Annotated in this window: 830 protein-coding genes, 20 tRNA genes, 3 rRNA genes, 1 other RNA gene and 3 pseudogenes (2 of these 857 cut by a window edge); 356 read left to right on the top strand and 501 right to left on the bottom strand. The window is 36.5% G+C overall.

Translation table 11 applies throughout. The features are described from left to right. The 6 genes from EIB73_RS13895 to EIB73_RS13870 form a co-directional block, all read right to left on the bottom strand. A protein-coding gene (locus EIB73_RS13895) for a diphosphomevalonate/mevalonate 3,5-bisphosphate decarboxylase family protein (RefSeq protein ID WP_125025837.1) crosses the window boundary here: on the bottom strand, window positions 1–554 show its 5' portion. 499 nt of this gene lie to the left of the window's left edge; only the first 554 of its 1,053 coding nucleotides appear in the window; it begins with the start codon at window positions 552–554; its stop codon lies beyond the left edge, outside the window. Between the two features lie 43 nt (window positions 555–597). After that, entirely contained in the window at window positions 598–2,361 is a 1,764-nt protein-coding gene (locus EIB73_RS13890) for an AMP-dependent synthetase/ligase (RefSeq protein WP_125025836.1), read from the bottom strand. Continuing rightward, window positions 2,358–3,368 carry an NAD-dependent epimerase/dehydratase family protein gene (locus EIB73_RS13885; protein WP_125025835.1) on the bottom strand — a complete coding sequence of 337 codons (1,011 nt, stop codon included), beginning with the start codon at window positions 3,366–3,368 and terminating at the stop codon, window positions 2,358–2,360. The genes EIB73_RS13890 and EIB73_RS13885 overlap by 4 nt, the downstream gene beginning before the upstream one ends. A 32-nt stretch (window positions 3,369–3,400) precedes the next feature. Then, a complete protein-coding gene (locus tag EIB73_RS13880; RefSeq protein WP_125025834.1) occupies window positions 3,401–4,189 on the bottom strand; it encodes an alpha/beta fold hydrolase in 789 nt (262 codons plus the stop codon). A gap of 80 nt (window positions 4,190–4,269) precedes the next feature. Then, window positions 4,270–4,989: a pyridoxine 5'-phosphate synthase gene (locus EIB73_RS13875; protein ID WP_125025833.1), complete on the bottom strand. Its 720-nt coding sequence runs from the start codon at window positions 4,987–4,989 to the stop codon at window positions 4,270–4,272. Window positions 4,990–4,992: 3 nt separating this feature from the next. Further along, window positions 4,993–6,252, bottom strand: a complete 1,260-nt coding sequence (locus EIB73_RS13870) for a mechanosensitive ion channel family protein (RefSeq protein WP_125025832.1) — start codon at window positions 6,250–6,252, stop codon at window positions 4,993–4,995. 69 nt (window positions 6,253–6,321) lie between these two features. Between EIB73_RS13870 and EIB73_RS13865 the strand changes: the two genes are divergently transcribed. Then, the gene (locus tag EIB73_RS13865; RefSeq protein ID WP_125025831.1) at window positions 6,322–6,813 is read left to right on the top strand and encodes a DUF456 domain-containing protein; all 492 of its coding nucleotides are present in this window, start codon (window positions 6,322–6,324) and stop codon (window positions 6,811–6,813) included. 4 nt (window positions 6,814–6,817) lie between these two features. After that, window positions 6,818–7,450: a hypothetical protein gene (locus EIB73_RS13860; protein ID WP_125025830.1), complete on the top strand. Its 633-nt coding sequence runs from the start codon at window positions 6,818–6,820 to the stop codon at window positions 7,448–7,450. Here the strand turns inward: EIB73_RS13860 and EIB73_RS13855 are convergent. Further along, window positions 7,437–8,078 carry a uracil-DNA glycosylase gene (locus EIB73_RS13855; RefSeq protein WP_125025829.1) on the bottom strand — a complete coding sequence of 214 codons (642 nt, stop codon included), beginning with the start codon at window positions 8,076–8,078 and terminating at the stop codon, window positions 7,437–7,439. The genes EIB73_RS13860 and EIB73_RS13855 overlap by 14 nt on opposite strands. A gap of 32 nt (window positions 8,079–8,110) precedes the next feature. Then, complete coding sequence (locus EIB73_RS13850) at window positions 8,111–8,617, bottom strand: GNAT family N-acetyltransferase (protein WP_125025828.1); 507 nt, start codon at window positions 8,615–8,617, stop codon at window positions 8,111–8,113. A gap of 84 nt (window positions 8,618–8,701) precedes the next feature. On the opposite strand from EIB73_RS13850, the gene EIB73_RS13845 reads away from it, so the two are divergent. Continuing rightward, window positions 8,702–10,852: an endonuclease MutS2 gene (locus EIB73_RS13845; protein ID WP_125025827.1), complete on the top strand. Its 2,151-nt coding sequence runs from the start codon at window positions 8,702–8,704 to the stop codon at window positions 10,850–10,852. A 100-nt stretch (window positions 10,853–10,952) separates the two neighbouring features. On the opposite strand, the gene EIB73_RS13840 is transcribed toward EIB73_RS13845, so the two are convergent. The 7 genes from EIB73_RS13840 to EIB73_RS13810 all read right to left on the bottom strand — a co-directional run bounded on the left by EIB73_RS13840 (window position 10,953) and on the right by EIB73_RS13810 (window position 17,718). Then, a complete protein-coding gene (locus EIB73_RS13840; protein WP_125025826.1) occupies window positions 10,953–11,543 on the bottom strand; it encodes an HD domain-containing protein in 591 nt (196 codons plus the stop codon). A 102-nt stretch (window positions 11,544–11,645) separates the two neighbouring features. Continuing rightward, the gene (locus EIB73_RS13835) at window positions 11,646–12,644 is read right to left on the bottom strand and encodes an MlaD family protein (RefSeq protein WP_125025825.1); all 999 of its coding nucleotides are present in this window, start codon (window positions 12,642–12,644) and stop codon (window positions 11,646–11,648) included. A 3-nt stretch (window positions 12,645–12,647) separates the two neighbouring features. Continuing rightward, on the bottom strand, window positions 12,648–13,400 hold the full coding sequence (locus EIB73_RS13830; RefSeq protein ID WP_125025824.1) for an ABC transporter ATP-binding protein: 753 nt from the start codon (window positions 13,398–13,400) through the stop codon (window positions 12,648–12,650). 3 nt (window positions 13,401–13,403) lie between these two features. Beyond that, window positions 13,404–14,186 (bottom strand): MlaE family ABC transporter permease, encoded by a 783-nt coding sequence (locus tag EIB73_RS13825; RefSeq protein WP_125025823.1) that lies wholly within the window; start codon window positions 14,184–14,186, stop codon window positions 13,404–13,406. A gap of 289 nt (window positions 14,187–14,475) precedes the next feature. After that, a tRNA-Phe gene (locus EIB73_RS13820) sits at window positions 14,476–14,548 on the bottom strand. Window positions 14,549–14,634: 86 nt separating this feature from the next. Beyond that, on the bottom strand, window positions 14,635–16,473 hold the full coding sequence (locus EIB73_RS13815; RefSeq protein WP_125025822.1) for a lysophospholipid acyltransferase family protein: 1,839 nt from the start codon (window positions 16,471–16,473) through the stop codon (window positions 14,635–14,637). A gap of 6 nt (window positions 16,474–16,479) precedes the next feature. Continuing rightward, a complete protein-coding gene (locus tag EIB73_RS13810; protein WP_125025821.1) occupies window positions 16,480–17,718 on the bottom strand; it encodes an aspartate kinase in 1,239 nt (412 codons plus the stop codon). 265 nt (window positions 17,719–17,983) lie between these two features. Between EIB73_RS13810 and fbp the strand changes: the two genes are divergently transcribed. The 3 genes from fbp to EIB73_RS13795 all read left to right on the top strand — a co-directional run bounded on the left by fbp (window position 17,984) and on the right by EIB73_RS13795 (window position 20,661). Continuing rightward, window positions 17,984–19,000: a class 1 fructose-bisphosphatase gene (gene fbp, locus EIB73_RS13805; RefSeq protein WP_125025820.1), complete on the top strand. Its 1,017-nt coding sequence runs from the start codon at window positions 17,984–17,986 to the stop codon at window positions 18,998–19,000. A gap of 156 nt (window positions 19,001–19,156) precedes the next feature. Continuing rightward, a complete protein-coding gene (locus EIB73_RS13800) occupies window positions 19,157–19,618 on the top strand; it encodes a GNAT family N-acetyltransferase (RefSeq protein WP_164467902.1) in 462 nt (153 codons plus the stop codon). A gap of 38 nt (window positions 19,619–19,656) precedes the next feature. Further along, a complete protein-coding gene (locus EIB73_RS13795) occupies window positions 19,657–20,661 on the top strand; it encodes an o-succinylbenzoate synthase (protein ID WP_125025818.1) in 1,005 nt (334 codons plus the stop codon). On the opposite strand, the gene EIB73_RS13790 is transcribed toward EIB73_RS13795, so the two are convergent. The 5 genes from EIB73_RS13790 to EIB73_RS13770 all read right to left on the bottom strand — a co-directional run bounded on the left by EIB73_RS13790 (window position 20,658) and on the right by EIB73_RS13770 (window position 25,401). Then, entirely contained in the window at window positions 20,658–21,641 is a 984-nt protein-coding gene (locus EIB73_RS13790; RefSeq protein WP_125025817.1) for a YpdA family putative bacillithiol disulfide reductase, read from the bottom strand. The genes EIB73_RS13795 and EIB73_RS13790 overlap by 4 nt on opposite strands. 61 nt (window positions 21,642–21,702) lie before the next feature. Beyond that, window positions 21,703–22,824 (bottom strand): alpha/beta hydrolase, encoded by a 1,122-nt coding sequence (locus EIB73_RS13785; RefSeq protein ID WP_125025816.1) that lies wholly within the window; start codon window positions 22,822–22,824, stop codon window positions 21,703–21,705. Window positions 22,825–23,085: 261 nt separating this feature from the next. Further along, the gene (locus EIB73_RS13780; RefSeq protein WP_125025815.1) at window positions 23,086–23,634 is read right to left on the bottom strand and encodes a hypothetical protein; all 549 of its coding nucleotides are present in this window, start codon (window positions 23,632–23,634) and stop codon (window positions 23,086–23,088) included. Window positions 23,635–23,691: 57 nt separating this feature from the next. Then, entirely contained in the window at window positions 23,692–24,666 is a 975-nt protein-coding gene (locus EIB73_RS13775) for a hypothetical protein (RefSeq protein WP_125025814.1), read from the bottom strand. 78 nt (window positions 24,667–24,744) lie between these two features. Then, on the bottom strand, window positions 24,745–25,401 hold the full coding sequence (locus EIB73_RS13770) for a hypothetical protein (protein WP_125025813.1): 657 nt from the start codon (window positions 25,399–25,401) through the stop codon (window positions 24,745–24,747). A 293-nt stretch (window positions 25,402–25,694) separates the two neighbouring features. On the opposite strand from EIB73_RS13770, the gene EIB73_RS13765 reads away from it, so the two are divergent. From EIB73_RS13765 to EIB73_RS13735, 7 genes are all read left to right on the top strand, one after another. Then, a complete protein-coding gene (locus EIB73_RS13765) occupies window positions 25,695–27,368 on the top strand; it encodes a glutamine--tRNA ligase/YqeY domain fusion protein (RefSeq protein ID WP_125026132.1) in 1,674 nt (557 codons plus the stop codon). 164 nt (window positions 27,369–27,532) lie between these two features. Next, window positions 27,533–28,705, top strand: coding sequence for a thioredoxin fold domain-containing protein (locus tag EIB73_RS13760; RefSeq protein WP_125025812.1), 1,173 nt, complete (start codon window positions 27,533–27,535; stop codon window positions 28,703–28,705). A gap of 10 nt (window positions 28,706–28,715) precedes the next feature. Next, on the top strand, window positions 28,716–29,339 hold the full coding sequence (locus tag EIB73_RS13755; protein ID WP_125025811.1) for a DUF3575 domain-containing protein: 624 nt from the start codon (window positions 28,716–28,718) through the stop codon (window positions 29,337–29,339). 2 nt (window positions 29,340–29,341) lie between these two features. Next, window positions 29,342–29,545, top strand: a complete 204-nt coding sequence (locus tag EIB73_RS13750; RefSeq protein ID WP_125025810.1) for a hypothetical protein — start codon at window positions 29,342–29,344, stop codon at window positions 29,543–29,545. 96 nt (window positions 29,546–29,641) lie between these two features. Then, on the top strand, window positions 29,642–30,637 hold the full coding sequence (gene dusB / locus EIB73_RS13745; RefSeq protein WP_125025809.1) for a tRNA dihydrouridine synthase DusB: 996 nt from the start codon (window positions 29,642–29,644) through the stop codon (window positions 30,635–30,637). A 321-nt stretch (window positions 30,638–30,958) separates the two neighbouring features. Further along, a complete protein-coding gene (locus tag EIB73_RS13740) occupies window positions 30,959–31,894 on the top strand; it encodes an ABC transporter ATP-binding protein (RefSeq protein ID WP_125025808.1) in 936 nt (311 codons plus the stop codon). Window positions 31,895–31,925: 31 nt separating this feature from the next. Beyond that, window positions 31,926–33,242 carry an ABC transporter permease gene (locus EIB73_RS13735; RefSeq protein ID WP_125025807.1) on the top strand — a complete coding sequence of 439 codons (1,317 nt, stop codon included), beginning with the start codon at window positions 31,926–31,928 and terminating at the stop codon, window positions 33,240–33,242. Window positions 33,243–33,418: 176 nt separating this feature from the next. On the opposite strand, the gene EIB73_RS13730 is transcribed toward EIB73_RS13735, so the two are convergent. The 8 genes from EIB73_RS13730 to EIB73_RS13695 form a co-directional block, all read right to left on the bottom strand. Continuing rightward, entirely contained in the window at window positions 33,419–34,093 is a 675-nt protein-coding gene (locus EIB73_RS13730; protein ID WP_125025806.1) for a porin family protein, read from the bottom strand. Between the two features lie 21 nt (window positions 34,094–34,114). Continuing rightward, the gene (sucD, locus tag EIB73_RS13725) at window positions 34,115–34,987 is read right to left on the bottom strand and encodes a succinate--CoA ligase subunit alpha (RefSeq protein ID WP_125025805.1); all 873 of its coding nucleotides are present in this window, start codon (window positions 34,985–34,987) and stop codon (window positions 34,115–34,117) included. A 192-nt stretch (window positions 34,988–35,179) separates the two neighbouring features. Then, window positions 35,180–36,079 carry a UDP-3-O-(3-hydroxymyristoyl)glucosamine N-acyltransferase gene (locus tag EIB73_RS13720; RefSeq protein WP_125025804.1) on the bottom strand — a complete coding sequence of 300 codons (900 nt, stop codon included), beginning with the start codon at window positions 36,077–36,079 and terminating at the stop codon, window positions 35,180–35,182. Between the two features lie 17 nt (window positions 36,080–36,096). Next, window positions 36,097–36,660, bottom strand: coding sequence for an elongation factor P (efp, locus tag EIB73_RS13715; protein ID WP_125025803.1), 564 nt, complete (start codon window positions 36,658–36,660; stop codon window positions 36,097–36,099). A 56-nt stretch (window positions 36,661–36,716) separates the two neighbouring features. Further along, a complete protein-coding gene (gene lpxA, locus EIB73_RS13710; protein ID WP_125025802.1) occupies window positions 36,717–37,505 on the bottom strand; it encodes an acyl-ACP--UDP-N-acetylglucosamine O-acyltransferase in 789 nt (262 codons plus the stop codon). Continuing rightward, window positions 37,506–38,903, bottom strand: coding sequence for a bifunctional UDP-3-O-[3-hydroxymyristoyl] N-acetylglucosamine deacetylase/3-hydroxyacyl-ACP dehydratase (locus tag EIB73_RS13705; protein ID WP_125025801.1), 1,398 nt, complete (start codon window positions 38,901–38,903; stop codon window positions 37,506–37,508). Beyond that, window positions 38,896–39,927, bottom strand: coding sequence for a UDP-3-O-(3-hydroxymyristoyl)glucosamine N-acyltransferase (gene lpxD, locus EIB73_RS13700; RefSeq protein WP_125025800.1), 1,032 nt, complete (start codon window positions 39,925–39,927; stop codon window positions 38,896–38,898). Before lpxD ends, EIB73_RS13705 begins: the two co-directional genes overlap by 8 nt. A 59-nt stretch (window positions 39,928–39,986) precedes the next feature. Then, window positions 39,987–41,198: an HD domain-containing protein gene (locus EIB73_RS13695; RefSeq protein ID WP_125025799.1), complete on the bottom strand. Its 1,212-nt coding sequence runs from the start codon at window positions 41,196–41,198 to the stop codon at window positions 39,987–39,989. 237 nt (window positions 41,199–41,435) lie between these two features. Here EIB73_RS13695 and porX point away from each other — a divergent pair, with 237 nt between their 5' ends. Continuing rightward, window positions 41,436–42,977 carry a T9SS response regulator signal transducer PorX gene (gene porX / locus EIB73_RS13690; RefSeq protein ID WP_125025798.1) on the top strand — a complete coding sequence of 514 codons (1,542 nt, stop codon included), beginning with the start codon at window positions 41,436–41,438 and terminating at the stop codon, window positions 42,975–42,977. Window positions 42,978–43,095: 118 nt separating this feature from the next. Here the strand turns inward: porX and EIB73_RS13685 are convergent, their stop codons facing one another. Then, entirely contained in the window at window positions 43,096–43,800 is a 705-nt protein-coding gene (locus EIB73_RS13685; RefSeq protein ID WP_125025797.1) for a hypothetical protein, read from the bottom strand. Window positions 43,801–44,094: 294 nt separating this feature from the next. On the opposite strand from EIB73_RS13685, the gene EIB73_RS13680 reads away from it, so the two are divergent. Together EIB73_RS13680 and EIB73_RS13675 are read left to right on the top strand one after the other, a co-directional pair. Continuing rightward, window positions 44,095–44,592, top strand: coding sequence for a hypothetical protein (locus EIB73_RS13680; RefSeq protein ID WP_125025796.1), 498 nt, complete (start codon window positions 44,095–44,097; stop codon window positions 44,590–44,592). A 4-nt stretch (window positions 44,593–44,596) separates the two neighbouring features. Then, complete coding sequence (locus EIB73_RS13675; protein WP_125025795.1) at window positions 44,597–45,358, top strand: exodeoxyribonuclease III; 762 nt, start codon at window positions 44,597–44,599, stop codon at window positions 45,356–45,358. A gap of 301 nt (window positions 45,359–45,659) precedes the next feature. Here EIB73_RS13675 and EIB73_RS13665 read toward each other — a convergent pair whose 3' ends face one another. From EIB73_RS13665 to EIB73_RS13530, 28 genes are all read right to left on the bottom strand, one after another. Beyond that, window positions 45,660–46,043 carry a septal ring lytic transglycosylase RlpA family protein gene (locus EIB73_RS13665; RefSeq protein WP_125025793.1) on the bottom strand — a complete coding sequence of 128 codons (384 nt, stop codon included), beginning with the start codon at window positions 46,041–46,043 and terminating at the stop codon, window positions 45,660–45,662. A 342-nt stretch (window positions 46,044–46,385) separates the two neighbouring features. Continuing rightward, on the bottom strand, window positions 46,386–47,687 hold the full coding sequence (gene rimO, locus EIB73_RS13660) for a 30S ribosomal protein S12 methylthiotransferase RimO (protein WP_125025792.1): 1,302 nt from the start codon (window positions 47,685–47,687) through the stop codon (window positions 46,386–46,388). A 45-nt stretch (window positions 47,688–47,732) separates the two neighbouring features. After that, window positions 47,733–48,950, bottom strand: a complete 1,218-nt coding sequence (locus tag EIB73_RS13655) for a cation:proton antiporter (RefSeq protein WP_125025791.1) — start codon at window positions 48,948–48,950, stop codon at window positions 47,733–47,735. 194 nt (window positions 48,951–49,144) lie between these two features. Then, complete coding sequence (gene rfbA, locus EIB73_RS13650; RefSeq protein ID WP_125025790.1) at window positions 49,145–50,002, bottom strand: glucose-1-phosphate thymidylyltransferase RfbA; 858 nt, start codon at window positions 50,000–50,002, stop codon at window positions 49,145–49,147. 48 nt (window positions 50,003–50,050) lie between these two features. Next, window positions 50,051–50,452, bottom strand: a complete 402-nt coding sequence (locus EIB73_RS13645) for a four helix bundle protein (RefSeq protein WP_125025789.1) — start codon at window positions 50,450–50,452, stop codon at window positions 50,051–50,053. A gap of 56 nt (window positions 50,453–50,508) precedes the next feature. Continuing rightward, window positions 50,509–51,588, bottom strand: a complete 1,080-nt coding sequence (rfbB, locus tag EIB73_RS13640) for a dTDP-glucose 4,6-dehydratase (protein WP_125025788.1) — start codon at window positions 51,586–51,588, stop codon at window positions 50,509–50,511. A gap of 8 nt (window positions 51,589–51,596) precedes the next feature. Beyond that, a complete protein-coding gene (gene rfbC / locus EIB73_RS13635) occupies window positions 51,597–52,142 on the bottom strand; it encodes a dTDP-4-dehydrorhamnose 3,5-epimerase (protein WP_125025787.1) in 546 nt (181 codons plus the stop codon). Window positions 52,143–52,154: 12 nt separating this feature from the next. Then, window positions 52,155–53,168 carry a Gfo/Idh/MocA family protein gene (locus EIB73_RS13630; RefSeq protein ID WP_125025786.1) on the bottom strand — a complete coding sequence of 338 codons (1,014 nt, stop codon included), beginning with the start codon at window positions 53,166–53,168 and terminating at the stop codon, window positions 52,155–52,157. A 132-nt stretch (window positions 53,169–53,300) separates the two neighbouring features. Continuing rightward, on the bottom strand, window positions 53,301–54,296 hold the full coding sequence (locus tag EIB73_RS13625) for an MraY family glycosyltransferase (RefSeq protein WP_125025785.1): 996 nt from the start codon (window positions 54,294–54,296) through the stop codon (window positions 53,301–53,303). 97 nt (window positions 54,297–54,393) lie between these two features. Further along, a complete protein-coding gene (locus tag EIB73_RS13620; protein ID WP_125025784.1) occupies window positions 54,394–55,293 on the bottom strand; it encodes an NAD-dependent epimerase/dehydratase family protein in 900 nt (299 codons plus the stop codon). A gap of 7 nt (window positions 55,294–55,300) precedes the next feature. Continuing rightward, complete coding sequence (locus tag EIB73_RS13615) at window positions 55,301–56,449, bottom strand: glycosyltransferase family 4 protein (protein WP_125025783.1); 1,149 nt, start codon at window positions 56,447–56,449, stop codon at window positions 55,301–55,303. A gap of 380 nt (window positions 56,450–56,829) precedes the next feature. Further along, window positions 56,830–57,912: a glycosyltransferase gene (locus EIB73_RS13610; RefSeq protein WP_125025782.1), complete on the bottom strand. Its 1,083-nt coding sequence runs from the start codon at window positions 57,910–57,912 to the stop codon at window positions 56,830–56,832. Beyond that, entirely contained in the window at window positions 57,913–59,163 is a 1,251-nt protein-coding gene (locus tag EIB73_RS13605; protein WP_125025781.1) for a right-handed parallel beta-helix repeat-containing protein, read from the bottom strand. Then, on the bottom strand, window positions 59,160–60,032 hold the full coding sequence (locus EIB73_RS13600) for a glycosyltransferase family 2 protein (protein WP_228411249.1): 873 nt from the start codon (window positions 60,030–60,032) through the stop codon (window positions 59,160–59,162). The genes EIB73_RS13605 and EIB73_RS13600 overlap by 4 nt, the downstream gene beginning before the upstream one ends. Window positions 60,033–60,034: 2 nt before the next feature. Beyond that, complete coding sequence (locus EIB73_RS13595; protein WP_125025779.1) at window positions 60,035–60,928, bottom strand: glycosyltransferase; 894 nt, start codon at window positions 60,926–60,928, stop codon at window positions 60,035–60,037. Window positions 60,929–60,935: 7 nt separating this feature from the next. Continuing rightward, window positions 60,936–61,997 (bottom strand): EpsG family protein, encoded by a 1,062-nt coding sequence (locus tag EIB73_RS13590; RefSeq protein WP_125025778.1) that lies wholly within the window; start codon window positions 61,995–61,997, stop codon window positions 60,936–60,938. Between the two features lie 6 nt (window positions 61,998–62,003). After that, window positions 62,004–63,071 (bottom strand): glycosyltransferase, encoded by a 1,068-nt coding sequence (locus EIB73_RS13585; protein ID WP_125025777.1) that lies wholly within the window; start codon window positions 63,069–63,071, stop codon window positions 62,004–62,006. A gap of 52 nt (window positions 63,072–63,123) precedes the next feature. Next, entirely contained in the window at window positions 63,124–64,608 is a 1,485-nt protein-coding gene (locus tag EIB73_RS13580) for an oligosaccharide flippase family protein (RefSeq protein ID WP_125025776.1), read from the bottom strand. A gap of 53 nt (window positions 64,609–64,661) precedes the next feature. Next, window positions 64,662–65,762, bottom strand: coding sequence for a DegT/DnrJ/EryC1/StrS family aminotransferase (locus tag EIB73_RS13575; protein WP_125025775.1), 1,101 nt, complete (start codon window positions 65,760–65,762; stop codon window positions 64,662–64,664). After that, window positions 65,755–66,534, bottom strand: a complete 780-nt coding sequence (locus EIB73_RS13570) for an acyltransferase (RefSeq protein WP_125025774.1) — start codon at window positions 66,532–66,534, stop codon at window positions 65,755–65,757. The genes EIB73_RS13575 and EIB73_RS13570 overlap by 8 nt, the downstream gene beginning before the upstream one ends. Continuing rightward, window positions 66,524–66,946, bottom strand: a complete 423-nt coding sequence (locus EIB73_RS13565) for a sugar 3,4-ketoisomerase (protein ID WP_125025773.1) — start codon at window positions 66,944–66,946, stop codon at window positions 66,524–66,526. The genes EIB73_RS13570 and EIB73_RS13565 overlap by 11 nt, the downstream gene beginning before the upstream one ends. After that, the gene (locus EIB73_RS13560) at window positions 66,936–67,337 is read right to left on the bottom strand and encodes a sugar 3,4-ketoisomerase (RefSeq protein WP_125025772.1); all 402 of its coding nucleotides are present in this window, start codon (window positions 67,335–67,337) and stop codon (window positions 66,936–66,938) included. Before EIB73_RS13560 ends, EIB73_RS13565 begins: the two co-directional genes overlap by 11 nt. Before the next feature lie 22 nt (window positions 67,338–67,359). Continuing rightward, window positions 67,360–69,732 carry a GumC family protein gene (locus tag EIB73_RS13555; RefSeq protein WP_125025771.1) on the bottom strand — a complete coding sequence of 791 codons (2,373 nt, stop codon included), beginning with the start codon at window positions 69,730–69,732 and terminating at the stop codon, window positions 67,360–67,362. Window positions 69,733–69,751: 19 nt separating this feature from the next. Next, a complete protein-coding gene (locus EIB73_RS13550; RefSeq protein WP_125025770.1) occupies window positions 69,752–70,558 on the bottom strand; it encodes a polysaccharide biosynthesis/export family protein in 807 nt (268 codons plus the stop codon). A 35-nt stretch (window positions 70,559–70,593) separates the two neighbouring features. Beyond that, the gene (locus EIB73_RS13545) at window positions 70,594–72,534 is read right to left on the bottom strand and encodes a polysaccharide biosynthesis protein (RefSeq protein WP_125025769.1); all 1,941 of its coding nucleotides are present in this window, start codon (window positions 72,532–72,534) and stop codon (window positions 70,594–70,596) included. 78 nt (window positions 72,535–72,612) lie between these two features. Beyond that, the gene (locus tag EIB73_RS13540; protein ID WP_125025768.1) at window positions 72,613–73,761 is read right to left on the bottom strand and encodes a DegT/DnrJ/EryC1/StrS family aminotransferase; all 1,149 of its coding nucleotides are present in this window, start codon (window positions 73,759–73,761) and stop codon (window positions 72,613–72,615) included. A 981-nt stretch (window positions 73,762–74,742) separates the two neighbouring features. After that, complete coding sequence (locus tag EIB73_RS13535; protein WP_125025767.1) at window positions 74,743–74,949, bottom strand: DDE-type integrase/transposase/recombinase; 207 nt, start codon at window positions 74,947–74,949, stop codon at window positions 74,743–74,745. A 97-nt stretch (window positions 74,950–75,046) separates the two neighbouring features. After that, window positions 75,047–75,442 (bottom strand): IS3 family transposase, encoded by a 396-nt coding sequence (locus EIB73_RS13530; protein ID WP_164467901.1) that lies wholly within the window; start codon window positions 75,440–75,442, stop codon window positions 75,047–75,049. Window positions 75,443–75,613: 171 nt separating this feature from the next. Between EIB73_RS13530 and EIB73_RS13525 the strand changes: the two genes are divergently transcribed. Both EIB73_RS13525 and EIB73_RS13520 read left to right on the top strand, forming a co-directional pair. Then, window positions 75,614–76,597, top strand: a complete 984-nt coding sequence (locus EIB73_RS13525) for a lipoate--protein ligase (protein ID WP_125025765.1) — start codon at window positions 75,614–75,616, stop codon at window positions 76,595–76,597. A gap of 1,057 nt (window positions 76,598–77,654) precedes the next feature. Then, the gene (locus EIB73_RS13520; RefSeq protein WP_125025764.1) at window positions 77,655–78,068 is read left to right on the top strand and encodes an endonuclease domain-containing protein; all 414 of its coding nucleotides are present in this window, start codon (window positions 77,655–77,657) and stop codon (window positions 78,066–78,068) included. A 326-nt stretch (window positions 78,069–78,394) separates the two neighbouring features. On the opposite strand, the gene EIB73_RS13515 is transcribed toward EIB73_RS13520, so the two are convergent. Both EIB73_RS13515 and EIB73_RS13510 read right to left on the bottom strand, forming a co-directional pair. Next, window positions 78,395–79,828 carry an OmpA family protein gene (locus EIB73_RS13515; RefSeq protein WP_125025763.1) on the bottom strand — a complete coding sequence of 478 codons (1,434 nt, stop codon included), beginning with the start codon at window positions 79,826–79,828 and terminating at the stop codon, window positions 78,395–78,397. A gap of 842 nt (window positions 79,829–80,670) precedes the next feature. After that, window positions 80,671–80,919, bottom strand: a complete 249-nt coding sequence (locus EIB73_RS13510) for a helix-turn-helix domain-containing protein (RefSeq protein ID WP_125025762.1) — start codon at window positions 80,917–80,919, stop codon at window positions 80,671–80,673. A gap of 1,313 nt (window positions 80,920–82,232) precedes the next feature. On the opposite strand from EIB73_RS13510, the gene EIB73_RS13505 reads away from it, so the two are divergent. Genes EIB73_RS13505 through EIB73_RS13495 form a run of 3 tightly spaced genes read left to right on the top strand, consistent with a single transcriptional unit; the run spans window position 82,233 to window position 88,140 of the window. Then, on the top strand, window positions 82,233–83,540 hold the full coding sequence (locus EIB73_RS13505) for a redoxin domain-containing protein (RefSeq protein ID WP_125025761.1): 1,308 nt from the start codon (window positions 82,233–82,235) through the stop codon (window positions 83,538–83,540). A 7-nt stretch (window positions 83,541–83,547) separates the two neighbouring features. Beyond that, window positions 83,548–86,751: a SusC/RagA family TonB-linked outer membrane protein gene (locus EIB73_RS13500; RefSeq protein WP_125025760.1), complete on the top strand. Its 3,204-nt coding sequence runs from the start codon at window positions 83,548–83,550 to the stop codon at window positions 86,749–86,751. Between the two features lie 27 nt (window positions 86,752–86,778). Next, the gene (locus EIB73_RS13495; RefSeq protein ID WP_125025759.1) at window positions 86,779–88,140 is read left to right on the top strand and encodes a RagB/SusD family nutrient uptake outer membrane protein; all 1,362 of its coding nucleotides are present in this window, start codon (window positions 86,779–86,781) and stop codon (window positions 88,138–88,140) included. A gap of 35 nt (window positions 88,141–88,175) precedes the next feature. Here the strand turns inward: EIB73_RS13495 and EIB73_RS13490 are convergent, their stop codons facing one another. Both EIB73_RS13490 and EIB73_RS15090 read right to left on the bottom strand, forming a co-directional pair. Next, complete coding sequence (locus EIB73_RS13490; RefSeq protein WP_125025758.1) at window positions 88,176–88,487, bottom strand: hypothetical protein; 312 nt, start codon at window positions 88,485–88,487, stop codon at window positions 88,176–88,178. Between the two features lie 656 nt (window positions 88,488–89,143). Beyond that, window positions 89,144–89,395 carry a hypothetical protein gene (locus EIB73_RS15090; protein ID WP_164467900.1) on the bottom strand — a complete coding sequence of 84 codons (252 nt, stop codon included), beginning with the start codon at window positions 89,393–89,395 and terminating at the stop codon, window positions 89,144–89,146. Window positions 89,396–89,664: 269 nt separating this feature from the next. On the opposite strand from EIB73_RS15090, the gene EIB73_RS13480 reads away from it, so the two are divergent. From EIB73_RS13480 to EIB73_RS13470, 3 genes are all read left to right on the top strand, one after another. Next, on the top strand, window positions 89,665–90,441 hold the full coding sequence (locus tag EIB73_RS13480; protein WP_125025756.1) for a helix-turn-helix domain-containing protein: 777 nt from the start codon (window positions 89,665–89,667) through the stop codon (window positions 90,439–90,441). 28 nt (window positions 90,442–90,469) lie between these two features. Beyond that, the gene (locus EIB73_RS13475; protein ID WP_125025755.1) at window positions 90,470–91,321 is read left to right on the top strand and encodes an RteC domain-containing protein; all 852 of its coding nucleotides are present in this window, start codon (window positions 90,470–90,472) and stop codon (window positions 91,319–91,321) included. A 280-nt stretch (window positions 91,322–91,601) separates the two neighbouring features. Then, the gene (locus tag EIB73_RS13470; RefSeq protein ID WP_125025754.1) at window positions 91,602–91,805 is read left to right on the top strand and encodes a hypothetical protein; all 204 of its coding nucleotides are present in this window, start codon (window positions 91,602–91,604) and stop codon (window positions 91,803–91,805) included. Window positions 91,806–92,250: 445 nt separating this feature from the next. On the opposite strand, the gene EIB73_RS13465 is transcribed toward EIB73_RS13470, so the two are convergent. Then, entirely contained in the window at window positions 92,251–92,562 is a 312-nt protein-coding gene (locus EIB73_RS13465) for a GIY-YIG nuclease family protein (protein WP_125025753.1), read from the bottom strand. A gap of 741 nt (window positions 92,563–93,303) precedes the next feature. On the opposite strand from EIB73_RS13465, the gene EIB73_RS13460 reads away from it, so the two are divergent. The 4 genes from EIB73_RS13460 to EIB73_RS13445 are packed head-to-tail and all read left to right on the top strand — an operon-like array spanning window position 93,304 to window position 94,869. After that, window positions 93,304–94,062, top strand: a complete 759-nt coding sequence (locus EIB73_RS13460) for a hypothetical protein (RefSeq protein WP_125025752.1) — start codon at window positions 93,304–93,306, stop codon at window positions 94,060–94,062. 2 nt (window positions 94,063–94,064) lie between these two features. Further along, complete coding sequence (locus EIB73_RS13455; protein ID WP_125025751.1) at window positions 94,065–94,469, top strand: DUF5675 family protein; 405 nt, start codon at window positions 94,065–94,067, stop codon at window positions 94,467–94,469. Then, the gene (locus tag EIB73_RS13450; protein ID WP_125025750.1) at window positions 94,466–94,684 is read left to right on the top strand and encodes a hypothetical protein; all 219 of its coding nucleotides are present in this window, start codon (window positions 94,466–94,468) and stop codon (window positions 94,682–94,684) included. The genes EIB73_RS13455 and EIB73_RS13450 overlap by 4 nt, the downstream gene beginning before the upstream one ends. After that, a complete protein-coding gene (locus tag EIB73_RS13445) occupies window positions 94,681–94,869 on the top strand; it encodes a hypothetical protein (RefSeq protein ID WP_125025749.1) in 189 nt (62 codons plus the stop codon). The genes EIB73_RS13450 and EIB73_RS13445 overlap by 4 nt, the downstream gene beginning before the upstream one ends. 299 nt (window positions 94,870–95,168) lie before the next feature. Here the strand turns inward: EIB73_RS13445 and EIB73_RS13440 are convergent, their stop codons facing one another. The 10 genes from EIB73_RS13440 to glyA all read right to left on the bottom strand — a co-directional run bounded on the left by EIB73_RS13440 (window position 95,169) and on the right by glyA (window position 105,307). Further along, a complete protein-coding gene (locus EIB73_RS13440) occupies window positions 95,169–95,480 on the bottom strand; it encodes a GIY-YIG nuclease family protein (RefSeq protein ID WP_125025748.1) in 312 nt (103 codons plus the stop codon). Window positions 95,481–97,049: 1,569 nt separating this feature from the next. Next, window positions 97,050–97,796, bottom strand: coding sequence for an oligosaccharide flippase family protein (locus EIB73_RS13435; RefSeq protein ID WP_125025747.1), 747 nt, complete (start codon window positions 97,794–97,796; stop codon window positions 97,050–97,052). A 114-nt stretch (window positions 97,797–97,910) separates the two neighbouring features. Next, window positions 97,911–98,057, bottom strand: a complete 147-nt coding sequence (locus tag EIB73_RS13430) for a hypothetical protein (RefSeq protein WP_228411248.1) — start codon at window positions 98,055–98,057, stop codon at window positions 97,911–97,913. Between the two features lie 5 nt (window positions 98,058–98,062). Further along, on the bottom strand, window positions 98,063–99,337 hold the full coding sequence (locus tag EIB73_RS13425; RefSeq protein ID WP_125025746.1) for a nucleotide sugar dehydrogenase: 1,275 nt from the start codon (window positions 99,335–99,337) through the stop codon (window positions 98,063–98,065). Between the two features lie 33 nt (window positions 99,338–99,370). After that, on the bottom strand, window positions 99,371–100,360 hold the full coding sequence (locus EIB73_RS13420; RefSeq protein WP_125026131.1) for an SDR family oxidoreductase: 990 nt from the start codon (window positions 100,358–100,360) through the stop codon (window positions 99,371–99,373). A 12-nt stretch (window positions 100,361–100,372) separates the two neighbouring features. Next, the gene (locus EIB73_RS13415; RefSeq protein WP_125025745.1) at window positions 100,373–101,713 is read right to left on the bottom strand and encodes a tyrosine-protein kinase family protein; all 1,341 of its coding nucleotides are present in this window, start codon (window positions 101,711–101,713) and stop codon (window positions 100,373–100,375) included. 32 nt (window positions 101,714–101,745) lie between these two features. Then, window positions 101,746–101,934 carry a hypothetical protein gene (locus EIB73_RS13410; RefSeq protein WP_125025744.1) on the bottom strand — a complete coding sequence of 63 codons (189 nt, stop codon included), beginning with the start codon at window positions 101,932–101,934 and terminating at the stop codon, window positions 101,746–101,748. Window positions 101,935–102,834: 900 nt separating this feature from the next. After that, window positions 102,835–103,275: a regulatory protein RecX gene (locus EIB73_RS13405; RefSeq protein ID WP_125026130.1), complete on the bottom strand. Its 441-nt coding sequence runs from the start codon at window positions 103,273–103,275 to the stop codon at window positions 102,835–102,837. 252 nt (window positions 103,276–103,527) lie between these two features. Continuing rightward, entirely contained in the window at window positions 103,528–103,887 is a 360-nt protein-coding gene (locus EIB73_RS13400; protein ID WP_125025743.1) for a four helix bundle protein, read from the bottom strand. A gap of 151 nt (window positions 103,888–104,038) precedes the next feature. After that, complete coding sequence (gene glyA, locus EIB73_RS13395; protein ID WP_317132717.1) at window positions 104,039–105,307, bottom strand: serine hydroxymethyltransferase; 1,269 nt, start codon at window positions 105,305–105,307, stop codon at window positions 104,039–104,041. 353 nt (window positions 105,308–105,660) lie between these two features. Between glyA and EIB73_RS13390 the strand changes: the two genes are divergently transcribed. Beyond that, window positions 105,661–106,155, top strand: coding sequence for a Smr/MutS family protein (locus tag EIB73_RS13390; RefSeq protein ID WP_125025741.1), 495 nt, complete (start codon window positions 105,661–105,663; stop codon window positions 106,153–106,155). 81 nt (window positions 106,156–106,236) lie between these two features. Here the strand turns inward: EIB73_RS13390 and EIB73_RS13385 are convergent, their stop codons facing one another. Further along, a complete protein-coding gene (locus EIB73_RS13385) occupies window positions 106,237–106,542 on the bottom strand; it encodes a DUF6370 family protein (RefSeq protein WP_228411247.1) in 306 nt (101 codons plus the stop codon). 157 nt (window positions 106,543–106,699) lie between these two features. On the opposite strand from EIB73_RS13385, the gene EIB73_RS13380 reads away from it, so the two are divergent. Together EIB73_RS13380 and rsmD are read left to right on the top strand one after the other, a co-directional pair. Further along, a complete protein-coding gene (locus tag EIB73_RS13380) occupies window positions 106,700–107,422 on the top strand; it encodes a DUF3822 family protein (protein ID WP_125025740.1) in 723 nt (240 codons plus the stop codon). Between the two features lie 316 nt (window positions 107,423–107,738). Beyond that, complete coding sequence (rsmD, locus tag EIB73_RS13375) at window positions 107,739–108,344, top strand: 16S rRNA (guanine(966)-N(2))-methyltransferase RsmD (RefSeq protein ID WP_125025739.1); 606 nt, start codon at window positions 107,739–107,741, stop codon at window positions 108,342–108,344. Between the two features lie 44 nt (window positions 108,345–108,388). On the opposite strand, the gene murI is transcribed toward rsmD, so the two are convergent. The 5 genes from murI to EIB73_RS13350 form a co-directional block, all read right to left on the bottom strand. Beyond that, window positions 108,389–109,219 carry a glutamate racemase gene (gene murI, locus EIB73_RS13370; protein ID WP_125025738.1) on the bottom strand — a complete coding sequence of 277 codons (831 nt, stop codon included), beginning with the start codon at window positions 109,217–109,219 and terminating at the stop codon, window positions 108,389–108,391. 167 nt (window positions 109,220–109,386) lie between these two features. Then, on the bottom strand, window positions 109,387–110,511 hold the full coding sequence (gene hemW / locus EIB73_RS13365) for a radical SAM family heme chaperone HemW (RefSeq protein WP_125025737.1): 1,125 nt from the start codon (window positions 110,509–110,511) through the stop codon (window positions 109,387–109,389). A gap of 93 nt (window positions 110,512–110,604) precedes the next feature. Continuing rightward, window positions 110,605–111,549, bottom strand: coding sequence for a PorP/SprF family type IX secretion system membrane protein (locus tag EIB73_RS13360; RefSeq protein WP_125025736.1), 945 nt, complete (start codon window positions 111,547–111,549; stop codon window positions 110,605–110,607). A gap of 47 nt (window positions 111,550–111,596) precedes the next feature. Then, window positions 111,597–112,646: an RluA family pseudouridine synthase gene (locus EIB73_RS13355; protein ID WP_125025735.1), complete on the bottom strand. Its 1,050-nt coding sequence runs from the start codon at window positions 112,644–112,646 to the stop codon at window positions 111,597–111,599. Between the two features lie 64 nt (window positions 112,647–112,710). Beyond that, window positions 112,711–113,793, bottom strand: coding sequence for a PASTA domain-containing protein (locus tag EIB73_RS13350; RefSeq protein WP_125025734.1), 1,083 nt, complete (start codon window positions 113,791–113,793; stop codon window positions 112,711–112,713). Window positions 113,794–113,919: 126 nt separating this feature from the next. Here EIB73_RS13350 and EIB73_RS13345 point away from each other — a divergent pair, with 126 nt between their 5' ends. The 6 genes from EIB73_RS13345 to lnt all read left to right on the top strand — a co-directional run bounded on the left by EIB73_RS13345 (window position 113,920) and on the right by lnt (window position 119,650). Next, window positions 113,920–114,777, top strand: coding sequence for a YicC/YloC family endoribonuclease (locus EIB73_RS13345; protein ID WP_125025733.1), 858 nt, complete (start codon window positions 113,920–113,922; stop codon window positions 114,775–114,777). A gap of 90 nt (window positions 114,778–114,867) precedes the next feature. Continuing rightward, entirely contained in the window at window positions 114,868–115,431 is a 564-nt protein-coding gene (gmk, locus tag EIB73_RS13340) for a guanylate kinase (RefSeq protein WP_125025732.1), read from the top strand. After that, the gene (locus EIB73_RS13335; RefSeq protein WP_125025731.1) at window positions 115,428–116,159 is read left to right on the top strand and encodes an NAD(P)-binding domain-containing protein; all 732 of its coding nucleotides are present in this window, start codon (window positions 115,428–115,430) and stop codon (window positions 116,157–116,159) included. Before gmk ends, EIB73_RS13335 begins: the two co-directional genes overlap by 4 nt. Window positions 116,160–116,163: 4 nt before the next feature. Then, window positions 116,164–117,183 (top strand): quinolinate synthase NadA, encoded by a 1,020-nt coding sequence (gene nadA, locus EIB73_RS13330; protein WP_125025730.1) that lies wholly within the window; start codon window positions 116,164–116,166, stop codon window positions 117,181–117,183. 317 nt (window positions 117,184–117,500) lie between these two features. After that, window positions 117,501–117,860: a dihydroneopterin aldolase gene (gene folB / locus EIB73_RS13325; protein ID WP_125025729.1), complete on the top strand. Its 360-nt coding sequence runs from the start codon at window positions 117,501–117,503 to the stop codon at window positions 117,858–117,860. 128 nt (window positions 117,861–117,988) lie between these two features. Beyond that, entirely contained in the window at window positions 117,989–119,650 is a 1,662-nt protein-coding gene (gene lnt / locus EIB73_RS13320; RefSeq protein WP_125025728.1) for an apolipoprotein N-acyltransferase, read from the top strand. A gap of 398 nt (window positions 119,651–120,048) precedes the next feature. Here the strand turns inward: lnt and EIB73_RS13315 are convergent, their stop codons facing one another. Continuing rightward, complete coding sequence (locus EIB73_RS13315) at window positions 120,049–122,169, bottom strand: helix-turn-helix domain-containing protein (RefSeq protein ID WP_125025727.1); 2,121 nt, start codon at window positions 122,167–122,169, stop codon at window positions 120,049–120,051. A gap of 91 nt (window positions 122,170–122,260) precedes the next feature. After that, entirely contained in the window at window positions 122,261–123,184 is a 924-nt protein-coding gene (locus EIB73_RS13310; RefSeq protein WP_125025726.1) for a LysR family transcriptional regulator, read from the bottom strand. A 133-nt stretch (window positions 123,185–123,317) separates the two neighbouring features. Between EIB73_RS13310 and EIB73_RS13305 the strand changes: the two genes are divergently transcribed. The 3 genes from EIB73_RS13305 (at window position 123,318) to EIB73_RS13295 (ending at window position 125,706) form a co-directional block, all read left to right on the top strand. Beyond that, a complete protein-coding gene (locus EIB73_RS13305) occupies window positions 123,318–124,706 on the top strand; it encodes an NADP-dependent isocitrate dehydrogenase (RefSeq protein ID WP_262706704.1) in 1,389 nt (462 codons plus the stop codon). A gap of 140 nt (window positions 124,707–124,846) precedes the next feature. Further along, window positions 124,847–125,134 (top strand): hypothetical protein, encoded by a 288-nt coding sequence (locus tag EIB73_RS13300; RefSeq protein ID WP_125025725.1) that lies wholly within the window; start codon window positions 124,847–124,849, stop codon window positions 125,132–125,134. 110 nt (window positions 125,135–125,244) lie between these two features. Next, the gene (locus EIB73_RS13295) at window positions 125,245–125,706 is read left to right on the top strand and encodes a hypothetical protein (protein WP_125025724.1); all 462 of its coding nucleotides are present in this window, start codon (window positions 125,245–125,247) and stop codon (window positions 125,704–125,706) included. Between the two features lie 29 nt (window positions 125,707–125,735). Here EIB73_RS13295 and EIB73_RS13290 read toward each other — a convergent pair whose 3' ends face one another. Further along, window positions 125,736–126,263 carry a gamma carbonic anhydrase family protein gene (locus EIB73_RS13290; RefSeq protein ID WP_125025723.1) on the bottom strand — a complete coding sequence of 176 codons (528 nt, stop codon included), beginning with the start codon at window positions 126,261–126,263 and terminating at the stop codon, window positions 125,736–125,738. A 193-nt stretch (window positions 126,264–126,456) separates the two neighbouring features. On the opposite strand from EIB73_RS13290, the gene EIB73_RS13285 reads away from it, so the two are divergent. The 4 genes from EIB73_RS13285 (at window position 126,457) to EIB73_RS13270 (ending at window position 129,127) form a co-directional block, all read left to right on the top strand. After that, window positions 126,457–127,335, top strand: coding sequence for a NifU family protein (locus EIB73_RS13285; protein ID WP_125025722.1), 879 nt, complete (start codon window positions 126,457–126,459; stop codon window positions 127,333–127,335). A 183-nt stretch (window positions 127,336–127,518) separates the two neighbouring features. Continuing rightward, window positions 127,519–128,547: a ferrochelatase gene (gene hemH / locus EIB73_RS13280; RefSeq protein WP_125025721.1), complete on the top strand. Its 1,029-nt coding sequence runs from the start codon at window positions 127,519–127,521 to the stop codon at window positions 128,545–128,547. A 68-nt stretch (window positions 128,548–128,615) separates the two neighbouring features. Continuing rightward, on the top strand, window positions 128,616–128,840 hold the full coding sequence (locus EIB73_RS13275) for a hypothetical protein (protein WP_125025720.1): 225 nt from the start codon (window positions 128,616–128,618) through the stop codon (window positions 128,838–128,840). Then, entirely contained in the window at window positions 128,840–129,127 is a 288-nt protein-coding gene (locus EIB73_RS13270; RefSeq protein ID WP_125025719.1) for a type II toxin-antitoxin system RelE/ParE family toxin, read from the top strand. The genes EIB73_RS13275 and EIB73_RS13270 overlap by 1 nt, the downstream gene beginning before the upstream one ends. A gap of 10 nt (window positions 129,128–129,137) precedes the next feature. Here EIB73_RS13270 and EIB73_RS13265 read toward each other — a convergent pair. Beyond that, a pseudogene (locus EIB73_RS13265) lies at window positions 129,138–130,348 on the bottom strand (type IX secretion system plug protein). Window positions 130,349–130,451: 103 nt separating this feature from the next. Between EIB73_RS13265 and EIB73_RS13260 the strand changes: the two are divergent. Beyond that, a complete protein-coding gene (locus EIB73_RS13260) occupies window positions 130,452–131,087 on the top strand; it encodes an MBL fold metallo-hydrolase (protein WP_125025718.1) in 636 nt (211 codons plus the stop codon). Window positions 131,088–131,164: 77 nt separating this feature from the next. Here the strand turns inward: EIB73_RS13260 and EIB73_RS13255 are convergent, their stop codons facing one another. The 9 genes from EIB73_RS13255 to EIB73_RS13215 all read right to left on the bottom strand — a co-directional run bounded on the left by EIB73_RS13255 (window position 131,165) and on the right by EIB73_RS13215 (window position 139,400). Beyond that, window positions 131,165–131,725, bottom strand: a complete 561-nt coding sequence (locus tag EIB73_RS13255; RefSeq protein ID WP_125025717.1) for a thioredoxin family protein — start codon at window positions 131,723–131,725, stop codon at window positions 131,165–131,167. 4 nt (window positions 131,726–131,729) lie between these two features. Then, window positions 131,730–132,686 carry a tRNA (adenosine(37)-N6)-dimethylallyltransferase MiaA gene (gene miaA / locus EIB73_RS13250; protein WP_185144619.1) on the bottom strand — a complete coding sequence of 319 codons (957 nt, stop codon included), beginning with the start codon at window positions 132,684–132,686 and terminating at the stop codon, window positions 131,730–131,732. Window positions 132,687–132,906: 220 nt separating this feature from the next. Continuing rightward, window positions 132,907–133,248: a YkvA family protein gene (locus EIB73_RS13245; RefSeq protein ID WP_125025716.1), complete on the bottom strand. Its 342-nt coding sequence runs from the start codon at window positions 133,246–133,248 to the stop codon at window positions 132,907–132,909. 72 nt (window positions 133,249–133,320) lie between these two features. Continuing rightward, window positions 133,321–133,872, bottom strand: coding sequence for a TlpA family protein disulfide reductase (locus EIB73_RS13240; RefSeq protein WP_125025715.1), 552 nt, complete (start codon window positions 133,870–133,872; stop codon window positions 133,321–133,323). A 16-nt stretch (window positions 133,873–133,888) separates the two neighbouring features. After that, window positions 133,889–134,452, bottom strand: a complete 564-nt coding sequence (locus EIB73_RS13235; RefSeq protein WP_125025714.1) for a thioredoxin family protein — start codon at window positions 134,450–134,452, stop codon at window positions 133,889–133,891. 55 nt (window positions 134,453–134,507) lie between these two features. After that, the gene (gene aroC / locus EIB73_RS13230) at window positions 134,508–135,575 is read right to left on the bottom strand and encodes a chorismate synthase (RefSeq protein WP_125025713.1); all 1,068 of its coding nucleotides are present in this window, start codon (window positions 135,573–135,575) and stop codon (window positions 134,508–134,510) included. A 52-nt stretch (window positions 135,576–135,627) separates the two neighbouring features. Beyond that, a complete protein-coding gene (locus EIB73_RS13225; RefSeq protein ID WP_125025712.1) occupies window positions 135,628–137,247 on the bottom strand; it encodes an LIC_10190 family membrane protein in 1,620 nt (539 codons plus the stop codon). A 49-nt stretch (window positions 137,248–137,296) separates the two neighbouring features. Then, window positions 137,297–137,884 (bottom strand): YMGG-like glycine zipper-containing protein, encoded by a 588-nt coding sequence (locus EIB73_RS13220; RefSeq protein ID WP_125025711.1) that lies wholly within the window; start codon window positions 137,882–137,884, stop codon window positions 137,297–137,299. A 223-nt stretch (window positions 137,885–138,107) separates the two neighbouring features. Then, entirely contained in the window at window positions 138,108–139,400 is a 1,293-nt protein-coding gene (locus EIB73_RS13215; protein WP_125025710.1) for a TIGR00341 family protein, read from the bottom strand. Between the two features lie 377 nt (window positions 139,401–139,777). On the opposite strand from EIB73_RS13215, the gene EIB73_RS13210 reads away from it, so the two are divergent. The 5 genes from EIB73_RS13210 (at window position 139,778) to EIB73_RS13190 (ending at window position 144,127) form a co-directional block, all read left to right on the top strand. Then, the gene (locus EIB73_RS13210) at window positions 139,778–141,082 is read left to right on the top strand and encodes a tyrosine-type recombinase/integrase (RefSeq protein WP_164467899.1); all 1,305 of its coding nucleotides are present in this window, start codon (window positions 139,778–139,780) and stop codon (window positions 141,080–141,082) included. Between the two features lie 58 nt (window positions 141,083–141,140). Beyond that, complete coding sequence (locus EIB73_RS13205; RefSeq protein ID WP_125025708.1) at window positions 141,141–141,851, top strand: hypothetical protein; 711 nt, start codon at window positions 141,141–141,143, stop codon at window positions 141,849–141,851. 128 nt (window positions 141,852–141,979) lie between these two features. After that, window positions 141,980–142,264, top strand: a complete 285-nt coding sequence (locus EIB73_RS13200) for a helix-turn-helix domain-containing protein (protein ID WP_125025707.1) — start codon at window positions 141,980–141,982, stop codon at window positions 142,262–142,264. Window positions 142,265–142,291: 27 nt separating this feature from the next. After that, window positions 142,292–142,717: a hypothetical protein gene (locus EIB73_RS13195; RefSeq protein ID WP_125025706.1), complete on the top strand. Its 426-nt coding sequence runs from the start codon at window positions 142,292–142,294 to the stop codon at window positions 142,715–142,717. A gap of 84 nt (window positions 142,718–142,801) precedes the next feature. Beyond that, window positions 142,802–144,127 (top strand): hypothetical protein, encoded by a 1,326-nt coding sequence (locus EIB73_RS13190; protein ID WP_125025705.1) that lies wholly within the window; start codon window positions 142,802–142,804, stop codon window positions 144,125–144,127. Between the two features lie 544 nt (window positions 144,128–144,671). Here EIB73_RS13190 and EIB73_RS13185 read toward each other — a convergent pair. The 3 genes from EIB73_RS13185 to EIB73_RS13175 all read right to left on the bottom strand — a co-directional run bounded on the left by EIB73_RS13185 (window position 144,672) and on the right by EIB73_RS13175 (window position 146,710). Next, window positions 144,672–144,742: transfer RNA gene (locus tag EIB73_RS13185), tRNA-Cys, on the bottom strand. Between the two features lie 48 nt (window positions 144,743–144,790). Beyond that, a complete protein-coding gene (locus EIB73_RS13180; protein ID WP_125025704.1) occupies window positions 144,791–145,300 on the bottom strand; it encodes an RDD family protein in 510 nt (169 codons plus the stop codon). 33 nt (window positions 145,301–145,333) lie between these two features. Continuing rightward, the gene (locus EIB73_RS13175; protein WP_125025703.1) at window positions 145,334–146,710 is read right to left on the bottom strand and encodes a DUF4403 family protein; all 1,377 of its coding nucleotides are present in this window, start codon (window positions 146,708–146,710) and stop codon (window positions 145,334–145,336) included. 156 nt (window positions 146,711–146,866) lie between these two features. Between EIB73_RS13175 and EIB73_RS13170 the strand changes: the two genes are divergently transcribed. Further along, a complete protein-coding gene (locus tag EIB73_RS13170) occupies window positions 146,867–147,874 on the top strand; it encodes an LLM class flavin-dependent oxidoreductase (protein WP_125025702.1) in 1,008 nt (335 codons plus the stop codon). A gap of 239 nt (window positions 147,875–148,113) precedes the next feature. Next, window positions 148,114–149,235: a 3,4-dihydroxy-2-butanone-4-phosphate synthase gene (gene ribB / locus EIB73_RS13165; RefSeq protein WP_125025701.1), complete on the top strand. Its 1,122-nt coding sequence runs from the start codon at window positions 148,114–148,116 to the stop codon at window positions 149,233–149,235. A gap of 89 nt (window positions 149,236–149,324) precedes the next feature. Here the strand turns inward: ribB and EIB73_RS13160 are convergent, their stop codons facing one another. The 5 genes from EIB73_RS13160 to rpoB form a co-directional block, all read right to left on the bottom strand. Further along, window positions 149,325–149,843, bottom strand: a complete 519-nt coding sequence (locus EIB73_RS13160) for a thermonuclease family protein (protein WP_228411246.1) — start codon at window positions 149,841–149,843, stop codon at window positions 149,325–149,327. A 146-nt stretch (window positions 149,844–149,989) separates the two neighbouring features. Then, on the bottom strand, window positions 149,990–150,271 hold the full coding sequence (locus EIB73_RS13155) for a DUF427 domain-containing protein (protein WP_125025700.1): 282 nt from the start codon (window positions 150,269–150,271) through the stop codon (window positions 149,990–149,992). A gap of 393 nt (window positions 150,272–150,664) precedes the next feature. Beyond that, entirely contained in the window at window positions 150,665–150,976 is a 312-nt protein-coding gene (locus EIB73_RS13150; protein WP_125025699.1) for a DUF3467 domain-containing protein, read from the bottom strand. Between the two features lie 96 nt (window positions 150,977–151,072). Next, complete coding sequence (gene rpoC, locus EIB73_RS13145) at window positions 151,073–155,338, bottom strand: DNA-directed RNA polymerase subunit beta' (RefSeq protein WP_125025698.1); 4,266 nt, start codon at window positions 155,336–155,338, stop codon at window positions 151,073–151,075. Between the two features lie 81 nt (window positions 155,339–155,419). Continuing rightward, window positions 155,420–159,247, bottom strand: a complete 3,828-nt coding sequence (gene rpoB, locus EIB73_RS13140; RefSeq protein WP_125025697.1) for a DNA-directed RNA polymerase subunit beta — start codon at window positions 159,245–159,247, stop codon at window positions 155,420–155,422. 600 nt (window positions 159,248–159,847) lie between these two features. Between rpoB and EIB73_RS13135 the strand changes: the two genes are divergently transcribed. Both EIB73_RS13135 and EIB73_RS13130 read left to right on the top strand, forming a co-directional pair. Beyond that, window positions 159,848–161,107: a putative DNA modification/repair radical SAM protein gene (locus EIB73_RS13135; RefSeq protein ID WP_125025696.1), complete on the top strand. Its 1,260-nt coding sequence runs from the start codon at window positions 159,848–159,850 to the stop codon at window positions 161,105–161,107. Next, on the top strand, window positions 161,107–161,871 hold the full coding sequence (locus tag EIB73_RS13130) for a TIGR03915 family putative DNA repair protein (RefSeq protein WP_125025695.1): 765 nt from the start codon (window positions 161,107–161,109) through the stop codon (window positions 161,869–161,871). The genes EIB73_RS13135 and EIB73_RS13130 overlap by 1 nt, the downstream gene beginning before the upstream one ends. Before the next feature lie 87 nt (window positions 161,872–161,958). Here EIB73_RS13130 and EIB73_RS13125 read toward each other — a convergent pair whose 3' ends face one another. From EIB73_RS13125 to tuf, 14 genes and pseudogenes are all read right to left on the bottom strand, one after another. Further along, window positions 161,959–162,513, bottom strand: coding sequence for a type 2 periplasmic-binding domain-containing protein (locus EIB73_RS13125; RefSeq protein WP_125025694.1), 555 nt, complete (start codon window positions 162,511–162,513; stop codon window positions 161,959–161,961). Between the two features lie 67 nt (window positions 162,514–162,580). Further along, window positions 162,581–165,265, bottom strand: coding sequence for a hypothetical protein (locus tag EIB73_RS13120; protein WP_125025693.1), 2,685 nt, complete (start codon window positions 165,263–165,265; stop codon window positions 162,581–162,583). Between the two features lie 67 nt (window positions 165,266–165,332). Next, window positions 165,333–165,884, bottom strand: coding sequence for a hypothetical protein (locus EIB73_RS13115; RefSeq protein WP_125025692.1), 552 nt, complete (start codon window positions 165,882–165,884; stop codon window positions 165,333–165,335). A 475-nt stretch (window positions 165,885–166,359) separates the two neighbouring features. Next, entirely contained in the window at window positions 166,360–166,968 is a 609-nt protein-coding gene (locus EIB73_RS13110) for a hypothetical protein (protein ID WP_125025691.1), read from the bottom strand. 430 nt (window positions 166,969–167,398) lie between these two features. Then, window positions 167,399–167,767: a 50S ribosomal protein L7/L12 gene (gene rplL, locus EIB73_RS13105; RefSeq protein WP_125025690.1), complete on the bottom strand. Its 369-nt coding sequence runs from the start codon at window positions 167,765–167,767 to the stop codon at window positions 167,399–167,401. Between the two features lie 53 nt (window positions 167,768–167,820). Beyond that, window positions 167,821–168,426 carry a 50S ribosomal protein L10 gene (gene rplJ, locus EIB73_RS13100; RefSeq protein WP_125025689.1) on the bottom strand — a complete coding sequence of 202 codons (606 nt, stop codon included), beginning with the start codon at window positions 168,424–168,426 and terminating at the stop codon, window positions 167,821–167,823. 13 nt (window positions 168,427–168,439) lie between these two features. Next, complete coding sequence (gene rplA / locus EIB73_RS13095; RefSeq protein ID WP_125025688.1) at window positions 168,440–169,132, bottom strand: 50S ribosomal protein L1; 693 nt, start codon at window positions 169,130–169,132, stop codon at window positions 168,440–168,442. 11 nt (window positions 169,133–169,143) lie between these two features. Beyond that, on the bottom strand, window positions 169,144–169,587 hold the full coding sequence (gene rplK, locus EIB73_RS13090; protein WP_125025687.1) for a 50S ribosomal protein L11: 444 nt from the start codon (window positions 169,585–169,587) through the stop codon (window positions 169,144–169,146). Window positions 169,588–169,983: 396 nt separating this feature from the next. After that, window positions 169,984–171,464 (bottom strand): annotated as a pseudogene (locus EIB73_RS13085) (prolyl oligopeptidase family serine peptidase). Next, window positions 171,461–172,066 (bottom strand): prolyl oligopeptidase family protein, encoded by a 606-nt coding sequence (locus EIB73_RS15305; protein WP_262706703.1) that lies wholly within the window; start codon window positions 172,064–172,066, stop codon window positions 171,461–171,463. Before EIB73_RS15305 ends, EIB73_RS13085 begins: the two are co-directional and overlap by 4 nt. Window positions 172,067–172,241: 175 nt before the next feature. Next, a complete protein-coding gene (gene nusG, locus EIB73_RS13080) occupies window positions 172,242–172,784 on the bottom strand; it encodes a transcription termination/antitermination protein NusG (RefSeq protein ID WP_125025686.1) in 543 nt (180 codons plus the stop codon). Window positions 172,785–172,798: 14 nt separating this feature from the next. Further along, window positions 172,799–173,002 (bottom strand): preprotein translocase subunit SecE, encoded by a 204-nt coding sequence (gene secE / locus EIB73_RS13075; RefSeq protein ID WP_125025685.1) that lies wholly within the window; start codon window positions 173,000–173,002, stop codon window positions 172,799–172,801. Window positions 173,003–173,015: 13 nt separating this feature from the next. Then, window positions 173,016–173,086 (bottom strand) — tRNA-Trp (locus EIB73_RS13070). A 53-nt stretch (window positions 173,087–173,139) separates the two neighbouring features. Beyond that, on the bottom strand, window positions 173,140–174,327 hold the full coding sequence (gene tuf / locus EIB73_RS13065) for an elongation factor Tu (protein WP_125025684.1): 1,188 nt from the start codon (window positions 174,325–174,327) through the stop codon (window positions 173,140–173,142). Between the two features lie 429 nt (window positions 174,328–174,756). On the opposite strand from tuf, the gene EIB73_RS13060 reads away from it, so the two are divergent. Continuing rightward, window positions 174,757–176,304 (top strand): IS1182 family transposase, encoded by a 1,548-nt coding sequence (locus EIB73_RS13060; protein WP_125026126.1) that lies wholly within the window; start codon window positions 174,757–174,759, stop codon window positions 176,302–176,304. Window positions 176,305–176,420: 116 nt separating this feature from the next. On the opposite strand, the gene EIB73_RS13055 is transcribed toward EIB73_RS13060, so the two are convergent. The 7 genes from EIB73_RS13055 to rpsU form a co-directional block, all read right to left on the bottom strand. Continuing rightward, window positions 176,421–176,492 (bottom strand) — tRNA-Thr (locus EIB73_RS13055). 51 nt (window positions 176,493–176,543) lie between these two features. Continuing rightward, window positions 176,544–176,616: transfer RNA gene (locus tag EIB73_RS13050), tRNA-Gly, on the bottom strand. A gap of 83 nt (window positions 176,617–176,699) precedes the next feature. Further along, window positions 176,700–176,780 (bottom strand) — tRNA-Tyr (locus EIB73_RS13045). Between the two features lie 21 nt (window positions 176,781–176,801). Continuing rightward, window positions 176,802–176,875 (bottom strand) — tRNA-Thr (locus tag EIB73_RS13040). A 100-nt stretch (window positions 176,876–176,975) separates the two neighbouring features. Beyond that, complete coding sequence (locus EIB73_RS13035) at window positions 176,976–177,266, bottom strand: HPF/RaiA family ribosome-associated protein (protein WP_125025683.1); 291 nt, start codon at window positions 177,264–177,266, stop codon at window positions 176,976–176,978. Between the two features lie 3 nt (window positions 177,267–177,269). Further along, window positions 177,270–178,151, bottom strand: a complete 882-nt coding sequence (locus EIB73_RS13030; RefSeq protein ID WP_125025682.1) for a tyrosine-type recombinase/integrase — start codon at window positions 178,149–178,151, stop codon at window positions 177,270–177,272. A gap of 83 nt (window positions 178,152–178,234) precedes the next feature. After that, complete coding sequence (rpsU, locus tag EIB73_RS13025) at window positions 178,235–178,432, bottom strand: 30S ribosomal protein S21 (RefSeq protein ID WP_125025681.1); 198 nt, start codon at window positions 178,430–178,432, stop codon at window positions 178,235–178,237. 90 nt (window positions 178,433–178,522) lie between these two features. Here rpsU and EIB73_RS13020 point away from each other — a divergent pair, with 90 nt between their 5' ends. Further along, window positions 178,523–181,678 (top strand): UvrD-helicase domain-containing protein, encoded by a 3,156-nt coding sequence (locus tag EIB73_RS13020; RefSeq protein WP_125025680.1) that lies wholly within the window; start codon window positions 178,523–178,525, stop codon window positions 181,676–181,678. Between the two features lie 52 nt (window positions 181,679–181,730). Here EIB73_RS13020 and EIB73_RS13015 read toward each other — a convergent pair whose 3' ends face one another. From EIB73_RS13015 to EIB73_RS12960, 12 genes are all read right to left on the bottom strand, one after another. After that, on the bottom strand, window positions 181,731–182,234 hold the full coding sequence (locus EIB73_RS13015; RefSeq protein WP_125025679.1) for a ferritin: 504 nt from the start codon (window positions 182,232–182,234) through the stop codon (window positions 181,731–181,733). A gap of 95 nt (window positions 182,235–182,329) precedes the next feature. Further along, the gene (locus EIB73_RS13010; protein WP_125025678.1) at window positions 182,330–182,743 is read right to left on the bottom strand and encodes a hypothetical protein; all 414 of its coding nucleotides are present in this window, start codon (window positions 182,741–182,743) and stop codon (window positions 182,330–182,332) included. A gap of 259 nt (window positions 182,744–183,002) precedes the next feature. Next, window positions 183,003–183,965, bottom strand: coding sequence for a hypothetical protein (locus EIB73_RS13005; protein WP_125025677.1), 963 nt, complete (start codon window positions 183,963–183,965; stop codon window positions 183,003–183,005). Window positions 183,966–184,198: 233 nt separating this feature from the next. Beyond that, window positions 184,199–186,856, bottom strand: a complete 2,658-nt coding sequence (locus tag EIB73_RS13000) for a 4-alpha-glucanotransferase (protein WP_125025676.1) — start codon at window positions 186,854–186,856, stop codon at window positions 184,199–184,201. 294 nt (window positions 186,857–187,150) lie between these two features. Further along, window positions 187,151–188,617 (bottom strand): cysteine--tRNA ligase, encoded by a 1,467-nt coding sequence (cysS, locus tag EIB73_RS12995; protein ID WP_125025675.1) that lies wholly within the window; start codon window positions 188,615–188,617, stop codon window positions 187,151–187,153. Window positions 188,618–188,722: 105 nt separating this feature from the next. Continuing rightward, window positions 188,723–189,388, bottom strand: a complete 666-nt coding sequence (gene folE, locus EIB73_RS12990; RefSeq protein ID WP_125025674.1) for a GTP cyclohydrolase I FolE — start codon at window positions 189,386–189,388, stop codon at window positions 188,723–188,725. A gap of 223 nt (window positions 189,389–189,611) precedes the next feature. Further along, the gene (sov, locus tag EIB73_RS12985; RefSeq protein WP_125025673.1) at window positions 189,612–196,688 is read right to left on the bottom strand and encodes a T9SS outer membrane translocon Sov/SprA; all 7,077 of its coding nucleotides are present in this window, start codon (window positions 196,686–196,688) and stop codon (window positions 189,612–189,614) included. Between the two features lie 3 nt (window positions 196,689–196,691). Beyond that, a complete protein-coding gene (gene ruvA / locus EIB73_RS12980; RefSeq protein WP_125025672.1) occupies window positions 196,692–197,276 on the bottom strand; it encodes a Holliday junction branch migration protein RuvA in 585 nt (194 codons plus the stop codon). A 39-nt stretch (window positions 197,277–197,315) separates the two neighbouring features. Further along, the gene (locus EIB73_RS12975; protein ID WP_125025671.1) at window positions 197,316–199,601 is read right to left on the bottom strand and encodes an NADP-dependent malic enzyme; all 2,286 of its coding nucleotides are present in this window, start codon (window positions 199,599–199,601) and stop codon (window positions 197,316–197,318) included. A gap of 77 nt (window positions 199,602–199,678) precedes the next feature. Beyond that, the gene (locus tag EIB73_RS12970; protein ID WP_125025670.1) at window positions 199,679–200,539 is read right to left on the bottom strand and encodes a BadF/BadG/BcrA/BcrD ATPase family protein; all 861 of its coding nucleotides are present in this window, start codon (window positions 200,537–200,539) and stop codon (window positions 199,679–199,681) included. 151 nt (window positions 200,540–200,690) lie between these two features. Then, on the bottom strand, window positions 200,691–200,939 hold the full coding sequence (locus EIB73_RS12965) for a NifU family protein (RefSeq protein ID WP_125026125.1): 249 nt from the start codon (window positions 200,937–200,939) through the stop codon (window positions 200,691–200,693). A 60-nt stretch (window positions 200,940–200,999) separates the two neighbouring features. Beyond that, window positions 201,000–202,103 carry an Mrp/NBP35 family ATP-binding protein gene (locus tag EIB73_RS12960; RefSeq protein WP_125025669.1) on the bottom strand — a complete coding sequence of 368 codons (1,104 nt, stop codon included), beginning with the start codon at window positions 202,101–202,103 and terminating at the stop codon, window positions 201,000–201,002. 132 nt (window positions 202,104–202,235) lie between these two features. Between EIB73_RS12960 and EIB73_RS12955 the strand changes: the two genes are divergently transcribed. Then, window positions 202,236–205,037, top strand: a complete 2,802-nt coding sequence (locus tag EIB73_RS12955) for a GH92 family glycosyl hydrolase (RefSeq protein WP_125025668.1) — start codon at window positions 202,236–202,238, stop codon at window positions 205,035–205,037. 234 nt (window positions 205,038–205,271) lie between these two features. Here EIB73_RS12955 and EIB73_RS12950 read toward each other — a convergent pair whose 3' ends face one another. From EIB73_RS12950 to EIB73_RS12930, 5 genes are all read right to left on the bottom strand, one after another. Continuing rightward, window positions 205,272–205,646: a DUF1304 domain-containing protein gene (locus EIB73_RS12950; protein ID WP_125025667.1), complete on the bottom strand. Its 375-nt coding sequence runs from the start codon at window positions 205,644–205,646 to the stop codon at window positions 205,272–205,274. A 68-nt stretch (window positions 205,647–205,714) separates the two neighbouring features. After that, on the bottom strand, window positions 205,715–206,965 hold the full coding sequence (locus EIB73_RS12945) for a dicarboxylate/amino acid:cation symporter (protein ID WP_125025666.1): 1,251 nt from the start codon (window positions 206,963–206,965) through the stop codon (window positions 205,715–205,717). A gap of 309 nt (window positions 206,966–207,274) precedes the next feature. Further along, on the bottom strand, window positions 207,275–207,694 hold the full coding sequence (locus tag EIB73_RS12940; RefSeq protein WP_125025665.1) for an SH3 domain-containing protein: 420 nt from the start codon (window positions 207,692–207,694) through the stop codon (window positions 207,275–207,277). Window positions 207,695–207,700: 6 nt separating this feature from the next. Beyond that, window positions 207,701–208,180 carry a BON domain-containing protein gene (locus EIB73_RS12935; RefSeq protein WP_125025664.1) on the bottom strand — a complete coding sequence of 160 codons (480 nt, stop codon included), beginning with the start codon at window positions 208,178–208,180 and terminating at the stop codon, window positions 207,701–207,703. Window positions 208,181–208,345: 165 nt separating this feature from the next. Next, window positions 208,346–208,963, bottom strand: coding sequence for an alpha-ketoglutarate-dependent dioxygenase AlkB family protein (locus EIB73_RS12930; RefSeq protein ID WP_125025663.1), 618 nt, complete (start codon window positions 208,961–208,963; stop codon window positions 208,346–208,348). Window positions 208,964–209,024: 61 nt separating this feature from the next. On the opposite strand from EIB73_RS12930, the gene EIB73_RS12925 reads away from it, so the two are divergent. Beyond that, window positions 209,025–210,881, top strand: coding sequence for a CocE/NonD family hydrolase (locus tag EIB73_RS12925; RefSeq protein WP_125025662.1), 1,857 nt, complete (start codon window positions 209,025–209,027; stop codon window positions 210,879–210,881). 320 nt (window positions 210,882–211,201) lie between these two features. Here EIB73_RS12925 and EIB73_RS12920 read toward each other — a convergent pair whose 3' ends face one another. From EIB73_RS12920 to smpB, 3 genes are all read right to left on the bottom strand, one after another. Next, window positions 211,202–211,942, bottom strand: coding sequence for a YebC/PmpR family DNA-binding transcriptional regulator (locus tag EIB73_RS12920; protein ID WP_125025661.1), 741 nt, complete (start codon window positions 211,940–211,942; stop codon window positions 211,202–211,204). A 95-nt stretch (window positions 211,943–212,037) separates the two neighbouring features. Then, the gene (locus EIB73_RS12915; RefSeq protein ID WP_125025660.1) at window positions 212,038–213,516 is read right to left on the bottom strand and encodes an OmpA family protein; all 1,479 of its coding nucleotides are present in this window, start codon (window positions 213,514–213,516) and stop codon (window positions 212,038–212,040) included. Window positions 213,517–213,593: 77 nt separating this feature from the next. Further along, entirely contained in the window at window positions 213,594–214,052 is a 459-nt protein-coding gene (gene smpB, locus EIB73_RS12910; RefSeq protein WP_125025659.1) for an SsrA-binding protein SmpB, read from the bottom strand. 180 nt (window positions 214,053–214,232) lie between these two features. Between smpB and EIB73_RS12905 the strand changes: the two genes are divergently transcribed. Then, on the top strand, window positions 214,233–215,855 hold the full coding sequence (locus EIB73_RS12905) for an ABC-F family ATP-binding cassette domain-containing protein (RefSeq protein ID WP_125025658.1): 1,623 nt from the start codon (window positions 214,233–214,235) through the stop codon (window positions 215,853–215,855). 135 nt (window positions 215,856–215,990) lie between these two features. Here the strand turns inward: EIB73_RS12905 and EIB73_RS12900 are convergent, their stop codons facing one another. Together EIB73_RS12900 and EIB73_RS12895 are read right to left on the bottom strand one after the other, a co-directional pair. After that, a complete protein-coding gene (locus EIB73_RS12900) occupies window positions 215,991–216,812 on the bottom strand; it encodes a ferritin-like domain-containing protein (protein ID WP_125025657.1) in 822 nt (273 codons plus the stop codon). A 40-nt stretch (window positions 216,813–216,852) separates the two neighbouring features. Then, window positions 216,853–217,560: a ferritin-like domain-containing protein gene (locus EIB73_RS12895; protein WP_125025656.1), complete on the bottom strand. Its 708-nt coding sequence runs from the start codon at window positions 217,558–217,560 to the stop codon at window positions 216,853–216,855. A 302-nt stretch (window positions 217,561–217,862) separates the two neighbouring features. Here EIB73_RS12895 and recJ point away from each other — a divergent pair, with 302 nt between their 5' ends. Further along, on the top strand, window positions 217,863–219,572 hold the full coding sequence (gene recJ / locus EIB73_RS12890; RefSeq protein ID WP_125025655.1) for a single-stranded-DNA-specific exonuclease RecJ: 1,710 nt from the start codon (window positions 217,863–217,865) through the stop codon (window positions 219,570–219,572). 4 nt (window positions 219,573–219,576) lie between these two features. Here the strand turns inward: recJ and EIB73_RS12885 are convergent, their stop codons facing one another. Further along, window positions 219,577–220,728 carry a hypothetical protein gene (locus EIB73_RS12885; RefSeq protein WP_125025654.1) on the bottom strand — a complete coding sequence of 384 codons (1,152 nt, stop codon included), beginning with the start codon at window positions 220,726–220,728 and terminating at the stop codon, window positions 219,577–219,579. 80 nt (window positions 220,729–220,808) lie between these two features. Between EIB73_RS12885 and EIB73_RS12880 the strand changes: the two genes are divergently transcribed. Then, entirely contained in the window at window positions 220,809–221,333 is a 525-nt protein-coding gene (locus tag EIB73_RS12880) for an NAD(P)H-dependent oxidoreductase (RefSeq protein WP_125025653.1), read from the top strand. After that, complete coding sequence (locus tag EIB73_RS12875; protein WP_125025652.1) at window positions 221,326–223,167, top strand: monovalent cation:proton antiporter-2 (CPA2) family protein; 1,842 nt, start codon at window positions 221,326–221,328, stop codon at window positions 223,165–223,167. Before EIB73_RS12880 ends, EIB73_RS12875 begins: the two co-directional genes overlap by 8 nt. 6 nt (window positions 223,168–223,173) lie before the next feature. Here the strand turns inward: EIB73_RS12875 and EIB73_RS15245 are convergent, their stop codons facing one another. The 3 genes from EIB73_RS15245 to EIB73_RS12865 are packed head-to-tail and all read right to left on the bottom strand — an operon-like array spanning window position 223,174 to window position 224,969. Next, window positions 223,174–223,860, bottom strand: coding sequence for an alpha-glucosidase C-terminal domain-containing protein (locus tag EIB73_RS15245; protein ID WP_228411245.1), 687 nt, complete (start codon window positions 223,858–223,860; stop codon window positions 223,174–223,176). Further along, window positions 223,835–224,551, bottom strand: a complete 717-nt coding sequence (locus EIB73_RS15240; RefSeq protein ID WP_228411244.1) for an alpha-amylase family glycosyl hydrolase — start codon at window positions 224,549–224,551, stop codon at window positions 223,835–223,837. Before EIB73_RS15240 ends, EIB73_RS15245 begins: the two co-directional genes overlap by 26 nt. Before the next feature lie 4 nt (window positions 224,552–224,555). After that, window positions 224,556–224,969, bottom strand: coding sequence for a type II 3-dehydroquinate dehydratase (locus EIB73_RS12865; RefSeq protein WP_125025651.1), 414 nt, complete (start codon window positions 224,967–224,969; stop codon window positions 224,556–224,558). 175 nt (window positions 224,970–225,144) lie between these two features. On the opposite strand from EIB73_RS12865, the gene EIB73_RS12860 reads away from it, so the two are divergent. The 9 genes from EIB73_RS12860 to EIB73_RS12820 all read left to right on the top strand — a co-directional run bounded on the left by EIB73_RS12860 (window position 225,145) and on the right by EIB73_RS12820 (window position 240,088). After that, the gene (locus EIB73_RS12860) at window positions 225,145–230,157 is read left to right on the top strand and encodes a translocation/assembly module TamB domain-containing protein (RefSeq protein WP_125025650.1); all 5,013 of its coding nucleotides are present in this window, start codon (window positions 225,145–225,147) and stop codon (window positions 230,155–230,157) included. Then, complete coding sequence (tamL, locus tag EIB73_RS12855; RefSeq protein WP_125025649.1) at window positions 230,157–232,502, top strand: translocation and assembly module lipoprotein TamL; 2,346 nt, start codon at window positions 230,157–230,159, stop codon at window positions 232,500–232,502. The genes EIB73_RS12860 and tamL overlap by 1 nt, the downstream gene beginning before the upstream one ends. Window positions 232,503–232,519: 17 nt before the next feature. Continuing rightward, window positions 232,520–233,458 (top strand): YihY/virulence factor BrkB family protein, encoded by a 939-nt coding sequence (locus tag EIB73_RS12850; protein ID WP_125025648.1) that lies wholly within the window; start codon window positions 232,520–232,522, stop codon window positions 233,456–233,458. A gap of 183 nt (window positions 233,459–233,641) precedes the next feature. Further along, window positions 233,642–234,385 carry a DUF4280 domain-containing protein gene (locus EIB73_RS12845; protein WP_125025647.1) on the top strand — a complete coding sequence of 248 codons (744 nt, stop codon included), beginning with the start codon at window positions 233,642–233,644 and terminating at the stop codon, window positions 234,383–234,385. A gap of 18 nt (window positions 234,386–234,403) precedes the next feature. Then, window positions 234,404–237,025 (top strand): N-acetylmuramoyl-L-alanine amidase family protein, encoded by a 2,622-nt coding sequence (locus tag EIB73_RS12840; protein ID WP_125025646.1) that lies wholly within the window; start codon window positions 234,404–234,406, stop codon window positions 237,023–237,025. Continuing rightward, the gene (locus EIB73_RS12835; protein ID WP_125025645.1) at window positions 237,015–238,010 is read left to right on the top strand and encodes a hypothetical protein; all 996 of its coding nucleotides are present in this window, start codon (window positions 237,015–237,017) and stop codon (window positions 238,008–238,010) included. Before EIB73_RS12840 ends, EIB73_RS12835 begins: the two co-directional genes overlap by 11 nt. 117 nt (window positions 238,011–238,127) lie before the next feature. Next, on the top strand, window positions 238,128–238,574 hold the full coding sequence (locus EIB73_RS12830; RefSeq protein WP_262706701.1) for a DUF4280 domain-containing protein: 447 nt from the start codon (window positions 238,128–238,130) through the stop codon (window positions 238,572–238,574). A gap of 15 nt (window positions 238,575–238,589) precedes the next feature. Then, a complete protein-coding gene (locus EIB73_RS12825) occupies window positions 238,590–238,868 on the top strand; it encodes a hypothetical protein (RefSeq protein WP_125025644.1) in 279 nt (92 codons plus the stop codon). A gap of 2 nt (window positions 238,869–238,870) precedes the next feature. Beyond that, window positions 238,871–240,088: a hypothetical protein gene (locus EIB73_RS12820; RefSeq protein WP_125025643.1), complete on the top strand. Its 1,218-nt coding sequence runs from the start codon at window positions 238,871–238,873 to the stop codon at window positions 240,086–240,088. 123 nt (window positions 240,089–240,211) lie between these two features. Here the strand turns inward: EIB73_RS12820 and EIB73_RS12815 are convergent. The 4 genes from EIB73_RS12815 to EIB73_RS12800 form a co-directional block, all read right to left on the bottom strand. Beyond that, window positions 240,212–240,283 (bottom strand) — tRNA-Glu (locus EIB73_RS12815). Window positions 240,284–240,307: 24 nt separating this feature from the next. After that, window positions 240,308–240,562, bottom strand: coding sequence for a 30S ribosomal protein S20 (rpsT, locus tag EIB73_RS12810; protein WP_125025642.1), 255 nt, complete (start codon window positions 240,560–240,562; stop codon window positions 240,308–240,310). 88 nt (window positions 240,563–240,650) lie between these two features. Next, window positions 240,651–240,722 (bottom strand) — tRNA-Glu (locus EIB73_RS12805). Between the two features lie 60 nt (window positions 240,723–240,782). Next, window positions 240,783–242,078 (bottom strand): N-acetylmuramoyl-L-alanine amidase family protein, encoded by a 1,296-nt coding sequence (locus tag EIB73_RS12800; protein WP_125025641.1) that lies wholly within the window; start codon window positions 242,076–242,078, stop codon window positions 240,783–240,785. Between the two features lie 52 nt (window positions 242,079–242,130). On the opposite strand from EIB73_RS12800, the gene EIB73_RS12795 reads away from it, so the two are divergent. The 5 genes from EIB73_RS12795 to EIB73_RS12780 all read left to right on the top strand — a co-directional run bounded on the left by EIB73_RS12795 (window position 242,131) and on the right by EIB73_RS12780 (window position 247,120). Then, entirely contained in the window at window positions 242,131–244,716 is a 2,586-nt protein-coding gene (locus EIB73_RS12795) for a putative LPS assembly protein LptD (protein ID WP_125025640.1), read from the top strand. 47 nt (window positions 244,717–244,763) lie between these two features. Continuing rightward, window positions 244,764–245,144 (top strand): RidA family protein, encoded by a 381-nt coding sequence (locus EIB73_RS12790; RefSeq protein WP_125025639.1) that lies wholly within the window; start codon window positions 244,764–244,766, stop codon window positions 245,142–245,144. Continuing rightward, complete coding sequence (locus EIB73_RS12785; RefSeq protein ID WP_125025638.1) at window positions 245,145–245,594, top strand: hypothetical protein; 450 nt, start codon at window positions 245,145–245,147, stop codon at window positions 245,592–245,594. It abuts the gene before it with no gap. A gap of 210 nt (window positions 245,595–245,804) precedes the next feature. After that, window positions 245,805–246,260: a serine hydrolase domain-containing protein gene (locus EIB73_RS15300; protein ID WP_262706700.1), complete on the top strand. Its 456-nt coding sequence runs from the start codon at window positions 245,805–245,807 to the stop codon at window positions 246,258–246,260. Further along, the gene (locus EIB73_RS12780; RefSeq protein ID WP_317132716.1) at window positions 246,224–247,120 is read left to right on the top strand and encodes a serine hydrolase domain-containing protein; all 897 of its coding nucleotides are present in this window, start codon (window positions 246,224–246,226) and stop codon (window positions 247,118–247,120) included. The genes EIB73_RS15300 and EIB73_RS12780 overlap by 37 nt, the downstream gene beginning before the upstream one ends. A 72-nt stretch (window positions 247,121–247,192) precedes the next feature. On the opposite strand, the gene EIB73_RS12775 is transcribed toward EIB73_RS12780, so the two are convergent. After that, window positions 247,193–248,704 (bottom strand): trypsin-like peptidase domain-containing protein, encoded by a 1,512-nt coding sequence (locus tag EIB73_RS12775; protein ID WP_125025637.1) that lies wholly within the window; start codon window positions 248,702–248,704, stop codon window positions 247,193–247,195. Window positions 248,705–249,001: 297 nt separating this feature from the next. On the opposite strand from EIB73_RS12775, the gene EIB73_RS12770 reads away from it, so the two are divergent. Next, window positions 249,002–249,916: a dimethylarginine dimethylaminohydrolase family protein gene (locus tag EIB73_RS12770; protein ID WP_125025636.1), complete on the top strand. Its 915-nt coding sequence runs from the start codon at window positions 249,002–249,004 to the stop codon at window positions 249,914–249,916. Window positions 249,917–250,219: 303 nt separating this feature from the next. Here the strand turns inward: EIB73_RS12770 and EIB73_RS12765 are convergent, their stop codons facing one another. Then, complete coding sequence (locus EIB73_RS12765; RefSeq protein WP_125025635.1) at window positions 250,220–250,882, bottom strand: copper homeostasis protein CutC; 663 nt, start codon at window positions 250,880–250,882, stop codon at window positions 250,220–250,222. A 73-nt stretch (window positions 250,883–250,955) separates the two neighbouring features. Between EIB73_RS12765 and ctlX the strand changes: the two genes are divergently transcribed. After that, the gene (gene ctlX, locus EIB73_RS12760; RefSeq protein WP_125025634.1) at window positions 250,956–251,879 is read left to right on the top strand and encodes a citrulline utilization hydrolase CtlX; all 924 of its coding nucleotides are present in this window, start codon (window positions 250,956–250,958) and stop codon (window positions 251,877–251,879) included. 103 nt (window positions 251,880–251,982) lie between these two features. Here ctlX and EIB73_RS12755 read toward each other — a convergent pair whose 3' ends face one another. The 3 genes from EIB73_RS12755 to nadD form a co-directional block, all read right to left on the bottom strand. Further along, entirely contained in the window at window positions 251,983–253,899 is a 1,917-nt protein-coding gene (locus EIB73_RS12755; RefSeq protein ID WP_380219184.1) for a TonB-dependent receptor domain-containing protein, read from the bottom strand. Window positions 253,900–254,534: 635 nt separating this feature from the next. Then, window positions 254,535–254,876, bottom strand: a complete 342-nt coding sequence (locus tag EIB73_RS12750; protein ID WP_125025632.1) for a DUF3817 domain-containing protein — start codon at window positions 254,874–254,876, stop codon at window positions 254,535–254,537. 76 nt (window positions 254,877–254,952) lie between these two features. Beyond that, window positions 254,953–255,537: a nicotinate (nicotinamide) nucleotide adenylyltransferase gene (gene nadD, locus EIB73_RS12745; RefSeq protein WP_125025631.1), complete on the bottom strand. Its 585-nt coding sequence runs from the start codon at window positions 255,535–255,537 to the stop codon at window positions 254,953–254,955. A gap of 129 nt (window positions 255,538–255,666) precedes the next feature. On the opposite strand from nadD, the gene EIB73_RS12740 reads away from it, so the two are divergent. From EIB73_RS12740 to EIB73_RS12730, 3 genes are all read left to right on the top strand, one after another. Next, window positions 255,667–257,271 (top strand): BamA/TamA family outer membrane protein, encoded by a 1,605-nt coding sequence (locus tag EIB73_RS12740; protein WP_125025630.1) that lies wholly within the window; start codon window positions 255,667–255,669, stop codon window positions 257,269–257,271. 73 nt (window positions 257,272–257,344) lie between these two features. Continuing rightward, on the top strand, window positions 257,345–259,780 hold the full coding sequence (locus tag EIB73_RS12735; RefSeq protein WP_125025629.1) for a PIG-L family deacetylase: 2,436 nt from the start codon (window positions 257,345–257,347) through the stop codon (window positions 259,778–259,780). Window positions 259,781–260,077: 297 nt separating this feature from the next. Next, window positions 260,078–261,742 carry a sodium:solute symporter gene (locus EIB73_RS12730; RefSeq protein ID WP_125025628.1) on the top strand — a complete coding sequence of 555 codons (1,665 nt, stop codon included), beginning with the start codon at window positions 260,078–260,080 and terminating at the stop codon, window positions 261,740–261,742. Between the two features lie 131 nt (window positions 261,743–261,873). Here EIB73_RS12730 and EIB73_RS12725 read toward each other — a convergent pair whose 3' ends face one another. From EIB73_RS12725 to EIB73_RS12640, 17 genes are all read right to left on the bottom strand, one after another. Next, the gene (locus EIB73_RS12725) at window positions 261,874–263,247 is read right to left on the bottom strand and encodes a 5-methylcytosine restriction system specificity protein McrC (protein ID WP_125025627.1); all 1,374 of its coding nucleotides are present in this window, start codon (window positions 263,245–263,247) and stop codon (window positions 261,874–261,876) included. Beyond that, complete coding sequence (locus EIB73_RS12720; protein WP_125025626.1) at window positions 263,244–264,632, bottom strand: McrB family protein; 1,389 nt, start codon at window positions 264,630–264,632, stop codon at window positions 263,244–263,246. The genes EIB73_RS12725 and EIB73_RS12720 overlap by 4 nt, the downstream gene beginning before the upstream one ends. A gap of 22 nt (window positions 264,633–264,654) precedes the next feature. Then, window positions 264,655–264,924 (bottom strand): helix-turn-helix domain-containing protein, encoded by a 270-nt coding sequence (locus EIB73_RS12715; protein WP_125025625.1) that lies wholly within the window; start codon window positions 264,922–264,924, stop codon window positions 264,655–264,657. Window positions 264,925–265,114: 190 nt separating this feature from the next. Continuing rightward, the gene (locus EIB73_RS12710; protein WP_125025624.1) at window positions 265,115–265,963 is read right to left on the bottom strand and encodes a DUF2911 domain-containing protein; all 849 of its coding nucleotides are present in this window, start codon (window positions 265,961–265,963) and stop codon (window positions 265,115–265,117) included. Between the two features lie 454 nt (window positions 265,964–266,417). Further along, window positions 266,418–266,525, bottom strand: a 5S ribosomal RNA gene (rrf, locus tag EIB73_RS12705). Between the two features lie 149 nt (window positions 266,526–266,674). Then, window positions 266,675–269,438, bottom strand: a 23S ribosomal RNA gene (locus EIB73_RS12700). A 372-nt stretch (window positions 269,439–269,810) separates the two neighbouring features. Next, window positions 269,811–269,884 (bottom strand) — tRNA-Ala (locus tag EIB73_RS12695). 93 nt (window positions 269,885–269,977) lie between these two features. Next, window positions 269,978–270,051, bottom strand: a tRNA-Ile gene (locus EIB73_RS12690). 196 nt (window positions 270,052–270,247) lie between these two features. Next, window positions 270,248–271,764 (bottom strand): 16S ribosomal RNA (locus EIB73_RS12685). The 16S, 23S and 5S rRNA genes sit together here with 2 tRNA genes alongside, the layout of an rRNA operon. Window positions 271,765–272,526: 762 nt before the next feature. Then, window positions 272,527–274,191, bottom strand: coding sequence for a tetratricopeptide repeat protein (locus tag EIB73_RS12680; protein ID WP_125025623.1), 1,665 nt, complete (start codon window positions 274,189–274,191; stop codon window positions 272,527–272,529). A 103-nt stretch (window positions 274,192–274,294) separates the two neighbouring features. Next, entirely contained in the window at window positions 274,295–275,167 is an 873-nt protein-coding gene (locus EIB73_RS12675) for a PstS family phosphate ABC transporter substrate-binding protein (protein ID WP_125025622.1), read from the bottom strand. Between the two features lie 261 nt (window positions 275,168–275,428). Then, a complete protein-coding gene (locus EIB73_RS12665; RefSeq protein ID WP_125025621.1) occupies window positions 275,429–276,268 on the bottom strand; it encodes an energy transducer TonB in 840 nt (279 codons plus the stop codon). A 32-nt stretch (window positions 276,269–276,300) separates the two neighbouring features. After that, entirely contained in the window at window positions 276,301–276,867 is a 567-nt protein-coding gene (locus EIB73_RS12660; protein ID WP_125025620.1) for an ExbD/TolR family protein, read from the bottom strand. Window positions 276,868–276,874: 7 nt separating this feature from the next. Next, a complete protein-coding gene (locus tag EIB73_RS12655; protein ID WP_125025619.1) occupies window positions 276,875–277,477 on the bottom strand; it encodes an ExbD/TolR family protein in 603 nt (200 codons plus the stop codon). A gap of 75 nt (window positions 277,478–277,552) precedes the next feature. After that, complete coding sequence (locus tag EIB73_RS12650; RefSeq protein WP_125025618.1) at window positions 277,553–278,422, bottom strand: MotA/TolQ/ExbB proton channel family protein; 870 nt, start codon at window positions 278,420–278,422, stop codon at window positions 277,553–277,555. 262 nt (window positions 278,423–278,684) lie between these two features. Beyond that, entirely contained in the window at window positions 278,685–281,498 is a 2,814-nt protein-coding gene (gene leuS / locus EIB73_RS12645; protein WP_125025617.1) for a leucine--tRNA ligase, read from the bottom strand. A gap of 117 nt (window positions 281,499–281,615) precedes the next feature. Further along, entirely contained in the window at window positions 281,616–282,134 is a 519-nt protein-coding gene (locus tag EIB73_RS12640; RefSeq protein ID WP_125025616.1) for a lipocalin-like domain-containing protein, read from the bottom strand. A 96-nt stretch (window positions 282,135–282,230) separates the two neighbouring features. On the opposite strand from EIB73_RS12640, the gene EIB73_RS12635 reads away from it, so the two are divergent. Continuing rightward, window positions 282,231–282,983: a glycosyltransferase family 2 protein gene (locus EIB73_RS12635; RefSeq protein WP_125025615.1), complete on the top strand. Its 753-nt coding sequence runs from the start codon at window positions 282,231–282,233 to the stop codon at window positions 282,981–282,983. Next, entirely contained in the window at window positions 282,983–283,594 is a 612-nt protein-coding gene (locus EIB73_RS12630) for a deoxyuridine 5'-triphosphate nucleotidohydrolase (RefSeq protein ID WP_125025614.1), read from the top strand. Before EIB73_RS12635 ends, EIB73_RS12630 begins: the two co-directional genes overlap by 1 nt. An 83-nt stretch (window positions 283,595–283,677) precedes the next feature. On the opposite strand, the gene EIB73_RS12625 is transcribed toward EIB73_RS12630, so the two are convergent. The 5 genes from EIB73_RS12625 to EIB73_RS12605 form a co-directional block, all read right to left on the bottom strand. Next, window positions 283,678–284,922: a 3-deoxy-D-manno-octulosonic acid transferase gene (locus EIB73_RS12625; protein WP_125025613.1), complete on the bottom strand. Its 1,245-nt coding sequence runs from the start codon at window positions 284,920–284,922 to the stop codon at window positions 283,678–283,680. Continuing rightward, entirely contained in the window at window positions 284,919–285,404 is a 486-nt protein-coding gene (locus EIB73_RS12620) for an SdpI family protein (RefSeq protein ID WP_125025612.1), read from the bottom strand. The genes EIB73_RS12625 and EIB73_RS12620 overlap by 4 nt, the downstream gene beginning before the upstream one ends. 48 nt (window positions 285,405–285,452) lie before the next feature. Next, window positions 285,453–286,166 (bottom strand): C40 family peptidase, encoded by a 714-nt coding sequence (locus tag EIB73_RS12615; RefSeq protein WP_125025611.1) that lies wholly within the window; start codon window positions 286,164–286,166, stop codon window positions 285,453–285,455. A 16-nt stretch (window positions 286,167–286,182) separates the two neighbouring features. Then, complete coding sequence (locus EIB73_RS12610) at window positions 286,183–286,830, bottom strand: O-methyltransferase (protein WP_125025610.1); 648 nt, start codon at window positions 286,828–286,830, stop codon at window positions 286,183–286,185. Between the two features lie 98 nt (window positions 286,831–286,928). Next, window positions 286,929–287,765: an OmpA/MotB family protein gene (locus tag EIB73_RS12605; protein ID WP_125025609.1), complete on the bottom strand. Its 837-nt coding sequence runs from the start codon at window positions 287,763–287,765 to the stop codon at window positions 286,929–286,931. Between the two features lie 90 nt (window positions 287,766–287,855). Here EIB73_RS12605 and tilS point away from each other — a divergent pair, with 90 nt between their 5' ends. Together tilS and EIB73_RS12595 are read left to right on the top strand one after the other, a co-directional pair. Then, window positions 287,856–289,157: a tRNA lysidine(34) synthetase TilS gene (gene tilS, locus EIB73_RS12600; protein ID WP_228411243.1), complete on the top strand. Its 1,302-nt coding sequence runs from the start codon at window positions 287,856–287,858 to the stop codon at window positions 289,155–289,157. Window positions 289,158–289,198: 41 nt separating this feature from the next. Next, window positions 289,199–291,271 carry a protein-disulfide reductase DsbD family protein gene (locus EIB73_RS12595; RefSeq protein WP_125025608.1) on the top strand — a complete coding sequence of 691 codons (2,073 nt, stop codon included), beginning with the start codon at window positions 289,199–289,201 and terminating at the stop codon, window positions 291,269–291,271. Window positions 291,272–291,486: 215 nt separating this feature from the next. On the opposite strand, the gene EIB73_RS12590 is transcribed toward EIB73_RS12595, so the two are convergent. Both EIB73_RS12590 and EIB73_RS12585 read right to left on the bottom strand, forming a co-directional pair. Next, window positions 291,487–291,993, bottom strand: a complete 507-nt coding sequence (locus EIB73_RS12590) for a hypothetical protein (protein ID WP_125025607.1) — start codon at window positions 291,991–291,993, stop codon at window positions 291,487–291,489. A gap of 226 nt (window positions 291,994–292,219) precedes the next feature. Continuing rightward, complete coding sequence (locus EIB73_RS12585) at window positions 292,220–292,750, bottom strand: hypothetical protein (protein WP_125025606.1); 531 nt, start codon at window positions 292,748–292,750, stop codon at window positions 292,220–292,222. A gap of 291 nt (window positions 292,751–293,041) precedes the next feature. Between EIB73_RS12585 and EIB73_RS15235 the strand changes: the two genes are divergently transcribed. Both EIB73_RS15235 and EIB73_RS12575 read left to right on the top strand, forming a co-directional pair. Beyond that, entirely contained in the window at window positions 293,042–293,263 is a 222-nt protein-coding gene (locus EIB73_RS15235; RefSeq protein WP_125025605.1) for a PspC family transcriptional regulator, read from the top strand. Continuing rightward, window positions 293,260–293,772 (top strand): GNAT family N-acetyltransferase, encoded by a 513-nt coding sequence (locus tag EIB73_RS12575; RefSeq protein WP_125025604.1) that lies wholly within the window; start codon window positions 293,260–293,262, stop codon window positions 293,770–293,772. The genes EIB73_RS15235 and EIB73_RS12575 overlap by 4 nt, the downstream gene beginning before the upstream one ends. Window positions 293,773–293,815: 43 nt before the next feature. Here EIB73_RS12575 and EIB73_RS12570 read toward each other — a convergent pair whose 3' ends face one another. From EIB73_RS12570 to EIB73_RS12545, 6 genes are all read right to left on the bottom strand, one after another. Beyond that, entirely contained in the window at window positions 293,816–294,631 is an 816-nt protein-coding gene (locus tag EIB73_RS12570; protein ID WP_125025603.1) for a hypothetical protein, read from the bottom strand. A 75-nt stretch (window positions 294,632–294,706) separates the two neighbouring features. Beyond that, window positions 294,707–295,048, bottom strand: coding sequence for a phosphoribosylpyrophosphate synthetase (locus EIB73_RS12565; protein WP_228411242.1), 342 nt, complete (start codon window positions 295,046–295,048; stop codon window positions 294,707–294,709). Window positions 295,049–295,138: 90 nt separating this feature from the next. Next, on the bottom strand, window positions 295,139–295,870 hold the full coding sequence (locus EIB73_RS12560; protein ID WP_125025602.1) for an SIMPL domain-containing protein: 732 nt from the start codon (window positions 295,868–295,870) through the stop codon (window positions 295,139–295,141). 122 nt (window positions 295,871–295,992) lie between these two features. Then, complete coding sequence (locus tag EIB73_RS12555; RefSeq protein ID WP_125025601.1) at window positions 295,993–296,766, bottom strand: carboxypeptidase-like regulatory domain-containing protein; 774 nt, start codon at window positions 296,764–296,766, stop codon at window positions 295,993–295,995. Beyond that, the gene (locus EIB73_RS12550) at window positions 296,763–297,539 is read right to left on the bottom strand and encodes a carboxypeptidase-like regulatory domain-containing protein (RefSeq protein ID WP_125025600.1); all 777 of its coding nucleotides are present in this window, start codon (window positions 297,537–297,539) and stop codon (window positions 296,763–296,765) included. The genes EIB73_RS12555 and EIB73_RS12550 overlap by 4 nt, the downstream gene beginning before the upstream one ends. Continuing rightward, entirely contained in the window at window positions 297,539–298,336 is a 798-nt protein-coding gene (locus EIB73_RS12545) for a peptidase associated/transthyretin-like domain-containing protein (RefSeq protein ID WP_125025599.1), read from the bottom strand. The genes EIB73_RS12550 and EIB73_RS12545 overlap by 1 nt, the downstream gene beginning before the upstream one ends. Window positions 298,337–298,823: 487 nt before the next feature. Between EIB73_RS12545 and ssrA the strand changes: the two genes are divergently transcribed. From ssrA to EIB73_RS12490, 11 genes are all read left to right on the top strand, one after another. After that, window positions 298,824–299,222: a transfer-messenger RNA gene (ssrA, locus tag EIB73_RS12540) on the top strand. A gap of 195 nt (window positions 299,223–299,417) precedes the next feature. Continuing rightward, complete coding sequence (locus tag EIB73_RS12535; RefSeq protein WP_125025598.1) at window positions 299,418–300,731, top strand: tyrosine-type recombinase/integrase; 1,314 nt, start codon at window positions 299,418–299,420, stop codon at window positions 300,729–300,731. 1 nt (window position 300,732) lies between these two features. After that, window positions 300,733–301,194 (top strand): hypothetical protein, encoded by a 462-nt coding sequence (locus EIB73_RS12530; RefSeq protein ID WP_125025597.1) that lies wholly within the window; start codon window positions 300,733–300,735, stop codon window positions 301,192–301,194. A gap of 221 nt (window positions 301,195–301,415) precedes the next feature. Next, the gene (locus EIB73_RS12525; protein WP_125025596.1) at window positions 301,416–301,607 is read left to right on the top strand and encodes a helix-turn-helix domain-containing protein; all 192 of its coding nucleotides are present in this window, start codon (window positions 301,416–301,418) and stop codon (window positions 301,605–301,607) included. A gap of 5 nt (window positions 301,608–301,612) precedes the next feature. Further along, complete coding sequence (locus EIB73_RS12520; RefSeq protein WP_228411241.1) at window positions 301,613–301,897, top strand: helix-turn-helix domain-containing protein; 285 nt, start codon at window positions 301,613–301,615, stop codon at window positions 301,895–301,897. Between the two features lie 57 nt (window positions 301,898–301,954). Beyond that, window positions 301,955–302,209: a hypothetical protein gene (locus EIB73_RS12515; protein ID WP_125025595.1), complete on the top strand. Its 255-nt coding sequence runs from the start codon at window positions 301,955–301,957 to the stop codon at window positions 302,207–302,209. A 172-nt stretch (window positions 302,210–302,381) separates the two neighbouring features. Beyond that, entirely contained in the window at window positions 302,382–302,840 is a 459-nt protein-coding gene (locus tag EIB73_RS12510) for a hypothetical protein (RefSeq protein ID WP_125025594.1), read from the top strand. 17 nt (window positions 302,841–302,857) lie between these two features. Then, the gene (locus tag EIB73_RS12505; RefSeq protein WP_125025593.1) at window positions 302,858–303,526 is read left to right on the top strand and encodes a hypothetical protein; all 669 of its coding nucleotides are present in this window, start codon (window positions 302,858–302,860) and stop codon (window positions 303,524–303,526) included. A 25-nt stretch (window positions 303,527–303,551) separates the two neighbouring features. Next, window positions 303,552–303,839 carry a hypothetical protein gene (locus EIB73_RS12500; RefSeq protein ID WP_125025592.1) on the top strand — a complete coding sequence of 96 codons (288 nt, stop codon included), beginning with the start codon at window positions 303,552–303,554 and terminating at the stop codon, window positions 303,837–303,839. A 4-nt stretch (window positions 303,840–303,843) separates the two neighbouring features. Next, a complete protein-coding gene (locus EIB73_RS12495; RefSeq protein WP_125025591.1) occupies window positions 303,844–304,440 on the top strand; it encodes a hypothetical protein in 597 nt (198 codons plus the stop codon). 132 nt (window positions 304,441–304,572) lie between these two features. Continuing rightward, window positions 304,573–304,821 (top strand): hypothetical protein, encoded by a 249-nt coding sequence (locus EIB73_RS12490; RefSeq protein ID WP_125025590.1) that lies wholly within the window; start codon window positions 304,573–304,575, stop codon window positions 304,819–304,821. Window positions 304,822–304,909: 88 nt separating this feature from the next. On the opposite strand, the gene EIB73_RS12485 is transcribed toward EIB73_RS12490, so the two are convergent. The 6 genes from EIB73_RS12485 to EIB73_RS12460 all read right to left on the bottom strand — a co-directional run bounded on the left by EIB73_RS12485 (window position 304,910) and on the right by EIB73_RS12460 (window position 316,032). Beyond that, window positions 304,910–305,566, bottom strand: coding sequence for a hypothetical protein (locus tag EIB73_RS12485; RefSeq protein WP_125025589.1), 657 nt, complete (start codon window positions 305,564–305,566; stop codon window positions 304,910–304,912). 367 nt (window positions 305,567–305,933) lie between these two features. Further along, a complete protein-coding gene (locus tag EIB73_RS12480; RefSeq protein ID WP_125025588.1) occupies window positions 305,934–309,095 on the bottom strand; it encodes a metallophosphoesterase in 3,162 nt (1,053 codons plus the stop codon). A 47-nt stretch (window positions 309,096–309,142) separates the two neighbouring features. Further along, entirely contained in the window at window positions 309,143–312,310 is a 3,168-nt protein-coding gene (locus EIB73_RS12475) for a type I restriction endonuclease subunit R (protein ID WP_125025587.1), read from the bottom strand. 3 nt (window positions 312,311–312,313) lie between these two features. Further along, complete coding sequence (locus EIB73_RS12470) at window positions 312,314–313,294, bottom strand: PDDEXK nuclease domain-containing protein (RefSeq protein ID WP_125025586.1); 981 nt, start codon at window positions 313,292–313,294, stop codon at window positions 312,314–312,316. A 12-nt stretch (window positions 313,295–313,306) separates the two neighbouring features. Continuing rightward, complete coding sequence (locus EIB73_RS12465; protein WP_125025585.1) at window positions 313,307–314,473, bottom strand: restriction endonuclease subunit S; 1,167 nt, start codon at window positions 314,471–314,473, stop codon at window positions 313,307–313,309. Next, complete coding sequence (locus tag EIB73_RS12460; RefSeq protein WP_125025584.1) at window positions 314,470–316,032, bottom strand: type I restriction-modification system subunit M; 1,563 nt, start codon at window positions 316,030–316,032, stop codon at window positions 314,470–314,472. Before EIB73_RS12460 ends, EIB73_RS12465 begins: the two co-directional genes overlap by 4 nt. A 390-nt stretch (window positions 316,033–316,422) precedes the next feature. Here EIB73_RS12460 and EIB73_RS12455 point away from each other — a divergent pair, with 390 nt between their 5' ends. Both EIB73_RS12455 and EIB73_RS12450 read left to right on the top strand, forming a co-directional pair. Continuing rightward, a complete protein-coding gene (locus EIB73_RS12455; RefSeq protein ID WP_125025583.1) occupies window positions 316,423–316,869 on the top strand; it encodes a PH domain-containing protein in 447 nt (148 codons plus the stop codon). 16 nt (window positions 316,870–316,885) lie between these two features. Then, window positions 316,886–317,104 carry a hypothetical protein gene (locus EIB73_RS12450; protein WP_125025582.1) on the top strand — a complete coding sequence of 73 codons (219 nt, stop codon included), beginning with the start codon at window positions 316,886–316,888 and terminating at the stop codon, window positions 317,102–317,104. Between the two features lie 54 nt (window positions 317,105–317,158). Here the strand turns inward: EIB73_RS12450 and EIB73_RS12445 are convergent, their stop codons facing one another. The 4 genes from EIB73_RS12445 to EIB73_RS12430 form a co-directional block, all read right to left on the bottom strand. Continuing rightward, window positions 317,159–317,662 (bottom strand): hypothetical protein, encoded by a 504-nt coding sequence (locus EIB73_RS12445; protein ID WP_125025581.1) that lies wholly within the window; start codon window positions 317,660–317,662, stop codon window positions 317,159–317,161. Next, the gene (locus EIB73_RS12440) at window positions 317,662–318,555 is read right to left on the bottom strand and encodes a relaxase/mobilization nuclease domain-containing protein (RefSeq protein ID WP_164467898.1); all 894 of its coding nucleotides are present in this window, start codon (window positions 318,553–318,555) and stop codon (window positions 317,662–317,664) included. The genes EIB73_RS12445 and EIB73_RS12440 overlap by 1 nt, the downstream gene beginning before the upstream one ends. A gap of 47 nt (window positions 318,556–318,602) precedes the next feature. Continuing rightward, the gene (locus tag EIB73_RS12435) at window positions 318,603–318,905 is read right to left on the bottom strand and encodes a plasmid mobilization protein (RefSeq protein ID WP_125025579.1); all 303 of its coding nucleotides are present in this window, start codon (window positions 318,903–318,905) and stop codon (window positions 318,603–318,605) included. A gap of 147 nt (window positions 318,906–319,052) precedes the next feature. Further along, window positions 319,053–319,967 carry a DUF6371 domain-containing protein gene (locus EIB73_RS12430; protein WP_164467897.1) on the bottom strand — a complete coding sequence of 305 codons (915 nt, stop codon included), beginning with the start codon at window positions 319,965–319,967 and terminating at the stop codon, window positions 319,053–319,055. Window positions 319,968–320,242: 275 nt separating this feature from the next. On the opposite strand from EIB73_RS12430, the gene EIB73_RS12425 reads away from it, so the two are divergent. Continuing rightward, complete coding sequence (locus EIB73_RS12425) at window positions 320,243–321,148, top strand: IS1595 family transposase (protein ID WP_125021496.1); 906 nt, start codon at window positions 320,243–320,245, stop codon at window positions 321,146–321,148. Between the two features lie 21 nt (window positions 321,149–321,169). On the opposite strand, the gene EIB73_RS12420 is transcribed toward EIB73_RS12425, so the two are convergent. The 5 genes from EIB73_RS12420 to EIB73_RS12400 all read right to left on the bottom strand — a co-directional run bounded on the left by EIB73_RS12420 (window position 321,170) and on the right by EIB73_RS12400 (window position 325,830). Further along, a complete protein-coding gene (locus EIB73_RS12420) occupies window positions 321,170–322,531 on the bottom strand; it encodes a DUF3987 domain-containing protein (protein WP_164467896.1) in 1,362 nt (453 codons plus the stop codon). A 96-nt stretch (window positions 322,532–322,627) separates the two neighbouring features. Continuing rightward, window positions 322,628–322,903: a helix-turn-helix domain-containing protein gene (locus EIB73_RS12415; RefSeq protein WP_125025576.1), complete on the bottom strand. Its 276-nt coding sequence runs from the start codon at window positions 322,901–322,903 to the stop codon at window positions 322,628–322,630. Window positions 322,904–322,995: 92 nt separating this feature from the next. Next, window positions 322,996–323,967: a hypothetical protein gene (locus tag EIB73_RS12410; protein WP_125025575.1), complete on the bottom strand. Its 972-nt coding sequence runs from the start codon at window positions 323,965–323,967 to the stop codon at window positions 322,996–322,998. Continuing rightward, complete coding sequence (locus EIB73_RS12405) at window positions 323,967–325,208, bottom strand: tyrosine-type recombinase/integrase (RefSeq protein WP_125025574.1); 1,242 nt, start codon at window positions 325,206–325,208, stop codon at window positions 323,967–323,969. The genes EIB73_RS12410 and EIB73_RS12405 overlap by 1 nt, the downstream gene beginning before the upstream one ends. A 373-nt stretch (window positions 325,209–325,581) precedes the next feature. Continuing rightward, window positions 325,582–325,830, bottom strand: a complete 249-nt coding sequence (locus EIB73_RS12400; protein WP_164467895.1) for a peroxiredoxin family protein — start codon at window positions 325,828–325,830, stop codon at window positions 325,582–325,584. Window positions 325,831–326,088: 258 nt separating this feature from the next. On the opposite strand from EIB73_RS12400, the gene EIB73_RS12395 reads away from it, so the two are divergent. Together EIB73_RS12395 and yidC are read left to right on the top strand one after the other, a co-directional pair. Beyond that, a complete protein-coding gene (locus tag EIB73_RS12395; protein ID WP_125025572.1) occupies window positions 326,089–327,696 on the top strand; it encodes a CTP synthase in 1,608 nt (535 codons plus the stop codon). Between the two features lie 165 nt (window positions 327,697–327,861). Further along, a complete protein-coding gene (gene yidC, locus EIB73_RS12390) occupies window positions 327,862–329,676 on the top strand; it encodes a membrane protein insertase YidC (protein WP_125025571.1) in 1,815 nt (604 codons plus the stop codon). 50 nt (window positions 329,677–329,726) lie between these two features. Here yidC and EIB73_RS12385 read toward each other — a convergent pair whose 3' ends face one another. Further along, complete coding sequence (locus EIB73_RS12385; protein ID WP_125025570.1) at window positions 329,727–330,362, bottom strand: ribonuclease HII; 636 nt, start codon at window positions 330,360–330,362, stop codon at window positions 329,727–329,729. Between the two features lie 134 nt (window positions 330,363–330,496). Between EIB73_RS12385 and EIB73_RS12380 the strand changes: the two genes are divergently transcribed. The 7 genes from EIB73_RS12380 to EIB73_RS12350 all read left to right on the top strand — a co-directional run bounded on the left by EIB73_RS12380 (window position 330,497) and on the right by EIB73_RS12350 (window position 341,054). Next, on the top strand, window positions 330,497–333,463 hold the full coding sequence (locus tag EIB73_RS12380; protein WP_125025569.1) for a SusC/RagA family TonB-linked outer membrane protein: 2,967 nt from the start codon (window positions 330,497–330,499) through the stop codon (window positions 333,461–333,463). A 12-nt stretch (window positions 333,464–333,475) separates the two neighbouring features. Further along, a complete protein-coding gene (locus tag EIB73_RS12375; RefSeq protein WP_125025568.1) occupies window positions 333,476–335,146 on the top strand; it encodes a SusD/RagB family nutrient-binding outer membrane lipoprotein in 1,671 nt (556 codons plus the stop codon). 276 nt (window positions 335,147–335,422) lie between these two features. Further along, window positions 335,423–337,183, top strand: coding sequence for an arginine--tRNA ligase (argS, locus tag EIB73_RS12370; protein WP_125025567.1), 1,761 nt, complete (start codon window positions 335,423–335,425; stop codon window positions 337,181–337,183). Between the two features lie 162 nt (window positions 337,184–337,345). Continuing rightward, entirely contained in the window at window positions 337,346–338,371 is a 1,026-nt protein-coding gene (locus EIB73_RS12365) for an AMP-binding protein (RefSeq protein ID WP_125025566.1), read from the top strand. A gap of 73 nt (window positions 338,372–338,444) precedes the next feature. Then, entirely contained in the window at window positions 338,445–338,840 is a 396-nt protein-coding gene (arfB, locus tag EIB73_RS12360; RefSeq protein ID WP_125025565.1) for an alternative ribosome rescue aminoacyl-tRNA hydrolase ArfB, read from the top strand. Between the two features lie 308 nt (window positions 338,841–339,148). After that, the gene (locus EIB73_RS12355; RefSeq protein WP_125025564.1) at window positions 339,149–340,123 is read left to right on the top strand and encodes a deoxyhypusine synthase family protein; all 975 of its coding nucleotides are present in this window, start codon (window positions 339,149–339,151) and stop codon (window positions 340,121–340,123) included. Between the two features lie 307 nt (window positions 340,124–340,430). Beyond that, on the top strand, window positions 340,431–341,054 hold the full coding sequence (locus EIB73_RS12350) for an autotransporter outer membrane beta-barrel domain-containing protein (RefSeq protein ID WP_164467894.1): 624 nt from the start codon (window positions 340,431–340,433) through the stop codon (window positions 341,052–341,054). Between the two features lie 236 nt (window positions 341,055–341,290). Here the strand turns inward: EIB73_RS12350 and EIB73_RS15085 are convergent, their stop codons facing one another. Next, window positions 341,291–341,437 carry a hypothetical protein gene (locus EIB73_RS15085; RefSeq protein WP_164467893.1) on the bottom strand — a complete coding sequence of 49 codons (147 nt, stop codon included), beginning with the start codon at window positions 341,435–341,437 and terminating at the stop codon, window positions 341,291–341,293. Window positions 341,438–341,528: 91 nt separating this feature from the next. On the opposite strand from EIB73_RS15085, the gene EIB73_RS12345 reads away from it, so the two are divergent. Then, the gene (locus EIB73_RS12345) at window positions 341,529–341,795 is read left to right on the top strand and encodes an MGMT family protein (RefSeq protein ID WP_262706747.1); all 267 of its coding nucleotides are present in this window, start codon (window positions 341,529–341,531) and stop codon (window positions 341,793–341,795) included. Between the two features lie 162 nt (window positions 341,796–341,957). Here EIB73_RS12345 and htpG read toward each other — a convergent pair whose 3' ends face one another. Next, on the bottom strand, window positions 341,958–343,850 hold the full coding sequence (gene htpG, locus EIB73_RS12340) for a molecular chaperone HtpG (RefSeq protein ID WP_125025561.1): 1,893 nt from the start codon (window positions 343,848–343,850) through the stop codon (window positions 341,958–341,960). A 332-nt stretch (window positions 343,851–344,182) separates the two neighbouring features. Then, window positions 344,183–345,190: a recombinase RecA gene (gene recA / locus EIB73_RS12335; RefSeq protein WP_125025560.1), complete on the bottom strand. Its 1,008-nt coding sequence runs from the start codon at window positions 345,188–345,190 to the stop codon at window positions 344,183–344,185. Window positions 345,191–345,336: 146 nt separating this feature from the next. Between recA and EIB73_RS12330 the strand changes: the two genes are divergently transcribed. Then, window positions 345,337–345,407: transfer RNA gene (locus tag EIB73_RS12330), tRNA-Gln, on the top strand. Between the two features lie 112 nt (window positions 345,408–345,519). Here EIB73_RS12330 and EIB73_RS12325 read toward each other — a convergent pair. From EIB73_RS12325 to EIB73_RS12210, 24 genes are all read right to left on the bottom strand, one after another. Then, a complete protein-coding gene (locus EIB73_RS12325) occupies window positions 345,520–351,150 on the bottom strand; it encodes an Eco57I restriction-modification methylase domain-containing protein (RefSeq protein ID WP_228411240.1) in 5,631 nt (1,876 codons plus the stop codon). Then, entirely contained in the window at window positions 351,150–351,863 is a 714-nt protein-coding gene (locus EIB73_RS12320) for a hypothetical protein (RefSeq protein WP_228411239.1), read from the bottom strand. The genes EIB73_RS12325 and EIB73_RS12320 overlap by 1 nt, the downstream gene beginning before the upstream one ends. 78 nt (window positions 351,864–351,941) lie before the next feature. Then, window positions 351,942–354,530, bottom strand: a complete 2,589-nt coding sequence (locus EIB73_RS12315) for a JAB domain-containing protein (protein WP_125025559.1) — start codon at window positions 354,528–354,530, stop codon at window positions 351,942–351,944. A gap of 10 nt (window positions 354,531–354,540) precedes the next feature. Continuing rightward, window positions 354,541–355,236: a hypothetical protein gene (locus EIB73_RS12310; protein ID WP_125025558.1), complete on the bottom strand. Its 696-nt coding sequence runs from the start codon at window positions 355,234–355,236 to the stop codon at window positions 354,541–354,543. Continuing rightward, the gene (locus EIB73_RS12305; RefSeq protein ID WP_228411238.1) at window positions 355,226–356,065 is read right to left on the bottom strand and encodes a M23 family metallopeptidase; all 840 of its coding nucleotides are present in this window, start codon (window positions 356,063–356,065) and stop codon (window positions 355,226–355,228) included. Before EIB73_RS12305 ends, EIB73_RS12310 begins: the two co-directional genes overlap by 11 nt. Window positions 356,066–356,075: 10 nt before the next feature. Continuing rightward, window positions 356,076–358,064, bottom strand: a complete 1,989-nt coding sequence (locus EIB73_RS12300; RefSeq protein WP_125025556.1) for a type IV secretion system DNA-binding domain-containing protein — start codon at window positions 358,062–358,064, stop codon at window positions 356,076–356,078. 4 nt (window positions 358,065–358,068) lie between these two features. Further along, window positions 358,069–358,497, bottom strand: coding sequence for a hypothetical protein (locus EIB73_RS12295; RefSeq protein ID WP_125025555.1), 429 nt, complete (start codon window positions 358,495–358,497; stop codon window positions 358,069–358,071). A 16-nt stretch (window positions 358,498–358,513) separates the two neighbouring features. Then, complete coding sequence (gene traN, locus EIB73_RS12290) at window positions 358,514–359,383, bottom strand: conjugative transposon protein TraN (RefSeq protein WP_125025554.1); 870 nt, start codon at window positions 359,381–359,383, stop codon at window positions 358,514–358,516. Further along, the gene (gene traM, locus EIB73_RS12285) at window positions 359,376–360,599 is read right to left on the bottom strand and encodes a conjugative transposon protein TraM (RefSeq protein WP_317132666.1); all 1,224 of its coding nucleotides are present in this window, start codon (window positions 360,597–360,599) and stop codon (window positions 359,376–359,378) included. Before traM ends, traN begins: the two co-directional genes overlap by 8 nt. After that, window positions 360,589–360,954 carry a hypothetical protein gene (locus tag EIB73_RS15080; RefSeq protein ID WP_164467892.1) on the bottom strand — a complete coding sequence of 122 codons (366 nt, stop codon included), beginning with the start codon at window positions 360,952–360,954 and terminating at the stop codon, window positions 360,589–360,591. Before EIB73_RS15080 ends, traM begins: the two co-directional genes overlap by 11 nt. After that, window positions 360,954–361,568 carry a conjugative transposon protein TraK gene (gene traK, locus EIB73_RS12275; RefSeq protein WP_125025552.1) on the bottom strand — a complete coding sequence of 205 codons (615 nt, stop codon included), beginning with the start codon at window positions 361,566–361,568 and terminating at the stop codon, window positions 360,954–360,956. The genes EIB73_RS15080 and traK overlap by 1 nt, the downstream gene beginning before the upstream one ends. 50 nt (window positions 361,569–361,618) lie before the next feature. Continuing rightward, complete coding sequence (locus EIB73_RS12270; protein ID WP_125025551.1) at window positions 361,619–362,842, bottom strand: hypothetical protein; 1,224 nt, start codon at window positions 362,840–362,842, stop codon at window positions 361,619–361,621. A gap of 3 nt (window positions 362,843–362,845) precedes the next feature. Beyond that, window positions 362,846–363,667, bottom strand: a complete 822-nt coding sequence (locus EIB73_RS12265; RefSeq protein WP_185144618.1) for a hypothetical protein — start codon at window positions 363,665–363,667, stop codon at window positions 362,846–362,848. Between the two features lie 7 nt (window positions 363,668–363,674). Further along, window positions 363,675–364,343: a hypothetical protein gene (locus EIB73_RS12260; RefSeq protein ID WP_125025550.1), complete on the bottom strand. Its 669-nt coding sequence runs from the start codon at window positions 364,341–364,343 to the stop codon at window positions 363,675–363,677. Window positions 364,344–364,352: 9 nt separating this feature from the next. Next, on the bottom strand, window positions 364,353–365,030 hold the full coding sequence (locus tag EIB73_RS12255; RefSeq protein WP_125025549.1) for a hypothetical protein: 678 nt from the start codon (window positions 365,028–365,030) through the stop codon (window positions 364,353–364,355). A 16-nt stretch (window positions 365,031–365,046) separates the two neighbouring features. After that, entirely contained in the window at window positions 365,047–365,703 is a 657-nt protein-coding gene (locus EIB73_RS12250; protein ID WP_125025548.1) for a hypothetical protein, read from the bottom strand. Then, window positions 365,690–368,755 (bottom strand): TraG family conjugative transposon ATPase, encoded by a 3,066-nt coding sequence (locus EIB73_RS12245; protein WP_125025547.1) that lies wholly within the window; start codon window positions 368,753–368,755, stop codon window positions 365,690–365,692. The genes EIB73_RS12250 and EIB73_RS12245 overlap by 14 nt, the downstream gene beginning before the upstream one ends. 3 nt (window positions 368,756–368,758) lie before the next feature. Continuing rightward, a complete protein-coding gene (locus EIB73_RS12240; RefSeq protein ID WP_125025546.1) occupies window positions 368,759–369,055 on the bottom strand; it encodes a DUF4133 domain-containing protein in 297 nt (98 codons plus the stop codon). Beyond that, window positions 369,055–369,348: a DUF4134 family protein gene (locus EIB73_RS12235; protein WP_317132665.1), complete on the bottom strand. Its 294-nt coding sequence runs from the start codon at window positions 369,346–369,348 to the stop codon at window positions 369,055–369,057. The genes EIB73_RS12240 and EIB73_RS12235 overlap by 1 nt, the downstream gene beginning before the upstream one ends. 58 nt (window positions 369,349–369,406) lie before the next feature. Next, on the bottom strand, window positions 369,407–369,991 hold the full coding sequence (locus EIB73_RS12230; protein WP_125025544.1) for a hypothetical protein: 585 nt from the start codon (window positions 369,989–369,991) through the stop codon (window positions 369,407–369,409). A 40-nt stretch (window positions 369,992–370,031) separates the two neighbouring features. Beyond that, window positions 370,032–370,682 (bottom strand): ParA family protein, encoded by a 651-nt coding sequence (locus EIB73_RS12225; protein ID WP_125025543.1) that lies wholly within the window; start codon window positions 370,680–370,682, stop codon window positions 370,032–370,034. Continuing rightward, window positions 370,683–372,143, bottom strand: coding sequence for a relaxase/mobilization nuclease domain-containing protein (locus EIB73_RS12220; RefSeq protein ID WP_125025542.1), 1,461 nt, complete (start codon window positions 372,141–372,143; stop codon window positions 370,683–370,685). Then, a complete protein-coding gene (locus tag EIB73_RS12215) occupies window positions 372,140–372,490 on the bottom strand; it encodes a hypothetical protein (RefSeq protein ID WP_125025541.1) in 351 nt (116 codons plus the stop codon). The genes EIB73_RS12220 and EIB73_RS12215 overlap by 4 nt, the downstream gene beginning before the upstream one ends. 55 nt (window positions 372,491–372,545) lie before the next feature. Continuing rightward, a complete protein-coding gene (locus EIB73_RS12210; protein WP_125025540.1) occupies window positions 372,546–373,340 on the bottom strand; it encodes a hypothetical protein in 795 nt (264 codons plus the stop codon). Window positions 373,341–373,771: 431 nt separating this feature from the next. On the opposite strand from EIB73_RS12210, the gene EIB73_RS15295 reads away from it, so the two are divergent. Then, complete coding sequence (locus EIB73_RS15295; protein WP_262706699.1) at window positions 373,772–373,894, top strand: hypothetical protein; 123 nt, start codon at window positions 373,772–373,774, stop codon at window positions 373,892–373,894. A 162-nt stretch (window positions 373,895–374,056) separates the two neighbouring features. On the opposite strand, the gene EIB73_RS12205 is transcribed toward EIB73_RS15295, so the two are convergent. From EIB73_RS12205 to EIB73_RS12095, 23 genes are all read right to left on the bottom strand, one after another. After that, complete coding sequence (locus EIB73_RS12205) at window positions 374,057–374,341, bottom strand: hypothetical protein (RefSeq protein WP_125025539.1); 285 nt, start codon at window positions 374,339–374,341, stop codon at window positions 374,057–374,059. Window positions 374,342–374,429: 88 nt separating this feature from the next. Beyond that, a complete protein-coding gene (locus tag EIB73_RS12200) occupies window positions 374,430–374,774 on the bottom strand; it encodes a hypothetical protein (RefSeq protein ID WP_125025538.1) in 345 nt (114 codons plus the stop codon). 9 nt (window positions 374,775–374,783) lie between these two features. Further along, complete coding sequence (locus tag EIB73_RS12195; RefSeq protein ID WP_125025537.1) at window positions 374,784–376,226, bottom strand: hypothetical protein; 1,443 nt, start codon at window positions 376,224–376,226, stop codon at window positions 374,784–374,786. Window positions 376,227–376,250: 24 nt separating this feature from the next. After that, the gene (locus EIB73_RS12190) at window positions 376,251–377,720 is read right to left on the bottom strand and encodes a toll/interleukin-1 receptor domain-containing protein (protein WP_125025536.1); all 1,470 of its coding nucleotides are present in this window, start codon (window positions 377,718–377,720) and stop codon (window positions 376,251–376,253) included. Between the two features lie 85 nt (window positions 377,721–377,805). After that, window positions 377,806–378,075: a hypothetical protein gene (locus EIB73_RS12185; RefSeq protein ID WP_125025535.1), complete on the bottom strand. Its 270-nt coding sequence runs from the start codon at window positions 378,073–378,075 to the stop codon at window positions 377,806–377,808. Between the two features lie 20 nt (window positions 378,076–378,095). Continuing rightward, window positions 378,096–378,395: a hypothetical protein gene (locus EIB73_RS12180; RefSeq protein WP_125025534.1), complete on the bottom strand. Its 300-nt coding sequence runs from the start codon at window positions 378,393–378,395 to the stop codon at window positions 378,096–378,098. Between the two features lie 8 nt (window positions 378,396–378,403). Continuing rightward, window positions 378,404–381,568, bottom strand: a complete 3,165-nt coding sequence (locus EIB73_RS12175) for a type I restriction endonuclease subunit R (RefSeq protein WP_125025533.1) — start codon at window positions 381,566–381,568, stop codon at window positions 378,404–378,406. A 5-nt stretch (window positions 381,569–381,573) separates the two neighbouring features. Next, entirely contained in the window at window positions 381,574–382,680 is a 1,107-nt protein-coding gene (locus EIB73_RS12170; RefSeq protein ID WP_125025532.1) for a helix-turn-helix domain-containing protein, read from the bottom strand. A gap of 11 nt (window positions 382,681–382,691) precedes the next feature. Continuing rightward, the gene (locus tag EIB73_RS12165) at window positions 382,692–383,021 is read right to left on the bottom strand and encodes a type II toxin-antitoxin system RelE/ParE family toxin (RefSeq protein ID WP_125025531.1); all 330 of its coding nucleotides are present in this window, start codon (window positions 383,019–383,021) and stop codon (window positions 382,692–382,694) included. 48 nt (window positions 383,022–383,069) lie between these two features. After that, window positions 383,070–384,278 carry a restriction endonuclease subunit S gene (locus EIB73_RS12160; RefSeq protein ID WP_125025530.1) on the bottom strand — a complete coding sequence of 403 codons (1,209 nt, stop codon included), beginning with the start codon at window positions 384,276–384,278 and terminating at the stop codon, window positions 383,070–383,072. A gap of 2 nt (window positions 384,279–384,280) precedes the next feature. Beyond that, on the bottom strand, window positions 384,281–385,417 hold the full coding sequence (locus EIB73_RS12155; RefSeq protein WP_125025529.1) for a Fic family protein: 1,137 nt from the start codon (window positions 385,415–385,417) through the stop codon (window positions 384,281–384,283). 92 nt (window positions 385,418–385,509) lie between these two features. Next, the gene (locus EIB73_RS12150; protein ID WP_125025528.1) at window positions 385,510–387,018 is read right to left on the bottom strand and encodes a class I SAM-dependent DNA methyltransferase; all 1,509 of its coding nucleotides are present in this window, start codon (window positions 387,016–387,018) and stop codon (window positions 385,510–385,512) included. Window positions 387,019–387,193: 175 nt separating this feature from the next. Beyond that, window positions 387,194–388,240, bottom strand: a complete 1,047-nt coding sequence (arsB, locus tag EIB73_RS12145) for an ACR3 family arsenite efflux transporter (protein WP_125025527.1) — start codon at window positions 388,238–388,240, stop codon at window positions 387,194–387,196. 3 nt (window positions 388,241–388,243) lie between these two features. Next, on the bottom strand, window positions 388,244–388,876 hold the full coding sequence (locus EIB73_RS12140) for a low molecular weight phosphatase family protein (RefSeq protein ID WP_125025526.1): 633 nt from the start codon (window positions 388,874–388,876) through the stop codon (window positions 388,244–388,246). A 12-nt stretch (window positions 388,877–388,888) separates the two neighbouring features. Next, a complete protein-coding gene (locus tag EIB73_RS12135; protein WP_125025525.1) occupies window positions 388,889–389,356 on the bottom strand; it encodes a DUF6428 family protein in 468 nt (155 codons plus the stop codon). A gap of 47 nt (window positions 389,357–389,403) precedes the next feature. Next, complete coding sequence (locus EIB73_RS12130) at window positions 389,404–389,712, bottom strand: ArsR/SmtB family transcription factor (RefSeq protein WP_125025524.1); 309 nt, start codon at window positions 389,710–389,712, stop codon at window positions 389,404–389,406. A gap of 90 nt (window positions 389,713–389,802) precedes the next feature. Continuing rightward, the gene (locus EIB73_RS12125) at window positions 389,803–390,648 is read right to left on the bottom strand and encodes a toprim domain-containing protein (protein WP_125025523.1); all 846 of its coding nucleotides are present in this window, start codon (window positions 390,646–390,648) and stop codon (window positions 389,803–389,805) included. A gap of 407 nt (window positions 390,649–391,055) precedes the next feature. After that, the gene (locus EIB73_RS12120) at window positions 391,056–392,153 is read right to left on the bottom strand and encodes a hypothetical protein (RefSeq protein ID WP_125025522.1); all 1,098 of its coding nucleotides are present in this window, start codon (window positions 392,151–392,153) and stop codon (window positions 391,056–391,058) included. Window positions 392,154–392,172: 19 nt separating this feature from the next. Next, window positions 392,173–392,391, bottom strand: a complete 219-nt coding sequence (locus tag EIB73_RS12115) for a hypothetical protein (protein ID WP_125025521.1) — start codon at window positions 392,389–392,391, stop codon at window positions 392,173–392,175. A gap of 35 nt (window positions 392,392–392,426) precedes the next feature. Next, a complete protein-coding gene (locus EIB73_RS12110; protein ID WP_125025520.1) occupies window positions 392,427–393,113 on the bottom strand; it encodes a hypothetical protein in 687 nt (228 codons plus the stop codon). Further along, on the bottom strand, window positions 393,100–393,360 hold the full coding sequence (locus EIB73_RS12105; protein WP_125025519.1) for a DUF3853 family protein: 261 nt from the start codon (window positions 393,358–393,360) through the stop codon (window positions 393,100–393,102). Before EIB73_RS12105 ends, EIB73_RS12110 begins: the two co-directional genes overlap by 14 nt. Then, the gene (locus EIB73_RS12100; protein WP_125025518.1) at window positions 393,357–393,644 is read right to left on the bottom strand and encodes a DUF3853 family protein; all 288 of its coding nucleotides are present in this window, start codon (window positions 393,642–393,644) and stop codon (window positions 393,357–393,359) included. Before EIB73_RS12100 ends, EIB73_RS12105 begins: the two co-directional genes overlap by 4 nt. A gap of 1 nt (window position 393,645) precedes the next feature. After that, on the bottom strand, window positions 393,646–393,864 hold the full coding sequence (locus EIB73_RS12095) for a hypothetical protein (protein ID WP_125025517.1): 219 nt from the start codon (window positions 393,862–393,864) through the stop codon (window positions 393,646–393,648). Between the two features lie 116 nt (window positions 393,865–393,980). Between EIB73_RS12095 and EIB73_RS12090 the strand changes: the two genes are divergently transcribed. From EIB73_RS12090 to EIB73_RS12080, 3 genes are read left to right on the top strand one after another with little or no spacing between them, the layout of a single operon-like run. Next, complete coding sequence (locus tag EIB73_RS12090) at window positions 393,981–394,415, top strand: hypothetical protein (protein ID WP_125025516.1); 435 nt, start codon at window positions 393,981–393,983, stop codon at window positions 394,413–394,415. A 2-nt stretch (window positions 394,416–394,417) separates the two neighbouring features. Next, window positions 394,418–395,062, top strand: a complete 645-nt coding sequence (locus tag EIB73_RS12085) for a hypothetical protein (RefSeq protein ID WP_125025515.1) — start codon at window positions 394,418–394,420, stop codon at window positions 395,060–395,062. Between the two features lie 2 nt (window positions 395,063–395,064). Then, window positions 395,065–396,333: a site-specific integrase gene (locus tag EIB73_RS12080; RefSeq protein WP_125025514.1), complete on the top strand. Its 1,269-nt coding sequence runs from the start codon at window positions 395,065–395,067 to the stop codon at window positions 396,331–396,333. 104 nt (window positions 396,334–396,437) lie between these two features. Here the strand turns inward: EIB73_RS12080 and EIB73_RS12075 are convergent, their stop codons facing one another. From EIB73_RS12075 to EIB73_RS12055, 5 genes are all read right to left on the bottom strand, one after another. Then, on the bottom strand, window positions 396,438–397,640 hold the full coding sequence (locus EIB73_RS12075; RefSeq protein ID WP_125021533.1) for an IS256 family transposase: 1,203 nt from the start codon (window positions 397,638–397,640) through the stop codon (window positions 396,438–396,440). A gap of 130 nt (window positions 397,641–397,770) precedes the next feature. Next, window positions 397,771–399,729, bottom strand: a complete 1,959-nt coding sequence (locus tag EIB73_RS12070) for a heavy metal translocating P-type ATPase (RefSeq protein ID WP_125025513.1) — start codon at window positions 399,727–399,729, stop codon at window positions 397,771–397,773. A 142-nt stretch (window positions 399,730–399,871) separates the two neighbouring features. Further along, window positions 399,872–400,594 (bottom strand): ZIP family metal transporter, encoded by a 723-nt coding sequence (locus EIB73_RS12065; protein WP_076387896.1) that lies wholly within the window; start codon window positions 400,592–400,594, stop codon window positions 399,872–399,874. A gap of 87 nt (window positions 400,595–400,681) precedes the next feature. Then, the gene (locus EIB73_RS12060) at window positions 400,682–401,878 is read right to left on the bottom strand and encodes an efflux RND transporter periplasmic adaptor subunit (RefSeq protein WP_125025512.1); all 1,197 of its coding nucleotides are present in this window, start codon (window positions 401,876–401,878) and stop codon (window positions 400,682–400,684) included. 23 nt (window positions 401,879–401,901) lie between these two features. Further along, on the bottom strand, window positions 401,902–406,299 hold the full coding sequence (locus EIB73_RS12055; protein WP_125025511.1) for a CusA/CzcA family heavy metal efflux RND transporter: 4,398 nt from the start codon (window positions 406,297–406,299) through the stop codon (window positions 401,902–401,904). A 715-nt stretch (window positions 406,300–407,014) separates the two neighbouring features. Here EIB73_RS12055 and EIB73_RS15230 point away from each other — a divergent pair. The 6 genes from EIB73_RS15230 to EIB73_RS12025 all read left to right on the top strand — a co-directional run bounded on the left by EIB73_RS15230 (window position 407,015) and on the right by EIB73_RS12025 (window position 415,846). Then, window positions 407,015–407,251 carry a hypothetical protein gene (locus tag EIB73_RS15230; RefSeq protein WP_228411237.1) on the top strand — a complete coding sequence of 79 codons (237 nt, stop codon included), beginning with the start codon at window positions 407,015–407,017 and terminating at the stop codon, window positions 407,249–407,251. Between the two features lie 111 nt (window positions 407,252–407,362). Beyond that, a complete protein-coding gene (locus EIB73_RS12045; protein WP_125025509.1) occupies window positions 407,363–411,706 on the top strand; it encodes a CusA/CzcA family heavy metal efflux RND transporter in 4,344 nt (1,447 codons plus the stop codon). A gap of 5 nt (window positions 411,707–411,711) precedes the next feature. Next, window positions 411,712–412,950, top strand: a complete 1,239-nt coding sequence (locus EIB73_RS12040; RefSeq protein ID WP_125025508.1) for an MFS transporter — start codon at window positions 411,712–411,714, stop codon at window positions 412,948–412,950. Between the two features lie 48 nt (window positions 412,951–412,998). Continuing rightward, entirely contained in the window at window positions 412,999–414,120 is a 1,122-nt protein-coding gene (locus EIB73_RS12035) for an efflux RND transporter periplasmic adaptor subunit (RefSeq protein ID WP_125025507.1), read from the top strand. Between the two features lie 90 nt (window positions 414,121–414,210). Continuing rightward, on the top strand, window positions 414,211–415,179 hold the full coding sequence (locus EIB73_RS12030; RefSeq protein ID WP_125025506.1) for a phosphatidylserine decarboxylase: 969 nt from the start codon (window positions 414,211–414,213) through the stop codon (window positions 415,177–415,179). Between the two features lie 217 nt (window positions 415,180–415,396). Then, the gene (locus EIB73_RS12025; RefSeq protein WP_125025505.1) at window positions 415,397–415,846 is read left to right on the top strand and encodes a PA2169 family four-helix-bundle protein; all 450 of its coding nucleotides are present in this window, start codon (window positions 415,397–415,399) and stop codon (window positions 415,844–415,846) included. Window positions 415,847–416,001: 155 nt separating this feature from the next. On the opposite strand, the gene EIB73_RS12020 is transcribed toward EIB73_RS12025, so the two are convergent. The 34 genes from EIB73_RS12020 to EIB73_RS11855 all read right to left on the bottom strand — a co-directional run bounded on the left by EIB73_RS12020 (window position 416,002) and on the right by EIB73_RS11855 (window position 455,879). Beyond that, a complete protein-coding gene (locus tag EIB73_RS12020; RefSeq protein WP_380219169.1) occupies window positions 416,002–418,365 on the bottom strand; it encodes a multicopper oxidase domain-containing protein in 2,364 nt (787 codons plus the stop codon). A 76-nt stretch (window positions 418,366–418,441) separates the two neighbouring features. Continuing rightward, entirely contained in the window at window positions 418,442–418,924 is a 483-nt protein-coding gene (locus EIB73_RS12015; protein WP_125025503.1) for a DUF305 domain-containing protein, read from the bottom strand. 10 nt (window positions 418,925–418,934) lie between these two features. Next, window positions 418,935–421,439 (bottom strand): heavy metal translocating P-type ATPase, encoded by a 2,505-nt coding sequence (locus tag EIB73_RS12010; RefSeq protein ID WP_125025502.1) that lies wholly within the window; start codon window positions 421,437–421,439, stop codon window positions 418,935–418,937. Window positions 421,440–421,498: 59 nt separating this feature from the next. Next, on the bottom strand, window positions 421,499–421,753 hold the full coding sequence (locus EIB73_RS12005) for a heavy-metal-associated domain-containing protein (RefSeq protein ID WP_125025501.1): 255 nt from the start codon (window positions 421,751–421,753) through the stop codon (window positions 421,499–421,501). 208 nt (window positions 421,754–421,961) lie between these two features. Continuing rightward, complete coding sequence (locus EIB73_RS15075; RefSeq protein WP_164467891.1) at window positions 421,962–422,099, bottom strand: hypothetical protein; 138 nt, start codon at window positions 422,097–422,099, stop codon at window positions 421,962–421,964. 150 nt (window positions 422,100–422,249) lie between these two features. Continuing rightward, entirely contained in the window at window positions 422,250–422,810 is a 561-nt protein-coding gene (locus EIB73_RS12000) for a DUF3347 domain-containing protein (protein WP_125025500.1), read from the bottom strand. An 18-nt stretch (window positions 422,811–422,828) separates the two neighbouring features. Further along, window positions 422,829–423,281, bottom strand: coding sequence for a heme-binding domain-containing protein (locus EIB73_RS11995; RefSeq protein WP_125025499.1), 453 nt, complete (start codon window positions 423,279–423,281; stop codon window positions 422,829–422,831). Window position 423,282: 1 nt separating this feature from the next. Continuing rightward, window positions 423,283–423,855 (bottom strand): DUF3347 domain-containing protein, encoded by a 573-nt coding sequence (locus EIB73_RS11990; RefSeq protein ID WP_125025498.1) that lies wholly within the window; start codon window positions 423,853–423,855, stop codon window positions 423,283–423,285. Window positions 423,856–424,154: 299 nt separating this feature from the next. Further along, the gene (locus tag EIB73_RS11985; RefSeq protein WP_125025497.1) at window positions 424,155–424,625 is read right to left on the bottom strand and encodes a DUF3347 domain-containing protein; all 471 of its coding nucleotides are present in this window, start codon (window positions 424,623–424,625) and stop codon (window positions 424,155–424,157) included. 93 nt (window positions 424,626–424,718) lie between these two features. Further along, window positions 424,719–425,096 (bottom strand): HYC_CC_PP family protein, encoded by a 378-nt coding sequence (locus EIB73_RS11980; RefSeq protein WP_125025496.1) that lies wholly within the window; start codon window positions 425,094–425,096, stop codon window positions 424,719–424,721. A 304-nt stretch (window positions 425,097–425,400) separates the two neighbouring features. Beyond that, on the bottom strand, window positions 425,401–427,482 hold the full coding sequence (locus EIB73_RS11975; RefSeq protein ID WP_125025495.1) for a copper-translocating P-type ATPase: 2,082 nt from the start codon (window positions 427,480–427,482) through the stop codon (window positions 425,401–425,403). Between the two features lie 18 nt (window positions 427,483–427,500). Continuing rightward, window positions 427,501–427,794, bottom strand: a complete 294-nt coding sequence (locus tag EIB73_RS11970; RefSeq protein WP_125025494.1) for a phosphoribosylpyrophosphate synthetase — start codon at window positions 427,792–427,794, stop codon at window positions 427,501–427,503. Window positions 427,795–427,998: 204 nt separating this feature from the next. After that, a complete protein-coding gene (locus EIB73_RS11965; protein ID WP_125025493.1) occupies window positions 427,999–429,060 on the bottom strand; it encodes a class I fructose-bisphosphate aldolase in 1,062 nt (353 codons plus the stop codon). 9 nt (window positions 429,061–429,069) lie between these two features. Beyond that, complete coding sequence (locus EIB73_RS11960; RefSeq protein ID WP_125025492.1) at window positions 429,070–430,083, bottom strand: type II glyceraldehyde-3-phosphate dehydrogenase; 1,014 nt, start codon at window positions 430,081–430,083, stop codon at window positions 429,070–429,072. A gap of 132 nt (window positions 430,084–430,215) precedes the next feature. Next, window positions 430,216–430,473, bottom strand: a complete 258-nt coding sequence (locus EIB73_RS11955; RefSeq protein ID WP_125025491.1) for a heavy-metal-associated domain-containing protein — start codon at window positions 430,471–430,473, stop codon at window positions 430,216–430,218. Window positions 430,474–431,014: 541 nt separating this feature from the next. After that, window positions 431,015–431,572, bottom strand: coding sequence for a helix-turn-helix domain-containing protein (locus EIB73_RS11950; RefSeq protein WP_125025490.1), 558 nt, complete (start codon window positions 431,570–431,572; stop codon window positions 431,015–431,017). An 85-nt stretch (window positions 431,573–431,657) separates the two neighbouring features. After that, the gene (locus EIB73_RS11945; RefSeq protein ID WP_125025489.1) at window positions 431,658–432,854 is read right to left on the bottom strand and encodes an efflux RND transporter periplasmic adaptor subunit; all 1,197 of its coding nucleotides are present in this window, start codon (window positions 432,852–432,854) and stop codon (window positions 431,658–431,660) included. A gap of 13 nt (window positions 432,855–432,867) precedes the next feature. After that, window positions 432,868–434,106 (bottom strand): efflux RND transporter periplasmic adaptor subunit, encoded by a 1,239-nt coding sequence (locus EIB73_RS11940; RefSeq protein WP_228411236.1) that lies wholly within the window; start codon window positions 434,104–434,106, stop codon window positions 432,868–432,870. After that, window positions 434,103–435,350 carry a TolC family protein gene (locus EIB73_RS11935; RefSeq protein ID WP_125025488.1) on the bottom strand — a complete coding sequence of 416 codons (1,248 nt, stop codon included), beginning with the start codon at window positions 435,348–435,350 and terminating at the stop codon, window positions 434,103–434,105. The genes EIB73_RS11940 and EIB73_RS11935 overlap by 4 nt, the downstream gene beginning before the upstream one ends. An 18-nt stretch (window positions 435,351–435,368) precedes the next feature. Next, the gene (locus tag EIB73_RS11930; protein WP_125025487.1) at window positions 435,369–437,327 is read right to left on the bottom strand and encodes an efflux RND transporter permease subunit; all 1,959 of its coding nucleotides are present in this window, start codon (window positions 437,325–437,327) and stop codon (window positions 435,369–435,371) included. A 2-nt stretch (window positions 437,328–437,329) separates the two neighbouring features. Then, on the bottom strand, window positions 437,330–438,613 hold the full coding sequence (locus EIB73_RS11925) for an efflux RND transporter permease subunit (protein WP_125025486.1): 1,284 nt from the start codon (window positions 438,611–438,613) through the stop codon (window positions 437,330–437,332). A 14-nt stretch (window positions 438,614–438,627) separates the two neighbouring features. Continuing rightward, complete coding sequence (locus EIB73_RS11920; protein ID WP_228411235.1) at window positions 438,628–439,245, bottom strand: DUF3347 domain-containing protein; 618 nt, start codon at window positions 439,243–439,245, stop codon at window positions 438,628–438,630. A 19-nt stretch (window positions 439,246–439,264) separates the two neighbouring features. Further along, window positions 439,265–439,666, bottom strand: coding sequence for a hypothetical protein (locus tag EIB73_RS11915; RefSeq protein ID WP_125025484.1), 402 nt, complete (start codon window positions 439,664–439,666; stop codon window positions 439,265–439,267). A gap of 201 nt (window positions 439,667–439,867) precedes the next feature. Beyond that, window positions 439,868–440,278 (bottom strand): hypothetical protein, encoded by a 411-nt coding sequence (locus tag EIB73_RS11910; RefSeq protein ID WP_125025483.1) that lies wholly within the window; start codon window positions 440,276–440,278, stop codon window positions 439,868–439,870. A gap of 918 nt (window positions 440,279–441,196) precedes the next feature. Then, window positions 441,197–442,906: an ATP-binding protein gene (locus EIB73_RS11905; RefSeq protein ID WP_125025482.1), complete on the bottom strand. Its 1,710-nt coding sequence runs from the start codon at window positions 442,904–442,906 to the stop codon at window positions 441,197–441,199. A 44-nt stretch (window positions 442,907–442,950) separates the two neighbouring features. Next, window positions 442,951–444,063: a sensor protein KdpD gene (locus EIB73_RS11900; protein WP_125025481.1), complete on the bottom strand. Its 1,113-nt coding sequence runs from the start codon at window positions 444,061–444,063 to the stop codon at window positions 442,951–442,953. Between the two features lie 34 nt (window positions 444,064–444,097). Continuing rightward, window positions 444,098–445,180, bottom strand: coding sequence for a porin (locus EIB73_RS11895; protein ID WP_125025480.1), 1,083 nt, complete (start codon window positions 445,178–445,180; stop codon window positions 444,098–444,100). A gap of 24 nt (window positions 445,181–445,204) precedes the next feature. After that, window positions 445,205–445,774: a potassium-transporting ATPase subunit KdpC gene (gene kdpC, locus EIB73_RS11890; RefSeq protein ID WP_125025479.1), complete on the bottom strand. Its 570-nt coding sequence runs from the start codon at window positions 445,772–445,774 to the stop codon at window positions 445,205–445,207. Window positions 445,775–445,793: 19 nt separating this feature from the next. Beyond that, window positions 445,794–447,836: a potassium-transporting ATPase subunit KdpB gene (kdpB, locus tag EIB73_RS11885; RefSeq protein WP_125025478.1), complete on the bottom strand. Its 2,043-nt coding sequence runs from the start codon at window positions 447,834–447,836 to the stop codon at window positions 445,794–445,796. A 16-nt stretch (window positions 447,837–447,852) separates the two neighbouring features. Next, window positions 447,853–449,547 carry a potassium-transporting ATPase subunit KdpA gene (kdpA, locus tag EIB73_RS11880; protein ID WP_125025477.1) on the bottom strand — a complete coding sequence of 565 codons (1,695 nt, stop codon included), beginning with the start codon at window positions 449,545–449,547 and terminating at the stop codon, window positions 447,853–447,855. Between the two features lie 343 nt (window positions 449,548–449,890). Next, window positions 449,891–451,204: a sigma-54-dependent transcriptional regulator gene (locus EIB73_RS11870; protein ID WP_125025476.1), complete on the bottom strand. Its 1,314-nt coding sequence runs from the start codon at window positions 451,202–451,204 to the stop codon at window positions 449,891–449,893. A gap of 390 nt (window positions 451,205–451,594) precedes the next feature. Then, a complete protein-coding gene (locus EIB73_RS11865; RefSeq protein WP_164467890.1) occupies window positions 451,595–453,817 on the bottom strand; it encodes a M1 family metallopeptidase in 2,223 nt (740 codons plus the stop codon). Between the two features lie 76 nt (window positions 453,818–453,893). After that, window positions 453,894–454,775 carry an SDR family oxidoreductase gene (locus EIB73_RS11860; RefSeq protein ID WP_125025475.1) on the bottom strand — a complete coding sequence of 294 codons (882 nt, stop codon included), beginning with the start codon at window positions 454,773–454,775 and terminating at the stop codon, window positions 453,894–453,896. 369 nt (window positions 454,776–455,144) lie between these two features. Then, window positions 455,145–455,879, bottom strand: a complete 735-nt coding sequence (locus tag EIB73_RS11855; RefSeq protein WP_125025474.1) for a DUF6261 family protein — start codon at window positions 455,877–455,879, stop codon at window positions 455,145–455,147. A gap of 7 nt (window positions 455,880–455,886) precedes the next feature. Between EIB73_RS11855 and EIB73_RS11850 the strand changes: the two genes are divergently transcribed. From EIB73_RS11850 to EIB73_RS11840, 3 genes are all read left to right on the top strand, one after another. Next, on the top strand, window positions 455,887–456,243 hold the full coding sequence (locus EIB73_RS11850) for a hypothetical protein (protein WP_125025473.1): 357 nt from the start codon (window positions 455,887–455,889) through the stop codon (window positions 456,241–456,243). 146 nt (window positions 456,244–456,389) lie between these two features. After that, window positions 456,390–457,595: a HEPN domain-containing protein gene (locus EIB73_RS11845; RefSeq protein ID WP_125025472.1), complete on the top strand. Its 1,206-nt coding sequence runs from the start codon at window positions 456,390–456,392 to the stop codon at window positions 457,593–457,595. Window positions 457,596–458,062: 467 nt separating this feature from the next. After that, on the top strand, window positions 458,063–458,875 hold the full coding sequence (locus tag EIB73_RS11840; protein WP_125025471.1) for a KilA-N domain-containing protein: 813 nt from the start codon (window positions 458,063–458,065) through the stop codon (window positions 458,873–458,875). A 113-nt stretch (window positions 458,876–458,988) separates the two neighbouring features. On the opposite strand, the gene EIB73_RS11835 is transcribed toward EIB73_RS11840, so the two are convergent. The 3 genes from EIB73_RS11835 to EIB73_RS11825 all read right to left on the bottom strand — a co-directional run bounded on the left by EIB73_RS11835 (window position 458,989) and on the right by EIB73_RS11825 (window position 463,941). Next, window positions 458,989–461,916, bottom strand: coding sequence for a M16 family metallopeptidase (locus EIB73_RS11835; RefSeq protein ID WP_125025470.1), 2,928 nt, complete (start codon window positions 461,914–461,916; stop codon window positions 458,989–458,991). A gap of 56 nt (window positions 461,917–461,972) precedes the next feature. Beyond that, complete coding sequence (locus tag EIB73_RS11830) at window positions 461,973–462,470, bottom strand: lysoplasmalogenase (RefSeq protein WP_262706746.1); 498 nt, start codon at window positions 462,468–462,470, stop codon at window positions 461,973–461,975. A gap of 133 nt (window positions 462,471–462,603) precedes the next feature. Beyond that, window positions 462,604–463,941, bottom strand: coding sequence for a dihydroorotase (locus EIB73_RS11825; protein ID WP_125025468.1), 1,338 nt, complete (start codon window positions 463,939–463,941; stop codon window positions 462,604–462,606). 284 nt (window positions 463,942–464,225) lie between these two features. Between EIB73_RS11825 and EIB73_RS11820 the strand changes: the two genes are divergently transcribed. From EIB73_RS11820 to ribA, 9 genes are all read left to right on the top strand, one after another. Next, window positions 464,226–465,677, top strand: a complete 1,452-nt coding sequence (locus EIB73_RS11820) for a lipopolysaccharide biosynthesis protein (RefSeq protein ID WP_125025467.1) — start codon at window positions 464,226–464,228, stop codon at window positions 465,675–465,677. 1 nt (window position 465,678) lies between these two features. Continuing rightward, window positions 465,679–466,110, top strand: coding sequence for a dUTP diphosphatase (gene dut / locus EIB73_RS11815; RefSeq protein ID WP_125025466.1), 432 nt, complete (start codon window positions 465,679–465,681; stop codon window positions 466,108–466,110). Between the two features lie 65 nt (window positions 466,111–466,175). Beyond that, window positions 466,176–467,204 (top strand): sugar phosphate nucleotidyltransferase, encoded by a 1,029-nt coding sequence (locus EIB73_RS11810; protein WP_125025465.1) that lies wholly within the window; start codon window positions 466,176–466,178, stop codon window positions 467,202–467,204. A gap of 82 nt (window positions 467,205–467,286) precedes the next feature. Beyond that, window positions 467,287–468,081, top strand: coding sequence for a DUF4292 domain-containing protein (locus tag EIB73_RS11805; protein ID WP_125025464.1), 795 nt, complete (start codon window positions 467,287–467,289; stop codon window positions 468,079–468,081). After that, a complete protein-coding gene (locus tag EIB73_RS11800) occupies window positions 468,078–469,661 on the top strand; it encodes a peptidoglycan DD-metalloendopeptidase family protein (RefSeq protein WP_125025463.1) in 1,584 nt (527 codons plus the stop codon). The genes EIB73_RS11805 and EIB73_RS11800 overlap by 4 nt, the downstream gene beginning before the upstream one ends. A 32-nt stretch (window positions 469,662–469,693) precedes the next feature. Then, a complete protein-coding gene (locus tag EIB73_RS11795; RefSeq protein WP_125025462.1) occupies window positions 469,694–469,897 on the top strand; it encodes a Sec-independent protein translocase subunit TatA/TatB in 204 nt (67 codons plus the stop codon). 13 nt (window positions 469,898–469,910) lie between these two features. Beyond that, on the top strand, window positions 469,911–470,525 hold the full coding sequence (locus EIB73_RS11790; RefSeq protein WP_125025461.1) for a DUF4254 domain-containing protein: 615 nt from the start codon (window positions 469,911–469,913) through the stop codon (window positions 470,523–470,525). Continuing rightward, window positions 470,518–470,988 carry a hypothetical protein gene (locus tag EIB73_RS11785; RefSeq protein WP_125025460.1) on the top strand — a complete coding sequence of 157 codons (471 nt, stop codon included), beginning with the start codon at window positions 470,518–470,520 and terminating at the stop codon, window positions 470,986–470,988. The genes EIB73_RS11790 and EIB73_RS11785 overlap by 8 nt, the downstream gene beginning before the upstream one ends. A 6-nt stretch (window positions 470,989–470,994) precedes the next feature. After that, complete coding sequence (gene ribA / locus EIB73_RS11780) at window positions 470,995–471,597, top strand: GTP cyclohydrolase II (protein WP_125025459.1); 603 nt, start codon at window positions 470,995–470,997, stop codon at window positions 471,595–471,597. 11 nt (window positions 471,598–471,608) lie between these two features. On the opposite strand, the gene deoD is transcribed toward ribA, so the two are convergent. Both deoD and EIB73_RS11770 read right to left on the bottom strand, forming a co-directional pair. Continuing rightward, a complete protein-coding gene (gene deoD, locus EIB73_RS11775; RefSeq protein ID WP_125025458.1) occupies window positions 471,609–472,316 on the bottom strand; it encodes a purine-nucleoside phosphorylase in 708 nt (235 codons plus the stop codon). Between the two features lie 134 nt (window positions 472,317–472,450). After that, a complete protein-coding gene (locus tag EIB73_RS11770; RefSeq protein WP_125025457.1) occupies window positions 472,451–472,981 on the bottom strand; it encodes a hypothetical protein in 531 nt (176 codons plus the stop codon). A 113-nt stretch (window positions 472,982–473,094) separates the two neighbouring features. Between EIB73_RS11770 and EIB73_RS11765 the strand changes: the two genes are divergently transcribed. The 3 genes from EIB73_RS11765 (at window position 473,095) to EIB73_RS11755 (ending at window position 477,383) form a co-directional block, all read left to right on the top strand. Next, complete coding sequence (locus EIB73_RS11765) at window positions 473,095–474,825, top strand: glycoside hydrolase family 3 protein (RefSeq protein WP_125025456.1); 1,731 nt, start codon at window positions 473,095–473,097, stop codon at window positions 474,823–474,825. A 98-nt stretch (window positions 474,826–474,923) separates the two neighbouring features. Next, window positions 474,924–476,057, top strand: coding sequence for an N-acetyl-alpha-D-glucosaminyl L-malate synthase BshA (gene bshA / locus EIB73_RS11760; RefSeq protein WP_125025455.1), 1,134 nt, complete (start codon window positions 474,924–474,926; stop codon window positions 476,055–476,057). A gap of 60 nt (window positions 476,058–476,117) precedes the next feature. Beyond that, window positions 476,118–477,383, top strand: a complete 1,266-nt coding sequence (locus EIB73_RS11755) for a DUF2851 family protein (RefSeq protein ID WP_125025454.1) — start codon at window positions 476,118–476,120, stop codon at window positions 477,381–477,383. A 46-nt stretch (window positions 477,384–477,429) separates the two neighbouring features. Here EIB73_RS11755 and yajC read toward each other — a convergent pair whose 3' ends face one another. The 3 genes from yajC to nusB are packed head-to-tail and all read right to left on the bottom strand — an operon-like array spanning window position 477,430 to window position 479,158. Then, on the bottom strand, window positions 477,430–477,756 hold the full coding sequence (gene yajC, locus EIB73_RS11750) for a preprotein translocase subunit YajC (protein ID WP_125025453.1): 327 nt from the start codon (window positions 477,754–477,756) through the stop codon (window positions 477,430–477,432). Window positions 477,757–477,765: 9 nt separating this feature from the next. Then, the gene (locus EIB73_RS11745) at window positions 477,766–478,251 is read right to left on the bottom strand and encodes a DUF1573 domain-containing protein (protein WP_125025452.1); all 486 of its coding nucleotides are present in this window, start codon (window positions 478,249–478,251) and stop codon (window positions 477,766–477,768) included. 1 nt (window position 478,252) lies between these two features. Then, window positions 478,253–479,158, bottom strand: coding sequence for a transcription antitermination factor NusB (nusB, locus tag EIB73_RS11740; protein WP_125025451.1), 906 nt, complete (start codon window positions 479,156–479,158; stop codon window positions 478,253–478,255). Window positions 479,159–479,361: 203 nt separating this feature from the next. Between nusB and EIB73_RS11735 the strand changes: the two genes are divergently transcribed. Beyond that, a complete protein-coding gene (locus tag EIB73_RS11735; protein ID WP_125026114.1) occupies window positions 479,362–481,023 on the top strand; it encodes an ABC transporter ATP-binding protein in 1,662 nt (553 codons plus the stop codon). A 113-nt stretch (window positions 481,024–481,136) separates the two neighbouring features. Then, window positions 481,137–481,472 (top strand): DUF3276 family protein, encoded by a 336-nt coding sequence (locus EIB73_RS11730; protein WP_125025450.1) that lies wholly within the window; start codon window positions 481,137–481,139, stop codon window positions 481,470–481,472. 127 nt (window positions 481,473–481,599) lie between these two features. Here the strand turns inward: EIB73_RS11730 and EIB73_RS11725 are convergent. The 11 genes from EIB73_RS11725 to EIB73_RS11675 form a co-directional block, all read right to left on the bottom strand. Next, window positions 481,600–481,675 (bottom strand) — tRNA-His (locus EIB73_RS11725). 34 nt (window positions 481,676–481,709) lie between these two features. Further along, window positions 481,710–482,429 (bottom strand): bacillithiol biosynthesis deacetylase BshB1, encoded by a 720-nt coding sequence (bshB1, locus tag EIB73_RS11720; RefSeq protein ID WP_125025449.1) that lies wholly within the window; start codon window positions 482,427–482,429, stop codon window positions 481,710–481,712. Between the two features lie 11 nt (window positions 482,430–482,440). Further along, window positions 482,441–483,118, bottom strand: a complete 678-nt coding sequence (locus tag EIB73_RS11715) for a hypothetical protein (protein ID WP_125025448.1) — start codon at window positions 483,116–483,118, stop codon at window positions 482,441–482,443. Then, window positions 483,118–483,984, bottom strand: a complete 867-nt coding sequence (gene rfbD / locus EIB73_RS11710) for a dTDP-4-dehydrorhamnose reductase (RefSeq protein ID WP_125025447.1) — start codon at window positions 483,982–483,984, stop codon at window positions 483,118–483,120. The genes EIB73_RS11715 and rfbD overlap by 1 nt, the downstream gene beginning before the upstream one ends. After that, complete coding sequence (locus tag EIB73_RS11705) at window positions 483,981–484,472, bottom strand: acyl-CoA thioesterase (RefSeq protein ID WP_125025446.1); 492 nt, start codon at window positions 484,470–484,472, stop codon at window positions 483,981–483,983. Before EIB73_RS11705 ends, rfbD begins: the two co-directional genes overlap by 4 nt. A gap of 61 nt (window positions 484,473–484,533) precedes the next feature. After that, window positions 484,534–485,028, bottom strand: a complete 495-nt coding sequence (locus EIB73_RS11700; protein WP_125025445.1) for an OmpH family outer membrane protein — start codon at window positions 485,026–485,028, stop codon at window positions 484,534–484,536. Between the two features lie 31 nt (window positions 485,029–485,059). After that, window positions 485,060–485,698 carry an OmpH family outer membrane protein gene (locus EIB73_RS11695; protein ID WP_125025444.1) on the bottom strand — a complete coding sequence of 213 codons (639 nt, stop codon included), beginning with the start codon at window positions 485,696–485,698 and terminating at the stop codon, window positions 485,060–485,062. Between the two features lie 11 nt (window positions 485,699–485,709). Further along, on the bottom strand, window positions 485,710–488,247 hold the full coding sequence (locus tag EIB73_RS11690) for a BamA/OMP85 family outer membrane protein (RefSeq protein ID WP_125025443.1): 2,538 nt from the start codon (window positions 488,245–488,247) through the stop codon (window positions 485,710–485,712). Window positions 488,248–488,275: 28 nt separating this feature from the next. Continuing rightward, window positions 488,276–489,028 carry a polyprenyl diphosphate synthase gene (gene uppS, locus EIB73_RS11685; RefSeq protein WP_125025442.1) on the bottom strand — a complete coding sequence of 251 codons (753 nt, stop codon included), beginning with the start codon at window positions 489,026–489,028 and terminating at the stop codon, window positions 488,276–488,278. A gap of 1 nt (window position 489,029) precedes the next feature. Next, the gene (porG, locus tag EIB73_RS11680) at window positions 489,030–489,953 is read right to left on the bottom strand and encodes a type IX secretion system protein PorG (RefSeq protein WP_228411234.1); all 924 of its coding nucleotides are present in this window, start codon (window positions 489,951–489,953) and stop codon (window positions 489,030–489,032) included. A 159-nt stretch (window positions 489,954–490,112) separates the two neighbouring features. Beyond that, window positions 490,113–492,431, bottom strand: coding sequence for an exopolysaccharide transport family protein (locus EIB73_RS11675; protein WP_228411233.1), 2,319 nt, complete (start codon window positions 492,429–492,431; stop codon window positions 490,113–490,115). 48 nt (window positions 492,432–492,479) lie between these two features. On the opposite strand from EIB73_RS11675, the gene EIB73_RS11670 reads away from it, so the two are divergent. Beyond that, window positions 492,480–493,358, top strand: a complete 879-nt coding sequence (locus tag EIB73_RS11670; RefSeq protein WP_125021619.1) for an IS982 family transposase — start codon at window positions 492,480–492,482, stop codon at window positions 493,356–493,358. Here EIB73_RS11670 and EIB73_RS11665 read toward each other — a convergent pair. The 9 genes from EIB73_RS11665 to topA form a co-directional block, all read right to left on the bottom strand. After that, window positions 493,355–493,582: a hypothetical protein gene (locus EIB73_RS11665; protein WP_125025441.1), complete on the bottom strand. Its 228-nt coding sequence runs from the start codon at window positions 493,580–493,582 to the stop codon at window positions 493,355–493,357. The genes EIB73_RS11670 and EIB73_RS11665 overlap by 4 nt on opposite strands. Further along, window positions 493,583–494,440: a polysaccharide biosynthesis/export family protein gene (locus tag EIB73_RS11660; protein ID WP_125025440.1), complete on the bottom strand. Its 858-nt coding sequence runs from the start codon at window positions 494,438–494,440 to the stop codon at window positions 493,583–493,585. A gap of 33 nt (window positions 494,441–494,473) precedes the next feature. Further along, window positions 494,474–495,595 carry a glycosyltransferase family 4 protein gene (locus EIB73_RS11655; RefSeq protein ID WP_125025439.1) on the bottom strand — a complete coding sequence of 374 codons (1,122 nt, stop codon included), beginning with the start codon at window positions 495,593–495,595 and terminating at the stop codon, window positions 494,474–494,476. 5 nt (window positions 495,596–495,600) lie between these two features. Next, window positions 495,601–496,731, bottom strand: a complete 1,131-nt coding sequence (locus tag EIB73_RS11650) for an EpsG family protein (RefSeq protein WP_125025438.1) — start codon at window positions 496,729–496,731, stop codon at window positions 495,601–495,603. Between the two features lie 19 nt (window positions 496,732–496,750). Continuing rightward, the gene (locus EIB73_RS11645) at window positions 496,751–497,740 is read right to left on the bottom strand and encodes a glycosyltransferase family 2 protein (RefSeq protein WP_125026112.1); all 990 of its coding nucleotides are present in this window, start codon (window positions 497,738–497,740) and stop codon (window positions 496,751–496,753) included. Between the two features lie 11 nt (window positions 497,741–497,751). Further along, window positions 497,752–499,287, bottom strand: coding sequence for a hypothetical protein (locus EIB73_RS11640; RefSeq protein WP_164467887.1), 1,536 nt, complete (start codon window positions 499,285–499,287; stop codon window positions 497,752–497,754). Between the two features lie 63 nt (window positions 499,288–499,350). After that, window positions 499,351–500,427: an arginase family protein gene (locus tag EIB73_RS11635; RefSeq protein ID WP_125025436.1), complete on the bottom strand. Its 1,077-nt coding sequence runs from the start codon at window positions 500,425–500,427 to the stop codon at window positions 499,351–499,353. An 85-nt stretch (window positions 500,428–500,512) separates the two neighbouring features. After that, window positions 500,513–503,650, bottom strand: coding sequence for a T9SS type A sorting domain-containing protein (locus EIB73_RS15070; RefSeq protein WP_164467886.1), 3,138 nt, complete (start codon window positions 503,648–503,650; stop codon window positions 500,513–500,515). Between the two features lie 450 nt (window positions 503,651–504,100). Then, window positions 504,101–506,662 (bottom strand): type I DNA topoisomerase, encoded by a 2,562-nt coding sequence (gene topA, locus EIB73_RS11625; protein WP_125025435.1) that lies wholly within the window; start codon window positions 506,660–506,662, stop codon window positions 504,101–504,103. Window positions 506,663–506,862: 200 nt separating this feature from the next. On the opposite strand from topA, the gene EIB73_RS11620 reads away from it, so the two are divergent. From EIB73_RS11620 to trpS, 9 genes are all read left to right on the top strand, one after another. Then, window positions 506,863–507,267 (top strand): DUF2062 domain-containing protein, encoded by a 405-nt coding sequence (locus EIB73_RS11620; protein WP_164467885.1) that lies wholly within the window; start codon window positions 506,863–506,865, stop codon window positions 507,265–507,267. An 84-nt stretch (window positions 507,268–507,351) separates the two neighbouring features. Continuing rightward, window positions 507,352–508,803, top strand: coding sequence for a sensor histidine kinase (locus EIB73_RS11615; protein WP_125025433.1), 1,452 nt, complete (start codon window positions 507,352–507,354; stop codon window positions 508,801–508,803). 92 nt (window positions 508,804–508,895) lie between these two features. Continuing rightward, entirely contained in the window at window positions 508,896–512,396 is a 3,501-nt protein-coding gene (gene ileS, locus EIB73_RS11610; RefSeq protein WP_125025432.1) for an isoleucine--tRNA ligase, read from the top strand. A gap of 49 nt (window positions 512,397–512,445) precedes the next feature. Beyond that, window positions 512,446–512,826: a TraR/DksA family transcriptional regulator gene (locus EIB73_RS11605; protein ID WP_125025431.1), complete on the top strand. Its 381-nt coding sequence runs from the start codon at window positions 512,446–512,448 to the stop codon at window positions 512,824–512,826. 81 nt (window positions 512,827–512,907) lie between these two features. Then, a complete protein-coding gene (locus EIB73_RS11600; protein ID WP_125025430.1) occupies window positions 512,908–513,156 on the top strand; it encodes a DUF6576 domain-containing protein in 249 nt (82 codons plus the stop codon). A gap of 3 nt (window positions 513,157–513,159) precedes the next feature. Then, a complete protein-coding gene (locus EIB73_RS11595) occupies window positions 513,160–513,360 on the top strand; it encodes a DUF2683 family protein (protein ID WP_125025429.1) in 201 nt (66 codons plus the stop codon). Then, window positions 513,360–513,998 carry a lipoprotein signal peptidase gene (locus tag EIB73_RS11590; RefSeq protein WP_125025428.1) on the top strand — a complete coding sequence of 213 codons (639 nt, stop codon included), beginning with the start codon at window positions 513,360–513,362 and terminating at the stop codon, window positions 513,996–513,998. Before EIB73_RS11595 ends, EIB73_RS11590 begins: the two co-directional genes overlap by 1 nt. A gap of 8 nt (window positions 513,999–514,006) precedes the next feature. Further along, window positions 514,007–514,648: a SanA/YdcF family protein gene (locus EIB73_RS11585; protein WP_125025427.1), complete on the top strand. Its 642-nt coding sequence runs from the start codon at window positions 514,007–514,009 to the stop codon at window positions 514,646–514,648. A gap of 372 nt (window positions 514,649–515,020) precedes the next feature. Beyond that, the gene (trpS, locus tag EIB73_RS11580) at window positions 515,021–515,989 is read left to right on the top strand and encodes a tryptophan--tRNA ligase (protein ID WP_125025426.1); all 969 of its coding nucleotides are present in this window, start codon (window positions 515,021–515,023) and stop codon (window positions 515,987–515,989) included. A 130-nt stretch (window positions 515,990–516,119) separates the two neighbouring features. On the opposite strand, the gene EIB73_RS11575 is transcribed toward trpS, so the two are convergent. The 6 genes from EIB73_RS11575 to EIB73_RS11550 all read right to left on the bottom strand — a co-directional run bounded on the left by EIB73_RS11575 (window position 516,120) and on the right by EIB73_RS11550 (window position 522,414). Continuing rightward, window positions 516,120–517,667: an IS1182 family transposase gene (locus EIB73_RS11575; RefSeq protein WP_125026051.1), complete on the bottom strand. Its 1,548-nt coding sequence runs from the start codon at window positions 517,665–517,667 to the stop codon at window positions 516,120–516,122. A gap of 91 nt (window positions 517,668–517,758) precedes the next feature. Beyond that, window positions 517,759–518,454, bottom strand: coding sequence for a YjjG family noncanonical pyrimidine nucleotidase (locus EIB73_RS11570; RefSeq protein WP_125025425.1), 696 nt, complete (start codon window positions 518,452–518,454; stop codon window positions 517,759–517,761). A gap of 202 nt (window positions 518,455–518,656) precedes the next feature. Then, window positions 518,657–519,247 carry an RNA polymerase sigma factor gene (locus EIB73_RS11565; RefSeq protein ID WP_125025424.1) on the bottom strand — a complete coding sequence of 197 codons (591 nt, stop codon included), beginning with the start codon at window positions 519,245–519,247 and terminating at the stop codon, window positions 518,657–518,659. Window positions 519,248–519,426: 179 nt separating this feature from the next. Beyond that, window positions 519,427–519,915, bottom strand: a complete 489-nt coding sequence (locus EIB73_RS11560) for a hypothetical protein (RefSeq protein WP_125025423.1) — start codon at window positions 519,913–519,915, stop codon at window positions 519,427–519,429. A 75-nt stretch (window positions 519,916–519,990) separates the two neighbouring features. Further along, window positions 519,991–521,271: a methionine adenosyltransferase gene (gene metK / locus EIB73_RS11555; RefSeq protein ID WP_125025422.1), complete on the bottom strand. Its 1,281-nt coding sequence runs from the start codon at window positions 521,269–521,271 to the stop codon at window positions 519,991–519,993. Window positions 521,272–521,460: 189 nt separating this feature from the next. Next, window positions 521,461–522,414 carry a hydrogen peroxide-inducible genes activator gene (locus EIB73_RS11550; protein ID WP_125025421.1) on the bottom strand — a complete coding sequence of 318 codons (954 nt, stop codon included), beginning with the start codon at window positions 522,412–522,414 and terminating at the stop codon, window positions 521,461–521,463. Between the two features lie 90 nt (window positions 522,415–522,504). Between EIB73_RS11550 and EIB73_RS11545 the strand changes: the two genes are divergently transcribed. The 7 genes from EIB73_RS11545 to EIB73_RS11515 all read left to right on the top strand — a co-directional run bounded on the left by EIB73_RS11545 (window position 522,505) and on the right by EIB73_RS11515 (window position 528,364). Continuing rightward, window positions 522,505–523,995: a catalase gene (locus tag EIB73_RS11545; protein ID WP_125025420.1), complete on the top strand. Its 1,491-nt coding sequence runs from the start codon at window positions 522,505–522,507 to the stop codon at window positions 523,993–523,995. Between the two features lie 113 nt (window positions 523,996–524,108). Continuing rightward, window positions 524,109–524,876 carry an enoyl-CoA hydratase-related protein gene (locus EIB73_RS11540; RefSeq protein ID WP_125025419.1) on the top strand — a complete coding sequence of 256 codons (768 nt, stop codon included), beginning with the start codon at window positions 524,109–524,111 and terminating at the stop codon, window positions 524,874–524,876. A 72-nt stretch (window positions 524,877–524,948) separates the two neighbouring features. Next, window positions 524,949–525,338 carry a deoxycytidylate deaminase gene (locus EIB73_RS11535; RefSeq protein WP_262706698.1) on the top strand — a complete coding sequence of 130 codons (390 nt, stop codon included), beginning with the start codon at window positions 524,949–524,951 and terminating at the stop codon, window positions 525,336–525,338. Between the two features lie 13 nt (window positions 525,339–525,351). After that, window positions 525,352–526,260 carry a site-specific tyrosine recombinase XerD gene (gene xerD, locus EIB73_RS11530; RefSeq protein WP_125026109.1) on the top strand — a complete coding sequence of 303 codons (909 nt, stop codon included), beginning with the start codon at window positions 525,352–525,354 and terminating at the stop codon, window positions 526,258–526,260. Then, complete coding sequence (locus EIB73_RS11525; protein WP_125025418.1) at window positions 526,257–526,769, top strand: NUDIX domain-containing protein; 513 nt, start codon at window positions 526,257–526,259, stop codon at window positions 526,767–526,769. The genes xerD and EIB73_RS11525 overlap by 4 nt, the downstream gene beginning before the upstream one ends. A 65-nt stretch (window positions 526,770–526,834) precedes the next feature. Then, on the top strand, window positions 526,835–527,512 hold the full coding sequence (locus EIB73_RS11520; RefSeq protein WP_125025417.1) for an RluA family pseudouridine synthase: 678 nt from the start codon (window positions 526,835–526,837) through the stop codon (window positions 527,510–527,512). A gap of 93 nt (window positions 527,513–527,605) precedes the next feature. After that, a complete protein-coding gene (locus EIB73_RS11515; protein WP_125025416.1) occupies window positions 527,606–528,364 on the top strand; it encodes a hypothetical protein in 759 nt (252 codons plus the stop codon). 71 nt (window positions 528,365–528,435) lie between these two features. On the opposite strand, the gene EIB73_RS11510 is transcribed toward EIB73_RS11515, so the two are convergent. Both EIB73_RS11510 and EIB73_RS11505 read right to left on the bottom strand, forming a co-directional pair. Beyond that, window positions 528,436–530,619, bottom strand: coding sequence for an outer membrane beta-barrel protein (locus EIB73_RS11510; protein WP_125025415.1), 2,184 nt, complete (start codon window positions 530,617–530,619; stop codon window positions 528,436–528,438). A 117-nt stretch (window positions 530,620–530,736) separates the two neighbouring features. Further along, window positions 530,737–533,013 (bottom strand): aconitate hydratase, encoded by a 2,277-nt coding sequence (locus EIB73_RS11505; protein ID WP_125025414.1) that lies wholly within the window; start codon window positions 533,011–533,013, stop codon window positions 530,737–530,739. Between the two features lie 185 nt (window positions 533,014–533,198). On the opposite strand from EIB73_RS11505, the gene EIB73_RS11500 reads away from it, so the two are divergent. From EIB73_RS11500 to EIB73_RS11455, 10 genes are all read left to right on the top strand, one after another. Beyond that, complete coding sequence (locus tag EIB73_RS11500) at window positions 533,199–533,573, top strand: DUF2752 domain-containing protein (protein ID WP_125025413.1); 375 nt, start codon at window positions 533,199–533,201, stop codon at window positions 533,571–533,573. A 38-nt stretch (window positions 533,574–533,611) separates the two neighbouring features. After that, the gene (locus EIB73_RS11495; protein WP_125025412.1) at window positions 533,612–534,352 is read left to right on the top strand and encodes a WG repeat-containing protein; all 741 of its coding nucleotides are present in this window, start codon (window positions 533,612–533,614) and stop codon (window positions 534,350–534,352) included. Window positions 534,353–534,531: 179 nt separating this feature from the next. Continuing rightward, window positions 534,532–536,664: a TonB-dependent receptor gene (locus tag EIB73_RS11490; RefSeq protein ID WP_125025411.1), complete on the top strand. Its 2,133-nt coding sequence runs from the start codon at window positions 534,532–534,534 to the stop codon at window positions 536,662–536,664. Window positions 536,665–536,848: 184 nt separating this feature from the next. Beyond that, window positions 536,849–537,616: a hypothetical protein gene (locus EIB73_RS11485; RefSeq protein WP_125025410.1), complete on the top strand. Its 768-nt coding sequence runs from the start codon at window positions 536,849–536,851 to the stop codon at window positions 537,614–537,616. Then, a complete protein-coding gene (locus EIB73_RS11480; RefSeq protein ID WP_125025409.1) occupies window positions 537,583–538,098 on the top strand; it encodes an acyl-CoA thioesterase in 516 nt (171 codons plus the stop codon). Before EIB73_RS11485 ends, EIB73_RS11480 begins: the two co-directional genes overlap by 34 nt. 143 nt (window positions 538,099–538,241) lie before the next feature. Next, window positions 538,242–538,634, top strand: coding sequence for a GxxExxY protein (locus EIB73_RS11475; RefSeq protein WP_380219178.1), 393 nt, complete (start codon window positions 538,242–538,244; stop codon window positions 538,632–538,634). Window positions 538,635–538,709: 75 nt separating this feature from the next. Then, window positions 538,710–539,645: a 2-hydroxyacid dehydrogenase gene (locus EIB73_RS11470; protein ID WP_125025408.1), complete on the top strand. Its 936-nt coding sequence runs from the start codon at window positions 538,710–538,712 to the stop codon at window positions 539,643–539,645. Between the two features lie 80 nt (window positions 539,646–539,725). Continuing rightward, window positions 539,726–540,985, top strand: a complete 1,260-nt coding sequence (locus EIB73_RS11465; RefSeq protein ID WP_125025407.1) for a serine hydrolase domain-containing protein — start codon at window positions 539,726–539,728, stop codon at window positions 540,983–540,985. A gap of 28 nt (window positions 540,986–541,013) precedes the next feature. Then, complete coding sequence (locus tag EIB73_RS11460; RefSeq protein ID WP_125025406.1) at window positions 541,014–542,708, top strand: Ig-like domain-containing protein; 1,695 nt, start codon at window positions 541,014–541,016, stop codon at window positions 542,706–542,708. After that, complete coding sequence (locus tag EIB73_RS11455) at window positions 542,705–543,163, top strand: heme-binding domain-containing protein (protein WP_125025405.1); 459 nt, start codon at window positions 542,705–542,707, stop codon at window positions 543,161–543,163. Before EIB73_RS11460 ends, EIB73_RS11455 begins: the two co-directional genes overlap by 4 nt. Window positions 543,164–543,223: 60 nt before the next feature. Here the strand turns inward: EIB73_RS11455 and EIB73_RS11450 are convergent, their stop codons facing one another. The 3 genes from EIB73_RS11450 to EIB73_RS11440 form a co-directional block, all read right to left on the bottom strand. After that, entirely contained in the window at window positions 543,224–543,556 is a 333-nt protein-coding gene (locus EIB73_RS11450) for a hypothetical protein (protein WP_125025404.1), read from the bottom strand. Continuing rightward, on the bottom strand, window positions 543,556–544,371 hold the full coding sequence (gene panB / locus EIB73_RS11445; RefSeq protein ID WP_125025403.1) for a 3-methyl-2-oxobutanoate hydroxymethyltransferase: 816 nt from the start codon (window positions 544,369–544,371) through the stop codon (window positions 543,556–543,558). Before panB ends, EIB73_RS11450 begins: the two co-directional genes overlap by 1 nt. A 64-nt stretch (window positions 544,372–544,435) precedes the next feature. Next, window positions 544,436–545,149: a Crp/Fnr family transcriptional regulator gene (locus EIB73_RS11440; protein ID WP_125025402.1), complete on the bottom strand. Its 714-nt coding sequence runs from the start codon at window positions 545,147–545,149 to the stop codon at window positions 544,436–544,438. Between the two features lie 91 nt (window positions 545,150–545,240). Between EIB73_RS11440 and EIB73_RS11435 the strand changes: the two genes are divergently transcribed. The 9 genes from EIB73_RS11435 (at window position 545,241) to EIB73_RS11395 (ending at window position 554,974) form a co-directional block, all read left to right on the top strand. Continuing rightward, window positions 545,241–547,631, top strand: a complete 2,391-nt coding sequence (locus tag EIB73_RS11435; RefSeq protein WP_125025401.1) for a heavy metal translocating P-type ATPase — start codon at window positions 545,241–545,243, stop codon at window positions 547,629–547,631. A 117-nt stretch (window positions 547,632–547,748) separates the two neighbouring features. After that, window positions 547,749–547,970, top strand: a complete 222-nt coding sequence (gene ccoS, locus EIB73_RS11430; protein WP_125025400.1) for a cbb3-type cytochrome oxidase assembly protein CcoS — start codon at window positions 547,749–547,751, stop codon at window positions 547,968–547,970. Between the two features lie 5 nt (window positions 547,971–547,975). Beyond that, window positions 547,976–550,255 carry a cytochrome-c oxidase, cbb3-type subunit I gene (gene ccoN / locus EIB73_RS11425; RefSeq protein WP_125025399.1) on the top strand — a complete coding sequence of 760 codons (2,280 nt, stop codon included), beginning with the start codon at window positions 547,976–547,978 and terminating at the stop codon, window positions 550,253–550,255. Window positions 550,256–550,278: 23 nt separating this feature from the next. Further along, the gene (locus tag EIB73_RS11420; protein WP_125025398.1) at window positions 550,279–550,470 is read left to right on the top strand and encodes a cbb3-type cytochrome oxidase subunit 3; all 192 of its coding nucleotides are present in this window, start codon (window positions 550,279–550,281) and stop codon (window positions 550,468–550,470) included. 21 nt (window positions 550,471–550,491) lie between these two features. Beyond that, window positions 550,492–551,370 (top strand): cbb3-type cytochrome c oxidase N-terminal domain-containing protein, encoded by an 879-nt coding sequence (locus tag EIB73_RS11415; protein ID WP_125025397.1) that lies wholly within the window; start codon window positions 550,492–550,494, stop codon window positions 551,368–551,370. A gap of 93 nt (window positions 551,371–551,463) precedes the next feature. Further along, entirely contained in the window at window positions 551,464–552,912 is a 1,449-nt protein-coding gene (gene ccoG, locus EIB73_RS11410) for a cytochrome c oxidase accessory protein CcoG (RefSeq protein ID WP_125025396.1), read from the top strand. A 6-nt stretch (window positions 552,913–552,918) separates the two neighbouring features. Further along, window positions 552,919–553,374 (top strand): FixH family protein, encoded by a 456-nt coding sequence (locus EIB73_RS11405; RefSeq protein WP_125025395.1) that lies wholly within the window; start codon window positions 552,919–552,921, stop codon window positions 553,372–553,374. Further along, a complete protein-coding gene (locus EIB73_RS11400; protein WP_125025394.1) occupies window positions 553,365–554,108 on the top strand; it encodes a sulfite exporter TauE/SafE family protein in 744 nt (247 codons plus the stop codon). Before EIB73_RS11405 ends, EIB73_RS11400 begins: the two co-directional genes overlap by 10 nt. 86 nt (window positions 554,109–554,194) lie before the next feature. Beyond that, window positions 554,195–554,974: a hypothetical protein gene (locus tag EIB73_RS11395; protein ID WP_164467884.1), complete on the top strand. Its 780-nt coding sequence runs from the start codon at window positions 554,195–554,197 to the stop codon at window positions 554,972–554,974. Between the two features lie 55 nt (window positions 554,975–555,029). Here EIB73_RS11395 and serS read toward each other — a convergent pair whose 3' ends face one another. The 9 genes from serS to EIB73_RS11350 form a co-directional block, all read right to left on the bottom strand. Next, on the bottom strand, window positions 555,030–556,298 hold the full coding sequence (gene serS, locus EIB73_RS11390) for a serine--tRNA ligase (protein WP_125025392.1): 1,269 nt from the start codon (window positions 556,296–556,298) through the stop codon (window positions 555,030–555,032). Window positions 556,299–556,364: 66 nt separating this feature from the next. Beyond that, window positions 556,365–556,862 carry a hypothetical protein gene (locus EIB73_RS11385; protein ID WP_125025391.1) on the bottom strand — a complete coding sequence of 166 codons (498 nt, stop codon included), beginning with the start codon at window positions 556,860–556,862 and terminating at the stop codon, window positions 556,365–556,367. A gap of 15 nt (window positions 556,863–556,877) precedes the next feature. Continuing rightward, entirely contained in the window at window positions 556,878–558,125 is a 1,248-nt protein-coding gene (locus EIB73_RS11380; protein WP_125025390.1) for an oligosaccharide flippase family protein, read from the bottom strand. Between the two features lie 154 nt (window positions 558,126–558,279). Next, the gene (locus EIB73_RS11375) at window positions 558,280–559,401 is read right to left on the bottom strand and encodes a glycosyltransferase family 4 protein (RefSeq protein ID WP_125025389.1); all 1,122 of its coding nucleotides are present in this window, start codon (window positions 559,399–559,401) and stop codon (window positions 558,280–558,282) included. Window positions 559,402–559,498: 97 nt separating this feature from the next. Beyond that, on the bottom strand, window positions 559,499–559,990 hold the full coding sequence (locus tag EIB73_RS11370) for a hypothetical protein (RefSeq protein ID WP_125025388.1): 492 nt from the start codon (window positions 559,988–559,990) through the stop codon (window positions 559,499–559,501). A 56-nt stretch (window positions 559,991–560,046) separates the two neighbouring features. Beyond that, complete coding sequence (locus EIB73_RS11365; protein WP_125025387.1) at window positions 560,047–560,829, bottom strand: (Fe-S)-binding protein; 783 nt, start codon at window positions 560,827–560,829, stop codon at window positions 560,047–560,049. A gap of 69 nt (window positions 560,830–560,898) precedes the next feature. Beyond that, window positions 560,899–562,230: a (Fe-S)-binding protein gene (locus EIB73_RS11360; protein WP_125025386.1), complete on the bottom strand. Its 1,332-nt coding sequence runs from the start codon at window positions 562,228–562,230 to the stop codon at window positions 560,899–560,901. Between the two features lie 11 nt (window positions 562,231–562,241). Continuing rightward, window positions 562,242–563,195 carry an MlaD family protein gene (locus EIB73_RS11355; RefSeq protein ID WP_125025385.1) on the bottom strand — a complete coding sequence of 318 codons (954 nt, stop codon included), beginning with the start codon at window positions 563,193–563,195 and terminating at the stop codon, window positions 562,242–562,244. Between the two features lie 124 nt (window positions 563,196–563,319). Next, window positions 563,320–565,467: a peptidylprolyl isomerase gene (locus EIB73_RS11350; RefSeq protein ID WP_125025384.1), complete on the bottom strand. Its 2,148-nt coding sequence runs from the start codon at window positions 565,465–565,467 to the stop codon at window positions 563,320–563,322. Between the two features lie 236 nt (window positions 565,468–565,703). On the opposite strand from EIB73_RS11350, the gene lon reads away from it, so the two are divergent. The 11 genes from lon (at window position 565,704) to EIB73_RS11295 (ending at window position 577,734) form a co-directional block, all read left to right on the top strand. Continuing rightward, entirely contained in the window at window positions 565,704–568,112 is a 2,409-nt protein-coding gene (gene lon / locus EIB73_RS11345; protein WP_125025383.1) for an endopeptidase La, read from the top strand. Between the two features lie 85 nt (window positions 568,113–568,197). Beyond that, window positions 568,198–569,292 carry an AI-2E family transporter gene (locus EIB73_RS11340; RefSeq protein WP_228411232.1) on the top strand — a complete coding sequence of 365 codons (1,095 nt, stop codon included), beginning with the start codon at window positions 568,198–568,200 and terminating at the stop codon, window positions 569,290–569,292. 131 nt (window positions 569,293–569,423) lie between these two features. Beyond that, a complete protein-coding gene (locus EIB73_RS11335; RefSeq protein ID WP_125025382.1) occupies window positions 569,424–570,323 on the top strand; it encodes a DUF4349 domain-containing protein in 900 nt (299 codons plus the stop codon). A gap of 39 nt (window positions 570,324–570,362) precedes the next feature. Beyond that, on the top strand, window positions 570,363–570,791 hold the full coding sequence (locus EIB73_RS11330; RefSeq protein WP_125025381.1) for a hypothetical protein: 429 nt from the start codon (window positions 570,363–570,365) through the stop codon (window positions 570,789–570,791). 124 nt (window positions 570,792–570,915) lie between these two features. Then, on the top strand, window positions 570,916–572,556 hold the full coding sequence (gene pgi, locus EIB73_RS11325) for a glucose-6-phosphate isomerase (RefSeq protein ID WP_125025380.1): 1,641 nt from the start codon (window positions 570,916–570,918) through the stop codon (window positions 572,554–572,556). A gap of 29 nt (window positions 572,557–572,585) precedes the next feature. Then, complete coding sequence (locus EIB73_RS11320) at window positions 572,586–573,470, top strand: bifunctional 5,10-methylenetetrahydrofolate dehydrogenase/5,10-methenyltetrahydrofolate cyclohydrolase (protein WP_125025379.1); 885 nt, start codon at window positions 572,586–572,588, stop codon at window positions 573,468–573,470. Continuing rightward, the gene (locus tag EIB73_RS11315; protein ID WP_125025378.1) at window positions 573,463–574,095 is read left to right on the top strand and encodes a 7-carboxy-7-deazaguanine synthase QueE; all 633 of its coding nucleotides are present in this window, start codon (window positions 573,463–573,465) and stop codon (window positions 574,093–574,095) included. Before EIB73_RS11320 ends, EIB73_RS11315 begins: the two co-directional genes overlap by 8 nt. 34 nt (window positions 574,096–574,129) lie before the next feature. Then, entirely contained in the window at window positions 574,130–575,503 is a 1,374-nt protein-coding gene (locus EIB73_RS11310; RefSeq protein WP_125025377.1) for an exopolysaccharide biosynthesis polyprenyl glycosylphosphotransferase, read from the top strand. Between the two features lie 38 nt (window positions 575,504–575,541). Next, window positions 575,542–576,297: an MlaE family ABC transporter permease gene (locus tag EIB73_RS11305; RefSeq protein ID WP_125025376.1), complete on the top strand. Its 756-nt coding sequence runs from the start codon at window positions 575,542–575,544 to the stop codon at window positions 576,295–576,297. Next, complete coding sequence (locus EIB73_RS11300; protein WP_125025375.1) at window positions 576,294–577,112, top strand: ABC transporter ATP-binding protein; 819 nt, start codon at window positions 576,294–576,296, stop codon at window positions 577,110–577,112. Before EIB73_RS11305 ends, EIB73_RS11300 begins: the two co-directional genes overlap by 4 nt. Further along, entirely contained in the window at window positions 577,096–577,734 is a 639-nt protein-coding gene (locus tag EIB73_RS11295) for an outer membrane beta-barrel protein (RefSeq protein WP_125025374.1), read from the top strand. The genes EIB73_RS11300 and EIB73_RS11295 overlap by 17 nt, the downstream gene beginning before the upstream one ends. Before the next feature lie 35 nt (window positions 577,735–577,769). Here EIB73_RS11295 and EIB73_RS11290 read toward each other — a convergent pair whose 3' ends face one another. Both EIB73_RS11290 and EIB73_RS11285 read right to left on the bottom strand, forming a co-directional pair. Beyond that, window positions 577,770–578,093, bottom strand: a complete 324-nt coding sequence (locus EIB73_RS11290; RefSeq protein ID WP_125025373.1) for a hypothetical protein — start codon at window positions 578,091–578,093, stop codon at window positions 577,770–577,772. Window positions 578,094–578,164: 71 nt separating this feature from the next. Further along, window positions 578,165–578,974: a M48 family metallopeptidase gene (locus tag EIB73_RS11285; RefSeq protein ID WP_125025372.1), complete on the bottom strand. Its 810-nt coding sequence runs from the start codon at window positions 578,972–578,974 to the stop codon at window positions 578,165–578,167. A 104-nt stretch (window positions 578,975–579,078) separates the two neighbouring features. Between EIB73_RS11285 and EIB73_RS11280 the strand changes: the two genes are divergently transcribed. Then, a complete protein-coding gene (locus tag EIB73_RS11280) occupies window positions 579,079–579,612 on the top strand; it encodes a DUF4251 domain-containing protein (RefSeq protein ID WP_125025371.1) in 534 nt (177 codons plus the stop codon). On the opposite strand, the gene meaB is transcribed toward EIB73_RS11280, so the two are convergent. Then, window positions 579,613–580,596, bottom strand: a complete 984-nt coding sequence (gene meaB / locus EIB73_RS11275) for a methylmalonyl Co-A mutase-associated GTPase MeaB (protein ID WP_125025370.1) — start codon at window positions 580,594–580,596, stop codon at window positions 579,613–579,615. 193 nt (window positions 580,597–580,789) lie between these two features. Here meaB and EIB73_RS11270 point away from each other — a divergent pair, with 193 nt between their 5' ends. Genes EIB73_RS11270 through EIB73_RS11255 form a run of 4 tightly spaced genes read left to right on the top strand, consistent with a single transcriptional unit; the run spans window position 580,790 to window position 582,552 of the window. Continuing rightward, window positions 580,790–581,119 carry a c-type cytochrome gene (locus EIB73_RS11270; protein WP_228411231.1) on the top strand — a complete coding sequence of 110 codons (330 nt, stop codon included), beginning with the start codon at window positions 580,790–580,792 and terminating at the stop codon, window positions 581,117–581,119. Between the two features lie 11 nt (window positions 581,120–581,130). After that, window positions 581,131–581,472, top strand: coding sequence for a tRNA-binding protein (locus EIB73_RS11265; RefSeq protein ID WP_125025369.1), 342 nt, complete (start codon window positions 581,131–581,133; stop codon window positions 581,470–581,472). Window positions 581,473–581,509: 37 nt separating this feature from the next. Next, entirely contained in the window at window positions 581,510–582,208 is a 699-nt protein-coding gene (locus EIB73_RS11260; protein ID WP_125025368.1) for a 3'-5' exonuclease, read from the top strand. 17 nt (window positions 582,209–582,225) lie between these two features. Then, the gene (locus tag EIB73_RS11255; protein ID WP_125025367.1) at window positions 582,226–582,552 is read left to right on the top strand and encodes an SUF system Fe-S cluster assembly protein; all 327 of its coding nucleotides are present in this window, start codon (window positions 582,226–582,228) and stop codon (window positions 582,550–582,552) included. 31 nt (window positions 582,553–582,583) lie between these two features. On the opposite strand, the gene EIB73_RS11250 is transcribed toward EIB73_RS11255, so the two are convergent. From EIB73_RS11250 to EIB73_RS11240, 3 genes are all read right to left on the bottom strand, one after another. Then, window positions 582,584–582,988 carry an OsmC family protein gene (locus tag EIB73_RS11250; protein WP_125025366.1) on the bottom strand — a complete coding sequence of 135 codons (405 nt, stop codon included), beginning with the start codon at window positions 582,986–582,988 and terminating at the stop codon, window positions 582,584–582,586. A gap of 144 nt (window positions 582,989–583,132) precedes the next feature. Beyond that, window positions 583,133–583,537, bottom strand: coding sequence for an OsmC family protein (locus EIB73_RS11245; RefSeq protein ID WP_125025365.1), 405 nt, complete (start codon window positions 583,535–583,537; stop codon window positions 583,133–583,135). A 14-nt stretch (window positions 583,538–583,551) separates the two neighbouring features. Beyond that, on the bottom strand, window positions 583,552–584,400 hold the full coding sequence (locus EIB73_RS11240; RefSeq protein WP_125025364.1) for a hydroxymethylglutaryl-CoA lyase: 849 nt from the start codon (window positions 584,398–584,400) through the stop codon (window positions 583,552–583,554). Between the two features lie 187 nt (window positions 584,401–584,587). Between EIB73_RS11240 and pepT the strand changes: the two genes are divergently transcribed. Continuing rightward, complete coding sequence (gene pepT, locus EIB73_RS11235) at window positions 584,588–585,847, top strand: peptidase T (protein ID WP_125025363.1); 1,260 nt, start codon at window positions 584,588–584,590, stop codon at window positions 585,845–585,847. Between the two features lie 301 nt (window positions 585,848–586,148). Here the strand turns inward: pepT and EIB73_RS11230 are convergent. The 3 genes from EIB73_RS11230 to EIB73_RS11220 all read right to left on the bottom strand — a co-directional run bounded on the left by EIB73_RS11230 (window position 586,149) and on the right by EIB73_RS11220 (window position 588,188). Beyond that, window positions 586,149–586,222: transfer RNA gene (locus EIB73_RS11230), tRNA-Asn, on the bottom strand. 74 nt (window positions 586,223–586,296) lie between these two features. Beyond that, complete coding sequence (rseP, locus tag EIB73_RS11225) at window positions 586,297–587,634, bottom strand: RIP metalloprotease RseP (RefSeq protein WP_125025362.1); 1,338 nt, start codon at window positions 587,632–587,634, stop codon at window positions 586,297–586,299. Window positions 587,635–587,744: 110 nt separating this feature from the next. Further along, the gene (locus EIB73_RS11220) at window positions 587,745–588,188 is read right to left on the bottom strand and encodes a DUF6646 family protein (RefSeq protein ID WP_125025361.1); all 444 of its coding nucleotides are present in this window, start codon (window positions 588,186–588,188) and stop codon (window positions 587,745–587,747) included. Between the two features lie 129 nt (window positions 588,189–588,317). Between EIB73_RS11220 and EIB73_RS11215 the strand changes: the two genes are divergently transcribed. Beyond that, the gene (locus EIB73_RS11215) at window positions 588,318–589,082 is read left to right on the top strand and encodes an amidohydrolase (RefSeq protein ID WP_125025360.1); all 765 of its coding nucleotides are present in this window, start codon (window positions 588,318–588,320) and stop codon (window positions 589,080–589,082) included. Here EIB73_RS11215 and EIB73_RS11210 read toward each other — a convergent pair. The 12 genes and pseudogenes from EIB73_RS11210 to EIB73_RS11155 all read right to left on the bottom strand — a co-directional run bounded on the left by EIB73_RS11210 (window position 589,079) and on the right by EIB73_RS11155 (window position 597,246). Beyond that, a complete protein-coding gene (locus tag EIB73_RS11210; protein WP_125025359.1) occupies window positions 589,079–589,378 on the bottom strand; it encodes a thioredoxin family protein in 300 nt (99 codons plus the stop codon). The genes EIB73_RS11215 and EIB73_RS11210 overlap by 4 nt on opposite strands. A gap of 37 nt (window positions 589,379–589,415) precedes the next feature. Then, on the bottom strand, window positions 589,416–589,622 hold the full coding sequence (locus EIB73_RS11205; protein ID WP_125025358.1) for a hypothetical protein: 207 nt from the start codon (window positions 589,620–589,622) through the stop codon (window positions 589,416–589,418). Beyond that, on the bottom strand, window positions 589,619–589,930 hold the full coding sequence (locus EIB73_RS11200; protein ID WP_125025357.1) for a rhodanese-like domain-containing protein: 312 nt from the start codon (window positions 589,928–589,930) through the stop codon (window positions 589,619–589,621). The genes EIB73_RS11205 and EIB73_RS11200 overlap by 4 nt, the downstream gene beginning before the upstream one ends. Continuing rightward, window positions 589,923–590,135: a DUF6132 family protein gene (locus tag EIB73_RS11195; RefSeq protein WP_125025356.1), complete on the bottom strand. Its 213-nt coding sequence runs from the start codon at window positions 590,133–590,135 to the stop codon at window positions 589,923–589,925. The genes EIB73_RS11200 and EIB73_RS11195 overlap by 8 nt, the downstream gene beginning before the upstream one ends. A 9-nt stretch (window positions 590,136–590,144) precedes the next feature. Beyond that, window positions 590,145–590,516 (bottom strand): rhodanese-like domain-containing protein, encoded by a 372-nt coding sequence (locus tag EIB73_RS11190; protein ID WP_125025355.1) that lies wholly within the window; start codon window positions 590,514–590,516, stop codon window positions 590,145–590,147. Between the two features lies 1 nt (window position 590,517). Beyond that, window positions 590,518–591,925 (bottom strand): annotated as a pseudogene (locus tag EIB73_RS11185) (MBL fold metallo-hydrolase). A 69-nt stretch (window positions 591,926–591,994) separates the two neighbouring features. Next, the gene (locus EIB73_RS11180) at window positions 591,995–592,372 is read right to left on the bottom strand and encodes a hypothetical protein (protein ID WP_125025354.1); all 378 of its coding nucleotides are present in this window, start codon (window positions 592,370–592,372) and stop codon (window positions 591,995–591,997) included. Further along, on the bottom strand, window positions 592,369–593,175 hold the full coding sequence (locus tag EIB73_RS11175) for a sulfite exporter TauE/SafE family protein (protein WP_125025353.1): 807 nt from the start codon (window positions 593,173–593,175) through the stop codon (window positions 592,369–592,371). The genes EIB73_RS11180 and EIB73_RS11175 overlap by 4 nt, the downstream gene beginning before the upstream one ends. 75 nt (window positions 593,176–593,250) lie before the next feature. Then, window positions 593,251–593,694: a hypothetical protein gene (locus EIB73_RS11170; RefSeq protein ID WP_125025352.1), complete on the bottom strand. Its 444-nt coding sequence runs from the start codon at window positions 593,692–593,694 to the stop codon at window positions 593,251–593,253. Window positions 593,695–593,785: 91 nt separating this feature from the next. Continuing rightward, window positions 593,786–595,777 (bottom strand): TonB-dependent receptor plug domain-containing protein, encoded by a 1,992-nt coding sequence (locus EIB73_RS11165; RefSeq protein ID WP_125025351.1) that lies wholly within the window; start codon window positions 595,775–595,777, stop codon window positions 593,786–593,788. Between the two features lie 134 nt (window positions 595,778–595,911). Beyond that, a complete protein-coding gene (locus EIB73_RS11160) occupies window positions 595,912–596,775 on the bottom strand; it encodes a hypothetical protein (protein WP_125025350.1) in 864 nt (287 codons plus the stop codon). A gap of 108 nt (window positions 596,776–596,883) precedes the next feature. Next, window positions 596,884–597,246: a hypothetical protein gene (locus tag EIB73_RS11155; RefSeq protein ID WP_125025349.1), complete on the bottom strand. Its 363-nt coding sequence runs from the start codon at window positions 597,244–597,246 to the stop codon at window positions 596,884–596,886. Between the two features lie 131 nt (window positions 597,247–597,377). Here EIB73_RS11155 and EIB73_RS11150 point away from each other — a divergent pair, with 131 nt between their 5' ends. From EIB73_RS11150 to EIB73_RS11135, 4 genes are all read left to right on the top strand, one after another. Then, window positions 597,378–598,898, top strand: coding sequence for a helicase HerA-like domain-containing protein (locus EIB73_RS11150; protein ID WP_125025348.1), 1,521 nt, complete (start codon window positions 597,378–597,380; stop codon window positions 598,896–598,898). A gap of 15 nt (window positions 598,899–598,913) precedes the next feature. Beyond that, entirely contained in the window at window positions 598,914–600,140 is a 1,227-nt protein-coding gene (locus EIB73_RS11145; protein WP_125025347.1) for a 3'-5' exonuclease, read from the top strand. A 209-nt stretch (window positions 600,141–600,349) separates the two neighbouring features. Further along, complete coding sequence (gene lysA / locus EIB73_RS11140) at window positions 600,350–601,549, top strand: diaminopimelate decarboxylase (protein ID WP_125025346.1); 1,200 nt, start codon at window positions 600,350–600,352, stop codon at window positions 601,547–601,549. Window positions 601,550–601,613: 64 nt separating this feature from the next. Then, window positions 601,614–602,105: a hypothetical protein gene (locus EIB73_RS11135; RefSeq protein WP_125025345.1), complete on the top strand. Its 492-nt coding sequence runs from the start codon at window positions 601,614–601,616 to the stop codon at window positions 602,103–602,105. Between the two features lie 106 nt (window positions 602,106–602,211). On the opposite strand, the gene EIB73_RS11130 is transcribed toward EIB73_RS11135, so the two are convergent. Further along, a complete protein-coding gene (locus EIB73_RS11130) occupies window positions 602,212–603,117 on the bottom strand; it encodes an IS1595 family transposase (RefSeq protein ID WP_125021496.1) in 906 nt (301 codons plus the stop codon). A gap of 319 nt (window positions 603,118–603,436) precedes the next feature. Between EIB73_RS11130 and EIB73_RS15065 the strand changes: the two genes are divergently transcribed. The 7 genes from EIB73_RS15065 to EIB73_RS11100 all read left to right on the top strand — a co-directional run bounded on the left by EIB73_RS15065 (window position 603,437) and on the right by EIB73_RS11100 (window position 610,765). Next, the gene (locus EIB73_RS15065) at window positions 603,437–603,574 is read left to right on the top strand and encodes a hypothetical protein (RefSeq protein ID WP_164467883.1); all 138 of its coding nucleotides are present in this window, start codon (window positions 603,437–603,439) and stop codon (window positions 603,572–603,574) included. Between the two features lie 291 nt (window positions 603,575–603,865). Further along, entirely contained in the window at window positions 603,866–605,302 is a 1,437-nt protein-coding gene (gene miaB, locus EIB73_RS11125; RefSeq protein ID WP_125025344.1) for a tRNA (N6-isopentenyl adenosine(37)-C2)-methylthiotransferase MiaB, read from the top strand. Between the two features lie 217 nt (window positions 605,303–605,519). Continuing rightward, window positions 605,520–606,029: a hypothetical protein gene (locus EIB73_RS11120; RefSeq protein WP_125025343.1), complete on the top strand. Its 510-nt coding sequence runs from the start codon at window positions 605,520–605,522 to the stop codon at window positions 606,027–606,029. Beyond that, window positions 606,001–606,798, top strand: coding sequence for a tetratricopeptide repeat protein (locus EIB73_RS11115; protein WP_125025342.1), 798 nt, complete (start codon window positions 606,001–606,003; stop codon window positions 606,796–606,798). Before EIB73_RS11120 ends, EIB73_RS11115 begins: the two co-directional genes overlap by 29 nt. Window positions 606,799–606,829: 31 nt before the next feature. After that, window positions 606,830–608,110 carry a sigma-54 interaction domain-containing protein gene (locus EIB73_RS11110; protein WP_125025341.1) on the top strand — a complete coding sequence of 427 codons (1,281 nt, stop codon included), beginning with the start codon at window positions 606,830–606,832 and terminating at the stop codon, window positions 608,108–608,110. Window positions 608,111–608,154: 44 nt separating this feature from the next. Then, the gene (locus tag EIB73_RS11105; RefSeq protein WP_125026105.1) at window positions 608,155–608,676 is read left to right on the top strand and encodes an LptE family protein; all 522 of its coding nucleotides are present in this window, start codon (window positions 608,155–608,157) and stop codon (window positions 608,674–608,676) included. A gap of 1 nt (window position 608,677) precedes the next feature. Then, window positions 608,678–610,765 (top strand): hypothetical protein, encoded by a 2,088-nt coding sequence (locus EIB73_RS11100; RefSeq protein ID WP_125025340.1) that lies wholly within the window; start codon window positions 608,678–608,680, stop codon window positions 610,763–610,765. A 31-nt stretch (window positions 610,766–610,796) separates the two neighbouring features. On the opposite strand, the gene EIB73_RS11095 is transcribed toward EIB73_RS11100, so the two are convergent. The 4 genes from EIB73_RS11095 to EIB73_RS11080 all read right to left on the bottom strand — a co-directional run bounded on the left by EIB73_RS11095 (window position 610,797) and on the right by EIB73_RS11080 (window position 613,242). Further along, window positions 610,797–611,444, bottom strand: coding sequence for a DUF4126 domain-containing protein (locus EIB73_RS11095; protein WP_125025339.1), 648 nt, complete (start codon window positions 611,442–611,444; stop codon window positions 610,797–610,799). A gap of 64 nt (window positions 611,445–611,508) precedes the next feature. Further along, a complete protein-coding gene (gene rnpA, locus EIB73_RS11090) occupies window positions 611,509–611,889 on the bottom strand; it encodes a ribonuclease P protein component (protein ID WP_125025338.1) in 381 nt (126 codons plus the stop codon). Continuing rightward, window positions 611,882–612,610 carry a tRNA threonylcarbamoyladenosine dehydratase gene (locus EIB73_RS11085; protein WP_125025337.1) on the bottom strand — a complete coding sequence of 243 codons (729 nt, stop codon included), beginning with the start codon at window positions 612,608–612,610 and terminating at the stop codon, window positions 611,882–611,884. The genes rnpA and EIB73_RS11085 overlap by 8 nt, the downstream gene beginning before the upstream one ends. Next, window positions 612,607–613,242 (bottom strand): TatD family hydrolase, encoded by a 636-nt coding sequence (locus EIB73_RS11080; RefSeq protein ID WP_125025336.1) that lies wholly within the window; start codon window positions 613,240–613,242, stop codon window positions 612,607–612,609. Before EIB73_RS11080 ends, EIB73_RS11085 begins: the two co-directional genes overlap by 4 nt. Window positions 613,243–613,336: 94 nt before the next feature. Between EIB73_RS11080 and EIB73_RS11075 the strand changes: the two genes are divergently transcribed. The 8 genes from EIB73_RS11075 to EIB73_RS11040 all read left to right on the top strand — a co-directional run bounded on the left by EIB73_RS11075 (window position 613,337) and on the right by EIB73_RS11040 (window position 621,807). Then, a complete protein-coding gene (locus EIB73_RS11075; RefSeq protein ID WP_125025335.1) occupies window positions 613,337–613,963 on the top strand; it encodes a TetR/AcrR family transcriptional regulator in 627 nt (208 codons plus the stop codon). A gap of 108 nt (window positions 613,964–614,071) precedes the next feature. After that, window positions 614,072–615,046, top strand: a complete 975-nt coding sequence (locus EIB73_RS11070; RefSeq protein ID WP_125025334.1) for an outer membrane protein assembly factor BamD — start codon at window positions 614,072–614,074, stop codon at window positions 615,044–615,046. A 41-nt stretch (window positions 615,047–615,087) separates the two neighbouring features. Further along, window positions 615,088–615,411, top strand: coding sequence for a DNA-directed RNA polymerase subunit omega (locus EIB73_RS11065; RefSeq protein ID WP_125025333.1), 324 nt, complete (start codon window positions 615,088–615,090; stop codon window positions 615,409–615,411). Between the two features lie 124 nt (window positions 615,412–615,535). Then, complete coding sequence (coaBC, locus tag EIB73_RS11060) at window positions 615,536–616,732, top strand: bifunctional phosphopantothenoylcysteine decarboxylase/phosphopantothenate--cysteine ligase CoaBC (protein WP_125025332.1); 1,197 nt, start codon at window positions 615,536–615,538, stop codon at window positions 616,730–616,732. Window positions 616,733–616,769: 37 nt separating this feature from the next. After that, window positions 616,770–617,675 carry a type IX secretion system protein PorD gene (porD, locus tag EIB73_RS11055; RefSeq protein WP_125025331.1) on the top strand — a complete coding sequence of 302 codons (906 nt, stop codon included), beginning with the start codon at window positions 616,770–616,772 and terminating at the stop codon, window positions 617,673–617,675. 175 nt (window positions 617,676–617,850) lie between these two features. Next, the gene (locus EIB73_RS11050; RefSeq protein ID WP_125025330.1) at window positions 617,851–619,500 is read left to right on the top strand and encodes a DNA repair protein RecN; all 1,650 of its coding nucleotides are present in this window, start codon (window positions 617,851–617,853) and stop codon (window positions 619,498–619,500) included. Between the two features lie 51 nt (window positions 619,501–619,551). Continuing rightward, complete coding sequence (locus tag EIB73_RS11045; protein WP_125025329.1) at window positions 619,552–621,018, top strand: DUF5687 family protein; 1,467 nt, start codon at window positions 619,552–619,554, stop codon at window positions 621,016–621,018. Window positions 621,019–621,087: 69 nt separating this feature from the next. Beyond that, a complete protein-coding gene (locus EIB73_RS11040; protein ID WP_125025328.1) occupies window positions 621,088–621,807 on the top strand; it encodes an ABC transporter ATP-binding protein in 720 nt (239 codons plus the stop codon). Between the two features lie 96 nt (window positions 621,808–621,903). Here EIB73_RS11040 and fumC read toward each other — a convergent pair whose 3' ends face one another. After that, window positions 621,904–623,286, bottom strand: a complete 1,383-nt coding sequence (fumC, locus tag EIB73_RS11035) for a class II fumarate hydratase (RefSeq protein WP_125025327.1) — start codon at window positions 623,284–623,286, stop codon at window positions 621,904–621,906. Between the two features lie 141 nt (window positions 623,287–623,427). Here fumC and EIB73_RS11030 point away from each other — a divergent pair, with 141 nt between their 5' ends. The 6 genes from EIB73_RS11030 to scpA all read left to right on the top strand — a co-directional run bounded on the left by EIB73_RS11030 (window position 623,428) and on the right by scpA (window position 630,714). Further along, a complete protein-coding gene (locus EIB73_RS11030; RefSeq protein ID WP_125025326.1) occupies window positions 623,428–624,048 on the top strand; it encodes a hypothetical protein in 621 nt (206 codons plus the stop codon). Beyond that, a complete protein-coding gene (locus EIB73_RS11025) occupies window positions 624,024–624,488 on the top strand; it encodes a WYL domain-containing protein (protein WP_262706697.1) in 465 nt (154 codons plus the stop codon). The genes EIB73_RS11030 and EIB73_RS11025 overlap by 25 nt, the downstream gene beginning before the upstream one ends. Window positions 624,489–624,690: 202 nt before the next feature. Continuing rightward, a complete protein-coding gene (locus EIB73_RS11020) occupies window positions 624,691–626,298 on the top strand; it encodes a fumarate hydratase (RefSeq protein WP_125025324.1) in 1,608 nt (535 codons plus the stop codon). A 92-nt stretch (window positions 626,299–626,390) separates the two neighbouring features. Next, window positions 626,391–626,669 (top strand): hypothetical protein, encoded by a 279-nt coding sequence (locus tag EIB73_RS11015; protein WP_125025323.1) that lies wholly within the window; start codon window positions 626,391–626,393, stop codon window positions 626,667–626,669. Between the two features lie 297 nt (window positions 626,670–626,966). Beyond that, window positions 626,967–628,055 carry a peptide chain release factor 1 gene (gene prfA, locus EIB73_RS11010; protein WP_125025322.1) on the top strand — a complete coding sequence of 363 codons (1,089 nt, stop codon included), beginning with the start codon at window positions 626,967–626,969 and terminating at the stop codon, window positions 628,053–628,055. A 541-nt stretch (window positions 628,056–628,596) separates the two neighbouring features. Next, window positions 628,597–630,714: a methylmalonyl-CoA mutase gene (gene scpA / locus EIB73_RS11005; protein WP_125025321.1), complete on the top strand. Its 2,118-nt coding sequence runs from the start codon at window positions 628,597–628,599 to the stop codon at window positions 630,712–630,714. Window positions 630,715–630,773: 59 nt separating this feature from the next. Here scpA and EIB73_RS11000 read toward each other — a convergent pair whose 3' ends face one another. The 5 genes from EIB73_RS11000 to EIB73_RS10980 all read right to left on the bottom strand — a co-directional run bounded on the left by EIB73_RS11000 (window position 630,774) and on the right by EIB73_RS10980 (window position 635,681). Then, a complete protein-coding gene (locus EIB73_RS11000) occupies window positions 630,774–631,280 on the bottom strand; it encodes a hypothetical protein (RefSeq protein ID WP_125025320.1) in 507 nt (168 codons plus the stop codon). A gap of 370 nt (window positions 631,281–631,650) precedes the next feature. Next, window positions 631,651–632,970, bottom strand: coding sequence for a Fe-S cluster assembly protein SufD (gene sufD, locus EIB73_RS10995; RefSeq protein WP_125025319.1), 1,320 nt, complete (start codon window positions 632,968–632,970; stop codon window positions 631,651–631,653). A gap of 57 nt (window positions 632,971–633,027) precedes the next feature. Then, complete coding sequence (gene sufC / locus EIB73_RS10990) at window positions 633,028–633,771, bottom strand: Fe-S cluster assembly ATPase SufC (RefSeq protein WP_125025318.1); 744 nt, start codon at window positions 633,769–633,771, stop codon at window positions 633,028–633,030. Between the two features lie 108 nt (window positions 633,772–633,879). Then, window positions 633,880–635,328, bottom strand: coding sequence for a Fe-S cluster assembly protein SufB (gene sufB / locus EIB73_RS10985; RefSeq protein WP_125025317.1), 1,449 nt, complete (start codon window positions 635,326–635,328; stop codon window positions 633,880–633,882). A 23-nt stretch (window positions 635,329–635,351) separates the two neighbouring features. Next, complete coding sequence (locus EIB73_RS10980; protein WP_125025316.1) at window positions 635,352–635,681, bottom strand: HesB/IscA family protein; 330 nt, start codon at window positions 635,679–635,681, stop codon at window positions 635,352–635,354. A gap of 147 nt (window positions 635,682–635,828) precedes the next feature. On the opposite strand from EIB73_RS10980, the gene EIB73_RS10975 reads away from it, so the two are divergent. Continuing rightward, entirely contained in the window at window positions 635,829–636,632 is an 804-nt protein-coding gene (locus EIB73_RS10975) for a GLPGLI family protein (protein ID WP_125025315.1), read from the top strand. Between the two features lie 64 nt (window positions 636,633–636,696). Here EIB73_RS10975 and EIB73_RS10970 read toward each other — a convergent pair whose 3' ends face one another. Next, complete coding sequence (locus EIB73_RS10970; RefSeq protein ID WP_125025314.1) at window positions 636,697–637,458, bottom strand: murein L,D-transpeptidase catalytic domain family protein; 762 nt, start codon at window positions 637,456–637,458, stop codon at window positions 636,697–636,699. 143 nt (window positions 637,459–637,601) lie between these two features. Between EIB73_RS10970 and EIB73_RS10965 the strand changes: the two genes are divergently transcribed. From EIB73_RS10965 to EIB73_RS10955, 3 genes are all read left to right on the top strand, one after another. Next, window positions 637,602–637,976: a hypothetical protein gene (locus EIB73_RS10965; protein ID WP_125025313.1), complete on the top strand. Its 375-nt coding sequence runs from the start codon at window positions 637,602–637,604 to the stop codon at window positions 637,974–637,976. Window positions 637,977–638,045: 69 nt separating this feature from the next. Continuing rightward, window positions 638,046–640,712 carry a TonB-dependent receptor domain-containing protein gene (locus tag EIB73_RS10960; protein ID WP_125025312.1) on the top strand — a complete coding sequence of 889 codons (2,667 nt, stop codon included), beginning with the start codon at window positions 638,046–638,048 and terminating at the stop codon, window positions 640,710–640,712. A gap of 32 nt (window positions 640,713–640,744) precedes the next feature. Continuing rightward, on the top strand, window positions 640,745–641,203 hold the full coding sequence (locus EIB73_RS10955; protein WP_125025311.1) for a hypothetical protein: 459 nt from the start codon (window positions 640,745–640,747) through the stop codon (window positions 641,201–641,203). Window positions 641,204–641,256: 53 nt separating this feature from the next. On the opposite strand, the gene msrB is transcribed toward EIB73_RS10955, so the two are convergent. Further along, on the bottom strand, window positions 641,257–641,775 hold the full coding sequence (gene msrB / locus EIB73_RS10950) for a peptide-methionine (R)-S-oxide reductase MsrB (RefSeq protein ID WP_228411323.1): 519 nt from the start codon (window positions 641,773–641,775) through the stop codon (window positions 641,257–641,259). A gap of 296 nt (window positions 641,776–642,071) precedes the next feature. Between msrB and EIB73_RS10945 the strand changes: the two genes are divergently transcribed. Together EIB73_RS10945 and EIB73_RS10940 are read left to right on the top strand one after the other, a co-directional pair. Beyond that, window positions 642,072–643,316 carry a DUF445 domain-containing protein gene (locus tag EIB73_RS10945; RefSeq protein ID WP_125025309.1) on the top strand — a complete coding sequence of 415 codons (1,245 nt, stop codon included), beginning with the start codon at window positions 642,072–642,074 and terminating at the stop codon, window positions 643,314–643,316. Window positions 643,317–643,343: 27 nt separating this feature from the next. Further along, a complete protein-coding gene (locus EIB73_RS10940) occupies window positions 643,344–643,847 on the top strand; it encodes a hypothetical protein (protein WP_125025308.1) in 504 nt (167 codons plus the stop codon). Here the strand turns inward: EIB73_RS10940 and EIB73_RS10935 are convergent. Beyond that, on the bottom strand, window positions 643,810–644,841 hold the full coding sequence (locus tag EIB73_RS10935) for a quinone-dependent dihydroorotate dehydrogenase (protein WP_125025307.1): 1,032 nt from the start codon (window positions 644,839–644,841) through the stop codon (window positions 643,810–643,812). The two genes, EIB73_RS10940 and EIB73_RS10935, sit on opposite strands and share 38 nt — an antisense overlap. Window positions 644,842–645,002: 161 nt before the next feature. Between EIB73_RS10935 and EIB73_RS10930 the strand changes: the two genes are divergently transcribed. The 6 genes from EIB73_RS10930 to EIB73_RS10905 all read left to right on the top strand — a co-directional run bounded on the left by EIB73_RS10930 (window position 645,003) and on the right by EIB73_RS10905 (window position 652,404). Further along, window positions 645,003–646,754, top strand: a complete 1,752-nt coding sequence (locus EIB73_RS10930; protein ID WP_125025306.1) for a TrkH family potassium uptake protein — start codon at window positions 645,003–645,005, stop codon at window positions 646,752–646,754. Between the two features lie 9 nt (window positions 646,755–646,763). Beyond that, a complete protein-coding gene (locus EIB73_RS10925; protein WP_125025305.1) occupies window positions 646,764–647,450 on the top strand; it encodes a potassium channel family protein in 687 nt (228 codons plus the stop codon). Window positions 647,451–647,486: 36 nt separating this feature from the next. Further along, entirely contained in the window at window positions 647,487–647,981 is a 495-nt protein-coding gene (locus EIB73_RS10920; protein WP_125025304.1) for a hypothetical protein, read from the top strand. 235 nt (window positions 647,982–648,216) lie between these two features. Next, complete coding sequence (locus EIB73_RS10915; RefSeq protein ID WP_125025303.1) at window positions 648,217–649,758, top strand: glycine--tRNA ligase; 1,542 nt, start codon at window positions 648,217–648,219, stop codon at window positions 649,756–649,758. Between the two features lie 104 nt (window positions 649,759–649,862). Beyond that, entirely contained in the window at window positions 649,863–651,002 is a 1,140-nt protein-coding gene (locus tag EIB73_RS10910; protein WP_125025302.1) for a serine hydrolase domain-containing protein, read from the top strand. A gap of 181 nt (window positions 651,003–651,183) precedes the next feature. Then, window positions 651,184–652,404: an aminotransferase class V-fold PLP-dependent enzyme gene (locus EIB73_RS10905; protein WP_125025301.1), complete on the top strand. Its 1,221-nt coding sequence runs from the start codon at window positions 651,184–651,186 to the stop codon at window positions 652,402–652,404. Window positions 652,405–652,614: 210 nt separating this feature from the next. Here EIB73_RS10905 and bcp read toward each other — a convergent pair whose 3' ends face one another. Then, entirely contained in the window at window positions 652,615–653,067 is a 453-nt protein-coding gene (gene bcp / locus EIB73_RS10900; protein WP_125025300.1) for a thioredoxin-dependent thiol peroxidase, read from the bottom strand. 32 nt (window positions 653,068–653,099) lie between these two features. Here bcp and nth point away from each other — a divergent pair, with 32 nt between their 5' ends. Then, window positions 653,100–653,720, top strand: coding sequence for an endonuclease III (gene nth, locus EIB73_RS10895; RefSeq protein WP_125025299.1), 621 nt, complete (start codon window positions 653,100–653,102; stop codon window positions 653,718–653,720). A gap of 156 nt (window positions 653,721–653,876) precedes the next feature. Here nth and EIB73_RS10890 read toward each other — a convergent pair whose 3' ends face one another. After that, entirely contained in the window at window positions 653,877–655,670 is a 1,794-nt protein-coding gene (locus EIB73_RS10890; RefSeq protein WP_125025298.1) for a DUF885 domain-containing protein, read from the bottom strand. A gap of 82 nt (window positions 655,671–655,752) precedes the next feature. Between EIB73_RS10890 and EIB73_RS10885 the strand changes: the two genes are divergently transcribed. The 11 genes from EIB73_RS10885 to EIB73_RS10835 all read left to right on the top strand — a co-directional run bounded on the left by EIB73_RS10885 (window position 655,753) and on the right by EIB73_RS10835 (window position 666,834). Beyond that, a complete protein-coding gene (locus EIB73_RS10885) occupies window positions 655,753–656,313 on the top strand; it encodes a hypothetical protein (protein ID WP_376782468.1) in 561 nt (186 codons plus the stop codon). A gap of 93 nt (window positions 656,314–656,406) precedes the next feature. After that, the gene (locus tag EIB73_RS10880) at window positions 656,407–657,087 is read left to right on the top strand and encodes a MotA/TolQ/ExbB proton channel family protein (protein ID WP_125025297.1); all 681 of its coding nucleotides are present in this window, start codon (window positions 656,407–656,409) and stop codon (window positions 657,085–657,087) included. Beyond that, window positions 657,087–657,485: an ExbD/TolR family protein gene (locus tag EIB73_RS10875; RefSeq protein ID WP_125025296.1), complete on the top strand. Its 399-nt coding sequence runs from the start codon at window positions 657,087–657,089 to the stop codon at window positions 657,483–657,485. The genes EIB73_RS10880 and EIB73_RS10875 overlap by 1 nt, the downstream gene beginning before the upstream one ends. Before the next feature lie 36 nt (window positions 657,486–657,521). Continuing rightward, window positions 657,522–658,361: an energy transducer TonB gene (locus tag EIB73_RS10870; protein ID WP_125025295.1), complete on the top strand. Its 840-nt coding sequence runs from the start codon at window positions 657,522–657,524 to the stop codon at window positions 658,359–658,361. A gap of 188 nt (window positions 658,362–658,549) precedes the next feature. Continuing rightward, window positions 658,550–659,788, top strand: a complete 1,239-nt coding sequence (locus EIB73_RS10865; RefSeq protein ID WP_125025294.1) for a bifunctional folylpolyglutamate synthase/dihydrofolate synthase — start codon at window positions 658,550–658,552, stop codon at window positions 659,786–659,788. 51 nt (window positions 659,789–659,839) lie between these two features. Then, window positions 659,840–659,914, top strand: a tRNA-Val gene (locus tag EIB73_RS10860). Window positions 659,915–659,956: 42 nt separating this feature from the next. Continuing rightward, window positions 659,957–660,034, top strand: a tRNA-Val gene (locus EIB73_RS10855). Between the two features lie 153 nt (window positions 660,035–660,187). Beyond that, the gene (locus tag EIB73_RS10850; protein WP_317132663.1) at window positions 660,188–661,381 is read left to right on the top strand and encodes a site-specific integrase; all 1,194 of its coding nucleotides are present in this window, start codon (window positions 660,188–660,190) and stop codon (window positions 661,379–661,381) included. A gap of 53 nt (window positions 661,382–661,434) precedes the next feature. Next, window positions 661,435–664,206 carry a DEAD/DEAH box helicase family protein gene (locus EIB73_RS10845; RefSeq protein ID WP_125025292.1) on the top strand — a complete coding sequence of 924 codons (2,772 nt, stop codon included), beginning with the start codon at window positions 661,435–661,437 and terminating at the stop codon, window positions 664,204–664,206. 458 nt (window positions 664,207–664,664) lie between these two features. After that, window positions 664,665–665,654, top strand: coding sequence for an AAA family ATPase (locus tag EIB73_RS10840; protein WP_125025291.1), 990 nt, complete (start codon window positions 664,665–664,667; stop codon window positions 665,652–665,654). Then, window positions 665,632–666,834, top strand: coding sequence for a DUF3871 family protein (locus EIB73_RS10835; RefSeq protein ID WP_125025290.1), 1,203 nt, complete (start codon window positions 665,632–665,634; stop codon window positions 666,832–666,834). Before EIB73_RS10840 ends, EIB73_RS10835 begins: the two co-directional genes overlap by 23 nt. 41 nt (window positions 666,835–666,875) lie before the next feature. Here EIB73_RS10835 and EIB73_RS10830 read toward each other — a convergent pair whose 3' ends face one another. The 5 genes from EIB73_RS10830 to EIB73_RS10810 all read right to left on the bottom strand — a co-directional run bounded on the left by EIB73_RS10830 (window position 666,876) and on the right by EIB73_RS10810 (window position 674,096). Then, the gene (locus EIB73_RS10830) at window positions 666,876–667,712 is read right to left on the bottom strand and encodes a hypothetical protein (RefSeq protein WP_125025289.1); all 837 of its coding nucleotides are present in this window, start codon (window positions 667,710–667,712) and stop codon (window positions 666,876–666,878) included. Next, window positions 667,713–668,597, bottom strand: a complete 885-nt coding sequence (locus tag EIB73_RS10825; protein WP_125025288.1) for a DUF488 domain-containing protein — start codon at window positions 668,595–668,597, stop codon at window positions 667,713–667,715. It abuts the gene before it with no gap. Window positions 668,598–668,639: 42 nt separating this feature from the next. Further along, on the bottom strand, window positions 668,640–671,306 hold the full coding sequence (locus EIB73_RS10820) for a DEAD/DEAH box helicase (RefSeq protein ID WP_125025287.1): 2,667 nt from the start codon (window positions 671,304–671,306) through the stop codon (window positions 668,640–668,642). Next, window positions 671,306–672,379 carry a Fic family protein gene (locus EIB73_RS10815; protein ID WP_125025286.1) on the bottom strand — a complete coding sequence of 358 codons (1,074 nt, stop codon included), beginning with the start codon at window positions 672,377–672,379 and terminating at the stop codon, window positions 671,306–671,308. Before EIB73_RS10815 ends, EIB73_RS10820 begins: the two co-directional genes overlap by 1 nt. A gap of 139 nt (window positions 672,380–672,518) precedes the next feature. Then, complete coding sequence (locus EIB73_RS10810; protein ID WP_125025285.1) at window positions 672,519–674,096, bottom strand: site-specific DNA-methyltransferase; 1,578 nt, start codon at window positions 674,094–674,096, stop codon at window positions 672,519–672,521. A 113-nt stretch (window positions 674,097–674,209) separates the two neighbouring features. Here EIB73_RS10810 and EIB73_RS10805 point away from each other — a divergent pair, with 113 nt between their 5' ends. Next, complete coding sequence (locus EIB73_RS10805) at window positions 674,210–674,566, top strand: hypothetical protein (RefSeq protein WP_125025284.1); 357 nt, start codon at window positions 674,210–674,212, stop codon at window positions 674,564–674,566. A 20-nt stretch (window positions 674,567–674,586) separates the two neighbouring features. After that, window positions 674,587–675,234 carry an SOS response-associated peptidase gene (locus EIB73_RS10800; RefSeq protein WP_125025283.1) on the top strand — a complete coding sequence of 216 codons (648 nt, stop codon included), beginning with the start codon at window positions 674,587–674,589 and terminating at the stop codon, window positions 675,232–675,234. A 42-nt stretch (window positions 675,235–675,276) separates the two neighbouring features. Here EIB73_RS10800 and EIB73_RS10795 read toward each other — a convergent pair whose 3' ends face one another. Then, window positions 675,277–675,558: a hypothetical protein gene (locus EIB73_RS10795; RefSeq protein WP_125025282.1), complete on the bottom strand. Its 282-nt coding sequence runs from the start codon at window positions 675,556–675,558 to the stop codon at window positions 675,277–675,279. A gap of 302 nt (window positions 675,559–675,860) precedes the next feature. On the opposite strand from EIB73_RS10795, the gene EIB73_RS10790 reads away from it, so the two are divergent. The 3 genes from EIB73_RS10790 (at window position 675,861) to EIB73_RS10780 (ending at window position 678,402) form a co-directional block, all read left to right on the top strand. Then, window positions 675,861–676,214, top strand: coding sequence for a hypothetical protein (locus EIB73_RS10790; RefSeq protein WP_125025281.1), 354 nt, complete (start codon window positions 675,861–675,863; stop codon window positions 676,212–676,214). Window positions 676,215–676,446: 232 nt separating this feature from the next. After that, window positions 676,447–676,893, top strand: coding sequence for a JAB domain-containing protein (locus EIB73_RS10785; RefSeq protein ID WP_125025280.1), 447 nt, complete (start codon window positions 676,447–676,449; stop codon window positions 676,891–676,893). A gap of 408 nt (window positions 676,894–677,301) precedes the next feature. Next, a complete protein-coding gene (locus EIB73_RS10780) occupies window positions 677,302–678,402 on the top strand; it encodes a hypothetical protein (RefSeq protein ID WP_125025279.1) in 1,101 nt (366 codons plus the stop codon). Between the two features lie 247 nt (window positions 678,403–678,649). Here EIB73_RS10780 and EIB73_RS10775 read toward each other — a convergent pair whose 3' ends face one another. After that, window positions 678,650–678,883 (bottom strand): helix-turn-helix domain-containing protein, encoded by a 234-nt coding sequence (locus tag EIB73_RS10775; RefSeq protein ID WP_125025278.1) that lies wholly within the window; start codon window positions 678,881–678,883, stop codon window positions 678,650–678,652. Between the two features lie 89 nt (window positions 678,884–678,972). Between EIB73_RS10775 and EIB73_RS10770 the strand changes: the two genes are divergently transcribed. The 6 genes from EIB73_RS10770 (at window position 678,973) to EIB73_RS10745 (ending at window position 683,494) form a co-directional block, all read left to right on the top strand. Next, window positions 678,973–679,344 carry a hypothetical protein gene (locus tag EIB73_RS10770; RefSeq protein ID WP_125025277.1) on the top strand — a complete coding sequence of 124 codons (372 nt, stop codon included), beginning with the start codon at window positions 678,973–678,975 and terminating at the stop codon, window positions 679,342–679,344. 2 nt (window positions 679,345–679,346) lie between these two features. After that, window positions 679,347–680,672 carry a tetratricopeptide repeat protein gene (locus EIB73_RS10765; protein WP_125025276.1) on the top strand — a complete coding sequence of 442 codons (1,326 nt, stop codon included), beginning with the start codon at window positions 679,347–679,349 and terminating at the stop codon, window positions 680,670–680,672. Between the two features lie 6 nt (window positions 680,673–680,678). Then, on the top strand, window positions 680,679–680,876 hold the full coding sequence (locus EIB73_RS10760; RefSeq protein ID WP_125025275.1) for a hypothetical protein: 198 nt from the start codon (window positions 680,679–680,681) through the stop codon (window positions 680,874–680,876). Between the two features lie 188 nt (window positions 680,877–681,064). After that, window positions 681,065–681,457, top strand: coding sequence for a hypothetical protein (locus EIB73_RS10755; RefSeq protein WP_125025274.1), 393 nt, complete (start codon window positions 681,065–681,067; stop codon window positions 681,455–681,457). A 293-nt stretch (window positions 681,458–681,750) separates the two neighbouring features. After that, window positions 681,751–681,825, top strand: a tRNA-Val gene (locus EIB73_RS10750). A gap of 133 nt (window positions 681,826–681,958) precedes the next feature. After that, the gene (locus tag EIB73_RS10745) at window positions 681,959–683,494 is read left to right on the top strand and encodes a YifB family Mg chelatase-like AAA ATPase (protein WP_125025273.1); all 1,536 of its coding nucleotides are present in this window, start codon (window positions 681,959–681,961) and stop codon (window positions 683,492–683,494) included. 16 nt (window positions 683,495–683,510) lie between these two features. Here EIB73_RS10745 and EIB73_RS10740 read toward each other — a convergent pair whose 3' ends face one another. Further along, the gene (locus EIB73_RS10740) at window positions 683,511–684,620 is read right to left on the bottom strand and encodes a DUF3078 domain-containing protein (protein WP_125025272.1); all 1,110 of its coding nucleotides are present in this window, start codon (window positions 684,618–684,620) and stop codon (window positions 683,511–683,513) included. A gap of 151 nt (window positions 684,621–684,771) precedes the next feature. Here EIB73_RS10740 and EIB73_RS10735 point away from each other — a divergent pair, with 151 nt between their 5' ends. From EIB73_RS10735 to gdhA, 3 genes are all read left to right on the top strand, one after another. Then, window positions 684,772–685,542, top strand: a complete 771-nt coding sequence (locus tag EIB73_RS10735) for a rhomboid family intramembrane serine protease (RefSeq protein ID WP_125025271.1) — start codon at window positions 684,772–684,774, stop codon at window positions 685,540–685,542. Between the two features lie 28 nt (window positions 685,543–685,570). Next, entirely contained in the window at window positions 685,571–686,680 is a 1,110-nt protein-coding gene (gene dprA / locus EIB73_RS10730; RefSeq protein WP_125025270.1) for a DNA-processing protein DprA, read from the top strand. 184 nt (window positions 686,681–686,864) lie between these two features. After that, window positions 686,865–688,223: an NADP-specific glutamate dehydrogenase gene (gdhA, locus tag EIB73_RS10725; protein WP_125025269.1), complete on the top strand. Its 1,359-nt coding sequence runs from the start codon at window positions 686,865–686,867 to the stop codon at window positions 688,221–688,223. Between the two features lie 194 nt (window positions 688,224–688,417). Here the strand turns inward: gdhA and EIB73_RS10720 are convergent, their stop codons facing one another. The 3 genes from EIB73_RS10720 to EIB73_RS10710 form a co-directional block, all read right to left on the bottom strand. Continuing rightward, a complete protein-coding gene (locus EIB73_RS10720; protein WP_125026051.1) occupies window positions 688,418–689,965 on the bottom strand; it encodes an IS1182 family transposase in 1,548 nt (515 codons plus the stop codon). A 104-nt stretch (window positions 689,966–690,069) separates the two neighbouring features. After that, window positions 690,070–690,360, bottom strand: a complete 291-nt coding sequence (locus tag EIB73_RS15060) for a hypothetical protein (protein WP_164467882.1) — start codon at window positions 690,358–690,360, stop codon at window positions 690,070–690,072. A gap of 104 nt (window positions 690,361–690,464) precedes the next feature. Continuing rightward, the gene (locus tag EIB73_RS10710; RefSeq protein WP_125025267.1) at window positions 690,465–690,956 is read right to left on the bottom strand and encodes a YkgJ family cysteine cluster protein; all 492 of its coding nucleotides are present in this window, start codon (window positions 690,954–690,956) and stop codon (window positions 690,465–690,467) included. A gap of 215 nt (window positions 690,957–691,171) precedes the next feature. Between EIB73_RS10710 and EIB73_RS10705 the strand changes: the two genes are divergently transcribed. Further along, window positions 691,172–691,555 carry a group III truncated hemoglobin gene (locus EIB73_RS10705; protein WP_125025266.1) on the top strand — a complete coding sequence of 128 codons (384 nt, stop codon included), beginning with the start codon at window positions 691,172–691,174 and terminating at the stop codon, window positions 691,553–691,555. A 49-nt stretch (window positions 691,556–691,604) separates the two neighbouring features. Here the strand turns inward: EIB73_RS10705 and EIB73_RS10700 are convergent, their stop codons facing one another. The 3 genes from EIB73_RS10700 to EIB73_RS10690 all read right to left on the bottom strand — a co-directional run bounded on the left by EIB73_RS10700 (window position 691,605) and on the right by EIB73_RS10690 (window position 694,367). Beyond that, window positions 691,605–692,525 carry a glutaminase gene (locus EIB73_RS10700; protein WP_125025264.1) on the bottom strand — a complete coding sequence of 307 codons (921 nt, stop codon included), beginning with the start codon at window positions 692,523–692,525 and terminating at the stop codon, window positions 691,605–691,607. Window positions 692,526–692,612: 87 nt separating this feature from the next. Next, on the bottom strand, window positions 692,613–693,833 hold the full coding sequence (hflX, locus tag EIB73_RS10695) for a GTPase HflX (protein WP_125025262.1): 1,221 nt from the start codon (window positions 693,831–693,833) through the stop codon (window positions 692,613–692,615). Window positions 693,834–693,932: 99 nt separating this feature from the next. After that, window positions 693,933–694,367 (bottom strand): META domain-containing protein, encoded by a 435-nt coding sequence (locus EIB73_RS10690; protein WP_164467881.1) that lies wholly within the window; start codon window positions 694,365–694,367, stop codon window positions 693,933–693,935. A gap of 224 nt (window positions 694,368–694,591) precedes the next feature. On the opposite strand from EIB73_RS10690, the gene EIB73_RS15355 reads away from it, so the two are divergent. Next, window positions 694,592–694,801, top strand: coding sequence for a GNAT family N-acetyltransferase (locus EIB73_RS15355; protein WP_125025259.1), 210 nt, complete (start codon window positions 694,592–694,594; stop codon window positions 694,799–694,801). A gap of 88 nt (window positions 694,802–694,889) precedes the next feature. Here the strand turns inward: EIB73_RS15355 and hemE are convergent, their stop codons facing one another. The 4 genes from hemE to hemA are packed head-to-tail and all read right to left on the bottom strand — an operon-like array spanning window position 694,890 to window position 698,853. Continuing rightward, window positions 694,890–695,918 (bottom strand): uroporphyrinogen decarboxylase, encoded by a 1,029-nt coding sequence (gene hemE, locus EIB73_RS10680; protein ID WP_125025257.1) that lies wholly within the window; start codon window positions 695,916–695,918, stop codon window positions 694,890–694,892. A 46-nt stretch (window positions 695,919–695,964) separates the two neighbouring features. Further along, window positions 695,965–696,639: a uroporphyrinogen-III synthase gene (locus tag EIB73_RS10675; RefSeq protein WP_125025255.1), complete on the bottom strand. Its 675-nt coding sequence runs from the start codon at window positions 696,637–696,639 to the stop codon at window positions 695,965–695,967. A gap of 38 nt (window positions 696,640–696,677) precedes the next feature. Beyond that, entirely contained in the window at window positions 696,678–697,601 is a 924-nt protein-coding gene (gene hemC / locus EIB73_RS10670; RefSeq protein WP_125025253.1) for a hydroxymethylbilane synthase, read from the bottom strand. After that, entirely contained in the window at window positions 697,579–698,853 is a 1,275-nt protein-coding gene (gene hemA / locus EIB73_RS10665; RefSeq protein WP_125025251.1) for a glutamyl-tRNA reductase, read from the bottom strand. Before hemA ends, hemC begins: the two co-directional genes overlap by 23 nt. Before the next feature lie 251 nt (window positions 698,854–699,104). Here hemA and EIB73_RS10660 point away from each other — a divergent pair, with 251 nt between their 5' ends. The 5 genes from EIB73_RS10660 to rodA are packed head-to-tail and all read left to right on the top strand — an operon-like array spanning window position 699,105 to window position 704,744. Further along, window positions 699,105–700,130, top strand: coding sequence for a rod shape-determining protein (locus EIB73_RS10660; RefSeq protein WP_125025249.1), 1,026 nt, complete (start codon window positions 699,105–699,107; stop codon window positions 700,128–700,130). A gap of 24 nt (window positions 700,131–700,154) precedes the next feature. Then, on the top strand, window positions 700,155–701,006 hold the full coding sequence (gene mreC / locus EIB73_RS10655) for a rod shape-determining protein MreC (protein ID WP_125025247.1): 852 nt from the start codon (window positions 700,155–700,157) through the stop codon (window positions 701,004–701,006). Then, on the top strand, window positions 701,003–701,509 hold the full coding sequence (locus tag EIB73_RS10650) for a rod shape-determining protein MreD (protein ID WP_125025245.1): 507 nt from the start codon (window positions 701,003–701,005) through the stop codon (window positions 701,507–701,509). Before mreC ends, EIB73_RS10650 begins: the two co-directional genes overlap by 4 nt. Beyond that, window positions 701,506–703,515 carry a penicillin-binding transpeptidase domain-containing protein gene (locus EIB73_RS10645; RefSeq protein ID WP_125025243.1) on the top strand — a complete coding sequence of 670 codons (2,010 nt, stop codon included), beginning with the start codon at window positions 701,506–701,508 and terminating at the stop codon, window positions 703,513–703,515. Before EIB73_RS10650 ends, EIB73_RS10645 begins: the two co-directional genes overlap by 4 nt. Beyond that, window positions 703,515–704,744, top strand: coding sequence for a rod shape-determining protein RodA (rodA, locus tag EIB73_RS10640; protein ID WP_125025241.1), 1,230 nt, complete (start codon window positions 703,515–703,517; stop codon window positions 704,742–704,744). Before EIB73_RS10645 ends, rodA begins: the two co-directional genes overlap by 1 nt. Window positions 704,745–704,936: 192 nt before the next feature. Here rodA and EIB73_RS10635 read toward each other — a convergent pair whose 3' ends face one another. From EIB73_RS10635 to EIB73_RS10625, 3 genes are all read right to left on the bottom strand, one after another. After that, on the bottom strand, window positions 704,937–705,155 hold the full coding sequence (locus tag EIB73_RS10635; protein ID WP_125025239.1) for a hypothetical protein: 219 nt from the start codon (window positions 705,153–705,155) through the stop codon (window positions 704,937–704,939). 67 nt (window positions 705,156–705,222) lie between these two features. Beyond that, window positions 705,223–705,909 (bottom strand): C40 family peptidase, encoded by a 687-nt coding sequence (locus EIB73_RS10630; protein WP_125025237.1) that lies wholly within the window; start codon window positions 705,907–705,909, stop codon window positions 705,223–705,225. A gap of 314 nt (window positions 705,910–706,223) precedes the next feature. Then, entirely contained in the window at window positions 706,224–708,422 is a 2,199-nt protein-coding gene (locus tag EIB73_RS10625; protein ID WP_125025235.1) for a glutamine synthetase III family protein, read from the bottom strand. Window positions 708,423–708,699: 277 nt separating this feature from the next. Here EIB73_RS10625 and EIB73_RS10620 point away from each other — a divergent pair, with 277 nt between their 5' ends. From EIB73_RS10620 to EIB73_RS10610, 3 genes are all read left to right on the top strand, one after another. Next, window positions 708,700–710,376 (top strand): DUF6909 family protein, encoded by a 1,677-nt coding sequence (locus tag EIB73_RS10620; protein ID WP_125026103.1) that lies wholly within the window; start codon window positions 708,700–708,702, stop codon window positions 710,374–710,376. 127 nt (window positions 710,377–710,503) lie between these two features. Beyond that, a complete protein-coding gene (locus tag EIB73_RS10615) occupies window positions 710,504–712,348 on the top strand; it encodes a M1 family metallopeptidase (RefSeq protein ID WP_125025233.1) in 1,845 nt (614 codons plus the stop codon). 70 nt (window positions 712,349–712,418) lie between these two features. Continuing rightward, window positions 712,419–713,180, top strand: coding sequence for a type III pantothenate kinase (locus tag EIB73_RS10610; RefSeq protein ID WP_125025231.1), 762 nt, complete (start codon window positions 712,419–712,421; stop codon window positions 713,178–713,180). Between the two features lie 108 nt (window positions 713,181–713,288). On the opposite strand, the gene EIB73_RS10605 is transcribed toward EIB73_RS10610, so the two are convergent. The 3 genes from EIB73_RS10605 to EIB73_RS10595 form a co-directional block, all read right to left on the bottom strand. Next, window positions 713,289–713,720 (bottom strand): nucleoside deaminase, encoded by a 432-nt coding sequence (locus EIB73_RS10605; RefSeq protein ID WP_125026102.1) that lies wholly within the window; start codon window positions 713,718–713,720, stop codon window positions 713,289–713,291. A 78-nt stretch (window positions 713,721–713,798) separates the two neighbouring features. Continuing rightward, entirely contained in the window at window positions 713,799–714,344 is a 546-nt protein-coding gene (locus EIB73_RS10600) for a DUF3575 domain-containing protein (protein ID WP_125025229.1), read from the bottom strand. A 64-nt stretch (window positions 714,345–714,408) separates the two neighbouring features. Beyond that, a complete protein-coding gene (locus tag EIB73_RS10595; RefSeq protein WP_125025227.1) occupies window positions 714,409–715,038 on the bottom strand; it encodes a hypothetical protein in 630 nt (209 codons plus the stop codon). Between the two features lie 181 nt (window positions 715,039–715,219). On the opposite strand from EIB73_RS10595, the gene EIB73_RS10590 reads away from it, so the two are divergent. Continuing rightward, window positions 715,220–716,767, top strand: coding sequence for an IS1182 family transposase (locus EIB73_RS10590; protein ID WP_125026064.1), 1,548 nt, complete (start codon window positions 715,220–715,222; stop codon window positions 716,765–716,767). Between the two features lie 126 nt (window positions 716,768–716,893). On the opposite strand, the gene EIB73_RS10585 is transcribed toward EIB73_RS10590, so the two are convergent. The 5 genes from EIB73_RS10585 to EIB73_RS10565 all read right to left on the bottom strand — a co-directional run bounded on the left by EIB73_RS10585 (window position 716,894) and on the right by EIB73_RS10565 (window position 722,802). Beyond that, on the bottom strand, window positions 716,894–718,096 hold the full coding sequence (locus tag EIB73_RS10585) for an IS256 family transposase (protein WP_125021533.1): 1,203 nt from the start codon (window positions 718,094–718,096) through the stop codon (window positions 716,894–716,896). A gap of 179 nt (window positions 718,097–718,275) precedes the next feature. Then, window positions 718,276–718,917 (bottom strand): 50S ribosomal protein L25/general stress protein Ctc, encoded by a 642-nt coding sequence (locus tag EIB73_RS10580; RefSeq protein ID WP_125025225.1) that lies wholly within the window; start codon window positions 718,915–718,917, stop codon window positions 718,276–718,278. A 48-nt stretch (window positions 718,918–718,965) separates the two neighbouring features. Further along, window positions 718,966–719,904 (bottom strand): ribose-phosphate pyrophosphokinase, encoded by a 939-nt coding sequence (locus EIB73_RS10575; RefSeq protein ID WP_125025223.1) that lies wholly within the window; start codon window positions 719,902–719,904, stop codon window positions 718,966–718,968. A 91-nt stretch (window positions 719,905–719,995) separates the two neighbouring features. Beyond that, window positions 719,996–721,549 carry an SGNH/GDSL hydrolase family protein gene (locus EIB73_RS10570; protein WP_125025221.1) on the bottom strand — a complete coding sequence of 518 codons (1,554 nt, stop codon included), beginning with the start codon at window positions 721,547–721,549 and terminating at the stop codon, window positions 719,996–719,998. Window positions 721,550–721,563: 14 nt separating this feature from the next. Continuing rightward, window positions 721,564–722,802: an OmpP1/FadL family transporter gene (locus EIB73_RS10565; protein WP_125025219.1), complete on the bottom strand. Its 1,239-nt coding sequence runs from the start codon at window positions 722,800–722,802 to the stop codon at window positions 721,564–721,566. A gap of 389 nt (window positions 722,803–723,191) precedes the next feature. Here EIB73_RS10565 and EIB73_RS10560 point away from each other — a divergent pair, with 389 nt between their 5' ends. From EIB73_RS10560 to EIB73_RS10540, 5 genes are all read left to right on the top strand, one after another. Further along, window positions 723,192–724,481 (top strand): PSP1 domain-containing protein, encoded by a 1,290-nt coding sequence (locus tag EIB73_RS10560; protein ID WP_125025217.1) that lies wholly within the window; start codon window positions 723,192–723,194, stop codon window positions 724,479–724,481. After that, window positions 724,468–724,938: a gliding motility lipoprotein GldH gene (locus EIB73_RS10555; protein WP_164467879.1), complete on the top strand. Its 471-nt coding sequence runs from the start codon at window positions 724,468–724,470 to the stop codon at window positions 724,936–724,938. Before EIB73_RS10560 ends, EIB73_RS10555 begins: the two co-directional genes overlap by 14 nt. Before the next feature lie 8 nt (window positions 724,939–724,946). After that, window positions 724,947–727,328 carry a transglycosylase domain-containing protein gene (locus EIB73_RS10550; RefSeq protein WP_125025213.1) on the top strand — a complete coding sequence of 794 codons (2,382 nt, stop codon included), beginning with the start codon at window positions 724,947–724,949 and terminating at the stop codon, window positions 727,326–727,328. Window positions 727,329–727,403: 75 nt separating this feature from the next. Beyond that, the gene (locus EIB73_RS10545; protein WP_125025211.1) at window positions 727,404–728,948 is read left to right on the top strand and encodes a protein adenylyltransferase SelO; all 1,545 of its coding nucleotides are present in this window, start codon (window positions 727,404–727,406) and stop codon (window positions 728,946–728,948) included. 30 nt (window positions 728,949–728,978) lie between these two features. Then, complete coding sequence (locus tag EIB73_RS10540; RefSeq protein WP_185144617.1) at window positions 728,979–730,253, top strand: DUF6080 domain-containing protein; 1,275 nt, start codon at window positions 728,979–728,981, stop codon at window positions 730,251–730,253. Between the two features lie 219 nt (window positions 730,254–730,472). Here EIB73_RS10540 and EIB73_RS10535 read toward each other — a convergent pair whose 3' ends face one another. From EIB73_RS10535 to EIB73_RS10505, 8 genes are all read right to left on the bottom strand, one after another. Next, window positions 730,473–731,843, bottom strand: a complete 1,371-nt coding sequence (locus EIB73_RS10535; protein ID WP_125025209.1) for a tetratricopeptide repeat protein — start codon at window positions 731,841–731,843, stop codon at window positions 730,473–730,475. A gap of 74 nt (window positions 731,844–731,917) precedes the next feature. Beyond that, window positions 731,918–732,175 carry a Txe/YoeB family addiction module toxin gene (locus EIB73_RS10530; protein ID WP_125025207.1) on the bottom strand — a complete coding sequence of 86 codons (258 nt, stop codon included), beginning with the start codon at window positions 732,173–732,175 and terminating at the stop codon, window positions 731,918–731,920. Further along, window positions 732,166–732,354: a DUF2683 family protein gene (locus EIB73_RS10525; RefSeq protein WP_125025205.1), complete on the bottom strand. Its 189-nt coding sequence runs from the start codon at window positions 732,352–732,354 to the stop codon at window positions 732,166–732,168. The genes EIB73_RS10530 and EIB73_RS10525 overlap by 10 nt, the downstream gene beginning before the upstream one ends. A 34-nt stretch (window positions 732,355–732,388) precedes the next feature. Beyond that, on the bottom strand, window positions 732,389–733,771 hold the full coding sequence (glmM, locus tag EIB73_RS10520; RefSeq protein ID WP_125025203.1) for a phosphoglucosamine mutase: 1,383 nt from the start codon (window positions 733,769–733,771) through the stop codon (window positions 732,389–732,391). A gap of 170 nt (window positions 733,772–733,941) precedes the next feature. After that, window positions 733,942–734,094, bottom strand: coding sequence for a hypothetical protein (locus EIB73_RS15055; RefSeq protein WP_164467878.1), 153 nt, complete (start codon window positions 734,092–734,094; stop codon window positions 733,942–733,944). Further along, window positions 734,094–736,127 carry a ferrous iron transport protein B gene (gene feoB / locus EIB73_RS10515; RefSeq protein WP_228411230.1) on the bottom strand — a complete coding sequence of 678 codons (2,034 nt, stop codon included), beginning with the start codon at window positions 736,125–736,127 and terminating at the stop codon, window positions 734,094–734,096. Before feoB ends, EIB73_RS15055 begins: the two co-directional genes overlap by 1 nt. A 43-nt stretch (window positions 736,128–736,170) precedes the next feature. Beyond that, window positions 736,171–736,425 (bottom strand): FeoA family protein, encoded by a 255-nt coding sequence (locus tag EIB73_RS10510; protein ID WP_125025199.1) that lies wholly within the window; start codon window positions 736,423–736,425, stop codon window positions 736,171–736,173. Window positions 736,426–736,567: 142 nt separating this feature from the next. Then, window positions 736,568–737,458, bottom strand: coding sequence for a GLPGLI family protein (locus EIB73_RS10505; RefSeq protein WP_125025197.1), 891 nt, complete (start codon window positions 737,456–737,458; stop codon window positions 736,568–736,570). 130 nt (window positions 737,459–737,588) lie between these two features. On the opposite strand from EIB73_RS10505, the gene EIB73_RS10500 reads away from it, so the two are divergent. Next, window positions 737,589–738,086, top strand: coding sequence for a DinB family protein (locus EIB73_RS10500; protein WP_125025195.1), 498 nt, complete (start codon window positions 737,589–737,591; stop codon window positions 738,084–738,086). Between the two features lie 71 nt (window positions 738,087–738,157). Here EIB73_RS10500 and EIB73_RS10495 read toward each other — a convergent pair whose 3' ends face one another. Next, window positions 738,158–740,866, bottom strand: a complete 2,709-nt coding sequence (locus EIB73_RS10495; protein WP_125025193.1) for a carboxypeptidase regulatory-like domain-containing protein — start codon at window positions 740,864–740,866, stop codon at window positions 738,158–738,160. A 167-nt stretch (window positions 740,867–741,033) separates the two neighbouring features. On the opposite strand from EIB73_RS10495, the gene EIB73_RS10490 reads away from it, so the two are divergent. Continuing rightward, window positions 741,034–741,915, top strand: a complete 882-nt coding sequence (locus EIB73_RS10490) for a cupin-like domain-containing protein (protein ID WP_125025191.1) — start codon at window positions 741,034–741,036, stop codon at window positions 741,913–741,915. A gap of 42 nt (window positions 741,916–741,957) precedes the next feature. Here the strand turns inward: EIB73_RS10490 and EIB73_RS10485 are convergent, their stop codons facing one another. From EIB73_RS10485 to EIB73_RS10460, 6 genes are all read right to left on the bottom strand, one after another. After that, window positions 741,958–742,311 carry a DoxX family protein gene (locus tag EIB73_RS10485; protein ID WP_228411229.1) on the bottom strand — a complete coding sequence of 118 codons (354 nt, stop codon included), beginning with the start codon at window positions 742,309–742,311 and terminating at the stop codon, window positions 741,958–741,960. Between the two features lie 89 nt (window positions 742,312–742,400). Next, window positions 742,401–744,098 (bottom strand): M14 family zinc carboxypeptidase, encoded by a 1,698-nt coding sequence (locus tag EIB73_RS10480; protein ID WP_125025189.1) that lies wholly within the window; start codon window positions 744,096–744,098, stop codon window positions 742,401–742,403. A gap of 201 nt (window positions 744,099–744,299) precedes the next feature. After that, window positions 744,300–746,096 (bottom strand): translation elongation factor 4, encoded by a 1,797-nt coding sequence (gene lepA, locus EIB73_RS10475; RefSeq protein WP_125025187.1) that lies wholly within the window; start codon window positions 746,094–746,096, stop codon window positions 744,300–744,302. 421 nt (window positions 746,097–746,517) lie between these two features. Next, window positions 746,518–747,030, bottom strand: a complete 513-nt coding sequence (locus EIB73_RS10470) for a hypothetical protein (protein ID WP_125025185.1) — start codon at window positions 747,028–747,030, stop codon at window positions 746,518–746,520. A gap of 10 nt (window positions 747,031–747,040) precedes the next feature. Next, window positions 747,041–747,586 carry a hypothetical protein gene (locus EIB73_RS10465; protein ID WP_125025183.1) on the bottom strand — a complete coding sequence of 182 codons (546 nt, stop codon included), beginning with the start codon at window positions 747,584–747,586 and terminating at the stop codon, window positions 747,041–747,043. A 14-nt stretch (window positions 747,587–747,600) separates the two neighbouring features. Next, window positions 747,601–748,152: an RNA polymerase sigma factor gene (locus tag EIB73_RS10460; RefSeq protein ID WP_125025182.1), complete on the bottom strand. Its 552-nt coding sequence runs from the start codon at window positions 748,150–748,152 to the stop codon at window positions 747,601–747,603. 103 nt (window positions 748,153–748,255) lie between these two features. Between EIB73_RS10460 and EIB73_RS10455 the strand changes: the two genes are divergently transcribed. The 4 genes from EIB73_RS10455 to porW all read left to right on the top strand — a co-directional run bounded on the left by EIB73_RS10455 (window position 748,256) and on the right by porW (window position 752,700). Then, complete coding sequence (locus EIB73_RS10455) at window positions 748,256–749,008, top strand: Rossmann-like and DUF2520 domain-containing protein (protein ID WP_125025180.1); 753 nt, start codon at window positions 748,256–748,258, stop codon at window positions 749,006–749,008. Further along, complete coding sequence (locus EIB73_RS10450) at window positions 748,998–749,516, top strand: KdsC family phosphatase (protein WP_125025178.1); 519 nt, start codon at window positions 748,998–749,000, stop codon at window positions 749,514–749,516. The genes EIB73_RS10455 and EIB73_RS10450 overlap by 11 nt, the downstream gene beginning before the upstream one ends. 23 nt (window positions 749,517–749,539) lie before the next feature. After that, a complete protein-coding gene (locus EIB73_RS10445) occupies window positions 749,540–750,109 on the top strand; it encodes a Maf family nucleotide pyrophosphatase (RefSeq protein WP_125025176.1) in 570 nt (189 codons plus the stop codon). A gap of 77 nt (window positions 750,110–750,186) precedes the next feature. Continuing rightward, window positions 750,187–752,700: a type IX secretion system periplasmic lipoprotein PorW/SprE gene (porW, locus tag EIB73_RS10440; protein WP_125025174.1), complete on the top strand. Its 2,514-nt coding sequence runs from the start codon at window positions 750,187–750,189 to the stop codon at window positions 752,698–752,700. A 12-nt stretch (window positions 752,701–752,712) separates the two neighbouring features. Here the strand turns inward: porW and tsaB are convergent, their stop codons facing one another. The 8 genes from tsaB to rpiB form a co-directional block, all read right to left on the bottom strand. After that, window positions 752,713–753,393, bottom strand: a complete 681-nt coding sequence (gene tsaB / locus EIB73_RS10435; RefSeq protein WP_125025172.1) for a tRNA (adenosine(37)-N6)-threonylcarbamoyltransferase complex dimerization subunit type 1 TsaB — start codon at window positions 753,391–753,393, stop codon at window positions 752,713–752,715. Window positions 753,394–753,460: 67 nt separating this feature from the next. Continuing rightward, window positions 753,461–754,210 carry an SDR family NAD(P)-dependent oxidoreductase gene (locus EIB73_RS10430; RefSeq protein ID WP_125025170.1) on the bottom strand — a complete coding sequence of 250 codons (750 nt, stop codon included), beginning with the start codon at window positions 754,208–754,210 and terminating at the stop codon, window positions 753,461–753,463. A 22-nt stretch (window positions 754,211–754,232) separates the two neighbouring features. After that, window positions 754,233–754,604, bottom strand: a complete 372-nt coding sequence (locus tag EIB73_RS10425) for a YraN family protein (RefSeq protein ID WP_125025168.1) — start codon at window positions 754,602–754,604, stop codon at window positions 754,233–754,235. Beyond that, window positions 754,604–754,963, bottom strand: a complete 360-nt coding sequence (locus tag EIB73_RS10420) for a DoxX family protein (RefSeq protein WP_125025166.1) — start codon at window positions 754,961–754,963, stop codon at window positions 754,604–754,606. Before EIB73_RS10420 ends, EIB73_RS10425 begins: the two co-directional genes overlap by 1 nt. Then, the gene (locus EIB73_RS10415) at window positions 754,963–755,892 is read right to left on the bottom strand and encodes a S66 peptidase family protein (RefSeq protein ID WP_125025164.1); all 930 of its coding nucleotides are present in this window, start codon (window positions 755,890–755,892) and stop codon (window positions 754,963–754,965) included. Before EIB73_RS10415 ends, EIB73_RS10420 begins: the two co-directional genes overlap by 1 nt. Continuing rightward, window positions 755,889–756,572: a LysE family translocator gene (locus EIB73_RS10410; protein WP_125025162.1), complete on the bottom strand. Its 684-nt coding sequence runs from the start codon at window positions 756,570–756,572 to the stop codon at window positions 755,889–755,891. The genes EIB73_RS10415 and EIB73_RS10410 overlap by 4 nt, the downstream gene beginning before the upstream one ends. 59 nt (window positions 756,573–756,631) lie before the next feature. Then, entirely contained in the window at window positions 756,632–758,788 is a 2,157-nt protein-coding gene (gene rnr, locus EIB73_RS10405; protein ID WP_125025160.1) for a ribonuclease R, read from the bottom strand. 30 nt (window positions 758,789–758,818) lie between these two features. Then, window positions 758,819–759,250 (bottom strand): ribose 5-phosphate isomerase B, encoded by a 432-nt coding sequence (gene rpiB, locus EIB73_RS10400; protein ID WP_125025158.1) that lies wholly within the window; start codon window positions 759,248–759,250, stop codon window positions 758,819–758,821. A 618-nt stretch (window positions 759,251–759,868) separates the two neighbouring features. Between rpiB and EIB73_RS10395 the strand changes: the two genes are divergently transcribed. Further along, complete coding sequence (locus EIB73_RS10395; protein WP_125025156.1) at window positions 759,869–761,059, top strand: phosphoglycerate kinase; 1,191 nt, start codon at window positions 759,869–759,871, stop codon at window positions 761,057–761,059. Between the two features lie 215 nt (window positions 761,060–761,274). Here the strand turns inward: EIB73_RS10395 and EIB73_RS10390 are convergent, their stop codons facing one another. From EIB73_RS10390 to EIB73_RS10365, 6 genes are all read right to left on the bottom strand, one after another. After that, complete coding sequence (locus tag EIB73_RS10390; RefSeq protein ID WP_125025154.1) at window positions 761,275–762,093, bottom strand: class I SAM-dependent methyltransferase; 819 nt, start codon at window positions 762,091–762,093, stop codon at window positions 761,275–761,277. Between the two features lie 39 nt (window positions 762,094–762,132). Next, window positions 762,133–763,992 (bottom strand): tRNA uridine-5-carboxymethylaminomethyl(34) synthesis enzyme MnmG, encoded by a 1,860-nt coding sequence (gene mnmG, locus EIB73_RS10385; RefSeq protein WP_125025152.1) that lies wholly within the window; start codon window positions 763,990–763,992, stop codon window positions 762,133–762,135. A 152-nt stretch (window positions 763,993–764,144) separates the two neighbouring features. After that, the gene (gene ybeY, locus EIB73_RS10380) at window positions 764,145–764,552 is read right to left on the bottom strand and encodes an rRNA maturation RNase YbeY (protein ID WP_125025150.1); all 408 of its coding nucleotides are present in this window, start codon (window positions 764,550–764,552) and stop codon (window positions 764,145–764,147) included. A 3-nt stretch (window positions 764,553–764,555) separates the two neighbouring features. After that, window positions 764,556–766,721: a patatin-like phospholipase family protein gene (locus EIB73_RS10375; RefSeq protein WP_125025148.1), complete on the bottom strand. Its 2,166-nt coding sequence runs from the start codon at window positions 766,719–766,721 to the stop codon at window positions 764,556–764,558. Beyond that, on the bottom strand, window positions 766,722–769,166 hold the full coding sequence (locus EIB73_RS10370) for a bifunctional UDP-N-acetylmuramoyl-tripeptide:D-alanyl-D-alanine ligase/alanine racemase (RefSeq protein ID WP_125025146.1): 2,445 nt from the start codon (window positions 769,164–769,166) through the stop codon (window positions 766,722–766,724). Next, window positions 769,163–769,753: a thymidine kinase gene (locus EIB73_RS10365; RefSeq protein WP_125025144.1), complete on the bottom strand. Its 591-nt coding sequence runs from the start codon at window positions 769,751–769,753 to the stop codon at window positions 769,163–769,165. Before EIB73_RS10365 ends, EIB73_RS10370 begins: the two co-directional genes overlap by 4 nt. Before the next feature lie 61 nt (window positions 769,754–769,814). On the opposite strand from EIB73_RS10365, the gene EIB73_RS10360 reads away from it, so the two are divergent. The 10 genes from EIB73_RS10360 (at window position 769,815) to EIB73_RS10315 (ending at window position 779,264) form a co-directional block, all read left to right on the top strand. Then, window positions 769,815–770,837, top strand: a complete 1,023-nt coding sequence (locus EIB73_RS10360; RefSeq protein WP_125025142.1) for a hypothetical protein — start codon at window positions 769,815–769,817, stop codon at window positions 770,835–770,837. 17 nt (window positions 770,838–770,854) lie between these two features. Beyond that, complete coding sequence (locus EIB73_RS10355) at window positions 770,855–772,231, top strand: UDP-N-acetylmuramate--L-alanine ligase (RefSeq protein ID WP_125025140.1); 1,377 nt, start codon at window positions 770,855–770,857, stop codon at window positions 772,229–772,231. Then, a complete protein-coding gene (rsmI, locus tag EIB73_RS10350) occupies window positions 772,232–772,966 on the top strand; it encodes a 16S rRNA (cytidine(1402)-2'-O)-methyltransferase (RefSeq protein WP_125025138.1) in 735 nt (244 codons plus the stop codon). An 11-nt stretch (window positions 772,967–772,977) separates the two neighbouring features. Further along, window positions 772,978–773,721, top strand: coding sequence for a 3-oxoacyl-[acyl-carrier-protein] reductase (fabG, locus tag EIB73_RS10345; RefSeq protein ID WP_125025136.1), 744 nt, complete (start codon window positions 772,978–772,980; stop codon window positions 773,719–773,721). 120 nt (window positions 773,722–773,841) lie between these two features. Continuing rightward, window positions 773,842–774,603, top strand: coding sequence for a prolipoprotein diacylglyceryl transferase (locus EIB73_RS10340; protein ID WP_125025134.1), 762 nt, complete (start codon window positions 773,842–773,844; stop codon window positions 774,601–774,603). After that, on the top strand, window positions 774,600–774,833 hold the full coding sequence (locus tag EIB73_RS10335) for a hypothetical protein (RefSeq protein WP_125025132.1): 234 nt from the start codon (window positions 774,600–774,602) through the stop codon (window positions 774,831–774,833). Before EIB73_RS10340 ends, EIB73_RS10335 begins: the two co-directional genes overlap by 4 nt. An 11-nt stretch (window positions 774,834–774,844) precedes the next feature. Continuing rightward, window positions 774,845–776,248 carry a radical SAM protein gene (locus EIB73_RS10330; RefSeq protein ID WP_125025130.1) on the top strand — a complete coding sequence of 468 codons (1,404 nt, stop codon included), beginning with the start codon at window positions 774,845–774,847 and terminating at the stop codon, window positions 776,246–776,248. Between the two features lie 252 nt (window positions 776,249–776,500). Beyond that, a complete protein-coding gene (gene egtB / locus EIB73_RS10325; RefSeq protein ID WP_125025129.1) occupies window positions 776,501–777,652 on the top strand; it encodes an ergothioneine biosynthesis protein EgtB in 1,152 nt (383 codons plus the stop codon). Further along, window positions 777,649–778,605, top strand: coding sequence for an L-histidine N(alpha)-methyltransferase (locus EIB73_RS10320; RefSeq protein ID WP_125025126.1), 957 nt, complete (start codon window positions 777,649–777,651; stop codon window positions 778,603–778,605). Before egtB ends, EIB73_RS10320 begins: the two co-directional genes overlap by 4 nt. Beyond that, window positions 778,602–779,264, top strand: coding sequence for an aspartate/glutamate racemase family protein (locus tag EIB73_RS10315; RefSeq protein ID WP_125025124.1), 663 nt, complete (start codon window positions 778,602–778,604; stop codon window positions 779,262–779,264). Before EIB73_RS10320 ends, EIB73_RS10315 begins: the two co-directional genes overlap by 4 nt. Here the strand turns inward: EIB73_RS10315 and EIB73_RS10310 are convergent, their stop codons facing one another. Next, window positions 779,265–780,302, bottom strand: coding sequence for a GMP reductase (locus EIB73_RS10310; RefSeq protein WP_125025122.1), 1,038 nt, complete (start codon window positions 780,300–780,302; stop codon window positions 779,265–779,267). Window positions 780,303–780,356: 54 nt separating this feature from the next. Further along, complete coding sequence (gene surE / locus EIB73_RS10305; RefSeq protein WP_125025120.1) at window positions 780,357–781,121, bottom strand: 5'/3'-nucleotidase SurE; 765 nt, start codon at window positions 781,119–781,121, stop codon at window positions 780,357–780,359. A 205-nt stretch (window positions 781,122–781,326) separates the two neighbouring features. Here surE and EIB73_RS10300 point away from each other — a divergent pair, with 205 nt between their 5' ends. The 8 genes from EIB73_RS10300 to cls all read left to right on the top strand — a co-directional run bounded on the left by EIB73_RS10300 (window position 781,327) and on the right by cls (window position 790,683). Continuing rightward, on the top strand, window positions 781,327–783,609 hold the full coding sequence (locus EIB73_RS10300; RefSeq protein WP_125025118.1) for a DUF5686 family protein: 2,283 nt from the start codon (window positions 781,327–781,329) through the stop codon (window positions 783,607–783,609). Between the two features lie 141 nt (window positions 783,610–783,750). After that, entirely contained in the window at window positions 783,751–785,871 is a 2,121-nt protein-coding gene (locus EIB73_RS10295; RefSeq protein ID WP_125025116.1) for a carboxy terminal-processing peptidase, read from the top strand. 142 nt (window positions 785,872–786,013) lie between these two features. Continuing rightward, a complete protein-coding gene (locus EIB73_RS10290; RefSeq protein ID WP_125025114.1) occupies window positions 786,014–787,333 on the top strand; it encodes a 2TM domain-containing protein in 1,320 nt (439 codons plus the stop codon). Between the two features lie 2 nt (window positions 787,334–787,335). Then, on the top strand, window positions 787,336–787,617 hold the full coding sequence (locus EIB73_RS10285) for a 2TM domain-containing protein (protein WP_125025112.1): 282 nt from the start codon (window positions 787,336–787,338) through the stop codon (window positions 787,615–787,617). 4 nt (window positions 787,618–787,621) lie between these two features. Then, window positions 787,622–787,912 (top strand): 2TM domain-containing protein, encoded by a 291-nt coding sequence (locus EIB73_RS10280; RefSeq protein ID WP_125025110.1) that lies wholly within the window; start codon window positions 787,622–787,624, stop codon window positions 787,910–787,912. Between the two features lies 1 nt (window position 787,913). Continuing rightward, window positions 787,914–788,474, top strand: coding sequence for a methyltransferase family protein (locus EIB73_RS10275; protein WP_228411228.1), 561 nt, complete (start codon window positions 787,914–787,916; stop codon window positions 788,472–788,474). Window positions 788,475–788,483: 9 nt separating this feature from the next. Continuing rightward, window positions 788,484–789,227, top strand: coding sequence for a LytR/AlgR family response regulator transcription factor (locus EIB73_RS10270; protein ID WP_125025108.1), 744 nt, complete (start codon window positions 788,484–788,486; stop codon window positions 789,225–789,227). A 10-nt stretch (window positions 789,228–789,237) separates the two neighbouring features. Then, complete coding sequence (cls, locus tag EIB73_RS10265; protein ID WP_125025106.1) at window positions 789,238–790,683, top strand: cardiolipin synthase; 1,446 nt, start codon at window positions 789,238–789,240, stop codon at window positions 790,681–790,683. 46 nt (window positions 790,684–790,729) lie between these two features. Here cls and EIB73_RS10260 read toward each other — a convergent pair whose 3' ends face one another. Next, window positions 790,730–791,290 carry a DUF4256 domain-containing protein gene (locus tag EIB73_RS10260; protein WP_125025104.1) on the bottom strand — a complete coding sequence of 187 codons (561 nt, stop codon included), beginning with the start codon at window positions 791,288–791,290 and terminating at the stop codon, window positions 790,730–790,732. Between the two features lie 368 nt (window positions 791,291–791,658). Here EIB73_RS10260 and EIB73_RS10255 point away from each other — a divergent pair, with 368 nt between their 5' ends. Continuing rightward, window positions 791,659–792,960 carry a tetratricopeptide repeat protein gene (locus EIB73_RS10255; protein WP_125025102.1) on the top strand — a complete coding sequence of 434 codons (1,302 nt, stop codon included), beginning with the start codon at window positions 791,659–791,661 and terminating at the stop codon, window positions 792,958–792,960. Between the two features lie 47 nt (window positions 792,961–793,007). Here the strand turns inward: EIB73_RS10255 and EIB73_RS10250 are convergent, their stop codons facing one another. From EIB73_RS10250 to mnmA, 4 genes are all read right to left on the bottom strand, one after another. Beyond that, the gene (locus tag EIB73_RS10250) at window positions 793,008–793,700 is read right to left on the bottom strand and encodes a Dph6-related ATP pyrophosphatase (RefSeq protein WP_125025100.1); all 693 of its coding nucleotides are present in this window, start codon (window positions 793,698–793,700) and stop codon (window positions 793,008–793,010) included. A gap of 37 nt (window positions 793,701–793,737) precedes the next feature. After that, window positions 793,738–794,457, bottom strand: coding sequence for a hypothetical protein (locus EIB73_RS10245; RefSeq protein WP_125025098.1), 720 nt, complete (start codon window positions 794,455–794,457; stop codon window positions 793,738–793,740). Window positions 794,458–794,824: 367 nt separating this feature from the next. Further along, entirely contained in the window at window positions 794,825–795,481 is a 657-nt protein-coding gene (locus EIB73_RS10240) for an SLATT domain-containing protein (RefSeq protein WP_125025096.1), read from the bottom strand. A gap of 154 nt (window positions 795,482–795,635) precedes the next feature. Beyond that, window positions 795,636–796,823, bottom strand: coding sequence for a tRNA 2-thiouridine(34) synthase MnmA (gene mnmA, locus EIB73_RS10235; protein ID WP_125025094.1), 1,188 nt, complete (start codon window positions 796,821–796,823; stop codon window positions 795,636–795,638). Window positions 796,824–797,355: 532 nt separating this feature from the next. Between mnmA and EIB73_RS10230 the strand changes: the two genes are divergently transcribed. Beyond that, window positions 797,356–797,895: a hypothetical protein gene (locus tag EIB73_RS10230; RefSeq protein ID WP_125025092.1), complete on the top strand. Its 540-nt coding sequence runs from the start codon at window positions 797,356–797,358 to the stop codon at window positions 797,893–797,895. Between the two features lie 178 nt (window positions 797,896–798,073). Here the strand turns inward: EIB73_RS10230 and EIB73_RS10225 are convergent, their stop codons facing one another. Next, on the bottom strand, window positions 798,074–798,715 hold the full coding sequence (locus EIB73_RS10225; RefSeq protein WP_125025090.1) for a hypothetical protein: 642 nt from the start codon (window positions 798,713–798,715) through the stop codon (window positions 798,074–798,076). 110 nt (window positions 798,716–798,825) lie between these two features. Further along, window positions 798,826–801,045: a TonB-dependent receptor gene (locus EIB73_RS10220; RefSeq protein WP_125025088.1), complete on the bottom strand. Its 2,220-nt coding sequence runs from the start codon at window positions 801,043–801,045 to the stop codon at window positions 798,826–798,828. A 152-nt stretch (window positions 801,046–801,197) separates the two neighbouring features. Here EIB73_RS10220 and EIB73_RS10215 point away from each other — a divergent pair, with 152 nt between their 5' ends. Beyond that, the gene (locus EIB73_RS10215; protein ID WP_125025086.1) at window positions 801,198–801,701 is read left to right on the top strand and encodes a superoxide dismutase family protein; all 504 of its coding nucleotides are present in this window, start codon (window positions 801,198–801,200) and stop codon (window positions 801,699–801,701) included. A 73-nt stretch (window positions 801,702–801,774) separates the two neighbouring features. Here the strand turns inward: EIB73_RS10215 and EIB73_RS10210 are convergent, their stop codons facing one another. Continuing rightward, window positions 801,775–804,294 (bottom strand): ATP-dependent Clp protease ATP-binding subunit, encoded by a 2,520-nt coding sequence (locus EIB73_RS10210; RefSeq protein ID WP_125025084.1) that lies wholly within the window; start codon window positions 804,292–804,294, stop codon window positions 801,775–801,777. A 383-nt stretch (window positions 804,295–804,677) separates the two neighbouring features. Between EIB73_RS10210 and EIB73_RS10200 the strand changes: the two genes are divergently transcribed. The 3 genes from EIB73_RS10200 to EIB73_RS10190 are packed head-to-tail and all read left to right on the top strand — an operon-like array spanning window position 804,678 to window position 807,192. Beyond that, window positions 804,678–805,775 carry a glycosyltransferase family 4 protein gene (locus tag EIB73_RS10200; RefSeq protein WP_125025080.1) on the top strand — a complete coding sequence of 366 codons (1,098 nt, stop codon included), beginning with the start codon at window positions 804,678–804,680 and terminating at the stop codon, window positions 805,773–805,775. 38 nt (window positions 805,776–805,813) lie between these two features. Further along, the gene (locus EIB73_RS10195; protein ID WP_125025078.1) at window positions 805,814–806,233 is read left to right on the top strand and encodes a SufE family protein; all 420 of its coding nucleotides are present in this window, start codon (window positions 805,814–805,816) and stop codon (window positions 806,231–806,233) included. Beyond that, window positions 806,230–807,192 (top strand): glycosyltransferase family 9 protein, encoded by a 963-nt coding sequence (locus EIB73_RS10190; RefSeq protein WP_317132662.1) that lies wholly within the window; start codon window positions 806,230–806,232, stop codon window positions 807,190–807,192. Before EIB73_RS10195 ends, EIB73_RS10190 begins: the two co-directional genes overlap by 4 nt. 47 nt (window positions 807,193–807,239) lie before the next feature. On the opposite strand, the gene EIB73_RS10185 is transcribed toward EIB73_RS10190, so the two are convergent. The 8 genes from EIB73_RS10185 to EIB73_RS10150 form a co-directional block, all read right to left on the bottom strand. After that, window positions 807,240–808,322, bottom strand: a complete 1,083-nt coding sequence (locus EIB73_RS10185; RefSeq protein ID WP_228411227.1) for a mannose-1-phosphate guanylyltransferase — start codon at window positions 808,320–808,322, stop codon at window positions 807,240–807,242. Window positions 808,323–808,324: 2 nt separating this feature from the next. Continuing rightward, window positions 808,325–808,915, bottom strand: a complete 591-nt coding sequence (locus EIB73_RS10180) for a SprT-like domain-containing protein (RefSeq protein WP_125025076.1) — start codon at window positions 808,913–808,915, stop codon at window positions 808,325–808,327. A 30-nt stretch (window positions 808,916–808,945) separates the two neighbouring features. After that, window positions 808,946–810,286 carry a TolC family protein gene (locus EIB73_RS10175; protein ID WP_125025074.1) on the bottom strand — a complete coding sequence of 447 codons (1,341 nt, stop codon included), beginning with the start codon at window positions 810,284–810,286 and terminating at the stop codon, window positions 808,946–808,948. Window positions 810,287–810,449: 163 nt separating this feature from the next. After that, the gene (locus EIB73_RS10170) at window positions 810,450–812,237 is read right to left on the bottom strand and encodes a MutS-related protein (RefSeq protein WP_125025072.1); all 1,788 of its coding nucleotides are present in this window, start codon (window positions 812,235–812,237) and stop codon (window positions 810,450–810,452) included. 6 nt (window positions 812,238–812,243) lie between these two features. Beyond that, a complete protein-coding gene (locus EIB73_RS10165) occupies window positions 812,244–812,633 on the bottom strand; it encodes a hypothetical protein (protein WP_125025070.1) in 390 nt (129 codons plus the stop codon). Window positions 812,634–812,796: 163 nt separating this feature from the next. Then, complete coding sequence (locus EIB73_RS10160; RefSeq protein ID WP_125025068.1) at window positions 812,797–814,200, bottom strand: nucleoside recognition domain-containing protein; 1,404 nt, start codon at window positions 814,198–814,200, stop codon at window positions 812,797–812,799. Between the two features lie 97 nt (window positions 814,201–814,297). Continuing rightward, window positions 814,298–815,341: a PA0069 family radical SAM protein gene (locus EIB73_RS10155; RefSeq protein ID WP_125025066.1), complete on the bottom strand. Its 1,044-nt coding sequence runs from the start codon at window positions 815,339–815,341 to the stop codon at window positions 814,298–814,300. 123 nt (window positions 815,342–815,464) lie between these two features. After that, window positions 815,465–815,656 (bottom strand): hypothetical protein, encoded by a 192-nt coding sequence (locus tag EIB73_RS10150; RefSeq protein WP_125025064.1) that lies wholly within the window; start codon window positions 815,654–815,656, stop codon window positions 815,465–815,467. 191 nt (window positions 815,657–815,847) lie between these two features. Here EIB73_RS10150 and EIB73_RS10145 point away from each other — a divergent pair, with 191 nt between their 5' ends. From EIB73_RS10145 to EIB73_RS10115, 7 genes are all read left to right on the top strand, one after another. Then, window positions 815,848–817,959: a prolyl oligopeptidase family serine peptidase gene (locus EIB73_RS10145; protein WP_125025062.1), complete on the top strand. Its 2,112-nt coding sequence runs from the start codon at window positions 815,848–815,850 to the stop codon at window positions 817,957–817,959. 233 nt (window positions 817,960–818,192) lie between these two features. After that, window positions 818,193–818,912 carry a class I SAM-dependent methyltransferase gene (locus tag EIB73_RS10140; protein WP_125025060.1) on the top strand — a complete coding sequence of 240 codons (720 nt, stop codon included), beginning with the start codon at window positions 818,193–818,195 and terminating at the stop codon, window positions 818,910–818,912. A 30-nt stretch (window positions 818,913–818,942) separates the two neighbouring features. Then, window positions 818,943–820,703, top strand: a complete 1,761-nt coding sequence (gene mutL / locus EIB73_RS10135; RefSeq protein WP_125025058.1) for a DNA mismatch repair endonuclease MutL — start codon at window positions 818,943–818,945, stop codon at window positions 820,701–820,703. A 7-nt stretch (window positions 820,704–820,710) separates the two neighbouring features. Then, window positions 820,711–821,442: a rhomboid family intramembrane serine protease gene (locus tag EIB73_RS10130; protein WP_125025057.1), complete on the top strand. Its 732-nt coding sequence runs from the start codon at window positions 820,711–820,713 to the stop codon at window positions 821,440–821,442. A 12-nt stretch (window positions 821,443–821,454) separates the two neighbouring features. After that, window positions 821,455–822,432, top strand: a complete 978-nt coding sequence (locus EIB73_RS10125; RefSeq protein WP_125025055.1) for an endonuclease/exonuclease/phosphatase family protein — start codon at window positions 821,455–821,457, stop codon at window positions 822,430–822,432. A 1-nt stretch (window position 822,433) separates the two neighbouring features. Continuing rightward, entirely contained in the window at window positions 822,434–822,808 is a 375-nt protein-coding gene (locus tag EIB73_RS10120) for a hypothetical protein (protein ID WP_125025053.1), read from the top strand. Between the two features lie 36 nt (window positions 822,809–822,844). Continuing rightward, the gene (locus tag EIB73_RS10115; RefSeq protein WP_125025052.1) at window positions 822,845–823,189 is read left to right on the top strand and encodes a hypothetical protein; all 345 of its coding nucleotides are present in this window, start codon (window positions 822,845–822,847) and stop codon (window positions 823,187–823,189) included. A gap of 10 nt (window positions 823,190–823,199) precedes the next feature. Here the strand turns inward: EIB73_RS10115 and EIB73_RS10110 are convergent, their stop codons facing one another. The 17 genes from EIB73_RS10110 to mraZ all read right to left on the bottom strand — a co-directional run bounded on the left by EIB73_RS10110 (window position 823,200) and on the right by mraZ (window position 843,352). Then, window positions 823,200–824,714 (bottom strand): GH3 auxin-responsive promoter family protein, encoded by a 1,515-nt coding sequence (locus EIB73_RS10110; RefSeq protein ID WP_125025050.1) that lies wholly within the window; start codon window positions 824,712–824,714, stop codon window positions 823,200–823,202. A gap of 106 nt (window positions 824,715–824,820) precedes the next feature. Next, window positions 824,821–825,231: a BrxA/BrxB family bacilliredoxin gene (locus EIB73_RS10105; RefSeq protein WP_125025048.1), complete on the bottom strand. Its 411-nt coding sequence runs from the start codon at window positions 825,229–825,231 to the stop codon at window positions 824,821–824,823. 98 nt (window positions 825,232–825,329) lie between these two features. After that, on the bottom strand, window positions 825,330–826,586 hold the full coding sequence (locus EIB73_RS10100; protein WP_125025046.1) for a cation:proton antiporter: 1,257 nt from the start codon (window positions 826,584–826,586) through the stop codon (window positions 825,330–825,332). Between the two features lie 159 nt (window positions 826,587–826,745). Continuing rightward, on the bottom strand, window positions 826,746–827,192 hold the full coding sequence (locus EIB73_RS10095; RefSeq protein WP_125025044.1) for a GatB/YqeY domain-containing protein: 447 nt from the start codon (window positions 827,190–827,192) through the stop codon (window positions 826,746–826,748). A 143-nt stretch (window positions 827,193–827,335) separates the two neighbouring features. Next, window positions 827,336–829,162 (bottom strand): cell division protein FtsZ, encoded by a 1,827-nt coding sequence (ftsZ, locus tag EIB73_RS10090; protein WP_125025041.1) that lies wholly within the window; start codon window positions 829,160–829,162, stop codon window positions 827,336–827,338. Window positions 829,163–829,178: 16 nt separating this feature from the next. Further along, window positions 829,179–830,549, bottom strand: a complete 1,371-nt coding sequence (ftsA, locus tag EIB73_RS10085) for a cell division protein FtsA (protein ID WP_125026097.1) — start codon at window positions 830,547–830,549, stop codon at window positions 829,179–829,181. Window positions 830,550–830,664: 115 nt separating this feature from the next. Continuing rightward, window positions 830,665–831,660: a cell division protein FtsQ/DivIB gene (locus EIB73_RS10080; RefSeq protein WP_125025039.1), complete on the bottom strand. Its 996-nt coding sequence runs from the start codon at window positions 831,658–831,660 to the stop codon at window positions 830,665–830,667. Then, window positions 831,657–833,018 (bottom strand): UDP-N-acetylmuramate--L-alanine ligase, encoded by a 1,362-nt coding sequence (gene murC / locus EIB73_RS10075; RefSeq protein WP_125025037.1) that lies wholly within the window; start codon window positions 833,016–833,018, stop codon window positions 831,657–831,659. The genes EIB73_RS10080 and murC overlap by 4 nt, the downstream gene beginning before the upstream one ends. A gap of 1 nt (window position 833,019) precedes the next feature. Beyond that, window positions 833,020–834,135 (bottom strand): undecaprenyldiphospho-muramoylpentapeptide beta-N-acetylglucosaminyltransferase, encoded by a 1,116-nt coding sequence (gene murG / locus EIB73_RS10070; RefSeq protein WP_125025035.1) that lies wholly within the window; start codon window positions 834,133–834,135, stop codon window positions 833,020–833,022. A 53-nt stretch (window positions 834,136–834,188) separates the two neighbouring features. After that, window positions 834,189–835,412: an FtsW/RodA/SpoVE family cell cycle protein gene (locus EIB73_RS10065; protein WP_125025033.1), complete on the bottom strand. Its 1,224-nt coding sequence runs from the start codon at window positions 835,410–835,412 to the stop codon at window positions 834,189–834,191. Between the two features lie 12 nt (window positions 835,413–835,424). Further along, window positions 835,425–836,762 (bottom strand): UDP-N-acetylmuramoyl-L-alanine--D-glutamate ligase, encoded by a 1,338-nt coding sequence (gene murD / locus EIB73_RS10060; protein ID WP_125025031.1) that lies wholly within the window; start codon window positions 836,760–836,762, stop codon window positions 835,425–835,427. A gap of 6 nt (window positions 836,763–836,768) precedes the next feature. Then, a complete protein-coding gene (gene mraY / locus EIB73_RS10055) occupies window positions 836,769–838,010 on the bottom strand; it encodes a phospho-N-acetylmuramoyl-pentapeptide-transferase (RefSeq protein ID WP_125025029.1) in 1,242 nt (413 codons plus the stop codon). 28 nt (window positions 838,011–838,038) lie between these two features. Beyond that, window positions 838,039–839,499, bottom strand: a complete 1,461-nt coding sequence (locus tag EIB73_RS10050; protein ID WP_125025027.1) for a UDP-N-acetylmuramoyl-L-alanyl-D-glutamate--2,6-diaminopimelate ligase — start codon at window positions 839,497–839,499, stop codon at window positions 838,039–838,041. 69 nt (window positions 839,500–839,568) lie between these two features. Next, window positions 839,569–841,560 (bottom strand): penicillin-binding transpeptidase domain-containing protein, encoded by a 1,992-nt coding sequence (locus EIB73_RS10045; RefSeq protein WP_125025025.1) that lies wholly within the window; start codon window positions 841,558–841,560, stop codon window positions 839,569–839,571. Continuing rightward, window positions 841,544–841,909: an FtsL-like putative cell division protein gene (locus tag EIB73_RS10040; RefSeq protein WP_125025023.1), complete on the bottom strand. Its 366-nt coding sequence runs from the start codon at window positions 841,907–841,909 to the stop codon at window positions 841,544–841,546. The genes EIB73_RS10045 and EIB73_RS10040 overlap by 17 nt, the downstream gene beginning before the upstream one ends. Window positions 841,910–841,941: 32 nt before the next feature. Next, window positions 841,942–842,835, bottom strand: a complete 894-nt coding sequence (gene rsmH / locus EIB73_RS10035) for a 16S rRNA (cytosine(1402)-N(4))-methyltransferase RsmH (RefSeq protein ID WP_125025021.1) — start codon at window positions 842,833–842,835, stop codon at window positions 841,942–841,944. 46 nt (window positions 842,836–842,881) lie between these two features. After that, entirely contained in the window at window positions 842,882–843,352 is a 471-nt protein-coding gene (gene mraZ / locus EIB73_RS10030; RefSeq protein ID WP_125025019.1) for a division/cell wall cluster transcriptional repressor MraZ, read from the bottom strand. Between the two features lie 247 nt (window positions 843,353–843,599). Between mraZ and EIB73_RS10025 the strand changes: the two genes are divergently transcribed. From EIB73_RS10025 to EIB73_RS10010, 4 genes are all read left to right on the top strand, one after another. Further along, window positions 843,600–844,370, top strand: a complete 771-nt coding sequence (locus tag EIB73_RS10025; protein WP_125025017.1) for an alpha/beta fold hydrolase — start codon at window positions 843,600–843,602, stop codon at window positions 844,368–844,370. Window positions 844,371–844,423: 53 nt separating this feature from the next. After that, window positions 844,424–845,041, top strand: coding sequence for a ribosome biogenesis GTP-binding protein YihA/YsxC (yihA, locus tag EIB73_RS10020; protein WP_125025015.1), 618 nt, complete (start codon window positions 844,424–844,426; stop codon window positions 845,039–845,041). Between the two features lie 15 nt (window positions 845,042–845,056). Further along, window positions 845,057–845,509 carry a GNAT family N-acetyltransferase gene (locus EIB73_RS10015; RefSeq protein ID WP_380219189.1) on the top strand — a complete coding sequence of 151 codons (453 nt, stop codon included), beginning with the start codon at window positions 845,057–845,059 and terminating at the stop codon, window positions 845,507–845,509. 158 nt (window positions 845,510–845,667) lie between these two features. Then, window positions 845,668–847,806, top strand: coding sequence for a S46 family peptidase (locus EIB73_RS10010; protein WP_125025013.1), 2,139 nt, complete (start codon window positions 845,668–845,670; stop codon window positions 847,804–847,806). Window positions 847,807–847,998: 192 nt separating this feature from the next. Here EIB73_RS10010 and msrA read toward each other — a convergent pair whose 3' ends face one another. Continuing rightward, window positions 847,999–848,553 carry a peptide-methionine (S)-S-oxide reductase MsrA gene (gene msrA, locus EIB73_RS10005; RefSeq protein ID WP_125025011.1) on the bottom strand — a complete coding sequence of 185 codons (555 nt, stop codon included), beginning with the start codon at window positions 848,551–848,553 and terminating at the stop codon, window positions 847,999–848,001. Window positions 848,554–848,685: 132 nt separating this feature from the next. Beyond that, window positions 848,686–849,654: an ROK family protein gene (locus tag EIB73_RS10000; protein WP_125025009.1), complete on the bottom strand. Its 969-nt coding sequence runs from the start codon at window positions 849,652–849,654 to the stop codon at window positions 848,686–848,688. 198 nt (window positions 849,655–849,852) lie between these two features. Between EIB73_RS10000 and EIB73_RS09995 the strand changes: the two genes are divergently transcribed. Next, window positions 849,853–850,710: an alpha/beta hydrolase gene (locus tag EIB73_RS09995; RefSeq protein WP_125025007.1), complete on the top strand. Its 858-nt coding sequence runs from the start codon at window positions 849,853–849,855 to the stop codon at window positions 850,708–850,710. Window positions 850,711–850,809: 99 nt separating this feature from the next. Here EIB73_RS09995 and secA read toward each other — a convergent pair whose 3' ends face one another. From secA to EIB73_RS09980, 3 genes are all read right to left on the bottom strand, one after another. After that, window positions 850,810–853,881, bottom strand: coding sequence for a preprotein translocase subunit SecA (secA, locus tag EIB73_RS09990; RefSeq protein ID WP_125025005.1), 3,072 nt, complete (start codon window positions 853,879–853,881; stop codon window positions 850,810–850,812). A gap of 116 nt (window positions 853,882–853,997) precedes the next feature. After that, window positions 853,998–854,219: a DUF2795 domain-containing protein gene (locus EIB73_RS09985; protein WP_015807225.1), complete on the bottom strand. Its 222-nt coding sequence runs from the start codon at window positions 854,217–854,219 to the stop codon at window positions 853,998–854,000. A gap of 96 nt (window positions 854,220–854,315) precedes the next feature. Beyond that, a complete protein-coding gene (locus EIB73_RS09980) occupies window positions 854,316–855,344 on the bottom strand; it encodes a GDP-mannose 4,6-dehydratase (RefSeq protein WP_125025003.1) in 1,029 nt (342 codons plus the stop codon). A gap of 65 nt (window positions 855,345–855,409) precedes the next feature. Between EIB73_RS09980 and EIB73_RS09975 the strand changes: the two genes are divergently transcribed. Together EIB73_RS09975 and EIB73_RS09970 are read left to right on the top strand one after the other, a co-directional pair. Continuing rightward, window positions 855,410–856,207, top strand: a complete 798-nt coding sequence (locus tag EIB73_RS09975) for a DUF2797 domain-containing protein (RefSeq protein ID WP_125025001.1) — start codon at window positions 855,410–855,412, stop codon at window positions 856,205–856,207. Between the two features lie 34 nt (window positions 856,208–856,241). Next, a complete protein-coding gene (locus EIB73_RS09970) occupies window positions 856,242–858,914 on the top strand; it encodes a hypothetical protein (protein ID WP_125024999.1) in 2,673 nt (890 codons plus the stop codon). A gap of 24 nt (window positions 858,915–858,938) precedes the next feature. Here the strand turns inward: EIB73_RS09970 and EIB73_RS09965 are convergent, their stop codons facing one another. Then, window positions 858,939–859,280, bottom strand: coding sequence for a hypothetical protein (locus EIB73_RS09965; protein ID WP_125024997.1), 342 nt, complete (start codon window positions 859,278–859,280; stop codon window positions 858,939–858,941). Window positions 859,281–859,750: 470 nt separating this feature from the next. Here EIB73_RS09965 and EIB73_RS09960 point away from each other — a divergent pair, with 470 nt between their 5' ends. From EIB73_RS09960 to ilvA, 13 genes are all read left to right on the top strand, one after another. Beyond that, window positions 859,751–860,980: a site-specific integrase gene (locus EIB73_RS09960; RefSeq protein ID WP_125024995.1), complete on the top strand. Its 1,230-nt coding sequence runs from the start codon at window positions 859,751–859,753 to the stop codon at window positions 860,978–860,980. Window positions 860,981–861,275: 295 nt separating this feature from the next. Beyond that, entirely contained in the window at window positions 861,276–861,554 is a 279-nt protein-coding gene (locus EIB73_RS09955; protein ID WP_125024994.1) for a helix-turn-helix domain-containing protein, read from the top strand. A 105-nt stretch (window positions 861,555–861,659) separates the two neighbouring features. Then, on the top strand, window positions 861,660–862,838 hold the full coding sequence (locus EIB73_RS09950; RefSeq protein WP_125024992.1) for a VapE domain-containing protein: 1,179 nt from the start codon (window positions 861,660–861,662) through the stop codon (window positions 862,836–862,838). Window positions 862,839–863,056: 218 nt separating this feature from the next. Further along, window positions 863,057–863,923 (top strand): toprim domain-containing protein, encoded by an 867-nt coding sequence (locus EIB73_RS09945; RefSeq protein ID WP_125024990.1) that lies wholly within the window; start codon window positions 863,057–863,059, stop codon window positions 863,921–863,923. Between the two features lie 247 nt (window positions 863,924–864,170). After that, complete coding sequence (locus EIB73_RS09940; RefSeq protein ID WP_125024988.1) at window positions 864,171–864,626, top strand: special sigma factor; 456 nt, start codon at window positions 864,171–864,173, stop codon at window positions 864,624–864,626. Further along, complete coding sequence (locus EIB73_RS09935) at window positions 864,623–865,318, top strand: relaxase/mobilization nuclease domain-containing protein (RefSeq protein ID WP_228411226.1); 696 nt, start codon at window positions 864,623–864,625, stop codon at window positions 865,316–865,318. Before EIB73_RS09940 ends, EIB73_RS09935 begins: the two co-directional genes overlap by 4 nt. Window positions 865,319–865,632: 314 nt before the next feature. Further along, on the top strand, window positions 865,633–867,234 hold the full coding sequence (locus EIB73_RS09930) for a T9SS-dependent choice-of-anchor J family protein (protein ID WP_125024986.1): 1,602 nt from the start codon (window positions 865,633–865,635) through the stop codon (window positions 867,232–867,234). A gap of 245 nt (window positions 867,235–867,479) precedes the next feature. After that, window positions 867,480–868,370, top strand: coding sequence for a branched-chain amino acid transaminase (locus tag EIB73_RS09925; protein ID WP_125024984.1), 891 nt, complete (start codon window positions 867,480–867,482; stop codon window positions 868,368–868,370). Then, complete coding sequence (ilvD, locus tag EIB73_RS09920; protein WP_125024982.1) at window positions 868,370–870,046, top strand: dihydroxy-acid dehydratase; 1,677 nt, start codon at window positions 868,370–868,372, stop codon at window positions 870,044–870,046. The genes EIB73_RS09925 and ilvD overlap by 1 nt, the downstream gene beginning before the upstream one ends. A gap of 19 nt (window positions 870,047–870,065) precedes the next feature. Next, on the top strand, window positions 870,066–871,760 hold the full coding sequence (ilvB, locus tag EIB73_RS09915) for a biosynthetic-type acetolactate synthase large subunit (protein WP_125024980.1): 1,695 nt from the start codon (window positions 870,066–870,068) through the stop codon (window positions 871,758–871,760). Window positions 871,761–871,765: 5 nt separating this feature from the next. Beyond that, window positions 871,766–872,284 carry an acetolactate synthase small subunit gene (gene ilvN, locus EIB73_RS09910; protein WP_125024978.1) on the top strand — a complete coding sequence of 173 codons (519 nt, stop codon included), beginning with the start codon at window positions 871,766–871,768 and terminating at the stop codon, window positions 872,282–872,284. 169 nt (window positions 872,285–872,453) lie between these two features. Further along, window positions 872,454–873,500: a ketol-acid reductoisomerase gene (ilvC, locus tag EIB73_RS09905; RefSeq protein WP_125024976.1), complete on the top strand. Its 1,047-nt coding sequence runs from the start codon at window positions 872,454–872,456 to the stop codon at window positions 873,498–873,500. Continuing rightward, window positions 873,497–874,741, top strand: coding sequence for a threonine ammonia-lyase IlvA (gene ilvA / locus EIB73_RS09900; protein WP_125024974.1), 1,245 nt, complete (start codon window positions 873,497–873,499; stop codon window positions 874,739–874,741). The genes ilvC and ilvA overlap by 4 nt, the downstream gene beginning before the upstream one ends. Window positions 874,742–874,827: 86 nt before the next feature. Here ilvA and EIB73_RS09895 read toward each other — a convergent pair whose 3' ends face one another. The 3 genes from EIB73_RS09895 to EIB73_RS09885 are packed head-to-tail and all read right to left on the bottom strand — an operon-like array spanning window position 874,828 to window position 880,284. After that, the gene (locus tag EIB73_RS09895; RefSeq protein ID WP_125024972.1) at window positions 874,828–877,359 is read right to left on the bottom strand and encodes a TonB-dependent receptor domain-containing protein; all 2,532 of its coding nucleotides are present in this window, start codon (window positions 877,357–877,359) and stop codon (window positions 874,828–874,830) included. A 41-nt stretch (window positions 877,360–877,400) separates the two neighbouring features. Continuing rightward, window positions 877,401–879,800 (bottom strand): TonB-dependent receptor, encoded by a 2,400-nt coding sequence (locus EIB73_RS09890; protein WP_125024970.1) that lies wholly within the window; start codon window positions 879,798–879,800, stop codon window positions 877,401–877,403. A 31-nt stretch (window positions 879,801–879,831) separates the two neighbouring features. After that, the gene (locus tag EIB73_RS09885) at window positions 879,832–880,284 is read right to left on the bottom strand and encodes a DUF420 domain-containing protein (RefSeq protein ID WP_125024968.1); all 453 of its coding nucleotides are present in this window, start codon (window positions 880,282–880,284) and stop codon (window positions 879,832–879,834) included. Window positions 880,285–880,425: 141 nt separating this feature from the next. Between EIB73_RS09885 and EIB73_RS09880 the strand changes: the two genes are divergently transcribed. From EIB73_RS09880 to EIB73_RS15350, 4 genes are all read left to right on the top strand, one after another. Next, complete coding sequence (locus EIB73_RS09880) at window positions 880,426–881,463, top strand: sensor histidine kinase (protein WP_125024967.1); 1,038 nt, start codon at window positions 880,426–880,428, stop codon at window positions 881,461–881,463. After that, the gene (locus EIB73_RS09875; RefSeq protein ID WP_125024965.1) at window positions 881,460–882,179 is read left to right on the top strand and encodes a LytR/AlgR family response regulator transcription factor; all 720 of its coding nucleotides are present in this window, start codon (window positions 881,460–881,462) and stop codon (window positions 882,177–882,179) included. Before EIB73_RS09880 ends, EIB73_RS09875 begins: the two co-directional genes overlap by 4 nt. 487 nt (window positions 882,180–882,666) lie before the next feature. Beyond that, on the top strand, window positions 882,667–882,849 hold the full coding sequence (locus EIB73_RS15220; protein WP_262706693.1) for a sigma factor: 183 nt from the start codon (window positions 882,667–882,669) through the stop codon (window positions 882,847–882,849). 26 nt (window positions 882,850–882,875) lie between these two features. Next, a complete protein-coding gene (locus EIB73_RS15350) occupies window positions 882,876–882,992 on the top strand; it encodes a sigma factor-like helix-turn-helix DNA-binding protein (RefSeq protein ID WP_228411225.1) in 117 nt (38 codons plus the stop codon). A gap of 528 nt (window positions 882,993–883,520) precedes the next feature. On the opposite strand, the gene EIB73_RS09865 is transcribed toward EIB73_RS15350, so the two are convergent. From EIB73_RS09865 to EIB73_RS09855, 3 genes are all read right to left on the bottom strand, one after another. Next, window positions 883,521–883,604 (bottom strand) — tRNA-Leu (locus EIB73_RS09865). 6 nt (window positions 883,605–883,610) lie between these two features. Further along, window positions 883,611–883,686: transfer RNA gene (locus EIB73_RS09860), tRNA-Gly, on the bottom strand. Between the two features lie 35 nt (window positions 883,687–883,721). After that, window positions 883,722–883,803, bottom strand: a tRNA-Leu gene (locus EIB73_RS09855). Between the two features lie 160 nt (window positions 883,804–883,963). Here EIB73_RS09855 and EIB73_RS09850 point away from each other — a divergent pair. The 8 genes from EIB73_RS09850 to EIB73_RS09815 all read left to right on the top strand — a co-directional run bounded on the left by EIB73_RS09850 (window position 883,964) and on the right by EIB73_RS09815 (window position 890,264). Beyond that, entirely contained in the window at window positions 883,964–884,347 is a 384-nt protein-coding gene (locus tag EIB73_RS09850; protein ID WP_125024963.1) for a DUF3127 domain-containing protein, read from the top strand. A 56-nt stretch (window positions 884,348–884,403) separates the two neighbouring features. Then, entirely contained in the window at window positions 884,404–885,060 is a 657-nt protein-coding gene (gene aat / locus EIB73_RS09845) for a leucyl/phenylalanyl-tRNA--protein transferase (protein ID WP_125024961.1), read from the top strand. Further along, on the top strand, window positions 885,050–885,964 hold the full coding sequence (locus EIB73_RS09840; RefSeq protein WP_125024959.1) for a DMT family transporter: 915 nt from the start codon (window positions 885,050–885,052) through the stop codon (window positions 885,962–885,964). The genes aat and EIB73_RS09840 overlap by 11 nt, the downstream gene beginning before the upstream one ends. Before the next feature lie 136 nt (window positions 885,965–886,100). Continuing rightward, the gene (locus tag EIB73_RS09835) at window positions 886,101–886,754 is read left to right on the top strand and encodes a CBS domain-containing protein (RefSeq protein WP_125024957.1); all 654 of its coding nucleotides are present in this window, start codon (window positions 886,101–886,103) and stop codon (window positions 886,752–886,754) included. 5 nt (window positions 886,755–886,759) lie between these two features. After that, the gene (locus EIB73_RS09830; RefSeq protein WP_125024955.1) at window positions 886,760–887,626 is read left to right on the top strand and encodes an NAD kinase; all 867 of its coding nucleotides are present in this window, start codon (window positions 886,760–886,762) and stop codon (window positions 887,624–887,626) included. Between the two features lie 72 nt (window positions 887,627–887,698). Then, the gene (gene fbaA / locus EIB73_RS09825; RefSeq protein ID WP_125024953.1) at window positions 887,699–888,766 is read left to right on the top strand and encodes a class II fructose-bisphosphate aldolase; all 1,068 of its coding nucleotides are present in this window, start codon (window positions 887,699–887,701) and stop codon (window positions 888,764–888,766) included. 82 nt (window positions 888,767–888,848) lie between these two features. Then, entirely contained in the window at window positions 888,849–889,700 is an 852-nt protein-coding gene (accD, locus tag EIB73_RS09820; RefSeq protein WP_125024951.1) for an acetyl-CoA carboxylase, carboxyltransferase subunit beta, read from the top strand. Window positions 889,701–889,754: 54 nt separating this feature from the next. After that, window positions 889,755–890,264, top strand: a complete 510-nt coding sequence (locus EIB73_RS09815; protein WP_125024949.1) for a DUF6973 domain-containing protein — start codon at window positions 889,755–889,757, stop codon at window positions 890,262–890,264. 3 nt (window positions 890,265–890,267) lie between these two features. Here EIB73_RS09815 and EIB73_RS09810 read toward each other — a convergent pair whose 3' ends face one another. Continuing rightward, a complete protein-coding gene (locus EIB73_RS09810; RefSeq protein WP_125024947.1) occupies window positions 890,268–891,506 on the bottom strand; it encodes a PQQ-dependent sugar dehydrogenase in 1,239 nt (412 codons plus the stop codon). 136 nt (window positions 891,507–891,642) lie between these two features. On the opposite strand from EIB73_RS09810, the gene EIB73_RS09805 reads away from it, so the two are divergent. From EIB73_RS09805 to uvrB, 5 genes are read left to right on the top strand one after another with little or no spacing between them, the layout of a single operon-like run. Then, window positions 891,643–892,011 carry a BlaI/MecI/CopY family transcriptional regulator gene (locus tag EIB73_RS09805; RefSeq protein WP_125024945.1) on the top strand — a complete coding sequence of 123 codons (369 nt, stop codon included), beginning with the start codon at window positions 891,643–891,645 and terminating at the stop codon, window positions 892,009–892,011. A 4-nt stretch (window positions 892,012–892,015) separates the two neighbouring features. Beyond that, window positions 892,016–893,404 (top strand): M56 family metallopeptidase, encoded by a 1,389-nt coding sequence (locus tag EIB73_RS09800; RefSeq protein WP_125024943.1) that lies wholly within the window; start codon window positions 892,016–892,018, stop codon window positions 893,402–893,404. A gap of 24 nt (window positions 893,405–893,428) precedes the next feature. After that, entirely contained in the window at window positions 893,429–894,244 is an 816-nt protein-coding gene (locus EIB73_RS09795; protein WP_125024941.1) for a GLPGLI family protein, read from the top strand. Further along, on the top strand, window positions 894,241–894,654 hold the full coding sequence (locus EIB73_RS09790; RefSeq protein ID WP_125024940.1) for a hypothetical protein: 414 nt from the start codon (window positions 894,241–894,243) through the stop codon (window positions 894,652–894,654). The genes EIB73_RS09795 and EIB73_RS09790 overlap by 4 nt, the downstream gene beginning before the upstream one ends. Window positions 894,655–894,687: 33 nt before the next feature. Continuing rightward, the gene (gene uvrB / locus EIB73_RS09785) at window positions 894,688–896,682 is read left to right on the top strand and encodes an excinuclease ABC subunit UvrB (RefSeq protein ID WP_125024938.1); all 1,995 of its coding nucleotides are present in this window, start codon (window positions 894,688–894,690) and stop codon (window positions 896,680–896,682) included. On the opposite strand, the gene EIB73_RS09780 is transcribed toward uvrB, so the two are convergent. From EIB73_RS09780 to EIB73_RS09765, 4 genes are all read right to left on the bottom strand, one after another. Beyond that, window positions 896,679–896,945, bottom strand: a complete 267-nt coding sequence (locus EIB73_RS09780; protein ID WP_125024936.1) for a DUF3820 family protein — start codon at window positions 896,943–896,945, stop codon at window positions 896,679–896,681. The genes uvrB and EIB73_RS09780 overlap by 4 nt on opposite strands. A gap of 8 nt (window positions 896,946–896,953) precedes the next feature. Further along, complete coding sequence (locus tag EIB73_RS09775) at window positions 896,954–898,036, bottom strand: AI-2E family transporter (RefSeq protein WP_125024934.1); 1,083 nt, start codon at window positions 898,034–898,036, stop codon at window positions 896,954–896,956. 79 nt (window positions 898,037–898,115) lie between these two features. After that, on the bottom strand, window positions 898,116–898,847 hold the full coding sequence (locus tag EIB73_RS09770) for a beta-carotene 15,15'-monooxygenase (RefSeq protein ID WP_125024932.1): 732 nt from the start codon (window positions 898,845–898,847) through the stop codon (window positions 898,116–898,118). A 70-nt stretch (window positions 898,848–898,917) separates the two neighbouring features. Then, the gene (locus tag EIB73_RS09765) at window positions 898,918–899,640 is read right to left on the bottom strand and encodes a hypothetical protein (protein ID WP_125024930.1); all 723 of its coding nucleotides are present in this window, start codon (window positions 899,638–899,640) and stop codon (window positions 898,918–898,920) included. An 88-nt stretch (window positions 899,641–899,728) separates the two neighbouring features. Here EIB73_RS09765 and EIB73_RS09760 point away from each other — a divergent pair, with 88 nt between their 5' ends. Both EIB73_RS09760 and EIB73_RS09755 read left to right on the top strand, forming a co-directional pair. Continuing rightward, complete coding sequence (locus EIB73_RS09760; protein WP_125024928.1) at window positions 899,729–900,673, top strand: aminodeoxychorismate synthase component I; 945 nt, start codon at window positions 899,729–899,731, stop codon at window positions 900,671–900,673. Next, complete coding sequence (locus EIB73_RS09755; protein ID WP_125024926.1) at window positions 900,657–901,283, top strand: aminotransferase class IV; 627 nt, start codon at window positions 900,657–900,659, stop codon at window positions 901,281–901,283. Before EIB73_RS09760 ends, EIB73_RS09755 begins: the two co-directional genes overlap by 17 nt. A gap of 11 nt (window positions 901,284–901,294) precedes the next feature. Here EIB73_RS09755 and menD read toward each other — a convergent pair whose 3' ends face one another. Next, window positions 901,295–902,959, bottom strand: coding sequence for a 2-succinyl-5-enolpyruvyl-6-hydroxy-3-cyclohexene-1-carboxylic-acid synthase (gene menD, locus EIB73_RS09750; RefSeq protein WP_125024925.1), 1,665 nt, complete (start codon window positions 902,957–902,959; stop codon window positions 901,295–901,297). Between the two features lie 89 nt (window positions 902,960–903,048). Here menD and EIB73_RS09745 point away from each other — a divergent pair, with 89 nt between their 5' ends. Next, entirely contained in the window at window positions 903,049–903,999 is a 951-nt protein-coding gene (locus EIB73_RS09745; RefSeq protein ID WP_125024924.1) for an isopenicillin N synthase family dioxygenase, read from the top strand. A 242-nt stretch (window positions 904,000–904,241) separates the two neighbouring features. Here EIB73_RS09745 and EIB73_RS09740 read toward each other — a convergent pair whose 3' ends face one another. The 4 genes from EIB73_RS09740 to miaE all read right to left on the bottom strand — a co-directional run bounded on the left by EIB73_RS09740 (window position 904,242) and on the right by miaE (window position 908,211). Next, complete coding sequence (locus EIB73_RS09740; protein WP_125024923.1) at window positions 904,242–905,351, bottom strand: DUF3667 domain-containing protein; 1,110 nt, start codon at window positions 905,349–905,351, stop codon at window positions 904,242–904,244. A gap of 127 nt (window positions 905,352–905,478) precedes the next feature. Next, window positions 905,479–906,855: a tryptophanase gene (locus tag EIB73_RS09735; protein ID WP_125024921.1), complete on the bottom strand. Its 1,377-nt coding sequence runs from the start codon at window positions 906,853–906,855 to the stop codon at window positions 905,479–905,481. 83 nt (window positions 906,856–906,938) lie between these two features. Continuing rightward, complete coding sequence (locus tag EIB73_RS09730) at window positions 906,939–907,559, bottom strand: DUF502 domain-containing protein (RefSeq protein WP_125024919.1); 621 nt, start codon at window positions 907,557–907,559, stop codon at window positions 906,939–906,941. A gap of 73 nt (window positions 907,560–907,632) precedes the next feature. Then, window positions 907,633–908,211, bottom strand: a complete 579-nt coding sequence (gene miaE / locus EIB73_RS09725; RefSeq protein ID WP_125024917.1) for a tRNA-(ms[2]io[6]A)-hydroxylase — start codon at window positions 908,209–908,211, stop codon at window positions 907,633–907,635. Between the two features lie 157 nt (window positions 908,212–908,368). Between miaE and EIB73_RS09720 the strand changes: the two genes are divergently transcribed. Beyond that, the gene (locus tag EIB73_RS09720) at window positions 908,369–908,611 is read left to right on the top strand and encodes a hypothetical protein (protein WP_125024915.1); all 243 of its coding nucleotides are present in this window, start codon (window positions 908,369–908,371) and stop codon (window positions 908,609–908,611) included. Window positions 908,612–908,642: 31 nt separating this feature from the next. Here EIB73_RS09720 and EIB73_RS09715 read toward each other — a convergent pair whose 3' ends face one another. Continuing rightward, window positions 908,643–909,734 carry an acyltransferase family protein gene (locus EIB73_RS09715; protein WP_125024913.1) on the bottom strand — a complete coding sequence of 364 codons (1,092 nt, stop codon included), beginning with the start codon at window positions 909,732–909,734 and terminating at the stop codon, window positions 908,643–908,645. Window positions 909,735–909,935: 201 nt separating this feature from the next. On the opposite strand from EIB73_RS09715, the gene rplU reads away from it, so the two are divergent. After that, window positions 909,936–910,364: a 50S ribosomal protein L21 gene (gene rplU, locus EIB73_RS09710; protein ID WP_125024911.1), complete on the top strand. Its 429-nt coding sequence runs from the start codon at window positions 909,936–909,938 to the stop codon at window positions 910,362–910,364. 26 nt (window positions 910,365–910,390) lie between these two features. Next, on the top strand, window positions 910,391–910,648 hold the full coding sequence (gene rpmA, locus EIB73_RS09705) for a 50S ribosomal protein L27 (RefSeq protein WP_125024909.1): 258 nt from the start codon (window positions 910,391–910,393) through the stop codon (window positions 910,646–910,648). Window positions 910,649–910,868: 220 nt separating this feature from the next. On the opposite strand, the gene thiL is transcribed toward rpmA, so the two are convergent. Both thiL and EIB73_RS09695 read right to left on the bottom strand, forming a co-directional pair. Continuing rightward, on the bottom strand, window positions 910,869–911,927 hold the full coding sequence (gene thiL, locus EIB73_RS09700; protein ID WP_125024907.1) for a thiamine-phosphate kinase: 1,059 nt from the start codon (window positions 911,925–911,927) through the stop codon (window positions 910,869–910,871). A gap of 57 nt (window positions 911,928–911,984) precedes the next feature. Next, complete coding sequence (locus tag EIB73_RS09695) at window positions 911,985–912,524, bottom strand: acyl-CoA thioesterase (RefSeq protein ID WP_125024905.1); 540 nt, start codon at window positions 912,522–912,524, stop codon at window positions 911,985–911,987. Between the two features lie 233 nt (window positions 912,525–912,757). Here EIB73_RS09695 and EIB73_RS09690 point away from each other — a divergent pair, with 233 nt between their 5' ends. Further along, window positions 912,758–913,972 (top strand): BaiN/RdsA family NAD(P)/FAD-dependent oxidoreductase, encoded by a 1,215-nt coding sequence (locus EIB73_RS09690; RefSeq protein WP_125024903.1) that lies wholly within the window; start codon window positions 912,758–912,760, stop codon window positions 913,970–913,972. Window positions 913,973–914,033: 61 nt separating this feature from the next. Further along, on the top strand, window positions 914,034–914,351 hold the full coding sequence (locus EIB73_RS09685; protein ID WP_125024901.1) for a bacteriophage spanin2 family protein: 318 nt from the start codon (window positions 914,034–914,036) through the stop codon (window positions 914,349–914,351). 69 nt (window positions 914,352–914,420) lie between these two features. Here the strand turns inward: EIB73_RS09685 and EIB73_RS09680 are convergent, their stop codons facing one another. From EIB73_RS09680 to rsfS, 7 genes are all read right to left on the bottom strand, one after another. Then, window positions 914,421–916,550 carry a cation:proton antiporter gene (locus EIB73_RS09680; protein ID WP_125024899.1) on the bottom strand — a complete coding sequence of 710 codons (2,130 nt, stop codon included), beginning with the start codon at window positions 916,548–916,550 and terminating at the stop codon, window positions 914,421–914,423. A gap of 3 nt (window positions 916,551–916,553) precedes the next feature. Then, complete coding sequence (locus EIB73_RS09675; RefSeq protein ID WP_125024897.1) at window positions 916,554–917,102, bottom strand: hypothetical protein; 549 nt, start codon at window positions 917,100–917,102, stop codon at window positions 916,554–916,556. Between the two features lie 89 nt (window positions 917,103–917,191). Next, on the bottom strand, window positions 917,192–917,845 hold the full coding sequence (locus EIB73_RS09670) for a phosphatidylserine decarboxylase family protein (RefSeq protein WP_125024896.1): 654 nt from the start codon (window positions 917,843–917,845) through the stop codon (window positions 917,192–917,194). Between the two features lie 2 nt (window positions 917,846–917,847). Continuing rightward, on the bottom strand, window positions 917,848–918,720 hold the full coding sequence (locus EIB73_RS09665) for a phosphatidate cytidylyltransferase (RefSeq protein WP_125024894.1): 873 nt from the start codon (window positions 918,718–918,720) through the stop codon (window positions 917,848–917,850). 66 nt (window positions 918,721–918,786) lie between these two features. Continuing rightward, window positions 918,787–919,368 (bottom strand): LUD domain-containing protein, encoded by a 582-nt coding sequence (locus tag EIB73_RS09660; protein WP_125024892.1) that lies wholly within the window; start codon window positions 919,366–919,368, stop codon window positions 918,787–918,789. Window positions 919,369–919,488: 120 nt separating this feature from the next. Further along, window positions 919,489–921,486: an ATP-dependent zinc metalloprotease FtsH gene (ftsH, locus tag EIB73_RS09655; RefSeq protein WP_125024890.1), complete on the bottom strand. Its 1,998-nt coding sequence runs from the start codon at window positions 921,484–921,486 to the stop codon at window positions 919,489–919,491. A 49-nt stretch (window positions 921,487–921,535) separates the two neighbouring features. Further along, a complete protein-coding gene (gene rsfS / locus EIB73_RS09650) occupies window positions 921,536–921,898 on the bottom strand; it encodes a ribosome silencing factor (RefSeq protein WP_125024888.1) in 363 nt (120 codons plus the stop codon). An 87-nt stretch (window positions 921,899–921,985) separates the two neighbouring features. Between rsfS and EIB73_RS09645 the strand changes: the two genes are divergently transcribed. Further along, entirely contained in the window at window positions 921,986–922,702 is a 717-nt protein-coding gene (locus EIB73_RS09645) for a biotin--[acetyl-CoA-carboxylase] ligase (protein ID WP_125024886.1), read from the top strand. Here EIB73_RS09645 and EIB73_RS09640 read toward each other — a convergent pair. Then, window positions 922,696–922,746 carry the end of an LptF/LptG family permease gene (locus tag EIB73_RS09640; RefSeq protein WP_125024884.1) on the bottom strand. It continues 1,044 nt past the right edge of the window, so 51 of the gene's 1,095 nt are visible here — the last part of the coding sequence; the start codon falls outside the window, past its right edge; its stop codon occupies window positions 922,696–922,698. The two genes, EIB73_RS09645 and EIB73_RS09640, sit on opposite strands and share 7 nt — an antisense overlap.

The raw sequence follows: 922,746 nt of genomic DNA, 5'->3' as shown, positions 1-922,746 counted from the left end.
AACAGATCAGAACTCTCGGAAACTTCATTTGTTTCTCCCCAAACAACCAACCCATCATACAAACTTCTACAAGCACTTCCACTTCCTAATCGGGCGAGGAAACTGGCTTTTCTCAAAGACGAATCTGCATCCGTTTTCCCTGCGAAAGTTTCATCCAGATGCATTAAACATTTTGCAATTGCCCCAAAACCCGAGGCAGAACTTGCAATTCCGGAACTGTGGGGAAAGGTGTTTTCGGTTCTGATGATATATTTCCCTTTTAAAATCCAGGGTAAATATTCCTCAATGGTTGTAAAATATTTCTCAATTTTCTGTGCAAATTTTACTTCTTCTTTTTCAGCTAAAAAAGTTGTTACGGAAAATTTTTCTCCGGCAACAAATTCCATTTCTGTGTTGGTTTTACACAAATTTAAGGTGTAGCTGATGCTGGGATTTGCGGGAATCTGGTCTTTATATTTCCCCCAATATTTAATTAAAGCAATATTGGACGGACAAGATTCAGTCACCTTTTGATTGGAGATCTCGAAGTTTTTATTTCCTGAAAATTTGATCATTTTATTTCTTATTTACTTAAGTTCAAACAGTTATCACCAGACTTTACGAGTTGTACATCCCATTAATAACATCAGCGTATTTCTGCATGATTACATTTCTTTTCACTTTTAATGTCGGTGTGATTTCTCCACTTGTCATTTCAAACTCAGAGGGCATGAGGACGAATTTTTTCACCTTCTCAAAACCAGCCAGATTTTTCTGAATCTCTTCAATTTTTTCGCGGTAAAATTCTTTAATTTTTTCAGATTTTACGATGTCTTCCCAATTTGTAAAAGGAATGCTCATTTTATCCAACTGCTCCTTCAATGCTTCAAAATTTGGAATAATTAGGGCAGTAACAAATGATTTCCCTTCAGCTACGATCATCGCCTGATTAATATAATTGTTATTAGATAAAAGATTTTCTATGGGTTGCGGCGCAATATATTTACCGTTGGAAGTTTTCATTAAATCCTTTATTCTGTCCGTGATAAATAAATTTCCGGAATCGTCGAATCTGCCCGCATCACCCGTTTTGAACCAACCATCTTCTGTAAAAACCTCCGCCGTTGCTTCAGGTTTCTTATAATACCCTTTCATTATACCACTTCCTTTGGCTAAAATCTCATCGTTTTCCCCAATTTTAAGCTGGGTTTCCCCGAATCGAATGCCAGCAGAACCATGTTTGAAATGATGAAAAGGAAAACAGGTGAGCGTTGCGGTAGTTTCCGTTAAACCATATCCAACGGTGATATGAATTCCCAACGCTTCGAAGAAACGGGTTACTTCTTCGGAGACTGAAGCGCCACCACACGGCATGAACCAAAGTTTTCCACCCATTTTTTGCTTGATCTTATTAAAGACCATAATCCCAGCAACCGTGTTTTTCATTTTTAAAGAAAACGGAATGGGTTTATTTACTCGTCGAAGTTCTGCAACTTCATTTCCGGTCGCAATTGCCCACTTGAAAATTTTCTTTTTCGCGTCAGAACTGTTGTTCACCATTTCATTAACACCAGCATAAATTTTCTGATAAAATCGCGGCACTGAACACATCATGGTTGGCTTTACTTCCGTTAAAGCGCTTGCAATTAACTTTGTGTTTTCCAGAAAGTACGCTGTAGCGCCGCCAAAAAGTACGAGCAAAGTCCAGCAGCGTTCGAAAACATGAGTTAACGGTAAAAACGCCAGTGACTTTTCATTTTCGAAGTTATTAAATTTAAAGAATTCAAAATGAGCCTCTACTGATTTATGAAAATTCCCATGCGTCAACATCACGCCTTTGGGAACTCCTGTTGTTCCGGAAGTATAGATAATGGTGGCTAATTCTGTATCTTCTTTAGCAACGATGTTGAATTCCTCAGCAGCTTTTTTAATAAAATCTTCCAGATATTGGCTATTTTCCTTTTTAATCCAAATTGATTTTTTGGCAACGATTACCTTTTGCAGAATATGATGCTTATTTAAAATACTAAATGCGGCATCATATTGCTCCTGATTCCCAACCAGAATCATTTTACATTCAGATTCATTAAGAATATATTCTGCCTGCTCTTCATTATTGGTTGAATATATAGGCACCGTGATGGCTCCCAAAGACAAAATTGCCAGATCAAAGACGATCCATTCAGCTGAATTATCAGAGTAAATGGCGACTTTATCATGCTCAGAAATTCCGGCCTCGCGCAGGGCATTTGCCGTTTTAAAAACCAAACGTCGAAAGGAAGTCCAGGAAATCTCCGTCCACTTTTCTTTTTTCTTAAAACCAATGGCTGATTTTAAAGGGAATTTTTCAGCATTTGTATTTAGGAATTCTGCAATATTCATAGCTTATGATGATCTAAAATATAATTTTTTAAATGGAAATCAAGACTTTCAAAAACCGGTATAAATTGATAATCGAGTTCTTGACGTATTTTATTATTAGAAATTACGGGATTGGAAGTTACGGTTTCGAGATTTACTTTGCTCAACATTCGTAAACCCGGAATCAACCAACCCAATAAAATATTCAGTATATAACCAATATTCAGAATTGATTTCGAAAGAACTTTGGCTTCAGATTTCCCTAATTTTTTCCGCACGAAATTCGCTACTTTCAAAATTTTCTTTGTTTCAGAGATCACAATATATCTTTCACCAAAAATATTTTTCTCCATTAAAGAAATCGAAATCTGTGCAACATCCCGAACATCTACATAAGCAGTACTTCCACTCATGGCATACGGATATTTGGAAAAAGCTCCAAAAATTTCGCCACTACTCGACTGCCAGTTTCCGCTTCCAATGATGACTCCTGGATTGATGATAACGGTATTTAGACCTTCTGCAGAAGCACGCCACACTTCCATCTCGGAGAAATGTTTTGATCGTGCGTAAGGCGAATGATCTAGTTTAGGGTTATAATTTGAATCTTCGGTTACTTCTCCTTTTTCATCAACACCATCTAAAACAGCGGTAGAACTTACGAAGCAAAATTTTTGAACGGTGGAACTTTCACACGCATTCAGCAACCGTCGGGTGCCTTCAATATTCGTATGATACATAGCGCGGCGATCGTTCGGGTGAAAACTTACATGAGCAGCACAGTGGTAAACATCGGTAACCCCGAGAAGCGCATTTTCAAGCGATTCCAGATCTTGAAAATCGACATTTATCCACTCAATCTGACTAAAAAAATGGTCGGCTTGATCGGTATAAAATCGATAAGATTCTAAAACTTCATCGATGTTACTGGATTCTCTTTTGGTCGCACGCACTTTTTTACCCCGTTTCAGCAATTCTAAAACGATGACTCTTCCAAGAATTCCTGTAGCGCCGGTAACTAAAATCATAGTGATTGTAATTGGTGAATTTCACCTTTTTTTTAAGAAACTTCTTGATCGCTCAGGAAATTTTTCACAACTTCATTGAAATCTTTTGGATTTTCTGCCTGCACCCAATGTCCGGCATTCTTAATCGTCACAATGGAAGAATTCGGAAACTGCTGCTTGATCTGATATTCATCTTGAGGCAAAATATAATTTGAATTGCCACCGGAAATAAACAAGGTCTTCCCCTTGAAAGTACCGTATTTTATAGCATTTGAAACAAATTCAGAATATTTTGTTGAAAGGGTATTCAAGTTGAAACGCCAGTTGAGTTTTTTATCGTCGGTCCAGTACAAGTTTTTCGCTAAAAACTGAATCACGGATTTCTCCGGAATATATTGCTTTAGAGCTTCTTCAACTTCCTGGCGGGAATTTACAGTCGAGAAATCAATACTTTCCATGGCTTTTATTATTCCCTGATGATGTGGCGGATAGGCTTTCGGGGAAATATCGACCACAATTAATTTATCTACACGATCAGGATAAGTAATCGCAAACTGCATGACGGCTTTCCCACCCAGTGAATGGCCCAGCAAATTAATTTTCTCTAATTTATGGAAATCCATGTAATTGAGAATATCTTCTGCAAGATCGTCATGAGACATTTCTGTGGAGTGAAAACTCTTGCCGTGGTTTCTTAAATCAATCAAATGAACCGGGAAAAACTCGCCCATTTCTTTGCCAAAACTTCCCCAGTTGTCCAGCATGCCAAATAATCCATGAAATACCAAAAGTGGCATTCCTGACTGATCTTCTCCGTATATTTTTGAGTGTAAAACTTCCATTAAAAATATTATAGTTTATAAAATTACTTAAATCTTCTTTAAATAATCAATCATTGAAAAAACGAATTCGTTTTTATCCTTTACCACTTTGCCAATCTTTTAAGATAAGCCTGCACCGTATTTTCAAGACCCATGTATAAAGCTTCAGAAATTAATGCATGACCGATGGAAACCTCCAATAAATTTGGAATATGATCTGCAAAATATTTTAAATTTTCTAAACTTAAATCATGACCGGCATTAACTCCCAACCCATATTTTTCAGCTTCTAAAGCGGTTTCAATATAAGGTTTAATGGCCTCTTCTTTATTTTTCAGATAATTCGTAGCATACGCTTCGGTGTAGAGTTCGATACGGTCAGCCCCTGTTTCTTTTGCATATTTCACCATTTCAGGATTTGGATCTAAAAAGATGGAAGTTCTAATTCCGGCGTCTTTAAATTCTGCAATCACCAATTTCAGAAACTCTAAATTGTATTCACAATCCCAGCCAGCGTTGGAGGTAATGGCATCTTCACCATCGGGAACCAAAGTTACTTGCTCAGGTTTTATTTCTAAAACCATATCGATAAAAGCACGATGCGGATTTCCTTCAATATTAAATTCAGTGTGAACCAAAGGTTTCAAATCGTAAACATCTTTTCTGGTAATGTGTCTTTGATCCGGTCGCGGATGAATCGTAATTCCCTGCGCACCAAACTCCTGAAGTTTAACTGCAGCTTCGGTCACACTTGGCAATTCGCCACCACGGGCATTTCTGAGCGTGGCAATTTTATTTATATTTACACTAAGTTTTGTCATTTTTTAAATTTTATTAAACTGCATGATTTCCAGATCAAATTCCTTGGAAGCAACCAAAAGGTGATCAAAAATATCTGCTAAAATGATTTCATAATTCTCCCAGGCTGAGTCATTTGTAAAACAGTAAATTTCCAAAGGCATTCCCTGCGGCGTATTTTCTAACTGCCGAACCAGCAAAGTTCCTTTTTGATCAATATGCTTGTTATTTTTTAAATAATTAAAAGCGTATTCTCGGAAAACTCCAATGTTGGTCAACTGTCTTCCGTTAATAGACAGGTCAGAATTTTCCAGTATTGCGCGTTCTTTAATAATTTCTTCTTTCTTCTGAATCAGATAGTCCTTTATCAAATTGATTTTAGAAAAACGATCCACTTCCTCTAAAGTTAAGAATTTGAAAGAATTGATATTAAAAATGATAGCCCGCTTAATTCTCCGGGTATTACTCTCCGACATGACCTGAATATTTTTAATCTCGGTGGTCAGAAAGTCGTAGGTGGGAATTGTGGAAATGGTTTTATCGAAATTTTGAATTTTCGTTGTTAAAAGATTGAGGTCTACAATTGTTCCTTCCAGATTATATTTCGGAATTCCGATCCAGTCGCCGACTTTCAAATTCTTAGAAGTTGCGACATGAATTCCCGTGACAAAACCCAGGATCGTATCCCGGAAAACCAAAACAAGAACTGCGGTGATTGCCCCCAAACTTCCTACAATTGCAGAGCTGCTGATGCCGAAAACCACACTAATCGCAATCACAGAACAGATGAAAATCCCAAAAATATTGACGGTTTGAGAGACCGCGTTCAGCGCGATAATTTTATAGTAATCTTTTTTAATAATGAAATAATTCCGGAATGCAGTTAAGCCGCGGAAAAGCATTTGCGCCACCACTAAAACGATGACCAAACTGATCATTCTTTCTAGGAACGTAAAGCTTTTAGGATGACGGTAAAAAATGGAGAAAAGCGCGTAGCTCCCAAATAAAAGTGCGTTGATGTGCGAGATCGAATTGGTAATCTTCGCAGCATATATTGATTTTAAGACCGGATATTTATCTTTATCAAAAAAAAGTTTAAAAATACTGTTGATCAGTAATCTGAATAAAAAATCAACTACGAAAATGATTCCAATGAAAAATACAAACTTGGTAACAATCTGCAACAGCAGTACCCAACTGTCCGGGCTGTTTTCCCGCACAAAAAAATGAATATAATCGCTTATATTCTGAAGGAAATCTTTGGTATCGGTCATCTCTTTGTTCATCACAGCAAAAATAAGAAATCCGTTTGTCTTTCGCAGATTTATAAGTACATTTAACAAAATTTAGTACCTATGGATACGTCTTTAATTCAGCTTGCGAGTATTATTTTACTAATTTTGGGTCTTTTAGGAACTTTTCTTCCTGTTTTACCCGGTTTACTTTTAAGCTTATGCGGTTTACTAATTTATAAGTTTGGAACAGATTCACCAATATCCATGATTTATATCTGGATTTTTGTCTTTCTTACCATTCTTTCCGCTATTTTAAATTATGTAATTCCTGCAAGAACCAATCGTAAATATGGGGGAACGCGCTGGGGAAGTATAGGTTCGGTCGTAGGTACACTCGTGGGTATGTTTTTTATTCCCGTTCCTTTTGGCTTTTTAATTGGAATGTTTTTAGGGGTTTTCGTGGGCGAATTGTTGCATGATGCAAATGATAAAAAGAAAGCCTGGAATTCAACCAAAGGAGCGCTTATTGGTTTCCTCTACGGAACAGGATTTAATTTCATTGTAGGATTGGCAATGTTTTTGGTAGTTTTGATAGATATCTTTAAAAATTAAAACAATGATACACAGATTATTACTCACCTCGATGACGCTCTTTTCTTTGGCAACCTGCCAAACTCAGAATGCTGCCAAAACGGAAACTGCGACAAATGTTACGCAAAACGAAGTACAAACCAACACGCAAACCACGACCATGACTCAACCTAAAAAAGGAGAACCGGAGATGTCAACCGGTTTACCTCCAGATCAGGAGGCACTGGACACTGCAAAAAAAGAACAACAGCAAGCCAGCACCGATAAAGCAGGCGTGATCTATTTAAAAGAAGGGGAAAACAAATTCCTGAAAGAATATGATATGAATGTTACCTTCAAACGACTGGTAGAAGACAGTCGTTGCCCAAAAGGAGTACAATGCGTTTGGGCGGGAAATGCTACGGCGGAAATCGAATTGATGGGCACGTATACGCGTCCGGTGACGTTAAAAATCAGCACAACTGATAATGCAAGTAAAGGCTATTATACCACGCAGGAATTTAACGGATACGCAATTTCTTTGGTTGAAGTAACGCCCGAAACAACCTCTGCAAAAGGTTTTAATGCCTTAAAAGGAAGTTATAAGATCGCTTTGAAGTTTGAAAAAGGAAATCCTGTGGATTCTAAAACGCAACGTGGTGGAACTACCAGCAAATAGGATCAATATTTTTGGATTTTAAATACTCATTAATTTGAGAAAAAGGTTTGCTTCCATAAAAGCCACGATATACTGAAAACGGCGAAGGATGCGCAGATTTAACGATAAGATGTTTAGAGGAATTGATTAATTCCTCTTTTTTTTGTGCAAAAGCGCCCCATAAAACAAAAACAACATTCTCTTTTCGATCCGAAATTTCTTTGATGATAAAATCAGTCAGTTTTTCCCAGCCTAGATTTTTATGTGAATTCGGCGTGTGAGCTTTCACGGTTAAGGTAGCGTTCAAAAGTAAAACTCCCTGTTCTGCCCAGTCATCCAATTCCTTTTTAGTTCGTACAATTCCCAAATCGTCCTGCAATTCTTTAAAAATATTTTTAAGAGAAGGCGGCGCAGTTACTTGTTCGGAAACCGAAAAACACAATCCATTAGCCTGAAAATCGTTATGATAAGGATCTTGCCCGATAATAACAACCTTAACTTCTTCAAAAGGAGTCAGTTCTAATGCTCGAAAAATCTGTTTCTTCGGAGGAAAACATTTTTCTGTTTCATACTCCTTTTTAACATTTGACCACAACTGATCAAAATATTCGGTGTTTTTTATGGGCGCTAAAACCTCATTCCAATCCATAGGATAATTTTAAATATTTATTAAGGGACAAATTAAATCTTATGCAATTCAAAAATACTGTTTTCCGGATAATTTCTATCCTTTCTATTTTCATTTAAAATAAAATTAAATTTTCCCAAAAGAGAAATGGAATTCACATTGTTTTTATTGGTAAAAGCCTCTATCTTATTTAAATTTAATTGCTGAAAACCAAATTTTAAAATAAAAGCTACAGCTTCCGACATCAATCCTTTGCCATGATAATTGGGCAACAATTCATAACCCAATTCTGCAATTTCTCGATCTTCAGAAAAATTCCAGAGACAAATGGTGCCCAATAATTGTGGTTGAGTACGACAGGATATTCCGAAAAACAAAATTTCCTTATTGAGTGTTTTTCTTTTAATATTTAAAATAAAATCCAGCGCTTCAAAAGAATTTTTCGGTGGAATTCGATGGAGAAACCGATTAATTTCTGAATTGCTTCTTATCGAAAAAATTTCGACTGCATCGTATTCTGTAATTGTTCTCAAAATTAACCGCTCCGTCTCAAACTTCATTTTTCAAAGATAGAATTTTCAAAATTTCTTAACGCATCCGTTTTCAGATACCTACATTATCAAATTATCTCATTAAATTTGCGTGTGCATATACAAACCGAAGATTTAAACGAACTGGAATTTCCCGAACTTTTGGCGGAAATTTCTCCCTTTGCTTTCTCAAAGAAAATTGCAGAAAAAATTGCAGGAATCCGTCCCTTTAATATTGAAGAAGCTGAAATTTCTTTAAAAAAAGTAGCTGAATATTTATCCAGTTTTGAAAGTGGCAACGCGATTCCCTTCAATGAATACGAAGATATTGAAGAAGAACTAAAACTGATGCTGATCGAAAATTATCGGTTAGATAATACTTCATTTTTAAAAATTAAAAGCCTCACCGAACAGATTGCAAGGCTTCAAAAATTTTATCCTGCTTATGAAGATTTATTTCTTTACCTAAAAAACGATGTTAAAGATTTGGAATTCCGCAAAGAAATCGTGGATAAAATTGATAAAGTTTTTAACCGGTTTGGAGAAGTAAAAAGTGACTCCTCGCCTATTCTTAAAGCTTTACGTACTGATATTTCGCACGCCAGAAAAGCCATTCAGGAAAACTTTAACCGAACACTTACCGCACTTACTTCTACGGATTATTTAGACGATATTCGGGAGAGTATTATGGATGATCAGCGGGTTTTGGCCGTGAAGTCTGCTTACAAGAAAAGAGTTCCGGGCCGTGTTTTAGGAGTTTCTAAAACAGGTTCAATTACTTATATTCAGCCGGAATCTGTCGTAAAACATCAGTTTAAATTACGCGAAGATATTGAGGAAGAGAAAAAAGAAGTTGATAAAATCTTACGAAAATTGACCTTTGAGATCTCCGAATTTCAGCCACAACTCTACTCGTATCAAAAATATATTTTCGATTTAGACCTCACCAGAGCGAAAGCCAAATTTGCGGAGAAAATAGGCGGAATTTTACCAAAAATCAACCGTCACCGAACCATGCGTTTGGTGAATGCTTTTCATCCGCTTTTGTTGATCCGTAATCAGGTGGAAAAGAAAAAGATCTTTCCGCAAACTTTAACTTTAACGGAACAGAACAGGATTCTCTGTATTTCGGGACCGAATGCAGGTGGAAAATCAATTACTTTAAAAACGGTTGGACTGTTGCAATTGATGATTCAGAGTGGGATTTTAGTTCCTGTTCATCCGAAATCTGAGATGTTTTTCTTTGAAAAATTAATGACGGATATTGGTGATAATCAATCCATTGAGAACCATCTTTCTACATATTCTTCGCGATTGAAGAAAATGGCGAAGATCATTAAAGAAGCCAATTCAAAAACGCTTTTACTGATTGACGAATTTGGAACAGGTTCGGATCCGGAACTTGGAGGCTCATTAGCTGAAAGTTTTCTGGAATTCTTTTACGACAAAAAAAGTTTTTCCATTATTACCACACATTACACGAATATAAAACTGGTCATTGAGCAACTTCCGCACGCCACAAATGCGGCCATGCTTTTTGACGAAAATTCCTTGGAACCACTGTACAAATTAGAGGTTGGCCAAGCCGGAAGTTCCTTTACTTTTGAAGTGGCGGAGAAAAATAAAATCCCAAAATTCATCATCGAGTCTGCGAAGAAAAAAGTAGAACACGACATCGTGAATCTGGATAAAACGATTGTAAAATTACAGCAGGAAAAATTTGAAGTCGAAAAAATAAAAACCGATTTGGCGGAAAAAAGAGATTCTACGCAAAACAAAAAAGAAAATCTTGAAAAGCTGAATGACCAACTGCAACAAAAGCTTTTTAATTTTCAAAAACTTTATGAAGACGAACATCGGAAATTACAGTTTGGAAATAAGATTGAAGCCTTCATTGATTCTTATGTAAAAGGAAAATCGAGGAAATTGGTAGTTGCTGATTTTGTGAAAATTCTGGAGCAGGAAAAATTCCGAAAACTGGGCGCGGATAAAGATGAAACGAAACGCATGCAGGTTGTAAAAAGAAAAATTACGCAGCAGTTAAAGAAAGTGGATGTGCAGGAGAAGATCGAGGAAACAAACGAAAGACTGGAAGACAAACGCCAAAAAGAACGCGCTATTTGGATGAAAGTTGGACAAAGGGTAAGAATTCCCGGCTCAACCAGTGTAGGCACCATCGAGAAAATCGAAAAGAACGGAAAGGTTTCTGTGAATTACGGGACTTTTAAAACGCAAATAAGCGGTGATGAACTGGAGCGGATTTAAAGAAATTATAAATGATGAATTTTAAATTTCCAGAAACTTTAAAATAAAAATGCGAGATCGTAAAAGGTCTCGCATTTTTTCATTGTTATTATAGAATAATTTACTCAGTCAATTTCCCTTGATACAAGGCTTTGTTAAGCAAAATATCAAAGGCATCACCCAATTCTTTCGAGGCTCGTTTAACGGCGGTGCCGACAATATTTTCTACTTGTGAGACTTTCACCCCAGCTTCTGTCCAACTTTTGCCGGAACCATATACATTCAGCAGAAAAGGCATAATTCTATCGACTGCGCAGGCGAAGATGGCATCGGGAGTTTCTTCAGCTTCAAACTCAATCCAGAGGTTTAGAAAGTCTGAACTTAATGGTCCATTTAAAACACCGAATGTTTTTTTTGCAGCTTCCAATTCACGTTCGTATTTTCCCGTCATTGCGCTTTCATCAAAAATAAAAGTGTCACCTGCTTCTATTTCCACTACATCGTGTATAGAAAGCATTCTTATCACTCTTAAAAGATCAATTTGCTCTTTATTTTTCGCGTAAGGTAAAAGGATCTGTGCAAACACGACAATTTGCCAACTGTGTTCGGCGGTATTTTCGCGACGGGAATTATCAAGGTTGAAATTTCTGCGATTGACACTTTTCAAGGCATCTAATGCGAGAATAAATTCTATTTCTTTTTCTAAAATCATGCGACAAATTTCGGTAAAATAAGTTGATTTTTACTCGTTCTGCATTTCTTTGCCGTACCTAAAGGAATCATCATTTCCGTGGAAGAGGTATGGAAATGATGCTTATTGCTTCACTTCCTCTTCCTTCAAGTCTTTTGCTTTCTGCTTGTCGAGCTTTCTAAAATATCCACGGAAGAGGAAATTATGTTTCAACACTTCCATATTTTGATTGAGTTTATCCGTAGCTTCTTTTACATTAACAACGGTAGAATCTATATTTTTCTTCAGACTTTCGTCTTTGGTTATATAGTTCAGGGAGCCTTTTCCGGCTTTAATTTCGGCCACATAATCTTCTAAGTTTTTAGAAACATTATTAATATCATTGCTGGATTTTTCCAGATTAGCAAAAACACTTTGAATTTGCTGTCGTGATTTTGGGTCGCTCAATAGGACTGCCACGGCGCTTTGATCGTAATTTATTTTTCCGATGATCGCATTTACCTGTGCCATTGCTCTATTTGTTCCTTCCGCAGTTTGTTTCAAGGCAGCAACAGATTTGCGCAGATCGTACTCGAGGGAAGAATCACTCAATATTGCACCCAAAGCACCTTTTCCGCCCACAACCTGATGCGTAATTATCGCCAGATCTGAAGTTATTAAAGCAGCGCTCTCATTGGTTTTACTAAAGGTTTCAAGTATTTCATCAACCGTGATCTTCGTTTTTATCTGAATTTGGTCTCCGGAAACCACTTTTGTCGCTGTTTTATCTTCTCCCGGAACAAGATTAACAACCATGCTTCCCACTAAACCGTCTGAAGCAATTGAGGCAACTGCATCTTTTTTTATAAATCTCGCAGCCGGTTCGTTTACCGACATTTCCACCCTAATTTTCCCTTCCGCTTTCATTTCAATTTTACTCACGTTCCCAACATTCACGCCGGAATAGCGCACATTATTACCGATTTGCAAACCACTTACATCTGTAAAAACCGCATATAACTGAATGTTTTTGCTGAAGAGATTTTGTCGCTTCCCTACAAAATACAATGCGGTAACGAGAAGAATTGTCCCAAGTACGACGAAGATGCCGACATTCATCTTTTTTGAGGTAGATTTTTCCATAATTTAATTTTTAAAGAAGGCCTGAACTTGTGGATCATTTGATTTTAAAAGCTCCTCGTAAGTTCCTTCTGCATAATTAATTCCATCCACCAGTAATATCATGCGGTTCGAAATTACCCGAGCGCAATCTACATCATGCGTGATGATGATGGAAGAAGTTTTATATTTTATCTGAATATTTCTTAAAAGTTCAATAATTTCTTTTGAAGTAATCGGATCCAAACCCGTTGTAGGTTCGTCATACATAAGGATTTTGGGTTTTAGGATCAAAGCTCTTGCAAGCGCCACCCTTCTCTGCATTCCGCCGGAAAGTTCAGACGGCATTAAATCGATGGTTTTAGCCAGACCAACATCTTCTAAAGCTCCTTTTACTAAATTTTCTGTATCGGTAAAATCTTTAATTTTATCTTTATGTCTTCTTAAGGGAAATTCTAAATTCTCCCGAACGGTCATGGAATCATACAAAGCACTTCCCTGAAAGAGAAATCCAATCTCGGTTCTCAAAATATCGAGTTCTTTTTGTCCCATCTTGGTAATATCTTCTCCATTGATGGTGATACTTCCTCCATCAGGCTGAATCAAACCGACCAGACATTTAACCATCACCGATTTTCCGGAGCCGGATTTTCCCATAATGGTCAAATTTTCACCTTCAAAAAGTTTTAAATTAAAACCTTTTAAAACCTGATTATCTCCAAAACTTTTGGTGATATTTTTCAGTTCTAAAACTACTTTTTTCGACGTATTATCTTCCATTTCTTAAATATCAAAAATAATATCAGTTACAAATACCGCGATAAAGTCAATTATAAAAATCAGCATCGAGGTGTAAACGACCGCAGCATTAGAAGCTTCTCCCACACCCACGGTTCCTTTCGCGCAATTATATCCTTTAAAACATCCAATTAAACCGATCGCAAACCCAAAGAAAAATGTTTTGATCGTGGCAGGAATAATATCGCCAAATGTAATGGCCTTGAAAACTTTACTGAAATACAAAGTATAGGAAACATCCGATTTTAAATTTTCTACGATTGCAGAACCAAACAGCGCGATGGAATCTCCGATAATCACTAAAAGTGGAAGCATTAAAGTCGCCGCTGCGATCCGCGTTACGACCAAATATTTAAAAGGGTTCGTACCGGAAACTTCCATCGCATCTATTTGCTCTGTGACTCGCATAGAACCTAATTCTGCTCCGATTCCGGACCCGATTCTACCGGCACAGATCAGCGCAATAATTACCGGCCCAATTTCCCTAATAATAGAAATACTGATCATGGAAGGAATCCAGGATTCAGCACCAAACTGTTCTAAAGTTGGCCTGGATTGCAGCGTAAATACCAATCCTAAGATAAATCCAGTTACCGAAACCAGCAGCAATGACCGATTGCCAATATTATAACATTGATTAATCAGTTCTTTAAATTCGAAAGGCGGTAATAGAACTTCCCTAAAAAATCGCGCACCAAACAAAGTGATATCTCCAATTTCCGAGAAAAATGTTTTTACAGAAGCGAATAAGGTTGAAGCATTAGACATACAATTCAGTATTACTCAAATGTAGTCTAATTAAAACCACATCTCTTCTAAAAATCAATCTTATTAAGTTTAGTGTGAAATAATCATCTTCATCAATTTTTTAGAACTTGTATGAAAAAATTAATAAATGTTCTTTCCACAAATTTTAAAGAATTTCAGAAGTGGGGATGACTTTATATTTTAGTCTTTTTACGGGTCATTTATAATTAAAAAATCATAAATGATAAACTTTTTACAGAATCTCTCAAAAAAAAATCACCTACGAGAATCGTAAGTGATTAAATTAAAGTGGTTTCTCCAGGAATCGAACCAGGGACACATGGATTTTCAATCCATTGCTCTACCAACTGAGCTAAGAAACCTTTTCTCTAATTGAGTGGTGCAAAAATAGGAACTTTATCCTTCTCTCACAAATCATTTTGAAAGAAATTATTAAAAAAACCGAATATTATTGATTATCAGCATCATTATTTTCTTCCCTTCTGATCTTTTCACTCATTTCTTCTAAAACAGGCTTGATGGTACTCTCCGGCAATTCACTAATCCGAATATACATTAAACCATCAATCGCATCATTAAAACTGGGATCTACATTAAAGGAAATCACTTTTGCATTCTGTTTTATATATTTTTTGATCAGGACAGGCAAGCGCATTTCGGGCTCCAGATCATCAATGATTTTATCTAGTTTATTTAAATCAGATTCTACCTCATCGAAAAAGAGGTTTTTATCCCGGTCTTTTAATTTAACTTTAAACTCATGTTTAGGATGAATATATTGTGCAACCGCAGAATCATAATAGTTCGAACGCATGAATTCGATCATCAGCGATTTAGAAAATTCTGAAAATTTATCTGAAATACTCACACCTCCCATTAAAAACTTGTGTCCCGGATTTCTCAGACAAACATGCACGATACCGCGCCATAAAAGAAAAAGCGGCAAAGGTTTCTGCTGATATTCGCAAGAAATGTAAGCGCGACCCATTTCAATCACTTTACGGAAAAATGGGCGCAGTTCCGGATCAAACTCAAACAGAGAACTCGTGTAAAACCCATCGATCCCATACTTTTTCATCACCTCACTTCCCAGCGCCATTCTGTAAGCACCAACGAGCTTTTGTGCGGCACTGTCCCATAAAAAAAGATGGTGGTAATGCTCATCATATTCATCAAGGTCAAAAGGCAAGTTACTGCCCTCTCCTATTTTCCTGAAAGTTAATTCACGCTGTCTTCCGATTTCCCGCATAATAGAGGGAATCTCTCCATATTGTGCAAAAAAGATTTCGTAATTACCGTTTCGAAAAAGCATTTTGTCCGCTTTATGCAGTGCTTCTATCTCTTTTACAATGTCCTCTTTCGGTGTTTCATCAATGATATTCTGAACTACATTTGCCTCTTTGGTAAGGGGAAAATTAAGCTTTAAATTTGGAATATTTAAGCGTTCTGTAAGTGATTTTCTTTTGTCATAATAGGACTTCAGCATATAGATTTTCTTTTGCAGAAACTCGCCTAATTCTTCAATCGAATCATAATCTTCCATCACTTTTACCGATACAGGTTTTCCAATTCGTACACGAATCGGCTTCTCTCTCTTGTTCATCATTTCTGAAGGCAATAAAAGTGTTTGTAAATCAGGATGAAGTTTTGCCATCTGATAGAAGAGACGGCTGTTTCTTGCATGAAAATACATAGGAATGACCGGAACTTTTGACTTTTTAATGAGCTTAAGTGCTGGTTTCTCCCAAGCTTTATCTAAAATTTCTCCGAATTCATTATTTCGATTGGATACTTCACCTGCGGGGAAAATCCCGATACAACCACCATTTTGTAAATGACTTAAAGTTTCACGCATTCCTAAAGAACTGTTGCGAAGCTCTTTTCTGTTCTCAAAGGGATTTACGGAAATAACATACGGACGCATAGGCTCGATCTTTTCCAGTAAAAAATTTCCCATTATCTTAAAATCCGGGCGAATTTCCGTTAAGATTTTGGTCATCAGAATACCGTCGATGGCACCTAAAGGATGATTAGAAACGATAATAAATGGTCCACTTTTCGGGATTCTGGCCAGATCTTCTTCGAAAACAATATATTTCAGATCCCGTTCGCGCACAAAAGAGTCGAAAAAGTCTTTTCCGGTTTTGTTTTTCAGCGTGTCATACAAATCGTTAACAGCATCTATCTTTGTTAAACGCATGATTACAGAGGCTGCAGGATTTTTTAAAAATCCCAATTTACTCAAACCCGACGCTTTTATCAAATCACTTTTAGAAATAAGACTCATTGGTTATTAGTTAGTTACAACTTGAAGTATTTTCTGAGAGAGCTGCTCCATTAATACATTTTTATGTTGATATATTTTATTTGATTCCTCTAAATTAGCGTTTCTAATGGTATAAAGAGATACATTTTTTATAATTTCAGTTTGAAAAGCGGTTTGTAGCTCCGCCGTCAATTCGTCAATCATATGATACAAATCCTCTACACAAAGATCCAGAGAAATGGCGGAATTCTGCATGAGAGAAATTTTAATTTTATTTTTAGCCAAAAGGGAGAATATATAGCTCAAATGTTCCTCTGCGATGAAGGAAAAATCCCGCGTGGCAATTCGCATTAAATGTTGATTTTCTTTTAAAATAAAAGATTGTTGCTGATTTTTATGATCCGTTATCCCAACTTTGGTTCCCGCAGCTTCCGGTTGAAGGAAAGATTTCACATAAAAAGGGATATTTTTCTGCTTCAGGGGCTGCATTGTTTTAGGGTGAATAACCGAAGCTCCGTAATACGCCATTTCAATGGCCTCTTCATAAGAAATATGATCCATTAAAGATACCTGAGAAAACTTTCTTGGATCGCCTGTCATCACACCGGGAACATCTTTCCAGATGGTCATGGATTCCGCATTCAAACCGTACGCAAAGATTGCCGCCGAATAATCAGAACCTTCCCGCCCGAGTGTGACCGTAAAATTATGCTCATCCGACCCTATGAAACCCTGGGTGACATAACATCGGTGTTGGTCAAGTGTAGCGATTCGCTTTTCGGTTTCTTCCCAGTTTACATTTCCTTCCCGGTAATTGTGATCGGTTTTAATAAATTCCCTTGCATCACACCATGTATTTTTAAACTGAATATCATTTAAATACTGACTTAATATTTTTGAGGAAATCATCTCACCACAACTCACGACCTGATCATAAACAAAGTCATAATTGGGGGATTTATTTCTTTTAAGGAAAGATTCTACCTCTTTAAAGTATAATCTAATCTCGGCAAATACCGCGTGATCCTCCGCAAATAAATCTTTAGATATTTCAAGATGGTCGCGCTTTACCTGATCCAGCGGAATGTGGTAATCTTTCTTCGCAAAATAATCTGCTACTACTTTTTCCAAAGCATTGGTTGTTTTTCCCATCGCAGAAACCACGAGTAAACAAGAATCAAAACCCTGGGTTTCTAAAACCCGAGACACGTTTTTCACACTGTCGGCGTCTTTTACCGATGCACCACCAAATTTAAAAACTTTCATCTAATTATTTAAATATCAATACTTTGATAAATTACAAGTCATTTTTTAAAAATCATTCAAGGGGTCAAAATTATAATTTTAGAACGGATAAAAAAAACCGGGTTTCAGATTGGTAAATGATATAGAAGCATTTTGGGAAGACGGAAATTTCACAAATACATTTCTTAGAGAAAAGAAAAGACCAATAATCATCAATTATTGAAAACATATACGGGGAAATCGAAAGAATTTTCGGAAATTTGTGAAAACTCCAAAAAGCAAAAGAATGTCAGATCAGTCGTTCCAAACATTAGGTGAATTTATCATCGACAAACAAGAAGATTTCATGTACTCCACGGGGGAATTATCCCGCCTGCTGAGTGCAATTCGTTTAGCCTCGAAAGTAGTAAACAGAGAAGTTAACAAAGCCGGTATTGCCAATATCATTGGTAAAGTAGGCAACGAAAATATTCAGGGGGAAGAACAGCAGAAGCTTGATGTTTTAGCCAATGAAATTTTCATAGAAGCACTGTCTCAAAGAGAAGTGGTTTGCGGAATCGCTTCGGAAGAAAATGACGATTATATAGAAGTAAAAACGGTTGAAAATGCACACTTAAGCAAATATGTTGTTTTAATTGATCCGCTGGATGGTTCCTCTAATATTGATGTGAATGTTTCTGTAGGAACTATTTTCTCCATTTACCGCCGCGTCACAGAACCAGGAACTCCTGTAGGTCTGGAGGATTTTTTACAAAAAGGGGTGAATCAGGCAGCCGCAGGTTATGTAGTTTATGGATCATCAACCATGATTGTTTACACGACAGGAAAAGGCGTGAACGGTTTTACACTCGATCCAAGTTTAGGAACCTATTATCTTTCTCACCCATGCATGGAATTCCCAAAAACAGGAAAAATTTATTCCATTAATGAAGGAAATTACATCAAATTTCCACAGGGCGTAAAAGATTACATTAAATATTGCCAGCAAGAAGAAGACGACCGACCTTACACGTCAAGATATATCGGTAGTTTAGTTTCCGATTTCCACCGAAATATGATCAAAGGTGGAATTTACATTTACCCTTCAACATCGCAGTCTCCGAACGGAAAACTTCGTCTTTTATACGAATGTAATCCAATGGCGTTTCTCGCGGAGCAAGCGGGTGGAAAATGTACTGATGGTTTCCGGAGAATTATGGAAATTGAACCGACCGAATTACACCAGAGAGTTCCATTTTTCTGTGGAAGCACGACCATGGTGGAAAAAGCCGAAGAGTTCATGGCTCGGGCAGAAAAATCTTAATTTCAGAGCAGTTTAAAAGGCATCGTTTTTTTGGGAGCTATTTCCCGCTTCCACTGTATCTTTTTATTTTTCTGAAAAAAAATAAAAAGGATGCCGTTACAATCGTGGCTAGGGGGAATCGCTATTAACAAAAACTTTGCAAATAAACCACGCGGTATGGAAACAATAAATATCCGAAGAGCCTTGCCAAGTGATCATTCTGTTTTAACTGAAATCACCAAAAATGGCAAAGCATTTTGGGGTTATTCGGTCGAGCAATTAAAAACCTGGGAAACAGAACTGACAATTACCTCGAAATATATTTCAGAAAATGAAACTTACAACTTGGTTTTGGATAATGAAATTATTGGATACTATGCTTATATTCAACTGGGTGACGGTCATTTAGAACTCGATCATTTATTTTTATTTCAAAAGTTCATCGGCAAAGGATTTGGTCAATTGCTTTTAACCGATTTTTTGAGAAAAGCCAAAGACTTAAATACCATTGATATTATTTTGGAGGCAGACCCAAACGCCGAACTCTTTTATAAAAAATTTGGATTCGTAACTTACAACCAACGGGAATCTTCTATCAAAGAAAGATTTCTACCACTAATGAAATTAGATTTTAAATAAATAAATAATCTGATCCCTTCTTTTCTATACAAATACCTATGAAAACAGCAACTTTTAAACAATATATTTTAGAATTCAAACAAGCCAGCGGAACATCACGCGGCGTTTTAACCACCAAGGAAACCTACTTTCTCGAGATCAGCGAGGGCGATAAAAAAGGAATTGGTGAATGCGCAATTTTCCGCGGACTCAGTTTTGAAGATGTTCCGGAATATGAGGAAATGTTAAAATGGCTTTGTGAAAACATTAATGAAAATAAGAAATTGCTGCGGAAAGAATTGCTTCATTTCCCCTCCATTTGGTTTGGCTACGAACAGGCGATGTTAAATTTAAAACATGGGGAAGACGTTTATTTTCCGGGTGAATTTTCAGAAGGATATTCTTCTATAAAAATCAACGGTCTTATCTGGATGGGCGACGCTGATTTTATGAAAAAACAGATTGAGGAAAAACTGAATGAAGGATTCCAATGTTTGAAACTGAAAATCGGTACCGACTGGAATTCCGAGAAAGAAATTTTGAAACAACTGCGCTCAACGTTCTCAAAAGAAGACTTAGAATTGCGGGTTGATGCCAATGGTGGATTTACTTTTGAAGAAGCCAAAGTTGTTCTACAGGAACTTGCAGACTTGGACATCCATTCTATAGAACAACCGATTAAAGCTGGTAATATTGAGCAGATGGCTGAACTTTGTAAGAACACACCCACCCCGATTGCTTTAGACGAGGAATTAATTGGTGTCCTGAATTTCGAGGATAAAAAAGAACTTTTAGAAAAAATAAATCCACAATATATTATTTTGAAACCATCTTTAGTTGGAGGCTTTTCCGGTACTGATGAATGGATTTCTTTTGCGGAAAGTAAAAAGATTGGGTGGTGGATTACCTCAGCATTAGAAAGCAATATCGGCTTGAATGCGATTGCTCAGTATACCTTTACTAAAAATCCGAAAATTCCACAAGGTTTGGGAACAGGCGGATTATTCACCAATAATTTAGAAACGAGATTGGTTTTACACGGCGATGAATTGATGATGCGTTAAATTTGATTGCGTGAAACTTCAATCTTAGATAAAATATCTTTCACAATAAGATTGGCATGAATTCGAGAGTTTTCTATAAACCAAAGATGCGTGTCTTTTCCGCCACAAACGACGCCTGCAAGATATAATCCGGGAACATTTGTTTCCATGGTTTCTTCGCTATAAAAAGGATTCAAACAATCTCCCTGAAGTTCAATGCCGGAATTTCGGAGAAATTCAAAATTGGGAAGATAACCGGTCATCGCCAGAACGAAATCATTTTCAATTTCCTGAACTGTTTGATTTTCATCTTTAAAGATAATTGTAGTTGGTGTTATTTCTAGAACTTCAGCATTAAAATAAGCGGCGATATTTCCTTCTTTAATTCGGTTTTCAATATCCGGTTTAACCCAATATTTCACGCTTTTAGAAATCTCAGAATGACGGATGATCATGGTGACTTCTGCTCCTTTACGATAGGTTTCTAAAGCTGCATCAACCGCGGAATTACTGGATCCAATTACGGCAATTTTCTGATTGGCATACGGATAAGGTTCAGAATAATAGTGTTTTACTTTCGACAACTCCTCCCCTTTTACATTCATTTTGTTCGGAATATCATAAAAACCGGTGGCAATAACGACTTTCTTTGCTAAATAAACAGACTTCGAAGTTTCAACCACAAATTGTTCTTCTTTGGTAATTTTTAAAACCTCTTCGTATAAATTAATATTGATATTTCGCTGTCGTGAGATCCCCTGATAATATTCCAAAGCATCTCTTCTGCCGGGTTTTGGAGAAGTGGTTATAAAAGGAATATCTGCAATTTCAAGTTTATCTGCAGTGGAAAAAAAAGTCATGTACAAAGGATAGTTGTACAGGGAATTTACAATCGTCCCTTTCTCGATAATAAGATAAGAGAGGCCCGCTTTTTCCGCCTCCAATGCGCAGTTTAAGCCAATTGGTCCTCCGCCAATGATGATGAGATCAAATAATTTCATTGTGCAAAGATAGGTACTTTGGGAAAATTTGAAATCATTAACATGATTACAGCAATTATATTTAGGTTAATAAATACATTTGATCGGAGACTTTACTTCTTTTTGCAATGAGATTTTGATCGGTATCATTTAAAACAGAAAGAATATCTGCCTGCACATCGGAACTTGATAAGTAATTCCAATGATTGCCGACTTGAAATTTAAAAGTTGGTTTTAAATCATTTTTAACTTCTGTACAGTCAATCACAGAGATTACTTTTTCACCTTCTGAAATCCCTGTAGGTCCCATTTTCCCTAGTCGTGGCGCTAAAATATTCTTTGTAAACTGGGACAGACCCAACACGGCATCTTTACGATTAATGTAAATACTGATGCGATTTGCCAGAAGTGGAAGCTTAACGAAAGATTCTTCCGAATTCTCAAAAACTTTAAAACTGACATCAGCACTGAGCAACACTACCTGATCAATTACGCGCAGAATATTATCAGTTTTTAAACTGTAAAGCATACTTTGTAAAAGACGATTCCCCAGACTGTGCGCCATAATATGCACCCGCTGAAGACAAGGTGTCAATTGTTTATCAGAAAAAATATCTTTGAGAAACTGGGTGTAGAAATAAAAAAGGCGAAGTAGAGAATTACCCGAATTAATACTGGCTGCCTTATCATCAAAGTAAGTGAGCGGAAAAATAGAACTGGAGGCGGGCCAGCTGATAAATAAAATATGATTAACCGGAGATTTTACATTGTCAATATATAATTTTTTCAGCTCGATGATGGCCTGTAACTCTTGATCGAAAGTATACGCATAACCGTGAATAAAGATAAGAACATCATTTCTTTCTTTCGTAGCCGACATTTCTTTATACAGATCATAAAACATTCGCTGCGTACCGCCGAGATTTGCGCTAGTGAGTTTTGAATCACCAAATTTTTTTTCTTTCTTTAAAACTTCCAGCACTTCTTGATAGCCGGATTTTTCAGGTTCCGAAAGTATTTTGTAATCTAAAATATTTCTTCCCTTATAATTTTTTTTCTTTGATTCCTCCTTGGTCGGCTCTTTCCAACCTTCGAAATTACATTTTGCAATGCGAAAGTTCGGTACTGAAACTTCTTCATTGGAAAAGGATTCTTTACTTTCTTCAAAAAGGATTTGTCTGTTGCTTAAAATAAATACCGCCATGATTTTTCATTTTTAAAAGACCATTAATATTAAAAGAGATTTCAATTGGAAATAAAGTTATATAATTTTATCGATATCTTATTGAACATCAGTACTTTTTATTAATTGAAATTAATAAGTATAAATAATCTATTAGAACCGATATTTTCAAAAAAACTTAAAACAAAAAAAAGTTGCAGCTTCAGACTTGAATATACCTGATGCTGCAACTTTTTGTAAAATTACAAACTCATTTGAGTTTTAATCTCTCATCGATCTATTTTATTTTTGCCAGTAGGTCCAGACCGCTCCATTGAACACCGCTAATCTTTTAGCGCCAGGCTTGTTGATGTAGACCATCATTCCGGGTGAAGGATTAGGAATGTCCGCGGTACTTAAAACCATGGGCAAGACCATTGCTTTTTGCGTTGATTCCAAAACTAAGACTCCATCAACATTCGAAGTTGTAGAACCTATAATCACTTTCGAGGAACTGTTCTCAGAAGCAGCCGCCGGTTGAATCTGCATTGCCGAAGATACGTTGGCGCCGTTTCCACTACTTAGATCCATCCAAGTTGAAGACCCTTTATAATATTTTACCTTCGCGGCGTTTGAATCCGTGGCATCAAGAAGAATTGTACCTTCGGCCAACGTGGCTCCGGTGGGAAGTGTTCTTACATAAGGAAGAATAATTCCTTTGTTTTGTCCCGCAGCAAACTCCAGCAACACCGAGGTCTTATCAGTTGCACTTCCGGTCTGGTTCCCTATAATGACCTGAGAAAAAGTCATGCAGGAAATCATTAATACTAATATTGAAAATATATTTTTCATTTGTTTCTTTTTAAAATATGAATGAACCATTTCAATTAAATGGTGTTTTTTGCAAAATTAAGGACACGTTGGTGTTGAAAAACAGCTCCATTCGCCTTCAGAATAAATCTTCAAACATTTATCTGTAGTGTCAAATACCATCATTCCTTCTTGTGGTACTGTAATATTACCTAAGTCAGCTTTCGCAATTCTACTCACTACAAAACCTTTTGTATTTGATTCCAGCGCGAGGTGTCCTGATTTTCTAGTCATTGGCCAATTGTCGGTATTTTCACTTCCGGCTCTGTTAAATAAGGTAATTCCCACTTTAGTGTCTTGACCGGGAGTTGCTGTATCTGCAGGATTAAAACAGATACATGGAATTTCATTAAGTCCAAAACCCTGACCGCTAATATTTGTAGGTCCCACCTGTTTTTGAGAAATTACTGTAGTATTAGGCATGGTCTTATTCCACGTGACGTTATTAAAATTAGCACCATTAAAAAGCTCCAAGGGAAATAGTGGTCCACCTGAAACTTTACTTCCGAACATGGTCACCACTCCTGTTGGACTGATAACAACTCTTAATAAAGGCGCTGCAGGTGTTCCCGTGAGCGAGTAAATGGTACCCACCCCTCCCTCATATTTTGATCCATCAGCAAAACGAATATTCACCCCGTCAGTTCCAGCCGATTGAAACTCAATTTCTTTATTGGCGATAGGCTTTCCATTAATGGTTAGGGTAAAAGAATTATCCAGCTTATAAATATCGAACATAAAACCATATGTTGTGGCGGGTTGAATAACAGTAGTTGTAGTTGCTGTGGAAGCACTAAATGGTAAACCCTCAATCTTCTCCGTACAAACTTCAGGTGGAGCAGGATTCACGGTAGGAGGTATCGGAGTAGAAAAGACTTGCTCCGAAAAATTCGCGGTTAAAAATTGATTTTTAAATTGTCCTGCCAGTAGATTATTTTGGCTTAGAAGGAAAAAAATAATAACTGACAATACTCTAGAAAACGATAAAGATTGTCGTTTGTATAAAAATTTCATTTAATTTTAATTAATTGTTAAGATATGTCTCCAGGAGACAGCGTTGATCTGTGTTGTTTTTTGAACTCAAAAAAAATACTAAGAAAACCAGGATTTTGGGGGACCACGCATTTTGATCCCCTCCACCACATCTGCAGAAAAAATAAGATAGGACGTTATAGTACTATTTTGCTTCTCTTGTAAATAAAAATAGACAAGTGATTTTTTAAATAGGATCGCCTGAGCGTTCTGATTTTTTTTAAGAGTAAAAGCAGAACCTGCAAAGACTGCAAAAGTACCACTCCCTCTTTTAGAATAAAATTCTTCAGTGTTTGTTGATTGGTAGAAAGAAGGTTTATTTCTCACCACAATTTCTGCTTTTTTGACAGGCTTAACAGCAGAAATCTGAGTTTTTGTTATCTTTTTTAAAGGTTTTAATTTCTCTCCTTGACTTGATCTAGTACTATTTACACAGATCAATTCAGCTTTTAATTGATGACTTAAATCTGTAATTATCGCACCTTTTGCCACATAAATCTTTCCACCGCCATTTACCGAAGAATTATTTTCTATTGAAGACTTACTTTCATAAATAATGGTATCTGAGGAAATAAAACTACCGGGTTTTACGGTAAGAGGCGTACCCTCTTTCACAAATATCTGAGCAGCGATTTGTGAAAAGCAAAGTAGAAAAAGCAGATTGAAACTTTTCTTATTGAAAATTGAAGAAGATAAAAAAAATAGAGTTCTTCCCATGCATTATTTTTAATTCAGGAACATACAGCAAAAGCCAAAGTCATTTAAATCCTTGAATTTCAGTAGTCAAAAACTTCTAACGTTTTTTAATTAGAGTTTGCAAAATTATGTTTTTTTTGACACATAACAGAACTTTTATTCATCAGTGTTAAACCACTTTAAAAATGATTTTTGCTCAGTAAATTTCGTGCTAAGTAATCACTTTAACTTCACGAGATCATAGTTTGTAAATATGATACGCCGAAGTTTTTCTTTTCCTCACTTTTAACTAAATTTGCCAAATGAACAATCCTATGGAAGAAGATAAAAAACCTCTCAATTTTATTGAGCAAATTATAGAAGAAGATTTAGCCAACGGTTTATCCAGAGAAAAATTACGTTTCAGATTTCCACCAGAACCAAACGGCTACCTGCATGTGGGACATACCAAAGCTATTTGCATTAATTTCGGTTTGGGGGAAAAATACGGAGCTCCTGTAAATTTGCGTTTTGATGATACCAATCCGGAAAAAGAAGAGCAGGAATTTGTAGATTCTATTAAAGCTGATATTGACTGGCTTGGATTTAAATATGATAAGGAATTATATGCTTCCGATTACTTCGACCAATTATATGATTGGGCTGTGCAAATGATCAAGGACGGAAAAGCGTATGTGGACGAGCAACCTTCAGAAATAATTACAGAGCAAAGAAAAAATCCTTTTGAAGACGGAATTGAATCTCCCTTTAGAAACCGCCCTGTGGAGGAAAGTTTAGAACTTTTCGAAAAAATGAAAAATGGCGAATTTGAAGAAGGTGCCATGTCTCTTCGGGCAAAAATCGATATGACTTCTCCGAATATGAATATGCGTGATCCCGTGATGTATCGTATTTTAAAAAGACCTCATCATAGAACCGGAGATAAATGGAAAATTTATCCAATGTATGATTGGGCACACGGTGAATCTGATTATATCGAGCAGATTTCTCATTCTCTGTGTTCATTAGAATTTGAAAATCACCGCCCTTTATACGATTGGTATCTGGATCAGGTATACGACGAGTCAAAGACCCGAAACAAACAACGTGAATTTGCACGAATGAATGTTTCTTACATGATAACTTCTAAAAGAAAATTACAAAGACTCGTTGCTGAAAATGCAGTAACAGGCTGGGACGATCCAAGAATGCCAACCATTTCCGGAATGCGAAGATTAGGTTTCACTCCGACTTCCATTAAAAATTTCATTGAAAGGGTTGGCGTTGCAAAAAGAGAAAATTTAATTGATATTCAACTCCTCGAATTTTTCGTTAGAGAAGATTTAAATAAAATCTCAACACGCGTTATGGCGATTGTTGATCCTGTGAAGTTGGTGATTACAAATTATCCTGAAGATCAGGAAGAATGGTTAGAAACCGAAAACAACCCTGAGCAGGAAGATGCCGGCACGAGAAAAGTTCCGTTTTCCAGAGAATTGTATATTGAAAGAGAAGATTTTAAAGAAGAAGGGAACAAGAAATTTTTCCGTCTGAAACTTGGTGGCGAAGTTCGTTTGAAGTCTGCATACATCATTAAAGCGGAGAGTGTAGATAAGGATGAAAATGGAGAAATCACAACCATTTATGCAACGTATGATGAAAAAAGCAAATCTGGAAGTGGTACTGAAGAAAGTTTAAGAAAAGTAAAAGGAACATTGCATTGGGTCTCTGCGAAACATGCCCTGCCAATAGAAGTTAGAGTATACGACCGATTGTTTACGACACCACAACCCGATGCAGAAAAAGAAACAGACTTTATGGAATTCCTAAATCCTGACAGTTTAAAAATCGTTCAGGGATTCGCCGAACCGAGTTTAGCGCATGCAGAAATCGGACATCCATACCAGTTTCAAAGAATTGGATACTTCACTAAAGACCGTGATTCCACTGCAGATAAAATAGTTTTTAATAGAACGGTAACCTTAAAAGACGGATATAAACCGGAATAAAAAGAAGAGTGATTCTTTAATAATTAGAAAGAAACAATCATTGTGATGATGGTAGCAGAGGCGAAAATTAATTTTCAGATTTGCGAAGAAGCGCTTTTTCTGTACTCCACTATCGCAATACGGTTATTATTTTATAATTATCTTCGCAACGAATTTTATTTAAAATGAAAAGAACACTTACCCTACTCTTCCTATTGATTTATTTAGCCTCATTTTCTCAAGAGACGATAAATTTCCAGGACACCAGTTTCAAAGAAATTTTGGCGAAAGCAAAAAAGGAAAAAAAATTGGTCTTTATGGATGCTTATGCCTCCTGGTGCGGTCCATGTAAATTAATGGAGAAAAACATTTTCACACTTCCGGCCGTTAAAGAATATTACAACGCGAATTTTATCAATGCCAGGTTTGATATGGAAAAAGGGGAAGGCCGTGATATTGCGTTAAAATATGGCGTTCGCTCCTACCCTTCTTTTCTTTTCATAAATGGCGATGGCGAATTGGTGATGCAGAATTTTGGTTATATGGGCGAGCAGGATTTTCTTGCCATCGCGAAGGAAGCCAACAATCCTAAATTTGCAAACAACTCCTCCAAAGAACTTTTTGAGCAGGGAGAAAGTGATCCCAACTTTTTGCTGAATATGATGAAGCTATATGCACAAAGCGATTATGAGCTGGCTAAAAAAGCTTCGGAACGATATTTTAAGGTTAAAAATGAAGATGAATTAACGAGAGATGATATTGGAATGTTGTTATATTTCTTAAAATCAACGAGTGATCCTAATTATCAAATCTTTAAAGATCGAAAAGACGCAATTACTAAAATAATGTCCGAAGATATTTACAAGCAGTTCGACGTAAATATCAAGATTTCGAAAGTCATGGAAAATTCACTGGATCAAAACACCGGTGTTATTAATGATGATTATTTCTTCAAAAATGCAATTCCTCTCGTGGGTAAAACGGAAGCAGAGATTGCCCTCAATAGGATGAAAGTAATTTATTATCCGAACGTTCGTAATTTTAAAGAATATGAAAAAGCGGCCTTGGCTTATTATAAGGATGCAGACAATTTCGATACCGAAGAATTACTAAAAGCTGCCTGGCTGTTCAGTGAGCATGTTGATACCAAAACATCACTTAAAAAAGCTGAAGAATGGGCCGAAAAAGCAGTTATGAAATCTGAAAGTTCCGAAAACACCTATATTCTTGCAAAAATTTATGCAAAAACGGGTAATAAATCCAACGCTAAAATGTACGCAGAAATGTCTAAAAATCTTGCCATTCAGAATGGAAAAGATTCTTCTGCTGCCGAACAATTGCTACAATCTTTAAAATAAGTTCTCAATTTTGAAAAAACTCATCTTTGCATTTGCCATTCTATTTTCAGTTTTGCACAGTGCCCAAAGCCAAGATTCTGTTTCGGCTAAAAAAATATATGTCAAAGCCAATGCGCTTTTTCTGCCCATCGGCATCTTAAATGCGGGTGTAGAATATCAGCTAAAAGATAAAATCACTCTGCAAGGTGATTTATTTATCTCTCCCTGGAAATCGTTTGCAGGAAAATACATGCAGATCTACATGCTTGGTTTCGACGCACGATATTATTTCAAAGAGGCATTTAAACATTGGTATGTAGGCGCTAATATTTCTGGAGCCCGATACATCGCGCAAAAATGGAATTACTGGAGTGACGAGCCTTATCAGTATACATCCGAATCGCCAATTTATATTAAATCGGATCTCTACCAAGACGGCTTTTCTTTTATGTTAGGCGCAACTGTAGGTTATCAATTTCAGTTAAATGACCGCTGGAATATGGATTTATATTTAGGCGGGGGAACCTCCCAGGGATTTTACAAAGGATATCACAAAGAATTGGGAATTCGATATGATGATGCTTCACGTAAAAGGAACAGAAGTGGCGAATGGATTCCCTATCGGGGCGGAATAATGATCGGCTATAAATTATAATCATGAATATAAAAAGCACAAAATACGCGGTAATCGCAGCCATTACTTTCATCATTTTATTTCTTTTCAACTATATTGGCAACACGCAACCCGACAAATTGGAAAGAGCTTTAATGACTGCTGTAGCTGGTGTAATTGGTTTAACCATCGGAATGTGGTTCGTCTACAGAAATTCAAAAGACGACACCCATCATGATTTTGATTAAATGACGGGATTTATAAAAAATAGACTTCAAGCGAAGTCTATTTTCTTTTTATGCTTCGTCTCCTATTTTTCCTTTCATAATTAATATCTTTGCACCATGATAAAGATCGGTAATATTGAGCTCCCAGAATTTCCATTGTTGCTTGCACCTATGGAAGATGTTTCGGATCCGCCATTTCGAAAACTGTGTAAAATGCACGGTGCAGACATGATGTATTCAGAGTTCATTTCCTCTGAAGGATTGATTCGTGATGCCATGAAAAGCATGAAGAAACTCGATATTTTCGATTACGAAAGACCGGTGGGAATTCAGATTTTCGGCGGCGATGAAGAAGCAATGTCACTTTCTGCAAAAATTGTAGAAGCCGTAAATCCCGATATTGTTGATATTAATTTCGGTTGTCCTGTAAAAAAAGTGGTGTGTAAAGGTGCCGGAGCCGGCGTTTTAAAAGATGTTGATTTAATGATTCGTTTAACCAAAGCAGTCGTAAATTCTACTCATTTACCGGTAACCGTGAAAACCCGTCTGGGTTGGGATACAGAGAGTATCAACATTATGGAGGTTGCAGAACGCTTACAGGAAGTTGGGGTAAAAGCTTTAACGATTCACGCCCGAACACGTGCCCAAATGTATAAAGGAGAAGCAGACTGGAATTATATTCACGCCGTAAAAAACAATCCAAATATCGAAATTCCGATTTTCGGAAATGGTGATATTGATTCGGCTCAAAAAGCCTGGGAATATAAAAACAAATTCGACTGCGACGGTATTATGATCGGTCGCGGCGCCATTGGTTATCCCTGGATTTTCAATGAAGTGAAACATTTCTTTAAAACCGGAGAAATTTTACCTGAACCAACCATTACTCAAAGACTGGAAGCGGTAAGACAACACGCTGAATGGAGTAAAGACTGGAAAGGTGAGCGTTTGGGACTTATCGAAATGCGCCAGCATTACAGCAATTATTTCCGTGGCATTCCTCATTTTAAAGATTTCCGCCGGAAGTTCCTGGAGGTTTTCACCCTAGAGGAAATGGATGGGGTTATTGCTGAAGCAGATGCCTTTTATAAAGATTTCGAGTTTGTTAACTGATAAAGAAGAATCAAGTAAAAAGTAAAAAGATCCAAGTTTGTAAGTTGGTTTTTTCCGATCGTCTGGATTGATTGAATTTTTGAGTGTTTGAATAGAAGCTGCTTGTTTTATTTAATCCAATTATTCCATGGTTACCTGGTTTTATAGCCCTGATTGAACGGCATGTTTGAGCTCTTTTTACAGATTTTTCGGAGGCATTTGGAGGCGGCCAAAATCTGTAAAAAAGCGAGTAGTGAAAGCAGGTTCCCGGCTCCTAAAATTTTATGTTAATTTCCGTAACTTTTCCTGTGAATAAAGGACTAATCATTTAAAACAATGTCGATGCTGAAAGCAGAAAATGTAACTAAAACTTATAACGCAGGCAAAAAACTGGCGTTAGAGGATTTCTCTATTGATGTTCCTGAAGCCAGTATCTATGGACTATTGGGCCCGAATGGTGCAGGAAAAACGACCTTTATCCGAATCATTAACCAGATTACGCAGGCCGATTCCGGCAATGTTTTTATTAATAATCAAAAACTGAATCCTGAACATATCCGACAAATCGGTTATATGCCGGAAGAACGTGGGTTGTATAAAAACATGACGGTTGGCGACCAGCTTCTTTATTTCGGAGAGCTGAAAGGAATGACCAAAAATGACGCGCTGATTCAGGCAAAATATTGGTTTGAACAACTAGAAATCGATCAGTGGTGGAAGAAAAAACTGAGTGAACTTTCGAAAGGAATGGCGCAGAAAATTCAGTTTGTCGTTACGGTTTTGCATCAACCGAAACTGTTGATTTTGGATGAACCTTTTTCGGGTTTCGATCCGGTAAATGCCAATATGATTAAGGATCAGATCCTCAATTTAAAAAAGAACGGAACGACCATAATTCTCTCTACGCACCGCATGGAAAGTGTAGAGGAAATGTGTGATTACGTGGCATTGATCAACCAAGCCAAAAAAGTTTTAGACGGAAAAGTGTTTGATGTGCGGGAACAGTTCAAGAAAAACATTTTTAACGTGACTTTAGCTGATGTAAACTCCGAAAATTTTGAGCAGTTTAAAAATCAGTTTGAGATCCATAATTATTCTACCGAAAATCAATTGGTTTCTTTCGATTTGAAAAATGACAATGATCAAAACCTTTTAATTAATCAATTAATGAAGGTTGGAAAGATTCGTTCATTTGACGAAAAAATCCCAAGTATGAATGAAGTGTTCATCAATGCCGTCAGTGGAAATCTACAGGGAAAAAATGAATTAGTTTCCTAATTCGCCAAAAAAATTCAATTAAAAAATACTCATGAGAAATATATTCCTGATTACAAAAAGAGAATATCTTACGCAGGTAAAGAAAAAATCTTTTGTTCTTCTCACGCTTCTGGCGCCACTGATGATGATTGCTTTCGGGGCTTTAATTGCTTTTATGTTTAAAGCCAATGAAAGCACAAGCACATTTAATGTGGTGGACAAAAGCGGATTATTTGTTGGAAATCTAAAAAGTACGAACCAGGTAAAATATGTTTTTGTGCCGGCAGTGAACGAAAAATCTCTGGAAGCGACTTTAAAAGATATGGATGGTATTGAAGGTTTACTGGTTATTCCGGAACTTAAAGATCAGAATTACGATGAACTGCAGAAAAATTCTAAATTACTTATCAACAAGAAAATAGGATTTGACACTAAAACAAAGGTTGCTTCTGATCTGTCAAAAATTATCAGAAAAGAAAAAATTCAAAAACTGGGAATTTCAGAAGATCAGATGAAAAATCTGGACGAAAATTTTGAGCTGAATACGCAGAATGTCGTCGACAATAAATCGACAGATAACGATCTGTCTTTCGGTGTGAAATCGGGTTTAGCCATGGTTTTAATGTACGCCGTTTTCATGTTCATCATTATTTACGGGGTTCGTGTAATGCGTAGTGTTTTAGAGGAAAAAAACAACCGCGTGGTCGAAATTATCATTTCTTCGGTTAAACCATTTGAATTAATGATGGGTAAAATCCTGGGCGTTACCTTTGTTGCATTGACCCAATTTTTGGTTTGGATCACGATGGCAGTTATTGGCGCTCTCTTCTTAAACACTGGGTTTAGTGCGATGCAAAGCCAGATTCCGGGTGGTGCAGAATCCGCCGAAATGGTGCAAAAATTTGATTTCAAACAGATCGCGGCACAGGTTTCTCATATTTTATTAGACATGAATGTGCCGGTAATTATTGGCGTATTTATCGTTTTCTTTTTGCTGGGGTATGTTTTCTACAGCTCCATGTACGCGGCTATCGGTTCTGCTGTTGATAACGAAACAGAAACACAGCAATTTACTTTATTCGCCATTATTCCCTTGATGGTAGGAATGTACGGCAGCTTTACCATTATGAATAATCCCGAAGGTCCGCTTGGATTCTGGTTATCGATGATCCCATTTACGTCGCCTGTTGCCATGATCGCGAGGATTCCGTTTGGCGTACCGGCGTGGCAGATTCTGGTTTCGATGGTCATTCTTTTGGCCTCTACTTTATTGATGATTTTTATCGCTGCGAAAGTCTATCGTGTTGGTATTCTTATGTACGGTAATAAAGCGACTGCGAAGGAATTGTGGAAATGGATCAGAAGTTAGGACTGAATTGACAGTTGATAGTTGATAGTGGACAATATATCGTTGATTAATATATTTAATAGAAATTCCTTTTGAATCATCAAAAGGAATTCTTATTTATACTCCACATATAATCGACTTCAAAAAAAAATTCCATCAAAATTAATTGATGGAATTTATATGATCATGAATAATGATTATTGAAAAATATAACTTAAGCCTAAACTTAAGATCTGTTCAGATTTCTTTTTAGCGATGTTTGCATCAGTTCCCGGCTCGTTCATTAGATTTTTGTAGGTGTTTGTTACCCCAAGATCATAACGCGCCGTTAGCTCCAACTGTCTTTTGAAAGAGAATCCCAAGCCAAAAGCCAAACCGAAATTGAAAGAAGTCGCCTTACCGTTTACTCCGGGATATTCGGGAAGCTCATCTAAACCATAAAACGGTTTATTGGTTGGCGCATCTGTCACTTTCTGATCGATCAAAAAACTAAATCTTGGTCCTGCCATGGCAAAAAACTCCGATTCTGCTTCAGAAAAATAACCTTTAAAGTAAACAGGAACACTCAGATAATTGTTGGCGTAGATTGCATCGTAACCATCTCGACCTTTAAAATCTTTGTCTTTACCGGATTCACCAGCTCCCAGATATTCAATTTGAGGTTGAATATAAAACTGATCATTATTGTCCACAGGAATCATTGCTAAACCACCGCCGTAGAAAGAAACTCTCGCTCCGGAAGGATTATGGGCATTGCTCACGCGGGAATAAGTTGCTCCGGCAGTAGCTCCGAATCTTGTGCTACTAAAATCAATCTGTGCTGAAAGTAGCACCGACGCTAAAAGCGCTGAACTTAAAATTATTTTTCTCATTATCATTTGTTTTTTTGTGTCTTATCCCAAAACTTTGGCAACGGTAGCTCCGATCTCAGCCGGTGAATCTACCACGTTGATTCCGTTTTCTCTCATAATGGACATTTTTGCCTGAGCGGTATCTTCATCACCACCAACGATTGCACCTGCATGACCCATTGTTCTTCCTTTTGGAGCTGTTTGTCCTGCGATGAAACCTACAACTGGTTTTTTAGAACCGCTTTCTTTGTACCATCTTGCTGCTTCAGCTTCTAAGTTACCACCGATTTCACCGATCATTACTACTGCTTCAGTTTCCGGATCGTTGATGAATAATTCTAAGGCTTCTTTTGTAGTAGTTCCGATAATTGGATCACCTCCAATTCCGATTGCGGTAGAAACTCCGTACCCTGCTTTAACAACTTGGTCAGCCGCTTCGTAAGTTAAAGTTCCTGATTTAGAAACGATTCCTACTTTTCCTTTTTTGAAAACGAAACCTGGCATAATACCGATCTTCGCTTCATCAGAAGTAATAATTCCCGGACAGTTTGGCCCGATCAATCTGCTATCTTTGTCAGCAAGGTATGCTTTCACTTTCACCATATCTTCTACCGGAATACCTTCAGTAATACAAACGATTACTTTAATTCCTGCCTCCGCAGCTTCCATAATCGCATCAGCAGCAAATGCCGGCGGTACGAAAATAATACTCACATTAGCTCCAGCTTTTTCTACTGCATCAGCCACCGTATTAAATACCGGTTTTCCTAAATGCTCAGAACCTCCTTTTCCTGGAGTAACTCCACCTACTACGTTTGTTCCGTATTCAATCATTTGACCTGCGTGGAATGTTCCTTCATTTCCGGTAAAACCCTGTACGATTACTTTAGAATCTTTGTTTACTAATACTGACATTTTTTATTAATTTAAATTTATTATTTAACTATTGACTGAAATGTAAAATTACTTATAATAATCTTTCTATTCCAAATTATGACGATTAAGAAAATTTTTACTGATTCTGCAAATTTCCGCAGAACCTGAATCTAATCTTCTTTTTATATCCTCGTTTATTTAGATCCACTTTAAAAGAATAATATCTTCTGTTTAAAGTTTTCTAAGTTTACTTTGCTTTTTCAGATACTCTTTAAACTCTTCAGCGAGCTGTCCGAAATATGTTCCGGTTTTTAAATCTTTATTGACTCCGGTTTTCCCTAAGAGCACCGTTCCTTTTTCAACACGAACACCGGAAGCCATCCCAACCTGTCCCCAGATGGTTACTTCATCTTCAATGATACAACATCCTGCAATCCCGGTAAGGGAAGCGATCAAGCATTTCTTTCCGATAGTGGTATCATGACCGATTTGAATTTGATTGTCTAAAACTGACCCTTCACCAATGATGGTGGAATCTGTAACTCCACGATCGATCGTACAGTTGTTTCCAATCTCCACATTATTTTCAATGATGACATTTCCCACTGAAATTAAACGGTCGAAATTTCCATTTAATTTTCTGTAATAAAAGGCATCGCCGCCTAAAACCGTGTTGGACTGAATGATGACGTTATCACCAATGACCGTTCGATCTCCAATCACTACATTAGGATAAATAATACAGTCATTTCCGATTTTCACATTGTTACCAATCACTACTGAAGAGTGAATTTGCGTTCGCTCCCCTACTTCAAGTTCGTGAAGGGTTTCGCCGAAATGGGTAATCTTTGTAAAGTGCGTATTGATTTTATTAAAATCGCGGAAAGGATCATCGGAAACCAATAATGCTTTTCCCGGTGGACAATCAACTTCTTTATCAATCAGAATAATCGTGGCCGCCGAATTCAAAGCTTTATCGTAATATTTTGGATGATTTACAAAAACAATTTCCCCACTTTTAACCCGATGAATTTCATTGGTTCCCAAGACAGGAAAATTTTCGTCGCCAATCATTTTAGCGCCAATAAGTTCTGAGATTGATTTGAGGGTTTGCGGTTTTGTAAAAGTCATCAATATAGGGTGCTAAATTATTTTACTCTTTCTAAGTAAGAACCGTCTTCGGTATTTACTTTAATTTTGTCACCAGCTTCGATGAACAAAGGCACCATGACGCGAGCTCCGGTTTCAACGATTGCGTTTTTCAGTGCGTTGGTCGCGGTATTTCCTTTTACGCCCGGATCAGCTTCGATCACATCAAGGTAAACCGTCGGTGGAATTTCTGCGGATAAAGGAGATTCATCACTTTCTTTCAAAATAATGGTTACTTCTTCGCCCGCTTTCATAAACTGAGCGTTTTCGATCATTTCTTTATCAAGATAAATTTGAGAAAAATCATCATTATTCATAAAGTGATATCCGTTATCATCTTCATATAAATATTGAAATTTTCTTGTAGTGACTTTAACCTCGTCAATTTTGTGACCTGCAGAAAAAGTATTGTCCAATACTTTACCGTTGGTCACCGACTTCATTTTAGTTCTAACGAAAGCGGGACCTTTACCTGGTTTAACGTGCAAAAAATCAATGACTTTAAAAATATCATTGCTATATTCAATACACATTCCTTTTTTAATATCGTTGCTTGTAGCCATTTAAAAATTATATTAATTTGAAGGTTAGAAGTCTAACCGGTTATTGTTTTTGTTAATTATTCTCTTCCTGTTCCGTAACCTTTGACAATTCCGCTCGGCGAATTTTTGATGAATTCTAAAATTTCATCGCGTTCTGCAGTCGGTAACATTTCTTTTTCCACATAACTTGATGCTTGGGAAACATTCATCTTCATCTGAAAAATAGCGCGGTAGATTTTTTGAATTTCAAAAATTTTATCATTTGAAAATCCTCGGCGTCTTAATCCTACGGAATTAATTCCGGCATAAGAAATAGGATCCCGACCTACTTTTACATAAGGTGGAACATCTTTCCTTATTAAAGAGCCTCCGGAAATCATGGCATGTTTACCGATTTTACCGAATTGCTGAATAGCAGAAAGGCCACCCATCACTACGAAATCGCCGATTTCTACATGACCCGCGATGCCGCATCCATTTGCGATAATAACGCCATTCCCGAGAACGCAGTCATGTGCAACATGAGAAGTTGCCATGATCAGACAGTCATTTCCAATCTTTGTAAAACCCAGGGCTTTAGTTCCGCGATTAATCGTGACGCACTCTCTAAGCGTAGTTCTGTCACCGATAATGACTTGAGTTACTTCCCCGTCAAACTTCAAATCCTGTGGGATAGCCGAAATAACGGTCCCGGGAAAAATTCGACAATTGTTACCAATTCTGGCTCCATCCATAATCGTCACATTTGAACCAATCCAGGTTCCTTCGCCGATTTCTACGTCACCGGCAATGGTTGTAAATGGTTCTACAGTAACGCTTTTTCCTATTTTCGCACGTTTGTCTACGGCAGCTAGTTGATGAATCATTTAATCAGCTTTGTTTTTTGCCACTTGTGCCATGAGTTCTGCTTCGACCACAACGCTGTCGCCAACATAGCCGTAACCCTGCATGTGAACGATTCCTCTTCTAATGGGTGAAATAAGTTCTATTTTGAAAACCATGGTATCACCCGGCACCACTTTTTTCTTAAATTTCACTTTATCCATTTTGATAAAGTAAGTAGAATAATTCTCCGGATCCGGAACACTTGCTAACACAAGAATTCCACCGGTTTGTGCTAATGCTTCAACCTGTAAAACACCGGGCATCACGGGTTCTTTCGGAAAATGTCCAACAAAAAACGGTTCGTTCATTGTCACATTTTTTAGTCCGACTACATGGGTTTCAGAGAGTTCTAATATTTTATCAATCAATAAAAATGGTGGACGATGTGGCATCAAACGCATAATTCCGTTGATGTCATAAACCGGTTCCTTATAAATATCAATATCGGGTACGTTTTTTTTCTTCTGCAGTTTCCACTGTCTGTTCAGTTTCTTTGCAAATTGGGTATTTATGAAATGGCCCGGTTTATTGGCGATAATTTTACCTTTTATTTTCACGCCTACCAAAGCTAAATCTCCGATAACGTCGAGCAGTTTGTGACGTGCCGCTTCATTGGGATAATTTAAAGTAAGATTATCTAAAATTCCGTTCGGGCGAATAGAAACTTCATCTTTCCCAAAAGCTTTTTTCAGTTTATCTGCGGTTTCAGGCGTTAATTCCTTATCAACATAAACGATGGCATTTGACATATCGCCACCTTTTATTAAACCGGCATCTAACAACATTTCCAGTTCATGTAGGAAGCTGAAGGTACGCGCGGCGGAAAATTCTTCTTTAAATTCCGAAATATCTTTTAAAGTAGCATTTTGAGTCCCCAAAACTTTAGTTCCAAAATCGACCATGGTCGTCACTTCATAAGTTTCTGAAGGAATGATGGTTATTTCTGAACCTGTTACGGGATCACTATAAGACAACACCTCTTTAATCACCAAATATTCACGAACTGCACTTTGCTCTTCGATACCTGCTTTTTCGATTGCCTCTACAAAGAATTTTGAAGAACCGTCTAAAATTGGCGGCTCTGCACTGTCCATTTCAAGTATGGCATTATCAATATCACAACCAACCAAGGCGGCAAGTAAATGCTCACAAGTGTGGATGCGTACACCGAGTTTTTCTAAAGTAGTGCCCCTTTCGGTAGTGGTCACATAATTAACATCTGCCTCAATATGTGGGTTACCCTCCAAATCGGTTCTTACAAAGACGAAGCCCGTATTTTCTTTGGCCGGTTTCATGGTCAGAGTTACCTCTCTACCTGTATGAAGACCGATCCCCGAAAGAGAAATTTCTTCCTTTAGTGTTTTTTGTTTATCACTCATTAGTTTTATCTTTTGAGTTTATCTCAAGATTATTTATTCGTTTTATAATATCGCTGAAATTTCGGAAATGCACATAATTACGTCGGTATTCTCCGGCGTTGATCGCTGGTGAACCGTACAGAATTTCCCCGTCTTTGGTGCTGGAATTCACACCACTCTGTGCCTGTATTTTGACTTGATTTCCGATCTGAATATGACCTACGATGCCGACTTGACCACCGATTTGATTCCAGTCACCAATTACTGTAGAACCTGCAATTCCTGCCTGCGCGGCAATTACGTTGTTCTGACCAATTTTTACGTTATGGGCAATCTGGATTAAATTATCGATTTTGGTACCTTTACCTATGACAGTTGAACCAATTGTTCCGCGGTCAATACTGCAGTTAGATCCAATTTCTACATGATCTTCAAGCACCACGTTCCCTAACTGAGGAATTTTTTGATAACCATCTTTTGTGGGTTGAAATCCGAAACCATCGGAACCGATCACCGTATTGGAGTGAATAATGCAATTGTCGCCAATAATACAGTAATCGTAAATTCTTACGCCACTATACAGCACACAATTTTTACCAATTTTCACATTTTTACCTATAAAAACTTGAGGATAGATTTGAGAGCCATCACCAATTTTTACCTTTTCGGAAACACAGGTAAAAGCTCCAACATATACATTTTCTCCAACGGTCGCCGACTCATGAAATACTGCGCCTTCTTCAATGCCAGATTTCCTGCCCTGCATCTCTTGGTAGAGATTCATTAAAACCTGAAAAGAAAGGTAAGCATCTTCTACCACAATAATCGTGGGACGATAGTTATCTTTGGTTAAAAGCTTTTCTGAGACAATAATCACGGAACACTTTGAATCTTGAATATAATTGACAAACCGTTCCTGAGCAACGAATGAAAGGTGATTTTCTTCCCCACTTTCAATGGGTGACACGCCATTGATGATGGCTTGCTCATCTCCTATAATTCGTCCGTTAATAAAATTTGCAATCTGCGATGCGGTAAACTCCATATCTTGCAAAGATAACAAATTCCCAAATATGCCAAATCATTTAACCGAGAAAAATCTTCTTAAATTTCCCGTGGAAAAGATAAGATATACTTGGTATTCAACTGATTGATGAAGGAGGAAAGGATCTGGTTTTCAGAGTGGTCCAGCGACACGATATCCCCGTTTTTCTGCAAAAGGTAAATCGGCTGCTCTTCACTGTTGTAAGGAAGCAGATCACGGGAAATTTGATCGACCAGTTCTGCGCCACTACCCTTACCGAATTTCTCTTCTGTCTTCTGTATCTTATCGTTAATAAATTCGTTATCAACGGGTTTTGAAGAAATGATTGTTTTGGGGAACTTTCTTTGAATGATACATTTGCAAAAATAAGAAAGAATGATGTCATCATTTTTTGCCCAAAATTTAATTGCCTGAATGATATCATTATCGTCTAGTTCCGTAAATCGGTTAATGTCTTCCTGAGTTGCTTTTTCGAATTCGTTCCTATATAAAAAATAGGACAGATTCTCGGAGGCAGGAAGTATTTCCCCCGTAGAAACCAGGAATTTCGCACGTGCTAAAATTTTAACCAAGAGAAATTCAGCAATTGCTGCGGTTTTATGAAAGTAGACCTGCCAATACATAAACATTCTTGCGGTAAGGAAATTTTCGATGGAATAGATTCCTTTTGCATCAATGACCAATTCATCTTTTGCAACGTTCATCATCGAAATGATTCGCTGGGTATTTACATTCCCTTCTACAACGCCGGTATAAAAACTGTCGCGTTTTAAATAATCCAAACGGTCAACATCAAGCTGAGAGGAAATTAACTGATTAAAGAATTTTCGGTGGTATTTTCCCTGAAACATTTCTATGGCAACCGACAATTCACCATTAAACTCCTCATTCATTTTATTCATCAGCAGCAATGAAAGTTTTTCGTGGTGCCAATCATCCATTAACATATTTTCTAAAGCATGAGAAAATGGGCCATGTCCAACATCGTGCAGCAAAATTGCGAGCATGGCGGCCTTCTCTTCATCTTTAGAAATCGCTACACCTTTTAATTTTAAGGTTTCCAACGCAGTAAACATTAAATGCATTGCGCCTAAAGCATGATGGAATCTTGTATGTGTCGCTCCCGGGAAAATTAAATTCAGCAAACCGGTTTGTGAAATCCGCCGTAACCTTTGAAAATAGGGATGTTCAATAACATCAAAAAGAATTTCATGCGGAATATTGATAAATCCGTGAACGGGGTCGTTGATAATTTTAAACTTGTTGGTCATCGTCAAAACTTGAATGGTACAAATTTACGTTTTTGTTTTAAGGTTGACATTAATATCAGGTTAAGGATGCGAAGGAAAGTTTATTCATTCCATTTAAATTTAACGGAACTTTAACTCCATTTTAAAGAAAAGTTGGCAGTTTTTCGTTGTATTTTTGACATCACTATAAGAGCAGAACAACCGCTACAAAACGGTAAAATTTAAGTGCGCTCTATAAAACCCTAAACCGATAAATGGATGTCAAAACTGATTTGGATTGATGATGAAGTAGATTTACTTAAGCCTCATATTGTATTTTTAGAAAATAAAGGTTACGAAGTTTCCCCCGTGAATAACGTGAACGAAGCCTTGGAAATGATAGAAAAAGAAAATTTTCAACTGGCTTTGCTGGATGAAAACATGCCGGGGATTTCTGGTCTGGAAGCCATCCCGATGATTAAGAACATCGACTCGGCCATTAAGATTGTAATGGTGACGAAAAATGAAGAGGAATTAATAATGGAGCAGGCGATCGGGTCGCAGATTGCGGATTACATCTTGAAACCTGTTAATCCCAATCAAATATTATTGTCTTTGAAGAAAAACCTACAGGAAGACACTTTGGTCGAGCAGAAAACAATTTTAGAATATCAGCAGGAATTCCGAAACCTTTCTATGGAACTTTCTTACCTGAAAACTTATAAAGAATGGGCAGAATATTATAAGAAAATCCTGAACTGGGAAATTAAATTTGATAAAGTTTTTGATAATGAATTCTCAGATTTATTACAGTCACAAAAAGAGGAAGCAAATATTCAGTTTTCTAAATTCATAGAAAACAATTACGAAGACTGGCTCACTTCTGCCGACAAACCGATGATGAGTCACACTTTATTTAAAGACAAAATAAAGGCGGAAGTTGAAAAGGAAAAAGTGCTCTTATTGATGATTGATAATCTACGATACGACCAGTGGAAAGTGATTGAGCCTTTGTTCACGAAGTTTTATAATAAAACTTCTGAAGATTACTATTACAGTATTTTACCGACTGCCACTCAATATGCACGTAATTCATTTTTTGCAGGTTTGATGCCTTCAGAAATTGAAAAAAGATTTCCACAGCATTGGATCAATGATAATGAAGACGGTAATAAAAACGAACACGAACGAGAGTTTCTGGAAGATCAAATGAAACGCCTGGGCCTTTCTGGAAAAAGTATGAAATATCTGAAAATATTGAATGCCGATTTCGAACGTAAGGTTTTAGAAGATTTTAATCAACACAAAAGTAATGATCTATTGGTAGTAGTCTATAACTTCATCGATATTCTTTCTCATGCAAAGACCGACAATGTCATTGTTAATCAGCTGATCAGAGATGATAAAACATTCCGATCTTTAACGTACACCTGGTTTGAAAATTCATCTTTATTAAAGATCATTAAACAGGCTGCAGAAAACGGATTTAAATTGGTAATTACGACAGATCACGGAACGATCTATGTGAAAAAACCGAGTAAAGTTGTGGGAGACCGAGAAACATCAACGAACATTCGGTACAAAACAGGAAGAAGTTTAACTTACGAAAACAATGATGTATGGGCGATTTCTAATCCGGAGAAATTATTTTTACCGAAAGGAAATCTTAGTTCGAAATATATTTTCGCGAAGAATAATATCTTTTTAGCTTACCCGAAAAATTACAATCATTTTGTAAATTATTATAAGGAAACCTATCAGCATGGTGGCATTTCTTTGGAGGAATGTATTATTCCGATCAGCATTTTAGAACCCAAATAGTTTTTTTCATAGTTTATTTAATTTTGGGTTCTGAGGCGGAAAAAATCTTTGATTTTTTCCGCTTTTTTATGTTATGAAATTAAGGGTCGACCATTTGTAGACGGAGAAAAATATTTTATTATTTTTTAAAACCGTCCATCTGCGCTACATCATGGTAAGTAAATTCGGTAATCCCTCTTTTAATTAATTCATTTTCGGTTTCCTTTAAGCTTTCATAATCGGAAAAATCTTCAATCTCAAAGGCCCAGCGATCATTCTTCTTTAAGATTTTCCGCATTTTTTGTGTCTGTTCTAATTTAAAGTCGAGGCTCGAATTGCCATAGGCCATAATATGAGTCGTGATATTATTTCTGCCCAGCGTCCGGGCCACTTTTATAGGAAGATACATGGGAACACTTACGCTTAAATCCATTCCATGCGCGTCGCACCATTTTTTAGCTTCCCTAAAAAGATTCACCTGTATTTCGGAATATTTGGCTGTTTGATCCTCATAATCATCGAAAGTATGTGGCTCGATATCCAGATGAATTCCTTTAAAACCCAAATTTTTACCCGTCAACATCACTTTTTCCAGATGCACAAAGCCATCCGTTTCTTCCGCGTAAGAATTTTCACCAACGAGGAAATCTACCTGTATTCCTTTTTCGGAAGCTAAGGTTTGAAAAGATTTAAGTTTTGACAAATCCATTGTAGAATTTACGGAAAGAAAGACCTTTTTGATATTCCACTTCTCCAGCAAGGCTATCAAATAATCATTGCTTTTCTCATTAAAAAAAGAGGTCCATAAATAAGCATCATAAACACCTTCTTTATTTATGCTCATTTGTGATAGATTTTCGTTGACTTTCTGGGTCGCAAAATATGGCGGAATTATTCCGAAATTAAATATCATGAAAAGAAGTATGATTTTTACCATTATTAAACCGCCCTGAGCGCCAAACAAAGATATATAATTATTCAACTCAAATTTTACTTTAACAATTTGAGTACGTTATTGGAATCACTTCGGAGTTTTATACGATGAAAGCAAGTCTTATAATTTTGTGTTTTTACGGAACATTCAATTTTTTAATTTAAATTGTATTTCGAATTGAACTGCTTTATAAAAAATGAACTCATGCAAGACGTAAAAACCGCTTTGGAAGATTTTGGAATCGATAAGCAAGAAATTTTGGACCTGTTGGAACAGGAAAAGTTAATTGATGCCATCCGAATCTTTGATACACGGACGAAGCTGGATTTAGCCAACACGTTGAGTTTGCTCCAGAGTATTCAAAATGGAGAAGATCAGTTTATCTTTAGACACAAACCTAAAGGCGACAGTCTAAATGTTAGTTACAAAAATGAAGGTGGAAAAGTAGGCCTGAATTTAAGGGAAGGAAATGGGGAGGAAAAACGCGTATTCCCGGATGATCGCGACTGGCCCAAAGTAAAAAAAGCTTTTGGCCCACTGCCTGAAATCGCGGAATATGAAAAAGAATACTTAAAAGACACAATTAATGATTCAAAAAAAAGCGCTTTATTTGTCCAAGAAAGCTTTTGGAGCAAATGGAAACCCTTGCTGATCATCATGGCTTTAATTGTTCTCGGTTACTTTATTTATCAAAAATTTTAATTTCATGAAAATCATTTCTTATAATGTGAACGGAATTCGAGCCGCTTTTACCAAAGATTTTTTAGGGTGGTTAAAAGTGGCGGATCCTGATGTTATCTGCATTCAGGAAAGCAAAGCAGGCAACGATCAAATCGATATCGAAAGCCTGGAAAAAAACGGGTATTTCAGTTACTGGCATTCTGCGCAGAAGAAAGGATATTCAGGCGTTGGAATCGCTTCTAAAGTTCAACCGAAACATATTGAATATGGATGCGGTATCGAACATTACGATTCGGAAGGAAGAATTATCCGCGCAGACTTTGAGGATTTCTCGGTGATTTCGGTGTACGTTCCATCTGCTTCAAATATAGAGCGACTGGATTTCAAGATGAAATTCTGCTACGATTTTCTGAACTACATTAAAGAGCTAAAGAAAACGGTTCCGAACCTTATAATATGCGGTGATTTCAATATTTGCCACCACGCGATTGATATTCATAATCCGGAAGGCTTAAAGAACACCTCCGGGTTTTTGCCGATGGAGAGAGAATGGATGACGAAATTTATTGAGGAATGTGAACTGATTGACAGTTTTCGCTTTTTTAATGATCAGCCGGATCATTATTCCTGGTGGAGTTACCGCCAGAATTCCCGCGCCAGAAATAAAGGCTGGCGTCTGGATTATAATTTCGTTTCTTATTCGTTAAAGGATCGATTAGCGCGAGCGGTGATTTTAAAAGAAGCGGTGCATTCGGATCATTGTCCGGTCATGGTCGAGCTTCGTTAGGTTATTAAGGTTAAGCGTGAGGTTAAGGTTAAGGTTAAGGTTAAGGTTAAGGTTAAGCTTTAGATTTAGATTGAATTGTGATTGAACAGGAACAGGAAGCTGATTATAATGACGAAGGTTGAAAAGAAGACCGCGTGCGACCCGACCTGAATGGAGCTCTTTTTGCGAAACGCAGTGGAGCAAAAAAGCGGGAATGGAGGGCGGAAAAAGTCGCCCAAATCAATCTCTTTTCAATGACTGAATTGATTGCACAAAAAAGCCGACTCTATTGAATCGGCTTTGATTTGTTTTAAATCCTGATCTACATCTCGTCATCATTGACAATCACATATTCTACGGGCATTGTTCCTTTTTTAGGATCGCCAATGGCTTTATACGCAGCTTTTGTAAGATCTAGTGCTCTGGAAGAATGAAAAGGACCTCTGTCGTTTATCTCTACTATTACACTTTTTCCTGATCTCAGGTTGGTTACTTTAACTTTAGTTCCGAATGGAAGGGTTCTGTTTGCAGCGGTCATTTTTGAATTACTGAAAATCTCTCCGCTTGCGGTTTTTCTACCGTTAAACTTATCGTGGTAGAACGATGCAAAACTTGTTTTAGCATCTTCGGCATTATAGTTGTTAAATGAATAAATACCGAGTGTTGAAATCATCATTATGATTAGGAGTATTCCTCTTTTCACCATTTTGAATTATTTTTATTGGTTTTGACTCTGCAAATTTATTCCACTATCTAATAATCCAATAATTGATAGGTTAAACTCTCTTAAGGAATTGTTAATTTTTTGTTAACAAACCTCGCATCCTTGCTTATAGCGGTAACTGACAAAGATTCTTAAATTGTGTTAAAATTAGGAGCTAAATGTTAATTTTATTAACTAAACACTACATAACACCATCCATTTTACAACCGTAACAAATTCACTATCAATACATTAAACTAAAAATACTTTTAGAAATTCTAAAAGTATTTTTATAGATAAAAAATTTGTGAATCTGATAAAAAATCAGTCAAAAAATGCTAAATTCTAAACCAATTCACCGTACAGATCAAACTCTTCTGCTGATGTAATTTTGATATCAGCAAATTCACCAATTGATAAATAGGTATTTTCTGCCGGAACCAAAACAGTGTTGTCCACATCCGGAGAATCAAATTCTGTACGGCCGACAAAATAGTTTCCTTCTTTTCTATCGAAAATACAACGGAAGGTTTGCCCGATCTTCTCCTGATTTTTCTCCCAGGAAATTTGGGACTGTAATTCCATGATCTCTTCTACACGCGCTTCTTTCACTTCCTGTGGAACATCGTCTTCTAAAACGAAAGCCGTTGTATTTTCTTCGTGCGAATACGTAAAGCAGCCTAAACGATCGAATCTTTGCTCCCGAACCCATTCTTTCATTTCCTGAAACCGCTCTTCTGTTTCTCCCGGAAATCCTACGATCAATGTCGTACGAATCGCCATATTAGGAACTTTCTCCCGGAATTTATCCAACAAAGCATTGGTTTTCTCGTGCGTCGTCCCACGTTTCATGGCTTTCAGTAAATCTGAATTAATGTGTTGTAAAGGAATATCAATATAGTTACAAACCTTTGGCTCATTTTTGATAATTTCTAACACATCTTCCGGAAAACCTGTGGGAAAAGCGTAATGTAAGCGGATCCACTCAATTCCTTCTACTTTTACCAAACGCAAAAGCAAATCTCCTAAGGCTCTTTTCTTATAAATATCTAATCCGTAATAGGTTAAATCCTGAGCAATGAGAATAAGTTCTTTAACTCCCTTCTTGGCAAGTTTTTCTGCTTCAATCACCAAGTTTTCAATGGGAGTGGAAATGTTTTTTCCTCTCATTAAAGGAATGGCGCAAAATGAACACGGTCGGTCACAACCTTCAGAAATTTTTAAATAGGCATAATGTCTGGGCGTAGTGGTCATACGTTCCCCCACCAGTTCATGCTTGTAATCTGCACCTAACTGTTTTAATAAAAGGGGCAAATCGCGGGTGCCGAAATATTGATCAACATCGGGAATCTCACGAATTAAATCCGGTTTATATCTCTCAGAAAGACAGCCCGTAACAAATACTTTTTCTACTTCGCCACGATTTTTTGCCTCAACAAAATCCAGAATCATATTGATGCTTTCCTCTTTTGCATTGTCAATAAAACCACACGTGTTGATGACCACAATGTCGCCTTTATCTTCGTGAACGACCTCTTTACCGTTTGCTTTAAGCTGACCCATCAAGACTTCGGAGTCATAAACATTCTTGGAACAACCTAACGTTACGATATTGATTTTCTTTTTTCCTACTGATTTTGTGCGCATTATAAAATTTATTGGGCGCAAAGGTAAGCATATTATCGGGAAAAATTATTCTTCGGAGGGTTTCTCTTTTCGGAAATTTGGAAACCGAAGCATCTCGGGTTTTACTTTTTTCTCAAATAAAAGCCCGATCATCATTATAAAAGTGGTGATAAGGATGACCTGAATAACAACTGATTCATTGAGATACGGGAATCTCTGCTGTGGCGTGATACTTAAAAAAAGAAGAACGGTGATTAATCCACGCGGTGCGATGTAAAAAAGCGGTTGTAAATCCATTTTACCCAGTTTCAGAAAAATGGCTCTCAAAATATATATCGCAACAACGATGGAGATTGACCATACTAAAGAATCCTGATTGATGATATCTTCTGTTTTTAAAACGAAACCAAAAACGATAAAAAATAAAGTTCTTACAATAAAGGTGGCTTCGATCACCACATCTTTAAAATGCTTGACTTCCCTATTTAATTTAGTGAATCGAACATTTCTAAGGATTTTCAAATGTCGGAGTTCATCTATATTTCCCAATACCAACCCGAAAAAGAGAATAAATATCAAGGCCGGAAGATGGTATATTTTGGAAATCTGATAAATTAAAATATTTAAGATGATGATCGGTCCATATTTAATATGATGATCAATTTTGGCCAAAAGAAATGCAAGAACCAAGGAGGAAACCAATGAAATAAGAAGCATTAACAAAAACTGACCCGCAAAATGAAATACGCCACTGAGCGTGATGGCCGTCCCAAACGTAGCAAAATTAAAAAAGATCACACCGATAATATCAGACAGACTACTTTCGTAGGTGATAAACTGGCGCTTATCTTTGGAAAGATTGATGGCACTGGGAATAGCGATAGAACTGCTGATGATACAGAAAGGAATAATATTGATAAGACTTTGTTTGAATGAAATTCCCCATTCATAATTAAGAAATAAAGAAAATCCGATGGCGATAATGACCAAAGGAACCAAGGCAATAACGGCTGATTTCTTAACGACCTCTTTTGTTGAACGATTGAGTTCCAATTCCAGTGAGCCTTCCAAAACAATAAGAATTAGACCGACTGTTCCTAAAATAGGTAAAATAACATTAAGATTCGGAACAATGATATTGAAAAGCCCTCCCACCTGATTTAAAAGCCAGCCGACCGCCAGAAGTAAGATTACAGAAGGGATTTTTGTGAACTTGGTGGTAATATCAAAAAGATAAGAAATCAAGAGTACCACGCAAATTCCAATAATAAATAGTTCAGCCATTAAGTAAAAGTAGAAAAAAAATGGGAACTGCGGATTATTTTTTATTTTTTAAGAACTATTTTTTTTAAAAAGTAAATCGTGTTTAGCCTAACTCCCTGCGATAAATACAAGTTCTATTATCTTAAGAAATAAATTATTTTTTTAAGCATAAAAAAAGAGGAACATTGCTATTCCTCTTTCCTATTTAAAAATAATTACAATAACTTCTTCAGATAATCACCGTACCCACTTTTGCCATATTTCTCGGCAGATTTCAGGAGTTGATCTTTATCGATGAAGCCTTTTTTATAGGCAATTTCTTCGATACAGGAAATCTTGAATCCCTGTCTTTTCTCCAATACCTTTACAAACTCAGAGGCTTCATGCAGAGAATCGAAAGTTCCCGTATCCAGCCAGGCTGTTCCGCGGGACATGAGGCCAACTTCCAACTGACCTTTTTCCAGGTAAATTCTGTTAATATCTGTAATTTCAAGTTCTCCTCTAACCGAGGGTTTCAAATTCTTAGCATATTCTACTACGGAATTATCATAGAAATACAAACCTGGAACGGCAAAATTAGATTTGGCTTTTTCCGGTTTTTCTTCAATAGAAATGGCTTTTAAATTCTCATCGAATTCTACAACGCCATATCGTTCAGGATCTGAAACCTGATAAGCAAAAACACAACCTCCTTTTACGTTGGTTTTACTTTCTAATAATTGCGCCAAACCCGTTCCATAAAAAATATTATCTCCCAAAACTAAAGCAACTGAATCGTCACCAATAAATTCTTCTCCCAAAATGAACGCTTGCGCTAAACCATCCGGACTGGGTTGAACTTTATACTGAATATTACAGCCAATCGCAGAACCATCACCCAACAGTTTTATAAATCCTTCCTGATCGTGCGGTGTTGTAATAATTAAAATGTCTTTAATTCCCGCCAACAGTAAAGTTGAAAGAGGATAATAAATCATCGGTTTATCGTAAACCGGCATCAACTGCTTGCTCACGGCGATCGTTAATGGATAAAGGCGTGTACCGGAACCGCCGGCTAAAATTATTCCTTTCATCTTAAGTGGTTGTGTTTTTGAGTGATTAAGTATTTGAGTAACTTTGAGTTACTTTGAGTTCGGGTCTTTTGTCTGAGTGAATGTCCATTTGCTAGAATTGATGGTCATCGAAACAATCATTCCTAAAATTTCATCATATGTGTTATATAAATCAAGATAAGTTTTCTCATCAATATATTCACAGGCAAATGCAAAATCTAACCAATTTTGGGTCTCTGCTGCTTCTCCATCAGCATCATTAAGTTTGCTGATAAATGATATTTCATATCTTCTCTTTCTCCACGCTTCGGTAATATTTGCGTTAACTGAACGCGAGGATCTTCTTATCTGATCAGTTAATGAATATCTTTCTTCTAATGGAAATTTTTTAGAAATTACATAAATTTCCATTGCCGCAGAGAATGCTTTCTGGTAAACAATTAAATCTTTATGGAACTTCACAAAACTCATAATTAAAATTTTTGCATTTCTAAACTCAAAAACTCAATGATACAAGAACTCAATTACTAATTGTATTGTTTGTTGTAATATTTCTGATAATCTCCGCTGGTTACATGCTCTAACCATTCTTTATTTTCCAGGAACCAGTCGATGGTTTTGCTTAGACCTTGTTCAAAAGTTACCGAAGGCTTCCAACCTAATTCTTTATTGAGTTTAGTCGCATCGATCGCGTATCTTAAATCGTGGCCTGGTCGGTCTTTTACGTACGTAATTAATTTTTCGGAGTGACCTGCCGGATTTCCTAATTTCTCATCCATTTGTTTGATCAGTTCTTTTACCAAATCAATATTTTTCCATTCATTAAAACCACCGATGTTATAAGTTTCTCCAGTTTTAGCCTCAAAAAAGATTTGATGAATCGCTTTCGCGTGGTCGATAACATATAACCAATCACGGGTGTATTTTCCATCTCCATAAATTGGAAGCGGTTTTTCATTGATAATATTAGAGATACACAATGGAATTAATTTCTCCGGGAAATGATTTGGACCGTAATTATTAGAACAGTTGGAAATGATAAATGGCATTCCATAGGTATTTCCGTAGGCTCTAACCAAATGATCAGAAGCAGCTTTACTGGCAGAATAAGGAGATTTCGGATCGTAAGAAGTTTCTTCCGTAAAAAAACCTGTTTCACCTAATGTTCCGTACACCTCATCGGTAGAAACGTGATAGAATAAATTCTTTCTGGTTTCATTTGGGAAATTGCCATGTTGATGATCTGGGTTTAAAGTCCAGAATTCTCTGGCTAAATTCAAAAGATTGGCAGTGCCGTTCACATTGGTATTAATAAAAGCACTTGGATCTTCAATACTCCGATCCACGTGACTTTCTGCTGCTAAATGCACAATAGCGTCTGGATTATACTTTTCAAAAACTTTTCTGAGTTCTTCAACCTTCGTAATATCTGCTTTCTCGAAAACGTAGTTTGGTTCGTTTTCAATATCTTTTAAATTCTCCAGATTTCCCGCGTAGGTCAACGCATCAAGATTGATAATTTTTGAATCAGGGTTATTTTTTACAAATTCCCGCACGACATGCGACCCTATAAAACCGGCTCCACCGGTAATGATAATATTTTTCATAAGTGTATTTAAAAATTGCCTTCTGCAAAGGTAGCTTGAATTTTATCTTTATCTGAAAGTTGAATGTCTTCTTCGGGTAAACGCCAGTCGATATTTAAATCTGGGTCGTTCCACAAAACGCCTCCTTCTGATTCTTTATTATAAAAATTGTCGCATTTGTAGGCAAACACCGCTGTTTCGGTTAATACAGAAAAGCCATGTCCGAAGCCTCTGGGTACATAAAACTGAAGTTTATTTTCTGCTGATAGTTCAACACCAAACCATTGACCGAACGTTGGCGAGTCTTTTCGTAAATCAACCGCCACGTCAAACACCTTTCCTTCCAGGCAGGAAACCAGTTTCGCTTGTGAATGTTCCCCTTTTTGTAAGTGAAGTCCACGCAAAACACCATAAGAAGATTTCGAAATATTATCCTGAACAAAATGCCCATTCATACCTGTCAGTTCTTCAAATTTCTGTTCGTTGAACTTCTCATAAAAGTAACCTCTGTCATCTGTAAAGATGGTAGGTTCTATGATGTAGCAGTCTTTTAGGGGCGTTTCTTTTATTTTCATTTAAAATTAGTATTAATTGTTTTGGGCGTAAATACGCTCAATAATTTTAAGCACTTTTACACTGTCGTCTGTAGTGGTATGAATTTCCTTTCCTTCCTTTAAAAAGTCAATCACATTTTTATAAAGATGTTGATGATTTTGGGCAGAACCTTTGAAGCTGCCATAATCATTCGCGAGATTGGTTTCCGGCAATTCGGGAGCATTATAATCTTTTATAACACATTTCTCTACGTGATTCATATATTGGCCTCCCACTTTCACGGAGCCATTTTCTGCGATAATGGTCAGGGAACTTTCTAAATTTTCGTTCCAAACAGCGGTGGAAAAAGTAAAACTTCCCATTCCTCCCGAATTAAAATCGAAGGTCACAATACCGCTGTCTTCAAATTCAGTAAGCTCAGTATGATTAAAATCTGCAAACTTTGATTTTATATTGGTAATATCCCCGAAAAGCCAATACATAATATCCAGATAGTGAGAAAACTGAGTGTACAATGTACCTCCATCTAACGCTTTTGTTCCACGCCAGGATTCTTTGGTATAATATTGATCATTCCGATTCCAGAAACAGGAAATTTGAACCATAAAGATTTTACCCAAAACTTTAGACTCCATTAAACTCTTTAACCATAGGGCGGGTGGGGAAAATCTATTTTGCATCACCGGAAAAAGATGCACCTTATTTCTAGCCGCTAACTGCTCCAATTCTTGAGCTTCTTCAGAATTGAGTGTGATCGGTTTTTCAATGATCGCATGAATTCCCTTTTCAACAATCAGTTTGGTCTGTTCATAATGCAATCCATTTGGAGTACAAATGGCGATAACATCTGCAGAAATATCACTTTGTAAAAAATCCTGCAATGAAGTGAAATGGTCTACCGAAATATTCTGGTCCAGATTCTCAGATTTAAATTTAGGATCGATGAGGGCAACGAGTTGATAGTCTTGATTTTGAAAAACCATCTCTGCATGCTTTCTACCGATATGGCCATAACCTAAAATTGCTATTTTTACTTTTTGTTCCATTAAAAGGCAGACTTAGTTTTAAATATAGAAATGATGTTCATCTTTCTCTCTCATTATATTTCTTATGATAAAAGATCATATGCACAAATCATTTACTGAAGTTATAGCAATCGTTCGCTAAAATAAAAACGATTATTTATTACTTATTTGTTCTTTTATTTTAATCTTAATCAAGAGGTATAAAATCACCAACGGAAGCAAAATTAATGAAAAATTTATCCAATCTGACCAACTATTCACAATTATTACGAAATTGATAATCAATTGCAATAATGCGAAAGCTGTACTTACAAGAAGATGAGATACTTTCATATCATTAGCCAAAAGTTGGTATAAATGTCGACGGTGTGCATGGAAAATATTTTCTTTCAGCTTTAATCTCTCTAAGATGGTTAAAATGGTTTCTACACCATAAACGGCTAGAAAAAGAATCCACTTCAGCTCGCCCGTTTTTAAAATTAGCAAAGCCACTAAAGCAATCACCCAAAAAGCAATTCCCATACTTCCGATATCGCCCAGAAAGCATTTTGCTTTTTTTCTAAAATTAAAAAACAGAAAAACTACTGAGGCAAGTATTGGATAAATGATAAAGTCTGCTTCTACAAAGGGAATTACATATTGATTTATATATAATAGCGAACCTAAAACCACCAAACTATAAATCCCAGACATTCCATTGATTCCGTCCATAAAATTATAAGCATTAAGAATACCGATAATCAAGACATAACAAACGGGAATTCCCCACCACGGGAGTAACTGAAATGCATTAAGAAAAAATAGTAGCAAAGTCACCGAAATGAAATGAAAGACCAATCGAATCTTGGTTGATAAGTCCATCATATCATCAATAAAACTAATGATACAGATGGTTAACAAACCAGCACCGAAAATCCAGAAATTTGGTTCTAAAGAATTGTCCAAAGAAAAACGGTATCCTTTAAAGAAAAATTCATATCCCATAAAAAACAAAAAAGCAATCGCAAAGATAATTCCGCCACCGCGAAGGGTAATTTCTGTATGCGCACTGCGGTGATTAGGCTTATCGATGATATTAAATCGGTCGGCAATTTTGAAATAGAACAATTCTAAGACAAAAAGCACGAGAAAAACAGCGAAATACATCATAGGTGTTTATTATCAGATTATTTGCAAAAATATGCAAATTTTATGTTCATTTTGATAAGAATTGTTTTACTGGAGGATTAAGTTTAAATAATGATTGTTATTTACTACTTTTAAATGATTCAATCGTCTTTTTCATTCCTTCTTCAGCGCTAATTGGTAAAGAATCGATATTTAAAGCGGTTTTGATTTTTTGGTTGGAAACCACATAATTTTCAGTTAATTTTTTTAATCTTTCTGTATTGAGGGGTAATTTTATTTTATCACCCAGCTTTGCCACACCCGAAATTAAACCCGCGGAAATGTGCCATAATTTTTCCCTTTTGCCAGAAGTTTTCGCAATAATGGATACCAGTTCGTTGGTAGAGATGGCTTTATCGTCTGCAAAATTATAAATTCCGGAAGGGATATCTGAATTTATGATTTTATCAACCAGGTAATTCAAATTGTCAATACTTAAAAATGATCTTCTATTTTCAAAACTGGCTAACGGCCAAGGAATGCCTTTTTCTACCACTTTGTAAAGCAGGTTTAGATTTCCTTTGTTGCCCGGACCGTGAATCATACAAGGACGAATGATGAACAGGCGTTTTCCGGACGGCAGATTTTTTGAAAGCAGATATTTTTCTGCCTCCCATTTCGATCTTCCATATGGCGTTTGCGGACTGGAAGGATGGTTTTCATCCAAAATACCCTCCAAAGTATCGGCGGTGGCTTTTACACTGCTGAAAAAGAGAAAATCTTTTATTTCTGAATTCAAAAAATCATCAAACAATTTCTTTGTCAGTTCAGTATTGATTTCAAAATATTCATCATCAGCGGAAGTATTCGCTGTATCATGGGCTTTACCTGCCAAATGAATCACAGCTTTTGCATCTTTCTGCAAAGAAAAATCAGGCTTTCTTAAAGATAATTTATCTATGGTATTTCCCTTTTCTTCCAAATATTTTGAAAGATTAGAACCTACAAAACCGGATGCGCCCGTGATAGTGATTTTCATAACTATTTCAATATTTTAATTTGGTATGGATTTGATCCCAAATTTTAGTTTGTTCGAAATTTTCACGTACGAATTTCCTGCCCAATTTGCCATGACTATTTCTTAACTGTGGATTGTTAAAGTAGATTTCTATTTTTTCTGCAATATCCTCCGCTGAATTTTTAATAAAAAGACCTGTTTTATTTTCAATAATGGATTCTTCGCATCCAGTGGCTCGTGTAATGAGTACAGGAATCTCCATAGAAGAAGCCTCTAAAGAAACAGTTGGAAAACCCTCTCTATATGTTGGTAACACAAAAACATCCATTAATGGAAAATAGGAAGAAGCGTTTAGCACAAAACCTGTATTTATAATGTTTGGATCGGTTTGGATTTGCTTCTTACTTTCAAAAGTTATAGCATCACGCTCCTCAATGGGACCTACCAAAAGTAATTTCAAGTTATTATGATTCCTTTTCAAAATGTTCCAAGCCCCTATAAGTTCATTAACTCCTTTATCTTTTACCAATCTTCCGACGTAGCCTACTACAAAATCATCATCACCAATGCCAATAGATTTTTTTAGTACTTGCTGATATTCTATAGAATGTGTTTCGGGGTTAAATTTATCTTCAGTATCGATCCCATTGCAGGTACCCAATCCAAGAATGACATTTTTTTCTGGGGCATTTAAGTGATCGTGGATACTGATTTCTTTCACAGACTTGCTCACACAAACAACCTTTGTTGCCAAAGTTCCAGAAAGACGATCAATCATTTTCAACAAAGTTCTTTTAAAACCAGTGCTTGTTTCGTAAATAATACCATGACGGAAGTATATTCTTTCTTTTACACCAGCAAAATAAGAAGCAACCATAGCTACCAATCCTCCTTTGGGAGTATGACCAACAACTTTTTCTATCTGATTTTTCTTAATATAATTGTAAATTTTTATAACAGCATTCAAGTCTTTAAAAGGACTTATATTTCGAGTCACTTCTACAGAAAAAGGAATGTAGTCCAAATCTTCTGCTAACTGAGTAAACTCTTCTGAGGGAGTGCAACCTAAATGATATTGGTTACCTGTTTTTTTTTTCAAATAATTGAACTGTTTGCCAAAAAAATGATTGATAACAAATGAAATTGTTATTATATGAAGAATTTTATCAGGTTTCATTTTATTGTAAATTTTCTATTAAAAATACTAAATTTCGAATACATAAGGAAAGCAATTCTTTTCTTATTTTGTGAAAGATATCTATATTAATTGATAGTATTCTTTGCATTGCCAAATTCAGAAAGTGAAAATACAGATATTTTTTTATTTGTAATCTTCCCATTGTTATATATCATATTAATAAAACTGCAAAAAGAGTTGAAAAAATCACGATACAATTGTAAATTCTTATCCAAATTCAAAGGACGTAATCCACAAAAGAAGATAATAATGATTGATAGGAATAAAAAATCTATCTTTTTATTTATAGAAGTTTCTGTTCTAACAATTCCAAACCAGAAAAAAGTAGAAAAGTAATAAAATCAAATAATAAAGAATATTTATAGCCTTGTGTATATTTCAACAGTCTTATTTACCATTTCCTGAATATCATACCTTAAAACTTTCTGTCCACCTCTATAAATATATTCTTCTTTAATATTTTCATCTTCTACAACCCACTTTATTTTTTGTGCTAATTCCTCAACATTTCCATATTCGAATAAAATTCCTCCACCCTCTACTACTTGTGCTAAACCATCAACATTACTTGCAATTACAGGGATTTCTGCAGCCATCGCTTCTGCCGCAGCCAAACCAAACCCTTCCCAATGAGATGATAACACGGCAATGTCGCTCATCTTCAGTAGCGCATAAACATCCGAGCGAATTCCAAGTAATGTAATTCTGTTATTAAGATTAAGTTTATGGATACAGTTTTCGATTTCTGCCCTCCTATATCCATCACCTACTAACAAAAGTTTATATTTTGCTGGTAAATATTTCAAGGAAGCTATGAGAGTTTCATGATCTTTTTCTATACGGAATCCGGCAACCATTACAATAATACAATCCTCGGAATAATATCCGAAATCCTCTCGTTGGTGTGCTTTTATACTTTTAATTTTACGAAGATTTATTCCGTTATTGACAACGACAAGCCGATCGTTTGGAATTTTTAATAAATTTCCGATTTGATTCTTTACTTCGGGTGAGATACAGATAATTTTAGAATAAGCACGATAGATGAATTTATCTATTATTCTAAACAGTGGGCTTTGAAGCCTCCGATTTCCAGTACTATGTTCAGTAAAAACTAGTTTCACTCTAGAAAAACTTATCATCTTAGCAATGGCAACCCAATATAAGGAAGGAAATAAGTGAACGTGAATGATGTCATATTTCTTCATCAAGGGGATAAGGCGTAATATATTTAGTGGATTATACTCATTCGATTTCGATAATTCAAAAATTTCCCCCTTATTAACACTTTTAAATTTTTCATAAAAAGATGTTGAACTTGCATTTAATAGAGCTAAATCTACATTATTGTTCGTATTTTTTTGTAGCAAAGGCAAAGTCTCAACAAGCAATCTTTCAGCTCCCCCTATAAAAAGAGAATTTATAACATGTAAAACCTTCATTTATTTTAAAATTACTGATTTTTGCATTATATTATTATAAAAGTTTGATTTCCCATAATTAAAAATATAAATTGTTTGATCTGAATTTGAAGTTTTAAAACTATTATTTTTAAACTTGACATTTTTAGATCTATTATTTATTAATGCATTAGAATCATATTGCGAATTAAAGTCTACAAAAAAAATATTTGAATCAAATAAAATTTTAATTTCATTGCTATCACCATCTGTAACAATATATGCTAAAGCCCTGTCTCCATAATTTCCTTTTGCGAATGTTTTTGAAAGATTATTTTGTTTTTCCAGTCCTTCATTAGTAAAATAATTATTTTTAAAAAGTATTGGTTTATTTAAATCTTTAATGCTTTCAGATAAAATCAGCCCCATATCAGAGCCTTTAAAAAAATTATCTTGAACTGTATGTCCACCAAATGTACTTTCAAAATGAATGGGTCTATCATATCCGCCTTTCACCTCATTACAGATAATCTGAACATTCTCTGACATATATTCTACTACTATCCCACATCTTCCCAATTGTTTTGTTTTTACCGTATTATTAAAAATAATATTATTCTTTATTACTGCCGAAGAGATATTTGCTAAATAAATTCCATCTCCATAATCATCTTTTTTAGGATTGTATCCCCAAACATCAAATATTTTTGAATTTATAATTTCTACATATTTAAAGCGACTATTTTCGTTTATTCCTACTTGCTGTGTTGCACTAATATATATTCCTTGGCCGTAGAAGTTTTTTATAGTAATATTATTGATATACGCCTCAGATTTATCTGCTATCGCTAATGCAGCACTCCATTGGTCTTTATTTGCCTTAGGATGATTAACTGAATAAGGAAGGTTATTGCTGCTAATAATCAAATTATTAATTCTAAAAACACCTTTAGACGGGTTACATAAATATCCCTTTGCCCATATTAAATTTGTTGATGATGTAAAATTTAAAGTAGGTACAATATTCTTTTTATTAATTTCTCCAATAAAATTGACATCCTTATCTAGGAAATCAAAAGTTAATTCTCTTGAAATATTATAACTACCTATTGGCACATAAATATATGGCTTATCGTTTTCTTTTATTGCTTCATTAATACAATTCTGGAACGCATTCCAATCATCCTTATTATCATTAGGGATTGCCCCATAATTTAAGACATTATATTCTTTTGCATTTAAAGCAAAATAAACAAACATAAGTATTATGGTAAAATATTTTTTTTCTGTCATAATCTTAACCCATCTTTTGATAATAGTAGAGTAATCAAAGGTAAAGAAATTATAGTTTTAACAATAGAAACTTTTTTCAATTTTTCTCGAAATGGAATATCATCATATATTGAAAACCTCCAATAGTTAGCGACCGCTTTTATTTTTTGAAAATATGAAATATTATATTTTGACAATTCTGAATAATATAAACAACTAGCCTTCGGAGAATTTTTTCTCACTTTAAAAATATTTGCTGAAAGTCCTCCTTCTATATATTCGCCCCTATATATTATATCTGAAAACCAAAGCATTTTATAAAACTGATCTATTTTTTGCCAAATAAGAGCCTCAGGACAAAATTTTTCCCCTTCAAAGAAAGGAAAAGGAAATTTTCGCAAGATTTCTGTTCTGAAAACTTCAGCCATATCTCCTTCTATCCTATGATTAAACCTAAAATTCAGCGAAGTTGTTATAATATCAGAATATTTTTTATTTGTTCCTATATAGCCCCCAGTAATGTATCCTCTCCTACCTGCAATACCAACTATATCTTTATTATTTTTAATTAATTGATACTTTTCTATGATTTTTTCTAAACTATCATTTGGTAAAACATCATCACTATCTACAATGAAAAATAATTCACACCTAGCTAATGCTACCCCATTATTAATAGCAATATGCTTACCTTGGTTTTCTTGTTTTTGATAACGAATAGTTATCCTATTTTCATCAATAAAATTTTGGACTACCTCCTGCGTATTATCAGAAGAACCATCATCAATAATTAACCATTCAAAGTTTTTTTCGGTCTGAATACATAAACTATTATAAAGGTTATGTAAAAGATGAGCTCTATTGTATGTAGGTGTAAAAATTGTAATCATGTTTAAATAAATGGTCTTAAAATGATTTTAATCATCAGCTTCAATATACTCTTATCCAAAGTAAATCGGTTTCTAAGAATTATATATAATCTATGCCAAATATTTTTTGAATTATATATTTTTTGAAATTGAGCATAATTATACTTTTGGTCAGGCGTTAATTGATTATAAAAATTTTCTACAAACCCTAATAATGATTTATAATGCATATCATCAATTACAGGAAATCTATTTTTCAGTACTGCAATACGATTTTTTTCAACATTTCTCGTTGTTTTTCCTTCGTGTTCCTGTCTATATAGCATTAATTTATTATCTATATACGTTAATTTACCAAAAGTTAAAACTATTAATGTAATCAAAAAATCGTGCATCACCATATAGCCATTATATTGATTAGCTATGTTTGCTACTTTTTTATTAAACATAAATGAGCATCCTTGCAGCCCACCTGCAATAAAAAATGCTTCCTCAAAGTTGCTTAATATTGGTGAAGGTATATCTCCCATGATTCCTTTTTTATTAGAATACAAATACCCTCCAGCAAAAACACCTTGTGGAATATCATTATCATTGAAATAAGATAACATTACCGCTAACTTATTTTCCCACCAAATATCATCTTGATCACAAAATATAATATAGTCTGCTGTGGAATAATGCTTAAGAATATGAAGAAAATTAGTTCCAGCCCCACCGCATTTTATCCCATCTTCTATTAGGGTAATTCTACTATCCCTCTCTTGAAATTGTTTGATAATTTCAAGAGTTTTATCCGTAGAGCCATCATCATGGATAATAAGTTTCCAATCTTTATAAGTTTGAGTTAAAAGAGAATATATCTGAGCTTCTATATATTTATCACCATTATAAGTTGCTAAAAGTACGTCTATCATAATTACATTAATATGGTCTTATTAGTTTTTCATCTATCATCCTCATTCCGTACCAAGTAAAAAATATTGCTAAGAAGAAATAAAAAATAAAAAAGATCTCTTTTTTTCTAGAAAATCTAAGCGATTGATTGACTAGATAAGGTATTAATAATACCGAAAATTGAAAAAGCAATAATGTAAATCTCTGAAAGATTGCGGACTGAATAAAAAGAAAATTTAATGCGACAGAAATACCAATCATTCTAAAGTAGAAAAACATTTCTTTATTTCCAGACACTTTTTCTTTAGAAATATAATCAATCAATATATATATAATTAATAAAAAATATCCAATTAGTGAAACAGCTAGACCACCACTTCCATCTTCTTTCAAATATATACTCATATGGTCGTTGGTAAAACCAAACTTTAATAATAATGGAAAGAAATTAATTAGATAACCTAGAACAAAACATGGTATAGGTAGTAGTATATACAAATACCTATTTTTTATTAAATTAATAAATGGCAAAACAGGTAATAATATAAAAGCGCTATTGTGAAAAGAAACAGCAAGAACAAAAAGCATGATGGATTTCACATATTCTTTGTTAATAAAATAACCTACACACCAAAATGAAAGCGTACAACAGAGTGCATATCTAATTTGTGTAAAATCTCTATATAAAAAGAAAAAGGAGAGGTAAATCAATATAGATAAAAAAGGATAAACTGATTTTTTTTTAAAGTAATAATAATTTAAAAAACCAGTTAAAAAAGCCATGACAATTAACAATGTAGAAAAGTCCCCTCCAAAGATTGATAAGATTTTATTGAGAATTGTATAGCCTGGTTCTACAAATCCTGCACCGCCCTCAATAATTTCATCATAATCTGCCTTTGAAAAAGCATAAAACATTCTTTCATACATTGGGCTATCATTATCTACTCCCACCGGTCTGTTTCCAACAAAATAAATTAATGATCCCGTAAAGAGAAAATAAACAATAGTCTTCAGCAATTTATATGGAACAAAATCGAAAAAGCAAAGAAAAAAGGCAATTAAAAATATTATATAATATATTGTCATTAGTTTTTATTCTTTGAAGTAATTTATCATTTTTTTAGAAACATTTGACCAATCAAATTCAAGAATATCATTAAAAGCAATTTCTTTGATTTTATTTATTTCATTAATATTGGTATGCATGAAAACTTCTGCTTTATCTATTATTGCATTTACGTTTTCAATAGGTATCAAAAAAGAATTAAATTTATTTGATGGATAATAACCTGTTGTAATAACAGGAACTTTACAAGCCATACACTCTATTATTGGGTAATGAATTGCTTGCAACTGAATAGTTTGTGCACAAATATAAACATTTAAACTTTTATAAAATTTTGCTAAATTCAGATCTCCATTAGGATGAAATACTTTAATTCCTTCTATATTCTCAAAAATTTTATCGCCAAATGCAATGTGTAATTCTATCTTATTTCCAAATTTTTCTCTTAGTATCTTAAACGCCTCAATAATATATGAAGTGCCTTTATGTTTTTCTTTACGACCAATAGTACCCAAAATTACTTTATCTGATTTAGTTTCATTAAGATTAGGAGAAAAAATCTTCAAATCTAATCCTGGCGGCACATATCTTTTTGCTTTGATTTCATTATAGTTGAAGTACATTTCCGAATTTACAACTAAATTTAAATTTTGAAGATTATATGAATTTATAGTAATTCGCTTCAAAATGAAATTCTTAATACTTAATCCGTGATAAAAATCTGGTTCATAAGCTTGAATGTAATAAAATTTTTTCGCCTTATTTATACTTCTTGAAACAGGATCAGCAGTTAATGAATGGTTTGCTAAAATTATATCACAATCAAAATTATTCAAAACCTTTTCCAGTATTTTTCTTAATTTTAATATCCCAAAAATAGGACGTTTATATAAAGTATCGTTATTAGTACTTAAATTTCCATTATTATCAAAATAATATATTTCAGCATTTGTTGGATAATATGGAGCCGTACTACCTTTATAGCAAATAAAAATTACCTCATGTTTTTGCATTATCCAATGATTTGCAAGTTGCGATAAAACTCTACTGCCCCCTGCAGGTCCAAATCCAAATATAGGTATAACTATTTTCATATTGCTTTTAGAACTATTAAAAAATCTTTTTAAACTGTAAAATTTTTCCTTATTATTTACTTATCTTATTTTTTATAAATTCAAAAATACCTATTTTATCATTTAGTTTTTTATATGTTATGAAAATTGATACGCCACAAATAATAGTACCAAGCAGGTACTTTAAAACTTCTGAACTTATATAATTAACGTTTATAAACTGCAATATAATTAATACAGTACCAATAAAAAATATCTTTATGAGGGATGTATCCATTCTATATGCATACATTTTTTTTATTGTAACGAATATCTGTATTGAATAAAAAAAATAAATCAAAATAAACGCAACACCAATACCTTTTAAACCCCAAAATTTATAACCGACAATATTAAATAAAATAATATAAAATGTGGTTAATAATTCTGTCCAGAAAAAAACTTTTGAATCGCCTTTTGCCAGTAATAAGTAAGCCATCGGCCATGAAACCGCACGTAAAAACATCCCTAAGGTGGCAAATTCTATCATCTCAACGGTTACAACAAATTCACGAGTATATAATATTATAACGATATATTTCAAGACAAGTATAAAAACTGTAAGAATTGGCATTAATAGCAAAAGAGCAATTTCTGTTTGCTCATTAATTTCTCTGTTTCTCATTTCTATATCATTTGAAACCATAGACAATTTCGGATAATAATCTTTTGCCATTGCCGTAAAAATAATTCCTACATAACTTTCAATAATCGCAAAACCTGCATTATAAAAACCTACATCTTCAATACTTCCTGTTTTCGTAATAAAAATCCTAACTAAGAATGAAGACCCTATCGTAATGAGACTGGTCATACTTAACAGGAATCCCATTTTCAGCATGCTTACACCTTCTGTTTTAAAAACAGATCTATCAAAAGATATTTTAGGCAGAGGAATATCTCTTGCAAAGAAATAAGTAATAATAAATACCGCTAGTGAAGAGATAGTAATAGATGCAGGAATCCCTTTAGTACCATAACAATAATAAATAGGTACTGCAACTAGCAAACCCACAAGGGCACTAAAAATATTAGCTTTAGCTAACAGTTTAATTTTACGCAGACCCTGTAAGACTGCATTTTGCCCAGCGGTAAGCTGCATAAATAACAATGAGATAGAAACCACTATAAATGCACTTGTATATAATCTATTATCAAATACAATTTCACTCAAAAGTGGAGAAAAAACAATACATAATAAAAAACCAATTGTTCCTGTAAAAAAAACAAGCTTTTGAAATACTGAAACTGTTTTCGCTAAATGCGTCTTATCTTCTGAAGAATCAGCCATTGATATATTTTTTACTGCTGATGTTTCAAGTCCAAAATTGGTAGCTGCAGATAGCAGCGCAATTGTCTGAGTAATTAATCCTAAAATCCCCATCCCTGTAGGACCAATTAGTACAGCAACTGCTTTAGATTTTAAAATCTGTATTATTATAATAAATACCTGTACACCACCAAATATAGATGTTGCTTTTAGAGTGTTTTTATAACTATTTTCAGAATTGTTAGACATCTTAAATTGTATGATAATAAAAACTTATTGATGCGTGGACAAGTAATATTTATCTAATGCTTATTTACAACTTCAATAACTCTATTTACTTCATCCTCATTCATTACCGGACTCATTGGCAGGCTTAAAACTTCATCGTGGATAGATTCTGTTATCGTGAAACTAAGGTGATTATAATCTTCGTAAGCCTTTTGTTTATGAGGAGGAATTGGATAATGAATCAAGGTTTGTACGCCATTTTCTGTCAGGTAATTCTGAAGATTTTCACGCTCTGAAGTTCTGATGACAAATAAATGCCAAACATGCTCATTTTCATCGGCAGGATTTTCAGGAAGGATGAATTTCGGATTGTTTATTTCTGCCAAATAACGATGGGCGATTTCTCTTCTTCTTTGATTCTCGGCATCAATATATTTCAGTTTTACATCTAAAACTGCCGCCTGTATTTCATCCAATCTGGAATTCAGTCCCTGATAGATATTGACATATTTTTGATTGGAACCGTAATTCGCCAGCGCACGTATGGTTTTTGCAAGTTCCTCATCATTGGTGGTTACTGCTCCGGCGTCGCCTAAAGCCCCAAGGTTTTTCCCGGGATAAAAACTGAAACCGGCTGCGTCGCCCAAATTTCCGGTTTTCACGCCATTCCATTCCGCACCGATGGCCTGCGCGTTGTCTTCTATAATTTTCAGCTGATGTTTTTGAGCCAGTGCCCTCAGGTCTTCTGAAAAGACAACCCTTCCGTACAGATGCACAATCATCACTCCTTTCGTACGGGAAGTTATTTTTTCTTCAATTTTTGAAAGATCAATATTATACGTGTTGATATCGGGTTCTACGAGAACAGGAACAAGGCCGTTATCCGAAATAGCGAGTACAGAAGCGATATACGTGTTGGCCGGAACGATGATTTCATCCCCTTTCTGCATCACCCCCATTTCAATATAAGCCCGTAAAATGAGCCGCAACGCATCCAGCCCGTTGGCCACACCAATGGCGTGCTTAGCTCCGATATAGGAAGCAAGATGTTCTTCAAAAGTTTTTACTTCCTTGCCCAGAAGATACCATCCTGAACGGAAGGTCTGTACGAGTTTTTCTTCAATTTCCTGCTGATGGGCAAGATTGATTTTCTGGAGGTCTAAGAATTTAATCATTTTCGTATCCGTTTGCTATTTTCCATTTATCAAAACCTATATTTTCCCACGGCATACCTCTTTCGAAGTTGTATGGCCACGGGTAATGTGATAATCCAGTCTCCCGTGATTTTAAATCTCTTACATCCTTAATTAGTTTCCCGGGGTTACCGGCTACTAATTGATAATCATCCACATCCTTTCCCACAAGAGACTGTGCTCCTATGAGACAATGCTTGCCAATTTTTACTCCTGGTAAAACAACTGTTCCTACCGCTACTTGTGAAAAATCACCAATAGTGGGACCTACACATATGTTGGAAGGAGGATGTGGATCATTAGTAAACACTACATAAGGGTATATAAATACAAAATTTCCGATAGTTGATTGTTGGCCTATGTGAACATTACTGTGCAACCAGCAATAATCACCAAATGTCACATAACCCTGAATGTCGCTTAATGTACCCAACCGGCAAAATTTTCCAAATACTGAATTTTCCCTAATGGTCACTCTATGCCCTGTAGAAAAACCTTCTCCGAATTCGGATCCTGCATAAATGATACAGTGACTTCGTATTAGCGAATTTTTTCCAATTACTGTCTTCGGATTAACATAAGTATCTTTAAAATAATAATTATTGCCAGGCTCACCGATAATACAGTCATTTCCTATAATACAATTATCTTCTATTACAACATGATCGTAAATACAAGTATTGTCGCCAATTTTTACATTTTCCCCAATTACAGCTTTATCGCTGATGAAAACGTTTCTATTATTAAATTTCATTTTTTCTAAATTTTAAAAATTCCTGGTAATCTCTTAGATAATCACTTTCATTATAGGAATGAGATGCCAATACTAGACAAATTGCGCCAGACGAAAAGTTAACTTCCGAAGCCCATACCCCGGGTGGAATATGCAGCCCTATATTGGGGCGGTTCAGGAAAACCTGTCTTTGGTAAATGCCGTCATCCAAAGTTACCTCAAAACTGCCACTTGCCGCGATGAGGAACTGATGGCATTCTTTGTGTGCATGAGCGCCTCTGCTTTCCCCACCGGCAATATCATATAAATAAAAAACTCTTTTCACATCAAAAGGAAAAACACCATTGTTTTCCACCACCGTAAGATTTCCTTCTGCAAAATTGATTTTTCCAAGATCAATGACCGAACAGTCAAATACTGATTTATTGTCCATTTCTTAACTGTTTAAATTCTTCAAAATCCCTGATATAGTCTTGATCAGCAAAATGTTTATCTGAAACGATTAAGGCTAAAGCATTGGTGGAAAAGTTTTCCATTCTTCTCCAATACATTTTTGGAATAAAAAGACCGTCATAGGAACGGTTCAGTGAAAACTTAATTTCTTCGTTGCCATCATGCAGTACGACATCAAAACTCCCAGAAAGGGCAACAATAAATTCCTGCTGCTCTTTGAAAGCATGGCTACCGCGGGTTTCTCCACCGGGTACATCATAGATCCAGTAAGTCCTTGCAATCTCAAAAGGAAGTTGCTTCGGGCTTTCAAAGAAAGAAAGATTCCCTCTTTTATCAATGATTTTGGGGAGATTCAACAAGGTAGGTTTCATAGTTAATTTTTAATTCTTTAGTCTATAATCGCTCTTTTATCTTCTCAAAAAAACTTTTCTCTTTCGCTCCATATCCATACCCATATTTATTCCCATACCCAAAATAATCTTTGTCCACATCATTCAGCACAAAGGCTACATTTTTGATTTTTTTCTGGTCGATATTTTTATTGGCGAATTCAATCAACCCTTTCTCAGTGTAGCCTGATCTCGTCACATACAAAGTGGCATCCGCCATGCCGGCGAACAGGAACGTATCAGTCACCAGCATGAGCGGTGCTGTGTCCAGAATAATATAGTCATACAAAGGACTGAGCTGAGCGATGAGTTGCTCATAGCGCCCGTTCGTTAAGAGTTCCGTTGGGTTCGGAGGAATGCTGCCAGAATAAATGACGTCACAGTACGGATTAAAGGAGGTCACATGGATCAATTCCTGAATTTCCGTTTGGTCATCGTACAGATATTCGGTCAAACCCTTCAAGCCTTTTCTGGCCGTATTGTAGCGCTGTAATTGCGGATTTCGGATATCGGACCCGATAATAAGCACTTTCTTCAAAGGGGTGGCTAGGGTGAGTGCCAGATTAACGGACGTAAAGGTTTTCCCCTCTCCTTTCACCGTAGAAGTAACGAAAACGACTTTTCCCTTTTCCTTCTTCGGCAACATGAAATTCATATTGGTAATGAGGATACGGAAAGCTTCTGCCATTGGGGAAAGATCATTCAATTCCACGAGTTCATTCTGTCCCTTTTCTACACGAGGTAATTCAGCAATAACTGGCGCATGGGACAATTTTTCAAGATCGTGTTTTGACTTCACTTTATTATTAAATAACTCCGTTAAATATATGAAGACGAAAGGAAGTAAAACCCCTAGAACAAAAGCTGCCAAAAGGATAATTGGTTTTTTAGGAGCCACCGGTTTCTGCGATGCGTAAGCGTTGTCAATTACACGTGCTTTATTGCCTGACACAGAAAGAGATATCGCAGTTTCCTCCCGTTTTTGAAGAAGCAAAAGATATAAGTTTTCCTTAATTTGCTGTTGTCTTTCAATACCCCGGAACATTTTTTCAATCGCCGGCAATTTGGTGATTTTTCCACTGACCTGATTCTGCTCTGACTGATACTGGTCACGGCTCATTTGCAAACCGGTACGGCTTTTCTGCAGGCTCTGTACAATTCCGCCTCTGAGGTTCTGGATCTGTTTCGTGACTTCCACTACCGCGGGATGCTGTGGGGTCGCAGTTTCTAACAATCGGTTGCGTTCTAAAACCAACGCATTATAACTATTAATACTAACGGTTGAAGCTGGATTTGACAAACCTACGTTTGATGGCAAAACCTGATAGGAATTTGAATTGCTAACGTAACCCAGTAAAGCATCGGTTAATTCAAGCTGTGCTTCAACTTCCATCTGTTTGGCTCTTGCCGCAGCAGAACTTTCCAGATTCAACTTGGCCTCCGTTTCAATATCGGTTACCCGATTCGCGGATTTAAATTGCTCTTTACGGCTTTCTACATCACCCAATTCCTGAGACACTTTATTGATACGGTCTTCAATAAACGCCATGGTCATTTTCGAATCCTGGTTTTTGTCATTGATGGCATCCTTGTTATACGCCAAAACCAGATTATTAAGAATATCCTTTGACCGATCAATCTGTGGACTATTCATTTCTAATCCAATTACGGTTGCATCTTTATTAACCAGACTCACACTGACATTTTCCTGTAATTGATTTACTTTCGCCTCCTGGGTGCTAATCGTAAGATACAAGTCACCCAAATCACCTGCTTTCACTTTGTCAAAGGCAGGATTGGGTCTTAACATAATGACCGCATAAGGAAGATTAACCGATTTGTTCAGTGCAGTAGTTACCGGTTCTTTCAATTCATCTGACGACAATGTAATACTGCTACCCTTCATTTCTACATACAACGGTTCTCTGGGAAATTCAGCATTCTTTTTTTCGGTAATTACATTCACTAAAATCGGCGCGGTATCACCATAAAGTTCCCTTGACTTCAAACCCTCTTTAGAAACAAGTGTTGACTGAAGGTTTTTACTTTTCACGACTTCACGAAGCAATTTCTTAGATTTAAAAATTTCAATCTCGTTATCCACACTGTTGGTGCTCATTCCACCCAATCCTGATAGATCCTTTAATACCCCCATTTCACCCGCGGCGGATCCCGAACTTTTGGCGTCCTTAATAAGAACCGTTGATTGTACTTTATAGACAGGAGTAGCGATTTTAATATAAAACCAGGCCAACAGCAGTGCTGCTAAAGCACTTAAAATAAACCAAGGCCATTTGAGCAGATAAGGTTTAATGATTTCCTGAATATTGATTTCCTGTGCGTCGTTTTCCACAGTCGGTTGAGCGTTGTTCTCCATAGTTAAGCTAGGCGTTTTCCTATTTTCTGATAATGAGTGCAATGATGGTAATGGCGATGGAGGCGATAGAGATGTATAATCCTGCGTTAGGATCCAGGCGGGCGGTCTTCTCTTTTGTTTTGTTCGGCGAAACATAGATTACATCACCCTGTTTTAGATTGTAATACGGGGAATTGATAAAATCTGCATTACTAAGATTAATGCGCTCTTTGGTGGTCACCCCGTCGATATTCCGAACAACGAGTACATCGTTTCTTTTTCCATACATCGTTAAATCACCTGCCAAGCCTAACGCGTTTAAAAGAGTGGCATTTCCGTCTGTAATAACATATTGTCCCGGCTTATTAACCTCTCCCAAAACAGTGACCTTATAGTTGGTATTACGGATACTTACCACCGGATCTTTTATATACCTAGTTATGGAAAGTTTAAGCACCCTTCTAAATTCCTCCAGTGTCTTTCCGTTGGTATTTAAAGTGCCAATAATAGGAAAATCAATATTGCCTTGGGTATCCACGACATAGGTAGGCCCGGTTAAAGTAGTAGGCTGCGGCCTCATGTTGCCTCCCGCAATCGCTTCCTCTACCAATTGCCCAGAAGAAAAATTTTGGTTAAACGGCTTTACTACATCCTGATCTTTCGCAGACACCACAATAACTAACTGATCCCCTGGCTGAATGGTACTGAGTGAAGCATTCTGCGAAGCCCTCAAGGCAACGCTATCAATATTATTAAGATAATTTAAACTGTCGTCTGCGGACTCTCGGGGAAAAATTCCACAGGAACAGAGCAGTGTAAAAGATAAAAGGTAAATTAAATATTTCATTTTTTTTAATAAAGGAGCAAATATACAATTCTAAATTACTTATCCAAAAGTTCGTAGATAGAATTATTGCTTTTAAACTCGGGTACAATTTGTTTCAACAGTTGTACTACTTCTGTTTTTTCACCCCTCATTGCGGCTTTGGTAATTTGATTGCAGTATTTTTCAATTTGATCATAATCCATGGTAGGATCTTTAGAAATCAGTATTTTCTCGTGATGAGTCTGCATTGTGGTTGCATCGTCACTTAAAAGTTCTTCATACAGCTTCTCTCCCGGCCGTAAACCAGTGTATACAATTGGAATATCAACATGAGGTTCAAGCCCGGAGAGTTTAATCATGCGATGCGCCAAGTCCACAATCTTGACGGGCTCGCCCATATCAAAAACATAAATCTCCCCGCCTTGACCCATCGTTCCTGCTTGTAGAACTAAATCACAAGCTTCTGGAATCGTCATAAAATAACGGGTAATATCTGGATGGGTAATCGTTATAGGTCCGCCCTTTTCGATTTGCTTTTTAAAATGTGGAATTACGGACCCATTAGAACCCAGAACATTTCCAAAACGAGTAGTTATAAATTTAGTGATATTATTTTCTGTATCCTGCAGCGCTTGCACAAATAACTCAGCCGTTCTCTTACTCGCTCCCATTACATTGGTTGGCTTCACTGCCTTATCGGTAGAAACCATCACAAAACGGTTTACCTGATATTGAGAAGCTAAAGTCGAAACATTTTTTGTTCCTAATATGTTAACCAGAATTGCTTCATGCGGATTTTCTTCAATCAAAGGGACATGCTTATACGCGGCAGCATGGTAAACCATAGAAAAATGGTACTTCTGAAAAAGAGGTTCAATACGGTGCCTGTTCGAAATATCAGCCAACACAAATTTGAAGGAAATCCTTGGATAGGTCTCGCGCATCTCATTCTCTATTTCATACAGTGGAGTTTCTGCCTGATCTAAAACCACAATCAACTCCGGCTCAAATAAAGCCACCTGTCGAATAATCTCACTTCCTATTGAACCTGCACCACCAGTGATAAGGATTGTTTTGCCCAGATGTCGTTTTCTTACATCTTCGTTTTCTATTTTGATAGGTTTTCGGTTCAGTAAATCTTCAATTTGTAAAGTTTTAATGGTACTCTCATTTTCACTGTTTTTTAATTCCTGTAAAGATGGAGACTTAAAAATCTTCAGGTCCTTTTCCAGAAATAAATTCACCCAAGAATTCATCTCTTCTTTCGTCATTGTTTCTTTCATAAGCAAGACCCCATCAATCCCTAAAACATCTTTGGTGTATTTTTCTATCTTGTCCCGTGTTAAAATAGGTTTTCCTAAAAGACTGGCTCTTTTTGAATCATGTCTCTGTGTTAAAAATCCGGTAATATGATAAGGAAGGTTCGGATTATCCAAAACCGCTCGGGCCATGGCGACTGACTGCTCATCGATACCTAACACCAAGATTTTGGTACGCTGGCTGCTGCGCCTAAAATCTCTGATAACATGAAAAAACTCTTTTACAAATAAGCGAAACAAAAAGAGTAAAGTAAAAGAACTGGCAAAGAAAATAATCAGAAAAGGAATGGACATAGAAATCATCCTTTCACCTACGATGATTTTGTAAGCAAAGCTGATGATCGCCACAAGAGCAGTGGTACAAAAAGTGGCCAAAAACAACTTGAAAAGATCTATAAACGTGGAATGTCGGATAATTCCGGCATACGTTCGGAAAATCACCATGAAAAAAATACTGACCCCTATTATGGTAAAAAAAACAAGATATTCATTGGAGAAAATTTCCTGAGTGTTGTAAATCAGTTTCTCGATTAAATATCTGGACATTGCTATTGCTAAAATGATAAAGCAAATATCAATCATCAGAATGACCCAACGCGGGAGATATCTGACATCTGAGAGATTCATCAGATTGTCTCCGCTGTAAATTTTTTTCTGCAGGCTTTTGCGAAAACTCATTGATTATATTTTTTTTTGATCAGAAACAATTTTTCTACTGTCTTTACTCTTCATCTTAACGCTAAACATCTGGCAAAATTACGAATTCACGGTGAATTTAAACAAATATTTTTCTAATACTTCTGCAATCCTTTCTCGGTCACCGTTTTCTAAATTTGAACCAGAGGGTAGACAAATTCCATATTTAAATAAAGTTTCGGATAAAGTAGAACCAAAGTAGGCCGCATTTCTGAATACGGGTTGCAAATGCATGGGTTTCCAGATCGGACGGGTTTCTATATTCTGATCGGTAAAAGTTTGAATAAGATCTTCAGACGAAATACCCATTTCTGGATTGAACTGGGCGACACTGAGCCAGTGATTAGAGAAATAATCGTTGGAGGGTTCAATATGGACTGAAAGGAATTCTTTACTCTTAAACAATTCCTTATAGAATTTATGATTGGCGCGCCGTTGTGCTACCCTTTGGTCTAAGACTTCCATCTGTCCTCTCCCAATTCCGGCACAAATGTTACTCATCTGGTAATTGTAGCCAATTGTTGTGTGTTCGTAATGGGGTGCATCATCTTTTGCCTGGGTTGAAAGAAAAACGGCCTGCTTTTTAAAGGCGTCATTTTTAAGGGTCAAAGCTCCTCCACCGGAAGTGGTGATGATTTTATTTCCATTAAAACTGAGAACCCCCAAGTCGCCAAAGGTTCCACACTTTTGATTTTTATAACTGCTTCCTAAAGCTTCTGCACTGTCCTCAATAACGGGGATTTCATACCGTTCCGCGATTTCAGTAATATCCTCTACCTTATAGGGCATTCCATATAAACAGACGGCAATTATGGCTTTGGGTTTTTTACCTTTTGAAATGCCGAATTTAATTGCTTCCTCTAAGGCATCCGGACAAAGATTCCAGGTATCTTTTTCACTGTCAACAAAAATAGGATAAGCCCCCATATACATAATGGGATTGGCAGAAGCAGAAAAAGTTAAGCTTTGGCAGATGACGTAATCACCCGCTTGTACACCCAATAAAACCAGTGATAAATGAATTGCGGCTGTGCCGGAACTTAGCGCTGCAACATGAATATGATGTCCTAAAAAATTTTCTAAATCCTTTTCAAGTCCATTTACATTAGGACCCAATGGTGCCACCCAGTTGTTATCAAATGCTTCGGTGATATATTTCATTTCCCCACCGCCCATATGAGGCGAGGAGAGCCATATTTTTTTATTCATTGTTTTCTTTTACGCAAAATCTAATAATATTTCTGAAATCTTCTACCTTATCATCAATTGTGTTCTATAACGAATTTTTATACTGTTACATCGAATCTTGATTGTCCTCCATTACTTGGTAAATTATCTAATATTTAGTTCACCATAAGAGTTCAAATACAACATTAGAATCATTTAAAAAAACAGTAAAAAATACTGACTTATCATTTGTTCTTATTTTACGCAATTTTTCTGCAGAAAAACCCATCTTTATAAAGCAAAATAAGACTGCTGACTCATGATCATCCGCCAATTCAAAAAGCGATAACTATTCGTTTCTCACCGCTTCGCAGACTAATAAGTATCGTGCTTTTGTTTCAAACAATTTGCTTGCTATCAGAATTGCTTTTAACAACTTCACAATATACCGTTTGTTATTTTTTTCTCTTGTGTTTTAAATATCATAAACTTTATTTAGGTTATAAGAAGTAATGGCATGTAGTCGGCAATGCAAATTTGTTATAAACCACCATCAACTAGGTTTCCTAGTCTTGGGAGGACTAGATCTTGCACATTAGAAACTCTTTCGCTTTGTTTTGCACTGGAGCAGCGATTACTTTTTTGCTGCGCGTTGGAACAACTTCCAATAAAACTTCAAATTTTGATGATTCAATTAATCTTTGCTATATTTTACAAATATAAAAATCATTATCTACATTTAACGTATTTTTACCAGTTTACTTTAATGTTTTTTTTAGAACAATGTTTTGAATTAATTTTTAATAACTTTAAACTGGATATGCAAATAAAATTTCCAGTTAAAGTTAAATTACATTTGATAAATTTTGTTTTGATTATTAAACTCTTCTATTGTTTTAAAATTTAGTGTACCGCGACGTCTTTTTTTGTTGTACCAGAATTTCAATATATTCAAAGATTTCTAACTCCATTTTTTCTTTTAAGATAAGATTGTTGCCATAAATCCGCTCGGTTTTCAATGACTTACAAAAAACTCTCCGCCACCGCATTGTCCCAACAATTTCCTTTCCTGCTCATACTTCTTATTACGCCATAGAATTCAATAGTATTAGCGAATTTCTTGCTTGCATACTGAACACCTCTATCTGAATGAAAAATTAATCCTTTTTGAACCGTTCTGTTTTTTATTGCCATTTTCCATGCTGCAAGACTTGTTTCTTCGGTACTCATTCCATCGCTTAAGTTTCAACCAATTATTTTTCGGTCGTATAAATCGATAACAGTCGTGAGGTATAAAAAACCTTCCTTGGTTTGAATATAAGTGATGTCAGATACCCAAGTTTGGGATGCATTGCTCGGCATAAAATTCCTGTTCAACACATTTTCCACCACCAAATATTTGTGTTGAGTTGGTGGTAACTTTAAACTTCTTACTTAATGTGCTTCTCAAACCCAGTTCTTTCATATATTTAGCAACTGTTATTCTTGATATTTTGTAACCCAATACGTTTAATTCAAAAGTGATCCGTGCGCTTCTATAACGCTGTTTTGAGGCAAAATAAATTGAACTTATTTGGTAAATTATTTTTTCTTTCAAAAGCAATCTAGAGGAGATTGGCTTACTTTTCCATTTGAAGTAACCGCTGGAACCAACTTCCAAAACCACGCACATTGTTTCAATCGGAAATAAGCATTCATGATTTTTAATAAACTCATATTTCATCGACCGCTCTTGGAAATGCTTCAGCATTCATGAATACCTTTAAAAAAATAAAAAAGAATGAACTAAAAAATGCTATTGCTTTTTTTAATATATCTCGCTCTAACTCTGGGACCCCTAACCGCTTCTCCCTCTTCTAGAAAAATTCTCGTATTTTTGTTTCAAATTAATCCTATGGTACTCATCGATTCCCCTTCTCACAACGCTTATTTCAATATCGCCTCCGAAGAATACCTGCTTCATCGATTTCCGACCGAGGATCTATTTTTACTCTATATAAATGCGCCCTCCATCATCGTGGGGAAATTTCAAAATACCTTGGCAGAAATCAACTTGGATTATGTAAGAGAAAAAGAAATTAAGGTGGTAAGAAGAATGTCTGGTGGCGGTACCGTTTATCACGATTTAGGAAACCTCAATTTTTCTTTTCACACCCTGTTGGGGCAAAATGACTTTGGAGATTTTTCTTTTTTTACACAACCTGTTCTCAATATGTTGAATCAGTTAGGAGTACCTGCCGTTTTAGAAGGTCGAAATGATTTGTTGGTGAAGGGTAAAAAATTCAGTGGCAACGCAAAATTGGCGCGCCATGGAAAAATGATTCAACATGGTACGATTCTCCTGGATTCGGAAATGGAAGTGTTAGGCGAGGCCTTAAAAGTAAATCCTTTAAAATTCATCGACAAAGCCATTAAATCGACCCGGTCTCGAGTAACCAACCTCATCAATTATTTACCGAAACAAACTACAACAGCCAATCTTAAACAATTGCTTACCGAGGAGATCATGAAAAATAATCCCGAGGCCAAACGTTATGAATTAACAGAAGAAGATCTGCAGGGCATTCAGAACCTGATGAACGAGAAATATAAAACCTGGGAGTGGAACTATGGTTTTTCACCCAATTATAATTTCCAGAAAGCGATTAAAGTTCCGGCCGGATTTATTGAAATGCATTTGGAGGTGGTTCAAGGCATCATTGAAAAAGCGAAGATATTCGGGGACTTTTTTGCGTCCAAACCGATTGAGGACCTGGAAGAGATGCTGATTGGAAGTAAACATGATATTTCTGATTTAAGAGCGCTGTTTACTACAATTGATTTAACAGCATTTTTTGGAAAAGTAACGCCGGAGGAGATATTCGATGCCTTTAAGTAAAGTTTAAGAGCCAAGGAAAAAGTAAAAAGAGCCAGGGAGATCGCTTGTATGAGGAGTGCTCAGGTTAAAAGTTTTCGCATCGTCAACCATGCTGTTTTAAATAATCTTTACATTTCCATGCGGAATTTGGAGTCAATTATCATTGAAAATATTTCATTTAAAACCAGATTTATTAGTGGTTCAGAATAACCACCCCGTCCTTCCGCAAGCGGAATGACACCCCTCCAAGGGAGGGGAATGATCACCTCACTACGGCTGGAGTACTACAAAAAAGACGGGAGGTACTGCGACAGTTAATAAAAATAGCCATGACCATGGCGACCATTTGCAAAGCCAAAAAGAGGAGAAGTCCAACTCCTCCTCCCCTGAAGTTTTGTCCCCAGTTGCAGGGTGATCCCTAACTCCTTCATCGCGACAACGAATCACCATATTGTAAAAAGCGAAGCAAAAAAAAGCAAAACGCTTCCCCTCCCCTGGAGGCTTGCCCCTAGTTGCAAGGTGATCCCTAATTTCTTCATCGCGACAACGAATCACCATATCGTAAAAAGCGAAAGCCAAAAAAAAAGACGAATCCTCACTCCCCTCCCCTGGAGGGGTGCCCCAAAGGGGCGGGGTGGTTCAGCAGACGTCCATCGAGACAACCAATCACCATATTGTAAAAAGCGAAGCAAAAAAAAGCAAAACGCTTCCCCTCCCCTGGAGGCTTGCCCCTAGTTGCAAGGTGATCCCTAATTTCTTCATCGCGACAACGAATCACCATATCGTAAAAAGCGAAAGCCAAAAAAAAAGACGAATCCTCACTCCCCTCCCCTGGAGGGGTGCCCCAAAGGGGCGGGGTGGTTCAGCAATCACCATACCACAAAAAGCGAAGCCAAAAAAAAAGCAAAGCCCATTCCCCTCCCCTGGAGGGGTGCCCAAAGGGGCGGGGTGGTTTAGCAGTCGGCCATCAACATGTTATTACCTACCTATAAAATCCCAACATAAAATTATTGTTCTAACTTTATCGACCAATAGCAACTACAGCAACTCGCTTGAATTCAAAAATAATGGAAGAAAAATGCAAATAGTAACTCACATCGACAATATTGCAATCCGTCGCAATTTCGTAGCGCCTCTACCTTATAATAAAAACTTAAAACCATTGTTGCCGGGAAAAAGAAAATCTGGAATTTTATGCGAAATTCTGTTTTGGAAACAGGTTCACCAAAGAAAGTTTCATGGGATTGATTTTGACCGACAGCGCATCATCGGAAATTACATTGTTGATTTTTATGTGAAGAATTTAGGATTGGTCGTTGAGATTGATGGTTCCATACATGATTTAACTATAGAATATGATGGAATAAGGCAAAACGATTTAGAGCGTTATGGGTTAAAAGTTTTTCGGCTCACCAACCACGATGTTTTAAATAATCTTGACATTTCCATGCGCGACTTGGAATTATTTATCATTGAAAACTATGGCATTTAAAAACAAGAGACAAGTGATTCATATTGCTGTAGAATAACCACCCCGTCCTTCCGCAAGCGGAATGACACCCCTCCAAGGGAGGGGAATGATCACCTCACTATGGTTGGAGTATTATAAAAAACACGGAACGTGCTGCGGGAGGTTAATAAAAAAAGCAGAACAAAAAAAAACCGAATCCTCATTCCCCTCCCCTGGAGGGTGGGTGCCCCAAAAGGGGCGGGGTGGTTCAGCAGTATTCCATCAAAAATAACGAATTGACCATTTAACAAAAAAAAGAAGCCGCGATCAACGCGGCTTCTTTCCTGATATGAAAAATCTAAAATTATTTATTTTGCTTCGAAATATACTCTTCTATTTGCTCGGTTTTTCCATTCCGGACATTTCGTAGCTGGATTACATTCCGGATATTTAAGGTCTGTTTCCCCTTTTCCGATCGCTTCCAACTTGTTAGAAGTTACTCCGTTTTGGATCAGATAGTTTTTAACGCTGTTTGCTCTTCTTTCAGAAAGTCTCTGGTTATAAGCAGCGCTTCCTTTAGTATCAGTCCCTCCAATCACTTTGTAAGATGCATCAGAAGAATTGATGTAATTTACAGCGTTGTTAAGAATTGGGGTGTTCGATGGCAACACACGGTCTGAATCAAAATCGAATTCAATTCCTTCCAATACTCTTGTATTGTCGCTCACCATTGAAGAACCATTGGTTGGACATCCGTTATTTTCAACAGGTCCCGGTACAGTTACACATTTGTCATAAAGATCAATTACACCATCCAGGTCCGTATCAAGAGCTACACCAGCACCGTCAACTCTTGCCCCTTCCGGAGTATCTAACTGTCGGTCCCAATCATCACATACGCCATCATTATCAGCATCGCCTGATTTACACACTTCAACATCCTGGCTTTTCGCTTCCAATACCTCTGCACGGTAATACATTTCCTGAAGAGGATCATGCCAGAATAAGTGAGATTCGTGTTTTCCTAAATTTAAAGTTGCTCCTAAAGTAATATTAATTAAATTATCAGAAGGGTTATCGTTTACAGTAGTGCTTCTTGCACCATCAAAGGTATCATCACCAGTTACGATATACATTCCTCTTGCTTCAAGATCTAACGAACGGGTTGCACGGTATTTTAAACCTGCACCAGCCTGACCGAATAAGCTACCTAATTTAAAAGGTTTAACCTCTGTCACCATACTTTGATTGTATACCGGTCCAGCATCTTGTCTGTAAGTTCTGTAAGCCAAAGTACCAGCACCTGCATAACCGTGAAGTGCCCATCGGTAAGGTGACTTATTATCAACTCTTCTCATAAGATTAGAGAAGTTAATATCTCCCAAAAGAGAAATCGCATCATACTGCGTTCTTGCACCATCACCATTCGGCGACGCTACATGATCCTTCGTATTTACAAATCCCTGTCTTGTTTCGCCTCTGTCATATTGAAGTTTCAAACCAAACGCATGCGAAATGGCTTTGTCAACACTGAAGTAGGCAGAATATCCGATAAGGTTTTCCCCCGCACCAAATTCTTTCAAAGAGGTTAGATCAGAAGACTGCATCAAAGGAACTCCCGCTCCGGCAGAAATTGCCCAGTCGTTAAATCTTTTTGAGTCCTGTGTAAAAGGGGAAACATTTGAAGACCCGGAGGTATATGCATTTGGATAATTTCCTGCAGAACTCATGATAGAGTCCTGAGCAAACATGGCCGTAGGTAAAAATACCGCTAAGGCAAGGCTTGTTAAATTTAGTTTCATATGATATAATTTTAAATATTATTATTTCGATGGTCGTACTGCCAAACACAAATTCGTCAGCGTTCACATCCCACATTCAACTTCTATGCCAATTGTTGTTAAAAATCATAAAATCTTCCCTAATATTACTATGCAAAACATTGTAATCAAGTGCATCCTAACAAAATGATTGGTGAAAAATAATAAAGATCAGTAATATAAAGTAGACCGGATATTAACCGAGGTAACGAAGTTGGGAGCGTCTTTAATGTTTCCGGATATTCCTTTTAATACATATGGTTTAAAGTGATGATGGTTTATAGCACAATCCCATTGTTTATAAAGATCTCTATAAAAAATGCTGATATTCGATTTGATGCTGTATTTTATTAAACGAATCCTTTTTTGATCATTTGTTTCGAGGAGTTTAATTTTAAATTATACGCCTTTTTTTAGCCGATGGCAGGGATTTGTAATCGGGTATTTTTGTCATCGTTACTGAAATTTACAGGTCTCACGGTATGCTATTTTATGTCTCCACATCGTGGCTCGGTTGGGATTTGCTTTCTAAGATCATCCGAAAATGAGATGTTGGCAATAGGCTAGATTGTTGCATAGGGTTTCACCCTATTCTACTTTATTTCACTACTTCGTGGCTCCGTCTGGGAAAAATTAATTTCCTTATCATAAAACAATCCATAGCGCGAGATTGCGATCCGTTATTCCCCACGAAATCGAAGATTCGCCGCAGCCAAAAATATCGTGTGGCGGCTAGTAAAAATAAATTTTAATAGGAGTACTACAAATATTAAAAGATATTATTTTTTAAAATAGCACGCGATGAAATCGCGCGGGAGCGGGGATTATTTAAACATCGGATCATTAAAAAAATCATTTAATGTTATGTTTAATAACTTACAAAATTTATTAATGGTATAAATATTAACTCCTCTATTTCCTTGTAAACTTTCCCATCGGTTAACTTGTTGCCTATCAATATCATTTTTCTTTGAAAACTCACTTTGATTTAAACCGGTACTTTCTCGTAGTTGAATAAATCGTTTTGTAATTAGATTTCTAAGTATGATATCATCATCCGTTAATTTGCTCATAAAGCAATTTTAAAAGATTTAATTAAAATTATTGTAATCCATTTGGTTTACAATAATCTATTGCATATATTTGCACTATAAGTTACAGAAAATTGTAATTTTGCGATACTTCAAACTATAAAAAGAAGCTATTGCTTAGATTCTCGCCATTTGAAAACTGGTAATTTTTAGGAACGAGATGATAAGTATAGTAGCTCACGACCTAGGCGTGGGCTCACTTATCTGTTCCCCGGTATACCAGTACCTCAATGGCAGAAAGGTTGAGACCCACGCTGTTTTGTATTCAGACTTCTCAACGCCCTAAGCCCCGCTTTTTATAAAAATAGTAGACGACACTTACATTGGTGTGTATCACCATTGCGGCTTCAAGGCCTTGCGGGACTTCCGGTTTTCAAAAAACCTTTGCTACGATAATTTTTAGGCTAGTTACATGAATGGAGTAATCATCAGTTTTACCAACATCTCATAAGAGCTTTTCACCTTCATATCATTGCTCTTTATGGATCTGTCTTTAGCGGGAAGGTTTTTCTTTTTCATCATTTGTGTTTTACTTTCCCCTAAAGCAGTCCGAAAGTCCAAGAGCCAAGGAAAAAGAGCTAAGAGCCAAGGAAAAGAACCAAGTAAAAAGAGGCAAGAGAAAATGGGAATCATATCATGACACGTACAAATAATCATGACTCAAAAACGAACAAACAAACAAACAAACAAACAATAATTTTACGGATCTGTTTATAGCAGGAAAGTCTTCAACCCTAAGCAACCCTGGAAAGCAACAATAAAAACCATCTAATCAGCGAACATATAACAATAAAAACAGGCTAATCATCCATCATCAAACATTTAACACCTAACACCTGATACAAAAAGGATTCGTCTTTAGCGGGGAAGCGACCCACTTCTTCATAAGTTTCTACAGGCTTTCCCGTAAGGCAATCCGAACAATTTTGTAAGAGCCAAGTAAAAAGGTAAAAAAGCCAGGAGAAGAACTATAAAACCAAATCAAATGTAGTGCAAATAAATCAACAGTGTACCGGCGAGGAGTAATCAATGGATCAGTCCGAATAATTTGTACGAAGCCAAGTAAAAAGGTAAAAGAGACAGGAAAAGAACTATAAAAACAAATCAAAATCTATTAAAAATAAATGAGAGTGCACGGTGACGAGTGATCAAATGACTGGAAGAAAAAATGGTAATGATCTATGCCGGAACATCCGGCACCCGATACCCAACAAAAAAATACCCTTCCCCTAAAGTTTGCGGCCGCAGGAAAGAGCAACATTTTAATTAATCAATAACTAAAACTTTACAAAACTATGAAAAATAAGTTTTGCAGGGAAATCCTTTCCCTCCCCATGATGACCCTGCTGTTTCTGCAGATGCCTGCACAGCAAAAAGCCTTGAAAATCGGTGATCAGATACCCGAAAAAGTATGGTCGACTCCGTTAGAAGTTGTGAACAGTCCACAGAAAACAATTGATCTGTCAGCAGACAAAGACAAACTCATCCTTCTGGATTTCTGGGCAACTTGGTGTAGCGGATGTCTGCTCAATTTTCCTAAAATGGACGCACTGCAAAAGCAGTTCGGTGATCAACTGAAAATAGTACCTGTGACCAAGGAAAACCGAAGTACATTGGAAAAATTCTTTGCCTCGAAAAATGGACAGCGGTATAACACGAATTTTTCCGTGGCCGGTGATACCCTATTCCACGACTTTTTCCCTCATCAGGGAGTGCCGTACATCATTTGGATCAAAGACGGAAAAATATTGAATACAACCGACGCAGAGCAGGTCACAGAAAAAGCTATTCACGCTATTCTGGATAATCAACAATCCGCATTGCAAACAGTGATTCAGTTGGAACGGGACCGGCCCTTATTTCTGTCTGATGCCTTTGACCGTGAGCAAGGGCTGGTAATGCAGCATTATTCCTTTCTGGCCAAAGGACGTATCAGAAGCTCCACCTTTGGGACGTGGTTTCACCGGTCGGGCGATACGGTGTATGGCCGTAAGTTTACCAATTTATCACTACTTGAAATATTTAAAGCCATTGCTGTCGAAATCTTTAATCAGCAGGAAGATCCCTTTAACGACAAAAAAATAATAGTAGAAGCTAAAAATACTGCCCTGTTAAATTATATCGAAAACAAAGAAGGTAAAAGAGAGGATCATAACCGTTATAACTACGACTACGTCGTTCCCCTCACGCAAGCAGATTCTCTTTATTCCTTGATGCTCAGAAATCTTAACCAGTTTATAGACTACACTGCTACCATCGAAAAAAAACGGGTAAAATGTCTTGTGTTAAAAACAACTTCTTCTAAGGATCAATTAACAACCAAGGGAGGCGATCAAAATTATGTGCTAACTGAAAAGCAGACTCTGCTAAAAAACACACCGATGTTCACCTTCGTCAGTGGACTTTCAGGACTTCCTTTTATCACCCTACCTGTTGTTGATGAAACAGGTTACCACGGTAATATCGACCTGAAAATGCAGGCAACGCCAAATATAGCGGCTCTCAAAAAAGAACTGGCTCGCTATGACATGGTCTTAGAAGAAACAGAGCGCAGCATTAATATGCTGATTATTCGTGATAAACTACCCTCTCATTCAAATTGATAAAACGATGAAAAAAATACTATTATTTCCAATGTTATGCTGTTGCATGCAAGTCGTCGCTCAGCAGATGGTCACGGGACAGATTATTGATTCCACGACATCGGTACCATTAAGGAATGCCGCTGTAGCAATACAGGACCTCCGGACCATCATCTATACGGACAAAGACGGTTATTTCAGTTTTTCTACGAAAGAAAATAAAATCCATATGATCATCAGCAAAGAAGGATATGTAAGTCAGACGGTAGAAATCGGACTGCCGCTGCAAAGCTCTTTAAAGATCATTTTAGAAGCAAAAGTGGGCGACATACAGGAAGTTAATATTTCTACAGGTTATCAGAAAATTCCAAAAGAAAGAGCGACCGGTTCATTCACCGTCCTCGGTAATGAACTTCTTAATCAGCAAGTAGGAACCAGTATTCTCAACCGTCTGGAAGCCATTGGAAACGGCATCAGCATCGACAGAAGCACTTCGGACACGCCACAATTGATGCTTCGGGGAATGAGTACTATCAATGGTCCTAAATCTCCTTTAATTGTAGTAGATCATTTTCCGTATGAGGGTGATATCAGCAATATTAATCCTGACATTGTAGACCATATCACCTTACTTAAAGATGCTTCAGCAGCAAGCATCTGGGGTGCAAGAGCAGCAAATGGCGTGATTGTTATCACCACTAAAAACGGCAAATTTAACCAGCCGATCCATGTTGAGTTATCAACAAGTCTCACCTTATCACCGAAACCTGATTTCGGATCGATTAAAAATATCAACTCTTCGGATTTTATTGATGTAGAACAGCAGCTTTTTCAAAAAGGCTATTATGACAGCGATATTAGCTCCAGTAATCATCCGGCCTTATCCCCGGTTGTTGATTTACTGAATAAGGAAAAGAAAGGGTTGCTTTCCCGTGAAGAAGTGGCCGAACAGATTGCTGTTTTAAGAACGATTGATTCCAAAGATCAATACAAAAGATATATGTATCAACCACTCGATAACAGGCAATATTCTGTGAATATAAGTGGAGGCATGCCAAAATTCGCCTGGTCATCTGCATTGGGATATGATGATAACAGCACCACGCTGGCAGCAACCTATAAAAGAGCCAATGTCCGCTTCCAAAACATCTGGAAACCCAGCGATCGGTTAACTGTAAATACCGCATTGTATTACACGGATGCAAGAACGCAGAACGGGCGTCCCGGCTATGGTGGAATCAGCATGAAAGGAGGGAATGCCGTTCCTTATATGCAACTGGCAGATCAATATGGAAACCCGGTGGCGGTAACAAAAGATATTGATCAGAATTTCAAAAATTCTTTCCGGAACACGAAACTTTTAGACTGGAACTACTATCCTTTGTCGGATTGGCAAGAAGACCGGCAGAAAACAAACAGCACAGAAATGATGATGAACTTTGGAATTCAATATAAAGTGCTAAAAGGGTTGGACGCTGATGTCAAATACCAATATCAGCAACAACAGGTCGTTTCTGAAAATCTGCATGGTACCAACAGTTATTTTGCAAGAAATTATATTAATTCATTCGCACAGATCACACCGGATGGAACGGTTACTTTTATCGTTCCCAAAGGAGCAATACTGGATCAATTTTCCTCTCTATCCGAGATACATAACGGAAGAGGACAAGTGACCTATAACAACAAATGGAGAAAACACGGTTTAACAACGCTTGCCGGGGCAGAAGTGAGGCAGGCGGCGATTCAATCAGACAACAGCAGATTTTATGGTTTTAATGAAGAAAATTTATCGGTCGGGACTGTTGATTACACCCATCAATATCCAAAATTAGTTAATGGCAGCTATGATTTCATTCAAAGCAATCAGTATTTGGGTCATCGCCGTACAAATTTTGTTTCCTTATTTGCAAATGCTGCCTATACCTACGATCAAAAATACACTTTATCCGGAAGTGTCAGAAGAGATGCAAGCAATCTGTTTGGTTTAAAGACGAATGACCAATGGAATCCTTTTTGGTCGGCGGGTGCAGCCTGGGAACTGTCAAAAGAAAATTTCTTTCCCCTATCATGGTTATCTTACCTCAAACTGCGGGGTTCCTATGGATTCAATGGCAATATTGATCCTGCGATGATTGCGGTAAGCACGATTGCTTATGAAGGGACGAATTCGGTGTTTACCAACACTCCTACCGCGCGATTTGACAATTACTACAATCCGAAACTGCGGTGGGAAACCTCCCGTATGATCAATGTCGGATTTGATTTTGCCACACCGAACAATCGTATCAGCGGTTCGGTTGAATATTATAAAAAGAAGGGGACCGGTTTGTTTGGACCTGCAGATGTAGATTACACCACAGGAATTGCCAATATGACCGCTAATGTTGCCTCAACCACAGGACACGGAATTGATGTAGAACTCAAAACATTAAATATTGATTCCCCTCTGAAATGGTACAGTACCTTAAACTTCAGCACCTTTAAAGATCAGGTGCTGCAATACAATCTTTCTGATACGATGGCACAACGATTCATCGGAACGGGGTACTCTGTACCTGTTGCAGGCTTGATAAATTACCCTGTTTATTCAATTTTCGCCTATAAGTGGGCGGGGCTGGATCCTGAAACAGGGGATCCCAGAGGTTACCTGAACGGTGAAATCAGCAAAAATTACACAGAGATGATCGGAAGTGGGACAGCGATAAAAGATTTGCAGTTTTTTGGGTCTGCTCTACCTACCGTTTATGGTTCTTTCCTTAATTCATGGACCTACCAGAGCGTTACCTTAGATGTCGGTCTTACCTACAAACTGGGTTATTGGATCAGGAGAAGTTCTGTAAATTATACCGATTTATTTAACAGCTGGATTGGCCATCGTGACTATATGGACCGATGGCAGAACCCCGGAGATGAAGCGGTTACCAATGTTCCCTCTATTTTGTATGAAAACAATTCAAACCGTGATATTTTTTATAGGGGCGCCAGTGTTCTTGTGGAAAAAGGGGATCATATACGGCTGCAGTATATCAACATTTCCTACCAGATAGGAAATCATTGGTATCAACGGATGCCAAAGTTGGGTGAGCGCTTAAGTTTATTTATAAATCTCAGCAATCTGGGATTATTGTGGAAAGCCAATAAACATGAAATAGATCCCGATTATAACTTAGGATCTCATCATTTGAAGCCCGCAATGAATTTTACGTTTGGATTGCGTGCTAAATTTTAATCTGTAATTTTTAACTACTCTACTATTATGAAAACCCAATTTACGACCTTATTTTTATGGCTGTCATTGATGATGATTCTGATGATGACCTCCTGCAACAGACTTTTGGACGAAAAATCGGACTTGAGATTAGCAACACCGATTACTTTAGAAGATAATCAGGCATTATTAGATAAATACAATGATGTCATCACCAATTTTGCTGCAAGCGGCATGGTAGGTTCCGACGATTATTATATATCTGATGCCAACTTTAATGCATTGATGTATGAGGAAGATAAAAGATTATATACGTGGCAGCCGGATCATGTTGCCACTCCTAAGAGTGCAGGAAATGACTGGTATTATTGTTACAAGGCCATCTACATTTCAAATTCGGTATTGTACAATCTGGATACGTATCAAATTCCCGACGCTGCAAATGTGAGAGGGCAGGCATTGGTTTTCCGAGCTGCCCGCTTTTTAGATGCCGCACAAATTTGGTGTCTGGCTTACAATAAAACAACGGCTGACACGGATTTGGGGTTGCCACTGCGTCTAAATCCAGATATGTCTACTCCTTCTAAACGGTCCACTTTACAGGAAACCTATGTGCAAATTCTTTCAGACCTTCATGAAGCAGTCGATCTCCTTCCTGTACAACAGGCAGCAGCAACCAGGCCTTCCAAAATAAGTGCTTTAGCTTATTTAGCAAGAACTTATCTGTACATGGGTGACTATGAAAAGGCATTGGAGTATGCAACAAAAACGCTTGCATTGAAGAATGAATTAATGGATTTTAACAGTTTGAATCCAGCTGTGAGTTTTCCTATTAAAGACCTGAATACAGAAGTTTTGCTTCGTACCTCAATGTATATCAACCTTGCAGTCTATAGTCCGATCATAAGAGTGCCGGTGGATTTATACCAATCTTATAGTGATCATGATCTTCGAAAATCAATTTATTTCAAAATAAATCCTGATGGAGAAATAATATTCCGCGGTAATTATACAGGTGGATCAAGTGGTAAATTAGTAGGTGCAGCTACCGACGAAATCTATCTGATCGCCGCTGAAGCAAACGCACAGCTTAATAAAGTTCCGGAGGCCATGAATGTCCTCAACCAGCTGCTGGTTACACGATGGCAAAATGGTACTTTTATTAATTTAACTGCTGCTACGAAAGATGCTGCGTTAACTGTGATTGCGAAAGAAAGACAAAAGGAGCTTTTATTCCGGGGAATAAGATGGGCAGATCTGAAACGTTATAATCGTGATGGCGCCAATATTACGCTGACAAAAACGGTCAATGGTAAAACATATACCTTACCACCAAATGATTTAAGGTATGCTGTCGCTATTCCAGAAGAAATTATAAAACTGTCCGGAATTCAGCAGAATATCAGATAAATGAAGGTTGGCAAAAGCTTGCCAACCTTCAATTTTTAAGGTCTTCTACCAATACTGACGGCCAGAACAGCATCGTTATTTTTCCCTGCAAGGAATCCACTAAGCGTTTGTCCTTCCGGAACTACAATGGTACAAGGTTTTAACCCTTCTGTTTCACAATCGCCAGGATTGCCAGGTTGCCAATGACTTGGTATCGCAAAGTCTCCTGCAGACATCCCGGAAGATGAATAATAGAATGTTTGTGATCCCTCTTTCTTTTCCGGTTTATTGAAAGACATCGCAGTATTAATCACGAATACCGCAACGATCGCCATCAAATTAAATTTTAAAAACTTTATTGTTTTCATAATACGGGTCTTTTTATACATCAAAAAAGATTACCATAAAAACTTTAGAGATCTGCGCCAATCTGGAATAACAAAAGGCTTTATGAAATAAATGGTACCTATAGCGACGAAGGCTTGTTGTACCCATCCCCTCTTTTTTCCTCCTATCGAGTCAGATCTTGATTAATAAATACATCATACGTTTTGGTTTTTAAAGGGAGCCTCCCCGGTTCAGCCCGCTTTCGACCGGCCGATTCTAAAAGTTAAACAATGAGTGATATTTGGCGAGCAACCTCAATTTAGAAGTGGCCCACCTTTACTTCTTTGCTGTTGCGCTTCGATACGGGTTGAAAAAGCAAGTACTTCACAGAAAAAATTCGCCGTCACTGATTCATTTTAGCTGCTTCAAAATGTGAGTGGTTTCCTTATGATAAGCTCACCCCGTTGCATAGAGCCTATCATGTAATTATGCACCGATGCATGCCTAAACGTCAACCCCTCCTCACCAGCATCCAGACCACCATCTTCCCATAATACTCCGGCATGACCTTTCCTTTTGCCAGTACGGCAGTGGTAGTGACGGTACCGACAATTTCCCATTCCCCGCTGCAAGGACAAAGATCCCCACTTGAAGCGGTGACAGCACTTGCTGAAAGGTTGGCAAAACGCCCCATGATCTAGGGCTGAAGGTTCATTTTACTACCCTCCTTTATCGTGCCTCCTTTCCACTGCAACAGGTCTTTACGCGGTGGTTCCTGATCCTTTCCGCCACACGAATGCGACGCTCCAGTGGAGTCACGATGATCATAATGGGGTAGCACTATATCATTTTCTCCTGATAAAGACCCCTTATATTCTTCATTTCCGTTACGGCAGGCGACCATGCCCAACACGGATAAAACACTTACTATTGAGATAACTTTTTTCATAATAATGATTTTTTAAAAGTGATCCCGGTACCGGTTGATTTAACCTAGAATTCTGATTCGAAATTAGGGTGCATTTCTCCTGTGCGCAAATGTTTGCGGTTACGAAGTGTCTTTTAGGACGTCTTAAAAGACACTCGGGATCCCCTATTTTTGGCCCGATTTGCGAATATGATTTGAATTTGTGTAAATTGTTTGCTCATTTGTGAAGAACCACTGCGCACGGATTAAATGATGGTCTGAGAAAGACGCTGTCAATCAAAAAGTGGGGAATGGGTAGAAACATTTTTCTTTTCTGTATGCTTATTGGCGCAGTTTGCACTGCGCAGGAAAGTGTTTTGCAGTATATGCAGCTGCAGAAAAGCTACGCTGATTTTCCCGAAAATGATGCCCGCGCTCTTCCTGCGGTACAAAAGAGCATCCGTTTGGGTAAAAAAAACCAAAATTTCAGACATTTGGTCTATGCGTATGAAGACGCCGCCTACTATTCTAAAGATCGCCGACAGAAGCTACTCTACAGTGACAGCATCATACAGGCAGCAAAAAAGACAGGCGACACCGCAATGATCAGTAAGGCCTATCTCGCGAAAGGAATTGTTTTTTACTTTAATTACAGGAACTATGATCAGGCACTTGATCAGTACCTCGAAGCGGCAGCGTTTGCAGATGAAACCGGAGAAGATTATCTCATTTTTAAAATAAAATACAATATCGGAGTCGTCAAAAGCTACCTGGGCTTCATCAATCCGGATCTCACCATCATCAATTTAGCGGCCGCGCTTCAGGTTACGAAAAACAATCTCTCTTATGTGATTAATGAGCACCTGAATATGAATTTCACCACGTACCTCAACACGTTGCGGATTAGGTATATCACAGAAAAACTAAACAGTGACCGCGAATTCCTGAAACTGAAAACACCCGAACTCGCGCGGAAATGTGGAATTAAATCGCGTCAGCATTTTTCAAGACTTTTCTATGAGCACAATAAAATCCGACCGTCTGATTTTATTGAGCTCCGGATCAAACAATTAAAATCGATTAACTAAACTTGTGACAATTTGTTGAAAATCGCCTATGGAATCAAAAGAACTAACTGAGAGAACCAACAACCTTTGGGCAGACCTGAAAAAGAAAATCAGGGACCTGAAGGTGGAAAAAAAGAACAGTCTGGAAGCCGCCCAGTTTTCGCTTGCCGAAACAGACACTGCTATACGGTCCCTGAAATCATGGGTCATTACGCACCAATTCGACTGCTGGGAAAGCGAAGTCCATTTCTTCAAAGAATTAAAGCCGCCGTTCATTGCAAAGTTCATCTATTTTTCGAGAGTGATCTCCCTCCTTTCATCTCTCCCCCATTCGGGAACTAAATTAAAGAAAGGCATCTATGAATCAGAACTCGAGTATCTCCGGTACTTCTCTCTTGAAAACAGGGATTTTATGAGTTATTACCGAAGAAACGCCACCTATATGGACCGCAAATACTTTCTGCGGTTCCAATATGACCTCGATGTAAAACTGGCAGTGGATATTCACAGCTATGATGAACGATTTTCCACGTCGCACGACCATTTGATCGCCCAAATCATCGCGCACGACGACTACGAAATATTCCTTTCTACCCAGATCGCCCGATTGAAGGAAAAATCATTTGAAGAAACTTTGCCGAAACGGGAGGTGCAGTGGACGGCTCCAAAAGTAGCCCTCACCGAACTGGTCTTCGCCCTGCACCATACCCATTGTTTCAACGGCGGTACCACCTCACTCTCCGAGACCGTAAAGTGGTTTGAAGAAGCATTCAGTATCGACCTGGGAAATTATCACAATACCATCGCTGAAATCAAAAACAGAAAATCCAGCCCCACCAGGTTTTTACAACTTCTTACCGAAAACCTAACCACTTACCTGGAAAAAGAAGAGGGCATCTGATGCCTGACCCAACTGACAACTCCCTCTTACGGAGAACTATTTTTTCCGGGCACGAAATTCCGGGGTTAATCATTTCACCCTTCCATTTCCGCATGGGTAATGTCCTCCGATTCCTTCCAACCGACCCCGTCACCTTAGGAGATACCTCCTTTTTTCAGCATCATGATTCCCCTCTCCACCAAAATATTGTTAGTAACAAAAGTTCCGTACTATGGCACTTCTATTGAGTGCGTGTGGGTTTGATAGCTAATCTTTGTATAGCAATCAAAAACAAAGCGTCATGAAACCACGAATCACGCGCCTCTGCATTTATCCCAAAGATATCCAGCGCATCACCGGCAAAAGTGAACGCTACAGCCGAGATCTCATTCACAAAATCAAAGACCACCTCCAAAAACCCGATCATCAATTCGTCACTGTGGCAGAATTTTGCACCTTCATGGGACTGCCTTACGAAGCTGTGCAGGCGTTTATTTTGGATTAGGAATGGTTGGTGGTGTTGTTGGCTGAGTGATTGGGTGATTGAGTTTTGGGGTAATCTCGAATTGGTTTGATCACAAACTCCCGTCATTGCGAGGAGCCCCCGTACGCTGTCATTGCGAGGAGTGAGGAACGAACGACGAAGCAATCTCTACTTCACAATAGCACCACGGATTACACAGAGATTGATTCAGCGGCTTGAAAGAGACTTTTATAATGGCTTATTCAGGAGGCCGCTTCGCAATGACAAACTACCGTCATTGCGAGGAGTGAGGAACGAACGACGAAGCAATCTCTACTTCACAATAGCACCACGGATTACACAGAGATTGATTCAGCGGCTTGAAAGAGACTTTTATAATGGCTTATTCAGGATGCCGCTTCGCAATGACAAATTCCTGTCATTGCGAGGAGTGAGGAACGAACGACGAAGCAATCTCGAACCTATCTCAATAAAACGGATTCATAATATCTTTGATTCGGTCATACAAATCATTCCACTCCGGGTTCAAACCATTAATTAAGTCCAGTTTCTTCTGTCTTGAACCACCCTTAATTTGTTTTTCACGCATGATCGCATCTCCAATTTCCTGAAACGATTCCCAATAAACGAGTTGATCCAGATTATATCTGCAGCTAAAACTATTCTGATATTTTTTCGCCTTATGTTCTAAGATTCTGTTGGGTAAATTGGAAGTCACACCAACATATAAGACCGTATGGGTCTTATTGGTAAGAATGTATATAAAACCCGGTTTCATCTATCGAAGATAGAAATAATTAGGGAGATTGCTTCAGCAGCTTGAAAGATCACTGTTTACTGCTCATTCTGGATGCCGCTTCGCAATGACAAACTCCCGCCATTGCGAGCAGCCCCGGTACGCTGTCATTGCGAGGAGCATCCATACGCTGTCATTGCGAGGAGTGAGGAACGAACGACGAAGCAATCTCTACTTCGCAACAGCACCACCGATTACACAGAGATTGCTTCAGCGGCTTGAAAGATCACTGTTTACTGCTCATTCTGGATGCCGCTTCGCAATGACAAACTCCCGCGCTTGCGGGGATCCCCCATACGCTGTCATTGCGAGGAGTGAGGAACGAATGACGGAGCAATCTCTACTAACCAATTCGTTCAGCGGCTTGATAGAGCAGTGTTTCTTGAGAGTTTCGGATGTAACTCAGGAACCCGTTGCTTGAATAAAAATTGATATTAGCCTAAATCCCGACATTCCAAACGCAACCTACCCCTCCCCTGGCATCACCCCATGATACTCCTAGGATAGTTGCCCAAATCCCCACTTAAACTTTCGGCAATACCGGCCTAACCGGTAGAAATCAGCGCTTTGCGCAAAAAACACTGCTTTCGGCAAAAACCTCCCTACCCGGCACCAACACTTGGTTTATCTAAAATTATTGCCAACTTTTGTCCTGTGATCACAAGAGGTTTTTACAACTGTACCTCAAACAGTTGATTCATCAATTTCTTAAAAACAAACAAAATGGCAAGACAAAAAGGACTTATTAAGTTGAAAGGAACGATGGGAGACATCACCTTCTATCGTACAAAAGACGGGTACATGGCCCGTGAAAAAGGCGGCATTACGGCCGAAAGAATGCGCACTGATCCGGCTTTTCAGCGAACCCGAGAAAACATGGCAGAGTTTGGCAGAGCCGGTAAAGCAGGTAAGGTGTTGCGAAACTCCATGCAATCGTTGCTGCGCACCGCGGGAGACCGCCTGATGGTCAGCAGACTGACCAAAGAGATGGTAAAAGTGATTCAGCTCGATGCCATCAATCCAAGAGGACAGCGAAATGTGATCGACGGTGAAGCAGAATTACTGCAAGGATTTGACTTCAATATTCACGGCAAACTGAACACCAGTTTCGGTGCCCCCTTTGTAACGACTTTGGATCGGGCACTCGGTACTGCGCACATCGATATCGAGCCTTTTACTCCGACCGATAGTGTTATTGCGCCGGCGGGAAGCACCCATTATAAGTTGGTTTCTGCGGGTTCAGACATCAATTTTGAGGCAGAGACCTACACTTCCGACCGAACAGAAAGTGGAATTTTACCCATCGACACCGTCCTGACGGCACCCATAGCGTTACACAATACCTTACCGGCAGCTTCCCTCAACCCCTTGTTTCTGCTGTTCGGTATCAACTTTTATCAAGAGGTCAATGGGACTTTTTATGAGTTGAAAAATGGATCGTACAATGCGCTGCAGCTGGTGCAAGTATCTGGAACCCCATAATCATGGACCTACATTTAATAAGAACACCGTACCAGAAAGGCGTGAATGGGGTGTTGCTTTTTGAAGGCATGGAAGTCTGTAAAACGATCGAGTTACCCTGGTTGGGAAATGCACCCCGTATTTCCTGTATTCCGGAAGGTACATATCTGCTGCGAAAGCGTTGCAGTTTGAAATTCAAGTGGCACTTTGAAGTGGTGGCGGTCCCGGGCAGAAAGGATATCCTGATCCATCCCGCCAATCATGCGGCCCTAGAATTAAAAGGGTGCATTGCACCCGTGCTCCAACATACCGGAGAAGGAAAAGGCAGTTCATCACGAATTGCTTTGGAACGATTGAAAGACCGCCTGTATCCATTGCTGGATCAGGGCTATGAAATACGACTCATCATTAAAAACAAGTTATCATGAAAAAGATCATTCAACGATTGCAGGAGCCGACTCCACGGTTCTTTCGCAAGATCAGAAATTATGGCTTGGTATTAACGACCATCAGTGCTGTGATAACCACGGCAGTCATTCCACTACCAGCGGTGCTCATCACCCTGGCTGGTTACACGGCCTTAGCAGGTGGCATCGCCAGCGCACTCAGCCAGACAGCCGTCGAAAACGAGGGCAAGCCATGATGCAGTTTGACACTGCACAACGCATCAGTGCCGCCAGTGGCATGGCATTGATTGTGATGCTGCAGATCCAAAGAGAAGAAGTCATTAAAACAATTGTTTTAGCAGGCCTTGGAGGAATGGCCAGTTACCTCTTCACTTTAGGACTGAAATACCTCATCACCTCCTTCAGAAAACGACTGAAATAACTGGTGCAAAAAGGGCCTCCTGATTGGGAGGTCTTTTTTGTTGTAGCTCATTACGGGGAGAGCCGAAGACTGACGAAGCAATCTCGGTTAGTGAGCACAGGCAGGAATCCAATCGCCTTTGCAACGAAAACTCCACCCCCGTCATTGCGAGGAGAACTGCTTCCCCGTCATTGCGAGGAGGAAGGAACGACCGACGAAGCAATCTCGGTTAGTGAGCACAGGCAGGAATCCAATCGCCTTTGCGACGAAGAGTCCACCCCCGTCATTGCGAGGAGGAAGGAACGACCGACGAAGCAATCTTAAGTGAATGGATTCATAATATCTCTGATGTCCTCATACAAATCATTCCACTCTGGATTTAAAGCATTGATTAAATCCAGTTTTTTCTGTCTTGAACCACCCTTAATTTGTTTTTCACGCATAATAGCATCTCCAATTTCCTGAAAAAATTCCCAAAAAACAAGTTGATCTACATTATATCTTTTACTAAAACTGTTCGCATACCTCTTCTCTTTATGATCCAAGATTCTTTGAGGCAAATTGGAAGTCACGCCTACATACAAGACGGTATGGGTTTTATTGGTGAGAATGTATATAAACCCTGGTTTCATCCATCGAAGTTAGGAATAATTCGGCAGATTGCTTCAGCGGCTTGAAAGTATTTTAACAGTTGTAAGTGTGGACGCCGCTTCGCAATGACAAACGATCGTCTTTGCCAGGAAAACTGCATCCCCGTCATTGCGAGGAGGGAGGAACGACCGACGAAGCAATCTGGCATTATGGTGCACAAGTGTAATACGAGATTGCTTCAGCGGCTCGAAAGGAATGACAAACGATCGTCTTTGCGAGGAGGGAGGAACGACCGACGAAGCAATCTGGCATTATGGTGCACAAGTGTAATACGAGATTGCTTCAGCGGCTCGAAAGGAATGACAAACGATCGTCTTTGCGAGGAGGGAGGAACGACCGACGAAGCAATCTGGCATTATGGTGCACAAGTGTAATACGAGATTGCTTCAGCGGCTTGAAAGTATTTTAGCAGTTGTAAGTGTGGACGCCGCTTCGCAATGACAAACTGCTGTCATTGCGAGGAGGGAGGAACGACCGACGAAGCAATCTGGAGTTATGGTGCAAAAGTATGATACGAGATTGCTTCAACGGCTCGAAAGGAATGACAAACGATCGTCTTTGCCAGGAGAACTGCGTCCCCGTCATTGCGAGGAGGAAGGAACGATCAACGAAGCAATCTGGAGTTATGGTACAAAAGTATGATACGAGATTGCTTCAACGGCTTGAAAGTATTTTAACAGTTGTAAGTGTGGACGCCGCTTCGTAATGACAAACGATCGTCTTTGCCAGGAGAACTGCGTCCCCGTCATTGCGAGGAGGGAGGAACGACCGACGAAGCAATCTGGCATTATGGTGCACAAGTGTAATACGAGATTGCTTCAGCGGCTTGAAATTATTTTAGCAGTTGTAAGTGTGGACGCCGCTTCGCAATGACAAACGATCGTCTTTGCCAGGAGAACTGCGTCCCCGTCATTGCGAGGAGGAAGGAACGATCAACGAAGCAATCTGGAGTTATGGTACAAAAGTATGATACGAGATTGCTTCAACGGCTTGAAAGTATTTTAACAGTTGTAAGTGTGGACGCCGCTTCGTAATGACAAACGATCGTCTTTGCCAGGAGAACTGCGTCCCCGTCATTGCGAGGAGGAAGGAACGACCGACGAAGCAATCTGGAGTTATGGTGCACAAGTGTAATACGAGATTGCTTCAGCGGCTTGAAAAGACATTGCTTATTAATCGTTCTGGATACCGATTCGCAATGACACAGGATTCGCAATCACTCCACAACTCAACAACAACTACCTCACAACAACCCGATGGCGCGGATTTGTAATCCGTGAGTCCTCGCAACGAAGGTGATTTTGTTGGAAGAACGTGATGCGGATTTTAATTCAAAAGGTGTTTTATGTTATTTTTCACCATTCTAAACTTTCCGCTTTTGTCACCGGGGATCTCTTCAACATACGCCAGGTCGATCGTCATATTAGTACCCACCCTATCCTGCCAGTTGTGAAGAAATATACGTTCAATTTTTTCAGAGTAAACCGCTTGATCAATGATAAATAGGATAGAAATTTTATTCAATTCGTCCTGAATGACCTGAAACTTTCTTATGCCGTGAGTTTCTTTAAGCGTTGCATATTCATCACAATAGCAGATAGAAAAACCCAAAATGAGTATGATGAGATTTCTTTTAATAGTTTTAAATCAAATTTCGAGTATGTAATTCGTACATTCAATTTCCACAACACAAAATAAATACTAATACTAATGAATATGATACTGATTCCAGTATCTATCCAAACTAAAGTAATTGCTTCTGGCATGAAGCCTAATAAAATTAGTATTAATATACTTCTAACTATATATTTTAGAATTGTAAGTAATCTAGGAAACACAAATTTTTCGTAAGCGTTACAAATCGCGATAAAAGCACCTCCAGGCACAGTTATGGCAATATTAAATACCAAAATAATAAACATGTTTTTTGCTTCAACAATTTGCGCTGTTGTGAGCGACTTTTTAAAAATGTCATCTAACCTAAAATACAAGAAAAAGCCTATTATTACCACAAGAACAGAAATCACCGAGTACATTACGAATATTAAACCTAAAAAATCTTCTTCTCCTTTTTTATCGTTATTATGTTTATAAAAAGCGACATATCGAACAATTGTATTGTTCAAACCTAAATCCATTAGAGTAAAGTAGGCAATTAGTGAGCCTACAAGTGTATACAACCCATATTCTGAATCGCCTAAACTTCTAATAATAAAAGGGGTAAGAATCAATCCAATCGTATTTGTTAATAAAATATTAACATACGATAACACCGCCCCTTTTTTTAATTGACTCATTCTATAATTTTATTTTAAGATACTTTACGCTGTAATAGGCATATTACCACTAAATTATTTTATAATTTTATGGTTCTATTAGAACAATAATTTAAAGCCTTGCTTGATAAAAATTCACTGATTTTCAGGAGACTCTTTTACATTAAGCATTTTTACTTTTTCAGGTACAATATCCAAGGCAACCACCTCGTTATGCTGTGCTAATAAGATGGCATTAGATAATCCTACATAGCCAGTTCCAACAATTGCAATTTTCATCATACCGCTTAAAGTTTTGAATCGCTGTTTTCCAGAATTCCTTTCACATCGTAAACAATGGCTTTATCTTTTTTAAGGGCCTGTAAATCCAACGCTAAAAACTCATTATGGGCAACGCCCAAAACAATGGCATCGAATTGATCGGTTGGAATTTCTGTCGTGCTTACAAGACCATATTCATGGTGTACCTCGTCGGCATTCGCCCAAGGATCATAAGTAGTAATCTGCATTCCATAATCTTCTAAAGCAGCAATAACATCGACAATTTTCGTATTTCGAACATCCGGGCAATTTTCTTTAAAAGTAATTCCCAGCATTAAAACTTTGGCATTATTAACGGCAATATCTTTCTTGATCATGGTTTTCACCACTTGGGAAGCCACATACTGCCCCATAGAATCATTCAGCCTTCTTCCGGCGAGAATAATTTCCGGATGGTAGCCAAATTCCTGGGCTCTTTGTGCCAGATAATAAGGATCAACACCAATACAGTGTCCTCCCACCAAGCCTGGTTTAAAGGGAAGGAAATTCCACTTCGTGCCCGCGGCTACCAAGACCTCCTGCGTATCGATGCCCATGAGGTTAAATATTTTCGCCAGTTCATTGACAAAGGCAATATTGATATCGCGCTGAGAATTTTCAATGACTTTGGCGGCTTCGGCGACTTTAATGGTGGGTGCCAGATGCGTTCCGGCGGTGATCACCGATTTATAAAGGTCATCGACCACCCTGCCAATTTCTGGGGTGGAACCTGCGGTTACTTTTAATATTTTTTCAACGGTATGTTCTTTATCACCCGGATTAATCCGTTCGGGCGAATATCCCGCAAAGAAATCCTGATTGAACTTTAATCCTGAAACTTTTTCCAAAACCGGAATACATTCTTCCTCTGTGGCACCCGGATAAACGGTAGATTCATAAATGACCACATCGCCTTTCTGCAAAACTTCCCCCACCGTTTCACTGGCTTTGTACAGGGGTGTAAGATCGGGTTTATTGTTTTTATCTACCGGCGTAGGCACGGTGACGATATAGATATTGGCATCCTGAATGTCGGCCAAGTCATGGCTTACATAGAGTCCGTTTTCCGTGGAATTGTTTTCTTTGAGAACCGCCTGCAGGATATCGTCTTCCACTTCCAGGGTCGCATCGGTGCCCTGTCTGAGTTCCTGAATTCTTCTGGCATTAATGTCGAAGCCAACAACATTATATTTTGTAGCGAAGAGCCGTGCTAAAGGGAGCCCTACGTAGCCAAGACCTATAACTGATATTTTATGTTTCATAGTAAGATATGCGCTATGTTTTGTATTAAAAAATTAATTGCTGGTAATGTCGCGGAGATGCTCCCAATACCAGGTTACTGCTTCCTTTAGGCCTTCACTGAAAACATGGGTAGGTTCATAGTTCAACAACCTTCTGGCTTTGTCTATGGAAGCCAGCGAGTGTGGAATATCTCCGTTTCGGACCGGACCGTAGGTAATTTCGACCTCTGCAATTTTCGGATCGTAGGCTGACAGATATTTCTTGATCATTTCGGCCATTTCTGCAATGGTGGTCCGGTCTCCAACCGCGGTATTATAGACCTGGTTGAGGGCGTGCGGATTATCCGATTCTATGGCCCGCAGGTTCATTTGCACTACATTATCGATATAGGTGAAATCACGGGAATAATTACCGTCACCATTGATGACAGGAGATTCATGATTCATGAGTTGCATGGTGAATTTTGGAATCACTGCTGCATACGCGCCGTTCGGATCCTGTCTTCTTCCGAAGACATTGAAATACCGCAGTCCGATGGTATTGAGGCCATACACGCGGTTAAAAACCTGCGCATAAATTTCATTCACCAATTTAGTCACCGCATAAGGAGATAAAGGGTTTCCAATATTTTCCTCCACTTTCGGCAACACCGTAGAATCACCATAAGTAGAAGAACTGGCAGCATAAACAAAACGCTGTACCTGCTGATCTCCGGCTGCTTTCAGCATATTTAAAAAACCATTTACATTGACTTCATTGCTCGTCAGCGGATCATTAATGGATCTGGGCACTGAACCTAACGCTGCCTGATGTAGCACAAAATCAACACCTTTACAGGCGTGTTGACAGGTTTCCAGATCACGAATGTCCCCTTCAATCAATATAAAATCCGGATGTTCTAAAAAAGGCGCAATGTTTTCTTTTTTACCTGTAGCAAAATTATCCAGACATCTTACCTGATAATTTTTCTCGAGTAGCGCCTCGCAGAGATTACTGCCAATAAATCCTGCTCCCCCGGTGACCAATATTGTTTTATTTTTCATCATAGTATGCTCCTATTTTTTAAACCAATTTAAGAATCGGTTGATTCCCGTATTTTCTTTCTCTGCTACATAACCATAGCTGTATTTGCCGCCATAACCGTAACGCATCTCGCTTTTGTTGACATCATTTAAGACCAAGCCCATTTTACTCACATGATGGTCGTCCGCAACAGACTTAGCATAAGCCAGCAATTCTTTCTCCGTATAATTAGAACGTACCACATAAACAAGCAAATCGGAAAATTTCAGCAGATGAAAAGAATCACTCACCATCATCATTGGCGCCGAATCAATCAAGATATAATTATACAGCGGCTTTAAACGCTGCAGTAGATCACCCATTTTTTTGTCTTCCAAAAGATCAGTAGGGTTGGGAGGAATACTGCCGCTATCTAAATTTTCATGAAGCTGTGATTTAAAAATAAATTTAGAAAAAGCTGTTTCCTCGGCCTCGGCCAGATAATTCGAAAGGCCAGCTTTTGAAGCAGGAACATACCTTCCCAATTGAGGATTTCGTAAATCTGCGCCGATAAGCAGCACTTTTTTATTAGTGGCCAGGGCCAAGGCAGAGTTGATAGAAATAGTGGTCTTTCCTTCGCCTTTTACCGACGATGTGAAGAGAATTACCTGTGCATCTTTAGGATTTTTTAAAATGAACTTCACATTGGCAGTCAGGATCCTAAAAGATTCCGCATACAAGGACAGTTCATTCTTACCAATCAAATCGCTGTCATTTTTGCCTATAGAGGGAACCTCCGCTAAAACTAGAATCTCTGGCAAGGCAGTGCTAAGATCATTTTTGGATTTTACCTTGGTATCCAGCGTGAAAAGAACAAACATAATCAATACCGGCAACAGGAAACCACCCAAAAGGCTCCCTAAAAGAATTTGTTCTGCCAGGGGTGCTACAGGTCCGGCCAGGGTATATGCTAGATTAATCACCCGTACTTTGGCCGTGCTTACGGCCATCGCAATAGAGGTTTCCTCTTTCTTCTGTAACAAGAAAAGATACAATGATTCTTTTAAGTTTTGCTGCCGGTCAATATTTCGGAAGATCTTTTCCTGGGTAGGAAATTTACTGATATCTGCTTTAGAAGTATTCAACTGAGCATTTAAACAAGAAATATTCATTTGAATAGATTGCTTGGATTTTACCAAATTGTCTTGTATTAAAGATCGCAAAGAGGCGATTTCTTTATTGAATTCAATAATAGCAGGGTTGGAAGGTGTGGCCTGGCGCAACGTTCTATTGCGGGTAATCACCAAATCATTGTATTGGGAAATAGAATAGCGCAGAATCATTTTTTTGATATTAACAGGATCTTTTACTGTTACGAGTTCTAAAAGTTCCATACCTTATCTTGTTAAACCAATGATTAATGAAATTATTCCCAAAGCAGCACCCCCAATCTGAAACCAAAGACTTCTGTTGGGATTGCTCCTACATATTCATATTCTGTGATTTCTGGCTGAGAATTGGGCGTGGACAAGTACACATAATTGTTTTTCGGCTTGCAGGAGGCGGCTCCTAAAAGCAGCGCGACCAACAAAAAAGTAATTCTGAATCTTTTCATTTTTAATAAAACGTAGCGCCAAAATTACTAAAAATAACGCATTTAAGCCTGTCATTAGAAAAAGATGTGACAAAAAAAATAAAATAATGAAAAAGGGTCGTAGCGTTAAAAAAACACCGATTGTGCCAACTGAAAAAAGAATAATACAACTTACCTGTCTTAAACAGGTTTACACAAAAAAGTGTAAACATGAATAAGAAAATAAAGCCACAGGACAGTGGCGCAACAAAAGACTGTATTTTTTGGATGATGATAAAAAGTTGATTATCGAAGATTATCTCTCGGGAAATGAGACCAAACAATCGGTTTATAGCCAGCATACTGGGTATCCGTCTGAAAACGGTAAAACGAGGTTAAGATTCCGCCTTCTTCGCAATAACGGCGCTATGTCATTGCGAAGCGGCCGCCGGTATTATCAATTATCAATTCCCTTTCAAGCCGCTGCGGCAATCTAGTGTCGCACTTGTGTAATCACAGTAGTTTATTCCTTACTTCCTGCATAATGGAATGTTATTTTTATCAAATGATTTCTTTACTTTTTGTCTTGAAATCGAAGATTCGAGGGAGTCAAACAAAAAGTTCAAGACTGGATCTATTTGCTAAAAAATGCTAATTTCTTCTGACAAAATTTGACTCCCGAGGGTCGTCGAACCACTGCGTTAGGTTTCCAAAACTTGCGCGGAAATATCAATTACGCTTCGATGCTTAATTTTGGCCGCAGTTCGAACAAAAGGAATGTTTAGGTGTTATTAGTTGAAGAGTGTTTTTGGAAGAAATTTCAATTTTTATTTACGCCAATAACTCCTAAGTCATTTTGAAATTTGGATTTAATGAAGTGTGTTCTTTGTTGAGCATTGACTGTTCACTCATTCACTATTGACCATTCACTCAATTACCCAATCACTCACTCTCGCCCTCCTTCATTTCTTTAATAACCTCAACAATCTCCTCGTATTCAAAACCTTTAGACAACAAATACTTGATCGTTTTCGATTTCTTCTGATAACCTTGCAAGCCAGTTATTTTCGACTCGTAGTTTTGGTAAAGTTTCGTTATTGTTTTATGGTAATCGTCATCATCAATTTCATCAAAACAACGGTTGATTAATTTTTCAGGAACTCCTTTAAACTTTAAATGATTACGGATTTTATTCCGTCCCCAGGATTTCATGTAAAATTTCCCACGAATATAACTTCTGGTAAACCGTTCTTCACTCAGGTAATTTTCCTGCATTAAATAGAGGAGAATCTCTTCTTTCGCTTCCGGAACCAGTAGAAAATCCCGCATTTTCTGCTCTACTTCCTGATGACAGCGGTCTTGGTAAACACAGTAGTTGACCATTTTCTGCTTGATTTCGAGGAAGGTGTAGGATTTGTGTTCCAAGGTTTAGGTTGAGGTTAAGTTTGAGGTTGAGGTTGAGGCTGAATTTGAGGTTAAGAGTAAGAGAGTGCTCGCGAAAGTTGAGACCAGAAACTCTTAAAATAATTATCGCATTTCTTAAACAAAATATTTAGATTTAGTCAAGCTGTAATTTAATCTAAAAACCGACCCTACTCAGCCTTAGCCTTACTCTTAGCGTCAGCCTTAGTCTCGTCATCGAGCTTCCAAAGTTTTAATAATTTTATTAAGTTCATGGATTAAACTTTCAATTTTCACAATGATGGGTTGTGACTTTTCAGTCTCAAAATACTTTACTAGATTCCCATAAATCAAGTGGTTTTTAGTTTCGTTCGCTGATCCTCTGGAATACTTATAAAACATGGTTTTATCTCTACTTCCGGCTCTGCCAAATCCTTCAGAAATATTTGCAGAGATACTTTCGGCGGATCTTCTAATTTGAGAAGTCAACGCATAATCCTCCTTCCTGGGGAGTGAGTCAGAAATAAAAAACACTTCCACTGCAATATCCATTGCTTTAGTCCAAACAGGCATTTGAGTAAAATCGGTATACATAATTTAAGGTTAAAGTTGAGGACAAATTGTGAGCGATCATAAAAAATTACAAGATTTTTTAATAATAATATTTTAGCTTAATAAACCATCATTTTAATGTGAAAAACTGCACCGCTTAACCTAAGTCTTAACCTTAACCTAAGCCTTAACCTTAATAATTAAACAACGCTTTCCCTTCCATCATCTGATTCACTTTTTTGCGAACGTCACCAATTACTCTATCATTATTGATGTTCATAACAACCTCGTTGATCAACCCGGCAAGAACTTCCATATCAGCTTCTTTTAAACCTCTTGTGGTGATGGCTGCAGTCCCCAGACGGATTCCGGACGTGGTGAACGCAGATTTATCATCAAAAGGGACCATATTTTTATTACACGTAATATCAGCTTTTACCAGCGCTTTTTCGGTTTCTTTACCGTTCACATTTTTGTTGCGGAGATCCACCAACATCAGATGATTATCGGTGCCACCACTCACGATGTCGAATCCATTATCAATCATGGCTTTTGCTAACGCGCGCGCATTGGCAACGACCTGTTTCATGTACACCAAGAATTGATCGTCGATCGCTTCTGCAAAGGCAACGGCTTTTCCGGCAATCACATGTTCAAGCGGTCCACCCTGAATTCCGGGGAATACAGAACTGTCTAAGACCTGGCTCATCATTTTAATATCGCCTTTTGGCGTTTTGTGACCATAAGTATTTTCGAAATCTTTACCCATCATGATGAGTCCACCACGAGGACCACGTAAAGTTTTATGGGTAGTCGTGGTAACGACATGACAATGTTCAAAAGGAGAACTTAATAATCCTTTTGCAATTAATCCAGCCGGATGCGCAATATCTGCCCACAAAGTTGCACCTACTTCATCTGCCACTTCCCGGAACTTTTTGAAATCTAAGTCTCTGGAATAAGCCGAGTAACCGGCAATGATCATTTTAGGTTTCACTTCCAAAGCTTTTTGACGCATTGCATCGTAATCAATTAATCCGCTTTCGCGATCAACTCCATAGAAATTGGCGTTGTACTGAATACCGGAAAAGTTCACGAAAGAACCGTGGGTTAAATGTCCACCCATGGATAAATCAAGACCTAAAATCTGATCTCCCGGCTTTAAAATAGAAAGATAAATGGCTGCGTTGGCCTGAGAACCGGAATGAGGCTGCACATTGGCATACTCTACACCGAACAATTCTTTTGCTCTTTCAATCGCTAAAGTTTCCACTTCATCCACGACTTCACAACCGCCGTAATATCTTCTGCTCGGATAACCTTCCGCATATTTATTCGTCAAAACACTTCCTACGGCTTTCATCACGTTGTCTGAAACAAAATTTTCAGAAGCGATCAATTCAATTCCGTGTGTTTGTCTTTGTCTTTCCTGTTCAATAAGGTCAAAAATAGGATCCATAATGTATAGTTGATGTTTTTTAATACGGTTTAATAAAGCAGTCAAATTTAAGAATTTTTTATGAGGTGGTGGAGAGAAGATTGGTTTTTGGTGGTAGGTGTTGGATGATGGATGATTGGTGTTGGATGATTGATTATTTGTTATTTATTATTGTTGATATTTAATAGAGAGATGTTTCAGTTTAATGTGGGAGATTTATAAAATTAGCTAGCCATCTATTATAAAATAAGATGACTTCTTCAAATAGTTCTATATCTTTTTTAGTTTCCAATTCCTTTAATAATGAGGTTTTCCATTTTTGATGATAAAAAAGCCTTACAATTTTCCTAATTTCGCCTCACAATGAAAATTATCTTATGAAAATTGGCGATTCTGTTTCCGTGATTGATGATAACCTGAAAGGAAAAATCACCGCTATTAAAGGCGAAAAAGTAACCATCGAAGATGAACATGGTTTTCCCTATGAGTACGATGCGCAGGAACTCGTGCTTCAGGAAGCGGAAATTTACAGTCAAATCAGAACCATTCAAAAAGAAGAATTCTCAAAACCCGTTTCAAAAAAACACGATAAAAAACCCATGATTCTGGATCTTCATTTTGAAAACATTGCGAAAGGCGCTGTTCAGGTCGATCCGTTTGAGCGGCTTTTTATGCAGAAAGACCAACTTTTGAAAACGTTGGAATATTGTAGAAATAACAATTTAAAACGACTGGAAATCATTCACGGAATTGGTGACGGCGTTTTACAGCAAATGGTGTATGATGTCCTGGAAAGCCAGACCAATCTGGAGTTTCATAATAAAGAAATCCTACACCATCAATCGGGGACGGTCTTGGTATATTTTCTCTAAGGCCGTAGGTTACAGGAATTGGGTTGTAGATTATGGCGCTGCACTATTAACTACCACCTGCCACCTTCTACCTACACCTATCTACTCTACATACTTAAAGCTCGTTGCATAAAACTTCCCTTTCTTGATTTCCCCGCTTACAAGGGCTTTCTTCATGATTTTACAATAGCCGTCGGCGGCATGAGCATCACCGAACGTCTTTTTATCAAGTCCTTCCACATGATAAATCTTACCATCAATTTTTACGGCCATGGCGCAACCTTTATCCGATTTAACTTTAAACTGGCACATTCCACAGGCAGCTTCTACGGTTTGATTCTGGATCTTTTTCTGTGCAAAAATACTGACGGACATCAGAACCAAGAAAATAAAAATAAGTTTTTTCATACGATTGACTTTAATAAAATGGATTTAACACTCCTTTAAATACCTCTGTAAAATTACCAAATTGCTTTTATATTCGGTCATGACTTTGCTCATACTTGAACAAAACTGAGAAAATTTCAAAAGCCGATTAATTTTAATAAATTTGTTGCCCTAAAGCATGGAACAACTTAAACTACTTTTTACCAAAGACGGCCTACAATATCAAGTTTTAAAGAACAAAACAGTTTCTTTGGAACAGTCTTTTTTTGTAACCGAAGAATCACCGGCAACAGCGCTGGCTGATAAAACAGACGAGATTTTAGCCCTGAAAACTTATAAAGAAATTTCGGTGATCTCTGCCCTGAATCATTTCACCCTCATGCCAGAAGGTTTTTCTCAGCACGATTTGGGATATGATCTAATCGCCTACAACGCGCCTGTGAATAAGGAAGAGGAAGAATTGATGCTTTCTGTCAATAAGAAATTTGGCGTGCAGTTTTACTATACTTTTCCAAAATCGATTTATCGTAAAATTAAAGATTTGGGGACGACCACGAAATTTAACTTTTCCGGTGAACAGTTTCTGAACACCATTACGGCTAAAAATCAGAAGGAAATTCACATCAACCTTTATCACCATCAATGTGAGTTTTTTGCGCTGGATCATAAAAAAGTCATCCTTTACAATAATTTAGATGTAACATCGGAAGTCGATTTTTTATATTTCATCATGTTTACCTTAAGTAAAATTGGATTCGGAATTACAGATACCCAGTTTTTCGTGTATGGAGAAACGACTGAAAATGAAACTTTTATTTCAGAATTAAAGAAATTCGTCAAAAATCTAAAAATCGTTTACGATAATATTCCAAAGAAGAATTTTCTTTTGAATGCAAGATAAGCTTGAAGAGCCAAGGAAAAAGTAAAAAGAACCAAGTATAGTGAATGGTGAATATATTAGATTTTCCTATTTTAACCTCAAGGTATTCAAGTATTTAAAGTCAAAAAAAAAATCAAAAATGTAGATCTTGAAATTTTCTTTGCTTAGTGAAACTCCTTTGCGCTCGTAATTTGTAGAAAGTTATTTTTCATAAACCTTTGCGTTTTTGCGTTAAAATAAAAGATATCATTATAGTAACTTTACATTTACAAATAAATTTGCCTTAAATTTAAATCCTGCTCATCACACATCCCGCACCTAACATCCAACAAAACCCATGTACAGAATAATCAGTGGCCAATGGAAAGCCAAAAGAATTTCCGCTCCGAAAAATTTCGACGTTCGACCGACTACAGATTTCGCCAAAGAAGCCCTGTTCAGTATCATTGAAAACCGATTCCGTTTTGATTTCGGCTCCATTTCGGTGCTCGACTTATTTGCGGGTATTGGGTCGCTGTCTTTAGAATTTACGTCAAGAGGCTGCAAGGATTTAACTTCTGTAGAGATGAATGCCAAGCACGCTGCATTTATCAGCACCACTTCGCGCGAGTTAGAAATGGATTCCCAGATCAACGTCATTCGCGCCGATGTTTTTGAATATTTAAAGAAAAACAGAAACCGTAAAACCTATGAGTTGATCGTTGCAGATCCACCTTTTGAAATGGAGGTGCCGAAATATGAGGAACTGATTTCTTTGGTTTTAAATAATAATTACTTGAAAGAAAATGGTGTTTTTATTCTGGAGCATCAAAGCCGTACGAAATTGCAACATCCGAATTTAACCGACACGCGGAAATATGGAAATGTAAGTTTTTCCTTTTTTAAACCAAATGAAAGACCAACTGAAGAAACATCTGAAACTGAAAATGAATCAGCGGACTAAGTTTTCCGTATATCATCATAAATCCTTTGTACTTCAAAAGTTTCTTATAAAACTTTCAATTCCAAATCAATGGTTTTACCAAAGAATTTTTTAGAGATCTTCTCAAAATTTTTCGTGATATCGGACAGATAAAACTGATAACTGGGTTTTGGATTGTCCCCATTCAGCAGATGATGTTTTTCCAGAATCATCTTCAGCTGATTGGCAACAATACTCGGGGAATCAATGACCCGAACGCGGTTTCCGTAATATTGTTTGATCTCATTTAATAAAAGTGGATAATGCGTACAGCCTAAAATTAAAGTTTCGATATTTTTTAATTTACTGTTGCTCAGATAATTATAAATAATGGAATGCGTAATAGGATGATTTCGAAAACCTTCTTCAATGGCGGGAACCAATAAGGGCGTTGCCAATTCATCAACCTTGATAAACTTATTGTGCTTGCGGATTGACTTCTTGTATAAACCCGAATTCACGGTCGCTTTTGTTGCAATGACGCCCACATTATTGTGAATCTCATAGGACACTTTTTCTGCCACAGGATTAATCACATCGATGACCGGAACTCTATCATTCACAAGTTCCAAGACTTCCTTTAAAGCATTTGCAGTAGCAGAATTACAGGCAATTACAACGGCTTTACAATTTTTTTCTAAAAGAAAAGCCGTGATTTTCGTGGAATAACCTACAATCGCCTCGCGGGATTTTTCCCCATACGGAAGATGTTTGGTGTCCCCAAAATAAATTAAATCCTCCTGCGGCAACAATCGTTTAATTTCCTTTGCTACCGTTAATCCTCCGACGCCGGAATCGAATATTCCGATGGGTTGTTTGGCTGAAAGATGGCTGAAATCCTGTTTTTGAGTTTTCAAGTGTTTGAAATTTATGCAAAAATACGGAATTCAGAGCCAAGGAAAAAGTAAAAAGACGAGATTGAAGAGTCAGTTGGTTGATGTTGGATGCAGGATCAAAATCTTTTAAACCTAAAACCTTTCTCCTACTACCTACTACCTACTACCTACCACCTACCGCCTACCACCTAAACCACAAACAGATCGGAGGCGATCCCATCGGCCAGAAACCAGTGTTTTTCGGGTATTTTTAAATGATTGTCTTCAACGAGTAAGATTCCATCTGCAAGTTTTTGCTTAATTTCTTTTTGAAAATAGTCTAAAAGTTCCGCGCTGAATTTCTCCTTTAATGAAGATAAATTAACACCCCAAACAGTTCGCAAGCCGATCATCAGCATTTCATTGAACTGATCTTTCTCCGATAAAATTTCCGTTTCTTTTGGCAGACTATTTTTATTCAACGAATTGATATACAACTGATTATTGGCAATATTCCAGCTTCTTTCATTTCTGCCGTTATAAGAATGTGCCGACGGACCGATGCCTAAATAGGCGTGATATTTCCAGTACGCCGAATTGTGTCTGGAATGAAATCCGGGCTTTCCAAAGTTTGATATTTCGTAGTGATCAAAACCGTTATCCTTTAGAAATTCTGTCATATAGAAAAACTCTTCATGCTGTTCGGCTTCTTTCGGGGCATTGATTTTCCCCTGTGAAAACCAGGTATGAAGGGCAGTTTTTGGCTCAATGGTCAAAGCATAAGACGAAACGTGAGGCACCTGAAGTTCGATGGTCTTATCTAAATTCTTTTTCCAGATCTCCAAATTAGAAGTTGGGGAACCGTAAATTAAATCAATACTGATATTTTCAAATCCAAAATCCTGAGCGCGTTTGATGGAGCTCTCTGCTTCACCGGAAGTGTGGGCGCGATTCATAAGTTTTAAATCTTCTTCAAAAAAACTTTGCGTTCCGATTGACAAACGGTTGAAGGGCGTTTTAGATAAATCTTTAAGAAAGTTTTTATCCAAATCATCGGGATTGGCTTCCAAAGTAATTTCGATGTCTGAATCAAAACTAAAGTATTTCAAAACCTCATCAACAATCGATTGAAGTTCATCTGTTTTAAGAATAGAGGGCGTTCCACCTCCAAAATAGAGGGATTGTAAACTCTTGTTTTCCAGTTCATCTTTGCGTAAATAAATTTCCTTTTTAATAGCAGAAATCATTTCTTCCTTAGCATTTAAAGAAGTCGAAAAATGAAAGTTACAATAACTGCATTTTTGTTTACAGAAAGGAATATGAAGGTAAATCATGGATCAAAGAAAAGCCAGGGGCGAATTTGAGGTTGAGGTTGAGTGAAAGTTAACGTTGAAACGGAAGTTCACAAAATGCAACATTGCACCTTATTAATATCGGTATCCTCTCGTATTGATAAAGTTTTCGAAGTTATATCCAATGCTCAGCATAAAACTGCTTCCGGCATATTGTTGAATATCTGAAAGGCCAAAGTTATAACTCGCACCGAAAAAGAAATTACTCACTTTTGCTTTGATGATCGGCGAAATTCCAACACTCTGATTTCCAAATTTATTACTCGCCGTTCTAAAACTCGCGCCGGCAGAAAAAGAATTTTCGTCTCCTAAAACCGTAGCCATTACATTGAGATCAATCAGTTTGGAAGAATTGGTATTGAAATTCATAAGAACCGAAGGACTCACATAAAACTGTTCATTCAAATAAAAATCATATCCCGTATTCAATATAAATTTGGTCGGTTCAGGCTCAATGCCGTTAGCAATAGGAATATCATTGGTTATTGCAATGTCGTTTACGGAAACTCCCGCAAAGAAATTTCTATAAGTAACAGCTAATCCCAGATTTGCATACACCAGGAAAAGACTTTCGCTGCTCAAGAGCGGATCACCCGGATTCTGCGGATTCAGCATACCCAAATCGATATTCATATTATAGAAATTCACATTGGTCCCGAAAGAAAACTGACTTTTTCTTTCGCCATCATCATCAATCGGAATAAAATAAGATGCTCCCGCGCCCACACCATTGGAGGAAATAGGTCCATTCTGATCTCGAAAAAAAGTTAAACCTGCACCCACCCGATCGAAAACATTGGCGTGCATTCCTATAGACTGTACATTGGGCGACTGATCGAAATTAGAAAACTGTTTCTGATAGTTCAAATTCAACACGACATCATCCGTCTTTCCGTACAAAGCAGGGTTAGAGAGAAAATCTCCTTCCAACAAATACTGTTGGTAATAAGGCAACGTTTCCTGGCTTTTGTAGCTTCCGAGAAAGACCACCACGAAAAATAAGGCATATATTTTTCTCATAATAAGGAGGCGTGAATTTTTACAAATATAAAAAAAGTTTTAAGGAATCAGGATTCTAAATAATTTCGCCATTTTTTCAAGGCTTCATCCATATCTTGTGGCATCGGGCTTTCGAAATACATTTCTTCTTTCGTGGTCGGATGAGTAAACCCTAAGGTATGCGCGTGTAACGCGTGACGTGGCAAAATTTCGAAAACATTTTTTACAAACTGCTTGTATTTTGGCATATTGATGCCTTTTAAAATTTGATTGCCTTCATAGCGCTCATCGTTAAAAAGCGTATGACCAATATATTTAAAGTGCGCGCGAATCTGGTGCGTTCGTCCCGTTTCAAGTTTACATTCTACCCAAGTCACATAGCGCAATCGCTCCAAGACTTTGTAATGCGTAACGGCGTGTTTCCCCAAACTGCCATCCGGAAAAACGGCCATCTGCATTCTATTTTTCAAATGTCTCCCGATATTTCCGGTGATTGTTCCTTGATCATCCTCGATATTCCCCCAGACAAAAGCCCAGTATAACCGTTTCGTGGTGCGGTCAAAGAATTGCTTGGCAAGAAAACTTAAGGCATATTCGTTTTTCGCAATAACCAAAAGTCCGGACGTATCTTTATCAATCCGATGCACCAAACCGATGCGATCCAAATCTGATTTCTCCCCATTTTTCTCAAAATGAAAAGCCAAAGCGTTAATTAAAGTTCCATCATAATTGCCGTGTCCGGGATGAACAACCATTCCCGCCTCTTTGTCTACCACCACAACATCGTCATCTTCATAAACAATATTAATGGGAATATCCTGTGGAATAATTATATTTTGCCGTGGAGGCTTCGTTAAAAGCACGGCTATTTCGTCGCCGGGTTTAACGCGGTAATTCTGTTTTACGGGCGACCCGTTCACCATCACATTTCCGGCACGACAGGTTTGTGAGATTTTATTCCGTGAGGAGTTCTGACGAAAATTAATAAGAAATTTATCGATGCGCAGCGGTTCCTGCCCCCGATCTACCTTAATTGAAAAATGTTCGTAAAGCCCTTCCGATTCAGCATCATGTGATTCCTGATCAAAGTCTTCTTCTCTATCTTTATCCTCTGTCATGGGTATCTTTAAAGAAAAAGCTCCAACATTGTTGTTGAAGCTTTAGATTTTATTGTATAAATTATTACTCAACCACAACCTTTTTCGCTTTGGGTTTCTCCTCTTTTTTCGGAGTTTCCTTCGGCGTTACGGGCGTTGAAGTCGTAGGTTTTGGCTCAGAGGCCTTAGGTTTTGTTTCGGTTGTTGCTTTTGGAGCTTCCTGTTTTTTTACTTCAGGTCGCGGTGTGGAGGTTTCGGGAACCGTTGGTCGTGGCGTTTCAGGACGAGGCATTTCCGGACGAGGCGCACTTTGAACCGGTTCACGGTACACTGCTCCATCATCATAGTAAGAAGGTTCTGAAACATCCATTTTAATTCTGTAGATAGAATTGAGCTGGGAGATTTTCGCGCCCATTTCTGCCGGTGTTTTTTTACTGGCCCAAATATCCACCTGCATTCCCTGATCTCTTACATCAAAGGCTTCAGGATCCTGATAGTAAACGATATCTGATTCATCCGACCCGCCGTCTTCATGTTCAACCAATCCGACTTCGAAAAGATTTTGGGCAATAATGGCTTTTGCTTCCTGCACCGTGAGTCCCACAAGATTAGGAACGGTGATATTTCGTTTCGGTCCAGCACCAATCACCAAATCAATCGTAGAAAAACGCGGCAATAAAGCGCCGGGTTTTAACGTGGAACCATTGTACAGCATGCGCAAAACTGCATCCCGCTGAATACTCGGTTCATAGATCGTATCGCCAATCTTTAAACCCACTTGCTCTAACTGCCGGAATGCCAAACCTTTATATCGGTCTAAAACATCGGGTACAGAAACTTGTGCGTAGGTTCTCGGATTCACTTTCATCACAATAGTTCTTCCATCTTTTACACGGGAACCCGGTGAAGGATAAATCTGCAATACTTGAAAAGGACGGTATTTTGGATCGTATTTGAAACTGTCGACTTCGTAATCCAAACCTGAATCATCTAAAATCTTTATGGCTTCCTGCACGGATTTATTCATCACATTGGGTACCGGGATTTCCTTTCCATGGTTGGTATGAACTTCCAGCCAACGAAAAGTCAACCAGACCAAACCTACGAAAACTGCAGCCGCTACGAGTATATTAACCCAGACTTTCCAGTGGAAGAGCGATTTTAGCATATTCTACATCTTTTATTAGATGCAAATATATAAAATTATCTTTTCTGTAATTGGGGAATATTTTACCATTTCTTTTTTAAGTCTAAAAGATTTGAAATAATTATCTTTGTCTACTAAAGCAAATACATGATTTTATCAATGACAGGCTTCGGCCGAAGTGAAGGAGTTTTCGACGGTAAAAAAATAACCGTTGATTTGAAATCCCTCAACAGCAAATCATTTGACCTTAACATTAAAATCCCGTCGAGATACCGAGAGAAAGAATTTGAAATTCGAAAGATGCTGAACGACCGCATTCTGCGTGGAAAAGTGGACTGTTATGTGAATATTGAATCGTTAGATGATTCAAATGATGTTGCCGTTAATCAAGCGCTTGTGAAATCCTACATGGAGGAATTGAAAAAGATCGCTGCCGACGGTCCAGATTTCGAATACTTGAAAATGGCGGTGAGAATGCCCGATGCGATTTCAACCAAATCAGATGAACTTAGCGATGATGAATACATTTATTTAAAGGAATTGCTGCACGAAGCCATGACGAAGTTTGAAAATTTCCGCAGAACAGAAGGCGAGATTTTACAAAATGAGCTTCTTACTAATATTAAAAAAATCGAATCCTATTTAGGCCAGGTTGAACCTTACGAAGAAGTGAGAATGGAGGGCGTAAAAGAACGCTACCGAAAATCAATGAATGAATTTGATCAGATCGATGAAACGCGGTTTTATCAGGAAATGGCGTACTACACAGAGAAATTAGATATTGCAGAGGAGAAGGTTCGACTTGCCCAGCATTTGAAATATTATAAAGAAGTGATGATCGACGAAGATTTCAATGGTAAAAAACTCGGTTTCATCTCCCAGGAAATCGGACGGGAAATTAACACCCTCGGTTCAAAAGCCAACCACGCAGAAATTCAAAAGCTGGTCGTCATGATGAAAGACGATCTGGAAAAAGTAAAAGAACAGACGCTAAACGTACTATAGACTAAAAGAGGTCCGCATCGATAAGAGATCCCGAATTAGTTCATTCTCTGTCCATCGATTAGTTAATCGTCTTTTCAAAATTAAAATTAAATGAAGAAAGTAATCATATTCTCAGCACCTTCCGGCAGTGGAAAAACCACGCTCGTGAAACATTGTTTAGAAGAATTTCCGCAACTTGCCTTTTCAATTTCCTGCACGACCAGAGATCCGCGGGGAATGGAACAACACGGCTTGGACTATCATTTTATTTCACCCGAGGAGTTTCGTAAGAAAATTAACGAAGAAGCATTTGTTGAGTATGAAGAAGTGTATACCGAAAAATACTATGGAACTTTAAAATCTGAAGTTGAACGAATCTGGGAGAGCGGAAAAGTAGTAATTTTCGATGTTGATGTAAAAGGTGGAATCTCTCTGAAAAAATATTTTGGAGATCAGGCATTGTCAATTTTCATTATGCCACCCTCGGTAGCCGCCTTGGAATTAAGATTAATCGCAAGAGGAACCGATGATTTAGAAACCATTAAAACACGCATCTCAAAAGCGACTGAAGAAATTTCCTTCAAAAATGAGTTTGATAAAATTGTGGTCAACGATCAATTAGAAGATGCAAAAACGGAAATTGAAAATCTCTTAATTAATTTTTTAAAATCATGAGAATAGCCATTATCGGTTGTGGATGGGTTGGCGAAAGACTTGCAAAAAAGCTGTCGTCCCAAGGCGAACACACGATAGTCACCACCACATCCCCGGAAAAAATACCTGCTTTACAAAATTTCGCAAAGGAAGTTCATTTACTGGATTTTGATAATAACCCCGATTTCGGTGTTTTAGAATCTGTAGATGTCGCCATTTTCAGTATGCCCATTTCCCGGAATGACTGGTTCGAGGGCTTTCAGAAACTGGACAAAGAATTTCCAAAAACCATTCTTTTCAGCTCTACCGGAATTTATCCACAGGAAAATAAAATTTTCACGGAGAAAGACACGTCCGATCTACGACCTGACATTTTAGCCGCAGAAAACCTGGTAAAAAAGAAATATCCTCAAACTAACATTTTACGTTTTGGCGGTTTGATGGGCGATGAACGCTCTCTTCAAAAAATATATCAAAACAGAACGCCTGAAAATCCACACAAAAAAGCCAATTACATTCACTACGAAGATATCTTGGCAGTGGTCGATCTTTTGATACATTCCGAAATACGGTCAGAGATTTACAATGTCGTAGCTCCGGAACATCCATCCATCGCACAAATACTGAATTTGGAAGTGGAAACAATGGCAGATCAAACCGCTGAAACGAAGCAGAGAATAATTTCTTCTGACCATTTAATTCAGGATTTTAATTATACATTTATACATCCCAATCCTAAAAATTTTTAATAAGATGAGCACCGAAAATATAGATCAAGCAAAGGCAAATCTGCCGGTAAGAGGATTTTTAAATATCAAAGACCTCATTATTCCAGAAGGTGAAGCGTTGGTACAAGCCATTCTGGACTTAAAAAAAGAAAAGAATGCGGTGATTTTGGCGCATTATTACCAGCCGCCTGCGATTCAGGACATTGCGGATTATTTGGGTGATTCCTTACAGTTAGCACGAGCAGCCAAAGATACCGATGCCGATATGATCGCTTTCTGTGGCGTACATTTCATGGCAGAAGCTGCAAAGATCTTAAATCCTACCAAAAAAGTAGTGCTTCCTGATACGCAAGCCGGGTGTTCACTGGCAGATGGTTGTAGCGGCGAAGGTTTACGCGCAATGCGGGCAAAATATCCAAATGCTTTAATTGCGACATACATTAACTGTAACGCCGAAACAAAAGCAGAATCCGACATTATTGTAACGAGTTCCAACGCGGAAACTATTATTCGTTCTTTACCGGAAGACCGACCAATTATTTTTGCACCCGACAAAAATCTGGGACGGTATCTGATGAAGAAAACCGGTCGCGATATGATTCTTTGGGATGGAACCTGTATCGTTCACGAAGCGTTTTCTATGGAAAGAATCGCGCAGCAATTGGCAGATCATCCTCAGGCAAAACTCATCGCTCATCCCGAAAGTGAAGCTCCGGTTCTCGATTTGGCGCATTTCGTAGGTTCCACTTCTGCCCTCCTGAATTTCGTGGAGAAAGATGACGCCCAGGAATTCATTGTGGCGACGGAGGAAGGAATTCTACATGAAATGAGAAAACGCGCCCCGCATAAAACACTTATTCCCGCCCTGGTTTTCGACGAATCCTGCAACTGTTCCGAATGTTTTTACATGAAAAGAAACACGCTGGAGAAACTGTATCTCTGCATGAAATACGAATTACCGGAAATTACGATGGATGAGGAATTGCGGTTGAAAGCTTTGAAACCGATTGAAGCCATGCTGGAATTATCGACAACGATCAAGTAATGTGATGATTTGGTGATGTGACGAAGTGGTACTTTGGGCAATCTTTTTTCGCCAACGCTTTTGCCCCACGAAAAAAAGCCGGGCTGTCCGTTGCAATTCCTCGCGCCAAAGCATTGCCAACGCTTGCTGTGGGATTTCCACTACCATCCCTATTGCGGGAGACCGTTTGATAATTTGATGATGCTTTAATTTGAAAATGAATAGAAATCGAGCATCATTAATAACTAAGGTATTTGCTGAGTGAAACGCCTTTACGTCCGTAATAAAGCTTATTTTAAAAAAAATATTTGCGCCTTTGCGTTAAAAAATAAAGTAAAATGACTTCAAAAATAATTATAGAAGATCTTAAAATCTACGCGTATCACGGCGCACTTCCGGAGGAAACATTAATTGGAACTTACTATCTTTTGAATGTAGAAGTTCATGCTGATCTTTGGAAAGCCGTGGGAACTGATGATTTAAATGACACCATTAATTATGCAGAAATCAACGACATCATTCACAATGAAATGAAAGTTCCTTCAAAGTTGATGGAACATGTTGCGGGCAGAATTTTGAAAAATATAAAAATGAAATTTCCACAGGTTTCTTTTATTAAAATTAGAATCACCAAAACCAATCCGCCAATGACGGGCGAAATGCACGGCGTAAGTGTAGAGATAGAAAATCAGTTCTAAATACTTCTTAACTTATTTGTTAAAACACTTCCTCTAACAAACAGAACCTGAGATAAATCAAATATTGCATACCGGCCGAAATTCAATAAATGATTAACTTTGGAAAACGTAATCAGTTTAAACAAACTATGAAATATATTATCCTGTCTTTACTCTCAGCGGTATTGTTGAGCATCTCCTGGCCTACTTACGGTATTCCGTTTTTTATATTTTTCGCCCTCGTTCCTTTATTAATCATTGAACACGACATTTCTAAATTTTCAAAAATAAAAAAGAAAGGCTGGACTATTTTCGGCCTGACTTATCTTTGTTTTATCATCTGGAATATTGTGACCACAGGTTGGTTATATGGCGCCAAAAACCCTGATGGTACGCATTCTTTGGTCGCAGTGGTGATTCCGGTATTGTTGAATTCTTTATTTTATTCCTTTATTTTTCAATGTTATCATTGGTACAAAAATGCGCAGGGAACTTATTTCGGACTCGTATTCTTCGTTGCAGTCTGGATGGTTTTCGAAAAAGTTCATTTAAGTTGGGAATTAACCTGGCCGTGGTTAAACTTAGGCAATGTCTTCGCCGACTACCCAAAATTTATTCAATGGTATGATACTTTAGGCGCAACGGGCGGAAGTTTCTGGATCTTATTAGTTAATGTTTTTGCATTTTATACTTTAAGAATCTGGGAAGCGGGAAGAAAACGTAAATCTTTGATCATCAATTCTTCCGTTCTTTTAGCAGGAATTGCTTTACCCATGCTTATTTCCGTTGTAAAATACAACAACTTCGATTTGAAACCGACAGGAACAGTCAATGTGCTGATGCTACAACCGGAGCTGAATCCCTACACCGAAAAATACTCCAAAGACAGCCTGACCATTTTAAATGATTTACTGACTTTGGCTGAAGAAAATTCAAAAGGACCGATTGATTATTACATGGGTCCCGAAACTTCTCTTCCCGGATTTGGCTCGATTTCAGAAACGGGTTTTGAGCAAAGTGAGCTTTTAAATAAAGTAAAAGGTTTCCTGGCAAACCATCCTAAAGCTGTATTTGCAACGGGTATTTCTTCCCATCGTTTTTACCCAAATGAGAACGACAAAACAGATACTTCTTATAAAACTGCGCAGGGAATTTATGTTGATTCCTATAATTCTGCCGTGCAAATTATTCCTAACCAAAAAGTAGACGTCTATCACAAAGGAAAACTTGTTCCGGGTGTTGAAATTTTCCCCTACATCAGCGTGCTGAAACCGCTTTTGGGAAATGCAATGCTCGATCTGGGCGGAACTACCGCATCACTGGGAATTGATAAAGAACGAAAAGTATTCTCCAATCCTTTTAACAGTGGTAAAATGGCACCAATCATTTGCTATGAAAGTATTTATGGCGAATTTGTAACCGACTACGTGAAAAAAGGGGCAAACTTTTTAGGGATCATGACGAATGATTCCTGGTGGGGCGAAACTCAAGGCCACAAACAACTCATGGCGTATGCCAGAATGCGCGCCATCGAAACCCGCCGCGAAATTGCAAGGTCTGCAAACAGTGGGATTTCCGCGCATATTGATGCAAAAGGTGAAGTTTTAGCAGACACACTTTATGGCGATAAAACAGCTCTTTTTGCCAAGGTAAATCTTTACGAACACCAAACTTTTTATACGAGAGCCGGCGATTTACTATCCCGAATTTCAATATTCGTTTTCGGTTTTTTAATTTTCTATAACTGGATCAAAAAATATCAGAATAGAAAACCCCAGGAACCTATGAAGAAGATTGTGATTAAAAGGTAAAATCTGCAAAAAGAGAAAAGTAAAAAGTAAAAAGAGCCAAGTATTAGAGCATTATAGTCACTTTAATATTAATTCAACTTTGTGACTTTTGTGGTTTATTCTACAGAAGTCACTTCCGTTTTAGTCAAATTTCAAGAATACTGTAGTTCCTGTACAGTCAATTTGCACTGCAATTTTTGTAAACTTTCAACCGCATTATTTTCACTTTAATAGCAATTCAACTTTTGTGATTTTTGTGGTATATTTCTACAAAAGCCACTTACTTTTTAGTCCAATTTCAAGAATACTTCAGTTCATTTACATTCCAATTTGCACTGCAATTTTTGTGAACTTTCAGTCGCATTATCTTCACTTTAATAGGAACTGAACTTTTGTGACTTTTGTGGTTAAACCAGTTTCTATTTAGATTGCTTATGCGTAAAGTGATTCAGCAACAACCTTATTTCATTAAATTCAAAATCATTCGGCAAGGCCTTCTTCCAGTCGTTTAGCGTTTCGTAAGAATTCTTTTTAAATTCCTTTTCAAAAGTTTTAATTTTTTCTTTGGCAAAAATCCGCGATAAATCAAGCAATCCCTGTTCTGCAAATTTTGCAAGATGACCAAAGATCGTTTCAGTCACCAAACCACGCTCCTTTGCAATCTCTGGAATTATTTTTCCACTTTCAAATAATTGAAACGTTAAGATATGCGAAGGAATTTTGGCAACCTTTGTCGATATTGCTACATTATTATCCGTGTTAAAAAGTGGCGCTTCCAGCAAGTGCACTTTCTTCAAATCATTCAGATAATCTTCCAGATCATCCAAAAATACACGGAAATCGTCGTTGTACTGTTTCAGGCCTTTGGTGCCTTTATTTTCAGAATAAAAATCAAGCAAAGGCTGAAATATCTCTAAATTGACCTTGGTGAAAAAGAAATTCACCGCACCTTTTGCTTTTTCTTCAATTTCACTCCACTCTTCCTTCCCGTGAATGAATTTATGGGTTTTCTGTAACATCACTTTGGCAAATTTCCCATAAATATTTTCAAAGTTCTCCACTTTTGGCCGCAGTGTTTGGTAGAGATAAGTGGCTTTATTTTTATCCAGAGCTTTACTCGTTTTAGTCGATTGAAACCAAGTTTCCAGGGAATATTTAAACCACTGACAGTCGAGAGTGTTCACGACTTTCTTGATGCTGTAATCGTATTTTTCCGATTGAAGGATCTCTTCAATCTTTTCATTCGCATTCGTCTCATCTTGAAATTGAGAAACTCTGCGGTCGGCAAAGATAACATTGGGTGTAATTTTAGATTTTAAAACGATACCTTCCAGAGTTCGGCAACGCGACAACGCTACATAAACCTGTCCGGAAGCAAATGATTTCCCGGCATCGATAATTAAACGGTCAAAGGTTAAACCTTGGGATTTATGAATCGTAACCGCCCAAGCCAACCGAATCGGATATTGCTGGAAACTTCCCAAGACGTCTTCTGTAATATTTTTCTCAGCATCTAACCCATATCTTTTCTGCTCCCAAGTTTCTTTTTTTAAGGTGAAAACCTCATCGTCACCATCGATTAAAACGGTGACTTCTTTATCATCCAGACTCATGACTTCCGCCAGTTTGCCATTGAAATAACGCTTTTCGCCACTCGCATCATTACGGATAAACATGACCTGCGCGCCAACTTTTAACTGCAGTTCTTCCTCATTCGGATATTGATTTTCATTAAAATTACCGATGATTTCTGCGCTGTAGACATAAGATTTTCCTTTGAGCTCTTTTAATTTTTTCTGATTGATTTCATCCGCCATTTTGTTATGTGAGGTCAGATAAACATAAGGTTCCTCGGTCGGTTCGAAGTCCGGAATATACCTTTCGTTCAAGGTTTCAAAATCGATATCTCCTACTGCACCATCACGGATATCATTCAAAATATCTAAAAACTTTTCGTCGGTCTGCCGATAGACAGTCGTCAGTTCTACCGTAATTAAAGGCATTTCTTTTAAAGCATAACTCTCAAAGAAAAAGGGGGATTTATAATACTGTTTTAAAAAGTGTTCATCACGGACCACGGGCGGAAGTTGGTACAAATCTCCGATAAACAACATCTGAACGCCCCCGAATTTTTCTGTATTTCGACGCACAAAACGCAGGGAAAAATCCATCATATCCAAAACATCAGCACGCAACATGGAAACCTCATCGATGATAATAATTTCTATTTCGCGCAAAAGTTTGAGTTTGTCTTTTCTGTATTTAAAGTGCTGCATCAAATCAGCAATATTGTTTCCTAAATTGCTATCGATTCGATCGGTAGTCGGAATAAAAGTTCTCAAAGGAAGTCCGAACATTGAGTGAATCGTAACTCCACCCGCGTTGATCGCAGCGATTCCAGTCGGCGCCACCACGATATGTTTCTTCTTGGTTTTCTTTATAAATTCATTAAGAAAAGTCGTTTTCCCGGTCCCAGCCTTTCCGGTTAGAAAAATACTTCGGTTGGTATGTTCGGCTAAATTAAAGAGAGATTCGTCCATTGGTCAAATTTAAGAAAATTGGCTTGAATGGGCGAATAGATTATTTCCTTTCCACCAATCGTAGTAAAGTAATTTATAAAAGTATTGATATTTAATAAAGCTCAGACCAAATAAATTTTGACTGCACAATATTGCTGGTTTCTTTTTTCAAAAATTCTAAGTAAGCTGCCGAAACGAGCGTCTGATTTTTACCTTTTAACCAAATTAAACTCCACGTCGTTTTGATGGGCAATTCTTTAATGGGAACAATTTCTAACTCTTTATTTTGTAATTCATTTTTGATACCGATAATGGGCATAATTGAATATCCTAAACCTGCGAGCAATGCTTGTTTTACCGCTTCATTCGAGGAGAGCTCCATTCTCTTAAGAACAGAAATGTTATTGTCGGAAAAGAATTTCTCCATGGTTTGTCTCGTTCCAGATCCTTTCTCCCTGAAAATCAGGGGGAGATTTTCGAAAATCTCTTTCGTGGAGTTTCCTTTTTTCAGAGGTATTCTATCGCTTCCAACCAGGTATAATTTGTTTTGAAGCAGATCTAATTTTTCAACATTTTGAGCCGTCGGCAAAATAGAAACGAGGGCGAAATCGACCGAGTTATTTTCCAGACTTTCCAGGACTTTATATTTATTGGTAACGTGCATATTAAGTTCGACACCGGCATTTTTCTTCATAAATTCTGAGAGGAAATAAGGCATCACATATTTCCCGGTAGAAACTACAGAAATTTTTAATTGTCCCGTCAATTGTCCTTTGTACGCTAATGTTTTGTAATTAATGGCGTGGATCTGATTGATGATATTTTCCGCTGCTTCGGCAATTTCCCGTCCAAAATCCGTGATGTAAATTTTTCTCCCGACCACTTCGGTCAAAGGAATATCAAACTGATCCTGAAAATTTTTAAGCTGAATGGAAACCGCAGGTTGCGTCAGAAAAAGTTCTTCTGAAGCCTTGGTCACACTTTCAGTTTGTACGACTTTTAAAAAAATGCGAAGCTGATTTAAAGTATAATTCATTAAATATATTTATAGAAATCATTACAAATATAAATAAAAATATATGATAAAGAAGATGCAATTTTGTCTCATCAAAAAATATAAAATGACATGAATTACAGTAGCAAAAGGTGATGGTATTGGTCCGGAAATTATGGACGCCACACTGAAAATCATTACGGCCGCAGGAGCGCAAATTGAGATCGATGAGATCCCGGTGGGAGAAAAGGTCTATTTAGCAGGAAATACCAATGGCATTGCTGCAAGCTCTTGGGATACCATCCGCAAAAATAAAATTTTCCTGAACGCGCCGATCACCACTCCGCAAGGTGACGGTTATAAAAGTTTGAATGTTACCACGAGAAAATTCCTGGGTCTTTATTCAAATGTGAGACCCTGCATGAGTTTGCATCCTTTTGTGGAAACCAAACATGAAAATATGGACATCGTCATCATTCGTGAAAATGAAGAAGATTTATATGGAGGAATTGAGCACCAACAAACGGATGAAGTGGTGCAATGCTTAAAATTAATCAGCCGTCCCGGATGTGAAAAAATAGTTCGCTACGCTTTTGAATATGCGAAAGTTTATGGAAGGAAAAAAGTAACGTGTTTCACAAAGGATAATATTATGAAACAGACCGACGGTTTATTTCACCAGGTTTTTGACGAAATCGCTTTAGAATATCCGGAGATTGAAAATGAGCACTGGATCATCGATATCGGTGCGGCTAAAATGGCCGACACGCCGGAAATCTTCGACGTGATTGTTACTTTAAATCTATACGGTGATGTGATTTCAGATATTGCGGCGCAGATCGCGGGTTCTGTGGGCTTTGCGGGTTCTGCAAATATTGGGGAAGAATGTGCCATGTTTGAAGCAATTCATGGTTCTGCGCCCAGAAGAGCCGGACAGAATATGGCCAATCCATCGGGTTTGTTACAGGGAGCAGTAATGATGCTCAATCATATCGGACAAGCTGAAATTGCAGAAAAAGTACAGAATGCCTGGTTAAAAACCATTGAAGACGGAATTCACACTTATGACATTTTTAAAGAGGGTGTAAACAAAGAAAAGGTGGGAACAAAGGAATTCGCAGAAGCGATCATCAGGAATTTAGGACAACATCCTTCGATTCTGAAACCGATGAAAGTGGTAAAAGACGCCGTTCTGCTCCTTCCAAAATATGTAAAAAAACCTGCGATGGATAAAAAACTGGTCGGAGTAGATTTATTTGTGGATTGGAAAGGCACAGATCCTGATGAACTGGCGGAAAAACTACAAAGCATTAATACCGAAAATAAACACTTGACGATGATCACCAACCGCGGAATTAAAGTCTGGCCCGATGGATTTTCGGAAACGTTCTGCACTGACCATTGGAGATGCCGCTTCCAGCCTAGAAATGGAAATATGTTATACAAGAACAACATCATCAACTTATTGGCTAAAGCTCTCGACGCTAAAATTGATGTTGTGAAAACAGAGAATTTGTATGAATTTGATGGAAAGAAAGCGTACTCTTTAGGTCAAGGTCAGTAAAATTAGAATCAGATTAAGTAATTGACAATGAATAAAGTCCGATTTTAAATTGGACTTTATTTTTAAAATTTATTGCGGATAATTCTGACTAAAATTTGGTTTCAGATAAAATCACCTTTAATTATTACAATTTTTAGTAAATGGAAAAACAAGATATTTTCACCTTAATCGAGGGCCAGTTTTCACCGACGGAATACCGGGAATTAATGCTCAGTATTTTCAAAAGCAAAATTCGTTTTCATCGTATGAAGAATTTTAGCACTAAGGAACGTTTTGGAAAAGATGATGAAAACGCACTATCCAGAATGTTGGAACTTCAAGAAACGTTAGCATCGATTTTTAAAGTAATTGAAACCGCCGAAAAAGAGAATCAGGTTTTGGAAATAAGGGCTGAAATTATTTCTAATTTCACCAATTCAACTCCTTAAATTAACACCTTTCCCAAAAATGACTGAGGTGAAAATATTCTGCTTATCCCTCAATCAATACTCTTCCTGTTTTAGAAAAAGATGCTACTTTTGTAAACTAAATCGTGAAGATGAAGAACTTATTAATTATTATCATTTCATTTTTGACAGTCGTTTCCTGTTCCTCGACAAAAAAATTGTCAGACCCCGAAACGTTGCCAAAAGATATTTCTTTTAAACCTGAAAATAACGTGTCTCAAATTGAAGACCGGGAAAACCTAAAGCAACTGATTGGTGAAATCGATTCATTGATCAGCACCGAAGTCTGTAACGATCCTACAGAATGGACTTTCACGGCGATTGGTGCAAAACCTTGTGGTGGACCGAGTTCTTATCTGGCTTATCCAAAAAAGTTAGCAGAAGAAATCTTACCGAAAGTAACCCAGTTTACGGCTATGCAGGATGCCATCAACAAAAAATATCATCTAATGTCGGATTGTGCTGTCGTTCTTCCGCCTTCTGAAATCATTTGTGAAAATGGTAAGGCAGTATTGACAGGAGGTCGATTAGATAAAAAAGAAGAAGTTGAATAAATTCAACTTCTTTCTCTATTAAGTAATATTTACAAATTCGTACTTTCTTTATACCAGCCGGAATATTTGACGTAATTATTAGCAATACGATTCACTTCCCCCTCTAATAATTCGGTAGAAGTATCTTTTATTTTACGCGCTGGCGTCCCGGCCCAAACTTCGCCTGATTTAATATGCGTTCCCTGAGTCACCACTGAACCGGCTCCCACAATTGAATTACTTTCCACTAAGCAGTCATCCATCACGATTGCGCCCATTCCAACTAAAACATTGTCATGAATCGTACAGCCGTGAACGATTGCGTTGTGTCCAATTGAAACATTGTTTCCGATTACGAGCGGGAATTTTTCGTAAGTACAGTGCAACATGACATTATCCTGTACATTCACTTTATCACCCATTTTTATATAATTCACATCACCACGAATCACGGCGTTATACCAAATACTGCATTCTTTGCCCATGGTAACATCACCAATAATGGTTGCTGTTTCTGCTAAAAAAGTATCGTTTCCGATTTGTGGGGTTTTTCCTAAAAGTTCTTTTATAAGTGCCATTGTAATATAATGTGTTAATATGCTAATTTGATAATGTGATGTTTTAAATCTAAAAATCAATTCTACAAATAGATAAGTTAATCGAATATTTTTATCTTCCCTAAGTAATATCGTTCATTGACAACGTCTAAAACATCACTGATGAAATCTAAATTGTTATCCGTATTTTTGTACTCAAATTTAGTAAAATAAAATGAGACCAATTATTATAGAGCCTACAGAAAATCCGAAAGTAATGAAGTTTGTAGCCGATTACAACTTGATCCCGGGTTCTCTGGAACTCGACCGAAATTCTGATATTAAAGAAATTCCTTTAGCTCAGGAACTTTTTAAATATCCTTTCGTAGAAAGAGTTTTTGTTACGGCAAACTTTATTGCAGTAGCTAAGCAAGAGGGTGTTGAATGGGAAAACGTGATCGGACCTTTAAAAGAAATTATTCAAAACGAACTGGCGGCAAATCCTCGAATTTATCTTCAGAAAAAAAATGAGGAGTATCTTATTTATGCAGAAATGACTCCAAATCCGATGGTGATGAAATTCGTTTCTAATACGCAACTTATCGATGGATTTATAGAAGTAAAATCTCCCGAAGAAGCTGCAGAAGTTCCTTTGGCGAAAGCTATTTTTGATGAATACGATTTTGCAAAAGAAGTTTTTATTTCTGATAACTTCGTGGCAGTTACAAAAAATGTATCCGTTGAATGGCATGAAGTAATGGTGAAGATGCGCACCTTTGTTGCCGAATATCTACAAAGTGGTGGAGTTGTTTCCAATGCTGTCGCGCAGAAACATGCAAGTCCTGCAGCTACGATTATGAATAGAGAATATACGGAAGACGAACAGAAAATTTCTGATATTTTAAACGAATATGTCGCTCCGGCGGTAGAAGGCGACGGTGGAAAAATTTCTTTAATGGAATACGATGCTGAAACTAAAACTGCAAAAATGTTAATGCAGGGTGCGTGTTCTGGTTGTCCAAGTTCTACAGCAACTTTAAAAGGTGGAATTGAAAATATCCTGAAACAGTTTTTACCTGAACTGGTAGAGAAAGTTGAAGCGGTGAACGGTTGATAGTTGATAGTTGATAGTTGATAGTTGAAGATGGGAAAAAATCTTTAATTGTTGCTGTCATATTAAAAATATAACAGGGTTGCGCCCCGACTTGAACGGAGCTCTTTTTATAAATACCGCGACAGCGGGAATTATAAAAAAGCGGGAGTGGAAGGCGGAAATAGGCGCCCAAATAAAAAATACATGTCGAAAAAAGGAATTTTATTAGTTAATCTTGGGTCGCCACGATCGACGAAAGTTGAGGATGTTAGGGAGTATCTGGATGAGTTTTTAATGGATGAAAAGGTGATTGATTATCGCTGGTTTTTCCGAACATTATTGGTGCGTGGGATTATTTTGAATACGCGACCGAAAAAATCTGCAGAAGCCTATAAAACGGTTTGGACGGATGAAGGTTCGCCTTTAATTTTCATTACGGAAAGGATTAAAAATAAACTCGAAAAAATCGTAGATGTTCCCGTAGAAATCGGAATGCGCTACGCTGAACCGAGCATCGAAACCGGAATTCGGAAATTGACCGATCAAGGTGTTACAGAAATCGTTCTCTTCCCACTCTATCCGCAATACGCGATGAGTACGACGGAAACGGTGATTGACAAAGCAGAAGAGGTGCGCAAGAAACATTTCCCTAATATTAAAATTAATTACGTTCAGCCTTTTTATAACCGTGAAATTTATATCGATTGTTTAGCAGAAAGTATCCGCGAGAAATTACCGGAAACTTTTGATGCTTTACAATTCTCTTATCACGGTGTTCCGGAAAGACATATTTTTAAAACCGATCCTACCAAAACCTGTAATTTAAACGACTGTTGTTCTCGAGATAGTAATCCGAGTCATCAGTTTTGCTACAGACATCAGTGCTTTAAGGTGACGGAAGAGGTGATCAAGAAATTAAATTTACCGAAAGAAAAAGTGATGGTTACTTTCCAGTCCCGTTTGGGAAATGATAAATGGATGGAACCTTATACAGATGAAACTTTGGAGAATTTAGGTAAAAAAGGAATTAAAAATCTGGCAATTGTGTGTCCTGCTTTTGTGTCTGACTGTTTGGAGACTTTGGAAGAAATTTCAGTTGAAGGGAAAGAACAGTTTATGCATGGTGGTGGGGAAACCTACAATTATATTCCGTGTTTGAACGATGAAGACCGTTGGATTGAGGTCGTAAAAACTTTGTGCGAGGAAAAGCTGCACGAGTTTTATTTGGTGTAAAAATATATTGGCCTTCAGGAAATCTTGAAGGTCTTTTTTTATGAATAGTTTTTCATAACTTTGATTCTATGAATGTTACTGTTGAACAACTTACCGAAAAACTAAAAACACTTCCTGAAAATTTTTTGGAAAGAGTTTGGGGTTATATCGATGGGTTATCAGAAGAAATTGACCTTGAAATTCCGGAGTGGCAGAAAAATGAAGTGAGAGATATAATTGCAGAATACAAAAAGCACCCTGCTTCTGCGCACGATCTTGAAGACGTCATCAGGGAAATTGAAGAGGAATTATAATGAAAGTTTTACTTTCTGACAGAGCGAAATTTCAATTGAAAGAATCAGTCCATTTTTATGAGAAAAGGAAGACAGGTTTGGGGGAAAAATTAACGAATTCAGTTACCAGTAAATTAAAGTTTGTTGCTTCAAATCCTTTGTCATCTGAAATAAAATACGACGAAGTTCACGTAACGTATTTAAAGCATTTCCCTTTCGCTATTCACTATTTATATATAAACGAGCAATCAGTAATTTTTGTTTCCGCAATTTTTCATACTTCTCAAAATCCTAACAAACTGAGATAAGCCTAAAAATCTATCTCAGCGGCGTTCTAAATTCCCCATAACCCAACAATCCGTCGTAATTTCTGCCGAAAGGCTGGTAATATAAAAATGCTTATAGAGGTTTTCGGTTTGCCAGAAATTACCGTTGATTTCGCCTAGATTTAAAGTGCCATCCGGATTTTTTGTGGCTAAAATATAATTGTAGAATCCTTGTTTTAAATAAATTTTGGCGATATATTTTTTCAAAGTTTCATCGTAAGTCATTTGGTTTTCTTTGCTTGCTTTAAAGTCATTGAAACCACCCACAACATAAATTTCTTTATTGGTTTTTTCTGAATCTAAAGCGAAATAAACCCACGAATAATCTGCTTCGCGTTCCGCATTTCTTTCAATTCCCAAATCATTTCTACGGAAATAAAAAGCACCGTTCACATCCGGTTGATATTGATAATTCATTGGAAAAGCCCAAACGGGATGAAGATAAGTATAATTAACTCCATCCACATTTTCTGACTGAGCAACCATGTCAAATGGCTGATTCATATTCTTATTATCGAAATAATAAAACTCATTATTACCAGGAAAAACCAAATTCATTTGTTGGAAAAGAATTTTATTGCCCAATGAAGAACTTTGCTTTTGATTATAAACTCCCAAGTTCCAATTGTTATTTTGGATGACATTTAAAGAAAGAGAATTGAGATTGGAATTCATTGCCGAACTATTACCAACAGCCTGCACTTCTACCCTTTGGTTAATCTGTGGATTTCTCGCATCAGACGTTCGGGAAACATTTAAAGCCATATTCGCTCCATCTTCTACGATACAAAATCTTTTGGTGAAAAGTGGTTTACTCGCTGAATCCTGATAAACTACCAATTCAAAATTACCTGAGATTTTGGGCTGAATTTTATCGTTCGGAAAAGTCAAAGTGTAATTGGTATAAGCCTGCAAAGTATTGAAAGAATATTGAAACTGATCGATCATTCCATTTAAACTTCCATTAGCATATTCGGTAAAAAACAAACCGTCATCTTGCCAATTCCGGTCAAAGTGTTTAATGGTATACCGATAAATGGTGCTGGAATTTGAAAGATCATCAAAACGCAAAATCAACTGTTCATTAAACCCGATAACCGGCGTTTCATCATTGGTTTGCGGATTGAATAACTGCACGCTGCGAATATCCTGCGCGGAATAAAGAGCACTGCAAAAGAAAAGGAAAATTTGTAAATATTTCATTGATACGAAGATAACGAAAATAGCATTAATTTGTTGTAGGCAAGAAGCGTTTACTCCTTAAAATTGTATTTTTGTAAAAAACCTATCAATTCTAATAGATTATATGATCACAATAAAATCCTTTACATTCAATCCTTTCTCCGAAAACACCTATATCATTTCCAATCAGCAGAAAGCTGCTTACCTCATCGATCCGGGAAATTTTACCGATGCTGAAACTGATGTTTTAGAAAAATTTATTGAAGATCATGAATTGAATATTCAAAACATTTTGTTAACCCACGCACATATCGATCATGTTTTGGGTTTGCAAAAAGCCTTTGATCGTTACAAAGTTCCTGTTTTAATGCATGAACTCGATCAGGAAATCCTGGACCGTAATCCTATGGATGCGAACAGATTCGGCTTTTTCTTTAAACGTTTTGAAGGCGACATCTCCTATTTAAAAGAAAACGAAATCATCAGTTTGGGCGATGACTCATTTAAAATCCTTCATGTACCCGGGCATTCTCCGGGAAGTATGGCTTTCTACAACGAAGCGCAGAAATTCATTATTTCCGGCGATGTCTTATTTCAAGGAAGTATAGGCAGAACCGATTTGTATAAAGGAAATCACGAAACCCTGATCACGCAAATTAAAACGAAACTTTTTGTGCTTCCGGAAGAAACCCAAGTTTACAACGGACACGGAAATCCCACCACAATTGGATTCGAAAAAAATTACAATCCTTATTTTTAGCAGGTAAAATTGAAAAGAGCCAAGTAATGTAAATCATACTTGGCTCTTTTAAATTGGTTATTTATACTTGGCTATTGTTATTCTTTCCACTTGATTCCGCAACCCATGCTTGGTTTCTGCAATTCTTCCTGTGGTCCACCCGCGAGTAAGTTTTCGAAAGCAATAATTAAATCTTCTCCTGTAATTTCCTTTTGATTTCCGGGTCTGGAATCATCCATTTGTCCGCGGTAAATTAAATCAAGTTTTTCATCAAAGAAGAAAAAATCTGGCGTACATGCAGCGTCATAGGCTTTTGCGATCGCCTGACTTTCATCGTACAAATACGGGAAGTCAAATTTTCTTTCCACTTGAAATTCAATCATTTTTTCGGGAGCATCCGCGGGATATTTATCTACATTATTTGAATTAATGGCGATAAATTCAATTCCCTGTTCCTGATAATCCTCATACAATTCGGTAAGTTTATCAATAATATGAAGCAGAAACGGACAATGATTACACATAAAGATGACAAGGGTTCCTTTTTCCCCTTTCAAGTCCTCCAGAGATTGCATTTCGTTGCTTTGGGAAGGATTCGGAAGTTCGAAAAAAGGTGCTTTGGTTCCCAATGCGAGCATTTTTGAAAAAGTATCTGCCATTGTATTATTTTTTGATGTTTAAAGTGTTGAGCAAAGATAAGGATTCTTCTACCAAATTTTCAAAATTTACCCAGTTGATATTATCCTCTTTCCGATACCAGGTTAATTGCCGTTTTGCGAATCTGCGGGAATTTTTTTTGATTTCTTCGATGGCAAAATCCAAAGTCCAGTTTTCATTGAAATAGTTGAAGAGTTCAGAATAACCCACGGTTCGCAAAGCTAAATTGTTTTTGAAGGGAATTAATGATTCCACTTCCTCCACCAATCCATTTTTCACCATAAGATCTACGCGTTGATTGATTCGTTCATAAATAATTTCCCGTGGTGACTGTATCCCAATTCGAATGACTTCGAAATCGCGTTTATTCACTTGATCAGCGATATTTTCAGTGTACGTTTTCCCGGTTTGCCAAATGATATCAATCGCGCGGAAAAGGCGACGTGGATTATCTTTGTCTACTTTGTTATAATAATCAATATCTAAATCTTTCAGTAACGTTTGAAGTTTTCCGATTCCTTCGTCATTCAGCATTCTCTGAAGTTTGGTCTGGTTTTCTTCATTGGCTTCGGGTAAATCGTGAAGACCTTCGAGGACTGCTTTTTCATACATCATACTTCCGCCGACCATGACCACAATATCACGTGTCCGGAAAAGTTCTTCTAATTTCTGAATGGCGTCTTTTTCAAATTGCCCAATGGAATAATAATCCTTTATTGATAAATTTCCGATAAAGTGATGAGGAACCTGAGCCAATTCTTCTGCAGAAGGTGTCGCAGTACCAATTTTCATTTCCTTAAAAAACTGTCGGGAATCGCAGGAGATTATTTCTGTACTAAAATGCTGGGCGATTTGGATGGCGAGTTTTGTTTTGCCGATTCCGGTGGTCCCAATAATGGAGATGAGTTTTTTCACGCTGTAAATTTCCTTATTTTTTTCGAATAAAAGAAGTCCGAAAATCATTTGTAGTCAACAATTAAAATATGGACTGACTTATAAGAAATTGGAAAGAAATCCTGCATTTCAATTATAGCCCCGATCAAAGCGGTATCCTTTATCTTTTTCTTTCGGAAAAGATAAAGATAGAGCGGAGAGCGGGAGAAATATTAAAAAAAAAATCGCTTTTAATGCTCCAAAAAAAACCGGTTCTTTTCAGAAACGGCTTTATATTAAGAGTTATTTTTTAACGAACCACTTCGGCTTCCTCGATCATCAGATCGTCCGATTTTCTTGAAGCTTCCCAGGCGATGAATTTCTCAGCCTCGGTCACCAAAAGCGGTATAGCAAAAGCAAGCAACGCCAAGTCGTCTAACACGCCAATCACGGGAATCCAGTCCGGAATGATGTCGATGGGCGAAATGAGGTACACAAAAACCAATCCCGGAACAATCACATTTTTAAAATGTGGCTTGTATCCTCCCTTTTTCATAGCAGATTTAATCATGCGAATTATAACGGGGATTTTTTGGATAAATCCTTTGTGTTTAAATGCTTCTTTGGCAAGTTGAATTTTTGATACTTTCATTTTTGTTTTTTGGTATTTTTACCCTATATATTTCGCAAATTCTATACCATAATTTCGTAAAGTTAGTTAAAGTTATTTGGTGAAATTATCGATAAATTCATGAACCGATTTGGAGTTCCAATCTTTCGTGCCATCTTCTTTTAAGAGAATTCTTCCATTTTTATCCAATAAAAAAGTTGTGGGAAAAACCTTCGGCAAAACATGATTTGTAATCGGACTTTGCGCGATATAAACAGGAACGGTATAGTTGTTTTTTTTCATAAACTCCACTACATCTTCCTCCTTATCCTGCATGGCGATGAGTACAAAATCAACTTTATCTTTTCGTGACTCATATAATTTTTGAATCGTCGGCCATTCTTCGCGACAAGGTGGACACCAAGTTCCCCAAAAGTTGAGTAAAACGAGTTTATCGCCTTTAAATGCTTTCAGGTTGGTGTCGGGAACATTAATTCCTTTCAACTGAATATCATAATCGGTATCGCTTAAAGTGATGGCATTTTCTATGGCTGCTACAGGAAAGAAGAGGTCTTTCAATTTCAGTTTCACCGCAGGAAACAGATAGAGAATCGCCACGAAAATAAGGGCTATGATAAAAAAGGCATTTTTTTTAAGGAAATTCATGTGTTTTACGTTTTAATTAAAGAAGTTCAATAATTTCTTCGATTGCATCATGGCCACGGTTTTTAGCATAATAAACCTGCAAGTCATTATAAAATTCTTCTCTTGGATAGGTTTCAGGATTTTCTTTAAATTTTTTCAAAAGGTCATTTCCATATTTTGGACGTGGACCCCAAACTGCTTTTACCTGATCCTCTTCCGTCAGAATAATCACTTTTGGAATGGACTGCGTTCCATTGGTCAGAAACTGATCAATCAAAGTAGGATCACTGTCGCGTAAGAAAATTCGAACTTCGTTTCCGGCAGCTTCGAAAAATTTGGCTGCAGCAGGAACGGTTGCACTTGCATCACCACACCACGGTTCGGAAATGATCAATAATTTACCCTTAAAATTCTTAGATTTTGCGCGCTGCATTTGTTCTTCATCAATCTTAAACGTTTTTACGGTACGATTGGTTCTTTGAAGTCCAAGTTCGTAATATTCCTGATATTCATCCTCTTTGTTAGGGTTGTTATGAAAGCGATCTTCCGCTACTTTTAAATATTCGTCAAAAGTGATCGCATTTTGCCAGTAATTCTTCATTTTTATTATTTTGTTCAAAGTTCAGTATAAAACTTATATTTCTAGGTGATCAAAGTCACATTGAATGTTTCCGGAGTTTATTAATTAAAAATAAATCTGCCAAAACAAAAGCGGCGAGATTTTCCACGATAGGAACCGCTCGTGGCAGAACACAAGGATCATGTCGCCCTTTTCCTTCTACAATAATGGGATTTCCCTCCGAATCAAAACTTTCCTGAGGGCGTAAAATGGTTGCCACAGGTTTAAAAGCTACCCGAAAGTAAACATCCATTCCGTTTGAAATTCCGCCTTGGATTCCACCAGAAAGATTCGTTTTGGTGGAAAAATCTTCATTAAATAAATCGTTGTGGTCTTTCCCCGTCATTTTTGCGCCACAAAAACCGCTTCCGTATTCAAAACCTTTGCAAGCGTTGATATTCAGCATGGCTTTTCCCAATTCTGCCTGAAGTTTTCCGAAAACAGGTTCTCCTATTCCGATTGGAAGATTTTTAATCACACAGGTAATCGTTCCGCCGATGGTGTTTCCTTCTTTTTTAATTTCTTTGATCCTGGAAATCATTTTTTCTGCAGTTTCAGGATCCGGACAGCGAACATCATTACTGTCAATTTTAGAAAAATCTAAATCCTGATACGGTTTCTCACAAAATATTTCGCCGACTGACGAAACATACGCCTTAATCTCTACCTCTTTCGGTAAAAGTTGTTTGGCCAGACTTCCAGCGACGACCCAGTTTACGGTTTCGCGCGCGGAAGATTTTCCACCACCGCGATAATCCCGGATTCCAAATTTCTGCTCGTAAGTAAAATCGGCGTGACTTGGGCGATATGATTTTGCGATATGATCGTAATCTTTTGATTTTTGATTTTCATTTTCGATCATAAAACCAATGGGGGTTCCGGTCGTTTGGCGCTCAAAAATGCCCGAGAGGATTTTCACGGTATCGCTTTCTTTTCTTTGGGTAACGATGGAACTTTGACCCGGTTTTCGCCGGTCAAGTTGATGCTGAACCTCCTCCAAATTAATTTCTAAACCTGCAGGAAAGTTGGTGATAATTCCGCCATAAGCAGGTCCGTGACTTTCACCAAAGGTAGCGAGCGTGAGAAAATTTCCTAAATTGAACATGTTACAAAGTTAAGGAGATAATTTTGATTTGATGATGCCGCGAGTTACGATACTATTGAAAATCTTTCAGAATATTACGAAGTTCTTTTTTCTCATTTTCTGATATTTTTCGCCAGATAAATCCTTCTTTCAAAGTGCTCCCTTTTAGTTGCGGAAAAATCCCTGCATCTAAGTCTTCCTGAATAAATTGCGGCGATATTGCAGGAAGTGGTATATCAAAACTGAAGATATAACCGTGGACTACATTGAATTCGACATTTCCAAGCTGATGGGTTTTGTATTTTTTTAATTCAAAGTAGGAAGGATTTAAAAATTGAGTGGTTTTGAATCCCGTCATATAATTTCCGAGCCTGAAACTTGGAACATATTCTTTAACCAAATTAGGAAATGATAAAAATACAGCAACACAAAATGATAACATGGTAAAAATAATTATCGAATTCTTTCGGGAAATTATTTTGTAAAATAAAACAAAAACGACTACGAAAAAGACATCGAAGAAAAATCGGTATTGCGCTGAAAACAACAGCACGATGATGCTTTTAATTAAAATTGAGATTAAAAGAATCCAGAGTATTTTCGATTTTTTATAAAATGCAAAAATGGTAAAGCCGATTAAACTCAGGAGGAAACAAATATGAATCATGCTCTTAATTCCATCGAGAAAAAGCCAGTTTCTGACATAATCAAAACCTGAAAATTTTTGAATCTCAGAAAAAGTATACTGCATGTCATAGGTTTTCATCATTGCCATTTCCGATGAATTCTGTAACAATTCCGCATTAGGCTTCCAGGAAAATTCAAAGTCAAATATCTGAACCGGAAAAAATGGAAAACCAAAAGTCCAGATGTTTTTAAAAATGAAAAGAATTAACATAGAAGCACCCATCCTCACAAATTTAATGTTGCTTTTCAAGATGATTATAACATATAAAAAAACAAAAATTGGCAACCAGATCATGGTGGGTTTTATGCCAAAAATAAAGATGGACAATGCGAATATAAATGCGGCGTTTTTATTTGAATTAAAAACTTCATTTAAAATTATTAAAGAGAAAGCAATCACCGGTAAATCGGGACTTGGTGATTGTAAAAAGAGAAAAAGCACGGGCAAAAAGAGAAAATGAATCCAGGCTTTTTTCTCCAGAATATAAATAAGATAGACCAAAAGCACCACTACATTTAATCTCAGAAAAGGATCGCTAAAGTTTGAAAATCCAGCCTGAAAAACATGCCAGAAAGACATCTGCCCCAAAAGCAGATCTAAATTTGAAATTCCCTGAACCAAACCAACTTCTGAAATCCATTTTATGGTGGGAACATAGTAGCCGAAATGGTCTAAAATAAAGGGAAAGTAAGAACCAAAATAAACGATAAGAAAGGAACTGCTGAGAAAAACTACTTTATTTTTCAAAATTAAATTCCAGAACTCCAGATAGACTTTAAAATAGAAAAAAGAAGAAATACCCAAAGCTAATGTAATCCCTTCCACGATGAGATTTAAGGGAAAAAAGAATGCGGTAAGTGTCCAAATTGTGGTACAAAAAAAAATACCGCTCAGCATATTGAGGGCAAGTCCGTACTCTTTAATTTTAAAAATTATGGTTGATAATTTGCCTAACCCTGCTAAGGTAGGAAGCAACATAATCAACATCAAAAGAATATAAAGCATAAAAAAAGATTGCTTAAAAATAAGCAATCTTTTATATATTTAGAATATATTAATTTCTCGGTTTAACTCTACCGTCTTTTCTATCTTGTGATCTACCGATGGTATAACCTGTTGCACCACCTGCAACACCGCCAATTACAGCGCCAAGTCCTCTATTTTTCTTACTGATAATGGCTCCGGCAGCGGCTCCACCAACAGTTCCAATAATGGTTCCTTTAGCAGCTTTACTCATTCCTTGTTTCTGAGCAGTGCTTTGGTTACTTCCTTGAGAAGCTCCTGAATTAGAATTTCCTGAAGAGGATGCAGCTCTTGGTGTATTGTTAACGTAAACTGTTTTTGTTTCTCTGATCACCTGCGGTTTTGCAACTGCTTTGGCTTGTTTTACCTGTTCGATGCTGTCTGCTTTCTTCTGAATTTCATAAGCCATTTTTTCTTTTTCAATGGCTAATTTTTGTTTCTCAATTTCCAGCTGACGTGCCTGAAATTCAATTTTTTGCTGATCCAACGATTTTTCAGCTACTGACGGCTCTTTTGTACAAGCGGCCAACATTAAAACTGATAATGTTCCTGTCAGGAAAATATTTTTGAAAACCTTGCGGTTTGTTTTTATCTGTGTAAGGTCATTTGGTGATTTCATAATGTACTTTTGTAAAATTCGTCAGAAATAAAAATCTCTAAGCACAATCTTTCCAAAAACGAAACCAATCGAGTGTTAAGGAATAGTTAAAGTTTTGTGAAAAGAGATCTTAAAGCGCCGAAAGCCCCTCCAATCATAGCAAATACAGCACAAGCCGTTGTTCAGTTTCTTAAAGATTTTTGCTGTACTTCATTTATACCGAAGCATTTTATTTAAAAATAAATCATGGTCGGCGATATATTTCTATCGTATCTACTTTTAACTTGGCTTTTAACCAAGTGCGCAATGTTTCTTCCGAAGGTTTTGAAATTGGTTTCTCCGTCTCGTAAAGTGCCACCGGAATTAATTTGGTAGAATCTGTTTTAGAAAATACTTCCTGTTTTGCAATTGATATTGAAATTAGTTCGGGAAATATTGATGAAGCTTCTTTGTATAAATTTTCTGTTTGAAATGTATATTTCTTTACGGAAGCATTTAATTCCGAAATTAATTTGGAGCGATCATTATCAATTTCATTATTTGCAATCTTCTTTGCAGAAGCGTCTGCAAGGAAGGCGCTGTCTTGCCGAATAATCAACTGCGTATTTGGAAGGCCAAATTCCTTCAGTTTAGCATTTTCTTCTTCAATTTGTTTGGAAGTAAATTTGCGGTTCAAAAATGCCAACTCAATTGTTCGGGGCACACCGGGAGAAGAATAGTTTGTTTTTTGATAAACAATAGTGTTCCCTTTGCTTTCAAACTCTTTTTTAACGTAATCGCTCACCATTTCCTTAAACCGCTGCTGCTGTATAAACTGGTAGGCAAAGAAAATACTTGGAGCAATCATGGCTATGGTAATAATGGTGATCCAGTTTCTTACATTTTTTTCCTTTTTTTCATCGACAAAACCTACGGCAGGATATTTTAAAAGTTTTGCGATAAAATACGTTGCAATACAGATAAAGACGCAGTTGATGGCGTAAAGAAAAAGAGCGCCTCCGAAGAAGGATAAATTCCCGGTAGCTAATCCGTAACCCGCTGTACAAAGAGGCGGCATTAAAGCTGTTGCAATCGCTACCCCCGGAATTGGATTTCCTTTCTCGACCCTTGTTACGGCAATCACGCCAACCAGTCCACCAAAAAAAGCAATTAAAACATCGTAAATATTGGGAGAAGTTCGGGAAAGAATCTCTGACTGTGCTTCTTTAAATGGCGTTAATAAAAAATAAAGAAATGAAACAAGTAGCCCGATTAAAGTAGAGATCAATAAATTTTTTAGGGATTTCCGCAGGAGTTGGAAATCAAACATGGCTAAGGAAAACCCGGCTCCCACGATTGGACCCATCAAAGGGGAAATAAGCATGGCACCAATAACCACCGCGGTAGAATTCACATTTAGTCCCACCGATGCAATCATAATGGCACAAGCTAAAATCCAAACATTCGCACCGGAAAAAACAATACTGCTTTTAACATTGGTCAAAACTTTCTCTTTTTGCTCTTCTCCTTCCTGGAGATTAAAAAAATTATTAAACATATCAAATTTAGTAAGTTCACAAATGTAGAAAATAAAAGCAATTATTTAGAGTTTCAGTTTGCATCTATTTTTGGTCATAACTCTCACCGAAAATGCAGTTCTAAAACTTTTTTACAGAAAAAAAACCCTAAGAATCATTTTCAGATTAATAGGGTTTTGGAGGTTCCTAGCGAACCCGAACAACGCAATGAGATATTTTTCCTAACGACATTAAACACTACTCTAAACCTCCCTATTAATAGTATTTAGCAAAGGTATTGATAATAATTCCGATTGTATGAAATTGTTCTAAATTGCATTTAATTGCAATTTGGTTGACACAAATGTTGACACACGGTAAATGTTTTGTATCTTTGATTTGTTCAAAAACTTATAAAATGGCAACCTCTAAATTCTACCTACGATCAAAGGGTAAAGATTGTGCAATTCAGATGCAATTTTCAATTTCCCGAACTTTAAAGATGAGAACCTCCACAGGATTGATTTCAAATTCAAATGTTTGGAGTGATAAAACTGATTTGCCCACTCTAGGGAAAAACGCCTCCGATAAAAATTTAGTCACCAAACTTCAAAACCTTTCAACTTTTGTACTGGAGGCGTATAATGTTGACTTTGCAAACGGAGTTAATTTTTCAAATGATTGGTTAAAAAGCAAAATCAATAAATATTTTGAACGTGAGAATCCAACCACCGAAATTGAGGATGATAATTACTTTTCGATTTACCTCAAAAATAATATTGAGTTAAGAAAACTAGACTCACGAACAAAAAAAACAACCGATCAAAAGTTTATTCAACTGCAAACGAAATTCACGGACTTCGAGAAAACTAAAAAAAAGAAATATTTGATTTCGGAAATTGATAAAAAATTTATGTTGGTATTTAGGAAACATTTAATTGATAAATTCAAAATAATGGAGTCCACAGCCAACCGATCTTTAAAGAACCTTAAAACAGTCTTATTGGATGCTAGAGACAACGGAAAAACAATCAATCATCAAATTAATAATTTTAGTATTGAAACAGTCCCAGCAACCAAAGTATTTTTAAATTTTGAGGAGATTAAAAAAATCAAAGAATCTACCATCATAGGAAATGACTTAATACACGCCAAAGATTGGTTAATTATAGGGTGCTATACTGGTCAAAGAGTCTCCGATTTGTTGAGGATGACTAAAGAGATGATTTTCACCAAAACAGACTCAAACGGAGAGAGTTTTCAGTTTATCGAACTCACACAACAAAAGACAGGCAAAGAGGTTACAATCCCGTTACACGATGAGGTATTAAAAATTATCAACAAATATGATGGAAATTTCCCGCCAACATTTGGAAAAACTAGAGACTCAAAATTTGCCTTATTTAACCGATACATTAAAAAGGTTTGTGAGATTTCAAAGATAAACGACATTGTGAAAGGTAAAGTTTATGACAGCAAAGAAAAGCGAAATGAGATAAAAGAAACCGATAAATGGAGGTTAACCTCATCGCATATTTGCCGACGGTCTTTTGCAACTAATTTCTACGGAGACAAACGGTTTACTACTCCCCAAATTATGGCAATCACTGGTCACGGTTCGGAGAGTGTATTTTTAGGATATATTGGAAAATCATCATCCGATCACGCAATGACCACCGCGAAAACATTTAAAGAGATTGAGAGCCAAAAAATTGCAAATTAACAACCGATTAACAACCGATATTTTTAATTAAATTTGATTTGTTCAAAAATGCAAGATTATGGAAATACCAGTATATAATTTCTTTGAAGATTTTAAAGATAAAGTAGATATAGATTATTCTAAATTTCATAATAAATTTACTTACAGCGAATATCTGCATGAATTAAGATTAAAATATGACAAAATAATATATGATTTATTGATTGAGATAATGCAGAATTTAAAATCTATTAATGATGAAGTTCCCACTGCAGAAGTGCAATCTAATATGAATGATTTTTATGAAAAATATAAAAATTTACCTGAAAGTTTAAATAATATTTCTGCAGTTGAAAAATATACAGATTTACTGAATGAGTATTTTCGCACACCCTTGCACGATCAAAAAGATGAAATAAAAAAAATATTAAAGTTCATAGATGAAAAATTATTGGTAGAAAAAAATAATCTAGTAAGATTTCAAAAACCAGTATCCCAAACCATTGAAGTTTCGGAACCGCTAACAGCAAAACAACAGCAAAAGGTAGGTTTATTAATTCGGTCGGGTATTATTGATTTTTTGAGAGATAAGAATCCTGGAATATCAAACAATAAAATTTCGGGTTTTATCGAATTACTTACAACCGAACCAATGAAAAAATCTTCAATTACTTCGCATTTAGTTGATAGTACGGATAACGTGAAACATCCTTTTTATTCAAACCAAAGTTTAGATGAGATTGATTTAAAACTCAAACAATTCGGAATCTCTCCACAATCAGAAAAATAATACAGCGCACCAATTAGGTGCGTTTTTCAATTCTATACAATCCCATTTTTCAGAGTTTGGAAAACTTTATATTGTTCCAAATTTTTTCCAAACTTTCCTTTGTCTCATAATTAATTCAACAAAAAATTATGAGTACAATCCAATTTATCGGAACAACTCCGAACGCATTGATTAGCGAAATTACAAACGCAATCATCCCACAACTCAAATTAGAGTTATCACGGGAATTTCAACCCAAAGAACCTACAAAGTATTTAACACGACTCGAAGTTTGTGAACTACTTCAAATTGATCTCTCCACACTCCACAGATGGAGAAAAGACAAAGTTTTGACCGCGTACGGTATTCAAAACAGAGTTTATTTTAAACGAAATGAGATTGAGGAACTCATCACTAAAAATCAATTAATCTAATATTTAAAACTTTCAAAAATGGAAACAATGGCAACAACCCACCAACCCGACTTTGTGAGACATTTTTACACGGTCAACCACACAACACAGAGTTATGAAATTTACCAATTGAATAACACCTCAAAGAGTTACTCACTATTAACGGCACTTTGTAGAATTGAAAAGTTTTTCGGAAAATCCAACGCCTCCAATATTGATAAGTATTTCAGATTGAGAACTACAAATAATTGGAACACCTCCGAAAAGGTTACAGGATTAAGAGAACACACGCGCGGAATTTATCACGGAGACCGCATAATTAACGGTAAAAAAAGTTTATTGATATTCTTTATCAGTGAGGATAAAACCGCGCTAATTGTGGACTATTATCGCTCATATAAACCACATACTCCAACCATACTTAAAACCATATTAACAGCCAAAGAAAAGGAATACAAACAACTATTTCCATAAAACAAAAAAGAGAGGATTAAAACCCTCTCTAATTGTTCAAAAATGCAATGATTTGGCAACCATCACACCACAAAGATAATTAAAATGTATGATAATAGTAAGTTAAATTGTACCGATCAACAACTCATCCAAAGGTTGAGAAATTTCCCGAATATGAAACAGGTTGAAACCAACAACACAACCGATAGTTTTCAAATATTTGGCAATCATTTGAGAATGGATTTTAGGAAAAGTTTTGAGAACGGTCGATTTGTCGGATACCATAACGTGTACCTCTCAATTTCGCCTCATTATCACTTCAATAGGTATAAACACAACGGCAACGATTTAACGCCCGAAAACGCCCGAAAATCGATTTTAGACATTTGCAGATATTTAGAAATTAAAGAATCGGAATTTGATTTGTTTAAAGTGGTCAATTTAGAGTTTGGTTTGAATATCATCCCCAAAACCGACATTAAAAAACTGGTCAACGGCATTGAATTTTATAAAAAAACGCCTTTCATTGTTAAGAATCCAAAAGAACCATTTAGTAAAATTACGGATGCAACGAAGCAAAAAAATGTCAAAGCGTATGCAAAAGGAATCCAATGTCACGAAAAATTAAACGCTCCCGAAATTGATATTAATACATTTCGTTTTGAAGTTAAAAACAAAAAGTCATTTGCAATTAGAAAACACGGAATCGACACTCTAAACGATTTATTTAAAGATGAGGTTTTTACACGATTAGCGCACGCACTGGTTAAAGAGTGGCAATTGATACACATTATCAATTTGGAGCCGAATTTCGCAACCTATACGCGCGAGGATTTGAAATTTATCAAACAACACTCAACCGTTAACGACTGGTTAAAAATTATTAATGATGAAAACAGAAATAAATTTCAAAGAGAAAAGCAAAAGTACTTCAAAACACTGCAAGGAGATGATAAGATAAGAGAGGAGGTTTTCAACCTAATGAATGAGAAAATTATGTCTTTTGGGATTGGTGCATATTTACCACAGAAAAGTGAAAACGTAAAAACCTCATCAACTACCATCACAAAAAGGAAAACCAAAGATTTGCAAATAAGTAAAGAGGTGCAAATTTACCCTCACGCGCACGTGGTAAAGTGTACAAATGCACCAACACCCGAACAACCGCGCAAATGTTTAATGACAAATATCAATATCACGATGCAAAAGGATGAGAGTAAATTTATTTATACCACTGGTTTGAATTATTACCGAGAACACGATCCAAATTTATATGAAAAACTTTTGCGCGACTTTTGGAGTGATGATTGTCGAGGCAAAAAAGATGATGACCTCCACAAAATTATTTCTCACAATGTACGGAACCGATATAATAACAACCGATATAGAATTGATAAAAATATTTTGGTCGGTCAATTACCATTATTTTAATATGAGTAGTTAAACAAACGGTCAACAAACGGTCATAAAAAAAGAATCTCCCAAATTGAGGAGGTTTTTTGTTTTAATTTATGTTCAATTATGTTGCAATATGTTTCGGAGATTTTGACCAAAAAACAACTCTAAAACAACTCAAATAAACACTCAACAATCACTCAAATTAGATGAGGATAAAACTTAACAAAACTTAACATTGTGAATCGTTTTTAACACTATAAAAAAAAGGTGACAACCTTATAAAACCTGACATTTGAAAAATGACCGAGTTCACGCGCGCGCGCGTATTGTTTTGTTTTCTTAATAAACTAACGAACTTAACACCTAAAAAGAAAAATCAGATTAATCGAACACCTAATAAGACAGGCAACCAAATAACGAACATTGTACGCGCAAGGTTTAAATATCTCTCAACCTAAATGTAATTAAAGAGAGACTGAATTTACTTTATTTCCGATTGGTTGACACAAATGTTGACACACTTATAAAATAAAAACCCCTAACGACTTATTTAATAGTCAATTAGGGGTTTTCTGTGAGGTTCCTAGCGGATTCGAACCGCTGTAGATGGTGTTGCAGACCACTGCCTAACCACTCGGCCAAAGAACCATTTGGGTTTGCAAATATAGGACTTTTTATTTTTTAAGGAAAATTTTATTAAAGATTTTCTTTTGAACCGATATTTTGAATGTCCTTTTCTAAATTTCTGGCGTTCTCAAAGTCTTTTATTCTGATCACCCGCGTATTCGACCATCTGTCGTGCCACCCATTATCACCTAAAAAAGAAAAAGCATCAAAAGGAATAGCGCGGGAAAAATTTCGTTTCAATAGATCATCGGTTGTTAATTCGCTGCCGTCTGTCTTTACTACTCTGGTTCCTGTAATTAATTTTCCTAAACTTCTGCCACCACTCAATTTTTCAATGAAGAAAAGAACTAACGCATACATTAAAAGCGTTCCTACCCTGTCGACAGTTGGATCTACGCCATCAATATCTGCGGCGGACTGGTCGAAATCTACACCAAAAATATAATATCTGCCGATGGCAAAAAGGATAATCAATACCCAGATCACCACCAAAGAAAAACCAAAATCGATCAAATAATTTAAGATCCTGAAACCCTTCGAAGCTTTATTACGCTCCACAACCTGTAAAATTCTTGCCATATTAAATCTATTTTTATGATCCTTGTTTAGTTATTATATTCCTTTTACTAAAAGCTCCAGTTGTGCTTCTGTATCAATCACCGCCGTAATTCCCCAAGGATTTAAAATTATATTGGAAGGCTTCAACTTAAATACTTTACCGCTCATTTTTAAACCTTTATAATATTCTTTATTAAAGGTTTCTTCGATGCTTTTACGGGAGGAATCTTCTAACTCAGCAGTGGGAATTCCGTATTCATTTTCAATCATATTGACGATTTTACGTTGAAATAAAAGAGTTGCTGCTTTGTATAAAATATTACTGGTCTTTAACTTAAATTTGGTATCTGAAAGTACTATTTTTCTTTTTGTTTCATCGTAAACTGGAATTCCTGTGATGTAAGAAGTTCCCTCAATTGCTCCTTCAGTTTGTGCCTCGATCATTATTCGCTGGTCTTCACTATATACTTTAACAGCAGTAATTTTCACTTTAGATTTGCCTTCCCGAAAATCGAATTCCTTGCCTAAAAAAGTTTGTTCAGCTATTGCGGTCGCTTCAGAAAAAGGAATATTGGCAGTGGTCTGCAACAGGAATTTTTGTGGCAGTTGCTGCACTGAATTAAAATTAGCAACACTTCTGATCAAGGGCGTCGCATCTGGTTTTCTGCCCGTAAAAGTTTCCGAGTATGTTTCGATTCCGATATTTGCATCAATTCTGTTTCCGTAGAATGTAAGCGGCGTAATGTTGATTTTTATAGGCGTAATTTTTAACCAGGTTTTATATTCTTCGCTGATTTCAAAAGGCTGTGCAAACTGATTCAATGCCATCACAGCATACTGCTGAAAATTGAGTTGCTCCACCATCATGTCATCAATTGTCTTGCAGAATTTAGCCTGTTGTTCTTTCAGACTTGATTCTACCAAAGAGCTAATCGGCACTTTAATTCTACCATAATCAAGCACGGGTTTTGTGACCCATTTATAACCAAGGGGTGAAGTTTTAGTCACCATGGTCCAGTTATTATTAAAGGTGAGTTGCGTATTAAAATACATCACCGTTTCAAAGGTCGTGTTTTGGTAACTGTAAACACCCAGCGTTCCGATTCCTTTTTCTGCCCATATTTTTAACGGAACTTCGATAAGAAGGTTCTGTTTTGTGCCACCGACCAAACGAATGGGCCGTGTTTTCCAGACTTTTACTTTAAACTGATCCCCATTATTGTCAGTATAAGAATTATCTTCAAATATTAAAGCCGGAACCGAATTATTAATTATGTTTCCAATTTCAGCTAATGGAATTTTAACGGGCATTGTAATGGACGACTTGATCTTCGGAAACTCATAAACGGGAATAACACTGGCATCACCAGTTTGTTGAGAAAATATTTTCGCGCTTAAAAGAATCAGTAGGAAGAATAAGAAATTTCGCATTTTAACTTTTTTTGAAGTTTTACAAATTTGCATAAAATTTGTTTAGCATTATACCAATTATTAAAAATCATTTTTTTAGTATTTAAAAAATAATATCAATCGCCGCAATAGACATTATTAGTAGGAAATTGAAACCTATTTCCTTATCTTTTCAACATGAAAAAATTTGAAATTTCGGTGCTAGATCTCGCACCGGTAAAACAAAATAAAACCATTCACGATACTTTTAACGACAGTTTAGATTTAGCAAGAGCTGTAGAAAAATTAGATTATAAAAGATTCTGGCTGGCTGAACATCACAATATGGCAAGCATTGCCAGTTCTGCCACTTCGGTCTTGATAGGATACATCGCAAACGGAACGCAGAAAATCAGGGTAGGTTCCGGTGGCATTATGTTGCCCAATCACAGTTCGCTGGTTATCGCAGAGCAGTTTGGAACTTTAGAAAGTCTCTTTCCAAATCGAATTGATCTTGGCGTAGGTCGGGCACCCGGAACAGATGGGTTAACTGCAAAAGCACTCGGCAGAAATCCAAATAATATCAACCAACATTTCCCACAGCAAATTCAGGAGTTGCAAAGATATTTTTCCGTCGAGAATTCTGAAAGTCTCGTTCGGGCGATTCCGGGAGAAGGTTGTGATATTCCAATCTATATTTTGGGTTCAAGTACAGACAGTGCATGGCTGGCAGCAGAGATGGGATTGCCTTATGCCTTTGCCGGACATTTCGCGCCCGATATGATGGAAACGGCTTTTGAAATTTACAGGCAAAATTATGAACCAAGTGCAGAATTTCCCGAACCTTATATTATTGCCTGTGTTAATGGAATTGCAGCGGAAACCGACACAGAAGCTCAAAAGCTTGCAACCACCCTTTACCAAGCCTTTGTCAATCTAATTAGAAATGACAGAAAACCGTATGCAAAACCTGTTGATGATATGGATGAGATCTGGAATCCAATGGAGAAGAGCCATGTTCAACGAATGTTGCGCATGAGTTTTATTGGCGGCGAAGAAACTTTAGTGAAAGACTTCAAAGAATTTCAAAACTTATTTGGTGTTGATGAAATAATGATTACATCACATATCTACGAGCATGACGCAAGAGTGAAGTCGTACGAAATCATCAGAAATGCGGTAGACCGGTTGAATAGTTCTATGTAATCTATCAAACCTATTTTAATCGATTTAAAACTTACGTCTAAAATCTTTTTTTCTTCATTCCCACTATTCCAACAATCAATCAGTCTGGAGCAGATTAATTATTTCGTAGAATTTTCCGGTGGTAATGAAAAAATAAATAATCCTATGAAAAAGTGGGATTTAAAGAGGGGAAGCGAGAGCCAAATTAGAATTGTCGGTTGCGTTTAAACTCAGTATCTTTGCAAAAATCTAAAAGTAAAATGTCAGATATTCAACTTAATACGATTCCTGAAGCGATTGAGGATCTTAAAAACGGAAAAATAATCATCGTTGTAGATGATGAAAACCGGGAAAATGAGGGAGATTTTCTTTCTGCGGCGGAATTAACTACGCCGGAAATTATTAATTTTATGACCATCCACGGGCGTGGTTTGATTTGTACACCACTTCCAGAAAAACGTTGTGACGAACTGGGCCTCGATATTATGGTGACGCGCAGCAGCGATCCGAAAGAAACAGCTTTTACGGTTTCTGTGGATTTGTTGGGCGAGGGAGTTTCTACGGGAATTTCGGCGAGCGACAGAAGCAAAACGATTTTAGCCTTGATGGATAAAAATACGAAACCTACCGATTTCATGCGTCCGGGACATATTTTCCCGTTGAGAGCAAAGAAAGGTGGTGTATTGAAAAGAGCCGGACATACCGAAGCAGCTATTGATTTAACCAAATTAGCAGGTCTTCAAGAAGGTGGCGTAATTTGTGAAATTATGAATGATGACGGTTCTATGGCGCGACTTCCGGAGTTGTATGAACTGGCGAAAAAGCATGATCTGAAATTGGTTTCTATTGAAGATCTAATTCAATATCAATTAAGAAAAGGCGATTTAATCGAGCGTTTGGAGGAAAGAAAAGTGAAAACCCATTACGGCGAATTCGACTTTTTTGCTTTTAAAGAAACGAGTACGGATCAAATTCACTTTGCTTTAACGAAAGGACATTGGTTAGAAAATGAACCGATTTTAGTGAGAGTTCAAGCCTCTAATTCTTATTTCGATGTTTTGAGCAGACTGACGACGGGAGAAAAACCGTTGCTTGAAAAGGTGACGAAGATGATCAATGACGAAGGAAAAGGAGCGATTATTTTCATTAATAATGTTTCGAATTCTGAAAATACAATGCGTAAATTGCAGCAGTTTTTGGATTTCCAGGATGGTCAGGAAAAACGTCCAACTTTGGCTTCGAACTTCCATGATTATGGAATTGGAACGCAGATCTTGAAGAATTTAGGAATTAACAAATTCCGGGTTATTACGCAAAATACGCAGCAGAAACCGTTGGTAGGCGGTTATGATGTGGAAGTGACGGAAATGGTGGAATTGTAATTGATTGTTGACAGTTGACAGTTGACAGTTAACAGTTAACGAAAATAAGTTGATTTGTAGAGATCGTTTTATAGTCATCCCAAATTCATTTATTTTCTAAAATTCCAGGGAGCGATGGGATTTTTATCTGCCCAAAGTCCTACTCTATTTTTGTGTGCCGTGTTTTCTAACTGTGCATATTCGGCACTTGTAGAATATTTTTTATAATGCCAGGCTAAACCTGTTTTCAGCATTTCTTTGTTGAGGCAGGTTTTTTCATTGGTGTAAATTTCTGCAATCATACGTCCATTTCGGTCGAAGTTGCCTTTTTTTCCCTTGCTGATTAGGGTGACCGTTTTACCAAACGCGAGATCTGAAAGTTTCTTTTTAGAAACGGTACCAAAGGCTTGTTTTTTTTCAGGTGCATCAATATGTTCCAGACGAATAACGATGGGTAACTGATAATACAATCCTTCTACCGTATCGCCATCTTTAACGCCGATAATTTTCACTTTCAAAATTAATTGATCCGTTGGTGAGGTCGATTGGAATGAAGCTGGAATAATAGTGTTTCCTAAAAAGAGGAGGATAAAGAGAATGATTGATTTCTGCATGAAAGAGGAAGCCATTTTTTTTGGTAATACGCAGTCGAAATATACAGTTTCTTTACATTCAAAACAAATCTGTTAAACTTCTGCAACATACTAAATTAAGCAAAAATCGACTCCTATGATCGAACAGGAGCTTTATTTTTAAATTCTAATGATATGCAAGTTTAATCTCTAATTTCAACACCTTTCCAGAAAGCGACGTAATTTTTTATATTGGAGGCTGCTTCTGTCGGACTTGGATAAAACCAAGCGGCGTTTTCATTCTTCTCCCCATCGACTTCGATGCTGTAATAGGATGCCTGACCTTTCCAGGGACAGCTGGTATGGTGATTTGTCAGTATAAAATAATCCTTATCAATACTGTTTTCGGGGAAATAGTGATTGTTTTCTACGACAATTGTTTTACTGCTGTGGGCGATTGTCATTCCATTCCAAATTGCTTTCATGTTGATCGTATTTGAGTGAGTTACCAATTAGGGAATATTAAAGATACAGTTATTTGGAATAATTGATTAAAAAAATTTATACGGATCGAAGGTGAACTTTCAATTTTGAATTGTGAATTGTGAATTGTGAATGTTGAATGCTGAATGCTGAATTGTGAAAAAGCTTTTTAAGGACTGTTTTAGAATTTGGATTCCGCTTTTTTTTGAGATAGAAAAGGGTGGTGAACCTAGCCGCGATGGAAGCGGCATCCCCGCATTGGCGGGATAGAGCGAACAGCGCGACGGGTGGTAGACGATCGAAAAAATGGTGACGCTCCTCATTATTACAATGAACAAAAAAAATCCCGACTCAAATAAATGAATCGGGATTTATATTAAAAAACGTGGTGCTGATTAAGCCTGTACGTTGTTTTGTCCTAATACGAATGGTTCAATTTCTTTGATTTCTCCGAATTGTTGTTCGTAGTTCGCGATGTTTTGTTGCAATGCAGCTAACACTCTTTTTGCGTGTAAAGGTGCAAGAATTACTCTTGATCTTACGTTCGCCTGCTGAACTCCCGGCATCATTTGGATAAAATCTAAAACGAATTCTGAAGGTGAATTATTTACCAACGCAAGGTTGCAATATACTCCCTGAGCAACCATTTCGTTCAATTGAATGTTGATGTTGTTTGGATCTTGATTTTGGTTTTGATTGTTGTCCATTTTTTTTAAATATTTTAAATTATAAATTTTAGATTTTAAATGATTTCAGACTACAGATTTTAGCAATTTAAAATCTGTAATCTAAAATACAATTATTTAGTTGATGTCTTCGAATTCTTTTTTCGAACCTACGATTATATTTTGATAATCTTTCAGACCTGTACCTGCAGGAATTCTGTGTCCTACAATTACATTTTCTTTCAGACCGCTCAAGTAATCTACTTTTCCGGAAACCGCTGCTTCGTTCAATACTTTGGTCGTTTCCTGGAAGGATGCTGCCGACATGAACGATTTTGTTTGAAGTGCCGCTCTTGTAATCCCCTGCAATACCGGTGTGGCAGTTGCAGATAAAGCTTCACGCACCTGAACCAAGGCTAAGTCTTCACGTTTCAGCTTAGAGTTCTCATCTCTTAATTCTCGGGCAGTAATCATTTGACCTGGTTTGAATTCTTTAGAATCTCCTGCATCTACGACTACTTTTAAGCCGAACACTCTGTTGTTTTCCTGTAAGAAATCATATTTGTGTTCCAACGCACCTTCTAAGAACTGGGTATCTCCACCATCAACAATTGAAACTTTGGTCATCATTTGACGCACAATAATTTCAAAGTGTTTATCATCAATTTTTACCCCTTGCAAACGGTAAACCTCTTGAATTTCATTAACCAAATATTCCTGTACGGCAGTTGGTCCTTTAATTTTCAAGATGTCATCCGGTGTGGTAGAACCATCAGAAAGTGGGGAACCTGCTCTTACGAAGTCATTCTCCTGAACCAAGATCTGGTTCGAAAGTTTTACTAAGTATTTAGAGATTTCTCCAGTTTTAGCTTCCACGATCAGCTCGCGGTTACCTCTTTTGATTTTTCCATAAGATACAACACCATCGATTTCTGTAACTACGGCAGGGTTTGAAGGATTTCTCGCTTCGAACAATTCGGTAACTCTTGGTAGACCCCCTGTAATATCTCCAGATTTTGCAGATTTTCTTGGGATCTTAATCATTACCTTACCGGCCTTAATTTTCTCACCATCGTTTACCATGATGTGGGCACCTACCGGAAGGTTGTAGGCTTTTTGCTCTACTCCTTTGGTATCCACAACTTTCAAGGTTGGTACGGCTTTCTTGTTTCTTGATTCAGAAATTACTTTCTCTTCGAAGCCAGTCTGCTCATCAATCTCTAATGAGAATGAAACCCCCTGAACGATATCTTCATACTCGATCTTACCTGCAGATTCTGCGATGATTACCGCATTATACGGATCCCACTTACAGATTAGATCTCCTTTTTTCACTTTATCACCTGGTTTAACCGCCAATTCTGATCCATAAGGAATGTTAGCAACCATTAATGGTGTTCTTGCAGCATTGTCTGCTACCAAACGGAATTCCGTTGAACGGGAAACTACGATCTCGGCTTTTTTACCAGCTTCGTTTTCTGAAGTTACTGTTCTAATTTCATCCATTTCTACGATACCATCTCTTCTGGCAACGATGGAAGGATTCTCGATAATATTTCCTGCAGTTCCCCCTTGGTGGAAGGTTCTCAATGTTAACTGAGTTCCTGGTTCCCCAATGGATTGTGCTGCGATAACTCCTACTGCTTCACCCATGTGAATTGGTTTACCAGTCGCTAAGTTACGACCGTAACAAGCGGCACAGATTCCTTTTTTCGCTTCACAAGTTAATGGTGAACGTACTTCTACGGCATCAATACCTGCAGCTTCGATTCTTTTTGCAATGGCTTCATCAATTAATTGATCAGCTTCCAAAATAACCTCGTCGGTTTCCGGGTCGTATACATTATGTAAAGAAACTCTACCTAAGATTCTTTCGGAAAGTCTTTCAACGATTTCGTCATTTTTCTTAAGTGGGGTAATTTCTGTTCCTCTTAAAGTTCCACAGTCGTTTTCAGTAATGATCACATCCTGCGCAACGTCAACCAATCTACGAGTTAAATAACCCGCATCGGCAGTTTTTAGTGCAGTATCCGCAAGACCTTTACGAGCACCGTGAGTAGAGATAAAGTATTCCAAAATTGAAAGACCTTCTTTAAAGTTCGCTACAATCGGGTTTTCAATAATCTCAGCCCCAGTTGAACCGGCTTTTTGCGGTTTCGCCATCAAACCTCTCATTCCTGAAAGCTGACGAATCTGCTCTTTGGAACCCCTTGCTCCAGAATCAAGCATCATATAAACAGAGTTGAATCCACCTTGATCGGTTTTCATTCTGCTCATAATCATCTCGGTTAATCCTGCGTTGGTATTCGTCCAAACATCAATAACCTGGTTATAACGCTCTGTATCGGTGATAAGACCCATGTTATAGTTCGCCTTGATCTCATCTACTGTTTCTACGGCAGTTGCGATCATGGTTTTCTTTTCTTCAGGAATTACGATATCACCTAAACTAAAGGACAATCCTCCTCGGAATGCATTTGAATAACCTAAGTCTTTCATGTCATCCAAGAAACGAACAGTCGTTGGGAAATCGGTATCGGCAAGAATTCTACCAATTACATTTCTCAATGATTTTTTGGTCAAAAGTTCATTTACAAAACCAACTTCTTTAGGAACGATCTGGTTGAACAATACTCTACCTACCGTAGTTTCGATAAGTCTTGTTACCAATTCACCTTCTTCCTTAACAGGAACTCTACATCTTATTTTCGCATTCAAAGAAACTTGTCCTTCTGCATAAGCGATCTCTACTTCTTCCGGAGAATAGAATGCTAATCCTTCTCCTTTTACTTTCATTGTATCTGTAGAATCCAGTTGTTTGGTCATAAAATATAGACCCAAAACCATATCCTGAGAAGGTACTGTAATTGGAGAACCGTTTGCAGGGTTCAAAATATTCTGCGATCCTAACATAAGAAGCTGTGCTTCCAGAATTGCTTCCGGACCTAAAGGTAAATGCACCGCCATCTGGTCACCATCGAAATCCGCATTAAATGCAGTGGTACACAATGGGTGAAGCTGAATTGCTTTTCCTTCGATCATTTTCGGTTGGAAAGCCTGAATACCCAGTCTGTGAAGCGTAGGCGCTCTGTTCAGAAGAACAGGGTGACCCTTCATTACTCCTTCCAGAATATCATATACAACCGGTTCTTTTCTATCAATGATTCTTTTAGCAGACTTTACGGTTTTTACAATTCCTCTTTCAATCAGTTTTCTGATGATAAACGGTTTGTATAGTTCCGCTGCCATATCTTTCGGAATACCACACTCGTGCAACTGTAAGTTTGGACCTACGACGATTACGGAACGGGCAGAATAATCTACACGTTTCCCGAGTAAGTTTTGACGGAAACGACCTTGCTTTCCTTTCAATGAATCTGAAAGTGATTTCAATGGTCTGTTTGATTCCGATTTTACTGCAGAAGATTTTCTGGTGTTATCGAATAATGAATCTACCGATTCCTGCAACATTCTTTTTTCGTTACGAAGGATTACTTCCGGAGCTTTGATCTCCAACAGTCTCTTCAAACGGTTATTTCTAATGATTACACGACGGTAAAGGTCATTTAAATCTGAAGTCGCAAAACGACCACCATCCAATGGAACCAAAGGTCTCAATTCTGGTGGAATTACAGGAAGCACTCTCATAATCATCCATTCCGGACGGTTGACCATACGCGTATTTGCACCTCTCAATGCTTCTACTACGTTTAATCTTTTTAGGGCTTCTGTTCTTCTTTGTTTTGAAGATTCGTTGTGTGCTTTATGACGCAGGTCGAAAGACAATGCATCAAGATCGATTCTCTTTAATAATTCTTCAACTGCTTCAGCACCCATTTTGGCGATGAATTTGTTGGGATCAGCATCATCAAGATATTGGTTATCAGCAGGAAGTGTTTCCAGAACATCCAGATATTCTTCCTCTGTTAAAAATTCCATATTGTCGAAATCTGCACCATCGGCTCTTTTAGCGATACCTTGCTGAATTACGACATATCTTTCATAATAAATGATCATGTCTAATTTCTTAGACGGCAATCCTAAAAGGTAACCAATTTTGTTCGGCAAAGAACGGAAATACCAGATATGAGCCACAGGAACGACCAAGCCAATGTGCCCGATTCTTTCTCTACGTACTTTTTTCTCGGTAACTTCTACACCACAACGGTCACAAACGATTCCTTTGTATCGGATTCTTTTATATTTCCCACATGCACATTCGTAATCCTTTACCGGACCGAAAATTTTCTCGCAGAAAAGACCATCTCTTTCCGGCTTGTGCGTACGGTAGTTAATTGTTTCGGGCTTTAAAACTTCACCTCTTGAATTCTGTAAAATGATTTCGGGAGAAGAAAGACCAATCGTAATTTTTGTAAAATTACTTGTTTTATTTTTGTTTGACATTTGTTAGATTTTAGATTATAGATTTTAGATTTTAAGTTTTTTGAATGCGAACACTCAAAATTTGCAATTTAAAATTTAAAATTATTCTTCCAGTCTTACATCAAGACCAAGACCCTGTAACTCATGCAACAATACATTAAAAGATTCCGGAATACCTGGTTCCGGCATTGCTTCTCCTTTTGCAATTGCTTCGTAAGTTTTAGCTCTACCAATTACGTCATCAGATTTCACGGTCAAGATTTCTCTTAGGATATTAGATGCACCAAATGCTTCCAGTGCCCAAACCTCCATCTCACCAAATCTTTGTCCACCGAATTGCGCTTTACCACCTAATGGCTGTTGCGTAATCAATGAGTAAGGTCCGATTGAACGTGCGTGCATTTTATCATCTACCATGTGACCCAGTTTCAACATGTAAATGATTCCAACCGTTGCGGGTTGTGCGAATCTTTCACCTGTTCCACCGTCATATAAATACGTACTACCGTATTTTGGTAAACCTGCCTGCTCTGTATATTCTGTAATCTGCTCTAAACTTGCACCGTCGAAAATTGGAGTTGCAAATTTCAACCCTAATTTTTTTCCAGCCCAACCTAAAACGGTCTCATAAATCTGACCGATGTTCATACGTGAAGGTACACCCAGTGGATTCAATACGATATCTACCGGAGTTCCGTCTTCTAAGAACGGCATGTCTTCTTCACGAACGATTCTTGATACGATACCTTTGTTACCGTGACGACCTGCCATTTTATCACCAACGTTCAGCTTACGTTTTTTAGCAACATAAACTTTCGCTAATTTGATGATTCCTGCAGGAAGTTCATCTCCAATAGAGATTGCGAATTTCTCACGGTTTTTAACTCCTTGAATATCGTTATATTTGATTTTGTAGTTGTGAATCAACTGTTTGATCAACTCATTACGTTCTGCATCAACCGTCCAGTCAGCTCCGCTTACATTTACATAATCTTCAACAGATTGAAGAAGTTTGGTTGTAAACTTCACGCCTTTTCCGATGATTTCTTCTGCCAAGTCGTTATTAACTCCCTGAGAAGTTTTACCATTGACTAAAGTTCCAAGTTTTTCAAGAAGTGTTGCTCTTAATTCGTCGAATTTCGCTTTATACGTGTTTTCGATTTCCTCAAGTTTCAACTTCTCTTCAGATCTTTTCTTTTTGTCTTTGATATTTCTTGAGAATAACTTCTTGTTAATAACAACTCCTCTTAATGAAGAATCCGCTTTTAACGAAGCATCTTTTACATCTCCGGCTTTGTCACCGAAGATCGCTCTCAATAATTTTTCTTCCGGCGTTGGATCTGATTCTCCTTTTGGAGTAATCTTACCAATCATGATATCACCAGGCTTCACATCAGCACCGATTCTAATCATTCCGTTTTCATCAAGATCTTTGGTTGCCTCTTCAGAAACGTTCGGAATATCTGCTGTTAATTCTTCCATACCTAATTTGGTATCACGAACTTCTAGTGAATATTCATCTACGTGAATTGATGTAAACCAGTCCTCACGAACTACTTTTTCATTAATTACGATCGCATCCTCAAAGTTGTACCCTTTCCATGGCATAAATGCTACAGTAAGGTTTCTTCCGATTGCCAATTCTCCGTTTTCAGTAGCGTAACCGTCGCAAAGAACCTGACCTTTTTCTACTTTTTCACCTACTCTTACGTTTGGCCTCAAAGTAATGGTCGTACTCTGGTTGGTTTTACGGAATTTGGTCAATTTGTATGTTTTAGTACCTGATTCGAAAGACACTAAGTCCTCGTCTTCAGTTCTATCATATTTGATGGTGATTTTATCAGCATCAACATACTCTACTATTCCATTTCCTTCTGCGTTAATCAAAACTCGGGAATCTGTAGCAACTTGTTTTTCTAAACCTGTTCCTACGATTGGTGCTTCCGGTTTCAACAATGGAACTGCCTGACGCATCATATTCGATCCCATCAAAGCTCTATTCGCATCATCATGCTCCAAGAAAGGAATCAATGACGCAGAAATACCAGAAATCTGGTTCGGTGCAACATCTATTAATTCTACTTGCTGAGGCTCAACAACAGGATAATCACCGTCCAAACGAGCAATAACTCTGTCTGTAAGGATGGTTCCGTCATCTTTCATATCAATATTTGCCTGCGCAATTACTTTATCTTCTTCATCTTCTGCATTCAAGAAAATTGGCGCTGTTTTTAAATCAACTTTACCATTCTCTACTTTTCTATATGGTGTTTCGATGAAACCAAGACTGTTAATTTTCGCATAGATTCCCAAAGATGAAATCAAACCAATGTTTGGTCCCTCAGGAGTCTCAATAGGACAAATTCTTCCGTAGTGCGTATGGTGAACGTCACGTACCTCAAAACCTGCTCTTTCTCTTGAAAGTCCACCAGGTCCCAGGGCAGAAAGTCTACGCTTGTGCGTGATTTCTGATAATGGATTGGTTTGGTCCATGAACTGTGACAACTGGTTGGTTCCGAAGAACGAGTTGATCACAGAGGTTAGCGTTTTTGCATTTACCAAGTCGATTGGAGTAAAGATCTCGTTATCTCTAACGTTCATTCTCTCTCTAATTGTTCTTGCAATTCTGGAAAGACCTACACCAAACTGTCCGGATAATTGCTCACCAACAGTTTTAATACGTCTGTTTGATAAGTGATCAATATCATCAACCTCTGCTTTAGAATTTACCAACTGGATCAAATGTCTTACGATCGCGATGATATCTTCTTTTGTTAAAACTTCAGTTTTCTCTGGAATATTTAAATTCAATTTCTTGTTCAATCGGTAACGACCAACTTCTCCTAATGAATAACGTTGCTCAGAGAAGAATAATTTTTCAATAATTCCACGTGCTGTTTCTTCATCGGGCGGATCTGCGTTACGCAACTGACGGTAGATATATTCAACCGCTTCTTTTTCGGAGTTGGTTGGATCTTTTTGTAAGGTATTCTGGATGATAGAGAATTCGTTAGAATTTTCTTTGTGAATCAAAACAGATTTCACACCAGATTCCAAAATCATATCAATATGTTCTTTTTCAAGAACGGTTTCACGGTCTAAGATAATCTCATTTCTTTCGATAGAAACTACTTCACCTGTATCTTCATCAACGAAATCTTCAAACCAAGTGTTCAAAACTCTCGCTGCAAGAACTCTACCTTCTACTTTTTTCAAAGCTGCTTTAGAAACTTTCACTTCTTCAGCAAGGTCAAAAATTTGTAAGATGTCTTTATCAGATTCGTATCCGATTGCTCTTAATAAAGTTGTTAAAGGTAATTTTTTCTTACGGTCAATGTAAGCAAACATTACATTGTTGATATCCGTTGTAAATTCCATCCAAGATCCTTTAAAAGGAATAATACGGGAATAATACAATTTGGTTCCGTTGGCATGATAAGTCTGACCAAAGAAAACACCTGGAGATCTGTGTAACTGCGTTACAATAACACGCTCTGCACCATTGATAATAAATGAACCAGACGGCGTCATGTAAGGAACGGGTCCTAAATAAACGTCCTGTACTACTGTTTGGAAATCTTCATGTTCCGGATCAGTACAATACAATTTAAGTCTAGCTTTTAGAGGGACCGAATAGGTTAAACCTCTTTCTACACACTCGTCTCTCGAGTAGCGTGGCGAATCTACCAAATAATCCAAAAATTCTAAAACGAAATTGTTTCTAGAATCGGTAATTGGGAAATTCTCTTCAAAGGTTTTGTACAAAGACTCGTTTAGTCTCTGCTCCGGAAGGGTATCCAACTGGAAAAAATCTTTGAAAGATTGGATCTGAATGTCCAAAAAGTCAGGGGTAACAATTTTTCCTTTTGCTTCGGAGAAATTGATTCTTTGATTGGCCTGAGTTTTAGCGACTGCTTTAGATTTACTCATAAAAAAATTAAAGAATGAGGGTTAAAAAATATTTTGTTTTCAAAATATCAGAAAGAAAAAAAGAAAAGATGGAGAGAAAAGACATTTGATTTTTGGCGCAATCAGGAGAGGTCTTGGCTCTGAGTTCTTTAAACTTAGCTCTTTCTAACTGCAACATCGGTATATCTTTTCACGACGTAGTGCAAAATATTTTCACTTTTATTTTGGCGGTAATAAGTAGGAACAGAACTTAAAACAGAAAATCCTCTTTCAGAACATGAAAGAGTTGATAGTCAATAATTTAAATCCGGATGTATATTTATTTGCGCCAAAATAGAGTGCAAAGATACATTTTATTTGCATGATTCACAAATATTGTATATCTGTGCTTATTTATAAAAGGCAAAAAAAAACGCTTAAGATTTGAAATAATCTCTCAATAAACATCTTATAAGTCCCATTAATTCTACTATTTCTTCTACTTTTACCTGGCATTTTAAAGGATAAAACTAATATTAAAACATTGATTATCAGCACTAAAATTATTATGTTAAATAAATGATAAAGTTTTTGTCATCGCTGCTGAAGTTTGTAAATTTGTTTTTCTAAATCCTCTCTTTTATGAATTTTCCCCGCCTTCAAGAAAAGCTTGAAATCTTAGCCGATGCCGCGAAATATGATGTTTCGTGCTCCTCCAGCGGTGGAAACCGTAAAAATAAAAAAGGCGGTTTGGGCGACAGTCACGCCACAGGAATCTGTCATTCTTATACGGAAGATGGGCGCTGTGTTTCGTTATTAAAGATCTTGCTCACGAATCACTGCATTTATGATTGTGCCTATTGTGTTTCCCGGAAATCAAACGATATCAAAAGAGCCGCGTTCACGGTTGAAGAGGTTGTTGATTTGACCATAAATTTTTATCGCAGAAATTATATTGAAGGTTTATTTCTGAGTTCAGGAATTTTCAAAGATGCAGAAACAACGATGGAACGCTTGGTTCGGGTTGCTAAAAAACTTCGGAAAGAACACAATTTCAATGGATATATTCATCTGAAATCAATTCCTGGTGCGAGTGATGAAATTATGAAAGAAGCGGGATTATATGCAGACCGTCTTTCCATCAATTTAGAAATACCGACGACGAGAGGGCTGAAATTACTAGCTCCGGAAAAGTCGCACGATCAAATGATCAAGCCGATGGGTTTCATTAAAAATGAATTAAACCTTTATAAAGAGGAAAAAAAGATTTTTAAAAACGTTCCAAAATTTGCGCCGGCCGGACAATCTACGCAAATGATCGTAGGTGCGACGGACGAAACCGATCTAAAGATCATCAAAGTGGCCGATCATTTTTACCAAAACTTTAAATTAAAAAGAGTCTATTACTCCGGCTATGTACCGATGCTGGAAGATAAGCGATTGCCCTCCATTGATTCGCAGGTTCCTATGCTGCGGGAGAACAGATTGTATCAGGCAGACTGGCTGATGCGTTTTTATGGCTTTAAAGCAGATGAGATTTTAGAAAAAAGCAATCCTTTCCTGGATCTTGAAGTTGATCCAAAACTGGCTTGGGCATTGAGAAATCGGGAACAATTTCCGGTCAACATTAATACGGCGACCAAAGAAATGATTCTTCGCGTTCCCGGAATTGGAAGAAAATCCATGTACAAAATTCTAACTGCCAGAAATTTTCAAAAACTAAATCTGGAACATCTAAGAAAAATGGGCGTTGCAACGAACAGAGCGAAATATTTCGTGGAGTTCGAGTCCCAAAACATCTTCAATAAATATATTGATGATTTTAATTTCAGAAAAATAATTCTACAGGGAATGAAATCTAAATTTCAAAATCCGTTCTCCGAACAGCTGACTCTTTTTTAATGACCATTCTTCTTTACGACGGAACTTTTGAAGGTTTACTGACGGCAATTTTTGAGGTGTATGAATATAAATTTGACCCCGCAGAAATTATCGCAGAAGAACGCTATAACACGGAATCTATCTTTTCAGCAACACACAAAGTTTCGACTGATCAGGAAAAATCAGATCGCGTTTTAAAACGCTTAGAAAAGAATATAGGAAAGAAAGGTATTTCGCAACTTCTTAAAGTCTATCTGTCTGAAAACGAAAATGCGGAACGATTGATTCTTTCTGCTGTCTCACAATCTATTCTATTTCCAAACGAGTATATTTTAGAAAACTTCGCGAATTCTGATATTATGGAAATTGCGAAGATTACAAAATCAGTGAGTCGTGAAGTGCACCGAATGCATGCTTTTGTACGTTTTGAAAAATTGCAGGACGAGGTTTATTTTGCAAAGATTGAACCTGATTTTAATGTTCTGCCTTTAATTATAAGGCATTTTAAAAATAGATATCAAGATCAGAAATGGATGATCTATGACCTACGCAGACATTATGGAATTTTCTACGATTTAAATGAGGCGCAATTTTTTGAACCGGCTTTGGAGCAAACTTCTCAATTGAAGAGAACCGAAAATATTCTGCATGAGGAAGAAATTCAGTATCAGAAATTGTGGCAACGGTATTTCTTTAAAACGAATATTCCTGAACGAAAAAACATGAATCTTCATGTACAATCATTACCTAAACGGTATTGGAAATATTTAACAGAAAAACTTTAATTTTAAAACTTACTTCGAAGATTTAAAATTTTATTAAAACAAAAAAGTCACTCCTTTCGAAGTGACTTCCTTATTAATCAGTATTTCTTATGGTTTCCAGAAAGACCATTTACTGCCATTAAAAACGGCTAATCTTTTTGCACCAGTTTTATTAACATAAACCATCATTCCCGGTGAAGGACTTGGAATATTTTGAACGTCCAAAACTGTTGGTAAAACCATCGCTTTAGTATTGGATTCTAAAACCAATACTCCATCTGCAGGCGAACTTGACGCTCCAATAATTGTTTTGGAAGCTGCTGTTTCCGGTGCTACTGTTGCGTCTGGCTGTATTGTTAAGTAATCAACAGGCGAAACCAAATTTCCATCTTGACCACTTAAATCAATCCAGGTTGTTCCATTATAATACTTCATTCTTGCCAATGTTGGCGTCGTTGCATCGAGGATAATTGCTCCTCCGACCAAGGCATTTAGAGTGGGAAGTGTTCGAACATAAGGAACAATAATTCCTTTGTTTCCTGCTGCGAATTCCAATAAAACTGAAGTTTTATCCGCGGCAGTTCCCGTGGCATCTCCAATGATGACTTGTGCCTGAGCACCTGACATCATCACTAATAATATGATTACGAATATATTTTTCATTATTTTGTTATTTAAAATTTAATTATCCAGAGGCAAAAATAAAAGCTTACCTGTGGGATTCATTATTTTATGGACAAGCTGCTGTATTAAAACATTTCCATGCGGTGCCATCATAAATTTTCAAGCATTTGGCGAAAACATCATACACCATCATCCCTTCCTGTGGATTTGTAATTTTAGTGATATAGTTTGCCGCTGCTGTTTGCGCAGGATCACTTGTCATTCTCGTAATTACAAAACCTTTGGAATTAGATTCTAAAACGGTGTGCGCTGATTTTCTAATCATCGGCCAGTTTGAATTCCCAGGCGCTGCTCTCTGTAGTAAAGTGATACCATGTTTGGTGTCTGTACCAGTTCCACCAGCTGGTAAATCGTAACATAATCCTCTAGAAACTGAGATAATGAAGTAACAGTTATTAGGCATATGTGGCGCCACGGCATAGTATCGAATAGCTGGATCCGAACCACTTGCTGGCGCACTGAAATCTCCTGTAAACACATCAGTTATTGCATTAAAAGTAGGGTCAGTTGGTGATTTTGTGTAGAAAATCGTTCCAGCAGGAAAGTCATTAGTTATCGTTGCACGTGGTATTGTACTTGCTACGGAAGTGTACGTCACGATCGTATGGGAAGGATTACTAGGATCAGTTAAAATATTTGACGGACAATTTAGGGTAGAAGGATCAACATTCAAAGCAAAACCGAACGGATTTGTACTAGGAACGGTACAACCGCCTGAGGTAGTAGTGCTTCCAGTAATTGTATTAAGCTGTACAGTTTGACCAGATTCTTGACCTGTTCCCGTCATGTATGAATTTTGCTCAGTTATCCCAGCACAAGTAACTGCGGTTAGCAATAAGCAATCCGTTGTAATTCGGAATTCTGCATGTAAACTGGCCAAGATTTTGTTCCTATCTGCGATACTCAGTAGAGGTAAGGTTCCTAAATTCCAAGTAAGAGTTCCGCCCGTTGTTTGGCCCGGCGCGGCTGGTGTAAATACCGGACTTACTTGTGGACCAAGTAATGAAACATCCCAATTGTTTACTGAACTGGAAACATACTCTTGATTAAAAGGAACTGGGATTGTAAGTGTAGCATTGTTCACTGCTTCATTTCCGGGATTGGTAATATTATAATCTATAGTATAGTTATCACCTGGATTAACAGTACTTCCATTTGGGGAAGAACTCGCCGAAACAGACGACGTTGGTTGAGGTACATAATTATCTACAGAAAACGCGATACTGTAGATAATATAAGTATCCTGCGTAGAACCATATTGAAAACTTGTAGAAGTTTGACCGTTGCCAATAATCGAGTTACTGGTATTAACCAAATTTAACATATGAATGTCTGATCCATAGTTATTTAAATGACTAGGGTTTCTCGGTGGATTTCCTGCAATTGTGATACTGGAATCAAAAAAGTTGTCGAAAGCCCCAGACGCTGTGGTCGAGGTGTTTCCGTTATGATCTAAATACCGATAGGTAGCTGTGTTTTTTTGTTGAATAGAAAACGGGTCACCTGAGATACTACGATCACCTTCTCCACCCATCACACCAATGGTAGCATTAATTGCGCCAGACGGTGGAGTTGAAAAACCACTTACATTTAAAGTTTGTGTACCTCCGCCGCTCGCCATATAACCATAACCATCGAATACGGTGATACTTTTATCTACCATAAAAGGGTTTTTATATACCACAACGAGTCCCCAACTGCCATAATATCCAGTATTTCCACCGTCACCTTCTCTCAGTGCGATATTGGCTACGGTATAGTTTCCTGCCCCATGAGCTTTTACATAAGCCGTTACATCCGCGTAGCCCGCATACATTTGACCGTAGTTAGTTGATGGATAATTAATTGCCGTTCCACCTAATGCTGTAACATCTTGGTAGGTATCACCTGCAAATTTGAATTTAACTTTTGCTTTATCCAAATTAGCTGTAGTACCTGCCGTGGCAGGGGTATTAACGGTCGCATAGAAACTATTACTTACAGCTTGATTTTCACCTCTTACTTTTCGTAAGACAGTAACCAAGCCATTCCCTGTTGGTAATGCGTAAGGTGTGCTCAGCGTTACGGAATAATTAGAATTAAAAAGTGATCCAGATGCAGTTCCTGGTAAAGTTTGTACAGTACCAGTTCCAACCTGAACGGTTACTTTATTTGTGTAAGAATTATTACTTGTAGTTGTACGCCAAGTATAAAAACGAAATACCACGGCATCACCACTACCTTGTGGCGCGAAAGTGTAAGTAGTCAAGGTTCCATTATTTCCACCATTGCTAGTATCATTGGCAGTTGCAATCGTTAAATTATAACCATTGCTTGAATTTCCATTCGTAACATTTGTATTGGAAGCGGCGACTGCTCCGCTTGTCACTGAAAAAGTATTGGTGGCAGTTCCACCATTATCTGCTCTTCCGGACCAGTATAAACCGGCGTAAACAATCTCGCTACAAGCGGGATCAACCCCAGATATGCTTGGAAATTGTAACGTAGCCGACGAAGAATTTACGATCCCCGTTGCTGGTTCTACATTAAGATATACCATGTTTGTAGCATTGGACTGTGATGTACTACTTCCAGTAAGGTCATTAGCAGCAACCAAATTAGAATTTCCAAGCATCTGGAAATCTCCTTTGATGTTGTATGTTCCAGTTGAGCTGGCAGGCGTGGATGCTCTTGGATTAAACGGAACGACGGATTGTGCAGACACGCTATACCATCCGGCACTTACCAGCAATAAAGCCATTGCAAGAACACCGGTTATGTTAACAAAATATCGATTATTTTTTTTCATGATTTCAGTTTTATTGTGGTTGAGCTTCTTGATAATAATATACATTCACCGGATTGATCTGGCTTCGTTGCAATTTGGAAAGAAAATTTGCAAGTTGTTCATCGATATCCTCAGGCATTTCTTTATAAGAAGTTATCAGAATATTTTGCAAATTGGGCATATCAGCGGCTAATTCTGCTACGCTATCCATATTATTGCTATAAGTAATTCTAATTGTACGGATCAAATAGATCTGATCAGGATAGGCCGCTTTTAGAGTTGGTATTTCCGATACAGATTTTAAATCCATATCTTGAACGGGTTTGTCTACTCTCTCCCATTTTACTGCGTCTTTCCCATTCACAACAGCGATCATACCATGAGCATCAAAAAAGATTTCTTTGAGTAGTTCATCGTTGTTAGATTTTTCTTGGTTGTTTTTCAGAGTGGATTTAGAGACAGTTGTTTTCCCCCCCGACTGATCCAGTAATGCATTAAGGTCTTGTATTTTCTCTTGTGCATGCAATGATGCGCCAAAGAAAAGACTAAGGCCAAAAAATAAGTATACTTTTAACTTTTTCATCTTAGTGTTTTTTTATTATGTAATTTTTTTTTTTATTAAAATGATAATTTTAATCATTAATTATAACAACTTAATTGACTGTAGACCCTGTACTTGATGCCAGATAAGCGGGTAAGACGAATGCTCTACTATGATAAAGATCTTTCGATCCATCAGCAAATAATGCATTTCTATATAGAATTGTAGCGAATAGAAAAAATTTTAAAAATATTTTTTTTCATTTGTGTTGCGCGTGCTTGAATTTCTAGGGATAGAGAACGCATAGATGCACTTTTAGTAGGCCTTTTTCTGAAAAGCTTATCGTTGCCTAAAAGTCCCATTCTTTACTAAGGTCTTTTAAAAAACGACTTTGTATTTTTCAACGGGGTCTTAAATCGTTATTTTAAAGAGTTAAAATCAATTTCCCTTTAAAAAGAATAATAACTCTTAATGGAAATTAATTCTGCAAACAACAGATTTACAATTGAAGTGAATTTTAAATAAGAAAAATTGGTGGTGCACGCAACGAAGAACTTCGGAAGTTTCTAAATTGTATAAAAGAAAGTGAAGTATAGAACTTTTGTTTATCACAACGTAAAGCAAAAAAATGAAGGACGTAAGGTGAAAATTCAGATTTACCTGATATTTTAAAAGAGGTCACTGCCGTGGCTAATTCTCCAGAATGAAAATTGGAGGAACTCCCTGAGATGGAATCCGGGTTTCCCTCTGAAAAATAGTAAAAGGTTGTTCTTGCGGAGACTTCCGCTTGGATTTTACGGGCTTTTTGGTCCGCTGAAATTGTATGTTCCGCAACCTGTTCTGAAATACTTATTGATTTCTTTCTAGGCTGTATTGCTTGTTTTGCATCGGTTGGACTGGGAATATTAACAACAACCACATTAGACATGCCATAAACTCTGGCACCTTCGCCCACATAAATTATTCCTGGCTCATTTTGCGGAGGAATATCATTTTCTAATGACTTGGCATTAAAAAACGTGGGAATGCTCAGAAGAGCCAACACCATCAATACAGAAAAGATAGAATTAGATTCACCTTTTTTGAATTTTAATCGTGTTGCTCTAAAGAATAAATTTTCTTTCAAGTTGTATATTTGTGTTTGTGTTTTTAGAATGATTCTCACGAACGATTCTTTAACAAAGATACAATAAAACATACAACCTGTTATAATAAAACCAAGAATTTGCTACTTTAACATGAATTATGGGTTAAAACACCTCTTACTTTTAATTATTAGTGTTATCTCCAATTCTTAAATCTCTCGATAAACTGAATTTTTAGTAGTTATAAATAGATGATAATTATAGAAAATTAAATACTTCATTTGGATAAAAATTAATCGATAATTTTCCGTTAATAGATAGATAAACAACAAACGCTCACTATAAGTGCCTTTATAAATTTTTACTAAAACAGATTAAAGATCGCAGTTTAAAAATTTCTGTCAATTTGGTAATAAGCCAAAAAAAGCCGCTTCCAAAAGGAAACGGCTTAATTATAAGGTTGAGGAAGAATTATTTCAATTCTACTTCAGCACCAGCTTCTTCTAATTGTTTTTTCAAAGCTTCAGCTTCGTCTTTAGAGATACCTTCTTTGACTGCAGTCGGAGCTGAATCTACCATATCTTTAGCTTCTTTAAGACCTGCACCAGTTAAATCTTTAACTAATTTTACAACTGCTAATTTAGAAGCACCTGCAGATTTCAATACTACATCGAATTCTGATTTTTCTTCAACAGCTTCAGCACCAGCACCACCGCCAGCAGCAACTGCTACAGCAGCAGGCTCGATTCCGTACTCATCCTTAAGGATAGTAGCTAATTCATTTACGTCTTTTACAGTAAGGTTTACAAGCGTTTCCGCTAAGTTTTTTAAATCTGACATTTTAATAATGTTTTAATTGTTGAACGATTTATTTGATTTTTTTTTGAGTCTATTTACTCTGCACTAGGTGCATCTGTAGCTTCAGCGCCTGCTTCGGGAGCAGCTTCTGCAGCTTCTGCAGCTGGAGTTTCTTCTGCTTTTGCTTCTTCAGTAGTCGCTTCTTCAGCGTTACCACCAGCATCTTCTTTATTTTGAAGAGCAGAAAGTACGTTTCTAAGTGGAGATTGAAGTAATGTGATGATTTCACCGATCATTTCTTCTCTAGACTTGATGCTTACTAAAGTATCTAAGTGTTCGTCACCAACGTAGAAAGTTTCTTGTAAATAAGCAGATTTCAAAGCTGGAACTTCGGCTTTTTTTCTGAATCCTTGAATCAACTTTGCCGGAGCGTTTGCTGTTTCAGAAATCATAATAGCGGAGTTACCTTTGAAAGTTGGGAACATTTCAGAGTAATCTACTCCTTCTATCTGTTCCAATGCCTTTTGTAACAAAGTGTTTTTTACAACCTTTACACTAATATTTTGCTTGAACGCCTGTCTTCTAAAATCTGAAGTTGCAGCAGCATTCATTCCTTCAAGACTTGCTACATAAACCACTTTCGCGTCTTGTAACACTTCTTTTAATTCTTGTATTACTAATACTTTATCTTCTTTTGTCATGTCTTACAGATTATTAGTTTACAGATTTAGTATCAATTGCAATACCGGGACTCATGGTAGAAGACAAGTAAATGCTTTTCACATAAACACCTTTCGACGCAGTTGGCTTCAATTTAATCAAAGTCTGAATTAATTCAGAAGCATTTTCTCTAATTTGAGCAGCATCAAAAGATACTTTTCCAATTCCTGCGTGAATGATACCATATTTATCAACTTTAAAATCAATTTTACCTGATTTCACTTCAGATACTGCTTTACCGATATCCATCGTTACAGTTCCTGATTTTGGGTTTGGCATTAGACCTCTTGGACCTAAAATTCTACCCAATGGACCTAATTTACCCATAACAGCTGGCATAGTTACGATAACGTCAACGTCAGTCCAACCATCTTTTATTTTTTGTAAGTATTCGTCAAGACCCACATAATCAGCACCCGCTTCTTTCGCTTCAGCTTCTTTATCTGGAGTTACTAAAGCCAATACTTTTACATCTTTACCGGTTCCGTGTGGAAGAGAAACTACGCCTCTTACCATTTGATTTGCTTTTCTAGGATCAACTCCTAATCTTACTGCAAGATCCACAGATGCGTCAAATTTTGCAAAGTTTACTTCTTTAACCAAAGCTGAAGCTTCATCAAGAGTGTATACTTTGTTTTTTTCTATTTTGCTTAAAGCTTCTTTTTGCTTTTTCGTTAATTTTGCCATATCTATTAGTTTTAAGCGTTAGTTGGTTTAGTTCCTGTTACTCTCAATCCCATAGATCGTGCAGTTCCTGCAATCATTGTCATTGCTGGTTCTAACGTAAAGCAGTTAAGATCTGTCATCTTATCTTCTGCGATTTTTTTAACTTGATCCCAAGATACACTTCCTACCTTCGCGCGGTTAGGTTCACCTGAACCTTTCTTTTGCTTAGAAGCTTCTAAAAGCTGGATAGCAGCTGGTGGAGTTTTAATTACGAATTCAAAAGATTTGTCTTCGTATACTGTAATTACTACAGGTAAAACTTGTCCCGGCTTATCTTGCGTTCTTCCGTTAAATTGCTTACAAAACTCCATAATGTTCACCCCTGCAGAACCCAATGCTGGACCTACTGGTGGAGATGGGTTTGCTGCTCCTCCTTTTACTTGGAGCTTAACCATTTTAAAGACTTTTTTAGCCATTTTGATTTTTTAAAAAATTAAGAAATTTATGAATGTGGAAGCATTTATAAATCTGCAAAGAAGTGCTCTCATCCCACAACTCTACATTTCGGATTGCAAAATTAAGAATAATTTTTAAATACACAAGGGGTAAGATGTTGATTTTTAGAAAGAATTTCAAAAAATTCGTTAAAATAAAATGATAAGTCATTTACCAAACAGTAAATTATTTCCGCGGGTTTCTTTAAAAAATTTAATATTTATATGAACGATACGAAATAATCGAAATATTACACGTCATAAAATAAAAAAACCGTTCTTTAAAACGGTTTTAAAAAAATTTAATTATCCAATTCAAGGCATATATTTAAAATTAGGATGATCCGTCTGCGACAGCGCAAATGCATACATATCTGCCTAACTTCGGAACGTTACATTCTTGTCTTGTGTAAAATGTCCGTTATCATAGTCAACATAAAACAAGACGGGTTTACCGGAGGTTGAACTGTTCTGCATCACCGCTGCAAACTTAGCGGGCATCCAGGGTATCACTCGTGGATCATTTATTCCTGTCCGCACTAAAACGGCTGGATATTTTACATTTTCTTTAATTTTATGTTGCGCATCCATTGCTATTAATCCTTTCAACTCCTCAGGATTTCCCAATGCTCCAAATTCGGGAATTTGGTTCGGACCGTTTGGCGTAAGTTCCATTCTCAACATATTGGTACAGCCTACCTCCGCAATAATGGCCGCAAATAAGTCTGGGCGCTCCGCTACTGCGTTTCCAATCAAAATTCCGCCCGCACTCATTCCTGACCCGATGAGTTTTTCTTTAGAAGTATATTTGTTATCACCAGATAATCTGCACAAGCAATGAAGTCTTTCCAGGTATTAGGTTTGGTTTCTTTGAATCCGCCTTTATGCCACGATTCTCCCTTTTCGCCGCCACCTCTTACGTGAGCAAACGCTACGACGACATTTTGTCGAAGAAGCGCGTAGGTAGTTTCAGAAAAATAGGGAAAGATTGAAACACCATATGATCCATAACCATCGAGATAGAGCGAATGACTTCCATCCATCTTCATATTTTTTGGATATATGATGGATAATGGCACCATGGTTCCGTCGTAACTTTTAATTTCTATTTCTTTTACAACAAACTCTCCCTGATTCGGATACTCTGTTTTAGAATTGAACATTCTGCTCACGCTCACCTTTTTATCCTGGAGATTAAGGTCATAAAAAACATACGGATTCAACCAGCCATAATTAACAGCGACCGCTTCATCACTTTCTCTACTGTTTAGCGGCAGTACTGCGTTACTTCCTTGCGGCAGTTCTATTTTTACGTTTTGTAAGGTATTCCCATCTACCTGATAAATGTCTGTATTCATTCCATTTGCCACGCCATACACTAAGAAATTTTTGGTCGATGTTACTCTTGTAATTAGATTTTTTCCTTCAGGAACTACGATTTTAGCATTTTTAAAATCAGGTTTTGCAACCTCCGTAACTCCGATTTTAAATTGAGGTGCGTTTTTGTGCGTCAGAAAAAACACTTTATCTCCAACGATTTCATAGTTAGTAATTTCATCATCGAATTCTATGAAGGGCTTCAAGGTGATTTTTGCCTTACCGAATTCTGAAGTTGGCGCATAGTAAACCAATTGCTCGTTTTTTACAGAACCGACCGACAAAAACATATTTTTGTAGTTTTCTGAAAAATAAACTGACACCCAATTTTCCGGTTTAATATTAAGCGTAGGGTTCTTCATACGGGAAGCTACTTCTACATCTTTTGACACTGCCGAACCTATAACATGTTGCATAGACCGCATATCTTTTAACATATCAGTACTGGTATTATCAGCATTCTGAAATTTAATGTAGATCACAGATTTTTGATCGGGCGTCCAAGCGGTAATGCCACCCAAACCGGAGTTAAAACATCCGGCAATAATTTATTTGTTTTCAAATCGAGAAAACGGTTCTCTCCTATTTCAGCACCACTTTCTGCAAGTCCTAAGGACATCATAGTTCCATCTTGGTTGGGAGAGAAATCTGAAATTTCATACGTTTTCCCAGTCAAGTATTTTTCCGGATCAAAAAGAAGGCTTTCTTTTCCCGCTTCATCACGCTTATAAAATTTTGCGACTTTTTCCCCTCGTAGAATTTTGGTGTAGAAATAATGGTCACCTCTTTCCTTCACATTATAGTAATCTGCATCTTTAAGTTCGTCCAGATATTTCATATCATTAAACATCTGATCACGACCAGAAATTTTTTCGATATATTTTTTGCTAAAGTCCGCCTGGCTTTTGAACCAGTTGGTGACATCTGGATTTTTCATGTCTTCCAGCCATCTGTAATTATCCGTCATTTTTACGCCATTGTAATTATCAGTGACTGCTTTTACAGGAGTTGCCGGATAATTAAACTGCGCCGTAAAGTACATACTAAAAGTCAACAGGTATAGTGTTATCAATTTTGATTTCATGGTACTGTATTTTTATGACCACAAAGTTAATTTGAGAAAATCAGTTCCTATAAGGTAAAACACCCTTTTAAAATTGATTATACAGATAGCATACTGAAATACGATGTAATAAACAAACGACAAAAGAGACTGTTCTTTCGAACAGTCTCTATAATTTTAATATCTGAAAAGCGTTTTACACTTTTTCTACTTGCATAAAACTCAATTCCATTGGAGTTTTTCTTCCGAAGATCATTACTGATACTTCGATTTTCTTTTTCTCTTCATGAAGTTTTTCTACCGTACCGTTAAATCCATTAAAAGGTCCATCGATTACTTTTACGTTTTCTCCTACTACGAAAGGAATTGCTGTTTCTACGGCAAACTCAGAAAGTTCATCCATTCTACCCAGCATTCTGTTAACCTCTGATTTACGCATTGGCACAGGATCTCCTCCTTTTGTTGAACTTAAAAAAGAAATAACTCCAGGAATATTTTTAATAATGTGCGGAACTTCCCCCACAAGATTAGCTTCTACCATTAAGTAACCCGGGTAATATGGTTTTTCTTTCGGAACCTTTTTACCATTTCTTATCTGGATCACTTTTTCCATAGGAATGACTACCTGAGTAACGAAATCTTCTAAGCCATGATGCTTCATTTCGTTCTCAATATAGGCTTTCACCTTATTTTCCTGTCCGCTGATGGATTTAAGAACATACCACTTCAAGTCACTCATTTGGGAAAATAATTTTAATTGAACAGATTGATAAAGAGCGACAATAGATTCGCAATAGATTTACTGAACAATGAATCTACACCAAAAGTGAATAAAGCTAAAATAACTGTAGCAATCGTTACAACAACCGTAGAAGATTGCAACTCAGGCCACTTTGGCCATTCTACTTTGTCTTTGAATTCGGTATAAGAACCTTTAATAAAATCTACTAAACTCATTATCTTTTATTTGCACGGGCACAAGGACTCGAACCCTGATCAACGGTTTTGGAGACCGGTATCCTACCATTGGACGATGCCCGTAGATTAAAAAAGTCCCGTAAGTTTCCCTACGGAACTTTATTATTTATTAGAAATTAATCTAAGATTTCAGTTACCTGACCTGCACCAACTGTTCTACCACCTTCTCTGATCGCAAATCTAAGACCTACGTTAAGAGCGATTGGTTGTAACAATTCTACAGTGATTGTTAAGTTATCACCAGGCATTACCATTTCTACACCTTCTGGTAAGAAGATTTCACCGGTAACGTCTGTAGTTCTTACATAGAACTGTGGACGGTATTTGTTGTGGAATGGAGTGTGACGACCACCTTCTTCTTTAGAAAGGATATAAACCTCTGCTTTGAAGTGTTTGTGTGGTTTAACTGAATCTTTCTTCGCGATAACCATCCCTCTTTTGATGTCGGTTTTTTCAATACCTCTCAACAATAGACCTACGTTATCTCCAGCTTCACCTCTATCCAAGATTTTTCTAAACATCTCAACACCGGTAATTGTAGAAACTAATTTCTCATCACCCATACCTACGATGTCTACTGGATCACCTGTGTTAATTACACCAGCTTCAATTCTACCAGTTGCAACAGTACCTCTACCTGTAATAGAGAAAACGTCTTCAATCGGCATCAAGAAAGTTTTGTCAACATCTCTTGTAGGAAGTTCGATCCAAGTATCAACAGCATCCATTAATTCTTCGATTTTTTCAACCCATTTAGCATCACCGTTAAGTCCACCTAAAGCAGAACCTTGGATTACTGGGGAATTATCTCCGTCATATTCATAAGTAGAAAGAAGCTCTCTTACTTCAAGCTCAACAAGCTCTAGTAATTCAGCATCATCCACCATATCAACTTTGTTCATGAAAACAACAATTCTTGGTACGTTTACCTGACGACAAAGAAGGATGTGCTCTCTTGTCTGAGGCATTGGTCCGTCAGTCGAAGCAACTACTAAGATCGCTCCGTCCATTTGAGCAGCACCTGTAACCATGTTTTTCACATAATCGGCGTGACCTGGACAGTCTACGTGAGCGTAGTGTCTGTTTGCAGTTTCATATTCAATGTGTGAAGTATTAATAGTAATACCTCTTTCTTTTTCTTCTGGCGCAGAGTCAATAGAAGAGAAATCTCTTGCTGTTCCGAATCCTTTGTCAGATAATACTTTACTGATTGCTGCAGTAAGTGTAGTTTTACCATGGTCTACGTGACCGATGGTACCAATGTTCAAGTGTGGTTTGTTACGATTAAACGTTTCCTTTGCCATGATATAAATATTTATTTAATTAATTATTCAATTTTTCGGTGCGCAAATATAGTGATTTTTTGAATATTGAAAACCTTTTTTTACAAAAATTTTAAATACTCAAAAAATATTGATTTCCACTACCTTATATATTGGTGAAATATCGGACTGCAAATTTACAGAAAAAAGTTTATTTAAGAAAATCTGAGTCGTAAATTTACAACATCTCTGTCATAATCGTATTTGAGATGATGTTAATTTCACGAAATGTTCATCATTCGTTAACTTCAACATTATAATTACCTTTATTTTGACCCTGTTTTAGGAAATTTACACGCCAGTTCATTTTTAGAAATAGATCAAAAAGAAGCCGTCTCAATACTGAGGCGGTTTTTTCTGTGTTTAACATTTGTCAGTTTTAAAGGGTTTTACTATCTTTAAGTATTGATAATCAATTATATGAGTATTAAATTTAAAGATTATAACCAACAACAAAATTGGTTATTCCCACCATCAATCGAGGAATTGATTCCAGAAAATCATGCCGTTCGGGTCGTTAATGGAATTATTGAACAACTGGATTTACGATTGCTCATTGAAGAGTATAGTAAAGATGGCAAACCGAGCTTTCATCCCAAGATGATGCTTAAGGTGATGGTTTACGCTTATATGGATAATACGTATTCCAGCAGGAAGATCGAAAAAGCGATGCGTGAGAATATTAATTTTATGTGGTTGTCCGCTCAACAGGTCGCAGACCATAACACCATCGCACGTTTTCGGAGCAAGAAACTCAAGACTATTTTCAAAGACATTTTCAAACAGGTCGTCCTGTTATTAGCAGAGGAAGGACTCGTTAGCTTGAAAGAAGTTTTTACCGATGGAACTAAGATAGAGTCTATTGCCGGGAGATATACCTTCGTTTGGGGCAATGCCATTAAAACCAGAAAAGAGAAGATGGCAGAACAACTTGAACAAATGTGGAACTATGCCCAAAGCATTGCTGAGGAAGAAGACAGCGATCCTACACCTCCGGAGTTTAAAACCATCGATAAAGATAAAATAGAGAAGACCGCCAAGAAAATAGAAGAGATCATCAGCAAAAACCCGAAGGCATCCACCAAAGCAAAGGCAAAATTAAGATACATTCAAAAGAATTTTTCTCAGAACCTGGATAAGTACCAGGAGCAGGAAAAGGTTTTGGACGGACGTGGCAGTTATAGTAAGACCGATCCCGATGCCACATTTATGCGCATGAAAGATGATCATATGCAGAATGGTCAACTTAAACCCGCCTACAACGTGCAGGTAAGTTCTGAATCCCAGTTTGTTATTCATTATACTTTACACCAAACCACCAATGATTTAAATACGCTTAAACCACATCTCAATACTTTTGAAGAACTTTATCAGTTTTTGCCGGAAGAACTTACTGCTGATGCTGGTTACGGCAGTGAAGAAAATTATGATTTTCTGGAAGAGAAAAATATAGAAACCTTCGTAAAATACAACACCTTCGATAAGGAACAGGGTATTTTAAAATCGAAAAGAAAGAAAATCAACGAAGACTTTCACCGCGATAAACTTTATTATAACGAAGAGAAAGATCAGTATATCTGTCCGATGGGGCAACCGATGAATAAAATCACCAACCGAAATCGAAAAACCAAAAGCGGTTATGCTCAGACAAGTTCACTGTACCAGGCTCAAAACTGCACCGGTTGTCCGCTGCGAGGGGCTTGCCATAAAGCCCAGGGAAACAGAATAATAGAACGCAACCAAAATTTAGAACGGCATAAGGAGAGAGTTCGGGAAAACATCTTGAGTGAAATCGGAGAAATAAAACGCAAACAACGCACGGCGGATGTAGAACCCGTCTTTGCACATATCAAATCCAATCGGAACTTCAAGCGTTTTACACACAAAGGAATAGAAAAAGTGGAATTAGAGTTCGGATTACACGCTTTAGCACACAATCTAAGAAAAAAGAGTGCTTAAGTAAGAGCACATTTTTATCCTAATGTGCAAAAATCACAAATAATCAAAATTTAACGCTTTACAAAAGAAAATAAAAAAACCGCCTCAAATTTTATTTTGAGACGGCTTCAATATAGAGCCAACTATGAGATTTGAACTCACGACCTCTTCCTTACCAAGGAAACGCTCTACCCCTGAGCTAAGTCGGCGAAAAAATTAAAAAAAAATCACAAGCCGCTGTGTTGGTTGTGATTTTATAGAGCGGAAGACGAGGGTCGAACTCGCGACATTCAGCTTGGAAGGCTGACGCTCTACCAACTGAGCTACTTCCGCATTTTTGTTTCCAAAAACTGTTGGTAAACGGTTTGCAAATTTACAATAAATTTACAATCTCGCAAAAAAATTTGAAAAAAATGTGGGGAGAGCAGGATTCGAACCTGCGAAGTTTTCACAACTGAGTTACAGTCAGTCCTCGTTGGCCGCTTGAGTATCTCCCCAACTTTTATTTTTTTCCGATGAGCCTCCAGAGGGACTCGAACCCACGACCTGCTGATTACAAATCAGCTGCTCTAGCCAGCTGAGCTACGGAGGCAAAGATTTTAAAGAACTTCTTATCTGTTTTTGCGAGTGCAAATATAAGGGAGTTTTTTTTAATCTTACAAATATTTAGTAACTTTTTTTTATATTTTTTTTTACGCCAGTTCTTTTTTCTTGATTAACAGCTTTTTAGCAGTATCCGCACAAAGGTCAATACTCTCCTCAAAAGTTGCAGAAGTCTTCTTAACCACGATATCATCACCTGGAACCTCTAATTTTATCTCTGCGGTCTTATTTTCTTTCCCACCTGCATTTTCTACTTTCAAAAATACCTGGCAACCGTGAATTTTATCATAAAAGGTTTCTAACTTACTAAGTTTCTTTTCTAAATACTCTTCAAGTGGTGCGTGTGGAGTCAATCCAATTGACTGAAGTTTAATTTTCATAATCTAGATTTTTTTTGCTCTAGGATGAGCATTGTTAAACACTTTTTTTAATTGTTCGATATTCGCATTGGTATAAACCTGAGTAGATGCCAAAGACGAATGCCCCATTATCTTCTTTACCTTAGAAATTTCAGCCCCATTATCTAAGACATGTGTAGCAAAGCTGTGTCTTAAAATATGAGGGCTTCTTTTCGTCTTCGTAGAGACAAGACCAAGGTAGGAATTTACCGCAGAGTAAACAAATTTGTCGTTGAGTTTTTTACCTTTTGCATTGATGAAAAAATACATCTTACTCTCTGCCAGAGGTTTTCTTTCTAAGAGATACTCCTTGAAGGCAGCGATCAAATCATCCGAGATTGGGATCATTCTTGATTTATTCCCTTTCCCGACTACCTTCATTTCTTTTTTACTGAAATCCACATCATCAATAAGCAGATTACAGAGCTCAGCACGACGCATTCCCGTTTGGTATAAAGTTTCGATGATTAATTCTTTTAAAAAACTGCCACTGTTAGGTACAGACGCTTTCGTCTTCAATTCTTCCATTTCTGCTTCTGAAAAAGGAATTTGTTTTTCGGCGTAAAATTTAAGAGACTGAATATTTTCTAAAGGGGAGGCCGTAATTTCCCCCAATTTTAAAAGGAACAGGAAAAAACTACGCAATGAGGAGAGCTTCCGGTTGATACTGCGTTTAGAAATAGCTGCAGTGCTTAACTCTGTCATAAAATTACGGATGATCTTTTTGTCAACTGCAGTAAAATCCTGATGCGCTTCTGTCTTTAATAAAAAAGCAGAAAAATCAGCAAGATCCTTTCGGTAACTCGTTACCGTATGAGGCGAATATCGCTTTTCTATTTCAATATATTCCAAAAACCGATCTACCATAATACTGTATACAACAAAAAATCACTCTTCAAATATAACTATTTGAAAAGTGATTTAAGTATTTTCGAAAAGAAAATTTTTATTTAAGCCTGTTCTTCCTTGCTTACAAGTCTTTGCTTGTGAGCAGCTTTTACATTCTTCTGTCTTTTAACAACAGAAGGCTTGTTGAATTGTTGACGACTTCTAAGAGCTCTGATAGTTCCTGTCTTGTCAAACTTTCTTTTATATTTTTTTAATGCTCTGTCGATGGATTCACCATCTTTTACTGGGATTATTAACATAATTTACATCTCATTTTGGATTGCAAAAGTATAATTTTTTTCTGAATTGACAAATTTTTTTACTATTTTTAAACATCTTAAATAAAAAACATGCAACCCGATTATAAAGTAATCTCAGCCTCTGCCGGTTCCGGTAAGACTTACGCACTGGTTCAGAACCTGTTATCTATATGTTTAAAGTATCCTGCACAAGCCGATAAGATTAGAAATATCTTAGCACTCACCTTCACAAATAAAGCGGCGAGCGAAATGAAACACCGCATCATCGACTGGTTGAAAGAGTTTTCCCTTCCTACGTATAAAAACAATCAAGACCTCATCAATATTCAGGAAAAACTTAAAAATGAAGGTGCTTCCATTTCTTTAGATGAACTTCATAACCGATCCAAGAAAATGTTGGATTATGTACTGCATCACTACTCTACTTTGAATATTGGGACCATCGACAAATTTAATTCGAAACTTGTTCGGAGTTTTTCTCAGGAATTAGGATTAGCACAAAATTTTAATTTAGAAATTAATGCAGAACCTTTCCTTATAGAAGCTGTTGATAAAATGCTGGAAAGTATTGGCGAAGAAAATAAAATTTCGGAAGCCTTCATGGATTTTGTAAATTACACTTTGGATAATAATGAGCGTATTGATCTTAATAAAACACTGTATAATTCTGCTAAAGAATATGTTCAGGATAAGCATTATTTTCGACTGAATGAAAACAAAGATTTTGATTGGGAGATTTATGAAAATCTGAAAAAGAAACTTCGGGAAGAAATTAAAAACTTAAAAGAAGATTCCATAAAAATAGCCAAAGAGGTTCTGAATTTGCTCAAAGAGAAAAACCTTGAAATCGCAGATTTTGCTAATGGCGCAAGCGGAATAGGCGGTTTTTTTGAGAAATTTTTAAAGAATCAGTCGCCAAAACTCTCAGATAGCAAAGCCGAAGAAGATGGCAAAATTGAGAAAATCCTAAAAGGATCCTCGGTAAAAGGAAAAAGTCGCCACTCCGATATTTTAGAAATCCTGGAGTTTTTAATAGATCAAAGGAAAAAAATTATTTTAAATTACGTAGAATCAGAGAAAAAACAAAAAATCCTCCACGCCATTCTTCCCTTAAAAGTAAATAAAGACATACAGGATCAATTAGCGGAGATCGAGAAAGAAAACGATTTGGTTCTGCTCTCAAAATTCAATATCATGATTCATGAAAACCTGCGGGAAGAGCCGACAGCTTTCATTTATGAGAAAATTGGGACCAAATTCAGCCATTATTTCTTTGATGAATTTCAGGATACCTCTTCCCTGCAATGGCAAAACTTCCTTCCCTTGCGTGATCATGCGGTTTCACAAGAGAACATGAGTTTCACTTTGGTGGGAGATCCAAAACAGAGCATCTATCGTTTTCGGGGCGGAGATTCACAGTTAATGCTGGATATCATTAATAAAAAAGAAAAGTCACCCGTTTTTGCAACCTCGGAAAATCTGGAAAATAATTTTCGAAGTGCAAAAAACATCGTTGATTTCAATAATCAGCTCTATCAATATATGTCGCAGTTCACGGAACTGGAGCATCAGGAAATCTTCGGAAAAGGCTCACAGCAGATTGCTAAATCAGAGTTGCAAGGCCGCGTGCGTATTAATCTTTTAGAAAACACGAAAACTAAAAGCCAATATTATGAAAGCGTAGCTGAAAAAATGCGTGATGATATTGAAACTTGTCTGGCACAGGGATTTCGATTTTCCGATATAACGATTCTGTGTCGTGGGAATTTCGATATTTTCAGTTTTTCACAGTTGCTCGGTAATTTAAAGGTAAAATATAATGGTGAAGAAGTTTTCATTAAAACCATCTCAGAATCAGGCTTAACATTGAATCTATCCGTGACATTATTGGCGCTTACTGAATTTTTGAAGTGGGAAGAAAATCCGAATAACTTTCAGTTCGCCGTTAAAATGCTTTACTATTTGAAGGTTTTAGGTAGGATTACGATGGATGATTTCAGCCGTGAAATTATGGAGATCTTAGCTTTAAAAGAAAAATCAAAAATGCAGGATTTTATTGGCGAAAAGTATGGTTTGCAGCTTCAGTCAGAAAATTTGTTACAACTGAATCTTTACAATTTCATCGAACATTTCTTACATGAATTTTCAGTTAAAGGCAAAGAAACCGACTTTCTCTTTAATTATCTTGAAATGATGTATGCCTATTCTCAAAATGCGGGTTCCACTTTAAAAGAGTTTTTGAAATACTGGGAAGAAGAAGCGAATACCACAACAATTAAAGCCTCAGAAAACATTGATGCAGTGCAGGTTATGACCATTCATAAATCCAAAGGCCTGGAATTCCCCGTAGTTCTTTTGCCTATGAAAAATTCTGCTAAGCCGAAAAAAAGCAGTTATTGGTTCGAGACCCATACGGAAAATCAACTTAACTCGGTCAACGTAGAATACTTTAAAAGCAATTTGGAAACGTACGATGAAGACATCTCAAAATTTAATCAGGAAAATACGTATCAGGAAAAAATTGATGATTTCTGTTTACAATATGTTGCAACAACACGCGCCGCAGAACAGCTTTTCTTTTATATTGAAAGACCAAATAAAACCAGCAATCACTTAGATATTATTCATTTTCTGGAAGATAAAATTCCGCCCGATGAAAATACTGAGGAATCAATTTCCTTCGATCTGTACGAAGTAGATGAAGAACATTTAAAAAAGCAAAACAAGAAAAAGAAGACTGAATTTACTACAAAACCGATCGAATTCAGTTCTGAAAAGACTAAAAATCCGGATGCGATTAAAATTGCAACTCCTTCAAAAAATTATCAGAACCGAGTTGAAAAAGTGCGGATCGGAATTTTCACCCATGAGATTTTAGCGCAGATCAACAGCGCCAAAGATGTGAACAAAGTCCTGGAAAGATATTTATTGGAAGGAACGATTACCGTAGAGGAAAAACTGGAAATCGGGGAGAGAATATTTAATATCATTAATAATGAATCTTACTCAAAATATTTTCAGGAGAATCAAGTCGTCATCAATGAAAAAGACATTATGATTTCAGAAAATGAAACCTCATCAATTTATCGCCCAGATCGATTGATAGAAACTTCGGAAGGAATGATTATAATTGATTTTAAAACGGGTGACGTAAAAGAAAAACATCAATTACAACTCGATGAATATCAATCGATCTTAGAAAAACTGGGCAAAAAAGTGATTGAAACGCAAATTCTGTATGTCTAAAAAAAACCTGTCTCGAGAATGAGACAGGTTTTTAATTTTTGATTTAAAGGTTTCACACAGTAGCATTGAATACACGCTGACTTAACTCCTGATCGAAAAGATATAAGGCGGAAGGATTTTCGGAAACCATTTTTATCTTGGTCACCAGTTGGGAGGCGCTTGCTTCTTCTTCTACCTGCTCCGTCACAAACCACTGAAGGAATGAGACCGTTGCGAAATCACCTTCATCATTCGCATTTTTAAGAATATTAAAAATACTTTTCGTTACAATTTTTTCGTGAGCCAAGGCCTTTTCAAATATTGAAATAGCGTCGGTAAATTCATAAGGAGGCTGTGGAATAGCACCGATTCTAATTTGTGCTCCTACATCATTTAAATAGTCAAACATTTTATCGGCATGCATTAATTCCTCTTTACTCTGAACCCGGAAATAATTGGCAATTCCATCTAAATCACGCGCAGAAAACCAGGCGGACATAGAAAGATAATATTGTGCGGCAAACTGTTCGTTGGTAATTTGTTCATTAAGCAATTCTGCTATTTTCGTACTGATCATTTTTTTATTCTGTTTAAAACAAATATAGCAAAAATCTAACATATAAAAAGCGGAACTAAATTCCGCTTCACATTAAAAAATAAAATTATGAACTATCATTTTGCCGCTTGCACTTTCATCATTTGTTTACCTTTCATCGTCGTTCCTTTTCTGTGCATTTTTTGCTGTTTACTCGCTTCCCATTTTTGATATTGTGCCGGCGTCAGAATTTTCTTCATTTCAGCTTCATTCTGCATTCTTCTAGCTTTCATTTCCTCCATTTTGGCTTTTCTTTCCGCCTGAATTTGTGGAGCATTTTGTTTTCTTTCAGTCATTCTTGCTTCCTGCAAGGTCATAATTTGCTTTACCTGTGCATCTGAGAGATCCAAATCGGCTTTCATTTTTTTCAAATGATCTGCTCTTTTCTGTTCCATCTTTGCCGGATCCATTTTTTGTATGTTAGTAGTTTGCTGAGCCATTGCGAAAGTTCCTACGGCAACAAATGCTGCACTTAAAATTAATTTTTTCATTTTATATTATTTATATATTCGTTGTTATTTGTCTTTTGATACTTAATCGTTTTAATGGTTAAAGTCTAAAATCATAAATGTTTGTTAATTAATTATTTTCCTATTAATTAAAACATTCTATTTATAAAAATAATGCCTTATTAAAAATAAAAGATTCTTAAAAGACCTTTATTTAAAATTCAAGAAATTTTTACTTTATTAAAAAGAGCAGTTTCTTTTCAAAACTGCTCTCCATCATTATAAACATTAAAATCTAAAATTATCGGGAGGTAAACCTTAATCCCGAGTTTCTTGAGTTAGAACTTGGGGTTCTTGAGCCGGAATTGGTATCATTTCTTTTTCCGGAATTGCTTTCCACTTTTTTAGGAGCCGTGTTACGGGAACCACTTTGCAAGGTGGAATTGTTTCTTATATTTCCGTTATTTGACGGAGCTTGTGCTTCTCTTCTGATGCTGCTATTCCTAAATCCAGACTGTTCTGGTCGTGTATTGTTAGTTCGTGGCGCAACTGTTTCCGCTTTTATGGAATTATTTCGAATTCCGCTTCCTTGAGTTACATTATCATTTCTGAATCTATTGTTTCTTGTATTCCCGATGGTTGCAGTTTGTCCCGTTCTTGGAGTTTGTTGAAAACCAATATTATTTCTGGGATTACTTTGCTGAAACTGTGTTTTATTCACCTTATACACATTGACGTTGATGTTTCGGTATCTTGGCACCACATACACATTTCTGGCATAATGTCTTCTGTTATAATTCTGATAGTAAATTACCGGATTGTATCCATTATAGTAGTTATTCTGGAACACTACGAAAACAGTTGGTCCCAATATTCTTTGCAAAGCATAGAATCTGTCGTAATACCAGCGGTCGGGATTATATCTGTAAACAGAATTCCATGCAGCATAGGAAGGATAGCTGTTGTTCAGCATTCTGATCTGATGAACCTGCCACGGTGAAAGTCTTTGCATCGAAAAAAATCGATTCCAGTTTACATCGACAATACTTTGGCGATAATCATTGTAATAATTAGTGTACAAATCATTGGCGTAATAGTCTTCTGGATATTCATAGTAATAATCATCCGGAAAATAATATTCGTCATCATAGTCACCATAATTACCGTTGTTTTCATATCCGTTTGTAGGATAGTAATCCGGATAATTCTGGGCGGAAACCAATGTCATTAAAAACACTGATAAACCAAGTAGTATTTTTTTCATTTCAAATTGACTTTTTAATTAATTAATAAATTAATAATAAAATAACGTGCCAAAATTTTAATCTAAATTAGGAGTTTACTTTAAATTACCTTACTGTTTTCATCATCACTGTTCTTTGGATTATAAAAACAAACAGAAGTTAAAACGAAACGCTTTAACTTCTGCTAATACATTGATAATCAAATTTTTAAATTAAAAGCTATCAATCATATCCTATCTCGAAAAATTTTAGTTTAATTTCTATTCGCATCGGAAACCCAACCCGCAATTTTGTTATTAAATTCTTCTTTATTCTTTAATTCTTCTAAATTAAGATGCATTTTATATCGCCAATAATGTGGAAATACAGCGGGATTATTAATTCGTTCTTCATCCATATTCGGATTGCTCAGCGCCTGATCTGTCGCCAAAAACTCCTGAATAGGGAAAATAGCCAACATCGCTTCATTGTAAAGATGCTGTTTCATGATCATCTCTGCCAACTGCGGTTCTAAATTCCAAGGCGCTGTTCCGTACTGCCCCAACTGTTTATGAAAATATTTCTGCGTGAGGCTTCGGTCTTCATGCCACCACTGTCGCAAAGTGGAGCTGTCATGAGAACTTGCGGTAACCACATTCATATATCCCGCATGTTTTGGATTGTACCATGGAATATCATCAGATGGCATTCGCTGAACTTTCAAGGCCGTAATTCCTAGACGATCCATCACCTGTGGCACCGATTCCGGCACCAAACCTAAATCTTCGCCGCAAATTAACATATCCGTTGCATTTAAAATCACCGGAAGTTTTTCCATGGCTTTTTCATACCATAAGCCATCCTGACGTTTAAAGAAATAGTCTACATAAAGTTCCGAAAGCTTTCTTTTTTCGTCAATGTTCAGGTATTTATAAGAATCGGTTTTCTCAATATTAAATCGGGGATGATACACAAACTCCTCTTCATTCACTTGCTCCTGCAAGAAAAGAACATTTGCGGCAAGAGCAATAAGTCGCTCTTCTGCCCAACCGTAAGAGTTGGTCTTGAAATAATCGGTCAACTTTCTTTGGGTATCAAACTCTTCTTTAAAAGTATAAGTTCCGTCAAAATGATTATTCATAAACTGGTTATGAATGGAATCTCTTTCTTCTCCAAAATAATCCCAAAGAATTTGATCATTTATAAAAGGCTTACAGAACCTGTCATAATCAAAATTAATATTCCTCGCGTGAAACTCCTCCATTCTCACCGGAACCGCAGGATAAAAATATCCTAAAATTCCTTGCGTCGCGCTCATCGGCATTCTCCAAATCCTGAAAAAACCAAGAATATGGTCAATTCTCATCGCATCGAAATATTGTTCCAATGCTTTAAAACGATTTTTCCACCAACGGTAACCGTCTTCTTTCATCGCTTCCCAATTGTAGGTTGGAAATTCCCAGTTTTGTCCAAGATCTGTAAACTGATCCGGTGGTGCTCCAGCCTGAAAATCCATTCCGAATAATTCCGGTTCTGCCCAAGCTTCTACGGAATACCTGTAAATTCCAATCGGCAAATCTCCTTTTACAGAAATTCCTAAATTGTGTGTATAATCAATCGCATCTTTTAACTGTAAGTGAAGTTGATACTGAACCCAAGCATGCAACATTGAGGCTTCGTAATCTTTATTTTTGGCAGTAAAGAAAGGCGAGATTTTTCCGGCAATATATTTTTTGTGGGTTTTCCAATCATTAAAATTGGGCGTTTTGTACTTATCTCTCAACACACAAAAAGCAGAATATGGAATTAACCAATCTTCATTCTCTTTGATAAACTTTTTAAAGTTTCTGTCTTTTAAAATTTCAACTTTATTCTCGTCAAAAATGATTTTAATATACTTCCACTTTCCGGAAATCATCTGTTCATAATCGATCAGACTTAAAGCGTTCAAAGCTTCTTTTTCTGCAGTATATTCTTTAACTAGATTTTTCGGTAGCGGAAATTCCAGATTTTCGAGGGATAAATATTGTGGATGAAGAGCGTACACCGAAATCGCTGCGTAAGGATAAGAATCCGTCCAGGTGTAATTAGCGGTTGTATCATTGATGGGTAAAATCTGCAAAACCGAAAGATTCGTTTTAGCCGCCCAATCTGCGAGATCCTTTAAGTCTGGAAATTCACCAACGCCAAAACCACTTGCTGTTCGTAAAGCAAAAACCGGAACGGCAACTCCGGCAGCGTGATACATTTCAAACGCCTTAAATTTGAAAAAGTGATCCGCCTGAATTTTAAGAATGTTCTTTTCAGTATTCGGCAATGCCCAGCGATTTTCTCCATATTCAATATCGAACACTTCGCCGGAATCCGTATTTAACAATCCGTATTTATATTCGATTATTTGATTCTGTGGAAGTTCTACTGCTGCTTCCCAAATGCCGAAATCAGTTTGGGACATTGGAACTGTTTTTAGATATTGCCAGTTTCCAAGTGCGTCACAATTTCCAAGAATCACGACTTTCCAGTTTGGATGATAGATTGGAGCTTCTAAGCGGAAAAGATGCGTATGTTTTTTTAAGACCGTAACTTTATCGGCTTTAAAATGACGCAGTTTATTTTTTAAAATTTTATTATTGAGATAATTTTCGGGGAAATTTTTGGCATTCCAAAAATCATTAATCACGAATTCATCGTAGTTATGTGGAAAATTTAATTGGTGTAAAGAAAACTCTTCGTCCAGAACACCTCCTGCATTATTCACCAACTGATATTTGTAAGAAATTGATTTTGAAAAGTAATCGATTTCCCCCAGCCAGTTTCCGTTGTCGGAATATTTTAAGGCGTGAACTTTCTCTTCTGTTCCATCTTCAAATATGCGAACTTGCAGATTCTCACCGACTTTCGTTCGGAAATTGATATTAAGATATAGTTTCATAAAAGGTTTTCTTTAAGAATCGCAATTTAGGAAAAATTTGATGAATTATTGAAGTGAAACTCTTTTCTTATATTTTAGTTGATATGGTTTAACACCTCATAATCATTCAGTTACAATGGTCAACTTTAAACGTGCGATAAATCATTAAAAATGAAGATAATGGAGTTTTTCCAACGCAATAAAAAAAACCTTTCTTAAAAAGAATTAAGAAAGGTTGTAAACTTTTAAAGTTTTGTAAAACTATATTTTACCTTAATGTTTTAAGATAATCTTCAGGTGTCATTACTTCCAAAATTAAGAAATCGAATAACTCGTGCCTTCTCTTCCGTCTTTCAACTCAATTCCTTCAGCAAGCAAACGGTCGCGGATTTGGTCGGAAAGATCAAAGTTCTTGGATTTACGGGCTTGATTTCGCAAGTCGATTAAGACCTGTAATGTCTGGTCTAACTTCGCATTATTGTTTTCCTCAATATTCTGTAAGCCTAAAACATCAAAAACGAAATCACTCATCAATTTTTTCAGTTCCTGTAAATCGTTTTCTATGATGGTCTCTTTTCCATCCTTCAATTTAAAGATGAAATTGACTGCTTCAAAAAGATGGGCAATTAAAATTGGAGAATTGAAATCGTCGGTTAAAGCAGCATAACATTTTTCTTTCCACGCTTTTAAATCAAAACCTGACACTTCAGCAGTCGGGAAATTATCATTTGAAAGGACTTTCATAGCTTCCATCAAACGTTGAAATCCTTTTTCACTCGCCACCATCGCTTCATTAGAAATATCTAAAACACTTCGGTAATGCGCCTGCATAAAGTTGAAACGCACAATGGTTGGATGAAAAGGTTTTTCAAAGAAATCATTGTTTCCGGAAACAAGTTCCATAGGCAAAATATAATTCCCGGTTGATTTACTCATGCGCTGTCCATTCATGGTCAACATATTGGCGTGCATCCAGTAATTTACAGGTTCCACTCCATTACAAGCTTTTCCTTGGGCAACTTCACATTCGTGGTGCGGAAATTTCAAATCCATTCCACCGCCGTGAATATCAAATTTTTCACCGAGGTATTTCGTTGACATTGCAGTACACTCTAAATGCCAACCTGGGAAACCTTCTCCCCAAGGAGAATTCCAGCGCATAATATGTGCAGGAGAAGCGGCTTTCCAAAGGGCAAAATCCTGAGGATTTTTTTTCTCACTCTGACCATCTAAATCGCGGGTATTTGCAAAAAGCTCTTCAATATTTCTACGGGAAAGTTCACCGTAGTTTAGGCCTCTACTGTTGTATTCTAAAACATCGAAGTATACAGAACCATTACTTTCATAAGCGAATCCTTTATCTATTAATTTTTGAGTCAGTTCAATCTGCTCTAAGATATGTCCCGTAGCGGTAGGTTCAATTGTAGGTGGAAGTAGATTAAATACCTCCAAGACTTTATGAAAATCGACGGTATATTTCTGTACAATTTCCATCGGCTCCAGTTTTTCTAAACGGGATTGCTTTACGAAACGGTCATTATTTACATCTCCGTCGTCCGTTAAATGTCCTGCATCGGTAATATTTCGTACATAACGAACTTTGTATCCCAAATGAACCAGTGAACGGTAAATAAAATCAAAAGACATAAAAGTTCGGACATTTCCCAAATGAACATTGCTGTAAACAGTTGGACCACAAACATACATCCCCACATTATTATCATGAATTGGAGTGAAGGTTTCTTTTTCGCCCGAAAGGGAGTTATATATTTTTAGTTGCATTTGCTTGAGAGTTGAGAGTTCACAATAGTTAAAAAAATACTTAAAACTAAAAAAATTATTTTCAGTCCAGCACCTAAATTCTATCGTCTAACATCTAATTAATAATTAATCCAGACTCGAACGATTTCCTACATAATGCAGAAACTCCTGACGGGTAATTGCATTTGTTCTGAAAAGCCCGCTGAGCTCGGCGGTTGTTGTAGAACTTGCGGTATCTTTTATACCACGACAATTCACGCACAAATGTTTGGCTTCGATGATACAGGCCACATCATTGGTACCTAGGGCTTTTTTCAAAGCATCTACAATTTGCATGGTTAAGCGTTCCTGAACTTGCGGACGTTTAGCATAATAATCTACGACTCTGTTAATTTTTGAAAGTCCGATCACTTCTCCATTCGAAATATAAGCAACATGCGCTCGCCCAATAATAGGCAAGAAATGATGTTCGCAGAAAGAGTAAACTGTAATATCTTTTTCTACCAACATTTGGCGGTATTTGTACTTATTGGAAAAAGTAGAAATCCGAGGATTATTCTCAGGAAGAAGTCCGCCAAAAATTTCATTGACATACATCTTCGCCACTCTTTTTGGAGAATCTTTTAAAGAATCATCCGTCATATCCATGCCTAAAGTTTCCATGATTGCATGGAAATGTTTTTGAATAATTTCGATTTTTTCTTCCGGAGATTTATCGAAAGCATCCTTACGTAAAGGGGTGTGTTCCTTTCCGGTAAATACATCATCATCGAAGTCGATATCTTGATTCATAGGTTTCTATTATGAAAGCAAAAATAAGGATTTAATTTCTATCCTCATCCTAAAGCAAAAGAGAGTTTTTACCGATCCCTTTTTATGAGGGTGGAACTTAAAATAATGATCACTCTAAAAAGCCAGCGGACCACCTTAAATCATGATAAAATTAAATACTTATCTCTTCAAAAAAAATTCCTCTCGATCTGAGAGGAATTTTATCATAACTATTTAAAATTTATTAAAAGCCGCCGGTTCCGCCGAAAGTAAACGTCGCCGTTAAACCTGCACGAACTGTTGAAAGTGGGAACGCCGTAGAAATTTTATATTTCGTCATCAACTGATCGTAGAAGAATCGAATGTTAAAATTCTGAGACATATTATAGTCTGCAGAGAGTTTAAAACTCATCATTCTTTGACCACCTGTTACCTGTGAATCATCCTGTAAAATATTGGTGATTCTGGTTTGGCTGTCTCTTAAAGAGAAATCTCCACGGAAATTTAGATCACTTTTAATGGTTCTTTCTTTTCCTTTAAAGTTCAGTTTCATTTTAAAATCCTTCAGAATATAACCGAATCCTACAATATATTCTTTCCCGGTATCTTCTGTTAAAGTGTGATTCACCAAACCAAGCATAAACAAACGGTCAATATTATACTGTGCACGGAACTGCATATTGTTACGCATGGTTACATCGGCACCAATAAGCGGTGCAAATGCTTCAACATATCCCACCTGAGAGAAGGTATAAGGATTATAAATATCCCCAAAAGCATCCCGGTCTGAAATTGAATTATTCTGAACATTATAATAATCAATACTCGACTGAATTCCAGACGCGGTATACGTAGAAGTATACCCATGCAGAATATCAAATTTAGAGAACTGACTGTTGATGAGCGGAATATTCTTCAAGCCTGAATACGTCACTCTCCAGTTTGGAAGTGGGAAGCCCGATTTTTTAGCATCACCAATAGGACCTGATGGCGATTTGCCTTCGACTGCAGCCTGGAACGCCGGAACTAAAACATAGGCATTGGCTAATGAATGTCCGTCTGTATATCCATCCGGGCCAACAGCACCACCCATTTGCTGCGAAATTACTTTCGCGTTGGCGATCATATTCTCATAAATATTGCGACCATCTGTAAACGTAGTACCAAAAGTCCACGCCGTTTTGGAATAGGTGATTAAATCACTTCCGAAAGAAAACTGGAATCCATTTGCAGGATTAGAATCCGCATCTACATTATAGCCTCCTTGAATGAAGTTGCTGTTGTAATTTTTCAGGAAGTTAATATCAATTCTAAAATCATTCACCGGCATAATCTGCACGTTTGCGAGGAAGTTTTGATTCTTCATTTGCGAGTACGGATCATTCATATAATTGGAATTCGAGATCCAGCCGTTTTCGATAACCGTTCTTCTGATATCAGCCTGTGATCCTAAAAGGAAGCCATAAGTTGGTCCGCCCAAAGTCTGTCCGTACCCATACCAGTTCGGTGCAGAAAGTAAGCCCGGTAAAACGGTACCGTTATTTTCATTATAAGAAATATCAAGTTGTTTAATTGAGGTTAACGCATATGCAACACTTTGCAATGGATTCAATTTATTCTTAAACTTATAGTTCTTGAAATCTCTTTTCTTATTCTTTTTCTGCCAGGCTAAATTGTAAACATTATTTAAAGAATCAACTTCCTGTTTACGTTTTTGCATTTTGGCACTGATGTTCTGGAAATACTTAAACTTACCAAAGAATTTTGGCATATCAACCGTAGATGTTGCAATGATATTATTGGTGTTTTGACCAATGCTTCCTAAACTTTCTGCAACTCCGGTTTCAGGATTTACGAAACTGGTGAGAACGGTACTTCTTGCATTCCAATTATAAGTAAAACCGTAACCCAATTCAGCATTGATGAAATCCAAATAAGGTAAATATTCGAACGGCAATCGATAGTTTAACTGAACTCTGTGGTTGTATAACACCGGTCGACCTGCGCGGAAAGGATCAGCGAAAATCGATTTATTGTTCATGTCATACACACTCAAATTATCATTCAGTGTACGCATTGCAGAATTTATTTCCAGCTTTAAAGATTTGGTGAAATTAAATCCTAAACCATATTGCCAGCCAAAATAGAAATTTCTGTTTCTGATGACATCAAAATCCTGACCTGCATTACCGCCCAGAATAGCATCGATATTTCTAAACTCTAATTCGTTGTAATTACGGTCGATTTCTGTTCGGAAAGATAATCTTGTCGGAACTGGATTAAAGTTCACTTCTTTTAACCAACGTAAATATTTATAAGACTTCGCCGTGTCGCTTACCATTTTATTGAATGGTCGGATGACATAAGGTTTAAAGGAGTAATTATAATCAATGTATCCACGTAAATACTGTCGGTAATTTTTCTTAGTATACACATCGCGGAAATAGTCGTCGTTATAAATCGTCGTTACCGAAAGGTTTTCTACATCATAGAATTTCGGTTTTTTGTTCGGATTCATTCTTTCCTTACGCATGTTTACTACACCAATACTTCTTTGCTGTGTATAAGTTCTGGCAACCGTTTTCAGTTCTTCTCTGTTTGGCGCATTCTCGAAAGTCACATCATTATCCAGCGGATTATATTTAGGATCTTCAATGGTTTGCGTATAAGAATAATTTACAGGAATTTTTAAACCTATTTTTTCCGGTAAGAACTTATCTACGTTTACGGTAGTATTGATATTAAAAGCAGACTGCGCTGACTGGGATCTTTCGGACGGTTTTTCCGCAATTCCACCAAAACCAATTGTGGAATAGGACCCATTTGCATTTACCAAAGCAAAATCTCCCAAATTGAAGTTTACACTAGCGTTTCCGGCATAACCTCCTTTGTTTTCAATTTCCGAAAGACGGATTTCATTCACCCATAAAACAAGATCTTTACTGACGACCGCATTTTTGTTTCGGACTCCTAACATAATCGTAGTCACGTTTCCTAAACTCGGGCGACCTTTAATGTAGATCTTTTTATTAGGATCCAGTGAACCATATTCTACATCTTCGCGACGAATGTCAATCTGAGTTGGGAAATCCTGGTCTCTTCGCAATTTAGCATCTACAAAATTTTGAATGGCTAAATCCACTGTGTTTTCTGAAGGCCAAATCTCTAATGGAGATCTCGCGTTTTTAGAGGTGTATTTTAAAGAAGCTTCATACTCGTAGTAATTGTCTGTTGCATCACTTCCAAAACGGATAAAGAATTTGGCATCTTCATCATAGTTAGAAGAATTAACATCTTTTAAATCTTCTGCGTGTACGAAAAGCTCTAAATTTTTGTAACGACGCATATCCAAAGCCACATTTTTGAAGACACCACGAGAAGAGTTTTTCTCTAATGGCTGTACTTTCATATATAGTGAAGCTTCGTTCTGTCTTTGAGCGCCCGCGTTTCCGCTTAGAACCTGTCTGTCGATTCCCGGAGGAAGAACATATGGTGGCTGATTTAAACCATTTTCTTCTAAATTAACACTTCCAACATCCAGGTTTTGATCGGTCACGAAATCAATTCCTTCCGTTTCGCCCGTATTTGTTGCAATATTTTTGGTGTATTTTCTCCAGTCACTTCTTACCAAATCAAGGGTTCCGAAACGAAGAGTTGAAGTCTGATCAAAACCGGTCAACAACATTCTGGCAAAACGCACATTATTTAAAATAGAAGGATCAGCTTCCCCCGCACCAGTATCAAACTGAGCAACAGGAACCCGGAAAAGGAACCATTTATTAGTGCTTGTTTGCCCATTTTGAAATTTCGCTTCTACTTCTTTTACATCAACAATGAAATTCTGTCCCAGTACCAAATTACTTTGATCTAAATTAATGGTGTATTGGTTGTAGTTTTCACTTTGATCTAAGTTGTAATCACGGTTAATATCTTCGGCATCCGGAGTTTGAGTAGCAACTTCCAAGGTATTACTTTGAGAGTTCCCTTCCGGTCCACGGAAATATTTATAGCGTTCCATCAAAGAAGATGCTTGAGTCCCCTGAAATTTATCTGATAAATAAAAGACAAAATCATCAGAAGCCGGATCGGAAACATTGGTCACCGAATTCACGAAATTGGTGCCGAATTTTTCAGCCTCACCTAACGCATCCAATCCATCGTAACCTAAATCCTGAGCCACCCGATCTTCTCCTTCCGAAGAAAATGCATACAGTACCGGGAATTGATTCGGCTGAACTCCCCAGTTCGTTGTTGTAGTATTTGCTGGTGTAGTCGCCGTTGGCAAACCGTTTTCGTACATCAACTTACCATCTTTCAGAACATCTTCGGAGACATTTCCTAACTGTAAGAGTAGTTTGGGCTGGGCTCCAAGTGGATTTCCATCAGCATAAGGATCCATCATCCAGAATTCTACATATTCGATATTGGAATTGGTAAAGTTTGACACTGAGATCGGTCGCATTAAACCGGCCCAACGTTCCTGTGTTGATTCGGAATTTGGATTTACGTTATACGGTCCTCTTTCTGTTGGGAAATAACTCACGTCAAAAGTATTCGTATACAATTGTTCACCTGCCACGAAATCTCGGCTGTTGTATAATTCTGAAGTCTGTACTCTTCTTGAAGCGTGATTAGAAACCGCGGCTGCATTAATTCCATTCGGTGCTTTTCCTCCAATTCCGTAAAATCTTGGGTCGATATTGTACCAGGTCAATAAACCTCTTCCATTTCCATGGGCCAGGTTATCGTTCAAATTACCATTTGAAAATATAGGCTCCGGATTTTTTTCAGGCTTCGAAGCTAAGCTCCACATCGCAGGTTCTTTTAGAGAGATCTTAGAAGTGCTCTGTTCAAAATCATCAATATAAGACTGATCGCCAATTCCTTTATTCTGCCCCGGAATTAAATATGCACCTTCTGCCATAAAGCTTAAGTTCGAAGGTGCTTCTGTATTTACTAGCGGAATTTTATCTGTTAATCTTGTAAGGAAAGGAAGTTCATTATTGTATAAAATATTGAATCCTGCCATGGTATTATTCACCGCTTCCTGACCGAAATTCACTTTTTGAGTTAAAGGCGTTTCCGCATAATTCACCACGGTCGCACCGACTGTTAAATGTTCGTTGAATTTTCTTTCTAAGTTTAAACCTAAAAATCTTTTTCTCTGGGTGTTAAAAGTCAGTTGATTTTCAAGGGAAATATTAATTGCCTGTCCGGATTGTTTCACCGTTTCATTAATAATATTTACCGTTCCCAACATATAATCTACGGTGTAATCAACACCTTCCTGTAACTGAACTCCATTCGCAGTCACTTTTACGGATCCTTGTGGAACATTGATTGCGCCTAAAGAAATCCCGGTTCCTTGCGAACCTTTGAAACGGCCTTCCATGGTGTAGCGTAAAGCCAGGTTATTTTGGGAAGCCACTTGTTTTTGCTGGTCGTAAAGCTCGTTGAATACATACTTCGGATCGTTATTTCCTAAAGCAGTCTGCAGGAAAGAACCGAAAGGTTTTGCTTTGGTAAAAATCACTTTACCATTTTCCGGATCTATTGTGATTCCAGGCACAAAGTCGAAAATTCCATCTCCAGTTTCTCCGCCACCTTGCTGTAAATCGTTGTTCATATTGAGTCGGTCCCAATTGAATAATTTCAATAAATTCGGATTTACCTGCTCAGTAGGATTCGTTACGGTCGTAGGCAAATAATTCACTTTTCCGCCACTTTGAGGATCGCGGTAATATACATTTAATAAGAAACCATCTGGATTAATCTGATTGGTGTTTAGTGAATACACATTCTTCATCATCAAATCCCACATCGGAGAAGTTGTTTTCACGGTGCTGTTTGGTTTCAAAACTTTCGTAATTAAAACCGGACTTTCCTCGGAGAACTCTCCTACTTTATATACTTTGTTATCTCCGTTTAAGGTATAACTGTAAGAAACCGCTAAAAGCTGATTGTCATTAAGCCTTTGATTTAAAGACACATAACCCAACTGTGGATGAAAGGTGAATTCGTTTTGGCTTAATTTTCGGGCCTTTCTGTTAAAAATAAACTGTTCCCCATCCACATAAGTTTCAGGTGAACCGTTGGCATTTGGGAAAGATTGTCCGTTGATCGCATTGTATGCCGTATTGACATCACGAATTGCAGGTCCCAAAGCGACTACACTTTGATATAAATTATTCTGTGCGTTATCGGGAAAACCAGCAACACCTTCACCCAAATCACGAATTCCGACGATTCCTTTTTGATCCTGAAGATTACCGGAACCTTGATCTAAAACCCAGGCTTCAATTCGGGTAATACTGATTCTGGAATTTATTTGAGGGTAATTTAATAAGGCCTGATCATAATTATTTAAAAAGTAACGGCCTAAATAATAGTGTTGATTATCTTCATAATCGATCGCGTTTAATTTAAAGGTATTCATTACGCCGCCGCCTTGAGCAACAATTGTTCTGGCTTCACCCTGCTGTTGGGAGAACACCAAAGTACCATAAGTTTTACCCAGCTGAAATTCTGTTTTTAAACCAAACAAGGATTCCGAACCGCGAATTAAACTTGTGGAAAGCGGCATATTCACGTTACCGAATTCTATTCTTTTTATGATTTTATCTTCTCCACCGGTAGTTTTATCGTTCAAACCTTTGGATTGTAGATCTTTCCAGCTTCCTTTTGCCTGCCAAACTAAATTCATTCGATTCTCAAAAGCAAAACCACTTTGGGTATCATAATTTGCTTTAAGCTGAAGGTTTTCACCCACTTTTCCAAGCAAACCCAGCTGAATACGCTGTTGAATATCAATCGCGAAGTTGGTTCTGTTTTGGGGTAGAATTAAAGGATTGTCGATTTTTTGGTAGAGGCCGCCAATATCGAAAGAAGCGAATCCCTGCGGAATAATTTCAATTTTATTGCCACCAAACAAAGTTTCAAACAACTGATTTTTTATATTCACAGAGGGAAGCAATCCTTTTTTAATGGCTTCCGTTTGATCTTTCCGGTAGCCTAAAGCATTCATAGAGGACTTCTCCCGATAATACTCTTTCAGCTGATTGGTCAGCATGTATTGATAATACTCCTCCGACGTCATCGATACCGGATTACCTACAACCATGTTTCCCACTTTCGGATAAAGAATGTACATTCCGCTGCCTACATCATAGAAGGCTTCATAGCGAAGGGGATCGGGCAGAGAAAAATCTGTCCTAATCGAGGTACTGTCCGAAGGTTTTTCCTGTGCAAAACTGATTGCAAAAGAAAAACACGTGAAAACTAAAACTAAAACTTTATGCTGAAAAAAACTATTCTTCTCCAAATGTTAAATATTTTTTAAAATTTGCTTTATCAAATCTTCTACTGAAAGATCGGGGTTTTGCTTAAGAATCCGGTCGGCAATCTTCTCGCTCATCTTCTTCGAAATTCCTAAAACCTCTAATGCAGATAACGATTCTTCTTTGACTTTATTATTTACAAATGTAGAAATATTTTCCTCAGAAACATTGAATTTCTGTACTTTATCCCGCAAATCAACAATGATCCTGTCGGCAGTTTTTGCCCCAATTCCCTTGACCTTCTGCAGCATCCCACTGTTGTTAGAAAGGATGCCCGTGGCTATTTCTGTAAGGGACAAGGAAGACAGCATAATAAGGGCAGAAACCGGCCCAACTCCATTAACACTAATTAACAGATTAAACATTTCCTTTTCTAAAATTGTGTTAAAACCGAAAAGCAAATGTGCATCTTCCCGAATGATCTGTTGGATGTTTAGAAAGGTCTCTTTTCCTAAAGTTAATTTCTCAGAAGTCTGCAAACTGATCCCCACCATATAACCAACTCCCTGTACGTCTACGACGACCGAAGTTGGGTGAAGCTGCTGCACAATTCCCTTTAGCGAATAAATCATGATTTGTGTTTTTTTAGCTTTATTTTTATATAATTATTACTATTTCTTTTCTCTCCTTTGAGCATCTAATACCGCGATGGTCGCTAAATTCACGATCTCATCAACGCTCGCACGCATCTGTAAAACATGAACCGGTTTTTTCAGTCCCATTAAAATAGGTCCGACAACCTGCGCCACTTTTAAACCTCTAATAATTTTATAAGATATATTTGCACTTTCCAGATTAGGAAATACAAAAACGTTCGCCGGCGTGGTTCCCAGTTTTGAGAATGGATAATCTGAAAGATGATCGCTGTTTAAAGCAAAATCGGGCTGAATTTCCCCGTCCACAATCATTTTAGGATATTTTTCGTGCAAAATAGAAACTGCTTTGGCGACTTTTTTAGAAGTCTCAGAAATACCGGAGAAATTCTCAAACGAAAGCATTGCAATACGCGGTTCTACGGCAAAAGTTTTTACGGTAAGCTCAGACATTCTCGCAATATTTACCAAATCCTCGGCGGTCGGATTTTGACTAACAGACGTATCTGCAAAGAACAAAGGTTTCTTTTCGGTGATAATCATCATCATTGATGATATTTTATCTACGCCTTTTTCTTTTTCAATAATTTTTAAAATAGGTTTAAGCGTAGAAGAATAATTTTTTGAAAATCCTACGATTAAAGCATCGGTGTCGCCATGATGCAACATGAGTGGTCCAAAATAATCTCTTTGCCGAACATATCTTTTAGCTTTATACTCATTCATTCCTTTTCTTTGGCGCAGTTTCCAAAGAGTTTCCCGGTATTTAATACGGTTTTCTTCCTGATCTTCATCCATTGGGTCCACAATCGGAACATTCAGTTCAATACCGAATTTCTTCATCTGCTCCTGAACATATTTTTTCTCACCCAATAAAATCGGCTGGGCAATTCCTTCTTCATAAAGTATCTGTGCAGCTTTCAGAACATTGTATTCTTCCGCATTACCAAGAGTAACTCTTTTCGGGTTAGAACGTGCTCTGTTCTGCATCATACGGATGAGTTTTTCATCCCGTCCCATTCTGTCTAGCAGACCATTTTCGTAGTCTTCGAAATTTTCGATAGGCTTGCCAGCAATTCCACTTTCCATCGCTGCCTTTGCTACCGCGATGGATACTTTGGTGATCAAACGGTTATCAAATGGTTTTGGAATAAAATACTCTCTTCCAAAATTTAAATTCTTAAGATTATAAGCAAGAATTACGGCTTCCGGAACGGGTTCTTTTGCGAGATCGGCCAGCGCTCTTACTGCCGCAAGTTTCATCGCCTCATTAATTCCACGTGCCTGAACATCCAAGGCACCGCGGAAAATATAAGGGAATCCCAAAACATTGTTTACCTGATTAGGATAATCACTTCTGCCCGTCGCCATAATGGTATCTTTTCGGGTTTCCATTGCGAGCTCATAATTTATTTCCGGATTTGGATTTGCCAGGCCGAAAACGACTGGGTTTTCTGCCATGCTCAAAAGCATTTCCGGAGTCATCACATCGGCTTTGGAAAGTCCGATAAAAACGTCGGCTCCTTTTAAAGCTTCAGCCAGAGTTTCCATTTCTGTATTCGCGACAAAATCTAGTTTTTCAGGCGTCAGATTTGTTCTTTTATGATTAATGACTCCTTTGGAATCACACATCAATATATTTTCTTTTTTAAGGCCGAGTTCCAGATAAAGTTTGGTACACGCAACTGCTGCAGCACCTGCACCATTTACAACCATTTTCACCTCATCGATTTTTTTTCCTGCAATCTCAAGCGCATTCAACAAGGCTGCTGCCGAGATAATTGCCGTACCGTGCTGATCATCGTGCATTAATGGAATATCCAACTCCTCTTTTAATCGATGTTCTATATAAAAAGCTTCGGGAGCTTTGATGTCTTCCAGGTTAATTCCACCAAAAGTTGGCGCAATCCCTTTTACAATTTCTATAAATTTATCAGGATCTTTTTCGTTGATTTCAATATCAAATACATTAATATCTGCAAATATTTTAAACAGCAATCCTTTTCCTTCCATGACTGGTTTTGATGCTTCTGCACCGATATCACCCAATCCTAAAACTGCCGTTCCGTTTGAAATTACGGCGACCAGGTTTCCCTTTCCGGTATATTCGTAGGCTAATTTTGGGTCTCTTTCAATTTCCAAACAAGGAATCGCAACTCCCGGCGAGTAAGCAAGGGATAAATCTCTTTGGGAAGAATGTGGTTTGGACGGGATTACTTCAATCTTTCCTTTGGGTTCTACACTATGATAATCCAAGGCTGCCTGGTTAAAATTCTTTTGGTCTCTGTTATTTTTAGTGGACATATAATAATATTTTTTAACGGTTTAAGGTACAAAACCTCTTCCGCGGTTAGGATATACTTTTTTTTACCGATTTAAAATCAGTCGAGATTCAGGATGTATTTTTTGTGATAATCTACCAAACTTTCTATGGGCTTCTGCACCACTTTTCCGATGGTTAGATTTAGTTCAGCTGCGGCAGAACGTAAAATATCTTCGTAAATATAAGCAATGTACCCGATGAAATTAATTTCAACCTCACCCGCTTCTTTGTAAGGCAAGACTTGGTAATCCAAAAAATTCTTCATTTCATCAAAAACCATATTTTGAAAATAGGAATGACTTTTATGCTCGGCGATAAATTTATTGAATTCCCCCAAATACGCGTTGGCTCTGGGATTATGATACATGTTTTTTATCGCCTCATCAATGGTGAGATTGTAAGTGTTGATAAAAGCGCGTTCCAAATCCTGTGGCAGCTTTTTCATGAAAAAACGGCGCAGCAGATTTTTACCTAGAGCGCTTCCGCTTCCTTCATCACCGATTAAAAAGCCGAGCGAAGGTAAATCAACTCTAATTTTTTCTCCATCGAAGAAGCAGGAATTTGATCCTGTTCCCAAAATACAAACCATTGCCGGTTTCCCATTATAGGCCGCATAAGCTGCGGCCGTCATATCTTCTTTAATTCTCACTTCTGCCTGGGGAAAAATCTTCACAAATTCATCTTCCACCTTTTTGGCATTGGCTTCAGTCCCACATCCGGAACCATAAAAGAATATTTTTTCGATATGATTTTTAAGAAAGAATAATTCGGGATTCCGATCAATCTCTTTCATTATAAAATCGGGATTGATGATATTGGGATTAAAACCCAAAGTTGTCGTTTTCAAATGAGGTTTGCCAGAGTTTTCCAGAATAACCCAGTCACATTTGGTAGAACCGCCGTCTATTATGGCAATCATATAATTTTCGTTTAATCCGCTAAAATATTAATTTAATTTCAATCCTATTTAGATTTAAAGAAATAATTGAATTTATAGATACTCTGCGTAGGATTTCACAAAAAAACGGACCAAAGGCCCGTTCTAATTTTCTTTCGTTTAATCATAAAGATTATTCGACTGCCAAAACTTCGAGAATTTCGGGAGCAAATTGCTTTACTGTATTTTCAACGCCCAGTTTCATGGTTGAGAAACTCATAGGACAGCCATTACAGTTGCCGTGCAATTTTACCAATACGATATGATCTTTCACATCGATCAGTTCGATATCGCCACCATCTTTATTCAAAAACGGACGAATGCTTTCTAAAGCATGCATCACTTTGGTTACAGTTTCTTCGTGTGTTATTTGTTTGTTCATCATTGTAAAATCAGTTCCCCAATAGGGTAAAAATGAATTATTATCCTCAAAAGTAAGAATTTACTTTTTCGGGGAACAACCTGCCATAGTTGTAATTTTCACCGCTTCCGTTGGCGGAAGGTTTTTATTTCTCTCTACCAAACTTTCAATCATATTCTGAGTGGTCTTGGTATAAATTTCAGAGATTAAAGAGTTTTCCTGTAAAACTGCAGGTCTGCCGACATCTCCGGCTTCACGCACACTTTGTATTAAAGGTATTTCTCCTAAGACAGGAATTCCTAAATCTTCTGCTAAATACTGCGCTCCCTGATTTCCAAAAATATAATATTTATTATTCGGTAGTTCTTCAGGGGTAAAGTACGACATGTTTTCGATTAATCCTAAAACAGGAATGTTAATACTTTCCATCTGGAACATTGCGATCCCTTTTCTTACGTCTGCCAAAGCAACATGTTGCGGTGTACTTACGATGATTGCACCAGTTACAGGAACCTCCTGAATGATCGACAGGTGAATATCGCCTGTTCCCGGTGGAAGGTCAATTAAGAGGAAATCCAGTTCTCCCCAAGCTGCATCACGGATCATTTGGTTCAAAGCTTTTGAAGCCATCGGTCCACGCCATACTACGGCTTGGTTGGCTCCGGAGAAATATCCGATAGACAACATCTTTACACCATAATTTTCGATGGGTTTCATCATACTTTTTCCGTCAACCTCTACAGAAATAGGTTTCGCCCCTTCCGTATCAAACATGGTTGGAACAGACGGCCCATAAATATCAGCATCAAGAATTCCAACTTTGAATCCCATTTTTGCTAAAGTCACCGCAATATTAGCGGCCACCGTAGATTTACCAACGCCTCCTTTACCCGAAGCGATGGCAATGATATTTTGAATTCCTTTGATCTGCTTTCCTTTGATTTGATTTTGCTGTACTTCAGAAGGCTCTGGAGAGGCAATTTTTAATTTTAGAACAATATCTTCCCCAAACTGGGATGCAAACGCCTGTTTCATCGCAGCTTCCAGCTTTTTCTTTTCGTGCATTGCCGGTGAATGAGCCGTCATATCAATATAAACATCATTCCCCATGACCTGGAAATTGTGTACCAAATCATCAACTTCTATTTCTTTCAGAAACGACTGAACTTTTTCTTTCGTCAACATAATTTTCTTCTATAAATTGAATTACAAATTTAGGCAATTTTTTCTTATTTAGAATCAATAAAAGTTATTGATAAAGTTCATGTATTGTGGGTGCTTAATTTTTTAATATCTTCACTCATCAAGTTTTTTATCATGAAAAAAATCTCCGTCTTCCTTTTTATTTTTTCCTTTTTCATCCTTAATGCACAGAATTTTGCGCAATATGTAAATCCTTTTATAGGAACGGGTGGTCACGGACACACTTTTCCGGGGGCAACCGTTCCCTTTGGTATGGTGCAACTTTCCCCAGATACTCGAATTGATGGAAGTTGGGACGGGTGCAGCGGTTATCATTATTCAGACAAAATAATTTATGGCTTTTCGCACACGCACCTGAACGGAACCGGTGTGTCCGATTATGGTGATATTTTATTGATGCCCACGATGGGAAAGGCCAGTTTGGACCCTAAAGAATATTCCACCGAATTTTCTCATCAAAACGAAAAAGCCAGTGCCGGATTTTACCAGGTTACATTAGATAAATTTAATATTGATGCGAAACTTACTTCCACAAAAAGAGTGGGATATCATGAATATACTTTTAATAAAAAAGGAAATGCAAACATTATATTAGACTTAAATCACCGCGATAAACTGCTCGAAGGAGAAATTCGGATCATTGACTCTAAAACAATTGAGGTTTTCCGACGAAGTGAAGCTTGGGCCACGAATCAATACATTTTTGCCAGAATAGAGTTTTCAAAACCTATGAAAATTGTTGCCTCTAAAAAAGATAAATCCAGCGCCACCACTTTTTCCGGGCAAAATATAGCTTTGGCTTTTTCGACTTCCGTAAAAAAGGGCGAAAAGATTTTAATTAAGGTCGCCCTATCTCCAACTTCTTATGAAGGAACGCGAAAAAACATGCTGGCGGAAGGAAAATCCAGCGATTTTGAATTTATTAAAAAGAATGCGGAAAATGATTGGAACAAAGAACTTTCGAAAATAGAAGTGACTTCTTCAGATCAAGACAAGCTTTCAGTTTTCTATACGGCATTATATCACACGATGATGCAGCCAAATCTTGCAATGGACGTTGATGGGAAATATCGCGGCCGCGACAATAAAATTCACACGGCGGAAGGTTTTGATTATTACTCGGTCTTTTCTCTGTGGGACACTTTTCGTGCTTATCATCCTTTGATGACTTTAATAGATAAAAAAAGAACTTCTGATTTCATTAATACTTTTATCAAACAATATGACGAAGGCGGAAGGTTGCCGGTTTGGGAACTCGCAAGCAATGAAACGTTTTGTATGATCGGTTATCACTCCGTTTCTGTAATCGCAGATGCGATGGCAAAAAATATTCAAGGTTTCGATTATGAAAAAGCCTATGAGGCTGCGAAAAAATCGGCAATGGAAGATCACTTCGGATTGAATGCTTACAAACAGAACGGCTATATCAGCGTAGAAGATGAACATGAAAGTGTTTCGAAAACCTTGGAATATGCTTACGATGACTGGTGTATTGCGCAGATGGCTCTAATTTTAAATAAAAAAGAAGATTACTACTATTTTATGAAGCGGTCGCAATCCTGGAAAAATCTTTACAATCCGGAGACTGGTTTTATGCAGGCCAGAAAGAATGGCAGCTGGCTTCAACCCTTTGAACCAAATGAAGTCAATAATAATTTCACGGAAGGAAATTCCTGGCAATATTCTTTTTTCGTTCCACAAGATATTGAAGGCTTGATCGCCTTTCATGGTGGTAAGGAAAAATTTGAAAAATTTCTGGATGGACTTTTTTCAGCCTCCGAAAAAACAACCGGTAGGGAACAAGTCGACATCACCGGACTTATGGGCCAATATGCTAATGGAAATGAACCGAGTCATCATATTGCTTATCTCTACAATAAAGTTGGAAGGCCGGAAAAGACAGACGAAAAAATTAAATTTATTCTGGATAACTTCTACAAAAACACACCCGACGGTTTGATTGGAAATGAAGATTGCGGACAAATGAGCTCCTGGTTTGTGTTGAGTTCCATGAGAATATATCCTATAACTCCGGGGAAAGTTGGCTGGGAAACGACGACTCCTTACTTTGAAAAAGTAAAAATAAATTTTGAAGATGGTACTTCAAAGATTATTACACCGACGACTCCAAAAATTGAACTTGAAAATTTAGGCTTTGAAAACATTAAAAAATTAGAGCCGCTAAAAGTTCCCGATCTGGTTGTTGCTCCAATTATCGAATCTTCAAACTCCGTTTTTGACAAACCAATTAAAGTGAAAATTAAAGCTTTGAATCCAAAAGATAAAATCTTTTATATGACTTTGGATGAAGATGATGCTAATGTGAGAAAGCGATTTATTCCTTATAAAAAGCCATTCCGAATTTCTAAAACCACCACGATTTCTGCCTACGCCGAGAATAAAGGTGAAAAAAGTTCGGTGGTTACTGCATTTTTTAATCGGAAGCCAAATAACTGGTCCATTGAGACAAAATCGAAGTACAACCCGCAATATGATGCGGGTGGAACAGGCGGATTGATTGATGGAATTCTGGGTGATGAGAACTGGAGAAAAGGAAATTGGCAAGGTTTTCAGTCGCAGGATTTCGAGGCCGTAGTTGACTTAAAAATGCAGCGAAAGATAAGTGAAATCTCTTCCCGCTATTTGCAGGACAGCCGAAGCTGGATTCTGATGCCAACCGAAGTGGATTACTATTTATCTTCTAACAACAAAGATTTTTTCAAAATTGCCACCGTGGAAAACACATTGGATCCAAAAATTACAGAAAATACTGTGCGAGAATTTAAAGCTGCAATTGTTCCAACAGAAGCAAGATATCTTAAAATTGTTGCGAAAAATTTCGGCAAACTCCCGGAGTGGCATCAAGGTTTTGGAGGTGATGCATTTATTTTTGTGGATGAGATCATGGTCAAATAAATTTGCGGCAATTATTTTTTTAAAGTTATCTAAGTGGAAAAATAAAGATTGGGGGAAAGTAGAAATTGATCTTATCGCTTTTAAAATCTATTGGCAGTAACATTTAATGATAGCAGAAGAGGCTGTGAGAGAAGTTAAATACTTCCTTAAATTTTAAAGAAAAATCCCGTTCTGAAAACGGGATTTATTTATTTATTTGATGTCGATAAAGATCCTATAGATTTACTACTGATTCTAATTGAGACCAAAGTACAATGTTGCAATCAGCGCCAATATCGCTGGGAGAGCCTGAACAAAAAATATTTTTGGGGAGGCGGTAATTGCACCGAATATTCCGGCTACAATAACGCAAGACAAAAAGAAAATTGCCACATTTTCTGCCCAAGAGGTTGAGGTGATGATGAGCGACCAAATTAATCCCGCAGAAAGAAAACCATTGTATAACCCTTGATTTGCTGCCAGTCCTTTTGTCGGTTTAAACAATTCCTCTTTTAATGAGCCTTTGAAGGTTTTCTTACCTAATGTTTCCCAGGCAAACATTTCCATATATAAAATATACAGATGCTCTAAGGCAACCAATCCAATTAAAATTTTTGCAATGATTTCCATAAAGGTAAATTAGTAAGGGATCATTTTAAAGATTTTTTATTCTGCATTCCGTGGAGGAATATCTCATTTTATAAATCTCCGCCGTGATTATCGAGCTGTCCTTCCCATTTAGAAACTGCAGAAGTTGCTAAAGCATTACCTAAAACATTGGTCATACTTCTTCCCATATCGCAGAAATGATCAATTGGTAAAATCAAGGCAATTCCTTCGGGTGGAATTCCAAACATGGTGCAGGTTGCCACAATGATGACCAAACTTGCTCTTGGTACCCCTGCGATTCCTTTGGAGGTTAACATTAAAACTAAAAGCATGATGATCTGCTGCCCCAAAGTCATATCAATCCCATAAATCTGAGCGATAAAAATGGCTGCGAAAGTCATGTACATCATACTTCCATCTAGATTAAAAGAGTATCCCAGAGGTAAAATAAAGGAGACAATTCTGTTGTTGCAACCGAATCTTTCGAGTTCTTCAACCAATTTTGGGAAAACTGCTTCTGAACTTGTAGTCGAAAATGCAATTAACAAAGGTTCTTTGATCCTTCTTAACAATTCGAATAAACGATTTCCTAAGATGAAATAACCTACGATACAAAGAACCATCCACAAAACCCCCAATGCAAAGAAGAAATCCCGCAGATAGATGGCATACACTTTAAAGATCTCAAAACCATTCGTTGCTACTACTGCCGCGATCGCGCCCAGTACACCGAGTGGCGCAAACCACATGATATAACCTACCATTTTTAAGATGGCATGAGCACAAATATCTAATGCTCTAACTATGGGCTTCGTATATTCTTCGCCCATATTCGCCAAAGCAACTCCGAACATGATGGAGAATACTACGATTTGTAAAACCTCATTGGTTGCGAATGCTTCGAATAAACTTTTAGGAATCACATGTTTTACAAATTCTTCTAAAGATAATCCCTGACTGTTTGCAACGACTTCGGTAGCGGCATCCGCTGCGGGTTTGTCCAGCTGCATGACCAAGCCCGGCTCTAACCAGTTTACAAACACCAACCCGATCATTAACGAAACCAAAGAAGCGGTAATAAACCAGAGCATGGCTTTGGTTCCCACCCTTCCAATCATTTTAATATCACTCATTTTAGCAATACCTACTACTAAAGTGGTAAATACCAACGGTGCAATGATCATCTGCACCAAACGGATGAATATTGTGCCTAAAAGTTTTATATTTTTTGAGAATCCTTCGGAACTGTCAGGATATTGAAGATGCACGACTCCACCCATAACAACGCCCACGATTAGAGCGATAATGATGGCGATGAACAGTTTGTTTTGACCTTTCATATATATTTTTTATTGTAAGATTACAAATATATGTTTTTTTGTGAAAGTTTGATTTACAATTCTTTTTCGGATAAACGATTGACTTGCTCCTATCTTGGATTTTTAATATAATAATGGAAATGACTCTTCTTTATTTAAAAAAGTCTTTTATTGACTGAACAAAAAATGTAAATATGAAAATTGTAGAGAAAGAAGGTATTTTGATCTTAAGTTGTCTTTTCTAAAGGCACGCCGCCGGTTTATTAGAATAATTTCCAATAAAAAAACCTCTGAATCATCAGAGGTTTCGTATTTTAAATAAAGATCTTCTTATGCCTGCAAATACCTAGCGTAAGCATAACCTTCTGCGCCACCGGCAGTTTTCACTTTCCACCATTCGTCAGAGGTTTGCTCCACCAAAGTTACATACTCTCCTTTTGCAGCTTTACCAACAATAGCAGCTTCTGTAGAAGGTTCCTGTCTGATGTTAAGGTTAGAAGAATCGGTATTCACCTTTAAAGACGCTCCTGCAGATAATCCTGCTACCTGAACATCGACATTGATATCTGAAGCAGAATAAGTAGAATCAATTGCGCCAAGGGCATTCCAAACTGCATCTTTCGCTGCAGAAGTGCTTGCATTTCCGGCAACATATAGAATCCCGTTTTGCTCAGAAACTTTTAGGTCAGCAATTCCCGCAGATTGTGCTGCAGAAATCACACTTGCATATTTATCTTGTAATGTACTCATTTTCAATTATTTTACAGTATAATTATAGTTTACTTTTCCTACTTGCATTGCGTCTACAGACATTTTAATTTTACGTGCCTGCTCTGGAGATACATTCCCGGTGATGGTTAATTCGCCATTAATTACTTCTGCCTTAGCAGATGGGAAATCTTTTAAAGCATCTGTTACTTTCTGTACGTTTGCCGGATCTACGGCACTGGTAGTTTCTACAACCATTGGTGCCTCAATTGTCGACATATCCATTACATCTTTAACTCCAGGAATTGCTTTTAGTGAAGCAATCATTTGATCTTTTGAAGCTTGATCTGTGAATGTTCCGCTTAAGTGTGCTGTTCCGTCTTTTACTTCTACTGTAGCGTTCGGGTTAGAAGTTACAACTGTTGTTGCCTGAGTTTGAAGTTCTGCATCAGTCACTTTCTTTTTACAAGAAATTGATCCGAAAGATACTGCAAGTGCTAATGTGGCCATTGCCATTGTTTTTTTCATAGTTAAATAGGTTTGTTATTAATATATAGTATCAAAATTACTCATTATAAGTTTCTCTCCTTCTTAAAAAATAATAAATTTTTCTTAATTTTTTTTTATGAAACGTTGTCAAATAATTCAAATTACTTTAACATGAAATCAAATATAATGATTTAAAATTAAATTTCAAGTCGATGTTTTTTCAATCATCCGGAAGGTCAAATTGATTCTTGGAGTCCTTATCTTTTTTGTCGGGGGTAATCGGTGAAGCCAATTGGTTTGCGTTTCATCTTTCATTATTAATAAACTTCCGTGCTCCAAAAATAAATCTATTCTTTCTCCAGAGGTTTTATGTTTAAAAGAAAATTTTCGCTCTGCTCCCAAAGTGAGGGAAGCTATGGTTCCATTTTTTTTCAGATCTTTTTCCGCATCGCTGTGGTATGCCATGCCTTCGCTGCCATCGTGGTATAAATTCAGCAGACATGAATTAAACTTTTCTCCTGTCTTCTCCTCTATTTTATTTTTTAAAAGAAGCAACTCTTCACTCCAGGGAAGTGCTGTTTTTGTAGACTTCGAATAGGTATAATTAAAGTCTTTGTCCCCATGCCAGGCAACTTTTCTTTTGGTTAAAATTTTCTTTCCAAAGATAATGGCCTCATCATTTTTCCAGTCTATCTTTTCTAAAAGATTTAAATAAAAATAATCTGCTTCTTCCTTTGTCAAAATTTTTCCATAATAATTAACCGTTCCATCTTTCGGAAGCCAATTGAAATGTGGATCGTGAATAAAATCAAAAAGTTCCATAAGGTTTTTTCTAAATCCAAATTTCTACAAATTATTTCATAAATTCGTTAAAATTAATTATATGAAAAAAATCCTTCAAGTTTTACTGACATTCTACTTCGTATTTGGAATGGCGCAGCAAAGACCAGACAACACTTTCGTAAAAGAGCATTACACAAAAAAAGAAGTGTACATCCCAATGCGCGACGGCATAAAATTATTCACCTCGATCTATATTCCGAAAGACATTTCAAAAAAGATCAAATATCCTTTTTTAATGCAGCGAACCTGCTATAGTGTTGCGCCCTATGGTGAAAATGAATATAAATCCTCTTTGGGGCCGAATCAATATTTGATGAAGGATCAATATATTTTTGTTTATCAGGATGTTCGTGGCAGATATATGAGTGAAGGAACCTTTACCAACATGACGCCTCAGGTTGAGCATAAAACTAAAAAAGATGTGGATGAAAGTACAGACACGTATGACACCATTGAGTGGTTATTGAAAAACATTGATAATAACAATGGAAAGGTAGGTCAGTACGGAACTTCTTATCCAGGATTTTATACCGCTGCAGGTACAATTTCAGAACATCCTGCATTGGTGGCCTCTTCTCCACAAGCGCCTATCTCAGATTTTTGGAATGATGATTTTCTTCATAATGGAAGATTTATGTTAGGCTATTTCAGAACCTTTCCTGTATTTGGAATTCAGAAAAGCAAGCCGGAAGATAAAGCATGGTATATGGATACTTTTGTAAAACAGACGTCTGAAGATGGCTTAAAGTTTTATCGGGACATGGGAACTTTGAAAGATGGATATGAGAAATATTACAAAGATAATTTCTTCATGACTGAAATTATGAATCATCCCAATTACGATGATTACTGGCAGAAAAGGAGTTTACTTCCACATTTAAAAAACATTAATCATGCAGTCATGACCGTAGGCGGATGGTTTGATGCTGAGGATCTATCCGGTCCTTTAAACATTTATAAAACGATTGAAAAGACCAGTCCGAAAGCGAAAAATACGATTGTAATGGGTCCATTTTCTCATGGTGCCTGGGCACGCGAAACCGGACATCATTTTCATAACGAAATTTACTTCGGTGACAGTATTGCAACGTATTATCAAACAAAATTAGAAACTCCGTTTTTTAAGCACTATTTAAAAGGCAATTCTAAAGTTGATGCAGGCTTACCGGAAGCCACCATGTTCGACACCGGAAAAATGGAGTGGAAAGAATTTACGACCTACCCGCCAAAAGACGCTAAAAAGGTAAATTTCTACCTGGCCGATGGCACTTTAAAAAATAATCCTTCCAGTACTGCTTCTGAATATTACAGTGACCCAAACAATCCTGTCCTTAGCTCAGCAAATTTAAAAGATTTCAATGGCTTTACCCCAAGAAATTATATGAGCGAAGATCAGCGTTTTGCGGAAGGAAGGCCAGATGTACTTACCTTCACCACCGATATTCTAACTGAAGACCTCACTTTAACTGGCGAAATTCTGGCGAAGCTCAATATCGCTTCAACTTCTACCGATGCAGATTTTGCTGTAAAATTAATTGACGTTTATCCGCAAGATTTTGTGCCAAAAGAAAAGAAAGAAGGTGTGATTTATGGAAATTATCATCAAATGGTTCGCAGCGAAATTATGCCTGCAAGATTTAGAAATTCCAGAGAGAAAGGAGAAGCGCTGGTTCCAAACCAAAAAACTGCCGTAGAAGTAAAATTACAGGATGTTCTTCACACCTTTAAAAAAGGGCATAAAATTCAGGTTCAAATTTCGAGCACTTGGTTCCCCTTATTTGCTGTGAATCCCCAGAAATTTATGGAAAATCCAAATTTCGCAACGAAAGAGGATTATACAAAAGCATTCATCAAGGTTTTTGGAGACAGTTCTTTGGAAGTCAGTGTTCTAAAATAGAATGATCTTTTAAGATAGCAGGCGCTTGCTTTAAACGGCAAGACCTCATATTCTATTATTTATTAAATATCATTTGGGTAGTTTACGGTAATTCGATTATCAGTTACTACCATTTTTTTATTTCTCCTACCGCTGAAACTTTAAAATTTGAAATACTCATTTGACTAAAAGCAAATGCAACTCTATTTCAGTAATTGCTTGTCCTAACAACCAAGAGTGCAAAGCGATGAAGATAAAAAAAGTTCAAGCTGTATCTTCCTATTATATAATGAACAGATACAGCTTGAACTTTAAATGTTGATGAATACGATATTACAAAACTATAAACTATCCATCAAGCCGTCTGTGATCTCCATGTTGTGGTACACATTCTGCACATCATCGTCCTCTTCGAAGCGTTCAAGCATTTTCATATTGAGTTTAAATTGCTCTTCATTAACTTCTTTGGTGCTATTTGGAATCCTCTGTACATCGGCGCTCTTAGGTTCTATTCCTAATTCTTCCAATTTATGAGACAGTGCTCCAAAATCTTCGAACGCCGTGGTAATAAAAACCTCATCTTCATCCTGTTCTATTTCTTCAGCACCGCCATCAATCATTTCCATTTCGAAATCGTCCCAATCCAATTTAATTAAAGATTTATCCAAAGAAAAGATTCCTTTTCTATCAAAAATAAAAGCGAGTTCTCCATTTTTACCAAGATTACCATCAAATTTATTGAAGATGGCTCTTACATTTGCAACAGTTCTGGTTGGATTATTGGTCGTACATTCAATGAAGAATGCGACGCCACCGTGACCATAACCTTCATAAGTAATCTCCTCATAGTTCTCTGCATCGGCACCACTTGCTTTTTTGATGGCCCGCTCTACATTATCCTTCGGCATATTTGCACCTTTTGCATTTTGGATACATCGTCTAAGCGAAGGATTTGAATCCGGATCCGGCCCTCCTGCTTTCACTGCAAGAGCGATGTCTTTACCAATTTTAGAAAATGTTTTGGCCATTTTATCCCAACGTGCCATTTTAGAGGCTTTTCTATATTCGAACGCGCGTCCCATAATTTTTGATTTTAGTTGTTGCAAAAATACAAATTAGTTCACAAAAAAACACCCCCGAAATTCGAGGGTGTTTATTATTTAGAAAAATAATTTAATTATTTTTTCTTTTTAGTAGCAGCTTTTTTCTTAGCAGCAGCTTTTTTAACAGCTACGTCAGATTTTGTATAAGTTGCCCACTCAGCAGCATCTTCAATTGCTCTAACAACAACTTTTCTGTCTTGTTGTCTTTCCTCGTTCGAAGCATTTTCTGGAACTACAGCTTTCGCTTCACCAACTCCGATAGATTTAAGTGAAGTTGGATCAACTCCTCTTGCATCTAGAGCAGAAACTACAGCAGCAGCTCTTCTTCTTGATAAGTCTAAGTTATAAGCTTCTGGACCTTTTTTATCAGTTTGACCTTCTAGTAAATAATTACCTCTGTCAGCTTTGATAATGTTAGCAGCAGCATCTAATCTTGGATTTGATTCAGCTTTGATAGTTGCTCTGTCAAAGTCGAAGTAGATATTTTTCAATTCACCTTCAACTTCAGTAGCAGTTACTGATTTAGGTTTAGGACAACCGTTATATTGAGCAAGACCTGGAACGGTAGGACAAGCATCATCTTTGTCTAAGATTCCGTCTCCGTCAGTATCTGGCCAAGGACAACCGTTATTTTCAGCTGGACCAGCAACATCTGGACAAGCGTCATCTTTGTCAACTACACCATCGCCGTCAGTATCTGGCCAAGGACAACCGTTGTTTTCAACTGGACCTGCAACATCTGGACATTGGTCATCGATATCTGGAATTCCGTCTCCGTCAGTATCAGGACAACCTTGGAATTCAGCTAAACCTGGAGTATCTGGACATCTGTCATCTTTATCTAAGATTCCGTCTTTATCTCTATCTGTGTTACCAAATCTAAATAATAAAGATGCAGAAGCTTGCCAAAAGTTAGCGATATCTGATTTATCAACAGGAGTAGAAACATAATCTCCCTGAACACCTAAACCAAAGTTTTTAGTGATCCAGAAGTTAGATCCAATACCTGTAGATACTGTAAAATGATCTGATCTTCTTTGAGTGAATGCCTCATTATCAGAAAAACCAGGATAGGTTTGACCGTTAACATCTGTTAGTGGGAAGGTAACACCTGTGTAATCATGTCTCAAATAGTTCGCACCAACTCTTAAATAAGGATCAAACCAAGAATCTTCATTCCAAAGACCATTGAATTTAAATTGAAGACCTAGACCAGTCATTAGGAAAAACTCTTTTCCCATACCGATTCTTTGGTTGTCAACATTCCCTACAGAAGTTTGCCAATCTAGAACTAATAACCTGTTTAGGTTTCTAGCTACTGTTAATTTAGATAACGGGGGAGTGATTGTGAAGTTGTTGATATTGTACAATTCACCTCCATCGCCGCCACCGAAAGCACGTGAGAAAACATCTCCAGCCTTTCCTCCTGCCGCAACATGGTTTACTCCGTGAGCACCAACTCCGATTAACCACGGGTTGCTGGTAGTCTGAGCGAATACAGTAGAGGCAACAGTAAGTGCCAATGCTGAAATTCCTAATTTTAGATTTTTCATAGAATTAAATGATTAAATAATTGATAATGCAAAATAAATATAAATTTTCTTTATAAACAAAGATTTGTGGTCTTTTTTTAACTTTTCTTTAATATTCTGTCGAGATTTCGTTTATTTTCTCTTTCCTTTATGCTTTCGCGTTTATCAAAGAGTTTTTTACCCCGACCAAGTGCAATAAGGACTTTGGCTTTTCCTTTATCATTTATATATAACTTTAAAGGAATTATAGTATTACCGACGTCTTTCAGTTTTTTTTCAAACTTTTGCAATTCTCTTTTGTGGAGTAGCAACTTCCGTTCCCTTTTTGTTTTGTGATTATAAAATGTTCCTAATTTATACTCATCAATCATCATATTAATAATGTATAACTCCCCATCAATAAACTGACAAAACGATTCCGTAATACTCGCTTTAGAGGATCGGAGAGATTTGATCTCAGTACCTGTAAGTACCATGCCTGCTTCAATTTCTTCGAAAATTTCATATTCGAACCGAGCTCTTTTATTAAAAATCGCGATTGATTTTTCAATTTTCATACCCTCTCAATTTTAGATTATTTAGAACTGTTAAAATTTATACAAAATTAACACCACACTTTAAATTTTTGGCAATCGAGTTTTACTAAATGCCATATTTCTATAAAATAGACCACCATTTATAACTATGCCATAAACCCGATTTCTTTTCGTAATTTTGCACCAAATTTACAAAACTATATGTTAACAGTATCTAATTTATCTTTACAATTCGGAAAAAGAGTACTTTTTGACGAGGTAAATATTATGTTTAGTAAGGGAAATTGTTATGGAATTATCGGAGCCAATGGGGCCGGTAAATCTACTTTCCTTAAAATCCTGACCGGTCAACAGGATCCTACTACGGGATCTGTCTCACTTGAACCTGGGAAAAGAATGTCTGTATTGGAGCAGGATCACTTTGCTTACGATAATTATACAGTCCTGGAAACAGTCCTTAGAGGCAATAAGAAACTTTTCGAGATCAAAACTGAAATGGATGCCCTTTACGCTAAAGAGGATTTTTCTGACGCGGACGGGATTAAAGCTGGTGAACTCGGCGTAATCTATGACGAAATGGGCGGTTGGAATTCTGAATCGGATGCGATGACTATGCTTTCTAATGTTGGAATCAAAGACGAGATGCATTATCAGATGATGAGTGAGCTCGAAAATCAAAATAAAGTAAAAGTACTTCTCGCTCAAGCGTTGTTTGGAAATCCTGATGTTTTGATTTTAGATGAGCCTACCAATGATCTGGACATTGAAACAATCGCATGGCTGGAAGATTTCTTATCAACTTACGAAAATACGGTGATCGTTGTGTCTCATGACCGTCACTTTCTTGATACGGTTTGTACTCACATCGGTGATTTAGACTACGCAAAACTGAATCTTTACACCGGTAATTATAGCTTCTGGTACCAAGCCTCGCAGTTGGCAACACGACAGCGCCAGCAAGCGAACAAGAAAGCGGAGGATAAGAAAAAAGAACTTCAGGACTTTATTGCCCGATTCTCTTCCAACGTTGCAAAGGCAAAACAAGCAACGGCCCGTAAGAAAATGATTGACAAATTAAATATTGAAGACATTAAACCGTCCTCAAGACGTTATCCTGCAATTATATTCGATACGGAGCGTGAAGCGGGTGATCAAATTTTAGAAGTAAAAGGTTTAGAAAAAACGAAAGACGGCGAATTGCTTTTCTCCAACATAGATTTGAATCTGAAGAAAAATGATAAGGTGGCGATCATTTCGAAAAACTCTTTAGCCATTACAGAATTTTTTGAAATATTAACCGGAAACACGCAAGCAGATAAAGGAACATTTAATTGGGGAATTACAACCAACCAGTCATATATGCCTCTTGATAATGCCAGTTTCTTTCAAGAAAACATCAGCCTTGTTGATTGGTTACGACAGTTTACAAAAAATGATGAAGAACGTCATGAAGAATATATGCGTGGCTTTTTAGGCAAAATGCTTTTTTCAGGAGATGAAGCTTTAAAATCCTGTACTGTTCTCTCCGGAGGTGAAAAAATGCGCTGTATGTTCAGCCGAATGATGTTGCAACGTGCAAATGTGCTTTTAATGGACGAACCAACCAATCACCTGGATTTGGAGAGTATCACCACATTAAATAATTCATTGGTTAGTTTTAAAGGAAACATTTTATTGTCATCTCATGACCACGAAATGTTGCAAACCGTATGTAACCGGATTGTTGAACTAACTCCGAAAGGAATTATAGATCGCGAAATGACTTATGATGAATATCTGGAGGATAAAAGAGTGAAAGAATTACAAGAGCAATATTACGCTTAGATTGCATTTCTAATAAATAAGAATAAACCGTTCAAGAAATTGAGCGGTTTTTTATTTAAAAAAAGAAGACTTCGATCGAATCAAAGTCTTCTTTAAAAATAAAACTACAAGGAATAATTTAGAAATCTATTTTTATTAAACGATAAATAACCCTGCAATAGCTGCAGCATCACTACCGGTTAAAATTTCATCAAATGATGCTGAACCTGCAGTTGCACCAAATAAAGTTGATGTATTGTAGCCCGCTTGGTTTAAATTATCTTCACCCGCATATACTGCGTCAGTCGCCGCCGGCATATTTCCACCATTCGCCAATTCTACCCAACCTTTGTTTGCACGCATTCTTCTCACCTGAGATGCATGTCTCGCTTCCACAGAATGTATCTGCAATGCAGCCTGCAAAACAGCTTTGTTAGAAGCTACATTACCAGCCTGACCTTTATAAGCTCTAACTCCAGTATCTTCAAAAGCCTGTGCTAAAACCATAAATTGCGCATAATCATCAAAAGGCTGAAATGCACCATTTACCGTAAAATCAAACTCAGGTTTGGCTCCGGGCTCAGTTCCCAAAGATGTTAATGTAGCTTTTAAAAATGCAACGTGAGCAGTTTCATGCTTGCTGATTTGCTGAAAAACGACTTTATCACCTCCCGGAATTAACCCTGCTTTTGCAAGACCTGTTCTGTAATATTCATCTTCAAGATATTCTAAAGTCAAAGCCAGTTGCAAAGCATCCGTCAATGCTGAAGCCGCTGAAGCTGCAGAATATGTACTTGTTGTGGTTACAGTTTCTGCTTTTGCAGAAGTTGCCATAAAAGAGCCCAATCCTAAAGGAATACCCGTAATTGCCGCTTTTTTTCCAAAATTTGCCATATGTGAAAGTCCCTCTGAGCGCGAACCAATTTTAGAATAGAAGTGATCGTCTGCGAGTCTGTCTAATATATTTAGTAAGTTCATAATATTTTTTTTTAAAATTAAGTAATTGTCGAATTTGTTCTTAACCGATACCTTGTTCTTTCCAAGTGAAAGGCGTTTTAATAAATCCGCCCGCGGCCATAATGATATCTTTCGGTTCTTTGGCAACATCTAAACCATTTGCATCGATTACATCATCACCTGAAAACGCTCCGGAACCGGGATTGATAAGGTCTCTGATCGCTGAAGCATGACGCGCTTCTACCGAAACTATTTTACCCGCGATAACCAGATAATCCAAATTCTTGATATACTTGCCAGCACCATTATAAGCAGCTACTCCAGTATCTTCTAAAGCTTTTGAGGTTGCAAGAATGGAATCCCGGCTGTTAAAATCAACCCCGTCATATTTAAATTCTAATTTTGGCAAAATCATATTAGTTGCACCACTAATTGCGGCTTTAAAGAAATCACGGTGAATCACCTCATGATTATAAATATCAATAAAAAGTTGCTTTTCTACCGAAGAAATACCGCCGTAAAAATTGTTAACTACTTTTGTATAAAAATCTGCCTCTAACTGCTCCAAAGCATAAGCATAGTTTAAAATTCCAACATCACCCGTTCCCAAATCGAAAACACCGTCCATCGGAAAGTCGTAATTATCTTCTCTACAGCCCGCAACAGCCAGTCCTGCGACTACGAGTCCGGCTCCACCTAACTTTAAGAAATTTCTTCTGCTTGTATCCATAGTTGCTCCTTTGTTTGATACATTAATTGTTTTTGCCATAATAATGATTTTTATGATTAATGATTGTACTTAATAACTACGAACACTTTTTTAATCCAGATTTAGAAATCGATTATTATCTGTATCTCAATTTCTAAAACCTTGAAAATCAGCTACAAAAATTCAGTAAAAAATTTATAAAAAGTAAAATTTTCCGTATTTCTTTAACAAAAAGTCAACTAAAAACGAATTTATATACAGAAAACAAAATAGAATTTGATTTTAATTGTATTCTTCCTAAAGATTTGCTGCCAACGATCCATTAAAAAATCTTCATAATTTTTTCCTATTTTTGTAAGATTATGACTCAAAAATGGATTTACAAACCCGAACCCGATGAAGATATTGTCGATGGTATCAGCTCTTCTTTAGGTTTTGGAACTTTCGAATCCAAAATATTAGTTCTTCGTGGTATTGATAATTATCAAAAAGCCCGGGAATTTTTCAAACCCAATTTAAACGACATTCACAATCCTTTCTTAATGAAGGATATGCAACTTGCAGTTGACCGGATCGCGACCGCAATTGAAAATGGCGAAAAAATTATGGTGTATGGCGATTATGATGTGGATGGAACTACAGCAGTGGCTCTCGTTTATTTATACTTAAGTAAAATCGTTGAAAAAAAATATCTAACATACTATATTCCCGATAGAAACATAGAAGGATATGGTATTTCTAAAGAAGGAATCGATTTTGCGAAAGAAAATGACTTCCCTCTCATCATCGCACTTGATTGCGGAATTAAAGCATTAGACAAAATTGACTATGCGAAAGAAAAGGGAATCGATTTTATAATCTGCGATCACCACTTACCGGGAGAAGAAATCCCCGATGCCGTAGCTGTTTTAGATCCAAAAAGAAAAGACTGCAGATATCCTTTTAAAGAATTATCCGGTTGTGGCGTAGGTTTTAAATTGTGTCAGGGATTAAACAGCATCTACAAAATACCGGAAGCCGAACTTTTTGAATTGACCGATTTGCTCGCAATTTCAATCGCGGCAGACATCGTTTCTATGACCGGCGAAAATCGGGTTCTTGCAAAACAAGGTCTGAAGGTTTTACGCAAAACAAGAAATCTGGGATTAAGAATGCTAATTCCGGAAGACAAACTGGCAACTTTTGAGATCTCAAATATTGTCTTTGAAATAGCACCTAAAATAAACGCTGCCGGCAGAATCTCTCAAGGAAAAGCGGCGGTTGAATTAATGGTTTCCGACAACCTAAAACATGCCCATCAAATTGTGGGTGAAATTGTAAACCTCAACGATTCGCGACGGGAAATGGACATGAGCAGCACCGTAGAAGCACTATCTCAAGTAGAAGAAACCGGGCAGTTAAAGAATTTCAGCACCGTGGTTTACGGACCGTCCTGGAATAAAGGAGTGATCGGAATCGTAGCTTCGCGACTTACCGAAAGTTACTATAAACCTACTGTCGTTTTTACCGATGGCAACAACGGCGAATTGGTCGCTTCTGCAAGATCAGTTTCTGATTTTGATGTGCATCAGGCATTGGAAGCCTGTTCAGATTTATTTCTAAAATTTGGTGGACATCCCGCAGCAGCAGGATTATCCATGGAGAAAGATAAACTTGACCTTTTCCGGGAAAAATTCGAAAAAGTAGTAGCCGCACAAATAAAAGAACATCAAATCGAGCCAAGCATCAGTATCGATTCAGTAGTTCATGTTGATGAGCTCGGAAAAGACTTTTTTAATTTCCACCGAAAACTGGCTCCTTTTGGCCCAAATAACATGAAGCCAATCTTGGTTTTAAAAGATCAGAAAGTTGCAGGCTATGTGAAAACGATGGGTAAAGATAATGGTCATGTTAAATTCTACATCAAACAAGATTCTACAGGTAAAAACATAGAATGTGTCGGCTTTAAACTGGGGAAATTCGCGGATGATTTTAGAACGAAAACTTTCGATCTTGCTTTTACTGCAGAAGAAAATCATTGGAAAGGAAATGTCACTTATTTCCTGAACATTCGCGATGTAAAATTTAATTAATTATTTAGAGAATTGGATGTCTCTTGAATTCCTTTTCTTCATCAAAATGAAAACGATATGTTGCCAATTTTCTGGTAACTTTGGTTTCTAAGGTTTCCGCAATTTTGACCATCTTCGGGTTGAAATCACCAATCCACTGCATTTCATAATCTTCAAAATCTGTGGTTTTGCGAAAATGCTTCGTTCCTTCCCAAATCATGTAGCCATCAACGCCTTTTCTTTGCCACTCGGGAATAACTCCGAAAACCAAACCCACCATTTTTTTATTTTTCCGGAATTTCTTCAAGATTAGAAACATCATTTTCTGGAAAAGGCCAAATTTTCCATTCAAAAACTTGAACCATTGATTCAAGTCTGGTATGTTCATCCACATCGCAATGGGTTTTTCATCTTCATATACAAACCACGAAATATGTTCATTAATGATCGGCTTTAACGTATTGAACAACCTTAATGTTTGCGCTTCCGTGAACTGTTTACCTTCGCCATGTGCAGCCCACGCCTGATTATAAACCGAAGTAAAATCATGTGCGAATTTCTTCAGATTTTTCACTTGCAGCGGTTTTGCTGTAATGCGTTTATTCTTCGAGATTCTCTCGTGCATCTGAATAAAATTCTCTGCTACAGGATCATGAATTTTTCTCCCAAAACACAGTTGATCGAAATAAATTTGAAAGCCATAATTCTCAAAAAGAGTTTGATAATAGGGAGCATTATAATTCATTCCATAAAGCGGTTCTTTAAAACCTTCAATTAAAAGCCCCCAGAATTTATCTCGCTCTCCAAAATTAATCGGACCATCCATGGCTTCCATCCCTTTTTCCTGCAACCATTTTTTTGCATGATCAAAAATGAAATTTGCGGTTTCCTGATCGTCAATACAGTCAAAAAAACCGATACCCCCGGTTGGTTGACTTTGTCTATACTTTCTGTTAATAAAGACGGCAATTTTACCTACTGTTTCGTTCTCCTTATTTTTAAAGAGAAATCTTTCGCACGTTCCAAACTTGAAAAATTTATTTTTTTTAGGATTAAAGACATCTTCAATATCCTGATCAAGCGGACGAATAAAATTTTTATCTTTTGAAAAAAGTCTTGTGGGAAAATTGAGAAACTCAGCTTCAGACTCTTTTGAAACCACATTTATTACCTTCATCTCTCAAAAATACCAAAGATTTTTTTTATAAAATAGCATTTTTTTGATTTTTTCTGTATTTTTAGAGAAATTAGAATTCCTTGAAAAAAACACTCGCAATTTTCGCCCATCCCTATTTTGAATATTCTACGACAAACGTAGAACTCATCAAAGCGTATGAGAGTTCTGAGCAATTAATTTTTAAAGATTTATATGAAGAATATCCGGATTTTCACATCGCAACTTTTAGAGAACGCAAGAGAATCTGGGATTACCAAAGGTTGGTTTTTCATTTTCCTTTAATTTGGTTTGGTTTGCCACCTTTGCTCAGACTTTGGATCGATGAAGTTTTTGACATGAGCTGGAAAGCAGAAAGCAACCACCCGCTCATGAACAAAGATGCCATCATTATTGTCACCATTGGAGCCGCGGAAGAAAATTATCAAAAAGAAGGATTATATAAAACAACTATTGAAGAATTAATGAAACCTCTTACTCTATCTCTAGAAGTAAATGGAATTGAAGTCAAGGAAATTATTGCCGTTTACAAAGCAGACGACCTGGAATCGGAAGAATTAAAAAACACAACAGAAAGAATTAAAAAAACACTGGCAAAATATGAATGATAATTCCTTAGCAACAACGGCCTTAATTTTTTTAGGTGCGGCCATCATTATGGTTCCCCTGGTTCGTAAATTGGGTTTGAGTTCTGTGATCGGATTCATTTTAGGTGGGATTATCATTGGTCCATTCGGCTTAAAATTAACCGGAAGCGATTCCAATGATATTATGGAAGCGACGGAATTTGGTGTTATTATGCTGCTTTTTTTAGTAGGTTTAGAAATCGAACCACGGAAGTTCTGGATCATACGAAAGAAAATTATTGGGATGGGACTGGGCCAAATGGCGCTCACGATTGGGATTCTTTTTTCAATATTTTATCTCGCAGATTGGCGCACCGACAAAGCCCTTGTTGCCGCGATTTGCTTCAGCTTATCTTCCACGGCAATTGTGCTGCAAACATTAAAGGAAAAAAATATTTTCCGAACAGATGTGGGTGAAGCCTCTTTTTCCATTCTACTTTTTCAGGATATTGCGGTGATCCCAATTTTGGCGCTTCTGCCTATTATTGCGCAGAAGTCCGATAAAGACGAGAATCAACTGCTTCTGCAATATCTTCCAGATTGGCTGCAACCTTTTTCTATTATTATAGGAGTGCTTATGTTGGTGATTTTGGGACGTTATATTTTTGTTCCTTTTTTACGCTATGTTTCCCGCTCCGGAATGAACGAACTGCTCACAGCATCCTCTCTTTTTCTCGTGATTGGTGTTTCGGAATTAATGCACGCCGTAGGATTAAGTGCGGCTTTAGGTGCTTTTATAGCCGGCGTTATGTTGGCCACCAGTGAATTCCGTCACGAATTGGAAAGTCAGATTGATCCCTTTAAAGGTTTGTTGCTGGCGGTGTTTTTTGTGAGTGTGGGAGCGACGATCAATTTCTTCGTGATCATGGAAGATCCCATGTTTATTTTTACAACAACCGTAGTGGTCTTGGCAGTAAAATTTGCAGTTTTAATGGGCGTCGGAAAATTCTTCAAGCTGAAACTTCATCAAAATTTCCTTGTGGCGTTTGGCCTTTCTCAAATCGGAGAATTTGCTTTTGTATTGATTAACTATTCTACCAAATTATATTTATTAGATCCAAAATTAAATGCACAGCTTATGGCAATTACGGCCATCACCATGTGTGTAACTCCTATTCTTTTAATTATTAATGAAAAGTTGATTGAGCCACGAACTCAAAAAACAAAAAACGAACCCGAAAAACTGGAATTAACGGAGAAAACGCAAAAAATCATTATCGTAGGTTTCGGACATTTCGGAAGTACTGTTGGCCGCCTTTTACGCGTGAATGGCATCGGCGCTACTGTTTTGGATAATGATCCGGACCGGGTAAACCTACTGCGGTCAAAAGGATTTAAAGTTTATTTTGGAGATGCTGCAAAACCCGGAATTTTACGATCTGCGGGTGCCGAAAACGCAGATTTATTAATTTTATGCTTAGACAGTCCGGCGAAAAACAAGTTCATCATGGAATATGCACGGGAGAATTTTCCCCAAATGAAAATTTTTGTACGGGCAAAAAACCGCCTTGATGCGTATGATTTCATTAACAATGGAGTTGATAATATTTATCGGGAAACGCTGGGTACTGCCGTAAATATGGCGGTTGACATTCTGAAAGCCACGGGAATGCGGGCTTATGCTGCAAGACGGTTGGGCCAAAGGTTTATGGTGATTGATAAAGCAATGACGAGAAAACTGGCCAAAGAACAACTTAAAGATAAAGTAACTTTTACGATGACTGAATATTTAGACCGTGAAGCAGAATTACTGGCGGAAGACAGCCATTCTTTCGATGAATCGCAGTGGAATGAATACGAGGAATATCAGAATTAAAGTAAATTATTTCGACTTTTTAACCAAAACCAAATAAGACCAAGGCTCCATTTTTACGGAAGTCTGATCTGAAATCTGATAAATTTTTCCGGTAAATAATTCCTCATAAGTTCCTTTATAGTATTTCGTGTCGAGATTTACCGCAACTTCTTTATCTGAGAAATTTAAAATTGGCAGAACGGCATCTTTGTTCATTTCTCTGTAAAAGGAAATAATCTGATCCTGATGGTCATTGACTACGCGAATCATTTCGCCACCATATTTACCATTCCATAAAGCTTGATTATTGTGTTTTAAATGGAATAATTTGGTAAATAGTTCTTCATTTTCATCGTGCTTCCATACTATTGGATCTTTCTCGAAAAATTTTAAACTTCGGTTCAGGCCGGCTTCCTGACCGCTGTAACAAAGTGGCATTCCATTGACAACACCAGTCATCACGATGGCTGTTTTTAAACCGGGACCAAAATTTAAATACGGATTTCCTTCCCAGGAATTTTTATCATGATTATCTGTAAAAGTCATACGATATGCATTTCGTGGGACGGTATTTACATCGTGCGAAAGATATTCTACCAAACCTCCCAACTTTTGATGATTCACCGCCTGACGCAGTTCATTCCACAACGTCCAGGAATAGGTCATGTCAAAAGATTTTTTGTAAAGATCACGGCTCTCCCACTCGGCCAACATAAATACCGGTTTTGATCAAATCCAATTCCTGTCTCGCATTTTCCCAAAAATCAGTGGGAATAAATCCTGCAACATCAGCACGATATCCATCAATATTAGTTTCTTTAACCCAATATTTTAGGGCCTCGGTCATGTATTTTCTCAAATCAGGATTGTCATAATCGAAATCAATTACATCACCCCAATCATACCAAGGTGTTGGTTGAAAATTTCCTTCGCGGGTTTTGGTGTACCAGTCCGGATGCTGCGTCGCCAAAGAATTATCCCAGGCGGAATGATTTCCCACCCAATCGATGATAACATACATTCCCATCGCGTGGATCTTATCAACAAGATGCTGAAAATCTTTCATCGTCCCAAACTCCGAATTAATACCGTAGAAATCTTTTACTGAATAGTAGCTACCGAGTGTCCCTTTTCTATTTTGTACGCCAATCGGATGAATTGGCATAAGCCAAATAATATCGACTCCCATTTTCTTTAATCGTGGCAAATGATTTTCAAAGGCCTTAAAAGTACCTTCCGGCGTGTATTGCCGCACATTCACCTCGTAAATTGTGGCGTTTTTACTCCATTCCGGATGCGTAATTTCTACATTTTCTTTTGGTTGATATCGTAGATCTTTTGTTTGTGCATCTAAAGAAATGCCTGTAAAAAAAATAATAAAAAGCAACAAAAAACTTTTTTTCATTTTTCTAATTATTATTGAAACTTAAAATCGCAAGTCTATAACCCTGCATTCCAAAACCACTTAAAATGCCATCCGTATTTGCAGCAGTTACCGATTTTTGACGAAACTCTTCTCTCTTGTAAATATTACTGATATGCACTTCAATTTTTGGTTTACTTATGTTTTGCAGGCAATCTGCAATGGCGTAGGAATAATGAGTAAAAGCGCCGGGATTAATGACCAAAGCATCGAAATCATTTTTCTGTAAACGGTTGATGATTTCTCCTTCTACGTTGGACTGGAAATCATTGATTTCATGCTGAGGAAACGCCGTTCTTAGTTCGATCAAGTAATCATCCATTGAAATACTGCCGTAAATCTCCGGTTCACGCGTTCCTAATAAATTAAGGTTCGGACCATTTACAATTAAAATTTTCATGATACAATTTTTACAAATATAGCATGTTTACTTAAAAAAATTATTTTTAAGTTGTAAAATCATTATTATGAATCCTTAATTTTGATTATTATGATTTAAAATGATTGATAATCTGCAACTTTGATGGTCAATATTCAATAATAATGTATTTTTGTACTATCTATCAATTTAATATATCCCTGTGAATATCTATCAAAAGATTTTAAAATATACCGGAATTGTCCTTGCTTCGATCGTTGTGCTGCTCATCCTCCTGATTTTCAGTCTTCGTCTTCCTGCTGTTCAAAATTTCGCTAAAGGAAAACTCGTGAATTATCTTGAGAATAAAATTCATACTCAAGTAAGTCTGGAGCGGGTCTATATCGATTTCCCTAACAGTCTTGTGATGGAGAATCTCTACTTAAGAGGTCAAAAAGTCGACACCCTTTTATTTGCCCGAAAATTAGATGTCGGTTTAAATATTCCTAAACTTCTGAAAAATACGGCCGATATTACCTCTGTTGATCTACAAGGCGTAAAAGCGAATGTTGTGAGAAACGAAAACGGCACCTTTAATTTTGATTATATCATTGATGCTTTTGCAACCAAAGATGAAGAAGCAAGTCCTTCGAAACCTTTTATTATTTCTTTGGATAAAATCAATTTAAAGGATATTGGCATTTCTTTCATCGATCAGCAATCCCGAAACGACCTCAATGTCTATTTTAAATCATTTGATACCCGCGTAAAAACCTTTGACCTTCAAAATAATTCCTACGCAGCGAATGACATTAATATGGATGGACTTCGTCTTAAACTGAAACAGGATTTTCTGGAAGAAGTTACTACGAAAGTTGAAGAAAAAGTAGATTCACTGAATCAGCAGAAACCAATGAAGCTGGGTTTAAATAAAGTAAAACTGACCAACTTCAATATTGATTATGGTGACGATAATACGAAAACTTTTGCCAAAGTTATTTTTAAAGAACTTAGCACGAAAATCAATCAGCTGGATTTAGAGAAAAGTAATTTCGGAATTGAAAATCTTTATTTAAAGGGCGCTGACATCAATGCTAAATTATATTTACCCGCCCAAAATGCCAATCCAAAAAACACGGACAACGAAGCAAACAAGACTTCATCCGACCAATCGTTAGCGCTATTGCTGAAAAAATTTGTGTTAGATGATGTAAAAGTAGTCTATGACAACACCGCCATTTCACCCACGAGAAGCGGCATGGATTTTAATCATCTAAATTTTTCCAAAATGAATTTGGAAGTCCGGAATTTTAAAATGAAAGACGGCACTTTTGCGGGCACGGTAAATTCTGCTGAAATAAAAGAAGGCCGTGGATTAGACATTCAGAAGCTGGAAACCGATTTCGTGTATGAAGATCAACAGGCTTATTTGAAAGATCTGTATTTACAGACTTCAAAAACGGTCTTGCGTGATGAAGTCATTCTAAACTACAATTCGATTGAGCAACTTTCTGCCAATCCGGGTGCAGTGAAAATTCAGGCCAATATTCGAAATTCAAAAGTTGGATTTGCAGATATTTTAATGCTTGTTCCTTCTTTAAGAAACACGGCTCCTTTTAATAAATATCCGAATGCGATATTAAACGTAAACACCAAACTGAAAGGAACAATCAATGATTTAAACATTCAGAATCTGGAACTTTCGGGATTGGATCAATTAAAAGTAAATGCTTCAGGAGTCGTAAAAAATGCGATGGATCCTGATCATTTATATTTTGATTTAAATGTTCGGGAATTGTCTTCATCGGCAAAAACGATTTTCAATTTGGTGCCGAAAAATACGATTCCGAGTAATATTTCACTTCCCTCCTATTTTAAAATTGCAGGAACGGCAAAAGGTACGACGAAGATCGTGAACGCAGATCTTAAAATGACTTCTACTTTAGGAAATGCTGCAGTTCGCGCCTCCGTGGACTTGAAACGCAAAAATCAGGAACGCTATAACATTCTGGCAAATCTGCAGAACTTGCAAATTGGAAAAATTATTCAAAATAAAGATCTGGGTTCCATTACCGGACAAATCTCTGTTAAAGGGCAAAGTTTTGATTTGAAACAAGCCAATGCAGATCTTAAAGGTGATATTTCCTCCGTGTATTACAATGGTTACACTTATCGAAATATGGCGCTGGATGGGAAAATCAACCGTGGAGCATACGTCATAAACCTCGATTCAAAAGATCCAAATGCGAACTTAAAATTATTGGCTTCCGGCGTTTATAACGAAAACAACCCAACCATTAAAGTAAACGGAACGATTCGAAAACTGGATTTAAATAAACTGGGCTTTTACGACGATCAAATGATTTTAGCCGGAGATTTAGATGGAGACTTTACGAGTTTAAATCCGGATGCGCCCAATGGTTATCTTCATTTAGAAAATTTCGCCATCTCCGACACGAAGGATGTTTTCCCAGTACAGGAAGTTTTATTAACAGCCCTTTCCACAGCAGACAGTAACCGGATTACTTTAAAATCTCAAATTGCAGATGTTGATCTAAAGGGAAAATATAAACTGACGCAGATTTTTGGCTCACTTCAAAATACCATTAACCAATATTATCAGTTTCAAAAACCCGGGACAAAAAACGTAAAAGTAGATGCCAATCAGTTTTTTACCTTCAATGCTAAAGTTAAAGACGATGATCTTCTTAGAAAATTTGTACCTGAATTGACGGAGTTTGAACCCATTACTTTGGTTGGAAATTACGATGCCGATTCCCGAAAACTGGAAGTTAACGGACAAATTCCACAAGTTACATACGGCGCTAATAAAATTTCGGATGGTGTTCTAAACATCAATAATACAAATGATGCGCTGGTTTACGATGTAAAACTGGCAGAATTTAAAAACGAAAGCATTGCAGTGCAAAAAGTGAGTCTGAATGGGGACGTTAAAGACAATCTCATTACCTACAATGCCTCCACGAAAGATGGAAAAGATGAAACCCAGTTTTTAATTGCGGGAAATGTAGAGAAGTTAGGTGATCTCACAAAAATAAGTCTGAATCCTGAGGGTTTAAAGCTAAATTATGACAACTGGTTGGTCGCTCCGGATAACTTTATTCAGATTGGCGACCGTGGGATATTAGCCAATAATTTTACCATTTCTAATAATGGCAGTGAAATTCGGGTTCAATCTGAAAGTACTGTTCCAAACAGTCCGCTTAATATTTCGATTAAAGATTTCAAAATTGAAACGATTACCGAATTAATAAAAAAAGATTCCTTGCTCGCAAAAGGAACCATCAATGGGACGGCACAACTTCGGGACTTAAAAAACAATATGACTTTTACCTCCGATTTAGATGTGACTGATTTATTTGTTTACGGCAGTCCTGTCGGAAAGTTAGACGTGAAAGTGAATAATGAAACCTCGGAATTAATTCGTGCAGACATCGCACTTTCGGGGAACAACAATGATTTAAAATTACTTGGCACCTACAACACGAAATCCAGCGCGCTGAATATGAATTTGGATATGAACCAGCTTCAAATGCAGACCGTACAAGGACTTTCTATGAATGCAATTGAAAATGCAGAAGGGTATATTTCCGGAAATCTAAAAATTGCGGGAACAGCAAAAGATCCGAGTATTTTGGGTACTGTTAAATTTAATGAGGTTGGTATGGGTGTAACCCAATTGGGAAGCAAGTTCAAAAACATTAATGATGAAATAAGGTTCACGAGCCGTGGAATGGATTTTAATGATTTTAAAATTAAAGATGAATCAGGAAACGCAATCGTTATCGATGGCTCTGTTCTGACGAAAACTTACAGAGATTTTGCCTTTAATTTAGATGTAAATGCCAAAAACTTTAAAGTTGTAGATTCTGAAAAAGACAATGACAAAATCATGTATGGTATTCTGGCAATAGATGCGGATCTGCAAATTCGTGGAGATTTGGATCTGCCACAAGTTGATGGAAGTTTGGCCGTGACCGATAAAACAAACTTTACTTTCGTCTTGCCACAGTCAACTCCCTCTTTGGAAGAGCGCGAAGGCATCGTAGAGTTCATCGATCAGGATCAAATTGCTTTACAGAAAACCATCAAAGCAGATTCACTAACGGATCAAAGCAACATCAAAGGGATGGATGTGAACGTAAATATTACCGTAAACAAAGAAGCCAAGATCTCTTTAATTATAGATAAAGCGAATGGTGATTTTGTAGAACTTCAGGGAGATGCACAGTTAACGGGCGGAATTGATCCGTCGGGGAAAACAACTTTGGTTGGTGTTTATGAAGTAGAAAAAGGAGGTTATGAAATGTCGGTTAGTTTACTGAAAAGGAAATTCGAGATCGAAAAAGGAAGCACCATCACCTGGACGGGCGAACCGATGACAGCCAACCTGGATATTACGGCCGTTTACAAGACAGAAGCAGCACCATTGGATCTACTGCAACAACAGCTGACCGGAGTCACAGGAAGTCAATTGAACCAATACAAACAGCGAATTCCATTCAATACCTTACTAATAATGAAAGGTGAATTGTTGAAACCGGTCATTACTTTTGATATTACCACCTCCAAAGAAAACAATTCGGTGTCTTCGGAAGTTATTGATAATACAACCGCGAAACTGGAACAACTGCGTCGTGAAGAATCTGAAATGAACAAGCAGGTTTTTGCTTTGCTCTTACTGAACCGATTTATTGGGGAAAATCCTTTCCAGAGTGAAACCGGTTTATCCGCTTCAACGTTAGCGAAACAAAGTGTGAGTCGTATTTTATCGGAACAGCTGAACAATCTGGCGAAAGATTTAATCGGCGGTGTAGAATTGAATTTCGATCTGGAATCTACAGAAGATTATTCCACCGGAAATAAAAATGAAAGAACCGATCTGAATGTTGGCTTGAGTAAAAGACTTTTCGATGACCGTTTAAAAGTGACCGTCGGAAATAACTTTGCTTTGGAAGGTGACGCCAGACAAAATGAGGAGATGACGAATATCGCGGGCGATATTACTTTGGATTACAGTTTATCTAAAGACGGCAGATACATGTTGCGCGCCTATCGTAAAAACGATTATCAGGTGGCATTGCAAGGACAGATTATTGAAACCGGACTGGGCTTTATCATCACATTAGACTATGATAAATTCCGGGAGATCTTCGAAAGATCAAAGAAAAACAGAGAACAGAAAACACAAAATACGTCTTCAAAATAATGCAGAAATTGAATACAGGCCATTATAAAACATTTGCAGCATTTTCCTTCATGTTGATGATCTCCTCGTGCAGCAACACGAAATTTTTACAGGAAGGCCAAATGTTGTACACCGGTGCTAAAATCACAGTTAAAAATGATACGCTTTCTAAAAAAGAAAAATCAAACTTAAAAGATGCGTTGCAGGAGCAGCTGCGTCCGAAACCCAATTCATCTTTCTTGGGATTGCGACCAAGATTGTACGTGTATAATATCACCAAAGAACCAAAAAAGCAAAAAGGAATTGGGTATTGGCTAAAATACAAGATCGGGGAAAAACCAGTTTTACTGGGCGATGTTGATCGGGAATTCAACAAAAAAATCATTGTTAATTACTCAGAAAACAAAGGCTTCTTCAACGCTAAAGTTTCATCTGACACCATTGCGAAAAACAAAAAAGCGCAGGTTCTTTACACTGTAAAACCCGGCGCGAGATACCTCATCAGTCAGGTGAATTTCCCTGTAGATTCTACCGTTATCAATTCTGAAATTCAGTCCATCAAGGACAAATCATTTTTAAAGGCAGGAAATCCTTTTGATCTAGATGTGATCAAAGCCGAGCGGGAGCGCATTGATGATCACTTGAAAAATCGGGGCTTTTATTATTTCAGTCCGGATAATATTATTGTTCAGGCAGACAGCACCGTAATGAAAGAGCCGAAAGTAGAGCTGTTTGTAAAACTGAAGAACAATACTCCTCCTATTTCGAAGGAACCCTATACGATTGATAAGACCATTGTTTTTGCAGACTATAATTTAGCTGATGTAAAACAGGGAAAATATGGCATTCCTTATATTACAGATTCGGTGAAGGTTTATAATGATCTTTATATCATTGATTCCGAAAATAAATTCAAACCGAAAATTTTCGACCGTGCCCTCTACTTTAAACGCGGGGATCTTTATAATCGAAAAGACCATAATCTTTCTCTGAACAGACTCATTAGTTTAGGTGTTTTTAAATTTGTAAAAAATGAATTTGTGGTTTCAGATTCCCTAAACCATAAGTTTGATGCCTACTATATTTTAACACCGAGACCTTTTCAATCATTAAGGTTAGAAACTTTAGGAAAAACAAATTCTGCGAATTACACCGGTGGTGAAGTTAATTTAAACTGGACGCACCGTAATTTCTTCCGCGGTGCCGAACAGTTAAAAGGAGCAATCTATGGAGCTGCAGATGTTCAGGTCGGTGGTCCAAAAGATGCCAACAATATTATCAGAATCGGGGCAAATGCGCAACTTTCGATTCCAAGAATTGTGGCGCCTTTTAGATTTCATTCTTCAAGTGCGTATGTTCCCAGAACAAATATTAATTTAGGTTATGAATATCTGAGCCGAACGCAATTGTATACGCTTCATAATTTCAATACGTCTTTTGGATATGTCTGGAAAGAAAATGAACGAAAAGAACACGATTTAAAAGTGTTGGATGTTACGCTGGTTGCACCTGAAAAAATAACTGAAAAATATCTGGAACAGATCAACGGAAATACCGCAGCAGGAATTTCCGCAAATCCATCTCTGCAGAGAGTCGTAGATAAACAGCTGATCTTCGGACCAACTTACAGTTATACGTATACCAATACCATGCTTCCCAAAAAGAATACCTTCTATTATAAAGGAAGTGTAGATTTAGCCGGAACGATTACCGGTTTGGTTAGTGGTGCTGATGCAAAGGCGGGCGATCAAAAAGAAATTTTCAAGATTCCGTTCAGTCAGTATGCAAAAATGGAACATGATTTCCGCTACTACAGAAAAGTAAATGATAAAAGTACGATTGCCACTCGATTTATTGCCGGCATGGGTTATCCGTATGGAAACTCCACGACTATGCCTTATGTAAAACAGTTTTTTGTGGGTGGAAGCAACAGTATTCGTGCCTTTCGGGCGAGAACTTTAGGACCTGGCAGTTATGATCCACGAACAGAAGAAGCTTCGTTCTTTTTTGATCAGTCCGGAGATATTAAATTAGAAATGAATGCCGAATACCGCGCGAACATTTACAAATTTTTAAATGTTGCCGTTTTTGCAGATGCCGGAAATGTTTGGTTGGTTAATGAAGACGACAATAAACCGGGAGGAAAATTCTCCAAAGACTTTCTAAAAGAAATTGCAGTTGGTGCAGGCGTTGGATTAAGACTGGACTTTTCAATTCTTATTTTGAGACTTGATTTGGCCATGCCTTTGCGTATTCCTTATTACGAAGAAGGTGATCGCTGGACTTTTGACCGGATCGACTTTGGAAGTGGCGCGTGGAGAAAAGACAACATGATCTTAAACATTGCGATAGGCTATCCATTCTAACATCAATATTTAACACCATGAAAAAATTAGTATTTTTTTGGGAAACCTTAAAAGAAGCCTTCGCGGAATGGAATAGTTCATCCGCAACTAGGGATTCTGCAAGTTTAGCATATTATGCTATTTTTTCAATTCCGGGTTTGTTGATCATCATCATTTGGATTGCCGGAAATTTCTTTGGTCAGGAAGCCATTCAGGGCGAAATCAGCAATCAGATTAATGATTTAATGGGTGAAGAAACCGCAAAAAGTATTGAAGAAATGATTGCGAGTGCGCTTATCGATAAGCAAAATATTTTCATGAAAATTGTGGGCGTTTTCTCTCTGGTTTTTGGTGCAACAACAATATTTTTTCAACTTCAAAAATCGTTAAACTCGCTTTGGGATGTAGAAGCAGCACCAAAAAAAGCTTTGGTGAAATTCTTTCTCGACCGTGCGAATTCACTAGGAATGATCTTGGTTATCGGATTTTTATTAATGATTACGATGTTGCTTTCTACGGTAATTAGTTTATTTAATAATTTCATCACCACTCAATTGGGGCTCGAAACCTACATTTTTATGGAAGTCGTGAATTATGTCATCGGATTTTTAATCGTCGTTCTCGTCTTTGCTTTTATGTTTAAAGTACTTCCCGATGTGCAAATTTCCTGGAAATCGGTTTGGACAGGCGCGATTTTAACTGCTGTTCTTTTTACTTTAGGAAAATTTCTATTGAGTTTGTATTTCGCAGAATTTAAACCCACTTCCGCTTTTGGAAAAGCCGGAACCATTATTTTGATTATGATGTGGATTAATTATTCCTGCATGCTCATCTTCTTCGGAGCTGAATTTACCAAAATTTATTCCCTGAAAAGAGGTTACAAAATTATTCCATCAACCCATGCAAAATGGAGCGCCCAAAAATTATACAAAGAATCTTTGGCAGAAAAAGCAAAGCTTGAAGCTCATAATTCTTAATCAAAACAACTTTTCCCAGGCTTTTTGAAATTTATCGGTATGGTGTAAGATTCTTTTTTGTAGGAGAATTACTACAATTTTTAAATTTTTTTTTGTTTCTGGATTTTTTAATCCTCTTTTTGCTAATTTTATAATTCGAGTATATGAGCACGAACTTAACCTACTCTTTTAAAAACACACAGTATGAAAAAATCTCCATTAGCAAGTGACAAAATAAAAGTGCCCGAAGATTTTGCGGGTGAATATTTTTCTTCTCTTCCAAGTTCTTCAGATAATAATTTGTCATCTGAAGCATTTTCGGAAGATGATGAATTTCGGGAGTTTGAAGATGAAGGTGTAGATACAATGGATGAGGATGATGATGAAAATTCTAATTCTCAAGAAGAAACACCGAAAGAAAAAAAACAAGAACAAAACCAAAGGGAAAGCAATTCTAGCGAACACGACGGCAAATATTTTGTGATACAGAAAGGAAAATGCCAATGCAATCAAGGTTTTCAGTTTCCTAATCTGAAAGTAACTTCCCACCAAAAACATTACTGGAACGATGCGGAAGGACAAGCCGATTATCTTGCTGTAACCGAAAATGATCTTACCTTCAATCCACCTGCAATGCCTTTCGGAAATTGTAAACTAAAACCCACTTCTGGTGGTTATTTACCGTGTGCTTATGCACCAGCAGGAAAATGGACAAAAACCTACGAAAAAGTAAAAGTTATGGGAAAAAGTACCGTTACCGAACTCTCCGAACTGATGTGTGCAACTGGTGGAAAAATCACTATTTTGAAACACGGGCAACAAAGTGAAGCAGGGAAAAGTAATGTTGAGAAAGCTAATACCGATGAACAGCAAGTTTACAATCCTATTATGGATTTTGATGGATTTAAGGAGGAGATAAGTGAAGAAGATGAACCACATGCTTGGTAATTTTAAAAAATAAAGATCATGGCAAAAAAAGGAGTTTACAAAATATCGGGCAATTCAAAACCTAAAGTCGGAGAAAAAACATTTTTTAATGTAGATGAATGGTATCCTTCAACACCACATTCAGAGAGAAATTTAACTAAAGTATATTGGGAGTTATTTATTAAAGATGAAAGCGGAAATGGCTTTCGCACAACGAATATTAAGAAAAAAGGAATTAATCATTTTACTTTTGGGAAAAATGCTCATAAATTCATTTACAAAGTGGAAGGATATCTTCACGAACCAGAAGGAAATTCTCCCATGTCAATGATTGTTCAACCACAAAAAGATGAAATTAAACCAAAAGCCAAAGAAAAAGACATTTTGGGTGTAAGTTTAACTTATCAAGATGGCTCAAAAATTTCTAAACCGCTAAGTTACAAAGACCAACTGAAAGCCACTGCTAAATGCGATGGGATGGTAGGTGAAAGCATTGTCTTTAACCTATGGGAAGATGATTCTGAAAAAGCGGGACACCATAAAAACAATCAATACATTACAAAATCTCCAGCCGTAAAAGTGAATAAGTACGGAAAAGCAGAATGGATTTTTTCATTAAGCCCTACATTTATTACCCTTGCTAACAAAAAAGAAGATGAAAAAAAACAACACGAATATTATGTAACCGCAGAATATAACGGAAGAGTTGATGCATCTGGAAATGTAAATGTAAATAATCCTGAAATACCAAAACCGATTCCTTCTCCATCAAAACCGAAACCGAAACCAAAAGAGAATACCGCAAAATTTCCGAGTAGCAGTTCTTCACCCAAAAGAAATAGCGACCCGAAAGGAAAAATATTGAGTGCAGAATTTGTGAATGGTAAAGGAGAAAAGATATCGTCGGCAAAAATCGGGAATACTGTCTCCATCAAAATTACTTCCAAAAACATGGTTGGAAAAGTGGTTATGGTTCGAATCTATGAAGACGACAATTTTAATGATGATTTTTTATTTGGTAAGAAAGTTAAAATTTCTAATGATATTGCATTTATAAACAATGTACAACTCACCAATGATATGTATGATGAAGGTAAACGATGGGAAGTTGAAAACAAAACGCAGCATTTTTTTATTGAAGTTGAGCATTTGAGCATCTCTACAGAATCCCAAAGAATTGGTGTAAGTTTGAATGAAGAACCGAAGAAAATCGAAAATCCTAAATCTCCGGCAAAACAAGAAGGGAAAAATGCACCGAAAACAAATTCAACCTGTTTATGTAAGCAGTATGATTTAATATTAGGAAATAAAGTTGATTGCGATTTTAGAAAAAAAGTAGTTGAGATTTGTAAAAACTTGTGGGGTGAAGGTAGGAAAATTGAGATGGCAAATAATCTTATGGTCATCATGTATTTTGAAACTGCTAAAACATTTAGTCCTTCGAAGCAAAATAGTAGAGGATTTACAGGTTTAATTCAGTTTGGAGATGATGCAGCATCAGATTTGGGAACAACAACTAGTGAATTAAAAAAAATGTCTGCTGTTAAACAATTGGATTATGTAAAAAATTTTTTTGACAGAAGTATTTTTAAAGGAAAAATTAATAGTTTGCTAGATATGTACTTGTCTATTAATTATCCAGCGATGATTAAAAATAATAAAACAGCTCCCAATGATGTTTTATATTCCGCTCCTTCAATTCAATATCATACTAATTTTTCTTTTATGAAAGAAAATGGTGAATATGATAATATTATAGCCAAGGAAATAATTAATGGAAAAGAAATTATTACGAAGAGGGGGTTTGCGAATGGTAGTACACATGTATGGGAAGTTAATGAAGAAATGCAAGACTGGTATAAAAACAATAAAAATGAAAAATGGGATGGAAGTTGTGTAAATAAATCTGTAGAATCAAAAGCTATACAGAAAAAAAATGCAAAATATGTAATTGTTTTGGATCCGGGACATGGGGTTAAACCAGGGAATTTAGGTACTCAGGCGAGAAAGTATAAAATAAAAGGTGATGACAAGATATATGATACAAATACTTTGCCCTCTTATGTATTAGAATCGCCATCCAAATATATTATAGGAAATAATGACAAGCCTTCTGGCGGTTACGATAGTGAAAATACAGAATCAAATGTAGTATATGATATTGCTGTAAAGATGAAGGAAAAAATTGAAAAATTTGGTCACACAGTATATATTACACGAAGTCAAAAGAACACGATTAATCTTGATGATGAAGCAAATTTCAAAAAATATTTAGGAGGAGCAGCAACAAAAGCAGCAGCAATTAATTTTCGATCCAAAATGTCTACCACTTTAGAAGCGGATTATTTTATTTCTGTTCACTGTGATGGTTGGACGGATTTTTCTAAAGGAGCGCATACCATATATAGTGATGATGCTTCTAAGCAACTTGCTATCGATTTGTTAGATAAATATGATATTACAAACATACTTTCCAAGTCTCCACATAAGCGAAATGATTTGGGTGTACTTGGTTCATCAAATAAAACGAAAAAGAAAGTATTAATTGAATTAGGTTATTTAACAAGTCCTTTGGATACAAAAAATATTGTTAATAATAAAGATAAAATAGCAACATTGTTAGTTAATGGATTAATAAAAAATATCAATAATGATAAATAGAATAATAATTTGCATCATCAGTTTATGTTTTTTTTCACTGTTTTCCTGCAAAAAAAACACCGATTATAAATCATCTTCTATCTCAGAGGAAAACAAAAAAATAGATACTTTAGAAGTCATATATTACCAAGATAAGAAAGTTAAAGAACTCTTTCTATCTGAATATGAAAATGAGAAAAATGTAAAATTATTCTTTTATGAAAATGGAAAATTAGAAAGAAAAGTTTTAAATTTTAACAGTTATCCACAAAATAATTATGAATATAATCAAAATGGAAAGTTAATTCATCATTGGAAAGAAGGTGATATTGGAGGCTGCATTGCAACAATAGGCAGAGAGGTTTTTTGGGATGATAAAGGGAATATTTCCAAAGAAGTAGTTCATACGAATTCGGGCGAAAGTTGTAGTGAGAAAATTTTAATACATGAAATTAAAGAGTATTTTTCAGGTACGAAAAAAATAAAATCCATAAAAAATACTCGAGAAAGTTATGAAGGGAGTAATGAATGTCCTTGTGGATTTTGGAAAGAGTATGACGAAAATGAAAAAATAATTAGCCAAAATACATTCACAGAATGTAGCAATACCAATATCTCTTGCGAAGATGATGATATTCAAAATGAAAAAAGCAGTATTTCAGACAAATGGATAGGACGTTATGAATTGAATTTAATTGGTAAAGGCAACAGAACAGGCAACGAATATCAGATATATCTTGATATTTCAAAAGATAGTATTGCCTACACAGCAGAGGGATATCAATTATATCATAAATTTCTATTAACAGCTTCTGACAATGGTAATGAACTCTATTTAAAATATACAAAACCTATGGATGATACTAATTCTTGGGCTTTGGAAAAAACAAAAGATTTTGGTAAAATAACAATAAAAAATGGAAAATATCTGTGGGAAAGTCCATTTTTGAACACAAGTTATACTGATAATAAAAAAATTATCTATACAATTTCAAAAAAGAATTGAGAAAACGCTCTCTAACATAACGAAAAAAAAACTATAATTCCGACTTTGAGATACCGAAAACCTACACTCTTCAGCTAACACGACGGCAAATATTTCGTGATTCAAAAAGGAATGGCAATGTGCGACAAAGGCGCTAAATTTCCTAATCTGAAAGTAACATCCCACCACAAACATTACTGGAACGATGCGGAAGGACAAGCCGATTATCTTGCTGTAACCGAAGATGATCTTACCTTCAATCCACCTGCAATGCCTTTCGGAAATTGTAAACTAAAAACCACTTCTGGTGGTTATTTACCTTGCACTTATGCACCAGCAGGAAAATGGACAAAAACCTACGAAAAAGTAAAAGTTATGGGAAAAAGTACCGTTACCGAACTCTCCGAACTGATGTGTGCAACTGGTGGAAAAATCACTATTTTGAAACACGGGCAACAAAGTGAAGCCGGAAAAAGCCACATAAACAATGCGAGTAGTGATGAGATGCAGATTTACAATCCTATTGTGGATTATGATAAATTTAAAGAGGAAATAAACGGAGAAGATTTATTTGAGGTTGAATAAAAAACACGAAAAATCATGAAAATCATCAAAGGAAGCTTACATCCCAAAGCGGAAGAAAAAACTTTTTACGAATTATCCAATCTAACTACCGATTTTGGCGGAGGTATTTTTACCAATAAGCCAGAAGAAAAATTTATTTGGACATTATACAAGAGCGTCGATAAAAAGTGGAAAAAAATTGAAGGCAATATAAAAGAGGGAGGATATAAACCTTCAGGAAATAAAAAAATTAATACTAGGGCAAAAACAGTAAATAAAAAGACTGTTTACGTAACATTTGATTTAAACATATAACTATGAAAAAAATATTTTTTCTTTTATTGCTGTTCATTATTTTCAGTTGTAAAAAAACATCTTCATTAGAGAATAGTCCAAGTAATCAAAATTCAAGTAAAGAATATACATTCGATTATCATAAAGACGCAGTGACTACGGACAATACAGATATGCAAAATAGTAACTCTTATCAACTTGAAGATTACATAATGCCAATCTCTAAAAATGATTTTGTAAAAGATTCTCAAAGGTATAAAAACGATTTATCGAATGACAAACCCACATTTGAATATCCCACTCTAAACACCTCTTTCGGTAAAATAAAGTTCATAGCTAATAAGAACACGAGTTCAGATTCTTATGTTGATTATTCTTATGTTGGTTTCAATCAAAAAAACAATTTCCATATCATCAATATCAAACTTTATGAAGGAGAATTAGCTTTACTTATGAATGATAAAAGCTATCAATATAATATTTTAGATGGCATTCCTTTGTTCTCAAATAATGAAGAAGATGCGTTAATTTATAAAGATCAGGAAGGATTATCTTCATATTTAGCTTTTTATAAAATAAAAGATGGTTCTTTAAATAAGTATTTTGCTTTATCATCGGATGAAAACATTATAGAAAGTGCAGTTTGGAATCGTGAAAATAATGCAATTATTAAATTGAGAAACCTAAGCGATGGTTCCATTAAATATTATAAAATAAATAGTAAGGGATTAAATTCCCATCCTCAAAAATCTTCTTCAATTAATAGTTTTACCCCAAAAAATTATGAAATTTTAGCCAAAGCAGAGAATGATTGGAATGGAGATAAAATTAAAGATATCGTAATTGTTTATGATTCTATTCCTGCTGGAAAATGGGAGGGTATAGGAAAAAGACCTTTAATAGTTTTAAAAGGTGTTGGGAACAATCAATATCAATTTTGGTTTAGAAATGATGAAGCAATACCTTGTAGAAATTGCTCGGGTAGTGCTGATCCTACATTTGAATTGAATCAAAAAGAAGGTTTTTTAAAATACTCTGATATATCATTAATTTCATCAACTGTAAAAAATATAGAATATATATTTGATAATAGTTTAAATTTATCTTTAGTCAATATTGACATTGAAGATTCTTCAAACCAATCAATAAAAAATCGTTTTACAAAAGAAGAATTGGGCAATATTAATCTAAAAACAATTAATATCAAAAATCTTGAAAACAAATTGATTAATACCGATTAAGATGATTTTTCAAGCACGGCTGCAAATATTTTGTGGTACAGAAAGGAAAAAAACCAGAGAAGCTAAAAACCATGAAAATTAAGCACAAAAAAAACTTCCGAAAAATTAATTTCGGAAGTTAAGTAGCCCGTAGGGGAGTCGAACCCCTCTTACCAGGATGAAAACCTGAGGTCCTAACCGATAGACGAACGGGCCAGTGCGTCTTGCTTTTTTATATAGTTACGCTAATTTATTAACGTGCTTAGTCAACTTACTTTTAAGGTTGGCCGCTTTGTTTTTGTGGATGATGTTTTTCTTCACCAACTTGTCTAACAAAGAGATCACTGATGGCAACTGTTGTGTCGCAGCAACTTTGTCCTCCTCACTTCTTAATACTTTCAAAGCTGTTCTAGCAGTCTTATGATAGTATCTGTTTCTCAATCTTTTCTTTTCGCTTTGTCTGATTCTTTTCAGAGCTGATTTATGATTTGCCATATCTTCTTAAAAACTTGGGTGCAAAGATATAAAATCTTTTTTGATTACAAAATATTTTTTAAAAAACTTTTCAAAACTTTCTTTCTAGTAGCCTATAGGGGAATCGAACCCCTGTTGCAAGACTGAAAATCTTGAGTCCTTACCACTAGACGAATAGGCCTTTGCTTTGAGGACTGCAAAAGTAAAAATTTACTTTTAATCCTGCAAGGCCTATTCATAATTATCTGTAATTTTTTTGAATTACGGTATTTTTAATTCCTTTATCATCCAGGACTTTCTGGGCCTTTACAGCATCTTCTAAGCTTGCAAACTTGCCATAAGTGTAAAGGAACTTCCCATTCTCTTTTACCCGGGTCACATCCTTTAAGGTATTGAGCATGAAAGAATTGGAACTTAATTTCTGATCGGTATTAGCTACTTCTATAGTATAATACCCTACTCCTAATTTTTGATTTGGAATGAATGAAATGGCCGTTGCATTTCTAAAACCTGCATCTCGCGCTGTTTTCAAATTATTATCCCGAACACTTGCTAAATTCGTTACACTGTAATAATATTTATATAAACCGTTCTCTTTTATCGGTAAAACATAATTCAATCCTTTTAAAGCAGGATCGCCACTTGCATATTTTACAGGAGAAGACATGAGGAGAATTCTGAAATCATTTTTCAATTCTTTTTCTACAGGTTTCACGGGCTCTGCAGGTTTGGCTTGAATACCTCCGTTTCGATCCATACGGTCTTTATACTTCAAGATCGCGTCGTAAATGCTTTCTGCAATATCAGTCTGACCCCTATCAGAGGCGAGATACCGTGCTTCAGCATAATTATTTACAAATCCGGTCTCGATGAGAACAGACGGCATTGCATTCATTCTTAAAACGTGAAGATCGGCTTGTTTTATCCCGCGCGAATTTCTTTTATCCCGTCCGGCAAAATTTTCTTCCACCAGACTTCCAATCAGCAAACTGCTTTCAAGATACTTACTCTGCTGAATTTTCAAAGCGATAAGGGACTCCGGAGATCGCGGATCATAGGAAGCAAACATCTCCCTATCTTTTTCATCCAGATAGATTACATCGTTTTCTGCTTTTGCGACTTCCAAATTCTTTTTATTTTGATTAGGTCCCTGAACAAAAGTTTCTGTTCCCTGGGTGCTCGTACTGCTCGATGGCGAAGCGTTAACATGCACAGATAAAAAAAGATCTGCTTTGCTTCGATTGGCTAGTGTAGTACGCTCTGTTAAAGACGGAAATTCATCAATTTTTCTGGTGTAGATGACCTTATAGTCTTTATTTTTCTCCAACATTCTGCCTAATTTTAAGACAATGGATAAGGTTATATCTTTTTCCCGTACGGTTCCTAAATCTTCGTAACGTCTGTTGGTTCCGATATCACTGCCTCCATGACCAGCATCCAGAACAATCGTGAATTTTTTCTGCGCACCACTGAAGAGGAATAAGAGGACAAATAAGAGGGAAAAATATCTTTTAATGGAAAAACTATGAGTAATCATCTTTAAATTTTAAAAATTATATTAATTTTGACGCCAATATATATACAGTGCTTTGGTCAAAACTGGCTTCAAAAATATACTACAAATCTTAATTATCCTAATTTTTAACAATTTTTTAGCACTTCTTGGGGCTCAAAATTTGACTGAAAATAAGATAGTTAATGATACCATTCGCAAGTCTGACACGATTGTTGTGAAGAAAGAACAGCTGGAATCTGTTGTGAAAACAAAAGCAGACCGCATTCGAAATGACATCCCGAAAAAGATGACGTACCTGAATAAAGATGCGCAGGTACAGTATCAGGATATGACGATTGATGCAGATTACATCTCTATTGACTGGGATAAATCTCTGGTTTTTGCACGCGGAGAACTGGATTCTTTAGGAAAAATTACAAAACCGGCAGTTGCTGTGCAAGGCGGAAAAACTTACGAGTACGACGAATTCACTTACAACATCAAAACCCGACAAGCCATCGCTTTTAATGCCAGAACTGAAGAAAGTGAAGGCGTGATTATTGCGGAGAAAACGAAGAAATATAACGATTCGGTCTTCTTCATGAAAAGAGGAAAATATACCACCGACGAATATTTCATCAAGAAAAAAGATACCATTGCCGATTATTATTTGCTCGCTCCAAACATTAAATTAATTAAAGGAAAGGAGAAATCACAGGTGATCACCGGACCAATTCAGTTATATATTGAGCAAGTTCCGACGCCTTTAATTATGCCATTTGCCATTCTGCCCTTTTCCGATAAGAGAAGCGCCGGGATCCTTATTCCGAGTTTTGGAGAACGGGAAGACGTAGGATTCTTCTTAAATTCCCTGGGTTATTACCAACCGATCGGGGAGCATTTTGATTTAAAAGTACTAACGGATATTTATACCAAAGGAAGCTGGAATCTGCGTCCTGAGGTCAATTACAAAAAGAATTACAGATACACGGGGAACTTCTCTGCGGATATTGGTACGACCGTTCGTGGAATTAAAGGTTTAGCAGATTATTCAAAAACCGGAACCTATCGAATTGCGTGGAGACATCAGCAGGATTCGAAAGCAAATCCTTTCCTGACTTTTTCCGCGTCTGTAGATGTGGTCAGTAATAAATTTTACAACAATACGGTTAATAACAACTACGCCTTTAATCAGAATAATCTAAATGCCCAACAAAACTCTACGGTGAGTGTGGTTAAAAGATTTTTGACTTTACCCGTAACCATTACCGGAACCTCATCCTATTCTCAGAATTTCTCTACCGGACTTGCAGATTTAAAATTGCCCTTACTGAATGTGGCGATTAATCAGTTTTATTTATTTAAACCAAAAACAGGCATCAGAGAAGGTTTGCTCGAAAACATCACGGTGAATACCGGGTTAAATCTAAATAATTACGTTCAGACTAATGAAGGCGAACTCTTTACAAAAGCGATGTGGGACAAGATGCAAACCGGTTTAAAAAACAATATTGCTTTAGGAACAAACACCACGATTGCGAAATATTTCACGTTCTCGATTTCAGCTAATATTGACAATGCTTTAACCACAAAAACGCTGACCAGAAATTACAATCCGGTCACCAATCAAATCGAGGATGTTTTGAATAAAAAAATCGCCGGCTACTCCTCTTTTTCTACCAGCACAAGTTTACAGACGGTTTTATACGGAATGTTGAACTTTAAAAAAGGTTCAGCAATTCAGGCAATCCGACACATGATGACGCCGCAAATTGGATTTAGCTATTCTCCGGATTTCTCCGCACCAACTTTTGGATATTATAAAAATTACTCCAACGACCGTGGAGAAATGACCCAATACTCTATTTTTGACCGTGGAATTATCGGATCACCGAATTCGGGACTTGTTCAGGCATTGAGTTTCTCAATCAGTAATAACCTGGAGATGAAAGTAAAATCTAAAAAGGATTCTACCGGAGTGAAGAAATTGAAAATTTTTGAAACCTTAAGTTTTAATACCAATTACAATTTTGCAGCACCGCAATACAAATGGTCTGTATTTAGTTTTAATGGCCAAACCACCCTTTTTAACAATCTAAATTTAAATACCGCGCTTACACTGGAACCTTATCAAATCATTTTTGCACCGGGTGAAGACAGAGGAATACGCACGGAGAATTTCGGACGGTTCAGTGTTCAGGGCTTTAATGCGCAACTTTCTTATCCATTGAGCGATGCAATTTTCGGGGAGAAAGAAGAACTTGCTAAGAAATACAGTAAAAAGGGAGAAATACGAAATGAGAATTATTATTTTGATGATGATGATTACGCTCATTTTTCTCAACCCTGGACTTTAAACATAAATGCGCAATATGGTTATACCAGAAACTTAACCCGTTTCGGTAACAAAGTAGCCTCTGTTGGTTTAGATGGAAGTCTTAAACTTACGCCGTTCTGGAGTCTCTCCGGGAATCTTTATTATGACGTTATTAAAAACGAAATTGCCAGCACAAGACTGAGCTTCTCCCGGGACCAAAGAAGTTTCACTATTAACTTTAACTGGATCCCATTCGGCCAATATAAAGTATATGACTTCTTTATCGGAATTAAGGCCAACATTCTACGCGATGCTTTAAAATATAAAGACCGAAGCTTCACCCAACCCAATGCGCCATTTTAAATTTTAAATCATTAAATTAAGTTTTATATTTGCCAAATCTTAACGTTATGAAAAAAATAATTTCTACTCCTAAAGCTCCAGCAGCAATCGGACCTTACTCACAAGCTAATTTTGTAAATGGAGTCCTTTATATCTCTGGACAAATACCAGTGAATTCTGAAACAGGAAATGTAGAAGAAGGTATTGAAAAAGCAACACATCAGGTGATGAAAAACCTGGAGGCCATTCTTACAGAAGCAGGTTTAAGCTTTAGCCACGTCGTGAAAGCAACCATCTTTTTGAAAAATATGGATGATTTTGCAGCAATGAATGAAATTTACGCCTCTTATTTAAATCCGGAAAGTTATCCCGCGCGCGAAACCGTACAGGTTTCCTGTCTGCCCAAAAATGTTGACATTGAAATTTCTGTGATTGCACATCAGTTTTAAATGAACTTTCTTAGGAATACATTCGCCGTACTGTTAGGCCTTGCTGTTGCCGGACTCCTTATTTCATTGGGAGTTCGGTTAAATTCATCGTGGATTACTTATGATGGATTTTCGGCCTTTCAAAAATGGGAAACGGTATTGCAATCCATGCAAAACAAACCTTACTTCTTCGTGGCTTTATTAATTTCGTCCGGAATTGCAGCCACCGTAGGAGGCGTGGTTACCGCGATTACCGTGAAATATGCGAAAGTGGCTTATGCCATCTTAATCGGTTTCATCCTTCTTTTTCTGGCGATGTTGGATATCATCATTTTCCCTTACCATCCTACCTTTTACAAAATATTGATCTTCCTCACCTTTTTCCCTTTTGCCTGGATCGGCGGTAAAATTACCGAAGTCCTTTATGAAAGGAAAAAAAAGAGACTGAAAAGGCTGCAGGATAAAAAATAGAAAATCATCATTTTTTAGGAGCTTCACTATTCTCTATTTTTAGACGACCCGTCCCGCTGTCCACTATATCTTTTCCCTTTTTTCCACAAAAAAAAGAAAAAAGATGCCGTTCCCATCGGGGCTAAAACCACATTTCGTCTTTCTTTCAAAGTAAATAAAAAAACCATACTTTTATTCTGTCTAATTTTATTCACTTAAAAACCAAACAGAATGAAAAAATTAATTCTCTGCTTTCTAATCCCGCTCTTTACTACCACCGTTTTCGCGCAAACCTTTGATAAAGACAAACTGGATCTTTATTTTCAGACTTTAGAAAACAATAACAAATGGATGGGAAGTGTCGCTGTTTCTGAAAACGGCAAAATAGTATACACCAAATCCATCGGATATTCCGATGTTGCAACGAAGACAAGACCGACTGAAACTACAAAATACAGAATTGGTTCCATTTCAAAAACGTTTACAAGCGCTCTGGTTCTTAAAGCTGCAGAAGAAAACAAACTTTCTTTAGATACCAAAATTTCTAAATTTTTCCCGAACATTAAAAATGCTGATAAAATTTCTATCGCTAATTTATTGAATCATAGAAGCGGAATTCACAGTTTTACAGACAACGAAAATTATCTCTCCTGGAATACCAAAAAAAATCTGAGAAAGAATTACTGAAAATAATAGAAGATGGCGGAAGCGATTTCGAACCCGACTCGAAAGCAGATTACAGCAATTCGAATTATGTTTTATTAAGTTTTATTTTAGAAAAAGTCTACAATAAAACGTATCCCAAAATATTAAGCGAGAAAATCATTAAACCGATTGGCTTGAAAAATACATATTACGGCCGAAAAATTAATATGAATAATAACGAAGCGAATTCGTACACCTTCGCCGATGACTGGAAGAAAGAGTCAGAAACAGATCTATCCATACCGATGGGCGCTGGAGCTATTGTTTCTACACCAAGTAATTTGCTTCAATTTTCAAACGCGCTTTTTAATGGAAAGATCATTTCAGAAAAAAGTTTACAACTAATGGAAACCATTAAAGATAATTATGGATCCGGACTTTTTCAAATGCCTTTTGGAACGAAAAAAGCTTTTGGTCATACCGGCGGCATTGATGGTTTCACTTCTAACTTCGGTTATTTTCCGGCAGAAAAAGTAGCTTTTGCATATACTTCAAACGGCAGCAATTACAACAATAATAATGTTGCAATCGCAATTCTAAGCGCGGTCTTTAATCAACCGTACGAAATACCGAGTTTTCAAAAAGTCGATTTAAGCTCGAATGATTTGGATCAGTATTTAGGAATTTACTCCAGCAAAGACATTCCTTTAAAAATTACCATTACCAAAAATTATAAAACTTTGATGGCGCAGGCAACCGGACAATCCTCTTTTCCGCTGGAAGCAACTGATCAAAACATCTTTAAGTTTGACCAGGCGGGAATCGTTTTAGAATTTAAGCCCTCAGACAAAAAAATGATTTTGAAGCAAGGTGGTAAAACTTATAATTTCACTCAGGAATAAAAAGCACTATTCCTAAGCACAAAAAAACGCAACTGTAAAAAGTTGCGTTTTCTTTTATTATGATGACTTTTTTTAAGGCATTTTGAATCCTTTTGTTGTAATTCTTCCGTATTCATCCACAAACTTGATCTGAACGTTACCTGTGTAACCTTGCAAGATCTTATCCACGTCTTTTTGGGAGTTTACATTCTTACCGTTTACTTCGATTACAATATAATTATCAACGACTCCAATTTTAGCCATTTCGCTTCCTTCCTGAACATTTCTAGCGATCACGCCACTGTTCAACCCGTAATCTGTTTTGAATTTATCACTTAAAGGTTCGAAATCTGCGCCAATTCTTTCGCTGACCGTAAGATCTGCTTTTGTTCGAACAGAAGTTCCGCCTTTTTGATCTTTCAGAGTAACATTTACAACATTTTGTTTTCCATTTCTCAAGTAGGTAACGGCCACTTTATCGCCCGGTCTTTTACTTCCAACGGCAAACGAAAGATCGTAATAATTTGAAACAATTGTGTTATCAACTTTAGTGATAATGTCACCGCTTCTCAAGCCTGCATCTTCAGCACCGCCTTTTGCCGCTACTTCAACTAAATAAACACCATCACCTGTTTTAATGTTTGTTCTTTTCTGTTGATTGAATGCGGCAACCTGACCTTGATCAGAAAGATCCAACGGAATTACTCCCAAGAATCCTCTTTGTACCAAACCAAACTTCTTAATGTCTTCAACCACTTTTCTGGCTAAATTAGAAGGAACGGCAAATCCATATCCTTCATAATATCCTGTTTTAGAAGAAATCGCGGAGTTAATTCCGATCAGTTCCCCATTTGGATCAACCAAGGCTCCTCCGGAATTTCCCGGATTAATTGCCGCATCCGTTTGAATAAAACTTTCAATTGGCGTTCTGGACTGCTGACTCAATAAATCAATACTTCTTCCTTTTGCAGAAACGATACCTGCAGTCACCGTGGAATTAAGACCCATCGGATTTCCAACCGCCAAAACCCACTGACCAACTTCTACATTGTCTGAATTGGCAAAGTTAAGGTAAGGCAATCCTTTCTCCTCAATTTTTAATAGAGCGATATCTGTAGTTGGATCGGTCCCGACCAAATTAGCGACATATGATTTTTTATTAGAAAGCACAACTTCCAGTTTATTGGCACCTGCAATAACATGGTTATTGGAGATAATATATCCATCCGGAGAAATGATCACTCCGGAGCCCATACCTGTGGGCATATTTGGCGGTGGAGTTTGCTGTTGTCTTGGACTACTACCGAATGGATTACCAAAGAACTGCTCAAAAAGATCCTGTTGACTCGGGCGATCTTTTCGGTTAGAGAAGTTTTTAATACTAACCACCGCAGGAACTGTCATTTTGGCAGCTTTTACGAAGTCGTCGCCAACTCCGGTCATATTGAATGATGCATATTTCGCATCATTATTCTTCGGTGCAAAGTAGTTAAAATCTAAATCTTTATCTTTAACATTCAAATACGTGTAAGCGCCAATGGTGGTCGCACCTGACATCACTCCAACCAAGGCATATGGAATTAGTTTTTTTAAGGTATTTTTCATCGTCATAAATTATTTAAAACGTTATATATTTTCTTTAACTAAACAAATTTAGTGCTAAATAGGTATTGCAAAAAAACACTTCGTTTCAACTTTAACTATTAATTAACAACAATTAATAAATTTTAAACAATTCCCCCAAAAAGCAGAAGAAACACATTCCGAACATTTTCCCCAGCAAGTCCCCTATTTATTGAGTGTATGATGATGCAATACATTAAAAACTTTATTATATTTGAAACGTACTTCACCCAAAGGTGAAATGCCATTCTGTCTTATCCTTATAAAAAGAACAACTGCATGAAACTTAATATTAAAAACGAAACAGGCCGCTTAAAATCGGTTGTTTTAGGACAACCAAATTCCTTAGGCGCTGTACCAACTTTAGAAGAAAGTTACGACGCGAAATCCTACGATACGATTCAAAAAGGAATTTATCCTACCGAAAAAGATATCATTTCGGAAATGTCGGAATTCGAAAAGGTGCTTCGTAAATATGATGTTCAGGTTTTTCGCCCGGAAATTATCGAGGACTACAATCAGGTTTTCGCGCGGGACGTAGCTTTCGTTATTGATGATAAAATGATCATTTCAAATGTGATTTCTGACCGTGCAGATGAGCAAGACGCCTATCGCAAAATTTTTGAAGAAGTAAAATGGCGCGACATTATTAATCTGCCCGAAACAGCGCATATTGAAGGTGGTGATGTTATTGTATGGGATGATTTCCTTTTTATCGGCACCTGCTTTTCAGAAGATTACCGAAACTTTAAAACCGCTCGTACCAACGAATACGCTATTAATATATTGAAAGAATATTTTCCAAAGAAAAGAATTCTCGATTTTGAATTAAAGAAAAACGACCGCGAACCGTACAAAGGAATTCTGCATCTAGACTGTACTTTTAATCCTGTCGGAACTGACAAATGTATTATTTATAAAGACGGATTTGTTGATGAAACTGATTACCGCTTAATCCTGGATATTTTCGGCGAAGAAAATTGCTTCCATGTGACCCCTGAAGAAATGTTTGAAATGTATCCGAACATTTTCTCCATCTCACCGGAGATTGTGGTTTCTGACAAAGCATTTACGAGAATGAATAATCACCTGAGAGATGAATGGGGAATGACCGTTGAAGAAATTCCGTATCGTGAGATTTCTAAAATGGGAGGTTTGTTGCGATGTTCTACAATGCCTTTGGTAAGAGAATAATTTTAAAATACAATTCTTTTTTACCGCAAAAGAGACAAGAGATTACTGTAAAAATAGATTACCCTAAAGATTGCAAAAAGTATGTGAAATAATATTTCCATATACTTTTTGCAATCTTTTTTATTTACTTAATATAAGAATGCTTTTGCTTCTTTTGCGGTACAATTCTTTTGAAGGAAAGACTTAAATGTTTTTAATATAAACCACTGATATTACGATTGTACAGTAGTTTGATTTAGCAAAGAAAAATTTTCTCGTTTTGAATAAGTAAACTTTGCGACTTTGTGGTTTCAAATAAAGATTTTAAGAACTCAATTTTTTCAGTTTTTTAATTTCATCATCAGTTACGAAAGTGTCGTATTTCAAGATCGCGGAAGAATGAAAACTTGTTCCTCCCGTGAACTTTTTAAGTTCTTCTATATTTTCAGAACGAACGCCACCGCCAATGAGAATTTCTATTTTATCAGAATATTTTTGGATTAGAGATTTCAAAACTTCTTTTCCTTCCATCGCAGATTTTTTTCCACCAGAAGTTAAAACGGTTTTAAAACCTAATTTAATTAAAGTCTGTATAGATTGATCCAAATCCGGAGTCCGATCAAATGCACGATGAAAAGTACACGGAGTTTCTCCCGCAAGTTCGATGAGTTCACCATTTCTGGCTTCATCTATTTCGTTATTAGACGTCAGAATTCCAAATACAAAACCATCTGCTCCACCTTCTTTAAAAGTGATAATGCTGTTCTTCATTTGCAGGAATTCCTCATCAGAATAAAAGAATGGACCACCTTTCGGCCGGATCATTACATAAACGGGCGTTTTATAATTTCTTTTCAGATGCAAAAATTCGTAAAAGTCCGGTGTTGTACCACCGAGTTCAAAATTATCACAGAATTCAATTCGGTCTGCCATTGATTGACAGGCAGTTTCTGCAGACGTAATTTCGAAACAAGCAATTTCTAACATGGGTTTTTTATTATCTATAAATTTAAGTATTTTTGTGAGATAAAGGATGACTCCTTATTAAAACTTAAAATTCATGCAAACAGCCAATACCGTTGTTATGGTAGAACCGATCGCTTTCGGTTACAATTCTCAAACTGCCGAAAATAATTATTTTCAGGTGGAACAAAAAGAAGCCGATATTCAGGAAAAAGCGATTCAGGAATTCAATAATTTTGTCGGAAAACTTCGCGATAAAGGAATTAAAGTGATTACTGTAAAAGACACTTTAGAACCACATTCACCGGATTCTATTTTCCCAAATAACTGGGTGAGTTTTCACGAAGATGGAAGAGTTGCTTTGTATCCGATGTTTGCGCCGAACCGAAGAGTTGAAAGACGTGCTGATATTTTAGATACCGTTCGTAATGAAGGTTTTAAAATTTCGGAAATCAACGATTTATCATCTCCTGAAAATGAGGATAAATTCCTGGAAGGAACCGGAAGTATGATTTTCGATCACGACCATAAAATTGCTTATGGTTCAGTTTCACTGCGTTTAGATGAAGAACTGTTCCGTGATTTCTGCGATCAATTTGGGTATACGCCGGTTGTTTTCCATTCATTTCAAAATGTCGGAAATCAAAGATTACCGATCTATCACACCAATGTGATGATGTGTGTTGCAGAGCAATTCGTCGTAATTTGCCTGGACTGTATCGATGACGAACTGGAAAGAGAAAAAGTTCAGGAAGTCATTAAATCAACTGAAAAAGAAATTATTGAAATTTCTGAAGACCAGATGCACCAATTTGCGGGAAATATGCTCCAAGTTCAAAATGAAGAAGGAACTCAGTTTTTGGTAATGAGTGAAACGGCGTATAAATCTTTAACTAAAGAACAGATCGAAAAAATAGAATCTTACTGCGAAATCATTTACGCCGATTTAAATACGATCGAAGTGAATGGTGGCGGAAGTGCAAGATGCATGCTGGCGGAAGTTTTCTTGCCGAAGAATTAAGATATATAAAATAAAACCTGTCAAGGTTATAACAAAAATCCACAACATCATCGTTGTGGATTTTTTTTGAAAAAAAATAAAATATAATTAACCTGTATGAATGCTATTTGGTTCTGGACTTGATCTCTTTATCAGCGCTGTCGATGGATCTCACTTTCTTTACTTTCTGATTTCCGAAGTTGTATACAATGGTCAATTCGACGCCTCGGTTATATTGGTTTTGGTTTACGTAATTGTAATTTCCATTTTTCTGATAATCCTCAATAATGACTTTATTGGTATTCAAAACATCATCAAGTCCAAGGGAGAAAGTCCATTGATTCCAAAGTTTTTTAAGGTTAAAATCTAAACTCATCAAACTGTGAAGTTGTCCCAACTCAATTTGTTGTTTGTCAACGTAGAAATAATTCACGCCTAAAAACCAGGTTTTATTTTTATCCAGTTGAATATTATTATTCGTCTGAATTAAAAAACTGTTGGATTTAATATTATTTTCATACAAAGGGAAAATATCTCCAGTTAAAGGGTCCTGGCTTAAACTTCCGTTGTTGATATTTCTTTGGATTCCGATATTAAAATTAGACGATAAATATCCTTTGAAAAAACTTTTTTGCATTCCAAGCATCGCACTCATTTCCTGATTGTCCCCGAAATTAGTTCTGATATATCTTAGTTGGTTCTTGCCATTAATCACTCCCTGCAAAGGAACTTGCGTGATTTCATCTTTCGTCAACGTATGACTTAGAATCAAAAAGTAAGAACTTTTGTACATGTAAGTCAATTCATGAGAATAAACGGAAGAGGCTTTTACGAAAGGATTATTTTGGATATAATTAAACTCTGTCAAAATATTTTTCACGGGATTCAACTCCCAAAAACTCGGTCTTCTCATTCTGCTGGAAAACGCATAAGAAAGATTATTTTTCTCATTAATCGCGTAATTCAGGCTTAAATATGGCAAAAGTTTATCGTAATCTCTTTTGATATTTCGGAGGTTTTCATCTTGCGCGTTATCCGAATTTCCTTCACTTTGAGTCAATTCATAGCGCGCTCCAATTTTTCCGGAGAACTTAGGAGAAAATACTTTCTCTACGGTTACATAAGCACCAAAGATATTTTCGTCGTAGAGAAAATGATTAGGTTCGCTCACCAAAGAATCTTTTTGGAAATTATAAGTATCGTATTTGGTATCATTATCTGTTTTAGTTTTATTGAAATTTCCACCGACCGAAACCGCTAAATCCTTTTTAAACTTCTGAACATAATCCGCAGTTGCCGAAAAGTTATTGATGCGTTGCGGTTGTTCCTGATAAATTTTGATCACGTTCCCGTTATCATTTCTATACTGGTCAGACGCAATGGTGAAGTTATTGGAACTTTGCAACCTTTTATAGAATAAGCCGGCAACATTCAAATTCAGTTTACTTCCCAAAGAATCGGTTTTCAATTCATAATTTAAGTTCATCGAATTATTGTAAGAACGTGCATCTTCTTTGCTTTTCGTCCAGGTATAATCCGTTTCCTGTTTAACTAAATCGGTCGTGGTGTTAAAAAGATTTGCGGTAGAGTTGTAACTTCTGTTTGCCCAGGAATTGTAAGTTAAAGCCAAACTGTTTTTATCATTCAACTGATAATCGATGTTCAGGTAACCTCCTAAATCTTTATTGGGATCTGTGATTCTGCCTTCTGAACGATTGGCCGACTCGCTGTTTCCATTTTTTAAAATATAATATTCCTCCCTGATATTTTCGCTCGTGTTAATGTTAGTGTTAATTCCCAATTTATCTTTTCGGTAATTTAAACTTAACCCAGCGCCGGTGGAATTATAATAATTTTGTTGATTATTCATTCGCATACTTCCGTTCAAACCGTTGCTGCTTTTCTTTTTAAGAACAATATTAATAATTCCGTCAGAAGATTCCACTTTATATTCACTTCCGGGCATGGTGATGACTTCGATTCTTTGAATATTTTCTGCCGGCGTATTTTTTAAAAACTGAACCAACGATTCAGCATCCATTTGCGTTACCCGTCCGTCAATAAAAATAACCGCATTTGATTTTCCGGCAATTCTTAATGTTTTATCATCGGTTGAAGAAATCAAAGGCGTTTCTTTCAACAATCCAAAAGCAGTATTTCCTTTTGCAACAGGCGAGGCAGCAACATCATAAATGAATCGGTCTGATTTTTTTTGAAAGACCTTTTTCGTCATTACAACTTCCTGAATGTCTTTAACTTTTGTAGAATCTGATTGTTCTCCTTTTTGTGCAAATACAACAAATCCGGTGAGAAGTGATAGAGAAATAATTAATTTTTTCATGGCTTGAAGTTTTAAAAAAAAGAAGGAAGTTGGGTTATTAGTTTTTTGAATGGTTATTCGTTTTTGGTTACTCGTATTTACTTCCTTCTCTTAGTTTGATTTTTAGTTTTGTAAGAATCTTACTATACAAAGATATATAATATTTTTAGTATTATGCAATACAAAGTACTGAATTTATTTTAATGCAAACCTAAACAATTGATTATCAATGGTAAAAATTTTAATGGAATATAAAACTTAACCAATACACAACTCAGATTTTAGAACTATTACATCTAAACCAAAAAAAAGAGTAGAAAAATTCTACTCTTTGTGTATCATAAATTTAAAAGTAGCTATTCGTGCCGATCGAAGCGCGCTAACTTTTTGTCCACCCAAATGGTTGCGAACGGAAAGAATGCAGCAAGTAAGGCAAACACAATATCCTCTTCATCCCAGTTGTAAATTTTTCTGGCGTTGAAAAGCAATAAAAGATAAAGACTAAAAAATAAACCGTGAATATTTCCTATTATTAGTATATAAATAGTAGGAAGAAGTCCCTCCCGGTCATACCGAATCCAAATCATGGCACTAAAAAGAAACAGCCAGGATATTGCTTCTGCAACACAAACCTGCTTAAACCATTTGTGAATTTGCTCTTGACTGTATTTTGCAAAAAAGTCTTCGATATACTTCATAGAAATTAATTAAAAAATCTTTATTAAAAGATGATCTGCAAATTTAAGCTTTAAAAAATTAGATCTGGAGTATTTCCTATTGGTAAAAATTACTTCCGTCTAAATACTCAAAAACCTCCGGTGGCAACATCGGACGAACATTTTTTCCCTCTTTAATCATCTTCCGAATCTCTGTTGCAGAAAGTTCAATAATTGGTGCCTTAACGATTGAAATATTTTCGTGCTCCACATTTTCGGCGGGCTTTTCTCCCTCAATTGCGATTCTCGGATAAACGATGATCTGATAATTTTTAATTAAAGTTTCCGCATTTTTCCACTTCTTCAGTCCCTTTAAATTATCTTCTCCCATAATCAACGAGAAAGAATATTCCGGATATTTCTCATGCAGATAAGCCAACGTATCAATCGTATAACTTGGGATTGGCAAAGAAAACTCTACATTCGAAGCTCGAAGTTTAGGATAATTTTTCACCGCAAGCTGCACCATATCCAAACGGTTATGATCTTTCAGTAAAGATTTTTTATCTTTAAACGGATTTTGTGGACTTACAACAAACCACAATTCATCCATATCCGTATTTTCAATAATATAATTCGCTAAAATTAAATGACCAATATGAATGGGATTGAAACTCCCGAAAAATAAACCAACTTTTTTCATAAATAAATATCTGAATCCTTACCGACAACAAAATCTACCGGAAAAGAATTAATTTTATAAAGATAAAAAATTATTGCGCAACCGATAATAAACGTGCTTAAATTGAGTTCAAAAAGACAAACAGTTTCCTTGAAAATCTTCCTTTACATTTTGCTCCTTTTCTCTTGTGTTTTTCTCAAAGCACAGGAAAAAGAATTTTGGCTCATTGATTCTCAGACGAACCAAAAAATTATGGTTAAAGATTCTGCAGCTGCGGTAAAATATCTGGATTCCCTGACCCAAAACTATTACTACTTTACCGAAATAAAAAACGTCATTAAAGAAGGAAACAAAACGCAGATCCTTTTCGACAAAGGCAGAAACTATAATGAAGCTCAAGTTCATCTTTCTGAGGAAATGGTCCAAAATTTTAAATACAAACCAGATTTCTTTACCAAAAATTTAGATTCATTAAAAAAGGAAATCAGCGAAAAATACAGAAAACAGGGATTTGTTTTCAACCGTGTCAAATCTCAGTTTAAAGGAATGAAAGATGAAATTCCACTTGTCGATCTAACCGTCGTAAAAAGTGCCGAGCGAAAAATTGATAAAATCGTTTTACAAGGCTATGAAAAAGTACCGAAACGGTTTATGAAAAACCTGGAGAATGAATATCAAGGAAAAAGTTATCAGGAAGCAACCTTAGCAAAACTGGCACAGTCGCTTCAAAATCATCCTTTTCTAATTCTACAGAAGGCACCACAAACTTTATTTACGAAAGATTCTACGCAGGTTTTTCTCGCACTTCAAAAGAAAAAATCCAATAGTTTTGATGGTGTGATCGGTTTTGGAAATGATAAAACCGATAAATTCACATTCAATGGAAGTTTAAATCTCAATTTCCGAAACATGTTCAATAGCTTTGAAATGGTGAATATTTTCTGGCAGCGAAATCCAGATAAAGGACAAACTTTCGACTTACAAACTGATATTCCATACCTATTCAAATCTAATATCGGTGGGAATTTTAAGGTGAATATTTTCCGTCAGGATTCGACGTATGCCAATGTGAAATTTACGCCGGCGCTCTATCTTCATTTGCGAAATAACCAAAAAATCGGTGTGCGCGGAACCTTTGAAACATCTTCTGTCATTGATTCTCTGTATGTTCAGGGAAGAGATTACAACAAGCAGGGAATTGGTCTTTGGTACGATTATACGGAACCTACAGAAATAGAACTTTTCCAATTTAAAACCCGCCTGCGTTTAGAAGCGGATTATATTACAACAAATTATAGCAAAGATAACATCGCTGCGAATCAAACCCAATATTTTATTTCGGGAGAGCGGAACTTTCAAATTTCGGGCAATAATTATTTGAATATAAAAGCTGAAAGCGCACTTCTAAGCTCCAAAAATGATTTTTCCGTCAACGAACTTCTTCGTTTTGGAGGCTGGAATTCCTTTCGGGGTTTCAATGAAAAATCGCTTTTCGCAGATCTCTACTATTTTGGAACAGCCGAATATCGTTATCTCGTAGGAAGTCAGGCGTTCTTTGATGTATTTGGCCAATACGGAGAATTTCAAAATAAAAGTTTATCATTGAAACCTAAATTGTACAGTTTCGGTCTTGGATTTAATTTCTTTTTGCCCATCGGTTTGATGAGTTTTCAAATCTCAAACGGAAACGAAGTTGGTAATCCCATTAAATTTGGAGATACAAAAATTCACTGGGGAATTCTTAGTCGATTTTAAATATTCATCTAATATTTACAAAGGTTTTAAGGATTATACCAAACTTTTTAGAATAACTTTTTATCTTTAGCCTATGATTAAATTTTTAGGTGGGATCGCACTTTTTCTGTCCCTTTTTATTTCCGCACAGTCCGTTTCATATAGCTCTTCAGAAATTTATGATGATTTGCTTCGGTTGCAAAATAATACCACAGTCATGTATTTGGCTGCACATCCGGATGACGAAAACACCAGAATTATTTCCTGGCTCACCCATGAGAAACATGTTGATGCAATTTATCTTTCCTTAACTCGTGGCGATGGTGGACAAAATTTAATCGGTACAGAAAAAGGAGAATTATTAGGATTACTGCGAACCCAGGAACTTTTAGAAGCAAGAAAAGTAGATAAAGGAAGACAGTGGTTTACGCGAGCCTTGGATTTCGGCTATTCTAAAACTGCTACCGAAACTCTTAAATTTTGGGATAAACAACAAGTTTTAGCCGATGTCGTTTGGGCAATTCGTAAAAATAAACCGGAAATTATCATCACGCGTTTTGATCCAAATTCAAACGGTGAAACGCACGGTCATCATACTGCTTCTGCACTTTTAGCCATGGAAGCATTTGATTTAGCCGGAGATCCAAAAGCATTTCCGGAACAGTTGAAATATGTAAAAGTTTGGCAACCAAAAAGAATGTTTTACAATACCAGCTGGTGGTTTTTTGGAAGTAAAGAAAATTTTGAAAAAGCAGACAAAAGCGATTTATATTCCATTAATGTTGGGACTTATTATAAAACGCTCGGAACTTCTAATAACGAAATTTCATCTAAAGCGCGAAGTAAACATGCCTGTCAAGGTTTCGGAATGGCTTTGGAAAGAGGTTCAGATCTGGAATATTTAAAATTTTTAAAAGGTGACAAACTTAAATCGAATGATATTTTCGAAGGAATTAAACTTTATTCAGACGATGGAATTTTAAAAACTCAAATGGATAAACTGATTTCAGATTATCAATTTAGTAATCCTGAACTTTCTTTAAATCAATTGCTGCAGGTTTATGACCTCTTGAAAAAAAATAATGCAGATGATTTAAAATTAAAACAAGTCAAAGATTTAATTTTAAAAACGCAGGGAATCTATTTTGAATGGATGACACCAAATGGTTTCGGAACTTTGAACCAAGAAATTACAGCCCAACTGGAAATCGCCAATAGAAGTAATGCAACTATAAATGTCTCGATTGCTGGAAAAGAGAACAAAGAAATTTTAGCCAACGAATCTTTCAAAGCAACAGAAAAATTAAAAATTGATGATCCGAAAATATCCAATCCATATTGGCTTCAGGAAACTCCGAAAAATAATTTGTATGTCGTGAATAATCCACAAGATATCGGACAACCTGAAATTTTGAATCCTGTTAAAAAGGCAATCACAATTAATTTTGGGACTACAAAAATTGATTACGATATTCCATTAAAGCAAAAAACAGTGAATCCTTCTATTGGTGAACGTTATGAACCATTCTATACGGTTCCTTCTTTTGTAGCAAATTTCGACCAAGACAATTTTATTTTCAGCAATCAACCAAAACAAATAACGGTTGAAGTCGAAAGTTTCGTCGTAAATTCTTCAGCGAAAGTTTCATTGAAAGCAACTAAAGATTGGAAAGTATCTGAACCACAAACAATTGATTTCAAAGAAATTGGTGAAAAGAAAAAAGTACTATTTAACGTTGAACCAATTTCGAAAAACGCCAATTCATTTATTGAAGCCATCGTCGAATCAAATGGAAAGACTTATAATCAATCTTTAAATGTGGTGGATTATCCTCACATTGATCGACAAATTTGGATCAAAAGCGCGCAGGCAAAAATTCAAAATTTAGATTTAAAAATTCCCGATGTTAAGATTGCTTATCTGAAAGGTTCGGGCGACGAAATCCCGTCTTCATTAAGAGCAATCGGTTTGACAGTTGATGAGTTGGATTTAAAAAACTGGAATCCCTCCATTCTAGAAAATTATGATGTTTTAATTTTAGGAATAAGAATTTATAACACGCAGCCAGAAATAGCTTTGATCAATAAAGATCTTTGGAGATTTGTAGAAAATGGTGGTTTGGTCATTAATCAATACAATGTTAACCGCGGTTTATTAACCAACGAAATTGCACCTTTCAAATTAAAATTAGGAGCAAGCCGTATTTCTGAAGAAGATGCAAAACTGAAATTCCTGGTTCCGAATAGTCCTGTATTTAATATTCCCAATACCATTACAGAAAAAGACATGGACCATTGGGTTCAGGAAAGAGGATTATATTTCGCAGACGATTGGGATCAAAAGTTAATTCCGCTTTTAGAAGGAAATGATACCGGAGAATCTCCACAAAAAGGAATTTTATTAGCAGGAAAATATGGAAAAGGAACTTACGTTTATACGGGTTTATCTTTCTTCCGAGAATTACCGGCTGGAGTTCCGGGCGCGTATAAATTGTTTATGAATATTTTGAATTTAGGTTCTAGGAATTAGGTTTTGAGAAAACAGGACTAAATGTTAGAATTTTTTTACCGCAAAAGAGACAAAAGAAAAATATAAAAAAGGAGACTCAAAAGAAGGCAAAAAGTAAACGCATTATTTAATTTACATTTTGCAAACTTTTGATTTACTTAGGCGAATAATCTTTTGCCTCTTTTGCGGTTAAGAAAAAAATGTATAAAAAAATATGAATCAGGAAAAAGATACGAATTGGAAACCACTCTATATTGCCTTATTGGCAATTACGGTTTTGATGATTGTTGCCATGTTACTCTTTCAAAACTATTATAAATGAAGAATTTAGATTGGCTGGTTTTAATTTTCGTGCTGTTATTCATTGTAATTTACGGGATTTATAAATCCAAAAAAGTAAAAACATCGGAATCCTTTTTAGGCGGAAAAACCAATCCGTGGTGGATGGTCGGCTTAAGCATTATGGCGACACAAGCCAGTGCCATTACGTTTTTGTCAACGCCCGGACAGGCCTATCACGACGGTTTAGGATTCGTGCAGTTTTATTTTGGGTTACCGATTGCAATGGTTATTCTCTGCGTTTGGGTCCTACCGAAATTTTTCAAAATGAACGTTTTAACAGCGTACGAATATTTAGAAAAACGATTCGGACTTTCTACCAGGATTTTAACAGCAATTCTATTTTTAATTCAAAGAGGTTTGGCAGCCGGAATTACCATTTTTGCACCCGCCATTATTTTGTCCACGATTTTAGGTTGGAATCTGATCTTAACCAATATCGTAATCGGAAGTCTGGTGACGATTTACACTTTAGTTGGTGGTACAGAAGCGGTAAGTCAGACGCAGAAACAACAGATGTTTGTAATCTTCATTGGGATGTTCTTGGCCTTTTTTCTCATCTTGCAAAAGTTACCTTTAGATTTAAATGATGCACTCCTTTACTCCGGAAAGATGGGGAAACTCAATGCCGTGAGTTTTGAATTTAATTTGAACAACCGCTATAATATTTGGTCTGCCTTTTTGGGCGGAACATTTTTGTTTCTGAGTTATTTCGGCACCGATCAAAGTCAGGTGCAAAGATATCTCACCGGAAAAAGTTTGAAGGAAGCAAGACTTGGATTGCTTTTCAACGGCTTATTCAAAATCCCGATGCAATTCTTTATTCTATTTATTGGGGTAATGGTTTTCGTTTTTTTCCAGTTTGAAAAGACGCCTTTAAACTTTAATCCACTTTCTCAATCCCTTAAAAACAATACAGAATATCAAGCCTTGAATGCTGATTATGATCAAATTCACGAAGAGAAAAAACAAAAAATCATCGCCTGGAAAACCGATCATTCCGAAAAAGTGATGTCGGAATTGAAAGATCTTCAGGCAAAAGAAGTGGTCATCAGAGAAGATGTAAAAAAATTAATCAATAAAGAAGCGCCGGATATTGAATCAAATGATAAGGATTATGTGTTCATTTACTATATCCTCAATTATTTACCGACCGGAATTGTCGGCTTATTGATCGCTGTTATTCTCTCGGCGGCCATGAGTTCAACTTCTTCAGAACTGAATGCTTTGGCAACAACGACCGTCGTCGATATCTATAAGAGAAATTTCGCACCTGATATTTCAGAGAAAAAATATCTGAATGCTTCCAGATTTTTCACCTTAATGTGGGGAATGGTCGCCATATTCTTTGCGGTGAATGCGAGTTTGTTTGAAAACTTAATTCAGGCTGTGAATATTATTGGTTCCTTATTTTATGGAGTTATTCTCGGTGTGTTTGCCATTGCATTCTTATTTCCAAGAATTGGAGGAAAAGCGAGCATGTGGAGTATTTTAATCGTAGAACCTGTGATTATTTTACTGTACTTTTTAGATGTAAAAGAAGTTATTGAATTGGAGTTTTTGTGGCTGAATCCGATTGGGTGTTTGTTGATGATTGGGGTTGCGAGTTTGCTTCAACCGTTGTTTAAGAAAGTAGCGATATAAAAAATGGACACCAATATTTGGTGTCCTTAACAATTTTATAGCGAGGTTAAATTGGCAATTTCCATGCATTAAATTTTTGCTATCAGAAAACTTAATCCGATGCGACGAGCTCAATAACTGGTAAGTTCTTTTTAATGAGGCAACGTTCTTCTTTCAATTTCGTTAAGTTTGTCTGCCAGTAGACGTTTCGCTTCATTAATAATTTCCTTTTTTAACGGAATCCCCATTATTGAAACTGTATTTGTTACTTCATTAATTCCGTTTTTATATTCTATTATTTTTAATTCTAATTGCTCCGATGGATAGCAGAGAAAACCATATTTTAAATCTGCCTTACTAAACGAGGAATAAGCCATAATTTGATGTAAATCATGTCTGTGATCATCTTTTAAAATTTCGCTGTTGCCAAACTTGTTATAAAGATTTGATTTGTATTTAGCATCTATGACTACTAAGAAATTATCCTTCTGATAAATCGCGTCAGGTTCTATATGTTTTAGTTCCCAGGAATAATGCTTTGAAGTTTTAGACTGAAATTTGAAATTTGCAAATAACTTCCCTCCAGTTTCTTTCGCTACCTCTTTAAAAATATGTTGCACGAATTTTTCAAAAACATCTGAGAAATCAACTCTCCAAGCAGTGCTTTCCACCAAATTAAAGTTTAGAATTTTATTAGCATGTTCTTTACAAATTTTTATTGCTGGACTGTCAGATGACCTGATAGGAATGTTATTTGTTACGGTCGGTTTGTGAAGATATAGTTTTTCTTCAATGAAATTTAGCCTAGGTCGAATGATGTTTTTTATTCTTTGTGGCGTGTTTGAAGAAAGCAGCTCGTTCTTGCAAATGTCGAATACAAAACGTATTACCGAATATTCACTATGAAATTCACTTAAAATGTTTTTTCGAGTTGGAAACTTTAATCGATTTTCAATTTTGTATTCGTTGTTAATGTATTTGTTCCAATTTATTTGTCCAGTAGGTTGGCTCGATATCTTTTCAACATTGTCAAACTTACTCCAAGGTTTTGATATTAATACTTCTAGAGCAGCGATGAATTTCACAGCTTCTAAATACAATGGCGGTCTGAAGTTTTTACCTGAAGCAAGTGGCAAACTATCGATCACTTCAGGACTTATTTCTGTTCCAAGTAAATTCAGAATTTCAATATAATCTTCAAATCTATCACGACCAGTAAATCTAGGCATTACAACAAAATCACCAATTTGTTTACCTGTGTCAGATGCTCGTAGTGGGATAGATCCAATGAAACTTGAAGAACGAAAAGCTAAAGAGGTACTTTGGTCAGAGCCAATAATAAACGGTTGAACACCTATGAACTTAAATTGTGATGCATTATAATCTATAAACTTCTGCAGATACTGTCCAATTACTCTTTTATCTGCAGATTTAAACCATTTTTTTTGTAAAGCAATTCCACTAAACCTTTGTGATTGTTCAGTCAAGCAAGGAATTTCACAAAAAACATCTACGGTTTTGCTCATTCAAAAAGTGATTGATTAATTCGTGTAGCGAAATAATTACTAAATTCTTCTTTCGCATTTCTAATAAGTCCTTCCTGCAAATACTCTTTTATTAAGGGGAATATTTCGTACTTGACACGGTTTTTCATTTCCTCTTCACTGTCTGCGATAAAATAACCTTGACCGGGTTGCAACGATAATTCGCTACTCGAAGCGTACCAATCAAAAATTTCTTGAATTTTTGCAAAATCATCTTTAAAGAATTTTTCAGAAGTTATTACTTTAGGTTTCATAGAATACCAAGCGAATCGTCTACGTAAAGCAAAGTCTACTACTGCTAAACTTCTATCCGCAGTATTCATTGTAGCAATTACAGAAAAATTATCAGGTAGTTTATTAATCTTAAAATCAGGCGAGATTTCAATTTCAACGTTGGATCTGTCCATCTTGTGCTCGAATAAATAGAAAATTGGACCTAAAACATTTGAAAGATTAGCCCTATTAATTTCGTCAATTATTAAAAGTACTTTTTCATTGTCATGCTCTTTTGCATACTTTACAGCTAAGGTAAAATTTCCCAGATTTTCTTTGTATCTAAGTTCAGCATTATTAAGATCTGGTCGAATACCAAATATGAAATCTGAAAAACTTGTCTCTGCATGAAATTGAGTAAAAAATGTTTTCGCATTAATCTTTTCGGCAACCTCCTTTGCAGTTCTAGTCTTTCCAGTTCCAGGAGGACCTTGAAGAACAATATATTTCCTTTCGTCCAAAAGATTTTTTATTTCTTCTGCGTCATCCAATATCTCCGATTTAAGAAAAGGTTTTAATGCATCTGAAATTGCATTCCGATGGCCATTATTTGTTGGCCATTCTCTAAGTTTTGCATAGCCTGCTACAAATGTAGCAATTATCTTCTTTCCGGCTTCGCTTTCCGGCTCATCAACAATTTGGCAAACAGGTAAAACTTTTGTGTAGGTTTTTATTGTGTTTTTAATATGTTGTAAATCTTCGCTACCACTTATAGATTTTGGTAAACTTGTTTCAATATCTGAAAAGTCCGATTTACAAAAACCTCTTTCGTCAACAAGCTTCGAAAATAATCTTCTAAGTCCAGGATAGGTTGCTAATTCATAATCATTTTTAAAACCACTTGATCCAACTCCTAAACAAACTAACCATGGTTTGTTATCGTCGTTAGGAAAAATAGTAAGAGAAAAGTCGTGAAATGGTCCGGAAGCTTCTTCATCTGGATGAATAAAACCAAAATATGCTCCATTATCTTTTAAAGCATCCTTTCCAGTGTTGTTTCTCTCGACGTAGGCTTTACTATACTCTTTGTCTATTTTAGCACCAAATTGTTCGGCTTTATCTTTGATGAATTGTCTGATATTTTCTATGCTCATATTAATAGTTTGAGTGTGAAGATTACTTCTCACCTTTTATTTCATAATTTTTAAAATTATGATCGGGGTTTACAGTTGAAAAATCAATAAGTTCTGATAAATTCAGTTCAAAAACTTTCGCAAAAACTGCCATATTTGTTAATGAAATATTTCTTTCCCCTCTCTCAATCATCCCTATATATGTTCTATGAAAGCCAGTTAAGAAAGAAAGTTTCTCTTGACTAATATTTTTATCAAGTCTTAACTTCTTAATTTTATTTCCAAATTCTTGGAGTAAAAATTCATTTATCATATAGTAAAACTATACATATTGTATGTTTTGATCAACAGACAATATGTATCAAAAAAAGTAACCAAGACATTTTCCTACTTTTAAAAATTAAAACTATATCTAGCTTTTTTCGCTTTAACTCAATTAAAAGTATTAACAATAAAAAAAGGACACCAAAATCTGGTGTCCATATTTATAAGAAAAAAGAATTTTACTTCTTATTCCACTTCGCAATATTATCCGCATTCATTTTCACGTAATCATCATTGCTCGCTTTCTTCGCCAACTCCATTGATTTCTTCGCTGTTTCGAGCGCCTCTTTTTTCATTCCATTAGCGGCTTGAATCTCAGCTTTCAATTTCAACATATAAAAAACATCCGGTTGTATTTCATTTGCCTTCGTAGAATATTCCAGGGCCTTTCTTAAATCCATCTTCTCTTGGAAATAATAACCTGCCGCCTGATTATAATCAGAAGCCTTCGCTTCTTTTTTACCCAAAGTAGCATTAATCGACTCCAACACCTCCTTCTTCGAATCCATAACAATCGGAACTTTTACCATCGTATTCTCCCAACTTAAAATCAAATTGGCTCTATCAGTCTTAAGATCATTAAAACCGATTGAAAAAGTTTCTACAAACAATGGATTTTTCTGCGCTTTCACTTTCGTTTTGGCCACAATTTCCTCCGCTTTCAATTCTTTCGGCGCGCCCCACTGTTCCGTATCTTTATAAAGAACGATTTCCCACTCGTTAGTCGAAGGAATAGTATATAAAGCATATTTCCCTGCCGGAACTTTAATCCCATTAAAACTCGCCTCATTCGCAAAGGTGATATCCGTAGAGCCATTCGCCCCAGTTCTCCAAACCTGATTCATCGGCACCAAATTTCCAAAAACCTTACGCTCATTCGCAGAAGGTCTTGAATACTCAACGCTAACTTCCGAAAGTCCTATGGTTTGTTTTACTGTTGCAGACGGGCTGGGTTGTGGCGTTTTCACCTGTGCGTACCCGATTGCAAATGCTCCCACTAGAAAGAGAGATAAGAATTTTTTCTCCATTATTTTTTAATTTAATATTTTTTAATAATCTTTAAATCTACTCCAATTTTTAATCAATAACAAGACAAACAATGAAACGGTAATATAGCAGAAATCAAATAATAAAATTCTCAGTAAGGAGCAACAAAAACTTTCGCTTCTTACAAAACCCGTCCGGCTGTCCGCTCTATCTTTTTTGCTTACCACCTTCCAGTTTAAAATAAAAGCCGTCCTAAGCAAAAAAGGATGCCGCTCCCATCCGGGCTATAATTTCGGTTGGTTTTCTTTTACAAAGGAAAAACAAATCAGTAATATTATAATCAAAATCTCGAGTCACGTAGTTTGTCTTAATCTTGTGTTTCAACTCTTGGATCTTGTATCGTAGATCTTGGATCTTGTGTCTTGGATCTTGTTTTTCCCTTGAATTTTGGGCACAAAAAAAGCTCATCAAACTAAATTGATGAGCTTTAAAAAAGACTGGCGGCGACCTACTCTCCCGCTTTCGCAGTACCATCGGCGCTAGAGGGCTTAACTTCTGTGTTCGGAATGGGAACAGGTGAGCCCCTCTGCTAAAACCACCCTAAAGGCTGTTTATATGAAGGAGGTAGTTAGTAGGGAATAGGTGGTAGTTGTTAAACTAATACCCAATACCTTATAACTGATACCTTATAAATATCGATAAAAACGTTCACAAAGAGACAACCGTAGTTGCACGATCGAGTACCTTAATTAGGCAATAAATCTACGGGTAATTAGTACTACTCGGCTATGACATTACTGCCTTTACACCTATAGCCTATCAACGTTGTCATCTCCAACGACCCTTAAAAGATGTCTCATCTTGAGGCAGGTTTCGCACTTATATGCTTTCAGTGCTTATCCTTTCCAAACGTAGCTACTCAGCGGTGCTCCTGGCGGAACAACTGATACACCAGAGGTTTGTTCAAATCGGTCCTCTCGTACTAGATTCAAGCCCTCTCAAACATCTAACGCCCGCAATAGATAGAGACCGAACTGTCTCACGACGTTCTGAACCCAGCTCGCGTGCCACTTTAATGGGCGAACAGCCCAACCCTTGGGACCTTCTCCAGCCCCAGGATGTGACGAGCCGACATCGAGGTGCCGAACCTCCCCGTCGATATGAGCTCTTGGGGGAGACTAGCCTGTTATCCCCGGAGTACCTTTTATCCTATGAGCGATGGCCCTTCCATACGGAACCACCGGATCACTATGTCCTGCTTTCGCACCTGATCGACTTGTAGGTCTCACAGTCAAGCACCCTTATGCCATTACACTCTACGCACGGTTACCAAGCGTGCTGAGGGTACCTTTGAAAGCCTCCGTTACTCTTTTGGAGGCGACCACCCCAGTCAAACTACCCACCACGCAGTGTCCTTCCAAAAGGAAGTTAGGCTCCAAATAAACAAAGGGTGGTATTTCAACGTTGACTCCACCGACACTAGCGTGCCAGCTTCAAAGTCTCCCACCTATCCTACACATTGTTTATTCAAAGTCAATACGAAGTTATAGTAAAGGTTCACAGGGTCTTTTCGTCCCATTGCGGGTACTCGGCATCTTCACCGAGACTACAATTTCACAGAGCTCATGGTTGAGACAGTGCCCAGATCGTTACACCATTCGTGCAGGTCGGAACTTACCCGACAAGGAATTTCGCTACCTTAGGACCGTTATAGTTACGGCCGCCGTTTACTGGGGCTTCAGTTAATTGCTTCGGTTACCCTAACAACCTTCCTTAACCTTCCAGCACCGGGCAGGTGTCAGACCCTATACAGCATCTTTCGATTTAGCAGAGTCCTGTGTTTTTGATAAACAGTCGCCTGGGCCTCTTTACTGAGGCCAGCATTGCTGCTGGCGTCCCTTCTTCCGAAGTTACGAGACTATTTTGCCTAGTTCCTTAACCATGATTCACTCTAGCACCTTAGGATTCTCTCCTCGACTACCTGTGTCGGTTTTGGTACGAGTTGCTTCACTTCGGCTTTTCTTGGAAGCACTTTCCCTACAACAACTTCGCCCGAAGGCTAGGTCTTGACTATTCCGTCAGTCTCCAGTAAGTACGGCACTCCGTCCCCTTTTTAGTGTGAGCAAGTATGGGAATATTAACCCATTATCCATCCACTTCCCCTTTCGGGTTCGCGTTAGGTCCCGACTAACCCTCAGCTGATTAGCATAGCTGAGGAAACCTTAGTCTTTCGGTGAGCGGGTTTCTCGCCCGCTTTATCGTTACTTATGCCTACATTTTCTTTTCTGTCCGCTCCACAAGGCCTCACGACCCTGCTTCGGCGCAAACAGAATGCTCCCCTACCAGATATAACTCAAAAGTTATAAATCCATAGCTTCGGTACTATACTTATGCCCGATTATTATCCATGCCGAACCGCTCGACTAGTGAGCTGTTACGCACTCTTTAAATGAATGGCTGCTTCCAAGCCAACATCCTAGCTGTCAATGCAGTTCAACCGCGTTATTTCAACTTAGTATAGATTTGGGGACCTTAGCTGTTGGTCCGGGTTCTTTCCCTCTCGGACATGGACCTTAGCACCCATGCCCTCACTGCTGCAGAACATTTATTAGCATTCGGAGTTTGTCAGGAATTGGTAGGTGATGAAACCCCCGCATCCAATCAGTAGCTCTACCTCTAATAAACTATATTGCAACGCTGCACCTAAATGCATTTCGGGGAGTACGAGCTATCTCCCAGTTTGATTGGCCTTTCACCCCTACCCACAAGTCATCCGAAGACTTTTCAACGTCAACCGGTTCGGTCCTCCACTTTGTGTTACCAAAGCTTCAACCTGCCCATGGGTAGATCACAAGGTTTCGCGTCTAATCCTACTAACTAAGCGCCCTATTCAGACTCGCTTTCGCTCCGCCTCCGTACCTGAAGTACTTAAGCTCGCTAGTAAAATTAACTCGTAGGCTCATTATGCAAAAGGCACGCCGTCACCCAACTTGTGGGCTCCGACCGCTTGTAGGCGTACGGTTTCAGGTTCTCTTTCACCCTTCTATTCGAAGTGCTTTTCACCTTTCCTTCACAGTACTTGTTCACTATCGGTCTTTCAGGAGTATTTAGCCTTGGAGGATGGTCCCCCCATATTCAGACAGGATTTCACGTGTCCCGCCCTACTCATTTATCACTTAAATATGCCTTTCATATACGGGGCTATCACCCTCTATGGCTGTTCTTTCCAGAACATTCTATTAAACATATATTAGCTTTTGGGCTAATCCGCTTTCGCTCGCCACTACTTACGGAATCTCTTCGATTTCTTTTCCTCCGGGTACTTAGATGTTTCAGTTCTCCGGGTTTGCTCTCTAAATAAATAGAGTGACTGATCTTCAACCAGCCGGGTTGCCCCATTCGGACATCTGCGGATCAATTCGTGTGTGCCGATCCCCGCAGCTTTTCGCAGCTTACCACGTCCTTCTTCGCCTCTGAAAGCCTAGGCATCCGCCATACGCCCTTAACGATTTCTTTCCTAATAATATATTAGTTCAGTTTTTTGTCTAACATTGCTGTTAGACTAGTTTTATTTAAACTCGGCACTCGAAAGTGCGCGGTTTTCTCTTTGTGATGTTCTTATCGTTAATGTCAATGATCGTATTTCTTCTTGTCCTACTGATAAACAGAAATTGTTTTTGGCTCTTTCCGTCACTTTGAAATCAGTCCTTCAAAACTGTGAATATATAGGTCTCGATCCTATCCAAACTTCCTGGTTATCCAGTCTGTTCTGCCTCCAATCGGCATTATTCTTTTTTCTTAATTGTAATTATCTTCTGTGCTTGCTTCTTTTAAGAAGCTTGTCGCTACATCTCTGTAACTTGTTCCCGTTATATCACTATAACTCTGTGGAGAATAAGGGAGTCGAACCCTTGACCTCCTGCGTGCAAGGCAGGCGCTCTAGCCAACTGAGCTAATTCCCCGCTAGTATGAGTAGGTGAGTTATCAGTAATTGAGTGTTTGAGTACTGCTACTCTACAACTCATCTACTTTACAACTCCTGTACTCTAAATTAGTAGTCTCGGGCAGGCTCGAACTGCCGACCTCTACATTATCAGTGTAGCGCTCTAACCAGCTGAGCTACGAGACTCTATTTAATTAATTATTAATAATTTATTAATTATCAATTGTTAATTATCTCTCCTCCCTGATTACTAATCCTAGTGGGTATGTTTTTTATAAAATAGCAACCAAAATAAAGAAAAAGCAAAGCTAACTTTGAGCAAGTGCTCTGATACATTTAAGTATCTTTTGTTTGTTTATACTCTCCTAACGAAGAGTCTCAAAAATGAGATGTTCCAGCCGCACCTTCCGGTACGGCTACCTTGTTACGACTTAGCCCTAGTTACTTGTTTTACCCTAGGCAGCTCCTTTTACGGTCACCGACTTCAGGTACCCCAAACTTCCATGGCTTGACGGGCGGTGTGTACAAGGCCCGGGAACGTATTCACCGCGCCATGGCTGATGCGCGATTACTAGCGATTCCAGCTTCATAGAGTCGAGTTGCAGACTCCAATCCGAACTGAGACCGGCTTTCGAGATTTGCATCACATCGCTGTGTAGCTGCCCTCTGTACCGGCCATTGTATTACGTGTGTGGCCCAAGACGTAAGGGCCGTGATGATTTGACGTCATCCCCACCTTCCTCTCTACTTGCGTAGGCAGTCTCACTAGAGTCCTCAACTGAATGTTAGCAACTAGTGACAGGGGTTGCGCTCGTTGCAGGACTTAACCTAACACCTCACGGCACGAGCTGACGACAACCATGCAGCACCTTGAAAAATGTCCGAAGAAGGATCTATTTCTAAACCTGTCATTTCCCATTTAAGTCTTGGTAAGGTTCCTCGCGTATCATCGAATTAAACCACATAATCCACCGCTTGTGCGGGCCCCCGTCAATTCCTTTGAGTTTCATTCTTGCGAACGTACTCCCCAGGTGGCTAACTTATCACTTTCGCTTGGTCTCTGAAGCTTGCGCCCCAAAAACGAGTTAGCATCGTTTACGGCGTGGACTACCAGGGTATCTAATCCTGTTCGCTCCCCACGCTTTCGTCCCTCAGCGTCAGTTAAATCATGGTAACCTGCCTTCGCAATTGGTGTTCTAAGTAATATCTATGCATTTCACCGCTACACTACTTATTCCAGCTACCTCTAATTTACTCAAGACCGACAGTATCAACGGCAGTTTCATAGTTAAGCTATGAGATTTCACCACTGACTTATCGATCCGCCTACGGACCCTTTAAACCCAATAAATCCGGATAACGCTTGCACCCTCCGTATTACCGCGGCTGCTGGCACGGAGTTAGCCGGTGCTTATTCGTATAGTACCTTCAGCTACCCTCACGAAGGTAGGTTTATTCCTATACAAAAGAAGTTTACAATCCATAGGACCGTCATCCTTCACGCGGGATGGCTGGATCAGGCTCTCACCCATTGTCCAATATTCCTCACTGCTGCCTCCCGTAGGAGTCTGGTCCGTGTCTCAGTACCAGTGTGGGGGATCTCCCTCTCAGGACCCCTAAAGATCATTGACTTGGTGAGCCGTTACCTCACCAACTATCTAATCTTGCGCGTGCCCATCTCTATCCACCGGAGTTTTCAATACTAAATGATGCCATCTAATATATTATGGAGTATTAATCTTCCTTTCGAAAGGCTATTCCCCTGATAAAGGTAGGTTGCACACGTGTTACGCACCCGTACGCCGCTCTCTAGTTTCCGAAGAAACTATACCGCTCGGCTTGCATGTGTTAGGCCTCCCGCTAGCGTTCATCCTGAGCCAGGATCAAACTCTCCATTGTATGTTTGTCTGACTCACTCAAAGTTATTGACGCTTTGTTTTTCCTTAATTTCTTTTGGTTGTTATTTGTATGTCAATGATCTCTATTCTTCTCGCGTTAACACCGAATCATCTTTCTGTCGTGTGATCCGATTTGCGAGTGCAAAAGTATAAACTTATTTCTAATTGACCAAATGTTTTATAAAGATTGTTAAAAGTTTTTTTTAAGTAACCAATAACCCTCCTCTCTAATCATTCAATCTATTCCTACTTCGCTCCCCTTCTCTCTCGATTTGGGATTGCAAAGATAAGAAGTTTTTCTTAATTAGCAAGCTTTTATTTTGATAATGATGAAAAATTATTAATCCCCACATTACCTCCAATCACTTACTATTCTACTTCGCTACTCTGTTTTTTAGAGTGGTGCAAATGTAACCCCACTTAACTAATCTCGCAACTCTTTTGTGAACTATTATTAACATTCAAAGAATTCATTTTATAACAAATTGTTTTACAGCGAAATACCAACCCAAAAAGTTTTCCACTTTATCTATTTTATCCAGAAATGAGGAAACTTAACCCAAGTTGCGGTAGGGATCGCAGTGGAAATCCCACAGCATGCGCAGGACTTGCCAAGGCGCGAGGAATTGTAACGTAGAGCCCGGTCCCCTGGCGTAGGGAAATTTATGCAGACCTTTTGTAAGCCAGGCGGGGAACCGCCCAAAGAAATAAAGCAAAAAAAAATCCCCAACTTTCGATGGGGATTAATATCTGTTGTAAAAACTTATTTGTTCAACTGATTATTTAAGTTCACAGCATCCTGATAAGTAGGATTTAACTGAACTGATTTACTTGCGTAATCTTTTGCTTTTGCCGGATTACTGTCTTTTACTAAATATGCTACTGCGAAATAGGCATAAGACAAAGTTTCCTTCGAAGCTTCCATATCGGCAGGTTTTACAGTTGCGATATATTTCTCATATGCGATCGTGGCCAACTCGGTGTTGCCTGCTTGCTGATAAGCATATCCCTGACTGTAATAAGCAGGAGCCCAATCTGGAAGTAAACCACTCATTTTAGTCCATGAATGAATTGCACCATTCCAGTTTTTCGCTTCCTGGTATGCATTTGCCAACTTAAATAAGGCGTCAGTATCTTGTGGATTTGCTGCTACCATTTTCTTAAGTCCTTCAATTTGAGGATTTGTTGGTCCTGCATCTACTGAAGCTTGATTAACTGCACCCCCACCTTTAATTTTAACTAATTCCTCATCCCACTTCATGGTTTCGTCTTTTGCTGCTTTAGCAATAGCGATTTTTTGTTGAGACTCCGTCATTAACGCTGCTTTTTTAGTAGCATCCGTTTCATCTTTTGCTAATCCAGCAGCGATTAATCCCTGTAAACCTTGATCTGCAGGAAGAACTCTTGTTTTTTCAGCTTTTGAGAGGAACATATCCATACTGCTTTTTGCCGCTGCATAATCTCCATCAGCATAGGATAAATAAGCTCTCAATTTATATTTGATTGGATCTTCAACTTTGTCAAAAACCTTATCTAGATAAATTTTTGAATTTCCATAATCTTCATTTGTAAAGAATAATTTAGAAATCTCTAACTGGGTATCCGGATCCTCATCAGCATATTTTGCGTAGTTGATCAAATCCTGAGTAGCTAAAGCATTTTGCTGATATCTGATATCGTACGCAGCTTTTGCTTTATACGCCGGAGCATATGTTGGGTCAGCAGCAATTGCTTTATCTATATTCTCTTTAGCTGGCTGCCATTGTTGAGCCTGCATCCACAAAGTTCCAATTCTTGTAAAAACAGAAGCTTTGTTTTTTGCTGAAGGCAAGGCTTTTTCATACGCAGTCATTGCAGATCCTGCAACTTGTGGACTGTTTGTTAATTTCAGACGGTATGCGTCACCCAAGGTATAATAATAATGAGCCGGTGTGCCATTTTTAGCAGATCTTTCGATTGCTTTATTTAAATATTCAATTGCGGTATCTGCATTAGCTGCACCACCAAATAGAGTTAAAGCTTCTGCAGCTCTATACAATACATCTGCATCCTTCTCTCTTGAATCTTTTACAATCCCCTGAATTTGCGCGATCGCTGATTTATCTCCTCTTCCTAATTTTACTGAAGCCAAGCCGATTTTGTTTAGATTGCTTTTTTTATCAGCCTCTAAACCTTTATTAAAAATCTCCTGAGCTTTTTCGAAATTTGGTTCGAACTGTGTTAAATATGAGTTTCCTAAATAAAAATAATTTTCAGCAGTTGCTGATTTCGCTACCATATCAGTAAAAACCTGTCTAGCGGCCGCATATTTATGACTATCGGCGCTATTAATTCCTTCCTGCAATGTTTGGCCAAAAGCAAAATTAGACAAAAAACCTACTGAAACCCCGAATGCTATTTTCTTGGTCAAATTCATTATATCTTTCATTTTAAATTGTTTAATAATTGTTATTTTAAGTTAACTCGATACCATACCCAATTTTTATACCAAAATTCTGGTTGTTCTCTATAGATGGCTATTTTAATAAAATTTAACGCATCTGAACTTCTCTCTTGAAAATATTGTAAGGCTGAAGTCCTTCTTTAGCTACTACAATCTGCCCCAATTGTGTACAGGAGAAACGGATAAAGCCATTTCCCAAACCGAAATATTTTTCGTTGGTTAGAAAATATAAAACGCGGGTAAATGGATAGGACATATTTGCCAGATTTTTTAATACAGGTTCATAAGATTGACTACCCTGTACCACTTTGAGGATCTTCACTGAATTTCGCAGTGCTTCAGATTCCGCATCATAAGGTCTGCTCAATGTATTTAAACTGATCACTCCAATTTTATCCGGAAACTGATTCAGCTGCTCAGCTAAATTTTTGTTGCCGTTAATAATTGAAAATTTTAGTTTGGTTGGTGTAGTATTCAGCTTTTGAGCAACAAAATTCAGATTACTGGAGTTAGTGGCATCAAAAGTTATATTTTTTTTGTCAGAATTTAATTCATTCCTAATCTCATCCATGGTAATGCTTTCTCTGGTTGAATTTTTCGGAACGATAAAAACAGCTGCATCTGCAGCAAATTTTGCAGGCAATAAATCCAAATCTACTTTCTGCTTATATGCTTTCTTTTCATCATCAGTTAAATCTCTTGACATCACAATTACACGCGCTTTATTATCAAGTAAATCCAAAAGAGCCAGATCTTCTTTTTTAATGACAAGATTAATTTTGGTTCCCGGATAGAGCGCCATATAACGTTCGGTTAAAGCTTCTGAAACACTTTGGAAAGACTCATCGACTTCCATGGTAATTGTCCCCTGCTGTGGAGTATCTACCACATGATCAGATTTTTTGCAGGATTCTGCGAGAAATAAAAATCCGAACATCCACAATAATATACTATTCTTCATAACGTTGCTGGCGAAGTCTATAAATTGCACGTACTATTCTGAACACGCCATAGGCAATCAATAAAGCTCCCAGAGAGTATGCAATATTGGTTTCTAAAAAGATCACAAAAAATTTATATATAATGACGAACACTCCTAAAACAACGTAGAAGAAACCCGTTACTAATGAAAGCCAATTGAAAATCATAATAGGACAAAACTACAAAAAAAATAAAAAAGAGAAGCATACACTTCTCTTTTCTATGATTTGATTGAAAAATTTTACTCAAACTGCATTGTTAGTGGTAATCTGAAACGGTATCTTACCGCTTTACCATTAATTTTTGCAGGGGACCATTTGTTTTTAATGGACTTCACTGTTCTGATTGCTTCCGCGTTAAAATCTTTATTAGATCCACTTGCTTTTACATCAGTAATACTACCATCTCTTTCTACAACAAAGGTAATTTCACTTTTAACGGTTCCTTCATCACCTTCCATTACAGAGGTATCGAAACTGTTACCTACTTTGCTTCTAAAGGAGTTGATTCCCCCAGGGAATTCTGCCAACTGTTCTACTTCTGTATAAACCTGGGTTTCAGAAACCTGTGGTTTAACTTCCACTGTCGCCGTTTTACCAGTTGATGGTGGTGGCGGTGGTGGAGAGTAAGTTGGAGTTTTCACCCCTTCTACAGCAACCACCCCAGTAGTAGTTTCCAATTGCTTACTGATTGGCGGCGGCGGTGTTTCCACCTTTGGAGCTTTCACCGGTTCAGGCACAACATTCTGAATCACTTCCTGCACTTCCGGCTCTTTTGGCGGCGGTGGTGGAGGTGGTTCTTCTTCTTTAGGCTGCTCAATAATAAGCTCCTCTTCAGGAAGAATGTCAATTAAATTGGCATTCACTTCTGTGGTCTCCTTGGCGTTCATTTCCTTTATTTTCATCGCTACAAACGGTGTGATTGCTACGACAAGAAAAAGTAGTGTTCCAAAGATGAAAGCCTTCGTAAGCATTGATCTGTATCTCGTTCTCAGATCATAGGCGCCATACGCTTTATTTCTATTTTCAAATACAATCTCATCCAGAGTCTGGGTAGAGTTGTAAGAGTTTTCATCTGCCATTATTCTTTCTATTAAATATTAAAAGTAGTATTCTATTTCGTAGATGCCGCCGGGGTTGCCGAAGTTCCTACTTTTCTATCATAAATAGCCTGCTCCCAAGATTTAATATCGGTTACCCCATATATTTCATTTTTGGTAATGGCCATCTCATCCAGAATATCTACAAAGTTCTTATATATTGCATCATCCGTTGGCTTAATGATCACTGTAAATTTACTTTGATCTTTTGCTCTGGATTTAGCTTGCTCGATTACTTTTGTAATCCCATTTCTATCGAAAGTAGTTTCCTGCAATGTTTGATCATTCAATCCTGCCTGGTCTAGCTGATGATAGAAAATTCTATTGTCTTTCCCGATAATTAATGAAATCGAATTTGATAAATCAATTTCTGTATCTGGTGCTTTTTGGTTGTCTTTCGGTTTTGCCGGTAGACCCAAATCCATCACGTTCGGTTTGTTAAAAGTGGTCACTAACATAAAGAATGTGATCAAAAGGAACGCCAAATCCACCATGGGAGTTAAATCAACGTGAGGTACCTGCTTTTTTGAGCGCACCTTTCCGCCTTTCCCGCCGTTGTCTTTTACTTGTACTTCTGCCATTTCTTAATTATTGTGCCGTTTCTTGACTTGTTATTAACCAGAACTTCAAGAAGTCGATATCTCTCAATCCCTCAAATAGAGCTTTCACCTTAGGATATTTCGTTTCTGTATCTCCTTTGATCGCTAATTTGTAATCTGGATTTACGGCTAAACTTTGTTGTACCCAATCAATTAATTCTTTATTTGTACTATCCATGGGAATTCCTGTCTTACTTTTGAAAGCCTTACGGTCTTCATCCGAAAGATCCAAAAATCCTTTTAATTGATTCATGGGAACCCCAATCGACTGAGCATTTGAAAAAGCGACTTTTTCTTTGTCAGTAAATTTCATACCATACTTCTCTCCCATTTTATCCAACAAAGCAATACGCTCGGTTCCGTTTTCCACGGGGGTAAAATAGAATCTTCCGTCTGTTGTACTTAATATAGTCATCAAACTTGCATCCGGAAGAAGCTTTTCAGATATAGAAGATGGCGTTGTTATCGTCTCGATATCAGGTTTTGCAAACTGAGCCGTGAGGATAAAGAATGTAAGGAGTAGAAATGATACATCGGTCATTGCCGTCATATCTACCCTTATATTATGTCTTTTTGGTTTGACTCTCGCCATTGTAAATAATTTTTTATTAAACTTCTGCTTTTTGAGATGATCAAAATTAAATCATCTCCAATCAGTGCGAAACTCTTAGTGGAATTCTGCGAAAGACTGCTGAATTGACATTGCGATTTCGTCAATTTTGAACGTTAATCCGTCAATTTTAGAAGTAAAATAGTTATAAAGGATAATCGCTACCGCTGATGTACCAATACCTAAAGCCGTATTTACTAACGCCTCAGAAATACCGATTGATAAGGCAGCAGAATCCGGTGTTCCACCTCCTGAACCTAATGCACTAAATGCTTTAATCATCCCGATTACTGTTCCTAATAGCGCTACCAATGTTGCTACTGTACCCAATGTTGACAATACCATCATGTTTTTCTCTAACATTGGCATCTCAAGTGTAGTCGCTTCTTCGATTGATTTGTTAAGCGCTACCATTTTTTGTTCTTTGTTCAAAGAAGTGTCATGTGATAATGCTTTGTAAGTAGTTAATCCTTCTTTCACTACATTCCCAATAGAACCTTCTTGTCTGTCACACTCTTCTAGTGCTTCATCGATTTTGTTTTGGTTTAATAATCTTCTTACATTTAAAACAAAATTATCAATGTTTCCTTTTCCAGAAGCTTTACCTAATACCAAAGCACGCTCGATAGAGAACACGATTACGATAATCATGAAAGAAATAAGGATAGGTACGATTGGACCACCCATGTAGATAATTCCCATAAACCCATCTCCAGGATGCAATTCTTTGGTTTCTAAACCAGAAAAAGCTACAGATGAAAGACCGTTAAGCCTTGGATCAGCTTTAAAATTACCTGGATTACCCAATACAAATATGTAAATCGCGATACCTATTACAATAAGAATTGGAATAATTAAACTAGGATTTAATCCCCCTAACTTTTTAGCAACTACTTGCTCCTCGTTGTTTGAAACATTCATTTCCATACTAAACTAAATTATAATTGTTATTTTTTTTAAAATACTTTCGGGCTGTAAAATAAAGTTAAAATATTTAATAATGCAAGTACTTGGCACATAATGAGATTAATTTTTCTGCATATTATTAATAGTTAACATTAATATATCCTCAAAAAAAGTATAAAATAATGAGTATAATACCCAGTTTTAAAAATACCCTTAAAAAATTAATAAAAAACCGCCTCGCTTTTTTTTGATTTTGCTATAAATATTTTAGTAAAATCTTCATTTAGATCACAATATTAATTATTTTTTTTGGGACAATGATTACTTTTTTCGGATTATTTCCGTTGAGCTGTTCGATTGTTCTTGCGTCCTGCATAATAATTTCTTGAATTTGCGGCACCGTTAAGTCAGCGGGTAACTGCACCTTAAATCTCATCTTGCCATTAAAACTTACGGGATATTGTATTTCATCTTCTACGAGATATTTCTCTTCAAAAATAGGGAAAGGCGCAAAATCAACAGACTCAAGGTGACCTAATTTATTCCACAACTCTTCAGAAATATGGGGTGCGTAAGGTGAAACCATAATTGCCAAAGGTTCTAAAACTTTTCTTTTGTTGGTTTTAAGCTTCTGAAATTCGTTCACAGCTATCATAAATTGCGATACAGAGGTATTAAATGAGAAATGCTCTATATCATTCACCACTTTCTTAATTAAAGTGTGTAGGATTTTATACTCTTCTTTGGTTGGCTCCTCATCAGAAACTTCGAAATCATCTCCATTAAAGTAGAGATTATAGAATTTCTTTAAGAATCCATAAACGCCACTTAAACCTTGCGTATTCCAGGGTTTTGATTGTTCTAATGGACCCAAAAACATTTCATATAAACGCAAACAGTCGGCGCCAAACTCCTCACAAATATCATCTGGATTGACCACATTGTATTTTGACTTTGACATTTTTTCAACTTCACGTTCGCAAATATATTTTCCGTCTTCTAAAATAAATTCCGCCTCAGCATATTCTGAACGCCAGTTTTTAAATTTCACAATATCGAGTTCATCAGTTCCTCCTTTTAATAAAGAAACATCCACGTGGATTTTTTGAACTTGTTGATCTTTTGCTAAACCATTCGAAACATATTGATTTGTTCCGTCAATTCTCAAGACATACGCACTCATCCCCAAAATCATCCCCTGATTAATGAGTTTTTTAAACGGTTCTTCATGATTAATGTAACCTCGATCTTTCATAAACATATTCCAGAAACGGGAATACAGTAAATGTCCGGTTGCGTGTTCGCTTCCGCCAATATATAAATCAACTTGTCCCCAGTAATCGGAAAGATTTTTATCAGTAAAAACCTCATCATTATTTGGGTCCATGTATCTTAAGAAATACCAGGAACTTCCTGCCCAACCAGGCATCGTCGATAATTCTAGCGGAAATACGGTTTCGTTATCTATTAAATCTGTAGAAACTACTTTTTGATTCGCTTCATCCCAGGCAAATGTTTTCGCGTTTCCTAAAGGTGGATCGCCATCTTCGGTCGGTAGATATTTTTCAACTTCCGGCAACTCTAATGGCAAAGCAGAAAAAGGCAAAGTGTAAGGCATTCCTTCCTTATAATATACAGGAACCGGCTCGCCCCAATATCTTTGACGGGAAAAAATCGCATCCCGCTGTCTGTAATTAGTAGTTCCGTGACCAATATTCTCTTTTTCTATTTCGCTGATGATTAAAGTTTTAGCGTCCTCATATTTTAAACCGTTCAAAAATTCTGAATTCACACAAACCGAATCTTTAGAATCAAAAGACTCTTCCTGAATATCGTTATCATTTTCGATAACGTTTACAATTTTCAGATCGAATTTCTTTGCAAAACGGTGATCACGTTCATCATGTGCCGGAACCGCCATCACGGCACCTGTTCCGTAACCCATCAACACATAATCAGAAATATAGATCGGCATTTCCTCCTTCGTGAAAGGATTTAAAGCATAAGAACCTGTGAAAGCACCGCTAACGTTTTTCACGTCAGACATACGGTCACGCTCCGTTTTCTTCGAAGTTTGTTCAATGTAATTTTCTATTTCCTCCTTTTGCCCTTCGATCGTTAAACTTTCAACCAAAGGATTTTCCGGGGCTAAAACTATAAATGTTGCGCCAAAAATAGTATCCGGACGCGTGGTGAAAACTGAAATTTTTTCCTCAGCATCTTCCACATCAAAAGTTACAAGTGCACCCTGAGATTTTCCGATCCAGTATTCCTGGGTATCTTTCAAAGGTTGAGGCCAATCTAAATTGTTTAAACCTTGCAGTAATCTTTCAGAATACGCAGTAATACGCATGCTCCACTGCATCATTTTCTTTTGGAAAACAGGGAAACCGCCCCTTTCAGATTTACCGTCTTTTACCTCATCATTTGCCAAAACAGTTCCTAAACCAGGACACCAATTTACCGTTGTTTCTGCACGATAAGCCAATCGATAATTCAACAAAATATCCTGTTGATCCAATTCAGATGCATTTTTCCACTCTTCTGCGGTGAAACTCAACTGGTCGCTTTGAACCGCCGAAAGGTTGTTTGTTCCATAATTTTCAAAATGATGGATCAATTCTTTAATATCTTTCGCTTTATCAGTTGCTTTATTATACCACGAGTCGAAAAGCTGAATAAAGATCCATTGCGTCCATTTATAATAAGAAGCATCTGAAGTTCTGAGTTCCCTACTCCAGTCAAATGAAAAACCGATTTTACGCATCTGCTGTTCGTAGCGCGTAATGTTTTCTTCGGTCGTTACTGCAGGATGCTGACCAGTTTGAATGGCATACTGTTCCGCTGGAAGACCGAAAGAATCATATCCAATTGGGTGTAAAACATTAAATCCCTGATGTCTTTTATATCTCGCATAAATATCTGAAGCGATATAACCGAGTGGATGACCAACGTGTAAACCCGCTCCGGAAGGATAAGGAAACATATCCAAAACATAATATTTTGGTTTATCGGTTGTATCTGCAGTTTTAAAAGTTTGATTTTCTTGCCAGAAACTCTGCCACTTTTTTTCGATCGATTGATGGTCGTAAAACATTTCTTAATTTTAAAGTAAGTGACAAATTTAAGGTTTTGAAATGAAAAAATCCCCGCTAAAATTTGCAGGGATTATTTTCACGGATTTTCATTAGTAAAAATAAAAGAAAGGGACTTCTTAATCTTTTGTTCTTCTACCATAAATGGTAGTTGTTACTTTAACATTTTGTTCTCCCTCAATTTCCAGCGTTCCGACGAGTTCGTAGACCAAATCGGATTCACTTAACTGTTTTATAGTTCCGGACTGTGTTGTTCCGTCGCTGTTTTTAATGTTAAGTGTTTTGGAAGAAGCATCATAAGTATACGTAAATGTTGCTTCATTTTGCAAGGTACACGTTCCATTATCTTCGCCGTACAACTTGGTCGTTCCGGCATCGTTTTGATCAAAAATCACCCTTGATTTCTGCTGACAAATCGTTAAATCTGTAGTCTTGTCATAAGGTCCTGTAGTCAAAGTTGCTTTCTGATTGTATTTGTATGGTTGCCAAATACCAATCAACGCTTGATTGTCCGGCGGAGTTTCCTCATCATTACTACGACAGGAAACTGATATCATGAGTAAAAGTAATAAGGGGAATATCAATGCCTTCTTCAATACGTGCATCTTGGGGAATGTTTGATGAAATAATTTTTTCATAATAGTATTTTTAAAGATTATGTTAAACTGTTCCAAGTATTATGCCATGGATACTAAATAAGAAATTATCTTTCTATCTTTGTAAAAACACTTTAAATGCCGCAGATTTCTATTATAACACCATGTTATAATTCTGAAAGATTTTTAGAAAAAACCATACAATCGGTTTTAAATCAAACATTTACTGATTGGGAATGGCTAATTACGGACGATCATTCTTCAGATCGTTCTGTTGAAATTATTAATAAAACCAAAGATCCCAGAATTAAATTAACGGTGGTAGATAAAAACGGCGGCGCAGGTCAGGCCAGAAATATATCTTTAGAAAAAGCGACGGGCCGATATATTACTTTTTTGGATTCTGATGATTATTGGGAACCTCAATTTTTATCAGAAATGATTGCCTTTATGAAAAAGGAAAATGTTGAACTGGCTTACTCCAATTACAGCCGTTGTGATGAAAACCTGATCCCTGCCATCGGTGATTTTAAAGCGGATAAGGAGGTCACTTTCGATAATCTTTTAAAAACTTGTCGCTTGTCCCTATTAAGTTCAATGTACGACTCCCAAAGGGTTGGAAAAGAATTTTTCCCTGCCGGAAGCAAACGCGAAGATCATGTGATGTGGCTGAATTTATTAAAGAAAATACCGGTCGGCAAACCGCTCCCAAAAACCATGGCGAAATATAGAATGCATGCGAAAAGCATCTCCCGAAAAAAAACAAACATTATGAAAGATCAGTATTTGGTATACAAAGATCATATGAAATTTTCTACTTTAAAATCGTGGTATTATACGGTAAACTGGGCAATAAATGGATTTATGAAATACTCAAAAGTCTTTAATTAATGGAGTATTCAAAAGAATTTAAACAAGCAATTTCTGCTTTTACGTCGCAGGAAAAGGACAAACTCATCATCCGCTTGCTACGAAAAGACCGAATTCTATCGCACCGTCTTTATTTTGAACTGATTGATGAAGAAACCGCTGATGACAAGAGACTACAAATGGAATCGCTCATCAAAACAGAAGTAAAACAGGTTGCCCAAAAATATGGACGGACGAAATATTTTCTTCCCGGTATCAGACGGATAAGCGCAAAAATTACGGAACATGTAAAAATTACGACCGATAAGTTTGGGGAGATTTCTTTGACGCTTTTGCTGGTGAGTGAAACATTAAAACACCTGCCGAAAAGCGGTGATCACTACAAACTCTATATTTATCTACTCAACAAAATTTTTAGGTCCCTTATTTTAACTAAAAAAATAGATCCGGATTACTACTTAGATCTAAGAGAAACTTACGAAGAGGTTAAGAAAGAAATTCTACAGAATAAAAACCTCGAGCAGCTTGCACTTCATAATGGATTATTTCTAAGCTGGTTTGAACCTGAAAACATCCCAGAACATATGGATGTTATTTTAAAAAAGATTAAAGCCGAAGGATTATTGAAATAACATATTGCACCGAGGAAGTTTACTCTCCAAATCATCATAAAAAGATTATAGTGGCAGGCACCTGATTTGTCAATGCTTCCCTATCAAAAGTGCCTTTTAACAATTTGATCGACGATAATTTCCGAAGCGATGGGTTGATCTTCAATGAAATTACGCGCATTTGCCCCCATTCTCTTTATTAGCTTCTCGTCATTTAAAAGACCCAGAAGATAAGGTGCAGCAAAAAATTCATCCTCGAATGCTTTGCCTCCATTTCGGGCCACAAGTTCATCAGCCTCTGGATTTTTGGTATATTGATTTCCAAAAAACACGGGAATTCCAAAAGTTGCCGCTTCCAGAATGTTATGAAGACCTTTTGAATGAAACCCTCCGCCAACAATCGCTATGTCACCGTAAGAATATAGTTTAGAAAGCAAACCGATACAATCGATGATCAACACTTTTACATTTAAAAACCGCAGCGATTGCCGGTCGGTAATCTGAGAGTAAAGAATTGCTGCCGGAAAAAGATCTTTTAAATGCGCCACTCTTTTTAGATCATGTGGCGCTATAATAATTTTGACATCCTTGGTCTTCGCCGCAATAATTTCTGCCACCCGTTCTTCTGCCTCCCAGGAACTGCCAAAAATGACCATTTTATAATCCTGCTTAAATTCTTCAATAAAGGCGACGCTATTGTCGCGATCACGAAGTTTGCGAACCCGATCGTAACGGGTATCTCCGGCAGTACTGGAATTCTTCAAACCAATTCCTTTTGCCAATGCTGTAGAATGTTTTGTCTGATGAAAAAACCAGTCGACATTTTTTTTAAGTTGATTTACAAACCACTTTCCGTACGCTTTAAAGAAAACCTGAGTTTCATAAAACAGGGCAGAAACAACATAGACTTTTGCACCCTGTTTTTTTAATCCCTCTAAAAGATGATACCAATATTCATATTTAACGGTGAAAAACAAATCGGTTTTGAAATGAGATATAAATTCACCCACCCATTTTTCAGTATCAAATGGAAGATAGCAAATCACATCTGCTATCGTCTTTTTGGACACGACATGATCATAACCTGAAGGTGAGAAAAAAGTAATTAAAATTTTGTGATTCGGAAATTTTTCTTTCAGTTTCTCCAGGACGGGAAGACCTTGTTCATACTCTCCCAAGCTGGCGGCATGCATCCAGATAATTTTATCCTCGGAAGAAAATTGGGATTTAACAAGATCGCAACTTTGTCGCCTTCCGGCAAGGCCTTTTTTTAATTTATAATTAAAGATGGCGCCGACTTTGATTCCCGCGATAAGAAATCTGATCAATATGTTATAGACAAACATCAGTATAAGGTTTTTTTGGAATGCGGCTTTTTTGAAAGAAGATAGGAATAAACGACCATGATGATAACCGCAAGAAAAAGCAACCCTATTAAATAAATAGGCAGCGGACTCAGCGACTCTGTCTTTCCCAATCCAACTGAAATGCTTTCATAAGATATCACCGTTAAAAGCAACATAATAATGAGGTGGAAAATACTGACGATGACCTCGGCTTTCTGCGAATCTTCCTTAATATTTTCCGGCATTTTTAATAAAGGTGATTTTATATTTTTGGTCAGATAAAAAATAAGCAAATAAATAAAACTTGCAACTGCTGCCAGAAACCAAATTAACATTTTGGGTGCAGAAACCGTTGGCTGTCCACTAAAATCAAAATAAATAGGGATGAAATTCGGCAGATCCCGGTAATTCATGAATATATAATCCCAAATAAACAGGAGCAGACAAAAAGAGATAATCTTCAAATAAAAAGGGAGCTTTTTCATGATAAACTAAATAAATAGACTGCTCTAAACTACAACTTTATATTATTTTTAAAAAATACTCCGCAAAAACCGTAGTTTATGGGTGTGTTTTTTAAGCTCACGGTTATAAATTCCGGTGGAATCCAGGGAGTCTATTCTCACTTTTCCGTACGCGTGAATAATTTCATGATCGTTAAGCATCATCCCAACATGCGTAATAACGCCCTCTTCATTTTCAAAAAAGGCCAAATCGCCAGGCTTACTTTCCTCTATAAAACTTAAAACCTCTCCTAGTTCTGCCTGTTGGTAAGCGTCTCTGGGTAAGTTGATTCCATGAACCTTATAAAGCAACTGCACGAAGCCGCTACAATCCACGCCAAAAACGCTTCTGCCACTCCAAAGATAAGGCACATTTAAAAACTGTTCGGCGGTTTCGGAAATATCTTCAAGTTGCAATGCATTATTTTCATTTCTATGTTCAACACCAACTTCACTCCCCAAAGAAAGTAAGATTTTACCTTGCCGCGTATTATATGTTTTAAAAGGAGTGGTGATTATTTCGAAAGCTCTTTTTGAAAGAATTTCTTCTGTTACTTCGGCGATCTGTTGCGCATCAACCCAACCTTCATAACCATCGATATCCATTTTCACCTTCATGAACTTACCGTCATTTTTCAGAATCGATACTGTTTCTCCATAAAGAAGCTGGGAAGTCATCTCTGACTGATGCGAATGATCTGCGCGAAGTGCAGCCACAGAAACTGTACAAATTCCTTTGCTCATCGTAAATATAAAAAGTTTATTTTTTTCGAATTAAATGAAGTCCGTCCCGCAAAGGTAAAATAAGATTTTCAAAATCGGTATCTTTCGTTACTGCCTCATTAAGTTCTTTTATGATTTGTGTCGCTTTTTTCTTCGGATTTTCTTCCAAAACCTTTCCATACCATAAAACATTGTCAAAAAGAATGACCGCGCCACTCTTTACGTGCGGTTTTATCAGATTAAAATAGGTCATATAATTCTCTTTGTCAGCATCAATAAAAACGAAGTCGAAAAACTCAGCAGTTTCTTCCAGAAAATCATTCGCATCTTTCAACTGAAAATCAATCTGACCGGAAAATTCACTTTCCGCGAAATATTTTTTGGGCAAATAAGCCAGTTCCTCATTTACATCCAAAGTGGTGATTTTTCCTTCTCTATCTAAACCTTCAGCTAAACACAATGTTGCATATCCGGTAAAAGTTCCTATCTCAAGAATGTTCTTCGGCCGGGACATTTTAGATAAGATCGCCAGCAATCTCCCCTGTTGATAACCGGAAATCATGTGCGGTTGGGTCGTTTTCTGAAAAGTTTCTTTGCGTAAACGTTTTAGTATTTCAGGCTCGCCCGAAGTGTGATTTCCTAAATAGCGGTCCATTTCCGGACATTGTTCTTCAAAAAAACTCATTGCATCATTAATTTAAAACAAATTTAAGCATTTAAAACAAAAACGCTGTTAGAACCAAAAGCTCTAACAGCGCTAAAATTATCGAAAAAGAGAATTGCTTAGTTTTTTACCGGAGCAATATCCATTAATTTCATGAACTCATCCAGCTTAGGCATAATGATGATTTCTGTTCTTCTGTTTTCCGCTCTTCCGGAAACTGAAGCGTTTGTTGTTTTTGGATTGTATTCGCTTCGTCCACCCGCAGTAATTCTCGATGGGTTTACGCCGAATTTTGTTTGAAGAACTTTAGCCATTGAAGTTGCTCTCAAGGCTGAAAGATCCCAGTTATCTTTTGGTAAATTGTTTGAATTCAAAGGAACATTATCGGTGTTACCTTCAATTAATACGGAATAGGTATCGTAATCATTAATTACCTTCGCTACTTTTCCTAACACTTCCTGTGCTGCAGGCAAAATATTATAATCTCCCGTTTTATACAACATATTGTCTGACAAAGAAATCATAACCACTCCTTTTAACACCTTCACCTGAACATCGCTATCTGCGATATTATCCAAAGATCGTTTCAATTTGTTCGATAAGGCCAAATTTAAACTGTCATTTTTAGCGTTTGTAGAAATTAGCTGTTTAATATATTTATTGGAAGAATTAATCTCACCAATTAATTTATCAATATTCGCAGAACCTTTTCCACTATTCGCCAAACAGGCATCAAGCGAGGATTTCAAAGCATCATTCTGACCTTTCAACAAAGCATTTTCACTTGCTAAACCAGTGTTAACGCCTTTTAAATCCTGAATCTCACGTTGTCTTTCACCCACATTGGTGATACACTGATTGTAATTTTCATTTAAAGCATCAAACTGTTTCTTACTTACGCAAGAAGTCATCATAATTGCCATTCCCAGCACTGCTCCAATTTTTCCTATATTCATAATATTCAAATTTATTCATCCAAAAATAATGAAATCATTTTGAACAGAAGAATTATCTTTGCTAAATATTCCTTAAAAAATCCTTAAAAATTGCTTAATACAAAGACTTTTCAGCATTCTTTAGACCAAATTTGCGCTGATTACAGGAATTCAAAATTTTTACTCGCCATAAGTGGTGGCGTGGATTCTATGGTTTTATTTGAACTTTTTAAAGATCTGAAGGTGAATATTCAAGTGGCCCACGTTAACTACAAACTACGTGGTGAAGCATCAAATGAGGATCAATATTTGGTTGAAAAAACTTGTGCAAAAAGCAATATTCCGTTACATTTATATTCCGTTACAGCGGAGGACAAAAAACCACAGCATTCAATTCAGGAATGGGCGCGTAATTTACGATACGATTTTTTTAGAAAAATTAAAGAAGAACAAAATATAGATTTCATCGTAACTGCTCATCACTTAAATGATCAACTGGAAACTTTTATTATTAATTTATCCAAAGCATCCGGAATTAAAGGCTTGAGTGGAATTCCGGCAAATGAAAATAATATACTGAGACCTCTTTTATGTTTTTCAAAGGAGGACATCTATGACTTCGCGAAAGAAAACAACATCGAGTTTCGAGAAGATCAATCCAATCAAAAAAACGATTATTTACGGAATAAGATCCGAAATCAAATTGTTCCAAAACTCTTGGAAGTAAATGATAATTTTCTAGAAAATTTTGGGAAAAGCATTTCCTATTTAAATCAGACGACAAATTTTGTAAAAGATCAGATAGCAAAAATAGAAGAAAAACTCACTTCGGAAGGAGAAGATTATTCTCTCCTTAAGAAAGAGCTTTTTTTTAAACAGAGTGATTTTGTTCGATTCGAAATTCTCCGGAAATACGGTTTTAATGACCGCCAAGAAATTGCTAAAAATGAAAAAGCAGAAACAGGAAAAATTTTTCGGTCGAATGAATATCAATTGATTATTGATCGCGAAAGTTTAATTCTGCAAAAATTAAGCCTTGAAAAAATAACGAAGAATCCCACAGAAATCCTCTTGAATCAAAATTTCGTAAATGAGATTATTATTCCGGAAGCAGAAGGAAAAGAAATCGCAAAACTGGGTACCTTCAGCTGGGATATTGATGGTGATAAAATTCACTGGCCCTTGAAAATAAGGCCTAGAAAAGAAGGTGACTTTTTTTACCCAATCGGCATGATAGGCAAAAAGAAAATCTCAAAATTTTTTAAGGATGAAAAAATTCCTATTTTAGCCCAGCAAAAAATCAGGCTTTTGTGCGATGCAAACGATGAAGTGATAGGAATCATGCCCCTGCGTCAAGACCGTAGATTTGCAGCAACTAAAGATTCTAAAAATAAAATCAAAGTAAAATTATAGCATTCCTGATTACAGGTAATTACTAAAAAGTAAAGTAAAAAATGAAATTTAAAAATTGGCTTATTCTAATGGTATTGTTCCTTTTCCAAGGAATTACCGCACAAATTAAAGATCCTGTAAAATTTAAATACAATATTAATACGCTTCCGAATAATGAATATGAAGCTGTTTTAACTGCCACAATTGAGAAGAACTGGCACATTTATTCACAAGATCTACCTGAAGATTCCGGAATTCCCACGGAAATGAAACTGAGCTCCAAAGAAGGAATTAACCTCATCGGAAAAGTACAGGAAGTTGGTAAAAAGCATGACGAATTTTCTGAAGCCTTTGGTGCTCAGATCGTCTATTATTCCGACAAAGTTTTATTTAAACAAAAATTTAAGCTTAAAGACAACACGAAACCTGTAAACATTACGGCTGAAATCACCTATCAAACGTGTGATGACCGCGTTTGTCTGGCGCCAAACACTTTAGAATTTGAGCAAAAAGTGACGCCAGCTGCCACTGCGGGTGATATCGCAACAACATCTGAAGAAGTAATTACCTCTGAGTTAAGCAGCGAAAACAAAGACAGTCTGCGAACTACAGAAATTGAAGAAACAACAATCGCCGCTCCGGTTGCTGCAAAACAGGAAGGATTGAAAGTAGCTTCAATTGATTTCGCTAATCCACAAACAGATTGTGGCGTGGTTGCAAAGGAAAATACAGAGAGTTTTTGGACCTATCTCTTATTAGGATTTTTTGGTGGACTAATTGCATTGCTTACGCCGTGCGTGTTCCCAATGATTCCTTTAACGGTTTCTTTCTTTACTAAAGGGTCGAAAGATAAAGCAAAGGGTAAGAGAGATGCGTTCATTTATGGATTTTTCATCCTTCTGATTTTCGTACTGTTGAGCGTACCTTTCCATATTATTGATGGAATTGCGGGGAATATTTTCAATCAAATCTCCACAAGCGTTTGGTTAAATATTACCTTCTTTGTGATTTTCCTGTTTTTTGCCGGAAGTTTTTTCGGTTACTACGATATCACCTTGCCAAGTTCAATTGCCAATAAATCTTCCAAAGCAGAAGATGCCGGTGGAATTATTGGAATCTTTTTCATGGCATTGACTTTGGTCATCGTGTCATTCTCCTGTACAGGTCCAATTTTAGGAAGTTTGTTAGGAAGTTCTCTTACCGGTTCAGCAAACATTCCAATGTTGTTGACTTACGCGCTTGCAGGTTTCGGATTTTCGTGGGCAATCGTTTTCGGATTACTGGCCTTATTCCCACAAGCATTACAGAGTTTACCAAAATCAGGGGGTTGGATGAATACGGTGAAAGTGGTTTTAGGATTTATCGAATTGGGTCTGGCTTTAAAATTCTTATCAAAAGCAGATCTGGTTTCGAAAACATTTTTCCTGAAAAGAGAATTGTTCATCGCCATCTGGATCTTAATTTCCATAGGACTGGTGCTTTATTTATTCGGAAAAATCAAATTCCCGCACGACGATAAAAATGCGAAGATTTCCATGACGAGAAAGATAATCGGTGTTTTAGGAATTGGATTTATCGTTTATTTAGTACAGGGATTATTCCCATCCGAAAGACCAAAACTGCAGTATTTGAGTGGAATTTTGCCTCCGATCAATGTAAGTTATTTACATAAAGAAGGTGATGGAATCCTCGGAATGCATCCTTCTCATGATTATTTTGAAGCATTGGAAATTGCTAAGAAAGAAAACAAACCTGTTTTGATCGACTTCACGGGTTACGGTTGTGAAAACTGTCGTAAAATGGAAGAATTTGTGTGGAGTGAACCGGATATTTTACTGATTTTACAAAACGAAATCATCTTAGCTTCACTTTACGTTGATGATAAAGAAGCTCTGCCAGAAAGTGAGCAAACTTCTATCGATATGGGGAATGGCCAAAAGAAAAAAGTAAAAACAATTGGGGACAAATGGAGTTTGTTCCAACAAATTAACTTTAATAATAATTCGCAGCCTCATTACGTTTTGATATCTCCAGATGGAAAAGTAATTAATACTCCTGTTTCCGGGTATATGCCGAAAGAGGATTTCAAAGCGTTCCTGGAATGTGGAATCGGATTTTTCAAAAAAGGAAAGTAAAGGTTTCTCGACTTACAGCAAACAGACTTTGCTTCTTTATATAAAAATAACCGGCAGTGACTGTCGGTTATTTTCAAAAGTAGAAATGAATGTTATTCTAGCCCGGATGGAAGTGGAAATCCTTTTTTGCTCGTCGTAAGACGAGTTAAAAAAGATTGCAACGGACAGCCGGACCGCAATTCTAAAGAAGCGAAAATCTTGCTGCTCCTAAAAATTTAATTTGTAATGGGAACACTGCTGAATCCTACGGATGTTTTTACGGTTAAATCTGAAGTTGGTGATTTTTTCAGAACGTAAACCAATCTTTGCTGCACGGAACCGCCTTTCATTACGGCATCTAAGGTCGTACTGCTGTTTACATCCAAAGAAAGCGAACTTCCCATATTATCGGGAATATCTTCTCTGGAGGCTACTAAAACTTCTTGACCACCGTTCGATGAAAGATAAACTTTTACCGATTTAAACATTCCCATACTGCTGTTTGAATCCACTGAAAGCGTTGCATTGGAGGCTCGAATATCTTTTACATTGGCTCCACTTCCCGTGAGCTGATTGATGCTTTGCGCTGCCGAAACTGCCGACAACGTTGTATTTGCAGGAGATCCCGAGGTTACTAAAACCGTTGCGCTGTAAGGAAAAGTATTCTGTAAAATGGACGAAACGGTAGAACAACTGGTCAATGCAGCCGCAGCTACTACTGTTGATAGAAATATATTTTTCATAACTTGTTATTTTATTTAAAATTGGTTTATTCAGAAACTATACCAAGAAGATAGTTTAACATAAGATTAACGCTATAATATGCCTCGGAATTGGCGATTTCCGCTATAAAAGAGGTAAAACCTACAAGTAAAACCTACATAATAATTCCTGTTTAAAATTCAAATTTGGAATTCTCATTTCTAAGAAAAAAGATAGCATTTTCAGAATGAGTCAATTCAGTTTCTTTTATTTTACACTTACTGTAAATTTTCCGGCCGCATCACCGGAAGCCATATTACTTTTAGCAATGATCAGCCATACTTCGCCTTTTTCCGGGATATCGTAGTTAATATCGCGCCCAAATGGGCCGTCATAATCACCGTTTGGGAGTTTGATCTGATTGAAACGAATATTCATTTTGGAATCAGCCGGCGTTATTATTCCAGAGATCTTTCGTCTTGTAAAATTTTTAATTTTAATAATCATTTGCTGATCGGCCTTCGTAAATTCATCGGCAATTTCTATTGGAAGTTGATCTTGACTTATGGTTCTGATGATCTTGGTGTCTTCAAGGATTCGGTCTTTTTCAAAAGATTTTTTTAAAGCATTATTTTCGTCAATAGAAACAAAGCCGTTTGCAGCAGAATCCATTTTATTTTCAATGACATTCTGATCGGAAACAATAACAGAATCAGGATTTAACGTATTTTGAGAAACCGCATCTTTTTTATTGCAAGAGTATGTGAGGAAAGGAATAAGGATAAGTAGATTTTTCATCTTGATTTGCTTTTAGTTGATTAAAAACTTTAAAGTCAGCCAAAATCGTTCCCGAAAAAAGATGCAGATAAAAAAATAATTTGAAACATTTAAAAATATTAAATGGTGTGTAACATTTTTTAAAGCGAATTTTTTAAAGATCCATAAAGATCTGAAGTTGTAAAATGCCGTCTTTAAAACACAGAAAAAATGAAGCGATCTAAAGACTTCGAAAAGGCGTTAAAAACCTTTCTAACTTTTAAATGATTTACCTTATCACATAAATTGTTACCTTTGAGGTGAAATTACAGCATGCTCAATAACTTAAGACATAAACTGGAAAGGCAATGGTTTGGAGTACTCACGAGAATGGGTGCCAAACTTGGAATCCCGGTGTCTAAACTGCGCGTTTTTTTTATCTATTCTACTTTTGCAACCGCAGGCGTTTTTTTCCTAATTTATTTAGGATTGGCCTTTACGCTTTGGATTAAAGATATGTTTATAACCAGACGGCCAAGCGTTTTCGACCTATGATTTATTTTGAAGAAATACAGACACGCAAGAAACTTTCCCGAATTTTTGCCGCGTACGAAAGCACTTTCCCGATTGATGAGCGGAGAGACGAAACTCAATTTTTAGCTTTACTGGAAAATCCTGACAGCTTTATTTTTGCTGTTAAAAATGAGGAGAACCAAGTTGGCTATTTGATTTTGTGGAAATTAAAAGACTGCTATTATCTGGAGCATTTTGAAGTCTTTGAAGAATTTCGGAACTTAAAATTAGGCGCTCAAATCTTGACGGAGTTAAAAGATAAATTTGGTAATATCGTTTTAGAATCCGAGCCGAGTCAGTTAGATGAAATGGCGGAACGCAGAATTAATTTCTACTTGCGAAACGGATTTTCAATTATTTCCGAGGATTATATTCAACCAAGTTATGGCCCTGGAAAAAATTCAATGAACTTATTTCTAATGAGTAATTTTCACGTTGTTGATGCGAAAAATTTGGAGCAAGAACTTCATGTTAAAGTATATCAATCATAAATAACGTTTAAGTAATTTGCTCCGCTTTCAAATTAAAGACTTTTTAACAGTCAAACTGCACCGCAATTTCCGATACCTTCTTCATGATCTTCCCTTCCTCGTCAGATGATAAGTATAAGAGCACGCGCTCTTCCTCATAATCTCTGTTCGCTCCAAAAATAAAATCCAGTTTACCATCACGGTCAATATCTCCTATAAAAAGTAGTTCGACAAAGGTATCATTGAAGGATTTCTGGTTTAAAAATAAATTTTCGGGACCCTCATTTGCGGAAATATAAAGTCGATAATCATCCACATTTTGAAAGATTTCAATACCGTGATCTGTATGCACTCTTTCCGAAGACAAGACTTTTCCTTCTGCTCTTAACGAATAATCAACATCATTGAAACGAAAGGACATTTTTTCGGTCGGCCATATCTTATTTTTCACGAATTTCACCGATTGTATTTCGCCCAATTTTAAATTATCATTTTCAAGAAGAATCAATGTTTTATTTTTTGATTGGATGGTTTTCGTTGAATCTCCGGAACATTCATCAAATCCTCTTACAATTTTATAATCTGCTTTTCCTAAAAAATATTTTCCATCCTTCTCATAAAGGTCGATCCATTTTTCGGTAAGATCATCAGCTGAATTACGTTCTTCCCAATCCCGATATCGGGTGGGCAAAAGAATATCAAAATCATTTTTAGTAATTTGCTCTTCTATTTCCGGCGCTATATAACTTGGTTCAACAACCTTAGCTGTATCCTCCACAGAAATACCCGCCGTATCCAAAGAACTTACAGCGGTCACCTTATCACTTTCTTTTGTACAGCAGATCAGTAAAAGAAATAAGAGATAAAATATCTTTGTCATTCGCATTCGCAGTTCTATTTGGCCTCTAGATTTCAGATGTGGGCTTTACACTAGTTCAACCCAATTTTGTACTTATTATTTTGGAGTATTGTCAGTCGGGTGCGTTAATAATTTTTCGATCACTTTCGAAGTTTCTTCATCGGAAGAAATGCCATAACCATTAACTAAAGTTCCCTTAACATTAAACTTCGGCGAGGAAAGGACGTAAAGTATGGACTGGTCATCCGGATTCGATTCGCCTTCAAAACGGTACACTTTATCGATTTGAAATTCGCTCGGCAAGAGTTTAAGATTCTCCTGGTGGCAAACAATACATTCTTCATGAATATTAAAATCGTGCACATAGCCAATTTTAATCAGCGCGTTGATCGTTTCAGACAATGTTCCAAAACTTTCTTTTAACATATTTTCAGTCATTTCTTTAAGTTTTTGAATTGAGATCAAATTGCAATGTTATGCGATGAAGCGATAAATATTATTTGATGTCAATGATTTTATATTCAATTCTTAGTTCACCTGATATTCTAATTTAATGGTAATGCTCGCTTCTTTATCTTTTGATGAAGTATTAAAAGTTCCGCCGTAGGAATATTCCTCAGTAGAATTCGGTGCGGTTATTTGAGTCACACCCATGGTGGCTTTTTTTAGATTTCCCAATTTAGCACCGGCATTTTCGGCAATTTTTTCTGCGCGTTGTTTGGCATCTTTTGTTGCGTCGGCAATCATTTGATGTTTTACGTCGGCAAGTTTGGTGTAAAAATAGTTGGGCGGTGAAGAGGTGAATTCAATTCCGAGATTAATGATTTCTGTAATGTTTCGGGAGAGGTTTTCAACTTTTGCAACATCTTTGCTGTCAATCGAAACCGTTTGTGAAAGCTGATATCCATTAAATGTTTGAATACTCCGGCCGTTCGCATCACTGCCATAATTGAATTGTTTTTGAATATCCACGGCGGAAAAAACCATTTCACCTTTTGGAATTCCTTTGGATATCAAATAATTCTCAATAACTTTTTTATCGTTTGCCAATTCATCATAAGCAGATTTGAGTTCGAAACTGTTGCGAGAAAAATTTCCACTCCAGGCAATTAAGTCGGAAGTAAATTTATTGGTACCCAATCCGGTGACCGAAATGGTGTTATCTGCTTTATTTCTATTTTTTACGGCACTTCCCAAAAGCCCAAGTCCTATGATAAATCCGAGGGCAGCGATGGTAATAGCAATGATAGATCTATTCATGTCGTTCGTGTTTTTTAATATTAAAAAAAATTCTTTTAAAATTTTCCTGCATCAAATATAAGATAAATTATGTGAAAAGCCCAGTCAATGAAAACAGATGGGTTATCATTTAAAATACTGAATTAGAAAAACGACCTTCTTCTTTTTTTAGGAGGATCGTTTGTAAGGTTGTTGCGATAAGGCTCTAATTTTTTGTGGCTTTCATTAATGAAACGTGAAATATCAGCAGTAGTTGCATTTCCCCGGAACAGAACGTCTTTACGGTCAAAATTTCGAAATATGTAATAAATAAAAGGTTGAATTTCAGTAGGTTTGAGTTTCAAGTCTTCGATAAAAAATTCCTGTCCCAAATATTCTGTGAGAAACTGCATAAAGTCCACATCATCCCACTGATTATCTACTGCGCCCACAGTAATTCCCGGACCCACAGGCTGAACAAACTCTCCGGGTTTTGGGGCTAAAACTTCGGGAGTTGAGTCCGCGCGAATATATTTCGCAGTTTCGGCTTTAAGCTTCGCTACCGGTTTCGCATCGCTATAATTCTTCAGATCTTTCTCTAAATTTCCCGTCGGTTGGTAGGTGATTTTTACCTCTTCAATTTCTGCCGTATTTCTGTTTAAAGTAATCGTGAATGGAGTTGCAAAATCTGATTGGTTCACCATTTTTGAACTTCTCTCGTATCCTTTGCGAACGAAACGAAGTTCTTGATTTGGGAAAGCACCGATATTAAACTCGCCTTTGGTGTTGGTAAATTCCCGTTGTTCTGTTTTCGCATTAAAAACTAGTACTGCGGAAAGAGGATTATTTTCTTCATCGACAACGATTCCCAAAACCATTTGTGCAGAAAAATGTACTGCCGCACACAATGCTAAAAAGAGAGTACATATTAACTTCATTTCTTAAGTGTTTCCGCTCTTCTTTCCTGATATACCGGTAAAGTATCTTCCAATATGAATAACACTTTAGAAAGATTTTTCGCTTTTATATATTTATTCAGTTCCAGTTTAACTCCGATTGAAAATTGCAAAAATTCTGATATTTTCTCCGGTGGAATTCCCATTTCGATAAAATAACCCTCCGGGACTTTTTCCCTGATCCACTTGATGTTATCCTGCAGATCATCGTACCTGTACTCCGCTTTCATCCGTCTGGAATCACCGCTGATTAAATCATAGATGGCCTGAGGTTTTATACTTAAAGCCAAAAGTGGTGCTAAGACGTCTTTTTTAAAATCGGCTGGTCTTTCTCTGGGTTTTTCGGCCGGCAATGGAACTCCAATTTCTTTCTGAAGTTGATGAACCTTGTCTATTCTGGTTAAATTTTTAGAATCCTGATTAAGGTCTCCCGTGAGTCGCACAATTTGCACTTCCGCAATATCTGCGGCAGCTCTATTTAAAGTGACAGTAAATGAATTCAAAAAATCGACGTATTTAATGACTTTTGAACTTCTTTCAAATCCGGAGCGTAAAAACCGAAGTTCTTCGTTAAGCGCGGTCTCAATGGTAAACTCACCATCAATATTGGTATACGCCTTTTTCTCTGTCGTCATATTGAAGACCAAAACTGCCGGAACAGGATTGTTTTCTTCATCGACGACGGTTCCGGAAATTCTTTGTGAAAAACAGCTTGCGTAAAAAGAAAGAAATAAGATTACAAACAGGCGAACCATCAGGATCCTACTTTATGGGTTTTAATGTATTCCTTATAAGCCAATTTCATTGCCATATCAATCGCACCAATATCAAAACTTTTTCGGAACTTTTTTGCCAAAGAATAGTTGTCATCTGCGTAGATGAGGAAACGATCTATATCTTCTTCGGTCCAACCCTGGGAAGTGTAAAAACTTAAATTCATGGTGTTTTTGATTCTTCGATAGAACTCCTGAGTTTCGGCATAATTGGCAGTCGTAGGTTTCGTGTTTTTTGCTTTTCCTAAAAGCCCTGATATAGCAGAGGCAATTCCCAACATATTCACCTGACCTGCATTATAGTTGGGCGGTGCAAAAGCGGAAGGCATAGTCAATTTTGGCTCAACCACGGTAGAAGGTGTCATCATATACTTATTAAGATCAGCATTCAAAGCCATTACCCTTTTTGGTGGATCAAGAGATTTTACGTCTTTCTTTAAATTTCCGGTCGGGTGAAAAACGAGTTCAATTTCCGGGATTTCATAAGGTGCCTGCGCCAAGATCATATTTAAAGGTTTTGAAAAATGATCGGCAGAGATTTTTGCAGAATTTCTTTCGTAACCACTTCTCACAAACCGAAGTTCATCGAAGGCTTTGGCCGGGATCATGTAATTTCCGTCTTTGTCGGAAACTACTTTTTCATCGGTTCTTGTATTCATGATGATCACGTTCTCCAGTTCTGAGCCAAATTCGGAACTGACTTTTCCGAATATATATTGCTGAGCATAGGTGGAGAGAGAAAGGGCAGAAAATAAAAGAATAAGTAGTTTTGTTTTCATTCGGTATAATATGAGTAAAAATAAGCTGATAATGTATTGGTTAAGTTGGTTTGGTATTTTGGGAGGAAAAGTTTAATTGTTTTTAACCGCTTTTATGATTTTTTTAGAAAATGGGGATTTCTTTTTTGTTAAAATAATTAATGGTTGTCTGGTTCAAAGATGAAATTCAGCGTAAAGAATTTAGGTAGGGCTAATTTATGTGGTGATGAGAAGAATCGGAGTTTTTGCGTAAGGGATTGCAGTGGAAATCCTTTTTTGTTGGGATTGGCGCGGCTCCGCCGCGCCAATCCCAACAAAAAAGATTGCAACGGAAAGCCCGACCTGAAAGCGGGAATGGAGCGCGAGCGCAGCGAGCGAGTAATGACCAAGTGAAGGATACGCCCAAACCTCGACTTCAATCAGTGCTAAAGATTCGTCTTTGCGGAGTGTAAAAATGATTGGTATTTTGGAATATATTTTGTTTATCTTTGCAATCTCACAAAAACATGGGGTTGACTGGTTTCGACAGCAAGATCAATGGGTAAGTAAGCATGCAGAGAACCGTAGCGCGATCTCTTTAATCCCTTGCTACAAAATTTTAACTGGCGACCAAGAGTTTGCTCTTGCTGCTTAATCTGAATTATAGTAGGATTTAGCGCTCTCCCGAAGATAGTAAGGAGGCAAGATATCCCACAGAAGTTCTGTTTCGCGACGTCTGATTCTGGGGTATAGCAATGCGGAAATAAGGTTTTAGTTGCTTCGGCTAATTCACGAAAATCTTAGAAGCTAAGCTGTAAATTGGGTGTCTGTGCTCTGTTTACTGTCGACAATTAATTGCAGAATAAGCATGTAGAAGTCTTATGTGTTGCTTGTTTGGACGAGGGTTCGAATCCCTCCAACTCCACTTCTAATGAAATTAGGCACTTTTAACGAAGTGCCTTTTTTTGTGCCTTACCTCCACAAACTCAATATTAATAAGTGTTTATAACAATAAACTGCAATTGCAATCAATGGTAACACATTGCACCAATGGTCACAATCATGGTAACAAATATGGTAACATTTAAAACTTTGCGTAAATTTGCAATAGAAATTTAATTTTATGGCAACAATAAAGTTTTCACTGAGAAAAAACGAGGGCAGGGATTCAACCATTTATTTCCGTTATCGACCTACCACAAATTTAGATGCGAAACTTAAAACTCCCTACTCTATTAATCCTGAATATTGGGATGACAAAAATGGTGGTGTAAGAAGTGATGCAATCAAACCAAAGACAAAAATTCTTGACCAAAAGAAAATTAACAAACTGCTATTAGAAACTCAAATTGCACTCTCTAATTTCCGCACAGATTTCTCAACATTTATTCAGAGTAACCCACAAGCAACCAAAAAGGAAATTAAGGAATTTATCGAGCAGACTTATTTCCCACACTCCACACCTCAAGCGAAAAACACCTCAGCAGTTCCGGATAAGTTTTCTGAGTTTGTAGATTTCTACATTAAAGAAAAAAGCAGAACAATTGCAGGAATGCAAAACTCAATTACAGACGCAACCCGCAAGAAGTTAAAAACCATCAAAAACAAAGTAGAAGCCTTTAATCGCAAACTTACAATAACTGACATAGACGATCGTTTTAGAGAACGTTTTGCCGACTGGATGCATGAGAACAAATTCAGTGCTTCAACAATCATTAAAGACCTGAAATACATTAAAACCCTATGTGTTTATGCTCACAAAAAGAAGCTTGAGATTAATTCAGACGTTTTGCACTGGGAATTTATTAAACCTGAAATGAAAAGCACACCACCGGTTTTATCCATGCAGGAAATTCAGAAAATCCAAAGTATTGAGCTAACAAATGACTATTTGGACAATGCAAGAGACTGGCTCATTATAGGATGCTATACCGGTGCAAGAGTTTCCGACCTCCTTAATTTCAGAAGTGAAAATATTATAGATGGGAATTTATTGAAGTACCGCCAAAAGAAAATTGCAAATCAAACAACCGACTCAGAGGAAATAATATTTCTTTTTCCTGAAGTAATTAAAATTCTTAACAAAAGAGCTGGCAATTTCCCGAGAAAAATTTCAGACCAAAAGTTTAATGAATACATCAAACAGGTTTGCAAGTTAGCAGGGATTAATAAAAAAATGATTGGCGGAATTAAAGACAAGTCGGAGGGCAAGCATGGAAAGAAAATCACAAAGGAATTTGAAAAGTGGGAATTAGTCACCTCACATATTTGCAGACGCTCTTTTGTCACAAACTTTATTGAAGTGCTGGGAAAAGACGTAAAAATCCAAACCGGTCACCGGACTGATGAAATGGTTAAACTGTACGATAAAACCGAGAAAATGGAAAAAGCTTTGCGAGTTAAAGAGAAAATTGAAACCCACCTTAAAGCAGTTTAATATGGAGACGAATTATTACTCATTTAACATGCAAAAACTTTTGCAAATTGCAGAGCAGCTCCATTGCAGAGGTTATGAACATTTGAAAGCACTGCCTTTTGCAGCTCCCAACGGATTAGCATGGCGTTGTATGTTTTATAATGGAACACACACACATGAGGAATTACCGGTTTCAAATTGGTTAAGCCACAAATTTCCCACCCTTCATGAAACAATCATAGAGACCTCTATTTCAGAATTAACCACGGTATTTGAGCAGGATAACGAGCAATTTCTCAACGACTGCAGAGGTGAAGATACCGAGTATAAAAATTGGTTTTCGGAAATGCTCAAGGTGTTAGAACCTGACGAGCTACCTATTGCTTTTGCAGACTATACAGCACCAACAACCTACTGGCGCACCACCCACCAAAACAAAATTCCATTATTACAAACGGAAATTGACCACTTGAAAAGATTTTAAAACGGTTTAACAAACACCAACACCTCAAGCATCTATATTTTTAGATGCTTTTTTTTGCCTAAAACCTATCACCCTCTCGAATTATCACTTTTGTATATACAAACACATATTATTACTTATTCTTTATTATTTTGTATATACAAACGCAATTAAAATCATTTATGAGTATTTTTTGTTAAGAATTAAATAATTTTGTAACTTTGTGTTATAATTAAAACATCATGACAGAAATACCACTTGAAAAAGCACGAAAACCAAAATATTCCACCGCAAACGAAGTGTGTGAATATTTCAGAATTTCCCGTTCCACTTTTCAACTTTGGAAACGGAAAGGATTAATTGCCGGAAAGAAAATAGGAGGAAAACTATTATATGTTATTGAGGAACTGGAATTAAACATGGAAAAAGTTTAAACATTATGATGAACCACATTCAATTTATAGGCGTTTCACCAAACGACCTGATAGAGAAAATCAAGGAGCAATTGATTCCGGCAATTAAAAAAGAATTGTCAGAGGAATTTCAACCCAAACAACCCACTGAATACTTAACCCGCTCTCAAGTTTGCGAAATGCTAAAAATCGACCTTTCCACGCTTCACCGCTGGCGAAAAGAAGGTGCTTTAAAATCTTATGGCATTGGCAATCGTGTGTACTTCAAAAGGAGCGAAATAGACCATTTAATGAATGAAAATGAATTGTAGAAAACAAAAAGAGGGCTGCAACCCTCTTAATATTAACCACTTTAGACAAATAAAGAAATGTTAGACAGCAAATATAAGAAATACCGCTCACAAAGCGAAAGATTAAAAAAAGCATTTTCCGGCTATCCTAAGACCATGCTTCAGGTATCGAAACAAACCGGAATTGAAAGAGCATACATCTGCTACCGACTTGCAGACCTGCAAGACAAAAATCAAATAAATTTTGTTGGATTTGGACTTTGCCCAATCTCAAAACACCGAGCCGGATTCTACTTAACTAAAGAAATGACAAATAATGGAGAGGACAAATAGAAAACCATACTTCAAAATAACTTTTGAAGATTTGGAAATGGCAGAGGAATTTTTTGAAAACGATAAACATCTTGCTGAATTTCTGCTCGCAGTTTCGTGTTATTATCGAGAAAAAAACTTCACGATTAAAACAAAAATTGTTCAGAAATATTTCAACTCTTACAAAAAGACAATGGACTTCGTTATTAAGTCAAAACAAAACGGATTAAAAGGCGGATTGCAACGTATTGAAAATGAATCAGTTAAGAACTCCACCCTTGAAGGGGTGGCTAAACCACTACCTGAAATGATGGCTCAAAGTATAACTAATAAAACAATAAACAATAATAGTAAAAGAGAAAAAGAAAATAACAACCACTACTATAAACAGAATAGTATTCCAACAGAGGAAGAGGTGGTGGCTTTTTTTTCAGACAATAATTTTTGCACATCGCAAGCAAGAAAGTTTTACAAGAAATTGTCTGCAACAGAATTTACAGACAAAACCGGACAACCAATTGAAAACTGGAAAAGCTACGCACTGAGTTTGCCGGATAAAGAATTGACTGGAGGAAAGACAGCCGAGCAATTGCGACTGCAGAAAATAAAAAGACTCAGTAAAATCCCTCTTGAGCAAAGATTGATAAACTAATCAGAAAAACACGAGAAATGAAAACAGATAGAATAAAAAGCTTGACAGACATAAGCCATGAAATTGCAAGAAAAAAAAGGGAGCTTCGATTTCAAATGTTAGCAACTTCAACTCAAACGGAATTAAACAAATTTATAGAGAGTTTTGAAAACGGCGGTCGGTATAATGCTGAAAACATTCCTAAAACGAACGGAAACAGCTCTAATTTCCATCTTCACGCAAAACACGATACGAATGTCGAGAGAGAAGATAAAAGCGCAAATATGGATATTTATGAAAAAGATTTCATTTTGTGCGAATTTGAAGCAGGATTAAGAGATTCACACCCATTTAGCAAAGTTGAGGTTGCACAATTGCACCGGAACTGGATGCAAGGATTCTTGCAAGATTATTTTAACGAAGCAGAAGAGGTTACAATAACACTGAATAAACTGTCAGATTCTGTCATTACGGAATTTAGGCAAAGGATGTATGAAAAAAAATACTGGCATCACATCGAAGAAGCTCATTACGATTACAGAAAATATTTCCTGAGTTTACTAATCTCTTACTTCAAAAACGAAAAGCCAAAATCTCAAATTGCGAAAAAAGTAGATTTTAAAAAACTTTTCAGCGCAAAGGCATTGCAGGAACTTCACACTGTATTCACTATGAATAAAACTCACTTTGATAACTTCAACAGTTAAACTAACATAAATCTAACTTCAAAATATGGCATTCGCAAAAGGAAACACCCACGGAAAAGGTAGAGTTAAAGGCAGTAAAAACCGCAATACGGTAGAAATAAGACAGTTTTTCCAAGACTTCGTAAACAACCATCTTGAGGAACTAAATGAAGCGTTTTCAGAGCTTGAAGCAAGGGAAAAATTCAAATTCATAATTGACATGACAAAATTTGTCATTCCATCATTAAGAAGCGTTTCAGGAACTATTGACGATCTGACAGAAGAGCAGTTTAACGAATTAGTAAGCAGAGTAAAACACGAATATAATTTATAAGAAAATGAGTAAAACAAAAACCACCACAAACAATTTAGAACCTATCATTTTAAGAAATGGAGGGTATGAAAGCACATTAAACAATTTGAGACAAAGGATTTCAGAGTCAAATAGCAGAATAGAAAATTTCGAGACTGACAGAAATTTGAAATTTACTGACATCGAATTGAAAAGTCTCTTAACTCAAAACTTAAACATTCCGGCAATTTTAGAAAAGCAGAACTTCCGGACATTACCTCCAGAGCTTCGAGACATCGCAAAAGACGGTTTACGCAGAGCATTAGAAAAATTGAACCAACACTTTGCAGGCTTTAACGTACTTATTCAGGGAACACGATTTTTGAGGGACTTTGTAGAGGTGAAAAATGGAAATTATGAGCAAATTGATAATGCAGAAATAGAGCTAAAAGAGCTTTTTATCTTGCAGATCAATGAGCCGGAAAAAATAGAAATGTATCACGAAGCAAACCAACTCGCAGAACAAATTATGAAATTGTCTGAAAGAACGGGCGAAATTATCGGCAACATTTTCGTTTTCGATTTCTTTAATAATCAAATCACAGTAAACAGTGAAAGTTTTGCTAATTACTCGAGGTATTAAATATAAAAAAGAGCGGGAGCAACACCCGCTTTTATTTTGCATTAAAAACTCTTTTTCTATCTTAAAATTACCCACATTATTTTCAATTGTTTGCGATTAATTCGTATATTAGAGATAAACCAAACCAATTGTATGATAAAGTATAGGATTAGAAAATCAAAATACCATCCGGAAATTGTGATGGCAGGCTATGATTATGACATTGTTAATAAAAATAAACTTCAACAGAAATTAAGTGAAGGATGGACTTTTGTCGAAAAAGAATATTTTATTATAAGTAATTTGTTAAGGGAATGGAAAGCATTGACGACAAGTGAAAAATCATTAGTAATTTCAATTATCTCTTTAATTGTTTCTATATTGGTAGCACTTTTCAAGTGATAACCTCAAAGATAAAAAGAATATTATACTAATAAAACATAAATGCACAACCACTAAAACAAACTCAAAAAGGGAATCCAAAGGTTGCTCACCTCTTTTTCTTGAAAAGATTAAGGAAACTTATAATTGCACCCGCACCCTCTCTCGCAAGTTTGTCATTAGTTTTAATCTTACGGGATTTGTTTGTATAATCAAAGCTATCCTCATTCCAAATCAAATCACCATTCTCGTCACGAAGAGTAGTTAATCCGTACATACAAATACAGCCAAATCCCGAACAATCACAATTTTTATGTGGAATTACTGGATTTGAACGCATTTCTTCGATTGTATAATTTTTATCCTTTTCAGATTGACAAATACTACACTTTCCAGGTATTATTACAATTCTATAATTTAAAGAATTCTGTTGGAGACTAAGAATTTCATAATTTAACAATCTCGCTTTATGAGATAAGTCCTTCTGCTGAAGCGTATTTTTTCCGTTTTCATAATCATAAGAAAACACAGCCATACTCCAGTGAATTTGACTTTGCTTTTGCAAATCTTGTGCGTTTTCATGTAATAACTCATGATACTTGCTCCATATAAAATCCCTCAATTTACCTTCTTCACTTTCAACAATTGCAGAATTTAAGTAATGGCTTTCTAATTTATTCTCATCAAATCCTAAGCTTACCAATCTTTGGAAGCAAGATTTTTTTATCGAATTAAATTTCTTAACTTGTTTTAAATTTTCATTCATGATTGTATTTTTTATAAATCTACAATTTTTGTGAAAAACCGGCAATTTAAAATAATTGATACAAACGAAAGCATTGCGAAAAACTTTGAAAAATAGATACGAATTAGAGTGATAAGTAGATAGCAATCGGGACAAATATGGTAACAAAATAATTTTTCAAGCCATAACCATTTGATTATCAATAAGCAATTGTGTACCCTCCAACTCCACAGAAAACCCTGTAATCAATTGATTTACAGGGTTTTTTATTTTCGGGTGCTAATTTAGGTGCTAGCTGACGAGTTTTTATCGCTTTTATTTATGGTCTTATTCAGTTTATGAATTTATTATCATTCTAAAAATTGCACCTATTCTAGAAATTAATATATTATTCCTGTTTCTTCTTATTTTTATTATTTCTTTCAATATCCAGTTTAATTTGACTTTCTACTGATATGCCTAAAAACTCACAAATTCTTTGTTTGTCTTTATAATTGACTGGATGTCTATGCAAATGGTTAACAATAATTCTTTTAAGAAGAAAATATGCCATTGGGTGTTTTTCAACATATACTTTTATTAATTGTAAATCTCTATCTGGGAAGCCCGAACCCTGATCTAATTTAATCAAAAGATTTACTAATTTTACAGAAGCAAAGTCCATTTCTTCTTGAACTTTTCCATATTTTTCCATTAGTTTAGGATTGCCAACAGAATCAGAAATTTTCTTTATAAAAGTATACGATATTTGAGTACAGAGGGAAAATAGTAGATGCTTTGCAACTTTACTAATTTTATCTTTGTGTACATCTACTTTGTTATCCTCGGTTCTACTTTCATTATTTTTCTCTTCAATTTTTGAGATAATCTCTGTCAATTGGTTTACAATAAAGTCCGTATTCTGAATAAAGGATGTGAAAAAGACATTTAATGTTCTTAAACCAAGCTCATATGTTTCCTTTAAAACCTGATGTTTTACAGGACCAGTCATAGAACCACTTGGATTATTTTTTATTATTTGCCCTAAAATTTCTATCAACTTAAAACTCAAGTTAAGTTTAGATACTATATCGATTTCACTAATATCCTCATCAATGTCGTATTCTTGGACAGCAATTTTATTTTCTCGCTGACCAATTGGTTTTGAATCTTGAACATTATTTTCTTCCTCTCTAATTTCTTCGTGAGACTTTGATTTTAAATATAATCTGGGAAGTTCAGTAACCAAACTGTTGATAAGTGAAATATCATCCTCTAATTTACATGGGTTTAATTCATCAAATACGTCTTTTGCGTTTTTTAATAATTCATCAATAATAAATTCGTCACTGCTAAAATGAATCAGAAAAAGTAAAATATTTGCAAATTCAGTACGATAAAGTCTTTGACATAGTTTTGAAATTAGAATTTTTACCTCATCCTTATTTATATACTTGGCCAAATGTTGAGCTTCAAAAAAATAATAAGTGTATTGATATTTAAATTCAATATTATCTCCATAAGAATTTAAAATACCTGCTTTGCAAAGTGTATTTACTACTTCAATAGATGTCATAGATTTTGGCAAATCCAATTTTTCATAACTTTTTATATCATCGTGAAATGATGAAAATTCCGCAATTGATAATATTGTCGATTTTTTATTAAAAAAGAAGTTAGCTAATTCACCACAATAACTTTTATAAATATTTAATTCAGTTTGATCTTTAATATTTTCTGTTAAAGTTTTAAGTATTAATAGTTGATAATAATTTCCATATGAACTTATTTGTAAGTCGTGCGGATTAGTTGTCTCTAATGCTTGAAGTAATATCAACAAAAAAATCGGATAGTTTGGTACTATTCGCTGACCCATTGCTACGTTAATTGCTCTAACTGCATCATCAATCTTTCTGCATATTTCCTCGTCTGTACTATAATCTTCATTACCCAATGCATACCATTTATTTATTAATTTGTACCGCAATGAATGATTAAATTCTAGTATCTCATATTGAATAAATTCAGAAAACAAATCGGCAGAATTAGCCTCATCAGTGAAGATTTCCTCTATTGCATACAATTCATTTCCAACAAATATTAAATTTTTGTAATTATTACTTAAACTGTTGATAAATTTTCCTTTAGCTTTTTGGTTCTTAAGAGGATTTTTGTCAAAATCATCAATCAAAATAAATATATTTGATATGTCTTCTTGATAAAAATCTTCCAAATAATCTTCTCCGTATTGAGATATAAAAACGCTTTTGACTATATCCTTAAAATCATTGAAGTTTGCTGATTTTATTAGTCGACCATCTAACAAAAGTGGGACATACCCTTTTTTGTGGAGTTCAAAAAATATCATTCTTAACAAAGACGATTTACCTATATTTTCACCTCCAAAAAAGACATATTTTGAATTTTGCTTAATTGATTGTATTACACTTTCTGAATTTTCCACTAATAATGATATACCATTGTCTGTACTGTCTTTAGTATTAAAATATCTTAAAATCGGAAATACGTAAATATCGCTCAAATTTATGTCAGAAACATTAGGATGCTTAAATTTCCCCCCTACATCATTTAATGATTCTTTAAATTCATCATTTAAACTATATTTGGTCTTGAAATTGTGTTTATTCCTTTTGTATTTAGTCCATTCTACATTGTTTTCTGATAAATTATATTTTTCCTTATTCCAAAAATATGTTTCTATTTTAAAAGATTCTTTTTCAAGATCAAACCCCAATAAATTAAATTCACTTTTAAAGTTGATTTCAGATTCTTGTAGTACAGATCCCTCAAGATGATATACGATGTTGTTATCTAAATTATCTATTTTTTCTCTAGAAGGTTCGTGCTCGTGACCAGTTAAATAAAAATCAGATGTTTTGTGAATATGCGTCGAAAGTTCTCTACGGTTTATTGGATTTAACCAGTGCAAAGGATGATGTAGCAAACCAAATATGATATCTCCTTTCTCATTTAATAATTCTTCAGGTAAAACTGAGGTGGGAAAGAACATTTTTCCACTTTGTTCATGAATTTCTGAAATATAAGCAGTATTGTAACAATGAAAAATTACTTTCTTATCATCGAATTGAAAATTATATATACTAACCAATCCATCCTCGTATATAGGCTGGTTTGTTTGAATATTATTCATAAAATTAAAATACTCTTCTTGCACACTCGTACACTGCTCAACAACTGAACTATCAAATGCGGAATCACCAAGGTTTTGAATCATGTTTATCTGATTTTGTCTTGCTTTATTATCAAGTGCAAAATCACAATCATGATTACCGGCAATGACAATAATAAACACCTCTTTTTCACTATAATCAATAAGTTTTGTCTGTAAACTTTTTATAAATTTCGCGCCAATTTCAAATTCTTCTTTTTTTCCTGAAAATGCAGTATCTCCAGTAACAATTAAAAATATTTTATCGTATTCAAGAGAGGAATTTCTTATTGCTTCAAATATTTTATCCTCTTTTTCAATAACAGAGTTTTCACTTATTTTAAAATGGATATCTGACAACTGAACTATTAAAATTTTCATATTTATTCTTTAATTTTTATTTTTTTTAGATAGATATCATTTAACAATCAAATCCCACCCCGAGAAATATCATAATACCTATCAAAGTAAACATTCAATTTCTCCAAAACTCTTTCCTTTTTGATTGTTCGTTCGTCCGTGGGGGAAAATCTGGATACTGGTGGTAGGATTTTCGCAAATGCAGTTCCGGCGGAGATGATCTCGCCATTTTTGAAGGCATTATTGATGAAATAATAGGTTTCTTCTTCCTTTAATTTTTCTTCTGCAATAATTGCATCCAGTTCCGCTTTCTTTTCTTTGCTTACGAAAGTTTGCCAATCTTTATCTACATCAGAAGTTGGAGTTAATGATAAAACAAATTTCTCAATCAATTCTTTTTTGTTTCTCAAATCTACACTGGAATCAATGGCTTTCGTAATATCCAATTTGATTTCTTTATCCTGTAAATGACTGCCTTGGTATTTGCGGATAAGCATCAAGATATAATCAATATTGATTTCAACTTGTTTTATCAATTCCATTTCGAAAACAATATCATCGTTCACATTTTCGCTATCGCCTTCGCTTCGTATGCGGAATTCATTGTATAACTCAATGTACATACTGTGATAATCCTGAAAATCCCGATCACTCAATATTTCATTCCCTTCAAAATCATCAAAAGATTTTAGAATGTTTAAAAGTTTCAGAATAGCACTGTATAGCCGTATGAATTCCTTTTTATTATCTTCTCCTAGAATGCGAACACCGATTGGAAATTTCTCAAGTAATTCTGTAACCAATGAAAAGTAGCCACGAAATGTTTTACCATCTTCTTCATAACCATCGTAGTAATCTTCGTAACTTTTTAGCAATACAATTCCGCCTGCCTGCTTATTTCCAAATAAAGCCAAACTTTTATTGGTGGCTTCCTCCAGATTTCTAAAGCACACAATATTTCCGAAAGTTTTAATGGAGTTTAAGATTCTGTTGGTTCTGGAAAATGATTGAAGCAAACCGTGCATCCTTAAATTTTTATCTACCCAAAGCGTGTTTAAAGTTGTTGCATCAAATCCTGTCAAAAACATATTGACAACTATCAGTAAATCTACTTCTCTATTCTTCACCCGAAGAGAAACATCTTTATAGTAATTCTGAAATTTGTCTGAAGACGTATCGTAATTTGTTTTAAATACTTTGTTGTAATCTATGATGGCATTTTCCAGAAAATCTCTATCGCTTGCACTTAAACCCTCTGTAGATTCGGAATTTTCATCTTCGTTGCCATCATCTTCTGCATCATTCTGACCAAAACTAAATATGGTTGCAATTTTTAATCGGGCTAATTCCGGTAATAATTCCTGCTGTTTTTTAAATTCTAAATAGTACTTTTTTGCTGCTGCAATAGAAGCCACGGCAAAAATTGAATTGAATCCACTTCTGCGGATCTTCTCTTTTACTTCCTCAATTTTGTTCCTGTCCTTTGCACTCGCCACTTCATAAACATTCGACAAAGTAGTCATATAGTACGGTTTACTATTTCTACTCGTTTTCTGGTCAAAGTGCTTTAAGATGTAGGCTACATTATTGGAAATTCTTTTTGGTGCCATCAACGCATTTTCCCTGTCAATATCCCGAACCTTTTCATCAGAAATTCCTTCTTTTTCCTTCATCGTGCTGATGTAATCTATCCGAAATGGTAGCACATTTTTATCTGAAATAGCATCAACAATGGTGTAGGTGTGAATGGCTGCTTGGTGTGGTTGATCCGTTGGACAATTTTTTGGATCTCCGTGGGAATAACATCCAAATGCCTGAATGGTTGTTTTTAAATGGGCTTTTCCTCCACTGCTGGAATTGGTTGCAAAAATGGGCGTTCCTGTAAAGCCGAATAGAAAATATTTCTTGAAAGTTTTGGTAATATCTTCGTGCATATCGCCAAACTGGGAACGGTGGCATTCATCAAAAATAAAGACAATTGATTTTCCGTAAATTGGATTGCTCTTTTGTTTTTTAATTAAAATAGCCAGTTTCTGGATGGTCGTAATTATGATTTTAGCATTAGGATCATCCAGTTGTTTTTTTAGAACTGCCGTACTCGTATTACTGTTTGCTGCACCTTTTTCAAACTTATCATATTCTTTCATTGTTTGATAGTCCAGATCTTTTCTATCCACCACAAAAATCACTTTGTCAATAAAATCTAATCTACTTGTAAGTTGTGCCGCTTTAAAGGAAGTCAGCGTTTTTCCACTTCCTGTGGTGTGCCAGATATAACCTCCTGCATCTATACTACCCTGTTTTTTATTTTGATAAGAAACATTGATTTTTTCTAAAATCCGTTCCGTTGCCACAATTTGGTAAGGTCGCATTACCAACAATAATTTGTCCGAAGTAAAAACACAATACTTGGTTAGGATATTCAGCAAGGCGTGTTTGGCAAAGAATGTTTTGCCAAAATCCATCAAATCAAAAATAGGTTTGTTGCTTGCATCTGCCCACCAAGAGGTAAACTCGTAAGAATTACTGGACTTCTTCTTTTTGATGCTTGTATCTTTTCCTTTTTCTTTGATGTGCGTTTCCCGAGTTGTATTGCTGTAATATTTGGTTAGAGTGCCATTAGAAATAATAAATAATTGCACATATTCAAACAAACCACTTCCTGCCCAAAACGATTCCCTGCTGTAGCGGTTAATTTGATTGAAGGCTTCCTGCAAACTAACACCGCGTTTTTTTAACTCAATATGAACCAATGGTAAACCATTGACTAAAACGGTAACATCATAACGGTTCTCTCTTTTTCCTTCAGCAGTTTCATATTGATTGATGACCTGCAATTGGTTGTTGTGGATATTATCTTTATCAATTAAGCGTATGTTTCTTACTGAACCATCTTCACAATTAAGCAGTTGAATATAATCTTCTTGAATAATGGTCGTTTTCTCTTCAATACCAATGTTTGGATTGGCAATTTTTGAAGCAAAAAAATCTTTCCATTCTTTATCGGTAAAATTATAATTATTGAGTTGTTCTAATTGCGAACGTAAATTGTTTACCAGATCATCTTCCGTTCGGATCGGTAAAAAAGTATAAGCCTGCTCTTCCAACAATTTTACAAACGCTTTTTCCAGTTCTGCTTCAGACTGGTAAGATGTTCCACGTTTGTATTCCGATTGATATTCTGCTACAACCGTACTTTCGGGGTTTTCTGCTACAATATTATAATTTTTACTCATCAATTATTTTTCGTCGGTTTCTTCAAACAACTGTTGCAATTTTTGCTGCAGTACTTTTTTGTTTGGCAATTGGGTTTTGTATTCAGCAATCATTGTGGGCGATAAACTTCTGCTTAAAGCATATTCTACCACTTCGCTGTCTTTATCTTTGCAAAGCAGAATACCTATGCTTGGGTTTTCATTCGGTTTTTTCACATCCCGATCCAGGGCTTCCAGATAAAAATTTAATTGTCCTAAATGTTCCGGTTTAAATTTATCTGCTTTCAGTTCAAATGCAACTAAACATTGCAAACCTCTGTGGTAAAACAAAAGATCAATAAAAAAATCAGAATTACCGACCTGAATTTTATATTCTTCGCTAACGAATAGAAAATCTTTGCCTAACTCTAAAATGAAATTTTTCATTTGTTGAATTAGTCCTTTTTGCAGATCACTTTCAGAATGCGCTTCTGGTAAATTTAAAAAATCAAATACATAACTATCTTTAAATGTATGCGTTAAATCTTTGTTTAATTCTCTCAACGCTGTTGAGAGTTTTGCATTTCCAATCATTGTTCTTTCAAATAAACTGGCAGAAATCTGACGATCTAATTCCCGTTTACTGTAATTTTCTTCTTTACTTATTTTTAGATAAAATTCTTTTTCTTCTACACTATCACATCTTGAAAATATAGCGAGATTATGAGTCCAACTTAATTCTCTCAACAGTGGTGAGAGTTTTGGTTCATTCTTATAAGTTTCATAAAATTGCTTCATCCGCCAAAGATTTTTATCTGAAAATCCTTTTAATTGCGGATCGGTTTGCTGAATGAAGATGGCTAATTCTTTAACCACAGATTTTCCCCATTCACTGGCTTCTACTTTTTGGCTGATGTGCGCACCAATTTCCCAATACAAATTGATGAGTTCTGTGTTCACCGATTTTATGGCATTATTTCTTGCCTGCCGAATGAGTTGAACGATATCTGAAAAGTGACTTTCCATTTCTATTTAAGATTAATGATTCTCCATCACTTTAAAGGTTAACAGTTTTGCACGGTAATATTCATATTGTTGTCTGCGTGCTTTTATTTCTGCAGGTAAACCAGACGAAATATTATTGACCAAATCATCAAATTGATCTAAAATTTTTACGATTCTATTTTGTTCTTCCATTGGTGGAACTGGAATTTTGGCTGTCGCTAATCCTTTTGCATTAATAGAAGAAATTTTTCCCGAAGAAATGTGTCGTTTTATTTGGTCGTGAAAGAGTCGGGTTCTCAAAAAATAGGATACATATTTTGGATTTAATGGACTTTTGAAGGAAAAGCAAGCGTCGTGCGTTACAATATCAGATTCACCTAACCAAGCCGTTCCTTTGCCAATATCTTCAATGGTTTCTCCTGCTGCAACTATAACAACATCGCCGGGATTTGCAACTCGTAATCTTTTTGCTAGTTCGGGACTAATAAATGATTTTGATTCTGTTGCAAAAACATTGTAATGGGTGTACATTTCTCCGTAGTGTAAACAGGGAAATCCGTTTTCTATCATATCCGTTCTTACAAATCTTTTTCCTCTCGTAAAAGTCCCAATTTCCCCTAAACTTTTCCAGACTACTTCCTTATTTTCAAATGCTAAAAATTGGTTGCGGTAAAACTGGTATTGCGCTTTTCTCGCTTCCAACTCCGTTTCCAACTCCGTTTCCAATTGGGTGAATTGATCTAAAATTTCGACTATTTTTTCTTGAATTGCAAGTGGCGGAACTGGGATTTTGATTTTACCCAATAAATTTTGTGGTAAATGAGCAGGAATAGCATTTGTCTTTAATGAATAAATTAAATCCTGCTGATTAATTATTACATAAAATAAATACTTATTTAAAACACTCTCTAGAGGATACACTGAATAACAAACATCATTAGCCCAAAATCTCTCCTTTTGCCAATCTATGTAACCTGCACTTCCATATTGCGCAATAGTTATAGTATTTTCTTCTCTATTATATTCATCAAAATATCCTAATGGTTTAACTCCACCACTAATTACAGGATATTGTTTATCAGGTTTCAATTGGGATTTTGTCACTCTATTTCCACGAACAATTTTAGCACAATCTTCTAACTCAAAATGCTCAACTCCATCCGGACAAAGTTTTTCTATTAATTCATCTATCCTACTCATACTGTTTCCATTTCTAAATCTGCCACAATTGCATCTATTGAAGTTCGCAAAATATCCTGACGTGCAACTATTTCGGAAATCTTTTGGTTAAGTTCTACAATATTGACGATTTCCTGCGTGTTTTCCTGTTCTACATAACTGCTTACAGCGATATTGTAATCGTTTTCGCCAATGGTTTCATTAAGAACCAATTTGGCAAAATGATCTTCATCTTTTCGATCTATAAAAGCGTTTAGAATTCTTTTGCGGTTGGCATCAGACAACTTATTTTTATTTCCACCGCGCTCAAATTCAGCTGAAGCATCTATAAATAAAGTGGCATTGTCTTTTTTACTTTTCTTTAAAACCAAAATGCAGGTCGCAATAGAAGTCCCGAAAAATAAATCTGACGGCAACTGGATCACGGCATCCACAAAATTATTATCTATTAAATATTTTCTAATTTTCTGTTCTGCACCACCTCGGTATAAAACGCCAGGGAATTCTACAATTGCGGCAGTACCAGACGTAGCCAACCAAGACAGCATATGAAGCGTAAATGCTAAATCTGCTTTAGATTTTGGTGCTAAAACTCCTGCAGGAGAAAAACGTGGATCATTTATTAAGAGAGGATTCGCATCTCCATCCCATTTTATAGAATAAGGCGGATTGGAGACGATGGCATCAAAAGGTTCATCATCCCAATTTTTCGGATCCATCAAAGTATCACCGTGTGAAATATTAAATTTTTCAAAATTAATATCGTGCAAAAACATATTGATACGGCAAAGATTGTAGGTTGTAATATTAACTTCCTGTCCATAGAAACCCTGTCGAACATTTTCTTTGCCTAAAACTTTCGCAAATTTTAATAATAGTGAACCAGAACCACACGCAGGATCATACACTTTGTTTACCTCCGTTTTACCTACAACAGTAATTTCTGCCAACAATTCGGATACTTCCTGCGGTGTAAAAAACTCACCACCGGATTTACCTGCACTGCTCGCATACATAGACATCAGATACTCGTAAGCATCACCAAAAGCATCTATATTATTTTCCTGATAATCGCCTAACTTAAGACCTGCAAGCGCATTTAAAATTTTGACTAAACGTGCGTTTCTTTGCTCAACCGTGCCGCCCAGTTTATTGCTGTTAACATCTACATCATCAAACAAACCTTTTACATCGCCTTCACTATCAGTTCCTTTCGCAGAACTTTCAATATCTTTAAAAATACGTTGCAGATCTACGTTTAAATCTTTATTGTTTGATGCATTCCTCTGAACATTTTGAAATAATTCCGATGGCAAAATATAAAAACCTTTCTCATTAACGGTATCTTTTCGCCCAAATTCTGCCTGATCATCGGGTATTTTAGCATAATCAAAATCTGTATTTCCTGTTTCCCATTCAGATTTATTGATGTGATTTACTAAATTTTCAGATATAAAACGGTAAAATAAAAGTCCCAAAACATAAGATTTAAAATCCCATCCATCTACACTTCCCCTCAAATCATTTGCGATCTGCCAAATCGCGCGGTGCAATTCGTCCCTTTCCTGTTCTCTGGTCATATTAGAATATTAATAAATTATAGTAAAAAGGTAAAAATACGAAAAGCAATGATAATTCTATTTGTAATTTGTGATATTTAGATATAAGAATTAAAAAAATATTATATTTGATGTCAATAAAAACAATATATAAAGATCTACCATATCTAGTAGAGAAAAATATTATGTAACGAAAAGCGTAGGCTATCGTATTGGACAAAGAAAACCGCTAATTTTCAATAACAATCCAAAATTCGATAGGCTTACGCCCATGTCATCTACTGGCGTGGGCTGTAAGTCATATCTGGATTGTGGGTTCTTAGCGGTACCTCTTTGTCTGATTGACCGCTGCAGTTCCACGCTTTTTCATTTTAAATTGGAATTAAGGAACTGTAATTCTGAAAGCAAAAAATGAATAATTTATTAAACTCGTCTTTTCAGTCGGAAAGGCATTCCAAAATTCTTTATACTGCCAAAAAACATTGGATTTCTTTAGTTATCCCGATCATCTATATTCTTGTAGGATTAGTTGGGATTGTATTCACTTCTTTCGGAGTTGGATTTTTAAAGTTGATAGGTTTGGGTCTTCTTTATTTGCTATACAAAGGGATTGTTGCCATCCTAAAGTATATAAATACCAAAATCTATCTCACTGAAGATCATTTAACTGTAACGTATGGCATTTTGGGAAAATCCGTTAATGATATTCCTTTAAACAAATTAGAAGCAGTAATTCTTACTCAAAATTTTTTAGGTAGAATTCTGAATTTCGGAACTTTAACCGCTAGTACAGGAGATGTTACACAGGCTTACGTAATAAAAAACCCAATGGAGTTAAGAAGCAAAATTATTAAATAAAAAATATATTCACATTATGAAAAACTCGAAGAAAACAACAGCACAAGATTGGCTGCAATTAGATTTAAAAGCACAATCGGGTTCGATATGGACAAGTGAAAATTCTGGGTTGCAGAAAAAAAATAAAGTAAAACCATATCAAGCGCCTAAAGAAAAATCGCAGTTGTTACATCCTGATCCTGTATTATATAATGGGAAAATAGTTCAATTAGATACACCGCAAATTATTGATTAGTGACATAATAGCGAATGACATGATGTTTAATAATGAATTTAGAAATTATTAGTTTTATTTTCTATTATCAATCTTTTTCTGCTCAATTTCAAGCCAATTTTCATACTCTAATGTCATTTTTTTCTCTTTTAAAAATAGATTTCTGCGAGATGCTTCCTTGATATAAAATTTCAATCTCTGTTCTGCGTCCTTTCTGTCGTGGTATTCATTCATAGCAAATGCTAAAAAAGTAGCAGACAAAAGGAAAAGAACCAACAGCGCTCCATAAAAGTATAGTTGTAATTTTTCCTGTTTTTTGGCGAAGAATTTTATTTCAGACGCATGTTTCTGGAGTATTTGATCTAATTCTGTTCTATTATTTTTGAACAATTCTGAATTTTTTTTCGTTTCTTCTTTTAGACTATCAAATTCAACTTTAATTGAAGTGTTTTTTATTTCAATTAATTTTAAATCTATTGTTGAAAGAATTTTTTCGTTCAGATCAAATTTTTCACGAACTGAATCTAATTTTTCATTGAAAACTTCTAGAACGTCTTGTGTTTTAACTTTTAGAGCCATTATCTTTTATTTTTTTTCTTACGTTTTCTTCCAAGATCATCTTCAGCTTGGGATGCTGTAAAAGAAGTTTTAAATAAATAACTATGATTATTAGTATAAGTTTGTGCAGAATTAGAAATTACCTCTCTACCCTGTTCTTTTGGTTCATTCAATTGTTGAATTTCCTGTAGTTTATCATTCAGAATAAAATTGTCGGTTTCAAAGTACAATCCAGTACTTAATAAATTCTTTAACCCCATATTTCTGTGGACATCGCTTGCTTTCATATCAGTCGGGCTGTCAATATCTCTTACACGAAAACCCTGTAGTTGACCTTGCTTGTTGATGGCAGGAAGGAATTGTATATTTTTTTTCAGCATCTCTGCAAAATATTTTTCCATTGTGATCGGCTTTGCAGCTAACACATTCAAATGTTTTTGATAAATTTCTTTTCTCAATGTTTTGGAATCATCCATTATTTCTGATTCTTTAATTTTATCTATCCTTAATTGCTTTGCAGAAATCAGATTATTTTTTTCTGCAACTCTGTGAGCGGACCATTGTGCCTGTTTTCCAATATGATGATCTTTTAGTAATCTACCTTTCTCATCAACTCTATTTAAAAGAATGTGAATATGCTTATGCTCCTTTTCGGTATGAAGGAAAGCGATAAACATCGATTTATCCAGATCAATATCTAACCCTTCTAAAAATTCTTTTGTTATGTTTTTTAATTCTTTTCTACTCAAATTCTCACCGTCATTTATGTGGGGAGATAAAACCATCGAAATTAGCTTATTGGTTGCACGTTGATTTTGATCTTGTATGATTTTCATCTCCTGAAAAATTTCAAGTGGTGTTTCACCACAAAGATTATTTCTCATTAATTCCATTCCTTTTTTATCATCAATCACATATTTAAAAATTGAAAAACCACCGATACAAGATTTTGCTTTTCCTATCATTTTATTTTTAATTTGTTCAAATGTTCCTTTATTATCCTGGAGGTTTCAAGCGTTTCTTTTTTCATTCCGGTCACATCTCCAAGTTTAAATAAATTAGAAATTCTCCTAAAATTATCAGAGTATTTTGAGAGGTTTTTATAGGATATAATCTCATCCTCCGTCAGTGTATTTTTGAGTTCTAATTCTAAAGAAAGTCTGCGGAAAAATTCTGACATTGACAGTCCAGTTTTAGATATTTTTCTTTGTATTATTTCATGTTCCAGAGCTGTAACTCTGAACCGAAAAACTTTACTTTTCATAATTTATAATCTTATTTTATTTATTTTAAAATTGCAAAGCAATTTTACTTTTTTGACCATCGGGAGACAAAGCGGGATGCCAATAAGGTTCAATTTCGGCACGAATTGTAGCCCTATTGGCACATCTCGATATAAAAACACGTTTACCTATGTCCCATTTACTTCTTTCATAAAATAATCTGCAATATCAATTCCTTGCTTCTTTTGCTCTAAAGTTGATTCCTTTTCAAGCAAATCCGACACATAAATTTTAAATCCTACTTTGTTGAATCCCTCGGCTTTTTTCTTCCATTCATCATAAGTAGATGTACCGTTGTTTTGGATTTCACAGTCTGGATAAGCAATAATTTCTCTATCCTTGATGGCACTTAATTTCGCCAATTTAAACTCTCCTTTTGCTCCACAAGACAACCATAAGAAATCAGGAAATACAACACTCATTATGCAAGCAGTTTTTTCAGATTCAACCAATCCAATAATACTTGTTTTATCATTATTTGTAAGTTGCAATCCAAACAAGCATTGAGACAAATTAAAACTTTTTATAAAGTTGTTATGTAATAAGAATTTATGCATCCAAGAAATATTTTTCGTTCGTTTCCCTGATTCCGAATATTTAATAATCTTTCCAGCTCGAACATTATTTAGACCATCTATTTGCCAAAAAATTGTTGAATAGTTAAAGTGTTGGAATGTTCCAATTTTATATTTACTTTGAACTTCATTTGCTGCTGAAGTACCAAATAGGAGACCTATATATTTCAGAAAATCACTCTTTAATTGCATTGATTCTTCCACAATACTATTATGATGAAATGATGGGGAGGGAATTTCTATTTTATCAATTACAATGTCACTATTCCTACTGTTATTAAATCCCCCTTTTGAAGGATGATAAAAAAAACCACATTTAGATTCCCTATCACATCTTCCGTACTCTTCCATAATTTCTCCAGTTTGAGAATCAATAAAAATAACGAAGGAACGTTGTCCACAATTAGGGCATTTATATTTTCTCGAAGTTGGGTCTAAAATAAACCGATATGTATTTATACTTTGCATTTTTTGCATTTTTTGCACTTTCTATTATTCATAGGGTGTACGGGTTAAATTTGATTGCATTTTCTTTGCATTTCTTTGCACTTTCGAAATTTTAATTTTGCACTCTTTACACTTTGTTGCACAATTTCCCACTTCTATCATACTATAAACCAAAGAGTTAATAGACAAAATGCAAAAATGCAGAAAGTGCACTTATATAAAGAGAGATTAATTTAAAATGTATGTCCGTAACTCCACATAATTTCGTATATTTGTTTGATAATTAAATCATTGAGATGAATATTTTTAGTTTTGGCGTAGAGTTTAGCAGTGAAGAGGATTGTATATCTCATTTTAAAGCAGAACGTGACAAAATTGGCGTTTCCTGCAAGTGCGGAAAAACTGATTTTTTTTGGATTAAAAGCAGATTAAGTTACGAGTGTAAATCTTGTAGAAAGCGAACTACATTACGAAGTGGAACCATCATGGAAAATTCCAATTTGTCCTTTCTAGTTTGGTATAAAGCGATGTTTTTGATGAGTGCAACAAAAAAGGGATTTTCTGCTAAAGAAATGCAAAGGCAATTAGGTTTGAAGCGCTATGAGCCAGTTTGGGCTATGATGCACAAATTGAGAAAAGCGATGGGAAAACGAGATGAAAGATACACTTTAGAGGGCATGATTGAAATGGATGAAGGGTATTTTACAGTTGAATCTAGAGAACTGGAACAAGAGAAAGGGATTCGTGGAAGAGGAGCAGTTGGAAAGCAAAATGTTGCAGTGATGGCGGAATCTACGCCATTAGAAAATATAGAAACAGGAGAGACATCGAAATCTTGTAGATATTTTAAAGCAATAGTATTAGAAGATCATACAGCAGAGGGAATTAATGAGACTATTAAAGAATCTTTGGCAGAATCCAGCATAGTTTTTACAGATCAAAGCACGTCATATGTTGATATATCACAACTTGTAGAAATTCATATTTCAGAAAAATCTTCGAAAGAAACTACAAAAGATACTTTGCGTTGGGTTCACATATTTATCAGTAATGCGAAAAGGAATTTATTAGGAAATTACCACAAAATAAAACGCAAAAACCTTCAACTTTATCTAAATGAGTTTGTTTATAAGTTAAATCGGAGATATTTTGAAGATAAACTGTTCGATAGACTTGTGATAGCAAGCATCACAGGAGTATGATTAAAAACGGATATACATAATTTAAAAGATTAATTTTTCGTAATGACCGTGCTTAATTTTTTTAAAAACTTTTTCATCTTTTAGGAAATTTTTAAAACTTCGGACTTTCATAAGGTTCTCCTGCGATAACATTTCAATTCCTTCGCCAGTGGTGAATTTTAAATCGAGTTTTTCTAAAACTTTCTTTTGAATTTCAGTAAGTGAATCATAATAAGTGTTATCAATAATTTCAAAAACACGAACAGCATTTTCATAAAAATAATCTCTCAAGTCTATTGCAGATTTTAGCGACTGAAGAGAAATAGTTTCAGGCTTTTCATTTTTACAAACTGAATTTATCACTTGAATTAAAATAGAAAATCGTAAAACATATTGCTGTAGTTTTACAGAAATCCCCCTCTGATACTCAAAATCAAAGGTGGTATTTTGATTATTCTGCCAACTATACAAATGAGTTTTAGCCTCTGGTGTAAATTCTAATACTATTTCTGAATTATCAGCGAGATTAAAAACATTATTTAAAAGTTCTGAGTACCATTTTATATACTCCGACTTCAAATCTTTGTCATTCCACTTATTTTCAACATACTTATGGGGCAATACAAAAAGAAAACGGTCTATAAATCCATTTTTCATTTTATTAGTATGAAAAGTGCTTGGTAAAATTCCTTCTTGTATAGTACCAATTAAATCAACTTTGGTATTATCTACCCTCATTTCCTCGCCAGAAATTCTATTTTTTACAATTGTCTTTCCACTCCAGGCGGATAAAAGCGCTTCTTCCTCGTTGCCTTTTCGATATTGATTGAAAGAATTAAAATATCCTGCAAGTTCATCTGTGTATAATCCAATACCTCTAGGATTATGATAATGAACTTTCACTAATGCTTCCGGTGTAAAGTCATTAAGTAATAGCTGATGAAGAACTGGACTAACTTTAGTATCTTCTTTCTCCGTTGATGCTTTTTCGCATTCCTTTTTTTCCACCAGATACTTTTTATAAGAATTTTTATCAATTTCCATTAAAGGATTTATACAGAATGTCAAAGAATGACTTTTTACATCTCCTGTTCTGCCGACAAGAATCATAAAAAGACTGGATTTCTCTATCCAACTATTTTTAACTCTTAATTGTATCTTATTTCCGATAGCAACAGAAATAGCATATAATATTGATGCAGATGTATAATCTATTGAGAAATTTAAAGTAAACTCTAATTCTTTTATAAGTTTTTGTAAGTGTAATGGGAATATATCTAGGGGAAAAATATTCACATCAGAAACTTTTTTCAAATCCTGATTTAGCCCATTTAAAATGTTTATAGACTCATTTTCAAATTCAGTTTCTGAAATTTCAGACACCATAATAGTTTTTTCATTCATAAATTTTGGATTATAAGAAATATGAACTACTTTCGTAATCCTCATTCTAGGTTGGTAGTAAATGCCAATAAGCACCACAAGTCGTAATTGTGGTGCTTATCTTTTGTATTTAAGGGATTTCACATCTTTTAAAGCTGCCATCAAATCAAGATGATTTATTCTGTAAAACCTTCCTAATTGTTCTGCTTTAATATTGCCTTTGAGGACATGTGATCGAATGGTCTGATAATCTACTTTTAGAATTTCTGACGCTTCTTTGAATGAATAGAACTTTTTCTTAAGTTCAAGTTCTGGCTCTTTTTGAATTGAATGAAGAAGTTGTTTCACTTCTCCTAATTCATCCAAAATTGTTTGGAATGGATTTGTTTGCATAGAATTGTTTTTATTATTTCTATGCAAGATTACTATTGAAATTTAATTTAAATCAGTGAATTCAGTGGATTTAATAATGAATTTGAAGCAAATCATAAGTTTTTAATATATTTAAGTATAAAACTCTGAATATTAGCAATTGCTATTTTATCAAATTCGGACGGAAATAATTTAGTTGGATTTAAATATTTAGTTCGACAATTAGTAAACATAGTTGTAGAACATCTACTATTAGTAATTTCAAAAATTATATTATTTATATATTTGAGAACGGGAAGTTCAACTATCTTTTGACTATGCAAAATGATTATCAAAAAGGAAAGATCAGAAATCATCCTATCATTAAATACCAGTCCTTGTTCTGTAGATTTATAAATCACGTCATATTCTTTCAATAATGAAAAGTTTATTTTATCAAAAATATTTTTATCAACAAAAATATTTTTAAAATATTTTGAAGAAGATAAGTTATACTCACAATTGAGTAAATATGATTTCTGAGATTGAGAAGTTCGCGATTGCAAAAATAAAATATCACTTTTTATTTTTTCTTCATATTTCTCGTCTATTAATAAGGGATCAAACGCTAATCGTAGTGGTGTAATACCGAATTCGCCAATAGCATAAGAATGAATCAGTATTTTATTATATATTATTTCATAAGCGTTTTGGTAAAAATCTACCTCTATACAGAATTTATTATAAGGAGAAATTCTTGGGTAGAGATTTTTATAAACTTGAGATATTGTCCATTCAATCTTTTGAAAAAAATTAAAACTTGAAACTTTTTCCGCCCTTTCAAAATAATATCGGAAACTACTGTAATTGTGCGAAAGCCTATCTTTTGACAATTCATATTCGTTAAAAGATATTCCATTTTTTATTTTTTCATTAGCATCATTAAAAGCTTTTCTAATTCTTTTTGTTGTTTCATTTCTAAAACCACCTTTCCACTTAAATGGCTTATAATAGCCCCAATAAACAAAAATAGCAGAGAAATCCTTCCAAAATTGAAAGTTTACAGGATATTCAATGTCTAAATTATAATATTCTATATTTTTCATTATTTAAAAACTTCGTTCATATAATTTATTTTGTCGTCCTCACTTGGTCTGTAATAGGCATTAAAGACCTCCAAACTCGTGTGACCTGTATAACTCATAATTACTTTGTCCGGCACTCTCTTATTTTTCATGATAGTAATGAAACTTCTTCGTGCGGTATGCGATGAAATTCTTTTATAAAACTCCGTATTCTTTTCAACTAACTGATCTCCATATTTCATTGTCTTCTTAATTTCATCTGTAAATTTTAATTCTTTGAAAACCTCTTTTATGTATTCGTTCATTTTTTGGTTAGAAATACGCGGTAAATTATACTCGTATTTTTCCAAAATAGATCTTGAAATATTATTTAATGGAATCGAGAGCTTCTTCGACTTATCTTTTAAATCAATCACTCTAATAAAATCAGCCTGCAAATCATTTTTTGAAATCCTACTATAGTTTCCGAACCTCATCCCCGTGACACACGCAAATACAAATAAATCCCTAACTTTTTCATATTTTTTATTTTCAGAAAAATCGTGAGCATAAATCTCTTCAACCTGTTTAATGTTCAGTGCAATTTCATCAGTTCTAAATCTAGGTGGCTTTTTAAAATTTAAAAAACTGTTATTAAAACTATATTGTTTTTTAAATGCCCAAAGTAAAAACGTTTTTAATAATCCTACATTTCTATGAACTGTATTTGCAGAATGTTCCCTATTTTCTATACAAAATTTCAAAAATCTGTTATAGATTTTTTCATCAAATTTACCCAGGGATAATTTACATTTCGTTTTTGATTCAAAATCTTCAAGTAATGTTTTATTGCACTTATATCGCTTTAAAGTGGAATTTGATATAGCATTTCCAGAATAGTCATTTTCTTTTTCGGCAATAAATTCATCATATATCCGAAAAAAATCATCCTTTGCTTTTATTTTTTTAAACTCCTCATTAAATCTCTGACGGATAATTTCAATATTTAGATCCTCATTAATATTTTTGTACCTATTTACAATTTCAGTAAAGAAACTACTGTACCGGTCTAATTGTTTTTTAACACTTCTATGATTCTCCGCTTTTTTAGTTCTTCCATTTAAATCATTTGGTTGTCTATTTTCAAAATCCCATTCTGCAGGGGAAATTTTTTCACCAGTAGAATAAATGAAATTTTTATTTTCATTTAGGAAATATGATCGGAAATAAATTAAAGTTTCCTTGTCAGATTTTGGTTCCTTCAATTTATACGTAAAATTCATAGGTGCTAATTTAGGTGCTACTACTTCTATATTTAAGCATAGAAATAACATATATTCACTTATGCAAATATATGTAAAAATCTGATATATAGTACTTTTAAGTATATTTATATATAATCAGATTAATAAGGTTCGTTTCCCTCCAACTCCACATTTTATTAAACCAACCCACTGAAATTCAGTGGGTTATTTTTTATTTAGTCAGTAATTAATCGGTAAGTGGAAAATGTAGTGGTCGTTTTATGTCAGTTTTTATACAGAACTCCTAACAACTTCATTCAAGAATTATCATTGATTTCCCTTTATCAAATAAAAATCAATCCAAGAATCTAATTGTTTTGCATCGTTTGGTCGCAGAATGATTTTTCGATTTTTATCCAGCAAAAAATATCGTCGGAGTTTCAAAGATGTGATAATTTTTGACAGCAGAACTCTCCCACTTTTTATAATCACTGATACTGACGAAAGGAAAACGTTCTACAAAATTTTTAAATACTTCTGCATCGGTATCTAAGGAAACAAAAACCACTTCTACACCCTGTTCTTTCCATTTTGAATACAAACCGGAGATCTGCAAAAGTTCTTCCGGACATGCTGAACACCAACTTGAGCCGAAAATCAATGCGGATATTGCTGCATTTTTCAGGATTATTTTGCAGCTTATTTAATATAGCATCAATTGAACAAGTCTTAAAGCAATAATTAATATTCAGTACTTTTTATGTAATTTAAATCTTAATCTTTGTTTTGAACCTTATTAAAAGTGAAATGTTAGTACATATTTCGGCATAATTTAGGCATTTACTGTCGAGTTTAATTTTCAATAGGCTTTTATTTGCCCGTCTTGCAAAATCCATTAACTTTGCACAAACCTAATCTAATGAGTAAAAAGAACACGAAATACATCTTCGTAACGGGCGGTGTAACTTCTTCTTTAGGCAAAGGAATCGTCTCAGCTTCACTTGGCTTACTGCTAAAATCGAGAGGATTCAATGTCACCATCCAAAAACTTGATCCCTATATTAACATCGACCCTGGAACGCTGAATCCCTACGAACACGGCGAATGCTACGTGACTGAAGACGGCGCAGAAACTGATCTGGATTTGGGTCATTACGAAAGATTTCTGGATTCTAAAACTTCCCAAAACAATAATGTAACGACCGGTAAAATTTACCAGACCGTTATTGAAAAAGAAAGAAAAGGTGATTTCTTAGGTAAAACCGTGCAGGTTATTCCGCATATTACCAATGAAATAAAACGCAGAATTAAAATTCTGGCGAAACAAAATTATGATATCATCATAACCGAAATTGGTGGAACCGTGGGCGATATTGAATCTCTTCCTTATATAGAGAGTGTGCGACAATTAAAATGGGAATTGGGAGAACACAATTCCATGGTGATTCACTTGACTTTATTGCCTTACTTGGCATCCAGTGGGGAATTGAAAACAAAACCTTCACAACATTCGGTTCGTCAGTTAATGGAATCGGGTATTCAGGCGGACGTTTTGGTGTGCAGAACCGAGCATAATATTCCGAAAGAGCAACGTGCAAAATTAGCACAGTTCTGTAATGTGGCTTTAGAAAACGTAATCGAATGTAAAGATCTAGAAACCATTTATGAAGTTCCACTTTATTTACAAAAACAGGATTTCGATGATGTAGTCTTAAAGGAACTGAATTTAAAATCTGATAAACAAGCAGATTTAAAAGATTGGAAAAATTTCCTCAAAAAATATAAAAACCCGAAGAAGAAAGTAGAAATCGCGTTGGTTGGAAAATATGTTTCCCTACAGGACTCGTACAAATCTATCGCAGAATCCTTTATTCACGCAGGTGCCGATCTGGAAACTGAAGTGAAAGTAAGATGGGTTTACAGTGGCGAAATCGACGAAAGTAACATCGCAGAAACTTTTGCAGGGATTGATGGAATGTTGATCGCTCCAGGATTTGGAGACCGAGGAATTGAAGGAAAAATCGCTGCTGCAAAATATGCACGGGAAAATAATATTCCACTTTTGGGAATCTGTTTGGGTATGCAGATCATGACTATCGAATTTGCAAGAAATGTTTTGGGTTATAAAAAAGCCAACTCTATGGAATTCGATACTTCAACACCAGAACCCGTGATCTCTTTAATGGAAGAACAGAAAAATGTGGTTGATAAAGGCGGAACAATGCGCTTAGGTGCGTGGAAATGCGCTTTAAAGACAGGCTCAAAACTACAGGAAATCTACGGCACGAAAAACATTTCGGAAAGACACCGTCACCGTTATGAATTCAACTCGGAATTCAGAGAAGAATTTGAGAAGAATGGCTTGGTTCCCACAGGATTTAATCCAGAAACTGATTTGGTAGAAACCCTCGAACTGAAAGACCATCCTTTCTATATCGGCGTTCAATATCACCCGGAATACAAAAGTACGGTTGCTTCACCCCATCCTTTATTTAAGGCGCTGATTAAAGCTTCTTCAAAAAAATAAAAACCAAGAGATAAAAGACAAAATGTTTTTTATCTCTTTTCTTTTTAAATGACCATCTAAAAAATTCTTCATTGCCAAAAATTTCAGTATTTTTGTCACCCAAAATTAAAAGGTAATCATTAGAGAATTACAAACCTTCGAATTTTAAATTTCAAACAAATTAAAATGCAGCAAAATAACGGTTTAGATAAAAATCAACTGATCAGTTTCGCCTTGTTTTCCCTAATCTTAATTGGTGTTATGTTTTACTTTCAAAACAAGCAAGCCAAGGAACAGGAACTCAAACAGGCCGAAAACAAAACACAGGTTGTAAATAAAACTGCCAATAATGCCGCGAAGCCGGCGCTCGTTACGAATCTTAACGACAGTGTTAATACAACTTCTATTCAACAGATAGAGTTAAAGAACAAAGAACTGACTTTAGGAATTTCAACTTTGGGTGGTCAACTTTCTACCGTTGAGCTTAACGAATTTAAAGCTTACAATAAAGTTTCTGATGTTAATGATAAGAAGTTGCTTCTTTTTGATAAAAATAATTCTTCTTACGGTTTTCAGTTCAAAGATAAAACAGGAAAAACTTTCAATACAAAAGACTTGGTATTTTCGCCAACTCAAAATGGCAATTCCGTCACGATGCAAGCCAATGTAAATGGCGCTGTCATTCAGTTCATTTATACATTACTGGATAAATACACCGTTGACTTTAATGTAAAAACACAAGGTTTAGCACAATTGGTTTCTGATTCAAAAGCAGAATTCGTTTGGGACTTCACGGCGCGTCAACAAGAGAAAGGGCGCTCTCAAGAACAGACACACACGGAATTTAACTATGCTTTCGACAATTACAGCAGTTTCGATTATGACGGCAGAACGACAATGGAAGAGCCGAAAGAAACACTGAATTGGTTAGCGATCAAACAACAGTTTTTCTCCATGGTGATCGAGCCGCAAAGTGGTTTCAAAAATTCACACGGTAATCAGGACATGATTGAGGAAGGCGAATTTTTGAAAAAATTCAATTATAACGGACAGATTGATTTGGTTAATAATGAATTGAATCAGGATTTCAAATGGTATTTCATGCCTTTGGATTTACCCCTTTTGAAAAGTTACGACAAGAATTTTGATGAATTGCTTCCTTTAGGATGGTCATTTATTGGAACATTAAACAGATGGTTCTTTATTCCAATGTTTAATTTAATTTCAAGTTGGGGAATCGCTGCAGGTTGGGTTATTTTCTTAATGACGATTATTGTAAAGATCATTTTATCGCCGGTTATGTTCAAGCAGCATAAACTGAGTGCCATGATGCGGGTGATTCGTCCGGAGATTGATGAAGTAAACGCCAAATACAAAAATGCTGATGCCATGAAAAAGCAGCAGGAAACGATGGCAGTTTATCGAAAGGCGGGCGTTAACCAAATGGCTGGATGTCTTCCGGGTTTACTGCAGGTTCCGATTTTCTATGCCTTATTCCGATTCTTCCCGAATATGATTGATTTGAGAGGAAAAAGCTTCTGGTTTGCAAAAGATTTGACCGCTTATGACGACGTCATTAAATTACCTTTTCACATTCCATTCCTACAGGACCATTTAAGTATTTTTGCAATTGCATGTACGATCGTTATTTTAATTTATACGGTGATGACCGCAGGGAACATTCAGCAACCTACTCAGGAAGGAATGCCGAATATGAAAGTGATCATGTATATCTTCCCGATCACCTTTTTGTTTTTCTTAAATACTTCTGCTTCGGGACTTTCCTGGTATTATTTCGTATCTAATGCGATTAACATCTTAATTATCCTTGTGATCAAATACTGGATTTTAGATGAGAAGAAAATTCACGCACAGATTCAGGCGAACAAACAGAAAGAGCCGAAAAAGGAAGGTAAATTCCAAAAGAGAATGCGTGAAATGATGGAGAAAGCTCAAGAACAGCAAAAAGCACAACAACAGCAAACTCCTAAGAAAAAATAACCAATCTATATAAAGAACAAAAAAAACGGAAGATATGATCTTCCGTTTTTTTATGGAAATAAGTCACTTGTAAAGTCTTCAACTTCCCCCGGAGATCGTACTTCGGAATAATCTAAACGAAAGGATTTTCGGTGGTGAATGGTGGGACCATATTTATTCAAAGCTTCCCGGTGCTGCTTGGTTGCGTAACCCATATTTTTATTCCAACCATACTCAGGAAACTCTTCATGCAATTCAATCATGAGCTGATCACGATAATTCTTCGCTAGAATGGAGGCACACGCAATTGACAAAAACTTAGAATCCCCTTTAATTATACACTGATGAGGAATAAAAGGATAGGGATGAAATCGATTGCCATCAACCAGAATTAATTCAGGTCTTATAGTCAGTTGGTCCAGGGCAAGATGCATGGCATGAATACTTGAATTTAATATATTATGTTCATCAATAAAAGAGGGCGGTAATTCTGCAATGGCATATTCCCTCACATGCTCCTTGATATAAGAATCCAAATCTAATCTTGTTTTAGATGTTAATTTTTTAGAATCATTAACTAAATTTTGGTTAAAATTATGATCCAGAATAACAGCTGCTGCTACGACTGGTCCAGACAGACATCCTCTTCCAACTTCGTCACAACCCGCCTCAATATAATGCATCGAAGCACTTTTTTTTAATTTCATCACAATACCTTTTCTATAATTATTTCTCAATAAGGCTGATAAAATTATAAATTTTTTAATAATTTATTAACAAATAATTTGGTAATCTCAATAAAAGTTTGCACATTTGCTTCAATGAAAAAATTTAATTTGATATGAAGAAATTAACAACAAGCGTTTTAGCAGTAGTTTTAACTTCGTCATTTGCTTTGGTAAATGCACAGAATGTTCAAGACACTATTAAAACGCAGAACATCGGTGAAGTAATAATTACTGGTGCTTTAGGTATTAAGAAAACTGCCGATGCTACCACGAGTGCACAACAAGTAGTTGGGGCAAAGGAGTTAAATCAAGCTGCTGCACCAAATGCAATACAATCGTTAACAGGTAAAGTATCTGGATTAAAAATTACGAATACTAACAGTTCAGTTAATCCAGATTACAACATTGTATTGAGAAGTGCAAAATCTGTAACCGGTAGTAATCAAGCATTAATTGTTATTGATAATTCAATTTCAACGGCAGCAATTTTAGGAGCCTTACCTCCTGAAGCTATTGAAAACGTGAACGTGATTAAAGGTTTACAAGGGTCTGCACTTTACGGATCACAGGGTGTAAACGGTGTTATTATCGTAACAACAAAAAGAGGAACTAAATCTGAAAAAATTTCTTTTAATTTAACCTCTGCAGTTGAAATAAGCCAAGTATTTAAGTTACCGAAGGTGCAAACCAGATATGGTAAAGGTGTACAAGATGAAAGCTACAGTGATGTAGATTACGGAGGTACAAACTATGTGCCATGGGAAAACACATCTTGGGGACCAGCTTATAACGGAATTTTAGGTGGACAAACGGTACCAACAGGTCTTCCACAACCAAACGGACAATACATTTATGGTCAATATGCCCCTGTAAAAGATCATTTCTCAAAATTCTTTCAAAATGGTGTTTCTTATCAAAATGGTTTAAGTATAAATGTTGGCGGATCAGATTCTTATGCATTTGTATCTATGAATAGATTGGATAATGGTTTTGTAGTAGCAGGTGATAAACTTAAGCAAAATAACTTCTTATTCAAAGGAGGAAAGAAATTTGATAAATTAAGAGTTGACGGACAGTTCAACTATATTGGTAGACTGGTAAACCAAACAAATGGTGGGTTATATGACGATCTTTTGCAAATGCCAACTACAAATGATATTAGAGCCTACAAAAATTCAGGTTTTACAGGTTATTTAACACCATATTCTGTAAATCCATATTGGAGTATAGAAAATGAAAGATTAAATTCAAGTCTAGAATATTTGAATGGTATTATCTCGTTGCAGTATGATATTAATAAAAACATTAATGTAACATATACCGGAAATCTTAGTCTATCAAAAACTGAGCAGGAAAATCACAATAATGGCTATAACAAAGTGATAACCTATGATGACCCAAATGTTTCGATTCCTACTGGTGTTGCTTCGTACTACTACAATAGAAATTATACCGATAGAAGATATTATGGCGATTTGTTGTTGAATTTTGATTATGATCTGAACGAAGACTTTAATCTAAAAGTAAATTTAGGTAATAATATTCAAGACAGAGCGTACAACGCTAGATCTGTTGGAGGGTCAGGATTAATCATTCCAGGCTGGTACAGTGTGAATAACATTAGTTCACTTGCGCTGCCTACAGACACTGCTGTAAAAGAAGATGGAGGCACTATGGATAATTATAACAGAAGAGTAAAAAGTTATGCATTTTTCGGAAATTTAGATTTAGCATTTAAAGATTATCTATATCTAAATGGTACTTACAGATACGAACAAAGCTCATTATTTTCCACAAACATCAATGGACAATTTAATAACAAAGCATACCCGTATTATTCTGCAGGTCTATCCTTTATCCCTACCAAAGCTTTTGATTTTGGAGGTGATGTATTGACTTACGTGAAAATTGCACCTAGTTATTCCAGAGTTGGTAATGCTAATTTAAATCCATATTCAGTAAATCCTACCGGGAATGTAGCTGCAGGATATCCTTTCAATGTTCCTTCTTATGTATTGAATACATCTGTGACAAATCCAAATGTAAAACCTGAATATTTCACAAGTATTGAATTAAATGCAATACTTGGTTTTTTCAATGACCGCATTACTTTGGAAGGTTCTGTTTATCAATCAAAAACTAAGGATTTAATTATTGCGTCAGCTCCTTCCAATACTAGTGGGCTGTCGTCTTATGTGGACAATATTGGAAATGCAAAAACAACTGGATTTGATATTGATTTGGGGCTTACACCTATTAAAACTCAAAATTTCACATGGAATTTACACGGTTATTTTTCTAAATCAGAAACTATCCTAGAATCCCTGAAGAGTGGTGCTTCTCAAGTTGCTTTACTTACTTATTCCTCGCCTTCTATAGGTGTAGCTGCTGTAGTAGGAGAGAATCTATACTCATTTGTAGGCTCAACATACCGTAAAGATCCTAATGGAAACATTATAGTAGGTGCAAATGGTGTCCCTCTCATCAATTCTGCTCTTTCTGTTTTAGGTAATGTAAATCCTGATTACACAATGGGACTAACTACCTCTTTCAAATATAAAGGACTATCCCTTTCTGCAGTAATGGATTATAGAAAAGGAGGACAATTTGTTTCATTTACCAAAGGTTTACTAGCGTTTACAGGTGGTCTTGAACAAACTGCAGATCAGGAAAGAGAAAATGGATATGTCGTGCCAAATTCAGTTCAACTTGTAGGTGGCAATTATGTAACTAATAGTACTGCGGCTTACTCTGCTGATTATTCAGGTGTTGTGACTTACTGGACAGGTAATAATTTCAGAAGAACAGGTGAAAATCTTATCGTAGACGCTACTTTCTTCAAAGTAAGAGAAATTGCGTTGAGCTATGATCTTCCAAAATCCGTTCTACAGTCTACATTTGTCAATGGTATTACTGTAAGTATGTATGCAAGAAATCCAATCGCAATCTATGCGAAAAGTAATAGAAACTTTGCTGATCCAGAATCATCTAATTACAGCGGGAATTTATCCGGAATTGCTGATACCTCGCAGTATCCAACTACAAGAACATTCGGATTTAAATTAAATGCAACCTTTTAAAATTTAAAAATAATGAAAAATAAAATAATATTAATGGCATTATCGGCTACCCTATTTGGTAGTATATCGTGTAATGATTTTTTAGACACCAACGTAGATCCAGATAGAGTAGATGCAAATTTGCTTACTCCTAACTATATCTTCCCTGGAGCTGTTACTGGAACTCATGCAATACAAGCTAGAAATTTGAATGCTTTTGCTGGCGTACAAATGAATAGTTTGGCAGGAAATTCTTATTCATTCGGTACTCCGTTTGTTGATGACTACACACCAAATATTACTTCTGGTTACAATGCAGCAATTTGGGATACAATGTTTAGAAATGTAACTAATTTCCAAACAATAATTGATTTCAAAGACCAAAATGGTGAATATACCAGATATAAAGCGATGTCAATGATCATGAAAGCTTATTATGTACAGATCCTTACCGATTTGTACGGTGATATGCCTTACACAGAAGCTTTCAAGAGAGAACTAAATCTTTCACCTAAATATGATAAAGGTGAGGATATCTACAAAGCTTCCATAGCAGATTTGGAAAGTGCAGTTCAAATGATCACTTCTGGTGCAGGAACAAGTCCGGCAAGTGCAGACATTGTATTTAATGGAGATATGTCAAAATGGACTTCTTTTGCGAATGCAATTAAACTCAGATATTTAGTAAGAATGTCTAACGTTACAGGTGAAATGGCTACCTACAGAGATCAAAAATTGAGTACTCTTGCAGGCGCAACGTATCCAGCTACTGATGTAACTACGAATCCTGGTTATTCATCGGCAAGTGATACTAAGCAAAATCCTTTTACAAATTATTGGATTGTTCTTAGTTCAGGAGCAAGACCAACCGCAGGTAATCAAGGATATAATTTATATACTGCTTCTGAACACATTGCTTTAGCTTTAAATGGAAATTTAAGATATATACCTCAAGATGGAGTTGGTGTTGCTACCAGTGATTCTAGAGATGTTTATCAAAAATTCAATGGAATTAAAGATGGAAGAAGAGGCAGAATGTTTACATTGATTACTCCTCTTGGCGGTGTTGCAGCAGACGCAACTGTAGAGGGAGTTAGACAAGGTGCGACTCCAGGACAGCCAGGTGCTGAAGCTGGTAGAACAGCAAATACTGTTTCTAGATTTGGTTTAGGATTAATTCTAGGTAATAATACTTCAATTACGTCAACCGCTCCTGCTGCTATTGTCGCAGCTGCATCGGCTAAACCTGGTGTTCTAATGTCAAAAGCAGAAATAGAACTACTTTTAGCAGAAGCTGCACTTAGATATCCTGCAAACATCTCAGGTTCCGCACAATCGCATTTTGAAGCGGGTATTACTGCTTCATACAATTATTTAGGCGCAAGTGGATCTGCTGCATATATCACAAGCGTAAATAGCGTTCCAAAATTAGGTTGGACTGGTTCTACAGATAATAAAATCGAAGCGATTATGACTCAAAAATGGATTGCACTTACGGGTGTAAATCCAGAACAGTCATTCTTTGATTATACAAGAACTGGATATCCTGTTACACCACTAGCGACTATTGCAACAGGTACAGTGAAGCCAAACAGACTGATCTATCCAACTTCAGAATACGCGTCAAATGCTAATAATGTTCCGAATGTTACTGCCGCAGACGTATTTACTAAAAACATGTTTACGCCTTTCTGGGCTAGATAATTTTTTAATAAAGTTTTGCAAAATGAAAACCGGCTCAATTTCTGAGTCGGTTTTTTTTATTATTTTATATCCATTGCCGCCTCTAATTATTTCCGATAGAATAATTTTTGGGGGCCGATAACGCCAACCGGCGCGATGTATTTACACTTAATTTGGAACCAAATTATATCGGAATCCTAAATCAATTCTTTAAATTACATCATTAAAAGCCATATAGACGTGCAACTTTAAGAGGCTACTTCTTATTTCCGTATATTTGTAATTCAAAATTTAGTAATGAACAGTAAGAATATTATAGAAAATAAAATCCTGGAAATTATCCATAACCTCTACCAGATCCAAGTGGATAAAGTAGAAGTTCAACAAAATAAATCCGAATTTGAAGGCGATTTTACGTTTGTCACATTCCCTCTCGTTAAGCATCTGAAAAAGAATCCCGACCAAATTGCCGTGGAACTTGGCGATGCTTTAGTTATTCAAACCGATTTTGTCGAAAGCTACAAGGTTGTAAAAGGTTTCCTTAACCTGACAATCCGCAACAGTTTTTTTCTCGACAGCTTTAAGACCGCAAAAGAAAATTTTGATCTCAAAGAATCCAAGGATGAGACGGTCATGATCGAGTATTCTTCCCCCAACACCAACAAGCCGCTGCACTTGGGTCACATTCGGAACAATCTTTTGGGATATTCCGTAGCCGAAATATTAAAAGAAGACGGTTACAACGTCATCAAAACCCAGATCATCAACGACCGTGGAATCCACATTTGCAAATCCATGCTCGCCTGGAAAAATTCCGGGACAAACGATACACCCGAATCCACGCATTTGAAAGGCGACAAACTCGTCGGGAATTATTATGTGGCGTTCGATAAAACCTATAAAAAGGAAATCGCTGACTTAATCTCTGAAGGCTACGATGAAGATACCGCGAAAAAACAGGCTCCAAGCATTCAGGAAGCGCAAAAAATGCTTTTAGACTGGGAAAAAGGAGACGAAACCGTTCGGAACCTTTGGACAGAAATGAATTCGTGGGTATACGCCGGCTTTGCCGAAACCTACAAAAGACTGGGCGTCGATTTCGATCAGATTCAATATGAAAGCAATACCTATCTTCTGGGCAAAGATCTCATTCAGAAAGGATTAATCAATGGCTCACTTTACCGGAAAGAAGACGGTTCCGTTTGGTGCGACCTTAGCGAAGAAGGATTAGATCACAAACTTCTACTTCGCGGCGACGGAACTTCGGTTTATATGACGCAGGATTTGGGCACAGCTGTGCAGCGTTTTGAGGAGAATAATATTCAGAAATTAATTTACACCGTTGGCAACGAACAGGATTATCATTTTGATGTTTTAATCAAAATCCTTCGAAAACTTGGCTACACTTGGGCTGAAAATCTTTATCACCTTTCCTACGGAATGGTCGAACTTCCGGCGGGAAAAATGAAATCCCGCGAAGGAACAGTTGTCGATGCCGACGACTTGATGCAGGAAATGTATGTCACGGCAAAAGAAAAAGCTCAGGAACTCGGTAAACTCGAAACCTTATCCGAAGCGGAGAAAGAAAAATCTTACGAAACTGTCGGCTTGGGCGCTTTAAAATATTTTATGCTGAAAGTAGATCCGAAAAAGAAAATGCTCTTTAATCCCGCAGAAAGCATCGATTTTTCCGGCAACACAGGCCCTTTTATCCAATATACTTACGCGAGAATTCAGTCTCTGCTCACCAAAGCCGAATACAAAGAAAAAAGTATCGAAGCCTACGAAATGAACTCCTCCGAAAAGGAATTGGTCATGAATCTCGCCAATTTCAAAGAGGTTATTTCCCGAGCGGCAGAAACCCTTTCTCCGGCCTTGGTTGCAAATTACATATACGAAGTGGTAAAATCATACAACTCTTTCTATCAGAACAATCCGATTCTAAGTCAGGAAGACGAAACTACAAAAAACTTCCGTTTAGAATTATCTAATTTAACGGGGAAGACCATTAAAAAAGGCCTTGAACTTTTAGGAATTGGAACGGTGAATCGAATGTAATATGTGGGCATGCCCCTTCGCTGCCCTTCAATTCCACGGCAACTTCGGGTCGGTCTTCGGCTCCCAATCTTTTTTATCGGTCTTGTAAAACAGGACCAATAAAAAAGGATTTCCGCCTACTTCCTCACGCAGGATCTTGCAAATTTAAAAACCTATTTCAAAATGAAGATTGATTTTTCAACCCAAGAACGACCAATAGCAAATACGGAATTTGAAAAACAAGTTCTTTCTTTCTTACGCAGTTGGAATGATGATTCTGCAACGGTAAAAGTTCAAACTTCAGGCTCAACGGGAACTCCGAAGGTTTTCGACATTGAAAAAGAAAGAATGCGTCATTCCGCAAAAATGACGTGTGATATTTTAGGTTTGAAAGAAAGCGATACTGCCCTACTCTGTCTTCCCGTAGAATATATTTCCGGTAAAATGATGGTCGTTCGCGCTGCAGAAAGAAAATTGAACCTCATTGTAAAAACACCTTCGGTCAATCCGATAAAGGATTTAAACCAAGAAATTACGTTCTGCGCAATGTCACCACTTCAAGTTGAAAACTCACTGGATAAAATTCATTTCATTAAAAATATTATAATTGGCGGAGCGGCCGTTTCAGAATCACTGAAGACGAAAATCTTTCAACAACTTAAAGGACCAAAAACTCAATCAAATATTTTTGAAACGTACGGAATGTCGGAAACACTTTCGCACATCGCGCTAAAACAAATTTATCCGCTTGCAGAAGAGTATTTCACGGTTCTTGGTAATATTAAAATCAGTCTCGACGAAAGAGGTTGCCTGCAAATTGATGCACCCCAATTAAATCCGGAAATTCTTAAAACGAACGATTTAGTTGAAATTAAAAATGAGAAGGAATTTAAATTTCTGGGACGAATTGATCATGTCATTAATTCAGGTGGCTTAAAAATCTACCCCGAACAGTTAGAAAAATTGGTTAAAAAGGAAATTCCAAACGAAGTTGTTTTCCTCGGTATTCCTGATGAAATATTGGGTCAAAAATTGGTTCTTTTGGTAGAAGGTCAAGAGAATGAACAAATAATCGACCGATTAAAAACCCTTGATTATCCTTCAAAAAATCACCATCCCAAAGAAATTATTTTCCTGGAAACGTTTCCACGAATCCCAAATGGTAAAATAGACCGTCAGAAATTAATTGAAAGTGTTTATAAAGGGTAAATTACTGGAGTTCTATTTTGAACCTCTATTTTATAATCTTTATTCTTTTATCTTTGTTCTTTACTCTTATTAAATGAAGGATTTCTCCAAAGAATTAACGTACAAAACTTCCCGCAGCAGCGGTGCAGGCGGTCAGAACGTGAATAAGGTAGAAACTTCCGTGACCGTCATGTGGAATGTAGCAGAAAGTGAATGTTTTTCTATTGAAGCAAAAGAGATGATTTCTGAAAAACTGAAGAACAGAATTAACGCAGAAGGTATTTTACAACTTACCGTTTCTGAGAGTCGAACACAGCTTCAAAATAAAAAAATCGCAACCGAAAAAATTTTATCTCTGGTACAAAAATCTTTATTTATCCCAAAATCCCGAAAACCCACAAAACCTTCCCGCTCCAAGATTGAAAAGCGCATCAAAGCGAAGAAGGAACTTTCGCAGAAGAAAGAAAACCGTCGATTTAAAGGGGAATAATCGGATAAGATTTTATGATCCTAGTTTAGGTGATTATTATAATCGTTTCACGGTTTAAAACTTTGCGATTGTCTTTTCTTAACTACCTTTTTATATTTTTCTGAAAAGTCATAATTCCCTGGCAAGAACACCTGAACTCTATTTTAGCCCCGATTGCAGTGAAAATCCCGCAATGAAGGGGCGAGCGAAGCGAGCCCCGAAATGAGGAATTGCAACGAAAAGCGGGACCGAATGTCAAAAAGAAGCAAAACAGGAATGCTCCTGAAGAAATTCTTTAAATTGATTATCTTTGCTAAAATCAAAAAATTATGAGTAAACCGATTACCGAATTTATCGAAAAATATTACCTGCATTTTAATTCTGCAGCTTTAGTTGATGCCTCAAAAGGATATGTTGCCCACTTAAAAGATGGGGGAAAAATGATGATTACTTTGGCTGGAGCAATGTCTACCGCAGAGATTGGAAAAATTTTAGCAGAAATGATCCGTCAGGATAAAGTAGATATTATTTCTTGTACCGGAGCGAATTTAGAGGAAGATTTAATGAATTTGGTGGCGCATTCGCATTACGAAAGAGTGCCGCATTACCGAGATTTGACGGCGAAGGATGAGTGGGATTTATTGGAAAGAGGTCTGAATCGTGTTACCGATACCTGTATTCCGGAGGAAGAAGCGTTCCGACGTTTGCAGAAACACATCGTAGAAATCTGGAAAGACGCAGAAGCAAAAGGTGAACGTTATTTCCCGCACGAATATATGTATAAAATGCTTTTATCTGGCGTTTTGGAGCAGTATTATGAAATCCCGAAAGAGAATTCCTGGATGTTGGCTGCCGCAGAAAAAAACTTACCAATCGTTGTTCCGGGATGGGAAGATTCTACCATGGGAAATATTTTCTCCAGCTACTGTATTAAAGGAGAATTGAAACCTTCTACCGTAAAATCAGGGATTGAATACATGATGTATTTGGCAGACTGGTATCCAAAAAATTCAGGTGGAAAAGGCGTTGGTTTCTTCCAGGTTGGAGGTGGAATCGCTGGTGATTTCCCAATTTGTGTAGTTCCGATGTTGTATCAGGATTTAGAAATGACCGATGTTCCTTTCTGGTCCTATTTCTGTCAGATCTCTGATTCTACCACATCTTACGGTTCTTATTCCGGCGCGGTTCCGAACGAGAAAATCACGTGGGGAAAACTGGATATCAACACACCGAAATATATCGTTGAAAGTGATGCAACAATCTGTGCACCACTGATGTTCTCTTATATCTTAGAGAATTCTTAATTAGGAACTAAGATTTCAGAGCCAGAAATTAGATTTTAAGAATCTGAACTTATATAATATAAACCGAACCCTTTCAATTGTTTAGATTGAGAGGGTTTTTCTTATTCTGAAGAGATAGAAATTTTATTAAAAATACGCCGTGTAAGGTTATGGGAATATTTTGATACCATTCAACGGTGTCTTTAATCTTTAATCCTTGGTGATTTTTTTTTGCAATGATGAATTCATGTTATAAAAGCAGTATTTTTGCGTTTCGAATAATCAATATTATCGAATTTTTTTAATGCATATTTACAATACACACAAAATGAAATTACTAAAACCTCTTGTTTTATTAGTCACTGCAATTACTATCAATGTCAATGCGCAGAGCAGCCGACCAGACAAACTTTACAGTTCAAACGGATTCGGTTTCTCAATACCGGTGGGTAAAACCGCAGATTATTATGGTCCAAAATTTTCAACAACGTTGGGTTTAAATATAGGATTAGGAAATGGTGGCTTATTTTTATATCCAAAATTAAGTTTACATGCTTATCAATTTAACCAACTTGTCGCCGATGAAGGGTATACTTATAAGGTACAAAAAGGAAGATCTACCACTTATTTATTAAACGTAGCGTTAGGTTACCGTAAAATTGTAGATAAATGGGCCTTTTACGGATTTGCAGGCGCTGGTGGAGGCTTTATTTTAACTCCACAAGCAAGCGTGAACGCTGCAACTTTCGAGGTGAACATGAAAAATAAAACTAATGCTATGGCGATTGCAGAGGCAGGTGGCGGTGTCGAATACAATCTTGGCGCTCTTAATTTATTTACAGAAGTAAGTTATATGCACGGCTTCAGAGATATACAGAATGAGAAATTTAATTCCGTCCCAATTTCAATTGGTATAAAACCAAATTTAAGTAAGTTATTCAAAAAACGTTAATCTCTAATTTTCATTTTTAAAATATAAAACCCTTTCAATTTTTGGAAGGGTCTTTTTTTTTGGAGCATCAAGATCTTGTATTTTTTGGGAAAACGGTCGCGCTGTCCGCTGTATCTTTTTTGTTTCGAAAATATAGTAAGTGCAGAAAAGGGAAAAAACAAAAAAGGATGCCGCTTCCATCCCGGCTGGAATTACTTTACCGTTTTTTATATAAAATTTTCAGAATTTACGATTACTTAATCCAAAGAATTAATCACCACATAATACCGATAAGCCAAAATTCCCTTTTGAAACTTATTCATTTTCAAAGGATCTTGCCCACCCAGTTTTGGTAAAACCTTTTTGTTGATTTCATTAAGTATTACAAAGAATTTCTTTTTCATAGCTTTTTAAATTGTATTTTTCAATGTACAAAATTACCATTAAATTGATCAAGTGAACGAGCTATTTAATAAACAGGTTTTCGAAATCATCATGCTGATTCCAAAAGGCAGAGTCACGAGTTATGGCGCCATTGCGAAAGCTATTGGCTATCCAAATCACGCAAGACACGTAGGAAACGCTTTGAGAAATTATGATGAGGATTTTCCCGCGCATCGTGTTTGCAATTCTTCCGGTAGAATTACGGCAAGCTGTGTTCGGGATTTTGTAGGGAAATTAAAATTGGAGGGTGTGGAAGTTAAGGACGGGAAAATTCAAAATTTTAAAAAGGTATTTTGGAATCCGCTGGAAGAATTATGAAATTCTAGACACGACGTCGCCACTTGCTCAAACTTACGATAAAATCCTATGACACAAAGAATCAAAAAATTTAGAATTCTCGACAAAAAAACCTTGTCAGGATTTGAAACCCTGACAAGGTTATAATTAAAAAATCTAACAAAGTCTTTCTTCTTCGTTCTCTTACTTACTCAACTGCTGGTAACTTCTCTGAATAAAATCCGTCAAGTCTTTTCCTTTCAACAAATTCTGAGAAAGTTTCGCTAAATCTAAAGCATACTTAATCTTAGAATTTTTCTCCTCAGCATTTTCATTTTTCAAAATTTCTGCAGCCAATTCGCTGTTAGAGTTCACCACCAGATTATACATTTCCGGGAAAACGCTCATTCCAAACATTCCGCCACCGCCGGTTGCCTGCATGTCTTTCATTCTACGCATAAATTCCGGTTGTGTAATGATGAATGGTGCTTCGGAACTTTCTAAGTCTTCAACCTGAACTGTAAATTTCGTATCGTTTACCGCTTCTGTAATGTTTTTCTTCAAAGCTTCTTTTTCCTCTTCAGTTAATTTAGAAATCGCTGTATCTTCTTTTTTGATCAAATTATTAATGTGATCAGCATCGACTCTGGCAAATGAAATTTTCTCTTTCGAAGTTTCTAATTTCTGAATTAAATGCGGAACAATCGGAGAATCTAAAAGCAGAACTTCATACCCCTTATCTTTCGCAGCCTGAATATAGCTGTGCTGTTCATCTGCATTTGTCGCGTACAAAATAACGAAGTTTCCGTTCTTGTCTGTTTGCAGCGGTTTTACTTTTTCTTCCAATTCAGACCATAAAAGATACTGCCCGTCGGTTGTTGGATATAATGCGAACTTATCAGACTTATCAAAGAATTTATCCTCGGAAATCATTCCGTATTCGATAACGATTTTAATGTCGTTCCATTTCTTTTCATAGTCTTCACGGTTTTCATTAAATAGAGAAACCATTTTATCAGCCACTTTCTTGGTGATGTAAGAAGAAATTTTCTTCACCGCACCGTCAGCCTGCAAATAAGAACGGGAAACGTTCAACGGAATATCCGGAGAATCGATCACACCGCGTAGTAACATTAAGAAATCCGGCACAATTCCTTTCACCTCATCGGTTACATAAACCTGATTTTGGTATAACTGAATTTTATCTTTCTCGATATTTAAACCATTCGTTAATTTCGGGAAATAAAGAATTCCAGTTAAGTTAAATGGATAATCTACATTCAAATGAATATTAAATAAAGGCTCCTCGAACTGCATTGGATACAATTCATGGTAGAATTCCTTATAATCTGCCTCACTTAATTCGCTCGGGGATTTCGTCCACGCCGGAGTTGGATTATTAATAATATTATCAACTTCTACCGTTTCCGCTTTTGCATCTTCTGCCGCGTCTTCCGGTAAAGGCAAAGTTTCTTTTTTCGTTCCAAATTTAATCGGAACAGGCATGAATTTATTATATTTTAACAACAATTCACGGATTCTGGATTCCTCCAAAAACTCCGTAGAATCTTCTGCAATATGAAGAATAATCTCAGTTCCTCTATCTGTTTTTTCAGTTGTTTCTTCCAAAGTGTATTCCGGACTTCCGTCGCAAATCCAACGAACTGCTGGCTCATCTTTATAAGATTTTGTAAGAATTTCTACTTTTTCAGCAACCATAAAGGCCGAATAAAATCCAAGACCGAAATGACCAATAATTCCGGAATCTTTTGCAGAATCTTTATATTTTTCTAAAAATTCTTCCGCACCGGAAAAGGCAACTTGGTTGATATATTTCTCAACTTCCTCTCCCGTCATACCAATTCCTTGGTCTATAATAGTTAAAGTTTTCGCGTCTTTATCAATTTTAACTTCGATTTTCGGTTGTCCGAAATCGACTTTAGCTTCACCGATACTTGTCAAATGTTTCAACTTCAAAGTCGCATCAGTCGCATTAGAAATCAGTTCACGCAAAAATATTTCGTGATCGCTGTACAAAAACTTCTTAATTAAGGGAAAAATATTTTCCACCGATACATTAATATTTCCTTTTGTCATGTTAATTGATTTTTAAATTATGAAGTTCAGTTCTCAAATAAAACACCAATCTGCTCAAAGTGACATATTGTCAATTTTTTTTGGGCAATCCCCTCGCTAAAGCTTTCCCGCCGCTCGGGTCGGGCTATGTGCACTGCAACTCCTCAAGCCATGCATTTCCCAACGCTTTTTCCGGGGTTTCCGTTTCTATCCCTATTGCAAAGCGGGATTTAATTAAGCGGATAGGTTTTCAAAAACAGTACAGAAGATTCTAGGTGTTTAGAACTATAAAAAAAAAGACAGCGAAATCGCTGTCTTTAAATTTAAAGTTGTTCAAATATCAGATCGATATCTTATTCCTTTTTATTTTTAATTTCTTCTCGGATTTTTGCTTCCAGTTCGTCAGCTAATTCAGGATTGTCTTTCAACATATCTCTTACCGCATCACGACCTTGACCCAATTTTGTTTCTGCATAGCTGAACCAAGAACCGCTTTTCTTTACAATTCCTAAATCAACCGCTGCATCTAAAATCTCACCGGTTTTAGAAACTCCTTCGCCGTACATAATATCAAATTCAGCAATTTTAAATGGAGGTGCTACTTTATTTTTCACGATCTTCACTTTTACACGGCTTCCTACCGCTTCATCACCTGTTTTAATCGGTGCACTTGCTTTTCTGATATCAATCCTTACCGAAGCATAAAACTTCAGCGCATTTCCTCCCGTAGTTGTTTCAGGGTTTCCGAACATTACTCCAATTTTCTCTCTCAACTGGTTAATGAAAATCACGGTACATTTCGTTTTAGAAATTGTTCCAGTTAATTTTCTCAACGCTTGAGACATTAATCTCGCATGAAGTCCCATTTTAGAATCTCCCATTTCCCCTTCGATCTCCGCTTTTGGAGTCAAAGCTGCCACTGAGTCAATTACTACAATATCAACTGCACCGGAACGGATTAAATTATCGGCAATTTCCAAAGCCTGTTCCCCATTATCCGGCTGAGAAATGATTAAATCATCCAGGTTAATTCCTAATTTTTTCGCATAACCTCTGTCAAATGCGTGTTCCGCATCGATAAAAGCTGCAATCCCTCCCGCTTTTTGCGCTTCGGCAATGGCGTGTAAAGTTAAAGTTGTTTTCCCTGAAGATTCCGGACCATAAATTTCAATGACTCTTCCTCTCGGGTAACCACCCACTCCTAAAGCTAAATCCAGTCCTAATGATCCAGACGGGATCACTTCAATAGAAGTATCCGCAGATGCATCTCCCAAAGTCATTACGGTTCCTTTACCGTAGGTTTTATCTAGTTTCTCAAGCACCAAAGCCAGTGCTTTTTTCTTATCTTCGATACTGCTCATTTGTAAAATTATTTTTTCAAAAATACGGAATTAAAAATTGAAAAAAAGTCAAATAAAATTTAATTATCACTTTTTTAAAATAATTTTTAAAAAATAATTGTTTGATAAGAAATAATTTTCTAGATTTGCACCACCAAAATAATGACAGACCCATGGTGTAACGGTAGCACTCCGGTTTTTGGTACCGTCAGTTGGGGTTCGAATCCCTGTGGGTCTACAAACAACTACTGTAAATCAGTAACTTAACATTATCGGGGACTAAATCGGGGACTAACGTTCCCGATTTTTTCCTTTTTTTATAGTTTTGTCTAATAAAGATATTTTGTAAATCATCTTCTCGCTGCAAATCTATTTTGATTTAGAGTGTCACTTTCGTAAATATTGTTATTCTGAATTAGTTCTTTAGAAATTAAACTTGCTGCATTCCTACTGTGCTCTACAGCAAATAAGTTTTCATTTTCTACTTGTCTATCTTTAACATAATTCCTATTCACATTTAACTTCAGTTGTAATTCCTTTTCTTCTTTATATTGAATGATTAGCGCATTTTTTGTTAGAGGCAACTCCTCAATCTGCGCTTCAATAATTGCAATCTTTTCCGCAGTCATTTCAGTCTGTATTTCTATCTCTGTCACATTTACTCCTTTTGAAGCAAGATTTGCAATGGTATTTTGAACTTCCGATTTTGCTAAATCAATCGATTTTTGATAGAACGGTAATTGGTTTTGCCAGTAATCAGAATTACTGTCTTCGGTGTTTGTCGCATAATCTTTAATTCTATCGTAAGAATTCTGTGCTTTCGCAACTTCACTCTGGACTTTTGTAAAATCTTCATATTTTCTTAAAACAAAAGCACTATCGGCAACAAATTTACTCTTCTCACTCTCTAATTTTCTTTTCAGCAATTCAATTTCAATTTTTGCTCTGGTTTCAGGATTTGTAATGATCGAAGTTTTTAGTTCATGTGTGCTTATATCAGAGATATCTAAAACGTTTGCACCCTTTTTCATTGCCTCTAAATATCTCGCTTGTTTTGCCTGTAATTTTTGCAACATAAAAACATCAATGCTATCATTCGTAAGCATAAAATTGATGCGCACATTTTCATTTTTGTTTCCCTGTCTCCACGCTCGACCTTCAACTTGTCGTAAAGATGTAAAATTGTAAGGCAATGTAAGCATATACACATCCGTCGTATTTTCCTGCAAATTCATTCCTTCTTGAATGGCTTCACTTCCAATTACAATTTTAATTTTGCCGGCATTAAAATCATCTTGAATTGCTACCCGTTGTTTTTTACTCGTTCCGCCAGTAATAATACCTACTTCATCGGGTTTATATCCGAGATCTTGTATTAGATATTCTTTCAATTTCGGAAATTGTGCCACAGCCAATTCAGAATATATGATCTGTCCAGAATTAGAGATATCTTCTTTATTTTGTCTGATCAGATTCATCATCTCAAATAATTTTGGTGAATTTTCTATAAATCCAGTTACAGTTGGTTCCTGACCATCATAATAAATTGATAAATAAGGTGAGAAAGCAATTAACCGAGCATTTAAAATATGGGTTAAGATTGCCCCAGGCGTTTCTGAATCAAAATTATCGTTCAGTAATTCATATTGCTCTTTCGTCAAATCATTCTGTTCAATTTTATATTCTTTATTAATTTTATTAGGGCGGATTAATTCTAAATTATCCTCCTCGCCTTTGATATCTATAAATTCTGAAAGTAGTTGCTGAAATAATTGATTGTTTTTAAATCGTCTAACATTTGCCTTGAATTTAATATCTCCTTTTGCGTCAATTTCCATATCGTTGTCCGCCTCCATAAAAGTTTCAAAGAAATTATTTACATTGAAATAACCTGACTCTTCTAATCTTTTGTTGGCTATTAATGATAAAATTGAATAATATTCCAAAGGTTTATTAGTAAAAGGCGTTGCTGAAAGTAGAGTTACATTTCTGCCATTTTGCTTATCCTGAATATATTGGGCTGCCATCCAAGTATTAATACCAAGTTTTGAAGTTTGTTGATTTTGATTTCTAAAATCTGAAGAAAAACGTCTGTCTTCAATCTTCACCTTTCCAACAATATGATTGGCGTTATGAACTTCGTCGTAGGTTAAATGATCAAAACCAAAATCTTCCCAATCATAAATTTTTCCACGTTTCATCTTGCCTTCGATCTCTTTCTCTTTTTGTAACTCAATCTGTTCTTCTCTTTCTGTATTTGTAACGCCCTTCAATTCGCTTGCTGAAATGTATTTGAATTTTGAGGACAGTTCTTCGGTAATTTCATTTGAGAATCCAATGTTATTAAACCCAGCATAAGTTACTATGGTTATTTCTCCCTCTTTATTATCGAACTTCGAGAGATCATAATCAGTACCCAAATTACCCAGAACATTGACTTTAGCATCTGGAATTGTTTCAAAAATAGTTTCTACCCATTGTTTCAGAATACTGTCATTTGGAACTACAATTAATGGTTTTTTTGAGTTTCCACGTTGCATCGCTTCATGTAAAGAAAGTATGCCAGATAATGTTTTTCCGAACCCAACTTCATGCGCCAAAAGTCCAACACCTTTGGTCGTTTGTCTTCCTATTCCAGATTTTTGAACTTCTGTCAATCTTAATTCTGTTCCTTTAAAGTTTTGGTAGATCTTTGAAAATAAAGGAAATTTTGAATAATCAGGCACGTGAATGTGATTGTAATTTTTGTTGAATTCCTTTACAAATCGCTCTCTTAAATCATCAGATAATTCTTCTGAAATAAATTTTGAAAATAAATCTTTTGCTGCAACTTTTCTACGGTCTCTAATCAATGCATTCCGCTCTTTATCACTTCCTGTTACAGTTTCGTTATCTACAAAACTTTTTACCTCCCAAGATGATGATCCTGCAAAAGCATCATTTGGTAAACTATCTACGAAGTCTTTAAATTTTTCTGCCAAATTATAATCAACAGTAACCATTTCAGTTTCTCGCTTTTCATGGTTGTATTGTTCTTTCTCAATCTGACCTAAATTAAATTTATGGACAAACTCATGATTTGGATTTATTGAAATTTCATCTAACGTTTTTAGTTTTGGTAGTACATTTAATAAAAGTGTCTTTTGCTTTTCATAATATTTTTTTTCCAAACCAGAAATTCCCCAATCTTCTTCGAAATCCTTTTCAAGTTGGTCTAACTTTTCATAAATATTCCCTTCTGCATAGTAAAAATCGTGAACATACTTTCCATTTTGATAGTTGGCGAACGCCATATGTCTGGTGTGATTTTCAATTGTCCCGTCATAAGAAGTAGCCTTGAATGCTGCAATTTGAGCATCTGTAATATCCGAACTGTTTTGTAAAGACGCATCCACAATTTTATCATCTTTTACAAACTGATACTTCAGAATTCCTTTCTTTATAAGTGGTAGCGACTGAATTTCATATTCAGGATTTTTACTTTTCTGGGATTGAAGTATTTTATCTGCTTTCTCAATTACATCCTTTAAAATTTTGACTGATAGTTTACCTTCGTCTCCAGAAATTTGAACTTTTAATTTTGAAAATTGATCTATTTGAGCAAGTATAGAGGGTGACTTGAACTTTAAAGCATTCAGATTTAAAAGTACTATCTCTAATTTTTCTAAAACTTCCTGTTTGAGTTTTTTATTTTCATTCGCTGTTTTAGTTGAAATATTCAGCGGAATTTCTGGAACGAGATCTCTGGCTTTCTTCTTTTCTGTAATATTTACATCTAAATCCTCAAAAAGATTTCCAATGCGGACCGTCTCTTTTTTATTCCGAAGATTATTTAAAAGTCCAAGTGCTTCTTCTAAATTTCCATGAACATAGAATTCCAAACGACCGAAACGATTGGTTTTTTCTCTAATTTCTCCTAAAATATTTTGAGGATTGTTTTGAAAATAATCTGAAATATCTTGTCTTATCGCTTGACTGTTCTCTTTAAGAATGATGATGTCTGTCCCGATTTGTGTGCCTGCAAAAGCACCACTTGGCAAACGATAAGCATTCAATAATTCAGCGTTATTCAACTTTTTTTGTCGATTTATCCAACCAGACGGAACGACCATTGCCAAGATTCCACCTTCTTTCAAAGAATCTATTCCACGTTTTATAAAATAATCCTCGTACTTTGAGATTTTACTCTCTTCACCTAAACCTTTGTACAAACCACGATGTTCGCCGTAAGGTGGATTACCAATTACCAGATCATACTTTTCAGAAAATTCAGTTAAATCCTTTTTAATGCCTTTTTCATTAATAAATTCCGTTTCAAATGACCGAAGATTAATTTCAGCTTCAGGATGAAATATTTTAGCAATTTTGGCGGTAATTTCATTTATTTCAAATGCAGTGACATTCGTCTTTATGGCTAATCCTTCTGCTGCATTTATAAATTTGCCAGTACCCACACTTGGTTCCAAAACAGAAATCTCCATCCTGCTTTTAAATCGACCTGAAATTAAATTGCGAACTGCATCTACAATCTTACTATCTGTGTAATATTCATCGAGAATTCCGCGACCTTCTTTGGCCGTGCCTCCACTTTTAAATTGACTACAAATATCTTTCAGATCATCTGAAATTATAATATTTTCATTGATTAAAATCTTGCCATTTTCAGAAACAAAGCAAGCCGCAGAAACTACTTCCGCGACTTGCTCATTGGTCAGTTTTTGACCTTTATATTTTTGAATTAAAATCTCTAATCCAGACGAAATATTAGAAGTTTTTTCTAATTTTCCATCCAGTTTAAATTCTCCGCTTTCATTTTTTGAAGCATTTTCTTGTTGTGAATTTCTAGTCGATTCTCCAACTCTTCTTCCTGATAGATCGATCCGCTTTGATTCTTTAGATCCATTTCTAACATCGTCGCTACCCAATCTTTGTCCGCTTGTGTTACTTCCTTTTTGCTGGGATTCGACAGTTTCGCTAAATTTTCTATCACCTGTTGTTGATTGGTTTTTGAAATTTTCATTTTCGCCAGATTTTTGTTCTACTAAATTAATATTTTTATTTTGAATTTTTATTTTATTCTGTAAATAATCATTCAAGTCATTATTTCCATTTTCTGAAATATTATATAATGTTCGAATGTCTTTAACATCCTGATCTTTAAAAAAATTTAAAATCTTATGTGTGGCTTGGCTTCCGGCTTTATCACCATCCAAACAAAGAAATATTTTACCTTTGTAATCGCTATATTTATTTAAAAATTTATCGAGATTTGTAGTAGAATTGAGTGTTATTAATGTTCTATTATTCTTTTGATTATTGACTTTTAGTAGTTGTGTGAAAGATAACATATCTGTCATTCCTTCAAAAACTACCACTTCATCTTTTGTACCTTTTATTTCTGAAATATCGTTTTTACCGATCTTGGATTTCATCAAAGAATTACGAATTTCAAAACCACCGGATATATTTTCAATTCCAATTCCAAAATAATTTTTGTCGCCAACTTCGTAATGAATTTGCCTCGTATTATCAATCAGAGTTTGCTTTGAAATACCTCTATCTTCGAAATAGGCAATCAATCTTTCATTATTTGGTATGAATGAATTTGAAATTCGAATTTCTACTGATTTACTTTCATCTCTCAATAAATCTTTTCGATTGTTTCTAAAATCATTATCGTATTGCATAAAGTTCTGATTAAAGTTTTTAACGTATTCTAATGAATCATTCCAGTCTAATTTTTCAAAAGTCATTACTGCTTTTAAAATCTGACCGCCTTCATCTGACTTGAAATCATAATAGCCATCTACTGAAACAGAAAATTTATTATCATCTGTCAAAAAATAATATTCGTTCCTAATTTTGCGGTCAAACTTCACAACATTTCGATCTTGTAAATGCTGAAAATAATCAACCAAAGAAATACTATTGGAAATCTGTCGAACTTCATCTTCAGAGTAAAAACGAGAATCTACAGCCATTACTTCTTCTTTACAAAAGCATTAAAATCAAAAATTTCCTTGGCCTCATTGTCCCAATTCTTTCTTGTAATCAATTGAAGCGTAACAAAAACATCCTTCTTTTTGTTGTAAGAATCTATGCGCTCTAATCTACCGCCATAGTCTTCTTCGGCGTGTTTGTATAGGGAATAAGGTAAAATCGTATCTGTTGGATAAATATAAAACCTTGAGTAACTCCAGGGCGAATTCACCTCAAATCTTTTGTAATTTTTATTGAATAAAATTGTGTCCGACAGATTTTTTTTATTCTTATAATTGGGAATCCAGTCTTTTGAAAAAATAGCACCTTCCATTTTATTTTGAAGTAAACTCGGTTTTTGTTTTTTAGAAATTTCTGAAAAAATAGTATTTCCGCTATTTTCAGTCCCGATTTTAAAGTAAACAGAATCCCTTATGTAGTAAATGTTTTCTGTCAATTCAGGAAAGTTCAAATCTGGTATTAGTTCCAAAATATTTGAGTTTGAATAATTCATCCTTGAAATATGAAAATTCTGGACTTTATCTAAACCTTTTGAAGCATCCACATAAACGTTCGAAATTAAATCAATTCCCCCTTTTTCAGGTTTGATCTTTTCTTTGCAGGAATAAAAAGTCAATAATATCAGCATCAAAACAAAATATTTGGGATTTGATATGGAATGATCTTGAAGAGGATTTGAAAATTGGTGTAACATAATCTTTGCTTTTTAAAGAAAAAAAACGGTTGATAAAATTTTCGTCAACCGTTTTTGTAATTAATGTTTGCGGTTTTTTTATCTCTTAATACTTTGCTCTTTCACGTTGCCTTTATCGTGCTTATTATCGTTCTCCAAACCTTCCAGAGGTTTATTTGTATTTATGCGGTTCATCTCATTATCGTAAATGCTTAAATTTTTATATTGAGGATTAAGCACAGCTTTGCCTTCCACAACATTATCATCTATTTCAAATTTGACTTTCACCACGTTTCCTTTTTCCAAAGATTTTATAGTGCTTTCTCTATATTCGGGTTTATCGAAGATCAGATTAGATTTCTCTACGATTTGATCGGTATCTACTCCATAATTTTTGTAGAAATTTTGAAAATTATAATTACCGTTTTCAGATTTAGGCTCCGCAAAATTTAGTTTTACAAAAGCCGGTTCTAATTGTTCTGTTTTCGGATTGGTAAATTCAATTTTTACCGATCTTCCTTCTAACAGATTTACCGCTTCTTTTGCTGTAAATGTATTCTCTCTATTCACCTTGAAATTCTGTGAGATTTCTTCACCCTTATCATTATTCAAAACTGCTTTGTAGGAATTTAGAAATACACCGCCACTTTCTGTTTTGTTAAATTTTAAAGTAAAATCCACTTCATTTCCGAGCGACGCTCTATCTGAACTGGTCTTAAGTTCAAATTGATTTTCCACAGAGTCTATTCCTGCTTTTAAATCCTTGTGAAATTTTTCACTTTCACCAAAACCTAAATATTTTAATTGGTTTTGTAAATAATCTACCTGGTCAAATTCTTTGTTTTCCATAATTTCTGATTTTAAATTGTTATTGTTAATTGTAATATGTATTGTCGATTGTCTATTAGAAAGAAAATCAATCGCACTTTTTAAATCTTCTGGCGATGAAATAAAAAATTTCTTCATTCCCTTTCCTTCTGTTAAAGTGTAGGTTTGATTTTCAGAAAATGAAATATTCTTTAAATTTTTTAAAACCTCGGGAATTGTTTTAATTGAAAATGATTTCGTTAAAGAATCGTCACTTGATAATTCAGACAATCTAAATGGATCTTCGCTCAAGATCTTCTTTTGATTTTGGCTATAATAAAGTTGAAATTTCTTTTCTTGTGCGGTGAAAACTCTCTCGCCATCTCGAAAGAAAAATTCTGGACTTGATTCTTTCAATTCTTTAACAAAACCTTTATAGGCTTCGCTTTTCGGTATCTTAATTTTATCAAGCAAGGAAAGTTTTATCTCTTCTGGTTTACTCGTGTATTTTACTTCGGCTTCATTTGTAGTACCCAACTTATTTGAAACACTGTTTATTAAGCCACTATCTGCAAAAGAATCATACATTTTTCTACCATTTTCGCTTTTAAATTTAAGCCCATCTAAAATCTCAATATTTGAAAATTGAAGTTTTTCATTATATTTATTTACCTCTTCCGGCGTGATATTATTACCATAAAGAATGCATTTATTTCCACCAAACTTTGCCACTTTGCCTATAATAAAACCAACTTGATTTTCAGGAGGCATTATAAATTTCCCAACAATATTTAATTGATTATTAATGATCAACATTTCGGTTTTATCTGATACTCCAAACTTTTGGGATGTAATAAATTTGGCAATATCTGCCGAACTTGTTATTTTTTCCGGCTGATAATTTTCAACTAAAACCTGTTTACTAAATGAATAAGGCTGAATTTCCTGAAAGGCATTTGGATTGGATTTCATTGCCATTTTATCTTCGAAAATTTCATTGAAAACTACATACTGTCCGCTTCTCAAATTAATTATTACACCATCGTTTACGATTATATCTGAATCATCCAATGCTGCTCTCAATTTTCTGATACAGTCAATATCTGCCTTGGAAACTTTTAAATTTCCACTCGGATGATTGTGAACTAAAGTAATTGAAGAAGGATTTACTTCCAGCACATTACCTATCATTAATCGATTATCAACGAAGGCTGCATCAAATGTTCCAGTAGAAATGTGCTGTACGAAATAACCTTTGTCTTTGAAATCATAAACTAAAAATGCGTGCTCAACGGCTTCATTTTCCAAAGATTTAAAAAGCCACGCTACATCATCTACACTTGTAATTTTTTCATTTCCGAATAACTGCAATGATTTATTTTCTGCAAACCGTCGTTCTATTAATGCAAAATCTGTGGATTGAAGAGAATCTTGTGGTTCCCGTAATAAATTGGATCCGGCACCAGTATCGCCGGCGTTAAAAAGTTTAAAGGGTAATTTTTCTCCCGAGGATGTTTTCGCATAATGCGTAGTTTCATCCTCCTCAAATGCAAAATTCGAGTTTGCCGATAATTTCTTTTTCTCTGCTGTATTATCCGTCTGAATTTGTTGTTCATCTTGTCCTAAATTTTTATCATACTTTTCATACAATTCCTGTCGCAGTTCATTAATTGGCACCACAGCATCATAATCAATCAGGTGCACTTTGCTTCCTTCCTCCAACCTCACTTTCAGAGATTCGCCATTTTTAAAATAATTGAACCCCATTTTCATAAATTCAAGATTAGCAATCGCTTCATCTATAGATTCAAAATCCATTTTCTGAAAACCAGGTGATTCCTTATTTTCATTGTATTTTCCAACGTCTAAAGTGATACTCATTTTGAATTAATTAACGTCTAAAACCTCTTGACTTTTCTCTGTTTTCTTCTTCTTTCATTTCTGCTTCATGCTCGCGGTTTGCATCTTGATACAAATCCGGATCGTTCACATTTAGTTCAATATCTGATTTTTCCTGTTTTGGATTTAATTGTGAAATGGAGTTTACCGTATTAATTTCTTTCGAAACAATATTTAAATCGTTAGTAATTTCTTTTGCTATTTCAGGGTATTGATCAATTTTGTCCTGTAAAAAACCTTTCAATTTTAGAAGTTCTGTTTTGTAGCGATTTAATTCAGAAATATCTTTTTTATCGGCAATGATTGCAGTCAATTCCAGTGCGTTTTTTATTAGGTCAAACTCAATTACCTTATTCGTTTCCTTATCAAACACAAAGGCTTTCTTTTCAAAATCTAATTGGTTGTTGCCTTTAGACAGATCTTTTATTTCCGAATATTCTATCCTTTCCTTGCTTTCTGCCAAAATGCTGGAAATATTTTTATCCCTTTCCAGAAAAACTACATTCAATCGGCTGTTATTTTCAACCAGTTGAAAAGTCGCTCTGTTTTTTTCATTGTCTGCTACAATGGTATATCCCTGAAGGAATTTCTGAATATCTTCTGCGGAAAGTTTTTTTGAAAAAGAATTATCAGGTTCTACAATTCCGTATTTCTTTAATTCGTCTGTAGGTAAATTGTTAGTTTGCATAATTTTGTGCTATTAGATTATTTGCTTTAATTAAATCGTTCAGAAACCGTATTGGATTGATATAGTTGCCATTTTCAATCACAGAAAAATGTAAATGTGGACCAGTAGAGTTACCAGAATTACCGCTTTTTGCAATGGTAAATCCTGCTTTTACAAATTCTCCCACCTTATAATATATTTCAGAAAGGTGCATGTAGGCCGTTACAAAAGAATTTGAATGTTTAACTTTTATATAATTTCCTCCACCTTTCGGATCCCACCCTGAAGCGGTTACTATGCCATCCATTACAGAGTAAACCTTTTCGTAATTTGCTTTTAAATCCGCTCCGTTATGAAGTTTTCTTCCGCCAAAAATCGGATGAGTTCGGGTTCCATAAGGCGATGTCACAGAGATTCCATTTTTTAATGGCATGTGGATTTTGGAAACTAAATTCTGCTCATTATCATCTATAAAACTAAAAGTCTTAACCGATTTTAAATCATTTTTCAAATGCGCATTCGCTTTTAGAATGAGTACTAATGAATCTTCAATCCTTTTAAAATCAAATTTCTGATCTTTAAGTTTTGATGAATTATTTTTCATCATTATTGATTTTAGAGAATCAATTTCTCGTTTTAATTCTGCCTTTGATGTAGTTTTAAAGATATTCATAAAACCGTTTTTCTTTCCCTCTTTTGTAATTTCTGTATTTTGTTTTCTTAATACATTTTGATTTTCCGTTGCGGGAATATCCTTATTAACAACAGTGCGCGTAAATGTGTTGAATTGCGCATTCATCATTTGGCTAAAAAGGACTGTTAGTACAAGAATTGAAATTTTTAACTTCATATTTATTATTTTATGCTTTTGCAGTTTCATTAACTATTAATTCTACTTCCATATTTATTTTTCTGAAGTTTGTCATTAGGACTTCTTCCTTTCTATCATTTCCTTTCTTATCTAGAAATGAGTAATAGTCGGGCATCCTTAAATAATTGTCTTCTTCTTTTTTGATAGCGCTCATATCAAGATTAATCTTTCCGCTGATCGCAGAAGTTTTATATTCTTCAGTATTATTTTCTTCTCCTTGTGCGATCATTCCAACCATTTCTCCAGTTTTTAATGCTGCAATTTTTCCTGCAGGAATCATAAAATCCATTTTTTCATTGATGCTTGTTGAAGTGCCGGTTTGGGAAATAGATTGCGAATAACTTTTCTGTTTTATTTTGCCGAACATTTTCTCCATCCAATCCAAAGTATTTTTATCTCTGGCAGAACCTGAAATTATATTTCCCACGATTGCTGAAATAGTATCTGCTACTTCTTTCTTATAAAACTGTCGCAGTTGTGGAATTTCTTGCAGACCTAAAATCACAGCGATCTTATTACTTCTGGCTGTTGCGACTACATTGTCGATCTTGTGGATATATATAGTTGGAAACTCATCTGCTATAATTCCACCCGGTAAATTACCTTTTGAATTGATCAGCCTCAACGTTCGGTTTAAAACTGAAGAATAAAGTGCGGAATTAATATCCTGCGTTCCTGGATCTGAAGCCAAAATGACAATGGAAGGATTTTCTTTATCTGTGATTTTTAATTCAACTTCATCACCAGAAAAAACCCAAAAACTTTCTTTTGTTGCCAGTCTGGAAAGAAATATTTTTAAAGTTCCTACCTGTCCTTCTAACTGATCAAATGCTTTATTATCGTAAGCCGTTTTAAATGGCGAAAGCAATGAGTAAATTTCTTCATTTGAAAAAAGTGTATCAAAAATATCTTTATAACTCCTGTTCATAAATGAAAGAATGTGTGGCAAGTCAGAATATTTGCCATTCTCAAAGCGCGCAAAAAAATAAATACTCGAAGAGAGAAAGTTGATAGCAGACTGCGTGAAAAATGCTTCCGATCCACCTCCCGAACTTGAACCTCCTTTTTGAAGCGAGGAAACCATCGATTCTGCCATTTCCTGTGCTTCTGCCAATGTTTGGATATATTCTTTTTTAAATGGATTTACCCTTTTTGATTTTTCAACCTCATTTAAATTGATGACGTGGAATTCGTGATGATAGTCCGGATCTCTGTTCTTTTTTAGTAAATAATGATAGTATGCGATTTTGGCTAAATCGGGAAACTTGAAATCGTAAATACAGAGACAAAACCCTTTATCGATCATCTGTCGGATTGCTGGATTAATCACTCCAAAAGATTTTCCAGATCCTGGCGTTCCAATAACCATTGTTCCTCTAAATGGATTAATATTAATCCAACCTTTATTGGTTTTTTTATTAAACCTGAAGAGATATGGAATATTTACAGAAGTATCCGTATTGACCAACTCCGTATTTTGCGCAAAACTTTCCTCCTCAATATTCCACCGATCTTTCCCCATTTTCTGCTGCATCAATTTTGAAATATTATCTGCACCAACCTGCGCTACCAATGCTCCTAAAAATGATAGTAGCGTGTAAATAATTTGAAAGAAATTTAAAGGTGGAAATATTTTCGGCAAACTATTATTGCCTGCTTCTGAAACAATTAGAAGGGAACCAAACATTAAGGCTAAACCAATAATTATTGGTAAAATGATCTGCTTTCCAATATTAAGATCAATTTTCTTTTTTGCTCTCGTTCCAATTGCAACCAATGCTATTAAAACTATCGTGCAAAACTTTGCATTTAAAGGTGGGTAAAATAAACCCATCTTTGAAAACTTGGTAAGCAAATCTGTTACAAATGGAATTTTAGCGGTTAGAAAAAACAACGATGCACAGTCCAACAAAACGATGAAGTAAACCATCTTCTGGAAAAAACTGTAGATCTTAATTTGATTCTGTTGTTCTTGCATCTTTTTATACTTTAGAAATCAAGTGCTCTTTAGATTTCCCTGATTTATCATAATACAAATCAATTATAGAATTGATTACTAAACAATCAATGTAAACTCCGCACTGTAAATAGAAATTTCTTAAATTCTCAATTATTTCTGAAAAGTCTTGTTTTGATATATTCTGATAATATATTTTATGGAATTTTAACTGCTTAATTTCTTCATTTTCTTCTAATTCATTTGTATCACCAACAATGATTGAATATTCTTTAATTTTTGATAAAGCGCCAATCCAAAAGTATTCTCGTGCATAAAAAATATTGCAGTGTGAGCCTTCGATTTTCAATTTTTTTATACTTATCGGAAAAATAGTTACGAAATAATCATAAAATTCATATTTAAGTTCATCACCTTTTGCTCGTATTATGGTTTGCTTAAGTTCGTTTTTCATTTTATTATCTCTTAATTTAAAAGGTATCTGCGTTCAAAATGTCAGAATACTTCACTTTCATTTCTATGGCTCTGCCAGACAGTTGTTCTTCCAGCAAACGGATCTTCATCACCTTACTATTTGGATAAGTGAATTTTTTGAACACATAAATATTGCGGTAATTCTTTTTAAATTCTTTTTGACGGTACAATTGATAAATGGGCTCGAGTGTGATACTTTGATTGTTTGTTGCTTTGTAAATTTTCTTGTCTTCTACTGAAAATTTTATTGCATCTATATCATATCCCAGATTGGTAGAATTTAAAAAAGTCATGTCTAAAAAGATGTAATCATTAACCACATAAACGTTGTTGATTTGCATCGTCAATTTTAAATTTATCACTTCCCGAATTGGTTTACCTACCAATTTTTTTCGCAAAATATCTAGTGAAAACTTTTGCAATTCTGTACTTGAAAATGCCAGTTTTGGATATTCAAGAGGCTGCATATCTTCGGGTTGAATTTGAATATTTGTAACTGCTTTCCTTTCAAAATCCAAATAATTTATTTTGTATTGTGCCATAAAAGATTGGCAAACAATTGTAATCACACCCAAATTATTGAGATCAATATTCTTTTTAGTTGCAGCAGAATCTGATTCTAAAATATCAGTAATTTTGATTCTTGCAATATTTTCTGCAGGTAGATCTCCTGTTAAATTATTAGTGGACAAATCCACAAATTGTATTGGTTCCGGTGAAATAATATGCAGACTTATTCCTTTTGAAATTTCCAGATTGGTAAGATCTGTAACCCTTTTTTCTGCTATTTCAGTTTGGGCAAAAATGCTTGCTGTTGAAAGAAAAAACAGACAGCAAATGAGGTTTGTTATTGAATTTTTAATCATTGTTATTTTTTTTAAGTTCTTTGTCATTGATCAGATAGATGTAAGAATTGTATTTTAGTTTTGCTTTATTTTGCCGAATCATATTGGAAATCGTTTTCGAAGTAGAACTGAATAAACTAGAGAACAGGCTCGTGAAAAAACTTTCTCCACCACTATCCATTTGAGTTCCCTGCACGGAATTACTTCCCATCTCGCGAAGCATTTCCCGGAAGTCACTTTGTGGAACGTAAAGTCCCTGCATTCCGTCCATATCAAAAACAGAGAGATTGACTGGTAAAATATTTCCGTCTTTTAAAATTGAAATCACATTTAGATTTACCCTTTGCATTGAGAAGCCTGAAATCTGTCCGTACAGGATTGTTCCTTTATTAATTTTGTGCTTTCCTACATTTATCTCTTCAAGTAATCTAAATCGAATTCTACTTCCCAAATAGCCTTTGGTATTTTCATCTATCACCGCTTTAATAAAATTGTCGCCGTTCTTTTTAGCGATTGAATTAAAACTTGGATTAAGTGAAGATTTATCTACCCTCAATGTTGAATTAAGAAATGCAGTCATTTTTTCTTTATTTCTTTTCAATTTATTCTCTGCGGCAAGGGCTGATTGATATTCCGGATCTTTTGCTTTTTCTAATGAATCCATCATGAGCATTTGCTTTTTCAACATTTTAACAGGATCATTTTCAACCTCGTTTTTCGCTGATCGGAAATTATTTTGAGTGGCTGAACTACTATTTCCATTAATATCATTTCCACTACTCTGATTATTCAGTATTCTCATCATTTCCGCGGAACGCTGAAAGTCTTTTTCATCAGAATTATTTTGGGACTTTTGTTTGTAATAGGATTCGTTCCCAACATTACCATTTGCGCCACTATTCAGACTTCTTACAATTTTTAATGAATCTATATATCGCTTCTGCTTATAATCCAGATTATCAGAATAATTTTGCAAACTATCTTTGTCTTTATCCATTCCATCCAGCATTGATCTTCCGTCACCTCTTTCAAACAGATCATCATATGCCGCATTTTTAGATAAAATAGAATCTTGAGTTTCACCTAAATTCAATGAGAGATCCTGCGAAGTTTCCGCCGTTGATTTGTCTTTAGCCATGTATTTTGTAGTCTGAAAACCAAGAAAAATAATAACCGGCAAAAGAATCAGTGGGAAAATATATTTTGGCTGTTTAAAATTAATTTTCTTAATGTCCATTTTTTAAATTTTGATATTGGTTGAACAAATATTCTATTCGAAGGCTGTCATTTTTTGAAAGTGGGTCGCTTTCTCTTTTCTTTTTCAATGATTGCAATTCGTTTACGATCACCTCTATTTTTTGATCATGTTTATCCATATCAGCCTTTACCTGATCACTTTCAGAATACATTGTTGGAATTTTATTACCTATCGATAGTTTGGGGGTGAAAAAGTGGTATTGAATAAAAATCAACCCAAAAGATATTATCAGCACAACCATTATGTATCGGTACACTTTCTTTGGATGTTGATATATCCACTCTTTTAACATGAGAAGATTTTTCTTCGTTAAATTATATTTTGCTGTAAACATTAGTAGTTTGATTTTGCTTTGTTGGATAACTCACTATTATCTAAAATCCTCCAATTTCTCAATAACACACCATGTGGATTATTCGGACTTCTGATCATATCCTCAAAATTCCCTTCAGTAATCAATTTTCTCATGATTAAACTATTTTTTCGATTGATCATTTGAGTGCCGTAGTAGATGAATTTTTTACCTGGCAGATCCATTTTTATAGAATCAGCACGAACAGTAACAAGTGAGTTTCCGGATATTATTTGATTGTAAAAACCTTTTTCTCTTAAATTGGTGTATTCCTTCTTTCCACTATCATCAATCAAATACAACGATTTTTCAACATTTTCCTTAATGTATCTATCGTCCGGTGCAAGTGTGAAAAATAACCTGTGAAATAATTCGACTTGAGATTTGTATTCTACGGGACGATTTAAAAGTTCGTCGGTTTGTTTGATCAAAATCGGCACACCATTATCAATCACGTAAAGAGATTTTCTAGAATCCTTTATCAACTGATAGGCGAAAACAAATCCCACAATCACGATTACAACCGAAAACAGAATTGAGGCTATCGACACCGCTTTATTTATTTTGATTTTTTGTTCTATGTTTTTTACGAGCATTTTAAACTGATTTTTTATTTGAAATGAAGATGTGTGAAGTGATTTTAGATCTATTTTTTATTCATTTTATTTACTGATTTCGCAATTTCTCTGGCGGCAGTTATGGCACCTGCTGCTCCACTCGCGGCCGCTGCTGTCGCTGCTCGTCCAACACTTGCAACTGTACCTCCTGCTGCTTTTCCTTTACTCATAATTCCTGCTCCACCTGCAGAAACAATTGAATCTGCGATAGACGGAACCATTAAAATTCCAATTCCCGTAACGATGTAAGCAACCGCCGGAAATAATGCAGTGTACATCATTCCGCTATTTTGAACATAAACACGCAGTGTATTCATATCTGCAACGCCACCTGAATCTATTATCAAAGCATATCTATCCAATTCCATTTGGTAACCAGACATAATTAATTGCTGTCCAATATTGATAATGGTGTATGTGATAAAAGTGTAGAGATTGATATTGATGAATTTCGTCACCCAATTGCTAAATGAATTTTCAAATCCGGGTATCAAGGAAATTCCAATAGCAATCGGTCCCAAAATAATAAGTACATAACTCCATATTTTTTGAATGAAGAAAATTAAATAGGTGCAAACCCGAAGTATGGTTAAAGAAACTCCTTCAATAATTTCTGATAATGTTTTCTGAATTTTAAATTCCATTTTCATATACCATTCTTTTGCAGGTGCTAATAATTTATCTACATCGATGTCATACCAACTGTCATCTGCTTTGCCTTCCAACTTATCCAAAGTTTCCTGTTTGGCTTCTTCTTCCGCTTGTTGTTTAATAAGAATTTCTAAAATTTGGTTTTGTTTTTTAAAGCGTTCTACTCTTAAATCATTGGCGTCTTGCTCAATCTCTTGAAAAAGTGCAATTCCAGGTTCTGCGAGAGATTGTAGGGGATATTGAATCATTGAGGTAAATGCTCCCCAATACATTAAAATAAATGCAATAATGGTTGGTCGAATCATCGGGGTAACTTCCCAAGGTCTTGCTCCTTCCTGCATTTGCCAACCCAAATATCCCATGTAGCACAATGCACCAAAACCGCCAATTGCTTGTCCCAACATTACTGCTCCTGCAGATTGTGCCGCCATTGTTGTGTCTAGTTTTGTAAAGGCTTCCATAAACCATTTCTCAAAAGCGCCGTCGCCTTTTAAAAATTGCAAAAGTTTGTTATAACTTGCTGTATCATTGGTTTGACCAAATACAATTGTCGGCAGAAAAATCAACAATAGACAAATTGTGAGTGTTACATATTTATTCATCTTTTAAAATTTGTTTTTATAATCCAACATTACTTTTTGAGCAATTGCTATATCTTTTGCTTGCCAGTTCGCTTCGATCTTATATTTAGGTTTTGTAAGCAGTTTTTTATATTCCAGATAGAGCGTGTTCTTATTATCAAAGGCTCTTAATTGATTTGTAAAATTTCTCCAACCTATTAAAGTTTCATGGTACATTAGAAATCGTTTTCCGCGAGGCATATCCAAAGTCCGTGAATTTTTGTATTTATCTTTCAGCAAAGCCAACTCCTTTTCAAGGTGTGCAATTCCCCCATTTGCCAGCATATTCTGATAGGTTTTATCATCCTTCAATTGCCATTCGAAATAATTTTGAGGATTAACCGGAAATGAATTCAAAGGATTCAGCATTCGGTGATAATATAATAGCCAAAGAGGATCTGCGGAAACAGTTGCAGAACTCCAATGCGCTAAATCCTGCACATTTCGAGTGTAAAGTGTATCGACCTGAATTTTTATTTTTTCCGCCTCCTTCCTTTGAAATTCCAGTTCAACAAGCCTTTGCACTTCAAGGCCCGTTGGCTTTAACGGACGAATATCTGCACCATCTTTATAATCTCTATTTTTAGCCGGTGCAAGCCAACCCCAAACGGTAGCATAAGCAAAGTTGGTCTGAACACCCAAAGTATATTTTGGATAAGGACGAAAATCTCCCCAGGATTCAAATACCATTCTTTTGTTATGTGCAACTATCGACGGATCATTTAATCTTTTGACCTGTCCAAAACTAAAACTGCCAAGTAAGAATGCTGGAATAAATAATAACTTGTTGAAAAAATTTCTTTTCATAATTTTTTTAATTAAAAATGAAATTGTAGTTCGCTAATATGTTTTTTACTATGGCTCTATCAAGGTTTACATAAGTATTTATGGTTGGAATTTGATAGATGTAAGGTGTTTTTCTGGCATTTTTTAATCTGATCTTTATACAGATTAAATAGCCATTTACCATTTGTGCTTTCGTGGAAAGATTTTGAATCAAAACTTGCCTGTCATAAGGATCCATTAAAAAATCATTCTCTTCATGCAGAATATCATTTGTTAATTCTGATTGCATCTTCAACAATTCTTGTGTTGCACCGATATAAAATCTATTGAGAAGAATTGCATACTCTGGATGTTGGACTGTAAGCGATAACACATCATTTGCGTTAATACCGATTTGAACAAAAGTTTTCGATAAATAATAAAGTTGTTTTCCCTGTTTAATGGCTGAATTTATATTAGTGAGTTTGTCATAAATATATTCCTGAATTGCTACTACCTGCGCTATCTTCTGTTTAATTTCGTCGTAGGTTTTCTTCTGCTTTTCATAAGAATTTAAATAAGATTCATTACTGGCCAACCGCACCGCTTGATTTTTGGTCAACTGCATCAGTAGTTTGTCATTGTAAACAACAGTCTGTGCATTCAATTTTAGAAAAGTTGTGCAGACAGCGATCGAAAAAAATAAAATATTTCTCATAAAATAATTTTAAAAGTGAATGATGATTTGTTCTACGATCTGCTTATCTTTATTGATGTAATTGAGGATTACAAACTTTGTCCATTCCACTTTCTTTTTGATATCTCTAACTTTCATCAACATGAATAATGAATCTCTCCTTAAATTTGTGACTTCTCCTAATGCGTATTCCAGTAATATTTTTCTCTCCGCTTTCTCCATTTGATTTATGGCTCCATAAGAAATCACGATTCCCGAAAGTAATCTGACTACCATTTGCATATCATCCACAAATTTTATTTCTGCAGGTAACACGACCGCCAAGGAGTAAGGTGCAGTCTGGATTTCAGTAATAATCTTCGACTGGATATCCTGAATTTTCTGACTTTCCAAATAAATAGCATAGCCTGTCGGAATGGCTTGCATTGCAAAATCAACCAATCGCAATCTCTCCTGAATTTTCGTCGTTGTTTCCTTAAATTTTTCCCACTGTTTTTTGTTTACTACTTCAGTAGTTAAATTAATGTCCTGCTTGCTTTTCATTGTTTTCTGACGATCATTTTCCTCCATAGTGTGGCGGATTTCCTGATTCATCATAGGAAAAGAGACGTTTTCTTTTTGCCACGGCGGTGTAGAATTTCCTCCGGAAGAACTTAACACGACATAAACTGCAGGCAGAATAATTAAAAGAATGAGTTTCCTTTTCATAGAAGATATTTTAAGTCTAAAATCTATTTTTGTACGTCCACATAATATTTTCTACAATGCTCATATCTGTATTAATATACCCTTGAAATGGATTAATCGACTGGAACCAACCCAACCTGATTGCCCGTTCAATGTTTAGTTTTGTAGCAAGCAACCAGATTTTTAACATCGTCACATTTTGAGAAACTGAAAAAAGTAATTTATACCGATCTCCGGCAGTCGCAAGATTTAGTTCGCCCGGTTTCAATAAATCAGTAACATCTGTAGTTAATTTTATAACTTGCTCATAGGCTTTTTGCGTTGCTTTTACGCCAAATACTGAATACTGTGGCTTGTTGCTTGTCAATGTTAAGATGTCATTTGAATATTGTAAGCACCGGTCTAATTCATTATAAATGCTCACCACCTGAACTCCGTTTTTTAAAGTTCCGGAAACTTCATTCAGCCCTTTTAAAACTTTATTTTGAATATTGTTCGCCACTGCCATTTGAGTACTCACCCAAGTTTGCGCCTGCTGTAATTTCGTTTGCTGCTCAATTGTTTTCTCCTGTTGATTTTCCAGATTATCAGAATACAACTTGAGAGCGAGTGTGGTGGTAACATCGATGTATGTATTTTGCGCAAAGGCAAAACTTCCAGCCATTAACAATAATGAAATGCTAAACTTTTTCATATTCAAATTTTTTGGATTCAACGAGTTCTTTGAGATTCATTTGCCTGTCAACCAATACCTGGTCAATAATTTTTAAAATATTTTGATCGCTGTATTGCTGTTGTAGTTGTTTGTAATATTCAATCACATCTTCATTTAATGGTTGCTTGTAAAGATTAACCAGCCCCACCATATTTTCCATTTTATCATCAAGGATTGTAAAATCTTTTACAAATAATTGAAGCGCTTTATCATAATTTTCACAGTGTTCTGCGTAATATTCAATGGCGATTTTTTCGGGCTTTTCTGTGGTGTACGTAAGATATTGTTCGAGTGAAACTTCATTTCCATAGACTTCTCCTTTGGATCCGCGCTTGATATAAAATTCTTTGAAGCGACTTCTTCCAAATTTGTTATTCAGATTATTAATGGTGAATATTTTATTCTGTTCGACCTTATTTAAAGAAAGCAATGAAGCGATTTTATCGAAATTATCCTTGAATTTTGTCTGATCCAGTAGAATGAATGTATCAGAATTATTAATGATAGAATCCTTCACCACTGTGTTTCCAATGATATCATCCAACTCCTGCGTTACCACCACTGCTTCTCCCCAGAATTTTCTTACCGTTTTATAGAGATAAAGAATATATCCACCCATTAGTTTTGAAGCAATTGCTTTCCAGGCTTCTTCAATAATTAAGGCTTTCCTTCTGTCTTTCCGTAATCTCATTTTTTGAATGAAAGTGTCCATGATAATGAGCGTAACGATTGGAAATAACTTCGGATTATCTTTTACGTTATCAATCTCAAAAACAATAAAAGGCTCATCAAACAAAGTATTGTCTGCATTTTCATTAAGTGTTGTTCCATATCTTCCACCTTTATAAAAATCCTTTAAAACAAAGAGAAACGTTCGCAGTTTGAATTCACTCTCATCAATTTTATGCTTTTTATTATTCAAATAAATCGGTAAAAACTGATCGCAGTAATCATAAAAACTATTGAATGATAATTCTGGAACAGTTAATTTCTCTTCCAGTTCTGTAATTCTTTTTATCAATGCATTTCTAATTGCATGTTGCCATTCATCACTATTTTCAGGACGTTTGATAATGCTTTTTGTCTTTGTAATAATGAGTTGTGTTTCATCATAGATCTTCCTTCTTTCTGCATCATTTAAAGTTTCGTAGGCTTCAAAAACTTGATAAAATTTAGAAGGATCATAATCCGGATTACTTACGTTTTTATCGGGATGATGTAATGAAATTAATTTTCTTCCCTGATCTCTAATGTCAGTTGCCGTAGCATTAAAAGCAATTTCTAAAACATCATAATAATTCTGATTTTCCTTTAAATCTTGTTCATATTCAGCAACAATGTCCTCTTCATGAATATTATATTTTCGCAGGTACTGAAATAATTCTTCTGAAGTTTTGTTCTCAAACCAATCAGTTCCTCCATTGAAAAACTGATGATAATAAGACATCAAAACATTATCTAAAATGGATTTTTGTGTAGAACTCATCGTAGAATCTGCACCTTGCCAAATGAGAAAAACAAGATTGGTTAAAAATTCAATTTTTTCAATATTGAACTCGTTTTTGTCCATTAGAAATGGATTCATCGTGATTGGCTTTTCTTCCGTGTATTGAATATACCTTCCACCTTTATACGCGCAAAGTCCGGAATAGGAATCACCTGTATCAACAATAATTACATCATAATTGTAAGTGAGGTATTGCTCCACGATATTATTCATCAAGAAAGATTTACCAGAACCGGATGGACCAAGTACAAACTTATTTCTGTTATTTATTCTGCCGGTTTTCATTGGTAAATCTGAAGGATCTATCTTTAATGGAACACCCTGTCGATCGGTAAATCGCAGGTAGAAATTAGAATCTTCGTTCACCGGGTAACTTTCTTTAAAAAAAAAACACAAGGCCGCTTCGCTTGTCGTTGTAAAAAGATCGTATGTTTTTAATTCCACCGCATTGCCCGGAATACAACATCGAAATAGTTCCAACTGGTTGTAGGAATTTTGCGAAACGATTATTCCCTTCATGAACAATTTGTTTTCAATTAACGATTGGATTTCTTCCATTTTTTCCAAAGAATCTGTGGAGTAGCACATTGAAAAATGCGCATCTACAATCAGTTGACCGTCCATAGCGATATTATGCAGCAGGTCATCAATTTCTTCTGCTACAATAGCATTGGAAGGGGAATTATTTGCAACTCCTTCGTGCTTCTTTTTCTTCTTTTCCAGTTCCCTCTGTTTAGAAGATTGCTGTGGAATAGAAATTATTTGATTGTAAATGATAGTCTTGTAATCATCCAGTTCATTGATAAAAGAAAAATTATCTACTGCAGTTTCAGACGCAGATCCATTACCACCTAAAAAGGAATAAGTTTCAATTTCAGAAGGAAGTTCTATCCTTTCTACATCTACAAAACTGATTGTTTTTACGAACTTATCTCCAATAATCAAATGCTCACTGGTGGCTTTGATATTGTTAAATGAAGGCGTTTTGGAAAAGTTCATTGAGAGAACTCCATTGATGTAATACTCTAAATCTTTCTCCTTTAAAAATTGAGGATCACATTCGTTTTGAGAGAGAAGCATGAATATTTTCAGACATTTATCGCGCAAAACTTTGTAAGATTTTGCAGAATATTTGTAGGTATTTTTCTTTGTGTTTTGATCTACAATATCCGTGAAAAGTAAAAGCGTGTCTATGGTTTTAAATAATCTTCCGTCGAAATGTTCTGAATATTTATGTTGTAGAAATTCGGTAGATTTTTCAGCAACATAAGTTTGTTTACTGAAAATATCAATCTTTTGAACAATATGATTTTCGCCAATAATTGCAACAACCTGATTCAAAATAGTATGAAATTGAAGATAGGCATCTGGATCCGCAGAATATTGTTCAACGTTATTTTTGATCTGAATTCCAATAATTGGATTTCCAAACTGACCGATAAGTGCATCAAAATTCCATTTGTTGTCTTTCCCGTAGTCGTAACCGATAAAAGGAATTTCAAATGTCTTTTTCTTTAAGTTCATATTTTATTTTTTAGATAAAAGTTTTGCATTTTTGAATTTGGCAGGCAGGATGTGCAATTCTTCTTCGTTTTTAGTCTTGTTGTAAAGTCCTTTAGAATCCTGTGTTTTATAACTCAAAAAAACTCCGGCTCCTCCGATTGCCGCTCCGATGATCATTCCTAACAGTCCGAATATTGAAGAAAGTATTGCTACGAGAACCAGTCCACCTACTGCCGATCCCATTGCGTAGTAGATGTATTTATCTTTCAATCCGAAGAAAATAAGGGGTTTTTTAAGCCCCTTATATAGAAAGTAGCCCACTAGAAAATGGCAGCGATAAATGTCGGAACCAACAATAAGAAAATACAGGCACCACCCCAACCAACAATCTCTTTGTTGATGTCCTGATCACCGTTTGTCCATTTGTTGTAAATTCTGATTCCACCCACCGTTCCTACAATAGCACCAATTGCGTAAATCAGTAATCCAAGATCATTGATGTATCCTGAAATGGTTGTTGCTGCAGCACCTAACGCCGCACTACCTCCTGATTGCGCAAATGTTGCACTGATTGAAAACAGTACAATAAAGGCTGTTAAACTTTTTTTCATCATGTTGTGTTTTTTTGAATTTCGATTCATTTTGTTTAAAATATATAAGGTTTAATAAGTGTTATTTTTGAATTGCTCTGTTTTGAAAAACTTTGCGACCATCTTCATGCTCAATCGTTTGTACAATGGTTTCTGCCTGATTAAACATTTCTCTGAATTGTGCATTATCCACTTTTCGAGGGACCTGAATATTGGCTGCTTCTAATGATTTATCTGTATTGTCATTGTGATCATCTGCATCCTCATCTTCAGTGTCACCTTGGTCATTGGAATATTCTTCAATTATTTTTTCGGAAGCAATTTCCTCTTCTTCATTTGCTAAAATTTCAGATTCGAAAGAATCAATATTTTGTTCAGACTCAAATCTTTGCCGCCAAACTTCAATGTCTTCTCTGTCTTCTGACAGATCATTGCTGCTCGGAAACTCCCTTTTGGTAAATGACTTTGGAGTGTTCAAATTTTCTACATCTTCAATCCCTACCGTGGTAACATCATCTCTGTTCTGCTCTTCAAATTCAGCCAAAGAAAAAACATCGCTTTCCTCCGTAACCAAAGTAGATTCCTTTTTTATGAAGAGATCATAAACGATATTTCCTATGTAGTACAGGATGTAAAGCGCAATTAGAATGATTAAAAATTTTGTCATAAATAATAGTTTCTCTAAAAGGTAATAGTGTAGAACTGGGTTAAATATTGGTATCCAGGTTTTCATTAATACAGGTTATTATTTCGTTAAAGGAATTTTTAACTGCATATTTCTGCTCGTAAGTCAATTTTCTGGTGTCGATTGTTTGCAGACAGTTTCTTTTAAAAACAGGGCTTTTTATTAATGTTCCATATTTTTTTATTTCAGCATCCATTCCTTCCTGATTCAGATATTTGTAGCCCTTATCGTATTTCGAGCGGATAAAAATTCGTTCTGACTGACTTTCCAGTATTCCTAAAAAATTGACAAACACTAAAGTTGATTTTGCAGACACATCTGAATACTCAAATGGAATGATGATAAAGTCACTGTAAATTAACAGATCACTGTACTTTGCATCTAGCGTTCCTGCCAAATCAAACAGGTTGATATCGTCGTTATCTTTCAAATCCAGAATTGTTTCAAAATCTGAAAATGGCTGCTCGACTTCTTCTCCGATAGTTTCCACATCATATAATTTCGGCAAATCCAATTCTTCGTCTTCTTTCCATTTCTGGTAAAATGATTTCTGATAATCAAAATCGAAAACATTGATATTCCGTTCAGAGATTGCCGAAATATAATTCGCAAAAGCAATAGCGAGGGTTGTTTTTCCGGTTCCTCCTTTTTGGGTTGCAAAAGTGATTATCATCTATTTTCGTTTTTTTCTTCTCTTTTTCAATTCATTTTCTCCGGGATCTTTTGCTGTTCCTGAAATTTTCATCAATTCAAAAAACATTTCATCAACCGCTTTCATAACTTTTCCCGCAACTTCCTTTTGAGGATTTAAAAAATTCTGATACTCCTTTTCTCCAATTAAATTTTGCAGTTTCCCTATGAAATGATGTTCCTGACTGATTGCGTAAAACTTACCGTTTTCACTTTTCACAATGGAAACTGTTTGCTTATCATTCCTATTACTTAAACTATTTCTAACATGATGTTTTACTTCTTTCTGAATTTTTCGATAGGTTTCGAGATCTTTATTTTTTTTATTCTCGAAAAGCATGAATTTCTGCAGTTTGATTTCTGGTTTAGTTTTCCGCAAAAATTTTAAAAGCACTGATTTTGATTCTTCGTCTGGAATGTGATAATCTTTCAAAATTTCAAATAATTGTTTATCAATTTTCTCATTGGTAAACTCGAATAGTTCATTCATTTTTAAAACCTCGCTTCCTTTGTAAATTCTTCCCGATTTGTGATCAATTAAGGTGTATCCAAAAGGTTGAAAATTATCTTTTTGATGAAACACGATGTCTATCCCAAAAAGGGTTCGCATTTTTTCCTGCAATTCACTTTCAAACTCTACTTTTACTTTAGTTTTATCCTGTTCACTTTTATCCTGATTTTCTGGTATCACAGATTTTTGCTTTCTGCTATCTTCAACTTTAAATACTTTATTTGAATGAATTGCTTTGTATTTAATTAAAATTGCTTTTATCTGATTCTTCCTGCTGTCATTTTTATTAGTCTCAAAATCTATTTGCTCACTGTTTATTGTTCTTTGCTTCACTCCATTTTTCAGAATATCAAAAGCCTTTTCATCCAGTTTATTTTTAATCATTACAAAGCCATTTCTCTCCAGCAATAGTTTTAATTGATTAATGGTGCTGACTTTATATTTCAATAAATTTTCAAGTTCTTCATCAGGTTTTATGTTGTACAGTTTTTCAAGTGTTTTAATTAATGCTTCCTGTGATTTTAATTTTTCAAAACTATCATTGATCTTTTTCGCAGTTGTCTTATCAACTCTTGTTGAAACGATGTGGACGTGATTGTTATCTGTGTCATTATGAAAGACGACTGTGAAAGGCTGATCTCCGTAACCCATTTCTCTCATAAAGTTCTCCGCGATTTCTGTTAATTCTTCTTTAGAGTGCTCCTGAAACTTTGTAGAAATCATCGCATGAAATTGCGGCTTAATGATCTTTTTGTTTACTATTGAAATCGCTCTCAAATAATCTCTCACCTGTTGCTTATCACTTGACTCATTAATGAAAGAAGGAAAGTTTTTCATCAGCATTAATTCTCCTTTTCCGCTATTTATTTTCTTATCGTGGTAATTCACTCCGGGAAAACTTGCACCTGCTGCCGGCATCATCTTCACGATCATTTTGCCAGCATTGCGTAAATTTTCACAAAAACAGCATTTTGTTTTTCTTTCAATTTTACAACTTCAAGCAATTGATCTGAAAATCTTTTCAATTCTAAATCGCTGACGTGTTTTTGGCCATTTACGATCCTTGCAACTTGATTAATATTGGTTTCAATTTTAACAAATAGATTATCCTGTTTTTCAATGAACTTTAATATTATTCTTCTCTCGTTGTCCAGTATTTTTCCTTCTACAGAATTAATGATTAGACTTGTTAATGAAATATTTCTCGCATTACAGAATTTCTTCCATTCTTCTTTTTTAAATTTTTCTATTCTTAATTTTATTAAATGTTCCTTAATCATTTTCCTCTGTCAAAAATCAAAATCATCATTTGTGTTTGTATCTGAATTATTCACGTTAAGGCAGGTACGGTTTTATCCAGTTCGAAAAGCCTTGTACTTCTCCATACGTGTAGTAGGAGGTGGACATTTGATTTAAAGAAGAAACAGGAATTTGTAAACCGTAATTTTCTAAAAGTGCCGGAAAAAATTGAGTTGAATTTTCTGTGTGTAGCAAAACGATTTGATTTGGAATATATCCGATATCGCTGAAAATGTCCGCAATCCCGATAAATGCATTATTCAAAATCGGTGCTGAATCTGAAGATCGAAAAATTTGAAAGTAAACGTTAACTATTCCATGAACTTTCCTAAAAGTTACCGCACCTTTCAAACCTGCAAAGTTTTTGGTGCCGATTGAATAATATTTAGAAGCGGTAAAATATGCGTTGGTGTTTCCGTAATAATTAACTGGTGCAGACCAGGTTGAAGTTGAAGTTAATCCCGAAGTACTGGTCGGATCAAAAGATAGTACAATCCTGTATTCAATTGGTTGAACTTCCTTGGAGTAAGTTTGCCATAAATTTCCATCAAAATAATAGGGCCCGGCTTCACTAACATTTATCACTTGACCGGTCAGATTATTGGCTGGAGAAGTTGCAAAAACAATCGCGCCCTTTTTCGCAGAGGAATAGAATTTTGCTGAAAGTTGATCACCTGTTACTCTGGGTGGAATTATTCCATCATAGTGATTAGAGTCATTTGGTTTTCCAACAACATCCAGAGTTGTTTCAGGTGTTGTAGTATTAATCCCGACTTGTGCCCGAAGTGATAATGTAAGTAGACATAAAAAGAAATAAAGTATTTTACCCATCTATTTGATTTATAATTTCAGGGCAAAATTGAGGAATCAATGTATGCGAAGCAACACTGCATCAATGCTTTGGGCTAAAAACTATTAATCTGGATTCAAAACAGAAAAAAAAAGTCTAAAAAAGTGTAATTTGGGTTATTCTGGACTCTAAACCTTATTCCCAATGTAAAAAAACGAGTTCCGAAGTTTTTTCCCCTTTTGCAAAAAGGCAAGATTCGTCTTTGTAACCCAACTTGAAAAGTTGTGGGTACAAAGACACATCTTGCTATCAAAACTCCCGCATTTTAGGAGAGGTCTGAAAACAAAATTTTAGAATTAGTAAAAGATTGAATTTTAGTTGAATACAGTAATATTGCTTTTGAAAAAGAAAAGAATTGTACTTGGTATTCATTAACGCAGGTAATGTGTCTACTTGTATTCAATTTACGCAAGTGCTGTATTTGTTTTACGCAGGTGCAGAAGATAACCTGCATTCATTTAACGCAGGTTGCTGCATCTTTTTTACGCAGGTTAAAAATAATCTGGATTTAAATTACGCAGGTTTGCCGGAATAATTTTAAGGTTGAAGAAATTAACCTGCTATTATTTTACGCAGGCTAGTGTAATTTTTGAGCATGATAAGAAAATATTCTATATTTATTTTACGCACATTGTTGTATCTAATTTACGCAGGTAAAATGACTGTAATTGCTGAAATAAAATATATACTACTATTGTTATGACTTATCCATTTGAAAAACCGGTGACGCCTTTGTGCAGATTAAATGGGTAAAATAGGATTTTACTTTCGTTTTCGGATCGATAAAGATTTCACTTTTCCATTTAATTGATAGTTCCCAGATGTCCCACTTTCTAATTTTGGTATAATATGGGTCAAAATCTGGACAGAAAACTTCAAAGTTTTGACCTTCTTTATCATCTACAAATTGAATAATTATGGATGATGCTGCATCATCCCTTTTCGGGATTGCTGATTCTATTATTTTGGCGTGAAGTTTCATGCACAAATATAGATAGGTTTTGTAGCAGTAATAAAATTATTTTGCTATAATTTGGGACAATATTTTAAATGTATTAATTTCAAAGAGTTTACAAATTCCATGTTCTTATAAAGTTATCAAGTGTTTTTCTCCCCGGTTTGTAATTTTTCAAATTTTCTGAAATATAAATATTATAATCTCCTTTTCCAGGTTCGCAATCACTTCTTGTAATATATAGCCCAAAATCCAACCTTATTTTTTTAGAAATTATTGGGAACATTATTTCTGGTAATTTTGACTTCCCAAACTTATTATAATGTTGCTTAAAATATTTTAACCAACACAGAATACTCACAAATTCATCTTCGGTAAATTCTGAATTCGTTTCATCAACAAATCTGATATCTTCAGGAAGTCTATTTTGAATTTCTTTTATTTGAGTTAATTTCGTCATTTTAATAATTTATTTTAGTAACGAGTTTTCTATATTGTTGTTTGATGTAAAATCTAAACAGTAACAATTACCCCCGTTATTAATTGCAAAACCAAATATAATTTCAATATTTTCGAAATTCCATTTTCTTATAATTTCGTCAGTAGATTTCTTTTCGTCAATTGAATAAAGTCCAGAATTATTATTATCGATTCCAAACAAATTTATTAATTTTTTGACTAAAACTTCTGCTTCTCTAATCATTACAGAATTTGCGTTATTATGCCTTTGACAATAGATTTTTGTGGAATTTTGGGTCACACTAATTCTATTAAAGTAATTAAAAAACTTATGCAAGTTTTTTAAGATTTCTGTATCTTCAAAATTTATATTCAAATTTTTTCTCAAAATCACACTGTTTGTCAGTTCGTATTCCAAAGTTTTAAAAAATCGATGAATATCATTTTCTTCTTGTTGAATAAATTTAGTTTTACTATTTAAAAATTCTTTTATCGTTAAAATACGTGTTTTTATATTAAAAAACTGATAACAGATGTACGCTTTCGCAATTAAACCTTTGTCATCAGTAATTAAAAAATCCGAAAACGAAGCATACCAAGCGTGATTTGCATCTGTACTGATACTCCCTAAAGATTGACTTTTTCTCAAAGGCTTATCTCTTGTGACATTATGCAATTCCAATGAATTAAAAAACATAATAAACTTGTCATAATCATTGTAATGATCTACCGCGTTAAAAAGATCTCCCATCATTTCTGTGAAACTTTTTCCACCAAAATTTTCTTTGAATTTCGCGTCAAACTGATTTCGCCATTTTTCAAAACTGTATTTATCGCTATTGACAAATTCTTCCATCATTTTCTTCAGAGCAATTACTTCAGTTTTATCTGTCAGTAATTTATTTCCAAATTTAAAAAGATTATTAATCATCGAACCCATAGTTTGATCTTGACTTACTGGCAAAAAGCGTTCGGCATATTCCTTTTCTTTGTCAGATAAATTTGGATCAAAAAAATTTGGGGCTGGTTGATCCAATAATGCTTGGAACGTTTTTTTTGCAACTTTTAATAACTCATCCTCATCATTATCACCCTCCTCTAATAATTGAAACATTGTGTCCAATATATTATTGTTAGGATTTATAACATTATTATAAATTTTGAAATCAGTATCAAAGAAGGATTTTGTAGGTTCTGCCAGAAGGCATTCAGTAGTTCTTTTTATGCCATCATAATTAAAGTAATGATCTTTAACGTAATTTTCCAGTAATTTTAAATCATGATTCCAAAAAGATTCATCTGAATTTGATAGATCTTCGTGATGAGCGTGTGAATAAGTAAAAATCATGATATCCTTCAAGTCATCCATCAATGATTTGAGTTCTGGATTGAAATTTCTATTAGACTCGTTTAGTAGGGAATAAACATTTTTATCGCAGTAAATTCTTATCATAAAAAATCAGTTGACTTTAATTATCTATTTATAAATACCAATTTCTTCGATTTTAAAAAGGTCATAAATAAAAGGTACACCATGCCAAGGACCATTACCAAAACTTGGATTTCTTCTAGATTGCTTTTCATTATTTGCTTTGTAATCGATTAGAATTTCCTTGAAAGACTCTATACTATCTACATCAAAAACAATCTTTAACTTTTCAAAATATTTTTTTGAAACTAGTTTGCTAAAAAAAGTATTGGATAATTCCTCACCTTTATAAATATAAGTAACTGGAAACCATTTTTTGTATGACAAAACATCATTATTATTTAACTCATCAATATAATGTAACAAAAGATCTGCTTGAATAAATAGTTGTTTATTTAGTTTATCCGAAAGGTTACTAATCATTAGTTCCGCAGAACCACTAATTTTATTAAATTCCTGTTTATAGTACTCATTCAATATTTCAGGGTGTTCCCGAATTTCTATAAATTTTTGCGCTTTAATTTCTCTAATATTACTGTTCTGATAAAAATACGGTGAGTGTAAAAATTCTGCTAAAGCATTATAATTTTGATTCTTTAAGCATATTGCAACTACATAAATAAAAAGTTCATGAAAAATAAATTTGTAGTGCTGGTATTCTGCCGTTGACCAACTTCTCAAATTTACATCCTGTGGCCTATTATAGACATCCTTTTCTTCGAATAAAGATTTTACAATATCCACGTCAAAATTATATTCAGTTTTAGTTATGATTTGAAGGAATTGAATAAAATCTTCACGTAAATTCCTGTATTCATGTATCTTATCCACTGACTTCTTGCCGGCATCCAAAAATGTAATTCCATTTTCCAAATTTAACCTGAATTCAAACAAATTACTTTTAAAATCATCAATAAATTCTTGTGCTAAACTGTTAATTCTATTAGGATTTTTAGACAATTGATTTTCCAATGACCTTACAAGGAAAGAAGTATTGCTATTCACTATTGATTGATCATCTGTAATATAGGAAGGTTTATTTCCTAATTTCGGTTTAACAATCTGTGGCGCATCATAAATGTTTCGAACCAAATTCTCATAAGTTTCTTCAAAATATTCTTCTTTTGAAAAATCGAAATATAATCTGTTTTGTAAAAATATCGGCAAATAAACATTATCACTTTCATCTCGCTCTACAACTAACGGTAAAAATTTTTCTTGTTTACCATCCTTATAAATTGAAGGTGTTATAATTTGAGTTTCTATTCCAACTCCACCATCTCTATTATCTGCTTTTTTACTATATTTCTCATCAGATATAATTAAGACTCGATCATATAGATCTTTTTTAACCATTGTTTCCATAAAAAAAGTAATGTCGTGTCCTTCTTTCGCACTCCACCTATCTAATGTTACATCGATGCCATCATTAATTAATCGTGTACCTAAATTTTGCACCCAATCTTGGTGAGCTTTATCTCCCCAACTGTATGAAATAAAAACTTTTTTTAAATCCATCTTTATATTTTAAATTAATCCTCATACAAACCATCCCAATACATCTGCAGAAGCCCGATATCTTTAGCAGCAAATTAATCCTTCATCAACTGAATTTTACATGCGTCATTTGGGAGATTGTTTCATATGCAACCTTTTGTCGTTCACTATTGGGACTTTTGAATTCCGCTTCTACATCGGTCATATAAAATGTATTTTCATAAGTCAGTCCTTCGGCTATCACTAAAATATTTTCTATTTTGGAGTCCATCATATCCTCCTGTTTTGGACTGAAATCTGCGTCGTCAATTTCTCGTGCTTCTTCCTCTATAACAATTTCTACAAGAAGCTGTACGTTTTCATAATCGATGTTCATAATAATTTAGGCTAATTATATTATCTCATGTCGATAGCATTCCTTTTCTCCACATAGATTCTGCTATACAATTTATGAAGTTCCTCAGATTTATCTAATCCAAATTGATTTATCTCAAACATCTCTTCTTCAGATAAGTGATGAAATGGTAACATAAAACAGTAGCAAGGCATAAATTTGTAAAACTGCTCTAAACATCTGTCATAGAATTGATGTAATGTTTGTGCATCTACTACTTTTGTAGAAAAGTTTCTGATATTCGCTTCTGTATTTATTGCTAATACTTTGATTTCTTGAATGAAGTCTTCTTTTGTTTTCATCGTATGTATTATAACTGTTCACTTAAACTCCCCGCCATCAATTTCGCCTGCTCCAAAACCGTCTCCGTTGCTTTCACTTCCAAATCTGGTGGATAACCGTGCTTCCGGAGGATTTTCTTCACAGCAATTCTCATCTTGGCTTGTACATTTTCACGAACTGTCCAGTCAATACTGGAGTTGCTTCTGATGGTATCTACCAATTCTCTGGCAATGTGCCGCAGAATATCGTCTCCCAAGATGGAAACTGCACTGTCATTCACTTCCAAAGCGGAGTAAAAAGCAAACTCTCTAAAATCTAAACCCAAATCTTCTCCTCTTCTATCTGCCTCTTTAATATCTTTTGCAAGATTGATTAATTCCTGAATAACTTCTGCCGACGAAATCAGATTATTTTGGTATTTACGGACGGCGTTTTCTATCATTTCTGAAAACTTTTTCGATTGTACCATATTTGTTTTCTGTCGCGTTTTCACTTCATCATTCAGCAACTTTTTCAGCAGTTCAAAAGCGAGGTTTTTGTGTTTCATTCCTTTCACTTCTGCCAAAAACTCATCTGACAAAATTGAAATATCCGGCTTCTTAATACCGGCGGCATCAAAAATATCAATCACTTCCTCTGCCACTACAGCGTCAGATAAAATCTGTTTTATAGCGGTTTCTATTTCTTCGTCACTTTTCGCTTTTCCACTTTGGGTGACTTTTACAATTCTTGATTTGATCGCCTGGAACAATCCAACTTCATCACGAATATCAATTGTAAATGGATGCGGTACTGAAATTGCGAAGGATTTACTTAACGCGGTTACCGCATTTGTATACCGTGCTTTTCCATCTTCTAATCCCAAAATATAGTTCGCTGCTTTTATCGGAAAGTATAATTTTTCCTTGTGTGTCATCGTAAAGAATGACTGATAATCAAATCCTTTAAATTCTGATTTATCTACAGGTTGTTCCGAAAACATCTGCGCCACAATCTCATATTTGGTCATCATTACAGAAGCGGCTTCTTCCTGGTCAAATGCAGGTTTCCCTTTTCCGCCGCTTTCTACATAAACTGAAAGTGCTTTTTTCAAATCTGTGGCAATCCCAATATAATCAACCACCAATCCACCTTCTTTATCTTTGTAAACCCGATTAACCCTTGCGATTGCCTGCATCAGATTATGACCTTTCATGGGTTTATCCACATATAGAGTGTGCAAACTCGGTGCATCGAACCCGGTAAGCCACATATCGCGAACTATAGCAATTTTCAGACTGTCATTTTCATCTTTCAACCGCTCACCTAATGCTTTTCTTTTCTTCTTGTTTCTTACATGAGGTTGAAAGTCCAGCGGATCGGAGGACGAACCTGTCATAACGACTTTTATTACGCCTTCTGCATCATCATCGCTGTGCCAATCCGGTTTAATTTTAATTATTTCTGCATACAGTTCCACCGCAATTCTTCGGCTCATACAGACAATCATCGCTTTACCTTCTAAAATTTCGTTTCGCGCTTCGAAATGTTTTACAATATCGCTGGCAATCAGTTTTAGTCGGTCGGGATTTCCAACAATAGCTTCCAGTCTTGCCCATTTTGCTTTTTTGTTTTCAATGTCATCACTTATACCTTCCTCCCTTTCTCCATAATCCGACATTTCTTCGGCAACCAAATTAAGTTGCTCGTCAATTTTATATTTGTGTTCTTCTTTTAAGATAATTTTTGCTAATCTGTTTTCATAAAAAATTCTTACCGTTGCGCCATCTTCTACTGCTTGCTGAATATCATAAACATCGATATAATCACCAAACACGGCCTGCGTATTTTTATCCGTGTTTTCTATTGGAGTTCCTGTAAACCCAATGAAAGAAGCGTTAGGCAACGCATCTCGCATATGTTTGGCAAAACCGTCAATAAAATCGTACTGACTTCTGTGCGCTTCATCTGCAATCACCACAATGTTTCTGCGGTCTGATAATTCGTCGAAATCTCCCTTTATATTTTTGAATTTACCGTTTCCTAAATCGATTTTCTGTTCGATTTCCGGTAGAAATTTTTGGATCGTGGTAAAAACAATTCCTCCCGAAGAAACAGACAATATCTTTTTCAGATGGTCTCTGTTTTCCGCCTGCACAGGGGTCTGTCTCAAAATATCCTGACTCATGGAAAAAGTATCGAACAGCTGATCATCCAAATCATTTCTATCCGTCAAGATCACCAAGGTTGGATTATTTAAAGCTAAAACCAATTTTCCTGCGTAAAATGCCATCGACAAACTTTTGCCACTTCCCTGCGTGTGCCAAATAACACCCGCTCTTTGATCACCATTTTCTGCAGTTGCTTTTATGGTCGCGGTTACCGCCTTGTTTACCGCAAAATATTGATGATAGCGCGGAACGATCTTCGTTAAGAATTCTTTGTTTTGGTGAAAAATTGTAAAATGGCGGATCAAATCTAAAATCACCGTTTTATTCAGCATACCTTTCACCATTACTTCCATTTGCGGAATATGCTCGTCAGCAATTAATTCCCCGTCAATTGATTTCCACGGAACGAAAAACTGCTTGGGAGAAGTAAGCGAACCGTACAAAGCATCCCAACCGTCTGATGCAATGAGTAAGGCATTGTACTGAAATAAACTCGGAATGGTTTTTTTATAGGTTTGCAACTGGTTGAAAGCCGCATTTACATCTGCGTTCTCATCTGCCGCATTTTTAAGCTCAATTACTATTAATGGCAAACCGTTTACGAACAGAATCACATCAGGTCTTTTGTTGACGTTTCCTTCGATTACGGTAAATTGATTGACGACTAAAAATTCATTGTTTAATGGATTTTCATAATCAACCAACCAAACTTTGTCACCGGCAATTCTATTTTCTTTGCGGTATTCTATATCAACACCATCGGTTAGGTATTGGTGGAACTGGTAATTATTCTGAAATAATTCCGGGCTGTCCGAACGCAAAACTTTTTTCAGGGCTTCTTCCCGAGCTTCGTAAGGAATGGTAGGGTTTATTTTTGCAATGGCTTCCTGCAAGCGGTTTTTTAAGACGACTTCGTTATATTCTCTTTCCTGATAAAGCCCTTCCGGTGAAATTTCTACCCCATTAATATATTCATAGCCAATATCTACAAATTCCTGAATGATAACCTGCTCTATGTGATCTTCGGATATAACTGCTGCCATAAAATTTATTTAAAGGTCAATTTTTCAAACTCAACTTTTGTTTTTAATTTTTGAGCCACCACATCATTGTATGCGATTTTACCCAATCGCTGCAATTGTGAAATTAAAACACTGGTGTGAATCTTATTTTCTTTACTGAATTGCAAAATTGCATTTCTGGTGCTGAGTTCGGAATTTTCTATTTTCGCCCGTACTGCATCTTTGATGAGCATTCTAGATGCAAACTCATCCGCTTCTTTTTCTTTTCCCAAATCCGGTGAAATCTCCTCTAAACCATCTAAAAATATGTCTGACTTGTTGTGGTAGCGAATGTGCGCCAATTCGTGATAAAACGAAAACCAAAAAGCATTGTAATCTTTCTTCCGGTCGGTCAGTTGAATGAGAGGAACGGTTTTATTCTTGATCCAACGTGCAGCCCCATAAATTGGTGCTTTGGAAAGACATGGAGAATACACGACGCCCACACCAAAAGAAGCACAAACTTTCTGAATTTCTTCAAGCCAGTTTTCCGGTTGGTTGTAGGCAATGTCCTGCAGCAGCGGTAAAGAATCTGTTAATAATTTTTTATCAAAAGCCGCCAAACTAATTCGTTCGGCTTGCAGTTCGCCAATTCTTAACCACGCCGAAATGGCTTTTGGATCTGTGGTGTGTTTCAGTTCTATTTTAAAAGCGAGCGATTCTTCTGTGTAAATGCGGGACCAGTCATTGGGTGAAGCCACACGGAAAAATTTTAACAGATGTTCTGCGATTTCTGCCTTCACCGAAGTTTCGGGAAGCAGGTTCATTGATTTTAACGCAGTGATTGGGAAACCGGAGATCCAGTCTTTGCAGTTTTCCAGAAACTCCATTTGCTCTATCCGCATCAATTCTTCCTGGTATTGTCTTTCAAGATTTAGCCAAAAACTCGCAGGAATCCCAAGAACATATTCCAGTTTCGCGGCGGTATCTTTGGTGATGGGCGCTTTTCCTTTGATGAGTTCATTGAGTTTTGGGATTGATCTTCCCAAGCGCTCCGCCAATTCTGCCTGCGACATCCCGATGAAATCTATATTTTCCTGTATAGATGCTCCGGGTGCGCTTAAAAGTGATTTTTTTAGTTCCAGTGTTTTCATTGCTTGGCTGATTAATGAGGATCTTCTACAGATTCTATCTTTATAATTTCGATGGTTTTTAGATCTACTCCGCCATTTTCTAAAATGGGAATAGGATCTTGATCTATGGTGAAAAGAATTCTCCAGTTTTGATGAATATCTACAGACCAAATTCCCTTGTTACCCTGATGTGAATGCAAACGTAAGACAGGAATTTTAGCAATAACCGATAAATTATCTGCAGCTTTCAGCTCATCGTATCTTTGTTTAATCTTCTTCGCCAACTCGCCGTAGGTTTTCACCAAAAGCCGGTCGTCTGTAAAAGAGTTTTCTAATTTGTTACTTTTGAATCTTATCTCCACTGCAAATTTATGTTTTTATTTACTTATTAGGTTAATGATTTTTAAAATTTACAAATCTTTAACGTTTAGCTCACCGGAAATTAGTTTGGGAAGAAGTGTGTCGCGGAGGGTTGAGAGTTCTTGATTCTCCAATAAATTATTGCGCATAACTTCAAATGTTGCATTTGCTTGATTTATATATTGGTGGAGAATGGTACTATCTGGAATAATACAATTAATCTGCTTAAAATTTGTTTTAGAAATCTCTAAGAAAGTTGATCCATTCGCCCTTTCAATTACTAAGTGCATATTGACTTTCAGCCAGTATAAAATAAAAATATTAGAAAATTCTTTTTTTCCATTTATCGCAATATATCCTTGATTGATTGCAGTTTCTATTTCAGTAATTGCCAAGTAACCGATGGGTGCTCGGGAAGAAAGCAGTAATGTTCCTTTCGGCAATAATCCTGAACTAATTTTTTTTAAACCTTTTGCAGTTATCTTCTTATCGGTATCAATTAGCAAAGGGAATTCTAAATTTGATAAGTCACGCGGACTTGTCCAGTGATAAATTCCGTCCCAGAAAGAAGCATCTTTTGTACTCGGCGTTGTACCACCTTTCACTTCTAAAATATCGTCGAGAATTCCAATTTCCCAATCTTTCGGAATCATTCCCAGTTCACTTTCTACCATTTCTCCTCCGGAAGATTGGTAAGGCTCGCCGTTTTCGTTTGGAAATTCAAAATCAATAAACCATTGTTTAAAAAGAGTTTGTGCGAGTTTTTCTAATTCTTTGTTGATGTTATTGTTGAGTTCAATTTTATCATCTAATGAAGAGAGAACTTCAGTAATAATCGAGGCCGACTCAAAATCAGGAATTGGAATTGGAATTCGCAGTAAGTTTTCTTTATTCAATTTAGGCTGTACCGCTCCAGTTAAATAAGGGCTGACATTTAAATTCTTAAAAAAGTAAGATATCCAATTGTTTAAAAATTTATCTTTTCCCTGAATAATATGTGCATGATTATTAACCCAAAATTTGCCTTGCGCTCTAAATGCAATTGGTGTTTTTCGTGATCTTAGATTTTCACCATCTTCTGAGATTAAAATATAATCGCCATCAAAAATGTAATCATCAATATAATCAACAATTCCCGATGCACCATAATATGGATATTTACCTTGCCTTTTTGAACGAACAATTGAACTTAAAGGAATTCTTTTATTATTATAGATATCTGCAATTTCGTCTAATTTATATTCTTTCCACTCGCTCATTATTAAAATAATTTGATATACCCGGTAAAGGAAAACACGCGGTTTCTGCTGTTTCCGGTTACCTCTTTTAAAATATCTGCTTCTACAAAATCTGAAACCAGTTGGTTGGCCGCTTTGTAACTTATACCCAAATGCTCCTGTACCTGCTTCACATGAATAACCGGTTTTATAAATAAATACTGTAACAGCAGATTGGCATTCATTCCTTTTTTACCAAAATCTGAGGCAATTTTATTTTCAATCCCTGCCTTTAGTTCCAGGATATTCGATAGCGTTTGGGTAGCGTTTTCAGCAGTTTCTGCAACGCCGACCAGAAAATATTTTAACCATTGCAAGATGTCATTTTTGGTTCTAACGTGCGTCAAATTATCATAATACAAGCTTTTGTTTTTTTCGAAAAACGCCGATAAATAAAGCAGTGGTTTGCTCAGGATATTCTGATCAACTAAAAACAAAGTGATGAGCAGCCGCCCGATTCTGCCATTGCCATCTAAAAAAGGATGTATGGTTTCAAACTGATAATGGGCGATTCCAATCCGAATCAGTGCGGGTACATTAATATGATCATTGTGCAGGAAATTTTCCAGATCACCCATGAGTTCATTTACCAAATCATGACTGGGCGGTATAAAAACAGCATCTATTAAACTATTGCCACCAATCCAGTTTTGGCTGGACCGAAATTCTCCCGGTAGTTTGTTTTCTCCACGCACGCTGTCTAACAAAACTTCGTGAGTCTTTTTGATCAGCCGGGAAGAAATGGGTAATGTTTCTAATTCAACAATAGCTTGGTTGAGTGCTTTCACATAATTACGCACTTCATACCAATCGTCTTTTCGCTCGGGAGAAATTTCTTCTATATCCAGAAGAGCTTCATCCATCCCTGTTTGTGTTCCTTCTATTCTGCTGGAAACTACCGCTTCTTTGGTAACATGCAGTTGTATAAAAAGATCAATATTTGGGACAAGCTTCGAAAAGGAATTTAGTTCGCCCAATTTTATGGCCGCCTTCTCTAAGAGTGTATTGATGGTTTGATCTTCCCATTTCCACTGATCATTTATTTTTTCCGGCTTAAAGAAGGTATATCCAGTAGGATGTTTAGTTCGCCTACCTGCTATATATTTTTCAATCTGTATCATTAATTTGCTATTTTATATAAGTAACATATAAAAATTAGTATGTTCTTTTTGACTGTCAAAGTAACATATAAAAAACTATATATTACTTTAATCTAAATTTCAATTCCAACTTTTGCCAAATTAATTTTAATTCTTTGCTGTAAAGCGGTAGATTTTTCAAAATAGCCTTTTAGGTTTTGTGATATCTCGGCCACCTTCTCGTCGTAAGAAATACCATCGTCTTCCGCTTCTTCCGTTCCCACATATCGTCCCGGCGTGAGCACGAAATTATTAGCTTCTACTTCTGCCAATGTTGCAGATTTGCAAAATCCCTGCACATCTTCGTAACTCCCATCTATATTCCGCCAATTGTGGTAAACATCTGAAATCTGCTTGATATCGTCATCATTAAAAGCCTTGTTCTTCCGGCTGATCAAGGCGCCAATTTTTCGGGCATCAATAAAAAGAATTTCTCCGGCACGGTTTCTAAATTTATGGTTGGTTCTGTTGCGCGCCAAAAACCACAGACAGGCAGGAATTTGCGTATTGAAAAATAACTGCGTTGGCAAAGCCACCATACAATCTACCAAACCTTCGGTTATCAATTGTTTCCGTATCTCCCCTTCAGATCCGGCATTGGTGGTCATAGAACCATTTGCCAAAACAATACCTGCTGTTCCGGTGCTGTTGAGTTTATTAATAAATAACTGCAGCCAGCCGTAATTGGCGTTAGAAGTTGGCGGAACGCCGAATTTCCAAAGATGTCTGTCCTGCAATTGTTCACCGCCCCAATCTGAAATATTGAAGGGTGGGTTCGCCATGATATAATCGGCTTTCAGGTCTTTGTGTTTGTCATTATGGAAAGTGTCACCCAGTTCAATTTTAGCATCTATACCCCGGATGGCGAGGTTCATCTTGGCAAGTTTGTAAGTGGTTGGGTTGCTTTCCTGCCCGTAAACGGCAATATCGCCAATCTTTCCACCGTGCGCATCCAAAAACTTTTCACTTTGCACAAACATTCCACCGCTACCACAACAACCATCGTAGATTCTGCCGCTGTACGGTTCCAGCATTTCCACCAGTAATTTTACGATGCTTTCCGGTGTGTAGAACTGGCCGCCTCGTTTGCCTTCCGCATCTGCAAACATTCCTAAGAAATATTCATAAACTCGGCCCAACAAATCTTTGCTGCTGTGTCCTTTCTCTTTAAATCCAATATTTCCGATTAAGTCTACCAGTTCACCCAGGCGTTTTTTATCCAGGGCAGGTCTGGCGTAATCTTTTGGTAAAACACCTTTCAGACTGGGATTATCTTTTTCGATGGCATCCATCGCATCATCAATGTCCTTACCGATACTTGGAAGTTTAGCGCGCTGATGCTGTATAAATCCCCACCTGGCGGAAGGCGGAACATAGAAGACATTTTCGGCGAGATATTCGTCTTTGTCTTCTTCATCAGATAATTTATCGGCTTTCAGCGTATTGTATAAATCTTCGAAACTATCAGAGATATATTTTAGGAAAATCAAACCGAGAACGACATGTTTATATTCGGCGGCATCCATATTATTACGCAGTTTATCTGCAGTAGCCCAAAGGGTTTTTTCGAGTTCTTGATTCATTGTTAGTTTTTAAGTTTACGGCGGATTGATGCGTTAAAAATAAAAAAGATAGAAACTGCAGGTGAGTTTCTATCTTTCATGGGTTTACTTGCAATCTATTTCATCCTTTTCAAATATAAGAAATTTTTGCGGTCTTAGTTTTGAAAATTAGATTATAATTTGGAAAATTTTAACATTACAAGACATTCTTATTGAAGTACTTTTTCTTAAGCCAAAATGAAACTCGAACCAATAAAATCAACGCTGGAACTTCAACTAAAGGGCCAATCACTCCTGCAAATGCTTGTCCTGAATTCAATCCGAAAACTGCAATAGCAACAGCAATCGCCAATTCAAAATTATTTCCTGCTGCCGTAAAAGCTACCGCTGTAGTTTTATCATATTCCGCACCTGTTGCTTTAGTAACGAAAAATCCAATAATAAACATTAGTGTAAAATAGATTAACAAAGGAATTGCGATGATCACTACATCCATTGGAATCTCTACAATCATTTCTCCTTTTAGCGAAAACATTACTACAATGGTAAATAAAAGCGCAATTAAAGTTATGGGCGAAATTGTCGGAATGAATTTGTTGGTATACCATTCTTCGCCTTTTATTTTTACTAAAATAAGTCTGCTTAAAATTCCCATTACAAACGGAATACCTAAATAAATTGCGACACTTTCTGCAATAGTTCCGATTGAAATATCCACAATTGCACCATCAAAACCGAAATATGGCGGTAGAACTGTTATAAAAATCCAGGCATAAAAACTATAGGCAAAAACTTGAAAAATACTATTTAAAGCGACTAATCCTGCTCCATATTCGCTACTTCCCTCCGCAAGGTCGTTCCAAACGAGGACCATTGCTATGCAACGAGCCAGACCAATTAAAATAAGACCAACCATATATTCGGGATAATCTCGCAAAAATGTAATTGCTAAAACAAACATTAAAACGGGACCAATTATCCAATTAAGAATGAGCGAAATAGAAAGGATTTTTGTGTTTCTGAAAACCTTTGGCAATAATGAATAATTGACTTTTGCCAATGGTGGATACATCATCAAAATCAAACCGATTGCAATCGGAATATTTGTAGTTCCGCTACTAAATGAATTGATGATGTTTGGAAATGTTGGAATAAAATACCCAAGTCCAACTCCTATTGCCATTGCGACAAATATCCAAAGCGTTAAATTTCTATTTAGAAAACTTAATTTTTTTGAAGCCATTTTTTATGAATTTATTTGAGAGAAAACGTAAAACATTTCAGTTGCTATTTGCAGACTTCTTTCATTGTACTTTTCTGCTTGTTGTGGTGTATCGTCAAATACTTTTGGGTCTTCAAAAGTGATAGGAATTCGTTTTTCTGCGCCAAACACAATTGGGCAGGCCTCATTTGCAGAATCACAAGTAAGAACTGCACAAAAACCAGATTTTGGGTTAAAATCATCATTCAATATCTTTGAAAATCCAATTATTGGATGCTCGTTATCTGCATATTTAATGGAATAAACAGGATTATCATTTTTAGAAATTGTGTTTATCTGAAAGCCTGAATTTTGCAAAGTTTCTGCAACCATTGGAAAAAGTGCGGTTGCTTCTGTTCCGCCTGAATAACAAAATACATTTTTAATATTGAAGTAAAATGCCATTGTTTGCGCCCAAACTTGTGATAAATGGCTTCTTCGTGAATTGTGCGTACAGATGAAATTGATTCTAATTTCTTGATTTTTTAGAACCTTAGCCTCAATAAAATCCGTTAACGGTTGTAAAATTGCTTTACGTTCTTCCGAAATATTTTTCGGATTTAACGTCTCAATTGTTGTTTCAATTTCTAAAAACAAGTTTGATTTATTTGCTTTCATTTTTTTGTTATTTTAACAACATCCACCGCCTGGCGTACAGGAAGATTCGTTGTTCAGTTCAGATAGTTTAACTTTTGGTTTTTCGTTTGGAATTCCACATTTATCTTTTGCCAAACAGTCGGTTTCTTTGTTGGTTAGCAGAAAGTTCTGTCCCTCAAAGTCAAGCCCAAATTTTCCAATCGTATCTGCTTGATATTCTACTTCAATTTCCAAATCTTCAATCTCTAAAACACGTTCGGAAAGTTGAATGATGTCCAATAATTTTTCGGGATGAAGTCTGTGGTCATAATCATTTGCGTTCCAAAGTTGAAAATTAACCACTTCTTCCTTTCTCACAGTTCCGCCACAATCAATAAAGTGCTTTGTGATTTTTCCAATTTCTGTTACGTGGAAATGATTAGGTACTAATTCTCCATTTGGTAATTGGAAAGCGATCTTTTCCAATTTATTCAATTTGTCTTTAATTTCGGATAGTTTCATTTTTATATTTATTAATTGCGATTAAACGATTGACTGGAGTAAATTTTTTAGCAACAATCTGCCGTGGGAATATCTTTATCTAAAAATTGGTGCATTAGTTTTTTCATTTTAGTCCAATTCTCAATGTCTATACAATAGCAGGTTTTTACTCCTTCGACAGTTCCTTTGATGAGTCCTGTGGTTTTTAGTTCTTTTAAATGTTGAGAAATAGTAGGTTGTGCGAGTCCAATTTCTTCTGATAAATCTCCACAATAGCAAGCGTCTATTTCAAATAACCGTTGTAAAATGGCCACTCTTGCTGGATGCCCAAAGACTTTTGCGAATAAAGCGATTTCTTTTTGCTGATCTGTGTACATATTTTATGTCTGCTTAATTACCTATATTCATTGTTTGATTGCAATATTACGATTATTAATTTATTTCAGCGCAGATTCCTATGAAATATTTTACCAATTAACATATTTTACTAACCACTCATTCAAATCCTTACAATCCTCATATAAAATTGAGCAATCCTCCACATTCTCATATTTGTCGACAATCTTTTCGGCCAAAATACTTCCACTCAAATCATTATCCAGAAAAAGTACAATTTTATCATATTGCGTCAGTTGTTTTTCAGCTTTAAAAAACATCGCCGTCGAATTTAATATCAAATAATCAGAATTGGAAATCTGAACATTTGGTAAATTGAGATAGGTAAGAAAATCAAAAAAACCTTCGAAAACGCAGATCTCATTTTTTAGGTTCAATTCATTTTTTATTAAAGTAATATCCTTTTTGCCCAGACAGATTTTAGAATATTTATTTCGGATTTCAATTCCTCCAGCATTGTTGTAAAAGCCGACGCCAAAGTAATTCTTTCCTTTCATTTGATAGTGAATTTCTTTAACCAAATGCTTTTGATCAAATACTTTTCTTGACTTTAAATATTCAGCCAATGCCAAATGTTCAATTTCTTTTACTTCTAAAATTTCATAATTTTTGTTTGACTCAAGAATACTTTTGTTTGTTGATTGGACTGAAGTGTCAAACTTTTCTAAATATTGCAACGCATTTGAAACGGAACATTTACTTAGTTGCTGAACAATTGAAATCACATCATAACTTTTTCCGGTTCCAAAATCAAAAGCTTTGTTTTGGGCAAAATCTACGCAAAGACTTGGCGATTTTTCTTCTCGATCAATCGCGAAATAGAAAGCGGTCTCTGAATTTTGCTTCACAGGAAATAGATTGAATGATTCCAGGACTCTTCTAATGCTTATTTTCTCCTTGATTTGTTCGCAATTCATTTTTTTCTTTTTTAAAGCAAATTTTTATGATCGAAACCCTTTTTAGATAAAAAAAACTTTTCTCTACTTTTAAATCTCTTTTACTGAAGCCATATATAACCTTATAGCAAAGGGTTTACGTTATTTCTGAAATGAGTCCAATACCGAAAGTGACATGAGTCCAATTCCGAAAAAGATATGAGTGCAATTCCGAATAGAAGCACTATTACACATGAGTCCAATTCCGAAAACATAGATAATTATCTATAAAGTTATCCACAATTTCATTTCTTATTTGCAATGAATGAGTCCAATTCCGAAAAGTCACATTTAAAATTATAAATTTTAACATTTTATTAACTTCAGCGAGTCCAATTCCGAAATGCGGATGAGTCCAAATCCGAGAATGAATGAGTCCAAATCCGAATTCAAATAATGACCGGATAACCGTTCGGAAACAATTCTCCCATTTTTGTATCTGCATAATTCTTTTTGATGATGTTTTGAATTTCATTCAGAAAAGCGCGACCTTGATAGTCTGTTGATTTTTTTTTCAGCATTCTGTTTGTTTTAATAAATTCAGCAAATGCTTTTTCTATTGAATCTCTCGTTTGTGCAATGCTTCTGTAATGGTAAAAGAATTGAATCATTTCACCTTCCTGCAAATCAAATCTCTCTTTTAAATAATTCAACCTCCTATTGATTTTACAACTCTCTTTTGGATGTAAAGCACCTTCTTTCGTTACTATTTTAGATGTATCGTAGGGAACAATTGTGATTGAATCTTTATTACATTTAAAATTGAAAGACAAATTGTTGTATTTATTTAAATTTAATCTTGCGGGTTTTAAAAATTTAAAACAAAAATCATTAGCTGATCTATAATTGAGACCGAATTTTTTATTGAGTGTTGAGAGTTTCGCCGATGTCCCCATTACAGGAATTTTGGAGAGCCAGATTGCAAAAATAATATGCTTATTATTTCGAATATGATACACTAAATTGTATAGAACGTAATTGTATTCAGGTATTACCATTAATTTTTTCAACCAATAACTGCTAATTAAAAACGTGGTGTAACCTCTAACATCATAACTCGGCAGGGAAATAAGTCCACCAAAAGTTTTAATTTCTTTACCTTTTGAGTTTTCAGATCTGTGCCAAGCCATTTTAAATTTTGTAAGGAATTCGTAAGCAGCAACTACTTGTTTAGTAGATCCGCTTGGAGAAATTTTACTGTTCCTTATTTTTATGGAAGCAAAAGTATTGTTATCAGTCTCAAATTCTTCGTCAAAGAGAGAAAGTTGATGCGGACGATCTGTAGGACGAAACTGCTCATTCCCAATGATGCTCACAATGTTAAATATTACCCTCAATGCATTGATAGGAATATCTGCAGCCTCACTATTTTCGAAAATAAAATCGTCCACAAAATGGTTTCCCAATCGAATTTTATCAGGCAATCTGTCAGTACTATTTTCAATTTCTTTCCGGATGATCCGAAGATCTTTGTTTGGGACCGCCATATATCAAATACTCAAAAAATTATTTCGGTTCTGTTTGTAATTTGATTCCTTCGCTTTCTAAAGTTTTGGTTCCATCTTGTAAACTAAAATATTTATAAATTTCAATACCAATTCCTTTGAAAACACGCTTTTCTACTTTACCAAAACTGGAAACTTTTACTTTCTGAATTCCCTTATATTCGGTAAGCATTCTTTTGATAGTAACTGCTTGACCAACTTTTATCTCACTTATTATCATATTATAAATTTTAAAAACTTTGCTTTTGCCCATTATTATGAATCACCGTCAATCTTTATTCGTCTAATAGTCGGGATTGTCTCGATTGTTTTTTTATTTTTTATGGCACTATTATATAAATAGGGTAGAGAATTTTTTAATGCGGACTTCCAATTGGTTATAGGTCGATCAAAATTATTTTTCCAACCGTTATTTGTCCAGGTTTGATGTTTGTTTTTAATTTCTAATAATAAATTATCATCATAAGATTCTATCGATTCCGCATACTCGATAAATTCTTTTAGAGTTGGAAAATCCATTATTTTCTTTGTTGAAATATCATCAATTTCTGAAACTGAAGTTTTTAAAATTTTAGATTGAACTAAAACCTCTTCATTTTGCTTCTTTGCTTTTCTTTTTTTATTTAAGTCATCGTCAAAATGTTGGTTATCAAGAATTAAAGGATAATCTGATATCAATGATATTTCTGCAGGAATGCCAGATATTGATTGATAAGAAATAATTCCAAATCGTCGGAGTTTTTCCTTACAAACTTTTACAGTCTTCCTGGTCATCTTAAGTTGCGTACTTATTTGAGTGTCAGAAATCGTAAACTTCAGACTTGTACGCTCAATACCTATCCTTAGTAAAAAAAAATAAACCGATAGTGTTGACAATCCTAATGCTCTACTTTCATTAAACTTCCAAATACGATCAGAAAGTTCCAGATTATAATTTTCCATGCTTGGCGAACAATTTTAGTGCTTTATCTATTTCTACTATAATTATATTGCCATTTTGTACTATTGCTTTGTCTAATATTCCAGAAGATTTTATTTCATTTGCTTTAGATAGAGAGCAGCCAAGAATTTTCGCAATTCCTTTCAAGCCATATTCATATTTTTTTTCAGCATTCAATTTATTTGCAACTTCTAAAAATTCCTCTACAGTTAGTTGCCAAATTGGTGTTTCGGGATCAATATTTCTCATTTTTGATTATCGTTAAAAAGTTTCAAAGCCAACTCCGCATCAATAATAATCGTTCGTCCGTTTTGACTGATTGCCTCATCAAACATTCCAGTTCGTTTTAAAATTCCTGCATAATTCTTTGAGCAACCAATTAGTTTTGCTAATCCACCTATGCCATATACATGCTTGCTTTCAGTTGTGTTTTTGGAAATTGATTCAATTTTATTTACAGGTAGTCTGGAATCTAAAATTGCTACAAATTCACCAATTGTTAACTGCCAGATAGGTTTGTCTCTGTCTTCCATATTAGTTAATATTTATTTGTGGTTGCAGAAAAATCTCTTCCTCGGTAAATCCCTTTTCTTTATAAAATTGAACAGCGATAAATAAAGTAAGTTTATTGCTGTTTCTTTTTGCAAGACCTAAAACCGATTGTTGCTGAATGTCAAGTATTTTGGCTAACTCTATGCTGAAATTATTCTCATTCAAAATCTTTTGAACTATTAATACGCTCACTTTTTTCATTTCAATTATATTTTTATATAAATAATTTACTATATTTGTATTGCAATTAGATTGCAAATATAGATTTATTTCTATATTAATCGCAAATACATAGATATAAATCAATAAAAATATACATGACTATTACTGAACGACTTCAAAAGTATATGGCTCACAAAAATTTGAACGCAAATAAGGTTACTGTAGATGCAGGATTATCGGTGGGTTTAATAGGAAGAGCAATTAAGAATGATTCGGGATTAAATTCTGATACCGTCGAAAAAATATTGATTGCATTTACTGATTTGAATCCGGAATGGTTTATATCTGGAACAGGGGAAATGCTTAAACCAGTCAATCAAAGCATTCATAGCAATGGATCGCCAAATAGTGTTAATAACAATATTAATGGAAATGTAAATGGCAATGGCAATTTTTCTATTACCCACAGTGAGTTTTCAGGCATGATTGAACTTCAAGCAGAAACAATGAATAGGCTGAAAACAAGTCAAGATCAGTTAACTGAAAGTATGAGGCAAGTTAGCTTACTCATAGAACTATTAAATAAGTAAACATGAGGAAGTTTTTACTTATTGGCTTTTTTACCCTTGGAGTTTCTTTTCATGCACAAAAACAAAAGCAAACTTTAAAGAAAAAAACTTCAACAATTGTTAATAACGCAAAAAATCAGAAATCAAATAATTCTCAACAAAACATAAAAGTTGAAATAGTTAATAGCGGAGATTGGAACCAATACGAGCAATCTTCCTGGTGGCGAATTGTAAAACGGAATGATAAAGACCTCTCTCAAATTTTAAATTTAGATAATTCTCAATTACAAATCAGCGAAAGTGCTATGGGTAATAATAATTGGAGAGATGAAAATGGAAATTTCAGTTTCAGGTCTATTTCTGAACCTTTAAAAATATCACAGGAATTTATTAATAAAAAAAATGAGAAAGGCGAGAACAGAGATTCTGTAGCTGAAAATGAAGCATTTGAAACTACTGCACTAATTTCTTCATTATCTTTCAAAATTTTACTACACCCAAAAGACAATAAAGCCGATACGTCCAAAAACATTGCAAAAACTATCACCATTTTTTCTGACGGTCAATTGGTTAAAACTCTGATTTATTCGTATGATGATTTAGTTCAAAAAGGAGGAATCTCTATAGAAAATTTTAATGTAGAAATCGACAAATCAAATATTAATTAGTTATGGAAATTAATTATCATTCTCAATTTTTGCTTGACAAAGAAAAAGACAGCACGACCGGAAAAATCCGATTTAGAATAAAATGGGATAAAAATATAATCGCTTTTGGAGTTGGTCACAGGGCAGAATTTGACAAATGGAGTTTAGAAACACAACGTTGTAAAACAAACTCTACACATGGTGTAAAGAAAATTCCGGCAAGTGTAATAAATAAAAAAATAACTGATTACGAATTAGCATGCGAACGTGTTTTTAGAAATTTCATTTTTGAAAACAAAACACCGGATAAAAAATCTGTAAGAGAGCAATTTAATTTAGAAATAGGTAGAAAAGTTGTGACAGAAGTTGAAATTGAGAAAACGGTGTTTGAAATTTTCGATTTATTTGTTAAAGAAGAATCAAGGATAAATCTTTGGGCAAACACAACTTTCGCAAAGATGAAAACATTTAGAAAACACCTTAAAACATTCGACCCAAAAATAGATTTCAAGAGCATAGATGAAGAGAAACTATTAAAATATCAATACTTCCTACAGGAAAAATTAGAACTTCAAAACTCAACTACATTAAAAAACTTTTCCTTTCTTCGATGGTTTTTAACGTGGGCGACTAAAAAAGGTTACAACTCAAATACGACTTTCCAACATTTTAGACCAAAACTAAAAACTGTTCAAAAGAAGATTATATTTCTTACTCAAGAAGAATTAAAGAGTGTGAAAAATTTAAAGATTCCAGCGAAAAAGAAATATTTAGATAGAGTTCGTGATGTTTTCCTTTTTCAATGTTTTACAGGTTTGCGATATTCTGATGTCGAAAATCTCAAGCGTAGTGATATTCGTGAAAATTTTATTGAAATAATTACTGTTAAAACATCTGATAGTTTAGTCATTGAATTGAATGATCACAGCAAAGCACTCTTAAATAAATATAAAGATTCACAATTTGACAATTATAAAGCATTGCCAGTAATTAGCAATCAAAGAATGAATGAATATCTACGAGAATTAATGGAATTAGCAAAAATTGATGAACCTGTAAGAGAAACTTATTATAAGGGAAATCAGAGATATGATGAAGTTTTTCCAAAGTATGCACTCATGAGTTCTCATGCCGGTAGAAGAACTTTTATTTGCAATGCATTATCATTGGGAATTCCACCACAGGTTGTCATGAAATGGACAGGTCACAGCGATTATTCTGCAATGAAACCCTATATTGATATTGCAGATCAGACGAAAATAAATGCGATGGAGAAGTTTAATATGCTGTAATCATTCGTAAAAACAATTAAAAAGGTCAATTTATCATTCAATATTTTAAATAACGACACTGTCCCGCAAAGTGTGTAAGTTGAAAAGTTTAAGACTTGAGTTTTTTATAACTTGAGCCTTTCTTCAAATATAAGCATAAATTGATTTAATACGATTCCCCAATCTCGAATCGGCATTGTCCATTTTTTTGTTGCTTCTCTTAAGGCAAGGAAAACTGACTTTAAAACCGCATCATCAGTAGGAAAAGACATTTTATTTTTAGTATATTTTCTTATTTTTCCGTTGAGATTTTCTATTAAATTGGTGGTGTAAATGATTTTACGGATTTCCACCGGAAATTCGAAAAATACCGTTAATTCATCCCAATTATCTCTCCAGGATTTGATGGCATACGAATATTTAGATTCCCATTTTTCTGCAAAATCATTTAAGGCGGCTTCTGCGGCTTGCTTGGTGGGAGCGTTGTAAATGTGTTTCATGTCGGAAGTAAAGGCTTTTCTGTCCTTCCAAACTACGTATTTACAAGCATTTCTAATCTGATGCACCACGCAGATCTGAGTTTGAGATTGTGGGAAAACACTGCGAATAGTTTGGGTAAATCCATTGAGATTATCCGTTGCAGTGATCAGTATATCTTCTACGCCACGTGCTTTTATGTCAGTTAAAACGCTCATCCAAAAACTGGAACTTTCGTTTTTTCCAAGCCACATTCCCAGAACTTCTTTTCTTCCATCCCGTCTTAAACCAACGGCAAGATAAATGGTTTTGTTGATAACTTTTGAGTTCTCACGGACTTTAAAAACAATTCCATCCATCCAAACAATGAGGTATAAATCCTCTAGTGGCCGATTTTGCCAAGCGACAATCTCACTGGAAACCGCATTGGTAATCCTGGATATTGTGGATGTTGAAACATCAAAATCATACATTTCCTTGATCTGATCTTCAATATCACTTACACTCATTCCTTTGGCATAAAATGAGATGATAACATTTTCCAAACCTTCAATAATATTATGCCTTTTGGGAACTAAGGCTGGCTCAAAAGTACTTTCCCTATCCCGCGGAACTTTAATTTCATCTTCGCCAAAAGAGGTTTTTATCTTCTTGGTTTGATGGCCATTGCGATAATTTCCGTCTTTTGTTTTTTGATGTTTCTCGGTATCCAGATGGTCATCTAATTCGGCTTCGAGCATATGTTCTACGGCTCGTTTGTGCATTGTTTTGAAGAAAGAGGTTAAATCTTCTCCACTCTTGAAGGATTTGTAGAAATCCTTGTTGTTTAATAATTCTTCTTTGTCGATCATAACTGTATAAAGTTTAAAAATAGTAAAAAGTTATTTCCGAAAAAGTTTTGAGCTTTTGAAGGCTCAAAATTTTTCAGAATAACTTTTCAACTTACACAGTTAGTGAAACACTACCAATAACAAAAACTAATTAAAATTTCATCTTCTGAATTCTCACCGCATTCAAAATAGCCAAAAGGGCCACACCAACATCCGCAAAAACCGCTTCCCACATTGTTGCCAAACCTCCTGCTCCTAAAACTAAAACAACGGCTTTCACGGCAAATGCCAGAATGATATTTTGCCAAACGATTTTTTTTGTCTGCTTTCCAATATTTATGGCCATTGCAATTTTACTCGGCTTATCATCCTGAATTACAACGTCCGCGGTTTCAATAGTAGCATCGCTTCCCAATCCACCCATTGCAATTCCTACGTCTGAAAGTGCGACGACCGGAGCGTCATTTACGCCATCGCCCACAAATGCTACACTCTCGCCTTTGCTTTTAATTGCTTTCAATTTTTCTACCTTATCTTCGGGCAGTAGATCTCCGAAAGCCGTATCAATCCCTAATTCTTTTGCAACAAGTTCTACCACGTTGGTTTTGTCACCGCTTAACATCGTGACTTTCACATTAAGATTATGCAGTTTAGTAACCGCCTCTTGCGCATCTTCTTTTATCGAATCTGCGATGGTCAAATAGCCGGCAAATTTATTATCATAAGCAATTGCGATGGTAGTATAAACAATTGAACTTGGGTCTAAATCATATTTAATAGAAAATTTGTCTAATAATTTGAAATTACCGACTAATAATTCTTTTCCGTTTACGTTTGCTTTTAAACCGTGACCTGAAATTTCTTCTACATTCTCAAATGCTATTTTTGAATCCAATTCTCCAACAAAATTATGAATCGCAGTTGCTACCGGATGTGTACTTTGACTTTCCAATTTGTTGACCATCGCCAAAATTGTTTTTTCATCAAAATCTGGATGAATAATAACTTCCTGAACTTTGAAAACACCTTCCGTCATTGTGCCTGTTTTATCCATCACAACATTCTTTATAGTAGCAATAACGTCTAAAAAGTTGCTGCCTTTAAACAAAATACCGTTTTTACTTGCAGCGCCAATTCCTCCGAAATATCCTAGTGGAATACTAATTACCAATGCACAAGGACAACTTATTACCAAGAAAACCAGTGCTCTATAAAGCCATTTGCTGAAAGTATAATCCTGTACGAAAAACATTGGAACTATGGTAATGAGAACAGCCAATAGTACGACGATTGGTGTGTAGATTTTTGCAAATTTTCTTATAAATAATTCTGTGGGTGCTTTCTGTGAAGTTGCATTTTGTACCAATTCTAATATTTTAGAAAGTTTACTATCCTTATATGCGGTAGTTACTTTCACTTCTACTACGGTGTTCAGATTTATCATTCCTGCTAAAACAGTTTCACCTTTAGTTTTAGAATCTGGTTTGCTTTCTCCTGTGAGCGCCGCTGTATTAAATGAACCTTTTTCTGAAATCAATTCTCCATCTAAACCTAATTTTTCGCCAGATTTTAGTTGGATAATATCTCCGATTTCTACAGATTCTGCCTTCACAGTTGTTGCTTGGTTATCTTTTAAAACGGTAACTTCATCTGGTCTTTGGTCTAATAAGGTTTTGATATCGGATTTTGCTCTCTGTACTGCAAGGGTTTGAAAAACTTCACCAACAGCGTAGAAAAGCATTACCGCTACACCTTCCGGATATTCTCCAATTGCGAATGCACCAATTGTAGCGATGCTCATTAAAAGAAATTCTGAAAAGAAATCACTTTTTCTTATACTATCAAACGCATCTCTTAAAACTGGTAATCCCACGGGAATATACGCTGCAACATACCAGGCAATCCTTACCCATCCATTAAACCAATTTTGGGTAATCCAATTATCTAAAGCAATAGCAATTATTAATAATGTGAATGATATAATGGCGGGCAAAAACATTTGTAACGTTGTTTTGTCCGTATTATCGTGATTATGTCCAGCATCGTGGGAATGCTCTCCGGCATGTTTTTCCGTTCCAATATCCCTTAAGTTTAATTTCTTTTTTGCCATTTTTTATATTTTAATTTTTGAATATATCGTTTGTATCTTATTATAATAATTTATCAAGTTTAATTTTTGAACCTAAAAATTTTAAATTAAAATTCATTTTTTGAACTTTACGATTATGCTTATTTTTTTAATCTTAATTAATTTAAACTACCATTCCTACCAGTAGAAATATTAAAAATCCTACAAAAAACATACTCGTCTGCAAAAGTGTTTCTTTTTCTTCGTGCGCTTCTTTCAATAATTCTTCAGTTACCAAAAATAATAAAGCAGCGAGACCGAAAGACAGCACCAATTCCAGCCATTCCTGTGATAATCCTGCTAATAATGTAATTCCTAAAACGGCTCCGACAAAGAAGCAGGCACCCAAAACTAATAAAATAGTCAGGCTTTTTTGTTTTGAAAAATTTAAATCCATACAAGCCAAAACTACTGCTAATCCCAGAGAAAAAATTTCGAGAGCCAAAGCGATGGAAAGCAGAATTCCTTCGGTGCTTCCAGCCGCAAAACCAACGCCGAGAAGCACGCCATCTATTAGTAAATCGATGGCCAATGCCACCAGAAGTCCCATCGGCAAAGAATTTTTTACTGCCGATTTTTCAGCGTTTTTTTGAAATTTTTCTGAAAAATATTTTACAGCCAACATCGTCGCGATGCCCAGTCCGAAACCAATTCCCACTTCAATAGGCCTGTGATTTTTAATAATATCCGGCAGAAGTTCCACTGCAACAACTGAAAAAACCACTCCGCCCGCAAAATGCAACACAGAACTCCGAAAACCCGCGTTTGGTTTTTTAAATAATCCGGTAATCCCGCCCAATAAAATGGAAACAACTGGAATTAAGGCGTATAAATAAATTGAAATCATAAAAATATTTTGATGCTAGTTTTGGCAACTTTTTATGGAAACAAATGGTTTGTAACTAGGTTTTAAGGTTTTAAAATTATCCCAAGATTACTCCTCTTCCTCCATATTATTCATTTTAGAAAGCAGGTCATATGCCCCTTTTAAAACTACTTTATCGGATTCATTAAATTTTGCAGGCAAAGTAACCGCAGTAAAACCATTTTCGCTTACACCGGTTTGCACTTCTACCTTCCTAAAGATATATTGTTTTTCTTTTTCCTTCCCATCTTTATCTTTAGTTTTTTCTAAAGTTTTTTCTAAAATAAAAATAAAATTCTTACCTCCGGAACCTACAATTGCCGCATCTGGCAATGCTGGTGTTTCCACAGATCCAAGTTCTATGATAGCATTTACAAACATTCCCGGCAACAGATTTTGAGATACATTCTGAATTCTTGCCAAAACATCTACAGTTCTGTCTCCGTGTATATCTTTCCCTATCAGATAAACTTTAGCAGTTTTTTCCTCGGCGTCACCAGTAGCCTGAAATCGAATAATTTGACCAACTTTTATTTTTGCAACATCTTTTTCAAAAACCTGCACTTTTACCATCATATTACCTGTATTTGCAATATCTGCGACAACCTCATTAGTTCCAACATATTTTCCAATATTGGTATATACTTTTGTTACGTATCCGCTTTGTGGTGCATAAATGTTGGCGCGCGAAGATATGTTACCTCTTGCAACAGAAGCAGGATTGATGTTCGCAACCTGAAGTCTTGCCCGTAATCCGGCAACTCGTGCAGACATACTATTATACTCACTTTGCGCCCGCTGTAAAGATTTTCTGGCTGCAATATTTTCTTTTACCAGTTCTTTTTGGCGTGTAAGATCCTGTCTTAAATAAGACATCTGACTATTGCTTTCCATGTAATCCTGCTGTATCTGTAGAAATTCAGGATTTTCTATCGTTGCCACCACGGTTCCTTTTCCAATATATTTTCCTTCGATTACGTTCATGGATTTTACATGACCTCCAAAAGAAGAGGTGATACTGGTCAGATTTTGCGGTGGAACTTCAATGGCACCAGAGGCTTTTATGTAATTGGACAGATTAGTATTGGTTATATTTCCCAGTTCCATACCGACGCTTTTATACTGTGCTTCACTAAATTCTACGCTATTTGCATCGTGCGGAACTTCTATATTTGCTGTGACTGCTGTTTCTTCCTTTTTATCAGAGTTACAGGCTGATAATAAAAAACCTAAAACGAGGATATATATGTATTTTGATTTGTTCATGATATTGGACCTTTAATTATTTATTATAAACCAGAAATTAATTCCAGTTCTATGGCTGTTTGATTATATTGATTTAAACTTTCGATGTATTGCTTTTGGACTTCCACGGCATTATTTATAGATTGACTTACCTGGTAATAATCCATTTCACCAACCTCAAAGGCGCGCTGTGATTTAGAGATCAGTAATTTTGCCTGCGGTAACGCAGTTTCTCTGTAAAAATTGATCTGTATTTGCAATCGTTTCAGATCAGAAAGCAATGTTGCACCCCGTTGGGAAAGACTGAATGAAAATGCATCTACCTGTGCTTCCTGCAACTCCTGATGAATTTGAGCGGCTTTTATTTTTGCTTTCTGTGCCTTTGCAAAAATAGGTATGCTTATGCCCAATTCTACACCCTGAAATCTTTCACCTACTCCGTAAAACTTTGAAACTCCATTTTTTTCGAAGTTACCCACTAGTGACTGATTAAAATAACCCACGCTAAAATCGGGAAGTAACCTGCTTTTTTCGACTCTTATTTCTTCTTTGGCGACCTCTATCTGGCTTTTCAAAGCAAGTAATTCCGGATTGTTATTAAAAATTGCACTTAGTGGTGATACATCTAAAAATTTTTCAGTAAGCGTATTATCTGCGATATCTTCAATGGTTTGATTTCCGGTATACCGTTTCAGTTGCTCCAGATGAATTTTTATATATTCATCAGTCTGCAATTTTTGAGAAATCGCTTCCTGCAATCTGGTATTGGCGTTGTATTTTTCCAAAATATTTGTTTCACCAGTCTGAAATCTTATGTCTGCGGCACGAAGTATTTTCTCATAAAGCGCGATTAATTCCTCATTTAATGTTCTTTGTTCTTTTCTGTAGAGTAAACTATAATAAATACTTTTCACCTGATAAGTGATCTGATTTTTATAAATTCCTGCCTGCATTTTGGACGCGTTTATGTTAGCGTCTGCCAGTTCTGTTAGTCTTTTCAAATAAACCGGATTCGGAATATTTTGGCTTATGGTAATATTGTTATCATAAGCAATAAGACTATTATATTGTCCAAAAGTGAGATTGATATTTGTTTTTCCGTAATCTCTCACAGAACCTTTTAATGCAGACTGATATTCCTCTCCTAATTTTGCAACCCTTGTGTTTGGATTGGACTCCAGAGAAGCAGAAATTGCTGAATTCAAATCTATCGTTCCTAAAGATGAAGAGGAATTTGTCGTAATTTGACCTTTAACTCCATTACTAAAACCTGAAAGTAAAAACAAAAGAATGATCGTTGTTGTTCCTGCAATTTTTGTTTTTTTAATTTTACGTCGGGAAGGTTTTATATTTTCCACGTAAGAGTAAAGTACCGGCAATAGTACCAATGTAAGAAAAGTTGCGGTGAACAAACCACCTATAACAACTGTTGCTAGTGGTTTTTGTACTTCTCCTCCTGCTCCGGTTGCCAATGCCATAGGTAAAAATCCTAATGATGCAACGGTAGCAGTCATTAAAACCGGTCTTAATCTTATAGCAGTACCTGCGAGAATTCTTTGCTTTACATCATTCATTCCTTGTTTTTTAAGTTGATTAAACTCTGTTATTAATACGATTCCATTTAAAACAGCCACACCGAACAGAGCAATAAAGCCTACACCAGCCGAAATACTAAAAGGTAAACCTCTTAACCAAAGGGCAAATATGCCACCTATGGCAGACATCGGGATTGCTGTGAAAATTAGTAGTGAGTATTTTAAGGAACCAAACGCAAAATAGAGCAGCAAAAGAATTAATCCCAATGCAACCGGTACGGCTATAGACAGTCTTTTGTTGGCTTCTTCCAAATTTTTAAATTGGCCACCATAAGTTATAAAATAGCCGGTCGGCATTTTTACTTTTTCGTCAATTTTTGCCTGAACTTCTTTTACTACAGAGGCAATATCTCTACCCCGAACATTAAAGCCAACGATAATTCTTCTTTTGGCATCTTCGCGCTGTATTTGGTTAGGTGCCAATTGATAACTCACATCTGCAACCTGCTCCAACGGGACCTGGTTTCCATTACTTGCAGTAACAAAGAGCCTTTTTACATCTTCAATACTTTGGCGCTCCCCCTGTTCCAAACGAACGACCAAATCAAAACGTTTTTCTCCTTCGAATACCGTTCCGGCTACACCTCCAGCAAATGCAGTGTTGATGGCGTTATTTATTTCTTCAACATTTAACCCATATCGGGCGATATTATCCCGGTTCAATTTGATAGAAATTTGCGGTAAACCACTAACTTGCTCTACATACAGATCTTCTGCACCATCTATTGAGGGAATTAATCCACCTATTTTCTTCGCTAAATCTGAAAGCGTTTCTAAATCATCGCCAAAAATTTTGATACCCACATCCTGTCGTACACCAGAAATTAATTCGTTGGTCCGTAATTGTATAGGTTGCGAAAAACCGAACGTAACTCCCGGAACCTGTTCTAAAGTTTTCTGCATTTTCTCCGCTAATTCTTCCCGGGTATCTGCACTTGTCCAGTCTTTTTTAGGTTTTAATAAGATCGTAATATCTGTGGCTTCTATCGGCATTGGATCTGTAGGAATCTCGGATGCTCCAATCTTGCCCACAACTTCCTTCACTTCCGGATAAGTTTTCATCAATAAACTGGATGCCTGTTCTATTTTTTCAATGGTTTGCTCCAGCGAACTTCCTACCAATAATCTTGTTTCTACAGCAAAATCTCCTTCCTCCAGCGTTGGTAGAAATTCACCACCAAGAGAATTGAAAATAACTGCTGACAATCCGAGTAATGCAATTGCAACAATCAACACAGTTTTTTTAAATCGCAGTGCACCATTGATCAACGGATCATAAACGCGCTGAAGTTTTTCCATCATTTTATCAGAAAAGTTCTTTTTATGACTAATATTTTTACTCAATAGAAGTGAACTGATCATCGGTACATAAGTAAGCGAAAGAATTAATGCTCCAAATATTGCAAAAGAAACCGTTTGTGCCATCGGGCGAAACATTTTGCCTTCAATTCCTACCAAAGCCAATATTGGTAAATAGACAATTAAAATAATAAGTTGACCAAACGCAGCGGAGTTCATCATTTTTTTTGCAGAACCGGAAACCTGAATATCCATTTCTGCCTGCGAAATTTTTCCTGTTTTCAACTTCCTCATGTGGTGCATGGTTGCTTCCACGATAATTACAGCACCATCCACAATAAGTCCAAAATCGATCGCCCCAAGACTCATCAAGTTTCCAGATACGCCAAAAACTTTCATCAATGCTACGGCAAATAGCATTGCTAAAGGTATAACCGAAGCCACAATTAAGCCTGAACGAATATTCCCGAGAAAAAGAACTAAAACCAATATTACAATTAACGCCCCTTCTATTAAGTTTTTTTGCACAGTACTCATGGCTCTGTCTACAAATTCACTTCTGTCCAGAAAGGGTTCTATCTCTACACCGTCAGGTAAAGTTTTCCGTATTTGGTCTATTTTATCCTTTACTCGTCCAACTACTTCAGAAGCATTATTATCTTTTAATAGCATTACAATTCCGCCGACCGCTTCTTTGTCATTTCTGGTAAGTGCACCGTATCGGGTAGCAGTCCCAAACTGAACTTTTGCAACATCTCTGATGGTAATAGGCAGACCACTCTCCGAATTTTTAACTACAATCCTTTCAATATCTCCAAGACTTGTGATCAAGCCCTGGCTTCTGATAAAATAGGCATTGGGTTTTTTATCAATATATGAACCACCGGTATTCTGATTATTTTTTTCCAATGCTGTGAAAACATCCGAAATAGATAAATTGTAACTCCGTAATTGATTAATATTTAGTGCAATTTCATACTGTTTCAAAAAACCTCCGAAACTATTTACTTCCGCAATTCCAGGCGTACCCAATAATTGTTTTCGAATAATCCAGTCTTGTATGGTTCGCAGTTTTGTAGCATCGTATTTATCCTCAAAGCCGGGTTTAGCATGAACCGTATATTGGTAAATTTCACCTAAACCAGTAGAAACCGGTGCCATTTCAGGATTACCAAGTCCTGCAGGAATGGAACTTTTTGCTTCAGGAAGCCGTTCAGAGACTTGCTGGCGTGCCCAGTAAATATCTATGTCATCATGAAAAATAATGGTTACAACAGATAAACCAAAGCGGGAAATAGATCGCACTTCCTGAATTTCAGGAATAGTAGACATTGTCTGTTCTATAGGATAAGAAATAAACTGTTCTATTTCCTGTGTTGCCAGTGATGGACTTAATGTTATTACCTGTACCTGATTATTTGTAATATCTGGTACGGCATCTATAGGAAGGGTTCGAAGGGACATGACGCCCCAAATAATGAGCGCAATAGTGAAAATTCCGATCACCAATTTATTATTGATGGAGAATTCAATGATTTTATTTAGCATTGATAAAGAAAATTAGATTAAAGTAAAATTTAGATAATAAAAAGTACGCGTTCGCAGAAAAGCAAAACCGTAAATTTTATTTAATAATACTAACCTAATTGAGGCGGTTGCCAAATACTGCCGAAATAGTTGGAGTATGGGTTTGGAATATGAAAAAATTCTGATGAATAGAATTCGTTTGAAAAATGACCAATAAAGTTTGCAGGAATTTGTTGATATACTACAACATTCCTACCACAGCAACTGCACATACAAAAAGACGAACAAAAATCGTCTTTATGTTTTTGTGAATGTTCGTTCTGTACTTTTTCAATTTTAGTAGTAACCACCTCAAAAGTGCTTTGTTCATTATCCGAACAAGGCATACAAAATAGCACGGCTAAATAAATTGTTAATATATAATTGAAAATCTTCACCTTTGCAAAGTTAAATAAAAAATTGCTACCGGAAATTATATTATTCTTGATTTTTCGACAATCCGAAAAAGAGTAAATCTTTCAATAAATTCTAAAAAATTACCTGATATTATTTCATCTTCTATAATTAAATCTGTTCTTTTACAATCTTGAAGAAAATAATTTCGATATCATTTCTACTTATTTTTGTGTGTGCCAATACAGAATTGGGTGAAATGTTGAAATTTCCAAACTTGATACAGCATTTTGTAAAGCATAGTACGAATAAGACAGAACACTCTCTTTCATTTTTAGGTTTTATGAAAAATCATTATGATAGTGAGAAAACACATTCAGATTCTGACCAACACGATGAAAAACTGCCCTTCAAGACTACCAATACCAACGTAAATACAATTATTGCGTTTGAAATTCAGCCTGAATTTTCTTTTAAAAAACCGATTAGTTTTACATCTGACAAAACGGTCGTTTTATATAAAGATTTCTACAAATCCAGTTATTCTGCCTGCATCTGGCTTCCGCCTAAATTAAGTTAATGTATATTTTATATAATTGATAATCAGTATATTTCTGTTTATTAATTACCAAAATTTCTATTTGCAGTTCCTCTGCAAATGGTGTTTTCTAATTACATTAATTTTAAATTTATGCTAAATAAAATTATAGAATTTTCTATAAATAATAAACTCGTTGTCGCCTTATTTACTTTCGCGCTTATTCTTTTTGGTGCTTTGCAACTTACAAAATTACCGATTGATGCAGTTCCAGACATTACAGATAATCAGGTACAGGTTATAACTTCTGCTCCATCTTTAGGTGCAACCGATATAGAACGGCTTATCACTTTTCCCATAGAGCAGGCGAACAGTAATATTCCTGGACTGAAAGAAATCCGAAGTTTTTCGCGTTTTGGATTATCCGTGGTAACGATTGTTTTTGATGATAATACCGATGTTTATTGGGCGCGTCAACAAGTTACAGAACGATTAAGCACTGTGAAAAATGAAATACCAAAAGGCATCGGCGAACCTTACCTCGCGCCTGTTACCACTGGTTTGGGAGAGATTTACCAATATGTAGTACGGGCAAAACCAGGGTATGAAAATAAATTTGACGAAACCAAATTAAGAACAGTTCAGGACTGGATCGTTCGCCGCCAATTATTAGGTGTAGAAGGTGTCGCAGATGTCAGCAGTTTCGGTGGGAAATTAAAGCAATTTGAAATTGCCATTGACCAGAATAAACTACAATCCTTTGGAATTACGGTTGCTGATGTTTTCAATGCATTAGAAAATAATAACCAAAATACGGGTGGCGCTTACATTGAAAAAGGTCCGACGGTTCTTTACATCAAAACAGAAGGACTGATAGAAAATATTGACAATATTAAGAATATTTCCATTCAGAATACAAAAAGTGGAAGTCCCTTATTTATTCGTGATGTTGCAGAGGTACGCATAGGAAGTGCCATAAGATATGGTGCAATGACCTTTCACAAAAGAAATGTGAAATCTGGCGAAGTTTCGGGGGCTGTAGTAATGATGCTCAAAGGTGCTAACAGCAATATTGTAATCAAAAATATTAAAGATAGAATTGAACAAATACAGAAAACTTTACCTGAAGGTGTAACCATCGAGCCATTTTTAGACCGCACCAAAATGGTTAATAATTCCATTTCCACCGTTGCAAAAAATCTAACTGAAGGTGCGCTCATTGTTTTAGTGGTACTAATTTTCTTTTTAGGAAATATCCGTGCAGGATTTATTGTGGCCTCTGTCATCCCTTTAGCAATGCTATTTGCCGTTATTCTAATGAATATTTTCGGAGTGAGTGGAAATTTAATAAGCCTCGGTGCGCTGGATTTCGGGTTGATTGTAGATGGAACTGTGATTATTGTAGAAGCCTGTCTTTTTAGTTTACACAGCCGGAAAGACAATGAAATTTCACAAAAGGAAATGGACAAAACCGTTCTAACAACTTCTGTAAGAATGCGAAACGTGGCTGTTTTTGGAGAATTAATAATCTTAATAGTTTACATCCCAATTTTCACTTTAAAAGGAATTGAAGGTAAAATGTTTTTGCCAATGGCGCAAACTATTGCATTTGCTTTATTTGGTGCATTCATATTATCATTAACCTACGTTCCGATGATGACTGCATTATTTTTAAGTAAAAAAATAAGTCACAAAAAGAATTTTTCTGACAGGATGATGCAAAAAGTTGAAAATTTCTACCAGCCACTTTTAGAAAAAGCCTTGGCAATCCCAAGAATAATTATTGGAGCCGTGCTTGCAACTTTTGTTGCGGCAATAATAACGCTTTCAATGATGGGTGGCGAATTTATGCCCGCATTGGAAGAAGGAGATTTTGCCGTAGAAACAAGGGTTTTACCCGGAAGTAATCTGCAAACTTCAATGGATGCTATTTCGCAAGGTGCAAAAATTCTATTGGATAAATTTCCCGAAGTGCAAAAAGTAGTGGGAAAAACCGGAAGCAGTGAAATCCCAACCGACCCAATGCCGATCGACGCAAGTGATATGATGGTTATTTTAAAAGATAAATCTGAATGGACTTCTGCTTCTTCCTTTGATGAATTATCAGAGAAAATGGCTAAAGAACTGGAAGCCGTTCCAGGCGTTTCTTATGGATTTCAATATCCAATACAAATGCGATTTAATGAATTAATGACTGGTGCACGGCAAGATGTTGTCCTCAAAATATATGGGGAAAACCTGGATTCTTTGGCAATTTATGCCAATAAATTAGGAAAAGTTGTCGGCACGGTAGATGGCACATCTGATCTTTATATAGAAGCCGTCACGGGAATGCCACAAATAGTGATTGATTACAATCGAAATGCGATTGCGCAATACAACCTAAATATTTCTGAAATAAACAGAGTTGTAAATACCGCGTTTGCCGGGCAAAGCACAGGATTGGTATTCGAGGACGAAAAACGCTTTGATTTAGTGGTTCGTTTGGCAGGCGAAAGGCGTAAGGATTTATCAGATGTTCAGAATTTATTAATTCCCACTTCCGATGGTTCTCAAATTCCATTATCGCAACTGGCGAAAGTTGAAATTGTAGAAGGTCCCAACCAAATCCAACGGGAAGATGCAAAACGAAGAATTGTGGTTGGTTTCAATGTGAGAGGTCGGGATGTGCAAAGTATTGTGCAGGAATTGCAGGAAAAAGTAGATAAACAAATCAATTTTCCGGCGGGCTATTATGCAACTTATGGTGGTGCTTTCGAAAATCTGAACGAAGCCAAAAAACGATTGATGATTGCGGTGCCAATTTCATTAATTTTAATTTTTATCCTACTCTATTTTGCCTTTAAATCTGTGAAACAAGGCTTGTTGATTTATTCCGCAATCCCATTATCAATGATCGGCGGAATTTTCTTTCTCGCGATGCGTGGAATGCCTTTCAGCATCAGTGCAGGCGTGGGTTTTATCGCGCTTTTCGGAGTAGCGGTTTTGAATGGTTTGGTTTTAATAGCCGAATTTAACCGGATAAAAAAAGCAGGAGAAACAGATTTAAAAGCAATAGTTCTAAAAGGAACCAGAGTTCGTTTGCGACCGGTTTTAATGACGGCTTCGGTTGCATCATTAGGATTTTTGCCAATGGCATTAAGCAACGGTTCCGGCGCAGAAGTGCAAAGACCTTTGGCAACGGTGGTTATCGGCGGATTATTTGTCGCCACTTTTTTAACCTTATTTGTATTGCCAATATTGTATGTGATGTTTGAAAAAGGCTTTAAATTAAAGCCTAAAAAAAGTAAATCTGTAACAACATTGCTCATTTTGGGATTTTTATTTTCCTTTCAAGGAATCAATGCACAGCAAAAAATAACGATTGATGAAGCGATAAATATTGCGCAGAAAAATAATCTAAATGTAAAAAATCAAAAATTAAATTCTGACTATTTAGAACAATTGACCAAAACGGCTTATGACATTCCAAATACCGGTTTTGCAGTCGATTATGGTCGGATTAACAGCAATGTGAATGATGTAAAAGTTGGGATTACCCAAAGCATTAAATTTCCCTCTGTTTACCGGAAGCAGGAAAATCTTTTAAAGGAACAGGCAAAAAGTGGCCTATTTAATGAAGCCTTGCAGAAAAAAGACCTGGCAAAACAAGTGTCGTTGGTTTTTTATCAAATGGTTTATCTGAAAGAAAAGGAAAAACTATTGCTTAAAAATGACAGCATTTTTTCAAAATATAATCGACTTGAGCACCTTCGATTTACGAATGGTGCAAGCAATATTATAGAAAAAACCACGGCAGAAAACCTCTACGGAGAAGTTCATTTACACTTACAGGAATTGCAAGGTGATTATTTGGTGCTTCAAACCCAACTAAAATATCTTCTTAATGAAGACCAGGATTTTGTTCCAATATATGATAACTTTAAAATTAATTTTGATGAAAATCTTGATGAAAATTTAATTGCCAACCAGCCAAGCATTCAACTACAATTGCAGGAAATAAACACCAATCAAGCAGAACTGGCATTAGAAAAAACAAAACTTTTGCCAGATTTGATCGGTGGTTTTTTTTATCAAACTTTCCGTCCAAACGCACCATTGCAAGACCAAAGCAGTGGCGTTTACGGGCAAGTTGGTATTAGCATTCCTATTTTTAATACAGCCCTAAAAAATAAACAGAAAGCATTAATTATTAAAAATGAAATTGCTGAAAGTAAGTTGCAATTGGAAAATTTAAAGTTAAAATCGAAATATCAGGAACTTCTTCAAATCTATCAAAAAAGAAAAACCACGGTGGATTACTTTGAGACAAAAGCCTTAAAAAATGTAGAAATCATCAAACGAGCGGTAGATAAAAAATTAAAAGACGGTGATATAAATTATCTGGAGTGGGTTTTACTAATGAACCAAAACACGGAAACAGAAAGTAAATATATTGAATCGGTTAGGGAATTGAATAATGCGATTTCAGATATAAAAGAATTAACCCAATATTAAATCCGATGAATCCCAAAATATATAAAACCTTCATCGAACCTTTTAAAGCACTGCAAAATAAAACTTTTGCAAAACTTTATTTTGCCCAAACCATAAGTTTGTTGGGCGACGCATTTTCCTGGGTTGGATTAGCACTACTGGCTTATCAGATTGATAAAGAAAATTCACCAGTTATTTTAGCCACTGCATTAACGTTGCGGGTAACTGCCTTTATAATATTTTCGCCGTTTGCGGGAGTTTTGGCGGATAAAGTAGAACGAAAGAAGATTCTATACGTCACCCATTTTATTCGGATGGCAATCATCAGTTGCCTTCCTTTCATCAGTTCAGAATGGCAAATTTACGCACTTGTTTTTCTATTAAATGTTTTTAATGCCTTTTTCACCCCAACTTATCGCGCCATAATACCACAAATCGTGGAAAAAAAGTATTACAGAGAAGCCATTGGACTTTCCACCGCGACTTTTCAACTGTTAGGTGTGTTGGGACCAGGATTGGCAGGTATTTTAGCCGTCTGGCTTGGTGTGCGACAGATATTTTTTTTGGATGCAATCACTTTTATTGTAGCGGGAATTTTAATACTTTCTATTTCCAGCAGTGAATTGCAAAAAGGTGTCACAGAAAAAGCGAAAAATTCTTTAAATACGTGGAAAGATATTTCAAATGGCATTCGGCTTTTATTTGGAAATAAAATATTACGCTTTGCTTTGGCAATCGAATTTGTTTCAGCAATTGCAGGTGCAATGATTTTGGTGAACACCATTGGACACATTAAAAACAGTCTTCAACTGGATGATAAATATTACGGTTGGGCGATGGCGGTTTTCGGAATTGGTGCTGCAGTTGCAGCGTTTCTATCAGGAAGTCTAGACAAATCTAAAACGCGCAGTACTTCATTAATCAGTGGTGTGTTCTTACTTGCTATTTCTATTTCACTTGCAAATTTTGTTGGATATCCCGTTTTATTGATACTCTGGCTATTCGCAGGTTTGGGACAGAGTTTAGCAGAGATTCCTTCTGAAACATTAATCGCAGAAACTATCGACTCTGAACATCAAGGAAAAGTCTACGGGTCTCATTTTGCTTTTTCACATCTGTGGTGGGCAATTGCATATCCAATTGCGGGGTTTTTTGGTTCAAATTATCCAACCTCTGAATTTTTCTACGCAGGAATTTTCGCATTCATTTTAGGAATTATTACAATTCTAATATTCAAACCAAAATTTAATTTTAAAAATAAATAATCAATCTTCATAATCGAAGGTTCTACAAGAACTTAAAAATTTAATCTTATGTATAAAAATATAATCATCATAGCAGCCTTTCTTTTTCTTGCATCCTGCAATAATAAAAAAACAGAAGAGGAAACCGTAGAAATTTCTTCCAATTCAAATGTTGCCACCCTTTCAGATGCGCAAATTAAAAACGCGGGAATTGAATTAGGGAAAATAGAGCAAAAAGACATCTCTGAAATTTTAACGTTAAATGGTCAAATAGATGTTCCGCCTCAAAATTTATATTCCGTAAGTGTGCCGATGGGCGGTTATGTGAAAAATGCGAAATTACTCGAAGGTACTTTTGTGAAGAAAGGACAGGTTTTGTGCACCATAGAAAATCAGGATTACATTCAAATGCAGGAAGATTATCTGATGGCGAAAACAAAAATTACATATGCACGCGAAGATTTTGAAAGACAGAGAGAACTAAACAAAAGCAAAGCAACAAGCGATAAAGTCTTCCAACAAGCGAAATCAGAATACAATTCACTACTCGTTGAACTGAAAAGTAACGGTGCAAAACTAAAATATGCAGGAATAAATCCTGATAGAATTTCCTCAAATAATATCACCAAAAGTATAGGCGTTTACGCGCCAATTAGCGGTTATATTTCGAAAGCAAACGTAAATGCAGGTTCGTACGTAAATGCGAGCGATATTTTGTATGAAATCATTAATCCGTCCGACATCCATCTTGCCTTGAAAGTTTTTGAAAAAGACATCCACAATTTGTCTATCGGGCAAACCGTATTTGCTTATACCAACGCAAATCCTACAAAGAAATATACGGCTAAAATAATCCTAATTGGAAACGATTTTACGGAAGACCGAAGCATTACAATCCATGGTCATTTTACGGAAGCGACACCAAAACTTTTACCGGGAATGTATATGAATGCGGAAATTGAATTAAGCAGTCAGCCATCTAATGTTTTGCCAGCCGATGCAATAGTTAGTTTTGAAAATAAAAATTATGTGTTTGTGGCAAAAGCCAACAAGCAATTTGAGATGAAAGAAGTGGTAATTGGCAATACTGAAAATGACTACACCCAGATTTCTACCGCGGATTTACAAAACTCCAAAATTGTAATCAAAGGCGCTTATGCATTATTAATGACTTTAAAAAATTTAGAATAATTAGAAAAGATATCTTTCCAAATGTATAATTTTAACGGGCATTATAGATTTTAAATAAATCTGGAAAGATTATTTTAAACACAATATACAATGAAGAGAAATAAAACAAAATGGCAGATTGCGCTTATCCTATTTTTAGTAATCTTCGGTATCGCGATCTTTCCGGTTCCGCCCCAAAATCCCATCAAATATGTAGAGCGAGAAAGTGGACAAGTTAAAATTGAAAAGGTTTACGGCGAAGAATGGTTGAACTGGTCGTATCATAATCCTATCGGTGAAGCGACTTTATGGGCGATCGCAAAACGGAAAATTGTAAGTTCTGTTTATGGTGACATGCAGGAAAAACCAGCCTCAGCAGATAAAATCCAACCTTTTATAAAAGATTATGGAGTGGATATCAGTATTGCCCAAAAGCAAAATTTTAAAAGCTTCAATGATTTTTTCATCCGAAAACTTAAACCAGAGGCTAGGCCAATTGCTGCCGATTCACTAACCGTATCTTCTCCCGCAGACGGGAAAATTTTGGCTTTTGCTAATATCAACAATTCAGATTTTTATATCAAAGGAATAAGATTTAATGTTCAGTCTTTTTTAAAAAATACAGAGTTAGCGAAAAAATATGAAAACGGAGCGATGATCGTTTTTCGTCTAGCGCCGCCGGATTACCACCGCTATCATTTTCCGGTAAGTGGGGTAACCGCCAGTTCAAATATTAAAATTGAAGGAGATTATTATTCTGTCAGTCCCTTAGCACTTCGTGAAAAAGCGGAAATTTTCTGGTTGAATAAGCGCGAATATGGCGTTATAAAAAGCCCCATTTTCGGCAATGTTATAATGATAGAAGTTGGAGCAACCATGGTTGGAAGTATGATTCAAACTTACGCAGGCACAACTGTGAAAAAAGGCGAAGAAAAAGGCTATTTCAAATTTGGTGGCTCTACTGTGGTATTGCTGTTTGAGAAAGACAAAATTAAAATCGATAACGACTTGTTGATTAATACATCGAAAGGTCTTGAAACGACCATAAAAATGGGCGAAAAAATTGCAGTAAAAAAGTAATACCTATAGTTAATGAATAGGATTTATGAAAACGAAATTGAAGAGATAAATAAACAGATTTCAATTGTTAAAGGGCTAACAGATATCAATAAATATTTGAAAATTAATCTTTTAGTATCTCTATGAGCGTAAAATTAAACTTTATTTAGAAAGATTAAATGATTTTAAGTTGTAAATTAGTTCTTTTAAAATTGACAGAAACCATAAAATTTGTACAATGGAAAATGGTAAAACAATAGATGTTCTGAACAATCTTTTACAAATCATAAATGACAGAATTGAAGGATTTAAAGATGTGAATGTTGAAATGATTGAATCTCATTCCAATCTAAAAGAAGAGTATGATTGTATGGTGCAGAATTCTTATAAAATGAGAACAGAACTTTCATCCCTCATAGAAGAAAGAGGTGGAGATTTAAAAAACACCACTACATTTGCCGGTGGATTACACCGAGCGTGGATAGATGTGAAAAACTCCTTTACTTTTGATAAAAGCGAATCGACTTTGCAAAATGTGATTTTCGGAGAAGACGCCGCAGTTAAAGCATACGAAAAAGCATTAGGTAGTGGTGACCTTTGTGCAGAAAGCAGCAAAATTGTTCAGGACCAACTACAGGAATTGAAATCTTCATACCATAAATTCGTTGGTATGGAGGAGGAATTGTAGTTGACTAAATAATTATTTTATAAAATCTTACCGATTAATAACTCTAGTTTTTATTATTTTGACAATAGGCTTATGCCTGATCGTTGATTATTCAAATTTTTACAAAAAAAAACCTCTCATTTTCATGAGAGGTATATTTAAACATTTTTGATGCTTTAATACATAAAGGTTAAACCAGCTCCAAATCCATATTCACTGTCGTAATTGGTAGAAACGGAAACCCATTTTTGAACGATATATTTTAATCCAAAATCGAATTCTTTATCTGAATTAACGGCAAAATTACCGCGAATTCTGGGTGAAATTGGAATTCCTTCCCTGCCTAATTCCAAACGTACTTTTCCATTATGGTCTATATTTGCATCGGCCATCACTAAGAATGGAAGTAGATATCTAACTCCGGCTATGGCGACATTTTGATTTTGCGGCATTACATTTTGCCCAAACCAGCTTTTTGCCATATCGTGTGTTTTATTACTTCTGAATCCTACGTAAGGCATTGCCCATTGGTATTTTCCTAAAAACCTACCAACTTTTACACTCCCTTCGTAATGTGTAAAATCGTAATTACTATGTAATTCATTCACATTCAACCATCTTGCTCCTAGCATCGTCATGTTTTCAAAATGAAATTTATTAGACGCTACATCCAGCATTGCTGTAGTATTGATCATTCGATTCTTGCTTAGAAACTGCTTGTATGAAGCTTCTTTATCCGGTAATTGTGGGTTTGGAGCTGAATTTTCATAACTGAAAACTCTTCCCATTCCACTCATCATGTGATATAAAATATGACAGTGGAAAAACCAGTCTCCATCTTGATTTGCAGCAAATTCTATCGTCACAGTTTCCATCGGTGCAATATCAATTACATTTTTTAAAGGAGCATATTCCCCTTTAGCATTAACTACACGGAAATCATGACCGTGAAGGTGCATCGGATGACGCATCATGGAATTATTGTACATCGTAATTCTCACGACTTCCCCCTTTTTAATTAAAATTTTATCACTTTCAGCCACCGTTTTATTATCTAATGTCCAGAGATAATTACGCATGTTACCTTCCAAAGTAAACTTTAAATCCTTTACATTATCATTGGGCAAAATAGTTTTGAACGGAGATTTTAACATATTATAGTTAAGACGCTTGATGGTATTTTCATCTGAAGATCCCATGTCATGGTTGCTGTGATCCATGTTCATTTTATCATCATCCATTTTCATGTCAGATTTCATGTCCATTTTGCTGTGATCCATTTCCTTTTTTCCATCCTTCATTTTCATATCCATCTTGCTGTGATCCATGTTCATTTTTCCATCATTCATTTTCATGTCAGATTTCGTTCCCATCATTTCCATCATGTGCTGCATGGTTTTCATACGCTGGCTTTCTGACAATTCCGGATACATTACTTCATTCATATCCATCACCTGATTACCCATCGTCATGCTCATTGGCTTCATGTCGCCGTTCATTTTCATCATGCCGTTCATCATTTTCATACCTTCAAACAGATTCAGTTTCGGTAAGTTTGGTGCTTCCACTTTTGTCCCGTCTCCCAAATAAAGTGAGGCAAACCCTTGCCGGTCTTCCGAAGTTGCACGAAACTCAAAACTTTTATTTTCCGGAACAGTAACTTCTATATCATAAGATTCGGAAACGCCAACAATTAAACGATCTACTTCTACGGGCTCTACTTCATTGCCATCAGTTCCAATAACGGTGATTTTTCCACCGCCATAATTCAGCCAAAAATAAGAGGAAGATGCACCATTCGCTACTCGAAGCCTCACTTTATCTCCGGCTTTTAAGTTTTTGTAATTAGAAGAAATTTGACCATTAATTAGGAAATTATCGTAATAAACGTCACTCACGTCCATGGCTTCCATTCTTTTCCACTCATTAAGCAATTTGGTTCCGAAATGTCCTTTTCCTATCGCTTCAGAATAACTCTGAACAGTACCTTTTTTGATGGCCCAATAATCTCCACGATCCATGTGCAATCTTCGCATAATTTGTTTTGGGTTTTCATCGGTCCACTCTCCCAAAATCACCGGAATGTCTGCCGCAAACTTTTTACTTGGCTGAGTATCTCTTTTATTAAAAACCAAAATTCCATTCATCCCGATCTGTTCCTGAGTTCCCTCATGTGAATGATACCAATAAGTACCATTTTGAGAAATACGGAATTTATACAAATGCGTTTCACCAGGTTTCACTTCTTTCGTAGTTAAATAAGGAACACCATCCATTTCATTGGGCAGAATAACACCATGCCAGTGAAGACCTGTATTTTCTTTCAATTGATTGTGAAGGTAAATCTCGGCCGTATCACCTTCTGTAAAATATAAAGTTGGCGCCATTAATTTGCCATTGATGGCAATTGCTCTGGCTGGTTTTCCGGTGAAATTTACGAGCGTGTCTTTTACGTACAGATCATAACGAACTGTTTTTCCACCAAAAGAAATTTTTCCGGTAGCCTCGTTTTTTAAATCCGCTTTTTTCTCCACATGCATGGTATGGTCCTGAGAAAATCCCTGAACCGACACGACTAGCAAAAGAAGCGTGCATAATTTTAAAAAGTTGGGTATTTTATTTTTCATTCTCTAATCTTTTTATCATTGTTTTCATTTCTTCTATTTCTTTTCTTTGCGCTTTAATGATATCGTCTGCTAGTTTTTTAACTTCAGGATCCTTGATATCTGCACGTTCACTTGTTAGTATGGCGATTGAATGATGAGGAATCATTCCTTTCATCCAAAGAACATCACCTACGACAGGACTCTGCTCGCGAACCAAACCGAGTGCAGCAAAAAATAAACCGACACTTCCCACTATTATTCCAAGGTTTTTCTGCTTATTTTGATACATTTTGCGCATAAAAAAGAACATGATCAAAGCCATCGCAGAGATTCCAAGACATACCATATAAAATCTGGTCATGCTGAAATAAACATGATCCAGTTCGTAGGTATTGAGATACATGGTAATGTACATCGCTACAAATGAAGCCGCAAGCATTAAAACAAATTTGGTGTACACATTACTTTTTGAGTGATCCATTGAATTTTCCATAATTTTATTTTTAAATTTTAATGTTTTTTAAACGTAGTGAATTACCGATCACTGATACGGAACTGAAACTCATTGCCAGCGCTGCAATCATCGGAGATAAAAGGATTCCGAAAACTGGAAACAAAACTCCCGCTGCAATTGGAATTCCTAGTATATTATAACCTAAAGCAAAAAATAAGTTTTGTTTGATATTCTTCATCACAGCGTCGCTTAAATTTCTTGCTTTTACAATTCCGTGCAAATCGCCTTGCACCAAAGTGATCATTGCACTTTCAATGGCAACATCAGTTCCGGTTCCCATCGCGATTCCAACATCACTTTTTGCCAAGGCAGGTGCATCATTAATTCCGTCTCCAGCCATTGCTACGATCTTTCCGTTTTTCTGAAGTTTCTCTACTTCCTGCAGTTTATTTTCAGGTAGCATTCCAGCTTTAAAATGGACAAGATTGAGTTCTTTTGCGACCGCTTGTGCCGTATCATGATTATCACCAGTAAGCATGATTACATCAATGCCTTTTTCCATTAATTCTTTAATTGCTTTTGCACTGGTCGGTTTTATTTTGTCACCAATCACTACATATCCCGCAACTTTCCCCTCTACAGATAAGTACGAAACTGTTTTCCCCTGCTTTTGAAAATTCTGGGCTTCAGTTTCCATTTCAGAAGTAATTTCAGCTTGGGCATATTCCATCATTTTGGCATTACCTAAATCGACTTTTTTTCCGTTGACCTTTCCTTCTACACCTTTACCTGTAACTGCACTGAAATTTTCAGCATTAATAATTTCTATATTTTGTTCTTTTCCATATTTTACCGTCGCATCTGCTAAAGGATGTTCGCTCATTTTATTTAAAGAAACAATGAACTGTAAAACTTCTTTTTCTGTGTAAGAATCTCCGAAAATTCCTATTTTTTCAACGGTTGGTTTTCCTTCCGTAATCGTTCCTGTTTTATCAATGATCAAAGTGTCGACCTTATCCATTTTTTCTAAAGCCTCGGCGTTTTTTATCAATACTCCGTTTTGAGCACCTTTGCCAACACCGACCATTACAGACATTGGTGTAGCTAACCCTAAAGCACATGGACAGGCAATAATCAGCACTGCAATCGCATTGACGAAAGCATAAACATAAACTGGCTGTGGCCCAAAAACTGCCCAGACTATAAAGGTAATGATCGAAACAAGTACCACGATCGGCACAAAATAACCCGAAACGGTATCGGCTAATTTCTGGATTGGGGCACGACTGCGACTGGCGTTATTCACCATTTCCACAATTTGCGAGAGCAACGTATCTGATCCTACTTTTTCGGCTTTCATTAAAAAGGATTGGTTACCGTTAATGGTTCCGCTGCTTACTTTATCGTCTATGGATTTGGTTACAGGAATTGGTTCACCGGTGATCATCGATTCATCCACCGAAGTTTCACCCTCTGTAATGGCACCATCCACGGGAATTTTTTCGCCAGGTTTTACACGCAGGATGTCACCGATCACTATCTGTTCGATTGTTACTTCTTCTTCAATGCCGTTTTTAACTCTGATAGCTCTGTTTGGGGCGAGTTTTAATAATTCTTTAACCGCGGAATTTGTTTTACTGTGCGCTCTGGCTTCCAACACTTGTCCTAATAAAACTAAAGTCAAAATCACCGTGGCAGCCTCAAAATAAACGTGAACTGCTCCGGTATGCGATTTAAATTGTTCCGGGAAAATATCGGGAAAAAACATTCCAAAAACACTGAACAGAAAAGCTGCTCCAGCTCCAATTCCAATCAGTGTAAACATATTGAGATTCCACGTCTTGATGCTTTTATAGGCACGTTCAAAAAACATCCAGGTTGCATAAAATACAACTGGAATCGACAAAGCAAACTGGACCCAGTTCCAGTATTTTTGCTCCATCAAATTATACAATGGATTGTTTGGAATCATTTCACTCATTGCCATCAAAAAAATGGGGAAAGTAAAAATTGTGGCAATCCATAATTTTTTTAGTAATTTTTTATAGGTTTTCTCTTCCGCTGAAATATCAGGTTCCATCGGCACCAAATCCATCCCACAAATCGGACATGCTCCCGGTTCATCTCTTATAATTTCCGGATGCATTGGACAAGTCCATTGTTCCGTATTCGAACTGCTTAATTTTTGTTCTTCAACCAAATCCATTCCGCAGACCGGACAATCACCCGCTTTGTCGTAGGTTTTCTCGCCTTCGCAGTGCATTGGGCAGTAGAAAGTTCCGTTGCCTTTTACTTTTTTAATTTCTTTTTTCCTAGTTTCTGCCTCTGCTTTTGGCAGATCACCAATATTATGAATACTGTACGTTCCACCATCCTGTTCTAAGGCTTCCTGATATTTTTCAATTTGTAAATGGTTGTCCGTTTCGATAACTGCTTCTTGTTTTGCTAGATCAACCGATACTTTTGAAACGCCTTCAATTTTTGAAAGGGTTTCTTCTACGTGTTTTCGGCATCCATCGCAGGTCATTCCTGATATCTGGTAAGTATGTTTCATAGTTTTTTATTTCGGAAAATTTATATTTTTATCTATAAATCACTTTTGATTTTAATATTTTAACAGCAACAAGAACCACCAGATTTTGGTGACTTTTTATGGAGGTCGTTCTCTGCGATTGAGTAATCGCCGGCACTTGCTAATACTTTTGACAATTCGTTTTCAGTGTAAGTCAATTCACTTGTTATAATGGCGGTAGGTGGATTGAGTGTTACTTCTACAAATTCTACATTCTCAAGGTTTGAAAGTGCATTTTTCACGCTATTTACACAACCTTCACAAGACATTCCTGATATTTCTACTTTTTGTTTCATTTTATATGATTTTTAAAATTGATACTTAAGATTTTACAACCAAATCCTTTTCTGCAACGCTAAAAATTAGTTCAAAAAAAATCTTCAATAATTTTTGTGTCGTTTTCAATCATTCTTCGGCCAATATAACTTTTAGAGATATCTTTCCTATTTTTTATTCCCGTTGATTTCAGTAATTCTTCAAGCCTGTAATCGTATTTTTAGGAATTTACTTTCCAAAAATCTGTAATGCGAGAACACCGATAATAATCGCACCGATGAATACATATAAACCGTAGTTGAACCATTTTTTCAAACCAGTTTTTTTCTGTTCATCTTCATTTCCTGTTTTACAACAATCTTTCATAATAATTTTCTTTGTGCCTAACAAAGAGAAGAGGTTCGTTTAATTAAAATATCACCTCTTCTCTCAATAGGACTTAAATTTTCTTCTGATAAATCTGTCTTGTATTTTTTTACTTTTTTAAAGAGGAACAAATTTCAGAATAATTGAATTTTATTGAATAGTTCTCTGCACTTTACCACATGTAAGCATTTTGCTGCCATAAAATGGATTCTTAACATCGTTACTTTTACTCAACCAAGTGCTTCCTTTTTGACACATTGGGCAAAACTGCTCGTATAATTTTACTTTAGTTCCAGTAATTGCAACCAAATCTGAAATGTCTTTGCTTAATGTTTTAAAGTGCTCACGTTGATGATCGATCGGGCTTTTTGAAATATGTTCGGCGTGCTCTGTAGCATCATCTATAATATCTGCCAACTCTTTTTTATCCGCTGCAGAATATTTTGAAGCATTGAAAGCCTTTAACGAAACGGCGAGTTTAGCGCCTGCAGCACCGGCTTTCTTACTGTCGTCTCCTACCAAAGCATCTTTTAAACTAAAATAATCGCCCAAAATCGCCTCTGCTTTTGCATCGCTTTTCATTGACATCATTTTACCATTGCTCATTTTCATATCCATTTTACTGTGATCCATTTTACTTTTCTGTTGCGCGTTTGCAAAAGAAATAGCAAATAACATTACTGCTGCAATACTTACTTTTAAATTTTTCATTTTATTTTTACTTAATTTTTATAAACTGTCTCTTTTTTGTGTCATCCATTCTATCATTTCCTGCTTTTCAGCCTCTGTGAATTTTGCATTTCTGTGAATAATGGTGTAAGAATTCAAAGGCATTTCATCATCTTTGATCTGATTAACTATTGCTTTCAGTTTGCTTTTTTTCCTCCTTACCGATAAAGAGTCCCACTCACTGAAATTCAGTTCTTTTTTTCCATCAATAACATGGTTTTCCAAAAACTTTGCAACCGGCTGAATCTTGCTGTACCATGGATAATTGGTATTATTACTGTGACAATCAAAGCAGGAGGTCTGCAACTTATTCTTGATATTTGCCGGAACCTTATTGACCACCAAAAAGTCCCCTTTTGAAGTGGTCTGGCTTTCATTAATTTGTTTTGGAAGAAATTGTATTCCAACAAATGCGATTAATAAAACCACTGCTATGATCTTGAAAATTTTCATTCTAGTTTAATTCCTTTTCCATTTTTCCACAATCAATCATTTTATCACCATAGTAAGGACTTCTCACTTCTTTGCTTGAACTTAACCAGTTACTTCCTCCATCATACATTGGGCAGGACATTTGGTAAACTTTGGCATCTGCACCTGTGATTGCGATCATATCTATAACGTCTTTTGATAGTGCTTTGAAATGTTCCCGCTGGTGATCAATTTCACTCATCGAAATGTGTTCTGCATGTTCTTTTGCATCAACAATTATATCTTGCAATGTTTTTTGCTGCTGCTCTGTATAAGTGCTCATATCAAAGTTATTCAATGCGGTCTCCATCGCACTTCCTGCTTTTGCAGCATCTTCTTTATTAGTTGCTACCAATGCCTCTTTGATCGTCATATAATCTGCTAAAACTTCTTTCGCACTTTCGGATTGGGTACCATTTGTTTTTGCTGTGCTGGACTTCATCATGGTATTGTCCATCGTGGTTTCTTTAGAAGATTTATTTTCATTGCAGGAAAAAGCGGTAAAACTTAATATAAATACCGTAGCAACTGTTGCTGTAATTTTTAAATTTGTCATTTTTTAATATTTAATGTATTAATTTCATCTGTAAAATTAATACATGAACACTTTTTTTCATATAATAATTTGGTTGAAGATTGATACAATTCGGTTGGGAGTTAATAATTTTAAGATACTTAAATTGAAGCAGTGATGTTTTGATTTGGTGAATTTAAAATCAGAAATTTGCTTAAAAATAAAAATGGTATTCCTTTATTAAAGTAGAACTAGTTCATTAAGGATCTAATAATTCTACTTTAAATTAAGAATTGAATAAAGAATTTTTTACTAATGTTGCAAAAAAGACCTTATGTGAACTATTTTAATTCTGATTTCATGCTTCCACAAGTAAGCATAGCGCTGCCGTAAAAAGGATTTTTAACTTCTTTTTGCGCGCTCAACCACGACGCGTCCTGCATTGGGCAATAGAGAATAAAAACAGAAGAATCTGCTAACTTGAAGTTTTTCGCAACTGTAATCATATTTGCAGATAATTTTGCAAAAGATTCCCGTTGTGTTTCTATACTTCTGCTTTCAGCAATGGTAGAAGCATCTTTTCGTAGAACGTCCAGATTTCCTTCCGACAAAACTTTGTAATCTACCATCGAAGCAGATTTTATAAATTCGTTCGCTGCTTTTGAGGCGGCGTCTGAATTGTCTGTTACCAAAGCATCTTTGATGACGATATAGTTTTCGTAAAGTTTAGATATTGAGGCATCAGACTGTTGCGCTGATAAATTTAATATTGAAAATATTGAGAATAATGCTGTGAAAATTAATTTTTTCATTGTAATAATTTTAGATTGTTTTAAATAAAGAAAAGTCCAAAAAACTGGACACGTCTGTTCATCATTATTCAAAAGAAGAATGATGTCTTTATTTTAAATTCTAAAATTACAGTAAGAAATGAACAGTGGTAATTCTGGCTTATCGGGTGGCGCATTTACCAGAACTGAAAACTGATTTCGTTCTAATACAGGTGCTAAGAAATCCGCATAGAATAGTTGTGGAATGATGGCTACAAAAGGTGCATCCGCAATAAATGAAGTATCTGCCTTTTGAGCGACATCCGTTTTTAAAACTTTAATCTGATCTTTGCAGCAGTCTTTCTTTTTGCTTTTACCACATATTCCGCAAGTTCCAGAGGAAGTTGAAAATGAGGTAGAAACTTTATTCATACAATAATGAACATTATAAACCATTCCGGATGAAAATCCGAAATAGAAGACGGTGAACATTATGGCAAGATATTTTTTCATAAGACTGTACAAAGATACAAAATGACAATAAACGCATTTATACAATTTTAAAAATTATTGGTATAATTCCTCTTCGTTTATTTTAAGTAGATGTGCTTCATTATATTTAGACAACAATCGAACTCATACAAGATTGGCATCCCGGTTCCAATCTCAACCGTTTCGATATTGCCATGAGAAATGTGTTCTAGATGTCCTATTAATGCGCGTAGAGAATTACCGTGCGCAGAAATCAAAACGGTTTTGCCTCTTGCCAATTCTAGTGAATGATAGAAACACTTCCAGATTTTTCCTTGTTTTTCATTTATTTCATTCCAATTTTTCTTTTTAACAACTGGGCGTTTACTGCGACTATTATTGTGCTTAAACTCATAAATACAGCTCCTATTGCTGGTCCTAAAACGAAACCGGAAGTATATAAAACTCCTGCAGCCAATGGAATTGCTACTACATTATAACCTGTTGCCCAAAGTAAATTCTGGATCATTTTATTATAAGTTGCTTTTCCAAAAAGAATAAGATTAGCAATATCCTGCGGGTTACTATTAACTAGAATAATATCAGCGGTTTCGGCAGCCACATCTGTTCCCGAACCTACGGCAATTCCTACATTTGCCTGTGCTAATGCTGGTGCATCATTTACACCGTCGCCTGTCATCGCTACAAATTCACCTTTAGCCTGCAGATCTTTCACAATTTTTACCTTTTCTTCTGGTAAAACTTCGGCAAAATAGCCATCTAAACCCAATTTTTCACTAACGGCTTTTGCTGTTTGTTCGTTATCGCCAGTTGCCATTAAAACTTTGATATTATTTTTTTTGAAGATTTTAATAGCGTCCGCAGATTCAGGTCGTATTTCGTCGGCAAGAGCAATATAGCCCGCAAGTTTTCCATCAACTAAAACAAATACAACAGTTTCTGCGGCATCGCTGAAAGCATCTTCAGGAATATTTATTTTTTCATCTTTTAAGAAACCGGGACTTACTATTTTTATATCTTTACCTTCAACATTTGCCTCAACACCTTTACCTGTAATCGCTTTAAAATTTTGTAAAGTTGGAATTGTAATATTGTCTTCTTTCACTTTTTTTAATATTCCGATTGCAATCGGATGTTCTGAACTTTGTTCTAACGCACTAGACAATCGCAAAATCTCCTCCGTTGAAAAAGACTTATCTACAGATTCTATACGTGTAACGCCAAAATCTCCTTTTGTTAAAGTTCCTGTTTTGTCAAACAGCAAAACTGAAATCTTACGGGATTCTTCAAAAGCAGTCCTGTTTCTGATTAATAAACCATTTTGTGCAGAAACTGCCGTTGAAATGGCGACTACCAGAGGAATTGCTAATCCTAACGCGTGTGGACAAGCAATAACCATTACTGTTACCATTCTTTCTAAAGCAAATACAAAAGGAAATCCTAAAAGGAGCCAAACCGTCAGTGTTCCGAAACCAATAAGTAATGCAATATATGTTAACCATTTCGCAGCCTTATCTGAAAGGTTTTGCATTTTAGATTTGGTCTTTTGGGCCTCTTCAACCATCGTAATAACCTTGTTGAGATAACTGTCTTTTCCGGTATGCTCTACTTTTACCTTTAAAGAACCATTGCCGTTTACTGAACCGCCGATAACTTTATCCTGTTTGTCTTTTTTAACAGGTTTAGATTCCCCGGTCAGCATAGACTCGTTCAAGTAACTGCTTCCTTCTATGATAATACCATCCGCCGGAACTTTTTCACCAGGTTTTACCAACATCACATCATCTTTTAATAAATCTTCAAGTTTAATATCTTCTACATTATTATCTGTAACCCGATGCGCTTCCGCAGGCATCATACTTACCAAGAGTTGCAGCGCTTTGGAAGCACCTAAAACACTTTTCATTTCGATCCAGTGACCAATGAGCATTACTGCAATCAGCGTTGCAAGTTCCCAAAAGAAATCTACGCCTTTCAGGCCGAAGACTGTTGCAGAACTGTAAAAATAGGCGACACTTATTGCCATTGATATCAATGTCATCATGCCGGGAGATCCACTCTTTATCTCAGACCAAAATCCTTTCAAAAATGGCCAACCACCATAAAAATAGACGATTGTCCCTAAACCAAATAAGACATAAGAATTTCCAGGCAGTAAAAATTCATATCCAAAAAATGTCTGGATCATCGGTGAAAAAACCAAGATTGGAATAGTAAGAACCAAAGTAACCCAAAACCGCTTTTTAAAATCGGCTATCATCATCTGATGATGATCATGACCTTCTTTTCCCATAGGAATACTGTCATGATCCATTTTTGAGTGGTCTTTTTTGGACATGTCCATCTTTGAGTGATCCATCTTGGAATGATCGGTCTTTTTTTTCTCGTGTTCGTCGTGATTATCCATAGTTATATTGTTTAAATGTTATCGTAATTTTCTTCTCATTTCTTCAGAAATATTTTCGGCATAAACGCCGTAAGCGTCCACCAACAAGCCTTTCATTCCATTTTTAGATGATATTGCATATAAAACACTGTTGTCATCGGTGCTGCTCATTCCTTCAAACCTGTAAGATTGATCTACGTCAAAATCTTCGGGATGAATTTCAATCTTTAGTGCAGCGCAATGCAGAGATTCCGTTTTTAGATTAAAATCGTAGGTGTATCCTTTTGTCTTTAAATCATTGATTGCCTCTGATAGGGTATCGTAATATCTCATTGTTTTTTATTTAGAAATTATTGTAAAAAAGTCGGACTTATTTTTTCATTAAAAATTTTACTATTTAATACATTTTAATTTCATTTTTAAAATTCTTTTCCTCTTCAAACCCGTTTAAAAGTAATCTTTGTTCAAATCCGTCACTACAATTTTTGCTCCTTCACCTGCCAATAGAATTGCACTGCTGGCAACGATACAAAGTTTTTATGCAACCGTGATGCTTTCCTGTAAATAGACACTTTGTATTGTGTTTAGCAGTTCAATACCTTCTTTAAGCGGTTTTTGAAATGTTTTTCTTCCCATTATCAATCCACTGCCACCCGCTCTTTTGTTTACTACGGCTGTTATCACCGCTTCCTGAAGGTCAGAATCTCCATTTGAACTTCCGCCGGAATTAATTAGTCCTATTTTACCCATATAGCAATTTGCTACCTGCAATCGGGTTAAATCAATTGGGTGATTTGTGGAAAGCGCCTCATACATAGCATCATCATACTTACCAAACCCTATTTCTTTAAACCCAAAATTATTGGTGGGCAATTTCTGTTTGATGATATCTGCCTGAATTGTTACGCCCAGATGATTGGCTTGTCCGGTAAGATCTGCGGAAGCGTGAAAATCCTCCTCATCTTTTTTAAATGAATCATTGCGCAAATAGCACCATAAGATGGTAGCCATTCCTAAATTGTGTGCTTCTTCAAATGCATCGGCTATTTCTTTAATTTGACGATCGCTTTCGGGAGATCCAAAATAGATTGTTGCCCCGACAGCAACTGCGCCCATATCCCACGCAGATTGAACTTTTCCGTATAATGTCTGATCGTATTTATTCGGATAAGTAAGCATTTCGTTATGGTTAATTTTAACAATGAAAGGGATTTTATGAGCGTATTTTCGGGCATGCAATCCCAGAACACCAAACGTAGATGCCACTCCGTTACAGCCACCTTCAATGGCTAACTTGATAATATTTTCAGGGTCAAAATAATCCTGATTTTTGTAGAATGAGAATACTGCGCTGTGCTCCACGCCTTGATCCACCGGAAGAATACTCAAATATCCGGTTCCGCCCAAATTTCCATGATTGTACAGTTGAGCCAAACTTCGCAAAACCTGCGGGTTTCTGTTACTGTCAGCAAAAACATTGTATAGACTGTCTTTGCTCGGAATTTGCAATCTTTCTTTTTTAATTTTTTCACAGACGTGGTCTAAATAAAAAGATGCTTTATCTCCTAAAACTGCAAATATATTGTTGGGTGATTTCATTTTTTAGAATTAATTTATTCCGAGACTTTTATTCGTTTTAGCAATGGATTTTGCGGCATCCGTTTCAATTCCTGTAAGTGCTCTGATCGCATCGATGGTTTCAGGGATTACAATTGCCTGGTTATCTACTACATAAGCATAGAATAATTCGTCACCCACTACTTTCAGCATATCTTCCCAAAGCGCCACCTCATACATGTCTCCCCACGGTCTGCCCATGTCCAGATACATTTCTTTTATTGTATTGTTTGAAACTAAACCCTGATCATACTGGATGAATTTTATTCTGGTAGATTTTTTGAAAGCATTAAGAACTTCTTCTTTGGTGGTTGGCTTTTTTAATTTCACATTCCAATAATGAAGATGGCTTAAAGTTTCCGGAACCTTTACCGCAGATGTAATGACATCTAAATCTGGATCTACACTTTGTGCATCGGGTCCTTGATGGCTTGGAATATCTCGTTCGGGAACCATCGTATTCATGATACCACCCAAATGACTTTCCCAGGGATCAGTTGCTCTACGAAGCAAAGTTCCTCTGGCGTAATCTAACAATCCGGCTTTTTTTAGCGCAGTTAAAGTTCTTAAAATGGAAGTGGTGTTACAGGAAACTACTCTTGTTGCATCCAAATTTAAAGCAGAATTATAATTATTTTCAGCGCTGAAAGAATGGCCAGTGGTTTCATGCTTTTCTCCTCCCTGAACAATAAATTTGATTCCTTTCTCCTTATAAATTTTAACGTTCTGTGCAGCGATATTCTTTGGGGTGCAATCTACAATCAGATCTACTTTATCCAAAAGATCCATCATATTTCCCACCACAGAAATGCCCGCATCTTTCATTGTTTTTTCTGCATCCGGTGTTGCTGCGTAAATATTATAATTTTTCCTGACGGCATTTTGAATGCGCCAATCACTGATTACATCGCAAACCCCGACGAGATTCATGTCGTCCTGCGCATTAATCGCATCGGCTACTCTTTTACCGATGACTCCGTATCCTATTAGTCCTATATTCTTCATTTTGTTGTATTTGAAATTTAACTTTACACTATCTAGTTCTGATAATCAAGCATATTTAGTAAACAGGGAGAAGTAATTCGACTTAGTTTAACCTGTCTACTTTATACTCTTTTACAATCTTTGCAAACTTTCCTAGCCACAACAAGAACCTCCAGATTTTTTTGGTGCAGTATCACCCTCGGAATCTCCTGCAAGACTGTAACCTCCTGCTTTTGACAGAACATCTTTAAGCCGTTGGTTATTGATAGTGTGATCCGTCACTATATTGGCTTGTGGTGGCGATAGAGTTACATTTACTGCTTCTACGCCTTCTATTGTTTTCAGCGCTTTTTCTACACTTTTTACACAACCTCCGCAGGTCATGCCGTTAATTTCTACTAATTGATTCATAATGATATATTTAAATTGTTAAAAAATTATTTTTAGTGATCGCCAATTTTTTCATAATATTTGCTTGGATTTTTTTAATAATTCTTCATTTTCAAATTTGAACTCAATAACACTTGAATTAAAAGTACAGTGATGTAAACTGCAATTTTATTACAGTATAGAATTTCCTCTAAAGTTGGTGTCACGATTAAAAGACCGCTGATAGAATTGTGGAGAACAATAATTTATTCTATCAACTATGAAGAGAACTTTCGAATTCAAATTATAACATCATCTCTTCTCTAATGTATATTTCTTCGTAAAAGTTTACTGACGAATGTCGGAGCCTAGATGCTCATTGTAACTTGGGTTTTATTACGTCCAAGATTTACTTTTGTTTACAACAAAATCGATTTCGAAAAAAATATCATATTAAGATCTTTTACATTGCTTTGAAGGGAAACCCCTGAAATTAAAATGTTTATGTCTTTGAATAATTATTTCTTACTATACAAATATAGGACATCAAATTACCATCCCTTGGTAGAATTCGGTTTATTACTTACACAATATCATCTATAGATTTTCTGTCCCATTTTCGTTGATTTTTAAATTCCGTCATAGACATACCTGTTTCATGTTTAAACTGTTTCGCTAAATGTCCACTGTTGTTATAATCTAAACTATAGGCAATTTCTGAAAAATTCAATTCTCCTAACTGGATCATTTCCTTTACTTTTTCCATCTGTAAATTAATCCTGTATTTTTCGATGGAAATACCTTCCTTTGAACTAAATAATTTACTCAGGACAGGATAAGATTTACTAAAAGTCGAACTTAAATAAGTAGAAAGGTTAGAATGGTCTTGATTCTCAACTTTATTTATAATTGCTGTTTTTATCTTTTCTATCAAGACATCCGTTTCCTCGATCAAGAGTTCAAAACCAAGTTCTTGGAGAATCTTTTCCAGTTTAGTAAACTCAACTGGAGTATCCTGATCCAATACAACTTGTCCTAATTCTAAAGATTCAACATGGTAGCCTAAAGCATTTAGTTCTCGCATCACCGCCGAATTACAGCGGTCGCACACCATATTTTTTATATATAAAGTTGTTTTCATATTGGTGTTTTAATGGTTTTTAATTTTACTATTTTTTATAATCTGCATCCACGTTGATAATGAATGTATTAAGTTGATGAAAACTTTACATTTCATGACCCGCCATTGGATCTGCTCCTTTCTTGAAAATATATTCGCTATTGAGCAGATAAGTTCCTGATACTACAACTTCATCATCTGCTTTAACACCCGACAAAATCTCAATACGGTCATCGGTTTCTAAGCCTGTTTTTACCATTCTATTTACAAAGGTATTTTTTGCAGTTTTTACCCAAACCGTCGCCATTTTTCCATCCCGGATCACAGCATCAGTTGGTAAGGTCAATGTTGTACGCGACTCGTTTTCTACCAGAACGTAAACAGGCATGCCAGGTTTAAGCAATTTGTCTTTGTTTGGAATGGAAACCCGAACCAGATTGATCCTGCTGGCGGAATTAATTTCGGGATTGGTAAAATCGATTTTACCATCAATTTTCAAATTGTTTAGATCAGGAATAGAAACTGTCACTTTTGTATCCCGATGGATCAGTGCCATTTGGGAAGAATAGACCTGCGCTTCTGCCCAAAGTGTTGAAAGATCAGCAAGCGTTAATATCGTTCCACCTTCTGAGAGATAGGCACCTTCTGATATATTTAAATCAGTTATATATCCTGATCCAGTACTAAAAACAGTTGTGGTCAACGATGCTTTTCTGGTTCTTTCCAACTGGCTGATCTGGCCTTTAGTCATTCCCCACAACGAAAGTTTATTGCGGGAACTTTGGAGCAACTGATCAAAATCGATGGACGTATTTCCTTTAAATAGATGTTGCCGCTCTAAAGCCAAAAGATATTCCTGTTTTGAATTATTCAGTTCTTCACTATAAATTTCTATTAGAGGTGAACCTTGAGGAACGTATTCTCCGATATTTTTGTAATATAATTTTTCAACTCTGCCCATTACGCGGGAACTAACGGAATGCATTTTATACTGATCAAAATTAAGGGTTCCAGTGAGCGTCAGTTTATCGGAAAGGTCATCATTTGAGAGACTGATCGTTTTTATATTGCCCAATTTTATCTGTTCATCATTGAGCACAAGAGCGTTCGGGTCTGCATTTTTTTTCTTTTCTACAGGCACCAGATCCATGTGACATATTGGACATTTCCCTGGTTTATCAGCCACAATTTGTGGATGCATGGAGCAGGTATAGTATATATCGTGGTTTGCGTGCGGATCTTCTTCTTTTTTACAGGAAAAAAGAAAAACCAAAAGCGCCATTATTAAAATATTGTATTTCATTTTTATCCTTTTTTTATTTAGTTACTTTAATAAAACTTTCGCTGTCCATTAGGTATCGGGCATTTTCTGCCACTTCATCGCCGGGTTCTAGCCCGCTTACAATTTCAATTTTATCTTTAACGATAGCGCCGGTCCCGACTTTATGTGCCGTAAAACCGCCAGGTGCTTTTTTAAAGACAATTTTATCCATACCTAAAGAAACAATGGCTGTTTTCGGCAGCCAGTCGGCTACTTTGGAATGGCTTGCAATTTCTGCGTTGACCTGAGTACCAATCGGTATTTTTGCGACACTATTGTCAAAATAAACTCGTGCGGTAACCGTTTTGCTTCCGGGTCGAAAAAAAGGTTCAATAAAATCAACGGTACCTTTAAACCGACTTGAAGGATCGTTTTGTGGAATAACTGCAACAGACTGACCTTTGCTTACCAAAGCAATGTCTTCGGCGAAAATATTGAGGAGCGCCCAACTTCGACTGGGATTATATATTGTAAAAATATTTTCGCCTTTTTGCAAGTACATTCCTTCTTTAAGTGGCAGTTCTGCAGTAACTGAATTGGCCTGCATGACATCATCCGCTTGCGATGAGTTTGCCATACCTCCTGCAGATTGAATATATCCACTGTAATTACTAAAGACAGGAACACTCAGATCTGGTTTTCCTTTCCTGCTGATACTTTGGATCTGTGACGCCGGCATTCCTAAAAGAAGCAATTTTTGTCGCGAGGCATTAATCATCATCGAGTTTGAACGGTCATTTTTCAAAAGAAATAAATGATTTTGCTGTGCCGTGAGCAACTCTGGACTGTAAATGTCCAAAATACGTTGACCTTTGGAAACTTTCTGGAATTTATACCTTACATACAGTTTCTCAATTCTACCTGCGATTCGGGAAGAGATTGTTCCGATCTGACGCGTGTCGTAATCTATAACACCCAAAGCCTCCACGGTAGTTGGAATATTTTCCTTGGATAGACGAATGACAGGCAACTGAGAAACAACATAGTTGTTGGTAGGTTTTAAAAGATCGTCCAGTTTTATACCATCTTCTTTTTTTGCAGGCGCATCTTTCAGCACCAGATCCATTCCGCATTTCGGGCATTTCTCAGGTTTATCTGAGATAATCTCTGGATGCATTGGACAGGTATAAGTATGTAGCTCATCCGCTTGCGAATGAGTGTCTTCCCAAAATTTTATTTTTTCACATGCTGATAAAGTAAACAGCATGAGCGTGAATAGTATTAGTTTTTTCATCTTCTTTCAAGTAATCGGTCTAATTCGGTTTGAGCTTGGAGCGCTTTTGTCAGAATATCAAAATATTCTAACTGCGTCATATTGAGTTTTTCCCATGCATCATAAAGTGTAAAAAGGTCTTCCGTATTTTGCTCGTAACCCAACTGCATTAATTTGTAATTATTTTTTAAGGCCGGTATAATGGTATTTTCATACAATTGAATCTGTTTTTTATTCAGCTCTAATTCGTTACGCATGCCGTACGACCGACCACTATATTCATTCACCATCACTGCTTTTTTAGCAAGCAATGCTTCTTCTTTGATCTGTAAACTTTCGATATTTGCATCGGTCATTTTTCTAGCCCACGGAACCAGCGGAATTTTCGCCATCACCATAAGGGTATATTGCATCGGCTGACCTCCAAATGCAAACATGTTTTCGAATTTTACGCCGAATTCAGGTCGCAAATTTTGTTTTTCCAGATTCTGTTTCAATTTTGCGATGTCAATTTCTTTATCGATACCACGGAGATCGCTTCTGTTTTGATAAAATAGTTCTGGATCGAAAAGTTCTAATCCATAATCGTTTAAAGTAAAATCAGGCTGTACTTCCAGTTCTTCCATTGCATCTCTCCCCATCAAAGCATTCAAGCGAATTCTTTTAACCTTGATATCATTATCATACATGAGTTGCATATTATCTGCTGAACCTAGTGCTGCCTTGGCTTTGTAGTAGGCGGAAATTTTACCGAGGCCGTTTTTATACCGAATTTCTGCATTGCGAATCATGAAGTCGAGCATGTTCTTATTATCCTTAACTACTTTTATTTTCTTGTCCAGGACAATCCAGTCGTAGTAAAGTTTTTTTGCATCCTGAAAATTTTCATTCAAAGTGGCTGTCAATTTTTCTCTTTCGACAGATGACATCGCACGCATTAGATTTTCATTGGCATCCAATTTCTTTTTATTTGGAATCATCTGTTCGACCGAAACCGCAAAAGAACCCATTCCGAGCATATCGCCATCTCTGCTCCACCGTTGCGGATTATAAGGAGCCATCAAAAGACCTGCACCTACAGTAGGCGGAATCCAACTTCTGGAACCTTTGGCGGCGGCATCCATTGATCTCACTTCTGCATCGTACATTTTCACCACGGGATTGTTTGCGGCAATACTGTCTAAAATTTCAGACAAAGGCATTTGCTGAGCACTCATTTTGCCAGAAAAAAGGGCAAATAATAGTAGGAGTGTTATTTTTTTCATTTTAATTATGATTAAATTTTAATGGGAAGCATCAAGCACATCTATTTTCCCGAGTTTATTTAATTCCCATTCTTTCTGCATCAAAAAGATGATTGGTGTGACCAAAAGAATATGAATGGCCGACGTGAAAACACCGCCTACCATTGGCAAAACGATAGGTTTCATCATATCACTACCAACACCATGACTCCAAAGAATTGGGACTAATCCAAATAAGGTCACACAAACGGTCATTATTTTCGGCCGTAACCTTTTAGCAGCACCGAAAATCACGTATTCACGCAATTCTTCGTTGGTAATGGTTTCCCGAGAATTTCCGTTTTTAGCCACTAATTGTACCATGGCATCGTTGAGATAAATGACCATAACAATTCCGGTTTCTACTGCGAGTCCGAAAAGTGCGATAAACCCGACCGCGACTGCGACGGAAAGATTAACGCCCCAAATCGATATCATAAAAACACCTCCAATTAAAGCAAAAGGAATACTGATGAGATTGAAAAAGGCTTCGCGATAAGAGTTAAAGGCAAAATACATGGAGAGGAAAATGACCACTAAAACGAGCGGCATGATCATCTTTAATGTTTGCTCACCGCGGATGAGATTCTCGTATTGACCGCTCCATTCCACATAATATCCTTTTGGCATTTTTGCCATTTTGGTATCTATCCTTTTCTTGGCTTCTTCCACCGTACTTCCTAAATCCCGGTCTCGGACATTGAATAAAACGGCACCACGCAACATTGCATTTTCTGAATTGATCATCGGAGGACCTTCGGAGAGTTGAATATCTGCGACATTACTTAAAGGAATCGACCCAAATTTCATGGTTTGTAGGGGCAATCTGCGGATCGATTCTATATTATTTCGAAAATCCTGACCATAGCGTGCATTGACGGAGAAACGTTGTCTTCCTTCAATGGTTGTGGTTAGTTTCATGCCTCCCAAAGCACTTTCTACGACGGTGTTTACGTCATCAATACTTAAACCGTATCTGCCAATTTCATCTTTGTTTATTTCTATATCTAAGTATTTACCACCTGTGATCGGTTCGACGAACATGTCTTTGATACCATCAATACCGACCAGTTCAGTTTTAATTTGTTGTGACAAGGCATAAATACTGTCTAAATTTTCTCCGTATACTTTAACACCAACATCAGTTCTAATTCCGGTGGAAAGCATATTGATCCGATTGACAATAGGCATCGTCCAGCCATTTGTAACGCCGGGGATCTGAAGTTTTGCATTCAATTCATCGATCAAACTTTCTTTGGTCGTTCCGTCTCTCCATTCATCTTGAGGTTTTAATAAAATAATGGTTTCAATCATGGAAATCGGAGAATTGTCAGTAGCCGTATTCGCTCTGCCCGCTTTACCTAAAACATGATCTACCTCTGGAACACTTTTTATAATTTTATCCTGAACCTGCAACAATCTTTTTGCTTCTGAATTCGAAATATCAGGAAGCGTTACCGGCATAAAAAGGATGGAACCTTCATCCAAAGGCGGCATAAACTCCCGGCCGAGATTGAGCATCATCGGTATACTTATAACAAGTGCAAGAATATTAATGCCCAGCGTTGTTTTTCTCCACTTGATGCACCATCTAATCAAAGGTTCGTAAAATCTTTCAAGACCTCTATTAATGGGGTTTGTATTGTCATCTTTAAACTTTCCTTTCATAAAAAAAGAAATGAGCACCGGTGCTAAAGTAAGGACCAAAAACGCATCAACAATCAGTATGAAAGTCTTGGTATAAGCCAAGGGATGAAACAATTTTCCTTCTTGCCCGGTCAACATAAATACGGGGAGAAATGAAACCACAATAATCACGGTAGAAAAAAAGACGCCTCTTGAGACCTGCTTGCAGGATTTTTCAATGATACTCATCCGAATATCTTCGGGTATTTTTTTATAACTATCCGGCTTTTTACTTTTCTTCCGGAATATATTTTTAAACCAATCGGTCTTCATAATTAGGAGTTTTTGTTTTGATTATGATTCTGCCAATCCGACAGATTTTTATACGCATTTTCCGACATGATAATTCCATTATCTACGATCACTCCAATTGCTAAGGCAATTCCTGTAAGTGACATGATGTTGGAGGAAAGTCCGAAAGCATTCAGCAAAATAAAGGCAATGGCAATCGTGATCGGTATCTGAATAATAATACTCAAGGCACTGCGCCAGTGAAAAAGAAAAACAATAACAATAATCGCCACCACAATCATTTCTTCAACCAGTTTGGTTTTGATATTATCAATTGCTGCTTCTATCAGCGTACTTCGATCGTAAGATGTTTTTAAGGTAACGCCTTCCGGAAGACCTTTTTCCACCTCTTTCATTTTCTCCTTAACATCATTGATGACTTTATCTGCGTTTTCACCGTAGCGCGCAACGATAATTCCGCCCACTACTTCTCCTTTGCCATCAACATCAAAAATACCCGTCCGCAAATCGCCACCCATTTGCACAGACGCAACATCTTTCACCCGAACTGGAATGCCTTGATTATTGCCCACAGAAATGCTTTCGATATCTTCAATATTCTTAATATAACCAAGACCACGAATGATATAGGCCATATCTGCCATCTCGAATTTCCGGCCACCGACATCGTTATTATTGGTTTTCACTGCGTTCATTACATCCATTAAAGAAATATTGTAATACTGCAATTTTACCGGATCGATCACCAATTGATATTGTTTTTCGAAACCACCAAAAGAGGCGACTTCAGAAACGCCAGGAACAGTTTGGAGGGCAAATTTTATATACCAATCCTGTAAGGCGCGCTGATCTCCGAGATCCATGTCCGGTGCATCTAAATGATACCAGTAAACATGACCGACACCGGTACCATCAGGTCCGAGCGTTGGGGTTACATCTTGCGGAAGTAGTCGCTGTGCGTAATTGAGCCGTTCCATCACTCTGGTCCTTGCCCAATAAATATCGACATCATCCTCGAAAATGACATACACGAAACTCATCCCAAACATGGAAGACGCCCGAATATTTTTAATTTTCGGAATTCCCTGCAGATTGCTCACGAGCGGAAAAGTCACCTGATCTTCAATGATCTGCGGGCTTCTTCCCATCCATTCCGTGAAAACGATCACCTGATTTTCACTTAAATCAGGGATCGCATCAATTGGATTATTTCGGACGGCAAAAATCCCCCAGATAAATAGACCTGCGGCAATGAGCAGTACAAAGTATCGGTTTTTAAGAGATAATCTTATTAAATTTTGAATCATGGTAGTGTATCAGTTTACTTAATTTCCTCCTGCACTTCCCCACAGGTAAGCATTTCTTTGCCGTAGTAAGGATTTTTAACCTCTTTAGAAGAACTTAACCAGAAAGCACCTTTGCTTTCATTGTACATCGGGCAAAAGACTTTGTAGACCGGTTTTGACGCGCCGAAATCTTTAACCAAATCATAGAAGTCTGCACTTAATAAATCCAGATGCTCTCTTTGATGTTCGATATTTCCGGCATTTTCCGCGATGTGTTCTGCATGTTCTTTAAGCTCAGCGGCGATATCTGCGTACTCTTTTTTCTGCTCCGCCGCAAAATTGCTTTGGTCAATTTTAGCGAGTGATTGCACCATATTTTTGGCGGCAGAAGCGGCTTTCCCACCATCATCATCTGCCAAAGCTGCAGTGAGTTGCATATAATTTAAAGTAAGATCATCAAGATTAGCGCTGGATTTTGTGGCATCAACAACGGTCATGTTTGCATTCATGGACATATCCTCCATTGTTTCGCCCTCTTTCATGCCATTCATATCGTGTTGCATGGTAGTGTTAGAAGTTTTCTCTTTATTTTCTGTGCAGGCACTTAGTGTTAATGCGCCAATGGTCAAAAGACCTATTACTGCTATTTTCATTGTTTTGATTTTTAAGTTGTTAATTATTAAAATAAGTTTCATAGTTGGATTTATTTTCGAAATACAATACATTATCATTTTCGTCTGCCTTTGCAATAATCGCAGTTGCTTTATCTACAGGTTTCTTAGATACCGGGTCCACAGCAATACGTGCGCTTTCCAGGGTCGGGATCTTCTCCTGACAATCTGCGCAACAGCCGTAATAAATTTTGCCGTCATATTTTACTTCTAATTGTTTTTTACCCATATAGGCATTATTTACCATGCATACTTCATCGTTTGAAAGAAGGTCGCCAACTTTCGGCTGACCATTAACGACAGCAGCATTTACAACTTCATTGTTTTTATTGGTTTCAGGGCTATTACAGGAAGATAGGAACAAGGCCAATACGGCCATCATTCCAAATGTCAAATTTTTCATGAAATTTAGATTTAAGTTTGAGATTGAATTAGAAAATGCGTGAGGCATGGACTAGCTCTACGATTTAATCGTGTGCTATTTTGAATAGAACCATACTAGTATTTTCGCTGAATTAAAATGTTGAGTACAGCAAGTACAACGATACAACAAAGCACAAAAGCACTTTAGGACATCGCATAACTAGGGCTGTAAGAAGCGTATTTAACCTATTTTTGGCGGTTGCCAAATGGTGTTAAATCCATTAGAATAAAACGGATTAAGATAATAGAATTGTGATCTTTTGGAAGTAAGATCAAACTTGTTTTGAGAATTTTCGAGCTTATTACTATCAGCGAGTGGATACTGAAAGGAACTGCAAGTATTTCCACTACAGTTTGCAGAACAGTCACCAGTTGAACATTGATGGGATTTAGGATGACAACATTCATCTTCACAGTCTCCGCTGGAACATTCCGGCTTTGCTTCCGCAAATGACTGCCTGAATTCTAATGCAACGAAAGACTTTTCTGATTTTTCCGCTTGATTATTTACGGCGCAACCGAATACAAAATTAGGTACCAGAAATAAAACCAGTATAAAACAGAAAAATAGTATTTTAGAATTAATATGCATTTTTATATAATCCGTTACAAATATAGGTATTTTTTAACTTATATACAGCCTATTACTTGATGGCTTTTCTATGATCAAAATCAGATTCTACTACAAATTATCCTGATAAATTTCTGTTTATAAAATAGAATCTACTATTTATTTTGTTGCTAATTATAACCTACAATCATTAATATTTATGCTGCACCTAGTCTCTACTTCAAAAATCTGGGACTAAATTGGGGATTACTTACTGGTTTTAATTATGGTTTAAATATAGAATATATGTCTTCTTTTTTATAACTAAATGTTAAATAAACCACAGGTCCAATGATCACTATAAAGAACACGATATTAAAGGATAACATTAGAATTACTTTATCGGCAAATATTTTAGTCCCCGTTTTCAAAATCGGGGACTAAATTAGGTTTCGTTCAGAGTGTTTTATAGATATGTAGTGTTGTTTCAATTTTTGTAAAGCATTAAATATCAGCAAAATAGTTGTGTATAATGGTGTAGTGTTGTTTAACTTTAATCCCTGTGGGTCTACTTTTGCTAATAACACACTGATAATCAGTGTGTTATTACTTTTTAGATTGTAAACGAACCCAAAATCTGTTTTAATCCATAATTGAATAAAATCTAATTTCCGATACTAGATTTTGCGGATGTTGTTTTAACAATTTTTAGCGAAAATAGACGAGCAAATACAACAGTCGTTTTAGGTCTGAAATCAAACGTGTAATAAAGTATTTCCAAAATTTGTTCCAATAATTTCCGACATAGGAAGAAGATCCTTCATTTGTAATGCAGTATCTAGTTGGCAAAAAATGAAAGGGTCACAGCGATTAATCTGCTTCAAAGTTTTATATAAATATTGCGGATACTTACGAATTTTTTAGTAAAAAAGTAAATTAGAGACTTAATTCTTTATTTATTTATAACCTGAAATAAAAAGTACTTCCTTCATTTCTTCTGCTTGTCACCCCTATTTCGCCGCCCTGTTTTTCGATGAAGTTTTTGCTGATAGCGAGGCCAAGTCCACTGCCGTTTTGCTGGTCTTCCGGCACCTGGAAATAGCGGTCGAAGATTTGAGAATGGTAGCGGCTTTCAATACCACGACCAAAATCTTTTACGGAAAACTGTGTTTTGTCGCCAATCTTCTCGGTAGAGATTATTATTTTTTTATCTGCTGGTGAATGTTTGATTGCATTGGTAATAAAGTTATTAAGTACCCAAACTGTTTTATCGGCATCAGCGTTGATGGTCGCACAGGCATCTGTTTGCAGATCTGTAATTATTTCAATTTGCCTATTTTCTGCTATAACTAAATTATTGGTGATGGATTTTTTGACCAAATCTGAAACATTGCAGTCGGTTAATTTAAAACGGATATTTCCACTTTCTGCCTGGGAAAGGTTGAGCAATTCACCAGTGATGTTGAGCAACCTTTCGCCGTCTTCTTCAATGCTTTTAAGCAATTCTTTTTGTTGCTCATTCAGGACTCCGAATTTTTCATTTCGTAGCAATTGAGTTCCCATTTTTAAGGAAGAAATCGGTGTTTTTAATTCGTGGGAAACGGTAGCGATAAAATTAGTTTTTGCAAAATCCAGTTCTTTGTAGGCAGTAATATTTCGAAGTAAAATTACTTTTCCGGCTTCTCTTTTTTCAGTTTCTCCCGTAGGAATAATATTAATTTTAATGATTTCCTGCTCAAAATAACTTTCCTTATTATCCGCAAATATTTTCATCGGCTCCTCACTTACCTTTCCATTAAGAGCATTTCGCAAGAGTTCGCGCAAAAGATCATTATTAACGGCAACTTCAGAGGCTAACTTTCCCACAGTATCCGAGCGAAGTAAGCCGGAAATTTTGAGCGCTTCTTCATTAATGAAATTAATGACATTATTTTCATCCAGACCGATTACCGGATCGTGCATATTGGCAATCAACATTTCCACCCTTTTTTTATCCATTAATTGTTTAGACAAACTGCTGCTTTGGTATTCTTCCAGCTTTTCTGCCATCGTATTAAAGGAATTTGCGAGATCTTCAAACTCCCGGCTACCTTCAAAATGAACCCGCTCGTGGTAATTTTTATTGGCAATCTGTTTGATACTTTCCGTCAATTCACGGATTGGTCGCGCAATATTTCCCGGCAAATTAAAAAGAAGAATAAATGCAATCAAAAAACAAACAGTTCCCAAAGAAATAACCCAGGAAATAGCACTTTCAGACGTGGCAACCGCAGTATCGCTTTTTTGGACAATGGCAATCATATTCAACTGCATAATTTCTAAAAGATCATTCCGAATCAATTTTTCAGCGTTTGAATCTTTCCCGTTTAGAAAAGTCCCAAAATGATTCTGAAGACTAACGAATGCATCGTGTTCCCCAATTTCTGTTATATTTTTACTTTCCTGCACAAGATTGTTTTTAAAAACAATAACCTGTGTGCTGTCGGAAGAAATTTTATCTAGAGCAGAGAGCATATTTTTGGTATAATCCAGTGAATTATAATTGGCGATAAGAATTTTTTCGGTATCAGATTTTTGTTTGTGGATGTAAAAAGCACTCACCAATGAAAGTATCACAATTAATAAAAAAAGCAATCCGACGCCTAGAGTCAGTTTCGTTTTAATTTTCATAGCCATCTTTTGCTCATTTATAACTAAATTAATTTTATTTCCTTTTAAGATAAAATAATAATATCCACTTTTTCTTCCATCATCCTGTTTACAAAGCTGTAGAACCAGTTGAGACCAAATAACTGCTGGAAATAATTAAGCCGTGGCTTCCCTATACAAACCGTGGTAATCTGATTTTCAATAACAAATTTGCGAATAGTTTCCGGAATATTTGACCCTTTTTCTTTAATGACATTAGCACCCATTTCCTGTGCAAAATTGAGGTTATTAATTAAAAATCTCTGTTTATCTAACGCAATTTTATCCGCGCCTTCTTTCGGGATCTGCACATATAAAACAAACCAGCGGGAATTGTAATAGCTCGCCAGTCTGGCTGTTTTACGGATTACCGATTTTGCTGTTTTCTCATTACTGGAAATGCACGCCAAAAATTTTTCTGAACGGATATTGATGGATTTTGTGACTTCAGTTTCCACCTTTTTTTCTACGTGCGTTGCGACTTCCTTTAAAGCCAGTTCCCGCAACTGAAGAATATGATCACTTTTAAAAAAATTTTTCAGCGCGGTTTCTACTTTTTCTTTTTTGTAAATTTTACCTTCTTTTAAACGATCAATCAATTCATCGGCTGTCAAATCAATGTTCACAACCTCATCGGCAATCGCAAGGATTTTATCCGGTACGCGTTCGGAAACTTCAATACCGATAATATTTTGTACGTTTTCATTCAGACTTTCAATATGCTGAATATTTACTGCGCTTATCACATTAATACCGGCTTCCAGCAATTCCAAAACATCCTGCCAGCGTTTTTTATTTTTGCTGCCTTCTGCATTGCTGTGTGCCAGTTCATCAACAATAATAATATCCGGATGATCATTGATAATGGCCTGCAGATCCATTTCCTCAATGTGTTTTCCTTTATAAAATATTGATTTCCTGGGAATTGTGGGAATACCTTTCACTAAAGCGAGGGTTTCGGCGCGGTCGTGCGGTTCTATATATCCTATTTTAATATCCACCCCGTGTTTCAACAATGAATGCGCTTCCTGCAACATCCGGTAGGTTTTTCCCACACCAGCGCTCATCCCAATGTAAATTTTAAATTTACCCCGTTTGGAACGCTCTATTAGCTCAAGAAAATGTTCGGCAGAAGACATAAAATTTAATAGATAAATTTAAACTAAAGTTAATTTAAAACCAGGCGGACAAACTTGTTGTGAGGAAAAAATCATTTTTATTTGCTAAATTATCCTTTACAAAAACACCATCTTTTGCAGAAAATCCCCGCGCTTCTGTCCGCCATAAAATATTTTCGTGGATCTTATGATCAATGTTCAATGAGTATCCAAAAGTTTGAAACGCTTTCGGCAACTGACTAGAAATAATGACACCGTTTTTATCACTGTAATATTCTACCCGACCGCCTATTTTAGTGCGGTCTGTGATGGCATATTGTAGCAATAAATTGGGTGAATACCAGGAATTGTAGCGTTTGCTACCCTTTTCCGTCTGCTCCGCACCCACATCAAAACCTAAAATTCCGCTTATTTTTTTCCCCAATGTAAAATTAGCATATAAATCGTGAAAATACCGCATCCTTTTTTCATCGGTCGGTTTGTCATTTCCAACAAATGAGCTGCTATTCAAACTAAATTGATCTGAAAATTTATAGGAAATCTGATGTCCAAATGCCAAAGTCTGGTTGCCTTCTGGGCGTGCAATTCTTTGCCAACCATTTAAAACCAATCCGCTTAAGAATAATTTACCATTATCTGAAGTGTAGGAAATTTTGGCGCTCGTTTCAAAATAAGGAGAATTTTCCGCAGCTAAACTTCGGGTTAATGTTAAATTATCTTTCCCAATGGCACTTTCCCAACCAATATGCGACGGCATAATTCCGGCGTCGATCCAAATGTTTTTGGTTTTTGAAATCTTAAAACCAATATTGGCTTCATTAATTAGTTTCAGCGCATCCTGTTCTGCCGAAAGATTGTCTTGCGGATAAGTGCCTACCATCAATGCCAGATTTGCGCGCACATTTTCACTGGCGTAATTGGCTTTTACCAAACCTAAATTCAAATTCACTTCATTGTGGCGGTTGTAGGTATATAAAAATGGTTGCCGGATATGATTGGCAGGTTCGTTAAAATCATAGGTGTAAAAAACTTCAGCGTAACCTGAAAAGGTCACTTTAGAATTTTCATTAATGTTCAATTCCTGTGCTGAAAGCAAGCAACCAAATGGTACAAGTGCTAAAAGAAGTATTTTTTTCATTATTTCAATTAATAATATTTAGTATTAATTTTTTGCTGAATTATAGGCATCCAGAGCGGCATTCAGTTTTAAAACATTCACTTTTTGAGGCGCAAAAACAATAAAATTTTCATCAGCCACATTTTTTTGGATAATGTCTTCCACTACAGCAGCACTCATTTTTCGGGCTTTTGCAATTCTATCAATTTGAAATTCAGCTGCCTGAATCGATAAATGCGGATCCAGACCACTACCACTTGCTGTGATTAAATCTACTGGTATTTCTACTTCCTGCATTTGCGGATTTTGAAGTAAAAGCGTGTCAATTCTTTGCTGAACTTCCATCAGATATTCCGGGTTGTTTGGGCCTTTATTACTTGCACCACTTGCCGCCGCATTATAATTTACCGCAGATGGACGGCCGTGGAAATATTCGGGCAATTTAAATTGCTGACCGATATTCACATATTGTTTTTTACCATTAATGTTTATTTGTTCACCAATTCCTTTGTCTGGCGTTATTTTACCAATTCCAAAAATTACAAGGGTATAAATTCCAACCAAAATAATCATTAATAAGGTCAAGACCAAAGCGGGTTTTATAAATTTTTTCATTTTTTTTATTTTAAATTAATTACATAAAGACGGTTACCATCATATCAATCAGTTTAATTCCGATGAACGGAACCAAAATTCCGCCCAGACCATAGATCAATAAATTCCTCCGTAGCAAAGCACTGGCGCCGATCGGTTTGTATTCTACCCCTTTTAAAGCCAGCGGAATTAAACACGGAATGATGATGGCGTTGAAAATCACCGCTGAAAGAATTGCACTTTCCGGACTGTGAAGCTTCATAATATTTAAAGTCTGCAATGCCGGAATAAAAGTGATGAAAAGTGCCGGAATGATGGCGAAATATTTAGCTACATCATTGGCGATTGAAAAGGTGGTGAGGGTTCCACGCGTCATTAATAACTGCTTTCCGATTTCTACAATTTCTATCAGTTTGGTAGGATCATTATCCAGATCTACCATATTTCCGGCTTCTTTTGCGGCTTGTGTTCCACTGTTCATCGCAACGCCTACATCTGCCTGTGCCAATGCCGGCGCATCATTTGTTCCATCGCCCATCATCGCCACCAATTTTCCGCTTTCCTGTTCGCGTTTGATATAATTCATTTTATCTTCCGGTTTGGCTTCAGCGATAAAATCATCTACACCGGCTTTTTCGGCAATAAATTTCGCTGTTAAAGGATTATCTCCGGTTACCATCACGGTTTTTACACCCATTTTTCGCAGCCTTTGAAAACGTTCGTTCATTCCGGTTTTGATGATGTCCTGCAGTTCAATAACGCCCATCACTTTATCATTTTTCGCAACTACGAGCGGCGTTCCACCGTTGCTGGAAATTAAGCGGACAGATTCTGCGGTTTCTTCCGGAAAAGCATTCCCTTTAATTTCTGTCATTTGTTTGATGGAATCATAAGCTCCTTTTCTGATTCTGGTTTCGCCAAAATCAATTCCCGAACTTCTCGTTTCCGCTGTAAATTCTATAAAAGTGGGATCTTCAACGATCAGACTTTCCGGTTTTAATGCGGCCAGTTCCATAATTGATTTTCCTTCCGGCGTTTCATCAGCCACAGAACTCAATGCCGCAGATTTTACGAAATCTTCCATTGAAATTCCCTTGGTTGGATAAAATTTTGTGGCTTTCCGGTTTCCGATTGTTATTGTTCCGGTTTTATCTAAAAGCAAAACATCAATATCACCCGCAGTTTCTACAGCTCTACCTGATTTTGTGATGACATTCGCGCGCAAGGCTCTATCCATTCCTGCAATTCCAATGGCGGACAGCAATCCACCAATCGTGGTCGGAATTAAACAAACAAAAAGTGAAATAAAGGCAGCAATCGTAATTGGCGTATTGCTGTAATCTGCAAAGGGTTTTAAGGTCACCGTTACAATAATGAAAACGAGTGTAAAACCAGCAAGCAAGATAGTTAATGCGATTTCGTTTGGCGTTTTTTGACGGGAAGCACCTTCTACCAAAGCGATCATTTTATCTAAAAAACTATCGCCAGGTTTGGTTGTTACGCGGACTTTTATACGATCAGAAAGCACCTTTGTTCCACCGGTTACGGAAGATTTATCTCCACCTGCTTCCCTAATTACCGGCGCACTTTCTCCGGTGATCGCACTTTCATCAATGGTGGCTAAACCTTCGATAATTTCACCATCCATCGGGATCTGATCTCCGGCCACGCAAAGAAAAATATCGCCCAACTGCATTTCCGCAGACATTTTATGTACCGTTTCAATTTCGAAGCCGCGCTCATTATTAACAATTAATTTAGCCGGTGTTTCTTCACGGGTTTTTCTTAAAGTATCTGCCTGTGCTTTTCCACGCGCTTCTGCGATTGCTTCTGCAAAATTGGCGAATAAGACTGTAAGAAAAAGCATAATGAAAATGGTAAAATTGTAACCAAAACTTCCCTGGCTTTTTTCACCAAACAAAGTCCAGAGTGAAACGATAAACATTACCACCGTTCCCACTTCTACCAAAAACATCACGGGATTTTTGATCATCACCCGCGGATCAAACTTAATGAAAGCCTGTCCCAGTGCTTCTGAAACCATATCTTTTTGAAAAAGATTTTGTGTATTTTTTGTATTCATTTTAATTTTTCAAAAATTAATTTTTAAGCGCTGTAAGATATTCTGCGATCGGTCCCAAAGTAAGCGCCGGGAAAAATGCAAGCGCAGCAATCAATAAAATGATCATTAAGGTCATTAAACCAAAAGTTGGCGTATCCGTTTTTAAAGTACCCGCACTTTCCGGGATGTATTTTTTATGAGCCAAAAATCCTGCGATGGCAACCGGACCGATGATCGGCAAAAATCTGGACAAAGCCAAAACAATTCCCGTCGAAATATTCCACCAAGGCGTATTATCGCCCAATCCTTCGAAACCAGAACCATTGTTGGCGGAAGCGGAAGTGAATTCATACAGCATTTCGCTGAAGCCGTGAAAGCCGGGATTGTTTAATGTTTCTGTGCCATATTGCGGCATATATGCGGTGAGTGCCGTGCCGGCCAAAATGAGGAAAGGATGGAACAATGCAATGATCATCGCGATTTTCATTTCTTTGGCCTCAATTTTTTTACCTAAAAACTCGGGCGTTCTTCCCACCATTAATCCGGAAATAAAAACGGCCAAAATTATAAATATTAAATAATTCAAAATACCGACGCCGACGCCGCCATAGAAGCAGTTGATCATCATTGCAAGCAACATATTCATCCCGGAAAGCGGCATATAACTGTCGTGCATAGAATTAACAGAACCCGTGGAAATTACGGTGGTCGCCACGCTCCAATAAGCAGAAGCAGACGAGCCAAAACGGATTTCCTTCCCTTCCATATTTCCGAGTGAAATATTGGCACCCATTTCCTGAAGCGCAGGGTTTCCGGCATTTTCAAAGGCGACATTCATCGCCATTAATGATAAAAAGCCAATTGACATTACGGCGAAAATCGTCCAACTTAATTTTCTTCTTTTAATAAAATATCCAAAGGCAAAAACAAGTGCGAAAGGGATGAGCATTTGCGCCACCATCTCCGTCATATTGGTGATGTAGTTCAAATTTTCAAAAGGATGCGCACTATTGGTTCCGAAAAAACCACCGCCATTGGTTCCCACGTGTTTGATGGGTACAAATGCAGCCACCGGCCCAGTAGAAACTTCAATAAATTTCCCTTCCATTGTGGTGATGCTGTCTTTTCCATTAAAGGTCATCGGTGCACCATTCAATAATAAAATAATACCCACAATTAAAGAGATTGGCATTAAAATTCTGGTGATCGATTTGATAAAAAACACGAAAAAGTTTCCTAATTTATCAGTTGTTTTTTTTCTGAATGCGACGAAAACGTGCGCAACGGCTGCCATACCCGTGGCGGCACTTACAAACTGCAAAAACATCAGGTACATTTGCCCCAAATAACTTAAACCGGATTCGCCGGAATAATGTTGTAAATTACAATTCACCATAAAAGAAATGGTCGTATTAAAAGCGAGATCCGCACTCTGACCCGGATTATTGTCCGGGTTTAAAGGCAGCCAACCTTGATTCATCAAAACAAACATTCCCAATAAAAACCAAACAAAATTAATAGCGAGTAAAGCCAGCATATTCTGTTTCCAGGTCCAGCCGGAATTTTGATCGATTCCCGCAAGGCGAAAAAATAACTTTTCAAGTGGATTAAATATAAAATCCAAAAACGTTTTTTCCTGACCGTACACTTTCGCAATATATTTTCCCAGGGGAACGGCAAGTGCCAAAGTGATGAGGAACATCAATACAAGTCCCAGTAATTCTATATTCATTGGTTAAAATTTTTCAGGTTTAATAAGTACATAGCCGATGTATAAAAAGGCGATGATGGAGAGTGAAAAAAGTATCCACATAATTTAAATTTTATCGAATATTTGAATAAATTTTGCCAGAAGCAGAAATAACAGAATTCCGGTGGCGAGTAAAATAATGGTGAGCATCATAGCGTGAAGTATTAAAATTGTTTATTTCAAGGGACTAATGCCAAAAACAGTTCCACTACTATTTAAGTTATTTATAATCAACTACTTAAATTTAAATTTGAACTTTTTAAAAACAAAAAAGCCTATCAAAATGATAGGCTTCTTTCTCAAAATGAGAATTTAATTTCTAAAATTATTTCAGTAAATAATCATCCAGTTTTCGATATAGGGTGGCAATACCGATATCCAGAAGACGGGCGGCTTCGGCTTTGTTGCCCTTGGTATAATTTAATACTTTTAAGATATGATCTTTTTCCACGGAAGACATTGCAAAACTGTTCTTTGAAATATAATCAGGCAAAGTTTCTGGGGAAAGAATATGGTCTTCCATTAATATCAAGCTACGTTCCAGCGTATTTTTCAATTCTCTAATATTGCCTTTCCACGGATTACTTTCGAGTTTTTGGTAGAAATTTTCGGAAATTTTGACATTCGATAAATTCATTTTTTTTGAAAGCTCTTTAATTAAAAAATCCGCCAGTACACGAATATCTTGTGTACGCTCCCGAAGTGGTGGCAGATGAATTTCGAAGCCATTTAACCTAAAATATAAATCTTCCCGGAAGTTTCCAAGGCGGCTCTCCTCTTTTAAATCCCGGTTGGTTGCAGCAATCAGACGGAAATTGGATTTAGAAACAGTGGTGGTTCCCATTTTTATAAATTCGCCACTTTCCAGCACACGCAGCATTTTTGCCTGAAGATCCAAAGGCATTTCACCAATCTCATCCAAAAACAAAGTGCCGGAATTGGCTTCTTCTATCAAACCTTTCTTATCCGAAACCGCGCCGGTGAAAGCGCCTTTTTTATGACCGAACAATTCACTTTCCAGAACATCTTTTCCAAAAGCGGAACAGTTTAAAGCCAGAAATTTTTCTTTTGATCTCCCGCTTTCCTGATGAATAGCCGCCGCAAAAACTTCCTTACCTGTGCCGGTTTCACCCGTAAGTAAAACGGCTGCATCTGTAACCGCCACTTTTTCTGCCAGTTTTTTAGCAAACAAAAACGAAGGTGAATTCCCAATCATCGATTGAAAATCTGCCGTGTTTTTAGATTGGTTTAATTGCAGATTCAGACGGTTTTGCTTCACTTTTTCCAAAGCCTGCGAAACGAGAGGCAAAATGCGGTCGTTATCATCACCTTTTACAATATAATCGTAAGCGCCGTTGCGCATTGCCTGCACACCATCCGGAATATTTCCGTAGGCGGTCATCAAAATAATTTCAACCTGCGGGTATTTGGTTTTGATCTCTTTCACCAGATCTACTCCAAAACCATCCGGCAATTTCACATCGCAAAGCACCAGATCTATATCGTGCCCGGAAAGCATATTGATTCCGGACCTCGCGGTGGAAGCTTGAAAAACCTCATAACCCTCATTGGAAATAATCATTCCCAGAAGTTTTAAAAGTTTCAGTTCGTCGTCAATGATGAGGATTTTTGCGGCCAAGAATTTGTTTTTGCAAAGATAAGGAAGATTGGAGAATGGGGGTTTGTAGATGTTTAAAATTTAGTCCCCGTTTTCAAAATCGGGGACTAAATTAGGTTTCGTTCAGAGTGTTTTATAGATATGTAGTGTTGTTTCAATTTTTGTAAAGCATTAAATATCAGCAAAATAGTTGTGTATGATGGTGTAGTGTTGTTTAACTTAAATCCCTGTGGGTCTACAAATTATTATTAAACGCTTTGGATTTTCAAAGCGTTTTTTTTTGCTTATAACTAAGAAAAATTACGTTTCTGAAACAGCCAAATATCTGCTGTTCAACACCTAACTCTCAGAAGAAGATCCTGTAAAATTAATTACAGGATCTTTTTTTACTGCTCTATAGTTTAAATTATATTATTCTTTTGTGAAGATATAATCCTTTCCACCCTGGTGAAGCGTGAAACTTTTTTTGTCTTTTGCGAACTGTATTTCGATTCCCGCCATGGAGAAACTGAATTTTTCTGCCCCCTCATATTCTACAGGAAAAGCATTCTGTCCTCCAGCTTTCACGGTTAAACTATTGTTTTCTTCTTTAATAACCACTTTTAACGGAAGTTGTTTGCTCGCAAAGCTGCCCACATAATCACTCAGCGTAATTTTCTCCACCACTTGATCACTCAGTTTAAAAATGTTGTCGGAAGGATTTGCATCTGGTAAACTCCCCTTCGGATCTAATTGCACAGACAGTATTTCTTTCGTAGTTGGAACCTCAAATGACCATTCTGAATTCCTTTTCCAGACTTCGACCGGTAATTTTTCAATTTGGTTTGTACCATCTTTAAACTTGATTTCTACTTCAGTTGGCATTGGCAACTGTCCAATATTTTCAACTTTAATAATTGCACCTTTGGTAAAATCGCCATTAACATATTTCACGTTTGTCACCGCTTGGTCAATTTTCCATTTGTTTATAAACCATCCTCTCCAAAACCAGCTTAGATCTTCACCTGCAACATTTTCCATGCTGTGGAAAAAATCCTCTGGAGTTGGATGTTTGAAAGCCCATCGCTTAATATATTCCCGAAACGCTTTATCAAAACGCTCCTCACCTAAAATATTATCACGCAGCATCTGTAAACCAGCTCCCGGTTTGTAATAAGCCAAAAATCCTAAATTTCTTTCCTTCAAATTATCCGGAGCGGTTACAACAGGCTCCATTTGATCACTGTTAAAGGCAAAAGACATCTGTTGAAGTGATTTTGGTGCGTAATATTCTCCTTTATTAAAATCTTTTTCGGAAATAGAATTGATAAAGGTATTGAACCCTTCATCCATCCAAGCAAACATTCTTTCATTGGAACCAACGATCATCGGAAACCAATTGTGCCCAAATTCGTGATCGGTAACTCCCCACAAATCTGCGCCTTTGGAATTCATGTGACAGAAAACAATTCCAGGATACTCCATTCCACCTTCGTTTCCAGCTACGTTCACCGCATTTGGATAGGTATATTCATACCATCTTTTCGAATAATTTTCGATGGACGATTTGGTATATTCCGTGGATCTTCCCCACGCAGCATTTCCATCACTTTCTACGGGATAAGCGGAGATCGCTAAAGACTTTTTACCACTCGGTAAGTTAATTTTCGCAGCATCCAAGATAAATGCAGAAGACGAAGCCCACGCAAAATCACGGGTATTTTCAACCTTAAATTTCCACGTTTTTGTTGCGGAAGATGTTTTTTCACCCGCATTTGCTTCTGCTGCAGAACGGATGATTACCGTTTTATCACTGTTTTTTGCAGACTCCCATTTTTTAATTTGATCATTCGTGTACACTTCTTTCGGATTCAATAATTCTCCGGAAGCCACTACATATTGATTCGCAGGAACAGTTAAGTTCGCAACAACGTTTCCATATTCCAGGAAAAATTCACCTGCGCCTAAGTACGGCAAAGTATTCCAACCCATGATGTCATCATACACGCACATTCTAGGAAACCATTGAGCCATCGTGAAAATTTTACCATTTTTTGTGGCTTCAATTCCCATTCTGTCTGATCCATAATTGGGGGAAACGAATGAATAATTCACTACGAATTTAATTACACCACCTTTCGATTTTAATTCCTGAGGAAGATCGATCTGCATTCTGGTGTCCGTAATGGTATATTTCGGGGTGGTTTTCAGGTTTTTTCCATTGGCAGAAATAATTTCTACCGATTTTATCGTGTAACCACCATCAAACGCCTGACCTTTCGCGCCATTTCTACTTCCACCCATTGGGATTACCGCATTTCCACGGGAATCTTTTTTAAATAAATTTTGATCCAATTGAAGCCATAGAAAACCTAAATCATCAAAACTATTATTGGTGTAGGTAATTTCTGCAGAGCCGGAAATTTCATTTTTACCATCGTTCAGCGTGGCATTCAAGACATAATCTGCACTGTTTTGCCAGTAATTGTGACCAGGCTGTCCGCTTGCGGAGCGTGTTTCCGTCGCATTATTCTGATAGAAAAACGGTTTAAAAGCTTCGGTATAACTGTACTTTGGCGCGTCGGTTTGTGCAGAAAAATGCACAGAAACGGCCATCGCAAAAGCAAACACCGGTTTGAAGATTTTGAAATTCATGAGGATAATTTTAAGGATAAGTAAAAAGAACCCCAACAATGTTACAATTGTTGGGGTTTAATTTTATTTTTTTTAATTAATTCGATTTTTTCGCCCGAATCATCGCTTCCATTTGATCCCACATTTCCTGAGGAATGGCTTCGAGCATATTGAATTCTCCGGCGCCCTGCAACCATTCGCCACCATCTATGGTTACAACTTCGCCATTCATGTAAGCGGAATAATCGGAAACCAAATACGCGGCTAGATTCGCCAATTCCTGATGTTCCCCCACTCTTCTCAACGGCACTTTTTTGCGCATATCGAATTTTTCTGCCAAATCTCCGGGTAATAATCTTTCCCAAGCGCCTTTTGTAGGGAATGGTCCCGGTGCGATGGCATTGAAACGGATTCCATATTTTGCCCATTCTACGGCTAAACTTCTGGTCATTGCCAAAACTCCGGCTTTTGCACACGCGGAAGGAACAACATACGCAGAACCGGTCCATGCATAAGTGGTGACAATATTGAGCACCGTTCCCGGAACTTTATGATCGATCCAGTATTTCCCGATGGATAATGTGCAGTTTTTCGTGCCTTTCAAAACGATATCTAAAATGGAATCAAATGCAGAATGCGTTAATCTTTCGGTTGGGGAAATAAAATTTCCGGCGGCGTTATTTAAGAGAATATCAATTTGTCCGAATTCTTTGATTGCCGCTTCTTTCATCGCTTCAACCTCATCCCAATTTCGAACATCGCAAGAAACACATAATACTTTTCCACCGGTTTCTTCTTCGAGTTCTTTTGCGGTCGCTTGAAGTTTTTCTAAATTTCGGGAAGTGATAACTACTTTGGCGCCTAATTGAAGAAAATATTTCGTCATGGCTTTTCCAAGTCCGCTTCCACCACCGGTTACGATGGCTACTTTATCTTTTAAGGCGTCTTCTTTGAGCATAGGTTGGGTGTACAAATTCATATTTTAATTTTGATTTAAATTTAAGATTAATTTATCGTCCTATGAAATTTTATAAAATGTTATGAATATTAAATTAGGATTAAGAGATTCTGTCAACATTTTAAAGATATAGATTTTATTTTATGGCGTCATTGCGAAGCGGTTGCTTGAATGTTCTATTAACGATAGCCTTTCAAACCGCTGAAGCAATCCCATCATACAAAAACCGCGCTTCGTACTTAGGGATTGCTTCGTCATTCTTCCTCGCAATGACCGCGCTATGTTCATGGGATTGCTTTCCCGAAGGTTCGGGACAGGCTGTTCCTCGCAATGACGTGAATAAAAAAACCGCCCAATCAGGCGGTTTTTCTAGTAATATCAAAAATTTAATTAAGTAGGAACCACAGGATTTTCCGGCGGCACTTCTTGTCGATGCACCAACAATACATTGTACTGATCTGTTAAGGCATTGAGTTGGTTGATCACCGTGGTGTAAGGTGATGGCGGCGTTTCTACCAAAGTATGCAGCGCATCGATGCGGTCCCGAAGCGCGTAATAAGTCACATTGGTTTCCTCTCTTTTCGATTTGATGGTATCGGGATTGGCGTCGCCATATTCCTGTGTGCGGGAAAGATATTCGGTGTTGAAGAGTGTATTGGCATCCTGCAGTTCATCGATCCAGGGTTGCAAACTGAAAGCGGTCACCGCCGCAGCCAATTCGGGTTTGTCGGCGAAATCAACGAGGAGGTTATTGATGGTTGCGGTTTCCGACATATAATTCTGGCGGGCAATTCCGCTGCCGTAGATTGCCAAAGCCGTCAGTAATTTTTGGGCGTTTTGTTTTTTGTCTGCTTCGTAATGATAGGAATAGCCCTGCAGAAAATCAGCAATCCCGTTGATGGCATCATCTCTTCTTTGATCGAGCGCCAATACTGCTTTGGTGCGGTCGTTGGCGAGGGCTTTTTTGAAAAGGTTTTCGAGTTCGGTGGTTTTTGCGGTAAAGGCAGCAAGTTTGGTGTCGATCTGCAAAGTGGCAGGATCATTCAGGTTGATGATGCCCGCAAAATCTTTCGTGTACTGCAGGTATTCTGCGTTGCGGAGGATTCTTAAATCAATTGCATTCATAGTATTTGTGTTTAAATGTTCAGAATTTGTCGGAAATTTCGTTACAGTAGTGCGGCAGGTTTTCCGCTTCAGCGGAAAGTCTGTTGCGCGGGTGTTTTGCCCTTTCCGCCTTACCGGAAAGTTTGTTGCACGCGTGTTTGGGGTTTTCCGCTTTGCCGGAAAGATTGTTGCACGGGTGCTTGAAGTTTTCCGGAAATTTGGCAGCACTGCCATCATTTTGTGCTTAAAACAAGTTGCATCGGGATGCGCTTCTTCTCTTGTTGGCTTACCCAAAATTAGAAAAAATATTGCTGAATTGGTAAAATATCAGCGAAAAGTTTTGATTGTTTTTAAAGATTTTCTATGGATGGGGTGTTTTTCGTAAAAAAATGAGGGGTGTGATGGTTGGGTGGGGAGGGATTTTTGAGTATTTTAGCGTTGCCTAAATAGATGATGATTCATATATACCATGCGAAACTTGATACAATGATATCGTCTAATTGTACTTTTAAATTTGTTACAAAATAAACTATGACCAACTCTCATAAAATAGATGTACTTGTTAAAATTGCTACTTTAGAATTAGATAAAGAAAAAGAAACAGTATACCGAGTATTTCCTGGTTTCCCTTTTACAATATCTTTTGTAGGAACAGACAACTATTTTACATTTAGAAGAACATTAAACGAGCTTTATAATTTTAATAAAGAAGTCGCAGCAACAATCTCTTACAAAAAATTCGAGAAGCAATTAATTAATGTGATTAAAAAATTATTACAAGAAAAGCGAAAAACAACTGATGAAGATTTTCAAATAATAATTGATGATTTCTTAAAACTTCCTATGATGGAAAATGAAGTTTTATATGAAATTTTTGGAGTTTTATTGGATATTCCTGAAAAAAACTTTGGAAAGTTTTCAATCTATAACATTTCCCTCGCGGAAGATATTTTAAAAAGAAAATTTATTTTCGGAAAGGATTTTAATTATTATTTTAAAGATAGACAATCTGACTACTTTATAGGAATAAGGATTAATGCGCGAGATGAAGTCAAAGCCAAAGAAATCTCTTTTGGAATTTGTGAAAATGTTGAAAATATTTTCAATTACATGATTGGGGATCTAAAGCACTTACGAATGGTTGGAATTTTAAATTATAGAAACTGGATTTCTAGAGAGATATTAACTTGCAATAAAAATACGATTAATCACAGTTCCGAAAGTGACTTAAAATTATTAGTTAATGTAAATGATGACCATTTTGTAAAAACAACAAATGGTAACGGTCAAATCTGGCAATTACTACAAAAAGAGAATAAAACTAAAATTGAAGAACGAATCATGAAATCCGTTTTTTGGATAGGCAATGGTGTTTATGATACTAGTTCATCAAAAGCATTATTACAATTTATTTTCGCTATAGAAAGCTTGTTGCAATATGATATAAAATCTTTTATTTCTCCTTCAATCGTTAGCCAACTAAGTGAATCAATTGCTTTTATTTTAGAAGATGATTATGAAAAAAGAAAAGAAATTTCAAAACTATTTAAAAAACTCTATAAAGAAAGATCATCTATTGCACATGGTAATAATAAAAGCATTGAATATGAAGATCTTTCATTGTCGTTTCAACTTTCAAAAATGATATGTATTTCTATCTTAACTAAAACTCCTTATTGTAATTTTTCCAGTATTGAAGAATTATATGAAGAAATTACAAACCTTAAATTTAAATAGTATTTCTACTAATATTGTTTTAGCAAAGTGCGGGGTATGCTAAATGTTGGAGACATTCCCCCACTGCTTAAAGTCTCCCGACTTTGCGCTATTTACTTTCATTTTGAAAAACTAATCTTTATACTGCACAATCACCGCGCCCCGACCTGAGTGGAGCTCTTTTTGCGAGGAGAGATCCTTCAACAAGCTCTGGACAGGCTTACAAAAAAGCGGGAACGGAGGGCGGAAATGTGCGCCCAAGAAAATATAGAAATTGAGATTACCTCGCTTTTGCACTTTGGGATTGCTTCGTCGTCGTGCCTCCTCCTCGCAATGACATAAAAAAAACTGCTCCAAATCTGGAGCAGTTTCTGTATCAATTATTTTAAAAGGTTTAGTACCCGAAAAGTTCTTCTAAAGAAACCTTCTGTACTTCTCCTAATTTTTGCATATCTTCCATTGAAATATTTTCCCAAATTTGTATTACTATGGCAAAAATTAATGTAAACGATAAAGAAATTACGATTATAGCGTTCGAGGAACGAGATTATATTTCGCTTACTGATATGGCAAATGCCAAAGAAAGTGAAAGCCGAGCGGCAGACATCATAAAAAATTGGATAAGAACTCGATATACCCTTGAATTTTTGGGAACTTGGGAACAAATTAATAACCCAAATTTTAAAGTGGTGGAATTCGACCACTTTAAAATGCAGGCTGGTTTACCAAGCTTTGTATTAAGCATTTCTGAATGGATTGATAAAACAAATGCTATCGGAATCATTGTAAGAAAGGGAAAATATGGCGGAACTTATGCTCATAAAGACATTGCTTTTGAGTTTGGTTCGGCTATAAGTGTTCCGTTTAAATTGTATTTGATTGCCGAATTTCAACGGCTCAAAGAAGATGAACAAAAACAATTGGGCTGGACAGCCAAACGAGAATTGGCGAAACTCAATTACCACATTCATACAGATGCCATAAAACACAACTTGATACCAAAAGAACTTTCGACCGCACAAACCTCAACCATTTACGCCAACGAAGCCGAGGTTTTAAATGTTGCATTATTTGGAATTACGGCCAAACAATGGCGAGAAAGAAACCCAGTTTTGAAAGGCAATATTCGGGATTACGCAACAATTAATGAACTAATTTGCCTATCAAATATCGAAAACCTAAACTCTGTTTTCATCAACGAAAAGATGCCACAAGCAGAACGATTAATAAAACTAAATAAAATTGCTATTCAACAAATGAGCATATTACAAGAAGTGGAAAAACGTAAATTATTGAAATAGACAACCTCGCTTTAGATTGCACATTTGCAGTTTACCGAGCGCAGTTCCTCTAAATGACAAAAAAAACTGCCCCAAATCTGGAGCAGTTTTCTGTATCAATTATTTTTTAAAGTTTAGTACCCGAAAAGTTCTTCTAAAGAAATCTTCTTCACTTCACCCAGTTTTTCTAAATCCTTCATCGGAACTCTTTTTTCTGAGGCGACAATGGCGTAAGTGTAGGGTTTTCCGGATAAATTAGCATCGTGGAAAGATTTCAAATCCTGCATTTTTACATTGTCTACAGAACTGTAAATCGTTTTGCGCGGATCTTCCGACAAACCTAATTCTTTCGCCGCCAGATAATTGAAAATAATATTATCCTGCGTGATTCTTTCGGTTTGAATGTCTTTCTTTACCTGCGTTTTTGCGAGGTTTAAATTCTCACTCAGGTCGGGCATTTTGGTCAACAATTCGGTCATCGCCGTCGTTGCGTCATTGAATTTATCGGCCTGACTTCCAACGTAACTCATCATGTAATATTCCTGATTTTTTTTCTGCGGCTGCATGTAAAATCCGTAGGTAGAATACGCCAAAGCCTTACTCTCACGGATGGTCTGGAACACGATGGAACCCATACCGCCCCCGAAATAGTTGTTGAAAACTTTTACAACGGTGTTCTTTTTCGGATCGTAAACATCGGTGTTTCTGATCCAGCGCGTTTCTGCCTGTACCATGTCATAATCGGTGAACAACACGGTGTTTTTGGTCTGAGGAATCTGTTTGAAAACTCTGGTAGAATCTGTTGACACAAATTTTGCCGGAACCGGATGCATGGTTTTCAGTTTATTCCCTAAATCTTTCAGGGAAGCTGGACCGTAATAAATAACAGTTTGTTCGTAATTATTGAGGTTTTTAATGCGGTCAACCAATTCTTTGGAAGTTGTAGCTTCTAACTCAGCATTGGTTAAAACATTATTGAATTTATTTTTTTCACCGTACAAAGCATAGCTTGTTAAGCCTTGAAGAATTGCGCCTTTATTGGCTTTCACGTCTTTTCTTGCTTTTGCTAATCTTTCTTTCAAACTTTTCAACGCAGCGTCATCTGCTTTTACATTCAGAATTAAATCTTCGTATAATTTTACGGCAGCATCAAAATTCTCCTGTAAACCTTCGATAGAAACCATGGTATATTCTTCGCCAGAAGCGATGGTGAAACTACACGCAATTTTATAAAATGCTTTTGAAATTTCTTCGGAAGACATTTTATCTGTTCCTAAAAACTGCAGATATTGAGAAGCTAAAGGTTGTTTCAAATCATTTAAAGACCCGATTTTATAACGGTATTTCAAACGGAAAATCTGGTTTTCGGTATTTGGAACGTAAAGCACTTCTGCTTTTCCTAATTTTGATTTTTGAATATCTTTATTGTAATCCAAAAACACGGGAGTTGAAGGATTATTTGGCATATTTCCAACCATCTTCACAAATTCAGATTGCTTATCTGCATTGGTTTCAACTGGCGTGATCTGCGGTTTTTCAATTTTAACCGTTGCAGGAGATTCTCCTTTTCTTTTTAAAACCGCAACATAATTTTCACCTAAATATTTATTGGCAAAAGCAACAATATCTGCTTTAGAAATCTTGGATAAATCATTCACGTAAGCAACTTGATCTCTCCAGTTTAACTCAGAAGTAAACGCATCCATCAAAGAACTTGCGCGAGCATCATACTTTTCGGATTCGTAGATTTTATTTTTCTTGATGTTGTTGATAATGGAAGTAATCAATTCCTGATCGAAGTTTCCTTTTTTCAAATTATCGATTTCTCCTAAGACCAAAGTTTTCACGTCTTCTAAACTTTGTCCGTTGGTTGGAGCTGCACTGATGTACAAAACCCCGTAATCGATCAACGTAAAAGTTTCTGCCGAAGCGCGTAATAATTTTTGTTTTTTAACCAAGTTCAAATCCATCAAACCTGCTTTACCATTGGTTAAAACTTGCCCAACCAAATCTGCAATCAAAACATCTTTGTCTTTATTTCCCGGTAATCTGAAACCGATGGTTAAGTTTTCCGCATCTGGACCTGTAATTTCTTTAATGATTGGAGCTGTAATCGGAGTTTCCGGCTTGAAGGTATATTTCGCAACCGGTTTGTTTTGCATGTAAGAAAAAGCTTTATCAACTTGTGCAATCACCACATCCGGATCAAAATCTCCCGATAAAATGACGCCCATATTATTGGGAACATAATAGTTGTGGAAGTATTTTCTAATTTCAACCAAGGAAGGATTTTTTAAATCTTCAATCGTTCCTATCGTAGTTTGCTGTCCGTAATTATGATTTTTAAATAATTCTGCAAATAAAGTTTCGAAAACTTTGCTTCCATCACTGTCTAAACTTCTGTTCTTTTCTTCGTAAACCGCTTCTAATTCCGTGTGGAAAATTCTCAAGATTGGATTACGAAATCTTTCTCCCTGAACGGCTAAATATTTATTCAAAGAACTACTCGGAACATCATCGGTATAAACTGTTTGCTCAAAACTTGTGAAGGCATTTGTTCCTTGTGCTCCCATTGAAGCCATCATTTTATCGTACTCATTGGCAATCGCGAATTTACTTGCAACTCCGGAAACAGAATCGATTTTCTTGTAAATCGCTTTTCTTTGAGCTTCATCTTTGGTTTTATTGTACGTTTCGTAAAGCGCGTCAATTTTATCCAATTCCGGTTTTTCTTTCGCCCAATCCAGAGAACCATATTTATCAGTTCCTTTAAAAACCATGTGTTCCAGATAATGCGCTAATCCCGTATTTGTTCGTGGATCGGTTTTACTTCCCGCTTTCACAGCAACATAAGCTTGAATTCTGGGATCTTTTTTGGTCGGACTTAAAATAACAGTCAAACCATTTTTCAAGGTGTAAAATCTTGCGCTCATTGGATCGTTTGTTACATATTTGTACGTGTAACCGTTTCCAGAAGCTTCTTTCCACTCATATTTATTCTGTGCAAAAATGTGCAAAGAAAAGAGCAACATGAAAATTGCCAAGGAGAGTTTTTTGAACATAAATTATTTATTTAAAGTATTAGACGAAAATTTTTGGGAATTGTTTCAAATCTTTACTAATTTTTAGATGAAAGCATTCCTCTCACCAAAAACCATTGCGCCAAAACATAGGTTATCATCACCAGCAAATTAAGGATCATCAAGGGCTGCAAGAACAGATATACGGAAAGCAGCGTATCTGAAATTAGAAATAAAAGCGCTCCAATAATCAAGTTTCTGTTCTGCGTTTTAATAGCGTTGTACATCATCGTAGCAATTACAACAGCATAAATAATTACTGGAATTTTCATTTCTTTTAAATACGGAAAAAGAAAAAAGAGTAAAATTGAGGCATAGAGACTAAGAATAACCGGCCAAATTTCCGAAATACGTGTTTGCTGTTTTTTCTTAAAAGAAATAATATAAAACAGATGAGCCAATAAAAAGCTGCCTAGTCCAGGCAAAAAACCCCATTTAAAAAGAAGAAATAAATCCCCAAAAAAACTAAGCACCAATCCCACTAAAAACAATTTATCCAATTGAATTTTTTCTGATTTTAAACTTGTGATATACATTAAAATTAAAATTGGAAGCAAAAGCGGTTTAGTGAAAAACCGCAATTCCGGTTGATTATTGAAAATGAAAAACAAATCAATTGCAAAAACAATAACTAATATAATCTGTAAAATTTTTGATCTCATAAAAAAATTATTTACGGTCAAAAAGTAATCTTTCGCCATGTTTTTCTTCGGAAATTTTTCCATTGTCAAAAGCTGGAAAACCATTTATGAAAGTATGCGTTATTTTTGAATGAAATTCAGTTCCTTCAAAAGGACTCCAACCACATTTGTAGAGAATGTTTTCTTTGGAAACCGTGTAACGGTCATTCATATCAACCAAAACCAAATCTGCTTTAAAACCTTCTTTGATAAAACCTCTTTTTTCAATTTGAAATAAAATCGCCGGATTATGACACATTTTTTGAACAATTTTTTCTAAAGAAATCTTACCCTTTTTAAAGTTTTCGAGCATTACATTTAAAGCATGCTGAACCAAAGGTCCGCCGGAAGGTGCCTGTAAATATTTTTGAGATTTCTCTTCTAAAGTATGCGGCGCGTGATCTGTAGCAATCACATCAATTCGGTCATCCAACAAAGCTTCCCATAATCCGTCTTTATCTATCTGCGTTTTCACGGCAGGATTCCACTTGATGAAATTTCCCTTCGTTTCGTAATCTTCATTGGTAAAACTTAGATGATGAACACAAACTTCTGCCGTGATTTTTTTCTCTTTTAATGGAATATCATTTCTGAACAATTCCATTTCTTTTGCGGTCGATAAGTGAAACACATGCAATCTAGCTCCTGTTTTTTTCGCCAGCTCAATTGCTTTTGAAGAAGAAATATAACACGCTTCTTCACTGCGAATTAAATGATGCGCAGTTACAGGAATATCTTCGCCATATTTTTCTTTAAAGATTTCCGTGTTTTTTCTGATTGTTGCTTCATCTTCACAGTGAACCGCTATCAACATTTTGGTACTGCTGAAAATCTTTTCTAAAGTTTCCGGATTATCAACCAACATATTTCCGGTTGAAGAACCGAGGAACAATTTTATTCCGGCAACATTTCGCGGATTGGTTTTCAGAACTTCTTCCAGATTATCATTCGTTCCGCCCATTAAAAAAGAATAATTGGCAAATGATTTCTCGGCGGCAATTTTGTATTTTTCTTCTAATAATTCTTGAGTCACTGCATTCGGAACCGTATTAGGCTGTTCCATAAAACTCGTAATTCCACCTGCAATTGCAGCTCTGGATTCACTTTCAATATCGCCTTTCCAAGTTAAACCCGGTTCGCGGAAATGAACCTGATCATCAATGATCCCCGGCAAAAGATGTTTTCCGGTAGCATCAATAATCTGATGAACATTTTCTTCAGAAATATTTTTTCCGATTTTTGATATTAAATCATTTTCGATGAGTAAATCACTTTCGAAAATTTGATTTTCATTGACGATGTGGGCATTTTTGATAAGGATTTTCATTTCAGGAGAACTAAGATTTGGTGGATTGAAAAATTAAGGTTCGCTTTTGGAAATCAGCTTTCACAAATTTAATATTTAAAAACGATTTAAAAATGCTTCCGCCTTTATTATAAATAAATTTAAATTAATGGAAGATATCCTGCCACGAATGCACTAATCTATCTTTTCGCGCAAATAAATTCGCGAATTCGTTGAAAAAACAAATTGCTCATTTATTCTAACCTAAAACTTGAAATCTTTTCAGCTCAAATCTATTTAATTATATTTGCAGAAATTCAGAAATTTTGTATAAAAAATTATTGGGACAAACCGCGATTTATGGATTAAGTACGGTTATAATTCGGTTGTTTCCTTTTATCATCAGTCCCTTTGTTACGAACGCTTTCGGCCCACAATCGCTGGCTCCTTTTATCGATTTTTATTCGGTTGCCGGAATCATCATCGTTTTGCTTTCTCACGGAATGGAAACGACTTTTTTCCGTTTTGCCGAAAAAGAAGGCGACACCAAAAAATTAATTTCTACGGCAACTTTAAGCGTGATTGGAGCTTCCGTTCTTTTTATGCTGTTCGCTTATATTTTCCGACAGGATTTAGCGATCGCTTTTAAAACACCGGATCAAATCAATCTTCTAACGATGATGCTTTTTGTTCTTGGCTTAGATGGACTTTCAACAATGCCTTTTGTAATTTTAAGAAAAACGGGACGACCGAAAAAGTTTGCTTTAATTAAAATTACAAATGGCGTTATTAACTTCCTGTTAGTCCTTTTCTTTATTGTGATTTTACCTCGTTTGGGAGACAAAGGGCTTTTTGGTTACACTTATAATAAGGAGTTTGGGATTGGTTATGTGTTTGTCGCCAACTTAGTAGCGAGCGCCGTAACATTTATTCTTCTTGCTCAAGAAATAAAATCGGTACGGGTCGCCGCCTTCGACTGGAATCTCTGGAAAAAAATGATGGCGTATTCCTGGCCAATTACCATCGCCGGTTTGGCTGGAGTAGTTAATGAAACGATGGACCGACAGTTTTTAAAGTACCTTTTACCTGATGGAATAAACACGGAGCAAATGGCGATTTATGGAGCGGTTTGTAAAATTGTGACTTTCCTTACCTTATTCCGACAAGCGTATCTTTTGGGAATTGAACCTTTCTTTTTCTCGCACGCAAAAAATGAAAACTCGGGTCAATCATATGCTAAATTAATGGATATGTTCGTGATTGTCAATTGCGTTATTTTATTGGCTTTATGCGTTAATCTAAATTGGCTGGCTGAACTTTATCTTTCGAATCCGGCTTATAATGAAGGAATTCCGATTGTGCCGATTGTTTTAATCGCCGCCGTTTTTTTAGGTATTTATTTGAATATGTCGGTTTGGTATAAACTTTCTGACAAGACTATTTTTGGCGCTTACATTTCAATTTTGGGCGCGGCAGTTACGATTGCTGTCAACGTATATTTCATACCATCTTATGGATATTGGGCTTCAACATGGGGAACTTTTTTAAGCTACTTTTCAATGATGACCGTCTCTTATTTCCTGGGTCAATATTTTTATCCCGTTCCGTATCATATGAAGAAAATTATAGGATATTTGTCTTTAAGTATTTTCTTCTCCCTCCTTTCTTATTATGTACTGGACGGAAACTTAATCATCGGAAACTCATTATTAATCGTGTTTTTAGCTATTGTCCTGTACTTTGAAAAAGACACTTTAAAAAAATTAAGAAAAGCTTAGTATGAAAATAAAAATCATCAATAAATCGCAGCATCCTTTACCTAAATACCAGACTGCACTTTCTGCCGGAATGGATTTATATGCTAACCTGGAAGAAACCATCACTTTGAAATCTTTGGAAAGAAAGTTAATTCCAACAGGATTATTTTTAGAACTTCCGGAAGGTTATGAAGCTCAGGTCAGACCAAGAAGCGGACTAGCTATAAAAAACGGAATCTCTGTCTTAAATGCTCCCGGGACAATCGACGCAGATTACCGCGGGGAAATTGGGGTTATTTTAGTAAATTTGTCGACCGAAGATTTTAACATCAATAATGGTGACCGAATTGCCCAAATGGTGATTGCAAAATATGAAACTGCAGAATGGCAGGAAGTTGCTGAAATCAATGAAACCGAGCGAGGAGCCGGCGGATTCGGTAGTACTCAATTATAAATAAAAATACATCTCATTCTTAAAATTGATTTAGTTCAATTAATGAGTAAATTAAAAATACAATTATGAAAATTATAGTTCCAATGGCCGGACGCGGCTCCAGATTAAGACCGCACACTTTAACAGTTCCAAAACCCTTAATTCCGATTGCAGGTAAACCAATTGTTCAACGTTTAGTGGAAGATATTACGAAAGTAGCTGGCGAGAAAATCGACGAAATTGCTTTTATTATTGGAGATTTCGGAGCTGAAGTTGAGGCTTCTTTAATTCAGATCGCTGAAAGTTTAGGTGCAAAAGGAACCGTTTATACGCAGGACGAACCACTAGGAACAGCGCACGCGATTAAATGTGCAGAGCAATCCATGCAGGGAAATGTAGTTGTGGCTTTCGCGGATACTTTATTTAAAGCTGACTTTATTTTAGATAAAAACTCAGATGGTGTAATCTGGGTAAAAAAAGTTGAAGACCCTTCCGCTTTTGGAGTTGTGAAATTAGATGATTATGGATTCATCACTGATTTCGTAGAAAAACCAACCACCTTCGTTTCTGACTTGGCGATTATTGGAATTTACTATTTCAATTCTGCCGAGAAATTAATGTCGGAAATTAACCATATTATGGAGAATGACATTAAAGTTGGTGGCGAATATCAATTGACAACTGCGTTAGAAAATCTTCGTCAAAAAGGAGCGAAATTTTCTTTAGGTAAAGTTGATGACTGGATGGATTGTGGAAATAAAAATGCGACTGTTGATACCAACGGAAAAGTTCTGGAATACGAAAGAGCAAATGTTGCCAACTATCCGGCTTCTTCAAAAATCGAAAACTGTTTAATTATTCCACCATGTTTCATCGGGGAAAATGTAGAGATTTCAAATTCAAAAATTGGCCCTCGAGTTTCTATTGGCAATAACACCATAGTTATAAATTCAAATATTGACAATTCCCTTATTCAGGAAAATACCGTAATTGACCATGGAAACCTGAGCAATTCAATGATCGGTAATTCTGCACAATACTTTGGGGTGGCTAGACAAATCTCATTAGGTGATTACTCGGTGCTTGATTTTCTATCAAAAGAAAACAGTCTTTAATTACAAAAAATAAACCGTAGAAAGCCACGCAAAACATTCTGTGTGGTTTGGCGTTACTATTGCAAACCTCTGAAGTAAAAAAATGAAGAAATATATTATTCCAGCAGCTTTAATGCTTATTCTGAGTTCTTGCAAAACCAGAACAACAGGCGATGCACCTATAAATACGCAGACGGCAATTGCTTCAAGTTCCGCTTTCTTTACTAAAATTAAAGAAAATACAGACTTTCAACAGCTGAAAATCAATACCAGGATTACTGCAGAAACGGGCAGTTTTATTCCTCCTTTAGACGCCACTATTTATATTGAAAAAGATCAAAAAGTCTGGATCAATATGGTTGCCATATTCCTGAACGTAGGACGTGGAATTGCAACTCCCGAAGGAATTAAAGGGTATGAAAAATGGAATAAAACCTATATCGAATCTGATTTCAGTTATTTGAACTCACTACTGAATGTCAATTTTATCGATTATGGTGCTTTTCAAAATTTGTTATTGGGTAAAACATTTATTCCAGTAAATGATAAAGATTTTAAAGTCACCAAAAATGCACAGGGCTATTTGCTGAGTTCAGTGAAAAATTTGAAATTTACGAACAACGGAAAGGTTTCTGAATACAATGCTTCATTGAGTTATAATGCAGATATGGATTTAGAAAAAGTTTCATTAAACAAAGTAGATGAACCGGATCAGCTGGAAGTATCTTACTCCAATTGGGAAAATTTTGAAAATGCAAGACTTCCAAAAAATGTTAAAATAATAATAAAAGGCGCGAAAAACAGCCAGATTTTACTAGAAAATACGAAATTTGAGAGTTCTAAAATGGTAACTCCTTATTCTGTTCCCAACAATTATACGAAAACTGAGATCAAATGATTAAAAGACTGAGCTTTTTAATAGGAATTTTTCTGTTTACTTTTTTTTCTGGGCAGAAAAAAGAACAACTTCAAAAGCAGAATGCGGAACTGAAAAAACAAATTGCCTCCATCAACTCAAATTTAGCTAAAACTCAGCAACAGTCGAAATTGTCTGTTGCTTATCTGAATGAGGTGGAGAAAAAAATTCAACTTCGCGAAAAAGTTTATACCAATACCCAAAAAGAAAAAAAATTAATCGAAGACGAAATTTATTTGCGTCAGTTAGAGATCAACCGACAAAATCGGGAATTGGCCGTTCTACGAAAAAATTATGCAGAAGTTCTTGTAAAAGCTTACAAAAATAAAGGAGTTCAGAATAAAGTAACTTTCATTCTTTCTTCTAAAAATTTGGGAGAAGCTTTGCGACGGGTTCAATATTTGAAAGATTATTCAGACTATCAAGATAAGAAAGCTGCAGAGATCTCGACGGCAGCAAAGGTTTTGTTAGAGAATATTGCCTTAAGACAGAAAGCTGTAAAAGATAAAGAAACGATTCTTTCAAATCAGCAAAAAGACCTTTTAACAATAGAAGCTGAGAAAAAAACCAAACAAAATCTTTTAGCAGAATTTAAGAAAAATGAAGTACAACTTACTGCTGAATTACAACAGAAACAGACAGAATCTAAAAAATTAGAAGGACAGATTCGATCAATTATTGCGGAAGAAATTCGAATTGCCAAAGCAAAAGAAGCAGAACGTAAAAAAGAAGAAGCAGAGAAAATTCGATTAGCTAAGATCGCTGCAGAGCGTGAAAAAGCACGAATTGATGCGGAGAACAAGGCGAAGATGGAAGCTTTAGCTTTAGAAAAGAAAAAAGCAGATGATGAAGCGAGAAGACTGAAAGAAATTTCAGATAGAAAAGCCGCTGAAGAAGCAGAAAAGGCGAAACTAGCTTTGGCCGCAGACGCAAAGAAAAGTGAAGATTCAAGAAGGGCTGCCGATGCTGAAAAAGCAGAAGCCCGACGATTGGCAGCAGCAAAAGATGCGGCTATTGCAGCAGCAAATGCTAAAGCTGCAGCGGAAAAAGCAGCGAATGCTAGAGCAGCAGAAGCCAGTATGACGAAGAAAAACAACGACGAAAAGCAAGCTGCCGAAACCAAAGCAATGACCAACTACGGCGTTTCTTCGGCGGTTGGCAATAATTTCGCAGCGAATAGAGGGAAGATGGGAATGCCGGCTTACGGAACTATTACGCACCGTTTTGGGCGACAGCCACACCCCGTTTTCAAAAATATTGTAGAAGAAAATAACGGAATTAAAATTGCTGTTTCGAAAGGAACTGTTGCAAAATGTATTGCGCCGGGAACTGTTTCCCGTGTCGTAGCATCTGCCGACGGATCTAAAACGGTTATTGTTAAACACGGCGATTATTTTACTATTTATGCCAATTTGGGGAGTACAATGGTTTCTGCGAACCAACAAGTTTCGGCCGGAACTTCAATAGGAGTGGTAGGTTCTGATTTTGATGGCAGTTATACTTTAGATTTCCAAATCTGGAATGGCAGCAATCCCGTAGATCCTATAGGTTGGGTGAATTAAAAATTTAATATAACTTTGTAAAAATATATAAAATGGATACATTAACAATAATGGCACTTTCTTGGCAACATCTATTGATTGTTGGGATTATTATTTTAGTTTTCTTCGGTGGAAGAAAAATTCCTGAAATGATGAGAGGTCTTGGGTCTGGAATCAAAGAGTTTAAGGATGCTGTAAAAGAAGACGAACCTAAAAATCCGGAGGAGCCAAAGAGCAATTCAAGCACTACTCCATAAAAAGACAGACTTAATGAAATTTACGGAAACTGCGTGGGAAATTTTTAGCCAATCGATTGAAGATTACCATTTGACAGACAATGTAGAGGCAACAATAAAAAATCCTTTTCCAGACGGTTCTTTGGAACAACTTTTGTATGCAAAGAACTGGATTGATACCGTTCAATGGCATATGGAAGATATTATTCGCGATGAGGATATTGACCCTACAGAAGCCCTTACTTTGAAAAGAAAAATAGACTCTTCAAATCAAAAAAGAACAGATTTGGTAGAGTTTATCGACAGTTGGTTCCTTGATAAATATAAAAATATATCACCGCGTGAAGATGCTAAGATAAATTCAGAAACTCCCGCTTGGGCAGTTGACCGTTTATCAATTTTAGCATTAAAAATCTATCACATGAATCTTGAGGCTCAAAGAGAGACGGCGAGTGAAGACCACCGAAAAAAATGCACCGACAAACTGAATGTATTGCTGGAGCAACAAAAAGATCTTTCTGAAGCGATCGAGCAATTGCTTTTTGATATAGAGAACGGTAAAACTAAGATGAAAGTCTACAAACAGATGAAAATGTATAATGACCAAAGTCTTAATCCGATCCTTTATCAAAATGTGAAAAATGAATAAAAAAAAGTTTAGTTACATTTTAATATTTTTCTTTGCCCTTTCCTGTTCTGCAGAGAAAATTAATCTTTCGCCGGTTGGTAACTCAATTTTAGAAAAAGGTGAAGGAGTTCAAACTTATTCTTATTCGGAGCGTAAAAATTTAATTGTTTATTCTTCGGAAATTACGAATCTCATTTCTTCCTTTCCGAAGTTTAGAAATGACGCCGTTAACAAAGAGGTGACCAACCTTAAGTACCATCTTAAAGATTATATTGGCGCACTGGAATCGTACAATATTAATGGGCTGAACAATGCGCAGAGAAGTTTTGAAAAATCGTACAAAAAGCTTCAAAAATTAAGACCATACCTGAATTCAGATGAGGATCAAGTCCTTAACCGATATTTGGTTAGAATTAAAACTAATATGTCTCTATTAGAAAGTAATATTCCTAAAGATTCCTTAAGTACCTCCAAGATAAACTAAATTTCCATGTTAAAAATCCAGGCAGAATCCAATGTACCTACGGAGTACGGGGAATTTCGCATGATTGCATTTGCTGAAGACCAAGATGATTGGATGCCACACATGGCAATAGTAGCAAAAAATACCAATTTTTCTCAACCGGTGAACGTACGGTTTCATTCTGAATGTATTACGGGTGAAGTTTTCCACTCCAAAAAATGTGAGTGCGGTCAACAGCTTGATCGTGCTATGAAATTTATTCAGGAGAACGGTGGGATCATTGTTTACCTAAGACAGGAAGGCAGAAACATTGGGATCATCAACAAACTCAAAGCGTACGCATTACAGGAGCAGGGTTTTGATACGGTTGAAGCTAATCTTAAACTTGGACTTCCGGCAGATGACCGTAACTTCGACGTTGCCATTGAAATTTTGAATATTCTGAACGTGAAATCAGTAAATCTACTGACCAACAATCCCGAAAAACTAAAATTTGTAAAGGAAAGCAACATTCTTCTAAACAAAAGAATTCCTTTGCAGATGGACTCTACAAAGGAAAGTGAAAGTTATTTGAAAGTTAAAAAAGATTACTTCGGGCATCTTTTAGATGATCAAAATGAAATCCTTTAGCTTGTTTTTATCTAGATTTTAATTGCCGTTTCCAAAGCCAACTCAATCATGGGTTTCAATGCTTTTTCTCTTTGATCAGCAGAGATATAATCACCAGTTGGGATGATATCAGAAACTGTTAATATGGTTGCTGCATTTTTACCTAAATGCTGGGCGTTTGCAAAAAGAGCGAAAGCTTCCATTTCTACAGCAGCGCAATTATATTTCGCAGCAATTGCCGGTAGATCCTGACTTTTTCTATAAAAAATATCACTGGTGTGAATCGTCGTAGGTTTTATTTCTAGAGATAGATCTTTCGAAGTTTGGTTTAGGAGGTCAAACGTATTCCCCTGATGTTTCAGTTTTTCATCCTCAATTTCCCAGGCGAATTTAGCATAGGTTGATTCACTTGCCGCAAACTCCACGTTTAAAAGATCGAAAACTTTTAACTCGTCTGTGTAAGCGCCACAAGTACCAATTCTAATGATGGTATCCACATCAAATTCTGTGAATAACTCGTAGGAATAAATCCCAATACTCGCACATCCCATTCCACTGGCGCCTACAGAAACTTCCTTGCCTTTGTATAAACCCGTAAAATAGAAAATATTTCTGGTTTGACTTACCAATTTTACTTCTGTTAAAAAATGATCTGCGATATATTTTGCTCTTAAAGGATCTCCTGGTTGTAAAACAGTTTTTGCAATTTCTCCTTTTTTAGCCGCGATGTGAACACTCATTATTACTATATTTTTAATTAATTATTCAAGCACTAAAGTTACTAATTTATGAACAATTACAACTTATACCTTAAAAACTATCAAAAGAAAACCACTGCAAAGGCAGTGGTTAGAATTATATGAATGATTGAAAGTTATAATGTTTTAACTTTTGTATCATCTATTTTAAAGTATCGAATTACACTGTTGTAATCTGAATAATCTACATTCGCATTTTTTCCGCCTTGAGAAGCAGGAACTAATACCACTCTAAAAGTTTGGCCGCTAATATATTCAGGAGTCGTACTTAGTGCATAATTACCGTCCGCGTAGATCATAATATCATTTCTACTGAAATCAAAATCGTAGTCCAAAACATTGGACCCAAAATAAATGCTTCGTGGAATTGATTGCCAAACAGGCGAACCATCTGTTGTAGATACCGCTTTTCTGTAGATCAAGACAACATCTGTATCAACTAAAGGTTTATTAAAAGTTCGTTCGATGCTTCCACTTTGAGGATTTGCAGGATCAATGCTGAAGTTCACATTATTAATATCCAAAACCACAGAGTACGTATCATTATCTGGATTTTGAACGATGACCTCATCGTTCCGATCATTACAGCTTACCATTGCTCCAAGAGAGAAAACTCCCATTAAAGCGAATATAAAATATTTTTTCATTTTTAAAATTTTAAGGATTAATTAACTTTTATTTGTCAATATGTATGCCAACAGAGTTGACCTTTTTAAAAATTAAAAATTGTATTTTTGTTTCTCAACTATTTTATGAAAGAATGAAAAATTTCAAAGTTCAAATCTCCATTTTCCTTATCGCATTATTTTTTGCTAATCAAGCTTTACATTCACAATATCAGCCTAAAAATATTTCAAAATCAGAGATAGAAAAAGCAAACCAGTGGGTCAATAAAACCTACAATTCACTTTCACAGGATGAAAAGCTGGGTCAGCTTTTCATCGTCGCTTTATATACAAATAAAGATGAAGCTCACATTAATGCCGTTCGCGATATCGTGCTGAAAGATAAGATCGGCGGCTTAATTCTGATGCAGGACGATGCCGCACGCGAGATCAAACTCGTTAATGAATTTCAGCAGAAATCAAAAGTACCTTTAATGGTCGGTATGGATGCTGAATGGGGAATCTTTCAAAGAATTGCAACGGCACACAAATTTCCATGGGCTATGACGCTGGGCGCAATTCAGGATAAAAATTTAATTACAGAAATGGCGGCAAAAATTGCGGAAGACTGTAAAAGAATGGGAATCAACTGGGATTTTGCACCTGTAGTTGATGTAAATACGAATCCAAATAATCCAATTATAGGAAACCGAAGCTTTGGGTCACAAGTTCCAAATGTGGTGAGTTCCGCCGTGGCCTATGCCACTGGATTACAAGACAATAATATTTTAGCGGCAATTAAACATTTTCCGGGACATGGAGACACCGACACTGATTCGCATCTTGATCTTCCGGTGGTATCACACTCGTTAAAAAGATTGAACGAAGTTGAAATTGCACCTTTTAAAGCATTAATGGATAAAGGCATTGGCGGCGTAATGGTGGCACATCTTTACGTTCCGGCCTTGGAAAAAACAAAAGGAATACCGGCTTCGATCTCTAAAAACATCATCACAGGAATTTTGAAAGAACAATTGGGTTATAAAGGACTTATAATTACGGATGCCTTAAATATGGGTGCTGTTGCCAATAAGTTTAAAGCTGGTGAACTTGATGCAATGGCCTTCGCCGCAGGGAATGATATTATGTTATTCAGTCAGGATGTTGCGACGGGTAAAAAATTGATTCAGCAAGCCATCGACAAAGGAGATATTCCGCAGCAAAGAGTAGAAGAAAGCGTCAAGAAGATTTTATTGACAAAATATTATTTAGGCTTAAGTCAATATGAACCTAGAAATCCCGATCATATTAATGAGGATTTAAATAATGATTCACATTCTAAAATTGTTCAGAAAATGTATTCCAACGCATTAACTTTAATTAAAGATGATCATAAATTGCTTCCGCTAAACTGTAAAGAAACATATTATTATGTTCCGTTAGAAGAAGCGCCCTATCAAACTTTTGTGGATCAATTAAATTTAAAAACGACGATCATTGTAAAAAAAGCTTCAGAAATTTCAACCATTCCTGCGAACTCGAAAGTAATTGTTGGCTTTCATAAAGATAATTCAACGGCGTATAAACCATACAAAATATCTACAGAGAGCAAAAAAGTTCTGGCAGACTTAAGTAAAAACCCAAAGGTAATTTTAAACGTTTTCGGATCGCCTTATGCCTTGAAAGATGTTGACATTTCTAAAATCTCAACTGTTGTAGTGTCTTACGAAAACAATGAGGATTCGATGATTGCCGCAGCAAAAGCTTTCTGTGGTGAAACAAAAATCTGGGGAAAACTTCCCGTCTTGGTTAATGAAAATCTAAAAGCCGGAATGGGCCTCGAACTCAATCCATCTTCCAGAATCGATTTGTCGTCGAAAAAATAACCAAAAAAAGTAAATTTCTCAGGCAGTGAGATATTACAAATTTTAAAGTAAATTTCGTTCACCTAAAAAATTAAGTTTTATAAACTAAAAATTATTCAATGAAAATCGGAATTCTCTGTTATCCAACCTATGGTGGAAGTGGCATCGTTGCTACAGAACTCGGCATGGCACTCGCAAACAAAGGCTATGAAGTGCACTTTATCAGTTCTGCCTTGCCTGCGAGATTAGATATTACAAACCCTAATATATTTTTCCACAAAGTAAATGTGCAGACCTATCCGCTTTTTCAATATCAACCCTATGACATCGCACTTTCGTCGATGATTTATAGAGTCGTAAATTTATATAAACTGGATTTACTTCATGCGCATTACGCAATTCCATATGCGTACGCTGCATTTACTGCGAAACAAATGTTGAAAGAAGAGGGTAAAGATATTCCATTGGTTACGACCCTTCACGGAACTGATATTACTTTGGTGGGACAACACCCAAGTTATAAACATGCGGTAGAATTCTCCATCAATCAATCAGACACGATCACTTCTGTCTCTGAAAGTTTAAAGAAAGATACGTTGCAGCTCTTTAAAATAACAAAGGATATTCAGGTCATCACCAATTTTATCGATAACGATGAATTTAAAATGGTGTCAGATTGCCAGCGAAATCATTTCGCAACGAAAGATGAAAAAATATTGATTCACGTTTCCAATCTTCGTCCGGTGAAGCGCGTACAAGATGTTTTACAGATTTTTAAAAATGTAAATGCAAAAGTGAAATCCAAACTGATTATTATTGGGGAAGGACCGGATATGGAAATCATTAATGAGTTTTTAGAAGACCACCCGGATTTAATCGGTAAAGTTCGTCTGCTCGGAAAAGTGAATGACCTCTATAAAATTCTTCAACTGTCCGATGTCTTTTTACTTCCTTCTGAACAGGAAAGTTTTGGTCTGGCCGCTTTGGAAGCTATGGCTGCTGAAACGCCCGTCATCAGTTCAAATGCCGGTGGAATTCCCGAAGTTAATATTCAGGGAGAAACGGGATATCTTACCGAGATTGGCAATGTAGAAGCCATGAGTAATTACAGCATCAAACTGTTAAGTGATGACAACCTGTTGGCGCAGATGAAAAAAAATGCAAAAGAGCAGGCCTTAAGATTTGATCTAACAAACATTTTACCACTTTACGAGAAAATGTATGCGGAGACTTTAAGTACTTTTCAAAAATAGTCTTTTCACCTTTTTTATTCAGAAATTGCTTTGTTACTTTGTAATTAAAGAGTTCTGAATATGAACGAGAAATTACTTCAATATCTTTGGAATTTCAAAATTTTTACCAATTTTGATTTTAAAGATGTGGAAGGAAATCCGCTTGAAATTGTGGAGTTTGGTCAATGGAATTTCGATTCCGGACCCGATTTTCTTTTTGGAAAAATAAAAACCCAAGGTGTTACTTTAGCTGGGAACATCGAACTTCATGTAAAATCTTCCGACTGGATTTTTCACCGTCATTCCGGCAATCCTGAGTTTGAGAATATAATTGCACATGTTGTGTTTATTCACGATATCGAAATCGATGAATTTACAAGCAAGAATATTCCTACACTGGAATTGCGAAATTATATTGACGAGCAGTTGCTTTCTAAATATGAGCTACTGCTGCAGGAAAACCAGTTTATTCCGTGCGAAAAACTTTTCAATCCCCGTTATCTTCCTTTTAATTTCCATGAGGAAACGCTGCTGAAAAAATTAGATGAGAAAGCCATTTTAATTGAAGAAGCGCTGAGACGAAATAAAAATAATTACGAGGCAATTTTATTTCAACAATTGGCTTATGCTTTTGGTCTAAAGGTGAATGCAGCCCTATTTCAGCAGTTGGCAGAAAGTATTGATTTTTCTGTTTTTAATAAAATCAGACAGAATCAAACTCAGCTTGAAGCCCTTTTCTTCGGAATGAGTAATTGGTTAGAAAAACCGAGTGATGATCAAACCCGAATCTGGAAACGGGAATTTGAATTTTTAAAAGTAAAATATCAACTTCCTCCCTCTTATATCCATCCGAAGTTTTCAAAACTGCGACCGCCGAATTTCCCAACAATCCGTCTTTCCCAACTGGCTTCTTTATACCATCAAAACCAGAATCTCTTCTCAAAAATAATTAATGCCAAAACGATTGATGAAATTATTTCCGTTTTTAATAAAGTTAAAGCGAGCGAATATTGGGATCACCGTTTTAATTTTGGCAAAATATCTTCGGTGTCAGGCGAGAAAACTTTAACAAAAGAATTTACAGAGCTCCTCATTATTAATGCCGTTTTACCCCTGATTTATACCTACTACAAAAATACAGACGAAAATATTCCGGACTTTATTATTCAGTTATACCAAAAAATTAGTCCTGAAAAAAACACCGTCATTGAAGAGTGGAAAAAACTAAACTTGCCTGCAGAAACAGCCTTTGAGACGCAATCTTTAATTTACCACTACCGCAATTATTGTGAGAAGAAAAACTGCCTGAAATGTGGAATTGGTCTGAAGTTAATGAATACTTCATAAAAAAAGCAACCTTTGTGAAGGCTGCTTTATAAACGATTTGAAATTATTATTTCGTGTCTGTCGAATTGTCCGGAAAACGCTGTTGCGTAAATTCTCTTGAAATCGCAGCTTTTTCAAACTTTAATTTCCCCGAAAGTGTTTCAATCACTACTCCATCTTCCTGAATTTGAGAAATTCTTCCGTGCATTCCAGAAGTGGTTACAATCCTGCTCCCCACTTTTAATTCGGACTGAAAGTTTTTTTCCTGTTTAGATTTTTTCATCTGCGGACGAATCATCAGGAAATAAAATCCAACGAACATTAGTCCCATCATGATCATTGTAGGCATCATAGAGCCTTCACCACCTGCTGCCTGTAAAAATATTGTTATCATTATCAATTTTTATTTAGGTTGAATATCGGCAGAAAAAGAAATCACAATAGGTGCTTTTTCTACGTTGGCATAAACTTCTGCCTGTTTGTTCACTAATCCATCAAAATTAGAAGAATCAAATTTCAAAGTAATTTTCCCTTTTTGTCCCGGCAGAATTGGATCTTTTGTATAATCGGGAACGGTACAGCCACACCCAGGTTTTACCTGAGAAATGATTAAAGGATTTTCTCCTGTATTTGTCACTTCATATACGTGCTCTTTCTGATCTCCTTTTTTGATTTTGCCGAAATCAAACTGCGCTTCTGAAAGAGCGATGTTCGTTAAGGGTTTCGATTGTGCTGCCTGCACCATTTCTGCCTGAGCATCCTCTACCGATTGTGGTGGAGTAAGTGCAGTTTCTTCCTGTACAATTAACTGATCAGCAGTTTGATCTTTTTTACAGCTTACTAAAGCCATTGCCGCTACAAGCGGAACTATTTTAATAAAATTTTTCATATTAACTTCTGTTTAAATCTTTGGTATATTTATCTAAAATCCCATTGATGAAAATGTTGGAACGATCGCTGGAAAAGACTTTTGAAATCTCAATATATTCATTAATGATGACTCGACCCGGTGTTAAAGGGAAATAATCCAGTTCTGTAATGGCGGAAATGATAATGATTTTATCGAGTAAAGAAATACGGTCCAGATCCCAGTTTTCCAATCTTGCTTCCAGTTTCTTTTCGTTTTCTTCCCAGTGATTTAGGGTTTCTTTCAAAAGTTTACGGGCAAAGTCGCGGTCATCCTCGTCTTTAATCATTTTAATTAAAGTGTGGCTCGGCTCATTTTCTTTAAAGAATCCAATGGTTTTCTGAATCATAGAATTAGAGATGTGGAAATCATCGGCCCAACTCATTTCCTTTTCTTCCAGATGCTCGTGAAAATCTTCATTCTCAGCGATATATCTTAAAAAAAGTTTGCCGATGAATTTTTGATCTGCTTCAAAAGAGTGTCCCTCTTCCTGCATAAAATCCTGATATCTTTTTCCTGCCGATATTCTCTGAAAAGTTTTTACCAATAATTCATCATAAATATCCCACTTCAATTCCTGATGTTTCGAAGTAAAAGAAAGACGTTCGTCATTTTCTTCTAATTTGATCAGAACTTGATTGTTTATAAATTTTTGATTGGGATTGATGGTTAAATCGGTTTGAATATATTTATTCTTTCCAATTTCGATCTGTCTTTCTGCCAGGTCTTTTAGTGCGACTAAAAAGTTAAGCTGATAAATGTACAGATGATAAATCTTATCAATTTCTGAGAACATATTTTTCTCAAGAACATCGAATTTAATGGGATTCTGATGGTAAGAATATAATGATTCTACGACCTTTTCACGAATTTGTCTTCTTCCTAACATTTCAAAGAGCTTTTATTGGGTGCAAAGATAATAAAATTGTCGGGATGTGGCTTTGGAAAAAAGCAGGTTATCTAAAAGATTCTGTAATTTTCGTGTAAACTCTACCAGTTGAAGATCTTCTAAACAACCGATATCTATTTTCAATTTCTTACTTTTGCAAAGGAGAAATGGCAAGAAGATTGACCACGACCGAATGTAAATTTATGAACGCACTTAAAACCCTCAACCCTTATTTCTGGAAACATAAAAAGCTTTTGTTTTATGGCTTTTTCTTTATTATTGCCAGTAATTTCTTCAATATATTCAAGGTTCAGTTTGTTGGGAAATCAATCGATCAAATTGCGAAGACCAATAACTTAGGCTTTAACAAACAGGTTTTAATTTATGTAGGAATAATAGTAGGATCCTCTCTATTAACTGGTTTTTTCACTTTCATGATGAGACAAACCATTATTGTGGCTTCCCGAAAAATTGAATATGAACTAAAAAATAAGATCTACAATCATTACCAGGAATTATCGCTGACCGATTTTAAGAAAACAACGATTGGTGACTTGATGAACCGGTTAAGTGAAGATGTTGTAGCAGTTCGCATGTATTTAGGTCCAGGCGTGATGTACATCGCCAATCTCGTTATCTTACTCATCATCACGAGTATTTATATGCTGAATACGAATGTTGCGATGACCTTGTGGGCGTTACTGCCTTTGCCTATACTCTCTTTTGTAATTTACAAAGTAAGTTCTATCATCAATAAAAAGTCGAAAGTCATGCAGAAAAGCCAGTCTGCGATTTCGACTTTTGTACAGGACAGTTTCTCCGGAATTCGGGTGGTAAAATTCTTTGCTAAAGAAAAGTATATTGAAAAAAATTACGGTATAAAAGTAAAAGACTATCAAGATAAAACCCTGGATCTTGCCAAAACTGAAGCCTATTTCTTTACCATCATTCTTTTTGTTATTGGCCTTTTAAATGTAGTTATCTTATTAATTGGGGGTCAAAAATATATGGCCGATGAATTATCTGTGGGTAAAATCGCTGATTTCTTTCTGTACATTAATATTTTAATATTTCCTTTTTCCATGGTCGGCTGGGTGACATCGATTAATCAAAGAGCAGAGGCGTCCATGGCGAGAATCAATGAATTTCTGGATATGAAAACCGATATCATTAATACAAATAATGAGGTTTATCCGATAAAAGGAGATATTGAATTTAGAAATGTGTCCTACGTTTACCCAAATACCGGGATTAAAGCGCTTAATAATCTAAGTTTTAAAATTGGCGCCGGAAAATCACTGGCGATCATGGGGAAAACAGGAAGTGGCAAATCTACTATTGCTCTTCTACTCTGCCGCTTAATTGATCCTACGGAAGGCGAAATACTTATTGACGGAAAAAATTTAAAAGACCATAATTTATACAACTACCGTAATTTCATTGGGTACATTCCGCAGGAAAGCTTTCTTTTTTCAGATACAATAGAAAACAACATCGGTTTTGCGATCGATCATCCTTCCCACGAGATGGTTGTGAATTATGCTAAAAAGGCTGATGTTCATAAAAACATCGTGGAGTTTAAAGATCAGTATAAAACCATGGTTGGAGAGCGCGGTGTAATGCTTTCGGGTGGGCAGAAACAAAGGATATGTATTGCTCGGGCATTGATAAAAAAGCCCAGCATTTTAATTTTTGATGATTCACTTTCCGCTTTGGATACAGAAACGGAAGAAAATATTCTACAAAATATTGAGAATGAAATTCAAAACTGTACCTCTATCATCATTACTCATCGTGAAAGCAGTGCAAAAAGAGCCGATAAAATACTGAATCTCACGCCAATAGAAAACAGTTATGAAAATTAATATGCAGAATCCTTAAACATAAAACATATTTTGTGTTAATTTATTAAAAATATATTTTGCAATTAAAAGAAATCTTTTATATTTGTTAAACAAGATTTCAAAAAATAGCTAAAATGAGTGATTATAAGGAACGCCACGAAAACGAAATATTCACAAAGGTTTTGAAGGCAGGAAGGAGAACGTATTTCTTTGATGTGCGGGAGACAAAAGCGGGAGATTACTATCTTACCATTACAGAAAGCAAAAAGAACTTCGGCGAGAATGGAGAAGCATCTTTTGAGAAGCACAAAATTTACCTTTACAAAGAGGATTTCAAAAGTTTCCAAGATATGTTTAAGGAGTCTACTGATTTTATTATCAGTCAAAAAGGTGAAGATGTAATTTCTGAAAGACATGATAAAGACTTTAAATCCAAATCATTTACAATCGAATCTGACGAAGAAGTTTAAAAAAATTCGAAATAAAAAAGAAAGCATTCAAAATTGAATGCTTTTTTTGGCTTTAAACAAGCCGGAATTTCACCAATATAATCATCTAAAAAGAAAAAACGCATTGATTTTCAATGCGTTTTAACGTGGGTGAATGAGGGGTCTCGAACCCCCGACCTCCGGAACCACAATCCGGCGCTCTAACCAACTGAGCTACAATCACCGTTTGAGTTTGCAAATATAATGTTTTTCGATATACTACAAAATTATTCCGTCGAAATTTTTAAAGGCAAGCAACTTTTCTGACGTAAAACCTTCCGCAAAATCAACTCCGGATAATCTTCCAAGGTCTTGAGCCCTGTAAGTAAGGCTTTCGAGAAAATCTTTGCTTGAAATCGGCGTCATGGGTTCTGCGGATTCCGGATCATAAAACTGCGTCTTAAAAGCCAGACACGCTTCGATTTTCTTCTCCATAAAATCTGAAACATCAACTACAAAATCCGGTGTAATATTTTTCCACTGGATATAATTGAAGATCTGCTTGGGGCGCCAAGCTTCCTGTGGCTCATCATCAAGCACGGTTTCAATTTTTACCAAACCTGACAGGAAGCACGCATCAGAAACTAATTTGGATCCTTTTGCATGATCTGGGTGACGATCGTCTATGGCATTAGAAAAAACTATTTCGGGTTTGTACTTACGGATCATCTTTACAATTTGCATTTGATATTCTTCTGAATTCACCAGAAAACCATCTTTCATTTTCAAATTCTCCCGATTAACATAGCCTTGAATCGCCGCCGCATTTGCCGCTTCTTCCGCACGGGTAACATTAGTTCCGCGTGTGCCAAGTTCACCTTGGGTAAGATCGACCACGGCTACTTTTTTTCCTTCTGAAATGAGTTTGGCTAAAGTTCCGCCACATCCTAGCTCAACATCGTCAGGATGCGCTCCAATTGCTAAAATATCTACTTTCATGCTCTATGGTTTTATTTGAAATATTTGTAAATGGTTGTTAGAAACTGTGCGTAAGATTGCTCAAGTTTCATTATATCGCCTGATTTTAAATGAATACCCGCACTGCCGTAGGAATTGGTGTTAACCGCAAACCCTGAGAGTTGAAAATATTGAACAGGTTGATTTTCCTGCGCTCCAATTTTAATGGTCGATCCTAATAATTTTTGAGTAGAAACTGTATAAATCTCCCCTGGTTCCAGAGTTATTTTGGTAAATGTTCTGGGCTCGAAGAGAATTTTTTCTTTATTTATAGAGATCGTCTGTTTTTTATAAGGAGAAGCAATGAAATAAGCAACGTTATCTTCTTTTTCAAAATCTGAAGCTGAGGCGTAATAAAGACTCAGTTTGTAATTGATGGGATCGAAATCTGAAGATGTTCCGTCCACCAATTCAAAGGGTTTAAAAGCAAAAGCGTTGGCTCCTACTTCCTTGGCTTTTTTATAAATCATACCGAAGACTTTAGCATCATCATCAGAAAATCCCTGGATTTCTATTTCCCCCAAATATTCTGCTGACGTATTTTCGGGATTAATTCTATAAAAAAACTTGTCCGTGTTCGGGTGTGTTTTCACCACTTTATTTAATACAATATTTTGTGCAAATATCGTCGTGGTCAAAAAAAAGAGATATAAAAAAAGAGCTTTTTTCATTAAGGCGTATTTTCTAAAATTTCGATACAATCTTGAAGAGAATTCTCCCAGTGTTCGGGTTCAATTCCATACACGCTTTCGATTTTGTCAAGCGCCATGGTACTTCGTTTCGGACGTTTTGCGGGTGTTGGAAATTCTGCTGTAGTGATGGCTTTCAACTTAATTTTGGAATTTGAAAAGGCTGCGATTTTGGTTGCAAATTCAAACCAGTTTGTTTCGGGATAATTTGAAAAGTGAAAGACACCGTATGTTTTGTTTTTGCTCTCAATTATTTTCATCACTGCTGCTGCCAGGTCATTGGCATTGGTAGGTTGCCCAAACTGATCAGCTACGATTCCCAGCTCTTCTTTACTACTAAAAAGATGCAGCATCGTTTTCACAAAATTTTTATTGAACTCAGAATACAGCCAAGAGGTGCGTATAACAATTGTTCGCGGATTCAAATCCAATGCGAGCTCTTCTCCTTTTAATTTTGAACTTCCGTAAACGCCTTGTGGGTTCGTGAAATTATCTTCAGAATAGGAAATATTGCTTTCTCCATCAAAAACATAGTCGGTTGAAACATGAATTAAAACAGTTTTCATTTCCGCACAGGCTTCTGCGATATGAGCCACGCCATCCGCATTTACCGCAAAGGCTTTTTCTTCTTCTTTTTCTGCCAAATCTACAGCAGTATAAGCAGATGCATTTATACAAAAGTGGGGTTCATAATCTGCGATGAAAGCAATTACAGCACTGCGATCCGTGACGTCTAGATCTTCAGAAGAAGTGAAATTGAATTCAAACCAGTTACTAAAATCCGGTGCGATTTTTCGGAAACAATTTCCCAGTTGACCGTTGCCTCCAATTACTAATATTTTTTTCATGAATGATCTGCTTTTTTATTTTGTTTTCTAAAATAAGCGACTCGGCTTTTGAAATCTTTTTCTTCTAAATCAACAAGAAATCTTTTAAATAGTTCCTTTGTATCTTCAGGATGATTTTCTGACCTGCGCGTTTTCATATTGAAATAGATCACAGAAAGCCATAGAATACTGTGAATAGTTTTGCCATCTTCACTTTTCATCAAAATCTCAACTTTTGAAAGACGGTCGCCCACCTCTATGGTCTTACTTGAGATGATCACTTTGGCATTGTAACGAACTTCTTTTAAATACGCAATTTCGTTTTGAATGGTGATCCAGGTACAACCTGTTTTTCTGGTATATTCTTCGTAGGTGAATCCGTAGCCTTCTTCCACATGATCTTCACGGGCATTCAGCATATATTCCAGATATTTTACATTATTGAGATGACCAATTGGATCGCAATCACTAAAACGGATCCTGGCTACACTTGAAATTTCTTTTTGCATGGTACAAAATTAAAAAAACCATCCCGCAAGACAGGATGGTTTATGATATAAAAACGATCTCTTAAAGACCTAATTCTTTTTTAACTGCTGGAGTTGCGTCCGGACCTGATTTGTAGATTAAAGCACTTGCGTCAATAATAAACTCATAACCGTTCGCTTTAGCAACTTTATCAACTGCTTTATTCAATTTTTCGATAATTGGTTTCACGGCAGCGTCTCTTCTTGCAGCTAAGTCATTTTGAGCTGTAGTCTGAAGCTGCTGTAAGTTTTGCTGTTTTTTCTGAAGTTCACTTTCTTTAGCGGTTCTTTGCGCTTCAGTTAATTTAGCACCTTCTGCCTGGTATTGTTGAACTTCTTTTTGGAAAGCCTCTGCTTGCTTTTGTAACTCTTCTCCTTTAGTTTTGCTAAAGGTATCTAGATCAGTTGTCATTTTCTTTGTTTCTGGCATTGCAGCTAAGACAGTTTCGTAGTCCATAGATGCAACCTTTTGAGCTTTTGCGACACCTACAGTTGCAAACATCATAACGGCTGCAAATAATACACTTAATTTTTTCATAATTGGGATTAAATTAATTTAAAGTTGGTTTTTATTTCTTTTTTCTTGCTTGTTCTTCGACACGCCCATCTTGTTTGGCGTTCATTATTTTTAATTTTTCTTCTCTTATTTCAGTGGCACTTCTCCCTGGAGAATTTTTAGTTTCAACTGCTTTAGAGTTTGAATTTTTCAAAAGCAAATCTAATACTTTATCGGTATAATCATACCTTTTATCAAGGAAAATTACGCTAATGTTATTGCTTTTATCAAGAACTATGCCTAAAGTATTTTTCTCTGATACCGTCTTGATCGCGTTCCAAATCTGATCCTGAAAAGGTTTGGTGAGATTTGATCTTGCATTATTAATCTCGCCCATCGAACCGAAACGATTGTTGATCATGGTTTTGATTTTTTTATCTAAATCATCGACTTCTTTCTGACGGATTTTTAGCTGATCACCAATTAAAAGTACTTTTTCATTTTCCAGCGAGGCATTTTTCTTATTGTACTCGGTCTGCAAAGCTTGAATCTCATTTTGCCAATTCGCGATCTGCTCATTGAGCCTGCTTTCTGCTTCTTTATACTGTGGCAATTTACTGAGGATATAGTCAGTATCTACCACGCCAATTTTCTGAGCATTTAATGCAACTGAAAAACAGAATAAAGCGATTAATAATTGAAACTTTTTCATTGTCATTTTATTTATAATGATTGGTTCATCAGGAAGTGTGTTTTCCAACCTGCAGGTTCTGTACCGAGTTGTGTTTTATCAAATCCATAAGCGAAATCGAATCCGATCAATCCGAAAGCACCCATATAAACTCTAATTCCAACTCCGGCTGAACGCTTCAATTGGAACGGGTTATAAGTACCGAATGAATTATACGCATTACCACCTTCTAAGAAAGACAAAGCATAAATTTTTGCCGTTTGATTCATAGAAATTGGATATCTTAATTCCAACGCAAATCTATTATAAATAGTGGCTCCACCATAAGGCGTAACATCTTCTAACATTCCACCAGTAGAGGAGGCGTTTTCGTAACCACGAAGTGGCACTAACTCACGACCGTCATATCGACCACCAAATAATCCTGTTCCACCGACATAAAATCTTTCAAATGGAGGTGCACCCAATTCTTTATTATAACCATTCAGGAAGCCCATCTCTGCAGTACTTCTCAGTACAAGTTTTCCTACAACTGTGTTATAAATATCGGCTTTCATTTTAATTTTATAAAATTCTAACCACTTGTATTTTTCAACAGCCGGCATATTCGCATAATCTTTATCACTAAAGAGGGAATATGGTGGCGTAAATTTAATTGAAGCTTCAATGTTTGAACCCTGGGTTGGGAAAATAGGATCTAAACCTGCAGAGTTTCTGCTTAACCCAATATTAAAACTAAAGTTTTTCGCAGATCCATAATACTCTGTTGCATTTCCAAACTGGAAGGGATAATTTTCAAAATCATAACTCTGATACTGAATTCCCGTATATAAGGAGAAATAATCATCCGGCCATCTCAATTGTCTGTTTAAACCAGCACTTGCAGAGAAAATATTTAATTTTTGGGTTGCACCCTGTGCGTCGCTGTAACGAACCAAAGATTGGTTAACTCCTATAGAAAGTGCGGTAGGTTTTGTACCGAACAACCATGGTTCTGTAAATGAAATACCGTAATTCTGGAAGAATTGTCCGGCTTGTGCCTGAATAGATAAGGTTTGTCCATCTCCTTGTGGAACGGGCTTGAAATCTTTGAATCTCAAGAAATTACGTAAAGAGAAGTTATTAAAGGTCAAACCAAGAGTTCCGATGAAGGAACCTCCACCGTAACCTGCCTGCAACTGTACCTGCGAAGATCCCTTTTCTACCAGAGTCCAATGCACATCCACAGTATTATCCTGTGGATTAGGATTTACCTGCTGGCCAATTTGTTGTGGATCAAAAAACTGCATTCCCGCCAAATCAAAGTACGTTCTTTTGATGTCTGATTTTGCAAACAAACTACCAGGTTTTGTACGCAGTGATCTTAAGATTACATGATCATGCGTAGTGGTATTTCCACTCCAGGTTACCCGGTTCCAGGAAGCTTTTTCACCTTCACTAATTCTAATTTCAAGATTAATCGAATCACCAACTACGGACTTTTCAATCGGGGTTACGTTCGAGAATAGGAAACCTTGATTCATGTAAAGAGATTTGATATCAGAATCATCTTCTTTACCACCGTCTTCCCCAACTTTCTTGTTGAAACCAACTGCGTCGTAAATGTCACCAGTTTTATATCCCAATACTTTTTTTAGATAATCGGTAGAGAATGCTGAATTTCCTAGGAAATTAATATCTCCGATATAATATTTTTTTCCTTCGTTCAGTTTTACATTGATTTCAAAATCATTTTTGGGATTTCTCCAAACTGAATCTGAAACAATTTGTGCATCACGGAATCCTAAAGAACGATAATAATTAATCAAATTATCTTTATCGTCTTCGTATTTTTCCTCGATAAATTTCGAAGGTTTCAAGATGCCTTTAATACTAAAACTCTTCTGTTTTGTATCTTTAAAAGCTTTGCTTCTCAGTTTACGGTCGGTCACACTTTCATTTCCTTCAAATTCGATGTGGCTGATTTTTACTTTTCTGCCACGGTCAACATTGATGGTCCAGTCTACCAGATCGGGATCTCCGGCATTTACTTTATCCTCAATCGTCACCCTCGCATCGGCATAGCCTTTTTTGATATATTCTTTGGGAATATTTGTTTTTAAAGTTGAGACGAGATTTTGGGTAATTTTCGTTCCTGGCTTTAAGTTATTGTCTTTCGCAAGTTTTTCGCTTTTCGATTTTCCAATTCCTTTTCCGGTAAATTTCACCTGTCCTAAATCTTTCAGGTCCTGAAGATTAAATCTAAGGATCACCTGATCACCTTCGATGCTTTGAATATACACTTCTACTTCAGAGAAGGATTGAGTTTCCCAAAGCTTTTTAATGGCATTGCTGATCTTTTGCCCGGGGATTTCTACAGTCTCATTTTTATTAAGACCCGTAAATCTTAAAATTTGAGCGGGAGTATATTTTTTTACGCCATCTACGACGATGTCTTTCAGGATATAAGTGCCCACTTCGTTTTGAGCTTGAACAGCGCTGTTTTCCTGGGTATTCTGTTCGGGTGTAATCTGACCATAGAAATGTGCCGAAGCCACAAACATGATGATGGGTAAGAATTTAAACTTCATTTTTTATCTTGCTAACTTTTTCTTTATTCTATTTTTTTTCGTCGAGCTGTTCGCTGATTTTACCAAATCTTCTTTCTTTCGCCTGGTAATCATAAATGCATTTAAAGAAATCTTCTCTACCGAAATCCGGCCATAGGATATCTAAAAACTGCAATTCAGCATAGGCAATTTGCCACAGTAGGAAATTACTGATCCTAACTTCGCCACTGGTTCTGATTAATAGATCAACCGGTGGAAAATCTTTGGTGTATAAGTGATTCTCGAAAACTTTTTCTGTAATTTCTTCTTCCGTAAGTTCGCCGCTTTTTACTTTCGCGCTGATTTGTTTTACGGCACTTAGAATTTCATGCTGGGAACCGTAGCTTAATGCCAAGATGAGATTCCCCTTGTCATTATGCTTTGTGATTTCGACCAGCTGCATCATTTGCTCCTGCACGAGTGGTGGCAATTTTTCAATATCACCTATGACGTGCATGCGCAATCCTTTGCTGAAAATTTCTTCGGCTTCCAAAAGCAATGTTTCAGAAATCAAGCTCATCAGCGTATTCACTTCATCATCCGGTCTGTTCCAGTTTTCCGAAGAAAAGGTGTAAAGCGTAAGATAGGGAATGTGAATTTCGTTACAGGCGTTCACGGCATCCCGAACTGCCTGAATGGCGTGTTTATGCCCAAAGGTTCTTTCTTTGCCGCGTGTTTTTGCCCATCTCCCGTTACCGTCCATAATAATGGCGACATGTTGTGGAAGATGATCCAGATTTAATTTTTCTTTTATCGACTGCATTTTAATCACAATAACATGGTGGTCTTCCGAATGAATAACTTAAACCTATAGAGACGGAGTTGACCCAATCTTTAGAATTGATGTTACCCACTTGTCTGTTTTTAACAAATTCCGCAGCTTTCGCTTCAGCCATCTCTTTATATGGACTTTCCTGTAAAAGAGATTTGCTTTTGCTCCCTTCGGCCGGAATATCTTTATTATACTTAATTTTCACACTACTATCATCAATTACACTATAGTCAATGGAATCTGAAAAAGTAGGTCGAAACATAAATTCCCCAAATAATGCCCAATTGTAGTTGAACTTATATTTTAAACCAACGCCAAAAGGAATGGCCATTGATAATTTTTTACCAGAAGTATAAGTTGCGGTAGTTTCAAAACTATCTAGATCGCCCACAACTGGAGGAATCGGATTTCCACCTGCGTCTCTGTTAAAATCATTTTCTACGACCAGCTGTGGTGTATTTGCCAATAAGGCACCCACTCCACCGAATACATAAGGACTGAGCAAACTCTTCTGCTCATCGTTTACGGGAAAAAAGTTATACTCGAAAATCAAATCGGCTTCCACAATAGAATTGGTTCCCCACAATTTTCTATCTTTTCTGTATTTCTCTTTCGCATAAACATCTGCAAATTGGATGTGATTGTATCCCAAATTTAACCTTACCGTTTGATAAGGATTAAAATTCATTCGGTAAAGAATGCTCCCGTAAAAAGGAAGTCCATAGTCAGCAATATTATGGCCCATTGGTTTCTGTAAAACATAATTGGTTCTGCCAATATCACCAACCAAGTTACTCATCCCTAATTGCACCCCTATTTCGTGTCGCTGCCCTTTGTAGGAAACCGAAATAAAAAGCAAGGCGATAAAGGTGAAGATAATTTTCTTTTGCATGAATGACTGTACATCAAATTTCATAAATAATTTTGCAAATATAAAACATTTTTACTTTAAGGAAATTCTTAATTTTTAGTTAAATACCCTCAAAAAAGCATAATGTTTTCCTATAAAAACGGGCAATCCTTCTTTTTATGATTTTAGGAAAAATAAATTCCTCTTCTCATCAATTTTTTAAATCTAGCTTTTCCCCATAATACTTCTAATCTTATTTCTAATTTTAATTACAGTAGGTTCCTGATAATTGGCATCTTCTTCAAAATAACCATAGCCGTAGCCATAGCCGTAGCCATAGCCGTAACCATATCCCTGTTTTACCTGATAATCATTGTATACCAACCCTAAATTTTTAATTTCGTGATTGTGGTATTTTTCAGTGATCATTCTCAGCATATGTTTCTCTGTATATTCGTGTCGAACTACATAAATACTTGCATCAGCATACTTCATTAGTTCAAAAGGATCAGCAACTAAACCAACTGGTGGCGAATCGATGATAATAAAGTCATAATGATTTCTTAACTCCTGAATAAACTGTATATTTCGTTCGCTCATTAAAAGTTCTGAAGGATTTGGTGGTATAGGCCCAGACGTTGCAACATGTAAATCCGGAATAGAAGTCTGGTTAATGATCTGATTCATCTGCACCTCACCTGTAAGATAATTTGAAATTCCGTACTGATTATTAATCTTAAAGTCTCCGAAGATCTTTGGCTTTCTTAAATCCATCCCCAAAAGAATAGTTTTCTTTCCACTTAAACCAAGAACTGAAGCAATATTAATAGATACATACGTTTTTCCTTCACCGCCGATAGAGGAAGTTAAAAGAATTACTTTTGATTTATTATCTTCCTTGTGCAAAAACCGCAGGTTCGCTCTAATGCCACGGAATGCTTCTGAAATTGAAGATCTTGGTTGCTCCAAAACGGTAAGATTATTGTCATGGGTATTTTTTCCGATCACTCCCAAAAGTGGGATTTTCGTCACCTGAAGCAATTCTTTTATATTTCTTATTCTGTTGTCCAATAACTGCCCGATAGCCAGGAATATCAATGGTAAAAGTAACAATCCACCAATAATAGTGTATTTTGTTTTTACAATATTAGGCGCAATTGGAGCTTGACCCAGGTTTTTAGCCGGATCGATCACATTGATATCTGACTTATTGGTGGCCACCCTAATTTGCGTTTCATTCTGTTTAGAAAGCAAGGTGTTATAAGTGGCTTCAATCATATTATAGCCACGTTCTGCATCCATATACTTTCTTTCCTTCTCCGGATAAGTCACCAAGTCAACATTTGCTCTTGCGATGTCGCGATCGATCTTGGATATTTCGTTAATGTAGGTATTGTAGTAATTTCGTAGGGAGCCAGAAGAATTATTTCGTGCCTCATTAATCAATCGGTTAATTTCACGCATCGGCTCAGAGTTTGGCGTATAGATAAGCGCCATTTCCCGTCTTTTTGCGTACAGATCTTTTAGTTCAGAAACCGTTGCCGTAAACATTCCATCCTCTACGCCTGCAGCGTTCAAGCTGATGAGACGATCTAAATTTTGAGAAGAAAGGGAGTTTTTAATCGTATTTAAAGAATTGATTTTGGTTAGTATTTCGGCTTTTTTAGAATCCAGCTCTTTAATTCTTTCTAATGATTTTTCGTCACGGTCTTTAATGTCGTATAAACCTTCGGAAACTTTCATCTGATTTAAAACCGATGCGCTGGAATCTAGTTTTTTACGAATATTCCCCAGATTATCTAATAAATATTCTTCCGTATTTTTATCAACAATATTTCGGTCTATCAATCTTTTCTTTTGAAGTTCATCTACGGAAGTGTTAAGGAAATTCACGGTCCCATTTAGATTGTACCCTTTTTTGGTGATGATCATAATGGAGCCGATTTCTTTATCAAAATCAACATTTATCGTGCTTACCAAGTCATTCACAGCATTGTTCACCGTAGATAATGTGACAATAATATTTTCAAATTTGATGGAACTTGGCTGCTCATTCTTCAATAATCTAAATTTCAAATTGGGCGACACATACCATTCATTTAAAGAAATAATCTTATTTTCCGGTCTTTTATAAGCTGGAACAACCTTAAATCCTTCACTTTCAAAAGAATAAAGAGAAGTAGATTCTCCGTCCTTCGGTAACACGACTTCATACTTATTTCCTCCTTTCGGAATCAAGGTGATTTGATAGTTAACCTGTTGCGGAACAGATTTATCAATTTCAAAAAATACAGGGGAATCGTATTTATCAAGATAAGTTTGCTTGATTAAACCTTTGGTCGCATAGTTCACATACAAATCAAGTTGATTTACCAGATACTCATTATGAGACCGTGAAAGCAACATTTTCTTTAAATAAACCCCGTCCTGATTTCCGGTTTGTCCCCAGATAAAATTAATGGACTGATTCGGCGTAAAGTAGCTCGCAGTATTATTTGAAACCTGTTGTGCATTTAGAAATTGAAAGGAAAAAAGATTGTCCATTTGATTAAAAAATCGTATATTTAATTGATTACCAAGTCATTTAAATACATGAACAATCTCATTCAAAACTACGAAATTATTTTAAAAGAATTGACAGCAACCTGTAAACATATTAAGTCAAATAAGCAGATCAGACTCCCGAAAATGTCTGACTTGGAACTTGTGGCACTTAATATTACCGCTGAATACATGTCCATTAACTCTGAATTACAGTTGTTTAGATGTATTTCGGGAACCGATTTGGATGGGAAGATCGAGAGGAGCGTCTACAATAAAAGAAGGAGGAGGCTTTTTCCATATATTGAAAAAATAAGGGAGACCTTAAGCGGTAAATTTTCTGATTTCAGCGATGTCTTCATTGTTGATTCAACACCGATTGAAATATGTAAATTCAGTCGTGCAAACCGTTCGGCAATTTGTTCCACAGATGATATCAAACCTTCGTTTGGATATTGTGCCGCGCAGAAGTCAAGGTATTTTGGCTATAAACTTCATGCGGTTTGTGACAAGAATGGAATCTTTCACTCTTTTGATTTCACCCCTGCAAATGTTCATGATGTAAATTACCTCAAGGATATTAAGGAAAACTTTAAAAACTGTTTATTGATCGGGGACAGAGGATATATCAGTAAAAAATTTCAAGTAGATTTATTCAACTATTCCAAGATAAATCTTTCGGTCCCGATGAGGAAAAACCAGCATGGTTTTGTAGAGTTTTCAAGGACAAAATCAAACATAAGGAAACGGATTGAAACCAATATATCGCAACTATGCGGCCAGTTTACAATAAACGTGAACTTTGCAAAAACCTTTCAAGGTTTGGCGACAAGGATAGTGTCGAAAATAACTTCTTTTACGATGATTCAATACCTCAATTTTTTCGTCTTCAAAAGAAGTTTGAATAAACTAAAAGTTAATTTGTGCTAAATGCACAACAGGTTATTTGAAATACTTAAAGATAAATTGGACGCGTAGATTCGTTGCGCATAATATTTACTATAGAACCACGAGATTCCATATCCCAAAGCTGCCATGATGACGAATAAATACCAATACTTTATAATTCTGCGGATGTAATATTCGATATCAAAAATGGCAAATGAGCTCATTTTATCCTGATTGGACGTATTTTTTTCTTTTACCGGAATCATTTAGAGTCGTGTTAGAATTAAATAAATCGACATCGCGGTCGTGATCACAGAAACTCCGGTTGTTAGTGTTGATATAGGATCTTTTCCAAACCCATTTAGGTTTTTAGATCGGGTATTTAAAAAAATTTCATCCCCGTTCTGTACCCAATAATAGGGAGAATTCATCACATCTTCACGTGTTAAATCGATCTTCGCAATTTTAATTCCTTCCGGCAATTTTCGGTGAATTACAATATTTGTACGATCAACTGTTCTGTTTAAACCGCCATTAATCGCCAAAGCTTCAGTGATTGTTAAACTGTTTTTATGGGCTTTTTTCTCCCCGCTGATCTCTACTGTTTCTACATCTCCCAAAATATAATACGTAATTCCGTCGGTATTCAATCTTACTTCAGATTTGCCTTCTACAAAATTTTCATTGACTTTATTTTGAATTTCTTTCGTCATATCTTCCAGAGTTCTGCCTTCTGCTTTGATATATCCTATTCCAAAAACATTAACATCACCATTGGAGTCGACCTTTAATCCATTAAAATAGATATTTACATTGCCGCCACCAGAATTATTTGACTGATTAGAAACAGATACACCTCGGTTACCAGAGGCTCCTGCTTCCGGAGATTGCGCATTAAGGCTGGAATAAAATTGTGCAGCGTCACCCTTAGGTGTTGTTACAATGTTCAGGGTTAGAATATCGTTTTTCGTAATTCGGTAAACGGGAATATTGTAAGGTACTAATCCTTCCTCATTGATGACTAAACTTTCGTTTGGTTGCATGTAACGCACATCTTTAGAAGAAATGCAGGAAAAAAGCAACAGGGGTAAAATTAGAATTAAAGAAATTTTAAATATTTTCATTTGTGATAATGTAGTTTGCAAAAATAACAATAATTAATTAGTTTTTTTTCGGGTTTTAAGAATGATTTTCGGGATATAAGCACCCACAAATCCCAACGTCATAATAATGAAAAGTAAAATATTCACGTTGATTTGACGGAAAAAATACGCGACCGCCACAATGAATAAATAATAAATTAATATGTAAACCGTAGACCGCCGGTGTGTAAGCCCGAGTTCTAAAAGACTGTGGTGAATATGGTTTTTGTCGGCTCCAAAAACAGATTGCCTTTTAACCAAACGAATAATAATCACATTTAAAGTATCCACAATCGGCAGAATTAAAATTGCTACAGCGACTGCGGGTGCGGTTTGTAAATAATATCTTGGGACATCCGGTAATTCTTTGTCAATGAAAATATCCATAAAACAAATTGCTGTAAACGCCAGTAAAAATCCCAAAATCATAGAACCAGTATCGCCCATAAAAACTTTGTTATTTCTATAGTGAGACAGGTTATAATAAAGAAATCCGAGCACAGAACCAATGATGACGCCAGATAAAACAACCAACGGATAATTAAATTCACCTAATCGGAAATAGCTGATCCCAAACAAAGCACTGCATATTACAGAATATCCACCCGAAAGCCCATCAATTCCATCAATTAAATTAAAGGCATTGATCAGGATGATAAAAGTAAAAATACTGAAAATCACACTTACGGTGTAACTCAGTTCATAAATCGCAAAAACGCCGAACATACTCCGAATTCTTACATCTGACCCAATTACCATTAAAGCAGTTACGATAATTTGTGCAATGAGTTTTTTATAGGCGCGCATGACCACAATATCATCCATCACGCCGATGTATAGTAATATGACGAGGGAAGCGAATAGAAACTTGTACAGTTCAAAAAGTTCAAATGCAAAAATAGAGGCACAGACTGCCAAGGAATAGAAAATTGCAATTCCGCCGAGATTTGGGATCTTTCTTAGATGTGAACTTCGGGTTCCTGGTTCATCCATGAGGTTTTTCCGCCGCGATATTTTCACGATAGTAGGAATCGAGAGAAAGGTGATGAAAAATGAAATGACAAGTCCCAAAACCAATTTTACATAAAAAATAGGAATGCCAAAATCTGCTAATAAATTTTTAATTATTTCATTCATATGATCTACCAAAGTGCGTTTGTATACCGGTCTTTCGTAAAACTTCCTTTATCGCCGTTCCCTTTACCAAAGTAAAAAAACATAGCCACCAGATAAGTCATAAATCCGATATATAATATTTGTCGTGCTCGATCACGGGTTGCGTACACAATATTCGTCATGCAAAACATGGTAACGAAAAACATATACGCTCCGGGCAAACGTACTGCAAAAATCTCATTTGACCGAAAAAAATAGAAGAGCGCCAAGCCAGCAACAGCTAAATTGCGCATATACTCGTACCACAAGACCTCTTCACAGGCTTCTTTATCATATTTAATTAGAATGCCAATGAAGAATAATTTTACAATATCATTTAATCCCGTTTCTACTTCGGTCCCGTAATAACGGTCATCTACATAACCTGTATATGCGCCGGAAAGATCATCTGGTGCAATAGCGCTGAAAAGGTCGCCTCCCAAACGATACAATTCAAATGGCGAAGAAAGTAATGCCAAGATCAGCACCCAAAAAATTCTTTTACTGTTTAATGGAATTTTTACCAGCCAGTATGCAGGTAAAAAGACAATGGAAGTTTTATGAAAACCCAGCGCAATATACATGCAAAGCAGAAACATGAAGAGATTTCGGTCCTTGATGAATTTAAAAGAAGCAACGCAAACTGCAATTCCCAAACCTTGCCGCATCTGCCCAGAATCTTCGAAAAACATAATCGGCATAAAATAAAACAAGATCGCCAAAGAAGGAAAAGCCACGTTTTCATAGATGGTCGTAAATTTAAGGGTCACCGCAATAAGCGCCATGATAAAAGTCACGATATAAAAGGGCATTCCGAAATCGAAAACCAATTTATTAATCAACACAAAGATCCATTCTATCTCTTCAGAGGTCGGTCGAAAAAGCGCCTTGTCCCAAACATCATTATAAGTCGTATATAAAGAAAAACCGGCAAAAAGCTGGCGATAAATTGGATAATCGGCTCCCGCGTTTAAGCGGAAACCAACTGCTACAACGATTAAAATTCCGGCAATCCAAACAAAAATACTCTGCTTTTTCTCTAACCTAAAAACCTCCCAGTAACTCGCAAAAGCAAGAAAGAGGAAAATAATAATGAAAATAGGATGTAGAATTGGCATCAATAAACAGGTGTTTTTCTTAGAGTAATTTTCGCACTATCGAATATAATCCGGTGAAATAGAGCAGATAATATAGTTGTTTTTTCAGCGGTAAAGATAAGAGATAATTCTTGCCAAAACGGCTGTAAGTCAATATTTCTACCTTTGAAATTTTATATTTTTTGATGAAATTCCGAAGAGCGAAATTCATCTCGTTATAAGCAGTTTCTTCTTTAACAAATGCACTGTATGCAAGGAAGGTGTAAACGCCTTCTAAAATCTGAAAATTCTTTAAATCTTTTTCTAAAACTGCATATTTCGAAGTTTTAAAATAGGAACTTACTTCTTCTACAGCTTTCAGAATATCGAGTCCCTTGGTCGAATGAGTTTTTGTAATGGAATCGCTTCTTTCCAAATAATTGTAATGGTATTCCTGAGTTTGCGCAATGACCGTGCTGTCTAAAACAAATTTCGGAATCAGTTCAATATCTTCAAAATGAACTCCTTTCTTAAATCTTTTGTCCTTAAAAAGTTCTTTTCTGAAGATTTTATTACACGCGAAATAAGATATATCTGAGAACACTGAGAAATGATTTTTCAGTTCAATTTTCTCTGGCATATGGGGAATTTGAGTCAGTTTTTGGACGACTTTCCCCTGTTCATTAACTTTTTGAAGATTGCAGACCACAATTTCTGCTTTATTTTTTATTCCTAAAGAATACATTTCTTCAAACATGGTTTCAGCAACCTCATCATCACTATCTACAAATCCAATAAATTCGCCGGAAGCGCGATCGATACCATAATTCCGGGCGTCACTCAATCCACCATTCTCTTTAACAAAAGACTTTATAATTAAAGGGTAATTTTTTTGAAACTCATCGATAATTTCTTGTGAGCCATCCGTACTTCCATCGTTAACAATTAGAATCTCGATATCCTGCAAGGTTTGATTTGCTAATGAATCCAAACACTTTCGAAGATATTTTTCCACTTGATAGACCGGAACAATTACGGAAACTTTTGCCATCATCTTTACGGTTAGTCGTTGCGTTTTTTATAAAGATAGTAATCTTTACCAATAGGTCTTATGCCATAAATCCATCTCAATACCATCGGTGCAGTGTCATGAATTTTTGCAATAGGATATGTTTTCACAAGTTCATAACGTTCATTAAAAGCACCACGTTTTTCAGCCGGAATTGGGTAAAGACTATTTTCTTCTCCTGCTTTATTTTCGATGGTTAAAATATAATCCGGCTTAAATCGGTTCACAGAATTGATCCACCAATATTTTTCATCTTTCAACATTTCATCATTAATCCTTTCGTTGACCAAACCCACCTCATCATACGTGTACATTCCTGTAAAAAAAGGAATAATACCCGCCGGTTCCAATAAAATTGATTGTGTAATGCTTACTTTATCACTATTCAGATCCGCCGCAATTTGCATTCTTTGACGCTCTTCCATATACCCAATCGTATAGGACTGGACCAATTGAAGACCGTACAATCCGATAAATAAAAGGCAAACTCCACTAAACATTGTTTTTTTCTTCCAAGCATGAATTTCTAAGAAATAATACAGAATGACCACAAAGAGGAAAACCCGCGGAAGCCAATAATACCAATCAAAGTACGCTTTAAAAATAGAAAAAATGGTTATTTTGGCCAGTGCAAAAGTCACGATTAAAACCAGGATCACTTTCACGGTCGATTTTTCTTTATTCTCGTTCTTAAGAATTTTAAAAAGGGCATACGCCAGAAAAAATAGAAATAGCACAAAAAGCACAAACGTATAAACACTATACTTTTTAATCAATCCACCATAATAGGCCCATTGATAAAGCATAAATTCGAGGCTGTTATTTTGGATAAGATTTTTATACGCGATTTTTTTCGCTGTAATGGTATGATTTACGATTTCTCCGAAATAGAGGTAATTAAATCCCACCACGGAAACCACGCCGATTACTCCGCCTAATATATAAATGAAATTCATTTTTCTGCGCAGATAAACATCTGCTAAGAAGAAAATCCCCAGAAAAATTACAGTGTCAACTCGGGTCCAAAGCAGAAGGACAGGAAAGATGAAGTACGCCCAATTTTTGCTTTTATACAGTCCAAAATAGATCAACCCACTGTATAGAAAGAATAGAATTCCATATTCCATTCCCAGACAGGAAGCGGCTAAAGCCGGCGGGGTGATATTGAGCAGAAGAACAAATATTCCCCGTTTAAAAACGTCAGCAGGAAATAATATTTTAGCGAACCAATAGGAACCGACCGCAAATAAAATTCCGCTAAAGGTTAAAAGGGGAAAAATAAAATGTTCCCCGAAAATGAGCTCAAAAAAAGCGGTGATAAAAACATAAAGATGGGTAGTGGATGCGGAAATTCTTTCACTTCCATTAAAACCAATCACTCCATAATTCATAAAATTTCTGGCCACACGCCAGGTAATAAATGAATCTTCCTGAATATTTTTCGTAAAAAACATCGGAATCTTCACGATGACCGTCAGGAGAATGAGCAGAAATGGAGAATTGAAAATTTTAGCTACCGCGCTTTTCATCATTGTGTTTAAGGCGCAAAAATAGTTATTTTAATTAGAGTTAAAAAATTCCCAAACACATCATCATTGCTTCAAGAGTCGCGGGCTGATGCACCCTCTTTTAGCGGCTTCATAATCAGAAAGCGAACACGGAATAAGATCAGCCTCATTTTCTGCGTCCCCAAAATACCAGAGATCACTAAAAGTTTCGCGTTGAAAAGCATATTTATGGTCATCAATCATGAGCCAGAATGTTTCGTATTGTCTTTCAGTTGGGTGAGATTTTTGAATATTGATGCCTTCGATCAGATGCCAGATCATTTGCGCCAGTAACTGGTGGTTTAGAAAATCTTCTGTTAATGCATTAAAATTAAAAATCCCGACCGATTTCAATTGCTGACTTAACCCGATTTCTTTCATATATGCACAAATTTCCCGTCGGTTTAGACCATTCACTTGTGGATTTACAGAAAACCCATCACCTCTGCTTTCGATCGAATCACAATTCAGAGTTACTAAATCTGCACGGCGGAAAAAAGGTTCTGTTTTCTCCGTACTGTTCATCATTTCGGCCAAACGGATCACTTCAAATTCAACCTCACGCATGAGTTTTACAGAATCCATTTCATTTAAATGCTTTTGATAACCAAGGTGGTGGTAATTTTTAAGTGTAAAGGTTTTTGAACTTAATATTTTAGAAAGAAAATTCTTCTCGTTAATTTCTTCCTCTTCATTTGCAAGGGTAATTAAGTTTGAAATCTGGGTATAATTAATGTTTTTATGATGAAAATTCAAGGCTGAAAATAAAGCGAACGCCAAATCATTACTCCCACCAATCACCACGGGTATTGTATTCTTATAGTGGCACATAGAAAGAACTTCCTGCAAAATATACTGGGTATCTTGCGAGGTTTTCCCTGAAATTAAATCGCCAAGATCACAAATAGGAACTTCGAAATCCAGCTTTGAAAGGTGATACAGTTCTTTTCTTACTTTTCTAAAATCAACCAACTCTACCTGACCATTTTTTAATCCACGATAATCAGAGCTGAATAAAAGTACGATCCCATTTTCAGGAATTTCAGCACTTATGATATTGCCAAGTTGCCATTTTTCGGTTTTTATTTCGCGTGGTGCGATCAGGATATCTTCAAGATTCATAATTTTCTTTTCTGGAGTTTTCACAAAAGTAAAAAAAAAGCATCACCAAAGGCGATGCTTTTCATTTAAAAACGAAATATACTTTTTATTGTTTGATTATTTTCTTGGTGACTACTGATCGGTCTTTCATTGAAATTTTGACTAAGTATAGTCCGGCATTTAATCGGCTTGCATTAACCGCTCCTGCTTTCAGGGTTGTTTTTAAAACCAACTTCCCACTCATATCATAAATTTCAACAGATTCAGCATCACTTGTTGTGATTTTAAATTCTTCTATCACAGGATTTGGATAAAGTTGAATTCCCTTATTTTCGGACACTGAAATTTCTGCTTTTTTCGGAACTTTAATCGGTTTTGGATTTTGTTTTCTTTCCGTTCCCAATAATCGTTTATCATCTTTTGCACATCGTACAGACATTCCCGCTTGTGGATAAACTCCAGTTCCTGTCTGCATTTGATTTCCCTGAAACTGCATCGCCAAAGCATAACCCGTATGTAAATCTGCCATAGAGGCTGTCCAAACGCCGGAGCGGTCGTACGACATTTCATTTTCTCCCACTTCTCCTCTTATTCCATCTTTTGGAAAATTCCCGATAGGAAAAATGGTATTTTCAAATTTCCAGCCTTTATCGCCAGCCACCTGACCGTTGTAAAAAGTAGTGATGTTGTGCCACTGATCCTGAATAACTCCCGGCTTTCCGTAGGCATCATTTTTATACCCATTGTACCAAGGAGAATTTCCTTTAGAACCCGTGTATAAATTGGTAAAAGATACATCTGGAACTCTCCAGCCCTCCGGACAAGGATCAAAAGGCGATTTTTTGTCGGCATGACCCCACCGATTATCTGCTTGTGCGCGGCGATCATCAACCCAGTCGCGCACGAGGCTGAGATCATTGCTATAATGGTTTCCTCCATTGTAAACGGCGCCCGTTTTTGGTTGATAAAGAAAAGTCATCGGGTGTTGTACAGAATATTTCAAATTTTCTGTTATCTTAAGATGTTCTACTGTATTTTTAGATCCATATTGCTGATAACCTTTGGTATAACCGTAAAGAAAATCTTCGGGCCCAATTTCATTAAATCTAAAATCAAAATTTGGTGCATCTTTCCCATTAATGTTTTTTCCTAAATCTTTATAATTTGCCTCGTGACTTGGTATAAAAGTATTTGTGGCAAGTACATAGACAGAACTGTTATTGACAAATGTCGGCATAGGATCTTTTCTTCCCCACTGATAGTGCAGTCCATTTGCCAAACCCGAATCAATGTCACTGCTTAAAGCGCCTAAATTGCGATCCATAAAAACAGTTGTCAGCGGTGGCATTTTACTTTTTGTTGGATTCACGAAATTATATTGAACTTCTATCGGCTGCTCTGTTGTATACGTCACCGTATTTAACGTGGGGTCTTCACCGGTTACCCAAACGTGCCAACTCCAGTAAGCAGGGGTGTCTACATCACCATTGTGCAGTGAAATTACCGCATTCCCTTTTTCTCCCTCTTTAAATGACATGACAATCACAGAATTCCGAACATCGGTTTGGTCATACTGTATTGCCATTTTTGTTAAAAGATCAGGATTTGAAGTCCACATTATTTTTGCCTGTAAATCATCGGCAGGTAAATTTTCATGATCAGAAAGCAGCTGGTTATAAACAGAGAATGCCTTGCTGACCGGAATCTCAATCGTGGTTTCGTCCGTTACAATATAGGAATTCGGATTTTCCAGACCTACGCGGTAATCTTCTTTTTGAGAAGCGAAGTAAGCCGTAGCAAAATCACCAATCAAAGCCATATTGGGATCTTTCATACATCGAACTGCATTTCCGGATCTTGAAGGATGCGTTTGATTATTGTAAATAGCGTGTAAACCCACGGCGGTATTTGTTCGGTAAGGATCGGAAATCATGGAAAAAACACGGGCACCATCATAGGCAAAAGTTGCGCTCCATACCGCACCGTTAGCGCCATCATCCTGAAAAAGAACACCAACCGGCGCTTGAGGTACTGCAGAATTTGGATAGTACACATAACCTCCAGAGACCGGGATAATGCCAATGTTTCGGGCGCCGTTTTGTGCATTTGTAAAATCCATTCCTAATCCTGGATACACTTTAATTCCGTTTAAAGTATTACTCACAACATTTGGGGACAGCTGATTGTTATCAGGATTGATGTCGTCATTCACACCGCTGTTCTTCCGACCAAAAAAGGAGAGATTGTTATTCATGGTTTCGCGTCCGTAATAAGATGGAACTCGCCATCCGTTTGGACAAGGGTCTAACTCAGATTTCAATTCGTAGGACCGGCTTTCGTTTTTTAACGCGGTGTTGGAACTGCTGGCATTGCTGTTGCCTCCTTTTGCATTATCTGACCACAAATCCCAGGTTTTGTAGTCGGGACTTGGCGCCACCACTTTATAGCGGTTAATCGAAAACCAATTTCCGTTGTTCTCCGTATTCACGAGATAAGTGATAGGATGCTGAACGGCATACTGCATATTCTTTTTAATTTCTGCAAAAGGTCTTATTTGCACTGGAATGGTATTCACAGGGTCAACCTGTTTGTGTTTCAGCACACCAACTTCCCCCGAAATTTCATAAAAATTAGCATCTTTGTAAAGCAACGGCGGAAAAGGATCTTTTCTACCCCACTGATACATAAGTCCGCCACTTTTTTGCCAGTTATCATCTAAAAAACTATTGCTTACTGCACCCAAATTACGGTCCATATACTGCACAGAAATAGGATTACCATTGATGTCCGTTTCAAAACCCTGCGTATAGTTTACGCCGTTCTCAGGATTATCGGTTACCCAAATATGCCAGCTCCAATAAATGGTCCCATCAACTTTAAATGCAACAACAGCATTCCCTTTTCCTTTAGCATTGTTAATGGAAACTTTAATCTTTGCTAAAGAAGGTTGGCTCGCTGAAAGAATCTCCACTTTCTGAACAAGACCCGGCACATCTTCCCAATACAAAGAAGCACTTTGAACTCCGGCAGGAATGGGCGTTGCTTTTGTATCACTTTTAAGGTATTCGTACTCTGACCACATGTCATACGCCTTCTTCACGGGAATTTCAATACCACCATAATTGTGGGTCTGCGCGAGGCCTATGTCATAAATATAGCTGTTGGGTGCTTTTGCAGAACTGGTAGTCTGCGCAAAGAAAAATTGGGTGAAAAAACATAATACGAACAGTTGAATCCTTCTCATAGTTAAAAAAATATTACAAATTTATTTTTGCAAACCTTTTAACATCTTTTGTGTGTTTTTTTTACTCTAAATCAATTGTCTGGTAATTTTTTTTCATTTATGTGGGCTCAAATATAAAAATTTAACTTAAACAAAAAAGAGGAACTAATAAAAAAGTTGAAAAAATGTAAGTGTTTAAATTATAGTTGATAATCAAAAAATTACATACTTCTTCCAAAAGTTTACCAACAAAGACCATATGGTCCGAATTACAAATTTCTTGAGTATAAAAAATTACCGCAATTTATATTTCTGTTTAAAAAATGAAGTCTTTATTTTCTGTAAAAAGTGCTCGAAAAATGAAATTTAAAACTCCCAAAAACACCATCCAAAACCAAAATAAACTTTAGTTCAAAAAAAATCTTCAAATACTTTCGTATTTGAAGATTCAATTTTTACAGAAAAAAAATTTTATTTCTTTTTCGGAGCTGCCTTTTTTGCCGGTGCTTTTTTTGCCGCCGGTTTCTTTGCCACGACTTTCTTCTTAGGCTTTTCCTTAAAGGCGTTTTTATCCTGTGCTGTAATCCATTTTTTCACCTCATCCAAAGATACGTCTGCTAATTCTTCAGCAGTAAATTTTTCATCTTTGGAAGTCTTCGGAATTTTAAAGATGTTTTTTCCATGTTTTACGATAGGTCCCCATCTTGCATTTTCGATAGAAATTTTTTCTTCCGGCCACTGCTGAATATATCGGTTGGCTTCTTTTTCTAATTTGGCTTCAATCAATTCATTGATATCACTTTGAGAAAGATTTTCAAAATCATATTTTTTTGGAACATTAATAAAGATGGACTGATATTTAATAAAAGGTCCGAATCTACCCGTTCCTTTTGTTACCGGTTCGCCTTTAAAACTGGCAATTGGTGCATCTGCAATTTTCTTTTCCTTAATGATTTCTTCCGCTCTTTCCTGCGTGATCGAAAGCGGATCTTCGCCTCTCGGAATACTGATGAATGTTTCGCCCCATTTCACATAAGGACCAAATCTACCAACACCGATCGTCACGGTTTGACCTTCGAAATTTTCTAAATCAAACGGAATTTTAAACAATTCCAATGCTTCTTCCAAAGTAATGGTCGCAATATTTTGGGACGCCATTAAACTGGCAAAAACCGGTTTCTCTTCATCATCCTGTTCCCCAATCTGCACCATCGGTCCAAATCTGCCAATCCTGGTCAGAACATTTTTTCCGGTTTTCGGATCTACGCCTAAAATTCGTTCACCTGTTGCACGATCTGCATTTTCTTCTACATCTTCAATTCTTGGGTGAAAATCCTTATAGAAACCTTGCAATACTTCTTTCCAATTTTCATCTCCATTTGCAATATGGTCAAAATCCTGCTCTACTTTCGCCGTAAAACCATAATCCAAAATTTCGGCAAAATTTTCAGTTAAGAATTCATTTACTACCTCCCCAATATCGGTCGGCACAAACTTATTTTTATCACCGCCAAATTTCTCGGTCAGCACTTCTTTTTTCAAATCCGATTTACCCAAAGTCATTTTCATGATTTCACGTTCCTGCGGAATTATTTCTCTTTTATCAACATACTCGCGATTCTGAATCGTTTGAATCGTAGGCGCGTAAGTTGACGGTCTACCAATTCCCAACTCTTCTAATTTCTTCACCAATCCTGCTTCAGTATATCGTGCAGGTGGTCGTGAGAATTTTTCTGTTGCTTCAATTTTTTTATAATCCAGCGCTTCGCCAACCTTCACTTTCGGCAACAATTTTTCATTGTTTTCTTCATCGTCATCTTCGGCTTTTACAATTCCGTAAGCTTTCAGGAAACCATCAAAAACGATCACTTCGCCTTGCGCTTCAAAATGGTGGGGAAGCTTTTCATTTCCTATTTCGATGACGGTTTTTTCAATTTTCGCATTCGACATTTGGGAAGCCAAAGTTCTTTTATAAATTAATTGATATAATTTATTCAGTTGTACATCTCCAATACTTTTCACCGAAAAATCTGTAGGGCGAATCGCCTCGTGAGCTTCTTGAGCAGAAGCAGATTTTGTTTTATAATTTCTTGGGTTAGAATATTCCTCCCCATATTCTGAAATAATTTGCGCTTTTGCTCCATTAATGGCATCCTGAGAAAGATTTACGGAGTCGGTTCTCATATAGGTGATATAACCTTCTTCGTACAACCGCTGGGCGGCACGCATGGTTCCTGTCACGCCATATCCTAAGCGATTACTGGCTTCCTGTTGCAAAGTAGAAGTTGTAAAAGGTGCCGAAGCAGTACGCGTTCCCGGCTTAGTTTCTACGTTCAGCACTTTGAAATCGGCGCCTTTGCATTGGGTTAAGAACTCCTCTGCTTCTTTTTCTTTCGGAAAATCTTTTTTGAGTTTCGCTGCTATTTCGTGGTGATCATTATTAATGAAAACACCTTCTAATTTAAAAGTTGATTTTGAGTTGAAATTTCTAATTTCCAATTCTCTTTCTACGACTAATCTAACGGCAACAGACTGCACGCGGCCGGCAGACAATCCCACTTTTACTTTTTTCCAAAGAACCGGTGACATTTCGAAACCTACAATTCGATCCAGAATTCTTCGCGCCTGTTGTGCGTTGACCAAATTCTGATCAATGGTTCTCGGATTTTCTATCGCTTTTAAAATAGCATTCTTAGTAATTTCATGGAAAACGATTCTTTTAGAATTTTCATCTTTAAGTTTCAGTTCCTGCGCCAAATGCCAGGCAATTGCTTCACCCTCACGATCCTCATCGGAAGCCAACCAAACCATTTCTACTTTTTTTACAGCAGCCTTTAATTCGGTCACAATTTTCTTTTTATCTACAGAAACTTCGTACTCCGGCGTGAACGTATTCAAGTCTATCCCCATGCCTTTCTTGGGCAAATCGCGGATGTGTCCGAAACTTGATTTCACGTCGAAATCTTTTCCCAAATATTTTTGAATCGTTTTGGCTTTAGCCGGTGATTCTACAATCACTAAATTTTTTGACATCCTCGGAATTTTGTGCAAAAGTAGAAGTTTTTTTTTAATGACAATTTTTACCACCTAATAAAAGGGCATTCTGTACCTTTTTTTAGCAGACAAAAAAAACACTTACATTTGCTAAAACGTTTCATCTTCTTCTGAAAAAATTCATTTTAAATACGATCCAGAGCCAAAAAGTTTTCTACCGCTATTTCAGGAGAAAAGGTTTGAAGAGATTTCTGAAAGAAAATATTTTAGAGAGTGATGGTAATAATGAACTGAAAGCAAAATCGATCGCCCTGGGAATTTTCATTGGCCTTTCGCCCTTTTGGGGTTTCCATTCTTTTTTGGCAATTACACTGGCGGTTTATTTCAAAATGAATAAGGTACTGACTTTCATGGCTTCCCAGATTACGTTTCCGCCCTTGATTCCTTTAATTATATTTCTATCGATGATGGTGGGTGCTCCATTTGTAAGTCATACCACTTCTTTAGAAAATCAGAGTTTCGATTTCGAATTTATAAAAGCCAACCTTACGCAATATATTATTGGAAGTTTTATCCTTTCAATTACCTGTTCAGTCACGATGGGATTTTTATCCTACTTTATTTTAGAAAAATTTAAGTCTTAAAAGAAATAGAATAAATCTATTTTTACTTCAGAATTTACATTTAAAAACTGTAGTTTTATAAAAGATATTTCGTAAAACTACTCAATGTCCGATATTTTAAGTTTCATTATCGAACGTGATACCTACAACAGTATTTTATATGCCGTTTTGGGAGGATTATTTTTGCTCTCTGCGTTTCATCTGGTGATGTTTTTCCAGAATCGCGACAAATCTTATTTACTCTATAGTTTTTATACTTTTTTTTGCTTTTTAGCTTACATTCCCGTAGTTGACAGTGGTTTTCTTCTCAATTTATCTCAATACTACGGATTGGATTTCAGGTCAAAGCAATTTTTCACGATTATTTGCAACAGTTTGTACTTTCTCTTTTTTGCGCATTTTTTAAATGTAAAAAAGAAAAACATTGTATGGTACCGAATCATTGTCCTTCCCGTTTTTGCTTATATGGTGGTTGCTACCCTTACATTTCTTCTCTTAAAGGGGGGCTTTGGCGATGAATATTTTAATTGGTTTAACAGAGCTTATACATTTTTAATCACGGTTCAAACCCTCATTTCTTTTTATATTTTGATGCTTATTAAAAATAATCTTAAATATTACATCATTTTCGGAGGGGTTATTTTATTCCTTTGCTCTATCATCGGCGAACATCAGATTCGGGAATTACCCTTTTTAAATTTGACTAAAAAAACCGGAGATTTCATCTATTTTATTGGACTTTTTATTGAAAATCTGGCCTTTTCTTTCGCGTTAGGTCACAGGCAAAGAAACATTTATATCGAAAAATTGTCCTCCGATAAAAATTTAATTGAAGAACTTAAAAAGAGTGAAATTTTAAAAGACCGTGTAAATCTTGAAAACGAAAGAAGGCTTTCAACTGAAAATGAAAAAATAAAATATTTACAGGATATATCTGAACTTAAGCTTTCGATACTTCAAACGCAGATGAACCCTCATTTTATTTTTAATGCCCTCAATTCTATAAAATATTATATCGAAAAAAATGACGCTGCGCTCGCTGTAAATTACCTCACGAAATTTTCAAAATTAATCAGAACCATCCTTACTGCTTCTAGGATGAAGGAATTTACACTGGAAGAAGAACTTCAGACCATTCAGGTTTATGTTGACATTGAAAACTTACGTTTTAATAATGAAATGGATTTTACGATTGAAGTCTCGCCTGAAGTGGATGAACATAAAATAAAATTACCACCCATGGTTTTGCAACCTTACATTGAAAATGCTATTATTCACGGCATTGCAACATCTGACACCAAAAAAATTGATTTAAAAGTTTCGCAGGAAAAGAATTCTATTTTCATTAAAATAAAGGATAACGGCATTGGTCGGCGGGAATCGGAAAAAAATCAAAATAAAACGAAGAAGTTCGGAAAATCATTGGGTACAAAAATCGCTGATGAGATGCTCAAAAATTATTTCGGTTCAGATTCTTATTCTATTGTTTATCACGACCTGGAAGAAAATAACCACTCTTGTGGAACGATGGTGGTTTTGCAAATTCCCGCTCCTTAAGATTTAAGCTTTTGGATATTGATAAATTCCACTAAATTCATTATATTCGCAAACTTAATTAAGTAGGATAATTCTTATTGAACTTATTGAAAATGAAGAAGTTTACCGAATATAAAAATCTCGATTTAACAGCCGTTGCCGAGAACATTACCCAGTATTGGGAAAAGAATCAGACTTTTAAAAAATCCGTCGAGATCCGCGAAGGAAAGCCGGAATACGTTTTTTATGAAGGTCCGCCTTCTGCCAACGGAATGCCCGGAATTCACCATGTGATGGCAAGAGCGTTGAAAGATATTTTCTGTCGCTACCAAACTCAAAACGGAAAACAGGTCTTTCGTAAAGCAGGTTGGGATACGCATGGTTTACCTATCGAATTAGGCGTAGAAAAAGAATTAGGGATTACTAAAGAAGATATTGGTAAAACAATTTCTGTTGAAGATTACAATCAAGCCTGCCGTAATGCGGTAATGCGCTACACCGATGTGTGGAATGATCTGACCGAAAAAATCGGATATTGGGTAGATTTAGAAGATCCGTATATCACGTACGAACCAAAATACATGGAAACTGTTTGGTGGCTTTTGAAGCAACTTTACAACAAAGATTTAATGTATAAAGGTTACACGATTCAACCGTATTCTCCGGCAGCAGGAACTGGTTTATCTTCTCATGAATTGAATCAGCCGGGAACATATCGTGATGTTTCTGACACAACTGTAGTTGCGCAATTTAAATTGAAACGCGCCCCAGAAAACGCAAGCGAAACCCGGAAAAAATTATCCGCGATCGCTTATCCGGAATCAAACATTGACAGTTCCGAAATCGCTGGAGCCTCTTGTGGTGGTGCATTGCATTGGGAAGAATTCGAGGCTGAGAAACCGAAAGCAAATGTGTATTTTCTTGCTTGGACGACTACTCCATGGACTTTACCCTCAAACACCGCTTTAGCAGTCGGACGTGATATTGAATATGTATTGGTGAAAACCTTTAACCAATATACTTTTGAACCGATCCATATTATTTTAGCAAGTGTACTTGTACAAAAGAATTTCGGTAAAAAATATTTTGAAGGAACAGACGAAGATTTTAAAAATTACAGTTCAGAAAATAAAACAATTCCTTATCAAGTTTTAATGGAATTTACCGGTGAAAAATTAGCCGGAACAGAATATGAACAATTGATTCCGTGGTTTTTACCTGCAGAAAATGCAGACAAAGCATTCCGCGTAATTATCGGAGATTTTGTAACTACAGAAGATGGAACAGGAATCGTACATATCGCGCCAACTTTTGGTGCAGACGATTCGCGAGTTGCCAAAGATAACGATATTCCACCAATGTTGATCAAAGATGCGAACGATAATCTTGTTCCTTTGGTTGACTTGCAAGGGCGTTTTCTAAAAGGTGGAAATACACCGCAATTATTTGCAGAGAAATTCATTAAAAACGAATATTATGATAACGGAACTGCGCCTGAAAAATCTTGGGATGTAGAACTGGCAATTCTTTTAAAGACTGAAAATAAAGCCTTTAAAGTAGAAAAATACGTTCACAGTTATCCACATTGTTGGAGAACTGACAAACCGGTTTTATATTATCCTTTGGATTCTTGGTTTGTGAAAATGACGGCGGTTAAAGACCGTTTGGTAGCATTAAATGAAAACATTAACTGGAAACCGAAATCAACCGGTGAAGGGCGTTTTGCAAACTGGCTCGTTAACGTAAATGACTGGAATCTTTCCCGTTCAAGATATTGGGGAATTCCTTTGCCAATATGGCGTACGGAAGATTTAAAAGAAGAAATCATCATCGGATCTGTTGAAGAATTAATGACTGAAATCCAGAAATCAATTGAGGCTGGATTCATGACTGAAAATCCTTTTGCGGCTTTCGAGGTTGGAAATATGTCGAAAGAAAATTATGCGAACATCGATTTGCATAAAAATATTGTTGATAAAATAATCTTAGTTTCAGCTTCAGGAAAACCAATGAAACGCGAATCTGATTTGATCGATGTTTGGTTTGACTCAGGTTCAATGCCTTATGCGCAACTTCATTATCCTTTTGAAAACAAGGAAATGATTGATTCGAATAAAGCCTTCCCAGCAGATTTCATTGCGGAAGGAGTTGATCAAACACGCGGATGGTTTTATACTTTGCACGCCATCGCAACATCGGTTTTCGATTCTGTAGCGTATAAAAATGTAATATCGAACGGTTTGGTTCTGGACAAAAACGGACAGAAAATGTCGAAACGTTTAGGAAATGCGGTTGATCCATTTACGACTTTAGAAAAATACGGTCCCGATGCAACGCGTTGGTATATGATTTCTAATGCGAATCCTTGGGAAAACCTAAAGTTCGATTTGGAAGGAATTGATGAAGTTCGTCGTAAATTCTTCGGAACTCTTTACAACACGTATTCATTCTTTGCTTTATATGCGAATGTTGACGGATTTACTTACGCTGAAAAAGACGTAGAAAACCGTCCGGAAATTGACCGATGGATTTTATCAGAACTGAATTTATTGGTAAAAGACGTTACTTCTTTCTACGAAGATTACGAACCAACGAAAGTTGCGAGAGCCATTAATAATTTTGTTAATGATAACTTAAGCAACTGGTACGTAAGACTTTGCCGTAGAAGATTCTGGAAAGGCGATTATTCTGAAGACAAAATTTCTGCTTACCAAACTTTATATACTTGCTTAGAAACGGTAGCGAAAATTGCCGCTCCAGTTGCTCCATTTTTCATGGATCAATTGTATCAGAATTTAAACAAAATTACCGGAAAAGATGGTGCAGAATCAGTTCACTTATCTGATTTCCCGAAAGCTCAGGAAAGTTTGATCGATCAGGATTTAGTGGAGAAAACACATTTGGCTCAGCAAATTACGTCGATGGTATTTTCATTAAGAAAGAAAGAAAACATCAAAGTAAGACAACCACTTCAGAAAGTGATGATCCCAGTTTTGGACAAAAAAACAGAAGCGCAAATTTTAGCAGTTTCAGATTTGGTAAAACAGGAAGTGAATGTAAAAGAACTGCAACTCATTAATGCTGATGAAGCGGCTGATTTAATTGTAAAACACATCAAGCCAAACTTTAAAACTTTAGGAGCACGACTTGGAAAAGATATGAAAACCGTTGCGGGAGAAATCACCAATTTCACAGCCGAACAGATTTCAACTTTAGAAAAAGAAGGGAAAATGGAAATTCAGGGTTACGAAATTTCCCTGGATGATGTTGAAATTTTAACAAAAGATATTCCAGGCTGGACGGTAACGAGCGAAGGAAAATTAACGGTAGCTTTGGATCTAACATTAACGGATGAACTGAAAGCAGAAGGAATTTCCAGAGAATTCATCAATCGCGTTCAGAATTTAAGAAAGGATAAAGAATTCGACTTAACCGACAGAATTACAATACGTTTGGAAGAAGAAAATCCATTTGAGAAGGAAATTATGAATAATGAGGCATATATTTCTGAAGAAGTATTGTCAGATAGAATAGAAATTGTAAATTCACTCTCAAATTTTGACGAAATAGAGATTGATGATGTTAAATTTAAAGTAGAAGTACAAAAACAATGATAATTTGATAAGATTCGAGAATCTACAAATTAATTAAAAAAATACAATTATGGGAGAAGACAGACAAAGGTACAGCGATGCTGACCTGCAGCAATTTAAAGAAGTTATTCAGGGAAAAATAGAGAAAGCTGAAAAAGATTTAATGTTAATTAGAGAAAGTTTCATCAATGATCAAAATAATGGAACTGATGATACTTCGCCAACATTTAAAGCATTTGAAGAAGGTGCTGAAACCTTAAGCAAAGAGCAAAACTCGATTCTCGCAGGAAGACAGGAAAAATTTGTGCGTGATTTAAAGAACGCCTTGGTTCGTATTGAAAACAAAACCTACGGGATTTGCAGAGTTACGGGAAAATTAATTCCGAAAGAAAGATTAATGGCAGTTCCTCACGCAACTTTAAGCATTGAAGCGAAAAACATGCAACGCTAAAATAATCGTTTACTTCAATAATGTACAAAGTAGCCTGTAGATTTCTATACAGAATACTTTGTACATTTATCTTTTAAACTCATGAACACCTTGCTTATTTTACTTGCAGTAGCGGTAATATTCATCTACTTTTTTCGAAAAAACCTGAAGGAAAAATTTATTCCGAATAAAGAGAAATATTACACCATTGATGATCGTTTTAATGCAGAAAGAAAAGAAAGACAAAACGAAATTGATGAACTCTTGAGTAAAATAGGAAAAAACGGCTTGAGTGATCTGTCGCCAAAAGATAAACAACGGCTTGATGAACTCTCAAAAAAAACAAATTAGAAAATGGAATCCCTTATTGTACATCCGAAAAACCAAATGGAACTCAATGCGCTGAAAAGTGTGATGAAAGACATGGGCATTAGATATGAAAAATTTCATACCCGAAATCATAATACTGCTCCAAAACCTGAACCCAAAAGCACAACCAAAAGAGCAGATAAACCTGCAAGAACCTATAAAGACAAACCAAAGAACGACTTATAATGAAAAAGATAGCTCTAATCACTCTTATCGTTCTGTTAATTGATCAGGTTTCGAAATTTTACATAAAAACTCATTTTAATCTTGGTGAGAGCGTTTCTGTTTTTCCAGGTTTTAAACTCACCTTTGTAGAAAATCCAGGAATGGCCTATGGTTTTCATTTTGGCGGATTACTCGGTAAATATGCGTTGGTAATCATTCGTGTGTTTTTGGTGGGCGGAATGGTTTACCTCTTCAATAAATGGCTGAAAGAAGGCGCAAGCAACTATTTGATCGTGCCCATGACCATTATCTTTGCCGGCGCCATAGGAAACTTAATTGACGGAATGTTTTACGGAATGCTTTTCGACAGCGGTACTGTTTATGACGAAAGCATCGGCAGATGGATTGAATATGGCGGCATTTCGAAAGTCGTGCCTTTTGGGGAAGGCTACTCTACTTTTATGAAAGGTTGTGTGGTTGATATGCTACATTTCCCTTTAGTCGACTGGAATGTTCCGGCGAGCTGGCCCATCATTGGCGGAAAGCATATTGAATTTTTTAAATATATTTTTAATGTTGCCGATTCTGCAATTACAGTTGGTGCAGCTTTATTGATTATTTTTCGGAAGAAAGCTTTTCCTAATGGCTTTGATTTTTAAGTAGAAGAATGAGATTTTTTAAAAATACCCTCAAAATAGTCCTGGTGCTTCTTGCGTTAGGATTTATTTTTATTGTGTGGGCAAATCATACCATTGAATATAATACCGAAGATTACGTGACTGAAAATATCTCAAAACTTCCCAGTGAAAAAGTGGGTTTGGTTTTGGGAACGTCGAAAACCCTGAAAAATGGCGGAAAGAATCCTTACTTCTATTATCGAATGGATGCCGCAGAAGAATTGTATAAATCCGGCAAAATCACTTACATCATCGTGAGTGGCGATAATTCTACGAAAGATTATAATGAACCTGAAGATATGCAAACTGAATTGGTCGAAAGAGGAATTCCAAAATCTAAAATATTTCTGGATTTTGCGGGATTGCGCACTTTAGACTCTGTGGTTCGGGCAAAAGAAATTTTCGGACAGAAATCGTATATCATTATTTCGCAACGTTTCCATAATGAAAGAGCTGTCTTTCTGGCTCAGAAAAAAGGCATTACCGCTTACGGATATAATGCAAAAGATGTGGATAAAAAGGCCGGTCTTACAACCAATCTGCGGGAATATTTGGCAAGAGTCAAAGTATTCTGGGATTTATTTTTCGGTGTGGATCCTAAATTTGGTGGTAGTAAAGTGGTCATTCTTTAAATAGTGACCAATTATCAAATTAAAAAATATTCTCTTGGTGCTGGATATTCATGAAAAAATATGTTCAGAAAACATTGGAGCAGAATGAATGGAAATCTTTAAATCGATATCTGAATACTCAAAATTTAGAATCCCAGGAAATCAATAATGAAATTGAGCGAAAATCTAGAATTTATAACGGATTGTTATTGCGGCAACTCTGGGGCCTGCATTGTTGCTGTTCAAAAACCAGTTGATTAAAAAAAACCAGCCCTCGTCAAAAAAATATCATTGAAACCATTACTCAAACCGATAAAGATCGGTTAAAGTCACTTGTTTAGGTTTGTCGCGCGGTATTTCTTTTGTATTTTTGTTTTTTAATACAACAAAAAAATGTCCAGAATACTTACCGGAATCCAGGCTACAGGTACTCCACACCTTGGAAATTTATTGGGAGCAATTATTCCCGCCATCGAACTTTCGAAAAAACCAGACAACGAATCGTTTTTGTTTATCGCGAATCTGCACTCTTTAACGCAGATTAAAAATGCAGAAGAACTAAAGCAAAACACGTACGAAATCGCTGCTGCCTGGCTTGCGTGCGGCTTAGACACGGAGAAAACATTTTTCTACAGACAAAGTGATATCGCGGAGGTTTGTGAACTTTCCTGGTATTTATCCTGCTTTTTTCCTTACCAAAGATTAACCCTGGCTCATTCTTTTAAAGATAAAGCTGACCGCTTAGATGATGTAAACGCCGGTTTATTTACTTATCCTGTTTTAATGGCGGCAGATATTCTTTTATATAATGCAGAAGTAGTTCCTGTAGGAAAAGATCAGTTACAGCACTTGGAAATGGCGCGGGACATGGGCGCGAGATTCAACCACCAAATGGGAGAAGTTTTCGTGTTGCCACAAGCTGAATTACAGGAAGACACAAAATATGTTCCGGGAACCGACGGAAATAAAATGTCGAAATCAAGAGGAAACATCATTAATATTTTCTTACCGGAAAAGGAATTGAAAAAGCAGGTGATGGGAATTGAAACGGATTCTAAATCTCTGGAAGATCCAAAAGATCCGGAAACCGATAAAGTTTTTGCACTTTACGAACTCATTGCCACACCGGAAGAAACTGATATTTTAAGACAAAAATATCTCGCCGGAAACTTTGGTTACGGACATGCGAAAACAGAGTTGCTTAATTTAATTCTGACCCGATTTGCGAAGGAAAGAGAACTGTTTACTTATTACATGAACAATCTTCCGGAACTGGAAGAAAAACTACTGCAAGGCGCGGAGAAAACTAGAGCGATTGCACAGGAAACATTAAAACGCGTACGAGAAAGCTTGGGCGTATAATTTTCTAAACTAGGACAAAAGGAAGCCGTCTCAAAATAAAATTTGAGGCGGTTTTTTTATTTTCTTTTGTAAAGCGTTAAATTTTGATTATTTGTGATTTTTGCACATTAGGATAAAAATGTGCTCTTACTTAAGCACTCTTTTTTCTTAGATTGTGTGCTAAAGCGTGTAATCCGAACTCTAATTCCACTTTTTCTATTCCTTTGTGTGTAAAACGCTTGAAGTTCCGATTGGATTTGATATGTGCAAAGACGGGTTCTACATCCGCCGTGCGTTGTTTGCGTTTTATTTCTCCGATTTCACTCAAGATGTTTTCCCGAACTCTCTCCTTATGCCGTTCTAAATTTTGGTTGCGTTCTATTATTCTGTTTCCCTGGGCTTTATGGCAAGCCCCTCGCAGCGGACAACCGGTGCAGTTTTGAGCCTGGTACAGTGAACTTGTCTGAGCATAACCGCTTTTTGTTTTTCGATTTCGGTTGGTGATTTTATTCATCGGTTGCCCCATCGGACAGATATACTGATCGTTCTCTTCGTTATAATAAAGTTTATCGCGGTGAAAGTCTTCGTTGATTTTCTTTCTTTTCGATTTTAAAATACCCTGTTCCTTATCGAAGGTGTTGTATTTTACGAAGGTTTCTATATTTTTCTCTTCCAGAAAATCATAATTTTCTTCACTGCCGTAACCAGCATCAGCAGTAAGTTCTTCCGGCAAAAACTGATAAAGTTCTTCAAAAGTATTGAGATGTGGTTTAAGCGTATTTAAATCATTGGTGGTTTGGTGTAAAGTATAATGAATAACAAACTGGGATTCAGAACTTACCTGCACGTTGTAGGCGGGTTTAAGTTGACCATTCTGCATATGATCATCTTTCATGCGCATAAATGTGGCATCGGGATCGGTCTTACTATAACTGCCACGTCCGTCCAAAACCTTTTCCTGCTCCTGGTACTTATCCAGGTTCTGAGAAAAATTCTTTTGAATGTATCTTAATTTTGCCTTTGCTTTGGTGGATGCCTTCGGGTTTTTGCTGATGATCTCTTCTATTTTCTTGGCGGTCTTCTCTATTTTGTCTTTATCGATGGTTTTAAACTCCGGTGGTGTAGGATCGCTGTCTTCTTCCTCAGCAATGCTTTGGGCATAGTTCCACATTTGTTCAAGTTGTTCTGCCATCTTCTCTTTTCTGGTTTTAATGGCATTGCCCCAAACGAAGGTATATCTCCCGGCAATAGACTCTATCTTAGTTCCATCGGTAAAAACTTCTTTCAAGCTAACGAGTCCTTCCTCTGCTAATAACAGGACGACCTGTTTGAAAATGTCTTTGAAAATAGTCTTGAGTTTCTTGCTCCGAAAACGTGCGATGGTGTTATGGTCTGCGACCTGTTGAGCGGACAACCACATAAAATTAATATTCTCACGCATCGCTTTTTCGATCTTCCTGCTGGAATACGTATTATCCATATAAGCGTAAACCATCACCTTAAGCATCATCTTGGGATGAAAGCTCGGTTTGCCATCTTTACTATACTCTTCAATGAGCAATCGTAAATCCAGTTGTTCAATAATTCCATTAACGACCCGAACGGGATGATTTTCTGGAATCAATTCCTCGATTGATGGTGGGAATAACCAATTTTGTTGCTGGTTATAATCTTTAAATTTAATACTCATATAATTGATTATCAATACTTAAAGATAGTAAAACCCTTTAAAACTGACAAATGTTAAACACAGAAAAAACCGCCTCAGTATTGAGACGGCTTCTTTTTTTTTATAAAATATCTTTGAGTTCTACTAATTTTTTGATGACTTTTACACCATCAGCCTCAAATTTGTCATCGAAGACATCAAAATACACCACCTCTAAACCAAATGATTTTGCTCCTTCAACATCTGCAATCCAGTCATCACCAATCATCATAGACTCTTCGGGAGCAGCATTTGCTTTTTTTAAAGCGTAGTCAAAAATCTCCGGTTTTGGTTTGCGAATGTTAATTTCATCAGCGCTCGTAATCGTTTGAAAATAATTATGAATTCCCGACAATTCACATTTACGGTGCGTTACTTCTTTAAATCCATTGGAAAGAATATGAATATGGTAGCCTTTGTCATATAGATATTCTAAAATTTGAAAAGCGCCGGGAACCAAGTCATTAAAATTAAGAATTTCGTCCAGGAAATTATTTTCAAAAGTTTGGGCCAACGCAAGATCATCAATTCCGAAAAAAAGGAAAGAATCGTAGAAGCGGTGTTGCCTTAAATAGTCCTTATCAATTTCGCCATCGCGGATTTGTTCCCAAAGCCGTTCATTAATGGTAAAATACTCGCGGTGGAAATCTTCAAAATCAAGATTGTATTTTTCGCGGACTTCTTCTCTTTTAAAAATTTCTTTTAAGGTTAAATAAGCGTTTCCGCGGTGATCCCAAAGGGTATTGTCGAGGTCAAAAAAAATGTGCTGAATTTTCATACAGCACAAATTTAAGTAAATTAAGACTAGTTCTTGGAAACAATGTGAATTTTAGACTTTGATTTTAATACATTCAGATTTTTAGAATAGGTAAGTAAAAAATCGATGGTCTCTTTCTTTGGTTTCAATAGTTTTTCATTTAAAGTGTCATTTTTTTTCATAGGCGAAAAGTTTCACTAAAAACGAAAGTTTTTACATATTATTATCTGGTTAAAATAATTTGATGTTCATCCATAATTTTTCGCAAATTAATGAGTGCGTATCGTACTCTTCCGAGCGTGGTATTAATACTGGTCTCCGTTTGCTCAGCAATTTCTTTGAATGATAATCCATCAAAAAAACGGAGTTTGATTACTTCCTGCTGATTCTCGGGTAAATAATCGAGCATTCTCATCAGGTCATGCTGAATTTGTCTGCTAACCAATTGCTCTTCAATATTTTCTTCCTGAACAGAGATAAGGTCGAAAATGGAAAATTCTTCATTTTCATAAGAGGTTTCAGAAACTTTATTGTGCTTGGCTTTAAGGCGGTAATAATCGATGATGAGGTTGTGTGCAATTCTTTTGGCCCACAAGACGAATTTGCCTTCTTCTTTATAACGACCTTCCTTTAAGGTGACAATAATTTTCATGAATGTATCCTGGAAAATGTCATTTGCCAAGGTTTCATCCATTAATTTGTAGAAGATATAGGTGAAAATTTCTTTTTGATGTCGCTCTATTAGAATGGAAAGCGCTTTTTCGTCGCCGTTTTTGAACTTGCAGATTAACCAGCTATCTGTATTTGTCTTCATAACTCTTTTTATAATTGACCAAAGGATTTAAAACCCACTTTTATTCGGGTCCTTGAAAAATCCATTATTTAAAAACTTGTAGAGTTATGTAATCTATAATTTACTGTTTAGTTCGAATGGCTAAAGTAGTAAAAAAGTTAATACTATGTTAATTTTATTAAGAAAAATTCAAATATATTTTAATTTAGCAAGTCATGTATCAGCACAATAGGCAGATTTAGCGTGAAGTTAATATTTAGGCCCTTTAGTTTTTTACCGTTAATACCTTCATTATCTATGGGAAAAGCATAACCTCCGGTAAGATCCAGGAGTCCAAATAAGGTAACTCCGGCTTTGGGAGCTATATATTTAGTGGTCGCTTCGGCACCGGCTAAAAAATAAAAAGAGTGATAAAGATCTACGTTGCGCTGGAAATTAAGCAGGATATCTCCCTGAACTTTTGGCATGACTGCAAACTTTCCATTGGCATTACCCATCATTCCGGCTACTCCCAAACGATAAATTACATCGTCATTGTTTAGAAACAGTAAACGCCCGCCAAGTTCGGCAAAACTTTGATTTTGATAGACGTATCCCACATGAACCATTTTGTGCACGGTAAGCTGTGCCTGGGAAATCCCAGAAAGAAAAGTCATCATTATAAGGGCGAAAATATATTTGGTCTTCATCACTAAAAATTTTGTTGGGTATAAAGATAAAAAAACTGCTTTAACATTTCTGAAAAAGCAGTTTATTAAAATATCTTACAGATTAAATTCTTTCTTTATCTGGTCTACTTTATCAAGTTTTTCCCAGGTAAAGAACTCTAAATCTTTCATCACCAAATCCTCTCCATTTGCTCTTTTAAAAGTTTTATCGGCGATATAAGGTTCTCTTCCCATGTGACCATAAGACGCTGTTTCCTCATATATTGGATTTCTTAACTTTAGATTTTGCTCAATGGCGTAAGGTCGTAAATCAAATATTTTCTGAATTCTCTGTGCGATTTCACCATCGTGTAAGCCTAATTTTGAAGTTCCATACGTATTGATATACAGACCGCAAGGTTCTGCAACTCCAATCGCGTAAGAAACCTGCACCAAAATCTCATCTGCAACTCCTGCGGCAACTAAGTTTTTCGCCATGTGACGAACTGCGTAAGCGGCACTTCGGTCAACTTTCGATGGATCTTTTCCAGAAAATGCACCACCACCGTGGGCTCCTTTTCCACCATAGGTATCAACGATGATTTTTCTTCCCGTCAAACCTGTATCTCCGTGTGGTCCACCAATTACAAATTTCCCTGTTGGATTGATGTGGTATTTAATGGTATCATTAAACAAGTCCTGAATCTCTCTCTTTTGTTGTGCTTTAACTTTCGGGATCAAAATTTCAATCATGTCTTTTCTGATTTTCGCTAACATGGCTTCTTCGCTTCCGAAATCGTCATGTTGGGTAGAAATCACAATGGAATCAATTCTTACGGGTTTGTGATCATCTGAATACTCGATCGTAACCTGAGATTTTGCATCAGGACGAAGATATTTCACCGCATCATTCTCTCTTCGGAGAATAGCCAACTCTTTCAAAATGGTATGTGCCAAGTCTAAGGCCAGAGGCATATAGTTTTCAGTTTCGTTGGTCGCATAACCAAACATCATTCCCTGATCACCTGCACCCTGTTTGTTTGCCTTACTTTCGAAATCGTCATCTTCATGAGCTCGGTCCACTCCCTGGTTAATATCCGGAGACTGTTCATGAATCGCAGAAATAACTCCACAAGAATCCCCATTAAACATATATTCTCCCTTCGTATAACCGATTTTATTGATGACTTTTCGGGCAATATCCTGAACATCAAGATAAGCCTTAGATTTCACTTCGCCCGCCAAAACAACCTGACCTGTAGTAACAAGCGTTTCGCAGGCTACCTTGGAATTCGGATCATTGGCAAGAAAGTTATCGATCAAGGCATCAGAAATCTGGTCAGCTACTTTATCCGGATGTCCTTCGGAAACCGACTCAGAGGTAAATAAATAAGACATATTTCTTTTGTTTTTTTATGATTAAAAAAAGAAGTAAAAATTCTGGATTGCAAAAGAAACTAAAAGAGAATATCGGTTTTAGCATTTTTTAATGAGGTTGCAATCAGTACAAATTTTTCCTCTCGAGAATTATCGTCTGCAAATTTAGGTACTATTTACCAAAGCACAAAATTAATTGAGTATAAAAACTTATTGGGGTTTTATGCCGACAAAATCTTCCGGGTTTTTGTTGTAATTTAATTTGGATTTTAGAGAATCTGCGATGAAAAGAATCAGCTCATCCAGTATTTTTTGTTTATAAGTCGGCTTGAAATAAATCACCGAAATTTCTCGGTAAGGAAAAGGCTTTCGGAATCTTTTTACTTTTTCTTGTTGGTGTTCTGCCAATTGCTCAATCGCCAATTCCGGCAGAATACTCATTCCTCCTAATTTATCTACAAGTTGAATTAAAGTATTAATATTCGACGCAACGAATTCAAGATTTTTAGGCGTTACCGTATTTTCCCGAAGTTCGCAGATATTTTCAAACTGTGTTCGCAGGCAGTTCCCTTCTTCAAGAAGCCATACTTTCTGAACATCTATCTTTTCAGGAATTACAAAACTGTCTTTTTTTTGATCCTCGCTGTCATCAGAAGTGTACAGCATCAACTCTTCATTAAATAAAAAGTCATGATAAAACTCATTGGCCGCGGTATAAGGAGTGGAAATAATTCCTGCGTCGAGCTCCCCCGATTTCAAAGCTTTAATGATATTGTCGGTGGTCATTTCCTTTACATTAAGTTCAATCTTCGGATGGTTTTTTAGAAATTCAAAAATTTCTGTAGGCAAAATAAAACCTGAAACGGTAGGAATAATTCCTAAATTTAATTTTCCCGCCAAAACATTGTTCAGTAAATTGGCTTTGCTTTTCAATTCATTTATAGCATCAATCACTCTTTTTGCTTCAATAATCAATTGAGCTCCAACGTCAGTTGTACGGATCGGATGAGTGGTACGGTCGAATATCTTAACATCCATTTCGTCCTCAAACTTCTGGATCATGGCGCTTAAAGTCGGTTGTGTAATGAAACATGCCTGAGCTGCATTTCCAAAGTGCTTATATTTATCTACGGCGATAAGATATTCTAGTTGCTGAATATTCATTTGATTAATTTTATCAATGCCAAATATACTTAGATTTTGTAGTATTTACATAATTTTTAAATAAATTTGAACTTTAAAAAACCTTTATTAATGAGCGATTATAAACTCACCAATGCCTCTGGAATTCCTTATAGTGATCATGAGGATTCTCAAACCGTAGGACCGCGAGGCCCGGTCTTGCTACAGGATTTTATGCTACAGGAAAATCTGGCCCATTTTGTACGCGAGCGCATTCCCGAAAGAGTTGTTCACGCGAAAGGAACAGGAGCGTACGGAACATTTACTGTAACTCACGATATTAGCCAATATACCAAAGCACACCTTTTTTCTAAAGTGGGAAATTCCTGCAGAATGTTTGCCCGCTTTTCTACTGTGGGTGGGGAAAAAGGAAGCGCAGATACTGAACGAGATCCACGCGGTTTCGCTTTAAAATTTTATACCGAAGAAGGAAACTGGGATCTGGTGGGAAACAACACGCCGGTATTTTTCATTAAAGACGCAAAAAAATTTCCAGATTTTATTCATACCCAAAAAAGGCTGCCAAAAACCAATTTGAAAAGTGCCACGATGATGTGGGATTTTTGGAGTTTGAATCCAGAATCACTTCATCAGGTCTTAATATTGATGTCAGATCGCGGAACACCACACGGCTACCGTCACATGCACGGGTTTGGGTCTCACACCTATTCCATGATCAATGCAGCGAATGAAAGAGTTTGGGTGAAATTTCATTTTAAATCGCAACAGGGAATTAAGAATTTTAATGAAGAAGAAGCCCAACAGATGAAGGGTATAAATCCTGATTTCGCGCAGGAAGATTTAGTAAATGCGATAGAAAACGGAAACTTCCCGAAATGGAAACTTTTTATACAAGTCATGACCGAAGATCAAGCTCAAGATTTCCGCTGGAATCCTTTTGATGTCACTAAAGTTTGGTTTCACGACGAATTCCCATTAATTGAAGTAGGAGAAATGGAATTAAATGAAATTCCGGTGAACTATTTTGCGCATGTGGAACAGGCTACTTTTTCCCCCAGCAATTTAATTAATGGAATCAGCTTTTCTCCCGATAAAATGTTGCAGGGCCGACTCTTCTCCTATCCGGATGCACACCGCTATCGTGTGGGCGCTAACTCCCATCTTCTTGAAGTGAACCGATGCCCTTTTACAGTAAACAATTATCAGCGTGATGGCGCTATGGCAGATTCGAGTCATTATAAAGATGCACCCAATTATTATCCGAACAGTTTCGATGCCATTAAACCAGATCATAAATATGCAAATTACGAAGAAGATCTGAACGGTACGCATGTGGCAAATTTTAACCGAAATGAAAATGACGATGATCATTTTACACAACCCGGATTATTGTACACCAAAGCGATGGACGAAAGTGCCCGTCAAAATTTAATTAAAAACATCATTACGTCGATGTCTGGGATTTCAGGGGAAAAGAGAGATGAAATCATCAATCGACAGCTCTGTCATTTTTTCCGGGCAAATATTGACTTGGGGATGAAAATTGCGCAGGGATTGCAGATCAACATCAATGCAAACATGATGAATCATTCTCCGTCATAACGAACAATTTTAACCAATAAATCGATTTCAGCAAATAATCATTAGTAATGTGCCCTTCATAATTCAAGTATTATCACTAATTTGCACAATAATAAATAATTAATTTAAAAAAAATGTCTTACGAAAATATACTCATCGATCACGAAGATAGAACCACGATCATCACCATTAATCGACCACAAAGCTTAAATGCACTGAATGCAAAAACGATTATGGAACTGAGCAATGCTTTAGATGAAATCTCAAAAGATACCAACTGCAGAGTTGCCATTATTACGGGAAGCGGTGAAAAATCTTTCGTGGCAGGTGCGGATATTAAGGAATTTTCGGATTTCGGAACTTCCGCAGCCGAAGAATTGGCGAGAAATGGACAAAACATTCTTTTTAATAAAATAGAAAACCTAAACAAACCTGTGATTGCAGCAGTAAACGGATTCGCTTTGGGTGGTGGTTTAGAATTGGCGATGGCTTGCCATATTCGTTACGCTTCAGATAATGCCAGATTAGGTTTGCCGGAAGTAACTTTGGGATTAATTCCCGGATATGGAGGAACGCAAAGACTGCCAAAATTAGTTGGAAAAGGATTAGCCAATGAGCTGATTTTTTCCGCTAAAATGATCCCGGCACAACGCGCAAAGGAAATCGGTTTGGTTAATGATGTTTTTGCTTTAGAGGAACTTTTAACTAAGACCAAAGAACTTGCAAAACAAATTGCGCAAAATTCCCCAATGGGAATTACAAAAGCAATTGAAGCAGTAAATCAGTCCGATAGTTCCACAGGTTTTGAAACTGAAATTAAAGCTTTCGGTGAATTATTTGAAATGGATGATAAAAAAGAAGGAGTCGCGGCTTTTCTGGAAAAAAGAAAACCTTCTTTCTAAAATATCACGTACAATCTTTTACTTAAATATATATTTTTGGACATCACTAAATTTGATATTGCGTACTTAAAAATGGCGCAAGTATGGGCAAATCTGTCCCATTGCAAACGTAAACAGGTAGGCGCTCTCATTGTAAAAGACCGAATGATCATTTCCGACGGTTACAATGGTACTCCCTCGGGGTTTGATAACTGCTGCGAAGATGAAAACGGAAATACGCAGTGGTTTGTACTTCACGCTGAAGCCAACGCAATCTTAAAGTTGGCCGGCTCTACGCAGTCTGCAAAAGACGCAACACTTTACCTTACCCTTTCCCCTTGCAAGGAATGCAGTAAGTTGGTTTTGCAGGCAGGAATTAAAAAATTGGTTTATCTGCAAGATTATTCAGATAACGACGGAATCGAATTTTTAAAAAATCACGGTATTGAAATTTTAAAAATCGAAGACACAGAACTTATTTAACAACAACAACATGATGACCTGGGATGAAAAAATTAAAGATTTCGAGACCTTCTTGAAATTTGAACGTAATTTTTCGGACAATACCTTGGACGCTTATCTAAGAGACATAAAAAAACTTAAAGACTATGCTGAGTTTGACCTCGAAAATACAGGACCTTTAGAAATCACTTACGAAAATATTCAGGAATATCTGTTCCAGCTTTCCAAGAAGAAATTTAGTGAAAGAACACAGGCAAGATGGGTTTCCTCCATCAAATCTTTCTTTAAATATCTGGTAGATGATGAGGTTCGCACCGACAATCCGGCCGCTTTATTAGAAGGACCAAAACTGGGACTTTACCTTCCGGACACGCTAAGCTTTGAAGATGTAGAACGAATCATCATAGCAATCGATATCAATACCGATTTAGGAAAAAGAAATCAATGCATGATTGAAGTTCTTTACGGATGCGGTTTGCGCGTTTCTGAACTTATAGATCTGAAAATTTCAAACATTAACTTTAAAGAATCTTATTTGAAGGTGGAGGGAAAAGGAGATAAAAGCCGATTTGTTCCACTGGCACTTTACACTTCACAGTTAATTAAAGATTACATTACCAACGTTCGCTCGAAATATAAAATCAATAAGAAATGTGAAGATATTCTGTTTTTAAACAGCAGAGGTTCATCCATGTCGAGAGTGATTGTTTTTATCATTATTAAAGAATTAACTGAAAAAGCCGGAATCAGCAAAAAGATTTCGCCGCACACCTTCCGTCATTCCTTTGCGACGCATCTTTTACAAAATGGTGCAGATTTGCGATATATTCAGGAAATGTTGGGACATTCCAGCATCACGACGACGGAAATTTACACGCATTTAAAAAATGAAGAGTTGCGTGATGTTATTCTAAATTATCATCCACGAAATAAAGCTTTATGAATCATTTGAAGTTCTGTCCGAAATGCGGCCATGAATCTTTACTTTGGGACGGCGAAAAAAAATGGTCCTGTTCTAATTGTGACTACTCTTTGTTTCACAATGTTGCAGGCGCAGTCGCCGTGATCATTAAACATAAGAACGAAATTCTTTTAACGCGAAGAAACCAGGATCCTAAAAAAGGGAAACTCGATCTGGCCGGTGGGTTTGTAGATCCAAAAGAATCTGCCGAAGAAACCTGCGTACGGGAACTTAGGGAAGAAATGCAGATGGAAGTTGATATTTCGAAATTGAAATACTTGGCAAGCCTGCCGAATATATACGAATATAAAGATATCTTTTACAATACTTTAGATCTATTTTATGAATATGAGGTCGCGAACAAATTTGAAGTTCAACTGGAGCTTTCTGAAATTTCTGAAACCATTTGGATAAAAATATCCGATCTCAATTTAGAAGAGATCGCCTTCGACTCGCAAAAAGCTTTTCTTAAAAATTATATAAATTCTTAGGGACATTTCTCTCAGTCAATTTTCGTTCTATTTTAACGTAAATTTGACCTTTCTAAATTTCATCAATGGAAGAACAAATCGTTTTCGAAGACAATCATATTTTAGTCATTAATAAAGCGGCCGGTCAACTGGTTCAAGGTGACAAAACGGGTGATTTATCATTACTGGACCTCATCAAAGATTTTATTAAAAAGAGAGATCATAAACCGGGAAATGTGTTTTTAGGTCTTGTTCACCGGATTGACAGACCGACTTCGGGATTGGTAATTTATGCAAAAACATCGAAAGCACTTTCTCGTTTGACGCAAATGGTGAAGAATAGGGAGATAAAAAAAACCTATTGGGCGGTGGTTCCAAAAGTTGATATTCCGAAAAGTCAGCGCTTGGTTCACTATCTTCAAAAAAATGAAAAGAATAACAAAGCGACAGTTTTTCCCAAGGTTACTGAAGGAGCCAAGGAATCTATCCTTAACTATGAAGTGATTAAAATTTTAGATAATTTTCAATTGCTGGAAGTTGATCTTGAAACTGGGAGACATCACCAGATTCGCGCGCAATTATCAAAAATCGGTGTTCCAATTAAGGGCGATTTAAAATACGGTTCTGCCCGTTCAAATCCAGACGGCGGAATTCATTTGCATGCCAGAAAACTAGAATTTCTTCATCCTGTAACAAATGTAAACGTCGAAATAGTTGCACCCGTTCCGCAGAATGATGCGGTTTGGAAAGCGTGTGAAGAGTAATATATTTTAGGATCACAAAACGTTAAAAAGCTAAAAATCAAAGTGCTTTAATTTTTTTATCGTAACATTGCAAAAAAATATTAAATTATCATTATGAAAAAAAACTTATTCTTTTTCGCCCTGCTGCTCATTGTTTTTACCAATGCGCAAAATGTTGGCGTAAATACTAACGATCCAAAAGCTACCTTAGATGTAGTCGGTAATCCAAGTGATGCAACCAAAGCAGATGGAATTATATTGCCACGACTAACGCTGGCACAACTAAATGCAAAAACAACTTATGCAGCGGCACAAACTGGAACTTTAATTTATGTTACAGACGTTTCGGGAGGTTCTACGGTACAATCCACAGCACAAGTAACTGCTATTGGACGCTATTATTTTGATGGAACGAACTGGCGATCAGACATTCCAAAATCAACAATATTCACGGCTACTTTAGGTACAGGAGCTGGCGCAACAACCAATGCAACTATTCCAGCTACAGCATTTATTACCGTTCCCTTACCGCAGGTAACTAAAAATATAGGAGGTGGGTTGTGGAATGCCACAAACAATACGTACACAATTCCTATAAGTGGAACATATATCATCAAATCGAGCATTAGACTCACCGATGGAAGCTCTTCACGAAGCGTTTTCCAAGCAGTGGGAAAGTCAAACATTGATATTCCAGATGGCATTTGGCAAACAAATCCAGCACCAACCGGAACTGGAAGATGGACGATGCTTTATACCAGAATCGCCTATTTTGATCAAGGTGATTTGGTAAGATTATACATGTATTCAGATGGACAGGTTGCAAATTTATCAGATGCTTCTCTGAACATTACTTTACTGAGTTTAAATTAAAAAATCTCTTTGAAATATAAAAAGCCCTGCAATTCGCACGGCTTTTTGATGAATGGAAATGAAACGGGAATCTATGGCAAAGGAACCATTCCTGTATCTTCTTTTTTATCATTATTTAAAAGATTAGAATCTTCTTTTGCGAGTTTATTTTTGGTCGGGATTTTATAATTCACAGAAAAACCGAAATTTCTGGTATCTGTTTTATTATAAAGAAAAACAGCTTGCCCCGTTATTGGTCTGGAATGAAGTTGGGTTTCCTGAGTATTAAACAAATCTTTTCCATAAACCGACAACGTCAATCGGTCATTCATGAATTTTTTGGCAAAAGTAACATCGAAACTGTTGTTAAAAGGCTGTTCAGATTCAAAATAATAAAATCCTGCTCTTTTCGAAAGCACATTGTAATTCGCCGTCATTTTGATATTCTGTGGCAAAATAACCTGCGCCATCAGATTTACAATCCACATCCCTTTCGGATCGATCTCCTTAATCTCATGTTTCATGTAACCCGCATACACATAGAGAAAATTAATTTTATCAGCATTAAAATTCATCTTCATAATCTCACTCAGCGGCTGGGTGAAAATCATAAAAGGTACTGGTAACCCAATATTGAAATTGTGAATTCTCATGTTTGGAATGTTCACCTGTTCATTCTTTATGACATCACCTTCCCGGGAAAGGGACTGTGCCACTTGATTATTAATCGAAGAAACATTATATCCAATAAAAGCATAATCAAAGGCAGAAAGTTTAATTTCAAAATTGTCATAAATAGTGGGCTGCAAATAAGGATTACCAATATTGGTGGAATTAGGCCCTTCAAAGGTATTATTGTTCGGATTTAATGCAGATATACTTGGCAACGTAATTTTCTTATTATAATTAAAAGCGAGATAAAGCTGGTTCATAAAGCTATACTGCACACTTGCGTTGGGGAAAAGTTTAAACTTATTAAAAGGGGTTAACTCTCCTTCCTGCAATATTCCATTTTCATCTCTTAGTCTTGTTGTTCCGGAAATATCATAGTTTTCTGCTCTGGTTCCCAATGTGAAATCAAACTTCTTCCACTTTGTCTGAAACTCCACATAACTTGATGCGGTATTTCTTTCATATTCCAGGTTGGTAATTCCTTCACTTTCGGTGTCGAACATTTGGTGTTCATACAAACCGCCCAAACTTATTTTACCTTCATCTAAAATTTTAATCGGCTGCGAAAAATCAACTTTAAAATTAGAAACCTGCATTAAAGAGGTATTATCTAAATAGCGTCCCAAATTTAGATCTCCCAAAAGCGTTGAACGATTGTAAATATTATCTTGGTAGAATGCATTGTCAGCTCTGGAATATCCCGCTTCGAAATCTAGTTTTTTATTTTTATCATCAAATCTTTTCTGGTAAGTCGCTACAATTTCCTGTCTTAAATTATTGGTATTGGCAGCATCTAAGGCGGTATATTGATTAAGTCCAGCGGTAGGTAAGAGATAGGAACCATTACTTGAAGTCGTATTATCATTATTATTATGATAAATATCGTAATTCAGCAACAACTTGTCATAATTAAGGTCGACCGTAATCCCGGCTTTTGCAAAAGCTCCACGGCTAACGCGCTCCGTATTTGAAAAAACCAGATTATCCTGATTGCTCATCATTTCGCCTTCCCGATAACTTTGACCCACTCTTAATTGCCAACCAAAATATTTATTTCTTGCATTTAGGCTTAATGAATTATTGGTTCTGCTGCGGAATTTATCGTCGTTCGTAAAAGCATAATTTCCCGAATACGTGGCTGTTAGATATTTGTTTGCATTTTTATTGGTAATAATATTCATTATTGCACCACCGGACGAAGCAGGGAATTCTGCTCCGGGTTGCGTGATGACTTCAATTCTTTCAATTGAATTTGCGGGCATGCCTTCTAAAAAAGAATTTAAATCGTTACTCGAAATATTGAGTGGACGACCGTTAAGATAAACCTCCAGCATTTTACCCTGATACATCATTCCGGCGATATCGGTAGCCACTAAGCCCGGAAGTTTTTTAATTCCCTCCATGGCAGATCCGGTATTTAAACTCTCTTGCTCCGAAAAATCAAAAATGGTACGATCCGCTTTTTGTTCAACGGCTTTTTTAGTTTTGGTAATAACAACGCCTTCTATCTGTTTTTCTTTAGTTTCTGAATTGGTTTTTTCCTGTGAAAAATAAAGTTGAGAAAATAATAAGGCGACAATTGCTGCTGATAATTTTTTAGTCATAAGTGTAATTCTGTCCAATTAGACAATCATAACTACTAATTGTTACAACAAGCTTCAAATTAATAATAAAAAAACCACCCAATTTCTTGAGTGGTTTTGTAAATATATTGAAAGCTGTTATGCATTTCTCGCAGCTTCTGCTGCAATTAGATTCAAAGCTGACCCTGCAACATACCAAGCGATTTGCTGCGCATTGTAAGTATGATTAGTTACAATAACATCTTTTGATCCATCTGCATGAACAAGCTCTAAAGTTAGAGGTTTCCCTGGTGCAAACTGATCTAAATCTAAAAAGTTAACGGTGTCATCTTCCTGGAATTTATCGTAGTCTGCTTTATCGGCAAACGTTAAACCAAGCATTCCTTGTTTTTTCAAATTCGTTTCGTGGATACGGGCGAAAGATTTTACCAAGACTGCTTTTACACCAAGATGTCTTGGCTCCATAGCCGCGTGCTCCCGGGAAGAACCTTCACCATAGTTTTCGTCACCCACTACAATCGTTGGAACTCCAGCTGCTTTGTACGCTCTCGCTACCGCAGGAACTTCGCCGTATTCACCTGTTAGAAGGTTTTTAACGGTATTGGTTTCCATATTGTAAGCGTTGACTGCTCCGATCAACATGTTGTTTGAAATATTATCTAAATGTCCACGGTATTTTAACCACGGTCCCGCCATCGAAATGTGGTCGGTTGTACATTTTCCGAATGCTTTAATTAAAACTTTGGCACCGGTAATATTTTTTCCGTCCCAAGGTTGGAAAGGCTCCAATAATTGAAGTCGGTCTGAAGTTGGGCTCACCTTAACTTCAACGGTTGACCCGTCATGCGAAGGCGCCTGGTAACCATTATCATCAACATCAAATCCTCTTGGTGGAAGTTCAAATCCTGTTGGCTCGCTTAATTTTATTTGCTCACCAGCTTCATTGGTTAAAGTATCTGTAATTGGGTTAAAGTCTAATCTACCTGAAATGGCAACTGCAGCTACCATTTCCGGCGAAGCTACGAAAGCGTGGGTATTTGGGTTACCATCTGCTCTTTTTGCAAAGTTTCTGTTGAAAGAGTGAATAATGGAGTTTTTCTCTCCTTTTTCGGAACCTTCTCTATCCCACTGCCCGATACATGGACCACAAGCATTGGTAAAGATTCTCGCGGACTCAAATTTTCTGAAAGAATCTAAGAATCCATCTCTTTCCGCTGTAAACTTCACCTGTTCAGAACCTGGGTTAATTCCCAAGATTGCTTTTGGTTTTACGCCTTTTGCAAACGCATCTTCTACTACAGAAGCCGCTCTCGAAAGATCTTCATAAGAGGAGTTTGTACAAGAACCGATCAAGGCCCATTCTACTTCAATTGGCCAACCATTCTCTAAAGCCTTTTCGCGAAACTCCGCTACAGGTGTAGCCAAGTCTGGGGTGAAAGGTCCGTTTAAGTGTGGTGTTAGTTCATCCAGATTAATTTCAATTACCTGATCGAAATATTGTTCCGGATTTTCGTAAACCTCAGGGTCACCTGTTAAATGATCTGCGATTTTATCAGCAGCGTCAACGACATCCTGTCTTCCTGTTGCAGATAAATATCTTCTCATGGAATCGTCGTATCCGAAAGTTGAAGTTGTTGCTCCAATCTCTGCACCCATGTTACAGATCGTTCCTTTTCCTGTTGCAGAAAGTGATTTTGCCCCGTCGCCGAAGTATTCAACGATGCATCCTGTTCCTCCTTTTACAGTAAGAATCCCGGCAACTTTTAGAATAATATCTTTTGCAGAAGTCCATCCGCTTAATCTTCCTGATAATTTAACACCGATCAATTTCGGCATTTTCAGTTCCCAAGCCATTCCGGCCATAACATCTACGGCATCTGCTCCACCTACTCCGATGGCCACCATTCCTAATCCACCTGCATTCACAGTGTGAGAGTCGGTTCCAATCATCATTCCACCCGGGAATGCATAATTTTCTAAAACAACCTGGTGAATAATTCCAGCACCTGGTTTCCAGAAACCGATACCATATTTATCACAAACTGAACTTAAAAAATTAAATACTTCTGAGTTTTTATTAATACCTTCCTGTAAATCTGATTCAGCTCCTACTCTTGCTTGGATCAAGTGATCGGCATGTGCGGTAGAAGGAACTGCAACTTTGGATTTTCCGGCCTGCATAAATTGCAAAAGCGCCATTTGAGCAGTTGCATCCTGCATCGCAACACGGTCTGGAGCGAAATCCACATAGGAATTTCCTCTTTCATAAGATTGCGTTGCATTCCCCTCCCAAAGGTGAGTATAAAGAATTTTTTCTGACAGTGTAAGCGGTTTTCCCACAGCGTTTCGGGCTGCCTGGACCTTTTCAGGATAGCGCTCGTACACTTTCTTAATCATATCAATGTCGAAAGTCATATTTTTATTTTTTTATTTGCAGTTTAAGAAATTCAAAATTACAAAATTTTTTAAGGAAAGCTGTCTTAAACTCATTTAGAATAAGTATAAATATGATGCTTTATTTCTATTTTTCCTATTTTTAGCAATTATAATGTTTTCTATTCTTAAAAAAATGCTTCAATTATAGAAAATAGAACCTCCCAATGATCCAAAAAAAAATACAGTTTAGCTTAATTTTTATCACCTTAATTTTGGTTGGGTTCACCTATTATTGGTATTCCCCTACACATTATCAGTTTTTCCCAAAATGTGTTTTTAAAAGTGTGACGGGTCTAAGTTGCCCGGGTTGCGGTGCTCAAAGAGCAACACATGAGCTGCTTCATTTTAATATTGCCAAAGCGTTTTCCTATAATGCATTATTGGTTGTAGCGCTACCATTTACAGTAGTTGCTTTGATTTATTATAATACGTCACTGCGAAACCGCTTTCCAAAATTGACGGAATTCCTTTTCGGGCGATACGGAATTATGCTTCTTCTTCTCATTGTATTGCTCTTCTTTATTTTACGAAATTTATAATTAATTAAATTTGGTCAAAATTTTGCAATAACGTGACGATGAAAAATATTTTGACTTTATCCTTCCTAACTTTTATGACTTTCTTTTCGGCTCAGAATAATACGCTTACTCATACAGCAGCGAGAACGGCGGTTTCAGCAGAAATGATTGCAGATGTCAAGAAAGTAAATGACTCTATTCCGAACCACATTCCCTTTAATAAAGATGGAAAATTTGGCTATATAAATCAAGAGGGAAAAACCGTTATACAACCCATTTATAACAATGTTGGATTTTTCACGGAGGATTGTAATCTTTTAAATTCTAAAAATACCAAAGTGAGAAAGTTTGGAACTTCAGAATATGCCTCAGTGCGTTTGGGAGACCGAGATTTTCGAATCAACAAGCAAGGAAAACGCGTCTATTATTTTAAAAATGAAGATCTGGGAAAATGTCCTTCTGAGTTCAAAGCCCAACTATTTCATGCTTATATCATGAATCATGCATACGGTATCATAGAAGATTCAAAGTTTGAAAACCCCGGCGATTACCGACAATTCACCATTTATCCGCAATACGAATATCTTCATATTTTAGAAGGAGACGATTTGAAAAATCCAATGATTATTGCCGCAAAAGGAAATAAATTTGGAATTATAGATGTAAATAATAATATTATAATCCCTTTTGAATACAGTGACATTAAAAGAAATTTCAGCTGGAAACTGGCTCGTCTTTTTGAAGTCACAAAAGATGGCAAAAATTATTATTACATTGACCTCAATAATAAGGCATACTAAAAAAAAAATTGTAGTTTTGCACCCAGAAATTAAAGGGGTGCTGTAAAACACTGAGATTATACCCAATGAACCTGGAACAGGTAATGCTGTTTAGGGACCATTCGGCTTCATTCTAAATGATGCTCGAAACCGTATAACAATCGACCCCTTTTATTCAATTAATCTTAAAAATTAAAAGAATGAAAGGATTTATTTTTTTCGGACTTATCGCAAGTCCATTCTACTTCGCACAAAACACCGTGCAAGATTCCCTCAAGACGAAGGAAATTGAAAGCATCAACTTTCTCAAAAGACTGCCCGTCACCAAAGAAATCATTAATGTCGAAAAAGATTTAGGTCAAAAAAACCTTGGTCAGGATTTACCGATTTTATTAAAAAATCAAATGTCTGTGATTTCGACTTCTGATGCTGGAAATGGTGTTGGCTATACTGGATTTAGAATTCGCGGAGTTGGTGGAACAGCAATTAATGTAATGCTGAACGGTGTTCCTTACAATGATTCAGAATCTCAAGGAACTTTCTTTGTAAATGTGGGTGACTTAACAAGTTCTGCTTCTCAGATCATTATTCAGCGCGGGGTTGGTACTTCATCAAACGGAGTTTCTGCTTTCGGAGCAAGTGTAAATGTGATTACCAAAAGCCCAGCGAACGAATTCTATTTGAAAACAGATGATTCTTATGGATCTTTCAATACCTATAAATATTCTGCAGAAGCAGGTAGCGGGAAATTCTGGAACAACCGCCTTTCTGTGATGGGAAGATATACCAAAATTCATTCTGATGGTTATATTGACCGGGCATTTTCGGATCTGAATTCCTATAATTTTTCGGCGCTTTTTGAAGAGAATAAAACAAAAATTAGATTGCTGGCTTTTGGTGGTAAGGAAAAAACCTACCAAGCTTGGAACGGCATTAGCAAAGAGAAATATGAAAAGGACCCTCGAACTAATGGATCCGGCAAATATAAAGATCTTGCCACTGGTGAAAAGAAATTTTATGATAATGAAACTGATAATTACAAACAAAATCATTACCAATTATTGTGGGAACAAAACCTTAATCCGAATTGGAACTTAGAAACTACTTTTCATTACACCGATGGAAAAGGGTATTATGAAAATTACAAACAAGTCGATGAAAATGATCAATGGGCGGCTAAATTCGCCGATTACAATCTACAAATACCAGTAGTAAATGGCCTTCCCCTAGCAAAGTCTGATTTTATAAGAAAAAAATGGTTAGACAATGATTTCTACGGAGCAGTTTCTACTCTTTACGGTAAATTTAATAATATCGATGTAAATTTTGGAGTTGTTGGAAACCAATATTATGGCAGACATTTCGGCAATGTAACTGGCGTACAACTTACCAATGTGAAAGAACACGAATACTATCGGAACCGATCTATAAAAAACGAATTGTCAGGTTTTGCAAAAGCAATCGTGAAATTAAATGAATTTGAATTATATGGGGATCTGCAACTTAGAAACATTAATTACGACACGAAAATAATTCAGCAAGGAGATAGTGAAGGTGTAAACTTAGAACGAAATTGGCTATTCTTTAATCCAAAAGCTGGTGTTAATTATAAAATAAATTCAGGCAAACTATTTTTCTCTTACGCACACGCTCATCGTGAACCCAATAGAGATGACCTTTTCGCCAGCCCTGGGGTCAAGGCAGAAAAACTTCACGATTTTGAAGCTGGGTTGGAAAAATCTTTTGGTGTAGTCTCTTTTACCACCAATTTGTATTACATGAAATACAGCGATCAGTTGGTTTTATCCGGTGAAATTAACAGTATAGGTTCTGCCATCAGAACTAATGCGAATGGATACCGCATGGGTGTTGAAGTAGGAGCACTTGCAAAGCTTTCTGATCAATGGAACATTTCGGGGAATTTTACGCTTAGTAAGAATGAAAACATTGATTTTAAAAACAAGACAACAACCGGATTCGAGAATCTTGGAAATACTCCAATTTCATTTTCACCAAATATTATCGGTAATATTTTATTAAATTATTCACCAGCATCTAATTTTAGTTTAGGACTTCAAAATCAATACGTTGGAAGCCAATATTTAGACAACACGAATAATAAAGAATTACAACTCGAAGATTATTTCCTAGCCGATTTTAATGCGAAATATACTTTAAATCTAAAAAGAACGGAAATCGATTTTAAATTTTTACTGAACAATATTTTCAATAAAAAGTATGTCAATAACGGTTTTGTCTACGATCAAACGCCCTATTATTTTTCTCAGGCGGGCACCAACTTTATGTTTGGAATGAGCTTCAAATTTAAATAGAAAACACATTCATATCCTATAATTAAATTGTAAAGGTTACTCCACTTATTTGGAGTAATCTTTTTTATATTTATTTAAAATTGTGCCGCGCCAAAGCGTTGAATCATCGAACATAAACGGTATTGTGACTGACGAATGTATTTATTTTGATTAAATCAATCAAAAGCCATAAATTTGCCACCGTATGAATTTTTCTTCTATCCTTCTCGAATTTTTAAAAAACCACGGCAGCGCTTCAATTCCTGGTTTCGGAACCTTTTATCTGAATACCATTACTGCGTCGCTGGATCAGGAAGGGAAAAATATTTTGCCTCCGGGAACCGCGATTGCTTTTAAACCAAGTCAATCCGGAAATTCTGATGAATTTTTAAAATTTATTTCCGGTCGAAAAGGAGTTCCAATGATTGATGCAGAACTGGAGCTGAAAAAACAAGTTAATTACTGGAATGCCACTCTTTTTAAAGAGAAAAAGGTGAGGGTTGAAAATATCGGACTCTTTTATTTAGAAGACAGCAAGATGCATTTCAGCGCAGAAAGGACGGAAAATTTATCTCCCGATTTTTATGGTTTAGAGGAAATTAATATCTCCGAAATTAAAAATCATAAGAGCGAATCACAACGATCATTTCAGTTCAGCAAATCTTTTTACTGGATCGTACCTTTGGTGTTGATTATTTCCGCACTCACCTATTTGGGTGTTTCCCAGCCGGAAATGATTTTCGGTAAAAAATCTTTCACGCCTGAAACTCCAGCGAAAGTTCTTCCCGCCGTACAAAAAGATACAGTAAAAATTGATTCCCTACAATCTGCTGCGGCATTGGTAGATTCTTTAAAAGCTGATTCTATAAAAAACATGACTGCACCTGTTGCAGCAGCTCCAAAAAAATGGACTTCTAAAAAAAACTATTCAAAATCTAAATGGAAAAAACCAAGAAAGCAGCAGAATCGCTAACCATTATGACCAACATCGTTTTGCCTAATGAAACGAATTCTTTAAGAAATCTTTTCGGTGGTGAACTTTTGGCAAAAATGGACCGATGCGCTTCAATATCCGCAGCAAGACATTGCGAAAGACGCGTGGTTACCGCATCTGTAAATCATGTTTCATTTGATCATCCCATTCCGGAAGGCGGAATTGTGGTTTTAGAATCGAAGGTTTCGCGTGCATTTTCCACGTCAATGGAAATTTATGTGGATGTTTGGTTGGATGATCCCATTAATCAAAAAAAGATTCACACCAATTCCGGAATTTACACTTTTGTGGCGGTTGATGAATATAACAGACCTATACCAATTCCAAAAATGGTTCCTGAAACAGAAGAAGAAATCTCGAGGTTTGATGCCGCTTTGCGGAGAAAAGAACTTTCATTGATTCTTTCCGGACGAATGAATGCGGCGGATTCTGTGGAACTTAAAAGACTTTTCGGAAGTTAATTTTACCACAAATTACACTAATAAATACGCACAAATGGCACTAATATTTCAAAATGAAATAATGATTCTAAGTAATTTGTCATTTGTTGAAAAAATTAGCGATATTAATGTTTAGAAATTACAAACACTAATAATGCTAAAAAATGGATATCAATATTTCTGAAAATGAAATTTCTAGAATCGTTTATGAAGCCGGATATATGGTTCATAAGGCGCTTGGTCCTGGTTTATTGGAAAGTGCTTATGAAGAATGTTTATTCTATGAAATCAGTCAAAATGGTTTATTTGTAGAAAAACAAAAACCAATGCCGCTCACTTATAGAAATGTAAAACTAGATGTTGGTTATCGATTAGATATTTTAGTGGAAAGAAAGTTTGTGGTTGAGATTAAATCTGTAGAAGAATTACATGATGTTCATTTGGCCCAAATTCTAACTTATCTTCGTTTAAGCAATTGCAAACTTGGAATGCTGATTAATTTTAATACTTCACAATTTAAGCACGGTGTAAAACGTGTAATCAATGGGCAGCTATAATTGTGTCATTTGTGATTAGATTAGTGTCATTTGTGTTTAAAACAACTTTCACGAGCATTCATAACCGAAAAAAATATGAAAATCTTACTTCTCGATAAAAATCATCCTTTAATTACGGAACAACTTACAGCCAAAGCTTTTTCGTTGGTTGAAGATTTTACTTCATCTTATGATGAGGTTTTGGCCAAAATTGAAGGCTATGACGGCATTATTATCAGAAGTAGAATTCCGGTTGATCAGAAATTCATCGAACATGCAAAAAATTTAAAATTCATCGCTCGTGTTGGTGCCGGCATGGAAAACATTGATGTAGCGTTCGCACAAAAATCCGGAATTGAGCTTATCAGTTCTCCCGAAGGAAATCGTGATGCAGTGGCCGAACAGGTTCTAGGTATGCTTCTTATATTAATGAACCGATTATTTATTTCATCCCAGGAAGTAAAGAACGGAATCTGGAAACGCGAAGAAAATCGTGGCGAAGAACTGCTTGGCAAAACCGTGGGTCTCATTGGGTACGGAAATATGGGAAAAGCAGTTGCAAAGAGGCTTTCAGGTTTTGGTTGCAAAGTTATTTTTCACGATATATTACCCAATATTGCAGATGAAAACGCCACGCAGGTAACTTTAGAAATTTTAAAGAAAGAAGCGGATATTTTAAGTTTACATCTTCCGATTACGGACGAAACCCATTATCTGGTGAATAAAAAATTCATCTCAGAAATGGCGAAAAACTTTTACTTTGTAAATACGGCCCGAGGGAAAAATGTCAACACGAAAGATTTAGTTCAGGCGATTAAAAATGGGAAAGTCAAAGGTGCCGCTTTGGATGTTTTGGAATACGAGAAATCCTCTTTTGAAAAACTGGATGGCGAAAATGAAGATTTACAATATCTTCTGAATTCTGAAAAAGTAATCGTTACACCACATATTGCCGGTTGGACCATAGAAAGTAAGGAGAAATTGGCGCAGGTGATTGTGGATAAAATTCTGAGGAAATTTCCTCAATCTTAACAAATTTTTATGACTTCGGTCTTATCGGTTTTGTACTTTATCCCTTATATTGCGGAGATTTTTAAGACAAAACCTTTTTAATGAAATTTTCAAATTCCTTATTCCTTCTTCTCTTTTCTGCGTTTATTTTATTCTCCTGTAAAAAAGAGAATGCAAAAGAAGAAAAAATTAACACCTCTTTACCCAATTACGGAAACATTGATTTGGACAATATTTTCCACAGGAAAGACAGGCAGTTACAAAATAAGGATTCCATTGTTTCAGTGATCGACAGTTACTATAAAAATGTCTGGGAAAATGGCGATTTATGGGGTGGTTTTCTCGTGGCGAAAGGCGATAAAATTTTATACGAAAATTACCGTGGTTTTGCTCAAGCAGACAAACAGGAACCGATCAATGACACTGTTGCACTTCATGTTGCCTCAATTTCTAAAACGCTCACCGCGATGGCAACTTTAAAACTGGTAGAATCAGGAAAAATTACACTGGACGATCCACTCACAAAATATTTCCCTAAATTTCCCTATCCGAAGGTTACCGTATTTACATTACTTAGCCAAAGAAGTGGCTTGCCCAAATATGAACATTTCATAGAAAAGATACAGCCTCAACCGGCAGAACTTTCAAAAAAATATCTTACCAATCAGGATATTCTAAATATGTTGATTCAATATCAACCGGATCTTGCGCGCGAAACCAATACAGGTTTTATGTATTGCAATACCAATTACGCCATGTTAGCTTTACTGATAGAAAAGGTAACTAAAACTCCCTTCCCGGAGGCGATGAAGCAAATGGTTTTTCAACCCTTAAAAATGAAACACACCTACATCTTTAAGGAAAAAGATACGGCAACAGCAGCCAAATCATTCTATCAGCGCGGTCCCAGAGTTTATCCTTACGACCGGCTGGATTTGATCTATGGTGACAAAAATGTGTACACCACTCCAAGAGATTTATTAAACTTTTCAAAAGCCCTATTTGCTAAGAATTTCTTACGTCATGATTTGCAGGCGATGATTTATGAGCCCTACAGCAATGAAAAACCTGGAGTAAACAATTATGGACTCGGCTTCAGGATGAAGATTTTTAACGAAAATGATAAACTGACTTATCATAATGGTTGGTGGCATGGAACCAATTCTGTTTTCGGACATTTATTAAAATCACAGGTCACGATTATTGCAATCGGCAATAAATATTCGAGTCGCGTATATACCGCACTGGCACTTTCCGGACTTTTTGAAAATTTCCCGTATGAAAGGGAGAAAATTCAGAAAAGCATGGGCGAAACAGATACGCTGAAACAGAACCAACCGAATGACAGTTACAGTGAATAAATTTCTTAATTTTGCACAAATCTGTTTCATGAAAAGATTCTTTTTTCTATTGCTCCTCAGCATCATCCTGGCCTCTTGCGCACGCGTTGGTTCACCTGTGGGTGGCACAAGGGACAGTATTCCGCCACAGGTCATTGGCAGCAATATCGACAGCCCAAGAGTTAATGTGCAGAGGGATATCAGAGAACTCAGAATTACTTTTGATGAATATATTGCATTAAAAGACATCAATAAACATCTCATTATTTCGCCACCTCTTCGCAAAATTACAAAAATACTTCCTTCCGGGATGGCTAATAAATATCTGCTCATCAAATGGGAAGATACATTACAGGAAAATACCACCTATAACTTTAATTTCGGTAATGCGATTGTAGATAATAACGAAGGAAACCCACTTGGGTATTACAACTTTGCATTTTCTACGGGACCAAAAATCGACAGTCTTTATATTAGTGGGGAACTCAAAAGCATCTTTAAAGATCAAGAAAAAACCACTGAAGAAGGAAGTTTAGTCGTCGGTCTGTACCAGGAAAAGGATTCGATGGATTACCGTCAAAAACCGTACTACATTACGAAAGCAGATGCCGATGGTTATTTTGAACTCAATTATTTGTCGCCTGGAAATTATCGAATTTTAGCATTTGAAGACAGCAATTCGAATTCTGTCTATGATATGGGGAAAGAGAAGGTTGGATTTATGAAAGATAAAATAGTTCTGGATAATAGTATCTCGGGTCTCAACATCAATCTTTATCCATCCAGAAAATCGGTGAAGTATGTTGAAATGAAGGAAAATCCAGGCGGAATTCTAATGACTTTCGAAGGAAATCCTGAGAAGGTTGACGTCCTTTCCTTAAGCGATAAACTGCGTGATTATAAAGTGACACACAAGCCAAAATCTGATTCTGTATATATTTGGTTTGATGCCACTGCACAAAATGTTGGCGTTGCAAACAATGAAAATCTAAAATTCAGTTTTGATAATGGCGTAAAAAAAGATTCGGTATCTCTTTTCTACCGCTATAATGCGAAAAATGAAATGGTGCTTAATAACAGCGGCGGAAATCTATTGCCGCCGGGTAAAGATTTTGTCATTACCTCTAATTATTTCGTTGATAAGATTCAGCCTGAAAAATGGACTTTGGTTTCCGATAGTATTCAACAGGATTTTAGGGCAGAAATTGATGAAAAAAATCCTTTTGAAATTCATATAAAATCCAACTTCAAAGAAGGAAAAAAATATTCATTGACCATTCCGAAAGAAACCGCCTCTTCATTTTACGAGACGACTAAAATCTCAAAACGCTTTGATTTTGAAGCGGATAAATTAGAAAATTATGGCGAGTTTGTTTTAACTCTGGAAAATGCTCCAACACAAAAATTTTGGATCCAGTTCATTACAGAGCGTGGAGATATCGCATATTCCAGATATGTTAATGAATCGAAAATAGATTTTAAATCGCTGAAACCAGGAACTTACGAGCTGCGTATTTTAGTCGATGAAAACAATAATGGAGTTTGGGACTCTGCGGATTTTGCCGACGGTGTTTTCGCTGAGCCTGTTTATATCTTCGAGAAGAAAATTGAAATACGACCACTTTGGGACATCCGCGAAACCTGGAAGCTGCCTCTAAATAATTTGGAAACTGATTCTGCCACGGTCACTCCTTTTAATAAGGAAGAGATCACAAAACCTTTAACCTCGGAAAATAAGGAATGAAAACTTTTTTAAATATTTTATATTGGTTCCTCATTGTCGTTGCGGTGATTCAGTTTATCCCAATCGACCGCATGAATAAGCCTGTGAATAAAAAAGCAGATTTCGTGAGAATTTATAATACCCCGCAAAACATACAAAAGATCTTAAGAAAAGGATGTTACGATTGTCATTCAAACGAAACTGTTTATCCGGATTATGCTTATGTTGCACCCATTTCATGGTCTATTAAACATCATGTAAATGAAGGTCGGGAACATCTTAACCTTTCTGTGTGGGGCGATTTAAACCGCGATCTGAAAAAGAGTATGCTCGAAAAATCGGTACATTCTATAAAAGATTATACGATGCCGATGCCGGGCTATATTTCTAAACATCCGGACGCCAATCTGACAAAAGCAGAAAGAACTTTGCTCGAAAATTACTTCGGTGATATTCTTAAAACCGGGAATTATTAAATAAAAAAACTTTCAATAATTATATTGAAAGTTTTTTTTATAAAGTCCGATAATAAACGGTTATTGATTTCTGGTTAATTTCGGTCTGCTAAAAATCGACATTAATACGCCACCAAAAAGTCCGATGGTCTTGATCACTGCCAATTGTGAGTCTGGTTTCATAAACGCTCCCACGATACACAAAGCTGCTGCAGCATACATTGGGTACACAAAATTCTTATTGGTTAAGGTTGGCGCCTGCAAAAAGAAACTCGCTCCTATTAAGATATAAAATAGTTTATCATATAAAAAGTGATTAATCTCCGGCGAGAAAAGATTAAAAAATCCCACCACAATACAAATAAGTGCTGCGATGGATAATATTCCCTGTAAGGTTGTTGTATTGGTATTCATTAGTAACTTTCTTTTTCATTCGGGAAATCCCCGGTTTTAACATCTTTTACAAAACTGGAAACTGCTCCTGTAATCTCAGTATATAAATCTAAATATCTTCTTAAGAATTTTGGCGAGAAATCTTTATTCATTCCGACCATATCATGATAAACCAATACTTGCCCGTCGCATCCCGCACCTGCACCAATTCCGATAGTAGGAATGGAAATGCTCTCAGAAACTCTCTTCGCCAGATCAGCTGGAATTTTTTCTAAAACCAAAGCGAAGCAGCCCAGTTCTTCAAGCAGCTTTGCATCGCTCATTAGTTTCTCCGCTTCTTCCTCTTCTTTTGCACGAACTTTATAAGTTCCGAATTGATAGATCGACTGTGGTGTTAAGCCCAAATGTCCCATCACGGGAATTCCGGCATTGATGATTTTAACGATTGATTTCTGGATTTCTTTTCCACCTTCAATTTTAATGGAATGTGCGCCTCCTTCTTTCATCATTCTTACGGCAGAATCCAAAGCTTTCTCCGGATTACTTTGGTAAGAACCAAAGGGTAAATCTGCAACGATTAAAGCTCGTTCAACACCTCGCACCACACATTGGGTATGATAAATCATTTGATCTAAAGTGATGGGCAAAGTCGTTTCATGACCAGCCATCACATTTGCAGCAGAGTCGCCGATAAGAATTGCATCAATTCCACCTGCATCTACCATTTTCGCCGTAGTATAATCATACGCGGTGAGCATGGTGATGATTTCTTTGTCGAATTTCATTTTTCGCAAAGTCTCTGTTGTGATTTTTTTTATTTCTGAATGTACAGACATAATTTAAATTATTGTTTATGATTAATGATCGAACAATGAGACCTCACAATTCAATCATCATTTATTATATAATTACATGACCTAAGCGAACTAACTTCTCGTGGTTCAGAATTTTGATATTTCTGCCTTCCACTTCAATTAATTTGTCCTGCTTAAATTCGGAAATTAAACGAATGGCACTTTCTGTTGCAGTACCAATAATATTGGCAATTTCTTCTCTGGTCAAAGAAATCTTGATGAATCCCTCCGGATCAGTACCTAATTTCTGCTCCAGTAATAATAAAATTTCCGCAAGTCTTTCGCGTACAGTCTTTTGTGCAAGGAAAGTCACGGTATTTGAAGATTCCCCCAGTTCGAAAGCTATTTTTTGTAGCATTACAAACGAGAGCTGCGGAACTACTTCTAAAAGATGAAGAAAAATATCGGAGGGTAAAAAAGTAGCTTCAATCTCCGTCATGGCTTCTGCTTTTGCCTGAAAATCTTCACCACAAAGCAACGATCGGTATCCAATTAAATCACCGTCTTTAATAAAACGCAGAATCTGATCTTTACCATAAACCCCTTGTTTAGATAACTTAGCGGTTCCTTTGTTCAGAAAATAGACACCATTCGGCGTTTCCCCATCCTCAAAAATAATTCCGCCTTTATGAAATTTAAGAGATTGCTTTCTAGCAATATACCTTTCATAATCTTCTGGGGAAAGTTTTTCTTTAAAATACTCATCGTTAAAGACTTGGTGAAGTCTCTCCTCGATTAGAGCATGATTTTGTAGTGACATAATAAGATGACATTTATCAGCAAAAATAGGATATTTAAAACCCTGATACAAATATATTTATCATAATTTTGCCTCTTAAACTTTTAATAAATTGTCAGAAAACTGTTTTCATTGCGGTCAAATTATCGAAAAAGAGCGTATTGCATTTGACGAAAAGATCTTTTGTTGTAACGGATGCAAGTCAGTCTATGAAATCCTGAATATGAATGATTTAGGAAATTTCTATAAACTGAATAAAAGTTCCGGAATACGGCCAAACGATGACAACACCTCACAGTTTGATTACTTAGACACTCCGGAAGTTTTTACAAAAGTCACTGACTTCTCTGAAGGCAATACGACTTTGGTCACTTTAAAAATTCCCGTTATTCACTGTTCTTCCTGTATTTGGCTTCTGGAAAGTCTACATACGCTGAACAAAAATATCAATTATTCACAAGTTAACTTCACGCGTAAAAACGTTCAGATCTCCTTTAATCATAATGAACTTAAGTTGAGTGAACTTGCGAAATTCCTTACCAACTTAGGATATAAACCCGTAATCAATTTAGAAACTGCCGATAAAAAAGAGGAACATTTTGATAAAACCTTGGTGATCAAATTAGCGATCGCAGGTTTTGCCTTTGGGAACGGAATGTTTTTCAGTTACCCGGAATATGCAGAGCAGGTTATGGGAACCACCGACTTCTGGATGGAGCAATATAAACACCTGTTTCGTTTTATCATGTTTCTTTTAGCAACTCCGGTTGTATTTTATTCAGCTTCTGATTATTTCAAATCGGCTTGGTTCGGGCTGAAAAATAAAATTGTGAATATTGATGTTCCGATCGTTCTTGGAATTCTAATGCTTTATGGCAGAAGTATTTACGAAGTGCTGACCGATTATGGTCCCGGGTATTTTGATACGTTATGCGGACTTTTGTTCTTCATGCTTTTAGGAAAACTTTTTCAGAAAAGAACCTATGACGCACTTTCTTACGATCGGGATTATAAATCATTTTATCCAATCGCAGTTACCAAGGTGGATTTCAATGATAAACAACAGAATATTCTGCTTAATGAGTTAAATGTGGGCGACCGAATTATGGTTCGTAACCAGGAAATTATTCCGGTAGATGCCATCTTAATTCAAGGCGAAGGAAACATCGACAACAGTTTTATTACCGGGGAAAGTGCTTCTATTCCTAAAAAGCCTGGCGACAAAATTTTTGCAGGCGGAAAACAGGTAGGCTCCGTTTTGGAACTGGAAGTGATAAAAACCGTAAATCAAAGTTATCTGACGCAGCTTTGGAATAAAGAAGCCTTTAAAAAATATGAAACAGGCCTGGATACGATGACTAATGACATCAGTAAATATTTTACTTTTATCATTTTAGGGATCACTTTATTAGCGGGAATCTATTGGGGGCGACAGGATTTCGAAAAAATGTTTCAGGTAGTCGCTGCCATATTAATTGTTGCTTGCCCTTGTGCTCTGGCGCTTTCGGCTCCATTTACTATGGGTCACATTATGCGGATCATGGGACGCAATAAATTCTATGTGAAGGACACTTTAACCATCGAAAAATTAGCCAAGATTGACACTTTGGTTTTTGATAAGACCGGAACGATTACGCATAATAAAAAAGCAACCATCGTTTTTGAAGGTGCGGATTTGCCAGACTTTGACATAAAGAATATAAAAAGTCTCTTAAAAAACTCCAATCATCCACTATCGAAAAGTCTTTATGATTTTCTGGAAATTGAAGATGAATATTTACCTGTTGAAAACTTCCTGGAAACCCCTGGGAAAGGTTATTCTGCAACCGTCAGAGGGAAAGTTTATAAAATCGGGTCCGCTTCATTTACCGGACAGCCGCCTCGAAATTTAGAAACTGCAGTTCATATTTCCTGTGACGATCAGTATCTCGGAAAATTCATATTTACTAATGAATACCGGCCAAATACAGCCGGAATGTTTTCAGAATTGAAAGATTTTAACCTTCATATTTTAAGTGGCGATAACTCCTCGGAAGAAGAATATTTAAAAAATCTGGTTCCAACAGTCGAGGAAATACGATTCAATCAAAGTCCTGAAGACAAGTTGAATTTCATAAAACAGCTTCAGGATAAACATCATAAAGTCGCCATGATGGGTGATGGTTTAAATGATGCCGGAGCACTCAAGCAAAGTAATGTCGGAATTGCCGTAGCAGACGATACGCACTCCTTTACGCCCTCTTCGGATGTTATTATGGCAGGGGAGAAAATGAATGAATTAAAAAAATATTTTGACCTGTCGAAAGACGCCGTAAATATTGTGAAATTCACCTTCGCTATTAGTTTATTTTACAATGTAATTGGTTTATCCTTTGCGGTAACGGGACATTTATCACCATTGGTGGCGGCCGTGCTAATGCCGATCAGCTCCATCAGTGTGGTCATATTCACCTCCCTTGTAACTTGGATTCGGTCTGCTAAATATTTCCAAATCAACAAATAGACTTTAATAATTGAGTTATTTAGAAATATTTTAAATTAACAATATTTAACACGAAGTGAGGAATATCATAATTTTTAAGTAAATTTGACGCAGTTAATACCTAAATTTGCACAGACGATGGAACTCTTATATTTAATGATTATATGCAGTGTTTCTCTGGCCGCTATTTTTTTGGTTATTTTTATAATAAGTACAAGAAATGGACAGTTTGAGGACGATGAGGCGCCGGCAGTCCGAATTTTATTGGATTCAGAAATCATAAAAGAGGACCCATCAACTGTAAATAAAGAAACGTCGAAAGAGCAAGCAAATAGAAAATCAGAAGAAAAAAGTGATTAGTTAATATGGAAACACAAAAGTTTAGTTATGACAATAACATTGTGCGGGCATTCCTTTATGCAACAATAGTCTTTGGTATTGTTGGATTTTTATTAGGACTTACCGCAGCCTTAATGTTATTCTATCCAGAACTTCCGGAGTATTTTTTTGGAACTGACGATGCTACCATCGCAAGTTTACAAAGCGGAAATCTACAAGGTTTGATCAATACGCATGGTGCGTTTGGATTTGGCCGTATCAGAATGTTGCATACCAGTGCAGTAATTTTTGCTTTCGTTTGTAATGGTTTCTTCGCGGGAGCTTATTACTCATTGCAAAGACTGCTTAAAACCAGAATGTATAGCGACACGCTTTCCTGGATTCATTTTTGGGGATGGCAGTTAATGATTGTAGCCGTGGTGATTACTTTCTTGATGGGAATTAACACTTCAAAAGAATACGCAGAACACGAATGGCCAATTGATATTTTAATCACGGTGATTTGGATTGTTTTCGGGGTAAATATGTTTGGTACCATTCTGAAGAGAAGAGTTCGTCACTTGTATGTTGCGATTTGGTTCTACTTAGGAACTTGGGTTGCAATTGCAATGTTGCATATCTTCAACAACTTAGAGGTTCCATTAACTTTTACCGGCTGGAAATCTTATTCAGCTTATGCCGGTGTTAAAGATGCCTTGGTTCAGTGGTGGTATGGTCACAATGCGGTAGCGTTCGTATTGACAACACCAATTCTTGGTTTGATGTATTACTTCTTACCAAAAGCTGCCGACAGACCGGTTTTCTCTTATAAACTTTCAATTATTCACTTCTGGTCATTGATCTTTGTTTATATCTGGGCAGGTCCTCACCACTTGCAGTACACTGCAATCCCAGGTTGGGCACAAGCTTTAGCTACAGGATTCTCGATCATGCTGATCGCACCATCTTGGGGAGGAATGCTAAACGGACTTTTAACTTTGAGAGGTGCTTGGGATAAAGTACGTGAAAACCCTATCTTGAAGTTCTTCGTTGTAGCGATTACCTGCTATGGTATGGCGACTTTTGAAGGACCACTATTAGCAACTAAAACTTTAAATAAAATCGGTCACTATACAGACTGGGTTATTGGTCACGTTCACGTAGGAGCGTTAGGTTGGAATGGTTTCATGACTTTCGGAATGATCTATTACCTTCTACCGATCATGTGGAGAACCAAACTATGGTCAGTAAAATTAGCCAACTGGCACTTCTGGCTGGGGACTTTAGGAATTATTTTCTACGCAGTTCCTTTGTATATCGCAGGATTTACCCAAGGATTGATGTGGAAACAATTTAATCCGGACGGAACATTAGTTTACAAAAACTGGTTAGATACCGTTACGGCTATTATTCCTTACTATGAAATGAGGTTCGTAGGTGGATTACTTTACATCTCCGGTGCAATCTTAATGTGTGTGAATGCGGTAGCTACAGTTAGAAGCGGTTCATTCCAGAAAAATGTACCTGCGGAAGCACCAGCTTTAGCAAAAATCAGCAACAAGAGAAAAGAAGGAGAAGGACTTCACCTTTGGATCGAAAGAATGCCGACTTTGCTTACAGTACTTTCATTCGTCGCAGTTGCGATTGGTGGATTCTTAGAAATCGTACCAACTTTAACCATTAAAGAAAATGTACCCACAATTGCAGCAGTGAAACCTTATTCACCACTGGAACTTGAAGGTAGAGATTTATATATCAGAGAAGGCTGTAATTCTTGCCACACGCAAATGATCAGACCTTTCCGTGATGAAGTCGTACGATTCAACGGTAAAAACGGACAGTATTCAAAAGCTGGAGAATTTATTTATGACCGACCTTTCCTTTGGGGTTCAAAAAGAACGGGACCGGATTTGCATAGAGAAGGTGGTAAAAACCCAAGTTCTTGGCATTACAAACACATGTTGAATCCAAGAGTAACATCTGCAGGTTCCATTATGCCACGTTACCCATGGTTAATCGCGAGAGATCTGGACAGAAGTCAAATGGTAGACAAAGTCAAACTCATGAAAAATGTATTTGATGTACCATATACCAAAGCTCAGATTGATTCAGCAGATGCGTGGGCAGATAACCAAGCTGCAGCGATCGTAAAAGACATCTATGCTGAAGCGGCCGATGTGAAGAAAGCATATGAAGACAAAAAAGCAGCGGATGGGGCGAACTTTGTTCCATTAGAGAAGAAAGAAATCGTTGCCTTGATTGCTTACCTTCAAAGGTTAGGAACAGACATTAAAACAACAGAAATTAAAACTGCCAGTACGAACTAATTCATTTAAAAACTGCATTTAAAATGATCCCACAAAGTGTAAAAGATATAGTAGCAAATGGCGATAATGTAGGTTTATATCAAACAATCGCAATGATATTATTTATCATATTCTTTCTGGGTATTGTTTACTACGTTTTTTCAAGACCTAAAAAGTTTTATGAAGAACAGGAAAATGCACCACTAAATGATGACATAGAAGATAAAGATCTTTAATTTTAAAAAAATTAAACTATTATGAAACAAAGAACGCCGGTTTACATAACCATCCTTATTATACTTACGATTTTATTTATCGTGTTCTATATGTTTGTGCAGGAAGCATCATTCTTGTCATCCTCTTACTTTTGGGGTACTGTTGCTATAAGTGTGATTCTTACCATGATTCACCATGCTATTGGGGATCTGATTGAAAACGAACAGTTCAAAAAACTATCACCTTCAGAAAAAAGCGAGTATTTAGAATCTAAGAAAAAACCATATTTCAAAGGTCTTTATGAAAGTGCATTTAAAAAACAAAGTGCTACTGAAGAAAAAGATATCTTGATTGATCACGGTTTTGACGGAATTATGGAGTTAGACAATCAGCTTCCAAAATGGTGGTTAGGTTTGTTCTACTTCGGTTTGGCCTATTGTGCAGTGTACATGGTTTCTTACTGGACCACTGACTTTGCACACCAATCGGTTGAATATGATGCAGAATACAAGGCTCAAACCGCAAGTATTGCGGAGTATATGAAAAATACACCGGCACCAACGATTGAAAATGCAGTATACTCACCAGATAACGTTGCAGCCGGAGAAGAGGTCTTTAAAACAAACTGCGTATCTTGTCACAGTGCAGGTGGAGCAGGTGGAATTGGGCCGAACTTAACCGATAATATGTGGATTAATCAGCCGGAAAAAACATTATTTAAAAATGTATTTCATATGGTTGAAAATGGAAGTCCTAACAATCCTGCGATGCAGGCATTTGGTAAAAACGGCGTCTTGACTGGATTTGATATTCAGAATGTAGCTGCTTATATTTACCATATTAATCAGGAACAACCTCCAATTACTCCTGCTCAAGGTGGAGCAGCTCCGCAGGGAACACCTGCAAATTGGGAGAAATAAAACTTAAATAAAACAAAACTATGAAAACATAATTCGTTATCTTTTATATCAAAGAGATAACGAATTATGTTTTTTTCAATTTAAGAAAATAGAATGTCAGAAGATAAAAATTTCAAAGGCGGACAAGGACAAGTAGTAGAAGCAGAAACTTTTCGTGATTCTGTGGGAACCATGGATCAAACTGGAAAAAGAAAATGGATCTTCCCCAAAAAACCACAAGGCCGCTATACCAATTACCGAACTTTAGTTGCCGTAATCCTACTCGCACTATTTTTCGCAATTCCTTTCGTCAAAATTAACGGCAATCCCTTTTTATTAATTAATATTCTGGATCGTCAGTTTTTCATTTTAGGGCAGCCCTTTTTCCCGCAGGATTTCTTTATTCTTGCTTTGGGCGCCATCACTTCCATTGTATTTATCATTCTTTTTACCGTTGTTTTTGGCCGGATATTTTGTGGATGGATTTGTCCACAAACTATTTTCCTAGAAATGATATTCCGTAAAATAGATTATCTCATCGAAGGCGACCGTAACAAACAGATGAAACTGGACCGACAGGAATGGGATGCTGAAAAAATCTGGAAACGCTCTTTAAAATATTTCATCTTCTTAGTCATTTCCTTAATTATCACCCATTGGATGTTCATGTACATCGTAGGCTACAAAGAGGTATTTCATATTATGGAGGAAGGGCCTTTTGAAAACTTCTCCAATTTTATGGTGATGATCATTTTCACGGCCGCTTTCTATTTTACATTTGCATGGTTCAGAGAACAGGTTTGTACTTTGGTTTGTCCATACGGAAGATTACAGGGAGTTTTGATCGATAAGCAAACCATCAATGTTTACTATGATTTCAAAAGAGGAGAAAATCGGTCGAAATGGAGAAAAGGAGAAGACCGGGCAGCCGAAGGAAAAGGAGATTGTATCGATTGTAACCAATGTGTGGTCGTTTGTCCTACCGGAATCGATATTCGTGATGGACAACAGCTCGAATGCGTGAACTGTACCGCATGTATTGATGCTTGTGATGAAGTAATGGTAAAGGTGGGTCTGCCAAAAGGCTTGATCCGCTATGCAACTGAAGACGAGATCGAGAAAGAAGTGCCTTTTAAATTTACAGGCAGAATGAAAGCCTACACCGCAGTACTGTTGTTAATGGTCGGTTTCCTCGGCTACTTACTCAGCAACAGAGGTGCAATGGAAGCGAAATTCATCAAACCCGCCGGTTCTACTTATTTCGTTCGAGATGGTAATATTACCAATATTTATAATTACACCTTCCTTAATAAAGCTACCAAAGATCAACTGGTAACCATTAAAGTAATTGAGCCTGAACATGGTAAAATTAAGTTAAGTGGTGACGAGAAAATCTTACTTAAAAAAGATGAGATTACAAAAGGAACGGTGAATATCAGTTTCCCGGAAAAAGAAATTCAACTCTCAAAGCAAAAAATAAAAATTGGAGTTTATGACGGATCGGGCAAACTTTTGGATTCCTTCGATACCTATTTTGAAGGTCCATTTAAAATTCAATTTTAATTTATTATGTTTAAAAAATTCACGTGGGGCCACGGTGTTGCCGTCGCTTTAGGTTCATTTATATTGTTTATTCTATTCATGGTTTTGGTCTTTCCAAACGGGCAGCAAGGCTCGGAATTGGTATCCGATAATTACTATGAAGATGAATTGGTTTACCAGGAAGTGATTGATGGTAAAAATAATGCCGACCAACTCCCTCAGAAACCACAATACAATCAATCTCCAACAGGAATAAAAATCGATTTCCCATCAACCATCGTCGCAGATGAGAACAAGGTTCATTTTGATCTTTTCCGTACAGATGATGCTAATTTAGATGTTAAAAAAGACCTTACTTTAGATGGAACTAAGTCCTTCACGATACCGAAACAGGTGATTTCTAAAGGATCTTATACTTTAAAAGTAAAATGGAAACAGAATAAAAAACCGTATCAAATCGATTACGACGTTTTATGGAAGTAGCATTAATCATATCAGCACTTGGATTAGGGTTCGCCTCAGGCTTTCACTGTATAGGCATGTGCGGACCTATTGCCCTTTCCATGGGTTTAACCAAAAAACAGGCTACTAATTTTTACCTGCAAAACCTTACCTACCAATTTGGCCGTATTGCAACTTATTCTTTGTTAGGTGCTATTTTAGGCATCGTTGGTCAGGGATTTCAAATGGTGGGATTTCAACAGTATCTGACCATAGGCGTGGGGGTAATTTTAATTATGATGGCGATTTTTTCCTTTGGCGGAAAAGATTTCGCTTCCAAAATTCCTTTTCTCTCTACTTTTTTATTAAAAGTAAAATTAAACCTGTCCAAACTCTTGCAGAAAGCAGATTACCGTTCCAGATTTGCTACAGGAATTCTAAATGGATTTCTACCCTGCGGAATGGTTTACATGGCCTTGACTGCCAGTTTAGCAGCGGGCGGAATATGGCAAAGTGCGGTATTTATGAGTCTCTTCGGCTTGGGAACATTGCCGTTTATGTTTTTTGTGGTCTTGCTGGGGAATTTAATGACGACTGCTTTAAGAATAAAAATATTGAAGTTTGTTCCGGTTATGATGATCATCCTCGGCGGTTTATTCATTGTCCGCGGGCTTGAGATTGGGATTCCATACTTATCGCCAAAAAAAGCTGCAATGCAGATCAATCACAATAATTCTAAAGATCATCAGGAAGGCAATCACGAAAGTTGCCATTAACAAACACATTGACAAAGGGTTTCACCCCATTTTTATTTTTGGTATCTATTTTGAATCAAATTCTCTTAGAATAAAATTTGAAAATGATGAAAAAAATTTCACTGTGGGTTTCCGGGCTCCTCCTGATCGTTTTACAATCCTGCTCTGTTAATACTGAAACTACGTATTACAATGACTCTGCCTCAAGTATGGAATCAAATATTCTAATTGATAAAGGAATGCTGTCAATGATGAATATGATGAATAATGGGAGTGAGAAAGCCCCTACTTTCTCCAAGTTATCAACCGATTGGAAAAGTCTTTATGATCTTCAAAAAGATGGTTTAATTACCCTCAATAAAGATTCTGTAAATGTGCTGCACAAAATGTTTTTAAAATTGAATAAAGACAAAGGCGAGATTTATGGAGTTTCATTAAAATATGACAAACTTCTTCCGGCAGAAGTCACCACCCTACTTTCACAAAGCAAAGCGTTGCAGCGAATGCCGCTGCAGAATATTGCAACCTGGAACGGAAAGACCTTAACAATAGACACCGACAAATTTAATTCCGTGCAGTTTTTAAATAAGATGGAAAATGTTGCGGATAATAAAGAATCTTCTACGCCGGCTAATAAAAGTGATTCTATTGCAGCTTACGGACAAAAGATGGCAGAAAACATGGTTGGAATGATGAAAATGTTTCCGGTGAATTTTTCAAATACGATCAAATTTCAGAAACCAATCAAATCAATTGTAGGCAAGCATGACTTTGTAAAACAGATCGATAAGAAAACGATTCAGATCAATCTTAGAAGCAATGATCTGCTCGATGAAAAGAACGCTTTGAAAGATAAAGACAAGAAAATAATCATCACTACCGAATAAACCAAAAGCCACCGAAATTTCGGTGGCTTTTTTAATAAATAAATCAAACTATCTTTTAATTAATTAAATCAAATTTCGCGTATTCTGCAATTTTAGACGGTAATTTAATTCCATCTTCAGTTTGATTATTCTCCAGAAGCGCTGCCATAATACGCGGCAAAGCCATAGCAGAACCATTTAAGGTATGAACCAATTGTGTTTTACCCTCGCTTTTAAATCTGCATTTTAAACGGTTGGCCTGGAAAGTTTCAAAATTTGATACGGAAGAAACTTCTAACCATTTCTCCTGTGCTGCACTCCAAACTTCGAAATCGTAAGTCATGGCTGCTGCAAAACCAGTATCGCCACCACAAAGTCTCAAAACACGGTAAGGAAGTTCCAGATCTGTTAAAATTTCTTTGATATGATTCACCATTTCTTCCAAAACAGCATAAGAATTCTCCGGTTTTTCAATGCGCACAATTTCTACCTTTTCAAACTGATGAAGACGGTTTAAGCCACGAACATGTGCTCCATAACTTCCCGCTTCCCGACGATAACATTGGGAAAATGCCGTGTTTTTAATAGGCAGATCTTTTTCATCCAATAAAACATCGCGGTATAAATTAGTCACCGGAACTTCGGCGGTCGGAATTAAATATAGATTGTCCTCGTTAATGTAGTACATCTGCCCTTCTTTATCAGGCAGTTGACCGGTTCCATAACCTGAAGCTTCATTGGCAACGTGTGGGGGATTAACTTCCAAATAACCGGCGTCAACATTTTTATCTAAAAAATACTGAACCAATGCACGCTGAAGCCTTGCTCCTTTGCCGAAATACACAGGAAAACCTGCACCCGCGATCTTTACACCCAATTCAAAATCGATCAGATTGTATTTTTTCGCAAGTTCCCAGTGTGGGATTGCACCTTCGCCTAAACCTTCCACATCATGCGACTGATAAATAATTTCATTATCGTCAGCGGTACTTCCGGCTTTTACCTTTTCGTAAGGGATATTAGGAATTTGATATAAAATCTGTAGAAGTCTTGCCTCTAAATCCTTTAATTTTTGTTGAAGATCCTGTGCATTCTCTTTAAACTCAGAGGTTTTAGATTTTGCAGCTTCAGCTTCCTCTTTCTTTCCTTCCTTCATCAGAATTCCGATTTCTTTCGAAATCTTATTCATCGCCGCTAAATTCTGATCGAGTTCAAACTGAATTTTTTTACGGTCTTCATCTACAGAAATGGCCTCATCAACCAAATTGATATTTTTGAAATTTCTTTTATGTAAACCTTCTAAAACGCGTTCTTTATTTTCGCGCAAAAAATTAACTTGTAACATAGTTATAGGATGTTTATGGATCTTTCTTTCCCTTTCACCAAAAGGAAAGCCTTGCAAATTTAAGGATTATTTCGAGATTTTAATGACGTTTGGTTGTCCTTCTACTTTGTTAAATTGAAGCACATCATTATACCAGACTTTGCTAATTTCAAATAATGTGGGCGTTGAAAGATATTGAATCGTCATGGTATCGTTTGTCGTTCTTTTCACAGAATCATTGATGCTCTTAATTAGTGTTAAAGCAATTTTTGATTCATAGGTTTTAGAAAGTTGCGTAGAATCAATACGTATTCTTTTAGCACCTGCGACATACTCAATAAAACTCACGGTATCGGCATCTTTTTTCACACTGAAAGTGACAGGTGCGTTATCTGTTAAACCGTAAACATCATTCATTGAGGTGGTTGTATAAGAACCGGGCAATTTCACATTCAGCATATCCTGTCCTAGTGAATCGATATAGAGTTGCATGACCTGATCGATTTTCTGCACGTCATTTTCATCATTCCGACAGGAAATAAACCCTAAAAAAGCGACCAACATTAAAAAAAATAAATTTTTCATTGCTACAAAGATAAATTATTTTAAATCTTTCCAATACAGATAAAAAGAGAAAGCCAGCATTATTCCCCCAAAAAACATACTTAACGACAAACTGACGGCCATTCCGGTCACCCCGTATTTAGAAACAAAAATAAAGGAGAAAATCACCAATAAAATTAAAGTTAAAACAGAAATAATGGTATTCATTTTCATCATTCCGACGGCTGACAAAAGATTTCCGTACAAATTCCTTAATAGCATATTTGCGCAGAATGCCCCTAAAAATATGATAAAGATCATTTGACTTTCCGCATATTTAGCGCTGAAAAATAAATCCAGTATTTCGACTTTAAAAAATAAACCCGTAATAAAAATAAGGATCGCGATCGGGATAAATAATTTATAATAATTAAACAGATAGTTTTTCAAAAATATTTTATCCTTGCTGTATTTCGCCAGTTTTGGGTAATCGCTCTGCATAAATGACGCCGCCAAAAAAGTGATGTTTAAAGGAATAAGAAGTCCAACTTTATAACTTGCAACTGCAGTCTCGTTCAGTAAAAAACTTAACATTAGTACATCGGCAGAGAACAAGGCATCCGAAAGAAGCGCGGTTCCAGCTGCATTCAGGCCAAAATTCCAAAGCTCTTTTTTGGTGAAAATAAATTTCGGTGGTAGTGAATTAAGGTTTTCCTTTTTATACCATAATAAAGCCAGAAATGGAGTGAAAGCTACAGCAATTAGATAACCGTAAATGCCAAAAAAGTAGGATAAGATTAATAACGCAATTACACCCACTATATTTACGACATTACTTACTATAGCAAAGCCTTTATTATTTCCGGAAATTCTTAATTCCGCCTGAATATGGTTTAAGAAATAATATCCAACCAGTCTGACTGTAAATAATAAAAATATAATTAAGATATCTTCGTATTTACTGACGTAAAAAAAACTTGTAAGTAAAAAGAGGGAACTAATAAAAATCTGATAAAACAAACCTCTTCGAAAAAGATAGGTCGAAAGAGCTCTTTTATCGGTAAGACTTTGGTTAATAGAACCATATCTTAAAAGACTTTGATTGCTCCCTAAACCGTTAAATGCTAAAAAAATGAAGAATACAGAAGCAACGATGCTGATGGTTCCAAATTCACTTTCTGGCAGAAGTCGAATAATAAATAGAGAACCAATGAATCCACAAATTTTAGCAATAAGAAGTGAAAAGAAAACATGATGTCCTTTATTCTTAAAAAAATCGCTAATAAAAATTAATAAACTTTTCAACTATTTATATATAATTTGACTGTAATATAAGGAACAAGTGGTAGAATCGTCTTCTTTTAAATCTTGATCGATTCGAAATAATCTTTTTTAATCATAAATATGTTCAAAATTTTAAGGTCTATAGTATAAAAGCTAAACGTAAACCTCTACGCTTTCAACGTAAAATCCGACCATAAATTTCATCGAAATTTTTGGAAATGGTCTCCATTGAAAAATGATCTTCGACATACTGATGTAGATTTTCGGGGGTTTCGAAAGTGATTTGATTGACAAGAACTTTTTTCATTGCCTTGCATAACTCCTCTTCCGACTTCGAAATAAGTATTCCATTTTTCTCATTAACAATTTCAGGAATTCCTCCCACATTTGTTGCAATGACTGGTGTTCCAACGGAGAGAGACTCCAGTAAAACGCACGGAAAATTTTCATAATCACTAAATAAAATGAAGCATTCGCTGGCTCTCATTTTTGCTGCGACGGCATTTAAATCCAAGGTCGGAAAAGTCTTTATAAATTCTTTCGCATTATTTCTATTTATAATCTCATTTAAACGATTGATATCACCATCTCCGCCAATATGCAACTCAAAATCATTAAATTCTTTCTTTAACCTAAGCGTCGCATTTATAATTTTATCCGGGTTTTTTATGTCAACCAGATTGGAAATATGCAAGAAAATAAACCTTTCATTTTCAGAGGTTTTTACATGAAAGAGGTCGGTATTCACCACGTTGCTTACGACTTCCATTTTTGTAGCGATACGCATATCCTTTAAATCTTTCAAAAGAAATTGGCTTACGGGCAAAATATAATCAGCGTTTTTACCAATCACCTTTGCAATGTGGAATTCTGATCGGGGAAGTTTATTTCGGTTCATTTTTAAAAATCCTGACCAATGTTCTGTTACAACAAAAGGAATTTTATATTTCTTTTTTAAATAAACTGCAAAGAGCATAGACTTCTGAAGAATATTGGCATGCACCAAATCAGGCCTCCGCATCTTTGAAAATCCTTTTTTGTAGGCTTTCATCCGGCGTGCAAAATTAAGAGCAGGATTTGGGGTCGATTTATAATAAACTGTTAAAGTTCTAAGACCGTTAATCATGTTGTCCTCGAAAATATATTTTTGAACTTGTGAAGAATCTCCGATTGCGTGAAGGACTTCTACATCATGCAAAATCGACACTGCCTCGGCGTGTCGTTGTACAAAATTTCCATTCGTTGGTTCAATTTTATTAGGAAACCAGGAGGAAATAAAAAGAATTTTATAGCGCATTAGAAATCTTGAATTGTAAAAATACGGTTTAAATTCCGTTTACAAAAAACCCTTTCAGATAATTCCGAAAGGGTTTATATTTTTTTATGCTCTTTTATTAATCAACATAAATCCCAGCCCAACTTCTATGAAGTGGAAGCAGGAAATCACTTAGAAAAGCCACGTAGGTATTTTTAGAGAAATCAAAGACTTGAATGTCTCGGGAAATCTCTCCACTTTTTAATCCTTTTCTAAAATCCTGTAATTTCACGGTTTTTATCTCTCCGTCTTCGATAAAAGTTGCTTTCATGCGGTCAAATAAACCCAGGTTATATTCCTGATCAATTTCACGCATTACGGCACCTAAAGAATCAATGGAGCAACCAGATGCAGGTTCAATTTCTTCATCAACACAAACTACAATAAACTGATTTTTTTCAATTTTAAAGGAGGAAGAAAGCGGTTTGCCGTGTGCTGCCCAAGTGGCTAAAAAATCATATAATTTTTCGGTAATAGCTTTACTTTCCTTTGGTGTAAAAGCTCGTGATGCTGGATAAATAATAACCCGGTAATCACTGGTTTCTACACTGGATGATTCTTCTATTTTCATTTTATTTCATTAAGAGTTAGAAGTCAATTTTTTACAACAGTCCATTCTGAGGTTCTTTACAGATCCTCAGCTTCTGCCAACAATTCTGCAATATCTTTTACAGTGACTTCATTATTATTAAAATGCTTTACCCCATCAGTCATCATCGTGTTACAGAAAGGACAACCTGTCGCGATAATATTTGGTTTTTCACTCAGGGCTTCTTCGGTTCTTTCGATATTAATGTCTTTGTTGCCCGGCTCCGGTTCTTTAAACATTTGTGCACCGCCTGCACCACAACACAATCCGTTGGATTTACAACGTTTCATTTCGACCAATTCGGCATCCAGTTTTTCAAGAAGCTGTCTGGGCGCTTCATATTCTCCATTGGCTCTACCTAAATAACACGGGTCGTGGAAGGTAATTCGCTTGCCTTTGAAAGTTCCGCCTTCAATTTTAAGGCGACCTTCTTCCATCAATTTTCGAAGAAACTGGGTATGGTGAAGAACTTCATAATTACCACCTAATCCCGGATATTCATTTTTGATGATATTGAAACAATGCGGGCAAGTAGTAACGATTTTCTTGACTTCATAAGCATTCATGATTTCAATATTCGTAAGTGCCATCATTTGGAAGACAAATTCGTTTCCGGCACGTTTTGCAGGATCTCCGTTGCAGGATTCCTCCTGACCTAAAACGGCGAATTCGATGCCTACTTTATTTAAAATTTTGCAGAAAGCTTTGGTTATTTTTTTTGCTCTGTCGTCGAAACTTCCGGCGCATCCTACAAAAAATAATACTTCCGGAGCTTTTCCTTCGGCGGCATATTCTGCCATTGTCTTTATAGTGAAATCCATAAATATATTCCCAATTTACCAATGCATTAGCTTAAAAAACAGATACACTGACCGATTATTTTTGTTACATTAATTTTCAGTTGCCCACTTCAAACGGTCGGCTTGGTTATACTGCCATGGAGCAGCATTGTTTTCGATGTTGGTCATCATTTGATTTAATTCCTGTGGTGCCGCAGACTGCTCCATCACTAAGAATCTACGCATTTCTACAATAATAGAAAGCGGATCAATCAATATAGGACAAGCTTCTACACAAGCGTTACAAGTGGTACAGGCCCAAAGTTCTTCTCTCTGAATATGATCATCCAGCAATTTTTTACCGTCATCTACAAACTTTCCATTTTTGTTGATGTTTCTGCCCACTTCCTCAATACGGTCACGGGTATCCATCATAATTTTTCGTGGAGACAGTTTCTTACCTGTGATATTTGCCGGACATACCGAAGTACATCTTCCACATTCCGTACACGAATATGCATTCATTAACTGTACGCGATTCAGATCAAAAATATCACTCGCACCAAATTTCTCCGGTACTTCGTTTGGATCTGCTTCCGGTGCTGCTGCGTAAGGATCAGCATTTGGATCCATCATCAATTTAATTTCCTTGGTTACGGAATCTAAATTGGTAAATTGCCCTTTAGGCTTCAGGTTGGCAAACCATGTATTTGGAAAAGCCAAAAGAATATGAAGGTGTTTCGAGTAATACAGATAATTCATGAAGAATAAAATCCCTATAAAATGAAACCACCAAGCGCCTCTTTCTGTAAAGATTAAAGCATTATCGCTAAAGTTTTGGAATAATGGTCCTAATATATTCGCAGATATTGGAAAGCTTCCATGGGCAGCCAATACTTGTCTTTGCTGTAAAACCCAATCGGATGAGTTCATGGTGAAAAATGCCATCATTAATGCAAACTCGATCACCAAAATCCAGTTCGCGTCATGTTTTGGCCACCCAAACAATTCCTTCATGGTAAAACGTTTGATGCCGTAGAAATTTCTTCGGATGAAAAAGAGCACAACTGCAATCACGACTAAAAGTGCTAAAACTTCTAAAGTCGCAGTGAAAAAACTGTAAAGCGAATCTCCTAGAATTCCAGCTAAAAACCGGTGTGTTCCGAAAATTCCATCAACGATGATCTCAATTAATTCAATATTAATAATTACAAAGCCGACATATACAAAAATATGTAGTATACCTGCAATTGGTCTTTTAACCATTTTGCTTTGACCCAGAGCAACACGGGCCATGATTCCCCAACGCTCTGCTTTTTGATCAGATCTGTCGATTTTTTTGCCCAATAGAATATTTCGATAGATTTCCTTTAAACTTTTAAAGAAAAGTCCAAATCCCACCACCATGGCAATGAAGAAGATAATATTGTCAATATACTGCATATTGAGAGTTTTTAGTCTTTAGCTGTATTCTTTCCGAAGACCGAGAAGTTAAGATATCTTTTCGGGTTCGCTTTTAAATCTTCGACCAAATTATTCAGGTTTTCGGCAGATTGATTTAGATTTTTGTAAAGTTCCTCATCTTGCGTCAATTTACCAAGACTTCCTTTGCCATCTTGTATGCCACTAATAACACCGTTTAATTTATCGGCAGTCATACTTAATTTATCAATGGTGTTGTTTAATTTCTGCACATCAACTTCGTCTGCAACTTTACCGTACTTGTCAATCGCAGTTCTTGCGCTAATGGTTGCTAAATTAGCATTCTCTAACATTTTCTGAATACGGGGATCATTGTTGGTCAAAAGCGTGTTAGTCTGTTTAGAAGTTCCTTCAAATGAAGCAACTGTTCTGTTCAGATTGCTCAATAAAGCACGAATTTCTTCACGGTTTTGATCATCAAATATTTTATTTGCGTTATTCGTCAATGAATCCACTCTTTTTAGAACTACCTGAAGCTGATCTTTCACAGGCCCAACCTGAGAAGAAATATTATTCAGCATTGAAAGGGTAAATTGTCCGGAAAGGGTATCGCCATCTTTAGCATAAGGTTGACCATAGGCTAAATTGATTCGCATCTCTTTCCCTGACATTAAACCAGGTTCAAAAATTTCGAGGGTTGATTTTTTTGAAAACTCGAAGTTGTCATCAACAATTACTTTAACAACAAAATGAATTTTGCCGTCTTTTTCGGTGACAGGAATAATGTCATCAACCTGACCGACACGTAAACCATTAATCGAAACCGGATTAGAAGCGGCTAAGCCTTCAACATTATCAAACTTTGCAAAGAAAACATTATCGGTCGTAAAAAGGCTTTTGCCCTTCATAAACTGGAATAAGAAAACGAAGCCAATAATGGCTAAAAGTGCGATAAGTCCTGCTTTTATTTCTTTTGTGAATTTCACGTTTTTTTAAATTTTAATGAACAAATATAATACATTTTAAATAAACTGCCTTTAAAAACTCTAGGCTTAAAACATAAAAAGCGACCGTTAAAAGTCGCTTTTTATTTAAATTAAAGACAGATAATTATTGCTGACTCGCCTGATTATAAAGTTCGATTCTATAATCTTTGATATCGGCATTATCTTGCAAGCTTTTTAAGAATGACTGCCCAAACTGCTGAGAATTTTGACCCGTAATTGCTTCTACCATTTGCTTAATATCACCTGGCTGTTTGTTGATGGTTTCAGATTTTTTCAATACTACGTAAACTCCCGTCATTCCTTCAACAGGATTTGAGAGTTTGTTTTTAGCAACACCAAACGCTGCACCGGCTACTCTCGGCTCCATTGCGCCGTTTACCTGTGGATTCAACATATTTACCTTTGCAGATTGCTTTGTTGCAGCAAACATTTTTGCAACCTGATCTAAGCTCGTTGCTTTTGCAGCATTTATCTTATCTACGATCTGTTTTGCGATCAACTTATTTTTCACAAGTGGCTCAACCTGATCTCTCACTGCTTCAGGATCTGCAGTTCCTGCATCCTGAATACCGTTTACGTAAGCTACGATTCGGTCTCCAGTACCTTCAACCGCGAAAATATCAGTATCTCCTTTCTTTCTTTTTTTGTCGAAAGCCCATCCGATGATTTCATCGTCTTTGTCAGTTCCTAAACCTGGCAACTGGCCCTGGAATCTTCCGACTTCTTTCGGGTTAGAGAAATTATAATTATTTTTCTTCGCAATGTTGGCAAAATCATTAAAGCTTTTCCCTTGAACCTGTTGAATAAATTTCGTTGCTTTCGTGTAAACTTCGGTTTCTGTTTTATCAGAAGCTTTGATGGTTTTCACCAAGTTGGCCACTTTATAAGCCATAGTTCCGGCTTTTTTATCTTCAATATTGATGATATGATATCCATATTGTGTTTCTACTACTCCTGTTGCTCCTTTTCCGTTATTGGCAAGGAAGCTTAAATATTCTGGTACAAATGGAGTTGCAGGCGTCGTCCAACCTACGCTACCTCCTTGGGCAGCAGAACTTGGGTCAGCTGAATACTTCAAGAATTCAGCAAATTTCCCTGGATTGGCTTTTATAACTGCACCAATTGAATCTGCTAATTTTTTAGCCTGTTCTTTTGTTCTTGTTTCATTCTCACCCGCTTGGTTTCCTTTATAACTCACCAAAATATGACGGGACAAGGTAGAATCTGAAGGTTTCTTATCTATTAATTTAGAAACCACATAGAAGTTTTGTTCTTTATACGGACCAAAAGTAGTTCCTATACTTGCCGTTGCTACTTTATCTGCAATCGCTGCCGGCAATTGATTTGCCGGGAAATATTGTGGGTTAAAAGGCAAATCAGAATTTAGAGCAATGAACATAGAATCGTTCGTTGTATTCTGAAAGCTTTCTTTACCACCACTCATTTCACTTCCAACAGAAAATAATTTATTGATTTCTGCCTGTGCAGCAGCATCATCTGACGCACTTGGTGCAGCTGGGAAATAAACAAGTCCTATATTCCTACTTGCCTCTCTTTTAAACATAATTGGATGCGCCTTTATATATTCAGCCAAATCCTTTGTGGTTACTTTCACTGGATTTTTTTGAGCGTATGCGGCATAATCTACTTTCACAAAATCAATATCAGCAAGTTGATCTCTTTGCTTCATGATCTCCTCTACCTCTTTTTTGCTGGCAGTGATTCCGGTTGATACATTAGCAAAAAGCTGTCTTGCCATCATTCTGTACTCAATCGATTTTCTTGTTTTCAACCAGTTGTTGTACACTTCAATGTTGGTTCCTTTCATTTGCTCAACTTGACTTTTAATCTCTTGAACTTTGAAATTTCCTTTATCATCGAAGTTTTCTTTATTCTGCGCAAACATAGGATCAAACTGTAATTGATTCCAGAACATATCCTCAGTTAAGGTAAGTCCCATTTTATCAAACTGTTGCTTGATCAATTTTGATTGTACCATCAACTGCCAAGCCTGCTCTTCCAAACCTTTGGTAGGTTGGCCTTGCTGCTGAGCCTGTTGCTGAAGCATGAAAAGTTGATCATCATAATCTTCTTTGGTGATCTCGTCTCCGTTCACTTTACCATAAACGCCCGGTTTCGCCCCGAATAATTTCTCGAGACTGTCTGGGTTGACTACGAAAGCCAACATTGCTACTGCAATAATCCCCATCAAAAGCCAAGGTCTGTTTCTTATTTCTCCTAAAATTGCCATCTTTTTTGTATAATTTTATCAGTTTGCGAAAATACACATTTTTAACAGATTAGAAAAAATTTTGCACATTTATTTAAAAAGGGATGGAATGTTGTGGCAATTTTGGCGGTCTTTTCACTTGGCATAATGCTTGTGAAATCATATAAGCCTTTTTAACAAGCGGGCTTTACAGGCAAATAAACGCTGCTAAGCTTTAATAATTTATAAAAAATGACAATTTGTCATTAACCTTTATTATGACAGAATTTGAAGATATAAACTTTGATGAAATTTTAGACGACGGTTTCAGTATTGTAACCGAAGATTTAAATATTTCTGATGTGACTGCAACCGAAGAAAATAATAAACAACTCGTTTTCCCTATTTTGCCGGTTCGCAATATGGTGATGTTTCCGAAAGTGATCATTCCAATTACGGCGGGAAGAGAGATGTCGATCCAACTATTACAGGAAGCTCAGAAAAACAATGAATTCATTGGCATTTTGAGCCAGAATAATGCAAGCATCGAAAATCCTACCACTGATGATTTGTACCAAATCGGAACTTTAGCCAAAATTATTAAAATCATAAAACTTCCGGAAGGGAATATTACTGCTATTACAAGAGGATTTCACCGGTTTAAAGTGAAAAAATTCACGGCAACAACACCTTATTTTAAAGCAGAAATTACAAAGTTAAAAGACACTTCAACGAAGAAAAAATATGAATATGATGCGCTGCTGGAAAACATTAAAGATCTTGCTTTGAAGATCATTGACATTGATCCTAATATTCCAAGTGCTGCCAGCTTCGCGATAAAAAATATTTCTGACAATGATGATTTGCTGAATTTCATCTGTTCAAATGCGAACTTTCCGGCCGAACAGAAGCAAAAGCTTTTAGAAGAAAAAAGTTTGATGATCCGTGCGGAGAAATGTTACGCGCTGATGCATGATGATTTCCGAAAGCTGGAACTTAGAAGCCAGATCCATAATAAAACATCAAAAGATCTGGACAAACAACAGCGCGAATACTTTCTTAATCAGCAGATTAGAACCATTCAGGAGGAATTGGGTGGTGGACCAGAAAGTGATATTGAAGAATTGATGTTAAAGGCCAAGAAGCTGAAATGGAATGATGAAGTACAAGAGCACTTTAACAAAGAAATCAACCGTTTACAAAGACAGAATCCCAATTCGCCAGATTATAATGTGCAGCGGAATTATCTCGATTTCTTTACCGATTTGCCTTGGGATCACTATTCCAAAGATGTTTTTGATATCATAAAAGCAGAAAAAATTTTAGATAAAGCGCATTACGGTTTAGAAGACATCAAAAAGAGAATTTTGGAACACATGGCGGTTCTGAAACTTAAAAACAATATGAAATCGCCAATTTTATGTTTGGTTGGTCCTCCGGGCGTGGGTAAAACTTCACTCGGAAAATCAGTTGCCGACGCATTGGGAAGAAAATATGTTCGGGTTTCTCTGGGAGGACTTCATGATGAATCAGAAATCCGTGGTCACCGTAAAACCTATATTGGCGCCATGGCCGGACGTATTCTTCAATCAATTAAAAAAGCAGGAACTTCAAATCCGGTTATTGTTTTAGATGAAATAGATAAGATCGGACAAGGAATTCATGGTGATCCAAGTTCTGCTTTATTAGAAGTTCTGGATCCGGAACAAAACAACTCTTTCTATGATAATTTCCTGGAATTGGGTTACGATTTGTCGAAAGTCATGTTCATTGCAACGGCAAACGCTCTTTCAAATATACAAAGACCATTGCTGGATCGAATGGAAATCATAGAAATTGCCGGTTATACTTTAGAGGAAAAAGTAGAAATCGCCAAACGTCATTTAATCAAAAAACAGCAAGAAGAAAATGGTCTTGATGCCAAGTCTTTTAAACTCGGAAATGCTGAGCTTAAACACATTATAGATGCCCACACCTCTGAAAGTGGCGTTCGTGGTCTGGAAAAACAATTGGCATCAATTGCGAGATGGGTTGCGTTGCAAACTGCCCTTGAAAAAGAGTATGATCCAAAAATCACCATTGATAAAGTCGACGAAATTTTAGGCGTGCCTCGTCCTAAAAACTTGTCAGAAATCACGAGTGTTCCGGGTGTTGTTACGGGATTAGCGTGGACTCAAGTGGGTGGTGACATTCTTTTTATAGAAAGCATCCTGAGTGAAGGAAAAGGAAACTTAACCATGACCGGAAATCTTGGAAATGTGATGAAGGAATCTGCAACAATCGCTGTAGAATATATTAAAGCCAAACATGAAGAATTGGGAATTTCTTCGGAAGACATTCAGAAACACAACATTCACGTGCACGTTCCGGAAGGAGCGACACCGAAAGATGGACCTTCTGCAGGAATCGCAATGCTGACTTCTATTGTTTCCAGTTTTAAAAATAAAAAAGTAAAATCACACCTTGCCATGACGGGAGAAATCACGCTTCGTGGAAAAGTTTTACCCGTAGGTGGAATCAAAGAAAAACTTCTTGCAGCCAGCAGAGCCGGGATCAAAGAAATAATTCTGTGTGAAGCCAATAGAAAAGATGTAGAGGAAATTAAGAAAGATTACCTTAAAAACTTAAAGATTAATTATGTACAACGAATGAGCGAAGTCATTGATTTAGCGCTCGATCATAAATAAATAATTAAAAACGTTTCAATAAAATTGAAACGTTTTTTTATGAAATCTCATTTTTATGTTACTTTGTAGTATGAAAGAATTAAAAATGCCATTTGTATTAAGACTCTCTCTGGTGCTCATCAGCATTTTGGCGTTGGGTTACCTTGCAAAAATTGGCAAAGGCGTTTTGGCACCGCTGTTTTTCTCTGTGTTGATGGCTCTTTTGTTTCTTCCGTTTGCTAATTTTTTAGAAAAAAAGTTGCGCTTTTCCCGAACGATCTCCACGTTTAGTTCACTTTTGATGATGCTGGTTTTCCTCTCGGGACTTATTTATTTTTTTTCTGCACAGTTAAGTTATTTTGTTAATGATTTTCCGGTTTTGAAAGCACAGGTTTCAAAATCTTTTAATGATCTGCAGTTCTGGGTGTCCCGAAATTTTCATGTAAACTTTGATAAGCAGATGTCCTATATAAATCAAGCATTGGAAAAATTGCTGGCATCTACGGCTTTCATATTGGGGTTTACGGTTTCTATGTTTTCCTCTACTATGGCATTTTTTCTTTTCAGCGCCTTATTTTTCGTCTTCATATTAAATTATCGTCGCCTTTTATATCAATTTATTATCTCCATTTTTCGGGACGAACATTTTGGAAAAGTGAATGAAGGAATTAAAGAAATTCAGCGCATTATTAAGGAATACATCTCCGGTCTTTTCATTCAGATCATCATCGTAAGTATTTTGACCGCGATTTTACTTTCTGTATTAGGAGTAAAATATGCCATCTTACTGGCGGTCTTAACGGGTTTACTCAATGTGATTCCTTATATCGGAATTATCTTTTCCTGTCTCATCGCCTGTCTAATTTCCTTTGCAACAGGTGGTAATCATACGCTTTTGGTATTGGTGGGTTATTTGGTTATTCACGCAGTTGATGCTAATATTACCCTTCCATTGGTGGTCGGCTCCAAAGTTAAAATTAACGCCCTTTTTACCTTTATCGGACTTTTACTTGGGGAAGAATTGTGGGGGATTTCAGGTATGTTTTTAAGTATACCTTTTCTGGCAATTTTAAAAATTATTTTTGAACGCGTGGAAGGTTTACAACCTTGGGGAAGAGTTTTAGGCGAAGAACCGAAGCACAATAAACCACGAAAGAAATACAAAATCACGAAAAACATCACTTTAGAAGAAAAGGAATAAAAAGTTAATCCATTCATTTTCAGAGCAGTAAAATGTAAAAAAGCTTTTACAAGAACTTGAATAGTCATTTACAAACTTTACAAAAGATTCAGGCGGAAATTTGATTCAATTAATCAATTAAAAATTCCGTTATGAAAAATTCCAAATTCTCAATCGTTCTCAGTTCTTTAATCTTACTCACGTTTGCAGGCTGTAATAAAACCGAAACTTCAGGGTCGGGCGATCAAATGAGCAAAGTTGATCAAACTGCCGCAATGAGTGAAGTTTCAGACTCTATTTCTTCAGTCGCCTCTGCTCAGGTTAAAGACAAACAATTTATTAAATCTGCCGATGTAAACATTGAGGTAAAGGACGTGTACGACGCCACCATTTTTATTGAAAATACACTGAAGAACCTTGGAGGCTTTGTGACTTCAAGCCAATTAAATTCGCAAACTATTTCCGAAAACACTTTTACTATTTCTGATGAAAAGTCAATGTTGGTGCGGAAATTCCAAGCCGATAACAGCATGGAAGTTCGGGTTCCCACGGAAAAACTTGCAGACCTTCTTCAATCCATTAATGATAAAAAAGTCTTTTTGAATTCCAGAATTATCGTCGCCGAAGATGTTACTGCCAATATTAAATTAGCAGAACTCGAAGCAATAAGAAATAAAAAAACCGCAACCAAAATAGAAAAACTGAATAACGACAAGGGAAAAGTTACTATGGCCGATGACAATGACCAGATCGGTAATTACCAAAAAATAAGCTCTTTTGAAATGAAAGATCAGATAAAATACAGCAATGTGAAAATTTATATCACTGAACCGCAATTACGTATTGCCCAAATCCCTGTTGCAAACATTCAGAATTTGGACGATCAATACAAATACAATTTCTTTTACGACGCAAAAAATGCATTGGTCGAAGGGTTTTATCTCATTCAAAAATTGATTTTAGGCTTATTAAAAATATGGCCTTTGGTTTTAGCAGGTGTTGTAGTGACTTTTTTTTACAGAAAAAGAAAAATAACATCCAATAAAGTGTAAGTAAAAAAAAATAATTACCTTTACTTAAATTCAAGAAACATGAAAAAGTTCATTTTTACAGGTGCCATTCTTACTGCGAGTCTATCTTTCGCACAAATTCAGGTCACCACAAAACACGGTGAAAATTTAGATAAAGTATACAAGGGTGGGAATGAGAAGTTTGAAAAAGATGTACAGGATAATTTAAGAATGTTGTCAGCAGATTATCAAGTCAATGGAAAATTTGTTTTAACCTTCGGCTTAAATGAAAAAGGAGAAATAGTAAATACAGACGTAACTCCAAACATCAGTGATGCCTTTTCAATAGAACTGATCCGTTCTTTTAAAAGAGTAAAGAAGAATTTTTCTCCAGATCATGCCACCGAAAATTTAGCCGTCTTGTTAGATTTCAACCCCTCCTTTAAAAATGAAGATGGTCGGGAGCGATTCACTGAAAGTACCGCTACGGCGCGATTTAATAATCGATAGGCCAAAAGAACTCATTTACAGGTAAATCAACCTCCGTTATTTTTTCGGAGGTTTTATTTTTCCGTAAATTTGCTGGGATTTTAAAACATTTAAAATGTAAAATCTCTCATTTAAAATTTCAAAAATGTTACCAAAAATAAATCCAACCCAGACTACAGCTTGGAAAAAGCTTCAAGAACATTTTGCGCAAAACGATTTTGAACTCCGCACTCTTTTCCAATACAATCCCGAACGATTCAAGCAATTTTCAGTGCAAAGAGAAAACTATCTTTTTGACTTTTCTAAAAACCTGATTGACCAGCAAACCTTTGATCTCCTGCAAAACTTGGCGGAAGAATGCGACCTAAAATCTGCGATAAAATCAATGTTTTCCGGAGAGAAAATTAATGAAACGGAAGGACGTGCGGTTTTACATACCGCGTTACGCGATTTTTCGGACAAAGAAATTTTAGTAGACGGAGAAAATATAAAACCCGCAATCAAAAGGGTTTTAAATCAGATGAAAAACTTTTCCGAAAATATTATTTCCGGAAAACACAAAGGTTTTTCAGGTAAACAAATAACAGATGTTGTAAACATTGGAATTGGAGGTTCCGATTTGGGACCCGTAATGGTTTGCTCCGCATTAAAGCATTTCAAAACCAGACTTGATCTTCATTTTGTTTCTAACGTTGATGGCAACCACATAGCAGAAGTGCTGAAAAACTTAAATCCGGAAACCACGCTTTTCATTATTGCATCTAAAACTTTTACAACGCAGGAAACCATGACCAATGCAGCTTCTGCAAAAGATTGGTTTTTGAAAAGCGGTACACAAAAAGACGTGGAAAAGCATTTTGTGGCGTTATCAACAAATACAGACGCAGTGAAGGATTTCGGGATTGCAGAAGAAAACATCTTCGAATTCTGGGATTGGGTTGGCGGCAGATATTCTCTTTGGAGCGCTATCGGCTTAAGCATCGTGCTTTCAGTAGGGTATGAAAATTTTGAACAATTATTAAAAGGAGCCCACGAAACCGACGTTCATTTTCAAACTGCAGATTTCAAAGAAAACGTTCCTGTTTTAATGGGACTATTAGGAATCTGGTACCGCAATTTCTTTGATGCAGGAACTTACGCAATTTTGCCGTACTCCCAATATTTAGATCGTTTTCCTGCTTATCTGCAGCAAGGGGATATGGAAAGTAATGGAAAATGTGTGGACCGAGAGGGCGAGTTTGTTGAATATGAAACCGGACCTATTATTTGGGGAGAACCCGGCACGAATGGTCAGCATGCTTTTTATCAATTAATCCATCAGGGAACTGAGCTCATTCCTGCAGATTTTATTGCTTATGTTAAATCTTGTAACGTAATATCTGACCATCAGGAAATATTGTTGGCCAACTTTTTTGCCCAGACAGAAGCGTTGGCTTTTGGTAAAAATGAGGTGGAAGCAAGACAGGATTTAGAAAAAGCAGGAACTGCACCGGAAGATATTGAAAGACTCCTAAATTATAAAGTCTTCCATGGCAACACTCCAACCAACTCCTTGCTTATTAATGAATTAAATCCTTTTTCACTAGGTCAGCTTATCGCCTTGTACGAGCATAAGATTTTTGTTCAAGGCGTGATTTGGAACATTTTCAGTTTCGATCAATTTGGGGTAGAACTTGGAAAAGTATTAGCGGGCAAAATTTTATCAGAATTAAAAAATCCTGAGCCTGTGACTTCCCACGATTCATCGACGAACGGTTTGATCAAGTATTTTAAAGAGAAAAACTAAATCTAAAATAAATCTAAAGTAAAAACGAAATGGCACAAATTCTCGATGGACTGAAAGTCTCCAAAGAAATTAAAGAAGAAATCCGAATTGATGTAGAGAAAATCGTCAGTAATAATCGCCGCCCACCGCATTTGGTCGCAATTCTTGTGGGAAAAAACGGAGCCAGTATGACTTACGTGAATAATAAGATCAAGGATTGTAAAGAAGTTGGTTTTAAATCATCATTGGTAGAATTCCCAAGTACGGTCTCCGAAGCAGAACTTTTAGAAAAAATTGACGAACTAAATAAATCCAAAGAAGTCGATGGTTTTATTGTTCAGTTGCCTTTACCAAAACAGATCGATCAGGAAAAAATTATCATGGCGATTGATCCGCGGAAAGATGTGGATGGTTTTCACCCGGAAAATTTTGGAAAAATGGCGCTGGAAATGGATACTTTTTTACCCGCAACTCCGTTCGGAATTATCACTTTGCTTGAAAGATATCATATCGATACAAAGGGAAAACACTGTGTTGTTATTGGAAGAAGCCGAATTGTGGGCAAACCCATGAGTATTTTGATGGGAAGAAAAGATTTTCCCGGAAATTCTACGGTTACGCTTACCCATTCTTATACGCCCCGCATCGAGGAATTTACGAAAAACGCTGATATCGTTATTACGGCATTGGGAGATCCAAGTTTCCTAAAAGCAGATATGATTAAAGACGGCGCTATCATCATTGACGTTGGAATTACCCGCGTAGAAGATGATTCCGAAAAAGGGTACACGTTAATGGGCGATGTAGATTTTGAAAGTTGTAAAGAAAAAGCAAGCTGGATTACTCCAGTACCGGGTGGCGTAGGACCGATGACGCGAGCCATGTTAATGAAAAACACCATTTTGGCGTATAAAACTTCAGTATATAATGACTAAAGAAGAAGAAAATATTTTATTAGAACAAGGTAAAATGCTCCCCGTGATGGAGCATTTTTACACCTTGCAGGGCGAAGGCGCTCACACTGGAAAAGCAGCGTACTTCATCAGATTAGGCGGTTGCGATGTCGGCTGTCACTGGTGTGATGTCAAAGAAAGCTGGGATCCTAATCTGCATCCTTTAATGAGTACAGAGGAAATCGCTGAAACTGCGGCAAGACATTGCAAAACGATTGTTCTTACCGGTGGCGAACCCCTTATGTGGAATCTGGAAATCTTAACAAACAGATTAAAAGAACTGGGTTGCGAAATTCATATTGAAACTTCCGGCGCTTATGAAATGAGCGGAACCCTGGATTGGATTACGCTTTCTCCAAAGAAAACGGGACTTCCAAAACCCGCGATTTATGAAAAAGCAAGTGAACTGAAAATGATTATTTTTAACCAAAATGATTTCAAATTTGCAGAAGAACAAGCTGCGAAAGTTTCAGAAAACTGTGTGCTTTATCTACAAAGTGAATGGAGTAAAAGAGATCAAATGTATCCAAAAATCACCGATTTCATTTTGGCAAATCCTAAATGGCACGCTTCTGTACAAACGCATAAGTATTTGAATATTCCGTAAATTATATTAGATTTACGTCCAATTAGGTGGCAATATGCAAAGAATTCGATATTCTCGATATTTTAAATCCATATTTATTTTACTCGATGTCTTTGTGATAGCGGGAGTTTTTGTTTATTTTTTTTTAAGAACAAATGACCGCCTTTTTGCAGAAGAAACCTGGGAGCAGAATGTACTTTCAATAACACTTTTGAGCTTTTTCTGGATTTTGTTGAGTAATAGAACACGACTCTACTCTATTGCCCGAAATATTACGTACACCATTTATCTGGAGCGACTGGTCACTCATATTTTCATCTTTATTTTCGGCGTAATTTTATTAGGGAAAGTAAGTAACAACGATTTTCTGAAGCAGGACCGCACCTTGATCGCCTTGAGTTTATTCTCTTTGCTTTTTTTCATTAAAACGATTCTCTTTTTTGCTTTAAAATATGTAAGGACTTTAGGGCTCAATTATAGAAATATAATGTTTATTTCTGATGATTCTTCCACCGAGATTTTAAAGAGAATTCTGGAGGATCGGAAAGATTATGGTTTTAAAATTCACAATTATCCGGATCAGGATTACACCAACTACGAAAAACTAACCGCCTTTTGGAAAGAAAAAGGAATTCATACCATGTATCTTTCTGCAGAAACGAATACATTCTTAAAAGAACAGGAAGTTGAAATCTTCCGCTTGGCCGAAATTCACCAGGTTAGAATTTCTCTCATTCCGAGTATTATTAAAAACAATTTCTTTCAGTATGATTTAGGATATATTGAAACTCAACCAATCCTGGTGCGGTCAAAATTTCCACTGGATTTTTTTACAAATTCACTGTTGAAAAGGACTTTTGATATTGTTTTTTCCTTATTAATATTGATTTTAGTGGGAACTTGGCTGTTTCCCATCATCGCGCTGTTAATTAAATTAGATGGAAAAGGTCCTGTGTTTTTTGTTCAGAAACGATATGGTTATCATGAAGAGGTTTTCAACTGTTTTAAGTTCCGTACGATGCATGTAAATGACGATTGCACCAAACGAACAACGGAAGCAAACGACTGCCGAATCACAAAAATTGGAAAATTTCTTCGGAAAACAAGTTTAGATGAAATGCCACAGTTCTTCAATGTTCTCCGCGGAGAAATGTCTGTAGTAGGTCCGCGACCGCACATGCTTTTGGTCGATGATTTTTATAAATTAAAAATTGGCCGATATTCCATCAGAAGTTTAGTAAAACCCGGAATTACTGGTTTAGCTCAAGTCAACGGTCTTCGGGGCGATACAGGCAATATGGATTTGGAGATGCAAAAAAGAATCCTTGCAGATGCTTTCTACGTTAAAAACTGGACCGTCAGTCTGGACGTGGTCATTATTTTGAAAACCATCTTTTTAGTCATAGGTGGTGATAAGAATGCCAATTAAAAAACGATTAAAAAAATAAAAAACACTAATTTAGCCGAATGTTAAAAAATTTGTTAAGCCAAGTTGGCGCTTATTTTATGCTCCTGTCAAAAACCCTGAAAAAGCCACAGAAAATGTCGATTTTTGGAAAATTGTTCATGCGTGAAATTCATGACTTGGGCGTAAATTCTTTTGGTTTGGTTCTCTTCACCTCCACTTTTGTTGGGGCAGTTGTTGCGATCCAAATGTTTAATAATTTCAGTGCTTCTTCCTTCCCAATCCCGAACTCCTTTATTGGATACGCTACAAAAGTAGTTTTGATTCTGGAGTTTGCACCCACCATTATTTCAGTTATTCTGGCGGGAAAAGTAGGGTCGTACATCGCTTCCAGTATAGGAACCATGCGTGTAACAGAACAAATTGATGCCTTAGACATTATGGGAGTTAATTCCCCGAACTTTCTAATTTTACCGAAAATTTTAGCCAGCGTTATCTTTAATCCTTTACTGATCGCCATCAGTATTGTATTTGGAATTTGGGGTGGATATTTAGCAGGACTAGCGACAGGAAGCTGGAGCAAAGCAGATTATATTACAGGCATTCAAATGTATATGCCGCAACATTTTATTTGGTACGCCTTTTTTAAAACAGCTGTATTTGCTTTTTTAATTGCTACAATTCCCGCCTATTTTGGTTATAATGTAAAAGGAGGTTCTCTTGAAGTAGGTCGTGCCAGTACACAAGCGGTAGTCTGGACCATTGTGTCTATCATTATCATGAACTTAATATTAACACAAATGTTCCTTAGCAAATGATTGAAGTAAAAGATTTAAAGAAAAGTTTTGATACGGTAGAAGTTCTGAAAGGAATATCAACCACACTGGAATCCGGCAAGGTGAATCTGATTATTGGGCAAAGTGGATCAGGAAAAACAGTATTTCTAAAAAGTTTGTTGAACGTTTACCAACCAACTTCCGGCGAAATTCTTTTTGATGGGCGAGATATCAATAAAATGTCCCGGGATGAAAAACAACTTCTTCGGTCCGAAATTGGAACCGTCTTTCAGGGAAGTGCCCTTTTTGACTCTATGACGGTGGAGGAGAATATTACTTTCCCACTCGATATGTTTACGAACCTTACCTTCAGAGAGAAGAAAAGACGCGTATTTGATGTCATTGGTCGCGTGCATTTAGAAAAAGCGAACCGTAAATTCCCTTCAGAAATTTCAGGTGGAATGCAGAAAAGAGTTGCGATTGCGCGTGCAATCGTAAATAACCCTAAATATCTTTTCTGTGATGAGCCAAATTCGGGTCTGGATCCCTATACTTCCAATATCATCGATGATCTGTTGCTCGAAATTACGAAGGAATATAATACAACAACAATTATCAACTCCCACGATATGAACTCGGTAATGACGATTGGTGAAAAGATCGTTTATCTGAGATTAGGAATTAAAGAGTGGGAAGGAAATAAAGACATCCTCATCAACGCAGGCAATAAAAACCTCATCGACTTCGTTTATTCCTCAGAATTGTTCAAGGAATTACGCGAATATTTCTTAGAAACAAATAAAACGTCAATTGACAATATTATAACAAAACCACCCTCCAATGAAAAAAATTCTTAGCATTGCTTTGGTTTCAAGCGCCATATGTGCGTCTGCGCAAATTTCATTTGCTGCTAAAGCCAATGTACTTATTCCTACAAGCTCAGCAACCTGGAAAAATTTTAAAACTGCAGCAACTGATGCGGTTTCTCAAAAAGGAAAAAATATTACCGGCTTTAATGCGGGATTATCAATGAAAATTGATTTACCAACTGCATTATATGTTATGCCCGAAATTTATTATTCAAATTTCAATAATGAAGTAACCGTTTTAAATGACGCGAACGCTGATCAAACCACGATTAAAGCAAAAACATCCAGAATTGATGTTCCTGTTTTATTAGGATATAATCTTTTAGGTGATATGTTAAGTGCGTATGTTGGACCTGTTGCCAGTTTTAATCTTGCAAAAGATGATAATTTCGAAAATTTCGTACAAAAAGTGAATGCTAAAGAATTTACTTTGGGCTATCAATTAGGAGTACAGAGTGAAATTAAGAAATTAATTCTTTCTGCGAAATATGAAGGAGCCTTCTCTAAAGATCAAAGGAAATTTGTGAATACCGTGGCCGGATCTAATCAGGAAATTAACTATGATAACAGATCAAGTTTGTTTATGCTAGGTTTGGGGTATAAATTTTAATCACAACCTCCTTTAATAATAAAAAATCCTCTGAATTAATAATTCGGAGGATTTTGATTTTCATCGGTAGTATAAGTAACCGTTTGTTGTTGTGCCAATGCAGCAGCTTGTCTTTCCAAGTCTTCTTTTTCTTTTCGAAGTTGCTTCAGCTCTCTTCTTTTTTCTTCCTGTTTCAATGCGGTTCCTTTGCTGACGTACCCTACAATTCCGCCAATAATCAATCCTATACCAATTCCGGCAAGAATTCCCATTAAATTTATAGGTTCGAAAAGTTTCACGACAGAAAATTCCGGAAGTAAATAATAAAGTAAAAAGGCTAAAGCGAGTAAAAGTATTCCAATAAATGTTAAATTTTTCATAGTATATAATTAAAAAACCTTTCCAAATTTAAGAAAATTTCGGAAAGGTTTGTTTATAAATAAAAGAAGGGTTAGTTTTTACCTCCAGCGGCTCTGTAATATTCTAAAGCTTTCGGCATATGTTTTTCTAAATCTGCACGTCTTGTATCCGGATTAGGGTGAGTAGAAAGAAATTCTGGTGGTCGGTTTCCATTTGAAGCGCCTTCCATTCTTTGCCAGAAAGGTTGTGCTTCCCGCGGATCATAACCAGCCATGGCCATTAAATACAATCCCATTTCATCTGCCTCTAATTCTTGAGTTCTTCCATATTTCAATAATGCAACCTGGGCACCAATTGGATAAGCCTGTTGAACAATCGCAGCAATCTGTCCGTTAGAAATAGTACTTCCTAAAAGTGCACCTCCATATTGTGCGGCCATCGCCTGAGAAATTCTTTCATTACCGTGTCCTGCTAAAGCATGAGAGATCTCGTGACCCATTACTACCGCTAAACCGGTATCATTTTTAGTGATTGGTAAAATTCCGGAGTAAACCGCCACTTTACCACCTGGCATACACCAAGCATTTATTTGCTTGTCGTCTAATAAGTTAAATTCCCATTGATAATTAGCGACATCAGCCTCTCTACCGATACTTTTATAGTAATTATTGGCCGCGTTCTTAATTCGTAAACCAACATTCTGAACGCTTTTTGCCTGAGTCGTTCCCTTCACAACTTTAGCTTGTGACAAAGCCTCTCTATATTGCTGCAATGCCATAGTTGCGATCTCCTGATTGTTTGCCAGCTGCAAAGAAGACCTTCCGGTAATTGGGTTCGTAGTACATGCTACCATAATAGCGGATATGGCACCAATTGTTAAATATTTGTTTACTTTTTTCATAGTAGTGTATTTGTTAATTTCTTTTGCTTAAACAATTTTTATTCCAAATAAATACTGCTAAGGATAAATTGCATTATTTTTGCTATATCCAATAAAAATATATAATGAAAAATCTATTTTATATAACAACAGTTTTCCTCGGCTCACTAGCAATGTCATCGTGCAGTACGCATAGTCCAGTTAATTCAGCAAATGTTGCTTCATTGATACAGAAAGAAGAATTTACTTTTGTAGCCGAGCGCGCAAATCCCTCAGGTTCGACCGTGACTGATATCATGCATTCACTCCCAGGCACTAATTCAGGCAGACTTTTAAATTTAGATCCCGGCTACACCATCGAAATTAAAAAAGATTCGTTGGAGGTTACCTTGCCGTATTTTGGAAGAATGTACACTCCTGCAATGGATCCCTCAAAAAATTCCTACCGATTTACTTCCACAGACTATTCTATGGTTCGATCTGACGGAAAAAAAGGAACTTCTGTTTTTACCATTAATACAAAAGATCAACAAAATCCCGCACAAATCGTAATTCAGGTCTTTAATTCAGGAAAAACCTATGTTTCGATTGATTCAAATGACAGACAGTCGATTTCATACGATGGATATATTACTGAAAATAGGAAGCCGAAAAAATAATTATTTTTTCAGTAATTTCTCAACAAAAGCTTTTGCTTCTGTACTTGGATTCGATTTCAGGTCAGAAGCATTTTTTTTGTGAAACTCATAAAAATTTTCTGTAGCACTTTCTGATTTTGTCTGTTGTAAAATATATTCCTGAACCCAATAATCAAAACGTTTTTCAGCCTGTTTCTTACGGGCTTTATCAAAGGTGTTATTTGCTGTTTTAAGGTCAATAAATTCCTGAATTTTTTCACACACCTCTTCAATTCCCGTATTATTTAAAGCCGAACCCAACAAAACCGGAACTTTCCAGCCCTTTTCTTTTGAAGGAAGAAAATGCAGGGCGCGCATTAATTCTACTTTTGTATTTTTCGCCCTAATTTTATTCTCATCTTCCACTTTATTAATAAAGATGAGATCCACCATTTCCATAATTCCTCGTTTGATTCCCTGCAATTCATCGCCACCTCCAATAATCTTAAGAAACAGAAAAACATCAGTGATCTCTGACACCAGCACTTCACTTTGGCCAACTCCTACTGTTTCAATTAAAATATAATCGTAACCTGCCGCTTCACAGATCAACATACTTTCAAAAGTTGCGTTGGCAACTCCGCCTAAAAATCCAGACGTTGGACTGGGACGAATAAAGGCATTTTTTTCGGTCGCAAGCTCTTCCATTCGGGTTTTATCGCCCAAAATGGACCCTTTATTTAAAGAGGAACTGGGATCGATTGCTAACACCGCTACTTTTTTTCCATGTTGAATGGCCAATTTCCCAAAAGTTTCAATAAAGGTTGATTTTCCGGCACCCGGAACTCCGGTAATTCCAACACGTATAGATCGGCCTGTGAGTGGCATAATCTGTTTTAAAAGTTCTTCAGCTTGCTCGCGGTGTTCCTTTTTCTTACTTTCAACCAAAGTAATTGCCTTACCGAGTAATCTTTTGTCACCGGATTTAATTCCTTCTATTAATTCTGCAGTAGAAAAATTTTTCATGCAATCAAAAATACAAATTCTTTTAGGAATTTCCTTTTTATATCTAAAGTTGCCATTTCATAATATCAACAAAATGTTCCTCTAATCTAAATCAGTAAATTCAGAAATAAAATGAAGCACCTCTGTTAATTTTAAATCTTAAGCGCTTTAAGAGAAAATTGCTTATTTTTGATTTAAACAAAAAAATTAAAATATGAAACAATCAGCAAAAGAATCTCAATACACGTTCTCTAATTCGATCTCTTTTTCTTTATTCGCCTTATTTTCCGGCTTAGCAATCGCAACTTCATGTACACCTAAACCCGTTATAGTTACGGGAAGCAAAACAATGAGTGCAGAATATATAGCTCAGGGAAAAACGATATTTGAGAATTCTTGCGCTAAATGTCATGATCTACCCAATCCTAATGATCATTCTGCCACCGACTGGGTGGGATTGGTAAATTCTATGGCACCAAAAGCAAAACTGACGGATAAACAGCATGAAATGGTTTACGATTATATTATCTCTGCAAAACAATAATTAATTTTATTATGGAGAAGCCACTTATCAGCTGGGATGATTTTGAAAAAATTGATATCAGAACAGGAACAATCATTTCTGTTTCTGATTTTCCAAAGGCGAGGAATCCCTCTTATCAGTTAGAGATTGATTTTGGCATATTGGGAATAAAAAAATCTTCTGCGCAGATCACGGACTTATATAAAAAAGAAGATCTTATCGGGAAACAAATTATTGCAGTCGTGAACTTTCCTAAAAAACAAATCGCTAATTTTTTAAGTGAATGCCTGGTGTTAGGTATTTACGGTGAAAATAAAGAAGTCACTCTTCTAGGCCCAACTTTGCCCGTAAAAAATGGTTTAGCGATCGGGTAAAAAAGATAACAATTTTTAAGCATTAAAATTCAACAGTATGATTCAAAATATTCCCTTAGAAAAAGTTTTATTCCTGGATATCGAAACCGTTCCGCAATTAGGCAATTGGGATGATTTGTCCGAAACCGACCAATATTTATGGGATAAGAAAACCAAATTTCAGAGAAAAGAAGAAGTTACTGCTGAAGAATTTTACAAAGATCGCGGCGGAATTATGGCTGAATTTGGTAAGATCATTTGTATTTCAGTTGGAATCGTAGAGAAAAACGGGAAATTAATGATCAAGAGTTTTTATGGTGATGACGAAAAAATACTGTTGCAGGAATTCGGTGAAATATTTAACAGACCAAAGTTAAGAGACGTTATTTTATGTGCACATAACGGGAAAGAATTTGATTTTCCCTGGATTGCGAGACGTTTTCTTATCAATGGGATGCAACCGCCGGTACCATTTCAAATGTTTGGAAAAAAGCCCTGGGAAATTCCGCATCTAGATACCATGGAACTTTGGAAGTTTGGGGATTACAAATCTTTTATCTCTTTAGAATTGCTCGCTCATGTTTTTGGAATTCCCACGCCGAAAGACGATATTGACGGGTCAATGGTCGCATCAATTTATTATATAGAAAAAGACTTATTTAGAATCGTTCAATATTGTGAAAAAGATGTCTTAACTTTGGCAAATGTTTTCCGACGCATGCGTCAGGAAGATTTATTAGAAAAAAGTGAAATTTAAAACGTTCTAACAGTAGCATGAAATATACAGACGACCAAGTTGCCGAAATAGGAGAAAATATTATTACCGCTTTAAAAACAGTTTATGATCCCGAGATTCCTGTCGACATTTACGAGCTGGGATTAATCTATGACGTGCAGATTTCTGATGAAGGTGCCGTAAAAGTTATTATGACCTTAACCACGCCCAATTGCCCCGTAGCAGAAAGTTTGCCCGCAGAGGTACGCGAAAAAGTAGCAGAAGTGGAGAATGTAGCCGAAGTCGATTTGGAACTTACTTTCGAACCATCCTGGAATAAAGATATGATGAGTGAAGAAGCCCGTTTCGAATTGGGGATGTTCTAAAAAAAGCCGGTAATTCCGGCATTCGTTTTATTTAGTTTACGTATTCGAAAAGCACTGTTTTCTGTACACTCGGATGTATAGACAGAGCCACCGGACAATTAAGTGCCGCATCTTCCATAAACTTCTTTTCATCTGGCGTGAAGTTCCCCGGAATCCGTACAATGCAGAAAATGGTACCGATTCTTTTCGGTTCCGGATAGGTCGATTTTTTAAGTTCACAAGTAGCTCCCGTAATGTCGATTCCTTTTGGTTTTCCCAAAACTGCGATCGCCATTAACATTGATTGTCCATAAGAAATCCCAAAGAGATCAGAAGGAGAAAATAACTCTGACGTTCCACCTTCTCTCAGCGGGGCGCACGTGGTAATTTCCGCACCTGATTTCTCATGTTTTGAAACAATTTTAAAATCGCCTAAATAAGTAATTGTTGAAGTCATGGGTTTTCGTTTTTATTCCTATAAAGATAGGGAAAAGAACGACATGAATCTCCATGAACTTTCACGATATTCATCACCTGCTTAAAGGTTTAGATATCTTCTTCAGCAGTTTATACTGCCACTGCCTTTGGAGAAAAATCTGTTTTAATCGTAATTGAAGGTAACGGTCTTCTTTAATTCAGAACTTAGCGAAAGTGCGACCGGACAATTCATAGCGGTCTCTTCGATAAATTGTTTTTGATCCGGAGTAAAATTTCCTTTCATGTGCAAATCGCAGACAATCTCCGCAATTTTCCTTGGCTTAAGATTCATGTTTTTTTGAATAGTTCCGTAAGAACCTTCTATTAAAATTCCGCTATCTTTACCAAGAATAGCAATCGTGGTCAACATACATTGAACCAAAGAAGTCGCACACAGATCGGTGGGTGAAAAAGCTTCTCCTTTGCCGTGATTATCGGTTGGGGCGTCGGTATAAATTTTTGTTCCTGACTGTAAATGTTCAGATTCGCAACGAAGGTCGCCTTGGTATATTACTTTAGAAGTCGCCATAAATTGGTTTATTTTTAAAAATGAAAAATATCTTTCGCGCGGTTATAAGCACTTTCAAAATTTAATAAATTAAGAGAATGCTCAATTTTTTCAGCCGCCATGAAGTTGATGACTTGCTCAGTGGGCATATTGCCTACCAGATCATCCTTTGCCATAGGACAGCCACCAATTCCTTTAATTGCAGAATCAAAACGTACACAGCCACTATAATAGGCGGCTTTTAATTTTGCGTAAGAATCCTCGTATTTATTATGGAAATGTGCGCCGAAATCGATGTGCGGATATTTGGTTGGCAGGGTTTTAAAAAGCAATTCAATCTGTTCCAATGTACCGGTTCCCGTTGTATCGGAAAGCAGGATATTTTTGATGCCGATATCACTAAATCTTTGCGCCCAGTAATCAACGCCGCTCCATTTCCAGACTTCGCCGTAAGGATTACCGAAAGCCATGGAGAAATAAATATTTAAAGTTCTGCCATCCGTTTCGAGGATTTCCAATATTTTTTTAATGTCTTCAAAAGCTTCTTCCTGATTTTTATTGGTATTCCGATGCTGAAAAGTTTCTGAAATAGAGAAAGGAAACCCTAAAATATCAACTTGCTGATGCTCCAGTGCTTTCTGAGCACCTCGGTAATTTGCCACGATCACTGATAATTTTGTATTGGAAATCCCTTTATCAATCTCATCCAGCACTATTCCGGAATCTGCCATTTGGGGAATGGCTTTTGGAGAAACAAAACTTCCGCAATCAAGGACATCAAAACCGACTCCCATTAAGGAATTAAGGTAATCTATCTTCTTGGCGGTGGGAATAAATTCATCCCAACCTTGCATGGCATCGCGTGGGCATTCTGTTAGAAACATTCTTTTTCTGGATTTTTTTCAAATATACCAAAACTTTAAAAAATGATTAAAAATCTGCTTTATAATTTTAATATATTGATTATGAAAAACTTACATGCTATTATTACCAGTGAGCATCAAAAATAATTCCTAAAAGTTTACGGTAAGCTCAGGCTAAAATTTTAACTTTGTTAAAAATACTGTTTTTATGACGACTATAGATTTTAATCAAGACTGGAAACTGAAACTGCAAAATCGGTTTCTAAATTATGCAAAAATTTATTCTACAAGTGATCCCGAGAGCCAATCAACCCCATCAAGCCCACAACAGTGGGATATTGCAAAATATATTTTTGAAGAATTAAAGAGCCTAGGACTCAGCGATGTTTCTATGGATGAGCATGGGTATATTTATGCCTATGTTCCTTCAAATTTAGAAAACGATGACCAGCCGGTTATTGGATTTATTTCACATTATGATACTTCCCCGGACTTTAATGGAGAAAATGTAAACCCTCAGATCTGGAAGGATTATGACGGAAACGATTTGGTATTGAATCAGGAAACAGGATTTACGTTGTCGCCGGCTAAATTTGAGACCCTAAAAGATTATGTGGGCAAAACTTTAATTACGACCGATGGAACAAGTTTATTGGGAGCTGATGACAAAGCTGGCTTAGCAGAAATCGTAACTGCAGCTGAATTCTTACTCGCACATCCTGAAATAAAGCACGGCAGAATCGCCATTGGTTTCACACCTGATGAGGAAATTGGACGCGGCGCTCATAAATTTGATGTGAAAAAATTCGGTGCAGAATGGGCTTATACCATGGATGGAAGTGAAGTTGGGGAATTGGAATACGAAAACTTCAATGCAGCCGGAGCTGTGGTGAAAATTCACGGTTTGAGCGTACATCCCGGTTATGCGTATGGAAAGATGGTCAACGCCGCTTTACTGGCCGCAGAGTTTGTGCAGTTGCTCCCGGAAAATGAAACCCCGGCCACTACGAAAGGTTTTGAAGGATTTTATCATTTGATGGAAATTAAAGCGGATATTTCTGAAGCTAAAATTCAGTACATCATACGCGATCACGACAATGAGAAATTTGAAGCCAGAAAAAAATTCATGACTGATAAAGTCACCGAATTTAATCATAAGTGTGGGGAAGGAACTGCGGAAATTGAAATCAAAGAACAATACCGCAATATGAAGCAACAGTTTGAAGGAAAGATGCATATCGTAGACATTGCCGAACAAGCAATGAAAGACGCCAATATTGAACCTAAAATAAAGGCCATTCGAGGAGGTACAGATGGCGCGCAGCTTTCTTATATGGGATTACCTTGTCCAAATATTTTTGCGGGCGGAATGAACTTCCATGGGCCTTATGAATATGTGGCTTTAGAATCAATGGAAGAAGCGGTGAAAGTAATCATCAATATTGCGAAGGCAGATAAAAAAAGATAATTTATCATGATATTCATTGAAACCATCACTTTTCGGAGTGGTGGTTTTTTTATTTTTAAAGAAAACCTTCTTAACGTCGTTTAGGAATTTTGTGAACCTGAAGTAATGTGCAGGATTCTATTGCCGAGAAATTATGGCAACTAAAGTTATTTAAGAAGGGTAAAATCTCAACCCAATTAAATGATATATAAGATCAAAACAAAGATAAGATAAGGCCATTTCCCTGTAAATGAGGTCCATACATTATCAGATTTCTGAAATAAAAACACAAAAAAACCATCACATTTCTGTGATGGTTTTGCTCCTCTTCTTGGGCTCGAACCAAGGACCCTCTGATTAACAGTCAGATGCTCTAACCAACTGAGCTAAAGAGGAGTGTTGCTCTATGCTCTAAGCGTTTGCAAATATAAAAACTTTTTTAGAATTGCCAAAATAAATATCAAAAATTTTTAAAATTTTCCTGTAATCCACTTTACAATGTCACTTCCGAAGATTAAAACCATTAATCCAAGCAGGAAAATAACACCAATCATCTGAGCATTTTCTAAAACTTTTTGCGGAACAGGTTTTCCGGTGATCATTTCCCAAAGGGTAAACACTACGTGACCTCCATCTAAGCCCGGAATCGGGATTAAATTAAGGAAGGCCAACCACACAGAGAACATCGCCGTAAAACTCCAGAAAAACTCCCAATTGATGGTTTCCGGCATTTGCTTGATAATCCCAATAGGCCCTGAAATTTTCTTATAGCCCTGGGTTTTGGTATTGAATACTATTTTGAACTGTTTTACCTGCATCACCAAAACATCAATTGTTCTTGTGAAACCTCTTGGAATTGCTTCTGCAAGAGTATATTTCTTAACTACGCGCGTCTTCTCAAATTCCTGTTGAGCAAGCGAACCACCGGGACCAAATCCAATTTTACCTTCATTGTTTAATTTTAGATTATACTGTTGCACGACATTATTTCGGTCAATGTCTAAAACAACGTCCTTATTTTTTAGTTGTGATAGTTTTGTAGTCACCTCATCATAAAACATTACAGGCTTTCCATTAATCCCGACAATTTTATCACCTTTCATTAAACCAGCAGATTTTGCAGATCCATTTGGAAGAAGATTGTCGATTACCGCAGGAAAACGCGGACTAAAATATAATTTAGCTTCATTCTCTGCCAAAACATCAGCCACCCCATCTTCATTAATAGGGAACGTAACTTCTTTACCCTCTCTTAAAACGGTAACTTCATTGGCAAAAAGCATATTGATAGTCGATGTTTCCATTCTTTCGGCAGGTTTACCATCGATTTTTAAAATCTTGTCTCCACTTTTCAAGCCCATTTTTTGACCTGCGGGAGAAACTGAAACTCCGTTTTCAAATTTTGTATTATCGTGGTAGATTTCCCCTTTAAAATAACTTAAAGAAGAATAAATAACCCAAGCCAAAAAGAAATTCACGGTAACACCACCCAGCATAATGATGAGTCGCTGCCAAGCCGGTTTACTTCGGAACTCCCATGGTTGCGCAGGCTGTTTCAGCTGTTCCGTATCCATACTTTCATCAACCATTCCCGCGATCTTTACATAACCACCAAACGGCAGCCAACCGATTCCGTATTCGGTATCACCAATTTTTTTCTTTGCGATTGAAAACCAAGGATCAAAAAAAAGATAGAATTTCTCAACCTTTGTTTTGAAAAGTTTTGCGGGAATAAAATGCCCCAATTCATGAAGGATTACGAGAATCGAAATGCTCAGAATAAATTGAAATAATTGTATTAATGTCATTGAAAATTTTTAAAAAATTAAAGATTTGCGAAGATACAACTTATCAAAAGTATGCCCAACAAAAAAGGTTCTCAATTGAGAACCTTTTTATCTTATAAGCTATAGAATGACTATAAGTTAAATGAAACACCTAAGCTTCCGTTGTTACCCGCCTCCAGATAAATACCAACATTTTGGTTAAAGAAGTATCTTACGCCAACGTGAGCTCCAAAATAGGTTCCGCTTTTTCCTAAAAGACCTAAATCAATACCTGGATAAATATCCCAGTTTGAAGGAAGACCTAATGGTTCTTGTAGGTGAAAGTTTAATCTACCGAATATACCGAAATCATCATCAGCATATTTGTCATTGTCGTGATCGAAGAAGAAATTTGCACCAGCTCCAACAGAGATCAATTTAGACAAACCATAATCGTACGTCCCTGTAATACCAGTTCCATAACCCCAACCATTAAAACCCACTTGGATTTTTTGATCACCTTTTCCAGACCACGCCTGAGCGAATGCCATTTGTCCAACAAAAAATAGAGTAAAAGCTAAAACCAACTTTTTCATAATGTTTAAATTTTAAATGTTTATTAAAATGATGTATTTCTGTATTCAAAAATAAGACCAATTTGGGAAAATTTTAACTTTTTAGCGAAAAAAATTGTATATTTAAAGAAACTTTATAGAAAATACAGGATGAACACTTTAAAAATTTCAGGTATAAATTTAGACATAAGCTGGAAAGATAAAGATGCGAATTATCACACCATTCAAAAAGCAGCGCAATATATTTCAACCGATATATTACTTTTGCCTGAAATGTTTGCAACAGGATTCTACATGAAACCGAATGAAATTGCTGATGAAAATGAAGAGACGCTACGCTGGATGAAATCGTTGGCACACGAAAGACAAACTGCGGTTTGTGGAAGTGTAGCCGTTAAAGAAAATGATGTATTTTACAACAGAATGTATTTTGTAGAACCAAATGGAACCTTCTATTCTTATGACAAAAGACATTTATTCTCCTATTCGGGGGAAGATAAAACATACACGCCCGGAAAAGAAAAAGTGATCGTTCATTATAAAGGATGGCGGATCTTATTACAGGTCTGCTACGATTTACGCTTTCCTGTTTTCACAAGAAATAATGACAATTATGATGTCATATTGTATGTCGCAAACTGGCCAAAAAGTCGAATAGATGCCTGGCAAACTTTATTAAAAGCAAGAGCTATAGAAAACCAGGCGTATGTTTTTGGCTTAAACAGAATCGGAATTGATGGTAATAATCTGGAGTACCCCGAGAGCTCTTATTGTTATTTCGCTGATGGAACTGAAGTTTCTACAACTTCTGAAAATATAATTTCTGCAGAATTCACCAGAGAAAAATTAGAAAATTTCCGAGAGAAATTTCCATTCTTATCAGATCGCGATCATTTCTCTCTGAATTTAATTTAGATGAACTTTTGCAATAAATTGGTCAAAGTATTTACATCATGAACGCCGCTTTGCTTATAAAGCAATTCACTTTTTTTAAATACCGCCAAAGTCGGTACGCCACGAACGCCATATTCTGAAGCAATATCCGGAAACTGATCAATATCTATTTTAACAATTCGGGCACCATCGCCAATATTTTCTTTTACCGTATTTAAAACAGACGATTGAACTTTACAAGGCCCACACCACGTGGCAAAAAAGTCTATTAAGACTGGACGCTCAGAATCGATAAGTTCTTTAAATTTTTGTGACATCTCTTTTAATATTTTAAAAATTAAGATTATAGTTTTTTTATAAAGTTTGAGTCCCCTCTTCTTTTCGCACAATTTCGCATGCACCTCCTGCACAGCCAAATTTAAAAATGGCCATCGCCATAAAATAGAGTCCTAATGGAATCATAAACCAGGCGCGATCAAAAGCGGCAACCAAAATAAAAAAAATTCCACATGCTAAATACAATACTCTGCTGATTGTCCAGCCTTGTATTATTTTTTTCATTTGTTTAATTTATTTTGGAGAGAAGCCCATCCGCCTCCATTGTGCACTTCAAAACCATTCTGTTGCAGAAGTGATTTTGCAGAAGCGCTTCGCATTCCGCTGGCACAACACGTAATGATGGGTTTTTTAACATCCAGTTTCTTCATTTCGCTCACGAGTTCCTGCAAGGGAATATTTTTCGACTGCTTAATATGTCCATTGGAAAATTCTGCAGGAGTCCGAACATCGATAATTTGAGCTCCATTAACATAGAGCTCTTTTAAATCTACTGTCTTGCCACCAAATAATTTTTTAATAAAATCAAACATTCTGCTGCTTTGTTTTAGGCTTTTGAAAAACTGAAAACATCAAGTAACCCATTACCATTCCGTAGACTGTAGAATTCATGGGCTTTGAGGTAATGGCACAGGTTCCGGTGTTACAACCAATAAAATGGTAATACGCATACCCTAAGATCCCGCCTACCAAAATCCCAACAATTCCAAATTTATATTTTTGAAGTAATCTATTCATCTTTCAGACTTATTTTTCATTTTGAATGGCTTCCACGTTTTGTACTGTTTTAGCACTATAAACGTTAGTAATCCCATTCTTTTTCAAAAGTTCCACCGCTTGTTCGGCCTGTCTTCCTCTATTACAAAACACAACGATTTGCTTTTGCTTTTTCAAAAAATCCAGGTTTTGCTCAATGGTTGCCAAGGGAATATTAATAGCCCCTTTTGCCGTTTTTTCGGCAAATTCTTCCGGTATCCGTACATCAACCAAAACAGTCTCCGTATCTGTTACCATTTCTTTTATTTCCGTGCGGGAAACTTCATTTTCTACACTTACACTTTTGCAGGAAGAAATTCCGGCAAAAAATATCAATAAGATGATTAAATGTTTAAAATTCATACTATAAAGTTTTGCTTTGACAAACGAAATTACTTTTAGGAACACCGGTTTCTTTAATTTTATTAAAACCTCCTTCCACTTCTGTAAAGTTTCTGATACCACGGGAATTTAAAATACTTGCAGCAATCATACTTCGGTAGCCACCCGCGCAATGAAGAAAAAAATGCTCGTCATTGTTTAAATTATTCGCCCATTCATTAATTTCAACTAGAGGGCGACTGTACGCTTCATTTACATGTTCTGCGGCATATTCTGTTTCATTTCTTACGTCGATTACCTTTGCATTGTCATTCAGTTGCTGCGCAAAAGATTCTGCGGTAATTCTGTTAACATGATCTACTTCCTTTCCGGCATTCTTCCAGGTTTCGAAACCGCCATTTAAATAGCCTATAACATTATCAAACCCAACCCGTGCTAATCTGGTGATTGTTTCTTCTTCCGAATCTACATCTGAAACCAATAAAAGAGGCTGCTGTACATCTACAATCATGGCACCAACCCACGGCGCAAAATCTCCCTGCAAACCAATATTAATTGAATTAGGGACAAATCCTTTGTGGAATTCTGCGGCACTTCTGGTATCTAATATTAGCGCACCTGAATCCTCTGCAACTTTTTCAAATTCTTCAGATGAAAGTGGTTGTTTTCCTTTTTTCAAAATGGTATCAAAATCTTCATAACCGCCTTTATTGAGGGCTACATTCATTCCGAAATATTTTGGTGGTGCAGAAAGACCATCCAGAACTTCGCGAATGAAGGATTCTTTGTCTGGCTGATTTAAGGCATAGTTTGTTCTTTTTTGATTTCCCAAAGTGTCTACGGTTTCTTTCTGCATGTTTTTACCACACGCCGAACCTGCACCATGCGCGGGATACACCGTAATGTCATCTGCTAAAGGCATGATCTTGGTCTGCAAACTGTCGTATAAAATTCCGGCCAATTCTTCCTGAGTCATGCTTGCTGCTTTCTGCGCCAGATCCGGTCGACCAACATCGCCCAGGAATAAAGTATCGCCACTGAAAATTGCAGTTTCTTTTCCGTTCTCATCGATCAAAAGGTAAGTAGAACTCTCCATGGTGTGACCGGGAGTGTGCAACACTTTAATCTTTACTTTTCCTATTTCAAAAATTTGTCCATCTTCTGCAATGATTGCGTCGAAATCTGGATTTGCCGTTGGTCCGTAAACGATTGGTGCGCCTGTTTTTTTTAGATAAATCAACATGTCCTGAAACAAAATCTGCATGGAAATGAGTTTCAAAAATATATTTCAATTTTACCCCGTCTTTTTCCAAACGGTCGATGTAAGGTTTTGTTTCTCTCAAAGGATCAATAATTACGGCTTCGTTTTCTGAAACGATGTAATAAGCCCCCTGAGCAAGACATCCTGTATATATTTGTTCTATCTTCATTTTTATCATATTTATGCTCACTTCACAATTGTTCGGTAAGCGGTTATTTCGATTATTTTCGAATTTGTATTATTCTTCTATTTCGGAATATTTGATCGTGTTTCCTGCCCCGTCTGTCATTTTCCCTCCTTTTCCAACTGAACCTTCCCATAGGTGTTTTTCATTGGCAAAAATGGGATCACCGGTGGTTGAAATTTTCTTGGCGATAAGAGTCTCATCGGCCTGCCCTTCTTGCTCAATTTTTACTGCCACATCATCACCTTTCGCAAAATAAGTGACCGTTATGATTTTCCCGTCTTCGCCTTTTAACTGAATAGGCTCCTGCTCTAAGCTAATCTCATTTGGATCTTTCGCAGAGACGCTTGTTTCAGTCCCATTCTTAGATTGTTCTTTGGTACACGCCGTTAATAAAAACAGGGTAAAAGTAAAAATCACTAACTTCTTCATATCGTAATTTGTTGTTTAAAAAATATTTCTGTAACAATAATTAACAGTCCCATGACTAAAACGATCCAGCCGAATATGGGTTTCAGTTTTCTACCGTCAATTTTCTTCGCAGCCGCAATTCCTATAAAAATTCCGACAATGGAAAGACTGGTGAAAACGGCAAGAAAAGTCCAGTCTGCGCTCACTGCTTTCATGGAACTTAAAAAGCCAAGCAGAGAGTTCATTGATATGATGAAAAGCGAAGTTGCCACTGCTCTTTTCATGGGCAACCCGATTAACATGACCAATGCCGGTACTATTAAAAATCCGCCGCCGGCTCCTATTAAACCGGTAATAATCCCTACAAGCAAACCTTGAGAAACCAATATGGTGTAATTATTTCCGTTCTCTTTTCTACCAAAAGGTCTTTCGGTTTTTCTGATCATTTTAACGGAAGACACCAGCATTAAAATTGCAAAAAGCAAGAGTAAAAACATGTCTTTGTTAATGCTCATTCCCCATTTATTGATGATATATTCCGGTAAGTTTGGGACAATCAATCTTCGGGAAAACAATACGCCGAGAATTGACGGAACTCCAAAAATAAAAGCGGTTGGAAAATCAATCAATTTCTGCTTCATAAATCCAGAAGATCCGACCAGACTTGTAGCTCCGACCACAAAAAGCGACAAGGTTGTTGCCGTAATAGAGTCAAAACCGAAAATATATACAAAAATAGGAACGCTCAAAATACTTCCACCACCGCCAATAAGCCCCATCACAAGACCAATTACCACCGCTAAAAAGTATCCGATCAATTCCATTAAAAATATTTCAGCAAATTTACTCTTTAAATCTGAGGGCCACAGTAACCAAGATTACAGAGTAAAAATTTTTTCTTATTTAAAAGATATTATTTTCATCGAATTCTCCCCGATCTTCACGGTGTCACCAACTTTTTTACCTTTGATATTACCAAATACGGGAGCTTCTTCAGAAAAAGTAATGACTTCTTTGTTTCCCACCTTAAAAGCTGGCACAGAAATGCCGACAAACAGATATCCATGATCGGTTTCTACCAATGTACCGGCTTCAATTTGATCATGTTCTTCTTCTATCTCACTCTGTAAAAAATTCAACTGTTGCAACGCTTCACGTCTCGTTTTTTCATAACGCAACTGCATATCTTTTGCTTGAGTCTGCTGAGAAAAATCTTCGGGATCGTGCGTACTTTCCTCATCTAAGTCAGAAGCTGTTTTATAACGTTCTACTGAAATCGTTAAACTTTCGATCACTTTATTTTGTTCTTCGATAATTTTTGTGATAATATCTTTTCTGTTCATAATTTATTGTTTTGAATTCTAACAAATTTACTCAAAATTTATAGAAAACGCATTAAGATGACTAAGCGGCGGAAGGTCAGGTTTTTAATCTTTAAAGGTTGAAATTAAGATTCACAAAATAATTTCTCCCTGGTCTTGGAATCTGATTCCAGTCAGAATAGGTCGTGTAAAAGCGATCTAAAATATTTTCTACTCCTATTCTGGTGAAAATTTTTGTTTTTCCGAAAGACAACTGATAACCCAAATTCGCATTGATGATCGCATAAGCCGCAGTTTCAGATTCACCATATTGTGGTGCAAAATCCTGGTATTTTGTATTTCCAAAAACGGCTGCTTCTGCGGAGAATTTATTCTTTTCATAACGCAAAGAAGTTTGATAACTGAACGGACTCATAAAAGGCAAATTTTCGTTTTTATTGTCTTTTCCACGCGTGTAAACAAATTGCGTCGTCCATTTTAAAGGATCAGCAACTTTTACTTCTGTTGATAAACTAATATTAAATAAAGTTGCATAATCTAAGGCTGTATAACCTTTAACACCATTCGCACCAATCGTCATTGGAACAAGATGATCTAAGATTTTTCCGACGATATAATCCGAAATGTGAAAATATGAAGAGGAAACTTTAGCACTGTATCTTTCTTTTTTCAAACCAACAAAAGCGTTCGCTTCTAATGAAGATTCATTTTTAAGATTTGGATTTCCGATATAATCGTATTTCTCAAAACTGTTAAATAAATAAAATCCGTACCCTTCAGAAACTGATGGCGCACGATCTCCATATCCTAAACCGAAACCTACCTGAAATCCATTTTTATCAAACTGGTAATTGGCAGCGAAACTTTTTAGAACTCTGGTTTTTTCCGAATTTATTTCGGGATAAAAAATCTGTAAACTGTTTAAGCCAAATTCACTTTCCACTTTATTTTGATGCATCGTTACTGAAGCAGATAATCTTACACTTGAATTTTGATTCAAATTAATTTGATCTTCCAGATAAATCGCCTGAGCAATAGTTCTAACATCCGGCCAAGTCAACATGAACATTAATTTTTCACTTTTATCTACTGGATACATCGTCATTTCTGCACGGGATTTGTTGTAAAACCCATTAATATTGAGTAATAAATTATGGTTATTAAAAACCGATTTCAAGTGAGAATAATATCCATACGTTTTACTCCAACCCGGCATATCCATGTGAATCGGCACGTTTGCTCTTTTGGTATCGTCCATTCTGTGCATGATGGTGTTGAAATAAACTTTTGTTTCCCAACTTTTCAGAAAGTCACTTTCTGGCAACACTTGAAATTTCAAAGAAGTAATTAATGCTTCGGCAACCGAAACATCCATTGGTAAAGCAGGATAACCGACATCATTGGCTTTGTCATAAATAACTGAGGTTTCTAATAATTTGTTTTCACCCAACTTCACTCCGGAAATTCCGGAAACATTTATTTTTTGAAACTGGGAATACGGAACTTCGATATTTCCGCCGGCTTTATAATTTTCAGCATCACGCGTCATAAAATTAACATCGGTATAAAATTTCTCTGTTTTAAAATTCGTTCCTGCGCCGAAAATCTTTTGCTGATTTACTGATTCATAACCGCTGTTCAAATTAAAATTCCATTTCTTTTGACCAAACATCATTTTGTTTCTTTTCAAATCGATAGAACCGCCGATGGTATTTCCGTGGCAAGAACCTTCCTGACCTGAACTGATACTGGCTTCCATTAAATTAGAAACTTCGATATAAGATGTAATCGGATCCATTTTATCGGTACACGCTCCGAAAATTCGCATTCCGTCAATAGTGACTAAAGTTCGTTCGGTCGGCAAACCATTGATGAGCGGTTCCCAGGCATAAGCGCCCCGTTTCACCATATCTACTTTCGCAGATTTTTCCAGGTATTCATCTATTGAACCTAAGGGTTTGTTTTCTTTGCTGGAAATTTTAGTCGTTCCAATCACAATAACTTCCTGAATATGGTGTGACTTGGTAGAATCGGATGAATATTGTTGCGCAAAACTATTGGTAAATAGAAGAACGAAAATATTCACAAGTAGGATTCGTTTCATGATAAAGCGTTTTGATTAATACGATGTCTATAAACCTTTATAAAAAAGATTTAGAATCTAAAAAAATAGAGAAAATCAAGACTAACTACTATTATTTCAAATAATTAGTCCTGATGATTTTTTGTAATGAATAATTAGAAATCGAGTTCGAAAAAGATGGTGCTCGCCGGGTTGGCATCTGTAACTTCTTGACCAGCCACTACAGTTCCGTCTCCTTTTACCAATTGTAAATTGATTTTCCAGCAGCCCGTCATTGTTAATGAAAGTTTACCATTGTATAATTTACCAGCAGCAGTTTGAGTTGCGTGAACATTATTGGGTGAACTGTGATTTCCCATTCCCGGCATTCTTGGATCTACTTTTACGGTATAACCATCTATCACAGGGAAATTATTCATGTCCTGCATTTTCCAAACGCCTAAAGTCATATCATTTGTTGCAACTTTCGGAGATTTCGGGTCGATGTAAGCCATGACATATTTCACACCGTCGCTTCCCATAAATGAGTTCACTGTTTTTTTAGTTTCAACAGGAACATTAATTACAGTAGTTGCCGTGTAAGTAGTGCTGCCAATTGTATAATCAATTTTCAGATCCCAATATTCGGTCGCATTCTCAGGCATTTGAAAAACGATATAACCTGAATATAAAGATCCGTCAGAAGATACTTTTTGTACAGTTGAATTCGGACAAGAATGCATCATTGAAGTCATATGCATCATCGGTTTCCAGGTAATGGTTGCGTTTTTTTCGTACTGATTGGTGGATTTATTTTTAATACGAAGTTTGATATCGTTATAACCTAAAGTGGTTGTTCCGGATTTAGAATACAGTTCGATAACATGCGTATCGTTGGTAACTTCTTTAATTTTTAATAAGCCTTCGATTTCAGTATTAGGATTTACGGCATTGATTGGGTCATCATCAGACGTACGACAAGAGATTACAAGGAATGCCATTGCCAATAAGGCAAATATAGTTTTGAATGAAAATTTCATTTTTTTTGAATTTAAGTGATAATTTGAGTAAATTTTTCCCTCTTAAAAGAGACGGTCAAACCACTTCAGTTTCAGTTGAAAAAGAAGAAGTGAATCGAATACATCAAATTATACTTGCGGCGGATGCGGTAGAATACTGAGCGAGATTTCTGGAATAAACAATTCTCTGTAACTAAAATTCGCAGATTCAGAGTGAACGAAATTTGGTTTTTTAACAAAATAATCAACTGCTGCAGTCGGTAAAATATTAAACTCAAACGAGTATATTACCAGATTAAAAGGATTCGTGCTTTTTTCACTTTCCTTTTGCATTTGACATTTACCGTGACAAGCCAGGCTCGGTTTATCTTTATTGATACAATGAATTTCGTAGAAATCCTGATTAATTTTATAATCAATCATAAACAGCGAATTCTGGAAACTTGCCCCAAAAATAATGAATGATAATATGATTGTAATTATGGATTTCATGACAGGTCAAAATTAAGACTTTTTCATCTTAATTAAAAATGATTTTCATCATCTAAACTAAGGAATATTTGTAGCAACGTAATTTATAATCTCTATTATTTTTTATCTTTATCCTTTCAAACAAACATAAGATGGCAGATAAAGAAAAATTCATACAGGAACTTACGTCGAGATACACCCCAAAAGGAGAATTTATCACTTTAGGAAAAGGAATGCTCGATGGTGAAGTTGTAACCGAAGTCGATGTAACTATTCCCTTGAAAACAATCAACCGTCACGGTTTAATCGCCGGCGCAACCGGAACCGGGAAAACCAAAACAGTACAGGTTTTTGCAGAGCAACTTTCCCACGCTGGAATTCCTTCGCTTGTTTTAGATATCAAAGGAGATTTCTCAGGAATCGCTGAGCCTGGAACGGAAAGCGCAATTATATCTGAACGATATGCCAAGACACAACTCCCTTATCAAGCGCAATCTTTTCCGGTAGAATTGATGTCGATTTCTGGTGAAAAAGGCGTAAAACTTCGTGCAACCGTTACAGAATTTGGACCTTTGCTTTTAAGTAAAATTTTAAATTTGAATGATACGCAAAGCAGCATCATGTCGATTGTTTTTAAATATTCGGATGATAAAGGCTTGCCTTTAATTGACCTCCATGACTTGAAAAAACTGCTTCAATATCTTACTGATAACGATCAGGGAAAGGCAGATTTAAAAGCTAATTATGGTTCTATCTCACCGGCATCTTTGGGTGCAATTTTACGTTCAATTGTTGCATTGGAGCAGCAAGGTGCAACCGAATTTTTTGGTGAACCGAGTTTTGACGTAAATGATTTATTGCAAACGCGCGACGGAAAAGGAGTCGTAAATATTTTAAGAGTTCAAAATATTCAAAGTCAGCCCCAACTTTTTTCCACATTTATGTTGTCTCTTTTTGCAGAGATTTACATGACTTTCCCTGAAGAAGGCGATTCAGGAAAACCGAAATTTGTCCTGTTTATCGATGAAGCGCATCTTATTTTTAATGAAGCAAGCAAAACTTTATTGGCACAAATTGAAACGATGGTAAAACTCATCCGTTCAAAAGGAGTTGGAATTTATTTTATTACCCAAATCCCGGGCGACGTTCCGGAAAATGTTTTGAGCCAACTGGGAATGAAAATTCAACATGCGTTACGTGGTTTCACAGCGAAAGACCGAAAAGAAATTTCGAAAGCGGTAGAAAATTATCCGATCACAGAATATTACGATTCCGCACAACTCATTCAAAATCTGGGAATTGGGGAAGCATTTATCACGGCTTTAGATGAGAAAGGAATTCCGACTCCTTTGGTTCATACTTTTTTAATTTCACCTGAAAGTAGAATGGATGTTTTGACCGAGTCAGAAGTCGCTGCCTTAACGGGCCAATCTGCATTGGTGAAAAAATATGAGCAAACCGTAAATAAAGATTCCGCCTACGAAATGCTGACTACCAGAATGGACCAAGCGGTACAGGATGCTGCACCAACAATGAAGAAATCCGTCACAAAAGAGCAACCAAATGTTTTTCAGGAAGTAATTGGCAGCAGAGCCGGAAAAACTTTTATGAATACCTTTGCCCGGGAACTCGGTAAGTTTGCATTAGGAATGATCACAGGAAAAAGAAGATAATTTAATCAGAAGAATTTGTATTCAGTAATCGATATAGAAAGTAACGGTGCACCCTTTCGTAAAGAAAGCATCATCGAAATCGCCGTGTATAAATATGACGGCCACCGCATTGTAGACCAGTTTATTTCCTTGGTCAATCCCGAAAGCGACATCACGCCATTTGTACAAAAATTGACGAAAATATCGCCAAAAATGGTAAGAACCGCACCAAAGTTTCATGAAATAGCCAAAAGAGTCGTTGAAATCACCGAAAACACGACTTTAGTTGGACACAATATTGAATTCGATTACAGAATGCTTCGGCAGGAATTTAAAAGATTAGGTTATGACTTCAAAATCAACACGATAGACACCATTCCCTTAGCCAAAAAACTGATTCCAATGGCGGAAAGTTACAACCTTGGAAAATTGGTGAAATCCCTTGGTATTCCTTTGGTTGACCAACACCGCGCTTCCGGTGATGCGAAGGCAACTTTGGAACTGTTCAAATTATTAATGATTAAAGACAAGGATTCTGAAATCATTCAACAACATCACGATGAGGTCAACGCGAAAACTTATCTAAATAAAATTCGGGATCTTACACAGGATTTACCCGCAGAGAAAGGAATTCTTTATTTTCAGGATAAAGACGGAAAAATAATATTTTCAGACTTTGTAGAGGATCTGAATAAGTTTGCAAAGAGTGTATTTAATTCCAAATCAAAACGCTGGAAGACCATTCAAGAAGAAGTAGAGCAAATTCATTACGAACTCACGGGAAATGATGTGCTAGCAAAACTTTTAATGAAAACCAAAGGTTTGAGAAAAAAGGAATCTTTACTCTTCGGCCTGTATCATAAAAACGATAATTATTTTGCAGACAAAATTTCTAATCAAAAGATTGAAAAACCTTTATTAAAATTTAAATCATTTACCCAGGGAAGCAAAGCCGTAAGTTTCATCAACAGTAATCCCGAATTAAAAGATGTAAACAACTTAAAAAAAAGAATTACAATTAGTAAAAAAGATGAGCTATGGATTTCTACGGGCAGAGTTTTGGGAGAAAAATACTTTTTACTTTTTGAAAAAGGAAAATTAAAAAGCTATGGCTTTTACGAACTATATACCCAAATTGAATCTCTGCAAAAATTGTCCAGTTTAAAAATTGACATTGACTTCCCAACTGCAGATTTGCAAAACGACCTGAAATTAGGACTTTTGAGAGGCGATTTTGAAATTGTTCCGCTTCCTGTAAAATAAATAGTGTCGTATTAAATTAAAAAATATATTTTTGAAAAAAATTTAGTAAGAAATAATGAAGGTTCTTAATTCTATAAAAAAGGTCGCTTCTAAGGGAAAAAAGTTTTTCTCTAAGGCATACTCCGTGGAATAAGAGCTCATATTTTAATGATATTTGTAAAGCAGGCTCTTTTGGAGTCTGCTTTTTTAATTTTAAAAATAATACCAATATGACCGATAAAAATTTAATCAAAATCGCCGAAGAATTCGGGACACCTACTTATGTTTATGACGCGGAAAGCATTAAAAATCACTACGAAAAACTAACGTCTTCCTTTCATAAAAGCACGCGTTTCTTTTACGCTGCAAAGGCGTTGACGAACATTAATATTTTAAAATACATTAAAAATCTAGGAGCAAGTTTAGACTGTGTTTCAATCAATGAAGTGAAATTAGGTTTAAAAGCTGGATTCACTTCCGACAAAATTTTGTTCACGCCAAATTGTGTCGACTTGCGGGAAATTGAAGAAGCGATGGGTTTAAAAGTTCATATCAACATTGATAATATCTCAATTTTGGAACAGTTTGGTAACAAATACGGAAATACATATCCCATCTTCGTGCGAATCAACCCACACATTTATGCCGGTGGAAATCACAAAATTTCCACGGGTCATATCGATTCTAAGTTTGGAATTTCTATTCACCAACTTCGTCATATCGAACGCGTCATGAAATCAACTAATCTTTTAGTCGAAGGATTGCATATGCATACCGGAAGTGAAATTAAAGATGCTGATGTTTTTCTACAAGGCCTCGAGATCATGTTCGAACTGGCAGAACATTTCCCGGACTTAAAATACATCGATATGGGAAGCGGCTTCAAAGTTCCTTATCAGGAAGGAGATATGGAAACCGATGTGAAAACTTTAGGTAAAAAAGTAGAAAAAGCCGTGGCTGATTATCAGAAAGAAAGCAGCAGAAAGTTTCAACTTTGGTTTGAGCCTGGAAAATACCTCGTGAGTGAGAGCGGGCATTTCCTCGTAAAATCAAATGTCATTAAACAAACAACTGCCACCGTTTTCGTGGGAATTAATTCTGGTTTTAATCATTTAATTCGCCCCATGTTTTACGATTCCTATCATATTATAGAAAATTTATCAAATCCAAAAGGACCCGAAAGGATTTATACGGTGGTTGGAAACATTTGTGAAACCGACACTTTTGCCTGGGACAGAAAAATAAATGAAGTTCGGGAAGGAGATATTTTAGTCTTTAGAAATGCCGGAGCTTATGGTTTTGAAATGAGTTCTAATTTCAATTCGCGACTAAAACCAGCGGAAGTGTTTTTCTTAGACGGCAAAGCGCACTTAATCAGAAGAAGAGAGGAATTTGAAGATTTACTGAAAAATCAAATAGAAGTACTATAAATCGCGGAATTTAGACCCTCATATTTATGGGTTTTTCGTAAATTTATGTTCAAATAGTAAAATCATGAAAAAATTGTTTTTTTTGCTCATTTTCGCTTCTGTATTTTTAAAGGCTCAGGATATAGAAGATTTGCAGGAAGGTTTCTTTTTCTCTGAAAACAGCCAGAATTTTTTCCGTGTTGATATTAAAAAACCCTTTGATTATTATAAGGTTGCTTCCTGTGGTGAAGATTCGAAATTCGTGCGCGCGCAGTTCGAAGGCGGTGATGTCGCTTTTAACAGAGTGCTTTTTCAATACATTTCAGCCTATGTCGATCGAGAAATTTATGTCGTAAACGGAACCTTCTTTCTGCATATTGATATCGATAAAGAGGGAAAAATGACGCAACTTAATATCACTCCAAAAGTTGAAAACAGTGAAATGTTTTTGCGTGACCTGAAGTTTGCAGTAAAAAAAATTAAAAAAAACTGGACGCCTTCTAAATGCGATAATATTCCGGTGGATTCTAAAATAAGAATTAAATTAAACTTCGTGACGGAAAGTGCGGATATTTAATCCTCGCCTAATAAAAAGGAAAACTTTGTGACGATTCGCAAAGTTTTTCTACTTTTGATGGAAATTCAAGTAATGACGAAATTTTTATATGTATATCCGTTTTTTATCATACTCCTGTAATGCTTGCTATCACAAGTCTATCGAACAGTTTATCTTCAAAATATCTCCGATTTAACTTATAAACAAACTCATTTAGATAAAGTTGAAGGTTTTTGCGTTTTATTTTGTGGTAATTTCCTAATAAATTCCTTTTCGCATTACTGATAAATATGTGAACCCAACGCAAAGTATCTTTTGTAGTTTCTTTCGAAGATTTTTCTGAAATATGAATTTCTACAAGTTGTGATATATCAACATATGACGTGCTTTGATCTGTAAAAACTATGCTGGATTCTGCCAAAGATTCTTTAATAGTCTCATTAATTCCCTCTGCTGTATGATCTTCTAATACTATTGCTTTAAAATATCTACAAGATTTCGATGTCTCTCCTGTTTCTATATTTTCTAATGGCGTAGATTCCGCCATCACTGCAACATTTTGCTTTCCAACTGCACCTCTTCCACGAATCCCTTTCTCTTGTTCCAGTTCTCTAGATTCAACTGTAAAATACCCTTCATCCATTTCAATCATGCCCTCTAAAGTGTATCTTTCATCTCGTTTTCCCATCGCTTTTCTCAATTTGTGCATCATAGCCCAAACTGGCTCATAGCGCTTCAAACCTAATTGCCTTTGCATTTCTTTAGCAGAAAATCCTTTTTTTGTTGCACTCATCAAAAACATCGCTTTATACCAAACTAGAAAGGACAAATTGGAATTTTCCATGATGGTTCCACTTCGTAATGTAGTTCGCTTTCTACAAGATTTACACTCGTAACTTAATCTGCTTTTAATCCAAAAAAAATCAGTTTTTCCGCACTTGCAGGAAACGCCAATTTTGTCACGTTCTGCTTTAAAATGAGATATACAATCCTCTTCACTGCTAAACTCTACGCCAAAACTAAAAATATTCATCTCAATGATTTAATTATCAAACAAATATACGAAATTATGTGGAGTTACGGACATACATTAATTTTTATTAATCATCCTTTCTCTGACCGCTATTCAACACTATTCTCAAAATTCATCGGAACAGCGCCCAAAGAATTTCGATAAAGAAGCTTCTTACAAACTCGGAAAAGAAAAGCTGCATAAAGAATTTATTAGAGCCTTAAACTATACCGTTTCTGAAAATTATGTCATCAATGGGGTTGTTACTTTTTCACTTTATGTTAATGACACCGGTTTTGCAAAAATAGTTGACATAAAACCTAAATTCAAAAATCATCAGTTGCTGCTGGATGACTTGAATTATGTTCTGAGAAAAACCAACAAAAACTGGGAACCCGCAGAGAAAAACAACAAGAAATTAAGTTCTATTTATCAGTACGAAATCACCTTCAATACGGAAGTGTATGACCATGATTAATTTTCTCCAGATTTAAAGGTGTTTCTAAAACTGATTTTATTTTTTTTGCAATAAATTGATGTCTCTCTTAAAATACTATTTTATTTAATTTAAAATAAGTGAAAACTGAAAAATTGGAAATCACAACTAAGAAATCAGTGCCCCCCAAACAAAATAAAAGACTTCAGTTTCAATTCATTTAAAAATAGGTTTTTACCTAATTCCAATCCCTAATCTGCCATTCTGTCACAGAAATTTGTATCTTTGCTCTCTTGTTTTGAATCTACATTCAAAATCTAAAATTTTATTACAGTGCAAGAAAAATATATAGACGAAACCAAACAAGGTGAAGCTTTTGCAATCGCCGAAAAACCACAGAATTCTAAGAAATTGTTTTTAGAAAGCTACGGCTGTCAAATGAATTTCTCGGATTCTGAAATTGTAGCTTCTATTCTGAATGAACAAGGCTACAACACGACTCTATCTCCAGATGATGCAGATTTAATCTTATTAAATACCTGCTCTATTCGGGATAAAGCTGAACAAACCGTACGAATGAGACTTTCTCAGTTCAAAAATCTGAAGAAGGAAAAACCCAATTTAACAGTGGGTGTTTTGGGTTGCATGGCCGAACGTTTAAAAACCAAATTCCTCGAAGAAGAGCAATTGGTAGACCTCGTTGTTGGCCCCGATGCTTACCGGGATTTGCCTAATTTATTAAAAGAAACAGAGGGTGGCCGCGATGCCATCAATGTTATTTTATCGAAAGATGAAACATACGCCGATATCAACCCGGTCCGTTTGGGTGGAAACGGTGTTACCGCGTTCGTGACCATCACCAGAGGTTGCGATAATATGTGTACTTTTTGTGTAGTCCCATTTACGCGCGGTCGCGAGAGGAGTCGCGATCCTCATTCAATTATCGAAGAATGTAAGCAACTTTGGGACAATGGATATAAAGAAATTACCTTACTCGGACAAAACGTAGATTCTTATCTTTGGTTTGGCGGCGGTCCTAAAAAAGACTTTAAAAAAGCCAGTGAGATGCAGAAATTAACCGCAGTTAATTTTGCGCAGTTAATGGAGATGGTTGCACTTGCCGTTCCCAAAATGCGAATCAGATTCTCAACTTCCAATCCTCATGATATGACAACCGACGTTTTTCATGTGATGGCGAAGTATGATAATATTTGCAAATATGTTCACCTGCCAGTACAAAGTGGAAGCGACAGAATGCTCGAAAGAATGAACCGCCAGCACACGCGTGCAGAATATCTGGAGCTCATTCGACAAGCAAAAGCCATCGTTCCGGATGTTTCATTTTCTCAGGATATGATCATCGGATTCTGTGGCGAAACCGAAGAAGATCATCAACTGACCTTATCTTTAATGAGAGAAGTAGAATACGATTACGGCTACATGTTCTCCTACTCAGAACGACCGGGAACGCCAGCCGCAAAAAAGATGGAAGACGATATTCCAGCAGAGGTAAAACAAAGAAGATTAGCAGAAGTAATTGCGTTACAGGGCGAACTTTCCCGTAAAAGAATGCAAGGATATGTGGGTAGAAACCACGAGGTTTTAATTGAAGGAACTTCCCGAAAAAACGAAAACCAGTGGAAAGGACGTAATTCTCAAAATGCAGTTTGCGTTTTCGATAAATTGCCCGGACAGAAATTAGGAGACTTTGTGACCGTATTTGTGGAAGGAAATACGCAGGGAACACTTTTAGGAAGAACGGTTCAGTAGGTATTTGGGCAGACAATTCCGCCTTCCACTCCCGCTTTTTTAATTGGTGACTTCGACAAGCGCAGTCACGAATTAAAAAGAGCTCCGTTCAAGTCGGGCTGCAGTGACAGCATAAAACAAGAGTTATTTTTAAATGAAAGATTTACAAAACTCATCACTGATGAATACCGTTTCGGAAGTGTTGTAAAATGCACGGAAGAAAGTTTTAAAAATAGTAATGAGAAATTTAATTGGCTTCATTTTGCTGCTTCCTCTTTTTATAAATTGTCAGGCAGAAAAAAATAGGATATCAAAATATCCGGCTCAAATTGGAGATATCGTTTTTGATGAGAATGTAGATGAAGCTGAATTTAAAAAATGTTGGCCACAAGACCTGTCTTTTCAATATTATAATGATTCTAAAGGAGTTCAATATTTAGGCGAAAAAATTAAAATAGAACGAGAATTAAAAACATTAAATTTACGCGACACCAATAGCAGTAACGGTTATATTACCATCCGTTTTGTTGTGAATTGCGCAGGAAAAACCGGGATGTTCAGGATTCAGGAGATGAATCAAAATTATGAGAAATTCACTTTTGATAAAAAATTCACCCATGATATTTTAGAATTTTCAAAAAAGCTTAACGCCTGGATTCCGAAAGAATATCTAGGTGTGAAAATAAATTATTATCAATATTTAACCTTTAAAATAGAGAATGGAAAAGTTTCCGAAATACTTCCTTAGTATTTTTATACTTGTAATCTATACCAATTTACAGGCACAGGTAAACTGTAACGCTATGGTAGGGGAAAAGTGTAAAAAAGCGTGCGAAATTTTCAACAGACCTTCCTCTCAAGGCTCCCGGGAATCTCAGGAAAATCTGGACGAAGCACTTTCATTGTGTCCTACTTTTTCAGATATTTACGTGGAAAAATCTGTTCCTTATTTAAAAAGAGGCGATTTTATAGAATGGAAAAAGCTCATTGATAAAGCCGTTGAATTAGATCCCAAGTCTCATTTAGGATATCGAGGTTGGTGTAAATTTCAATTTCTTAGAGATTATAAAGGTGCAATTGCAGACCTTGAAGCTTTAGAGAAACTTTACCAGGATGGATATCTGGGATATTCTACAAATGGCGATTACGAATTGCATATTGCAAAGGCCCTGTGCTATTCAGCCTTAGGACAGAAAGAAAAAGCAATTTCTATTTTCGAAGATCAACTGGCAAAAACAGACCACATCGTTGGTTTTTATGATTATTATCAATTGGGCGTCGCTTACTTTGATTTAGGAAAATATGATCAAGCTTTAGAAAATTTCGAAAAACAAAGCAGATACAATAATTTTGCTGAAAATATTTATTACAAAAGTAAAGTTGCAAAAATTAGAAACAAAGATTATTTAGATTTAAAAATGATGGCCTTAAAAAGCTACGATGAAGGCAAAACCATGAACGATGGTTACACGCATCATCTGAACAAAGTTTACAGAATCCAAATGGAGGAACTGTAAAATTTAAATTACTAATCTTTAAATAAAAAAAATGACAGACTTACAATCCATAAAAACACGCTTCGGAATTATCGGAAATTATCCGGTGCTTAATCGTGCTTTACAAAAAGCAATTCAGGTCGCGCCCACTGATATTTCGGTATTGGTCATGGGAGAAAGCGGGGTTGGAAAAGAATTTATTCCTAAAATTATCCACGGCGAATCCAGAAGAAAGCATCAACCTTATATTGTTGTAAACTGTGGTGCAATACCGGAAGGAACAATTGATTCCGAATTATTTGGTCACGAAAAAGGTGCTTTTACAGGCGCAACTTCTACCCGAAAAGGATATTTTGAAGTGGCAGATGGCGGAACAATCTTTTTAGATGAAGTGGGGGAATTACCGATACAAACACAGGTTCGTTTGCTGCGTGTCTTAGAAAGTGGAGAGTTTATGAAAGTGGGCTCTTCTCAGGTTCAAAAAACAAATGTGAGAATTGTTGCCGCAACCAACGTAAATATGCTCAATGCGATTAATGATGGTCGATTTCGGGAAGATCTATATTATCGACTGAATACCGTGCAAATCGATATGCCGGCATTGCGCGACAGAAAAGGAGATATTCATTTGCTCTTCCGGAAATTTGCGATCGACTTTGCAGAAAAATATAGAATGCCGGAATTGGTTTTAACTGACGACGCCATTCAGTATTTAGAAAACTACCCCTTCCCGGGAAATGTTCGTCAGTTGCGAAATTTGGTGGAACAGATGACGGTTGTAGAACAGGAAAGATCCGTAAATGCAGTGAAATTATCAGAATATATTCCGATGCAGAATCAGCTCCCGGCGGTGATTCAGAAAGGCGGAGGAATTTCTTCGAGCGATTTTAATTCTGAAAGAGAAATCATGTACAAAATCCTTTTCGACATGAGAAATGATCTGAATGATCTAAAATCTCTCACTTCAGAATTGATAAAAAACCGCGGAAATAATGATCTTAGCCACCAGGAAAAGAATTTAATCAACCGTGTCTTCACTCCCGAAACACAGGTTCAAAGCCCCAACTCTCTCTTATATTTCGAAAATCAAAATCAGAATCCATATCAGAATTCCGCAGTCATTTCTAATTCTGATGAGAATTATGATGATGTAGAAGATATTGAAATCGAGGAAACAAAAGCAGATTCACTCTCCTTACAAAACAATGAAAGAGAACTGATCGTCAAAGCTTTAGAAAAGCACAAAGGCAGAAGGAACAAAGCAGCAGACGAGCTTGGGATTTCGCAAAGAACCCTTTACCGAAAAATTAAACAATATAATTTAGAAGAGTAATGAAGAGATTTCAAACGGCAGATTTCAGATTACAAACCAAAAATATGCGTTTAATTGCGCTCTTTTTACTTGGCTTTTTTTCTTTATCGCTTTCCACATCGTGCTATAGTTTTACAGGATCTTCATTAAGTCCCGAAACCAAAACCATAGAAATACGTGATTTTCCGAATAACGCACCATTAATGAATGCGAGTCTGTCACAGGAATTTTCAACTGCGATTCAAAATAGGTTTTTGCAAAGAACGACCTTAAAAGGCAGCAAAGAAAATCCCGATATTTTAATCGAAGGAGAAATTGTAGATTATTCCATTACGCCGACGACGATATCGAGTTCCGTAAATGCGCCCGGTGGAAATATTCAGGCGGCACAGAATAAACTGACGATCGTAGTGAAAGTTCATTACGAAAATAAAATAGAGCCTGACAAAAGTTTCGACAGAACGTATTCTGATGAAGCCGTTTTCAGTAGTGATTTAGACATCAACACGATTGAAGCATCGCAGGTAAAACTGGTGAACGAAAGAATCATCAATAAAATTTTTAATGATATTGTAGCCAACTGGTAAGATGAACGGAAGAATTTTAGAATTAGCAAAAAAACCCGAATTATTCCAGATCAAAGATTTGGAAATAATCAATACCGAGATAAAGAAAAATCCCTATATGCAAAGCTTGCGGGCTTTATATTTGTTGGGAACGCATCGCTTAATGCCGGAAAATTACACGAATGAACTTTCGGTAACAGCAGCATACACGACTGATAAAAAGATTTTATATCAACTCATTAATTCTCCTTCAAAAAAGGAGGTGGAAACACCGATAAAGGAATCCGAAAAAGAAACCCCAGCAGAGTCTGTTCCGGAAAAAGTGGAAGAAACTCCGGAAACCAAATTTGTTAAAGTCAAATCAGATCCGGTAGAAGCGCCAAAACCAGTTTACGTAAATGGGGAACTGAACCGAATTTTATTTGAAGGGGAAGAAGATTTTCTGGAAAGAGAAACCGAAATCATCGATTTGGAATCCACTATAGAATCGGGCCAGATCGTTACCCAGAAACCTGCGGAGGAAATTCAATCTGTTGCGCATGTAGAAGAAATACAAAACTTATCCAACGATTCCGAGGCTCACAGTTCGCTTAAAGAAGAGATTATCAAAGAAAACCCGGGAGTTGAGGATCAAACAATTGCAGAGCGGGCAACCGAAATTAATTTGCCGGAAGAAAGTGATGAAGTAGATTCTCCAATCAGCGATAGGGAAGATGACAAATTCTCAGAAACTCCAAATGCGGAAAACTTTAGTAAAGAAGAAATTATTGAAGTTAACCGAATTGAAGATGAAAAAGAGATCGCCGAAAAACCAACCGATATTAGTTTTCAAGAAGTAGAAGAATTTTTACCCGAAATAAAAGTAGAAGCGGAATCCGAAAATCCTGATCAGGTTTCAAAATTTGCAGAATCGCCCGATGCGGAAAACTTTAGCAAAGAAAAAATTATTAAAGAGGAAGCATTATCAGATGATCAGGAAGTGATTGAAAATTCGGCAGAACTAAGTTTTCATGCTACAGCCGATTTCTTGCCTGAGGTTAAAATTACACCAGTTAAACAAAAACCTGAGCTTCAGCAACCTCCCAAACAAAGCTTTAACAAGCATGAAGAGGAAATGAACCGACTGATTGCGGAGGTAGAAGCAAAGATGAAAGCGTCTAAAAAAACGGCGGTAAAAGAGGAGGACGAATCTCTAAAAAGTGCTGAGGTCAACTTTTCGGAAACCCAAAATTTTGATCTTTCGGAATCAGAAGAAAAACCGGCAGAAAAAGAAGCAGAAACTGTTACCGAGGAAGAACTTCCAAAAAATACTGTAGAAGAGAACGTTGAGAAAGCGATAGAAAAAGAAGCAGAAAAAGTGGAAGCAGAAACTGTTACCGAAGAAGAACTTCCAAAAAAGACTGTAGAAGAGAGCGTTGAAAAACCGATAGAAAAAGAAGCAGAAAAGACTCATATTGAGGAACGTAAGGCAGAAGAGCATAAAACAGACTGGAAGCCGATGTCCTTTTCTGCCAACATACCTGATGCTTTAATTTCTAAAAAAACAGAGGAAATTCCCGCTGAAAATAAAGATGTTGAAAAAGTAAATATTCCTGCTGATGATAAAAAAGAGGAAGAAGTACCAACAGAACGGCCGGCGTTTAATGTGTCCTTCTTTACGCAAAATGTATCTCCTTTAACCAAAGAAAAAAAGGAGGAAAAAAGCACAGATAAAACAGACCAAAACATCGTGGAGGAATCTGATGAAAGTAATGTTCCCACGTTTATTAATACCTGGCAAAACTGGCTGAAAATTGACCGTTCAAAAGAAACGGAAAATAATAAAAGTGAAATTTCTATTACAGAGATCAAGAACAAAGTCATTGAAAATTTCATCGAGAAAGAACCGAGAATTTCAAAGCTGAAAGAGGAATCGGACTTTGTTATCAGAGAAAGAAACGATGATATTTCCCACTTAATGACCGAAACTTTAGCGAACCTTTATATCGAACAGAAGCTGTATGCGAAAGCCATCAAAGCTTTTGGACTGCTTTCAGAAAAACATCCGTCCAAGGAAAAATATTTTAAAGATAAAATAAAGGAGATCAAGGAATTACGTCAAAATAAATAAAAAGAAACCCACTGCAATTCAGTGGGTTATTTTATTCCAGATGTTTTCGGTCAATTGCTTCAACATCAATTATTTTTGCAGGTTTATTGCTGTTGAATCCTTTAAACTTACGCCAGAGTTTTCGTCCCAGAAAAAGAACCGCAATCACTAAGATGATCGTTGCAATAAAAGCAATGATGGGTGCTGCCATTGCAAGAACCGACATTATTCCCGCACCTGCAGTTTCTGTTGTTGCCACTACAGAATTTCCCAAACCACCGGTCGTGGCAGTAGAAGCTGCACGTGTTCCGGCAAAACCTGAACTGATCGCAGCTGCGGTCCCGCCACCCGCAATGAGCGCCAAAGCCCATTGTGGAAAAGTTCCCACATCTGCGAACTGACTCGCGAACATCACCGAACCGGCAATCGTAGCCAAAGGAATCGACATGGTATCTAAAAGATGATCGACGAACGGAATGTAATAGGCCATAATCTCTACGACAGTTGCAATTCCGGTTGTAATTAAAACAGGTAAACCGGCAAGCCAGTGAAAACTGTCATTCATCGGAATCCAGCCCATATACGAAGCCAAACTTACGGCAAACATAGGCAGGAAGACACGAAATCCTGTTGCGGCGGCCAATCCAATTCCCATGAAAGCACTGAGAACGTAAGGCAAATAGGGTATATTGTCAAGCATTATTTTGGAGTTTAAAAATTATTGCTGATTCAAATTTACAAAAAGGATTGAAAATTTACCGAATTTATTTCACTGATTCACAAAGCTTTAAGAAATTTTCTTCTACAACTTTAAAATGTGCCGGCATTTCTTTAGAAATCCAGAAAACCATTGTTAGTGAGTTTGTCCCAAATTTTTCAGTGAAAAGATCTTTATTCAATCGGTAACATTCCCGTAATAATCTTTTAATTCGATTGCGGTCATGCGCTCTTTTAAAATGCTTTTTCGACACAGAAACACCAATCTTTTGATTGTCAAAAGAGAAACCGTCCTGTGGTTTTTTATCTAAATTAAGAGTGATTATTCTTACATTTTCATAGGTTTTCCACTTCCCTTTTTCAAAAAGCAACCCAATTTCTTTTTTTTGTTTTAGTTTTTCGTGCTTCGGAAGTTTGAAATCACTCATCTTTTTTTATTAAATAATTAATGACTTCTGCGGCGGCGTAAAGACCAAAAATCGCCGGTATATAACTAATGGTGCCGTAAAAAGATTTTTTAAAGTTGGTTCCATCGGTCAGTTTTAAGCTGTTTTCATTCTGTATTTCAGTAGAAAAAACGCAACGAACGCCTTTATCGATCCCTTCTTTTTTCAAACGTTTACGAACCTGCTTAGCAAGATGGCAGCTTTGTGTTTTGTGAATATCGCGGACGAGAACTTTCGAAGGATCCATTTTTCCACCCGCACCCATGCAGCTCACAACTTTCACTTTTCGGCGGCGGGCATTTAAGATGAGTGTCACTTTTGGGGAAACACTGTCAATGCAATCCAGAACGTAGTCGAAAGATTCCACCTCAAAAATGGCAGCCATATCTTCAGGATTTAAAAATTGGTTGAGTCGCGTCAATTTTAAATCTGGATTGATATCTAAAAGTCGGTCGCCAACCACATCTACTTTAGATTTCCCCAAGGTAGAGTGAAGCGCAGGGAGTTGGCGATTGATATTGGTTAAATCAACAGTATCCCCATCTACAATGGTCATTTTTCCCACGCCTGCCCGCGCCAAAAATTCTGCTGCAAAAGAACCCACACCGCCCAGACCTACTACTAAAAGATTTGCATCTCGTAATTTTTCCAGGCCTTCTTCTTTGATCAATAATTCTGTTCTTTCGAGCCAGTCTTTTTTCATAATACAGTTGAAATATTAAAAATTTTCAGATTTTCCTTCATTTTTTCTTGAAGTTCTTCGATCGTTATTCCTTTTAATTCCGCCACTTTTTGATAAAGCTCCTGGAGATTAAAATCGTCATCATCGGTTTCCAGAAATAATTTTTCTAACGGAAAATCTTTTACAAACTGCTGCAAATTTACATGATGCAACACTGTTTTTCCAAAACTTAAGTAAAATTGGTGTTTCTGCAATTCTTCACCCACCGTTTTCCTCTTGTTAAAACCATGCACAATCATGGGGACTTTTGCTTTCTTTTTTAAAGGAATCAATTGGGAAAAGCGGCGGACACAATGAATAATTAAAGGTTTATTTCTTTCGTTGGCTAATTCGATCTGACGGTTAAAAACATCTTCCTGTATGGAATTATTAACATCAATAAGTCCATCTAAACCACATTCGCCAATAGCTACACAATTTTTATGTTTCGAAATTTCTTCCAGCCAATCAAATTGATTGGGAATATTCCAACCTGCATCATTTGGATGAATTCCAGCCGAAAATAAACCAAAAGGCACGGTTTCATTAAATCTTAAATTATAAATTCCGTTTTCTCTTTGGATATGGTGATGGTGGAAATCGAAATAAGTCATCCTCAAAAATAACTAAAAAGTGCTCATCTGCGATTAAACATTTGTTTTAAATTGTCTTTTATTTTCTTTAACTTTACTAAAAACTACATCACCTATGAAGAAAAAATTTACTGAAAAACAAATTCATATACTCAACGTTGCCGAAAAACTGATTGCTAAAAAAGGTTTTGAGGGAACATCGGTGCGTGATATTTCGGCCCAGGCGAATATTAATGTTGCCATGATTTCCTACTATTTTGGCTCAAAAGAGAAAATGATGTCTTACCTCTATCGCTACCGCGTGCAAAAAACACGGGAGAGTTTTGCAGAATTTGCAGAGATCATCAGAGAAGGAAAGCCGGAAATGCAGATGAAAGAACTGATCAAGTATGTGGTGAATCAATTATTTAAATTTAATTATTTTCATGGGTTTGTGACGCAGGAACTTCGACATACGGAACATTTAAAAGAAGATCTGCTGGAGTTCTACAGAACTTTTACCTCCAAAATTGATGATGTCATAAAAAAAGGAGTCGCGTCGGGGGCTTTCACAAATGCTCCTAAACCTGAAGACATTCTTACTTTAATTGTAGGCTCTTCACTTTTCGTCATTAGAAATAAAAATTTTTACGAATTATACGTTTCCGGAAAAGAGGAAAATTATTTGGAAGAAGCGGAGAAAAAAGTATTAGCGAACCTTTTAGTAACCGTTTTTTCGCTGATCGGCTATCAAACCGATTAATAAATTAGTTAAATTATCATAAAAAAAAATCTATTGATAAAAAAGTTATATTTTTGCAAACTGAACCGCAGAAATTATTAATAAAGTAATTCCTGCAATATTTTATTTATGAAAAAATATTTGATTATCCTTCTGGCATATTTTGCATTAGCCGCCTGTAACAAGCAACAAGACTTGGCAATGAAAAGTGCAGATAAAGATTATATCTTAAAAGTCGCCAACGAGAACTTCGCGAAGAAAAAGTGGAAAGATGCTTTGGCTTTGTACGAAAGACTTTCGAACTTAGTTGCTGGGACCGATGACGCACCTGATGTTGTGTACAATTCGGCTTATGCTAACTATTATGATAAAAACTACAAATTAGCAGGGCACCAGTTTAAAAACTTTTCGGTAACATTTCCACAAGATAAGCGCGCAGAAGATGCTGCCTATATGTCGGCTTTGTGTTATTATGAAGGCAGCATGGATTACAATTTGGATCAAACAAGTACTGACCTGGCAATCAATGAACTTCAGAATTTCTTAAACAATTATCCCGACTCGGAGAAATCTAAGAATATTAATGAACTTATAGATGAGCTGACATACAAATTGGAATTCAAAGCGTATGAAAATGCAAAGCAATACTTCAAAATGGCTGAATACAAAGCCGCAAGTACTTCTTTTGAAAATGTTTTAGACGATTTCCCAAGTACAAAATTGCGTAGTAAAATATACGATTACATTTTGAAATCAAAATATGAACTGGCCATGAACTCAGTTTATGAATTGAAAAAAGATCGTATCGAAAATGCTTTGGCTTACACTAAACTCATCGAACGCGAGCTTCCGAATAGTGATTTATCTAAAACAGCTTTAGATTTGAGAAATAAGTTAACCAAAGAGAAAGAAAATTTTGCCGAAGTTGAGAAAAAAGTAGAAGCCCGTAAAAAAGAGCTGACCGACAGACAAATGGAAGCTGAAGCAAAATTTAATATGGAGAAAGACCAGCGCGATGCTGCAAAAAAAGCAGATCAAACGAGCAGAGACAGTGCCGCCTTGGCAACACCTGCGCCCGCAGCAACTTTCCCAATCCAAAGATAATCCGTACATTTGCAAACTCCAATTATAACAACCAACTGAAAATGAGCGTAAAAGATTCTAAAGCCGAATTAAGTACCATAACTTACGATAGAGATAAAATCGAGCAGAATGTAAGTTCTATCTACGAAGCGATCGTCGTAATGGGTAAAAGAGCAGAGCAAATCAATGCTGAAATCCGTTCTGAACTTCATAATAAATTAGATGAATTTGCTGTGCACAATTCAACCTTGGAAGAAGTATTCGAAAACAAGGAACAAATCGAGATCTCTAAACATTACGAAAAACTTCCGAAACCAACTTCAATTGCAATTCAAGAATGGTTAGACGATGAGATCTACTATAGAAAAACTGAGGAAAAAAACTAATTATTTATTTCTTTAATTATTATAAAAGTCGCAGAACATCTTTGTTTTGTGACTTTTGTCTTTTTAGAGATCCTTGCATTACCGAAATTTTAAGTAAATTCGTTCAACTTTTAAATTTAAATCAATGAAACTTCAGGGTAAGAAAATTCTCATCTGTATTTCCGGCGGAATTGCCGCATACAAAATCAATTACCTCATCAGAGATTTTATAAAAAAAGACGCAGAAGTTCAGGTCTTAATGACACCTCCCGCCGAGCAGTTCGTTTCTAAACTCACCCTTTCCACTTTGTCAAAAAATCCAGTTTACAGCGATTTCTATTCGGAAAACGGCACCTGGAACAATCATGTAGAACTGGCAATTTGGGCCGATGTTATTATAATGGCTCCCTGCACTGCGAATACCCTGTCGAAAATGGTTCATGGGACGTGCGACAATTTAGTACTCGCAACCTACATGTCTGCGAAATGTCCTGTATTTATTGCTCCCGCAATGGATTTGGATATGTATAAACATCCCTCAACACAACAGAATCTGGAATTAGCAGCGGATTTTGGTCATCATATTATTCCTGCCGAAGAGGGCGAACTGGCCAGCGGATTATCCGGTGTAGGAAGAATGGCGGAACCAGAAAATATTTCCAAAGTTATTGAAGATTTTTTTCAGTCGACTCAAAGTTTAAAAGGGAAAACCGTTTTAATTACAGCTGGACCAACCTATGAAGCGCTTGATCCTGTGCGGTTTATTGGCAATCATTCTTCGGGAAAGATGGGATATTCTCTGGCAGAAGAGGCTGCAAATCGCGGAGCTCAGGTGATATTAATTTCAGGACCAAGTGCCGAGAAAACAAACAATCAGAACATCCAACTACACCGGGTTGTTTCGGCCAAAGAAATGTTTGACAAGGTTTTTGAAAACTATGAAAACGCAGATATTGCTATTGCAAGTGCTGCCGTTGCGGATTACGCTCCAAAAGAAATTGCCCAAGAAAAAATAAAAAAGAACGATGATTCATTGACAATTGAACTCGTTAAAAATCCGGACATTTTAAAAACCATGGGCGAGCGAAAAACAAAACAGTTTCTCGTAGGTTTCGCATTAGAAACTCAAAATGAAGAGGAAAATGCCAAGGGAAAATTAAAGAAAAAAAATCTAAATATGATCGTTCTCAATTCTTTGAGGGACGAAGGAGCTGGTTTCAAAGGCGGAACAAACAAAATTAAAATCATTACAGAATCGAGTCTCACAGAATTTTCTTTGAAATCTAAAACTGAAGTCGCCAAAGATATTTTAAATTTTGTCGAAGAACAGATTTTAAAATAATATCCCTAAATTTCCGTTTTCAAATTTTATCCTTACAATGAAGAAATCTTTTACCATATTCCTCCTTATTTTTTCCTTTCAATTGAGTTTTGCCCAGGAATTGCTGGCAACAGTGCAAGTCAATAGCCAACAGTTAGGCGGCAGTAATACGCAGGTTTATAAAACTTTAGAAAAAAACTTACGGGATTTTATTAATAATACGAGTTGGACCGGAAAAAAATTACAGAATTTCGAAAAGATCAAATGTAATTTTGCAATCGTCATCAATGAGAAAGCGGGAAGCAGTAATTACAAAGCAAGTATCGTTGTACAGGCCGTTCGACCGGTTTTTAATACCACCTATGAAACGCCACTTTTAAATCTTAATGACACCAATTTTAGTTTCGATTATACGGAAAACGAAAATTTAGTTTTTAATGACCGACAGTTTTCGGGTAAAAATTTAATTGATGTCATCAGTTTTTATGTCTACACTATTTTAGGCTACGATGCGGACAGTTTTAAAGTGCGCGGCGGACAACCTTTTTTCGAGAAAGCATTAAAAATATCCAATAACGCACAAAATCAAAATTACGCCGGTTGGTCGCTCATTGAAGGGCCAAGAACCAGAGCAGCTTTGATCGACAATATGCTCAAACCGGAACAGAGTACGCTTCGAAATCTTTACTATACTTATCACCGCGCAGGTTTAGACAATCTGGGAAAACAGGATCAGTCATCCGGTAAAAAAATTATCGCGGATGCTTTAATGCAGTTAAAAACATACGAGAATAGTTTCCAGATGAATTATCCGGTGAATATTTTTATAGACACGAAAAAACAGGAAATTTTCGACATCTTTAATTCCGGAAATAATGCCAATGTGAATATGGCCGATTTAAAAGCGTTATTTACTGTTTTATCTCCAAAAGATATCGAAACCAAGTGGAATAAATGGAAATAATTTTTCCCCTATTTTAAGGGAAGAGAAACCGTACGATAAATAAAGCTTAGATCTTCGTATAATGGCATTATTGTGGCTCTCTTCGTTATCACTTTTATTTCATAATGTCTTTTAAAGTCTTAAATTTGCAGACTGAAATTCAGCGGTCAAATTTCATAACAGATTTTTTAAAAATATGCTTTCACGAATTTTCATTCAAAACTTCGCGCTTATAGATTCACTCGAAATTACTTTAAACAAAGGTTTACAAGTTATTACGGGAGAAACTGGTGCGGGAAAATCCATCATTTTGGGCGCACTGCGTTTGATTTTGGGTGAGAGAGCTGATACTAAATCCATTCAGAGCACGGAAACGAAAAGTATCGTGGAAGCCGAATTTATAGTTCATGAAAATTTTAAAGATTTTTTTGAAGAAAACGATCTGGATTTTGAGCTTAATACCGTTATTCGCCGGGAAATTCTACCTACCGGAAAATCCAGAGCTTTTGTAAACGATGTTCCTGTAACTCTTGAAACATTAAAGAAACTTTCTGAAAGATTGATTGACATTCATTCCCAGTTCGAGACTTCAAATCTGTTTGAGGAAGAATATCAATTTCGCATGATTGATGGGCTATCGAAAAACAAGACCCTGATTATCAGTTATCAACAAGAGTTTTTGGCTTATAAAACGTTAGTTAGAGAACTTGAGCAATATAAAAAACAACTGTCAGAGGGCAATAAAGAAAACGATTACAAAGTATTTTTATTAGAGGAATTACTTGAAGTCAATTTGGATGTATTTGATTTGGAAGATGTTCAGAATCAACTGAGCAAACAGGAAAATGCAGAAACCATTATCGAAAATCTTTCTTTGATTTTTAAGAAAATGGATCAGGAAGAAATCGGCGTTCTCGATTCGTTACTCGACGTGAAGAGTAAGCTGTCAAAAGTGGCTTCATTGTCTCATGAGTACACCGAATTGAATCAACGGTTCGAGGAGAATTTTGTAGAATTTAAAGATCTTCTTTTTGAATTGCAGAATGAAGCCGACAAAATGGAAACCAGCCCTGAAGTTCTTTCCGACTTGTCTTCGCAACTCAACAAGATTAATTCTCTATTTCTAAAACACAAAGTAAATTCTGTGGAGGAATTAATTGCCATTCGCGATAAAATTCAGAACGAACAGAACAGTTTTGCAGAGCTGGAGCTGTTGATCGACCAAACAGAAAAGAAAATAGAAACTGCGTCTGAACATTTAAAAAAGCTGGCGATTCAATTATCTGATAACCGAAAAAAGGCAATCCCAAGTTTTATTAAGAAAACGGAAAAATTGCTGAATCAGTTAGGTTTAGAGAAAGCGAAAATTGAAGTTCAACTTACAGATACGGAAAATTTTCATCATTTCGGAAAAGAAAATATTGCTTTGATGTTTCAGGCGAATTCCGGTTTCCCTTTGAAACCCATTCAAACCGCTATTTCTGGTGGTGAACGTTCCCGCGTTATGCTTTCCATTAAAAAATTGATGGCTGAAAATTCTGAATTACCGACTTTAATTCTGGATGAAATTGATACCGGAGTTTCGGGGAAAGTGGCGGAAGAAATCGGGAATGTGATGAAAGAAATGTCCAAGAACATGCAACTCATCGTCATCAGTCACCTTGCACAGGTTGCTGCAAAAGGAAACAACAATTACAAAGTCATTAAAAGAGAGGTTGCCGGCAAAACCCAGTCCACCATTATTTCTCTTAATCAAGAAGAAAAACTGCAGGAAATCGCCCAACTTCTTTCCGGAAGTAAAATCACGGAAGCTGCTGTTTCGCAAGCAAAAGAATTAATGAAATAATATATCTGTAACATTTTTCTTATTTTTAGACTTATCAATAAATCTAAGAAAATGTATCGCAGACTCATCCAACTTGAATTCAAGAATTTTTTCCGTAATCCACAGTTCGGTGCCAACCTCGGAATGAAAATTTTGATGTTTTTTGGAATGGCATATTTCAGCTTTCTGTTTGTAGCCATGCCTTTCTTGCTTTACTTTTTGGCGAAGGAAAAATTACATACCGATCCACTACTTATTTTTTGTAAATATTTTATTTATTACTGGGCGTTTGATTTAATACTTCGCTACTTTCTGCAGCAAATGCCGACGCAAAATATAAAACCCTTTCTCACCGTAGGTATTACGAAGAAAAAACTGGTAAATTATACGATCGTAAAAGTGCTGTTTAATTTCTTTAATTGGGGAAATTTACTGTTTCTTCTTCCTTTTGCGGGACTTCTAATTTATGATGGTGGATATTCTGTGATTCATGTCCTTATGTTTACAATTGGGATCTTCGCTATTTTCTACTTTAACAATTTCCTCAATATTTTGCTGAATGGGAAGGATATCATTGTTATTTCAGTATTTGGGTTTATGGCTTTGTTTGGTATCCTGGAATATTTCAAGGTGATTGAACTCTCGCATTATTCAGAAAAAATATTCTACAGCTTTTTTCAATATACCGGAGCTTTCTTAATCCCAATCATAATGGCATTCACTGCCGGATATTTTGCCTACCGTTTGATTTACACCAATTTTTATCTGGACAAAGGTTTGGAATTAAAAAAGGCAGAAGGTAAAACAGAAAGTATTGATTTTCTTAACAGATACGGTGTGATGGGAACTTTCATTAACAATGATATTCGTCTGCTCAAAAGAAGTAAAGCAGCAAAATCGGCACTTACAGCCAGCGTCTTCTTTCTGTTTTACGGTTTACTCATCTTCTCGAAAGGGTATGACAACAGTTTTATGCAATTGTTTATGGGCATTTTTGTGACAGGCGGTTTCATGCTGATGTTTGGCCAGAGAGTTCCCAGTTGGGACAGTTCCTATTATCCACTTATGATGACGCAAAATGTTCCCTACAAAGAATATCTAAAAGGTAAATGGTCGCTGATCATCATTGGAATCTCCGTCTCTATTATTTTAGCATCCGCTTATCTTTTCATCAGTTGGGAGTTTTATTTAACGGTCATTGCGGCAGGTCTGTACAATTTGGGCGTCAATTCCTATATCACACTTCTGGCCGGCGCTTTTAATAAAAAACCAATCGACCTGAATTCTAAAAGCAAATCTTTCGGGGCCGGCGGAAATAATTTTAATATGAAAATAATGCTGTTGATGATTCCTCAAATGGTATTGCCCATGGGTGTTTTTGCAGTCGTTAAATACTTCTTTGGAATTTATCCCGCTGTTGCGAGTTTGGGAATTTTGGGAATTATAGGTTTCCTGTTTAGAGATAAAATTTTCGATTATATTGTAAAAGTCTATAAAACTCAAAAATATTCCACACTTGACGCGTTCAAAAAAGTTTAGTCTGTTTTTAAAAATTCTCCAGTAAAATATTTTCCTACTACCACAACCCAAAACCTAATACCTAATAAAATGATCTCTATTCAAAATATATCTAAAGTTTACGGAACCAAAAAAGTTCTTCATATTGACAGTCTGGAAATTCCGAAAGGCGAAAGTTTCGGCTTGGTAGGAAATAATGGCGCCGGAAAAACCACACTTTTCAGTCTCTTATTAGATTTAATAGAACCTACCACTGGATTTATTGAGATTGATGGGAACAAAGTGAACGAGAATGAGAACTGGAAAAAGAAAGTTTCTGCTTTTATCGACGACACTTTTTTAATTGGATATTTAACTCCCGAAGAATATTTTTATTTCTTAGGCGAACTTCGCGGTGAAAGCAGAGCAAATGTGGATTCTTTTTTAAAACAGTTTGCAGATTTTTTCAATGGGGAGATCTTAAATGCCAAAAAATATATCCGTGATTTATCTAAAGGAAATCAGAAAAAAGTCGGAATTGTTGGGGCTTTAATCGGAACCCCGGAAATTATTGTTTTAGATGAACCGTTTGCGAATTTAGATCCATCCACGCAAATTAAATTGAAAAAGTTAATTAAAAACTGGACGCAAAATGAGCACGTCACATTTTTAATCTCCAGTCACGATCTGGCGCACACCACCGAAGTTAGCAATAGAATTGTCTTACTCGACAAAGGCCAATTGGTTAAAGATATCATCACCACTCTCGAAACATTACAGGAACTGGAAGATTTCTTTGCCACTTCTGTGGAAAATGAAAGCCTAGTTTAAAGAACAGCATTTCACAATAAAAAAGATTCCGAGCACAACACTCGGAATTTTTTTAAAGGCGAATAAGATATTTTGTCTGTAACTTCTTTGACTGATTTAAACCATATCTTCCGGTTTTACCCATTCATCAAACTGTTCCGCCGTTAGCAAACCTAAATTAATAGCTTCTTCTTTTAAAGTCGTTCCATTTTTGTGCGCGGTTTTTGCAATTTTTGCAGCATTTTCATAACCGATGTGCGTATTTAAAGCCGTTACCAACATTAATGATTTTTCAACGAGTTCTTTAATTCGTGGTTCATTCGGTTCGATTCCAACCGCACAATGATCGTTAAAAGAAATACAGGCGTCACCCAACAATTGGGCAGATTGTAAAAAATTGAACGCCATCACCGGTTTAAAAACATTCAGTTCAAAATTTCCCTGCGTTCCGGCGAAAGAAATCGTGGTGTCATTTCCTAAAACCTGTGCGCAAACCATGGTGATTGCTTCATTCTGGGTCGGATTAACTTTCCCCGGCATAATTGAAGATCCGGGTTCATTTTCCGGAATATGAATTTCACCAATTCCTGATCTAGGCCCTGAAGCGAGGAAACGAATATCCTGCGCGATTTTGTATAATGCTACCGCCAATTGTTTCAACGCTCCGTGAGTTTCCACAATCGCGTCGTGAGCAGCCAATGCTTCAAATTTATTCGGGGCCGTCTCAAACGGAAGTCCTGTGAATTCTGAAATGTATTTTGCGACTAAAACATCATAACCTTTTGGCGTATTCAAACCAGTTCCAACCGCAGTTCCACCTAAAGCGATTTCCTGCAAATGATCCAATGTATTACTAATGGCTTTCATGGCATAATCCAATTGCGCCACGTAGCCGGAAAATTCCTGACCTAAAGTTAAAGGTGTTGCATCCATTAAATGGGTTCGTCCAATTTTCACCACCGTTTTAAAACTTTCTGCTTTGCCGTGCAAAGTATCGCGCAACTTTTCAACGGCCGGCAAAGTATGTTCAACCACTTTTTTATAGGCTGCAATATGCATCGCAGTTGGGAAAGTATCGTTTGAACTCTGTGATTTATTGACATCATCGTTTGGGTGAACTTCTGACTTTTCACCTAAAGTTCCACCATTATTAACGTGTGCTTTATTTGAAACCACTTCGTTTACGTTCATGTTCGACTGTGTGCCGGAACCGGTTTGCCAGATCACGAGCGGAAACTGGTCATTTAATTTTCCTTCTAAAATTTCATCGCACACTTTCGCAATCATATCTCTTTTCTCACTGGAAAGAACGCCCAATTCGGCATTGGTAAATGCTGCAGCTTTTTTTAAATAAGCAAATGCTTCTATGATCTCATGTGGCATCGAAGCTTCCGGACCAATCTTAAAATTATTTCTTGAACGCTCGGTTTGGGCTCCCCAAAATTTATCTGCAGGAACCTGTACATCGCCCATCGTGTCTTTTTCTGTTCTGTAATTCATTCTTTTAAATTTATCTCTTAAAATTAAGGAAATTAATAAAGCCAGGCAAAGAATCTCGATGATTAATATCCATTTTTAATAATAATATTATTGATGATAAAACATTTAAAATCACTATTTTTATGATATAAATTAAACGTTATGTCGGAGAAGTCAAAAAGGTTAATGATGATTTACAGCCGCTTGAAATCGGGTCCCGTAACAATCGATATGTTATCCAACTGGGCGAAGAAAAATGATCTGCAGATTTCATCCCGTACCTTTTACAGAGATTTATATGATTTGGAAAATTCTCTTATTTTACCTAATGAAAGATTAGTTGTTTCCGTTGGGGAAAAAAACCGAAAAACCTGGAAGATTGAATATATAAACAAGGAAGAACCGCTAACGGAATTTGATATTAATTCCTATATCCTATTTCAAAATTTTCTTCCGCAACCTGTTGTTTCCTCCAGACGGGATTCTCTCGGAAAAATCGTACGACTTTTTTATCAGCAATACAGTAAAAGTCAGTTCGAAAATTTTGTAGATGTGGCAAAAATGCAGATCAAAGCAACCCACTTTTATGAAGGTTCAAGTTTTACAGATTATCATAAAATACTGGATGACTGCATTTGGAGCATTCAGAATAAAAGACAGATGGAACTGATATCAATAAATTATGATTATACCTCAATTTCTTCCGACGTAACATTTCCCAGGTTTTTTTACCCGTACAAATTCTGTATCACCGGGGCGTGGTTCATATTTCCGGCTATCTGAAGGAAAGCAATCAATTACTCATTTTGGGTCTGGAGCAAATTTCAAAATACAAACTGACCAATGATCCATTTGATAACAGCAGCTATCTGCAGCATTTAGAAACTGAACTTTCACGACGATTTGGAATTACTCAAAATATCAATAATGAAGTTTATGATATTGAACTTGAATTCACCGAACGTACAGGGACTTTTGTACACAAACAGTTCTGGGATGAAACACAAAGATTCGAACGGCTTGAGAATGGAAATTTTTTAATGCACCTCAATTGTGGAATCAATCGCGAACTCATTGGGTGGATTTTCCAGTGGATGTCTAATGTGAAAGTAATCAAACCTGAAATTCTTAAAGAGTTGGTTGTAGAAAAACACAGGGAAATAATCCAGATTTATGAAGATGATATTGAACTCGTTTCAAATAATTCTTTCCGCCCCGCGTAGGTGGTTGACAAAAAATGACAATGTGATTTAGTATATTTGTAGACACAAATGATGAAAGAGAAAAGAAACATTTCTTATTCTACTACACAAAGGTGAAGGCTTAGTCTTCACCTTTTTTTGTTCTATAGATAACACTGTTTTCCATGCAGAACAATATTTTTAATTTTCTTAATTTTACGCTTTTAAAAATCTTACTGTAATTATGGAATTCCACTATCAAGAGCCTTTTCCGATCTTAAAAGACGAGACTCAGTATAAAAAGTTAAGTTCTGAATATGTAACGACAGAACAACTGGGCAACCGCGAAATCTTAAATGTTGATCCAAAAGCTTTGGAATTGCTGGCAGAAAATGCGTTGGCAGATGTTTCATTTATGCTTCGGTCCTCACACTTAGCGAAACTCAGAAAAATTATTGACGATCCGGAGGCGACAGATAACGATCGTTTCGTAGCTTATAATCTTTTACAAAATGCAGCAGTCGCAGTCGAAGGCGCACTTCCATCTTGTCAGGATACCGGAACTGCAATCTGTGTGGCAAAAAAAGGAGAAAACGTTTATACAGGCGTTGAAGATGCAGCCTGGATTTCCAAAGGAATCTACAATACCTATCAGGAAAAAAACTTAAGATATTCGCAAATCGTTCCTTTAAGCATGTTTGAAGAAAAGAATTCCGGTTCTAATCTTCCCGCACAAATCGATATTTATGCCGAAACAGGAAACGAATATAAATTGCTGTTCATCGCAAAAGGTGGCGGTTCCGCCAACAAAACTTTCCTTTATCAGAAAACGAAATCTTTATTGAACGACAGTTCTTTAGAAGCATTCGTGAAAGAAAGAATCATGGACTTAGGAACTGCAGCTTGTCCGCCTTATCACTTAGCCATCGTTATTGGTGGAACTTCTGCTGAAGCCAATTTAGCCGCGGTGAAAAAAGCAAGTGCAGGTTATTACGACCATCTTCCAACAGAAGGAAATATGGGAGGTCAGGCTTTCCGAGATTTGGAATGGGAACAGCGAGTTCAGAAAATCTGCCAGGAAAGTTCGATTGGTGCTCAGTTTGGTGGGAAATATTTAACGCATGATGTTCGTGTCATTCGTCTTCCGCGTCATGCCGCTTCGTGTCCGGTTGGAATGGGCGTTTCCTGTTCTGCTGACCGAAACATTAAAGGAAAAATCACCAAAGACGGAATCTTTTTAGAACAGTTAGAAACCAATCCAAAACAGTTCTTGCCTTTAACACCGCCACATTTAGAAGAAGCCGTTTCGATTGATCTGAATCAGCCGATGTCGGAAATCTTAGCTGAACTTTCAAAACATCCGATTAAAACAAGATTGAAACTTAATGGAACGTTAATCGTAGCCAGAGATATCGCTCACGCAAAAATCAAAGAATTGTTAGACAGCGGAAAACCAATGCCGGATTATTTCAAGAATCACCCAATCTATTATGCTGGTCCCGCAAAAACTCCAACCGGAATGTCTTCCGGAAGTTTCGGTCCAACCACTGCAGGAAGAATGGATGTTTATGTCGATGAATTCCAGGCCAATGGCGGAAGTATGATCATGTTGGCTAAAGGAAACCGAAGCAAAGAAGTGACGAACGCTTGTAAAAAATACGGCGGATTCTACCTCGGATCGATCGGTGGACCGGCTGCAATTCTGGCTAAAGAAAACATCACTTCCGTAGAAGTTGTTGACTTCGAAGAACTTGGAATGGAAGCTGTTCGTAAAATCGAGATCAAAGATTTCCCAGCATTCATCATTACGGATGATAAAGGAAATGACTTCTTTGAATCAATCGCTCATTAACTAAATTTATAATCAATCAAAATAATAAAAATCAGGAGTAAATCTTTTGCACTCAAAGAAATTTATCCTATTTTTGCCTAAAATCTATTACAATGTTGATACTATCTTCATTTTTCCCATTCTACCAATTCCTTTGGACTGTTTATTTCGTATGCATGTTCCTTGTAGGATTCTGGTGTATTTTTATGTTCTTCGGATATGTAATCCCACTTTGGCTCACAGCAGGATTAGCTGAATATTTCGGAAAAACAAAACCATTCGATCCAGAAGAAGTAAAAAGAAAAATAATCACCGAGCAAGAAGGTGTAGAACTTCTTTACAGCAACCCAAAAGGGCGTGGTCCATTTCTTCATACAGACGGTCATCACTAGTTGATGTCATTGCTCTCCCACTTTAATTCCGGGAAAAGCAATCGCAAAGCAAAATCATATATATAATCAGTTTCTATTTTTTAGGAACTGATTTTTTTATTGGGAGCCTCATCATTTTCGTTTATTTTCGATTCCTCACCCGCTTTCCACTCTATCTTTTTTTCGTCGTTCCTCCTCAAAAAAGGATGCCGTTGCAATCGGGGCTACAATCATATTCTAGTCTTCTTTTCACCGCCAAATTGATTCTTTTAACTTGGCTCATTTTTCTTTATCTTTGCAAACTACAAAAAATCAGAAATGTCAAAGTCCCTTATACCGAAACTCGAAGCCATTAAACAACGTTATAATGAAGTTGCAGACCTCATTATTCAGCCAGATATAATTTCTGATCAGAAGAAATATTCTACGCTGAATAAAGAATACAGCGACTTAGGAAAAATCGTTGCCGTTTTCGATCAGTATATGCAAGCTCTAAAAACAATTGAAGAATCCGAGGAAATTATCGCAGACGGTTCTGACAAAGAGTTTGTCGAAATGGCAAAAATGGAAAAGTATGAAATGCTTGACAAAATTCCAGGTTTAGAAGAAGAATTAAAAGTCCTTTTAATTCCGAAAGATCCGACCGATGACAAAAACGTAATCGTGGAACTTCGTGCCGGAACTGGTGGCGATGAAGCTGCAATTTTTGTGGAAGATGTTTACCGAGCGTACGCTATGTTTTTCAAATCAAAAGGTTGGAAACATGAAATAACGGATTTCAGTGAAGCTTCAAAAGGTTACAAGGAATTGATATTAAGAGTGGAAGGAAATGACGGCGTTTATGGCATCATGAAGTTTGAATCCGGTGTTCACCGTGTACAGCGTGTTCCGGAAACAGAATCTCAGGGTAGAGTTCACACTTCAGCAATAACCGTCGCAGTTTTACCGGAAGCCGAAGAAATTGATTTTGAATTAAATCCGGCAGACATTGAAATGCAAACTTCAAGATCGGGAGGAGCAGGTGGACAAAACGTGAATAAAGTAGAAACAAAAGTTCAGTTAACACACAAACCTTCCGGAATGGTGGTTGTTTGTCAACAGGCACGTTCTCAGTTGGCTAACCGTGAATTAGCAATGGAAATGCTTCGAACAAAATTATACGATATCGAATTGCAAAAAGCAGTTGGTGACGTCGCCGCTCAAAGAAAATCAATGGTTTCCACGGGTGACCGTTCCGCAAAAATTAAGACTTACAACTATTCTCAAGGAAGAGTTACCGATCACAGAATTAACAAATCAATGTACAACCTTGATGCGTATATGAATGGTGATATGCAGGAAATGATCGACGCTGTGATTATGGCGGAGAATGCAGAGAAAATGAAAGGCGAGGAAGATAATTATTAAAATGGAATGTAATTTTTTTGATATATTTATACTATGAAAATAAATTCAGAAACTACAAATCTTTTAATAACACTTCTTATACTGGGCGGAATAATGTTTTTATATCTAACAGATAACAATCCAAAAAGCACAAGTCCTTATGGGATTATTCTTGCATTGTCTTTACCGCAAATTTTACGAGCATTCCCCAAAATGAGGGAACTGGGAGTTGGAACTTCTCAATTTATTCCAAACTTATATAGTTATCTGCAGAGGAAATTAAGACGTACTGAATCATAGATACTCAAAATCTAAACTTCAAAGGTTTTAACATATTTAAAAAACTTTCAGAATTCTCTGAAAGTTTTTTTTCTTACACACTTTTCGGCGCTCGCTTCGCTCGCGCCAACTTTCGGATCACAACTTCTATATTTTAGTTCTTACAGATTACAAATTTAAAAGAGTTTTATTCAACTATCGCAATTCCTAATTCCGTTCCTTATTTTTCCTCCGAAAAATTTCTTAAAAATTCGTAACTTTACTTCCTATAAAGCCAAGTAAAATGCGTCAAAAAATCCAAAATACAAATCCTGATTTTTCCTTAAAATCGGAAGCAACCCTTCCCTACTTTTTTGAGAAAGACGGTTTGGAAATGAAATCTTCCTATACCGAAAACGATTCAAAAGTCCTCACAGAAAAACAATATTCTGCCGGAGTTGCACCTTATTTACGCGGACCTTATTCAACCATGTACGTTCAAAAACCCTGGACTATTCGTCAATACGCAGGATTTTCTACAGCGGAAGAATCAAACGCTTTTTACAGAAGAAATTTAGCGGCCGGACAAAAAGGGTTGTCTGTTGCCTTTGATTTGGCGACGCACCGAGGTTATGATTCTGATCATCCGAGAGTTGAAGGTGATGTCGGAAAAGCCGGAGTAGCAATTGATTCCGTGGAAGACATGAAGATTTTATTTAATGAAATTCCATTAGATGAAATCTCGGTTTCTATGACAATGAACGGCGCGGTTTTACCGATTTTGGCTTTTTATATTGTCGCTGCAGAAGAACAGGGAGTTTCTCAGGATAAACTTTCGGGCACGATTCAGAACGATATTTTAAAAGAATTCATGGTTCGGAATACTTACATTTATCCGCCAAGTCCTTCCATGAAAATTATTGCTGATATTTTCGAATATACAGCCCAAAATATTCCGAAATTTAATTCAATTTCTATCTCAGGTTACCACATGCAGGAAGCTGGAGCGACACCGGTTTTGGAAATGGCTTATACTTTAGCCGATGGTTTAGAATACGTAAGAACTGGAATGAAAGCCGGAATGAAAGTCGATGATTTCGCGCCTAGATTATCTTTTTTCTGGGCGGTCGGAATGAATCATTTTATGGAAATTGCGAAAATGCGGGCAGCTCGTTTTATCTGGGCGAATCTGTTAACACAATTTAATCCACAGAATCCGAAATCGCTTGCTTTAAGAACCCACTCTCAAACTTCTGGTTGGAGCTTAACTGAACAGGAACCTTTCAACAATATCACGAGAACAGCGATTGAAGCATTGTCTGCCGCTTTGGGTGGAACGCAATCTTTACATACAAATGCACTCGATGAAGCAATTGCTTTACCTACCGATTATTCCGCGAAAATTGCCAGAAATACCCAGATTATTTTACAGCAGGAAAGTGGAATTACCGATGTTGTAGATCCGATGGGAGGAAGTCATCTTGTAGAAAGTCTGACGAAACAGATGATTGATGAAGCCATGAAATTCATCGATGAAGTGGAAAAAGAAGGCGGAATGACTAAAGCCATTGAAGCTGGAATTCCGAAAATGAGAATCGAAGAAGCTGCCGCTAAAAAGCAAGCAAAGATCGATAGTGGCGAAGAATTTATTATCGGAGTTAATTCTTTCAAATCGACTCAAAAACAAATGGAGTTGGATATTTTAGATATCGATAATTCCGAAGTTCGACGTAAACAAATCGAAAGATTGCATCAAATAAAAACCGACAGAAATCCCGAAGCAGTTACAGAAATTCTCGAACGACTAAAAGAGTCTGCAAAATCTGGAGAAGGTAATCTTTTAGAAATTTGCATTGAAGCTGCTCGCAGAAGAGTGACACTCGGAGAAATGAGTGACGCGATGGAAGAAAGTTTCGGACGGTACAAAGCGAATATCAGAACCATACAAGGAGTTTACGCAATGAATGCAAGCAAGAATGAATATTTCCCGAAAGCACTTGCCTTAACTGAAAAGTTTGAGGAACATGAAGGAAGAAGACCAAGAATCATGGTCGTTAAAATGGGACAGGACGGTCACGATCGGGGCGCAAAAGTAGTCGCAACCGCTTTTGCTGATATGGGATTTGATGTTGATGTTGCTCCACTATTTCAAACTCCGGAAGAAGTAGCAAAACAAGCCGTAGAAAATGACATTCATATATTGGGCGTTTCTTCTTTAGCAGCCGGACATAAATTTCTCGTTCCGCAAGTGGTGGCAGAATTGAAGAAACTGGGTGCAGATGATATTACGATTGTGGTTGGTGGTGTAATTCCAAAACAGGATTATGACTTTCTTTATGAAAATGGAGCTGACTATATTTTTGGTCCGGGAACTAATTTACCGAAATCGGCATGTGAGATTTTAGAAGGATTTCTGAAATAGAATAAAAGAAAACAGAAGAAAGATAAAAGACTACAAATCATTTAATTATAAAAGTTTGATTAAAGAGAATTTATTAAATTTTCAACTTCAATTTTCTGCTCGAAATATTTATTTTGCAATACAGAATCTTCACCCATCCTTTTATAATATTCCAACGCTTTTTCACCAAAGAATTTTTTATGAAAATCTGAAACCTCAGGAACGAGTGGAAATTCTTTATGGAAAAGCATTTCGTAATAGGCTTGAAATTCTCTTTCGTTTTTGTCTTCTACTAACGATTCAGGAGCTTTTTGTCGAACGTGTAACATTTCGTGCGCAACCATGTTTGCAACTAAATTCAGATCAAAATCGAAAAGGTTTCGGGGAATCATGACCATTTGTTTTTCACCTAGTGCTCCGTCGGTGGTTAATAACATTTTGTTCGGTTCTAATTCCGGACGAAAACCGAAACCTGCGAAGTTTTCACTCTCTAATCCAAAAGTTTCAATGAGGAAATGGGCCGCGTCGAATATTTGGTCGTGTTCTTTGTAAGCGTTGAGATGGTCTTTGATATGTTCTAAATTCATTTTTTAAAGATAGGATTTTTTGGTTCAAAGTGTTTTTCCAGCAATTAATTTTTTAACGTAAAGACGCAAAGTAATTACAAATTCACTTGGAAAAGACTACATACGCAAAGGCGTTTCACTTAGCAAAGGCACGAATTTATAACACCCTTTTATCGTGTTAAGAAATCAAGGTTTGGCTGAGGCTGAATCTTGTTTCAAACAAAAAAAACGGGCTTTAGCCCGTTTCTATTATTGGTTTGTTTTTATAAACAAATGTTGTTTTTCATTCCCAGTTGCGACCCGACTTGAGTGGAGCTCTTTTTAATTGGTGGCTGAGCTTGTCGAAGCCAGCAATTAAAAAAGCGGGAACGGAAGGCGGAAATTTGTCGCCCTAAAAAATATCTTCAAACTCCATATCTACTTCTAATTTTTCTGCCAGAAGTTTGGAAATTTTAACTCGTAGTGGTTCGATATCGATGTTTTCCATCGCATCATTTGCGAAGGCAAACAATAACATCGCCTGCGCTTCTTTCTTGGAAATTCCACGGGCACGAAGGTAAAACAAAGCGTCTTCATTCAACTGACCAACCGTACAACCGTGTGAACATTTCACGTCATCTGCGAAAATCTCCAATTGTGGCTTGCTGTCAATCGATGCGCCTTCGTCGAGCAAAATATTGTTGTTTTGTTGATAAGCATTGGTTTTCTGAGCGATTTTATCTACATAAACTTTACCGTTGAAAACCCCGTGAGATTTGCCTTTGTAAATTCCTTTGTAGTTTTGGTAACTCTCGCAATTTGGTGTTTTGTGGTGAACTGCGGTATGATGATCGACCAATTGTTCGTCGTCGATAATCGTGATTCCGTTCATGAACGAGTTGATATTCTCGCCGTTATGAATAAAATCTAAGTTATTACGTACTAATTTTCCACCGAACGAAAACGTGTTAACGGTCGTTAAACTGTCATGCTCCTGTTTTGCAAAAGTGTGATCCATCATGTAAGACGTGTTGCTGTCATTTTGCACTTTATGCCAATCTGCTTTTGCATTTTGGTAAGTGAAAATTTCAGTAACGGAATTGGTGAACACGTAAGTTTCATCGAAGTTATGATGACTTTCAATCACTTCAATTTTAGCACCTTCTTCTGCAATCAGTAAATTACGGGTATTATAAAACGTGTTTTCGTCTTGATTTTGAGAGATATAGAACACGTGAATTGGTTTTTCAATCACGACATTTTTTGGAACCTTTAAGAAAAATCCCATTTTGCAATAAGCGGTATTCAAATTCGTGAACGCCAAATTTTGGTCAGCGAGCGTATTGAAATAATGTTCGAAAACATCTTTATGTTTTGGATCATTCAAAGCGTAATTGAAAGAAAGCAATTCTACATTTTCAATTGAAATTTTTGATAATTCTTTGTGTAACTGTCCATTGATAAAGACAATCCAGTCAAAATTTTCTTCGCCCAAATGCAGTTCTGCAATCTGTTCTTTAGAAATCGTATGCGCTTCTTTCGGGAAGAAATTGTAATTCTTCTCGGTGATTTCTCTTAAGTTCGTGTATTTATATTCCTCGTCTTTTTTAGTTGGAAAGCCGAAATGAAAAAACTTTTTCAAGGCAGCATTTCGAGTCTCATCCAGAAAACGGTGTTGAAGCGTATCTAAAAAAGCAGCGTGGTTGTTTTGTATATTTTCTAATAGAGCCATTGTATTGATTTGAAATTCGACATTTTAAAAGGAAATTTGTGGTTTACAAATTCCAAATTAATTCAAAAGCCAATCGTATCCTTTGTCTTCTAATTCTAAAGCAAGTGATTTATCACCGGTTTTGATGATTTTCCCATCGGCTAAAACATGAACAAAATCTGGCTCGATATAATCTAAAAGTCTCTGGTAGTGAGTAATTAACAAAACAGCGTTTCCTTCTTTTCTGAAAGAATTCACTCCGTCTGCAACAATTCTCAAAGCATCAATATCTAATCCTGAATCGGTCTCATCAAGAATCGCCAACTTCGGATTCAACATCATCATCTGGAAGATTTCATTTCTTTTCTTCTCGCCTCCAGAAAATCCTTCGTTTAATGAACGGTTTAGAAACTCTCTCTTAATGTTTAATTTTTCTGAGTTTTCTTTTACCAAAGCTAACATTTCTTTTGCTGACATATTTTCTAAACCTTTTGCTTTTCGGTTTTCGTTAATGGCTGCTTTGATAAAGTTGGTTACCGTAACTCCGGGAATTTCTACCGGATACTGGAACGAAAGGAAAATTCCTTCATGTGCTCTTTCTTCCGGAGCATCTTCAACAATGTCTTTTCCTTCGAAAAGGATTTCACCGTCAGTTACTTCGTATTCTTCTTTTCCTGCGATAACAGAAGCAAGGGTTGATTTCCCGGCTCCGTTTGGTCCCATGATGGCGTGAACTTCACCTGGATTTATTTGTAGGTTGATCCCTTTTAAGATCTCTGCTCCGTCTTGGATTTTTGCGTGTAAGTTGTTAATTTTTAACATAATATGAAATGAGGTAATTAGATAAATTAAAAGTTAATTACTTCCTGTTTTTTTACTGTTATGATATATTTATTTAAAAAAGTAAGTTTTGAAATCAAACAATTCGTTTTATCCAACACTTCCTTCTAAAGATATTTCTAATAATTTCTGTGCTTCGATGGCAAATTCCATTGGTAATTTATTCAACACTTCTTTTCCGAAACCATTGACAATCAATGCAATCGCTTTTTCTGTACTGATTCCTCTTTGGTTACAATAAAAGATTTGATCTTCACCAATTTTTGAAGTTGTTGCTTCGTGCTCGAGTTGTGCCGTCGGATTTTTAACTTCGATATAAGGGAAAGTATGCGCGCCACATTCGTTACCCATTAATAAGGAATCACATTGTGAAAAGTTACGCGCTCCTTTTGCTGAAGGCATCATTTTCACTAATCCTCTATAAGAGTTGTTTGATCTTCCAGCGGAGATTCCTTTAGAAATAATCGTTGATTTTGTATTTTTTCCGATGTGAATCATTTTGGTCCCGGTATCTGCATATTGGTGATGGTTGGTCACCGCAATCGAGTAAAATTCTCCAACTGAGTTATCACCTTTCAAAATACAGCTTGGATATTTCCAGGTTACGGAAGATCCGGTTTCAACTTGTGTCCAGGAGATTTTTGCATTTTTCTCACAAATTCCACGTTTTGTTACGAAATTGAAAACTCCACCCTTACCTTCTGAATCTCCGGGATACCAATTTTGTACGGTTGAGTATTTAATTTCTGCATCATCCATGGCAAATAATTCTACGACCGCGGCGTGCAATTGATTTTCATCTCTTGCCGGTGCTGTACAACCTTCCAAGTAGGATACGTAACTTCCTTCGTCAGCAATGAGCAAAGTTCTTTCAAACTGTCCACTTCCTGATTTGTTTATTCTAAAGTATGTTGAAAGTTCCATCGGGCATTTAACGCCTTTTGGAATATAGCAGAAACTTCCGTCTGAAAATACGGCGGAGTTTAAAGCTGCATAGTAATTATCACCTCTAGGAACAACTTTACCGATATATTTACGGACCAGTTCCGGATAATCACGGATTGCTTCTGAAATTGCACAGAAAATAATTCCTTTCTCTTTCAGTGTTTTTTGAAACGTAGTTTTTACAGAAACGGAATCAATTACAATATCCATTGCAACACCGGATAACCTTTTCTGTTCCTCAATATTGATCCCCAATTTTTCAAAGGTTTTCAATAATTCCGGATCTACCTCATCTAAACTCGCCAATTCCGGTTTTACGGTAGGCGCCGCATAATAACGAATAGCCTGAAAATCTGGCTTTTCATATTTAACATTTGCCCAATCCGGCTCTTCCATCTTTTCCCAGATACGGAAGGATTCCAGACGCCATTCTGTCATCCATTCCGGTTCTTCTTTCTTTGCAGAAATCATGCGGACAATATCTTCATTTAAACCGATAGGAAAATCGTCGTATTCGATATCTGTTGTAAATCCGTACTCGTATTTTTGATTTTCAAGATCGACCCGTAGATCGTCTTCTGTATATTTTGCCATTTTTTTAAAAAAAATTAAATAAATTACAGTGAGAAACTCTCACCACATCCACAGGTTCTGTTCGCATTCGGATTATTAAAAATAAATCCCTTCCCGTTTAAACCTCCTGAATATTCCAGTATTGTTCCTGCAAGATATAGAATCGACTTCTTATCGATGATGATTTTGATCCCATTATCTTCAAAAACCTGATCGGAATCTGTCTTTTGGTTATCAAATTTCAACATATATTCTAAACCGGAACAACCGCCGCTTTTTACGCCGACCCTTATATAATCTTCAAAAGGTTTGAAGCCATCTTCAGTCATTAACTGAATGGCTTTTTCTTTTGCTTGATCGCTAACTTTTATCATTGTTTTTATTTAGACTTATTTTGAATTGCAAAATTACTAATAATATAATGAAATTCAAATTTGGTCATGTATATTTGTCTATCAATCATATAGATTGTCTTTTTTAACCTTTTCAGGAAAATAGAATCAAAATTTTAAATTTATAAAATGAAAAAAATAAGTCTTCTTTTGTTGGCTTTCGCGACGCAAATGGTCTTCGCTCAAGCGAATCGTTTTGTTTACCAAGTCACAATGAAAATTGATTCTACGGATAAAGCGACAAGTAAAACTGAAATTGCAAATCTTGATATTTCCGCCGGAAATTCCATTTTTTATGGGGAGAACCGAATGAAGCGCGATTCTATCATGTCCAGAATGAGACAAACGGGAAGTTTTAATTTTAATCGAGATCAAATGCAGGCCTTAAGAAGCAATATTGATTACACGATTTCTAAGGATTACAAAACAGGAAAAAAACTTTATACTTCAAGAATTCAAAGAGATCAGTATGCTTACGAAGAAGATCGACCGATGGATTGGAAAATTTTGCCGGAAACTGCAAAAATCGGGGAATACAAAACTCAGAAGGCGGAAACAAATTTTGCAGGAAGAACTTGGTTTGCGTGGTTTACTACAGAAATTCCTATTCAGGACGGACCTTATAAATTTTCAGGATTGCCGGGTCTAATTGTTAAAGTTGAAGATGACAAAGGAGATTACAGTTTCGATCTAAAGGAATCGAAGAAGATTGACGCCATCGCAAACATGGAGCAAAGAGGTTCTGTTATCACAGTAAAAAGAGCAGCTTTCGAAAAACAACAGGAACAATTCAGAAAAGACCCAACTGCAGGTCTGACCAGTGGCGGACGTGGCGGAATGAGAATTCAAATGGATCCTACCCAACGAAAACAAATGGAAGATCGGCAGAAAGAAGAAATGAAGAAAAACAACAACCCCATCGAATTAAAATAAAAGATGAAAAATCCCAGCTAGTTTTGACTACCTGGGATTTTTTAATTTCAATTTTTAAATGGCCTTACACTTCCTCGCTTTCTTTTAACCATTTTGAACTGGACAAATACTGTTCATCCGGATAATAAATAAACAGACAGCTTTTTCCTTTAATGGTATTGATGATCGGTTCAGCCAAAGCTCTTGGAACCGCTGGACAACCCCAACTTCTACCTAATCGTTTTTGATTTTTAATAAAGTCTTCGCTTACATAATCTGCCCCGTGCATTACTATCGCACGCTGCAAAGCGGCATCATTGTATCCGGCATCCATTCCTAAAAGTTTTAAAGAATAACCGTTGGAGCCATTGTACGTACTTTCGGTAATGTAAAATCCAAGGCTACTTTGAAGCGAACTTTCGGTGTTGGAAAATTTCTGCGCAAATTCTTCACCTGTATTTTTACCATGTGCAACCAAAGAATTGTACACCACTTTCTTCTCATTCAAATCAATGACCCAAAGCCTTTTTTGAGTAGAGGATAATGAAAAGTCGCAAATACTTAAAAGATGAGCGTCTTCGTTTAACTGCCCTGCTTTTTTCAGATTGTTAAATCCCAAATATGCTTTGTAAAAAACGTCTGGATTAAGTTTATTTATATTTTCGAATCCCAAAGCGGAATAAATTTCTGTCGCTATAGAAGCTACTCCTTTTGGATCATTTTTAATTAAATTTTGTGGTTTTACTTTTAGATCAGTTTCTGTTGTTTTTATTTCTGAATCACTGATCTTATAGAAGGAGGTGGTGAAAAATAAAACAGTTACTAATATTAAAAGGACTTTCTGCATTCGATATTATGTTAAATGGTTTTGGTGATGCAAAAATACAATTTATTCACTGTCAAGCAATTGAATGAGAATTTTTTAACTTTTTTTTAATAACGTTTAACATTGTACTTGGTTACGATTATTTTAATTAATTTTGCAAAAGCATGTCAAGAACTTTGAAAATATTTTTTATTGTTTTGGGATTGAGTATTTTTATTCTTCCCAAACAAATGATTTATGCTCAAACCGCTGTTGAATGTTGCGATCAAATGTCACCTCAGCAAGACTGCTGCAAAACCAAAAAGACAGAATCTTGTCATTCTGATCAGTCAAGTAAAACGTCGGAGAAAAACAACTGTGGAGACGATTGCACACAATGTCATTCCTGCACCGTTCATCTTGTACTGAACTATCTCTCTCCGGAAATTAATTCTACATTAGAAAACAATTTCTTTATTCAGAAGCTTAATTTTGAATATGGAAGTTCTTACTTTCTTTCAACACTTCAAAATATTTGGCAGCCGCCTAAAATAGGTTAACACATTAGTCTACAGCTAAAAGAATGTTCTTTTAGCAAACGTATTATGTTAATTAACTTATTTTAAAAAATGAAAACTTTGTTAAAAAGTCTTTGCCTATTTTCCCTACTCATTAATTCAATTATATTTGCTCAAACCACTACAAAATCTACTTTTCAGGTTAAGGGAAATTGTTCGATGTGCAAAGAAAGAATTGAAAGCGCCGCTAAAAAAACGGGTGCAAAAACCGCTAACTGGACCGCCGAAACTCAAAAATTAGAGATAGAATTTGACGCTACTACAACTTCAGCTGATGAAATTTTAAAAGAGATTGCTAACGTAGGGCACGATAACGAAAAATATAGCGCTACTGCTGCTGTTTATGAGAATTTACCCTCTTGTTGTCATTATGAAAGAGAACCTTCTTTTCTAAAAAAAGAAATTTCTGCAAAACCTATCAAACAGGACAATCAATTTTATGTTCGGGGAAATTGCGGTTCATGTAAGGCGCGAATCGAAAAAGCGGCAGCAAGTGCCGGTGCTGATTCTTCCAATTGGGATGCAGATACACAAATTGTAACCTTAAACTTTGACCCTGCTAAAACTTCGGCAGATTTAATTTTGAAGAAGATTGCGGAAGTCGGTCATGACAATGAGAAATTCACAACCAAAGATGCTACTTACAACAATCTTCCTGATTGCTGTCTGTATGACCGGACATTACCTTTAGGCGTAAAAAGTGATTTGGTTCATCATGAAGAAGAACCTGCACTAAAAAAAGATTTCTCCCAAAATGCCGATCATTTTGATAAATCTATCGAAGAAGTTCGGTTAACAAAACTGGAGCAGGCGACGGCTTTAAGTAAAAAAGAAACAGGTCTAACTTTTAATATCGGAACGAAAGAACTCTTAAAAGCCGCGTGTTGTAATTTGTCTGAAAGCTTTGAAACAAACGCAACAGTAGACGTTTCTTTCAGTAATGCAGTGACAGGAACGAAGCAATTGAAAATGCTCGGTTTGGACCAAAAATACACCTCGCTTACCAAAGAACTTCTGCCCTCCATTCGTGGAATCGCATCACCTTACGGACTGAATTTAATCCCGGGAAGATGGATCGGCGGAATCCAGTTAACAAAGGGTGGAAGCACCGTAGTTAACGGTTATGAAAGCATTACCGGACAAATTAACACCGAACTTTTGAAAACCCAGGAGCAACCGGAAACCGCTGTCAATTTTTTTGCAGATGTGCACGGAAGAGTTGAAACAAATATTACTGCTACTTCTCAACTCAACGAACATTGGAATCAGTCGGTTCTGCTGCATGGGAATGCAACATTAGGAAAAACAGATTCAAATAATGATGGTTTTTTGGATCAACCCACCGGAAATCAAATTAATGCAGCTTATCTGTTAAATTATAATGACTTAGAGCATTCAGGTTTTGGAACTCATTTTGGGATTAGTTTTGTAAAAGACCAGCGATTTGGGGGACAAACTGCTTTTGATAAAAAGACTGACCGTTCCCAACAAAGTGCTTACGGCGTTGGAATCGACCTTTCGCGTTTTGAAATCTGGAACAAAACCGGCTATATGTTTAAGGATAAACCTTATCAAAGTATCGGCTGGATGAACCAGTTTACCACGCACCATCAAGACAGTTTTTTTGGTCAGCGAAATTATTGGGGAAATCAGAATACCTTCTATTCCAATTTGGTATTTGAAAGTATTATTGGCAATACCAACAATAAATTTAAAACCGGAGCGAGCTTTTTATATGATCAATATGACGAAGATTATCTGACTCAAAATTATAAAAGAACTGAGACCGTTCCGGGCGTGTTTTTCGAATATACTTTGACAGGTTTAAAATATACTTTGGTTGCAGGTGCGAGAACAGATTTTCATAATTTGGCAGGTACGCAGTTTACACCAAGAGTGAATTTTAAATATGATTTAACTCCAAAAACAATTGTTCGTCTTTCCGCGGGAAGAGGTTTCAGAACAGCCAATGTTTTTGCGGAAAGTCAGCAATATTTTGCCTCCAACCGACAACTCGAAATTCTAGGAAATGGAGGCAAAATTTATGATTTAAAGCCGGAAATTGCGTGGAATTATGGTGCAAGTATTCAACAGGAATTCAAACTTTTTAACCGTAAAGCTACTTTAGTTGCCGACTTCTTTAGAACAGATTTCCAGGATCAGGTTTTAGCGGACTTGGACCTTTCGCCACAGAAACTGGTATTTTACAATCTCGACGGGAAATCATTTGCAAACAGCCTTCAAACGCAACTGGACTTTACGCCGGCGAAAAATCTGGAACTACGTTTGGCCTATAAATATTATGATGTACAGGCAAATTTTATCGGGGGAAAAAGAGAAATTCCTTTTATGGCTAAAAACAGAGGATTCTTTAACGCTTCCTATTCTACGGATAAAAATAATAAAGGTGCTTTCTGGAATTTTGATTCTACACTTCAGCTCATTGGAGAGCAGAAGTTACCTAACCTTAATTTCAATCCGGAAAACTATAGATTGCCGGAATATTCCAAAAGCTATGCAACGCTCAATGCGCAGATTTCCAGAACCTTTAACAAAAACATTCGTGTATATGTAGGCGGAGAAAACCTGACGGGTTATATGCAAAACAATCCAATTATTGATGTAGAAAACCCTTTTGGAAATTACTTTGATGCCAGTATGGTATACGCCCCAATTATGGGTGCAAATGTATATTTGGGATTAGATTTTACCTTTTAATAAAATTCCCTACTTTTGAAAAAATAGAAAACATGAGAATATTACCAATATTGATAACGAGCGCTTTTCTACTTTATTCATGTGATAAAAAGGAAACAGCTACTCAGGAAACTAAAAATATCACGGCACCAATTTCGGATTCGGTTCCTGCAACAGATGGCACCGCAGTCTCTGAAGTTCAAAATCCAGAAGCACCTGCGGCGGTCACAGCAAATTCGTCCAGCGACAAACCTGCGCTCAATCCTGAGCATGGGCAACCATATCACCGATGTGAAATTCCGGTAGGAGCGCCTATTGACAGCGCGCCGGAACAGAATATGGCACCACAACCAGCTCCACAACAAATGCAGACCAACACAGGATTCAATACCACCCCAATTTCACCTTCTCTGAGTCCTGCCACTTCGGTAGGTCCAAAACCTGCCACTAATCCGCCACACGGCGAGGCTCATCACCGATGTGATTTGCAGGTTGGTGCACCTTTAACATAAAGTTAAAAGATATTGATAAAAAAAATGCAGCGTTTAAATTCGCTGCATTTTTATTATTTACTTGCTGTTGTTTTCGAATCAGGTTCAAAATCCAGACTTACTGAATTCATGCAGAACCGCGTTCCTGTTGGTGGCGGTCCGTCATTAAAAACGTGGCCTAAATGTGAATCACATCGTTTACAAAGGACCTCTGTTCGTTCCATTCCGTAGGTGGAATCTCTCTTGTAGATTACCCCTTCTTTATCGGCTTCAAAAAAACTTGGCCAACCACAGGTTGAGGAAAACTTAGCATCTGACCGGAATAAATGATTCCCACAGACCACGCAGTAATATTCTCCCAATTCATCAAACTGGTTGTATTTTCCGGTGCCGGGTCTTTCAGTATCTGCTTCGCGCGCTACTGCGTAAACTTCCGGAGAGAGGATTTTTTTCCATTCAGAATTTGGAACATCGAGTTTTGTACGGTCGGTTCTGGAATAATAAGGATTTTCTTTTGGTGTTGTAGAATTTTCCATTGAAGTTGAATTTTTAATCGGGTTAGATTTTTCTGATTGCTTAACTTGTGAGCACATCTGCAAGGATAGACAGAATAGCATAAAAATTATTGGTTTCATTATTTTTAAATTGTTTAGTACGTTAATTCTGCTGTTCTTTTTCCTTCAATTATAAAACATGAAACTTAAAGGAATGAACCTTACAATTTAAAATACGATTATGAGCAACAAAAGGTTTGCCACGACTGGAACACGTTCTCAATATTTCTGTTTCGCGTTTCTTACAAGAAATAGCGCTTATCGAAATTGTGTTTGAAAAAGATAAATTTTAAAATTTTACACCTTAAAAAATTTAATTCCTTAAATTTGAATTAATGAACGACGCACAGAAAAAAATCCAATTACGAAACTATAAAATGTTTGCCACAGGACTCTTTGTTTTGATGGCACTTGTTTTTATACTCATGACCATATTAGAAAAGAAAAATCCTGCCCATTGGATCGGCTATATTCGTGCCTTTTCCGAAGCTGCGATGGTTGGTGCATTAGCAGATTGGTTTGCGGTTACGGCACTTTTCCATTATCCACTCGGCATTAGAATTCCACACACCAATTTAATTGAAAACAGCAAGGAAAGAATTGGAGACAATCTTGGCAACTTCGTGGTTGAAAATTTTCTCTCTCCTGAAAATATTCGTCCCTATATTCAAAAAATTAAAATTTCAAATTTCGTGGGCGACTGGCTTGCAAAAAAAAACAATCAGGAAAATTTAATGCGCGAACTTTCCAATATCATTTTAGATATATTAAATAAATTAGACGATAAGGAAGTGGTGAATTTCATTGGTAAAAAGGCGAAAGAAATGACCGATGATGTAAAGATTAACCAGATTATTGGCAATGGACTCCACTATATCTTAGACAAAGAAGACCATCAGCGCTTCATCACTAACCTTTCAAAACAAATCAAAGAATATGTTTTGAACAATCAGGATATGGTAAAGGAAAGGGTGAAGAGTGAAAGCTATTTTTTGATTCCGAAGTTTGTTGACGACAGCATTGCAGACAAAATTACAAATGGCCTTTCTAAATATTTTGAAGAAGTTGAACTGAACGAAGATCATTCTTTAAGAAAGGAAATTACGGACAAACTTTATTCTTTTTCAAAAGAAATTCAGACTGAAGAAAAATGGATGCAAGAATTTGCCACGATTAAAAACGATTTTTTAACCTCTGACAAAATCACACAATATTCTCTTGACATTTGGAATTCGATTAAAAAATCATTGTCGAAAGAACTCGAAGAGGAACATTCTGCTTTAAAAAATTACATTCAAAAAAATCTAAGTGAACTTTCTCAAAATCTACAGACCGACGAAAAGTTTCAGAATAAAATTGATGGTTGGGTTCGTGCCACAGCTTATAAATATATTCTGAAAAACACCCATCAATTCGGCGGTTTAATAAGTTCTACGGTGGGAAATTGGGAAGGCAAAGAACTCAGCGCAAAACTAGAGTTGGAGGTTGGAAAAGATTTACAGTTTATTCGTGTGAACGGAACTATTGTGGGTGGTTTGGTTGGATTGATAATTTATACGGTAACGGAATTTTTCATTTAATTTTCAATACTTTAGTCAAAAAATTAAATGAAAAAAATCTCTATTTTATTTACCATTTTATTATTCTGCTTTTCATTCTCCCAACAAATTACTTTGTCTAAGAGTGGACGGAGATTTGAAGTGAGCGGTGTTGAATATAAAATGTCTGAATACAAACAACAGTTTCAGAATCCTGCTGCAAAAAGTTATATCAAAGATGGTCGCGGTTTGAAAACAACCGCTAATATTATAGGTTTTGCTGGAGGCATATTAATAGGCGCAGGACTTCCAAACGCACTTTCAGAAAAAAACTCGGGAATTTATTATAATGCAGACACGGGACAAATGATAAAGTTCAAAGGTAAAAAACCCGGCTGGACTTTCGTTGGATTAGGAATTGGACTGGTTGCAGTAGCCGTTCCGCTTGCAATTATCGGAAACAAGAAAGTGAAGAAAGGGGTGCAAGCCGAAAACAGCTTTGAGCCCAAATCTCAAAATTACTATCAATTCAATTTTACTGGAGACGGTTTGGCGCTGAGCTATAATTTTTAAGAAGCTTTGCGTTGATCTCATGAATTAGCGCAGGTCCTTCATAAATAAATCCCGTGTAAAGCTGTACCAAACTCGCTCCAGCTTCAAGCTTCTCCAAAGCATCTTCCGCGGTATGAATTCCACCAACGCCGACGATTGGGAAAGCTTTTCCACTCTTTTCGGAAAGAAAACGAATGACTTCCGTGGATCTTTTTGTTAACGGTTTCCCGGAAAGTCCACCCGTTTCATTTTTGTTTTCTGAAACTAAATTTTCGCGGGAAAGTGTGGTATTCGTCGCAATGACGCCCGCAATTTTCGTGTCTTTCACAATATCAATAATATCTAAAAGCTGATCATCACTTAAATCGGGTGCAATTTTCAAGAGAATAGGCTTCGGATTTTTCTTTGTTAGATTCAATTGTTGCAGTGTTCCAAGCAGTTTTGTTAAAGGTTCTTTGTCTTGAAGTTCGCGCAGATTAGGCGTATTTGGTGAACTCACATTCACTACAAAATAATCAACGTGATCAAATAATTTTTTAAAGCAAATGATGTAGTCGTTCACAGCTTCTTCGTTTGGCGTGATCTTGTTTTTACCAATATTTCCGCCGATGAGCACATTTTTATTTTTCTTTAACCGTTCTACCGCCGCATCTACTCCACCATTATTGAAACCCATTCGGTTGATAATTGCAGAATCTTCTTTTAATCGGAACAATCTTTTTTTAGGATTTCCGTCCTGAGGTTTCGGTGTTAATGTTCCGATTTCTATAAAACCAAATCCTAAATCTGCAAGTTCGGTGAACATTTTTGCATCTTTATCAAAACCTGCAGCTAAACCCACGGGATTTTTAAACTTTAAACCGAAAACTTCTCTTTCCAGTCTTTTATCTTCAATGGGTTTGGGCAGAAAAATCTTTGCTAGAAAAGGAAAATTCTTTAATAATGAAAAAGTAAAATAATGAACTTCTTCCGGGTCGAACTTGAAAAAAATAGGGCGAATAATGGATTTGTACATGGTAAAATGAGTTGGTGTAAAAATACGCAAAATAGAATGTGTGTCGAAAATCTTTCTATAATTTCTTTTATTAAAAAGCTTTTTTCGCCGTTTTACTTGAAATTTATTTACATTCGTATAAATTAAATTGTTAAAATACTTTTGCAACTTACATCTGACTCATGTGGAATAAAAAACTAAATCTCTTTTCTTTTTACACGAGTCTCCTCGCAGTTTTGATTATGATCGTGGAGACGGGTTTTTTTGAGGAATTCCTCTTCCGAAGTCAAATCATCTATTTTTATGATTTCAGTTTTATTCTGACGCTTTTCAATATACTATATTACAATTTTTATAAGAAAAGTCCCGCTACCCGGAAGATCTGGCCCTTAGAAATTATCGTGACCACCTTAATTGTCGTGTATTATATGGCGCGTTTTGAATATAATTTTTTCTCTACGCGAACCTTTCAATTCTTTAATCTTCGGCTTTTATATGTGCTGATTGTACTGTGTTTCATTCGGGATTTTTCCAGTTTAAACATTAATTTTAAAAGGACTTTTATTAATCCGGCGCAGCTTTTCATCTTAAGTTTTCTATTTATTATTTTGTTCGGAACCGCATTACTTATGATGCCTAATGCGACGGTAAATGGCATAAAACCTTTAGATGCACTTTTTACTGCCACCAGTGCGGTATGCGTAACAGGATTGATTGTTTTGGATACCGCAAAAGATTTTACACTTTTTGGTAAGATTATCATCATTTCCCTCATTCAGATTGGTGGTTTGGGAATTATGACTTTTGCGAGCTATTTCAGTTACTTTTTCCGCGGCGGTTCTTCTTACGAAAACCAGATCAGTCTGGGCGAAATGACGAGTTCTGATAAATTGGGCGAGGTTTTTAACACCCTTAAGATTATCATTATCATTACGGTGATCGTAGAAGCTTTAGGCGCAGTTTTCATTTACTCCACTTTGGACCTTTCTCTACTGGATGGTTCGGTGAATAAAGGAATTTTCTTTTCCATATTCCATGCGATTTCTGCGTTTTGTAATGCCGGATTTTCTACGTTAAGCGGTAATTTGTATGAACCAGGTTATCAATTCAACTATGGTTTACATTTTACCGTAGCATCGTTGTTTATTTTCGGTGGACTTGGCTTTCCCATCGTATATAACGTTTACAAATATGTTAAACATTTGATCAGAAATCTCTTTCTCTCCTTTTTCAGCAAAGAGAAACTTCATCATACTCCGTGGGTGATCAATCTAAATTCGCGAATTATTTTAACAACCACTTTTCTGCTTCTTCTATTCGGGACCGTGTTTATTTATTTATTCGAATATAATGGAGCTTTGAAAGAGCACTCTACTTTTGGTGCCTTGATTGAAGCATTTTTTATCTCTGCGAATAACAGAACTGCGGGATTTAATACCGTAGATGTCAGTTTGATATCGGCGCCGACTTTAATGATCTGCATATTTTTAATGTGGATCGGTGCCTCGCCGGCTTCAACCGGAGGCGGAATTAAAACCAGTACTTTTGCGATCGCTGTTCTCAATATTATCAGTCTAGCAAAAGGTAAAAAAAGAACAGAAATTTATCGTCGGGAAATCGGAGAACATTCAATACGCAGAGCCTTTGCTATTATTGCATTATCTCTGCTTGTTTTAGGAATAGGAATCTTTCTTCTGGTTATCGTAGAGCCCGATAAAGATTTATTAACCTTAGCTTTTGAAGCATTTTCAGCCTTCTCTACAGTGGGTCAAAGCGTTAACACCACTCCCAATCTCTCCTCCGCTGGAAAACTGATCATTATCGCCATGATGTTTATAGGCAGGGTAAGCATGTTCTCTCTTTTGATCGCTATGATGAAGCGGGAGAAATATCATAATTATCAATATCCAAAGGAAGAAATTTTAATTAATTAATAAAAAAACATGAAATATATAGTCGTCGGTTTAGGAAATTTTGGACTTTCTCTCGCCGAAAAACTCACAAAATTAGGTAACGAAGTTATCGGAATTGACAACAGCATCGCCAAGGTAGAAGCCGTAAAAGAAAAGATTTCCTACGCCATTTGCCTTGATGCTACGGATGAATTCGCAATGTCCGGACTTCCCTGGAAAGATACCGACATTGTAATTATTGCCATAGGCGAAGATACCGGGGCGAATATCATGGCGACTGCAATGGTAAAAAAACTGCATCCAAACCGCATTATCAGTCGAGCCATAACACCAATTCATGAAACCATATTAGAGGCTATGAATGTAGAAACGATTATTCACCCCGAAGATGAAAGTGCCGAACGATGGGCGAAAAAACTCTCCCTAAAAGGCATGGTGGATTCATTTGAACTCAGCATGAACTTCAGTATTGCAGAAATCTCCATTCCTGATAAATTGGTGGGAAAGACAATTGAAGAGGTGGGATTCAGAAACAATTATAACCTTGTTTGTGTAACCATCATTAAAAAAATAGCGGATAAAAATCTCTTCGGGAAAGTAAAACGGATTAACCAGATTCAGGGAGTTGTAACTACCGATACCGTTTTAGAAGCTGCAGATATCCTGGTTATTTATGGGGATAATGAAGACATCAAAAAATTCATTAAAAGCAATTAATATAAATTAAAACCATTACTTTAGCAAAAAAAATATATGAATAAATTTCTACTTTTGGGATTGGCTCTTTCTTTTCAAAGTGTCTTTTCACAAGTTTCAATGTCGGGTCGGAAACTATCAAAAGATGGACAGACTTATAAAATATCCAAATACGAGCAAGTATTTGATAAGACCGAGGCAAGAAACTATTTCAAGAAAGGAAGAAGCAACAAAACTTTTGGCGATATTTTAGGAACTGTGGGCGGTTTCGGAATGGGGTTCACGTTAGGACAAATTATCAGCAGCCCAAAGGAAACAAAGGTGGAGGGACTTTTTGGAACCACCTATGTCTATAAAACTGATAACAGCGCGCGATGGACGGTTTTCGGAATCAGTGCCGGAATTGCCCTGGCTTCGATTCCGTTTTATTTAGGTGCTAAGAAAAACTTCGACAAAGCAATCCAAACTGAAAATGGTGAATCAACGGCTTTTCAACCCTACTTCAAAGTGGAAACTGCCGAAAATGGTTTGGCTTTAAGTTATAATTTTTAAATCGCCATAACCTTAAATACTAATGAAGACGGAAAGTGATTTCCGTTTTTTGTTTTTACAGCACCTCTTTTTTATGAATCCGAATTTAAAATAGCCCTGATCGCAACGGCATCCTTTTTTATTTTTCGGTGCGGGAAAAGCGGCGCAAAAAATAAAAAAGATAGAGTGTAGAGCAGGTTCCCGGCTCCTAAAAAATACAATAAAATTCCCTATTTTTGCATAAATTCTAAAAACGATGGCAAAACAAGAAGATGTTTTCAAAAAATTGATTTCGCACGCGAAAGAATATGGTTTTATTTTTCCTTCGAGTGAAATTTACGACGGACTTTCAGCGATTTACGATTACGGACAAAATGGGGTGGAACTGAAAAACAACATCAAACAGTATTGGTGGAAGGCGATGGTTCAGTTGAATGACAACATTGTGGGTATTGATTCTGCAATTTTTATGCATCCTACCATTTGGAAAGCTTCCGGCCACGTTGATGCTTTTAATGATCCATTGATTGACAACAAAGATTCGAAAAAACGTTTCAGAGCCGACGTTCTACTGGAAGATTATTGTGCGAAATTAGAAGATAAAGCCCAAAAAGAAATCGATAAAGCAGCGAAAAGATTTGGAGATGCATTCGATAAAAACGAATTTGAAAGCACGAATCCGCGTGTTTTAGAATACAGAGAAAAGCAGAAAACAATTCTTTCCAGAATGGCGCAATCTCTTGAAAAAGAAGATCTTGCCGACGTGAAAGCATTGATTGAAGAGTTGGAAATTGCGGATCCTGATACCGGTTCTAAAAACTGGACGGATGTTCGTCAGTTCAACCTAATGTTTGGAACTAAATTAGGAGCATCTGCAGATTCTGCAACCGATTTATATTTGAGACCGGAAACGGCGCAGGGAATTTTTGTGAATTTCTTAAATGTTCAAAAAACATCCCGTCATAAATTACCTTTTGGAATTGCTCAAATTGGTAAAGCCTTTAGAAATGAGATCGTTGCGAGACAGTTTATTTTCAGAATGCGTGAATTTGAACAAATGGAAATGCAGTTTTTTGTACCTCCGGGAACAGAATTAGGTTTTTATGAAGCTTGGAAAGAGAAACGTTTGAACTGGCATTTGGCGTTAGGTTTGGGTGCTAACAATTATAAATTCCACGATCACGAAAAACTGGCGCATTACGCAAATGCTGCGGCTGACATTGAGTTTAAGTTCCCATTTGGATTTAAAGAACTGGAAGGAATTCACTCCAGAACCGATTTCGATTTGAGTGCGCACGAAAAACATTCCGGCCGTAAATTACAATATTTCGATGCAGAAAGAAATGAAAATTATGTTCCTTATGTTGTAGAAACTTCGGTTGGTTTAGACCGTTTGTTCCTCGCAATTTTCTCTAACTGTTTGAAAGATGAAGTTTTAGAAGACGGTTCAGAGAGAACAGTTCTATCTCTTCCGCCGGCTTTGGCTCCGGTGAAAGCAGCGATTTTACCATTGATGAAAAAAGATGGTTTAGGAGAATATGGGGAGAAGATCTTCAATGATTTGAAATATGATTTCAACATGATTTATGAAGATAAGGACAGTATCGGAAAACGTTACAGACGTCAGGATGCAATTGGAACGCCTTTCTGTATTACAATTGACCACGACTCTTTAACTCATCACACCGTAACTTTAAGAGACAGAGACACGATGAAACAGGAAAGAGTTGCAGTTTCTGATTTACGTAGAATTATCGACGAAAAAACGAATTTCAGAAATTTACTTTCTAAGATTTAAGGTTCTAAAAAAATATTATTGAAGAAAAGTTCCGGAGAAATCCGGGACTTTTTTATTTTTAAGAATAACCGTTATAAATGCTAAATTTGTAGAAACCATTAACCATGTTTAAAAAAATTCTGAAAGGGCTTTTAGTCCTTATCGCAGCTTTGATCGCACTCGCCTATACTTTTGGCTACGATTATTTATTCAAGGGAATTCGCGAAACTTATTTGCGCGGCGAAGGTGGATCTACGATTGATGATGGCTCTTATTTTCCCTCCCACGTTATTGCAAAAGGAAAAGTAATTCCTTGGGAAAAGGATTCACTCTATAATAAAAAGTCCTTGCCGAAAAATTTAGTTGAAGATTTAAAAAGCTCCAATACTTCGTCTTTTTTAATTATTAAAAACGGCAAACTGGTCCACGAAGAATATTGGGACGGCTACAGTCAAAACTCTAAAACCAATTCGTTCTCCATGGCGAAAACGGTGACGGTGATGTTGGTTGCAAAAGCAATAGAAGACCAAAAAATAAAGAGTTTTAATGAACCATTTTCAGATTTCTTTGAGAATTATAAAAATGTAACTTTTGGAAAAGATTTAACGCTTGCTAATCTTGCAGAAATGGAAGCCGGCTTAAACTGGAACGAAAATTATAACAATCCTTTTCTGCCAAATGCCAAAGCCTATTACGGAAAGTCTTTGGAAGAAGCTGTTTTTATGCGTGGCTTTAAAGCTGAGCCGGGAACAAAATTCGAGTATCAATCCGGAGCCACGCAGCTTCTGGGTTTTGCATTAAGAAAAAGGCTCAACAAAACCATTGCGGAATATGCGTCGGAAAATTTCTGGCAACCACTCGGCATGGAGCAAAATGCCACCTGGAATACCGATGATTTTAAAATGGAAAAAACCTTCTGTTGCATCAATTCTACAAGTAGAGATTTTGCAAAGTTGGGACAATTGTTTTTAAATGACGGAACTTTTAACGGACAACAGATTATCAGCGCCACTTCATTAGCGGCCATTAAAACGCCCACCAAATTATCGCGAGGCGCTTATGGAAAAGGAATGTGGATCAATAATGACGCTGCAGTAAAACACTACTATTTCCGGGGATTGTATGGTCAATACATTATTATGATCCCGGAAAAAAACATGGTCATCGTTCGCACCGGAATGGATAAAAGGGAAACTGTAGATGCGAAAGAAAGACCAAGTCAGGTTGATTTTTACGTGAATGAAGTTGTGAAAAATTTTGATTAGGATTTGATGTCTTTTGAATAACTTTAAAGTCATCATTCTTTGTGCCTTTTCTGCTAAATAAAAAATGCGCTAAAATTTATTTTGAATATTTCTTCTCTAATCTCTTGTGATTAAATCTATAATCTAATAAAGACTATTCAATTTAAAATTTCGTAAATTTGAAGCATTCTAAATAAGCATTATGTTTGACCTACAAAATATTCGCAGTCAGTTTCCTATTCTTACTCAAACTGTTAACGGTAAACCTTTGGTCTATCTTGACAACGGCGCAACTTCTCAAAAACCAATTTCTGTCTTACAAAGTTGGGAGAAATATTATAAAGAAATCAACGCCAATGTTCATCGTGGAATTCATACTCTGAGTCAGTTAGCTACGGAAGAGATGGAAGTTTCCCGCAGAAAAGTTCAGAAATTTCTTAATGCGAAAAATGATTTTGAAGTTATTTTCACCAAAGGAACGACGGAAGGAATCAACCTCATCGCTTATGCAGTAACGAATTTGATTAAGAAAGACGACGAAATTATTATTTCTTATCTCGAACATCACTCGAATATTGTTCCTTGGCAAATGCTTTGTGAAAGAACAGGCGCGAAATTGAAAGTAATTCCAATGGATGAAAACGGAATTCTTCAACTCGATTTTTTAGATCAAAATTTAAGTGAGAGAACGAAAATTGTTTCTTTAAACCAGGTTTCAAACGCTTTAGGAGTCATAAATCCAATTGAAGAAATCATTAAAAAAACCAGAGCGAATTCAGACGCAATGATTGTCATTGATGGTGCACAGTCGGTTCCGCATTTTAAAATCGATGTTCAGAAAATGGACTGTGATTTCTTTGTCTTTTCCGGACACAAAATGTACGCTCCGATGGGAACCGGAATTCTTTATGGCAAAGAAGATATCCTCAGAAAACTTCAGCCTTTTCATGGCGGCGGCGAAATGATTGCAACCTGTTCTTTTGAAAAAACAACGTATGCAGATTTGCCTTTTAAATTTGAAGCCGGCACACCGAATGTTGGTGGAAATATAGCTTTGGGAGCAGCCATTGATTTCATGGAAATAATTGGTCATGAAAATATTCAGACTCATGAACACGCTTTATTAGATTATGCTCAGAAAAAGTTACTGGAAATTGATGGTTTAAGAATTTACGGTGAAAAGGCCAATAGAACTGGTGTAGTATCCTTCAACCTTGAAGGAATCGGGATTGCTTCTGATGTCGGAATGATTCTGGATAAACTCGGAATTGCGGTGCGAACGGGACATCACTGTACACAACCGATTATGGAATATTTTAATATTGCGGGAACAGTTCGTGCAAGTTTTGCTGTTTACAATACTTTTGAAGAAGTTGATATTTTGACAGAAGGGGTAAAAAAAGCCCAACGAATGCTAGGCTAGATTTCGGTTTCATGCAAATTCTTAAATATTTTTACGCAAACTAAATCGTTGAAGCTTTTTTTAACTTAATAGCGTATCAATTTTAACTTAAAACTTTTTGTGACTTTGTAATTTAAATTTTTTATTAACTACAAAAGTTGTTTTTATAGAAAATACCACGAATACATGAATTAAAATATTCGTGCATTCTTGGAAATATATTTTAGTCTTTTACGAATTTTTCAAAATTTGTTTCGCAGCTTCTTTGGTTTTTACCTTGTCGATAACGCGCGTACAAACTCCATTTTCATCAAATATAAAGGTCGTACGAACGATTCCCATATATTCTTTTCCCATGAATTTCTTCAGTTGCCAAACGCCGAATTTTTCTAAAATATCTTTGCTTTCATCGGCAATTAGTGGATATTGAAATCCAAACTTTTCGTGAAATTTCTTTTGAGCAGAAACCGAATCCGCAGAGATTCCTACTATTTCATAACCCTCTTTTTTAAGAAGTGAAATATTATCATTCAAATCGCACGCCTCCGCGGTACAACCTGGTGTATTTGCTTTTGGATAAAAGAAAACCACCAATTTCTTTCCTAAAAAATCGGATGACTTTACCTTTTCACCATCTTGATTTACACTTTCAAATTCCGGTAACTGATCGCCTACGTTCAACATATTGTTTATTTTTGTTCAAATTTAGAATTAAAATGACGAAAAAGCAAAGAGCAGAAATCGTAATGACCGAACTCGAAAAATTATATCCTACCGTTCCGATTCCGCTTGATCATAAAGATCCGTTTACTTTATTAGTTGCGGTGGCGCTTTCCGCTCAAACGACCGATAAAAAAGTGAATCAGATCACGCCTAAACTTTTTGAAGTTGCGGGCGATCCTTTAAAAATGAAAGATCTGGAAGTTGATGAAATTAAATATTTAATTAAAGAAATCGGTCTCGCTAATACGAAAGCCAAAAACCTAAAAAGAATGGCAGAACTCCTTGTAGAAAGACATAATGGTGTCGTTCCCCAAACTTTTGAAGAACTGGAAGCGCTTCCGGGAGTTGGACACAAAACCGCTTCAGTGGTCATGAGTCAGGGATTTGGCGTTCCTGCTTTTCCTGTAGATACGCATATTCATCGATTGATGACGCAGTGGAAATTAACCTCCGGAAAAAATGTCGTGGAAACAGAGAAAGATGCCAAGAAATTGTTCCCTAAAGAAACCTGGAATAAACTACATCTCCAGATTATTTTCTACGGCAGAGAATATTCGCCCGCGCGAGGAAATAAAGAGAACGATTTCATTACCAAAATGCTTTTCGATCATTAAAGAAGGATTTTTAGAAGGTAATACGGCCTTAAAACTATTGTCTAATGGAGGTTCTACTTTTTCCAACATACCACCATAAATAAAAAAATGGGGACAGAAATAATCTGCCCCCAATTTCTATCTACAGATTGTAGAATCGTAATTAGTAAATCTAAATTACTGTTTTTTTGACCAGTTTTCCATTTTGCGATCCAAGACATCTAAAGGCAAACATCCCTGATTTAAAACCTCATCGTGGAATTTGCCCAGACTGAATTTGCTTCCAAGTTCTTTTGTGTATTTATCGCGCAATTCACGAATTTTTAATGCGCCAATTTTGTAACCTAAAGCTTGTCCAGGCATCGCCATATAACGCTCTACTTCAGCCGTGGCAGATGCTTCATCATATGAAATATTGCTTAAGAAATATTTAATCGCTTCTTCGCGATTCATGGTTCCGGTGTGAATTCCGGTATCAACAACAAGCCGAACAGCACGCAGCATTTGATCACTCAAATAACCCATTTTTTGATATGGATCGGTGTACAACCCAAACTCCGGACCGAGGGTTTCACAGTAGTGTGCCCAACCTTCGCCATACGCACCGAACCAGCCGAAACGCATGAACTTGGGAAGTTTGGTATTTTCCTGCTGTAAAGAAATCTGGTAGTGATGTCCCGGAATTGCTTCATGTAAAAAGAGTGATTCCATGCCGGAAGTCACATTGAATTTCGTCGGATCTGGAATTGGAATATAGAAAATCCCGGGTCTTTTTCCGTCCGGCGTTCCCTGAATATACTCGGCACTTGCAGTAGCTTCTCTAAACTTCTCGGTTTGACGAATTTCAAATGGAGTTACCGGAGTTACTCCAAACATTGTTTTCAATTTCGGTGTAATCTTAGCCAGAATACCATTGAAACCTGCGAGAACTTCTTTACTTGTTTTATAAGGCATTGCTTTTGGATCAGATTTTACGTGCGTAATAAACTCATCCAAGGTTCCGGTAAAACCAACTTGCTGTTTTACTTTTTCCATTTCTCCGCGCAGCATTGCAACTTGTTCCAGCCCAATTTTATTGATCTCTTCAGGTGTTTTGGTCGTGGTCGTCCAGCTTTTCGTGTAGTAGGCGTAAACCTCATTTCCTTTCGCCAATGCATTTATTCCATCAGTGGTTCTGGCTTTGCTCAAATATTCATTTTCAAGAAATTCACCCATCTTTGTGTAGGCCGGAACTATTTGGTTCGCAATAACCTCGGTATATTTCTGAGTTAACTTCTGCTTTTGTGCACTGCTAAAGTTTTTCGGAAAATTGTTAATTGGTCCATAGAATATATTTTTATCAAGATCAGAACTCGTAAGTTCTTCCGCTTTCATCTGCGGAATCATTTTAACCACCAATTTTTTAGGCAGTACGATTCCTTTTTTAATTCCTTCGCGGAAGTTTTCCGTTGCGGTATTCATCCATTCCGGGAATTTTTCCATTCTCTTTAACCAATCCTCATAATCCTTTTCTGTTTTAAAAGGTTGACTTCCTTCTCCACTTCCCAACAAAGGAAAATCAAGCGGCAATCCACCAAATTGGGTGAACGGAATGTATTCAGGATGATAGGCATATCGTTCAATCTTATCCTTTAAAGTATAATCAAGAACATCATAAACCGTCTTATCCTCATCATTCAGTGATTGATAATCCAGTTTCTTTAATTCATTCTGAACCGAATTATAAAAAGATATTTCACCGGAAATAAAATCTTTATCAATATTAATGGGCAACTGATCATTGTAACGCAGATCGCCTTGGGAAGTAGCTTCTAAAGGATAAAGCTTTAAATACTGTTCGTAATAATTCGTCGCAATGGAATCTACTTCAACCGGTGTCACTTTAGTTAAAGGAGAATCAGACTTTTTACAGCTTGTAACTCCGCTCAAGAAAACCACTCCTAAAAAAGCAGTATATAGTAAGTTTTTCATTTTCCTATGTTTAAAGATGCTAAATTAATTTTTTTTGTTTAAAGTTTTACTATTGTAAATTAAACGGTCGATTTAGACAGAAATGAAATTTACAACAAATAATTTTGCGCAATCAATCTATTTTTTATCTTTGTTCAATCAGTTTCGCTATGAATTATATAACTCAATTTTTCCAACAGAAATGAAAGGGATTTTAAAAATCTATCATCCGGATGAAACCCTTAAATACCACATCCAGAATACTTATTGCAAAGCGGTTTACAGCAACACCCAACATTTTTTAGAAGTAGAAATCATTACCGATGATTCTTTGGATCATGTAGATGATGATTCTTTGCAATACAACTTCCCTCAAATTTCGATGAATGTTTTTGATTTTCCAATTGAAGACGCAGAATTGGTGGGGAAATCTTTTGACATTTCCGATGAAGACGCAGATAATTTCACCGGCGTGGATCTCTTTGACGATGAAGATGTTTTCCTTACCGACAGTAAACTCGTTTTCAAAAACGATGCTGAGGGAGAACTGGAACTTTTTTGGGAAGGAAATATTACCGATTTCTGTACGGGTTCAGGTGATCCTATTCCATTTAAACTGAAATGCAATTTCAAGCAGGACGAGATTGTAGTAGAAGAAGATTAATCCTGATAATTCATTCAAACTTTAATAAATCACCTTAAAATCTGTAATATTAAGGTAATTTTGACGTTCAATCTAAAAATCAAAAAATAACTCATGTTTTTACAAGCTCCAACGCAAATCATCAATACCACTACAGAAAAACACGTTTTTTCGCTTTGGGAAATTCTTTTCGGAGGCGGACTGGTCGGAAATATCATTATGATCGCCATTTTTCTTTTGGGAATTCTCGCGCTGTATATCTTTTTAGAAAGATATTTTTTCATTAAAAGAGCTTCCAAGCAAACTCCCAATTTTTTAGAAAACATCAAGGATTTCGTACAGGAAGGTAAGATTACCACTGCAATTGATTATTGTAAAACGATCGACTCTCCGGAAGCCAGAATGATTGAAAAAGGTTTGGCCCGAATTGGACGACCTATTTCTGACATTTCAAACGCTATGCAAAATCAAGGTCAATTAGAAGTTTCGAAACTGGAAAAGAACCTTAACATTTTAGCCTCTGCTTCAGGAGCGGCGCCGATGTTAGGATTCTTAGGAACCGTAGTTGGAATGATCATGGCCTTTTTCGAAATATCAAATGTAACCGGTGCAGTAAGTCCTAAATTATTGGCTTCCGGAATTTACACCGCCATGGCAACAACGGCGGTCGGTTTATTTATCGGAATTCCCGCTTACTTTTTTTATAATATTTTGGTAACCAATGTTGACCGTTTGGTTTTAAAAATTCAAACCCATGTGAATGAATTTCTGGATACCTTAAATACCCCGCTATAATGGAATTAAAGAGAAGAAATAGAGTCAATGCTGAATTCAGTATGGCATCGATGACCGATATTATCTTTTTGCTCTTGATTTTCTTCATGATCACAAGTTCTGCCATCACCCAAAGTGCCATTGAGGTAAAATTACCGAAAGCCGAAACTACGAATCCCAATGTTCAGGATCCCTCCGTAGTGACTATAAAAGAAGACGGCAAGTATTTTGTAAACGATAAGGAAATCCCGAAAGAACAACTAGAACAATATTTAGTCAACACCTTAAAAGGCGAGGAAAAACCTTCTTTTACCATTCGTGCAGACGAAAATACGAAACACAAAGATGTTGTTTTTGTGATGGGAATTGCAGAAAACCACCAGTATAATTTAGCCATTGCAACGACGCAGGAAAACTAAATTATTTATTCTTCAAAAAAAGGAACTTCAGAGAAAATGCATTACACCGTTCAACATAAAAGAAACGAAGACAAAGACAGAAGAAACAGCCTTATTTTGACGCTGCTTATTTCCCTGTTGATTTTTCTGGGAATATTCTTTTATAAATTTACCAAAATCACCGAAAAACCAGAAGAAGTCACAACCATGCTTCTTAACTTTGGGAACAACCGCCAAGGAAATGAAGTAGAAGAACCCGCTAACCAAGAAGGAAGTTTGGCTGCAAATAACGAAGTAACAGAATCCCAACCGGAAGTTGAACAGACAAAACCTATTGTTCCCGAAAAAATAATCACAGGAACAAATCCAGTAACTGCGGTACCAAAAGCTGAGAAAATAAGTCCAAAGAAAACACCGACCAAAGCAACGCCCGCTAAGACGACTCCTACAAAATCTACTCCTGCCAAAGCAGCTACTCCCAACTCCAAAACCGGCACTGGCGATGGCAAAGGAACTGCGGCCATAGGAAATCTATTGAAAGGACGCGGAACGAAAGCAGGAAATCAAGGAACCAATGGCACCACCGGAAATGCCGGCGATCCCTTAGGCGGAGAAGGAAACGGGGACAGCAAAATTGGGATCGACCGTAAATTGGTTGGTTTTATTCCGGGAACAATGGGACGTGGCGGCGCTCAACCGACAAATAATTGTACAGCCACCGGCACCATCAATGTTTCTTACACCGTAGATAAAGCCGGTAATGTGATTTCTGCCAGACGCTTGAGCGGCGTTTCCGATCCTTGCGTGGTTTCCAGTTCAGTGAGCTGGGTGAAGAAATATGTGAAGGCAGAAAGAGCAAACACATCTTCTACAGGAACGTACAGCATTACTTTTTAAGAATTTTTTGGGCGACAAATTTCCGCCTTCCACTCCCGCTTTTTCATAAAATAATCCACCGCATTTTTCCCTTCATTTATTTTATAAAAAGAGCTCCGTTTCAGTCGGGTCGCAGTTTGGGCACCTTTTAAGTAGCAGAACTAAAACGACCACTTTTCCCTCCTTAAAAATTTTAAGATTTTTGTAAGATGACAAATCAGCAATATCAACAAGCAATCGACTGGCTTTTCGCACAACTTGCGAATTACCAAATTGATGGCCAGAAAGCCTACAAACCAGGGTTGGACAATATTCGAAAACTCTGTGATTTATTTGGAAACCCTCAGAACCAATTAAAAATGATTCACATTGGTGGCACCAATGGAAAAGGCTCCACGAGCAATATGTTGGCTTCAGTTCTTCAGGAAGCGGGTTATAAAACAGGTCTTTACAATTCACCTCATCTCATCGATTTTACCGAACGAATAAAAATCGATGGCGAAAACTGTGACAAAGAATTCGTGTATGAATTCACCCAGAAACTAAGAAATCTTCCCCAGGAAATCTCGCCTTCTTTTTTTGAATTAACGACCATTATGGCTTTCGAATATTTTTATCAAAAGAAAGTAGATTATGCGATTATAGAAGTCGGTTTAGGCGGACGGCTGGATTCTACCAATATTATAAATCCAATAATTACTGCTATTACAAACGTCGCCTTGGATCATCAAGATGTTTTAGGAAAGACTATTGAAGAAATTACAACAGAAAAGGCCGGAATCATAAAGTCCCATATTCCCATCATTTCAGGTGCAGAAGATTCAGTAGTGCGGAATATTATCAAGGCCAAAGCATTAGAAAAAAATGCTGATTTCATTGATGCTACCTCCATAGAAAACGATTATGCTTCAGATTTAAAAGGTAATTATCAGCAGAAAAATATCAAAGTTGTTTTAGCCTTGGTAAAAGAATTACAAAAATCAGGACTTCATATCTCTGAAAAAAATATCGAAGACGGACTTTTAAATGTGCATCAAAATACCAAATTCATCGGTCGCTGGTTTGAATTTTCCCAAAACCCTTTAATTATTTGCGACACGGCACACAATCAAGCCGGTTTAGAACAGGTTTTTGCACAGATTAATGCCATACCAAAATCCAAACATATCATCTTAGGTTTCGTAGCAGACAAAAAAATTGAGGAAGTTTTGCAAATTCTTCCCAAGGATTCTATCTTCTATTTTGCGAAACCTAAGGTAAACCGGGGTCGTCATCCTGAAGATTATGAAGATTTACTAAAAAAATCGAAAATAAATTATAAAATTTTTCCAACCGTACAGGATGCGTATCTTTTTGCAAAACAACAACTTAAAAAAGAAGAAATGATTTTTATCGGTGGAAGCAACTTTGTAGTAGGAGAATTTTTAGAAAAAAATTTGGAGGAATAGATTTTTTTTGTACATTTGCCGAACCAAAATTTGACACATCAAAATGGTATCGGGCTCTTAGCTCAGTTGGTTCAGAGCATCTCGTTTACACCGAGAGGGTCGGGGGTTCGAATCCCTCAGGGCCCACCCAAGAAACCTCAGTTTATTCTGAGGTTTTTTTTTAATTTAGGGCGGTTAGCTCAGTTGGTTTAGAGCGTTGCGTTGACATCGCAGAGGTCACTGGTTCGAACCCAGTATCGCCCACCAAAACTTCTCAAGAAATTGAGGAGTTTTTTTGTTTAGGGCAACTACTTGTATTCTCTTACAATCATGAAATAGCACAACTAAAATCTTTTTTAGGTTACCCTCTAGGTTACCCACTGAAATTCTAGGTTACCCATTTAAACCCCCATTACTACAATGAAACTATCAATACTATTCCTTTTAAGAAGGAACAAGATTAATCTTAAGGGTGTCTGTCCAATCGAATGTAGAATAACATTAGATAAGAAGAGAAAGCCTTTTTCCTCCGGATTGTTCATTAATCCCAATTTTTGGAATGCTTCTAAACAGAAAGCAATCCCACGAGACACAGAGCACACTCAAATAAACACTCAATTGAGCCTGATTAAACAAGAACTTAATCAGGCTTTTTTATTGCTTCAAATCCAAGCAAAGGACTTTAATGTAGATGATATCTACAGTCAATACAAAGGAGAAAATATCAAGCAGGATAAAACTGTCATGGAAATGTTTAATCTTTATATTAATAAGCAAGAAAAGCTAATTGGAATCAGCACAACTCAAGGATCAGTAAGCAAGTTCCATCAGACTAAGGCTCACGTAAAGAATTTTATAAAGTGGAAATTCAATAGATCAGACTTTCTACTTCAGAATTTGAAGATGAGTTTTATTAACGAGTTTGAATATTATCTTAAAGCTGAGAAACAATTTGAACAGAATACCATTCACAAAACCTTACAGAGATTTAAGCAAATCATAAAACAAACCGTAGGGTTAGATTTTCTTGATAAAGATCCATTCCTGCTTCATAAGAACAAGAAACCTAAGAAACAAATAATATTTCTTACTACAGAAGAACTATGTAGTCTTGAAAATCATCAATTTGCATCAGCTAGGCTTCAACAAGTTGCAGATATGTTTATATTTTGTTGCTATACAGGACTTGCATATACTGAAATGGCAAATCTACAACCTAAAGATTTAGTTGTAAACTTTGATAAGAATATTTGGATCAACATCACAAGACAGAAAACAACTAGAACATATAGCGTCCCTTTACTAGACAAAGCAAAGATAATTTTGGGTAAGTATAAAAATGATTACCAGATCTTACCTTTAATTTCGAACCAAAAATTCAATGCTTACCTAAAGGAAATAGCTGATATCATTGGAATTAGTAAGAAACTCACTCATCACACTGCTAGAAAGACCTTTGCTTCTACTATCCTACTATACAATGATGTTCCTATGGAAATAGTATCTGAACTACTAGGACATTCTGAAATTGGAATTACCCAAGCACACTATGCGAAAGTTGTCCAGAGAAAGGTGAGTGAACAGATGGACAAATTAAATATTAAATTGAGCTAAATTTCTTTGTTTAACTGTGTTGTAGTATTTTTACAGCACAGTTAAATATAAAGATGGCATTACCAAACGAGCATTTCAAGGATTTCCCAATAGAATACAAACAACTTAATGAGGCTGACTTTAGCTATATAGATTTATTTGGGAACAATCCTGATGGCTTCGAAATAAAAAAAACCAGCCTTGAAATAGAGAAAAATGAGTATTTAAATGATTCTTTGCAGAAGGAAATTAATCTTGAAGAGAAGAATACAATTGTGATAAACTCTTCTGTAGGAAAAGGAAAGTCCTATGCAATCATTAAGACCATTAAAAGGTTTTATGATGATCCAGAGAAGTTCTTAATTATTGTGGCAACACCATTTGTTAGTTTAGTTGAACAGTACTGTAAAGATATTAATGAAGATGGTGATATACCTTCTAACCAAATATATAACTATGGTTCTCTAGGAAGGGATAAGATTCCATACATCAACAAAAGAGTTCAAGTTTTAACTGCTAATACCCTATTAGGTAATCCTGGAGACGACAGTTATAAGAACTCAGATATTAAGAGAGCCTATCTAAATGAACTAATTGCACACTGCGAAGAAAACAACATCAAAGTTGTATTTATATATGATGAAATTCATGACACTATAAAGAACTTCAAGGAAGAATTTATTTTCAATCTCTGGAAATGGAAAAAAGTAATTCATAAAAACTTTATCATCAGTGCTACATTTAGTGAAGCATCTAAAGTGGTTATAGAATATCTAGCTGAATTAACAGACAAGAAGATTCATATTATTGAAACTGAAAGGGATAGAAACATTTCGAAACAAAGCAAACTCATTCTTCATTATTCAGCTGAGCACAGGTTTACTACTAGTACGCTTGAGATAAGATCAGCAATAACTAGTTTGATAAAGAGTGATAAAAAGGTAGATGTTCTCTGTTACTCAAAAAAATTAGCCCAAGAAATAATAAAGGATAAAGAATTAGGTGGAAAACTAGCAGAGAAATTTGGTCCTATAAACGATTGCACCTCTGAAAATATAGATAATGAAAGGCCAGATAATGCTCCACCCCAGAATAGATTTGATAAGAGAAGATGTAATATTGGAACTAATTTCAAATCTGGCGTAAGTATAGAAAAAGAAAATCATGCTTTTGTAATAATAATGCCATCTAGACATACCATTGGAAAATTTAAAAACAATTATGGAATTTTCTCTGGTGGAATAAACTCTGTAATTCAAGCATTAGCTAGACAAAGAAAAAAAGGAGAAATACATATCATTTTATCAAAGCCAGATCCTTTTGACTATGAATCTCTTCCAAGAACTTTTACTGAGGAACAGGTAAGTGTTTTTAAAAAGCACTATGATAAGGTTAGCCACTATAAAAAGGATGTAGATAAGGTGAAATATTTTCCTCAAAGACTTCAGTTGTACTACCTCAAAGAGTTTTACGAAGATATTTTAAAGGATAATGTTTTGACAGGAATTGAATATTCTCGAGAGACTAGTAGAATAGGACTCGCAAGCTTAGATTTTCCAAGTTACAAAAACTTTGTTTTGAATAGAGGAGAAGATTATCTTGCTGATACTTATAGTTTTTTTGGAGGTGAACTATCTTCCTATATAACTTACTGTGCCTTCACGAATCAGTTTATTAATTGTAGTCTTTCCGAAATTAGCTATAAGACTAATTTTACATTTCAAGATAATGACATGCAATTTATCTTTGAAGAAGCTCTTAAAAGATATTGGGGTGAGGAATATTTTCAAACACTTAGAGCTAGATTTAATTTTAGATTAGCATATCTTGAGTTTCGAAATGAATTATTTAGAGTTGTAACACTACAATACAGAAAAGAGGAAGGAGAAAAAATAACTAAAATTAAATCTTTCAAAAATTCGCAGTTTGAGAAACAATTATTAAGATTTGTAGCCTTCATGTACTATGGTAATAACTACCATCTAAAAGAAGATTATAAAACTAGAACAGAGGATTTAGATTATAGTAGAAGTCAGTACTTCTTAGATGCTATAAAAAGTGCTAGTACAATTAATGTAGAAGATAGAACCTTTTCTGACGTAGATAAGCAGAGGATTGTTGCTTATCAAAACCTTGGATATTTTAGGGAGAAGATAATTTCTCAAAAAAGATCCTACAGTAGAGGGTCACAATCTTACGAATACCTTCCTATTAAACCTGACGATAATTTCATCACAACTTCAGAATTACCTAGATTCACTCAACTAATAAACTATCTAGTTGATGAGGATGATTTTATTAGTAATAATGTTTATGAATTTACTCGAAGAGTTAATACCCATAATATAACTAAAAACATAAACTCATTTTATTCAATTTTAGTAGAAGACTTTATAAATCTTGAGGATCTTCCGAACCCTAGGATAGAAATCAATGGCGAAAGAAGATATGTAATGATTGTTTCATCAATAAAATCTTTACCAATATCTAATAATCATATTAATCTAGTGCAACCAGCAGAATACTTGGACTTAATAAATTCAGATACAACATTTGAAGAGTTTGCTATAAATAATTATGGCAGTGTTGAAGGTTACAATAACTTCATGGCAAACTTTAAAAAGTCATTAACACTAGAAAATAAAAAAAGTGATCTTATTCCTAAAGCTGAAACTCCTTCAATCTATACAAAAAGCATTAAAGACCAACTTAAAAAGAAAGTTCAACCTGTAGATAAATCTACTGATGAGAATAAGGAAGAAATCAGCAATACTGCTAAAAATGAAGAACCTGCAAGCCTTCCAGGATTAATGTCAAAACTAACAAATGTTCCTACTCAGGATTAAAAGTGTCCATTTTTGGTTTACATTATATATACCTATACCGAAATTGGACACTTTTCGTCATTAATATTTATCTTAAATATTTTAAAGCTTGCTTTTACTAGATTAACAATCCAGAAATTATTTCAAGAATAATATTTTAAAACTACTAGGTAACTATTATCTTAATCTTCTACTAAACTAAATTAGTAAAAGGACTATAAATCAGTGCGGAATAGACGCAAGGTTTCTTTTTAAATCTTCCAATCCTTAAAAATCTTTGATTTGGCAACGCACGAATTCAGAGGAGGCCTACTTTAGGAGTATGTTAGTGTAGCAAATTGTTTGATACGCGAAGTTACTAAATTCCCAGGACAATATCAAGCTTTTTATCGTATTTATCACACTTTAGAGCTAATAGCCTTTTTGTAAAAGGGCTATTTTTTAATGAAAAATAACTAACCTTTTAAATATGTACAATTATGCAATTAAGACAATCAGAACGTAGACAAGCCAAAATCAAGATGGCTTTACAAGGATCAGCAGGATCTGGCAAAACCTTTTCAAGTTTACTTTTAGCTAAGGGACTAACCAATGGGAAGTTATCTAAAGTAGCCATCATTGACACAGAGAATGGAAGTGCAGATTTATATGCCCATTTGGGTAACTTCAATGTGCTATCATTACAACCACCATTTTCACCACAAAAATATGCAGAAGCAATACAAGTGTGTGAAGATGCAGGAATGGAGGTGATCATTATTGATAGTATTTCTCATTGTTGGGATTACTTGTTGGATTATCATAGTTCTCTTGCAGGGAATTCATTTACCAATTGGGCTAAAATAAAACCTTTAGAAAAACTATTCATTGAAAAGATACTACAAGCAAAAGCTCATGTAATAGCTACAATGAGAACAAAACAGGATTATGTACTGAATCAAAAAGATGGTAAGTTTATCCCTGAGAAAGTAGGTTTAAAAGCAGTGCAGAGAGATGGATTGGACTATGAATTCACTTTGGTTTTTGATGTTGATATAAAGCACTTTGTAGTGTCTAATAAAGACAGAACAGGCTTGTTTATGGGTAAGCCGGAGTTTACCATTTCTGAAAGCATTGGATTACAGATCTTAGACTGGTGTAATTCGGGAAGTGTTCCTGAGAAGAAAACTCAAGAAGTACAAGAAGTGACCAAGTCTGAACCCTTACCAAGAGTACAACTTGATGAAGCATTTCAGAAGCTTCCTTCTGACATAAACAACAACTACAGCGTTCCTGTGAAAGTGTCTGAAAAGGATGTTTACGAGGCTATCCAGAATTGTAATGTTATTGCTGAACTCATTGCATTATATAAACAGTTTCCACAGTTTCAGGAGAGTTTAAGAGTAGATTTTGAAGCAAGAAAATCTCTGATCACTAATTTATCAAACCCAAATAACTTCAGTCAAAATGGAAAATCAAGAATTCAATAATTCTGCTACAGTAATAGCTAGTGATAATACGAGCATGGACTTACGCACAGTAAGCTCTGGTAAAGAACAGCATAGAATGTCAATGCGTGATATTCTGTTGAATGATGAAAAAGATTTTGAAGATGCAGAAATCTATTATCCTAGTAAAATGAATAGTCATCAAGATAAAGAAAAGGTTGAAACAAAAGTAGTTCAGCCTTTTTTTATGCCTAGTAATGAGCTTGTTTTACCCGCTAGCGAACTAGATTCGGGAGATAGTCATGTTCCTAGTCCTTTTATTCTAGCCAATACAATAGAGGTTCCACTACAACACTTACAAAATGACTGCATTATTCCTGTATTCAGTAAAGACAATGAAAAGACTATTGCGCATCAAGAGTTTATTGAGGTGATTATGGAAGCTGTAACTAAAGTATTTCCCCATCATACTATTTCACCTGCAGAGATTAGAGTTTCTCATCAAATTAAAGGAAGAACACCAGATGCAATATACTTGAATGCTAAAGATTTATTAGATCATCAGAAAACAATTTATTATGAAAGAATGGCTTTTATCATTAGAATACCTAGTATTAAAGATTTCATTAATGGAAATGAGCTTTCATTAACTATAGGTGGTGTTAGAGCTTACAATCAGGAAAACCTTTATGGAAAGAAGAACATGGAAAAGTTTAGATTTTTTATAGGTTTTCAGAACAAAGTTTGTTGCAACATGTGTATTTCAACTGATGGATTTTTGGAAGATTTAAGAGCTTCAACTATTGAAGAACTTCAATCTAAAGCTTTACAGGTTATGCAGAAGTACAATGCAGAATTACATCTAATGGAGATGAAAGAACTTACGCAAGTGTATCTTACAGAGCATCAGTTTGCTCAACTAATAGGAAAGAGTAGATTATATCAACACCTTCCTAAATTTGAGAAGCAAAGAATACCTCTGCTTAACTTTAATGATAGCCACATTAATACCATAGCAAAGGATTATTATGAAGATCAGAATTTCTCTAGAATGGAAGATGGAAGAATAAATCTTTGGGATGTGTTTAATCTCTTCACACAGGCTAATAAGTCCTCCTATATTGATACTTTCCTAGACAGGAATCTGAATGCCTTTGAGTTCTCTAAAGGTGTCCAGAAAGCCCTCAATTGTAGCTCACCTTACAATTGGTTTTTGAGTTAGGTGATTCACTCCATAGAAATATGGAGTGGTTTTTATTGTGTCTAAAAGAACAGACTTAGTTGCTCTTCTTTTTGTATCAATGGATAAAAAACCCCTATAATAACAAATGGATTTTTGCCCCTTCTTAAATGCCATTCCTTTGTTGTACCAAGAAATAGATAAATGTCATTATGGTTGATAAATTGAGATTCATATCTTTCTCTCACCTTTTGAAGTGCTAAAATTTCATTACCCTCTGATGCTTTTAAGCAATTCCAATATAAAGCACCAATTTCCCAATCTTCTATCATTAATCTGCTACTAACACCTTCATCATCAAGAAAATTATAGTAAAATTTATAAGGCAACTTTCTAATTTGAATTTCAGTTTCTTTATCTTGGTCAAATAAATCACCCTGCTTTCTTAATTCTTTCCAAACTTCCTTCCATTCTCTTTCATCATCTACAATCTCAAAAGAAGTGATTTTTGATGGTTTGAATGTAACCAATGAAATATTGTTTGGTGCCTTTGAGTCTTCGATAAGTTTACCCTTATTAGTGTAAACATTTTTAAGACAGTAGTGTTTTCTTTCTTGCCAATTATTTTTGGTATTAACTTTACCTATCGACAATACCTTTGAGAAATCATAATCTGAAGGTGAATGACTTTCAGGTCTGAAATCATCCTCCCTTTTAACTAAGTCCATTTCTACCCAGTGATATTTAAACGAACTTAATTTCTGTCCATCCTTAAATCCTTGCAAAAATTTAAAAGGAACTGGATATATTCTTATCCAAGTGCCATCTTCTAAAACTCCTGCTGTACAAACAAGTTCATCATAACTTCGCGATGGAAGTGGATAAGTAGTGACAGTGATTAGGACTTTAGTTTTAGCCATTTAAATGTGCTTTAATTCAAATTTATTATCTGACCTTGCTATAATGGCTGTTGCCAAATCGCTTCTATGACATTGACAGTGACTAGCTTCAAAACAAGTCAATGCTATTCTTGAGTGTGTTTTGAGAAGGTCTAATATTTTATCTTGTATTTCAATTGTTGTAGGAATATTATTAGTCCTATATCTCAAGAATAAAGCATTATAGTCTGCTTGTGTATGTAATTCTTGCCTTTCATCAGATTGAATACCAACTTCAGGGAAATGCACATACTCCAAATCCAAAGCATTACAATACTTCTTCAATAGACTTTTACTAAATCCAAACTTCATACTTAATGGGTTTCTTCTCACATCGACAAGTACCTTGATATCATTTTTCAGAAGTTTAAGCAGATATTCTTCAAGAGATATTCCTTCATATCCAATGGTAAACAAGATTATCTCACTTGAAGAGGGTATAGCCTTGGAAACATTATCAAATTGTTCTGAACTTAGGATTTCTTTTGCTCTAAGACTTTTGGTTGCCCAAAATGGAAAATTGATATAGGTGTGCTTCATTAAACCCGTCACACTCAAATTTCCATAAAATTTCTTTAATTCTTCTATAATTAGTTGATCTTTTTTAATCAAAGATTTGAAGTAAATAGTGGGATCATCTTTCTTTAAGCCATTGTCAGTATCAACCAAAATACCTTTCTTAATCATTGTAGCAATGTCAGCACTTGCTGAAAACGAGTAACATCCAAACTTGTATGGGACAAAATCATAAGCTGGCTTACTTTGAACTTTACTCAATAAGAAAAGTAATTTTTGAAGTCTTACTTTTTCTATTTCATTTCCAAATACTTCTAAAATTGCTAAAATAACTTTTCTTCTATAAAACATTCTGCAAATTTATACCAAAAATATTAACTCAATGATTATTCTTTACAACCTCTTCAAAACCTCCAAAATATTCCCCTCATTATAACACCCTTCAACATTTGCCTTTTCAAATACCATGAAGTACTTGTAGTTAGAACCTGCTTTATCTATCCACAGTTTTCCTAACTTATTCTTTTCTTTAGTATCATTATTTACCAAGTAATCTCCTTTAGTCTCCAGCAATATCAGATTATTTTTACTGGTGTAGATAATGAAGTCTGGATAATGGTTAGAACTGTACCCATTGATGAAGAAACCTTTACCTCTAGTCATGTTCCTGTGCCAGAAGACCACATTGTCCATAGAAGATATTTCTAAAGCCATTCTATGCTCAAAGTTATTCATAGTATCTTCTTGATGGTACAATGATTTTGAGATTGGTTCAGAGGCTATAATTGGAGTAATAGATTCACCAAATTGAAAATTAGGTTTTACTGTAATTTCATTGGAATCTAAAAGCTGTACAAACTGTTCTTTGGCAAAACTGTCTGTCAGGCTTTTTATCTTTTCTTTAATTTTGTAGGTGTAGAGGTAATCATTGTTGATGATGTCTCTAATTTGTTCAGAAGTAAGATTCTCAAAAATTCTGCTTACATATTTTTTTAAGTCTTGGTCAGAGATTGGAGTCATATCTCCCAACTTACCTACAATGATGCCTGCAACTTGTCTTATCTGACTGTCTTTAGGCTTAGCAAGTATGGAATCTGTCAGAATATCTACTGCTTTTTTGGACAGCTTATTCATCGTAGATGTACCTTTACTTTCATCAAAATCTACTTTATAGACTTCTGCTGCTGCATCATCAAAATTAATTTGAGTGTCACAGTTCAGCAAGTTAAACCCATCCAATAAGTTTAGCTTATTGAGTAGTGTTTCTTCTTGCTTCAATTCATCAAACAAAATCCCATCACCTATTTCATCATTTACTTTGATGAAGAACTGGGGCAAAGTAATGTCAGAAACTATGCTCTTATATTCTTCTTCCATCACATACCTCTTAGGAGTTTTCTTCATTACTTCTGTCATTAAGGTTACGTTATTATCTAGGTCTAGATTTTCAATATTTTGTTCAAAAGTAGTGGCTTCAACAGTAGCCTTTTCTGTGAGTTGACTGATAGCAGAAAGTCCTTGCTTGGTTTGGTAATCTTCCAATGTCACCTTCTCATTTGGATCAAAGTCTACCTGTTCAACATCAAACTGCTCTTTTGGATCAGGTTCCATTTCTGGTTCATCATTACCAAATAGTTCTTTTTGGAGAATTTCTTCTCTTGTTTCTGGAATTTCCTGTGCCTCTTCTGCATAATAATCTTCTTTACTAAACCCGGCATCTTGCAATCCTTTGACAATATTCTCTAAAGTTTCTTTGAACTTTGATGAAGCTGTTAAAACAAAGGACATATTCAATAATGGCTCTTGATGTTTAGTAACATAAGGTTGCCTTAAAACTCTTCCTAAAATCTGTTCTACCTCTACAGCAGAAGATTTATCTGCCAAAGATGCTAAGATATAGGCATTTGGACAGTCCCAACCTTCTTTCAAAGCATTCACAGTAATAATGTACTTGACTGGACAATTTCTGTCCATCAAATCAATGCCTTTTAACTCATCAATACCACTTACCTTGATTTTTATCTGTTCCTCTGGAATCTGTAGTTTGATAAGCTGTTCTTTAATTTTCTGAAAAGTGGTGTTGTCTTTTCCTTTGATATTGGATTGTGCCTGGAACAAAACTATTGGTCTTATATACCTACCAGTAATTTTCTCTTCTTCTTTTGCATGTAACTCCAGTTTTCTTTGTAGATGTAAAGCACTAGAGATCACCTCTTCTTTTCTGTGATGATTAAACACTACCACTGGTAACTTAACCATGTGCTCTTTCTTCAACCTCAAAGCACTTACAAAACTGATGATGTTACTGTTCTCTTTGGGAGTAGCTGTAAGATCCAGTACCATACTTGGATTTAGATTCTTGAGCATTTCCACACTTAGATCACTTTCAGCATTGTGGCTTTCATCTACCACCACAATAGGGTTTAAATTTCTAATGATATTAATGAGTGCTGTTTCATCTGTACCTTCAAGACTTAAATCTTTATCTGTCCAATCTCTGAAAGATTCTAATGCACCATTCTCCTGAAATATCTTCCTGTCTTCTTTCTTAGCCTTGTCAATTCTCAAACTGCTAAAGTTTAAAATAAAAATATTCAACTGCTCTGTAGCTGAACTGGGATTGAAATTAGCACCTTGTAGTAATTGGTCTTTTTGATATACCTCCACCTTATTTCCAAACAGAGAATTTAGTTTTTCTCTATAAGGGTGGTTAGGATTAGAAAATGCGTTATAAGTTTGTTGCAGTAGATTTGACCAAGGAACTAACCAAACTACTGCTTTAGGATTTCCTTGGTTAAAGTATTTGTTGAAAGACTGCAAAGCATTAATGGCAATGAAAGTCTTACCACCTGCTGTAGGAACTTTTACTGCAATGTGTACAGCATTTGGAATGTTATTTTTATAAGGCTTCATTCCACTATTGGTCAATGGATTATACTCACCTATTCTGTCCTTCCAATAACTGTTAAAAGCTTTTGAAGGGTTAGAATTTTGGTTAAGATAGTCCAGGAAATTTTCCAGGTCATTGATGACCTCTTGCTGGTATGATTTAAGCTCCATTATCTGCTTTTCAAAATATTTAATAGTCTATGGTTCACAAAATAATAACTTTTCCCGATCTTAATTTTAATTAAAAATTGATTTTCATCATTTACTAAAGAATTTAGATAACTACTTGCTGTATTTCTATGGATGTTGAGTTCTCTTTCCATAAATTCTATTTTAGTGTAAGGATGCTTAAACAATGTATTGATTAGATCATGACTGTAGAATTTGTGATTGGCTCTTATTTTAATTTTATACTCATCCATCAAGTTTTTTATTTTATTAACAACAATGATGGTCTCTTTTGCAGTTGCTTCAACTCCTTTTAACATCCATATAATCCACTCTTCCCAACTGCGCTTGGTTCTAACTTCTTGTAATAATCTGTAATAATCTGATTTGTTTTTTATTACATAACTACTTAGGTACAGAACAGGAATATCTAAAAGACCTTGTTGCACTAAATACAGAACATTCAGTATTCTGCCAGTTCTACCATTTCCATCATAAAAAGGGTGAATGCTCTCAAATTGATGATGGATAATTGCCATTTTTATGATACTGTCTACATCATGAAATTCTTTGTCATTGATATATTTTTCAAGATTGCTTAATAAGGAAACAATTTGGGTGTGATTTTGTGGTGGTGTAAAAACAACTTCTTGGGTTTTGGGGTTTTTTAAAACTGTTCCTGGAAGCTTCCTAACAGGGTGATTAGGAGATACAATTTCTTGAATCTTCTTGATGTCATTGATGCTTAAAATTCCTTTGGATTTTATTATTTCAAACCCAAGTTTTAGAGCTTTAGCATAATTCACTGCTTCCTTTGCTTCATTAGAAATATTATCTGGCTCTATAGATGCTTGATAAAGCTCGTCATCAGTTGTTACTATATTTTCTACTTCATTACTGTCTTTTGCTTCTTGTAATGATATGGTATCAATAAGTATTTGAGAGTTGGGGATCTTTTTAATCTCACCTTTTAATTCTCCTAATGCTCTACTAGCACTATTTAGAGCTTTTAATATATTAACAGTTTCAACATCAACTCTTGGTGGTAACTGAGGAATATCAAATTCATTTTCCATATTTCTTGTGTATATTCAATTGTATGTGCACACAAAACTACATCTTCTTGTGCATATCATACTCGTTGTGCACACTCTTGTTTAGTATTTTGTTTACATCTTTGTCATATAACTATCTTTCTTCACTTTCTTATGTATGTTAAAATCTTGTTATGTCTCTTGGAATCTTTTTGAAGATTATATTGTACTTCTGCATCAGTTCCTTTGTCAAAAGGCAATTATCTGCATAGATGATGTACTGACTAGCTTTGGTCTTCAAGGTTCTTAAAAAGCTTTCATCAAGTGTGGTAATACTGTTTGGATCATAGTAGAAATAATAAGCAGTTTGGTCTTTAGTACCCAATAAATAATTTTCTTGCTGTGCTTGGTAGGGTAGTTTGGTCTCACTGAACCACACATACTCTTCAATCTTTTCTTTGCCTATTTCCTCATTGAGCATTTCATTGTCTAGAAACACAGGTTTCCCTAACACATAATAACTAAAATCTCCACCAGTACCTTCAACTGCTTTTTTCTCTTCACCATAACCAGTGATGACTCTCTTGACTCTTTCAGCAGTAATGGTGTCTGCATAGTCTTCCATTTCTATGAGGATAAACTTTCTATTGCCACCATCTTCTTTGTTGAGGTTTAAAACTGCATGTGCTGTGGTACCTGAACCTGCAAATGAGTCTAAAATAATGGAATCCTGGAGTGTTGCTATTTTGAGTATATTTTCAATGAATTTGGTTGCTTTTGGAGTTGGGAACAAACTCGTAGTAGCAACTTCAGGAAATATACTTTTCAAGTCATATTTTGCTCTTCTAGTATGACTGGTTTTTTCTAAATCTATCCATAGATTTGATGGAGGCAAGCCCTCTGATTCATTCAAATAAGTTCTTCTAATTAATCTTTTTTCATCTGGAGAAAATCTTAATTCTCCAGTGCTTAATTTTTCAGCAATGGTTTCCTTTGACCACCTCCAACCATTTGGAGGATGTTTAATGATTTTACCTGATGGTGTCTCAATGTTGTATTGAAGATTAACCCTAAGTCCTGGATTATTAACTGGATTTCCATCAAACCATGGACCTTTGGGATCATTATCAGGGTTTTTAAAATGTTTTCTCTTGTCAACATCATTTAAAAAATTTGGTTTCCAGTCATCTTTTTTTGAGTAAATCAAAGTGTGGTTGTAATCCTCTGAAAACTTTAAAGTATTATTATTACTATTATCACTGTGTCTCCAAACTAAGTCAGTTACAAAATTTCTACCTCCAAAGATTTCATCGCAAATCAACTTTAAATTGGCTTGTTCATTGTCATCAATAGAAATAAAAATAGCACCATCTTCTGCTAAAAGCTTATGCAAAAGTTTTAATCTAGGATACATCATGCAGAGCCACTTATCATGCCTAGATAAATCTTCACTTTCTTTGCCTACAACTTGTCCTAACCATTTTTTAAGTTTAGGATCATTCACATTGTCATTGTAAACCCAGCCCTCATTTCCTGTGTTATAAGGTGGATCTATGTAGATGCACTTTACTTTCCCTTCGTACTCAGGCAGCAAAGATTTTAAGGCTTCAAGGTTATCTCCATGAATGATTTTGTTCTCAGAAGGAGCATCACTTTCTTGCCCATCTTTGTAGGTGTATTGCTTCTCTAAAATTCTGTAAGGAACATCTTGGTGATGATTAATGACTTTGTCTTTTCCAATCCAATGTAATGTGGGCATTCTAAATATGAGTTTTAACAAAAATAGTTAATTTTATTAAGTTTAAATTATAAATTTGACCCAATAAATTTTCAATTACAGTAAGTCGTTTAATACAAATATTTAGTTCAAATATGAACATAGAAATTCTTTTTCAGAAGTTGTTTTATGACGAACCTCAAAACATTGATTACTATTTAGAAAGTGTCTTTGGGCTATTGCATGATGAAGCTAGTAAAAGAGGCATCGAGTTTGAAGGGTATTTTATAACTAAATGGACTGATTCTGCAAATACCATAATCAATTTTGATGAAGAATATTTCAGTAATCTAGACCGAAGAAACCTTTATGTTTACAAGGCATCAGCAAGTGATCCCGAGATATTTACACTGCTTCAAAAGGCATATAAAATAGCTAAGCTCAGAGTTCCCCAAATTAATGATATCCATCGTGAAATATTTGAACATGGGGAGAAAGGTGTAAAATTTTAAGATAAAGTTAAAAAACAATTATGTGTTACTATATTTCAAACAATCTAACCAAAAAAGAAATAAAGGATTCCTTTGGAGTTGAGTATAATGCTCCGGACTTTAAAGGATCTGGTTTTCTCAATGGCTTTTCTTTTCCAAAAACACCAATCATTATGGATGAAAACCCTGATGAAGCAATATTGGGAGATTGGGGTTTGATACCTTTTTGGGCAAAGAATAGAGATATTCAAAAGATGACTTTGAATGCGAGGATTGATACTCTCACAGAAAAACCAAGTTTTAAAAATTCAGTTTCTAATAGATGCTTAGTTTTAGTCAATGGTTTCTATGAGTGGAAATGGTTGGATTCTAAAGGCAAGAATAAGGAGAAATATTTCATTCAATTAGATAATGGTAATGAACCTTTTGCACTAGGAGGAATCTACAATATATGGACTGATAAGGACACTAATGAAACTCTTACCAGCTTTTCTATTGTGACTTCAAATGCCAACGAACTAATGTCTGAAATCCACAATACAAAGGACAGAATGCCCTTAATCCTATCAAAGGAAGCAGAAGAAGCCTGGCTATCTGATAGACCAGTAGATGACTTTGCTTTTCCTCATTACAACCCCCAATTAGTTGCTTTAAATTTAGATGCGGGAAATCCAACAACACTTTTTTAGTTCTTATAAGTAATCTATTTGGGATAGAATAATGAATAAAAGTCATTTTTGCATCTGTACTACAGGCTTTGCTTTTGAACATATTAAATAAGTGAAATAAGACTTCTTTCCAATTTTCTCATCTGTAAAGACTTCACTTTTCCATTTAATTGTGAGTTCCCAAATATCCCATTTTCTTATTCCTTCCCTATAAGGATCTAAGTCATAGAATAGCACTTCAAAAAGTTGCTTTTCCTTATCTCCAAAAAATTCAACTATTACAGATTGTGGTGCAGTGCCATTCTTCATATCAACAGCTTCTTTAATTCTAGCTTGTAGTTTCATTGGTCAAAAGTAGATAAGATTTGTACTAACTAGCAAAGGCATATTGCTATAATTTGTATCAATTAGTCAGTTAGGATTTGTGCGTAGTTAAAAAATTAAAAAAAAAAATTACACACCACTTACTCGCACGCAGCTCCCCCTCAACATGTACCCCCACCTGTTTTTGGATGGGGAAATACCCCCGCCACCTTTATACAGAATCAGAAAATTTCAGGCAGATTAAATTTTAGGTGAAAGCAAAAATTAATGTGTAGAAGTGAACTTGTTCTTTTAAGGTTTTTCTAACTCAAAAACTTAAAGCAATGGTTACAATTATCAATTACAAGACACGTACTAAAGAAGATGGTACAGAATTTTATCTTCTAGAAGTTCAGGGTGGACTAGAGATGGTACAATCCAAAACTACCAATCAGTATTATGCAACTGCTAAAAAGGCTACCTTATCAACTACGTTTGATGAAGGAACGTGCAAAGCACTAATAGGTACTCAAATGCCAGGGAAGATTACTAAGATGTCTACAGAACCTTACCAATACACAATCCGTGAAACAGGTGAAGAGGTTACTCTAAATCATAGACATGTATATCTACCAGAGGGTGTAGAAAATGATGAAGAGGTTTTGGCAATGGAACTAGAATCAGCATTTGAGCTGTAAACACAATGGAAAATCCAGTGAACATGACAGTCTATAATTAGACTAACTAATTCTCACTGGATTTTATCTTTTTCATTAAAAGTGTCCATTTTCCGCACAGGTATATATAAGTAATACCGATTTTGGACACTTTTATTAATTTAATCAATCTACATTTTTGAATTTTGGTGTGTTGGTAGTTGCCAACAACTTATATCATGTAGTTATTTCCCACCTAATTATATTTTTTAGCATGAATACAATAAACAACGTAGCAGAGATTCAGGTTTCATATTATCCAAGTATCCTTAATAATTTTCAGATTAATGATAGCAAATCATCTTTTGAATTATTGTTAGAAGGGTGGTGTAAAAAAACCTTAGAGATGCAAGAGGAAGTCAAAATATTACTACTCAATAGAAGTAACAAAGTATTAGGAGTTTATCCTCTAGCAAAGGGAGGACTAAATAGCTGTGAGGTTGATATCAGGATTATTCTATCTGTAGCATTGAAAACTCTTTCTACAGGTATTATTCTAATACATAACCATCCTTCCGGTAATACTAAACCTAGTAAAGCAGATCTAGCAATAACAGAAAGATTAAAATCTGCATGTGACATAATGAACATAGTTTTACTAGATCATTTGATCATTACGAAGTCTGATTATTACAGTTTTGCAGATGAAGGACTTCTATAATAAAAGTGACAAAGTGCTATACAATTAGTATTAGCTAGTTGTAAATGAATATTATTTTGGAATATAGTTATAACGCTAATATCCCAAGGTGTTTTAGGTACTTTGTCATTTGTTTATTACGCAGGTGTGAAGGAGTTGAATATGTAGTAAATCTCTATGATTGTAGTTATAAAATAAATTATACTACATATATACTATAGCTTTTTTGTGAATAGTTATATGAAGGAGTGGCTAGTTTATTTGAGTCTTTAACTATACTTTTTCTGATCTATTCTATATAGCGGAGTTTTGATGCGGTTTTTACGTGTTTATGGGGAATGTATGAGGGATGTATTTTGGGGTGTATGGGGGATTTTAGCTTCAAGTAACTAATAGCCAAATCTTAATTATCTTTGAAAAAAATATTACTTGAAAGATTTAGGAAAGTTCGCAACAGCTTTTGGATTACAGTATGAGATTTTAGAATACAGTTATACAACTGGACACATGAATATGTTTGCATTTCCTAAAAATGCCTGCTTCTTCTTTGATCTAGATGAAACTATTAGTACTGTAGAATATTTGGAACACAATTATGATAACATCATCGAAGCATTTAAATTTACTAACAAGAGTTTTATCTTTCTTCCAAAGGAGGTTAATCTTTCTAACCCAGTAGAAACTTATGAATACTATTTACCAAGGCTTAGCAGTTTACATGAGGCTTTGGATATTGGATTAAAGAGAACAGCTTCTTTACCTTGTAAGGAGCTGTACGGAAGAATCTTAAAGAGTATTGGATATAAGGGACTATCAAGAACAGGATTTATCATTAGTAGTAATCATAATTTATATGTGCTAGGTGTTGATCATATCAACTTCTTTCATAAGGATGGCACTATTGTAGAAAACCTTATAATGTATCTCCGTAATCAGGCAGTTGCAGAAAGTCATGCCAGAGATGCTTTTGGTTCAATAAATTATATTCTTGAAAATGTGGATCAGGAAACTAAAGATAAAATCAACCAAATTGAAACACAGCTAAAACAGTTAAAAAAGTCTGGACAATTACTTTTGGTGTTACCTGTTTTGCAAGAATTACTTTCGGAGCACACAGAAATTAATCTTAATACTGTTAGTCAAATTCATATAGATTCAAATTATAGTATCACATTACCATCTTTCAATAACCTTGAAGTGAAAATGAGTCACCTGACGAAATCAGTTTATATCTTATTCTATTCGAATCCTAAAGGAATAGATCTCAATGATCTTAAAAGATTCAAGAACATTCTTTTTGAGATCTATTTAAAAATATCACCTTTATCTGATCTAGATAAAATCAATAAAAGTGTTGAGGATATTGTCAATGTAGAGACCAAGGCAATTTACACTCATATTTCAAGGGTTAAATCTGCATTTCTAAAATTGATGGATTATGAATTTGCAAAGCATTATATTATAGATGGAGAGAGCCACGGAAGCTCTTTTAAGGGTATTAGTATTCTCCAGAAGGATAGTGATAGTTAAAAAAAGATAGATTATGCATCATTAAATTTGCAAATTTGCAACTAGTCGCAATGACTTTGGGATACATTTATATTTGTAGAATAATTAGTAGTACAAAAAAAAAGTGAAGATACTAGTGGTGAAAATGAAGATCTAGAATAATATTATAAAATTTAGTTATTCCCAGATGAGTCAAGAAAATGGATTTAATAGATAGACAACTTTTCATTAATTTCACTACCAATAAGTCCAGTGACCAATGAAGGAATTAATTTGAAAATTTCATCAGAAAGAGTTCAGAAAGAGAGATTTCTAATGCAATTGAAATTCTATAGAGTGTTATTATAGTTGGGTTAGTTCTACCAGATTCTATGCGAGAAATATTAGTAGCATCAATATTCCCTTCCATTCTACCCACAAGTTCAATTTGAGAGATACCTTTTGATTCTCTCACTTCTTTAATTCTTTTACCAACTTGTATGAGAATTTTAGATTTATCCAACTTGACTTATTTGACAGGTCAAAGAAAGAGTTTATATTTACTGAGTGTAATGCCATATATGGCAATAATAAATAATATAAAATGACTTTATGAAAAAAATAATTATTTTCTTACCTATTCTGCTACTAGGTGTTATTCCAATTGGTACAAAAGCCCAAATTAAAAAGAAAAAGAATACTGTGTTAAAGACTTCACAACAACTAACTCCTTTTGAGTTAGAAATAGCTAAACATAGAAAAGAAAATCAAGAATTCTATAAAAAACATATAGAGGGTATAGCAAGTAGCACCAGCAATACTGGTGTAGATTATTCAAATTTCAAAGGTAAAAACTGCTCTGAGATTGCAAAGAAAGAAAATTGGTCACAATGGAGTCCTCCCATAGATGCTGATAAAAAATGTGAAAAGTATCAGAAATTGAAAAAAGTAAAAAAAGTTTTATTATACCCTTTAAATAAATAAATATGATTTGGATTGTTATTATCGTAGTAGGACTTATAATTTATTTCATGATAAATAAAGAAAAAGAGAATACACAAAACACTAATACAAATATTCCTAAAAAGAGTATTAAAAGTGAAAACTCAAATAATGAAAAGGATGCTATTCTACAAAAGGTAGCTAAATACTCAGATGATGAAATGACACCTGAAGAATTTGAAAACTCTGTAGAACTTTATAGAATACTACAACCAATAGATGTTGAGCATTCAAATCAGGAAGTAATAGTACAAAATTTTGATAACAAGGTTTTGAATATTGTTCATAATACATTTAAGCACGGTGTCTGGAGAGCCAATGACAAAATGATTGCAGAGAAATGTTTTGAAGATAAAGAATATATACAAAAACAGCAAAGTCTGATGATAAAGGATTTTGAGCTTAATTTTGAAGATTCATATTCAAGTGGAGTTGATCAAAAACAAGCGCAGAACTTTATTAAAAAATGGGGATTAATATTTAAAAATAATGCTCTAGATAACTTCCAAACGAAAAAACTGGATTCTAGGATGATATTTACCTTTGAACAGCAAATGTTTGTAAATGGTTTTGTAGCAGGTCTAGAAGGTCTTTCAAATAAAAGAACTCAAGTACTAAATTATAAAAATGATCAAGATTCACAACTGCTAGCACAAAGTTATTTCCATGGAATTTTTGCAATTGCGTTAGATAAAATTGAAGATTTAACTATTAAAAACAGCTTCACGTCTGATAGAGATTATTTGGGACAGAAAATAGACAGCTTTACTCAACTTATTTCTTCTATACTGAACAGTAAAAATACCTTTGTTGAGATATCTAAAATTGTAGAACAATGGCTCAGCAATACCCTTTCCGAAATAAATCATAAAGCTGAGTCTCTTTCAAAAAATAATGATGAAAAAATGGACTTTTTAGTTAACGATTTTAGTGATGTAGTGACTGTAGCTAAGGCTGAAAAGCTTTATAACGATGGTACCTTATTATTTTCACAAGGTAAATTTGAAGAGGCAAATAAATACTTTGAACAAGCTGCTGAGCTGAATGATAAAGATGCATTATATCAATTAGGGAATTCATTTTTAGAAGGCAAAGGGGTTAAACAAAATGATGTGAGGGCATATGAGTGCTATTTTAAGGCAGCAAACTTAAATCATATGAAAGCGCAGTATAATCTGGGACTTTTCTTACTACAAGGAACTTTAGGTGAGGCTGATCTAACTGAAGGAAGAAAATGGATTACCAAATCAGCTTTAAATGGTTACTCCGAAGCTCAAGATGTACTAGATTATTTAAACAAAATGAAATAAAAGATAATGGATAAGAAAAACTCAAAGTGGACTATTGTTTTCTGGCTTGTAACAGGACTTGCAATACTTCAATATATTTTTATTGTGGTACCCCGCATTCAAGATAATCCTGATGTTGGTGGAGCTTATATTCTAGGAAGCATTATACCCAATGCAATTATGATATTCATCTTTTGGATGATAAAAAGGAAAGCAGAAAAATAAATGACTTACTATATCGTGTGTGATCTTTATGATTTTGTGGAAATATATCGCAATCAAGAAGGGCATTTAATTATTTGAACAAATAAATAATAAGTTTAATTGTTGACACTGGCTATTAGTGACTTACTAAATCTTATAAATGCAATCACCCATTCAATAAATAAAATTTAAAGCCATAACTAAGGGAGATGATGGAATATGCTGTTTTGTATGAAACTGGTGACACGGGGTGCTTTCTTGGGAAGTTTAGGAAGTATCATGAAGCAGATTTACTGTTTGATAAGATTGTGAAAGATTTATCACAAACCATTCAAAATCAAAGTGTAAAAGACACTTTCTTTGAAATGTATGCTGTTTTTCAAATACCAGCCTTATGCATGGAATATGATAGATATAAAATAACAAACCATAAAAATCAGATACTTAAACCCAAAATGATTTGGAGTACACCAGATTACTGTTTATACATCGTAAAAACTTGTAATGACTTTAATGTAAACAAATTGAAACGAGCTCGAAATCATTTTTTCCACGAAGAAAGCAAATATTTCGAAGGACAAATCAACTTAATAATGAATTAGCAAAATAAATAAAATATGAAAAATATAAGAACAATCTTGTCATTGGCAGTAACTACTATAGGCTTTGAACAATATATTTGAAGATAAAAACAACCTTGCTTATGGCAGTCCAAAATTAATTAGTCAACTATTTCCGAAGTGATGCAAAAAAATTAAAAAAGGCATGCTTTTAGGAATACAATAGCAAGCACAAACTGATAAGTCACTAATTACCAATCAACAAAGACAATAGGTTCGAATCCCTCAGGGCCCACCCAAGAAACCTCAGTTTATTCTGAGGTTTTTTTAATTAAGGGCGGTTAGCTCAGTTGGTTTAGAGCGTTGCGTTGACATCGCAGAGGTCGCTGGTTCGAACCCAGTATCGCCCACTTATAAAAATCTTGCTTTTTAGTGAGATTTTTTGCGTTTATTCACCCTTCTTTCATTTACGTTTGCAGTTCCACCCCATTCTTTTACCGGAGATTGATATTTATTTATTAAATTTAACTCAAAACACAGCCTATGTTAGTAAAAGTTTACGGGAGCGCGATACACGGAGTTTCCGCTCAGACCATCACCATTGAGGTCAATGTAGACACAGGTGGCGTAGGATACCATTTAGTTGGCCTTCCCGATAATGCGATCAAAGAAAGCAGTTACCGGATCTCAGCAGCTTTGAAAAACATTGGTTTTAAAATCCCGGGCAAAAAAATCACCATCAATATGGCGCCGGCAGATTTGCGCAAAGAAGGTTCGTCTTATGACCTGAGTATCGCTTTGGGTATTTTGGCAGCCTCCGAGCAGATTAATGCGGAAAATATCGGCGATTATATTATCATGGGAGAATTGTCACTCGATGGCGGTTTACTGCCCATAAAAGGAGTATTGCCGATTGCCATTAAAGCAAAAGAGGAAGGATTTAAAGGGATTATTTTACCAAAGCTCAATATTCGGGAGGCCGCGATTGTAAGCGATCTTGAAGTTTACGGTATTGACAATATTAAAGAAGTAGTTGATTTTTTTAATGAAGGAATTCCGCTGCAAAGAACCACGATCGATGTACGGAAAGAGTTTCAGGAAAAAATACATCATTTTCCCAATGACTTCTCGGAGGTTAAAGGTCAGGAAACAGCGAAACGCGCTATGGAAGTTGCCGCGGCAGGTGGTCACAACATCATTCTCATTGGCCCGCCTGGAAGCGGTAAAACGATGCTCGCGAAGAGAGTTCCGACCATATTACCACCTTTGACGTTGCGGGAAGCGCTGGAAACCACAAAAATTCATTCGGTGGCGGGCAAAATAGGAACAGAAACCTCTTTGATGACCGTTCGTCCTTTTAGAAGTCCACACCATACGATTTCAGATGTCGCACTGGTGGGAGGAGGCAGTTACCCGCAGCCCGGAGAGATTTCCCTGGCACATAACGGCGTATTATTTCTGGATGAAATGCCGGAATTTAAAAGAACGGTACTCGAAGTAATGCGACAACCGTTGGAAGACCGCGAAGTGACGATTTCAAGAGCGAAGTTTACCGTAAATTATCCCGCCAGTTTTATGTTGGTGGCAAGTATGAACCCGAGTCCGAGTGGTTTCTTTCCAGATGACCCGAACAACACGTCTTCTCAGTTCGAAATGCAGCGTTACATGAATAAACTATCAGGACCGTTACTCGATCGAATCGATATTCATATTGAAGTTCAAAAAGTAGAGTTCGAACAGCTTGCCGACAAAAGAAAAGGGGAACAAAGCGATGCGATTCGGGCCCGGGTATTAAGAGCCCGGGATATTCAAACAAAACGATATCAAAATTCCGATATTCATTATAATGCTCAAATGGGACCTCGCGACATTGAAAAATTTTGCGAACTGGACGAAACTTCGAAAACCCTCATTAAAAATGCAATGGAAAAACTGAACCTTTCCGCAAGAGCTTACGACCGGATTTTAAAAGTCGCCCGAACTATTGCTGATCTTGAAGGAGCACCGGAATTAAATTCTGCACATATTTCCGAAGCGATTCAGTACCGAAGTTTAGATCGCGAGTTCTGGAATGTGTAAACGTGACTTTGCCGCTCTATTTAGCTATGAAAGGCTTAATCATCTTTTTATTCTTCTCCTTGATTTCAAAACCAAAGTTATATAAGAATCCAACGCCAAGAGATTGCTTCATCTGCAGTTTTTGTAATTGATCGTGGTCGTAAAGAAGATCAAGACTCACCGTCGTGGTAATGAATTTATTAAATTTAAAGTTGAGCGTTCCGTTGTAAGAAATATCAACACGTTCCGGATGGAAAATGTAGTTGCTAAAGAAATTGACCTGATTCACAAAGCTGATATCTTTTAAAATTTTAACCCGATACAGAACGTTCACCAAGGCTCCTAATTCCGACCGTATCGACTGTCCATCTTTTTCTAAACCATACCGCCCTGCTTTCTGCAGATAAGGATCCGTCACAAAAGTAAATTTACCATTGACCGGACGAAATATGACTTGAAAGTTTTCATTCGGATTGTACAAGATCCCGACCCCGGCGTAAAGATATCCCGGCGACATAAATCTGGAAATACGGTCTTCAAAGGTAGGATCCGGAGTTTCACTATAATTATAACCGGCTGAAAACTGAGAAAGAAACTGAAATCCTGTGGACAGATAAAAATTCTGACCCACATCGTAACCGTAATTACTCATCAAATTAATATAATCTTCTGTCTTTCGGGAAGATTCGCCCTCAGCTGCCACAAAACCGTAACCCAACTGAATATTATTATCTAAAAAATTTCGGCCGTTTTTATAACTGATGGTATAGTTTACTTTTCCAATGATTCCAATGTTATTATTCCCTCCGGAGTTCCAGTTGGAAAATGAAGACTGATTAAAAACAACATTATTCTGACCGTAATAAAACCACTTGATCGGATCTTTAAGCTGTAAAATATTGTACGGAGTTACGGGAATATTTTCTTCCTGATCAGCAAGAGGAATTCTGTTACGAATAACAATAGTATCTTTAAAATGAACTTCAAACTTCTCAAACTTCGGATCAGCCAGACTGTCTAAGTTCAGCGCAACGGCATTCCAGCTATTTTGGGAAATGGAATCAATTTCAGCCGCGACCTCAGTATTCTTCTGCGAGAAGAGATTAATGGAATAAAGGAATGAAATAAAAAGTAACATCTTTCTCATAGTTGGCAAATTTAAGACAAACAATTATATCTATAAAATGGTTTTTAGAATTGATTTCTTACTTTTTGGCTGATTTTATTTATTTTTATTAAATTATTTAGCCATAATTGCTTGAAATTAATTTTGGTTACAACTTTGACCAAAAACATTTATGTTCAAAAACGCTATAAACTATAACGCCGTCCTTTACGCAGTCCTCATGGTTGCGGCGATGTGGTTGGGGTTTTTACTGCAGAATCTGGGTTGGTTCAGCGGATGTTCGGGTGCAATTATTCCGTTGAGTCCCTACGGATTGAAAGGCATTTTTCTATCTCCATTTCTGCATGGTGGACTGGAACATATTTTTGGTAATTCGGTTCCCATCTTTGTCTTGATCTTTCTGCTTTTTCAATTTTATCCTTTCATTGCAAAAAAAGTTTTTTTCCTGGGTTGGATACTGACCGGATTTCTGGTCTGGCTTCTTCCTTCCATTGACATTTACACAGGCGACTACAACCAAGTCTGTATTATCGGTGCAAGTGGAATTGTTTACGTTCTCGCATTTTTTCTTTTCTTCAGTGGTGTTTTTCGGTGGAATACCAAATTTCTTACCGTCTCCATGGTGGTGGCATTATACTACGGAGGTTTAGTATGGGGCGTCTTACCGGAAGAACTGTTCTCTCACCTTGCAGAACCCAGCAGAATTTCCTGGCAGTCTCACCTCTCCGGAGCGGTCATTGGGATCATCATGGCCTTTATGTTTCGGAAAGCGGGGGAGCGAAAAAAAAAGTACATCTGGGAATTCCCAAATTATTACAGCGAAAAAGACGATAAACTTTGGCAGCAATACAAAGAGAATCACCCCGAAGATTTTTTGGAACTTCCCTATAAAAAGAAAGACAATGTTTGGGAACACTTAGATGAAATCCGAAAAAATGGATAATTTTTGATAAATTTGGTAAAACAACTTTATGCGTTCCGAAGAAGTACTTTACGCTCTTGCATTGCGACATTGCCCATTGATCGGAGATATCATCTTCCGAAAGTTGGTGGCAGAAGTAGGCTCGGCTAAAGAAGTTTGGGAACTTTCAAAATCCGGATTGCACGATATATTTGGGATCGGTAAAAAAATCGCGTCAGAAATAGGAAATCCTGTTCACCTACAATTTGCCGAAAATGAAATGGCGTTCTGCGAAAAACACAACATCACTATTAATTTGCGTCACTTGGGAGAACTGCCTTCCCTCTTAAATGAGTGTGAAGATGCACCCGCCATTTTATATCAAAAAGGAAAATATAATACTGCCTTAAAACCAATAAGCATTGTAGGAACACGCAATATGACTTCCTATGGAAAACATTTCATTAATGAATTTCTGGAAGCGGTTAAAACCCAACAGGTTCAAACGGTAAGTGGCTTGGCATTGGGAGTTGACGCTGAAACGCACTTTACTTCAATCGAAAACAAAATTCCTACCGTTGCTGTTTTAGCCCACGGTTTTCATACGCTTTATCCGTCGAAACACCGAAAACTTTCTGAAAAAATACTGGAGGAAAATGGGGTGCTTTTTACCGAATTTAACACTTCACAAAAGCCGGATCGCGAAAATTTCATTCAGCGCAACAGAAATATTGCCGGTTTAAGTCCTGCAACCATTGTCGTAGAAACGGCTTTTGGTGGCGGATCCATAAGTACCGCAACTTTTGCAAACAATTATAACCGGGAAGTTTTTGCATTACCTGGAAAAATTACCGATAAATACAGCCAGGGATGCAATCAACTTATTTATCAAAATAAAGCTACAGTAATATCAACGGTTCCCTCGCTCATTGATCAGTTGGGATTCCGCGCTGAAACTGAAAAAACAGGTGAACTTTTCCCAAATTCAGAAATGAAGATCCTCTTACCTGATCATCAGCAACTAATTCTAAATCAATTGCATAAGTCCACGCCTTTTTCTTTAGATGAGATTTCCGCTCATTTAAATATTCCTACTTATAAAATTTTACCTGATTTGCTTCATTTGGAAATGATGGGCTACATAAGAGCACTTTCGGGCAGACAATATTTGGCATTGTGATAAATAAGCGTTTTTAAAAATATACTATTTTCATACATTACTTGAGCTTTTAATAAGGTTAATGTATAAAATTTTGTTTTAATAAAACAAAAACTTAAATTAATTAAACATTCCTAAAATATTAAACTTTTTATTGTCGGTTTTAAAAAAAAAGTAAATTTGTTACAACAATATCAGCCCATTTATGGAACACAATAACGTAGAGCAAAGAATTCAGGAATTTATCGACAAAATTGAATCTAAAAATCCCCACGAGCCAGAATTTCTACAAGCGGTAAAAGAAGTTGCTTACACCGTAATTCCTTTCATAGCCACTCGTAAAGAATATGACGGAATGAAACTCTTGGAAAGGATGGCAGAACCAGAAAGAACCATTATTTTTCGCGTTCCTTGGGTAGATGATTCGGGAGAAATTCAGGTCAACAGAGGATTTAGAATCCAGATGAATTCTGCAATTGGTCCTTATAAAGGGGGAATCCGTTTTCATCCAACCGTGAATTTATCTGTTTTAAAGTTTTTGGCATTCGAGCAAACATTTAAAAACTCTTTAACTACGCTACCTATGGGTGGCGGAAAAGGAGGTGCAGATTTTGATCCACAAGGAAAATCCGACATGGAAGTGATGCGTTTTTGCCAGGCATTTATGACGGAATTGTGCAAACATATCGGTCCTGAAACCGATGTTCCTGCTGGAGACATTGGCGTAGGAGCAAGAGAAATCGGATATTTATTCGGTCAGTATAAAAAAATCAGAAATGAATTTACCGGCGTACTTACCGGAAAAGGAATTGCATATGGTGGATCATTGATCCGCCCGGAAGCAACAGGATATGGCGTCGTTTATTTCTGCGAACAGATGTTGAAAACCGTAGGAGAAAGTATTAAAGGTAAAACCTTTGTGGTTTCCGGTTTCGGAAACGTAGCTTGGGGGGTGATTAAAAAAGTTACAGAACTGGGTGGAAAAGTAGTCACTATTTCCGGACCTGATGGTTATGTATACGATAAAGACGGAATTGACGGTGAAAAAGTTGATTATTTATTACAACTTCGTTCTTCCGGAAATAACAGAGCCGAAGATTATGTGAAGAAATTCCCAACTGCAGAATTTTTTGCAGGAAAACGGCCGTGGGAAGTAAAATGTGATGTTGCAATCCCGGCAGCTACACAAAATGAATTACTACTCGAAGACGCTAAAGCTCTAGTTGCGAATGGAGTAATGTGTGTAACTGAAGCAGCTAACATGCCCTCAACACTGGATGCGATCAACTATTTCTTAGAAAACAAAGTATTGTTTTCTCCAGGGAAAGCTTCCAACGCCGGCGGTGTTGCCACATCCGGTTTGGAAATGACTCAGAATTCCATCCGACTGAACTGGACCTCTGAGGAAGTTGATGCCCGACTGAAAGAAATTATGATTGGTATTCACAAAGCCTGCAGAGATTACGGGAAAGAGGAAGACGGCTACGTCAACTATGTAAAAGGAGCAAACATTGCCGGATTTGTAAAAGTTGCGGAAGCCATGTTAGCACAAGGCGTTGTATAAAAAAAAATAAAGTCGGAGGTATGCTCCGACTTTTTTAATAAAACCTGTCCCGGGATAATGGGAAAAAAAAGTAAAGTGAAAGGATGAAGCCGTCTCAAAATAAAATTTGAGGCGGTTTTTTTATTTTCTGTTGTAAAGCGTTAAATTTTGATTATTTGTGATTTTTGCACATTAGGATAAAAATGTGCTCTTACTTAAGCACTCTTTTTTCTTAGATTGTGTGCTAAAGCGTGTAATCCGAACTCTAATTCCACTTTTTCTATTCCTTTGTGTGTAAAACGCTTGAAGTTCCGATTGGATTTGATATGTGCAAAGACGGGTTCTACATCCGCCGTGCGTTGTTTGCGTTTTATTTCTCCGATTTCACTCAAGATGTTTTCCCGAACTCTCTCCTTATGCCGTTCTAAATTTTGGTTGCGTTCTATTATTCTGTTTCCCTGGGCTTTATGGCAAGCCCCTCGCAGCGGACAACCGGTGCAGTTTTGAGCCTGGTACAGTGAACTTGTCTGAGCATAACCGCTTTTTGTTTTTCGATTTCGGTTGGTGATTTTATTCATCGGTTGCCCCATCGGACAGATATACTGATCGTTCTCTTCGTTATAATAAAGTTTATCGCGGTGAAAGTCTTCGTTGATTTTCTTTCTTTTCGATTTTAAAATACCCTGTTCCTTATCGAAGGTGTTGTATTTTACGAAGGTTTCTATATTTTTCTCTTCCAGAAAATCATAATTTTCTTCACTGCCGTAACCAGCATCAGCAGTAAGTTCTTCCGGCAAAAACTGATAAAGTTCTTCAAAAGTATTGAGATGTGGTTTAAGCGTATTTAAATCATTGGTGGTTTGGTGTAAAGTATAATGAATAACAAACTGGGATTCAGAACTTACCTGCACGTTGTAGGCGGGTTTAAGTTGACCATTCTGCATATGATCATCTTTCATGCGCATAAATGTGGCATCGGGATCGGTCTTACTATAACTGCCACGTCCGTCCAAAACCTTTTCCTGCTCCTGGTACTTATCCAGGTTCTGAGAAAAATTCTTTTGAATGTATCTTAATTTTGCCTTTGCTTTGGTGGATGCCTTCGGGTTTTTGCTGATGATCTCTTCTATTTTCTTGGCGGTCTTCTCTATTTTATCTTTATCGATGGTTTTAAACTCCGGTGGTGTAGGATCGCTGTCTTCTTCCTCAGCAATGCTTTGGGCATAGTTCCACATTTGTTCAAGTTGTTCTGCCATCTTCTCTTTTCTGGTTTTAATGGCATTGCCCCAAACGAAGGTATATCTCCCGGCAATAGACTCTATCTTAGTTCCATCGGTAAAAACTTCTTTCAAGCTAACGAGTCCTTCCTCTGCTAATAACAGGACGACCTGTTTGAAAATGTCTTTGAAAATAGTCTTGAGTTTCTTGCTCCGAAAACGTGCGATGGTGTTATGGTCTGCGACCTGTTGAGCGGACAACCACATAAAATTAATATTCTCACGCATCGCTTTTTCGATCTTCCTGCTGGAATACGTATTATCCATATAAGCGTAAACCATCACCTTAAGCATCATCTTGGGATGAAAGCTCGGTTTGCCATCTTTACTATACTCTTCAATGAGCAATCGTAAATCCAGTTGTTCAATAATTCCATTAACGACCCGAACGGGATGATTTTCTGGAATCAATTCCTCGATTGATGGTGGGAATAACCAATTTTGTTGCTGGTTATAATCTTTAAATTTAATACTCATATAATTGATTATCAATACTTAAAGATAGTAAAACCCTTTAAAACTGACAAATGTTAAACACAGAAAAAACCGCCTCAGTATTGAGACGGCTTCTTTTTTATACTTCAGGAAGTTTACTCCATTTGTTTTCTTGCCTTTTTTACTTTTTTAGTTTCCGGGGAAGCTTCTGCTTCTTTTTTTGCATTCATTTCCGCAGTTTCCATTTCTTTCATTTTTACATTTTCTGCCTCCATCTCAGCGGCCTTGGCTTCTGCTGTGGAATCCATTTTTACCGACATCTCATCCTGCTTAACGGTATCAGTTACTGGTGCTTGCTGTAAAGTATTTTCGTTCTTCGTAGTTTGTGCCGTAGCGAAGGTAATTCCTCCTGCAATAAGCACGATTGCTAACAATGACTTTTTCATAATGATGTAATTTTAAGTTAATGATACCACCATAACGAAGAATTTTAGGCAATTGCATAGGAGCGACCAAAGTTTAACGAACTTTATAAAAGTTTAAGAAAATGCTACTTCTTTGTTAAATTTTCCTTCATTTTCTCTACAAATTCATAAGCAGCAGGACATATCAAGGTGTTTTTCAGCGTAAGATGGTTGATCTGATAGATTTTCTTCCGGTCGGTATGCGGAAATTCACGACACGCTTTGGGACGGACTTCGTAAATAGAACACGTATTATCATCAGCTAGAAACCAACAGGGAAGATTTTGCAAAACTTTATCCTGATCTTCATCGGTTTGTAAAAATTTCTGCTCGAAATCTGAAACTTTCATTTTCAAATGTTTAGCAATCCTCTCGATGTCTTTTTCTGTAAAAAGTGGTCCGGTCGTTTTGCAGCAGTTGGCACATTGCAGACAATCTATTTTCTCAAAAACCTGTTCATGGGTTTCCTGCACAAGATAATCCAGATTTTTTGGAGGTTTTTTCTTGAGACTCTCCAGGAATTTTTTGTTTTCTTTCTGTCTTAACAGAGCCTGGTTTTTATAGAATTCTAAATTCATTTTGCAAAAGTAAGTGAATTTACTTTTTAAATCAGAACTTTCTAAAGATGCAAGACTGCGGCCGAGATAGAAGTGGTTACCCCGCAAGGAGCCAGCGGAACGAAGTGGAGCTGGCGACTGAGGAGTAGGAACGGATAGCGCGAATTGTCCGCCCAAATATAAATGAGTGACCGAAATCATAAAGGCATGCTGAAATTTTTGAGTAATTTTGAAGTATGAAAAAATTAGAGTCGCGGCAGGATATTGAAGATTTGGTGAATGGTTTTTATGCGAAAGTGCAAAAAGACGAAACGATTGGATTTTTCTTCAGTGATGTTGCAAAGGTTGATTGGTCGCATCATTTGCCGAAAATGTATTCGTTTTGGGAAACGCTTTTGTTTGGGCAAATTTCATACAAGGGAAACCCTATGGCTGTACACTTTCCCATTAATTCTGAGGTTCCGATGGAGAAATTTCATTTCGACCACTGGATTAAATTGTGGACCGAGACCATAGAAGAAAATTTCACTGGAGAAATGGCAGATCTTGCCATATATAAAGCCAGAAATATTGCAAATCTAATGGCTCACAAAATGGAAATGGCGCGGAAAATGAAGTAATGGCGCTGACGACTCCGCTTACTTCATGGATCGATAATATTGCTAGACACTAGAAAATAGTTTCGCCTGTGAGTGTGGTGAATTTCTCGAGAAACTTCATTCCACGGTAGGAATTTCCTTTCGGATTCAGTTTCGGGCTCCAAACAGCGATGCAATATTTCTGCGGTAGAATAGCGATAATTCCTCCTCCAACTCCACTTTTTCCGGGTAAACCAACCAGGAAGGAAAACTCCCCAGATTCATCATAAAAGCCACAGGTTAACAAGATGGCATTAATCCTTTTGGCTTTAAGAAAAGGCAAAACAGAAGTGTTATCCGATGGTTTTTTACCGCCATTTGCCAGATATAAAAAACTCTTGCTCAACTGTTCGCAAGTCATTTCTATAGAACAAAGATGACAGTAAAGATCGATAACTGCAGTTGGTCGCTCGTGAATATTTCCAAACGATTTCATGAAATTACACATGGCCGTATTTCTGAAACTGTTTTCCATTTCACTTTGAGCGACCTTTTCATTAAAGAAAATCTCATCATCTTCCGCAAGATTGCGAATAAATTCGAGCATTTTTTCTTTCGGCTTATCGCAGATCTCCAATAATATATCGCAAATAACCAGCGCACCGGCATTAATAAAAGGGTTTCGCGGAATTCCGTGGTCAGCCTCTAATTGAAGTAGAGAATTAAAGGGATTTCCGGAAGGTTCCACATCAACTCTTTTCCAGAGTTTTTCTCCCAGTTCTTCATAGACATAGGACAACGCAAAAACCTTAGAAATACTTTGAATAGAAAATTTTTCCTGAAAATCACCGCATCCGAAAGAGTTATCGTTTAAATCTGTATAATTAACTCCAAACTTATTCTCCTCAATACAGGCAATCTCAGGAATGTAATCCGGCACTTTTCCAATATTTTCCTGAGTCAAAATTTCAGCGTAAACTGTTGAAATAACTTTTTGGTAATCTGCATTCATCACGTAAAAATGGGATTTATTTTGGAATTAAAAGTAAAAAAAATGCTTAAAATAAATTAAGCATTTTTAAAATAGTAAGCTTTTGCTTTATTCTTCTATTTGTTCCTCTTCATCATGATATTCAAATAAGAAATCATTGTAAGGGAATCTTGCAGTATGAATTTTCAAAACCTCATCATAGATCATTTTCTTCATTTCAGGGAAGTTCTCTTTGTTTAAAGCAGAAATAAAGACGGTCGGAAACTGAGATTTAGACATCCAGGTCTTTTTCCATTCATCCAGAGAAATGTTCTTTCTGGTTTCCGGCGTTAGATCATCTTCTTCTTTTTTCTCGTACGCAAATGCATCAATCTTGTTGAAAACCATAATCATCGGTTTTTGATGTGCATCAATCTCCATTAATGTCTGATTCACGGAGTTGATGTGATCTTCAAAACTCTCGTGCGAAATATCAACGACATGAATCAAAAGATCAGCTTCCCGAACTTCGTCCAGAGTTGATTTAAAACTTTCCACCAACTGGGTCGGAAGTTTTCTGATAAATCCAACGGTATCCGTTAATAAAAAAGGCAAATTTCCTATGACGACCTTTCGAACCGTGGTATCCAAAGTTGCGAACAGTTTGTTTTCTGCAAAGACGTCAGATTTAGAAATTGCGTTCATCAAGGTAGATTTTCCAACATTGGTATAACCGACCAACGCCACACGCACCATTTTCCCACGGTTCTGTCTTTGGGTTGCCATCTGTTTATCGATGGTTTTTAATTTCTCTTTTAATAAGGAGATCCTGTCGCGAATAATCCTTCTGTCGGTCTCAATTTCGGTTTCACCGGGACCACGCATTCCAATTCCCCCTTTTTGCTTATCAAGGTGAGACCACATTTTGCTCAGTCTTGGGAGTAAATACTGATACTGAGCCAGTTCTACCTGCGTTCTTGCGTAAGAAGTTTCGGCTCTTTGTGCAAAAATATCCAGAATTAAATTGGTTCTGTCCAAGATTTTAACTTCCATTTCTCTTTCGAGATTCTTTAATTGAGAAGGTGAAAGTTCATCATCGAAAATCATGGTTCCGATGCCTTTATCCTTTACATATTCTTTTATTTCCTGGGCTTTTCCACTACCAATAAAGGTTTTGGAATCTGCCTGTGTTAATTTCTGAGTGAATCTTTTATCGATGGTTGCTCCGGCTGTTAAAGCCAAAAATTCGAGCTCATCCATATATTCGATGAGCTTTTCTTCACTTTGATTTTGCGTAATTAAGCCGACTAAAACGGCTTTTTCGTATAGATGTTCTTTTTTGTCTAGCATAAATTTCCTTGTGGCATTTGTACAAAGATAATACTTTGATCTTGCCCATTAAAAAATCTCAGATAAATATCGGAGATTGAAGTTATTATAGTATAATTTTTAATCCCAGTCTGAAGCGACGAATTTCATTACTTTTCCACTTGAGTTGCTTAGAGTAAGGTAATGTCCCTCAACTTTATAATTGGTCATCGTTGGCAATTCTTTTCCGAAAGCCTGTTCTAAGTCCATCGCTCTGTCACAAAACATCATGGTACTTCCTATTTCAGAAAATTTTACGGTTCCATCTACATTAAAGCTGACCTTTCCAAACATATTATTACAGCCCATATTTGCAGAAAATTGATTTGTTTTTTCTTTATTAGAAAGATCCAGACGTGCTTTGTTGCTCGTCATTACATCCTTGCTAAAATCCTGAAATTCAACCAACATCCATTCTCTTTGAATGTTTTCCGGTGCATTGGTTTTTTGGGTGGTACAATTTGCCAGTATTAGCAGTCCGAAAATGGCAATAAAGCCCGATATTATTTTTTCCATTTTTAATTTTCTCTTCCAATCCCATTTCTGTGCCATCAATTTTCTACATTGAATAGAATTACCTTCACAACAAAAAATCCACTTTTCTTTAAACCAACGACTCACAACTAAATTTCTACCACAATTTAAACGGTTAGGCTATTGGAATTTTCTCATCCGTTTAAAAACAGACGGTACCAAAATAGGAAGCATAGGGATTTCTGCGCGGGCAGGTTTAGAGGTTCATGATATCGGTTTTTCATTTTTTACCTCATTTTAAAGGCAAAGGATTCGGTTTTGAAGCGGCTTCCAAACTACTGGAAACTTCATTTTCCGAACTGGGATTAAAGAAAATATCTGCTATAACGACAAAGGAAAATGTGGCCTCTCAAAAACTCATCATAAAATTGGGTTCTTATATCAGTCCGTTGTTCGTCTACCGCATGAGGATGTAGACTTGTTGTTTATGAAATAGAAAATTATCAATAATAAAAAAGAACGTTTCATGTGAAACGTTCTTCTAGATATTTTAAGCTCAAACCTTTAGTTCGGTTTCCAGTCGACTACAGCTCTAATAAATGCTTCTGCATTTTCCAGAGGAATATTGGGTAAAATTCCGTGTCCCAGATTTGCAATATAGCGGTCTTTGCCAAAACGGTTGATCATTTCATTCACCATTTTCTTTATGGTTTCAGGAGAAGAGTTCAATCTGTTTGGATCAAAATTCCCCTGTAATGTCATGGTGTGATTGGTTAACGTTCTCGCCAACTCCGGTCTGATCGTCCAGTCAACTCCTAAAGCCGAAACTTTTGATAAAGTCATTTCTTCTAGAGCAAACCAACAACCTTTACCGAAAGCAATCACATGAGTTAAAGGACTTAATGCTTCAACAATTTGATTAATATATGGCCAGGAGAAAATTTGATAATCATCCGGTGATAAAGAACCACCCCAAGAATCAAAAATCTGCACTGCAGAAACGCCTTTCTCCACTTTCCTTTTCAGATACGCAATGGTAGTATCAGTTATTTTCTGTAATAATAAATGGGCCGCTTCTGGATTTCTAAAACAGAAACTTTTTGCAACATCCCAAGCTTTTGATCCTTTCCCTTCAACGCAATAGCAAAGGATTGTCCAAGGTGAACCGGCAAAACCAATAAGTGGAATATCGTTATCTAATTTATGAAGCGTCATTTCAATTGCATCGAAAACATACCCTAAAGTATCATTAACATCAGGAACTTCAATGTTTTGAACAGCTTCTAAAGTACGGATCGGATTTTCTAACCAAGGTCCAATGCCTTCTCTCATCTCGAAGTCCATTCCCATGGCTTGCGGAACAACTAAAATATCAGAGAACAATATCGCGGCATCCAAAGGATATCTGCGAATCGGCATCATGGTAATTTCCGACGCCAGTTCCGGGGTACGACATCTGGTGAAGAAATCATAATCATCACGCATGGCACGAAATTCTGGCAAAAATCTTCCGGCCTGTCGCATCATCCATACTGGTGGACGTTCTACCGTTTCACCTCTTAATGCCTTTAGATATAAATCATTTTTAATCATAATCTTAAAATAAATTCCGGATCTGAGTCCTAATATATAGGAAGCTTTATTTGCCTTCCTGTTTTATGAGTTTGAGCAAAGCACTTAAATCATTGTCTTTGCCTATAAATATTTTTTGTGAAGTATGCTTCATCACTTCGGAAGCTGTAGTTTCTCCGATGGCAAAAATCTGTTTAAAATTCAAGGGATTATTTGCTACAAAACTACGTACACCGCTTGGAGAGAAAAATGCGATGGCATCGAATTCCTCTTCCACTTTCGGATAGATCAGTTCGGTTTCGTACACGACTACTTTTTTATAGCCAATATTTTGAAGGGGTAATTTTTCCTGAAGAATGTCCAAGGCCAGGTTGCCACAAAAATGAATGAACTTTTCTTTGCCACAATTTTCAATAATGAATTCCGAAAGTTCCTTCGCGTTTTTCTTCATTTTGAAAACGCCGAAGCCGTGTTTACGCAACTGGATTTTGGTCTTTTTACCAACACAGTAAATTTTGTTAAAATTTCTTTCTGCAAAATTATCCTGAGGTTTAAAACCATTTTTAAAGAAGGCTTCTACTCCATTAACGCTCGTAAAAATCAAGGATTGACTCTTTAAAGGAAACGAGGGAATCTGTAGAAAGTTGATCTTGATGACTTCTAAAAAAGAAGGATGAAACCCAGCTCCTAACTGTGTTGCCACCTCATTTTGGTCAAGTTTTTTTGTAAAAAGAATTTTCATTAAAAATAAATAATCCGTAAATACTACACTATTGCTGCTTAGGAGATCTGGCTTTTAATCTCTTCCATCAATTCTCTGCCGCCGTTCTCTAAGACTTTTTCCGCCATTGCTTCTCCGAAGTTCTCATGTTCGTTCCACTTAAAAATCTCGTCGGTTTCGATGCAGTTCTTCCCATCCAATGAACATAATCTTCCGATAAAACGCACTTCGTCTTCTTCATTAATCTCTGCAAAAGCGCCAATTGGGGCAGTACAACCTCCTTCTAAAGTTTGAAGAAAATTTCTTTCAATATCAATGCATATTCTGGTATCCCGATGATCAACTTCTTTAAACAACTCTATAATTTCCTCATCATCAGATCTTCCGCAAACCGCGACAACGCCTTGAGCTGGCGCAGAAATCATCATCGAAAGATGTTCGTATTCAACAGGTAAACCCATTCTTTCAATGGCTGCCAACGAAAACAAAGTCGCATCGAATTCCTGATCTTCGAGTTTTTGTAACCGTGTTTGTACATTACCGCGAATATCGAAAAATTGCGTGTCTGGATACGTTTTTGCCCAGAAAGCACGTCTTCTTAAACTGCTCGTCGCAATTTTTAAATCATGAAGTTCTTTATTTTTAGCACCTGCACTGCGAACCAAAACATCTTGCGGATAATCACGTTTAAGCACGGCAATGATCTCAATATTTTTTGGTAATTGTGTTGGTATATCTTTTAAAGAATGCACCGCGATATCAACTTGTTTGTTGAGTAAGGCAATATCTAAATCTTTAGTGAAAATACCGGTGATTCCCATGGCATAAAGCGGTTCTGTCAGATTTTTATCTCCTGAAGAAACGATCGGGGTAATGTCGGTTTTATAATTTCTGTTTTGCAAATTTCGGGCTACTTCCCTGGCTTGCCATAAGGCGAGTGGTGAGTTTCTCGTACCTATTTTAATGCTTCTCATTGAACTCATTATTTGGTTGTTCTACTAAAATTTCATGCATTAATTTGCTAATCTCCTCTGCTTTCCAGGGATTATCGATAATATATTTTGCGAAACGGTTGGTAATTTTCTGAATCATTTTATCAGAAAGTTTCATATCATTCACATCTACATACTTATGTTTCTTGTGAATATTATGCATTTCGTTACGCTCCATATTTTTCAATACGGCTTTGAAATGATGAATGTTCGGTGCCAGTTTGCGTTTTTTCTCCCATTCCAGGAAATCTTTCGTCATCTCTTTGATGATTTCTTCCGCTTTGGGAATTTCCTTTTGACGCTGCATCATTGTTTCGTTAATGTGAAGCGAAAGCTGATCAACATCAACCAAATTTACATTGGTGTTTTCGGTAATATTCTTCTCTACGTTGTTTGGAATGGACAAATCAATTACCAAAGTTTCCTTTCCATTCGGAAAATGAGTTTTGTTGATAATGGGATGCTGTGCTCCAGTAGCGACGATTAAAATATCTGTTTTGCTCAATTCCTCCTGGAACTCATCAAATTCAATATAGGGAATTTTATACTTTTCGGCGATCTTCTCTGCTTTGTCGGAAGAACGGTTTGCAATTTTCACTTTGGGTTTGTAAACATGCTTCACCAGATTTTCTACCGTATTCTGGCCAATTTCACCAACGCCTAATAAAAGGATATTTTTATCTGAAATTTGAACCTGATTTTTTAAAATATAGTGAACTGCTGCATAAGAAACCGACGCGGCACCGTTTGATATTCCGGTCTCATTCTTAATTCTTTTCGAGATTTGAATCGCGGAGTTGATGGCGCGCTCCATAAATGGATTTGAATATCTTTTTTCTTTTCTGAAACGGTGATAGGCATTTTTGATCTGACCAATGATTTCGAAGTCTCCGATAATCTGACTTTCTAAACCTGCCGCAACGCGGAACAGATGATTCAGGGCCTCCTCATGTTTTAAAATATTCACATACTGCATGAAATCTGTAAGACTTACGCCCACAATTTTACAGTATAATTCCGCTATTAAGAGATAATTTTGAGTTGTGGTATAAATTTCTGTACGGTTGCAGGTAGAAACCACAAAAGCATCTCCCAAATTCAAATCATGAATTTGGTTAACAAAAAGTTTTACATTGTCATCAAAAAAGGCAAATTTTCCCCGTGTTTCGGCATCTGCTTTTTCAAAACTGATGCTGAGAACGGCGAAATTACTCGTTTTGTGAATGTTCGTATCCTTAATCATAGACCAACCGCAAATTTAAGATTTTAAATTGACTTGGTGAAGCTTCTAATATATGAAGATTATCATCAAAATCAATGATGTAGCTTTAGTGGTTTCTAAATTTACATTAATAATGAAATATTTTAACAATTAAAAAGTTATGAGAGAATAATTAGGAATTTTAATAAAATTTTAACCAAAAATAGTGGCAATCTAATTTTTAGAACGGTTCTAAATTTATATCTTTGTACACTTTAAAAAATTAGCATAAAATGGGGTTATTTGATATGTTCACGCAGGATATTGCGATTGATTTAGGAACAGCGAACACACTTATCATACACAATAATAAAATCGTCATTGATCAACCATCAATCGTAGCGATAGAACGTTCTACAGGAAAGCCAATTGCAGTGGGTGAAAAAGCCAAACACATGCAGGGTAAAACCCATGAGGACATAAAAACAATCAGACCTTTGAAAGATGGCGTAATTGCTGATTTTCATGCATCTGAGCACATGATTAAGGAATTCATCAAACAAATTCCGGGGATCAAAGGAAAACTTTTCCAGCCAACTTTAAAAATTGTAATCTGTATTCCATCCGGTATTACCGAGGTGGAAAAAAGAGCCGTAAGAGATTCTGCTCAAAAGGTTAACGCAAAAGAAGTTCGTTTGATTTACGAACCAATGGCTGCTGCAATAGGGGTTGGAATTGATGTACAAAAACCTGAAGGTAACATGATCATCGACATAGGTGGTGGTACTACAGAAATCGCCGTAGTTGCTTTGGGAGGAATTGTGTGCGACAAATCTGTAAAAATTGCAGGTGATGTCTTCACAAATGACATTGCCTATTACTTAAGAACACATCACAACTTATACATTGGGGAAAGAACTGCGGAGAGAGTAAAAATCGAAGTAGGTTCTGCCGTAGAAGATCTTGATGTTGACATTGAAGATATTCCGGTACAAGGGCGTGATTTAATTACGGGTAAGCCAAAAGAAATTATGGTAAACTACAAAGAAATTGCCCGCGCTTTGGATAAATCAATTATCAGAATAGAAGATGCGGTAATGGAAACCCTTTCGTTAACTCCTCCGGAATTGGCAGCTGACATTTACAAAACAGGAATCTATCTTGCTGGTGGTGGCGCTTTGCTAAGAGGACTTGGCGATCGACTTCATAAGAAAACAGGACTTCCGGTTTTTGTAGCAGAAGATCCACTAAGAGCAGTTGTTCGTGGGACAGGTATTGCTTTGAAAAACATGGATAAGTTCAACTTCCTCATTAAATAATTTTAACTTTCACGAAACTATCGAATGGGATTTTTGCTGAGGTTATTTTCAAAGAACGGTTTATTTGTGTTCTTTATATTTCTGCAACTCATAGCTTTGGTATTGATTTTCAGTAGAAATTCAATGCAACAGTCGTGGATTGCGGGACAGTCTGCAGCCTTTAATTCTTGGGTTTCAGGATATATTGACGAAGGCGCCTCTTATTTGAAACTAAAGCAGACCAATGATCAGTTGGTTTCTCAGAATAAAGCCCTTATGGAGCAACTTTACGGCAAAAAGGCCGGTTCTCATCCTGAATTTAGAAAAGTTCATGACACGATTGGAGGTGGCCAGATCTATACTTTTGTGGATGGTGATATAGTATACAACAGTATCAATAGAAAGGATAATTATTTCACCATCAACCGGGGAAAACGAGATGGTGTTTTTCCGAAGATGGGAGTAATGGCACCCACGGGAATTGCCGGAATCGTAATCAATACAACAGATTCGTATGCGCTCGTTCAATCCATTTTAAGTGTTAATAAAATTAAGATCAACGCCTCGCTGAAAAGCTCCGGGTATTTCGGTACACTAACCTGGCCGGGGACTGATTCCCGCGTGATGCATTTGGCGGATATTCCAAAGTACGTTTCCATAAAAATTGGCGATACTATCGTAACTGACGGCAAATCGGCCATTTTTCCGCAAGGCGTGATGATTGGTAAAGTCGCAGGCTATGAGGTCGACAGTAAGACTGGATTCTGGGATATTTCGGTAGAACTCAGTGAAAAGATAGGAAACTTAAGTAAAATTTTTGTGGTTAAAAATCTTAAGAAAGCAGAAGTTTCTAAAATCGAAGATACCTTACAAGCGACCATAAAAAGAGAGAAATGATAAGTAGAACCCTTTTTACAGATATCTTGATCATTGTTTTGCTCATCGCATTACAGATTTTTGTTTTGAATCGTATTACGCTTTTCGGTAAATATACTCCTGTAATTTATCCTGTATTTGTCATGTTTTACCCATTTTTCAGAAACAAATATCAGTTTCTGCTCTTAAGTTTTATTTTAGGTTTGGGTATTGATGCGTTTCTGTACACCTGGGGAATTAATGCATTTGCGACAACCATAATCGCTTATTTTAGAACCTTAATATTCCGTACTTCTACAGATACTTCTACGGATTTCTTTTCTTTCCAATCGTTACAATGGAGCCAGTTTCTGCTCTTTATCTCGATGAGTATTTTTATTCACCAATTGCTGGTACAATTTATTGAAATCTTTAAATTTAGCAGATTCTTTGATATCTTTCTGAATGTTTTGGCAACGAGTGCCATTTCATTTGTATTTATCATCATATACGCACTGGCATTTAAAATCAAACAAAAAGTTTGAAACCACAATTTTTAAAAATCACCGTTTTTATCTCTGTAATTGCTATCATATTTGTGGCAAGGCTTGCTTATTTGCAGCTATTTACAGACCGATATGCTTTGAATGCAGCAAATACATCGATTAAAACAGAATATATTATTCCACAGCGCGGAGTCATCTTTGACCGGAACGGAGTTATCTTGGTAGGAAATCAGCCTGCTTATGAAATCTCTTTTACGGAAGCATTGATGAAGCCTGATTTCGATACTTTGGATTTCTGTAATTTGGTTAAAATTCAGAAAAGCGATTTTATTAAAACCATCAACGCCATTAAAGCTGAAAAATATTATTCGAAGCTGACTCCAATGACTTTCATGAAAAATCTAAGTCGGGAAGAAATCGCCAGAATACAGGAAATTATTTTTAAATATCCAGCCTTTAACATTGTTTCCAGACCGCAACGTCAATACGAAGTTTCAACTTCAGGTAATTTGCTTGGCTATACGAATGAGGTGAATGACCGTGACATAAAAAAAGACTCGGTCTACTATCTGCCGGGAGATTTCATAGGTAAAACAGGAATTGAAAAGTCGTATGAAAAGGAATTACGGGGCGAAAAGGGAATTCAATACATTCAGAAAGACATTCGTTTAAGAAATATTGGTCCTTACAAGAATGGAACATTAGATAAAGATGTGGTTACGGGAAAAGATATTACTTTGACCATCGACTATGATCTGCAGCGAATGGCTGAAGAAATGATGGTGAATAAACAAGGCGCCATAGTTGCAATCGATCCTTCCAACGGAGAAATACTGGTTTTAGCAACAGGTCCGGATATTGATCCTAATCTTTTCTCCGGTCCGGAAAAAACCAAAAATCTTTATCGTTTACAAATGGATACGGTTTATAACAACCGTCCTACTTTCGACCGATCGCTTCAAGCGGCATATCCGCCCGGATCTACATTTAAATTGTTAACCGCAGCAGCAGCCATGCAAATGGGTGTGATGGATGAAAATACCGTTTTCCCTTGTGGTGGTGGTTTTAATTATCGGGGTTTAAGAATTAAAGGACACGGTGGAGCAGATCCTTTGGTTCCTGCCATTCAGGTTTCAAGTAACTGTTATTTTTCTTACGCCTATATCGCGATTATGAATAAATATCCGGGAGACCCGACGCGGGGCGTGAACGAATGGAAGAAAATCATGAGCAGTTTTGGCGTGGGAGAATTTCTTAATAATGATTTAGCTGTAGGTTCAAAAGGCCGTATTCCTTCCGGGGAATTTTACGAAAAGAGAAGCGGTGGCAAAAAAGACTGGACTTCAGCATACACGATGAATGGCTCTATCTTTAATGGAATGGGACAAGGAGATGTTTTGTTAACACCGCTGCAAATGGCCAATGCTGTAGCTGCCATTGTAAATAAAGGTTGGTATTATACCCCACATATTGTAAAATCAATTGACGGAAAGCCTAATCCAGATCCTCGATTTAAAGTTAAACATAAAACTTTGGTGGACCCGAAGCATTTTGGTCCAATCATCAAAGGAATGGAAGCGGTGGTTTTAAATGGAACGGCAAGATCTCTTAAATCAAACGACTTTACCATGCTTGCAAAAACGGGAACTGCGCAAGTTCCACAGGGGAAAGATAATTCTATTTTTGTGTTGGCAGCGCCGGCAGATAATCCAAAAATTGTAATCGCAGCCGTAATGGAGCATGCGGGATTCGGAGCAACCTGGGCGGGACCAGCTGCCGCCGTAATTGCAGAAAAATATCTTACAGGAGATTTAAAAAGGCAACATCTATACAAAAAAATGGTTAATGCGAGTTTCATGCCTGAATACAAAAGACAATGGGACGCCGAGCTCAAGAAAAAAGGACTTTATAAGGAACCAAGTAAAGATTCAATTAATCTGGAAAAGTTGAATATTCAGTTAAAAACTGCCAAAGACGGTGAAAAAACGCAATTGATGTATAAAAGAGATTCCATTCTTCTTAAAATAAAAAATTCTACAAAATAATGAAGTGGATGGAAGGAATTGACAAACTGGGATTATCACTGTATTTTTTACTGTGCCTGTTTGCCGTGGCTAATATTTACAGTGTGGAACCCGCAAGTGGAATACGACAAGCGGTCTGGCTGGGTGTTTCTGTATTTGTGGGAATGATCATTTTTATGATGAGAACAAAATTCTTCGAGAATATGGCAGGAATTATTTATTTGGTAGGATTGTTTTTGCTCATCGGTCTATTTCCTTTTGGTACAGAAATTCTGGGTCAGAAAAACTGGTATAAGTTCGGACCTGTGAGTTTGCAACCGGTCGAATTTGCTAAAATTGGTACCGCCTTAATGTTAGCCAACTATGTGTCAGGACCAGATTTCAATTTAAAACATAAAAAGTCGCTTTGGACCTCCATTGCTATTATTGGGATTCCGGGTATTGTGGTTTTATTAATCCCCGATGTGGGATCGCTTCTTGTATTTATTGCCTTTTTTATTGCACTCTTTAGAGAAGGATTATCGGGTTGGTTTTTTGGTGTAGGTTTTATTTTCGCTGGTGTGTTTCTGGTGGCTTTGGCCGTAGATCCTATTTATGTTGTCATCGCAATCGCAGTAATAACTAGTTTTGTTCTGTTCATTAATTCAAATAGAATCCATTGGAATATTATGTCCGTTTCTGCAATCGTAGGGATTGTGGGGGTGCTTTGTGGATTGGCGTATGGCGCTCCAACCATTTTAGAAAAACTTCCGAAGCACCAAAGAGAAAGAATCGAGGTTTTATATAAAGGAGAAAAAGCTTTTCGCGACACTTCCGGTTACAATCTGCTGTATTCTAAAACGGCCATTGGTTCAGGTGGATTTTTTGGTAAAGGATATCGTGAAGGATCAGTTACGCAGGGGAAATTCGTGCCTGAGCAAAGCACGGATTATATTTTCTGTACAGTAGGTGAAGAATGGGGATTTTTGGGCAGTGCCTTACTCGTTATTTGCTACACTGTATTTATCGGAAGAATCTATTATCTCTCTGAAAAACAAAAGTCCGCTTTTAACCGGGTCTTTGGCTACTGTTTCGCTTCCATACTCATGATTCACTTTACCATTAATTTGGGAATGGTCATGGGACTTTTCCCTACAGTTGGGATTCCGCTTCCTTTCTTTAGCTATGGCGGAAGTTCTCTCCTGGCCTTTTCTATGATGACTTTCATCTTTTTTAAGCTGAATTATGCGGATAGAAACAGTTTAGTATAAGAGCGGGCGTTAGGCGTTAGGCGTTAGGCGTTAGGCAAATTTGAATCCTTGATCTTAAAAGGGAAATAATTTTCGAGGAAGGAATACAATGGTTTAGCTTATCGATGTACAAAAGCGGGAAAATATAGGACTATGTTCAGCCAGGACGGCTAATCATTCGGTTCATAATTTCAAAATCATTAGACTTCAACCTTACAAATCAAACCGTTTTACGGCTCTAAATCCCTCATTTAAGCAAGCTGATAAATCTTGAATACTTACCACTAATAATCTTCTTTCAAAGGGGAAAATGACTGATGTTTTAGCCCCGATGGAAGTGGCATCCCGCGAAACCGCGACAGCGGTGAGCGGATAGAACGGACAGCGGGTCTGCTCTTCAAAGGAATAGCACTCTTGCCTGCTCCTAATCATGAGAATTACCTACACAAAAAAAGCCACCTTGAAAAGGCAGCTTTTAATTAAAATCAATTATCTATTTTTAATTATTTGCGAAGTTGCTGTTAAATGCTTCCTGTGACAAAACTCTTTTTGCGAATCTGAATTTTGGTCCCCAATACGAATCATTAAGGGAAGAAACCATCACTCCTCTGGAAGTCGCAGCATGAATAAATTTAACGGTACCATCTTCGCTCACGCTTTCCACAATTCCTACATGAGAAATTCTACCTCTGCTGTGTGAAAAGAAAACCAAATCTCCTTTTTGAAGCTCACTTTTTTCAACTCTCTCCCCTTCCTGTGCTTGAGAAGCAGCTACTCTTGGAAGATTTAATCCAGCACTTGCACCGAAAACAGACAGTACAAAAGCGGAACAGTCAATTCCATTTCTTGTGGTACCACCATATCTATAAGGGGTTCCTAAATAGGATTCAGCTTCAGTTAAGATATCATCAATTTTTTTAGAAAACCGAAATGCCTTTGCAATCTCCTCATTCTTTACAATTGTTTCTAAAGTCTTGGTTGCAACGGCTTGCTCCTCTTTGAAACTGCTAACTAATTGTTTTTTTGCGATTTCAAGTTTCTTACTATCTATAGAGGCAAGTTTGGCATTTGATTTGTATTCACTGGTATAAGAAGTTGGTGCGGAAACTACGTAATTGGTTACACAAGATTGTAAAGAAAATGTAGCAACTACCGAAGTTATATAAAACAGAACTCTTTTCTTCATATATATTGATTTTCTGTGTTAATTGTAATATTTGTTTTAAAAAGCAATACAAAAGTAAGTATTCGGGTAAAAGAGACGGTGAAAACACCTATTGTTACCTAAGCATTTAACACTTTTTAACATTATTATTTGTAATGTTAATAGAATATGAACCGCAAACGCCCTATTTTAGGACTTGCGGTTTTATTTTTGTTATGATTTGTTAACATTTATAATCTACATCTATCACCTATATAAGATTAGTCTATAGCCTTTCGACTAAAATCACAAAAAAACCCCACATCAGTGAGGCTTTCTTTTTTTAATTTTTAACGCTATCTTGTAAACAACAGCTCTCTGTATTTTGTTAAAGGCCAGAGTTCATCATCGACCATCATTTCTAATTGATCAGAAGAATTTCTTATTTTCTCAAAGAAAGGAATGACATCATTACAGAAAGATTCTGCCATTTTTCTGGAATCATTTTTATCTTTTGCCGCTGCAATTGCATTTAATAAATTTTCTACTTCTACTTTAATAATTCCAACGTGTTCAGAAATGCCACGAATTAAACTCATCTGCTCTTTTGCCAGGACTTTAAATTCCTCATTTTCAAAAATTTCTTTAATGCCTTTTACATTTTCTATCAATCGGTTTTGATATTTTAAGGCCGAAGGAATAATATGGTTTCTCGCAATGTCGGCAAGCACTCTGGCTTCTATAGCGATGGTGGTTGAATATTTCTCCAATTTTATCTCATTACGGGCTTCTAATTCACGTTCGGTGTAAATGCCGAGCTCTTCGTACAATGCAATAAACTTAGGATCTAATTCATGACTTAACGCTTCCGGAGTTGTTCTTAGATTGTTAAGACCTCTTTTAGCGGCTTCAATTGCCCATTCTTCTGAATAACCGTCTCCTTCAAACAAAATGCTTTTAGAAACCTTAATATATTCGCGAAGAACATTAAAGATCGCCTCATCTTTTTTCAAGCCTTTATCAACCAAAGCATCAACTTCTAATTTAAATGTTTTAAATTGCTTCGCTGCGATGGTATTCATGACCGTCATTACTTCCGCACAGTTTGCAGACGAACCCACCGCTCTGATTTCGAACTTATTTCCTGTAAAGGCAAATGGTGAAGTTCTGTTACGATCCGTATTATCTAAAAGAATATTTGGAATTTTTCCGACCACATTTAATTTTAAATCGGTTTTTTCTTCCGGAGACATTTTCCCGTCTTTTACTTTTTCAAGCTCTTCTAACACGCCAAATAATTGCGATCCAATAAAAGCAGAGATAATTGCAGGTGGCGCTTCATTGGCACCCAAACGGTGATCATTCCCCGCGGAGGCGATACTTCCTCTCAAAAGATCGGCGTAATCATGTACTGCTTTCAGCGTATTTACAAAGAACGTTAAGAATTGTAAATTCTTTTTCGGATTTTTTCCCGGACTTAAAAGATTTTCTCCCGTATCGGTCGCCAAACTCCAGTTGTTGTGTTTACCGCTACCGTTTACTCCGGCAAATGGCTTCTCATGGAAAAGAATATGGAAATGGTGTTTGTGTGCCACTCTCGCCATTAAGTCCATTAATAAGGAGTTATGGTCCACCGCAACATTCACCTCTTCAAACATTGGTGCTAACTCAAATTGATTGGGCGCAACTTCGTTATGTCTTGTGGTCACAGGAATTCCCAGCTCAATTGATCTGATCTCTAATTCTTTCATAAAGTTCATTACCCGCGTTGGAATAGATCCAAAATAATGATCATCTAGTTGCTGACCTTTCGCCGGTGAATGCCCAAGAAGTGTTCTGCCGGTAATAACTAAATCAGGTCTGGACTGATACAATGCACTGTCTACTAAAAAGTATTCCTGTTCCCAACCTAGAGTCGGACTAACCTTCGTTACATTTTTATCAAAATAAGATTTACAGATATCAGTTGCCGCCTGATCTACTGCATGCAAAGCTCGCAACAAAGGCGCTTTGTAATCTAATGTTTCTCCAGTATATGAAATAAAGATGGAGGGAATACAAAGCGTCGTTCCCATAATAAAAGCAGGAGAAGTTGGATCCCAAGCGGTATAACCTCTGGCTTCAAATGTATTTCTAATTCCACCATTCGGGAAAGAAGACGCATCAGGTTCTTGCTGAATCAACATTCCTCCAGAGAATCGTTCAATTGCACGGTCACTTTCAAAAGGGGTAAAAAAAGAATCGTGTTTCTCCGCTGTTGATCCCGTGAGTGGCTGAAACCAGTGCGTGTAGTGTGTTACTCCTTTGCTCAAAGACCAATCTTTCATGGCTACGGCAATTTGGTCGGCGACATCGCGCTGTATTTTTGTTCCCCATTTGATGGCATCCTGTATAGAAGTAAAAGCTTCCTTGGTTAAATATTCCCGCATTGTTTCTTCCGAAAATACTTTTTCACAAAAAAGTTCCGACAGCTTACTCGGTACTTCAACTGCGTTTTCTTTTCTATAATCCTTTTGAGAAAGTAATTCTAGTGCTTTAAATCGAACATTTGACATTTGGTATTGTTTTTAATGGGGTAAAATTACAAAAAATATAAAAACAAAATGAAAAACATCTATTTTTTATGGGGTCATTGGCAAAATTTTAACTTTATGTAAATTAACCACATTGTATTTTTCTCTATTGATTGAATATTTCTTCATCTATTTAAATGGTATTTCTTGTTTTAAAAGCAATTATAATGAGATGAACATTTCATTATATTTTAGAGACAACCGCTGTGACAAATGCATCTAACAACAAATTCCTTATATTTGTATGAAATTTTACAATATGGTAAATTCACGTGCAAGAGAAACCACTGAAGCAATCGAAAGACTTTATGTTTCTATGCGACACTTATTCTATCGCGGTTTTTTCAAACCGGCCGGCATCTCCGGAGAAAGCCTTCGGTCTTTACTTATGACCATCAACCCGGAAATTTATGGAACCATGGGCGTTCCCAACAAAGTGGAGTTAGACGGACTTCTTTACGTTCTGGATCGATTACCGGAAGGAATCGAAGAATGTTCCTTTATTCATCTTACTTCTGATGAAGGTTTTGAAAAGGGAAGCTTTGAAGTAATTGTTCCTAAAAAGAGAAGAAGAAACTGTTATCGCATCGATGAGCATCAAATGAACATTGAGGTTCTTTTGGGCCGTTCCGAAATCTATGATATACTGACTCACCTCACCTTCTTATATATAGAAGCCGATAAAATCCGCAAACTCGCCTTTATTAATGATGAAAACGACAAGCCAACGCGCGCCTGGAAAATCATTGAAGAAGTAGCGAAAGGAGATAAAAAACTGAGTAGAAAAGAAAAAGAGGTAGCCTTGATCCACTTATCTTCACTTTTGGGAAGAACGTTCGACGAAACTTTGAATGCTTACAATAACTTTGGAGATGATTCTAATCCAGACCGTCTTTTCAAAATTATGTATCATTTAGGGAACGAAAGTTTTAATGATTATAAGAAGATTCGAGAACGTGAAGTTCATTTCTCAGCTATCTTAAGAGAAAGAGTGGGACATCATTTCTTCGGGGAAAAATGGGCAAATAAGGTAAAATCAGTTTTAGCTGAAAATAATATGCAAATGAGACCCTTACATATTATTTCCGCCAACATGCACTCAGTTAAGAATATGTTGTACGCCAACGATTCTATTGGAAAAAAACCAACGAAGAAGGTTGACTTTAAAATGTTTGAAGAAATTTCTAATAAGAAATCGCTGCAGGAAAAAGTATTGGCGCATTCACAAGAAGCTGGATTGATTTATATTGATGATCAAAGCGGAAGCAACATCGACGTTCAAATTATTGATTTGGCCAAAACCGATTTATCAAACACTCCTTTCGCCGACATGAAATATTCGGGAGAAGATGTGATTATGGTCTTTGATTATGCTTTTGGAGAACAAGCCTACGAAATTATGGATGAATTATTACGTCCGTATGAATATGGCGGCGAAGTATATACGATGAAGGTGAAATCGATATCGATTATGGGTAAAGCCGGAATTCTAATGGGAGAAAAAGGAGACATTATGATCCCAACTTCCCATGTTTTTGAAGGAACTGCAGATAATTATCCTTTTGAAAATGCTTTAAAATTAGAAGATTTCGAAGATGATGAGTTGCAGGCATTTGAAGGTGGAATGGTAACCGTTTTGGGAACTTCACTTCAGAACAAAGACATCCTGAAATATTTCATGGAAACTTCCTGGAAAGCAATCGGCCTGGAAATGGAAGGTGCACATTATCAAAAAGCCATTCAGGTCGCATCGAAAATCCGTCATCATATTTCCGAAGATCTCTTCGTAATGTACGCTTACTATGCTTCAGATAATCCTTTGGAAACAGGCTCAACCTTATCTTCAGGAGGCTTAGGTTTAACAGGAGTGAAACCGACCTATCTGATTACACTACGAATATTAGAGAAAATTTTGGCCAGCGGAATGAATTCTTAAAAGAGTTTATTACCACTCTAAACTTCACCCTTTTAGCAACTCAAAATGCTGAAAGGGTTTTTTATTAGCCTAACATCTTCCATAAAAGCAAAAATTCTTATCTTTCCATCTTTAAATTAAAATTACTATGAACAAAGGGTTTATCACGATTCTAACTTTACTTTTCAGTTTCTTGTCAGCTCAAAAGGGTCCGTACTATCAACAACAGGCGAAGTACAAAATGGACATTGACGTAGATGCGAAGAATTTTACATACAACGGAAACCAAACTTTAACGTATACCAACAATTCTCCGGACGAGTTAAACGTGGTTTATTTTCATTTGTATTGGAATGCCTTTAAACCTGGCTCCATGATGGACCAAAGAGTAGCACGTCAGGGAAAAAACGGAGATTCACGTTTACAAAAGGATGGAATTTCCCGCTTGGCTTCAATTCCGAAAGAGGAAGAAGGCGCCCAGAATATTCACTGGATCAAACAAAACGGAAAAGATTTGAAATTTGAAGTTCAGGAAACGGTAATGAAAGTGTATTTGGATTCTCCTATAAAACCAAATACATCAACAAAATTCACCATGGAGTGGGATGCCGTAATTCCTATGCAGATTCGCCGCGCCGGAAGAAACAATTCCGAAGGTGTCGATATGACGGTCACCCAATGGTACCCGAAAATAGCAGAATACGATTACGACGGCTGGGCGACTTTTGATTATGTAGGAAGAGAGTTTCATGCGCCTTTTTCGGACTTCGAAGTCAACATTAAAATCGATAAAGATTATGTAATTGGTGCCGGCGGAACTTTAGAGAACCCTTCTGAAGTAAAAGGTTATGATCCTAAGGCCTCACTAAAAGCAGATAAAAACAATAAAGTAACCTGGAAATGGACCGCTAAAAACATGCTTGACTTTGCTTGGGCAGCAGACCGCGACTATACCGTAGAATCGTTTGTCGTTTTAGATGGGCCAAAAGTATATTTCGTTTATCAAAAATCTGAGAAAACTAAATATTGGTCGGAGTCAAAACCTTATGTGACGAAATTTTTCCAAATAATGAATGCGACCTACGGAAGATATGTTTATCCTTCCTACTCCTTCATTCAAGGTGGTGACGGTGGAATGGAATACGGAATGTGTACCATGATTTTGGGTGAAGCGAAAAGTGTGGATGGATTAGTTGGTTTGATGGTTCACGAAGGTGGACATTCCTGGAATCAGCAAATAATGGCCTATAACGAAAGTGTAAGACCTTGGATGGATGAAGGTTTCACGAGCTATTACGACGATTCTATTATGTATCAGTTATTTCCTCCAAAAACTCCAAAAGCGAATCCTTTTACTGCAACTTTAGACCGATACCGAAATTTTGTTAAACGGGGAATTGAAGAACCAGCAGGTTGGTTAGGTGATCACCATGATAATGGAACCGCGTACTCTTTCGCCTCCTATTACAAAGGTGAATTGTTCCTGGTTCAGCTAGGATATATTATCGGGGAACAAAATTTAGCTTTGGTGATGAAAGAATTTTACAACCAATGGCATCTTAAACATCCGACCGATCGCGACTTTATGCATATCGCGCAGAAAATTTCCGGGATGGATTTAAAGTGGTTCCACCATTACTGGATCAACACGACGAAAACCATTGATTATGCAATTAAAGACATCAAGTACGGTGAATTTGCCACAACGGTGACTTTAGAGAATAAGGGATCGATTCCAATGCCTATCGATTTTTCGATTTTAACGACGGATAAGAAAGTAGTCAATTATCAAATCCCTTTAAATATGACGCACACCTGGAAACAAAAAGATATTTACGGTGATTTCAAAACTGAAGCTTACTGGCCGTGGACACAGAAGGAATATACTTTAACAATTCCATACAATAAGTCCCAGATTTCGGCTTTAGGTATTGATTTTTCTCAAAGATTAGCAGATGTTAATCTTGAAGACAATTTAGTAGAAGTGAAATAATTTCGGAACAGAGTCTGAAAAATTTAGTAATAATGCAGTTGGATAAAATCCAGGTAAAATAAAGAAACAGATGAATTCCATCGTAATTAATATAGGAAATACCAATATCAGATTTGGCTTGTTTGATGATGACAATTGTGATATTTCCTGGATCCTAAATACAAAACCTTACCGCACGAGTGACGAACTGCAGATGCAGTTTATGATGATGTATCAAACTCATAAAATTGAGGCAGACAAGATTGATAAAGTGATCATCGGGTCTGTAGTTCCACAATTAACGTACGACGTTTCCCGCGCGATTCAGAAAATCCACGGGAAGAAACCGATCATCGTTGACCGGGAAACCGCGTCCGGCGTACAGCCTAAATCCAAACAGATGGGAACAGATATTTACGCCAACCTGGTTGCTGCGCATCATTTATATCCCGCCGATAAAAAGAAAATCGTTTTTGATTTTGGAACCGCACTTACGGCGAGCTGTATTAATGAATCTGGGGAAACCATTGGGGTAATTATTGCACCCGGAATTATAACAGCGCTGAATTCTTTAATCCACGACACCGCACAATTGCCCGAAATAGAATTGATAAAACCAAAGTCGGTTCTGGGTTTAGACACTGTTTCCTGTATGCAGAGCGGAATGGTTTATGGCTATTTGGGCATGGTAGAAGGTTTTATCGACCGTATTAACCATGAAGTAGATGCAGATTGTTTCGTAATTGCAACCGGCGGAGTTTCGCATGTATATAAACCGCTGACGGATAAAATACATATCGCAGATCGACTGCATACCTTGAAAGGATTGTATTATTTAGGTAAAGATTTATAAATGTGAACTGCGTTTCTGTGAATTGGGAAGGGAAATGAAATTTTCAAATCCGAAGACATCGTTAAATTGGAAAAAATTCCTTTTAAAAAATCACTGTAAAGAACTAATTTATCTTTTACTTTTAAAAAATTCTTTTACGATTATAGAGCATTCATTTTCAAGAACTCCCAGAACAATTTCTGTTTTTGGGTGAAGAGTCAATGCTTTATTAATAAACCCTCGCTGTTCATCTCTTGCCCCAATAACGACCTTCGAAATTTGGGACCAATTGAGCGCACCCGCACACATGACACAGGGCTCCAACGTAACGTACATCGTACAATTTTGCAGATATTTACCTCCCAGGAAATTTGCCGCAGCGGTAATGGCCTGCATTTCTGCATGCGCGGTTACATCATTTAAGGCTTCCGTAAGATTATGGGCTTTAGCGATGACGCGATTATTACCTACGATGACGCAGCCAATGGGAACCTCATCTTTTTCAAAAGCACTTTGGGCTTCCTGCAGCGCCATTTTCATAAAATATTCGTCCGTAAACATATTCATTTTGGGTGATTATCATTTAAAATAAAAAGGTTCAGTGTAAAACTAAACCTTTTATTAAATAGTTTTTACTTTTTAAAATCGGTAACCAATTCCAAGCATTCCTTTACCTGTGATTGCTGAATCATAGTCGCTATCCATTCCGAATCTTCTGGCAATTCCAATACTTGCTTCGAAAATAATATTTTTTCTAGCAACCCATTTTCCACCAAAACTAACACCGATACCAACGGTTGTATTTTTTTCCGGTACAAAGTAACTTTCGAAATAGCCGGGACCTACATTGTAATTGTACCTACCATCATTTGAAGTGGTAATCGGCACAAATCCTTCTACAAAAAAGCCCGAGGCATATTTTTTACCAAAATACATTCGGTAATAAGGGGAGATTTGTGATTGCAAACCAGAATCATCGCCGGCGTTATCTAAAAGGTAAGCCACATTTACTCCAATACCAGAATTTTCATTAAGAAGTCGCTCGTATGAAATATTAAGGGCGGGCCCGGCAATTAATTCGATGGGACTGATCATAACGTCATTTTGTCTTTCACCCGACATTTCCTGACCTTGAACGCTAAGAAATCCTGCACCGAATGCTGCAATCAATAAAATTTCTTTCATAAATATTTTTCTCAAATATAAACTTAAAATCAACACGAAACCAATTCGGTACTAAAATAAGTTTTTAATCGAAATTCATGGCTAGAGGCAATCGGAATCGGTATCTTACCGCAGTTCCTTTAACATAGGCGGGAGAAAATTTTTCCGGAAGAAGGTATAGCGCAATCTCTGCCTGTCGGTTGAAGGTGAAATTATCGCCATCCGCTTTTACAGAACTGATCGATCCATCTTTTTCTACCACAAAAACCAAACTGGTTTTCAGGACTTTTTCATTTGCTAAAATAGCATCACTATAGAAAGACTCTACGAGCTGTTTGCGCATGAGTTCAAAACCTCCGGGATATTGTGCATCGCTGCTCAGATCAGATTTTTTAGGGCTTGGTGTTTGTTTGGTATTGGTATTTTTTAATTGAATCCCGTTAAGATCCTCTCTTATTTTCACCCGCACTAAGGCATTTAACAACGCCGCATTCTGAATACTGTCTAATTTCAGCATGAACTCTTTAAAGTCATTCTTTACGGTCATTTTCTGTTCAGGACTTACCTCCTTATCGAATCTCTTTTTAAACTCATTATTGAGCATGTAGCGTTGATAGTCGTAGAAATTCTTGACTTCTTTAAACTCCTTATTCTGCTGTCCGAAACAGAAGGATAAGAAAAGCAGAAAATAGAGATGCAGGAGTTTTTTGGTCACCGTAATTAATTATAGAGTAAAAATAATAAAAATAATGAACTTCAAGATTGCTTTTGAATTTTAATACGTCTGCAGTTTATGATATCACTTAAAAAAAGAAGCCGTCTCAATACTGAGGCGGTTTTTTCTGTGTTTAACATTTGTCAGTTTTAGAGAATTTTACTATCTTTAAGTATTGATAATCAATTATATGAGTATTAAATTTAAAGATTATAACCAACAACAAAATTGGTTATTCCCACCATCAATCGAGGAATTGATTCCAGAAAATCATGCCGTTCGGGTCGTTAATGGAATTATTGAACAACTGGATTTACGATTGCTCATTGAAGAGTATAGTAAAGATGGCAAACCGAGCTTTCATCCCAAGATGATGCTTAAGGTGATGGTTTACGCTTATATGGATAATACGTATTCCAGCAGGAAGATCGAAAAAGCGATGCGTGAGAATATTAATTTTATGTGGTTGTCCGCTCAACAGGTCGCAGACCATAACACCATCGCACGTTTTCGGAGCAAGAAACTCAAGACTATTTTCAAAGACATTTTCAAACAGGTCGTCCTGTTATTAGCAGAGGAAGGACTCGTTAGCTTGAAAGAAGTTTTTACCGATGGAACTAAGATAGAGTCTATTGCCGGGAGATATACCTTCGTTTGGGGCAATGCCATTAAAACCAGAAAAGAGAAGATGGCAGAACAACTTGAACAAATGTGGAACTATGCCCAAAGCATTGCTGAGGAAGAAGACAGCGATCCTACACCACCGGAGTTTAAAACCATCGATAAAGATAAAATAGAGAAGACCGCCAAGAAAATAGAAGAGATCATCAGCAAAAACCCGAAGGCATCCACCAAAGCAAAGGCAAAATTAAGATACATTCAAAAGAATTTTTCTCAGAACCTGGATAAGTACCAGGAGCAGGAAAAGGTTTTGGACGGACGTGGCAGTTATAGTAAGACCGATCCCGATGCCACATTTATGCGCATGAAAGATGATCATATGCAGAATGGTCAACTTAAACCCGCCTACAACGTGCAGGTAAGTTCTGAATCCCAGTTTGTTATTCATTATACTTTACACCAAACCACCAATGATTTAAATACGCTTAAACCACATCTCAATACTTTTGAAGAACTTTATCAGTTTTTGCCGGAAGAACTTACTGCTGATGCTGGTTACGGCAGTGAAGAAAATTATGATTTTCTGGAAGAGAAAAATATAGAAACCTTCGTAAAATACAACACCTTCGATAAGGAACAGGGTATTTTAAAATCGAAAAGAAAGAAAATCAACGAAGACTTTCACCGCGATAAACTTTATTATAACGAAGAGAACGATCAGTATATCTGTCCGATGGGGCAACCGATGAATAAAATCACCAACCGAAATCGAAAAACAAAAAGCGGTTATGCTCAGACAAGTTCACTGTACCAGGCTCAAAACTGCACCGGTTGTCCGCTGCGAGGGGCTTGCCATAAAGCCCAGGGAAACAGAATAATAGAACGCAACCAAAATTTAGAACGGCATAAGGAGAGAGTTCGGGAAAACATCTTGAGTGAAATCGGAGAAATAAAACGCAAACAACGCACGGCGGATGTAGAACCCGTCTTTGCACATATCAAATCCAATCGGAACTTCAAGCGTTTTACACACAAAGGAATAGAAAAAGTGGAATTAGAGTTCGGATTACACGCTTTAGCACACAATCTAAGAAAAAAGAGTGCTTAAGTAAGAGCACATTTTTATCCTAATGTGCAAAAATCACAAATAATCAAAATTTAACGCTTTACAACAGAAAATAAAAGACACTGTCCCGCAAAGTGTGTAAGTTGAAAAGTTTAAGACTTGAGTTTTTTATAACTTGAGCCTTTCTTCAAATATAAGCATAAATTGATTTAATACGATTCCCCAATCTCGAATCGGCATTGTCCATTTTTTTGTTGCTTCTCTTAAGGCAAGGAAAACTGACTTTAAAACCGCATCATCAGTAGGAAAAGACATTTTATTTTTAGTATATTTTCTTATTTTTCCGTTGAGATTTTCTATTAAATTGGTGGTGTAAATGATTTTACGGATTTCCACCGGAAATTCGAAAAATACCGTTAATTCATCCCAATTATCTCTCCAGGATTTGATGGCATACGAATATTTAGATTCCCATTTTTCTGCAAAATCATTTAAGGCGGCTTCTGCGGCTTGCTTGGTGGGAGCGTTGTAAATGTGTTTCATGTCGGAAGTAAAGGCTTTTCTGTCCTTCCAAACTACGTATTTACAAGCATTTCTAATCTGATGCACCACGCAGATCTGAGTTTGAGATTGTGGGAAAACACTGCGAATAGTTTGGGTAAATCCATTGAGATTATCCGTTGCAGTGATCAGTATATCTTCTACGCCACGTGCTTTTATGTCAGTTAAAACGCTCATCCAAAAACTGGAACTTTCGTTTTTTCCAAGCCACATTCCCAGAACTTCTTTTCTTCCATCCCGTCTTAAACCAACGGCAAGATAAATGGTTTTGTTGATAACTTTTGAGTTCTCACGGACTTTAAAAACAATTCCATCCATCCAAACAATGAGGTATAAATCCTCTAGTGGCCGATTTTGCCAAGCGACAATCTCACTGGAAACCGCATTGGTAATCCTGGATATTGTGGATGTTGAAACATCAAAATCATACATTTCCTTGATCTGATCTTCAATATCACTTACACTCATTCCTTTGGCATAAAATGAGATGATAACATTTTCCAAACCTTCAATAATATTATGCCTTTTGGGAACTAAGGCTGGCTCAAAAGTACTTTCCCTATCCCGCGGAACTTTAATTTCATCTTCGCCAAAAGAGGTTTTTATCTTCTTGGTTTGATGGCCATTGCGATAATTTCCGTCTTTTGTTTTTTGATGTTTCTCGGTATCCAGATGGTCATCTAATTCGGCTTCGAGCATATGTTCTACGGCTCGTTTGTGCATTGTTTTGAAGAAAGAGGTTAAATCTTCTCCACTCTTGAAGGATTTGTAGAAATCCTTGTTGTTTAATAATTCTTCTTTGTCGATCATAACTGTATAAAGTTTAAAAATAGTAAAAAGTTATTTCCGAAAAAGTTTTGAGCTTTTGAAGGCTCAAAATTTTTCAGAATAACTTTTCAACTTACACAGTTAGTGAAACACTACCAAATAAAAAAACCGCCTCAAATTTTATTTTGAGACGGCTTCTTCAATTTTATAGTGAGAACTATTTATTCAGCACTTGTAGCATCAGCTGCAGGAGCATCTCCTTCTGCTGTAGCAGTTTCTTCATCATCGTCATCTGCAGCAGCAGCGCCACCTTTCATTGCAGTTCTAGACATCTTAACAGCTACTACAACTGCGTTGTCTGGATGCATGAAAGAGAATCCTTCCGCTTTGATATCGCCAACATAAAGTTTGCTTCCAATCTTTAATGGAGTAACATCTACCACGATTTCGTCTGGCAAGTTTCCTGGGATTGCTTTTACTTTCAATTTTCTGAAAGACTGTCTCATTGCACCACCGGCAACAACACCTTTTGAACGTCCTGTAAGTTTTACCGGAACCTCCATCACTACTGGCTTATCATCTGACAACTGATAGAAATCAGCATGCAAGATCTTATCTGTAATTGGGTGGAATTGGATGTCCTGAAGAACAGCTGGAATGGTTTTTCCGTCAACCTCAATAGATACCGTGTGTGCTTCAGGAGTATATACCAAACCTTTGAAAGATCTTTCTTCAGCAGAAAAATTTAAAGTTTCAGCACCTCCGTAAACAACACAAGGAACTAATTCAGCATCACGTAAAGCTTTAGTAGACTTTTTGCCCACGCTTTCTCTTTTTGTACCTTGAATTGTAATTGATTTCATTATAATATATTAAAAAATTTTAAGGGTGCAAAGATATAAATTATTATTTTAAATAATGAATTTATCACTAATTGATTTGTGCTGATGAACCATTTTCATCACATCTGCAAAAAGTTCGGCACAAGACAATACTTTGATCTTTGATGATAATTCTGTTTTAATCGGAATAGTATCGGTCACGATCACTTCCGAAAGTTTTGAATTCTGAATGTTTTCATAGGCTTTTCCGGAAAGTACACCGTGGGTCGCCATGGCACGTACACTTTTTGCTCCGTTCGCCATCAGAATGTCTGCCGCTTTGCAAAGTGTTCCTGCTGTATCGATCATATCATCAATAAGGATTACGTTTCTTCCTTCAACATGACCGATCAAAAACATTTCTTCTACAACATTTGCTTTTTTTCTTTCTTTGTAAGCGATTACCACTTCGGCACTCAAGTGACTTGCGTAGTTTTTCGCTCTTTTCGCTCCACCCATATCTGGTGACGCAATGGTAAGGTCTTCTAAATTTAACTGCTTAATGTAATCGATGAAAATTGTTGAAGCATACAAATGATCTACCGGTATTTCAAAGAATCCCTGAATTTGATCTGCATGCAGATCCATAGTCATAATGCGGGTTGCTCCTGCTGCGGTAAGAAGGTTTGCGACTAACTTCGCACCGATTGGCGCTCTGGGCTGGTCTTTACGGTCTTGTCTTGCCAAACCGTAGTAAGGTAAAACCACCGTGATGCTTTTCGCAGATGCTCTTTTAGAGGCATCGATCATAAGTAATAATTCCAAAAGATTGTCTGCCGGTGGAAAAGTGGATCCAATCAAAAAAACCCGTCCACCACGAACAGATTCATCTAATACGGGCTCGAATTCCCCATCACTAAATTCCTGGAAATTAATTTTCCCCATTTCCTGCCCATAAAAGTGAGCAATTCTCTCTGCCAAAACTTTACTTGTCCTGGTAGAGAATAGATAACTTGCCTGATCAGCCATTTTTACTTTTTTTTAGATGTGCAAATTTAAAAAAATAAAACCACTCGAAGGATTCAAGTGGTTTTATTATTAAATGATTTTTAACAAACTGTTATGGGAATGTTACTCCGCTATAGCTATTAACATTTACCATTGGTAAATTAGAATTATACTTCTTGTTAATCTCTTTCATAAATTCATTAGCAATTAAGGCATATCCTCTTCCTGTAAGATGTACTCCATCTAAAGAGAATGTTCCACCGGTCACAAATTTAGAGGTATACCTAACACCATCCCACTGGATTCCGGAGGCAGATGCCAACTCAATCATTTTCGCATTCGCATCAACGAAAGCATAACCTTTACCATCTGCGGCATTTTTGATCACCTGATTATATGCTGCAATGGTTGTGTTTACCTCTTCAACCTCTGTTGAAGTTAATACATATTTGTCTGCAAAAGGATAAGCAATTCCTCTTGAAGCTAAAGATGCAGGAATTCCTGGAGGCAAGGTTTCTAATGTTCCCAGTGCTGCCTTCGTAGTTAAGGGGGTTAGATCGCCAGGTTTCGTTTGTCTCGCCTGTCCGTAAACCGCACCTAAATATCCAGCCAAAGCCATAAGCGTTGGATTACCAGAAGCTGATGCTGCTGCAGTAATTTGTGCACCCAGGTTTGGAAGGCTTTCATCCTTAATAAGCATTGGGTTAGCTCCGGTTTTTGACAATGGTTTAATTCGATCTCCTGCAGAGAATGCAGTTAAAATTTGGTTCAATGGGCCGTACAATTGTGCATTTAAAGCGTCAATATTTGCTTCACCCGCTGCAATATCTCCTTGCCCTAATACCTTCGCAGTTAATGGATTGTAAGGGAATGTAGTTAATGATGGAATTGAAGTTACATTTGGGATATTAGCAATAACACCTTTCGCAGTAGTTCCTGTAGAAATTTGGTTAATTACCATATTGTAATACGTTGCGAACTCCGCAGCTGGAGTTAAAGCCTCTATAGTCGAATCTCCACCTGCCAAAGCATAGAGCAAGGCATCGTTACTTCCTATCCATAAAGAGAAGAAAGTCGGACTTTGCGCTACAAAATCGGCCAGAATTGAAGTATTTGGAGACGAAGCAAATCTTACGAAATAAGGATTTGCAGTCTTTGCCAAAATACCAGCAGGATTTCCATAACCGGGTGCGAGTAAATGCGACACTCTTGCGCCAGGTACCCCCATATTATTAAAAGGACCTGTTAAAACCGTATTTACTAATGTGGTAGCAACATTGTTATTCGCGTTCTTCAAATCTGGAGCACCATCTATAAAATCGTTAATATATATTTTTGTATTAGCGATCTGAACTGTTCCGGCACCTGTATTGAAAAGAAGGCCACCATTATTGTCAGCCATTAAAGGTTGTGTAAAAGCTCCACCTCCTGTTAACATCATCTGTTGAGCGATCATACTTGGGTATGATTCCATTTGACCGTCAGCATAAAGTGCATTATCTCTGTAACCAGCTGTGAGGGAGTTTCCTAAAGCAACATACTTTGAAAAGTCAGCATCTCCGTTTGTCACAACAACATTGCTTACGTCGTTATCAAAATCTGTGTTACAGCTTACTGTAAAAAACAATGCTGAAACAGCAATTGTTGATATTAATATTTTTTTCATAATTAAATTAAATCTTAAAATGCGTTATATGACAAACCTAAACCAAAGTAATACGCTTTCGCTTTCGCTTGTCCGTAGAAATCAGTATTACTGTTATTCACCAGTCTGCTTTTTGGGAATGCAATTCCACCGGCGATATCTACTCCAAATCCTTTCATAAGGTTGATTCCTACCCCAGCGGTTACAACATTAGAGTCGAAAGATGGTGTTTCTGCTTGAAAATTTTCATCAGTATATGGTGACTCATCATAATAATATCCTGCACGTGCTGCAAACATATCGTTGATTTGATATTGAGTACCCACTCTCCAAGTCTGTGTGCTTTTGAAATTCTTCGGACTTACTAATACTGTTGGATCAGTCGGCTGGTTACCGATTGGTGCATTTGCGAAATCTAAAGTAAGTTTATTGTATTGATCCCAACCACTATAATTAAAGTCTCCGGAAATCATCCATTTTGGCGTAATTTTATAAGTCGCTCCAATTGTATACTCATCTACCAAAGGTAAAGTTGCTTTAAAAGAATCCTTACCGGAAGCATCAAGACCTAAACTTGGATATAAAGCCGGCGAAATATTAAAACTCACAACTCCTTTGTCCGCCTCCATATCGATCGGGGAGCGGTATGCGATGCTCACATCCAATTTATCGTTTGGCTGAAAATAAAATCCTAGACCGAAACCGCTTCCTGAAGCTTTATCATCCGTAAGATTTAAGCTTCCTCCCAATTGGGTCACTGCTTTATCCCAGTTCACACTTCCTTTTGCATAAATATAACTCCCTCCGACTGAAGCCCACGGTGCCAATTTAAATGAAACCATTGGTTGAAAATAAAATGCTTTTAATTCTAACCGCTGAACGATTTCTCGACCGGACCAATCTGAAGGCCACTCTATCGTACTTCCAAATGGGGTAGAGAAATTGAAACCGACAGAAACATTATCTAACACTTTATAAGCGACTGCTGCATAAAGTGGAGTTCCTAGTGGATTATCGGTATCAAAAGATTCAAGGGTTGACAAATTTTGGTAAGTAACGCTGGATTTCGCTCCGAAACCACCCGCTGCAATACTTAACTTAGCCGGAATAAAAGACATTCCTGCAGGATTAAAGAAAGTAACACTCGCGTCCTCTGCATGAGCACTGGTGTGAGCCATTGCTAATTGCTTAACGCCTTGTAAAGAAACTCTAAAGCCTCCAGCTTGCGCAAGAACACCAGCTAACAATGCTGTTGTTAAAACTATTTTTTTCATAAAATCATTATTAATCTTCCAAATATAAAATTATTTTTTAAACAAATGTTAATTATTCATAAATTATTTTAAACAAATATCATTTCAGTAACAATGTTTAAATTAGCATTGTCGCAAAAACCTTTATGAAACCTTTATTAAAAGTAATTTTTAATTATTTGTCAAATAAAAAAAATCGACCGTTTAAATTAAATAAAATCACTAAAATCGCTTCATATTTCCATTTTTTTAATTGTATGATTTGCATAATAAACCTAATATAATTAAATAATTCACAAGATTTAGGTAGATTCTGTTAAAAGTAAAAAATTAACACGCTCAAATAGGCATCCTTTGAAATATACAAAAAAAATTATACTAAATTTGCATGATATAATTAAAATATAAATATGAGTTGTGGATGTAAAACATCCGGCGATTCTGCCCATTCATGCGGAACAAAATCCGCTGATGGCTGTGCAAGTGTAGATACGTGCGGAAATAGCTATAAATTAAGTGTTTTCGATTGGCTCTCAAATATTAACAGTCCTGCTCAATCAAATACTGATTTTGTAGAAGTTAGGTTTAAGAACGATCGTAAATTTTTTTATAAAAACGTTAATAAATTACCGCTTCATATAGGAAGCGTTGTCACAGTAGAATCAAGTCCGGGTCACGATATAGGTGTAGTAAGCCTCTCAGGAGAATTGGTTAAAATTCAGATGAAAAAAAAATACGTTTCTGAAGAAAACCCTCTAAAAATTTACCGATTAGCCAACCAAAAAGACATTGAAGTTTGGCAGGAAGTCAGACAAAAAGAAGAAAGTGTAAAAATTCAGGCGCGTAAAATTGCTTACGCCTTAAACCTGGATATGAAAATTACCGATGTGGAATATCAAGGAGATGGTGGAAAAGTTACCATCTACTATACCGCAGATACCCGCGTGGATTTCCGGCAGTTGATCAAAGAATATGCATCTTTGTTTAGAACTAAAATCGATATGAAACAAATCGGTTTCCGGCAAGAAGCCGCAAAAGTCGGTGGAATTGGTTCATGTGGTAGAGAATTGTGCTGTTCAACATGGCTCACCGATTTCCGGTCAGTTAATACGAACGCCGCGCGTTATCAGCAATTAAGCATTAATCCGCAGAAATTAGCAGGACAATGTGGAAAACTGAAATGTTGCCTGAACTACGAGCTAGACAGTTATTTGGATGCATTAAGTCATTTTCCTCCTTCATCAACAACCATTGATACCGTAAAAGGAAAAGCTTTTTGTATTAAAATTGACGTTTTCAAAAAAAGAATGTGGTTTGCCTACGTAGACCATTCCATGTCATGGTATGATTTGGATGTTCAGGAAGTGAAAAAACTCATTGATACCAATAAAAAAGGGGAAAAAGCTCCACCTTTGGAAGAGTTAAAAATCAATGATATTCCGGTAAAATCGGTTGATTTGATTCAGGAAAACAATATGGACCGTTTCGAAAGGAAAAATAGACCTGCCGGAAAAAACCAGAACAAAAGGAAACCAAACAATCAAAATAAAACAGAGGGCAAACCTAATGTTAATCAACCGCCAAGGAATAAAAAACCACAGGAGAAAGCAGCGGGACAAAACGTAAAGGCTAGTCCTCAAAATCAAGGTCCGAAAAAATTTAAAAAGAAACCACAGCCAAAACGTGATGACAATGCATAAGATCATAGGCGTTTCTTTCTTTTTGTTTTTTCTTTTCAGCTGTAAAAACAGTGCCGAAGAAGTGGTGATGAATAACCTAAACGGCAAATGGAATAAAAAATCGGAGCAAAAGTTTGACTTTAAAATAGCAGATGCACAGACTCCGAAAAACATTATATTTGTTGTAAGAAACAATAACGATTATCCGTACAGTAACATCAGATTGATCGTTAATTTTTTGAACCAAAAAACAAAACAGAAAAGTACCGATACCTTGAATTATATTCTAGCGCAACCAAATGGGGCGTGGATAGGAAAAGGTTTCGGTGACACCAAAGAAACACTTTTCCAGTATAAATTAAATTATAAATTCCCCGAAAACGGAACGTATTCCATTGGAATTATTCAGGCGATGCGCAATGATAATCTGCCTGGGATTGAAGATATTGGTGTAAAAATTGAAACAGCAAAACCGTAATATTATTTATGGAAAACACACAGAATAAAGGAAATAAACCTCAACAAAAATTTCCACTTCCTCCTAAAAAGGTGAAAAATACGGGCTGGAAAAAATGGGTAAAACTGGTCTGGACTGGTCTGATTATTCTAATTATTGGAATAGCAGGTACCTTTTTTGCAGTGTCCCAGGGATTTCTTGGTGACATGCCCGATGTAAAAGAGCTGGACAATCCCGATATATTTGTGGCTTCAGAAATCTATTCCTCAGACGGAAAAATGCTGGGGAAGTTTGAAAAGGAAAAAACCCAACCTGTCACTTACAAGGAACTTCCACCGTATCTTATTTATGCACTTCAGGCAAAAGAGGATGAGCGTTTTAAAGAACATTCGGGAATTGATTTACAATCTGTTGCGAGAGCAGTTGCATTTGGTGGAAAACGAGGTGGTGGTTCTACCATTACACAGCAGTTAGCCAAACTTTTATTTACCGGAAGAGCCTCACAGAACACCTTACAGCGAAGTTTTCAGAAACTGAAAGAATGGGTAGTTGCAGTAAGTCTTGAGAAGAGATATACGAAAGAAGAAATCATTACTCTTTATTTCAATAAATTCGATTTTCTTTATAATGCCAATGGTATTGAAATGGCTTCGCGAATATACTTTAATAAAACAACCTCGAAACTCACCCTTCCCGAAGCTGCAATGTTTGTTGCCATGCTGGAAAATCCGGTGAAAAATAATCCGATGAGAAATGAGGAAAGAGCAAAGAGCAGAAGAGACGTTGTTTTAGATCAAATGTTAAAAACGGGTTATTTGGATCAGCAAACTTTTCAAAAAGCAGTAGACTCTCCTATTGCACTTGATTATCATCCCGTAAAATCGATTGATGAAGGTTATTCGGCTTACTATAAATTTTACTTAAGAAAAGAGATTGACGGTTACATCAAAGATTATGAAAAATCGACGGGTAAAACGCTTAATATATTCAAAGACGGTTTAAAAATTTATACCACCTTGGATTCTAAAATGCAAGGATATGCGGAAGAGTCCATAAAAGAGCACTTAACAGATCTCCAAAAAAGATTTGATGCGGAGCAAAGAGGTAGAAAACAAAGACCTTTTTACTTAATTAACGACAAGCAGATCAACTCCATCATGTTGAGTGCGATGAAGCGAACAGGACGATATAAGCAGTTAAAAAGTGCTGGCGTGTCCGAAGATTCCATTATGCTTGACTTCAAAAAACCAATTAAAACTTCAAGATTTACCTGGGCCGGTGAAGAAGAAGTGGAAATGTCACCATGGGATTCCATTCGGTATCACAAACAAATTGCACAGGCTGGTTTAATGTCGATGGTTCCAGGAACAGGCGAAATTAAAGCTTGGGTTGGGGGAATTAACTGGCAGCATTTCCAATATGATCATATTAAACAGGGGAAAAGACAGGTTGGTTCAACCTTTAAACCATTTGTTTACGCTACGGCCATCATGAAGTTGGGAATGACTCCTTGTTCAACCGTTTCCAATGCTACCTATACTAAAGGATCATGGAGCGTTAGAGGTCGAGGTGGAATGCTGACATTACGAGATGCTTTGGCACAATCCCAAAACCCGGTCGCAGTAAGATTAATTGAAATGACGGGTGTGAAAAGTGTCATTCAAACGGCCAGAGATCTTGGAGTTACTGAAGAGATCCCGAACGAGTATGCCGTTGCACTGGGTTCTTCTGATATTACAATTTATGAAATGTTAGGTGCCTACAGTACTTTTGCGAATTACGGAAATTACATCAAGCCCGAAATGATCTGGCGTATAGAAGATGGAAATTCCCGCTTAATTAAAGAAGTGAAACCGGTGACCAAAGAAGTCATGAACGAATTGTATGCGTACACCATGATTGATCTAATGAAAGGGGTAACAGAATTCGGTACCGCTTCTGGTGAATTGGGACGAAGAGGAGTTCCAAAAGGAATTGAGATCGCCGGTAAAACCGGTACAACACAGAATAACTCGGATGGTTGGTTTATGGGAATTACACCAAACCTTGCCACAGGAGTTTGGGTTGGCTGGGAAGATCGAGCCACGCATTTCTACGGAACAGGCGAAGGACAAGGAGCAAAAATGGCGCTACCGATCTGGGCAATTTACATGAAGAAAGTCTGGGCAGATAAAGAATTAGGAATCTCTCCGGAAGATAAATTTGTAAAACCATCCAATTGGACAGGAAGCTGTGCGGACTTACAGGGACTTGGTGGATATGGTGATGATGGCGGTTTGCAAACCATCGACCAGATTAAAAACCCAACGGTTTCTGAGCCGGTGAACACCAATAAAAAACCACCGGCTAGAAAAGAAGAAAACGTTAACGAAAACATCAATACCGGCGACGATATCGATTTTAACAAATAACATCAATATATATAATAAATGGAAAACATCCTTTCAAACTTTTGGAAGGATGTTTTTTTTAACGAACTTTGAATCATGAATTTAGATCAAATCACGCAACAATATTTATCCCTTTTCCCTGCCGACCTTTCCGGGAATCCAATGCAAAGACAAACTCCAAAAGTTTTATCTTCAACTACGGAAATTGCTCACTTCAAAAACCCTGACCTTATTATATTTAATGAAAAATTATCCGAAGAAATAGGATTAGGTAAAATTGAAAAGCAAGAAGACACCGATTTTTTAAATGCAAAATCACTTCCTGCTGAAATGAAAACTTATGCAACTGCGTACGCTGGACATCAGTTTGGAAACTGGGCTGGGCAACTCGGCGATGGCCGCGCAATTTTCACTGGTGAGATTAAAAATGCTGAAGGTCAGAAATCCGAAATCCAATGGAAAGGCGCCGGAGCAACTCCATATTCCCGGCATGCTGATGGACGCGCGGTTCTTCGTTCTTCCGTTCGGGAATATCTGATGAGTGAAGCGATGTTTCATTTGGGCATTCCCACGACTCGAGCCTTATCTCTTTCTTTCAGTGGAGAACAGGTTGTTCGAGATATGCTCTACGACGGAAATGCCGCGTACGAAAAAGGAGCTGTCATGACCAGAACTGCTCCAAGTTTTTTAAGATTTGGACATTTTGAATTGCTTTCTGCTCAAGGCGAAATTGAGACTTTAAAGAAACTTGCTGATTTTGCCATTGAAAATTATTTTCCAGAAATCGATATTGACAGTCCAAATAAATATGCGGATTTCTTCAAAACAGTTTCAGAGAAAACTGCGGATATGATTGTGGATTGGTTCCGCGTTGGATTTGTTCATGGCGTGATGAATACCGATAACATGTCCATTTTGGGATTAACGATTGATTACGGACCGTTTTCTTTCTTAGATGAATATGATTTGAATTTTACGCCGAATACAACCGATTTACCGGGTCGCAGATATGCTTTTGGAAATCAGGCAAAAATTGCACAATGGAATCTTTGGCAATTGGCCAACGCTTTATTTTCTTTAATTAAAGACGAATCCAAACTGGAAAAGATCCTGAATGATTTCAACACTACTTTCTGGATCAAACATGATGAAATGATGGCGAAGAAATTTGGATTTGATCAAGTTCAGGAAGGTGATGATGAACTGTTTACGAATGCGCAACAACTCATGCAGGATTTAAAAATCGATTATACGTTGTTCTTTAAACAGTTAGAAAGCTATGACGAAAATATCGATTATAAAGTTCATTTTAAAGAAGTATTTTATTCAAGAACGACAGAAGATCAATTTGAGAAACTAAAAGAATTTCTTGGTCTTTATCAAAATCGATTAGCAAAGAACAACATTTCAAAAGCCGATTCTTTAACGTTAATGAAAACCGCCAACCCTAAATTCATTCTGAGAAATTATTTACTTTTTGAATGTATTAATGAACTGAATGAAGGAAAAAAAGATTTACTGAATAAACTTTTAACTGCTCTGGAGAATCCTTACGAAGAAATCTATCCTGAATTTTCTGTCAAAAGACCCAATGAATATGATGGCCAAACAGGCTGCTCTACCCTTTCCTGTAGTTCTTAAAATTCCTTACTTTTGCCGAAATTAATGACCTTGAATTTAAAACAAAAATTTACAGATTTTCTGAAAACTGTTTTCCCGGAAACAAGATTCGAATTGTTTTTATTTCTGCTGTTCCTTACTGCTTATGGTATTTTGGGAACGGTGATTGCGTTGGATTATCGAATTATTTTTGATAACCGAATTCCGTGGGACGCATACTTCAGTTTTGATAATCGAGCGATTGTAATGACCGGCGGCGGATTTGAAAGACATCCTTTATCCAACTATTTTTTCAACTGGATTAAGGAGTTTGCCTTATTGTTTTCACATGGCAAAAAAGATGAAACCTTCCGACTGGTTTTGGCTTGGTGCAGCAACTTTGCGGTGAGTTTGAGCTTAGTTCAGGTTTATAAATATTTAAAGAACATCATCACCTTACCGAAAAAAATCTCTTTATTAATTCTATTCTTTTTCTCCTTTTTCAGCACGCCGATTTTACTTTCTTTCACGCCTGAAACTTATACTTATACCTTATTATTTTTAGTTTTATTTAATTATTATGCAGCTTTAAAAATTAGAAAAGAAGAAAAGATTCCGGCAATAGCTTTGGCTTTAGCTGCAGTTTCGATCGGTGGTTTAACGGTTACGAATGTTGTTAAAGTTTACATTCCGCTTCTTTTTGAAAAGAATGTCTTTAGAAACTGGCGAAAATTTGGAAATCTCGTTTTACGGGTTTTAATCTCCGTGTCGGTTTTTGTTTTACTGTTTCTATACCGACTGGATTTTAAGTTTTTAAACTTTTTAAATAAATCCGGTGAACAGTATGAAAAGTTTTCTAATCCCAAAGTGACCCCGATTTGGGACATGATTGTGTCGTGGTTTTTCGGTGGAAATATGCTTTTCAGTGGATTCGTAATTAAAGACTATCACAATAAAAAAGGATTTCAGTATAAAGCGCTTTTCATGGATGTTTATACTTCGTGGATTCCGTATGTATTTGTAGCAGCGGTTTTATTACTTGTTTTATGGAGTTTTGCCAAGAACTTTAAAAACAAATTCGTTCAGATTTTGATGATTTCTTTTTTGGTGGATATTGCGATTCACTGCGTTTTAAAATTCGGACTTCATACTTCTTATATTTACGGCGGACATTTTATATTCGTTGTTCCGGTGCTTCTTGGCTGGCTGTTTTACGGATATAAAGATTCGCCGAAAATACTTTCTTTTCTTTATGTTACGGTTTCTGTATTGTTCTTTTATTTAGCATTTAATAACGTGTTTAGAATGGCTGAGTTTTTTAACTTCCTTGAAATGTATTATCGATAGTTGGATCCAGACCGATCTTTATAAATGCGAAAATCTGCAGCCCGACTTGAACGGAGCTCTTTTTGTGAAACGTAGTGGAACAAAAAAGCGGGAGTGGAAGGCGGAAATGTCTGCCCAAACAAAGAATAGTAAACCTGATCGTGTCTTGCAATACTGAAGATCTTACTGTAAACAAAAAAAACGCACCTCTCCGTGCGTTTTCTATTTTCTAAAAAAGATTTACTTCTTTTTGGTTTTCACTTTATCCACTTCATCTTTTAAGAAAGGATATTTTTGCTGCATATCTTCCAGCAACTGCGGATCAAGCTCTAAGGCAGTTGCAAGCGCTGTTCTTCCTTTCTTCTGATTATTCAGCTGGAAATAACAGTTGCTTAACTGATAAAACAACTCGGCGCGGTTATGCATTTTTGTTGCGGCAACCAATACGGTAACAGCCTCTTCAAATTCACCGATCAACATCAAGACTTCCGAATACGCGTACCAGTTATAGAAACGCGTTGGTTCGAAATCAACTAATCTTTTCAGGCAAGTTAAACTCTCCTCGAATTTACCACCTTCGATATATAAAAAGGCAAGTCTTTTCTGATAATCCAAATTCGATTCGTTCAGAGAAACGGCTTCTTTCGCAAAGTGTAAGGCTTCTTTCATTCCGCCCATTTCCTCGTAAATGTAGGATTGCTCCATCATCGAAAGGTAAAACTGGGGATCATCACGCAACGATTTCTGAAACGAATTTAAGGCTAAAACAGGCTGCTTATTTTCTTTATAACACAAACCAATTTTATAAAAAGTAAACGATTTGGTATATTCTAAAGCCAACATTTCTTCATAGACTTCAACGGCTTTTAACCACTCGCCCATCGCTTCATAACACGCCGCTTTATTGGCGTAAACTCCGACAGATTGTGGATTGATCGCCAACAAATAATCAAAGCCATTAATGGCTTCTTCATATTTCTTTTTGTTGAAATAAAACTGTCCGTATTCGTACCAAGCCGTTTCTGAGAAGGCAAACTTATCCAGATAACCATTCAAGAACTCGATGGCTTCATCGCTTCGCTTCAATTGGTTATAACAGAACATCACGTTCTCTAACGAATATTCATCCTGCGGATCAAAATTCAAGGCCAGTTTATAATGCTTCAAGGCTTTGAACGGATCTTCTAAATTCACGTATTCATCTGCAATGAAGTTATGTAAAAAGTTTTCTTCTTCTTCCAGTTCTAAGGCTTTTTCGCAATACTCGATTGAACGTCTCGGATTTCCCAGATTCGAATAATATTTCGCACAGCAAACCAGGAAGTCGGTATGATCCATGCAGGATTCCTTCAGTTCAGTCATCAGTTCCTTGGCCTCAGCATATTTTTCCAATTCCAGGAAAACTTCGAATTGCTTAATTTTTAAATCAAGGGAGTTTGGGTGAATTTTCAGCCCATATTTTGTTGCCATATCGGCAAAGGAGATATCCCCCATTTCGAGATAATAGATAATAATCTCTTCATACTCTTCGGTTTCGAAGTAGAATTCATCATTATTCTCAACCATTGCTTCGAACTTTTCTACGAGTTCGTTTTCAAAAAATTCTTCCAATATATAATTTTGCGGTTCGTTTCCAAGATTGAAATTATCTTACAATCCTCGAAAAAAATCCTTTTATTTAAACATTAATAATGTCCTCTCAATGATTGTATATAAATTATTTCATCAATAACTTCATATACAATTCTATGTTCTAAATTTATCCTTCTACTCCAAGAGCCACTTAAACTGTGTTTCAATGCTTCGGGCTTTCCAATTCCTTCAAAAGGATGAACTTGTAAATCTTCTAAAAGTTCTGAAATTTTCTTCTGAACTATCTTATTTCCAGACTTTTTCCAATACGTTAAATCAAGTTGTGCCTGTTTGGTAAACTCTATTTCCATAAATTGGCAAGTCCAATTTTTTTAGTATCACCCTGCTCAATTTCTAATCGTGATTTTTGTATTTTTTTTACAAAATCTTTATCATAAGTATCTTCGACAAAATCGACCTCAATCGCTTTGAGAATCGCCTTTATCTTTTCAGATTCTTTTTTATTTTTCGGCTTTATTGTAATTGTCATCGCTCAAATTTGAATTAAAGTTACTTAATTCTAATTAAATCAAACTTCTTATTTTTTCAATCATTTGATCTCCTAAATTATCGGCTTCTTCTTGTGAGAAGGCCTCGGTGTAAATTCTGATAATCGGTTCCGTATTTGATTTTCTTAAATGGACCCAATTGTTTTCAAAATCTATTTTTACCCCGTCAATAGTGGAAATGTCTTCTGTTTGATACTCTTTTTCCACTTTAGTTAAAAGGGAGTCTACGTCGATATCCGGAGTCAATTCAATTTTCTTTTTACCCATGAAATAACTTGGGTAAGTTGCTCTCAATTCAGAAACGGTTTTATTTTCTTTTGCTAAATGCGTTAAGAATAATGCAACTCCTACCAAAGAATCACGACCATAATGAAGTTCTGGATAGATGATTCCACCATTTCCTTCACCACCAATAACCGCGTTTTTTTCTTTCATTAAAGTGACTACGTTTACTTCTCCTACAGCGCTGGCGAAATATTCAGAACCTAAATTTCTGGCAACATCTCTTAAAGCACGACTTGAAGAAAGGTTTGAAACTGCTGCTCCTTTTTGATGTCTCAAAAGATAATCAGCCACAGCAACCAAAGTATATTCTTCACCGAAAAGTTCGCCGTTTTCATCTACCAGAGCCAAACGGTCAACATCTGGGTCAACAACGATTCCGACGTCTGCTTTCTCAGTTTTCACCAGTTCGCAGATATCTCCTAAATGTTCTTTCAAAGGTTCAGGATTGTGTGGAAAATGTCCGTTCGGTTCGCAATATAATTTCACCACTTCACAACCTAATTCCCCTAATAACTGTGGAATAGCAATTCCGCCTGTTGAATTTACGGCATCAACAACGACTTTAAATTTCTTCGCTTTAATGACTTCTGCATCGACCATTGGTAAATCCAGAATCTTTTGAATATGAATATCAAAACCATCATCTCTGATTTCGTATTTTCCTAAATCATCAACTTCAGCGTAATCAAAATCTTGACTTTCGGCTAAAGCCAGAACTTCAGTTCCATTTTCACCAGTAATGAATTCACCTTTTTCATTTAATAATTTTAAAGCGTTCCATTGTTTCGGATTGTGAGAAGCGGTAAGGATAATTCCACCATCTGCATTCAGTTCAGGTACCATTACTTCAACAGTTGGCGTTGTAGAAAGCCCTAAATCAACCACGTTAATTCCCAAACCTTGCAAAGTTGCAGTTACTAATGAATTCACCATTGAGCCGGAAATACGTGCATCACGGCCGACCACAAGAGTAAGGTCTTTTTTGTTTTTATTATTTTGAAGCCAGGTTCCAAAAGCGGAAGTAAATTTTACCACATCAAGTGGCGTTAGATTTTCGTCAACTTTACCACCAATGGTTCCGCGGATTCCTGATATAGATTTTATTAAAGCCATAAACTGAGATTTTATAATATGATTTTCAAGAACAAATAAGTTCTCAAAAGGTCTGGTTTTTCAATCTGCAAAAATACGAATAAAATAGGAGCGAAATTATTAAACAAAAGTTAAATTAAATACTCGTGTAAATAATAAAATACTGATAATGAAAACTTTATCGAATTAAATTATCCACAGCAATCAGAATCGCAACCTGGTTTTCCTTTCTTTTTAAATTTCTTAGAACTAAAATTTTTAGCAATGATTTTAAATAAAGAATAACCTGCAAACAAAACAATTGCAGCGATAATGACGTATTGAAAAATAAGTGAATTATCCATTATTTTAAAATTTGATAGACAATTAAGGAGGCAATATAAGCCAAGCCCGACATGCCGAAGAGTTGCGCCATGGTCCATTTCCAGGATTTGGTTTCTCTGTATACAACGGCCAAAGTAGAAACACATTGCATAGCAAATGCATAGAAGAATAAGATGGAAACTCCCGTGGCGAAACTGTAAATTGGTTTCCCATTTGGTTTCTTATCATTTCGCATTTTATCGATGATTTTACCTTCCGGGGCTTCGTCATCCAAACTATACAAAGTTGACATGGTTCCTACAAACACTTCTCTCGCTACAAAACTCGTTAAAATCCCAACGCCCATTTTCCAGTCGTAACCCAAAGGTGCAATTACCGGTTCAATGGATTTTCCCATTTTGGCGAGATACGAGTGATCTAATTTTACATCGGTAGCCACGAACTCTTTCTTATCTTGAGTCGGTCCGATATAACTGAAAAACCAAATCACGATACTGAATAAGAAAATAATTTTTCCGGCGCCCGTTATAAATTCCCAAACTTTACCGAGAACAATTTTAAAATCATAACCGAAAAGGGGCATTTTATATGAAGGCAAATCCATGACAAGGAAAGATTTTCCTTTGCTTTTAATAATTTTTTTAAGAATTAAGGCAGCAACTAAAGAGGTGAAAAATCCTAGGAAATACATTGCCATTAAAGCAATTGCTTTATAGCTGATTCCAATAAAAAATTTATTCGGAATAATTAAACCGATGATAATACTGTAAACCGGAAGTCGTGCTGAACACGTCATAAACGGCGTTACCAAAATGGTAATTAAACGTTCCTTGACATTTTCGATATTCCGAGTAGACATGATGGCCGGAATCGCACAAGCCGTTCCTGAAACCAGTGGTACAATACTTTTTCCGTTCAATCCAAAAGGACGAAGAAAGCGGTCCATTAAAAATATAACCCTCGCCATATAACCAGAATCTTCGAGCAGATAAAGGAAATAAAGTAAGATCCCAATTTGCGGCGCGAACACCATAATTCCGCCAACTCCCGGGATAATTCCATTCGCGATGAGTGAATTAATTGGTCCAGCCGGAAGATATTCATTCGCAAAACCAGATAACCAGAGGAAAAAATCTGAAATCCAGTTCATTGGATATTCTGCCAGAAAGAAAACACTTTGGAAAATGATTAATAAAATAAATCCGAAAATCAAATATCCCCAAATCGGGTGAACCAAAACCTTATCTAATTTTTCGGTCAACAATTCTTTGAACTGCGGTTTTTTTGAAAGAACTTTAGAAATTATTTTATCAATTTCCTGATAACGTCTAATGGTTTCCTGGGTCTGTAATCTTTTCGGAACCAAACATTTAACCTCATCATCATTCATCTGTTCCTTCACCGTTTCCAACTTACCCAAATAGGTTTCGGAGGAAAGTAAAGTCCATATTTTATATTGATTTTCTTCTTTTGTTTCGGAAAGGATTTTAAAAACTAATCCTTTATGTTCCGTTGGAATATCGAAAGAAACTTTGTCTGACTCCCGGAAGATTCCTTTGTGAATTTCTCTGCGTAACTCTTCGATACCCTGATTTTGTTTTGCGTTGGCCTGCAAAACGGTTACGTTCAGTTCTTTTGAAAGCTGGTCAATATCGATATTAATACCGCGTCTTTCGGCTTGGTCAATTTGATTTACAACTAATAAAATAGGAATTCCTAAGTCCTGAATTTGTTGAAAAAGGAGCAAACCTCTTTTCATGCTCAACGCTTCCAATATATAGACGACGCCGGAATATTGTCCCTGCTCTTCAATTAAAAATTTTGAGAGGATTGCTTCGTCTTCAGAGGTTGGGTATATACTGTAAGATCCCGGTAAATCGATGATCTCAACATGTTCACCACCATATTCGTAATTTCCTGAATGGCTGGCTACAGTAACGCCGGCATAGTTTCCTGTTTTTTGTTTTTTATTGCATAACAGATTAAAAACGGTGGATTTACCAACATTTGGATTACCGACTAAAAGAATTTGTTTGTTATTTGAAGTGTTCATTCTTCGCTCCATCCCGAAGGGTTTCGAGTGTTGTGGAGTATATTTAAGTTAAAGTTTCCACGATGATGAATCGCGCTTCTTCTTCACGCAACGCAATTCTGCTTTTTTCGTCTCCAAATTCTATATAAAGTGGTCCACGAAAAGGCGCCTGATACAGAACCTTAAAAACAGTTTCGGGCAGTAAGCCCATTTCAATAATTTTATTAGGCATGCCGAGGTTATCGTTTTCATAACCCAATATTTTCCCCGATTTATTTCTCGGGAAACAACATAATTTATCTGAATGATCTACTTTCAACACTATAAATTTTGATTCGCAAATATACGTTATTTAAATTAACTCTAAATAAGGATTGGGTCTCAAACTGATTAATTTCATAAAAAAACCTTGAAACATCCAGCGTTTCAAGGTCTCCAATATAATTTAGTAACAAGTCTCGTTATTTTTTCGCTTTTGCAGCTGAAATTTCAATGGGATTATCATTTGCATCATAGAAATCTCTCATTCTTTTTTCTGCATCTTTCATCATGTCGCCAATGGTTTGATCAGAGCCCGGCATTTTTTGAGACATCATTTCAGGCTTTAAATAAGGTCTTGCACTTGCCATAGGATCTTTTTTATAATCATTCAAAGTCTTATCGAATTTCTCTCTAGAAACCTCTACCACTTTACCGCCATCGCCACCCGGCATTACGGTTTCGATGTAAGGAATTTCATTAAAATTCTCTACTTTTTTATTTCCTTTAAGTTCCCAGGAATAATTATTTCCATCATCAGAAATTTTAACGATCAATCCAGGTAATCCACTGAATTTATAGGGTCCATCTTGAAATGGAATTGAACTTGTGAACCAAGCCGTCCATTTTCTTCCACCATATTCTGTTGTGGCTTTCTGGGTATTGTAATCTCCAATTTTTTCTTTTTGATTATCTATTTTCCAATTGAATTTTATCTCCTCGTTGTACCCAATATTCATGGGCGTAAATCCATTGGCAACACGATCGGTATATTGTACTTTCATGCTTGGATAAAATTTATAAACCTTTTCGGAAAACTTAGGCATGGTGATCGTTTTCGAAAGATCTTTGAACTGACCGGATTTTTGCATCGCCTCTACCTGAACTTTAAGGATCGAGTCTTGTGCGACCATGGTGTAATCTCTGTAGATAGATTTGTCCTTTGTAATGTCCAAAACAGCCATTACTTTATCCAATTTTGAAGAATCTTTTTTCGGCTTAAATGTAAGTTCATAAAAGAATCGGTTGGCTGTTTCCTGAGCATTTAATACAAAGAATCCCGTTATTAATGCTAGAGTTAAAAATTTTTTCATTTTTTTTAATTTCATAATTAGTGCGCGATTTACAGTTTTTGTTACATCTTTTGTGAAACTTTAATTTTTTTTAATACTTTCTTAAAACATTAATCCACCAGACCTTAGTACCTTTATAAAAACAAAAAATATGGAAACTTTACCGAACCTCAGAATTGAATTCGAACAGGAATACGCAACGACAAAGAATTTCTTTGACGTTTACCCTGAAGGAAAGAACGATTACGCACCGCACGAAAAAAGCATGAAAATGATGCCGCTGGCGACCCATATTGCTGAAATATTCGGTTGGCCTGAATTTATTATGAAAACAGAAAAATTAGATTTCGCAGCTGGCGATTACCAACCCACTTTTTTGCAAACAAAAGCGGAACTGCAGCAAAAACTCGAAGAGGATTATAAAAAAACGAAAGCCACTTTGGATTCCATGAGTGAAGATGATCTAAATGGCACTTGGTCCATGAATATGGGAGATCAAGTTCTTGCAGATTTCACAAAATATAGTGCAATGCGCCACGCATTGAATCAAATTACGCATCACCGAGCGCAGCTGGGAGTTTATTACCGGTTAAATGATATTGCATTGCCCGGAAGCTACGGACCAAGTGCGGATCACGAGAGCTTTTGATCTGATGACTCACCTCAAATAAAAATTCCACCCTCTTTAGTGAAGGTGGGATTTTCTGTAGTTAGATGCTGTTATTTGAAATTAAATTTAACCGTAAACATGACTTGACTTGGTCGCAACTCCATTCTCGTGTAACTTTCTGAGATTGCACTTGTCGCAAATCTTTCAAATACTTTTCTGTTTCCAATATTCATCCATTTCAACTCAAAATCGATTTTCTTTTTCGCCCACGAATATTGGTAAGATAAATCGTAGAAGGCATTATTATAGGTCGTCAGATTATTTCCAGAATTGATTTGATCCCAAGTAAAACCGATCGTATGGTTTTCTACCGGATAAAAATAGGTACTCAAATTATGGTTAAAACCTGAATTCTTTGAATCATTAAACTGATTCACCTGATGACTCCAGGAAAATGAAAGATTATAATCGATGCTCATCCAGGAAAAATAAGTGTTGTTAAATTTTAATCCTGCGGTTTGGGATGTGTTTTTATTAACGAAGAAATATTCTTCATTATTAAGGTCAGTTGTTAATTGATCAGATTTTGAAACCGAATTATTAAAACTTAAAGATGCATTGGTTTTAAAGGACGGGAAATATTTACCAATTTCTACACTCGCAGAATTTGAATTGCTTTGATTGTCTAATTCCCGGAAATTCGTCAAAATAAATCCAGAACCATCATTAATCGAATTTCCAATGATATTTCTATTTGTTTTACTGTATCGGTAACCAATATTCCCAAATAAATTATTCAGTGGATTTCTATATTCCAGTTTTGTACCTACCGACTTTGAGCGTGTTTCCGGAATCGGATTATCTGCAGACATAGCAGATGGCGAGGTTGGACTGGTGAAAATATAACCGGCGTAACTGTCATTCGTACTTCCAAAATTATAATTCATGTTCGCGTTAGCACTGGCTTTCCAGAAAGAGGCAAAAGTATATTGCGCAAAAACCATAGGTTCGAAAGTCAGTTTATTGATGCTTTTTGCAACATTTCTTTCCGGATCATCTGCTTTAATATTATTAAAATTAAAAGGGAACTGGGAATAAAGCATCCAGGAATTACTTTTAAAATTAATACCTAATGAAGCATAAGGCACCGCGTTGGTAAATTTTAAGTTATTGTTGTAATCATTTCCATAAGGTGAAAATGTAGAATTAGTAAGTGTTGAAAATTCGGTATTCAACTGATCATTAGAATAGTTAAAACCAACTTCCGGCGTAAAAGTCCAGTTTTTTGCGGTAAACCCAACACTTGCCGAATGGTTGATTTCCAAAGTTTTAATTCTTAATTTCTGTCTTACGGCATCTGTATCTTCAAAAAGAAAATGCTGAAATCCTAGCGAATCTTTATAACTTTTAAACTTTAAATAAGAAGACGGTGAAATATCGAGCGTTTGATGGTCATCCTGAAAACTGATGTAAGACATCACGTTCACCAATTTCTCTTTCCACGGAATGATGGTACTCAAGGAATTTTGAAAAGACGTAGTCGGCGATTCAATAGCTTCTGCTCCATTTCTTGTTCCGTAAATATCATTTCTGTTCACATCGGCTCGATCTGCATTCCAAAATTGAGAAAAGGTAGTCACATTTTTGAAAAAACCTTTCTTGGCATTCTTTGTAAAAATCAATTCTCCCTTCGCTTTATCCGTGTAAAATTTATTTGAAATATTCGTAAGATATTTCGTATTGCTAAGAAAATCAGTGTTTTCTGTGTATGATTCACGTGAAACGGCATTGTTGGTATAGCTTGCATTTGCTTTCAGCTCCCAGTCTTTACTTTTGAAAGGATTGGTCAAAAGGTTTGCTGATAAGTAATGAACATTGTTCATCAAATATCTTTTTTCCGGCAGATTAGGCGTAGATGCGTTCTCTACATTTAACCAGTCATTTTGAGAGACATTTCCTCTTCTTCCTTCATATCTATTTCCAAACGAAAGAATATTGCCTTCTTTTTCCACGGTTTCCCCGTTATTATTGGTTTTATAATTAATGACCCACTGATTTTTCTGTCCAAAAAACATTGGCGTTAATTTCAAATTCCAAAGCCATGGTTCTCCGAAACCTGTTCCTGCTTCTCCGCGCCCGGTCATGGTCACGCTGTTTTTCAATTTTACGTTGATGGCTGCATTTTCCGAGGGAACTTTATCCTGAAGTATTTTCACGGGTTGGTGATTCTCCATTACTTCTACTTTCTGCACCGCATCTTTTGGCAAAGAATTATTGATGGTTCCGTAACCGCCTTCCATCAAATCTTTTCCGTTGACATAGAATTTATTGATGGGTTCGCCCTGATAAAGAACACTTCCATCGGGATTGACATCAATTCCGGGAATTTTCTTTAAAACATCGGCCAAAGTACGGTCTGCTTTACTTTCGAAGGCTTTTAAATCGTAAGAAATCGTATCACCGCGTTTGGTGATCATTTTCGTTTTAATCTTTACTTCCTTAATTTCTGTAGCGTCGGATTCGAGCGCAAAGTTCTGAGAACTGTCTTGATTTTTTACGCTTTTTTGCAGAGGTTTTTGGTTAAAAGCTTTTATCTTGAGATCTACATTGGGTTCAGCAGTAGTAAAAGTAACTTTATATTCTCCTTTAGAATTGGTGATGGAGTAAGCAATAATCGCGTCTTTTCCCGGTTCTTCAACTGTTACACTCGCGCTTGGAACGGGTTTGCCATCTTCATCAGAAACAGTTCCTGTAATGGTAGATTGCGCGAAGGCGAAGACTGAAAGTAGAAGAACAAAAAAAGTAGAAAGCTTTTTCATAGATATTTTTATTAATTAGTACGGAAGTGTCTGTATTTGTTACAATGTGCAGATAGGATGTTCCATTGTACAGAAAGTTAAAACACCGATATAATTTAGATCGATATATAAAATAAGGTCAAAATCTTTTTTTTATTTACTTTTGTTCACTAAATATCATTTTATCTATGGGACTTCATTTACAACCAATCGATGTAGTTGATACTATTTCAAAAGAAGATTTTCGGAATAAGTACTTGCTTCCCAGAAAGCCACTGGTCATCAAAAATATGGCGAGAAGCTGGCCAGCTTTTGAAAAATGGACGATGGATTATATGAAAGAAACCGTGGGCGATGTAGAAGTTCCGCTTTATGATTCTTCGAAAGCAGATCCTGCAGCACCCATTAATTCCTCAGCAACGAAAATGAAATTTACCGATTATATCGATCTGATTTCAGAAAAACCCACGGATCTGCGAATCTTCCTTTTCGACCCCATCAAGTCCGCACCGAAACTTTTAGAGGATTATATTTCACCTAAAGATTTAATGGGCGGTTTTCTGGATAAATTTCCAAATATGTTTTTCGGCGGGAAAGGTTCTGAAACGTTTCTGCATTTTGATATTGATCTGGCGCATATTTTCCACACGCACTTTAATGGGCGAAAGCATATTCTTCTTTTTGAGAACAAGTGGAAAGAGCGGCTGTACAAAATTCCATTTGCAACCTACTCGTTAGAAGATTACGACATCGCAAATCCAGATTTTGAAAAATTCCCCGCCTTAAACGGCGTGGAAGGGATTGAATGTTTTCTGGAGCACGGCGACACTTTGTTTATGCCGACCGGTTGGTGGCATTATATGAAATATTTGGATGGCAGTTTTTCCATTTCGCAAAGAGCCTGGGATCAGTCCTGGAGTGTAAAGGCCCGTTCGCTTTACAATCTTACGATTCAGCGGAACTTTGACAATTTCATGAAAAGAAAATTCAAAAACAAATATATGGACTGGAAGGAAAAGAAAGCCATTGAACGAGCGAACCACGCATTAGAAAAAGGTTTGCCTAAATAATAAAAAAGCTTTTAGATTTATTTCTAAAAGCTTTTTACTTTTTTAAGACGTTTGGGATTTCTTGAGCGCATCGGTAGAATAAATTGCTAAGAAGATTAAAACGGGTTGAAATAGCAAGCGAACCAGCCTTTTGGTATCCGTATCTAATCCAAAACCGTCACGGTGTTCCAGGTATTGCGAAATATTACCGGGAAAAACCAAAACGAAAAATATTGCCAGAGCCAAGCCGGCATATTTTTTCTTTTTTACTAAAAACACCATGGCTAAGCCAAGAAGAATTTCAACCACGCCTGAAGCCAAGACGGTAAAATCTTTAGACAGAGGAATCCAATCCGGAACCTGAGCCTGAAAAGTTTCACGTGCGTAAGTCAAATGTCCGATTCCTGCTAAAATCATAAAAAGTCCTAAAGCTATTCATATTAATGTTTTCATATTCTAAATATTGTTTATCGTTTAAATTAAAAGGTGTTTGAGATATTCTGGTTCTACAGAATTCGATAGATCGGATATAATCCCACGCTTCCTTCATAGTAGTCAGAATGTTTATAAAGCCAATCGAGCTGGGCTCTTGAATCTTTGGCAAAGTCAGCATTAGATTTCTTTTCAAGTTCAAAAGCGGTGCGTAAATCTTTATTTGTTTTTAGTAATTCTGCGGCAGTATCTTCAAAAACGTAGTCAGAATAATATTCTTTCTGTCCCAAAATGGCATCAAAGAAATTCCAATTGAAGAAAGAATCAGTAGCTTCAGGTTCCAGCGTTTCCAGAATATATTTTACGCCGTACTGCTTGGTAGGAACTAAAACATCGCCTTTCCTAAATTTGTAGCTTCGGGTCTCTGCTTTTACCTGTGTATCATAATGAAGATAATGTCCTTCATAAGCATTTTTTGAGGTTTTGTAGTCTGCTATTTTGTATTGTTGTACAACTATGGTAGAATCTTGCTGAATCTTTTTCATAATGATATTATTCCTTTTCAAATACTCTAAAACTTTTTGTTCTGATTGTGGAATCACATAATAGGTTGGAATAGCAATTTCTTTCGTAGCACTATATTGGTTGTAAAACTTAACTTTTCGGTTAAAAGGTGTATTTCTGTCGTAGAACAATCTTGGTTTCCCGGAAACTTCGCTCGGTTTTTTTCCAGCTTCAAAACCTTTGAAATCAATCATTTGAAATTTCGTGCTGTCTACTTTCCACTGAATTGGATAACTCTTTTTGGGTTGATAATCTGCCAAAGTTTCAGCCATTAATTTTCGAATTTCCGCGGCGTTTTTTGCGGTATAATTAATAGCACTCAGCATATATTCATAAGTCGCACGAACGCGGTCTTTATAAGGTTTCAACATGTGGGTTTCGGCAACAGTTCCCATCGTATTAAAAAGCGTCGTATAACCCGTTGCATAACGCGGAGAATCCATAAATGCCGGAAAACCTTCATCCGGAGAATCGCCGTGGATATTGACATAAGGAGTGGTGAGAATTCCTTGCTTATCTAAAGTTTGTAGAATTTCAGGTTGCATTTTCTGGTTAAAGTAATTTCCAAGTTTGCTGCCCAATCTTTCCTTATTGGTAGAAATATAGGTGAATAAATATTGATAATCTGCTCCATTTGAAACGTGATTATCAATGAAGTAGATCGGTTTAAAATGTTGGAAAGTCTGTTGAAACGCCTTTGCGTTTTCGGTATCGTTTTTAATGAAATCTCTATTCAGATCATAGTTTCTGGCATTTCCCCGAAAACCGTATTCTTCCGGACCATTTTGGTTGGCTCGGCTATGCGATCCTCTTCTTAACATTCCGGAGATATTATACGCTTCAACCGCCACGACCCTTAAATTTTTCGCGGTAATTTTTCCGGTTACCAGATCGCGCATCATCATCATGGTAGCATCAATTCCATCGGGTTCACCTGGATGGATTCCATTGTTAATCAAGATGGTCGGATTATTTTTATCTACTGAAGCATTGTAAACAACAACTTTAATTGGTTCTCCATTATCATCAGTTCCAAACGACATAATAGATATCGTCGGAAAGTCTTTAGCCAAATCGTCATAAAATTTAACCATCTCTTCATAAGTGGTGGTTTGATTTCCGTTGCCTTTTTCGTAAGGTGTTTGGTATTTGGTTTGGGAGAAAATAAGGTTCGCTGCTAAAAGAAAAATTAAAGAAATAGATTTCATTGGGATAATTTAAGTGTCACGAATTTAAACAAAAAATTCCTGAACGAATTCAGGAATTTATAATATTATATAGTCTTTGAAGAAGCGAAAATCTGCAGCCCGGCTTGAGTGGAGCTCTTTTTATTTGGTGGCTGAGCTTGTCGAAGCCACAAAATAAAAAAGCGGGAACGGAAGACGGAAAAAGCTGCCCAAATAAATAGATTAATCGTTCAGCTTCAACACCGCCATAAATGCGGATTGTGGAACCTCTACTCTACCGATTTGTTTCATTTTCTTTTTACCTTCTTTTTGTTTCTCCAACAATTTACGTTTACGGGAAATATCTCCACCGTAACATTTTGCGGTAACGTCTTTTCTTAAAGCTTTGATGGTTTCTCTCGCAATAACTTTGGCTCCTAAAGCGGCCTGAATTGCGATATCAAACTGTTGTCTCGGAATCAGTTCGCGCAGTTTCTCACACATTCTTTTTCCGATATAATAAGCGTTGCTGTCGTGAATTAGGGACGAAAGCGCATCGACCATATCGCCATTGATCAGGATATCCATCTTCACTAATTTGGAAGCACGGAAGCCAATCGGATGATAATCGAAGGAAGCATATCCTTTGGAAACCGATTTCAAACGGTCATAAAAATCGAAAACAACTTCTGCTAAAGGCATATTGAAAACAAGTTCTACCCGATCTGAAGTTAGATAACTTTGATTCACGATCTCGCCTCTTTTCTCGATACACAAAGTCATTACCGGGCCAACATAATCGGATTTGGTAATGATTGAAGCTTTGATAAACGGCTCCTCAACGCGATCCATTAACATAGGATCGGTCATTTCTGACGGGTTGTTGATCAAGATTACCGTGTCCGGATCTTTTTTGGTGTAACCGTGGTAGGAAACGTTGGGAACGGTTGTAATAACATCCATGTTGAATTCGCGGTCTAATCTTTCCTGAACGATTTCCATGTGCAGCATTCCGAGGAATCCACAACGGAAACCGAAACCTAAGGCTGCTGAACTTTCCGGTTCGAAAACCAAAGAAGCATCATTCAAACGCAGTTTTTCTAAAGAGAAACGCAGTTCTTCAAAGTCCTCTGATTCGATTGGATAAATCCCGGCGAAAACCATCGGTTTTACTTCTTCGAAACCGTCGATTGGCTCTGTTGCGCCGTTTTCAAAAGTAGTGATGGTATCGCCCACTTTTACTTCACGGGCATCTTTAATACCGGAAATAATATAACCTACATCGCCCGTTTTAATTTCTTTCTTTGGGGTTTGTTTTAATTTTAAAGTACCAACTTCATCGGCTTCATACATTTTGTCGGTCGCCATGAATTTGATTCGCTGACCTTTTTTAATGCTTCCGTTAACGACTTTGAAATAGGCTTCAATTCCGCGGAAAGGATTATAAACAGAATCGAAAATCAAGGCCTGCAATGGTCCGTCTTCATTCCCAACCGGTGCCGGAATTCTCTTTACGATTTGTTCTAACAGTTCTAGAACGCCCTCTCCTGTCTTTCCGGAAACGCGTAAAACATCTTCATATTCACAACCAATTAAGCCCATGATTTCATCGGTTACTTCTTCCGGATTTGCAGAAGGTAAATCGATTTTATTCAAAATTGGAATGATGGTTAAATCATTTTCCAACGCTAAATATAAGTTGCTTATGGTTTGAGCCTGAATACTTTGCGCGGCATCAACGATAAGAAGCGCTCCTTCACAGGCAGCGATGGAACGTGATACTTCGTAAGAAAAATCAACGTGTCCAGGAGTATCAATTAGGTTGAGAACATATTTCTCTCCATCTAATTCATAATCCATTTGGATGGCGTGAGACTTAATCGTAATCCCACGTTCTTTTTCAATATCCATGTCATCCAAGGTCTGAGACTGGAGTTCTCGGGAAGTTACCGTATGGGTATATTCCAAAAGTCGGTCTGCCAAAGTGGATTTACCGTGGTCAATATGTGCAATAATGCAAAAATTCCGTATATTCTTCATCTATAATTATCGTAATCTGCAAATTTAATCTTTTTTGGTGGATATTATGAATGCCAATAAAATGTCTTGGAAGAAATTTAACTGCAAAAATATTTGATATTTAAAGATAGTATTTCCTTTGAAACCACCTATTTCAGGTGATTAAAGTACGAAAAACTCAGGATTGCATTTCGCTGACCTCTTGTTTTATCCTTCTCAATTTTTAAATTGGTGTGATTTTAAAGCACTTCTTTGCGATAGGGATCGCAACGGAAATCCCGGAGTATGCTTGGGAAAGGCGTCGGCACGAGGAATTGAAGTGAAGAGCCCGACCCGAGCGAGGGGTTTGAGTATTGGAGAGGGGATCGCCCAGAAAATAAAAAAAGAACGACCTCTACAAACTTTTTGCAGAGGTCGCTCAAACATTAAAAAAAATAAACTATTATGGTCGTCTACGCTGCGAACCGGCATTTGCAGGCCCGTCTTGTTTTCTGTCTAATATTTTTTTACGCATTTTCCCTTCCGTCTGGTACATTTTTAAAACCTGCTGGGGAGAAATTACTTTCATAAATTTTTTAGAGTAGTCTTTTCTGGTATCCAGAAGTTGCTGACCGACTTCAAAACTTTGATCCAGTTCCTTGGTCGCTTCTGCATCAGTCATACTTTCGTAATTATCTTTCGGATTGAACTTGCTTTTTATTTGACTTTGTTTTTCCTGATACTCATTGTATAACGATTTAAACTGCGGTTGCGTATTTTGAGGAACATTTAATTCTGTAACAATCATATTTTCCCGGTATTGCCTCAGCAATTCCATGCGCTCATTCGGTTCCATTTTCTGAAGAACTTCTTTTCGTGCTTCAGGTTTCATATTTTTCAAATCCAGACTTTGCTGCTGTGCAAAGCTAAATTGTGCTGATACGACTACAATTATCGCTATACCAATCTTTTTCATAGTGCTCATCTTAATTATACAAATCCAGATAAATATCCTGTTCTGAGTTTTTTCCAACATCTGCTAATTCTGCTGATGTAAAACTTGCTAAGATTTGATCTACTTGTAATTCTGACGTTTGTGGTTTTATGTTTTCCTTTTTACTTGCAAAATTTGCCGTTTGTGGTTTCGCAATGACCGCTTCTTTTGTTGTTTTCTTTGGATAGTTTTGCTCTTCAAAAGTTAAATCATTTTGTACAATATCTTTTGTATTTGCATTACTATCAATGGCACTGTTGTCTGATAATCCATAAGTTGCAGACTGAGCAGGTGCTGAAGTCGTAGTTACAACAGCAGGTGTTGCTTCGGCAGCCGGATCTGAATTAATAAAAATGGTAAATCCAAAAATCAATGCAATGGCAGCCGCTGCAGTATATGCCCAATTTAACTTAATGATCTTCCCTTTTTTAGGTGGGACAGTTTGAGCGATCACTTTCCTCTGCATGTCTTCAAAAAAACCTTCGGGTTCTGTAAAAACATTTTCGCGTTTTAGTTTTTCAATATCAAATTCTTTCATCTCTCGTAATCCTATTATTCTGTGTAGTTCTGTTTAATATAGTCTTCGACTTTTTGCTTGGCATAATGGTAATTGGTTTTTAAAGTACCTACCGACATGTCTAAAATTTTCGAAATATCCTCGTATGGTAAATCTTCATAATAACGCATATTGAAAACCAGCTTCTGTTTTTCGGGCAAACTTTGAATTGCCTTTTGTAATAATACCTGAATTTCATCTGCATCAGGCGCTACATTTTCTGCAACTAAATTTTGAAGATGACCTGTTGCTTCTTCATCAGACTTCTGCATTTTCTTTAATTTATTCAATTGCTGCAGAGATTCATTTGTCGCGATCCTGTATAACCAAGTATATAACTGACTCTCTTGCTTGAACTGATGAAAATTCTGATACGCCTTAATAAAAGTATCCTGCAGAATATCCTGAGACAGATCATGATCGACTACAAACCTTCGAATGTGCCAATACAACCGACTCTGATAAGCATCCATCATCATGCTAACCCCTTTTTCACGGGTTTTATCGCTTGACATCAACTCGATAATTTCGCTTTCCTTAATCTTCATTGAGATGCTTTCGGTGTTTGGATAGTAAATAGATTTAAAAGTTAAATAAGACTTCAATTTTTAGTCCAAACCAAAAGAAGTATCTTTGTTTATATTTCATTTTATGAAGATCGTTATTATAGGTTCCGGAAATGTAGCCTATCATTTAGCCAGAGCATTTACGGAAAATAAAATCCCGGTTTCCCAGATTTTTGGCCGGAACAAAAGCAATTTACAACTTATTTCGGAAGAAGTGCACCTTCCCTACTCTCATACACAATTAGAAGATGCAGATCTATATCTTATCTGTGTAAGTGACGGTTCGATTTCAGATGTTTCGAAATTGATTAAAAAAGACAACTGTTTAGTTGCTCATACTTCGGGTTCTTTACCGAAAGAGATTCTTACGGGTAATTATCGTAAAGCCAGTTTTTATCCGTTGCAGACTTTTTCAAAATCTGTGGATTTAAATTATGCCGAAATTCCCTTTTTTATCGAAGCAGAAAATAAGAAAGATGTAGAATTACTACAAGATCTAGCGGAAAGTATTTCAGAAAAAGTAATGGTTTCGACGTATGAAAAAAGGAAATATATTCATTTAACAGCAGTTTTCGCCTGTAATTTCGTGAATCATCTTTTTGCAAGAGCAAAGGAAATTTCAGATTCCCAAGAAATACCGTTTGATTATTTTTTACCTTTAATTAAAGAAACCACCGATAAAATTAAAATTCTAGAACCTAAATTTGCCCAAACCGGTCCGGCGGTACGAAATGATGAGCGGGTTTTAAAAGCTCATGAGGATCTGATTAAGGATGAAGAGCAACTGAAAATTTATAAAGTAATGAACGAATCGATAAAGGAAATGTATGAGTTATAAATCACGATTAAAAGATATTAAGGCATTTGTATTTGATGTCGACGGCGTATTTACAGATGGAAGTGTTTATTTGCTTCCCGAAGGAAGTATGACCCGAGTCATGAATGTTCTCGATGGATATGCCGTTGTAAAAGCCCGAAAATATGACTATCCGATTTGTGTGATTACGGGTGGCGATGATCCTATGGTCAGAAAAAGAATTAATTATTTAGGGATCATCGAATATTACGCAAAGGTTAGTGATAAACTGGAAAAATTTGAAGAGTTTAAACAAAAATATAATTTGAAGAATGAGGAAATTTTGACCATGGGCGATGACGTTCCTGATCTTGAAATGATGCGGATCTCGGGAATTTCGGCTTGTCCGGAAAATTCGGTGGCTGAAGTAAAACTCATCTCAGATTATATTTCACCGGTTCAGGGTGGAAAAGGTGCGGTACGGGATGTCATTGAACAGGTTATGAAAGTTCAGGGAAAATGGATGGAAGACCATACGAAAAGCGTTTAATTTTTTTCTCATATTTTTTTTAAATGAAAATATTATTAGCCTCAAATTCTCCGCGTAGAAAAGAATTATTGCAAAATTTAGGGTTCAAATTTGAAGTAGTCTCCATCAATTGTGATGAAGTATATCCGGACCATTTAGAAGTAGAAAACGTAGCGGCCTATCTTTCCGAATTGAAAGCTGAAGCCTTTCGTCCCTTAGAAGCCGGGGAAGTGTTAATTACCGCAGATACTGTAGTCGCCTTAAATCAGAAGATATTGGGTAAACCAAAAGATGCAATTCATGCAAAAGAAATGCTGTTGGAGTTATCTGATAATACGCATCAGGTTTTTACCGGAATTACCCTTAAAACAAAAACGGAAACTTTCACACAAACTGATGTGGCCGAAGTTTCGTTTGATACTATTTCATCGGAGGAAGCAGACTACTATATCACCCATTTTAAACCTTTCGATAAAGCGGGGAGTTACGGTATTCAGGAATGGCTCGGAATGGCAAAAATTAAAAATATGAAGGGAAATTATTACACCATTATGGGCTTGCCCACCCATTTGGTCTACAAGATTTTAAAAGATTTAGAACATAAGGCTTCTTAAAACAAAAATTCATTATTTTTACAAAAATTAATTGGCATTTTCATAATAAACGGCTAATTTGAAAGTTATACTAAATAATGAAAAAAACAATATACTTCCTTCTTGCAGTCGTGGTCTTTAATTCCTGTTCCTCGCGAAAAAAGACCAATGATTCTACTTTTATGAAAGGATTTTTTTCCTACTATAATACCCTTTTTAACAGCCAGGATGCTTTAGAAACGGAATTCAGAAATCGCGACAAAGCACATAAAGATAATTTTTACGCACCTTATATTGATCTTTTAACTTACGAAGACCAGCCATTAGGTGCTGATTTACAGAGTGATGGTGTATTTGGAGACGGGCCTGGAAGACCTGGAACTCCCAACACAAACTCTTTCGGATCTTCTCGTATTCCGGGGAATTCACAGCAAAATTCAGGAGGTCGAAAAGGCGCCTCTATTCTGGAAATATCTGAAGCAAAAGCCTTGAAAGCCATTGCCAAATACTCAGTAATGAAAGGCGGTGAAGAAAAGAATAAAAAAATGTTCGACGCCAATATTTTACTGGCACAATCACGAATTTACCGAAATAAACCTCTGGAAGCATTGGATGGTTTAAACTATATTTTCAACAATATGCGAAATGATAAAAGAATGCCGCTGGCAAGACTTTATCAAGGTTTGGCTTTCTCCAAAATGGAGGATTATCACCGTGCGGAGGAAGTTTTTGCAGATTTGAAAAAAAGTAAAATCAAAAAAGAGTACCGAAAACTTTTAGGCATTTATTATTCGGAAATGCTTTTGGCAGCCGGAAAAAAACAAGATGCTGTAAATGAATTAGACGATGCCTACGTTGTTAATAAAAACCGAAAATTAAGAAGTAGAATTGCCTTCTTACGCGGACAAATACTGGCTGATCTGGATCGCAATGAAGAAGCCAGAGAAAGTTTTGTAACCGCCTACAAAAACGCGAATGACTTTGAATTTGAAGTGAAATCTCAAATTGAAATCGCCAAAACCTTTAATGGAAAAGATGACGATTATGAAGGCGCAAAATCTTATTTAGAAAAAATAAGTAAGAAAGGAACTTACGGTTCCCGAAAGAATGAGTTTTACTATGCTTTGGGTTTAATGGCCAATAAAGCGGGTAAAAAAGAGGAAGCAAAAGCTTATTTCGCCCAGTCTCTAAAAGAGCAGGTTTCTGATCCTCAGGTTCGTGGTCTTGCCTATTATGAGATCGGAAAAATGTATTTTGAACAAAGCGATTATCTTTCTGCAGGAGCATTTTATGATTCTTCACTTGCGGTGATGACCTACGAACCTTCAAAAATTCTATTGCAGGATCAATCCCAAAACATCAAAAAAGTTTCTGCAAATTATTATCTTATCAAAAAAAATGACAGTATTCTGGCTTTGACGAAGATGCCGGAAGCTGAAAGAATTGCCTTTTTCAATAAATACATTGACGGTATTAAAATAAAAGAAGCACAGGAAGAATTAGAACGTAAAAGAGAGGAGAGAAGTAAAGGATTTGACACTGGCGACTACTCCGCAAATTCACCGTTTGCTTCGAATACAGGCGGTTTTCAAGATTTCGAAAGTTCAAAAGGGGGCTTTTATTTTGCGAACGTGGGAACTGTTGCTAAAGGAGAATCTACCTTTAAACAAATTTGGGGAAACAGGTCTTTAAATGATAATTGGCGAACTTCTGCAAGAACGACGACCATTGAAGATTTGAAAAATGAAGCCATGGGAATTTCTACTGCGCCCGATCCAAGACGTTTAGAACCCAGTTTCTATATCGAGAAAATCCCTACCAAATCAGAGGATATTTTAGCCCTAAAAAAAGCACGTGATACTGCGACTTTAGGACTCGGAAGAATGTATGAAACCTATTTTTCCGATACTCCACTGGCGACAAAAACTTTATATGACTTAGCAGATACGCAGCCCGAAGAAGATATTAAACTTCAGGCATTATATCAGGTTTTTGCGTTTAATTACGAGAAAAATCCCGAAGCTGCGGAAAGAGCGAAACAATTAATTTTGACTGAATTCCCGTATACTTCTTATGCTGAATTTGTGAGAAATCCTAAAAACAGTTCGTTCTCGCAATCTTCGGAAGAGGTTGAAAAATTATATGCGCAGGCTTTCGATCTTTATGCTGCAGAAAAATATGAGGAAAGTAAAACGGTGATTGAAACCGCCCTGGAGAAATATCCGAAAGACGCTTTGGTGCCGAAATTTACTTTGCTTAATGCCTTTAACAGTGGTAAAACTGCAGGGAAGGAAATCATGATTTTACAGCTGGAACAGATCGCATTAAATTATTCCCGAACTTTAGAAGGCGAAAAAGCGAAAGAAATGTTGAAATATCTGCGAAGTGATCTGGATATCGAAAGGACAGATGAATCAGGCAATGTCATTGAAACTAAAGCTGCTCCAGTTCCCGTTTCTATGGACAGTGATGATCCAATGCCTGTTCCGGGGAATACGGGTCCAGGCGGTCCACCGGGTTCAAGGAGAACGGAAACGCCCCAAAGAACGCCACGGATTAACAATAATCAATCTCCAAAAAGCTCAAGTCTGGGCGAAATAAAACTCAAATAAAAAAAGCGAACATCAGTCTTCGCTTTTTATCTTTTTTACGCCTTGAAAATCTTTCAGATAAAATGGGTCAAAATAAGCCACGTCTTCAAAATCCTTTGCATTGTATTTCGTAACAGAATGCCGAATCAAGTATTTTGCAGAAGGGAAGACCGTATCATTAAACTCCGCATTTGGAAGTTGTAGAAGCTCTTTCGATTTCTTCGCCCCATCGCCCACAAAAAGTATTTTTTGATCTGCATATTCCTGAAATGAATGCTCATCTAAAACCTTGGCTTCCGTATCTTTTATAAGTTCACTCGTTTTACCGTCATAAACCGCACAATAAACCTCCATTCTTCGGGCATCGACCATAGGAATCACAAGGTCATATTCACCATCTAGAAACGGCTCTATCATCGTTAATAGAGAATTGACCGCAATGAGTGGAATATGGATACCATAGCAAAACCCTTTCGCCGAAGACGCTCCAATTCGTAGTCCGGTGTAAGAACCCGGACCTTTGCCTAAAGAAATTGCATCCATGTCTTTTAAAGTTAGATTTGCTCCTTCCAAAGCCCACTCAACGTAGGTGTGCAGACTTTCCGATTGCTTGTAATTTTCAGAAACTTTTTCACATAAACATAACAAATCAGCACCATCTGAAATGGCTACTGAACAATTTCTGGAGGACGTCTCAATATGCAGAATTTTCATGGGCTTCATTTATTAAAGTTGCAATTTAAACATTAGAAAAATATTTTTACAACTAATAGTTTAAGATTTATTTTCGATGGATTGTGCGCGGTTCACTTTGCGCGCTCGGGTAGATCGTCATATCAGAAACAGTAACGTGCTTTGGTGCATTAATACAGTAGGAGATGGCATCTGCAATATCTTCAGCTTTCAACGCCTCATATCCTTGATAGACCGTATCTGCACGGGTTTCATCCCCTTTAAATCGAACTTTAGAAAAATCAGTTTCTACTGCACCGGGTTGAATATTGGTCACTTTAATTCCAAACTCCGTTAATTCTAAACGCATTCCTTCAGAAATCACATCTACGGCTCTCTTCGAAGCACAATACACAACGCCATTTGCATAGGTTTGTCGAGCCGCCACGGAAGAAATATTGATTACATGTCCGGAATTTCTAGACTTCATTCCAGGCAGAATCATTTTGGAAACGTATAAAAGTCCTTTTACATTTCCGTCCATCATGGCGTCCCAATCTTCTACATTACCCTCGATTAACGAATCCAGTCCATGGGCGTTTCCCGCATTATTAATGAGAATATCAATTTCTCTCCAGTTTTCGGGTAAGGAGGTAATGGCTTTTTCAACTTCAGCATAATACCGCTGGTCAAATGTTAAACTAAAAACTTCGGTATGGGGTGAAAGTCCAGCCTGTAACTCTTCTAAAACATCTATTCTACGACCACAGATAATTAATCTGTACCCTTGTCTGCCAAGAAGTTGAGCAGTGGCTTTTCCTATTCCGGAAGTAGCTCCGGTGATGAGTGCAGTTTTCATTTTTTAAATAATTATTTATATTTTAATTAGCGTCAAAACTTTGAAAGGCATCTTCCAGGTGCGTGATTTGCAATTTCTTTCTTTCGTCAGGTAAGACGGCGATAATATCAAATCGAACTTCCTGATCCAGATTTCGGTCTTTCATAAAAAAATCGGTGGCCATGACCAATGATTTGATTTTCTTTTTGGTTACTGCTTCCTGGGGTTCCATGAAAATATCAGATCCTCGAGCTTTAACTTCTACAATAATGATAAGATTTTCAAAGCTTGCAATAATGTCAATTTCCGCTTTCTGATACCGGAAATTTTTAACCAAAATTTTGTACCCTTTTTTTTCTAAAAAGTCTGCTGCAAGTTGTTCTGCAAGATTTCCAAAATCATTGTGTTCTGCCATTATCTAATGAATTGATAAGCCCACCAAATGAGTGCAAGTTGCAAGGGGAGCCGTAATATGGTCAGCCAAAATCCCTTCTTTCTACGAAGGTAATACTTTCTGCTCATTTCGATATTTGCAGGAAAAACTGCCACGAATAAAGCGATCGTGAGATAAGCACCTATGGTTTGCGTATTTGGGAAAACGAGCAATAAACCACAAATTATTTCAGCAATACCACTTAAGATGACAAGTAGAAGTGGGGCCGGCAGATAATCAGGCATTATCTTTAAATAAAATTTAGGCTTTAGAAAATGTAAGATTCCGGCAATAATAAGCATTCCCGCTAAAACATATTTTGAAATTTCTAAAGTCTCCATTAAAATGCAACGAAAGTTTCTGATCCAATATTCATTACCACATTTGCTCCTATAATCAAGGGTCTGTTATCATAAATATGACCATTCGGAAAACCAAAAATAGTTGGAAAATTGTATTTCTTTAAACGTTCGGCGATTAGCTGGTAGGCAAATTCATCAAAACTTTCCTCATAGTTGGCGTTGTCTTTCTCGTCACCCATGTTGATCATCCCACCAATAATTAATCCCTTAATTTTCCGGAAAACTCCTGCCAATTCAAGACTCATCAGCATACGGTCGAGCGCGTAATATTTTTCCCCAATTTCCTCAATAAATAAAATCTTTTCTCTGAAATCAAAGGAGTATGAAGTTCCTAAAAGTGCATAAACTAAGGCTAAATTTCCGCCAACTAAAGGTCCTTCAACTGTTCCTTTTTTATTTAAATAATGGGTTGGGATCTGGTAAGTGGGTTTGCCTCCTTTTAAAATATCAAAGATCAAATCATAACTTTCACCGGTCACGCCAAAACTTGAAGTTTTAAGGGTCTGTCCATTAATAGAAGCAAAGTTGTTTTTTAATAAAAAACTTTGAATCACCGTATTGTCAGAATATCCAATGTACCATTTTGGATGATTACGAAACTTAACCAGTTTTAAATGCTTTAATAAATGCTGACATCCATATCCTCCTCTTGAGGCCCAGACCGCTTCAATTTCATCGTCATTAAAAGCCCAGTTCAGGTCAGAAACTCTTTCTTTTTCGGTCCCGGCGTAATTGTATCCATGAACATACTTCGTGAAAAGATGTTGACCTAAAACCGGTTCGAATCCTTTCTTATTTATTAGTTCTATCCCTTCTTCTACCTGTTTTTCTTCTACGGCACCTGCGGGCGAAATAAGGGCAATTTTAGCGCCTTTTTTTAAAGATGTTGGGAAGATGATTTCTTTCATTGATGCAATACTTTTTGTTCGGTTCTTTCGGCTTCCTCCAGTTTTTTATCGAACTGATTAAATTTTTTAAAACTCTGCAAAAAAATAAAAATACTGAAGGCCAACAGGATAAAGCCAACTCCCCGTCTTATCTGATTTGCAAGATTTTGAGTCAGTTTATAATGAAAAATTTTAGCCAGATAGATTTTAAAAATATCAATGATGAGATAAGTTCCTACAACAAGTCCCATATATAAAAGAAAATCTTGAAGTTCAGGATAGGCATTTCGCACGGAGATTACCGTAACCAACCAAAATAAAACAACTCCAATATTCAGAATATTAAAGAAAAATCCATTCAGGAAGGTTTTAAAATAGTTCTGTCCGATCATTTTTTCTTCACCCTGCAAGCGCATTTTTGTTTTGGAAACAATCATGTATAATGCATAAATAAAAACAATGAAAGCAGTGATGCGGTAAAACCCGGGATGTTTATCGATGATCTGTACCAAATCGCCACTCGCAAAATAAGAAGCAGCGATACAAATAATATCAGCGAAAACCACGCCTAAATCTAAGGTAAAGGCATGTTTGGGACCACGGGAAAAACTGGTTTCAATAAGCAGAAAAAAAATAGGGCCAATAAAAACCAGACTCAGCATTATTCCTAAACCGACTGCTGAAAGGATGAGTTCTATCATTAAATTATTTTTAGAATCGAATCAATTCTTCTAAACCAACAGGTAATTTTATATACTTTTTAAGAGGAAATGATTTTGAAATCTAATTGTTTTTGAATTAAGTTCGCTTTCATTACTTTAATAGTGACTTGATCACCCAGCTGGAACTTATTTCCTGTTTTACTGCCTTGTACCGAATGGGTTTTTGCATCGTAAGAATAAGAATCATCCATTAAATCACGCAGTTTTATTAAACCTTCAGCACCATTTTCCGGAATCTGTACCCAGAATCCAAAATCGGCAACTCCTGATATAACACCCGTAAATTCTTCTCCAATATGCTGCTCCATAAATTTAACCTGCATAAATTTGATCGAGTCTCTTTCCGCATCTGAAGCAAGTCGTTCCATGCCGCTGCAATGCTTGCATTTTACCTCATAATCCTGTTTATTAGGTGATTTACCACCATCCAGATAATGTTGTAATAAACGGTGCGCAATTAAATCCGGATAACGACGTATTGGAGACGTGAAATGTGAATAATAGTCAAAGCCTAATCCATAATGGCCAATAGGATCGGTAGAGTAGATGGCTTTACTCATCGAACGCATGGCTAAGGTTTCGATCATATTTTCTTCTCCTTTCCCTTTTACGTCCTGTAAGAGTTTGTTCAAAGATTCTGCTACTTTTTTAGTATTCGCAAGATTCATGGTATAGCCAAAAGTTCCCACAAAATCGCGCAATGCTTCTAATTTTACAGGATCCGGATCATCGTGAACTCTGTAAATAAAGGTATTATCTGTTGGATTTCCATTCTTCTTCAAAGAAACAAATTCCGAAACTTTACGGTTGGCCAACAACATAAATTCTTCTATCAAATGATTAGAATCTTTACTTACTTTAAAATAAACACCGATTGGCTGACCGTTCTCATCAAGATTGAAACGAACTTCACTACGGTCAAAAGTAATGGCGCCATTGTCAATACGTTGTTTTCTTAATATTTTTGCAAGTCGGTCCAGCGTCATGATTTCTTCTAACAAATCGCCTTCCTGGGTCTCTATTCTTTCCTGTGCTTCTTCGTAAGCAAATTTACGGTCTGAACGAATGACGGTTCTTCCAAACCATTCTTTCTTGATTTCTGCATTATCGTTAATCTCAAATACGGCAGAAAAGGTGTATTTATCTTCATTCGGGCGAAGCGAACAAACATCATTACTCAAAACTTCGGGTAACATAGGAACGACCCGATCGACAAGATAGACTGAAGTTGCTCTTCTATAAGCTTCATCATCCACCAAAGTTCCAGGGACGACATAATGGGAGACATCGGCAATATGAACGCCAATTTCCCAGTTTCCGTTTTCTAATTTTTGAATGGAAAGGGCATCATCAAAATCCTTTGCATCTTTTGGATCGATGGTAAATGTGCATATTCCACGCATATCACGTCTTTTTGCAACCTCACTTTCCAAAATATTGCGCTCCAGGTCGGCCGCTTCTCTTTCCACTTCTTCAGGGAACTCGTAGGGTAGGCCATATTGCGCCAAGATCGAGTGAATTTCGGTTTCATGTTCACCCGGAACTCCCAAAACCTGAATAATTTCACCTTCCGGATTCTTTTCTCCCTGTTTCCAGTCGGTCATTTTAACCACGACTTTATCCCCATCCTGAGCGCCGGCAATTTTTCCTTTCGGAACGAAAATATCAGTATTGATCTGCTTTTTATCACCTACAACAAAACCGAAATCTTTATGTTTGATAAACTGAAATGTTCCTACGAACTGCTCGCGCTTTCTTTCAATCACTTCTAATACTGACCCTTCTATTTTGCGTCCTTTGAAATGATAGGTTACGATCAGAACGGTGTCGCCCTGTAAAGCATCTTTTACATTTTTAGAGTGTATAAAAATATCATCGTCTAATCCATCAACCTTTACATACGCATTGCCGGTTTGGTTAAAATCAATCGTTCCTGTTAAAGTTCCTTCTATATTAAGGTTAATGATGTATTTTCCTTTTTCTACTTCTTTGATTCGCTTATCAGATAGTAATTTGTGAATTGACTGAATGACCAGTTCGCGCTGTCTGGGATTTTTGTAATCAATACCATCAGCAATTTGCTTATAGTTAAAGATTTTTCCGGATTTTTCATTCATAAAACGCAGGATCATTCTTCCAATTTCCTGAAGTTTATGATTGTTTTTGTCCGATATATATTTTGCTTTTTTTGCCATATAATGGTTTTGTAATTAAAGAGTTTAAGATTAACAGTATGAAATCTTCTCCACTCGGTTTTGATGTCTTCCACCTTCAAAATCAGTATTCAGGAAGTCATCAACAATATCTGTTGCTAATTCACTTGCAATAAACCGCGCCGGGAGAGCGATCATATTTGCATTATTATGTTTTCTCGCCAATACGGCAAGTTCAGGCATCCAACATAATGCACATCGAATATCCTGATGTTTATTTGCAGTCATCTGAACTCCATTTCCACTACCACAGATCAATATACCCAACTCATTTTTTCCCTCTGCGACAGATGTAGCCGCTGGATGTACAAAATCAGGATAATCTACAGAATCCTTAGAAAAGGTACCGAAATCTTCTACTTCGTATTTTCCTTCTAAATGTTTCTTTATTATTTCTTTGTAGTCGAAACCGGCATGATCACATGCAATTGCTATTTTTTTCATGTTTACTCTTTTAGCTCAGATTTTTCAAGTAAGACAAATTTAAGATTAATAATATAAATATGATTCTTATACACATAAAATATAATAGAAGGCTTTTGTACAAACGCGCAGAGGGAAAAATAGATTGATCCACAAAATGTTAATCTTTATAGATAACTTGGGGAGATCTTACTCATTTGATGTGGATAAGTTCTTTGAGATTTGTCTTTGAACGTAAGCATAAATTTGCTAATAGACTTTATATTTGGAAACGGAGCCAAGAACTTTTATAAAATTGTAGTGGTTTAATAACAAACTTCTTCATAATGAGCTTTTCCATAAACATCATAATTGAGAATTATCAACAATTGTTAATATTTATATTAAACCCTTTAAAATCAACCCTTTAAAATGTGGATAAGTACGTGCATTTAAAACAATTGCATGTGATGAAAAAAATAAATTTAGTTTTCCCCAAACTCGTAACCTACAACAACACTACTCATTCTCTTTTTATATATATAAGTATTTATTGTTGATGAAATGAATGATAGGAGTTTGTGGAATTTTAAATTGAAATAAATTTTTAATCGGGGGAATAAATACTAAATTTGTGAAACTTAAAACTGAGAGAATTTTATGAAAACAATTAATGATTTTGACTTCAAGGATAAAAAAGCTTTGGTGAGAGTAGATTTCAATGTGCCGCAAAGTGCAGATCTGAAAGTTACAGATAATACCAGAATCCAAGCTGTAAAACCAACAATTGATAAAATACTGAATGACGGCGGTTCAGTGATCCTTGTTACTCATTTGGGTAGACCAAAAGGTAAATTTTCAGAAGAGTTTTCTTTAAAAAATATCGTCCCTGAAATAGAGTCTGTATTGAATAAAAGCATTTCGTTTTGCCCGGACTGTATGGGAGAGGATGCTAAAAATATGACTGCTGCTTTGAAACCGGGAGAGATTTTACTTCTTGAAAACGTGAGATTCTACGAAGAAGAGGAGAAGGGCGATAAAGAATTTGCAAAAAAATTAGCTAGTTATGGGGATGCTTATGTAAATGATGCCTTTGGAACTGCGCATCGTGAACATGCATCTACGGCAATAATTGCTCAATTCTTTCCTTCAACTAAATTTTTCGGTTTACTAATGGCAAAGGAGTTAGAAGCGATTGATAAAGTTTTGAAATCAGGTGAAAAGCCTGTGACTGCAATTTTAGGAGGATCAAAAGTTTCCAGTAAGATCACTATTATAGAAAATATTTTGCCTGCAGTTGATAATATTATTATCGGTGGAGGTATGGCGTTTACTTTTATTAAAGCTTTAGGTGGCGAAATTGGAAAATCGATTGTTGAATTAGATAAAACGAGTTTAGCGCTGGAGATTTTGGAAAAAGCTAAATCTCAAAATGTAAATATTTACCTGCCTGTTGATGTCATCATGGCTGATGAGTTTAGTAATGATGCAGAGACCAAAGAAGAAGATATTTATGACATTCCCGAAGGTTGGATGGGAATGGATGCAGGTAGAAAATCCCGAACGCTCTTTAATGATGTCATTATGAATTCTCGTACCATTTTATGGAATGGACCTATTGGAGTTTTTGAGATGCCGAAGTTTGCAGACGGTACCGTAGCTTTAGGGGACAGTATTGCAGAAGCAACAAAGCTGGGCGCATTTTCTCTCGTAGGTGGAGGAGACAGTGTTGCCTTCGTAAAACAGTTTAATTATGAGGATAAGGTGAGTTACGTGTCGACTGGTGGAGGAGCGATGCTTGAAAGTTTAGAAGGTATGGAATTGCCGGGCGTGAAAGCCATTAATAATTAAGAATACGATTTATTTCTATTTTATAAAAAAAGTTTCCCACATTGGGAAACTTTTTTGTTTTTACTTTTTCTGAAGTGTATTAAAAAAATACCGTTTCAAATCGCACAATAATTTTTCTTATAGAGGGAAGTAATTTTTTAAAAATGGTACAATTCACAATTTTTCCCGAAATCGATCAAAATTTTGATCTCAGAAATCGGTCAAAAATCGAAAAACTATTTTTTTTCGATAATATATATCAAACTAGAAAATTCGCCCGTTTTTGATGCTTTTACGTTAGAAATGAGTCCGTAGAACAGACCTTTAATCCCGAAAAGTGAGGATTTTTTATATTTTTCACTTAACATTGAAATATAAAACGAATCGAGTAGGAGTGGTTTTATTTTTCTGATTTTCCACTTTTTGTTGTTCATTAATCTTTCCATTCCATTTTTTGAGAAATGGTAAACATGCCGAGGAACATCGTAAGCTGCCCAATATTCTTTATAGCGCAGAGCATCATCAGAAGTAGGATTGGGGACAGCAACAATTAGTAATCCTCTGTCTGTCAGTTTGTTATAAAATTTATTTAATATATCTTCTTGATTATCAATATGTTCAAACACATGCCAAAGCGTGATGACATTTATACTTTGATCCGGTAAAATATTTAAGTCTTCAATTACAGTCGATTTTTTTACTTTGCTCTTCGCGTATTTTCGCGCGACTGGATTAGGTTCAAAGCCGTAACTATCAAAATCTTTCTCAATATATTTAATAAATTCACCTGCGCCACAACCATAATCTAAAACCTTTTTGCCCTTTCCTGCATATTCGATAAGTAATTTCTTTTTATAGTTGAGATTTATATTTTGTAAAACTTTATATAACTTTTCTTTTAAACTACCGGAATCCTGATGATGGGAAATATAATCTTTGCTGTCATAATAAGGTGCTAGATTTTCCGGAACCGGATATGTTTTGTAGACGCCGGAAGTTTCAGTTTCTATAATCTCAAACTCTTCCTGCGTTAGGAAATGATCTTTAATTTTCATAAACATTCATTATGATTGGTAATGTTTCACGTGAAACTATTACTTTAAAAAGATTAAAAGAATATTTATATCAGCAGGAGAAACTCCGCTAATTCTGGAAGCTTGAGCAATCGTTTTCGGTCTGACCTTCATGAATTTTTGTCTCGCTTCCGCGGATAGAGACTTTAAGTTTTCATAGTCGAATGTATCCGGAATTCTAATGGTTTCCAATCTGAGTAACTTGGCTACATTATCTCTTTCTTTATCAATATATCCTTTATATTTAATGTTTATTTGCGCCTGTTCTTTGACCTCAGTAGAGTAGTCACCGATTTCTGCTTTTATAAAATCAATCTCTTCCAATTTCTCCAAAGTTATATTCGGACGCGTTAAAATTTGTGAAGATCGATACGCTTGATCAACAGGTGCCGACGAAATACTTTCTAAAATTGGATTGATTATTCCAGGTTTTAAAGAAGTATCCTTTAAATATACTTCTAATTTATTACTTTGTTCGATTTTGTCGTTTACCCGTTTTAGTCTTTCTTCTTTGGCTAATCCTAAATTATAAGATTTTTCCGTGAGTCGAATATCTGCATTGTCCTGTCTCAATAACAATCTGTATTCAGCTCTGGAAGTAAACATTCTGTAAGGTTCCTCCGTTCCTTTTGTAATTAAATCATCAATTAAAACTCCAATGTAAGCCTCATCTCTATTTAAAACAAAGGGATCTTTTTCATGAACTTTATTATGTGCATTGATTCCCGCCATTAGACCTTGTCCTGCTGCTTCTTCATATCCGGTAGTCCCGTTAATTTGACCCGCAAAATATAAGTTTTCTACCAGTTTAGTTTCTAGGGTATGATGCAGTTGAGTAGGAGGGAAGTAGTCGTATTCGATCGCATAACCAGGTCTGAAAACTTTAGCATTTTCAAATCCGGGAATGTGTTTCATGGCTTTCATTTGTATTTCTTCCGGCAAAGAAGAACTGAAACCATTCACATAGATCTCAACAGTTCGCCAACCTTCCGGTTCTACAAAAAGTTGATGTCTGGTTCTTTCCGCAAATCTGTTAATTTTATCTTCAATACTTGGGCAATAACGCGGTCCGGTACTTTGAATGGTTCCATTAAACATTGGGCTTCTGTCAAATCCTTCACGTAAGATATCATGTACCGTTTCATTCGTATAAACAATGTGACAGCTCATTTGTTTCTCAAGTTTTGGACTGTCTAAATAGGAGAATTTCTGAGGATTTTCATCGCCTTTTTGTTCTTCCATTTTTGAATAATCCAGTGATCGTCCGTCAACTCTTGGTGGAGTTCCTGTTTTCATTCGTCCTGCTTCAAATCCTAGGGAAACTAATTGCTCAGTAATTCCGAATGCTCTTGGTTCACCCATTCTTCCACCGCCTAACTGTTTATCTCCAACATGGATAAGACCGTTTAAAAAGGTTCCATTGGTTAGGACTACCGACTTGGCTTTAATTTGCAAACCGAGTGAGGTGATTACGCCGACTACTTTATTATTTTCAACTATAAGGCTCTTCACCATATCCTGAAAAAAGTCCAGATTTGGAGTTTGTTCCAAAGCGATGCGCCACTCTTCTGCGAAAAGCATTCTGTCATTTTGTGTTCGTGGAGACCACATTGCAGGACCTTTTGAAAGGTTCAACATTTTAAACTGGATAGCAGATTTGTCTGCGATAATTCCGGAGTAACCTCCCATCGCATCAATTTCACGTACAATCTGTCCTTTTGCAATTCCGCCCATTGCAGGATTGCAGGACATTTGTCCGATGGTCTGCATGTTCATCGTAATAAGCAGTGTTTTGGAACCTAAGTTTGCAGCAGCCGCTGCAGCTTCTGATCCGGCGTGTCCTGCGCCAACTACAATAACGTCGTATATATCATTTATCATTTTGAATATTTAAAATGTTTCACGTGAAACATTATTAAAGTTAAAGTTTGGGTCTTTGAATTTCTAAGTGCCCCAATTTCGGCATTGTATTGTGTAGCCTTAAGTAGTCGATCAGCCCTAGATCTTTGGAAGACTTATTATTTGAAGTACTCCTAAATAAGGCTAAGATAAAAATCCTCCTTCTGTCTCATTTCCTGAATTTCTTCTTCCGTTTTGTCTTTATAACCGCATAAATGAAGGATTCCGTGCGCTAAAACTCTATGTAATTCAATATTAAAAATTTTATTTAGAGTTTCAGCATTTTCTGAAATTCGGGGCAAAGATACGAAAATATCAGCCGAGATGGTTTTGCCTTTTACATAGTCGAAGGTAATGACATCTGTATAGTAATCATGTTGTAGGAAATCTTTATTCACTTTCAGCAATGCTTCATCAGTACAAAAGACATAAGTAATTTTGCCTACTTTTTTCTGTTCAGTAATAATGATATTCTTCAACCAATCGGTTGTCTTGTCACCGAGTGCTAGAGTTTCTACTTCTTCAAAGAAAAATTGTATCATATTCTAAAACCAATGTCCCAGGATTACACTGAACATTCCCTTATTTATTTGTAAAGAGTGACTGTAATTTATTTTTATCTGTCCGAATGGTGATTTGTACCCCGCGGTAACACCTGCGGATGAATCGGTAATGTGCAAAATATCATCCACTTTGATATCATCAAAGAGGTTGGCGATTGAAATATTCGCATCTGCATACCAATTTTTCCAAAATTTAAACTGGAACGTATTGGAATTTACCAGAATATTCTGAGCAGTTCTTTGGCCTAATTCATATCCTGCGAAGCTCACGAAGTTTCCTAGATTTTGCTGAAATAATCCTCCAAGATGGTATTGGTAATAAGGACTTAGATCTTCACCGATCGTAAAACCACCCACCAATCCCAATCGGTAGGTAAGCCAATCAGAAATAGGAAAGTTTAATTGGGTGTTAATTTTTGCCTGTAATATTTTGCCGTCACTTAATTTGTTAAGAATATCGATTACTTTCCCTTCTGCACTCAGATAGATTCCTCTCGTTGGAAAACTACGGTCGTCCTGGGTGTCACTTTTAATAAAAACATAGGCATTAATGTAGTTTTCTGAAAAACCATATTTTGGATTACCTACTAACTTTGATTCGAAATAATCGTGGCTAATACCACCACCTATCGCATATTTATCCCTCCAAATCGACTGTAGATAGACTTCATTCCGAAACCAATTCCATTTATCGTAAATATTACTGTCTATATCTTTTAAATCAAGGGACATTCCGGAAGCATAAACTCCAAATCCTGGGATATACCCATTATCAATGAAATAATTAAAGTAATAACGGGTCTGATCGCCCACCACTAAATCCAGAGATACTGTAGAATTTTGGAACAATAATCTTTTAGCTGTGGCATTTAGAAGTAGTCCGGTTTTGAAAATTTCATCATAGTGCAGACCAAATTTTAAGAAGAAACGGGTATCATCTTCCGTAACATCAAGCTTAAGATAGTTTTTATCTTCGTCCTGAATTAAATCATAATTAATTAATCGGTAATTATTGGTGGCATACAGTTTATCAATCATTCGGTTAATCCCACCGTAAGTTTGTAGGGAGGGAATTTTAAGATTCATTTTTCCCTGCACATAATTCTTTCTGAAAATATGATTGTTTTCCACGATTAAACTATCAATTTTGTAAACATTGGAATAAATTGAACTCATGGGTGCTCTCAAAAGAACCTGGTCTTTTTTGGGCAGTAAATTGAGGGGTTCGATATATTTTTGCGCTTCAACATACCCAGAATCCAAGATGGCTTTTTTGGCATCATAACTGGTCGCGCCATTAGTTCCAAGATCCGGTTTGATGTTAATATCAGTATATTGTAATTGATTGATGGTTTCTTTTTGAATACCAAAATCGATCACTTGGTTTAAAATGGAAATTGCAGACTGTAAATTTTCACGGCTGGCTAATCCCTGACTTAAATCAACGCCTATCACGATATCAATACCTTTATCTCTTAAAGGTTTGGAAGGATAATTAATGGTCATGGCTCCATCGATATACAAAGAATCCCCAATTTTTACAGGATCCATTAAAGAAGGAAAGGCGGAACTTGCCATAATAGAACTTACCAGATCACCGCTTTCAAATATTTTCATTTTTCCGCTTTCCAGATTGGTACCAATACACATAAAAGGAATCGGTAACTTGGAGAAATCGGTAATCGTTGAAACATTTTTAAAAAGCTCCTTGAGCAAATAAATATTTTTCTGACCCGTAGATATTGCTTTTGGAAGAACATTTATTTTTCCGTCTTTTACAGGAATGGTAAGTATATATTTGTCAACAGATTTATTAAAGAAACTTGCGTCCTGGCGGGTTTTTTTATTGGCGATGATAGAGTAGAAGTCGGTATCTAAAACGATTTTTTCAATTTCTTTCCCTGTATATCCTGAGGCGTATAATCCGCCTACAATGGCTCCCATGCTCGTTCCGGAGATATAATCTACTTTCACTCCCAAAGAATCAAGAACTTTTAAAACGCCAATATGTGCAAATCCTTTAGCACCACCACCGGCAAGTGATAAGCCGATTTTCGGATTCTTCGGAACAGTAAATCCTTCTTTTACCTGAGCTTTCGCATAGAAAGTCATTAGAAATAGAAGTAATAATAAAAAGTGTTTTTTCATCTAGTCTTTAATATAAATTCGTTTTACTCTTCGCGATATTGAAGTCAGTACTTCATAAGGAATGGTTTTACAATAGGTAGCGAAATCTTCTAAAGAGGGATTGGAGTTAAAAATAATCACTTCTTCACCTTCTTTCACCGAAAAATCTCCAATGTTGATCATCATCATATCCATACAGACATTTCCAACGATGGGGAAAAGGTTTTTTCTGATGCCGACAAATCCTGCATTATTACCGATCAATCTTGGAATTCCATCGGCATATCCAACCGGAATAGTAGCAATTCTTGTATTTTCAAACGGCTTAAATTTCCGGTTATAACCTACTGATTGTCCTTCTTTTACTTCTGATATCTGTGATATTACCGTTTTAAAACTTACGGCATTTTTAAGTTGTTTTTTAATTTCTTCATTTGCCGATATACCGACCATTCCAATTCCAATTCTCACCATATCAAATTGATAATTGGCGAAATTTACAATACCTGAAGTATTTAGAATATGCCGAATGGGAACTTCTTCGAGTGCATTTACCAGTTTCTGAGAATTACGGTCAAATATTTTAATTTGTTCTAAAGTGTACGCTTTTTCAGAATCATCATCAGAAGAAGACAAATGACTGAAGATTGATTTTACTTTCATATTCATCGTCTTCAACTTTTCCAGGAGCAAAGATAACTCATCTTCCTTAAAACCAAGACGATGCATTCCTGTTTCTAATTTGATGTGAATAGGGTAGCGATTTTGTATCCCTTTCTGAATTAGTTTCTCATTAAAAAGTTCCAAAACGCGGAAGCTGTAGATTTCAGGTTCTAAATTATAATCGATGATAATATTATAACTGTGCTGCTCCGGATTCATCACCATGATCGGTGTGGTAATCCCGTTTTTCCGCAAATCAACGCCTTCATCTGCATAAGCGACCCCTAAATAATCAATGTGATGATGTTGCAGAAATTCCGCAATTTCGTACCCACCCAGCCCGTAAGAATAGGCTTTTACCATCGCCATCATTTTTGTTTCAGGCTTCAAAAGGCCTTTATGTACATTGATGTTATGCAAAATGGCATTCAGATTCACCTCTAAAACAGTGTCGTGCTTCTGTAATTCCAGATATGATTTTACCTTATCGATCTCAAATTTTCTCGCACCTTTCAGTAAGATTAGATGATTTTCAATTTGATTAAGGTAAAGACTTTCAATCAGTTCAGTAGTGTTATTAAAAGTAAATGTTTTAGCGGAAAAATGGTTTTGGAGTTTTGTAATTTCCTCCCCAATTAAGAATACCGATTCAAAATTTTGGTCATTTGTTAACGTGGCAACTTCCTGATAAAGCTGATCGGCATTTTTACCTTCCACAAAATCAGTAAGAATTAGCGTTTTATGAGGTTTGTTGTATTCATTAATGTGCTGAAAAGCAATCTTTAATGAATCCAGATCTAAATTAAAGGAATCGTTGATAATCAAATTGTTACGTATTCCATTCACGCTTTCCAGGCGCATCTCAACAGATCGCAGAGCATTGAGCTTTTCAATTATTTTTGAATTTTCAAAACCAAATTCTTTCAAAACAGAAACCACACAAAGCACATTGCTTAGCGTTGCTTCATCTCTTTGATGTACCGGAAAGGAAAATTCTTCTCCTAAATGTTGAATGGTAATTTCCTGTGTTCGATCTTTCCAATCATTTTTAATATAAATATTATTATGATTTTTAAAACCGAATGATATTAATTTTTTACTTGAATATAACTGTTGTATTTTGTTACAGACCAATTGATTATCACCATTGTAAATAATTATTTCTGAATCTTTGAATAAAAGAATTTTCTCATCAATTAGTTCCTCTAATGAATCGAAATTTGATGAATGTGCAGCTCCTATGTGCGTTAATATTCCAATATTTGGCGAAAACAGATTTTCAAGAATATTCATTTCTCCCGGCTTTGAAATTCCAACTTCAAAAATACCCAGCTGATGTTTTTTGTTAATTTCCAGCAATGAAAGCGGAAGCCCAAGTTGTGAATTGAAACTCTTTGGACTTTTAACCGTTGCATAATCATGAAACATCGTTTGGTAAAGCCATTCTTTCACAATTGTTTTACCATTACTTCCCGTAATCCCAATAGTTCTAAGATCGAACTGAGCTAAATGGAATTTTGCTAACTGTTGTAAAAAAAGAATTGAATTCTCTACAATAATCCACGTCACCTGTTCAAATTCCGGAAGATAATTTTCCGAAATGATCACTCTAATTCCTTTATCAACAGCAGAGTGAATATATTTTTCACCCGAATTTTTTGGAGTGTTGATGGCTAGAAATGCAGAATTTGTAACTGAATATAGATTTCTGCTATCGTAGGAAATATTCTTAATATGCAGATTCTCATCACCAATTATTTGGGAGTTCGTGATTTCTGCGATTTGTTTAGTTGTATAATTCATGAATTTTCTCTGTTCAGAAATTCTTCGTTGAAAACTTTTCTACTTACGGCTTCATAACTTTCAGTTTCGCCCAATTGTACGAGGTCTGTATTTGCAGAAATCCGCATAGAATGGTTGGCCAGATTTCCGGTTCTTTTGCAAATTGCGTGCACTTTCGTTACGTATTCTGCGGTTGCCATTAAGTTGGGCATTGGTCCAAAAGGGCGTCCCATAAAATCCATATCTAAACCTGCAATAACAACACGTACGCCGTTGTTAGCCAATTTGTTAGCCACATCTACGATACTTTCGTCGAAGAACTGCGCTTCATCAATTCCTACCACATCGCAGGTGGAGCCGAGCAATAAAATCTCGTTTGGACTTTCTACGGGTGTACTTCGAATTTTATTTTGATTGTGAGAAACCACTTCTTCTTCCCCATACCGGGTATCAAGTTTTGGCTTAAAGATTTCTACATTTTGTCCGGCCATTTCTGCACGCCGTAACCTGCGGATGAGCTCTTCCGTTTTTCCTGAAAACATCGAGCCGCAGATTACTTCCATCCAACCGCTTTGTTTTGCGTGATTAATTGTATTTTCTAAAAACATTTGTTAAATTAGCCGTAAGATTTAAAAGACCAAAATTACGGAAATTTAATAAGATTCTCATATGCAAAACCTCCAAGATATACAGGATAAAATTTTTTTCGAAACCAAAAGTATTTTGGAATCTCTCGCCAAAATAGAGTCTGCAGATGAGCTGATCATGAAGCAGGGTTTATTTGCAGAAGCAGGCGACAGAATTGCATTCCTTCGCATACTGGAAAAAAATAAAGATGATTTTGACCAAATTTTTGAAGCGTATGGTGAGAAAATCCAGAAGAATTACGCTATTCAAAAGCAAGATGAATTTAATCATGATGATCTGAATGAAGAGGATTTTGCCCATGATGTTATCGAAGAAGAAGTTATTTTCACCAATGAACTGAATAATTTCGATGCAGAAAATGTTAACGAAGAATTTGTTCTGCATGAAGCAATTTCAGCTTCCGATCCCGAGTCTTCTGAAGATTTATCTTTTTCTGAACCTTTAATTTCAAACGTGGTTGAAAAAGAAATTCCCCTAATTGTAGAGCAGGAAAACCTGGATTATGAGGAGCGAATTGCACAGAAAGAAAGAGAGTTGGAGGAAATGGAAGAACGCAGACGAAAAATTGTAGAATTCAGTAAACACGAACAAGATCCAGTTGATCCTCAACAAGATTCTGTTGAACCACAACATGAAACGCCCCTACAACAGGCAGAGAAAAAATTTAGATTAGCAAATATTAAAGGGTTAAAGGTTGTTCAGCAATTATTTGATGACGACCCATTGGAGCATGACGCAGCTTTAAAAGAGAAGGAACAGGACCCGGGAAGTTTATTGAAAACAAATATTAAGACCGATTTCATGGAGGCCGAAAGAAAGAAACCGGAGTTTAAACTCGATTTAAACGATAGAGTGGCCTTTAGTAAAAGTCTTTTTAATGGGGATGTAGAAGAATTAAAAATCACCATTGACAAATTGAACAGTTTCGGAACTTTGGAGGAAGCAAAACAATACCTTAGCGAAATCTACTACAAAAAAGATTGGAGCAAATCTGATGAATATGCCCAAAGACTTTGGAATTTGGTGGAGAATAAATTTATGTAAGCCCTGAAACTTTAAATATGATTAAAAAAATAGAAGACTTCCAAAACGTCTTTTTTATTGGAGTTGCGGGAGTCGGAATGAGTGCCATTGCGCAATATTTGAGAGGAATTGGAAAAGAAGTAAGTGGTAGCGACCGCTATTTCCATCCTGGTGAATATAACAAAACCAGAGAACAACTCGAAGCAGAAGGCATTCACTGTTTTCTTCAGGACGGGAGCGGAATTACAGAAAAGACCGATTTAATTGTAGTTTCCACCGCAATTGAAGATACGGTTTACGAAGTACAGAAAGCGAAAGAATTGGGAATTCCCATTATAAAAAGAAGTGAACTTTTATCCATCATCGCAAAAAGTAAAAAGACCATTGCAGTCGCCGGAACTTCGGGAAAATCTACGACTTCGGCGATGTTATATCAGATCTTGCTGGATGCTCATTATGAACCCAGCATTATTTCCGGCGCGGGATTAACAAGCATTATTAAAGATGGCAAAATTGGAAATGCGGCCGTTGGAAAAGGAGAATGGCTCATTATTGAAGCGGACGAAAGTGACGGTTCTGTTGTTCAGTACGAACCTGAAATCGGCTTACTTCTAAACATAGATAAAGATCATCAGGAAATAGATGAATTAATAGATTTGTTTACTATTTTTAAAAATAATTCTAAGAGTTTATTCATTGTAAATCAATCAAATACATTATCGAAATCATTGTCTGCTGATATTAAAAATGATTTTGGGTTTGAAGAAAAAAATGCAGGATATTCTGCAGAGAATTTTAAACAGGATGGCTTGTCTTTAACTTTTGAAGTTTTAGATCAGCCATTTCAGATGAATTCTTTAGGGCAACATTCTGTGGAAAATGCCACAGCAGCAATTGCCGTCGCAAATCAGATTGGAATCGACTTAAAAACATGCGCTGAAAGTTTAGCAAACTACGAAGGAATTTATCGCCGTCATCAAATTCTCGGACAGAAAAATGGTGTTTGGGTCATCGATGATTATGCGCACAATCCCGCGAAATGTGCAGCTTCTATAAAAGCGTGTCAACCTTTGGCTGATAAAGTAATTGCTTGGTTTCAACCCCATGGTTACAAACCGACCCGATTTTTGAAGGATGATTTCATTAATGAAATCGCAGATTCTTTACGACCCCAAGATGAAATTTGGATGAGCGAAATTTTTTACGCCGGAGGAACTGCCGTGAAAGATATTTCAGCAAACGATTTAATTGTCGGCATCAAAGAAAAAGGGAAGAAAGCCCATTTTGTAGAATGCAGAAGCAATTTATTGGAAGCATTGAAACCGGAATTAAAGCAAGGCGTGGTTTTACTTTTAATGGGAGCAAGAGATCCCAGTTTAGAGGAGTTTTGCAAGAACTTATTTGAAAATTTATAGATGAGCGGAATTCTGTATTTTGTTCCAACACCGATTGGTAACCTTGAAGACATGACTTTCAGAGCCGTAAAAATTCTGAAAGAAGTCAATTATATATTGTGTGAAGATACCCGAACGTCTGGTTTTCTTCTAAAACATTATGAAATATCTAAACCGCTGAAATCCTATCATTTGCATAATGAACATCAAACTACACAAAAGGTAGTCGATGATTTAAAAAATGGACAAAACATCGCAATCATTACAGATGCGGGAACTCCGGGGATTTCTGATCCCGGTTATCTGTTAGCAAAAGCCATTGCCGATGAAAATTTAGAAATGCAGTGTTTGCCTGGCGCGACTGCTTTCGTTCCGGCTTTGGTGGTTTCTGGCTTGCCGAATAATGAATTTTTATTTGCTGGATTTTTACCTCAGAAAAAAGGAAGACAGACAAAACTCAAACAGTTGTCGGAAGAAAAGAAAACCATTATTCTGTATGAGAGTCCGCACAAGATCAACACAACTTTAGAACAGATCAAAGAATTTTTCGGCGAAGAAACCAAGGTCAGTTTAAGCCGTGAAATTTCCAAGAAGTTTGAAGAAACCAAACGTGGAACAATCAATGAGTTAATCGACTTCTCCAAAAGCAAAACTTTAAAAGGAGAAATTGTGTTAATTATAAGCAATGTAGAACAAAAAGAGGAGGGTGAAGAAAAACCTTTATCAAAAAATAAATACAAAAACTTAGAAAAATAAACGAAAATCATATGGGATTATTAGATGGAAAAGTTGCCCTGATTACGGGAGCTACACGAGGAATAGGAAAAGGAATAGCCGAAGTTTTTGCGAAAGAAGGCGCTCATGTTGCATTCACCTATGCTGGTTCTGTTGATAAAGCGAAGGCTTTGGAAGAAGAATTGGGAAAAATTACAACAGTAAAATCATATCAGTCAGATGCTTCCGATTATGACGCGGCTCAAAAATTAGTCGCTGATGTAATGGAAGAATTTAGCAAAATCGATATTTTGATTAATAATGCGGGAATAACGCGTGATAATTTAATGCTCAGAATGTCGAAAGAGGATTGGGATACGATTATCAAAGTGAATTTAGATTCTGTTTTCAACTTGACCAAAGCCGTAATCAAACCGATGATGAAAGCAAAATCCGGTTCGATCATCAATATGACTTCCGTTGTTGGTATCAAGGGAAATGCAGGTCAGGCAAACTACGCCGCCTCCAAAGCGGGTGTTATTGGGTTTTCGAAATCCATTGCGCTTGAATTAGGTTCCCGAAATATCCGTTGCAACGCCATTGCTCCGGGTTTTATCGAAACTGAAATGACAGCAGCTTTAGACGAAAAAACAGTTCAGGGCTGGAGAGATTCGATTCCTTTGAAACGCGGTGGGCAACCGGAAGATGTGGCGAATGCTTGTGTATTCCTGGGTTCAGACATGTCCAGTTACATTACCGGTCAGGTTTTAAGCGTTGACGGTGGAATGTTGACTTAAAAGAATTTTAGCTATTTTTAAATATAAATCAACCTCATATTTTTCAGTGTATGAGGTTTTTTTGTAGAATATTTAAACAGTGATAGAGCGCAACTTCAGTTTTAAAATTATATTGTAACGATGTCCATTGATTTTCCCGTAACGTTCCAGTTTTTCGGCTACCAAATTTTGCTGCATCCTGTTTTGGAATCGGTAGGAATCTTTCTGAGCATGCGTTATTATTTTTATCTTAAAAGAAGATCTGGTGAAAAGCAGGATTTAAACGTTTCTCTTGCGATTTTAATTGGCGCCACCGCCGGAGCTTTGGTTGGATCCAAATTAATTGGAAATTTAGAAAAACCAAGTTTGTTATTTTCGCCTGAGTTCTCCTTCCTAAAATTTTGGACAAATAATACGATTGTTGGCGGTTTGGCGTTCGGTCTTCTGGGCGTAGAACTGGCAAAAAAAATAGTGGGTTATAAGAAAAGCACCGGAGATTTAATCGTTTACCCTTTAATTTTTGCCATGATCATTGGCAGAATAGGGTGTTTTTTTACCGGAATTTATGAGGAAACTTATGGATTACCCACCACTTCGATTTTCGGAATGCATCTTGGCGATGAGTATCTTCGACATCCGGTTGCACTTTACGAAATCGTGTTTTTGATCGTGTTGTGGATTTCTTTAGAAATATTTAGAAGAAAGAAGACGTATCAATCAGGATTTTTGTTTCAACTGTTTATGTTGAGTTATTTTTCCTTTCGTCTAATCTTAGATTTTATAAAACCGAGGGAAGAAATAGTCCTTCATTTGAGTACTATTCAAATGGTGTGTATTTCCATGATTTTATACTACATTTATAAAATAAATTTGACACTGAACCTTTCACCATTAAAGTCATGAAACCATTAACTTTTCTTGAAGTCGGAAATCTCGGCGGCCTGGTTGCGATGATCGTTATGATGATCATTGGCATTTCTCTCGTCATTGCTTTTGTATTAACCTTTATCATAAAAGCCGTTTACGAATCAAAAGATAACCGTAAATATTCAACAAAACAATATTGGCAAACGGTAATTGTCATTTTATTAATCTGTGGTCTGATCAGTGGAATCATTTGTGGAGGCCTTTAATTTTCAAAAATATGCCAAATAGAGATTACACGTATTACGATTACACGATCAGTCTTTGTCCCACCTGTTTAAAGCGTGTTGGTGCAAAAATTATTATTCAGAATGAGTCGGTTTTCATGACCAAAAGGTGTCCTGATCACGGTTTTTTCAAAACAAAGATCGCAACAGATGTAGAATATTACAAAAACATAAGAAATTATAACAAGCCATCGGAAACACCTGTTCACTTTGGAACCGATGTGTTGTATGGCTGTCCTTATGATTGCGGTTTGTGTGTAGATCACGAACAGCACAGTTGTCTTTCCGTTGTGGAAGTGACGGATCGTTGTAATTTAACGTGTCCCACCTGTTACGCAATGTCTTCACCGCATTACGGCAGTCATCGCACCCTCGTAGAAATAGAAGCGATGTTTGATCTTATTATCAAAAATGAAGGTGAACCCGATGTCGTTCAGATCAGCGGTGGTGAACCCACGATTCATCCGCAGTTTTTTCAGATTTTAGATATTGCGAAAACAAAACCTTTCAAACATTTAATGTTGAATACCAATGGAATTCGAATCGCAAATGATCCCGGATTCGCAGAGAAATTGGCAACTTACGCTCCTGAATTTGAAATTTATTTACAGTTTGATTCTTTTAAAAAAGAAGTTTTAGAAGATTTTCGCGGAAAAGATGTTTCCGATATTCGCATGAAAGCGTTGGCAAAATTAAATGACCTGAACCTTTCTACAACCCTGGTTGTCGTTCTTCAGCAAGATAAAAATATGGATGAGATTGGTAAAATTCTGGATTTTGCCTTAAAACAGAAATGTGTTCGTGGCGTTACCTTTCAACCTGTAGAAATTGCCGGTAGAAATCGCGACGATTCTGCCGGGGAAAAAGTTACTTTAACAGAAGTGCGTCAGGAAATTTTGAACCAGTTTCCCCTTCTTAATTCAGACGATATTATTCCGGTTCCCTGTAATCCGGATTCCCTCGCCATGGGCTATATTTTGAAATTAGATGATGAAATTTTTCCTTTGACCCGCTATATAAATCCGGCCGATCTCCTTAACTCAGAGTCCAAAAACACCATCGTTTACGAACGCGACAAAGGCGTGCAGATGCAGCTTTTAGATATATTCAGCACCGGTATTTCTGTGGATAAAGTGGAGCCGAAAATGAATCAGCTCCTCTGTTGTTTACCCAATATTTCCGCACCCGATCTTGGATATGACAATCTTTTCCGCATTATTATCATGAATTTTATGGATGCCCATGATTTTGATGTCCGCGCTGTGAAGAAATCCTGCGTTCATATTGTCAGTAAGGATTTAAAAATGATTCCCTTTGAAACCATGAACCTTTTTTATCGTGACAGCAAGAAAGAATATCTGGAAGAACTTCGGCATGACGGTAAAGTTTTGTTCTAGGAGCTTCAGGATTTTTGCTTCTTTTAAAAACCCGTCCCGCTTTCCACTTTATCTTTTTCCATCGCTTCCGCGATAGAAAAAGGATGCCGTTCCAATCGGGGCTAGAACAAAATAGCTCGTAACTTACTAACAATTTGCACATTACAATTGTTAGTAAGTTTTAGTACTAATTTTTTAAAATTAGTTGGTTATACTTTAATTAGCGGAATATTATTTGTATTCATTTTGGCCCTGTAACTTATAAGTAGGAATATGAGCGAATTATTACAATTATATAAAAAAACGCGATCACAGTCAGCCGCACTTTGTGAACCTTTGGAAATTGAGGATTATATTCCGCAGCCTGTTGATTTTGCCAGTCCACCAAAATGGCATCTAAGCCACTCAACCTGGTTTTTTGAGGAAATGATCTTAAAGAAATTTGTAAAAGACTATCAGGTTTTTAATCCTCATTTCGGTTTTCTTTTCAACAGTTATTATCAAACTTTGGGCGAAAGAGCGATACGCACAGAGCGCGGAACCATTACCCGACCCACAGTGAAAGAGGTTTATGACTATCGAAAATATGTGGACGACCATATTTCAGCCTTACTCCAAAGTCCCATAAATCCCACTTTAGAAGAATTGATTGTTTTAGGAATCAACCATGAGCAACAACATCAGGAGCTTCTAATTACCGATTTAAAACATACTTTATCCTACAACCCTATTTATCCGCTTTACAAAGAAAACTTTAATTTGACTGCGCAACAGAATTCTGAAAAAGGCTGGTTAAAGATTGATGAAGGAATCTACTCTATCGGATTTGAAGGTGAAGGTTTTCATTTTGATAATGAAAAGGGCCGGCATCAGGTTTTTTTACATGAATTTGAAATCTCAAAATCTTTGGTAACCAACGCAGAATTTATAGAATTTATGGAAGCGTGTGGCTACGAAAATTTTAAATTTTGGTTAGATGAAGGTTGGAATTGGGTAACTGAAAATCAGGTTAAATCTCCGCTTTATTGGACCAAGATTGATGACAAGTGGCATTCTTTCACTTTAGAAGGTTTAAAACCCATAGAACCCGAAGATATATTAACACACATTTCATTCTACGAAGCGCAAGCCTTTGCCACTTGGAAAGGCTGCAGATTACCCACAGAATTTGAGTGGGAAGTGGCAGCGGACCAATTGGACTGGGGCAAAAGATGGGAATGGACCTATTCCGCCTATCTTCCTTATCCAAAGTTTAAAATTGCAGAAGGTGCTGTGGGCGAATACAATGGAAAATTTATGGTCGGACAGATGGTTTTGCGCGGTTCCTCCACGGCAACACCGGAAGGTCATGCAAGAAAGACCTATAGAAACTTTTTTCAACCCAAATACAGGTGGCAAATCACCGGAATAAGATTAGCAAAATGACAAAAAATACAACTTTTCTAAACGATGTAAGTGAAGGTCTCAGTCAAAATCCGAAATATCTTTCTTCACATTATTTTTATGACAAGGCAGGAGACGAACTTTTCCAGCAGATTATGGCAATGCCGGAATATTACCTTACCAATTCAGAACTGGAAATTTTTCGTCAGCAGAGCGAAGCCATCATTGAGTCTTTTGGAATCACTAAGGATGAAGAATTTGACCTGATTGAATTGGGAGCAGGAGACGGAAAAAAAACACAACACCTTCTGAAAACTTTAATCGAGAAAGGTTTTAAGTTTAAATATATGCCTGTTGATATTTCTAAAAACACGCTGTCGGTAATCACCGGCAGAATGGAAAATTTATTTCCGGATTTGGAGATAGAAGCCAGACAAGGCGATTATTTTGAGGTTTTGGATGATCTGTTAACTTCCGATTTACCGAAAGTCATTTTATTTATTGGATCAAACCTGGGTAACATGGATGATCAAACTGCATCTGATTTTTTAGAAAAGATTGCTTTTCATTTAAAATCCGGGGAAAAATTATTGTTAGGATTAGATTTGATTAAGTCTGAGGATATCGTTTTGCCGGCTTATAATGACGCAGCAGGAATTACGAGTGCATTTAATTTGAACTTACTGAAAAGAATTAATAATGAGATGGGTGCAAATTTCGACTTAGAAAGTTTTGAGCATGCGCCGGAATATACAGAGGAGGAAGGAATAGCAAAAAGTTTTTTGAAAAGTAAAGTAGATCAAACGGTTTTTATTGCCGATTTAAATCAGTCATTTAAGTTCAAGAAAGATGAACGTATTCATACGGAAATATCCCGTAAATATAATGATCAGATCCTTAACAGCTTGTTATCCGCGGATGCCAATTTGGAAATTACGGAGCAGTTTTTAGATTCTCAGCAATATTTTGCAGACTATATTCTAACAAAAAAATGAAACCGGAAATTGCAATGAATGGAGTTTTAGGTTTAGGGAAAGAATCCACTGCGCATTACATAAATCAAATTCACCAAAATTATCATCTTGTAGACGGAGGGTATTCAACATGTCCAATGATGGTGTATCAAATTGATTTTCAAGAAATAAACCCTTATTTGCCCAATGATTTTCTGCGTTTAATTCCAAAAATGGAGTTGTATATAGATCAATTAGTAGACTTGGGAATTACCAAACTTCTAATTCCAAATATTACGCTGCATGAAACACTGGATCAGATTGATTTACCCATTACGCTTTGTCATCCAATTACTTTGACTATAAAGTATCTGAAAGAAAATCAGATTTCCGAAGTCTATTTATTTGGTACGAAATATACCATGAATTCTAAATACATTACTCAAAAATTTAGTGAGAGCGGAATTAAGGTAAAAACGCCATCAGAAGAAGATCAGATTTGGTTAGATGAATTCCGAAAAAAGGTTTACGAAAAGCAGCAAACGCAAGAATCCATTTCAACTTTTCAAAATATGATTATAAAATATGGCTCAAATTCCCCGGTAATTATTGCATGCACCGAACTTTCAATCTTTAGTATAAAGGAAAATCCATCATGTATTGACATGATGGATTTACAAATTAATGAATTTCTAAAGTAATTATTTAAAAACCTGATTTTCCTGCTCCGCAACCCTTATAAAAGTTGTCCTCTTCGACAGTTCGCGCAATTGTGAGGCACCAACATACGTACAAGTCGAACGAACGCCTCCCAAAATATCTTTCACCGTTTCCGACACAGCGCCTTTATATTCAACTTTCACGGTTTTCCCTTCAGAGGCACGATACTCTGCCACGCCGCCCGAATGCTTATCCATCGCAGTTTGTGAACTCATACCGTAAAAAAGCCGAAACTTTTTACCATTTTCTTCTACGATTTCGCCGCCACTTTCATCGTGCCCTGCAAACATTCCTCCCAACATCACGAAATCTGCACCTCCGCCAAAAGCTTTCGCTACATCTCCCGGGATTTTACACCCGCCATCAGAAATGATATGGCCCCCGAGTCCATGTGCTGCATCGGCACATTCGATAATTGCTGAAAGTTGTGGATAACCGACACCCGTTTTTATTCTTGTAGTACAAACCGAACCTGGACCAATTCCGACTTTGATGATATCTGCACCAGCGAGAATAAGTTCTTCCACCATTTCACCCGTCACGACATTTCCGGCAATAATGGTCTTGTCCGGAAAATTTTGACGGGTTTTTCTGACAAATTCTACGAAAAATTCGGAATATCCGTTTGCGACATCAATGCACAGGAAATTAATTTTTGGGTGGGCGTCTACGATCTGCTTAATTTTTTCTTCATCGCCTTTCCCAATTCCTGTACTTAAAGCAATATAATCATAGATCGAATCCTCTTGATTTTTTAGAAATGTAGACCATTCTTCAATCGTGTAATGTTTATGAATAGCCGTCATTATTTTATCCTTAGAAAGCGCTTCTGCCATTTCAAAAGTTCCGACCGTATCCATATTTGCTGCGATAATGGGAACGCCACTCCATTTCTTTTGAGAATTTCTAAAGATGAAATCCCTGTCTAAACTGACCTGGGATCGGGATTTTAAAGTCGAGCGTTTTGGACGGATCATCACATCTTTAAACCCTAATTTAATTTCGTTTTCAATGCGCATTTGGTAAATGTTTTAATTTAAAAATTATTAAACGGACAGAAAGAATCGCCGTAACTATTCCAGAATTGCACGCAGATTTTGTAAATGTTCATGTGCAGTTAAATCAAATTTAACAGGAACAATGGAAATGTAACCATCTGCGAGAGCGGTTTCATCTGCATCATGACCATCATCCATATTATTGAAATAACCCGTTAGCCAATAGTATTTTTTACCGTGGGGATTTGTTCGTTCGTCAAAATTTTCTTCCCACTTCGCGTTGGCTTGTCGGCAGACTTTGACTCCTTTTATATCTTCTCTTTTTAGTTTGGGAATATTCACGTTTAATACAACTCCTTTAGGTAAAGGATTTTCTAATACTTTTTTAACAATTTGCTGAATATATTCTTTCGCTTGCGAAAAATCTGCATCCCAGGAAAAGTCCAGCAGAGAGAAACCGATGGACTGCAATCCTTCCACGCCAGCTTCTACTGCAGCACTCATTGTCCCGGAATAGATCACATTGATAGATGAATTTGCACCGTGGTTAATTCCTGAAACCACCAGATCCGGTTTTCTGGTAAGGATTTTATTTAAAGCAAATTTCACACAGTCTACCGGAGTACCGCTCAAAGAATAATCTTTTTGAGGTCCATCCAGATTAATTTCTTCGAAAGTCAATGTAGAATCAATCGTAATCGCATGACCTTTACCAGATTGCGGAGAGTTGGGTGCTACCACGACCACTTCGCCGATTTCATTCATAAATTCTACTAAGTTTCGAATGCCCGGTGCCGTGATGCCGTCGTCATTGGTGACTAATATCAATGGTTTTTTCATATAAATAAATGCTTTGATACAAAAATAAATTTTTAAAAAGACAATCCGGGTATTCTGGAAAAGATTGTGTTTGTTTTAACTCATTGGTCAGTTGTTATGCTTGGCTACATACTTTACAGGAGTGAAATAAAATAATTATGGGAAGAACTGAAATTTTGTTATACTTTTGGCACTCGTTTGAGAATTAAGTTTTTAACGCCACGCCATGAGTTTTTTCAGGATTGCTTTTCTATCCCTTTCGCTATGTTCTATTTTTTCATTTTCGCAAACCAGAGAGACCGCGATTGATGAAGTACAGATCAAAATTTCTAAGAATTTAAAGAAAAAGGACAATCCCGCCTACAAAATTTTACAGGAAGTCTGGAAGCGTAAAAAGAGCAATGGCCTCTCTCATTTTAAGGATTATCAGTACGAAGAATATGAAAAGATTGAGCTCGATCTTACCAATCTGGATTCTGCTTTTACCCATAAAAAAATCTTTAACAAAGTCGATTTCATCTTTAAATACGCGGATACTTTAGATCAAACAAATCAACTGTCCTTACCGGTTTATTTTAATGAAACGCTGTATAAAAATTACGGCAGAACAGACCCTTCCAAAAAAGAAAAACGGGAAATTCTTGCCAATAAATCATCCGGACTGACCTCCAGTGATGCGATGGCAAATACCGCGAAGAATCTTTACAAAGAAATCGATATTTATGATAATGTTCTGAATTTCTTTAATATTGGATTTACAAGTCCTATTGCAACAGATGGCTTTTCAGCCTACGATTACCAGCTTTTAGAGGATGAATTCATTTACGATACCGACTGTTACAGGATAAGATATTCTCCAAAACGCAAAGATGTGCTATCTATGTACGGCGTTCTTTATATTGCTAAAGATAATTATGCGGTAGTTCGCGCGACTTTAAAATCGAGCAAGCAGATCAACGTCAACTTTGTGAACAGTTTTTATTACGAACTGGAATTCGATAATCCCAACGATTCTATTTTTTTACCGAAGAAAAATTATCAGGAGATCCAAATGTCCGTTTTTGGAAAGAAAGAAAAGTCGAAAAGTGTAATTGCGAAAAAAACGGTCATCTTTTCAGATTATGTCTTCAATCAAAATTTAAGTGACGCTGTTTTTGATCAAAAAGTAACTTCTCTCACAGATGAAGAATTTATCAAAGATGATGAATATTGGCAGAAAAACAGAAAGGAAGAACTTTCAAAATCTGAAGCCAATGTATATAATATGATGGATGAACTGAAAGATGCACCGCAGTTTAAAAAAGCCGTCAAAATTTATGAAGTGGTTTCATCCGGCTACTACAATGCCTTTAACGCCATCGATTTCGGAGATATTTATTCGGTTATTGGTTTCAATGAAGTAGAAGGTTTTAGATTACGGGTTGGTGCGCGAACTTATTTTTCAGCAAACGATTCCTGGCGTGCGGCTTTTTATACGGCCTATGGTTTTAAAGACGATCAGATTAAATACGGTTTTGAATTCAGAAAAATGTTCAATCGTGATAACCGCTTTACTTTAGGAGTGGGTACGCGGCGCGATATTCTGCAACTCGGTTCACAACTAACTGCGGATGAGGGAATTATGACGCGTTCTTTCGCCTCGTCGGGTGTTTTAAATTCGGGGGATAATTTTTACTTAAGTTCGGTCAACCAGACGAGTGCCTTTGCTGCGATCGATCCTTTTAAGAACTTTACGGTTCGTTTAGATGCGACCAATCAAACCACAAAATCTGCGCTGCCGGAGAAATTTTCTTTGGATTTTTATAAAAATAATGTCCGCTATTCGGAATTGAATGACTCAAAATTGGTGTTAAGTCTAACAGCCAGACCGGGTGCTATTTTTTCTCAGTACGGCGTAGACCGTTATGAACACAGTACTTTGGCGCCAACCATTATGCTAAAATATACGCAGGGACTGAACGGTGTTTTGGGTTCAGATTTCAACTACAGCAAGTTGCAGATGTATTATTTTCAACCCATTCTTTTAAAGAGTTTCGGCCGATTATTATTGAATGTAGAAGCTGGAAAAAACTTTAATAAACTACCGCTGGCTTTGCAGAATATTATTCCGGGAAACCAGTCTTATAACTTAATGCCGAATACTTTTGCCTTGCTTAATTATTACGAGTTTGTGGCAGATCAATATGTCACTTTTCAGGCGGAACACCATTTTAATGGAAAAATCCTGTCTTACATTCCTTTGGTTAAAAAATTGAAATTGAGAGAAGTCGCTTTCTACAGAACAGCTCTGGGGAGTTTAATGGAGCGGTCGATCTTAATGAATGCCGGAAATCAAAAATTAATGGCGCCGGAGAAAAAACCCTATTATGAATATGGTTTCGGGATTGAGAATATTGGATTTGGAAATGTGCGTATTTTGAGGGTAGATTTCAACTGGCGTGGAAATTATCTGGAAAATCCGGAGGCAAGAAAGTTCGGAATTAAGTTCGGATTTCAATATTATTTTTAAAAGCACTGCTTTTTTTGTGTTAAAACGACAAATATTTGGTAAATTCTTCTTTTATTAGAAACAAGGTATTAATTTTGATACTTTGTAAAATCCTGTAACAAATCAGGAGAAAGTTCAACAAATCATATTATTAATATTTATATGTTCAAAAAATTTAGCCTCAATACTTTACTGCTTTTCATTCCATTAACCAGCTTGGTTTTTTGTTTTAACTCACCTAAAAATGACGACGACAAAATGTCAACCATAATGATCAGCGTAAAAAACACTTTAAGCTACCTTCATTATTCGCCAAAACCTATTAATGATGCTTATTCGCAGGAAGTTTACAAGCACTACTTCGAAATGGTCGATGCTTCTAAACGATATTTTATGCAATCTGATATGGCAGAATTTGCACAGCATAAAACGAAATTAGATGATTATCTGAATCAGGGAGATTTAAGATTTTATAAATTAACCATCGATCGATTATACGATAGGGTGGATCAAATCGACAAAATCACGCAGGATATTTTAAGCAAACCGATCGATCTTGATGAAGACGAAACGCTTGTTTTAGAACCAAAAGCCAAAAACTATGCGGCGAATTCTGCAGAACTTGCTACAGAATGGAAAAAATACATCAAGTACAATATTTTGCAGGAGATGGAAACATTAACAGCAAAAGAAGAAATGCAGAAAGAGAAAAAAGATTCTGTACAGAGATTCAATCTTAAAGATACCATCAAACTTGAAATTTTAACTCCTGAAGCCAAACGTATTAAAGCAACTCAGGAAGTTAAAGAGCTGGTCACCGACAGTTTCCGAAGATTGAAGAAAAGAAACAAAATGGATTGGTTCACGGTTTATATGAATGCATATACCGAAGTATTTGATCCACATACGAACTATTATTCGCCTAAAAACAAAGAGGATTTTGACACCCAGTTTAAAGGAAAAATCATTGGAATTGGAGCGTTGATTCAGGAAAAAAGAGGATACCTTTATTTGGGAGCTTTAACAATCGGAGCACCGGCCTGGAAATCAAAACAACTTTCGGAAGGAGATAAAATCCTTAAAGTAAAGTCCAAACCTTCCGAAGATGCAGTAAATGTTGTAGGAATGCTTTCGGATGAAGCTGTTCGATTAATTCGTGGGGAAAAAGGAACGAAAGTAACTTTAACGGTAGAAAAGAAAGATAAAACGATTAAAGATGTTACCTTAATTCGGGAAGAAGTGGCTATTGAAGATACTTTTGCACGAAGTATTATTGTGAATTCAAAAGATGGTAAGAAATATGGCTTTATTAATTTGCCAAGTTTTAACGCAGATTTTGAGGATGCCAAAGGAAGAAATGCGTCTGACGATATTAAGAATGAACTCATCAAACTCAAAGCACAAAATGTAGAAGGAATTGTTCTTGATCTTAGAAATAATGGTGGCGGTAGTTTAACTGAAGTTGGCGATATTATGGGTCTCTTTATGAATGCAGGTCCTTATGTGCAAGTAAAAGACGGGAATGGTAAGATTCAAACCCTCAGTAACAAGACAAATACGCCACTTTGGACGGGTCCGCTGGTCATCATGCAGAATGAACTTTCAGCTTCCGCTTCGGAGATTTTAGCCGGCGCTATGCAGGATTACGGCAGAGCAGTTGTGATCGGTTCGCCACAGTCGTTCGGTAAAGGAACGGTGCAGACTTTTGTAGACCTTAACCGATTCTTAAATACGAATGATGATTTTGGTTCTTTGAAACTGACGATTCAGAAGTTCTACCGAATCACCGGAGAATCTACACAGAGAAAAGGGATTCAGTCTGATATTCAAATGAAAGATTTCTTTACCTATTCGGAAATTGGGGAACGGTATGATGATTATGCTTTGGCTTGGGACAAAATTCCGGCAGTATCTTACCAACCACTGAATTATTTCTCGGTAACCGCTTTGCAGAAAGGAATTGAAGCCAGACTTGCCAATAACAAAACGTATCAATTGATTCAGGAATCCTCTCAGTGGAAAGAAAATTTAGATAAGGAAGAATCGATTTCTTTGAATCAGAAAAAATTTAATGAAGTCATGAAAACCAGAAAGTCCCAGATCAAGAAGTTTAAAAGTCTTGAAAAGTTCAATAACGGTTTAAAATTCGTGGTAAATCCGGATGAAGCGGTTCGGGAGAAAACAGACGAAGCTTTTGCGAAGAAAACCGAAAACTGGATGAAAAATCTTCAGCGCGATTTATACTTAGAAGAAGCTGTAAATGTAATTTCTGAAATGAAATAAATTTTTAAAAATAGCAAAGGAACAACCATCGAAGAATTTCGGTGGTTTTTTTTTTGCTGTTCAGTGATTAAAAATTACCGTTCGGTAGAAATTTATTTTATTTACCTTTAATCGAGTATACATTTGTACCCATAATTAGATCATGAACAGAAAAAGTTTAATAACGATATCCTGGATTACGTTTTTCATCGGAACGGTCATTTTTGTTTTTTTCACGCCGGTAAAAACTTTTCGAAACTACTTGGTGACAATGGTGATTTCCGCCTTGTACAGTTTTACGATCGCGGTTGGAAACGGATTGATTAATGATTATCTGAACAAGAAATACTCTTGGGTAGAAAATACCAGAAAAAGAACAATCCTTGGAATTATAGGAACGCTGTTAGTCAATGTGGTTTTAGTATTTTTTTGTAATTATGTGAACTTCATAATCTTTCAACATCGAAATAGTGCTCATTTCTTCTCCGGAGCGATGGGAACATCCAATTGGCTGACGATTAATGTAGCGCTACTCATTTCCGCAATTCTACATGCAAAAGGTTTTGTAGAAGCCTGGAAAAGTTCAACCAAACAGGAAGTCGTTCAACAGAAGTTAATCGCAAAATCAGCCAATGCTCAGTTCGAAAGTTTAAAGAACCAGCTTGATCCACATTTCCTCTTCAATTCCTTAAATGTGTTGAGTTCTTTAATTGATGAAAATCCCGGTCAGGCGCAAAGATTTACGGCTTCAATGTCGAAAATTTACAGATATGTTTTAGAGCAGAAAGATAAAGAATTAGTCACCGTAGAAGAAGAAATTAATTTTGCGAAAACCTATTGTGATCTACTAAAAACCCGATTTGAAGACAGCGTAAGTTTCGACTTCAATGTGAATGAAAAAGATTTGAAATCCTATGTAGTGCCACTTTCTTTGCAACTGCTTTTAGAAAATTGCATCAAACATAATTTCGCAACCTCTTCTAAACCGTTGCATATTAAGATTTATTCTGAAAACGGTAACCTGTTTATCGAAAATAATTTACACCAAAGAGAACAGGTCAAAGAGAGCGCCGGAATTGGCCTGGCAAATATCGTTCAGCGCTATTCCTTATTAACAAAACAAAATGTTTTCATCGAAAAATCAGCAACATTTTTCAGAGTGAAAATACCAATTTTAACCCAAAAAACAACAGCAATGACAACACAACCATCACAAGAATCAATGGCTTATCAAAGAGCCGCGAAAAGAGTAGAAGAGTTGAAAGGCTTCTATAGTAATCTTATTTCTTACTGCCTTGTAATTCCTTTTTTGGCTTTTATAAACCTCTACACTTCCCCTCAATATTTGTGGTTTGTGTGGCCGATGTTAGGCTGGGGATTTGGTTTATCGATGCACGCTCTGAAAGTTTATGGTATTGGTAAAAACTGGGAAGAGAAACAGATTCAGAAAATTTTAGACCGGGATCACTCAAAAAATTTGTAAAAATGGAAAATTTAACAAAGTCAGAGATTGATTATTCTCTAGCAAAAGAAAGAGTAGATCAAGTAAAAAAATTCTATGCGAGTTTGGCTGTTTTTGTCATCGTGTTAGCAATTTATAGCTTTAGAAATTATTATTTAAGAGGTGAAATTACATTTTTCAGCTTCAATAATTTCTCCGGAATATTATGGATTTGGGGGATAATTCTAGCTGTAAAAGCAATGAAACTGTTCTTCCTTAATTCGAGCTGGGAAAGAAAAATGATGGATAAAGAACTAAATAAATAAAGTTATGGAAAATTTTAATCAAAATAATATTAAATATTTAGAAGCCGCAAAACGGGTAAAAAGACTTAAAGGATTTTATATTCACGCCGTCGTCTACTTTTTGGTCAACTTATTTATCGTCATACAAAATGTGAAATCTGGTGCTTCACTATCGAATATGGATAATTACTGGACGGCTATCTTTTGGGGTGTCGGACTTTTGGGTCATGGTATGAGCATTTTTCTACCGAATATGATTATGGGAAAAGATTGGGAAGAGCGAAAAATCCGGGAGTTAATGGATAAAAATAAATAATATGAATACCGCCACCAATTTAATCATGGTTCTCTGGGGAATTTCAGAAATTTATCTTCTCTTAAAAATGAGATCTGGAAGTACCGATGCGAAAGGCAAAGATAAGAAGTCGCTTTCCAGACTTTGGCTGGTTATCGGTTTCAGCATATTTTTCGGAATTTTTATTGCTAAATCCACGTTTTTTCCTTTTTATCACAGTCAAATAATTCAACTGTTTGGCTTGGTGTTTCTTTTCTTAGGTGTTATTTTAAGGTTGATCGTTATTAATAATCTGGGAAAATATTTCACCGTAGATGTGACCATTAAAAAGGATCACCAATTAAAAACCGACGGATTTTATAAATATGTGCGGCATCCTTCTTATGCTTTTTCGTTGCTCACCTTTCTGGGATTGGCCATTGTTTTAAACAATTACATTTCGGCTGTCATGGTTTTCCTTCCTGTATTTCTAATGTTCCTTTACCGCATTAAAATTGAAGAACTGGTTTTAACAGATCAGTTTGGTCAAGATTACTCCGATTATAGGAAGAAAACAAAGAGACTTATTCCTTTTATTTATTAATTTTAGAACATGATTAAAACCCTCATCATCGAAGACGAAAAACCTGCGGCCCGAAAACTGGAGCGTTTAATTGGTCTGTTCCCTGATTTAGAATTAGTTGCAACGATTCATTCCGTAGAAGAAGGACTTGAGTGGTTTCAGAATAATCCACATCCTGATTTGATTTTTTCTGATATTGTCTTAGGCGACGGTTTGTCATTTGATATTTTTGAAAAAATCCCGACCAGGAGTTTTATGATTTATACCACTGCCTTTGATCAATATACTTTGAAGGCTTTTAAACTCAACTCTATCGATTATCTGCTTAAACCAATAATGGAAGAAGATCTGGAAAAAGCAATCACAAAATACAAAAGTTTCTTACCCGCTGATGCGTCCTATAACAATTTGGAAATCAAATCTTTAATTAAGGAAGAAAAGCAAAAATTATCGCGGATTTTAGTAAAAATAGGCTATAATTTAAAAATTATTCAAACCGATGAGGTCCTGTATTTTTACAGTGAAAATAAGATCGTGTATCTTCAGACAAAAGAACGTCATTATCCGACCGATTTTACTCTAGATGAATTGCAGGAAGTACTCGATCATAAAAATTTTTTCCGCGTCAACCGACAGTTTATCATTAATTCCAATTTTATTAAAAACATTCATACTTCTCCCTATTATAAAGTCGAAATGGAGGTTTCGCCGGAAGAAGAAATTACGGTAAGTCGAGATCGTCTGAAAGATTTCAAAGACTGGTTATCTACCTAAATATATTCTTATGACCTGGATTCTACTCGCGGAGATTCTTTATGTAATCCTCATCATTGCAGTAATGGTGCGGATCATTTATGACACCCAAACGGTAACGAAAACGCTGGCTTATTTGCTCTTGGTTGTATTTCTACCTTTCGTTGGGATCTTTATTTATTTTTCCTTCGGTATCAATTATCGCAAAAATAAACTCTACAGCAAAAAAATAATTGAAGATCACCACCAGGAAGAGTTGGTCCTGGAAAAGCTGGATCTGTATAATCGTAAAAACCTGGAGGCTACGAAGGAGAATGCGTTCGTAGGTTTGACGAACATGATTTACCAAACCGACAGAAGTCCCTTAACTACCAATAATAAAGCAGAATTACTGATTAACGGCGAAGAAAAATTCCCTGCAGTTTTAGAGGCCTTACGAAATGCGACACATCATATTCACATCGAATATTACATTTATGAAGATGATGAAATTGGGCGCGCTATCGAAGAGATAATGATTGAGAAAGCCAAAGAAGGAATTGAGGTTCGCTTTATTTATGATGATTTCGGCAGTGCTTCCATTCGTAAGTCTTTGGTGAAGCGTCTGCGGAATAATGGCGTTAAAGCTTTCCCTTTCTATAAGATCAAGTTCATTAAACTGGCCAGTCGTCTCAATTATCGGAACCACCGGAAAATTATCGTGATTGACGGGCGAATTTCATTTGTGGGTGGCATCAATATCAGCGATAAATACAGCAATGCTGCCACTGGTAATAAACTGTATTGGCGCGATACTCATTTAAAGATCGAAGGCGATTCTACGGCTATTCTGCAGCACATTTTTATCGGAGACTGGAATTACTGTGCAGGTAAAAAGCTAAAAATCACCGATCAGTATTTTCCAAAAATAGGTGAACTTGATGGTGAAACTCAGAATATTCAAATCGTTTCCAGCGGTCCCGATTCCGACAGACCCAGTATTTATTACGCCATCATCAAAGCCATACAGTCTGCGAAAAAAGAAATTTTCCTGACGTCTCCCTATTTTATTCCGGGTGAAACCATCATCGATTCTATAAAAATGGCGGCGCTCTCCGGTGTTGAGGTTAAACTTTTGGTTCCGGGGATTTCCGATTCTTATTTAGTGAATGCGGCGGCAAAATCGTATTACACGCAACTTTTAAAAGCTGGTGTGCAGATTTATCTCTATAAAAAAGGATTTCTACACGCCAAAACAATGGTGGCAGACCGCGCCTTGGCAATTGTAGGAACTGCCAATTTAGATTATCGCAGTTTCGATTTGAATTTTGAAGTGAACGCTGTCGTTTATGATGATCAACTGGCTGAAGAACTCGCCTTAAACTTTGAAAATGACCTCTTACATTCGGAAAAGATCGATATTCAATCCTGGCTTAACCGTCCGAAATACATTCAGTTAATCGAAAAAATTGTACGGCTGATTTCTCCGATGTTGTAAATGTTGTTTCAATTTTTAAAAAAGAAAACAATAAAATAATACTTTTCTAAACTTTCAATATTCCACGAAAACCTCTTCCGGCATAATAAGATTCCGCTCCGTTGTGGTAGACGAAAACGTGATTGAAACGACAGTCCCCGAAGATAGCACCACCCAATTTTCTTATTTCCGGCGGAGTTAAAAGCCAACTCGATGTTTTGGTGTCAAAACTTCCCAGTTTTTGAAGTTCCCGATATTCATTTTCGTCGAACAATTTTATTCCCATTTTTTCAGCGAGGGAAACTGCGCTGTCTTTCGGTTTGTTTGCTTTTCTGGATTCCAGGGCTTCATGATCATAACAGACACTGCGACGGGGTTTCGGACTTTCTGCCGCACAATCACAGAAGATGAATTCTTTTGTTTTCTCATCGTAACCAATCACATCAGGTTCGCCCTCGGATCCCTCCATTTCGTTGAGTGACCAAATTTTATTGGGATTTTCTTTTAATTTTTTTTGAACATCTTCCCACTTTAAATCAGCATGACGGTTCATATTATTTAGAAAACGTTTCTCTAAAATAGCAAGAAGTTCTTCCGCTCTTTTTTTGGATAGTTTTGTATTTTTCATTTTTAAAGAATAAGGGATTTCAAGAAAAGTGTTTAGCCTTAAAAAATGGTCTTTTTTAATAGAACTAAATTAAAAAATTAATAACGTTTGAAAATTTCGAAAATTCAGTCAATCCGCAGTCTTTCGATAGAATTAAAAAAAAGTAAATTGAGGTTACTCGAATTTAAGGCTGTATTTCTTGATAATTCCAATTCTAACTCATATAAAAATAGTATTTTTAATTGATTATTGAATAACTAACCAATTTTTAAAATGAAAAGCCTTTTAAAAAGTTGTTCCAAATAGTTCGACTGAAGATTCTTATCATTGTATGTAACTGCAGCGCAAATGGACGGCATCAACTCAGAAATAACACCTAATAAAAAACTATGAAAAAAACATTTACCTTACTCTTCGTCTTTCTTTTCACGATGATGTTCCAAATAAAGGGACAAAAAGATTCAACAGCTGCTTTAGAAAAAATTCCACAATATATACCGCCTCCGCCAAAACCTGGCAGCTCTGCATATAAATCATCAGCTGAACCACAATTTTCGTGTAGCGAAGAGTACGAGAGAGTTTGGGAGCTTTACAAAAATAAAAATTATGACAAATCCCTTTCTCTCATTGATAAAGTGTTAAAGCGGTGTGACCTGCAGGCAGCTTATTATGAAATGAAAGGATATATTCTAATTAAAATGGCCCGAACGAAAGAAGTCATTAAAACCGCCACAGAAGGTTTGGCTATTTCTCCCACCGACGCATCTTTATTAGACATGCGTGGCAGCTCCTACTATTTTGATTTTCAACCTGAAAAAGCCTTGCTGGATTTTCGCGAGATGCTAAAATATGACAAAGGAAATGCAAGATATTATAACAATTATCTAAAGCTTCTAAATGAAATGCGGAAAGATTCAGAAATGATTTCTGTGTTTAACACATTTTTGACCGAAAAGAAGAAAGGTGTAGATTTTAAGGATAAAAGATTTTTGGGTGAAGTCTATTTTTACACGTCACTTGCCTTTCAGCGGCAGAATGATACCAAACGTGGAGTTGAACTTTTAGATGAAGCCCTAAAATTATCTCCAGATGGGAAATCCTATCTCAACAATCGTGGACTTTTTCTGCAAGAATTGGGGCAGTCCGACAAAGCGTTGACCGATTTTAATAAGCTAATTAAGATCGATCCGGAGTTAGCGCAGAGTTATATTCACCGCGCCAGTGTTTTTCAGGATTTAAAGCAATTTGATAATTCCCGAAAAGATTATCTGAAAGCTCTAGCTTTAGGAACAGGTGCAAATGAGGTGTACGCGGAATTGGCAAATGTTTATCTCAAGATGAATGATTACGAAAATGCGCGAAGAAATTTTGAGATCTTCCTCACAAAAAACGTTCAAAATCCGTCCGCCTACAGCAATTATGCTTTTGCGCTATTCGATATGAATGATCAGAAAAAATCGCTTGAAAATTTTGAAAAAGCGTATGCTCTTGAAAATAACGAAATTGATACTTTGGTTGGCCTGACCGTGTTATATAAACTGACCGGAAATGATAAAAGATCCGAAGAAATTAAAAAAGAAATTGCAGCTAAAACAGAATATAAAGCTGACAAAAAACTCTTAAAAACTTTAGAAAAATCTCATTATTTCTATACCGATAAATTTAAGACAGAATGGGAAAATGTATTTTAAAAATAAAATAATAAAAGAGGCAGTTTCATACACTGCCTCTTATTTTTTTACGGAACTATTTCTGCCTGCCAATATTCAAAAGTCTTTTTTTCTCCAGTATCTAAAGTAAAATCAAAGGCAGTTTTAATGGTTTCCGAAATTGAAAACTCAACTTCCTTTTTGAATAAACCGCCGGCGTAAGATAATGTATGATACTCCCCATTTTCTCCGCAAACATCGATATTCTCCGGAAATGAGTTGATCAAATTTTGGTCTAAATCTTTTCCAATATAAGTTTCATCTAATAGATCGGCTTGCGTAACAATGATTTTTGATTTGATTCCTGACTTTAAAAAATCATCAATAACTTCTTGTGATGTTTTCTCCCAAAGCGGTTCTACAACTTCAATTCCCAAAGGATGAAGTTTGCTTTCCCGGTACGCTTTTACGTCTGATAAAAAGATATCACCAAAGATAAAATGCTGCACCCCAAGTTCTTTAAAATGATGAACTGCTTCGCTCATTTTCTGATCGTAATTTTTCAAAGCGGTAGAAGAGGTGACTGCAAAAAGCGGAATGCCGATACTTTCTGCCTGTCTTTCCAATATTTCCAACGGAATAGCATGCATCGAAGATTTGGAGGTTTCTTCTCTCATGTTGGTCAAAAGTGCAATGACTTCAAATTCTTTTTCTGCCAAAACTTTTTGAAGCGCTAAGGCAGAATCTTTTCCGCCGCTCCAGTTAAATACTGCTTTTTTCATTGAGGATATTAGACTATTATTAAATTTATATTATGTGTTATCGTTTGATTACCTTGTAAATAATGATAGGCAATATGATCATTAATGATATTAATAACAGCGTGAGCGACTGATTTTTACCATTGTCTGCAAAATAGAAAATACAGAAGGATAATATTAAAACCGGCGAAAAGATTAAAATACGAAATAAATATAGTTTATTTTCGGACTCTACATTTTTATTATATCCATTCTCATTATTTAACAAATGGGGTAAATTAGTTTCCACAAAAAGTGCAATCTCTTTTATATTCTCCGCAGTTAATTCTTTAGGACGAACGATCTCATCGCCAACACTTAGTAAAAGATTTTTTCCTTTTATTGTGAATGAATTAATATTTTTTGTAGGATATTTTTTCAGATAGCTTTTTGGATCTAAAACATATCCTTTGTATTCGTGTTGTTTAATTGCCAAACAAGTAAGGCTTTTTTCGTCGAGGTAGAATATTTCAAATGGGTCTCTATCTTTCTGTTTTTGAAGCAGTGACTTTACGAAAAATAGAGATGATAAAAATACCGTAGTCAGTAGCGTTTCAATGAAGTCAACATCAAAGAAATAAGTTGAAGCAGAAATTAAAATAATCAATAGTATGGCAAGTAGATAAAACTTTAAAGCAATTCTTCTTTGAACCAAATAAATAAGTAAGATTGTAGCTATTGAACAGATGCCTGTTTTCCAGTTCAATACTATTCCGCCTATTCCCAGTACAATAAACATGGTGATGATAAATAACAAAAAAGAATTCCTCTTCTTTAAAAATTTTTCTTTTTTGATACTTATAAAGTTTTTTTGGGACATACTATTTTCTAATGGGTTAGAAAGACATACTTTATAATGATGATTTTTTAAATTAATAAGTCCCGTTGTATTCTTCCAGAACTTTTTGAAGGGCTAAAGCAGAGTCTTTTCCGCCACTCCAGTTGAATACTGCTTTTTTCATTGAGGAATGGAATTTCTAAGATTTCCGCTTAGGCCTGCTAAGATTATTGTTTTGTTGGTTATTTGTTTTAAAAAATTAGTAAAATCACTTTGGCTTCCTTTTTAACAATTTTTATTTTCTCACATATTATTTACCTCAATTTTTTTAGATCCAGCAAATTAGTATTATAAGTAAAGGAGTTACTAATATAATTACTGTGTACCAACCATATCTTACAAAAAAATTTTTAATTTTAACTTTGCATTTGTCATTTTTAGTTACTTCCGTAAAGTATTCAGTGTGAGATATCTTAAAGTTTAAATAATCAATTGATAAGTGATTTTCATATTTAGATAAAATTCTTTGATATTCTTCCGCTAATAAATTTGTAAAATTCCTTCTTTCATAATCGCTAGGGTTTTCATTCATTGTTTTGAATGCTCTAAGCTTATTGTAAAGTGAGGACAGTTCTAATCCGCAATTATGGAAATCTTTTGCTCTTAAATTATAATTTTGTGAATTTTCATATTGAGATAGTACAAGTAGAATAATACTTAATGCTGTTATGACATAATTTATTAAGTCAAATTTACTGCTAGAATGTAAGTTATACACAGAAATAAGTCCTGCAATTATTAGGTATGCAGATAAAATTGCTAAACTTATATTTGACATTTTTGAAATTATTGTCAATCTTTTATCAGCTTCAAATCTAGATCCTTTTGTTGACCAAATTTTATAGTTCAATTCTTCTAAGAAACTTTTTTCTAAATATTGTTTTGACCCCGTAAATATTGATTTTAATTCTTTTTTTTCAGTCATTAGTTTAGTGTTTTATCTTAATAATTTGGAGATATCTGTAATTGTCCGCTAAATTTATTGTATATGTTTTTGAGGCAAATATATTAAGCTAAAATACCAAAAATTCCTCTTGAAAAATCAAAAGGAATTATATTATTAATTAAAAATCAGAATTTTACGAAATCACGCCACTTCCCACCAACTCATCTTCCAAATACCAAGCAGCAAACTGCCCCTCTGCAATCGCAGATTGTGGATTCACAAACTCGATAAATAATCCTTCTTCAAACTGGTAAAGCGTAGCCTCTTCCAAAGTTTGTCGGTACCGGATTCTGGCCTGTACTTTCATCGATTCGCCATTTTGCAAACGCAGATCTTCACGAACCCAATGAACTTCTGAGTTTTCTATTTTTAAAGCGTTTCTGAAAAGGCCCGGGAAGTTTCTTCCTTCCCCTACAAAAACGATGTTTTTTTCAATATCTCTCGAAATCAAAAAGCACGATTCTTTATGTCCGCCAATTCCCAAACCTTTACTTTGACCGACTGTAAAATAATGCGCACCTAGATGTTTGCCAATTACTTTTCCGTCTGCTTTTTCGTATTTTATTTTCTGAGACAAAAATTCCAATTCTTCTAATTTTGAAGAAAACTCAGGTTTTTCTTGATGAAAACCAGGGAAATCTTTAAAAATTTCTACAATTTCACCTTCTTTTGGTTCCAGTTGTTGTTGTAGGAAAGTAGGTAAACTCACTTTCCCGATGAAACATAAACCTTGCGAATCTTTTTTATCTGCCGTCACCAAACCCATTTCCCGGGCGATTTCCCGAACTTCAGGTTTCGTCAGTGCTCCAATCGGAAACAACGATTTCGACAATTGATCCTGATTCAACTGACACAGGAAATACGACTGATCTTTATTATTATCTGCTCCCGCTAAAAGGTGAAAAATCTCTTTTCCATTTTCATCAAAAGTAGAGTTCACCTGTGCGTAATGTCCTGTTGCAACTTTCTCAGCACCAAGCGATAAGGCTGTTTTCATGAACACGTCAAACTTCACTTCACGGTTACACAAAACATCAGGATTCGGCGTTCGGCCTTTTTTATATTCCTCGAACATATAATCCACAATTTTCTCCTTGTACAGTTCACTCATATCGATGACCTGATAAGGGATTCCGAGTTTTTGCGCCACCATCAAAGCATCATTACTGTCCTCGATCCAGGGACATTCATCCTCCAAAGTTACCGACGCATCATTCCAGTTTCGCATAAAAAGCGCGACCACTTCATGACCTTGTTTTTGCAGCAAATACGCTGCAACACTGGAATCTACACCTCCAGAAAGTCCTACTACAATTTTCATATGTTCATTTTATAAAGTCTTTCAAGGAGACTCTTTATTGAGGCTGCAAATTTACGACTTAATTAATGATTCTGTGAGGAGCACAAAAATTGATTTTCGTTTCAAGACCCGTCCCGCTCTCCACTATATCTTTATCTTTTCCGATGAAAAGATAAAGGATGCCGTTGCGATCGGGGCTAAAAGGAAGTTCATTTCTTCTTTTCACTTATTCAAAACGTAAATTTTGGCTGGTTATAGAAATTTTCGATTTCAAAAAAAGACCGCATTTAAATTGAGAAATTCGTGAAATCATTTGTGGCATTTGTGTTTAACTTTAACCGCAAAAGAGACAAAAGTCAATATTGAAAAGAAATTTTCAAAGACTGCAAAGAGTTGAAAAAATCATTCTGGATATCTTTTGCAACCTTTTGCATTATTACTCAATCAACCTTTTGTTTATTCTTTTGCGGTAAAAAAAATCTCTCGCTGGTTTCAGAAATTGTGAATTGAAAAAAAGACTTAATTTTACATTTCAATCTTTAAAACAGCAGCGATGAAAAAACTACTTCTCCTTTCCATAATTTCTATCGGCTTTTCGGTAAACGCCCAAATCGGAACTTCAACGCAGTTGGGCGGTGAAAATTCTAAGTGGACTTTCGGAGGCTCTGCCGGCTTAGGTGGAAGTTTCGGCAGTAATAATGGCGGAACATCGATTTACATTTCCCCCAGAATTGGGTACAAACTCACCGAAAATTTTGAAGCCGGAATCGTTTCCGATTTGACCTGGGCGAACTCAAAATATTATTCCAGCAATACCATTGGAGTTGGACCTTTTGTGAATTATTATATCGCCCGAAACTTTTACTTAAGTGGAATGTTCCAGGAATATTTCTTCAATCAAAAGAATAAACTGACCTATCAAAAGTACTCCGGTGAGGAGGCTGCTTTATATTTAGGCGGAGGTTATTTACAGCGAATTGGTGATCGTGCATACATGCAAATCGGCGGAATGTATAATGTACTGTACAAAAAAGATGAGTCCGTTTTCGGGAGTGGATTCGTACCAAGTATCGGCGTTGTGTTCGGACTTTAATTTAAAACGCTGATGAAGCGAGTGTCTTTTCGTCTTAAAAAATATGAAAGTCGAACTTCTAGTGTCATTGACTTCATTTAAAATTACACCGATAAAATCGTAGTTTCCTCCTTCAGAATTTTAAAAATAAAAAAATCTCCCGACTAACAGGAGATTTTTATTTTAAAATGATTTTAGCTTAAGGTTTGTTCGACAAAAAATATTCCGCTTCACCTTTTCCCCAGTTTGGATCTAAAGTCGTCTTCGGTTGATATACTTTAAACTGATCCAAAGATTTTTGAAACATTTCAAGACCTTTAGATTTACTTCCACCAAACTGTTCCGGCGTGTAATAAATATCTTCCGCTTTCAACAGACTGATTCTCGGATTTTCGGGATCCAGTTTCTCTGCTTTTGCCAGCGCATCGGCGCCCAACATTCCTTCGCTCATAAACCGGGATTGTGGGTCTACCATCATTTTCAAATTATGAATCATTTTCTGCAGGATAAATATTTCTGCATTGTCCTTGCTGAGGTCTGAAGCTTTGTCTAAATTGTTTTGCGCTTCTGCGGCAATGGCATCCAATTCCGTCAGTTTTCCGGTGCGCATTAAATTTCTGCCTTTTTCAATGGAAGCTTGGGCGGCGTAATAGTAAGGCAGCCACTGTGTTTTTTCTTTATCGCCAATTCTTGCGAAATCGTTGGAAACTGCCGTAAAATCTTCCGGAGTTTTTGCTTGCTCCATTTTTGAAATTTTGTCTGTTACTGCTTTTTCAAAATTGGTTTGCGCATAAGTGCTTACTGCCATAAACAGGAGCGTAGATAAAAATAATTTTTTCATTTTTTTAATTTTAAAGAGTGTTTGTCAGTTTGATGAATCAAAGGTATTTCAAAATAAAAGGGCTTAAAATTTTATTCTGCTGAGGGGTTATTTTAATTTCCTGAACCGTATTATAAATTACCGTCGATGGCATCCTGCGTTTTGTCAATCCCGAAATTGATGAAGGCTCCAATAAAAATAAAAGTGCTGGCGGAAGGCAAAACAGGTTTGCTTCGAAGTCCGTCCGTAGAAAAATTATAACCGTAAATATTTTTCTGTCCTAAAATATTATTAACTGCCAAAACAAGAACAGTAAAGGATTTTGAATCTTTCTTGCCTAAGTTTGGCAAGTAATTTAAGCTGAAATTCAAAGCACCGAAATCTTTTAAACGTCCCTGTTTGTTTAAATAATAGTCCCCATTTGCATCGGTTTGAAAGTTATAATAAGGTCGGCCGGAGGCATAACTGTAGGATAAATTAAAACCAGTTTTCCAGGAAGTGACAAACTTTTTCGCCACCACAGAAAGCGTATGCTTTGCTGCAAAACTCGGAAAGAGGCTTTGGTCATAATTCTGAAAATTTCTTTTGGAATCCAGGAAGGAGTAAGAGATCCAATAATCAATATCTTTAATGGATTTTTTGTCACGCCAAAAGATTTCAAAACCTTTTGCAAACCCGTTACCGGTGTTATTGATGGCCACGGGACGGTAATCTAAAACTGTAGTTTTAATAAGATCCTTGTAATTTTTGTAAAAAGCTTCCAGGCGGAAACTTCTTCCTTCTGCAGATTTCTGAACCTGTAAAACATAATGTTCTGCTTTTTGGTAATTCAGCGGATTGCTGCCAAAATATTTATTTTCCGGATTTTGGTAAAATATTCCGTAAGCCAAAGAGCTCGTCCAGGTTTTTGAAATCCGGTAGGCCATTGCAAATCTTGGCGCGAGATTCCACCGATCAATCGCATTGGAATATTCTGAGCGTACACCAATTTTTGCAGATAAGTTATTGCTGAAGCCCAAATCTGTTTCTGCAAAAAGCGACGTGATCTGGTCTTTGAATTCGGAAGGTGTCGGGGCTGCGGAAACATCTGTTTTTTCGTTGCTTTGATTGTATTCAATTCCAGCCCGTACCGCAGAGATTTTGTTTATTTTTCTTCCCAAAGTTCCTTTCGTATTCAAATAATTTCCGGTAATATCGATGGTATTAGGATTTATTTCTTCATCTTCAAAAGTATTGCTCAGCGCAATGAAACTGGAATTATAAGTATAGGAACTCCCTAAATTTAATAGATATTGCCCGAATTTCTTTTTAAATGACAGATTATGAAACGTGTTTTTACCTTTTAAATTAGTATTGTCGAAATCGATGTTGGCTTCTAAACTTTCCGCCTGCAATCCTATTTTGTTGGTATCAAAACTTCCGTAATATTTTAGAATTCCGCCATTTTTATTTTTAATGCGAAAGTTGAAGTTCGTCCCGAAGCTTTCAGGAGCTTTCGTAAAATCATTATTGAATTTTATCAGTTTTGTTACTAAACCAAGATTAGAATAACCCGCTGAAATTCCAAACGATTTAGATTTTTCTTCATTTACATTTTGAAATCCCGCATTGATAAATAAAGGTGAAATCGCAAGATCTACGGAGTTTCTCTCCGGAAAATCAATGCTTTCCAAAATCAGTACCGACGACAAAGCCTGACCGTACGCTGCAGAATATCCGCCACTGGAAAATACATTGCCTTTAAATAAAGAGGTGTTTAAGCGGTCCATCGATTTTATACCGGGAATGGAATTTCCGAAAAAGTTATTGACTAAATTCCCATCCATAAAAAATTTAGTTTCCGTTCCGGTGCCACCACGAACGAATAAACCTTCCGTTTCCCCGATTTTCTGAACACCGGGAAGTGTTTCCAAAGCGGAGGATATTTGCCCGTTTGCTCCCGCAGTCGTATAAATATCAATCGGAGTTAAAAGCGCTGTGGCTCTTTTCTTATCACTTGCTTCAATGGAACCAGCCGAAATTACCACAGCATCAATCTCAGAAATCTGCTCTTTTAAATCGGAATTGATCGAAAGATTTTCGTTCGCAATGGTAATGGGTTTCTCAACTTCAACAAATTTAGCATTCGAAAAAACGAGAATCTGACTTCCTTTTTCCTCCGTTGGAAAAGTGAAATTTCCATTTTCATCGGTTGTAGCACCATCATAGGTGTTTTTTAGCGTAACAGAAATGTCTTTCACACCTTTCCCTTTAAAATTTACTTTACCCGAAACGGTCACTTGCGCATGGAGAAAAATTCCCATTAACAGAGAAAGGAGCAGAAGGATTTTAGAAATAATAAAAGTTTGCATGGTTTTAATTTTATACCGTAAAGGTATAATGGAATGAGATTTGCTGAAATTATTTGTAACTGAACAGTAAAAAATCGGTGCTGATCTGTTTTTTTTATCATATAAGTTCACAATTCTTTACGTTGACTTATTAACATTAAATAAATATTATTATGAAATTCACAAAAATCTCTATGATTTTTTGCAGTGCAATCCTTGCGGTATCTTGTACTACAACTAAAAATTACAAGATCAATTCTAAGAGCGGAACCAATACACAAGGAACTGTAGATTTTAATCAAAAAGGAAAAATGGTGACCATGGATATGAGTGTTTTTAAATTAACACCCGGAATTCATGCCGTACATATTCACGAAAAAGGCGATTGTTCCGCAACGGACGGAAGTTCTGCAGGTGGCCACTGGAATCCGGCAAAAGATGATCACGGAAAATGGGGATCGGAACATTTCCATATGGGTGATATCGGAAATTTAACTGCTGATAAAGAAGGAACAGCACGTTTGATTTTCAAAACCGATAAATGGTGTATCGGATGTACGGATGAAAGTAAAAATATTGTTGGAAAATCAATTATTATTCATGCTGGAAAAGATGATTTTAAAACCCAACCAACCGGAGATGCTGGTGGTAGAGTAGGTTGTGTAGAAATCAAGTAATTACTTTTTCCTTATAAAATAAAATCCGTCGCAGTTCACACTGCGACGGATTTTTCTATTATTTAAGGTAGTCTTACTTTGTACTACTTTTCTTCTTTACCGGTTCTCCTTCAAGACCGTCTTTGGCTTCATTTAATTTCAAAATAACGGTGCTGCCTTCTGTAAGGTGCTTATTCACAAGCATTTCTGCTAATAAATCTTCAATATATTTTTGAATTGCACGTTTTAGAGGTCTCGCTCCGAAATCTTTGTCCCATCCTTTTTCTGCGATAAATTCTTTCGCTTCGTCGGTTAATTCTACTTTGTAGTTCAGTTTTTCTAAACGTTTGTACAATTTAGCCAATTCCAGATCGATAATTTTTGTGATATCTTCTTTTTCTAAATTGTTGAAGATCACAATATCATCAATTCTATTCAAGAATTCAGGCGCAAAGGCTTTTTTCAAAGCGTTTTCGATGGTGCTTCTGGCTCGGGCATCTGTATTTGATTTCTTCGCATTGGTACCAAATCCAACACCGTCTCCGAAATCTTTTAAATCACGGGTTCCGATATTTGAAGTTAGAATAATGATGGTGTTTCTAAAATCAATTTTTCTACCCAAAGAATCGGTTACAAAACCTTCATCTAAAATTTGTAGAAGAATATTGAACACATCAGGATGCGCTTTCTCAATCTCATCTAAAAGTACCACTGCGTACGGTTTTCTTCTAACAGCTTCAGTCAGTTGACCACCTTCTTCATATCCTACATATCCCGGAGGCGCCCCAACCAGTCTTGACACTGCAAATTTTTCCATGTATTCACTCATGTCAATACGGATCAACGCTTCATCAGAATCAAAGAGTTCTCTTGCCATTACTTTTGCCAGCTCAGTTTTACCAACACCTGTGGTTCCTAAGAAAATAAAAGTTCCAATTGGTCGGTTCGGATCTTTCAATCCAGCTCGGTTTCTTTGAATTGCTTTTACTACTTTCTTCACCGCATCAGCCTGGCCAATGACTTTTCCGTTCAGCATTGCGTCCATCTGAGAAAGTTTATCGAGTTCATTTTTCCCAACTTTTGTAACTGGGATTCCACTCATCATCGAAACTACTTCGGCTACACTTTCTTCAGAAACTACTTCTTTTTTCTCTTTTACATCTTTGTCCCAAGCTTCCTGAGCGATATTGAGCTCAATCTGTAAACGTTCCTCTTCATCTTTCAACTTACGGGCTTCCAGATAATCCTGTTTTTTGACCGCTTGTTGTTTTTGCTCCTTGATTTCTTCAATCTTAGTTTCATGCTCAATGATTTCAGTCGGAACTTTCATGTTTTTAATATACACTCGTGAACCGGCTTCATCCATTGCATCAATCGCTTTATCTGGTAAAAATCGGTCTGTAATATAACGTGCAGTTAAATTGACACAAGCTAAAATGGCCTCATCGGTATACGTCACATTGTGGTGATCCTCATACTTGTCTTTGATCTGATTTAAAATCTGAACGGTTTCTTCTACGGTTGTAGGTTCAACCATGACTTTTTGAAAACGTCTTTCCAATGCACCGTCTTTTTCGATGTATTGTCTGTATTCATCAAGCGTTGTTGCACCAATACATTGAATTTCACCTCTTGCCAAAGCGGGTTTAAACATATTGGAAGCATCTAAACTTCCCGTAGAACTTCCTGCTCCTACGATCGTATGTAGCTCATCTATAAATAGAATGACATCTCTGTTTTTCTCAAGCTCCGTCATTATTGCTTTCATTCGCTCTTCGAATTGGCCACGGTATTTTGTACCGGCAACTAAACTTGCCAGATCGAGCGTAATAACTCGTTTACCATAAAGAACCCTTGATACTTTTTTCTGTTGAATTCTTAAAGCCAGACCTTCTGCGATTGCGGATTTACCAACTCCAGGTTCTCCAATTAAAAGCGGATTGTTCTTTTTCCGTCTGGATAAGATCTGAGAAACCCTTTCAATTTCTTTCTCTCGGCCAATCACCGGATCCAGTTTGCCTTCTCGGGCTAAAGTCGTTAAGTCCCGGCCGAAATTATCCAAAGTCGGAGTTTTACTTTTACCGGTTCCGATATTTCCCGTCGGTTTTCTCATCTGTCCAAATTCTTCCCGCTCTTCATCATCGTCGTACGCGCTCATTTTCGGGTCTTGACCAGAATTTTTAAGCATCGTTTGATACTCTTTGGTCACGCCTTCATAATCGATATCGTACGAACTAAGAATACTCGTGGTAGGGTCTTCAGCTTTGTAAAGAATACCCAGGAGAAGATGAACGGTATTTATTTCTGAACTTTGATATTGTCTGCACTCCAATTCAGATCTTTTTACCGCCTGATCCGCCATTTTGGTAAAAGAGATCTTCTCACTTTCCACAGAAAAGGGATTGAGGCTTGCCACCGACATTGTTTCGATCTTTCTTTTTATTTGGGTTAAATCGGCTCCCAAATTATGCATGATTTCTTTAGCAGAATTTTCCGTTTTGATCATTCCCAAGAGAAAATGTTCTGTATTCAGAAACTCGCTATGTAAACGTCTTGCTTCGTTTTTACTATGTTTGAACACTTGGTCCAACCCATTTGAAAATTGATGATCCATATATTGTTTCTCGTCTGTTAATTAAAGATAGAAAATTATCTCTAAGTCTCTATCAAAGTTACAAATACTTTACCAAAAATAATTTAAGACTATATGGCAGTTAAAATTTCTTAAATTCAGTGAAAATGATTAGGTTTGTTACCCTGAAATCTGTATTATGAGCCCACAAATCACAAATTTTATCGGTTATGCTGCCTCCTTTTTTGTTGTCTTTAGTTTCGTATTGAAAGACGTAAGAAAGATAAGAATTGTAAACTTCATAGGATGCTTTTGTTTTGTAGTTTACGGTATATTCAGTGATTATCTTTGGCCAGTAATTATTCCTAATGGTATTTTGTGTGGCGTGCAGGTTTATCATTTGCTCAAAAAATCGTAATTTAAATATGAAAATTGTCGTTTCAGCGTTCAGCAGTCTCTACACGGACCAGCGGATAGAAAAAGTCTGCGAAACTTTACACAAACAAGGTTACGAAATAATTCTCCTGGGAAATGACTGGGGTGGCGCGGGCCAAATGCAGCGGCCGTATTCTTTCCGACGAATAAAATTACTTTCTACCTCTTTAAAAACTGCATACGCAGAATTTAACTGGAAACTCTATAAGGAACTAAAAAAAAGTGCTGATAAAAATACAATTCTTCTCGCAAACGATATTGATTCATTAGTTCCAAATGTTTTAATTTCCAAGCAGTTGGGAATTCCCCTCGTTTTTGACAGTCATGAAATTTTTACTGAAATGCCTGCGATTCAAGGGAAGTTGTCCCAAAAAATATGGCGGTTTTTGGAAAGGAAATATATTCCGAATATTCAATATATGATGACCGAAAGTGTAAGTTACGCCAATTGGTTTACAGAGACTTATGGTGTAAAACCTATCGTGGTGCGGAATATTCCGAGAAAGATCACGGATAAGATCGAAATTCCGGACAATCAGCCGAAAATTTTACTTTATCAAGGCGCAATTAATCAGTCAAGAGGAATTCCACAGGCCATTTTAGCTACGAAATATTTAGATAACGTTATATTTAAAATTGCAGGTGACGGTCCTAAAATCAAGGAGTACAAAGAGCTGGTAAAAAAGGAAAACCTTCAGCATAGAGTGGAGTTTCTGGGGAAATTAATTCCAACAGAGCTGCGTAAAATCACAAGAACTGCGGATGTTGCCGTCAGTATTGAAGAAAATGGCGGCGTAAGTTATCTCTATTCATTACCAAATAAAGTAGCGGATTGTATTCAGGCACGCGTTCCTTTGGTTTTGATCAACTTCCCTGAAATGATGAGGGTTTACAATCAATTTAAAGTCGGGGAAATCGTAGAAAATCATGACCCAAAAAATCTTGCGGATAAAATTCAAAAAGTATTAAATCGCGGCAGAGCATATTATCAACCCGAACTGGAAAAAGCAGCGGAAGAACTTTGTTGGGAAAAAGAAGAATCAAAGATTATCGCCCTCTTTAAAAAAGTGGAGGAAGAAAATTTCTAAGACTGAATTTCCTACCTTTGTACAAATTCAACAACGCAATGAGTATCGAAGAAAAACAGAAAGAAATTGTAGAGGAATTTGCATTTCTTGATGACTGGGAACAAAAATATGAATACATTATCGACCTCGGAAAAGAACTGAAGGGAATGCCCGATGAAAAGAAAACCGATAATAATTTAATTAAAGGTTGCCAGTCTAAAGTATGGATTGATGCCAGATTTGAAGACGGAAAACTCTATTTCAACGCCGACTCCGATGGGATTTTGCCCAAAGGAATTGTTTCTCTTTTGGTTTCTATCTACAGTGGTCACGGGACACAGGAAATTTTAGATTCTGATTTTAAATTCATTGAAGAAATCGGATTGCAGGAATTCTTATCCCCTTCCCGCGCAAATGGTTTAATGGCAATGACAAAACAGATTAAGTTTTATGCCGTCGCTTTTCAGTTAAAAAATTGAGAACCATTCTCGCATATCGTTTTTCCGCCTTTGGTGACGTCGCCATGACCGTACCCGTCTTCCGGGAGTTTTTAGCACAAAACCCAGATGTTCAAGTGGTAATGGTTTCCCGAAGTCAGTTTAAAGACCTGTTTGATAATATTCCAAATCTTATTTTTAAAGGAATTGATTTCGAAGATTACAAAGGATTTCTTGGTTTACGGAAATTGGGTAAAACCCTGTTGAACGAATTTAGACCCGATTATGTCGCTGATTTACACGATGTTATCCGAACGAAAACTTTGGATCTTTTCTTTATGAAAAATGGTTTTAAAGTCTTTAAAATCAATAAAGGAAAAGAAGAAAAAGAAAAGTTAACAGACGTTTGGAATTTAGATAAAACTCCGCTGCGACTTACATGTGAACGATATGCAGATGTATTTCGGGCCATGAATTTCCGTCTTGAACTTTCGCATCGTTTTCCTGATAACAATCAAAAGTCTGGAATTGGGATCGCGCCGTTTGCGCAACACAAAGGAAAAATGCTTCCTCTGGAGAAAACTTTTGAAGTCGCAAAAATTCTTGCAACCCGCCACAAACTTTATTTTTTCGGAGGTGGAAAAAGTGAAATTAATATTCTTGATAGTTGGGCAGATCAGATACCAAATACGGAGAATTTAGCCGGAAAATTAAGTTTGAAAGAAGAACTGCAGAAAATTGCGGAACTGGAGGTTATGATTTCCATGGATTCTGCAAATATGCACTTGGCCAGTTTGGTAGGAACACGGTGTATTTCGGTTTGGGGATCAACGCATCCGTATGCCGGATTTTTAGGATATGGTCAAAGTGAAAAAGATGTCGTACAAGTTAAAGATTTAACCTGCAGACCTTGTTCTGTATTCGGCGATAAAGCCTGTTACCGCGGTGATTGGGCATGCCTGGAAGAAATTGATATTCAAAAAATTATCGATTTAGTTTAATAAAAAGTCCTTTCAATAATTTGAAAGGATTTTTTTTATCCGAGATTTTAAAGAAATATTTCTCCTTTCTTTAAAGTTTTCAAATCCTGCACATAGTCTTTGATGAGTTGATCGTTTTCTCTTGGGCAAATCAAAAGTGCTTTGTCCGTGTCTACCACGATATAATTTTCTAAACCGTCTATCACCACTGCTTTGTGGTGATTTTTGAGTTTAATAATATTTCCGCTGGAGTTGTAGATAACAACATGTTTTGAATTCACAGCGTTTTCGTTCTGGTCTTTATTGCTGTTTTCGTAGATGGAAGTCCAGGTTCCCAAATCACTCCAACCCAGATCAGCCGGAATAACATATACATTCGTTGCTTTTTCTAAAATTCCATTATCGATGGATATTTTATTGACTTTCGGGTAGATCAAATTGATGCAGCCTGATTCATTGTCAGAATTGTATTCACAACTTTCAAAATGCTGAGACATTTCGGGAAGGTATTTCGTAAATGCATCTAAAATAGATTGCACGTTCCACACGAAAATTCCCGCATTCCATAAAAAATCCCCGCTTTCAATAAAAGTTTTTGCAATTTCGACATCCGGTTTTTCGGTGAAGGTTTTTACTTTGTAATATTCTGCGCTCTTTTTTTCTACAAACTGAATATAACCATAACCTGTTTCAGGCCTTGTCGGTTTAATACCCAAAGTGATGAGATAGTCATTTTTTTCAGCAAGATTAAAAGCGAGTTCTACCTTTTTAAGGAAAACATTTTCTTTTAAAATTAAATGATCAGCTGGCAATACAATAATATTTGCCTTGGCATTTTGATTTGCTATTTTTTTTGCAATGTAAAGGTTACAGGCCGCTGTGTTTTTCATCATCGGCTCTCCCACGATATTGGTGGGATTTAAATCAGGAAGCTGCTCTTCCGTAAGAGAAACATATTCGTTATTGGTAATTACAAAAATGTTTTCGGCACTTACAATTTTCCGAATTCGGTCGTAAGTCTGCTGAATCATGGTTTGTCCTGTTCCCAAAATATCCTGAAACTGCTTTGGGTATTTCTGAGTGCTCATCGGCCAAAAACGGCTTCCGATTCCTCCTGCCATAATAACGCAGTAATTATTTGATTTCGACATATTTAAGTTATTTTTTCTACTCTTGCTAAAGGTTTGAAAATGTATTTTTTTTGCGTATCTGTGTTAAGACAAAGATAGTTTTTTTTCCTCTTTTCCTCTATGATATAAGTTTCCTTTCGGTATATAAAACGAGCACCAATGGCTAAATCTTCAAGGTACGAACTTTCGTCTTCCAAATCTTCAATGTGAAAGTAACGAACAAGTTCAGGACTTGACATAAAATTTGCTTTTGGCGCTTTCGAAAACTTTAAAATAATCGATTTTAAATCATCTTCATAAATTGATATGCTTTCTAAAAGCATTGTTCGAAACGTGTTTTTCCATTCCATACCATGAGCAGAAATTCGGGGGCCGTAATTTTCGAAAGCCAGCAGGTGAGCCAGTTCATGCGTTAGAACAAAAAAGAAAAGTTGAGGTTGCAGTGTCGAGTTAATCGTAATTTGATGACTCTTATCGGGCATTTTCCGGTAATCACCCAATTTTGAATTGCGGCCTCGCGTAATTTTGATGTGAATGGTATGATCACCAAACCAATGTTTTAAAAAAGGCAGACAATTTTCAGGTAAATATTTTGCTAAAAGAGAAATAGACATTATACAAAACAATCTTTAGAAGAAAAACTGCTACAAAGATAATGGAATACCGGCGTAGAAATTTAATAGTTTCAAGCTGAAAAGATAATTGTATTTCGCTTGCGCTACACTTCCCTGGGCGTTTGCATAATTATTTCTGGCACTGTTCAGATCATAGATCGTCGTTCTTCCCGCCGCAAAACTTTTCTCCGCAAAATCCAAAGCGAGTTTTGCACTTTTTTCTGCTTCGGTAGAGGCTATGAACGATTCGTAATTACTTTCGGCATCAAACTGCGCCTTTTGCACATTTTGTAAAACATCTTGTTTCTGCTGCGCCAAGGTAGTTTTTGCGATTTCTTCATTTATTTTTGACTGCTCAACATTTAATTTTGTAATTCCTTTATTAAAGATTGGAATGTTCGCTGAAACACCTACTTGCTGACCAAAATTATCTTTATACTGTTGAAAAAAGCCACTTTGTGCAATTTTATTTCTGGTGGTAGGATCGATCGCATTAAAGAGATAAAAGTAATTCGTGCCGACTCCTGCATTTGCAGAAATGGTAGGCCAGAAGGCAGTTTCCGTAATTTCTGTTTGAGCTTCTGCAGCTTTTATTCTGCTTTCTGCCGCCTTGATCTGGGGTTGGTTTTCGAATGCTTTATAAATAATTTGAGATGCTGAATAAAGGGGAGCATCAATGTTGTTATCCACTTCTACATTTTGTATGTCAAAGTTTTTATAATCAGGAAGTTGCAGTAACATTGCTAAAGAAAACAAGCTGCGTTCCGTATTGATTTCTGCGGTCTTTACATTTAGTTTTTCACGTGCCAAGGCAGCTTGGGCTTCTGCCAAAACCGTTTGTGGAGTAGTACCAACCTCGGTTGTTATTTTTGCTCTTTCATACAATTTTTCTGCGTTTGCCAAGGCGCTTTTTGAAATCGCGGTAACTTCTCGGTTTAAAAGGATTGAAAGATATTGTTGCGCAATCTGCAGGGAAATATCATTTTTGATTCGTTCTACATCAAAAGCTGAAGCTTCAACATCGTATCCCGTTTTTCTTATGTTTTTTTCTAATCTGCCATTATTGAAAATTAAAATATCTGCTCCTACATTTGAATTATTGCTTAAATTATCGTTGCTGCCGGTTCTTCCGAAAGTGTCACGTCCTTGGCCAAAACTTGCAGTATTATTAATGTTTGCAGAAACTGAAGGTAAGTACTGACGCTTCGCAGCTTCCAGAGATTTATCTTGAAGCTGTTTGCTAAAGCTGCTTTGAACGACTTGCAAATTATTCTCAACCGCATAATTTACGCACTCCTGCAAAGTCCAGACTTTTTGAGAGAATGCCATCGTGGATATAAAACTTAGAAAAAAAATAGCAGATTTCTTCATGGATAATTTTAAAGAATAAGACGAGTTTTTTGGTGATTTGTTACAATTACTGCAGAAAATTGTTTAAATCTTCTTGATTTAGATAGCAAATAAATCTGCGATAGAGGTAAAACGGAAATTTCTAATATGATTTCTAAGTCATAATTTTAAATTGTTCAAAAACTTAATCAATTATTTTAAACTTTCGCATCAAGTAAATGGCGTTCATACTTTTTGTGACGCCTTTTTGAAGTTTGTAATCCGTCTCCAGTTCACCATCAATGTTTTGAAGTTCGAAGCAATAATTTTTGATTTTTAAAGGAAATCGATCTTCAATTTTTGTCAGATCTAAATCGTGTGTGGCAATGAGACAAGAGAATAACACGTTACTTTTCATTAATTTTTGCAGGAATAATTCCGAACCCGTGAGTTTATCCTGAGAATTGGTTCCTTTTAAAATCTCATCTAAAATAATAAATTGAGGTTCTCCATTTTCTAAATTTTCAACGAGTTTCCGAAGACGCAGGATTTCAGCATTAAAATAAGAAGTCCCATCGCTCAGAGAATCGCTCGTACTCATGGACGTAAAAAGCTTCATCGGAATAAAACTGAATTCTTTTGCCGCAACCGGACATCCGGTCATCGCCAAAACCAAATTGATTCCTACCGTTCGGAGAAACGTACTTTTACCCGTCATATTTGCCCCGGTAATAATTGAAATCTCTGTACTTTGGTTGATGGTGAAATCATTAGAAACGACTTCCGATTGAAACAATAAAGGATGAATGAGTTCCTCTGCTTTAAATTTAGCACCGTCTTCATTGATCTCAGGAAAAATGTAATCGGGATTTTTAAACTTGAAAATTCCCAGTGAAATAAAGGCTTCAAATTCCGCAAAAGCCTCAAACCACTGCGGCAAATCCTCATCGATCGCGTTAAACTGCTTTTCAATTTTTAGGGTGAAATTCAGATTCCACAAGAAAAAGTTATTCAGAATTACGCCAATATTACTTTGTCCGCTTTCATAATTTCGGAGCAAACGCGCCAACTTTTCTATTTCTTTTCGCGACGATCTGCTTTTCCCGGATCGGAGTTTATTTTGAAGGGTTTGATTTAATTCTTCAGTGAAATTTTCATTTTCGATATGGGAAAAGACATTTAAAAACTGCTCATATTGATTCGAATCAAATGAAATCAGTTCTCCTAATGCCAGCATTTTATTTCGATAAACATAAAGAACTATTCTGGAAATTATTAAAATTCCAACGAACATCAAACCAATAAATACTCCGGATATCGAGGTGAAAATCGCCAGAACTAAAGTGACTAAGGTCAAGATGGGAACCACGACAGTCGCAATCTTTGCCAGAACCGCATTCTTAAAAACTGAATTTGATTTGTTTGGATGTGCAATTTCTCCTTTAATTTCCATCGACTTCGCCAAAGTCAGAAAATGAATATTCCACGCCGTCTTTTCAGACAATTCTGCAACCGATTTTTGACGCAGAATTATTTCCTTTTTTTCGACACTTAAATCTAAAAGGAAATCTTTGAGTTTGTTTTTACCTAAAGTTGTTTCACCATAATTTAGATAACTGAAAAGCGAGTTTTTACCCAGAATATCCAGATCTTTTGCGAAAGGATGTTGATCAATATTTTCCTCAAGCTCAAGACCCGTTTCGAATTCTGTTTTGGTGATGATTTCATTTCCAATATGAAGATAATTTTTATAAAACTGCAATTCCTGTTTTACATTTAAAAGAAAATATCCTAAAATGAAAAAGAGAACGGTGGAGAAAATCGCTAAATACAGATGAATTTTCAAACCACTTTCAAAGATGAAATATTGTAAGAAAAAATAAGTAATAGCAAGGAATATAACAACTCGAATCCAGCCTAAAATGGTGAGTTTATTCTGTAGTTTTTGAAGCGTTACTTTTTTTTGAGAGAGTAATAAATGTAATTGTTTCATTCAATATTAACCTTTTTTCAACTCCCCAATTCTACTTACAATCGGCAATGAAAAAATTCCGCTTGTCTGTAAATAATGTTCGTAGAACACTTTGGCTTTTTCCGCAAAATCAGGATTTGGAGTTTCTTTATTTTTAAAGTAGAACAAATTTCCCAGCAACTCAAAATACGGAATATGATGACTTTTCTCTTTCTCATTGATCATTTGAACAATCTCTTCAGTGGATTTCGCAGATAATGTTTCAAAATTCATTTTGAAAGTATCGTTCATATTGGTATCAAAAACTCTTTGAAGTTCTATTTCGTCGCCACCGCTTTCTCCGCCTAAAATCATTTTAGAAAGAAATTCTGAAAATTGTTTTACTATTCTGATGATGTAATCTTTATCGTGAATCATATTTTAGGTTTTATTATTATTATTATTAAAAAAGTTTTATTACACAAATATCACTAATAAATGTACACAAGTAAACACTACTATTTTAAAAGAACTATATGTTTATTACAACAATAATTAGTGCCATTAGTGAAGGCGATTCTTGCAATTCGTGTTTAAAAAACTATGCGAAGAAAATGTACGCCAAAATCACCGACGTGATCACTCCAACCAGATCCGCCATCAACATTGCTGTTACGGTATATCTTGTGTTTTTAATTCCGACCGCACCAAAGTAAACGGCAATTACATAAAAAGTAGTATCTGAACTTCCCTGTAAAACTGCCGCCAAACGGCCCTGGAAACTGTCTGCACCGAAAGTCTGCATCGTATCAACCATCATTCCCCTTGCGCCCGAACCGGAAAGTGGTTTAATTAGAGCGGTCGGTAATCCATCAACGAATCTTGTATCAAAGCCAACAACTTGTGCGACCCATTTCATTCCGTCGATTAGAACGTCGAAAACGCCCGAAGTTCTTAGTAAAGAAATGGCGATCAACATTCCCACCAAATAAGGAATAATCTTAACACAAGTCCAGAAGCCTTCTTTTGCACCATCAATAAAAGCATCAAACACATTGATTTTTTTATAAAGTCCTCCCAAAACAATGGCGAAAAATATGAGAAGAATAATTCCATTGCTCAACAGCATACTGAAATTATCCAAACCTTCTTTTGTTAAATGAACGAGATAAACCACCAATAGACCGATAATCGCTGAAATTCCACCTACATAAGCGATTACGACTGGCTGTAGTAAATTTATTTTTTGATAGAGGGAAACGAAAATCATGGCAGCCAAGGTCGCTGCGAAGGTGGCAATCATACACGGTAGAAAAATATCGGTCGGCGTTTGCGATCCCATGGAAGCACGTATCGCAATGATTGAAACCGGAATCAACGTCAGTCCGCCCGCATGAAGACAAAGAAACATGATCTGTGAATTGCTGGCCCTTTCTTTATCGGGGTTTAGGGTTTGCAAACTTTCCATGGCTTTTAATCCAAAGGGTGTTGCAGCGTTATCCAAACCTAAAAGATTGGCTGAAAAATTCAGCAACATGTGTCCAAAAGAGGGATGGTTTTTCGGGATTTCCGGAAATATTTTAGAGAAAAAGGGTTGAATCATTCGGGAGAGAAAGTTAATTCCGCCGGCTTTTTCGGCAATGCTCATAAAACCCATGAAAAGGGTCATAATCCCGATGAGTCCCAGACATATTTTAACTGCTGTTTCCGAGGTTCCAATCACCCCGTCGGTTTCCTGTACTCTGTAAACCGCCACTTCATTTTTTGCAGAATCAATTTTATAATGAATACGGCTTTGTTCAAAATTGGGATTTACAAGCAGAGCTTTTTGAACTTCGGGATTTAATTCTCCCATTTTTTGGGACGCAATCTGTACTGTATCGCCACTTTTCCCCACAACCATATCATTGTAAATTGCTTTATAATGATCGGACCCAATATATTTTATACTTGCTACGATAATGGCGACAATAATAAAACCACTCCAAATCCTGCTTAAAACCATGAATTAAAAATTTGAGTAAAAGTAATTAAAAACTTTATTTAATGGGAAGCCGAATTTAATTTATTCACATCTTCTGAGCGTAAAATTGTGTAGTGAATTAAAAAAGTTTCAATTGCTGTTCTTTCGTGCCGGTGAAATTTTCGGTTGAGAGTGGTGCAAATCCTTTATCGGTAAAATATTTTCTTTTCCCCAACGCAAAAGTATTATGAATCATTTCTGCAATATTTCCCTCGCCTTTATATCGTTCATACAACCTTTTATCCCCTAAATTTCCGCCGCGCATTGATCGAATTAGATTTAGTACTTTCTGCGCCCGATCAGGAAAATTAGCATTAATCCAATTTACAAAAACAGGTTCCACCGTGTCATTTAGACGAACCAAAGCATAACCTACTTTTTGGGCACCAGCCTCGGAAATTGTTTTTAAAATATTTAAACTCTCATCGCTTGTTAAGCCTGGAATTACAGGAGCCACCATCACGCCGGTTGGAATTTTATTTTCTGCAAGAATTTCAAGCGCTTTTAATTTCTTCTCCGCGGAAGAAGTTCGGGGTTCCATTTTGCGACGAATTTCTTCCTTTAATGTGGGGATGCTGAAAGAAACAGAAACTAAATTTTGTTCTGCCAATAGTTTAAGCAGATCCAGATCTCGCAAAACCAGCGCATTTTTTGTCAGAATAGAAACGGGATGACGGTAATCTAAACACAGTTGTAAAATCTGGCGGGTAATTTCAAATTTTTTTTCCGCAGGTTGATAACAATCTGTATTTCCTGAAAGAAATAAAGTTTTTGGAATGTAGTTTTTTTTCCGAAAAAATTTTTCAAGAAGTTCTGGTGCATTTTTCTTCACCATAATTTGTCGCTCGAAGTCTGTGCCGGCAGAATACCCCCAAAATTCATGCGTAGGTCTTGCGAAACAATAAGCACAGCCGTGCTCACAACCTTGGTATGGATTGAGTGATAATTCCATAGAAAGGTCCGGACTCTTCACGATGTTCACAATTGTTTTTGGAAAAACTTCCGTAAACTTGGTTTTGGCCGGTTCGTAATCTTCTTCCTCAGGTTCAAAAGTATATTTGTCGAAACGGTTGATTTCGTTTCGTTGCGCACCTTGACCCTTTATGAATTTTCCCTCAGACATATTTTGAATGATAACGCTAAATTCGTAAAAATCAGTAACAAACTTAAAATAACGTTTTACGATTTCAGACAAAAAAAATTCTGTCTTCAGTGAAAACAGAATTGAGTTTTGAATTGATTATTTTTAACGCACCGCTAAAAACTCTACGCCATCATTGGATTCCTCTCTAATTTTTCTGTCGAAATGGCGATGAAAATCTGCGTAATAATCATCATATTCTTTACTTTTCTTTATTAAATACCTCCTTACTCCCAGTATGCCCAAACCAATAATGATTCCAAAGCCACCAGCTACTAAAATTGTTGTTTTATTCATTTCTCAAATTCTATGGATATTTTTATACAAATGTTGTTCCTTTTTCTTTATAAAAATATCTAAAGTTTGTTAATCTTTTGTGAACAAATTGGAGGTTATCAAATATCAGAACTTTGGATAACTGTGCTAAGAATTAAGATGCATTGACTTATATCATTAAAAAATCTTATTTTTGAGGAAATCCTAATTTTATGAAATTTAAAACATTTGCAATAGGTGCAGCTGCTTTTTTAGCCTCATCCTGTGCGACTCAGAGAATGACCCAAAAGTATCCGGAAACTAAGAAAATAGATCATTCCGATGATTATTTCGGAACGAAAGTCAGTGATCCTTACCGTTGGTTAGAAGATGATCAGGCCGACGACACTAAAGACTGGGTTCAACGGGAAGTTGCGTATACCAATGATTATTTAGCAAAAATTCCATTTCGAGAAGAATTGAGAAGTCAGCTGAAGGATATCTGGAACTATGAAAAAATAGGAGCACCGTTCAAAGAAGGTGATTTTACTTATTTCTATAAGAATGATGGATTACAGGCGCAATCTGTTTTATACCGTACGGATAAGAACGGAATGACGGAAGTTTTTCTTGATCCCAATAAGTTTTCCGAAAAAGGAACCACTTCTCTAGCAGGCGTTTCCTTTAACAAAAAAGGAAATTTAGTTGCGTATTCAATTTCTGAAGGAGGAAGCGACTGGAATAAAATTATTATTCTGAATGCCCTAACCAAAGAAGTTATTGATGAGACGATTGTTGATGTTAAGTTTTCTGGTGCCTCCTGGATGGGCGATAAAGGATTTTTCTATTCCAGCTACGATAAACCAAAAGGAAGCGAGCTATCTGCAAAAACAGACACACACAAAGTCTATTTTCATAAATTAGGAACAAAGCAAAGTGCCGATCAACTCATTATTGGTGGCGATAAATTTAAAAGACGCTACATGAATGTGGGCGTTTCAGATGATGAGCGATATCAGATACTGAGCGCTTCGGAGGCTACCAATGGTAATGAGCTGTATATTAAAGATTTGCAGCAAAAGAAGCCCGATTTTGTTCCAATCCAAAAAGGATATGATTTCAATACCAATTTTGTAGATTCGAAAGGCGATTTCATTTATGCTTTAACCGATAAGAATGCACCGAATATGCGTTTGGTAAAATTCAATATCAGAACACCAAATGTTTGGACTGATGTTATCCCGGAAACAGAAAACGTGTTAAATGTGTCTACAGGTGGCGGTTATATTTTCGCAAAATATATGAAAGATGCCGTAACATCAGTAAAGCAGCTGGATTATAACGGGAAATTGATTCGTACCATTGATTTGCCGGGAATAGGAACTGCGGGTGGTTTCGGTGGCAAAAAAAAGGATAAGGATCTTTATTTTTCTTTCACCAATTATATCACGCCGGGAACGATTTACAAACTGAATACAGAAACCGGAAAGTCTACCGTATATCAAAAGCCGAATGTGAAGTTCAATCCGGCGGATTATGTTTCAGAGCAGGTTTTTTATACCTCAAAAGATGGAACGCGAATTCCCATGATGATCAATTATAAAAAAGGCCTTAAAAGAAATGGTAAAAATCCGACCATTCTGTATTCTTACGGAGGTTTCAACATCAGCTTACAACCGGCTTTCTCTGTAGTCAATGCAATTTGGATGGAAAACGGTGGAATTTACGCCGTTCCAAATATTCGTGGTGGCGGAGAATATGGTAAAAAATGGCATGACGCAGGAACCAAAATGCAAAAGAAAAATGTCTTCGAGGACTTCATTGCGGCTGGAGAATATTTACAGCAAAACGGCTATACCTCCAAAGATTACATGGCGCTGTCAGGACGTTCAAATGGTGGACTTTTGGTAGGAGCAACCATGACCATGAGACCCGATTTAGCAAAAGTGGCATTCCCGGGAGTTGGCGTTTTAGATATGTTGCGTTATAATAAATTTACGGCTGGTGCAGGTTGGAGTTACGATTACGGAACCGCAGAAGACAGCAAAGAAATGTTCGATTATCTGAAATCTTATTCCCCGGTTCATCAAGTGAAAAAAGGAGTTTGTTATCCCGCAACCATGATCATTACAAGTGATCACGACGATCGCGTGGTTCCAGCACATTCCTTTAAGTTTGGCGCAGAATTACAGGAAAAACAATCATGCAGCAATCCTGTTTTGGTAAGAATTGAAACCAATGCAGGTCATGGCGCCGGAAGAAGCACCGAGCAGGTGATTGGGGAAAACGCTGATATTCTTAGTTTTGCACTATACGAAATGGGTTTTAAATCCTTGAAAAAATAGAAATATCAAGACCTATTATTTGGGCAGCTGTTTCCACCTTCCGTTCCCGCTATTTTTTGCCAGGCATAAGGCCCGGCGAAAAAATGAGTTCCACTCAAGTTGGGCTGCACGATTCACCGTAGAAGTTGAACAGCCATATTTTCTAAATTAATAAAATCAAAAACTTCCCCTTGTCAAAAAGCGGGGAGTTTTTTTTCATTTAAAACAAAGAATAAATTCACTAATTTTACCGCATGAAAAAAGAGGATATCGCTGACTTTTACGACGAATTTTCTTCGAAGCAAGTAAAAACAGGCGCCAATGAGCGTTTGATTTCTTTATTCAAAAGACTGCAGAAATTAGGATTAAAATCAGATTCTAAAATTCTGGAACTCGGCTGTGGCGTAGGGATCTTCACCCAACTTCTCGCAAAAAATAAATCCGCAGGTCTCATCGAGGCTGTTGACTTAAGTGAAAAAAGTGTTGCAATTGCCCGAAGCCATCTTAAAAACAAAAAAAACATTCATTTTGATGTGGCAGACGTTGTTCAGTATCAGCCGCAGAATTCCGACTTCGATTTTGTAACATTAATGGATGTGATCGAGCATATTCCTTTAGACCAACACGATCAGCTCTTTGAGAATCTTGCAAGAATCTGTTCCGAGAAAACGCGAATTGTCATCAATATTCCAAACCCGCAATACATTGGTTATGCGAGAATTAACCATCCGGAAAGTTTGCAGGTCATCGATCAGGAAGTTCACTTATTTCCCCTCCTTCAAATTTTTGAAAAGTACGATTTAGAACTCGTCTTTTTTGAAAAATATGGAATTTGGGAAGTCGAAGATTATCATTTTATGGTCGTGCGTAAGAAAAGAGCATTTGAATTGAAACATCTTGCCGATCAGCGGAATATCACCGAAAAAATCGTAAAAAAAATAACCACCAAAATTGATGCAATTAAATATCACTAATTGCCTTACAACCTTAGATCCTCTTATTAAATGTCGGACATTATAAAACTTTTGCCAGATCATGTTGCCAACCAAATTGCCGCCGGTGAAGTGGTGCAGCGACCTGCCTCTATAGTAAAAGAATTAATAGAAAACTCCATTGATGCGGGCGCAACAAAAATTGAGCTCATTATTCGCGATTCCGGTAAAAATCTTATTCAGGTCGTGGACAATGGAAGCGGTATGAGCGAAACCGATGCACGTTTGGCTTTTGAAAGGCATGCGACCTCAAAGATAAGTACCACAGAAGATATCTTTCGGATTTCTACTAAAGGCTTTCGTGGTGAAGCTTTAGCTTCTATCGCTGCGGTGGCGGAAGTGGAATTGAAGACCAAAACTCACGATGCAAAAATCGGCACTAATATTTATATTGAAGGTGGAGGATTTCAGTTTCAAGAACCTGTGCAAACCGCAGAAGGTTCGAATTTTTCTGTGAAGAATCTTTTTTATAATGTTCCGGCGCGACGTAAATTTTTAAAAAATAACAATATTGAATTTCGTCATATTATCGATGAATTTCAACGGGTTGCTTTAGCCCATGAAAATCTGGAATTTGAACTGTTCCATAATGATGATATTGTTTTTAGATTACGGAAAGCCAGCTTATTACAAAGAATAGTAGATGTTTTCGGACGAAAATTACAGCCGCTTTTAATTCCAATTAAAGAAGATTTGGGCTGGGTTCAGTTGAATGGCTTCGTTGCCAAACCAGAAGGCGCAAAAAAAACACGCGGTGAACAGTTTTTCTTTGTGAATGGCCGGTATTTTCGCAGTGCTTATTTTAATAAAGCAGTTCAGGATGCTTTTGAGGGCTTGCTTTTACCGGGATACATTCCGACCTTTTTTCTGTTCTTAGATCTTGACCCGGAAAAGGTGGATGTAAATATTCATCCCCAAAAAACAGAAGTTAAATTCGAAGATGAAAATTTAATTTTCGCCTTGGTCCGTTCTACGATCAAGCGTTCCTTGGGAATCTATAATATTTCTCCCAGTTTAGATTTTGATCGCGATTCCGGTATGGATGCTTTCATGAATCAGAAAAAAAGCGACGGTAATTTTAAAACGCCCGAGATTGTGGTTGACCGCAATTACAACCCTTTCCGTGAAGAAACGGTTTCGCCGGGTGAAAGAGTTGCCATGACAGAAATGTATCAGCAGAATATTCAGGCAGAACCATCGAAAATTAATCTTTTTGAAGATGAGGATTTTGATGAAGATTTAATGCGTCTTCCAAACGGATACTGGCTCTTTAACAAAAATGGCAAAACCCTCATGCTCGATCTTGGCAGAATGCACCGATTAGTTGTGGGCGAAAGGAATGCAAAGAAAAAACGCACCAACGAAAAACATACTTTGCTCTTTTCTCTGGAGTATCATATGAATGAGATCGAGAAGAATAAATTCCGGTCTATTAAAAAATTTCTGCCTGAACTGGGGTTTGAAATGATTATTGCGAATGATAATGTGTTGCGCATAGATGCAGTACCGCAAGGGCTGAAGGAAACACAGGTGATGAAATTCCTGGAAAATCTGTTTGAAATCCTGGAATACCGCACAGAAGATGAGTTTCTCGATTTTTATAACAGCCAGTGGAATAAAATTCAAAGTAAATCACGCTTTGACTTTCTTTATAAAATGGATGCTGAGCAAGTGATTAAAGACTTTACAGAATTGGGCTTTCCTGAATTCTTACCTTCCGGCAAGCGGTGTTTCATTGAAATTCCACTGGAAGACTTAAAAAATAAATTTTAAAAAAAATATGTTAAATACATTACCACCCATTACTCGAAATATCATCATCATCAATGTTGTTGTTTTTATACTTTTCTATTTGCTGAACAGTCCGGCATTGTATATGAAATTTGCGGCATTTTATCCCTTTTCTCCCTTTTTTAAATCGTGGCAAATAATCACGCATATGTTTATGCACGGGAGTTTTATGCATATCCTTTTTAATATGTTAACGTTGTACAGCTTCGGACCGGTTTTAGAAAGAACATTGGGTGACAAAAAATATTTAATCCTTTATTTTGTAAGTGGGTTGGGTGCTTTCTTTCTTTTTAATTTGTGGAATTTTATAGAAGTTCAGCAAATACAGTCCAGTTTGGAAAGTTTAGGATTTAATCTGAACGGTTACTTGGCAGGCGAAAATGTTAGTTTCACCGGCAGTCCGCAAGCTATAGCTTCTCAACAGGAACTGGTGACTCAATTGAAATCAATTATTACCGTTCCTATGGTTGGAGCTTCGGGTGCCATATTTGGAGTGATTGCAGCTTTTGCTACTTTATATCCCGATGCAGAAATTGGGATTATGTTTATTCCAATTCCTGTAAAAGTGAAATATGTTTTGCCCATCATCGTCATTGGATCTGTTTTTTTAGGCGTTACAGGAAACGTAGGCGGAATTGCGCATCTTGCACACGTGGGCGGCGCGCTGGTTGGATTCTTACTCGCAATATACTGGAAACGAAAAATGTACAGAATCAATTAAAATAGTTTTTCTGTGAAGTTGCTTCGATTCTTTTTAACGATTTTTCATCTTTTCATTTTGGGTCTGTTGGCGGGTACTTTACTGAATTCCGCTGTTCCTCCGCATCTGTTTCCCTACTTAAATTTACTTTCTCTGCTGTTCCCTGTGTTGATGATTATCAATATTTTGCTTTGTCTTTTTTGGATCATCAGGTGGAAAAAGAGAGCATTTGTTTTTATTATTTTGACGCTGCTTTTTTACAATCCAATCAGCCGGTGGATCAATTTTAATGAGAAGAATACGGAGAAGCCCAATTTTAAAATTGTTTCTATGAACATCAAATCCGGAAAGGTTGGTTTAGAGAAAGTTTACGATTACCTCGCAAATACTGATGCTGATCTTATTCTTGCTCAGGAATACGGACAAGAATTTTCGGTTCCGAACTATCCTTTTCAAACCAAGAAATATGAAATAGTTGCCCTTAATTCTAAGGCTGAAATTATTCGTTCCGAAAAAATAGCAACCACTGGAAACGGCAATTCTTTTTATGCAGATATTAAATTTAATGGTAAAATAATCCGCGTGATTAATGTTTATTTGAATCCATTTTCCTTCGATAAACAGAAAGTAAAACCCTCTGAAGATTTGGAAGCTAATCAAAATAAATTAAGATATATTTTAAGAACATTAATTCCGACCTTTAAAATTCATGAAAAAGAAGTGGCAGATATTCGAAAAGCCATCGATGAATCGCCGTATCCAACCATTGTTGCGGGTGATTTTAATGCCGTTCCTAATTCTTATGAATATTATCAAATAAATGAAAAATTAACGGACGCTTTTGTAGCGGTGGGAAGAGGAAGTAGCACCAGTTTCCATGATTATAAATTTCCGATACGGATTGATTATATATTTACTTCTAAAGAAATTAAACCCATTCATTATCGCGTAGACCGATCTGTAAAATTGTCCGATCATTTCCCTGTCATTGCCGAATTTAAAATTGATTAAAATGAAAAATTTCTCTTTTATAGTCTTGCTGATCCTTCTCTTTTCCTGTGGGAAAAAAGTGTCACAAGAGCGTTTGGTGACCGAAGAAGATTCCTCCATTCCTCCATACGATACGGTTGCCATCGATTCTTTTTCAAATGGTGCTACTTCGGTAGATGTGGTGCGTAAAATCCGGATGGCCAGTCAACAGTTTCAGGATTCTTTAAAGCAAGTGAAGCTTAAAAATGAAGAAGAAAAAATCCTTCAAAAATCCAAAGATGACCAATTGAAGGCAGAAAAGAAAGCGGAGGAAAACAAAAAGAAAGCCGAAGCCAGCAAGGATAAAAACGCTTTGAAATCCGGGGAAGAGAAAAAAGAAACCTCGGTTACTCCATAAAATTTTATAAATTTAACTTCTATTTAAACAAATCAAATGAAAAAATATTTTTTATCAATCGTGGCTGTGGCTTTAATTGTGGTGAGTTGCAAAAAATCAGAGACCAAAATTGAAACTACCGAAAATCCTGATGGTACAATAACTACAACTACCGTAGAAACAGAGCAGTCTACTCATTTTGATTCAGCGAAGATTAATGAAACTGTTGATCAGGCAAAAGAGGATTTGAAGCGAACTGGAGATAAGATCGATGAAGCAGCCGACAAAGGACGTCATCAGTTTAAAAAAGCGGGTGAGGACCTCAAAGAAGTTGCTGAAAAAGGAGCTGCTAAAGTTGAAGAAGGTGCTAAAAATGTAAAAGAAGATTTACAGAAGAAATAAAGCTAAAGGCTTATTTGTTCATCGCTAAAAGTGGATCCAGATATTCCCGGTCATTACTTAAACGCGGTACTTTATTCTGCCCGCCCAGTTTGCCGCGTTCCGACATCCAGTTGTAAAAAAGCTGAGGTTTCGCGACATGAACAATTGGTTCCTTCAAGGTAATATTATTGTATCGCTTGGCTTCATAATCTGAATTTACTGATTTTAAATGATTGTCAAAAACTTCTGTAAAACGTTGTAAATCATTTGGTTTCTGCATGAATTCAAAAATCCATTCGTGAGCGCCACTTTCACCCTGGTGCATGAAAACAGGTGCGCCGGTAAAATCCAGTATAGAGGCATTCGTGGCCTCGCAGGCTTGCGTAAGTGCGGTTTCAACATTGTCAATCATCAACTCTTCACCGAATGCGTTGATGTAATGTTTGGTTCTGCCCGAAACTTTAATCCGGAAGGGATGCAGCGACGTAAAGCGAACGGTATCACCGATCAGATAACGCCAAAGACCACTATTGGTAGTAATGACCATTGCGTAGTTTTTGCCGATCTCTACTTCCTCCAAAGGAATAGCTTCTAAATTTTGCGGGTCAAATTTATCCATCGGGATAAACTCATAGAAAATTCCATAATCCAGCATCAACAGCATTTCGTCACTGCCATGCTGATCCTGAATTCCAAAAAAACCTTCAGATGCATTGTATATTTCGTAATAATTGATCTCTCTGCCAATAATTTGTCTGTATTGTTCCCGATAAGGTTTAAAGCTGATTCCTCCGTGAAAGAAAACTTCCAGATTCGGCCAGAGTTCAGAAATATTTGCATGACCGGTTTCTTTTAAAATTCTTTGAAGCAAAACCATCATCCAACTTGGAACTCCGGTTAAACTTCCTACATCTTCACTTTTAACCTCTGAAATAATGGCTTTTAATTTACTTTCCCATTCTGACATCAGCGACACTTTTTTACTGGGTGTCGTCGTAATTTCTACCCAAAAGGGAAGATTATCAATTAAAATCGCGGATAAGTCTCCGAATTTTGTATTAAAATTTTCGTAGAAGTCTGCACTTCCACCCAATCGTAAATTCTTGTTTGTAAAAAGCTGATTATCCGGATGGTTATTGGCATAGATAGAAACCAGGTCTTTCCCTGCTTTCATGTGGCAAAGTTCCAGGCTCTCATCAGTTATCGGAATAAACTTACTTTTGGCATTGGTGGTTCCGGAAGATTTGGCAAAATTCTTTACCACGCCCGGCCAAAAAATATCGCGTTTTCCTTGTCGTGCCTGTTCAATATAAGGTTCAAAATCTTCGTACGTAACAATGGGAACGTTTCTGCGAAAATCTTCGTAGCTGGAAATAGAGCTGAATCCGTGGATTTTTCCGTAGTCCGTATTTTCTGCGAAATAGAGTTGGGAAAAGAGCACCCCGTTCTGAGTCTCAATCGGATGATCCATAAAATTTTTAATCTGATCAATCCGCTGGCGGATAAACCAATTGACTACCGTATTAAATAGTGCTTTCGTTGCCATAGGTAACAAATATAATATTTTTCTGTGAAAGACGGTAGGCAGTAGATCTCAAAAAAAATTCCGCCTTGAATAAAGCGGAATGTGATTTTGAACTAAAAGTTTAGTTTTAGCAATACTCTTCGTAAGCACCCTGTAAGTTTGCTGCGATAGCGCCTGCAGGATTACCTTCAATATGATGTCTTTCCAGCATGTGAACCAATTCACCGTCTTTGAAAAGAGCTATACATGGAGAACTTGGTGGGAACGGAGCTAAGAATTTACGTGCTTCATCAACCGCATCTTTATCGTAACCTGCGAATACGGTTACTAAATGGTCTGGTTTTTTATCTCCGGTTAAAGAGAAAACAGCACCCGGTCTTGCTGCACCTGCTGCACAACCGCATACCGAGTTTACCATTAACAGCGTAGTTCCTTCTTTTTTAATGGCTTCTTTTACGGCTTCAGCAGAAGTTAGGTCCTGGAATCCTTTATCGGTAAGTTCATGCTTCATTGGCATTACTAAATCATCTGGATACATATTTTTTAATTTTATGTGTTAAACTTTTGAAGTGTAAAATTAATTCTTTTTTAATTAATCTCCTTCCCTTTGTAACCTATTAAAACAATACCAATTATCTATTGAGACTTTTTGGCTGATTTTGCTGTCAGATTTTTAACTAAAGTGCCGATGCTTAAACCTTGAAAGATGATGGAGAAAAGGACGATAATATACGTGATGGCGACAAACATATCACCGGATTCATGTCTTGGCAGAGCTAAGGCTAAGGCGACAGAAATTCCGCCCCGCAAACCGCCCCAGACTAAAATAGGGAAGGAGTTCTTTTCAAAATTCACCCGTCTTTTTAATAAGAGAAATGGAATTCCTACGGAAACAAAACGTGCAAAAAGAACAACAGCAATCGCGATAATCCCTATGAGAATATAGATATTTTCGAAATTTATGACCAGTAATTCTAAACCGATCAGCAGAAACAGAATGGCGTTTAAAATCTCATCCATCATTTCCCAGAACTTGTCGATGTATTCCTCTGTAATGCTGCTCATTCCAACTTCTCTTCCTCGATTTCCTATAAAAATTCCGGCTACAACCATCGCGAGAGGGCCGCTGATATGTAAAGATGACGCCAGCCAATAGCCACCCATGACCATTGCTAAAGTGACCATGACTTCTACCGAATAATCATCTATTGTTTTTAAAATGTAGGTTCCCACGCTGCCAAGCAGGGTTCCCAGTAACATTCCGCCACCCGCTTCTTTTAGAAATAAAAGTCCAATGTCTCCTAATCCCATATTGGCAAAACCAACTTGAGAGATCTCATAAATGGCTACGAACAGAACGACCGCAACACCATCATTAAATAAACTTTCTCCGGATATTTTGGTTTCTAAAGACTTAGGAATATTCGCCGTCTTCAAAATACCCAATACGGCAATAGGATCGGTGGGCGAAATGAGAGCACCAAAAAGCAGACAGTGAATGAAAGAAACATCTAAACTGAAGGCCTGCAGAAGAAAATACATTAACCCTCCCACGATGATTGTGGAGATTACAACGCCAATGGTTGAAAAGGCGATAATGGGCGCTCTTTCAGACTTTATATCATTTAATTTGATGTGAATTGAACCCGCAAATAATAGAAAGCTCAACATAATATCCATTAATATGGTGTAGAAATCAATGGATAAGATCATTTTTTTGGTCTGCACAAAAAGGTCCGGAAAGGAAGAAGCTGTTAAAACAATTCCCAGGGAAGTAAGCAGTGCGATGATCATGACTCCGATGGTTCTTGGGAGCTTTAGAAACCGTTTATTAAAATATCCAAAGGCTGCTGCAAGAATGATGATGACCGTGAAATAGTGATAGATCTGCATAGAAAAATTTATTCAAATGTAGGAAAATAAAAAACCTGAAACATAAAATGTTCCAGGTTTCAAATCAAATCGATATGCAAAGGTTGAATATCTGTTCTAAAATAATCGATGGTTTATAAATGATAATTTACTATCACCTATCTTTCATCAACTATAACATTAAGAAAGTAACTTTTTCGCCACGTCGGAAATACTTTTTCCGTCGCTTTTACCGGCCAGGGTTTTCCCCGCCATTCCCATTACTTTTCCTAAATCTTTTGCGCTTTCGGCGCCAGTTTCTGCGATAATATTTTTCATCGCTTCTTCCAGTTCTTCAGCGGTTAATTGTTTCGGTAAAAATTGCTCAATGACTTTGCTCTGTGCTTCTTCAACTTCGGCTAAATCGCTTCTGTTTTGCGAAGTAAACTGATCATAAGAATCTTTTCTCTGTTTGATCATTCTCTGCAGAATCGCAATTTCCTGTTCTTCAGAAACTTCTGCACCTTTGGCTTCAGTTTTCAACATAAGAATTTGAGATTTTACTGCCCGCAAAGCATCTAAGGCCACTTTGTCTTTTGCCCGCATTGCGTCTTTAATCGCGTCGCTGATGGTTATTTCTAAGCTCATAATTTAATAATTTAATTATTTGAAAATGTGGTCATATTTAAAATTGCAGACTGGTTTCATAGATCTCCGTTCTGCAATTTTTTTTGAAATGGTTTTGTGGTCTTTTAATTCACACATTACATTTTCAAATTGGCACATTGAAATTAATCCACGTCTTTGTTTAAAAAACGGTTCTCTCTAACCTGCATTTTTCCATCATTTTCGGACAGAAAGTTACTGATTTTTTGATCAGATGCATTTTCCTGGCCGATTGAAATGTTTTTTCTACGGAACGCCGGAATGGTTTCGAACTCATTTTCCGGTTCGAAGTTTTGATATCTGGAATTAAATTCTTTCAATTTGTTTCTTCGTTCTAAAACTTTTTCGCTGTTCGTTGTTTTAGTAATAAAAGTAAAGTCATCTTCAACCTTGAAATTGGTTGTTTCCTCTACTTTTTGTACCACCTGAGGTTCGGATTTTTGAACCGGTTCTTCTTTGATTACTGCTTTCGGCTGCGGTGTCTCAACCTTCGGCTCCTCAATCGGTTCGTTTACGAAAAAACTGAACTCCAGCGGCTTCTCTTCCGTAAAGGTTGGTGTCTTTGGAGCCGGCGTTTCTTTTTTTCTATCTTCAGTTTCAAAACTGAAAGACTGTGCAGACGGCGTATCATCAAGATCATCGGTATACGTGAAAAGATCAAACTCCTGGCTGATTTCTTCTTCCTTACCGAAGCTCATTTCTGCGCGATCTTCTACTTCGAAACGGTCAAACTGAGTAGGAGTTTCTTTCTCAATAATCATTTTTTTCTCCGCCGTTCTTACCTGAAATTCATTCGTAGGAAATTCATCTTCATCATCAAGGATAAAAAGATTTTTTGATTCCATACGGTCTTTTCTAAAATCTTGAGATTCCGGAGCCGAGTTGGTGATGATATCTTTTTTCGGTTTTGGATCCAGAGAGTCAGACAAAGTGAATTTAACCTTTTCTGTGATGCCTGAAGTTTTTTGATAATCTTTAGAAAAACCAGTTGCAATAACCAATACACTTACAGAATCGCCCAATTCTTCATCGGTTCCAACTCCGAAAATAATATCGGCAGTGTTTCCAGCTTCTTCCTGGATATGATCCATAATAACTCCGATTTCGTCCATGGTCACTTCTTCTGAACCACTTCGGATCAATAAGAGAACGTTTTTCGCACCGGTAATTTTGTTATCGTTCAACAATGGGGAATCCAGGGCTTTTTTCACTGCTTCTTCGGCTTTGTTTTCCCCGGAAGCGATTCCGTTTGACATCAATGCGGTTCCGGAATTTGCCAACACAGACTTGGCATCACGGAAGTCAATATTTACATCAAAGTAACCTGTAATTACCTCGGCCATTCCTTTTGCCGCGTTGGTTAATACTTCATCCGCTTTTGAGAAACCTGATTTAAATCCTAGATTTCCAAATTGCTGGCGTAACTTATCATTATTGATAACAATAAGTGAATCTACGTTATTTCGTAATTTATCCAAACCTATTTCGGCTTGCTCTAATCTTCTTTTTCCTTCAAAACTAAAAGGTACGGTAACGATTCCTACCGTTAGAATTCCCATATCTTTTGCTACTTTCGCAATGACCGGTGCTGCTCCGGTTCCTGTACCACCGCCCATTCCGGCAGTAATGAACACCATTTTGGTATTTTGTCCCATGGCCGCTTTAATATCTTCGATACTTTCGATCGCCGCTTTTTCTCCAACATCAGGATCGGCTCCAGCGCCAAGACCTTCGGTTATAGTTAAACCTAATTGCACTTTATTGGCAACAGGATTATTATCAAGGGTTTGCGAATCGGTATTACAAATGACGAAATCTACGCCATGAATTCCTCTTTCGTACATGTGTTTCAAGGCGTTGTTTCCGCCGCCGCCGACACCGATTACTTTAATTATTGATGAATTTCCTTTTGGTAAATCAAATGAAAATCCAGGGGTGTTTATATTTTCCATAGTCTTGGTTTTTTAATTATTCAACTTCTTCAAAGAATTTTTTTACGCTTTCCATTATTTTTTGTCCGATGGTCAGTTTATTTCGTCGGGTTGCGTTATTCTGACCTGCTAGCTCTTCTTTGCTTACGATATCCTGAAGCGTATTTTCTTCTGTATGAACTTCTATTTTTTGGGCTGTTTTTGCTTCTTCTTTTTCTTCGACCTTTTCAGGTACATTTTTTTTGTCACGGATTTTTAAACTCTCCATCAGTAAACCAATGGCAGTAGCATATTCCGGACCTTTTAAATGCTGGCTTTTATCATTGGTCACATATTCATTAGCAAAACCGATTCTACTGTCGAATCCGGTCGTATAGTTGGCCAACTGACGAAGATGACGAAGGTTTGAGCCACCTCCGGTTAAAACGATACCTGCAATTAATTTTTTCTTTTGTTCAAAAGCACCGTATGCTTTTAATTCTGTGTTTACCATTTCCAAAATTTCTTCTACTCTCGCATTTACGATTTGCGCTAAAGTTTTTAAGGAAATTTCTTTATCAGGTCTTCCGTGCAAGCCGGGAATGGTAACGAAAGTGCTGTCTTTTTCCAGTTCCGGAACTGCAGAACCAAAATTCACTTTCAGTTTTTCTGCGTGCTTCTCAATGATGGAGCAGCCTTCTTTAATATCGTCTGTAATAATGCCGCCACCGTAAGGGATGACGCATGTGTGACGTATAATATTGTCTTTGAATATGGCGATATCTGTTGTACCACCACCGATATCTACGATTGCAACGCCTGCCTCTTTTTCTTCCTTCGTAAGAACGGCTTCAGAAGATGCTAAAGGCTCAAGGGTTAAGGCTTCCATTTCCAGACCGGCTTCACGCACACATCTGGCAATGTTTCTAATGCTGCCCATTTGGCCAACAACGACATGGAAATTCGCCTCTAAACGCGTTCCGTGCATTCCAACAGGTTCCTGAATTTCTCCCTGGGAATCTACTTTGTATTCCTGTGGAAGAACATGAATAATTTCTTCACCAGGCAACATGACCAATTGTTTTACCTGATCTTTTAATTTATCGATATCGTCATCAGTTATAAAACGATCGGGATTTTCCCGCATGATATAATCTGAATGTTGTAGCGAACGGATGTGTTTGCCTGCAATTCCTACCGTTACTTTTTGAATAGGAACGCCGGAACTTGCCTGTGCCTGTGCTACTGCGGCTTTGATGGACTGAATAGTTTGAGAAATATTGTTCACAATACCTTTGTGCACTCCTAAACTTTTTGCTGTTCCTACGCCGAGAACTTCGATTTTTCCGTGCGTGTTTCGTCGTCCGACAATGGCCACAATCTTTGTGGTACCAATGTCGAGACCTACTGAATACTCGTGATTTTCCATTTTTATGTCGATTTGATTTTTTATCATTTTCAAAGGATTAAATCCATTGTCTGTATTTTATTTATAATTAAAGGGGTTAGCCTTTATTGTATTACGCTTTTATGTCTTGACTTTTTTATTCTATTGTAACTTTACCTTTTTGCTTGCTCTCCGTTTTCTTTACCGCGGGTTTTACACTTTCTTTTTTGGGAGCCGTTTTCTGCGCCTGCTCTTTTTTAACATCTTTTTTTGGAACAACGGTTTTCGGTTTTGCCGCAGCTTCTACTTTCTTGATTGCCGGTTTAGATGGATTCATCAATTTTTTTTCTGCTTCCTCTTTTTTCTGTTTAATGAGCGGTAACTTTGCCAATTCTTTTTTACCTACTGCTATAATGCTGTCATTATCTTTAAAATTTGGATTCAGTGTTGTGACTATCTGGTTATTATATTTCACCGAGACTTTCGTGTATTTTTCGGGCTCCTGATAAATCAGATATTTTTCTACAAAAGCTTTAAAACCTTTTACTTTAAGATCTATTTTTTCCAGATCACCAATTTCTACTTTAAAATACCCCTCGCTCGTAAGCAATTCGTAATTTCCTTTGGATTTTTTAATTCCGATAAAATATTTTTTACTAAAATCATCCCGGTCGATTTTTTCAATCAATTTGGCCAGTGGTATATACTCTGATTTATTCACGTCGCCCATGACCAGCATACAAGGGTAGGAGTAGTTTTTTGAAATAGGAAATTCAGTTCCTTTTTCATCCACATAAAAATCACGTCCATCTTTATTTAAACGGAAAGCCGGAACCCTCTGTTTGATATCTAAATTCAAATTACCATTCAGGTTTAAATACACATTTGCACTGTCAACTGCGGGAAGCTGGTTCAGTTTTTTCTCTAAATCAGGAATATCAATGTCACCAATTTTCTTTGTTGGGTTGGCTTTTCTCACCAATTCCTTCACATCTTTTTCATCAATAAAATAAACAGGGTTTTTAGTCTTCGTCATTTTCACGGAGACTTTTTCCATTGGTTTATTATTGAATCTTTTCAAGGAAAAACTCAGCAGAAACCCAAAAAGGATAACGGTTACAAAAATTTTTAATATTCTGAATTTATTTTTCATTTCTTATCGGAAAGCCATTCTACAATTCCGTCATATAAAGTATCGATGTTTCCTGCACCAACCGTTAACAATACATCGAAATCTTTTTCTTTTATTTTATTAAAGGCGTCTTCCAAAGTGGAAACGTCTTTATTTTCTAATTTTATTTTTTCAGATAACCAGTCGGAAGTAATTCCCTCGAAGTTTTCCTGTAATTCTCTCGCCGGATAAATATCCAGAAGAATTAACTCATCTGCCTGATCTAAACTTTCTGCGAATCCATCGGCAAAATCTTTTGTTCTGCTGAAAAGATGGGGCTGAAAAACAACCAGTAATTTTTTCTGCGGGTAAAATGTTTTAATCGAACCAATGACTGCATTTAATTCCGTTGGATGGTGCGCATAATCGTCGATATAGATTTTTCCATTTTCAAAATTATGTTTCGTATAACGGCGCTTAATTCCTTTAAAACCCGCAATTCCTTTTTTTAAAGTTTCAAAATCAACGCCAAAATTATGAAGCAAAGCAATCGCGGCCGTCGCATTTTCTACATTGTGAATGCCTGGAATTTCCCAAACAAAATCATGTGATTCTTCCTTTTGCTTATGGAAATCAAAATGGATTTTATCGCCGATCTCTCTGATGTTATCGGAGTAATAATCCGCCTCTTCATTTACGGCGTACGTTTTTGCATCGCGTCCGATATCAATTCCTTTTCTTACAAAAAGCTGCTGACTTTCCGGAATTAAGTCTGCGAAATCCTGAAATCCTTTTTGAATCGTAGCGTTGTCGTCATAAATATCCAAATGATCCGCATCTGTGGAAGTAATCACCGCCCAATCCGGAGACAGAGTGAGGAAACTTCGGTCATATTCATCGGCTTCAACCACGGAAACTTCATTTCCATTAAAATGAAAATTCGATTTAAAATTCTCTGCAATTCCACCTAGAAAACAAGAGAAGGGTAGATTCGCTTCTTCACACAAATGCGCAACTAAGGACGAAGTTGTTGTTTTTCCGTGAGTTCCGGCGATTGCAATACAATTTGTATTTTGCGTAATCATGCCGAGAACTTTTGCTCTTTTTAAGACATCGAAATTATTGTGATCAAAATAGTTAAGAATATCCAGCTTTTTAATCGCCGGCGTATAAATGACCAAGGTATTTTCGGGCGTTAAACTTCTTATTTTATCAGTAATAAGATCATCAAATTCGATATCAATTCCTTCTTCAACCAACGCTTTTGTCAACTTGGTGTGCATTTTATCATAACCCAAAACCGTTTTACCCGAAGCGTTGAAATAACGCGCCAATGCGCTCATTCCGATGCCTCCGATTCCTACAAAGTAGAAGTTTTGATATGTTGTTAAAGGTTTCATTTTATGCTTTGATATTTAAGGATGCTAAAATTTCATCTACAATTTGTTCTGTTGCCAAAGGTTTTGCGAAAAAGTTTAAATTTTCGCTCATCTCTTTTCTTAGATTCTCGTTTTCACAAATTTCCTGTAAAGTCGTCCAGAATTTCTCTGACATTTCAGAATCTTTTACCATTTTGGCAGCATTTTTTTCTACTAAATTCATCGCATTTTTGGTTTGATGATCTTCCGCTGCAGTTGGTAAAGGAATTAAAAGCACCGGTTTTTTTGTCATCGCTAATTCTGAAATGGCAATGGCGCCGGCGCGAGAAACAATTACATCTGCGGCGGAATAGGCTAATGCCATATCGGCTATAAATTCTTTCAACTGAATTTTGGAAGAATGATTTGTGATCTGGGAATTTTCAGCTAAACTTTTATAATCGAGTTTGCCCGTTTGCCAGATTAACTGATAATCCTTTTCTGCTATTTTGTCAATATTTTCTTTCCAACCATTATTCACAGTGCGGGAACCCAAAGAGCCACCGACAGAAAGAATGGTTAATTTGTTCTGATTTAATCCTAATTGTTCTTTTGCTACATCCTTTTCAATTAAATCGGTAATAATATTCTTGCGAATAGGATTTCCCAAAAAGGAAGTTTTGGTTTTTGGAAAAAAATGACCCATATTCGGATAGGCAGTAAAAACTGCTTTCGCTTTTCTTGCCAAGAAGGTATTCGTTTTGCCAGGCAGGGAATTTTGTTCCTGAAGAAAAATTGGAATGCCCAAATGTGTCGCTATATAAAGTGCAGGCCCACTTGCAAATCCTCCCGTTCCTATTGCAAAATCAGGTTGAAATTCTTTAATGGTCTGTCGGGCTTTTACCAGGCTGGAAATAAGTTTAAAGGGTAATTTGAAATTTTTCAGCAGGTTTCCACGATCAAATCCTACGATATTTAAGCCCACAATTTTAAATCCAGATTGCGGAACTTTTTCCATTTCCATTTTTCCGTTTGCCCCAATGAATAAAAATTCTGCGTCAGGAAATCTTTTTTGAATTTCCTGTGCAATTGCAATCGCCGGGAAGATATGTCCTCCGGTTCCGCCGCCGCTCATTAGAATTTTTAATTTCTTTTTCATATTATTTTCATAGGATTCTTGCCTATGCCTTGTTAATCCGTTCCTTGGGAACTTTATGCGATATCGTTTATTTCTTCTATACTTTGTTTTTTGCCCATTCCTTCTTCATCATAAACCTGTATTCTGGAACTTACATTTAAGATGATTCCCAGCTGGATATAGGTCACCAACATGCTGGTTCCACCGTAACTGATAAGCGGTAAGGGTTGACCAGTAACCGGGATGAGATTTACAGCGACCGCGATGTTTACAGAGAGCTGCACAAAAATCATGGTCCCGAGACTGAGCACCAGCAGACTTCCGAAAAAGGCCGGCATTTTACTGGCAATCATCACAATCCTTATAATCATGATCAAATAGAGCGCAATTAAAACTGTAGCTCCCATAAATCCATATTCTTCGACAATTATGGCGAAAATAAAATCCGAGGCTGACTGCGGAAGCATTTGTTTCAGCGCACTTTTACCGGGACCCATTCCGGCAATACCGCCGTGAACAATGGCTGCTTTGGCTTGCATGACCTGATAATTTTTTGCTTTATCTGCTTCATCTTCTACCTGACTTTCTTTTTTTGTGAAGGTTTCAACACGGCTCATCCAGGTATGAACCCGGTTGTTTTCTATTAAATCGGTTTTTAATGCTAAAAACATAAATACCCCGATCATGACGGATGATAAACCGACAAATCCCAGAATGTATTTCTTATCGAGCTGCCCCATTAACATGACGATCAATGAAACCATTAATATCATTAAAGCGGTGGATCCATTATCTTTAGCTACAAGACCAAATACAATAAGAACCGGCCCGAAAATGTAAAAGATATTTTCAATGGGTAATCGCTCTCTTTTAATTTTCTTTGTTAAATAACGGCAGAGGTAAATTACCAGCATTAAATAAGCAAAAGATGAAGGCTGAAAAGAAATCGGAGTGCCCGGGATTTTCAGCCAGCGTGAGGCGGAAGCTCCGTCAATTGTCTGTCCGGAAACCATAGTTAATCCCAATAGCGCAATGGTAAAGGTGAGCAGATAGCTGCTGAGTTTCCCAATATGTTCATATTTAAACCAACCCACTGCACGCATGATCGCCAAACCAAGCATTACAAAAAAGCTGTGCTTGATCAAGTGCGAAGTGGTGGTTCCGCTGTTTACGATATATTCCAAATTCGAACTCGCTGAATATACAGGGAACACCGAGAAGAACGAAATCAATAAGATTACGCTCCAAAGGACTTTGTCTCCTTTTAATAATTCAAATTTGGTTTCTCTTTCCTGCATTTTAATCTACGACTAATCGATTTTATTTTTTAATACTTCTGCTTTAAATTGATTTCCACGGTCTTCATAATTCTCGAACAGGTCGAAACTTGCACAACATGGTGATAGCAAAACAGTATCTCCTTCTTCTGTCAGAGATTTGCAAACCTTCACGGCTTCCTCCATACTCGAAGTGCTGTAAATAGATTCCTTCTTATCTTTAAAGAAATCGATAATGGTTTGATTGTCAATTCCTAAGCAGACAATGGCTTTTACTTTTCTTTTGACCAGATTTTCTATTTCGGTATAATCATTTCCTTTATCTACGCCACCCACGATCCAAACTGTTGGCTGGTTCATGCTTTCTAAAGCGAAATAGGCAGCATTCACATTGGTTGCTTTACTGTCATTAATGAAAGTCACGCCGTTAATTTGGGCGACCTGCTCTAAACGATGTTCAACCGCCTGGAAGGTCATGAGTGAATTTCTGATGCTTTCGTTGCTGATATTCAATATTTTACTTGCAATTGAAGCGGCTAAACTATTTGCGATATTGTGATTTCCTACCAAAGACAATTCTGCAATTTTCATGGAGAACTCATCTTCCAACTTGACTACGATTTTATCTTTATGGACGAAACCTCCTTGCTTTACTTTCTCTTTCGTAGAAAAAGGGATCTTTTTGGCTCGTACGGCGAGTTTTTCAAGCAGACTCATACTCATTTCATCATCTTTATTGTAGATGAAAAAATTATCATTTTCCTGGTTTTCTGCAATTCTGAATTTAGCTAAAGCATAGTCTTCATAATTGTAGTTATATTGATCCAGATGATCCTGACTTAAATTCAACAACAAGGAAATGTAAGGACGGAAATTCTGAATATCATCGAGCTGAAAAGAACTTACTTCCAGAACATAATAATCGAAATTTTGGTCCGCAACCTGTCGCGCAAAGCTTTTCCCGATGTTTCCTGCTAAACCCACCTTTAAATTGTCACTTTTCAAAATATGATAAATGAGTGAAGTGGTGGTGGTTTTACCATTACTTCCGGTGATGGCTATAATTTTTGCAGGTGTAAACTCTGCAGCAAACTCAATTTCTGAGGAGAGGCGAATTCCCTTTTGATTAATCTTAAAGATGATATCTGCCTTTTTTGGAATACCGGGAGATTTGATGACCCAGTCTGCTTCCAGAATGCGGGCTTCATCGTGCTGTCCTTCTTCGAATTCAATTTCGGCATCGATCAACTGTTTTTTGAAGTCGTTTTTTATCGCACCTTTATCTGAAAGAAAAACATTCAAGCCTTTCTTCTTTGCTAAATAAGCCGCACCTACACCGCTTTCTCCACCACCTAAAACAACTATTTTCATATTTTTTTATCTGACCTTTAAAGTGATTAAACAAATAATCGCAAACAAAACACCAATAATAACCATACGGTTAACGATTTTGCTTTCGTGATAGCCTTCTTTCTGATAATGATGGTGAAGAGGAGACATTTTGAACAATCTGTTATTCTGAGCGTACTCTAAACCGTATTTTCTTTTTCTATATTTAAAAGTTCCAACCTGCAGCATTACCGATAAATTTTCAATTAAGAAAATCCCACAAAGTACAGGAATCAGCAACTCCTTTCTTAGGATAATTGCCAGTACTGCGATGACTCCACCCAGCATTAAACTTCCCGTATCACCCATAAAAACCTGGGCGGGATAGGTGTTGTACCAGAAAAAACCAATCACGGCACCTACCAATGCGAGGGCGAAAATGGTTGTTTCCCCCATATTGGGCAGGAACATAATATTCAGGTAGTCCGCAAAAATGATATTTCCGGAGAGGTAGGCAAAAAACGCCAGCGTCAGTAAGATGACGACACTTGTGCCTGCAGTGAGCCCGTCGAGTCCATCGGTGATATTGGCCCCATTTGAAACTGCGGTCACAATAAAAATAACCATCGGAATAAAAACAATCCAAGCCCATTCGTGCGCGTTCTCCGGTGACATCCAGAAAAGAATTCCACTGTAATCAAACTCATTATTTTTTACAAATGGCACGGTAGAAACCGTTGATTTCTCGGTCGGCATAAAGTTAGCTTCGACGTTATTTCGGTTGACTTCTTTGGCATCTGCATATTTTCTTTTTACAGTGATGTCGGGGTGAAAATACATGGTGACACCGATGATTAATCCTAAACCAACCTGACCAATCACTTTAAATTTACCACTTAAGCCGTCTTTGTTCTTTTTAATTTTCTTTAAATAATCATCAATGAAACCGATCGCTCCCATCCAAACAACAGAAATGATAAGAAGAACAATGTAAATATTTAGTATTCTGGTGAAAAGCAAAACTGGAATTAACGTTGCCAAAATAATGATGAGACCACCCATTGTTGGAGTTCCTTCCTTTTGCTTTTGTCCATCTAACCCCAGATCACGAACCAGTTCCCCCATTTGTTTTTTACGCAAATAGTTGATTATTTTTTTTCCAAAAACTAACGCGATGATAAGGGATAACAAAACTGCCATTCCTGCGCGGAAAGAGATAAATTTAAACATACCCATTCCTGGAATATGAATTCCGTGGTTGTTCAAATATTCGAATAGGTAGTATAACATGTTGTTTTATTTAATCTGCGATTATTCATTATTTCGACATGAGTCTTGCTAACTCTATTATGGTTTCCTGATCATCAAAGTGGTGTTTTACGCCATTGATTTCCTGATAGGTTTCGTGTCCTTTCCCCGCCACCACGATGATATCTTTCGGTTCAGCGAATTTGATGGCCATTTTTATTGCTTCCCGACGGTCTGGTATTGAAGTGTATTTACTATAAAACTGAGGTTCTACACCTGCTTCAATATCTTTAATGATCTGTGCGGGATCTTCGCTTCTTGGATTATCTGAAGTGATTATTGCCAACGTCGATTTCTTCGTGGCTATTTTTCCCATTTCGGGGCGTTTCGTTTTGTCACGGTCGCCGCCACAACCAAATACCGTGATCAGTCTTTCGTTTTTGGTGCGGATCTCATTGATGGAATCCAAAACATTTTCTAAAGCATCCGGCGTGTGTGCATAATCGACAACGAAGAAAATTCCGCCGTCAGATTTTAAAGTTTCAAATCTGCCTTTCACTCTTTTTAATTTAGAAATGGTAGGTAAAATATCATCTTCGTGAAAGCCGCATTCAATCGCGACCGCATAAGCAAGGAGTAAATTATAGGCGTTAAACTTACCGGTAAGCGTTGTCCAAAATTCTTTTCCATTAAAGTTTAAAAGCATTCCATTAAAATCAACTTCCGTAATTTTTCCGTGGAAATCGGACATTGTTTTTAGGGCGTACGTTTTTTTAGATGCTTTCGTATTCTGCAACATGATGTTTCCATTCTTGTCATCAACGTTGGTGATGGCAACAGCATCAGAACTTAAATCATCAAAAAATCTCTTTTTTGTTTTAAGATACTCTTCAAATGTTTTATGATAGTCTAAATGATCGTGCGTAATATTGGTGAAACCTGCAATTTTAAATTGAAGACCTTCGGTTCTTTGCTGATGAATTCCGTGAGAAGAAACCTCCATAAAAGCATATTCGCAACCTTTACTTACGGCTTTTGCTAAAATTTGGTTTAAACGAATGACGTCCGGAGTTGTATGTGTAGATGGAATTACCTCTTCATCGATCCTATACTCAACCGTAGAAATTAAGGCACATTTGAAACCCAACATTTTGAAAATATCAAACAAAAGAGTAGTGGTTGATGTTTTGCCGTTGGTTCCGGTAATGCCGATGAGGTGTAGTTTTGAGGAAGGATTTCCATAAAAATTAGAAGCCACATGTCCCAAAGTTTTTGCAGCATCTTTCACTTTAATATAAGTAATTTCGTCTTTGATATCAGTAGGAATATTTTCGCAAACAATTACTTTCGCACCTTTTTCAATCGCAGAATTAATGAAGTCGTGTCCATCGGAAACGGTTCCTTTGATGGCCACGTAAAGTCCCTGTTCCACAGCTTGGCGGCTGTCGAAAGTCATTTCTGAAATCTCTTGGTTTTTGTCACCAATAATTTCTGAAACGGGGATTCTATTTAATAATTCATCTAATTTCATTCTATACCTGTTGCGATAGAAATTTTATCTATCTTTTGTTACGCGTTCCGTAAAACGTTTTCTATTATTTTAATTCTGTAGTTGCAGATAAATTCTTTGATCTTTTTTAATGATAGTTCCTTCCAATGGAAACTGCTCTCTAATTTTTCCTACGCCTTTATAATCCACACGATAACCTTGGTTTTCGAGTTGTGGAATAACGTTTTTACCAATCAGCCCTGTCACTTTTGGCATTTGGTTTTGTTTCACTGCGACTTTTACTTGGGGCGCAATCATTTTACTTAAATCAGCTTTTTTATCCACCAACATTTCCTGCTCAATGTTTTGTGGCGTTTTTAGGAATGTTTTTCCTGCAATTTCTTTAAATACCGGAGCTGAAACGGTAGATCCGTAAAAGCCTTTTGAGTTATCGGGTTGGTTAATCATGACAATACAGGTATATTTTGGATTATCAGATGGGTAAAATCCGGCAAAACTTGCCTGGTATTTCGCTGGTCCCGGTTTCCAATATTCAAATCTTGCAGTTCCTGTTTTTCCTGCCATTTTTAAGTTCGGGGTGAAAATACTTCTGGCCGTTCCTTTTTCTACCGCTTGGGTCAAAGCGGAAGTCATTAAGCTAATTGATTTTGGAGACGCCATTTTATTCACCATAACTTGTGGTTTTGCTTCGTACAGCGTTCGACCATCTTTCAATATTTTTTCAATAAAAAGAGGTTTCAGCATTTTACCTTTATTTGCGATTCCATTGTAAAACGTGGTTAGCTGCAGCAGATTAAAACGTGAAGAATAACCATAGGCCAAAGAAGCCAGAGTTGCAGCATTCCATCTCTTATCTTCAGGTGTTACGATGTAAGGTTTGCTGATTCCCGGTAATTCGATATCCATTTTTTCGAACATTTTCCAGCGACGGAGATGGTCTAAAAATACCTGTGGTTTATCTGCATAGAATTTGGTGATCAGTTTTGCAGAACCTACGTTACTCGACTTTGCCAAAACATCTGAAATATCATAAGTGCCGCCGCCATGACCGTCGGAAATTCTTTGCTTAGCATACGTCCAAACTCCGTTTCCAACATTTACTGTCGTGTTTTCATCAATGAATCCATCATCCATTGCGGCTAGAAGAGAAACTGTTTTAAAAGTTGAACCGGGTTCTGTAGCATCTTTAAGGGCATAATTGTAAGCGTCTACATAAATGCCTGGTTCTGTTCTGCGCAAATTTACCATAGCTTTGACTTTGCCTGTACTCACTTCCATCACGACCACAGATCCATGGTCTGCATCAAAATTGATCAATTGTTTTTCTAGGGCGGAATGTGCAATATCCTGAATTCGGATATCAATTGTGGTGTAAACATCCTGACCATCAATCGGTTCGTTAACTTTCCAGTAATCAATAGGTTTCCATTGGCTGGAATTTACTCTCTGCTCAAGTCTGGAACCATCGGTGCCTGTTAAATATTTCGAAAAAGCACCTTCTAAACCTGATTTTGCCACTTCATTATCCATCCCGATCGTTCCGGCTCCAATCTGGGTGGTTGCCAGTTCTCGCTTATAATTTCTGTCAACAATAAATCCCCCTCTGTTTTTCCCTTTTTTGAAAATGGGGAATTGACGAATACGGTCGTAATCATCAAAGTCAAGGCCTTTTACCAAAGAATAATATTGGTTTTTAACTTTTTTCTGCTGGTCAAATCGATCTCTGAAATAGCTTCTTGGTTTTCCAAACATTTTAGACAGAGAATCCGTTAAGGGTCCAATGTTGTTAGAATAAACCGTGTCTTTAATAATTTTAAAATCCAGATAAACATCGTAACGCATTACAGTGGTTGCGAGAATAGAACCGTCGGACGCGTACAAATTTCCACGTGCCGCTTTCAAAGTAGCTTCCCGATAATTTTTGTTGATGTAATCGTCCTTGATTTCCTGTACATTGGTATTTTGCAAAACCAGAATTCGACCAAGAAAAACCACAAACAAAACGAAGGCAAACCCTGTAAAAAGGTAGCCCCATCTTAACGTTTTTGAGCGTTTTTGTTCAAATTCATTTTGTACTGCCATCTAAACTGTCTAGTTTTATCAATATCTTATGTGGATGATTTTCTAAGGAAAGCAGGCTGTCCTGAACCATTTCCTTTCCTAATTCTGATTCTAATTTTACTTTTATTAGTCTGCTCTGCGCATACGCATTTCTCGACTTAAATTCTTCCGTCTGCTCTTTTAAAATATTGACATGTTCAATTTTTTTACTAACAAGGTGATTGCTATAAATCATGATCATTAATAAGAAGAAGACCAACAAAAAATAGCGGTAATGAATGGTAACTTCATCACGGTTCAGAAAGTTTCCTTTTACAATATCTATAAAAGTAAGTTTCTTCTGTGGGCGGTATGTTGGTTTTTTTGCCATTGAGCTGAGGTGGTTTTATTGCCTCCTTATCATTATAATTTTATTCCGGTTCTTAATTTTGCACTTCTAGCGCGTGAATTTTCTTCTATTTCTGCCTGATCCGGCACGACTGCCTTTGTCTGCAATAAATCAAATGTTTTGGAGTAGTTGCCGTAGATATCTCGGGCGGGTTCTCCTTCAAACATTCCATTTTTCAAAAATCTCTTTACTAATCTGTCTTCCAGAGAGTGATAAGAAATTGCGACGAGTCTGCCACCAGGTTTTAAGATGCGGTGCGCCTGAACCAGCAATTCTTTTATAACTTCCAATTCTTGGTTCACTTCAATCCGAATGGCCTGAAAAATTTGGGCATATACTTTATTCTGCTTAAACTGAGGAATGTAACTGAAGAGTTTTTTCAATTCCTCTGTTGTTTCAATCGGTTTTATTTTGCGCTGGTTGACAATTTCCCGAGCCAATTTTCTGGATTCACGAATTTCACCGTATTGATATAGAATGTCTGCAATATGTTCTTCTTCATATTCATTAATGACTTTTTTCGCATCCAACATTTGCATCACGTTCATTCTCATATCGAGGGGTGCATTGCTTCGGGTAGAGAAACCTCTTTCTGCCTGGTCAAACTGGTGAGAAGAAACACCGAAATCGGCTAAAACACCATCAACCTTAGTAACGCCATGCACCATAAGTGCGTTCTCCAAAAATCTAAAATTTTGGTTGATGAGGGTAAATCGAGGATCTTCGATGTTATTTTTTAAAGCATCCAAATCCTGGTCGAAACCATATAGTCTTCCCTTATCGGAAAGTCTTTTCAGGATTTCCCGTGAGTGTCCGCCTCCGCCGAAAGTACAGTCAACGTAGATTCCATCGGGATTCGTTACCAAATCATCGACGCTTTTTGTCAGTAAAACAGGATTGTGATACATTTCTATTTCAGCTAAGTGTTTTTAAATTTAATTTTTTGCGATGGGTCTATTCTTCTTCCTCCTCAAAACTTATATCGCCCATAACCTCTTCTGCCAGCTTCGCAAATTCTTCTTCAGAAGTAGATATTACCTTTTCGTAGGCCTCTTTATCCCAAATTTCGAAAAGTTCACCAGCGCTGGTAATCACGATTTCTTTTCGAAGATTTGCAAATTGGGTAAGGTCTTTAGAGATCTGTAATCTTCCCGCATTATCGGGTTCCACAATCTTTACGCCTGCAGTAAACATCCGGATAAAGTCTGCGTTTTTTTTAATAAAACGATTCAGTCCATTTAGCTTTTTCATCAGTTGTTCCCAGCCTTTCATTGGATAAACTTCCAGACAAGGTTGAAAAACAGCACGTTTGATCACAAAGGAGTCATCGCCAAAATCCCCCATCTGTTTTACCAGAGACGATGGAAGTTTAAGGCGACCCTTGTCGTCGATCCTACATTCATATGTGCCGATGAAATTCTTCATTTGGGACAAATTTATATAAAAATTTCCAAAAGCTCCCACTTTTTCCCACTTTTTGACTTAATGTTAATAAGTTTTGAATCGATAACTAACCGATTGATTAAAAAGCAGTTAATCTAAAAATGTTTTTTTTGCACTAATAGGGCAGTTGTTAAGAGAAAAATTCTTATTTTTAATATTATTTAAGACTCAAAAAATTGAGTTTGGTGTTTAATTTGTATTTTTGCAAACGCTTATTGCGTCAATATTTATGATATTTAAAACAAAGAAAGAAAAGAAATTTGCTTTTATCGAAGCAGGAGAAGGGGACCCGGTAATTTTATTGCACGGTTTAATGGGTGGGTTAAGTAATTTCGAAAATACAGTAACTTTCTTTTCTGAAAGAGGATATAAAGTATTTGTACCCGTTTTACCCATCTACGATTTACCCGTTCTTAATACTAATCTTACCACAATTGCAAAGTTCGTTGCGCGGTTTATTGAAGAAAAAGTAGGCCGTTCTGCCACCATTGTAGGAAACTCTATGGGCGGTCATGTGGGTTTAATTTTAACGCTTGCCAGACCCGAATTAGTCGATCATTTGGTTTTAACGGGAAGCTCAGGGTTGTACGAAAGAACATTTGGGGACAGTTTTCCAAGAAAAAGTGACAAAGAATATATAAGGAAGAAAACGGAAGAGGTTTTTTATAATCCCGACGTTGCAACTCCGGAATTGGTAGATGAGGTATTCTCTGTAGTAAACGACAGAATGAAAGGGATCAAAACCGTGATGCTTGCCCGAAGTGCCATTAAACACAATATGTTAAATGATTTACCCAAGATTACAACTCCTGTTTGCTTGATCTGGGGAAAACAAGATAATGTAACTCCGCCAGAGGTCGCCGTAGATATGGATAAGTCTTTACCGAACTCAGAGTTATTTTGGATTGATGAATGTGGACATGCAGCAATGATGGAAAAACCCGATGAGTTCAATCAGATTTTGTATTCGTGGTTACAGAAAACAAAGAAAATAGTATAATGGAAGTTTATTCTTCCATTTTTTATTTAATTACATTTTAAAAGAAATCAGTTATGGTAATAAAAACCGCAGAATTTGTTAAAAGCAGCGATAAATGGCAAGATTGTCCAGAACCTACGATGCCGGAATATGCTTTTATTGGAAGATCAAATGTGGGAAAATCATCATTGATCAATGCGATGATGAATCATAAGTATCTGGCAAAAACATCTGGAACACCGGGGAAAACCCAGTTAATAAATCATTTCATCATTAATGAAAGTTGGTATCTTACCGATTTACCGGGTTATGGATATGCAAGAGTTTCAAAAAGTATGCGCCGGGATTTTGAAAAACTCATTACCAATTATATCCTGAACCGAAAAAACTTAGTTAATCTTTTTATATTAGTTGATGCGAGACATACGCCCCAAAAAATAGATCTCGAGTTTATAGAATGGTGTGGTGAAAATGGAATTCCTTTTTCAATCGTATTTACAAAAGCAGATAAATTGAAACCGAATGTGGTCCTGGCGAATGTTGATCACTATAAAGAGGAATTATTAAAAACCTGGGAAGATTTGCCCGAACTTTATGTGACCTCTGCAGAGAAAAAAACTGGCTGCGACGCTATTCTGGATTTTATTACAAAAACGAACGAGTTTTTAATGCACAACCATATCAAGTTTTAAAAAAATCTACGATCGATGATGAATAACCTAATTTGGAAAATCAAAACCTTTAATGAACTTTCAACTCAAGAGTTCCATGAGATTTTAAAAGCCAGAATTAATGTTTTCATTGTGGAACAAACCTGTCCTTATCCTGAACTGGATGGTTATGATCAGGAAGCAGTTCATCTTTGGGCGGAAATTGAGGGTGATGTTGTTGCTTATTGCAGACTATTTGATTCCGGAATTAAATATAAGGAAGCTTCCATCGGGCGCGTTTTAACGAATCAAAATTATAGGAAGCGAACTCTTGGCCGTACATTGCTGCGATTTGCTATTAATACGGTTGAGTGCAGATTTAGAAATTCATCCATCAGAATTTCTGCCCAGAATTACCTTTTGCCCTTTTATCGTGAATTTGGATTCGTAGAGGTAGGTGAAACTTATCTTGAAGACGACATTCCCCACACTGAAATGAAGAGAGATTAAGATTTTCCTATGCAACAGTAAAATTTTTACCTGGCTACAAAATAATTAAGTTGTTTTTACAACGATAATAGTGGATTAGATTTTTCTCTTCCATTTGCTTTTTGATGGGTAACAAGTTAAATGAATTTCTTAAATTAGCGAATTAAATAAATTATTAAATGAAAAGAATATTTTTACTGCTCACGTTTATGTTGAGCTTTCTGCAAATTAAGGCAGATGAGGGAATGTGGCTTTTGAGCATGATCAAAAGATTAAATGGAGTTGATCTTCAGAAAGAAGGTTTAAAATTAACTGCTGAAGAAATTTATTCAATAAACAATTCCAGCTTAAAAGATGCAATCGTTCAGTTCGGCGGCGGATGTACCGCAGAAATGGTTTCAAAAGAAGGTTTATTATTTACAAATCACCACTGTGGTTACGGAAATATTGCGGCACTTTCTACGCCGGAAAATGACCACTTAACCAATGGTTTCTGGGCGATGAAAAGAAGTGAAGAACTTCCAGCAAAAGGCCTTTCTGTAAGATTTTTAGTGAGAATGGATGATGTTTCAAAAAGAATCAACGCCAAGCTCAATAATAATATGAGTGCAGATGAAAGAAGAGCGGTTATCGATGCAGAATATAAATTAATACAGTTAGAAAATTCTGAAAATGGTAAATACAGTGTTGTTGTAAGAGATTTCTTCAACGGTAATGAGTTTTATTATTTTGTATACCAAGATTTTAAAGATGTAAGATTGGTAGGAACTCCGCCAAACGCATTAGGTAAATTTGGTGGCGACACCGACAATTGGGAATGGCCAAGACATACTGTAGATTTTTCTGTTTTCAGAGTGTATGCTGATGCAAACGGAAACCCTGCAGAATATTCAGCGAGCAATGTTCCAATGAAGCCAAAACATGCTCTTCCAATCTCTTTGAGAGGATATAAGCCTGGAGATTTTACAATGATCATTGGTTTCCCGGGAAGAACCAACCGATATTTGACTTCTTTCGGAATTGAGCAAATGGTTAATAAAGATTATCCAGCTTGGGTAGAAGCGTCGAAAATGGCAATGGATGTTATGAAAAAGTATATGGACAAAGACCAGGCGACTAAGATCGACTATGCGTCTCAATATGCCGGTGTTGCCAATTACTGGAAAAACAGACAGGGAACAATTGACGCCGTGATGAAGAACGGAACAATTACTCAAAAACAAAACTTAGAAGCTAAATTCCAGACTTGGGCATTGCTTCCGGAGAACGAAGATATGTATGGTTCTGTTCTTCAGGAGCTTAAATCTAACTATTCTCAAATCTCTGACAGAAATGTAGAGAAAAATTATGCTGCGCAACTTCAGAGAAACGCAAAATATATTACCATTGCTTACCAATTAGGTTCATTATTGAAAACCTATGCGGATCAGGATGAAGCTGGTAAAGCTGCGATGAAAGATAAAGTAACTGCTGCGATCGATCGTATGTATAATGGAGTTAATGTGAAACTGGAAGGTGAAATGTTGAACTCTATGGTCAACCTTTATCAGCAGAGAGTAAACAAAGCTACTGCTTCACCTACGCTTTTAGCAGCCGACGCGAAAAACCTTTCAACTATGGCTTTCGCTTCTATCTTCGCAACAAAAGAATCTGCGATGAATTTTCTTAATAATCCGAACCGTTTAAAAATCGATGCAGATCCTTTAATGAAAATGGCAAACGGATTTATCGATGATCAAAAATTAAATAACGAGAAATATTCTAAAATTGATGATGCTTTTGCAAAAAACAGCAGAATCTTTTTAGATGGTCTTAGAAAATCTCAACCGGAAACCTCTTTCTATCCGGATGCGAACTCTACCATGAGAATGACGACTGGTAAAGTAACAACGCTTCCAGAAAGAACAGACCGAAACTACGCCGGTATCAAAGAAAAAGATAATTACTATACTGAAATCAACGGTATGGTTGCAAAATACAAGAAAGGTGATGAGGAATTTGACTTGCCACAAAGATTCTTGGATTTGGTGAAGAAAAAAGATTTCGGTCGTTATAAAGATAAAAAAGGTTTCATGCCTGTAAACTTCTTATCCGATAACGATATTACAGGAGGTAACTCCGGATCTCCAATCATGGATGGTGAAGGAAGACTTCTTGGGTTGGCATTTGACGGAAATAGTGAAGCCCTTAGTGGTGATATTATTTTCGATAAGGAAATGCAGAAAACCATTAACGTAGATATCAGAATGGTTCTTTGGACTATTGAAAAATACGGGAAAGCTGGTCACTTGATCAGCGAAATGGTCTTAGTAAAATAAGTTGTCCTAAAAGAAGAAAGACCGCTGAAATTTTCAGCGGTCTTTTTTTGTTTCAAAGAGGAGATATAATGGTGTAAAACTATCAATTTCTTATTTAAAAGTGCTTCGTCAAATTCAAAAACGATGTAAGTTTAGAGAAGTGGAGTTGATTTAAAAATAATAAAGCGAAGAAGATTCTCCGCTTAATTATTTTTATTCTCCATTCAGCATTCCCATTTCTCCGTAATGCTTTTTGAATTTTACGATTTTTGGACCAACGACAGCACTGCAATAAGGTTGCGTTGGATTTACGTTATAATACCCTTGATGATACTGTTCTGCCGGATAAAATTCAGGAAGAGGTGTAATTTCTGTAACATATTTTCCAGTCCATTTTCCGGAAGATTCCGATTTCTTCAGTGCATCTTCTGCTCGTTTTTTTTCTGCTTCATCTTTATAAAAAATGACAGATCTATACTGTGTACCGATATCATTTCCCTGACGGTTTAATTGTGTAGGATCATGCAGGAAAAAGAAAACATCCATCAGTTGATCATAGGAAATAACTTCCGGATTGTATGCAATTTGAACCACTTCTGCGTGTCCGGTTTCGCCGGTGCAAACTTCTTCATAAGTTGGGTTTTCTTTGTGTCCGCCCGCATACCCTGAAATAACTGATTCTACGCCTTTCAGCAGATTGAAACAGCTTTCAACACACCAAAAGCAACCGCCGCCAAACGTAACGTATTCTAAATTTTTATTTTCCATTTCTATATTTATTGTCGTGTTTTTTTACCGCGAAATTGCGCGAAATTTTAAAAGTAAGACGAAAAGATTTTGCTGTTTTTATACAGTGTTCTAACCTTAATTCTTGGCTTTTATTTAGGAGAACCAATCCAGTCATTTTTCCCAAACCAAGGCACTTGCGCCCAAAATAGCAGCATCAGCTTCGTCGAGTTCACTGAAAACCAATTTTACCTTATTTCTAAAAATTGGTAAAAGATTACGTTCCATATGAAGTTTCGTCGGTTTCATAATGAAATCGCCAGCTTTTATTACGCCGCCGAAAAGCAAAATTGCTTCCGGGGAGGAGAACATTACAAAATTAGCGAAGGCTTCCCCTAATTTCTGCCCGGTGTACCGAAATACTTCAACTGCAACTTCATCGTTTTTTTGTGCGCATTCGAACACTACTTTTGAATCGATCTCTTCCTCTTTATAACTGTTCAGCATAGAGTGGGGGAATTCTGCACGCATTTTTTTTGCGGTAATGGTAATTCCTGTAGCTGAGGCGTATGCTTCCAGAGAGCCTTCTGACCCAGTACTCCAGTGCTTTCTGCCGCCGGGTTTTACAATCGTATGCCCCAGTTCACCGGCAAAGCCATCATGTCCATAAATAAGCTGTCCATTTGCGATAATTCCGCTGCCAACGCCGGTTCCTAAAGTGATCATTATAAAATCCTTCATTCCGCGCGCTGCACCAAACATCATTTCTCCTAAGGCCGCAGCATTTGCATCATTCGTCATTTTACAGGGAACACTAAACTTTTCAGACATCATCTCCGCAAAAGGGATGACGCCTTTCCACTGAAGGTTCGGAGCTTGTTCAATGGTTCCACGGTAATAGTTTGCATTGGGAGCTCCAACGCCAATTCCTTCGAATTGTTTTTCCCCACAATATTTTGTAATCAAAGGCGAAATCTTTTCATAAAGAGCATTCATGAAATCTTCGACCTCAGGGTAATCATCTGTTTTAATGCTTCCCTTTTCTAAAATTTCTCCGCGATGGTTTACCAAACCATATTTTGTATTGGTCCCACCGACGTCGATACCGAGTGCTATTCGTTTAGAAAGGTCTATTAATGCCATCAATAAATTTTTAGTCATTAAAATTACAAAAAATATTACAACACCTGCTGAAAAAATTTACTTCCTAACCGACTTTGTTGGGTCGAAATCTTGGCGTGATATCACGTTCTTAGGTGGTTGTTTAAGGTATGATTTTCATCACATTACACCGCATTCAGTAAATCGTCATTTAGGTATAAACTTTTCTATAGCGTGTACATGAAAAAAAATTATATACACTACCAATTATTATTACTGGGTGCCATTGGTTTTACTTTAGCTTCCTGTAGTACCAAATACCGTGTAAAAGTACAGGACGATAAGAAGATTTACAATCTAAAATACGGAGAATCACGGCAACAGAATATGGATGTTTTTATTCCGGCTTCCTTCGAAAAGGAAAGTCCGACCGTGGTTATTGTTCACGGGGGTGGTTGGAAGATCGGTCGAAAGGAACATGTGAGAATGTTACAGAAATATCTTCATAAAAATAATATACCGTCGGCAAATATTAATTACAGACTGGTGAATAAGAAAACGACTTATAAAGAACAGCTTGAAGATATAGGTTTGGCAATTCAAAAAATAAATGCTTTGGCAGAAGAGGAAGGATTGTCAAAAGACAACTATATCCTGTTGGGAGAGAGTTCCGGCGCGCATATTTCATTGCTTTATGGTTACAAAAATCCGGATCACATCAAAAAAATAATCTCTTTGAGTGGTCCAACAGATTTTTACACCGAAAATTATACAGATTCTTTCTATTCCAAATACACTTCTTTAACCATACAAGATGTGGTAGGAGTAAAGTTTGACCGTAAAAATATATCTGAAGAATTTAAAAAAGCCAGTCCTTTGGCAAATGTTTCGAATGTGCCCACTTTATTGTTTCAGGGCGATCGGGATATTTTGGTAAACAAAAGACAGGGCTTAGCGCTAGATTCGATCTTAACTGAAAAAGGAATTCCTCATGAACTCATTTTCATGAAAAATACCGGCCATGTACCTCGTTTATTTAATAAGAAAAAGCGGGAAGAAATTATTTTTCCGAATATCTTGAAATGGATAAAAGATTAAAGTTTAGTATATTGTATTTAGATATTTCTAAAATTTTTACATAAAAAAAACCCAAAATGAAATTTTCATTGTGGGTTTTTTAATTAAATATTTCTTGTTTTATGCAGGGATTTCTCCTTTATATAAGAACGAAACGATTTCTTTATTTATTTTCTCTACCATCTCTGTGAAGAGATAAAAAGATTCTTGTTTGTAGATCACCAGTGGATCTTTCTGTTCATAAACTGCACCTTGAGAAGAACGTCTTAAATCATCCATTTCCCTTAAGTGTAATTTCCAGTTTTCATCAATGATTGCGAGAGAAATATTCTTTTCAAAATCATTAATTAAAGATTCACATTTTGTTTCGTAAGCTTCTTTCAAATCTGTAACGATGGTCATTGTTTTAATTCCATCAGTAAAAGGAACTTGGATCATTTTGAACATTGAACCTTGGTTTTGGAAGACATTCTCGATAATTGGGAATGATTTCTCTTTCAACAGATTCAATTTCATCTGATAATCTTCAGTTGCTGCTTTAAAGAGAATATTCGTTAATTCAGGAACTTGTTTCGTTTTAAATTCATTTTCGGAAACCGGAGATTCCATGGTGAAATATTTAATGATTTCGTGTTCAAATTCTTTAAAATCACCTTCCATTTTACCTCTGGTAACGATGGATTGCGAAACATCAAATATCATATTAGAAATATCATATTTCAAGTGATCCCCAAACAAAGCGTTCTTTCTTCTCTTATAGATCACGTCTCGCTGTTTATTCATCACGTCATCATATTCCAGGAGTCTTTTTCTAATCCCGAAGTTATTTTCTTCCACTTTTTTCTGTGCTCTCTCGATTGATTTTGAGATCATACCATGCTGAATAACTTCCCCTTCTTTATGACCCATTCTGTCCATCATTTTAGCGATTCTCTCGGAACCGAAAAGACGCATCAGATTATCTTCTAACGATACATAGAACTGAGAACTTCCCGGATCTCCCTGCCTTCCGGCACGACCACGTAACTGTCTGTCAACACGTCTTGAATCGTGTCTCTCCGTACCAATAATTGCAAGACCGCCGTTTTTCTTAACATCACCCTGCAATTTAATATCTGTACCACGACCCGCCATGTTTGTTGCAATTGTCACAACTCCCGGTCCACCGGCCATTGCTACAATTTCTGCTTCACGGGCGTGTAGTTTTGCATTCAATACATTATGCTGAATTTTTCTCAGCTGTAAAGCTCTTGAAAGTAATTGAGAAATTTCAACAGAGGTTGTACCAACCAAAACAGGTCGTCCATCTGCTGTTAATCTTTCAATTTCTTCAATAACTGCATTATATTTTTCACGATTTGTTTTGTAAACCAAATCCTGTCTGTCATCTCTTTGAATTGGTCTGTTCGTAGGAATTACGACCACATCCAATTTATAAATTTCCCAAAGTTCGCCTGCTTCCGTTTCTGCCGTACCTGTCATCCCTGCCAGTTTGTTGTACATACGGAAATAGTTCTGAAGGGTCACCGTTGCAAAGGTTTGCGTAGCGGCTTCAATTTTCACGTTTTCCTTGGCTTCAATCGCTTGGTGAAGTCCGTCAGAATAACGTCTTCCTTCCATAATACGACCGGTTTGCTCATCCACGATTTTCACCTCGCCATCAATCACTACATATTCATCATCTTTTTCAAATAAGGTATATGCTTTAAGTAGCTGGTTCAGGGTGTGAACACGTTCAGATTTTACAGCAAAATCACTGAAAAGTCTTTCTTTGGCTTCAAATTCTTCCTCTTTGCTTAAATTTTTGGCTTCAACTTCAGCGATTTCAGTTCCGATATCCTGCAAAACGAAGAAATCTTTGTCTTCATTTCCGGCAGACATATATTCTACTCCTTTATCGGTAAGGTCGATTTGGTTATTTTTTTCGTCGATTACGAAATACAGATCTTTGTCAACAATCGGCATGTCGCGATTGTTGTCCTGCATATATTGTCCTTCAACTTTTTGTAAAAGTGCTTTGTGGCCACTTTCAGAAAGATATTTAATCAACTGACGGTTCTTCGGTAGACCTCTATATGCCTGTAATAGTTTGAAGCCGCCTTCTTTTGTATTTCCGTTAGCGATTAATTTTTTCGCTTCGTTAAAAATGGCACTTACTGTTTTTTTCTGAATTTCCACAATTCGGTCCACAGAAGGTTTCAACGTATCAAATTCCTGGCGGTCTCCTTGTGGAACGGGTCCGGAAATAATCAATGGTGTTCTTGCATCATCTACTAAAACTGAATCTACCTCATCTACGATCGCAAAGTTTAATTCTCCCTGAACTAATTCTGTAGGAGAAGTAACCATGTTATCTCTCAGGTAATCGAAACCAAATTCGTTATTTGTTCCGTAGGTAATGCTTGACTGGTATGCTTTTCTACGTGCATCGGAATTAGGTTGGTGATTATCAATACAGTCAATAGTCAAACCATGAAACTGATAAAGAGGGCCCATCCAAAGTGAATCTCTTTTTGCGAGGTAATCATTTACGGTAACAACGTGAACCCCTCTTCCAGGAAGAGCGTTCAGGTAAATTGGAAGTGTTCCCACTAAAGTTTTACCTTCTCCCGTTGCCATCTCAGCGATTTTTCCACTGTGCAAAACAACTCCACCGATAAACTGAACATCGTAATGAACCATGTCCCATTTAATCGCGGTTCCGGCAGCATCCCACTCGTTTTTCCAAACGGCAGTATCGCCTTCCAGCACAACAAAATCTCTGGTAGCGGCAAGTTCACGATCCATAGCGGTCGCTTTCACACGAATCTCTCCGTTCTGTGCTAATCTGCGGGAAGTTTCTTTAATAAGGGCGAAGGCTTCGGGTAGAATTTCATTCAGAACTTTTTCTTCAATTTGATAAGATTCTTTTTTCAAAGTTTCTACTTTGGTAAACAAAGCTTCTTTCTCATCAATATTCGTAGAATTCTTGATCTGTTCTTTGGTTTCCTCGATCTGCGCTGTAATTTCAGCAGTAGCAGTTTTCAGTTTCTCCTTGAATTCAGCGGTTTTATCACGCAAACCGTCATCGGTTAATTCCTGAATTTTCGGTTCAACTGCTTTAATTTTAGTTACAACTTTTTTTACTTCCTTGAGGTCAGTTACGTTTTTGTCGCCCAGAAAACCTTTAAGAACTTTATCTATAAAACCCATATTATGTACTTTCGGCCTTAATACTGCGAGTATTCAGCCATTTTAAAAATTTTAATTTTTAGAATTTTTCTAAAATATAAAAGTCGGTGGCCGAAAACGACGACCGACAGTGTTTTTTAATATTCATCTTCATTCCAGAGGAAGTCGTCATCCGTCGGATAATCGCTCCATACCTCTTCAATGGACTCGTAGATTTCTCCCTCATCTTCGATGGCCTGAAGGTTTTCTACTACTTCCATTGGTGCACCTGTTCTGATGGCATAATCAATAAGTTCCGCTTTTGTCATAGGCCAAGGTGCGTCACTTAAATAAGAAGCTAATTCTAATGTCCAATACATATCATTTATTTTTTTGCAAAAGTATAAAAATCGGCGACATAAAAAATGTTTTTATGTCTGATTTTCAACAAACTTTGTTAATTATATAATTTTTTTTCAAGAACCTTTTCTCAAAAACCATTCCACAAACTTTTTTATGCCATTTTGGAAATGCGTGGTCGGCTGATAACCTATTAATGTCTTCGCTTTTAGAATGTTCGCATTTGTTTTATGAACATCTCCGGCTTGCATTGGCAACCTGTTTTTATATGACTTTTTTTCCAGTTGATTTTCAATTGTTTCTACCATCTCATTTAAATGAATGACTTCACTTTCACCCAGATTAATGATTTCATAAACCTTTTCGTGGGTTTGTAAATAGGAGATTGATTTTTGAATTCCTTCAATGATATCATCAATATAAGTGTAATCTCGAGCGGTGTTACCATCGCCATAGAAAGGTATTTCCTTATTTCCGGAGATCAGTTCTGTGAATTTATGAATGGCAAGATCCGGTCGTTGGCGTGGTCCATAAACAGTGAAGAATCGCAAATGTATCATATCAATATGATAAAGATGGTGATACACATGACCCAGAATTTCGCCACATCTTTTTGTTGCTGCATACGGTGAAATAGGTTGTTCTACGGCATCGTCTTCTGAAAAAGGAATTTTTTTATTATTCCCATATACACTTGAACTGGAGGCTGCAATGAATTTGGTGATCTTAAAATCTTTCGCAAGTTCCCATAAATTCATTGTTCCTTTAATATTCACCTCCTCATAATCCAAAGGTCGCTCGATTGAAGGTCGAACCCCAGCTAACGCCGCAAGGTGAATGACTAAATCAATTTTATGTTTGGAGAAAATTTTCTCTAAACCATCTTTATCTCGAATATCCTGATAATAAAGTTGATGATTTTTTGTCGAAGTTTCGAAAATAAGTTTTTGAATATCAAGCTCTTTATCGTGAAATGAAAACTCCAGCGTTTTGCCGACGGATTCTAAGGTATTTTTGATTTTAATTTTATAATCATAAAAATCATCAAAATTGTCAATGTTAATGACAGAATGTCCATTTTTCAGTAAATGTTCCACCAGATGTGACCCAATAAAACCGCTGCCGCCGGTGACAAGATAATTCATTTCTTTTGTTTCAGAAGACAAATTTAATTAAATTCAAATGATTATTTTTACGCAAATTATTATAAATGAAATTCGCCGGACAAATCCTGAAAATGACGACCCAAAACGACAAACCGATTCAGTATTTCCTTAATTTATCAAATGATTTAATTAATGTGAATCAAGTGATTGGGAAACGTATGAAGTTAAAACATGTCGGTTATGAATGTGTAAGCTGTGGCAGCGATGAAAAAATTTATCGAATGGGATTTTGTAAAAAATGTTTCTTCGAAAGTCCATATGCAAGTGAAACCATTATCCGTCCGGAATTATCTACCGCTCATTTAGGCATTGGCGAACGTGATCTGGAAGTTGAGCAATCCATCCAATTAAAGCCACATATCGTATATCTTGCTTATACTGGTGATGTGAAAGTTGGTGTAACACGGGAATCGCAAATTCCCACGCGGTGGATCGATCAGGGAGCAACATTTGCGCTTTGCATCGCCAGAACCGAAAACCGGTATGAAGCCGGAATGATTGAAGTCGCTATGAAAGAACACCTTGCAGATAAAACCCACTGGCGAAAAATGCTGGAAGATGATTATGAAGACGATCTGGATTTAGCAGACTTTCGGGAAAAGATCAAGCATTATTTCCCCCATGATTTCAAAAACTTTTACTCGGGAGAAGAAGAAATCGTAAAGTTGGATTTTCCTTATGAAGCACCGGAAAAAATTACTTCCTTTACTTTAGATAAAAAGCCGGAGTTTGAAGGGATTTTGCGAGGAATTAAAGGACAGTATCTCTCTTTTGAAGGTGGCGAATTTATAAATGTGAGAGGACATGAAGGTTATGTGGTTGAGCTTGAGATAACAGCATAGTAGAAATTAGTTTATTGATTGATGAGAATTTACAATGAAAAATAAAAAAATCAGAATTTTTTCAATTGTCTTTGGGATTTTGCTCGCGCTTTTTCTCATCTTCAATTTTGGTCTCAACTTTTGGTTGAAGAAAAATTTGCCGAATTATATCAAGAATAATTCCGAGTACATCGTGAACTATAAAACGATGGACGTAGATTTGGGCACCGGAAATATTTTATCTACCGGAATTTCTATTAATACTCAAAATCCACAGAATCAAGAAATCATTGGATTGCAGGGAACAATTGATACCCTGTCGATTTCCAGGCTGGGAATTTATGATTTGATTTTTAATAAGAATATTTCTACTTCGAAAGTTACGTTGGCAAGTCCGAATCTTAATGTTATTTTATCAAACAAGAAAGATAAAAAATCAGGAAAAAAAGACAATCCCCTAGAATTTGATAAAATAAAGATCACGAACGGAAATATTCAGGTTTTTCGCCCTACCAAACAGAAAATTTTGTCCGTGAAAGATTTAAATCTGGATGTTGATGATCTTAATATTACAGGAAAATCTGCGGAAGGCGAGTTGCCTTTCTCTTTTGAAAAGTATGAAGTGAATGCTAAAAACTTTTTCTTGCGACCCGACAATGTTTATGCTTTTACTGCAAATTATATTACGACCAAAGAGGGTCAGATGAGTATCAAGGATTTCGCCATGATTCCTTTATTATCCTATCAAAATTTCACAAAGTTCTTTCCCAAAAAGAGAAATCTATTTGATGTAAAAGCCTCTGAAATGAGTTTTAAAGATATTGTCTTTAAAGGAAAGCAATTGTCTCTCAGCGATGTTCGTTTTGAAAATCCTAATATCAAAATGTACACGACGAATGTAAAACCACAAGAGAAGAAGAAAAGTTTTACCTACGAAGTTAATCTGGAAAATGTTCTTTTGAATAATGCGACCGTGGATATCAGAAAACCTACGGGATCTCCTTTATTTGGTGCAGAAAATCTGACCATGCAGATCAACCGTATGATGATGAATGACGAAACTGCAAAAGGGAATATTCCTTTTAATTATGAGGATTTTAACATTAAAGGAAAAAACATCACCTATTTTTCTCCCACACAAAATATTGCAGTTGAGAATTTGGTAATTCGTCCAAAAGCCGCAGATTTACGGACAATCGTAGTAAAACCAACCAGCATACAATCAGATAAAACAAGTCTGGATCTTACGGCGGATCAACTTAATCTTCGAGTTAATAATTGGGAGTTTGTCAATAATAAATTAAAGATTGATGTGCAGAATGTGCTGGTTAATCAACTTAATGGTTCCATCAGAACTGCAAAAAATGCAAAGAAAAAGAAGCCAACATTTGAAGGAATCCACTTTCCTTTAATCATAAAAAATGTAGAGCTTAAAAATTCAAATCTTACGGTGGATAGTCAAGATCAACCATTGGTTTTCAAAGATTTGAATGCAAATATTGAAAATGTGGTTTTGAACGAAACCACCATTAAAGATAAACTTCCTTTTAAAACAGGCAATTACAGTTTAACCACGCGTAACTTTAATTATAAAACAAAATTCTATAATTTGTCTGCTTCTCTTTTAAAATTAAATAGAAATGTAGTTCAGGTCTCTGATTTTGTGGTAAAGCCTACAGTTTCCAGAGCGCAGTTTATTAGAATGATTCCTACCGAGAAAGATTTGTATGATGTAAAGGTGAGTCAGATTGAAGCAAAAGGAAAATGGGATTTGGTTTCGGACAATAAATTTCTTGATATTACGAATGTGACTTTAAATAAACTGGATGCGAATATTTTCCGCAGTAAAATTCCGAAGGATGATCTCAGCGAAAAACCGATGTATTCTGAGTTATTACGGTCAATAAAGTTTCCCATGTTTGTGAATAATCTCGACATTAAAAACTCTTTGTTGGTTTATGAAGAAGACACCAAAAAAAGTGATGGGCCTGGAAAATTGACCTTCAGTAATTTTAATTTAAATGTAAAAAATCTGAACTCGGGAAAGATGAAAGGCAAACCTACTCAGGTTCCGATCACGATCAGTTGTCAGTTTATGAATGCTTCTCCTATGAAGGTCAACTGGAGTTTTGACACTGCCAACATTAATGACGCATTTGCAATTTCCGGAAACATAAGTGATCTGCCCGCTTCCAGGATCAATCCATTTATTGAGCCTTATCTGAAAGTTCGTGCTACCGGTTTGATCTCAGATTTGATTTTTGACTTTAAAGGAACGAAGCGCGGTATTTATGGCAACATGAAAATGGTGAACAAAGATTTGAAAATTTCTGTGTTGAAGCAAACGGGTGAGAAGGATAAGATACTTTCAGCAATAGTAAATGTTTTTGTTCGGACAGATTCTGGGAAATATCCGGAATCTGTAGAAGTAGAGGAGGTAGAACGCGACAACACGAAATCGTTCTTCAATTTATTCTGGCGTGGAATTGAACAGGGATTGAAAAAAACCTTGATCGGTAAAAATGCGCCGAAAACAGAAGAGTCTATAAAAAAGACCGTACATAATACGAAAACTGCATTAGAACAGAACAAGAAAGAACTTCAGGAAACTAAAGCAGAAGTAAAAAATAAAGTTCAGGAAATCAAAGGAAAAGTACAGGAAAAAAAAGAGGAAGTAAAAAAGAAAGGCCTTATCAATAACTTATTTAAGAAAAAATCCGCCCAGTAATTAATACGGGACGGATTTTATATTTTAATCGAAATCGTACTCAGCCTCTTCCTTTACGGGTACTTCTCTTAGGAAATTATCAAATTCTTCTCCGGTGTGATTGCTGTCACTGCCATAAGAATCCAATATGGTAGAAAGTTCACCGTCTCGATCTTTCAATAAGTATAAAACTGCGTTATCGCCTGCACTACTGTCGCCTTCAAATCGGTAGGATTTTACGACACATAAATCTTCCGGTTGATAGATCTTCTCATCTTTGCCCAAAACCATTTGTTTTTGGTCGTTCATGCAGATTTCTTTCGTAATGCCACGTTTAGCTAAAACATTTAGAACTTCAGATAGGGTCTTTAAATTGTGATTTGCCATGATTTTAAATTTGACTTTAACCAATCAAAAAAAGGACCATCAGAAAATAAACTCTTGTAATTAAAGGGAAGTTGCTCTAAAATTTTCATTAAAAAGAAGAAAATAATAAGTACTGATTAATTGAAAGAAATGTAAAGAGGATTATTTAAAGAGTAATGATCCGTACTAAAAGAAGAAGCTGGGTATTGAATTAAAAAAGATACCACTTCCTCTTAATTTAGGTAGATCACACATTGCACAAAAAATAGAAAAGCCTTGCTAATCAAACGATTAACAAGGCTTTAAAGTACCTCGGACGGAGGTATTATAAAAATTTTATATTTTTTTACGGTTTTTAATTGCTTTGTATTCAATACCTTTGTTATAGAAAGGGAATTAGTTTTGTTTCAATCCTAGTTTTTAACTTGTTTAAATTTGAAATTAGTCCCCCTTTTGTTCCCCCTTTTATTCATTTTAAGTATTTTAATATCATGATAAAGTATAATTTTCAGTTAAGAAAGGACAAAGTAACTCAAGATGGTTTAATGCCTATCAGATTATTATTTAGAATAGATAGTGCTATTATAAAAAGAAATACCGGATTGAATTGTAAACTTGAGGACTGGCAAAATAACCGAGTTAAAGCAAATTCTAAAAAGGATGAATATTACGGCTATGATGAAATCAATGAAAAGTTACAGAAAATAGAATCTAAGATTCAGGATATTTCTTTGTTTTTTAGAGCTAACAAAATTGAATTAACAAAAGATTCTTTTATTGAAAAATATGATTTCAAAGGAGAGATAGTCATTACTCCAGAATTAGATTTCTTCAAGTGTTTCGATGAGTATATTGATAAAGGTAAATCTATTAAAACCTATAACACGATTAAAGGTCAGACTACTGTCAGAAATTATTTGGAAAAATTTGCTGATGAAAAAGGATTTACAACATCTTTTAATATTATTGATGAAGATTTTTTTGATTTGCTACGAGACTACTCCTACCAAACGAAAGAAATCAAACAGAACTATTTCTGCAAAATAATTAAGGTGCTAAAATCTTTCTTAAACTGGGCAACAGAAAAAGGATATAATACAAAAAGAGATTTTGAGAAGTTTAAAGCTGCAGATCACGATATCGATATTATTTACCTGACGTACGAAGAATTAATGAAACTCTACAACAAAGATTTGAAAAGCGACAAACTTTCTCACGTACGTGATTTTTACTGTATGGGTTGCTTTACTGGATTGCGGTTTTCAGATTTGTCAAAACTTCACTTGGCAAATATTTCAGACGATCATATTGTAATTTCCATTCAGAAAACAAAAACTCAAAATCACGCGATCAAACTAAATAAATATGCAAAAGAGATTTTAAAAAAATACAAAGGAACGATCTATGAACCATTACCCGTGATTTCTTCTCAAAAATTTAATGATTACATCAAAGATTGCTGCGAATTAGCAGAAATCAACCAGTCATTCACAATCCATTGGTTTGTGGGAAATCAGAAAAAATCTCTTACCCAACCGAAACATAGATTTATTACAAGTCACACTGCAAGAAAAACGTTCATTACAAATTCACTACTTTTAGGAATGGAGCCCAAAGCAATTAAGAAAATTGCAAATATTAAAAAAGATGCTGTTCTGGATAAATATATGAAAGTTACCGAAGCATTCACGGATGAACAGATGGATAAAGCTTGGGGATAATTTTATAAATCTTAACTAATTTTTAATGAAAGTATTGAATTCTTAATTATTCACTTTGCCGATCGGTGTTAAACTTTGTTAAAACTGAAGATTATTAGTTAAATTCAGTTAAAAATTAAACTATAATGTAAAGTCTAATTTGGGTTAAATTAGATTAATCTGGATTCAAAAAAAATAAATCTGGGCTAATCTGGGTTAATCTGGGTTAATCTGGACGTTAATTAACTATTTGATTATCAGATATTAAAACAATATTATTGCATTTGAATTTAAACTAATTTAAAAAAGCAATAATATGTCAGTACAACTTTATTCACATTCCAAAAGTGATCTCGAAAAAGCCGTAGAAATAATTCTTTCCAAAGCGAAGGAATTTAGACTACCAATTGACTCTTCTGAAGAAAAACCAGAAGATCTTATTTCTCAAAACGAAGCGGCAAAATTCCTCCACATCTCTATGCCCACAATCATCGACTGGAGAAAGCATAAAGATTTACCTCATTATAATTTTAATGGTCGGTTCTTTTATTCTAAAAAAGAACTTCTTCAATACGGAAAAGATAATCGAAAATAATAAAGCCTAACTATAGCAGTAGTCAGGCTTTATTATTGTTTCACTTGGAAGTAAAGAGCAAATATAGCAATTATTTGTTTCTGCTTCCCAAATACCTAATCTTTTATGGAGGAAGATAAAATGCTGTATCAAACTGATACAGTAGGCAAAACTATATTTGATCGAACGCTGAAATATCTAAATGCTAAGTATTCTTTGAGATTTAATACCATATCTCTGGAGTTTGAAATCAAACGGACTTCAGATAAAAAGTGGTCAGATCTTAACTTGAACTCGTTGTTTATAGAACTTGCTCAATCTGGAATTGATATTCCAGTCAATAAATTAGAAATCCTGGTAAGAAGCCATCTGATTAACCAATACAATCCCATTTCGGAATATTTTGAAAATCTGGAAGATTGGGACGGAGACGATCACATTAAAAACCTTTGTAGTTACGTAAAAACCAATGATGATAATGCTTTTCTGTATCATATGGAGAAGTGGTTTACCAGAGCCGTTTTGTGTGCTTTAGAAAAAGAAAAAATAAACAAGCACTGTCTGGTTCTCGCGAATACCATTCAAAATAGCGGGAAATCGACCTATTTGAGATTTTTTATTCCTAGAAAATTAATGAACTATCTCTCGGAAGATATCGGATTGGATAAAGACAGCAGAATTAAATTGTGTAAAAATTTGATTATCAATTTAGATGAACTCTCGATTTTAGCCAAAGCAGACATCAATTCATTGAAAGCATTTATCTCAAAAACACACATTAACGAAAGGCTTCCCTATGCACGAAAAGCGGAGTATTTGGAGCGGATTTGCAGTTTCGTGGGTTCTACTAACAAAACAGACTTTCTAACCGATGAATCGGGGAGTGTGCGCTGGATCATTTTTGAAGTGACCGAGAAAATCAACTTTAATTATTCATTGCAGATCAACATTGATAAAGTTTGGTCGCAAGCATACTTTAATGCTTATAAGAGAAAGGGTTTTAATCCGGAACTGACTTTGGCAGACATCTCTGAAAATGAAAAACGGAATGAAAGATTTACGCAGATGACTTTAGAACAAGAAATGATCAACAAGTTTTATGAACCATCGGATAATCTAGAAGAGTTTATGACTGCGACCGAAGTGATGATGGATTTGAAAACGCAAGAAATTCGATTAAACCATTTAAAAATCGGAAGAGCGTTATCATCCTTCAAATTTCCCAGAGTAAAACATCCTCAAAGACAAATCTATGGTTATTTAATTAGGTTGAAACCACAGATTAATTATAAAAATACAAAATAAACTACCTACTTACCTAAAGGTTTTAAATGATTCTATATCAGATTGTTATATAGGTAAATAGAATTAAATAGAGTTACCTAAAGTTACCTATTTAAAGAAATTGGGTAAGTAGGTAAATCAAGGTAAGCATGAAAAATACCTTTAATGAATTGACTAACAGCAAGTTGGTAAGTAGGTAGGTAGTTTAGCAAAAAACATAGAAGAAATATACAACTATTATGAATTGTTCAGAAGCAAAGAATATATCAATTAGGGCAGTATTGGAAAGTTTTTCTTTTTTTCCAAGCAAAGAAAATTCCCGAACCGCATTTTATTTTGCACTTGACCGCGAAGAGAAAACGCCAAGTTTATCAGTTGATTTTATTAAAAATACCGCATTTGATTTCGGCACCGGAAAAAGTTATGATAGCATCTCAATTGTTCAAGCGATGAAAAGATGCTCAATAAGCGATGCGTTAAAATATTTGGAACAATTTAATTTTTCCTTTCAAGAGCAAAATCTAAAATTAGAAAATATTCCAAAAGGTTACGAAATAATTGACGTCAAGGAAATTCAGCATCCTGCTTTATTAGATTATTTAAAAAGCCGGAATGTTGAAGATCAAAAAAAGTGGGTTGAAGAAATTCATTATCGGATGAACGATAAAAATTATTTCGGAATCGGTTTTAAAAATGACTCTGGTGGATATGAAATTAGGAATGCTTATTCAAAAATATGTCTGGGCAAAAAAGATATTACATCGATAAAAAACGATTCTAAAGATGTAAGAGTTTTCGAAGGCTTTTTTGACTTTCTCTCCTTTAAAAAAGTAGAAAATTATCTGGAAAAAGAAACTTCTGATTATATCATTTTGAATTCGGTTTCGATGATTCATAAAATTAAAAATTTATTGGGAAATTATAAAAACATTGAACTCTATTTTGACAATGACGACGCCGGAACACGAGCCGTTGAAATAATCAAAAATGATTTGAAAAACGCAGAAGATTGTCGGCTTTTGTATTCCGGTTTTAAAGACTTAAATGATTGGTTGATCCAGAATAATCCTACAGAAGAAAGGCAGGTGAAATATAGAAGAAGGTGAGTAAAATAATAACAGATTAAAATGATTTCAAAAATTATAAAATGTTTTAACCTGTATCTTTTTTACTCAGGTAGAATAAATACACCTGCGTAAAATAAATTAGGGAAAAATAGGGTAGGATGCTAGTGCAAAAAGTACCCATTGTTTACAAAAAGCGCGTAACGCTTTTTTGTAAAAATGAGATTTTTTGATTTCCTCCTATCGTCAGAAATACAATTGTAATAAAATTTAATAAAAAATAAAAAAGATGAAAACAGACAATTTAAAAATATTTATAGATAAAATGGCTCAAGAAAACGAGCGAAAAATCAATGCTGAAAAAAGAAAAAAACACTTCCAAGAAATTGGTCGAAAAGGAGGTTTGAAAATGAAAATTGAACCGCAATTATCTAAGGTAATTTCTTTTCGATTGTCGGTTTTGGAGTATGAAGAAAGTCTGGAAAAAGCACGAAAATTTAACTTGAAATTATCCACTTATTCAAGAATGATTCACTTGGGAAAAGAACTGAAAATCAATGAATTTAGAATTGATGAAATCTTGCTTAAATATTTAAATAATTCTAAAAAGATAACCAATCTTATGCGTCATCGAGAATGGAATATGTTTGAAAATAAGAAAGAAATTTTGGCAAAAATTGAAACCACAAATGATTTGATGTATCAATATTTATATTCAAAAATGAACGAAAGAAACAAACAATGAACAACTCTGCAACAACGAGAATAATTTCTAAAATCGCTTTGGAATACAATGGAAACGACAAAGGAATGGCGGAACTTGCGGCAATTAATTTTCTTTTGGGCAGCAAACCAGAAGATCAATTTTTAGAAATGAAAATTGTTGCAGACCGAAATTCCAAAGTAAAAAAATGGGCATTAACTGGCTATATTTCTCCACCAGAACAAATTGGCAAATCGCTTACTGATGCTGAATTAACAGACATCGCGATTGAAGCATTAAGGAAGATAGGCGTTACGGATCTAAATCAATTTCGCTTGGATATCCACAATAGTACGAAGCAAAAACATATTCATTTTGTGGTTAACAGAATTAATATCCACGGAAAATGTACAGTAAAATCACGCAAATTAGGAGAGAGGTTTGGTGAAGCAGTCCGACAAATTTGCCAGGAACGAAATCTTAAAACCGATGTTGAAATTGGAATTGAGAAAAAAGCAGAAATGTTGAAAAACCTCACAGAATTTTTGCGAACATCCAATAATTTCGAAGATTTGATATCAAAAATGAAAGCAAAAGGTTTTGATGTGCAACTTTCTTCCAATGTCAAAGATGGTATTTCTGGAATGCGAATTATTCTAGAAAACGACATTATCTATCAAACAGAAAATCAATATAACCAAGCTACAAACTTTCTGAGATTTCAAAATCGCTAAAAATCGCTGAAATCAAAAGTATTCTTGAAAAAAAGTAATAAAAAAATTTATGCTTTCACTTATTTGTTTATATTTGCAACGCAATCAAACAAAAAAAATGGGTCAGTTCATTATTATTCCTTCAATTATTATTTTCAACGTAATTATTACGATGGAAGAAGGAATGCTATAGAATACTTAAAAATATTGAAAAAGCCTTCCGAGAAATCAGAAGGCTTTTTTTATGCAAAGTTGCGGCGATGCGAAAAAACAGATTACAACCTTAGAACTATATTTTAACCTTTTATTAATTATAATTTTTTAAACAATTCGAAATGAACAAAAAACAATTCTTTAAAGCATTATTCTTTGCTTTACCAATCTTTGGAACCGCTCAGGTTTTCCAGGAAGACTTTGATGGAAACGGCCCTGGCTTCAGCGCTTGGACCGTACTTGATGTAGATGGTTTAACTCCTGCATCACCTGTGAGCGAAATTATCGGCTGGGTCTCAGTTGATCGGGGTGGCCCAACTCCCAATTACGGTGGGCCAGATAATAACCATGCAGCAGCCAGCACTTCCTATTACAACCCATCAGGGGTTGCCAATGACTGGCTTATTTCTCCACAAATTACCGTGTCCGGAACTTCCCCATTTCTACTCTGGGATGCCAAAGCTGCAGATCCCAATTTTTCCGACGGCTACAAGGTCATGCTATCTCCAAACGGCGGAAACACCGTTTCAGATTTCACAGTCGAATTATTTTCAACTCCTACGGAAAATGCGACGTGGAAAAGCAGATTTGCTAATCTCTCCTCGTATGTTGGACAAACGGTTAGAGTGGCATTCGTAAACAACAGTAGTGATAAGTTTGTGCTGCTTGTTGACAATATTAAAGTAGATGAATATACGCCAGTGGCTTTGCCTAACTGTGCAACTTTAAATTTGCCTACAAACGGTGCAACCAACGTCGATTTCCTTACCGGTGTCGACTTCAGTTGGACGCCACCTGCAGATCTGAACGTGGATGAATACGATTTTTATATCGATACAAATCCGAACCCAACCACTTATATTGGAACCACACCAGATACATCGGTCAGAGTAAATGGATTAACAGATGGCGGAACAACTTACTACTGGAAAGTAGTGCCTAAAAATTCCAGCGGAAGTGCTTCGGGATGTACCGTCTTCTCCTTTACAACATCCGAAACACCCGTAGCACCGTATTGTGGTCCACTTGATTTCACATTCAACGTAGAACCTATTACAACTGTAAGTTTCGGAGGAATGACCAATGTTTCAGATGCTGCTTTGAACAATTCACCTGCACACGAACTTTTCCTGGATAAGGTTGCAAATGTAACAGCGGGTTCCAATGAAACCATTACATTAAAAGGTAATACGAACGGTCCATGGGAGAGTTCATTTGCAGTTTTCATTGACTGGAATCAGAACGGTAATTTCGATGATGAAGGCGAGACTTATGAGGTCGTTCAACCCCTTACCGGTTCAACTGGTGTAGATGAGAAAGAAGTTTCGCAGGTTCTGCCAGTGCCGGCAGATGCAAAAGCAGGAACTACCAGAATGCGTGTGAAAAAGAATTTCGGTCCTGTCAATTTACTTAATCCTTGTGTTGGAGGAAGTTTCGGACAGGCAGAAGAATACACCGTCAACGTAGGAACGCTTGGGACCGCAGAAAGTGTAAAAGACAATTTCGCGTATTACCCAAACCCGGTTCAGGATGTATTGAATGTTGACGCTGCTGTTAAAGTAAAAACAGTTACCGTTTATGATGTTTCCGGCAAACTGATGATCACTAAAAAGTTAGACAGTGCCAAAAACAAAGTGAATTTATCTCTACTTAAGCCTGGCGTTTACGTAGTAAAAGCAGATCTCGAAAGCGGAACGAAAACTTTCAAAATAATTAAGAAATAATCTCTTTCACAGATTAGCGTGAGCATGGTTGATTTCACCGCAACAATTCTCACTCTTTTATGACGAGTATTTTATTAACAAAATTACACCATGACCAGATCAATAATTATTATCAGCATTATTATTATTATTATTATTTGCCCTCCCGGGTGAGTCAGGCTGGTGTTTTCCAATTGTAAGCCTTTCTCATTCGGTTGAGAGAGGCTTTTTTTATGCCTTTGATTAAAAATTTAAACCAAAATATTATGTATTACGACCACAAAACCCTTCTCTATCTGGACGGAAAATTTGTTAAAGCCAGCGATGCTTCAACTGATTTGTACAGCCAAACTTTGCACTATGGTTATGGCGTTTTTGAAGGAATCCGCGCCTACAAAACTGAAAACGGGACTTCTATTTTTAAAGCGAAAGAACATTACGAAAGGTTAAAAAACTCCGCAGAACTCATCAATATTCCCTTTAATTATAATGTTGATGAATTAGTTCAGGTGACCTACGACCTTTTAGAGAAAAACAACCTGTCTGACGCATACGTTCGTCCGTTGGTTTTCTGTGATCCGAATATGAGTTTGACGCAACCCAATAACGTATCATTAATGATCTGCGCTTGGGAATGGGGTGCTTATTTAGGCGATCAACAATTGCGTTTATCGGTTGCCTCTTACTGCCGACCTCACCCACGTTCTGTAAAAATTGAGGCAAAAGTTTGCGGCCATTATGTGAATTCTATTCTGGCAACAACTGAAGCGAAAAGGAATGGATTTGATGAAGCCCTGGTTTTAGACAGTGACGGATATCTCGCCGAAGGTCCGGGAGCGAATTTCTTTTTCGAAAAAGACGGCGTCTTGTATACGCCGCAGTTGGGAAATATTCTTCCCGGAATTACACGCGCCACCGTACTGGAATTAGGGGAAAAGTTAGGACTTGAAATAAAACAGGGACTTTTTAGACCTGAAGAATTAAAAACTGCCGACAGTGCTTTCTATTGCGGTACCGCCGCCGAAGTCATCGGAATTGAATCCGTAGATGAAACAAAATTTCCTCTAAAATGGAGCAATTCCCTCGGAAAAAAATTACAGGACGAATATTCAAAACTCGTCAGAACCTCAGAATTAAAATTAAGCACCGTAAACTAATGACCACTTTAAACAAATACAGCAAAACCATCACCCAGGACGAAACGCAACCTGCCGCTCAAGCCATGCTCTACGGAATCGGCTTGACGGAAGACGATCTAAAAAAAGCCCAGGTCGGCATTGTGAGTACCGGTTACGAAGGAAACACCTGCAATATGCACCTCAACGATCTGGCAAGATCTGTAAAATTCGGAGTGACCGCCGAGAATTTGGTAGGACTCATCTTCAATACCATTGGCGTAAGTGACGGAATTTCCAACGGAACTGATGGAATGCGTTTCTCTCTGGTTTCCCGCGATGTGATTGCCGATTCTATCGAAACCGTCGTAGGTGCACAATGGTACGACGCTGTTTTAGCCGTGGTAGGTTGCGATAAGAATATGCCGGGATCAATTATGGCGATGGGTAGATTAAACCGTCCGGCGATTATGATCTACGGTGGAAGTATTCACTCCGGAAAATGGAAAGGACAATCTTTAAATATCGTCTCTGCTTTTGAAGCGTTAGGCAAAAAATTCAACAATACCATTTCACCCGAGGATTTTAAAGGCGTCATCAAAAATGCCTGTCCCGGCGCTGGAGCGTGTGGTGGAATGTACACGGCAAACACGATGGCTTCTGCCATTGAAGCGTTGGGAATGAGTTTGCCTTTCAGTTCTTCTAATCCTGCTTTAAGTCCGGAAAAAAAACAGGAATGTCTGGATGCCGGAAAAGCGATTAAGGTTCTACTCGAAAAAGACATCAAGCCAAAAGACATCATGACCAAAGCAGCCTTTGTAAATGCGATGACGATGGTCGTGGTTTTGGGGGGTTCCACCAACGCTGTAATGCATCTGATTGCGATGGCGCATGCGGTAGATATTGAATTAACTCTCGAAGATTTTCAGAGAATTAGCGATAAAGTTCCCGTTTTAGCGGATCTAAAACCGAGCGGAAAATATTTAATGGAAGATCTGCACGCAGTTGGCGGCGTTCCGGCAGTTATGAAATATCTTTTGGAAAAAGGACTTTTATACGGCGACTGTCTCACCGTTACGGGGAAAACCGTTTCTGAAAACCTCGCTGAGGTTCCAACTTTAACTCCGGAACAGGATGTATTTCTTCCTTTAGAATCTCCTTTAAAGCAAACAGGACACATACAGATTCTTTACGGAAACCTTGCCTCAGAAGGCAGCGTAGCGAAAATTAGCGGTAACGAAGGGGAATATTTTGAAGGTCCAGCCACAGTATATGACGATGAGTATGCAGTAATCGACGGCGTAAAAAACGGCGAAGTAAAAGCGGGAGATGTGGTGGTCATCCGGTATTGTGGCCCAAAAGGCGGTCCGGGAATGCCGGAAATGCTTAAACCAACTTCCGCCATTATGGGCGCCGGTCTTGGAAAAGACGTTGCCCTCATCACCGACGGAAGATTTTCCGGAGGCACACACGGTTTTGTCGTCGGACATATCACCCCGGAAGCCTACGAAGGAGGAACCATTGCGCTCGTAGAAAACGGCGATACCATTACCATCGACACCAAAAACAATACAATCCAACTGAAAGTAAGCGACGAGGAGCTGACCCAAAGAAAATCTGAATGGAAACAGCCTCCACTCAAAGCGACCAAGGGCGTTTTATATAAATACGCGAAATGTGTTTCAAGCGCTTCGAAAGGTTGCGTCACCGATCTATAACTCTAATAAAAAGTAAATAATGAACTCTACAAAAACAACAGGCGCCCACGCGGTGATGAAATCCTTAGTGGCCGAAAAAGTCAATACCATCTTCGGTTATCCGGGTGGTGCCATCATGCCGATCTATGATGCTTTGTACGATTACGAAGACATGGTCACCCACATTCTGGTCCGTCATGAACAAGGTGCGATCCACGCTGCTCAGGGTTACGCCAGAACTTCCGGAAAGACAGGCGTGGTCTTCGCTACTTCCGGTCCCGGAGCAACCAATTTAATTACCGGTTTGGCGGATGCGATGATCGATTCTACTCCTTTGGTGTGCATCACAGGGCAGGTCGCTTCTCATCTTTTGGGAACCGACGCTTTTCAGGAAACCGATGTCATGGGAATCTCCATGCCGATCACGAAATGGAATTGCCAGGTAACCAAAGCAGAAGAAATTCCGGCAGCCATTGCAAAAGCATTTTATATTGCCGGTTCAGGCCGCCCAGGTCCGGTTCTGATCGATATTACGAAAGATGCTCAGTTTGGTGAAACTGTTTTTAAGTATGAAAAATGTGCTTCGATCCGAAGTTACCGCCCGAAACCGAAACTGGATCATACCAAGGTTCAAGAAGCAGCAGATTTAATCAATCAGGCCAAAAAACCCTATTTACTGATCGGTCAGGGAATTATGTTATCCAATGCAGAGAAAGAATTGCTGGAGTTTGTAGAAAAATCCGGGATTCCAACCGCTTCAACGCTCTTGGGTTTAGGCGCTTTTCCGAATCACCATCCACTGTATGCAGGATATTTAGGTATGCACGGCGATTATGCGCCCAACATTAAAACCAATGAATGCGATGTATTGATCGCGGTCGGAATGCGTTTCGACGACCGCGTTACGGGTGATGTTTCGAGATATGCAAAACAGGCAAAAGTCATTCACATCGATATCGATGCGGCGGAATTGAATAAGATCATAAAGGCCGATGTTCCCGTTCATGCCGATGCCAAAGAAGCCTTGAAATTATTGACTGAATTGGTTCAGGAAAGAAAACACGACGCCTGGATGCAGGAATTTATGGAGGCTAAAAAAGTGGAAGTCCAAACCCTTCAGGAAAGTGCGTCGGAACTGCATTCCGAGGAATTAAAGATGGATGAAGTCGTGCGAATGCTTTCAGACCTGACGAAGGGTGAAGCAGTGGTCGTAACAGACGTGGGCCAACATCAGATGATGGCAGCACGCTATTATCAATACAACAAAACCAAAAGCAATGTGACGTCCGGTGGTTTAGGAACCATGGGCTTTGCACTTCCGGCGGCAATCGGAGCAAAATTTGGTGCGCCGGAAAAACCTGTGGTTGCCATTATCGGCGACGGCGGTTTTCAGATGACCTTACAGGAATTGGGAACAATCCTTCAAAGTAAAGTCGATGTGAAGATCATCATTCTAAACAACCGATTTCTGGGCATGGTAAGACAGTGGCAACAAATGTTTTTCAAGAAACGCTACTCTTTCACCAATATGATCAGCCCGGATTTTATTGCCCTGGCAAAATCCTACAGCATTGAGGGAGAGAAAGTAGAAGCCCGAACCGATTTAAAAAAGGCTCTTCAAACGATGCTGAATCATCAAGGCGCTTATTTATTGGAAGTCATGGTTGCAAAAGAGGAAAATGTTTTCCCAATGGTCGCAACGGGTGCTTCAGTGTCAGAAATACGTTTAAAATAATTACAATGGAAAAAACATATACCGTATCGGTCTTTACCGAAAACAGCATCGGCATGATGAACCGAATCACCATCATCTTCACGCGCCGACATTTGAATATCGACAGCATCACCGCTTCAGAATCAGAAGTTAAAGGCGTTTTCCGCTACACGATTGTTTTAAGAACAACCAAAGAGCAGGTTGAAAAAGTCATCGGGCAACTGGAAAAAGTCATCGATGTTTTGAAAGCCTTTGTTCACGAGGATGCGCAGATTGTCCACCAGGAAATCGCATTGTACAAAATTAAAACCGACGCCTTAACCAATGGCGATGTGGAAAAAGTCATCCGCCAACATCATGCGAGAATTCTGACGGTAGATCGGGAATTCATCGTCATCGAAAAAACCGGGCATGTGGAAGAAACGCAGTTGCTTTTCGAAAAGCTACAGCCGTTCGGAGTACTGGAATTTGCCCGTTCGGGAAGAGTCGCGGTGACGAAACCCATGAAAAACCTCAGCATTTATTTAGACGAACTGGCAAAATAAATTAAAAACATCAACTACAATCAGGGCGGGGTCTGCGTTAGGAATGGAAGCGGCATACTTTTGTGGAGCCTGCGGAACAAAAGATACAGCGTACAGCCCTACCCGACCGTTTTCGGGAGGGGAACGCCCAAAAAAAATTCATTAATAACAAAAAAATAAACAGAAAAAAATGGCAACAATCAATTTCGGAGGAGTAATGGAAAACGTAGTAACGCGCGAAGAATATCCTGTAAATAAAGCACAGGAGGTTTTAAAAAATGAAACCGTCGCCGTCATCGGATATGGTGTTCAAGGTCCGGGACAGGCCCTGAATTTAAGAGACAATGGCGTAAAAGTAATTGTCGGACAAAGAAAGGGAACCAGCAGTTGGAAAAAAGCCTTAGCTGACGGCTGGGAAGAAGGAAAAACCCTTTTTGAGGTGGAAAAAGCCTGCGACAAAGCTACCATCGTTATGAATTTACTTTCAGATGCCGGTCAAATCCAAGCTTGGGAAGGCATAAAAAAACATTTAACCAAAGGAAAAGCACTCTATTTTTCCCACGGATTTGGTGTGACTTTTCATGAAAAAACAGGAATTGTTCCGCCCTCAGATGTCGATGTCGTGTTGGTGGCTCCAAAAGGTTCCGGAACTTCACTTCGAAGTTTATTCCTGAATGGACAGGGGCTGAATTCCAGTTATGCTGTCTTTCAGGATGCGACCGGAAAAGCACATGAACGCGCTTTGGCTTTAGGAATCGCCATCGGTTCGGGGTACCTGTTTGAAACCACTTTTCAGAAAGAAGTGTACAGCGATCTCACCGGAGAACGGGGTGTTTTAATGGGCGCGATCGCAGGAATTTTTGAGGCACAGTTCAATGTTCTCCGTCAGCGCGGTCATTCGCCCAGTGAAGCTTTTAACGAAACCGTAGAAGAGCTCACCCAAAGTTTAATGCCGCTCGTTGCACAAAACGGAATGGATTGGATGTTTGCAAATTGCTCTACCACTGCTCAACGCGGTGCTCTGGATTGGAAAGGAAGATTCCGCGAGGCTACAGAACCTGTTTTGAATGAATTATACGACAGTGTAATTTCAGGCAGAGAGGCTGAAATCGTGATTGAAGCCAACAGTAAAGAGGATTACCGTTTGAAACTGGAAGAAGAATTAAGCCTCATGCACAACAGTGAACTGTGGCAAACTGGCTTGGAAGTCAGAAAATTAAGACCCACTGCATCATGAATTTATTAAAAAAAGTATATGAAGCGCGCAACCGCATTAAAGGGGTTGCTGTTCATACGCCACTAATGAAAAATGATAACCTGAGCGAAGAATTTTCTGCTCAGGTTTATCTGAAAAGAGAAGATTTACAACCCGTTCGCTCCTACAAATTACGGGGTGCATATAATAAAATCGTCTCCCTTTCAGAGGAAGAAAAAGCAAAGGGCGTCGTATGTGCGAGTGCCGGAAATCACGCACAAGGGGTGGCGTATGCGTGCAGAAAACTCAATATTAAAGCCACGATCTTTATGCCTGTGACTACGCCACCCCAAAAAACAAAACAGGTAAAACTTTTTGGAAAAGATAAGGTGGAGGTGGTTATGAAAGGCGACACTTTTGATGACTCTTTTCAGGAAGCCCGCCGTTTCTGTGCTGAAATTGGCGCCTTGTTTATCCATCCCTTTGATGATGAAAAAGTGATTGCAGGACAGGGAACCATCGGTCTGGAAATTTTGGAAGACCATCCTGAACCTATCGATTATCTGTTGGTTCCGATTGGTGGCGGCGGTTTGGCAGCCGGATTAATTACCGTTTTTAAAGAATTGAGTCCGCACACGAAAATCATTGGCGTTGAACCCGCAGGCGCAGCTTCAATGAAAACCTCCATTGAAAATAGAATCAATACTACTTTAGACCAACTGGATAGATTTGTAGATGGTGCTGCAGTGGGAAGAGTTGGACAACAAACTTTTGAAATCTGTAAAGATCGTTTAAACGATATTATTTTGGTTCCGGAAGGCAAGGTCTGCACCACCATTTTGCGCTTATACAATGAAGAAGCCATCGTTGTAGAACCTGCGGGAGCTTTGACCATTTCTGCTCTGGATCTTTATAAGGAAAAACTCAAAGGAAAAAATGTGGTGTGCATCGTGAGCGGCGGCAATAATGACATTTCCAGAACGGAAGAAATCAAGGAAAGATCCTTATTATATGAAGGTTTGAAACATTATTATCTCGTTCAATTTCCGCAAAGACCAGGCGCTTTGAAGGAATTCGTGAATGATATTTTGGGTGAAGATGATGATATTACTTACTTCCAATTTTCGAAAAAGAATAACAGAGAGAGCGGACCAGCGGTTGTAGGTCTGGAATTGAGAAACCAAAATGATTTTAAAAAAATTGAAGAACGATTAAGACAACGAAAATTTGAGTATCAATATTTGAATGAGAACGGGAATTTGTTTACGAGTTTAATTTCTTAGAAAAAATCGAAACTTATTTTTCTATAAAAGAGAAAATCCTGAAGCTCAACTTCAGGATTTTTCAATGAAAAAAATAATGATAGAAATTACATCGGACCCTCCTCATCACCTCTAAAGTTGCTGTTCACATCTTTTTTCCGTTTTGGCTGATCCACTTTATCCCCCTGTTTAAAGCGATAAGTAAGCGATAAAGTAAATTGTTGTGGGGCAAACTGCATGAAGGAGTATTGCGTATAATCCGGGCCATTATAAGTAAATTCTCTGGCTCGGGAATTCAAAACATCCTGAATGTTGAAGGTTAAAGTTCCGTCGCCTTTTAAAACAGTTCGTGAGGCGCCCGCATTCAAAACATACATTGCGTTTCTGTTATTGACAACGGTATTTTCAGCACCACGATAAGATCCCTGCAGTTGGATGGAACTGTTTTTATCAGGCTTGAAAGTGGTTGTCAGTCTTATTCGGCTGGAAAATCCTTCACCATCGAAGTCGGTTTCAAAATATTGGCCTTTGTTTCTGTATCCATATAAATCTACACTTCCCATGATACGCAACCATTTAAAAGCGTCATAACTTCCGTTCAAATCCAGACCATAATTTTCATTGGATCCTGCATTTACAGGCGTGGTCAAAACTACTGTTCCGCCCGTTGAATTGGTACTTCTTCTTTGATAAAAATTGATTTGATCTTCTGATTTTTTAAAGTAAAGTGTTGGATTTAAAGTGAGTTTGCTTTTGGATAAACTGTATCCGAATTCAATAGAGTTTTCATAGGTTGGATTTAAATCCGGATTTCCTTCAAATAAGCTCCGCGTATTATAGGAATTGAAAGGTACCAAAAAGAAAGAACGCGGGCGCTGAATCCGCCTGGAATAATTCAGGAGAAACTGGCTGCCTTTAGTTACTTCATAACTTAAAAAAGCACTTGGAAAAAAGCCGGTATATTCCTTTTGCTTCTGCACCTGCTTGCCCTCTCTTGCCGAGCGAAAATCAATATCGATGTTGGTATTTTCAACGCGCAGGCCGAGCTGGTAACCTAAATTTCCTAATTTACTTTTGAACTGACCATAAGCTGCACCGATTTTTTCGGAGTATAAAGTCTTGCTCGTAAAATCTGCAAGAGGCAAAAATGCACTGTTATTTCTGCTTTCATTCACGGCATAATCATAGTCGTTCTTGGTGTAATCAAACCTCAAACCTGCTTCAAATTTTGAAAGTTCACCAAGTGGCAATTCATAATCGGCCTTTCCTAAATAGGTCGTACTTTCTGACGTGCTGAAGACGTCGTTTTGCAGGCGTGAATTTAATCCGGTTGTGGTAAAACTCTGCTCATCTGCTTTGGAATCATTGTCGCTTTTACTGTTCTGAAAACTTCCGGCTAAAGTCAGCAACTGGCCTTTGTCACCGATTTTCTGGTCAAAACCCAAATCTGCCTGAAAAGAATTACTCTTCCGAAAGCCATCACTTAACCGATTAGTTGTCTGGTCATAAAGTGAAGATCCCGCAGCTGTTTTCGACACAAACGTTTCAAAATAATTTCCGGTATCATTAGAATCAAATTTGAAATTACGGAACATCACCGAGGCATTCAAGGCCGATTTCTCCGTTAGATCAACCACAAATCCGGTATTCACATTATAAGAATTACTTTCCCCTTTGCCGTCATTGTCCTGTTTGGAGTAGAAGGTGGAACGGTCTTTCATATTTTCGGGCAGCAGAAGTGATTGATATTCCTGGTTATTGACAAACTTACTGCGGCTGTAACTGCCGCCACCATTGATGAAATAAGACCAGGCGCCTCGTTTCCAACTTAAATTGGTATTTAAACTGGTTTGCGGCAAATAACCAACGGTGCCGGTCACGCTTCCATTAAAACCCAGTTTCTTGGATTTTTTCAGGATAATATTTAAAATTCCGGCCGTTCCGGAGGCTTCAAATTTGGAGGATGGATTGGTGATGACTTCAATTCGCTCGATCTGGTCTGCAGGAATACTTTTCAGCGCATCGGCGCCTTCATCAATACCCAACATGGCAGAAGGTTTTCCGTTGATCAGAAATTTAATATTCGTATTTCCGCGCATGGAAACGGTTCCGTCGGTATCCACGGAAATCGAAGGCACATTGCTCAATACATCCTGAAGATTTCCACCTTTGCTGATCAAATCAGTTGCAGGATCATATATTTTTTTATCCAGCTCTACACGATAAGGTTTTGTATTTTGAGCCGTAATGGTTACTCCTTCGATATTCTGGGTTTTACCAAGGCTGGTATTTTCGGATACAATACTGAAATTTTTTACCGAAGGACTGCCGGTAACAATCAACTTTTCGGTGTATTTTTTAAAGTCAATGGCTTCGATGGAAACGGTATAACTTCCGGGCATCAGACTTACGGTATATTTTCCGCTCTCCCCTGTCAAAACCGCATCGCTAGCTGTCTTATTCGTAGTATTGATGAAATTGACAGAAGCGTAAGGGATTTTTACATTTTGCGGTCCGGTCACTTCTCCCGAGATTTGCGTTTTCTGTTGTGCAAAGGCAAAACTGGCGGCACTTAATACGAGGGTGAGCCCAAGTGTTTTCCTTTTGATAATTGAACTGATTTCAAATTTTGAAGTCATTGTTATAATTTTTATTTTATTTTTTTTTAAAATGATGGAAACTAAAACTCGAATATAAATCCGAAGTAGGGAAGTGGAGAAGATCGTTTGATATCCTCATAATTAAGATTGTAGATCTGCTGATCTTTCGGTGCACCAGGATTACTGATGACGCCGTTTCCATCTGCATCGCGGTCTAAACCAATCACCGGTAAAGCACTTGGATTATCGGATCCATACACATTTACCACATCCACATAGAAAGTCAATTGCCATTTGTTAAAAATCCATTTCTTTTCCACGCGGAAATCTAACTGATGAACCAGGTTTCCACGAAGCGTATTGAGTTGGGAAAAATCCGAAACAGGTCCGTTGGTAATATTCCAGTTGTTGACGAGTTCACTTCGGTCAATATCATACGGCGTTTGCGGAAAGCCACTTTGCAGGCGGAATCTTGCACCGATATTCCAGTTTCTTTTAAAATATTTCCCACCGGTCAATGATAAAATATGTCGGCTGTCCCAGCTGGATGGCAATAAATCACCTTGTGCATCACTGAATTTAGAATACCCGAAAGTGTAGGAAGCAATTCCATAAAAATCATTGACGGTTCTTTTTTGCGCTAAAACTTCCAAACCATAAGTTTCGCCGGTTCCACGACTGTCTAAAGGTTCCGTTCCTACCACACCGAAATCACCACCAAGATTAGCGAGCGAAATTTGATTTCTCAAAGAGAAAGGATAATTCTGGTATTTTTTATAATACCCTTCCAAAGTAAGACGCAGATTGTTTTTACCATTAAATTCAAATCCTGAAACAAATTGAGTGTTTTTGATATATTTCAAAGTGTTCTTGTTCACCAAATTTCCATTCTGCTGAAAACCTAACGCCGTGTAAGTGGGCAACATATAATAAATCCCGGCAGTGGCGTTAAAAGAAAAACGCTCGGCAAACAAATATTTTAAAGATGCTCTTGGAGAAAACTGTTCTAAAGGATCATTGGTAAGCTCAGAATAATTGCTGGCGTCTAACCGGAGGCCGGCAGAAACTTCCATCTTATTGTCGAATAATTTTTTTGCACCCTGAAGATAAAGTCCATACTGAAACAGATCGAGATCAGAATTTGTTTGATCGGTGACCGGTCCGTTTTGAGTGACGGTTTTTACAAAAGACCGATTGGTAAAGTTGGAAAAATTAATATTGGCACCCGAACTCAATTTATAATCCGAAATCCGGAAATTACGGTCTATACGGATTTTATTTTCACTCTCCTGAGAATGATAATCCAGTAATAAATTCTCCGGGATTTCTATGTTTTTAAAATATTTGGTCGATTTATTATCGAGCATGTTTCTGCTCCACGTAAAAAGCCAGTTACCGTTTTCTACCAAATGGCGATATCCTGTTCCGATGGTATAATTCCATTGTGGCGAAACGGGCAACCTTTCAATTAAACTTTGATTGTACAAAGATTCGTTGGCATTTTCATTAAATTTAAATTCATCAACGGCACCTAAACCAAGAAAATAAAGTTCATCACCGGACTTGAACTTTTTAGAGATCTTAAAAGTAGCATCGCTGTAGGACGGTAAAAATGGAAGTCCCATCGCTTTAAATAAAAACTGAAGATTGGATTTTCGCGCGCTGAAAAGTCCGGTCCAGGATTGATCTTTGGAAAGTGGACCATCGGCCATCAACTGGATATCATCAAAGCCGATGACTCCTTTGTAACCGATTTTATCTTTTCGGGCCTGTTTTAAATTAAATTCGAAAAGGGAAGATAAAGCGCCGTTTCGATTCGCCGGAAAAGCACCGCTGTAAAAATCGACATCTTTAATAAAATCAATGGTAAGGATTCCTTTTGGTCCACCACTCGCTCCTTGCGTTTGAAAATGATTGATTACCGGAACTTCAATTCCGTCAATGTAGAATTTATTTTCAGCCGAAGAACCGCCACGAATAAAAAGATCATTTCTAAAAGTGGCCGTTGTCCCAACTCCTGGAAAAGAAAGGATGGCTTTTGAAATATCACGGTTAGATCCCGCATTTTTCTGTACTTCTTCACTCGTAATATTTCGCAGGGAAAGCGGACTTTCAGCCGTAGATTTATAAGCTTTTTTGGCGATAATGACTTCATCAATATTTGCCATGGCCAGTTTCGTAAGTCCAACGGAGAAACTGATGTTTTGATTCGGTAAAACGTCGATTTCTTTTAAAAGTCCTTCTGCATAACCTTCCGCAGAAATTTGAAACTGATAAACGCCAACGGGAAGATTGGTTAAAAAAACATTTCCGTCGCCTTGAAAATTCTGTTCCGTGGAATTTACTGCTACGGTAGCAGAAAGTGCTTTTTTGCTAAAGTCATCATACACATTAATATTAATACTTCCGGTTTGGGCAGAAAATTGGGATGCTAGAAACAGCGTAAAAATTAAAACGATCTTAAGAATAAGATTTGTCATTTTTTTATATATTTTAAAATAATGAGCGAAATTATATGAAATCGAGGGACATTAAATACACAACTAATGCGGTAACTCCGGTGTAAACCAAGCCAACAAACACCACAACTCCTACTTTTTTATGTGTAACTGAAAATTTTCCGGGAAGTGTTTTTTGAAATTTCCGCCGAGATTTTATGATTAAATAAGTCCATATTATATAAGTCAAAACGGCACCTATAATATGTGCGGTCAAAATCGTTTTAAAAACTGGATTATCGGCGTGGGAACTGCCTCCATACATACTTCCGGAGCCTCCCGAGAAACGAATTAACAATTCCAAAACCAAAACTGCAGCGATACAAAATGCATAAATCAAGGTTTGTATTTTTTTATGAGTTACAAGGTCTTTTTGTTTTACTTTCCTGATGGCGTAATAACTAAAAATTGGGGCGATTAGCGTGACAACTAAAACTGCGGTCATAATGAAAAATGTAAAATCCATGAATGTTTTTTTTTAATAATGCAAAAGTGCACTTTAGCCGAAAGCAACTCAAATTTATTAGACGAACTCCAATTTTTTCACGACGAGTTTTTCTTTTATGGTTAGAAATTGATTTACCTTGCAATTTCCAGAAACTTAAAAATGATCCGAAAATTATTGCCACACCTTTTCCCTTGGATTCTACTTGCAATTGTGCTTCTACTCTTAGTTCCTATGGCTTATCCGGTAGAATTGCCGCTGGAATATCACTTTTACCACTTTATTTTATTTTGGCTGCTGCTTGCCATATACTATTGGAATGTTAATTATCTCTTACCAGTCATTCATAAAAAACACGGCCTTTTTTATTATATTTTGTGCATAATAGCAATCGCGATTGCATCGGTTTTTTTAATGGAATTGGTTTCTAACGCTTTAAATATTCGCGAGTTAATGCATCAGAAATTAAGACCTGGTGAACCTTACGTTAAAAAAAGGAATATCTTTATCTTCTTTTATATCATTATTTTAGTCACCATAATTTTAGCAACCGGAGTTATTTTAGAACTGGTAAAAAAGTGGAATCAAGAAGAGAAACACAATATCATTCTTCGGGAAGAAAAATCGAAAGCGGAGTTATCGACATTAAAAGCCCAGATTCAACCGCACTTTTTCTTCAACACGCTCAATACGATTTATGCGCTTTCCCATTCCGACGTTCTACAATCTCAGGAAGCTTTGTTACAACTTTCTAAAATGATGCGGTACGCCATGAATGAAAAAAATCGCGGGAAAGTACAATTAGAAGAAGAAATTGGTTTCATTAAAAATTATCTGGATCTCATGAAACATCGTCTGCCTAAGAACGTTGATTTCAAAGCTGATATTTTGGACGTGAATACAGACTTGGAAATTGTTCCGATGATCCTGTTAACCTTTATTGAAAACTGTTTCAAGCACGGAATTACGACCGAAAAATCCTGTGAAATTATCATTGAAACTGCGTTGAATGACACACGGTTTACTTTAAAAACACAAAACGAAATCTTTGAAAATAAGGTGAAGTCTTTGGACTCGTCGGGAATTGGAATTGATAATACCATCAAACGCTTAGATATTCTTTATCCGGGGAATTACACTTATATTTCGAGGAAAGAAGACGGAAAATATTACTGCGAACTGCAAATTGATCTGAAATGAAAATACGCTGTGTTGCCTTAGATGACGAACCTTTAGCTCTGAAACTGTTGTCTGAATTTATCTCTAAAGTAGATTTCTTACAACTTGAAGCTTCATTTTCCTCCACGCCCGAAGCTTTAAAATACATTTCTCAAAACGAAACCGACTGTGTTTTTCTGGATATTGAAATGCCGGATCTCAATGGGATCGAACTGAGTAAAATCCTGAATAATTTTGCTAAAAAGCCCGAAATCGTTTTTGTAAGTGCTTACGGAAACTATGCCGTAGAAGGCTTTAAACTGGACGTTGTGGATTTTCTTTTGAAGCCTTACAGTTTTGAAGAGTTAAAAAATTCTGCCCAAAAAGTTTTAACTTCCATTGAATTAAAAACCAATAAAAGCAACGATTATTCTAACGATTTTTTCTTTATTAAAATTGATGCGCAACAGGTCAAACTGAATTCCTCCGAAATTCTCTATATCGAAAGTATGCGGGATTATGTGAAAATTTATACCAAGAACCGGGAGGTTCCGTATATTCCCTTAATGACGTTAAAGAAAATAAAAACACTTCTAAATGCGAACAATTTCCTACAAATCAACCGCTCCCAAATCATTAATACTTCAAAAATAAGTTCTTACGGAAAAAATAGTCTCGTCGTTGCAACTAAAAAATTTGTAATCTCAGAGAAATTTCAGGGTGGATTTGAGAAAAGTAAAAAGAATTTTACTCAATAGTCTTTATGTATTAAGTTTCCTTTCAAAAATTAGCGACTACCTTCACTTGCTTTTTTTTCTTATAGTGTAATTATTTCAGAGTGGGTAAGATGGGGGTGATTTTTGCAACAAATTGTAAAATTGAGTAAATGCTTAGAGTTGAATTCTAAATGATAATTTTAATCATAACCGCACACTTTTCGCACATTTGCGTAAATTCGTTGTTAAAACATCTAATTGAAATGAAACTTGATTGCTTTGTAAAAGAAAAAAATCAGAGAGTGAAACTTACGCAGGAGGAATTTATAGAACGTGCAGGTTATACCATATGTAATTGTGGAAATTGCAAAGAAAGGAACTGTGCTTATTTCCAATGTAAATGCAGGAAATGCGGTTGCTCTAACTAAACTAAAGGTCAGTGGATAGTGACCTTTGTACTTTATGTATTAATACACAAACCGTTTGATATGATTTAAATAGCGAAGTATATCTTATTATTCTTAAGAAAGTGAAGGATAAAACTGCTGCGACCGACATTTTACAAAATAACTTCCTAAAAGTACATGAATATGTATATCATCTTAAAACAGCTACAAAAGTTAGGGCTTGGGTCTTTCAAATTGTTAGAAATGAAATAATAAACTATTTCCACCAGCAATCATTACACGTGGAACAGGTAAAAGAAAATTAAGAAAATTCTAAACGAAGATTATCACGATGCGTGCTGTTTTGATCAATTTTCTACTTGATCTCCCCGAAAAATACAAACTCGTCATTGACTTGATTTATATCGAAGGGAAAAAACAGAAAGAAATTGCTGCTTTAACCGGTTAAGCACTCGAAAATGTGAAAATGAGAATTAAAAGAGCGAAAATTATTTGGAATAAAATTTTTGCCGAATGCTGCAAATATCAATTGGATAAACTGAGAAATTTCAGGTGAACCGAACTGTGCGGGTTGTGCGACATCTTGAAAAATGATAAACTTGAGAAAGGAAGTAGAGGTCTACTTCGTCTATGTTTTTTGCAAAAAGTTATAAAATCTAAACTAAAAGATAATTATGTTAACATTTAACATTTTTCAATAACATCAGTTAAATGATTGGTTTTCTGATATTTACATTCATCAAGGTGTTCAATATGAATGTTTAAAAATAAAGTATTTCGAAATAAAGAGTTTTGTAGTAATTGCAGAGGCGCTAGATATTATAATAATAATTAAAATCAATTGTTAAATGCAAATCATTATAAAATACAAAATTTTTGTTTAAACTAATTTTAAAAACTTTCCTTTAAAGTCCCCCTTCTGTTCCCCCTAAAAATAAAAAACCCTCTGTTAACTTGCGTTACAGAGGGTTTGAAGTACCTCGGACGGGACTTGAACCCGTACATCCTTACGGACACAGGATTTTAAGTCCTGCGTGTCTACCAATTCCACCACCAAGGCAAGTAGTGGAGCGAAAAACGGGATTCGAACCCGCGACCCCGACCTTGGCAAGGTCGTGCTCTACCAGCTGAGCTATTTTCGCATCTGTATTTTTATTAAAAAATACTTCTAAAAAAGTGCGGATGAAGGGACTCGAACCCCCACGCCTCACAGCACCAGATCCTAAGTCTGGCATGGCTACCAATTACATCACATCCGCTAAATGAACTCTTTCTCTTTTTTTGTGAGTGCAAATATAAAAGATTTTTTCTAACTAATCCAAACTATTTTTTTTATTTTTTATTTTTTTCGAAAATAACGCCAGAACTTTCTTTTTATCTCCATTTTTATTACTTTTACCCTCTTAACGAATTTATATCATGGAATTACAAGGAACAGTAAAGAAAATAACTGAAGTTCAGACATTTGCGAGTGGATTTCAAAAAAGAGAAATGGTGCTGATGACCGAAGAACAGTACCCTCAACCTATTAATATTGAATTTCTGCAGGAAAAAGGAGATTTATTAAATCCACTAAAAGAAGGTGATAAAGTGAAAGTTTCTATCAATTTGAGAGGTAGAGAATGGACTTCACCACAAGGAGAAGTGAAATATTTCAACTCAATTACCGGTTGGAGAGTTGATAGCTTAGGAGAAGGTGGCTTTAATGAACCTACTCAAGCAACTCCGTCTGCAACAACACAAGCGGCTCCGGCACAAGGAGGAAATGTTTTCGAAGAAGACGAAGATGACTTGCCTTTTTAAAAATTAAGTTTTAATTACTATAAATCCTGCTTCATGAAGCAGGATTTAATTTTCGAATGATACTTCTAAATCCCAATGAAATTTCTTTTCCAGATCCTGCCTTGCTCGATTCCGAGTCAGGCATCATGGCAATTGGAGGCGATCTGTCTGCCGATCGGTTAGCTTTTGCCTATCAAATTGGTCTTTTTCCCTGGTTCAATCCCGATGAAGAGATTTTGTGGTGGTGTCCCGATCCCCGTTTTGTGCTTTTTCCCCAAGAGTTGAAAGTTTCAAAGTCAATGAGGAAAATTTTGCGGGATAAGATTTTTACTTTTACTGAAAATACGTGTTTCCGAAAAGTCCTGGAAGAATGTAAAAATATTTACAGAAAAGATCAGGACGGAACCTGGCTTTCTGATGAATTGATTGACTCGGTTGTCGAACTGCATCATCAGGGAATTGCAAAAAGCATCGAAGTTTGGCAAAATGATGAATTGGTCGGTGGTCTCTACGGAATACAAATCGGTAAAGTTTTTTGTGGTGAAAGCATGTTTTCAAAAGTTAGCAACGCGTCAAAAGCGGGTTTTATTAATTTTATTCAAAGCCATTTAGATGAAATAGAATTGATCGACTGCCAGATCCACTCGGAACATCTGGAAAGTTTAGGCGCAAAAATGATTACTAAAAAGGAGTATTTAAATATTTTAAAAAATAACAGCAACTATGAATCCTGAAAAAGAAAAATGGGTTTTACTGATAGTGCTTTCCATTATTTGGGGTTCTTCATTTATATTAATAAAAAAATCACTGGACCATTTCAGTCCGTACGAAGTTGGTGCTTTAAGGGTTCTGATTGCCGGCATACTTTTGCTGCCAATGGCAATCAGTAATATTAAAAAGTTCCCGAGAAAACATATAAAATGGTTGGTCTTGGCAGCGATCACGGGAAATTTCATTCCTATGTTTCTTTTTCCTATTGCCGAAAAAGCGGTCAGCAGCAGCATTGCGGGAATTGTAAATTCAATGATGCCCATTTTCGTTATTATTGTTGGATTGCTTTTCTGGAAATTTTCAACAACGAAAAGACAATTAGTTGGCGTTGCCATCAGTTTTTCGGGTGCGTGTATATTAGCACTCTCGGGTGGTGAAAGTGGAGATTTAAAATTGTTTCCTATCGTCTTACTATTGATCGCTACTTTGGGTTACGCGATTTCAATGACGACTGTAAAAGCAAAACTCCATGAAATCCCCGCAAAAATCCTTTCGGCTTTCGTATTTTCCTTTGTGCTTATTGTGCCGTCACTAGTTGCTTTAGTGCTTTCTGGATTTTTTACAGACCTTCATCCAGATCGGAGTTTATTTATTGGATTGGGATTTGTGAGTTTGCTTTCCATTTTCGGAACTGGTTTGGCCATGATGATGAATTATCGCCTACTCAATATTTCTACGCCTTTGTTTGCCTCCACCGTCACTTTATTAATGCCGGTTGTCGCTGTGATCTGGGGGATTCTGGATGGGGAAAAACTTACACCCATGCAGTTTGTAGGCGCATTTATTATTTTGGGAGGACTCATTTTTCTGCGTGCAAAAAGCCCTAAAAAAGAAAAACCGCAAGACCCAAAAGTCGTGCGGTTTTAAATAAATCTAATAAAAAGTAAAAATGAAAGGCGACAAAGATATATAAAAGATATAATACGTTGCAAATAATATTTTGTTAATTTTAAAATATTTTTAAAACACACTTTCTTTTTTAATATTTTCCTAAATTTGGCTAATGTTTATTAAAGATTACATCTCCAAAGATTATCCGGCATTCAATACCAGTGATTCCATAGAAGAAGCGAATGAAGTGGCAAAGGAATTCGGCTACTCGCACGTCTTTATAAAAAAGAAAGGAATTTATCAGGGAGCTTTGAGTCAGCAGTTTTTGGAAGAAAGTCCGGAGGGAAACCTTGCCTCTTTAGAGCATCACTTCGAGAAGTTTGCGCTGCTTGATGACGGTAATATCCTGGATTCTATTAAATTATTTCACACCTTTAATACGAATATTATTCCCATCATCACAAAGCAAGAAAAGTATCGCGGATATTTTTCCTGTGATGATGTCTTTAGTGAATTTGCCAAATATCCCTTATTTTCGGAAACTGGAGCTTTACTTGTCGTACAGATTCACAGCAAAAACTATTCGATGACCGATGTATGTAAGATCGTGGAGTCTAACAATGCTAAAATTTACGGGTGTTATATCAGCTCATTTGTTGATGAAGAGGTGCAGATTACTTTAAAGATCAGCAGTGAAAATCTTAGTTCGATTGATGAAACCTTTGAAAGATACGGCTACAACGTCGTTCACAAATATTACGATGACGAAAAAGAAGAACTGCTAAAAGACCGGTTCGGATTTTTTCAAAAATATATGGAATTTTAAACCCAATGAAAGTAGCCGTTTATTCCCAAAAAAATGATTTAGATACCTTCTTGTATCTGAGTAAATTTGTATCTGAACTTGAGAAAAGAGGAGTTCAGGCCGTGTTATACGAAGAAATGGCCAACGCAATGCAGTTCTCCAAGAACTTTGAAACCTTCGCCGGCAAAGAAGATTTAAGATCCATGAAGGTCGATTTGTTTTTTACTTTCGGCGGTGATGGAACAATCGTTAATTCTTTAATTTTTGTTCAGGATTTAGAGATTCCGGTGGTGGGAGTAAATACAGGACGTTTAGGTTTCCTCGCAAGTTTTACCAAAGAAGAAATCTTTTTAGAGCTCGATGATATTATAAAAGGAGAAGTTAAAATCAGCAAACGTTCGGTCATTGAAATCGTATCCCCGAACAATTCCATGTTTTTCCCTTTTGCTTTAAATGACTTAACCATTTCAAGAAAAGAAACTACGGCGATGATCACGGTAGAATCTTATATTAATGGTGAATTTTTAAATACATTTTGGGGTGATGGGATTATTATTTCCACGCCAACGGGTTCTACGGCTTACTCATTAAGTTGCGGAGGACCAATCATTACTCCAAATAATGACACTTTTGTTATTACCCCGATTGCGCCGCATAACTTAAATGTGCGTCCTTTAATTGTAAATGATAATGTTGAAATAAGATTGAATGTGAAAAGTAGGGTTCCGCAATATTCACTATCACTGGATTCCCGCCTTTTCCATATGGAAACTGATGTTGAAATTATACTCAGAAAAGCACATTTCAAAATTTTGTTGATCCATCCCAATAATTTAAGTTTTTATGAAACCATCCGTCAGAAACTGCTTTGGGGCAATGATAAAAGAAATTAAATATTTGACTTAAAATTCCTAACTTTACTGTTCCAAAAAAAGGACAATAATAAATCTATAAAAATACTGATTATGAGCAGAGCATTTCCAGCTGGTGTTGCCACAGGACAAGTGGTAACCGACATTTTTCAATTTGCAAAAGAGAATAAGTTTGCATTACCCGCAGTTAATGTCATTGGTTCAAGCAATGTAAACGCAACCATGGAAACAGCTGCAAAGCTAAATTCGCCCGTAATTATACAGTTTTCAAACGGTGGTGCTGCTTTTAATGCAGGAAAAGGCATGAGCAACGACGGCCAAAAAGCGGCAATTTTGGGTGGTATCGCTGGTGCAAAACACATTCACACATTGGCAGAAGCTTATGGAGCAACGGTAATTTTACATACCGATCACTGTGCAAAAAAATTATTGCCTTGGATTGATGGCTTGATGGATGCAAACGAAGAGTTTTTCAAACAGACCGGAAAATCTTTGTATTCTTCTCACATGCTTGATTTATCAGAAGAACCTATAGAGGAAAATCTAGATATTTCCTGCAAATATTTCGAAAGAATGGCAAAAATGGGCATGACTTTAGAAATCGAGCTTGGGATTACCGGAGGGGAAGAAGATGGTGTTGATAATTCCGGTGTAGATTCATCAAAGCTTTACACGCAACCTGATGAAGTGGCTTACGCCTACGAAAGATTAAATGCAATTTCTCCTAATTTTACGATTGCTGCAGCTTTCGGAAATGTACATGGCGTATACAAACCTGGAAATGTGAAGTTGACTCCGAAAATTTTAGATAATTCTCAAAAATATGTTTCCGAGAAATTCGGTCTTGGAGCGGAGCCAATTAATTTTGTTTTCCACGGTGGATCCGGATCTACTTTAGAGGAGATTAGAGAAGCGATTGATTATGGAGTTATCAAAATGAATATCGATACCGATTTGCAGTTTGCTTACACAGAGGGAATTAGAGATTATATGGTTGAGAAATTAGACTACCTTAAATCTCAAATTGGAAATCCTGAAGGCGCAGACAAGCCAAATAAAAAATATTATGATCCAAGAGGTTGGGTTAGAAAAGGAGAAGAAACCTTTAGTAAAAGATTGGTTCAGGCTTTTGAAGACCTGAATAATGTAAATACACTTTAATTATAAATGAAGAATAATAGATTTGACAAAGTATTTTGTTTAATTTATGATCTGAAATTTAAATTCTAAAATTTAGAAATATATGGCATTCGACTGGTTTAAAAGAAAGGCACAGAATATTACGACTTCAACGGAAGATAAAAAAGATGTTCCTAAAGGACTTTGGCATCAGACTCCAACCGGAAAAATTATCGAGCACGAAGAATTAAAAGCGAATAATTACGTGTCGCCAGAAGATGGTTTTCATGTGAGAATTGGCAGTCGCGAGTTCTTTTCAATCCTTTTTGATGATAATAAATTTACGGAGCTGGACGCAAATGTGGAAAGTGTAGATATGTTGCAGTTCAAGGACACAAAATCGTATACTGACCGACTGAAAGAAGTGAAAGCCAAAACTAAGCTTACTGATTCGATCCGTAACGCAGTAGGTACGGTGAATGGAGAAAAAATGGTGATCTCTTGTATGGATTTCAGTTTCATTGGTGGTTCTTTAGGTTCAGTGATGGGCGAGAAGATCCGTCGTGCGGTTGATTACTGCATAGAGAACAGATTGCCTTATATGATCATTTGCCAGTCAGGTGGTGCACGAATGCAGGAAGCAACCTATTCATTGATGCAGCTGGCAAAAGTTCAGGCAAAATTAGCACAGCTTTCAGAAGCTGGGTTATTGTATATTGCTTATTTATGTGATCCAACATTTGGTGGAATTACCGCTTCTTTCGCAATGACCGCCGATATTATAATGGCAGAGCCCGGAGCATTAATTGGTTTCGCCGGCCCACGTGTGATTCGTGAAACTATCGGTAAAGATTTGCCAGAAGGTTTCCAAACTTCAGAATTTCTGCAGGAAAAAGGTTTTGTTGATTTCATTGTTAAAAGAACAGAAATCAAAGATAAAGTGTCAAAAACTGTGAGATTGTTAAGCCACGCTTAAGATTTACAACCTAATTGATAAAATCTCACCTCGCAGGAGGTGGGATTTCTTTTTATGAGAAACGTCAAAATTATATTTAATGCTTTGCAATCTTTAAGCTTCAGTAAAATTATGAGGCTCTTAAGATTAACACTGTCACATCCTTTGTTTTCGATCATGGGGCTATATGCCACGTTAAAAAGTTTCTCCTTAGCGCAAAAACATTTCCCGAAAACCCACTCCAACAATGGGGAAGGAAATGCATTTCGTCATGCGCTCTGGACTTGCCTTATTTTAATGTACTGCTGCAAAATTTCTTCCCCGAGAAAAGCCTTGGATTACTGTAAGAAAATGACCGATATGCACGAAGAACTTTTCCCCAACAAACCTCTGGAGACAAAGATGGATCTGCATAACAACCAAGTAGGAATGGACTATTTCATGGAATTATTGACCGGAATTCACCGTCAGTTTTTTGAAACGAGTTTTTTCGTTGACGAACTCAAGAATAAAACAAAAGCTGCAAAAGTCTTAAAAAGTTTAGATGATGATTTTCCCGGAAGTTTGGTTTATTTAGAAAACTAACTCCTACTTTTTCGATATTTTATAGAGTTTTCCACTGTCCGTAATGCCGTAAAGATTTCCGTCATATCCATTTAACACATCGCGGAAACGTTCTTTTTGGTCTTCCAGCAACCATTCTTCGCCGACAACTTTATTATCTTTAATGACGAGTCTAATGATTTTTTCACCACTCAAACACCCGAGGAATAAATTGTTTTTCCATTCTTCCATCGTACCGTTGTAAAAAGTGATTCCACTCATTGAGATTGAAGGATCCCAATAATAAACAGGTTGTTCTGTACCTTCTTTTTGTGTTGTTCCGTTATTAATTTTTTTACCGCTGTATTCTAATCCATAAGTAACATCGCCCCAGCCGTAATTTTTTCCGGGTTGAATAAGGTTAACCTCGTCGCCTCCTTTTGGACCCATCTCCGCTTCCCAAAGTTGACCTTTGTCGTCCATTGCCAAACCTTGTGGGTTTCGGTGTCCGTAGGAGTAGATTTCCGGTTTATATTTTACGTTGCCGATAAAAGGATTTACTGGCGCAGGTTTACCCTCTTTTGTTATTTTTAAAACTTTACCCAAATAAGCCATCGTATTTTGAGCTAAGGGTCTGGTTTCCATATCAGAACGTTCTCCTGTGCTTACAAATAGATATCCCTCTTTGTCAAAAACCAAACGGCTTCCGTAATGTAATTTGCCATCGTAAGTTGGTGTAGCTCTGAAAATAACCTGAGGATTTTCGATCATCTTTTCGTTTTCTGAAAGTTTTCCTTTACCCACTGCCGTGTGATTTCCATCTTCAACGGGTTCTGAAAATGTATAGTAAATCATCCTGTTATTTTGGAAGTCTGGGTCCAAAGCAACATCGAGCAGTCCACCTTGAGCATTGGTATCAACTTTTGGGAATCCCTCGACTTTTGAAATTGTTTTCCCGTCCGGAGAAACAATATTCATAAAACCTGATTTTTCTGTAATTAAAAATCGTCCATCGGGAAGGTTGATGATTCCCCAGGGTTTTTCTAAACTTGAATTGATAATTTCTACTTTGTATTCAGCCTTTGTTTTCAGACCTGCTATTCTGGATTGTCCTGCAAAAGCAGACTGATAGGAAGGTGCATTCTTATCGGCAGTTTCAGGATTGGGAAGTTGACCACTTTGACCAGCCATATTATTTTTTTCAGATGTAGATTTAGAATTTCCAGTACAGGAAATCATTAAAATCAAACAAAATGAAGACAGTTTAAGAATTTGATATTTCATAATGATATGCGTTAAAGTGTGATGTATTGGTAATTTGTAATATTTTTACTACGTAAATATAAACAATTTAGAATAAAATGTTGTGTAATTGAAATATTCATTCTACATTTGTAGAACAAAATATAAGATTGTAGATATGAAACATAAATTAACAGAAGCGGAAAAAGAGGTTATGGATATTTTATGGGATCAAAAAGCCGCCTTCATGAAAGATATCTTAGAAAAATATCCGGAGCCAAAACCGGCATCCACAACCATAGCAACTTTACTGAAAAGAATGCAAACGAAGAATTTAGTGGGATATAAACTTTTTGGAAATTCAAGACAATATTTTCCGAAGGTTGATAAAGAGACCTATTTCAATCAAGAGATGAACTCCATGATTGACCGTTTTTTCAACAGTTCGGTTTCTCAGTTTGCCTCTTTTTTCGCAAACAGCAAAAAGCTGTCGCAAGAACAGCTAAAAGACCTTCGGGATATCATTGATCACCAAATAAAAGAATAAAAAGATGGAAACCTTAATTTTTAAAATCGTACTTTCTTCTGCGTTGTTGATTGCCTTCTATTATTTGTTTTTAGAAAAAGAGCGAAGTTTTAAATTCAACCGGAGTTTTCTACTTTCTGCGGTTGTATTTTCCTATATTGTGCCTTTTATTCCCTATAATTCACCTTTTAAATCTTATGATAATCCGCAACTGATCATCGGTGAGGGGAGTTTAGAATTGAATGCAGCGAGCGTGAATGTTGCTCCATCCTTTGACTGGATGAAAATCCTATTTATCGCCTATCTACTGGTTTCCTTATTCTTTTTGATCAAATTTATTTATTCCTTTCTGCGGCTTCAATTTTTAAAAGGTGAAATGCGGACTTACAAGAATCAAAAAATTCTGATCCTCCAAAAAAATTACGCGCCGTTCAGTTTTATGGGAACCATTTATTTAAGTAGAAAATATCTCGTTGATGATCAGATTGATAACCGAATTTTTCTACACGAGAAATGTCATGTGGAGGAAAAACACAGTTTGGATATTCTGTTCATTGAGTTTTTAAAAATATTTTCCTGGTTTAATCCTGCCTTATTTTTTTATAAAAAAGCCATGATTGCCAATCACGAATTTTTAGCAGATCAATATGTTTTACAAAAGAATTATGATGTTAAAAACTACCAGTATTTAATTTTAAATGAAATAAAAATGGCGCAAAGTTTCAACCTTACGCACCAGTTCGATTTTAATAACACCAAAAAAAGATTTATTATGATGACTTCAAAAAACTCCAGATTAGCCGGAATGAAGAAAGTTATTCTTCTTCCAGTTTTTGCGATTTTATTTGCTTCTTTCACCAAAGAAAAAGAAGTGCTAATTCCTTCTACTACGCCAGAAATTAAGAAAAACCAGAATATTGCATTTTCTGAGAACAATAAGAAAGCAGCAGAAACTATTCCTCAGTTCTTCGAAAATTCTTTGGAGAAAGACATCGTGAAAATTGATACGATTAGAAAGGAAAAGAAAATAGTGGCAGAAAATGCGTTTCCAACGTCGCCTCCACCACCACCTCCACCAGCAGAGCCACGTGAATCGGTAGATGTTTTACCATCTTATCCAGGCGGAATCAACGAATTTCGCACGTTGGTTAGTAAAAATTTTGACACGACGGTTTTAACTGGGCAAGAAGGTTTAATGAAATCGACTATTTATTTTACAATTGATGAAAACGGAAATGTGTCGGATTTTATGAGCGAAGGTGAGAATCCAAAGTTTAACGAGGAAGCCTTAAGAAGCATAAAACTTTCAAATCAAGAAAAAAAGTGGACACCTGCAACGAAAGATGGTCAAAATGTATCTTATGTTTTTAAAATGCCTTTGACAATGGTTTTTCAAGGGTCTGCTAAGAAATAGATTTAATTAAAAAATTTAGACAGCATGATTAAACAATTCATTATTAGCATTACCGTATTCGCTTTTAGTTTCGTCTTCTCCCAAAATAAAAGTTTCGTTTATGAATTAAAATTCAAACCGAATCCGACAAAAGACAGCATCGCTACGGAAAAATTTGCGTTAGATATCAATGATGGGAAATCAATGTTTAGAACATTAAAAGACAAAGAAGCAGATTCTACGTTTCATGCTACGAAGAGATTAAGTTTTATGACTACTTCTTTTAAGGATTTCAAAAGTGTTTCGAAAGATCTGAAGACGAAGGAAACGAAGAAATTTATCAATAATTTTCAAAAACTCTTTACCGTCAAAATCGATGAAGACCTGGTTTGGAATATTGAGAAAGAAACAAAGGAAAGCTTAGGAATGAAAGCTCAAAAAGCAACTACAAGTTACGGTGGCAGAAAGTGGACTGCGTGGTTCACCAATGAAATTCCATTACAAGAAGGACCTTATGTTTTTTATGGATTACCTGGCTTAATTACTGAAATTAATGATACTCAGAATGAGTATCATTTTTCCTTAGTTCAAATTAAAAACTCTGATGGAAAATTGTACGAGAAAGAAAAAGCCTTACCTATTTCCTGGAAACAATATGAAAAATTAGCACTGGCTTATTATTCTGATCCGACCCGGGAAATAAATGGTAAAAATGCAGGCGGAGCAGTTGTGATGAAATGGGTTGATGAAGAGGGCAACGAATTGATCCCAAATTTTAAAGAAATGAACGAAAGTGAGCAAAAAATAATCCGCGAGAATAATAACCCAATTGAATTAAATCATAAAATAAATTACAAATGAGAGTACTTTTGTTCTTGCTTGTTTTAAGTTTTATTTCCTGCACACCTTTTTCTAAATATTCTAAATTTAATAAAACACAGAATTGTTATGAGGCTTATGTCTGCATTTCAAATAATTCGCTTCAATTAAAGTATCAATCTTTCGGGGGTTTTAAATTTGCAAATGATAAAAAGGCTTACAAAAATCTGCAAAAAGGAAAGAAATCACCTTTCAAAAATATTATTATGTACGGCTGGTCGAATAATTTAAATGGAGATTATTATCTACTTTTAGATAACGAACGGCATCCTGAGAATTATCAATACAAAGACACCATCATTCAAAACAGAAAAATTACGATTGCTTTGAGCAATTCCGTGACGTACAAAACAAACACCGATTTTCTTTTGAATTTTAAACTAAACAAATAAAATTCAGTGTTTTAAATTGTTTATTTTTGTAGGATGAAATTCCAACTTCAATCAGAATATAAACCTACCGGCGATCAACCAACTGCCATAAAAAAGTTAACCGAGGGTCTCGAAATCGGCGAGAAATACCAAACCCTGCTTGGGGTAACTGGCTCCGGAAAAACATTTACCATAGCCAACGTTGTCAATAATGTGCAGAAACCAACTTTGGTTTTAGCGCACAATAAAACCTTGGCAGCCCAGCTTTTTATGGAGTTCAAAGAATTCTTTCCGGAAAATGCCGTAGAATATTTTGTCTCTTATTACGATTATTACCAGCCTGAAGCTTTTATTGCTTCCACGAATACTTATATTGAAAAAGATCTCTCCATTAACGAAGAAGTTGAAAAATTACGTCTGTCCGCAACGGCAAGTTTACTTTCGGGCCGCAGAGATGTTTTGATTGTTGCTTCAGTTTCCTGTATTTACGGGATCGGAAATCCGGCTGAGTTTCATAAGTCCTTGATTTCTATTGAGAAGAATCAGAAAATCACAAGAACAAGTTTGCTTCATTCTTTAGTAAATGCTTTGTATGCCAGAACGTTGAACGAGTTTCAGCGTGGCACATTTCGGGTAAAGGGAGACGTAGTAGATGTTTTTCCTGCCTATGCAGATAACGCGGTTCGAATTCAGTTTTTTGGGGACGAGATTGAGACTATTCAGTCTTTTGATCCGGTTTCCGGGAATGTGATGTCTAATTTTGATGAAATTATCATTTATCCCGCCAATCTTTTCGTGACTTCAAAAGAGACGCAGCAAAATGCCATTCGTGAGATTCAGGATGACATGGTAAAACAGGTTGATTTCTTTAATGATATTGAAAAACCTTACGAAGCAAAACGCCTGCAGGAAAGAACTGAGCTGGATTTAGAAATGATGAAAGAGCTTGGGTATTGTAGCGGAATCGAAAATTATTCCCGTTATTTTGATGGTAGATTACCCGGATCACGGCCTTTCTGTTTGCTGGATTATTTCCCCAAAGATTATTTAATGGTTATTGATGAAAGTCACGTGACTGTTCCGCAGGTTCACGCCATGTACGGTGGTGACCGCAGCAGAAAAGAAGTGTTGGTGGAACATGGTTTTCGCTTGCCGGCGGCTATGGATAACCGTCCTTTGAAGTTTGAGGAATTTGAAGCCATACAAAATCAGGTCATCTATGTTTCTGCCACGCCTGCCGATTATGAATTGGAAAAGACCGGTGGGGAATATATTGAACAGCTCATTCGCCCAACAGGATTATTGGATCCTGTAATTGAAATACGTCCTTCTTTAAATCAAATTGATGATTTAATGGAAGAGATTGAGAAAAGAGCCCAAATCGACGAAAGAACGTTGGTCACTACGCTGACTAAAAAAATGGCGGAAGAACTGACCAAATATTTTACAAAGTTCGGTATCCGAACCCGTTATATACACTCTGATGTGGAAACGCTGGATCGTATTCAGATCATGCAGGATCTACGCGTTGGTTTATTTGATGTTTTAGTGGGCGTGAATTTACTTCGGGAAGGTTTGGATTTGCCGGAGGTTTCTCTTGTGGCGATTTTAGATGCTGATAAAGAAGGGATGCTGCGTTCGCGACGATCTATGATTCAAACCGTTGGTCGTGCCGCCAGAAATTTAAATGGAAAAGCAATTTTATACGCCGATAAAATGACCAAATCAATGCAGGCAACCATTGATGAAACCAATTATCGTCGCCAAAAGCAAATGGAGTATAATGAGAAACATGGAATGGTCCCGACTTCCTTAAACAAGAAAATTTCAGAAGTTTTGGTCGGTCGAAGCAAAGATTTCCCGGATCCAAAATATACTCAAAAGGAAATTCTTCTTAAGGTTGCGGAACAGAAACCCAATTTCGGCAGTGCAGATATTGAGAAATTGGTGGCGCAAAAACAGAAAGCAATGGAGGCAGCTGCTAAGAATCTGGATTTCATTAAAGCTGCAAAATTACGCGACGAGATTAATGCTTTGAAAACAACCTAGAATTTATAGACGGTTTTTTTCGGTGCAGATTTGGGAATTTTCTTTCTTAAAGGAGTCAGCAGATCCATCAATCCATTCATTTTAATTTCAAAGATGGTCGAGAGTTGCATTCCTAATTTTCCGGCGGGCATTCCCTGGCGCTGAAACCATTCCAGATAGTTAATCGGTAAGTCTACCAGCAAGGTTCCTTTGTGTTTTCCAAAAGGCATTTCGGTTTCGCAGATTTCCTGGAGAATTTCCGGACGAAGTTCAGGGTTAGGCATTTTAATTTCTAAATGTTTAAATCAATTTTTTCTTCGATCTCTTTTGGTTCGGGCATGATCAATTCCACTTCGTCTTCCGCAAACTCATCTCTGTATACTTGGATAAGAAGAATCGTAATAGATATTAGGATGGGTCCAAATATTAAACCCATAAATCCGAATAGATTTAATCCCATAATGATTCCAAACACGGTATTCAGAGGGTGAATGTTTTCTAATTTTTTTAATAACGTAAAACGCAATAAGTTATCTGTTAACCCAACTACGATGAGACAATAAGCGGCAAGTCCTAAACCCGGACCAACTTTTCCCTCGGCAATCATAAAAATACAAACGGGTATATAAACAATGGCAGCTCCTACAATCGGTAACATCGAGCCGACGCAGGTTAAGGCAAAAAGTAAAATAGGGCTCGGCGCTCCAAAAATAAAGTACCCGATCACTGCAATAATTCCCTGTCCCAATGCTACAACTGGAATACCGATCGCATTGGCAATAACCATTTTTTGAATTTTTTCCCCTAATAATGTCACATTCGCTTTTTTCAGCGGAGCTGAACTTTTCATCAACCGTTCAAAAAGACGTGGTCTATCCAGCATGAAATAAAGAATGAAATACATGGATGCAACAACAGTGAAAGTATTAAATGTTCCGCTTAAAGCAGAAGTAGAAAATTTCCCAACACTATCTTTAAGTTTTGTTAAATTATCTTTACTCAGAATATCAATACTTGTTTTTGAGTAGATAAAGTCGTGAATTTTATCAATAAAAACATTGAATTTTTCCATATAGACAGATGCGTTTCCTAACTTCTCAATCAATAAGTCTACAATGAAATAAACTGGTAAAATCAGCATTATCAGCGTTGCTAAAATAATCACTAATGAAGCCGCCCATGGTTTCCAGTTAAGCTCTTCCTGTAAATAAAGATTGTATTTACGTGAGATAATATAAAGCGTAATCGCTCCTAAAACAGATGGAATAAACAGTGCCAAATGGTAGCAGATTAATCCGCCCATAACAATGATGACCAAAAGTAGGAGAACCTGCTTGATCTTTTCTGAACTTATTTGATTGGTTTTATTAGGCATGGTTTCGAAGTGAATTTGCGAACCGCTATCGGAGTTTTCAACAAGACAGCGGTAATGCAATAGTATTTAAAGAATAATTTTATTTATTAATTGCCAGTGGTCGCGGCCTTCCACAGAATGCACAATAAGTAGAGTACATCACAACCATTAAAAATAACGCCGTGAAAACGATTCCGATTCCACAAAGAAATACACCCGCGAAACTGATTAAAATTCCCAAAGCCGAAGCTCCTAAGAATGTTCCGTAGTTATCTTTGGCAATAGTAAATGATTTACTTAGGGCTTCTGAAAAAGAGGCGTTCTCAAATAATAAAATAGGATATCCCAACATGAAAAATGGCACCACGAAGAAAGCTGGAATAACGCATAATGTAAATGAAATTCCGATCACGATGCTCGAAATAAGGGCGTAAATAATAATGTTTAAAAAGTTCTGTTTGAACCCAATGAACATATCAGAAAAACTCATCGGTTCTTTTAAATTGTATTTATTGGCGACGTAAATTACTCCAACATACAGCGGCGTCATGAGCAAACTTACCAATCCTGATAATCCATAATAGGCTTTAAATCCCGGAATAGACCACATGGTGGTAGACAAAGTTTCGGGTGAGGTCTGGATTTCCTCCACAAACTCAGAGGAATTAAATCCTGAAAGCGGCTGAATCAGAAACGAAATGACCAGCGATATCAATAACGCACCGACAGCATATAAAAACACGCCTTTGTAAATATCAAATGCGTGCGAAATAATTGCACCCGTCGATTTTTCCGGTCCTATAGGTTGGTCAAATTGTTGAAAAGTCTCCATAGTTTTATTTTTTTTAATGTTTTCAAATTTATAGATTATTAATTATAAAATTAGTAAAATAATTGAAAATCTATGCGTTTTCCTTGAATAAATTTTGGTATAAGGTGTAGATGATGGCATGCCAAAAAGGAAAAGTCAGAAGAAATCCAAATCCAAACAATATAAGACCCGATAAACTGAATAGTATCCCAATAATAACGGCGATGAAAATCGTCGTAAAGTCTTTCTTAAGGCCCGAAATGGTCAATTTTATTCCTTGAAAAGTATTCACATTCATAAAAAACATGAGTGGAACCGAAAACAGGGTGATAAAAATCCAGACAAATCCCAGCAAAAAGAGAGCGTTCGCATAAGAGAAAATAATAGTCCAGAATAAATAGAATCCAAAAAACTTAAAGAAGGTAAAACCTAAATATCCTGCAAACAGATCATTCATTACCACTTTTTCTTTAAGATCGATTTTTCGGTAGATTTTGTAAAAGCCAACATTCAAAGGGTTCAGAATACCAAACAGAAAGAAGATTCCCAAAATAAATCCCTGAGCTTGTGGCAACCTTGCAATTTCTTCAACTTTTTTATTAAAAGCAGGGAAATCGGTTTGGAGCAGTTCCCGGTGCTGGTTCAGTTCATCCCACAAACCGAAATAACGGAAGAGATAAAAATATCCCAGGAAGAAAAGTGAAAAATACAACAGACTGAAAGCGAGTTGATAAAATAAAGTTTTGTTCCAGTAAAAAAAAGCTGCCTTTAAAATTTGCTCTAAGCCGGCTTTTTGCGGGTAATTATTTTCCATGGCGCAAAAATAGGGAAAAGGTTATGATAATTATCAAAAAGAGTATTTTTGCGCCATGCTAAAAAATGTTCATCCTAACTTTCATAAAATGGACGAGCTTTCCCAAAAGAAAGTTCCCTTCTTTTTTATGATTGATTTTTTGGTACAAAAAGTAGAAGTTTTCGAAGAAAGTGCACTAGACAAAAATGGTTTACTTATTGATTTTAAATCATATACAAATGCAAATGAGCCCTTAATCGAAAGTCGGGAAATTCATCTTAAAGCATTTCCGGAAAGTAGGGAAATATACCGCCGGGGTTTTGATAAAGTGCAACGGGAAATTAGGTTAGGCAATTCTTATCTTACCAATTACACCTGCAAAACAGAAATTGAGATCAACCTTAGTTTAAAAGAAATTTTCTATTTATCGAAAGCGAAATACAAAATACTTTACAAAGATCAATTTGTCTGTTTTTCCCCTGAAACTTTTGTTGAGATCATTGATAATGAGGTTTTTACGCATCCAATGAAAGGGACAATTGATGCCTCAAAGGAAAATGCCATAGAAGTTTTAAAAAGTGATATCAAGGAAAAAGCAGAACATTATACGGTGGTTGATCTTTTACGAAATGACCTAAGCATGGTCGCTGATGAGGTGCAGGTGAATGAATTTCAAAGAATTGATTTCATAAAAACAAAGCAGAAGAATCTGTACGCCATGAGTTCGGAAATTTCCGGAAAGCTCAAACCTGAATTTCAAAACAAAATAGGCAGTTTGATGAAAACCTTACTTCCGGCGGGTTCAATTCTTGGCGCGCCAAAACCCAAAACTTTAGAAATAATTTTAGATGCAGAAAGCTATGAACGTGGTTTTTACACCGGAGTTTGTGGCTGGTTTGACGGTGAAAATTTGGACTCTTGTGTCATGATTCGGTTCATTGAAAAAGAAAATGAAAAACTTTATTTTAAAAGTGGTGGTGGCATCACCCATTTGAGTAATTTTGCCGACGAACATCAAGAAATGAAAAATAAAATTTATGTCCCAATTCATTGAAAGTATTAAAGTAGAAGACAAGAAATTATTTCTGTTAGATCAGCATCAAAAACGCGTTAATGAAACGTTTTCCTATTTCGGCAAAGCAGAACCTCTAGATTTAGCAGCAATTTTTAAAAGTCTGGAACATGATGAAGATGGTTTGTACAAATTTAAGATCACCTACGATCTGACCGGAAAGTACCGCACGCAACTGATTCCCTACGCCATATCTGAAATCGCCGATTTTCAGCTTGTAGAGAATAATATTTATGATTTTTCTTTCAAATTTGAAGAGCGTAAAGAACTCGAAAAAATGAAAATCCTTTCAAAGGCTGCGGAAATAATCGTTGTTAAAAACAATCATATAACCGATTCGTCTTATTCTAACCTCTTATTTAAAAAGGGAAAAGAGTGGTTTACGCCAACGACCTATTTGCTAAATGGTGTTCAACGACAGCATTTACTGAAAACAAAGAAAATTAAAGAAGCCGAAATTACTTTGCAAACATTGAGTGAATATTCTCACTTTCAGCTTATTAATGCTTTGAATGAGTTTGATGATGTTGTAGTTTACCCACTTTCAAAAATTAAAAATTTGCCGAAGAAATCCGAGGAAACCTCGATCTGATATTAAAAGGTCTATTTTAAAAATTCAAAATATTGTTTCAGAACTTCTGCATTTTCAATGTGTGAAGTATCGATCTCCAGGATTTTTGCTTTTTCATCGTGTTTAAAGAAGTTATCCAAAACGCGTAATAGCGTGTCTTCATCATCAACTTTGGTGTAGGCAAAACCAAAATGCTTGGCTACATGCTCGGCATTTTTATGATGTTTTGTAAGGATAAATTCATCCAGAGCATTGGTAGAGCTTGGTCCCGGAATAATTTTAAAAATATCACCGCCGCCGTTATTGAATACGATAATTCGCGTGTAAGGCGGTATATAGTTATTCCACAATCCATTAATATCGTAAAAGAAACTCATGTCTCCGGTCACTAAAACGGTTTGTTTTTCGTCTTTCATCGCAAATCCCATCGCAGTGGAAGTGGAGCCATCGATTCCGCTCGTTCCGCGGTTACAGTAAACGTTGTTTTTCTGAAAGTCAAAAAGTTGGGCATAACGGATTGCGGAGGAATTGCTGATATGTAAACTGATATTCTCAGGTAATTTTTGGGACAGAATTTCAAAAAATTTAAAATCTGAAAAACCGGCGCTCACACAATATTCTTTGTGCTTCAGATCTCTTTTATCCCGAAGAACATCCCATAAATTAAAATAAGGACTTGGTTCCAATGCTATGAAATTCAGTAATTTCCCAAAGAATTTCTCCGGCGCTGTCTTTACTTTTTCAGTTAAAGAAAAAAACGTGTCAGGATGCCAAACTTCGTCAATATGCCAGTGGCTTTTCGGATTTGCTTTTCGCAAAAACTGTTTCACTTTTTTAGAAACAACGTTCTGGCCCACCGTAATTAGCAAATCGGGCGCATACATTTTATATTCTTCTTCACTAAAATTAAAAATATAGCGGTCGATGTGAGCAAAGAATTTTTCGTGCTTTAAATTAGAATTGGCTTCTTTTAATACCACAACACTGTGGTTTTTAACCAATTGAGATAACTGCATTTCAAGTTCTTCACTATGATCTCTGGTTCCTACGAGAATCAAAATTCTTTTAGAAGTATTCCATTCTGCGACTAAATTTGGCGGCAAGTCATAAACATTTTCCCGAATTGTTTTTTCCACCGAAGGAAAATGCGGAAGCTCAGAAACCATCTCATATAAAGGTTCCTCCAAAGGAATATTGATATGAACCGGACCTTTCTTTTCAAAGCAAACTTCAATGGCTTTTTTTATAATTGCGAAATTTTCATCGTCTGCATTTTCTGCAGAATCTTCCAATAACTGAAAATCTCCATACGAATGCTGTTGATAAAGATCTTTCTGCCTAATCGTTTGCCCGTCAAAAATATCCACATAATCTGTGGGGCGATCTGCAGTTAAAACGAGTAGTGGAGTGTTTTGATAAAAAGCTTCAGTAATTGGCGGATAATAATTTGCGGCAGCAGAACCGCTCGTACACGTAATTGCCACGGGCTTTTTAATACTTTTTGCCATTCCCATTCCGACAAAACCTGCACTTCTTTCATCAATAATGCTGTAACAGTTAAAATCGTCTGTTTCCGAAAAGTGAATTGCTAAAGGTGCATTTCGGGAGCCCGGCGATATTACAATATCGTAAATTTCGTATTCTTTTAGCAGATGCGCTAATATTTGGATGCTTCGTTTGGAAGAGAATTGTTTCATATTCTGAGGGGATTGCTGCAAATTTACTCATAATAAAAATTTTAATCTAAAAAATATTAAATTTGCCTCTGAATTCTTAATCAAACAATATGAAACAAATCCCAAGCGTGGATTTGCGTGATTTCCTTTCGGGTACACCGGAACGCAAACAAAAATTTGTAAATGAAATCGGAAAAGCATACGAAGAAATCGGCTTTGTCGCTCTGAAAGGTCACTTTCTGGATGAGAAACTGGTTGATGATCTTTATGATGAAGTCAAGCAATTCTTTGATCTTCCTGTCGAAACCAAAAATAAATACGAGATCCCCGGCATCGGTGGACAGCGTGGCTACGTAGGTTTCGGTAAAGAAACAGCAAAAGGTTTTAAGAAAGGGGACTTAAAGGAATTTTGGCACTTCGGGCAATATCTTGAAGAAGGTTCGAAATACGCCAATGAATATCCCGCTAACGTAGAAGTTTCGGAGAACCCTAATTTTAATAAGGTCGGTAAAGAAGCCTTTAAAATGCTGGAGAAAACCGGGATTTATGTTCTGAGAGCATTAGCACTTCATCTTGGTTTAGATGAGTTTTACTTCGACAAATATGTGACGGAAGGTAATTCTATTTTAAGACCAATTCATTATCCTCCGATTACGCAGGAGCCTGACAATGCGGTTCGTGCAGCGGCACATGGCGATATTAATTTGATTACCCTTTTAATGGGCGCTCAGGGAAAAGGTCTGCAGGTCATGAATCATGACGGCGAATGGATTGATGCGATTGCACAACCCGACGAACTGATGATCAATGTGGGCGATATGCTGTCGCGACACACCAATAACAAATTGAAATCTACCATTCACCAGGTTGTAAATCCACCACGAGAATTGTGGGGAACTTCCAGATATTCCATCCCATTTTTTATGCATCCCGTGAGCGAAATGCCGCTGAACGCTTTGGAAAACTGTGTGGATGAAGAACATCCTAAATTGTATGAAGACACGACTGCGGGAGAATTCCTGCACGAAAGACTGATTGAGTTAGGTTTGATCAAAAAATAACAGTCAATTCAATATTATTTTAAAGAACGGGCTATTGGTCCGTTCTTTTTTATTCCGATTATTCTCATTTGAAGATTTTTTTAGGAACTTCACCATTTGTTTCTTACTCGAAACCTGGTCCCGCTGTCCGTTGCAATCTTTTTTGCCGCCCTAAACCTTTCCCGAAAAAAGATTTTCTCTTCCATCGGGGTTAGAACTTCACTTTATTTCTTCTTTCATAAGTTGATAGAAATCGGTTATTATTAATGAATCATTAAAAAGCTCACTATTCCCAAACCAATCACCACCATTGTAAAAGCGAAAAAATTAACCAGGAATAATATGCAGCCCACGATAAAACTTGTGAATCCATGAAAATGATACACGCGGCGATGCGCAATGAAAAAATACAGCATGGAGTAAACAATCATGCCGGAAATAATCACATAAAGGAGTCTGTTCAGAAAGTCACTTTCTGTTAAACCAACAAGTTTGAAGAGAAAAGTGACGCACAAAATATTTAACAGTAGAAAAGAAAAATAATGCAAAGTAAAAACGCCATGTTCAAAATACCACCACTTTTTTTTATTATGAAAAATCCACAAAAAGAAGGCAAAAACAGGCAGGTAAAGAAAGAGGGCTTTTGGTAAATTATGAAGAGAGGTTTCGATCAGATTTCGCAGGATATCGCCTTTTTTTGCTCCTTTTTCTTTCAGTTCAAATAACTTATAAGCAAATGCTTTATCCAAAAAATTCCAGGATGACGGGTTTTTGGCCTGAGCAGAGTCATAGGCTTTACGCGTTTTAAAGTTCTTATAAGGAAAATCCTCCTCTAAACCTTTGTCTAAATTCAATTGCTCTTGAAAATTGTTAATAGTAGCCGAATCTCCTACAATTGCTGAGAGTTTTTCAATTTGCACCGAATCTTCATACGTCTTATTCTCTTTTGCTTTCAGGCTGTCTACTATTTTTTGAGTCTGAGAAATTGCAGCCTGAGCAAAAATTGTTTTTTCTTTTTTATTTTTAGAATCAGCTTTTGCCTCAAAATCAAGATGAAAAGGTGGGAAAAGTGCAAACAAAAAGAAAGTAATAAAACTGATAAAAATATACAGTTTTACAGGCGGAACAAAACGTTGCCTTTTTCCTTCTAAATAAGTTTCGGTTAGTTTACCGGGTTTCAAGAGAAGATTTTTAATTGTTCCCCAAAACTGGCCATCATAATGAGTTAAATCTTCTACAAAGTGAGTAAATAAATAGTGAAAGGGTTTCCGTGTTTCGGTGTTTTCCTGTCCACAGTTTGGACAGAATTTTTCTGCTACAAAATGCCCACAATTCAGACAGTTTTTTTCTTCTCTTAATTTTCCGTGGCTCATTTCTTTAGTTTATTCAAAAATAGAAAATAATAAGAATATTCTGAGATTAATTTCATTATAACAAAAAAAGCCGTTTCGGGAGAAACGACTTTCATAATTGATCAATTAAAATCGATAATTTAAACGATTATGCTTTTTCAAGTTGAACTGTAAAGTGTCTTAGAATTTCAGATTCCCAGACGATCTTGTAGCCTTTTTTAATTTCATTTCTGCGATCGTATACATTTTTAATGGCGGCCGCGATATAATCCATGTGATTGTTTGTGTACGTTCTTCGTGGAATTGCCAGGCGCACAAGTTCCAGTTTTGGATAACGGTTTTCTCGGGTTACAGGATCACGGTCTGCCAGTAAGGTACCGATTTCTACGGTTCGGATACCCGCTTCTTTGTAAATTTCATTTGCCAAAGTTTGCGCAGGATATTCTTCCCGTGGAATATTTGGTAAAAAGCTTAAAGAATCAATGAAAACAGCGTGGCCACCAATCGGTTTCTGAACCGGAATTCCGAATTCGATCAATTTATTTCCCAGATATTCCACCTGTGAAATACGGCTTTCTAAGTATTCAAATTCTGTGGCTTCATTCAGACCAACCGCTAATGCTGCCATATCTCTGCCGGCCATTCCGCCATACGTAATGAATCCTTCAAAAATAATGGTGAAGTTGGAAGCTTTTTTGAAAATCTCCGCATCGTTTAGAGCGATAAATCCACCGATGTTCACTAAACCATCTTTCTTTGAGCTCATCGTCATTCCAACGCCATAAGAAAATGCTTCTTTTGCAATTTCTTTTATGGTTCGATTTTCCTGACCTTTTTCTCTCATTTTTATGAAATAAGCATTTTCTGCAAATCTTGCCGAATCGAAATAAATCGGAATTCCATAACGATCCGAGAGTTCTTTTACGGCTCTCATATTTTCCAGAGAAACCGGTTGCCCACCTGAAGAATTACACGTGATCGTGATGAGACAGAAAGGAATTTTTTCTTTCGGATACGTTTTATAAACTTCCTCTAATTTTTTTAAATCGATATTTCCTTTAAAAAGATGTGGATCTTCAATGTCAAAAGCTTCATCCACGGTACAGTCGATGGCGTGGGCTTTTCTAATTTCGATGTGTCCTTTCGTAGTATCAAAATGCGAATTCCCCGGGATCACGTCACCATCTTTTACCAAAACCGAAAACAATACATTTTCCGCGGCTCTCCCTTGGTGTGTAGGAAGTAAATATTGGTATCCCGTTATGCTTTGAACGGTTTCATGTAGTTTTTCAAAACTTTTTGAGCCTGCGTAACTTTCGTCGCCTGTCATCATGGCGCCCCATTGCTGATCACTCATGGCGCCTGTACCGGAATCGGTGAGCAAGTCGATAAAGACTTGGGAGGATTTTAAATTAAATAAATTGTAGTTGGCCTTTTTTAGCCATTCTTCTCTTTCCGCGGGAGTTGACTGACGGATTTCTTCGACCATTTTTATTTTAAATGGTTCTGCGTAAGGTAATTTCATTCTGATGAAAAATTTAAGATTAATAATTAAAAAGGAGGTTTACGAAATGATGAATATTCATCATGCATCTTTAATTATTAATTTCACTCCGGCGCTTTGAAAACGTTGTCATCTGAGTGGAATCCAGCAACGCCACCGCTTACGGCAAACTTCATGGCTTGGGCAGCACTTACGTTTTCCAAAATAGTAATGTTGGTTGCTAAAACAAATACAACCCAGCCGGAAACTGCGTAAGAATGAGGAAGATAAACGGAAACGTGTTCTGGGAAACCAACGGAGGAAAGGTCTTTTTGCGTCAGAAATCCGATGCGCCAAATCGCGGGATTTTCCGTGGTTTTAATGAGAACAGGTTGATTGAATTTCTTTTTGTCGCCTACAAAAGAAGTCATGACATCTTTTAAGGAGGTGTAAATAAATTTAATCCCGGGCGTATGTTCGAGCAAATAATCAAAGCTGTCCACGATGACGCGCCCGATAATGAATTTACTTCCTAAATATCCTATTAAGGTGGTAGAGAAAATAACGATCAGAAACGTGATTCCGGGATAAAACTGTTCCGATAACGATGGAATAATATTATCGATACTTGAAACGATATACCAGATGATCCAGATGGTTAAAGCAAAAGGACCAATAATCAGCAAGCCCTGGAAAAAGGATTTTACCAGAATATTAAAAAATTTTTCGAATTGAAGTTTATTCATCGTGGGGTGATCTACCAGTCATTAAATTTAGAATGGTAAAAATAGAAAAATTATGAACGTTCTGGTCATTTATTTAACCGTGTATGGTTTCTTTTTTTCCGTAAGATTTTATGATTTCGGCTTCGTAATCCAGCCATTCTTCCCAGCGTTGATTTACCTTTTCGGGATCGCCAAGTTTTCGAGCGAAGGAAATAAAAGTGGTATAGTGATTCGCCTCAGAGATCATCAATTCCTTGTAGAATACTTTTAGTTCTTCATCTTTAATGTTTTCTGTCAACACGCGGAATCGCTCACAGCTGCGGGCTTCAATCATTGCGGCAAAAAGCATTCGGTCAATGATATATTCTTTTCGGGATCCCTGAACGATGAATTTAAGAAGCTGTCCCACATAGTCATCTTTTCTTTCTCTTCCGAATTCGTAGCCACGTTTTTTTATCAGTTCATGAACCATTTGAAAATGTTCCAATTCTTCCTGTGCAATTTTTAAAAGTTCCGTTACAATTTCCGGATATTCAGGACACATCGTAATGATCGTAATGGCATTGGTTGTTGCTTTCTGCTCGCACCAGGCGTGATCGGTTAAGATTTCCTCCAGATTCCCTTCAGCAATATTGGCCCAGCGGGGATCGGTTAAAAGTCTAAGTTTAAACATTATAATTTTTTTTGTAAAAATAAGGAATAAAAAAGAATACATTCGTTCTGTAAATACTTCTCAAAACTATAATTTTACTCCTCTTTATTTGAAAAATAGAAATTTTGTTGGCACAAATGTTGAATAATCATCAATTAACATTAAAAAAAATTAAATTATGAAAACCAAAGCATTATCAAACAGATTAGAACAATTCGGAATCTTTATGTTAACATTTTTCTTTAGTATTGTTTCTTTTGCACAAGAAAAAACAGATGCTCCAGATTTAAATGTTGACGTAACGACAACGAAAACTACAACGACAGAAGAATGGTTTACAAATCCATTATACTGGGTGGTTGGTGCATTATTATTAATCATTCTGGTTGCAGTAATTGCAAGAGGTAACAAAAGAGACTAATCTCCTTTTATAAAAATGTAACTGCTTTGGTTTAGACTGAAGCAGTTTTTTTGCGCAAAAATTCTAGAATCTTCCATCCAAGCGCGTCTAATTTTTTCAGGAATTCTGCGATGACGACGGCCAATAAAATATTAACGACAAAAATTACGACGAGTAAAACTGCCCAATGTAAATTTTCCTTTAAAGGAACCACCAAAAAATACACGAGTGAAGAACTCATTCCTTGTGCAAAATAATAGAAGATGGCATTTTTGCCAATATATTTGAGGAAATTATTTTTTTCAATTTTTATGCGATTGTACAAAACAAATAGCGTTAGCAGAGAGAAACTTGACCAGAAAATGTAGAGTAATTTAGGCGGAAATTTGGCCTTGTTCATTTTCATTAAGTATTCTTTTCCGAAATTCCAGAAGAGGAAAACCAGAATCAGCACTAATATTCCATATAATAAAGGAACCCATTTTGTAGGGATCTTTTTTCCTTTTAATTGATGAGCCACCAGAAATAATCCCAGATAAAAGGCGACATAACCTACTTGTCCGGTCGGATAAAATTGGGGTAATAAGTTGAAAATTAAGGTTAATCCGAAGCAAACACCAATAAACCAATTGATATGTTTTGGGAAAAAGCGTAGAATTAAGACGCCAAAAACCGTCAGGATAAAATAAACCTTTAAATACCAAAAACTTCCCATGACAACGGGGAACGTATCCGCGTTGGTATATTGATGAAGATACCAGTTGCCGAGATTTTGCCATTGTGGAACATCAGAAATGTTTTGAGGAACGTATTTCGTGCCGAAAGTACCGTAAAAATTTTTCATCCAGTCTAAACCGAAAATATGTAAACCAACTACTTTAAAAAGATAATCCAGGAAAAAAAGGAAAGTAACGAAAATCATGAAGGTGATCTGCAGTTTCAGCAAACGATAAAGCGTTTTTTCTATATTGCTGCCGGAGGTTAAACCGCTGAGCGCATAAAAAAGCGGCACATCAATCAACAAAGAAAGCACACGCAATTCTGTAGGAACGTAAAATTGCCCGGACCAGAAAACGGTATGGATAAAAATAATAGAAAGTGTAGCAAAGCCTTTCGCAAAATCAATGTAGAGATCTCTTTTCATAAAATATTTGAAAATCAAAAGTACTTAAAAAAGACAATAGAAATAGGGAAGACTTAAATTTTAATCAAATTTTTTACACCAAAATAAGAGGGCTAAGTGATTGACCTGAAAGTTTTTCTGTAAATTTAATGTTCGATTGTGGATAACTCAAAATTATTTCTTATTTTTGCACCTCGAATTAACTAACAAAATATATAAACAATGTTTGCAATTGTAGAAATAGCAGGGCTTCAATACAAAGTTGAGCAAGACCAAAAGTTGTTTGTAAACCGTTTGAAAGGCGATAAAGGAGGAAAAGTTTCTTTCGATAAAGTGCTTTTAACTGTAAACGGTTCTACAACAATCGGCGCCCCAGCTGTAAGCGGTATCACTGTTGATGCTGAAATCTTAGATCACGTGAAAGCGGATAAAGTAATCATCTTCAAAAAGAAAAGAAGAAAAGGTTACGAAAAGAAAAACGGTCACAGACAATCTCTAACTCAAATTCAAATTACTGGAATCACTGGTTTCGATAATAAGAAAAAAGAAGAGAAAAAAGCTGCACCGAAAGCTAAAAAAGAAGCAGATGCTACTGAAGAGAAGCCTGCGAAAAAAACAACCAAAAAATCGGACAGCGAAAGCGCTGAATAATTTTAACCAAAAAACCTTAAAATACAATGGCACATAAGAAAGGAGTTGGTAGTTCCAAAAATGGTAGAGAATCTCATTCTAAAAGATTAGGAGTTAAGATTTTCGGAGGACAAGACGCTATCGCCGGTAACATCATCGTAAGACAAAGAGGGACCACACACCACCCAGGTGAAAACGTAGGGATGGGTAAAGACCACACTTTGCATGCTTTGATCGACGGTAAAGTAGTTTTCAGAAAGAAACAAAACAATAGATCATTTGTATCTGTTGAACCAAACGCATAATTTAAAAAGCGTTTTGATAAATATAAAAAGTCCCAATCTTTAGGTTGGGACTTTTTTGTGGTTTGAGTTATAATTTCTGTTAGTTGTATTACTAAAAAAGCCCGGATGTTTGTAACATACAGGCTTTCGTTTTCTTTAAATATTAAGTGATTTTCTTATCTACTTAATGATCGTGTATTTTGAGTAGTAAGAGTTTTATATTCCTCTCTGAGCACTTCCATTAATTTCCTTTATTCAGAAAAGCATCCCATCCTTGCGCATTTAATGCAACGAGTTCATTACTTCCGCGTGCTACCAAGAAATTACCTTGCTCTAAATCTACGGCGTGACCAATGATCGTGAAATCCGGGTGATTTTTAATTTTCTCGAAATCTGCAGGTGCAATTGTAAATAATAATTCATAATCTTCACCGCCATTCAGAGCACACATCACAGGATTCAAGTTTAATTCTTCTGCTGTAGAGATCGATAAAGAATCCATCGGAATTTTTTCTTCATAGATTCTAAAGCCAACCTTACTTTGATCCGATAAATGAAGCGTCTCTGAAGATAAACCATCAGAAACATCAATCATTGACGTAGGTTTAATATCCAATTCCGCTAACTTCTTTTTAATATCAGTTCTGGCTTCCGGTTTCAGTTGTTTTTCCAGAATGTAATCGTAACCTTCCATTTCAGGCTGCATATTAGGATTTGCCAGAAAGACCGAATGTTCTCTTTCCAAAATTTGCAAGCCCAGATAAGCTCCTCCTAAATCCCCGGTTACCACAAGCAAGTCATTTACTTTAGCGCCATTACGGAGGACCATATTTTCAGAATGTTCAAGACCAACTGCCGTAATAGTAATCACAAGACCGGAGGTAGAACTCGTGGTATCACCACCTACCAGATCAACTTTATAATGTTTACACGCCAATTGAATTCCCGCGTATATTTCTTCTAAAGCTTCCACAGGAAAACGGCTAGAAACCGCCAAAGCAACAATAATCTGCGTCGGTTTTGCATTCATGGCCGCGATATCACTCAGATTCACCACCACTGCTTTATATCCTAAATGTTTTAAAGGAACATATCCCAAATTGAAGTGTACGCCTTCAGCTAAAACATCAGTGGTAATCACAACTTTTTGACCTTCCGGATTTATAACGGCGCAATCATCACCAATTGAAACTTCAGTAGAAGAATTTTCAAAACTAAAGGTTTCGGTTAAGTGCTTTATTAAACCAAATTCACCATAATGGGAGATGGGAGTTAGTTCAGGATTTTTATCTTCCAGCATAATTTATTTTTAAAATGAAGTGAATATTTAGTTATTGTAGATCAGTGTTTTTTTACGCTAATCCGCTGCGTTTTCATTTTTGTCCTTTTTCCATGTGAAGGTATTTCTTTTGTGAAATGCTTCCACATTTTCGGGCTTAAAAGGCAAGTCCTTCAAATCAGCCCGCGTTAAAATTTTTACTTTTTCACTCTTATATTCATTCAGGACTTCCAAAACATCGTTGGGTGGTGTCGTTGATTTTCTTAGCATCGTGTCGATCCAAACTCCTGTAGCTTCGGCTGTTGCGCAATGCGTTCCATCAGGCAAATAAAATTTGTGCACAAATTGATAAATGCTGGCATCTTCCGACATGCCTGCAATTTCCAAGGAAACAAAAACCGTTTGATCCGCATAGATTTCTTTGAAGAAAGAATATCTTTCATGTAAAATTACGGGGCCAATTCCCCAGTAGCTTAATTCTTTAAGCCCCATTTTGTGCTGGTTCATAAACGCCATTCTCGTTTGTGCACAGTACATCACATAGGATGAGTTTGCCAAGTGGCGGTTTGCATCGATATCGCTCCAGCGAACTTCGAATTTATAATGATAATCTGACATTTTTGATATTTATTTTGTTTGGGCGCCTTCATCCGCCTTCCGTTCCCGCTTCCGCCGAGGCGGAGAGCTCCACTCAAGTCGGGGCGCAGATTTCGCTTCTTTAGAAGACCTTTTATTTAATTTGCAAAATTAAGCATTAATCATGGCTTAGAAAAATAGTATTTTTGCAACTCATTAATACAGACCGACAAAACGTTTCGAACTATTGAGCCGTTGGTCTTATGGATTTCACTATGTCAAAAAAGAAAATCATCATTATCGGTGGAGGAGCAGCAGGATTCTTTTGCGCAGCCAACCTGGACGAATCTAAATTTTACGTCACCATTTTAGAACAAAATTCCGATGTGCTGCAAAAAGTAAAGATTTCCGGTGGTGGACGCTGCAATGTTTCCCATGCCTGCTTTGATCCCAAAGAATTGGTACAGTATTATCCGCGCGGAAATAAAGAATTGGTTAGTGTTTTTCATAAATTCCAGCCGGGCGATACTATGGAGTGGTTTGAGCAAAGAAATGTTCCCTTGAAAATCGAAGCAGACCAAAGAATGTTCCCTGAAAGTAATTCTTCGCAAACCATTATAGACACCCTAACAAAAGAAGTTCAGGAGAAAAATTTTGATATCGTAACAAAATCTGTCGTTTTAAAAATTGAACCTCAGGAAAACCAATACCTGATTACTACGAATACAACAACTTATGTCGCAGATGAGGTCGTTTATACTACAGGAAGTTCCCCGAAATCCCTGAATCTTATTCAGGAGATGGGACATACCATTGTGAAACCAGTGCCGTCACTTTTTACTTTCAATATTAAAAATGATACTTTAAAAGATTTAATGGGAACCAGTTTTCCCAATGCCGAAGTTTCTATTCCTAAACTGAAAATGGAAGAATCGGGTCCCATGTTGATTACGCACTGGGGACTTTCCGGACCTGCCATTTTAAAAATTTCTGCCTGGAAAGCCCGAGCGTTGGCGGAGCTTCAGTATAAATTTGAAATAGTTGTAAATTTTTTAGGAATTGACATGGAAGATGCGGCGGAACTGTTCAAAAGCTATCGTTCAGAAAATCCGAAGAAAACAATTGGGAGTTCTAAAATTTTTGATGTTACGACAAGATTCTGGCATCGTATTCTGTGGTTGTCAAAAATCGATCTGGAAAAAAATATTTCCAATATATCGGGACAGGAATTGGAGAAAATATTGATCCATCTCTGCGAAAATAAAATGCAGGTTTCCGGTAAATCAACTTACAAAGATGAGTTTGTGACTGCCGGTGGAGTAGAATTAAAAGAAATTGATTTTAAAACCATGAAATCTAAAATTTTACCAAACTTTTATCTGGCTGGCGAAGTCTTAAATATTGATGCGGTCACCGGTGGTTTCAACTTTCAGGCCTGCTGGAGTGAAGCATGGCTGATCGCGCAGGATTTAAATTTGCAGCAATCTTAAATAGTGCTAAAATAACGGTGTAACCATAAATTTTATTAAATTTGGGCAAATTTAAAATGTAATGAAAAGATTATTCCCCATATTTTTAATCCTCTTATTCCTCACTTCCTGCCAAACGAGAGTGGTGAGCGCCCAAAAACCGATCCAGCCGAACTCTTTGGAATTGTACCAAAAGTACACGATTCAAACCAATGATGCACAATTGATCAAAATGGAAGTTTTGAGACAGGACAATGAAAAAGTGTACGGTAAATTGAAAACTGGCGAAGAAGTGATCGTAGAGAAAAGTAATATTCGAGAAGCAAAAAAAGTGGATGTTTTATCATCTGTTGCTATCGGGTTGGCTGCTTTAGCTGCCGTTATTTTTGTTCCGATCTAACAGTAGAAATTAACAAAATAGAAAAAAGGAGTGTTATTTAAACGCTCCTGTTTTTATTTCTACAAACTTTTATTTAAACAGTTTACCAATAATTTTCCCGATTTCTACGAAATCATTTGCATTGGCAATATTCCGTACATCTTTTCTGTAATCGTCCTCATTTTGATAACTCGGGAAAACGAGCAGAAAATTACGCTCCCTTAAATATTGGTTCAGGTAGTTCGGAACCTGACGCATCTGTGGGAGATAAGAGACCATGGATTCATGTGCCATAAATAAAATCAAGGCATCATTATCTTTCATTTTATCGAAAACCTTTGTAAGATTATCCCAATCATTAAAAATGATAAACGCAGCATCAATGTTTACTTTCTTTTTAATTTTCTCTATGGTGGCAATGGTAGTCTCATTCCCGTAAAATTCAATTTTTGACCCGGAATTGCGGGCGATATTCCAAACCTTTAACAGTGTTTGGAAAAAGCGAGGCTCCTGAGAAGCATTTTCCGGAAGAATTACAAAATACCGCTGTACGGTAGAAACGGGTTGTACGGCATGGTAGACAAAGATGTTTGCCATATTATTTTTTAGGTATCCCGTTCGTAAATTATAGATAAAGCTGGGCGAGAAACCTTTTTCGTGATCAATTCCGACCATTAAATCGGTAATGCTGTATTCTTTAATCACGTTCGCAATTCCGGTAATAATATCGGCATCGTAGCGGATCAGCGGTGTGACTTTCATATCAGCGGCGGCGCCCATATTGACCATCGCATCTAAAAGTTTATCAGCATGCTTTTTAGAAGATTCATTTTTTTCTTCATTAATGATGTTGAGGGCAAATAGATTCTCACTTGTTTTCTTAGATTTTAAAAGAAGCGCGAGGCTCGTCATCGGTTCAATAGTATTGAGATGATTTACGGCAAGTAGTATATTTTCCTCCTCCGGATTTGATTCAGAGATCGTACTTTCGTTATCTGCTTTTTGAAGTTTTTCTCCATTCTTCTGAGTAACAAATGAGGAAATTGTACAGGAAATAAGGATGAGTAAAATACTGCCGTTAAGCACGCTTTCATCTAATAAACGAAGGGGTTCTCCTGTTGCCGTTTCTCCGATAATAATGTTGTAACCTACCGTTACCGTTGCAAGAGTTGCGGCCGCAGAGGCTGAACTTAAACCAAAAATAATTCCTCCTTCCGCTTTGGTGTAAGAAAATGATTTCTGGGTTGCAAGCGATGCCAGATATTTTCCTCCAATTGAAATGACGATCATTAAAAAGGCGACTTTAATGGTTTCGAAATCTTTGAAAAAAACATTGAAGTCGATGAGCATCCCAACACTAATGAGGAAAAATGGAATAAAGATGGCGTTCCCTACGAACTCCACACGATTCATTAGGGAGGAAGTATGTGGAATGAGTTTATTAAGAGCCAATCCTGCGAGGAAAGCTCCGATAATTGCTTCAATGCCCGCTACTTCTGCAAGCAGTGCCGCTAAATAAATCATCACAAGCACAAAAATATACTGGGAAATTTTATCGTTTACCTTCTTAAAAAACCAACGCGCAATAATGGGAAAGCCAAAAAGGACAATGGCAGCGAACAAAATGATTCCCACGGAAAGTTTGGTCCAGAAAGCCGCATTTACTTCACCTGTTGTCATTCCCACTACAATTGCCAAAACCAAAAGCGTGGCAATGTCTGTAATTACCGTTCCACCTACCGTCACATTGACTGCGCGATTTTTAACAACACCCAGTTTGCTGACGAGCGGATAGGAAATTAAAGTATGAGATGAAAAAATACTTGCAAACAAAAAAGAGGTTAACCAGTTAAAATCCAGAATAAAGTGAGCTGCAGCAATTCCAATTGTAAAAGGAATAAAAAAAGTGTAGGCTCCAAAACCCATGCTTTTCCACTTATTCTTTTTAAATTCTGCGAGATCAATTTCAAGTCCCGCGAGAAACATAATATATAATAGGCCGGTAGTTCCCGTGACGACGATGCTGCTGTCCCGGGAGAGTATATTGAACCCGTTTGGTCCCACCACCGCGCCGGCAATGATCAATCCCAGAAGATGAGGGACTTTTATTTTGTTCAGTAAAAGTGGCGCAGAAAGTATAATGATCAGCACAACTAAAAACTTCAGAATAGGATCTTCCAAGGGAAGCGCCAAGTGCGACACACTTAATAAGGTGATCATAGTTTATTTTTTAATTTTCTCTAAATCGACAGAGAATTTAGAGGTACAGTTTTCACGGACTATTTCCCGGTTGCCTTTCATTCGGTCACTATTTTCTGTTGGAAGTTGTAGAATAATTTCCGTCTTGTTATTATTCAAAGGTTCGATGTCTGAATTTATTCTTAGCTCAGATCCGATAACCTGCAAACTGTACCATCTTTCGCCGCCACTTTTATTGGTGATTTTTACACTGTCTGTTTTAAATTCCCAGATATCGTTTCTTAGATCACCAATGACATAGTCTGAACAGTTGGATTCTGTACAGATCATTTTACCATTCCATCTGCCTAATATTTTTTCTGGTACTTTTGCGACTAACGTTGTATCGGAAAGACTTTGCAAACTGTCACGCATCATTTTTAGTTCTTCATAATCTTTCTGCTTTGCTGCAAATTCCTGCTCTTTGTTGATGAGGGTCAATTCCCGTTTTTTCAAATCCTCATCTTTGTTAGGATCGGTGCAGGAAGTGAATATCAAAAGGAAATTAAAGAAAAATAGGAGGGAGAATTTCATTTAATAAAAATTTGGATTGACTTTAAAAATATAAAAAAAATCCGGGATTAAAAAATCTCGGATTTTGGTCTTATCTTGAAAAGTATTTTCTACTCTTTCATTCTTGCAATAACGTCGATTCCTCCTTTTGTCTTGTCACCGATTTTACAAACGATTTCGGTATCGATTGGAAGGAAAACATCCATTCGGGAACCGAATTTTATAAAGCCGAATTCGTGACCTGCTTTTGCTTCGTCTCCTTCTTTACAGTTAAAAACAATTCTTCTCGCCACATATCCTGCAATTTGTCTAAACACCACTTTATGATTGGTTAAACTTTCTACCGCAAGAGTGGTTCTTTCGTTATCGGTTGACGATTTTTCATGCCACGCTACTAAATATTTCCCCGGATGGTATTTTTTATACACTACTTTACCAGAAACCGGAAATCTACAGATATGCACATTTAAAGGCGACATAAATATAGAAACCTGAATGGCTTTATCATTCATAAATTCATCTTCCTGCACCTCTTTAATCATGACTACTTTACCATCTACGGGAGCAATCACATTTTCTTTATGATCCAAAATTTCACGATTCGGAACTCTAAAAAACCAGAAAACCAGTCCATAGATCATTATTAAAGGAATCAGTATCGCCAAACTCCACATTTTTAGATAATGTGTGGATACAAAGGCCACAATAGCAAACACAACACTTGCTACGATGATGGTTCCTTTGGATTCTTTATGTAATTTCATGGTTAAATTAATTTTTCTAAAATAAAGTACAAATATACAACAGGTACACAGATAATAAAACTGTCTAACCGATCTAAAATTCCGCCATGTCCCGGGATAATATTTCCGGAGTCCTTCACCCCAAATGTTCTTTTAAGCTGGCTTTCAACCAAATCACCCAAAGGGCCAAAGACGGAGACTAAAAGACCAACCATCATATAGTTCCCGCGTAAGTCGGGATAATACATTTCTATAAAATAACCCAGGATAATGGTAAAGAATACCCCTCCCGCGAATCCTTCCCAGGTTTTCTTAGGCGAAATCTTGGGCGCCATTTTGTGTTTTCCCAGAAATTTTCCGGTAAAATAGGCAAATGAGTCGCTGCTCCAAATTAAAACAAATAGGAAAAATATTTCTAAAGTGAAATTTCCATCAGACGAAAAAGAGGGAAGTCCCAAAGCAAAACTGAAGGGAAGTGCAGTATAAATTACCGTAAAAATTAACTTTCCATTATCAAAATATAATTCTTTAGTAAACCGAAACAAGGTGATAACAGCAATGGCAATTAAGGAAAGTCCCAGAATTTCGGACAGATTAAAATTGAAGTAAAAACCATGCTGAAAAAACCGTTTTGAAAACCGGTAGAATACGACGACGATAACTGGAAACACGACCCATTTCTCCCAGCTCTTGGGATCGAATTTCATCATTTTAACACATTCCCAAGCTCCTACAAAAAGGAAAAAGGTCATTAGACCATAAAATAAGTTTTCCTGCTTAACAAGGTTTGGAGATATCGTGTTAATCCATTCTGCGCCCAAAGGCGTAGTGCACATAATGACAAAAAATCCATATAAAGCACCACCAATAAGACGTAGAACTAAATTTTTATCCAAAATCGTATAATTAAATGTTTATGAAGAATTGTTCTGAAAGATGAATGTGTTTCACATCACAGGATTCTAATCTTCCAGCAAAAGTAAGAAAAGTTTGGTATTATCTTTATTAGGCGTATCTAATTTAGAATTGCTGCCGCTGATGGAAGTAAGGTTGCGAATGTTTCCGTTGCGTTTTATTTTCCCCATCGCATCATTCAGGTTGGTTACAATCTGGGAAACATTTGCCATGATGATGATCTTGTCTGGCAAGCGCGAGGAATGATAATGTAGAATGTTATTATGAGACAGCATAATTCTGCCATCAAAAGCGATTAAGTATTCACATGTGATAAATGCACAGTCATTAAACAATTCGAGTTCGGTAGTGTAAGGAATATCTACCACATTTAAAAAGTTCTTAAGATCATGATCCCAACAGAAGACCGATTTTATATCTTCAATTTTAAGGATTTGATTTAAGGTTTGCAAGGCTTCTGCCTCATCAGCACAATAATTAAAAAATCCACCCGAATGGGTAAATAATTGCGCAAACTTATAGTCGAGATCTGCATTTTTCAGCTGATCACCAAGTTTAACCAAATCCTGTTCGTCATCTTCTTCAGGTTGGTTTAGTATTTTGCCGACAAATTTTTTAAATAGACTCAATTTCTATCGTTTATGCGATTGTATTACAAAAATAGAAAATATTTGTGGAAACAATCAATTAAATATAAAAATCCTGATTATTTATTGATAAGCATAAATAATCAGGATTTGCAGTTTCTCTTAAAGTTGCGTACCAGAATCTGGTGCAACAATCACGGCCTCCTCTTCAGGAGTTTCTCCTTTATGTGTATTGGATACAGGATGCTCCGTAAGCTCAGGGTCCCAGGCTCTTTGACCAAAAACTTCTTCCAGATCTTCACGGAAAATTACTTCTTTTTCTAAAAGTTTAGTTGCAAGGGCATCCAATTTATCTTTGTTTTCCTTTAAAATTTTTAAAGCACGGGCATACTGAGTTTCAATGATTTTAGAAATCTCTTCATCAATCATTTTGGCAGTCTGATCAGAATATGGTTTTCCAAAACTGTATTCTGACTGTCCAGAACTGTCGTAATAAGAGATATTCCCCAGTTTTTCGTTCAGTCCATAAATGGTAACCATTGCATGTGCCTGTTTGGTCACGCGCTCAAGATCTGAAAGAGCTCCTGTTGAAATATTCCCGAATATGGTCTGCTCTGCAGCTCTCCCTCCTAAGGTTGCACAAAGCTCATCATACATTTGTTCTGTCGTTGTAAGCTGTCTTTCTTCCGGAAGATACCAAGCGGCACCCAAGGAGCGTCCTCTGGGAACAATAGTTACTTTGAGTAAAGGCGCTGCATGTTCAACCAGCCAGGAGATGGTCGCATGTCCTGCTTCGTGATATGCAACTCTTCTTTTCTCCGACGGTTTAATGGCTTTATTTTTCTTTTCAAGTCCACCGATGATTCGATCAACAGCATCCAGGAAATCTTGTTTCGTAACAGATTCGTGTGAATTTCTCGCCGCAATTAAAGCAGCTTCGTTACAAAGGTTTGCGATATCTGCACCACTGAATCCCGGCGTTTGTTTTGCCAAAAATTCGCGGTCGATATTTGGTTCCATTTTAATTTTCTGTAAATGCACATCGAAGATCTCTCTTCTCTCGTGTAATTCAGGAAGATCTACATAGATTGAACGGTCAAATCGTCCGGCTCTCATTAATGCTTTATCTAAAATGTCGGCTCTGTTCGTTGCTGCCATAATGATAACATTGGTGTCTGTTCCAAAACCATCCATTTCTGTAAGCAACTGATTCAAAGTGTTTTCTCTTTCGTCATTTCCGCCTGTCATATTTCCTTTTCCTCTTGCTCTACCAATAGCATCAATTTCATCAATGAAAATAATAGCAGGTGATTTTGCTTTTGCCTGTGCAAATAAATCACGAACTCTGGAAGCTCCGACTCCAACAAACATCTCCACAAAATCAGATCCTGAAAGAGAGAAGAAGGGAACTTTTGCCTCGCCCGCAACGGCTTTTGCCAAAAGTGTTTTACCAGTTCCCGGAGGACCAACTAACAATACTCCTTTTGGAATTTTACCTCCTAATTTGGTATATTTTTCGGAGTTCTTTAAAAAGTCTACGACTTCTTGAACTTCTTCTTTAGCTCCTTCAAGTCCAGCCACATCTTTAAATGAAACCTGAACTTTATCTTTTTCATCAAAGAGTTTCGCTTTGGATTTTCCGATGGAGAAAATCTGTCCGCCAGCTCCGCCGCCACCGCCGCCTATCATTTTGCGGAAAATCACAAAATAGAAAAGCGCCATAATAGCGATCCAGAAAACTGCTGTAAATAAAAGTTCCGTCATCGGGTTTTTGCCAATTCCGTAATCTTTCTTCGTTACAATTGCCGGGTTGTCTTTCTTAATGGTGTCAAATTTCTCCAAAAAGAGTTGCAAATCCCCAAAACTCAACGTGTAATCTGGTTTTGGAGCAAAGTCAAATGCAGAGAAAGGGCTTCTTTCTTTGTTTGCATTTTTGGTTGCTACTTCTGTTTTAGCAGCTTGGGTAAGAAACACATCTGCTTTTTCGGTGTCTTTGTAAATGAGTACATTATCGACCTTTCCCTGTTCCATTAGTTTGTAAAAACCTTCTTCATCTATGGTATTAGAATTAGAATCACCATTCATGCTTGAAAAGAAAAAGAGCAAAATGGCAGCTATAGCTATAGGAAAGAACCAATTAAATCCTTTATTGTTGTTCATAACTTGTTATAAAAATTTTGATGAAATGGTTTTTTCATCAACACTGTAATTAATCTTCTATTTTTGTAATTTTCGCATCGCCCCAAAGTTCTTCGATTTCGTAGTAGGCGCGCGTTTCACGCTGAAATACATGTACCACAACGGATACATAATCCAACAGAACCCATAGATTGTTTTCTGCTCCTTCTACATGCCAAGGTCTGTCTTGTAAATCGTTTCTTACTTTTTTCTGGATGTTTCCGGCGATGGCCGAAACTTGAGTGTTAGAGTTTCCTGTGCAAATCACGAAAGTCTGAGCTACTGAATTTTCGATGTTCGAAAGATCGAAAATCATAATTTCTTCTCCTTTTGTATCTTGTATTGCTTCTACGATTTTATCGGTAAGTAGTTGCTTCTCTGTTAATTTATTCATTAAAAATATTGTATAGTGTGCAAATTTATTGTTTTTTTATTTAAATAGTCTCAAATTTACAGATTCTAACTCTTAAAGTTTTCTTAAATGACCGACTTATTCTATTTGCAGGAATGTTCTTCAACCCAAGATGAAATTGAAAAGATCTTACCTGTGGATCATAATAGTTTGAAAGCGGTTTACACATTTAATCAAACCCAGGGCAAAGGTCAGTACGGTAATTCCTGGGATTCCGGAGAAAATAAGAATTTAGCTTATTCTCTGGCAATACCCACAGAGCTTATTAAAATACAATTTCATTTATTCAATTTCCATACCGCTGAAGTGGTGGCGGATTTTCTTGCCAATATGACAAAAGAGCGCGTTGAAATAAAGTGGCCCAATGACTTGATCATTCATCATAAAAAAATTGCGGGACTTTTAATTGAAAAAAAGAAGATTGATGAAATATCTTTTTTTGTTATCGGACTTGGCCTGAATGTTTTAGCGAATAAAACAGAGCATCTCCCAAAAGCCGGTTCATTATGGACTCAAACTGGGATTTCCTTTGATCTAAAAAATCTTACCGAAGAATTACATAAGTATTTACGACTGCATTTAACAGCGAATGTTTCTGAAAGTTCAGTCATTGAGAAGCTTAATAAGAATCTATTTCGAAAGGATATGATTTCTGTTTTTGAAATCGGACAAGTAAGACAAAATGGCATTATAAGAAAAGTTGATGACGAAGGATATCTTTGGGTAGAACTCGAAAACGGGGGTTTAAAGAAATTTTTTCATAAAGAAATATCCCTTCTTTATTGATTGGCTCTTTTAAAATAAAGAAACAATGCCACCGGTCCAAAAAT

This window comes from Kaistella carnis, from assembly GCF_003860585.1.
Lineage (GTDB): Bacteria > Bacteroidota > Bacteroidia > Flavobacteriales > Weeksellaceae > Kaistella > Kaistella carnis.
The sequence above is the reverse complement of the archived record's forward strand: the minus strand, read 5'-3'. Positions and strand labels throughout refer to the sequence as shown.

Excerpts from the sequence above, each read along its gene's own strand:
- EIB73_RS13890 (WP_125025836.1), bottom strand. The coding sequence starts at position 2,361 with ATGAATATTGCAGAATTCCTAAATACAAATGCTGAAAAATTCCCTTTA.
- EIB73_RS13885 (WP_125025835.1), bottom strand. The coding sequence starts at position 3,368 with ATGATTTTAGTTACCGGCGCTACAGGAATTCTTGGAAGAGTCATCGTT.
- EIB73_RS13880 (WP_125025834.1), bottom strand. The coding sequence starts at position 4,189 with ATGGAAGTTTTACACTCAAAAATATACGGAGAAGATCAGTCAGGAATG.
- EIB73_RS13875 (WP_125025833.1), bottom strand. The coding sequence starts at position 4,989 with ATGACAAAACTTAGTGTAAATATAAATAAAATTGCCACGCTCAGAAAT.
- EIB73_RS13870 (WP_125025832.1), bottom strand. The coding sequence starts at position 6,252 with ATGAACAAAGAGATGACCGATACCAAAGATTTCCTTCAGAATATAAGC.
- EIB73_RS13865 (WP_125025831.1), top strand. The coding sequence starts at position 6,322 with ATGGATACGTCTTTAATTCAGCTTGCGAGTATTATTTTACTAATTTTG.
- EIB73_RS13860 (WP_125025830.1), top strand. The coding sequence starts at position 6,818 with ATGATACACAGATTATTACTCACCTCGATGACGCTCTTTTCTTTGGCA.
- EIB73_RS13855 (WP_125025829.1), bottom strand. The coding sequence starts at position 8,078 with ATGGATTGGAATGAGGTTTTAGCGCCCATAAAAAACACCGAATATTTT.
- EIB73_RS13850 (WP_125025828.1), bottom strand. The coding sequence starts at position 8,617 with ATGAAGTTTGAGACGGAGCGGTTAATTTTGAGAACAATTACAGAATAC.
- EIB73_RS13840 (WP_125025826.1), bottom strand. The coding sequence starts at position 11,543 with ATGATTTTAGAAAAAGAAATAGAATTTATTCTCGCATTAGATGCCTTG.
- EIB73_RS13835 (WP_125025825.1), bottom strand. The coding sequence starts at position 12,644 with ATGGAAAAATCTACCTCAAAAAAGATGAATGTCGGCATCTTCGTCGTA.
- EIB73_RS13830 (WP_125025824.1), bottom strand. The coding sequence starts at position 13,400 with ATGGAAGATAATACGTCGAAAAAAGTAGTTTTAGAACTGAAAAATATC.
- EIB73_RS13825 (WP_125025823.1), bottom strand. The coding sequence starts at position 14,186 with ATGTCTAATGCTTCAACCTTATTCGCTTCTGTAAAAACATTTTTCTCG.
- EIB73_RS13815 (WP_125025822.1), bottom strand. The coding sequence starts at position 16,473 with ATGAGTCTTATTTCTAAAAGTGATTTGATAAAAGCGTCGGGTTTGAGT.
- EIB73_RS13810 (WP_125025821.1), bottom strand. The coding sequence starts at position 17,718 with ATGAAAGTTTTTAAATTTGGTGGTGCATCGGTAAAAGACGCCGACAGT.
- fbp (WP_125025820.1), top strand. The coding sequence starts at position 17,984 with ATGTCAGATCAGTCGTTCCAAACATTAGGTGAATTTATCATCGACAAA.
- EIB73_RS13800 (WP_164467902.1), top strand. The coding sequence starts at position 19,157 with ATGGAAACAATAAATATCCGAAGAGCCTTGCCAAGTGATCATTCTGTT.
- EIB73_RS13795 (WP_125025818.1), top strand. The coding sequence starts at position 19,657 with ATGAAAACAGCAACTTTTAAACAATATATTTTAGAATTCAAACAAGCC.
- EIB73_RS13790 (WP_125025817.1), bottom strand. The coding sequence starts at position 21,641 with ATGAAATTATTTGATCTCATCATCATTGGCGGAGGACCAATTGGCTTA.
- EIB73_RS13785 (WP_125025816.1), bottom strand. The coding sequence starts at position 22,824 with ATGGCGGTATTTATTTTAAGCAACAGACAAATCCTTTTTGAAGAAAGT.
- EIB73_RS13780 (WP_125025815.1), bottom strand. The coding sequence starts at position 23,634 with ATGAAAAATATATTTTCAATATTAGTATTAATGATTTCCTGCATGACT.
- EIB73_RS13775 (WP_125025814.1), bottom strand. The coding sequence starts at position 24,666 with ATGAAATTTTTATACAAACGACAATCTTTATCGTTTTCTAGAGTATTG.
- EIB73_RS13770 (WP_125025813.1), bottom strand. The coding sequence starts at position 25,401 with ATGGGAAGAACTCTATTTTTTTTATCTTCTTCAATTTTCAATAAGAAA.
- EIB73_RS13765 (WP_125026132.1), top strand. The coding sequence starts at position 25,695 with ATGGAAGAAGATAAAAAACCTCTCAATTTTATTGAGCAAATTATAGAA.
- EIB73_RS13760 (WP_125025812.1), top strand. The coding sequence starts at position 27,533 with ATGAAAAGAACACTTACCCTACTCTTCCTATTGATTTATTTAGCCTCA.
- EIB73_RS13750 (WP_125025810.1), top strand. The coding sequence starts at position 29,342 with ATGAATATAAAAAGCACAAAATACGCGGTAATCGCAGCCATTACTTTC.
- dusB (WP_125025809.1), top strand. The coding sequence starts at position 29,642 with ATGATAAAGATCGGTAATATTGAGCTCCCAGAATTTCCATTGTTGCTT.
- EIB73_RS13740 (WP_125025808.1), top strand. The coding sequence starts at position 30,959 with ATGCTGAAAGCAGAAAATGTAACTAAAACTTATAACGCAGGCAAAAAA.
- EIB73_RS13735 (WP_125025807.1), top strand. The coding sequence starts at position 31,926 with ATGAGAAATATATTCCTGATTACAAAAAGAGAATATCTTACGCAGGTA.
- EIB73_RS13730 (WP_125025806.1), bottom strand. The coding sequence starts at position 34,093 with ATGAGAAAAATAATTTTAAGTTCAGCGCTTTTAGCGTCGGTGCTACTT.
- sucD (WP_125025805.1), bottom strand. The coding sequence starts at position 34,987 with ATGTCAGTATTAGTAAACAAAGATTCTAAAGTAATCGTACAGGGTTTT.
- EIB73_RS13720 (WP_125025804.1), bottom strand. The coding sequence starts at position 36,079 with ATGACTTTTACAAAACCGCAAACCCTCAAATCAATCTCAGAACTTATT.
- efp (WP_125025803.1), bottom strand. The coding sequence starts at position 36,660 with ATGGCTACAAGCAACGATATTAAAAAAGGAATGTGTATTGAATATAGC.
- lpxA (WP_125025802.1), bottom strand. The coding sequence starts at position 37,505 with ATGATTCATCAACTAGCTGCCGTAGACAAACGTGCGAAAATAGGAAAA.
- EIB73_RS13705 (WP_125025801.1), bottom strand. The coding sequence starts at position 38,903 with ATGAGTGATAAACAAAAAACACTAAAGGAAGAAATTTCTCTTTCGGGG.
- lpxD (WP_125025800.1), bottom strand. The coding sequence starts at position 39,927 with ATGGAGTTTACCGCATCGCAGATTGCAAATTTTATTAACGGACGAATT.
- EIB73_RS13695 (WP_125025799.1), bottom strand. The coding sequence starts at position 41,198 with ATGACCAACAAGTTTAAAATTATCAACGACCCCGTTCACGGATTTATC.
- porX (WP_125025798.1), top strand. The coding sequence starts at position 41,436 with ATGTCAAAACTGATTTGGATTGATGATGAAGTAGATTTACTTAAGCCT.
- EIB73_RS13685 (WP_125025797.1), bottom strand. The coding sequence starts at position 43,800 with ATGAGCATAAATAAAGAAGGTGTTTATGATGCTTATTTATGGACCTCT.
- EIB73_RS13680 (WP_125025796.1), top strand. The coding sequence starts at position 44,095 with ATGCAAGACGTAAAAACCGCTTTGGAAGATTTTGGAATCGATAAGCAA.
- EIB73_RS13675 (WP_125025795.1), top strand. The coding sequence starts at position 44,597 with ATGAAAATCATTTCTTATAATGTGAACGGAATTCGAGCCGCTTTTACC.
- EIB73_RS13665 (WP_125025793.1), bottom strand. The coding sequence starts at position 46,043 with ATGGTGAAAAGAGGAATACTCCTAATCATAATGATGATTTCAACACTC.
- rimO (WP_125025792.1), bottom strand. The coding sequence starts at position 47,687 with ATGCGCACAAAATCAGTAGGAAAAAAGAAAATCAATATCGTAACGTTA.
- EIB73_RS13655 (WP_125025791.1), bottom strand. The coding sequence starts at position 48,950 with ATGGCTGAACTATTTATTATTGGAATTTGCGTGGTACTCTTGATTTCT.
- rfbA (WP_125025790.1), bottom strand. The coding sequence starts at position 50,002 with ATGAAAGGAATAATTTTAGCCGGCGGTTCCGGTACACGCCTTTATCCA.
- EIB73_RS13645 (WP_125025789.1), bottom strand. The coding sequence starts at position 50,452 with ATGAGTTTTGTGAAGTTCCATAAAGATTTAATTGTTTACCAGAAAGCA.
- rfbB (WP_125025788.1), bottom strand. The coding sequence starts at position 51,588 with ATGAAAAATATTATCATTACCGGTGGAGCCGGTTTTATAGGGTCGCAT.
- rfbC (WP_125025787.1), bottom strand. The coding sequence starts at position 52,142 with ATGAAAATAAAAGAAACGCCCCTAAAAGACTGCTACATCATAGAACCT.
- EIB73_RS13630 (WP_125025786.1), bottom strand. The coding sequence starts at position 53,168 with ATGGAACAAAAAGTAAAAATAGCAATTTTAGGTTATGGCCATATCGGT.
- EIB73_RS13625 (WP_125025785.1), bottom strand. The coding sequence starts at position 54,296 with ATGATGTATTTCGCTGTTTTTCTCGTGCTTTTTGTCTTAGAATTGTTC.
- EIB73_RS13620 (WP_125025784.1), bottom strand. The coding sequence starts at position 55,293 with ATGAAAATCACTATCACGGGCGCATCCGGTTTTGTAGGTTCTAATCTT.
- EIB73_RS13615 (WP_125025783.1), bottom strand. The coding sequence starts at position 56,449 with ATGAAACCTGATAAAATTCTTCATATAATAACAATTTCATTTGTTATC.
- EIB73_RS13610 (WP_125025782.1), bottom strand. The coding sequence starts at position 57,912 with ATGAAGGTTTTACATGTTATAAATTCTCTTTTTATAGGGGGAGCTGAA.
- EIB73_RS13605 (WP_125025781.1), bottom strand. The coding sequence starts at position 59,163 with ATGACAGAAAAAAAATATTTTACCATAATACTTATGTTTGTTTATTTT.
- EIB73_RS13600 (WP_228411249.1), bottom strand. The coding sequence starts at position 60,032 with ATGATTACAATTTTTACACCTACATACAATAGAGCTCATCTTTTACAT.
- EIB73_RS13595 (WP_125025779.1), bottom strand. The coding sequence starts at position 60,928 with ATGATAGACGTACTTTTAGCAACTTATAATGGTGATAAATATATAGAA.
- EIB73_RS13590 (WP_125025778.1), bottom strand. The coding sequence starts at position 61,997 with ATGACAATATATTATATAATATTTTTAATTGCCTTTTTTCTTTGCTTT.
- EIB73_RS13585 (WP_125025777.1), bottom strand. The coding sequence starts at position 63,071 with ATGAAAATAGTTATACCTATATTTGGATTTGGACCTGCAGGGGGCAGT.
- EIB73_RS13580 (WP_125025776.1), bottom strand. The coding sequence starts at position 64,608 with ATGTCTAACAATTCTGAAAATAGTTATAAAAACACTCTAAAAGCAACA.
- EIB73_RS13575 (WP_125025775.1), bottom strand. The coding sequence starts at position 65,762 with ATGATTAAATTCTTAGACCTCCAGAAAATCAATCTTGCCCATCAGCAG.
- EIB73_RS13570 (WP_125025774.1), bottom strand. The coding sequence starts at position 66,534 with ATGAAATTTAATAATAGAAACGTTTTCATCAGCGATAAAGCTGTAATT.
- EIB73_RS13565 (WP_125025773.1), bottom strand. The coding sequence starts at position 66,946 with ATGGACAATAAATCAGTATTTGACTGTTCGGTCATTGATCTTGGAAAA.
- EIB73_RS13560 (WP_125025772.1), bottom strand. The coding sequence starts at position 67,337 with ATGAAACCTACCTTGTTGAATCTCCCCAAAATCATTGATAAAAGAGGG.
- EIB73_RS13555 (WP_125025771.1), bottom strand. The coding sequence starts at position 69,732 with ATGGAGAACAACGCTCAACCGACTGTGGAAAACGACGCACAGGAAATC.
- EIB73_RS13550 (WP_125025770.1), bottom strand. The coding sequence starts at position 70,558 with ATGAAATATTTAATTTACCTTTTATCTTTTACACTGCTCTGTTCCTGT.
- EIB73_RS13545 (WP_125025769.1), bottom strand. The coding sequence starts at position 72,534 with ATGAGTTTTCGCAAAAGCCTGCAGAAAAAAATTTACAGCGGAGACAAT.
- EIB73_RS13540 (WP_125025768.1), bottom strand. The coding sequence starts at position 73,761 with ATGAATAAAAAAATATGGCTCTCCTCGCCTCATATGGGCGGTGGGGAA.
- EIB73_RS13535 (WP_125025767.1), bottom strand. The coding sequence starts at position 74,949 with ATGAGTACCGAAGAAACAAGTCTTGCAGCATGGAAAATGGCAATAAAA.
- EIB73_RS13530 (WP_164467901.1), bottom strand. The coding sequence starts at position 75,442 with ATGAAATATGAGTTTATTAAAAATCATGAATGCTTATTTCCGATTGAA.
- EIB73_RS13525 (WP_125025765.1), top strand. The coding sequence starts at position 75,614 with ATGGTACTCATCGATTCCCCTTCTCACAACGCTTATTTCAATATCGCC.
- EIB73_RS13520 (WP_125025764.1), top strand. The coding sequence starts at position 77,655 with ATGCAAATAGTAACTCACATCGACAATATTGCAATCCGTCGCAATTTC.
- EIB73_RS13515 (WP_125025763.1), bottom strand. The coding sequence starts at position 79,828 with ATGAAACTAAATTTAACAAGCCTTGCCTTAGCGGTATTTTTACCTACG.
- EIB73_RS13510 (WP_125025762.1), bottom strand. The coding sequence starts at position 80,919 with ATGAGCAAATTAACGGATGATGATATCATACTTAGAAATCTAATTACA.
- EIB73_RS13505 (WP_125025761.1), top strand. The coding sequence starts at position 82,233 with ATGAAAAATAAGTTTTGCAGGGAAATCCTTTCCCTCCCCATGATGACC.
- EIB73_RS13500 (WP_125025760.1), top strand. The coding sequence starts at position 83,548 with ATGAAAAAAATACTATTATTTCCAATGTTATGCTGTTGCATGCAAGTC.
- EIB73_RS13495 (WP_125025759.1), top strand. The coding sequence starts at position 86,779 with ATGAAAACCCAATTTACGACCTTATTTTTATGGCTGTCATTGATGATG.
- EIB73_RS13490 (WP_125025758.1), bottom strand. The coding sequence starts at position 88,487 with ATGAAAACAATAAAGTTTTTAAAATTTAATTTGATGGCGATCGTTGCG.
- EIB73_RS15090 (WP_164467900.1), bottom strand. The coding sequence starts at position 89,395 with ATGAAAAAAGTTATCTCAATAGTAAGTGTTTTATCCGTGTTGGGCATG.
- EIB73_RS13480 (WP_125025756.1), top strand. The coding sequence starts at position 89,665 with ATGGGTAGAAACATTTTTCTTTTCTGTATGCTTATTGGCGCAGTTTGC.
- EIB73_RS13475 (WP_125025755.1), top strand. The coding sequence starts at position 90,470 with ATGGAATCAAAAGAACTAACTGAGAGAACCAACAACCTTTGGGCAGAC.
- EIB73_RS13470 (WP_125025754.1), top strand. The coding sequence starts at position 91,602 with ATGAAACCACGAATCACGCGCCTCTGCATTTATCCCAAAGATATCCAG.
- EIB73_RS13465 (WP_125025753.1), bottom strand. The coding sequence starts at position 92,562 with ATGAAACCGGGTTTTATATACATTCTTACCAATAAGACCCATACGGTC.
- EIB73_RS13460 (WP_125025752.1), top strand. The coding sequence starts at position 93,304 with ATGGCAAGACAAAAAGGACTTATTAAGTTGAAAGGAACGATGGGAGAC.
- EIB73_RS13455 (WP_125025751.1), top strand. The coding sequence starts at position 94,065 with ATGGACCTACATTTAATAAGAACACCGTACCAGAAAGGCGTGAATGGG.
- EIB73_RS13450 (WP_125025750.1), top strand. The coding sequence starts at position 94,466 with ATGAAAAAGATCATTCAACGATTGCAGGAGCCGACTCCACGGTTCTTT.
- EIB73_RS13445 (WP_125025749.1), top strand. The coding sequence starts at position 94,681 with ATGATGCAGTTTGACACTGCACAACGCATCAGTGCCGCCAGTGGCATG.
- EIB73_RS13440 (WP_125025748.1), bottom strand. The coding sequence starts at position 95,480 with ATGAAACCAGGGTTTATATACATTCTCACCAATAAAACCCATACCGTC.
- EIB73_RS13435 (WP_125025747.1), bottom strand. The coding sequence starts at position 97,796 with ATGAGTCAATTAAAAAAAGGGGCGGTGTTATCGTATGTTAATATTTTA.
- EIB73_RS13430 (WP_228411248.1), bottom strand. The coding sequence starts at position 98,057 with ATGATGAAAATTGCAATTGTTGGAACTGGCTATGTAGGATTATCTAAT.
- EIB73_RS13425 (WP_125025746.1), bottom strand. The coding sequence starts at position 99,337 with ATGAAACATAAAATATCAGTTATAGGTCTTGGCTACGTAGGGCTCCCT.
- EIB73_RS13420 (WP_125026131.1), bottom strand. The coding sequence starts at position 100,360 with ATGAAAAATAAAACAATATTGGTCACCGGGGGAGCAGGATTTATTGGC.
- EIB73_RS13415 (WP_125025745.1), bottom strand. The coding sequence starts at position 101,713 with ATGGAACTTTTAGAACTCGTAACAGTAAAAGATCCTGTTAATATCAAA.
- EIB73_RS13410 (WP_125025744.1), bottom strand. The coding sequence starts at position 101,934 with ATGAAAAGATTCAGAATTACTTTTTTGTTGGTCGCGCTGCTTTTAGGA.
- EIB73_RS13405 (WP_125026130.1), bottom strand. The coding sequence starts at position 103,275 with ATGGTCAACTACTGTGTTTACCAAGACCGCTGTCATCAGGAAGTAGAG.
- EIB73_RS13400 (WP_125025743.1), bottom strand. The coding sequence starts at position 103,887 with ATGTATACCGATTTTACTCAAATGCCTGTTTGGACTAAAGCAATGGAT.
- EIB73_RS13390 (WP_125025741.1), top strand. The coding sequence starts at position 105,661 with ATGAAAATTGGCGATTCTGTTTCCGTGATTGATGATAACCTGAAAGGA.
- EIB73_RS13385 (WP_228411247.1), bottom strand. The coding sequence starts at position 106,542 with ATGAAAAAACTTATTTTTATTTTCTTGGTTCTGATGTCCGTCAGTATT.
- EIB73_RS13380 (WP_125025740.1), top strand. The coding sequence starts at position 106,700 with ATGGAACAACTTAAACTACTTTTTACCAAAGACGGCCTACAATATCAA.
- rsmD (WP_125025739.1), top strand. The coding sequence starts at position 107,739 with ATGTACAGAATAATCAGTGGCCAATGGAAAGCCAAAAGAATTTCCGCT.
- hemW (WP_125025737.1), bottom strand. The coding sequence starts at position 110,511 with ATGATTTACCTTCATATTCCTTTCTGTAAACAAAAATGCAGTTATTGT.
- EIB73_RS13360 (WP_125025736.1), bottom strand. The coding sequence starts at position 111,549 with ATGAGAAAAATATATGCCTTATTTTTCGTGGTGGTCTTTCTCGGAAGC.
- EIB73_RS13355 (WP_125025735.1), bottom strand. The coding sequence starts at position 112,646 with ATGACAGAGGATAAAGATAGAGAAGAAGACTTTGATCAGGAATCACAT.
- EIB73_RS13350 (WP_125025734.1), bottom strand. The coding sequence starts at position 113,793 with ATGCTAAAATCGCTCTTCCACTGGAAAGTCTGGGTTAATATACTCGTA.
- EIB73_RS13345 (WP_125025733.1), top strand. The coding sequence starts at position 113,920 with ATGATTTTATCAATGACAGGCTTCGGCCGAAGTGAAGGAGTTTTCGAC.
- gmk (WP_125025732.1), top strand. The coding sequence starts at position 114,868 with ATGAAGAAAGTAATCATATTCTCAGCACCTTCCGGCAGTGGAAAAACC.
- EIB73_RS13335 (WP_125025731.1), top strand. The coding sequence starts at position 115,428 with ATGAGAATAGCCATTATCGGTTGTGGATGGGTTGGCGAAAGACTTGCA.
- nadA (WP_125025730.1), top strand. The coding sequence starts at position 116,164 with ATGAGCACCGAAAATATAGATCAAGCAAAGGCAAATCTGCCGGTAAGA.
- folB (WP_125025729.1), top strand. The coding sequence starts at position 117,501 with ATGACTTCAAAAATAATTATAGAAGATCTTAAAATCTACGCGTATCAC.
- lnt (WP_125025728.1), top strand. The coding sequence starts at position 117,989 with ATGAAATATATTATCCTGTCTTTACTCTCAGCGGTATTGTTGAGCATC.
- EIB73_RS13315 (WP_125025727.1), bottom strand. The coding sequence starts at position 122,169 with ATGGACGAATCTCTCTTTAATTTAGCCGAACATACCAACCGAAGTATT.
- EIB73_RS13310 (WP_125025726.1), bottom strand. The coding sequence starts at position 123,184 with ATGAATTATACTTTAAATCAGCTTCGCATTTTTTTAAAAGTCGTACAA.
- EIB73_RS13305 (WP_262706704.1), top strand. The coding sequence starts at position 123,318 with ATGGACGCCACACTGAAAATCATTACGGCCGCAGGAGCGCAAATTGAG.
- EIB73_RS13300 (WP_125025725.1), top strand. The coding sequence starts at position 124,847 with ATGGAAAAACAAGATATTTTCACCTTAATCGAGGGCCAGTTTTCACCG.
- EIB73_RS13295 (WP_125025724.1), top strand. The coding sequence starts at position 125,245 with ATGAAGAACTTATTAATTATTATCATTTCATTTTTGACAGTCGTTTCC.
- EIB73_RS13290 (WP_125025723.1), bottom strand. The coding sequence starts at position 126,263 with ATGGCACTTATAAAAGAACTTTTAGGAAAAACCCCACAAATCGGAAAC.
- EIB73_RS13285 (WP_125025722.1), top strand. The coding sequence starts at position 126,457 with ATGAGACCAATTATTATAGAGCCTACAGAAAATCCGAAAGTAATGAAG.
- hemH (WP_125025721.1), top strand. The coding sequence starts at position 127,519 with ATGTCGAAAAAAGGAATTTTATTAGTTAATCTTGGGTCGCCACGATCG.
- EIB73_RS13275 (WP_125025720.1), top strand. The coding sequence starts at position 128,616 with ATGAATGTTACTGTTGAACAACTTACCGAAAAACTAAAAACACTTCCT.
- EIB73_RS13270 (WP_125025719.1), top strand. The coding sequence starts at position 128,840 with ATGAAAGTTTTACTTTCTGACAGAGCGAAATTTCAATTGAAAGAATCA.
- EIB73_RS13260 (WP_125025718.1), top strand. The coding sequence starts at position 130,452 with ATGATCACAATAAAATCCTTTACATTCAATCCTTTCTCCGAAAACACC.
- EIB73_RS13255 (WP_125025717.1), bottom strand. The coding sequence starts at position 131,725 with ATGGCAGATACTTTTTCAAAAATGCTCGCATTGGGAACCAAAGCACCT.
- miaA (WP_185144619.1), bottom strand. The coding sequence starts at position 132,686 with ATGATTTTCGGACTTCTTTTATTCGAAAAAAATAAGGAAATTTACAGC.
- EIB73_RS13245 (WP_125025716.1), bottom strand. The coding sequence starts at position 133,248 with ATGAAAGTATCAAAAATTCAACTTGCCAAAGAAGCATTTAAACACAAA.
- EIB73_RS13240 (WP_125025715.1), bottom strand. The coding sequence starts at position 133,872 with ATGAATTTCCTTAAAAAAAATGCCTTTTTTATCATAGCCCTTATTTTC.
- EIB73_RS13235 (WP_125025714.1), bottom strand. The coding sequence starts at position 134,452 with ATGAAGAATTACTGGCAAAATGCGATCACTTTTGACGAATATTTAAAA.
- aroC (WP_125025713.1), bottom strand. The coding sequence starts at position 135,575 with ATGTTCAATTTAGGAAATTTTCTCACGCTCGCTACCTTTGGTGAAAGT.
- EIB73_RS13225 (WP_125025712.1), bottom strand. The coding sequence starts at position 137,247 with ATGCTTTATATTCTTTTGATGTTGATTATGTTGCTTCCTACCTTAGCA.
- EIB73_RS13220 (WP_125025711.1), bottom strand. The coding sequence starts at position 137,884 with ATGAAATCACCAAATGACCTTACACAGATAAAAACAAACCGCAAGGTT.
- EIB73_RS13215 (WP_125025710.1), bottom strand. The coding sequence starts at position 139,400 with ATGTTTAATAATTTTTTTAATCTCCAGGAAGGAGAAGAGCAAAAAGAG.
- EIB73_RS13210 (WP_164467899.1), top strand. The coding sequence starts at position 139,778 with ATGGCAACCTCTAAATTCTACCTACGATCAAAGGGTAAAGATTGTGCA.
- EIB73_RS13205 (WP_125025708.1), top strand. The coding sequence starts at position 141,141 with ATGGAAATACCAGTATATAATTTCTTTGAAGATTTTAAAGATAAAGTA.
- EIB73_RS13200 (WP_125025707.1), top strand. The coding sequence starts at position 141,980 with ATGAGTACAATCCAATTTATCGGAACAACTCCGAACGCATTGATTAGC.
- EIB73_RS13195 (WP_125025706.1), top strand. The coding sequence starts at position 142,292 with ATGGCAACAACCCACCAACCCGACTTTGTGAGACATTTTTACACGGTC.
- EIB73_RS13190 (WP_125025705.1), top strand. The coding sequence starts at position 142,802 with ATGTATGATAATAGTAAGTTAAATTGTACCGATCAACAACTCATCCAA.
- EIB73_RS13180 (WP_125025704.1), bottom strand. The coding sequence starts at position 145,300 with ATGGCAAGAATTTTACAGGTTGTGGAGCGTAATAAAGCTTCGAAGGGT.
- EIB73_RS13175 (WP_125025703.1), bottom strand. The coding sequence starts at position 146,710 with ATGCGAAATTTCTTATTCTTCCTACTGATTCTTTTAAGCGCGAAAATA.
- EIB73_RS13170 (WP_125025702.1), top strand. The coding sequence starts at position 146,867 with ATGAAAAAATTTGAAATTTCGGTGCTAGATCTCGCACCGGTAAAACAA.
- ribB (WP_125025701.1), top strand. The coding sequence starts at position 148,114 with ATGTCAGATATTCAACTTAATACGATTCCTGAAGCGATTGAGGATCTT.
- EIB73_RS13160 (WP_228411246.1), bottom strand. The coding sequence starts at position 149,843 with ATGGCTTCCTCTTTCATGCAGAAATCAATCATTCTCTTTATCCTCCTC.
- EIB73_RS13155 (WP_125025700.1), bottom strand. The coding sequence starts at position 150,271 with ATGAAAGCAATTTGGAATGGAATGACAATCGCCCACAGCAGTAAAACA.
- EIB73_RS13150 (WP_125025699.1), bottom strand. The coding sequence starts at position 150,976 with ATGGACAACAATCAAAACCAAAATCAAGATCCAAACAACATCAACATT.
- rpoC (WP_125025698.1), bottom strand. The coding sequence starts at position 155,338 with ATGTCAAACAAAAATAAAACAAGTAATTTTACAAAAATTACGATTGGT.
- rpoB (WP_125025697.1), bottom strand. The coding sequence starts at position 159,247 with ATGAGTAAATCTAAAGCAGTCGCTAAAACTCAGGCCAATCAAAGAATC.
- EIB73_RS13135 (WP_125025696.1), top strand. The coding sequence starts at position 159,848 with ATGAATTTTCCCCGCCTTCAAGAAAAGCTTGAAATCTTAGCCGATGCC.
- EIB73_RS13130 (WP_125025695.1), top strand. The coding sequence starts at position 161,107 with ATGACCATTCTTCTTTACGACGGAACTTTTGAAGGTTTACTGACGGCA.
- EIB73_RS13125 (WP_125025694.1), bottom strand. The coding sequence starts at position 162,513 with ATGAAAAATATATTCGTAATCATATTATTAGTGATGATGTCAGGTGCT.
- EIB73_RS13115 (WP_125025692.1), bottom strand. The coding sequence starts at position 165,884 with ATGAAAAAGTTAAAAGTATACTTATTTTTTGGCCTTAGTCTTTTCTTT.
- rplL (WP_125025690.1), bottom strand. The coding sequence starts at position 167,767 with ATGTCAGATTTAAAAAACTTAGCGGAAACGCTTGTAAACCTTACTGTA.
- rplJ (WP_125025689.1), bottom strand. The coding sequence starts at position 168,426 with ATGACAAAAGAAGATAAAGTATTAGTAATACAAGAATTAAAAGAAGTG.
- rplA (WP_125025688.1), bottom strand. The coding sequence starts at position 169,132 with ATGGCAAAATTAACGAAAAAGCAAAAAGAAGCTTTAAGCAAAATAGAA.
- rplK (WP_125025687.1), bottom strand. The coding sequence starts at position 169,587 with ATGGCTAAAAAAGTCTTTAAAATGGTTAAGCTCCAAGTAAAAGGAGGA.
- EIB73_RS15305 (WP_262706703.1), bottom strand. The coding sequence starts at position 172,066 with ATGAAATCAAAATTGATAACACTATACCTGTTGACTTTTAGTATGTAC.
- nusG (WP_125025686.1), bottom strand. The coding sequence starts at position 172,784 with ATGAGTGACTTGAAGTGGTATGTTCTTAAATCCATCAGCGGACAGGAA.
- secE (WP_125025685.1), bottom strand. The coding sequence starts at position 173,002 with ATGAGTTTAGTAGATTTTATTAAAGGTTCTTATACCGAATTCAAAGAC.
- tuf (WP_125025684.1), bottom strand. The coding sequence starts at position 174,327 with ATGGCAAAGGAAACGTTTAATCGTAACAAACCACACTTGAACATTGGT.
- EIB73_RS13035 (WP_125025683.1), bottom strand. The coding sequence starts at position 177,266 with ATGAAAATTAAACTTCAGTCAATTGGATTGACTCCACACGCACCACTT.
- EIB73_RS13030 (WP_125025682.1), bottom strand. The coding sequence starts at position 178,151 with ATGGTAGATCGGTTTTTGGAATATATTGAAATAGAAAAGCGATATTCG.
- rpsU (WP_125025681.1), bottom strand. The coding sequence starts at position 178,432 with ATGTTAATAATCCCAGTAAAAGATGGTGAATCCATCGACAGAGCATTA.
- EIB73_RS13020 (WP_125025680.1), top strand. The coding sequence starts at position 178,523 with ATGCAACCCGATTATAAAGTAATCTCAGCCTCTGCCGGTTCCGGTAAG.
- EIB73_RS13015 (WP_125025679.1), bottom strand. The coding sequence starts at position 182,234 with ATGATCAGTACGAAAATAGCAGAATTGCTTAATGAACAAATTACCAAC.
- EIB73_RS13010 (WP_125025678.1), bottom strand. The coding sequence starts at position 182,743 with ATGAAAAAATTAATTTTAAGTGCAGCATTTGTTGCCGTAGGAACTTTC.
- EIB73_RS13005 (WP_125025677.1), bottom strand. The coding sequence starts at position 183,965 with ATGAAAAAAATACTACTTGGTTTATCAGTGTTTTTAATGACATTGGTT.
- EIB73_RS13000 (WP_125025676.1), bottom strand. The coding sequence starts at position 186,856 with ATGAAACTATATCTTAATATCAATTTCCGAACGAAAGTCGGTGAGAAT.
- cysS (WP_125025675.1), bottom strand. The coding sequence starts at position 188,617 with ATGCAACTAAAAATATATAACTCCCTTTCGGGCGAAAAAGAAACCTTC.
- folE (WP_125025674.1), bottom strand. The coding sequence starts at position 189,388 with ATGAATCAAGATATCGACTTCGATGATGATGTATTTACCGGAAAGGAA.
- ruvA (WP_125025672.1), bottom strand. The coding sequence starts at position 197,276 with ATGATTTATTCGCTAAAGGGAATTGTGCAGCAGCTTCACCCAACTTCG.
- EIB73_RS12975 (WP_125025671.1), bottom strand. The coding sequence starts at position 199,601 with ATGTCCACTAAAAATAACAGAGACCAAAAGAATTTTAACCAGGCAGCC.
- EIB73_RS12970 (WP_125025670.1), bottom strand. The coding sequence starts at position 200,539 with ATGATTGCCATAATAGACGGCGGTTCTACCAAATGTGACTGGGTTATT.
- EIB73_RS12965 (WP_125026125.1), bottom strand. The coding sequence starts at position 200,939 with ATGAACAAACAAATAACACACGAAGAAACTGTAACCAAAGTGATGCAT.
- EIB73_RS12960 (WP_125025669.1), bottom strand. The coding sequence starts at position 202,103 with ATGTTGACGAAAGAAAAAGTTCAGTCGTTTCTGAAAGAAATAGAAGTT.
- EIB73_RS12955 (WP_125025668.1), top strand. The coding sequence starts at position 202,236 with ATGAAAAAAATCTCCGTCTTCCTTTTTATTTTTTCCTTTTTCATCCTT.
- EIB73_RS12950 (WP_125025667.1), bottom strand. The coding sequence starts at position 205,646 with ATGGAAATCATTGCAAAAATTTTAATTGGATTGGTTGCCTTAGAGCAT.
- EIB73_RS12945 (WP_125025666.1), bottom strand. The coding sequence starts at position 206,965 with ATGAAAGGTCAAAACAAACTGTTCATCGCCATCATTATCGCTCTAATC.
- EIB73_RS12940 (WP_125025665.1), bottom strand. The coding sequence starts at position 207,694 with ATGAGTACATTACAAGATAAATATGCAAGTGTGATTTCTGCAGCACAA.
- EIB73_RS12935 (WP_125025664.1), bottom strand. The coding sequence starts at position 208,180 with ATGAAAAAAACAATGGCAATGGCCACATTAGCACTTGCAGTATCTTTC.
- EIB73_RS12930 (WP_125025663.1), bottom strand. The coding sequence starts at position 208,963 with ATGGAACTTTTTGATTTTATTCACGATCCACATTTCAATTGGCTTCCG.
- EIB73_RS12925 (WP_125025662.1), top strand. The coding sequence starts at position 209,025 with ATGAAAAAAATCCTTCAAGTTTTACTGACATTCTACTTCGTATTTGGA.
- EIB73_RS12920 (WP_125025661.1), bottom strand. The coding sequence starts at position 211,942 with ATGGGACGCGCGTTCGAATATAGAAAAGCCTCTAAAATGGCACGTTGG.
- EIB73_RS12915 (WP_125025660.1), bottom strand. The coding sequence starts at position 213,516 with ATGAAAAATCTAAAATTAGGAATTTCAGCATTGGCACTTACTGTTGCC.
- smpB (WP_125025659.1), bottom strand. The coding sequence starts at position 214,052 with ATGAAAATTGAAAAATCAATCGCGATTTTTAATAAAAGAGCTCGGTTC.
- EIB73_RS12905 (WP_125025658.1), top strand. The coding sequence starts at position 214,233 with ATGTTAACAGTATCTAATTTATCTTTACAATTCGGAAAAAGAGTACTT.
- EIB73_RS12900 (WP_125025657.1), bottom strand. The coding sequence starts at position 216,812 with ATGAACTTACTAAATATATTAGACAGACTCGCAGACGATCACTTCTAT.
- EIB73_RS12895 (WP_125025656.1), bottom strand. The coding sequence starts at position 217,560 with ATGGCAAAAACAATTAATGTATCAAACAAAGGAGCAACTATGGATACA.
- recJ (WP_125025655.1), top strand. The coding sequence starts at position 217,863 with ATGACTCAAAAATGGATTTACAAACCCGAACCCGATGAAGATATTGTC.
- EIB73_RS12885 (WP_125025654.1), bottom strand. The coding sequence starts at position 220,728 with ATGAAGGTAATAAATGTGGTTTCAAAAGAGTCTGAAGCTGAGTTTCTC.
- EIB73_RS12875 (WP_125025652.1), top strand. The coding sequence starts at position 221,326 with ATGAATGATAATTCCTTAGCAACAACGGCCTTAATTTTTTTAGGTGCG.
- EIB73_RS15245 (WP_228411245.1), bottom strand. The coding sequence starts at position 223,860 with ATGTTGGCCGAGTGGGAGAGCCGTGATCTTTACAAAAAATCTTTTGAC.
- EIB73_RS15240 (WP_228411244.1), bottom strand. The coding sequence starts at position 224,551 with ATGAAAAAAAGTTTTTTGTTGCTTTTTATTATTTTTTTTACAGGCATT.
- EIB73_RS12865 (WP_125025651.1), bottom strand. The coding sequence starts at position 224,969 with ATGAAAATTTTAATTGTAAATGGTCCGAACCTTAATTTATTAGGAACG.
- tamL (WP_125025649.1), top strand. The coding sequence starts at position 230,157 with ATGCAGAAATTGAATACAGGCCATTATAAAACATTTGCAGCATTTTCC.
- EIB73_RS12850 (WP_125025648.1), top strand. The coding sequence starts at position 232,520 with ATGAAAAAATTAGTATTTTTTTGGGAAACCTTAAAAGAAGCCTTCGCG.
- EIB73_RS12845 (WP_125025647.1), top strand. The coding sequence starts at position 233,642 with ATGAAAAAATCTCCATTAGCAAGTGACAAAATAAAAGTGCCCGAAGAT.
- EIB73_RS12840 (WP_125025646.1), top strand. The coding sequence starts at position 234,404 with ATGGCAAAAAAAGGAGTTTACAAAATATCGGGCAATTCAAAACCTAAA.
- EIB73_RS12835 (WP_125025645.1), top strand. The coding sequence starts at position 237,015 with ATGATAAATAGAATAATAATTTGCATCATCAGTTTATGTTTTTTTTCA.
- EIB73_RS12830 (WP_262706701.1), top strand. The coding sequence starts at position 238,128 with ATGTGCGACAAAGGCGCTAAATTTCCTAATCTGAAAGTAACATCCCAC.
- EIB73_RS12825 (WP_125025644.1), top strand. The coding sequence starts at position 238,590 with ATGAAAATCATCAAAGGAAGCTTACATCCCAAAGCGGAAGAAAAAACT.
- EIB73_RS12820 (WP_125025643.1), top strand. The coding sequence starts at position 238,871 with ATGAAAAAAATATTTTTTCTTTTATTGCTGTTCATTATTTTCAGTTGT.
- rpsT (WP_125025642.1), bottom strand. The coding sequence starts at position 240,562 with ATGGCAAATCATAAATCAGCTCTGAAAAGAATCAGACAAAGCGAAAAG.
- EIB73_RS12800 (WP_125025641.1), bottom strand. The coding sequence starts at position 242,078 with ATGATTACTCATAGTTTTTCCATTAAAAGATATTTTTCCCTCTTATTT.
- EIB73_RS12790 (WP_125025639.1), top strand. The coding sequence starts at position 244,764 with ATGAAAAAAATAATTTCTACTCCTAAAGCTCCAGCAGCAATCGGACCT.
- EIB73_RS12785 (WP_125025638.1), top strand. The coding sequence starts at position 245,145 with ATGAACTTTCTTAGGAATACATTCGCCGTACTGTTAGGCCTTGCTGTT.
- EIB73_RS15300 (WP_262706700.1), top strand. The coding sequence starts at position 245,805 with ATGAAAAAATTAATTCTCTGCTTTCTAATCCCGCTCTTTACTACCACC.
- EIB73_RS12775 (WP_125025637.1), bottom strand. The coding sequence starts at position 248,704 with ATGAAAAATACCTTAAAAAAACTAATTCCATATGCCTTGGTTGGAGTG.
- EIB73_RS12770 (WP_125025636.1), top strand. The coding sequence starts at position 249,002 with ATGAAACTTAATATTAAAAACGAAACAGGCCGCTTAAAATCGGTTGTT.
- EIB73_RS12765 (WP_125025635.1), bottom strand. The coding sequence starts at position 250,882 with ATGTTAGAAATTGCTTGTTTCGAAATTACGTCTGCAGAAACTGCCTGT.
- ctlX (WP_125025634.1), top strand. The coding sequence starts at position 250,956 with ATGCAAACAGCCAATACCGTTGTTATGGTAGAACCGATCGCTTTCGGT.
- EIB73_RS12755 (WP_380219184.1), bottom strand. The coding sequence starts at position 253,899 with ATGGATGCTGAATCGTTGGTTCAGTTTTTAAAAAATACGCCGGCAGAA.
- EIB73_RS12750 (WP_125025632.1), bottom strand. The coding sequence starts at position 254,876 with ATGAAGTATATCGAAGACTTTTTTGCAAAATACAGTCAAGAGCAAATT.
- nadD (WP_125025631.1), bottom strand. The coding sequence starts at position 255,537 with ATGAAAAAAGTTGGTTTATTTTTCGGGAGTTTCAATCCCATTCATATT.
- EIB73_RS12735 (WP_125025629.1), top strand. The coding sequence starts at position 257,345 with ATGATTAAATTTTTAGGTGGGATCGCACTTTTTCTGTCCCTTTTTATT.
- EIB73_RS12730 (WP_125025628.1), top strand. The coding sequence starts at position 260,078 with ATGAAGAATTTAGATTGGCTGGTTTTAATTTTCGTGCTGTTATTCATT.
- EIB73_RS12725 (WP_125025627.1), bottom strand. The coding sequence starts at position 263,247 with ATGAGCAAAACCGTAGATGTTTTTTGTGAAATTCCTTGCTTGACTGAA.
- EIB73_RS12720 (WP_125025626.1), bottom strand. The coding sequence starts at position 264,632 with ATGAGCATAGAAAATATCAGACAATTCATCAAAGATAAAGCCGAACAA.
- EIB73_RS12715 (WP_125025625.1), bottom strand. The coding sequence starts at position 264,924 with ATGATAAATGAATTTTTACTCCAAGAATTTGGAAATAAAATTAAGAAG.
- EIB73_RS12710 (WP_125025624.1), bottom strand. The coding sequence starts at position 265,963 with ATGGAGAAAAAATTCTTATCTCTCTTTCTAGTGGGAGCATTTGCAATC.
- EIB73_RS12680 (WP_125025623.1), bottom strand. The coding sequence starts at position 274,191 with ATGAAAGATATAATGAATTTGACCAAGAAAATAGCATTCGGGGTTTCA.
- EIB73_RS12675 (WP_125025622.1), bottom strand. The coding sequence starts at position 275,167 with ATGAAGAATAGTATATTATTGTGGATGTTCGGATTTTTATTTCTCGCA.
- EIB73_RS12665 (WP_125025621.1), bottom strand. The coding sequence starts at position 276,268 with ATGGCAGATGAAAACTCTTACAACTCTACCCAGACTCTGGATGAGATT.
- EIB73_RS12660 (WP_125025620.1), bottom strand. The coding sequence starts at position 276,867 with ATGGCAGAAGTACAAGTAAAAGACAACGGCGGGAAAGGCGGAAAGGTG.
- EIB73_RS12655 (WP_125025619.1), bottom strand. The coding sequence starts at position 277,477 with ATGGCGAGAGTCAAACCAAAAAGACATAATATAAGGGTAGATATGACG.
- EIB73_RS12650 (WP_125025618.1), bottom strand. The coding sequence starts at position 278,422 with ATGGAAATGAATGTTTCAAACAACGAGGAGCAAGTAGTTGCTAAAAAG.
- leuS (WP_125025617.1), bottom strand. The coding sequence starts at position 281,498 with ATGTTTTACGACCATCAATCGATCGAAAAAAAGTGGCAGAGTTTCTGG.
- EIB73_RS12640 (WP_125025616.1), bottom strand. The coding sequence starts at position 282,134 with ATGAAAAAATTATTTCATCAAACATTCCCCAAGATGCACGTATTGAAG.
- EIB73_RS12635 (WP_125025615.1), top strand. The coding sequence starts at position 282,231 with ATGCCGCAGATTTCTATTATAACACCATGTTATAATTCTGAAAGATTT.
- EIB73_RS12630 (WP_125025614.1), top strand. The coding sequence starts at position 282,983 with ATGGAGTATTCAAAAGAATTTAAACAAGCAATTTCTGCTTTTACGTCG.
- EIB73_RS12620 (WP_125025612.1), bottom strand. The coding sequence starts at position 285,404 with ATGAAAAAGCTCCCTTTTTATTTGAAGATTATCTCTTTTTGTCTGCTC.
- EIB73_RS12615 (WP_125025611.1), bottom strand. The coding sequence starts at position 286,166 with ATGAGCAAAGGAATTTGTACAGTTTCTGTGGCTGCACTTCGCGCAGAT.
- EIB73_RS12610 (WP_125025610.1), bottom strand. The coding sequence starts at position 286,830 with ATGAGTTTTTTTGAAGAACAATGTCCGGAAATGGACCGCTATTTAGGA.
- EIB73_RS12605 (WP_125025609.1), bottom strand. The coding sequence starts at position 287,765 with ATGAATATAGGAAAAATTGGAGCAGTGCTGGGAATGGCAATTATGATG.
- EIB73_RS12595 (WP_125025608.1), top strand. The coding sequence starts at position 289,199 with ATGAAATTTAAAAATTGGCTTATTCTAATGGTATTGTTCCTTTTCCAA.
- EIB73_RS12590 (WP_125025607.1), bottom strand. The coding sequence starts at position 291,993 with ATGAAAAATATATTTCTATCAACAGTAGTAGCTGCGGCTGCATTGACC.
- EIB73_RS12585 (WP_125025606.1), bottom strand. The coding sequence starts at position 292,750 with ATGAAAAATCTACTTATCCTTATTCCTTTCCTCACATACTCTTGCAAT.
- EIB73_RS15235 (WP_125025605.1), top strand. The coding sequence starts at position 293,042 with ATGCTCAATAACTTAAGACATAAACTGGAAAGGCAATGGTTTGGAGTA.
- EIB73_RS12575 (WP_125025604.1), top strand. The coding sequence starts at position 293,260 with ATGATTTATTTTGAAGAAATACAGACACGCAAGAAACTTTCCCGAATT.
- EIB73_RS12570 (WP_125025603.1), bottom strand. The coding sequence starts at position 294,631 with ATGACAAAGATATTTTATCTCTTATTTCTTTTACTGATCTGCTGTACA.
- EIB73_RS12565 (WP_228411242.1), bottom strand. The coding sequence starts at position 295,048 with ATGACTGAAAATATGTTAAAAGAAAGTTTTGGAACATTGTCTGAAACG.
- EIB73_RS12560 (WP_125025602.1), bottom strand. The coding sequence starts at position 295,870 with ATGAATAGATCTATCATTGCTATTACCATCGCTGCCCTCGGATTTATC.
- EIB73_RS12555 (WP_125025601.1), bottom strand. The coding sequence starts at position 296,766 with ATGAAGTTAATATGTACTCTCTTTTTAGCATTGTGTGCGGCAGTACAT.
- EIB73_RS12550 (WP_125025600.1), bottom strand. The coding sequence starts at position 297,539 with ATGGTTCGCCTGTTTGTAATCTTATTTCTTTCTTTTTACGCAAGCTGT.
- EIB73_RS12545 (WP_125025599.1), bottom strand. The coding sequence starts at position 298,336 with ATGAAAACAAAACTACTTATTCTTTTATTTTCTGCCCTTTCTCTCTCC.
- EIB73_RS12535 (WP_125025598.1), top strand. The coding sequence starts at position 299,418 with ATGGCAACAATAAAGTTTTCACTGAGAAAAAACGAGGGCAGGGATTCA.
- EIB73_RS12530 (WP_125025597.1), top strand. The coding sequence starts at position 300,733 with ATGGAGACGAATTATTACTCATTTAACATGCAAAAACTTTTGCAAATT.
- EIB73_RS12525 (WP_125025596.1), top strand. The coding sequence starts at position 301,416 with ATGACAGAAATACCACTTGAAAAAGCACGAAAACCAAAATATTCCACC.
- EIB73_RS12520 (WP_228411241.1), top strand. The coding sequence starts at position 301,613 with ATGATGAACCACATTCAATTTATAGGCGTTTCACCAAACGACCTGATA.
- EIB73_RS12515 (WP_125025595.1), top strand. The coding sequence starts at position 301,955 with ATGTTAGACAGCAAATATAAGAAATACCGCTCACAAAGCGAAAGATTA.
- EIB73_RS12510 (WP_125025594.1), top strand. The coding sequence starts at position 302,382 with ATGGACTTCGTTATTAAGTCAAAACAAAACGGATTAAAAGGCGGATTG.
- EIB73_RS12505 (WP_125025593.1), top strand. The coding sequence starts at position 302,858 with ATGAAAACAGATAGAATAAAAAGCTTGACAGACATAAGCCATGAAATT.
- EIB73_RS12500 (WP_125025592.1), top strand. The coding sequence starts at position 303,552 with ATGGCATTCGCAAAAGGAAACACCCACGGAAAAGGTAGAGTTAAAGGC.
- EIB73_RS12495 (WP_125025591.1), top strand. The coding sequence starts at position 303,844 with ATGAGTAAAACAAAAACCACCACAAACAATTTAGAACCTATCATTTTA.
- EIB73_RS12490 (WP_125025590.1), top strand. The coding sequence starts at position 304,573 with ATGATAAAGTATAGGATTAGAAAATCAAAATACCATCCGGAAATTGTG.
- EIB73_RS12485 (WP_125025589.1), bottom strand. The coding sequence starts at position 305,566 with ATGAATGAAAATTTAAAACAAGTTAAGAAATTTAATTCGATAAAAAAA.
- EIB73_RS12480 (WP_125025588.1), bottom strand. The coding sequence starts at position 309,095 with ATGAAAATTTTAATAGTTCAGTTGTCAGATATCCATTTTAAAATAAGT.
- EIB73_RS12475 (WP_125025587.1), bottom strand. The coding sequence starts at position 312,310 with ATGAGTAAAAATTATAATATTGTAGCAGAAAACCCCGAAAGTACGGTT.
- EIB73_RS12470 (WP_125025586.1), bottom strand. The coding sequence starts at position 313,294 with ATGGAAAGTCACTTTTCAGATATCGTTCAACTCATTCGGCAGGCAAGA.
- EIB73_RS12465 (WP_125025585.1), bottom strand. The coding sequence starts at position 314,473 with ATGAGTAGGATAGATGAATTAATAGAAAAACTTTGTCCGGATGGAGTT.
- EIB73_RS12460 (WP_125025584.1), bottom strand. The coding sequence starts at position 316,032 with ATGACCAGAGAACAGGAAAGGGACGAATTGCACCGCGCGATTTGGCAG.
- EIB73_RS12455 (WP_125025583.1), top strand. The coding sequence starts at position 316,423 with ATGAATAATTTATTAAACTCGTCTTTTCAGTCGGAAAGGCATTCCAAA.
- EIB73_RS12450 (WP_125025582.1), top strand. The coding sequence starts at position 316,886 with ATGAAAAACTCGAAGAAAACAACAGCACAAGATTGGCTGCAATTAGAT.
- EIB73_RS12445 (WP_125025581.1), bottom strand. The coding sequence starts at position 317,662 with ATGGCTCTAAAAGTTAAAACACAAGACGTTCTAGAAGTTTTCAATGAA.
- EIB73_RS12435 (WP_125025579.1), bottom strand. The coding sequence starts at position 318,905 with ATGAAAAGTAAAGTTTTTCGGTTCAGAGTTACAGCTCTGGAACATGAA.
- EIB73_RS12430 (WP_164467897.1), bottom strand. The coding sequence starts at position 319,967 with ATGCAAAGTATAAATACATATCGGTTTATTTTAGACCCAACTTCGAGA.
- EIB73_RS12425 (WP_125021496.1), top strand. The coding sequence starts at position 320,243 with ATGAATATTTTTAGTTTTGGCGTAGAGTTTAGCAGTGAAGAGGATTGT.
- EIB73_RS12420 (WP_164467896.1), bottom strand. The coding sequence starts at position 322,531 with ATGAATGAAAAAACTATTATGGTGTCTGAAATTTCAGAAACTGAATTT.
- EIB73_RS12415 (WP_125025576.1), bottom strand. The coding sequence starts at position 322,903 with ATGCAAACAAATCCATTCCAAACAATTTTGGATGAATTAGGAGAAGTG.
- EIB73_RS12410 (WP_125025575.1), bottom strand. The coding sequence starts at position 323,967 with ATGAAAAATATAGAATATTATAATTTAGACATTGAATATCCTGTAAAC.
- EIB73_RS12405 (WP_125025574.1), bottom strand. The coding sequence starts at position 325,208 with ATGAATTTTACGTATAAATTGAAGGAACCAAAATCTGACAAGGAAACT.
- EIB73_RS12395 (WP_125025572.1), top strand. The coding sequence starts at position 326,089 with ATGAGTAAAAAGAACACGAAATACATCTTCGTAACGGGCGGTGTAACT.
- yidC (WP_125025571.1), top strand. The coding sequence starts at position 327,862 with ATGCAGCAAAATAACGGTTTAGATAAAAATCAACTGATCAGTTTCGCC.
- EIB73_RS12385 (WP_125025570.1), bottom strand. The coding sequence starts at position 330,362 with ATGAAATTAAAAAAAAGTGCTTCGATGCATTATATTGAGGCGGGTTGT.
- EIB73_RS12380 (WP_125025569.1), top strand. The coding sequence starts at position 330,497 with ATGAAGAAATTAACAACAAGCGTTTTAGCAGTAGTTTTAACTTCGTCA.
- EIB73_RS12375 (WP_125025568.1), top strand. The coding sequence starts at position 333,476 with ATGAAAAATAAAATAATATTAATGGCATTATCGGCTACCCTATTTGGT.
- argS (WP_125025567.1), top strand. The coding sequence starts at position 335,423 with ATGAACAGTAAGAATATTATAGAAAATAAAATCCTGGAAATTATCCAT.
- EIB73_RS12365 (WP_125025566.1), top strand. The coding sequence starts at position 337,346 with ATGAAGATTGATTTTTCAACCCAAGAACGACCAATAGCAAATACGGAA.
- arfB (WP_125025565.1), top strand. The coding sequence starts at position 338,445 with ATGAAGGATTTCTCCAAAGAATTAACGTACAAAACTTCCCGCAGCAGC.
- EIB73_RS12355 (WP_125025564.1), top strand. The coding sequence starts at position 339,149 with ATGAGTAAACCGATTACCGAATTTATCGAAAAATATTACCTGCATTTT.
- EIB73_RS12350 (WP_164467894.1), top strand. The coding sequence starts at position 340,431 with ATGAAATTACTAAAACCTCTTGTTTTATTAGTCACTGCAATTACTATC.
- EIB73_RS15085 (WP_164467893.1), bottom strand. The coding sequence starts at position 341,437 with ATGAAAAAGAAATTCTTTGTAATACTTAATGAAATCAACAAAAAGGTT.
- EIB73_RS12345 (WP_262706747.1), top strand. The coding sequence starts at position 341,529 with ATGCTGATTCCAAAAGGCAGAGTCACGAGTTATGGCGCCATTGCGAAA.
- htpG (WP_125025561.1), bottom strand. The coding sequence starts at position 343,850 with ATGACAAAAGGAAATATTAATGTATCGGTGGAAAATATTTTTCCCTTA.
- recA (WP_125025560.1), bottom strand. The coding sequence starts at position 345,190 with ATGAGCAGTATCGAAGATAAGAAAAAAGCACTGGCTTTGGTGCTTGAG.
- EIB73_RS12325 (WP_228411240.1), bottom strand. The coding sequence starts at position 351,150 with ATGGCTGTAGATTCTCGTTTTTACTCTGAAGATGAAGTTCGACAGATT.
- EIB73_RS12320 (WP_228411239.1), bottom strand. The coding sequence starts at position 351,863 with ATGTTACACCAATTTTCAAATCCTCTTCAAGATCATTCCATATCAAAT.
- EIB73_RS12315 (WP_125025559.1), bottom strand. The coding sequence starts at position 354,530 with ATGAGTATCACTTTAGACGTTGGAAAATACAATGAAAATAAGGAATCA.
- EIB73_RS12310 (WP_125025558.1), bottom strand. The coding sequence starts at position 355,236 with ATGCAAACTAACAATTTACCTACAGACGAATTAAAGAAATACGGAATT.
- EIB73_RS12305 (WP_228411238.1), bottom strand. The coding sequence starts at position 356,065 with ATGAAGTTAAAAATTTCAATTCTTGTACTAACAGTCCTTTTTAGCCAA.
- EIB73_RS12300 (WP_125025556.1), bottom strand. The coding sequence starts at position 358,064 with ATGCAAGAACAACAGAATCAAATTAAGATCTACAGTTTTTTCCAGAAG.
- EIB73_RS12295 (WP_125025555.1), bottom strand. The coding sequence starts at position 358,497 with ATGAAAAACGAACTTAAGCAAACCATAATACGAGCAAAAGGTGATGAA.
- traN (WP_125025554.1), bottom strand. The coding sequence starts at position 359,383 with ATGATTAAAAATTCAATAACAAACCTCATTTGCTGTCTGTTTTTTCTT.
- traM (WP_317132666.1), bottom strand. The coding sequence starts at position 360,599 with ATGGACATTAAGAAAATTAATTTTAAACAGCCAAAATATATTTTCCCA.
- EIB73_RS15080 (WP_164467892.1), bottom strand. The coding sequence starts at position 360,954 with ATGTTTACAGCAAAATATAATTTAACGAAGAAAAATCTTCTCATGTTA.
- traK (WP_125025552.1), bottom strand. The coding sequence starts at position 361,568 with ATGCTCGTAAAAAACATAGAACAAAAAATCAAAATAAATAAAGCGGTG.
- EIB73_RS12270 (WP_125025551.1), bottom strand. The coding sequence starts at position 362,842 with ATGAATAAATATGTAACACTCACAATTTGTCTATTGTTGATTTTTCTG.
- EIB73_RS12265 (WP_185144618.1), bottom strand. The coding sequence starts at position 363,667 with ATGAAAAGAAATTTTTTCAACAAGTTATTATTTATTCCAGCATTCTTA.
- EIB73_RS12260 (WP_125025550.1), bottom strand. The coding sequence starts at position 364,343 with ATGAGAAATATTTTATTTTTTTCGATCGCTGTCTGCACAACTTTTCTA.
- EIB73_RS12255 (WP_125025549.1), bottom strand. The coding sequence starts at position 365,030 with ATGAAAAGGAAACTCATTCTTTTAATTATTCTGCCTGCAGTTTATGTC.
- EIB73_RS12250 (WP_125025548.1), bottom strand. The coding sequence starts at position 365,703 with ATGAAAAAGTTTAGCATTTCATTATTGTTAATGGCTGGAAGTTTTGCC.
- EIB73_RS12245 (WP_125025547.1), bottom strand. The coding sequence starts at position 368,755 with ATGAACTTAAAGAAAAAGACATTTGAAATTCCTTTTATCGGTTACGAC.
- EIB73_RS12235 (WP_317132665.1), bottom strand. The coding sequence starts at position 369,348 with ATGATGAAAAAAAGTTTAACAGCCTTTATTGTACTGTTTTCAATCAGT.
- EIB73_RS12230 (WP_125025544.1), bottom strand. The coding sequence starts at position 369,991 with ATGACAAAATTTTTAATCATTCTAATTGCGCTTTACATCCTGTACTAC.
- EIB73_RS12225 (WP_125025543.1), bottom strand. The coding sequence starts at position 370,682 with ATGATAATCACTTTTGCAACCCAAAAAGGAGGAACCGGAAAAACAACC.
- EIB73_RS12220 (WP_125025542.1), bottom strand. The coding sequence starts at position 372,143 with ATGATCGTGAAGATGATGCCGGCAGCAGGTGCAAGTTTTCCCGGAGTG.
- EIB73_RS12215 (WP_125025541.1), bottom strand. The coding sequence starts at position 372,490 with ATGATTAAGGAACATTTAATAAAATTAAGAATAGAAAAATTTAAAAAA.
- EIB73_RS12210 (WP_125025540.1), bottom strand. The coding sequence starts at position 373,340 with ATGGGTAAAATACTTTATTTCTTTTTATGTCTACTTACATTATCACTT.
- EIB73_RS12205 (WP_125025539.1), bottom strand. The coding sequence starts at position 374,341 with ATGAAACTTCACGCCAAAATAATAGAATCAGCAATCCCGAAAAGGGAT.
- EIB73_RS12200 (WP_125025538.1), bottom strand. The coding sequence starts at position 374,774 with ATGACGAAATTAACTCAAATAAAAGAAATTCAAAATAGACTTCCTGAA.
- EIB73_RS12195 (WP_125025537.1), bottom strand. The coding sequence starts at position 376,226 with ATGATAAGAATTTACTGCGATAAAAATGTTTATTCCCTACTAAACGAG.
- EIB73_RS12190 (WP_125025536.1), bottom strand. The coding sequence starts at position 377,720 with ATGGATTTAAAAAAAGTTTTTATTTCATACAGTTGGGGAGATAAAGCT.
- EIB73_RS12185 (WP_125025535.1), bottom strand. The coding sequence starts at position 378,075 with ATGAACATCGATTATGAAAACGTACAGCTTCTTGTAGAAATTGTTATA.
- EIB73_RS12180 (WP_125025534.1), bottom strand. The coding sequence starts at position 378,395 with ATGAAAACAAAAGAAGACTTCATTCAAGAAATCAAAGTATTAGCAATA.
- EIB73_RS12175 (WP_125025533.1), bottom strand. The coding sequence starts at position 381,568 with ATGGCAGCAGTTATATCCGAAGATCACATAGAGCAGGTTATCATTCAG.
- EIB73_RS12170 (WP_125025532.1), bottom strand. The coding sequence starts at position 382,680 with ATGAAAACACTGGAACTAAAAAAATCACTTTTAAGCGCACCCGGAGCA.
- EIB73_RS12160 (WP_125025530.1), bottom strand. The coding sequence starts at position 384,278 with ATGAGCGAGTGGAAAGAATATAAATTAGACGAAATTGCAGATATCTAT.
- EIB73_RS12155 (WP_125025529.1), bottom strand. The coding sequence starts at position 385,417 with ATGATACAGATTGAAAAATATATAGCAGGTAGGCGAACTAAACATCCT.
- EIB73_RS12150 (WP_125025528.1), bottom strand. The coding sequence starts at position 387,018 with ATGAATCAAGAACTCGAAAAAACCCTTTGGGCTACTGCAGATAAACTG.
- arsB (WP_125025527.1), bottom strand. The coding sequence starts at position 388,240 with ATGGCTTCAAAAAAATTAAGTTTTCTAAATAGAAATTTAACGCTTTGG.
- EIB73_RS12140 (WP_125025526.1), bottom strand. The coding sequence starts at position 388,876 with ATGAAAGCAAATAAATCAAACTTGTTTTTAGAAATTGAAACAACAATT.
- EIB73_RS12135 (WP_125025525.1), bottom strand. The coding sequence starts at position 389,356 with ATGAAACTATCCGAAATTAAAGACAAATTGAATAAATTGGAAAAGATC.
- EIB73_RS12130 (WP_125025524.1), bottom strand. The coding sequence starts at position 389,712 with ATGTACACAGATCAGCAAAAAGAAATCGCTTTATTCGCAAAAGTCTTT.
- EIB73_RS12125 (WP_125025523.1), bottom strand. The coding sequence starts at position 390,648 with ATGAATTGCGAACAAATCAAGGAGAAAATAAGCATTAGAAGAGTCCTG.
- EIB73_RS12120 (WP_125025522.1), bottom strand. The coding sequence starts at position 392,153 with ATGGCGGTCCCAAACAAAGATCTTCGGATCATCCGGAAAGAAATTGAA.
- EIB73_RS12115 (WP_125025521.1), bottom strand. The coding sequence starts at position 392,391 with ATGATAATAAGTGAGATAAAAGTTGGTCAAGCAGTTACTATCAAAAGA.
- EIB73_RS12110 (WP_125025520.1), bottom strand. The coding sequence starts at position 393,113 with ATGGAAAATTATAATCTGGAACTTTCTGATCGTATTTGGAAGTTTAAT.
- EIB73_RS12105 (WP_125025519.1), bottom strand. The coding sequence starts at position 393,360 with ATGAGAAATATTGATCCCGAAACACCAATTTGGCAACTAACTGTAGAG.
- EIB73_RS12100 (WP_125025518.1), bottom strand. The coding sequence starts at position 393,644 with ATGGAAGACAGAGACAAACCTATCTGGCAGTTAACAATTGGTGAATTT.
- EIB73_RS12095 (WP_125025517.1), bottom strand. The coding sequence starts at position 393,864 with ATGAAAAAAGTGAGCGTATTAATAGTTCAAAAGATTTTGAATGAGAAT.
- EIB73_RS12090 (WP_125025516.1), top strand. The coding sequence starts at position 393,981 with ATGACTATTACTGAACGACTTCAAAAGTATATGGCTCACAAAAATTTG.
- EIB73_RS12085 (WP_125025515.1), top strand. The coding sequence starts at position 394,418 with ATGAGGAAGTTTTTACTTATTGGCTTTTTTACCCTTGGAGTTTCTTTT.
- EIB73_RS12080 (WP_125025514.1), top strand. The coding sequence starts at position 395,065 with ATGGAAATTAATTATCATTCTCAATTTTTGCTTGACAAAGAAAAAGAC.
- EIB73_RS12075 (WP_125021533.1), bottom strand. The coding sequence starts at position 397,640 with ATGATCGACAAAGAAGAATTATTAAACAACAAGGATTTCTACAAATCC.
- EIB73_RS12070 (WP_125025513.1), bottom strand. The coding sequence starts at position 399,729 with ATGGCAAAAAAGAAATTAAACTTAAGGGATATTGGAACGGAAAAACAT.
- EIB73_RS12065 (WP_076387896.1), bottom strand. The coding sequence starts at position 400,594 with ATGATTTCAATTTATTTATACGCCTTAATTCCAGTTGTTTCCATTTTA.
- EIB73_RS12060 (WP_125025512.1), bottom strand. The coding sequence starts at position 401,878 with ATGAACAAATCAAAATACATATATATCCTCGTTTTAGGTTTTTTATTA.
- EIB73_RS12055 (WP_125025511.1), bottom strand. The coding sequence starts at position 406,299 with ATGCTAAATAAAATCATTGAATTCTCCATCAATAATAAATTGGTGATC.
- EIB73_RS15230 (WP_228411237.1), top strand. The coding sequence starts at position 407,015 with ATGAAAAATCATTATGATAGTGAGAAAACACATTCAGATTCTGACCAA.
- EIB73_RS12045 (WP_125025509.1), top strand. The coding sequence starts at position 407,363 with ATGCTAAATAAAATTATAGAATTTTCTATAAATAATAAACTCGTTGTC.
- EIB73_RS12040 (WP_125025508.1), top strand. The coding sequence starts at position 411,712 with ATGAATCCCAAAATATATAAAACCTTCATCGAACCTTTTAAAGCACTG.
- EIB73_RS12035 (WP_125025507.1), top strand. The coding sequence starts at position 412,999 with ATGTATAAAAATATAATCATCATAGCAGCCTTTCTTTTTCTTGCATCC.
- EIB73_RS12030 (WP_125025506.1), top strand. The coding sequence starts at position 414,211 with ATGAAGAGAAATAAAACAAAATGGCAGATTGCGCTTATCCTATTTTTA.
- EIB73_RS12025 (WP_125025505.1), top strand. The coding sequence starts at position 415,397 with ATGGAAAATGGTAAAACAATAGATGTTCTGAACAATCTTTTACAAATC.
- EIB73_RS12020 (WP_380219169.1), bottom strand. The coding sequence starts at position 418,365 with ATGCATGTGGAGAAAAAAGCGGATTTAAAAAACGAGGCTACCGGAAAA.
- EIB73_RS12015 (WP_125025503.1), bottom strand. The coding sequence starts at position 418,924 with ATGGAAAATTCAATGGATCACTCAAAAAGTAATGTGTACACCAAATTT.
- EIB73_RS12010 (WP_125025502.1), bottom strand. The coding sequence starts at position 421,439 with ATGAAACATACTTACCAGATATCAGGAATGACCTGCGATGGATGCCGA.
- EIB73_RS12005 (WP_125025501.1), bottom strand. The coding sequence starts at position 421,753 with ATGAAACAAAAAGTAGAAATATCAGGAATGTCTTGTGAAGGTTGTGTA.
- EIB73_RS15075 (WP_164467891.1), bottom strand. The coding sequence starts at position 422,099 with ATGAAAGATTGTTGTAAAACAGGAAATGAAGATGAACAGAAAAAAACT.
- EIB73_RS12000 (WP_125025500.1), bottom strand. The coding sequence starts at position 422,810 with ATGAAAAATTTAAAAGTAAGTATTGCAGCAGTAATGTTATTTGCTATT.
- EIB73_RS11995 (WP_125025499.1), bottom strand. The coding sequence starts at position 423,281 with ATGAAAATTTTCAAGATCATAGCAGTGGTTTTATTAATCGCATTTGTT.
- EIB73_RS11990 (WP_125025498.1), bottom strand. The coding sequence starts at position 423,855 with ATGACAAATTTAAAAATTACAGCAACAGTTGCTACGGTATTTATATTA.
- EIB73_RS11985 (WP_125025497.1), bottom strand. The coding sequence starts at position 424,625 with ATGAAAAAATTAATTTTCACAGCATTATTCTCAATATTTTCAATATTA.
- EIB73_RS11980 (WP_125025496.1), bottom strand. The coding sequence starts at position 425,096 with ATGAAAAAATATCTTGCCATAATGTTCACCGTCTTCTATTTCGGATTT.
- EIB73_RS11975 (WP_125025495.1), bottom strand. The coding sequence starts at position 427,482 with ATGGATAATCACGACGAACACGAGAAAAAAAAGACCGATCATTCCAAG.
- EIB73_RS11970 (WP_125025494.1), bottom strand. The coding sequence starts at position 427,794 with ATGAGATATTACGATACCCTATCAGAGGCAATCAATGATTTAAAGACA.
- EIB73_RS11965 (WP_125025493.1), bottom strand. The coding sequence starts at position 429,060 with ATGAAATCACCCAACAATATATTTGCAGTTTTAGGAGATAAAGCATCT.
- EIB73_RS11960 (WP_125025492.1), bottom strand. The coding sequence starts at position 430,083 with ATGAAGAATATAGGACTAATAGGATACGGAGTCATCGGTAAAAGAGTA.
- EIB73_RS11955 (WP_125025491.1), bottom strand. The coding sequence starts at position 430,473 with ATGAATCAATTAGTAGAAATTAACGGCATGACCTGCGGAGGTTGTGTA.
- EIB73_RS11950 (WP_125025490.1), bottom strand. The coding sequence starts at position 431,572 with ATGAAAACAACTTTATATATAAAAAATATGGTGTGCGACCGCTGTAAT.
- EIB73_RS11945 (WP_125025489.1), bottom strand. The coding sequence starts at position 432,854 with ATGAAATACAATATTTTAATAATGGCGCTTTTGGTTTTTCTTTTTTCC.
- EIB73_RS11940 (WP_228411236.1), bottom strand. The coding sequence starts at position 434,106 with ATGAAAAAACTAATACTATTCACGCTCATGCTGTTTACTTTATCAGCA.
- EIB73_RS11935 (WP_125025488.1), bottom strand. The coding sequence starts at position 435,350 with ATGAAAAAAATAACACTCCTACTATTATTTGCCCTTTTTTCTGGCAAA.
- EIB73_RS11930 (WP_125025487.1), bottom strand. The coding sequence starts at position 437,327 with ATGAAGACCGATTGGTTTAAAAATATATTCCGGAAGAAAAGTAAAAAG.
- EIB73_RS11925 (WP_125025486.1), bottom strand. The coding sequence starts at position 438,613 with ATGATTCAAAATTTAATAAGATTATCTCTTAAAAACCGATACTTTGTA.
- EIB73_RS11920 (WP_228411235.1), bottom strand. The coding sequence starts at position 439,245 with ATGAAAATAGCAGTAATAGGTCTTTTGACCATTGGCGCATTAACACTA.
- EIB73_RS11915 (WP_125025484.1), bottom strand. The coding sequence starts at position 439,666 with ATGAAAAATTTGACATTTGGAATGATGGCCGTATTGGCCTTGTTCCTA.
- EIB73_RS11910 (WP_125025483.1), bottom strand. The coding sequence starts at position 440,278 with ATGCATATTAATTCTAAAATACTATTTTTCTGTTTTATACTGGTTTTA.
- EIB73_RS11905 (WP_125025482.1), bottom strand. The coding sequence starts at position 442,906 with ATGAAAATTAAAACGAAACTGACTCTAGGCGTCGGATTGCTTTTTTTA.
- EIB73_RS11900 (WP_125025481.1), bottom strand. The coding sequence starts at position 444,063 with ATGTCTTCTGCCGAACATTTTCTTGAGCTAATAGAGCGTTCCAAACGG.
- EIB73_RS11895 (WP_125025480.1), bottom strand. The coding sequence starts at position 445,180 with ATGAAAAAAATACTTCTTTTAGCACTTGTACCATTTGGTTGCTTGCTT.
- kdpC (WP_125025479.1), bottom strand. The coding sequence starts at position 445,774 with ATGAAAAAATTTATAAAACCCGCTTTGGTCTTGACCTTATTAATGATT.
- kdpB (WP_125025478.1), bottom strand. The coding sequence starts at position 447,836 with ATGAATACAAAAAATACACAAAATCTTTTTCAAAAAGATATGGTTTCA.
- kdpA (WP_125025477.1), bottom strand. The coding sequence starts at position 449,547 with ATGAATATAGAATTACTGGGACTTGTATTGATGTTCCTCATCACTTTG.
- EIB73_RS11865 (WP_164467890.1), bottom strand. The coding sequence starts at position 453,817 with ATGAATTTCAAAATCTTCAAACCGGTGTTTGCTTTTGCGATGGCCGTT.
- EIB73_RS11860 (WP_125025475.1), bottom strand. The coding sequence starts at position 454,775 with ATGAATTTGTACACCCAACCTATGCTCAAAGAAGACGCCTTAAAAGAT.
- EIB73_RS11855 (WP_125025474.1), bottom strand. The coding sequence starts at position 455,879 with ATGAATGCAATTGATTTAAGAATCCTCCGCAACGCAGAATACCTGCAG.
- EIB73_RS11845 (WP_125025472.1), top strand. The coding sequence starts at position 456,390 with ATGACCAACTCTCATAAAATAGATGTACTTGTTAAAATTGCTACTTTA.
- EIB73_RS11840 (WP_125025471.1), top strand. The coding sequence starts at position 458,063 with ATGGCAAAAATTAATGTAAACGATAAAGAAATTACGATTATAGCGTTC.
- EIB73_RS11835 (WP_125025470.1), bottom strand. The coding sequence starts at position 461,916 with ATGTTCAAAAAACTCTCCTTGGCAATTTTCATGTTGCTCTTTTCTTTG.
- EIB73_RS11830 (WP_262706746.1), bottom strand. The coding sequence starts at position 462,470 with ATGTATATCACAAGTTTAAAATCAGAAAAAATTCAATTGGATAAATTG.
- EIB73_RS11825 (WP_125025468.1), bottom strand. The coding sequence starts at position 463,941 with ATGAAAATCCTTATCAAAAATGCCCACATCGTCAATGAAAATCAAATT.
- dut (WP_125025466.1), top strand. The coding sequence starts at position 465,679 with ATGAAAATAAAAATCATCAATAAATCGCAGCATCCTTTACCTAAATAC.
- EIB73_RS11810 (WP_125025465.1), top strand. The coding sequence starts at position 466,176 with ATGAAAATTATAGTTCCAATGGCCGGACGCGGCTCCAGATTAAGACCG.
- EIB73_RS11805 (WP_125025464.1), top strand. The coding sequence starts at position 467,287 with ATGAAGAAATATATTATTCCAGCAGCTTTAATGCTTATTCTGAGTTCT.
- EIB73_RS11800 (WP_125025463.1), top strand. The coding sequence starts at position 468,078 with ATGATTAAAAGACTGAGCTTTTTAATAGGAATTTTTCTGTTTACTTTT.
- EIB73_RS11795 (WP_125025462.1), top strand. The coding sequence starts at position 469,694 with ATGGATACATTAACAATAATGGCACTTTCTTGGCAACATCTATTGATT.
- EIB73_RS11790 (WP_125025461.1), top strand. The coding sequence starts at position 469,911 with ATGAAATTTACGGAAACTGCGTGGGAAATTTTTAGCCAATCGATTGAA.
- EIB73_RS11785 (WP_125025460.1), top strand. The coding sequence starts at position 470,518 with ATGAATAAAAAAAAGTTTAGTTACATTTTAATATTTTTCTTTGCCCTT.
- ribA (WP_125025459.1), top strand. The coding sequence starts at position 470,995 with ATGTTAAAAATCCAGGCAGAATCCAATGTACCTACGGAGTACGGGGAA.
- deoD (WP_125025458.1), bottom strand. The coding sequence starts at position 472,316 with ATGAGTGTTCACATCGCGGCTAAAAAAGGAGAAATTGCAAAAACTGTT.
- EIB73_RS11770 (WP_125025457.1), bottom strand. The coding sequence starts at position 472,981 with ATGAAAAAATATTTTATATTCGCTTTAATGGGAGTTTTCTCTCTTGGA.
- EIB73_RS11765 (WP_125025456.1), top strand. The coding sequence starts at position 473,095 with ATGAAAAATTTCAAAGTTCAAATCTCCATTTTCCTTATCGCATTATTT.
- bshA (WP_125025455.1), top strand. The coding sequence starts at position 474,924 with ATGAAAATCGGAATTCTCTGTTATCCAACCTATGGTGGAAGTGGCATC.
- EIB73_RS11755 (WP_125025454.1), top strand. The coding sequence starts at position 476,118 with ATGAACGAGAAATTACTTCAATATCTTTGGAATTTCAAAATTTTTACC.
- yajC (WP_125025453.1), bottom strand. The coding sequence starts at position 477,756 with ATGATAACAATATTTTTACAGGCAGCAGGTGGTGAAGGCTCTATGATG.
- EIB73_RS11745 (WP_125025452.1), bottom strand. The coding sequence starts at position 478,251 with ATGAAAAATTTTATTAAAATAGTTCCGCTTGTAGCGGCAATGGCTTTA.
- nusB (WP_125025451.1), bottom strand. The coding sequence starts at position 479,158 with ATGTTAGGAAGAAGACAAATTCGTGAAAAGGTCGTAGAATCATTATAT.
- EIB73_RS11735 (WP_125026114.1), top strand. The coding sequence starts at position 479,362 with ATGAACGCACTTAAAACCCTCAACCCTTATTTCTGGAAACATAAAAAG.
- EIB73_RS11730 (WP_125025450.1), top strand. The coding sequence starts at position 481,137 with ATGAGTGATTATAAGGAACGCCACGAAAACGAAATATTCACAAAGGTT.
- bshB1 (WP_125025449.1), bottom strand. The coding sequence starts at position 482,429 with ATGAAAGTAGATATTTTAGCAATTGGAGCGCATCCTGACGATGTTGAG.
- EIB73_RS11715 (WP_125025448.1), bottom strand. The coding sequence starts at position 483,118 with ATGAAAAAAGCTCTTTTTTTATATCTCTTTTTTTTGACCACGACGATA.
- rfbD (WP_125025447.1), bottom strand. The coding sequence starts at position 483,984 with ATGAAAAAAATATTAGTAATTGGAGGCAACGGTCAACTGGGAAATTGT.
- EIB73_RS11705 (WP_125025446.1), bottom strand. The coding sequence starts at position 484,472 with ATGCAAAAAGAAATTTCAAGTGTAGCCAGGATCCGTTTTAGTGATTGC.
- EIB73_RS11700 (WP_125025445.1), bottom strand. The coding sequence starts at position 485,028 with ATGAAAAAATTAAGTGTATTATTTGCAGCCGTTATGATGTTTGCAACT.
- EIB73_RS11695 (WP_125025444.1), bottom strand. The coding sequence starts at position 485,698 with ATGAAAAAGTTTCAATTATTAATCGCTTTATTCTGTTTTTCAGTTGCA.
- EIB73_RS11690 (WP_125025443.1), bottom strand. The coding sequence starts at position 488,247 with ATGAAGTTTAAATTCTTACCCATCATCATGTTTGTGGCTTCGGCACAT.
- uppS (WP_125025442.1), bottom strand. The coding sequence starts at position 489,028 with ATGCAGTCGATAAAAGAAAAATTAAATCTGGATCATCTTCCACAACAT.
- porG (WP_228411234.1), bottom strand. The coding sequence starts at position 489,953 with ATGAAATTTGATGTACAGTCATTCATGCAAAAGAAAATTATCTTCACC.
- EIB73_RS11675 (WP_228411233.1), bottom strand. The coding sequence starts at position 492,431 with ATGGACAATCTTTTTTCCTTTCAATTTCTAAATGCACAACAGGTTTCA.
- EIB73_RS11670 (WP_125021619.1), top strand. The coding sequence starts at position 492,480 with ATGAACAATCTCATTCAAAACTACGAAATTATTTTAAAAGAATTGACA.
- EIB73_RS11665 (WP_125025441.1), bottom strand. The coding sequence starts at position 493,582 with ATGATTCCGGTAAAAGAAAAAAATACGTCCAATCAGGATAAAATGAGC.
- EIB73_RS11660 (WP_125025440.1), bottom strand. The coding sequence starts at position 494,440 with ATGAAAATATTTAAAATTTCTTTAATTCTAATTTTACCCCTGTTGCTT.
- EIB73_RS11655 (WP_125025439.1), bottom strand. The coding sequence starts at position 495,595 with ATGAATGAAATAATTAAAAATTTATTAGCAGATTTTGGCATTCCTATT.
- EIB73_RS11650 (WP_125025438.1), bottom strand. The coding sequence starts at position 496,731 with ATGCCAATTCTACATCCTATTTTCATTATTATTTTCCTCTTTCTTGCT.
- EIB73_RS11645 (WP_125026112.1), bottom strand. The coding sequence starts at position 497,740 with ATGGCAAAAGTTTCCGTAATTGTTCCGGTCTATCAAGTGGAAAAATAT.
- EIB73_RS11640 (WP_164467887.1), bottom strand. The coding sequence starts at position 499,287 with ATGAAAAGCGCGGTAGCTAAAATTTTCAATTCTCCATTTCTGCTCATT.
- EIB73_RS11635 (WP_125025436.1), bottom strand. The coding sequence starts at position 500,427 with ATGAATCTTGAAGATATCCTGATCGCACCACGCGAAATAAAAACCGAA.
- EIB73_RS15070 (WP_164467886.1), bottom strand. The coding sequence starts at position 503,650 with ATGAGAAGGATTCAACTGTTCGTATTATGTTTTTTCACCCAATTTTTC.
- topA (WP_125025435.1), bottom strand. The coding sequence starts at position 506,662 with ATGTCAAAAAATTTAGTGATTGTAGAATCACCGGCTAAAGCCAAAACG.
- EIB73_RS11615 (WP_125025433.1), top strand. The coding sequence starts at position 507,352 with ATGTCCGATATTTTAAGTTTCATTATCGAACGTGATACCTACAACAGT.
- ileS (WP_125025432.1), top strand. The coding sequence starts at position 508,896 with ATGAAGAAGTTTACCGAATATAAAAATCTCGATTTAACAGCCGTTGCC.
- EIB73_RS11605 (WP_125025431.1), top strand. The coding sequence starts at position 512,446 with ATGGGAGAAGACAGACAAAGGTACAGCGATGCTGACCTGCAGCAATTT.
- EIB73_RS11600 (WP_125025430.1), top strand. The coding sequence starts at position 512,908 with ATGAACACCTTGCTTATTTTACTTGCAGTAGCGGTAATATTCATCTAC.
- EIB73_RS11595 (WP_125025429.1), top strand. The coding sequence starts at position 513,160 with ATGGAATCCCTTATTGTACATCCGAAAAACCAAATGGAACTCAATGCG.
- EIB73_RS11590 (WP_125025428.1), top strand. The coding sequence starts at position 513,360 with ATGAAAAAGATAGCTCTAATCACTCTTATCGTTCTGTTAATTGATCAG.
- EIB73_RS11585 (WP_125025427.1), top strand. The coding sequence starts at position 514,007 with ATGAGATTTTTTAAAAATACCCTCAAAATAGTCCTGGTGCTTCTTGCG.
- trpS (WP_125025426.1), top strand. The coding sequence starts at position 515,021 with ATGTCCAGAATACTTACCGGAATCCAGGCTACAGGTACTCCACACCTT.
- EIB73_RS11570 (WP_125025425.1), bottom strand. The coding sequence starts at position 518,454 with ATGAAAATTCAGCACATTTTTTTTGACCTCGACAATACCCTTTGGGAT.
- EIB73_RS11565 (WP_125025424.1), bottom strand. The coding sequence starts at position 519,247 with ATGAAGACAAATACAGATAGCTGGTTAATCTGCAAGTTCAAAAACGGC.
- EIB73_RS11560 (WP_125025423.1), bottom strand. The coding sequence starts at position 519,915 with ATGAAGACCAAATATATTTTCGCCCTTATAATGATGACTTTTCTTTCT.
- metK (WP_125025422.1), bottom strand. The coding sequence starts at position 521,271 with ATGTCTTATTTATTTACCTCTGAGTCGGTTTCCGAAGGACATCCGGAT.
- EIB73_RS11550 (WP_125025421.1), bottom strand. The coding sequence starts at position 522,414 with ATGAATATTCAGCAACTAGAATATCTTATCGCCGTAGATAAATATAAG.
- EIB73_RS11545 (WP_125025420.1), top strand. The coding sequence starts at position 522,505 with ATGAGCGATTATAAACTCACCAATGCCTCTGGAATTCCTTATAGTGAT.
- EIB73_RS11540 (WP_125025419.1), top strand. The coding sequence starts at position 524,109 with ATGTCTTACGAAAATATACTCATCGATCACGAAGATAGAACCACGATC.
- EIB73_RS11535 (WP_262706698.1), top strand. The coding sequence starts at position 524,949 with ATGGCGCAAGTATGGGCAAATCTGTCCCATTGCAAACGTAAACAGGTA.
- xerD (WP_125026109.1), top strand. The coding sequence starts at position 525,352 with ATGACCTGGGATGAAAAAATTAAAGATTTCGAGACCTTCTTGAAATTT.
- EIB73_RS11525 (WP_125025418.1), top strand. The coding sequence starts at position 526,257 with ATGAATCATTTGAAGTTCTGTCCGAAATGCGGCCATGAATCTTTACTT.
- EIB73_RS11520 (WP_125025417.1), top strand. The coding sequence starts at position 526,835 with ATGGAAGAACAAATCGTTTTCGAAGACAATCATATTTTAGTCATTAAT.
- EIB73_RS11515 (WP_125025416.1), top strand. The coding sequence starts at position 527,606 with ATGAAAAAAAACTTATTCTTTTTCGCCCTGCTGCTCATTGTTTTTACC.
- EIB73_RS11510 (WP_125025415.1), bottom strand. The coding sequence starts at position 530,619 with ATGACTAAAAAATTATCAGCAGCAATTGTCGCCTTATTATTTTCTCAA.
- EIB73_RS11505 (WP_125025414.1), bottom strand. The coding sequence starts at position 533,013 with ATGACTTTCGACATTGATATGATTAAGAAAGTGTACGAGCGCTATCCT.
- EIB73_RS11500 (WP_125025413.1), top strand. The coding sequence starts at position 533,199 with ATGATCCAAAAAAAAATACAGTTTAGCTTAATTTTTATCACCTTAATT.
- EIB73_RS11495 (WP_125025412.1), top strand. The coding sequence starts at position 533,612 with ATGAAAAATATTTTGACTTTATCCTTCCTAACTTTTATGACTTTCTTT.
- EIB73_RS11490 (WP_125025411.1), top strand. The coding sequence starts at position 534,532 with ATGAAAGGATTTATTTTTTTCGGACTTATCGCAAGTCCATTCTACTTC.
- EIB73_RS11485 (WP_125025410.1), top strand. The coding sequence starts at position 536,849 with ATGAATTTTTCTTCTATCCTTCTCGAATTTTTAAAAAACCACGGCAGC.
- EIB73_RS11480 (WP_125025409.1), top strand. The coding sequence starts at position 537,583 with ATGGAAAAAACCAAGAAAGCAGCAGAATCGCTAACCATTATGACCAAC.
- EIB73_RS11475 (WP_380219178.1), top strand. The coding sequence starts at position 538,242 with ATGGATATCAATATTTCTGAAAATGAAATTTCTAGAATCGTTTATGAA.
- EIB73_RS11470 (WP_125025408.1), top strand. The coding sequence starts at position 538,710 with ATGAAAATCTTACTTCTCGATAAAAATCATCCTTTAATTACGGAACAA.
- EIB73_RS11465 (WP_125025407.1), top strand. The coding sequence starts at position 539,726 with ATGAAATTTTCAAATTCCTTATTCCTTCTTCTCTTTTCTGCGTTTATT.
- EIB73_RS11460 (WP_125025406.1), top strand. The coding sequence starts at position 541,014 with ATGAAAAGATTCTTTTTTCTATTGCTCCTCAGCATCATCCTGGCCTCT.
- EIB73_RS11455 (WP_125025405.1), top strand. The coding sequence starts at position 542,705 with ATGAAAACTTTTTTAAATATTTTATATTGGTTCCTCATTGTCGTTGCG.
- EIB73_RS11450 (WP_125025404.1), bottom strand. The coding sequence starts at position 543,556 with ATGAATACCAATACAACAACCTTACAGGGAATATTATCCATCGCAGCA.
- panB (WP_125025403.1), bottom strand. The coding sequence starts at position 544,371 with ATGTCTGTACATTCAGAAATAAAAAAAATCACAACAGAGACTTTGCGA.
- EIB73_RS11440 (WP_125025402.1), bottom strand. The coding sequence starts at position 545,149 with ATGTCACTACAAAATCATGCTCTAATCGAGGAGAGACTTCACCAAGTC.
- ccoS (WP_125025400.1), top strand. The coding sequence starts at position 547,749 with ATGGAACTCTTATATTTAATGATTATATGCAGTGTTTCTCTGGCCGCT.
- ccoN (WP_125025399.1), top strand. The coding sequence starts at position 547,976 with ATGGAAACACAAAAGTTTAGTTATGACAATAACATTGTGCGGGCATTC.
- EIB73_RS11420 (WP_125025398.1), top strand. The coding sequence starts at position 550,279 with ATGATCCCACAAAGTGTAAAAGATATAGTAGCAAATGGCGATAATGTA.
- EIB73_RS11415 (WP_125025397.1), top strand. The coding sequence starts at position 550,492 with ATGAAACAAAGAACGCCGGTTTACATAACCATCCTTATTATACTTACG.
- ccoG (WP_125025396.1), top strand. The coding sequence starts at position 551,464 with ATGTCAGAAGATAAAAATTTCAAAGGCGGACAAGGACAAGTAGTAGAA.
- EIB73_RS11405 (WP_125025395.1), top strand. The coding sequence starts at position 552,919 with ATGTTTAAAAAATTCACGTGGGGCCACGGTGTTGCCGTCGCTTTAGGT.
- EIB73_RS11400 (WP_125025394.1), top strand. The coding sequence starts at position 553,365 with ATGGAAGTAGCATTAATCATATCAGCACTTGGATTAGGGTTCGCCTCA.
- EIB73_RS11395 (WP_164467884.1), top strand. The coding sequence starts at position 554,195 with ATGAAAAAAATTTCACTGTGGGTTTCCGGGCTCCTCCTGATCGTTTTA.
- serS (WP_125025392.1), bottom strand. The coding sequence starts at position 556,298 with ATGTTACAAGTTAATTTTTTGCGCGAAAATAAAGAACGCGTTTTAGAA.
- EIB73_RS11385 (WP_125025391.1), bottom strand. The coding sequence starts at position 556,862 with ATGAAAAATTTATTTTTTTTAATGTTGGTCGCTTTTTTAGGGTTTATT.
- EIB73_RS11375 (WP_125025389.1), bottom strand. The coding sequence starts at position 559,401 with ATGCGCTATAAAATTCTTTTTATTTCCTCCTGGTTTCCTAATAAAATT.
- EIB73_RS11370 (WP_125025388.1), bottom strand. The coding sequence starts at position 559,990 with ATGAAAATAGAAGAATCATCCAGTGTAGAAACCAGTGATTACCGGGTT.
- EIB73_RS11365 (WP_125025387.1), bottom strand. The coding sequence starts at position 560,829 with ATGGATTTCACTATAAAGACAATGGCAGAATATGCCGCCGAAGGAAAA.
- EIB73_RS11360 (WP_125025386.1), bottom strand. The coding sequence starts at position 562,230 with ATGCAGTATATTGACAATATTATCTTCTTCATTGCCATGGTGGTGGGA.
- EIB73_RS11350 (WP_125025384.1), bottom strand. The coding sequence starts at position 565,467 with ATGGCAATTTTAGGAGAAATAAGAAACAGACCTTGGCTTTTGATGGGG.
- lon (WP_125025383.1), top strand. The coding sequence starts at position 565,704 with ATGACAGAATTTGAAGATATAAACTTTGATGAAATTTTAGACGACGGT.
- EIB73_RS11340 (WP_228411232.1), top strand. The coding sequence starts at position 568,198 with ATGCCATTTGTATTAAGACTCTCTCTGGTGCTCATCAGCATTTTGGCG.
- EIB73_RS11335 (WP_125025382.1), top strand. The coding sequence starts at position 569,424 with ATGAAAAATTCCAAATTCTCAATCGTTCTCAGTTCTTTAATCTTACTC.
- EIB73_RS11330 (WP_125025381.1), top strand. The coding sequence starts at position 570,363 with ATGAAAAAGTTCATTTTTACAGGTGCCATTCTTACTGCGAGTCTATCT.
- pgi (WP_125025380.1), top strand. The coding sequence starts at position 570,916 with ATGTTACCAAAAATAAATCCAACCCAGACTACAGCTTGGAAAAAGCTT.
- EIB73_RS11320 (WP_125025379.1), top strand. The coding sequence starts at position 572,586 with ATGGCACAAATTCTCGATGGACTGAAAGTCTCCAAAGAAATTAAAGAA.
- EIB73_RS11315 (WP_125025378.1), top strand. The coding sequence starts at position 573,463 with ATGACTAAAGAAGAAGAAAATATTTTATTAGAACAAGGTAAAATGCTC.
- EIB73_RS11310 (WP_125025377.1), top strand. The coding sequence starts at position 574,130 with ATGCAAAGAATTCGATATTCTCGATATTTTAAATCCATATTTATTTTA.
- EIB73_RS11305 (WP_125025376.1), top strand. The coding sequence starts at position 575,542 with ATGTTAAAAAATTTGTTAAGCCAAGTTGGCGCTTATTTTATGCTCCTG.
- EIB73_RS11300 (WP_125025375.1), top strand. The coding sequence starts at position 576,294 with ATGATTGAAGTAAAAGATTTAAAGAAAAGTTTTGATACGGTAGAAGTT.
- EIB73_RS11295 (WP_125025374.1), top strand. The coding sequence starts at position 577,096 with ATGAAAAAAATTCTTAGCATTGCTTTGGTTTCAAGCGCCATATGTGCG.
- EIB73_RS11290 (WP_125025373.1), bottom strand. The coding sequence starts at position 578,093 with ATGAAAAATTTAACATTTATTGGAATACTTTTACTCGCTTTAGCCTTT.
- EIB73_RS11285 (WP_125025372.1), bottom strand. The coding sequence starts at position 578,974 with ATGAAAAAAGTAAACAAATATTTAACAATTGGTGCCATATCCGCTATT.
- EIB73_RS11280 (WP_125025371.1), top strand. The coding sequence starts at position 579,079 with ATGAAAAATCTATTTTATATAACAACAGTTTTCCTCGGCTCACTAGCA.
- meaB (WP_125025370.1), bottom strand. The coding sequence starts at position 580,596 with ATGAAAAATTTTTCTACTGCAGAATTAATAGAAGGAATTAAATCCGGT.
- EIB73_RS11270 (WP_228411231.1), top strand. The coding sequence starts at position 580,790 with ATGAAACAATCAGCAAAAGAATCTCAATACACGTTCTCTAATTCGATC.
- EIB73_RS11265 (WP_125025369.1), top strand. The coding sequence starts at position 581,131 with ATGGAGAAGCCACTTATCAGCTGGGATGATTTTGAAAAAATTGATATC.
- EIB73_RS11260 (WP_125025368.1), top strand. The coding sequence starts at position 581,510 with ATGATTCAAAATATTCCCTTAGAAAAAGTTTTATTCCTGGATATCGAA.
- EIB73_RS11255 (WP_125025367.1), top strand. The coding sequence starts at position 582,226 with ATGAAATATACAGACGACCAAGTTGCCGAAATAGGAGAAAATATTATT.
- EIB73_RS11250 (WP_125025366.1), bottom strand. The coding sequence starts at position 582,988 with ATGACTTCAACAATTACTTATTTAGGCGATTTTAAAATTGTTTCAAAA.
- EIB73_RS11245 (WP_125025365.1), bottom strand. The coding sequence starts at position 583,537 with ATGGCGACTTCTAAAGTAATATACCAAGGCGACCTTCGTTGCGAATCT.
- EIB73_RS11240 (WP_125025364.1), bottom strand. The coding sequence starts at position 584,400 with ATGTTTCTAACAGAATGCCCACGCGATGCCATGCAAGGTTGGGATGAA.
- pepT (WP_125025363.1), top strand. The coding sequence starts at position 584,588 with ATGACGACTATAGATTTTAATCAAGACTGGAAACTGAAACTGCAAAAT.
- rseP (WP_125025362.1), bottom strand. The coding sequence starts at position 587,634 with ATGACATTAATACAATTATTTCAATTTATTCTGAGCATTTCGATTCTC.
- EIB73_RS11220 (WP_125025361.1), bottom strand. The coding sequence starts at position 588,188 with ATGAAAAAGTTGGTTTTAGCTTTTACTCTATTTTTTGTTGGACAAATG.
- EIB73_RS11215 (WP_125025360.1), top strand. The coding sequence starts at position 588,318 with ATGAACACTTTAAAAATTTCAGGTATAAATTTAGACATAAGCTGGAAA.
- EIB73_RS11210 (WP_125025359.1), bottom strand. The coding sequence starts at position 589,378 with ATGTCACAAAAATTTAAAGAACTTATCGATTCTGAGCGTCCAGTCTTA.
- EIB73_RS11205 (WP_125025358.1), bottom strand. The coding sequence starts at position 589,622 with ATGAAAAAAATAATACAAGGCTGGACAATCAGCAGAGTATTGTATTTA.
- EIB73_RS11200 (WP_125025357.1), bottom strand. The coding sequence starts at position 589,930 with ATGTTTGATTTTATTAAAAAATTATTTGGTGGCAAGACAGTAGATTTA.
- EIB73_RS11195 (WP_125025356.1), bottom strand. The coding sequence starts at position 590,135 with ATGAATAGATTACTTCAAAAATATAAATTTGGAATTGTTGGGATTTTG.
- EIB73_RS11190 (WP_125025355.1), bottom strand. The coding sequence starts at position 590,516 with ATGAATTTTAAACATTTAATCATCTTATTGATATTTTTTGCCGGAATT.
- EIB73_RS11180 (WP_125025354.1), bottom strand. The coding sequence starts at position 592,372 with ATGAAGAAGTTAGTGATTTTTACTTTTACCCTGTTTTTATTAACGGCG.
- EIB73_RS11175 (WP_125025353.1), bottom strand. The coding sequence starts at position 593,175 with ATGGAATTGATCGGATACTTTTTAGCGGTGGTAATTGGTCTTGTGATG.
- EIB73_RS11170 (WP_125025352.1), bottom strand. The coding sequence starts at position 593,694 with ATGAACAGAAAAGATATTATCACAAAAATTATCGAAGAACAAAATAAA.
- EIB73_RS11165 (WP_125025351.1), bottom strand. The coding sequence starts at position 595,777 with ATGAAACGAATCCTACTTGTGAATATTTTCGTTCTTCTATTTACCAAT.
- EIB73_RS11160 (WP_125025350.1), bottom strand. The coding sequence starts at position 596,775 with ATGAAATTTTCATTCAAAACTATATTTGCCTTATTGGCAATGGCATTC.
- EIB73_RS11155 (WP_125025349.1), bottom strand. The coding sequence starts at position 597,246 with ATGAAATCCATAATTACAATCATATTATCATTCATTATTTTTGGGGCA.
- EIB73_RS11150 (WP_125025348.1), top strand. The coding sequence starts at position 597,378 with ATGGCAGATAAAGAAAAATTCATACAGGAACTTACGTCGAGATACACC.
- lysA (WP_125025346.1), top strand. The coding sequence starts at position 600,350 with ATGACCGATAAAAATTTAATCAAAATCGCCGAAGAATTCGGGACACCT.
- EIB73_RS11135 (WP_125025345.1), top strand. The coding sequence starts at position 601,614 with ATGAAAAAATTGTTTTTTTTGCTCATTTTCGCTTCTGTATTTTTAAAG.
- EIB73_RS11130 (WP_125021496.1), bottom strand. The coding sequence starts at position 603,117 with ATGAATATTTTTAGTTTTGGCGTAGAGTTTAGCAGTGAAGAGGATTGT.
- EIB73_RS11120 (WP_125025343.1), top strand. The coding sequence starts at position 605,520 with ATGAGAAATTTAATTGGCTTCATTTTGCTGCTTCCTCTTTTTATAAAT.
- EIB73_RS11115 (WP_125025342.1), top strand. The coding sequence starts at position 606,001 with ATGGAAAAGTTTCCGAAATACTTCCTTAGTATTTTTATACTTGTAATC.
- EIB73_RS11110 (WP_125025341.1), top strand. The coding sequence starts at position 606,830 with ATGACAGACTTACAATCCATAAAAACACGCTTCGGAATTATCGGAAAT.
- EIB73_RS11105 (WP_125026105.1), top strand. The coding sequence starts at position 608,155 with ATGCGTTTAATTGCGCTCTTTTTACTTGGCTTTTTTTCTTTATCGCTT.
- EIB73_RS11100 (WP_125025340.1), top strand. The coding sequence starts at position 608,678 with ATGAACGGAAGAATTTTAGAATTAGCAAAAAAACCCGAATTATTCCAG.
- EIB73_RS11095 (WP_125025339.1), bottom strand. The coding sequence starts at position 611,444 with ATGCTTGACAATATACCCTATTTGCCTTACGTTCTCAGTGCTTTCATG.
- rnpA (WP_125025338.1), bottom strand. The coding sequence starts at position 611,889 with ATGAGTGATTTCAAACTTCCGAAGCACGAAAAACTAAAACAAAAAAAA.
- EIB73_RS11085 (WP_125025337.1), bottom strand. The coding sequence starts at position 612,610 with ATGAAAAAAGACTGGCTCGAAAGAACAGAATTATTGATCAAAGAAGAA.
- EIB73_RS11080 (WP_125025336.1), bottom strand. The coding sequence starts at position 613,242 with ATGACTTATTTCGATTTCCACCATCACCATATCCAAAGAGAAAACGGA.
- EIB73_RS11075 (WP_125025335.1), top strand. The coding sequence starts at position 613,337 with ATGAAGAAAAAATTTACTGAAAAACAAATTCATATACTCAACGTTGCC.
- EIB73_RS11070 (WP_125025334.1), top strand. The coding sequence starts at position 614,072 with ATGAAAAAATATTTGATTATCCTTCTGGCATATTTTGCATTAGCCGCC.
- EIB73_RS11065 (WP_125025333.1), top strand. The coding sequence starts at position 615,088 with ATGAGCGTAAAAGATTCTAAAGCCGAATTAAGTACCATAACTTACGAT.
- coaBC (WP_125025332.1), top strand. The coding sequence starts at position 615,536 with ATGAAACTTCAGGGTAAGAAAATTCTCATCTGTATTTCCGGCGGAATT.
- porD (WP_125025331.1), top strand. The coding sequence starts at position 616,770 with ATGAAGAAATCTTTTACCATATTCCTCCTTATTTTTTCCTTTCAATTG.
- EIB73_RS11050 (WP_125025330.1), top strand. The coding sequence starts at position 617,851 with ATGCTTTCACGAATTTTCATTCAAAACTTCGCGCTTATAGATTCACTC.
- EIB73_RS11045 (WP_125025329.1), top strand. The coding sequence starts at position 619,552 with ATGTATCGCAGACTCATCCAACTTGAATTCAAGAATTTTTTCCGTAAT.
- EIB73_RS11040 (WP_125025328.1), top strand. The coding sequence starts at position 621,088 with ATGATCTCTATTCAAAATATATCTAAAGTTTACGGAACCAAAAAAGTT.
- fumC (WP_125025327.1), bottom strand. The coding sequence starts at position 623,286 with ATGAATTACAGAACAGAAAAAGACACGATGGGCGATGTACAGGTTCCT.
- EIB73_RS11030 (WP_125025326.1), top strand. The coding sequence starts at position 623,428 with ATGTCGGAGAAGTCAAAAAGGTTAATGATGATTTACAGCCGCTTGAAA.
- EIB73_RS11020 (WP_125025324.1), top strand. The coding sequence starts at position 624,691 with ATGGAATTCCACTATCAAGAGCCTTTTCCGATCTTAAAAGACGAGACT.
- EIB73_RS11015 (WP_125025323.1), top strand. The coding sequence starts at position 626,391 with ATGTTGATACTATCTTCATTTTTCCCATTCTACCAATTCCTTTGGACT.
- prfA (WP_125025322.1), top strand. The coding sequence starts at position 626,967 with ATGTCAAAGTCCCTTATACCGAAACTCGAAGCCATTAAACAACGTTAT.
- scpA (WP_125025321.1), top strand. The coding sequence starts at position 628,597 with ATGCGTCAAAAAATCCAAAATACAAATCCTGATTTTTCCTTAAAATCG.
- EIB73_RS11000 (WP_125025320.1), bottom strand. The coding sequence starts at position 631,280 with ATGAATTTAGAACATATCAAAGACCATCTCAACGCTTACAAAGAACAC.
- sufD (WP_125025319.1), bottom strand. The coding sequence starts at position 632,970 with ATGGCTCTATTAGAAAATATACAAAACAACCACGCTGCTTTTTTAGAT.
- sufC (WP_125025318.1), bottom strand. The coding sequence starts at position 633,771 with ATGTTAAAAATTAACAACTTACACGCAAAAATCCAAGACGGAGCAGAG.
- sufB (WP_125025317.1), bottom strand. The coding sequence starts at position 635,328 with ATGGCAAAATATACAGAAGACGATCTACGGGTCGATCTTGAAAATCAA.
- EIB73_RS10980 (WP_125025316.1), bottom strand. The coding sequence starts at position 635,681 with ATGATAAAAGTTAGCGATCAAGCAAAAGAAAAAGCCATTCAGTTAATG.
- EIB73_RS10975 (WP_125025315.1), top strand. The coding sequence starts at position 635,829 with ATGAAAAAAATAAGTCTTCTTTTGTTGGCTTTCGCGACGCAAATGGTC.
- EIB73_RS10970 (WP_125025314.1), bottom strand. The coding sequence starts at position 637,458 with ATGCAGAAAGTCCTTTTAATATTAGTAACTGTTTTATTTTTCACCACC.
- EIB73_RS10965 (WP_125025313.1), top strand. The coding sequence starts at position 637,602 with ATGTCAAGAACTTTGAAAATATTTTTTATTGTTTTGGGATTGAGTATT.
- EIB73_RS10960 (WP_125025312.1), top strand. The coding sequence starts at position 638,046 with ATGAAAACTTTGTTAAAAAGTCTTTGCCTATTTTCCCTACTCATTAAT.
- EIB73_RS10955 (WP_125025311.1), top strand. The coding sequence starts at position 640,745 with ATGAGAATATTACCAATATTGATAACGAGCGCTTTTCTACTTTATTCA.
- msrB (WP_228411323.1), bottom strand. The coding sequence starts at position 641,775 with ATGTGCTCACAAGTTAAGCAATCAGAAAAATCTAACCCGATTAAAAAT.
- EIB73_RS10945 (WP_125025309.1), top strand. The coding sequence starts at position 642,072 with ATGAACGACGCACAGAAAAAAATCCAATTACGAAACTATAAAATGTTT.
- EIB73_RS10940 (WP_125025308.1), top strand. The coding sequence starts at position 643,344 with ATGAAAAAAATCTCTATTTTATTTACCATTTTATTATTCTGCTTTTCA.
- EIB73_RS10935 (WP_125025307.1), bottom strand. The coding sequence starts at position 644,841 with ATGTACAAATCCATTATTCGCCCTATTTTTTTCAAGTTCGACCCGGAA.
- EIB73_RS10930 (WP_125025306.1), top strand. The coding sequence starts at position 645,003 with ATGTGGAATAAAAAACTAAATCTCTTTTCTTTTTACACGAGTCTCCTC.
- EIB73_RS10925 (WP_125025305.1), top strand. The coding sequence starts at position 646,764 with ATGAAATATATAGTCGTCGGTTTAGGAAATTTTGGACTTTCTCTCGCC.
- EIB73_RS10920 (WP_125025304.1), top strand. The coding sequence starts at position 647,487 with ATGAATAAATTTCTACTTTTGGGATTGGCTCTTTCTTTTCAAAGTGTC.
- EIB73_RS10915 (WP_125025303.1), top strand. The coding sequence starts at position 648,217 with ATGGCAAAACAAGAAGATGTTTTCAAAAAATTGATTTCGCACGCGAAA.
- EIB73_RS10910 (WP_125025302.1), top strand. The coding sequence starts at position 649,863 with ATGTTTAAAAAAATTCTGAAAGGGCTTTTAGTCCTTATCGCAGCTTTG.
- EIB73_RS10905 (WP_125025301.1), top strand. The coding sequence starts at position 651,184 with ATGTTTGACCTACAAAATATTCGCAGTCAGTTTCCTATTCTTACTCAA.
- bcp (WP_125025300.1), bottom strand. The coding sequence starts at position 653,067 with ATGTTGAACGTAGGCGATCAGTTACCGGAATTTGAAAGTGTAAATCAA.
- nth (WP_125025299.1), top strand. The coding sequence starts at position 653,100 with ATGACGAAAAAGCAAAGAGCAGAAATCGTAATGACCGAACTCGAAAAA.
- EIB73_RS10890 (WP_125025298.1), bottom strand. The coding sequence starts at position 655,670 with ATGAAAAACTTACTATATACTGCTTTTTTAGGAGTGGTTTTCTTGAGC.
- EIB73_RS10885 (WP_376782468.1), top strand. The coding sequence starts at position 655,753 with ATGAAATTTACAACAAATAATTTTGCGCAATCAATCTATTTTTTATCT.
- EIB73_RS10880 (WP_125025297.1), top strand. The coding sequence starts at position 656,407 with ATGTTTTTACAAGCTCCAACGCAAATCATCAATACCACTACAGAAAAA.
- EIB73_RS10875 (WP_125025296.1), top strand. The coding sequence starts at position 657,087 with ATGGAATTAAAGAGAAGAAATAGAGTCAATGCTGAATTCAGTATGGCA.
- EIB73_RS10870 (WP_125025295.1), top strand. The coding sequence starts at position 657,522 with ATGCATTACACCGTTCAACATAAAAGAAACGAAGACAAAGACAGAAGA.
- EIB73_RS10865 (WP_125025294.1), top strand. The coding sequence starts at position 658,550 with ATGACAAATCAGCAATATCAACAAGCAATCGACTGGCTTTTCGCACAA.
- EIB73_RS10850 (WP_317132663.1), top strand. The coding sequence starts at position 660,188 with ATGAAACTATCAATACTATTCCTTTTAAGAAGGAACAAGATTAATCTT.
- EIB73_RS10845 (WP_125025292.1), top strand. The coding sequence starts at position 661,435 with ATGGCATTACCAAACGAGCATTTCAAGGATTTCCCAATAGAATACAAA.
- EIB73_RS10840 (WP_125025291.1), top strand. The coding sequence starts at position 664,665 with ATGCAATTAAGACAATCAGAACGTAGACAAGCCAAAATCAAGATGGCT.
- EIB73_RS10835 (WP_125025290.1), top strand. The coding sequence starts at position 665,632 with ATGGAAAATCAAGAATTCAATAATTCTGCTACAGTAATAGCTAGTGAT.
- EIB73_RS10830 (WP_125025289.1), bottom strand. The coding sequence starts at position 667,712 with ATGGCTAAAACTAAAGTCCTAATCACTGTCACTACTTATCCACTTCCA.
- EIB73_RS10825 (WP_125025288.1), bottom strand. The coding sequence starts at position 668,597 with ATGTTTTATAGAAGAAAAGTTATTTTAGCAATTTTAGAAGTATTTGGA.
- EIB73_RS10820 (WP_125025287.1), bottom strand. The coding sequence starts at position 671,306 with ATGGAGCTTAAATCATACCAGCAAGAGGTCATCAATGACCTGGAAAAT.
- EIB73_RS10815 (WP_125025286.1), bottom strand. The coding sequence starts at position 672,379 with ATGGAAAATGAATTTGATATTCCTCAGTTACCACCAAGAGTTGATGTT.
- EIB73_RS10810 (WP_125025285.1), bottom strand. The coding sequence starts at position 674,096 with ATGCCCACATTACATTGGATTGGAAAAGACAAAGTCATTAATCATCAC.
- EIB73_RS10805 (WP_125025284.1), top strand. The coding sequence starts at position 674,210 with ATGAACATAGAAATTCTTTTTCAGAAGTTGTTTTATGACGAACCTCAA.
- EIB73_RS10800 (WP_125025283.1), top strand. The coding sequence starts at position 674,587 with ATGTGTTACTATATTTCAAACAATCTAACCAAAAAAGAAATAAAGGAT.
- EIB73_RS10795 (WP_125025282.1), bottom strand. The coding sequence starts at position 675,558 with ATGAAACTACAAGCTAGAATTAAAGAAGCTGTTGATATGAAGAATGGC.
- EIB73_RS10790 (WP_125025281.1), top strand. The coding sequence starts at position 675,861 with ATGGTTACAATTATCAATTACAAGACACGTACTAAAGAAGATGGTACA.
- EIB73_RS10785 (WP_125025280.1), top strand. The coding sequence starts at position 676,447 with ATGAATACAATAAACAACGTAGCAGAGATTCAGGTTTCATATTATCCA.
- EIB73_RS10770 (WP_125025277.1), top strand. The coding sequence starts at position 678,973 with ATGAAAAAAATAATTATTTTCTTACCTATTCTGCTACTAGGTGTTATT.
- EIB73_RS10765 (WP_125025276.1), top strand. The coding sequence starts at position 679,347 with ATGATTTGGATTGTTATTATCGTAGTAGGACTTATAATTTATTTCATG.
- EIB73_RS10760 (WP_125025275.1), top strand. The coding sequence starts at position 680,679 with ATGGATAAGAAAAACTCAAAGTGGACTATTGTTTTCTGGCTTGTAACA.
- EIB73_RS10755 (WP_125025274.1), top strand. The coding sequence starts at position 681,065 with ATGATGGAATATGCTGTTTTGTATGAAACTGGTGACACGGGGTGCTTT.
- EIB73_RS10745 (WP_125025273.1), top strand. The coding sequence starts at position 681,959 with ATGTTAGTAAAAGTTTACGGGAGCGCGATACACGGAGTTTCCGCTCAG.
- EIB73_RS10740 (WP_125025272.1), bottom strand. The coding sequence starts at position 684,620 with ATGAGAAAGATGTTACTTTTTATTTCATTCCTTTATTCCATTAATCTC.
- EIB73_RS10735 (WP_125025271.1), top strand. The coding sequence starts at position 684,772 with ATGTTCAAAAACGCTATAAACTATAACGCCGTCCTTTACGCAGTCCTC.
- dprA (WP_125025270.1), top strand. The coding sequence starts at position 685,571 with ATGCGTTCCGAAGAAGTACTTTACGCTCTTGCATTGCGACATTGCCCA.
- gdhA (WP_125025269.1), top strand. The coding sequence starts at position 686,865 with ATGGAACACAATAACGTAGAGCAAAGAATTCAGGAATTTATCGACAAA.
- EIB73_RS15060 (WP_164467882.1), bottom strand. The coding sequence starts at position 690,360 with ATGAAAAAGTCATTGTTAGCAATCGTGCTTATTGCAGGAGGAATTACC.
- EIB73_RS10710 (WP_125025267.1), bottom strand. The coding sequence starts at position 690,956 with ATGAATTTAGAATTCTATAAAAACCAGGCTCTGTTAAGACAGAAAGAA.
- EIB73_RS10705 (WP_125025266.1), top strand. The coding sequence starts at position 691,172 with ATGAAAAAATTAGAGTCGCGGCAGGATATTGAAGATTTGGTGAATGGT.
- EIB73_RS10700 (WP_125025264.1), bottom strand. The coding sequence starts at position 692,525 with ATGAATGCAGATTACCAAAAAGTTATTTCAACAGTTTACGCTGAAATT.
- hflX (WP_125025262.1), bottom strand. The coding sequence starts at position 693,833 with ATGCTAGACAAAAAAGAACATCTATACGAAAAAGCCGTTTTAGTCGGC.
- EIB73_RS10690 (WP_164467881.1), bottom strand. The coding sequence starts at position 694,367 with ATGGAAAAAATAATATCGGGCTTTATTGCCATTTTCGGACTGCTAATA.
- EIB73_RS15355 (WP_125025259.1), top strand. The coding sequence starts at position 694,592 with ATGATATCGGTTTTTCATTTTTTACCTCATTTTAAAGGCAAAGGATTC.
- hemE (WP_125025257.1), bottom strand. The coding sequence starts at position 695,918 with ATGATTAAAAATGATTTATATCTAAAGGCATTAAGAGGTGAAACGGTA.
- EIB73_RS10675 (WP_125025255.1), bottom strand. The coding sequence starts at position 696,639 with ATGAAAATTCTTTTTACAAAAAAACTTGACCAAAATGAGGTGGCAACA.
- hemC (WP_125025253.1), bottom strand. The coding sequence starts at position 697,601 with ATGAGTTCAATGAGAAGCATTAAAATAGGTACGAGAAACTCACCACTC.
- hemA (WP_125025251.1), bottom strand. The coding sequence starts at position 698,853 with ATGATTAAGGATACGAACATTCACAAAACGAGTAATTTCGCCGTTCTC.
- EIB73_RS10660 (WP_125025249.1), top strand. The coding sequence starts at position 699,105 with ATGGGGTTATTTGATATGTTCACGCAGGATATTGCGATTGATTTAGGA.
- mreC (WP_125025247.1), top strand. The coding sequence starts at position 700,155 with ATGGGATTTTTGCTGAGGTTATTTTCAAAGAACGGTTTATTTGTGTTC.
- EIB73_RS10650 (WP_125025245.1), top strand. The coding sequence starts at position 701,003 with ATGATAAGTAGAACCCTTTTTACAGATATCTTGATCATTGTTTTGCTC.
- rodA (WP_125025241.1), top strand. The coding sequence starts at position 703,515 with ATGAAGTGGATGGAAGGAATTGACAAACTGGGATTATCACTGTATTTT.
- EIB73_RS10635 (WP_125025239.1), bottom strand. The coding sequence starts at position 705,155 with ATGATTAGGAGCAGGCAAGAGTGCTATTCCTTTGAAGAGCAGACCCGC.
- EIB73_RS10630 (WP_125025237.1), bottom strand. The coding sequence starts at position 705,909 with ATGAAGAAAAGAGTTCTGTTTTATATAACTTCGGTAGTTGCTACATTT.
- EIB73_RS10625 (WP_125025235.1), bottom strand. The coding sequence starts at position 708,422 with ATGTCAAATGTTCGATTTAAAGCACTAGAATTACTTTCTCAAAAGGAT.
- EIB73_RS10620 (WP_125026103.1), top strand. The coding sequence starts at position 708,700 with ATGGTAAATTCACGTGCAAGAGAAACCACTGAAGCAATCGAAAGACTT.
- EIB73_RS10615 (WP_125025233.1), top strand. The coding sequence starts at position 710,504 with ATGAACAAAGGGTTTATCACGATTCTAACTTTACTTTTCAGTTTCTTG.
- EIB73_RS10610 (WP_125025231.1), top strand. The coding sequence starts at position 712,419 with ATGAATTCCATCGTAATTAATATAGGAAATACCAATATCAGATTTGGC.
- EIB73_RS10605 (WP_125026102.1), bottom strand. The coding sequence starts at position 713,720 with ATGTTTACGGACGAATATTTTATGAAAATGGCGCTGCAGGAAGCCCAA.
- EIB73_RS10600 (WP_125025229.1), bottom strand. The coding sequence starts at position 714,344 with ATGAAAGAAATTTTATTGATTGCAGCATTCGGTGCAGGATTTCTTAGC.
- EIB73_RS10585 (WP_125021533.1), bottom strand. The coding sequence starts at position 718,096 with ATGATCGACAAAGAAGAATTATTAAACAACAAGGATTTCTACAAATCC.
- EIB73_RS10580 (WP_125025225.1), bottom strand. The coding sequence starts at position 718,917 with ATGAAATCAATTACAATTCAAGGTACAAAAAGAGAAAGCGTGGGCAAA.
- EIB73_RS10575 (WP_125025223.1), bottom strand. The coding sequence starts at position 719,904 with ATGGCTGATCAGGCAAGTTATCTATTCTCTACCAGGACAAGTAAAGTT.
- EIB73_RS10570 (WP_125025221.1), bottom strand. The coding sequence starts at position 721,549 with ATGAAAAAAATATTAATATCAACAATTGCTGTTTCAGCATTGTTTTTT.
- EIB73_RS10565 (WP_125025219.1), bottom strand. The coding sequence starts at position 722,802 with ATGAAAAAAATAGTTTTAACAACAGCATTGTTAGCTGGTGTTCTTGCG.
- EIB73_RS10560 (WP_125025217.1), top strand. The coding sequence starts at position 723,192 with ATGAGTTGTGGATGTAAAACATCCGGCGATTCTGCCCATTCATGCGGA.
- EIB73_RS10555 (WP_164467879.1), top strand. The coding sequence starts at position 724,468 with ATGACAATGCATAAGATCATAGGCGTTTCTTTCTTTTTGTTTTTTCTT.
- EIB73_RS10550 (WP_125025213.1), top strand. The coding sequence starts at position 724,947 with ATGGAAAACACACAGAATAAAGGAAATAAACCTCAACAAAAATTTCCA.
- EIB73_RS10545 (WP_125025211.1), top strand. The coding sequence starts at position 727,404 with ATGAATTTAGATCAAATCACGCAACAATATTTATCCCTTTTCCCTGCC.
- EIB73_RS10530 (WP_125025207.1), bottom strand. The coding sequence starts at position 732,175 with ATGGAAATAGAGTTTACCAAACAGGCACAACTTGATTTAACGTATTGG.
- EIB73_RS10525 (WP_125025205.1), bottom strand. The coding sequence starts at position 732,354 with ATGACAATTACAATAAAGCCGAAAAATAAAAAAGAATCTGAAAAGATA.
- glmM (WP_125025203.1), bottom strand. The coding sequence starts at position 733,771 with ATGGCTTTAATAAAATCTATATCAGGAATCCGCGGAACCATTGGTGGT.
- EIB73_RS15055 (WP_164467878.1), bottom strand. The coding sequence starts at position 734,094 with ATGGATAATTCACTTATTTTTCAATACGTCATTATCGCTGCAATTGTT.
- feoB (WP_228411230.1), bottom strand. The coding sequence starts at position 736,127 with ATGAACACTTCAAATAACAAACAAATTCTTTTAGTCGGTAATCCAAAT.
- EIB73_RS10505 (WP_125025197.1), bottom strand. The coding sequence starts at position 737,458 with ATGAAAAAATTTTTAACTCTAGCATTAATAACGGGATTCTTTGTATTA.
- EIB73_RS10500 (WP_125025195.1), top strand. The coding sequence starts at position 737,589 with ATGGAAACTTTACCGAACCTCAGAATTGAATTCGAACAGGAATACGCA.
- EIB73_RS10495 (WP_125025193.1), bottom strand. The coding sequence starts at position 740,866 with ATGAAAAAGCTTTCTACTTTTTTTGTTCTTCTACTTTCAGTCTTCGCC.
- EIB73_RS10490 (WP_125025191.1), top strand. The coding sequence starts at position 741,034 with ATGGGACTTCATTTACAACCAATCGATGTAGTTGATACTATTTCAAAA.
- EIB73_RS10485 (WP_228411229.1), bottom strand. The coding sequence starts at position 742,311 with ATGATTTTAGCAGGAATCGGACATTTGACTTACGCACGTGAAACTTTT.
- EIB73_RS10480 (WP_125025189.1), bottom strand. The coding sequence starts at position 744,098 with ATGAAATCTATTTCTTTAATTTTTCTTTTAGCAGCGAACCTTATTTTC.
- lepA (WP_125025187.1), bottom strand. The coding sequence starts at position 746,096 with ATGAAGAATATACGGAATTTTTGCATTATTGCACATATTGACCACGGT.
- EIB73_RS10470 (WP_125025185.1), bottom strand. The coding sequence starts at position 747,030 with ATGAAAAAGATTGGTATAGCGATAATTGTAGTCGTATCAGCACAATTT.
- EIB73_RS10465 (WP_125025183.1), bottom strand. The coding sequence starts at position 747,586 with ATGAAAGAATTTGATATTGAAAAACTAAAACGCGAAAATGTTTTTACA.
- EIB73_RS10460 (WP_125025182.1), bottom strand. The coding sequence starts at position 748,152 with ATGAAGATTAAGGAAAGCGAAATTATCGAGTTGATGTCAAGCGATAAA.
- EIB73_RS10455 (WP_125025180.1), top strand. The coding sequence starts at position 748,256 with ATGAAGATCGTTATTATAGGTTCCGGAAATGTAGCCTATCATTTAGCC.
- EIB73_RS10450 (WP_125025178.1), top strand. The coding sequence starts at position 748,998 with ATGAGTTATAAATCACGATTAAAAGATATTAAGGCATTTGTATTTGAT.
- EIB73_RS10445 (WP_125025176.1), top strand. The coding sequence starts at position 749,540 with ATGAAAATATTATTAGCCTCAAATTCTCCGCGTAGAAAAGAATTATTG.
- porW (WP_125025174.1), top strand. The coding sequence starts at position 750,187 with ATGAAAAAAACAATATACTTCCTTCTTGCAGTCGTGGTCTTTAATTCC.
- tsaB (WP_125025172.1), bottom strand. The coding sequence starts at position 753,393 with ATGAAAATTCTGCATATTGAGACGTCCTCCAGAAATTGTTCAGTAGCC.
- EIB73_RS10430 (WP_125025170.1), bottom strand. The coding sequence starts at position 754,210 with ATGAAAACTGCACTCATCACCGGAGCTACTTCCGGAATAGGAAAAGCC.
- EIB73_RS10425 (WP_125025168.1), bottom strand. The coding sequence starts at position 754,604 with ATGGCAGAACACAATGATTTTGGAAATCTTGCAGAACAACTTGCAGCA.
- EIB73_RS10420 (WP_125025166.1), bottom strand. The coding sequence starts at position 754,963 with ATGGAGACTTTAGAAATTTCAAAATATGTTTTAGCGGGAATGCTTATT.
- EIB73_RS10415 (WP_125025164.1), bottom strand. The coding sequence starts at position 755,892 with ATGAAAGAAATCATCTTCCCAACATCTTTAAAAAAAGGCGCTAAAATT.
- EIB73_RS10410 (WP_125025162.1), bottom strand. The coding sequence starts at position 756,572 with ATGATAGAACTCATCCTTTCAGCAGTCGGTTTAGGAATAATGCTGAGT.
- rnr (WP_125025160.1), bottom strand. The coding sequence starts at position 758,788 with ATGGCAAAAAAAGCAAAATATATATCGGACAAAAACAATCATAAACTT.
- rpiB (WP_125025158.1), bottom strand. The coding sequence starts at position 759,250 with ATGAAAAAAATAGCAATTGCATGTGATCATGCCGGTTTCGACTACAAA.
- EIB73_RS10395 (WP_125025156.1), top strand. The coding sequence starts at position 759,869 with ATGAAAACAATTAATGATTTTGACTTCAAGGATAAAAAAGCTTTGGTG.
- EIB73_RS10390 (WP_125025154.1), bottom strand. The coding sequence starts at position 762,093 with ATGAAAATTAAAGATCATTTCCTAACGCAGGAAGAGTTTGAGATTATA.
- mnmG (WP_125025152.1), bottom strand. The coding sequence starts at position 763,992 with ATGATAAATGATATATACGACGTTATTGTAGTTGGCGCAGGACACGCC.
- ybeY (WP_125025150.1), bottom strand. The coding sequence starts at position 764,552 with ATGATACAATTTTTCTTTGAAGAAGTAGAAACTCTAGCACTCGGTGAC.
- EIB73_RS10375 (WP_125025148.1), bottom strand. The coding sequence starts at position 766,721 with ATGAAAAAACACTTTTTATTATTACTTCTATTTCTAATGACTTTCTAT.
- EIB73_RS10370 (WP_125025146.1), bottom strand. The coding sequence starts at position 769,166 with ATGAATTATACAACTAAACAAATCGCAGAAATCACGAACTCCCAAATA.
- EIB73_RS10365 (WP_125025144.1), bottom strand. The coding sequence starts at position 769,753 with ATGTTTTTAGAAAATACAATTAATCACGCAAAACAAAGCGGTTGGATG.
- EIB73_RS10360 (WP_125025142.1), top strand. The coding sequence starts at position 769,815 with ATGCAAAACCTCCAAGATATACAGGATAAAATTTTTTTCGAAACCAAA.
- EIB73_RS10355 (WP_125025140.1), top strand. The coding sequence starts at position 770,855 with ATGATTAAAAAAATAGAAGACTTCCAAAACGTCTTTTTTATTGGAGTT.
- rsmI (WP_125025138.1), top strand. The coding sequence starts at position 772,232 with ATGAGCGGAATTCTGTATTTTGTTCCAACACCGATTGGTAACCTTGAA.
- fabG (WP_125025136.1), top strand. The coding sequence starts at position 772,978 with ATGGGATTATTAGATGGAAAAGTTGCCCTGATTACGGGAGCTACACGA.
- EIB73_RS10340 (WP_125025134.1), top strand. The coding sequence starts at position 773,842 with ATGTCCATTGATTTTCCCGTAACGTTCCAGTTTTTCGGCTACCAAATT.
- EIB73_RS10335 (WP_125025132.1), top strand. The coding sequence starts at position 774,600 with ATGAAACCATTAACTTTTCTTGAAGTCGGAAATCTCGGCGGCCTGGTT.
- EIB73_RS10330 (WP_125025130.1), top strand. The coding sequence starts at position 774,845 with ATGCCAAATAGAGATTACACGTATTACGATTACACGATCAGTCTTTGT.
- egtB (WP_125025129.1), top strand. The coding sequence starts at position 776,501 with ATGAGCGAATTATTACAATTATATAAAAAAACGCGATCACAGTCAGCC.
- EIB73_RS10320 (WP_125025126.1), top strand. The coding sequence starts at position 777,649 with ATGACAAAAAATACAACTTTTCTAAACGATGTAAGTGAAGGTCTCAGT.
- EIB73_RS10315 (WP_125025124.1), top strand. The coding sequence starts at position 778,602 with ATGAAACCGGAAATTGCAATGAATGGAGTTTTAGGTTTAGGGAAAGAA.
- EIB73_RS10310 (WP_125025122.1), bottom strand. The coding sequence starts at position 780,302 with ATGCGCATTGAAAACGAAATTAAATTAGGGTTTAAAGATGTGATGATC.
- surE (WP_125025120.1), bottom strand. The coding sequence starts at position 781,121 with ATGAAAAAACCATTGATATTAGTCACCAATGACGACGGCATCACGGCA.
- EIB73_RS10300 (WP_125025118.1), top strand. The coding sequence starts at position 781,327 with ATGAGTTTTTTCAGGATTGCTTTTCTATCCCTTTCGCTATGTTCTATT.
- EIB73_RS10295 (WP_125025116.1), top strand. The coding sequence starts at position 783,751 with ATGTTCAAAAAATTTAGCCTCAATACTTTACTGCTTTTCATTCCATTA.
- EIB73_RS10290 (WP_125025114.1), top strand. The coding sequence starts at position 786,014 with ATGAACAGAAAAAGTTTAATAACGATATCCTGGATTACGTTTTTCATC.
- EIB73_RS10285 (WP_125025112.1), top strand. The coding sequence starts at position 787,336 with ATGGAAAATTTAACAAAGTCAGAGATTGATTATTCTCTAGCAAAAGAA.
- EIB73_RS10280 (WP_125025110.1), top strand. The coding sequence starts at position 787,622 with ATGGAAAATTTTAATCAAAATAATATTAAATATTTAGAAGCCGCAAAA.
- EIB73_RS10275 (WP_228411228.1), top strand. The coding sequence starts at position 787,914 with ATGAATACCGCCACCAATTTAATCATGGTTCTCTGGGGAATTTCAGAA.
- EIB73_RS10270 (WP_125025108.1), top strand. The coding sequence starts at position 788,484 with ATGATTAAAACCCTCATCATCGAAGACGAAAAACCTGCGGCCCGAAAA.
- cls (WP_125025106.1), top strand. The coding sequence starts at position 789,238 with ATGACCTGGATTCTACTCGCGGAGATTCTTTATGTAATCCTCATCATT.
- EIB73_RS10260 (WP_125025104.1), bottom strand. The coding sequence starts at position 791,290 with ATGAAAAATACAAAACTATCCAAAAAAAGAGCGGAAGAACTTCTTGCT.
- EIB73_RS10255 (WP_125025102.1), top strand. The coding sequence starts at position 791,659 with ATGAAAAAAACATTTACCTTACTCTTCGTCTTTCTTTTCACGATGATG.
- EIB73_RS10250 (WP_125025100.1), bottom strand. The coding sequence starts at position 793,700 with ATGAAAAAAGCAGTATTTAACTGGAGCGGCGGAAAAGATTCTGCCTTA.
- EIB73_RS10245 (WP_125025098.1), bottom strand. The coding sequence starts at position 794,457 with ATGTTTATTGTACTGGGAATAGGCGGAATAGTATTGAACTGGAAAACA.
- EIB73_RS10240 (WP_125025096.1), bottom strand. The coding sequence starts at position 795,481 with ATGACTGAAAAAAAAGAATTAAAATCAATATTTACGGGGTCAAAACAA.
- mnmA (WP_125025094.1), bottom strand. The coding sequence starts at position 796,823 with ATGAAAATTGTAGTAGGACTTTCTGGAGGTGTAGATTCCAGTGTTGCA.
- EIB73_RS10230 (WP_125025092.1), top strand. The coding sequence starts at position 797,356 with ATGAAAAAACTACTTCTCCTTTCCATAATTTCTATCGGCTTTTCGGTA.
- EIB73_RS10225 (WP_125025090.1), bottom strand. The coding sequence starts at position 798,715 with ATGAAAAAATTATTTTTATCTACGCTCCTGTTTATGGCAGTAAGCACT.
- EIB73_RS10220 (WP_125025088.1), bottom strand. The coding sequence starts at position 801,045 with ATGCAAACTTTTATTATTTCTAAAATCCTTCTGCTCCTTTCTCTGTTA.
- EIB73_RS10215 (WP_125025086.1), top strand. The coding sequence starts at position 801,198 with ATGAAATTCACAAAAATCTCTATGATTTTTTGCAGTGCAATCCTTGCG.
- EIB73_RS10210 (WP_125025084.1), bottom strand. The coding sequence starts at position 804,294 with ATGGATCATCAATTTTCAAATGGGTTGGACCAAGTGTTCAAACATAGT.
- EIB73_RS10200 (WP_125025080.1), top strand. The coding sequence starts at position 804,678 with ATGAAAATTGTCGTTTCAGCGTTCAGCAGTCTCTACACGGACCAGCGG.
- EIB73_RS10195 (WP_125025078.1), top strand. The coding sequence starts at position 805,814 with ATGAGTATCGAAGAAAAACAGAAAGAAATTGTAGAGGAATTTGCATTT.
- EIB73_RS10185 (WP_228411227.1), bottom strand. The coding sequence starts at position 808,322 with ATGTCGAAATCAAATAATTACTGCGTTATTATGGCAGGAGGAATCGGA.
- EIB73_RS10180 (WP_125025076.1), bottom strand. The coding sequence starts at position 808,915 with ATGTCTATTTCTCTTTTAGCAAAATATTTACCTGAAAATTGTCTGCCT.
- EIB73_RS10175 (WP_125025074.1), bottom strand. The coding sequence starts at position 810,286 with ATGAAGAAATCTGCTATTTTTTTTCTAAGTTTTATATCCACGATGGCA.
- EIB73_RS10170 (WP_125025072.1), bottom strand. The coding sequence starts at position 812,237 with ATGAAACAATTACATTTATTACTCTCTCAAAAAAAAGTAACGCTTCAA.
- EIB73_RS10165 (WP_125025070.1), bottom strand. The coding sequence starts at position 812,633 with ATGATTCACGATAAAGATTACATCATCAGAATAGTAAAACAATTTTCA.
- EIB73_RS10160 (WP_125025068.1), bottom strand. The coding sequence starts at position 814,200 with ATGGTTTTAAGCAGGATTTGGAGTGGTTTTATTATTGTCGCCATTATC.
- EIB73_RS10155 (WP_125025066.1), bottom strand. The coding sequence starts at position 815,341 with ATGTCTGAGGGAAAATTCATAAAGGGTCAAGGTGCGCAACGAAACGAA.
- EIB73_RS10150 (WP_125025064.1), bottom strand. The coding sequence starts at position 815,656 with ATGAATAAAACAACAATTTTAGTAGCTGGTGGCTTTGGAATCATTATT.
- EIB73_RS10145 (WP_125025062.1), top strand. The coding sequence starts at position 815,848 with ATGAAATTTAAAACATTTGCAATAGGTGCAGCTGCTTTTTTAGCCTCA.
- EIB73_RS10140 (WP_125025060.1), top strand. The coding sequence starts at position 818,193 with ATGAAAAAAGAGGATATCGCTGACTTTTACGACGAATTTTCTTCGAAG.
- mutL (WP_125025058.1), top strand. The coding sequence starts at position 818,943 with ATGTCGGACATTATAAAACTTTTGCCAGATCATGTTGCCAACCAAATT.
- EIB73_RS10130 (WP_125025057.1), top strand. The coding sequence starts at position 820,711 with ATGTTAAATACATTACCACCCATTACTCGAAATATCATCATCATCAAT.
- EIB73_RS10120 (WP_125025053.1), top strand. The coding sequence starts at position 822,434 with ATGAAAAATTTCTCTTTTATAGTCTTGCTGATCCTTCTCTTTTCCTGT.
- EIB73_RS10115 (WP_125025052.1), top strand. The coding sequence starts at position 822,845 with ATGAAAAAATATTTTTTATCAATCGTGGCTGTGGCTTTAATTGTGGTG.
- EIB73_RS10110 (WP_125025050.1), bottom strand. The coding sequence starts at position 824,714 with ATGGCAACGAAAGCACTATTTAATACGGTAGTCAATTGGTTTATCCGC.
- EIB73_RS10105 (WP_125025048.1), bottom strand. The coding sequence starts at position 825,231 with ATGTATCCAGATGATTTAGTAATGCCAATGAAGCATGAACTTACCGAT.
- EIB73_RS10100 (WP_125025046.1), bottom strand. The coding sequence starts at position 826,586 with ATGCAGATCTATCACTATTTCACGGTCATCATCATTCTTGCAGCAGCC.
- EIB73_RS10095 (WP_125025044.1), bottom strand. The coding sequence starts at position 827,192 with ATGAGCTTAGAAATAACCATCAGCGACGCGATTAAAGACGCAATGCGG.
- ftsZ (WP_125025041.1), bottom strand. The coding sequence starts at position 829,162 with ATGGAAAATATAAACACCCCTGGATTTTCATTTGATTTACCAAAAGGA.
- ftsA (WP_125026097.1), bottom strand. The coding sequence starts at position 830,549 with ATGGAAAATCACGAGTATTCAGTAGGTCTCGACATTGGTACCACAAAG.
- EIB73_RS10080 (WP_125025039.1), bottom strand. The coding sequence starts at position 831,660 with ATGAAAAATAAATTCAGAATATTAAAAATTTTTGTAACCGTTATCCTT.
- murC (WP_125025037.1), bottom strand. The coding sequence starts at position 833,018 with ATGAAACCTTTAACAACATATCAAAACTTCTACTTTGTAGGAATCGGA.
- murG (WP_125025035.1), bottom strand. The coding sequence starts at position 834,135 with ATGAAAAAGAAATTAAAAATTCTAATGAGCGGCGGCGGAACCGGAGGA.
- EIB73_RS10065 (WP_125025033.1), bottom strand. The coding sequence starts at position 835,412 with ATGCAGGAAAGAGAAACCAAATTTGAATTATTAAAAGGAGACAAAGTC.
- murD (WP_125025031.1), bottom strand. The coding sequence starts at position 836,762 with ATGAAAATAGTTGTTTTAGGTGGTGGAGAAAGCGGTGTAGGTGCGGCT.
- mraY (WP_125025029.1), bottom strand. The coding sequence starts at position 838,010 with ATGTTATACTACCTATTCGAATATTTGAACAACCACGGAATTCATATT.
- EIB73_RS10050 (WP_125025027.1), bottom strand. The coding sequence starts at position 839,499 with ATGAAATTAGATGAATTATTAAATAGAATCCCCGTTTCAGAAATTATT.
- EIB73_RS10045 (WP_125025025.1), bottom strand. The coding sequence starts at position 841,560 with ATGGCAGTACAAAATGAATTTGAACAAAAACGCTCAAAAACGTTAAGA.
- EIB73_RS10040 (WP_125025023.1), bottom strand. The coding sequence starts at position 841,909 with ATGGCAAAAAAACCAACATACCGCCCACAGAAGAAACTTACTTTTATA.
- rsmH (WP_125025021.1), bottom strand. The coding sequence starts at position 842,835 with ATGTATCACAATCCTGTTTTACTGACAAAAAGCGTCGATGATTTGGTA.
- mraZ (WP_125025019.1), bottom strand. The coding sequence starts at position 843,352 with ATGAAGAATTTCATCGGCACATATGAATGTAGGATCGACGACAAGGGT.
- EIB73_RS10025 (WP_125025017.1), top strand. The coding sequence starts at position 843,600 with ATGATATTTAAAACAAAGAAAGAAAAGAAATTTGCTTTTATCGAAGCA.
- yihA (WP_125025015.1), top strand. The coding sequence starts at position 844,424 with ATGGTAATAAAAACCGCAGAATTTGTTAAAAGCAGCGATAAATGGCAA.
- EIB73_RS10015 (WP_380219189.1), top strand. The coding sequence starts at position 845,057 with ATGATGAATAACCTAATTTGGAAAATCAAAACCTTTAATGAACTTTCA.
- EIB73_RS10010 (WP_125025013.1), top strand. The coding sequence starts at position 845,668 with ATGAAAAGAATATTTTTACTGCTCACGTTTATGTTGAGCTTTCTGCAA.
- msrA (WP_125025011.1), bottom strand. The coding sequence starts at position 848,553 with ATGGAAAATAAAAATTTAGAATACGTTACGTTTGGCGGCGGTTGCTTT.
- EIB73_RS10000 (WP_125025009.1), bottom strand. The coding sequence starts at position 849,654 with ATGGCATTAATAGACCTTTCTAAACGAATAGCACTCGGTATCGACGTC.
- EIB73_RS09995 (WP_125025007.1), top strand. The coding sequence starts at position 849,853 with ATGAAAAAAAATTATATACACTACCAATTATTATTACTGGGTGCCATT.
- secA (WP_125025005.1), bottom strand. The coding sequence starts at position 853,881 with ATGGGTTTTATAGATAAAGTTCTTAAAGGTTTTCTGGGCGACAAAAAC.
- EIB73_RS09985 (WP_015807225.1), bottom strand. The coding sequence starts at position 854,219 with ATGTATTGGACATTAGAATTAGCTTCTTATTTAAGTGACGCACCTTGG.
- EIB73_RS09980 (WP_125025003.1), bottom strand. The coding sequence starts at position 855,344 with ATGAATTATCTTGTCACCGGCGGCAGCGGTTTTATTGGGTCACATCTG.
- EIB73_RS09975 (WP_125025001.1), top strand. The coding sequence starts at position 855,410 with ATGAAATTCGCCGGACAAATCCTGAAAATGACGACCCAAAACGACAAA.
- EIB73_RS09970 (WP_125024999.1), top strand. The coding sequence starts at position 856,242 with ATGAAAAATAAAAAAATCAGAATTTTTTCAATTGTCTTTGGGATTTTG.
- EIB73_RS09965 (WP_125024997.1), bottom strand. The coding sequence starts at position 859,280 with ATGGCAAATCACAATTTAAAGACCCTATCTGAAGTTCTAAATGTTTTA.
- EIB73_RS09960 (WP_125024995.1), top strand. The coding sequence starts at position 859,751 with ATGATAAAGTATAATTTTCAGTTAAGAAAGGACAAAGTAACTCAAGAT.
- EIB73_RS09955 (WP_125024994.1), top strand. The coding sequence starts at position 861,276 with ATGTCAGTACAACTTTATTCACATTCCAAAAGTGATCTCGAAAAAGCC.
- EIB73_RS09950 (WP_125024992.1), top strand. The coding sequence starts at position 861,660 with ATGGAGGAAGATAAAATGCTGTATCAAACTGATACAGTAGGCAAAACT.
- EIB73_RS09945 (WP_125024990.1), top strand. The coding sequence starts at position 863,057 with ATGAATTGTTCAGAAGCAAAGAATATATCAATTAGGGCAGTATTGGAA.
- EIB73_RS09940 (WP_125024988.1), top strand. The coding sequence starts at position 864,171 with ATGAAAACAGACAATTTAAAAATATTTATAGATAAAATGGCTCAAGAA.
- EIB73_RS09935 (WP_228411226.1), top strand. The coding sequence starts at position 864,623 with ATGAACAACTCTGCAACAACGAGAATAATTTCTAAAATCGCTTTGGAA.
- EIB73_RS09930 (WP_125024986.1), top strand. The coding sequence starts at position 865,633 with ATGAACAAAAAACAATTCTTTAAAGCATTATTCTTTGCTTTACCAATC.
- EIB73_RS09925 (WP_125024984.1), top strand. The coding sequence starts at position 867,480 with ATGTATTACGACCACAAAACCCTTCTCTATCTGGACGGAAAATTTGTT.
- ilvD (WP_125024982.1), top strand. The coding sequence starts at position 868,370 with ATGACCACTTTAAACAAATACAGCAAAACCATCACCCAGGACGAAACG.
- ilvB (WP_125024980.1), top strand. The coding sequence starts at position 870,066 with ATGAACTCTACAAAAACAACAGGCGCCCACGCGGTGATGAAATCCTTA.
- ilvN (WP_125024978.1), top strand. The coding sequence starts at position 871,766 with ATGGAAAAAACATATACCGTATCGGTCTTTACCGAAAACAGCATCGGC.
- ilvC (WP_125024976.1), top strand. The coding sequence starts at position 872,454 with ATGGCAACAATCAATTTCGGAGGAGTAATGGAAAACGTAGTAACGCGC.
- ilvA (WP_125024974.1), top strand. The coding sequence starts at position 873,497 with ATGAATTTATTAAAAAAAGTATATGAAGCGCGCAACCGCATTAAAGGG.
- EIB73_RS09895 (WP_125024972.1), bottom strand. The coding sequence starts at position 877,359 with ATGACTTCAAAATTTGAAATCAGTTCAATTATCAAAAGGAAAACACTT.
- EIB73_RS09890 (WP_125024970.1), bottom strand. The coding sequence starts at position 879,800 with ATGACAAATCTTATTCTTAAGATCGTTTTAATTTTTACGCTGTTTCTA.
- EIB73_RS09885 (WP_125024968.1), bottom strand. The coding sequence starts at position 880,284 with ATGGATTTTACATTTTTCATTATGACCGCAGTTTTAGTTGTCACGCTA.
- EIB73_RS09880 (WP_125024967.1), top strand. The coding sequence starts at position 880,426 with ATGATCCGAAAATTATTGCCACACCTTTTCCCTTGGATTCTACTTGCA.
- EIB73_RS09875 (WP_125024965.1), top strand. The coding sequence starts at position 881,460 with ATGAAAATACGCTGTGTTGCCTTAGATGACGAACCTTTAGCTCTGAAA.
- EIB73_RS15350 (WP_228411225.1), top strand. The coding sequence starts at position 882,876 with ATGCGTGCTGTTTTGATCAATTTTCTACTTGATCTCCCCGAAAAATAC.
- EIB73_RS09850 (WP_125024963.1), top strand. The coding sequence starts at position 883,964 with ATGGAATTACAAGGAACAGTAAAGAAAATAACTGAAGTTCAGACATTT.
- aat (WP_125024961.1), top strand. The coding sequence starts at position 884,404 with ATGATACTTCTAAATCCCAATGAAATTTCTTTTCCAGATCCTGCCTTG.
- EIB73_RS09840 (WP_125024959.1), top strand. The coding sequence starts at position 885,050 with ATGAATCCTGAAAAAGAAAAATGGGTTTTACTGATAGTGCTTTCCATT.
- EIB73_RS09835 (WP_125024957.1), top strand. The coding sequence starts at position 886,101 with ATGTTTATTAAAGATTACATCTCCAAAGATTATCCGGCATTCAATACC.
- EIB73_RS09830 (WP_125024955.1), top strand. The coding sequence starts at position 886,760 with ATGAAAGTAGCCGTTTATTCCCAAAAAAATGATTTAGATACCTTCTTG.
- fbaA (WP_125024953.1), top strand. The coding sequence starts at position 887,699 with ATGAGCAGAGCATTTCCAGCTGGTGTTGCCACAGGACAAGTGGTAACC.
- accD (WP_125024951.1), top strand. The coding sequence starts at position 888,849 with ATGGCATTCGACTGGTTTAAAAGAAAGGCACAGAATATTACGACTTCA.
- EIB73_RS09815 (WP_125024949.1), top strand. The coding sequence starts at position 889,755 with ATGAGAAACGTCAAAATTATATTTAATGCTTTGCAATCTTTAAGCTTC.
- EIB73_RS09810 (WP_125024947.1), bottom strand. The coding sequence starts at position 891,506 with ATGAAATATCAAATTCTTAAACTGTCTTCATTTTGTTTGATTTTAATG.
- EIB73_RS09805 (WP_125024945.1), top strand. The coding sequence starts at position 891,643 with ATGAAACATAAATTAACAGAAGCGGAAAAAGAGGTTATGGATATTTTA.
- EIB73_RS09800 (WP_125024943.1), top strand. The coding sequence starts at position 892,016 with ATGGAAACCTTAATTTTTAAAATCGTACTTTCTTCTGCGTTGTTGATT.
- EIB73_RS09795 (WP_125024941.1), top strand. The coding sequence starts at position 893,429 with ATGATTAAACAATTCATTATTAGCATTACCGTATTCGCTTTTAGTTTC.
- EIB73_RS09790 (WP_125024940.1), top strand. The coding sequence starts at position 894,241 with ATGAGAGTACTTTTGTTCTTGCTTGTTTTAAGTTTTATTTCCTGCACA.
- uvrB (WP_125024938.1), top strand. The coding sequence starts at position 894,688 with ATGAAATTCCAACTTCAATCAGAATATAAACCTACCGGCGATCAACCA.
- EIB73_RS09780 (WP_125024936.1), bottom strand. The coding sequence starts at position 896,945 with ATGCCTAACCCTGAACTTCGTCCGGAAATTCTCCAGGAAATCTGCGAA.
- EIB73_RS09775 (WP_125024934.1), bottom strand. The coding sequence starts at position 898,036 with ATGCCTAATAAAACCAATCAAATAAGTTCAGAAAAGATCAAGCAGGTT.
- EIB73_RS09770 (WP_125024932.1), bottom strand. The coding sequence starts at position 898,847 with ATGGAGACTTTTCAACAATTTGACCAACCTATAGGACCGGAAAAATCG.
- EIB73_RS09765 (WP_125024930.1), bottom strand. The coding sequence starts at position 899,640 with ATGGAAAATAATTACCCGCAAAAAGCCGGCTTAGAGCAAATTTTAAAG.
- EIB73_RS09760 (WP_125024928.1), top strand. The coding sequence starts at position 899,729 with ATGGACGAGCTTTCCCAAAAGAAAGTTCCCTTCTTTTTTATGATTGAT.
- EIB73_RS09755 (WP_125024926.1), top strand. The coding sequence starts at position 900,657 with ATGTCCCAATTCATTGAAAGTATTAAAGTAGAAGACAAGAAATTATTT.
- menD (WP_125024925.1), bottom strand. The coding sequence starts at position 902,959 with ATGAAACAATTCTCTTCCAAACGAAGCATCCAAATATTAGCGCATCTG.
- EIB73_RS09745 (WP_125024924.1), top strand. The coding sequence starts at position 903,049 with ATGAAACAAATCCCAAGCGTGGATTTGCGTGATTTCCTTTCGGGTACA.
- EIB73_RS09740 (WP_125024923.1), bottom strand. The coding sequence starts at position 905,351 with ATGAGCCACGGAAAATTAAGAGAAGAAAAAAACTGTCTGAATTGTGGG.
- EIB73_RS09735 (WP_125024921.1), bottom strand. The coding sequence starts at position 906,855 with ATGAAATTACCTTACGCAGAACCATTTAAAATAAAAATGGTCGAAGAA.
- EIB73_RS09730 (WP_125024919.1), bottom strand. The coding sequence starts at position 907,559 with ATGAATAAACTTCAATTCGAAAAATTTTTTAATATTCTGGTAAAATCC.
- miaE (WP_125024917.1), bottom strand. The coding sequence starts at position 908,211 with ATGTTTAAACTTAGACTTTTAACCGATCCCCGCTGGGCCAATATTGCT.
- EIB73_RS09720 (WP_125024915.1), top strand. The coding sequence starts at position 908,369 with ATGAAAACCAAAGCATTATCAAACAGATTAGAACAATTCGGAATCTTT.
- EIB73_RS09715 (WP_125024913.1), bottom strand. The coding sequence starts at position 909,734 with ATGAAAAGAGATCTCTACATTGATTTTGCGAAAGGCTTTGCTACACTT.
- rplU (WP_125024911.1), top strand. The coding sequence starts at position 909,936 with ATGTTTGCAATTGTAGAAATAGCAGGGCTTCAATACAAAGTTGAGCAA.
- rpmA (WP_125024909.1), top strand. The coding sequence starts at position 910,391 with ATGGCACATAAGAAAGGAGTTGGTAGTTCCAAAAATGGTAGAGAATCT.
- thiL (WP_125024907.1), bottom strand. The coding sequence starts at position 911,927 with ATGCTGGAAGATAAAAATCCTGAACTAACTCCCATCTCCCATTATGGT.
- EIB73_RS09695 (WP_125024905.1), bottom strand. The coding sequence starts at position 912,524 with ATGTCAGATTATCATTATAAATTCGAAGTTCGCTGGAGCGATATCGAT.
- EIB73_RS09690 (WP_125024903.1), top strand. The coding sequence starts at position 912,758 with ATGTCAAAAAAGAAAATCATCATTATCGGTGGAGGAGCAGCAGGATTC.
- EIB73_RS09685 (WP_125024901.1), top strand. The coding sequence starts at position 914,034 with ATGAAAAGATTATTCCCCATATTTTTAATCCTCTTATTCCTCACTTCC.
- EIB73_RS09680 (WP_125024899.1), bottom strand. The coding sequence starts at position 916,550 with ATGATCACCTTATTAAGTGTGTCGCACTTGGCGCTTCCCTTGGAAGAT.
- EIB73_RS09675 (WP_125024897.1), bottom strand. The coding sequence starts at position 917,102 with ATGAAATTCTCCCTCCTATTTTTCTTTAATTTCCTTTTGATATTCACT.
- EIB73_RS09670 (WP_125024896.1), bottom strand. The coding sequence starts at position 917,845 with ATGAAATTACATAAAGAATCCAAAGGAACCATCATCGTAGCAAGTGTT.
- ftsH (WP_125024890.1), bottom strand. The coding sequence starts at position 921,486 with ATGAACAACAATAAAGGATTTAATTGGTTCTTTCCTATAGCTATAGCT.
- rsfS (WP_125024888.1), bottom strand. The coding sequence starts at position 921,898 with ATGAATAAATTAACAGAGAAGCAACTACTTACCGATAAAATCGTAGAA.
- EIB73_RS09645 (WP_125024886.1), top strand. The coding sequence starts at position 921,986 with ATGACCGACTTATTCTATTTGCAGGAATGTTCTTCAACCCAAGATGAA.